General features: G+C 61.8%; 832 protein-coding genes, 18 tRNA genes, 6 rRNA genes, 8 pseudogenes and 2 riboswitches (1 of these 866 running past the window's edge). Of the genes and pseudogenes, 406 read left to right on the top strand and 458 right to left on the bottom strand.

Features of this window, described 5'->3' with window-relative positions:
- Positions 1-47: 47 nt before the first annotated feature.
- The 6 genes from QCL51_RS06650 to QCL51_RS06625 form a co-directional block, all read right to left on the bottom strand.
- The gene (locus tag QCL51_RS06650; protein WP_162149594.1) at positions 48-1,466 is read right to left on the bottom strand and encodes an amino acid permease; all 1,419 of its coding nucleotides are present in this window, start codon (positions 1,464-1,466) and stop codon (positions 48-50) included.
- 639 nt (positions 1,467-2,105) lie between these two features.
- Complete coding sequence (gene rluB / locus QCL51_RS06645) at positions 2,106-3,173, bottom strand: 23S rRNA pseudouridine(2605) synthase RluB (RefSeq protein ID WP_103469921.1); 1,068 nt, start codon at positions 3,171-3,173, stop codon at positions 2,106-2,108.
- A gap of 265 nt (positions 3,174-3,438) precedes the next feature.
- Positions 3,439-4,206, bottom strand: a complete 768-nt coding sequence (gene scpB, locus QCL51_RS06640; protein WP_021783446.1) for an SMC-Scp complex subunit ScpB — start codon at positions 4,204-4,206, stop codon at positions 3,439-3,441.
- Positions 4,193-4,933 carry a ScpA family protein gene (locus QCL51_RS06635; protein ID WP_162149596.1) on the bottom strand — a complete coding sequence of 247 codons (741 nt, stop codon included), beginning with the start codon at positions 4,931-4,933 and terminating at the stop codon, positions 4,193-4,195. Before QCL51_RS06635 ends, scpB begins: the two co-directional genes overlap by 14 nt.
- Before the next feature lie 110 nt (positions 4,934-5,043).
- Positions 5,044-5,673 (bottom strand): L-threonylcarbamoyladenylate synthase, encoded by a 630-nt coding sequence (locus QCL51_RS06630; RefSeq protein ID WP_033730170.1) that lies wholly within the window; start codon positions 5,671-5,673, stop codon positions 5,044-5,046.
- A 13-nt stretch (positions 5,674-5,686) separates the two neighbouring features.
- On the bottom strand, positions 5,687-6,547 hold the full coding sequence (locus QCL51_RS06625; RefSeq protein ID WP_021783443.1) for a PHP domain-containing protein: 861 nt from the start codon (positions 6,545-6,547) through the stop codon (positions 5,687-5,689).
- 67 nt (positions 6,548-6,614) lie between these two features.
- Here QCL51_RS06625 and QCL51_RS06620 point away from each other — a divergent pair, with 67 nt between their 5' ends.
- The 5 genes from QCL51_RS06620 (at position 6,615) to QCL51_RS06600 (ending at position 10,305) form a co-directional block, all read left to right on the top strand.
- Positions 6,615-7,208, top strand: coding sequence for a septation protein A (locus QCL51_RS06620; RefSeq protein ID WP_021783442.1), 594 nt, complete (start codon positions 6,615-6,617; stop codon positions 7,206-7,208).
- 1 nt (position 7,209) lies between these two features.
- Positions 7,210-7,509, top strand: a complete 300-nt coding sequence (locus QCL51_RS06615; protein WP_338444647.1) for a YciI family protein — start codon at positions 7,210-7,212, stop codon at positions 7,507-7,509.
- Positions 7,510-7,652: 143 nt separating this feature from the next.
- Positions 7,653-8,330: a response regulator transcription factor gene (locus QCL51_RS06610; RefSeq protein WP_021783440.1), complete on the top strand. Its 678-nt coding sequence runs from the start codon at positions 7,653-7,655 to the stop codon at positions 8,328-8,330.
- Positions 8,331-8,489: 159 nt separating this feature from the next.
- On the top strand, positions 8,490-8,906 hold the full coding sequence (locus QCL51_RS06605; protein WP_319298161.1) for an LTXXQ domain protein: 417 nt from the start codon (positions 8,490-8,492) through the stop codon (positions 8,904-8,906).
- Between the two features lie 58 nt (positions 8,907-8,964).
- Positions 8,965-10,305 carry a HAMP domain-containing sensor histidine kinase gene (locus QCL51_RS06600; RefSeq protein ID WP_319298160.1) on the top strand — a complete coding sequence of 447 codons (1,341 nt, stop codon included), beginning with the start codon at positions 8,965-8,967 and terminating at the stop codon, positions 10,303-10,305.
- Positions 10,306-10,434: 129 nt separating this feature from the next.
- Here the strand turns inward: QCL51_RS06600 and QCL51_RS06595 are convergent, their stop codons facing one another.
- A complete protein-coding gene (locus QCL51_RS06595) occupies positions 10,435-10,992 on the bottom strand; it encodes a nitroreductase family protein (protein ID WP_021783437.1) in 558 nt (185 codons plus the stop codon).
- A gap of 102 nt (positions 10,993-11,094) precedes the next feature.
- Between QCL51_RS06595 and QCL51_RS06590 the strand changes: the two genes are divergently transcribed.
- On the top strand, positions 11,095-12,549 hold the full coding sequence (locus QCL51_RS06590) for a TrkH family potassium uptake protein (protein ID WP_021783436.1): 1,455 nt from the start codon (positions 11,095-11,097) through the stop codon (positions 12,547-12,549).
- On the opposite strand, the gene QCL51_RS06585 is transcribed toward QCL51_RS06590, so the two are convergent.
- The gene (locus tag QCL51_RS06585; protein ID WP_028697761.1) at positions 12,506-13,567 is read right to left on the bottom strand and encodes an AraC family transcriptional regulator; all 1,062 of its coding nucleotides are present in this window, start codon (positions 13,565-13,567) and stop codon (positions 12,506-12,508) included. The genes QCL51_RS06590 and QCL51_RS06585 overlap by 44 nt on opposite strands.
- Positions 13,568-13,720: 153 nt before the next feature.
- Here QCL51_RS06585 and QCL51_RS06580 point away from each other — a divergent pair, with 153 nt between their 5' ends.
- Positions 13,721-14,032: a DUF962 domain-containing protein gene (locus tag QCL51_RS06580; RefSeq protein WP_003254563.1), complete on the top strand. Its 312-nt coding sequence runs from the start codon at positions 13,721-13,723 to the stop codon at positions 14,030-14,032.
- A gap of 13 nt (positions 14,033-14,045) precedes the next feature.
- Here QCL51_RS06580 and QCL51_RS06575 read toward each other — a convergent pair whose 3' ends face one another.
- Positions 14,046-14,843 (bottom strand): UDP-2,3-diacylglucosamine diphosphatase, encoded by a 798-nt coding sequence (locus QCL51_RS06575; RefSeq protein ID WP_275966575.1) that lies wholly within the window; start codon positions 14,841-14,843, stop codon positions 14,046-14,048.
- 127 nt (positions 14,844-14,970) lie between these two features.
- Between QCL51_RS06575 and QCL51_RS06570 the strand changes: the two genes are divergently transcribed.
- Together QCL51_RS06570 and QCL51_RS06565 are read left to right on the top strand one after the other, a co-directional pair.
- A complete protein-coding gene (locus QCL51_RS06570) occupies positions 14,971-15,738 on the top strand; it encodes an AraC family transcriptional regulator (RefSeq protein ID WP_021783433.1) in 768 nt (255 codons plus the stop codon).
- A 178-nt stretch (positions 15,739-15,916) separates the two neighbouring features.
- Positions 15,917-16,807 carry an EamA family transporter gene (locus QCL51_RS06565; protein WP_021783432.1) on the top strand — a complete coding sequence of 297 codons (891 nt, stop codon included), beginning with the start codon at positions 15,917-15,919 and terminating at the stop codon, positions 16,805-16,807.
- Here QCL51_RS06565 and QCL51_RS06560 read toward each other — a convergent pair whose 3' ends face one another.
- Positions 16,808-17,089, bottom strand: coding sequence for a SelT/SelW/SelH family protein (locus QCL51_RS06560; protein WP_021783431.1), 282 nt, complete (start codon positions 17,087-17,089; stop codon positions 16,808-16,810).
- A gap of 67 nt (positions 17,090-17,156) precedes the next feature.
- On the opposite strand from QCL51_RS06560, the gene QCL51_RS06555 reads away from it, so the two are divergent.
- The gene (locus tag QCL51_RS06555; RefSeq protein WP_330509024.1) at positions 17,157-19,343 is read left to right on the top strand and encodes a patatin-like phospholipase family protein; all 2,187 of its coding nucleotides are present in this window, start codon (positions 17,157-17,159) and stop codon (positions 19,341-19,343) included.
- A 38-nt stretch (positions 19,344-19,381) separates the two neighbouring features.
- Here the strand turns inward: QCL51_RS06555 and QCL51_RS06550 are convergent, their stop codons facing one another.
- Together QCL51_RS06550 and recQ are read right to left on the bottom strand one after the other, a co-directional pair.
- Positions 19,382-19,819: a MarR family transcriptional regulator gene (locus QCL51_RS06550; protein WP_021783429.1), complete on the bottom strand. Its 438-nt coding sequence runs from the start codon at positions 19,817-19,819 to the stop codon at positions 19,382-19,384.
- A 150-nt stretch (positions 19,820-19,969) separates the two neighbouring features.
- Positions 19,970-22,117, bottom strand: a complete 2,148-nt coding sequence (recQ, locus tag QCL51_RS06545) for a DNA helicase RecQ (protein ID WP_021783428.1) — start codon at positions 22,115-22,117, stop codon at positions 19,970-19,972.
- Between the two features lie 243 nt (positions 22,118-22,360).
- On the opposite strand from recQ, the gene QCL51_RS06540 reads away from it, so the two are divergent.
- The 3 genes from QCL51_RS06540 (at position 22,361) to QCL51_RS06530 (ending at position 24,991) form a co-directional block, all read left to right on the top strand.
- Positions 22,361-22,948, top strand: a complete 588-nt coding sequence (locus tag QCL51_RS06540; protein ID WP_010955200.1) for a YecA family protein — start codon at positions 22,361-22,363, stop codon at positions 22,946-22,948.
- 7 nt (positions 22,949-22,955) lie between these two features.
- Positions 22,956-23,321, top strand: a complete 366-nt coding sequence (locus tag QCL51_RS06535) for a YbaN family protein (RefSeq protein ID WP_021783427.1) — start codon at positions 22,956-22,958, stop codon at positions 23,319-23,321.
- A gap of 311 nt (positions 23,322-23,632) precedes the next feature.
- Positions 23,633-24,991 (top strand): TolC family outer membrane protein, encoded by a 1,359-nt coding sequence (locus tag QCL51_RS06530; protein ID WP_021783426.1) that lies wholly within the window; start codon positions 23,633-23,635, stop codon positions 24,989-24,991.
- A 61-nt stretch (positions 24,992-25,052) separates the two neighbouring features.
- Here the strand turns inward: QCL51_RS06530 and QCL51_RS06525 are convergent, their stop codons facing one another.
- The 3 genes from QCL51_RS06525 to QCL51_RS06515 all read right to left on the bottom strand — a co-directional run bounded on the left by QCL51_RS06525 (position 25,053) and on the right by QCL51_RS06515 (position 28,313).
- The gene (locus QCL51_RS06525; protein WP_021783425.1) at positions 25,053-25,652 is read right to left on the bottom strand and encodes a DTW domain-containing protein; all 600 of its coding nucleotides are present in this window, start codon (positions 25,650-25,652) and stop codon (positions 25,053-25,055) included.
- 64 nt (positions 25,653-25,716) lie between these two features.
- A complete protein-coding gene (locus QCL51_RS06520; protein WP_021783424.1) occupies positions 25,717-27,282 on the bottom strand; it encodes a PAS domain-containing methyl-accepting chemotaxis protein in 1,566 nt (521 codons plus the stop codon).
- A 137-nt stretch (positions 27,283-27,419) separates the two neighbouring features.
- Positions 27,420-28,313 (bottom strand): LysR family transcriptional regulator, encoded by an 894-nt coding sequence (locus QCL51_RS06515; RefSeq protein ID WP_003254585.1) that lies wholly within the window; start codon positions 28,311-28,313, stop codon positions 27,420-27,422.
- Positions 28,314-28,537: 224 nt separating this feature from the next.
- Between QCL51_RS06515 and speB the strand changes: the two genes are divergently transcribed.
- Both speB and QCL51_RS06505 read left to right on the top strand, forming a co-directional pair.
- Complete coding sequence (gene speB, locus QCL51_RS06510; RefSeq protein WP_028697758.1) at positions 28,538-29,488, top strand: agmatinase; 951 nt, start codon at positions 28,538-28,540, stop codon at positions 29,486-29,488.
- A gap of 132 nt (positions 29,489-29,620) precedes the next feature.
- Entirely contained in the window at positions 29,621-31,000 is a 1,380-nt protein-coding gene (locus QCL51_RS06505) for a sodium:solute symporter (RefSeq protein ID WP_021783422.1), read from the top strand.
- 127 nt (positions 31,001-31,127) lie between these two features.
- On the opposite strand, the gene QCL51_RS06500 is transcribed toward QCL51_RS06505, so the two are convergent.
- Both QCL51_RS06500 and QCL51_RS06495 read right to left on the bottom strand, forming a co-directional pair.
- On the bottom strand, positions 31,128-31,256 hold the full coding sequence (locus QCL51_RS06500) for a PA1414 family protein (protein WP_256122388.1): 129 nt from the start codon (positions 31,254-31,256) through the stop codon (positions 31,128-31,130).
- A 124-nt stretch (positions 31,257-31,380) separates the two neighbouring features.
- On the bottom strand, positions 31,381-32,274 hold the full coding sequence (locus QCL51_RS06495; RefSeq protein ID WP_021783421.1) for a LysR family transcriptional regulator: 894 nt from the start codon (positions 32,272-32,274) through the stop codon (positions 31,381-31,383).
- Positions 32,275-32,380: 106 nt separating this feature from the next.
- On the opposite strand from QCL51_RS06495, the gene QCL51_RS06490 reads away from it, so the two are divergent.
- Positions 32,381-33,553, top strand: a complete 1,173-nt coding sequence (locus QCL51_RS06490; RefSeq protein WP_028697755.1) for an MFS transporter — start codon at positions 32,381-32,383, stop codon at positions 33,551-33,553.
- Between the two features lie 52 nt (positions 33,554-33,605).
- Here the strand turns inward: QCL51_RS06490 and QCL51_RS06485 are convergent, their stop codons facing one another.
- The 4 genes from QCL51_RS06485 to QCL51_RS06470 form a co-directional block, all read right to left on the bottom strand.
- The gene (locus tag QCL51_RS06485) at positions 33,606-34,532 is read right to left on the bottom strand and encodes a DMT family transporter (RefSeq protein ID WP_028697754.1); all 927 of its coding nucleotides are present in this window, start codon (positions 34,530-34,532) and stop codon (positions 33,606-33,608) included.
- Positions 34,533-34,637: 105 nt separating this feature from the next.
- Positions 34,638-35,033 carry a hypothetical protein gene (locus QCL51_RS06480; protein WP_028697753.1) on the bottom strand — a complete coding sequence of 132 codons (396 nt, stop codon included), beginning with the start codon at positions 35,031-35,033 and terminating at the stop codon, positions 34,638-34,640.
- Positions 35,034-35,109: 76 nt separating this feature from the next.
- On the bottom strand, positions 35,110-35,364 hold the full coding sequence (locus tag QCL51_RS06475; RefSeq protein ID WP_004576871.1) for a BrnA antitoxin family protein: 255 nt from the start codon (positions 35,362-35,364) through the stop codon (positions 35,110-35,112).
- Positions 35,342-35,620, bottom strand: a complete 279-nt coding sequence (locus QCL51_RS06470; protein ID WP_010955211.1) for a BrnT family toxin — start codon at positions 35,618-35,620, stop codon at positions 35,342-35,344. Before QCL51_RS06470 ends, QCL51_RS06475 begins: the two co-directional genes overlap by 23 nt.
- Positions 35,621-35,834: 214 nt before the next feature.
- On the opposite strand from QCL51_RS06470, the gene QCL51_RS06465 reads away from it, so the two are divergent.
- Entirely contained in the window at positions 35,835-36,107 is a 273-nt protein-coding gene (locus QCL51_RS06465) for a hypothetical protein (protein WP_012051554.1), read from the top strand.
- Positions 36,108-36,178: 71 nt separating this feature from the next.
- On the opposite strand, the gene QCL51_RS06460 is transcribed toward QCL51_RS06465, so the two are convergent.
- Positions 36,179-37,540: a DEAD/DEAH box helicase gene (locus QCL51_RS06460; RefSeq protein ID WP_012051553.1), complete on the bottom strand. Its 1,362-nt coding sequence runs from the start codon at positions 37,538-37,540 to the stop codon at positions 36,179-36,181.
- A gap of 103 nt (positions 37,541-37,643) precedes the next feature.
- Between QCL51_RS06460 and QCL51_RS06455 the strand changes: the two genes are divergently transcribed.
- Positions 37,644-38,945 carry a mechanosensitive ion channel family protein gene (locus tag QCL51_RS06455; protein WP_274118610.1) on the top strand — a complete coding sequence of 434 codons (1,302 nt, stop codon included), beginning with the start codon at positions 37,644-37,646 and terminating at the stop codon, positions 38,943-38,945.
- A gap of 41 nt (positions 38,946-38,986) precedes the next feature.
- Here QCL51_RS06455 and QCL51_RS06450 read toward each other — a convergent pair whose 3' ends face one another.
- The 3 genes from QCL51_RS06450 to QCL51_RS06440 form a co-directional block, all read right to left on the bottom strand.
- Positions 38,987-39,862: a carboxylate/amino acid/amine transporter gene (locus tag QCL51_RS06450; RefSeq protein WP_003254607.1), complete on the bottom strand. Its 876-nt coding sequence runs from the start codon at positions 39,860-39,862 to the stop codon at positions 38,987-38,989.
- 285 nt (positions 39,863-40,147) lie between these two features.
- On the bottom strand, positions 40,148-40,747 hold the full coding sequence (locus QCL51_RS06445) for an FMN-dependent NADH-azoreductase (RefSeq protein WP_021783415.1): 600 nt from the start codon (positions 40,745-40,747) through the stop codon (positions 40,148-40,150).
- 109 nt (positions 40,748-40,856) lie between these two features.
- A complete protein-coding gene (locus QCL51_RS06440) occupies positions 40,857-41,171 on the bottom strand; it encodes a hypothetical protein (protein ID WP_028697750.1) in 315 nt (104 codons plus the stop codon).
- A gap of 48 nt (positions 41,172-41,219) precedes the next feature.
- Here QCL51_RS06440 and QCL51_RS06435 point away from each other — a divergent pair, with 48 nt between their 5' ends.
- The 4 genes from QCL51_RS06435 (at position 41,220) to QCL51_RS06420 (ending at position 45,415) form a co-directional block, all read left to right on the top strand.
- Complete coding sequence (locus QCL51_RS06435) at positions 41,220-42,143, top strand: LysR family transcriptional regulator (protein ID WP_003254610.1); 924 nt, start codon at positions 41,220-41,222, stop codon at positions 42,141-42,143.
- Positions 42,144-42,156: 13 nt separating this feature from the next.
- Entirely contained in the window at positions 42,157-42,969 is an 813-nt protein-coding gene (locus QCL51_RS06430; protein WP_021783414.1) for an alpha/beta hydrolase, read from the top strand.
- Complete coding sequence (locus tag QCL51_RS06425) at positions 42,963-43,520, top strand: peptidylprolyl isomerase (protein WP_021783413.1); 558 nt, start codon at positions 42,963-42,965, stop codon at positions 43,518-43,520. Before QCL51_RS06430 ends, QCL51_RS06425 begins: the two co-directional genes overlap by 7 nt.
- A 62-nt stretch (positions 43,521-43,582) precedes the next feature.
- Positions 43,583-45,415, top strand: a complete 1,833-nt coding sequence (locus QCL51_RS06420) for an ABC transporter ATP-binding protein (protein ID WP_021783412.1) — start codon at positions 43,583-43,585, stop codon at positions 45,413-45,415.
- 124 nt (positions 45,416-45,539) lie between these two features.
- Here QCL51_RS06420 and QCL51_RS06415 read toward each other — a convergent pair whose 3' ends face one another.
- Positions 45,540-46,667: a GNAT family N-acetyltransferase gene (locus QCL51_RS06415; protein ID WP_325950520.1), complete on the bottom strand. Its 1,128-nt coding sequence runs from the start codon at positions 46,665-46,667 to the stop codon at positions 45,540-45,542.
- Between the two features lie 262 nt (positions 46,668-46,929).
- Between QCL51_RS06415 and QCL51_RS06410 the strand changes: the two genes are divergently transcribed.
- Positions 46,930-48,174 (top strand): putative porin, encoded by a 1,245-nt coding sequence (locus QCL51_RS06410; RefSeq protein WP_274118612.1) that lies wholly within the window; start codon positions 46,930-46,932, stop codon positions 48,172-48,174.
- 200 nt (positions 48,175-48,374) lie between these two features.
- On the opposite strand, the gene QCL51_RS06405 is transcribed toward QCL51_RS06410, so the two are convergent.
- Entirely contained in the window at positions 48,375-49,496 is a 1,122-nt protein-coding gene (locus QCL51_RS06405) for a beta-ketoacyl-ACP synthase III (protein ID WP_021783409.1), read from the bottom strand.
- A 174-nt stretch (positions 49,497-49,670) separates the two neighbouring features.
- Positions 49,671-53,576 (bottom strand): ATP-dependent RNA helicase HrpA, encoded by a 3,906-nt coding sequence (gene hrpA, locus QCL51_RS06400; RefSeq protein ID WP_021783408.1) that lies wholly within the window; start codon positions 53,574-53,576, stop codon positions 49,671-49,673.
- Between the two features lie 437 nt (positions 53,577-54,013).
- On the opposite strand from hrpA, the gene QCL51_RS06395 reads away from it, so the two are divergent.
- On the top strand, positions 54,014-55,378 hold the full coding sequence (locus QCL51_RS06395; protein WP_028697748.1) for a glutamine synthetase family protein: 1,365 nt from the start codon (positions 54,014-54,016) through the stop codon (positions 55,376-55,378).
- A 24-nt stretch (positions 55,379-55,402) separates the two neighbouring features.
- Positions 55,403-56,710 carry an FAD-binding oxidoreductase gene (locus tag QCL51_RS06390; RefSeq protein ID WP_021783406.1) on the top strand — a complete coding sequence of 436 codons (1,308 nt, stop codon included), beginning with the start codon at positions 55,403-55,405 and terminating at the stop codon, positions 56,708-56,710.
- A 286-nt stretch (positions 56,711-56,996) separates the two neighbouring features.
- On the opposite strand, the gene fadD1 is transcribed toward QCL51_RS06390, so the two are convergent.
- Both fadD1 and fadD2 read right to left on the bottom strand, forming a co-directional pair.
- Positions 56,997-58,694 carry a long-chain-fatty-acid--CoA ligase FadD1 gene (gene fadD1 / locus QCL51_RS06385; protein ID WP_103462166.1) on the bottom strand — a complete coding sequence of 566 codons (1,698 nt, stop codon included), beginning with the start codon at positions 58,692-58,694 and terminating at the stop codon, positions 56,997-56,999.
- 332 nt (positions 58,695-59,026) lie between these two features.
- Positions 59,027-60,715: a long-chain-fatty-acid--CoA ligase FadD2 gene (gene fadD2 / locus QCL51_RS06380; protein WP_338444646.1), complete on the bottom strand. Its 1,689-nt coding sequence runs from the start codon at positions 60,713-60,715 to the stop codon at positions 59,027-59,029.
- A 218-nt stretch (positions 60,716-60,933) separates the two neighbouring features.
- Here fadD2 and QCL51_RS06375 point away from each other — a divergent pair, with 218 nt between their 5' ends.
- Both QCL51_RS06375 and QCL51_RS06370 read left to right on the top strand, forming a co-directional pair.
- The gene (locus tag QCL51_RS06375) at positions 60,934-61,878 is read left to right on the top strand and encodes an alpha/beta hydrolase (RefSeq protein WP_021783403.1); all 945 of its coding nucleotides are present in this window, start codon (positions 60,934-60,936) and stop codon (positions 61,876-61,878) included.
- Positions 61,879-61,912: 34 nt separating this feature from the next.
- Positions 61,913-62,383 carry a MaoC family dehydratase gene (locus QCL51_RS06370; protein ID WP_003254624.1) on the top strand — a complete coding sequence of 157 codons (471 nt, stop codon included), beginning with the start codon at positions 61,913-61,915 and terminating at the stop codon, positions 62,381-62,383.
- A 119-nt stretch (positions 62,384-62,502) separates the two neighbouring features.
- Here the strand turns inward: QCL51_RS06370 and QCL51_RS06365 are convergent, their stop codons facing one another.
- The 5 genes from QCL51_RS06365 to QCL51_RS06345 all read right to left on the bottom strand — a co-directional run bounded on the left by QCL51_RS06365 (position 62,503) and on the right by QCL51_RS06345 (position 65,731).
- Entirely contained in the window at positions 62,503-63,741 is a 1,239-nt protein-coding gene (locus QCL51_RS06365) for an RNA polymerase sigma factor (RefSeq protein WP_338444645.1), read from the bottom strand.
- The gene (locus QCL51_RS06360) at positions 63,741-64,226 is read right to left on the bottom strand and encodes an SRPBCC family protein (protein WP_021783401.1); all 486 of its coding nucleotides are present in this window, start codon (positions 64,224-64,226) and stop codon (positions 63,741-63,743) included. The genes QCL51_RS06365 and QCL51_RS06360 overlap by 1 nt, the downstream gene beginning before the upstream one ends.
- Positions 64,227-64,247: 21 nt before the next feature.
- Positions 64,248-64,592 (bottom strand): YciI family protein, encoded by a 345-nt coding sequence (locus QCL51_RS06355; protein ID WP_021783400.1) that lies wholly within the window; start codon positions 64,590-64,592, stop codon positions 64,248-64,250.
- 45 nt (positions 64,593-64,637) lie between these two features.
- Entirely contained in the window at positions 64,638-65,063 is a 426-nt protein-coding gene (locus QCL51_RS06350) for a nuclear transport factor 2 family protein (protein WP_021783399.1), read from the bottom strand.
- A 410-nt stretch (positions 65,064-65,473) separates the two neighbouring features.
- Complete coding sequence (locus tag QCL51_RS06345; RefSeq protein ID WP_003254632.1) at positions 65,474-65,731, bottom strand: DUF2790 domain-containing protein; 258 nt, start codon at positions 65,729-65,731, stop codon at positions 65,474-65,476.
- A gap of 318 nt (positions 65,732-66,049) precedes the next feature.
- On the opposite strand from QCL51_RS06345, the gene QCL51_RS06340 reads away from it, so the two are divergent.
- Positions 66,050-66,454 (top strand): GNAT family N-acetyltransferase, encoded by a 405-nt coding sequence (locus tag QCL51_RS06340; protein ID WP_021783398.1) that lies wholly within the window; start codon positions 66,050-66,052, stop codon positions 66,452-66,454.
- Here QCL51_RS06340 and def read toward each other — a convergent pair.
- The 3 genes from def to QCL51_RS06325 all read right to left on the bottom strand — a co-directional run bounded on the left by def (position 66,409) and on the right by QCL51_RS06325 (position 68,238).
- A complete protein-coding gene (def, locus tag QCL51_RS06335) occupies positions 66,409-66,945 on the bottom strand; it encodes a peptide deformylase (RefSeq protein ID WP_021783397.1) in 537 nt (178 codons plus the stop codon). The genes QCL51_RS06340 and def overlap by 46 nt on opposite strands.
- Positions 66,945-67,901 (bottom strand): YihY/virulence factor BrkB family protein, encoded by a 957-nt coding sequence (locus tag QCL51_RS06330; RefSeq protein ID WP_021783396.1) that lies wholly within the window; start codon positions 67,899-67,901, stop codon positions 66,945-66,947. Before QCL51_RS06330 ends, def begins: the two co-directional genes overlap by 1 nt.
- A 157-nt stretch (positions 67,902-68,058) precedes the next feature.
- The gene (locus QCL51_RS06325; protein ID WP_021783395.1) at positions 68,059-68,238 is read right to left on the bottom strand and encodes a CsbD family protein; all 180 of its coding nucleotides are present in this window, start codon (positions 68,236-68,238) and stop codon (positions 68,059-68,061) included.
- 235 nt (positions 68,239-68,473) lie between these two features.
- Between QCL51_RS06325 and QCL51_RS06320 the strand changes: the two genes are divergently transcribed.
- The gene (locus QCL51_RS06320) at positions 68,474-68,854 is read left to right on the top strand and encodes a hypothetical protein (protein WP_103462163.1); all 381 of its coding nucleotides are present in this window, start codon (positions 68,474-68,476) and stop codon (positions 68,852-68,854) included.
- Positions 68,855-68,859: 5 nt separating this feature from the next.
- Here QCL51_RS06320 and QCL51_RS06315 read toward each other — a convergent pair whose 3' ends face one another.
- Positions 68,860-69,696, bottom strand: coding sequence for a S1-like domain-containing RNA-binding protein (locus tag QCL51_RS06315; protein WP_021783393.1), 837 nt, complete (start codon positions 69,694-69,696; stop codon positions 68,860-68,862).
- Between the two features lie 130 nt (positions 69,697-69,826).
- On the opposite strand from QCL51_RS06315, the gene QCL51_RS06310 reads away from it, so the two are divergent.
- Positions 69,827-70,687, top strand: coding sequence for a DUF6279 family lipoprotein (locus QCL51_RS06310; protein WP_021783392.1), 861 nt, complete (start codon positions 69,827-69,829; stop codon positions 70,685-70,687).
- Between the two features lie 19 nt (positions 70,688-70,706).
- Here the strand turns inward: QCL51_RS06310 and aceK are convergent, their stop codons facing one another.
- On the bottom strand, positions 70,707-72,422 hold the full coding sequence (gene aceK, locus QCL51_RS06305) for a bifunctional isocitrate dehydrogenase kinase/phosphatase (protein WP_028697745.1): 1,716 nt from the start codon (positions 72,420-72,422) through the stop codon (positions 70,707-70,709).
- A 204-nt stretch (positions 72,423-72,626) separates the two neighbouring features.
- Between aceK and QCL51_RS06300 the strand changes: the two genes are divergently transcribed.
- Positions 72,627-73,502, top strand: coding sequence for a DMT family transporter (locus QCL51_RS06300; protein ID WP_021783390.1), 876 nt, complete (start codon positions 72,627-72,629; stop codon positions 73,500-73,502).
- Positions 73,503-73,515: 13 nt separating this feature from the next.
- Complete coding sequence (locus QCL51_RS06295; protein ID WP_021783389.1) at positions 73,516-73,974, top strand: DUF4265 domain-containing protein; 459 nt, start codon at positions 73,516-73,518, stop codon at positions 73,972-73,974.
- Between the two features lie 3 nt (positions 73,975-73,977).
- On the opposite strand, the gene QCL51_RS06290 is transcribed toward QCL51_RS06295, so the two are convergent.
- On the bottom strand, positions 73,978-74,859 hold the full coding sequence (locus tag QCL51_RS06290) for a DMT family transporter (RefSeq protein ID WP_021783388.1): 882 nt from the start codon (positions 74,857-74,859) through the stop codon (positions 73,978-73,980).
- 195 nt (positions 74,860-75,054) lie between these two features.
- Between QCL51_RS06290 and QCL51_RS06285 the strand changes: the two genes are divergently transcribed.
- A complete protein-coding gene (locus QCL51_RS06285) occupies positions 75,055-75,183 on the top strand; it encodes a hypothetical protein (protein WP_338444644.1) in 129 nt (42 codons plus the stop codon).
- 111 nt (positions 75,184-75,294) lie between these two features.
- On the opposite strand, the gene QCL51_RS06280 is transcribed toward QCL51_RS06285, so the two are convergent.
- Positions 75,295-76,230 carry an aspartyl/asparaginyl beta-hydroxylase domain-containing protein gene (locus QCL51_RS06280; protein ID WP_101196526.1) on the bottom strand — a complete coding sequence of 312 codons (936 nt, stop codon included), beginning with the start codon at positions 76,228-76,230 and terminating at the stop codon, positions 75,295-75,297.
- Positions 76,231-76,403: 173 nt separating this feature from the next.
- Entirely contained in the window at positions 76,404-77,378 is a 975-nt protein-coding gene (gene cysK, locus QCL51_RS06275) for a cysteine synthase A (protein ID WP_021783386.1), read from the bottom strand.
- 132 nt (positions 77,379-77,510) lie between these two features.
- Here cysK and QCL51_RS06270 point away from each other — a divergent pair, with 132 nt between their 5' ends.
- The 3 genes from QCL51_RS06270 to QCL51_RS06260 all read left to right on the top strand — a co-directional run bounded on the left by QCL51_RS06270 (position 77,511) and on the right by QCL51_RS06260 (position 80,741).
- On the top strand, positions 77,511-78,584 hold the full coding sequence (locus tag QCL51_RS06270; RefSeq protein ID WP_338444643.1) for a DUF748 domain-containing protein: 1,074 nt from the start codon (positions 77,511-77,513) through the stop codon (positions 78,582-78,584).
- A gap of 119 nt (positions 78,585-78,703) precedes the next feature.
- The gene (locus QCL51_RS06265; RefSeq protein ID WP_016488585.1) at positions 78,704-79,549 is read left to right on the top strand and encodes a MoxR family ATPase; all 846 of its coding nucleotides are present in this window, start codon (positions 78,704-78,706) and stop codon (positions 79,547-79,549) included.
- Between the two features lie 13 nt (positions 79,550-79,562).
- The gene (locus QCL51_RS06260) at positions 79,563-80,741 is read left to right on the top strand and encodes a VWA domain-containing protein (protein ID WP_021783384.1); all 1,179 of its coding nucleotides are present in this window, start codon (positions 79,563-79,565) and stop codon (positions 80,739-80,741) included.
- 81 nt (positions 80,742-80,822) lie between these two features.
- Here QCL51_RS06260 and QCL51_RS06255 read toward each other — a convergent pair whose 3' ends face one another.
- The 4 genes from QCL51_RS06255 to QCL51_RS06240 are packed head-to-tail and all read right to left on the bottom strand — an operon-like array spanning position 80,823 to position 84,495.
- Positions 80,823-81,740 (bottom strand): biotin-dependent carboxyltransferase family protein, encoded by a 918-nt coding sequence (locus QCL51_RS06255; RefSeq protein ID WP_338444642.1) that lies wholly within the window; start codon positions 81,738-81,740, stop codon positions 80,823-80,825.
- Positions 81,737-82,423, bottom strand: a complete 687-nt coding sequence (gene pxpB, locus QCL51_RS06250; RefSeq protein ID WP_021783382.1) for a 5-oxoprolinase subunit PxpB — start codon at positions 82,421-82,423, stop codon at positions 81,737-81,739. Before pxpB ends, QCL51_RS06255 begins: the two co-directional genes overlap by 4 nt.
- On the bottom strand, positions 82,423-83,199 hold the full coding sequence (locus tag QCL51_RS06245) for a 5-oxoprolinase subunit PxpA (protein WP_103462160.1): 777 nt from the start codon (positions 83,197-83,199) through the stop codon (positions 82,423-82,425). Before QCL51_RS06245 ends, pxpB begins: the two co-directional genes overlap by 1 nt.
- Before the next feature lie 9 nt (positions 83,200-83,208).
- Positions 83,209-84,495, bottom strand: coding sequence for an MFS transporter (locus QCL51_RS06240; protein ID WP_103463132.1), 1,287 nt, complete (start codon positions 84,493-84,495; stop codon positions 83,209-83,211).
- A gap of 130 nt (positions 84,496-84,625) precedes the next feature.
- Here QCL51_RS06240 and QCL51_RS06235 point away from each other — a divergent pair, with 130 nt between their 5' ends.
- Positions 84,626-85,537: a LysR family transcriptional regulator gene (locus tag QCL51_RS06235; protein WP_031322349.1), complete on the top strand. Its 912-nt coding sequence runs from the start codon at positions 84,626-84,628 to the stop codon at positions 85,535-85,537.
- 122 nt (positions 85,538-85,659) lie between these two features.
- Here QCL51_RS06235 and QCL51_RS06230 read toward each other — a convergent pair whose 3' ends face one another.
- From QCL51_RS06230 to QCL51_RS06220, 3 genes are read right to left on the bottom strand one after another with little or no spacing between them, the layout of a single operon-like run.
- Complete coding sequence (locus QCL51_RS06230) at positions 85,660-86,181, bottom strand: DUF2937 family protein (protein ID WP_021783378.1); 522 nt, start codon at positions 86,179-86,181, stop codon at positions 85,660-85,662.
- A gap of 10 nt (positions 86,182-86,191) precedes the next feature.
- Positions 86,192-86,965 (bottom strand): class II glutamine amidotransferase, encoded by a 774-nt coding sequence (locus tag QCL51_RS06225; RefSeq protein WP_021783377.1) that lies wholly within the window; start codon positions 86,963-86,965, stop codon positions 86,192-86,194.
- Between the two features lie 14 nt (positions 86,966-86,979).
- Positions 86,980-87,477, bottom strand: coding sequence for a hypothetical protein (locus QCL51_RS06220; RefSeq protein ID WP_021783376.1), 498 nt, complete (start codon positions 87,475-87,477; stop codon positions 86,980-86,982).
- Between the two features lie 87 nt (positions 87,478-87,564).
- Between QCL51_RS06220 and QCL51_RS06215 the strand changes: the two genes are divergently transcribed.
- Positions 87,565-89,607 carry a S9 family peptidase gene (locus QCL51_RS06215; RefSeq protein ID WP_103469930.1) on the top strand — a complete coding sequence of 681 codons (2,043 nt, stop codon included), beginning with the start codon at positions 87,565-87,567 and terminating at the stop codon, positions 89,605-89,607.
- 181 nt (positions 89,608-89,788) lie between these two features.
- Here QCL51_RS06215 and QCL51_RS06210 read toward each other — a convergent pair whose 3' ends face one another.
- Complete coding sequence (locus QCL51_RS06210) at positions 89,789-90,076, bottom strand: hypothetical protein (protein ID WP_103444786.1); 288 nt, start codon at positions 90,074-90,076, stop codon at positions 89,789-89,791.
- A gap of 132 nt (positions 90,077-90,208) precedes the next feature.
- Here QCL51_RS06210 and QCL51_RS06205 point away from each other — a divergent pair, with 132 nt between their 5' ends.
- Both QCL51_RS06205 and QCL51_RS06200 read left to right on the top strand, forming a co-directional pair.
- Positions 90,209-90,580, top strand: a complete 372-nt coding sequence (locus QCL51_RS06205) for a YajD family HNH nuclease (RefSeq protein ID WP_003254676.1) — start codon at positions 90,209-90,211, stop codon at positions 90,578-90,580.
- A 72-nt stretch (positions 90,581-90,652) separates the two neighbouring features.
- A complete protein-coding gene (locus QCL51_RS06200; RefSeq protein WP_003254677.1) occupies positions 90,653-91,123 on the top strand; it encodes an RNA methyltransferase in 471 nt (156 codons plus the stop codon).
- A gap of 64 nt (positions 91,124-91,187) precedes the next feature.
- Here QCL51_RS06200 and QCL51_RS06195 read toward each other — a convergent pair whose 3' ends face one another.
- From QCL51_RS06195 to QCL51_RS06165, 7 genes are all read right to left on the bottom strand, one after another.
- Positions 91,188-91,406, bottom strand: coding sequence for an aldehyde dehydrogenase family protein (locus tag QCL51_RS06195; protein ID WP_135192473.1), 219 nt, complete (start codon positions 91,404-91,406; stop codon positions 91,188-91,190).
- A 2-nt stretch (positions 91,407-91,408) separates the two neighbouring features.
- Positions 91,409-92,617: a hypothetical protein gene (locus QCL51_RS06190; protein WP_021783373.1), complete on the bottom strand. Its 1,209-nt coding sequence runs from the start codon at positions 92,615-92,617 to the stop codon at positions 91,409-91,411.
- Positions 92,618-92,658: 41 nt separating this feature from the next.
- Positions 92,659-93,108 carry a YcgN family cysteine cluster protein gene (locus QCL51_RS06185; protein ID WP_028697742.1) on the bottom strand — a complete coding sequence of 150 codons (450 nt, stop codon included), beginning with the start codon at positions 93,106-93,108 and terminating at the stop codon, positions 92,659-92,661.
- 181 nt (positions 93,109-93,289) lie between these two features.
- Complete coding sequence (locus tag QCL51_RS06180) at positions 93,290-94,222, bottom strand: D-2-hydroxyacid dehydrogenase (RefSeq protein ID WP_021783371.1); 933 nt, start codon at positions 94,220-94,222, stop codon at positions 93,290-93,292.
- Positions 94,223-94,224: 2 nt separating this feature from the next.
- Positions 94,225-94,518 carry a YcgL domain-containing protein gene (locus QCL51_RS06175; protein WP_021783370.1) on the bottom strand — a complete coding sequence of 98 codons (294 nt, stop codon included), beginning with the start codon at positions 94,516-94,518 and terminating at the stop codon, positions 94,225-94,227.
- The gene (rnd, locus tag QCL51_RS06170) at positions 94,515-95,648 is read right to left on the bottom strand and encodes a ribonuclease D (protein ID WP_064491840.1); all 1,134 of its coding nucleotides are present in this window, start codon (positions 95,646-95,648) and stop codon (positions 94,515-94,517) included. Before rnd ends, QCL51_RS06175 begins: the two co-directional genes overlap by 4 nt.
- Positions 95,649-95,855: 207 nt before the next feature.
- Positions 95,856-97,493, bottom strand: coding sequence for a phosphoethanolamine--lipid A transferase (locus QCL51_RS06165; protein ID WP_021783368.1), 1,638 nt, complete (start codon positions 97,491-97,493; stop codon positions 95,856-95,858).
- A 253-nt stretch (positions 97,494-97,746) separates the two neighbouring features.
- Between QCL51_RS06165 and QCL51_RS06160 the strand changes: the two genes are divergently transcribed.
- Positions 97,747-97,983 carry a YdcH family protein gene (locus QCL51_RS06160; protein WP_016391913.1) on the top strand — a complete coding sequence of 79 codons (237 nt, stop codon included), beginning with the start codon at positions 97,747-97,749 and terminating at the stop codon, positions 97,981-97,983.
- Positions 97,984-98,087: 104 nt separating this feature from the next.
- Here QCL51_RS06160 and QCL51_RS06155 read toward each other — a convergent pair whose 3' ends face one another.
- The gene (locus tag QCL51_RS06155) at positions 98,088-99,269 is read right to left on the bottom strand and encodes an aminotransferase class I/II-fold pyridoxal phosphate-dependent enzyme (protein WP_021783367.1); all 1,182 of its coding nucleotides are present in this window, start codon (positions 99,267-99,269) and stop codon (positions 98,088-98,090) included.
- Between the two features lie 92 nt (positions 99,270-99,361).
- Between QCL51_RS06155 and QCL51_RS06150 the strand changes: the two genes are divergently transcribed.
- Complete coding sequence (locus tag QCL51_RS06150; RefSeq protein WP_338444641.1) at positions 99,362-99,823, top strand: Lrp/AsnC family transcriptional regulator; 462 nt, start codon at positions 99,362-99,364, stop codon at positions 99,821-99,823.
- A gap of 115 nt (positions 99,824-99,938) precedes the next feature.
- Here the strand turns inward: QCL51_RS06150 and QCL51_RS06145 are convergent, their stop codons facing one another.
- Complete coding sequence (locus tag QCL51_RS06145) at positions 99,939-102,269, bottom strand: FdhF/YdeP family oxidoreductase (protein ID WP_319298152.1); 2,331 nt, start codon at positions 102,267-102,269, stop codon at positions 99,939-99,941.
- A 550-nt stretch (positions 102,270-102,819) separates the two neighbouring features.
- Between QCL51_RS06145 and moaA the strand changes: the two genes are divergently transcribed.
- On the top strand, positions 102,820-103,824 hold the full coding sequence (moaA, locus tag QCL51_RS06140) for a GTP 3',8-cyclase MoaA (RefSeq protein ID WP_021783365.1): 1,005 nt from the start codon (positions 102,820-102,822) through the stop codon (positions 103,822-103,824).
- Positions 103,825-103,844: 20 nt separating this feature from the next.
- Positions 103,845-104,744 carry a bestrophin family protein gene (locus QCL51_RS06135; protein WP_021783364.1) on the top strand — a complete coding sequence of 300 codons (900 nt, stop codon included), beginning with the start codon at positions 103,845-103,847 and terminating at the stop codon, positions 104,742-104,744.
- 102 nt (positions 104,745-104,846) lie between these two features.
- Here QCL51_RS06135 and moaB read toward each other — a convergent pair whose 3' ends face one another.
- A complete protein-coding gene (moaB, locus tag QCL51_RS06130; protein ID WP_021783363.1) occupies positions 104,847-105,386 on the bottom strand; it encodes a molybdenum cofactor biosynthesis protein B in 540 nt (179 codons plus the stop codon).
- Between the two features lie 141 nt (positions 105,387-105,527).
- Between moaB and QCL51_RS06125 the strand changes: the two genes are divergently transcribed.
- Positions 105,528-106,415: a LysR family transcriptional regulator gene (locus tag QCL51_RS06125; RefSeq protein WP_021783362.1), complete on the top strand. Its 888-nt coding sequence runs from the start codon at positions 105,528-105,530 to the stop codon at positions 106,413-106,415.
- Here the strand turns inward: QCL51_RS06125 and QCL51_RS06120 are convergent.
- Positions 106,403-107,185, bottom strand: coding sequence for an AraC family transcriptional regulator (locus QCL51_RS06120; protein ID WP_021783361.1), 783 nt, complete (start codon positions 107,183-107,185; stop codon positions 106,403-106,405). The two genes, QCL51_RS06125 and QCL51_RS06120, sit on opposite strands and share 13 nt — an antisense overlap.
- A gap of 377 nt (positions 107,186-107,562) precedes the next feature.
- Here QCL51_RS06120 and QCL51_RS06115 point away from each other — a divergent pair, with 377 nt between their 5' ends.
- From QCL51_RS06115 to QCL51_RS06095, 5 genes are all read left to right on the top strand, one after another.
- On the top strand, positions 107,563-109,176 hold the full coding sequence (locus tag QCL51_RS06115) for an APC family permease (RefSeq protein ID WP_088513427.1): 1,614 nt from the start codon (positions 107,563-107,565) through the stop codon (positions 109,174-109,176).
- Positions 109,177-109,199: 23 nt separating this feature from the next.
- Complete coding sequence (locus QCL51_RS06110; protein ID WP_021783359.1) at positions 109,200-110,126, top strand: 4-hydroxyproline epimerase; 927 nt, start codon at positions 109,200-109,202, stop codon at positions 110,124-110,126.
- 41 nt (positions 110,127-110,167) lie between these two features.
- Complete coding sequence (locus tag QCL51_RS06105) at positions 110,168-111,115, top strand: dihydrodipicolinate synthase family protein (protein WP_028697738.1); 948 nt, start codon at positions 110,168-110,170, stop codon at positions 111,113-111,115.
- A gap of 153 nt (positions 111,116-111,268) precedes the next feature.
- Positions 111,269-112,846 carry an aldehyde dehydrogenase (NADP(+)) gene (locus tag QCL51_RS06100; protein ID WP_028697737.1) on the top strand — a complete coding sequence of 526 codons (1,578 nt, stop codon included), beginning with the start codon at positions 111,269-111,271 and terminating at the stop codon, positions 112,844-112,846.
- Between the two features lie 2 nt (positions 112,847-112,848).
- Positions 112,849-114,096, top strand: coding sequence for an FAD-dependent oxidoreductase (locus QCL51_RS06095; RefSeq protein WP_028697736.1), 1,248 nt, complete (start codon positions 112,849-112,851; stop codon positions 114,094-114,096).
- A gap of 123 nt (positions 114,097-114,219) precedes the next feature.
- On the opposite strand, the gene xenA is transcribed toward QCL51_RS06095, so the two are convergent.
- Positions 114,220-115,311, bottom strand: coding sequence for a xenobiotic reductase XenA (gene xenA, locus QCL51_RS06090; RefSeq protein ID WP_021783355.1), 1,092 nt, complete (start codon positions 115,309-115,311; stop codon positions 114,220-114,222).
- A gap of 49 nt (positions 115,312-115,360) precedes the next feature.
- Between xenA and QCL51_RS06085 the strand changes: the two genes are divergently transcribed.
- Positions 115,361-115,696, top strand: a complete 336-nt coding sequence (locus tag QCL51_RS06085; RefSeq protein ID WP_021783354.1) for a helix-turn-helix domain-containing protein — start codon at positions 115,361-115,363, stop codon at positions 115,694-115,696.
- A 129-nt stretch (positions 115,697-115,825) separates the two neighbouring features.
- Here the strand turns inward: QCL51_RS06085 and mqo (QCL51_RS06080) are convergent, their stop codons facing one another.
- Both mqo (QCL51_RS06080) and QCL51_RS06075 read right to left on the bottom strand, forming a co-directional pair.
- Complete coding sequence (mqo, locus tag QCL51_RS06080; RefSeq protein ID WP_021783353.1) at positions 115,826-117,463, bottom strand: malate dehydrogenase (quinone); 1,638 nt, start codon at positions 117,461-117,463, stop codon at positions 115,826-115,828.
- Positions 117,464-117,791: 328 nt separating this feature from the next.
- Complete coding sequence (locus QCL51_RS06075) at positions 117,792-117,983, bottom strand: YhfL family protein (RefSeq protein WP_003254720.1); 192 nt, start codon at positions 117,981-117,983, stop codon at positions 117,792-117,794.
- A 190-nt stretch (positions 117,984-118,173) separates the two neighbouring features.
- Between QCL51_RS06075 and QCL51_RS06070 the strand changes: the two genes are divergently transcribed.
- On the top strand, positions 118,174-118,791 hold the full coding sequence (locus QCL51_RS06070) for a LysE family transporter (RefSeq protein WP_003254721.1): 618 nt from the start codon (positions 118,174-118,176) through the stop codon (positions 118,789-118,791).
- Positions 118,792-118,886: 95 nt separating this feature from the next.
- Here the strand turns inward: QCL51_RS06070 and QCL51_RS06065 are convergent, their stop codons facing one another.
- From QCL51_RS06065 to QCL51_RS06055, 3 genes are read right to left on the bottom strand one after another with little or no spacing between them, the layout of a single operon-like run.
- Positions 118,887-120,095: a hypothetical protein gene (locus QCL51_RS06065; protein ID WP_004575731.1), complete on the bottom strand. Its 1,209-nt coding sequence runs from the start codon at positions 120,093-120,095 to the stop codon at positions 118,887-118,889.
- A 10-nt stretch (positions 120,096-120,105) separates the two neighbouring features.
- A complete protein-coding gene (locus QCL51_RS06060) occupies positions 120,106-121,986 on the bottom strand; it encodes a hypothetical protein (protein WP_325950504.1) in 1,881 nt (626 codons plus the stop codon).
- 8 nt (positions 121,987-121,994) lie between these two features.
- A complete protein-coding gene (locus tag QCL51_RS06055; RefSeq protein ID WP_021783350.1) occupies positions 121,995-122,855 on the bottom strand; it encodes an SH3 domain-containing protein in 861 nt (286 codons plus the stop codon).
- Positions 122,856-123,495: 640 nt separating this feature from the next.
- Between QCL51_RS06055 and QCL51_RS06050 the strand changes: the two genes are divergently transcribed.
- Positions 123,496-123,759 (top strand): hypothetical protein, encoded by a 264-nt coding sequence (locus QCL51_RS06050; protein ID WP_021783349.1) that lies wholly within the window; start codon positions 123,496-123,498, stop codon positions 123,757-123,759.
- A 136-nt stretch (positions 123,760-123,895) separates the two neighbouring features.
- A complete protein-coding gene (locus tag QCL51_RS06045; RefSeq protein WP_338444640.1) occupies positions 123,896-124,132 on the top strand; it encodes a DUF3077 domain-containing protein in 237 nt (78 codons plus the stop codon).
- A gap of 53 nt (positions 124,133-124,185) precedes the next feature.
- Here QCL51_RS06045 and QCL51_RS06040 read toward each other — a convergent pair.
- The 5 genes from QCL51_RS06040 to dapA all read right to left on the bottom strand — a co-directional run bounded on the left by QCL51_RS06040 (position 124,186) and on the right by dapA (position 127,891).
- A tRNA-Ser gene (locus QCL51_RS06040) sits at positions 124,186-124,275 on the bottom strand.
- A gap of 91 nt (positions 124,276-124,366) precedes the next feature.
- Complete coding sequence (gene purC / locus QCL51_RS06035; RefSeq protein ID WP_003254733.1) at positions 124,367-125,077, bottom strand: phosphoribosylaminoimidazolesuccinocarboxamide synthase; 711 nt, start codon at positions 125,075-125,077, stop codon at positions 124,367-124,369.
- A gap of 30 nt (positions 125,078-125,107) precedes the next feature.
- Complete coding sequence (locus tag QCL51_RS06030) at positions 125,108-125,866, bottom strand: MBL fold metallo-hydrolase (protein ID WP_103469980.1); 759 nt, start codon at positions 125,864-125,866, stop codon at positions 125,108-125,110.
- On the bottom strand, positions 125,867-126,988 hold the full coding sequence (bamC, locus tag QCL51_RS06025) for an outer membrane protein assembly factor BamC (RefSeq protein ID WP_021783346.1): 1,122 nt from the start codon (positions 126,986-126,988) through the stop codon (positions 125,867-125,869).
- A 15-nt stretch (positions 126,989-127,003) separates the two neighbouring features.
- Positions 127,004-127,891, bottom strand: a complete 888-nt coding sequence (gene dapA / locus QCL51_RS06020) for a 4-hydroxy-tetrahydrodipicolinate synthase (RefSeq protein ID WP_003254739.1) — start codon at positions 127,889-127,891, stop codon at positions 127,004-127,006.
- A 259-nt stretch (positions 127,892-128,150) separates the two neighbouring features.
- Here dapA and QCL51_RS06015 point away from each other — a divergent pair, with 259 nt between their 5' ends.
- Both QCL51_RS06015 and QCL51_RS06010 read left to right on the top strand, forming a co-directional pair.
- Positions 128,151-128,711 carry a glycine cleavage system protein R gene (locus tag QCL51_RS06015; protein WP_003254741.1) on the top strand — a complete coding sequence of 187 codons (561 nt, stop codon included), beginning with the start codon at positions 128,151-128,153 and terminating at the stop codon, positions 128,709-128,711.
- 11 nt (positions 128,712-128,722) lie between these two features.
- Positions 128,723-129,196: a peroxiredoxin gene (locus QCL51_RS06010; protein WP_014755600.1), complete on the top strand. Its 474-nt coding sequence runs from the start codon at positions 128,723-128,725 to the stop codon at positions 129,194-129,196.
- A gap of 117 nt (positions 129,197-129,313) precedes the next feature.
- Here QCL51_RS06010 and QCL51_RS06005 read toward each other — a convergent pair whose 3' ends face one another.
- Positions 129,314-130,384: an AI-2E family transporter gene (locus QCL51_RS06005; RefSeq protein ID WP_021783345.1), complete on the bottom strand. Its 1,071-nt coding sequence runs from the start codon at positions 130,382-130,384 to the stop codon at positions 129,314-129,316.
- A 20-nt stretch (positions 130,385-130,404) separates the two neighbouring features.
- On the bottom strand, positions 130,405-130,644 hold the full coding sequence (locus QCL51_RS06000) for a sulfurtransferase TusA family protein (protein ID WP_021783344.1): 240 nt from the start codon (positions 130,642-130,644) through the stop codon (positions 130,405-130,407).
- Between the two features lie 122 nt (positions 130,645-130,766).
- Here QCL51_RS06000 and QCL51_RS05995 point away from each other — a divergent pair, with 122 nt between their 5' ends.
- The gene (locus QCL51_RS05995) at positions 130,767-132,203 is read left to right on the top strand and encodes a M48 family metalloprotease (RefSeq protein ID WP_014590004.1); all 1,437 of its coding nucleotides are present in this window, start codon (positions 130,767-130,769) and stop codon (positions 132,201-132,203) included.
- Positions 132,204-132,311: 108 nt separating this feature from the next.
- Here QCL51_RS05995 and nadA read toward each other — a convergent pair whose 3' ends face one another.
- Together nadA and QCL51_RS05985 are read right to left on the bottom strand one after the other, a co-directional pair.
- The gene (gene nadA, locus QCL51_RS05990) at positions 132,312-133,370 is read right to left on the bottom strand and encodes a quinolinate synthase NadA (RefSeq protein ID WP_003254747.1); all 1,059 of its coding nucleotides are present in this window, start codon (positions 133,368-133,370) and stop codon (positions 132,312-132,314) included.
- Between the two features lie 274 nt (positions 133,371-133,644).
- Entirely contained in the window at positions 133,645-135,153 is a 1,509-nt protein-coding gene (locus QCL51_RS05985; protein WP_021783343.1) for a YdgA family protein, read from the bottom strand.
- A 446-nt stretch (positions 135,154-135,599) separates the two neighbouring features.
- Between QCL51_RS05985 and QCL51_RS05980 the strand changes: the two genes are divergently transcribed.
- The 5 genes and pseudogenes from QCL51_RS05980 (at position 135,600) to QCL51_RS05960 (ending at position 141,907) form a co-directional block, all read left to right on the top strand.
- A complete protein-coding gene (locus QCL51_RS05980) occupies positions 135,600-136,952 on the top strand; it encodes an APC family permease (RefSeq protein WP_101196312.1) in 1,353 nt (450 codons plus the stop codon).
- 65 nt (positions 136,953-137,017) lie between these two features.
- Positions 137,018-139,084 (top strand): methyl-accepting chemotaxis protein McpU, encoded by a 2,067-nt coding sequence (gene mcpU, locus QCL51_RS05975; RefSeq protein WP_021783341.1) that lies wholly within the window; start codon positions 137,018-137,020, stop codon positions 139,082-139,084.
- Between the two features lie 145 nt (positions 139,085-139,229).
- Positions 139,230-140,189: a cation transporter gene (locus tag QCL51_RS05970; RefSeq protein ID WP_103462114.1), complete on the top strand. Its 960-nt coding sequence runs from the start codon at positions 139,230-139,232 to the stop codon at positions 140,187-140,189.
- 182 nt (positions 140,190-140,371) lie between these two features.
- Positions 140,372-140,833: pseudogene (locus tag QCL51_RS05965) on the top strand (hypothetical protein); the annotation flags it as partial.
- 708 nt (positions 140,834-141,541) lie between these two features.
- Entirely contained in the window at positions 141,542-141,907 is a 366-nt protein-coding gene (locus QCL51_RS05960) for a hypothetical protein (protein ID WP_028698154.1), read from the top strand.
- A 654-nt stretch (positions 141,908-142,561) separates the two neighbouring features.
- On the opposite strand, the gene QCL51_RS05955 is transcribed toward QCL51_RS05960, so the two are convergent.
- The 18 genes from QCL51_RS05955 to QCL51_RS05870 all read right to left on the bottom strand — a co-directional run bounded on the left by QCL51_RS05955 (position 142,562) and on the right by QCL51_RS05870 (position 156,259).
- A tRNA-Lys gene (locus QCL51_RS05955) sits at positions 142,562-142,637 on the bottom strand.
- Between the two features lie 60 nt (positions 142,638-142,697).
- Entirely contained in the window at positions 142,698-143,372 is a 675-nt protein-coding gene (queC, locus tag QCL51_RS05950) for a 7-cyano-7-deazaguanine synthase QueC (RefSeq protein WP_010952369.1), read from the bottom strand.
- 17 nt (positions 143,373-143,389) lie between these two features.
- Entirely contained in the window at positions 143,390-144,037 is a 648-nt protein-coding gene (gene queE / locus QCL51_RS05945; protein ID WP_003254753.1) for a 7-carboxy-7-deazaguanine synthase QueE, read from the bottom strand.
- A gap of 168 nt (positions 144,038-144,205) precedes the next feature.
- Positions 144,206-145,012: a tol-pal system protein YbgF gene (ybgF, locus tag QCL51_RS05940; RefSeq protein ID WP_028698156.1), complete on the bottom strand. Its 807-nt coding sequence runs from the start codon at positions 145,010-145,012 to the stop codon at positions 144,206-144,208.
- 6 nt (positions 145,013-145,018) lie between these two features.
- The gene (gene pal / locus QCL51_RS05935) at positions 145,019-145,519 is read right to left on the bottom strand and encodes a peptidoglycan-associated lipoprotein Pal (RefSeq protein ID WP_003254755.1); all 501 of its coding nucleotides are present in this window, start codon (positions 145,517-145,519) and stop codon (positions 145,019-145,021) included.
- A 54-nt stretch (positions 145,520-145,573) separates the two neighbouring features.
- Positions 145,574-146,845 (bottom strand): Tol-Pal system beta propeller repeat protein TolB, encoded by a 1,272-nt coding sequence (gene tolB, locus QCL51_RS05930; RefSeq protein WP_021783335.1) that lies wholly within the window; start codon positions 146,843-146,845, stop codon positions 145,574-145,576.
- Positions 146,846-146,871: 26 nt separating this feature from the next.
- On the bottom strand, positions 146,872-147,978 hold the full coding sequence (gene tolA, locus QCL51_RS05925; RefSeq protein WP_021783334.1) for a cell envelope integrity protein TolA: 1,107 nt from the start codon (positions 147,976-147,978) through the stop codon (positions 146,872-146,874).
- Complete coding sequence (gene tolR, locus QCL51_RS05920; RefSeq protein ID WP_003254760.1) at positions 147,978-148,430, bottom strand: protein TolR; 453 nt, start codon at positions 148,428-148,430, stop codon at positions 147,978-147,980. Before tolR ends, tolA begins: the two co-directional genes overlap by 1 nt.
- 14 nt (positions 148,431-148,444) lie before the next feature.
- Entirely contained in the window at positions 148,445-149,140 is a 696-nt protein-coding gene (gene tolQ / locus QCL51_RS05915; RefSeq protein ID WP_010952367.1) for a protein TolQ, read from the bottom strand.
- 2 nt (positions 149,141-149,142) lie between these two features.
- Positions 149,143-149,595, bottom strand: a complete 453-nt coding sequence (gene ybgC / locus QCL51_RS05910) for a tol-pal system-associated acyl-CoA thioesterase (protein WP_016711994.1) — start codon at positions 149,593-149,595, stop codon at positions 149,143-149,145.
- 125 nt (positions 149,596-149,720) lie between these two features.
- Complete coding sequence (ruvB, locus tag QCL51_RS05905) at positions 149,721-150,767, bottom strand: Holliday junction branch migration DNA helicase RuvB (RefSeq protein ID WP_003254766.1); 1,047 nt, start codon at positions 150,765-150,767, stop codon at positions 149,721-149,723.
- Positions 150,764-151,381, bottom strand: a complete 618-nt coding sequence (gene ruvA, locus QCL51_RS05900; RefSeq protein WP_012273768.1) for a Holliday junction branch migration protein RuvA — start codon at positions 151,379-151,381, stop codon at positions 150,764-150,766. Before ruvA ends, ruvB begins: the two co-directional genes overlap by 4 nt.
- A gap of 109 nt (positions 151,382-151,490) precedes the next feature.
- Positions 151,491-152,015, bottom strand: a complete 525-nt coding sequence (gene ruvC / locus QCL51_RS05895) for a crossover junction endodeoxyribonuclease RuvC (RefSeq protein ID WP_003254769.1) — start codon at positions 152,013-152,015, stop codon at positions 151,491-151,493.
- Positions 152,016-152,200: 185 nt separating this feature from the next.
- On the bottom strand, positions 152,201-152,947 hold the full coding sequence (locus QCL51_RS05890; RefSeq protein ID WP_021783333.1) for a YebC/PmpR family DNA-binding transcriptional regulator: 747 nt from the start codon (positions 152,945-152,947) through the stop codon (positions 152,201-152,203).
- A 114-nt stretch (positions 152,948-153,061) separates the two neighbouring features.
- Positions 153,062-154,837, bottom strand: coding sequence for an aspartate--tRNA ligase (gene aspS, locus QCL51_RS05885; RefSeq protein WP_028698159.1), 1,776 nt, complete (start codon positions 154,835-154,837; stop codon positions 153,062-153,064).
- A gap of 93 nt (positions 154,838-154,930) precedes the next feature.
- Positions 154,931-155,152 carry a zinc ribbon domain-containing protein gene (locus tag QCL51_RS05880; protein WP_003254776.1) on the bottom strand — a complete coding sequence of 74 codons (222 nt, stop codon included), beginning with the start codon at positions 155,150-155,152 and terminating at the stop codon, positions 154,931-154,933.
- Positions 155,153-155,244: 92 nt separating this feature from the next.
- A complete protein-coding gene (locus tag QCL51_RS05875; RefSeq protein WP_021783331.1) occupies positions 155,245-155,574 on the bottom strand; it encodes a ribbon-helix-helix domain-containing protein in 330 nt (109 codons plus the stop codon).
- A gap of 211 nt (positions 155,575-155,785) precedes the next feature.
- Positions 155,786-156,259, bottom strand: coding sequence for a Dps family protein (locus tag QCL51_RS05870; protein ID WP_010952363.1), 474 nt, complete (start codon positions 156,257-156,259; stop codon positions 155,786-155,788).
- Positions 156,260-156,540: 281 nt separating this feature from the next.
- Here QCL51_RS05870 and QCL51_RS05865 point away from each other — a divergent pair, with 281 nt between their 5' ends.
- Positions 156,541-157,134, top strand: a complete 594-nt coding sequence (locus tag QCL51_RS05865) for a cold shock domain-containing protein (RefSeq protein WP_021783330.1) — start codon at positions 156,541-156,543, stop codon at positions 157,132-157,134.
- A 110-nt stretch (positions 157,135-157,244) separates the two neighbouring features.
- On the opposite strand, the gene QCL51_RS05860 is transcribed toward QCL51_RS05865, so the two are convergent.
- Together QCL51_RS05860 and QCL51_RS05855 are read right to left on the bottom strand one after the other, a co-directional pair.
- A complete protein-coding gene (locus QCL51_RS05860) occupies positions 157,245-157,451 on the bottom strand; it encodes a SlyX family protein (RefSeq protein ID WP_012051473.1) in 207 nt (68 codons plus the stop codon).
- A gap of 1 nt (position 157,452) precedes the next feature.
- Positions 157,453-157,872, bottom strand: coding sequence for an HIT domain-containing protein (locus tag QCL51_RS05855; protein ID WP_021783329.1), 420 nt, complete (start codon positions 157,870-157,872; stop codon positions 157,453-157,455).
- 690 nt (positions 157,873-158,562) lie between these two features.
- On the opposite strand from QCL51_RS05855, the gene QCL51_RS05850 reads away from it, so the two are divergent.
- From QCL51_RS05850 to QCL51_RS05840, 3 genes are all read left to right on the top strand, one after another.
- Positions 158,563-159,843 carry an OprD family porin gene (locus QCL51_RS05850; protein WP_021783328.1) on the top strand — a complete coding sequence of 427 codons (1,281 nt, stop codon included), beginning with the start codon at positions 158,563-158,565 and terminating at the stop codon, positions 159,841-159,843.
- Between the two features lie 160 nt (positions 159,844-160,003).
- Positions 160,004-161,719 (top strand): proline--tRNA ligase, encoded by a 1,716-nt coding sequence (locus tag QCL51_RS05845; protein ID WP_021783327.1) that lies wholly within the window; start codon positions 160,004-160,006, stop codon positions 161,717-161,719.
- A gap of 20 nt (positions 161,720-161,739) precedes the next feature.
- Positions 161,740-162,693 (top strand): hypothetical protein, encoded by a 954-nt coding sequence (locus QCL51_RS05840; protein WP_021783326.1) that lies wholly within the window; start codon positions 161,740-161,742, stop codon positions 162,691-162,693.
- 27 nt (positions 162,694-162,720) lie between these two features.
- Here QCL51_RS05840 and dinB read toward each other — a convergent pair whose 3' ends face one another.
- Positions 162,721-163,782 (bottom strand): DNA polymerase IV, encoded by a 1,062-nt coding sequence (gene dinB, locus QCL51_RS05835; RefSeq protein ID WP_162149595.1) that lies wholly within the window; start codon positions 163,780-163,782, stop codon positions 162,721-162,723.
- A 221-nt stretch (positions 163,783-164,003) separates the two neighbouring features.
- Between dinB and QCL51_RS05830 the strand changes: the two genes are divergently transcribed.
- The 5 genes from QCL51_RS05830 to QCL51_RS05810 all read left to right on the top strand — a co-directional run bounded on the left by QCL51_RS05830 (position 164,004) and on the right by QCL51_RS05810 (position 168,696).
- Positions 164,004-164,080 (top strand) — tRNA-Met (locus tag QCL51_RS05830).
- Positions 164,081-164,213: 133 nt separating this feature from the next.
- Positions 164,214-164,290, top strand: a tRNA-Met gene (locus QCL51_RS05825).
- Between the two features lie 134 nt (positions 164,291-164,424).
- A tRNA-Met gene (locus QCL51_RS05820) sits at positions 164,425-164,501 on the top strand.
- Positions 164,502-164,761: 260 nt separating this feature from the next.
- Positions 164,762-167,404, top strand: coding sequence for a bifunctional lysylphosphatidylglycerol flippase/synthetase MprF (mprF, locus tag QCL51_RS05815; RefSeq protein ID WP_028698162.1), 2,643 nt, complete (start codon positions 164,762-164,764; stop codon positions 167,402-167,404).
- The gene (locus QCL51_RS05810) at positions 167,404-168,696 is read left to right on the top strand and encodes an AcvB/VirJ family lysyl-phosphatidylglycerol hydrolase (protein WP_021783323.1); all 1,293 of its coding nucleotides are present in this window, start codon (positions 167,404-167,406) and stop codon (positions 168,694-168,696) included. Before mprF ends, QCL51_RS05810 begins: the two co-directional genes overlap by 1 nt.
- A 48-nt stretch (positions 168,697-168,744) precedes the next feature.
- Here the strand turns inward: QCL51_RS05810 and QCL51_RS05805 are convergent, their stop codons facing one another.
- Positions 168,745-170,655 carry a potassium transporter Kup gene (locus QCL51_RS05805; protein WP_021783322.1) on the bottom strand — a complete coding sequence of 637 codons (1,911 nt, stop codon included), beginning with the start codon at positions 170,653-170,655 and terminating at the stop codon, positions 168,745-168,747.
- Between the two features lie 235 nt (positions 170,656-170,890).
- Between QCL51_RS05805 and rimO the strand changes: the two genes are divergently transcribed.
- Positions 170,891-172,222 (top strand): 30S ribosomal protein S12 methylthiotransferase RimO, encoded by a 1,332-nt coding sequence (rimO, locus tag QCL51_RS05800; RefSeq protein ID WP_021783321.1) that lies wholly within the window; start codon positions 170,891-170,893, stop codon positions 172,220-172,222.
- Positions 172,223-172,294: 72 nt separating this feature from the next.
- On the opposite strand, the gene QCL51_RS05795 is transcribed toward rimO, so the two are convergent.
- The 4 genes from QCL51_RS05795 to QCL51_RS05780 all read right to left on the bottom strand — a co-directional run bounded on the left by QCL51_RS05795 (position 172,295) and on the right by QCL51_RS05780 (position 176,278).
- On the bottom strand, positions 172,295-173,044 hold the full coding sequence (locus tag QCL51_RS05795; RefSeq protein WP_033738921.1) for a hypothetical protein: 750 nt from the start codon (positions 173,042-173,044) through the stop codon (positions 172,295-172,297).
- Positions 173,045-173,098: 54 nt separating this feature from the next.
- Entirely contained in the window at positions 173,099-174,700 is a 1,602-nt protein-coding gene (locus QCL51_RS05790; protein ID WP_338444639.1) for a DUF5666 domain-containing protein, read from the bottom strand.
- Complete coding sequence (locus QCL51_RS05785; protein ID WP_021783318.1) at positions 174,697-175,542, bottom strand: DUF6502 family protein; 846 nt, start codon at positions 175,540-175,542, stop codon at positions 174,697-174,699. Before QCL51_RS05785 ends, QCL51_RS05790 begins: the two co-directional genes overlap by 4 nt.
- 190 nt (positions 175,543-175,732) lie before the next feature.
- On the bottom strand, positions 175,733-176,278 hold the full coding sequence (locus tag QCL51_RS05780; protein ID WP_031322339.1) for a hypothetical protein: 546 nt from the start codon (positions 176,276-176,278) through the stop codon (positions 175,733-175,735).
- 294 nt (positions 176,279-176,572) lie between these two features.
- Between QCL51_RS05780 and QCL51_RS05775 the strand changes: the two genes are divergently transcribed.
- The 4 genes from QCL51_RS05775 to tsaA all read left to right on the top strand — a co-directional run bounded on the left by QCL51_RS05775 (position 176,573) and on the right by tsaA (position 179,068).
- Positions 176,573-177,028 carry a GNAT family N-acetyltransferase gene (locus QCL51_RS05775; RefSeq protein ID WP_021783316.1) on the top strand — a complete coding sequence of 152 codons (456 nt, stop codon included), beginning with the start codon at positions 176,573-176,575 and terminating at the stop codon, positions 177,026-177,028.
- A 119-nt stretch (positions 177,029-177,147) separates the two neighbouring features.
- Positions 177,148-177,858 carry an rRNA pseudouridine synthase gene (locus tag QCL51_RS05770; RefSeq protein WP_021783315.1) on the top strand — a complete coding sequence of 237 codons (711 nt, stop codon included), beginning with the start codon at positions 177,148-177,150 and terminating at the stop codon, positions 177,856-177,858.
- A 49-nt stretch (positions 177,859-177,907) separates the two neighbouring features.
- Positions 177,908-178,369: a DUF1456 family protein gene (locus tag QCL51_RS05765; RefSeq protein WP_338444638.1), complete on the top strand. Its 462-nt coding sequence runs from the start codon at positions 177,908-177,910 to the stop codon at positions 178,367-178,369.
- Positions 178,370-178,375: 6 nt separating this feature from the next.
- Positions 178,376-179,068, top strand: a complete 693-nt coding sequence (gene tsaA / locus QCL51_RS05760; protein WP_101196305.1) for a tRNA (N6-threonylcarbamoyladenosine(37)-N6)-methyltransferase TrmO — start codon at positions 178,376-178,378, stop codon at positions 179,066-179,068.
- 152 nt (positions 179,069-179,220) lie between these two features.
- Here tsaA and QCL51_RS05755 read toward each other — a convergent pair whose 3' ends face one another.
- From QCL51_RS05755 to QCL51_RS05740, 4 genes are all read right to left on the bottom strand, one after another.
- On the bottom strand, positions 179,221-180,543 hold the full coding sequence (locus QCL51_RS05755) for a dicarboxylate/amino acid:cation symporter (protein WP_021783312.1): 1,323 nt from the start codon (positions 180,541-180,543) through the stop codon (positions 179,221-179,223).
- 349 nt (positions 180,544-180,892) lie between these two features.
- Positions 180,893-182,239, bottom strand: a complete 1,347-nt coding sequence (locus tag QCL51_RS05750) for an ATP-binding protein (protein WP_021783311.1) — start codon at positions 182,237-182,239, stop codon at positions 180,893-180,895.
- Complete coding sequence (locus QCL51_RS05745) at positions 182,236-182,913, bottom strand: response regulator (RefSeq protein ID WP_021783310.1); 678 nt, start codon at positions 182,911-182,913, stop codon at positions 182,236-182,238. The genes QCL51_RS05750 and QCL51_RS05745 overlap by 4 nt, the downstream gene beginning before the upstream one ends.
- A gap of 195 nt (positions 182,914-183,108) precedes the next feature.
- A complete protein-coding gene (locus QCL51_RS05740; RefSeq protein WP_010952338.1) occupies positions 183,109-183,714 on the bottom strand; it encodes an outer membrane beta-barrel protein in 606 nt (201 codons plus the stop codon).
- A gap of 129 nt (positions 183,715-183,843) precedes the next feature.
- Between QCL51_RS05740 and QCL51_RS05735 the strand changes: the two genes are divergently transcribed.
- Together QCL51_RS05735 and QCL51_RS05730 are read left to right on the top strand one after the other, a co-directional pair.
- Positions 183,844-184,635 (top strand): dienelactone hydrolase family protein, encoded by a 792-nt coding sequence (locus QCL51_RS05735; protein ID WP_021783309.1) that lies wholly within the window; start codon positions 183,844-183,846, stop codon positions 184,633-184,635.
- Between the two features lie 246 nt (positions 184,636-184,881).
- A complete protein-coding gene (locus QCL51_RS05730; RefSeq protein ID WP_021783308.1) occupies positions 184,882-185,583 on the top strand; it encodes a 4'-phosphopantetheinyl transferase superfamily protein in 702 nt (233 codons plus the stop codon).
- 3 nt (positions 185,584-185,586) lie between these two features.
- On the opposite strand, the gene QCL51_RS05725 is transcribed toward QCL51_RS05730, so the two are convergent.
- Entirely contained in the window at positions 185,587-187,194 is a 1,608-nt protein-coding gene (locus tag QCL51_RS05725) for an ATP-binding protein (RefSeq protein WP_338444637.1), read from the bottom strand.
- Positions 187,191-187,889, bottom strand: coding sequence for a response regulator transcription factor (locus QCL51_RS05720; protein WP_103444803.1), 699 nt, complete (start codon positions 187,887-187,889; stop codon positions 187,191-187,193). Before QCL51_RS05720 ends, QCL51_RS05725 begins: the two co-directional genes overlap by 4 nt.
- Before the next feature lie 940 nt (positions 187,890-188,829).
- Here QCL51_RS05720 and QCL51_RS05715 point away from each other — a divergent pair.
- The 6 genes from QCL51_RS05715 to QCL51_RS05690 all read left to right on the top strand — a co-directional run bounded on the left by QCL51_RS05715 (position 188,830) and on the right by QCL51_RS05690 (position 197,688).
- Positions 188,830-191,709 (top strand): ribonucleoside-diphosphate reductase subunit alpha, encoded by a 2,880-nt coding sequence (locus QCL51_RS05715; RefSeq protein WP_021783305.1) that lies wholly within the window; start codon positions 188,830-188,832, stop codon positions 191,707-191,709.
- A 237-nt stretch (positions 191,710-191,946) separates the two neighbouring features.
- Positions 191,947-192,078 (top strand): hypothetical protein, encoded by a 132-nt coding sequence (locus QCL51_RS05710; RefSeq protein WP_017148143.1) that lies wholly within the window; start codon positions 191,947-191,949, stop codon positions 192,076-192,078.
- Positions 192,079-192,909: 831 nt separating this feature from the next.
- Positions 192,910-194,157, top strand: a complete 1,248-nt coding sequence (locus QCL51_RS05705) for a ribonucleotide-diphosphate reductase subunit beta (protein WP_012051454.1) — start codon at positions 192,910-192,912, stop codon at positions 194,155-194,157.
- 86 nt (positions 194,158-194,243) lie between these two features.
- Entirely contained in the window at positions 194,244-195,011 is a 768-nt protein-coding gene (locus QCL51_RS05700) for a BRO family protein (protein ID WP_323601620.1), read from the top strand.
- Position 195,012: 1 nt separating this feature from the next.
- Positions 195,013-195,900, top strand: a complete 888-nt coding sequence (locus QCL51_RS05695) for a hypothetical protein (RefSeq protein WP_076402658.1) — start codon at positions 195,013-195,015, stop codon at positions 195,898-195,900.
- A gap of 1,251 nt (positions 195,901-197,151) precedes the next feature.
- The gene (locus tag QCL51_RS05690) at positions 197,152-197,688 is read left to right on the top strand and encodes a Bro-N domain-containing protein (RefSeq protein ID WP_323601618.1); all 537 of its coding nucleotides are present in this window, start codon (positions 197,152-197,154) and stop codon (positions 197,686-197,688) included.
- A 299-nt stretch (positions 197,689-197,987) separates the two neighbouring features.
- Here QCL51_RS05690 and QCL51_RS05685 read toward each other — a convergent pair whose 3' ends face one another.
- The gene (locus QCL51_RS05685; RefSeq protein ID WP_103463480.1) at positions 197,988-198,275 is read right to left on the bottom strand and encodes a type II toxin-antitoxin system RelE/ParE family toxin; all 288 of its coding nucleotides are present in this window, start codon (positions 198,273-198,275) and stop codon (positions 197,988-197,990) included.
- A complete protein-coding gene (locus QCL51_RS05680) occupies positions 198,265-198,504 on the bottom strand; it encodes a type II toxin-antitoxin system RelB/DinJ family antitoxin (RefSeq protein WP_103463479.1) in 240 nt (79 codons plus the stop codon). The genes QCL51_RS05685 and QCL51_RS05680 overlap by 11 nt, the downstream gene beginning before the upstream one ends.
- Before the next feature lie 758 nt (positions 198,505-199,262).
- Here QCL51_RS05680 and QCL51_RS05675 point away from each other — a divergent pair.
- From QCL51_RS05675 to QCL51_RS05640, 8 genes are all read left to right on the top strand, one after another.
- Positions 199,263-200,501 (top strand): OprD family porin, encoded by a 1,239-nt coding sequence (locus QCL51_RS05675; protein ID WP_021784481.1) that lies wholly within the window; start codon positions 199,263-199,265, stop codon positions 200,499-200,501.
- Between the two features lie 701 nt (positions 200,502-201,202).
- Entirely contained in the window at positions 201,203-202,009 is an 807-nt protein-coding gene (locus QCL51_RS05670; RefSeq protein WP_021784480.1) for an NAD(P)-dependent oxidoreductase, read from the top strand.
- A gap of 21 nt (positions 202,010-202,030) precedes the next feature.
- Positions 202,031-202,912: an SMP-30/gluconolactonase/LRE family protein gene (locus tag QCL51_RS05665; protein WP_323601617.1), complete on the top strand. Its 882-nt coding sequence runs from the start codon at positions 202,031-202,033 to the stop codon at positions 202,910-202,912.
- A 65-nt stretch (positions 202,913-202,977) separates the two neighbouring features.
- Positions 202,978-203,949 (top strand): TRAP transporter substrate-binding protein, encoded by a 972-nt coding sequence (locus QCL51_RS05660; protein WP_021784478.1) that lies wholly within the window; start codon positions 202,978-202,980, stop codon positions 203,947-203,949.
- Positions 203,950-204,014: 65 nt separating this feature from the next.
- Complete coding sequence (locus QCL51_RS05655; RefSeq protein ID WP_274150078.1) at positions 204,015-204,542, top strand: TRAP transporter small permease; 528 nt, start codon at positions 204,015-204,017, stop codon at positions 204,540-204,542.
- Positions 204,543-205,823: a TRAP transporter large permease gene (locus tag QCL51_RS05650; RefSeq protein WP_021784476.1), complete on the top strand. Its 1,281-nt coding sequence runs from the start codon at positions 204,543-204,545 to the stop codon at positions 205,821-205,823. It begins immediately after the preceding gene.
- A 66-nt stretch (positions 205,824-205,889) separates the two neighbouring features.
- Positions 205,890-206,813, top strand: coding sequence for a DMT family transporter (locus tag QCL51_RS05645; RefSeq protein WP_021784475.1), 924 nt, complete (start codon positions 205,890-205,892; stop codon positions 206,811-206,813).
- A gap of 25 nt (positions 206,814-206,838) precedes the next feature.
- Positions 206,839-207,708 (top strand): aldose 1-epimerase, encoded by an 870-nt coding sequence (locus QCL51_RS05640; protein ID WP_021784474.1) that lies wholly within the window; start codon positions 206,839-206,841, stop codon positions 207,706-207,708.
- 73 nt (positions 207,709-207,781) lie between these two features.
- On the opposite strand, the gene QCL51_RS05635 is transcribed toward QCL51_RS05640, so the two are convergent.
- The 14 genes from QCL51_RS05635 to QCL51_RS05570 all read right to left on the bottom strand — a co-directional run bounded on the left by QCL51_RS05635 (position 207,782) and on the right by QCL51_RS05570 (position 224,778).
- Positions 207,782-208,678 (bottom strand): LysR family transcriptional regulator, encoded by an 897-nt coding sequence (locus QCL51_RS05635; protein ID WP_021784473.1) that lies wholly within the window; start codon positions 208,676-208,678, stop codon positions 207,782-207,784.
- Between the two features lie 108 nt (positions 208,679-208,786).
- Entirely contained in the window at positions 208,787-210,823 is a 2,037-nt protein-coding gene (locus QCL51_RS05630; RefSeq protein WP_338444636.1) for a pyridoxamine 5'-phosphate oxidase family protein, read from the bottom strand.
- A 27-nt stretch (positions 210,824-210,850) separates the two neighbouring features.
- Complete coding sequence (locus tag QCL51_RS05625) at positions 210,851-211,480, bottom strand: glutathione S-transferase (protein WP_103462089.1); 630 nt, start codon at positions 211,478-211,480, stop codon at positions 210,851-210,853.
- A gap of 169 nt (positions 211,481-211,649) precedes the next feature.
- Positions 211,650-212,201 carry a UPF0149 family protein gene (locus QCL51_RS05620; RefSeq protein WP_103470080.1) on the bottom strand — a complete coding sequence of 184 codons (552 nt, stop codon included), beginning with the start codon at positions 212,199-212,201 and terminating at the stop codon, positions 211,650-211,652.
- Positions 212,202-212,292: 91 nt separating this feature from the next.
- Complete coding sequence (locus QCL51_RS05615) at positions 212,293-213,282, bottom strand: asparaginase (RefSeq protein ID WP_103444810.1); 990 nt, start codon at positions 213,280-213,282, stop codon at positions 212,293-212,295.
- The gene (locus QCL51_RS05610; RefSeq protein WP_021784468.1) at positions 213,279-214,433 is read right to left on the bottom strand and encodes a hypothetical protein; all 1,155 of its coding nucleotides are present in this window, start codon (positions 214,431-214,433) and stop codon (positions 213,279-213,281) included. Before QCL51_RS05610 ends, QCL51_RS05615 begins: the two co-directional genes overlap by 4 nt.
- Positions 214,434-214,443: 10 nt before the next feature.
- The gene (locus tag QCL51_RS05605) at positions 214,444-215,340 is read right to left on the bottom strand and encodes a nitrilase family protein (RefSeq protein ID WP_021784467.1); all 897 of its coding nucleotides are present in this window, start codon (positions 215,338-215,340) and stop codon (positions 214,444-214,446) included.
- Positions 215,341-215,484: 144 nt separating this feature from the next.
- Positions 215,485-217,419 carry an FAD-dependent oxidoreductase gene (locus QCL51_RS05600; protein WP_021784466.1) on the bottom strand — a complete coding sequence of 645 codons (1,935 nt, stop codon included), beginning with the start codon at positions 217,417-217,419 and terminating at the stop codon, positions 215,485-215,487.
- Between the two features lie 142 nt (positions 217,420-217,561).
- Complete coding sequence (locus QCL51_RS05595; protein WP_084850315.1) at positions 217,562-219,205, bottom strand: acetolactate synthase large subunit; 1,644 nt, start codon at positions 219,203-219,205, stop codon at positions 217,562-217,564.
- Between the two features lie 391 nt (positions 219,206-219,596).
- Positions 219,597-219,712 (bottom strand): 5S ribosomal RNA (gene rrf / locus QCL51_RS05590).
- A 131-nt stretch (positions 219,713-219,843) separates the two neighbouring features.
- Positions 219,844-222,736: ribosomal RNA gene (locus QCL51_RS05585) — 23S ribosomal RNA — on the bottom strand.
- Between the two features lie 243 nt (positions 222,737-222,979).
- Positions 222,980-223,055: transfer RNA gene (locus QCL51_RS05580), tRNA-Ala, on the bottom strand.
- Between the two features lie 25 nt (positions 223,056-223,080).
- Positions 223,081-223,157 (bottom strand) — tRNA-Ile (locus QCL51_RS05575).
- An 84-nt stretch (positions 223,158-223,241) separates the two neighbouring features.
- Positions 223,242-224,778, bottom strand: a 16S ribosomal RNA gene (locus QCL51_RS05570).
- Together the 16S, 23S and 5S rRNA genes with 2 tRNA genes alongside form the textbook arrangement of a ribosomal RNA operon.
- Before the next feature lie 456 nt (positions 224,779-225,234).
- Between QCL51_RS05570 and QCL51_RS05565 the strand changes: the two genes are divergently transcribed.
- The 3 genes from QCL51_RS05565 (at position 225,235) to QCL51_RS05555 (ending at position 230,121) form a co-directional block, all read left to right on the top strand.
- Positions 225,235-226,131, top strand: coding sequence for a formate/nitrite transporter family protein (locus QCL51_RS05565; protein ID WP_103463174.1), 897 nt, complete (start codon positions 225,235-225,237; stop codon positions 226,129-226,131).
- A 282-nt stretch (positions 226,132-226,413) separates the two neighbouring features.
- A complete protein-coding gene (locus tag QCL51_RS05560; protein ID WP_338444882.1) occupies positions 226,414-227,487 on the top strand; it encodes a diguanylate cyclase in 1,074 nt (357 codons plus the stop codon).
- Between the two features lie 51 nt (positions 227,488-227,538).
- On the top strand, positions 227,539-230,121 hold the full coding sequence (locus QCL51_RS05555) for an EAL domain-containing protein (protein WP_338444635.1): 2,583 nt from the start codon (positions 227,539-227,541) through the stop codon (positions 230,119-230,121).
- 16 nt (positions 230,122-230,137) lie between these two features.
- Here QCL51_RS05555 and QCL51_RS05550 read toward each other — a convergent pair whose 3' ends face one another.
- The 8 genes from QCL51_RS05550 to QCL51_RS05515 all read right to left on the bottom strand — a co-directional run bounded on the left by QCL51_RS05550 (position 230,138) and on the right by QCL51_RS05515 (position 235,553).
- A complete protein-coding gene (locus tag QCL51_RS05550) occupies positions 230,138-230,482 on the bottom strand; it encodes a DUF2025 family protein (protein ID WP_103463177.1) in 345 nt (114 codons plus the stop codon).
- Positions 230,483-230,704: 222 nt separating this feature from the next.
- On the bottom strand, positions 230,705-231,574 hold the full coding sequence (locus QCL51_RS05545) for an HlyD family secretion protein (RefSeq protein ID WP_021785853.1): 870 nt from the start codon (positions 231,572-231,574) through the stop codon (positions 230,705-230,707).
- A gap of 12 nt (positions 231,575-231,586) precedes the next feature.
- Positions 231,587-231,793, bottom strand: a complete 207-nt coding sequence (locus QCL51_RS05540) for a DUF1656 domain-containing protein (RefSeq protein WP_012051433.1) — start codon at positions 231,791-231,793, stop codon at positions 231,587-231,589.
- The gene (locus QCL51_RS05535; protein WP_338444634.1) at positions 231,780-233,768 is read right to left on the bottom strand and encodes an FUSC family protein; all 1,989 of its coding nucleotides are present in this window, start codon (positions 233,766-233,768) and stop codon (positions 231,780-231,782) included. The genes QCL51_RS05540 and QCL51_RS05535 overlap by 14 nt, the downstream gene beginning before the upstream one ends.
- Positions 233,769-233,984: 216 nt before the next feature.
- A complete protein-coding gene (gene ccoM / locus QCL51_RS05530; RefSeq protein WP_003254862.1) occupies positions 233,985-234,101 on the bottom strand; it encodes a cytochrome c oxidase subunit CcoM in 117 nt (38 codons plus the stop codon).
- A gap of 135 nt (positions 234,102-234,236) precedes the next feature.
- On the bottom strand, positions 234,237-234,398 hold the full coding sequence (locus QCL51_RS05525) for a hypothetical protein (RefSeq protein ID WP_021785851.1): 162 nt from the start codon (positions 234,396-234,398) through the stop codon (positions 234,237-234,239).
- Between the two features lie 67 nt (positions 234,399-234,465).
- Positions 234,466-234,795 carry a hypothetical protein gene (locus QCL51_RS05520; protein WP_021785850.1) on the bottom strand — a complete coding sequence of 110 codons (330 nt, stop codon included), beginning with the start codon at positions 234,793-234,795 and terminating at the stop codon, positions 234,466-234,468.
- 62 nt (positions 234,796-234,857) lie between these two features.
- Positions 234,858-235,553, bottom strand: a complete 696-nt coding sequence (locus QCL51_RS05515; RefSeq protein WP_021785849.1) for a hypothetical protein — start codon at positions 235,551-235,553, stop codon at positions 234,858-234,860.
- A 150-nt stretch (positions 235,554-235,703) separates the two neighbouring features.
- On the opposite strand from QCL51_RS05515, the gene rapA reads away from it, so the two are divergent.
- A complete protein-coding gene (rapA, locus tag QCL51_RS05510) occupies positions 235,704-238,550 on the top strand; it encodes an RNA polymerase-associated protein RapA (protein WP_103470083.1) in 2,847 nt (948 codons plus the stop codon).
- 269 nt (positions 238,551-238,819) lie between these two features.
- Complete coding sequence (locus QCL51_RS05505) at positions 238,820-241,084, top strand: EAL domain-containing protein (protein WP_338444633.1); 2,265 nt, start codon at positions 238,820-238,822, stop codon at positions 241,082-241,084.
- Here the strand turns inward: QCL51_RS05505 and QCL51_RS05500 are convergent.
- Together QCL51_RS05500 and QCL51_RS05495 are read right to left on the bottom strand one after the other, a co-directional pair.
- Positions 240,984-241,871, bottom strand: a complete 888-nt coding sequence (locus QCL51_RS05500; protein ID WP_338444632.1) for an NAD(P)-dependent oxidoreductase — start codon at positions 241,869-241,871, stop codon at positions 240,984-240,986. The two genes, QCL51_RS05505 and QCL51_RS05500, sit on opposite strands and share 101 nt — an antisense overlap.
- A 193-nt stretch (positions 241,872-242,064) precedes the next feature.
- On the bottom strand, positions 242,065-242,376 hold the full coding sequence (locus QCL51_RS05495) for a DUF2288 domain-containing protein (RefSeq protein WP_021785845.1): 312 nt from the start codon (positions 242,374-242,376) through the stop codon (positions 242,065-242,067).
- A gap of 359 nt (positions 242,377-242,735) precedes the next feature.
- On the opposite strand from QCL51_RS05495, the gene QCL51_RS05490 reads away from it, so the two are divergent.
- The 8 genes from QCL51_RS05490 (at position 242,736) to nhaA (ending at position 251,622) form a co-directional block, all read left to right on the top strand.
- Positions 242,736-243,851, top strand: coding sequence for a branched-chain amino acid ABC transporter substrate-binding protein (locus QCL51_RS05490; RefSeq protein WP_021785844.1), 1,116 nt, complete (start codon positions 242,736-242,738; stop codon positions 243,849-243,851).
- 184 nt (positions 243,852-244,035) lie between these two features.
- Complete coding sequence (gene livH / locus QCL51_RS05485) at positions 244,036-244,959, top strand: high-affinity branched-chain amino acid ABC transporter permease LivH (protein WP_008097482.1); 924 nt, start codon at positions 244,036-244,038, stop codon at positions 244,957-244,959.
- Complete coding sequence (locus QCL51_RS05480) at positions 244,956-246,212, top strand: high-affinity branched-chain amino acid ABC transporter permease LivM (RefSeq protein WP_021785843.1); 1,257 nt, start codon at positions 244,956-244,958, stop codon at positions 246,210-246,212. The genes livH and QCL51_RS05480 overlap by 4 nt, the downstream gene beginning before the upstream one ends.
- Positions 246,209-246,976: a high-affinity branched-chain amino acid ABC transporter ATP-binding protein LivG gene (gene livG / locus QCL51_RS05475; protein WP_021785842.1), complete on the top strand. Its 768-nt coding sequence runs from the start codon at positions 246,209-246,211 to the stop codon at positions 246,974-246,976. Before QCL51_RS05480 ends, livG begins: the two co-directional genes overlap by 4 nt.
- Positions 246,977-247,678, top strand: a complete 702-nt coding sequence (locus tag QCL51_RS05470) for an ABC transporter ATP-binding protein (protein WP_021785841.1) — start codon at positions 246,977-246,979, stop codon at positions 247,676-247,678.
- A gap of 87 nt (positions 247,679-247,765) precedes the next feature.
- Positions 247,766-248,440, top strand: coding sequence for a hypothetical protein (locus tag QCL51_RS05465; protein ID WP_084850151.1), 675 nt, complete (start codon positions 247,766-247,768; stop codon positions 248,438-248,440).
- A gap of 103 nt (positions 248,441-248,543) precedes the next feature.
- The gene (locus QCL51_RS05460) at positions 248,544-250,151 is read left to right on the top strand and encodes an NAD(P)/FAD-dependent oxidoreductase (RefSeq protein ID WP_019750617.1); all 1,608 of its coding nucleotides are present in this window, start codon (positions 248,544-248,546) and stop codon (positions 250,149-250,151) included.
- Positions 250,152-250,428: 277 nt separating this feature from the next.
- Entirely contained in the window at positions 250,429-251,622 is a 1,194-nt protein-coding gene (gene nhaA, locus QCL51_RS05455; RefSeq protein ID WP_338444631.1) for a Na+/H+ antiporter NhaA, read from the top strand.
- Between the two features lie 69 nt (positions 251,623-251,691).
- Here the strand turns inward: nhaA and QCL51_RS05450 are convergent, their stop codons facing one another.
- Positions 251,692-252,156, bottom strand: coding sequence for a glycine zipper 2TM domain-containing protein (locus QCL51_RS05450; RefSeq protein WP_009684613.1), 465 nt, complete (start codon positions 252,154-252,156; stop codon positions 251,692-251,694).
- 147 nt (positions 252,157-252,303) lie between these two features.
- On the opposite strand from QCL51_RS05450, the gene QCL51_RS05445 reads away from it, so the two are divergent.
- Entirely contained in the window at positions 252,304-252,537 is a 234-nt protein-coding gene (locus QCL51_RS05445) for a hypothetical protein (protein ID WP_021785838.1), read from the top strand.
- Between the two features lie 39 nt (positions 252,538-252,576).
- Here the strand turns inward: QCL51_RS05445 and pdxH are convergent, their stop codons facing one another.
- From pdxH to dinG, 5 genes are all read right to left on the bottom strand, one after another.
- Positions 252,577-253,224, bottom strand: a complete 648-nt coding sequence (gene pdxH, locus QCL51_RS05440; protein WP_021785837.1) for a pyridoxamine 5'-phosphate oxidase — start codon at positions 253,222-253,224, stop codon at positions 252,577-252,579.
- 19 nt (positions 253,225-253,243) lie between these two features.
- Positions 253,244-254,221: an OmpA family protein gene (locus tag QCL51_RS05435; protein ID WP_338444630.1), complete on the bottom strand. Its 978-nt coding sequence runs from the start codon at positions 254,219-254,221 to the stop codon at positions 253,244-253,246.
- Between the two features lie 99 nt (positions 254,222-254,320).
- Positions 254,321-255,466, bottom strand: coding sequence for an EstA family serine hydrolase (locus tag QCL51_RS05430; protein ID WP_021785835.1), 1,146 nt, complete (start codon positions 255,464-255,466; stop codon positions 254,321-254,323).
- 133 nt (positions 255,467-255,599) lie between these two features.
- Positions 255,600-257,834, bottom strand: coding sequence for a beta-galactosidase (locus tag QCL51_RS05425; protein WP_103470087.1), 2,235 nt, complete (start codon positions 257,832-257,834; stop codon positions 255,600-255,602).
- A 79-nt stretch (positions 257,835-257,913) separates the two neighbouring features.
- On the bottom strand, positions 257,914-260,058 hold the full coding sequence (gene dinG, locus QCL51_RS05420) for an ATP-dependent DNA helicase DinG (RefSeq protein WP_084850150.1): 2,145 nt from the start codon (positions 260,056-260,058) through the stop codon (positions 257,914-257,916).
- A 98-nt stretch (positions 260,059-260,156) separates the two neighbouring features.
- Here dinG and QCL51_RS05415 point away from each other — a divergent pair, with 98 nt between their 5' ends.
- A complete protein-coding gene (locus QCL51_RS05415; protein WP_021785832.1) occupies positions 260,157-260,621 on the top strand; it encodes a CopD family protein in 465 nt (154 codons plus the stop codon).
- 122 nt (positions 260,622-260,743) lie between these two features.
- On the opposite strand, the gene QCL51_RS05410 is transcribed toward QCL51_RS05415, so the two are convergent.
- The 3 genes from QCL51_RS05410 to QCL51_RS05400 all read right to left on the bottom strand — a co-directional run bounded on the left by QCL51_RS05410 (position 260,744) and on the right by QCL51_RS05400 (position 262,619).
- Complete coding sequence (locus tag QCL51_RS05410; protein ID WP_084850149.1) at positions 260,744-261,019, bottom strand: DUF1145 domain-containing protein; 276 nt, start codon at positions 261,017-261,019, stop codon at positions 260,744-260,746.
- 98 nt (positions 261,020-261,117) lie between these two features.
- Positions 261,118-261,837, bottom strand: a complete 720-nt coding sequence (locus tag QCL51_RS05405) for an OmpA family protein (protein ID WP_084850148.1) — start codon at positions 261,835-261,837, stop codon at positions 261,118-261,120.
- A gap of 89 nt (positions 261,838-261,926) precedes the next feature.
- Entirely contained in the window at positions 261,927-262,619 is a 693-nt protein-coding gene (locus tag QCL51_RS05400; RefSeq protein ID WP_003254894.1) for an OmpA family protein, read from the bottom strand.
- A gap of 159 nt (positions 262,620-262,778) precedes the next feature.
- Between QCL51_RS05400 and QCL51_RS05395 the strand changes: the two genes are divergently transcribed.
- Genes QCL51_RS05395 through QCL51_RS05380 form a run of 4 tightly spaced genes read left to right on the top strand, consistent with a single transcriptional unit; the run spans position 262,779 to position 264,433 of the window.
- Positions 262,779-263,273: a DUF6231 family protein gene (locus QCL51_RS05395; RefSeq protein ID WP_021785828.1), complete on the top strand. Its 495-nt coding sequence runs from the start codon at positions 262,779-262,781 to the stop codon at positions 263,271-263,273.
- 2 nt (positions 263,274-263,275) lie between these two features.
- Positions 263,276-263,752 carry a YchJ family protein gene (locus QCL51_RS05390; protein WP_021785827.1) on the top strand — a complete coding sequence of 159 codons (477 nt, stop codon included), beginning with the start codon at positions 263,276-263,278 and terminating at the stop codon, positions 263,750-263,752.
- A gap of 2 nt (positions 263,753-263,754) precedes the next feature.
- The gene (locus QCL51_RS05385; protein WP_021785826.1) at positions 263,755-264,228 is read left to right on the top strand and encodes an LEA type 2 family protein; all 474 of its coding nucleotides are present in this window, start codon (positions 263,755-263,757) and stop codon (positions 264,226-264,228) included.
- Positions 264,229-264,235: 7 nt separating this feature from the next.
- Complete coding sequence (locus QCL51_RS05380) at positions 264,236-264,433, top strand: SEC-C metal-binding domain-containing protein (RefSeq protein ID WP_003254900.1); 198 nt, start codon at positions 264,236-264,238, stop codon at positions 264,431-264,433.
- A gap of 168 nt (positions 264,434-264,601) precedes the next feature.
- On the opposite strand, the gene QCL51_RS05375 is transcribed toward QCL51_RS05380, so the two are convergent.
- The 4 genes from QCL51_RS05375 to QCL51_RS05360 are packed head-to-tail and all read right to left on the bottom strand — an operon-like array spanning position 264,602 to position 268,207.
- Complete coding sequence (locus QCL51_RS05375) at positions 264,602-265,504, bottom strand: pyridoxal-phosphate dependent enzyme (protein WP_021785825.1); 903 nt, start codon at positions 265,502-265,504, stop codon at positions 264,602-264,604.
- Complete coding sequence (locus QCL51_RS05370; protein ID WP_021785824.1) at positions 265,501-266,712, bottom strand: MFS transporter; 1,212 nt, start codon at positions 266,710-266,712, stop codon at positions 265,501-265,503. Before QCL51_RS05370 ends, QCL51_RS05375 begins: the two co-directional genes overlap by 4 nt.
- On the bottom strand, positions 266,709-267,497 hold the full coding sequence (locus QCL51_RS05365; protein ID WP_031322958.1) for an alanyl-tRNA editing protein: 789 nt from the start codon (positions 267,495-267,497) through the stop codon (positions 266,709-266,711). Before QCL51_RS05365 ends, QCL51_RS05370 begins: the two co-directional genes overlap by 4 nt.
- On the bottom strand, positions 267,494-268,207 hold the full coding sequence (locus QCL51_RS05360; protein WP_028697985.1) for a serine O-acetyltransferase: 714 nt from the start codon (positions 268,205-268,207) through the stop codon (positions 267,494-267,496). The genes QCL51_RS05365 and QCL51_RS05360 overlap by 4 nt, the downstream gene beginning before the upstream one ends.
- A 172-nt stretch (positions 268,208-268,379) precedes the next feature.
- Here QCL51_RS05360 and QCL51_RS05355 point away from each other — a divergent pair, with 172 nt between their 5' ends.
- The 7 genes from QCL51_RS05355 (at position 268,380) to pdeM (ending at position 279,455) form a co-directional block, all read left to right on the top strand.
- Positions 268,380-269,720 (top strand): PLP-dependent aminotransferase family protein, encoded by a 1,341-nt coding sequence (locus QCL51_RS05355; RefSeq protein WP_338444629.1) that lies wholly within the window; start codon positions 268,380-268,382, stop codon positions 269,718-269,720.
- A gap of 102 nt (positions 269,721-269,822) precedes the next feature.
- Positions 269,823-272,264 (top strand): penicillin acylase family protein, encoded by a 2,442-nt coding sequence (locus QCL51_RS05350; protein ID WP_338444628.1) that lies wholly within the window; start codon positions 269,823-269,825, stop codon positions 272,262-272,264.
- Positions 272,265-272,389: 125 nt separating this feature from the next.
- Positions 272,390-273,406 carry a ligase-associated DNA damage response exonuclease gene (locus QCL51_RS05345; RefSeq protein ID WP_084850143.1) on the top strand — a complete coding sequence of 339 codons (1,017 nt, stop codon included), beginning with the start codon at positions 272,390-272,392 and terminating at the stop codon, positions 273,404-273,406.
- The gene (locus tag QCL51_RS05340; RefSeq protein ID WP_084850142.1) at positions 273,403-275,061 is read left to right on the top strand and encodes an ATP-dependent DNA ligase; all 1,659 of its coding nucleotides are present in this window, start codon (positions 273,403-273,405) and stop codon (positions 275,059-275,061) included. The genes QCL51_RS05345 and QCL51_RS05340 overlap by 4 nt, the downstream gene beginning before the upstream one ends.
- A gap of 113 nt (positions 275,062-275,174) precedes the next feature.
- Positions 275,175-276,290: a succinylglutamate desuccinylase/aspartoacylase family protein gene (locus QCL51_RS05335; RefSeq protein WP_084850141.1), complete on the top strand. Its 1,116-nt coding sequence runs from the start codon at positions 275,175-275,177 to the stop codon at positions 276,288-276,290.
- Positions 276,291-276,357: 67 nt separating this feature from the next.
- Complete coding sequence (locus QCL51_RS05330; protein WP_021781985.1) at positions 276,358-278,808, top strand: ligase-associated DNA damage response DEXH box helicase; 2,451 nt, start codon at positions 276,358-276,360, stop codon at positions 278,806-278,808.
- Positions 278,805-279,455 (top strand): ligase-associated DNA damage response endonuclease PdeM, encoded by a 651-nt coding sequence (pdeM, locus tag QCL51_RS05325; RefSeq protein ID WP_084850139.1) that lies wholly within the window; start codon positions 278,805-278,807, stop codon positions 279,453-279,455. Before QCL51_RS05330 ends, pdeM begins: the two co-directional genes overlap by 4 nt.
- 6 nt (positions 279,456-279,461) lie before the next feature.
- Here the strand turns inward: pdeM and QCL51_RS05320 are convergent, their stop codons facing one another.
- Both QCL51_RS05320 and dcd read right to left on the bottom strand, forming a co-directional pair.
- Entirely contained in the window at positions 279,462-279,689 is a 228-nt protein-coding gene (locus tag QCL51_RS05320; protein ID WP_021781983.1) for a hypothetical protein, read from the bottom strand.
- A gap of 94 nt (positions 279,690-279,783) precedes the next feature.
- Entirely contained in the window at positions 279,784-280,350 is a 567-nt protein-coding gene (gene dcd, locus QCL51_RS05315) for a dCTP deaminase (protein ID WP_003254920.1), read from the bottom strand.
- Positions 280,351-280,677: 327 nt separating this feature from the next.
- Between dcd and QCL51_RS05310 the strand changes: the two genes are divergently transcribed.
- On the top strand, positions 280,678-280,887 hold the full coding sequence (locus tag QCL51_RS05310; RefSeq protein WP_003254922.1) for a cold-shock protein: 210 nt from the start codon (positions 280,678-280,680) through the stop codon (positions 280,885-280,887).
- A 166-nt stretch (positions 280,888-281,053) separates the two neighbouring features.
- Here the strand turns inward: QCL51_RS05310 and apbC are convergent, their stop codons facing one another.
- Positions 281,054-282,148 carry an iron-sulfur cluster carrier protein ApbC gene (gene apbC / locus QCL51_RS05305; protein ID WP_021781982.1) on the bottom strand — a complete coding sequence of 365 codons (1,095 nt, stop codon included), beginning with the start codon at positions 282,146-282,148 and terminating at the stop codon, positions 281,054-281,056.
- Between the two features lie 158 nt (positions 282,149-282,306).
- Between apbC and metG the strand changes: the two genes are divergently transcribed.
- The 7 genes from metG to QCL51_RS05270 all read left to right on the top strand — a co-directional run bounded on the left by metG (position 282,307) and on the right by QCL51_RS05270 (position 288,008).
- The gene (metG, locus tag QCL51_RS05300; protein WP_338444627.1) at positions 282,307-284,346 is read left to right on the top strand and encodes a methionine--tRNA ligase; all 2,040 of its coding nucleotides are present in this window, start codon (positions 282,307-282,309) and stop codon (positions 284,344-284,346) included.
- 105 nt (positions 284,347-284,451) lie between these two features.
- Positions 284,452-285,000: an Rnf-Nqr domain containing protein gene (locus QCL51_RS05295; RefSeq protein ID WP_103443569.1), complete on the top strand. Its 549-nt coding sequence runs from the start codon at positions 284,452-284,454 to the stop codon at positions 284,998-285,000.
- Entirely contained in the window at positions 284,997-285,968 is a 972-nt protein-coding gene (locus QCL51_RS05290) for an RnfABCDGE type electron transport complex subunit D (protein ID WP_021781979.1), read from the top strand. The genes QCL51_RS05295 and QCL51_RS05290 overlap by 4 nt, the downstream gene beginning before the upstream one ends.
- On the top strand, positions 285,965-286,567 hold the full coding sequence (locus QCL51_RS05285) for an RnfABCDGE type electron transport complex subunit G (RefSeq protein ID WP_021781978.1): 603 nt from the start codon (positions 285,965-285,967) through the stop codon (positions 286,565-286,567). Before QCL51_RS05290 ends, QCL51_RS05285 begins: the two co-directional genes overlap by 4 nt.
- Positions 286,560-287,084 (top strand): Rnf-Nqr domain containing protein, encoded by a 525-nt coding sequence (locus tag QCL51_RS05280; protein ID WP_021781977.1) that lies wholly within the window; start codon positions 286,560-286,562, stop codon positions 287,082-287,084. Before QCL51_RS05285 ends, QCL51_RS05280 begins: the two co-directional genes overlap by 8 nt.
- A 4-nt stretch (positions 287,085-287,088) precedes the next feature.
- Positions 287,089-287,727: an endonuclease III gene (gene nth / locus QCL51_RS05275; protein WP_010952257.1), complete on the top strand. Its 639-nt coding sequence runs from the start codon at positions 287,089-287,091 to the stop codon at positions 287,725-287,727.
- A 104-nt stretch (positions 287,728-287,831) separates the two neighbouring features.
- Positions 287,832-288,008 carry a hypothetical protein gene (locus QCL51_RS05270; protein ID WP_003254937.1) on the top strand — a complete coding sequence of 59 codons (177 nt, stop codon included), beginning with the start codon at positions 287,832-287,834 and terminating at the stop codon, positions 288,006-288,008.
- Positions 288,009-288,078: 70 nt separating this feature from the next.
- Here QCL51_RS05270 and QCL51_RS05265 read toward each other — a convergent pair whose 3' ends face one another.
- A complete protein-coding gene (locus QCL51_RS05265) occupies positions 288,079-288,702 on the bottom strand; it encodes a response regulator transcription factor (RefSeq protein ID WP_021781976.1) in 624 nt (207 codons plus the stop codon).
- A gap of 368 nt (positions 288,703-289,070) precedes the next feature.
- Between QCL51_RS05265 and QCL51_RS05260 the strand changes: the two genes are divergently transcribed.
- Entirely contained in the window at positions 289,071-289,553 is a 483-nt protein-coding gene (locus QCL51_RS05260) for a hypothetical protein (protein ID WP_021781975.1), read from the top strand.
- A gap of 66 nt (positions 289,554-289,619) precedes the next feature.
- Here QCL51_RS05260 and QCL51_RS05255 read toward each other — a convergent pair whose 3' ends face one another.
- Positions 289,620-290,837 carry an argininosuccinate synthase gene (locus QCL51_RS05255; protein ID WP_021781974.1) on the bottom strand — a complete coding sequence of 406 codons (1,218 nt, stop codon included), beginning with the start codon at positions 290,835-290,837 and terminating at the stop codon, positions 289,620-289,622.
- A gap of 167 nt (positions 290,838-291,004) precedes the next feature.
- The gene (locus tag QCL51_RS05250; protein ID WP_021781973.1) at positions 291,005-291,958 is read right to left on the bottom strand and encodes an OmpA family protein; all 954 of its coding nucleotides are present in this window, start codon (positions 291,956-291,958) and stop codon (positions 291,005-291,007) included.
- 130 nt (positions 291,959-292,088) lie between these two features.
- Here QCL51_RS05250 and pyrC point away from each other — a divergent pair, with 130 nt between their 5' ends.
- On the top strand, positions 292,089-293,135 hold the full coding sequence (gene pyrC / locus QCL51_RS05245; RefSeq protein WP_021781972.1) for a dihydroorotase: 1,047 nt from the start codon (positions 292,089-292,091) through the stop codon (positions 293,133-293,135).
- The gene (gene rnt / locus QCL51_RS05240) at positions 293,132-293,806 is read left to right on the top strand and encodes a ribonuclease T (protein ID WP_021781971.1); all 675 of its coding nucleotides are present in this window, start codon (positions 293,132-293,134) and stop codon (positions 293,804-293,806) included. Before pyrC ends, rnt begins: the two co-directional genes overlap by 4 nt.
- 157 nt (positions 293,807-293,963) lie before the next feature.
- Here the strand turns inward: rnt and QCL51_RS05235 are convergent, their stop codons facing one another.
- Complete coding sequence (locus QCL51_RS05235; protein WP_003254945.1) at positions 293,964-294,566, bottom strand: peroxiredoxin; 603 nt, start codon at positions 294,564-294,566, stop codon at positions 293,964-293,966.
- Between the two features lie 224 nt (positions 294,567-294,790).
- Here QCL51_RS05235 and QCL51_RS05230 point away from each other — a divergent pair, with 224 nt between their 5' ends.
- Together QCL51_RS05230 and bfr are read left to right on the top strand one after the other, a co-directional pair.
- A complete protein-coding gene (locus tag QCL51_RS05230) occupies positions 294,791-295,009 on the top strand; it encodes a bacterioferritin-associated ferredoxin (protein WP_003254947.1) in 219 nt (72 codons plus the stop codon).
- A 200-nt stretch (positions 295,010-295,209) separates the two neighbouring features.
- Positions 295,210-295,683: a bacterioferritin gene (bfr, locus tag QCL51_RS05225; RefSeq protein ID WP_003254948.1), complete on the top strand. Its 474-nt coding sequence runs from the start codon at positions 295,210-295,212 to the stop codon at positions 295,681-295,683.
- A 57-nt stretch (positions 295,684-295,740) separates the two neighbouring features.
- Here the strand turns inward: bfr and grxD are convergent, their stop codons facing one another.
- Together grxD and QCL51_RS05215 are read right to left on the bottom strand one after the other, a co-directional pair.
- Positions 295,741-296,076 carry a Grx4 family monothiol glutaredoxin gene (gene grxD / locus QCL51_RS05220; RefSeq protein ID WP_021781969.1) on the bottom strand — a complete coding sequence of 112 codons (336 nt, stop codon included), beginning with the start codon at positions 296,074-296,076 and terminating at the stop codon, positions 295,741-295,743.
- Positions 296,077-296,167: 91 nt separating this feature from the next.
- The gene (locus QCL51_RS05215; RefSeq protein ID WP_338444626.1) at positions 296,168-298,276 is read right to left on the bottom strand and encodes a molybdopterin-dependent oxidoreductase; all 2,109 of its coding nucleotides are present in this window, start codon (positions 298,274-298,276) and stop codon (positions 296,168-296,170) included.
- A gap of 372 nt (positions 298,277-298,648) precedes the next feature.
- Between QCL51_RS05215 and argF the strand changes: the two genes are divergently transcribed.
- A complete protein-coding gene (gene argF / locus QCL51_RS05210) occupies positions 298,649-299,569 on the top strand; it encodes an ornithine carbamoyltransferase (RefSeq protein ID WP_135192300.1) in 921 nt (306 codons plus the stop codon).
- Positions 299,566-300,675, top strand: coding sequence for an ABC transporter ATP-binding protein (locus tag QCL51_RS05205; protein WP_021781966.1), 1,110 nt, complete (start codon positions 299,566-299,568; stop codon positions 300,673-300,675). The genes argF and QCL51_RS05205 overlap by 4 nt, the downstream gene beginning before the upstream one ends.
- Positions 300,676-300,712: 37 nt before the next feature.
- Here the strand turns inward: QCL51_RS05205 and ybaK are convergent, their stop codons facing one another.
- Positions 300,713-301,183, bottom strand: coding sequence for a Cys-tRNA(Pro) deacylase (gene ybaK, locus QCL51_RS05200; RefSeq protein WP_021781965.1), 471 nt, complete (start codon positions 301,181-301,183; stop codon positions 300,713-300,715).
- Between the two features lie 301 nt (positions 301,184-301,484).
- On the opposite strand from ybaK, the gene QCL51_RS05195 reads away from it, so the two are divergent.
- The 4 genes from QCL51_RS05195 (at position 301,485) to glpD (ending at position 306,579) form a co-directional block, all read left to right on the top strand.
- Complete coding sequence (locus QCL51_RS05195) at positions 301,485-302,336, top strand: MIP/aquaporin family protein (protein ID WP_275966780.1); 852 nt, start codon at positions 301,485-301,487, stop codon at positions 302,334-302,336.
- A 51-nt stretch (positions 302,337-302,387) separates the two neighbouring features.
- Positions 302,388-303,887, top strand: coding sequence for a glycerol kinase GlpK (gene glpK / locus QCL51_RS05190; RefSeq protein ID WP_021781963.1), 1,500 nt, complete (start codon positions 302,388-302,390; stop codon positions 303,885-303,887).
- Between the two features lie 101 nt (positions 303,888-303,988).
- Positions 303,989-304,744, top strand: a complete 756-nt coding sequence (glpR, locus tag QCL51_RS05185) for a DNA-binding transcriptional repressor GlpR (protein WP_021781962.1) — start codon at positions 303,989-303,991, stop codon at positions 304,742-304,744.
- A 296-nt stretch (positions 304,745-305,040) separates the two neighbouring features.
- A complete protein-coding gene (gene glpD, locus QCL51_RS05180) occupies positions 305,041-306,579 on the top strand; it encodes a glycerol-3-phosphate dehydrogenase (RefSeq protein ID WP_325950442.1) in 1,539 nt (512 codons plus the stop codon).
- Between the two features lie 27 nt (positions 306,580-306,606).
- Here the strand turns inward: glpD and QCL51_RS05175 are convergent, their stop codons facing one another.
- Complete coding sequence (locus QCL51_RS05175) at positions 306,607-310,929, bottom strand: NEL-type E3 ubiquitin ligase domain-containing protein (protein WP_338444625.1); 4,323 nt, start codon at positions 310,927-310,929, stop codon at positions 306,607-306,609.
- A gap of 332 nt (positions 310,930-311,261) precedes the next feature.
- On the opposite strand from QCL51_RS05175, the gene QCL51_RS05170 reads away from it, so the two are divergent.
- From QCL51_RS05170 to QCL51_RS05145, 6 genes are all read left to right on the top strand, one after another.
- Complete coding sequence (locus tag QCL51_RS05170; RefSeq protein WP_338444624.1) at positions 311,262-312,179, top strand: glutamate/aspartate ABC transporter substrate-binding protein; 918 nt, start codon at positions 311,262-311,264, stop codon at positions 312,177-312,179.
- Between the two features lie 145 nt (positions 312,180-312,324).
- Positions 312,325-313,071 carry an amino acid ABC transporter permease gene (locus QCL51_RS05165; protein ID WP_021781958.1) on the top strand — a complete coding sequence of 249 codons (747 nt, stop codon included), beginning with the start codon at positions 312,325-312,327 and terminating at the stop codon, positions 313,069-313,071.
- Entirely contained in the window at positions 313,072-313,743 is a 672-nt protein-coding gene (locus QCL51_RS05160) for an ABC transporter permease subunit (RefSeq protein WP_021781957.1), read from the top strand.
- On the top strand, positions 313,740-314,474 hold the full coding sequence (locus tag QCL51_RS05155) for an amino acid ABC transporter ATP-binding protein (RefSeq protein ID WP_021781956.1): 735 nt from the start codon (positions 313,740-313,742) through the stop codon (positions 314,472-314,474). The genes QCL51_RS05160 and QCL51_RS05155 overlap by 4 nt, the downstream gene beginning before the upstream one ends.
- A 68-nt stretch (positions 314,475-314,542) precedes the next feature.
- On the top strand, positions 314,543-316,447 hold the full coding sequence (locus QCL51_RS05150) for an ATP-binding protein (protein WP_021781955.1): 1,905 nt from the start codon (positions 314,543-314,545) through the stop codon (positions 316,445-316,447).
- A complete protein-coding gene (locus QCL51_RS05145; RefSeq protein ID WP_338444623.1) occupies positions 316,444-317,772 on the top strand; it encodes a sigma-54 dependent transcriptional regulator in 1,329 nt (442 codons plus the stop codon). Before QCL51_RS05150 ends, QCL51_RS05145 begins: the two co-directional genes overlap by 4 nt.
- A 79-nt stretch (positions 317,773-317,851) precedes the next feature.
- On the opposite strand, the gene QCL51_RS05140 is transcribed toward QCL51_RS05145, so the two are convergent.
- Complete coding sequence (locus QCL51_RS05140; protein ID WP_021781954.1) at positions 317,852-318,847, bottom strand: alpha/beta hydrolase; 996 nt, start codon at positions 318,845-318,847, stop codon at positions 317,852-317,854.
- A 195-nt stretch (positions 318,848-319,042) separates the two neighbouring features.
- Between QCL51_RS05140 and metR the strand changes: the two genes are divergently transcribed.
- Positions 319,043-319,960: a transcriptional regulator MetR gene (metR, locus tag QCL51_RS05135; RefSeq protein WP_021781953.1), complete on the top strand. Its 918-nt coding sequence runs from the start codon at positions 319,043-319,045 to the stop codon at positions 319,958-319,960.
- On the opposite strand, the gene QCL51_RS05130 is transcribed toward metR, so the two are convergent.
- Positions 319,944-320,357, bottom strand: a complete 414-nt coding sequence (locus QCL51_RS05130; protein WP_021781952.1) for an NUDIX domain-containing protein — start codon at positions 320,355-320,357, stop codon at positions 319,944-319,946. The genes metR and QCL51_RS05130 overlap by 17 nt on opposite strands.
- A 135-nt stretch (positions 320,358-320,492) precedes the next feature.
- On the opposite strand from QCL51_RS05130, the gene QCL51_RS05125 reads away from it, so the two are divergent.
- Positions 320,493-324,773, top strand: a complete 4,281-nt coding sequence (locus QCL51_RS05125) for a DEAD/DEAH box helicase (RefSeq protein WP_103443563.1) — start codon at positions 320,493-320,495, stop codon at positions 324,771-324,773.
- Between the two features lie 247 nt (positions 324,774-325,020).
- A complete protein-coding gene (locus tag QCL51_RS05120) occupies positions 325,021-326,640 on the top strand; it encodes an FMN-binding glutamate synthase family protein (RefSeq protein ID WP_028697979.1) in 1,620 nt (539 codons plus the stop codon).
- A 36-nt stretch (positions 326,641-326,676) separates the two neighbouring features.
- On the opposite strand, the gene QCL51_RS05115 is transcribed toward QCL51_RS05120, so the two are convergent.
- Positions 326,677-328,095: an amino acid permease gene (locus QCL51_RS05115; protein ID WP_021781949.1), complete on the bottom strand. Its 1,419-nt coding sequence runs from the start codon at positions 328,093-328,095 to the stop codon at positions 326,677-326,679.
- 391 nt (positions 328,096-328,486) lie between these two features.
- Between QCL51_RS05115 and QCL51_RS05110 the strand changes: the two genes are divergently transcribed.
- The 3 genes from QCL51_RS05110 to QCL51_RS05100 all read left to right on the top strand — a co-directional run bounded on the left by QCL51_RS05110 (position 328,487) and on the right by QCL51_RS05100 (position 333,025).
- Entirely contained in the window at positions 328,487-331,636 is a 3,150-nt protein-coding gene (locus QCL51_RS05110) for a transglycosylase domain-containing protein (protein WP_021781948.1), read from the top strand.
- A gap of 89 nt (positions 331,637-331,725) precedes the next feature.
- Entirely contained in the window at positions 331,726-332,271 is a 546-nt protein-coding gene (locus tag QCL51_RS05105) for a PadR family transcriptional regulator (RefSeq protein ID WP_021781947.1), read from the top strand.
- Positions 332,264-333,025 (top strand): siderophore-interacting protein, encoded by a 762-nt coding sequence (locus QCL51_RS05100; protein WP_021781946.1) that lies wholly within the window; start codon positions 332,264-332,266, stop codon positions 333,023-333,025. The genes QCL51_RS05105 and QCL51_RS05100 overlap by 8 nt, the downstream gene beginning before the upstream one ends.
- Before the next feature lie 274 nt (positions 333,026-333,299).
- Here the strand turns inward: QCL51_RS05100 and gspN are convergent, their stop codons facing one another.
- From gspN to QCL51_RS05040, 12 genes are read right to left on the bottom strand one after another with little or no spacing between them, the layout of a single operon-like run.
- Positions 333,300-333,962 (bottom strand): type II secretion system protein N, encoded by a 663-nt coding sequence (gspN, locus tag QCL51_RS05095; protein WP_103443560.1) that lies wholly within the window; start codon positions 333,960-333,962, stop codon positions 333,300-333,302.
- A complete protein-coding gene (gspM, locus tag QCL51_RS05090; protein ID WP_103443559.1) occupies positions 333,959-334,345 on the bottom strand; it encodes a type II secretion system protein GspM in 387 nt (128 codons plus the stop codon). Before gspM ends, gspN begins: the two co-directional genes overlap by 4 nt.
- Positions 334,342-335,418 (bottom strand): type II secretion system protein GspL, encoded by a 1,077-nt coding sequence (locus QCL51_RS05085; protein ID WP_338444622.1) that lies wholly within the window; start codon positions 335,416-335,418, stop codon positions 334,342-334,344. The genes gspM and QCL51_RS05085 overlap by 4 nt, the downstream gene beginning before the upstream one ends.
- Entirely contained in the window at positions 335,415-336,005 is a 591-nt protein-coding gene (locus QCL51_RS05080; protein WP_021781942.1) for a prepilin-type N-terminal cleavage/methylation domain-containing protein, read from the bottom strand. Before QCL51_RS05080 ends, QCL51_RS05085 begins: the two co-directional genes overlap by 4 nt.
- Complete coding sequence (locus tag QCL51_RS05075) at positions 336,002-336,370, bottom strand: type II secretion system protein GspI (RefSeq protein WP_103443557.1); 369 nt, start codon at positions 336,368-336,370, stop codon at positions 336,002-336,004. Before QCL51_RS05075 ends, QCL51_RS05080 begins: the two co-directional genes overlap by 4 nt.
- The gene (gspH, locus tag QCL51_RS05070; RefSeq protein ID WP_021781940.1) at positions 336,367-336,798 is read right to left on the bottom strand and encodes a type II secretion system minor pseudopilin GspH; all 432 of its coding nucleotides are present in this window, start codon (positions 336,796-336,798) and stop codon (positions 336,367-336,369) included. The genes QCL51_RS05075 and gspH overlap by 4 nt, the downstream gene beginning before the upstream one ends.
- Positions 336,799-336,801: 3 nt before the next feature.
- Positions 336,802-337,236: a type II secretion system major pseudopilin GspG gene (gene gspG, locus QCL51_RS05065; protein WP_338444621.1), complete on the bottom strand. Its 435-nt coding sequence runs from the start codon at positions 337,234-337,236 to the stop codon at positions 336,802-336,804.
- A 17-nt stretch (positions 337,237-337,253) separates the two neighbouring features.
- Positions 337,254-338,456: a type II secretion system inner membrane protein GspF gene (gspF, locus tag QCL51_RS05060; protein ID WP_103443555.1), complete on the bottom strand. Its 1,203-nt coding sequence runs from the start codon at positions 338,454-338,456 to the stop codon at positions 337,254-337,256.
- Positions 338,457-338,459: 3 nt separating this feature from the next.
- The gene (locus QCL51_RS05055; protein ID WP_274118659.1) at positions 338,460-339,908 is read right to left on the bottom strand and encodes an ATPase, T2SS/T4P/T4SS family; all 1,449 of its coding nucleotides are present in this window, start codon (positions 339,906-339,908) and stop codon (positions 338,460-338,462) included.
- Positions 339,908-341,644, bottom strand: a complete 1,737-nt coding sequence (gspD, locus tag QCL51_RS05050; RefSeq protein ID WP_103443553.1) for a type II secretion system secretin GspD — start codon at positions 341,642-341,644, stop codon at positions 339,908-339,910. Before gspD ends, QCL51_RS05055 begins: the two co-directional genes overlap by 1 nt.
- A gap of 21 nt (positions 341,645-341,665) precedes the next feature.
- A complete protein-coding gene (locus QCL51_RS05045) occupies positions 341,666-342,091 on the bottom strand; it encodes a pilus assembly protein PilZ (protein WP_028697974.1) in 426 nt (141 codons plus the stop codon).
- Complete coding sequence (locus tag QCL51_RS05040) at positions 342,088-343,728, bottom strand: hypothetical protein (RefSeq protein ID WP_021781934.1); 1,641 nt, start codon at positions 343,726-343,728, stop codon at positions 342,088-342,090. Before QCL51_RS05040 ends, QCL51_RS05045 begins: the two co-directional genes overlap by 4 nt.
- A 223-nt stretch (positions 343,729-343,951) precedes the next feature.
- Here QCL51_RS05040 and QCL51_RS05035 point away from each other — a divergent pair, with 223 nt between their 5' ends.
- The gene (locus tag QCL51_RS05035) at positions 343,952-346,012 is read left to right on the top strand and encodes a PhoX family phosphatase (protein ID WP_103443552.1); all 2,061 of its coding nucleotides are present in this window, start codon (positions 343,952-343,954) and stop codon (positions 346,010-346,012) included.
- Positions 346,013-346,142: 130 nt separating this feature from the next.
- Here QCL51_RS05035 and gspK read toward each other — a convergent pair whose 3' ends face one another.
- Positions 346,143-347,108, bottom strand: coding sequence for a type II secretion system minor pseudopilin GspK (gspK, locus tag QCL51_RS05030; protein WP_338444620.1), 966 nt, complete (start codon positions 347,106-347,108; stop codon positions 346,143-346,145).
- 145 nt (positions 347,109-347,253) lie between these two features.
- Here gspK and tatA point away from each other — a divergent pair, with 145 nt between their 5' ends.
- From tatA to tatC, 3 genes are read left to right on the top strand one after another with little or no spacing between them, the layout of a single operon-like run.
- The gene (tatA, locus tag QCL51_RS05025) at positions 347,254-347,487 is read left to right on the top strand and encodes a twin-arginine translocase TatA/TatE family subunit (RefSeq protein ID WP_103443550.1); all 234 of its coding nucleotides are present in this window, start codon (positions 347,254-347,256) and stop codon (positions 347,485-347,487) included.
- A complete protein-coding gene (tatB, locus tag QCL51_RS05020; RefSeq protein WP_021781930.1) occupies positions 347,487-347,777 on the top strand; it encodes a Sec-independent protein translocase protein TatB in 291 nt (96 codons plus the stop codon). Before tatA ends, tatB begins: the two co-directional genes overlap by 1 nt.
- Positions 347,774-348,535 carry a twin-arginine translocase subunit TatC gene (gene tatC, locus QCL51_RS05015; protein ID WP_084850132.1) on the top strand — a complete coding sequence of 254 codons (762 nt, stop codon included), beginning with the start codon at positions 347,774-347,776 and terminating at the stop codon, positions 348,533-348,535. The genes tatB and tatC overlap by 4 nt, the downstream gene beginning before the upstream one ends.
- Positions 348,536-348,638: 103 nt before the next feature.
- Here the strand turns inward: tatC and QCL51_RS05010 are convergent, their stop codons facing one another.
- On the bottom strand, positions 348,639-348,950 hold the full coding sequence (locus QCL51_RS05010; RefSeq protein WP_084850131.1) for an NGG1p interacting factor NIF3: 312 nt from the start codon (positions 348,948-348,950) through the stop codon (positions 348,639-348,641).
- 3 nt (positions 348,951-348,953) lie between these two features.
- Complete coding sequence (gene purL, locus QCL51_RS05005) at positions 348,954-352,853, bottom strand: phosphoribosylformylglycinamidine synthase (protein WP_338444619.1); 3,900 nt, start codon at positions 352,851-352,853, stop codon at positions 348,954-348,956.
- 553 nt (positions 352,854-353,406) lie between these two features.
- Between purL and mltF the strand changes: the two genes are divergently transcribed.
- Positions 353,407-354,864: a membrane-bound lytic murein transglycosylase MltF gene (gene mltF / locus QCL51_RS05000; protein ID WP_021781926.1), complete on the top strand. Its 1,458-nt coding sequence runs from the start codon at positions 353,407-353,409 to the stop codon at positions 354,862-354,864.
- Between the two features lie 92 nt (positions 354,865-354,956).
- Here the strand turns inward: mltF and tadA are convergent, their stop codons facing one another.
- Positions 354,957-355,436 (bottom strand): tRNA adenosine(34) deaminase TadA, encoded by a 480-nt coding sequence (gene tadA / locus QCL51_RS04995; protein WP_103443548.1) that lies wholly within the window; start codon positions 355,434-355,436, stop codon positions 354,957-354,959.
- Positions 355,436-356,815: a multicopper oxidase family protein gene (locus QCL51_RS04990; RefSeq protein ID WP_021781924.1), complete on the bottom strand. Its 1,380-nt coding sequence runs from the start codon at positions 356,813-356,815 to the stop codon at positions 355,436-355,438. The genes tadA and QCL51_RS04990 overlap by 1 nt, the downstream gene beginning before the upstream one ends.
- 339 nt (positions 356,816-357,154) lie before the next feature.
- Between QCL51_RS04990 and QCL51_RS04985 the strand changes: the two are divergent.
- From QCL51_RS04985 to QCL51_RS04960, 6 genes and pseudogenes are all read left to right on the top strand, one after another.
- A pseudogene (locus tag QCL51_RS04985) lies at positions 357,155-357,531 on the top strand (DUF6861 domain-containing protein); the annotation flags it as partial.
- Positions 357,532-357,607: 76 nt separating this feature from the next.
- On the top strand, positions 357,608-358,675 hold the full coding sequence (gene tri1 / locus QCL51_RS04980; RefSeq protein WP_021781922.1) for an ADP-ribosylarginine hydrolase Tri1: 1,068 nt from the start codon (positions 357,608-357,610) through the stop codon (positions 358,673-358,675).
- 219 nt (positions 358,676-358,894) lie between these two features.
- Positions 358,895-359,218 (top strand): annotated as a pseudogene (locus tag QCL51_RS04975) (transposase); the annotation flags it as partial.
- Positions 359,173-359,337: pseudogene (locus QCL51_RS04970) on the top strand (IS256 family transposase); the annotation flags it as partial. The pseudogenes QCL51_RS04975 and QCL51_RS04970, both read left to right, overlap by 46 nt.
- Positions 359,338-359,661: 324 nt before the next feature.
- A complete protein-coding gene (locus tag QCL51_RS04965) occupies positions 359,662-361,128 on the top strand; it encodes a DUF6861 domain-containing protein (protein ID WP_021781920.1) in 1,467 nt (488 codons plus the stop codon).
- Positions 361,129-361,136: 8 nt separating this feature from the next.
- Positions 361,137-361,457, top strand: a complete 321-nt coding sequence (locus QCL51_RS04960) for a hypothetical protein (RefSeq protein ID WP_021781919.1) — start codon at positions 361,137-361,139, stop codon at positions 361,455-361,457.
- Positions 361,458-361,726: 269 nt separating this feature from the next.
- Here the strand turns inward: QCL51_RS04960 and guaA are convergent, their stop codons facing one another.
- From guaA to QCL51_RS04940, 4 genes and pseudogenes are all read right to left on the bottom strand, one after another.
- Positions 361,727-363,304, bottom strand: coding sequence for a glutamine-hydrolyzing GMP synthase (gene guaA, locus QCL51_RS04955; RefSeq protein WP_021781918.1), 1,578 nt, complete (start codon positions 363,302-363,304; stop codon positions 361,727-361,729).
- A gap of 78 nt (positions 363,305-363,382) precedes the next feature.
- Positions 363,383-364,852 carry an IMP dehydrogenase gene (gene guaB / locus QCL51_RS04950; protein WP_003255025.1) on the bottom strand — a complete coding sequence of 490 codons (1,470 nt, stop codon included), beginning with the start codon at positions 364,850-364,852 and terminating at the stop codon, positions 363,383-363,385.
- A gap of 86 nt (positions 364,853-364,938) precedes the next feature.
- On the bottom strand, positions 364,939-365,496 hold the full coding sequence (locus tag QCL51_RS04945; RefSeq protein WP_003255027.1) for a hypothetical protein: 558 nt from the start codon (positions 365,494-365,496) through the stop codon (positions 364,939-364,941).
- A gap of 47 nt (positions 365,497-365,543) precedes the next feature.
- Positions 365,544-365,690, bottom strand: a pseudogene (locus QCL51_RS04940) (sulfite exporter TauE/SafE family protein); the annotation flags it as partial.
- Between the two features lie 425 nt (positions 365,691-366,115).
- Between QCL51_RS04940 and xseA the strand changes: the two are divergent.
- The 3 genes from xseA to leuA all read left to right on the top strand — a co-directional run bounded on the left by xseA (position 366,116) and on the right by leuA (position 370,430).
- Entirely contained in the window at positions 366,116-367,495 is a 1,380-nt protein-coding gene (gene xseA / locus QCL51_RS04935) for an exodeoxyribonuclease VII large subunit (RefSeq protein WP_028698084.1), read from the top strand.
- A gap of 3 nt (positions 367,496-367,498) precedes the next feature.
- Complete coding sequence (locus tag QCL51_RS04930; protein ID WP_021781915.1) at positions 367,499-368,323, top strand: M23 family metallopeptidase; 825 nt, start codon at positions 367,499-367,501, stop codon at positions 368,321-368,323.
- A gap of 433 nt (positions 368,324-368,756) precedes the next feature.
- On the top strand, positions 368,757-370,430 hold the full coding sequence (leuA, locus tag QCL51_RS04925) for a 2-isopropylmalate synthase (RefSeq protein ID WP_021781914.1): 1,674 nt from the start codon (positions 368,757-368,759) through the stop codon (positions 370,428-370,430).
- 402 nt (positions 370,431-370,832) lie between these two features.
- Here the strand turns inward: leuA and QCL51_RS04920 are convergent, their stop codons facing one another.
- Genes QCL51_RS04920 through zwf form a run of 3 tightly spaced genes read right to left on the bottom strand, consistent with a single transcriptional unit; the run spans position 370,833 to position 373,700 of the window.
- Positions 370,833-371,513: a bifunctional 4-hydroxy-2-oxoglutarate aldolase/2-dehydro-3-deoxy-phosphogluconate aldolase gene (locus QCL51_RS04920; protein WP_101196501.1), complete on the bottom strand. Its 681-nt coding sequence runs from the start codon at positions 371,511-371,513 to the stop codon at positions 370,833-370,835.
- Between the two features lie 17 nt (positions 371,514-371,530).
- On the bottom strand, positions 371,531-372,244 hold the full coding sequence (gene pgl / locus QCL51_RS04915; RefSeq protein WP_021781913.1) for a 6-phosphogluconolactonase: 714 nt from the start codon (positions 372,242-372,244) through the stop codon (positions 371,531-371,533).
- Entirely contained in the window at positions 372,231-373,700 is a 1,470-nt protein-coding gene (zwf, locus tag QCL51_RS04910; protein ID WP_338444618.1) for a glucose-6-phosphate dehydrogenase, read from the bottom strand. Before zwf ends, pgl begins: the two co-directional genes overlap by 14 nt.
- A gap of 211 nt (positions 373,701-373,911) precedes the next feature.
- On the opposite strand from zwf, the gene hexR reads away from it, so the two are divergent.
- Complete coding sequence (gene hexR, locus QCL51_RS04905; RefSeq protein WP_169774905.1) at positions 373,912-374,775, top strand: DNA-binding transcriptional regulator HexR; 864 nt, start codon at positions 373,912-373,914, stop codon at positions 374,773-374,775.
- Here the strand turns inward: hexR and QCL51_RS04900 are convergent.
- The 11 genes from QCL51_RS04900 to edd form a co-directional block, all read right to left on the bottom strand.
- Positions 374,768-375,622, bottom strand: a complete 855-nt coding sequence (locus tag QCL51_RS04900; protein WP_103463202.1) for a D-hexose-6-phosphate mutarotase — start codon at positions 375,620-375,622, stop codon at positions 374,768-374,770. The genes hexR and QCL51_RS04900 overlap by 8 nt on opposite strands.
- A 117-nt stretch (positions 375,623-375,739) precedes the next feature.
- On the bottom strand, positions 375,740-377,083 hold the full coding sequence (locus QCL51_RS04895; RefSeq protein WP_021781910.1) for a carbohydrate porin: 1,344 nt from the start codon (positions 377,081-377,083) through the stop codon (positions 375,740-375,742).
- Between the two features lie 41 nt (positions 377,084-377,124).
- Positions 377,125-378,279, bottom strand: a complete 1,155-nt coding sequence (gene ugpC, locus QCL51_RS04890) for a sn-glycerol-3-phosphate ABC transporter ATP-binding protein UgpC (protein ID WP_338444617.1) — start codon at positions 378,277-378,279, stop codon at positions 377,125-377,127.
- A 3-nt stretch (positions 378,280-378,282) separates the two neighbouring features.
- Positions 378,283-379,128 carry a carbohydrate ABC transporter permease gene (locus QCL51_RS04885; protein WP_103463204.1) on the bottom strand — a complete coding sequence of 282 codons (846 nt, stop codon included), beginning with the start codon at positions 379,126-379,128 and terminating at the stop codon, positions 378,283-378,285.
- On the bottom strand, positions 379,121-380,029 hold the full coding sequence (locus tag QCL51_RS04880; RefSeq protein ID WP_021781907.1) for a sugar ABC transporter permease: 909 nt from the start codon (positions 380,027-380,029) through the stop codon (positions 379,121-379,123). The genes QCL51_RS04885 and QCL51_RS04880 overlap by 8 nt, the downstream gene beginning before the upstream one ends.
- Before the next feature lie 133 nt (positions 380,030-380,162).
- A complete protein-coding gene (locus tag QCL51_RS04875) occupies positions 380,163-381,449 on the bottom strand; it encodes an ABC transporter substrate-binding protein (protein ID WP_135192308.1) in 1,287 nt (428 codons plus the stop codon).
- A gap of 104 nt (positions 381,450-381,553) precedes the next feature.
- A complete protein-coding gene (locus tag QCL51_RS04870) occupies positions 381,554-382,804 on the bottom strand; it encodes an AGE family epimerase/isomerase (RefSeq protein WP_101196499.1) in 1,251 nt (416 codons plus the stop codon).
- A gap of 228 nt (positions 382,805-383,032) precedes the next feature.
- Positions 383,033-384,487, bottom strand: coding sequence for an ATP-binding protein (locus QCL51_RS04865; protein WP_021781904.1), 1,455 nt, complete (start codon positions 384,485-384,487; stop codon positions 383,033-383,035).
- A complete protein-coding gene (gltR, locus tag QCL51_RS04860; RefSeq protein WP_101196496.1) occupies positions 384,468-385,193 on the bottom strand; it encodes a two-component system response regulator GltR in 726 nt (241 codons plus the stop codon). The genes QCL51_RS04865 and gltR overlap by 20 nt, the downstream gene beginning before the upstream one ends.
- 78 nt (positions 385,194-385,271) lie before the next feature.
- Positions 385,272-386,231, bottom strand: coding sequence for a glucokinase (locus QCL51_RS04855; RefSeq protein WP_021781902.1), 960 nt, complete (start codon positions 386,229-386,231; stop codon positions 385,272-385,274).
- Entirely contained in the window at positions 386,228-388,054 is a 1,827-nt protein-coding gene (gene edd, locus QCL51_RS04850) for a phosphogluconate dehydratase (RefSeq protein WP_103443545.1), read from the bottom strand. Before edd ends, QCL51_RS04855 begins: the two co-directional genes overlap by 4 nt.
- Positions 388,055-388,318: 264 nt before the next feature.
- Between edd and gap the strand changes: the two genes are divergently transcribed.
- Positions 388,319-389,320, top strand: a complete 1,002-nt coding sequence (gene gap, locus QCL51_RS04845; RefSeq protein ID WP_103443544.1) for a type I glyceraldehyde-3-phosphate dehydrogenase — start codon at positions 388,319-388,321, stop codon at positions 389,318-389,320.
- Positions 389,321-389,343: 23 nt separating this feature from the next.
- Here the strand turns inward: gap and QCL51_RS04840 are convergent, their stop codons facing one another.
- Positions 389,344-389,670 (bottom strand): hypothetical protein, encoded by a 327-nt coding sequence (locus QCL51_RS04840; protein ID WP_338444616.1) that lies wholly within the window; start codon positions 389,668-389,670, stop codon positions 389,344-389,346.
- A 32-nt stretch (positions 389,671-389,702) separates the two neighbouring features.
- Here QCL51_RS04840 and QCL51_RS04835 point away from each other — a divergent pair, with 32 nt between their 5' ends.
- The 5 genes from QCL51_RS04835 to QCL51_RS04815 all read left to right on the top strand — a co-directional run bounded on the left by QCL51_RS04835 (position 389,703) and on the right by QCL51_RS04815 (position 395,375).
- Positions 389,703-390,215, top strand: coding sequence for a sigma-70 family RNA polymerase sigma factor (locus QCL51_RS04835; RefSeq protein WP_021781899.1), 513 nt, complete (start codon positions 389,703-389,705; stop codon positions 390,213-390,215).
- Positions 390,216-390,287: 72 nt separating this feature from the next.
- Positions 390,288-391,250, top strand: coding sequence for a FecR domain-containing protein (locus QCL51_RS04830; protein WP_021781898.1), 963 nt, complete (start codon positions 390,288-390,290; stop codon positions 391,248-391,250).
- 125 nt (positions 391,251-391,375) lie between these two features.
- The gene (locus tag QCL51_RS04825) at positions 391,376-393,964 is read left to right on the top strand and encodes a TonB-dependent receptor (RefSeq protein ID WP_021781897.1); all 2,589 of its coding nucleotides are present in this window, start codon (positions 391,376-391,378) and stop codon (positions 393,962-393,964) included.
- Between the two features lie 349 nt (positions 393,965-394,313).
- Positions 394,314-394,907: a biliverdin-producing heme oxygenase gene (locus tag QCL51_RS04820; protein WP_021781896.1), complete on the top strand. Its 594-nt coding sequence runs from the start codon at positions 394,314-394,316 to the stop codon at positions 394,905-394,907.
- Between the two features lie 54 nt (positions 394,908-394,961).
- Positions 394,962-395,375 carry a YbaN family protein gene (locus tag QCL51_RS04815; protein WP_021781895.1) on the top strand — a complete coding sequence of 138 codons (414 nt, stop codon included), beginning with the start codon at positions 394,962-394,964 and terminating at the stop codon, positions 395,373-395,375.
- Here QCL51_RS04815 and arcD (QCL51_RS04810) read toward each other — a convergent pair.
- Positions 395,355-396,782: an arginine-ornithine antiporter gene (arcD, locus tag QCL51_RS04810; RefSeq protein WP_021781894.1), complete on the bottom strand. Its 1,428-nt coding sequence runs from the start codon at positions 396,780-396,782 to the stop codon at positions 395,355-395,357. The genes QCL51_RS04815 and arcD (QCL51_RS04810) overlap by 21 nt on opposite strands.
- Before the next feature lie 434 nt (positions 396,783-397,216).
- Between arcD (QCL51_RS04810) and arcD (QCL51_RS04805) the strand changes: the two genes are divergently transcribed.
- The 7 genes from arcD (QCL51_RS04805) to gltS all read left to right on the top strand — a co-directional run bounded on the left by arcD (QCL51_RS04805) (position 397,217) and on the right by gltS (position 405,512).
- A complete protein-coding gene (gene arcD, locus QCL51_RS04805; protein WP_021781893.1) occupies positions 397,217-398,644 on the top strand; it encodes an arginine-ornithine antiporter in 1,428 nt (475 codons plus the stop codon).
- A 33-nt stretch (positions 398,645-398,677) separates the two neighbouring features.
- On the top strand, positions 398,678-399,931 hold the full coding sequence (gene arcA, locus QCL51_RS04800; protein WP_021781892.1) for an arginine deiminase: 1,254 nt from the start codon (positions 398,678-398,680) through the stop codon (positions 399,929-399,931).
- 69 nt (positions 399,932-400,000) lie between these two features.
- Complete coding sequence (locus tag QCL51_RS04795) at positions 400,001-401,011, top strand: ornithine carbamoyltransferase (RefSeq protein ID WP_003255074.1); 1,011 nt, start codon at positions 400,001-400,003, stop codon at positions 401,009-401,011.
- A 164-nt stretch (positions 401,012-401,175) separates the two neighbouring features.
- Positions 401,176-402,105, top strand: coding sequence for a carbamate kinase (gene arcC / locus QCL51_RS04790; RefSeq protein ID WP_135192311.1), 930 nt, complete (start codon positions 401,176-401,178; stop codon positions 402,103-402,105).
- Positions 402,106-402,161: 56 nt separating this feature from the next.
- Positions 402,162-402,530 carry a DUF5064 family protein gene (locus QCL51_RS04785; RefSeq protein ID WP_135192312.1) on the top strand — a complete coding sequence of 123 codons (369 nt, stop codon included), beginning with the start codon at positions 402,162-402,164 and terminating at the stop codon, positions 402,528-402,530.
- A 140-nt stretch (positions 402,531-402,670) separates the two neighbouring features.
- On the top strand, positions 402,671-404,179 hold the full coding sequence (locus QCL51_RS04780; protein ID WP_021781889.1) for a sigma-54-dependent transcriptional regulator: 1,509 nt from the start codon (positions 402,671-402,673) through the stop codon (positions 404,177-404,179).
- A gap of 127 nt (positions 404,180-404,306) precedes the next feature.
- Complete coding sequence (gene gltS, locus QCL51_RS04775; RefSeq protein WP_021781888.1) at positions 404,307-405,512, top strand: sodium/glutamate symporter; 1,206 nt, start codon at positions 404,307-404,309, stop codon at positions 405,510-405,512.
- A 58-nt stretch (positions 405,513-405,570) separates the two neighbouring features.
- Here the strand turns inward: gltS and QCL51_RS04770 are convergent, their stop codons facing one another.
- Positions 405,571-406,212, bottom strand: a complete 642-nt coding sequence (locus tag QCL51_RS04770; protein ID WP_021781887.1) for a DUF1109 domain-containing protein — start codon at positions 406,210-406,212, stop codon at positions 405,571-405,573.
- On the bottom strand, positions 406,202-406,786 hold the full coding sequence (locus tag QCL51_RS04765; RefSeq protein ID WP_021781886.1) for a sigma-70 family RNA polymerase sigma factor: 585 nt from the start codon (positions 406,784-406,786) through the stop codon (positions 406,202-406,204). Before QCL51_RS04765 ends, QCL51_RS04770 begins: the two co-directional genes overlap by 11 nt.
- Positions 406,787-407,010: 224 nt before the next feature.
- Here QCL51_RS04765 and QCL51_RS04760 point away from each other — a divergent pair, with 224 nt between their 5' ends.
- From QCL51_RS04760 to QCL51_RS04715, 10 genes are all read left to right on the top strand, one after another.
- The gene (locus QCL51_RS04760; RefSeq protein ID WP_021781885.1) at positions 407,011-407,298 is read left to right on the top strand and encodes a DUF2282 domain-containing protein; all 288 of its coding nucleotides are present in this window, start codon (positions 407,011-407,013) and stop codon (positions 407,296-407,298) included.
- 16 nt (positions 407,299-407,314) lie between these two features.
- On the top strand, positions 407,315-408,148 hold the full coding sequence (locus QCL51_RS04755; protein ID WP_338444615.1) for a DUF692 domain-containing protein: 834 nt from the start codon (positions 407,315-407,317) through the stop codon (positions 408,146-408,148).
- Entirely contained in the window at positions 408,145-408,918 is a 774-nt protein-coding gene (locus tag QCL51_RS04750) for a DNA-binding domain-containing protein (protein ID WP_028698092.1), read from the top strand. The genes QCL51_RS04755 and QCL51_RS04750 overlap by 4 nt, the downstream gene beginning before the upstream one ends.
- On the top strand, positions 408,911-409,378 hold the full coding sequence (locus tag QCL51_RS04745; protein WP_028698093.1) for a DoxX family protein: 468 nt from the start codon (positions 408,911-408,913) through the stop codon (positions 409,376-409,378). The genes QCL51_RS04750 and QCL51_RS04745 overlap by 8 nt, the downstream gene beginning before the upstream one ends.
- A gap of 302 nt (positions 409,379-409,680) precedes the next feature.
- On the top strand, positions 409,681-410,064 hold the full coding sequence (gcvH, locus tag QCL51_RS04740; protein WP_003255087.1) for a glycine cleavage system protein GcvH: 384 nt from the start codon (positions 409,681-409,683) through the stop codon (positions 410,062-410,064).
- An 11-nt stretch (positions 410,065-410,075) separates the two neighbouring features.
- Entirely contained in the window at positions 410,076-412,931 is a 2,856-nt protein-coding gene (gcvP, locus tag QCL51_RS04735; protein ID WP_028698094.1) for an aminomethyl-transferring glycine dehydrogenase, read from the top strand.
- Between the two features lie 154 nt (positions 412,932-413,085).
- The gene (locus QCL51_RS04730; RefSeq protein WP_021781880.1) at positions 413,086-414,462 is read left to right on the top strand and encodes an L-serine ammonia-lyase; all 1,377 of its coding nucleotides are present in this window, start codon (positions 413,086-413,088) and stop codon (positions 414,460-414,462) included.
- Positions 414,463-414,489: 27 nt separating this feature from the next.
- Positions 414,490-415,611 carry a glycine cleavage system aminomethyltransferase GcvT gene (gcvT, locus tag QCL51_RS04725; protein ID WP_021781879.1) on the top strand — a complete coding sequence of 374 codons (1,122 nt, stop codon included), beginning with the start codon at positions 414,490-414,492 and terminating at the stop codon, positions 415,609-415,611.
- Positions 415,612-415,968: 357 nt separating this feature from the next.
- Positions 415,969-416,178 carry a cold-shock protein gene (locus tag QCL51_RS04720; RefSeq protein WP_014589840.1) on the top strand — a complete coding sequence of 70 codons (210 nt, stop codon included), beginning with the start codon at positions 415,969-415,971 and terminating at the stop codon, positions 416,176-416,178.
- Positions 416,179-416,267: 89 nt separating this feature from the next.
- Positions 416,268-416,756 (top strand): RDD family protein, encoded by a 489-nt coding sequence (locus QCL51_RS04715; RefSeq protein ID WP_021781878.1) that lies wholly within the window; start codon positions 416,268-416,270, stop codon positions 416,754-416,756.
- A gap of 147 nt (positions 416,757-416,903) precedes the next feature.
- Here QCL51_RS04715 and lptG read toward each other — a convergent pair whose 3' ends face one another.
- Together lptG and lptF are read right to left on the bottom strand one after the other, a co-directional pair.
- Positions 416,904-417,965 (bottom strand): LPS export ABC transporter permease LptG, encoded by a 1,062-nt coding sequence (lptG, locus tag QCL51_RS04710; RefSeq protein WP_021781877.1) that lies wholly within the window; start codon positions 417,963-417,965, stop codon positions 416,904-416,906.
- Positions 417,958-419,073, bottom strand: a complete 1,116-nt coding sequence (gene lptF / locus QCL51_RS04705; protein WP_021781876.1) for an LPS export ABC transporter permease LptF — start codon at positions 419,071-419,073, stop codon at positions 417,958-417,960. The genes lptG and lptF overlap by 8 nt, the downstream gene beginning before the upstream one ends.
- Before the next feature lie 301 nt (positions 419,074-419,374).
- Between lptF and QCL51_RS04700 the strand changes: the two genes are divergently transcribed.
- From QCL51_RS04700 to rlmF, 5 genes are all read left to right on the top strand, one after another.
- The gene (locus QCL51_RS04700) at positions 419,375-420,868 is read left to right on the top strand and encodes a leucyl aminopeptidase (RefSeq protein ID WP_319298016.1); all 1,494 of its coding nucleotides are present in this window, start codon (positions 419,375-419,377) and stop codon (positions 420,866-420,868) included.
- 50 nt (positions 420,869-420,918) lie between these two features.
- Entirely contained in the window at positions 420,919-421,347 is a 429-nt protein-coding gene (locus QCL51_RS04695; RefSeq protein ID WP_021781873.1) for a DNA polymerase III subunit chi, read from the top strand.
- A 5-nt stretch (positions 421,348-421,352) separates the two neighbouring features.
- On the top strand, positions 421,353-421,718 hold the full coding sequence (locus tag QCL51_RS04690; protein WP_021781872.1) for a hypothetical protein: 366 nt from the start codon (positions 421,353-421,355) through the stop codon (positions 421,716-421,718).
- Positions 421,719-421,898: 180 nt separating this feature from the next.
- Entirely contained in the window at positions 421,899-424,745 is a 2,847-nt protein-coding gene (locus QCL51_RS04685; protein WP_021781871.1) for a valine--tRNA ligase, read from the top strand.
- Between the two features lie 178 nt (positions 424,746-424,923).
- Positions 424,924-425,877: a 23S rRNA (adenine(1618)-N(6))-methyltransferase RlmF gene (rlmF, locus tag QCL51_RS04680; protein WP_021781870.1), complete on the top strand. Its 954-nt coding sequence runs from the start codon at positions 424,924-424,926 to the stop codon at positions 425,875-425,877.
- Between the two features lie 47 nt (positions 425,878-425,924).
- Here rlmF and QCL51_RS04675 read toward each other — a convergent pair whose 3' ends face one another.
- Positions 425,925-426,206, bottom strand: a complete 282-nt coding sequence (locus QCL51_RS04675) for an HU family DNA-binding protein (protein ID WP_003255106.1) — start codon at positions 426,204-426,206, stop codon at positions 425,925-425,927.
- Between the two features lie 370 nt (positions 426,207-426,576).
- Here QCL51_RS04675 and yejK point away from each other — a divergent pair, with 370 nt between their 5' ends.
- Positions 426,577-427,584 (top strand): nucleoid-associated protein YejK, encoded by a 1,008-nt coding sequence (gene yejK, locus QCL51_RS04670; protein WP_021781869.1) that lies wholly within the window; start codon positions 426,577-426,579, stop codon positions 427,582-427,584.
- On the opposite strand, the gene QCL51_RS04665 is transcribed toward yejK, so the two are convergent.
- The 4 genes from QCL51_RS04665 to QCL51_RS04650 all read right to left on the bottom strand — a co-directional run bounded on the left by QCL51_RS04665 (position 427,532) and on the right by QCL51_RS04650 (position 430,395).
- The gene (locus tag QCL51_RS04665; protein ID WP_021781868.1) at positions 427,532-427,873 is read right to left on the bottom strand and encodes a GIY-YIG nuclease family protein; all 342 of its coding nucleotides are present in this window, start codon (positions 427,871-427,873) and stop codon (positions 427,532-427,534) included. The genes yejK and QCL51_RS04665 overlap by 53 nt on opposite strands.
- Positions 427,866-428,342: a nuclear transport factor 2 family protein gene (locus QCL51_RS04660; RefSeq protein ID WP_028698096.1), complete on the bottom strand. Its 477-nt coding sequence runs from the start codon at positions 428,340-428,342 to the stop codon at positions 427,866-427,868. Before QCL51_RS04660 ends, QCL51_RS04665 begins: the two co-directional genes overlap by 8 nt.
- 108 nt (positions 428,343-428,450) lie before the next feature.
- Positions 428,451-429,731: a CynX/NimT family MFS transporter gene (locus QCL51_RS04655; RefSeq protein ID WP_338444614.1), complete on the bottom strand. Its 1,281-nt coding sequence runs from the start codon at positions 429,729-429,731 to the stop codon at positions 428,451-428,453.
- Between the two features lie 13 nt (positions 429,732-429,744).
- Complete coding sequence (locus QCL51_RS04650; RefSeq protein ID WP_103470115.1) at positions 429,745-430,395, bottom strand: FadR/GntR family transcriptional regulator; 651 nt, start codon at positions 430,393-430,395, stop codon at positions 429,745-429,747.
- A gap of 139 nt (positions 430,396-430,534) precedes the next feature.
- On the opposite strand from QCL51_RS04650, the gene QCL51_RS04645 reads away from it, so the two are divergent.
- Positions 430,535-431,719, top strand: a complete 1,185-nt coding sequence (locus tag QCL51_RS04645; RefSeq protein ID WP_103443538.1) for an alkaline phosphatase family protein — start codon at positions 430,535-430,537, stop codon at positions 431,717-431,719.
- Between the two features lie 158 nt (positions 431,720-431,877).
- On the opposite strand, the gene hisC is transcribed toward QCL51_RS04645, so the two are convergent.
- The 10 genes from hisC to QCL51_RS04595 all read right to left on the bottom strand — a co-directional run bounded on the left by hisC (position 431,878) and on the right by QCL51_RS04595 (position 439,967).
- Entirely contained in the window at positions 431,878-432,924 is a 1,047-nt protein-coding gene (hisC, locus tag QCL51_RS04640) for a histidinol-phosphate transaminase (protein WP_053870402.1), read from the bottom strand.
- Positions 432,925-432,926: 2 nt separating this feature from the next.
- Entirely contained in the window at positions 432,927-434,252 is a 1,326-nt protein-coding gene (gene hisD, locus QCL51_RS04635) for a histidinol dehydrogenase (RefSeq protein ID WP_021781862.1), read from the bottom strand.
- A 294-nt stretch (positions 434,253-434,546) separates the two neighbouring features.
- Positions 434,547-435,182: an ATP phosphoribosyltransferase gene (gene hisG / locus QCL51_RS04630; RefSeq protein WP_021781861.1), complete on the bottom strand. Its 636-nt coding sequence runs from the start codon at positions 435,180-435,182 to the stop codon at positions 434,547-434,549.
- Positions 435,183-435,273: 91 nt separating this feature from the next.
- A complete protein-coding gene (gene murA, locus QCL51_RS04625; RefSeq protein ID WP_003255119.1) occupies positions 435,274-436,539 on the bottom strand; it encodes a UDP-N-acetylglucosamine 1-carboxyvinyltransferase in 1,266 nt (421 codons plus the stop codon).
- Positions 436,540-436,562: 23 nt separating this feature from the next.
- Positions 436,563-436,802 (bottom strand): BolA family protein, encoded by a 240-nt coding sequence (locus QCL51_RS04620; RefSeq protein ID WP_003255121.1) that lies wholly within the window; start codon positions 436,800-436,802, stop codon positions 436,563-436,565.
- Between the two features lie 117 nt (positions 436,803-436,919).
- Positions 436,920-437,222 carry an STAS domain-containing protein gene (locus QCL51_RS04615; protein WP_021781860.1) on the bottom strand — a complete coding sequence of 101 codons (303 nt, stop codon included), beginning with the start codon at positions 437,220-437,222 and terminating at the stop codon, positions 436,920-436,922.
- Complete coding sequence (locus QCL51_RS04610) at positions 437,219-437,866, bottom strand: ABC transporter substrate-binding protein (protein WP_021781859.1); 648 nt, start codon at positions 437,864-437,866, stop codon at positions 437,219-437,221. The genes QCL51_RS04615 and QCL51_RS04610 overlap by 4 nt, the downstream gene beginning before the upstream one ends.
- 9 nt (positions 437,867-437,875) lie before the next feature.
- A complete protein-coding gene (gene mlaD, locus QCL51_RS04605; protein ID WP_003255124.1) occupies positions 437,876-438,361 on the bottom strand; it encodes an outer membrane lipid asymmetry maintenance protein MlaD in 486 nt (161 codons plus the stop codon).
- The gene (gene mlaE / locus QCL51_RS04600; protein ID WP_003255125.1) at positions 438,361-439,158 is read right to left on the bottom strand and encodes a lipid asymmetry maintenance ABC transporter permease subunit MlaE; all 798 of its coding nucleotides are present in this window, start codon (positions 439,156-439,158) and stop codon (positions 438,361-438,363) included. The genes mlaD and mlaE overlap by 1 nt, the downstream gene beginning before the upstream one ends.
- On the bottom strand, positions 439,158-439,967 hold the full coding sequence (locus tag QCL51_RS04595) for an ATP-binding cassette domain-containing protein (protein WP_012270662.1): 810 nt from the start codon (positions 439,965-439,967) through the stop codon (positions 439,158-439,160). Before QCL51_RS04595 ends, mlaE begins: the two co-directional genes overlap by 1 nt.
- 247 nt (positions 439,968-440,214) lie before the next feature.
- Between QCL51_RS04595 and QCL51_RS04590 the strand changes: the two genes are divergently transcribed.
- The 10 genes from QCL51_RS04590 to QCL51_RS04545 all read left to right on the top strand — a co-directional run bounded on the left by QCL51_RS04590 (position 440,215) and on the right by QCL51_RS04545 (position 447,227).
- Positions 440,215-441,189 carry a KpsF/GutQ family sugar-phosphate isomerase gene (locus QCL51_RS04590; RefSeq protein WP_021781858.1) on the top strand — a complete coding sequence of 325 codons (975 nt, stop codon included), beginning with the start codon at positions 440,215-440,217 and terminating at the stop codon, positions 441,187-441,189.
- Positions 441,190-441,200: 11 nt separating this feature from the next.
- Positions 441,201-441,725, top strand: a complete 525-nt coding sequence (locus QCL51_RS04585; protein ID WP_021781857.1) for an HAD family hydrolase — start codon at positions 441,201-441,203, stop codon at positions 441,723-441,725.
- Positions 441,726-441,733: 8 nt separating this feature from the next.
- Positions 441,734-442,306: an LPS export ABC transporter periplasmic protein LptC gene (gene lptC, locus QCL51_RS04580; RefSeq protein WP_021781856.1), complete on the top strand. Its 573-nt coding sequence runs from the start codon at positions 441,734-441,736 to the stop codon at positions 442,304-442,306.
- On the top strand, positions 442,293-442,817 hold the full coding sequence (lptA, locus tag QCL51_RS04575; protein WP_021781855.1) for a lipopolysaccharide transport periplasmic protein LptA: 525 nt from the start codon (positions 442,293-442,295) through the stop codon (positions 442,815-442,817). The genes lptC and lptA overlap by 14 nt, the downstream gene beginning before the upstream one ends.
- Entirely contained in the window at positions 442,818-443,543 is a 726-nt protein-coding gene (gene lptB / locus QCL51_RS04570) for an LPS export ABC transporter ATP-binding protein (protein ID WP_003255132.1), read from the top strand.
- A gap of 176 nt (positions 443,544-443,719) precedes the next feature.
- Positions 443,720-445,213 carry an RNA polymerase factor sigma-54 gene (locus tag QCL51_RS04565; RefSeq protein WP_028697418.1) on the top strand — a complete coding sequence of 498 codons (1,494 nt, stop codon included), beginning with the start codon at positions 443,720-443,722 and terminating at the stop codon, positions 445,211-445,213.
- A gap of 79 nt (positions 445,214-445,292) precedes the next feature.
- Positions 445,293-445,601 carry a ribosome-associated translation inhibitor RaiA gene (raiA, locus tag QCL51_RS04560; RefSeq protein WP_003255135.1) on the top strand — a complete coding sequence of 103 codons (309 nt, stop codon included), beginning with the start codon at positions 445,293-445,295 and terminating at the stop codon, positions 445,599-445,601.
- Positions 445,602-445,613: 12 nt separating this feature from the next.
- Entirely contained in the window at positions 445,614-446,078 is a 465-nt protein-coding gene (ptsN, locus tag QCL51_RS04555; protein ID WP_003255137.1) for a PTS IIA-like nitrogen regulatory protein PtsN, read from the top strand.
- 2 nt (positions 446,079-446,080) lie between these two features.
- Positions 446,081-446,935, top strand: coding sequence for an RNase adapter RapZ (gene rapZ, locus QCL51_RS04550; protein ID WP_021781853.1), 855 nt, complete (start codon positions 446,081-446,083; stop codon positions 446,933-446,935).
- Between the two features lie 19 nt (positions 446,936-446,954).
- The gene (locus QCL51_RS04545) at positions 446,955-447,227 is read left to right on the top strand and encodes an HPr family phosphocarrier protein (RefSeq protein WP_010952144.1); all 273 of its coding nucleotides are present in this window, start codon (positions 446,955-446,957) and stop codon (positions 447,225-447,227) included.
- A gap of 112 nt (positions 447,228-447,339) precedes the next feature.
- Here QCL51_RS04545 and QCL51_RS04540 read toward each other — a convergent pair whose 3' ends face one another.
- The 4 genes from QCL51_RS04540 to pmbA form a co-directional block, all read right to left on the bottom strand.
- Positions 447,340-447,951 (bottom strand): superoxide dismutase, encoded by a 612-nt coding sequence (locus QCL51_RS04540; RefSeq protein ID WP_338444613.1) that lies wholly within the window; start codon positions 447,949-447,951, stop codon positions 447,340-447,342.
- Positions 447,952-447,995: 44 nt separating this feature from the next.
- Positions 447,996-449,372, bottom strand: a complete 1,377-nt coding sequence (locus QCL51_RS04535) for a class II fumarate hydratase (RefSeq protein ID WP_103470118.1) — start codon at positions 449,370-449,372, stop codon at positions 447,996-447,998.
- The gene (locus tag QCL51_RS04530; protein ID WP_021781850.1) at positions 449,365-449,766 is read right to left on the bottom strand and encodes a hypothetical protein; all 402 of its coding nucleotides are present in this window, start codon (positions 449,764-449,766) and stop codon (positions 449,365-449,367) included. Before QCL51_RS04530 ends, QCL51_RS04535 begins: the two co-directional genes overlap by 8 nt.
- A gap of 153 nt (positions 449,767-449,919) precedes the next feature.
- Complete coding sequence (gene pmbA / locus QCL51_RS04525; protein WP_021781849.1) at positions 449,920-451,266, bottom strand: metalloprotease PmbA; 1,347 nt, start codon at positions 451,264-451,266, stop codon at positions 449,920-449,922.
- Positions 451,267-451,375: 109 nt separating this feature from the next.
- On the opposite strand from pmbA, the gene yjgA reads away from it, so the two are divergent.
- The gene (gene yjgA / locus QCL51_RS04520) at positions 451,376-451,897 is read left to right on the top strand and encodes a ribosome biogenesis factor YjgA (RefSeq protein ID WP_003255152.1); all 522 of its coding nucleotides are present in this window, start codon (positions 451,376-451,378) and stop codon (positions 451,895-451,897) included.
- Between the two features lie 57 nt (positions 451,898-451,954).
- Here the strand turns inward: yjgA and tldD are convergent, their stop codons facing one another.
- The 8 genes from tldD to mreB form a co-directional block, all read right to left on the bottom strand.
- On the bottom strand, positions 451,955-453,394 hold the full coding sequence (gene tldD / locus QCL51_RS04515; protein ID WP_021781848.1) for a metalloprotease TldD: 1,440 nt from the start codon (positions 453,392-453,394) through the stop codon (positions 451,955-451,957).
- Between the two features lie 2 nt (positions 453,395-453,396).
- Positions 453,397-454,248, bottom strand: coding sequence for a carbon-nitrogen hydrolase family protein (locus tag QCL51_RS04510; protein WP_021781847.1), 852 nt, complete (start codon positions 454,246-454,248; stop codon positions 453,397-453,399).
- An 8-nt stretch (positions 454,249-454,256) separates the two neighbouring features.
- Positions 454,257-458,078 (bottom strand): YhdP family protein, encoded by a 3,822-nt coding sequence (locus QCL51_RS04505; protein ID WP_021781846.1) that lies wholly within the window; start codon positions 458,076-458,078, stop codon positions 454,257-454,259.
- Positions 458,079-458,160: 82 nt separating this feature from the next.
- Positions 458,161-459,618, bottom strand: a complete 1,458-nt coding sequence (gene rng, locus QCL51_RS04500) for a ribonuclease G (RefSeq protein WP_021781845.1) — start codon at positions 459,616-459,618, stop codon at positions 458,161-458,163.
- 54 nt (positions 459,619-459,672) lie between these two features.
- Positions 459,673-460,284, bottom strand: coding sequence for a Maf family protein (locus QCL51_RS04495; RefSeq protein WP_021781844.1), 612 nt, complete (start codon positions 460,282-460,284; stop codon positions 459,673-459,675).
- A 32-nt stretch (positions 460,285-460,316) separates the two neighbouring features.
- Positions 460,317-460,805, bottom strand: coding sequence for a rod shape-determining protein MreD (mreD, locus tag QCL51_RS04490; RefSeq protein ID WP_021781843.1), 489 nt, complete (start codon positions 460,803-460,805; stop codon positions 460,317-460,319).
- Positions 460,805-461,857, bottom strand: coding sequence for a rod shape-determining protein MreC (gene mreC, locus QCL51_RS04485; protein ID WP_080671066.1), 1,053 nt, complete (start codon positions 461,855-461,857; stop codon positions 460,805-460,807). The genes mreD and mreC overlap by 1 nt, the downstream gene beginning before the upstream one ends.
- A 166-nt stretch (positions 461,858-462,023) precedes the next feature.
- Positions 462,024-463,061 carry a rod shape-determining protein MreB gene (gene mreB / locus QCL51_RS04480; protein WP_003255163.1) on the bottom strand — a complete coding sequence of 346 codons (1,038 nt, stop codon included), beginning with the start codon at positions 463,059-463,061 and terminating at the stop codon, positions 462,024-462,026.
- Between the two features lie 205 nt (positions 463,062-463,266).
- Here mreB and gatC point away from each other — a divergent pair, with 205 nt between their 5' ends.
- The 5 genes from gatC (at position 463,267) to QCL51_RS04455 (ending at position 468,085) form a co-directional block, all read left to right on the top strand.
- Positions 463,267-463,554: an Asp-tRNA(Asn)/Glu-tRNA(Gln) amidotransferase subunit GatC gene (gene gatC, locus QCL51_RS04475; protein WP_003255165.1), complete on the top strand. Its 288-nt coding sequence runs from the start codon at positions 463,267-463,269 to the stop codon at positions 463,552-463,554.
- A gap of 15 nt (positions 463,555-463,569) precedes the next feature.
- Positions 463,570-465,021 carry an Asp-tRNA(Asn)/Glu-tRNA(Gln) amidotransferase subunit GatA gene (gatA, locus tag QCL51_RS04470; protein ID WP_021781841.1) on the top strand — a complete coding sequence of 484 codons (1,452 nt, stop codon included), beginning with the start codon at positions 463,570-463,572 and terminating at the stop codon, positions 465,019-465,021.
- 11 nt (positions 465,022-465,032) lie between these two features.
- Positions 465,033-466,478, top strand: coding sequence for an Asp-tRNA(Asn)/Glu-tRNA(Gln) amidotransferase subunit GatB (gene gatB, locus QCL51_RS04465; RefSeq protein WP_021781840.1), 1,446 nt, complete (start codon positions 465,033-465,035; stop codon positions 466,476-466,478).
- A 128-nt stretch (positions 466,479-466,606) separates the two neighbouring features.
- Positions 466,607-466,981 (top strand): septal ring lytic transglycosylase RlpA family protein, encoded by a 375-nt coding sequence (locus tag QCL51_RS04460; protein WP_012270637.1) that lies wholly within the window; start codon positions 466,607-466,609, stop codon positions 466,979-466,981.
- 60 nt (positions 466,982-467,041) lie between these two features.
- Positions 467,042-468,085: a calcium/sodium antiporter gene (locus tag QCL51_RS04455; RefSeq protein WP_021781839.1), complete on the top strand. Its 1,044-nt coding sequence runs from the start codon at positions 467,042-467,044 to the stop codon at positions 468,083-468,085.
- 143 nt (positions 468,086-468,228) lie between these two features.
- On the opposite strand, the gene QCL51_RS04450 is transcribed toward QCL51_RS04455, so the two are convergent.
- The 3 genes from QCL51_RS04450 to QCL51_RS04440 form a co-directional block, all read right to left on the bottom strand.
- Positions 468,229-469,590, bottom strand: coding sequence for an amino acid permease (locus tag QCL51_RS04450; RefSeq protein WP_103443535.1), 1,362 nt, complete (start codon positions 469,588-469,590; stop codon positions 468,229-468,231).
- Between the two features lie 56 nt (positions 469,591-469,646).
- On the bottom strand, positions 469,647-470,588 hold the full coding sequence (locus QCL51_RS04445) for an AEC family transporter (protein WP_103443534.1): 942 nt from the start codon (positions 470,586-470,588) through the stop codon (positions 469,647-469,649).
- 193 nt (positions 470,589-470,781) lie between these two features.
- Positions 470,782-471,669 (bottom strand): hypothetical protein, encoded by an 888-nt coding sequence (locus tag QCL51_RS04440; RefSeq protein WP_021781836.1) that lies wholly within the window; start codon positions 471,667-471,669, stop codon positions 470,782-470,784.
- Between the two features lie 160 nt (positions 471,670-471,829).
- Here QCL51_RS04440 and olsB point away from each other — a divergent pair, with 160 nt between their 5' ends.
- Together olsB and QCL51_RS04430 are read left to right on the top strand one after the other, a co-directional pair.
- Positions 471,830-472,585: an L-ornithine N(alpha)-acyltransferase gene (gene olsB / locus QCL51_RS04435; RefSeq protein WP_103443533.1), complete on the top strand. Its 756-nt coding sequence runs from the start codon at positions 471,830-471,832 to the stop codon at positions 472,583-472,585.
- The gene (locus tag QCL51_RS04430; RefSeq protein ID WP_021781834.1) at positions 472,585-473,373 is read left to right on the top strand and encodes a lysophospholipid acyltransferase family protein; all 789 of its coding nucleotides are present in this window, start codon (positions 472,585-472,587) and stop codon (positions 473,371-473,373) included. Before olsB ends, QCL51_RS04430 begins: the two co-directional genes overlap by 1 nt.
- A 112-nt stretch (positions 473,374-473,485) precedes the next feature.
- Here QCL51_RS04430 and QCL51_RS04425 read toward each other — a convergent pair whose 3' ends face one another.
- Positions 473,486-474,070, bottom strand: a complete 585-nt coding sequence (locus QCL51_RS04425; protein ID WP_021781833.1) for an ACP phosphodiesterase — start codon at positions 474,068-474,070, stop codon at positions 473,486-473,488.
- A gap of 150 nt (positions 474,071-474,220) precedes the next feature.
- On the opposite strand from QCL51_RS04425, the gene QCL51_RS04420 reads away from it, so the two are divergent.
- Both QCL51_RS04420 and QCL51_RS04415 read left to right on the top strand, forming a co-directional pair.
- A complete protein-coding gene (locus QCL51_RS04420; RefSeq protein ID WP_003255178.1) occupies positions 474,221-474,523 on the top strand; it encodes a helix-turn-helix transcriptional regulator in 303 nt (100 codons plus the stop codon).
- A gap of 17 nt (positions 474,524-474,540) precedes the next feature.
- Entirely contained in the window at positions 474,541-475,590 is a 1,050-nt protein-coding gene (locus QCL51_RS04415) for an alkene reductase (RefSeq protein WP_103463221.1), read from the top strand.
- Positions 475,591-475,699: 109 nt separating this feature from the next.
- Here QCL51_RS04415 and QCL51_RS04410 read toward each other — a convergent pair whose 3' ends face one another.
- From QCL51_RS04410 to QCL51_RS04400, 3 genes are all read right to left on the bottom strand, one after another.
- Positions 475,700-476,569 (bottom strand): hypothetical protein, encoded by an 870-nt coding sequence (locus tag QCL51_RS04410; protein WP_021781831.1) that lies wholly within the window; start codon positions 476,567-476,569, stop codon positions 475,700-475,702.
- 73 nt (positions 476,570-476,642) lie between these two features.
- Positions 476,643-477,635 carry an NAD(P)-dependent oxidoreductase gene (locus QCL51_RS04405; protein ID WP_021781830.1) on the bottom strand — a complete coding sequence of 331 codons (993 nt, stop codon included), beginning with the start codon at positions 477,633-477,635 and terminating at the stop codon, positions 476,643-476,645.
- A gap of 49 nt (positions 477,636-477,684) precedes the next feature.
- Entirely contained in the window at positions 477,685-478,575 is an 891-nt protein-coding gene (locus QCL51_RS04400; RefSeq protein WP_021781829.1) for a LysR family transcriptional regulator ArgP, read from the bottom strand.
- 101 nt (positions 478,576-478,676) lie between these two features.
- Here QCL51_RS04400 and QCL51_RS04395 point away from each other — a divergent pair, with 101 nt between their 5' ends.
- The 11 genes from QCL51_RS04395 (at position 478,677) to QCL51_RS04345 (ending at position 493,108) form a co-directional block, all read left to right on the top strand.
- Positions 478,677-479,276, top strand: coding sequence for a LysE/ArgO family amino acid transporter (locus QCL51_RS04395; RefSeq protein WP_003255185.1), 600 nt, complete (start codon positions 478,677-478,679; stop codon positions 479,274-479,276).
- Between the two features lie 271 nt (positions 479,277-479,547).
- Positions 479,548-480,144 carry a Fe-Mn family superoxide dismutase gene (locus tag QCL51_RS04390; RefSeq protein WP_003255187.1) on the top strand — a complete coding sequence of 199 codons (597 nt, stop codon included), beginning with the start codon at positions 479,548-479,550 and terminating at the stop codon, positions 480,142-480,144.
- 250 nt (positions 480,145-480,394) lie between these two features.
- On the top strand, positions 480,395-482,446 hold the full coding sequence (locus QCL51_RS04385) for a GGDEF domain-containing phosphodiesterase (RefSeq protein ID WP_021781828.1): 2,052 nt from the start codon (positions 480,395-480,397) through the stop codon (positions 482,444-482,446).
- A 158-nt stretch (positions 482,447-482,604) separates the two neighbouring features.
- Positions 482,605-483,939 (top strand): imelysin family protein, encoded by a 1,335-nt coding sequence (locus tag QCL51_RS04380; RefSeq protein ID WP_021781827.1) that lies wholly within the window; start codon positions 482,605-482,607, stop codon positions 483,937-483,939.
- A gap of 141 nt (positions 483,940-484,080) precedes the next feature.
- Positions 484,081-484,563 carry a hypothetical protein gene (locus QCL51_RS04375; protein ID WP_021781826.1) on the top strand — a complete coding sequence of 161 codons (483 nt, stop codon included), beginning with the start codon at positions 484,081-484,083 and terminating at the stop codon, positions 484,561-484,563.
- 13 nt (positions 484,564-484,576) lie between these two features.
- Positions 484,577-484,963 carry a hypothetical protein gene (locus QCL51_RS04370; RefSeq protein WP_021781825.1) on the top strand — a complete coding sequence of 129 codons (387 nt, stop codon included), beginning with the start codon at positions 484,577-484,579 and terminating at the stop codon, positions 484,961-484,963.
- A 109-nt stretch (positions 484,964-485,072) separates the two neighbouring features.
- Positions 485,073-486,500 (top strand): di-heme oxidoredictase family protein, encoded by a 1,428-nt coding sequence (locus QCL51_RS04365; protein ID WP_053870403.1) that lies wholly within the window; start codon positions 485,073-485,075, stop codon positions 486,498-486,500.
- A 19-nt stretch (positions 486,501-486,519) separates the two neighbouring features.
- Positions 486,520-487,584, top strand: a complete 1,065-nt coding sequence (locus QCL51_RS04360; protein ID WP_021781823.1) for an imelysin family protein — start codon at positions 486,520-486,522, stop codon at positions 487,582-487,584.
- A 2-nt stretch (positions 487,585-487,586) separates the two neighbouring features.
- The gene (locus QCL51_RS04355; RefSeq protein WP_021781822.1) at positions 487,587-488,684 is read left to right on the top strand and encodes a DUF1513 domain-containing protein; all 1,098 of its coding nucleotides are present in this window, start codon (positions 487,587-487,589) and stop codon (positions 488,682-488,684) included.
- A 218-nt stretch (positions 488,685-488,902) separates the two neighbouring features.
- A complete protein-coding gene (locus QCL51_RS04350) occupies positions 488,903-490,051 on the top strand; it encodes an efflux RND transporter periplasmic adaptor subunit (RefSeq protein ID WP_279934987.1) in 1,149 nt (382 codons plus the stop codon).
- Between the two features lie 12 nt (positions 490,052-490,063).
- Positions 490,064-493,108: a multidrug efflux RND transporter permease subunit gene (locus tag QCL51_RS04345; protein ID WP_021781820.1), complete on the top strand. Its 3,045-nt coding sequence runs from the start codon at positions 490,064-490,066 to the stop codon at positions 493,106-493,108.
- A 108-nt stretch (positions 493,109-493,216) separates the two neighbouring features.
- Here QCL51_RS04345 and QCL51_RS04340 read toward each other — a convergent pair whose 3' ends face one another.
- The 5 genes from QCL51_RS04340 to colR all read right to left on the bottom strand — a co-directional run bounded on the left by QCL51_RS04340 (position 493,217) and on the right by colR (position 496,923).
- Entirely contained in the window at positions 493,217-493,447 is a 231-nt protein-coding gene (locus QCL51_RS04340) for a hypothetical protein (RefSeq protein WP_021781819.1), read from the bottom strand.
- The gene (locus QCL51_RS04335) at positions 493,447-494,145 is read right to left on the bottom strand and encodes a lipopolysaccharide kinase InaA family protein (protein ID WP_021781818.1); all 699 of its coding nucleotides are present in this window, start codon (positions 494,143-494,145) and stop codon (positions 493,447-493,449) included. The genes QCL51_RS04340 and QCL51_RS04335 overlap by 1 nt, the downstream gene beginning before the upstream one ends.
- Positions 494,146-494,151: 6 nt before the next feature.
- Positions 494,152-494,832 (bottom strand): class I SAM-dependent methyltransferase, encoded by a 681-nt coding sequence (locus QCL51_RS04330; protein WP_021781817.1) that lies wholly within the window; start codon positions 494,830-494,832, stop codon positions 494,152-494,154.
- 107 nt (positions 494,833-494,939) lie between these two features.
- A complete protein-coding gene (locus QCL51_RS04325) occupies positions 494,940-496,250 on the bottom strand; it encodes a HAMP domain-containing sensor histidine kinase (RefSeq protein ID WP_103443532.1) in 1,311 nt (436 codons plus the stop codon).
- On the bottom strand, positions 496,240-496,923 hold the full coding sequence (colR, locus tag QCL51_RS04320; RefSeq protein ID WP_003255215.1) for a two-component system response regulator ColR: 684 nt from the start codon (positions 496,921-496,923) through the stop codon (positions 496,240-496,242). Before colR ends, QCL51_RS04325 begins: the two co-directional genes overlap by 11 nt.
- Positions 496,924-497,106: 183 nt before the next feature.
- Here colR and QCL51_RS04315 point away from each other — a divergent pair, with 183 nt between their 5' ends.
- Complete coding sequence (locus QCL51_RS04315) at positions 497,107-497,835, top strand: phosphatase PAP2 family protein (protein ID WP_021781815.1); 729 nt, start codon at positions 497,107-497,109, stop codon at positions 497,833-497,835.
- 47 nt (positions 497,836-497,882) lie between these two features.
- Here the strand turns inward: QCL51_RS04315 and QCL51_RS04310 are convergent, their stop codons facing one another.
- The gene (locus tag QCL51_RS04310) at positions 497,883-498,803 is read right to left on the bottom strand and encodes an iron-sulfur-binding ferredoxin reductase (protein WP_028697411.1); all 921 of its coding nucleotides are present in this window, start codon (positions 498,801-498,803) and stop codon (positions 497,883-497,885) included.
- Positions 498,804-499,052: 249 nt separating this feature from the next.
- Between QCL51_RS04310 and QCL51_RS04305 the strand changes: the two genes are divergently transcribed.
- On the top strand, positions 499,053-500,576 hold the full coding sequence (locus tag QCL51_RS04305; protein WP_003255232.1) for a fumarate hydratase: 1,524 nt from the start codon (positions 499,053-499,055) through the stop codon (positions 500,574-500,576).
- Positions 500,577-500,697: 121 nt separating this feature from the next.
- On the opposite strand, the gene QCL51_RS04300 is transcribed toward QCL51_RS04305, so the two are convergent.
- On the bottom strand, positions 500,698-501,570 hold the full coding sequence (locus QCL51_RS04300) for a carbon-nitrogen hydrolase family protein (protein ID WP_101196481.1): 873 nt from the start codon (positions 501,568-501,570) through the stop codon (positions 500,698-500,700).
- On the bottom strand, positions 501,567-502,157 hold the full coding sequence (locus tag QCL51_RS04295; protein WP_003255235.1) for a GNAT family N-acetyltransferase: 591 nt from the start codon (positions 502,155-502,157) through the stop codon (positions 501,567-501,569). Before QCL51_RS04295 ends, QCL51_RS04300 begins: the two co-directional genes overlap by 4 nt.
- 115 nt (positions 502,158-502,272) lie before the next feature.
- On the opposite strand from QCL51_RS04295, the gene QCL51_RS04290 reads away from it, so the two are divergent.
- Complete coding sequence (locus QCL51_RS04290; protein WP_021781812.1) at positions 502,273-502,671, top strand: nuclear transport factor 2 family protein; 399 nt, start codon at positions 502,273-502,275, stop codon at positions 502,669-502,671.
- A gap of 30 nt (positions 502,672-502,701) precedes the next feature.
- On the opposite strand, the gene QCL51_RS04285 is transcribed toward QCL51_RS04290, so the two are convergent.
- From QCL51_RS04285 to QCL51_RS04255, 7 genes are all read right to left on the bottom strand, one after another.
- A complete protein-coding gene (locus QCL51_RS04285; protein ID WP_021781811.1) occupies positions 502,702-503,280 on the bottom strand; it encodes a DJ-1/PfpI family protein in 579 nt (192 codons plus the stop codon).
- A gap of 51 nt (positions 503,281-503,331) precedes the next feature.
- A complete protein-coding gene (locus QCL51_RS04280) occupies positions 503,332-504,489 on the bottom strand; it encodes a phosphatidylserine/phosphatidylglycerophosphate/cardiolipin synthase family protein (protein ID WP_021781810.1) in 1,158 nt (385 codons plus the stop codon).
- 1 nt (position 504,490) lies between these two features.
- Positions 504,491-505,072 carry a YceI family protein gene (locus QCL51_RS04275; protein ID WP_021781809.1) on the bottom strand — a complete coding sequence of 194 codons (582 nt, stop codon included), beginning with the start codon at positions 505,070-505,072 and terminating at the stop codon, positions 504,491-504,493.
- A gap of 44 nt (positions 505,073-505,116) precedes the next feature.
- A complete protein-coding gene (locus QCL51_RS04270; RefSeq protein WP_021781808.1) occupies positions 505,117-505,413 on the bottom strand; it encodes a hypothetical protein in 297 nt (98 codons plus the stop codon).
- Complete coding sequence (locus QCL51_RS04265; RefSeq protein WP_021781807.1) at positions 505,410-506,489, bottom strand: serine hydrolase; 1,080 nt, start codon at positions 506,487-506,489, stop codon at positions 505,410-505,412. The genes QCL51_RS04270 and QCL51_RS04265 overlap by 4 nt, the downstream gene beginning before the upstream one ends.
- A gap of 108 nt (positions 506,490-506,597) precedes the next feature.
- Positions 506,598-507,158, bottom strand: a complete 561-nt coding sequence (locus QCL51_RS04260; RefSeq protein WP_003255244.1) for a response regulator — start codon at positions 507,156-507,158, stop codon at positions 506,598-506,600.
- On the bottom strand, positions 507,158-508,414 hold the full coding sequence (locus QCL51_RS04255) for an ATP-binding protein (RefSeq protein WP_021781806.1): 1,257 nt from the start codon (positions 508,412-508,414) through the stop codon (positions 507,158-507,160). Before QCL51_RS04255 ends, QCL51_RS04260 begins: the two co-directional genes overlap by 1 nt.
- A 202-nt stretch (positions 508,415-508,616) precedes the next feature.
- Between QCL51_RS04255 and QCL51_RS04250 the strand changes: the two genes are divergently transcribed.
- The 15 genes from QCL51_RS04250 to QCL51_RS04180 all read left to right on the top strand — a co-directional run bounded on the left by QCL51_RS04250 (position 508,617) and on the right by QCL51_RS04180 (position 525,840).
- Positions 508,617-509,333, top strand: a complete 717-nt coding sequence (locus QCL51_RS04250; protein WP_021781805.1) for an SIMPL domain-containing protein — start codon at positions 508,617-508,619, stop codon at positions 509,331-509,333.
- 388 nt (positions 509,334-509,721) lie between these two features.
- Positions 509,722-511,347: an ABC transporter substrate-binding protein gene (locus tag QCL51_RS04245; RefSeq protein WP_021781804.1), complete on the top strand. Its 1,626-nt coding sequence runs from the start codon at positions 509,722-509,724 to the stop codon at positions 511,345-511,347.
- Between the two features lie 144 nt (positions 511,348-511,491).
- Positions 511,492-513,084, top strand: a complete 1,593-nt coding sequence (locus tag QCL51_RS04240) for an ABC transporter substrate-binding protein (RefSeq protein WP_338444612.1) — start codon at positions 511,492-511,494, stop codon at positions 513,082-513,084.
- Positions 513,085-513,312: 228 nt separating this feature from the next.
- Entirely contained in the window at positions 513,313-514,692 is a 1,380-nt protein-coding gene (locus QCL51_RS04235) for an OprD family porin (RefSeq protein ID WP_021781802.1), read from the top strand.
- Between the two features lie 78 nt (positions 514,693-514,770).
- On the top strand, positions 514,771-516,381 hold the full coding sequence (locus QCL51_RS04230) for an ABC transporter substrate-binding protein (protein WP_021781801.1): 1,611 nt from the start codon (positions 514,771-514,773) through the stop codon (positions 516,379-516,381).
- A 91-nt stretch (positions 516,382-516,472) separates the two neighbouring features.
- Positions 516,473-517,483, top strand: coding sequence for an ABC transporter permease subunit (locus QCL51_RS04225; RefSeq protein ID WP_028697407.1), 1,011 nt, complete (start codon positions 516,473-516,475; stop codon positions 517,481-517,483).
- Positions 517,484-517,493: 10 nt separating this feature from the next.
- Positions 517,494-518,420 carry an ABC transporter permease subunit gene (locus tag QCL51_RS04220; protein WP_009685150.1) on the top strand — a complete coding sequence of 309 codons (927 nt, stop codon included), beginning with the start codon at positions 517,494-517,496 and terminating at the stop codon, positions 518,418-518,420.
- 10 nt (positions 518,421-518,430) lie between these two features.
- A complete protein-coding gene (locus tag QCL51_RS04215; RefSeq protein ID WP_010952089.1) occupies positions 518,431-519,399 on the top strand; it encodes an ABC transporter ATP-binding protein in 969 nt (322 codons plus the stop codon).
- Positions 519,399-520,367, top strand: a complete 969-nt coding sequence (locus QCL51_RS04210) for a peptide ABC transporter ATP-binding protein (protein ID WP_028697406.1) — start codon at positions 519,399-519,401, stop codon at positions 520,365-520,367. Before QCL51_RS04215 ends, QCL51_RS04210 begins: the two co-directional genes overlap by 1 nt.
- Positions 520,368-520,901: 534 nt before the next feature.
- Positions 520,902-521,345 (top strand): Imm26 family immunity protein, encoded by a 444-nt coding sequence (locus QCL51_RS04205; RefSeq protein WP_330508954.1) that lies wholly within the window; start codon positions 520,902-520,904, stop codon positions 521,343-521,345.
- A 111-nt stretch (positions 521,346-521,456) separates the two neighbouring features.
- A complete protein-coding gene (locus tag QCL51_RS04200; protein ID WP_338444611.1) occupies positions 521,457-521,639 on the top strand; it encodes a hypothetical protein in 183 nt (60 codons plus the stop codon).
- Positions 521,640-522,037: 398 nt separating this feature from the next.
- A complete protein-coding gene (locus tag QCL51_RS04195; protein ID WP_330508952.1) occupies positions 522,038-522,862 on the top strand; it encodes a nuclear transport factor 2 family protein in 825 nt (274 codons plus the stop codon).
- A 64-nt stretch (positions 522,863-522,926) separates the two neighbouring features.
- Complete coding sequence (locus QCL51_RS04190; RefSeq protein ID WP_275966922.1) at positions 522,927-524,333, top strand: FAD-dependent oxidoreductase; 1,407 nt, start codon at positions 522,927-522,929, stop codon at positions 524,331-524,333.
- 33 nt (positions 524,334-524,366) lie between these two features.
- Positions 524,367-524,708 (top strand): cupin domain-containing protein, encoded by a 342-nt coding sequence (locus QCL51_RS04185; RefSeq protein ID WP_014589771.1) that lies wholly within the window; start codon positions 524,367-524,369, stop codon positions 524,706-524,708.
- 52 nt (positions 524,709-524,760) lie between these two features.
- Positions 524,761-525,840: a polyamine ABC transporter substrate-binding protein gene (locus QCL51_RS04180; RefSeq protein WP_021781795.1), complete on the top strand. Its 1,080-nt coding sequence runs from the start codon at positions 524,761-524,763 to the stop codon at positions 525,838-525,840.
- A 117-nt stretch (positions 525,841-525,957) separates the two neighbouring features.
- Here the strand turns inward: QCL51_RS04180 and QCL51_RS04175 are convergent, their stop codons facing one another.
- Positions 525,958-527,541 carry a peptide chain release factor 3 gene (locus QCL51_RS04175; protein ID WP_021781794.1) on the bottom strand — a complete coding sequence of 528 codons (1,584 nt, stop codon included), beginning with the start codon at positions 527,539-527,541 and terminating at the stop codon, positions 525,958-525,960.
- A gap of 556 nt (positions 527,542-528,097) precedes the next feature.
- Here QCL51_RS04175 and QCL51_RS04170 point away from each other — a divergent pair.
- Genes QCL51_RS04170 through QCL51_RS04155 form a run of 4 tightly spaced genes read left to right on the top strand, consistent with a single transcriptional unit; the run spans position 528,098 to position 531,543 of the window.
- Entirely contained in the window at positions 528,098-528,811 is a 714-nt protein-coding gene (locus QCL51_RS04170) for an ABC transporter permease (RefSeq protein WP_021781793.1), read from the top strand.
- Positions 528,812-528,824: 13 nt separating this feature from the next.
- The gene (locus tag QCL51_RS04165) at positions 528,825-529,739 is read left to right on the top strand and encodes a glycine betaine ABC transporter substrate-binding protein (protein ID WP_028697401.1); all 915 of its coding nucleotides are present in this window, start codon (positions 528,825-528,827) and stop codon (positions 529,737-529,739) included.
- Entirely contained in the window at positions 529,736-530,389 is a 654-nt protein-coding gene (locus tag QCL51_RS04160; RefSeq protein ID WP_028697400.1) for an ABC transporter permease, read from the top strand. Before QCL51_RS04165 ends, QCL51_RS04160 begins: the two co-directional genes overlap by 4 nt.
- On the top strand, positions 530,386-531,543 hold the full coding sequence (locus tag QCL51_RS04155) for an ABC transporter ATP-binding protein (protein ID WP_103463231.1): 1,158 nt from the start codon (positions 530,386-530,388) through the stop codon (positions 531,541-531,543). The genes QCL51_RS04160 and QCL51_RS04155 overlap by 4 nt, the downstream gene beginning before the upstream one ends.
- Before the next feature lie 97 nt (positions 531,544-531,640).
- Here the strand turns inward: QCL51_RS04155 and QCL51_RS04150 are convergent, their stop codons facing one another.
- From QCL51_RS04150 to QCL51_RS04140, 3 genes are all read right to left on the bottom strand, one after another.
- The gene (locus tag QCL51_RS04150; RefSeq protein WP_338444610.1) at positions 531,641-534,070 is read right to left on the bottom strand and encodes a TonB-dependent siderophore receptor; all 2,430 of its coding nucleotides are present in this window, start codon (positions 534,068-534,070) and stop codon (positions 531,641-531,643) included.
- A gap of 108 nt (positions 534,071-534,178) precedes the next feature.
- Positions 534,179-535,141 (bottom strand): FecR family protein, encoded by a 963-nt coding sequence (locus QCL51_RS04145; RefSeq protein WP_031321943.1) that lies wholly within the window; start codon positions 535,139-535,141, stop codon positions 534,179-534,181.
- Between the two features lie 20 nt (positions 535,142-535,161).
- Positions 535,162-535,659 (bottom strand): sigma-70 family RNA polymerase sigma factor, encoded by a 498-nt coding sequence (locus tag QCL51_RS04140; RefSeq protein ID WP_012051258.1) that lies wholly within the window; start codon positions 535,657-535,659, stop codon positions 535,162-535,164.
- 494 nt (positions 535,660-536,153) lie between these two features.
- Between QCL51_RS04140 and QCL51_RS04135 the strand changes: the two genes are divergently transcribed.
- Positions 536,154-537,317, top strand: coding sequence for a type III PLP-dependent enzyme (locus QCL51_RS04135; RefSeq protein ID WP_021781787.1), 1,164 nt, complete (start codon positions 536,154-536,156; stop codon positions 537,315-537,317).
- A gap of 28 nt (positions 537,318-537,345) precedes the next feature.
- Here the strand turns inward: QCL51_RS04135 and QCL51_RS04130 are convergent, their stop codons facing one another.
- Both QCL51_RS04130 and QCL51_RS04125 read right to left on the bottom strand, forming a co-directional pair.
- On the bottom strand, positions 537,346-538,116 hold the full coding sequence (locus QCL51_RS04130) for a tetratricopeptide repeat protein (RefSeq protein ID WP_103443525.1): 771 nt from the start codon (positions 538,114-538,116) through the stop codon (positions 537,346-537,348).
- Between the two features lie 3 nt (positions 538,117-538,119).
- Complete coding sequence (locus tag QCL51_RS04125; RefSeq protein WP_021781785.1) at positions 538,120-538,800, bottom strand: Fe2+-dependent dioxygenase; 681 nt, start codon at positions 538,798-538,800, stop codon at positions 538,120-538,122.
- Positions 538,801-539,021: 221 nt separating this feature from the next.
- Here QCL51_RS04125 and QCL51_RS04120 point away from each other — a divergent pair, with 221 nt between their 5' ends.
- Together QCL51_RS04120 and QCL51_RS04115 are read left to right on the top strand one after the other, a co-directional pair.
- Positions 539,022-541,265 (top strand): TonB-dependent siderophore receptor, encoded by a 2,244-nt coding sequence (locus QCL51_RS04120; protein WP_103443524.1) that lies wholly within the window; start codon positions 539,022-539,024, stop codon positions 541,263-541,265.
- Positions 541,266-541,367: 102 nt separating this feature from the next.
- Complete coding sequence (locus QCL51_RS04115; RefSeq protein WP_319298419.1) at positions 541,368-543,923, top strand: sulfite reductase flavoprotein subunit alpha; 2,556 nt, start codon at positions 541,368-541,370, stop codon at positions 543,921-543,923.
- Between the two features lie 208 nt (positions 543,924-544,131).
- On the opposite strand, the gene QCL51_RS04110 is transcribed toward QCL51_RS04115, so the two are convergent.
- The 21 genes from QCL51_RS04110 to trmJ all read right to left on the bottom strand — a co-directional run bounded on the left by QCL51_RS04110 (position 544,132) and on the right by trmJ (position 562,781).
- A complete protein-coding gene (locus QCL51_RS04110) occupies positions 544,132-544,923 on the bottom strand; it encodes an amidohydrolase (RefSeq protein WP_021781782.1) in 792 nt (263 codons plus the stop codon).
- Complete coding sequence (locus tag QCL51_RS04105) at positions 544,911-546,059, bottom strand: pyridoxal phosphate-dependent aminotransferase (protein WP_084850646.1); 1,149 nt, start codon at positions 546,057-546,059, stop codon at positions 544,911-544,913. Before QCL51_RS04105 ends, QCL51_RS04110 begins: the two co-directional genes overlap by 13 nt.
- Before the next feature lie 151 nt (positions 546,060-546,210).
- Complete coding sequence (gene der / locus QCL51_RS04100; RefSeq protein WP_021781780.1) at positions 546,211-547,674, bottom strand: ribosome biogenesis GTPase Der; 1,464 nt, start codon at positions 547,672-547,674, stop codon at positions 546,211-546,213.
- Positions 547,675-547,790: 116 nt separating this feature from the next.
- Positions 547,791-548,933 (bottom strand): outer membrane protein assembly factor BamB, encoded by a 1,143-nt coding sequence (bamB, locus tag QCL51_RS04095; RefSeq protein ID WP_021781779.1) that lies wholly within the window; start codon positions 548,931-548,933, stop codon positions 547,791-547,793.
- Entirely contained in the window at positions 548,934-549,575 is a 642-nt protein-coding gene (locus QCL51_RS04090) for a tetratricopeptide repeat protein (protein WP_021781778.1), read from the bottom strand.
- A gap of 39 nt (positions 549,576-549,614) precedes the next feature.
- Positions 549,615-550,904 (bottom strand): histidine--tRNA ligase, encoded by a 1,290-nt coding sequence (hisS, locus tag QCL51_RS04085; RefSeq protein ID WP_021781777.1) that lies wholly within the window; start codon positions 550,902-550,904, stop codon positions 549,615-549,617.
- Positions 550,905-550,929: 25 nt separating this feature from the next.
- Positions 550,930-552,039 carry a flavodoxin-dependent (E)-4-hydroxy-3-methylbut-2-enyl-diphosphate synthase gene (gene ispG, locus QCL51_RS04080; protein ID WP_021781776.1) on the bottom strand — a complete coding sequence of 370 codons (1,110 nt, stop codon included), beginning with the start codon at positions 552,037-552,039 and terminating at the stop codon, positions 550,930-550,932.
- A 3-nt stretch (positions 552,040-552,042) separates the two neighbouring features.
- A complete protein-coding gene (locus tag QCL51_RS04075; RefSeq protein ID WP_084850645.1) occupies positions 552,043-553,071 on the bottom strand; it encodes a RodZ family helix-turn-helix domain-containing protein in 1,029 nt (342 codons plus the stop codon).
- Entirely contained in the window at positions 553,068-553,826 is a 759-nt protein-coding gene (gene pilW / locus QCL51_RS04070) for a type IV pilus biogenesis/stability protein PilW (protein ID WP_103443521.1), read from the bottom strand. The genes QCL51_RS04075 and pilW overlap by 4 nt, the downstream gene beginning before the upstream one ends.
- 14 nt (positions 553,827-553,840) lie before the next feature.
- Positions 553,841-554,986, bottom strand: coding sequence for a 23S rRNA (adenine(2503)-C(2))-methyltransferase RlmN (gene rlmN / locus QCL51_RS04065; protein ID WP_103443520.1), 1,146 nt, complete (start codon positions 554,984-554,986; stop codon positions 553,841-553,843).
- A gap of 28 nt (positions 554,987-555,014) precedes the next feature.
- Complete coding sequence (gene ndk / locus QCL51_RS04060; protein WP_003248526.1) at positions 555,015-555,440, bottom strand: nucleoside-diphosphate kinase; 426 nt, start codon at positions 555,438-555,440, stop codon at positions 555,015-555,017.
- Positions 555,441-555,528: 88 nt separating this feature from the next.
- On the bottom strand, positions 555,529-555,729 hold the full coding sequence (iscX, locus tag QCL51_RS04055) for a Fe-S cluster assembly protein IscX (protein ID WP_003248529.1): 201 nt from the start codon (positions 555,727-555,729) through the stop codon (positions 555,529-555,531).
- A 10-nt stretch (positions 555,730-555,739) separates the two neighbouring features.
- Positions 555,740-556,081 carry an ISC system 2Fe-2S type ferredoxin gene (gene fdx / locus QCL51_RS04050; protein ID WP_021781772.1) on the bottom strand — a complete coding sequence of 114 codons (342 nt, stop codon included), beginning with the start codon at positions 556,079-556,081 and terminating at the stop codon, positions 555,740-555,742.
- Between the two features lie 3 nt (positions 556,082-556,084).
- Positions 556,085-557,947 carry a Fe-S protein assembly chaperone HscA gene (gene hscA / locus QCL51_RS04045; protein WP_021781771.1) on the bottom strand — a complete coding sequence of 621 codons (1,863 nt, stop codon included), beginning with the start codon at positions 557,945-557,947 and terminating at the stop codon, positions 556,085-556,087.
- A gap of 43 nt (positions 557,948-557,990) precedes the next feature.
- Positions 557,991-558,512: a co-chaperone HscB gene (gene hscB, locus QCL51_RS04040; protein ID WP_028697394.1), complete on the bottom strand. Its 522-nt coding sequence runs from the start codon at positions 558,510-558,512 to the stop codon at positions 557,991-557,993.
- Positions 558,513-558,520: 8 nt separating this feature from the next.
- Positions 558,521-558,844 carry an iron-sulfur cluster assembly protein IscA gene (gene iscA / locus QCL51_RS04035; RefSeq protein WP_003248536.1) on the bottom strand — a complete coding sequence of 108 codons (324 nt, stop codon included), beginning with the start codon at positions 558,842-558,844 and terminating at the stop codon, positions 558,521-558,523.
- Positions 558,845-558,872: 28 nt separating this feature from the next.
- Positions 558,873-559,259 carry a Fe-S cluster assembly scaffold IscU gene (gene iscU, locus QCL51_RS04030; RefSeq protein ID WP_003248539.1) on the bottom strand — a complete coding sequence of 129 codons (387 nt, stop codon included), beginning with the start codon at positions 559,257-559,259 and terminating at the stop codon, positions 558,873-558,875.
- A gap of 46 nt (positions 559,260-559,305) precedes the next feature.
- Complete coding sequence (locus tag QCL51_RS04025; RefSeq protein WP_021781769.1) at positions 559,306-560,520, bottom strand: IscS subfamily cysteine desulfurase; 1,215 nt, start codon at positions 560,518-560,520, stop codon at positions 559,306-559,308.
- Positions 560,521-560,565: 45 nt separating this feature from the next.
- A complete protein-coding gene (iscR, locus tag QCL51_RS04020; protein ID WP_003248542.1) occupies positions 560,566-561,057 on the bottom strand; it encodes a Fe-S cluster assembly transcriptional regulator IscR in 492 nt (163 codons plus the stop codon).
- Between the two features lie 179 nt (positions 561,058-561,236).
- Positions 561,237-562,022 carry a serine O-acetyltransferase gene (gene cysE, locus QCL51_RS04015; protein ID WP_016501401.1) on the bottom strand — a complete coding sequence of 262 codons (786 nt, stop codon included), beginning with the start codon at positions 562,020-562,022 and terminating at the stop codon, positions 561,237-561,239.
- A 3-nt stretch (positions 562,023-562,025) separates the two neighbouring features.
- Positions 562,026-562,781, bottom strand: a complete 756-nt coding sequence (trmJ, locus tag QCL51_RS04010; RefSeq protein ID WP_028697393.1) for a tRNA (cytosine(32)/uridine(32)-2'-O)-methyltransferase TrmJ — start codon at positions 562,779-562,781, stop codon at positions 562,026-562,028.
- 151 nt (positions 562,782-562,932) lie between these two features.
- Between trmJ and suhB the strand changes: the two genes are divergently transcribed.
- On the top strand, positions 562,933-563,751 hold the full coding sequence (gene suhB / locus QCL51_RS04005) for an inositol-phosphate phosphatase (RefSeq protein WP_021781766.1): 819 nt from the start codon (positions 562,933-562,935) through the stop codon (positions 563,749-563,751).
- A gap of 169 nt (positions 563,752-563,920) precedes the next feature.
- Here the strand turns inward: suhB and QCL51_RS04000 are convergent, their stop codons facing one another.
- The 6 genes from QCL51_RS04000 to queA all read right to left on the bottom strand — a co-directional run bounded on the left by QCL51_RS04000 (position 563,921) and on the right by queA (position 569,984).
- Complete coding sequence (locus tag QCL51_RS04000) at positions 563,921-564,463, bottom strand: glycine zipper 2TM domain-containing protein (protein WP_010952063.1); 543 nt, start codon at positions 564,461-564,463, stop codon at positions 563,921-563,923.
- 119 nt (positions 564,464-564,582) lie between these two features.
- Entirely contained in the window at positions 564,583-565,491 is a 909-nt protein-coding gene (gene secF / locus QCL51_RS03995) for a protein translocase subunit SecF (protein ID WP_028697392.1), read from the bottom strand.
- Between the two features lie 10 nt (positions 565,492-565,501).
- Entirely contained in the window at positions 565,502-567,364 is a 1,863-nt protein-coding gene (secD, locus tag QCL51_RS03990; RefSeq protein ID WP_028697391.1) for a protein translocase subunit SecD, read from the bottom strand.
- A 62-nt stretch (positions 567,365-567,426) separates the two neighbouring features.
- Positions 567,427-567,762: a preprotein translocase subunit YajC gene (gene yajC, locus QCL51_RS03985; RefSeq protein WP_003248556.1), complete on the bottom strand. Its 336-nt coding sequence runs from the start codon at positions 567,760-567,762 to the stop codon at positions 567,427-567,429.
- A gap of 42 nt (positions 567,763-567,804) precedes the next feature.
- Entirely contained in the window at positions 567,805-568,920 is a 1,116-nt protein-coding gene (tgt, locus tag QCL51_RS03980; RefSeq protein ID WP_014589748.1) for a tRNA guanosine(34) transglycosylase Tgt, read from the bottom strand.
- 14 nt (positions 568,921-568,934) lie between these two features.
- Entirely contained in the window at positions 568,935-569,984 is a 1,050-nt protein-coding gene (gene queA, locus QCL51_RS03975) for a tRNA preQ1(34) S-adenosylmethionine ribosyltransferase-isomerase QueA (RefSeq protein ID WP_021781763.1), read from the bottom strand.
- 105 nt (positions 569,985-570,089) lie between these two features.
- Between queA and QCL51_RS03970 the strand changes: the two genes are divergently transcribed.
- The 3 genes from QCL51_RS03970 (at position 570,090) to QCL51_RS03960 (ending at position 571,733) form a co-directional block, all read left to right on the top strand.
- Positions 570,090-570,174, top strand: a tRNA-Leu gene (locus tag QCL51_RS03970).
- A gap of 261 nt (positions 570,175-570,435) precedes the next feature.
- Positions 570,436-571,083, top strand: coding sequence for a trypsin-like peptidase domain-containing protein (locus QCL51_RS03965; protein ID WP_028697390.1), 648 nt, complete (start codon positions 570,436-570,438; stop codon positions 571,081-571,083).
- 170 nt (positions 571,084-571,253) lie between these two features.
- Positions 571,254-571,733 carry a GNAT family N-acetyltransferase gene (locus QCL51_RS03960; protein WP_103463237.1) on the top strand — a complete coding sequence of 160 codons (480 nt, stop codon included), beginning with the start codon at positions 571,254-571,256 and terminating at the stop codon, positions 571,731-571,733.
- A gap of 10 nt (positions 571,734-571,743) precedes the next feature.
- Here the strand turns inward: QCL51_RS03960 and QCL51_RS03955 are convergent, their stop codons facing one another.
- Both QCL51_RS03955 and QCL51_RS03950 read right to left on the bottom strand, forming a co-directional pair.
- A complete protein-coding gene (locus tag QCL51_RS03955) occupies positions 571,744-572,040 on the bottom strand; it encodes an addiction module antidote protein (protein ID WP_103463238.1) in 297 nt (98 codons plus the stop codon).
- Positions 572,041-572,084: 44 nt separating this feature from the next.
- Positions 572,085-572,329 (bottom strand): annotated as a pseudogene (locus QCL51_RS03950) (type II toxin-antitoxin system RelE/ParE family toxin).
- A 223-nt stretch (positions 572,330-572,552) separates the two neighbouring features.
- On the opposite strand from QCL51_RS03950, the gene QCL51_RS03945 reads away from it, so the two are divergent.
- Positions 572,553-573,446, top strand: coding sequence for a bestrophin family ion channel (locus QCL51_RS03945; RefSeq protein ID WP_103463239.1), 894 nt, complete (start codon positions 572,553-572,555; stop codon positions 573,444-573,446).
- 36 nt (positions 573,447-573,482) lie between these two features.
- On the opposite strand, the gene phnE is transcribed toward QCL51_RS03945, so the two are convergent.
- Genes phnE through QCL51_RS03925 form a run of 4 tightly spaced genes read right to left on the bottom strand, consistent with a single transcriptional unit; the run spans position 573,483 to position 576,728 of the window.
- Positions 573,483-574,250, bottom strand: coding sequence for a phosphonate ABC transporter, permease protein PhnE (gene phnE / locus QCL51_RS03940; RefSeq protein WP_021781758.1), 768 nt, complete (start codon positions 574,248-574,250; stop codon positions 573,483-573,485).
- A complete protein-coding gene (locus tag QCL51_RS03935) occupies positions 574,247-575,074 on the bottom strand; it encodes an ABC transporter permease (protein WP_103463240.1) in 828 nt (275 codons plus the stop codon). Before QCL51_RS03935 ends, phnE begins: the two co-directional genes overlap by 4 nt.
- Entirely contained in the window at positions 575,068-575,877 is an 810-nt protein-coding gene (locus QCL51_RS03930; protein ID WP_028697388.1) for an ATP-binding cassette domain-containing protein, read from the bottom strand. The genes QCL51_RS03935 and QCL51_RS03930 overlap by 7 nt, the downstream gene beginning before the upstream one ends.
- Complete coding sequence (locus QCL51_RS03925) at positions 575,874-576,728, bottom strand: putative selenate ABC transporter substrate-binding protein (RefSeq protein WP_021781755.1); 855 nt, start codon at positions 576,726-576,728, stop codon at positions 575,874-575,876. The genes QCL51_RS03930 and QCL51_RS03925 overlap by 4 nt, the downstream gene beginning before the upstream one ends.
- Positions 576,729-576,854: 126 nt before the next feature.
- On the opposite strand from QCL51_RS03925, the gene selD reads away from it, so the two are divergent.
- Positions 576,855-577,889, top strand: a complete 1,035-nt coding sequence (selD, locus tag QCL51_RS03920; protein ID WP_021781754.1) for a selenide, water dikinase SelD — start codon at positions 576,855-576,857, stop codon at positions 577,887-577,889.
- A complete protein-coding gene (gene mnmH, locus QCL51_RS03915; protein WP_103443513.1) occupies positions 577,889-579,001 on the top strand; it encodes a tRNA 2-selenouridine(34) synthase MnmH in 1,113 nt (370 codons plus the stop codon). The genes selD and mnmH overlap by 1 nt, the downstream gene beginning before the upstream one ends.
- 125 nt (positions 579,002-579,126) lie before the next feature.
- Here mnmH and QCL51_RS03910 read toward each other — a convergent pair whose 3' ends face one another.
- The 14 genes from QCL51_RS03910 to hmpA all read right to left on the bottom strand — a co-directional run bounded on the left by QCL51_RS03910 (position 579,127) and on the right by hmpA (position 593,704).
- Positions 579,127-579,513, bottom strand: coding sequence for a lysozyme inhibitor LprI family protein (locus QCL51_RS03910; protein WP_338444609.1), 387 nt, complete (start codon positions 579,511-579,513; stop codon positions 579,127-579,129).
- A 20-nt stretch (positions 579,514-579,533) separates the two neighbouring features.
- The gene (locus tag QCL51_RS03905) at positions 579,534-580,073 is read right to left on the bottom strand and encodes a hypothetical protein (protein WP_103443511.1); all 540 of its coding nucleotides are present in this window, start codon (positions 580,071-580,073) and stop codon (positions 579,534-579,536) included.
- Positions 580,074-580,159: 86 nt separating this feature from the next.
- Positions 580,160-580,723, bottom strand: coding sequence for a GNAT family N-acetyltransferase (locus QCL51_RS03900; protein WP_021781750.1), 564 nt, complete (start codon positions 580,721-580,723; stop codon positions 580,160-580,162).
- A gap of 212 nt (positions 580,724-580,935) precedes the next feature.
- Positions 580,936-581,391, bottom strand: coding sequence for a transposase (locus tag QCL51_RS03895; RefSeq protein ID WP_021781749.1), 456 nt, complete (start codon positions 581,389-581,391; stop codon positions 580,936-580,938).
- 1,460 nt (positions 581,392-582,851) lie between these two features.
- Positions 582,852-583,235: a YkgJ family cysteine cluster protein gene (locus tag QCL51_RS03890; protein WP_028697385.1), complete on the bottom strand. Its 384-nt coding sequence runs from the start codon at positions 583,233-583,235 to the stop codon at positions 582,852-582,854.
- 160 nt (positions 583,236-583,395) lie between these two features.
- A complete protein-coding gene (locus QCL51_RS03885) occupies positions 583,396-584,523 on the bottom strand; it encodes a hypothetical protein (RefSeq protein WP_021781746.1) in 1,128 nt (375 codons plus the stop codon).
- Between the two features lie 112 nt (positions 584,524-584,635).
- The gene (gene alaC / locus QCL51_RS03880) at positions 584,636-585,844 is read right to left on the bottom strand and encodes an alanine transaminase (protein ID WP_021781745.1); all 1,209 of its coding nucleotides are present in this window, start codon (positions 585,842-585,844) and stop codon (positions 584,636-584,638) included.
- Between the two features lie 334 nt (positions 585,845-586,178).
- The gene (gene cyoE / locus QCL51_RS03875) at positions 586,179-587,066 is read right to left on the bottom strand and encodes a heme o synthase (protein ID WP_003248596.1); all 888 of its coding nucleotides are present in this window, start codon (positions 587,064-587,066) and stop codon (positions 586,179-586,181) included.
- Positions 587,067-587,077: 11 nt separating this feature from the next.
- Positions 587,078-587,410: a cytochrome o ubiquinol oxidase subunit IV gene (cyoD, locus tag QCL51_RS03870; RefSeq protein ID WP_003248599.1), complete on the bottom strand. Its 333-nt coding sequence runs from the start codon at positions 587,408-587,410 to the stop codon at positions 587,078-587,080.
- The gene (cyoC, locus tag QCL51_RS03865) at positions 587,410-588,036 is read right to left on the bottom strand and encodes a cytochrome o ubiquinol oxidase subunit III (protein WP_012051225.1); all 627 of its coding nucleotides are present in this window, start codon (positions 588,034-588,036) and stop codon (positions 587,410-587,412) included. Before cyoC ends, cyoD begins: the two co-directional genes overlap by 1 nt.
- Positions 588,037-588,039: 3 nt before the next feature.
- Positions 588,040-590,058: a cytochrome o ubiquinol oxidase subunit I gene (gene cyoB / locus QCL51_RS03860; protein WP_003248603.1), complete on the bottom strand. Its 2,019-nt coding sequence runs from the start codon at positions 590,056-590,058 to the stop codon at positions 588,040-588,042.
- 3 nt (positions 590,059-590,061) lie between these two features.
- Positions 590,062-591,003, bottom strand: coding sequence for a ubiquinol oxidase subunit II (cyoA, locus tag QCL51_RS03855; protein WP_021781744.1), 942 nt, complete (start codon positions 591,001-591,003; stop codon positions 590,062-590,064).
- Between the two features lie 559 nt (positions 591,004-591,562).
- Positions 591,563-592,069: a disulfide bond formation protein B gene (locus QCL51_RS03850; protein ID WP_021781743.1), complete on the bottom strand. Its 507-nt coding sequence runs from the start codon at positions 592,067-592,069 to the stop codon at positions 591,563-591,565.
- Between the two features lie 456 nt (positions 592,070-592,525).
- Positions 592,526-593,704, bottom strand: coding sequence for an NO-inducible flavohemoprotein (gene hmpA / locus QCL51_RS03845; RefSeq protein ID WP_021781742.1), 1,179 nt, complete (start codon positions 593,702-593,704; stop codon positions 592,526-592,528).
- Positions 593,705-593,858: 154 nt separating this feature from the next.
- Here hmpA and norR point away from each other — a divergent pair, with 154 nt between their 5' ends.
- From norR to QCL51_RS03790, 11 genes are all read left to right on the top strand, one after another.
- On the top strand, positions 593,859-595,415 hold the full coding sequence (gene norR / locus QCL51_RS03840; protein ID WP_103470136.1) for a nitric oxide reductase transcriptional regulator NorR: 1,557 nt from the start codon (positions 593,859-593,861) through the stop codon (positions 595,413-595,415).
- Between the two features lie 188 nt (positions 595,416-595,603).
- Positions 595,604-609,124 (top strand): BapA/Bap/LapF family large adhesin, encoded by a 13,521-nt coding sequence (locus QCL51_RS03835; RefSeq protein ID WP_338444608.1) that lies wholly within the window; start codon positions 595,604-595,606, stop codon positions 609,122-609,124.
- Between the two features lie 63 nt (positions 609,125-609,187).
- Positions 609,188-610,624, top strand: a complete 1,437-nt coding sequence (locus tag QCL51_RS03830) for a TolC family outer membrane protein (RefSeq protein WP_338444607.1) — start codon at positions 609,188-609,190, stop codon at positions 610,622-610,624.
- Positions 610,621-612,789, top strand: a complete 2,169-nt coding sequence (locus QCL51_RS03825; RefSeq protein ID WP_021781738.1) for a type I secretion system permease/ATPase — start codon at positions 610,621-610,623, stop codon at positions 612,787-612,789. The genes QCL51_RS03830 and QCL51_RS03825 overlap by 4 nt, the downstream gene beginning before the upstream one ends.
- Positions 612,786-613,970, top strand: a complete 1,185-nt coding sequence (locus QCL51_RS03820; protein WP_021781737.1) for an HlyD family type I secretion periplasmic adaptor subunit — start codon at positions 612,786-612,788, stop codon at positions 613,968-613,970. The genes QCL51_RS03825 and QCL51_RS03820 overlap by 4 nt, the downstream gene beginning before the upstream one ends.
- 286 nt (positions 613,971-614,256) lie before the next feature.
- Complete coding sequence (locus tag QCL51_RS03815) at positions 614,257-615,156, top strand: chemotaxis protein (protein ID WP_021781736.1); 900 nt, start codon at positions 614,257-614,259, stop codon at positions 615,154-615,156.
- Between the two features lie 88 nt (positions 615,157-615,244).
- The gene (locus QCL51_RS03810; protein WP_021781735.1) at positions 615,245-615,556 is read left to right on the top strand and encodes a hypothetical protein; all 312 of its coding nucleotides are present in this window, start codon (positions 615,245-615,247) and stop codon (positions 615,554-615,556) included.
- Complete coding sequence (locus QCL51_RS03805) at positions 615,553-616,287, top strand: YkgJ family cysteine cluster protein (protein ID WP_103463244.1); 735 nt, start codon at positions 615,553-615,555, stop codon at positions 616,285-616,287. The genes QCL51_RS03810 and QCL51_RS03805 overlap by 4 nt, the downstream gene beginning before the upstream one ends.
- Positions 616,288-616,604: 317 nt before the next feature.
- Positions 616,605-616,829: a hypothetical protein gene (locus tag QCL51_RS03800; RefSeq protein ID WP_021781733.1), complete on the top strand. Its 225-nt coding sequence runs from the start codon at positions 616,605-616,607 to the stop codon at positions 616,827-616,829.
- A gap of 205 nt (positions 616,830-617,034) precedes the next feature.
- Entirely contained in the window at positions 617,035-618,369 is a 1,335-nt protein-coding gene (locus QCL51_RS03795; RefSeq protein WP_021781732.1) for an OprD family porin, read from the top strand.
- Between the two features lie 200 nt (positions 618,370-618,569).
- Positions 618,570-620,060: a sensor domain-containing diguanylate cyclase gene (locus QCL51_RS03790; protein WP_021781731.1), complete on the top strand. Its 1,491-nt coding sequence runs from the start codon at positions 618,570-618,572 to the stop codon at positions 620,058-620,060.
- Here QCL51_RS03790 and QCL51_RS03785 read toward each other — a convergent pair.
- Positions 620,057-620,533, bottom strand: coding sequence for a PA2169 family four-helix-bundle protein (locus QCL51_RS03785; protein ID WP_003247307.1), 477 nt, complete (start codon positions 620,531-620,533; stop codon positions 620,057-620,059). The two genes, QCL51_RS03790 and QCL51_RS03785, sit on opposite strands and share 4 nt — an antisense overlap.
- A gap of 200 nt (positions 620,534-620,733) precedes the next feature.
- On the opposite strand from QCL51_RS03785, the gene QCL51_RS03780 reads away from it, so the two are divergent.
- Entirely contained in the window at positions 620,734-620,955 is a 222-nt protein-coding gene (locus QCL51_RS03780) for a DUF3820 family protein (protein WP_021781730.1), read from the top strand.
- Positions 620,956-621,014: 59 nt separating this feature from the next.
- On the opposite strand, the gene QCL51_RS03775 is transcribed toward QCL51_RS03780, so the two are convergent.
- Genes QCL51_RS03775 through ptsP form a run of 3 tightly spaced genes read right to left on the bottom strand, consistent with a single transcriptional unit; the run spans position 621,015 to position 626,554 of the window.
- Complete coding sequence (locus tag QCL51_RS03775) at positions 621,015-622,757, bottom strand: PTS fructose-like transporter subunit IIB (protein WP_103443503.1); 1,743 nt, start codon at positions 622,755-622,757, stop codon at positions 621,015-621,017.
- Positions 622,754-623,701 carry a 1-phosphofructokinase gene (gene pfkB, locus QCL51_RS03770; RefSeq protein WP_021781728.1) on the bottom strand — a complete coding sequence of 316 codons (948 nt, stop codon included), beginning with the start codon at positions 623,699-623,701 and terminating at the stop codon, positions 622,754-622,756. The genes QCL51_RS03775 and pfkB overlap by 4 nt, the downstream gene beginning before the upstream one ends.
- Positions 623,702-626,554, bottom strand: a complete 2,853-nt coding sequence (gene ptsP / locus QCL51_RS03765; protein ID WP_103443502.1) for a phosphoenolpyruvate--protein phosphotransferase — start codon at positions 626,552-626,554, stop codon at positions 623,702-623,704.
- 284 nt (positions 626,555-626,838) lie between these two features.
- On the opposite strand from ptsP, the gene cra reads away from it, so the two are divergent.
- Both cra and QCL51_RS03755 read left to right on the top strand, forming a co-directional pair.
- The gene (cra, locus tag QCL51_RS03760) at positions 626,839-627,834 is read left to right on the top strand and encodes a catabolite repressor/activator (RefSeq protein ID WP_021781726.1); all 996 of its coding nucleotides are present in this window, start codon (positions 626,839-626,841) and stop codon (positions 627,832-627,834) included.
- A gap of 2 nt (positions 627,835-627,836) precedes the next feature.
- The gene (locus QCL51_RS03755; protein WP_021781725.1) at positions 627,837-628,613 is read left to right on the top strand and encodes a TatD family hydrolase; all 777 of its coding nucleotides are present in this window, start codon (positions 627,837-627,839) and stop codon (positions 628,611-628,613) included.
- Positions 628,614-628,657: 44 nt separating this feature from the next.
- Here the strand turns inward: QCL51_RS03755 and ampE are convergent, their stop codons facing one another.
- The 3 genes from ampE to QCL51_RS03740 all read right to left on the bottom strand — a co-directional run bounded on the left by ampE (position 628,658) and on the right by QCL51_RS03740 (position 632,305).
- The gene (ampE, locus tag QCL51_RS03750; protein ID WP_021781724.1) at positions 628,658-629,488 is read right to left on the bottom strand and encodes a regulatory signaling modulator protein AmpE; all 831 of its coding nucleotides are present in this window, start codon (positions 629,486-629,488) and stop codon (positions 628,658-628,660) included.
- A complete protein-coding gene (gene ampD / locus QCL51_RS03745; protein ID WP_021781723.1) occupies positions 629,485-630,057 on the bottom strand; it encodes a 1,6-anhydro-N-acetylmuramyl-L-alanine amidase AmpD in 573 nt (190 codons plus the stop codon). The genes ampE and ampD overlap by 4 nt, the downstream gene beginning before the upstream one ends.
- An 88-nt stretch (positions 630,058-630,145) precedes the next feature.
- A complete protein-coding gene (locus QCL51_RS03740) occupies positions 630,146-632,305 on the bottom strand; it encodes a DUF1631 domain-containing protein (RefSeq protein ID WP_103470140.1) in 2,160 nt (719 codons plus the stop codon).
- Between the two features lie 242 nt (positions 632,306-632,547).
- On the opposite strand from QCL51_RS03740, the gene nadC reads away from it, so the two are divergent.
- Positions 632,548-633,396 (top strand): carboxylating nicotinate-nucleotide diphosphorylase, encoded by an 849-nt coding sequence (gene nadC / locus QCL51_RS03735; protein ID WP_021781721.1) that lies wholly within the window; start codon positions 632,548-632,550, stop codon positions 633,394-633,396.
- 75 nt (positions 633,397-633,471) lie between these two features.
- Here nadC and trxB read toward each other — a convergent pair whose 3' ends face one another.
- Entirely contained in the window at positions 633,472-634,434 is a 963-nt protein-coding gene (trxB, locus tag QCL51_RS03730) for a thioredoxin-disulfide reductase (protein ID WP_003247318.1), read from the bottom strand.
- A gap of 330 nt (positions 634,435-634,764) precedes the next feature.
- On the opposite strand from trxB, the gene cysZ reads away from it, so the two are divergent.
- Positions 634,765-635,493 (top strand): sulfate transporter CysZ, encoded by a 729-nt coding sequence (gene cysZ, locus QCL51_RS03725; RefSeq protein WP_209967990.1) that lies wholly within the window; start codon positions 634,765-634,767, stop codon positions 635,491-635,493.
- A gap of 44 nt (positions 635,494-635,537) precedes the next feature.
- Here cysZ and QCL51_RS03720 read toward each other — a convergent pair whose 3' ends face one another.
- From QCL51_RS03720 to QCL51_RS03705, 4 genes are all read right to left on the bottom strand, one after another.
- Positions 635,538-636,155, bottom strand: a complete 618-nt coding sequence (locus tag QCL51_RS03720) for a GAD-like domain-containing protein (protein ID WP_003247320.1) — start codon at positions 636,153-636,155, stop codon at positions 635,538-635,540.
- A gap of 342 nt (positions 636,156-636,497) precedes the next feature.
- Positions 636,498-637,121 (bottom strand): GAD-like domain-containing protein, encoded by a 624-nt coding sequence (locus QCL51_RS03715; RefSeq protein ID WP_338444606.1) that lies wholly within the window; start codon positions 637,119-637,121, stop codon positions 636,498-636,500.
- A 15-nt stretch (positions 637,122-637,136) separates the two neighbouring features.
- Positions 637,137-638,474 carry a DUF6861 domain-containing protein gene (locus QCL51_RS03710; protein WP_338444605.1) on the bottom strand — a complete coding sequence of 446 codons (1,338 nt, stop codon included), beginning with the start codon at positions 638,472-638,474 and terminating at the stop codon, positions 637,137-637,139.
- A gap of 225 nt (positions 638,475-638,699) precedes the next feature.
- Positions 638,700-640,016, bottom strand: a complete 1,317-nt coding sequence (locus QCL51_RS03705) for a PAS domain-containing methyl-accepting chemotaxis protein (protein ID WP_274118928.1) — start codon at positions 640,014-640,016, stop codon at positions 638,700-638,702.
- A 178-nt stretch (positions 640,017-640,194) separates the two neighbouring features.
- Here QCL51_RS03705 and QCL51_RS03700 point away from each other — a divergent pair, with 178 nt between their 5' ends.
- Positions 640,195-641,385 (top strand): glycosyltransferase family 1 protein, encoded by a 1,191-nt coding sequence (locus tag QCL51_RS03700; RefSeq protein ID WP_103443495.1) that lies wholly within the window; start codon positions 640,195-640,197, stop codon positions 641,383-641,385.
- Positions 641,386-641,449: 64 nt separating this feature from the next.
- Here QCL51_RS03700 and QCL51_RS03695 read toward each other — a convergent pair whose 3' ends face one another.
- Both QCL51_RS03695 and QCL51_RS03690 read right to left on the bottom strand, forming a co-directional pair.
- Positions 641,450-641,932: a glutathione peroxidase gene (locus tag QCL51_RS03695; protein ID WP_003247324.1), complete on the bottom strand. Its 483-nt coding sequence runs from the start codon at positions 641,930-641,932 to the stop codon at positions 641,450-641,452.
- A gap of 145 nt (positions 641,933-642,077) precedes the next feature.
- A complete protein-coding gene (locus QCL51_RS03690; RefSeq protein WP_003247325.1) occupies positions 642,078-642,563 on the bottom strand; it encodes a peptidylprolyl isomerase in 486 nt (161 codons plus the stop codon).
- Here QCL51_RS03690 and QCL51_RS03685 point away from each other — a divergent pair.
- Both QCL51_RS03685 and pta read left to right on the top strand, forming a co-directional pair.
- Positions 642,562-642,864, top strand: coding sequence for a DUF3565 domain-containing protein (locus QCL51_RS03685; protein WP_028698065.1), 303 nt, complete (start codon positions 642,562-642,564; stop codon positions 642,862-642,864). The genes QCL51_RS03690 and QCL51_RS03685 overlap by 2 nt on opposite strands.
- A 31-nt stretch (positions 642,865-642,895) precedes the next feature.
- Entirely contained in the window at positions 642,896-644,983 is a 2,088-nt protein-coding gene (gene pta / locus QCL51_RS03680; RefSeq protein ID WP_338444604.1) for a phosphate acetyltransferase, read from the top strand.
- A gap of 77 nt (positions 644,984-645,060) precedes the next feature.
- Here pta and QCL51_RS03675 read toward each other — a convergent pair whose 3' ends face one another.
- The 8 genes from QCL51_RS03675 to QCL51_RS03640 all read right to left on the bottom strand — a co-directional run bounded on the left by QCL51_RS03675 (position 645,061) and on the right by QCL51_RS03640 (position 657,667).
- Entirely contained in the window at positions 645,061-645,780 is a 720-nt protein-coding gene (locus tag QCL51_RS03675) for an OmpA family protein (protein ID WP_003247328.1), read from the bottom strand.
- A gap of 109 nt (positions 645,781-645,889) precedes the next feature.
- A complete protein-coding gene (locus QCL51_RS03670; protein ID WP_021783470.1) occupies positions 645,890-646,534 on the bottom strand; it encodes an MBL fold metallo-hydrolase in 645 nt (214 codons plus the stop codon).
- A 334-nt stretch (positions 646,535-646,868) separates the two neighbouring features.
- Positions 646,869-647,561, bottom strand: coding sequence for a HAMP domain-containing sensor histidine kinase (locus QCL51_RS03665; protein WP_021783471.1), 693 nt, complete (start codon positions 647,559-647,561; stop codon positions 646,869-646,871).
- Positions 647,558-649,165 carry a tetratricopeptide repeat-containing response regulator gene (locus tag QCL51_RS03660; protein WP_021783472.1) on the bottom strand — a complete coding sequence of 536 codons (1,608 nt, stop codon included), beginning with the start codon at positions 649,163-649,165 and terminating at the stop codon, positions 647,558-647,560. Before QCL51_RS03660 ends, QCL51_RS03665 begins: the two co-directional genes overlap by 4 nt.
- Positions 649,166-649,324: 159 nt before the next feature.
- The gene (locus QCL51_RS03655) at positions 649,325-652,042 is read right to left on the bottom strand and encodes a LuxR C-terminal-related transcriptional regulator (protein ID WP_021783473.1); all 2,718 of its coding nucleotides are present in this window, start codon (positions 652,040-652,042) and stop codon (positions 649,325-649,327) included.
- 334 nt (positions 652,043-652,376) lie between these two features.
- Positions 652,377-653,741 carry a DUF1329 domain-containing protein gene (locus QCL51_RS03650; RefSeq protein ID WP_021783475.1) on the bottom strand — a complete coding sequence of 455 codons (1,365 nt, stop codon included), beginning with the start codon at positions 653,739-653,741 and terminating at the stop codon, positions 652,377-652,379.
- A gap of 25 nt (positions 653,742-653,766) precedes the next feature.
- Positions 653,767-655,653: a DUF1302 domain-containing protein gene (locus tag QCL51_RS03645; RefSeq protein ID WP_021783476.1), complete on the bottom strand. Its 1,887-nt coding sequence runs from the start codon at positions 655,651-655,653 to the stop codon at positions 653,767-653,769.
- Positions 655,654-655,984: 331 nt separating this feature from the next.
- The gene (locus QCL51_RS03640) at positions 655,985-657,667 is read right to left on the bottom strand and encodes a fatty acid--CoA ligase (protein ID WP_028698062.1); all 1,683 of its coding nucleotides are present in this window, start codon (positions 657,665-657,667) and stop codon (positions 655,985-655,987) included.
- Positions 657,668-657,941: 274 nt separating this feature from the next.
- Here QCL51_RS03640 and QCL51_RS03635 point away from each other — a divergent pair, with 274 nt between their 5' ends.
- The 3 genes from QCL51_RS03635 to QCL51_RS03625 all read left to right on the top strand — a co-directional run bounded on the left by QCL51_RS03635 (position 657,942) and on the right by QCL51_RS03625 (position 660,812).
- Positions 657,942-658,907, top strand: coding sequence for a 2-hydroxyacid dehydrogenase (locus QCL51_RS03635; RefSeq protein WP_021783478.1), 966 nt, complete (start codon positions 657,942-657,944; stop codon positions 658,905-658,907).
- A gap of 54 nt (positions 658,908-658,961) precedes the next feature.
- The gene (locus QCL51_RS03630) at positions 658,962-659,960 is read left to right on the top strand and encodes a class I SAM-dependent methyltransferase (RefSeq protein ID WP_103443489.1); all 999 of its coding nucleotides are present in this window, start codon (positions 658,962-658,964) and stop codon (positions 659,958-659,960) included.
- Between the two features lie 39 nt (positions 659,961-659,999).
- A riboswitch (yybP-ykoY riboswitch) is annotated at positions 660,000-660,139 on the top strand.
- A 91-nt stretch (positions 660,140-660,230) separates the two neighbouring features.
- Positions 660,231-660,812 carry a TMEM165/GDT1 family protein gene (locus tag QCL51_RS03625; protein ID WP_172402786.1) on the top strand — a complete coding sequence of 194 codons (582 nt, stop codon included), beginning with the start codon at positions 660,231-660,233 and terminating at the stop codon, positions 660,810-660,812.
- Between the two features lie 42 nt (positions 660,813-660,854).
- Here the strand turns inward: QCL51_RS03625 and QCL51_RS03620 are convergent, their stop codons facing one another.
- From QCL51_RS03620 to QCL51_RS03605, 4 genes are all read right to left on the bottom strand, one after another.
- On the bottom strand, positions 660,855-661,673 hold the full coding sequence (locus tag QCL51_RS03620) for a M48 family metallopeptidase (protein ID WP_021783481.1): 819 nt from the start codon (positions 661,671-661,673) through the stop codon (positions 660,855-660,857).
- 179 nt (positions 661,674-661,852) lie between these two features.
- Positions 661,853-662,473: an SOS response-associated peptidase gene (locus QCL51_RS03615; RefSeq protein ID WP_021783482.1), complete on the bottom strand. Its 621-nt coding sequence runs from the start codon at positions 662,471-662,473 to the stop codon at positions 661,853-661,855.
- 15 nt (positions 662,474-662,488) lie between these two features.
- Positions 662,489-662,749, bottom strand: a complete 261-nt coding sequence (locus tag QCL51_RS03610; protein ID WP_021783483.1) for a DUF2007 domain-containing protein — start codon at positions 662,747-662,749, stop codon at positions 662,489-662,491.
- The gene (locus QCL51_RS03605; protein WP_010951999.1) at positions 662,749-662,934 is read right to left on the bottom strand and encodes a CPXCG motif-containing cysteine-rich protein; all 186 of its coding nucleotides are present in this window, start codon (positions 662,932-662,934) and stop codon (positions 662,749-662,751) included. The genes QCL51_RS03610 and QCL51_RS03605 overlap by 1 nt, the downstream gene beginning before the upstream one ends.
- Positions 662,935-663,056: 122 nt before the next feature.
- On the opposite strand from QCL51_RS03605, the gene QCL51_RS03600 reads away from it, so the two are divergent.
- Complete coding sequence (locus QCL51_RS03600; protein ID WP_014589682.1) at positions 663,057-664,226, top strand: 1-acyl-sn-glycerol-3-phosphate acyltransferase; 1,170 nt, start codon at positions 663,057-663,059, stop codon at positions 664,224-664,226.
- A gap of 35 nt (positions 664,227-664,261) precedes the next feature.
- On the opposite strand, the gene QCL51_RS03595 is transcribed toward QCL51_RS03600, so the two are convergent.
- On the bottom strand, positions 664,262-664,522 hold the full coding sequence (locus tag QCL51_RS03595; protein WP_021783484.1) for a hypothetical protein: 261 nt from the start codon (positions 664,520-664,522) through the stop codon (positions 664,262-664,264).
- A 160-nt stretch (positions 664,523-664,682) separates the two neighbouring features.
- On the opposite strand from QCL51_RS03595, the gene QCL51_RS03590 reads away from it, so the two are divergent.
- Positions 664,683-664,889, top strand: coding sequence for a hypothetical protein (locus QCL51_RS03590; RefSeq protein WP_031322363.1), 207 nt, complete (start codon positions 664,683-664,685; stop codon positions 664,887-664,889).
- Positions 664,890-664,963: 74 nt separating this feature from the next.
- Here QCL51_RS03590 and QCL51_RS03585 read toward each other — a convergent pair whose 3' ends face one another.
- Positions 664,964-665,548 carry a YajG family lipoprotein gene (locus QCL51_RS03585; RefSeq protein ID WP_021783486.1) on the bottom strand — a complete coding sequence of 195 codons (585 nt, stop codon included), beginning with the start codon at positions 665,546-665,548 and terminating at the stop codon, positions 664,964-664,966.
- A 145-nt stretch (positions 665,549-665,693) separates the two neighbouring features.
- On the opposite strand from QCL51_RS03585, the gene QCL51_RS03580 reads away from it, so the two are divergent.
- Both QCL51_RS03580 and mqo (QCL51_RS03575) read left to right on the top strand, forming a co-directional pair.
- On the top strand, positions 665,694-665,927 hold the full coding sequence (locus tag QCL51_RS03580) for a hypothetical protein (protein ID WP_028698060.1): 234 nt from the start codon (positions 665,694-665,696) through the stop codon (positions 665,925-665,927).
- Between the two features lie 600 nt (positions 665,928-666,527).
- The gene (gene mqo / locus QCL51_RS03575; protein WP_021783488.1) at positions 666,528-668,036 is read left to right on the top strand and encodes a malate dehydrogenase (quinone); all 1,509 of its coding nucleotides are present in this window, start codon (positions 666,528-666,530) and stop codon (positions 668,034-668,036) included.
- 164 nt (positions 668,037-668,200) lie between these two features.
- On the opposite strand, the gene QCL51_RS03570 is transcribed toward mqo (QCL51_RS03575), so the two are convergent.
- The 4 genes from QCL51_RS03570 to QCL51_RS03555 all read right to left on the bottom strand — a co-directional run bounded on the left by QCL51_RS03570 (position 668,201) and on the right by QCL51_RS03555 (position 670,115).
- Complete coding sequence (locus QCL51_RS03570; protein ID WP_021783489.1) at positions 668,201-668,491, bottom strand: PA4642 family protein; 291 nt, start codon at positions 668,489-668,491, stop codon at positions 668,201-668,203.
- A 68-nt stretch (positions 668,492-668,559) separates the two neighbouring features.
- Entirely contained in the window at positions 668,560-669,030 is a 471-nt protein-coding gene (locus QCL51_RS03565; RefSeq protein WP_103443488.1) for a hypothetical protein, read from the bottom strand.
- Between the two features lie 51 nt (positions 669,031-669,081).
- Positions 669,082-669,555: a WbuC family cupin fold metalloprotein gene (locus tag QCL51_RS03560; protein WP_103443487.1), complete on the bottom strand. Its 474-nt coding sequence runs from the start codon at positions 669,553-669,555 to the stop codon at positions 669,082-669,084.
- Positions 669,556-669,557: 2 nt separating this feature from the next.
- Positions 669,558-670,115 carry a hypoxanthine-guanine phosphoribosyltransferase gene (locus tag QCL51_RS03555; protein WP_103443486.1) on the bottom strand — a complete coding sequence of 186 codons (558 nt, stop codon included), beginning with the start codon at positions 670,113-670,115 and terminating at the stop codon, positions 669,558-669,560.
- A gap of 161 nt (positions 670,116-670,276) precedes the next feature.
- Here QCL51_RS03555 and upp point away from each other — a divergent pair, with 161 nt between their 5' ends.
- Together upp and QCL51_RS03545 are read left to right on the top strand one after the other, a co-directional pair.
- Complete coding sequence (gene upp / locus QCL51_RS03550) at positions 670,277-670,915, top strand: uracil phosphoribosyltransferase (RefSeq protein WP_003247366.1); 639 nt, start codon at positions 670,277-670,279, stop codon at positions 670,913-670,915.
- A gap of 2 nt (positions 670,916-670,917) precedes the next feature.
- A complete protein-coding gene (locus QCL51_RS03545; RefSeq protein ID WP_103443485.1) occupies positions 670,918-672,183 on the top strand; it encodes a uracil-xanthine permease family protein in 1,266 nt (421 codons plus the stop codon).
- A 35-nt stretch (positions 672,184-672,218) separates the two neighbouring features.
- Here the strand turns inward: QCL51_RS03545 and hemH are convergent, their stop codons facing one another.
- Together hemH and QCL51_RS03535 are read right to left on the bottom strand one after the other, a co-directional pair.
- Entirely contained in the window at positions 672,219-673,235 is a 1,017-nt protein-coding gene (gene hemH, locus QCL51_RS03540; RefSeq protein WP_103443484.1) for a ferrochelatase, read from the bottom strand.
- Positions 673,236-673,248: 13 nt separating this feature from the next.
- Complete coding sequence (locus QCL51_RS03535) at positions 673,249-674,154, bottom strand: TIGR01777 family oxidoreductase (RefSeq protein WP_021783494.1); 906 nt, start codon at positions 674,152-674,154, stop codon at positions 673,249-673,251.
- A 186-nt stretch (positions 674,155-674,340) separates the two neighbouring features.
- Here QCL51_RS03535 and QCL51_RS03530 point away from each other — a divergent pair, with 186 nt between their 5' ends.
- From QCL51_RS03530 to QCL51_RS03510, 5 genes are all read left to right on the top strand, one after another.
- Positions 674,341-675,327: an NAD(P)/FAD-dependent oxidoreductase gene (locus QCL51_RS03530; RefSeq protein WP_021783495.1), complete on the top strand. Its 987-nt coding sequence runs from the start codon at positions 674,341-674,343 to the stop codon at positions 675,325-675,327.
- Between the two features lie 103 nt (positions 675,328-675,430).
- Complete coding sequence (locus QCL51_RS03525) at positions 675,431-676,399, top strand: DUF523 and DUF1722 domain-containing protein (protein WP_021783496.1); 969 nt, start codon at positions 675,431-675,433, stop codon at positions 676,397-676,399.
- A complete protein-coding gene (locus QCL51_RS03520; protein WP_021783497.1) occupies positions 676,389-677,288 on the top strand; it encodes a MerR family transcriptional regulator in 900 nt (299 codons plus the stop codon). Before QCL51_RS03525 ends, QCL51_RS03520 begins: the two co-directional genes overlap by 11 nt.
- A complete protein-coding gene (gene phrB, locus QCL51_RS03515) occupies positions 677,279-678,721 on the top strand; it encodes a deoxyribodipyrimidine photo-lyase (protein ID WP_028698059.1) in 1,443 nt (480 codons plus the stop codon). The genes QCL51_RS03520 and phrB overlap by 10 nt, the downstream gene beginning before the upstream one ends.
- A complete protein-coding gene (locus tag QCL51_RS03510; protein WP_028698058.1) occupies positions 678,718-679,416 on the top strand; it encodes an SDR family oxidoreductase in 699 nt (232 codons plus the stop codon). The genes phrB and QCL51_RS03510 overlap by 4 nt, the downstream gene beginning before the upstream one ends.
- Before the next feature lie 63 nt (positions 679,417-679,479).
- Here QCL51_RS03510 and QCL51_RS03505 read toward each other — a convergent pair whose 3' ends face one another.
- From QCL51_RS03505 to hemA, 6 genes are all read right to left on the bottom strand, one after another.
- Positions 679,480-679,998 carry an acyloxyacyl hydrolase gene (locus QCL51_RS03505; RefSeq protein ID WP_028698057.1) on the bottom strand — a complete coding sequence of 173 codons (519 nt, stop codon included), beginning with the start codon at positions 679,996-679,998 and terminating at the stop codon, positions 679,480-679,482.
- Between the two features lie 106 nt (positions 679,999-680,104).
- Positions 680,105-680,902 carry a glutamate racemase gene (gene murI / locus QCL51_RS03500; protein ID WP_028698056.1) on the bottom strand — a complete coding sequence of 266 codons (798 nt, stop codon included), beginning with the start codon at positions 680,900-680,902 and terminating at the stop codon, positions 680,105-680,107.
- Entirely contained in the window at positions 680,895-681,650 is a 756-nt protein-coding gene (locus QCL51_RS03495; RefSeq protein WP_028698055.1) for a molybdopterin-synthase adenylyltransferase MoeB, read from the bottom strand. Before QCL51_RS03495 ends, murI begins: the two co-directional genes overlap by 8 nt.
- Positions 681,644-682,474: a peptide chain release factor N(5)-glutamine methyltransferase gene (prmC, locus tag QCL51_RS03490; protein WP_021783503.1), complete on the bottom strand. Its 831-nt coding sequence runs from the start codon at positions 682,472-682,474 to the stop codon at positions 681,644-681,646. The genes QCL51_RS03495 and prmC overlap by 7 nt, the downstream gene beginning before the upstream one ends.
- Positions 682,474-683,556, bottom strand: coding sequence for a peptide chain release factor 1 (gene prfA, locus QCL51_RS03485; protein WP_003247392.1), 1,083 nt, complete (start codon positions 683,554-683,556; stop codon positions 682,474-682,476). The genes prmC and prfA overlap by 1 nt, the downstream gene beginning before the upstream one ends.
- Positions 683,553-684,830 carry a glutamyl-tRNA reductase gene (hemA, locus tag QCL51_RS03480; RefSeq protein ID WP_003247394.1) on the bottom strand — a complete coding sequence of 426 codons (1,278 nt, stop codon included), beginning with the start codon at positions 684,828-684,830 and terminating at the stop codon, positions 683,553-683,555. Before hemA ends, prfA begins: the two co-directional genes overlap by 4 nt.
- A gap of 1,834 nt (positions 684,831-686,664) precedes the next feature.
- Here hemA and QCL51_RS03475 point away from each other — a divergent pair.
- The 12 genes from QCL51_RS03475 (at position 686,665) to sulP (ending at position 697,764) form a co-directional block, all read left to right on the top strand.
- Complete coding sequence (locus tag QCL51_RS03475) at positions 686,665-687,153, top strand: type VI secretion system tube protein Hcp (protein ID WP_021784766.1); 489 nt, start codon at positions 686,665-686,667, stop codon at positions 687,151-687,153.
- Between the two features lie 9 nt (positions 687,154-687,162).
- Positions 687,163-688,140, top strand: coding sequence for a hypothetical protein (locus tag QCL51_RS03470; RefSeq protein ID WP_338444603.1), 978 nt, complete (start codon positions 687,163-687,165; stop codon positions 688,138-688,140).
- Complete coding sequence (locus QCL51_RS03465) at positions 688,137-688,496, top strand: hypothetical protein (RefSeq protein WP_020193246.1); 360 nt, start codon at positions 688,137-688,139, stop codon at positions 688,494-688,496. The genes QCL51_RS03470 and QCL51_RS03465 overlap by 4 nt, the downstream gene beginning before the upstream one ends.
- A 584-nt stretch (positions 688,497-689,080) precedes the next feature.
- The gene (locus QCL51_RS03460) at positions 689,081-690,802 is read left to right on the top strand and encodes a tetratricopeptide repeat protein (RefSeq protein WP_103443481.1); all 1,722 of its coding nucleotides are present in this window, start codon (positions 689,081-689,083) and stop codon (positions 690,800-690,802) included.
- A gap of 4 nt (positions 690,803-690,806) precedes the next feature.
- On the top strand, positions 690,807-691,424 hold the full coding sequence (lolB, locus tag QCL51_RS03455) for a lipoprotein insertase outer membrane protein LolB (protein ID WP_103443480.1): 618 nt from the start codon (positions 690,807-690,809) through the stop codon (positions 691,422-691,424).
- Positions 691,425-691,428: 4 nt separating this feature from the next.
- A complete protein-coding gene (gene ispE / locus QCL51_RS03450) occupies positions 691,429-692,289 on the top strand; it encodes a 4-(cytidine 5'-diphospho)-2-C-methyl-D-erythritol kinase (protein ID WP_028698053.1) in 861 nt (286 codons plus the stop codon).
- Positions 692,290-692,309: 20 nt separating this feature from the next.
- Positions 692,310-692,384, top strand: a tRNA-Gln gene (locus QCL51_RS03445).
- A 48-nt stretch (positions 692,385-692,432) separates the two neighbouring features.
- Positions 692,433-693,374 carry a ribose-phosphate pyrophosphokinase gene (locus tag QCL51_RS03440; protein ID WP_003247410.1) on the top strand — a complete coding sequence of 314 codons (942 nt, stop codon included), beginning with the start codon at positions 692,433-692,435 and terminating at the stop codon, positions 693,372-693,374.
- Between the two features lie 118 nt (positions 693,375-693,492).
- Positions 693,493-694,086 carry a 50S ribosomal protein L25/general stress protein Ctc gene (locus tag QCL51_RS03435; RefSeq protein ID WP_021784761.1) on the top strand — a complete coding sequence of 198 codons (594 nt, stop codon included), beginning with the start codon at positions 693,493-693,495 and terminating at the stop codon, positions 694,084-694,086.
- 79 nt (positions 694,087-694,165) lie between these two features.
- Entirely contained in the window at positions 694,166-694,750 is a 585-nt protein-coding gene (pth, locus tag QCL51_RS03430) for an aminoacyl-tRNA hydrolase (protein WP_003247413.1), read from the top strand.
- Between the two features lie 24 nt (positions 694,751-694,774).
- Positions 694,775-695,875, top strand: a complete 1,101-nt coding sequence (gene ychF, locus QCL51_RS03425; protein WP_021784760.1) for a redox-regulated ATPase YchF — start codon at positions 694,775-694,777, stop codon at positions 695,873-695,875.
- A gap of 176 nt (positions 695,876-696,051) precedes the next feature.
- Positions 696,052-697,764 carry a sulfate permease gene (sulP, locus tag QCL51_RS03420; protein WP_338444602.1) on the top strand — a complete coding sequence of 571 codons (1,713 nt, stop codon included), beginning with the start codon at positions 696,052-696,054 and terminating at the stop codon, positions 697,762-697,764.
- Positions 697,765-697,782: 18 nt separating this feature from the next.
- On the opposite strand, the gene QCL51_RS03415 is transcribed toward sulP, so the two are convergent.
- The 7 genes from QCL51_RS03415 to ycaC form a co-directional block, all read right to left on the bottom strand.
- Complete coding sequence (locus QCL51_RS03415; RefSeq protein ID WP_103443479.1) at positions 697,783-698,805, bottom strand: DUF2955 domain-containing protein; 1,023 nt, start codon at positions 698,803-698,805, stop codon at positions 697,783-697,785.
- Positions 698,795-699,892: an HlyD family secretion protein gene (locus QCL51_RS03410; protein WP_021784757.1), complete on the bottom strand. Its 1,098-nt coding sequence runs from the start codon at positions 699,890-699,892 to the stop codon at positions 698,795-698,797. Before QCL51_RS03410 ends, QCL51_RS03415 begins: the two co-directional genes overlap by 11 nt.
- On the bottom strand, positions 699,889-701,403 hold the full coding sequence (locus tag QCL51_RS03405) for a TolC family protein (protein ID WP_103443478.1): 1,515 nt from the start codon (positions 701,401-701,403) through the stop codon (positions 699,889-699,891). The genes QCL51_RS03410 and QCL51_RS03405 overlap by 4 nt, the downstream gene beginning before the upstream one ends.
- A 3-nt stretch (positions 701,404-701,406) precedes the next feature.
- Positions 701,407-702,504, bottom strand: a complete 1,098-nt coding sequence (locus QCL51_RS03400) for an AI-2E family transporter (protein WP_338444601.1) — start codon at positions 702,502-702,504, stop codon at positions 701,407-701,409.
- A 40-nt stretch (positions 702,505-702,544) separates the two neighbouring features.
- On the bottom strand, positions 702,545-703,741 hold the full coding sequence (locus tag QCL51_RS03395; protein ID WP_338444600.1) for a monovalent cation:proton antiporter-2 (CPA2) family protein: 1,197 nt from the start codon (positions 703,739-703,741) through the stop codon (positions 702,545-702,547).
- A 36-nt stretch (positions 703,742-703,777) separates the two neighbouring features.
- The gene (gene ppk2, locus QCL51_RS03390; RefSeq protein ID WP_014755312.1) at positions 703,778-704,593 is read right to left on the bottom strand and encodes a polyphosphate kinase 2; all 816 of its coding nucleotides are present in this window, start codon (positions 704,591-704,593) and stop codon (positions 703,778-703,780) included.
- Between the two features lie 106 nt (positions 704,594-704,699).
- Complete coding sequence (gene ycaC, locus QCL51_RS03385; protein WP_003247424.1) at positions 704,700-705,320, bottom strand: isochorismate family cysteine hydrolase YcaC; 621 nt, start codon at positions 705,318-705,320, stop codon at positions 704,700-704,702.
- Positions 705,321-705,530: 210 nt separating this feature from the next.
- Here ycaC and QCL51_RS03380 point away from each other — a divergent pair, with 210 nt between their 5' ends.
- The 3 genes from QCL51_RS03380 (at position 705,531) to QCL51_RS03370 (ending at position 708,956) form a co-directional block, all read left to right on the top strand.
- On the top strand, positions 705,531-705,920 hold the full coding sequence (locus QCL51_RS03380; RefSeq protein WP_021784753.1) for a nuclear transport factor 2 family protein: 390 nt from the start codon (positions 705,531-705,533) through the stop codon (positions 705,918-705,920).
- A gap of 92 nt (positions 705,921-706,012) precedes the next feature.
- Positions 706,013-707,512 (top strand): cytosine permease, encoded by a 1,500-nt coding sequence (locus tag QCL51_RS03375; protein ID WP_103443475.1) that lies wholly within the window; start codon positions 706,013-706,015, stop codon positions 707,510-707,512.
- Positions 707,513-707,525: 13 nt separating this feature from the next.
- Positions 707,526-708,956 carry an aldehyde dehydrogenase family protein gene (locus QCL51_RS03370; RefSeq protein WP_021784751.1) on the top strand — a complete coding sequence of 477 codons (1,431 nt, stop codon included), beginning with the start codon at positions 707,526-707,528 and terminating at the stop codon, positions 708,954-708,956.
- Positions 708,957-709,089: 133 nt separating this feature from the next.
- On the opposite strand, the gene QCL51_RS03365 is transcribed toward QCL51_RS03370, so the two are convergent.
- From QCL51_RS03365 to QCL51_RS03355, 3 genes are read right to left on the bottom strand one after another with little or no spacing between them, the layout of a single operon-like run.
- Positions 709,090-711,501 carry a DUF3772 domain-containing protein gene (locus QCL51_RS03365; RefSeq protein WP_135192637.1) on the bottom strand — a complete coding sequence of 804 codons (2,412 nt, stop codon included), beginning with the start codon at positions 711,499-711,501 and terminating at the stop codon, positions 709,090-709,092.
- A 56-nt stretch (positions 711,502-711,557) separates the two neighbouring features.
- Positions 711,558-712,610, bottom strand: coding sequence for a bifunctional DNA-binding transcriptional regulator/O6-methylguanine-DNA methyltransferase Ada (gene ada, locus QCL51_RS03360; protein WP_021784748.1), 1,053 nt, complete (start codon positions 712,608-712,610; stop codon positions 711,558-711,560).
- A gap of 47 nt (positions 712,611-712,657) precedes the next feature.
- Positions 712,658-713,284, bottom strand: coding sequence for a DNA-3-methyladenine glycosylase (locus QCL51_RS03355; RefSeq protein WP_103463274.1), 627 nt, complete (start codon positions 713,282-713,284; stop codon positions 712,658-712,660).
- A 171-nt stretch (positions 713,285-713,455) separates the two neighbouring features.
- Here QCL51_RS03355 and QCL51_RS03350 point away from each other — a divergent pair, with 171 nt between their 5' ends.
- Complete coding sequence (locus QCL51_RS03350; RefSeq protein WP_103463275.1) at positions 713,456-713,971, top strand: sigma-70 family RNA polymerase sigma factor; 516 nt, start codon at positions 713,456-713,458, stop codon at positions 713,969-713,971.
- Positions 713,958-714,914 carry a FecR domain-containing protein gene (locus QCL51_RS03345; RefSeq protein WP_103463276.1) on the top strand — a complete coding sequence of 319 codons (957 nt, stop codon included), beginning with the start codon at positions 713,958-713,960 and terminating at the stop codon, positions 714,912-714,914. Before QCL51_RS03350 ends, QCL51_RS03345 begins: the two co-directional genes overlap by 14 nt.
- Positions 714,915-714,921: 7 nt before the next feature.
- On the opposite strand, the gene QCL51_RS03340 is transcribed toward QCL51_RS03345, so the two are convergent.
- The 3 genes from QCL51_RS03340 to QCL51_RS03330 form a co-directional block, all read right to left on the bottom strand.
- On the bottom strand, positions 714,922-716,079 hold the full coding sequence (locus tag QCL51_RS03340; protein WP_338444599.1) for an MFS transporter: 1,158 nt from the start codon (positions 716,077-716,079) through the stop codon (positions 714,922-714,924).
- Positions 716,080-716,162: 83 nt separating this feature from the next.
- Entirely contained in the window at positions 716,163-716,300 is a 138-nt protein-coding gene (locus tag QCL51_RS03335; protein ID WP_003247435.1) for a hypothetical protein, read from the bottom strand.
- A 100-nt stretch (positions 716,301-716,400) separates the two neighbouring features.
- Positions 716,401-717,615, bottom strand: a complete 1,215-nt coding sequence (locus QCL51_RS03330; RefSeq protein ID WP_021784743.1) for an MFS transporter — start codon at positions 717,613-717,615, stop codon at positions 716,401-716,403.
- A gap of 166 nt (positions 717,616-717,781) precedes the next feature.
- Here QCL51_RS03330 and QCL51_RS03325 point away from each other — a divergent pair.
- Positions 717,782-717,898: pseudogene (locus QCL51_RS03325) on the top strand (peptide ABC transporter substrate-binding protein); the annotation flags it as partial.
- A gap of 95 nt (positions 717,899-717,993) precedes the next feature.
- Positions 717,994-718,070 (top strand) — tRNA-Met (locus QCL51_RS03320).
- Between the two features lie 126 nt (positions 718,071-718,196).
- Here QCL51_RS03320 and QCL51_RS03315 read toward each other — a convergent pair.
- Complete coding sequence (locus QCL51_RS03315; RefSeq protein WP_021784741.1) at positions 718,197-718,811, bottom strand: LysE family transporter; 615 nt, start codon at positions 718,809-718,811, stop codon at positions 718,197-718,199.
- Between the two features lie 208 nt (positions 718,812-719,019).
- Here QCL51_RS03315 and QCL51_RS03310 point away from each other — a divergent pair, with 208 nt between their 5' ends.
- A complete protein-coding gene (locus tag QCL51_RS03310; RefSeq protein ID WP_021784740.1) occupies positions 719,020-719,937 on the top strand; it encodes a LysR substrate-binding domain-containing protein in 918 nt (305 codons plus the stop codon).
- On the opposite strand, the gene QCL51_RS03305 is transcribed toward QCL51_RS03310, so the two are convergent.
- Genes QCL51_RS03305 through QCL51_RS03295 form a run of 3 tightly spaced genes read right to left on the bottom strand, consistent with a single transcriptional unit; the run spans position 719,877 to position 721,744 of the window.
- The gene (locus tag QCL51_RS03305; RefSeq protein WP_021784739.1) at positions 719,877-720,452 is read right to left on the bottom strand and encodes a D-Ala-D-Ala carboxypeptidase family metallohydrolase; all 576 of its coding nucleotides are present in this window, start codon (positions 720,450-720,452) and stop codon (positions 719,877-719,879) included. The two genes, QCL51_RS03310 and QCL51_RS03305, sit on opposite strands and share 61 nt — an antisense overlap.
- A gap of 57 nt (positions 720,453-720,509) precedes the next feature.
- A complete protein-coding gene (gene rimI / locus QCL51_RS03300) occupies positions 720,510-720,965 on the bottom strand; it encodes a ribosomal protein S18-alanine N-acetyltransferase (RefSeq protein ID WP_004575708.1) in 456 nt (151 codons plus the stop codon).
- Positions 720,962-721,744 (bottom strand): hypothetical protein, encoded by a 783-nt coding sequence (locus tag QCL51_RS03295; protein ID WP_031322630.1) that lies wholly within the window; start codon positions 721,742-721,744, stop codon positions 720,962-720,964. Before QCL51_RS03295 ends, rimI begins: the two co-directional genes overlap by 4 nt.
- A 914-nt stretch (positions 721,745-722,658) precedes the next feature.
- Between QCL51_RS03295 and mksB the strand changes: the two genes are divergently transcribed.
- The 3 genes from mksB to mksF are packed head-to-tail and all read left to right on the top strand — an operon-like array spanning position 722,659 to position 727,473.
- The gene (gene mksB, locus QCL51_RS03290) at positions 722,659-723,948 is read left to right on the top strand and encodes an Mks condensin complex protein MksB (RefSeq protein WP_021784160.1); all 1,290 of its coding nucleotides are present in this window, start codon (positions 722,659-722,661) and stop codon (positions 723,946-723,948) included.
- Positions 723,938-724,645: an Mks condensin complex protein MksE gene (gene mksE / locus QCL51_RS03285; RefSeq protein WP_021784161.1), complete on the top strand. Its 708-nt coding sequence runs from the start codon at positions 723,938-723,940 to the stop codon at positions 724,643-724,645. Before mksB ends, mksE begins: the two co-directional genes overlap by 11 nt.
- The gene (gene mksF / locus QCL51_RS03280; protein ID WP_338444598.1) at positions 724,642-727,473 is read left to right on the top strand and encodes an Mks condensin complex protein MksF; all 2,832 of its coding nucleotides are present in this window, start codon (positions 724,642-724,644) and stop codon (positions 727,471-727,473) included. Before mksE ends, mksF begins: the two co-directional genes overlap by 4 nt.
- A gap of 171 nt (positions 727,474-727,644) precedes the next feature.
- Here the strand turns inward: mksF and QCL51_RS03275 are convergent, their stop codons facing one another.
- The 5 genes from QCL51_RS03275 to rplU all read right to left on the bottom strand — a co-directional run bounded on the left by QCL51_RS03275 (position 727,645) and on the right by rplU (position 731,332).
- Positions 727,645-728,106, bottom strand: a complete 462-nt coding sequence (locus tag QCL51_RS03275) for a CreA family protein (protein ID WP_021784163.1) — start codon at positions 728,104-728,106, stop codon at positions 727,645-727,647.
- Positions 728,103-729,221, bottom strand: coding sequence for a glutamate 5-kinase (gene proB, locus QCL51_RS03270; protein ID WP_021784164.1), 1,119 nt, complete (start codon positions 729,219-729,221; stop codon positions 728,103-728,105). The genes QCL51_RS03275 and proB overlap by 4 nt, the downstream gene beginning before the upstream one ends.
- Positions 729,222-729,306: 85 nt before the next feature.
- Complete coding sequence (cgtA, locus tag QCL51_RS03265; protein ID WP_003247460.1) at positions 729,307-730,533, bottom strand: Obg family GTPase CgtA; 1,227 nt, start codon at positions 730,531-730,533, stop codon at positions 729,307-729,309.
- Positions 730,534-730,721: 188 nt separating this feature from the next.
- Positions 730,722-730,979, bottom strand: a complete 258-nt coding sequence (gene rpmA, locus QCL51_RS03260; protein ID WP_003247464.1) for a 50S ribosomal protein L27 — start codon at positions 730,977-730,979, stop codon at positions 730,722-730,724.
- A 38-nt stretch (positions 730,980-731,017) separates the two neighbouring features.
- Entirely contained in the window at positions 731,018-731,332 is a 315-nt protein-coding gene (rplU, locus tag QCL51_RS03255) for a 50S ribosomal protein L21 (RefSeq protein WP_003247466.1), read from the bottom strand.
- Between the two features lie 244 nt (positions 731,333-731,576).
- Here rplU and QCL51_RS03250 point away from each other — a divergent pair, with 244 nt between their 5' ends.
- The 3 genes from QCL51_RS03250 to QCL51_RS03240 all read left to right on the top strand — a co-directional run bounded on the left by QCL51_RS03250 (position 731,577) and on the right by QCL51_RS03240 (position 733,376).
- Positions 731,577-732,545 (top strand): polyprenyl synthetase family protein, encoded by a 969-nt coding sequence (locus tag QCL51_RS03250; protein WP_010951940.1) that lies wholly within the window; start codon positions 731,577-731,579, stop codon positions 732,543-732,545.
- 159 nt (positions 732,546-732,704) lie between these two features.
- On the top strand, positions 732,705-733,046 hold the full coding sequence (locus QCL51_RS03245; protein WP_021784165.1) for a zinc ribbon domain-containing protein YjdM: 342 nt from the start codon (positions 732,705-732,707) through the stop codon (positions 733,044-733,046).
- An 84-nt stretch (positions 733,047-733,130) separates the two neighbouring features.
- A complete protein-coding gene (locus QCL51_RS03240; RefSeq protein WP_021784166.1) occupies positions 733,131-733,376 on the top strand; it encodes a hypothetical protein in 246 nt (81 codons plus the stop codon).
- Positions 733,377-733,470: 94 nt separating this feature from the next.
- Here QCL51_RS03240 and QCL51_RS03235 read toward each other — a convergent pair whose 3' ends face one another.
- From QCL51_RS03235 to QCL51_RS03215, 5 genes are all read right to left on the bottom strand, one after another.
- Positions 733,471-734,088, bottom strand: coding sequence for an FKBP-type peptidyl-prolyl cis-trans isomerase (locus QCL51_RS03235; protein ID WP_003247482.1), 618 nt, complete (start codon positions 734,086-734,088; stop codon positions 733,471-733,473).
- 85 nt (positions 734,089-734,173) lie between these two features.
- Positions 734,174-734,479, bottom strand: coding sequence for a DUF6482 family protein (locus QCL51_RS03230; protein ID WP_021784167.1), 306 nt, complete (start codon positions 734,477-734,479; stop codon positions 734,174-734,176).
- Between the two features lie 217 nt (positions 734,480-734,696).
- A complete protein-coding gene (locus QCL51_RS03225) occupies positions 734,697-735,185 on the bottom strand; it encodes a TIGR00645 family protein (RefSeq protein WP_003247486.1) in 489 nt (162 codons plus the stop codon).
- A 101-nt stretch (positions 735,186-735,286) separates the two neighbouring features.
- Positions 735,287-735,625 carry a hypothetical protein gene (locus QCL51_RS03220; RefSeq protein WP_021784168.1) on the bottom strand — a complete coding sequence of 113 codons (339 nt, stop codon included), beginning with the start codon at positions 735,623-735,625 and terminating at the stop codon, positions 735,287-735,289.
- Positions 735,626-735,787: 162 nt separating this feature from the next.
- Complete coding sequence (locus QCL51_RS03215; protein ID WP_021784169.1) at positions 735,788-738,226, bottom strand: ATP-binding protein; 2,439 nt, start codon at positions 738,224-738,226, stop codon at positions 735,788-735,790.
- 250 nt (positions 738,227-738,476) lie between these two features.
- Between QCL51_RS03215 and QCL51_RS03210 the strand changes: the two genes are divergently transcribed.
- The 4 genes from QCL51_RS03210 (at position 738,477) to QCL51_RS03195 (ending at position 742,027) form a co-directional block, all read left to right on the top strand.
- Positions 738,477-738,965 (top strand): DUF3015 domain-containing protein, encoded by a 489-nt coding sequence (locus QCL51_RS03210; protein ID WP_021784170.1) that lies wholly within the window; start codon positions 738,477-738,479, stop codon positions 738,963-738,965.
- 71 nt (positions 738,966-739,036) lie between these two features.
- Positions 739,037-740,890: a DUF4105 domain-containing protein gene (locus tag QCL51_RS03205; RefSeq protein WP_021784171.1), complete on the top strand. Its 1,854-nt coding sequence runs from the start codon at positions 739,037-739,039 to the stop codon at positions 740,888-740,890.
- 215 nt (positions 740,891-741,105) lie between these two features.
- Positions 741,106-741,462, top strand: a complete 357-nt coding sequence (locus QCL51_RS03200; protein ID WP_003247495.1) for a lipoprotein — start codon at positions 741,106-741,108, stop codon at positions 741,460-741,462.
- Positions 741,463-741,529: 67 nt separating this feature from the next.
- Positions 741,530-742,027, top strand: coding sequence for a GreA/GreB family elongation factor (locus QCL51_RS03195; RefSeq protein ID WP_274119207.1), 498 nt, complete (start codon positions 741,530-741,532; stop codon positions 742,025-742,027).
- Positions 742,028-742,059: 32 nt separating this feature from the next.
- Here the strand turns inward: QCL51_RS03195 and gdhA are convergent, their stop codons facing one another.
- The 3 genes from gdhA to QCL51_RS03180 form a co-directional block, all read right to left on the bottom strand.
- On the bottom strand, positions 742,060-743,400 hold the full coding sequence (gdhA, locus tag QCL51_RS03190) for an NADP-specific glutamate dehydrogenase (RefSeq protein WP_021784174.1): 1,341 nt from the start codon (positions 743,398-743,400) through the stop codon (positions 742,060-742,062).
- 221 nt (positions 743,401-743,621) lie between these two features.
- Positions 743,622-745,289, bottom strand: coding sequence for an energy-dependent translational throttle protein EttA (gene ettA / locus QCL51_RS03185; protein WP_003247499.1), 1,668 nt, complete (start codon positions 745,287-745,289; stop codon positions 743,622-743,624).
- Positions 745,290-745,593: 304 nt separating this feature from the next.
- Positions 745,594-745,995, bottom strand: coding sequence for a hypothetical protein (locus QCL51_RS03180; RefSeq protein ID WP_103443465.1), 402 nt, complete (start codon positions 745,993-745,995; stop codon positions 745,594-745,596).
- Between the two features lie 248 nt (positions 745,996-746,243).
- On the opposite strand from QCL51_RS03180, the gene QCL51_RS03175 reads away from it, so the two are divergent.
- The 3 genes from QCL51_RS03175 (at position 746,244) to QCL51_RS03165 (ending at position 752,835) form a co-directional block, all read left to right on the top strand.
- Positions 746,244-750,074 (top strand): EAL domain-containing protein, encoded by a 3,831-nt coding sequence (locus QCL51_RS03175; protein ID WP_338444597.1) that lies wholly within the window; start codon positions 746,244-746,246, stop codon positions 750,072-750,074.
- A gap of 305 nt (positions 750,075-750,379) precedes the next feature.
- The gene (gene glyA, locus QCL51_RS03170) at positions 750,380-751,633 is read left to right on the top strand and encodes a serine hydroxymethyltransferase (protein ID WP_014589625.1); all 1,254 of its coding nucleotides are present in this window, start codon (positions 750,380-750,382) and stop codon (positions 751,631-751,633) included.
- Positions 751,634-751,881: 248 nt separating this feature from the next.
- Positions 751,882-752,835 carry a bile acid:sodium symporter gene (locus QCL51_RS03165; RefSeq protein WP_274101938.1) on the top strand — a complete coding sequence of 318 codons (954 nt, stop codon included), beginning with the start codon at positions 751,882-751,884 and terminating at the stop codon, positions 752,833-752,835.
- 147 nt (positions 752,836-752,982) lie between these two features.
- Here the strand turns inward: QCL51_RS03165 and QCL51_RS03160 are convergent, their stop codons facing one another.
- Positions 752,983-753,867, bottom strand: coding sequence for a homocysteine S-methyltransferase family protein (locus tag QCL51_RS03160; protein WP_177342687.1), 885 nt, complete (start codon positions 753,865-753,867; stop codon positions 752,983-752,985).
- 118 nt (positions 753,868-753,985) lie between these two features.
- On the opposite strand from QCL51_RS03160, the gene QCL51_RS03155 reads away from it, so the two are divergent.
- Together QCL51_RS03155 and QCL51_RS03150 are read left to right on the top strand one after the other, a co-directional pair.
- Entirely contained in the window at positions 753,986-754,807 is an 822-nt protein-coding gene (locus QCL51_RS03155; protein WP_279935462.1) for an ABC transporter substrate-binding protein, read from the top strand.
- A complete protein-coding gene (locus tag QCL51_RS03150; RefSeq protein ID WP_003247513.1) occupies positions 754,804-755,625 on the top strand; it encodes an amino acid ABC transporter permease in 822 nt (273 codons plus the stop codon). The genes QCL51_RS03155 and QCL51_RS03150 overlap by 4 nt, the downstream gene beginning before the upstream one ends.
- Before the next feature lie 61 nt (positions 755,626-755,686).
- On the opposite strand, the gene QCL51_RS03145 is transcribed toward QCL51_RS03150, so the two are convergent.
- The 3 genes and pseudogenes from QCL51_RS03145 to QCL51_RS03135 all read right to left on the bottom strand — a co-directional run bounded on the left by QCL51_RS03145 (position 755,687) and on the right by QCL51_RS03135 (position 757,219).
- Positions 755,687-756,046: a hypothetical protein gene (locus QCL51_RS03145; protein WP_020191670.1), complete on the bottom strand. Its 360-nt coding sequence runs from the start codon at positions 756,044-756,046 to the stop codon at positions 755,687-755,689.
- A gap of 5 nt (positions 756,047-756,051) precedes the next feature.
- Positions 756,052-756,168 (bottom strand): annotated as a pseudogene (locus tag QCL51_RS03140) (type VI secretion system tube protein Hcp); the annotation flags it as partial.
- Positions 756,169-756,289: 121 nt separating this feature from the next.
- A complete protein-coding gene (locus QCL51_RS03135; RefSeq protein WP_103463287.1) occupies positions 756,290-757,219 on the bottom strand; it encodes a malate dehydrogenase in 930 nt (309 codons plus the stop codon).
- 432 nt (positions 757,220-757,651) lie between these two features.
- On the opposite strand from QCL51_RS03135, the gene QCL51_RS03130 reads away from it, so the two are divergent.
- A complete protein-coding gene (locus tag QCL51_RS03130; protein WP_338444596.1) occupies positions 757,652-759,037 on the top strand; it encodes a gluconate:H+ symporter in 1,386 nt (461 codons plus the stop codon).
- A gap of 96 nt (positions 759,038-759,133) precedes the next feature.
- Here the strand turns inward: QCL51_RS03130 and QCL51_RS03125 are convergent, their stop codons facing one another.
- The 5 genes from QCL51_RS03125 to QCL51_RS03105 form a co-directional block, all read right to left on the bottom strand.
- Positions 759,134-759,832, bottom strand: coding sequence for a hypothetical protein (locus QCL51_RS03125; protein ID WP_338444595.1), 699 nt, complete (start codon positions 759,830-759,832; stop codon positions 759,134-759,136).
- A gap of 453 nt (positions 759,833-760,285) precedes the next feature.
- A complete protein-coding gene (locus QCL51_RS03120) occupies positions 760,286-760,513 on the bottom strand; it encodes a hypothetical protein (protein ID WP_103463290.1) in 228 nt (75 codons plus the stop codon).
- A gap of 564 nt (positions 760,514-761,077) precedes the next feature.
- Positions 761,078-761,536 carry a helix-turn-helix transcriptional regulator gene (locus QCL51_RS03115; RefSeq protein WP_021784182.1) on the bottom strand — a complete coding sequence of 153 codons (459 nt, stop codon included), beginning with the start codon at positions 761,534-761,536 and terminating at the stop codon, positions 761,078-761,080.
- The gene (locus QCL51_RS03110) at positions 761,533-762,888 is read right to left on the bottom strand and encodes a HipA domain-containing protein (protein ID WP_274101955.1); all 1,356 of its coding nucleotides are present in this window, start codon (positions 762,886-762,888) and stop codon (positions 761,533-761,535) included. The genes QCL51_RS03115 and QCL51_RS03110 overlap by 4 nt, the downstream gene beginning before the upstream one ends.
- A 312-nt stretch (positions 762,889-763,200) precedes the next feature.
- Entirely contained in the window at positions 763,201-764,043 is an 843-nt protein-coding gene (locus tag QCL51_RS03105; protein ID WP_274101948.1) for a LysR family transcriptional regulator, read from the bottom strand.
- A gap of 102 nt (positions 764,044-764,145) precedes the next feature.
- On the opposite strand from QCL51_RS03105, the gene QCL51_RS03100 reads away from it, so the two are divergent.
- Positions 764,146-764,535: a 4-oxalocrotonate tautomerase gene (locus QCL51_RS03100; protein WP_274101950.1), complete on the top strand. Its 390-nt coding sequence runs from the start codon at positions 764,146-764,148 to the stop codon at positions 764,533-764,535.
- A 376-nt stretch (positions 764,536-764,911) separates the two neighbouring features.
- Here QCL51_RS03100 and QCL51_RS03095 read toward each other — a convergent pair whose 3' ends face one another.
- On the bottom strand, positions 764,912-765,301 hold the full coding sequence (locus QCL51_RS03095) for a hypothetical protein (protein WP_338444594.1): 390 nt from the start codon (positions 765,299-765,301) through the stop codon (positions 764,912-764,914).
- Entirely contained in the window at positions 765,294-766,694 is a 1,401-nt protein-coding gene (locus QCL51_RS03090) for a PAAR domain-containing protein (RefSeq protein WP_338444593.1), read from the bottom strand. Before QCL51_RS03090 ends, QCL51_RS03095 begins: the two co-directional genes overlap by 8 nt.
- A gap of 769 nt (positions 766,695-767,463) precedes the next feature.
- Between QCL51_RS03090 and QCL51_RS03085 the strand changes: the two genes are divergently transcribed.
- Positions 767,464-768,018, top strand: coding sequence for a Panacea domain-containing protein (locus QCL51_RS03085; protein ID WP_338444592.1), 555 nt, complete (start codon positions 767,464-767,466; stop codon positions 768,016-768,018).
- Positions 768,019-768,571: 553 nt separating this feature from the next.
- Here QCL51_RS03085 and QCL51_RS03080 read toward each other — a convergent pair.
- The 4 genes from QCL51_RS03080 to tnpB (QCL51_RS03065) form a co-directional block, all read right to left on the bottom strand.
- Positions 768,572-769,186: an NADAR family protein gene (locus tag QCL51_RS03080; protein WP_338444591.1), complete on the bottom strand. Its 615-nt coding sequence runs from the start codon at positions 769,184-769,186 to the stop codon at positions 768,572-768,574.
- Positions 769,187-769,195: 9 nt separating this feature from the next.
- Positions 769,196-770,236: a hypothetical protein gene (locus QCL51_RS03075; protein ID WP_338444590.1), complete on the bottom strand. Its 1,041-nt coding sequence runs from the start codon at positions 770,234-770,236 to the stop codon at positions 769,196-769,198.
- Between the two features lie 201 nt (positions 770,237-770,437).
- Positions 770,438-771,994: an IS66 family transposase gene (locus QCL51_RS03070; RefSeq protein ID WP_232893739.1), complete on the bottom strand. Its 1,557-nt coding sequence runs from the start codon at positions 771,992-771,994 to the stop codon at positions 770,438-770,440.
- Between the two features lie 18 nt (positions 771,995-772,012).
- The gene (gene tnpB, locus QCL51_RS03065) at positions 772,013-772,372 is read right to left on the bottom strand and encodes an IS66 family insertion sequence element accessory protein TnpB (protein WP_019437365.1); all 360 of its coding nucleotides are present in this window, start codon (positions 772,370-772,372) and stop codon (positions 772,013-772,015) included.
- A 730-nt stretch (positions 772,373-773,102) separates the two neighbouring features.
- Here tnpB (QCL51_RS03065) and tnpB (QCL51_RS03060) point away from each other — a divergent pair.
- A complete protein-coding gene (gene tnpB, locus QCL51_RS03060) occupies positions 773,103-773,462 on the top strand; it encodes an IS66 family insertion sequence element accessory protein TnpB (RefSeq protein WP_019437365.1) in 360 nt (119 codons plus the stop codon).
- Positions 773,463-773,480: 18 nt separating this feature from the next.
- On the top strand, positions 773,481-775,037 hold the full coding sequence (locus QCL51_RS03055; protein WP_232893739.1) for an IS66 family transposase: 1,557 nt from the start codon (positions 773,481-773,483) through the stop codon (positions 775,035-775,037).
- 600 nt (positions 775,038-775,637) lie between these two features.
- On the opposite strand, the gene QCL51_RS03050 is transcribed toward QCL51_RS03055, so the two are convergent.
- The 3 genes from QCL51_RS03050 to QCL51_RS03040 all read right to left on the bottom strand — a co-directional run bounded on the left by QCL51_RS03050 (position 775,638) and on the right by QCL51_RS03040 (position 777,679).
- The gene (locus QCL51_RS03050) at positions 775,638-776,960 is read right to left on the bottom strand and encodes an integrase arm-type DNA-binding domain-containing protein (protein WP_338444589.1); all 1,323 of its coding nucleotides are present in this window, start codon (positions 776,958-776,960) and stop codon (positions 775,638-775,640) included.
- A gap of 161 nt (positions 776,961-777,121) precedes the next feature.
- Positions 777,122-777,197: transfer RNA gene (locus QCL51_RS03045), tRNA-Thr, on the bottom strand.
- Between the two features lie 71 nt (positions 777,198-777,268).
- Complete coding sequence (locus QCL51_RS03040) at positions 777,269-777,679, bottom strand: pilin (RefSeq protein WP_012051131.1); 411 nt, start codon at positions 777,677-777,679, stop codon at positions 777,269-777,271.
- Between the two features lie 216 nt (positions 777,680-777,895).
- On the opposite strand from QCL51_RS03040, the gene QCL51_RS03035 reads away from it, so the two are divergent.
- From QCL51_RS03035 to yacG, 4 genes are read left to right on the top strand one after another with little or no spacing between them, the layout of a single operon-like run.
- A complete protein-coding gene (locus tag QCL51_RS03035; protein WP_338444588.1) occupies positions 777,896-779,104 on the top strand; it encodes a type II secretion system F family protein in 1,209 nt (402 codons plus the stop codon).
- A 2-nt stretch (positions 779,105-779,106) separates the two neighbouring features.
- Positions 779,107-779,973, top strand: coding sequence for an A24 family peptidase (locus QCL51_RS03030; protein WP_338444587.1), 867 nt, complete (start codon positions 779,107-779,109; stop codon positions 779,971-779,973).
- Positions 779,973-780,596, top strand: a complete 624-nt coding sequence (gene coaE / locus QCL51_RS03025; RefSeq protein ID WP_323601676.1) for a dephospho-CoA kinase — start codon at positions 779,973-779,975, stop codon at positions 780,594-780,596. Before QCL51_RS03030 ends, coaE begins: the two co-directional genes overlap by 1 nt.
- Entirely contained in the window at positions 780,593-780,793 is a 201-nt protein-coding gene (yacG, locus tag QCL51_RS03020) for a DNA gyrase inhibitor YacG (RefSeq protein ID WP_010951889.1), read from the top strand. The genes coaE and yacG overlap by 4 nt, the downstream gene beginning before the upstream one ends.
- A gap of 192 nt (positions 780,794-780,985) precedes the next feature.
- On the opposite strand, the gene QCL51_RS03015 is transcribed toward yacG, so the two are convergent.
- Positions 780,986-781,693 (bottom strand): energy-coupling factor ABC transporter permease, encoded by a 708-nt coding sequence (locus tag QCL51_RS03015; RefSeq protein ID WP_103470188.1) that lies wholly within the window; start codon positions 781,691-781,693, stop codon positions 780,986-780,988.
- A gap of 87 nt (positions 781,694-781,780) precedes the next feature.
- Between QCL51_RS03015 and QCL51_RS03010 the strand changes: the two genes are divergently transcribed.
- From QCL51_RS03010 to QCL51_RS02995, 4 genes are all read left to right on the top strand, one after another.
- Positions 781,781-782,212, top strand: coding sequence for a hypothetical protein (locus tag QCL51_RS03010; RefSeq protein WP_103443441.1), 432 nt, complete (start codon positions 781,781-781,783; stop codon positions 782,210-782,212).
- A 55-nt stretch (positions 782,213-782,267) separates the two neighbouring features.
- A complete protein-coding gene (locus QCL51_RS03005; RefSeq protein WP_003247546.1) occupies positions 782,268-782,897 on the top strand; it encodes a DUF1780 domain-containing protein in 630 nt (209 codons plus the stop codon).
- 132 nt (positions 782,898-783,029) lie between these two features.
- A complete protein-coding gene (locus tag QCL51_RS03000; RefSeq protein ID WP_008091951.1) occupies positions 783,030-783,203 on the top strand; it encodes a DUF3094 domain-containing protein in 174 nt (57 codons plus the stop codon).
- Between the two features lie 84 nt (positions 783,204-783,287).
- Complete coding sequence (locus QCL51_RS02995) at positions 783,288-784,583, top strand: NAD(P)/FAD-dependent oxidoreductase (protein ID WP_060546218.1); 1,296 nt, start codon at positions 783,288-783,290, stop codon at positions 784,581-784,583.
- A gap of 186 nt (positions 784,584-784,769) precedes the next feature.
- Here the strand turns inward: QCL51_RS02995 and QCL51_RS02990 are convergent.
- The 8 genes from QCL51_RS02990 to rluD all read right to left on the bottom strand — a co-directional run bounded on the left by QCL51_RS02990 (position 784,770) and on the right by rluD (position 790,089).
- A tRNA-Lys gene (locus tag QCL51_RS02990) sits at positions 784,770-784,845 on the bottom strand.
- Between the two features lie 5 nt (positions 784,846-784,850).
- Positions 784,851-784,927: transfer RNA gene (locus QCL51_RS02985), tRNA-Pro, on the bottom strand.
- 47 nt (positions 784,928-784,974) lie between these two features.
- Positions 784,975-785,050, bottom strand: a tRNA-Lys gene (locus QCL51_RS02980).
- A gap of 6 nt (positions 785,051-785,056) precedes the next feature.
- Positions 785,057-785,133, bottom strand: a tRNA-Pro gene (locus QCL51_RS02975).
- Between the two features lie 4 nt (positions 785,134-785,137).
- Positions 785,138-785,213 (bottom strand) — tRNA-Asn (locus QCL51_RS02970).
- A 362-nt stretch (positions 785,214-785,575) separates the two neighbouring features.
- Positions 785,576-788,140, bottom strand: a complete 2,565-nt coding sequence (clpB, locus tag QCL51_RS02965) for an ATP-dependent chaperone ClpB (RefSeq protein ID WP_338444586.1) — start codon at positions 788,138-788,140, stop codon at positions 785,576-785,578.
- A gap of 249 nt (positions 788,141-788,389) precedes the next feature.
- Entirely contained in the window at positions 788,390-789,130 is a 741-nt protein-coding gene (gene pgeF / locus QCL51_RS02960; protein WP_021784193.1) for a peptidoglycan editing factor PgeF, read from the bottom strand.
- A complete protein-coding gene (gene rluD, locus QCL51_RS02955; RefSeq protein ID WP_003247554.1) occupies positions 789,127-790,089 on the bottom strand; it encodes a 23S rRNA pseudouridine(1911/1915/1917) synthase RluD in 963 nt (320 codons plus the stop codon). The genes pgeF and rluD overlap by 4 nt, the downstream gene beginning before the upstream one ends.
- 147 nt (positions 790,090-790,236) lie before the next feature.
- Here rluD and QCL51_RS02950 point away from each other — a divergent pair, with 147 nt between their 5' ends.
- A complete protein-coding gene (locus QCL51_RS02950) occupies positions 790,237-791,256 on the top strand; it encodes an outer membrane protein assembly factor BamD (RefSeq protein WP_021784194.1) in 1,020 nt (339 codons plus the stop codon).
- A gap of 94 nt (positions 791,257-791,350) precedes the next feature.
- The gene (locus tag QCL51_RS02945) at positions 791,351-791,581 is read left to right on the top strand and encodes a PP0621 family protein (protein ID WP_003247559.1); all 231 of its coding nucleotides are present in this window, start codon (positions 791,351-791,353) and stop codon (positions 791,579-791,581) included.
- A gap of 59 nt (positions 791,582-791,640) precedes the next feature.
- Here QCL51_RS02945 and thiO read toward each other — a convergent pair whose 3' ends face one another.
- From thiO to QCL51_RS02920, 5 genes are read right to left on the bottom strand one after another with little or no spacing between them, the layout of a single operon-like run.
- Positions 791,641-792,738, bottom strand: a complete 1,098-nt coding sequence (thiO, locus tag QCL51_RS02940; RefSeq protein ID WP_338444585.1) for a glycine oxidase ThiO — start codon at positions 792,736-792,738, stop codon at positions 791,641-791,643.
- Positions 792,739-792,792: 54 nt separating this feature from the next.
- Positions 792,793-793,182 (bottom strand): type IV pilin protein, encoded by a 390-nt coding sequence (locus tag QCL51_RS02935; protein WP_003247577.1) that lies wholly within the window; start codon positions 793,180-793,182, stop codon positions 792,793-792,795.
- A gap of 1 nt (position 793,183) precedes the next feature.
- Entirely contained in the window at positions 793,184-793,648 is a 465-nt protein-coding gene (locus QCL51_RS02930) for a hypothetical protein (RefSeq protein ID WP_021784197.1), read from the bottom strand.
- Entirely contained in the window at positions 793,645-794,283 is a 639-nt protein-coding gene (locus tag QCL51_RS02925) for a prepilin-type N-terminal cleavage/methylation domain-containing protein (RefSeq protein WP_103470192.1), read from the bottom strand. Before QCL51_RS02925 ends, QCL51_RS02930 begins: the two co-directional genes overlap by 4 nt.
- Positions 794,280-794,462: a prepilin-type N-terminal cleavage/methylation domain-containing protein gene (locus tag QCL51_RS02920; protein ID WP_021784199.1), complete on the bottom strand. Its 183-nt coding sequence runs from the start codon at positions 794,460-794,462 to the stop codon at positions 794,280-794,282. The genes QCL51_RS02925 and QCL51_RS02920 overlap by 4 nt, the downstream gene beginning before the upstream one ends.
- 109 nt (positions 794,463-794,571) lie before the next feature.
- On the opposite strand from QCL51_RS02920, the gene QCL51_RS02915 reads away from it, so the two are divergent.
- Positions 794,572-795,054, top strand: coding sequence for a GspH/FimT family pseudopilin (locus tag QCL51_RS02915; RefSeq protein WP_103443435.1), 483 nt, complete (start codon positions 794,572-794,574; stop codon positions 795,052-795,054).
- Positions 795,055-795,130: 76 nt separating this feature from the next.
- Here QCL51_RS02915 and ispH read toward each other — a convergent pair whose 3' ends face one another.
- The 6 genes from ispH to murJ all read right to left on the bottom strand — a co-directional run bounded on the left by ispH (position 795,131) and on the right by murJ (position 802,466).
- Positions 795,131-796,078 carry a 4-hydroxy-3-methylbut-2-enyl diphosphate reductase gene (gene ispH / locus QCL51_RS02910; RefSeq protein ID WP_021784201.1) on the bottom strand — a complete coding sequence of 316 codons (948 nt, stop codon included), beginning with the start codon at positions 796,076-796,078 and terminating at the stop codon, positions 795,131-795,133.
- Between the two features lie 14 nt (positions 796,079-796,092).
- On the bottom strand, positions 796,093-796,530 hold the full coding sequence (gene fkpB / locus QCL51_RS02905; RefSeq protein WP_010951871.1) for an FKBP-type peptidyl-prolyl cis-trans isomerase: 438 nt from the start codon (positions 796,528-796,530) through the stop codon (positions 796,093-796,095).
- Positions 796,523-797,038: a signal peptidase II gene (gene lspA, locus QCL51_RS02900; RefSeq protein ID WP_014589581.1), complete on the bottom strand. Its 516-nt coding sequence runs from the start codon at positions 797,036-797,038 to the stop codon at positions 796,523-796,525. The genes fkpB and lspA overlap by 8 nt, the downstream gene beginning before the upstream one ends.
- Positions 797,031-799,862 carry an isoleucine--tRNA ligase gene (gene ileS / locus QCL51_RS02895; RefSeq protein WP_103443434.1) on the bottom strand — a complete coding sequence of 944 codons (2,832 nt, stop codon included), beginning with the start codon at positions 799,860-799,862 and terminating at the stop codon, positions 797,031-797,033. Before ileS ends, lspA begins: the two co-directional genes overlap by 8 nt.
- Positions 799,859-800,809 carry a bifunctional riboflavin kinase/FAD synthetase gene (gene ribF, locus QCL51_RS02890; protein ID WP_103470194.1) on the bottom strand — a complete coding sequence of 317 codons (951 nt, stop codon included), beginning with the start codon at positions 800,807-800,809 and terminating at the stop codon, positions 799,859-799,861. The genes ileS and ribF overlap by 4 nt, the downstream gene beginning before the upstream one ends.
- A gap of 118 nt (positions 800,810-800,927) precedes the next feature.
- Positions 800,928-802,466, bottom strand: coding sequence for a murein biosynthesis integral membrane protein MurJ (gene murJ, locus QCL51_RS02885; RefSeq protein ID WP_021784204.1), 1,539 nt, complete (start codon positions 802,464-802,466; stop codon positions 800,928-800,930).
- Between the two features lie 250 nt (positions 802,467-802,716).
- Between murJ and rpsT the strand changes: the two genes are divergently transcribed.
- Positions 802,717-802,995, top strand: a complete 279-nt coding sequence (gene rpsT, locus QCL51_RS02880; RefSeq protein WP_003247625.1) for a 30S ribosomal protein S20 — start codon at positions 802,717-802,719, stop codon at positions 802,993-802,995.
- Positions 802,996-803,155: 160 nt separating this feature from the next.
- On the opposite strand, the gene QCL51_RS02875 is transcribed toward rpsT, so the two are convergent.
- From QCL51_RS02875 to QCL51_RS02830, 10 genes are all read right to left on the bottom strand, one after another.
- Positions 803,156-805,456, bottom strand: a complete 2,301-nt coding sequence (locus QCL51_RS02875) for an MlaD family protein (protein WP_338444584.1) — start codon at positions 805,454-805,456, stop codon at positions 803,156-803,158.
- A complete protein-coding gene (locus QCL51_RS02870) occupies positions 805,449-806,072 on the bottom strand; it encodes a paraquat-inducible protein A (RefSeq protein WP_021784206.1) in 624 nt (207 codons plus the stop codon). The genes QCL51_RS02875 and QCL51_RS02870 overlap by 8 nt, the downstream gene beginning before the upstream one ends.
- Complete coding sequence (locus tag QCL51_RS02865) at positions 806,059-806,718, bottom strand: paraquat-inducible protein A (RefSeq protein ID WP_021784207.1); 660 nt, start codon at positions 806,716-806,718, stop codon at positions 806,059-806,061. The genes QCL51_RS02870 and QCL51_RS02865 overlap by 14 nt, the downstream gene beginning before the upstream one ends.
- Positions 806,719-806,990: 272 nt before the next feature.
- Positions 806,991-807,106, bottom strand: a 5S ribosomal RNA gene (gene rrf / locus QCL51_RS02860).
- 131 nt (positions 807,107-807,237) lie between these two features.
- A 23S ribosomal RNA gene (locus QCL51_RS02855) occupies positions 807,238-810,130 on the bottom strand.
- A 243-nt stretch (positions 810,131-810,373) separates the two neighbouring features.
- Positions 810,374-810,449: transfer RNA gene (locus QCL51_RS02850), tRNA-Ala, on the bottom strand.
- A gap of 25 nt (positions 810,450-810,474) precedes the next feature.
- Positions 810,475-810,551: transfer RNA gene (locus tag QCL51_RS02845), tRNA-Ile, on the bottom strand.
- An 84-nt stretch (positions 810,552-810,635) separates the two neighbouring features.
- A 16S ribosomal RNA gene (locus tag QCL51_RS02840) occupies positions 810,636-812,172 on the bottom strand.
- Between the two features lie 1,039 nt (positions 812,173-813,211).
- Entirely contained in the window at positions 813,212-814,705 is a 1,494-nt protein-coding gene (locus QCL51_RS02835) for a CoA-acylating methylmalonate-semialdehyde dehydrogenase (protein WP_003255276.1), read from the bottom strand.
- A gap of 73 nt (positions 814,706-814,778) precedes the next feature.
- Positions 814,779-816,125 carry an aspartate aminotransferase family protein gene (locus QCL51_RS02830; protein ID WP_021783990.1) on the bottom strand — a complete coding sequence of 449 codons (1,347 nt, stop codon included), beginning with the start codon at positions 816,123-816,125 and terminating at the stop codon, positions 814,779-814,781.
- Positions 816,126-816,243: 118 nt separating this feature from the next.
- On the opposite strand from QCL51_RS02830, the gene QCL51_RS02825 reads away from it, so the two are divergent.
- From QCL51_RS02825 to QCL51_RS02805, 5 genes are all read left to right on the top strand, one after another.
- Positions 816,244-817,161 carry a LysR family transcriptional regulator gene (locus QCL51_RS02825; protein ID WP_021783989.1) on the top strand — a complete coding sequence of 306 codons (918 nt, stop codon included), beginning with the start codon at positions 816,244-816,246 and terminating at the stop codon, positions 817,159-817,161.
- 90 nt (positions 817,162-817,251) lie between these two features.
- A complete protein-coding gene (locus tag QCL51_RS02820) occupies positions 817,252-817,914 on the top strand; it encodes a TetR/AcrR family transcriptional regulator (protein ID WP_003255279.1) in 663 nt (220 codons plus the stop codon).
- 9 nt (positions 817,915-817,923) lie between these two features.
- A complete protein-coding gene (locus tag QCL51_RS02815) occupies positions 817,924-818,508 on the top strand; it encodes a YigZ family protein (RefSeq protein WP_338444583.1) in 585 nt (194 codons plus the stop codon).
- 368 nt (positions 818,509-818,876) lie between these two features.
- Complete coding sequence (locus tag QCL51_RS02810) at positions 818,877-819,563, top strand: SDR family oxidoreductase (protein ID WP_021783987.1); 687 nt, start codon at positions 818,877-818,879, stop codon at positions 819,561-819,563.
- 86 nt (positions 819,564-819,649) lie between these two features.
- Positions 819,650-820,597 (top strand): adenosine deaminase, encoded by a 948-nt coding sequence (locus tag QCL51_RS02805; protein ID WP_021783986.1) that lies wholly within the window; start codon positions 819,650-819,652, stop codon positions 820,595-820,597.
- Positions 820,598-820,617: 20 nt separating this feature from the next.
- Here QCL51_RS02805 and QCL51_RS02800 read toward each other — a convergent pair whose 3' ends face one another.
- Complete coding sequence (locus QCL51_RS02800) at positions 820,618-821,331, bottom strand: helix-turn-helix transcriptional regulator (protein ID WP_021783985.1); 714 nt, start codon at positions 821,329-821,331, stop codon at positions 820,618-820,620.
- Between the two features lie 489 nt (positions 821,332-821,820).
- Here QCL51_RS02800 and QCL51_RS02795 point away from each other — a divergent pair, with 489 nt between their 5' ends.
- Entirely contained in the window at positions 821,821-822,018 is a 198-nt protein-coding gene (locus tag QCL51_RS02795) for a hypothetical protein (protein WP_003255284.1), read from the top strand.
- Here QCL51_RS02795 and QCL51_RS02790 read toward each other — a convergent pair.
- Both QCL51_RS02790 and QCL51_RS02785 read right to left on the bottom strand, forming a co-directional pair.
- Entirely contained in the window at positions 821,969-823,150 is a 1,182-nt protein-coding gene (locus QCL51_RS02790) for a multidrug effflux MFS transporter (RefSeq protein ID WP_003255285.1), read from the bottom strand. The genes QCL51_RS02795 and QCL51_RS02790 overlap by 50 nt on opposite strands.
- 107 nt (positions 823,151-823,257) lie before the next feature.
- Entirely contained in the window at positions 823,258-823,455 is a 198-nt protein-coding gene (locus QCL51_RS02785) for a cation transporter (RefSeq protein ID WP_014589568.1), read from the bottom strand.
- Positions 823,456-823,600: 145 nt separating this feature from the next.
- Here QCL51_RS02785 and QCL51_RS02780 point away from each other — a divergent pair, with 145 nt between their 5' ends.
- The 4 genes from QCL51_RS02780 to QCL51_RS02765 all read left to right on the top strand — a co-directional run bounded on the left by QCL51_RS02780 (position 823,601) and on the right by QCL51_RS02765 (position 828,957).
- Positions 823,601-823,987, top strand: a complete 387-nt coding sequence (locus QCL51_RS02780) for a hypothetical protein (protein ID WP_021783984.1) — start codon at positions 823,601-823,603, stop codon at positions 823,985-823,987.
- A 52-nt stretch (positions 823,988-824,039) separates the two neighbouring features.
- Positions 824,040-826,439 carry a heavy metal translocating P-type ATPase gene (locus tag QCL51_RS02775; protein WP_103463359.1) on the top strand — a complete coding sequence of 800 codons (2,400 nt, stop codon included), beginning with the start codon at positions 824,040-824,042 and terminating at the stop codon, positions 826,437-826,439.
- Positions 826,436-826,846 carry a Cu(I)-responsive transcriptional regulator gene (gene cueR / locus QCL51_RS02770; protein WP_021783982.1) on the top strand — a complete coding sequence of 137 codons (411 nt, stop codon included), beginning with the start codon at positions 826,436-826,438 and terminating at the stop codon, positions 826,844-826,846. The genes QCL51_RS02775 and cueR overlap by 4 nt, the downstream gene beginning before the upstream one ends.
- Positions 826,847-827,013: 167 nt before the next feature.
- Positions 827,014-828,957, top strand: coding sequence for a methyl-accepting chemotaxis protein (locus tag QCL51_RS02765; RefSeq protein ID WP_028697770.1), 1,944 nt, complete (start codon positions 827,014-827,016; stop codon positions 828,955-828,957).
- Positions 828,958-829,023: 66 nt separating this feature from the next.
- Here the strand turns inward: QCL51_RS02765 and QCL51_RS02760 are convergent, their stop codons facing one another.
- Positions 829,024-829,803, bottom strand: a complete 780-nt coding sequence (locus QCL51_RS02760) for a helix-turn-helix transcriptional regulator (RefSeq protein ID WP_021783980.1) — start codon at positions 829,801-829,803, stop codon at positions 829,024-829,026.
- An 89-nt stretch (positions 829,804-829,892) separates the two neighbouring features.
- The gene (locus tag QCL51_RS02755; RefSeq protein ID WP_338444582.1) at positions 829,893-831,170 is read right to left on the bottom strand and encodes an acetyl-CoA C-acetyltransferase; all 1,278 of its coding nucleotides are present in this window, start codon (positions 831,168-831,170) and stop codon (positions 829,893-829,895) included.
- A gap of 117 nt (positions 831,171-831,287) precedes the next feature.
- On the opposite strand from QCL51_RS02755, the gene QCL51_RS02750 reads away from it, so the two are divergent.
- The 8 genes from QCL51_RS02750 (at position 831,288) to QCL51_RS02715 (ending at position 837,484) form a co-directional block, all read left to right on the top strand.
- A complete protein-coding gene (locus QCL51_RS02750; protein ID WP_338444581.1) occupies positions 831,288-832,640 on the top strand; it encodes a 3-oxoacyl-ACP reductase in 1,353 nt (450 codons plus the stop codon).
- A 2-nt stretch (positions 832,641-832,642) separates the two neighbouring features.
- A complete protein-coding gene (locus QCL51_RS02745; protein ID WP_338444580.1) occupies positions 832,643-833,494 on the top strand; it encodes a MaoC/PaaZ C-terminal domain-containing protein in 852 nt (283 codons plus the stop codon).
- Between the two features lie 77 nt (positions 833,495-833,571).
- Positions 833,572-833,877 carry a MazG-like family protein gene (locus tag QCL51_RS02740; protein ID WP_021783976.1) on the top strand — a complete coding sequence of 102 codons (306 nt, stop codon included), beginning with the start codon at positions 833,572-833,574 and terminating at the stop codon, positions 833,875-833,877.
- Complete coding sequence (locus QCL51_RS02735) at positions 833,874-834,623, top strand: methyltransferase domain-containing protein (RefSeq protein ID WP_021783975.1); 750 nt, start codon at positions 833,874-833,876, stop codon at positions 834,621-834,623. The genes QCL51_RS02740 and QCL51_RS02735 overlap by 4 nt, the downstream gene beginning before the upstream one ends.
- A 22-nt stretch (positions 834,624-834,645) precedes the next feature.
- Positions 834,646-835,281, top strand: coding sequence for a DUF4136 domain-containing protein (locus QCL51_RS02730; protein WP_021783974.1), 636 nt, complete (start codon positions 834,646-834,648; stop codon positions 835,279-835,281).
- A 19-nt stretch (positions 835,282-835,300) separates the two neighbouring features.
- Positions 835,301-835,870, top strand: a complete 570-nt coding sequence (locus QCL51_RS02725; protein WP_021783973.1) for a DUF4136 domain-containing protein — start codon at positions 835,301-835,303, stop codon at positions 835,868-835,870.
- A gap of 247 nt (positions 835,871-836,117) precedes the next feature.
- Entirely contained in the window at positions 836,118-836,588 is a 471-nt protein-coding gene (locus QCL51_RS02720; protein WP_021783972.1) for an A24 family peptidase, read from the top strand.
- Positions 836,589-836,707: 119 nt separating this feature from the next.
- Positions 836,708-837,484, top strand: a complete 777-nt coding sequence (locus tag QCL51_RS02715) for a response regulator transcription factor (protein WP_021783971.1) — start codon at positions 836,708-836,710, stop codon at positions 837,482-837,484.
- Between the two features lie 74 nt (positions 837,485-837,558).
- Here the strand turns inward: QCL51_RS02715 and QCL51_RS02710 are convergent, their stop codons facing one another.
- Together QCL51_RS02710 and pbpC are read right to left on the bottom strand one after the other, a co-directional pair.
- Entirely contained in the window at positions 837,559-839,223 is a 1,665-nt protein-coding gene (locus tag QCL51_RS02710; protein ID WP_338444579.1) for a POTRA domain-containing protein, read from the bottom strand.
- 92 nt (positions 839,224-839,315) lie between these two features.
- Positions 839,316-841,670, bottom strand: a complete 2,355-nt coding sequence (pbpC, locus tag QCL51_RS02705; protein WP_103443425.1) for a peptidoglycan glycosyltransferase PbpC — start codon at positions 841,668-841,670, stop codon at positions 839,316-839,318.
- Positions 841,671-841,747: 77 nt separating this feature from the next.
- On the opposite strand from pbpC, the gene QCL51_RS02700 reads away from it, so the two are divergent.
- Entirely contained in the window at positions 841,748-842,041 is a 294-nt protein-coding gene (locus tag QCL51_RS02700) for a hypothetical protein (RefSeq protein ID WP_004577004.1), read from the top strand.
- Positions 842,042-842,104: 63 nt separating this feature from the next.
- Here the strand turns inward: QCL51_RS02700 and QCL51_RS02695 are convergent, their stop codons facing one another.
- Positions 842,105-847,006 (bottom strand): alpha-2-macroglobulin, encoded by a 4,902-nt coding sequence (locus QCL51_RS02695; protein WP_274102506.1) that lies wholly within the window; start codon positions 847,004-847,006, stop codon positions 842,105-842,107.
- A 281-nt stretch (positions 847,007-847,287) separates the two neighbouring features.
- On the opposite strand from QCL51_RS02695, the gene QCL51_RS02690 reads away from it, so the two are divergent.
- From QCL51_RS02690 to QCL51_RS02680, 3 genes are all read left to right on the top strand, one after another.
- A complete protein-coding gene (locus tag QCL51_RS02690) occupies positions 847,288-848,643 on the top strand; it encodes an MATE family efflux transporter (protein WP_021783967.1) in 1,356 nt (451 codons plus the stop codon).
- A gap of 96 nt (positions 848,644-848,739) precedes the next feature.
- On the top strand, positions 848,740-849,126 hold the full coding sequence (locus tag QCL51_RS02685) for a polymorphic toxin type 44 domain-containing protein (protein WP_172402827.1): 387 nt from the start codon (positions 848,740-848,742) through the stop codon (positions 849,124-849,126).
- The gene (locus QCL51_RS02680; RefSeq protein ID WP_338444578.1) at positions 849,104-849,535 is read left to right on the top strand and encodes a hypothetical protein; all 432 of its coding nucleotides are present in this window, start codon (positions 849,104-849,106) and stop codon (positions 849,533-849,535) included. Before QCL51_RS02685 ends, QCL51_RS02680 begins: the two co-directional genes overlap by 23 nt.
- 35 nt (positions 849,536-849,570) lie before the next feature.
- Here the strand turns inward: QCL51_RS02680 and speA are convergent, their stop codons facing one another.
- The 4 genes from speA to QCL51_RS02660 form a co-directional block, all read right to left on the bottom strand.
- Positions 849,571-851,484, bottom strand: coding sequence for an arginine decarboxylase (gene speA / locus QCL51_RS02675; protein ID WP_010951840.1), 1,914 nt, complete (start codon positions 851,482-851,484; stop codon positions 849,571-849,573).
- 150 nt (positions 851,485-851,634) lie between these two features.
- Positions 851,635-852,006 (bottom strand): translation initiation factor Sui1, encoded by a 372-nt coding sequence (locus QCL51_RS02670; protein WP_003255318.1) that lies wholly within the window; start codon positions 852,004-852,006, stop codon positions 851,635-851,637.
- A 239-nt stretch (positions 852,007-852,245) separates the two neighbouring features.
- Complete coding sequence (locus QCL51_RS02665; RefSeq protein WP_021783965.1) at positions 852,246-852,779, bottom strand: NUDIX hydrolase; 534 nt, start codon at positions 852,777-852,779, stop codon at positions 852,246-852,248.
- Positions 852,780-852,781: 2 nt separating this feature from the next.
- Entirely contained in the window at positions 852,782-853,849 is a 1,068-nt protein-coding gene (locus tag QCL51_RS02660; RefSeq protein ID WP_021783964.1) for a DUF2333 family protein, read from the bottom strand.
- Positions 853,850-854,097: 248 nt separating this feature from the next.
- On the opposite strand from QCL51_RS02660, the gene QCL51_RS02655 reads away from it, so the two are divergent.
- The 6 genes from QCL51_RS02655 to accC all read left to right on the top strand — a co-directional run bounded on the left by QCL51_RS02655 (position 854,098) and on the right by accC (position 862,245).
- Entirely contained in the window at positions 854,098-855,453 is a 1,356-nt protein-coding gene (locus tag QCL51_RS02655; protein ID WP_338444577.1) for a diguanylate cyclase, read from the top strand.
- 143 nt (positions 855,454-855,596) lie between these two features.
- On the top strand, positions 855,597-857,558 hold the full coding sequence (locus QCL51_RS02650; RefSeq protein ID WP_103443423.1) for a methyl-accepting chemotaxis protein: 1,962 nt from the start codon (positions 855,597-855,599) through the stop codon (positions 857,556-857,558).
- A gap of 342 nt (positions 857,559-857,900) precedes the next feature.
- Positions 857,901-859,673 (top strand): protein-disulfide reductase DsbD, encoded by a 1,773-nt coding sequence (locus QCL51_RS02645; RefSeq protein WP_274118818.1) that lies wholly within the window; start codon positions 857,901-857,903, stop codon positions 859,671-859,673.
- A gap of 179 nt (positions 859,674-859,852) precedes the next feature.
- A complete protein-coding gene (aroQ, locus tag QCL51_RS02640) occupies positions 859,853-860,308 on the top strand; it encodes a type II 3-dehydroquinate dehydratase (RefSeq protein ID WP_003255330.1) in 456 nt (151 codons plus the stop codon).
- A gap of 99 nt (positions 860,309-860,407) precedes the next feature.
- Positions 860,408-860,872, top strand: coding sequence for an acetyl-CoA carboxylase biotin carboxyl carrier protein (accB, locus tag QCL51_RS02635; protein ID WP_021783960.1), 465 nt, complete (start codon positions 860,408-860,410; stop codon positions 860,870-860,872).
- 17 nt (positions 860,873-860,889) lie between these two features.
- Entirely contained in the window at positions 860,890-862,245 is a 1,356-nt protein-coding gene (accC, locus tag QCL51_RS02630) for an acetyl-CoA carboxylase biotin carboxylase subunit (RefSeq protein WP_003255333.1), read from the top strand.
- A 55-nt stretch (positions 862,246-862,300) separates the two neighbouring features.
- Here accC and QCL51_RS02625 read toward each other — a convergent pair whose 3' ends face one another.
- Complete coding sequence (locus QCL51_RS02625) at positions 862,301-864,154, bottom strand: sigma-54-dependent Fis family transcriptional regulator (protein WP_103470204.1); 1,854 nt, start codon at positions 864,152-864,154, stop codon at positions 862,301-862,303.
- A 283-nt stretch (positions 864,155-864,437) separates the two neighbouring features.
- On the opposite strand from QCL51_RS02625, the gene QCL51_RS02620 reads away from it, so the two are divergent.
- The 7 genes from QCL51_RS02620 to QCL51_RS02590 all read left to right on the top strand — a co-directional run bounded on the left by QCL51_RS02620 (position 864,438) and on the right by QCL51_RS02590 (position 872,387).
- On the top strand, positions 864,438-865,493 hold the full coding sequence (locus QCL51_RS02620) for an NAD(+)/NADH kinase (RefSeq protein ID WP_028697781.1): 1,056 nt from the start codon (positions 864,438-864,440) through the stop codon (positions 865,491-865,493).
- A 22-nt stretch (positions 865,494-865,515) separates the two neighbouring features.
- On the top strand, positions 865,516-866,493 hold the full coding sequence (locus QCL51_RS02615) for a thiamine pyrophosphate-dependent dehydrogenase E1 component subunit alpha (protein WP_010951830.1): 978 nt from the start codon (positions 865,516-865,518) through the stop codon (positions 866,491-866,493).
- Between the two features lie 33 nt (positions 866,494-866,526).
- Complete coding sequence (locus QCL51_RS02610) at positions 866,527-867,549, top strand: alpha-ketoacid dehydrogenase subunit beta (protein WP_021783957.1); 1,023 nt, start codon at positions 866,527-866,529, stop codon at positions 867,547-867,549.
- A complete protein-coding gene (locus QCL51_RS02605; RefSeq protein WP_021783956.1) occupies positions 867,546-868,652 on the top strand; it encodes an acetoin dehydrogenase dihydrolipoyllysine-residue acetyltransferase subunit in 1,107 nt (368 codons plus the stop codon). The genes QCL51_RS02610 and QCL51_RS02605 overlap by 4 nt, the downstream gene beginning before the upstream one ends.
- 52 nt (positions 868,653-868,704) lie before the next feature.
- Entirely contained in the window at positions 868,705-869,769 is a 1,065-nt protein-coding gene (locus tag QCL51_RS02600) for a 2,3-butanediol dehydrogenase (protein ID WP_223279163.1), read from the top strand.
- A gap of 212 nt (positions 869,770-869,981) precedes the next feature.
- Positions 869,982-871,715 carry a C13 family peptidase gene (locus tag QCL51_RS02595; RefSeq protein ID WP_021783955.1) on the top strand — a complete coding sequence of 578 codons (1,734 nt, stop codon included), beginning with the start codon at positions 869,982-869,984 and terminating at the stop codon, positions 871,713-871,715.
- Positions 871,716-871,742: 27 nt separating this feature from the next.
- Positions 871,743-872,387 carry an oxidoreductase gene (locus tag QCL51_RS02590; protein ID WP_021783954.1) on the top strand — a complete coding sequence of 215 codons (645 nt, stop codon included), beginning with the start codon at positions 871,743-871,745 and terminating at the stop codon, positions 872,385-872,387.
- 107 nt (positions 872,388-872,494) lie between these two features.
- Here the strand turns inward: QCL51_RS02590 and QCL51_RS02585 are convergent, their stop codons facing one another.
- The 4 genes from QCL51_RS02585 to QCL51_RS02570 form a co-directional block, all read right to left on the bottom strand.
- The gene (locus QCL51_RS02585) at positions 872,495-872,782 is read right to left on the bottom strand and encodes a YceK/YidQ family lipoprotein (protein ID WP_021783953.1); all 288 of its coding nucleotides are present in this window, start codon (positions 872,780-872,782) and stop codon (positions 872,495-872,497) included.
- The gene (gene ubiX, locus QCL51_RS02580; protein WP_021783952.1) at positions 872,779-873,408 is read right to left on the bottom strand and encodes a flavin prenyltransferase UbiX; all 630 of its coding nucleotides are present in this window, start codon (positions 873,406-873,408) and stop codon (positions 872,779-872,781) included. Before ubiX ends, QCL51_RS02585 begins: the two co-directional genes overlap by 4 nt.
- Positions 873,405-874,754, bottom strand: a complete 1,350-nt coding sequence (gene mpl, locus QCL51_RS02575; protein WP_003255349.1) for a UDP-N-acetylmuramate:L-alanyl-gamma-D-glutamyl-meso-diaminopimelate ligase — start codon at positions 874,752-874,754, stop codon at positions 873,405-873,407. The genes ubiX and mpl overlap by 4 nt, the downstream gene beginning before the upstream one ends.
- A 66-nt stretch (positions 874,755-874,820) precedes the next feature.
- Positions 874,821-876,836 carry a sigma-54-dependent Fis family transcriptional regulator gene (locus QCL51_RS02570; RefSeq protein ID WP_338444576.1) on the bottom strand — a complete coding sequence of 672 codons (2,016 nt, stop codon included), beginning with the start codon at positions 876,834-876,836 and terminating at the stop codon, positions 874,821-874,823.
- A 254-nt stretch (positions 876,837-877,090) separates the two neighbouring features.
- Here QCL51_RS02570 and QCL51_RS02565 point away from each other — a divergent pair, with 254 nt between their 5' ends.
- The 10 genes from QCL51_RS02565 to QCL51_RS02520 all read left to right on the top strand — a co-directional run bounded on the left by QCL51_RS02565 (position 877,091) and on the right by QCL51_RS02520 (position 887,335).
- Positions 877,091-878,611: an aldehyde dehydrogenase family protein gene (locus QCL51_RS02565; protein WP_021783950.1), complete on the top strand. Its 1,521-nt coding sequence runs from the start codon at positions 877,091-877,093 to the stop codon at positions 878,609-878,611.
- A gap of 226 nt (positions 878,612-878,837) precedes the next feature.
- A complete protein-coding gene (eat, locus tag QCL51_RS02560; RefSeq protein WP_021783949.1) occupies positions 878,838-880,286 on the top strand; it encodes an ethanolamine permease in 1,449 nt (482 codons plus the stop codon).
- 46 nt (positions 880,287-880,332) lie between these two features.
- Positions 880,333-881,727, top strand: a complete 1,395-nt coding sequence (locus QCL51_RS02555; protein WP_021783948.1) for an ethanolamine ammonia-lyase subunit EutB — start codon at positions 880,333-880,335, stop codon at positions 881,725-881,727.
- Positions 881,728-881,735: 8 nt separating this feature from the next.
- Entirely contained in the window at positions 881,736-882,554 is an 819-nt protein-coding gene (eutC, locus tag QCL51_RS02550; protein ID WP_135192542.1) for an ethanolamine ammonia-lyase subunit EutC, read from the top strand.
- Between the two features lie 108 nt (positions 882,555-882,662).
- Positions 882,663-883,121 (top strand): GNAT family N-acetyltransferase, encoded by a 459-nt coding sequence (locus QCL51_RS02545; RefSeq protein WP_028697785.1) that lies wholly within the window; start codon positions 882,663-882,665, stop codon positions 883,119-883,121.
- 189 nt (positions 883,122-883,310) lie between these two features.
- Complete coding sequence (locus QCL51_RS02540; protein WP_021783945.1) at positions 883,311-883,958, top strand: DedA family protein; 648 nt, start codon at positions 883,311-883,313, stop codon at positions 883,956-883,958.
- Between the two features lie 24 nt (positions 883,959-883,982).
- The gene (locus QCL51_RS02535; protein ID WP_021783944.1) at positions 883,983-884,798 is read left to right on the top strand and encodes a M90 family metallopeptidase; all 816 of its coding nucleotides are present in this window, start codon (positions 883,983-883,985) and stop codon (positions 884,796-884,798) included.
- Positions 884,799-884,890: 92 nt separating this feature from the next.
- Positions 884,891-885,418: an inorganic diphosphatase gene (gene ppa / locus QCL51_RS02530; protein ID WP_021783943.1), complete on the top strand. Its 528-nt coding sequence runs from the start codon at positions 884,891-884,893 to the stop codon at positions 885,416-885,418.
- 186 nt (positions 885,419-885,604) lie between these two features.
- Positions 885,605-886,306 (top strand): XRE family transcriptional regulator, encoded by a 702-nt coding sequence (locus QCL51_RS02525; protein ID WP_103443419.1) that lies wholly within the window; start codon positions 885,605-885,607, stop codon positions 886,304-886,306.
- A gap of 570 nt (positions 886,307-886,876) precedes the next feature.
- A complete protein-coding gene (locus tag QCL51_RS02520; RefSeq protein WP_103443418.1) occupies positions 886,877-887,335 on the top strand; it encodes a hemerythrin domain-containing protein in 459 nt (152 codons plus the stop codon).
- A 230-nt stretch (positions 887,336-887,565) separates the two neighbouring features.
- Here QCL51_RS02520 and QCL51_RS02515 read toward each other — a convergent pair whose 3' ends face one another.
- On the bottom strand, positions 887,566-888,546 hold the full coding sequence (locus QCL51_RS02515; protein ID WP_031322473.1) for a zeta toxin family protein: 981 nt from the start codon (positions 888,544-888,546) through the stop codon (positions 887,566-887,568).
- Between the two features lie 149 nt (positions 888,547-888,695).
- Positions 888,696-888,837, top strand: a riboswitch (FMN riboswitch).
- Positions 888,838-888,917: 80 nt separating this feature from the next.
- Here QCL51_RS02515 and ribB point away from each other — a divergent pair.
- The 5 genes from ribB (at position 888,918) to QCL51_RS02490 (ending at position 894,988) form a co-directional block, all read left to right on the top strand.
- Positions 888,918-889,568 carry a 3,4-dihydroxy-2-butanone-4-phosphate synthase gene (ribB, locus tag QCL51_RS02510; RefSeq protein ID WP_103443417.1) on the top strand — a complete coding sequence of 217 codons (651 nt, stop codon included), beginning with the start codon at positions 888,918-888,920 and terminating at the stop codon, positions 889,566-889,568.
- 245 nt (positions 889,569-889,813) lie between these two features.
- Positions 889,814-890,056, top strand: coding sequence for an exodeoxyribonuclease VII small subunit (locus QCL51_RS02505; RefSeq protein ID WP_003255380.1), 243 nt, complete (start codon positions 889,814-889,816; stop codon positions 890,054-890,056).
- Positions 890,053-890,940 (top strand): farnesyl diphosphate synthase, encoded by an 888-nt coding sequence (locus QCL51_RS02500; protein ID WP_021783938.1) that lies wholly within the window; start codon positions 890,053-890,055, stop codon positions 890,938-890,940. The genes QCL51_RS02505 and QCL51_RS02500 overlap by 4 nt, the downstream gene beginning before the upstream one ends.
- Positions 890,941-891,117: 177 nt before the next feature.
- Positions 891,118-893,013 carry a 1-deoxy-D-xylulose-5-phosphate synthase gene (gene dxs / locus QCL51_RS02495; protein WP_103470211.1) on the top strand — a complete coding sequence of 632 codons (1,896 nt, stop codon included), beginning with the start codon at positions 891,118-891,120 and terminating at the stop codon, positions 893,011-893,013.
- A 103-nt stretch (positions 893,014-893,116) separates the two neighbouring features.
- Positions 893,117-894,988: a TonB-dependent receptor gene (locus QCL51_RS02490; protein ID WP_275966684.1), complete on the top strand. Its 1,872-nt coding sequence runs from the start codon at positions 893,117-893,119 to the stop codon at positions 894,986-894,988.
- Here QCL51_RS02490 and QCL51_RS02485 read toward each other — a convergent pair.
- From QCL51_RS02485 to nrdR, 12 genes are all read right to left on the bottom strand, one after another.
- Positions 894,966-895,778 (bottom strand): cobalamin-binding protein, encoded by an 813-nt coding sequence (locus QCL51_RS02485; RefSeq protein WP_021783935.1) that lies wholly within the window; start codon positions 895,776-895,778, stop codon positions 894,966-894,968. The genes QCL51_RS02490 and QCL51_RS02485 overlap by 23 nt on opposite strands.
- Entirely contained in the window at positions 895,778-896,197 is a 420-nt protein-coding gene (locus QCL51_RS02480; RefSeq protein ID WP_021783934.1) for a hypothetical protein, read from the bottom strand. The genes QCL51_RS02485 and QCL51_RS02480 overlap by 1 nt, the downstream gene beginning before the upstream one ends.
- The gene (ribA, locus tag QCL51_RS02475) at positions 896,194-896,811 is read right to left on the bottom strand and encodes a GTP cyclohydrolase II (protein ID WP_003255389.1); all 618 of its coding nucleotides are present in this window, start codon (positions 896,809-896,811) and stop codon (positions 896,194-896,196) included. Before ribA ends, QCL51_RS02480 begins: the two co-directional genes overlap by 4 nt.
- 180 nt (positions 896,812-896,991) lie before the next feature.
- A complete protein-coding gene (locus QCL51_RS02470; protein ID WP_028697791.1) occupies positions 896,992-897,735 on the bottom strand; it encodes a transporter substrate-binding domain-containing protein in 744 nt (247 codons plus the stop codon).
- A 16-nt stretch (positions 897,736-897,751) separates the two neighbouring features.
- Positions 897,752-898,255, bottom strand: coding sequence for a phosphatidylglycerophosphatase A (locus tag QCL51_RS02465; RefSeq protein ID WP_028697792.1), 504 nt, complete (start codon positions 898,253-898,255; stop codon positions 897,752-897,754).
- Positions 898,252-899,220 (bottom strand): thiamine-phosphate kinase, encoded by a 969-nt coding sequence (gene thiL, locus QCL51_RS02460; protein ID WP_021783931.1) that lies wholly within the window; start codon positions 899,218-899,220, stop codon positions 898,252-898,254. The genes QCL51_RS02465 and thiL overlap by 4 nt, the downstream gene beginning before the upstream one ends.
- 18 nt (positions 899,221-899,238) lie before the next feature.
- A complete protein-coding gene (gene nusB, locus QCL51_RS02455) occupies positions 899,239-899,739 on the bottom strand; it encodes a transcription antitermination factor NusB (protein ID WP_003255393.1) in 501 nt (166 codons plus the stop codon).
- Positions 899,736-900,212, bottom strand: coding sequence for a 6,7-dimethyl-8-ribityllumazine synthase (gene ribE, locus QCL51_RS02450; RefSeq protein WP_003255395.1), 477 nt, complete (start codon positions 900,210-900,212; stop codon positions 899,736-899,738). Before ribE ends, nusB begins: the two co-directional genes overlap by 4 nt.
- A gap of 91 nt (positions 900,213-900,303) precedes the next feature.
- Positions 900,304-901,395, bottom strand: coding sequence for a bifunctional 3,4-dihydroxy-2-butanone-4-phosphate synthase/GTP cyclohydrolase II (gene ribBA / locus QCL51_RS02445; protein ID WP_021783930.1), 1,092 nt, complete (start codon positions 901,393-901,395; stop codon positions 900,304-900,306).
- 18 nt (positions 901,396-901,413) lie between these two features.
- Positions 901,414-902,079: a riboflavin synthase gene (locus QCL51_RS02440; RefSeq protein WP_003255399.1), complete on the bottom strand. Its 666-nt coding sequence runs from the start codon at positions 902,077-902,079 to the stop codon at positions 901,414-901,416.
- 42 nt (positions 902,080-902,121) lie between these two features.
- Positions 902,122-903,252 carry a bifunctional diaminohydroxyphosphoribosylaminopyrimidine deaminase/5-amino-6-(5-phosphoribosylamino)uracil reductase RibD gene (gene ribD / locus QCL51_RS02435; protein WP_021783929.1) on the bottom strand — a complete coding sequence of 377 codons (1,131 nt, stop codon included), beginning with the start codon at positions 903,250-903,252 and terminating at the stop codon, positions 902,122-902,124.
- Positions 903,253-903,254: 2 nt separating this feature from the next.
- Positions 903,255-903,719 (bottom strand): transcriptional regulator NrdR, encoded by a 465-nt coding sequence (gene nrdR, locus QCL51_RS02430; RefSeq protein WP_003255402.1) that lies wholly within the window; start codon positions 903,717-903,719, stop codon positions 903,255-903,257.
- Positions 903,720-903,825: 106 nt separating this feature from the next.
- Here nrdR and QCL51_RS02425 point away from each other — a divergent pair, with 106 nt between their 5' ends.
- Genes QCL51_RS02425 through trxA form a run of 3 tightly spaced genes read left to right on the top strand, consistent with a single transcriptional unit; the run spans position 903,826 to position 905,836 of the window.
- Positions 903,826-904,272, top strand: a complete 447-nt coding sequence (locus QCL51_RS02425; protein ID WP_021783928.1) for a YbaY family lipoprotein — start codon at positions 903,826-903,828, stop codon at positions 904,270-904,272.
- Positions 904,273-904,932 carry a 50S ribosomal protein L11 methyltransferase gene (locus tag QCL51_RS02420; RefSeq protein WP_021783927.1) on the top strand — a complete coding sequence of 220 codons (660 nt, stop codon included), beginning with the start codon at positions 904,273-904,275 and terminating at the stop codon, positions 904,930-904,932.
- 31 nt (positions 904,933-904,963) lie between these two features.
- The gene (gene trxA / locus QCL51_RS02415) at positions 904,964-905,836 is read left to right on the top strand and encodes a thioredoxin (protein ID WP_021783926.1); all 873 of its coding nucleotides are present in this window, start codon (positions 904,964-904,966) and stop codon (positions 905,834-905,836) included.
- 150 nt (positions 905,837-905,986) lie between these two features.
- Here trxA and QCL51_RS02410 read toward each other — a convergent pair whose 3' ends face one another.
- A complete protein-coding gene (locus QCL51_RS02410; RefSeq protein ID WP_021783925.1) occupies positions 905,987-906,331 on the bottom strand; it encodes a hypothetical protein in 345 nt (114 codons plus the stop codon).
- A 129-nt stretch (positions 906,332-906,460) separates the two neighbouring features.
- Here QCL51_RS02410 and QCL51_RS02405 point away from each other — a divergent pair, with 129 nt between their 5' ends.
- From QCL51_RS02405 to QCL51_RS02385, 5 genes are all read left to right on the top strand, one after another.
- Positions 906,461-907,036 carry a DUF2796 domain-containing protein gene (locus QCL51_RS02405; RefSeq protein WP_021783924.1) on the top strand — a complete coding sequence of 192 codons (576 nt, stop codon included), beginning with the start codon at positions 906,461-906,463 and terminating at the stop codon, positions 907,034-907,036.
- Positions 907,037-907,747: an ABC transporter ATP-binding protein gene (locus QCL51_RS02400; RefSeq protein WP_021783923.1), complete on the top strand. Its 711-nt coding sequence runs from the start codon at positions 907,037-907,039 to the stop codon at positions 907,745-907,747.
- Positions 907,747-909,012 (top strand): ABC transporter permease, encoded by a 1,266-nt coding sequence (locus QCL51_RS02395; RefSeq protein WP_021783922.1) that lies wholly within the window; start codon positions 907,747-907,749, stop codon positions 909,010-909,012. Before QCL51_RS02400 ends, QCL51_RS02395 begins: the two co-directional genes overlap by 1 nt.
- A gap of 126 nt (positions 909,013-909,138) precedes the next feature.
- Positions 909,139-909,651, top strand: coding sequence for a DUF3299 domain-containing protein (locus tag QCL51_RS02390; protein WP_028697796.1), 513 nt, complete (start codon positions 909,139-909,141; stop codon positions 909,649-909,651).
- 109 nt (positions 909,652-909,760) lie between these two features.
- Positions 909,761-910,444, top strand: coding sequence for an OmpW family outer membrane protein (locus tag QCL51_RS02385; protein ID WP_021783920.1), 684 nt, complete (start codon positions 909,761-909,763; stop codon positions 910,442-910,444).
- On the opposite strand, the gene QCL51_RS02380 is transcribed toward QCL51_RS02385, so the two are convergent.
- Complete coding sequence (locus QCL51_RS02380; RefSeq protein WP_338444575.1) at positions 910,432-911,637, bottom strand: MFS transporter; 1,206 nt, start codon at positions 911,635-911,637, stop codon at positions 910,432-910,434. The genes QCL51_RS02385 and QCL51_RS02380 overlap by 13 nt on opposite strands.
- A 102-nt stretch (positions 911,638-911,739) precedes the next feature.
- Between QCL51_RS02380 and QCL51_RS02375 the strand changes: the two genes are divergently transcribed.
- The gene (locus tag QCL51_RS02375; RefSeq protein WP_103443409.1) at positions 911,740-912,183 is read left to right on the top strand and encodes a helix-turn-helix domain-containing protein; all 444 of its coding nucleotides are present in this window, start codon (positions 911,740-911,742) and stop codon (positions 912,181-912,183) included.
- A gap of 30 nt (positions 912,184-912,213) precedes the next feature.
- Here QCL51_RS02375 and QCL51_RS02370 read toward each other — a convergent pair whose 3' ends face one another.
- Complete coding sequence (locus QCL51_RS02370; RefSeq protein ID WP_021783917.1) at positions 912,214-913,146, bottom strand: NAD-dependent epimerase/dehydratase family protein; 933 nt, start codon at positions 913,144-913,146, stop codon at positions 912,214-912,216.
- Positions 913,139-914,023, bottom strand: a complete 885-nt coding sequence (locus QCL51_RS02365) for a sugar nucleotide-binding protein (protein ID WP_021783916.1) — start codon at positions 914,021-914,023, stop codon at positions 913,139-913,141. The genes QCL51_RS02370 and QCL51_RS02365 overlap by 8 nt, the downstream gene beginning before the upstream one ends.
- 261 nt (positions 914,024-914,284) lie before the next feature.
- Here QCL51_RS02365 and QCL51_RS02360 point away from each other — a divergent pair, with 261 nt between their 5' ends.
- Genes QCL51_RS02360 through QCL51_RS02350 form a run of 3 tightly spaced genes read left to right on the top strand, consistent with a single transcriptional unit; the run spans position 914,285 to position 916,988 of the window.
- Entirely contained in the window at positions 914,285-915,325 is a 1,041-nt protein-coding gene (locus tag QCL51_RS02360) for a TauD/TfdA family dioxygenase (protein ID WP_028697800.1), read from the top strand.
- A 17-nt stretch (positions 915,326-915,342) separates the two neighbouring features.
- Positions 915,343-916,134: a TSUP family transporter gene (locus QCL51_RS02355; RefSeq protein ID WP_021783912.1), complete on the top strand. Its 792-nt coding sequence runs from the start codon at positions 915,343-915,345 to the stop codon at positions 916,132-916,134.
- Positions 916,135-916,142: 8 nt separating this feature from the next.
- The gene (locus QCL51_RS02350; protein ID WP_028697801.1) at positions 916,143-916,988 is read left to right on the top strand and encodes an alpha/beta fold hydrolase; all 846 of its coding nucleotides are present in this window, start codon (positions 916,143-916,145) and stop codon (positions 916,986-916,988) included.
- Between the two features lie 11 nt (positions 916,989-916,999).
- On the opposite strand, the gene QCL51_RS02345 is transcribed toward QCL51_RS02350, so the two are convergent.
- Positions 917,000-917,809, bottom strand: a complete 810-nt coding sequence (locus QCL51_RS02345) for a helix-turn-helix transcriptional regulator (protein ID WP_021783910.1) — start codon at positions 917,807-917,809, stop codon at positions 917,000-917,002.
- Between the two features lie 178 nt (positions 917,810-917,987).
- On the opposite strand from QCL51_RS02345, the gene QCL51_RS02340 reads away from it, so the two are divergent.
- Positions 917,988-919,430 carry an alanine/glycine:cation symporter family protein gene (locus QCL51_RS02340; RefSeq protein ID WP_021783909.1) on the top strand — a complete coding sequence of 481 codons (1,443 nt, stop codon included), beginning with the start codon at positions 917,988-917,990 and terminating at the stop codon, positions 919,428-919,430.
- 63 nt (positions 919,431-919,493) lie between these two features.
- A protein-coding gene (locus tag QCL51_RS02335) for an asparaginase (protein ID WP_021783908.1) crosses the window boundary here: on the top strand, positions 919,494-920,137 show its 5' portion. It continues 355 nt past the right edge of the window; 644 of the gene's 999 nt are visible here — the first part of the coding sequence; it begins with the start codon at positions 919,494-919,496; the stop codon falls past the right edge of the window.

The raw sequence follows: 920,137 nt of genomic DNA, 5'->3' as shown, positions 1-920,137 counted from the left end.
GAAGCCAGTCACCTGACTCCGGGTTTTCACATACCGCCTATGGCGCCTTACTTGGCCACAGTCTCAACAGCACCGCCCGCATCAACCCGGCGACGCGACTTGACCATGTACACCACGAACATCGCAAGCAGCCACACCGGGATCGCATACACCGACACCTGGATGCCCGGGATCATCAGCATGATGCCGAGAATCAGCACCACGAAGGCCAGCACCACATAGTTGCCGTACGGGTACCACAGCGCCTTGAACAGGGGCTTCTGGCCGGTACGGTCAAGGTGCTGACGGAACTTCAGGTGCGAGTAGCTGATCATCGCCCAGTTGATGACCAGGGTGGCCACGACCAGCGACATCAGCAGTTCCAGCGCGTTTTGCGGCATCAGGTAGTTCAGCAGCACGGCAACGAGGGTCACGGCTGCCGACACCAGGATCGAACGCACTGGCACACCACGCTTGTCGACCTTGGCCAGCGCCGCCGGGGCATCGCCCTGCTCGGCCATACCCAGCAGCATGCGGGCGTTGCAGTAGGTGCCGCTGTTGTACACCGACAGCGCAGCAGTCAGCACCACGAAGTTCAGCAGGTTGGCAGCCACGTCACTGCCCAGCAGCGAGAACACTTGCACGAACGGGCTGCTGCCATAGCTGCCACCCGAGGCGTCGATGCTGGCGACCAGGGTGTCCCACGGGGTCAGCGACAGCAGTACCACCAGGGCACCGACATAGAAGATCAGGATGCGGTAGATGACCTGGTTGATCGCTTTGGGGATCACGGTCTTTGGCTTGTCGGCCTCGGCGGCGGTGAAGCCGAGCATTTCCAGGCCACCAAAGGAAAACATGATGAAAGCCAAGGCCATTACCAGCCCGCTGACACCATTGGGGAAGAAGCCGCCGTGTGACCACAGGTTGGCCACGGTGGCTTCAGGGCCGCCGCTGCCACTGGTCAGCAGGTAGGCACCCAGGCCGATCATGCTGACGATGGCGACCACCTTGATGATGGCGAACCAGAATTCGGCTTCACCGAAGAACTTCACGTTCATCAGGTTGATGGCGTTGATCAGCACGAAGAAGGCTGCCGCCGTGACCCAGGTGGGGATCTCCGGCCACCAGTAGTGGACATACTTGCCGACCGCCGAAAGCTCCGACATACCCACCAGGATATACAGCACCCAGCAGTTCCAGCCCGACAGGAAGCCGGCGAAACCACCCCAGTAGGTGTGGGCGAAATGGCTGAACGAGCCGGCCACCGGCTCTTCGACGATCATTTCACCCAGCTGGCGCATGATCATGAAGGCGATGAAGCCGCAGATGGCGTAGCCAAGGATCATCGACGGGCCGGCGGATTTCATCACGCCTGCCGAGCCGAGGAACAGGCCGGTACCAATCGCACCGCCGAGGGCGATCAACTGGATATGGCGGTTCTTCAGGCCCCGCTTTAGCTCGCCTGAATGCATGTTTTGTCCACTCATGAACGAAGTCACCTGCATTGTTTTTATCTGTGACGGAATCGGACCCACCGCGCTCGTGGCGCAGCGGAATGGGCAAGGTGGTTACCTTGGGTTTCTTGACCTCAGGTGCCGCCGGAGCGGGTCAACCAGGCGTGATCAAGAGTGCGCGGTACGCAAGAGAGTCACAGGTAAAACGCGGCGCACTGTATACCCCTGCAAACGCGCAGGCGTCAACGCGTTGCATCGTTTCCTCGGGGAAAAACGCAGCGTTCCTGTGGTACAGGCCTTCAAAGGCGGAGTGATCGGCGTACATGGCGCCTCCATTTGTTGTTTTGTCAGCCCGGCTCTGTGGGCGGGCTCGTGCACAAGGCAATGGCGGCTATAACACCGTGGGGACGGGGGTTTGGGCAAGGGTGGCTGGCGCCATGACGGCGGCTTTGGCACAGAGGCGCCGGCAAGGTTTGTTTACACGAACGGGCTTGATCTGAAACATGGACTGAAAACGGCCAGGCTCGTACAGATTTCTTTACAGGGCGGATCAAGAACTTGCCAGTCGTCCGAAAATTCTTTTTGTTCAATATCTTGGGCCGTTTGGCCACATTCCCGCAGGCATAAAAAAACCAGCCCGAAGGCTGGTTCCTTGATCACCACGCTGGCTTATCAGCCACGCGGCTTGCCGCGACCACGGCCTGCCGGCTTGTCACCCTCAGGCTTGCCCGCACGCTTGCGCATCTCGCTTGGGCGCTCAGCCACCGTGCTGCCACGGGTGGGTTTACGCGGGGCTTCTTCACGCGGCTGACGCGCCGGACGTTCGCCAGTCGCGGCACCTTCGTGGGCCGGGCGCAGGTTGCGCACGCGCTCACCACGGCCCAGCGGGCGGGTCGACTTGCGCTGCAGGCGCTCCATCTTGTCCTTGGCCTTGAGCTTCATGGCTGGCAGCGCAACCGGCTGCAGGCCTACTTCGGCGGCGAGGATGTCGATTTCGCCCTGGGTCATTTCGCGCCAGCGGCCCATCGGCAGGTCGGAATTGAGGAACACCGGGCCGAAACGCACACGCTTCAGGCGGCTGACCACCATGCCCTGGGATTCCCACAGGCGGCGCACCTCACGGTTACGACCTTCCATCACCACGCAGTGGTACCAGTGGTTGAAGCCTTCGCCACCCGGTGCCTTCTGGATATCGGTGAACTTGGCCGGGCCGTCTTCCAGCATTACGCCGGCTTTCAGGCGCTCGATCATCTCGTCATCGACCTCACCACGCACACGTACCGCGTACTCACGGTCCATCTCGTAGGACGGGTGCATCAGGCGGTTGGCCAACTCACCGTCAGTGGTGAACAACAGCAAGCCAGTGGTGTTGATGTCGAGGCGGCCGATGTTGATCCAGCGGCCTTCTTTTGGCCGTGGCAAACGGTCGAACACGGTCGGGCGCCCTTCCGGGTCGTCACGGGTGCAGATTTCGCCGTCGGGTTTGTTGTACATGATCACCCGGCGGGTGGCCTCGGCGGCCTCCTCGCGCTTGATCAGCTTGCCGTCCACGGCGATGGCGTCGTGCAGGTCGACGCGCTGGCCAAGGGTAGCCTCGACGCCGTTGACCTTGATGCGACCCTGGCTGATCCAGGCCTCGACATCACGCCGCGAGCCCACGCCAATGCGCGCCAGCACTTTCTGCAGCTTTTCGCCGGATGGCGGGGTGATTTCGGTTTCTTTCAGGTCTTGCTCACTCATCTGGGCACCTCCCGGTGTAGGAATGAAAACAGGGTTCTGGCGACGAACGCGCCAAAAGGCCGCGCATCATACGCGGTTCATCAGGGGAACGCACTGGAGGGTAGAGGGTTTTGTGGGGCTGGGCATGATTTTCTGCCCAATGGGCTTTGTGCTGGCCACCTCGCTGGCACGCCCGCCCCTGCAGGTACGCGCAACCTTCGGGACCTGTGATACCCCTGTGGGAGCGGGCGTGCCCGCGAAGAGGCCAGCACAGGCAACAGATCAATCAGGGCTGCGCCTTGATCTCCTCCTCCACCGGAGGCTCAGGCTCTTCTCCCCGCAAATCATCAAAATCGGTTTTCAAGCCGTCTTCCATGGCATCCAGCTCCACCAACAGGCTACGGAAGCTGGTCTCCTCTCTCGGCTCACCAACCTCCTCCTCCCCAAGGCTGGCATCCGCCAACGCCTGAAGGTGCGCAGGCACCGGCGCATCATCCGGGTCGAGTTGCGGCTCTGGTTCCATTTCGCGCAGCTCGGCCAAGGCCGGCAGGTCCTCAAGGCTCTTGAGGTTGAAATGATCGAGAAACGCCTTGGTGGTGGCGAACATCGCCGGCCGCCCGGGCACTTCGCGGTAGCCGACCACGCGAATCCACTCGCGCTCCATCATGGTCTTGATGATATTGCTGTTCACCGCAACGCCCCGCACATCCTCGATTTCACCACGGGTGATCGGCTGGCGGTAGGCAATCAGGGCTAGTGTCTCAAGCAGCGCTCGCGAATAGCGCTGCGGGCGCTCTTCCCACAGGCGCCCGACCCAAGGGGCATAATCCTCGCGAATCTGCAGGCGATAGCCGCTGGCCACCTCCTTGAGCTCGAAGGCACGGCCATCGCACGACTTGCCCAGCACCTCCAGGGCCCGCTTGAACACCTTGGGCTCAGGGCGCTCGGCCTCCTCGAACAGCTCGTACAGGCGCTCCAGGGATTGCGGCTTGCCCGAAGCGAGCAAGAAGGCTTCGATCAGCGACGCCAGGTCGCGGGGTTCATTCAGGTTCATCGGGTTCTTCAACTGGCGCCGGGCGAAGCCGCACGTGAATGGCGGCGAAAGGTTCATTCTGCACAAGTTCGATCAGCGATTCCTTCACTAGCTCGAGAATGGCCATGAAGGTCACCACCACACCGAGCTTGCCCTCCTCGGCAGCAAACAGCGCGATGAACGGCACAAAGGCACCGCCCTTGAGGCGCTCCAGCACCTGGCTCATGCGCTCGCGGGTGGACAAGGTCTCACGGGTGATCTGATGGCTTTCGAACAGGTCGTTGCGGCGCATCACCTCGGCCATGGACACCAGCAGCTCTTCCAGGCTGACCTGAGGCAACAGCTTGCGTACCTTGGCCTGCGGCGCTTCCAGGCGCGGTACCACCACCTCGCGTCCGACCCGTGGCAATTCGTCGATGCCCTCGGCGGCGGCCTTGAAACGCTCGTACTCCTGCAGGCGGCGGATCAGCTCGGCGCGTGGGTCACCCTCCTCCTCCTCGACGTCGGCGGAGCGCGGCAGCAGCATGCGCGACTTGATCTCGGCCAGCATGGCAGCCATCACCAGGTATTCAGCGGCCAGCTCAAGGCGCACGCTTTTCATCAGTTCTACATAGCCCATGTACTGCCGGGTGATTTCGGCAACAGGGATGTCGAGGATGTCGATGTTCTGTTTGCGGATCAGGTACAGCAGCAAGTCCAGCGGGCCTTCGAAAGCTTCGAGGATGACTTCAAGGGCGTCCGGCGGAATGTACAGGTCCAGCGGCAGCTCGGTCAGGGCTTCGCCATAGACCAGCGCCAGCTGCAGTTGCCGAGGCTCCTCGGCCCGTTCGGCCGACGCCTCAAGCGCTTCCAGCTGGCTCACGCGTTGACCAGGAATGGCGTGGGGTCGCCACAACCTTCGCGGATCAGTTCCGGTTCCTCACCGGAGAGGTCGATGATGGTCGACGCCTTGAGGTCGCCGAACCCGCCATCGATCACCAGGTCGACATGGTGCTCCAGCCGTTCACGAATCTCGTAAGGGTCGGTCATCGGCTCGCTGTCGCCCGGCAGGATCAGGCTTACGCTCATCAGTGGCTCGCCCAACTCGGCCAGCAATGCAAGGGTGATGGCGTGGTCCGGCACACGCAGCCCGATGGTGCGACGCTTATCGTGCAACAGCAGGCGCGGCACTTCACGCGTACCGTTGAGGATGAAAGTGTAAGGCCCCGGCACATGCGCCTTCAGCAAGCGGAAGGTGCCGGTGTCGACCTTGGCATACAACCCCAGTTGCGACATGTCGCAGCACATCAGGGTGAAGTTGTGCGACTTGTCCAGCCCGCGCAGGCGCCGTACCCGCTCGATTGCCGACTTGTCGCCGATCTGGCAACCCAGCGCATAGGCCGAATCCGTCGGATACACCACCACGCCACCCTTGCGGATGATCTCGACGGCCTGTTTTATCAGGCGCGCTTGCGGGTTCTCCGGATGAATCTGGAAAAATTGGCTCACGTAGTCTTCCTGTTCATAGCGCCAAAGGCTGTTCATGGCTGAATCGACGCCACAAAGGTGGCAGATCCTCGGGCAAAGGCCGATAGGCACCGATCTCGCCCCAGGTGCCGGGGCCGTGGAAGTCACTGCCAGCGCTTGCCAGCAGGCCGAACTCACGGGCAAGGATGGACATGGTGCCCACTTGCTCGGCAGGCATCATCCCGTTGACCACTTCAAGCGCCTGCCCTCCTGCCTGAATATAGTCGGCAATCAGCCGCCTGCGCTTGCTGCGTGTCAGGTCGTAGTGCATGGGATGCGCCAGGCTCACCCAAGCGTTGGACTGCCTCAGCGTGGCAACGGTTTCGTCGAGCGTCGGCCAGTGCTGCTTGACGTCGCCCAGCTTGCCGGCGCCCAGCCACTTGCGAAACGCTTCGCCACGGTCCTTGACGTGCCCGGCACGCACCAGATACTCGGCAAAATGCGGTCGCGCCGGGGCGTTGCCGCTGTCACCCAGTTCGTGTTGCACGGCGCGCGCGCCTTCAAGCGTGCCGGGCATGCCCTTGGCCGCCAGCCGTTTGTCGATTTCTTCGGCGCGCAGCCAGCGGCCGTTGTGCAACGCTTGAATCGCCGCCAGCAACGGCGGTGCGTCGAGCGGGAAGTCATAGCCCAGCACATGGATGGTCGCGCCGCCCCACGTGCAAGACAGCTCCACCCCGCTGACCCAGCGCATCCCCAGGTCAGCGCAGGCCTGGCGCGCTTCGGCCAGGCCTTCGAGGGTGTCATGGTCGGTCAGTGCCAGCGCTTGCACCCCGTGCTCATGAGCCCGGGCAACCAGTACCGAAGGCGACAGGGCGCCGTCGGAGGCCGTGCTGTGACAGTGCAGATCAACATTCATAGAGGAGCGCTTTCGCTGGAATCGATGTTTGTTATTATGCCGTCACATCCCGATTCTGGCTGCCATTGTGAAACAATTCATCGATTTCATCCCGCTGCTGCTGTTCTTCATCGTCTACAAGCTCGACCCGCGCCCCATGGAAGTCGCCGGCCATCACTTCGATTTTGGCGGCATCTACAGCGCCACAGCCATGCTGATCGTCAGCTCGCTGGTCGTGTACGGTGCTCTGTTCCTGCGCCAGCGCAAGCTGGAAAAAGGCCAGTGGCTGACGTTGATCGCCTGCCTGGTGTTCGGTGGCCTGACCCTGACCTTCCACAGCGAAACCTTCCTCAAGTGGAAGGCCCCCGTCGTGAACTGGCTGTTCGCCCTGGGTTTTGCCGGCAGCCACTTCATCGGCGACCGGGTGTTGATCAAGCGCATCATGGGCCACGCCCTGACCCTGCCTGACGCCATCTGGGCGCGCCTGAACCTGGCCTGGATCGCTTTCTTCCTGTTCTGCGGCGCGGCCAACCTGTTCGTCGCCTTCACCTTCCAGGACTTCTGGGTGGACTTCAAGGTGTTCGGCAGCCTGGGCATGACCGTGATCTTCCTGGTGGCGCAAGGCGTGTACCTGTCGCGCCACCTGCACGATGACCCTTCTACCTCCAAACCCAAGGATTGACATGCTCTACGCCATTATCACCAGCGACGTCGCAAACTCCCTGGAAAAGCGCCTGGCTGCCCGCCCGGCGCACATCGACCGCCTGCAGCAGCTCAAGGCCGAAGGCCGCGTGGTGCTGGCCGGCCCGCACCCGGCAATCGACAGCAACGACCCGGGCGAAGCGGGTTTCAGCGGTAGCCTGATCGTTGCCGAGTTCGAGTCGCTGGCGGCGGCGCAGACCTGGGCCGATGCCGACCCGTACATCGCTGCCGGCGTATACGACAAGGTTGTGGTCAAGCCGTTCAAGCAAGTACTGCCCTGACCTGAGACGGCACGGCCCTCTTCGCGGGTAAACACGCGAAGAGGGCCGCGCGGTACCTGCAGTTATACTCAGGTCATCAGTCTGCGGTATCTTTGCCACTGGCGGGCCGAATCACCGCCGTCATTGGTTGAATTGAGTGAGTCATGAGCGAGCTGTTACTGATTGATGATGACCAGGAACTGTGCGAGCTGCTCGGCAGCTGGCTGACCCAGGAAGGGTTTTCCGTGCGTGCCTGCCACGATGGCCAGAGCGCACGCCAGGCCCTGGCTGAGCATGCCCCTGCTGCCGTGGTACTGGATGTGATGTTGCCCGACGGCAGTGGCCTGGAGCTTCTCAAGCAGCTGCGCAGCGAGCATGCCGAGCTGCCAGTGCTGATGCTGTCAGCCCGCGGCGAGCCGCTGGACCGCATTCTCGGCCTGGAGCTGGGCGCCGACGATTACCTGGCCAAACCCTGCGACCCGCGTGAGCTCACTGCCCGCCTGCGCGCGGTGCTGCGCCGCAGCCACCCCACCGCCACGACCAGCCAGATGGAGCTGGGTGACCTCGTCTACAGCCCTGCGCGCGGCGTGGTCAGCATCGATGGCCGCGAAATGACCCTGACCCTGTCCGAAAGCCGTGTTCTTGAGGCGCTGCTGCGTCAGCCCGGCGAGCCGCTGGACAAACAGGAGCTGGCGCAGATCGGCCTGGGCCGCAAACTGACCCTGTACGACCGCAGCCTGGACATGCATGTCAGCAACCTGCGCAAGAAGATCGGCCCACACGCCGATGGCCGGCCACGCATCGTGGCATTGCGTAGCCGTGGCTATTACTACTGCCTGTAAAACACCGGTGCCGCTGCGCGCTCCATTCGCGGCACAAGGCCCTACCTGCTCGGGCCAATCATCTTTACGTTGCCTTTACCCTCCCCTGACTGCGCTTGACGGTGATCTCCCTAGACTGTGCTCATCCGGTAATCACCGGCCTATGAAAGGAGAGACACCATGCGCAAGACCCTTATCGCCCTGATGTTCGCTGCCGCTCTGCCGACCGTGGCCATGGCCATGCCTGACGGCGGCCCGCGCCACGACGGCCCGCATCATCGCGGTGATGCGCCTTTCCACCAACTGGACCTGAGCCGCGAGCAGCGCCAGCAGATTGGCAAGCTGCTGGGCGAGCAGATGCAGCAACGCCGCGACATCACCGAGCGCTACCTGTCCAAGCTGCCGGCCGCCGACCAGAAGGCCATGAAGGACGAGCTGAAAGCCAGCCGCGACAAGACCGACAGCGCGGTGCGCAACCTGCTCAAGCCTGACCAGCAGAAGAAGTTCGATGAACTGCAAAAGGAACGCGCCGCCAAGAAAGCCGAGTGGCAGGAGTTCCAGGCCTGGAAAGCTGAAAAAGGCGCCAAGGCCCAGTAAGCTGTTCGCCCCCTGCCCGGTCCGCATCACTGCGGGCCGGGCTTTTCCCGTTTAGGAGGTGCACTTGCGTTCTCTGTTCTGGCGCATCCTGGCCAGTTTCTGGCTGGCCATCACCCTGGTCGCAGGCCTGTCGATCCTGCTGGGGCACATGCTCAACCAGGACGCCTGGATCCTCAGCCGCCACCCGGGCCTGAATACCCTGGCCAGCAAGTGGACCAAGCACTATGAGCAGGAAGGCCTGAAGGCGGCCCAGCACTTTCTGGAACGACGCAAGGACCGCTACAAGATCGACGTGCAGGTGCTCGACGATAGCGGTGAGGCCGTGGTGCCGGGTACCTTCCCACGCCGTGCGGCAGCCTTCGAAGCGCGCCAGCACAATGACCAGCGGCGCTTGCCATGGCGCCGGCTGACCGAGGAATACACCAGCCCCGACACCGGCGAAACCTACTTGCTGATCTATCGCATTCCCCACCCGGCGCTGGATGCCTGGCACCGTGAAAGCCTGCTGTGGCCTCTCAGCGCACTGGGCATTGCCTTGGTCGTGCTGACCCTGTTCAGCCTGCTGGTGACGCTGTCCATAACCCGTCCGTTAAGCCGCCTGCGCAGCGCCGTACACGACCTGGGCCAGACCACCTATCAGCAGAACAGCCTGGCACGGCTGGCAGCGCGGCGCGACGAGTTTGGCGTGCTGGCCAAGGACTTCAACAAGATGGGCGCACGCCTGCAAAGCACCATTGGCAGCCAGCGCCAACTGCTACGCGATGTGTCCCACGAACTGCGCTCGCCGCTGGCCAGGCTGCGTATCGCCCTGGCCCTGGCCGAACGCGCCGAGCCTGAGCAGCGACAAGCGCTGTGGCCACGCCTGACCCGCGAGTGCGACCGCCTCGAAGACCTGATCAGCGAAATCCTCGCCCTGGCCCGAGTGGATGCCGAACAGGCTCATGCCGAACCGGTCGACATCAATGCCTTGCTCGGCAGCGTGCGCAAGGACGCCCTGCTGAGCGCGCCGGAGCAGGACGTGCGCCTGGAGGCGCAGCCGGGGTTGAGCTTGCAGGGTTGGCCAACGCTGATAGAGCGGGCCGTGGACAACCTGCTGCGCAATGCCCTGCGCTTCAACCCGGTCGGCCAGCCGATCGAGGTCAGCGCCGCACGCGAGCAGGACCGCATCGTGATCAGCGTACGTGACCATGGGCCTGGGGCGGCAGCGGAGCACCTGACGCAACTGGGCGAGCCGTTCTTCCGCGCGCCGGGGCAGGCAGCGCCGGGGCATGGCCTGGGGCTGGCGATTGCGCGCAAGGCAGCGGAGCGCCACGGCGGTAGCCTGGTGCTGGAGAATCATCCACAGGGTGGGTTTGTGGCCAGGCTGGAGTTGCCCTTGGCTGAAGCGGCAGGCAGTTGATGGGTGTAACGGCGCCTGGCCTCTTCGCGGGTAAACCCGCTCCTACAGGGGATGTGGATGCTGTTGCAGGAGCGGGTATACCTGCGAAGAGGCCAGAAGCCTTGATACATGAATCAGCCCAAGGCAGCCCTACTCACCCCAGCCACTGACGAAATCGGCAGTTGCCAGCACCGGCGCCGTACGCGGCTCGGTCAGCGGCGTGCCGACATACAGGTAGCCAATCAGCTCCTCGTTCTCGGCCAACCCCAACCCCTTGTGCACATGGGCGTCGAAAGCCATGTCACCGGTACGCCACACCGCGCCGATCCCCTGCGCGTGCGCAGCAATCAGAATACCGTGCGCCGCACAGCCCGCCGCCAGGCGTTGCTCGGACTTGGGCACCTTGAAGTGGTCCTGCAACCTGGCCACCACCACGATCAACAATGGCGCCCGCAGCGGCATGGCACGGGCCTTGTCCAAGGCTGCCTGGCTGGCATCGCCCTTGTGCTGCAAGGCTTCGGCGAACAACTCGCCCAGCTTCTCGCGACCCTGGCCTTCGATGGTAAGAAAACGCCACGGCCGCAGCTGGCCGTGGTCCGGGGCGCGCAGGGCAGCCTGGAACAGCGCCTCGCGCTGGGCGGCATTGGGCGCCGGGTCGGTCAGGCGTGGCACGGAAACACGGTTGAGCAATGCGTCGAGAGCCTCCATCGGCTACCCTCCTGGCAGTTGAATGTGCGGCCATTCTAGCGTTTACATCACCAGACCCATAGGTAGAATGGCGCCCTTCCGTTTCGAGTCTGAGCAGATCACATGGCGTTGCCGACCTTAAGGATCATTGGTTTCATCATCGGCATCTTCCTGATTACGCTGGCCGTGAGCATGGCCGTGCCCATGGCGACCCTGGTGATCTTCGAGCGCACCGGCGACATGCCGTCGTTTCTCTGGTCGAGCCTGATCACCTTCATCGCCGGCCTGGCCCTGGTGGTGCAGGGGCGCCCCGAGCATGTGCACCTGCGCCCGCGCGACATGTACCTGCTGACCGTCAGCAGCTGGCTGGTGGTGTGCGTGTTCGCCGCGCTACCGTTCCTGCTGACCCAGCACATCAGCTACACCGACGCCTTCTTCGAAAGCATGTCAGGCATCACCGCGACCGGCGCCACCGTGCTCAGCGGGCTCGACAACATGTCGCCGGGCATCCTCATGTGGCGCTCGATGCTGCACTGGCTCGGCGGTATCGGCTTCATCGCCATGGCGGTGGCGATCCTTCCGCTGCTGCGCATCGGCGGCATGCGCCTGTTCCAGACCGAATCGTCCGACCGCTCGGAAAAGGTCATGCCGCGCTCGCACATGGTCGCCAAGTCGATCGTCGGGGTTTACGTCGGCTTCTCGATACTGGGCGCGCTGGCCTTCTGGTGGGCGGGCATGAGCCCGTTCGATGCAATAAACCACGCCATGTCGGCAATCTCTACCGGCGGTTTCTCCACCTCCGACCAGTCATTGGCGAAATGGGATATCCCGGCCGTGCACTGGGTTGCAGTGGTGGTGATGATCATGGGCAGCCTGCCGTTCACCCTTTACGTAGCCACCCTGCGCGGCAACCGCAAGGCGCTGATCCGCGACCAGCAGGTGCAAGGCTTGCTGGGCATGCTGGTCGCCACCTGGCTGGTGTTGGGGACCTGGTATTGGTACAGCACCGACCTGCACTGGCTCGATGCCTTGCGCCACGTAGCGCTGAACGTGACCTCGGTGGTCACCACCACCGGCTTCTCTCTGGGTGACTACAGCCTGTGGGGCAACTTCTCGCTGATGCTTTTCTTCTACCTGGGCTTCGTTGGCGGCTGTTCCGGCTCGACCGCAGGCGGTATCAAGATTTTCCGCTTCCAGGTGGCCTACATCCTGCTCAAGGCCAGCCTCAACCAGCTGATTCACCCGCGCGCGGTGATCAAGCAGAAATACAACGGCCATCGCCTCGACGAAGACATCGTGCGTTCGATCCTGACGTTCTCGTTCTTCTTCGCCATCACCATCTGTGTCATGGCGCTGCTGCTGTCGCTGCTGGGCGTGGACTGGATGACCGCGCTGACCGGTGCGGCTGGCACGGTTTCGGGTGTAGGCCCGGGCCTGGGTGAAGTGATCGGCCCGTCGGGCAACTACGCCACGCTGCCTGACGCAGCCAAATGGATTCTGGCGACCGGCATGCTGCTGGGTCGCCTGGAAATCATCACGGTGCTGGTGTTGTGCATGCCGGCGTTCTGGCGTCACTGAGCACTTCGCCCTCCGCGCCCAGACGGGCGCGGTACTCGCTGGGCGTGGCATCGAACCAGCGGCGGAACGCACGATAGAAGTTGCTGGGGTCGGCAAAGCCCAGCAGATAGGCGGTTTCCAGCAAGGTCATGCCCGGCTGGGCCAGGTATTGTTCGGCCAGTTCACGGCGGGTGTCGTCAAGCAAGGTCTGGAAGCTGGTGCCTTCCTCCTGCAGCCGCCGTTGCAAGGTGCGCTGCGACAGATGCAGGGCCTGGGCCAGGGTTTCGCGCTTGGGCTCACCCTGCGGCAGGATGCGGCACAACACCTGGCGCACGCGGTGGCTGACCCGGCTTTCGGAGAAGCGTGCCAGGTACTCCCCGGCAAACCGGTCGTGCAGCACCGCCATGGCCTCGTTGGCGGTCGGCAGCGGCGCCTCCATGTCGGCCCGCTCGAACACCAGCGCATCATGTGGGGCGCCGAACACCAGCGGTGAATGGAACGCCACCTTGTAAGGCTCGACATTCTTCGGCTGCGGCCCCTGCACCAGTACCCGCCGCGGCTGGACCGGCCGGCCACTGAGCCATTTGCACAGCGCCAGCGCACAGGCCAGCGACGCTTCGGCGCTATGCCGGGTCGGCGGCAGGTGGTCGCCGTGCACGGTCAGAATCAGCGAATAGCCCTCGGCGCCGAGGACGAAACTGAGATCGGAGCTTTCGGCGATGATGCGCTGGTAACGCACCAGACGCTCGAAGCCCTCGGCCAGGGTGCGGCTGGACATCAACGCATAGCCCACCACATGAAACGACGCCGGGCGGACCACCCGTGCCATGTTCAGGCCGATGGCCTCATTGCCCGACAGCTCCACCGCCAGTTGCCAGAGGCGGGTCATGGAATCTTGAGGGAAACGTGCATCAGGGTCATCGAGGGCGGCAAAGTCCAGCCCCAACTGCTTGAACATGGCTCTGCAATCCAGCCCTTCCAGTTCAAGTGCCTTCACGATCCCTGATGCCCAACTGGCTGACGTTGTTCTTTCGCTCATGACAGGCTTCTTTTACCAACCGCTCCAGCGGTGAACCCCAAGGATACTCATTTGGCGCCTATTGTCACTGGTAGGCCCCGTCAGTCACTCTAGACTCGAATCAGGCTCCACGCCGTGTATCTTGTCCAGAAGTATTAATTCCGGAGCACTGCCATGAACAGCACAGCGCAGTTTCGCAGTTTTGCCGAGTTCTATCCGTACTATCTGGGGGAGCACAGCAACCCCACCTGCCGCCGCCTGCACTTCGTCGGCACCAGCCTGGTGATAGCGCTGCTGGCCTACACCATTGGCAGTGGCAAATGGTTGCTGCTGCTGGCCGTGCCGGTGTTCGGCTATGGCTTTGCCTGGGTCGGGCATTTCTTTTTTGAGAAAAACCGGCCAGCGACCTTCACCTATCCGCTGTACAGCCTGGCCGGGGATTTCGTGATGTTCCGGGATATCCTGCTGGGCAAGCTCAGGCTGTAAGCATCTGAGGCCCTTAAGCCGGCTCGCGCAACGCCGCCACGGCCTGCGCTTCGGCCAGCCGATACAGTTCGACGCTGCCATCCCAATGCTCGATCAGGGCCGTGCACGACTCCACCCAGTCCCCGCAATTGAGGTAGTCCACTTCACCCACCTTGCGGATCTCGGCATGATGAATATGCCCGCACACTACCCCATGAAAACCACGACGGGTGCACTCGTGGGCAATGGCATTCTCGAAGTCACTGATGAAGTTCACCGCCCCTTTCACCTTGTGCTTGAGGTACGCAGACAGCGACCAGTAACCATAGCCATACCGCGCACGCCAGTGGTTGAGCCAGCGGTTGAGCACCAAGGTGAATTCGTAGGCGCGGTCACCCAGAAACGCCAGCCAGCGGTGGTAACGGGTAATCACATCGAACTGATCGCCATGGACCACCAGCAGAAGGCGGCCATCGGCTGTCAGGTGCTCGGCCTCGTCTACCAGCTGAATGTTGCCCAGAATCAGCTTTGAGTAGCGGCGCAGGAATTCATCATGATTGCCGGTGACGTAGATCACCTCGGTGCCGCGCTTGCTCATGGTCAGTAGCCGGCGGATCACGTTGGTGTGAGCTTGCGGCCAGTAGATCCCGCCGCGCAGTTTCCAGCCATCGATGATATCGCCCACCAGGTAGACGCGGTCAGCCTGGTAGCCCTTGAGGAATTGCGACAGGTGTTCGGCCTGGCAGTCGCGGGTACCCAGGTGCACGTCGGAGATCCACAGGGTACGCACGCGTTGCTTGCGCGAGGGGCGGGACAGTTCGGCATGGGTCATGGGCAGGCTCCGGCGCAGTTTGCTGGAGACTGGCAGGCGTACATGACAGCGCCATGGCAAAACAGTGACGAGTGATGGCGTGCAGGGATTGAGGCACAATGGGCGCCCGCCCTGCGAGGAAGCCCCCATGACCGCCGGCCCGATCCTCTCGCTGCGCCATTACCGCGACAGCCTGATCGCCCACAGCCACGAACACCCGCAATTGGTGTTCGGCCTGCGCGGCCGCCTGGAGTTCGAGGTCCAGGGGCATGGTGCCGGGATCGATCGGCAGGGGCTGGTGGTGGTCCCGGCGGGTGCTCATCACACGTGCGCCAGCGATGCCGGCAGTGATTGCCTGGTGCTTGATGTGCCTGGGGAGCCTTGGCTGCACGAGCACTTGGGTGAGCATGCCGATGCCAGCCGCCGCCTGCTCGACCGCCCCATCGCCCTGGGCCTGGATGAACGCCAGCAGCAACTGGTGGACTGGCTGGCGAGCAGCCCTGTACACGACCCATTGATCGCCAGGCAAGGCGCGGCACTGCTGCTGGCCAGCCTCAACGTCACGGCGGCAGCCAGCGTGCACGCCAGCCAGCGCCTGCCCTATGCGTCCTTCGATGTGCATATCGAACAGCATGCTGCCTACCCGCTGCAGGTTGCCGACCTGGCGCGCATCGCCGGGCTGTCCAGTGCCCGGCTGCATGCGCGCTTTACCACTGAGTGCGGGATGACTCCGATGGACTACATTCGCCAGCGGCGTTTGCTCAAGGCGCGGCGGCTAATCGTGCAGACCGTGCTGCCGATGGGCGAGATAGCGGCGCAGGTCGGGTATAGCTCGCAAAGTGCCTTTTCAGCGGCGATGCTGCGGGCGTTCGGGTGTACACCTTTGGCTTTGCGGCGAGAGTCTGGCGATAACTGACAACAGTCTTGCGACAGAATGTGTTTGCCTGAGGCTTTACACTTTGCCTTTACCGGCCCTTTCGCGGGTAAACCCGCTCCTACAGGATTTGCGCGGCCCTGAAGGTTGTGCACAACCTGAGCGGGTTTACCCGCGAAAGGGCCGGCACTGCCTGTAGAGATTTTCATCAAGGACCACCATGAACCACCGCACCGCCCTCGGCGCCCTGCACATTGGCGCGCTGTTCTTCGGCCTTACCGGCGTTTTCGGCAAACTGGCCGCCAGCGCCAGCCCGGCGATCATCGTCTTCGGTCGGGCTGCCTTCGCCGTACTCGCCCTGGCCCTGTTCGTCAGCCTGGCAGGCCCGGGCTGGCAACGCCTGAGCAGCCAGGACGCGCGCCGCCTGCTGCTCGGCGGCGTGCTGCTGGCCGGCCACTGGGTCAGCTTCTTCATCGCCGTCAAAGTGGGCGGCGTAGCCATCGCCACCCTCGGCTTCGCCAGCTTCCCGGCCTTTACGGTGATCCTCGAAAGCCTGCTGTTCCGCGAGCGTATCCGCCGTAACGAAGCCGTATTGGTCGTGCTGGTCAGCATCGGCCTGATACTGGTCACGCCGGCATTCGACCTGGCCAGCGAAGCCACCGGCGGCCTGCTTTGGGCGCTGCTCTCGGGCCTGCTGTTCTCGCTGCTGTCACTGACCAACCGGGCTGGCTCCGGCCGGTTGCCTGCGGTACAGGCAGCCCTGTGGCAGAACCTGGTGGTGGGCCTGTGCCTGCTGCCGTTCGCCGCCCCCGGCCTGGCCAGCGTTGCGACCCTGGACTGGCTGTGGATCGCCCTGCTCGGCATCTTCTGCACGGGAGTGGCGCACAGCCTGTTCGTTGCCAGCCTGGCGGTGATCAAGGCGCGCACCGCCGCCGTCGTGTTCGGCATGGAGCCGGTCTACGGCATTGCCGTGGCCTGGGCAGTGTTCGCCGAAACCCCCACCGTGCGCATGCTGCTGGGCGGCGCGCTGATCATCTTCGCCATCGTGCTGTCCAGCCGTCTGGCGGCCGAGCAACCGCCCAGGCAGCGACCACTCACCGAGGGCGCCTGATCAGCGGTCGTTGTGACCAAGGTCACGCTGCGGGTCGACCAGGTCGCGCACCCGCTGCTTCAGCACCTTCGCTTCGGGGAAACCACCGTCGGCCTTGCGCTCCCAGATCTGCACACCATTGCAGGTGATGCGGAAGATACCCCCCGTACCCGGCTCCAGCGCTACCCGGCCAAGGTCGTCGGCAAAGGTGCTGAGCAGTTCCTGGGCCAGCCAGGCAGCGCGCAACAGCCACTGGCACTGGGTGCAATAGGTGATTACGATTTCCGGCTTGTTGTCAGCCATGGTGAAACATCTCCAGGTGAGGGGCCGCTTATACTAGCGGTCTTTCGCCCACGGTTTGAGACTCACGATGCGCCGTTTGCTGTTCTGTTTTCTGCTCGCCCTTACCTCGCTTACGGCAATCGCTGCGGAACCCGCCAGGCCCAAGGTCGGCCTGGTGTTATCTGGCGGTGCAGCCCGTGGCCTGGCCCACATCGGCGTACTCAAGGCGCTGGAGGAACAGGGTGTGCGCATCGACGCCATCGCCGGCACCAGCATGGGCGCGGTGGTCGGCGGCCTGTACGCCTCGGGCTACAGTGTCGAAGAGCTGGAAAAACTCGCTACCACCCTTGACTGGCAACAGGCGCTCTCCGATGCACCGCCGCGCGAGGATGTGCCGTTCCGGCGCAAGCAGGATGACCGCGACTTTCTGGTCAAGCAGAAGCTCAGCTTTCGCGACGACGGCAGCCTGGGCCTGCCGCTGGGTGTGATCCAGGGCCAGAACCTGTCACTGCTGCTGGAAAGCAAACTGGCGCATACCGCCGACACCCGCGACTTCGACAAGCTGCCCATTCCCTTCCGCGCCGTGGCCACCGACATCGCCAGTGGTGAAAAAGTCGTATTCCGCCGTGGTCACCTGCCTCAGGTAATCCGCGCCAGCATGTCGATCCCCGCCGTGTTCGCCCCGGTCGAACTGGACGGCCGCCTGCTGGTGGACGGCGGTATGGTCGACAACATTCCGGTGGATGTGGCCCGCGAAATGGGCGTGGACCTGGCCATCGTGGTCGACATCGGCACCCCGCTGCGCGATCGCAAACAATTACTGACGGTGGTCGACGTGCTGAATCAGTCGATCACTTTGATGACCCGCCGCAACTCCGAAGAACAACTGGCCAGCCTGCACCGCGACGACATTCTCATCCAGCCATCGCTGACTGCCTTCGGCGTGACAGATTTCGGCCGTGCCCGCGACATGATCGACGCCGGTTACCGCGCCACTCGCCTGCTTGACCCACGCCTGGCCGCCCTGCGCCAGCTCGAGGGCGACGCAAGCCTGGCCGTGGCCCGCTCGCCGCGCCAGCGCACGCCGGTAATTACCGCAATCCGGATCGAAAACGACTCCAAGGTCAGTGATGATGTGATCCGCTCGTACATCCGCCAGCCGATCGACGCACCGCTGGAACTGGACCGCCTGCAGACCGACATGGGTACGCTGTATGGCCTGGACTACTTCGACAGGGTGCAGTACCGCGTGGTGCACAAGGGCAACGACAACACCCTGGTGATCAACGCCCGCGGACGACGCGGCGGCACCGACTACCTGCGCCTGGGCCTGAACCTGTCCGATGACCTGCGTGGCGACAGCGCTTTCAACCTGGGCGCCAGCTACCGGGTCAACGGCATCAACAGCCTTGGCGCCGAATGGCTTTCCCGCGGCCAGATCGGCGATAAGCAAGAGCTGTACAGTGAGTTCTACCAACCCCTGGATGTGGGCTCACGCTACTTCATCGCGCCGTACCTGGACCTGGGCTCGCAGAACATCGAAGCGACCCTGGACAACGACCCCGTCGCCGAGTATCGCCTGGAGCGCTACGGCTTTGGCCTGAATGTAGGCCGGCAGATCGGCAACAGCGGTGAAGTGCGCCTGGGCGCGGGCAAAGCCTGGGGCGAAGCCGAAGTGCGCATCGGCGACCAGGACTTGCCCAAAGTCAGTTTCAACGAAGGTTTCTACGAACTGAAGTACTCGTTCGACACCCTCGATAACGTGTATTTCCCGCACCATGGCGAGGACATCGGCCTGACCTTGCGCAAATACGACAAGTCGCTGGACTCCGACCAGGATTACCGGCAGTGGCTGTTTAACCTGGACAAGGCCATCAGCATCGGGCCGAACACGTTCGTGCTGGGTGGGGGCTACGGGCGCACGCTGGACGATACCGAAGTGGTGACGTCGAGCTTTGTGATAGGCGGGGCGCGACAGCTGTCAGGCTTCCGCCAGGACTCGGTATCGGGGCAGAACGTAAGCCTGTTGCGCATGGTCTATTACCGCCGGCTGACGCCGCGGGCCTATGTGCCGCTGGACTTCCCGTTATACATTGGCGGTTCGCTGGAGCGTGGGCGGGCATGGAACAACGACAACGAGTTCGACAGTGGGTACATCAATGCGGCGAGCATCTTCCTGGGGCTGGAGACGCCTTTAGGGCCGCTGAATTTCAGCTATGGCGCCAACACTGCACATGAACAAGCGGTGTACCTGAACCTTGGGCACACCTTCTGAGGCTTGGGTTTGCACTGCACCTGAATGGATGGGTGAGCTCAGGACTTTTCGAGGTTGGCCAGGATCTTGGCATGCACGCGCATACAGGTCTGCAAGTCGGCCTCGTCCACGCCGGTAAACAGCTCTACCCGCAGCTGGTTGGCAATGGTCTCGATCTGATCGATCAACGGCTTGGCCGGCGGGCACAGCACAATCTTCTTCGCCCGCCGATCCTCCAGTACCGCCTGCCGCCGCACCAGTCCTTGCGCTTCCAGGCTGTCAAGCAGACGCGCCAGGGTCGGGCCTTCGACGCCTACGCTCTGGGCCAGCTCACGCTGGGTCGGGGCTTCTTCGAAGCGGGCCAGGTGCAGCAACACCAGCCAGCGCGCCTGGGACAGGTTGAGCCCGGCCAGGCGGCGGTCCAGCTCGGCACGCCAACCTCGGGACATCTGGGCCAGTTGCATGCCAAAGCGGTGTTGGTTGTCGTTCAGGGGCATAAGGAACTCATTGAGTAGATCTAATTATTAGGCAGCTAACCATGCCCTGCCCCATGAGGCAAGGCTCGGCCTGGTCTACGCGTTCGATAATCGTCAAAAAGCATGACAAAGGTCAGCAGATGGCGCTTCCGCCTTCGATCCTGCCGGTGTTTACAATTCGAATTCCGCCGCCAGTGCTGCCCGCACGCAATAGAGTACGCCCTCCGGTACCCGCGCCCCGAACTGGGGGGCTATGGCCGACACCGGTGGCAGTTCACCCTCACCATCAAGAAAGGCGTCCTGTACCTCCAGCATCAGGTCTTCCGGCAGGTCGATGGCCTGATCAAGACTCAGCTCCTGGCGCCCCAGCGCCTCGGCCAGCAGGCTATACACGTTCTTCTCGCTGCAGTTGAGCTGCCCGGCGATCTGCGCCGGGGTCATGCCGGCACGGGCCAGGCTGACCAGTTCGTGGCGCAGGTCGAGCACCACTTTCGGTGCCTCGTCGGTGCCACCACTGTTGTTCAGCACTTCGAGGAACGCCTGGCCGTAGCGCTCCAGCTTGCGCGCCCCCACACCGCTGACCTGGGCCATGTCGCTGAGGCTGACCGGCTGGCTGCGCAGCATCTCCAGCAGTGTCGAGTCGGGGAAGATGACGTAGGGTGGCACACTGTGTTCTTCGGCCAGCTTGCGACGCAGGGTACGCAGCGCTTCCCACAGATCGCGCTCTTCGGCACGCACCAGCTGGCTGGCCGGGCTGCCGCCACCGGACGACGAGGTTTTGGCTGTGGTCTGGGGTTTGAGATCACGGCGCAGTTGCAAGGTCACCTCGCCGCGCAGCAGCGGCCGGCAGCTGTCGGACAGGCGCAGGCCGCCGTAGCCTTCGAGGTCGATATCGACCAGCCCGCGCGCCACCAGCTGCCGGAACAGCGAGCGCCACTCGACCTCGGCCAGACCTTTGCCAACACCAAATACCGACAACTTCTCGTGGCCGAAATTGCGCACCTTCTCGGTGTCCTTGCCTAACAGCACATCGACCAGGTGGCCAACACCATAACGCTGGCCGGTGCGGAACACCGCCGACAGCGCCTGGCGGGCCGGCTCGGTAGCGTCCCAGGTCTGGATGTTGTCGACACAGTTGTCGCAATGCCCGCACGGTTGTTCGAGGGTCTCGTCGAAGTAGGCCAGCAGCGACTGGCGGCGGCAGCGGGTTTCTTCGCACAGCGCCAGCATGGCATCCAGCTTGTGCTGCTCTATACGTTTGTGGCGCTCGTCGCCTTCGGAGTTCTGCAGCATCTGCTTGAGCATCACCATGTCCTGCAGCCCGTAGGCCATCCAGGCATCGGAGGGCAGGCCGTCACGGCCGGCACGGCCGGTTTCCTGGTAGTAGGCCTCAAGCGATTTGGGCAGGTCGAGGTGGGCAACGAAGCGCACGTTGGGCTTGTCGATACCCATGCCGAAAGCAATGGTAGCAACCATGATCAGCCCTTCCTCGTTCAGGAAGCGATGCTGGTTGGCCGCCCGCGTCTCGGCGGCCAGGCCGGCGTGGTAAGGCAGCGCTGGGAAACCCTGACTACAGAGGAAGGCGGCGGTTTCGTCGACCTTCTTGCGCGACAGGCAGTAGACGATGCCAGCGTTGCCACGGCGCTCGCCGAGAAAGGCCATCAGTTGCTTGCGCGGTGCCTCCTTGGGCACGATGCGGTAGAAGATGTTGGGCCGGTCGAAACTCGACAGGAAGCGCTCGGCGCCTTGCAGGTGCAGGCGCTGGACAATCTCCTCGCGGGTCCGCATGTCGGCGGTAGCGGTAAGCGCAATGCGCGGAACATGCGGGAACAGTTCGGCCAGCTGGCCCAGCTGCAGGTACTCTGGGCGGAAATCGTGACCCCATTGCGATACGCAGTGGGCCTCGTCAATGGCGAACAGCGAGATGTCAAGATCGCGCAGGAAGTCGAGCATGCGCGGCTGCACCAAGCGTTCCGGTGCCAGATACAGCATCTTGACTTCACCACGGCGCAGGCGTCCGGCCAGTTCACGCTGCTGCTCCGCCGTCAGGGTAGAGTTCAGGGCGGCCGCAGACACACCCAGCTCGTCAAGGGTGGCGACCTGGTCGTCCATCAGCGCGATCAGTGGCGATACCACCACCGTCAGGCCCGGGCGCAGCAGCCCCGGCACCTGGAAACACAGCGATTTGCCGCCACCGGTGGGCATCAGCACCAAGGCATCGCCGCCATTGGCCACGCATTCGATGATCGCTGCCTGGCGCCCACGGAAACTGTCGTAGCCGAAGATGTCCTTGAGAACGCGCTGAGCCTGTTCGAGCATGTGCAACTCCAAATCGCCGTACCATCCTGGATAAAGGCTGGACGAAAAACCCGCCCCGCACACGCCAAATGCGTAAGCGGTTTTTGCCAGGCAGCCGGCAAAACCTGCCCCTGGATGAAAAATCGCGGAGTATACCGCAGCACAGCGATGCACAGGCACCATGGCGATAGACGTTCCCTTTGCCCCGCTGCCGCTGCAAGGTGCTAGAATTCGTTATCGTTTATTCCCCAAGGTAGCCCTGTAATGTCCTTCGCCGAGCAACTGACCCGCCTGCAAGCCTTCCTCGACGCCGACGAGCTGCACGAAGAAGCGCTGGACTATGTCGCCGCACACGGCTACCTCACCGCACTTTCGATCAACGCCGAGGACGTGCCCGAGCGCGAGTGGATCGACGCCCTGTTCGCCGAAGAGCCGCACTACGCCAGCGAAGCCCAGCGCACCGAGATCGAGGCCACCCTGGTAGCGCTCAAGGCGCACATTGCCCGCCAGTTGGCCAGCGACGAAGAATTCGACCTGCCATGCGACCTCGACCTGACCGATGAGCCGGACGATTCAGACCTGCGCGGCTGGTGCATCGGCTTCATGGAAGGCGTGTTCCTGCGGGAAGAGGCGTGGTTCGAAAACGCCGAAGAAGAAGTCAGCGAGATGCTGCTGCCGATCATGGTGGGTTCGGGCTTGTTCGACGAGCAACCAGAGTTCGCCGACATCGCCAGCAACGCCAACCTGCAGGATGACATGATCGTGCAGATCCCCGAAGCACTGAGCGCTCTATTCCTGCTGCTGCACGCCCCTGACGAAAAACCGGCGCTGCTCAAGCCACGCCACCACTGAGCAACCTGTGCGCTACCTGCTGCTGGCTACCGGCTGGCTCAGCGTCGCGCTGGGGGTGCTGGGGATATTCCTGCCGGTATTGCCCACCACCCCCTTCCTGCTTTTGGCGGCGGCCTGCTTTGCCCGCAGCTCGCCGCGCTTTCACCACTGGCTGGTCCATCATCCCAAGCTGGGGCCATGGATCCGTGACTACCTCAGTGGTGAAGGCATCCCCCTCAAGGGCAAGGTCTACGCCATCGGCCTGATGTGGGCCAGCATTGGCCTGTCGTGCTACCTGGTCCCGCTATTCTGGGCACGTACCTTCATGCTGACCAGTGCCGTACTGGTCACCCTGTACATTCTCAGCCTGAAAACGCTGCACAGGCCAAAGTGACAATATTTTGTCGCCAAATATCGCTTTCGCCTAATGGGCGCCCTCTTTATCTGAATTAGTTCTGGAACCGCGCACAACCCTTGTGCTCATTGGCTTTCATAGCATTCAGCACCGCCATTCCCTGCCCCTTAAAGCAAAATTATTAGACAATAAAAGTCTTATATGTCAATTTGATATGAATAAATCTTCTTATCTATCGCGTTGAATGTACTTAGCTGTGTTGTTAAAAACCTGCAACACTATATGCGATAAGTTTATCGTCATTTTTTTGGCGAGCAGCAGGATCAATTCCAGGATCAGGGAGATGTACCATGCGCGTTTTGAACCCCATCACCAGTGCTTTACTGTTGGCCCTGGCGAGTGCCAACGTACAGGCGATGTCGATTACCGAGGCTGTCCAAAGCGCCGTGGACTACCACCCACAAGTCAGCTCCAACCGTAACAGCAAGCTGTCGGCCGATGAAGACGTGAAGTTCGCGCGTGGTGGCTACTACCCTTCCGTGGACCTGGTTGCCGGTTACGGCCGCCAGCGCTCGGACAACGCCACTACCCGTGCAGCGGGTAATCACAACAAGGAAACCCTCAACTACACCCAGTCCGAGCTGCGCCTGCGGCAGATGATCTTCGACGGCTTCAACACCGCGAATGAAGTGGGCCGCACCGAGGCGGTCTCTACCTCCCGCGCCTATTACACCCAGGCCGTCGCCCAGGATGTCGCCCTGCGTGCAGTCGAGGTCTACCTGGAAGTGCTAAAACGCCGTGAACTGGTGACCTTGGCCAAGAACAACCTGCAAGCTCACCTGCGCGTCAACGACCAGATTGGCCTGCGCAACGAGCGCGGCGTCGGCAGCACCGCCGACCTCGACCAGTCCCGCGCCCGTCGCGCCCTGGCAGAAAACAACCTGGACACCGCCGAAGTCGACCTGGCCGATGCCGAGGCCAACTTCTTCAGTGTGATCGGCCGTGCCCCGGACGAGCTGGAAAGCCCGCAGACCATCAAGGGCGAGGTGCCAGGCACCCTCGAAGAAGCCCGCGATGGCATGCGTCAGAACAACCCGTATATCAAGTCTGCCCAGGCTGACGTCAACGCCGCCGAGAAGCAGTACGAAGTGGGCAAGTCGACCTTCTACCCACGCTTCGACGCCATTCTGGCAACTGGTGCCAACAACAACACCGGCGGCGAAAAAGGCCATAACAACAACGACTGGCAAGCTGGCGTGGAGATGAACTACAACCTGTTCCGCGGCGGCAGCGACAAGGCTCGCCTGCAGTCCGACGCGCACAAGATCAACCAGGCACTGGACATTCGCAACAACGCCCTGCGGGAGTTGACCGAGAACCTGAGCCTGGCGTGGAACGCCATGAACAACGCCAGCAAGCAGCTGCCAACTGCGCGTGAATACGCCGAGACCACCAAGCGTGTGCGTGCGGCCTACCAGGACCAGTTCGGCCTGGGCCAGCGCACCCTGCTGGACGTACTCGACAGTGAAAACGAGCTGTACAACGCCGACCGCCGCTACACCGAGGTGCGTTATACCGAAGAGTTCTCACGCTACCGCGTACTGGCGACCATGGGTGAATTGCTGAGCAAACAGCATATTTCGCTGCCGCCAGAGGCGCTGGCGACTACCGAAGTACGCACAGAGGCGCGTCTGCCTGAGATGCGTTGAGCGGGTTTGAGATAGCGGGGCCGCTTTGTGCTGCGAATGGGCTGCAAAGCAGCCCCAACCCTCACTCGCGGCCATGATTACGCTGAAACGTCTCTACCCCCATGGCCCTGATCTGCCCCTCGATCAACGCCTCGAACGGCGCCAGCAGTGCGTCAAAGCAGGCCGGTTGCTCCAACGTGTTCAACGCCCCGACCACCGCCTCGATCGTCGACACTGCACCCGCCTCCGGCGCTTTGCGCAACCGATAGCGCGAAGCCGCCACCTGCCCCAGCGTCACCCGTGGCAGCCCCCCCAGCAACGGGTTCAGGTACAGCAGCTTGCGCGCCTTGCGCCAGGTGCCGTCGGGTACGATCAGCAACAAAGGTTTGTCACCCGCCTCGCCATACGCTGTCAGCTCCTGCGCGTCATCGCCCGGGAACAGCAGCACCGGGTGGTATCCGGGGGTGGCGAGCAGGTCATGCAGGTCATCGAATACCTCCCCAATCCGCAGCTCGGCATTGTTCAGGCCAAGGGCAGCCAGACGCGCCGTGTTCAGGGCGTGGGCAGTTTCACTGGGGTGCTGCAGCAGGACCACACGGGTACGGCTATCGAGCGCGGGAATCAATGGGCATAGGCAATGGTCGAGCGGGCGCTGGCAGCGCTCGCAGCGGGGTCTGGGCATGGCGGTCTCCTTGGCGGGGACAGTTTGCCACATAACCGGGGCCCGCTTTGCGGGCCCCGTAATTTCAGCGGTTGAACCTTTCAGCCAGGCTGTGCAGGTACTCCGCCATGCGCTCGAGGTCCTGGCTGATTTCCGCGCCTTGCCTGGCTTGCCCGGCACTCTGGTCGCACAGTTGGGCAATCCTCACGATCTGCTGGTTGATGTCTTCTGCCACATGGGTCTGCTGCTCCGATGCCGTGGCCATCTGCTGGCTCATGCCGGTGATGCGGCTGACCGCCTGGGCAATCCCGCTCAGCGCCGCCTGCACCGCCTCGACACTGTGCACACTGTCCCGGGAAATCTGCTCACCCCGGCTAGCAGTGCTGACCGCTCGCTCCGCCCCGGCCCTCAAGGAAGCGATGATATGGTGAATCTCTTCGGTCGAAGCGCGGGTACGCTGCGCCAACGACCGCACCTCATCAGCCACTACGGCGAACCCACGCCCTTGCTCACCGGCGCGCGCCGCTTCAATGGCAGCGTTAAGCGCCAGCAGGTTGGTCTGCTCGGCAATCGAAGTGATCACGTCGACCACGCTGCCAATCGACTGGGTCTGCTCGGCCAAGGCGTTGACCGCCTGACCAATGTCATTGACCGCATCGCTCATGCTGCCCATGGCTTGCAGGCTCTTCAGGGCCAGCTCGCTGCCCTGCTGCGCCAGCTGGTCGGCATCACCTGCCGCATGTGCCGTGCTTTGCACGTTGTGGGTGACCTGCTGGATGGTTGCCGCCATCTGCGCGATAGCTGTGGCGGACTGGTCGGTCTCGCTGCGCTGCCGGTCGAGCATCTGCGCCTGGGCATCGGACAGGTCGGAAGATTGCGCCGCCCGCGACTTTACCCCGACCCCGGCATCCACCAGCCGGGTCAGGGCCGTTTGCAGGCGGGCTTCCTCGCTGATGATGGCTAGGTCGAGCTGGCCCTGCAGGCCCGGGTTGTCGCTGTAGGTCAGCGCCACCAACGGACTGGTAAAGGCCTTGGGATGCTCAGCCAACGTGCGGCGAATGGCCTGGTTCTGCCGGTGCTCGACCCAGTACCACGCCAGCAGCAGACTTGCCATCAGCACCGCGAGCGCGGCATAGGGTGGCAGCCAAAGGTAACCCGCCGCCGACAGCAGGCCGGCGCCGATCAGCGGCCAGCCATGGCCCAGGCCGTGCCCCAGGCGGGCAGCCCAAGGCACTGGGCCGCGGCCATCGCGCAAGCGCGCATACAGTGCCTCGGCGCGGCGGATCTGCTCGCGCGTGGGCACCGAGCGCACCGACTCGTAGCCACTGATCCGGCCCTGTTCGTATATCGCCGTGACGTAGGCGCTTACCCAGTAGTAATCGCCGTTCTTCGCCCGGTTCTTGACTATGCCCATCCAGGGTTTGCCCTGTTTGATGGTTTCCCACATGTGGCCAAACACTGCCGGCGGCATGTCCGGGTGGCGCACCAGGTTGTGCGGTTGGCCGACCAGCTCGTCGTAGGTAAAGCCGCTGATCGCTACAAAGGCGTCGTTGCAGTAGGTGATTCGGCTGTCGAGGTCAGTCGTGGAAATAAGGCGTTGATCGCCGGGGAAGGTTCTTTCGTGCTCAGTGACGGGCAAATTCATGCGCATCTTGGGCGATCCTTGCAGGATGAAATGAGGGGAAATCATCAGCGCAAGTTGATATGTAGCAGAGCGCTATCAGGTTAGCGGCCAGCGTTTACCGGAATTTAACCCCCTCCCGACGGAATGCATGAATGCGTCGCATCTCAGCCCACGTTGAGCTGGCTTTTCAGCAGGTCACGGAAGGTCTGGATCAACGGTTCACGGCTGCGACCGCGACGAATGATCAGCGAGAACGGGGCCTGGTAACCAAAGGTCGACGGCGACAGCACGCGCAAATCACCCTTGTCGACCCAGGCCTGGGCGTAGTGCTCGGGCAGGTAGCCGATGTAGGCCCCGGAAAGGATCAGGATCAGCTGCGCCTCCATGCTTTCAACCGTCGCGGCACTGTGCTTGAAGCCATGCCGGGCCAGTTCGGCCTGGCTCCAGTAACCACGCCCGACCATGCGCTGCTGGGTCACCACCTGCTCGGGGATGCGCCGCTCGGCATACAACGGGTGGCGGCTGCTGCAGTACAGCCAGTGCTGTTCGCGGTACAACGGCTGGTAGAGCAAGCCGCTCATCCGCGAAGAAAACGCGCCGATGGCCAGGTCCAGGCGGTTGTCCTGCACACCCAGTTGCAGCTCGTAGGGGCTGGACACCGACAGGTGCAGGTGCACCGCTGGGTGCTCCTGGCTGTAGGCACCGATGGCTTCGGCAAGCGGCAAGGCGCGGTCACCGACAGTGGAGTCGATCACCCCAAGGTTGAGGGTGCCACGCAATTCACCCTTGAGGGCGGCGGCATACTGCTCGAAACCGTCCAGCTCGGCCAGCAGGCGCAGGGTTTCCTGATGGAACAGCTCGCCCTTGCTGGTAAGGCTGAAGCCGCCCCGACCACGGTGGCACAGCACGATACCCAAAGCACCCTCCAGCTGGCTCATGTAGGTACTGATGGCCGAGGTCGACAGGTTCAGCTCGCGCTGGGCGTTGGCAAAGCCCTGGTGGCGCACCACGCTGATGAAGATGCGCAGCAGTTTCAGGTCGGGCAAGGTCGAGGCCATGGTGCAACGGTTCCACAAGGGTATGTGCGCGCAGTCTAACTGCTCCACACGCCTTTAGTTCAGAAAATCCTGAACTAAGTATTTGTCGGTAGCGATTCTTCCCGGGCACTACCTTGAGCAGACTTGGCCGAAATGTCCCTGCCCGCCGGCAAACCACACATGAATGGCGCGCGGCGGCACAGGTTCGAACAAACACAACAATCGACCGACTGATGAGGCCCACCGTGGACAAGACTCTCCACCAACCACTGGGCGGCAACGAAATGCCGCGTTTCGGCGGCATCGCCACCATGCTCCGCCTCCCCCACCTGCAAAGCGCCGCAGGCCTGGATGCTGCCTTCATCGGCGTGCCACTGGATATCGGTACCTCGCTACGCTCCGGCACCCGCTTCGGCCCACGGCAGATCCGCGCCGAATCGGTGATGATCCGCCCGTACAACATGGCTACCGGTGCCGCCCCGTTCGACTCGCTGTCGGTCGCCGATATCGGCGATGTGGCAATCAACACCTTCAATCTGCTGGACGCCGTGCGCATCATTGAAGAAGCGTATGACGAGATCGTCGAGCACAACGTCATTCCCATGACCCTGGGGGGCGATCACACCATCACCCTGCCGATCCTGCGTGCGCTGCACAAAAAACACGGCAAGATCGGTCTGGTGCACATCGATGCCCACGCCGACGTCAACGACCACATGTTCGGCGAGAAAATCGCCCACGGCACCACCTTCCGCCGCGCCGTGGAAGAAGGCCTGCTGGACTGTGAGCGCGTGGTGCAGATCGGCCTGCGCGCCCAGGGCTACACCGCCGATGACTTCAACTGGAGCCGTCGCCAGGGCTTCCGCGTGGTCCAGGCCGAAGAGTGCTGGCACAAGTCGCTGGAGCCCCTGATGGCCGAAGTGCGGGAAAAAGTCGGCGGTGGCCCGGTTTACCTGTCTTTCGACATCGATGGCATCGACCCGGCCTGGGCGCCCGGTACCGGAACCCCGGAAATCGGCGGCTTGACCACCATCCAGGCGATGGAGATCATTCGCGGCTGCCACGGCCTGGACCTGATCGGCTGTGACCTTGTCGAAGTCTCCCCGCCTTACGACACCACCGGCAACACCTCGCTGCTCGGTGCCAATCTGCTGTTCGAGATGCTCTGCGTGCTACCTGGCGTGGTGCGTCGCTAATACCGCTCTACCCCGGCAGGAGCCATGAGGGAGGGCCACTGAGGCCCGCCAACACAAGAAAAGACCGCCGGGCGCCGTGCAAACGCCCGCGCGGTCGATCTCGCCATAATAAAGATAATCGGGAGACCCCCAATGGCCTTGGACATCATTGTTGTAATGATCTACACCGCCGGCATGCTCGGGCTAGGCTGGTATGGCATGCGCCGCGCGAAAACCCATGAAGACTACCTGGTAGCCGGGCGCAACCTCGGCCCGGTGCTGTACATGGGCACCATGGCCACCACCGTACTCGGTGGCGCTTCCACCGTCGGCACCGTGCGCCTGGGCTACGTCCACGGCATTTCCGGCTTCTGGCTGTGCGCCGCCCTGGGTATGGGCATCATCGCCATCAACCTGTTCCTCGCCAAACCGCTGCTGCGCCTGCGCATCTTCACCGTGACCCAGGTGCTGGAGCAACGCTACAACCCCACCGCACGCCAGGCGAGCGCCGTCATCATGCTGGCTTACGCGCTGATGATCGGGGTCACCTCGACCCTGGCCATGGCCACCGTCCTGCAGGTGCTGCTGGACCTGCCGTTCTGGGCTTCTCTGATGCTCGGCGGCGGCGTGGTAGTGCTGTACTCGACCATCGGTGGCATGTGGTCGCTGACCCTGACCGATATCGTCCAGTTCGTGATCAAGACCGTCGGCCTGATGTTCATCCTGCTGCCAGTGTGCCTGTACAAGGCCGGTGGCTGGGACACCCTGGTGGCCAAATTGCCAGCGGCCAGCTTCCAGCTGACTACCATTGGCTGGGACACCATCATCACTTACTTCCTGATCTACTTCTTCGGCATCCTCATCGGCCAGGACATCTGGCAACGGGTGTTCACCGCCCGTGACGAAAAGGTCTGTCAGCGTGCCGGTACCACCGCTGGTGTGTACTGCGTGCTGTATGGCCTGGCCTGTGCTGCGATCGGCATGGCTGCGCACGTGCTGATGCCCGACCTGGCCAACCCGAACAACGCCTTTGCCGAGATGATCAAGACCACCCTGCCCGATGGCATCCGTGGCCTGCTGATGGCCGCGGCCCTGGCGGCGATGATGTCCACCGCCAGTGCCGGCCTGCTGGCTGCCTCGACCACCGTGACCGAAGACCTGCTGCCCAAGCTGCGTGGCGGCAAGCAGTCGAGCCTGGGTACCAGCCGCCTGTTCACCCTGCTCACCGGCCTGGTGGTGCTGGGCATCGCGCTGGTGGTGAATGATGTGATCAACGCCCTGACCCTGGCTTATAACCTGCTGGTCGGCGGCATGCTGATCCCGCTGATCGGAGCGATCTTCTGGAAGCGTGCGACCACCGCAGGCGCGATTGCCAGCATGTCGCTGGGCTTTGCCACCGCCCTGCTGTTCATGTTCCTGGACGGGCTGGAGGCCAATACGCCGATCTACTACAGCCTGGCAGTAGGGCTGGTGAGCTTTGTAGTGGTGAGCCTGGTGTCGCGCAAGTCGGTGGCGGCGGTGAAGCTGGCCTGACCGTTGTACCGGCCCTTTCACTTGTAGGAGCGGGCTTGCCCGCGAAAGGGCCAGTACAGGCAATAGACAATCAACAGGCACAAAAAGGCCGCTGCACACACTCGGGTGCAGCGGCCTCTGTCGTTAATCAGCGACGACGCGATTGACGTTTGCGCTGCTCTTCATCAGTCGGGATCGGCACCGGCTGCAAGGGTGGTGGAATCAGCCCCAAGGCGACGGCCAGGTCGTGGAGCCAGTTTGACAGTGGTTTATTCATAATGCCCCCTTGACGGGTCAGCCTCACGGCAAATCAATCCTGCGATGTTTCATACAGATCATAGCCCGATGTCCTGTATTACGCATTCCTCTGTTCCTACAGATAAGGGCCATTTTGACGCGGATCAAGCCGTGGCGGCGCATTCCGACGACTGGTTAATCGTTTCGCTTTGTTGCAGGTCGATCCATGCCTGCAGATTAGCCCCGCGCATGCCCTGGCGCCACATCAGCCAGGTGACCGCCTGATCGAAAGGAGCCTGCAGCGGGTGCACCCTCACCCGGTCACGGCCAGGCAGGCTGTCGAGCATCGACTGGGCCATCATCGCCACACCCGCACCCGCGATCACACAGGCCAACATGCTTTGATATGACTCGATCTCCATCACCCGCCCCATCGGCGTATGGGCATGGGCATACCAGGCCTCCAGGCGCATGCGGTACGAGCAGCCCTGGCGGAAGGTGAACACCGCCTTGCCCGCCACGTCCTTGGCGGTGCGTACCGCCAGGTGCTCGGGGCTGGTGATCAGTACCAGTTGCTCATCGCACAGCGGCACGCCATCAAGCCCGGCAAGGCTCGGTGGCCCGTCCACAAGAGCAGCATCCAGGGTGTGGTTGAGCAGCCCCTCAAGCAACTCGCCGCTGGGTGCTGCACGCACTTGCAGGTTCACCTGCGGGTAAGCCTGGTGATAGCGCGCCAGCAACCCCGGCAGGTGGGTCGCCGCCGTGCTGTACATGGTCCCCAGTACGAAGTCACCAGCCGGCTGACCGCCACGCACGGCGGCCAGCGCTTCGTCGCGCAAGGCTGACATGCGGTTGGCATAGTCCAGCAGCACCTTGCCTGCTGGCGACAACTGAAGGCGCTGGCGTTCGCGCAGGAACAGTTCGACGCCCAACTGCTCCTCGAGCTGGCGCAGGCGCGTGGAGAGGTTTGATGGCACCCGGTGCAGACGCTCTGCGGCGCGGGTAACCGAGCCTTCCTCGGCCACGGCCTGAAAGATGCGCAGTTGGCTGAACTCCATAGCATTCTCCAAAACAGAATAACTTGATCATCATTATTCAATTTTATTGAAAAACAAACCGTCCTAACCTGCCATCCATCGCTTATATCCGCGCAGGAGACCTGTCATGTCGCCATTCATTCAACTGCTCGCCAGCGCCGTGGCGCTGATGATGGCCATGGGCATCGGCCGTTTCGCCCTCACCCCGCAACTGCCGCAACTGATTGCCGAAGGTCAGTTCGACCTGACAGTCGCCGGGCTGGTCGCGGCGGCCAATTACCTTGGCTACTTCGTGGGTGCGGTGGACGCCATGTTCGCCCGCTCGCCAGGCCAGGTACGCCTGCGCCTGCATGGGGGGCTGTGGCTGTGTGTGCTGCTGACCCTGGCCTCATGGGCTGCCGACGGCTTCTGGGGCCACCTGCTGCTGCGCTTTGGCACCGGCGTAGCCAGCGCCTGGGTGCTGGTGATGATCACCAGCCTCAGCCAGCAAGTAGCCAATGCCCACAACCGCCAACGCCTGGGAGCGCTGGTATTCGCCGGGCCTGGCCTGGGTATTGCCGTGACCGGGCTACTGGCACTGGCCGCACATGTACAGGGGCTGGGCTCGGCAGCGCTGTGGCTGATCTATGCCGTGGCTGCCCTGGTGATGCTGCTGGCCGTGCGGCCGTGGTTGCCACGGGCATTACAAGCGGCACCGGCTCAGTCGCCAGTGCAACAAGGCCCGACGCGCAGTGTCGGCACTGGCCGCCTGGGGTTGGTGTATGCCCTGTATGGCTTGGGCTACATCCTGCCGGCCACCTTTCTGTCACAGATGGCCAATCAGCAGTTTCGCGGGCAGTGGCTGGCTGACCTGTTCTGGCCGGCGTTTGGCCTGGCGGCGGCGCTGGGCGTCTTGCTGGTGAGCGTGCGCCGTGGTGGCCACACTTCAGCCTGGCTGACTGCCACCCTGTGGCTGCAAGGGCTGGGTGTGCTGGCCTGCCTGATGGGTGGAGGGATCGGGCTGGCGCTGGGTGTTGCGCTGTGTGGCGGGCCGTTCCTGGCCTGCATGCAACTGGTCATGCAACGCTCGCGCGAGTTGGCGCCACATGCCACACAGCGCAATGCCGGGCTGCTGACCGCGTGCTTTGCCTTGGGGCAGTTGAGTGGGCCGCTGCTGGCCGCGCTCAGCAGCCATTACAGCGGCGGGCTGCAACCCGCATTGATGCTGGCGGCGGGCGGGTTGGTGGTGGCTGGAGTGTTGGTCCAACTGCCCGGTAATGCACAGCAGGGAAGCGCCTGTCAGGCCAAGGTTGCATCCTGAGTCGATGTAGCCTGTTCCGGCCGCCCGCGAAGGGGCCGGTACAGGCTATCCATCACCCTACCAACCGCCGCAATTGTTGTTTCACCCAAGGCTCGGCACTTACCAGGATCACCCCCAGCAACACCATCAACGCCCCGACCACGAAATTCGCACTGAGCGGCTCATCCAGCAGCAATACACCAAAGGTCACCCCAAATAACGGGGTAATGAAGGAAAACACCGCGAGGTTCGACGCCAGGTACTTACGCAGCAACCAGAACCAGGTGAGGTAGCTGATGAATGAGACCACAATCCCCTGGAACAACACGCTGCCCATCGCCAGCGGCGTCAGCGACACCGCGCCGATCTGCCCGCTGACCAGGGCAATCAGCAGCAGCCCGGCAAACCCGACCGCCAGCTGATAGAACAGGGTCAAGGTTGCCGGCGCCTCCGATAGCCGTGAGCAACGCACCACCACCGTAGTCGCGCCCCAGGCCAGCCCGGCGATCACGCCAAAGGCATCACCCAGCAAGGTGCGGCTGTCCATGTCCTCGAACGAAGTGCCACCGGCAAAGGCCATGGCAATGCCGCCGAAGGCCAGCAGAATGCCCAGCCATTGCAGCAGCCGCAAGCGTTCACTGGCTAGCCGAAAATGCAGGCCCAAGGCGGTAAATACCGGCGCGGTGTAGAGGAATACCGACATGTGCGCCGCCGACGTCAGTTTCAGTCCTTCGGCAATGAACAGAAACTCCACCCCGAACAGCCCGCCCGCCACCACCCCTGCGCGCCAAGTGCTGCCGACCTGCTCCCAGCCTCCCCGCCAGCACAGCATCAGGCCTACCAGTACAGCGGCAATGCCATTGCGCAGTGCTGCCTGCATCACCGGGGCAATGTCGACGGCAGCGGTCTTGATCAGTACCTGCTGGCAACCCCAGATCAGGCAAAGCCCCAGCATTACCTGGAACGCAAAGGCGTCGGGGTTCTTGCGGACCGCGCTCATAAGCGGGCCTCTGGGGTAATCGTAGGCATGGGCAAGGCTCGGCAGCGTTCAGAAGCTACCGATTATCGGGTTTCGAGCGCTGCACTTGCCAGCCTTAAAACGACCTCAAGCAATCTGTGCCTTCGCAGATACCTGTTCGAATGTCGTTTCGTCCAGCGCATCCTCCTGCTCATCCAGCACCTGCCGCGGGTGCTCGAAGCCGGGGATGCTGCTGTCGATCAGGCTCATCAAGCGCGAGCCGCGTTCGGTCAGGACGAAGTTTTCGCCATTGCCGCCGTCCTCTTCAGGCCGGCATTCAATGAATCCGCGCTCAAATAGCAGCTTTTCATACTCGCATGCACGGGTTTTCAGGTGATCCACGTCACCCACCGGCTCACCCTTGGCGGCCAATGCCGCAGCATGCTGTTCGGCATAAGGGCGGGGCGTGAAGCTGTGACCGGCGCCGTTCTGCACTTCGTGCAGCAAGCGTTCGATCAGGTCCCAGTCGTAGGTGATGCTCATGGCTACGGGCTCCTGCTGTGGACGAAAGGGGTACACAGGTTGGGACCTGCCAGGGTTGCCAAGCGTTCCGAAGCGCTTAGCGCTGGCGTTGTTGCGCTTGCATGTACTGGCGCAGCAACTGATTGATCCGGGTCTGGTAGCCGCTACCCTGCTCCTTGAACCAGGCGAGGACATCTGAGTCCAGTCGAATGGTCACCGTCTGCTTGGCGGGAACGCGCAGCTCGGCCTGGCGGAAAAAGTCCTGGTCCAGTTCAGGGATATCTGATGTGTCGATATCCTTGTCGTCCTGTCGGGCCAGGCGGCTCCAGTCAGTTCTCGATGATTTGGTCATAGTACCTGGCCTCCCGTTTGGTGGCTTTTCTTGCAGAAATGATGCGTATCACCTCACCCCGCCTCTCCGTGTACACGACGACACCTATCAGCGCCTTTAGCCATCCTAGGCTGACCCAACGTTCTTCAGCACATTCCACATCCTCATCACGCCGGATCAGCATGGGATGATTGAACATGTCAGGAACGTCGGCAAAGTCGATGCCGTGCTTGCGGATATTGCTCTGGTTTTTCCCTTCGTCCCATTCAAAGAACATGGGACGACCTGTATTTACAGCTGTACATACAATACCCCCTCTTTTCCTTCGAGACTAGAGCGATGTAGCGTGCTGCTCAACGGCGCTGGAGAGATACGGGAGCGTTTCAGAAACGGACTACCACCACCAAAGAATCTTCCATCGGTCGCAAGCCCTGAACTTCCCTGCCCCCACAGCCCTCCACCGGGCATCACCACCGCCGGAGGTTGAAAGGATGAAACCGCTACTGCCCATAGCCTGTGCCACTGCCCTGCTCTGCGCCCTGCCCGCTTGGGCCTGCACACCTGAAGAAGCAACACAAAAACGTGAGGAGTTGGCCGGGCTGGTCACTCAGTTGACCGAGCAGAACCCGCAAAAGGCCAAGGAGATCAATGATGAGCTCCAGGGGATGGATCTGGGGACGGCGAGCAAGGACTTGCCCGACAAGTGTCAGCTGATCGACCAGCGGATCAAGGAGTTGAAGCAGGCAGAGAAAAAGGCGGAGTGATCGTTCGTCGCCTGCGCACGCCCTTCGCAGATGCGAGTTTGCGTCGCTTCTGCAAAGGGCCGGCGTGAGTCTTATTCAGCAGCAGGCTTGCGCTTCTTAAGCGGTGCCAGGCCGTCAGCACTGGCCAGGGGCGCGTTGGCCTTCGGCTTGGCAGTAGGCTTGCGCTTGGCGGCAGCTTTCTTGTCGCCAGTTTTCTTCTCGACCTTTTTCTTCTTGCTGCCGGCCGCCTTGCCCGAGGCTTTGACTTTCTTCGGCCCGTTGTAGGTGCCCTTCACTTCCTTGATGACCCGGCGTTCGAACTGCTGCTTGAGGTAGCGCTCGATGCTCGACATCAGGTTCCAGTCGTTGTGGGTGATCAGCGAGATCGCCAGGCCTTCACCACCGGCACGGCCGGTACGGCCCACACGGTGGACGTACTCGTCACCGCTGCGTGGCATGTCGAAGTTGATCACCAGGTCCAGGCCGTCGATATCCAGGCCACGGGCTGCCACGTCGGTCGCCACCAGCACTTTGGAGCTGCCCTGTTTGAAGCGCTCGATGGCCAGCTTGCGGTCCTTCTGGTCCTTTTCGCCATGCAGCACGAAAGCCTTCACATCCTTGGCCACCAGGTGGCCGTAGATACGGTCGGCCATGGCGCGGGTGTTGGTGAAGATAATTGCCTTGTCGAAGGTTTCGTTGGCCAGCAACCACTGCGCGATCTGCTCTTTATGCTGGTCGTGGTCGGCGGTGATGATCTGCTGGCGGGTGCCTTCGGCCAGTTGCGAGACACTGTTGAGCATCAGGTGCTCAGGGTCTTTCAGCACTTTGCCGATGATGTCGCGCAGGGCTGCGCCACCCGTGGTGGCCGAGAACAGCAAGGTCTGCTCGCGGTTCTCGCACTCCTTGCACAGGCGCTCCATGTCTTCGGCAAAGCCCATGTCGAGCATGCGGTCGGCTTCGTCCAGAATCAGGACCTGCACGTGGGACAGGTCGAGGTTGCCGGCATTGAGTTGCTCGAGCAGGCGACCCGGGGTGCCGATCAGCACGTCGGGCACCTTGCGCAGCATGGCGGCCTGTTCCTTGAAGTCTTCGCCGCCAGTCACCAGGCCCGACTTGATGTAGGTGAACTGCGAGAACAGCTGCACCTGCTTGAGGGTTTGCTGGGCCAGTTCACGGGTCGGCAGCAGGATCAACGCGCGAATCTCGACACGCGGGCCGCTGAGGTCGACCAGACGGTTGAGCAGCGGCAGTACGAAGGCCGCCGTCTTGCCGCTGCCGGTCTGCGCAGTCACACGCAGATCACGCCCTTGCAGGGCCAGGGGGATGGCCGCGGCCTGCACCGGGGTTGGCTCGACAAATTTAAGCTCGGCCACGGCTTTAAGCAGGCGTTCATGCAGGGCGAATTGGGAGAACACGGAGGTAACCTCAGACAAGTGCGGGAAATTCAGTTGCATAGGGTAACGTTTTCTGCCGCCTTAGCCGAATTTCTTTTGGCAACTTTGTCGCTATCCGCGCTCTAATACAGCTTCGTTTCGCAACAAGACTGTACGCAAGCCCATGGATATCCAACAAATCTGGCGTGATTCCCTCGACCTGTGGGGCACCCTCGATCAACATCCAATGCTGCACGCCGCCATCGGTCTGGCGGCACTGCTGCTCATTTCCCTGATAGTCGGCCGCCTGGCGCGCTTCCTGGTACTGCAAGGCGGGCGCCTGTTGGCCCGTCAGCATGCGCTGAAGTGGCTGGACGACCTGCGCCACAACAAGGTGTTCCATCGCCTGGCACAAACGACCCCGTCACTGGTGCTGCAATTCGGCCTTAAGCTGGTACCCGAGCTGTCCGACACCGCCCAGCACTTCCTCGGCAATGTCGCCCTGGCCTTTACCCTGCTGTTCATGACCATGGCGCTGTCATGCCTGCTGGATGCCCTGCTCGACATCTATGCCCGCACCGAACACGCCCGCACCCGCTCGATCAAGGGTTACGTGCAGCTGGCCAAGCTGATGTTGTGGATCTTCGCCTCGATCGTCATCGTCGCCACCCTGATCGACCGCTCGCCGCTGTTACTGCTGTCCGGCCTGGGTGCAATGTCGGCGGTGCTGCTGTTGGTGTACAAGGACACCCTGCTGTCATTCGTCGCCAGCGTGCAGTTGACCAGCAACGACATGCTGCATGTGGGTGACTGGATCGAAATGCCGCAGGTAGGCGCCGATGGCGACGTGGTAGACATCACCTTGCACACGGTGAAAGTGCAGAACTTCGACAAGACCCTCGTTTCCATCCCCACCTGGCGCCTGATGAGCGAGTCATTCCGCAATTACCGCGGCATGCAGCAGTCCGGTGGCCGACGCATCAAGCGCAGCCTGTTCATCGACGCCGGCGGCGTACGCTTTCTCTCCCGCGAAGAAGAGCAGCGCCTGAGCCAGGTGCGGCTGCTGGGTGACTACCTGACCGCCAAGCGCCAGGAACTGCAGAGCTGGAACGAGGCGCTGGGGCCGGTGGCGGAGCTGTCAGCCAACCGCCGCAAGCTGACCAATATCGGTACCTTCCGTGCCTTTGCCCTGGCTTACCTGCAGAACCACCCCAACGTACACAAGAACATGACCTGCATGGTGCGGCAGATGCAGACCACGGCCGAAGGCGTGCCGCTGGAGATTTACTGCTTCACTACCACCACGGCGTGGGAAGAGTACGAGCGGATTCAAGGCGATATCTTCGACTACCTGCTGGCGGTGTTGCCGGAGTTTGGCCTGAGCCTGTATCAGCAGCCGAGTGGCAATGACATGCGGGTGGGGTTGGCCGGGCGTACGGCGGCGGAGCCGATGCTGCGTCGCATTGAAGATATGAGCGAGGCCTGAGATTGCCGGGGCTGCCCTGCAGCCCCGGATCAACGGGCGCGTCAGGCCTTGCCGGCCAGCGGCGCCTGTGCGCGCCCACCCAGGCGGCTCAGCCACACCGACGCCAGGATGATCCCCCCGCCGATGAACAGCCGCCCCAGCGGCTCGTGCTGGTTCCAGATCAACAGGTTCAGCAGCAGCCCTACCGGCACATGCAGGTTGTTCATGACCGCCAGCGTACCGCCAGAAACCAGGCATGCACCTTTGTTCCACCAGTACAGCCCCAGCGCCGTCGGGCACAGCCCCAGGAACAACAGCACCAGCCATTGCACATCCGTGCTCGGCAAGTGCTGAGTGTTGCCGAACAGCAAGAAGGCCGGCAGCACCACCAGCAACGCGCCGAGGTAAAAGTACCCGAAGCGGGCGTAGTGTGGCAGGTCACTGGGGTGGCGAGCGACCAGGTGGCGGTACAGCACCTGGCCAGCAGCATAAGTGAAGTTGGCCAGTTGCAGCAGCAGGAAGCCGATGAAGAACTCGCCGCTGATGCTGTCGAAGCGGATCACGGCGGCACCGGCCACGGCGACCAGCGCGGCCACTAGCGCCCAAGCGTTGAAGCGCCGGTTCAGGGCATCTTCGATCAAGGTCACGTGCAGCGGCGTGAGGATGGTGAACAGCAGCACCTCCGGTACGGTAAGCACCCGGAAGCTGAGGTACAGGCAGACATAGGTGATGCCGTACTGCAGCGCGCCAATCAGCAGCATGGAACGCATGAAGCGTGGCTCGACCTGGCGCCAGCGGGTCAGCGGCAGGAACACCAGGCCGGCCAGCAGCACCCTGGCGAGCACTGCGAAATAGCTGTCAACGTGCCCGGCCAGGTACTCGCCGATCAGGCTGAAGGAAAACGCCTGGATCAGCGCGACGATTATCAGGTAGCCCATGGTTGTCTCTCGTGAATCAAGGCCGCGACCTTAGCGGGTTGCGACGAATGAGTTCAACCATGAGGAATGTAGGGGCTGTACCGGCCTCTTCGCGGGCACGCCCGCTCCCACAGGGACCTGCTATATCTTCCGGCGAATGGAGGCCCTGTAGGAGCGGGTTTACCCGCGAAGAGGCCAGCACTGATGCCCTAAAAATCCCAGGCATAAAAAAGCCCGGCCATACAGGCCGGGCAGGTACACCCAAAGGAGCAAAAACAGGTGTCAGGGTTGGGAATTCGTGAAACCTCAGGCCACCGCCGCTAGCTTGGCCTTGGCCTGGCTGACGCCCTTCTCGTGGAACTCGCCGCTCATGTTCAAGCCTTCGGCATGGATGAAGTCGACATCGTGGATGCCGATGAACGCCATCACCTGGCGCAGGTACGGTTCCTGGTGGTCACTGCTGGCGCCAGCATGGATGCCGCCACGGGCAGTCAGGACGATGGCGCGCTTGCCGGTCAGCAGGCCTTGCGGGCCTGTCGGGGTGTACTTGAAGGTGATACCCGCACGCAGCACGTGGTCCAGCCAGGCTTTCAGGGTGCTGGGGATGGTGAAGTTGTACATGGGCGCAGCCATCACCAGCACGTCAGCCGCCAGCAATTCATCCGTCAGTTCGTTGGAACGGGCCAGGGCCTCCAGTTCGGCGGCGGTGCGCTGTTCTTCAGGCTTCATCCAGCCACCCAGCAGATTGGCGTCCAGGTGCGGCACCGGGTTTACGGCCAGGTCACGCACGCTGATCTGATCGGCTGGGTGAGCGGCCTGCCATTGCTGGATGAAATCTTTGGTCAGCTGACGGGAAACGGAATCCTGCTGGCGGGCGCTGCTTTCGATGATCAGTACGCGGGACATGGGGTGCCTCCATCGGCAAAAAAGGGTGCGATTCGATGGAGGTGAGATTAAGGCTTGACCTATCGATAAAAAAGCGTAAAAAGTGGGTCCAATCTATCGATTAATCAGTTTATTCCGCACTGCAGTTCAAGGCGATGCGCAGTTTGATGATTTGCCGATTGAATTTGGCGGTGACATCGACGCTTTTACCCGCCGGTACGTTCACCCGGCGCACCCGCGGTGCCTCCGGGCCATTGCGAAAGGTCACCTTGCACGCCGCCGGGACCTGCCCATAGTTGTTGAGGGTGATGGCGCCAATGTCATAGGCCGTGTCATAGGCGGTGTAGTCGAGCTTGACCCCGGTCAGCTCCTTCTCCACATCGATGGGATAAGCCATGGCCCCGAGGGGCAGGCACATCAGTATTGCCGCACAATATTTCTTCATGGGCCGCTCTCCTTGAAAGAGCGCAGCTTAGGACAACAGGAGCGAAAGATGAAAGCGCCGCGCGTAACCCTTGACCAGTGGCGAACCCTGCAAGCAGTGGTCGATCACGGCGGGTTTGCCCAGGCCGCCGAGGCCTTGCACCGCTCGCAGTCATCGGTCAGCTACACCGTGGCCCGCATGCAGGAGCAACTGGGCGTGCCGCTGCTGCGCATCGATGGGCGCAAGGCGGTGCTGACCGAGGCCGGCAATGTGCTGCTGCGCCGCTCGCGCCACCTGGTCAAACAGGCCAGCCAGCTCGAAGACCTGGCCCACCACATGGAACAAGGCTGGGAAGCCGAGGTGCGCCTGGTGGTCGATGCCGCCTACCCCAGTGCCCGCTTGGTGCGCGCGCTGGCTGCGTTCATGCCGCAAAGCCGCGGCTGCCGGGTGCGCCTGCGTGAAGAGGTGCTGTCTGGCGTGGAGGAAGTGATGCACGAAGGCATCGCCGATCTGGCCATCAGCAGCTACAGCATCGGCGGCTACCTGGGTGCCGAATTGAGCGCCGTGGAGTTCATCGCCGTCGCCCACCCCGAGCACAGCCTGCACCGCCTGGGACGTGAACTGACCTTCCAGGACCTGGAAAGCCAGCTGCAGGTGGTGATCCGCGATTCCGGCCGCGCCCAACCGCGTGACGTGGGCTGGTTGGGCGCCGAGCAGCGCTGGACCGTCGGCAGCCTGGGCACCGCCGCCACCTTTGTCAGCAGCGGCCTGGGCTTTGCGTGGCTGCCCCGTCACATGATCGAGCGCGAGCTGCGCGAAGGCGTACTAAAGCCATTGCCGCTGGATCAGGGTGGCAGCCGCCACCCACTGTTCTACCTTTATTCGAGCAAAGAGAAGACCCTGGGACCGGCCACGCAGATTCTCATCGACCTGCTGCGCAATTTCGACACCGCGCCACTGGACGTGCCCTTCGCAGCCCCCCCGCAAGCCTGAGAGGACCGCGCCCATGGCCTATTTCGAACACGAAGGATGCACGCTGCATTACGAGGAATATGGCCAGGGCGAACCCCTGGTGTTGCTGCACGGCCTGGGCTCCAGCTGCCAGGACTGGGAGTTGCAGGTGCCGGTGCTCAGCCGCCACTATCGGGTGATCCTCATGGACATCCGCGGCCACGGTCGCTCCGACAAGCCCTCTGACGGTTACCAGATCGCCACCTTCAGTGCCGACCTGCTGGCCCTGCTCGAGCACTTGCACACAGGGCCGGTGCACTTCGTCGGCCTGTCCATGGGCGGCATGGTCGGCTTCCAGTTTGCCGTCGACCACCCGCAATGGTTGCGCAGCCTGTGCATCGTCAACAGCGCCCCCGAGGTCAAGCGCCGCACCCGCAGTGACTGGGCGTGGTGGCTCAAGCGCTGGAGCCTGGCGCGCATCCTCAGTGTCGAAACCGTCGGCAAGGGGCTGGCCGAGCGGCTGTTCCCCAAGCCACAACAAGCAGACCTGCGGCAGAAGATGGCCCAGCGCTGGGCGCGCAACGACAAACGCGCCTACCTCAAGAGCTTCGACGCTATCGTCGACTGGGGCGTGCAGGAACGCATCGGGCAGATCCACTGCCCTACTCTGGTGATCGCCGCCGACCACGATTACACGCCGATACAACTCAAAGAGCGCTACGTCGCCCTAATACCCAACGCCAGGCTGGTCGTCGTCGACGATTCCCGGCACGCTACACCCCTCGATCAACCCGAGGTCTTCAACCAGACCCTGCTGCAGTTCCTCGCAGCCGTTTCCACCTCTCAAGGATCTTTGAGCCCATGCTGAAAAAACTCCTGCTCACCGCCTGCTCGGTCGCCTTCGCCACCAGTGTCATGGCTTCCGACAAGACCCCGCACGTCATGCTGGACACCAGCTTCGGCCAGGTCGAAATCGAGCTGAACGCCGAGAAGGCACCGATCAGTACCAAGAACTTCCTGGAGTACGTCGACAGCGGCTTCTACAACAACACCATCTTCCACCGCGTGATCCCGGGGTTCATGGTCCAGGGCGGCGGTTTCACTGACCAGATGGTGCAGAAGAACACCAACGACCCAATCAAGAACGAGGCCAGCAACGGCCTGCAGAACACCCGCGGCACCCTGTCGATGGCGCGCACGTCCAACCCGAACTCAGCCACCAGCCAGTTCTTCATCAACGTCGCCGACAACGACTTCCTCAACCCGGGCCGCGACGCCGGTTATGCGGTGTTCGGCAAAGTGACCAAGGGCATGGAAGTGGTCGACCAGATCGTCAACTCGCCCACCACCATCAAAAAAGGCATGCGCGACGTACCGGCCGATCCGGTCTATATCAAGTCCGCCAAACGTATCGACTGACTGCAGGCTTCACAAGGATGTGAAACCGCCTGAGGGTCGGACGAACAGGAGTGTTGTCGACCATGCTGTACCGTCGTTTCGAAAGACTGATCGATATTTTCCGCGCGGCACCGAGCGAAGCCCCCCCGAGCACGGTGTGGCCGTTCTATCTGTACTACCTGCGCCAGGTATGGCCTGCTTTTCTCGCGCTGCTGGTGGTTGGCCTGTTCGCCTCGCTGATCGAGGTGGCGATGTTCAGCTACCTCAGCCGCATCATCGACCTGGCCCAGGGTACGCCCAATGCCAACTTCTTCAGCGAGCACAGCGGCGAGCTGATCTGGATGCTGGTGGTGATCCTGCTGCTGCGGCCAGTGTTCTTCGGCCTGCATGACCTGCTGGTGCACCAGACCATCAACCCTGGCATGACCAGCCTGATCCGCTGGCAGAACCATACCTACGTGCTCAAGCAGAGCCTGAACTTCTTCCAGAGCGACTTTGCCGGGCGCATTGCCCAACGCATCATGCAGACCGGCAACTCGCTGCGCGACTCCGCCGTGCAGGCCGTGGACGCGTTATGGCATGTGCTGATCTACGCCATTACGTCGCTGGTGTTGTTTGCCGAGGCCGACTGGCGCCTGATGCTGCCGCTGCTGATGTGGATCATCGGCTACATCGCCGCGCTCTGCTACTTCGTGCCGAGGGTGAAGGAACGCTCGGTGATTTCTTCCGACGCCCGCTCCAAGCTCATGGGGCGTATCGTCGATGGCTACACCAACATCGCCACCCTCAAGCTGTTCGCCCACACCGACTACGAACAGCAATACGCTCGCGAAGCAATCCGCGAACAAACCGAAAAAACCCAGCTGGCCTCACGGGTGGTCACCAGCATGGACGTGGTCATCACCACCCTCAACGGCCTGCTGGTGGCCACCACCACGGGCCTGGCGCTGTGGCTGTGGAGCCAGTCGCTGATCACCGTCGGCGCCATCGCCCTGGCCACTGGCCTGGTGATCCGCATCGTCAACATGTCAGGCTGGATCATGTGGGTGGTCAACGGCATTTTCGAGAACATCGGCATGGTGCAGGACGGCCTGCAGACCATCGCCCAGCCGGTCACCGTCACCGACAGGCCCAATGCGCCGGCACTGAAGGTCAGCCGCGGCGCGGTGCGTTTCGATGACGTCGACTTCCATTACGGCAAGGCTGCCAATGTCATCGAAGGGCTTAACCTGGACATCCGCCCTGGTGAGAAAATTGGCTTGATCGGCCCATCAGGGGCAGGCAAGTCGACCCTGGTCAACCTGCTGTTACGCCTGTACGACGTGCAGGGTGGGCGCATCCTGATCGACGGCCAGGACATTGCCGAGGTCAGCCAGGCCAGCTTGCGTGCGCAGATCGGCATGATCACCCAGGACACCTCGCTGTTGCACCGTTCGATCCGCGACAACTTGCTGTATGGTCGCCCAGATGCCAGCGAGGCGGAGTTGATCGAAGCCGTGCGCCGTGCCCGCGCCGACGAGTTCATCCCGCAACTGTCGGATGCCCAGGGGCGTACCGGCTTCGATGCCCATGTGGGGGAGCGCGGGGTCAAGTTGTCGGGCGGTCAGCGTCAGCGTATCGCCATTGCCCGGGTCCTGTTGAAGAATGCGCCGATCCTGATCATGGACGAGGCCACTTCAGCGCTGGACTCGGAGGTGGAGGCTGCCATCCAGGAAAGCCTGGAGACGCTGATGCAGGGCAAGACGGTGATTGCCATCGCCCACCGGCTTTCCACCATTGCCCGTATGGACCGGTTGGTAGTGCTGGACAAGGGACGAATTGCCGAAAGTGGCAGCCACAGTGAGTTGCTGGAACAGCAAGGGCTGTATGCCCGGTTGTGGCACCACCAGACCGGGGGCTTTGTCGGGGTCGATTGACGCTTGCACCAGCCTCTTCGCGGGCTCGCCCGCTCCCACAAGATCACCACAGGCCTCAGAACTGTGCAATACCTGTGGGAGCGGGCAAGCCCGCGAAAAGGCCAGCACAGGCAACACAAAACGCTCAGTCCCGGCGGTAGGGCAACATCCCCCGCGCCTCCTCGGCATACCCCCTGACCCCTTCCCGTTCCTGCAGCAGAAAGTCCTCCACCGCCCGCCGCAACCCCGGATGCAGCAGGTAATGCCACGACCGCGTCAACACCGGCTCGAAACCGCGAATCAACTTGTGCTCCCCCTGCGCCCCGGCATCGAAACGCTGGTAACCCTCGGCAATGGCAAAGTCCATGCCCTGATAGAAACACGTCTCGAAATGCAGCCGGTCGAACTCATCCAGGCAGCCCCAGTAGCGGCCAAACAGGCTGTCACCGCCCACCAGGCTCAAGGCCATGGCCACATCTCGCCCACCCTGGCGGGCCATCACCACGCGCACAGCCTCGGGCATGCGTTCGGCCAGCAGGCTGAAAAACTCGCGGGTCAGGTAAGGCGCCCGACGGCGTACCGCATAGGTGTTGGCGTAACACAGGAAGACGAAGTCCCACTGTGCTTCATCCAGTTCGTCGCCCCGATACCAGCGAAAGTCGATGCCTTGCCCCGCCACCTGCTCGCGTTCCTTGCGCATCTGCTTGCGCTTGCGCGAGCTAAGACTGTCGAGAAAGTCCTGAAAGTCGCGGTAACCGTGATTGCGCCAATGAAACTGGCACCCCAACCGCTCCATCCACCCCGGCAAGCCAGCCATCTGCGCATCCAGCTGCGGGTCGGTGAAGTTGATGTGCGCCCCTGACAACCCACCCTTACCCAGGTATTCCGGTAGCGCCTGTAGCACCAGCAAGCCGTCGGCTGGGTCGGCAGCCAGCAAACGCGGGCCACTGACCGGGCTGAACGGCACGGCGCCGAGCAGCTTGGGGTAGTAGGCGATACCGGCCCGCTCACAAGCGTCGGCCCAACCATGATCGAACACATACTCGCCAAACGAGTGCCATTTGCGGTAAGCGGGCAACAGCGCCCGCACCTGCCCGTCACGCTCCAGCACCAGGTGCTCGGGAGCCCAGCCAGTGCTACGCGCCACACTGCCGCTGTCCTCCATTGCACTGAGAAAAGCATGGCGCAGGAAGGGTTGACCGGCTGGCACATGGGCATCCCAGGTGGCTGTCGAGAGATCACGCAGATGGGCAAGGCTGTACAGGCTGGTCACATTTTCGGCTCGCTGTCTGAAGACCGTCAGTATCCCCAAGGAAGGCCCGTCGCTCAAATGACGAACGCCGGGTTGATCCCTTCATTCTCAATTACTTAACAACAGTGCCACTAATCAGACATTAATCTGTCATTGACCCCCGCAATACTTGCGCCTGTTTTCCGGATCCACAGAACCTGTCTACTCAGGCCCTTTCCGAAGACATGCCAACGCAGGGGCAGGCGCTTGAGCCTCCCCCATTTTTTTCAGTAGGGAGAACCTTATGCGTCTTGTTTCCACACTTACCGGAGTAAGCCTCACCGGCATGATGCTGGCCCTGAGTGCCCCGGCCAGTGCTGCTGTCGACGCCAAGCTGCTCGAAATGCTCCGCGCCAATGGCTCGATCAACCAGGCGCAGTACAACGAACTGCAGGGCGACCTGGCAAAAGAAACCAAGGAAAAGGCCGACCAGAAAGCTCAGTCCGAACGTATGAGCTCCTTCGAACAAAAAGTGGCATGGGCCGCCAAGACCCAGATCAAGGGTGACGTGCGTCTGCGTTACGAAGACGTCAACGTCGACGACCCGAACAGCAGCAGCGGCAACCAGGACCGCCAGCGCGTGCGTGCCCGTGTCGGCTTCTACAGCGAGATCAACCCGCAGGTCGACGCCGGGGTTCGTATCGCCACTGGCAGCAGCGCTGACCGACGTTCGACCAACCAGAGCTTCGACAACTACTTCGACAAGAAGTCGCTGTGGGTCGACCTGGCCTACCTTGACTGGCACCCGACTGCAGTCCCTAACCTGCACCTGATTGGCGGCAAGATGCAACAGCCTTGGGTGAGCATGGGCGACATCATCTGGGATGGCGACATCAACCCGGAAGGTGTGGCTGCGACTTACAAGGCTGACCTGGGCGGGGCCGAGGTCTTTGCCAGCGCCGGTCAGTACACCCTGAAGGACAACGTCGATGGTGACGGCGTCCAGTACAAGCACGATGCGCAGGTTTACCACGGCCAGTTGGGCGCCAAGTTTGCGCCGGCCGACGTGCTCAAGCTCACCGTGGGTGCCAGCATCTATGGTTACGACAACGACAAGGAAGCAACCATCCTGCAGTCGTTCGGCAACACCACCAACGAGTTCAATCTGGTGGAAGGCTTTGGCCAGATCGATTTCACCGGCTTGGCCATTCCGTTGTCGGCCTACGGCCAGTACGTGAAGAACACCGACAGCACCGACGGCGAAGATCAGGCCTGGCTGGCTGGCCTGAAAACCAAAATGGGTGCCTGGAGCCTGGACTACAACTACCGCGATGTGCAGCGTAACGCGGTGGTCAGCCTGTTCACCGATTCGGACTTCGGCAACGGCTACACCGGTTCGCGCGGTCATAAGTTCAAGGTCGGTTACGAAATCGACAAGAACTTCTCCCTGGGTGCTGCCTACCTGATGGCCAAGACCGACCTGTCGCAGCTGCCGAACAGCAATGCTGACGTAGACACCCTGCAGGTTGATCTGGAAGCCAAGTTCTAAACAACACCCTGCTCTGCTTCACCTGAAGCGGGAAATGCCGACCCCATCCGGCGTTTCCCGCTTCTTTTTGCCTGTGTGAAATGCGCCGGCACCTTCGCGGGCTTCCCCGCTCCCACAGGATCACAACAAACCTTGAGCACTGTGCCGTACCTGTGGGAGCGGGCGAGCCCGCGAAGAGGCCGTAACAAGCGCCTGATGAATCAGCGCTTGCGCAGAATCACGCTACCAATCGAATACCCCGCACCAAACGAGCTCAACACGCCCAACGAGCCCTTGGCCAGGTCATCCTGGTACAGGTGGAAGGCAATCACCGACCCCGCCGAGCTGGTATTGGCGTAACGGTCCAGAATCACCGGTGCATCTTCCTCGGCCACTTCACGCCCCAACAGCTTCTTGACGATCAGGTGGTTCATGCTGAGGTTGGCCTGGTGCAACCAGAATCGCTTCACGTCGCTCGGCTGCAGCCCGTTCTCCTCCAGGTGCTCACCGATCAGCTCGGCCACCTTCGGGCATACCTCGCGGAACACCTTGCGGCCTTCCTGGATGAACAGCTTGTCCGCAGCGCCTTCGCCCTCTTCCGCTGCACGGTTAAGGAAGCCGAAGTTGTTGCGGATGTTGTTGGAGAACTCAGTCCAAAGCTTGCTGCTGACGACATCGAACTGGTGCGCCGAAGTGGCCTGGTCGGCACGCTCCAGCAACACGGCGGTGGCAGCATCGCCAAATATGAAATGGCTGTCACGGTCACGGAAGTTGAGGTGACCGGTGCACACTTCGGGGTTGACCATCAGCACTGCCCGCGCCTGGCCCAGCGCTACGCTGTTGGCGGCGGTCTGGATGCCGAAGGTGGCCGACGAGCAGGCCACGTTCATGTCGAAGGCAAAGCCCTGGACACCCAGTGCCTGTTGCACTTCGATGGCGATGGCCGGGTACGGGCGCTGCAAGTTGGAGCAGGCGACGATCACCCCGTCGACATCGGCCGCCGTTCGGCCTGCGCGCTCCAGGGCCTGGCGGGCAGCGGCCACGGCCATTTCACACAGCACCGACGGTTCATCGTTGCTGCGCTCAGGCAAGCGCGGCTTCATGCGCTGCGGGTCGAGGATACCGGCCTTGTCCATGACAAAGCGGCTTTTGATGCCCGAGGCCTTTTCGATAAACGCCGCGTCGGAGAGCGGCGCCGCCTCGACTTCACCGCGCTCGATGGCGGCAGCGTTGTCCTGGTTGAACTGCTGCGACCAGGCGTTGAAGGAAGCCACCAGCTCTTCGTTGGAAATGCTCTGGGCCGGGGTGTACAGGCCGGTGCCGCTGATCACGACGTTATGCACGGTCGTTCCTCTGGTCAAAGGCCATCGCCACAAGGCGCTGGCTGGGAATATGACAGGTTAATGGCACTTTAGTGCCAATTCAGGGGCGTACATTTACCCCTGCGGGGCGGGCTTACCCGCCAAGGGCCGCAAAGCGGCCCCAAACGCCCCAAAGTTTGCCACAAATAATGAAGGTTAGCCTTCCACCTGACTCCATTGTTTGCTCAATCGCTTGTCAGAAATCGGTACCTTGGTCCCCAACTGCTGGGCGAACAGCGACACGCGATATTCTTCCAGCCACCAGCGGTACAGCGCCAGTTGCTCATCGCGCTTGCCTTCCTGGGCATGCTTGTCGGCACGGGCCTTGTACTGCGCCCACAAATTGGCCAACTCGCCGCTCCACACCCGGTCCTTCTGTACTTGCGAGCCGAGTTTTTCGAGACGCAATTCAACCGCCTTGAGGTAACGCGGCAACTCCTTGAACCACACCCCAGGCGTTTCGCGGACGAAGCCCGGGTACACCAGGTTGCCTAGCTGCTGCTTGATGTCGTTCAGTGCCACCGCTTGGCTCAGGTCGATCTTGCCCTTGAAGCGTTTTTGCAGACCATGCCACAGCTTCAGCACTTCCAGGGTCTGCCTTGCCAGGCGCTCGGCATGCTCGGCCCAGCTGCCGCGCTTGCGTTCAGCCAGCGCGGCCAAGGCCGCGCCATCACGTGGCAACGGTTGTTCGCCTTCAAGGATGCAACTGTCCAGGCTGGCCAGCAGAATGTCTTCGACCAGCGCCTCGACCCGCCCCATTTCACGGTACAGCAGGCCCAGCTCGGTCAGCCCCGGCAGCTTGCCGCGCAGGAACTTGGCCGGCTCGGCCAACTGCTGCAGCAACAGCCGTTGCAATGCGCGGCGGTGCTGAAACTCGGCTTCGGCCTGGGTCGAGAAGCGCCCTTCACGCACGGTGCCGTTGTCTTCCACCAGCGCCGGGTACACGGTCATCGACAGGCCGGCGATCTTCTGCTGGGCGGTCTGCTTCACTTCGCTGAAGGCCTTGGCTTGCACCGGCTGCTCACCCTTGGCGTCACGCGGCACGGCCAAGGCAGCCTGGCTGGCGGCAGCAAAGCGCGCGGTCAGTTCCGCCAGGTCGCGGCCTTCGCCAAGGAACTTGCCCTGACCATCGACCACTTCGATGTTCATGCGCAGGTGGCCTTCGACCTGGTTGACCGACTCGTCCCAGGCCTCGTCCGACACACGCGCACCGGTCATGCGCAGCAGCTCCTGGCCCAGGGCCTGCGGGAGCGCCCCTTGGCCGAAGGTCATGCGCGCCAGCGAAGCCTTGACGAAGTCAGGTACCGGGACAAAGTTCTTGCGCAGGGCCTTGGGCAGGTTGCGCACCAGCGCCACGCACTTGGCCTCCAGCAGGCCCGGCACCAGCCACTCCAGGCGCTCGCCCGGCAGGCTCGGCAACAGCGGCGCCGGCACCCGCACCGTCACACCATCGCGGGGGTGGCCGGGCTCGAAGTGGTAGCTCAGCGGCAGACGCAAATCGCCCACCTGCATACTGTCGGGGTACTGTGCGGCGGTCACTTCGCTGGCCTCGCGGGCCAGCACGTCCTCCTCGCGCATGATCAGCAGGTTGGCGTCCTTTTGGCTGCCCATGCGGTACCAACTGTCGAAGGTCGCCGTCTGGTGGATTTCTGCCGGCAGGCGCGCTTCGTAAAAAGCGTACAGCGTTTCTTCGTCAGCCAGAATGTCACGCCGGCGAGCCTTGGCTTCCAGCTCGTCCAGCTCTTCAAGCAGGCGCTTGTTGGCCGCCAGGCACTTGGCCCGCGACTGGATTTCGCCACCCACCAGGCCTTCGCGGATAAACAGCTCGCGCGAGGTCGCCGGGTCGATCGGGCCGTAGTGCACTGGCCGGCGGCCGACCAGGATCAGCCCGTAGAGGGTGATCTGCTCGTAGGCCACTACCTGCCCGCGCTTCTTCTCCCAGTGCGGCTCGAAATGGTTTTTCTTGATCAGGTGGCCGGCCAGCGGTTCGATCCAGTCCGGCTCGATCTTGGCCACCATGCGCGCATACAGCTTGGTGGTTTCGACCAGCTCGGCAGCCATGACCCACTGCGGGCGCTTGCGCCCCAGGCCCGACGACGGATGCACCCAGAAGCGCCGCTGGCGTGCGCCCTGGTAGTCGCCCTCTTCGGTCTTCTGGCCAATCTGGCTGAGCAGCCCGCTGAGGATTGCCTTGTGCAGCTTCTGGTAATCGGTCGGTTCCTTGTTCACCGTCAGTTGCAGGTCGCGGCAAATCAGCGCCAACTGACGATGAGCATCGCGCCACTCGCGCAGCCGCAAGTAGTTCAGGAACTGCTTGCGGCACCAGTTGCGCAGCGGGTTGGCGGTCAGCGCCTGGCGTTGTTCCTCGAAACCACGCCACAGGTTGACCAGCGCAGCGAAGTCCGAGTCCACGTCCTTCCACTGTGCGTGCGCCTGATCGGCGGCCTGCTGGCGTTCTGGAGGGCGTTCACGCGGGTCCTGCACCGACAGCGCGCTGGTGACGATCAGCACTTCCTGCAGGCTGCCCAGGCGCGCGCCTTCAAGCAGCATGCGGCCCAGCCGCGGGTCGATCGGCAAGCGCGCCAGCTGGCGGCCAATTGGCGTCAGCTGGTTCTCGCGGTTAACCGCCGAAAGCTCCTGCAACAGGTTGAAGCCGTCGCTGATGGCTTTGCCATCTGGCGGCTCGATGAACGGGAAGGCATCGATTGCGCCCAGGCGCAGGTGCAACATCTGCAGGATCACCGCCGCCAGGTTGGTGCGCAGAATCTCCGGGTCGGTAAACGCTGGCCGGCTGTTGAAATCCTCTTCGCTGTAGAGACGCACGCAAATGCCCGGCTCGACCCGGCCGCAACGGCCTTTTCGCTGGTTGGCACTGGCCTGTGACACCGCCTCGATCGGCAGGCGCTGGACCTTGGCGCGGTAGCTGTAGCGGCTGATGCGCGCAGTACCGGTGTCGATCACATAGCGGATGCCCGGCACGGTCAGCGAGGTTTCGGCGACGTTGGTGGCCAGCACCACGCGGCGCCCGGTGTGCGGTTGGAAGATACGCTGCTGCTCGGCCGGCGACAGGCGCGCGTACAGCGGCAAAATCTCGGTATGGCGCAGTTGCGCCTTGCGCAGGATCTCGGCGGCATCACGGATTTCCCGCTCGCCCGGCAGAAAGATCAGCACATCGCCCGGGCCCTTGCCTTCGCTGCGTTCGTGCTGCGCCAGCTCGTCGAGGGTGGCAAGGATGGCCTGGTCGACCGTGAGGTCGTCCTCGATCTGGTTGCCCTCTTCGTCCTGTTCGCTGGTCAGCGGGCGGTACCAGGTGTCCACCGGGAAGGTGCGCCCGGACACCTCGATGATCGGCGCACCGTCGAAGTGCCTGGAAAAGCGCTCCAGGTCGATGGTGGCCGAGGTAATGATCAGTTTCAGGTCCGGTCGGCGATGCAGCAACGTTTTCAGGTAGCCGAGCAGGAAGTCGATGTTCAGGCTGCGCTCGTGCGCTTCGTCGACGATGATCGTGTCGTAGCGCTCAAGGAAGCGGTCGTGCTGGGTTTCGGCCAGGAGGATGCCGTCGGTCATCAGCTTGACCAAGGTGTTGGAATCGCTCTGGTCTTCGAAACGCACCTGGTAGCCGACCAGCGCGCCCAAGGGCGTGCCCAGCTCTTCGGCGACCCGCGCTGCCACGCTACGCGCTGCGATCCTGCGTGGCTGGGTATGGGCGATCAACCCATGGCTGCCACGGCCAAGCTCAAGGCAGATCTTCGGCAACTGGGTCGTCTTGCCAGAGCCGGTTTCGCCGGCGATCACCAACACCTGGTTTTCGGCCAAGGCCTTCTTGATTTCGTCACGCTTGGCGGCGATGGGCAGGTTGTCGTCGTAGCGTACGGTCGGCACGCTCTGCTGACGCGCGGTGACCTGAGCGCAGGAGGCCTGGACCTTCTCCACCCACTGCGCCAGCTTCGCCTCGTCGGGGCGCTTGCGCAGTTCGTGCAGTTGCCGGCGCAGGCGATGGCGGTCGGCAATCATGGCGTGGTCGAGGTTTTGCAGCAGTTTGTCGATGGCGTGGTCAGTCATGGGGCTTTTTAGTGATGCAGGTGAGCCTGCTTTTTCATGATCGGCATTCGGAAAGTCGGGCGATTGTCGCAGATTTGCAGATTCTCTGCTGCTTGCACGCTCCCGGGCGAATGTTTAGCCAAGTGCGATGTAAAGGTTGCCATTCACTGCTTTAATCAACCTTACGCCGCATGTGAGTATCAAAGGCATGACTCCCGCCCAGCCCATCGCCCCACCGTCGTCCCGCCCTTCGCTGCCGAAGGCCCGGAGGCGTGCCGGGGAAAATCCGCTGGTCCACATCATCCTCGCCTTCTGGGCCTTGTGGCACTGCCGTCACGCGCGCCCACCGGACACCTCGCTCACGCCATTGTGACCAAACCCGGCCACCTTCTGGCCGTTTGACTCATCCGGGCCGCCTGCTTGCGCGGTGGCCCTGCGCGCCCATGAGCGAATTGATCATGCACTTTGCCCCTGTAGAGCAGGCTACCCGTTTTCTGGCCGACAACCCCGATATCGAGCTGTTTGAACTGTTCATCCTCGACGCCAACGGCGTGCCACGCGGCAAACTGTTGCACCGCGAGGAACTGCTGGCCGTGTACCAGACCGGCCGGCCACTGCCCAGCACCATCCTTGGCCTGACCCTCAATGGCGACGACGTGGAAAACTCCGGCCTGGTGTGGGACGTCGGCGATATCGACTGCCGTGCCTACCCGCTTGACGGCAGCCTGGTGCGCCTGCCCTGGCGCCGGGTGCCCACCGCCGCAGTGCAGGTGAGCATGCACCCCAAGGAGGGCCTGCCCGCCAGCATCGCTGACCCACGCCATGTGCTGCTGCGCACCATCGAAGCGCTGAAGGCTGACGGTTATCACCCGGTGATGGCCTGCGAGCTGGAGTTCTACCTGCTTGACCAGCAGCGTGATGCCCAAGGCCGCCCACAACCGGCGCTGGACAACGACGGCGGCCGCCCCCGCAGCACCCAGGTCTATGGCCTGCGCGAACTGGAGCAGATCGAACCGTTCCTCGCCGACCTGTACGCTGCCTGCAAGGCCCAAGGCATCCCGGCGCGCACGGCCATTTCGGAGTACGCCCCCGGCCAGGTGGAAATCACCCTGGAGCATGGCGATGCGCTGCAGGCGATGGACCAGGCGGTGCGCTACAAACGCCTCGTAAAAGGTGTGGCCCATGCCCACGGCATGCAGGCCTGCTTCATGGCCAAGCCATTCGCCCAGCTGGCCGGCACCGGCATGCACATGCACCTGAGCCTGGCCGACAGCGACGGCAACAACCTGTTTGCCAGCGAAGACAAGGCCGGCACCCCGCTGCTGCGCCAGGCCGTGGCCGGCATGCTGCGCCACCTGCGCGACTCGCTGTTGCTGTTCTGCCCCAACGCCAACTCGTACCGCCGTTTCCAGGCCAACAGCTATGCGCCACTGGCGCCAACCTGGGGCGTGGACAACCGCACCGTGAGCCTGCGCGTGCCGGGTGGCCCGGCCAACAGCCGGCATGTGGAGCACCGCATCTGTGGCGCTGATGCCAACCCTTACCTGGCTGCAGCGGCGATCCTTGCTGCCAGCCACCGGGGCATCCGCGAACAGCTTGACCCAGGCGCCCCCGTTGAAGGCAACGGCTATGCCCAGGCCACCGAACACCTGCCCACCGACTGGCTGACCGCCCTCGACGCCCTGCAACATTCCGATTGGGCCCGCGAAGCATTGGGCGAAGACTTCCTTGGCGTGTACCTGAAGGTCAAGCGCGCCGAGTACCGCCAGTTCATGGCCGAAGTCAGCGAACAGGACTGGCGCTGGTACCTGCACCAGGCCTGAGCCCCCACATAACAAGGAACACCCATGAACGCAGCATTGAACAACGGCCCGGCGCAGCGCGCGCCGTCCTATTACAGCGCCACCCTCAACGACCACAGCGAGTACCCGCAACTCAAGGGCACAGTACAGGTGGATGTGGCGATCATCGGCGGTGGTTTTACGGGCGTGGCCACGGCAGTGGAACTGGCCGAGCGCGGCCTGAAGGTCGCCATAGTCGAAACCAACCGCATCGGCTGGGGCGCCAGCGGGCGCAACGGTGGCCAGGTCACCGGCAGCCTGTCGGGCGACGAAGCCATGCGCGCACAGATGCGCAACCACCTGGGCGCCGAAGTCGACGATTTCATCTGGCACTTGCGCTGGCGCGGGCACCAGGTGATCGAGCAGCGCGTGGCGCGCTATGGCATCGATTGCGACCTCAAGCGTGGCCACCTGCATGCAGCCATGAAGCCTTCGCACATGAACGAGCTGCGTGCGTTCGAGGCCGAAGCACGGCGCCGCGGCATGGGCGAGCAGGTGCAACTGCTCGACCGCTCTGCAGTGGCGGAGCATCTGCAAAGCCCGCTTTATCTGGGCGCGTTGAAGAACCTGCGCAACCTGCACCTGCACCCACTCAACCTGTGCCTGGGCGAAGCCCGTGCCGCACATGGCCTGGGTGCACTGATATTCGAAAATTCCGAAGTACTGGACATCGTCCATGGCCCGCGCCCGGCGGTGGTTACCGCCCACGGCCGGGTGGAGGCACGCCAGGTGATGTTGGCCGGTGATGTGTATCACAAGCTGGAAAAGCGCCAGCTCAAGGGCAAGATCTTCCCAGCCATGGGCGGTATCGTCACCACCGCGCCGCTGGGTGAACTGGCCGAGCAGATCAACCCCCAGGACCTGGCGGTGTACGACTGCCGCTTCGTCCTCGACTACTACCGCCTGACGGCCGACAAGCGCCTGCTGTTCGGCGGCGGCGCCAACTACTCGGGCAAGGACTCACGCGACATCGAAGGCGAATTGCGCCCCTGCATCGAACGCACCTTCCCGGCATTGAAGGGGGTGCCGATCGAGTTCCAGTGGAGCTGCGCCATGGGCATCGTGGTCAACCGCATCCCGCAGTTGGGCAAGCTGTCGGACAACGTGTGGTACTGCCAGGGTTACTCGGGGCATGGCATTGCCACCAGCCACATCATGGGTGAAATCATGGCCGAGGCGTTGACCGGGACGCTGGAGAAGTTCGACACCTTCGCCCAGTGCAAGCATGTGCGGGTGCCGATGGGGGACTTGCTGGGGAATCCGCTGCTGGCGGCGGGGATGTGGTACTACCAGATGCTCGAGAAGCTGCGCTGAGTTGCGCGGATGTAGGAGCGGGTTTACCCGCGAAAGGGCCGGCCCTGCTGACCGATATCCACCCGCCGTTCACCGTTGTCGCCACTACCGTATTCGCGGGTAAACCCGCTTCTACAGGGGCTCACAATGTCTGAAGACGGCGCCGCATCTTATTGTGGGGCCTTGTGTCGCGAAAGGGGCGCATAGCGCCCCCAACCATTGTCGCATCGCCGCCAAAATCCCAGGGCCGCGTCGCGGCCCTTTCGCGACACGAGGCCGCTGCCACACTGAGCGTGCAGGTTTATGGTCAGGCGATCTTCTTCAAGCCTTGCTTCTTGAGCTCTTCGTCACGCAGTTCGCGGCGCAGGATCTTGCCCACGTTGGTGGTTGGCAGCGAATCGCGGAACTCTATGTAGCGCGGTACCTTGTAACCGGTAACGTTGGCACGCATGTGCTCCATTACCTGTTCCTTGGTCACGGTCATGCCCGGCTTGACCACGATGAACACCTTGATCACTTCACCCGACTTCTCGTCCGGCACACCAATGGCCGCGCACTGCAGCACGCCCGGCAGGGCCGCCAACACGTCCTCCAGCTCGTTGGGGTACACGTTGAAGCCCGAGACCAGAATCATGTCTTTCTTGCGGTCGACGATACGCATGTAGCCATCCGCCTGTATCAGGGCGATGTCACCGGTCTTCAGCCAGCCTTCGCTGTCGAGAATCTCGGCCGTGGCGTCTTCCCGCTGCCAGTAGCCCTTCATCACCTGCGGGCCCTTGACGCACAGCTCGCCCACTTCGCCAAGCGGCAGCTCATTGCCGGCGTCGTCGATGATCTTGCACAGGGTCGACGGCACCGGAATGCCGATAGTACCCACCTGGTTCGCTTCCGACGGGTTCACCGCCGCCACCGGGCTGGTTTCGGTCATACCGTAGCCTTCGCAGATGGCGCAACCGGTAACGGCCTTCCAGCGCTCGGCCACGCTTAGCTGCAAGGCCATGCCGCCCGACAGGGTGATTTTCAGCGCCGAGAAATCCAGGGCTCGGAACGCCTCGTTATTGCACAAGGCAACGAACAGGGTGTTGAGGCCCACAAAGCCGCTGAACTTCCACTTGCCCAGTTCCTTGACCATTGCCGGCAAGTCTCGCGGGTTGCTGATCAGCACGTTGTGGTTGCCGATCAGCATCATCGCCATGCAATGGAAGGTAAACGCATAGATATGGTAAAGCGGCAGCGGAGTGATGAGGATTTCGCAGCCTTCGTGCAGGTTGGCGCCCATCAGTGCCCGGCACTGCAGCATGTTGGCCACCAGGTTGCGGTGCGTCAGCATGGCGCCCTTGGCCACGCCGGTGGTACCGCCGGTGTATTGCAGCACCGCCACGTCGTTGGCCTGCGGGTTGGCCTCGGTCACTGGCTGGCCCTTGCCCAGCGCCAGGGCGTCATTGAAACGCACGGCCTGCGGCAGGTTGTAGGCCGGCACCATCTTCTTCACGTACTTGATCACGCTGTTGATCAGCAGGCGCTTGAGTGGCGGCAGCAGGTCGGCCACTTCGGTGACGATAACGTGCCTGACCTGGGTTTTGGGCACCACTTTTTCGGCCAGGTGGGCCATGTTGGCCAGGCACACCAGGGCCTTGGCACCCGAGTCGTTGAATTGGTGTTCCATCTCCCGCGCGGTGTACAGCGGGTTGGTGTTGACCACGATCAGCCCGGCACGCATGGCACCGAAGACCGCGACCGGGTATTGCAGGACATTGGGCAATTGCACGGCAATACGGTCACCCGGCTTGAGGTCGGTATGCTGCTGCAGCCAGGCGGCAAACGCCCCCGACAACGCATACAACTCGCCATAAGTGATAGTCTTGCCCAGGTTGCTAAAGGCCGGTTTGTCGGCAAAGCGTTGGCAGGATTGCTTGAGTACCGCCTGGATATTGGGGAATTCGTCAGGATTGATTTCCGCCGTAATCCCGGCTGGGTACTTATCCTTCCAAAAATTTTCGATCATGGAAGCCCACTCCTTCAGCAACAGCGAAGTTCGATTCACGCGTCGATGCGCTTATTATTGATATGAGATGACGGTTCGTTGCAAACCGGATCATCTGGAAGCGGGCCGAGAGTAACAGCTTTGCCTGGGGTCGCCTAGAGGCCAAAATAGGCCTTACGGTCACAAAAATGACTCAATGAACAATACAAGTCATTTTTAGAGTAATTATCCAAAATGTCGCAGATAAGGCTGTATACAGCCTTTTAGAGCAGTTTAGAGGCATTCGCGGGTAAACCCGCTCCTACATCGGGCGGTGTAAGAGCGGATTTACCCGCGAAGAAGCCATCCTGGTATCACGCTATGTCGCGCAACTCACGCCGCAAAATCTTGCCCACCGGCGTCATCGGCAATGACTCGCGCAGCACAATGTGCTTGGGGACCTTGTAGCCGGTGAGGTTGGCCTTGCAGTAGGCCTTCAGCTCATCAACGCTCACCCCGCCCTCGCGCGGTACCACGAACAGCTTGACCGCCTCGCCTGAGCGCTCGTCCGGCACGCCGATTGCCGCACAGTTGGCGACCTTGGGATGCCCCATCACCACATCCTCGATTTCGTTGGGGTACACGTTGAAGCCCGAGACGATGATCATGTCCTTCTTGCGGTCGACGATGCGGGTGAAGCCGTCCGGGTCGATCACCGCGATATCACCGGTCTTGAACCAGCCTTCTGCATCCAGTGCCTGGGCCGTTGCCTCGGGCTGATGCCAGTAACCCTTCATGACCTGCGGGCCTTTGATGCAAAGCTCGCCCCGCTCGCCCAGCGGCAGTTCGTTACCGTCATCATCGATGACCTTGAACGAAGTACCCGCCACGGGGATACCCACCGTCCCCAGACGCGCCAGCTGGCCGTAAGGGTTGGTGCTGGCTACCGGCGAGGTTTCTGTCAGGCCGTAGCCTTCAACGATGCGGCACCCGGTAAGGTCTTCCCAGCGCTCGGCGGTCGCCTTGACCAGCGCTGTGCCACCAGAGTTGGTGACCTTCAGTGCCGAGAAGTCCAGCTGACGGAAGCCCGGGTGATCCATCAGTGCGACAAACAGGGTATTGAGGCCCAGCAAGGCCGAGAAACGCCATTTGCCCAGCTCCTTGATGAAACCGGGAATATCCCGCGGGTTGGTGATCAGCACGTTATGGTTGCCGGTCACCATCATGCACATGCAATTCGCGGTGAAGGCATAGATGTGATACAGCGGCAGCGGCGCGATCATCACCTCCTGGCCGTCCTTCAGCAGCTTCTGCCCATCGGGGCCGTGCTGCGAGAAGCAGGCCAGCACCTGCAGCATGTTGGCCACCAGGTTGCCATGGGTGAGCATGGCGCCCTTGGCCAGGCCGGTGGTGCCGCCGGTGTACTGCAGCACAGCGATGTCATCGAGGTTCAGCGACACCGGTTTGGGCGACAGCCCGCGGCCCTCGCGCAGCACCTGCTTGAACGGCACCGCCTGGGGCAACTGGTAAGCTGGCACCATCTTCTTCAACTTGTCGACCACGGTGTTGACCAGCCAGCCCTTGGCGGTCGGCAGCAGGTCGCCCATCTTTGCCTCGATCAGGTATTCGATACCGGTATCAGGCAGTACCTCCTGCACGCGCTTGCCGAACATGTTCAGGTACACCAGCGCACGCGCGCCGCTGTCCTTGAACTGGTGGCGCATCTCGCGCTCGGTGTACAGCGGATTGGTGTTGACCACGATCAGCCCGGCGCGCATGGCACCGAATACGGCGATGGGGTACTGCAGCACGTTGGGCATCTGCACGGCGATGCGCTCACCCGGTTTGAGGTCGGTGTGCTGATGCAACCAGGCAGCGAAGGCAGCCGAATGGCGCTCCAGTTCCGCGTAGCTGAGGGTCACGCCCAGGTTGCTGAACGCCGGGCGGTCGGCAAAGCGTTTGCAGGAGCGTTCGAACACCTCGACGACCGAGGCGTAGGCATTGATGTCGATGGTGGAAGGCACGCCCGCCGGGCGCTTGTCATTCCAGAAGTCGGCTTGCATTTATTATTGTTCCTCTGCCTGGACCTGCACTGCGTCCTTTAGTCCTTTACCTGATCGCCTGCTGGCGAAAAGGCGTTGATCCGACGTTAGCAGGTAAGCCCAAGGTGGCATATACGCCAAGTGCCGCCATTAACATTGTGAATCTTATTTGTGCCCCTCCTGCAATCCGGCCGGTTGTGCATACACTGTTCGGGTAACCGCGCGCACAAGGACCCGCCATGCCCCACGACGCCTTCTGGCTGCCCGCCAGTGAGCACTGCAGCCTGTACGTACACCAATGGCTGCCGGCCACACCGGTGAAGGCCGTGGTGCTGCTGGCCCATGGCATGGCCGAGCATGCCGGGCGCTACCAGCGCCTGGGCCAAGCCCTGAGCGAGGCCGGCTTTGCCCTGTTCGCAGCCGATCAGCGTGGCCACGGGCGCACTGCCGAACTGGGCAGCCTCGGCCTGTTCGCCCGACATCATGGCTGGAATGCCGTAGTCAACGACCTGGGATGTGTGGCCCAGCACATCGGCCAGCAGTACCCGTGCACGCCGCTGTTCCTGTTCGGCCACAGCATGGGCAGCTACATCGCCCAGGCCTACCTGCTGCATCACAGTGGCAGCCTGCACGGGGCCATCCTCAGCGGCTCCAACTACCAACCGGCCGTGCTGTACCGCTTTGCGCGGCTGATTGCCCGGCTGGAGTCCTGGCGCCAGGGGCCACTGGGCAAGAGTGCACTGATCGAATGGTTGTCCTTCGGTTCGTTCAACAACGCCTTCAAGCCCAACCGCACCGCATTCGACTGGCTCAGCCGCGACCCGGACGAGGTCGATCAGTACGTGAACGACCCGTTATGTGGCTTTCGCTGCACCAACCAGTTGTGGCTCGACCTGCTACAAGGCTTGGCGCAGATCAGTCAGCCGGGTAACCTCGCGCAAATCGATCCCAACCTGCCGATGCTGGTGATCGGCGGTGAATGTGATCCGGTCAGTGCCGGCAAGCGTCTCACCCACCTGGCCGACGCCCTGCGCGCGACCGGTAATCGACATGTACAGCTGCGCGTCTATCCGGAGGCGCGGCATGAAGTACTCAACGAAACCAACCGTGGCGAGGTCATCGCCGACATTCTCGGCTGGCTTGAACAGGCGCTGGCCCTTGGCCGCCCTGCACGCAGCGAATGATAGCCGCCCTCGCCCAACGCTTAAGGAAGCATTGATGTCCCAGGTCACCAACACGCCTTACGAAGCCCTCGAAGTCGGCCAGAAGGCCGAGTACAAGAAGTCCGTTGAAGAACGCGACATCCAGCTGTTCGCTGCGATGTCCGGTGACCACAACCCGGTTCACCTGGATGCCGAGTTCGCCGCCAAGAGCATGTTCCGCGAACGTATTGCCCACGGCATGTTCAGCGGCGCGCTGATCAGTGCTGCAGTGGCCTGCACACTGCCTGGCCCTGGCACCATCTACCTGGGCCAGCAGATGAGCTTCCAGAAGCCGGTGAAAATCGGCGACACCCTGACCGTGCGCCTGGAAATCCTCGAGAAGCTGCCCAAGTTCAAGGTGCGCATCGCCACCAACGTGTACAACCAGAACGACGAGCTGGTGGTCGCGGGTGAAGCCGAGATCCTGGCACCGCGCAAGCAGCAGACCGTCGAGCTGGTGTCGCCGCCGAACTTTGTGGCTAGCTGAAGTGTGATGCAGCCAGCACCTACTTCAAGGCTGCTCTCCTGGGTAACCCGCTAATTCGTTGATTTAGCGGGCATCCTGTGGGATATGGGCTGGCCCGCAAAGAGCCGGCACACCCCACATCATTCGATAGCCTGCAAGCGCCGCTCGATATGCCGCCGTTCTGGCGCCTGCCGTGTCAAGGCCAGCGCCTGCTGCCAGGCCGCACGCGCCGCGTCCACCTGCCCCAGCTGGCAATGCAACTCGGCGCGCGCCGCATGTGCCAGGTGATAGTCCAGCAACTCCCCCCGCGCCAGGATCCCTTCGACTTCCCGCAAGCCAACCTCCGGCCCATCCCGCTTCGCCAGCGCCACCGCCCGGTTCAGCTCCACCACCGCTGATGGCCAATACCGCTGCAATACGTCATACAGCCCGACGATCTCCCCCCAGTCGGTTTCTTCAGCCGTCGCCGCCTCGGCATGCACAGCAGCAATCGCCGCCTGGACGGTATAGGCCCCGAATGCACGGCTCTGCAGGGCCTGGCGCACCAGTTCCCAGCCTTCGGCAATGAACTGCCGGTCCCACAGGCTACGATCCTGCTGCTCCAGAACCACCAGATTGCCTTGGCCATCGATACGCGCCCGCTGCCGGGACGCCTGCAGCAACATCAACGCCAGCAGGCCGACCGCCTCCGGGTCGGGCAGCAACTGCACCAGCAACCGCGCCAGGCGAATGGCTTCATCACTCAGCGCCTGCTGCAGCAGGGTCTCGCCCGATGACGCCGAATAGCCCTCGTTGAACACCAGGTAGATCACCCGCAACACGCTTTCCAGGCGCTCAGGCAGCTCATTCAGCTCTGGTACCTGGTACGGTATGCCGGCGTCACGGATCTTGGCCTTGGCGCGCACGATGCGCTGGGCGATGGTTGTCGGGCTTTGCAGAAAGGCGCGGGCGATCTGCTCGGTGGTCAGGTCGCAGACTTCGCGAAGGGTCAATGGCACCTGAGCGTCGGGCGACAGGGCCGGATGGCAACAGGTGAAGATCAGCCGCAGGCGGTCATCCGCCAGCAGTTCTTCTTCACTGGGGTCCTGCGCCTGGCCCTCCAGCAGCATGCTCAAGTCAGCCTGGGAGCGGTCGAAGCGGGCGCGCCGGCGCAGCGCATCGATGGCCTTGAAGCGCCCGACAGAGACCAGCCACGCTCGCGGGTTGGCGGGGATGCCGTCGCGTTGCCAGCGTTCGACGGCAACGAAGAAGGCATCATGCATGGCCTCCTCGGCCAGGTCGAAATCACCCAGCAAGCGGATCAGTGTCGCCAGGATGCGCCGCGACTCCTGCCGGTACACGGCCTCGACTTCGGCGCGCACCTGTGCCGGTGCTGTCATCAGTCGGGCATCCGCTGGGTCACCACATCCACAAGACGGTCCAGGCTTTCTCCCCAGCCTTGGTAGAAGCCCATTTCTTCATGAGCCTGGCAGTCAGTGGCATTCCAGTGCCAGGCACGGGCGGTGTAACGGGTTTTGCCCTGTTCCTCGTCAAAGCTGATCACGGCGGTCATGAAGGCCTTGTTCGACGGTACCCAACCAGGGCCGAAGGCATCGGTGAACACCAGCCTGCGTGGCGCGGCAATTTCCAGAAAAACGCCCTGGTTCGGGTACTCGCTGCCATCCGGCGCCCGCATCAGAGTGCGAAACAGGCCACCGGCCCACAACTGCATTTCACATTCCGGGGTGGTCATGCCGTGCGGCCCCCACCACTGCATCAGCCACTGGGGTTCGGTCCAGGCGCGGAATACCTTGGCCGGTGGTGCGTCGATCAGGCGGCTGATGGACAACTCGTGTTGCGCTTGCGCAATGGGTGCAAGGCTCATGCTGATTGTTCTCCTTGGCGGTCAGGGTTGCAGCTCGCGCACTGGTCGCACCTCGACACTGCCGACCCGCGCGGCAGGGATGCCCTTGGCGATACTCAGCGCTTCGTTGAGGTCGCGGGCCTCCACCAGGTAGAAGCCGGCCAGTTGCTCCTTGGTTTCGGCAAACGGGCCATCAGTCAGGCTCATATGCCCGTTGCGCATGCGCACCGTGGTAGCAGTCTGCACCGACTTCAGCGCCTCGGCCGCCAGCATTCGCCCGGAACCGTGAATGGCTTCGGCGTAGGCCATGCATTCGGCGTCTTCCGGGCTGTCGGGCAGGCTGTGCAACAGCCCCTCGTCACAATAGACCAGGCACAGGTATTTCATGGTCGCCTCCAGGGCATTTGGCTAAGTGCGTTTGGCGATAACGGCTCAGGGCTTGAGATCGAACAGGGCTTTTTGCGTTTCCATGTCGAAAGGCGCCGACCAGTGTTCGTGGATTACCTGCCACTGGCCGCCTTGACGACGATAGCCCACCGTGGCGCGCATGAAGCCGCACTGGCTTTCGTCATCGCCCGGGCCGCAGCGGTTCAGCCAATGGGCCAGGGCCAGATCGCCAGCGGCGTGCACGGTAAGTTGGGCAAGTTCGAAGACCATGGGGCCGGTGCACATGCCCATGCACATTTCCCAGTGCGCCGTGTAGGCGGACTTGCCTTTGAATTGCAGGGCCTGGATGGCATCGAAGGCGACAATATCGTCGGCGTAGGGGGCGATGATGCCCGGGATGTCGCGATCGCGCACGGCTTGCATCCAGCGCTCGATCAATTGGCGGATTTCGGTTTCGGCTGCGGTGCTCATCGGGGGTCCTCCGACAGGACAGGGTGTTTTGGCACACTGCGTGCGTGCCTTCACTTATGGTCGAACTGAGGGAGGGGAAATCGACAGTGGAGGAGAATATTTTGACGGGGGGCAGCTGAGAGATCGAGCGCCGCCCGCGCGGCGCATCGCGAGCAAGCTCGCTCCTACATTTGTTTCGGGCCAGTATTGCCTGTGCCTACGCGCGCGACCGCCTTGTTTGCGCCACCCGATATCGAGGAGGACGCCAAAGGGCCGCGCGCTTCTGCCTCAGGAATAACTGGCCCGAAACAAATGTAGGAGCGAGCTTGCTCGCGATGCGCCGCGCGGGCGGCGCTCGATCCCACGGGCGGTGAAAATGCCGCGGCGATCACATGGAAGCCAGCAGCAACTTTCATCGCACTACCTATCTATCACCCCTGCTGGCAACCTTCACCCATGGCCCGGTACTGAATGGTGTGCACCTGGCCCTGATGGTCTTCATAGGTCATGGTCGCAGGTACCACTTCGCAGACATTGGGGATGGTCGACAGGTTGATCACCCGCTTGATGTCCAGGTTCATCGAGTAGTCGTACTGCTGAGCCACAGGCTCGCTGGAAACGGGTTTGGCCTCATCGGCGAGGGCGAACGAGGACATACCGACCAATGCAAGAATCAGTAATGGTTTCATGTGGTTTTGCCTTTTGCGCGTTCAAGCTGATCGATTGACTTCTATTGCCGTATCCGGCGCGGAGAAGTTGTCATCTATGGTCTAGATGGCACGAAGTACCGATCCCGCTTCGTACTGCCAGGGGGGATGAACAAAATTCTACTCCCGGCCAGCAATAGTTGAACCCCGGAGTCGGATATTCACCCTTGCCGGTTTTGCAACAATCTGCGACAAAGTGGCCGCAAATCATCAGGCCAGAGCCTCTGGCCACGTTTCAGGGTAGGACTCACCATTTCTGAACAATTGTCCTGTTCGAAGCTTTCGGACACAGAACGCCGTTTGCTGGACCACTTCTACCGCCAGCACAGCTCACGCATGCGCGCTGCAAACGACGCCGAACTGTGGGTAGCACGGGCGCCTGGCATCATCGCCGGGCTGAGCTTGAGTGCGGTGAGTGAGGGGTTCTGGCTGACCGGCCTGTTCGTCGACCCGCAGCGACGCAGCCAAGGGGTGGCCGCGCGGTTGGTCGAGGCAGCGCTGGTGCAAGTTGGCGGGCCTGTCTGGCTGTTCTGTCATCCCGAGCTAACGCCCTTCTACCAGCGCCTGGGCTTCGACCTGGCCCAGCAACTGCCAGAAGCCCTGGCCAGCCGCCTGCAACGCTATCAGCGCAACAAACGCCTGGTAGCCCTGCAGCGAGGTCAGTCCTCGCTGACCTCGAGCCCGGGGAACAACACATCGGTGTAGCCGAACCTGGCGAAGTCCTGGATGCGCGAGGGGTATAGCCGGCCAATCAGGTGGTCGCACTCGTGTTGCACCACCCGTGCATGGAAGCCATCGGCAAAGCGGCTGATCGGGTTGCCGTGGGGGTCGATGCCTTGGTAGCCGATATGCTTGAAGCGCGGCACCACGCCGCGCAGGCCAGGCACCGACAGGCAACCTTCCCAGCCGTCCTCGACCTCGCTGGAGGTCGGGGTGATGACCGGATTCAGCAGAATGGTCTGCGGCACCGCCTCGGCATCGGGGTATCGCTCGCTGCGCTCGAAGCCGAAGATCACCAACTGCAGGTCGATGCCGATCTGCGGGGCAGCCAGGCCCACACCGCCTACGTGACGCATGGTTTCGAACATGTCGTCGATCAACTGCTGCAGTTCGGCACTGCCAAGCATGTGCTCGGGCACTGGCGGTGCGATGCGCAGCAGGCGTTCATCGCCCATCTTGAGAATGTCACGGATCATCAGGGGTTCGGCTCGACGCTATGAGGCTTGCTCGGGTTCGGGTGCTCGTGACCCAGTACAGTCAAGGTTTCCTTGGGCTTATCCTCGTCGAAGTCTTTCTCGCCCGGGTTCTTGCCTTCGGCTGACATGTGCTCGATCACCGCATTCATTTCGGCGCCGAGCAACAACACGGCGGCCGAAATATAGAAATACAGCAACAGCACGATGATTGCACCAATGCTGCCGTACATGGCGTTGTAATCGGCAAAGGTCTTCACGTAGTAGGCAAAGCCCAGTGAGGCCACGATCCACACCACCACCGCCAGCACCGAGCCTGGGGTGATGAAGCGAAACTGCTGTTTCACATCAGGCATCACGTAATAGATCAGGGCCACCGCCACCATCAGCAGAATGATGATCACCGGCCAGCGCAGGATGGTCCACAGTGTGACGATGAACTCCTGCATGCCGATCTGGGCGGCGATCCATTCCATCACCTGGGGGCCCAGTACCATCAGTGCTGCGGCCGCAAGCAGCATGCCAGCCAGGCCCACGGTGTAGAAAATGGAAAGCGGGATACGCTTCCACACCGGGCGACCTTCGGGCACATCGTAGGCGGCGTTCATGGCGCTCATCATCAGGCGCACGCCAGCGGAGGCGGTCCACAGGGCGATCACGATACCCACCGACAGCAGCCCGCCCTTGGATTGTTGCAACTGGTCGATCACCGGATTCACCTGCTCCAGCGCCTGGGGCGGCAATACCAGTTCCGATTGCAGACGCAGCCAGGAGAAAAAGTCCGGCAGGTGCAGGAAACCGATCAGGGCAATCAGGAACAACAGGAAGGGGAATAGCGAGAACAGCGCCTGGTAGGCCAGCGCTGAGGCATAGGTGGACATCTCGTCGTCGAGGAATTCCTTGACGGTGCGAACCAGCACGCGGTGCAGGGGCAAGCCGCGCAGGTCGGGGAAAATCATAGCGTCTCCTTTCGCCGCTTGATCGTTACAACAGACAAGTCTAATAGACCCTGCCCGTGCTGTGCTGCTCCCGGCCGTGGTTGAAGAATTTGCTTACGTATAGTGCCGGCCTCTTCGCGGGTTCGTCCGCGAAGAGGCCGGCACAGGCCGTCTCAAGTCAAGGCTTCTTCACCGCATCCTTCACATTGCCCTTGATCTGTTGCGCCTCGCCTTTCAACTCCTGCGCCTTGCCTTCGCCGCGCAGCTTGTCGTTGTCGGTCACCTTGCCAACACCCTGTTTCACGTTGCCGATCGCTTCGTTGGCCAAGCCTTTCGCTTTGTCTTTAGTACCGCTCATGGCAAAACTCCTGCAAATGGAGACACGTGAACCGTGTCGACATTAGGTGGACCCAACGCCTTCTCCAGGAGTTTCAACGGATTTCCCGGTCAGAAGCCGGACGGTAAGACTGCGGGCGAATACCGCACAAGCCGGTGAAGAGGCTCGCACATGCGCCGCCAGTTACAAACCTTGCCCCGCCCCGTGCCACCCCTCACAATGCAGGCCTTCATAGCGTCAACCCGCAGGAACCTGCATGAAACTCGACAAACCCGCCGCCATCGCCCGGCGCAACGAAGCACTGGCCCGCCCGGTGCTGACCAGCAGCAATACGCTGTTCGCCATCCTGGACAACAAACGCAACCTGTGGTGGTTCGAAGTGCCAGTGGCACTGCTGGGCAAAGGCCAGGCCGACTGGGTCAACCTGCTGCTGCACACGCCAGAAAGCGATGAGCTGCAGCACCTGAAGGTACCCACCAATTTCCTCAAGGCTCACCTGGAGCAGATGGAAGTGCGCAAGCCTGGCAAGCGCCGCTCCACCATCAGCCTGGCCCTCAGCGCCGACCGTGACTCGCTGCTGCGCGACACCCGTCCGGGTGGCGAGCAGCTGGACTTCCGCAACTTCGTACAGCCGTAACGCGGTCAGGCTTTCTCGATACGATCGTCATGGATGACGATCAGGCCCTGCTTGAACAACCCGCCAATGGCCTTCTTGAAGTTGCCCTTGCTGACGTTGAACAGTTTGCTGATCAGCGCAGGGTCACTCTTGTCGCACACCCCCAACACCCCGCCTTCGGCTTCCAGGCGCGCCATGATCTGCTCTTGAAGGGTGTCCGCCAGGGCAGCGCCTACCGGCTGCAGGCTCAGTGAAATCTTGCCGTCCTGGCGCATTTCCTTGATGAAGCCTTTCTCGTGCATGCCCGAGCGCAAGAACTTGAACACCTCGTTCTTGTGGATCAGGCCCCAGTGGCGGTTGTTGATGATGGCCTTGAAGCCCATCGGCGTTTCGCCGGCCACCAGCAGCTCGACCGGCTGACCAACCTTGTAGTCGGCCGGGGTGACATCGAGATAGCGGTCCAGGCGCGAGGTGGCAGTGATCCGGCGGGTACGCTTGTCGAGGTACACGTGCACCACGCAGTAATCGCCAATCTTCAGCGGCCGTGCCTCTTCCGAGTACGGCATCAGCAAGTCCTTGGACAGGCCCCAGTCCAGGAAGATACCGGCACCGTTGATGTCCTTGACCTTCAGGCTGGCAAACTCGCCAACCTGCACCTTGGGCTTCTCGGTGGTGGCGATCAGCTGGTCTTCGCTGTCCAGGTAGATGAACACGTTCAACCAGTCATCGACCTCGGTCTCGGCGTTTTTCGGGATGTAGCGCCCGGGCAGCAGGATCTCGCCATCGGCGCCGCCGTCCAGGTACAGACCGAAGTCCACGTGTTTCACGATTTGCAAACTGTTGTAGCGCCCAAGCAGAGCCATTTCCGATGATCCTCAAGACAAGGCGGCTATTCTACACCTGAAGCCACCACATGGCCCGACCACTCATGCAGTGGAACCGCCAGCCCGCACTTGCATCTACCTTCTGGCCAGCCTGAGGAAGGAACAGCACATGCCGCTACGCCTGCCCAAAGCCCTGCTTATCGCCATCGGCTTCGCCCTGGCCTTGGCCGCCTGCAGCCGCATCGACCTGGCCTATCGCAACCTCGACCGCCTGGTGCCGTGGTCGCTGAGCGACTACCTGGACATGAACCGCGAGCAAAGGGCGCTGCTGGACGATCGGTTGCGCGAGCACCTGGCCTGGCATTGCAAGACTCAACTGCCCGGCTACCTCGACTGGCTCGATCGGCTACGTGGCATGGTCGCCGCCGGCCAGGTGACCGACCAGGCCCTGCAACAAAGCACCCTCGACGTGCGTGAAGCGATTGGTCGGGTGACCGAGGAAATCACCCCGTCAGCCACCGAACTGCTGCGTGGCATGAGCGACGACCAGGTAGCGAAAATGCGTGAGGCCTTCCGCGAAGACATCAGTGAGCGGCAGAAGCAGTATGTGGATACGCCCTTGCCGAAGCAGATTGCCCGCCGTAGCGAGCGCATGGAAAAACGCCTGGCACCCTGGTTTGGCGAGTTGACTGCGGTACAGAAGCAACGCATCCAGACCTGGTCTCAAGCGCTGGGTGACCAGAACCGTGAATGGATCGCCAACCGCGCCCACTGGCAGCAGCAATTGCTCTTGGCGATGAACCAGCGCAACGACTCCAGCTTCGAGCCGCGCCTGGCGACCTTGTTGCAGCGCAAGGAGAGTTTGTGGACACCCGAGTACCGGGCGGCGTATCAGAATACCGAACGGCAGGCGCGCAGCCTGCTGGTGGACCTGGTGCAGCAAAGCACTCCGCAGCAGCGGCGGTTCCTGCAGGAACGGTTGGGCAAGGTACGTTCCCATTTGAGTGAGATGAAGTGTTTGAAGGAGTGACAGGCCTGCTCGACCTGACTCACCGGGCTTTGCGCCGATACGGAAATACATCGATCACTTTCCCTTCACGTATCGCCGCCTGCAGCCCCTTCCAGTAGTCCGCGTCATACAGTTCCCCATGCAAGCGGCTGAACAACCGCCGCTGGCCCATATCGGCAAACAGAAACGGCGGAAACTCTTCGGGGAACACATCATGCGGCCCTATCGAGTACCACGGCTCGCCCGACATTTCGTCCTCCGGGTAACGCGGTGGCGGAATGTGGCGGAAATTCACCTCGGTCAGGAAGCTGATTTCGTCATAGTCGTAGAACACGACCCGGCCATGGCGGGTCACGCCAAAGTTTTTCAGCAGCATGTCGCCGGGGAAGATATTTGCCGCCGCCAGCTGCTTGATGGCCAGGCCGTAGTCCTCCAGTGCCTCCAGCACCTGGCCCTCGGTGGCATGCTCCAGGTACAGGTTCAACGGTGTCATGCGCCGCTCGGTCCAACAGTGGCGGATCAGCACCGTGTCGCCCTCCAGCACCACCGTCGACGGTGCCACCTCCAGCAACTCGGCCAGGCAATCTGGCTCGAACTTGCTGCGCGGAAAGCGAAAATCGGCAAACTCCTGGGTGTCGGCCATACGGCCCACCCGGTCGACGCTTTTCACCAGCCGGTACTTGTCGATCACCGTGGCGCGGTCCACGGTTTTCGATGGCGAAAAGCGGTCCTTGATGATCTTGAACACCGTATTGAAGCCGGGCAAGGTGAACACGCTCATGACCATGCCCCGCACCCCTGGCGCCATGACAAAGCGGTCATCACTGCTGGCAAGGTGGTTGATCAGCGCGCGGTAGAACTCCGACTTGCCCTGCTTGTAGAACCCGATCGAGGTGTATAGCTCGGCAATGTGCTTGCCTGGAAGGATGCGCTTGAGGAAATTGACGAACTCGGCCGGCACCGGTACATCGGCCATGAAGTAAGAGCGGGTGAACGAAAAGATGATCGACACCTCGGCCTCGTCGGTGATCAATGCATCGGCCTCGATACCGTGGCCCTCGCGGTGCAGCAAGGGAATCACCAACGGCCACTGTTCATCGCTGTTGTACAGGCGGCCGACCAGATAGGCCCCCTTGTTGCGGTAAAGCACGGGTACAAACAATTCCACGGCCAGCGCCGGGTCCTTGCACACCCAGTCGGGCAGGCATTCGCGCAGTTGTTCTTCCAGCCGCGTCAGGTCGCCCTCCAGGTCGCCATAGGGCATGTCGAATGGGTAATCGGCGAACACCGCGCGCAGCAAGTTCCTGAGACTGCCGTCAAGCCGATAGGTACGGGTTTGCGCGGCGCGCTCGCGGCCGCGCATGGAAGGCCGGGTGGTGTGGATGAACATGCAGCCGTCGCTGATCTGGTCATGGCTGAACAGGCTGCAAAACAGCGAGTTGTACCAGGTCTCTGCCAGCTCGTCGTCCAGCCGTGGGTCGATCAGGTGGATATAGGCGTTTTTCACCAGTGGCCACTGTTCCACGTCCAGCAGCACCTCCGTGGCAAAAGCCTGACGCAGCCAGCCGTTGACTTCGGCGACTTTCTCTTCATAGAGATTGATGCGGGCGGCGGCGGCCTGCTGAATGTCCTGCCAGTGCGCCTGCTCGAAGCGTTTGCGGGCTCCGAGGGTGATGCGCTGGAAATGATCGCGGTAGTCGTCGAAGCCGGCGAGGATCATCCGGGCGATTTCGACAGCGGGCCAGGGCTGGGACATGCGTGGGGCCTCGGAGCTGGGATTGAGTACAGAGCTTAGCCGCCCTTGGCTTCATGGGTTACTGCCATTGAAGCCCCGAGCTGTAGTTGCACCTGCCTTGCCCAGAGCCCCGCAGCCCGAGAGGAATTACACAGCAAGAAAGCACAAGAATCCCCCCGCCCCCTGGCGTACACTCGCGCCCCTGCCTTGCCTTCGGAGACCGTTGTGAGCCCCATCGCCCTAGCCCGCCTGCTGACCCTTGCCGCCGTCTGGGGAGCGAGTTTCCTGTTCATGCGCATCATCGCCCCCGAACTGGGCACGGTGCCGACCGCGTTCTTCCGGGTGTCCATCGCCTGCCTGGGCCTGATCGTGCTACTCGCCGCCGCCCGGGTGCGCTGGGACTTCCAGGGTAAGCTCGGTGCCTGCCTGGTGCTGGGCATGATCAACTCCGGCATCCCCGCCACCTTCTACTCGGTGGCGGCCCAGGTGCTGCCGGCCGGCTATTCGGCGATCTTCAACGCCACCACCCCGTTGATGGGCGTGCTGGTCGGCGTACTGTTCTTCCGCGAGCCAATGACCCTGGCCAAACTCTGCGGCATCTTCCTTGGCCTGTTCGGCGTCGGCATCCTCAGCGGCGCCGGCCCGGTGGCACTGGACATGGCCCTGCTGCAAGGCGCCCTCGCCTGCCTGGCGGCCACTACCTGCTACGGCTTTGCCGGGTTCCTCGCCCGCCGCTGGATCAGCGGCCTGGACAGCCGTCTTTCCGCCCTGGGTAGCATGCTCGGCGCCACACTGATGCTGACCCCGCTGTTCGGCTGGAGCGCACTCTCCCAGCCGCCCGCCAGCTGGGGGGGTTGGGACGTGTGGTTGTCGTTGCTGGGCCTGGGGCTGCTGTGCACGGCATTCGCCTACATTCTTTACTTCCGCCTGCTCGAGGAAATCGGCCCGGTAAAAGCCAGCACCGTAACGTTCCTGATCCCGGTATTCGGCGTATTGTGGGGTGCATGGCTGCTGAATGAGCCATTGTCGATGGCGCACCTATACGGCGGCCTGCTGATTGGCCTGGCCTTGTGGCTGGTGCTGCGCCCGGCGCGCAACTGAAGCGGAGTACTGCATGAACAGCGCGTACAAAAAGGTTTTGTTCCGCCTGGAACAGGACGAGAACGGCTACCCACCGGCTTCGGTCGAGGGGCTGTGGGCCAAGGCCGTAGAAGGCGGCTATGCCGTCGACAACATCCCCTTCCATGTCTATGGCATCGCCCCGGGCGACGTGATCGACACACGTGAGGAAGAAGGCGAAACTTGGTTCGCAGAACTGCGCCACAGCAGCGGTAGCTCGGTGTTCCGGGTGGTCGTCAAACCTCCGGAAACCCTCGACCAGGTACGTGCGGCATTGCTGGATTTCGGCTGTGCCTGTGAAACCGAGCAAGCAGTGAAGATGCTGGCGGTCGAGGTCCCGCCGCAACGCTCGCTCGACACCCTGCTCTACTACCTGCTCACCCAGCGCGAAGCCGGCCTGCTGGACTTCGAGGAAGGCGTGTTGCGCCACGCCATCCCCGAAGAATTCCGCTAGGGCCTACGCTTCCGCCAGGCGCGCCGCGGGCTTGCGAAACACGAACAGCAGCCCAACAACGATCAGCCCCATGCCCAGCAAGCTTAGCGGCGCCAGGCGATTACCGAAGATCAGCAAGTCCATCACTGCAGTCACTGCCGGCACCAGGTAGAACAGGCTGGTGACATTGACCAGATTGCCCTTGGCGATCAGCCGGTACAGCAGCAAGGTTGCCAGCAGCGAGACCACCAGGCCCATCCACAGCAGCGCACCGACGAAGCCGCCGGTCCACTCGACATGGAGCGGTTGCAAAGGTGCGAACAGCGCGCACATGGCAAAGCCGGCCAGGTACTGCAGCGGCAGTGTGCCCATGGGGTTGTCGGTAATGCGCTTCTGCAGGATCGAGCCAAAGGTCATGCTGACCAGCGCCAGCAGGGCGAACAGCATCCCCGCCAGCGATACCCCGCCCAGGTTGATGCCCTGGTAGACCACCATGATCAAGCCGCCCAGCCCCAAACCCAGGCCGAACAAACGGCTCCAGGAACGCTGGCGCTCCATCAGCACCACGGTGAGGATCGGTTGGACGCCCATCACCGTCGCCATGACACCAGGGGTGACATGGGTATCAAGCGCCAACAGATAGAAGATCTGATAGGCACCGAGCAGCACACAGCCTGTACCCAGGGCGCGCAGAATGCTACCGCGAGTACGCGGCCAGCGCAGCCCTAGCAACGGGCCGATCAGCAACAGGCCCGCCAGGGCCAGCGCCGAGCGCAACAGCAGAAAGGCGAACGGGCTGGCATGCGCCAGGCCAAGTTTGGAGACGATCGCCCCGCTGCTCCACAGCAGGACGAACAGGCAGGTAGTGGCCGCAGAGGCCACGGACGCTTTGGTAAAGACAGACATGAATTGCCACCTGATAGTAGGCAGATAAGCCAAACGGACGGCGTGCGCTTCGACGTGAGAAGTGGCCGACCGTGTTCAGTAGGTTGCGCGTGCGAAGGGTTGCGGCACGAAGCCGATCAGCCCAGCACAACCACGCAATGAGGCGGAGCTACGCCGCCTACGACGCCACTGACAGGTGGTGGGGAGTGACAGATCATGACCGACTGCTGGCTACCACGCACGACCATGCCCGCGACTGGCGCGATGGCAAAGCGTGTGGTGGAAGGAATGGCAGGCATGACAGCGGTCTTTGAAGAAGTGAATGTTCTGGAATATAGCGAGTGATTCTTCGCGGCACAAGCCTGCTTTCACAGGCTCTGCTCATCCTTCAAGGAGGGTGATGCTCTTGTGGAAGCGGGCTTGGCCCCGCGAAGAGGCCCGAACAAACTACAAAAATCAGAACAACCAGCGATACAGCAGATACGCCACCACCACCGCCAGTACCGGCCGCAGCACACGGTAAGCCTTGGGGTTGGCGCGCTTGAACTGCTTCACATGGCTGCTGATCTTGTTGCTGAAGCGCTTGCTCCAGGCGTACGCCTGGTTGATCCCACCCACGCGCTCTTCGTCGGTGTTCTGCGGCGCGGTGGCGCGGCCGAGGAAGGCACTGACCTTACGGTTGATACGCGTCATCAACGGGCTACTCAGCGGGCGCTCGATGTCGCAGAACAGGATCACGCGGGTTACGTCGGTTTCGTTCTTGACCCAGTGCACATAGGTTTCATCGAACATCACGTCTTCGCCATCACGCCAGGCGTACTGCTCACCGTCCACGTAGATGCGGCATGCGTCGGAGTTCGGCGTGGACAGCCCCAGGTGATAACGCAGCGAACCTGCGAACGGGTCGCGGTGCGGGTTCAGGTGGCTGCCGCCGGGCAGCAGGGCGAACATTGCGCCCTTCACATTGGGGATGCTGCTGACCAGCTCGACAGTGCGCGGGCACAGGGTTTGCGCCGAAGGCAGCGGTTTGTCGTACCACTTCAGGTAAAAGCGCTTCCAGCCCTTCTTGAAGAACGAACCAAAGCCGGCGTCGTTATCTTTCTCGGCGGCACGGATATAGCCTTCGTCGAACAGGCGCATGGCCTCTTCGCGGATTTCCTGCCAGTTGTCCTTCAGCACGTCCAGCTCCGGGAAGCGCTGACGGTCCAGATAGGGCTTGGACGGCACGCCGGAAAACAGGTACATCAACGCGTTGTAGGGGGCGAACAGCGCCGAATGGTTGACGAACTGGCGCAACACCGGCAGGCGGGCCTTGCCGCGCAGGTGCACGAACAGCACGCTGCCGAAAAACACCAGCAAGACACCCGCCTTGGCTGCAAAGGAAAAGGTCATGCTTTCACTCCTTGGGGAAGAGCCAGGGCTGCGCTGCCTGCTCTCCAGAAAATCATCCTGCCATCATAAACCGATCCCGCCGCGGTAAAAACAACCCGGGCGGGATCGCATTCATGAAGATTCTGCAATAAACCAGGCCGCCGATTGTTGCGCCGGATCAGCGGCAAGGCCGATTACTGTTGGTTTTCCTGCTCGCTGAACATGTCGCTGAACAGCATGCTCGATAGATATCGCTCGCCCGAGTCGGGCAGGATTACGACGATGGTCTTACCCTGCATTTCCGGTTTTTCGGCCAGGCGCACCGCCGCCGCCATTGCCGCACCGCAGGAAATACCGCAAAGGATGCCCTCTTCCTGCATCAGGCGAATAGCCATGGCCTTGGACTCTTCGTCGGTCACCGTCTCCACCTGGTCGACGATCGACAGGTCGAGGTTTTTCGGCACGAAGCCGGCGCCGATGCCCTGGATTTTGTGCGGGCTGGGCTTGAGTTCTTCACCGGCCAGGGTCTGGCTGATCAGTGGCGATGCCACGGGCTCCACAGCCACCGACAGGATGGCCTTGCCCTGGGTATGCTTGATGTAACGCGACACGCCGGTGATGGTGCCGCCAGTGCCCACGCCCGCCACCAGCACGTCGACTGCGCCGTCAGTGTCGTTCCAGATCTCCGGGCCAGTGGTTTTTTCGTGAATGGCCGGGTTGGCCGGGTTTTCGAACTGGCCCGGCAAGAAGTACTGCTCCGGGTCGGAGGCGACGATTTCGTTGGCCTTCTCGATAGCGCCCTTCATGCCCTTGGCCGGATCGGTCAACACCAGCTCGGCGCCTAGTGCCTTGAGCACCTTGCGGCGCTCCAGGCTCATCGAGGCGGGCATGGTCAGCATCAGCTTGTAGCCGCGGGCAGCGGCGACGAAGGCCAGGCCGATACCGGTGTTGCCCGAGGTGGGCTCGACGATGGTCATGCCCGGCTTGAGCTTGCCGCTGCTCTCGGCGTCCCAGACCATGTTCGCACCAATGCGGCATTTGACCGAATAACCCGGGTTGCGCCCTTCGATCTTGGCCAGGATGGTCACGCCGCGCGGGGCGATGCGGTTGATCTGCACCAGCGGCGTGTTACCGATGGAGTGGGCGTTGTCTGCAAAGATACGGCTCATGGCAGGGGTCCTTGGCATGAAAAAGCAGGGAAATGCCTCAAGGGTAAGCCCGCGGCAGTGGCCCGTAAAGCCTGTTCGAACTCAGCCCGCCGCGGTGCGGTCAACCGCACATCCTGCCTTGGAGACCGCCTCATGAAAGCCCGCTATCGCTGGCCGCTGGTCGGCCTGGCCAGCCTGATCGCACTGCTGGTGGCGCTGCACCTGGCCCTGCCCTACCTGGTGCGCGACTACCTCAACAACAAGCTGGCCGACATGGGTGACTACCGCGGCCAGGTAGCCGATGTGGACCTGGCCTGGTGGCGCGGCGCCTATCAGATCAATGGGCTGAGGATCGTCAAGACCACCGGCAAGGTGCCCGTACCGCTTCTCGAGGCCCCACTGATCGACCTTTCGGTGAGCTGGCGTTCGTTGTGGTACGACAAGGCAGTGGTAGCGGAGGTGACGTTCGTGCACCCCGAACTGAACTTTGTCGACGGTGGTAGCAAACAGGCATCGCAGACCGGTCAAGGTACCGACTGGCGCCAACAGCTGGAAAAACTCCTGCCCATCACCCTCAACGAGGTGCGTATCGACAACGGCGTGCTGACGTTCCGTAACTTCAACTCCAAGCCACCGGTCGACCTGAAGGCCACCCGGTTGAATGCCAGCATCCACAACTTGACCAATGTGCGCGACCAGAAAGGCCGTCGCGATGCCAGTTTCGAAGGTACGGCGTTGATCGCGGGGGATGCAAAGGTAGAAAGCCGTGCCACCTTCGACCCGTTCAGTGATTTCGATGACTTCGAATTCAGGCTTCGCGCCACCGGCATCGAGCTGCGCAAGCTGAATGACTTTGCCAGCGCCTACGGCAAATTCGACTTCAATGCCGGGCACGGTGACGTGGTCATCGAGGCCCAGGCAGAAAACGGCCGGCTGAACGGCTATATAAAACCGCTGCTGCGCGATGTCGACGTGTTCGACTGGCAACAGGACGTCGAGGAAAAGGACAAGGGTTTCTTCCGCTCGGTGTGGGAGGCCTTGGTGGGTGCGACCGAGACGGTGCTTAAGAACCAGCCGAAAAACCAGTTCGCTACCCGGGTGGAACTCAGTGGCAGTGTGCGCCAACAGGATATCAGTGCCTTCGAAGCGTTCTTGCAGATCCTCCGTAACGGGTTTATCCAGGCATTCAATGCGCGTTATGAGCAGCCAGCGCCGAAGTCTGACTGAGACAGCGTGACGGGGCATTCAGGGACTGAATACCCGGTCCGCGTTTTCAGTCGCCTGGCCCCGCGTTATAGTCGCTAACAAATCAAGACCAATACAGGCTAAAGCAGAGGACAGCCCCCATGAAGTTCGAAGGCACCCGCGACTACGTCGCCACAGACGACTTGAAACTGGCGGTAAACGCGGCCATTACCCTCGAACGCCCGCTGTTGGTCAAGGGCGAACCAGGCACCGGCAAAACCATGCTCGCCGAGCAGTTGGCGGCTTCGTTCGGGGCGCGCCTGATCACCTGGCACATCAAGTCCACCACGAAGGCCCACCAGGGGCTTTACGAGTACGACGCAGTCAGCCGCCTGCGTGATTCGCAGCTGGGCGTGGACAAGGTACACGATGTGCGCAACTACCTGAAAAAGGGCAAGCTCTGGGAGGCCTTCGAGGCCGACGAGCGGGTCATCCTGCTGATCGACGAAATCGACAAGGCCGATATCGAATTCCCTAACGACCTGCTGCAAGAACTCGACAAGATGGAGTTCTACGTCTACGAAATCGACGAGACCATCAAGGCCAGACAGCGTCCGATCATCATCATTACCTCGAACAACGAAAAAGAGCTGCCGGACGCCTTCCTGCGCCGCTGCTTCTTCCACTACATCGCCTTCCCCGACCGCACTACCCTGCAGCAGATTGTCGACGTGCACTACCCGAATATCAGCCAGTCGCTGGTCAGTGAGGCGCTGGATGTGTTCTTCGACGTACGCAAGGTGCCGGGCCTGAAGAAAAAGCCGTCCACCTCCGAGCTGGTCGACTGGCTCAAGCTGCTGATGGCCGACAATATCGGTGAAGCGGTGCTGCGCGAACGCGACCCGACCAAGGCCATCCCGCCGCTGGCCGGTGCGCTGGTAAAAAACGAGCAGGATGTACAACTGCTCGAGCGCCTGGCCTTCATGAGCCGGCGCGGCAACCGCTGACAGGAGCAGGGCCATGCTGCTCAATCTGTTCAATGAGATGCGTGCGGCCAAGGTGCCGGTCTCGGTGCGTGAGCTGCTCGACCTGCACCAGGCCTTGCAAAAGCGCGTGGTGTTTGCCGACATGGACGAGTTCTACTACCTCGCCCGCGCCATCCTGGTAAAGGACGAACGCCACTTCGACAAGTTCGACCGGGCCTTCGCAGCCTATTTCAAGGGCCTGGAAAACCTCGACCGGCACATTGAGGCGCTGATCCCCGAAGACTGGCTGCGTAAAGAGTTCGAGCGCTCGCTGACCGATGAAGAGCGCGCGCAAATCCAGTCGCTGGGCGGCCTGGACAAGCTTATCGAGGCCTTCAAGAAACGCCTCGAAGAGCAAAAGGAACGCCACGCTGGCGGCAACAAGTGGATTGGTACCGGTGGCACCAGCCCATTCGGCTCGGGCGGTTTCAACCCCGAGGGTATCCGCGTCGGTGACGCCGGCAAGCGTCAGGGCAAGGCGGTAAAAGTCTGGGACCAACGCGAGTACAAGAACCTCGACGACCAGGTCGAGCTTGGCACCCGCAACATCAAGCTGGCCCTGCGCCGGCTGCGCAAGTTCGCCCGCGAAGGCGCCGCCGAAGAGCTGGACATTGACGGTACCATCGACCATACCGCGCGTGATGCCGGGTTGCTGAACATCCAGATGCGCCCTGAGCGGCGCAACACCGTGAAGCTGCTGTTGCTGTTCGACATTGGCGGCTCGATGGATGCGCACGTCAAAGTCTGCGAAGAGCTGTTCTCGGCCTGCAAGACCGAGTTCAAGCACCTGGAGTATTACTACTTCCACAATTGCGTTTATGAATCGGTGTGGAAGAACAACCTGCGCCGCACGTCAGAGCGTTTTTCCACCTTCGACCTGCTGCACAAGTATGGTGATGACTACAAGGTGGTGTTCGTCGGTGACGCGGCCATGGCGCCCTACGAGATCACCCAGCCAGGCGGCAGCGTGGAGCACTGGAACGAAGAAGCCGGGTATGTGTGGATCCAGCGCTTCATGGAAAAATTCAAGAAAATCATCTGGATCAACCCTTACCCCAAGCAGGCCTGGGAATACACCGCGTCGACCCATCTGGTGCGGGACCTGATCGAAGACAAGATGTATCCGCTGACCCTGCAAGGTTTGGAGGAAGGGATGCGCTACCTGTCCAAGTGAGGTTGCCCGCTCCAACATCGCCGTCAAGGCATGCACAAGACTTGTGTAGGAGCGGGTTTACCCGCGAAGAGGCCGCCCGCTCTACCGCCAACGGTTCAGGTAATCCTGCTGCTCTCGCCAGGCCTCGTCCTGCACCACCGCCCTGAACCGCACAGAAGCCCCCGGCATGCATTGCGCCAGTTGCGCCAGCGCCAGCGGCGTCAGCGCGCCCAGCCGCGGGTACCCACCAATGGTCTGCCGGTCATTGAGCAACACGATCGGCTGCCCGTCCGGTGGCACCTGCACAGCCCCCAGCGGAATCCCTTCAGAAATCATCGGCGCGCCCTGGTAGACCAGCTGCGGTCCCAGTAAGCGGACGCCCATGCGGTCGGCCCGCCTGTCCAGCGTCCAGTCACTGTTGAACGCTTCGAACAGGCTGGTACCGCTGAATTCACCGATCTGCGCGCCTATCACCAGGTCGAGCACCGGCTTTTTGGCGAACTGCGGGCACAACGCTTGCGGCACTTCGCGCAGGGTTGCTTTGCTACCGGTAAAAGCTAATGCCTGGTCTTTAGCCAGCGCAGCACCCTGGCCATCGATGCCACCCAGTGCTTCACGTACCACAGTGGCACAACTGCCCAGCACGTCCTCGCCCTGAAACCCGCCAGGTGCCGCCAGGTACGCCCGGACGCCCCGCTTTGGCTGTTTCAGGGTCAAGCGCTGGCCCTTGGCCAGGGCAAAGCTGCGCCATGGCGCCAAGGGCTGATCATCGACCCTGGCATCCAGGTCGGCACCGGCCAGGGCCAGCACGCAATCCTGTTCGGCCACCACGCAAAAACCACCCAGCGCCACCTCGACCACTGGCGCCCCCAACGGGTTGCCCAGCAGCCAGTTGGCCCAGTGCATCGCCACCCAGTCCAGCGCCCCGCCCTGGGTCACGCCCAAATGACGCACGCCAAAGCGCCCGGCATCCTGTAACTGGCACAACGGCGTACTGGCCTCGATCCTCAATTGCTTCATCCCTGCGCCTCCACATCACCACCCATGGCCAGGAATTCACTGCGCGAAACCGGCACAAAGCGCACCCGGTCACCGGGTTGCAAGAGGCTGTAACCCTCACGCTCACGGTCGAACAACCGCACCGGGGTGCGCCCGATCAGGTTCCAGCCACCCGGCGATACTGCCGGATACGCCGCCGTCTGACGCTCGGCAATGCCCACGCTGCCCGCCGCCACGCGCTTGCGCGGGGTACTCAGACGAGGGCTGGCCAGGCGCTCATCGACCAGGCCCATGAAGCCGAAACCAGGTGCGAAGCCCAAGGCAAACACCGGGTAATCACGCTCGCAATGCAAGCGAACAATCTCTGCTTCACTCAAGCCGCTGCGGGCCGCCAGCACAGGCAGCTCGGGGCCGACACTGGCGTCGTACCACACCGGGATCTCGTGTCGGCGGCCGCCACTGCCGGTGTCAGGCTGCAAGCCGTCCAGCGCCTGAGCGATTCGCGCCCTGGCCTCGCCCGGCGGCAGGGCAGACTGCACCATCAGCGTGGTGTAGGACGGCACCAGGTCCAGCAGGTGCTCGCCGAACGCCGCGCTCAAGCGCCGGCTGGCGGCGAGCATCCATGGCATGTTGGCCTCATCGATACGGTCGAACAGGCGTACCATCAGGCTGTCGATGGCGACCACTTCGATTCGCGGCTTCATCACGCCTCCAGCCCATCGAGGGCCTGGCGAATCTGCCGCACCGCAGCCACCGAACTGTCGTTGTCGCCATGCACGCAGAGGGTGCGGGCGGCGAGCTGCAAGGCACTGCCGTCGTCAGCCAACAGCGTTTCGCCTCGGGCCAGACGCACAGCCTGCTCCACCACCCGCGCCGGGTCGTGATGCACCGCGCCCGGCAGCCGCCGCGACAGCAGATGGCCGCTGGCGGTGTATGCGCGGTCTGCGAACGCCTCGAACCACAGCGGTACGCCAACTTCATCGCCCAGTGCCTGGGCGGCTCGGTTGTCGGCGGTAGCCATCAGCATCAACGGCAGGTTGCTGTCATAGGCCGCTACGGCCTCCAGCACGGTACGCAGCTTGAGCGGGTCGGCCATCATGTCGTTGTACAGCGCGCCATGGGGCTTCACATAGGCCACGCGACCACCCAGCACTTTGCAGATGCCATCCAGCGCACCGATCTGGTAATGCAGCAGGTCGCGGATTTCTTCCGGGCTGCAGGCCATGGAACGGCGGCCAAAGCCGACCAGGTCCGGGTAGGCCGGATGAGCGCCGATATTCACCCCGTGCTCCAGCGCCAACGCCACGGTGCGGCGCATGATACCGGGGTCGCCGGCATGGTAACCACAGGCGATGTTGGCGCAATCGATGTAAGGCATGACTTCGGCATCCAGGCCCATGCGCCAGCTGCCGAAACTCTCACCCATGTCGCAATTGAGTAGCAGGCGTTCCACCACGCGGTCTCCCTTGTCGTTGTGCATATGCCTACCTTACCGCGCCTGCAGCTGTTTGCCGCGGGTTTCCGGCAAGCTCAAGGCCGCCACGATCACAATGCCGTAGGACACCGCAGAAAACACGCCGATACCCAGGCCCAGCGGAACATTCTGGCCGAGCATGCCGATCATCAACGGGAACAGCGCGGCTATGACCTTGCCGATGTTGTAGCAGAAGCCCTGCCCCGAACCCCGAATGCGCGTAGGGAACAGTTCGGTCAGAAACGCGCCCATGCCACTGAAGATACCCGAGGCGAAAAAGCCCAGCGGGAGGCCCAGCCACAGCATCACGCCATCGCTGACCGGCATCTGCGTGTACAACAGCACAATGACGAAAGAGCCCACGGCGAACAGGATGAAGTTCTTCTTGCGCCCCAGCAGGTCGGACAGATAAGCGCTGACCACATAGCCCACGTACGAGCCGACGATCACCATGGCCAGATAGCCACCCGTGCCCAGCACACTCAGGCCGCGCTCGTTCTTCAGGAAGGTTGGCAGCCACGAGGTGATGGCGTAGTAACCGCCGAGCGCGCCGGTGGTCAGCAGGGATGCCCGAACGGTGGTCCAGAGCATGCCCGGCGCGAAGATTTCGTAGAAACGCGAAGGGGCCTCGGCGTTTTCCACTGCCTTGGCGTTACGATACACCTCAGGGTCCTTGACCAGGCGGCGAACGAAGATCACGAAAACCGCCGGTACCAGCCCCAGCAGGAACAACGCACGCCAGGCCTGCTCTGCCGGCAGCCAAGAGAACAGCAGCGCATAGAGGATGGCCGTGAGGCCCCAGCCAATTGCCCAACCGGACTGCACCATGCCGACCGCCTTGCCGCGGTCCTGGGCACGGATCACCTCGCCGATCAACACCGCGCCGGCGGTCCACTCGCCACCGAAGCCAAAGCCCATCAGGGTTCGGGCAATCAGCAGTTGCTCGTAGTTCTGAGCGAAGCCACACAGGAAGGTGAAGAAGGCGAACCACAACACCGTCAGTTGCAGGGTACGCACACGGCCGATGCGGTCGGAGAGGATACCGGCCACCCAGCCTCCTGCAGCGGAGGCGATCAGCGTGCTGGTGTGGATCAAGCCGGCTTCGGTGGTAGTGAGCCCCCACAGCATGATCAGCGTAGGGATGACGAAACTGAGCATCTGCGTGTCCATGCCGTCCAGGCCATAGCCAATCTTGCAGCTCCAGAAAGTACGTCGTTGCTGTTTGTCGATGTCGCGGTACCAGGCGAAAGGCCCGGTCGAACGGAAGGAACTGACCTGCTGCTGCACGCCGGTGGGGTTCATGGATGCCTCGGCTTGTTGGTATTGTTTTATGGGCGACATAAAGCGTCGCGGCCTGGGCGCCATTGTTCAGAGGCCGCCTCGCCTGCGTCCAACGAAAAAAACCGCCGGTCTGGAACAAGAAAAACTGATCATGAACCTTCGCTTCCTCGAAACCTTCGTCTGGGTCGCCCGGCTCAAGAGCTTTCGCCTGACGGCAGAAAAGCTGTTCACCACCCAGGCTTCGGTATCCAGCCGTATTGCCGCACTGGAGGCTGACCTGGGCGTGAAGCTGCTGCTGCGCGACTCCCGCGGCGTCAGCCTGACCCCGGAGGGCGGCAAGGTGCTGGAATACGCCGAACGCATGCTGGAAACCGCCAAGGCCATGAAGCAATCGCTGGACAGCGACCGGGCCAAGGTCGGGCGCATTCGCATCGGGGTGATGGACACTGTGATCCACACCTGGATGAGCGCACTGGTGGCGGAGTTGAGCGAGCGATACCCGCAGGTGGAAATCGAACTGGTGGCCGACACCGCGCTGAACTTGCGCGAGCAGTTGCAGAAGGGTTTTCTTGACGTGATTTTGCAGACCGACTTGCTACGCGAGCAATCGATCCGCAGCCTCGACCTGGCGCGCTACCCAATGGGCTGGGTGGTAGCCGCAGGCGCCCACCAGCACCGGGACTATGCGTCGCTGGCCGAACTTGGGCGCGAGCGTATCATCACCTTCTCGAAGAATTCACGGCCGCACCAGGAGGTACTGAGCTTGCTGCAGACTGCGGGGGCAGAGGCGCCGCGGTTGAATTGCGTGAACTCGGTGGCGGCGATTACCCGGCTGTTGCGCGACGGCTTTGGCATTGGCGCGCTACCGCCGGCGCTGGTGGATGCCGACTTGGGCCGGGGCGAGCTGGTGCTGCTGGAAGGGTTGCGGCCGCCGCCGAGCCTGGAGCTGGTGGTGGCGTGGCAGACCGGGGTGGCGTTGGTAGATGAGGTGGTTGGGGTTTGCCGGCAGGTGCTGGAGCGTTATGCGCGGGATGTGGGTGGGCAGCGGATCGTGCTGGTCTGAACGACGGTCTCTGCCTGTACCGGCCCTTTCGCGGGCTCGCCCGCTCCCACTCCCGCCAGGCCTGTGATAATCCTGTGGGAGCGGGCAGGCCCGCGAAAGGGCCGGTACAGGTACAGCAGAACTTAGCGCCAGCTCTCTTTCACCACCCTGCGCCGCCCGCCCAGGATCAGCCAGCCAATCCCCAGCAACAGGCTTTCGACCACAAACGCCAGCACAAAACCGGCACCAACCCCCCAGCCGATCGCCTCGGGCACCAGTAGAATCTGGTAGCTGTAGCCATCGAGGGTTTCTTCGCGCAACTGCGGGTCGGCCTGCACCAGCACATGCCAGGTACGCTCGGCCCATGACCCTTGCAGCACCTGCCATTCATTTTCCAGCAGTTCGTTGCGGATCATCAGGCTTTCGATGCTGTTGGCGTCACTGATGAACACCGGGTCATCGCTGCTGCGGTAGTGCTGCAGCAGCGCCTGCAAGTCGCCCTTGAAAAAGCGCTCGGCCGTTTGCCGGAACCCATCGAGCGCCTCGCGCGATTCGAACAAGTGCGCCTCGACCCGCTGGCTATAGTCCTTGACCAGCCCCGGGACCTGAATACCGGCCAGCAGGCCGAAGGTGAACAACAGCAATCGAAGGTAACTTCTGAACATGCAGGCGTCCTTAGCTCTGGCCGTGCGCCACGCACTCGCCGTGCCGCCACAGGGCCCACTGACCCGGTGCGTAGCGGTGCCAGGACTCGTTCTCGGTCAGGGCCTCGGTGGCAATCACCGTGACCACGTCGTTGGGGGTGGTTTCGGTATGAAAATCGACGATCAGGTCGACATCCTTTAACCGTGCGGCACCAAATGGCGCACGGCGGGTAATGTGCACCAGCTTGGTCGAGCAAAAGCAGAACAGCCAGTCGCCGTCGCTGAGCATGCAGTTGAATACGCCCTGACCACGGTAGCCGGCACAGGCTTCGACCAGCACTGGCAGCAGCTGTTCCACCGGCACCGGTTCCGGGAAAGCGCTGCGGATGCGGTTGAGCAGGTCACAGAAGGCCGCTTCGCTGTCGGTGTCGCCCACTGGCCGGTAGAAACTGGCCAGGCCCTTGAAGTCACCCAGCTGGCCGTTGTGCGCGAAGCACCAGTTGCGGCCCCACATTTCCCGCACGAACGGGTGGGTATTGGACAAGCACACCCTGCCGACATTGGCCTGACGGATATGACCAATCACCACTTCGCTTTTGATCGGGTAGCGCTGCACGAGGTTGGCCACTTCCGACTCGCTGCTCGCAGCCGGGTCCTGGAACAGGCGCAGCCCGCGGCCTTCGTAAAAGCCTATCCCCCAGCCGTCACGGTGCGGGCCGGTACGCCCGCCCCGCTGCATCAGGCCGGTGAAGCTGAAAACGATGTCGGTAGGGACGTTGGCACTCATGCCCAGCAGTTCGCACATCGGAGTGTCTCCGTTTACAGGCGTGGTTCGACCCGGCCTGCGCCACGCGCAGCGGCTGGCGGCGAGTCGTCACGGTAACGGTCGCTGCGCTCGGCTGCCAGCGGCGCTTGGGCGCCGAGCTGATCATCCTCGGCCAGCTGACGCTTGGCAGCGGCTTCGGCCTGTTCACGGCGTGCGTGCGCGCGCTTTTCAAGCGGCCAGCGCAGCAGGACGAAGAGGAAGTACAGGCCGAAAGCGATCATGCCGTACATGACGAAGTCGGACACAGCGCGCCAGGCGTTGTTGCCGACCTTGAAGGCAACATCCAGCGCAGTGATGGCGATTGCCGGGGCGAAGCTGTCCTTGACCGGATCGACGATGGTCGGGGTCAGCAGCAGCACCGCCAGCACCACCCGTAGCGGTTCGCGCAGCCAGCGCCACATCCAGCCGGTGAGCTTGAAGCCCACCAGCAGGCACCCTAAGGCGGCCACTGCGTACAGGCCCCAGGCGAAGGTGTAGTCGTTCTCGGTCATGGTGTTCGTGCAAGCCAGGCAAAGAGTTGCCTATGATAAACACTTTTCAGGGCGCAGACAGTGTTTGCCCCAATCAAGAGATCTTCAATGCCAACCAAGCCCCAACCCCCGATTGCCCAAGCCAACCAGGCAACCGACCCGTATGCCTGGCTGCAACAGCGCGACACCCCAGAGGTCCTCGCCTACCTGCAAGCTGAAAACGCCTACCAGGAAGCCTGCCTGGCCGACCAGGCCCCGTTGCGTGAGCAACTGTTCGAAGAGATCAAGGGCCGCATCCTGGAGACCGACCTGTCACTGCCGGCGCCCTGGGGCCCCTACCTGTATTACACCCGTACCACCGCCGGCGACGAATACCCGCGTCACTACCGCTGCCCACGCCCGGCCGATGACTCGAACACCGTCGATGAACGCCAGGAGCAACTGCTGCTCGACCCCAACGTCCTGGCCAACGGCGGTTTCCTTTCCCTCGGCGCGTTCAGCATCAGCCCCGACCACCGCCTGCTGGCCTACAGCCTCGACACCAGCGGCGACGAAATCTATACCCTGTACGTCAAAGACCTGGCCAGTGGCAGTGTCACTACCCTGCCTTTCGACGACTGCGACGGTAGCCTGACCTGGGCCAACGACAGCCAGACGCTATTCTTCGCTGAGCTTGACGACACCCACCGCCCATGGCGCCTGCGTCGCCACACCTTGGGCACTGACGCCGCGCACACCGTGTTCGAAGAGCCGGACGGGCGTTTCTTCCTGCACTGCTACCGCACCAGTTCCGAGCGCCAGCTGGTACTACTGCTGAACAGCAAGACCACCAGCGAGGCCTGGGTACTGGACGCCGAAACCCCGCAGGCACCGTTCATCTGCCTGGCGCCGCGCGTCGAAGGCCACGAATACTTCCCCGACCATGGCCAGCTCGACGGCGAGTGGCGCTGGTTCATCCGCACCAACCAGGATGGCATCAACTTCGCCCTTTACCACGCGCCAGTCGCGCCAGTACCAAGCCGCGAACAGTGGCAGGTGCTGGTGGCGCACCGCGACGCGGTCATGCTCGAAGGCCTCAGCCTGAACAGCGGCGCCCTGACCCTGAGCCTGCGCGAAGGCGGCCTGCCGATCATCGAAGTGCGCCCGCAAGGTTTGCCGGCCTACCGCGTCGAGCTGCCAGACGCCGCCTACAGCCTGTACGTGCAGGACAGCCTGGAATTTGCCAGCACTCGCATACGCTTGCGCTACGAAGCGCTCAACCGCCCGGCCCAGGTGCGCCAACTGGCGTTGTCCACGGGCGACCAGGTGGTGCTCAAGCAAACCCCGGTGCTCGGTGCATTCGATGCCGATGATTATGTCAGTGAGCGCCTGTGGGCAACCGCAGCGGACGGCACCCAGGTGCCGATCAGCCTGGTACGCCGCCGCCAGGACCTGGGCAAGACCGTGCCGCTGTACCTGTACGGCTATGGCGCCTATGGCGAAAGCCTCGACCCTTGGTTCTCACATGCGCGCCTGAGCCTGCTGGAACGTGGCGTGGCCTTTGCCATCGCCCATGTGCGGGGTGGCGGTGAACTGGGGGAGGCCTGGTACCGCGCCGGCAAGCAGGAGCACAAGCACAACACCTTCAGCGACTTCATCGCCTGCGCCGAGCACCTGATCAGCCAGGGCGTGACGGCCGCCGACCGCCTGGCCATCAGTGGTGGCAGCGCTGGCGGCCTGCTGATCGGCGCGGTGCTCAACCTGCGCCCGGAACTGTTCCGCTGCGCCATTGCCGAGGTGCCATTCGTCGACGTGCTCAACACCATGCTCGACCCGGAGCTGCCGCTGACCGTGACCGAGTACGACGAATGGGGCAACCCTGAAGAACCAGAGGTGTATGAACGGATCAAGGCTTATGCGCCGTATGAGAATCTGAAAGCGCAGGCCTACCCGGCGATGCTGGTGGTGGCGGGCTACAACGACAGCCGCGTGCAGTATTGGGAAGCCGCCAAATGGGTGGCGAAGTTGCGCACGCTCAAGACCGACAGCAACCTGCTGCTGCTCAAGACCGAGATGGGGGCTGGGCATGGTGGGATGAGCGGGCGGTACCAAGGGTTGAAAGATGTGGCGCTGGAGTATGCGTTCGTGTTTGGCGAGCTAGGTATTGCCTAAACCCAGGTTTAAGCACCCGCGCGATTGGACTGTGGGAGCGGGCAAGCCCGCGAAGCCAACACCGTGGTGGATGGCACGGGCTTCGCGCGTGTTCGCGGGCAAGCCCGCTCCCACACCCGCCAGCTTCAGAAATTGAGCAAGACAGTTGCTCCAACATGATGACGGCGTGGGCCGCTCATGCTCAATCATTCTGGGCCGGCGGCTTCGGCGGCTTCGGCGGCTCCGGCCGCAACCCGGGCAATGGCTGGTCCTTCGGCGGGCCGGGCACTGGCATCGGCGGCAACAACGGCGCCCCCGGCTGACTGTCATAAGCCTTGGGCGGTGTACTCGGAGTTATCTGCGGGTATGGCGTGGGCGTGGGCGTACCCGGTGCACCAGGCACTGGCGTATTGAGTCGAGGTGGCGTGCTGGCAGCTTCTGCCAGAGGCAGGCCAGCCATCAACAGCGCGGCGAGGATCGCGTGAAACATCAGCAACCTCCTGTCGGGAACCTTGCTACAGGCTACGCCTAAATCAACGCTTTCGCCTGTCCGCCTGACCTGCAAGCGCGCTAGACTCAACGGCATAACCGTCACCTGCCTGATCAGAACAAAGGAAACACCATGAGCTCCACCTCTTCTGCCGCCGCTACCGCGCGCCTCGACCGCATCCTGGCCGATGCCAAGCGCGACAAGGAAATGGGCTACCGCGACAAGGCCCTGAGAATGTACCCGCACGTGTGCGGCCGCTGCGCCCGCGAATTCGCCGGCAAGCGCCTGAGCGAGCTGACCGTGCATCACCGTGACCACAACCACGACAACAACCCTCAGGACGGCTCCAACTGGGAGCTGCTGTGCCTGTACTGCCACGACAACGAGCACTCGCGCTACACCGACCAGCAGTACTTCAGCGAAGGCTCCACCAGCACCCCGAGCATTGCCAAGGCTACGCACAACCCGTTTGCCGGGTTGGCGGGCATGCTGAAGAAAGACTGACCATCGATTCGCCCCCCGCTGCTACCGGGCAGCCCGTATAATCGCGCTTTTTTTCGCGAAGGGCCCCGGTACGTGGCAAACAAACGATACAGCTGCATCGGCCTGTTCAACCCCAAGTCGGCAGAAAACGTCGGCTCTGTGATGCGCGCCGCGGGCTGCTATGGCGTCAATTCGGTGTTCTACACGGGCAAACGCTATGAGCGCGCGCGTGACTTCGTCACCGACACCAAGCGCGTGCACTACGACATCCCGCTGATCGGCATCGACGACCTGCAGCGCATTATCCCGCTGGGGTGCACGCCAGTGGCGGTGGAACTGGTGGAGGGTGCGCGGCCATTGCCGGACTACACCCATCCGGACCGTGCCATTTACATCTTCGGACCAGAGGATGGCTCGTTGAGCGAAGAGGTGCGGGGCTGGTGTGAGGAGACAATCTACATACCAACCGAGGGCTGCATGAACCTGGCGGCAACGGTGAATGTGGTGCTGTACGACCGCTTGGCCAAGGGGCTGAATACCCGCTCGGGGCCCAAGTTCAAATAAAAAGGCCGCCACTGCGGCGGCAGGACAGACCTGCCAACACAGGGCGACCGAGTGCTGAGCTCCGTCAGAACAGCACCGAAACCGGGCCGAACATTGCCTCGACAAACCATGGGTTGTCGCGATCAACGTTGCCGACGATGGTTGGCTGCACGCTCCCCATCCTCGGTTTCGCCCCGTGAACAATGCTGAGTTTCTGCTCGGCGGTGTATTCCAGGTACGACTTGATACGCTTGAAATGCGACTTGCAGACGATGCCGCCCTGCCGATTGTCAGGCGCAGGGATACCTAGTGCAGCACCTTGCTCTGCAGCACATCGGAACGCCGCCCCAGTACGTTCTCGCTGATCTGCACAAAGTCTTCGGTACTGACGCTGGGCAGGCGCATCAGCCCACGCACCACATCGTCCAACGAACGCTTGGCCTGGGTGTGAATGCGGATTTCCTTGTCCAACGCCTGCAACAGCATCACGCCACGGGCCACCTGCGCCGGACTGGCGCGCTCACCCTTGAGCCGGTTGACCTTGGCGCCCTGCTTGCTCAGGCGCGCCTGCCAGACCTGGTAGCGGTCGTCACTCATCCCGCCCGAGCGGCGTAGCAACTCGTTGGCGTAATAATCGGTCAGGCTTTCTACCAGCCAGTCACTGCCGTCGCGCCCGTGAATCTGCGCGAAGAGTTGCACCAGTTCGCGCAGCAACGGGCTATTGCCGTTTTCGCTGACCATGGGCCGGGCACTGTTCAGGTACAACGAGCCCTGCGCAGCCATAGCCCCTCGCCACATGCCGTCACGCGCCCCGACCAAAAGCAGCTTGGGCGGGTTACGCGGGAACACAGCTTGTAGTTGTGGCCAGACGAATGTGAGCAAGGTCAGGTTGTCCATGCGCCGCATGCCCTGCCCCACCGGTGCGGCCACGGTCACTTCGGTCTCGCCCAGGCGAGCGCGGCGGCTGCCCAGGTCGCCGGCAAGCATCCAGCCGGTCGGGCGATCGAACAGGCGCGACACGTTGTCGATGCGAAACTTCCCCTTGCCAATGCGCGGCCAGGACGTTTCGATGCTCTTCCAGCCCTCGGGCAGGTCGAAAGCCAGGCGCGCCACCAACTCGGTACCGTCCTGCTGGTCGAGGCGCGCAGGGGGTATCAACTGGTCGCCGAGGAACAGTGCCCAGTGCGGGGTGACGCGTGATGAATAGGCGCCGCTGGCCAGCTTCTGGTCCAGCTGCACGCGGTAGCTGAGGCTGGTCTTGCCGGCCGCTGGCTGCCATATGCCACGCTGCCCCTTCAGTTGCCATTGCCCATCAGCCTGGAAGCCGCTGTAAGCCCCGGCCTTGCTCAGGTCGAAGTCCAGGCTGCGCACTACGCTGCCTTCGGCCAATGTAACGCGCACTTCAGCCTGGCCACTGGCAGGCAGCAATCGCACTTGGTAGTCGAGGTCGACCTTTTTCGCCCAGGCCGGCGAACTGGCCATCAGGCCCAACAGCAACAACAGCTGGCAACGCATACAGAAACTCCTTGTTTCCCCGGGGCAGCGGGTCGCGCCGGTCAGCTGGCGCGGAAGATCAGGTGGTCTTCCCAGTCGTCTTCGTGCACATCGTGTTCACTGAGCATACGCCCCGACTGTGAAATGCGCTGTTCATGGACCTGTTGGCGATCGCCACAGACCAGGTGATGCCAGGCCGGCAAGTCCTTGCCCTCACTGACCAGACGGTAACCACAGGTACTTGGCAGCCACTTGAACTGGTCGGCCTTGCCCGGGGTAAGCTGGATGCAGTCCGGCACTTGGGCGAAGCGGTTGGGGTAGTCACTGCACTGGCACGTATCCAGGTCCAGCAACTTGCAGGCGATGCGGGTGTAATAGACGCTGTTGTCGTCTTCGTCCTCGAGCTTTTGCAGGCAGCACAGGCCGCAGCCATCGCACAGCGACTCCCACTCTTGCTGGCTGAGTTGTTCGAGGGTCTTGCGCCGCCAGAACGGCGCGTTTTCAGCGATCATCACACGGGGTTCCTGCATTCATCTTGGGGGCCACAGCGCGCGGCGGCGCCAGTCTAGAGCCTGGCCTTCGGCAAAGCCAGACCGCTTGTCAGTCACGCCGACACGCAGTGGTGCCGTTCAATCGCAGCCAGGCGCAACAGGCTTCGGCGCTATGGCACACCTTCGACACAGCCCATACATTTCAATAACCCCGGTCGAAGTCCACTTCTCCCCGCAACCCCTGCCCCGCTTCATAAGCCCGCACGTTCTCGACAAACAAACGCACCATCGCCGCCGGCGAGGTGGGCGCCGAGCTGTGCCCGGTCAGTAGCAAGCCCCAGGCGGTCCAGAACGGGTGTTGCTTGGGCAGCGGCTCCTGGCGGCACACATCGATTACCGCACCGGCCAGATGGCCCGCCTTCAGCGCCTCAACCAGATCGGCATCGACCACCGCCACACCACGGCCGGCGTTGATGAACAAGGCCGAGGGCTGGAAGCACTTGAACAGCGCTGCGTCATACAGGTCATGAGTCGCCGGGGTATCGGGCAGCAGGTTCAGCACGTAATCGACCTGGCCGACCATGCGCGGCAGGTCGACCAGCGCCGCCACCTCGACGAACGGCGCCTGCTCACGGGCGCTGCTGGCGACCCCGTAAAGCTCCACACCAAACGGCTGCAGGAACTCGGCCACACGCTGACCAATGTCACCTACACCCACAATGAGAACCTTGCGCCCTTCCAGGCTGCGCCCCGGGTGGTCATCCCAACGCCGCTCGACCTGGCTGACCAGGCGCGCAAGCACCTCACGCTCATGGCCTAGCATATAGGTGAGCATGTACTCGGCCATCACTTGCCCGAAGATACCCACTGCCCGGCTCAGGCGGTAATCACGCGGCAGGCCATCGGCCAACAACGGCGTGATACCGGCCCAGGTCGACTGCATCCAGGCAGGCTTATGGCCTTGGCGCAGCAGACTTGCCAGCAAGTCCGGCTGGCCCAGCCACACCGGGCACTGCGGTGCCTGGCGGGCGAGTTCGGCAGAGTCGCCGCTGGTCAGAACTTCCACTTCAGGCGCGGCTGCGCGCAAAAGCTCGGCGTATCGAGCATGGTCATGCTCAGCAATCAGTACGCGCATGGTCAGACGGGGTCGTTACGGCGCAGCAGCTCTTCGGGCAGGTGCTCGATGTACTCATCTTCCAGCGGCGGCATCTGCAGGTGGTAACCTTGGCTTTCGAGGTTCTCCAGCACCTTGCTGATGTCCTCGCGGGCCAGCTTGCGCTCAGGGCTGAGCACCAGGTCGAAAGCGTGAACGGGGGTGCCGAAAAACGGCAGCAGGCCTTCAGGCACGCGCTCCAGGCCGTCAGCCTTGAGCACGTACAGGTACATTTCGTTCTTGCGTGGGCTCTTGTAGATCGAGCAAATGCGTTTCATCGGGTTTCTCCGGCACCTGCCAGGTTGTCCAGCAGGGCCTGGCCCATGCGCTCACGGCGCCAGCCGCGCAGCGAATCGGGCAGTTGATAAGGGCCATTGGGGTAACCGCTCTTGAGCAGCGCCTCCAGGGCTTTCTTGCGCAGCATCAGCTCGGGCGCAATCCCCAGGCGCTCGCCTTCGGCCTGGCCGATGGCACGCAACTGCTTGAGGAGGCCGGCAGCCTCGATCGGCAGCGGCTCGGGCAAGGGCGCTGGCCATTGCTCGGCAGGCAGGCTGGCGGCGCGCTTGATCAGCTGGATGAGGAACTCACCGTCCTGACGAATGGTGCGCGGGTGCATCTCGTCGATCTTGGCCAAGGCCGACAGGTTGTTCGGCTGGCTCTTGGCCATGGGCCACAGCGAGTGCTCCTTGAGGATACGATTGCGCGGGACATCGCGGTTGCGCGCCTCGCGCTCGCGCCAGGCGCACAGCTCACGCAGCACTGCCAGTTGTTGAGGCGCCAGCTTCCAGGCCAGCTTGACGTCGCGATACAGGCTTTCGGGCTCGACTTCACGGCGCAACGCAGCCACCAGCTCGGCGCCGTCTTCCAGCACCCAGGCGTACTTGTCGTCACTCAGCCGCGGGCGCAGCACGGTGAACAGCTCGGCCAGGTGCACGGCATCTTCGGCAGCGTAGCTGACCTGGGTTTCCGAGAGCGGGCGTTGCAGCCAGTCAGAGCGGGTTTCGCCTTTGGGCAATTCGATGCCCAGCACTTCCTGCACCAGGCGCGAATAGCCCATGGAGAAGCCCAGGTTCAGGTAACCGGCGGCCAGCTGAGTGTCGAACAGCGGTTGAGGCAGCTTGCCGGTCAGGCGCAGCAGCACTTCAAGGTCTTCGCTGCAGGCGTGCAGTACCTTGACCACACCGCTGTCTTCCAGCAGGTCGGCCAAGGGTTGCCAGTTGCCGATCAGCAGCGGGTCGATCAGGAAGGCGCGTTGGCCGTCGCCGATCTGAATCAGCCCGGCTTTCGGGTAGAAGGTGTCGACCCGCATGAATTCGGTGTCGACGGCGACGAACGGCAACTGGTGCCAGTCGCGGCAGTGTTCGGCCAGGCTCTGGTCGTCACGGATCCAGTGAATTTCGATGGCCACAAGGCTCTCCCACTAACATTGGCGCGCAGTATATACGGCGCGGGCACTGCTGGTGAAACTGTCCAGCTTTTCGGGAGCAGTCCACCCTGTGGGAGCGGGCGCGCCCGCGAAGAAGGCAACACGGTGTATGGCACGGGCTTGGCCCGGGTTCGCGGGCTTGCCCGCTCCCACAGGGACCGCGCAAGCTTGCATGACACGCGACTGGCTTCAGCGCTTGGCCGCCAGCCAGGGCCGGCAACTGGCGAACATGTCCAGCGACTGCTGGTAGAGTTCGGTGTGTACCTGCAACAAGCCAAGCATCGAGTGGAACAGGTTGTCCTGGGACAGCGGGGCATCGCTGAGCCGGGCCAGGCAGTCGGTATCGACGCCGAAGTCCTCCTTGTAGCTGTCAGAGAACCAGGTCAGCAGCGGCACATGCTTCTGCGGCTCGGGAGCGATGGCGTACGGCGTACCGTGCAGGAACAGGTTGTACTCGCCCAGCGACTCGCCGTGGTCGGACAGGTAGATCATCGCCGTGTCGACCTTGTCTTGCTTGCTGCGCAGGATATCGATCAGCGAGGCCAGCACCTTGTCGGTGTAAGCAAGGGTGTTGTCGTACCCGTTGATGATTTCCTCCTTGCTGCACTGGTTCAACGCGTTGCTTTGGCACACCGGGGTGAAGCGCTCGTCGTCACTGGGGTAGCGCTTGAAGTACTCGGGGCCGTGGCTACCCATCTGGTGCAGCACCAGCACGGTGTCCTTGTCGAGGTTGTCGATCAGCGCGTCCAGGCCTTGCAGCAGGATCTGGTCATGGCATTCGCCATTGGCGCACAGCTGCGGATCCTTGAGGTTGCTGACATCAATGAACTGCACGCGATCGCAGGTGCCTTTGCAGCCCGACTGGTTGTCACGCCACTGCACGGCCAGGCCGGCACGCTGGAGAATGTCCAACAGCCCTTCACGGTTTTTCGCTACCCGGGCATCGTAGTCCCTGCGCTTCATGCCCGAGAACATGCAAGGCACCGAAACCGCCGTTTCCGTACCACACGAGTGCACGTCGGAAAACGCCAGCAGGCCCTGCTCCTTGGCGAGATTCGGCGTGGTATCGCGGTCATAGCCCAGCACGCCGAAATGGTCTGCCCGGGCACTTTCCCCGACCACCAGCACGGTCAGCGACTTGCGCTCATGTTTTTGCCAGGCCGCATCACGCTTGGCATCTTCGCCATAATGCTGGAACGGGCGCGAGGCCGTACCGACACGCTCGCTGACATAACCAATGGAAGCCCCGACGATATTGCTGGGGGTGAGCATCAGGCGCAGTTCATGGTGATTGCGAAACAGCGACGACAGCCCCTGATAATTGACCAAGGCGACCGAGCCGATGGTCACTACACAGGCGCCACTGACCACCAACTTGCCCAGCAGCTCGCGGTGCCAGGGGCGGTAAGCGATCTTCGCCTTCCACAGCAGCACCGAAGGCAGCACACCCAGCAGCAGGATATATGCGGCAAACTTGAACGACATCAAGTCGCGCACTTCCGCAATATTGGTCTCGGCCATATTACGAAACATACCGGTATCAATAAGTACACCGTACTGGTTCATGAAGTAAGCCACGCCTGCGCCACTCATGAACAACACGATAAGTACCGGCTTCAATACATATCGGAAAGCAAGTAACGTGAGGATCAGATTGAAGGCGAAGAGCATCAGCATGGCAAACGCCAGGCTTAGCCACAACCCCGACAGGCCGGCAGGAACCGCGGCTTGCAGGTGCTCCCAGAGGAACATGTTGAAGCCGATCAGCAGGTAAAGACTGGCCAGCAGCGTGACCCATTCAGTCCGCAGGGATTTGAAGTTGAGCATCAGCGTTCGCAATCAAGAGTGATTTTCAACCCCCAGGCCAGAAGGCACCGTGGGAAAGTTGGGCGAACTCTAGAAAGGGCGCCATCAAATTTTTGTGAAAAAGACGGTAACAATTTCGTGAAGGTGCGTCTTTTACAAATAATCTCAAAATCATTCAGCTGCCATTCAGCCTGGGCAGCGGCCACAAGCCTGCGCAAAGACAGCTATCCTCAGTGATCAGAGCCTTACCGACAACCCTGACAGAGGTGAAGAAATGCCAGTTCCGCATGATCTGCTCGCTGACCTGCACGTTACCGCTGATGCATTCCAGGCGCTCATTGACAAGGATCAGGACCTGCACAAACTGCACAAGGAGTACAACGCCAAGGACAAGGAGGTGGTCGCCGCCGAAGGCAACGGTACCAACGACGAGGCCGTCAACCGCCTGCGCAAGGAAAGGTTGCTGATCAAGGACAAGATCGAACGGATCATTCATCCGCCCAAATCCTGACAGGCATCTATTGAATCCGCCGGCCTCTTCGCGGGCAAGCCCGCTCCTACATTGAAACACGACACCTGCAGGAGCGGGCTTGACCGCGAAGAGGCCAGCAGCCCTTACACAGCAACCAGCGCTTTCAACGCCCCATCCAGGTCCTCGACCAGGTCACGGTAATCCTCGATACCTACCGACAACCGCAGCAGGTTTTCGCTGATACCCATCACCCCTTTCTGCTCCGGGCTCAGCGAGCAGTGCGACATGCTCCAGGAATGGTTGATCATGCTCTCCACCCCGCCCAGCGAGTCAGCCAGCACAAAAATCTGCAGTGCCTCTACCAGGCGGTTGAGCGCGGCGCGGTCGCCCTTGACCTTCATCGCCACCACTGCCCCGCCACTGCGCATCTGGCGTTTGCACAGTTCATGCTGTGGGTGGCTTTCCAGCCCCGGGTAATAGACCTGCTCGACCTGCGCGTGGCCTTCCAGGAAGCGCGCCACCTGCAGGGCATTGGCGCACTGGCGCTCCATGCGCACATCCAGGGTTTTGAGGCCGCGCAGGGCCAGGTAGCAGTCGAACGGCCCCTGCACCGCACCAATCGCCATGCTGATACGGCGCAGGCGGGCCAGCAGCGCGTCATTGGCTGCCACCACCACACCGCCGGTGAGGTCGGAGTGGCCACCGATGTACTTGCTGGCCGAGTGCATCACCAAGTCCACGCCCAAGGTGATCGGGCGCTGGTTCCACGGTGAGCAGAACGTGTTGTCGATACAGGTAAGAATTCCCCGCGCCCTGGCCAGGTCGCATACCGCCTTGATGTCGACCAGGTGCAGCAACGGGTTGGTCGGCGATTCGATCCAGATCAGCTGGGTTTCCGGCTTGATCGCAGCCGCTACGGCTTCAAGGTCGTTGAGATCGACATAGGTGGTGGTCAGCCCCGAGGTGCGGCTGCGGTAATCTTCCATGATGCGGAATGTGCCACCGTACACGCCGTTCATCACCACCACGTGGGCATCCTTGGGCAGCAGCTCAAGCACGGTTGCGGTGGCATTGACTCCCGAGGCGCAGGCCACAGCGCCCACGCCTTCTTCCAGGGCAGCGACACAGGTTTCGTAGGCATGCCGGGTGGGGTTGCCGACGCGGCTATAGGAATATTCCGGCTTGTCATCCAGGCTGCGCTTGGTGAACGAACTGGCGGTGACGATGGCCGGGAAAATGGCGTTATCGGCAACGCTGAACTGCTCGCCGGCGTGAATGGTACGGGTGGCGAAATTGCGCGGCTTGTCGGACATGGTCAGGCCCATTGGCAGAATGAAAGCTGCAACTATCGCACAACCCAAATCGTCTGGCCTTGGGGTAATCTGTGAAATATTTTTCTGCACGGCCAGCGCACGATATGGACAGTTTCGACCAGCACATTCTTACCCTGCTACAGCGTGATGCCTCGATCTCGCTGAAGGACCTGGCCGAGGCCGTCAACCTGTCCACCACACCGTGCTGGAAGCGGGTCAAGCGCCTGGAAGAAGACGGCTACATACTCGGCCGTGTCGCCCTGCTGGACCCCGAACGGCTGGGGCTGGGGCTTACTGTGTTCGTCCAGCTCAAGACCCAGCGCCACGACAGCGCCTGGCTGGAGCAGTTTGCCGCGACCGTCACCCGGTTCGAGGAAGTGATGGAGTGCTACCGCATGTCCGGCGACTGGGACTACATGCTGCGGGTGGTGGTGGGCGATATCGCGGCGTATGACCGGTTTTACAAAAAGCTGATTACCCGTACCGACGGGCTATCGAACATCACCTCCAGTTTTGCCATGGAGCAGATGAAGTACACCACGGCTTACCCGGTGAATCGCGCCTGACTGGTGCTGGATTCTTCGCGGGTAAACCCGCTCCCACAGGATCACCTCAACCTCAAACGCTGTGGGGTCCTGTAGGAGCGGGTTCACCCGCGAAGGGGCCAGTACAGGCACCCCATCAATCCGTGGCCAACACCGCCGCAATGCGGTTCCCCGCCTTGGCTTTCACGACCTTGATCGCCACGAATTTCGAGGTCGGGGTATAGGTCCCCTCACCATAACTTTCCAGCGGTACCAACGGGTTGGTTTCCGGGTAATACGCCGCCGCCTGCCCCTCCGGCACGTCATACGCCACCAGGCGGAACCCCGAAACCCGCCGCTCCACGCCATCCTCCCACAACGACACAAGGTCCACCTGCTCACCCGGTTCGAAGCCCAGGCGACGGATGTCCGCCTCATTGACGAACACCACTTCACGCAGGCCGAACACCCCACGGTAGCGGTCGTCCAGGCCATACAGGGTGGTGTTGTACTGGTCGTGCGAGCGCAGGGTCTGCAGGATCAGGTCGGGTTTGTCACCCCGGGCCAGCACCTTGGCATTGACCAGCTCCTCGGGCAGCGCGTGGGGCATGAACCGGGCCTTGCCCGTGGCCGTTCGGAAGTTGCGATCGGCGGCGGTGTTACCCAGGTGGAAACCGCCCGGCTGCTGCAAGCGCTCATTGAAGCTGGCGAAACCAGGGATAACGTCTGCGATCATCTGACGAATACGGCTGTAGTCGGCCACCGCAAACTCCCAGTCTATCGGCTGGTTACCCAGCGTAGCCTTGGCCATGCCGGCGATGATCCAGGGCTCCGAGCGCATATGCGGCGAGCGTGGGCGCAACTGGCCGTGGGAGATGTGCACCATGCTGAAGGTGTCCTCCACAGTCACGCCTTGCGGCCCTTCGGCCTGCAGGTCGATTTCGGTACGGCCCAGGCACGGCAGGATCAGCGCATCGCGGCCGGTGACCAGGTGCGAGCGGTTGAGCTTGGTGGAAATCTGCACGGTCAACGCGCAGTTCTGCAGCGCCGCGTGGGTGCGCGCGGTGTCCGGGGTGGCTTGGGCAAAGTTGCCGCCCAAGCCGATGAACACCTTGGCCCGTCCCTCTTCCATGGCTTTGATCGCCAACACCGCGTTGTGCCCATGGGTACGCGGCACACTGAACTGGAAACGTTGTTCGATGGCATCGAGTAGCGCCGCCGACGGCTTCTCATCAATGCCCATGGTACGGTCACCCTGCACGTTGCTGTGGCCACGCACCGGCGACAGGCCTGCGCCGGGTTTGCCGACGTTGCCGCGCAGCAGCTGCAGGTTGACGATTTCCTGCACGGTCGGCACCGAATGGCGATGCTGGGTGACGCCCATGGCCCAACACATGATGACCCGTTCGGCCTTGCGATACATGCGGGCGGCCAGCTCGATCTCGGCCAGGGTCAAGCCCGACTGTTTGACGATGTGCTCCCAGGACGTGGCGTCCACCGTCGCCAGGTAATCGTCGACGCCGCTGGTGTGCTCGGCGATGAAGGCATGGTCGAACACCGCCGGCTCGCCCTTGGCCTGCGCCTCGCGCTCCCATTGCAACAAATATTTGGCAATGCCGCGCATTGCCGCCATGTCCCCACCCAAGGCCGGGCGGAAGTAGGCACTGGAGGTCGGCTCGGAGCCGTTGCTGAGCATTTCGAACGGGTGCTGCGGGTGCTGGAAGCGCTCGAGGCCACGCTCTTTCAGCGGGTTGAAGCAGACTACCTGGGCACCACGCTTGACCGCTTCCCGCAGGGGTTCGAGCATGCGCGGGTGGTTGGTGCCGGGGTTCTGGCCAATGACGAAGATCGCGTCGGCCAGTTCCAGGTCGTGGAACACCACGGTGCCCTTGCCCACCCCGAGGGTTTCCGACATGCCCGCGCCGCTGGCTTCGTGGCACATGTTCGAGCAATCAGGGAAGTTGTTGGTGCCGTAAGCGCGCACGAACAGTTGGTAGAGGAACGCCGCCTCGTTGCTGGCCCGGCCCGAGGTGTAGAACTCGGCCTCATCTGGCGACTGAAGCGCATGCAGGTGCCTGGCGACCAGCTCGAAGGCCTCCTGCCAGGTGGTTTCGACATAGTGGTCGGTGGCGGCGTCGTAACGCATCGGGTGGGTGAGGCGGCCCTGGTATTCGAGCCAGTAGTCGGTCTGCTCCTTCAACGCGCTGACGCTGTATTTGGCGAAGAAAGCCGGGTCGACCGAGCGGCCGGTGGCTTCCCAGTTGACCGCCTTGGCGCCGTTCTCGCAGAACTTGACCATGTCGCTTTCCGGCGACTCGCCCCAGGCACAGCCGGGGCAGTCGAAGCCGCCGTTCTGGTTGGTCTTGAGCATGGCCCGCAGGTTCTTGAAGGCATTTTCGCTGCCCAGCCAGCTCTTGGTCACGCTTTTCAGCGCCCCCCAGCCGGCGGCGGCGCCCTTGTAGTCCCTGATGTGTTCGTCCTGGCTCATGCGATGAATCCTCACGCTTCGATGCTTTTTTCCAGCCTATGGAGCGTGGGGAGGGGGCGTCCAATCGAAAGATCTTACGGCGTGATAAGCGGTTTCGATCATGGGCTTCCTGGTGCTTGCCGTGCCATCTTCAGCGCCAGTGAGATCGAGCGCCGCCCGCGCGGCGCATCGCGAGCTGCGCTCGCTCCTACGTTTGTTTCGGGCCAGTGACGCCTGTGACAGGCGCGCGCGACCGCCTGGTTTGTACGACGCGAGAGCGAGCCATGCGCCAAGGCGTGCACGATCGCCTGGTTTGTGCGACGCGATATCGAGCCATGCACCAAGGCGTGCGCGCGCAAATCCCCAGGCATCATTGGCCCGAAACAAACGTAGGAGCGAGCGTAGCTCGCGATGCGCCGCGCGGGCGGCGCTCGATCTCACTGGCGCTGAAAATGCCAAGCCGAGTGATAGAGGCCATCGATCAACCAGTAGGACAAAGCAATTTGACGCCCCTGCCCCCAGGTTATAGCTTGGAGTCATGCCCCAACCCCTTCGAGATTCGAGTGCGAACGTGGAACAGAACAGCCGGGCCCTGATCGACGGCTTCAACCGGAAAATCGACTACCTGCGGATGTCGGTCACCGACCGCTGTGACTTCCGTTGCGTGTACTGCATGGCCGAAGACATGCAGTTTCTGCCGCGCCAGCAAATCCTCAGTCTCGAAGAACTGTTCCAGGTGGCCGAGCGCTTTGTCGCCCTCGGCACCCGCAAGATCCGCCTGACGGGTGGCGAGCCACTGGTACGCCAGGGCATCGTCGACCTGTGTGGGCGCATCGCCGCCCTGCCCGGCCTGCACGAGCTGTGCCTGACCAGCAACGGCTCGCAACTCGGACGCCTGGCTCAGCCGCTGTTCGACGCCGGCGTGACACGCCTGAACATCAGCCTGGATAGCCTGGATGCCGACCGTTTCAAGCAACTGACCCGCACCGGCGACCTTGCCCAGGTAATCGCCGGCATCGACGCCGCACGCCAGGCCGGTTTCAAACGCACCAAGCTCAACTGCGTGGTACTCAAAGGCCGTAACGACCATGAACTGGTCGATCTGGTGCGCTTTGCCATCGAACGCGAGCTGGACATCACCTTCATCGAGGAAATGCCGCTGGGGGTGATAAGCGAGCATGAACGTGACGAATCGTTCTGCTCCAGCGATGAAGTTCGTGAACGCCTGGCCGAGCAGTTCACGCTGATCGAATCGACCGAATCGTCCATGGGGCCGGCCCGCTACTGGCGCCTGGCCGAAGCCAAAAACACCCGGGTCGGCTTCATTTCACCGCACAGCCACAACTTCTGCGCCACCTGCAACCGCGTACGCCTTACCGTCGAAGGCCGCCTGCTGTTGTGCCTGGGCAACGAACACTCGGTAGACCTCAAGCACGTGCTGCGCGCCCATCCTGGCAACCCCGAACGCCTGGAAAAGGCCATTCGCGACTCGCTGCACCTCAAGCCCTATCGCCATCACTTCGAAGTCGGTGGCGATGTGCAGATCCTGCGCTTCATGAACATGACCGGCGGCTGAGCAGCCGTCTCAGGACTTCCATGATCGTCCCGCCCTCCCCCGATGTGCTGCGCGTGCTGTTCACCCTCAAGGGGTCGATCGTTAAACGCATTGCCCTGCGCTGCCTGACGGTGACACTGCTGGCCGCGCTGATCGTGCTGGTCGAGCGGCATTTCCCAGCGTATTTCTACCCGGTCAGCGCCACGCCATTCACCTTGCTGGGCCTGTCGCTGTCGATCTTCATGAGCTTTCGCAACAACGCGTGCTACGACCGTTGGTGGGAGGGGCGCAAGGCCTGGGGCAAGCTGATTATAGAAACTCGCTCGTTCGTGCGCGAAAGCATGGTGATCGCCGACGAAACACTGCGCAACGAACTGCTGCGCAACTTGTGTGGCTTCGCTCATGCACTCAATGCCCGGCTGCGTAACGAGGACGAACGGGCAGCTGCCAGACCGTGGCTGGCCCAGGCCGATGCGATCAGCCCGCACAATGTGTGCGACGGTATCCTGCGTGAAATCGGCGAACACTGTTCACGGTTGGCCGCGCAGCAACAGATCAGCGAATGGCGCTACAACCTGCTGGAACAACGCCTGGTGGGCCTGACCGAAGTGCAGGCCACCTGCGAGCGGATCAAGGGCACGCCCTTGCCGTTCCCCTACACGCTGCTGCTGCACCGTACCATCTATATTTTCTGCCTGCTGCTGCCGTTTGCCCTGGCCGAGCCGCTGGGCTGGCTGGCACCACTGTTCACCACCATCGTGGGGTACACGTTCTTCGGGCTGGATGCGATCGGCAACGAGCTGGAAGACCCGTTCGGGCGCGATGAGAACGACCTGCCGACCGATGCCATGGTGCGCACGGTGGAGCGCGATGTGCTGGCCGGATTGGGGGAACAGCAGTTGCCGCCGGCCTTGTTGCCGGTGGGGTATGTGTTGAGCTGACCGTGGGTGGTTGCCTGTTCTGGCCTCTTCGCGGGTAAACCCGCTCCTACAAGGCACAGCAGAGGGCCCGAAACCTGTGCTGTACCTTGCACCGGATAACCCTCAGCCCCGGCTTGCGCAGGCCTCGATCGGCAACAGGTGTTTGACGAAGTTGCATGGCCGGTGCCGTGCATCCAGCTGCTCTGCCAGAATCCCTTCCCAGGCGGTGCGGCAGGCCCCGGTCGAGCCCGGCAGGCAGCACACCAATGTGCGGTTGGACAACCCGGCCAATGCCCGGCTCTGTACGGTCGAGCTGCCAATATCGAGAATCGACAATGCCCGGAACAACTCGCCAAACCCATCGATACGCTTGTCCAGCAGGCACTCGACTGCTTCGGGTGTGCTGTCGCGCCCGGTAAAGCCGGTACCGCCGGTGATCAGCACCACCTGCACCTGTTCATCGGCAATCCAGCTGGCCACCTGAGCGCGGATCTTGTACAGGTCGTCCTTGAGCAGCGCTCGCGCCACCAGCCGGTGACCGACCTCGACCGAGCGGTTGGCCAGTAGCGCGCCGGAAGTATCGCTATCGTAGGTACGGGTGTCGCTGACAGTCAGCACGGCGATGTTCAGCGGTACGAAGACCGCATCAAGTTGGACGCGCACGGTGAAGCTCCTTGAAGGGCATTTTCACCACGCTAGAGGCATACCCCCAGAGGCGTCCAATCGATATGACGTACCGGCCGATCAATGACATCTATCGCAGACGTGGGTTAAGGTCTGCATAACCATACGCCAGGCACTTCCATGGACATCAAGCAGCTCAAGTTCCTCATCGCCCTCGACCAGACCCGCCACTTCGGCCAGGCGGCGGCGCTGTGCCATATCACTCAGCCGACGCTGTCCATGCGCCTGCGCAACCTGGAAGACGAACTGGACCTGGTGCTGGTCAAGCGGGGCCAGCGCTTCGAAGGTTTCACCGAGGCCGGCGAGCGCATCCTGGCCTGGGCCCGCACCCTGCTCGCTGCCCACGACGGCCTGCAGGCCGAGGCTGCCAGTTGTCGTGGCCAGGTGGTCGGCAGCCTGCGCCTGGGCACGGTGCCGCTGGCCAGTTTCAACCCCATGCACCTGCTGCTGCCCCTGCGCGAAAAATACCCCGAACTGCACTTTCAGCTCAGCTCGCTGAGTTCGGAACAGGTACTCGACGGCCTCAGCCGCAACCAGCTCGACCTGGGTATCTGCTACCTGGACCAGGTCAATACCAGCTTCTTCGAAGTGATCGAACTCGGCACCACCACCATGGGCCTGCTGCACGACACGCGGCACTTCCAGTTCGCCAGCGACCAGTTGCGCTGGGACGAGCTCGGCGATATTCCGCTGGGGCTGCTGAGCAAAGGCATGCACTACCGCCAGTCTCTGGACCTGAGCTTCCGTAGCCGTGGTCTTGAACCCAATGCGGTGCTTGAGAGCGACTCGAGCTTCCAGCTTATCCAGGCCATCAACACCGGCATATGTTGCGCGATCATGCCACTGGACTGCGGCCTGGAAGACCTCAGCGAGCACCTGCGAATCCTGCCGGTGGCCGACGCCGCCATCCTTAGCCCGGTCGGGCTGCTGCTGCGCCGCAGCGAGCCGCGCTCGGCGATTGCCGAGCAATGCTTTGCCGAGGCGCGTGGGCTGTTTCAGGCCACCTGATCGGCGGTAGCCTGTCGATACTGGCGCGGCGTAAAGCCGGTCAGTTGCTTGAACTGGCGGCTGAAGGCGCTGTGATCGGTGTAGCCGCAGCGCATCGCCACTTCAGTGATCGGCAGCTCCGAATGCAGCAGGCGATGGGCATGCTCCAGGCGCGCCTTGTGGATCATCTGCCGGGGCGTGAGGTGGAACACCCGCTTGCAGTAGCGTTCCAGTTGAGCCACGGAGATACCAGCGATGCGGGTCAGCTCGCCCATGCTGATCGGCTGATGAAAATGCCGGCGGATGTGCTCGTCAACCGCCGCCAGGCGCTGATAGGCAGGGTGGCTGTCGGCGGCTGACTGCAAGTCGACCGAGATGCCGACCAGGCCGATGATTTCGCTGGCAGGGTTGTACAGCGGGCGCTTGTGGGTCAGGCACCAGCCGGGCTCACGGCTGCCGTAGAGGTGCAGCTCCAACTGGTCCTCCAGCACCAGGCCTTCCTTGAGAACACGTCGATCCTGCTCGGTATAGCCGGGGCCAAACTGTGCCGGAAATACCTCGGCGCTGGTCTTGCCTAGCAGCGGTTGCAGGCGCTTGAGGCCACAGCGCTGGACCAGTGTGTTGTTGGCCAACGCATAGCGGGCAGCAGAATCCTTGATGAAGATTGCGGCGTTGGGGATGGCGTCGAGCATCGGCAACAACAGCGATACTCCGGCGAGCAGGGCCTCAAGGGTGGCGGGGCGGTGCTGGTCGAGGGACTGGTAGAGGGTTGCCAGGGGGGCGTCGGTCATCTGTCGGTTCTCTGCTGGCTGGGCCGGCCTCTTCGCGGGTGAACCCGCTCCTACAGGGCCCCCACAGATTTCGAATTCTGCGCCGTACCTGTAGGAGCGGGTTCACCCGCGAAAGGGCCGGCACTAGCACTGCATCTCTCAAACCCTTATCCGGTATGGCTTTGAGCCTATCCCCCCGCTTTGCGCCTTACCACTGTTTTTCTGCAACTGTGCCGATTTCGTCATTCCCTGTGCAGAAAACCATCAAGAACCGCCGCCCGGATCGGTCCACTCTATGCCCCACGCAAGCCGCCCAAGTCCTACAAGAGCGCGGCCCAAAAAGCCGCATCTCGTGACATCAGACCTGCCTATCCAATAACCAACAAAAAGGCGAACCCATGTCAGGCAAATTCAAAAAACAGTTATCACTGCTGGACCTCACCTTCATCGGCCTAGGCGCCATCTTCGGCTCCGGTTGGCTGTTTGCCGCCAGCCATGTCTCGGCCATCGCCGGCCCGGCCGGCATCCTCTCCTGGTTCCTGGGCGGGTTCGCCGTACTGTTGCTGGGCATCGTCTACTGCGAGCTGGGCGCCGCCTTGCCCCGGGCCGGTGGCGTGGTGCGCTACCCGGTGTACTCGCACGGCCCGCTGTTGGGCTACCTGATGGGCTTCATCACCCTGATCGCCTTTTCCAGCCTGATCGCCATCGAAGTAGTCGCCTCACGCCAATACGCCGCCGCCTGGTTTCCCGGGCTCACCAAGGCCGGCTCCAGCGACCCGACCGTGCTCGGCTGGCTGGTGCAGTTCGCCTTGCTGGGGCTGTTTTTCTTCCTCAACTACCGCAGCGTGAAAACCTTCGCCAAGGCCAACAACCTGGTCAGCGTGTTCAAGTTCATCGTGCCACTGCTGGTGATCGGCGTGCTGTTCACCTTCTTCAAACCGGAAAACTTCGAGGTCCAGGGCTTTGCCCCGTTCGGTCTGTCCGGGGTGGAAATGGCGGTATCCGCCGGTGGCATCATCTTCGCCTACCTGGGCCTGACGCCGATCATTTCGGTGGCCAGCGAGGTGAAGAACCCGCAACGCACCATCCCCATTGCACTGATCTTGTCGGTACTGCTGTCCACCGCCATCTACGCGCTGCTGCAACTGGCTTTCCTTGGCAGCGTGCCGACCGAAATGCTGGCCAACGGCTGGGCCAGCGTGACCAAGGAGCTGGCACTGCCCTACCGTGACATCGCCCTGGCCCTGGGTGTGGGCTGGCTCGCCTACCTGGTGGTGGCCGACGCAGTGATCTCGCCAAGCGGCTGCGGCAACATCTACATGAACGCCACCCCACGCGTGATCTATGGCTGGGCGCAGACCGGCACCTTCTTCAAGTACTTCACCCGCATCGATGCAGAATCCGGCATCCCGCGCCCGGCCCTGTGGCTGACGTTTGGCTTGTCGGTATTCTGGACCCTGCCGTTCCCATCGTGGGAAGCGCTGATCAACGTGGTGTCCGCCGCCCTGGTGCTGAGCTACGCCGTGGCCCCGGTCAGCGTCGCCGCCCTGCGCCGCAATGCACCACACATGCCGCGCCCGTTCCGGGTCAAGGGCATGGCCGTGCTTGGTCCGCTGTCGTTCATCATCGCTGCACTGATCGTGTACTGGTCGGGCTGGAACACCGTGTCGTGGCTGCTGGCCCTGCAGATCGTGATGTTCGTGCTGTACCTGCTGTGCAGCCGTTTCGTACCCACCCAGCACCTGTCGCTGGCCCAGCAAGTTCGCTCGTCGGCGTGGCTGATCGGGTTCTACGCGGTGACCATCCTGCTGTCGTGGCTGGGCAGCTTCGGCGGCCTGGGCGTCATCGGCCACCCATTCGACACCGTGGTCGTGGCGGCCTGCGCACTGGGCATCTACTACTGGGGCGCCGCCACGGGTGTGCCTGCCCACCTGGTGCGTCTGGAAGGCGACGACGAAAGCGAAGCCTGCGCTGAAACCATTAACGGCCGCCCTGTCGCCGTCGCTTCCTGATCTTATAAGCAAGGGACAAGCCCATGAAACAGATTCACGTCATCGACTCCCACACGGGTGGCGAACCAACCCGCCTGGTGATGAAGGGCTTTCCGCAACTGCGGGGCCGAAGCATGGCCGAACAGCGTGACGAACTGCGCGAACTGCACGACCGGTGGCGCCGCGCCTGCCTGCTGGAGCCACGCGGCAACGATGTGCTGGTTGGCGCGCTGTACTGCCCGCCAGTGTCGGCCGACGCCACCTGCGGAGTGATCTTCTTCAACAACGCCGGTTACCTGAACATGTGCGGCCACGGCACCATCGGCCTGGTCGCCTCGTTGCAGTACCTGGGCCTGATCACACCGGGTGAGCACAAGATCGACACCCCGGTCGGCCAGGTCAGCGCCACCTTGCATGAAGATGGCGCCATCACCGTCGCCAACGTGCCCTCCTACCGCTACCGCCAGCATGTGGCGGTGGACGTGCCCGGCCATGGCGTGGTGCGCGGCGACATTGCCTGGGGCGGCAACTGGTTTTTCCTTGTGTCCGAACACGGCCAGCGCATTGCGCTGGATAACCGCGAGGCGCTGACCGAGTACACCTGGGCCATGCTCAAGGCCCTGGAGGCCCAGGGCATCACCGGCGAAAACGGCGCCCCCATCGACCACATCGAGCTGTTCGCCGACGACCTCGACGCCGACAGCCGCAACTTCGTGATGTGCCCCGGCAAGGCCTACGACCGCTCCCCATGCGGCACAGGCACCAGCGCCAAGCTGGCCTGCCTGGCCGCCGACGGCAAGCTTGCCGAAGGCCAGACCTGGGTGCAGGCCAGCATCACCGGCAGCCAGTTCCATGGCCGCTACACGCGCGACGGCGAACGCATTCGTCCGTTCATCACCGGCCGCGCCTACATGACCGCCGACAGCACCCTGCTGATCGACGAACAGGACCCTTTCGCCTGGGGCATCTGACCCCGGCCTTTCCCGACTGAACATTGCCAGGAGTGACAACAATGAATGACAACATCTTCACCGGCACCATGCCCGCCCTGATGACCCCCTGCACCGCCGAGCGCAAACCGGACTTCGACGCCCTGGTGCGCAAGGGTCGCGAGCTGATCGAGGCCGGCATGAGCGCGGTGGTGTACTGCGGCTCGATGGGTGACTGGCCACTGCTGACCGAGGCCGAGCGCCAGGAAGGCGTGGCGCGCCTGGTGGCGGCCGGTATCCCGACCATTGTCGGCACCGGCGCGGTGAACACCCGTGAGGCGGTTTCGCATGCTGCACACGCCGCCAAGGTTGGCGCCGCCGGCCTGATGGTCATCCCCCGCGTGCTCAGCCGCGGTGCTTCACTGATCGCCCAGAAGCACCACTTCTCGGCCATCCTCGCTGCCGCGCCGAAACTGCCGGCGGTGATCTACAACAGCCCTTACTACGGCTTTGCCACCCGCGCCGACCTGTTCTTCGAACTGCGCAGCGAGTTCCCCAACCTGATCGGCTTCAAGGAGTTCGGCGGTGGCGCCGACCTGCGCTACGCCGCCGAACACATCACCTCCAAGGATGACGATGTCACCCTGATGGTCGGTGTCGACACCCAAGTGGTGCATGGCTTCGTCAATTGCAACGCCACCGGCGCCATCACCGGCATCGGCAATGCCCTGCCGCGGGAAGTGCTGCAACTGGTGAGCCTGAGTAAACAGGCGGCCAAAGGCGACGCCCGTGCCCGCCGCCTGGCGCGCGAGCTGGAAGCGGCGCTGGCGGTGCTGTCGTCGTTCGATGAAGGCTGCGACCTGGTGTTGTATTACAAGCACCTGATGGTGCTCAACGGCGACACCGAGTACAGCCTGCACTTCAACGAGACCGACGTACTGACCGACGCTCAGCGCAACTATGCCGAACAGCAGTACACGCTGTTCCGCAGCTGGTACGCCAGCTGGTCGGCTGAGCAGAACATCGCCTGAGCAGCCACTGCTCTCCCTGTGGGAGCGGGCGTGCCCGCGAATCAGGCGACCCGGTGCATGGCACCGGCTTCGCCGGTGTTCGCGGGTGAACCCGCTCCTACAGGGGTCGTAATCCCCCCCCATGCATCTGCATTAGATTTCCAAGGAGGCTACATGCCCCTCACAGGCAACCTGCTGATCGGCCAGAGGCCGGTAACCGGCAGCCGCGAAGCCATCCGTGCCATCGACCCAAGTACCGGTCAGACGTTGGAACCGGCCTACCTCGGCGGCACAGGCGAACACGTGGCCCAGGCCTGCGCCCTGGCCTGGGCGGCATTCGACGCCTACCGCGAAACATCGCTCGAACAACGAGCAGAGTTCCTTGAAGCCATCGCCACACAGATCGAGGCCATCGGCGATGCCCTGATCGACCGCGCCGTGGCCGAAACCGGCCTGCCCAAGGCGCGCATTCAGGGCGAGCGTGGTCGTACCTGCACCCAGCTACGCACCTTTGCCCGGGTAGTGCGGGCCGGCGAATGGCTGGACGTGCGGGTCGACAGCGCCCTGCCTCAGCGCCAGCCACTCCCCCGCGCTGATCTGCGCCAGCGCCAGGTGGCCCTGGGGCCAGTCGCCGTGTTTGGCGCCAGCAATTTCCCGCTGGCCTTCTCGGTGGCCGGTGGTGACACCGCGTCGGCACTGGCCGCTGGCTGCCCAGTGGTGGTCAAGGCCCACAGTGCCCACCCCGGCACCAGCGAGCTGGTCGGCCAGGCGGTGGCGCAAGCGGTGAAGCAGTGCGGCTTACCGGAGGGTGTGTTCTCGCTGCTTTATGGCTCGGGCCGCGAAGTGGGCATTGCCCTGGTCAGCGACCCACGTATCAAAGCCGTTGGTTTCACCGGTTCGCGCAGCGGTGGCATAGCGCTGTGCCAGGCCGCCCAGGCGCGCCCGGAGCCTATTCCGGTGTATGCCGAAATGAGTTCGATCAACCCGGTGTTCCTGTTCGACGCCGCCCTGCAAACCCGTGCCGAAGCACTGGCACAAGGTTTCGTCGCCTCGCTGACCCAGGGCGCCGGCCAGTTCTGCACCAACCCTGGCCTGGTAATCGCCCGGCAGGGGCCGGCATTGCAGCGGTTCATCACTGCAGCCGCCGGGTACGTGCAGCAGGCCGCCGCCCAAACCATGCTCACCCCCGGCATTTTCAGTGCCTACCAGGCCGGTATCGCAGCCCTGGCAGACAACCCCTGTGCCCAAACCATCGCCAGTGGCCAAACCGATCAGCGCCCCAACCAGTGCCAGGCACAGTTGTTCGTGACCCAGGCCGAAGCGTTTCTCGCCGACCCGGCGTTGCAGGCTGAGGTGTTCGGTGCAGCGTCGCTGGTCGTTGCCTGCACCGACGATGAGCAGGTCCGCCAGGTAGCGGAACACCTGGAAGGTCAGCTGACCGCCACCCTGCAACTGGACGAGGCCGACATCGACAGCGCTCGCGCCCTGCTACCCACCCTTGAGCGTAAGGCCGGGCGCATTCTGGTCAATGGCTGGCCGACCGGCGTCGAGGTGTGCGATGCCATGGTCCACGGCGGGCCGTTCCCGGCCACTTCCGATGCCCGCACCACCTCGGTGGGCACGGCGGCGATCCTGCGTTTCCTGCGCCCGGTTTGCTACCAGGACTTCCCCAATGCGCTGCTGCCGCAAGCGTTGAAACACGGCAACCCGCTGCAGCTGCGGCGCCTGCTTGATGGTAAACGGGAAGACTGAGCATGGTCGAAACCGCTGAAACCGATATCGCCGTGGTGGGCGCCGGCATTGTCGGCGTCACCTGTGCCCTGCAACTGACCCGCCAGGGCCATCGGGTAATGCTGGTCGACCGCCAGGCACCCGGCCTCGGCGCGTCTTTCGGCAATGCCGGGCACCTGGCAACCGAGCAAGTGTTTCCGATTGCCGACCTGTCGATCCTCAAGCGCCTGCCTCGCATGCTGCTCGACCCGATGGGCCCGCTGCGCCTGGACTGGAAATACCTGCCCAAGGCCATGCCGTGGTTCACGCGGCTGCTGCTCAACCTGCGCCAGGCGCCGTTCCAGCGCAGCGTGGCTGGCATCCGCACGTTGAACGAAGGCAGCTTGGGCGCCTGGCACCGGCTGTTGGGCTCGATCGGGCGCAGCGAATTGTTTCAAGAGGATGGTTCGTTGCTGGTGTTCGAGAAGCCTGAGTCACGCCAGACACTGGAGGCGTTGCGCACACGCATGCAACAGCAGGCGGTGCCGGTGGACTTCTGGTCGGCCGAAACCGTGCGTGAAGCGGCGCCGCAACTCAGCCCGTCACTGTTGGGCGGACTGTTCTTTCCGTGCACCGGGCACTTCATCGACCCTTATCGGGTGGTGTGCGAATTGTTCGAAGCGGCCAAGGCCAGCGGGGTGCGCTTTGTCCAGGCGCAGGTCGATGGTGGGCAGTTGCACAGTGCCGGCGTGAGCCTTGCCAGCGACCAAGGCATGCTCAATGCCCGCCAGGTGCTTGTCAGCTGTGGCGCCCATTCTGCGAAACTGACCGCCGCGCTGACAGGCACGCGGGTGCCGCTGGATACAGAGCGCGGCTACCATCTGATGTTGCCAGGTGAGCACCAGCGCCTGCCGTTTGCGGTCACCTCGCTTGAGCGCAAGTTCATCATGACGCCCATGGCCGATGGCTTGCGCCTGGCTGGCACTGTGGAGTTTGCCGGGCTGCAGGCACCGCCGAGCATGCAACGGGCTTGGCAATTGCACCGGTTGAGCAAGGGGTTGTTCCGGCACGACTTGAGCGTCGAAGGGGCAACGCCGTGGATGGGGTTCAGGCCTTCGTTGCCGGACTCGCTGCCCGTGATCGACAGGGTGTGCGATGGGCGGGTGCTGTTGGCGTTTGGGCATCAGCACCTGGGGCTGACTCAGGCGGCGGTGACGGCGGAATGGGTGGGGCGGCTGGCTGAGCAGGCTGGTGGGCCTGAGATGGCTGCATACCGACTGGATCGGTTTTAGCCTTTACCGGCCTCTTCGCGGGCAAGCCCGCTCCCACAGAGAGGGTGCAGCATCTGAAACCTGTGGTGTCTCTGTGGGGACGGGCTTGCCCGAGAAAGGGCTGCAAAGCAGCCCCTCCAAACCTCAGCGGTAACGCTCGAGCCAGTGCGCATACGGTGCCGGCAAGGTCCAGGAGGCTTTTTCCACCCCCAGTTCCTTGGCCGCAAAGTAAGCCCAGTGCGGGTCGGCCAGGTGCGCGCGCCCTACCGAAACCAGATCCAGCTGGTTGGCCTGCAATGCGGCCTCCGCCAACTGCGGCGTACCAAAGCCCCACGCCGACGTCACGGGCAGCTTTGCCTCGCGGCGCACGCGCTCGGCAATAGGCCCCATGAACGCGGGCCCCCAGGGGATGTTGGTGTCGGGAATGGTGAAGCCGACACTCACGCTCAGCAGGTCGAGCCCACCGGCCTTGAAGCGACGGGCCAGTTCGATCGACTCTTCCAGGGTCTGCTCATCACGGCCATCATATTCCAACACACCAAAGCGCGCGGTCAGCGGCAGGTTCTCCGGCCACACTTCGCGCACGGCGGCCAGTGTTTCCAGCAGGAAGCGGCTGCGGTTGTCGAAGCTGCCACCGTAGGCATCGGTGCGCTTGTTGGAGTGCTCAGAGAAGAAGCTCTGACCCAGGTAGCCATGGGCAAAGTGCAGTTCGATCCACTCGAAGCCGGCATCACGCGCACGGCGGGCAGCATCGACGAAGTCCTGCTTGACCCGGGCGATATCGTCCAGCGTCATTTCCCGTGGCACCTTCGGCAGGTGCGCGCCAAAGGCAATGGCAGACGGGGCAATGGTCTCCCAGCCGCGCGTGTCGTCGGCGGCAATGTGATCATCACCCTCCCACGGGCGGTTGGCGCTGGCCTTGCGCCCGGCGTGGGCAATCTGGATACCCGGCACGGAACCGGCAGCCTTGATGGCCTGCACCACCGGTACGAACGCCTGAGCGTGGGCATCGCTCCAGATACCGGCGCAACCGGGGGTGATACGCCCTTCCGGCGCCACAGCAGTGGCCTCGACCACCAGCAAGCCCGCACCACCACGGGCCAGCCCGGCCAGGTGCACATGGTGCCAGTCGTTGATCATGCCGTCTTCGGCCATGTATTGGCACATCGGCGGAATGGCAATGCGGTTTCGCAGGGTGACGTCTTTGAGGGTGTAGGGTTCGAATAGCGCGGACATGGGAAACTCCGGGGTCATTTGATTACTGTTGTTCGATCATAATCGAACTATGGCAATTAATGAAACCCCCGTTATCATGTCAACCATGCGAGCCTATAAACATCCCAACCCCGAAGACCTTATCCTTGAACGCCTGCTCTATGCGCTCAGCGACCCCGTGCGCCTGGAAATCGTCCGCCACCTGGCCGGCGTGGCCGAGGCCAGCTGTGGCGAGCTGGACGGAGGTCGGCCGAAGTCGAGCATGTCCCATCACTTCCGTGTGTTGCGTGATGCAGGGTTGGTGCAAACCCGCAATGTCGGGACTACCCATATGAATTCGCTGCGTAGCGAGATGCTGGATAAGCGGTTCCCGGGGTTGCTGGAGTGCATACTGCGCCAGCAGTGATACCTGTGCAGGCCTCTTCGCGGGTGAACCCGCTCCTACAGGGATGGCGATAAGCCTGAGGGTTGCGCTGTGCTTGGCAAAAAAAAGCCACGAGGTCTCCCCCGTGGCTAGTTTCACAGCAATGGTCGATTACAGCGCCATGTCGTTCTCGGGCTTGCTCTCAACCGGGTCGCTCGCCGCGCCACCGAATTCAACGCTGGCGTCGATCACCGGCGGTTTCCCCAGCTGCAGCACTTCAGCGGTGTAGTTCCACTCTTTCTGGGTGGCCGCTGCCGAATCGTTCAGCTTGGTGCCGTAGCTCGGCACGATTTCCTTGATCTTGGCCTGCCACTCTGGGGTAGCGACCTTCTCCTTGAACACCGTTTCCAGCACGTGCAGCATGATCGGCGCAGCAGTCGAAGCACCCGGCGAGGCACCCAGCAGCCCAGCGATGGTGCGGTCTTCGGACGCCACCACTTCAGTGCCCAGCTTCAGCACGCCGCCCTTCTCGGCATCACGTTTGATGATTTGCACGCGCTGGCCGGCCTGCCACAGGCGCCATTCTTCTTTCTTGGCGTTCGGGAAGTAGGTGCGCAGGGCTTCGAAGCGGTCATCGTCAGACAGCATCAGCTGGCCAGCGAGGTACTCGACCAGTGGGTACTGGTCGATACCGACTTTGGTCATCGGCCACACGTTGTGGGTGGTGGTGCTGCTCAGCAGGTCCAGGTACGAGCCATTCTTCAGGAACTTGGTCGAGAAGGTGGCGAACGGGCCAAACAGGATCACGCGCTTGCCATCCAGCACACGGGTGTCCAGGTGCGGGACCGACATGGGTGGTGCACCGGTCGAGGCGATACCATAGGCCTTGGCCATGTGCTGCATGGCCACGGTCGGGTTCTCGGTCACCAGGAACGAACCGCCTACCGGGAAGCCTGCGTATTCCTTGGCTTCCGGAATACCCGACTTCTGCAGCAGCTTCAATGCGCCGCCGCCGGCACCGATGAACAGGAATTTGGCGTCGGTGGCCGACTCGGTGCCGTCCTTCAGGTTCTTGTATTCGACGTGCCAGGAGCCGTCCTTGTTGCGGGTGATGTCCTGCACTTCGCTGGACAGCTTCAGGTCGAAGCCTTTCTGGGTCTGCAGGTGGCCGACGAACTGACGGGTGATCTCGCCAAAGTTGACGTCGGTGCCGATTGGCGTCCAGGTCACGGCCAGCTTCTGGTTCGGGTCGCGGCCTTCCATCATCAGCGGGACCCACTTGGCGATCTGCGCGTGGTCCTCGGAGTACTGCATCGGGCGGAACAGCGGGCTGGTCTGCAGTGCGTCGTAACGTTTCTTGAGGAACTTGATGTTGTCATCGCCCCACACGAAGCTCATGTGCGGTGTGGTGTTGATGAACGAGTGCGGGTTCTTCAGTACGCCCTGGCGTACCTGCCACGACCAGAACTGGCGGGAGATCTGGAAGGCTTCGTTGATTTCGATGGCCTTGGAGATGTTGACGTTGCCGTCTTTGTCTTCCGGGGTGTAGTTCAGCTCGGCCAGCGCGGAGTGGCCGGTACCGGCGTTGTTCCAGCCGTTGGAGCTTTCTTCGGCCACGCCATCCAGGCGCTCGACCATTTCCATCGACCAGCTTGGCTCCAGCTCGTGCAGCCACACGGCCAGGGTGGAGCTCATGATGCCGCCGCCGACCAGCAGCACGTCTACTTTTTTGGTTTCTGCAGCGTGCGCTTGAATGACGCTTGCAGCGACCGCCAGACCCAGCAAGGTCTTGCCAGCTTTCTTGAACATTGATCATTTCCAGTCAGGAGAACAGAGTGAGGGCCTGTGGCTGGCCCCGGTAAAGCGTGTTCTTCAGCGCAGGCTTGTTGTTGATCATTGTTCAGCAGCCAGAGAACCAGAAAACGACTCGGCCTTTAGTCGAATTGACCGACAAGGCTGAATCGTTTTTCCGATTGTATCTGAAATGCCAGCACAAACAAATTGCAGGCCGGAGCGTCAAGGCGACCGGTTGCCCCAGCGGCAGAATGTCACGCCAAAAAACAAAAACCCCCGACCATGTACATGACCGGGGGCCTTGGATCACGCCGCAAGCGTCGCGATCAGGGTACCGCCAAGATTACTGCTGCTGAGGCAGTTTATCGATCGGGCCGCAGCCACCGATGATCTTGGAGATGGAAACCGAAGGGTGGAACAGGTAGTCGTAGGTGCAGTTTTTCGGTTGGTTGTAAACTTGGCCAGTGCAACCCGACAGCAGGGCAACACCCGAAACGACAGCAACGGCAACGGTGGCCTTGAACAGCTTTTTCATTACTCAGTCCTTTAAATGAATCATCTTCGACCATCGTCTGATGGCCGCGGAATCATACAGACTCCAGGCATTGGATCCAAGCCGCACTTGGCACAGGTTCTTTGCAACTGTGCAACAACAGGTTGAAAAGCGCGCCGTTGGCGACGATAGTTCAGCGCACTGCCTTCGCAATGCCCAACAGGAACTCACCATGCTTGGCGTCACCGACTACGGCGCATTCGTCATCGCCTTCCTCATTCTTCTGGCCATCCCCGGCCCGGGCAATTTCGCCCTGATCACCGCCACCGGCAAGGGCGGTATCAAGGCAGGCCTGGCCGCGACCTGTGGCGTAATCGTGGGCGACCAGGTGCTGCTGTGGCTGGCGGTAGCCGGCGTCGCCACCCTGCTGGCCACCTACCCTGCCGCCTTTCATATGGTGCAGTGGGCGGGGGCTGCATACCTGGCCTACCTGGGCCTGCGCATGCTGCTGAGCAAACCCGGTGGTGCAGCACACACCTGCCGCATGGACAACGGCCAGTACCTGCGCCAGACCATGATGATCACCCTGCTCAACCCCAAGGCGATCATGTTCTACATGGCGTTTTTCCCGCTGTTCGTCGACCCGGTGAAGCACCAAGGGCTGGTGACGTTCGGTTTCATGGCGGCGACAGTGGCGGTGGTGACCTTCCTGTATGGGCTGATTGCCGTGGTGCTGACCCATCAACTGGCCGAGCGCATGCGCGCCAACCCGCGAATTGCCAATATGTTCGAGCGACTGGCGGGGGCTTGCCTGGTGGGATTCGGCATCAAACTGGCGGCGATGCGCTGATCCCAAGCCCGACAGGGTCCGGGCACACCTGACAGCAAAAAAAGCCCCCGGCAACTCAGGGTTCCCGGGGGCTTGCTCACTCAGCCATTACCCAATCAATTGGTTTCCAGCTGATACGCCTTGCTCACGAATAACGCTGCAAACAGGCTCTTGCCTTCCTTGAAGGTATACTGCTCTTCGAAACTGCCGTCTTCGACCAGCTTCTGCCCGATGGCGCACTCCGAGTCGCTGTGGTTCTTGGCCTTGGCGCCAAAGTCACTGCTCCACGACGACAGCCCAACCTCCTGGCAGAAGGCTGCGAACTTTGCCTTGGGGACTTGCTGCTGGTAATCGCTGAAAGCCTCTTTCAGCGATTTGAAGCCACTGTAGCTCACCGAGTAGTTCTCGACCTTGGCCTTGCGGGCAAAGCCGCTCACCGCTTCAGCCAACACCGCCTGGCCGGTGTACGGGCTGTACGCGCCAATCAGCATCGCGCTCAGGGCACTCTTGAGCTGTGTTTCGACATCGTCCAGCTCCGGCAGCGACTGGAAGTCGGCCTTGCGCACGATCTCCCCCACCTTGGAGCCGTCGTTGCGGTGGGTGACCACGAACGCCATCGAGCCTTCGCCATCGCTGGAGCGCTTGATGGTGAAGTCCAGGTCGACCGTGGTACCAAAGTCACCGGTGCTGCTGACCAGAAACGCGCCGGTTACTGGCTGGCGCACCGCCATGTTGGCGCCCCAGGTGAAGTTCGACGGGGCGGCCCGACCATTGGCGGCCAGCTCGGCACGTGGCTGGACTTCGTCGCTGACATCCGCCACCAGCACGACTTCAGCCCCCTTGCTGGCAACGTAAGGGTTGGCCATCTGCATGCCCAGCAACTGGATATGAATGCTGCCATCCTTGCTGTCTCCGTCATGGGCCAGCTTCAGCGCATCAGCCTTCAGGTACACCCCGGCCACATTGCGGCTGACATTGAGCTGGTACTTGGCCCAGCCCGCCAGGCCTTCTTCAGCCGAACCACCCTGTACGGACTCCATCAAGCCCGACAGGCCGCGCATGAACTGCTGGGCGCCATTGGTCTGCGCCGCCGCCACGCGGATCTCCGGGTCGGCTACCGTCAGGTTGCCGGAAAACGCCGAGTAGGAAATGTCCCCCTCAGACAGCACATCCTCAAGGAAATAGCGCTCCTTGAAGTCGTCGTAGTAGGCCAGCGCAGCCTTCTTGCCCGAGCTGGCGACCATCGCATAGCCACCACCGAGCACCAGCACCGCTGCGGCCACACCGCCAATCAGCAGCTGCTTCTTGTTCATCTGTTTGATCATGGTGTTTGCCTCACTGGACCATGGCGGAAGCGTTGTTCCAGTCGTTCACGTACTGTTGGGAGACCTCGGGGGTCCAGCTGAAATCGATACCGGCGTTGGGGAATTCCTTGGCCAGCACGGCGCCGAACGACACGCGGTCGGCACAGTGGTCCTGTTTGCAGGCCTCGGGTTCACCGGCGCTGTAGGCACGGTAGGTAGGCACGGCGCGGCCGTCGTCCAGCGGGTAGTACGGCGTGGCGTTGGCCACCTGGGTCACGTACCAGCCTTCGCTGTATTCCTCGTCCGCAACCAGACGGCCCTTGCTCGGGAAGTCGATGGTGTAGAAGTCGCCCTGCGTGCCGGTAACGTGCACCATCATCGGCGTCACGCTGGCCGAGGTCGCAGGGTTTTGCTGCTCCAATGGCGAAGCGAAGCGCACCTTGATGCCGGCCATTTGTGCCAGGGCCTCGGTTTCACGCCCCTTGAGGTCGCTCATGCCATCCTGCAACTGCTGGTAACGCTCCAGTACGCGGGTATGCACGCGGGCCAGTTCCTGTTGGCGCTGACGCTCTTCACGCACCCGCCGCTGCTCACGCTGAACCGCCCAGTTCGTACCCTCGCGCACATCGAAGAACAGGCCCTGACGGTTGATGCCGATGCGGTTGCGGGTAATCTTCTGCGCGTCATTGCCCCAGATGTTGTTCGAGATCGCCGACAGGTCCTTGACGATGAACAGGGTGGCCACATCAGTGGTGGTCGGCGAGGTGGTCTTGATCAGGTCGAAGATTTCCAGCGCGGCTTCCTTGTACTTGGCCGCGTCCAGAGCAAACGACTCGTCCGGGGTGACCACCACGTAGTACGGGTCGCTGCCGAACGGGCGCAGTACGCCGTAGCTGGAACGGCTGAAGGTCAGGTACACCTTCATCTGCCGGCCGGGGATTTCGCCCACCAGGAACGCGGCTTGGTCAGCTTGCGCGGTGAGGTAGGAAACAGCCTTGTTCTTCACCGCAGGCTCGAGGTTCTTGATGAAGATCAGGCCGCTCGGGTGCGCGTACACGCGGTTCCAGTTATCACCCCGGTAGGTGCCTACGGCCTTCCAGCTGATTTTTTCGAAGCTGCCTTCGCCAAAGCCGGAGGCCGGGCACGGCATGGCCGGGGTGGTGCCGAACGACAGGGTGTCGCCATCGCCGATGATCGACTTGCTGAGCACCCATTTGCAGCCGGCGCCGTCCGTTACCTGCATCAGGTTGCGGTTTTCAAGGACCACCGAGCGGCCGAAGTCCGAGGTGGGGGCTGCTGCTACTGCTGTGGCAGGTGCCGGGACAGGCGGCACAACAGGGGCTGGTGCCGGGGCTTCGGCGGCCGGCGCAGGGGCCGGTTCTGCAGCTACGGCTGGGGCAGGCGCGGGAGCCGGGGTAGCTTCTGCTTTCGCGGGTGCGGCTTCAACTACCGCCGGGGCTGGCTCAGCAGCAGGGGCTGAAGCCGCTGCAGCAGCAACCGGTGCTTCTGGCTGCACAGGTGCCGGCACTGGCGCAGGTGCTGCAACCGGCGCAGGGGCAACTGCGGCAGGCGCGGCCGCCAGTGTCACCAGCCCCAGGTTGCTGGCATTGCCCGAGCCGCTGGCGTACAGGTTGCCCTTGGCATCGACCGCCTTCCAGCTCACCTTGGCGGTCGAGCAGTCCTTGGCGAACACGAACGGCAGCTTGGTCAGCAGGCCTGACAGCAGTTCCTGGTTATCCCAGGCCGGGCGGGTGATGGTCAGGTCGACCTGGGGCTTGCACCAGCTGGTGGCATCCCCAGGCACTTCGACCTTGATGTTGTCTTTCTTGGAAAAGGCCAGCTCATGGGCGAACGCCTGCGGTACCAGACCACAAGCGCCGATCACTGCCAGCGCGAGCGCGTGCTTTTTCATGGATTTCCTCAGATCAGTTCCCAGGTGCCATTGGCTTGTTTGCAGAAGGTGTTCTGCTCTTGCTCAGTCTTGCCGCTTTGCGATTTCAGGCTGACGGTGACAGGGCGGCAGGCCGCTTCGGCGGCAACTGTCTGGGTCGGCAGCGACTGCACCGAGTCCAGGTCGAAGCCTTGGGTTTCCTTGCTGGCAGCAACGTCCAGCTCGTCCAGGTTCACCGCCGGGGTCACGCGCTTGGCCACGGCCTGGGCCTTGGGCTCGACGTAGTTCTTGTGCACATAGCCAACGGTCACACCCTTGCGCCCGACCAGGATCCAGTCACCGGTGGAGCCCACGGCGGTGAATTCGGTGTGGTTCTTCAGGCTGCCGACCTTCTCGCCAGTCTGATTGGGCGCGGCGCGCACATTGAGGTTGTCGCTGGTGGTCACATACGGCTCGTTGATCAGCTTCATCGACGGCACCGCCTGGATCTTCGGCGCGCGCTTGACCTCGACCTGCTTGGTCTTGGTGTATTCCTTGCCCGGCACGATCTGCGCGGTGGCACCCGAATGGTCGGACTTCCAGGTCACCGGCTGGGCGCTGGCGGTGGTCTGCTGCTGGCTCAGCACCTCCTGGGTGCGCAGCGCCAGGGCCTGCTGGTCCTTCTCGTCCAGCATGTGGCCGATACGGTTGCCCATGTAGGCACCGATGCCACCCGCGATCAGGGCTGCGGCGATCTTGCCGTTACCACTGCCCATGGTCGAGCCGATGGCCACACCGGCCAGGCCACCGATCACGGTGCCCGCTTGCTCTTTGCTGATACCGAGCTGTGCACAGGCCGTGGTAGAGGCGATGGCGACCGCCAGAAGGGACGCGACGAATTTCTTGTGCAAGTGGAGCACTCCATTTTCGGTGGGGCGCACAGCCGCGTACCGCAGCCAATGGTTGGCGGCAGCATTCAAAGTTGTGCGGGGTTTTCAGAAAGTGCGCAGCACTGGCCGCAGACGACAATTCAGCCGTCCAGCGAGGGGCGCAGGGGGAGACCAGTACGGCGCAAAGCATCCAACGAATCCATGTCAGGAAGAGTTCATCGCCCAGCGCGCGTAGTCATTACGGCGTGTGGCCTGGGCGTGAGTGGCGTATCAGAGCGCCGCATTGTAGCCTAAGGTGCCATTGGCAGTTCAAGACAAAATGTTGCAGGAAGCCTGTCTGATGTATTGGTAGAAATCCGTCCTACAACTTGCACTCAGAATTATCCCCTTCCTTGTAGGGCGTTTCCCAAACATACTTCCAACCCGCTCAAACGGTTGCGACGGATTCGGTCGCGCTCTAGTCTCGGCTCGTCGTTGTGAAATCAGCGACCGGCTTTGACAGGCCGACTACTCAAGTTTCCGTTGCAGCGCTTAATGGCAGCTGTGCATGGGGCACATTCGTGTGCGCCGGGTCCTTGGGTACCGGTCTGTCAACCCATGTATAGCTGCCTCCATTCGTTTGACAGCGTTGCCAGGCGGCTCCACTACCCAAGGAGCTTACATGCGCAAGACAGTCCCCGATCCGCCCTACTCCCCCGATTCCACCCAGATCCTGCAAGACACCCTGGTCCAGTCTTCAGAGTACGTGCTCTGCGCCCTGTCCGTGGCCCGCCAATCCGTGCAACTCGAACCTACCGCCCACAGCTCGATCGTGATGCAGGCCGTAATTCATGAAATGGAAGCGGTACAGGGGCTGGTCGAGTCGGCGTTGATGCAGTTGCAGATGCGGCCGCATTTACCCACAGAGCCTCACACCTTGCATTAGCAGGTCAGGCCTCTTCGCGGGCACGCCCGCTCCCACAGGGTCATCACAGCCGTCACGCACTGCACAGTACCTGTGGGAGCGGGCGAGCCCGCGAAGAGGCCAGCCCAGGCAACCCAAAATCCAGGGAAACAAAACAATGCCCACCGACAACACACCAGAACCCACCACAGTCGGCAAGACCTGCTTCTACCAAGGCGAAAACAACACCCACCCGCTGTTCCGCATCGAGCCCGGCATCCCCTGCCAGGACGCCCGCGAGCAGGCCTCCGAACTGATGGACGGCGACCAGAAACTGATCTGGGCCTCGCATTACCTGAGCGCAATGGCCAAGGCGCTGCTGGATGATGCTGAGTTGGGGATGATGAAAAAGTAAGCCGCAACGAAAAAGCCCCCGGAAGCTTTCGCTTCCAGGGGCTTGATCTTGTATGGCGGAGAGATAGGGATTTGAACCCTAGGTACTGTTGCCAGTACAACGGATTTCGAATCCGTCCCGTTCGACCACTCCGGCATCTCTCCAATGCCGCGCATCATACCAGCGTTCTTTTAAAACGCAAACCTTTTTTTCAAAAAAACCGCGTGGTATCAGGCGCTTGCGTGAACGCGTCGCTTACAGCGGCACGCCCAGGCGCTTGGCAACTTCTTCGTAGGCTTCGATCACGTCGCCCAGGCCCTGACGGAAGCGGTCCTTGTCCATCTTCTTACGGGTTTCTTTGTCCCACAGGCGGCAGCCGTCCGGGCTGAACTCGTCGCCCAGCACGATCTGGCCGTGGAATACGCCGAACTCCAGCTTGAAGTCGACCAGCAGCAGGCCGGCGTCATCGAACAGCTTGCTCAGCACTTCGTTGACCTTCAACGACAGCTTCTTCATTTCTACCAGCTGCTCGGCGGTGCCCCAGCCGAACGCGACAACGTGGGATTCGTTGATGAAGGGGTCGCCCTTTTCGTCGTTCTTCAGGAACAGCTCGAAGGTGGACGGCTCCAGCTTGATGCCCTCCTCCACGCCCAGGCGCTTGACCAGGCTGCCGGCAGCGTAGTTGCGCACCACACACTCGACCGGGATCATGTCCAGTTTCTTCACCAGGCACTCGTTGTCGCCCAGCAGCTTGTCGAACTGGGTCGGCACGCCGGCTTCTTCCAGTTTCTGCATGATGAAGGCGTTGAACTTGTTGTTCACCATGCCTTTGCGGTCGAGTTGTTCGATACGCTTGCCGTCGAACGCCGAAGTGTCGTTACGGAACAGCAGGATCAAGCGGTCGGCGTCGTCGGTCTTGTAAACCGATTTGGCCTTGCCGCGGTAAAGTTCTTCGCGTTTTTCCATGATTGGGCTCCGCTTGCTTGAGGTGTTGGGCTAGGCGATTTCGCGCCAGTCGAGCCCGTGTTCCTGATTCGCCACCTGGAGCCAGTCCGGGTCGCACCCAAGGGTGTCGACGAAGCACTGGCGGGCCAAGTGTGGCAGGTTGTTCTTGCTGCTGAGGTGGGCCAGCACCAGGTGTTGCAGGTTGTTCCAGCCCAACTCGTGCACCAGGCGCGCGGCCTGGTGGTTGTTCAAATGCCCTTGCATGCCACCCACCCGCTGCTTCAAAAAGGCCGGATAGTGACCGCGTGCCAGCAGGTCGCGGCAGTGGTTGGCCTCGATCAGCAGTGCATCCAGGCCCTGGTAACGCTCCAACAGCAGCGCGTCGTACGAACCCAGGTCAGTGAGCATGCCAAAACGCCGCTGACCATCGCTGACCACGTACTGCAATGGCTCGTAAGCATCGTGCTCGACCCGCGCTGCGGTTACTTCCAGGCTGCCGACGCACAGGCTTTGGCCACAAGCGAGAAAACCGGCCACCTCTACCGGCTTGCGCATGCCGCGCAAGGTCCCTTGGCTGAGGTAGACCGGTACATTGTAGCGCCGTGACAGCAAGCCGACCCCATGCACGTGGTCGGCATGTTCGTGGGTGACCAGTACCGCACTGAGCTGGGCCGCCGACACGCCGAGCAGCGCCAGGCGCCGCTCGGTTTCGCGCAGGGAAAAGCCGCAATCGACCAGGATGAACGTGTCACCACTGGCGATCAGCGTGCCGTTCCCTTGGCTGCCGCTTCCGAGTACCGCGAAGCGCACTTAGCCCAGGTGGTCCTGAATGGCGCTCAGCACGCGGCGGGCGACATCGGCCGGAGCCACGGTGTTGATGTTTTTCTCGACCGTGACCTGCACGCTCTCACCCACCTTGCTCAGGCGAACCTGGTAACGCTCGGCACGGGCTTCACGCTCTTCCTTGGTCGGCTCGCTGCCGAACAGGCGGCTGAAGAAGCCAGGCTGGTTCTGCTTGTCTTCAGGCTTTTCGGACAGGTTGATGTAGTACAGGCCCAGGCTGCGGTTGATGTCTTCAACACGCCATTCGCCACCCTGCTCCAGGGCACGGCCTACGCCAGACCAGGCGCGGTCCAGGTCAGACCCCAGGTACAGCACCGGGTTGCCGCTGCCGTCTTCGCTCAGGCTGACGCGGCTTGGGGCGTCGAAATCGCGCGCGGCCAGCAGCGACACCGAACCACCCTTCTCGGCGCTGCGGTTCATGCTGGCAAGCATTTCGTCGACCAGCAGGGCATCGGTGCCGATATTGCTGGAGGTGGACGGGAACGCAGGATCGGCAGTGCTGCCCGCCGGGCGCTCGACGCTGACCACATACACCTCGGAGGTGTTGCGCTGCACGCCAGGCTCCATGCGCACACGCACACGCACCTCGCTGTCTCCGCTGCTGGCAGTGCTGGCCAGACGCTGGCCAAGCGATGCCGACAGCTCATCGAAACGCTGCCAGGTGGTATTGAACTCACCTGTCTGCGGGCGCTCTTCAGCAATGCGGAAGCCGTTGTCCTCGAAGAACTGCCGGGCTACCGGCCACACTTCGGCTGGCGAATGCTGGGCCAGCACCCAACGGCTGCTGCCGCTGCGCTGCAGGCTGTAGTCGGTAACCTGGGCGGCACCGCCAGTCAGCGGTTGCGGGCGAGGCACTTCGAACTCACCCGCGACGTTATCGTCAGCGACGTTACGCGGAATCGGCAGCAGCGGGTCAAGGCGCTTGACGTTGCTGGCGTCCGGCGGCAGTTGCATCGGCGCGGTCGGGTGCGCCTGCAGGTAGTCACTGCCGCGGTCGCGGAAATAGCCATCCTCGCCCCACAGCCAGCCACACCCGCTGGTGCTGGAGATAATCAGGGCAAGGGCGGAAAGACCAGCCAGTCGCTTCATGCGGTGTACTTCCTCTTAAACCAGTACGCCGGACTGGCGCAAGGCAGTACGGACTTTTTCGTGGCAGCCTTCGCTCAGCCAGGTCAGGGGCAGGCGAATACCTTTTTGCATCAGGCCCATTTCGACGAGCGCCCATTTCACCGGGATCGGGTTGGACTCGCAGAACAGGTCTTTGTGCAGCGGCATGAGTTTTTCGTTGATTGCGCGGGCCTTCTCGGCATTGCCCTCAAGGGCGGCCTCGCACAGGTCGGCCATTTCGCGCGGAGCGACGTTGGCGGTGACGGAGATGTTGCCCTTGCCACCCATCAGGATCAGCTCGACGGCAGTCGGGTCGTCGCCGGACATGACGATGAAGTCCTTGCTGACGCCATCGAGGATGGCCTTGGCGCGGGCCAGGTCGCCCGTGGCTTCCTTGATGCCGATGATGTTCGGCACGGTCGACAGGCGGATCACGGTCTCGGCCTGCATGTCGCAGGAGGTACGGCCGGGAACGTTGTAGAGGATCTGCGGGATGTCGACGGCTTCGGCAATGTGCTTGAAGTGCTGGTACAGGCCTTCTTGCGTTGGCTTGTTGTAGTACGGCACAACCAGCAGGCAGGCGTCGGCGCCAGCATTCTTGGCGTTCTGGGTCAGGTGCACGGCTTCGGCGGTGGAGTTGGCACCGGTGCCGGCGATGACCGGAATCGGTTTGGCGCTGCGTTTGACGCGCTCGACCACGTGTTTGATGACCAGAATGTGTTCTTCGACATCCAGCGTGGCCGACTCACCGGTGGTGCCGACAGCGACGATCGCATGGGTGCCGTTTTCCAGGTGGAAGTCTACAAGTTTGTCGAGGCTGCCCCAGTCAACACGCCCTTGTGCATCCATGGGTGTGACCAATGCCACCATACTGCCCGCAATCATGTAACTGCTCCTGCCGGAAAAAGAGAGCGGTAATGGTACTGGGGGCATCGACCTTGCACAAGCGAAGCAGGCGGGTGGAGCATTCCCCTCGGCGGCTTATTTCGCTACCCTTGACCCTTTGATCGGTGCAGCGCGGCCCGTCGGGCCGTCGACCTTGCTCCCCGCCAGCGTCCAAGACCTCGCATGCGAGCCCCGGGCCCTGCCGACAGGAGGCTTTTGCCCGTCCTGTGCCGACCGCTCATCGCTTTAGGAATGCTGCATGTCCACCCCCACCGTCCGCGAACAATTCCTTGTCATCAGTGCCCTGGGCCCGAACCCCATGGAGCTGGCCAACGTCCTCAGCCGCGCTGCCTTCGAAAACCGCTGCGCGGTGGTCACCTCGCGCCTGAGCCGCCACGGCGAGACCAGCGCCCTGGTGCTGCAGGTGGGCGGCAGCTGGGACGCCCTGGCACGTCTCGAGTCCACCCTGCCAGGCTTGGGCAAGAAGCACGGCCTGACCCTCGACGTGGTCCGCAGCGCAGACCAGGAAGTGCGCCCGCAGGCCCTTCCGTATGTAGCCTACGTCAGCGCTGCCTACCGCCCGGACATCATCAACGAGCTGTGCCAGTTCTTCCTTGACCACCGCGTCGAGCTGGAAGCCATGACCTGCGACACCTACCTGGCGCCGCAAACCGGTAGCAGCATGCTCAACGCCCAGTTCACCGTGATTCTGCCGGCCGGCACGCAGATCAGCTGGCTACGCGACCAGTTCCTGGACTTTGCCGATGCCCTGAACCTCGACGCACTGATCGAGCCATGGCGTCCACAGAACCCAATGTAAGGAAACCGATCATGGCTGTAGCACTCGACCAACCTGTCGCCGACTTCCAGGCCCAGGCCACCAGCGGGCAAACCGTCAGCCTTGCCGAACTCAAGGGCCAGCAGGTGGTGGTGTACTTCTACCCCAAGGACAGCACCCCAGGCTGCACCACCGAGGGCCAGGGCTTCCGCGACCAGCATGACGCCTTCGCCGCGGCCAACACCGTGGTATTCGGTGTGTCGCGTGATGGCATCAAGTCGCACGAGAACTTCAAGGCCAAGCAAGGTTTCCCGTTCGAGCTGATCAGCGACAAGGACGAGGCCCTGTGCCAGCTGTTCGATGTGATCAAGCTGAAGAAGCTGTATGGCAAGGAGTACATGGGCGTTGACCGCAGCACCTTCCTGATCGACAAGGACGGGGTGCTGCGCCAGGAATGGCGTGGCGTGAAAGTGCCCGGGCATGTGGATGCAGTTCTGGCTGCTGCTCAGACCTTGAACAAGGCTTGAAATTGAATGGGGCTGCCTTGCAGCCCTTCGCGGGCACGCCCGCTCCCACAGGAATTGTGCAGGGCCCAGTGGGAGCGGGCGTGCCCGCGAAGGGCCGCAGAGCGGCCCCAATGACATTCAAAGCATCGGTGAAACGCTAGGCTCCTGCTTGGGCCACGCATCCAGCACGGCCTTGATCAGCGTCGCCAGCGGGATGGCGAAAAATATCCCCCAGAACCCCCATAGCCCGCCAAACAGCAGCACTGCACAAATAATCGCCACCGGGTGCAGGCTCACCGCTTCAGAGAACAGCAGCGGCACCAGCACATTGCCATCCAGCGCCTGGATGATCGCGTACACCGTCATCAGGTAGATGAACTGGTCGCCCCAGCCCCACTGGAACAGCGCAATCAAGGTGACCGGCACAGTCACGACCACCGCGCCCACGTAAGGCACCACCACCGACAGCCCCACCAGCAACGCCAATAGCGCTGCGTAGTTGAGCCCCAGGCTGATGAAGGCAATGTAAGTGGCAATGCCGCAGATCAAGATCTCGATGCCCTTGCCACGGATGTAGTTGGCGATCTGCCGGTTCATCTCGCTGCCCACCCGGCTCAACAAGGTGCGCTGGCGCGGCAGGTAGCCGCTGACCCAGCGGCCAATGAGTTCGCGATCCTTCAGGAAGAAGAACACCAGAATCGGCACCAGCACCAGATAGATCATGGCGTTGACCAGCAGTGGCAGGCTGGACAGCGAGAAGGTCAGCGCCCATTGACCAAATTTGCCAATTTCACCGCGCACCGACTCGATGGCGTGCAATACCTGCTCGTCCGACACCAGGTGCGGATAGCGCTCCGGCAGCAGCAACAACAACGACTGCCACTTGCCGAGCATGCCCGGCAGCTCGTTGAACAGCGTGATCAACTGGTGCCACAGCAGCGGTACCAGCACCAGCATGAACACCGCCAGTGCGCCCATGAACAAGGCGAACACCAGCATCACCGCCAGCCGTGTAGGTACGCGCACACGCTCCAGGGCGTTGACCAGCCCCTGCATCAGAAACGCCAGCACCATGCCCGCCAGCACCGGCGCGAGCATGCCGCCCAGGGTGAGCACTGCGGTAAACGCCAGGAACAACAGGACCGCCAGCACCACCGCTTCCTCATCGGAGAAGTAGCGCTGCACCCAGTCGCGAAAGACTTTGAACATTGACGATCCTTGGAAAAGACTCAGGCCTTGCGCAGCCAGTAAGTATAGGTACCGGCCTCGGCCGTTTCATGCAGCAGGGTATGACCGGCCAACTGGGCGAAAGTGCGGAAGTCGCGCTGGGAGCCTGCGTCAGTGGCGATTACCTTGAGCACAGCGCCACTGGCCAGGCGATTGAGTTCCATCTTGGCCTTGAGCAGTGGCAAAGGACAATTCAGCCCGCTGGCGTCCAGTTCGGCGTCGCAGGTCAGGGTGTTACTCATCGCAGGGTCTCCAAAGGCATCGCCAGGCTGCTTCTTGGCATGGCTGGCTAGGATAGCGCCACTGGTCGTCAACGTGTGAGCCCGCTACAGTAGGTATCTTTGATCCGACGCGAGCTTCATGCATGAATCTACTGCGCCCTACCCTGCTGACGCTGGCCTGCCTGATGGCCCTTCCCGGCCATGCTGACGACCTGCCATCACTGGGTGATGCCAGTTCTGCGATCGTCTCGCCGCAACAGGAGCACCAACTGGGCCGCGCCTGGCTCAGCCTGCTGCGTGGCCAGGTCAATCAGCTCAACGACCCTCAGCTCAAGGACTACGTCGAAACCAGCGTTTACAAGCTGGCCGAAACCAGCCAGCTGCAGGACCGGCGCCTGGAGTTCATCCTGATCGACAGCCGCGAGCTCAACGCCTTCGCAGCCCCAGGTGGCATTGTCGGGGTCAACGGCGGGTTGTTCCTCAACGCCCAGACCGAGGGTGAATATGCCTCGGTACTGGCCCACGAACTGGCGCACTTGTCGCAACGCCACTTCGCGCGGGGTGTCGAGGCCCAGCAGCGTATGCAGTTGCCGATGATGGCAGCGCTGCTGGCCGGCATCGTGCTGGCCGCAGGTGGCGCCGGCGATGCGGGCATCGGCATGATTGCCGGCACCCAGGCAGCGGCCATCCAGGAGCAGCGGCGCTTCTCGCGCCAGAACGAACAGGAAGCCGACCGCATTGGCATCCAGAACCTGGAAAAGGCCGGCTACGACCCGCGCAACATGCCGACCATGTTCGAGCGCCTGGCACGCCAGTACCGGTATGACGCCAAACCGCCGGAATTCCTGCTGACCCACCCGGTGACCGAATCACGTATTGCCGACACCCGTAACCGCGCCGACCAGGCGCCCAAGGGTGGTATCGAAGACAGCATGCGCTACCAGCTGATCCGCGCCCGGGTGGCACTTACCTACGAAGGCACACCGGGGCTTGCCGCCAAACGCTTCCGTGCCCAACTGGACGAAGACCCAAAGCTGGACGCTGCACGTTATGGCCTGGCCTTGGCACAGATCAAGGGTGGGCAATTGAACGAGGCGCGTGAAATGCTCAAGCCGCTGCTGGCCAAGGCGCCCAACGACATCACCTACAACCTGGCGCAAATCGACCTGGACATCACCAACAACCGTCTTGCCGACGCCCAGCAGCGCGCCGAACGGATGCAGGGGCTGTACCCGGGCAACTATCCGTTGAAACAGGTGCGTGCCGACCTGCTGGTGAAACAGAACAAGCCGGCCGAGGCCGAGAAGGTATTGAACGAGCTGGTCAAGAGCCGCCCGGATGACCCGGATGTGTGGTACGACATGGCTGAAGTGCGGGGCTTGTCGGGCAATACCATCGGCTTGCACCGGGCACGGGCCGAGTACTTCACACTGGTCGGCGACTTTGACCAGGCAATCCAGCAGCTGGATTACGCCAAGCGCCGGGCGGGTGGGAATTTCCCGCTGGCCTCACAGATTGACCAGCGCCAGCGCGAGATCATGGAGCAGCGGCGCATGGTTCAGGAAATGATGGGGCGCTGAAGACGATTCGCGGGCTTGCCCGCTCCCACAGCTACTCCACCGCCTTGGTAAACGGTGCAATATCTGTGGTAGCGGGCGAGCCCGCGAAGAGTATGACGCGGTCTGGCGTCAGGCATTACCAGACAGCTTCAGCCGCGCCGCCTGGGTAAAGTCCAGCATGCGGTTAAGCGGCTTGATGGCCTTGGGCACCAGCGCCGGGTCGACAAAAATTTCGTTGGTGCCGTTACGCAGGCAATCCAGCACCCGCTCCAGAGTGTTCATCGCCATCCACGGGCAATGCGCGCAGCTGCGGCAGGCCGCGCCGTTGCCGGCGGTGGGGGCTTCGACGAATTCCTTGTCCGGGCACAGCTGCTGCATCTTGTAGAAGATGCCACGGTCGGTGGCGACGATGAAGGTTTTGTTCGGCAGGGTCTGGGCAGCCTTGATCAGCTGGCTGGTGGAGCCCACCGCGTCGGCCAGCTCGATCACCGCTTCCGGCGACTCGGGGTGCACCAGAATCGCAGCATCCGGGTACAGCGCCTTCATGTCGGCCAACTGGCGCGACTTGAACTCTTCGTGAACGATGCAGGCACCGTCCCACAGCAGCATGTCGGCACCAGTCTGCTTCTGGATGTAACGGCCAAGGTGCTGGTCCGGGCCCCAGATGATGGTTTCGCCGTTGTCCATCAGGCTTTCGACAATTTCCAGCGCACAGCTCGAAGTCACTACCCAGTCGGCGCGTGCCTTCACCGCTGCGGACGTGTTGGCGTAGACCACCACGGTGCGTTCAGGGTGCTGGTCGCAGAAAGCCGAGAACTCTTCTACCGGGCAGCCCAGGTCGAGCGAGCAGGTGGCCTCCAGGGTCGGCATTAGCACGCGCTTTTCCGGGGTGAGGATTTTTGCCGTCTCGCCCATGAAGCGCACACCGGCCACGATGACCGTTTCGGCAGGGTGATTCTTGCCGAAACGGGCCATTTCCAAAGAGTCGGATACACAGCCGCCGGTTTCTTCAGCCAGCGCCTGGATGACCGGGTCGCAGTAATAGTGGGCAACCAGCACGGCATTCTGGGCCTTGAGCTCGGCAGCGATGGCCGCACGGTATTCGGCCTCCTGCTCGGCTGTCAGCGGGTTGGGCTGCTTGGCGTCGAGGTGGGCCTGAACCAAAAGGCGTTCGGAAATCTGGGTCATGATCGCTGGACCTGCAGGCGCGCTTGCGCGTCAAATCGAGTGTATCACCCGGCCCTGGCAGATCGGCTAAGGGTGCCGGACGGCACACTGACCGCCACGGCCCTCTGCGGGCGCGGATTATTATCGGAGGCCGAAGGCTACAGACAATCCAGCGATTACTAAAGGGGTTTTTGTGTTGCCTGTACTGGCCTCTTCGCGGGTAAACCCGCTCCTACACTGTGAAATCCTTGTAGGAGCGGGTTCACCCGCGAAGGGGCCGCAACAGGAGAAACCATCACCCCTGCGGCGACAGGGCTGCCAGATGCGCCGCCATGAACATGGCAAATTCTTCCACGGTCATTTTTCGGCCATTGAAATCGACCATGCCCTCGGCATAGTGCAGGCTGCTGACCACATCATCGCCCTGCACGGTGGCCATGCCGCTCTGCAGCGCCATCATGCCGACCATCTCCCCCGCCTGGCTCGACTGCATGGCAATGGCTTGGGCATCGGTCTGGCCATCCAGCAAGGCCTGCAAGGTCGCCAGGTCACCGATCATCGGCTTGGACAGCGACAGCTTGCCTTTCACCTCAGTGATGATCTGCTTGCTCAGCTGGTCCGGCGGCAGGTCGAAGCTGGCCGGCGCGGCGAGGTCCATCGACAGGTTGAAGCGGCTCTCGCCATTGGCGGTCTTGAACGACAGGTTTTCCACCGCCAGCTTGGGCTTGGCGGCCAGCAATTTCTGCAAGTCACCCTGGAAGCGGGCCTTTTCGGCATCGTCCATCTGGATCTGCGGCACCGGCTGGCCAGCCGCACTGGCGGCCTCGAACTCAGGCAAGTGCGACTGGTACCACTTCGACAAGGCCTGCAGCGCCGGGGCGTTGACCGAGGTCACGCTCACCGCCATCTGTGCCTTGCCTACCGCGCGGCCATCCCAGCTGATGTCGCCGACCTTGTACTCCGCGCGGCCACCTACGGTGTCCGTGCCCTCGAGGGTTTGCAAGGCCTTCTGCTCCAGCCCCTTGATCAGCAGCACCTGCTGTTTCGGCCCAAGTGTGACCTTGGTTTCGGCCAACGCCAGATCGACGTTACCCACATAGATGGCATCGTGCGCGGTGGCTGCGAGGTTACCGCCAAACTTCAGCCCTTTGAGCTCGAACGTGGCCGGCGGCTGGTCGTCTTGCACCCGTTTAATCACGAGACTGTCGGCCTGGCCGTGGAACGTCGAGGCCTTGCCTTCCTTGTCCCCGCTGGCTTCGAACTGCATGCCCGAGAAATCCAGGCTGTTGCCGTCCGCTTCATCAAGCCTTAGCGGCGCCAGCTGAACCTGGCTGACCACACTGCCGCTGTAACCCAGGCTGGTCTGCGCACTGATCGGGGCCTTGCCACCCGCAGCAGCGAACCATGGCGCGACGGCCTCATCCTTCTGCAGCGTGCTGTTGCTGACCGCCATTACCGGCATCAGCTTCAGCGCCCTGACCCTGGACCAGGGAAACGGGCCGTGCTCGATCTGGTCGGTCACGCCTACGTCAAAATTGATCACCTCACCCTCACCCACGTTGATGTCGCGAGCCTTGAGCCGGTACTGGGCAGTACTGCTGAAGAGGTGCTGCTCCAGCGACACGCGCTCGATGCTCATGCTACCGCCGGTGCTGACCAGGGCCTTTCTGAGTTCGGCGTTACTGCGGGCAAGCGCGTTGTCCAGCTCTGCCGGCAGCTGCTTGCCGGTGTACCAGGCGCCTGCGGTAGTTGCGACGGCAATGGCGATAGCCAGGCCGGAAAGGATGCCAACTGTTTTCTTCATGAATAGAACCGATTGCTGTCCGTAAGGGCTTCGAAGGCGGCCAGTGGCCACGCAGAAAACGAAGAGTACCACCCCCGATTAGGCCGAGTGCTGGCTCAGGTCGAGAAATGCCATTTTTCGGACACGTCTGACACCGAGACAAGGCAAGCACAGGATTCGTTAATTTTTACGAACACGCCAATTGATCACAATCGCAAATAAACGCGCAAAAACCGAACAAAACCCGGATTTAATCGATAAATATTTCAATTCAGCAACATCTTGTCATGTTTAACTTGACACTCACCTATCCATCGTTTTTTATTTTCACCACTTTGCGCGCTCCCCCGCGCCTCCCGCCGCTCCAACATAAAAGGTGAACAACATGGAGCCCACCCGCTCGCCCTTGCCGCATGCGCAATACACCGTGCCCGTCGTTTACGCCCAGCAGCAGGAGCCATGCCAGCATGCAGCCTGACCAGAGCGCTTCCGGCCACGGCCAACTCCGCAAAACCCTGCGCCTCTGGCACGTGATCATCATCGGCCTGGCCTACCTGACCCCGATGACCGTGTTCGACACCTTCGGCATCGTCAGCGGGATTACCGCCGGCCACGTACCCAGCGCCTACATTCTGGCGCTGGCCGGCATCCTGTTCACCGCCGTGAGCTACGGCACCCTGGTAAAGCGCTTTCCGCAGTCGGGCTCGGCCTACACCTACACCCAACGCGCAATCAACCCGCACGTGGGCTTCCTGGTGGGCTGGTCTTCACTACTGGACTACCTGCTGCTGCCAATGGTCAACGCACTGCTGGCCAAGCTTTACCTCTCAGCCATGTTCCCGGAAGTGCCGGAGTGGATGTGGGTGGCCGGCTTCGTCACCCTGATCAGCCTGATCAACATGCGCAGCGTGAACCTGGTGGCGCACTTCAACCTGCTGTTCGTGGGTGTGCAGGTGGCGATCATCGCCGTATTCATTTACCTGTGCGTGCGTGGCCTGGACCATGGTGAAGGGCTGGGTACCACCTGGAGCCTGATACCGTTCGCCGACAGCCAGACCCAGTTCAGCGCCCTGGCCGCCGGTGCGACCATCCTGTGCTTCTCGTTCCTGGGCTTTGACGCGGTCACCTGCCTGTCCGAGGAAACTCGCGATCCGGCCAAGACCATCCCCCGGGCGATCTTCCTCACCGCATTGATCGGTGGCGTGGTGTTCATCACTGTGTCGTATTTCATCCAGGCCTACTTCCCGACCATGGCCCGTTTCCACGACCAGGAAGCGGCCCTGCCGGAAATCGCCCTGTACGTTGGCGGCAAGCTATTCCAGTCGATCTTCATCGCCTGCACCGTGATCAACACCATCGCCTCGGGCCTGGCCTCGCAAACCAGCGTGTCGCGCCTGCTGTATGTAATGGGCCGCGACAACGTGATCCCGGCCAGCGTCTTCGCCCGCCTGCATTCGCGTTACAAGACACCCGTGCTGAACATTGCCGTGGTCGGCGTCATTTCGCTGTCGGCGATCTTCTTCGACCTGGTGACTGCCACCTCGATCATCAACTTCGGCGCCCTGGTTGCGTTCAGCTTCGTCAACCTGTCGGTGATCAACCACTGCTACCTGCGTGAAGGCAATCGCAAAGGCCTGAGCAACCAGTTGAAGTACCTGGTACTGCCTACCATCGGCTTCTGCATCATCGTCTCGCTATGGCTGGACCTGAACGCACATTCGCTGATGTTCGGCGGCATCTGGGCTGCGCTCGGGCTGATCTACCTGGGCTGGCTGACCAAAGCCTTCCGCTCGGCACCGCCCAACTATGTCGCCGAATGACCCCTGCTGCCCACAACGCCCGCGCCTGACCGCGGGCGTTGTACTTGATCGATAAGGAAAGCCTCATGCCGCTGCGTCGCCTCTCCATCCAATGGAAGATCACCCTGCTCGCCGGGCTGTGCCTGCTGGCCATTGTCGCCTTGCTGGTAGCCACCTCGCTGACCCAGGCGCACCGCAGCGCTGCCCTGGTCAACCAGGCCAACACCGCCATGCTTGAAAACAGCGCCCGCCAGCGCCTGCAGGCCCAAGCCGAAACCCAGGCCTTGCGTATCCAGCGCTACTTCATGGATGCCTACCAGTACGGCAATGGCTTTGCCCGCCTGGTGCAAGTGCTGAAGGCCCGGGGTGGTGGCGACCTGCGCGCCGAACTGACCCGCCAGGCGCGTGCCAGCCTCGCCGGCAACCCGGACGTGATCGGCCTGTACCTGGTGTTCCAGCCCAACGCCCTGGACCAACAGGACAGCCAGTACCTCGGCCAGGACGCCATGGGCAGCAATGAGAGCGGGCGTTTCTCGCTGTACTGGTCACAACCCAGTCCCGGCACCCTGGAACTTGAAGCCATGCCGGAAACGATGCTCGGTGACAACAGCATTGGCAGCAACGGCGCGGCGAAAAACCGCTGGCTGACCTGTCCGCAGGACACCGCCAGAACCTGCATGCTCGAACCGTACCTCGACGAGGTCAACGGCCGTCAGGTGCTGATGACCAGCATCGCTCTGCCATTGCTGGAACACGGCAAGGTAGTCGGCGTGGTCGGCCTGGACATCGGCCTGGCCAATCTGCAGCAACTGAGCGTGGACGGCCGCCGCGATCTGTTCGACGGCCAGGGCCAGGTGAGCATCGCTACCGCCGCCGGTCTGCTGGCGGGCAACAGTCGCGACGACAGCGCGCTCGGCAAGCCCATGGACAAGGCAGTACCCGACGGCCTGCTGCGGGTGGCCCACCCCTTCACGCCAATCCCTGACACAGCCCCGTGGCAGGTTCTGCTGGAGCTGCCAGAAAGCGTGCTGCAGGCGCCTGCCGTCGCCCTCAACCAGCGCCTTGATGCCCATAACCAGAACGCCAACCTCACCAGCCTGCTGATAGGCATTGGCACGGCAATCGCGGGTTTGCTGCTGGTGTGGCTGACCGCTCGCGGTGTTAGCCGGCCAATCCTGGCCGTGGCTGCACGCCTGGAAGACATTGCCAGTGGCGAAGGCGACCTTACTCGCCGCCTGGACTACGCCCGCCAGGATGAACTGGGCCAGCTCACCAACTGGTTCAACCGCTTCCTCGACAAGTTGCAACCGATTATCGCCCAGGTCAAAGGGTCGCTGCAGGAGGCACGCGACACCGCCGACCAATCGGCGGCCATCGCCAGCCAGACCAGCAACGGTATGCAGCAACAGCATCGCGAAATCGAACAGGTGGCCACAGCGGCCAACGAAATGAGCGCCACGGCCCTGGATGTCGCCCACAACGCCTCGCAGGCGGCCCAGGCCGCACGTGCTGCGGATCAAGCCAGCCAGGAAGGCTTGCAATTGGTCGACAGCACGCGCCAGGGCATCGACCGCCTGGCCGCAGGCATGAACACTGCCATGGACGAGGCGCGCGCACTGGAAGACCGCAGCGGACAAATCGGCTCGGTGCTTGAAGTGATCCGCACCATTGCCGAGCAAACCAACCTGCTGGCACTGAATGCCGCCATCGAAGCGGCCCGCGCAGGCGAAGCCGGGCGTGGCTTCGCCGTGGTTGCCGATGAGGTGCGCGGCCTGGCCCAGCGCACGCAGGTTTCGGTGGAGGAAATTCGCCAAGTTATCGAAGGCCTTCAGCAAGGCACCCAAGACGTTGTCGGGGCCATGCATGCAGGCCAACGCCAGGCCCAGGACAGCGCCGCACGCATGGAACAGGCATTGCCAGCACTGCAACGCATTGGCGAGGCGGTGGCGGTCATCAGTGACATGAACCTGCAAATTGCCTCGGCAGCGGAAGAGCAGAGCGCGGTGGCTGAGGAAGTGAACCGCAACGTGGCCGGCATCCGCGATGTGACAGAGTCACTGGCTGGCCAGGCCGACGAATCAGCACGTATCAGCCAGGCATTGAACCGGCTGGCCAACCAGCAGCAGGCGCTGATGGAGCAGTTTCGCGTCTGACCTGCAAGGGCCTCTTCGCGGGCAAGCCCGCTCTCACAGGGGCGTAGTGGCTTTCGAGGCTGGTGCAGATCCTGTGGGAGCGGGCTTGCCCGCGAAGAGGCCCTTGCAGACACAACAGCATCGTCGTTTTTACTGAGCACTACTCATGCAAACCGCAACCCGATCCACCTTCTTCGACATCACCAGCGAACAAGGGCTTTTACGCACCTCGATCGCCGCCACCCTGTTCATTGCCACCATCGGCATCGCCTTCGGCCTGGCCTCCGGCTCGTTCTCCATCATCTTCGACGGCGTCTACTCGCTGGTGGATGCCAGCATGAGCGGGCTGTCGCTTGTGGTGGTCAAGCTGATCACTTCGCACACCACCAGCGTGCAGATGTCGCGCAAGTTGCGCGAACGCTTCACCATGGGTTTCTGGCACCTGGAGCCCATGGTACTGGCACTCAACGGCATCCTGCTCAGCGGCGTGGCCATCTACGCACTGATCAACGCCGTCAGCAGCCTGCTGCAAGGCGGGCGCCACCTGGAGTTCGGCATTGCCATGGTCTACGCAATGCTGACGGTGATCACCTGCGTGAGCATCGCCGTCGTCGAGGCACGCGCCAACCGCAAACTGAAGTCAGACTTCGTGCGCATGGACGTCAAGGGCTGGGTGATGTCAGCCAGCATCACTGCCGCGCTGCTGATCGCCTTCTGCTTTGGCTATGCAGTACAGGGCACTTCGCTGGAATGGGTATCACCGTACATCGACCCGGCGGTGCTGGCGCTGGTGTGCCTGGTGATCGTGCCGTTGCCGATGTCGGTGGTGCGTCAGGCGCTGTCTGAAATCTTCCTGGTCACCCCCGGCGACCTCAAACTGCACGTGGATGAAGTGGCCAAGGCCTTCGTCGCCCGCCACGGCCTGCAGTCTTACCGCGCCTATGTCGCCAAGGTCGGGCGCTCGAGGGAAATTGAGCTGTATTTCATCGTGCCCAAGACCATGACGGCCAAGACCATTGATGAATGGGATGCGTGGCGTAACGAAATTGGTGACGCGGTGGGCGGTGAAGGGCCGGACCGTTGGCTGACGGTGGTGTTCACTGGCGACCCGGAATGGGCCGAGTGATGTGCGGGCGCTCTGCGCCCTTTTTCCGAAACCCGTAGCGCAAACGAAACGTCCACATCGCATCGAGCAAGTATCTCTGTCTGGCGGCGGCGGTCAGCGTCCGACCAATCAACCCCAGGCTCAAAACGTTCCTCAGCCGAGCCCCGATGACTTGCGCGCGAGGTAAGACGAAGAGCGAGGCACGTAACCAAGGGAAGGTCAAGCAGGCATTGGGCATCTCGACCCGCAGCTACCTCCATACAGGCGAGATCGCCGGCTATGCCGACAAGGTATCTGGTGTTGCCAAAGCGTCGAATCTGGTCAAGAAAGGCACGTATATCGGTACTGCGCTGGATGTGGCCGCCACAGGCTTGTCGATTCATAAAGCCTGCACAATGGGCCGGGAGGAGCAGTGCCGCCGCGCCAAATATGTTGAAAGCTCGGCGTTGATAGGTGGCCTGGGAGGCGGCAGCCTCGGAGGGTATGCGGGAGGTATGGCAGGGGGTGGTGCTTGTGTAGTCGTTCTGGGATTTAGTACAGGCGGCCCTGGAGCGCTGGTTTGTGCTGTGGTAGGCGGTGCAGTAGGCGGTAAAATATTCGGAGACATCGGAAGCTGGGGAGGCGAGATGATGGGTGATTTATTATATAGTGAGGTTTCAGAGTGAATGCAGTTGACCCTGGATGGATTGCGCTGTTGATACTTGCCCCCATAACTCTGTCTATGATCGGGCTTTGTTACATCGCACACAAATATACTGAGCACTTTGAATCGTTTCTTCCGAATTGTACGTACGTGACCGGAAATAAGAAAATATTCCAGCATGCAGGCTTACTGGGCAAAGTCATGCGCACGGGATCGATCTCTCTGGTGCTGGCGATGCCGACAATTTTTTTGCGTAGAAACTTAATTGACTTAAATGAAGTTAAACGTTTCCCGCCCAACACGAAGCGGTTATTGGTGAGCCTGTTAACAATCCAAATCATGCTGCTAATCGCACTAACCATTTTCCATTATGTATATAGTTGAAGCTTAGCTGAGTGACATTAGCTTAATCGTTACGATGGCCAGATAGATAGCCCAGCCCCAGCTGGCCAACTCCAATCACCTTCAGTCCCAGTTATAAGTAGGCAAAGCCCCTTGTAGATATACTGCACTGACTGAGTTTTTATGATAGGTGGCCTGGGAGGCGGCAGCTTCGGGGGTATGGTAGGGGGGGTGGTGCTTGTGTAGTCGTTCTGGGGTTTAGTACAGGCGACCCAAGAGCGCTGATTTGTGCTGTGGTAGGCGGTACAGTAGGCGGTAAAATCGCCGGTGACTTCGGGAGCGAGAGAGGCGAGAAGGTGGGTGATTTTTTATATCGTGAGGTATCGGAGTGAATCAAGTTGACCCTGGATTAATTGCGTTGTTTATCCTTGCGCCCATGAATCTGGCGATGATCGTGCAGTGCTATATTGCGCATAGATACACTGAAGACTTTGAGTCGTTTCTCACAAATTGTAAGTTCGTGACCGGCAATAAAAAAACATTCCAACATGCAGGCTTGCTTGGTAAAGTCATGCGTACGGGATTGATCTCTATGGTACTTGCCATACCGACAATCTTTTTGCGCAGAGGCTTAATTGACTTAAATGAAGTTAAACGTTTCCCGCCCAACATGAAACGATTATTGGTGAGCATGTTAGCCATCCAAATCGTGCTGCTCATTGCGCTTACCATTTCCCATTATGCAGATCGTTGAAAAATAATTGACTGGCATTATCGGGACGATGGCCAGATAGATGGCCTCGTCCCAGCTGGCCAACTCCAATCATCTTCAGTCCTGGTTAGAAAGGTACAAAATTCCTTATTGCCGCGCGCTTCGTGGAGCTCCTTGCTCAAGAACGCTGCGTCGAGCAGTAAGGGGCGCTGCAAGCTGTTCCAGCGACCTGTTGCCCCAGAGGAGCTTTTCACACCCACCCTGCTATTCAGATCGATGACATCAGGCGTAAAGACGACGCCGGCACCCCGAACGTCTGCAAGTCAAACAGTCACGCCCAACAGCGCTCGCACCTCCCCTTGAACCAGCACTGCGAGCGCCGAGCCATCCGCCCGTAGTTCGACGAACAAGGCAGAGCTATCCCAAGTCATCGTGCTAGGAAACTGGCGCCATGGTTTCGGCTGCGTGCGATTTATGACCATGCGGACGCGCGGTTACCTATAGCCGTGATAGCCCGCTAACCCGCTAACTCATTGACTTTTCTAGGGCAGACACGAAAAAGCCCACCATGACAGGCGGGCTATTCCATATTTACATCACGACGAAGCGAGCCTAAGGTTCGCCTCAGACGGCTGCAAGACTAGAAACTGGCTGAGGCAAGCCTCCCTCTCTAGTACTCACGAACCGCTTTGCATATGGTGGGTCGTGTAGGATTCGAACCTACGACCAATTGGTTAAAAGCCAACTGCTCTACCAACTGAGCTAACGACCCGTTGGATGGCGCGTATAATACTGATTTCTAACGAGAAATCAATACCCCATCAAACTTTGTTCAAAAATACCGCGTCGGGTCTTCGATACCGGCTGCCTTGAAGCCATCGGCGCGCAGGCGGCAGCTGTCGCATTTGCCACAGGCACGGCCGTCATCGTCGGCCTGGTAGCAGGAAACGGTCAAGCTGTAGTCCACACCACGAGCCATACCAGCCTGCACGATCTGAGCCTTGCTCATGTTCTGCAGCGGCGCCTGGATGCGGAAGCCCTGCCCTTCTACACCAGCCTTGGTCGCCAGGTTGGCCATACGCTCGAAGGCCTCGACGAACTCGGGTCGGCAATCCGGGTAGCCAGAGTAATCCACGGCATTGACGCCAATGAAGATGTCGCGCGCTTCCAGTACTTCTGCCCAACCCAAGGCCAGCGAAAGGAACACAGTATTGCGCGCCGGCACGTAAGTGACCGGAATGCCTTCACCCGGGGCTTCCGGCACGTCGATGCTGCTGTCGGTCAATGCCGAACCGCCGATGCCGTCGAGGTTCAGCCCAATGACCTTGTGCTCGACCACACCCAGGTCGCGGGCCACGCGGGCAGCGGCGTTCAGCTCGGCACGATGACGCTGCCCGTAGTCGAAGCTCATGGTGTAGCAGCTGTAGCCTTCGGCTTTGGCCATGGCAACCACGGTGGCTGAGTCCAGGCCACCGGACAACAGGATTACTGCGCGTTTTTCGGTCATGTATACGTGCTCCTCAATCAACGTCCGGGCTCGTCGTTCCACAGCAGCTTGTGCAACTGCAGCTGGAAGCGTACGGGCAAGTTGTCGGCAACGATCCAGTCAGCCAGGTCACTGGCGTTCACCTGATGATGGCTGGGAGAGAACAACACCTCACCGGCACGCTCAGCCAGGTTGTACTGAATCAGCTTGGATACCGCCCAGTCATAGTCCTCGCGGGAACAGATGACGAACTTTACCTGGTCGTTACGCGTCAGCTGCTCGATGTTCTCGTAGCGATTACGGTGCGACTCTTCGGAACCTGGGGTTTTCAGGTCGACCACACGGCTGACGCGGGTGTCGGTGCCGGCAATATCCAGCGCACCGCTGGTCTCCAGCGACACCTCGTAACCGGCGTCACACAGCCGCTGCAGCAACGGCAAGGCGTTGGGCTGCGCCAGTGGTTCGCCACCGGTGACACAGACGTAGCGCGGCTTGAAGCCGGCCACCTGCTCAAGGATCGAATCAAGGGTGCGCACGGTACCGCCACTAAAGGCATAGGCACTGTCGCAGTACTGGCAACGCAGGGGGCAACCGGTGAGGCGCACAAAAACCGTGGGCAGCCCGGCCGTTCGCGTCTCACCCTGCAAAGAGTAAAAGACTTCGGTGATGCGTAATGTGTCTTGCATGCTCGCCACGGGCGTGACAGCTAAACAGGCTGTCCGCCTCCGTCAGGCACTGTTGCGGACTCGACATAGCGTTATCCGCAGCAGCGTGTTTAAGAAAAAAGGGCATTGATTCTAACGAAAAAACCCGCGACTGGCGCGGGTTTCTTTCGAGCGGTACAGCGGCGACGCCTAGAGCTTCTGCAGGTCACGCTGGGCCAGTTGAGCAGCAGAGGTGCCCGGGTACTGGGTGATGACCTGCTGCAGGATGCCCTTCACCTTGTCGGTATGACCCATACGGCGCTCGACATCAGCCAGTTTGTACAGCGAATCAGGCACCTTGCTGTGCTTCGGGTACTTCTGGCTGACCTGGGCAAAGGCCTGGCTGGCGCCTTGCAGGTCGCCCTTGGCCAGGTTCACTTCACCCAACCAGTATTGGGCATTACCGGCGTACTGGCTGTTGGGGTACTTGCGCAGGAAGGCGTTGAACGCCTGGCTGGCCTTGTCGAAGTCTTTCTGTTTGATCAGGTCGAAAGCAGCGTCGTAGTAGAGCTTCTCTTTCGCCGGATCACCGGGCTGGCTACTGCCGGCCGGTTGTTGCGCAGCAGCACCTGCTGCGGCATCGGGGGCGGCATTGGACGCACCACCACCGGAGGAATTGTCAGGGGTTGCGGCAGGCGCAGCGCCACTGTTGATGCGACGGTCCAGGTCCTGGTAACGCTCCAGGTTTTCCTGCTTCATGCGCGACACATCGTTTTGCAGCTCTTCGATGATGCCTTGCTGGCGGGAAAGCTGATCCTGCATCTGTTGCAGCTGCATGAACAGCTGGCCCTGTGCAGAGGCAGGGGCCGAAGCCCCTGACCCGGCATAGGCGCCGCTCGTGCCATAACCCACAGGCGGATAGCTGCCTGCGTTGTCATCTACTACAGGGACCTCAGCCCAGGCCGCAAGCGGCAGGCTGAGTGCGAGGACGGTTACTACACGGCGGCACATACGCATAAGAACTTACTTACGCAGTTCTACGCGACGGTTCTGAGCCCAGGACTGCTCGTCGTTGCCGGTAGCAACTGGACGCTCTTCGCCGTAGGAAACCAGTTCCAGCTGAGCAGGGGAAACGCCCTGCAGAACCAGGTAGCGCTGAACGGCCTTGGCACGACGCTCACCCAGAGCCATGTTGTACTCGCGGGTGCCGCGCTCGTCGGTGTTACCTTCCAGAACAACACGGTTGCCGTTGGCTTTCAGGTCCTTGGCGTGAACGTCCAGAGCGCGCATGGCTTCTGGTTTCAGGTCCGAGCTGTCGTATTCGAAGTAGAAGGTGGTGATTGCGCGCAGAGCGGCTTCTTCGCTCAGGGAGCCGTCAACAGCGCCAGTGTTGGCACCGTAGCCAGCGTTAGGGTCTACAGCAGCGCCTTCGCCTGCGTTGTCACCGCCCTTAGAGGAGCAACCTACAGCTACGGCCATGGCCAGGGCCAGCGCAGCAAATTTACCAAACTTCAGCATTTCCATCGTGAAACTCCTAATGAAACCCCAGTGTGTTAAGCAAAATGTATTACGCCGCAATCAGTTCAGGTAAGGGGACCAGGACGGTTCTCTGACTTCGCCTTGAGCGGTAGGAAGTGGGAGCCTCACGCGGCCATTAAGCGACACGAGCATCAAGACTCCCCGGCCCTGCTGGCGGGTGGCGTAGATTAGCATGGTGCCGTTTGGCGCAACAGTGGGAGACTCATCAAGACTTGTTTCAGACAGAATCTTTACACTTCCGCGCTGCAAGTCCTGGGCCGCCACTTTGAAGTTGGTAAAGCCCTGTTGGCGATGAATCATTACCAAGGTCTTTTCGTCCGCCGAAAGTTTCGGGTTGGCATTGTAGTTACCCACGAACGTCACACGCTCGGCACCACCGCCACTGACCGACTGTTTATAGATCTGCGGTTTGCCGCCACGGTCGGAAGTGAAGTAAAGGGTATTGCCATCTTTGCCCCAGAACGGCTCGGTATTGATACCCGGGCCTGCAGTAACACGGCTGATCTGGCGCGAAGCCATATTCATCACGTAGATGTCCGGGTTGCCGTCCTTGGACAGCACGAACGCCAGGCGCGAACCGTCCGGCGACCAGGCTGGCGCACCGTTCAGGCCTTCGAAGTTGGTGACCTGCTCGCGGCGGCCAGTATCGATGTTCTGCACGAAGATACGTGGGCGCTTCTGCTCGAACGAAACGTAGGCGATACGTTTGCCATCCGGCGCAAAGCGCGGCGACAGGATCGGCTCACGCGATTGCAGCAGGGTCACCGCACGTGCACCGTCGTAGTCCGAACGCTGAAGGGTGTAGCGGGTGTTGTTGGTGGAGAAACGCTCGGCCGTCACGTACAACATGCGCGTCGAGAACGCGCCTTTGATGCCGGTGAGCTTCTCGAACGACTGGTCGGCGATGTAGTGCGCCATGTCGCGCAGCTGGTCGGTGCTGCCCGCTACGCTGCCGGTCAGCACTTGCTGCTCGGTGGCGACGTTGAACAGCGCGTACTGCACCTGCAGGCGACCGCCCGACGGCACAATGCTACCGACCATCACGTACTGGGCTCCCAGCGCTTTCCAGTCACGGAAGATCACTTCGCTGGCCTGCGACGGCTGGCTGATCATGTTCTGCCGCGGGATTGGCGAGTAGTAGCCAGAGTTGCGCAGGTCGTTGCCGATGATGTCAGCAATGTCCTCTGGCAGCACGCTGCCGCCCTGCAGACCGAACGGCACTACCGCGATGGGGGTAGCCCGATCGCTGCCGCTGGTGACCAGGATGTTCTTTTCCTCTGCAACGGCCATGCCTGCCACGCAGCACAGCATGACCAGCAGTCCTCTCAGACGTTTAATCACAACGCTAGATCCTCAGGTGTAAATGTCATCTTGAACGAACGATAACGGTTGAAATCGCTCGGCTTCATACCCTGCATCTCGGTCAGACGACCAATGTTCTTGACCGCAGCCACTGCCGAACTGTCGTACGGGCCGTCACCACTGGAACGGGCCACGCTGACACTGGTAATGGTACCGTCCGGCAACATGCTGACCTGCAGGGTCACCGTCATGCCCTTGCGCGCGGAAGGCGGACGCGCCCAGCCCTCGGCCGCGCGCATACGGATCAGGTCGTCGAAGTCGCCAGCTACCTGATCGCCCTGCTCGTCAGCCAGCGCCTGCTGCCGCTCGGTGGTGTCAGACAACAGCTCGGCCAGGGCCTGGGCTTTCTTGTCTTCTGCCGCCTTGCGGGCCGCTTCCTGTGCCTTTTTCTTCTGGGCGTCTGCAGCGGCCTTTTTCTTGGCCTCTTCAGCTGCCTTCTTCTTCGCGTCCTCGGCCGCCGCTTTCTTCTTGGCGTCCTCGGCTGCTTTCTTCTTGGCCTCTTCGGCTGCCTTCTTCCTGGCGTCCTCGGCGGCTTGTTTCTTCGCCTCTTCAGCGGCCGCTTTCTTGGCCTCTTCTTCGGCTTTTTTCTTCGCTTCGTCCTCGGCCTTCTTCTTGGCGATGTCGGCCTGCTGCTTCTCGGCGGCTTTCTTCGCCTCTTCGGCTTTCTTGGCTTCGGCAGCTTTCTTTGCCTCGGCAGCCTTGGCGGCTTCAGCGGCCTCGGCTTTTTTCGCTTCAGCAGCCTCGCGAGCCTCTTCGGCCTTTTGAGCAGCGTCGGCCTTCTTTTGTTCCGCGGCCTTCACGGCCTCTTGCTCGACCTTCTTCTGTTCCAATTGCTCAACTTCGGTCTGGCGCGAAGCGGTTTTCTTCGCCTCCCCGGCAATCTTCTGATTGGTCTGGGTGGTCGCCTGGCTCTTGGACTTGAGCTGATACAAGGTAGCCTGAACAATCGGCTTGGATGGCGGCAGCTCAGGCGTCATGGCAAAACTGACGAACAGCAGGGCGAACACCAGCACATGCAGGCCGATGGCCCAGACACTGGGCCAGAAGTAGCTTTCCGAGGCGGATGGCTCTCGCTGTTGCATCAGGGCGCCTCGGTAATCAGGCCAACGTTACCGACACCGGCCTTCTGCAACCCGCCCATGGCACCCATGACCGCGCCATAGTCGACAGCCTTGTCGCCACGAATGAACACCTGGGTCTGCTTGCCCTGGTCACGGCCGGCAGCAATGATCTTGGTGACGGCGTCGGTCATGGCCGGCAAGGTCATGGCTTTGTCCATCTGCTTGTCGGTATCGACTTCGCTGCCGAGGTTCCAGTAATAGGTTTTATCGGCCTTGATGGAGATGGTGAGGATCTGGACGTTGTTGTCCTGCGGCAAGGCTTCGCTGGAAACCTTGGGCAGGTCGACCTTCACGCCCTGGTTGAGCATGGGCGCCGTCACCATGAAGATGACCAGCAGCACCAGCATCACGTCGATGTAGGGCACCACGTTCATCTCGGCGACGGGCTTGCGTTTGTGGCGAACTCGGGCCATGGGCTTCTACCTGATTACTCTTCGCTGGTGTGCACTTTGCGGTGCAGGATCGCCTGGAACTCGTCGGCGAAGGTGTAGTAACGGCCGATCAGCACTTCACTGCGTGCGGCGAAACGGTTGTAGGCAATAACAGCCGGGATTGCCGCGAACAGGCCGATGGCGGTTGCGATCAGTGCTTCGGCGATGCCCGGAGCAACGGTGGCCAGGGTGGCCTGCTGGGCGCTGGCCAGGCCGCGGAAGGAGTTCATGATGCCCCATACAGTGCCGAACAGGCCGATATACGGGCTGGTCGAACCGACGGTGGCCAGGAACGGCAGGCTCTGCTCGAGTTTTTCTTCCTCGCGCGAAATGGCAACGCGCATGGCACGGCCAACGCCTTCCATGACCGCGTCGGGATCAACGCCCGGCTGTTGACGCAGACGCGAGAACTCCTTGAAACCGGCACGGAACACCTGCTCCACACCGGAGTCCGGGTCTGGGTTGCTGCCTGCCTGGCGGTACAGCTTGGACAGGTCGATGCCCGACCAGAAGCGCTCTTCGAAGGCATCCAGCGCACGACGACCGGCGCGCAGCATGGTGCTGCGCTGGAAGATCATGATCCATGAGGTGACCGAGGCGGCCACCAGGGTCAGCATTACCAGCTGTACCACCACGCTGGCATTGCTGACCAGACTCCACATGGAGGTATGGTCGACGACGTTAGCTTCCACGCTTATTCTCCTGCATTCGATTGATTACCCGAGCCGTCCGCCGCAAAGGCGTCGCGCAGCTGGGGCGGTATGGCTCGGGGTTTGAAAGTGTCGGCGCGCACGGCGGCCACCAGGAACTGCCCTTCGCAAAGCAGCGTTTCATCCTTTTCCCGCCACACCTGCTGTACGAAACGCAGGCTGGCGCGATTGAGTTCAAGTACTTGCGCGGTCACCCGCAATTCGTCATCAAGCCGCGCCGGCGCGTGATAGCGCGCTTCGCTGGAATGGACCACGAACAGCAGGTTGTCTTCAGCCAGCTGCGACTGGGAAAAACCCAGGTGCCGCAGGCGTTCGGTGCGCGCGCGCTCCATGAATTTCAGGTAGTTGACGTAATACACCACGCCGCCCGCATCGGTATCTTCGTAATAGACGCGACACCGATGTGCGAACGGTTCGAGCTGATTTTGCGCGCGCATACTCTAGTGCTTACTCCTCAGCTTGCCAATCCGCTGTGGCAACTGTTTTTTCTTCATTAATGTCTTATTGCCAGCGCGCCAAGGGCATGCCAGCGGTAGGACCACAAAAAGTCGCTTTTGATCTGTCATTCATCGCCTGGCTCGGAAAAATCGCCCCCCTCCCCCAAGCGCCCGGGGATATTCAGCCCAAAGTGCAGATAGGCATGCCGGGTGACCACGCGGCCGCGCGGCGTGCGCATGATGTAGCCCTGCTGGATGAGGTACGGCTCAAGCACATCTTCGATGGTATGACGCTCTTCGCTGATGGCTGCAGCCAGGTTGTCCACGCCCACCGGGCCACCATCGAACTTCTCGATCATGGTCAGCAGCAGGCGACGGTCCGAGTGGTCGAAACCACGCTCGTCGACGTCCAGCAGGTTCAGCGCCATGTCCGCCACGGCCTTGGTGATCTGGCCCTTGCCGCGCACCTCGGCGTAGTCACGCACGCGGCGCAGCAGGCGGTTGGCGATGCGCGGCGTGCCACGGGCACGGCGGGCAATCTCGTAGGCGCCCTGGTCTTCGATGGCCAGGCCAAGGATGTTGGCCGAGCGGCTGACGATGGTGCTCAGATCCTTGTCGTTGTAGAACTCCAGGCGCTGGACGATACCGAAGCGGTCACGCAGCGGGTTGGTCAGCATGCCGGCACGGGTAGTAGCCCCCACCAGGGTGAAGGGTGGCAGATCAAGCTTGATGGATCGGGCTGCCGGGCCTTCGCCGATCATGATGTCGAGCTGGAAGTCCTCCATGGCCGGGTACAGCACCTCTTCGACAACAGGTGACAGCCGGTGGATTTCATCGATGAACAGCACGTCGTGCGGCTCGAGGTTGGTCAGCATGGCTGCCAGGTCCCCGGGGCGCTCGAGAATCGGCCCCGAAGTGCTCTTCACCGACACCCCCATTTCATGGGCGATGATGTTGGCCAGGGTGGTCTTGCCCAGGCCGGGCGGGCCGAAGATCAGCGTGTGGTCAAGCGACTCGCCGCGGCCTCGGGCCGCCTGGATGAACAGCGCCATCTGCTCTCGCACCACTGGCTGGCCGATGTACTCGTCCAGGCTCAGGGGGCGAATCGCACGGTCTTGGACTTCTTCGCGGTCGCGGCCACTGGCGGCAATCAGGCGGTCGGCTTCGATCACTTGGTAATCATCCCTTTCAGGCTGCGGCGAATCAGCTCTTCACTGCTCAGGCCGGCCTTGTCTTTGATCGCGGCGATTGCCTTGCTGGCTTCCTGTGGCTTGTAGCCCAGCGAGACCAGGGCACTGACTGCATCGGCCTCGGCACTGGACTCGCTGGCGACCGGTAAAGGCCCATCGGAGACCAGGGTGAACATGGCCGGCGAGGTTTCCCAGGCCTTGAATCGATCCTTGAGCTCGACCAGCAAGCGCTCGGCGGTTTTCTTGCCGACGCCTGGCACGCGCACCAGGGCTGAGGTGTCCTGGGCCTGCACGCAGCGCACCAGTTCATCCACTTCCAGCCCGGACATCAGCGCCAGGGCCAGCTTTGGCCCTACACCGTTCAGGCGGATCAGCTCGCGAAACAGCTCGCGCTCGCGTTTTTCGGCAAAGCCGTAGAGCAAGTGGGCATCTTCGCGCACGACCAGATGGGTATGCACCGTGACGGCTTCCCCCACTTTGGGCAGACGGTACAGCGTGGTCATGGGAACTTCCAGTTCGTAACCCACGCCGTTGACGTCGATAATCAGGTGAGGCGGTTGTTTTTCCGCCAGGGTGCCGCGCAAACGTCCAATCACGTTCCGATCCTTCCTCTCGGGGAGCCGGTCAAAGACCGCTCAACCCTATCAGCAAATGCAGCAGGTGAACGTATCACCCGAACAAAATGTGTATCAGCGCATGAAGCGCTTACAGACGCAAGCGCCCGCCGCGTCGCCGCGCTGTGCTCAAGCCATGCGGCACCAGGCTGGAGCGGGTGTGGGCGTGGCACAGCGCGATGGCCAGGGCATCGGAAGCGTCAATCTGCGGTTTTTGCGTCAATTTCAGCAGATGCATGACCATCATCATCACCTGCTCCTTGTTGGCACCACCCGTGCCGGCCACGGCCTGCTTGACCTGGGTGGCGCTGTACTCGGCGATCTCCAGGCCAGCCTCGGCGGCGGCGACGATAGCCGCGCCACGTGCCTGGCCAAGCTTGAGCGCCGAATCGGCGTTGCGGGCCATGAACACCCGTTCGATGCCCATGGTCACCGGGCCGTGCTGGGCAATGATTTCACTGACACCACGAAAAACAATCTGCAGCCGCTCGTGCAGCTCACCGCTGCCGGTGCGGATGCAGCCCGACGCCACGTACTCGCAACCACGGGCGGTCTGGCGTACCACGCCATAGCCGGTGATGCGCGAGCCAGGGTCGATACCTAGAATCAGAGTCATAAAGCCCGTCGAAAAAATGATGCATCTCTACAAACTGCGCCGGCCCTTTCGCGGGTAAACCCGCTCCTACAGGTACTGCACCACATTTGAAATGGGCGTAATACCTGTAGGAGCGGGTTTACCCGCGAAAGGGCCGGCACAGGCGCGATCAAACGCTCAGCGTTGGCACAAAATGCCAAATCACCTTAGCCTAGGTTTTCCATGATCTCGTCGGAAATCTGAGCATTGGAATAGACGTTCTGCACGTCGTCCAGGTCTTCGAGCATGTCGATCAACTTGAGCACCTTTTCGGCACCGTCCTGGTCGAGCTCGGCACTGGTGGTCGGTTGCATGACGATTTCTGCATCAGCGGCCTCGAAGCCAGCCTCTTCCAGGGCATTACGCACGGCATAGAAGCTGTTGAACGAAGTGAATACGTCGAACGAACCGTCGTCATTGGCCACCACGTCGTCGGCATCGGCCTCCATCGCCGCCTCCATCAACGCGTCCTCTTCCACGCCGGGGGCAAAGCTGATCTGGCCTTTGCGCTCGAACAGGTAGGCCACCGAGCCGTCAGTACCCAGGTTGCCGCCACACTTGGTGAAGGCATGACGCACGGCGGCAGCGGTACGGTTGCGGTTGTCGGTCATGGCTTCGACCATGATCGCCACGCCACCCGGGCCGTAACCCTCGTAGCTGAGCTCTTCGACGTTGTCGCTTTCGTTGGTGCCAGCACCACGGGCTACGGCGCGATCGATGATGTCGCGGCTCATGTTGGCGCCCAGGGCCTTGTCCAACGCCAGGCGCAGGCGCGGGTTGGATGCCGGGTCAGGGCCACCCTGCTTGGCAGCGACCGTCAGTTCACGGATCCACTTGGTGAAGACCTTGCCTCTCTTGGCATCCTGGCGCTCTTTGCGGTGCTTGATGTTCGCCCACTTGGAATGACCAGCCATATCGACTCCGAATCCTTTGAATCACAAACAGCCCCGCCCCATGACGGGGCGGGACGGGAAAATACCTGCGTCGAAACGCAAAGGCGCATCCATATGGATGCGCCCGGGGACTGCTTACTCGACCTTGGTCTGTTCGCGCAGTCGGATGTGCAGCTCGCGCAGGGCCTTGGCGTCGACCATGCCTGGGGCCTGGGTCATGACGCACGCGGCGCTCTGGGTTTTCGGGAACGCGATCACTTCACGGATCGACTGGGCGCCAGTCATCAGCATGACCAGACGGTCCAGACCGAACGCCAGGCCACCGTGAGGCGGTGCCCCGAACTTCAGAGCGTCGAGCAGGAAGCCAAACTTCTCTTCCTGTTCTTCTGCTTCGATACCCAGCAGGCGGAATACTGCCTGCTGCATCTCTTTACGGTGGATACGGATCGAACCGCCACCCAGCTCGGTACCGTTCAGGACCATGTCGTAGGCACGGGACAGGGCGCTGGCCGGGTTGGCTTCGAGCTCTTCCGGGGTGCACTTCGGCGCCGTGAACGGGTGGTGCAATGCAGTGAAGCTGCCGTCTTCGTTCTCTTCGAACATCGGGAAGTCGACAACCCACATCGGCGCCCACTCGCAGGTCAGCAGCTCGAAGTCGTGACCCAGGCGAATACGCAGCGCGCCCAGGGCTTCGCTGACCACCTTGAACTTGTCGGCACCGAAGAACACGATGTCGCCGTCTACGGCGCCAACGCGATCGAGGATGTTGTTGAGGTTGGCCTCAGGGATGTTCTTGACGATCGGCGACTGCAGGCCTTCGACACCCTTGGCGCGCTCGTTGACCTTAATGTAGGCCAGCCCCTTGGCACCGTAGATACCGACGAACTTGGTGTACTCGTCGATTTTGCTGCGCGGCATGCTGGCGCCGCCTGGCAGACGCAGGGCGGTAACGCGGCACTTCGGATCGTTGGCCGGGCCGGCGAACACTTTGAAGTCGACATCCTTCAACTGGTCGGCAACGTCGACCAGTTCCAGCGGAATACGCAGGTCTGGCTTGTCGGAGCCGTAGCGGCGCATGGCCTCTTCGAAGGTCATGTGCGGGAATTCGCCGAATTCCAGGTCGAGCACTTCTTTGAACAGCTTGCGGATCATGCTTTCGGTCAGGCCCATGATCTCGCTTTCATCGAGGAAACTGGTCTCGATGTCGATCTGGGTGAATTCCGGCTGGCGATCGGCACGCAGGTCTTCGTCACGGAAGCACTTGGCAATCTGGTAGTAGCGGTCGAAGCCGGCGACCATCAGCAGCTGCTTGAACAGCTGGGGCGACTGCGGCAGGGCGAAGAAGCTACCGGCATGGGTACGGCTTGGCACCAGGTAGTCGCGCGCGCCTTCCGGAGTGGCACGGGTGAGGATCGGTGTTTCGACATCGAGGAAGCCGTTGTCGTCCATGAAGCGACGGATGCTGCTGGTGATGCGCGAACGCAGGCGCAGCTTTTCAGCCATTTCCGGGCGACGCAGGTCGATGAAGCGGTAGCGCAGGCGGGTTTCCTCGCCGACGTCAGAGTACTCGTTCAGCGGGAACGGCGGGGTTTCCGCCTCGTTGAGCACAGTCAGCTGGTAGCCGAGGATCTCGATGGCACCGGAGGCCATGTTGGCATTCACTGCACCTTCAGGGCGCTTGCGGACCTTGCCGGTGATCTGTACGACGTATTCGCTGCGCACACGGTCTGCGGCGGCGAAGGTTTCGGCGCGATCCGGATCGAACACGACCTGGGCCATGCCTTCGCGGTCACGGATGTCGAGGAAGATCACCCCGCCGTGGTCGCGGCGACGATGGACCCAGCCGCAAAGGGTGACTTCCTGGCCGTCCAGGCTCTCGTTCAGTTGGCCGCAATAATGGCTGCGCATCATGATGGTGGTTTCGCTTCTCGTGATTCGTGTATTCGGTGGAGGCCTTGGCCGCCCGGAGGGCTAATACTGCAAGACCCGGTCACAGCATTCAACTCAGTCGGCCTTGTCGCCGCCTGCCAGATTCTTTTTCGCCCCGGTCTTGAAGTCGGTTTCGTACCAACCGTTACCGCTCAGGCGAAAGCCTGGCACCGACAGCAGCTTTTTCAGTGCCGGTGCCTGACAGGCCGGACAATCGGTCAGCGGCGCGGCGCTGATCTTCTGCAGCACTTCCATGCGGTGCTCGCAGGACGCACATTGATAGTCATAAAGGGGCATGGGTGTCTCTCGTCAACCATAACGCTGGCTGCCGGGGCAGCAAAAAGCGGGATTATATATGGTTAGCAAGCACTGCGCAGCCCGCCAGGCGATCAGCGAGCACTCGGCGGGTCCTGCAGCCACGCCACGCAGATGACCCGGATCAGCCCGCTGAAGTTGCGCACTCCACCCTGGCGCAGGTGCACTTCACGGTCCACATAGGACAACACGGCACTGACCGAACAACGGTTGGCGGCGGCAATGCGTTCCAGGATACCCCAGTAGACAGCCTCCAGGCGCAAACAGGTAGAAAAGCCGTTGAGCCGCACGGAACGTGACACCGGCTGCGTCTGCAGCATGTCAAAGTCCGCCTTGAACGGATCGATGCACTGTTTTCCTGGCCAGCTGCCTTGGCCTGCCATACGTTTGCTCGCTTGCATCATGCGCCACACTTCCTCGTCACAGGTACCAGGTGGCCTATGAAGCGCTGACGGGCGAGCTTAAAGCAGCGGCAAAATGTTCCTTTGCAAATACCAGGTTGCCAGGCGGACCCTGTGGGAGCAGGCGATGCGCTGGATGGCACCGGCTGCGCCGGCGTTCGCGGGCGCGCCCACTCCCACAGGGGTTGCGCAAGTTTTCCGCCTTGAGCAACGGTTACTTGTCGTCGAGCAGCACCCGCAGCATCCAGGCGGTTTTCTCGTGCACCTGCATGCGCTGCGTCAGCAGGTCTGCGGTCGGCTCGTCACTGACCTTGTCCACCACAGGGAAAATGCTGCGCGCAGTGCGCACCACGGCCTCCTGCCCCTGGACCAACTGGCGGATCATCTCGTCTGCCGGAGGGACACCTTCCTCCTCCTTGATCGACGAGTGCCGTGCATAGAATGCATACGAACCCGGTGCCGGGAAGCCCAGGGCACGGATTCGCTCGGCGATCGAATCGACTGCCAGCGCCAATTCGTTGTACTGCTCTTCGAACATCAGGTGCAGGGTGCGGAACGACGGACCGGTGACGTTCCAGTGGAAGTTATGGGTTTTCAGATACAGCACGTAGGTATCCGACAACAGGCGGGACAGCCCATCGACGATGGACTTGCGATCTTCTTCACTGATACCGATATCAATTGCCATGAAGCTCCCCTTTCCATAAGGCTTGAGACTCAAGCGGGCGCCGACCACTGTAGCAACACTTGCCGCATGCCGCATGTGACATGGCGCAACACATCGCCCACTGGGCGGCCTGCGGTTTGAGTAGGCTGCGGCTTTACTGTTAAATAGGCACTGTGCCACCCGTGCGGACTGTCATTGCCGGGTGCATAGGCTGGCCTGCCACGTGTTCGCGCTCCATATCTCATGCGCACCGTGCTGCCAGCTCTTCCTGTGATCGGCCTTATCAACAGTGAGCCAACCCCATGTTCAAGATCGTCCATCTGGTGACGGGCGTGGCAGCTTTGCTGCTATCGCTCATACCCAGCCTGAAAACCGATGCGACACCCTTCCTGCAACAACCTGACGCGGTCTACCTGGCCCTGCTCGGCCTGCTCAACCTGGTGCTGGCGCCGGTGGTGCCACTGTATCATCGCGGCGCGCGACAACAACTGCAGCATCTGGCCTGCGCCCTGTTGGTGGTCGCCGTCGTGCTGCAGACCCTGACGCTACTGGCCCGCCCGGAAATGGGCAACCTGGCAGCCCTGGTCTGCGCGGCACTGGCCGTGGCCCTGCATCTGGCCGTGGGCTTTGCACGCGGCCCACGCAAGGCACGCAGCAGCCAGCACGCGGCACAAGATGCCGGCAACCGTGATACTGGCACCGTCAAATGGTTCAACACATCGAAAGGCTTTGGTTTCATCTCCCGCGACTCGGGTGATGACATCTTCGTGCACTTTCGAGCCATCCGCGGTGAGGGCCACCGCATCCTGGTCGAAGGCCAGCGCGTGGAGTTTTCGGTGATGCACCGCGACAAGGGCCTGCAGGCCGAAGACGTAGTTGCGGTAACCCGCCGCTGACCGACTGACGCCATCAACGGCAAGCCAGGCTCCGCAAGGTCAGCGCTGCACCTGAGAGCAGCATCATACCTGTGGGGGCTGGTTTGCCGGCGATGGCAGCCTGGCAGAAATCAATAATGGGGAGGCGGCGCCTCTTCCCCTTCACTGCCATACTGGCCAACCATCTCTTCATGACGCTTGATCAGCTCGGCCATCTGCAATTGCAGCCGCTCGATCACCCGCGCTTGCTCCACCACCACGTCATTCAGCGCCTGGATAGCGTCATCCTGAAACGCCTGACGGGTTTCCAGCTCGACCATACGCATTTCCAATGTCATGTCAGGCCTCTTGGTAACCAGCAAGCTGCAGCCCGCGCAGACGCTGACGAACAGCCTGCAGTTGATCATCGGTGTAACCCACAGGCGCACACTTGCCCCATACCGGAGCCGGCCACGCGGCGTCGTCGCGCTGGCGCACGATCACATGCATGTGCAACTGGCTGACCACGTTACCCAAGGTAGCCACGTTCATCTTGTCAGCTGCGTAGCTGGCCTTCAGCGCTTCTGCCAACAGGGTGGTTTCCTGCCACAACTGCTGTTGCTCTGCCGCATCCAGCTCGAACAGCTCACTGATACCCGCGCGCTTGGGCACCAGGATGAACCATGGGTAATTGGCATCCTTGCTCAGCAGCAACTGGCACAGCGGAAACTCCCCCAGCACCAGCGAATCCTGCTGCAATCGCGAATCGAGGACGAACACGGCATATCTCCTTCAGGCAATACCATCCCGCGTCAGGCGGAAACAGGCCAGCAAGGATACCTTGCACATTCCCGGTAACACAGCGCTACTTTTCGCACCAAAATGAGGCCGCCTGACCGCCTTCCCCACACCTGCCACCCCACAAATGCCCCCGGATTAACAAGTTGCGGTAACACCTTGACTCTAATGGCAGGTTTTTAAATTTTAATGATTCTCGATCCCAAAAAACACCCAAGCCGCCTTCGCCCCGCATTTACGGTACTTTCCGACCCTCGGTAGCAGGTTTTGTGAAAATTTCATGAAGTGTTGCGAATTTTGAGCACGCTTGTTGCATTCCCTTCCCGCCAAGTCGGCACGACATCTGCAGTGGCAGGTGAACGCGACAAATAACAACAGCGACATGGGTTACCAGGGAGTTTCCTCAACCGGAATCGGCAGTTACAGATTCGTTACGGTGCCAGGAACAGCGCTGAGGTTATACGGCCCCTGAAACGGGGCGTGATTTGCGACATGGAAATACTTAAAAGCGACACGGCGAAAAAGTTCCGCAAAGAGTGCTTATAGCCATATCGCCAACAACAGTCTGCGTGCTATACATTTTCGCCGACATAACAAGAAAGAGCTGCCCCATATAACTAAAAGACTTGGACGCAGCGGTACTCTTCCTAAAAACCAAAGGAGCAAATCACGATGCGCGTGATGAAGTGGAGCATGATCGCCCTGGCCGTTGCGGCAGGGACCTCGCAGTTGGCAATGGCCTCGGCACAGGACGAGTCCAAAGGTTTCATCGAAGACAGCAAGCTGAACGTCAAGACCCGCATGCTGTATTTCAGCCGTGACTTCCGTAACAACGATAGCGGCAAGAGCCGCGTTGAAGAAACCGGCCTTGGCTTCCTCGGCACCTTCGAATCGGGCTTCACCCAAGGCACCGTAGGCTTCGGTGTCGACGCCATCGGCATGCTGGGCCTCAAGCTGGACAGCGGTAAAGGCCGCGCCGGCACCGGCCTGTTCCCGACAGGTTCCGACGGCCGTTCGCAAGACGAGTACTCCGAAGGCGGCGGCGCAGTGAAAATGCGCATTTCCAACACCGTGCTCAAGTTCGGCGACCAGTTCACCGCCCTGCCAGTACTGGCTACCGACGACAGCCGCCTGCTGCCGGAAGTGGCTGAAGGTGGCCTGATCACCAGCAACGAAATCGATGGCCTGACCCTGCATGCCGGTCACTTCACCGCGCTCAACGCCCAGGCTCAGACCTATCACGACAGCCTGAACCTGACTGAAGCCAACGTCTTTGGTGGCACCTATGCCATTACCGACAGCCTCAGCACCAGCGTCTACTACTCGCGTATCGAAGATCACTTCCGCAAGTGGTACGGCAACATCAACTGGGCGCTGCCGATCAGCGACAAGCAAGGCCTGGTGTTCGACTTCAACATCTATGACACCAAGTCGATTGGCAACAACCTGACCGGCGCATGGGTAAGCAAGTCCGACGGCACCAATGAGCTGGACAACATCGCAGCCAGCCTGTCGGGCGCCTACAACATTGGCGCCCACACCTTCACCCTGGCCTACCAGAAAGTCAGCGGCGACGGTGATTACGCGTACGGCGTGGACGGTGGCGGTACCGTCTTCCTGGCCAACTCCGTTGCCCGTTCCGACTTCAACGCCGAAGACGAAAAATCCTGGCAAGCACGCTACGACCTGAACTTCGCCGAGTTCGGTGTACCTGGCCTGACCTTCATGACCCGTTATGTTCGCGGTACCGGTGCCACCACCCGCACCACCGACAGCGGCAAGGAATGGGAACGCGACATCGACGTCAAGTACGTGATGCAAAGCGGCCCAGCCAAGGACCTGAGCTTCCGCGTTCGTCAGGCCACCTACCGCTCCAGCGACGGTGTGTACTACGGCTCCTCGTCGATCGACGAACTGCGTCTGATCGTGGAGTACCCGCTGAGCATCCTGTAAGCCTGGCTTGCAATGCCCCGCACCTGAAAAAGCCCGGCAATCACGCCGGGCTTTTTCTTGGCTGACAAGTGTCACGCCCTGGGGCATCCTGTACGCCTTCGTTTCCCCCCCGTACAATGCGGGGCTATTTCAACGTCTTAGGCAATCGACACGGCTAACCATGCGCACCAGTCAATATTTGCTCGCCACCCAGAAAGAAACCCCTGCCGACGCAGTGGTCATCAGCCATCAGCTCATGCTGCGTGCCGGCATGATCCGCAAACTGGCCTCCGGCCTGTACACCTGGCTGCCGATGGGCTTGCGGGTAATGCGCAAGGTCGAAGCCGTGGTGCGCGAGGAAATGAACGCCGCCGGCGCCCTGGAAGTGCTGATGCCGAGCATCCAGCCCGCCGAACTGTGGCAGGAATCCGGTCGCTGGGAGCAATACGGCCCTGAACTGCTGCGCGTGAAAGACCGCCACCAGCGCGACTTCTGCGTCGGCCCTACCCACGAAGAAGTGATCACCGACCTGGCCCGTAACGAGCTGTCCAGCTATAAACAGCTGCCGCTCAACATGTACCAGATCCAGACCAAGTTCCGTGACGAGATCCGCCCGCGCTTCGGCCTGATGCGTGGCCGCGAGTTCATCATGAAGGACGCCTACTCGTTCCATGCCGACCAGGCTTCCCTGCAGGAAACCTACGATCGCATGCACCAGGCGTACACCAATGTGTTCACCCGCCTGGGCCTGGACTTCCGCCCTGTGCAGGCCGACACCGGCTCGATCGGTGGCAGCTACTCGCACGAGTTCCACGTACTGGCCGAGTCCGGCGAAGATGACGTGATCTTCAGCGACAGCTCCGACTATGCCGCCAACATCGAGAAAGCCGAAGCCATACCGCGTGAAACCGTGCGTCCAGCGCCTACCGAGGAGCTGCGCCTGGTCGACACCCCGAACGCCAAGACCATCGCCCAGTTGGTGGAGAACCACGGCCTGCCGATCGAAAAGACCGTCAAGACCCTGATCGTGCGCGGCGCCGAAGAGGGCAAGCTGATTGCCCTGATCGTCCGTGGCGACCACGAACTGAACGAAATCAAGGCCACCAAGCTGGAACAGGTTGCCGACCCGCTGGTCATGGCCACCGAAGCCGAACTGCGCGAAGCCATTGGCGCCGGTGCCGGCTCGCTCGGCCCGCTCAACCTGCCACTGGAAATCATCATCGACCGCTCGGTTGCCCTGATGAGCGACTTCGGCATTGGCGCCAACATCGACGACAAGCACTACTTCGGCGTCAACTGGGAGCGCGATCTGCCGGTTCCACAAGTCGCCGACCTGCGTAACGTGGTCGAAGGCGACCCAAGCCCTGACGGCCAGGGCACCCTGGTTATCAAGCGCGGCATCGAAGTGGGCCACATCTTCCAGCTGGGCACCAAGTACAGCGAGGCGCTGAAGTGCCAGGTGCTGGGCGAGAACGGCAAGCCGGTCGTACTGTCGATGGGTTGCTACGGCATTGGCGTATCCCGCGTGGTTGCTGCTGCCATCGAGCAGAGCTATGACGACAAAGGCATCATCTGGAATGACGCCCTGGCTCCGTTCCAGATTGCCCTCGTACCGCTGCGCTACGAAACCGACGTGGTCCGCGACGCAACCGACAAGCTGTATGCAGAACTGACCGCCGCCGGCTATGAAGTGCTGCTGGACGACCGCGACAAGAAAACCAGCCCAGGCATCAAGTTTGCCGACATGGAGCTGATCGGCATCCCACACCGCATCGTCGTCAGCGATCGCGGCCTGGCCGAAGGCAACCTGGAGTACAAGCACCGCACCGAGCAAGACGCCCAGACGTTGCCGCTCAATGAAGTGCTGACCTTCCTGCAGGCCCGCGTTCGCCGCTGATAATCAATGCACGAGTGATCATGTTCAAGCGAAGTACCTTTACCCTGGGGGGTGCCGCACTATGCGGCACCCTGCTCCTCAGCGGCTGCGCCAACCAGATGTCCCAGCGCAGCGACCATGAGGAGCGCGTCGAGCGCAAACTGCTCGAGCACACCCTGCAGATCGATGTCGGTGAGCCGAAGGTGATGGAGCTTCCGCAGCGACGTGTGCGCGTGCATGAGCAAAAGCGCTTCGAAGTCACCGAGTTCGAAGTGACCCGTCGCTATGACCGCTACACGCCGTACCAACCCTGGCGTGAGATCTACGAGATCCCGCTGGGTGCAGTGGCCGTGGTGGCGGGTGTCGGCGCCAATGTGGTCAACGTCTTCGCCCTGGGCAACCTGCCGCAAAGCATCACGCATGACTGGCTCAGTTATGGCGTGGATGGGCTCAACCCGTTCATGAACGTGCCCTCCAACGGCCGCGCCCAGCAAAACCTGGCCGGGATCAGCGAAGTGCAGAAAGGCAAGCGCGAGGAATCCACCAGCCTGCCCTGGAGCGAGCGCCTGGTCGAGGTCAAGGCCGGCAAGATGACCCACGAGCTGACCACCGACCGCAATGGCGTGCTGCGTCTGAACCTGCTCGACAGCCCGTTTTCCGAGCAGAACCTCAACCACGTCGGCACCTTGCACCTGCAGGTACATGATGAGGACAATGCGGTAAGAGGCGATGCCAGCCTGCTGGTCAGCGCTACCCTGCGCAATAAGCTGCTTGAAGCCCATGAGCTGATCTTCGATGACCTCGAAGATGATGATGTCGGCCAGTGGGTGCACCGGGTCAAGCGCTTGTCCGAGCTGGGCCTTGAAGAGGAAGCCAGTGAAATGGAACAGAGCCTGATCGAGCTGACCCGCAACGATCCGGAGCTGCAGCAGGAGTTCTTGCAGTCGCTGACCAAGGCCACTGGCCGGTTGGTGGCCGATCCGGGCGTGCATTAACAGAATGGGGCTGCATTGCAGCCCCTTTCATTTATTAGGCGGGAACAGCTCCAGCTGTTCATGCGCCCCCCGCAAGTCACGCAACCGCACCCCTACCCCTAGCAAGCGTACCGGCTTGCCACCACGGGCGAATGCCTGCCCCAGCAATTGCCGATAACTCTCCAGGTCCCGGCCCGCGCCCGCCTGCTCCATGGTGGTCTGGCTGAAGTCATGGAACTTGACCTTGACGAACGGTTTGTCTGGCCGGTAACTGCTGTCCATACGGGCGATGCGTTCGTTCAGGCTGTCCAGCAATTCGGGCAGCCGCGCCAGGCAACTGGTCAGGTCTGGCAGGTCGGTATCGTAGGTGTTTTCAACACTCACCGACTGGCGTCGGCTGTCGTTGTGCACCGCACGCTCATCGATCCCCCGCGCCAGCCCCCACAACCGCTCGCCAAAACTGCCGAACTCGCGCACCAATGCCAGCCGTGACCACTCACGCAAATGCAGGCAGGTTTCGATGCCCAGCCGCGTCAGTTTGTCGGCCGTCACCTTACCCACCCCATGCAACCTGGCCACCGGCAAGGCTGCAACGAACGTTTCCACTTCATTTGGGGTAATCACAAACAGCCCGTTGGGTTTGCGCCAGTCACTGGCGATCTTGGCCAGAAACTTGTTAGGCGCCACGCCAGCCGACACGGTGATATGCAGGGTGCGGGCAACACGCCGGCGTATATCCTCGGCAATGCGCGTGGCGCTGCCCGAATACCACTGGCTGTCGCTGACATCCAGATAGGCTTCGTCCAGCGACAAAGGCTCGATAAGCTCCGTGTAGTCGCGAAAGATCGTGTGGATTTCCCGCGAAGCCTCGCGGTAGGCCTCGAAGCGCGGCTTGACGATCAACAGATCGGGGCAGAGCTTCAGCGCATGCCGCGACGACATGGCCGAGCGCACGCCATAGGCGCGTGCTTCATAGTTGCAGGTGGCGATGACCCCGCGATGGTCGGGCGAGCCCCCCACCGCCATGGGCCGACCGGCCAGGCGCGGGTCGTCACGCATCTCGATCGCAGCGTAGAAACAATCGCAGTCGACGTGAATGATCTTGCGCAAGGACATGGACGACCGTCAGCACTGTAAATTCATACAGATAGTATCGCATGCGCCCTGCTCTGAAACAGCTCACCTGCCTGGCCACACGATAATCGGCCTGAAAGCCCCGCCGTGCCTGAGCTGCATACTGTTATCAAGCGCTAAGGGTTTGAACAAAAAAGGTTTTTCCAAAACAATTGCTTGACATCGGGGCGCAAATCCGTAGAATTCGATCTCACAGGCGCGGGATGGAGCAGCCTGGTAGCTCGTCGGGCTCATAACCCGAAGGTCGTCGGTTCAAATCCGGCTCCCGCAACCAGATTCGAGAAAAGGCCACTGTTAACGCAGTGGCCTTTTTCTTTGCCCGCAAAAAAGCCTTTTCGAAAAAGCTCGAAAAATCAATGCCTAGCGCTTGACATATAAACTGTACGCTGTAGAATTCGCCCCACTGACGCGGGATGGAGCAGCCTGGTAGCTCGTCGGGCTCATAACCCGAAGGTCGTCGGTTCAAATCCGGCTCCCGCAACCAGATTCAAGAAAAGGCCACTGTTAACACAGTGGCCTTTTTCTTTGCCTGCTGATAAGCGTTTTCGAAAAAACATCGATAAATCAAAGCCTAGCGCTTGACATACAAACTGCACACTGTAGAATCCGCCCCACTGACGCGGGATGGAGCAGCCTGGTAGCTCGTCGGGCTCATAACCCGAAGGTCGTCGGTTCAAATCCGGCTCCCGCAACCATATTCGTCAGAACAAACCCCGCCTGTGTAAAGCAGCGCGGGGTTTGTTGCTTTATACCTTCCTGATTCTTGTCGCCTCGATTTTCCCTACCCTCATGCCAACTCGCAGGCTTGAGATGCCGTATCCAGGATGAACTATCTTTAACCGTGCCAGGCAGCTGCAAACGCCTGAGGCCGGAGTAACATTGGATACGTTTTCCTAAGGGACTTTCACTTGGCCGCACCTCTCCTTCACCTCGCGCAGCATGCCCGGGGCATCTCATGACTTCGCACAATCCCGAACCTCCGGTGCCACTCGCTACGGCGCTACCCGGTGCTGTGCAGCGCCTGCCCTTGCTCGAACGCCTAAGTCGCTACCGCCAGCCCATAGGCCTGATGGTGACCCTGCTACTGTTCACGATGGCCTTGATTGCCTGCCGCCACCTGCTGAACGAGCTGGACATCTATGCCTTGCACGATGCGATGCTCAGCGTGCCGACCCAGTCATTGCTGGGCGCCTTGCTGGCAACGGTGATCGGCTTTGTGATCCTGCTGGGCTACGAGTGGTCGGCCAGCCGCTATGCGGGCGTGAAACTGCCAGCACGCAGCCTGATATTGGGCGGTTTCAGCGCCTTTGCCATCGGCAACGCCATCGGCCTGTCGATGCTCTCTGGCGGCTCGGTTCGCTATCGCCTGTACGCACGCCTGGGCCTTGGTGCTGGCGAGGTCGCACGCATGACCGTGTTTGCCAGCCTGTCACTGGGCTGCGCGCTGCCGCCACTAGCCGCTCTGGCGACATTGAGCAACCTGCCGGCGGCCTCGACAGCACTCGGGTTGGCGCCCGGCCTGCTGGCCGCTGTCGCCAGCGCCGTGCTGGTGCTGTCTGCCTTGCTGGTCATTGGCTTGTACCGCCGACGCCTGGCCGAGCAACCACTGGCCGATAACCTGCTCGTTCAACTGGGCCGGCGCACACTTCGCCTGCCCAATGCGCGCCTGGCGGCCCTGCAACTGCTGATTACCGCGCTGGATGTGGCGGCGGCAGCCACCGTGCTCTACCTGTTGCTGCCAGAAGCCCCTCCTTTCGGCGCCTTTGTGCTGGTGTACCTGCTGGCCTTGGCTGCAGGCGTGCTCAGCCACGTACCGGGCGGCGTCGGGGTATTCGAAGCGATCCTGCTGGCGGCCTTTGCCGACCAACTCGGTGCCGCACCGCTGGCCGCTGCCTTGCTGCTGTACCGGCTGATCTATGTGGTACTGCCACTGCTGCTGGCCTGCGTGTTGCTGCTGGCCAATGAAGCCCGACGCCTGCTGTTTGCACAACAGGCCATCAAGGCCGCTTCGGGTCTGGCCGCACCGGTCCTGTCGATTCTGGTGTTCCTGTCCGGCATGGTGCTGCTGTTTTCCGGCGCCACGCCGGAGATAGACACGCGTCTGGAGCACATGGGCTTCCTGGTGCCACACCGGCTGATCGATGCCTCTCATTTCGGCGCCAGCCTGATCGGTGTGCTATGCCTGCTACTGGCCCAAGGCCTGCGTCGGCGCCTGTCCGCCGCCTGGCTACTGACCACCGTACTGTTGCTGGTCGGCGCCCTGCTGTCGCTGTTGAAGGGTTTTGACTGGGAAGAGGCTTGCCTGCTGACCTTCACCGCTGCCCTGCTCGCTCTATTCCGCCGCTCGTTCTATCGCCCCAGCCGCCTGCTGGAGCTACCCTTCTCGCCGGTGTTCCTGGTGGCCAGCGCCTGTGCGGTAGGCGCATCGGTGTGGCTGCTGCTGTTCGCCTACCAGGATGTGCCTTACAGCCATCAGCTATGGTGGCAGTTCACCCTGGATGCCGACGCTCCACGCGGTCTGCGCGCCGCCATGGGCAGCGCCTTGCTACTGGCTGCAGTGGCACTGACGTGGCTGCTGCGCACGGCGCCGCCGGTGATCCACCTGCCCGATGAAGAAGAGCTGCAACGCGCCAACCGTATCCTGCAGGCCTCCGACCAGCCCGACGGTGGCTTGGCGCTGACTGGCGACAAGGCGTTGCTGTTCCACCCTCGTGATAATGCGTTTCTCATGTACGCCCGGCGCGGCCGCAGCCTGGTGGCGCTGTATGACCCGATAGGCCCGGCCCAGGAACGCGCCGAGATGATCTGGCAGTTCCGCGACCTGTGCGACCTGCATAACGCACGGCCAGTGTTCTACCAGGTGCGCGCGGAGAACCTGCCGTTCTATATGGACATCGGCCTGACCGCATTGAAGCTGGGCGAAGAAGCCCGGGTCGACTTGCGCCGCTTCGACCTTGAAGCCAAAGGCAAGGAGATGAAGGACCTGCGCTACACCTGGAACCGCGGCGGACGCGATGGCCTGAGCCTTGAGATCCATGAGCCCGGCCACGCTCCGCTGGCTGAGCTGAAGGAAATTTCCGATGCCTGGCTCGGCGGCAAGAGCGTGCGCGAGAAAGGCTTTTCGCTGGGGCGCTTCAGCCCGGACTACCTGCAACACTTCCGCATAGCCCTGATTCGCTTCCAGGGCCGCCCGGTAGCCTTCGCCAACTTGCTGGAAACCCATGGAAACGAGCTGGCCAGCCTCGACCTGATGCGTGCGCACCCCGAAGCGCCAAAGCTGACCATGGAATTCATGATGATCGGCTTGATCCTGCACTACAAAAGCCATGACTACGGGCGTTTCAGCCTGGGCATGGTACCGCTGTCCGGTCTGCAACCAAGGCGTGGCGCCCCCTTGACCCAGCGCTTGGGTTCACTGGTGTTCCGCCGTGGTGAACAGCTTTACAACTTCCAGGGGCTTCGACGCTTCAAGGACAAGTTCCAGCCGGACTGGGAACCCCGCTACATGGCCGTGCCAGCCGGGCTCGACCCGCTGGTGGCACTGGCCGACACCGCCGCCCTGATTGCAGGCGGCCTGACTGGATTGGTGAAACGCTGATGACCCGACGCTTTTGGCTGTACCTGCTGGTTCCCCTGCTGCTGGCCGCCTTGGGTGGCGCGCTGGCCTTCTGGCTGTGGACGCGCCCGGCCCCCGAGGCACGCCTGGAACAAATGAGCATCAATGACACCAGCATCACCCTTGTTACCCCTGGTGTGCACCCCAAGGTCCGGGTGGCCATCGGTGTGCCACAAGACCAGGCACTGACGGGCAAGCAACTGCTCGACCTGAGCCAGGCCGGTGAAGCCCAGCTGGTGCAGGTAATTCTGCCGCCTAATGACTGCAGCAAGCAGCAACAGGCCATGGACCAGGCGCTGGCGCAACTGCCAGGAAAACCGACCCTGGTCGCAGGTATCGGCCCCGGTGCCGCTCAGGCCTGGCGTTGGCTGGCCAGCCAGGACAATGACAAGGCGCGGGCCATTTCCGTGGGCTTCACCCTCGAACAGCCTGGCTGCCAGGCACCGCTGCCCAAATCGGCTGCCCATGGCCACTGGAACGTCGCCTGGAACGACAACCCGGATGACGCCAGCGCCGCGTTCGTGCGCGACCAGGCCAACGCCGAAACCAGCATCAGCGACTACGACATCCACTTGCCACAAGTGCTCAAGGCGCAACTCACCCAAGCCCTGGTCGGCCATGACGGTAACGCACTGGCCATGCCGGTGGTCGAGGTGCCGGCCGGGCAAACGACAGACACGGTCACCTTGTTCCTTTCTGGTGATGGCGGCTGGCGCGACCTGGACCGCGACGTGGCCGGGGAAATGGCCAAGCTGGGTTACCCGGTGGTAGGCATCGACACGCTACGCTACTACTGGCAGCACAAGACCCCGGAACAAAGCGCCGCCGACCTTTCCGAGCTGATGCATCACTACCGGCAGAAGTGGGGTACCAAGCGCTTCGTATTGACCGGCTATTCGTTCGGCGCCGATGTGCTGCCGGCAATCTACAACCGCCTGCCGGTCGAGGACCAACAGCGTATCGACGCGGTGATGCTGTTGGCCTTTGCGCGCAGTGGCAGTTTCGAGATCGAGGTCGAGGGTTGGCTGGGCAAGGAAGGCCAGGAAGCGCCAACCGGGCCGGAAATGGCCAAGCTGCCAGCATCCAAGGTCGTCTGCGTGTATGGCGTAGAGGAAACCGACGAAAGCGGTTGCACGGAAAACACGGCAGTAGGTGAGCACCTCAAACTGCCTGGCGGGCACCACTTCGACGAGAACTACCCGGCACTCGCCAAGCGGTTGATTGGCGAGATCGAGACACGCCAAGGCAAGTCCCGCGTAGCTGAGCAGAATTGACAGGCATCAGGGCCGCTCTGCGGCCCTGACAGTACCGTATAACCCAATTCAGATCTCGACCTGCGTCCCCAGCTCGATCACCCGGTTCAACGGCAGGTTGAAGAAGCGCAGGTTGCCGTTGGCATTCTTCAGCAAGAACGCGAACAGGTTGCCCCGCCAGCGCGACATCCCCTCCAGCCGTGACGCGATCACCGTCTCGCGACTAAGGAAGTAGGTGGTGCGCATCGGCGTGAAGTCCAGGCCATCCAGATGGCACAGCTTCAACGCGGCAGGCACGTCCGGCTCATCCATGAACCCAAAGTGCAGCAACACACGGAAGAATCCGTCGCCATAGGCTTCCACCTCGAAACGCTCATGTTCCGGCACCCGGGGCCGGTCTTCGCTGACCACAGTCAGCAACACCACCTGGCTGTGCAGCACCTGGTTGTGCAGCATGTTGTGCAACAGCGCATGCGGCACGGCATCGGAGCGCGCAGTCAGAAACACTGCCGTACCCTCGACCCGGTGCGGTGGCTGAATGCGGATGCTGCTGATGAACAATGGCAACGGCAGCGCACCTTCATCGATGCGCTCGACCAGAATCTGCTTGCCGCGCTTCCAGGTGCTCATCAGCAGGAACAGCACACCGCCGGCCAACACCGGGAAGGCACCGCCCTGGGCGATTTTCGGCACGTTGGCGGCGAAGAACAGCCCGTCGACTAACAGGAAGCCGACCAGAATCGGCACTGCGAGCAGCGGCGGCCACTTCCACAGCAGCAGCATCACCGCGGATACCAGAATGGTGGTCATCAGCATGGTACCGGTGACCGCAACCCCATAGGCAGCCGCCAGAGCGCCCGACGACCCGAAGCCGATGACCAACAGCACCACGCCCGCCATCAGCGTCCAGTTCACCGCACCAATATAGATCTGCCCCTGCTCGTCGCTTGAGGTGTGCTGAATGTGCATACGTGGGATGTAGCCCAGCTGGATGGCCTGACGGGTCAGGGAGAAGGCCCCGGAAATCACCGCCTGCGAGGCGATAACCGTGGCCATGGTGGCCAGCCCGACCAAGGGCAGCAGCGCCCAGTCCGGCGCCAGCAGGTAGAACGGGTTGCGCGCCGCCTCCGGGTTTTGCAGCAGCAGTGCACCCTGGCCAAAATAGTTGAGCAGCAGCGCCGGTAGCACCAGGATGAACCAGGCCCGGGCAATCGGCTTGCGGCCAAAGTGCCCCATGTCGGCGTACAGCGCCTCAGCACCGGTCAGCGCCAGCACCACCGCACCAAGAATGGCCACGCCGATGCCTGGGTGCACCACGAAGAAGTTGACTGCCCAGCCCGGGTTGAACGCCTTGAGCACTTCCGGGCTCTGCGAGATGCCATGCACACCCAGCGCGCCCAGCGCCACGAACCAAGTCACCATGATCGGACCAAACAGCTTGCCGATCTTCTCGGTGCCGTGCTGCTGCACCAGGAACAGTGCCACCAGCACCACCAGCGAAATTGGCACTACCCAGTGGTCGATACCGTCGAAGGCCAGGCCTACGCCCTCCACCGCCGACAGCACCGATACCGCCGGGGTGATCATACTGTCACCATAGAACAGCGAAGCGCCGATCAAGCCACAGATCACCATAAGCGTGCGCAGCCGCGGGTAGGCCGCCGTGGCCCGCCGCGCCAGTGCAGTCAGCGCCATGGTGCCGCCCTCACCCTGGTTATCAGCACGCAAGATGAACATCACGTACTTGAACGACACCACCCACAGCAGCGACCACAGGATCAGCGACAGGATCCCCAGCACGCCATCATGGTTGACCGACACCCCATAGCCGCCGGTAAAGACCTCCTTGAGGGTGTACAACGGACTTGTGCCGATATCGCCATAAACCACACCGACCGCCGCCACGAGCAGGCCCACCGACCGCGACGCCCCCTGCTTCCCCTCGTGCCCGCCCTCAGCGTGACTGCTTGCCTGAACCATCGACCACTCCCGCAAACGGCCTTTACGGCCCTTGGTAATCACTTTGCCGCCAGGCCCTTGAAGGCACCCCGGCGCAACGGCGCGAAGCATAGCGCAGCGTTCGTCGTATTTCTGCTGGTCAAGCGCCCTTGCGCTCGCTAGAATTGCGCACTTTTTGATCAGAGGCGCCAAAAGCGCCCGTCAAGTTCGTCCCCGATTCCGGCCGGGCGACCTGCATTCAATACCGAGGTTAGTCATGTCCACCACGCCCGCCACCCCCAAGGTAGGTTTCGTAAGCCTGGGTTGCCCAAAAGCCTTGGTCGACTCTGAACGCATCCTGACCCAGCTGCGCATGGAAGGCTATGAAGTCGTGCCCACCTACGAGGACGCCGACGTGGTGGTGGTCAACACCTGCGGCTTCATCGACAGCGCCAAGGCCGAATCGCTGGAAGTGATCGGCGAAGCAATCAAGGAAAACGGCAAGGTCATCGTCACCGGCTGCATGGGCGTCGAGGAAGGCAACATCCGTGACGTGCACCCAAGCGTGCTGTCGGTCACCGGCCCACAGCAGTACGAGCAGGTGGTCAACGCCGTTCACGAAGTGGTGCCACCGCGTCAGGACCACAACCCGCTGATCGACCTGGTGCCGCCACAGGGCGTCAAGCTGACCCCGCGCCACTATGCCTACCTGAAAATCTCCGAAGGCTGCAACCACAGCTGCAGCTTCTGCATCATCCCGTCGATGCGCGGCAAGCTGGTCAGCCGCCCGGTGGGTGAAGTGCTGAGTGAGGCCGAGCGCCTGGTCAAGGCCGGGGTCAAGGAGATCCTGGTGATTTCCCAGGACACCAGCGCCTACGGCGTCGACGTCAAGTACAAGACCGACTTCTGGAACGGCCGCCCGGTCAAGACCCGCATGCTCGAGCTGTGCGAAGCGCTGAGCAGCCTGGGCGCCTGGGTACGCCTGCACTATGTGTACCCTTACCCGAACGTTGACGACGTGATCCCGCTGATGGCTGCCGGCAAGATCCTGCCGTACCTGGACATCCCGTTCCAGCACGCCAGCCCGAAAGTGCTCAAGTCGATGAAGCGCCCTGCCTTCGAAGACCGCACCCTGGCACGCATCAAGAACTGGCGCGAGCAATGCCCTGAGCTGGTGATCCGCTCCACCTTCATCGTCGGCTTCCCGGGCGAGACCGAGGAAGACTTCCAGTACCTGCTGGACTGGCTGACCGAAGCCCAGCTCGACCGCGTGGGCTGCTTCCAGTACTCGCCGGTAGAAGGCGCCCCGGCCAACGACCTGGGCCTGGAAGAAGTACCGGACGACGTCAAGCAGTCGCGCTGGGACCGCTTCATGGCCCACCAGCAGGCCATCAGTGCTGCCCGCCTGCAATTGCGTATCGGCAAGGAAATCGACGTGCTGATCGACGAAGTTGAAGAACAAGGCTCGGTTGGCCGCAGCTTCTTCGATGCACCGGAAATCGATGGCAGCGTGTTCATCGATGGCGACCATGGTTTCAAACCAGGCGACAAAGTGCGTTGCCGTGTAGTGGATGCCGACGAATACGACATGTGGGCTGAACCCATCTAAAACGGCTGAAGCCTGCAAAGCCCCTGCCCCGGCGCTCTCCATTAGGGAATGACCGGTGCAGGGGCTTTTTTGTCAGAACGTGTGGAACAGCATCAGGCCGCCCTCGGCATCCGGGCTGGCATCCGAGAAGCCTTTGACTGCGTAGAGTTGGACTTTCCACTGCGGGTTGAGCTTGTGGGTGAGGAACAAGGTAAGCTCCTTGATCTGCGCCCCGGTCGAGACCACTTTCTGCCGCCAATCGTAGGAGGCGCCGGCCGAAGTACCGACCGCCACCGGCAGGGCAAAACCGAGGCTGGCAAATACCGGGTCGTCGAAATCGCTATCGGGCGGGTCGCCGAATTTCTTCCAACCCAGTGTCGCGAAGCCGGTGACCGAGCCAAAGCCCTTGGTGATGTCGACCTGGGTGGTGTAGTCGTACTGTCCGGTGCCCAGGCACTGGTCTTCGTCGGCGGTGGGGAATTTGACCTTGCCGATCAGGTCCAGCATCAGGCCGCCGTCACTACCATCTAACAATGCATAGGCGACGCTGGCAACCGTGTCACCCAACCCGCTCTCCACGTCTCGGCAACCACCGGGCAAGGGGTCACCATTGGGGCCGACTTCGGGGTTGGTGATACGCAACCAGGGCACGGTAACCTTGTAAGTCATGGGGCCGCTCTCATACTTGCCGACCACTGGCAAATACCAGATTTCCGACGTGGTGCCGGTGCCATAGTCGCCACTTGAATAGTCCATGCCAATGGCGGCACTGAAGGTATCAGCCTGCACCGACACACAGGTGCATGAGAGCAAACAGGCGAAAAGAGCGAGCGAGGGTCTCATTTGCACCTCAGTACGCTTTCGGGAAGCATGGTCGGATTTTCACAGCCTAGTTGGCTAACGCCCGGATCGCTCTGGATGCTCGACTTTTTCCACCTTCTCAACTCTCTCTGGTAACTCCACCTTTTCGACCTTTTCGACCCGTTCAGGTTTTTCGACTTTTTCGACTTTTTCGACTTTTTCGACCTTCTCGACTTTTTCGACCTTCTCGACTTTCTCGACTTTCTCGACTTTCTCGACTTTCTCGACTTTCTCGACTTTCTCGGGCTTTTCGACCTTCTCTACTTTTTCAACCTTCCCGGTTTTTTCGACTTCAACCTTTTCAACCCGATCGGAGCTTCCGCTGTTGCTGCGGGCCGACCGCTCCAAGGTGTCGCGGTGTGCCGACGCTCCCGACTTGTCAACGCTGCCATGGCTACCGGAGCCGTCGACGGCGCTGCGCCCACTGTGATCATCACTACTTTCATCGCGATCGTTGGTCGCATCGCTTGCGCCATGACCGCTGCTGGAACCGCCGGAGCTGCTTTTGTCATGCTCACTACCGTGCCCCGACTGGCTTCTGCCGGGATTGTCTACACGGTCGTCCTGGAGTTCCACGCGGGTTGCCCGCAGCTCATGAGTACCATTGAGCACCCCGCTCACCCGCACACGTTGATCGAGCGCCAACGCCGTTGGCTGCCTGCCGACAATTACGGTGCCCTGCCCCAACGTCACATTGATACCTGCGACCACCAACTGCCGAGCTTGTGTGCGCTGCACCAGCCCTTCAACCACCGCCTGCTGGACACGGCCAGCAAAAGGCAGGCTCGGGTCTGGACGGGTTTGCGCCACTTCAAGCTGGCGCCCGGTCCACTGGCCGCGCACCAGCAATTCACGAGCAGGCGCCACACGGGTACCCAACTTCAACCCTTGAAGGCTGCCAGTGCGATCAACCGCGCCGATGGCGCTGGCCTCCCTCAACCCCGGTGCCCGTTCGATGCGGGTGGCCACTACTTCTCCCCGGGCATCGCGCAGGCCGCTGACCCTCACGGGCTCACCAGGGCGCAGCCCTTCAGCCACCCGCGCGCCAGCGGCCAACCGCACAGGTTGCCCCATGACCCGCAGGGGGGCCGAGGCATTGGGCAGCGCCGTCAATGGCCCTTCGAAGACGTTGAGGATCGAAATGCGCCCTGCTTGCAGGCCGCGCTGGGTGGCGAATGCCTCCACCGCCACCACCTGCCCGATCGCCAGCTGACCACTGCTGGTAGGTGCGCCGTTTTCACTCACCGGTACGTCCTTGCCATAGTGCACTTCCATGCCATTGACGCAGATCGAGGCGAAGCCGGTGATGGTACCGACGATGCCTGTACCCCCAGTACCACCCGGGCGCAGGATCGGCGTACTGGTACCGTCCACACCATCCGCCACTGCACCTGTGCCGCCTGTACCCCCAGGGCGTTGCTGAACTGGGGCACCGGTGCCACCGACGCCGCCATTTTCATTGCGCACACCGGTGCCGCCCATGCCGCCGGGAAACTGCAGACTCGCGGCACCGGCCATACCCACTTCGTCACGGCTGACACATACCGGCGCTGCAGCCACCTCGCCCGGGACCATCAGGTTCCACCCGAAAACCAGGGCAAACGTGACAGCACTGAGGTAGCGCACAAAAAGTGTCATGGCCCGGGTGTCTTCGACGGATCGGAATCGGTAGCTTCAGTGTAGAAATAAAGCCCGACAGTGATGCGCTGACGTTGTTCGATACCGGGCTCATCAACACTCTCCAACTCAGCTGCAAGTCGGCTGAAGGCAAGTAGTGTCTGCATGCCATCCTTGGCTACCACGTCACGCAGATGCTCGACGCTGGCCGGGCTCAAGGCATCGTAGTGCACGCTACGCTCAAAAAACGGCTGGCCTTCGCCGCTGAGGTTATGCACCGCAGCACAGGCATGGTCATGCAGGTTGTGGCCGAAGTACGCAGCCTTTTCATCAAAACCCTTCTGTGGCACGAATGCATGGGCTTCCAGGTGCACGCAATCCTGCTCATCGAGCCGCACGACGCCCAGGCGCAGCCATTCGTCCAGCACCACCCGACCGCGGATATCGGTGCTGACCCTGGCGACCAGGGCATCGAATGAGCAATCGCCACCCACACTGGCTAGCCGTGCAAGCGCCCTCGCCTGGCCGGGCGCCGAGCAGAATGGTGGGGTGTTGGTCCACACATTGACCAGCTGTGCACCTAGCGTGATGTTATCCGGCAGGGTCGCACGTGCAGTGTCGCCCTCATTACGCAGCCGCCGGACATCTTTACGATGTACGCCTGTAAGCAGGCTGATACGGCTGTCGGTTGGCGCAGTGTCGTTCAGGCGAAACTCGCGATGGGCTACATCGACGAACACCTCCTTGAGCAGGTCGGTGAACATCGTGTAGGTGACCCCTTTGCGCAGCATCAGGCGCACCAGCGGGCGCATGACACGCCGCAGCGCACTCAGCATCGACGGGGGTAAAACAGGCGATTGCATTGAGGGCATTCCTTGACAGAGGCACCCAGTATAAGGCGAGGGAATAAATCCCACGCAAACCGCAATCATGTCCCGGCTTGGGCGAGGAAAAAGCTGTCAGCGCTCATTGGAAATGACGTGACAAAGGCAGGCAGGCCAGAACCTGCTCATACAAAACCCGTCCGCTGGGTTTTGTATGGACCACTTCGGATCAGTACCAATCAGCTTCTGCTGTTGTCATCCCCGGCCTCGCCACCGGCATGAACACCGTGGTCATCACCCGGTTCGCCACCCACATGGTTGCCGTGATCATCACCAGGTTCACCACCAACATGATTACCGTGATCATCCCCAGGCTCACCGCCGACATGATTACCATGATCGTCACCTGCTTCAGCATGGTTGCTGCTGCGCCCAGCGTTTGAATTGCCGTCGTGGCCACTGCCACTGTTGCCGGCATGGCCACCACCGTCACCGCCGCTGCCGTGGCCACCACTTCCACTTCCGCCGCCACCGTGACCACCGCCGCCACCACTTCCACCACCACCGTGACCACCGCCTCCACCACTTCCGCCGCCACCGTGACCACCGCCTCCACCACTTCCGCCGCCACCGTGACCACCGCCGCCGCCACTTCCGCCGCCACCGTGACCACCGCCGCCGCCACTTCCACCGCCACCATGGCCACCACCGCCTCCCCCATGACCGCCACCGCCGCCGCCGCCGCCGCCATCTTTAGCGTAAGCACTGGTGCCATGAGAAATCGAGTCAGGGATCAAGGCAATGGACATCGATAACACGCCAGCTACAGCTGCCGCGAGTAACGCCTTCTTGAACAGCAGGTGGATTTGCATAGTCCGTCTCCAGGTCTTCGCCACGAGAACGCCAAATCAGTCAGGAATCCAGTTTCAGATTGAACTTATATTTACGTGGGATTTTTTCCCACGCTTAATTAATAGACCGTCACTCCCCAGGTCTCAAGCGCCAAGCGAACAAGCCGACCGGTGGTTGGCCTGCTATGTTTTCCCTATCGCCCCAGAGGAACGCCGGCATGCCTGCGCTACTGACGCTGCAAACCCCGCGCTTGAGCGACTACAGCGAGCTGGTACAAGTGTGGGAGGATTCGGTACGTGCCACCCACGACTTTCTGCCAGAGGGCTATATCCTGCTACTGCGCGAGCATGTGCTGCGCCGGTATCTCGACGCAGTGATGCTGATCTGCTGCAAGGACCGCCAGCGCATCTGTGGTTTCGCCGGTGTCGCCAACGGGCGGATAGACATGCTGTTCGTCGCACCTGGCTACCGCGGCCAAGGGGTAGGCAAGCGCTTGCTGCGCTATGCAATCAGCGAACTGAATGCCGAGTACCTTGACGTCAACGAACAGAACCCGAGAGCGCTGGGCTTCTACCTGCATGAAGGTTTCGAGGTCATCGGCCGTTCGGAAACCGACGGCCTGGGCCAGCCCTACCCTCTGCTGCACATGAGGCTAATGCGCACAGTGCCTTGAGGCGGCGCCTGAATGTGCCGCGCTATGTGTCCAAAATGGCGCATCTGACACAGATTCCCATCATCTACCGCTTGCAGGCAGGTACAATGGAGGCCTTTCCCTGCCTTGCGAATTGCCCCATGTCCGAACCCGTCCGCCTGTCCAAACGCCTCATCGAGCAGCTCGGCTGCTCCCGCCGCGAGGCCGAGCAGTACATTGAAGGAGGCTGGGTAACGGTCGATGGCGTGGTGGTTGAGCAGCCGCAGTTCAAGGTTGAGCAGCAGCGCGTCGAGCTGCTGCCGGGCGCCCGTGCCGAAACCCTGGAGCCGGTGACCCTGCTGCTGAACCAGCCAGCCGGCATGGACAGTGAAGACGCCCGCGCCAGCATGAACATGGGCAGCCTCAGCGAAGCCCACCGCGAAGGCGTGCGCGCCCTGCACGGGCATTTTGCCCGGCAGGCCTGTGTGGCACCGCTGGAGCGTGGCGCCAGCGGCCTGCAGGTGTTTACCCAAGACTGGCGGGTATCCCGCAAGATCGAAGCCGACCTGCGTCGCCTGGAGCAGGAGTTCATCATTGAAGTGCGCGGCGAGACCACCCCCCAGGCGCTGGAACGCCTGGCGCGCGGGGCCATGCGCAATGACCGCGAATTGCCTAAGGCCAAGGCCAGCTGGCAGAACGAGACACACTTGCGCATGGTGTTGAAAAACCCACAACCAGGGCAGATTTCCGAGCTATGCGCCTACCTGCGTCTGGAGCTTTTAAGCATGCGACGCATTCGCCTGGGGGGTGTGTCGATGGGCAAGTTGCCCTTGGGCCAATGGCGCTACCTGGCTACCTCCGAACGTTTTTAAGCAATACGCCGCGCCGGAACGCGCGGCACCTGAACAGGATTCTGCTGCAATGAACCACAACGACGTCCTGCGCAGCCTGCGCTACATGCTCAAGGTGAACGACGCCAAGATGGCCGAGATCATTGGGCTCTCTGGCCTCGAAGTGCATCCTCTGGTGCTGGCCACCTACCTGAAAAAAGAAGAAGAGGAAGGCTTCGTGCGCTGCCCGGAACGGGTGATGGCGCACTTCCTTGACGGCCTGGTGATCTACCGCCGAGGCAAGGACGATAGCCGCCCGCAGCAGCCGATTGAGCTGCCGGTAACCAACAACCTGATCCTCAAGAAGCTGCGTGTGGCCTTTGAGCTCAAGGAAGACGACCTGCACGCGATTCTCAAGTCGGTCAACTTCCCGGTCAGCAAACCTGAGCTCAGCGCGCTGTTCCGCAAGGCTGGCCACGACAACTACCGCCCGTGTGGCGACCAGTTGCTGCGCAACTTCCTCAAGGGCCTGCCCCTGCGCGTGCGCGGCTGAGTGGCCATGCAGCATACGGTTGTCCCGGTCGGCATCGTCCATTCCTGTTTCAAGGAAAAGTTTGCCATTCCGCGCCAGCCACAGCTGGCACCTGCCGCCCGTGGCGTACTCGAACTGTTGCCGCCGTTCGATCAAGGTGACGCGGTCGAAGGCCTGGAGCAGGTCAGCCATGTCTGGCTGCTGTTTCTGTTCCACCAGGCCCTGGAAGAAAAGCCGCGTCTGAAAGTGCGGCCACCGCGTCTGGGCGGCAACAAGAGCATGGGGGTGTTCGCCACGCGCGCAACCCACCGGCCCAACGGCATCGGCCAGTCGGTGGTACGCCTGGAGGGCGTGGAGCCCGGGCGCCTGCTGCTGTCCGGGATCGACCTGCTCGACGGCACGCCGGTGCTGGATATCAAGCCGTATGTGCCTTATGCCGACAGCATCGCTGGCGCCAGCAACCAGATGGCCAATGCTGCGCCGGTGGCAATTGCCGTGCACTGGGCCGACAACGCCCTGCTCCAGGCCCGCGAGCATGCGCTGCGCCTGAGCGAGCCGCTGGTGGAACTGATCGAGCAATGCCTGGCGCAGGACCCACGGCCGGCCTACCAGATACCACCGGCTGAGCGGGTGTACGGGGTGAAGTTCTGGGATGTGCAAGTAAGGTGGCATTACCCGCAGCCGGACGTCATCCGGGTGCTGGAAGTGGTACTGGGCTGAGGGCCACGGGCTTCGCCCGTGTTCGCGGGCAAGCCCGCTCCCACAGGGATCGCGCCAGCTTTTAGAAATTGAGCAAGACAGTTGCTCCCACAAGGGACCGCGCAGACACGAAAAAGGCGACCTTGGGTCGCCTTTCTCATTTCAACTAGCTATCAACGAGCCGGGCCTTCAGCCACGCCCAGGTCGTCGGTCGGGCGGGTATCGATCAACGGCGCACCACCGGAGGCCAATTCCGAAGCCAGCTTGTCGTCGTCCATTTCCTTGACCCACTTGGCCACCACCACAGTGGCAACGGCGTTGCCCACCAGGTTGGTCAGGGCGCGGGCTTCGGACATGAAGCGGTCGATGCCGAGGATCAGCGCCAGGCCGGCAACCGGCAGGTGGCCAACAGCCGACAGGGTCGCGGCCAGCACGATGAAGCCCGAACCGGTAACGCCGGCAGCCCCCTTGGAAGCCACCAGCAGTACCAGCAGCAGGGTGATCTGGTGAGTGATGTCCATGGTGGTGTCAGTGGCCTGAGCGATGAACACCGCAGCCATGGTCAGGTAGATCGAGGTACCGTCCAGGTTGAACGAGTAGCCGGTAGGGATAACCAGGCCGACTACCGATTTCTTGGCACCCAGGCGCTCCATCTTGGCCAGCATGCGCGGCAGGGCCGACTCCGAGGACGAAGTACCCAGCACGATCAGCAGTTCTTCACGGATGTAGCGGATCAGCTTGAGCACGCTGAAGCCGTGGGCACGGCAGATACCGCCCAGTACCACCAGCACGAACAGCAGGCAGGTGATGTAGAAGCAGGCCATCAGGTAGCCCAGCTGCACCAGCGAGCCGACACCGTACTGGCCGATGGTGAAGGCCATGGCGCCAAACGCGCCGACCGGTGCCAGTTTCATGATCATGTTGATGATGTTGAACATGACATGGGCGAAGCGGTCGATCAGGTCCAGTACCGGCTTGCCGTAGCTGCCCAGGCGGTGCAGGGCGAAACCGAACAGCACCGAGAACATCAGCACTTGCAGGATGTCGCCGTTGGCGAACGCGCCGACGACCGTATTGGGGATGACGTTAAGCAGGAAGCCGACGGTGGTCTGCTGCGAGCCAGCGGCGGCGTAGGCAGCCACGCTGCTGGCATTCAGGGTGCTGACGTCGATGTGCATGCCAGCGCCTGGCTTGACCACGTTGACGACGACGAGGCCAATGATCAGCGCGATGGTGGAGACGATTTCAAAGTACAGCAACGCGTAGCCGCCGGTTTTGCCGACCGACTTCATGCTCTGCATGCCGGCAATGCCGCTGACCACGGTACAGAAGATGATCGGGGCGATGACCATCTTGATCAGTTTGACGAAGCCGTCACCCAAGGGTTTGAGGGCAACGCCCGTTTCCGGGTAGTAGTGGCCGAGCAGGATGCCGATGGTGATGGCGACCAACACCTGAACATACAGGGATTTGTACAGCGGCTGACGTGTCGTCATGGCTAATTTTCCTCAAGTGTGCCGGTTCACCCTTCCCAGGGTGATGGGGGCACCTGAATCGCTAACCCTCCTGCACTTGGAGGGATTTGTCGTTGTGTTCGAGCTGCCTGGGCAGGCCTCTGCGAGGATCAATAGCAAGGGTGGTGCCAAAATGCCCATGAAGGGTGCAAGGCCCGTATTTACTAGGGATAAATGCCCAACGACAGGGCGATATTCCCAGGGCGGATTGGCGGATTTCCGCCCGGTGGCGGAATTTGTACAGGGAGGAATGGCGGAAATCCGCCCATTATGAATTGCCAGTGCCGCCCATTCGCGGATTTACCTGCGAATGGGCGGCACTGGCTACGAGTCAATCCAGGTTGAAGGTGATCCTGAACGCGGCGCCTCCCAGCGGAGAATCGCCAAGGCTCAGCTCGGCGTCATAGCTGTCGACGATATCCTTGACCACTGCCAAGCCGATGCCCTGCCCCGGGTGCTGGCTGTCCAGCCGCTCCCCACGCTCCAGAATGCGTTCACGCTGGTCGGCGGGCACGCCCGGCCCGTCGTCCTCGATGCACAAGGTCAGATGCCCCGGCGCCTTCACCAGGCTCACCCGCACTTGCCCCAGGCTCAGCCGGTAGGCGTTCTCCAGCAGGTTACCGAGCATTTCCAGCAACGCGCCCTGCTCCATCGGTACCTGCGCCGCGGCCGGCAACTCCAGCACCACGTCCACACGTTTTTCCCGGTAAACCTTTGCCAAGGTGCTGCACAGGCTGTCGAGCAACGGCCGCAGCAATACGCTGTGGCGTACCAGGCCACTCTTGCGCAGGCTGGCGCGTTGCAGCTGATAGTCGATCTGCTGGCTCATGCGTTCGATCTGGCTTTGCAGCACCCGCGCCTGCTCGCGCTCGCCGCTGCGCTGCTGCAAGCTTTCACCCACGCCCTGTAGCACCGCCAGCGGCGTCTTCAGGCTGTGCGCCAGGTCGTCCAGCGAATCACGGTAGCGCGTGCGCTGCTCACGCTCACTGCGCAACAGACGGTTGAGCGAGCGGGTCAGGCGCAGCAACTCGCGTGGGTGCTCGCCGCTCAGGCCGTCACGTGCACCGGATTCCACTTCATCCAGTTCGTGGCTGAGGCGTCGCAACGAGCGCAACCCCCAGGTCAAGCCTGCCCACAACAACACCATAAGCGCCAGCAATGCAGCGCCGAACCCCAGGTAGAGCTTTTCGCGCAGGCCATTGAGGGTGGCCTTGTACTCGCTCACGGGCTGCAGCGCGACAATGCTGTAGGCGGCGCTCTGCCCGCCCAGCAGCTTTATCTCGACGTCGTACACGAAGAACTCTTCGCCATCGGACTGGTGAATGCGGTCGAACTCGTTGCCGCGCCCGTCATAGCGCGGCTGGTAGTTGATGTGCCGGTCGGCGGTGGCACGCGACTGCCAGACCAGTTTGCCGTCGCGGTCAAAGATATAGCCGAGCAGGCCTGTGTAGGGCAGGTTGTAGCGCTCGTCCGGCAGCAGTGTCGGCATCTGCAACCGGCCATGCTCGATACGCGCAGCGGAAATCAGTGTGGTTACATCAGAGGCCAGCCGCTGCTCGATCGATTCCTGCAAAGCCAGGCTGAAGGCCTTCTGCAAAGCCGGCAGCAGCGCCAGCATGAACAGCAGCGCCAACACTGCGGCGGCCAGCATCAGGCGCACCCGCAGCGAGCGGATCATCGGCAGCGCTCAGTGAACAGGTAGCCCAGGCCGCGCACCGTGTCGATGGGCTTGAAGCCGTGCTCGCCTTCAAGCTTGCGGCGCAGGCGGCCAACCAGCACTTCGATGACATTGGGGTCGCGCTCTTCGTCACCTGGGTACAACTGTTCCATCAGGCGATCCTTGGCCACCACCTGCTGGTGATGGCGCATGAGGTATTCGAGGATGCGGTATTCGTAGGCAGTCAGGGCCAAAGCTTGTTCGTCGAGGGTGGCCTGCTTGCGGTTGAGGTCAAGTACCAAGGGGCCAGCGGTGATGGTCGACTGGATGAAACCACTGGAGCGGCGTAACAGGGCATTGAGCCTTGCTTCAAGCTCCTCGAACTGGAACGGCTTGACCAGGTAGTCGTCGGCACCGGCGGCCAGGCCCTCGACCTTGTCTTGCCAGTTGCCACGGGCCGTGAGGATGAGAATGGGGAAGGTCTTGTCCTGGCTGCGCAGGCGCGTGATCAGCTCCAGGCCGCTGATACCGGGCAGGCCCAGGTCGATAATGGCAAGGTCGAAGTGGTACTGCTCGGCCTGGTACAGCGCTTCTTCGGCGTCAGCGACCGCCTCGACCACATGGCCGCTTTCGCCCAGGCGGGTGTAGAGGTGATGGCGAAGCAGGGCTTCGTCCTCGACCACCAGCAGTTTCATGTGCAGCTCCTTATGTGTATTGCCTGTACCGGCCCTTTCGCGGGCACGCCCGCTCCCACAGCAATCGCACCGTTTCTGAAACTTGTGCAGCACCTGTGAAGCCAAAGGCACTGCACGGTTTCTGAGGTTTGTGCAGCGCCTGTGGGAGCGGGCGTGCCCGCGAAGAGGCCAGTACAGGATAACGCGGCTCGTCCGTCAGAACTTGTATGAAGCAGCCAGGTAGGTCTGGGCGCTGCTGGTCAGACGCAGGGTGCCGTCCTTCGGCCCGCCATGTGCGCCCACCTCGGTCGCGGCATTGGTGCGCAGGTAACGGTAGCCCAGTTCGACCGAGGCCTTGTCGGTGATGTCCTGGATCACACCGGCCTGCAGACCGTAGGCATAACCGTAGTCAGTATCCCGGCTGGCGCCGGGCGAGTCCTGGGTGAGCTTGGTCACACCCAGGCTGCCCCCACCGAACAGCTTGGTGGTATCGCCCACCGGCAGAAACAAATCGTAGCTGCCCAGCAGGTTTTCCTGGCGCAACTTCAGGCCACTGTGGTCACCCGAGACGTTGTCATAAGTCATGTAGTAGCGGCCCTGGTCGTTGATCTTGCCCAGACGCACACCCCAGGTATCGTCCTTGCCGATAATACCGTCGGCATTGAGGTGGTCGGTGTTACGTTGCAGCAGGCCGGACTTGCGGACTTTGTCGCTGGTCTGGCCGTAGGTGAGGCTGGCGAAGTTGTCGTCCGCGGCCTGGGCGGTGGTGATGCCAGCGGCACAAACGGCCATGGCGGCAAGCAGGGTATTGAAGGTTTTCATGGCTGGGTACTCCAGTTGGGTGCGCTGTTTCGGTCTGGAAGCTAGAGTAATCAGGGCACCCTGAACCGCGACTGAACCCTGGCTGAACCCCGGCTGAACGAACCGACAGCAAAACAAGGAGTAGTGAACATGCGAGCCCTGCTGGCCCTGACCCTGATGTGCAGCGCCGCCCTCGCCCAAGCGGCGGTAGTGACCCGTGAGATTCCTTATCAGGACGACGATGGCAACCGCCTCGTCGGCTACTACGCCTACGATGATGCGCTGGACGGCAAACGCCCAGGCATCGTTGTGGTGCATGAATGGTGGGGCCTGAACGACTATGCCAAGCGCCGCGCGAGAGATCTTGCCGCCCTGGGCTACAAAGCGCTGGCCATCGACATGTATGGCGATGGCAAGCACACCGAGCACCCGCAGGATGCCCAGGCATTCATGGCCGAAGCGATGAAGGACCCGGCCGCAGCCGCAGCGCGCTTCGACGCGGGCCTGGACCTGTTGAAAAAGCAGCCGAATGTGAACAAGCATCAACTGGGCGCTGTCGGCTACTGTTTTGGCGGTAAGGTGGTGCTCGATGCCGCACGTCGTGGAGAGAAACTGGACGGCGTGGTGAGTTTCCATGGCGCGTTGTCCACCAAAACGCCGGCCAAGCCTGGCGTAGTGCGCGCGGACATCCTGGTTGAACATGGCGCTGCGGACAGCATGGTCACCCAACAGCAGGTGGACGCGTTCAAGGCGGAAATGGATGCGGCCAAGGTCAACTACCAGTTCGTCAACATTGAAGGGGCCAAGCACGGCTTCACCAACCCCGATGCCGATCGGCTGAGCCATGGTGAGCATGGGGGGCCGGACATTGGCTATAACAAGGCAGCGGACGAGCGTTCCTGGGCGGATATGCAGGCGTTCTTCAAGAAGGTGTTCAAATAAAAGATTGTGCAATCGTTGTGGCAGCAACTGTCTTGCTCAATGTCTAAAAGCTGGCGCGATCTGTGTGGGAGCGGGCTTGCCCGCGAACACGGGCGAAGCCCGTGCCATCCACCGCGGTGATTCTTCGCGGGTAAACCCGCTCCCACACGGATCACGCTGTGATCTGCGCCATGTTTTCATGGCTGCGCTAAGTCATCCTGCCACGCCACCTCCCTTAGCGCTTGCACAGCTGGCACAATAACCGCCATGAACACACTTCCCGCCTGCTGCGCCCCGCTCCAGCACCACTGGCCCCTGCCCCACCCATTGCCCGGCGCGGTGCTGGTCAGTTGCGCCTTCGACCCTGCCCACTTGGCCGCCGACGACTTCCAGCGCGCTGGCGTACTGCCCAGTGCCAGCCTGCTGCGCTCGGTGACTAAGCGCCAGGCCGAGTACCTGGCCGGTCGCGTATGTGCCCGTGCCGCGCTGCAGCACCTGGACGGCCGCGACTACGTGCCCGGCACCCACGAAGACCGCTCGCCCATCTGGCCTGCCGGTATTCATGGCTCGATCACACACGGCAAGGGCTGGGCCGCCGCGGTGGTCGCCGGCGAAAAAAGCTGCCAAGGTCTGGGCCTGGATCAGGAAGCCTTGCTGGATGACGAACGCGCCGAGCGGCTGATGGGCGAAATCCTCACCCCGGCAGAACTGGAGCGCTTGGACCGCCGCCAGCTTGGGCTTACGGTCACCCTGACGTTCTCGCTGAAGGAAAGCTTGTTCAAGACCCTGTACCCACTGACGCGCCAACGCTTCTACTTCGAACACGCAGAAGTGCTCGACTGGTCCGCAGAAGGGCTGGCGCGCTTGCGCCTGCTCACCGACCTGTCACCGCAGTGGCAGCAAGGCGCAGAGCTGCAAGGCCAGTTCTGCCAGCAGGACGGCCACCTGCTGAGCCTGGTCAGCGTCTGACCTTTACAGCGGTGCCTGCTGCCTTGGCCAGTTCAGGCTGAAGCAGGCTCCGCCCAACACCTCGCTGCGGCCCACTGTGGCGCGGCCCGCGTGCCAGTAGATGATCCGCCGTACGATCGACAGGCCCAGGCCATGCCCGCCCGAGGCACGGGTACGGCTGTCATCGAGGCGGGTGAAGGGCGTGAAAATGCGGTCCCAGAACCCCTCGGGGATCCCCGGGCCGTCATCCTCCACATCGATGCGGCAACGTTGCTGGCCCAGCTGATAACTCAAGCGCACTTCGCTCTCGGCATGGCGCATGGCATTGCCGACAAGGTTCTGCAGGGCACGGTGCAAGTAGCGCGGCTCGGCCTCGACCCAGGCGCCTTCGGCATCCGCGCCCTGGCAGTCACCGCGCACCACCCGCACCTCGGCACGCAAAGGTGCCAGCTCTTCGATCACCCGATCGAACAAAGCATCCAGATCGACCCGCTGGAACTTCAAGGCCGGTGCGCCCTGCTCCAGGCGGGCGTAGGTCAGCATCTCGTCTACCAGCTTGTCGAGGTCCTGGATATCACCGTCCATGCCCGCCAGGTGCTTTGCCCGCGCCTGTTCATTCGTGGCGCTTTCGATCATCTCCAGGCCAAAGCGCAGGCGCGCCACCGGCGTGCGCAGCTCGTGGGACACCGCTCGCACCAGCTCGCGCTGCATGGTCAGCGAACGCTGCAGGTGCTCGGCCATGCCATTGAAGGCAGCAGCCAGGCGCCCCACCGAGTCGGCGTCGCCGGCCGGCACGCGGGTGTCCAGGCTGCCCTGGGCGATGCGCGTGGCAGCAATCTCCAGGCCTGACACACGACGCTCCAGCTGACGCACCAGCAGGTAGACCACCAGGCCGATCAGGCACAGCCCCAGGAAGGCAATCAGGATCAGCAACTGCGGCGGGTAAGGGTTGAGCTGGTACAGCGGGCCGATTTCCAGTACCCATGGCGAGCCCGTCAGCCCGGCGAAGACACGGATCGAGTCACCATCCTTGCCCAGCGCCATCACCGTGTCCCCCTCCTCCACCCGGCGCCGCTGGTCATCGTCCAGGCCGACCCGCTCAATACGTTGCAAGGCGACACCAAAGCCGAAGCCTTTTTCCTGCTTGATCTGTGCCAGGCGCTGCTGCTGTTCGGCTACCGGGTAGCGCACCAATTCGTCGGCCAATAGATAGAGGGTGGCCCGCGCCAGCTGCTCGCTGATCTGTTTGATCTGCGCGACCAGCATCAGGTCTTCCTGGCCCACCTTGCGCAGCACTTGCGCCGCATGCGGGCCAATCTTCTCGACCACCACCAGGCCACGGTACAGGCGCGCCCGCTGGCTGCCGTCAAGGCTGCGTACGCTCAGCGGCTGCAGCGCCAACGGCACGCCAAGCAGGCGCTCCCAGATCAGCAGCGAACGCTTGCGTTGGGTTTCATTCTGCACTGCCAGGTTGTCGGCCATCAGGCTGAAGGTGCCCTGGGCCAGGCCCTCGCGGTGCTGGGCAGCGCGCACTTCATTGACCAGGTGCAGGCTAAGCACGCCAAGCAAGGCCACCAGCACCAGCACGGCCAGCATGCCGCCGTAGATGCGCAGGAAGATCGAATTGTTCATGGTGCCTCGCCGACGAACAGGTAGCCTTTACTGCGCAGGGTCTTGATCAACCGCGGCTGAAGCGGGTCATCGCCGATCTTGGGGCGGATTTTCGAGATGCGGATGTCGATGGAACGGTCCTGGCCGTCGTAGCCCACGCCACGCAGTGCGGTGAAGATCTGTTCGCGGGTCAGCACCCGGCCAGCGTTGCTGGCCAACAGCCAGAGCAGGTCGAATTCGGCGCCGGTCAGCTCGATCAACTGCTCGCCCAGGTGCGCCTCGCGCAGGCGGTTGTCGATACGCAGCGCACCAAAGGCCAGGTCCTGGCGCTTGCTATCCACGGTTTCGCTACGGCGCAGCAGAGCCTGGATACGTGCCAGCAGCAAGCGTGGGCGCACGGGTTTGCAGACGTAGTCGTCGGCCCCCAGGTCCAGGCCCTGAACCTGGTCGAGTTCATCACTGCGCGCGGTGAGCATGAGGATCGGCCCGGGGTATTGGGTACGCACCCGGCGGCAGATGCTCAGGCCATCCTCGCCGGGGAGCATCAGGTCGAGGATGACCAGGTCGGGCTGGCTGTCGATGATGCGCCTCGCGGCACGTGCGCCATCGGCCTCCACCGCGACCTCGAAACCATTGGCCTGCAGGTATTCGGCGGTGAGCTCGGCGAGGCGCTGGTCGTCTTCCACGATGAGGATGCGGGGTATGGGGTGGTCCATGGCTTTGGCCTTGTTGTTCTTGGGATCGTGTCAGGGCAGCTGAGAGTATGAATGTAGATGGGTGGGGCCTGCGAGATCGAGCGCCGCCCGCGCGGCGCATCGCGAGCTGCGCTCGCTCCTACGTTTGTTTCGGGCCAATCATTCCTGTGGGATTTGCGCGCGAACGCCTTGGCGTACGGCGCGATATCGTGTCGTACACACAAAGCGGTCGCGCGCGCCTGTAACAGGCGTAACTGGCCAGAAACAAACGTAGGAGCGAGCGCAGCTCGCGATGCGCCGCGCGGGCGGCGCTCGATCTCACAGGCACCCAGATCTTCAACCATGCCCTACCGCCCCCTCAACTGAACCGTTTTTTGTGACAGGGTTCGCGCCCGAAAAAAACTGCCCAAGGCCGTCACGTTGCAGAAAAATACTGCAAACCACTTGGCACAAGGCCTACAGCGAATACCCACCATTCACTCACAAAGTACGCACACGTTATCCACAGGCGATCGCCTTGCAAAGCCCCCAATACCGCATTATCTTGTATCCCGATCGCAGCGAACCACTAGATATAGGGGTTCGTGCAAAATCACACACAAAAGTCAACCCGCAAGATCAAGCGATTTTCCGGGCGGAACTTGAAGTGATTTCAGCAGCCAAACCGCTCCTGCGGAGGCGACCGAGGCAAGCCCCTCCAGGGTCTTGTTCGGGCATGGGTGTTGCAGGCCAGGCCTGGCATCCATCAGCAACAGATTTTGGGCTCCGCCCAGAACCTTTGACTTCGGCCAGGGAGCGGCAAGCCATTGCCCCTTATTCCTGAGTCTGTCCCGAAGTCGGTACGCCCGTGCGGGCGGATGCGCATGCATTGCGCATCCCCGCGGGGCCATCGAGCAAGTGGACGGAACGGTGGGCGCCCTAGGGCGCCTGAACAATATAGAAATTGTGGAGACACCCACCCATGCAAACCGACACAACTCGCGAGAACCCGCAGGCCCAGGTGCCGCAGGCCGCCGATTCCAACCCGGATCTGGCTGCCACCGCCCCTGGCCAACTGCGCGTGATCAAGCGCAACGGCACTGTCGTCCCTTACACCGACGACAAGATCACCGTGGCCATCACCAAGGCGTTCCTCGCAGTTGAAGGCGGTACCGCCGCCGCCTCGTCGCGCATCCACGACACCGTCGCGCGCCTGACCGAGCAGGTTACCGCTACGTTCAAGCGTCGCATGCCATCGGGTGGCACCATCCACATCGAAGAAATCCAGGACCAGGTCGAACTGGCCCTGATGCGCGCCGGTGAGCAGAAAGTCGCCCGCGACTACGTGATCTACCGTGACCAGCGCGCCAAGGAGCGTGCCACCCGCGCCAACACCGACGCCGTGGTCGAACCGCACCCAAGCATCCGCATCACCCTGGCTGACGGCAGCCTGGCGCCGCTCGACATGGCCCGCCTGAACACCATCATCAGCGAAGCCTGCGAAGGCCTGGCCGAAGTCGATGGCGACCTGATCCAGCGCGAAACCCTGAAGAACCTGTACGACGGCGTAGCCATCAAGGACGTCAACACCGCCCTGGTAATGACCGCCCGTACCCTGGTCGAGCGCGAGCCGAACTACTCGTTCGTTACCGCACGCCTGCTGATGGACACCCTGCGCGCCGAAGGCCTGGGCTTCCTGAATGTAGCCGACAGCGCCACCCACCACGAGATGGCCGACCTGTACGCCAAGGCCCTGCCGGCCTATGTCGCCAAAGGCATCGAGTTCGAGCTGCTGAACCCGGCCATGGCCGACTTCGACCTGGAAAAACTGGGCAAGGCGATCAACCACGAGCGCGACCAGCAGTTCACCTACCTGGGCCTGCAGACCCTGTACGACCGCTACTTCATCCACAAGGATGGCGTGCGCTTCGAGCTGCCGCAGGTGTTCTTCATGCGTGTGGCCATGGGCCTGGCGCTGGAAGAAAAAGACAAGGAAGCCCGTGCGATCGAGTTCTACAACCTGTTGTCGTCGTTCGACTACATGGCCTCGACCCCGACCCTGTTCAACGCCGGAACCCTGCGCCCGCAGCTGTCCAGCTGCTACCTGACCACCGTGCCGGACGACCTGTCGGGCATCTACCACGCGATCCACGACAACGCCATGCTGTCGAAATTCGCCGGTGGCCTGGGCAACGACTGGACCCCTGTGCGCGCACTGGGCTCGTACATCAAGGGCACCAACGGCAAGTCGCAGGGCGTCGTACCGTTCCTGAAAGTGGTCAACGACACCGCCGTAGCAGTCAACCAGGGCGGCAAGCGCAAAGGCGCCGTGTGTGCGTACCTGGAAACCTGGCACCTGGACATCGAAGAGTTCATCGAGCTGCGCAAGAACACCGGTGATGACCGCCGTCGTACCCACGACATGAACACCGCCAACTGGATTCCTGACCTGTTCATGAAGCGTGTCTTCGATGACGGCAAGTGGACCCTGTTCTCGCCTTCGGAAGTGCCAGACCTGCACGACCTGACCGGCAAGGCCTTCGAAGAGCGCTACGAATACTACGAAGCCCTGACCGAGTACAACAAGATCAAGGTGTTCAAGACCGTCCAGGCCAAAGACCTGTGGCGCAAGATGCTGTCGATGCTGTTCGAGACCGGCCACCCATGGCTGACCTTCAAAGACCCGTGCAACCTGCGTTCGCCGCAGCAGCACGTGGGCGTGGTCCACAGCTCGAACCTGTGCACCGAGATCACCTTGAACACCAACAAGGACGAGATCGCGGTCTGCAACCTGGGCTCGATCAACCTGCCGAACCACATCGTCGACGGCAAGCTGGACACCGCCAAGCTGCAACGCACCGTGAACACCGCCGTGCGCATGCTCGACAACGTGATCGACATCAACTACTACTCGGTGCCGCAAGCGCGTAACTCGAACTTCAAGCACCGTCCGGTCGGCCTGGGCATCATGGGCTTCCAGGATGCGCTGTACCTGCAGCACATTCCTTACGGCTCCGATGCTGCCGTCGAATTTGCCGACAAGTCGATGGAAGCGGTCAGCTACTACGCCATCCAGGCTTCCTGCGACCTGGCCGATGAACGCGGCGCCTACGAGACCTTCCAGGGTTCGCTGTGGTCCAAGGGCATTCTGCCGCTGGATTCGCAACAGATCCTGATCGAGGCCCGTGGCCAGAAGTACATCGACGTCAACCTGGAAGAAACCCTGGACTGGGCGCCGGTACGTGCCCGCGTACAGAAAGGTATTCGTAACTCGAACATCATGGCCATCGCACCAACCGCGACCATCGCCAACATCACCGGCGTGTCGCAGTCGATCGAGCCTACCTACCAGAACCTGTACGTGAAGTCGAACCTGTCGGGCGAATTCACCGTGATCAACCCGTACCTGGTTCGCGACCTCAAGGCCCGCGACCTGTGGGACTCGGTCATGATCAACGACCTGAAGTACTACGACGGTTCGGTACAGCAGATCGAGCGTATCCCGCAAGAGCTGAAGGACCTGTACGCCACTGCGTTCGAAGTCGAGACCAAGTGGATTGTCGACGCGGCTTCCCGTCGCCAGAAGTGGATCGACCAGGCTCAGTCGCTGAACCTGTACATCGCCGGTGCATCGGGCAAGAAGCTGGACGTGACCTACCGCATGGCCTGGTACCGTGGCCTGAAAACCACCTACTACCTCCGTGCCCTGGCCGCGACCAGCACCGAGAAGTCGACCATCAACACCGGCAAGCTCAACGCCGTTTCCAGCGGTGGCGACAGCGCCCCGGTCCAGGCAGCCGGCCCTGCGCCAGTGCCGAAGGCCTGCGCGATCGACGAGCCTGACTGCGAAGCCTGCCAGTAAGGCAGCAAATACAGGGGGAAGCATTAGCTTGCTTTCTCCTGCCTTGGTTCACATGTAAAAGGTTTTCATCAGGCAATAAAAAACCCGACGCAGCGCCAACTGCATCGGGTTTGAATCTCCCACGAACAACAGCATCGTTCAAAGGGAGGCTAGATCCTACAGATCTAAAGTGAGCGCGAATCTTCGTGCCTGTCAGGACTAGTGTCAAGTGATGCTCATCAGATTTGGAGAATCACTATGTCCAAGAAGACTTCTTCTGGCGGCCAGAAAATCGGTCGTGATGCGGGCAACGGTCGCTTCACCACGGTCGAAAAGGCTCGTCAGAACCCCAAGACCCATGTGGTTGAGACCGTGAAAAAACCGAAGTAGATCCAAGAGAAGTAGGCCAAGGAAAGCCGGGAGAGCATTAGCACTCCCGGTTTTTCCTCACCCATACCACCCGAAAACCCTCTCCTTCCACCATACCAATAGACTTGGTTAATGGTCGGCCTCAATCCTCGCAAGCATTTCCTCTCCGCTATTCCCCCTCCCTAAGATCAATCCAACTCCCCATGTAGACTCACATGATTTTGCCTTATCGGTCCTGCCTCCTGTAAGTGACGGTAGCCATAGCTGACAAGACAGCGGGATCACCTACGTCCTTACGAATTTTCTGCTCTCGGGCCCTTCTCACGACCATCCGTCGTTCGACCCGAATCGGTTCTACCCATGATTTCAGGGAAGCTGCAGCTGACAAGGTTGATTTGAAGCAATGGCTGGGCATCAGGGACCTTGCCTCCACGCATTCGAGACTATATGGTGTGTGTCGAAACAAGACCCAACACCATATAGGCGATTTTTAGCCGGTTTGAGGTGTTGACATAATCATCGAAGGTAACCGGGCCTCTCTATAAAAAAGAGATCGGAGACACGACATGAAAGCCCCCAAAAAGCTGTTTTCCGGTACAATACCGCCCCCTCAAAAAGCGGCTGACAATGACCGCTTAGGATAGCCGGCCTCGACCCCTCACGCTTTCGATTGGCGACAGCCAACGAAAGCCAGTGACATCCGAGCGCTAAGCTCAATGGCCAACAGCCCAGAATTCGAGACAGCTCGGGAAACCTCGCGAGAAGAGGAATAACCGAAGGTCTCAAGCAGTATCAAATCATCTTAAAATACAACGGTCGCTCTACGCGACCCACAAGCGGAGTCAACACACCATGCTGAGCTGGGACGAATTCGACAAGGACGAAAACGAAGTCACCACTAAAGGCCAAAGCAGTACTCAAGCCAGCCAGCCGGGTATCGATAAACTCGACAGCGCCGGCGGTGCGGCCGCCTTGGAAGCGCGTGCTGTTGTTGCTACCGACTCCGAAGCCGTCAAACGTGCCAAGGCTGCCCTCGACGCCCTCGACGTTGCCGAAGGCTTGGCAGAGCTGGAAGGCTCCTCGGCCCGCGTTGCAGTAGATGAAAAACGCATGATCAACTGCCGCGCCGACCTCAACCAGCTGGTACCGTTCAAGTACGACTGGGCCTGGCAGAAGTACCTGGACGGCTGCGCCAACCACTGGATGCCGCAAGAGGTCAACATGACCGCCGACATCGCCCTGTGGAAGAGCCAGGACGGCCTGACCGAAGACGAACGCCGCATCGTCATGCGCAACCTCGGCTTCTTCTCCACCGCCGACTCGCTGGTTGCCAACAACCTGGCCCTGGCCGTGTACCGCCTGATCACCAACCCGGAGTGCCGCCAGTACATCCTGCGCCAGGCCTTCGAAGAAGCGATCCACACCCACGCCTACCAGTACTGCATCGAGTCGCTGGGCATGGATGAAGGCGAGATCTTCAACATGTACCACGAGATCCCGTCGGTCGCCAAGAAAGCCGCCTGGGGCCTGAAGTACACCCGCGCCATCTCCGACCCGGAATTCAACACCGGCACCGTCGAAACCGACAAAGAGCTGCTGCGCAACCTGATCGCCTACTACTGCGTACTGGAAGGCATCTTCTTCTACTGCGGCTTCACCCAGATCCTGTCCATGGGCCGCCGCAACAAGATGACCGGCGTCGCCGAGCAGTTCCAGTACATCCTGCGTGACGAGTCGATGCACCTGAACTTCGGTATCGACGTGATCAACCAGATCAAGATCGAAAACCCGCACCTGTGGGATGCGGCGATGAAGGAAGAAGCGACCCAGATGATCCTGCAAGGGACCCAGCTGGAGATCGAATACGCCCGTGACACCATGCCACGCGGCGTGCTGGGCATGAACGCGGCGATGATGGAGGACTACCTCAAGTTCATTGCCAACCGTCGCCTGACCCAGATTGGTTTGAAAGAAGAGTATCCAGGGACTACCAACCCGTTCCCATGGATGAGCGAGATCATGGACTTGAAGAAAGAGAAGAACTTCTTTGAGACGCGTGTGATTGAGTATCAGACTGGCGGGGCGTTGAGCTGGGATTGATGATGGCTCATGGCCATGATATAACTAATGTACGGATGCGTTAGAGCATAACCCCGCAATTGCGGGGTTTTTTATGGACGACAACAATGCACACACCAATCCTCCTAGATTACCAAGCAGACCATGGACTTTCCAAGATACGAACATTATATATTAATGGTTATTTATACATATCTTTAGAAGACGTCGTCTTAACGCTTGCCAAGAATAACTCCTCATTGAGTAATGCTCAGAAATCCGGTCTCGGCGCACTTGTAAAGGCCCAGCTGGAAGTTCTTGATAAAGACGAGTACCAACACTTTCCGTCTGAAATAGATCAAAACTCAAGATCTGAAGCTTTCATTACAGAGCCGGGACTCTATAGAATCATTTCTCGAGATAACACACCAGCTAGCAAAAAATTTCAACGCTGGATTTTTCATGAAGTTCTGCCATCAGTTAGAAAACATGGAACTTATCCACCTCCATTGTCTCAAAGCAACTCGGACATAAAGTCTTTAGCACAAGCTTTAGCGCAGCACACCAACTTACTCGTCCAAGAAATTGAAGAGCGCGAGAAGCTGGCAGCAGAAACAAAAATTCGATTTGAGCGAACTGAGAGAAAGCTTCTAGAAATAGATCAAAAGATAGATTCGATAGCCCTCGAACCTGTCGACAGCAACCTAGTCGATATAGACACCTACTGCAACCTCAATCAATTAGAGCTAGATCGTCCTCACTTGGCTGCGATGTGCGCAAAGCTCTGCCTAGAACAAAACATACCTTTCAAAAAAAAAGGTCATGCCACGACACCCAAAGATCATCTTTATCCTGACACCCTTATAGCAGAAGCAATAAAAATTATAGGGATTTAATATGAACCAACTTGTTCAGCAGTCAGAACTCCCCTTCGAGCTTCCATCAGCCTCTTTTGCTGAGGTAAACGGCATACAGATGGGAGTCTTAAACGACACTACTCCCTACCTTACCGAGCGCGGCCTGGCGAGGCTTTGTGGTGTAAACCCCAAAACAATTAGCGATCTCGCCAATAACTGGAGCGAAGAGAGACTTAAACCCCGCGGCAGGCGAATCAAGCAAATACTAACAGATCACAATTTCACATCTGAACGAATAGTAATTAAAACAGAACAAAATGGACAAAAGATAAGCGCCTATCCTGATGCTGTCTGCATGGCAGTACTGGAATATTATGCTTTCGACTCCGACAGTACAGACACACAAACAGCGCAGAATAACTATCGTCTTCTAGCTAGGAAAACTCTCAGAGACTTCATCTATGAGAGCATTGGCTTCTCGCCAGAATCATTGAAACTAAACTCTTGGAAGCACTATCACGACAGAATTCTGTTGAACAAGCTTCCTGCAGGATATTTTAGCGTATTTCGAGAAATCGCCGACATCGTAGTCTCGGCGATTGAGTCAGGACTTATAATTGACTCTCATACAGTACCAGATATCAGTGTCGGGCAAATGTGGTCGAACTACTGGAAGAAGAACAATCTTAGCGACAAACATGGGGAGCGGTTAAAGCACCCACATGAATATCCAGATTATTTCCCTCAGGCCGCTGCGAACACGGAGGCCAATATCTATCCACTCAGCGCTTTAGGGGATTTCAGGATATGGTTAGAGGGCACGTATTTACCTAAAAACTTCCCCTCGTACCTTCAGAAAAAAATAGCCCAAGGTCTAATTCCACAAGCTACAGCCGGCGCACTCCTACTATCGCTAAAAAAAGAATAACCATATCTGCCCGCTGGAGGCAAGCTTCGCCGGGCAGCCCTTATACTCTTGAACTAGCCATCTGAAGCTTCAGCCATACACAGCCAAGAGAACGTTATCAGCTCGCCTCCTTCTAGAAAATTATTCTGCCCTTCAACAATATCGAAGAGGCTAATACCTTTGTCTGGATTCAAGAATGTGACATCCACGAAGTATTTTACCTTCTGAAGTAGCAATAATTGGATAACCAAAAAAGCAACTACCGTCCAGCCCGATAGTGTTTGCGATACAATCTTCAAGGGCGGCAGAAGCAGCAGGTTTGCCGTTTGCTCCTCGGGTGAATTCCACTGTATTCATATAGGCATCCAGGTTAAAGGGATAGTGGCGCACAGCGCTTCACGAAATCATGTAGCAGAGTATACAAGCATTGCCATACTAGATGGATATCCTAACCCAACGTGCTTGGCTGCCTCCAATCAGTAGAGGCTCAAGGATGTGTAAGACGCGCCTTAGAGATCACGCACCCCAAGACACTATGAGATCGAACCTAGACGACGCCGGGCTTTCTTTGAAAGCGGCGGTTACCCTTCAGTCCCTTTACATTTAACTGGGACGGCTCACCATCGCGAGGAATTCTCCTCGGTGACTAACCGAATCGGTCCCGCGTTCAGCATCACCCCAAGCATCCGCTAATGCCACACTGGTCCGCCCCCCTTGTAACCTCTGCTGAAAGGCCTTCGATGTAACGGATGCACCAAGGCAAGCCATCTTAACTTAGCCCTAGTGCAGCCCAATCTCAGCCCTAGTCCACTTGCTAAATGCCAATCAACCACAGACAATTTTCCGTGGTCCGATATAGGCACCACTACATTCTGGCTGACATTTGGGTACTTCTTCAATAGCTTGAAGTTCAGAGAATTCCTACAAGAAAGATTTTGCTTCTGACTCCGGTATAAGGTTAGGTTACAAACGGCGCCTAAGAAACGCCTTCACACAGCGGTCCGCCCGCTCCCGACAGATGCGGCTATTTTGTGCCTGTGGTCTAATACTGCGCGCATGAAACACTCTGTTACGTCGGGAGTGGGCTAATACAAGACCCGTGAGGGAAATATGTCCGGCCTGCTGTGTGAGGTTTCTTAGCTCCCGACACCCAGCCCTGAGAAAGCTGACAACAGACTGAGGTTATGGATATGCCTATCAAAGCATGCATTCGTAGGCCGTTCGCACATGCGTCCCGCCTGTCGAGTTACCCCAAGACCACGAGGGCCAGTCATGACTGACCTTCACACCCCCACCCTCTTCACACGCCACAACCGCCCTCTCCACACTCTATGGCTCGAATCCCAAGCCTGGTTCTGCGCCCACGAACTCGGCCGGCTGAGCGGTCACTTCTTCGACGAACACTGCATGCGCAAGCTTGACCCGGATCAGTACCGCACGGTGCAACTGCTGCGCTATGGCAAGTACCAGGAGACCACCATGGTCAGTGAGTCCGGGGCCTATACCTTGCTGGCGCATCACCATGTACCGGAGAACCGCCATTTGCGCCGGTGGCTGACACATGAAGTGGTAGCGGTACTGCGTGATATTCAGGCAGATGGGGTGGACGATGCGCCGAGGCTGGGGCAGATGTGCTGGCCTGGTGGACGCAGCGCTACGTTGTTGTATTGGCAGAGTGAGCCTTGGGTGAAGATGCGGGATATGCCGGTGGTGCTGGCCGGGGAAGTGGAGCTGCAGGGGCCGGCTGAGAAACGCAAATTGAGCTGGCGTGAGTGCGCGCAGCGGGCGCTGCGGATGCATGGGGTTTAGCGGGCATTGTATTGCCTGTGCTGGCCTCTTCGCGGGTGAACCCGCTCCTACAGAGATCGCAGTTTGCCGGGATTACCCGGCAAGCTGGTCTGCCTGACTTGGCAATGAGCCCTCTGGGCTGATGGGGGACCTGTGCGGGTTCATCGAGGCGTTGAACCGCCGCGAACACCGGCGAAGCCGGTGCCATACACCGAGTTGGATTCTTCGCGGGCATGCCCGCTCCCACAGAAGTAGAGCTCTAGCTTTGAGGCGGTGATTTACCTTGAGATTGCGGCCTGGGACCGCCAAATCCTTGAAGCCTACTCAAGTCGCTCAGCAGCCTTTTTGTAAGCTTGGTCTCTTTCACGACGATCGACAGCGACGACAAAAACCACGATCTCTTGGTCAATGACCTGATAAACCAGCCTGTACCCACTGCTGCGAAGCTTTATCTTGTAGCAATCCGGCAGCGAGTGAAGGCGGTTTGCCTCGATTCGAGGGTTCAGCAGGACCTCTGCCAGTTTCTTCTTGAACTGCTGACGCACGGTATCGCCCAGCTTCTTCCACTCTTTCAATGCGCGGGCATCGAAGTCGAGGCTATAGGTCATCCAGCTGGACCCTCACGCGCTGCGGAGAAGCAAGCCGCTCTTGTGCAGTGGCAATGAGGTCTTCATCTTCCTCGGTCATCAGGACCGGCCGAAAGGGTAGCTTGCCCCGCTCAGCTACATATTGCAGGGCCTGGCGCATGAGTTCGGAGGGGGTGACACCGAGGCGATCGAGCTCTTTGTAGGCGCGGGCTTTGAGATCATCGTCGACGCGGATATTGATAGAAGCCATGACATAGCCCTCATGTAAAGACGATTGTCATTACAATGCACTGATCTTGGCTATTCTGCAATGGCAGTTTGTCTGCCGGAAGTGACCACAGCGCCATTCCCTTCAAATGAAGAGGCCTCGCCCCTGCCGACAGGAGGGGTACGGCACCAGCAAGGATGCCGGGACTGGACATGCCAGTCTAAGTGGTCAAGGGCGAGGCCAGATCTGAAGATAGCGCAGGCTCGGGGATGGGACCACCACTGATCCGATTTGATTTGTAACCCTGTCCCCGGTTTGCGGTGCGAGGCAGCCGATGGGGTGGATGGCATGGGCTTTACCCGTGTTCGCGGGCAAGCCCGCTCCTACCAGTAGATCGTGTACGAGCGTGGCATGGAGCAAGACAGTTGTAGTATGTCTGCAACGCGTTCAGGGTAGAGCCTCTGCAGCTCAGTTTTGGCGTCCAGGACCCTATTTGCTCTGCGATCAGCCGTTGACAGCCCACTTCCCCCCTGCTAATAATCGCCCATAGTTGTACGACAACACATAACAAAAACAACAATCCGTGGACGAACCCATGTCGACACCCATCCCGCTGCACCCACGCCTGTTGCACACCCCTCTTCCCCCGGCCAGCTCGCGTACCCCAGCCAGTACGTAGCGCCCGGTTACCGCGCATTCACCCCTGGCCCTGACCGGCCCGTTATCTACCCGCCCCTACCGCAGGCCGCTTGCGCGTGCCCGGTGGACGGGCTGCCACACCCTTAGGGAGCACAACAATAATGAAAATCTGCCACACCCTGCCCTTCGCCCTGCTTGGCGCCGGGGTTATCGCCGGCCTGCCGGGCACCAGCCTGGCTGCGGGATTTGTCGAAGACAGCAAGGCCACCCTCGGGTTGCGCAACTTCTACATCAACCGCAACTTCACCAACCCCAGCAACCCGCAAAGCAAGGCCGAGGAGTGGACGCAAAGCTTCATTCTCGATGCCCGCTCGGGGTTCACCGAAGGGCCCATCGGCTTTGGCGTTGATGTGCTGGGGATGTGGTCGGTCAAGCTCGACGGTGGTGGCGGCACTTATGGTACGGCGTTGCTGCCTCGCCATGACGATGGCCGGCCAGCCGACGATTACGGGCGCCTGGCAGTGGCGGGCAAGGCGCGTATTTCCAAGACCGAACTGAAGATCGGTGAATGGATGCCGGTGCTGCCGATTCTGCGTTCGGACGACGGGCGTTCGTTGCCGCAAACATTTCGTGGCGGGCAGGTGACCTCCAACGAAATCGCCGGGCTGACCCTGTACGGCGGCCAGTTCCGCGGCAACAGCCCGCGTAACGACGCGAGCATGGAAGACATGAGCTACGGCGGCGGCGTGTCGGACCGCTTCAACTTCGTCGGCGGCGAGTACAAGTTCAACCAGGACCGCACGCTGGTGGGGCTTTGGAATGCGGTGCTGAAGGACGTGTACCAGCAGCAATACCTGCAACTGAGCCACAGCCAGCCGGTGGGTGACTGGACCCTGGGTGCGAACCTGGGCTACTTCCATGGCGACGAGGACGGCTCCGAGCGCGCCGGGCAGCTGGACAACAAGACCTACTCGGGGATGTTCTCGGCCAAGTACGGCGGCAGCACCTTCTGGGTGGGGCTGCAGAAAGTCGATGGTGATACCTGGATGCGGGTGAACGGCACCAGTGGCGGGACCTTGGCCAACGATAGTTACAACTCCAGCTTCGACAATGCCAACGAGCGTTCGTGGCAGGTGCGCCATGACTTCAACTTCGTCACCGTCGGGGTACCGGGGTTGACCCTGATGAACCGCTACATCAGCGGGCGCGATGTGCACAGCGGGGGCGTGACCGATGGCAAGGAGTGGGTGCGTGAAACGGAGCTTGCGTATGTGATCCAGAGCGGGGCGTTCAAGGATTTGAGCGTGAAATGGCGTAACTCGTCGATTCGCCGGGATTACAGCAATAACGAGTTCGATGAGAACCGGTTGATCTTCAACTATCCATTGTCGCTGCTCTGATCAAGACCTGCGGGTTTACCCGCGAATACGGTGGCGATGGAAACGGTGAACGACAGGTGGAGATTGGCCAGCAGGGCCGGCCCTTTCGCGGGTAAACCCGCTCCTACAACGGCCTGCGCCCAACCACCGACCTGTGTCCACCATTGATCAGGTGTAGGAGCGGGTTTACCCGCGAATACGGTGGTGGCGGCAATGGTGAACGACGGATGGAGATTGGCCAGCAGGGCCGGCCCTTTCGCGGGTAAACCCGCTCCTACAACGGCCTGTGCCCAACCACCGACCTGTGTCCAACATTGATCAGGTGTAGGAGCGGGTTTACCCGCGAATACGGTGGTGGCGGCAACGGTGAACGACGGGTAGAGATTGGCCAGCAGGGCCAGCCCTTTCGCGGGTAAACCCGCTCCTACAACGGCCTGCGCCCAACCACCGACCTGTGTCCACCATTGATCAGGTGTAGGAGCGGGTTTACCCGCGAATACGGTGGTGGCGGCAACGGTGAACGACGGGTGGAGATTGGCCAGCAGGGCCGGCCTCTTCGCGGGTAAACCCGCTCCTAAGGGCGACCGCGCAGGCCTTTCGTATTTTTACACGCGAAAAGGCCGGCAAAAGCCGCCCAAGCCTCATTGACAACACACAGAACCACCGCCAATAATCAGCCAAGTCATACGACAACCTACAACAATTAACAACAAGAGCTGGCCATGACCACTACTCCCTTCAATCGCCTGCTGCTCACCGGAGCCGCAGGCGGCCTGGGCAAGGTCCTTCGCGAACGCCTGCAAGGCTACGCCGAGGTCCTGCGCCTGTCTGATATCAGCCCCATGGCCCCGGCCGCGGGCCCGCATGAAGAAGTCATTACCTGCGACCTGGCCGACAAGGCTGCGGTGCATGCCCTGGTCGAGGGCGTAGACGCCATCCTCCACTTCGGCGGGGTTTCTACCGAGCACGCCTTCGAAGAGATTCTCGGCCCGAATATCTGCGGCGTGTTCCACGTGTACGAGGCGGCGCGCAAGCATGGGGTCAAGCGCATCATCTTCGCCAGCTCCAACCACACCATCGGTTTCTATCGCCAGGATGAGCGCATCGACGCTCACGCGCCGCGCCGTCCCGACAGCTATTACGGGCTGTCCAAGTGCTACGGCGAAGATGTGGCCAGCTTCTATTTTGACCGCTACGGCATCGAGACCGTCAGCATTCGCATCGGCTCGTCGTTCCCGCAGCCACAGAACCCGCGCATGCTCTGCACTTGGCTGAGCTACGACGACCTGGTGCAGTTGATCGAACGCGGGCTGTCCACCCCCGGCGTTGGTCACACCATTGTCTATGGCGCGTCCGACAATCGCACCGTGTGGTGGGACAACCGCCATGCCGCGCACCTGGGCTATGTACCCAAGGACAGCTCCGAAACCTTCCGCGCTGCCGTGGAGGCCCAACCGGCCCCTGCCGCCGATGACCCGAGCATGGTCTACCAAGGCGGCGCTTTCGCCGTGGCCGGCCCGTTCAACTGACCCCAAGCCAAGAGGCACGGCATGAACTGCGAACTAATCGTCGACGCCCGCAACGGTACCGGCGAAAGCCCTGTGTGGCACCCCGGTGAACAGGCCTTGTACTGGGTAGACATTCCCGCTCGCCAGTTGCATCGCTGGCAAGCGGCCGATGGCAAACACCAGTGCTGGCAGGGCGACGAGATGCTGGCCTGTATAGCCCGCAGCGGTCAGGGTTGGGTTGCGGGCATGGAAAGCGGCATCTTTCAGCTCCAGGCCATGGCGGACGGCAGCCTGGACAGCCGGCTGCTCAGCAACGTGCAGCACGCTCAGGCCGGCATGCGCTTCAACGATGGCCGCTGCGACCGTCAGGGCCGCTTCTGGGCCGGGACCATGCTGCTGGACATGCAGCAAGGTGCCCACGTGGGCGCGCTGTACCGGCTGGACGGCGAAGGCCAGCTGCACCTGCAGCAGGACGGCATGATCGTGCCCAACGGCCTGGCCTTCAGCCCCGACGGCACGCGCATGTACCTGTCCGACTCGCACCCGAACGTGCAGAAGGTGTGGGCTTTCGACTACGACATCGACAGCGGCACACCGCACAGCAAACGGCTGTTCATCGACATGCGCGACTACCCCGGCCGCCCGGATGGTGCCGCCATCGACCAGGACGGCTGCTACTGGATCTGCGGCAACGACGCCGGGCAGATCCACCGTTTCACCCCCGAAGGTCGCCTCGACCGATCGCTCCGCGTGCCGGTGAAAAAGCCGGCAATGTGTGCCTTTGGCGGCGCCAGCCTGGACATTCTGTACGTTACCTCGATCCGCCCCACGGGCATCGACCTCAGCGACCAGCCCCTGGCTGGCGGGGTATTTGCCCTCGACCCTGGCACCAAGGGCCTGGAGGAACCTGCCTACCGGGGCTGAAGCCCCCTAGCCATACCCACACTTGTACCCACGAAACCAGATAATAAAAACCACGGAGTTTCATCATGACGTTCAAACGCAAGCTGCTCCTTGCCGTACTCCCGTTCGCCTTCAGCGTGGCCATGCCTGCTTCGGCGCTGGACATCAAGTTCGCCGAAATTCACCCGGCCGGGTACCCGACCGTGGTGGCGGAACAGAACATGGGTAAAAAGCTGGAAGACGCCAGCAATGGCGAAATCACCTTCAAGATGTTCGCCGGCGGCGTTCTGGGTTCTGAAAAGGAAGTGATCGAACAGGCACAGATCGGTGCCGTGCAAATGACCCGTGTCAGCTTAGGGATAGTCGGCCCGGTGGTGCCGGATGTGAACGTGTTCAACATGCCGTTCGTGTTCCGCGACCATGATCACATGCGCAAGATCATCGACGGCGAGATCGGCCAGGAAATTCTCGACAAGATCACCAATTCCGATTTCAACCTGGTAGCCCTGGCCTGGATGGATGGGGGCTCGCGCAGCATCTACACGAAAAAGCCGGTACGCAGCCTGGAAGACCTCAAGGGCATGAAGATTCGCGTACAGGGCAACCCGCTGTTCATCGACATGATGAACGCCATGGGCGGCAACGGCATCGCCATGGACACCGGGGAAATCTTCAGTGCCCTGCAGACTGGCGTGATCGATGGTGCCGAGAACAACCCGCCCACGCTACTTGAGCACAACCACTTCCAGAGCGCCAAGTACTACACCCTCACTGGCCACCTGATCCTCCCGGAGCCGGTTGTGATGTCCAAGACCACCTGGAACAAGCTCAGCCCCGAGCAGCAGGCGCTGGTGAAGAAGGTGGCGCGTGAAGCACAGATGGAAGAGCGCGCGCTGTGGGATGCCAAGACCGCCGCCAGCGAAGAGAAGCTCAAGGCCGCCGGTGTCGAATTCATTACCGTCGACAAGAAGCCGTTCTACGACGCCACCGCTTCGGTACGCGAAAAATACGGCGCGCAGTACGCCGACCTGATGAAACGTATCAACGCTGTCCAGTAACCGCGCCCCTTCCCGAACGACCTCGGCAGCGCGGCGCCCGCCGCATTGCCGCTTTGGTGATGCCCATGAAAAACCTGTTCCTGCGTGTGAACGACACGCTGTACTGCACCTGCACCTGGGTTGCCGGCCTGTCGATCCTGACCATGTCACTGATCATTCCGTGGGGCATCTTCGCCCGCTACGTGCTCGGCACCGGCGCCAGCTGGCCGGAGCCAGTGGCCATCCTGCTGATGGTGGTGTTCACCTTCGTCGGCGCCGCCGCAAGCTACCGGGCCGGGGCACACATGGCGGTGACGATGATCACCGACCGCCTGCCAGCGCTGCAGCGCAGCCTGGCCGCGCTACTGGTGCAAGTGCTGATGATTCTGGTGTGCGTGTTCATGACGTACTACGGCACCAAGCTGTGCATCACCACCTGGAACCAGTTTCTGGCGTCACTGCCGGGGGTGCGGGTGGGCATGACCTATGCGCCGATCCCGATCGGTGGCGTGCTGACCCTGGTCTTTGTGCTGGAAAGGCTCCTGCTGGGCGATCAGAGCCACCGCAAGGTTGTGCGCTTCGACCACCTGGAAGAAAACGAAGGAGCAGCATAAATGGATGCGTTCATTCTGTTGGGCAGCTTCATTGCCCTTATTCTGCTGGGCATGCCAGTGGCCTACGCCCTGGGCCTGTCGGCATTGATTGGCGCCTGGTGGATCGACATCCCGCTTCAGGCGATGATGATCCAGGTGGCCAGTGGGGTTAACAAATTCTCGCTGCTGGCGATTCCGTTCTTCGTGCTGGCCGGTGCGATCATGGCCGAAGGCGGAATGTCACGGCGACTGGTGGCGTTTGCCGGGGTACTGGTGGGCTTCGTGCGTGGCGGCCTGTCGCTGGTCAACATCATGGCCTCGACCTTCTTCGGCGCAATCTCCGGCTCGTCGGTGGCGGACACCGCGTCGGTGGGTTCGGTGCTGATCCCGGAGATGGAGCGCAAAGGCTACCCGCGCGAGTTCTCCACCGCCGTGACCGTCAGCGGCTCGGTACAGGCGCTGCTGACTCCGCCCAGCCACAACTCGGTGCTGTACTCGCTGGCGGCGGGCGGTACGGTTTCCATTGGCTCGCTGTTCATGGCAGGTGTGATGCCCGGGTTGCTGCTGAGCGCCGTGATGATGGGCCTGTGCCTGATCTTTGCCAAGAAGCGCAACTACCCCAAGGGTGAAGTGATCCCGATGCGCCAGGCGTTGAAGATAGCCGGCGAAGCGCTGTGGGGCCTGATGGCCATGGTGATCATTCTGGGCGGCATTCTGTCGGGCATGTTCACCGCGACCGAATCGGCAGCAGTGGCGGTGGTGTGGTCGTTCTTCGTGACCATGTTCATCTACCGCGACTACAAGTGGCGCGACCTGCCCAAGCTGATGCACCGCACGGTACGGACCATCTCGATCGTGATGATCCTCATCGGCTTTGCTGCCAGTTTTGGTTACGTGATGACGCTGATGCAGATCCCGTCAAAGATCACCACGGCGTTTCTGACCCTCTCGGACAACCGCTATGTGGTCCTGATGTGCATCAACTTCATGCTGTTGCTGCTGGGCACGGTGATGGACATGGCGCCGCTGATCCTGATTCTTACGCCGATCCTGTTGCCGGTGATCACCGGTATCGGCGTGGACCCGGTGCACTTTGGCATGATCATGCTGGTGAACCTGGGCATCGGGCTGATCACACCGCCGGTGGGCGCCGTGCTGTTCGTCGGCTCAGCCATCGGCAAGGTGAGCATCGAGTCGACGATCAAGGCAATGCTGCCGTTCTACCTGGCGCTGTTCATGGTGCTGATGGCGGTGACCTACATTCCGGCCATCTCGCTGTGGCTGCCCAGTGTGGTGCTGTAAATAAAACCGGGGCTGCGATGGGCTGCAAAGCAGCCCCCTTGGCCCTACCTGCAACGGATCCTGCACATGGCTGCCCCCTCCTCGGCTGTACCTCTATTCCCACGCAAACTGGCAATCGCCTTGCTGGCCCTGCTGGCCTGTTCATTCGCCGGCAACCACATTGCCGCTCGCATCGCATTCGACAACGGCACCGGCGTGCTGCTGGCCATTCTCTGCCGTTCAGGTATTACCTTGCTGGTGCTTGCCTGCCTGCTGCTGTGGCAACGCCAGGCCCTGAGCCTGCCCGCCGGTACCCGGCATTGGCAACTGCTGCTCGGCCTGCTGATCGCCACCCAAAGCCTGTGCCTTTATTCGGCAGTCGCACGCATTCCGGTAGCCCTGGCGCTGCTGGTGGGCAACACGTTCCCGATGCTGCTGGCGCTGCTCACATGGGCACTGGGCGGTGCACGCCCCACCGGCCGCACGGTGTTGTTCATGGGCCTGATTCTGTGCGGCCTGGTACTGGCGCTGGATGTGCCGGCACACCTGGCCGACAGCGCTGCGGCCAACCCGCACTGGGCATTAGGGGTAAGCCTGGCTTTCGGCGCGGCCTGTGCCTTTGCCTGTGCCTTGTGGATCACCGACCAAAAACTGGCTGCCGTGCGCGGCCCTGTACGCAGCCTGCTGACCCTGCTGATCGTCTTCTCCAGCATGCTGGTTGCAGGCGCAAGCGGGGTGATCCCATCCGGTCTGTCACTGCCAGGCAGCAGCAGTGGCTGGGCGGCCCTGGCCACTCTGGTAGTGCTGTATGGCCTGGCCTTCAGCTTGCTGTTCGTCTGTGTCCCTCGCCTGAACATGGCGCAGAACGCACCGGTAATGAACGTTGAACCCATCGCCACGTTGTTGCTGGGCTGGGCCTTGCTCGACCAGCACCTGAGCACTGTGCAGCTGGTCGGCGGCGCGGTGGTGGTGTGCGGTATCGTGCTGCTCACCTACCGCCGGGCCAAATGATTGATCTTCCACAAAGGAGCCCTGCATGGCTGTGACCGAACTGCACCTGCAAGACCGCCTGACACACCTGAGCCTGGCCCCGGAAGTGGGCGCCAGCCTGGTCAACTGGCAGGTAAAGGCGACCGGGCAGGCACTGCTGCGCCATACCGACGCGGCCGCGCTGGCCAGCGGTACACCCCGACGCCTGGCCTGCTACCCGCTGGCGCCGTGGTCCAACCGTATTGGCGAGGGTGGCTTTGCCCGGCCCGAGGGGTGGCAGGCACTGTTAGCGAATACCGGACATGACCCTTACCCGATTCATGGCAGTGCCTGGCAACAGGCCTGGCAGGTAGAACACCACAGTGAACAGCAAGCTCGGTTGACGCTGGACAGTGCCGTGCCGTTTGCCTACCAGGCCACGCTGGATGTGCACCTGCATGAGGGTTGCCTGAACCTGGACCTGCATGTGATGCACCAGGGTGAGCCAGCTACCTGGTATGGCCTGGGGCTGCATCCCTACTTTCCGCGGTATCCCGATACCAAGTTGTACGCAACTGCGCGCAAGGTGTGGCTGGCCGAGGATGGGAGGTTGCCTTCGTACGAGGCCGAGGTGCCTGAGCAATGGCGTTTCAATGCCATGAGGCGTTTGCCCGAGGCAGTGGTTGATCACGCCTTCAGTGGCTGGCCAGGGGAGTGCGTGATCGAACAGCCCAGCGCGGGTTATCGACTGGCGTGCAGTGCCAACGAGGCTGGACACTTCTTGCTGTTTTGCCCGCAAGGACAAGGTTTTTTCTGCTTTGAGCCGGTTAGCCACCCCATCAACGCGCACCACCTGCCAGGGCGGCCAGGGTTGCGATTGTTGCACCGGGGGGAGGCAATGAACCTGGCGTTCAGGATGCAGTATCAGGCGTTGTGAGCGGGTTGCGTGAAAAACGGCCGCCACGGTATCAAACATTGTTTCGCATCATTTCTCGACGCGATGCAGGTTCTCAATCCAGCTGCTGATCGCGCAAACCTTGCGCCAGCATGTCGATAAAGGCCCTGACCTTGGCCGAACCGTACTTGCTTTCGCGGTGCAGCACATGAATGGGCCAGGGCGCCTCTTCGTACTCGGCCAGCAGCACCTGCAGCTGCCCGCTGGCCAGTTCGTCTACGACCTGATACGACAGCAGCCGGGCAATGCCCAGCCCGCCGCTGGCAGCGGCGATTGCCCCGTCATTGCTGGTTACCGTCAGCCGTGGCTTCATGCGCACCAAGGTCGGCTCGTCGGTCACGCCGAAGCGCCAACCGGCCCGCGGCGACAGGTTGGTGGTGCCGATTACCGCGTGCCCGGCCAGGTCAGACGGGTGCTTTGGCACACCATGACGCGCCAGGTAGTCGGGGGAGGCACACAACATGCGCCGCACCCTGCCCACCCGCAGCGCCTTCAACCCGGAGTCGGGCAACGGCCCGATGCGCACGGCCACGTCCATGCCCTCCTCGACCATGTTCACCACGCGGTCGAGGAAGTACGCGGAAACATCGACTTCCGGGTACTGCTGCAGGTAACGGACGATGCACGGCATGACGAACTTCCTGCCGAACAGGATCGGCGCGGTCACCGCCAGATCGCCCCTGGGGGTCGCGTTGATGCCGGCAGCGGCTTCATTGGCCTCGTGGATGCTGGCGAGGATGTGCCGGGTATCTTCCAGATAACGGCCGCCGGCCTCGGTCAGGCGCACGCTGCGAGTTGTGCGCAGCAACAGCTTGACCCCTAGCTGCTCTTCCAGGGCGCTGACGGCGCGGGTGACAGCGGCCGGGGAAATGTCCAGACGGCGGGCAGCCGCGGCGAAGCTTTCCAGCTCGCCGACGGCGACGAACACCTTCATCAGGTGGATCTGGTCCATGCGGGCTCCTGAGGGCTATGGGGCGTGCGGATTATCTTTCATCTGGATGCCTGGTGTTAGCTGTGCCGGCCTCTTCGCGGGCAAGCCCGTTCCTGCGACTGGCTTGAATCAAACATTCAGCACCAGCGCCTGCATCCCCTCCTCAACTTTCGCGGGCACAGCACAACAGATCAGCACCGAACCCGCCTCCGGCAGCTCTGCCGGCGGATTTGGATAATGCACCTGGCCGCTCACCAGTCGGGTCTTGCAGGTACCACACGAACCACCCCGGCAACTGAACTCCGGGGTCAGCCCACGCGCCTCGGCCAGTTCCAGCAAGGTGCCGCTACCGGGAACCCAGCGTGCCTCCTTGGCCGACGCGGCAAAATACACCGGCACCGGTTCGTCGGCGGCAGGCGGCTGTTGCAAGATTGGCTGGTCTGCATCGGTGTGCCGCCGCAGCGTCGACGGGCCAAATGCTTCGGCGTGAATCCGCGCATCCGGCACATGCACCCCACGCAGCCCTTCGTAAAGTTGCTGGGTGAAGCTGCCCGGCCCACACAGGTAGAAATCGTAGTCGTCCAACGCCAGCGTTGCCTTGACCTGTTCGATACCCAACCGACCGGCGAACTCATAATCACGGCCAAGCTGCGCGTGCCCTTCAGGCTGGCTCAGGGCGCGGTGTACATGCAGCAGATCGCCAGCCTGTTGCCGCAAGGTCGTCAGTTCCTGCTGGAACGGCAAGTCAGCCAGGCTGCGTGCGCCATGGAACAGATGAATGCGCCGGGCCTGCCCCGTGCTCAACTGCTGGCGCAGCATGGCCAGCAGCGGCGTGATGCCCACGCCCGCACCGATCAGCACCAACGGCCGCGTACTTTGCTGGTCAAGCGTGAAGCTGCCCATCGGCGGACGTACATTCAACACATCGCCGGCCACAACGTGCTCATGCAGATACCGCGAAGCCGGGCCCTGGGCTTTGACGCTGATGCGCAAGAACCCATCGGCCGGGGCACTTGAAAGGCTGTAGGTACGAATCAGCGCCGCTTCGCCATCACGCGGCACTTGCACAGGCAGATGCTGGCCAGGGGCAAAGGCCACACGGCAGCCTGCCGGTGATTCGAGATAGAACGAGCGGATGTCGCGGCTTTCCTGCTCCACCCGCAGCACCCGCCAGGCCAGCCATTGGCGCTGTTGTTGCCGCTGCTCCAGGCGCGCATCGGCCTCGGCCCAGGTACCGGTCATCAGACTGGTCGGCGCGTATTCCTTGAAAGCCCAGCGCAGGGCAACAGCAGCCGGGCGCCACACCACCTGCTCGACCTGCAGTGTCCATAACCGCTCAGCCCCTTCAAAGGCCTGGATGGCCGGGCTGTCCAGCAGCACCTCGGCACGCCCGTACAGTTGCAACACATTGCCATTATTGAAGTCGATGAACAGCAAGCCGGCCCGCGGGTTGACCACCAGGTTGCCCAAGGTGTTGAAATGCAGATTGCCAGCATAGTCGGGAATCGTCAGCCGATTACCTTCGACCTTGATGAACCCTGGCCGGCCACCACGGTGAGAGACATCTACCGAGCGCTGGCCGTCAGCATGCTCGACATAGCTGGCGACGAAGAAGGTATCGGCCGCCTGGATCATGCTGACGGTTGAGGTATCCAGTGTTGTCGCATCGATGCGCCCGAGGGCGGGTTCGGTGACGCGGGTGTAGTCACGCAACTGGATGTACTGCGGGCAGTTGCCAAACGCCTGCTCTACGGCCACTTGCAGTTGCCCCTGTGCAGCGTGGCGGATCTGCCCGTTGATGCGATTGCGCCTACGGGTGTGCAGTTCGATCCCCAGCAGACCGACGGCCTGCCCGGCTGCCAACCCGGGGGTGGCGGGGTCCTCCGCTGGCAACGTGGTGTGGATCGTGAGCATACGAGGGTCGGGCGAGCTTACGAACCCTTCTGGCCCTTCCAGCAGCGTGGCCCAAGGCCGGCCCTGGGCATCCACACTGGCGGCGACCATGAACGGTAACTGGTGATAGAACGCTCGGTGCTGGTCGGGCATGTGGTCACGAATGACCTTTTGCCCGAACGCCTCCATGCGTTCTGCTACACCGACCTTTTCCTGCAGGGTCTTTTCACCCGCATGCCAGGGTGAGGGGCGGTGATCAGGAGACTGTTGCATGGCGGCGCTCCTCGCGATGGCGGGGTTTCAGGCGTGGGTTTGCAGCCCGATCACGGTGCGCGGCATGGGGACGAAACGCGGCAGTGCCTCGATCCGCGCCAGCCAGTTGCGCACATTGGCATACGGCTCCAGCGACACGTTGCCTTCGGGGGCGTGAGCGATGTAGGAGTAGTTGGCAATGTCCGCGATCGTGGGTGTGCTACCCGCCAGGAATGGCGTGTTGGCCAACTCGGCATCGATCACCTTGAGCAAGGTGTGGGCACGGGAAATCACCTCGTCGGTATTGAACGAAGCCCCGAACACCGTGACCAGGCGGGCGGCTGCCGGGCCAAATGCCAGCGGGCCGGCGGCGACCGATAGCCAGCGTTGCACACGGGCAGCGGCGGCAGGTTCTTCGGGCAGCCAGGCACCGTTGTCATACTTTTTGGCCAGGTAGACGAGGATGGCGTTGGAGTCGGCAATCACCGTGCCGTTGTCATCGATGACTGGAACCTGGCCGAACGGGTTGAGGGCAAGGAAGTCCGGCTGCTTGTGGGCGCCTTTGGCCAAGTCGACGAACACCAACTCTGTGGGCAGGTTCAGTAGCGAGAGCATCAACTCGATGCGATGGGCATGGCCAGACTTGGGGAAGTTGTAGAGCTTGATCGGGTTCGACATGGGCTTGGCTCCTGGTCAGCGCCGGGATGGGGCTGATGGAGCACATGCTGCACTGGATCGGCTGGCAGCAGAATCAGTGCGCAGGGGAAACCATAATTTCGCTGGGCGGAATAATGGTTTCCAAACACTTGCGCTGGCGCCTGCAGGTGAGCGCTAGCCTACGATCCGATCAGTGCAGTTTTTTGAAATGTCGGTACAGCCCACGCGCAGCCTCGACCACCTGCGGCACACAGGCCTGGATATCCTCATCGCTCATCTGGTCCAGCAGCTCGAAGTTATCTTCCAGCCCATGTAGCGAAATGGCCTTGAGCAGCGGGGCCTGCTCCGGTGGCAACTCGCCCCAACCGGCCACCTGGGTACCGCGCATGTAGCCGAAACACCACTCCTCCATCACGATCACAGTGCCCTGCTCGCCTTCGCGTTCCTCGAACAGCGGTTCGAACTGGTCGACCTCATTGCTCAGTTCTTCTGCCACCTGGCTGGCATAACGCAGCATCAATGCCGTGTAGGCCTCCTCATGGGCGGGCTTCTTGAACTTCGGTACCTTGCCACCCGCCACTGCGGGCAACCATTGTTCCGGGAGGACAGTGACCGGCGAACTGGCCAACGCGACGAAAAAGCCATTGAGCTCGGCCAGGTTCAGCACCGAGTAGTCATTGCCATAGGTGATCAGCAGGTCTTCGAGGCGGTCGAGTTCTTTTTCGCTGAGTACGGGGAGCATGGGTAAGAATCCTGGGATGCAAAAGTGTGTGCACCCTAGCACAGCAACGCCGGAAGGGCTGCCCGCGCGAATGATCGCGCGGGCAGAAGGCTCAGGAGTGCAACCAGTCCTGCAGCTCATGCTGTCGGCCGGTGCCGATCAGCAGCCACAGCAAGATGCGGCATTTGCGCGGGCAGAGTTGCCCAGCCATGTACACGCCTTTTTTCTGCAGGTCGATCTCTGCACCAGCAAACCCGTAGGTTGCCCGGGCTGTAGGCCCTCTCCCTGTGCGCGTAGCAACCATGACCGGCACGGTGGGCGCCAGGTGTTCCAGCACTTCGGACCAACTGGCGGAAACATGACCAGCACCGAAACCGGCGATGACCACCCCCTCATAACCCAATGTGGCCACAGCCTGCAGCAGCGCCGTATCTGCGTCCAGGCAGGCTTCCAGCAGGGCAACGCGCTGGTCGGTGCGATACGGTAACGGCAACACCTCCCGTCGCCCGGGCGGATGGCGATACAACACATCACCCTCCACAACGTCACCCAACGGGCCAAATCCGGGCGACTCGAATGCCGCCATCGCCACGCTGGCCGTCTTGCGAACCCTTGCCGCGCTGTGGACCTGATCGTTCATGACCACAAGCACACCTCGCCCACGGCTGTGTTGTGCCAATGCAACCTGAGCCGCAGCCAACAAGTTGGCCGGCCCATCATTGCCCGGCTGACTCGCCGAGCGCATGGCACCGGTCATCACCAATGGCACATCGAATGACCAGAGCAGGTCCAGGAAATAGGCCGTTTCCTCAAGGCTGTCGGTCCCTTGGCTCAATACCAAGGCCTGAGCCCCGCGCTCCACTTCGCCCCGGGCCCATGCCAACACCTCCAGCAACGTCGCGAAGCCCAGCGATGCACTGGGGAGCAGACACAATGAAGCAACGTTCAACTGCGCCATCTCGCGCAACTGTGGAACCTGAAGCAGTTGCCGCTCACAATCCAGGCTTGGCGTCACACCACCCCCGACAGCACCGGCCCGCATACTGACCGTGCCGCCCAGAGTGGCGATCGACAGCCTGGGCAGGCTCGAATGTTCACTCATGCTGCTCCCCCCACAAGCAATCCGGTTACAGGCACGATTCCCAGCGTGCAGACGGCCATCGACATCACATTGCCGATGTAGCCATGCACATAGGCCGGCAACCGCTGAGTGATCGCCACTGCCAGCGGCGGAGCCACCAGTGCACCCAGTACTGCACTGATCACCACCACTTGCCAGCTGCCGCCATGTGTCAACACCGCAGCGGGGACGATCGACACAATCGGAATGTAGGTAGGGTACCACCCACGGGCTTTCCACTGTCCACGCCAGCATACAACCCCGACCAGGGATGCCAGGGCCTGCCCGGCCACTATTTGCATCACCAGCATAGAACCGTAGGACAGTGCAGCCGGGCTCAACAGGTAAGCCAGCAACACACCCAGCAGTAGCCCGAGGCTGGCCAGTTCATTACCAAAGAATGGGGCTTCGCTGAAGTCGGCCAGAACGCGCCGCAAAGTCCAGACCACACCGTAGTCAGGCTGATTGACAACCGGCTCCACGACGGTGGGTTCACGGCATTGGCGTACCCATGAAGGAAAGCGCTTGCACAGGATGAAGGCCACGACGCTTGCCACAGCCATGCCACTCACATTGCCCACTACCACGGGCAACTGCAGGGGATAACACAGGTAATTGACCATCAGCAGGCTGGCCGGTGTTACCAGTAGAGCCCCCAGTAGCGCCCCCGTGATCGTCACCCGCCAGCCCGCACCAAAAAGCAAGACCATGGCTGCCGGCAATGACACGAAGGCAACGAAGGTAGGTTGCCAAGTACCACTGGCCAAGGTCCATCCCCACAACACATGACTTAGCAGCAAGCCCAAAAGCGAGCTGGTAAACACCCATGGCCATAATCCGCTGCCATAGCAAATGGCAAAGCCCTGCCAGCGGTATCCTCGCAGCTGCGCCCAGTGCGCCAGGCACGCGCCCAGCAGCAAGCCAAGCGCGGGCAGTTCGTGCTTGTAGAAAGCCACTTCACTGATATCACCAACAATCCAGCGCAAGCGGCTGAGCGGCTCATCGAGCGTCGCCACCCTCTGTGCATAATCCAGCCATTGGCCATGGGCAAGGCTTGCAGCGAAAAACACCAGCAGGCAGCCGAACATCAACACAAGCCAATGCTGCTGTCGTGAGAAGAAGAGCGTGTTCATTCGCAATTCCTCAGCGTGGCATAGGTGCATGCAAGCGATAGCCAAGGGTGGCATCGTAGAGGTCGGTGCGCCGGTCTCTTGGCAGGTCGTTGAGGCTGTTCCAGATCGGTGCCGAGCGTGCACTGCTCAAATCGACATCGGCATAGATAATCTCCTCGGCTTCTGCACTGCCCACCTCGCCGATCGGCCAGCCATTGGTACCGGCGATCAGCGAGCAGCCCAGGAAGCGCCCGCCCCGCTCGCTGCCGACACGGTTCGCGGCGGCGATATAAACGTTGTTGACATGGGCTGCCGTCATGGTCAGGTACGAAGCCATACAACGCCCTGCATCATCGAACAACGGCGGCGGGGTCCATACCCAGTTGTTGAGGCTGCAGATGATGTCGGCGCCTTGCGCGGCCATCACCCGGGGTACTTCCGGGAACCAGATGTCCCAGCAGATTAGCAGGCCGATACGGCCGATAGGCGTCTCGAATACCGGAAACCCCAAATCTCCGGGGGTGAACCAAAGCTTTTCCTGGTTCCACAGATGCGCCTTGCGGTAGTGCCCAAGCAGGCCTTCGGGGCCAAACAGCACTGCACTGTCGTAGAGCTTAAGCCCGTCGCGTTCGGCAAACCCCGCAGCCAGGTATACCTGGTATTGCTTGGCGAAGTCGGCCCAGGTTTTCAGGCAAGGGCCGTCCTGCAGCACCTGCGCATGGGAATAGGCTTCGGCACGGGAATTGAAGGTGTAGCCCGTGTTGGCCAGTTCAGGCAGTACGATCAGGTTGGCGCCTTCGCGTGCTGCGCGCCGGGCCAATGCCAGGCCTCTGCTCACGTTGCTCTCACAGTGCTCAAGACCGACCTGAGGGTCGTACTGGATGACAGCGATACGTACGGGGCTGACGGGGGAACAGGATTCAGACATGGCGGCTTCCTTCTTGTGGTTGTTTTGGAAGGACGCCAGTAAAGCGATGTTGGGTCAGGGAGCGACAGTCAGGAGAGTCCTATGGGACCAAAGGAAAGTCACATAATGGCAGTAGGACTCCCCCTACAAATGGCCCGTACGCCGTTATTTCCCAACCTGATAGTGGGGGTAGTACTCGAGGGTAAAGCCACCATTGAACTCGGCTGACGTGTTGTTGCAGAGGTTGATGACCGTATCGATTGCCGTGCGCAAACACGGCTCGGTCCATCCAGCGTCAACTGAGAAGGACTCGCCAGCCAGATACAGCCCTGAGCGCGCACTCAGGTCTCGGTTGTATTTCATCAGGTTTACAGCATCAAAGTAGGTACCTGCCCTATACAACTTCGCGCACCCGAGCGCATTTCGATCTGTGATCCAACGCTGTATGCAAATATTTCGAGTATCGACGTAAGGTGAAATAGCCTCCCCCACATTGGTGCAGCGTAGAAGGATCCGATCGAGCTCCTTCAGACATTTACTCGCCAACTCCGCATCAGAGAAGGCTGCCAATTTGGTAGCGTCATCCTCCCAGGTATAACTGAGGAGAATGCAGTCATCTGGATAGCTATCGTTGTACCGATAGGCATAGACATCGTGCACAAAGCTATCGGTAATCAGAATTTGCGGCATCGGCTTGCGGTCGAGGAAACTTTTCTTCAACGGTGCATAGACCTTGCAACTGGTCTCCCAATGGGCATGCTTCCAGGCATCGATAATCGGCTGCGGCAACATCTGGCGGGTGAAGCCGCTGAGGCTGATGTTGGTTTCGATCAGCCATGACGGAGTGGTCATGATTACGCTGTCGAAGTCTTCATATTCGGTGCTCTCGTGTAACGGATCACTGCATCGCCAACGGTATCCGACCCGAATACGGCCACTTTCCAGCTTCTGCACCGCACACACGGACGTATCAGTCAGTAGCCCATCACTTGTTTTCAGAAGATGTTCATATAGCGAGATCCCACCCATGCCGACCTCTAGGTGCAAAAGGCTTTCGTCGAGGGCCGCAAGTCCGAGATAAGCTGGCCCTTGAAACGGCAATCCCCTGCTATCAGGGATATTGTTTGCTTCAAGATGCGGCGCAGTGTAAGGCACCCCTCTTGAATCCACACGGCCATGCACCAACTGCAAGTGACTGCTGAAGCCAAAGATTGCCGTACGTAGCGGGTACAGGCAGCAAACATCATAAAAGGCTCCCCAGCTGCCATCGCCAATACCGATTGCATAGAAAATGGCTGACTCGTCACTGCTCATGCCCAAACCGCCAAAGTCACCGGGGTTTTCAGGGTCCCAGGCAGCAAGGGCGGGCAAATGCACCAGATCCCTGAACGACAGTCGATGATAGCGTTCGACGATTTCCCGCCATATCGACTCCCAGCTTGACGTGCCATAAACCGCGGCAACATGCTCAGCAAATTGCTGAGCATAATTGCGCCATTTCTCGTAGACCTGTTGCAAGACTGCCGTAGGGGGTGGGGTTTCGCCTGACGGATTACGCCAGATCAAAAGACCCGGGTCACCTTCCCCTTCTAATTGACCTTCGCGAAGATAAATTCCCGTAGCATTCACCCAAGGTGTACCTGGGTTAGGGAAGTCAGAAATCCGCAGCTCGAACAGCTTTGCGTAATAGGCCATGAGCGAGCGACCCTCTTTAGGCGACTCTCCAGTCCTATTGAAGAACGGCATGCGCATCGCCCCCATTTCAAAAGGGGTTGCAGGTTGCTTGTGGCTTGCTGAGCTGTTCACGACCGTCAGGTGTCGCCCGCCTACACGCCGGGACTGCTCAATCAAGGTGATACGGTTGAAACCACAGCGCAATAACTCGCGGGCAGCAGTCAGCCCGGTAACTCCGGCACCGACGATGCAAATGCGGTGATCGGGTTGTGTGGCACGTGCGACGCCGCCCTCTTGTTCGAGAAGCCGGCGGTAGTCGAAGCAGAGATCCGGGGGATTAGGGAAACGTGCGGCCCATGGCTGCATAGGCAGTGATGGGTCGATGGCCAGATCGGCAGGAGGGTTGTGTGTCGAACCAATAGTCATGTTCTCGGGTTCTCCATGAGTAGAGAACCTGAGAATGATCAATTGCAACAGGCGTGAAGTGGTTGCCATCTACCACCCGCCGACACCTACAGGATCTGAGATACCTGTGGGTGCCGGCTTACAGCGATAAGGTCGTCAGGGCTTACACCGCCAGCGCGCGCTCACGCAGCTCGCTGTTGAGGATGCGGTCGTTCTCGCTGTAATCGACCGGGCAGTCGATCACGTGCACACCCGGGGTCTTGATGCAGTGCTCCAGCAGCGGCAGCAGGCCTTCGGCGCTTTCCACGCGGTGGCCGTTGGCGCCGTAGGCTTCGGCATACTTGACGAAGTCCGGGTTGCCGTAGTCCAGGCCGAAATCGGTGAAGCCCATGTTGGCCTGCTTCCAGCGGATCATGCCGTAGCCGTCGTCACGCAGGATCACCACGGTGATGTGCATGCCCAGACGTACTGCAGTTTCCAGTTCCTGGCTGTTCATCATGAAGCCGCCGTCGCCGCACACCGAGATTACCGGGCGGTCCGGGTGCACCAGGTGCGCAGCCATTGCCGATGGCAGGCCGGCGCCCATGGTCGCCAGGGCGTTGTCCAGCAGCACGGTGTTCGGCTTGTGCGCCTTGTAGTTGCGGGCGAACCAGATCTTGTAGATGCCGTTGTCCAGGGCGACGATGCCTTCGGACGGCAGTACACGACGGATGTCAGCAACCATGCGCTGCGGGTAGACCGGGAAGCGGTCGTCGTCGGCGCCTTCGGCGATCTGTGCTTCGTTGGCTTCGCGGATGGCCATCAGGCGGGTGAAGTCCCAGTGCGAAGTCTCGGTCAAGGCTTCGCCGATCTGCCACACGGCGTTGGCGATGTCGCCGATCACTTCCACCTGCGGGAAGTACACGGCATCGACTTCGGCAGAGCGGAAGCTGATGTGGATGACTTCGGTGCCGCCACGGACCATGAAGAACGGCGGCTTTTCGATGACGTCGTGGCCGATGTTGATGATCAGGTCGGCCGCTTCGATGGCGCGGTGGACGAAGTCACCGGACGACAGGGCAGCGTTACCCAAGAAGCGCGGGTGGCGCTCGTCGACCACGCCTTTACCCATCTGGGTGGTGATGAACGGGATGCCGGTCTTGTCGATCAGTTGCTTGAGGACCTTGGCGGTCATCTTGCGGTTGGCGCCGGCACCGATCACCAGGATCGGGCTGCGGGCCTTCTGCAGTTTTTCTACAGCGGCTTCGATGGCCACGTGCTCGGCCAGCGGGCGGCGGTGCAGGCTGCGCGGGATCGGCAGCGCGTCGGTCTGCTCGGCGGCGATGTCTTCCGGCAGCTCCAGGTGCACCGCACCGGGCTTTTCCTCTTCGGCCAGGCGGAAGGCTTCGCGCATGCGGGCCGGGATGTTGTCGGCCGAGGCGAACTGGTGGGTGTACTTGGTGATGGGGTCCATCATGCCGCACACGTCAATGATCTGGAAGCGACCCTGCTTGGACTTCTTGATCGGCTTCTGCCCGGTGATCATCATCATCGGCATGCCGCCCAGGTAGGCGTAGGCGCTGGCGGTCACGAGGTTGGTGGCACCAGGCCCGAGGGTCGACAGGCTGACGCCGGTCTTGCCAGTCAAGCGACCGTAGGTGGCAGCCATGAAACCTGCAGACTGCTCGTGACGGGTCAGTACCAGCTTGATCTTCGACTTGCGCAGGGATTCGAGCAGGTCGAGGTTTTCCTCACCGGGGATGCCGAATACATACTCGACACCTTCATTTTCCAGGCATTGCACAACGACATCGGCGGCCTTGGCCATCTTGCTTGCTACCTCAAGTGATGGGACGGTGGAAGTCCAGGAATGCGCAGCACGGTACGCTGGCATCGCCAGGTCCAAGAGCAGAAGTGCCCCGAACCAGAGTCTTGACGTAGGGGGGGCGCGGAAAAGTCACGTTAAGGTAACGGGAATATTGTCGCAGCCTGAGATGGTCTGTGGGAGGCGACGTGGCCTGGAGGGTATACGCCCCTGCCTGGCGTTGCACCATTCTCTGTAGGAGCGGGTTTACCCGCGATCACCGGCGAAGCCGGTGCCCTCCACCGAGTTGCCTGCTTCACGGCATGCCCACAGTGATTCAAACAAGCCCTGGCTTTTTTGCCCACAAAGACAAAACCCCTACCTGCATGTGCAGATAGGGGTTTTGCGAAATGAATCTTGACGATGACCTACTCTCACATGGGGAAACCCCACACTACCATCGGCGATGCATCGTTTCACTACTGAGTTCGGGATGGGATCAGGTGGTTCCAATGCTCTATGGTCGTCAAGAAATTCTGTAGCCAGAATGTCCAGATGGACAGCCCAGCGAATTCGGATATGCGATATTTGTGGTCTTACGAATTTTCGGGTCTTTCGTCTTCACCACCGCAATCTGCGTCAGCAAATTGCTTGGGTGTTATATGGTCAAGCCTCACGGGCAATTAGTATTGGTTAGCTCAACGCCTCACAGCGCTTACACACCCAACCTATCAACGTCGTAGTCTTCGACGGCCCTTTAGGGGATTCAAGATCCCAGTGAGATCTCATCTTGAGGCAAGTTTCCCGCTTAGATGCTTTCAGCGGTTATCTCTTCCGAACATAGCTACCCGGCAATGCCACTGGCGTGACAACCGGAACACCAGAGGTTCGTCCACTCCGGTCCTCTCGTACTAGGAGCAGCCCCTCTCAAATCTCAAACGTCCACGGCAGATAGGGACCGAACTGTCTCACGACGTTCTAAACCCAGCTCGCGTACCACTTTAAATGGCGAACAGCCATACCCTTGGGACCGGCTTCAGCCCCAGGATGTGATGAGCCGACATCGAGGTGCCAAACACCGCCGTCGATATGAACTCTTGGGCGGTATCAGCCTGTTATCCCCGGAGTACCTTTTATCCGTTGAGCGATGGCCCTTCCATACAGAACCACCGGATCACTAAGACCTACTTTCGTACCTGCTCGACGTGTTTGTCTCGCAGTCAAGCGCGCTTTTGCCTTTATACTCTACGACCGATTTCCGACCGGTCTGAGCGCACCTTCGTACTCCTCCGTTACTCTTTGGGAGGAGACCGCCCCAGTCAAACTACCCACCATACACTGTCCTCGATCCGGATAACGGACCTGAGTTAGAACCTCAAAGTTGCCAGGGTGGTATTTCAAGGATGGCTCCATGAGAACTGGCGTCCCCACTTCAAAGCCTCCCACCTATCCTACACAAGCAAATTCAAAGTCCAGTGCAAAGCTATAGTAAAGGTTCACGGGGTCTTTCCGTCTAGCCGCGGATACACTGCATCTTCACAGCGATTTCAATTTCACTGAGTCTCGGGTGGAGACAGCGCCGCCATCGTTACGCCATTCGTGCAGGTCGGAACTTACCCGACAAGGAATTTCGCTACCTTAGGACCGTTATAGTTACGGCCGCCGTTTACCGGGGCTTCGATCAAGAGCTTCGCTTGCGCTAACCCCATCAATTAACCTTCCGGCACCGGGCAGGCGTCACACCCTATACGTCCACTTTCGTGTTTGCAGAGTGCTGTGTTTTTAATAAACAGTCGCAGCGGCCTGGTATCTTCGACCGGCATGAGCTTACGGAGCAAGTCCTTCACCCTCGCCGGCGCACCTTCTCCCGAAGTTACGGTGCCATTTTGCCTAGTTCCTTCACCCGAGTTCTCTCAAGCGCCTTGGTATTCTCTACCTAACCACCTGTGTCGGTTTGGGGTACGGTTCCCAGTTATCTGAAGCTTAGGAGCTTTTCTTGGAAGCATGGTATCAACCACTTCGTCGCCTAAAGGCAACTCGTCATCAGCTCTCGGCCTTGAAATCCCGGATTTGCCTAAGATTTCAGCCTACCACCTTAAACCTGGACAACCAACGCCAGGCTGGCCTAACCTTCTCCGTCCCTCCATCGCAATAACTGGAAGTACAGGAATATTAACCTGTTTTCCATCGACTACGCTTTTCAGCCTCGCCTTAGGGACCGACTAACCCTGCGTCGATTAACGTTGCGCAGGAAACCTTGGTCTTTCGGCGTGCGAGTTTTTCACTCGCATTGTCGTTACTCATGTCAGCATTCGCACTTCTGATACCTCCAGCAAGCTTCTCAACTCACCTTCACAGGCTTACAGAACGCTCCTCTACCGCATCATCGTAAGATGATACCCGTAGCTTCGGTGCATGGTTTGAGCCCCGTTACATCTTCCGCGCAGGCCGACTCGACTAGTGAGCTATTACGCTTTCTTTAAAGGGTGGCTGCTTCTAAGCCAACCTCCTAGCTGTCTAAGCCTTCCCACATCGTTTCCCACTTAACCATGACTTTGGGACCTTAGCTGACGGTCTGGGTTGTTTCCCTTTTCACGACGGACGTTAGCACCCGCCGTGTGTCTCCCATGCTCGGCACTTGTAGGTATTCGGAGTTTGCATCGGTTTGGTAAGTCGGGATGACCCCCTAGCCGAAACAGTGCTCTACCCCCTACAGTGATACATGAGGCGCTACCTAAATAGCTTTCGAGGAGAACCAGCTATCTCCGAGCTTGATTAGCCTTTCACTCCGATCCACAGGTCATCCGCTAACTTTTCAACGGTAGTCGGTTCGGTCCTCCAGTCAGTGTTACCTAACCTTCAACCTGCCCATGGATAGATCGCCCGGTTTCGGGTCTATACCCAGCGACTAAACGCCCTATTAAGACTCGCTTTCGCTACGCCTCCCCTATTCGGTTAAGCTCGCCACTGAATATAAGTCGCTGACCCATTATACAAAAGGTACGCAGTCACCTAACAAAGTAGGCTCCCACTGCTTGTACGCATACGGTTTCAGGTTCTATTTCACTCCCCTCTCCGGGGTTCTTTTCGCCTTTCCCTCACGGTACTGGTTCACTATCGGTCAGTCAGTAGTATTTAGCCTTGGAGGATGGTCCCCCCATATTCAGACAAAGTTTCTCGTGCTCCGTCCTACTCGATTTCATTGATAAGAGATTTTCGTGTACGGGGCTATCACCCACTATGGCCGCACTTTCCAAAGCGTTCCACTAATCTCAAATCAACTTAAGGGCTGGTCCCCGTTCGCTCGCCACTACTAAGGGAATCTCGGTTGATTTCTTTTCCTCAGGGTACTTAGATGTTTCAGTTCCCCTGGTTCGCCTCTTGCACCTATGTATTCAGTACAAGATACTCAACTTATGCTGAGTGGGTTCCCCCATTCAGAGATCTCTGGATCACAGTCTGTTTGCCGACTCCCCAAAGCTTATCGCAGGCTACCACGTCTTTCATCGCCTCTGACTGCCAAGGCATCCACCGTATGCGCTTCTTCACTTGACCATATAACCCCAAGCAATCTGGTTATACTGTGAAGACGACATTCGCCGAAAATTCGTACGTTGCTCTTTCGAGCAGAACTCACAAATTTTACCTTAGCCTGATCCACCAGCAGTGAAACTGGTGTTCAGTCTATATCTATCACATATCCGAATTTTTAAAGAACGATCTGACAAAAGTCAGAAATCAACATTCGAGGTGAATGTTCATTTCTAAGTTCTGACAAGCTACTGCATACGGCGAAAGTGGTGGAGCCAAGCGGGATCGAACCGCTGACCTCCTGCGTGCAAGGCAGGCGCTCTCCCAGCTGAGCTATGGCCCCGTATTCAACGGCGAATACCATGTAATGGTAGGTCTGGGCAGATTTGAACTGCCGACCTCACCCTTATCAGGGGTGCGCTCTAACCAACTGAGCTACAGACCTATAACAGGGTCGCTTACAGCATCGTCTTTTACAATGAATCAAGCAATTCGTGTGGGAGCTCATCAGCAGGCTGATGTCGTCGATTAAGGAGGTGATCCAGCCGCAGGTTCCCCTACGGCTACCTTGTTACGACTTCACCCCAGTCATGAATCACACCGTGGTAACCGTCCTCCCGAAGGTTAGACTAGCTACTTCTGGTGCAACCCACTCCCATGGTGTGACGGGCGGTGTGTACAAGGCCCGGGAACGTATTCACCGCGACATTCTGATTCGCGATTACTAGCGATTCCGACTTCACGCAGTCGAGTTGCAGACTGCGATCCGGACTACGATCGGTTTTGTGAGATTAGCTCCACCTCGCGGCTTGGCAACCCTCTGTACCGACCATTGTAGCACGTGTGTAGCCCAGGCCGTAAGGGCCATGATGACTTGACGTCATCCCCACCTTCCTCCGGTTTGTCACCGGCAGTCTCCTTAGAGTGCCCACCATTACGTGCTGGTAACTAAGGACAAGGGTTGCGCTCGTTACGGGACTTAACCCAACATCTCACGACACGAGCTGACGACAGCCATGCAGCACCTGTGTCAGAGTTCCCGAAGGCACCAATCCATCTCTGGAAAGTTCTCTGCATGTCAAGGCCTGGTAAGGTTCTTCGCGTTGCTTCGAATTAAACCACATGCTCCACCGCTTGTGCGGGCCCCCGTCAATTCATTTGAGTTTTAACCTTGCGGCCGTACTCCCCAGGCGGTCAACTTAATGCGTTAGCTGCGCCACTAAAATCTCAAGGATTCCAACGGCTAGTTGACATCGTTTACGGCGTGGACTACCAGGGTATCTAATCCTGTTTGCTCCCCACGCTTTCGCACCTCAGTGTCAGTATCAGTCCAGGTGGTCGCCTTCGCCACTGGTGTTCCTTCCTATATCTACGCATTTCACCGCTACACAGGAAATTCCACCACCCTCTACCGTACTCTAGCTTGCCAGTTTTGGATGCAGTTCCCAGGTTGAGCCCGGGGCTTTCACATCCAACTTAACAAACCACCTACGCGCGCTTTACGCCCAGTAATTCCGATTAACGCTTGCACCCTCTGTATTACCGCGGCTGCTGGCACAGAGTTAGCCGGTGCTTATTCTGTCGGTAACGTCAAAACAGCAAGGTATTAACTTACTGCCCTTCCTCCCAACTTAAAGTGCTTTACAATCCGAAGACCTTCTTCACACACGCGGCATGGCTGGATCAGGCTTTCGCCCATTGTCCAATATTCCCCACTGCTGCCTCCCGTAGGAGTCTGGACCGTGTCTCAGTTCCAGTGTGACTGATCATCCTCTCAGACCAGTTACGGATCGTCGCCTTGGTGAGCCATTACCCCACCAACTAGCTAATCCGACCTAGGCTCATCTGATAGCGCAAGGCCCGAAGGTCCCCTGCTTTCTCCCGTAGGACGTATGCGGTATTAGCGTTCCTTTCGAAACGTTGTCCCCCACTACCAGGCAGATTCCTAGGCATTACTCACCCGTCCGCCGCTGAATCAAGGAGCAAGCTCCCGTCATCCGCTCGACTTGCATGTGTTAGGCCTGCCGCCAGCGTTCAATCTGAGCCATGATCAAACTCTTCAGTTCAATACTGCTTGGGTTTTTAAGAAACCCTAAACTTGGCTCAGCAATCTCAAATGACTATGTGATTTCTCGCATGGTCACTTGTGATGCTGATAATCTTTTTGACTATCAGTCCGTACTCACAAGCACCCACACGAATTGCTTGATTCGATTTGTTAAAGAGCGTTTGGTTAAGAGCTTTTCGCCTCAACCGAGGCGCGCATTCTACGCTTTCCTCAGAGCCTGTCAAGCGTTTATTTTGAAGTTTTTACTAGCGCTTTCTTTCGAAAGCCAACAACTTCAACAACTTACCGCTTGCCCCGAAGCGTTCATCGCTGCGAGGAGGCGAATAATACGCCCTTTGAAATCAGAGTCAACACCTTGTTCTGAAAAACTTTTCCGTCAACGTTTTGCCCCTACCTGGCAACTAATGAAAGCGCAGTGGATCTGTAAAGAAACACACCACGGAGCGTAGCGGCCATGAGCAATGGGCAAAGCGAGAAAACCCCCGGCCTCTCGGCAGATGAAGAGCAGGAGGTCAGCCACAGCCAACCACCGCGGGCGGCACTGTTGCACGAGATCATTCGCTACCAGGGCGACCAGGAACTGGAACGTACACTTGGCGCGTTGTGGTGGTCGGCACTTGCCGCCGGCCTGTCCATGGGGCTGTCGTTGATGGCCATGGGGCTGTTTTACGCCCGCCTGCCAGAAGGCGCTGGTGCCCACGTGATCGCCAGCGTCGGCTATAGCGCGGGCTTTCTTGCCGTGATCCTGGCCCGGCAGCAACTGTTCACCGAAAATACGCTTACCGCCGTGCTGCCCGTCATGACCTCCCCTACGCTGGCCAACTTCGGGCGACTGTTACGTCTCTGGGGCGTGGTGCTACTTGGCAACCTGGCAGGTACCCTGCTGGTCGCCTGGGTGATGCTGGAACTGCCGATCTTCGACAGCAAGACCGATGTGGCTTTCCTGGAGGTCGGCCGCAAGGTAATGAAGAACGACATCAGCCAGATGTTCGCCAAGGGCATCGTCTCAGGCTGGATGATTGCCACCATGGTATGGATGATCCCCTCCATGGAGCACGCCAAGATCTGGATCGTTCTGATGATCACCTACCTGATGGCCCTCGGCGATTTCACTCATATAGTGGTGGGATCAGTCGAAGTGTCCTACCTGGTGTGGGCGGGCGACGAAACCTGGAGCCGCTTCTGGCTGGAATTTGCACTGCCGACGCTGGCGGGCAACATCATAGGCGGCAGTTTCATCTTCGCCCTGATCAGCCATGCACAGGTGCGTAGTGACAGTGGCAAACCACCCTCGCGGCTTCTAAACGATGACGAGGCCCTACCCCCGCGCAGTTCGGACGAGCGCAAGTGATACTCAGCGCACCGCTACGGTTCGCTCCTGCCCCTGGCAGCGGGACTAACAGGCCGGGCTGCCCCCGCTCTGCACGCGATCCGGTGAGTCCAGCCTGGCTGACCAACATCAGGAGGAACCATCAGGCGCCCCCAAGCAACAGGAAAGCCTTGATGCCCCCCTCGGTGATCGAATCAACCGTGAATTGGCTTGCAAGGTCATTTCTCGCCGATGAAGCACTGTTCGACAATATTCATGGGAATTATGCGATGAACGGTACATCAGCGGAAGAATATGAGCATTATGGACAACCGCAACGGCAAAGGGCTTTCATTCGTCAAGCGCATCTACCTGCCGCGTGTCGTCGGCCTGGGAATCGGCCTGTTCACTGTCATGGCGGCCATTGCGCCGCTGTCGCCACCCGCCTGGATGTGGCTGCTGGTACTGTTCAACGGTTTGTTGTGGCCGCACATGGCCTACCTGTGGGCTGCCCGCTCGACAGCGCCCTACCAGGCAGAGCAGCGTAACCTCCTGCTGGACTCGCTGATGGGCGGGTTCTGGGCCGCCGCCATGCACTTCAATCCGCTGCCCAGCGTGACCGTACTGTCGATGATGACGATGAACAACGTCGCCGCCGGCGGAAAGCGCATGGTCTTTCGTGGAGGGCTGGCGCAACTGGCTGGCATGCTCGCCGCTCTCCTGCTGCTTGGCCCTGGCTTGCAATTGACCGCCACGCCCCTGCAGGTCTATGCGTGCCTGCCAATGCTGACGCTGTACCCGCTGACCTTGGGCTGGGTGTGCTACCAGCTTGCGATAAAGCTGGGCGACCACAAGCGCCGACTGAGCGCCCTGAGCCTCACCGACAGCCTGACCGGGCTGTTCAACCACGGCGCCTGGAAGGACCTGCTGCTGCTGAAGTTCCAGGTTTGCAAGCAGCAACAGGGGCACGCGGTGATTGCCCTGATCGACATCGATCACTTCAAGACCATCAACGACACCTTCGGTCATGTGGTCGGTGACTGTGTACTGCGCCAGATCAGCGCTGAGCTGCGGCGAAGCCTGCGCGAGGGCGACCAGGCCGGACGATACGGCGGCGACGAGTTCTGTGTGATCCTGCCCGAAACCAGCCAAGCTCAGGCCTGCCAAGCCATGGAGCGCCTGCGCGAACGGGTTTCCAGCTACCGCAACCCGCAGCTACCGCACCTGCGCATCAGCCTGAGTATCGGCCTGTCTCCCTTCGAAGCCAACCTTGAGTCCCCCGAGCATTGGCTCGAACAGGCGGACAAGGCGCTGTATATCGCCAAGCACGCTGGCCGCGATCAGGTCAATTTTGCCCGCGGTCAAGCTGCCGCGCTCAGGCTGGCCTATCCTGATTGAACCTCCTTCCTGACTGCCTGGCGGGAGGTTGCCTGAAGGAGCCGCTCGCGCATGGCCAGGACCGCCAAGCTTCCACCCGCTAGCCCCACACCACGCTTTCAGGTGCGCCACCTTATTACCGGTTTCAGCGCAGTGTTCGGCCTGGCCTGCCTGGTCATTCTCGGCGCTCTGTTCAATATCGCTACCACGCTCGACCAGCAGGAACGCCAGCGTAGCGCCTTCCATGCGAACCAGGCGCTGGAACAACGGCTGCTCGCCTCGCGCCAGTTTCTGTCCAGCTATGCCGTATGGGATGCAGCCTTCGAGCACCTGGCGGGCCAAGTCGACTGGCAATGGGCCTACGAGGAAAAGAACATAGGCGAGTCGTTGTACAGCGCCAGCGGCTACGAAGGGGTGTTCGTAGTGGAAAACGGCCGCACCACCTATGCCTTGTTCAAAGGCCAGCCCAGCCAGGCAGGTGCCAACACCTATATAGATACCCCCCTACAGCCGATCATCGAACAGGCCCGCGCGGCGGCAACTTCACGCGAGCAGGTCACCCGTTTCGTATTGTTCAATGGCTGGCCGGCGGCACTCAGTGCAGCTGCTGTGCGCCCGGACCGGGAGGTAACCGACAGCGAGGTGAGCCAAGCGCCAGTGATGCTGTTCATTGATCAGCTCACCGAAAGCAAACTGGCGCAGTTGGGCAACGGCGCTGGCCTGACCGGCATGCACGTGGAAAAGGAGGATATGCAGGATCACAGCCACCTGCGTATAGAGCTGGGCGAAACCGGTTACCATCTGACCTGGAACAGCCCGCTGCCGGGGCGTCAACTGTTGTGGGCAGTGTTGCCGACACTATTGGGCGCACTGCTGATACTTGGGCTGGTGATGCTGTACCTGTTTCGCCATGCCTTGCGCAGTTCCCGAGCGATCGGCCTCACGCTCGTGCACCTGCAACAGAGTAACCAGGCCCTGGAGGCCAGCGAACAGCGTTTCCGCGCGGTGGCCGAGTCGGCGTCCGACTGGATCTGGGAGACCGACCGGCAACAACGCCTGACTTACCTGTCGCAGCGCTTCGCCAACGTCACCGGCTACCCGGTAGACGGCTGGCTGGGTCACCCGCTCAACCAATTGCTGGCCTGCGATACCACGCCGCTGTCACCTTGGCTGGACACCCTGGCTACCGCAGACCCGCAGCAATTGGCCAACCTGCGCTGCACTTACCGCGACCAGAATGGCCAGAACCGCTACTGCCGGATATCCGCCCGTGCTATCTGGCGCAATGGCAAGGCCATCGGTTTTCGGGGTACCGCCAGCGATATCACCGACGAAGTCGATGCCCACGCGCGCATCCAGCACCTTTCGCTGCACGACCCACTGACCGGGCTGGCCAACCGTAACAAGCTCGCCAGGCATTTGGAGCAGGCCTTGCTGCGCGGCAGTGATTCGCCGCCGCTGACCTTGTTGCTGCTGGACCTGGACAACTTCAAGCCGATCAACGACTCGCTCGGTCATGCCGCCGGAGATGCCGTGCTGCAAGAAGTGGCAACGCGCCTGCGTGACACCACCCGCGATGGCGACCTGGTCGCGCGTCTGGGCGGCGACGAGTTCATCCTGGTACTCAACGGCATGGACAACAGCAGCGAGATCGACCGCTTCTGTGCGCGCCTGATCAGCCTGCTGCAGCAGCCCATCGTCTTCGACAGCCAGCCTCTGCACATTGGTGCCAGCATTGGCATTGCCCAGACGCGTAACCAGGGCTTCGATGCAGGCGAGCTGATCCGCTGCGCCGACATCGCCCTTTACCAGGCCAAGGCCGATGGAAAGAGCACATGGCGTTACTTCGTTGCCGAAATGAACCAGCAGATCCAGTACCGTCGCCAGCTGGAGAACGACCTGCGCCGGGCCCTGCGCAATCAGGAGTTCGAGTTGCATTACCAGCCGCGCTATCGCCTCGAGGACCTGCGTATCGTCGCAGTCGAGGCCTTGGTGCGCTGGCAGCACCCACAGGAAGGGTTGCTGGGGCCGGACACCTTCATCCCGTTGGCCGAGCAGAGCGACATCATTGTTGCGCTGGGCCGCTGGGTGCTGCGCGAAGCTTGCCGCACTGCCCTTGACTGGCCGGCCGATGTGCTGGTTTCGGTCAACCTGTCGCCTGCGCAGTTCTTGCGCAGCGATGTGGTAGCCGACGTACGCGAAACCTTGCTCGACACGGCCTTCCCCGCCCAACGGTTGGAACTGGAAATTACCGAGAACGTAATGCTCAATGACATCGAAGGGGCGCTAGGCACCATGCTGTCGCTCAAGGAGCTCGGCGTGCGCCTGAACATGGATGATTTCGGCACTGGCTATTCTTCGCTGGGCTACCTGCGTACCTACCCGTTCGACAGTATCAAGATCGACAAGCGCTTCATCAGCGGCCTGAACAGCAACAGCGGCAGCGACCGCGCAGTGGTCCAGGCCATCATCAACCTGGGCGAGGCGATGGGGCTGACAGTGACAGCCGAAGGCGTGGAAAGCGAACATCAACTCAAGGCGCTGGAAAAGGACCGCTGCCATGAAGTGCAAGGCTATTACCTGAGCAGGCCACTGGATAGCGCAGGGTTGGCGGCGTTGTTGCACCAAACATCCCAAAGCACAGCACAGCCCTAGCAGAAGCAGCCTTGTGCTACTCCGACACAGACCGGGTGTGCTGCTGCAGGCTGCGCTGCGCCACGATCTCGGGCAGATCACACCGGCGCAGGTAGGCGCGCAGCGGTTCACCGATGTTCAAGCGTTCATCCACATGCAGATTCAGCAACAGCGAAAGCCGTTCGCGGCACAGCGCCATGCGCTGTCCTCCTTCAGGCCGCCAGACAAACTCGCTGCAGGGGGTGATACTGGCGTCGGCCACGTCCATGCCGAACGCGTCCTCAGAGAAACGCACGATATGAACACCGCGCTTGCCGTGAAAACCGACAAAGCCCTTTAGCTGATCGGCGGCGTTGCAGATATCTTGGGAAGTGATGGCCATGACGTAACCTCGCAATGAAATCGGAAGATACGCACGCCTGGCGGGAGAAGGGTTGCCTCTGTCGGGCAACTCACAGCGGCAGCCTAACGCAACTGGCGGGCCGTGCGCCAAGTTTTTCGTGTTTGCCCAACGTCGTCGGCGAACTCAAGCGGTACTGCCTTCTCCACACGACCAGGCTGTACCGCTTCAAAAATTTCATTTCTGTCTATTGAGGCAGCACCATCACTGCGGGTCGCGGTCCTCGTGCACCTGCACACTCGCCGTCATCCCCGCACTCAAGGTCAGCCCTTCCGGTACCTGGTCCAGGCGAATCCTCACCGGTATGCGCTGGGCCAGCCGCACCCAGTTGAAAGTCGGCTCTACCTCCGGCAGCAACTGGCTGTCCGGATTGCTGTTGCGGTCGGTGATGCCGCGGCTGATGCTTTCCACGTGCCCCTGCATCGGTTCACCCGCACCCATCAGCCACACTTTCACGGTGTCCCCTACGCGAATACGCGGCAGCTTGGTTTCCTCGAAATAGGCCTGGATGTAGAACGTCGAATCATCCACCAGCGCCATCACCGATTCCCCGGTGTTCACATAGTTGCCTTCGGCCAGACGCAAATTGGTGATATGCCCGCTGCGCGGGGCCCGCACTTCACTGCGCGCCAGGTTGATCTTGGCCACCTGCAACTGCGCCTCGGCTTCATGCAACTCGCCACGGGCGATGGCAGCATTGATCTGGGCGTTTTCACGCAACTCGGCACTGATCGCCTCTGGCCCCAGGGCAGTACGCCGGGCTGCTTCACGCTCGCGCAAGCGCAGTTGCTGGGCGCGGGTCTCGGTCACCGCGCTAGCCTGATCGAACGCGGCCTGGAAGCGCTCGCGGTCAATACTCATCAACAGGTCGCCAGCCTTGACCTGCTGGTTGTCATGGACCTTCAGCTCGCGTACCCAGCCAGACACATCAGGCGCTATCACCACCACATCGGCGCGCACACGGGCATCGCGCGTCCATGGGGTGAGCATGTAGTACTGCCACAGCTGGTAGCCGGCCAACACGGCCAGGGCCACCACACACAGGGTCACCAGAGTACGTACGGCCGCACGCATCGAAACACTCCTTTATAAAGTTCCCAGCAGGCGTACCACCAGGAACAACACACAAACGAACAGCGCCGCGTCGAACAGCGCCTCATGCCAGATCCAGCGCCCCAACGGCGTGGCATGCACCACCAGGCGCAGCAGGCCGGTGAGCAGCAGCGCCAACAAGACATAAAGCAGAAACGGGCTGAGCAGCACACCGCCCACTTCCCACTCACGCAAACCCATGGGTGTCCTCCTGCCAGCGGCACCATTTGCCCCAGCTCTTCTGCAATTGCAGCACCGCCCCCTCGGCCAGCCGCAGCGGGTCGCTGGCTGGCAGCCGACGCAACGCTGCAATGAACTGCTCACTGGCAGCATCCAGCCGCTGCCCACGCCCGGCAGCCGGCCCTTTGGCCAACACTGCCTCCACTTGTTGAAGGTACTCGCGCTCGGCCGGCCCCAAAGGGGCCTGGGCGACCGCCAGGCACATGCGCAGGTGCACCAGTTCGTCGCCGATATCCAGCCCGTGTAGGCCGTCATCCCAGCGTTTGCGTTCACCTTCCGGTAATTCACTGGCATGCCGCGCCAGTTGCATCAGCCGGTCAGCCATGCGCCCGCCAAACCAGCTGTCAGCCCCGCGCAGATCGCGCCGAGTCAAGCGCACCAGGTCGTTCTGCGTTGCAGTACGCAAGCGCCGGCCCAGCCAGGCCGGGTGGCGGAACACCAGTAAGCGGAAGGCCATGACCGCTGCCGACACCCCCACCAGCATGGCCAGTGCACTGTTCAGCATGGTCGCCACGCCGAACTGCATGGCGTTGAGCGGCGACACCAGCACAATGAAGTGCAGACAATAGGAAGTGGCCGTAGCCCCGGTACGCGGATGGGCCATACCCAGTGCACCTAGAAACAGCGGCACGCCCATGCCCAGGCAGAGCATGGCGAAACTGCTCCATTGCGGCAGTATGATCTGCCCGACCAGAAACGCCGCCGGTACCGCCAGGAATATCCCGCGCAGGAAGCTCAGGCCGATCTGTGCGCCGTTCTCGCGACTGGCGAACAGGCTGCAGACCACGCAGGTCAATATCAATCCACCCGGGGCAGAAGGCCAGGCCGTGGCCAGCCAGAAGCCACTCATTACCAAAAAGGCCAGCGCGCTGCGCGAGCCGAACAGCAAGGCCAGCGACCAGTCACGGTGCGCGGCCAGCCCCTGGGACACGTCCTTGGGCGCCCTGCCCACCTCCACATCCTCAAGTGCTTGGGTGGCGGCCATGGCATAGTCCAGCAGCAGGGCCATGCGCGCCAGGCAGAAGTGTTCCGCCGAACTGATCTGCTCATCGTGTGCGGCATCCCAGATACGCTGACGCAACAACAACAGGCTGGGCTGGTCGGGTTGATCCAGCAGCGCACGCACTTCCTGCAACCAGGGCGTCAGGTGCTCGACCTCACGCTCATCCAGTTGCCGCCACTGGCGGCGCACCGAACGGGAAATCCGCAGCAGCACCATCAGTTTCTGGCTAAGGCCACGAATGGCACGGGCACGTTGGCGCCCGCGATTGCCCTCGAACCAGGCATGTTCACGTTGGCTGTCGATGGCGACGATGCGTCCCAGGCTTTCCAGCAGGCCTTTGCGCGCCTCGTCCTCTCCGCCCAGCATGGCTCTGGCGGCCTGCAGGCCGTTCTGCCAGGCCTGCCGCGCCTGCCCGCCCAGTTGCTGCTCGACCCGCATGGGCCAGAGCAAGGCGCTGCTGGCTGTTGCGCAGAAAATACCCAGGCAGATCTCGGTACAGCGAGCCACGGCCTGGTCGAATACCTGCAGTGGATGGTCGATTGCCGGCAGTGCGATGATCGCTGCGGTGTAGCCGGCCAGCACGAAAGCATAGGCCCAGGCGCTGCGCAACTGGGTGGACGCGGCGGTACACAGGGCCAGCCACAGCGCCAAGGTAAGCAAAAACAGCCAGGGGGTCTGGGCGAACAGGCCGATGAACAGCACCGACATGACTGTGCCGACCAACGTGCCGGCCAACCGCGCCAAGCCTTTCTGCACCACCATGCCCGATAGCGGCTGGGCGACGATGAAAGCAGTCATCAATGCCCAGGAGGGTTGCTCCAGCCCCCAGCGCATTGCCAGCCACAACGCCAGGCCGCCACCGAGCAGGGTCTTGATGGCAAACTTGAGAGCGAGGCTGCTGGGAGCGAACAGGGCCTGAAAGGTGATGGGCACGAGGCGGACCTTGCGGGGAATGGTCTTACTGAAAAGATAGACAATGGTGGCCAGAATAAAGCGGAAACGATTAATTAGCTAGCTAATCATGTTTATCCGGTTGCAGATTCGCCGCCGCTGCAAAAGGGGCCGGCTCGGGCAATATAAAAAATGCAGGCAAAAAAATGGGCGACCGAAGTCGCCCTAAATGCCTTGCGTGCTCGTATACCCGGAAGGTCAGCGCGGCTTGCGCTTGTTCGAGTCCTTCCAGATGAAAATGCCCAGACCGGCAAAGAAGGCAACCATCAACCCGACCGTTACCACACCGGCGATAACCACATTGTCGAAGAACATGCTGGCCTCCCCATTCGTTTGCCGTTGTCCGATGGGTGCAAGTTAACCAATGTGGAGGCGCGAAAAATTGATCAGAGTCAATGGCGCCCGGGGCCGGGCACACGAGGGGGGCGCAGGGTTGACCTGCGTCAAGTTTCAACGCTTCTTCGGCTTGCCCTTGGGCTTCTTTTTCTTGGTGGTACTCAATGGCAGGGCCTGCTCGAAAGCATTGCGCATTTCGTTCAGCCGCTTTTCCTTGAGGTCGTGGACGCGCTTGGCGCGTTCGGCCTCGAAATCGATGAGGTTGTCTTGGCTCATGGGGGGCTCGACGATCAACAGAGAATTGCATGATGAAGCCAGGCGCAGGCGCTGACCAGCCCCCTTATCAGACTTCGATGTCCACCAGCAGCCCTTGGCGTACATGCTCGCCCATCAATGGCGCTACCGGCACCGTGTTGTCGGCATTGACCTCGTCACCCGGGACGGCATCGTAGCGCTCGTGCTCGCCCTTTTGCCGGCGTTGCTGCTGGCGGCGCTGTTCGTCGCGCAGCAACAATACCTGCTCTTGCGGGTCGCGCTGGCGCTTGAGGTCAATGGCACTTTCGCCGGATGCAGGCTGCGCCGGCACCACCGGTTTGATGTCAGGGGTTGGTTTGACCGGGTCCTGTTGCGAGGTGACCGGGGCGGCACTGAGCGGAATGATCGGCGGCAGCATGGACGTTCTCCTATGCCCCTGTATCGGCAGGCGCAGCTTTACCTTGATGTCATGGGCAACATTTACTCGGCTTCGTCACCAGGGTCGTCGTCGCCTGGCGGGCTGGCCTCGCTCCAGGGCCGCTTGTACACCTGCTGCCAAACTGCATCCATATGATCGCGCAATACCTGCGGCGCGGCCTTCAGCGAAGCGCTGTCCTCGCGCTCACCACCGACCGGTTCCTCCCCCGCCGGGGTGATCAGCGACTGGCCGGTAATGGTGTAAATGGCCTGCCCTTCACGCATCTCGATGGCGATATCATGCGGGTCGATACCGCCGCCGCAGAACGCATGGCTGGCCACCGTTACCTCGGCCACGCCATTCTTGTTCAGGTCGCTGACATCACTGACGTCATTATAGAAGTCCACGTCCAGGTCCAGCCCCGGGCAGGTGGTTTCCTGCTCGATCTGCCAGCGCGCCTTGAAGGTGTCGTTCTCGGCCGTGCGCCCGTACAAGGTGGCCTTGAGCACCACCCTGTCCACTTCCTGTTCGCTTTCAAGGTCGCTGGCCTGGCCATCGCTGCGGCTCAGAACCAGCAGCCCTTCTCCATCAACGTCACGAAAGTGCACACTCTTTATCGGCGTCTGCACGCCCAGCACCTCAAGCTGCTCCATCGGGATGGGGGGCAATGTCTCAAAGTTTTTCTGCTCACAGGCGCTCAGCAGCACCAGGCTGCCTACGGCTATCGAAGCGCTGATCCAGCGGTGCTTGGCAGACATGTTGATCCGGAGCCCTCGTCGGCGACCCTGTGCAGAGCGATGAAACGACTAGACTGTGCCTTTCGATACCTTTCGGTGCTATCGGCACTTTGGTCTGATCGGCCGATCCGTTAACATAATCGGCTTTTTCACCGCGGGAGTTCAGGCAGTATGGCGCAGCAGTATCAACCGGGGCAACGCTGGATCAGCGACAGCGAAGCAGAGCTCGGCCTGGGTACCATCCTGGCGCAGGATGGCCGCCTGTTGACCGTGCTCTACCCGGCCACTGGCGACACCCGCCAGTATTCCCTGCGCAACGCGCCGCTGACCCGCGTGCGCTTCTCGCCAGGTGACCAGATCACCCACTTCGAGGGCTGGAAGCTGACAGTGCGCGAGGTCGAGGACATCGACGGGCTGATGGTCTACCACGGCCTGGACGGGCAGAACCAGCCCCGCACCTTGCCCGAAACCCAGTTGTCGAATTTCATTCAGTTCCGCTTGGCCAGCGACCGCCTGTTCGCCGGGCAAATAGACCCACTGTCGTGGTTCAGCCTGCGCTACAACACCCTGCAGCACACCAGCAAGCAGATGCAGTCGGCACTGTGGGGTTTGGGCGGCTGCCGCGCACAGCCCATCGCCCACCAACTGCACATCGCCCGCGAAGTCGCCGACCGCAGCGCCCCGCGCGTTCTGCTGGCCGACGAAGTGGGCCTGGGCAAAACCATCGAAGCCGGCCTGGTCATTCACCGCCAGTTGCTGTCGGGTCGCGCCAGCCGCGTACTGATCCTGGTGCCGGAAAACCTCCAGCACCAGTGGCTGGTGGAAATGCGCCGGCGCTTCAATCTGCAAGTGGCGCTGTTCGACGCCGAGCGCTTCATCGAAAGCGACGCCAGCAACCCGTTCGAGGACGCCCAACTGGCGTTGGTTGCTCTGGAGTGGCTGGTCGACGACGAAAAGGCCCAGGACGCGCTGTTTGCCGCTGGCTGGGACCTGCTGGTAGTCGACGAAGCCCACCACCTGGTCTGGCACGAAGACCAGGTCAGCGCCGAATACGGCCTGGTCGAGCAACTGGCCCAAGTGATCCCGGGCGTACTGCTGCTCACCGCCACCCCCGAGCAGCTTGGCCAGGACAGCCACTTCGCCCGCCTGCGCCTGCTCGATCCCAACCGCTTTCACGACCTGGCCGCTTTCCGCGCCGAGAGCGAGCACTACCGCCCGGTAGCCGAGGCGGTGCAGGAACTGCTCGACGAGGGCCGCCTGTCGCCCAAGGCCCACGCCACCATCCAGGGCTTCCTGGGTGCCGAAGGCGAAGCCCTGCTGGCTGCGGTCAGCGACGGCGACACCCAGGCCAGCGCGCGGTTGATTCGCGAGTTGCTGGATCGCCACGGCACCGGCCGCGTACTGTTCCGTAATACCCGTGCGGCGATTCAGGGTTTCCCCGAGCGCCAGTTGCACCCCTACCCGCTGGCCACGCCCGAGCAGTACCGCGACCTGCCAGCCGGCGAGCACGCCGAGCTGTACCCGGAAGTCGCCTTCCAGGCCCAGGGTGAAGTAGCGGATGACGAGCGCTGGTGGCGTTTCGACCCGCGTGTCGACTGGTTGATCGACACCCTGAAGATGCTCAAACGCACCAAAGTGTTGGTGATCTGCGCCCACGCCGAAACCGCCATGGACCTGGAGGATGCCCTGCGCGTGCGCTCCGGCATCCCGGCCTCGGTGTTCCATGAAGGCATGAGCATCCTTGAGCGCGACCGCGCCGCTGCCTACTTTGCCGATGAAGAGTTCGGCGCCCAGGTACTGATCTGCTCGGAAATCGGCAGCGAAGGCCGCAACTTCCAGTTCGCCCATCACCTGGTGATGTTCGACCTGCCAGCGCACCCCGATCTGCTCGAGCAGCGCATCGGCCGCCTTGACCGGATCGGCCAAAAGCACACTATCCAGTTGCACATCCCGTACCTGCAGGACAGCCCGCAAGAGCGCCTGTTCCAGTGGTACCACGAAGGCCTCAACGCCTTCCTCAACACCTGCCCCACCGGCAATGCCCTGCAGCACCAGTTTGGCCCGCGCCTGCTGCCGCTGCTCGAAGGCGGCGATCACAAGGCCTGGGATACCCTGGTGGCCGACGCCCGCGGCGAGCGCGAGCGACTGGAAGCCGAACTGCACACTGGCCGTGACCGTCTGCTGGAGCTCAACTCCGGCGGTGCCGGCGAAGGTCAGGCGCTGGTCGAGGCCATTCTCGAACAGGACGACCAGTTTGCCCTGCCGATCTACATGGAAACCCTGTTCGACGCCTTCGGCATCGACAGCGAAGACCATTCGGAGAACGCACTGATCCTCAAGCCGAGCGAGAAGATGCTGGATGCCAGCTTCCCGCTGGGCGACGATGAAGGTGTGACCATCACCTACGACCGTGGCCAGGCGCTGTCGCGCGAGGACATGCAGTTCCTTACCTGGGAGCACCCGATGGTGCAGGGCGGCATGGATCTGGTGCTGTCAGGCTCGATGGGCAACACCGCCGTGGCGTTGATCAAGAACAAAGCGCTCAAACCAGGCACTGTACTGCTCGAACTGCTGTTCGTCAGCGAGGTGGTGGCACCCCGCAGCCTGCAACTGGGCCGCTACCTGCCGCCGGCGGCACTGCGCTGCCTGCTCGATGCCAACGGCAACGACCTGGCGTCACGCGTGGCCTTCGAAACCCTGAACGACCAGCTCGAGAGCGTACCGCGCGCCAGCGCCAACAAGTTCGTCCAGGCCCAGCGCGATGTGCTGGCCAAGCGTATCAGTGGCGGCGAAGAGAAGATTCTGCCAACCCACATTGAGCGCGTGGCCGAAGCCCAGCGCCGCCTGGCAGCCGAGGCTGACGAGGAGTTGGCGCGCCTGGTAGCGTTGCAAGCGGTCAACCCGAGCGTACGTGACAGCGAAATCGACGCCCTGCGCAAGCAACGCGAAGATGGCCTGGCGATGCTGGATAAAGCCGCCCTGCGCCTGGAAGCCATTCGCGTGCTGGTGGCTGGCTAACGCAGGCCCCTTGTGGGAGCGGGCACGCCCGCGAACACCGGCGAAGCCGGTGGCATCCATCGCAGTGGATGCTTCGCGGGCTCGCCCGCTCCCACAGGAAGGCATCAAGGCCCCAAATTTATTCCTCACTGCGATTGAAGTTATAACCAAATCGTAGAAATCATTGTGCCATTAGTCAGGAAGGCTTAAATAGTCCTTCCTATACTGCCTCTGGGCAGTCTGCACGGGTTGTAGCGCAGACGAGTGAAGACTCGACCAAGAGGCATTCCATGGAATGGCTGGGGCTACAACTGTTCGCCGATCTTCCCGCAACCGGGCGTATCGTCATAGACTGCCGTCATGAACCGCTCCTGGTTCTGCTCGCCTATTTCGTTGCTTGCGCGGCCTGTTTCGCCACCCTCGGCATGGCCGAACGCCAGTCCCACAGCGACGACCCCACCGCCCACCGGCAATGGAACATGCTTGGAGCCTGCTGCCTGGCAGGCGGCATATGGGCCATGCACTTCATCAGCATGCTGGCCTTTCGGGCTCCGGTAGAAGTGCACTACGACCCATCCCTGACCATTCTTTCGCTACTCATCGCACTGGGCGTGGCCTGGCTGGCCATGCACAGCCTGGAACGAAGCAAGATGCGTGCGCCCCACTTTGTGCCAAGCGCAGCGCTGATCGGGCTGGGCATCATCCTCATGCATTTTGTCGGCATGGCTGCGATGGAAACGGGGGCCCGCCAGTACTACCAGACCGGCTTGCTACTTGCCTCTGCCGCCATTGCCCTGCTTACCGCCCTGACCGCGCTGTACCTGGCCAGCTACTTGCGCAATGGCAGCGGCACCCTTTACCAGACCATGAAATACGGCGCCAGCCTGGTGATGGCCGGCGGCATCGTCGCCACTCATTTCACCGCGATGTCGGCCATGACCCTGGTTATCCCTGCCGATACCGCACTGCGCCTGCCGTCTGGCGACAACAGCCTGCAGCTGGGACTGGGCATTGGCTTCATCACCCTGCTGATCAGTGGCGCCAGCATCAGCGCCGCACTGGCCGACAAAAAGTTGCAAAGCAAGGAGCACGACCTGCGCCGGGTCAGCGTACTGCTCAGCCAACTGGACCAGGCCCGCGCTTCGCTGCAGCAGGCGGCGAACTACGATGCCCTGACCAACCTGCTCAACCGCCGTGGGTTCAACCAGGTATTCGCCGATTGCCTGGTCGAACATCAGGCCAGCGCAAACCGCCTGGCCGTGATGTTCCTCGATATCGACCATTTCAAGCGCATCAACGACAGCCTCGGCCACGACGCCGGTGACGAACTGCTCAAGGTGATCGCCAACCACATCAAGGCTGCTACCCGCAGCCACGACCTGGTTGCACGCTTTGGTGGCGACGAGTTCTGTGTGGTCACCAGCCTGAACAGCCGCGACGAAGCCCGACACCTGGCCCAGCGCATCATGCAACGGATGAAAGAACCCATCGACCTTGGCGGGCGGCACATGGTCATGACCACCAGCATTGGTATAAGCATCTTCCCGGACGATGGCGGCACAGCCGAAGAGCTGCTCAAGCATGCCGACCTGGCCCTCTACCAATCCAAGGACAACGGCCGCAACAGCCTGAATTTCTTCAATGACAGCCTGAAGGCCCGCGCGTCGATCGCCTTGCAACTGGAAGAAGAGCTGCGCCTGGCCCTGCTCGAAGAACGCGGGCTGTGTGTGCACTACCAGCCGATCTTCGACCTGCGTAGTGGGCAAGTGGCCAAACTGGAAGCGCTGGTACGCTGGCAGCATCCTCAACACGGCCTGCTAGGGCCCGACCGCTTTGTCGGCATTGCCGAAGCCAACGGCCTGATCATCGACCTGGACCTGTGGGTGCTGCGCCACGCCTGTGTCGACCTGGCACTCTTGCAGCGCCACGGCCATGGCAAGGTCAAGGTCACGGTCAATTGCTCGGCAGTCACCCTCAGCCACGATGAACTGCCCAACGAAGTTGAAAAGGCGCTGTTCCACGCCGGCCTTGCGCCGCACCACTTGGAGCTGGAAGTGACCGAGAACGCCCTGGTGGGCGATATCCAGCGCACGGTCAGCCTGCTCAAACGCGTCCGGGCCTTGGGGGTGGCACTTTCGATCGACGATTTTGGTACCGGCTACTCGTCACTGGCCTACCTCAAGCGCCTGCCGCTGGATGTGCTGAAGATCGACCGCACCTTCCTGCAGGATGTACCGGGCAGCCAGAAAGACCGCGAAATTGTCCAGGCAATCATCGCCATGGCGCATACCCTGCACCTGCAGGTAGTCAGCGAGGGCGTGGAAACCGCCGAACAGCAGGCTTTCCTGGAAAGCCATGGCTGCGACTACCTGCAGGGCTACCTGTTGGGGCGCCCCGTTCCGCTGACCGAGTTGCGGCCACTGCTAGAGCGGTCGCAGCACCAGAGCCGCCGGATTACACCTTGTTGCGATACAGCTCTACCAGGGTCGCCGGATCTTTTTGCAGGTAACCCTGGCTACCGTGCAGCCGCATCAGTTGCGCGGCAAGGCCACTGAGTGGCGTTGCCGAGCCTTGCTCGCGGGAAAACTTGACTGCGCCATCAAGGTCCTTGAGCAGCGTGCGTACGTGCCACTTGATTGGCTCGAAGCGGCTCTCTGCCATTTGCGGCGCAAGAATCTGCAATGGCTTGGAATCGGCAAAACCACCGGCCAGCGCTTCAGCGATCAGCGTCGCGTCCACGCCCGACTGTTCGGCCAGTGCCACCACTTCTGCAATTACCAGGGCATTGCACGCTACGATCATCTGGTTGCAAGCCTTGGTCACCTGGCCAGCGCCTACTGCCCCCATATGTGTCACGCGCTGACCAAGCACCTGCAGTACCGGGCGTGCACGCTGCAAGTCGGCCGCTTCACCGCCAACCATGATCGCCAGCGTGCCCGCCTCGGCACCGGGGGTACCGCCAGATACCGGTGCATCCAGCCAGGCCATGCCGCACAGTGCTGCCAGTTCGGCAGCCATTTCACGGGTGGCGGTGGGTTCCAGGCTGGAGAAATCGATCAGCAACTGGCCCCTGCGCCCGCCTTGGGCAATGCCTTGCTCGCCGAACACCACTTCACGCACCACCGCCGTGTCGGCCAGGCAGAGTAGAACCATGTCGCTGTCACGGCACAATTCGGCCGGGCTGCCGGCCAGGCGCGCGCCAGCAGCGACCAGGGCGGCGCACTTGTCCGGGCTGCGGTTCCAAACCGTGAGCGGATAACCCGCTGCCAGCAGGCGGCGGCACATGGGCAGGCCCATCAGGCCGATGCCGGCGAATCCAAGCGAAGGTAGTGCAGTGCTCATTGATAAACTCCTGACTGATTCGAACATTTCCCCAGGCTGGCTAGGATCCCGTTGGCGCCTGACAGAACGGCGGCCACATTACGCATCCCGTAAACTGTTACCGCCACGCCGAATTGTTACTTCCCTCTACCCGCCTTGATTACTTTCAAGCACCAAAACGGAGCTGATGCGTACTTTTGCGCACCAAAAAAGATCACGCCTCTTCCTGGCACTTCACCTGAATCACGATGAACGGTGAAACCACCACCGCCCAGATCTCTGGGTCGCGGCTTTGCAGGTCCAATGCCTGCTCGGCCGACACCGGCCCAACAGTGCCATCACTACGCCACTTGGCGAAGATCTCGCTGCGATTCTCGGCCATCGCCTCGGCAACGGCGATCAGGTCAAGGCTGGGGTCGACCCAAATCAGGTCACCCTTGGCCCAAAAACGCTCCAACGCTTTCCACTCGATGATTGCCGTCTCGCCAAGCAATTTGGCATAGAGGGTGCTTGTTTGATCAGTCATGGGTGGTATCCGCAAAAAATCGGTCAATAAAAAGGCCGGCATTTTTGCAGAAAAACCCGGTTTCAAATATGTAATTTGGTCGATTGGCCCCGAAGTTGTGGGACGGGGCCGCAGATGCAGGCAGTTTGATGGCGCCTTTCTGTATCTTTCTGTCGATCAAGCGACAACGCAGGAAAGACGCACTTTTCGACCGCTTTTCAAGCGCTCGAACAGCGCTCTACACTGTACCGGTACAGTTCCGGGACATGTTCCGGGGGAAGGTGGGCTAGCGCGTTGGCATGGCCACGCCGCAAATCCCGCCCGGTCTGTAGCCCTGGCCGCCAGGACTATAAGAATTACAACAGAATGAGTGGAGCACTATGATCAAGATTTCCAAGCTGTTCGCCGCAATGGTTCTGGCCGGGGTAGCCAGCCATTCGTTTGCCGCCGATACCATCAAGATCGGGATTGCAGGTCCCAAGACCGGCCCTGTCACCCAGTATGGCGACATGCAGTTCATCGGCGCCAAGCAAGCCATCAAGGATATCAACGCCGCGGGCGGCGTAGATGGCAAGATGCTCGAAGCCAAGGAATACGACGACGCCTGCGACCCTAAACAGGCCGTGGCAGTCGCCAACAAAGTGGTCAACGACGGCGTCAAGTTCGTGGTCGGCCACCTGTGCTCCAGCTCCACCCAGCCAGCGTCCGACATCTACGAGGACGAAGGCGTGATCATGATCACCCCCGCCGCCACCAGCCCGGAAATCACCGCCCGTGGCTACCAGCTGATCTTCCGCACTATCGGTCTGGATAGCGCCCAGGGCCCGGCTGCCGGCAACTACATCGCCGACCACGTCAAACCGAAGGTCGTTGCCGTTCTGCACGACAAGCAGCAGTACGGTGAAGGCATCGCCACCGCAGTCAAGCAAACCCTTGAGAAGAAAGGCACCAAAGTGGCCGTCTTCGAAGGCCTGAATGCCGGTGACAAGGACTTCTCCTCGATCATCCAGAAGCTCAAGCAGAACAATGTCGACTTCGTCTACTACGGCGGCTACCACCCAGAGCTGGGTCTGATCCTGCGCCAGGCTCAAGAGAAAGGCCTGAAAGCCAAGTTCATGGGTCCGGAAGGTGTGGGTAACGACTCCATTTCGCAGATCGCCCAGGGCGCTTCCGAAGGCCTGCTGGTCACCCTGCCGAAGTCGTTCGACGCTGACCCGGAGAACAAGAAGATCGTCGACGCCATCAAGGCTGACGGCAAGGACCCAAGTGGCCCGTTCGTATTCCCCGCCTACTCGGCTGTCGAGCTGATCGCTCAAGGCATCAAGAAAGCCGGTTCCGAAGATACCGACAAGGTGGCCAAAGCCATCCACGAAGGCACCTTCAAGACCCCGACCGGTGACCTGTCGTTCGACGATAAAGGCGACCTGAAAGACTTCAAGTTCGTGGTCTACGAATGGCACTTCGGCAAGCCGAAGACCGAAGTCTCCCCTCAGTAACTGCGTGACTAATAGCTGACCTACGAGCCCACTGTGCGAGCAGTGGGCTTCGTTTTATGAGGTTCATGGGCCCCTCCCCGCGATCCGGGGGCGGGCTCACCTGAAAATCTTAAAACCGTCACCCGCGGTTTCCTGGCCGTACCCCTGCCAGTGAAATGCAAATCAGGTTTTTAGGAGCGCTGTAATGCCTGAGATCTACCATTTCTTCCAACAACTGGTTAATGGATTGACCATCGGCAGCACCTATGCCTTGATCGCCATCGGCTACACGATGGTGTACGGCATCATTGGCATGATCAACTTCGCCCACGGCGAGGTGTACATGATCGGTTCCTACGTGGCCTTCATCGCCCTGGCGGGCCTGGCCATGATGGGTATCCATTCGCTGCCGATCCTGATGACCGTCGCCTTCGTCGCGACGATCTTCGTCACCAGTGCCTATGGCTACAGCATCGAACGGGTTGCCTACCGCCCCCTGCGCAACAGCAACCGTCTGATCCCGCTGATTTCCGCCATCGGCATGTCGATTTTCCTGCAGAACACGGTCTTGCTCTCGCAGGACTCCAAGGATAAATCCATCCCCAACCTGATCCCCGGGAGTTTCTCCTTCGGACCAGGCGGTGCTGAAGAAGTACTGATCAGCTACATGCAGATCCTGGTGTTCGTCGTCACCCTGGTGGCCATGACACTGCTCACCCTGTTCATCTCTCGTTCCCGCCTGGGCCGCGCCTGCCGTGCCTGTGCAGAGGACATCAAGATGGCCAACCTGCTGGGCATCAACACCAACAACATCATCGCCCTCACCTTCGTCATCGGGGCCGCCCTGGCTGCCGTGGCGGCCGTGCTGCTGAGCATGCAGTACGGGGTGATCAACCCCAACGCCGGTTTCCTGGTGGGTCTGAAAGCCTTCACCGCAGCGGTGCTGGGGGGCATCGGCAGTATTCCGGGCGCCATGCTCGGTGGGCTGGTGCTGGGTGTAGCCGAAGCGTTTGGCGCCGACATCTTCGGCGACCAGTACAAGGACGTAGTGGCATTCGGCTTGTTGGTTCTTGTCCTGCTATTCCGGCCGACCGGCATCCTGGGCCGCCCGGAGGTTGAAAAAGTATGAACAGAAATCTCAAACAGGCGTTCTTCAGCGCCTTGCTGGTCTGGGCCGTGGCCTTCCCGGTGCTGGGCCTGAAACTGAGCATCGACGGCATCAGCCTGGTCGTGCACAGCCAGGGCTCGTTCACCATCAGCATCATCGCCGTGTGTTCGGTGCTGATGTTCCTGCGCGTGTTGTTCGACAAGCAGTGGAGTTCGGTGATGGGCCGCCGTTCGGATCGCAAGCTGATCCCCCCGGCAGTCAGTAACTACCTCACCCTGCCCAAAACCCAGCGCTATGTCATCATCGGGTTGATCGTGATGGCGCTGGTATGGCCATTCTTCGGCTCTCGCGGTGCAGTCGACATCGCCACGCTGATCCTGATCTACGTGTTGCTGGGCCTGGGCCTGAACATCGTGGTCGGCCTGGCGGGCCTGCTCGACCTCGGCTACGTGGGCTTCTATGCCGTCGGGGCCTACAGCTACGCGATGCTCTCGCATTATCTGGGCTGGAGCTTCTGGGTGTGCCTGCCGATTGCCGGCCTGATGGCTGCCACATTCGGCTTCCTGCTAGGCTTCCCGGTGCTGCGCCTGCGCGGTGACTACCTGGCGATCGTGACACTCGGCTTCGGCGAGATCATCCGCCTGTTCCTGCGTAACCTCACCGACTGGACCGGCGGCCCCAACGGCATCAGCAACATCCCCAAACCGGAACTCTTCGGCCTGACCTTCGAACGCCGTGCAGCCGAGGGCATGCAGACTTTCCACGAGTACTTCGGGCTGCCATACAACTCGATCAACAAGGTCATCTTCCTGTACCTGGTGGCTCTGCTGCTGGCCCTGCTGGCGTTGTTCGTGATCAACCGCCTGCTGCGCATGCCGATCGGTCGTGCCTGGGAAGCACTGCGTGAAGATGAGATCGCCTGCCGTGCACTAGGCCTGAACCCGACCGTGATCAAGCTCTCAGCATTCACCTTGGGCGCCTGCTTCGCCGGTTTCGCCGGCAGCTTCTTCGCCGCGCGCCAAGGCCTGGTGACGCCGGAGTCGTTCACCTTCATCGAGTCGGCGATCATCCTCGCCATCGTCGTGCTTGGCGGCATGGGCTCACAACTGGGCGTGATTCTCGCGGCCATCGTGATGATCCTGCTGCCAGAGCTGATGCGTGAGTTCAGCGAATACCGGATGCTGATGTTCGGTGCGTTGATGGTGTTGATGATGATCTGGCGTCCGCAAGGCCTGCTGCCTATGCAACGTCCACAGATGGAGCTGCCCCGATGAGCCGCGAAATTCTGCAAGTCAGCGGCCTGAGCATGCGCTTTGGCGGCTTGTTGGCGGTCAACGGCGTGGGCCTGACCGTCAAGGAGAAACAGGTAGTGGCGCTGATCGGCCCGAACGGCGCCGGCAAGACCACCGTGTTCAACTGCCTGACCGGCTTTTACAAGCCCAGCGGCGGCACCATCCTGCTCGATGGCCAGCCGATCCAGGGCCTGGCCGGCCACCAGATTGCCCGCAAGGGCGTGGTGCGAACCTTCCAGAACGTGCGCCTGTTCAAGGAAATGACCGCGCTGGAAAACCTGCTTATCGCCCAGCACCGCCACCTCAACACCAACTTCTTCGCCGGCCTGTTCAAGACCCCGGGTTTCCGCCGCAGCGAGAAGGAAGCCCTGGAGCGTGCGCAGTACTGGCTGGAGAAGGTCAACCTTACCGAGTTCGCCAACCGCACCGCCGGCACCCTTGCCTACGGCCAGCAGCGTCGACTGGAAATTGCCCGCTGCATGATGACCCAGCCACGCATCATCATGCTGGACGAACCTGCCGCAGGCCTTAACCCGAAAGAAACCGAAGACCTCAAGGCCCTGATCGCCTACCTGCGTGAGTCGCACAGCGTCACCGTGCTGCTGATCGAGCACGACATGAAGCTGGTGATGAGCATCTCTGACCATATCGTGGTCATCAACCAGGGCACCCCCCTGGCCCACGGTACGCCGGAAGAGATCCGCGATAACCCTGATGTGATCAAAGCCTACCTGGGGGAAGCGTAAATGCTGAAGTTTGAAAACGTTTCCACCTTCTATGGCAAGATCCAGGCGCTGCACAGCGTCAACGTGGAGATCAACCAGGGCGAAATCGTCACCCTGATCGGCGCCAACGGTGCCGGCAAGTCGACCTTGCTCATGACCCTGTGCGGCTCGCCGCAGGCGCACAGTGGCAGCATCAAGTACCTGGGTGAAGAACTGGTCGGCCAGCCGTCCTCGCACATCATGCGCAAAAGCATCGCCGTTGTGCCGGAAGGCCGCCGCGTGTTTGCCCGCCTGACCGTCGAGGAAAACCTGGCAATGGGTGGTTTCTTCACCGACAAGGGCGACTACCAGGAGCAACTGGACAAGGTGTTGCAACTGTTCCCGCGCCTGAAGGAGCGCTACATGCAGCGTGGCGGCACCATGTCCGGCGGCGAGCAGCAAATGCTCGCCATCGGCCGGGCGCTGATGAGCAAGCCCAAGCTGCTGCTGCTCGACGAGCCTTCGCTGGGCCTGGCGCCGATCATCATCCAGCAGATCTTCGACATCATCGAACAGCTGCGCCGCGATGGCGTGACGGTGTTCCTGGTGGAGCAGAACGCCAACCAGGCGCTGAAGATCGCTGACCGGGCTTATGTGCTGGAGAATGGTCGGGTGGTGATGCAGGGTACGGGGGAAGCACTGTTGACCGACCCGAAAGTACGCGACGCGTACCTGGGGGGTTGAATGAAAAAGGGCCTTCGGGCCCTTTTTTCTGCCTGCAGGACGTGTATCGTGGCCAGCTCTTTGGCAAAGATTCCCGGAGCCCGCCCCATGCGCCTCACCCCTACCCTGCTGCTCAGTGCCCTGCTGCCCCTGTTCGCTGGCTGCCAGTTACTGGCCGAGCAGCCCCGTGACCCGAACATCGGCACCACGCGCATGCAGGGCGAACTGAGCGCCAATGGCGGCCGCCTGTTGTTCAAGCCCTGCAGCGAAGCACGCCGCTTCGTGATCAATGACGTCGCCGGCACCGGCATCCTGCCGGAGGCCGCCAACCTGGCCAAGGACGCCAACGCCAAGTTGTTCGCCGACGTGCGCGGTCGCCTCACTGGCGCCAAGCAGGCCGACAACGACGGCCAGCTGGAGGTCAGCCGCCTGTACCGCCTGGAACCCTCCACCCGCGCTTGCGACGACCCCAACTTCAAGCAGCTGACCCTGCGCGCCAACGGTCATGAACCGGACTGGGACATCAAAGCCAGCGGCAAGGGCATGGTCATCGAGCGAATCGGCCAGCCCCCCCTGCCCTTGCCGTTCCTGGAAGAAGAAGTACCCGGTGGTGGCTTGACCCTGACCAGCGAAGCCAACGGCCAGCACGTGGAACTGTGGGTCGCTCCGCAGCGCTGTGCAGATATCGCCACTGGCGCCATCCACCACCTGCGCGCCGAACTGCGCATCGACGGCAAGACCTTGCAGGGCTGTGCTTACTACGGCGGCGCACGCGACAACTGATCACCGGGCGTTTTTATCCTGCCAGTAGGGGCAGCGAACAGCTTATACTTGGCGGTTTGTGTAAAGCCGCCGGCCGCCCATGGCCGGGATACTGGACCCTGCCATGCTACGAATCACCGAACTGAAGCTGCCCCTGGACCATCCTGACGAAGCGTTGCGCGAAGCCATCGTCCAGCGCCTGGGCATCCGCGACGAGCAACTGCTCAGCTTCAACCTGTTCAAGCGCAGCTACGATGCGCGCAAGAAGAACAGCGAACTGCTGTTCATCTACACCATCGACCTGGAAGCCAGCAACGAGGCCGAGCTGCTCAGCAAGTTCGCTGATGATCGCAACATCGGCCCTGCGCCAGATGTCACCTACAAGTTCGTCGGCCAGGCCCCGGCAGGCCTGCAGGAGCGCCCGATCGTGGTCGGTTTCGGCCCGTGCGGCATCTTTGCCGGCCTGTTGCTGGCACAGATGGGCTTCAAGCCGATCATCCTCGAACGCGGCAAGGAGGTTCGCCAGCGCACCAAGGACACCTGGGGTCTGTGGCGTAAAAGCGTACTCAACCCTGAGTCCAACGTGCAGTTCGGTGAAGGCGGCGCCGGCACCTTCTCCGACGGCAAGCTCTACAGCCAGATCAAGGACCCGCAACACCACGGCCGTAAAGTGCTGGAAGAATTCGTCAAGGCCGGTGCGCCGGACGAAATCCTGTACATCAACAAGCCGCACATCGGCACCTTCCGCCTCACCGGCATGGTCGAACAGATGCGCCAGGACATGATCGCCCTGGGAGCCGAAGTGCGCTTCCAGGAAAAGGTCACCGACCTGTTGATCGAAGATGGCCAACTGACAGGTGTCGTGCTTGAGAGCGGCGAACAGCTGCACTCTCGCCATGTGGTATTGGCCCTGGGCCACAGCGCCCGCGACACCTTCCGCATGTTGCATGCCAAAGGTGTCTACATGGAAGCCAAGCCGTTCTCGGTGGGCTTCCGTATCGAGCACCCACAAACGCTGATCGACAAGGCACGCCTGGGCAAGTACGCCGGCCACCCGAAACTGGGTGCTGCCGATTACAAGCTGGTGTATCACGCCAAAAATGGCCGCTCGGTGTACAGCTTCTGCATGTGTCCGGGTGGCACCGTGGTCGCGGCCACCAGCGAGCCAGGCCGAGTCGTCACCAACGGCATGAGCCAGTATTCGCGTAACGAGCGCAATGCCAACTCCGGCATCGTCGTCGGCATCGACCCCGAGCGCGACTACCCGGGTGGCCCGTTGGCCGGTATCGAACTGCAGGAGCGCCTGGAAGCGCACGCCTATGTAATGGGCGGCAGCAACTACCAGGCACCGGCGCAACTGGTGGGTGACTTTGTCGCCGGCCGGCCCTCCACCGCACTGGGCAGTGTCGAGCCGTCCTACAAGCCAGGTGTGACCTTGGGAGACCTGGCACCGAGCCTGCCGGACTTCGCCATCGAGGCGATCCGTGAGGCACTGCCGGCGTTCGACCGGCAGATCAAGGGCTATAACCTGCATGATGCGGTGTTGACCGGAATCGAGACGCGTACCTCGTCGCCACTGCGGATTACCCGGGGTGAGGATTACCAGAGCCTGAACCTCAAGGGGCTGTTCCCGGCGGGTGAAGGGGCTGGGTATGCGGGCGGGATCCTGTCAGCCGGTGTGGATGGTATTCGTATCGCCGAGGCGGTGGCGCGGGATATGCTCGGCCTCTGACTCTTTATCGACTGACAGGGCCTCTTCGCGGGTAAACCCGCTCCTACACGGAACAATGGTCCCCTGTAGGAGCGGGTTTACCCGCGAAAGGGCCCGGTCCGGCATCAGTCTATTCCAGCACCTACTCCAGACTTCCCCTCCCCCACCCTTCCCCAAATCCATCTAGGCTTGCCCTAGGCCTGCCAGCAACAACATATAACAAAAACGAATATGTTTTTTGTTTTAAGGAACATCATCACAGACTAGGGTGTACGCCCGTACCCTTCGTAAACTGCTCATGGAGAGCCTACAGCCCGTGCGTAGCCTGTTTACCCGTTTCTTCCAGCTCGAAGCTGCCAGCGGCCTGCTGCTGATCGCTGCCGCCGTTCTGGCCCTGATCATCAACAACTCGCCGCTGTCCTACCTGTACAACGGCTTGCTCGACGTACCCGTCGCCGTTCAGGTCGGCGCGCTTAACATCGCCAAGCCATTGCTGCTGTGGATCAACGACGGCCTGATGGCCCTGTTCTTCCTGCTCATCGGCCTGGAGGTCAAACGCGAGGTGGTCGACGGACACCTGTCCAAGCCCTCACAAGTAATCCTGCCTGCCACCGCTGCCGTGGGCGGCATGGTGGTGCCAGCGCTGATCTACTGGTTCATCAACCATGACAACCCTGCAGCCGTGGCCGGCTGGGCAATCCCTACCGCCACCGACATCGCCTTCGCCCTCGGTGTCCTGGCCCTGCTCGGCAAACGCATCCCCGTGTCACTGAAGTTGTTCCTGATGACCCTGGCGATCATCGACGACCTGGGTGCGATCATTGTCATCGCCCTGTTCTACTCCGGCACCCTGTCGAGTGTGTCGCTGCTGCTGGCTGCAGCCTGCCTGGTGGTGCTGGTGGCGATGAACCGGCTTGGCGTGGTCAAGCTCGGCCCCTACATGATCGTTGGCCTGATCCTGTGGGTCTGCGTGCTCAAGAGTGGCGTGCATGCCACCTTGGCCGGTGTCGCACTGGCCTTGTGCATTCCGCTGCGTACACGCAATGCTGAATCGTCGCCTCTGCTGGCGCTGGAACACGCCCTGCACCCTTGGGTGGCCTATGCCATCCTGCCACTTTTCGCCTTCGCCAATGCCGGCGTTTCTCTGACAGGCATGACCTTAGACAGCTTCACTCACCCGGTGCCGATGGGCATCACGGTCGGCCTGTTGCTAGGCAAAACCGTAGGGGTTTTCGGCCTGACCTGGGTGGCGGTCAAGCTACGCCTGGCCGCACTGCCGGCAGGTGCTAGTTGGGGGCAAATATTGGGGGTAGCGATACTCTGCGGCATTGGCTTCACCATGAGCCTGTTCGTAGGCTCGCTCGCCTTCGCCCCGGGTAGCAGCGAGTACGCCGGCATGGACCGCATGGGCATTCTTACTGGTTCGTTCTTTGCCGCAGTGATCGGCTACGCCGTCACCGCAATGGCCAGCCGCAAAACCAGCGTTGCCTGACTTGGCTGAAGCATGAAAAAACCCCGACTGGCAGCAGCCATGTCGGGGTTTTGTTTTACTGCGCTACGGTCAGTGCGAAACGCGGCTGGTACCGTCCACAGTCATGATGCGCACGCGGTCGCCAACACGGAAGATTTCGTTCTCCTGCACGGCCTGCACATAGGCGCGCATGCTGCCATCATCTTCACGAACGGTAATTTCGACGCCTTGGGTACGGGTCAGGCCTTCTTCTGCTGCGGAACCCGCCAAGCCACCGGCTACGGCACCGATCACGGCGGCCACGATGCTGCCACGACCACCACCAACGGCGCTGCCGGCTACGCCACCCACGATGGCACCAGCACCGCCGCCAATCGGGGTCTTGGTGCCCTCGATCTTGACCGGACGCAGGGATTCGATGGTGCCCATACGCACGGTTTGCACGCGGCGGGCTTCGTCACGGGAGTAGCTGTCACCGGTCAGGCTCGAGGCACAGCCCCCCAGCAGCAGCGACATGGTGGTAAACGTCGCCACCAGCAAAGCGGATTTACGCATGGGTAAAGTCTCCATAAGTCAGGTGCTCATTAGACGCTGCACATTGACGGCTGTCACGGTACAAACGTAATAAAATTGTTTTCATTCAGCCGGGGTACAGCCTGCCGGGCTGTGTCGAAGGCCTTTCAAGTGAGACCAAGAATAGCCATGGATTACTTCATCGTCGTGGTCACCACCGTTACGGGACTGTATTTCCACTGGTGGCTATATGTGCGCATGCGCCGCTGGATGGACCGTGACCTGGCATTGTCGCTGGCAGGGGCTGATCCTGAAAAGCGCGCGTTCATGCTGGAAAGGTTGGCGCAGGCGCGGCAGGAGAAAGTGGGGCGTAAGCAACTGGCGGAGTGGTTGGAGCGCGAGGCGGCGGGATATCCGGGGTAGCTTGATCGATGGCTGGGGCCGCTTGGCGGCCCCAGTTACTCAGGGCGCCAGCCGCTCTCTCAGCCACTGCCCATCCACCAGCCGATAGTTCAACCGGTCATGCAGGCGGCTTGCGCGCCCCTGCCAGAACTCGATGCGCTCGGGCAACAAACGGTATCCCCCCCAATGCTCAGGGCAATGCGGCTGGGTGTCGGAGAATCGCGCTTCGGTGGCCTTTACCAGGCCCTCCAGCTCCTCACGCCCGGCAATCACGCGGCTCTGTGGCGAGGCCCAGGCCCCCAGGCGGCTGCCCAGCGGGCGTACCTGGTAGTAGGCATCCGACTCCTGTGCCGTAACCTTCTGCACACGGCCTTCGATGCGTACCTGCCGCTCCAGCGCTGGCCAGAAGAAGGTCATTGCAGCAAAGGGGTTGGCTTGCAGTTGCTGGCCCTTGGCGCTGTCATAGTTGGTGAAGAAGGTGAACCCCTGCTCGTCGAGCCCCTTCAACAGCAATACACGGCAATGCGGGCGACCTTCGCCGTCCACCGTGGCCAAGGTCATGGCGTTGGCTTCCACCGGTACCTGCTCGGTTTTCACCGCATCGGCGAACCACTGTTGGAACAGGGCGAACGGCTCCCCAGGTGCCTGGGCTTCGGTCAGGCCATCACGGGTGTAGTCGCGGCGCATATCGGCCAGGGATTGGGTCATTACTGCGGTTCCTTGACGATCAGTTGGTCTTCGCAGGGCTGTTGGCAGCTACTTTCTTGTCAATAGTAGCTTTTTTGGCTGCTGACTTGGCCGGTGCAGCTTTCTTCTTGGCTGCAGTCTTCGCAGGTGTCTTGGCCTTGGCTACAGGTTTCTTCGCCGCAGTTTTGGCAGCCGGCTTGCTGCCAGCGGCCTTGGCGGCTGGCGCCTTGGCATCCTGCACTGCCACCATCGAGGCTGGGGCGGGTGCCGGGGTGGCCTGCTGGTATTTGGCCAAGAGTGCGACCATGGTGTTCTGTGGGGTCAGCAACATTTCCACCCGGCGGTTCAGGGCGCGCCCCTCGGCGCTGTCGTTGGCAGCGCGCGGCATCACCGAGCCCATGCCCTTGAGGGTCAGGCGGTCACGCTGCAGGCCACTGAGGCGGAAGATGGCCGATACCGACGCGGCGCGCTCCAGGCTGAGCTTCTGGTTGACAACGGCGGCGCCGCTGCTGTCGGCATGGCCCAGTACCAGCACGGCAGTTTTGGGGTCGCCTTCGACAGTCTTGGCGACGCGGGTGATCGGGCCCAGGGACATGGGCAGCAGCATGTTCGGGCGATCAGGATTGTACGAGCTGTCCACCGGCAGGGTTACCGCCAGCACATTGTCGCGACGCTCCAGCTCCAGCTTGTTGTCCTTGATCGCTTCACGCAGCTTGGGCTCGTATTCGTCCAGCCAGGCCTGGGTGGCCTTCTGGTCAATCTTCGGCACCACCGGTCCCTTGGCTTGCTTGTCCTCACCACCAAACGGCCACCACCAGCGGCTGGCGCTTTCGGATTTGGCATCGGCTTTGGCCACCTTTTCAGTGACGGCTGACTTCACTTGCTGCTCGGCAACCTTGTCCGAACCGAAAGGCCACCAGCTGGAACCACCTCCCTTGGAGCCGTCCGGGGAGTTGCTGGCGCAGCCGGTAACGGCGGTCAGGCACAGGGCGAGTGCTAAGGTTTTATGTGAAGACATCAGCGATACACCATGAAATAGAAAGATATTTTGCCTACGAACTTCAGGCGTTGGCATTGAGGATAGTCAAAGGGGTGTGGCAATACCCGCATTACCCGATCAAAGGCAACTGGCAAGAACGCGTACCAGTTTCTGGGCCCGTGGATCCATCAGCACGTAAGGGCCGAGGGTATTGACCACAAAACCGAAGGCCACATCATGCTCCGGGTCGGCAAAACCAACCGAACCACCGGCACCGGGGTGACCAAAGGCGCGGGCGCCGAGGCCAAATGTGGCATTCGCCACATCGGGCTGGTCGAGCATGCAGCCCAGGCCGAAACGGGTCTGGGTGAGCAAGGTACGGTCCTGGCCGAGGCTATGCTCGCGGGTCAGCTCATCGAGCAGTTCGGATTCAAGCAGGCTGCCGTCCAGCAGCCCGGCATAGAACCCCGCCAGGCTGCGTGCGTTGCCATGGCCATTGGCAGCTGGCTGCTGCATGCGCCGCCATTCCGGTTTGTTGGTGCTGGTCAGTATCGCGGGCGGGTTGGTAAAGGCCCGGGTCGACAGGGCCTCAGGCTCGCGCATGGTCACCTGCAGCAAGCGTTGCGCTGCGGCATCTCCAGCATTGCCTTTGCCACGGGCGATATGCGCGACGCGGTGAAACTCTTCGTCAGCCAGGCCAACATGGAAATCCAGCCCCAACGGACGGGCGGTGCGGGCCACGATCGAGTCGCCAGGGCCACGGCCGTCGGCACGGCGAATCAGTTCGCCGATCAGCCAGCCATAGGTGATGGCGGCATAGCCGTGTTCTGTGCCTGGCGTCCACCACGGTGCCTCGGCAGCCAGGGCATCGACCATGACCTGCCAGTCATACAAGGCTTCGGCCGGCAGCAGCTCACGAATGGCCGGCAAGCCGGCACGGTGGCTGAGCAGCTGGCGCAAGGTTATCGACTGCTTACCCGCCTGGGCAAACTCGGGCCAGTAGTTGGCCACCGGGGCATCGAGGGCCAGCTTGCCCTCGCCGACTAGCTGCAGGGCGGTAACGGCCGCGAAGGTCTTGGTGCAGGAGAACAGGTTGGCGATGGTATCGCTGTGCCAGGCCTGCTGGCCGTCCTTGTCGGCACTGCCGGCCCACAGGTCAACGACGGTTTCGCCACCCACCTGGATGCACAGCGCGGCGCCACGCTCCTGGGGATCATCGAACAGCGCGGCAAAGGCTTCGCGCACTGCTTCGAACTTCAGCTCATAGTGACCCTGGATCTGCACCCGCTGCTCTCCGTACGACCATATCCAAAAAGGTGTGCATTGTTTCAGTAGTTGGGTGTTTTGCAAACTGGCTAGGGCCAAGTGGTCGTGACACAAGGCCCTTCTTACCTAAGTTGACTGCATCAACCTGATCTCAGGGGGCCGGCTTTTCCAGTTCGGCACGCAGCTGGTTCATGGTGTGCTGATTGCTTTTGCGCACGGCATCGACAAACCCTGGATATGGCATATCGGTAATCGCCACCAGCCCGAGGTGACCGTTCTCACCATCAAGCAGGCGACCGCTGGCCGGTTGGTCGAGGTACTGGAACCAGTGCGCGCCAACGATCATCGGCTGCGCCATGGCCGCCTTGAGGAAGTTTGCGTAGGCCGGGCCGCGATCCTCTTCCCGCGCCAGCTCCAATGGCCCCGGCCAGAACGGCCCGCGATCACGCGAGCCGAACTGGAACTCGGACACCAGCACCGGCTTGTCCAGTTCCGCCAGGCGGGCAAAGTCGTAGCCGTCCTGTGGCTTGAGAGTATAGAAGTTGAAGCTCAGCACATCGCAGAACTCGGCGCAGGCCTCGACCGCCTCCGGTGTGCTGACCGCATAACGGCCACCCAGGAGCATGTGATTGGGCGCATGCCACTTCAACGAATCGGAAATGGTCTTGAAGTAGGTCTCGGCAAATACCCGCTGGAAGTGCTGATAGTCACGCTCGATTTCCGGGTGCTCCGGGTTAGGCAACGGCGCCTCGAAGCCAGGATCTTCCATGAGTTCCCAGGCGGTCAGTTCGATGCCCCAGGCCTTGGACAGCCCCTCCTGGTTGCGATACTTGTCGCGCAACTGCTTGAGGAACGCGCGCTTGGCTGGCACGTCGGTGGTCAGGCGCAAGGTACCGTAAGCCAGGCCATAGCGGGCCTTGGGGTCGCTTCCGGGGGCAGCCCAGGCCAGCTCGTTGTCCGCAAAGTAGCCGATCAACCAAGGGTCATCACGGTGATCGCGAGCGGCAATGGCCACGGCACGCTCGGTGGCCATGGCAAACCGCGGGTCGAACGGGTCGGGCATGCGCCCCCACCAGTCCATGCCAGTGCTGATGCTGGCGTAGTCGCCCTCGATCGACAGCGGCAAGGTATACGGCATGCGTCTGGCTTGGCCAAGAGCCGGCTCACTCCAGTTGCCAACGGTGTTGAACCCCCAGGCCTGAAGGCGGTCAAGCGCGTGCGCCTGCCAGCGGTCGGCATCCAGCGCCGGCGGTGCGCAGTCCGCTGGCTGGCCCTCCACCGCAGGCGGGCAGGGTTTGCCGTAGGCACGCTGCAGGTTGGCGGCGTAGAAGTCGAACCAACGCCCCTGCTTGAAATTGCGCCCTTGCGACGAGGCATTGCCATCGTCGTTGTTGCTTTCGCCATAGAACGCGGCCAGTGCATCGCCCTCGGCGGGCAGGGCCTTGAACATGCCTTCGCGCCCGGCGACATACGTACGCCCGCCGTCTGCCGCCACGGCGTTCACCCCCAGCGAATAGAACGGGTGCCCATCCGGCGTTACCAGATACCAGCGGCCATCACGCTTTTCAGTACGAAAGAAGCCCTTGGCTGCAAAGGCCGGCCCACCCACCAGGCCGCCGTAAGCGTCCAACTGCTGCTTGCTGCGCTCCGCCAACCAGCCCTTGAGCTGTTGCTGTTCACGGGTATTGGCCGCCTTGAGCTGCTCGTCACTGGATACCTTCTCGGGCCAGGTCCCGCGAGTCGACTGGCCATAGGCATCAATCAGCTCGTGATAGGCCGCCCTGTACGCCTGGTCGTCATCCTGAATACCGACACGCTCGATCAACAGGCTCTGCGCAACCTTGGGGCTGGGGATGCTCAGGCTGACCGAGGTCACCTGCTTGAGGTCGACTGCACCGGCACTGCTGGTCAACAGAACGCGCTGACCACCATGGTTCCAGGGCATCGGCGGGCCGGCGCGCATGCCCTGGCTCAGAGGTGAGCGGGCCGTCAACGGCACCATCACGGTTTGCGCGGGGCCAGCGGGCAGGTCGATACGGCTGGTCAAGGTGCGCCCATCGCTGCCTTGCACCGTAACATCCACGGTCAATGCCCAATCCATGGCACTTTGCAAGCGCAAGGTCAGGAACTGCCCCGCAGACCAGTCCCACACCCCGCCCTGCGGGCTCAGGCGAAGGGTCGGCTGCTGCGCCGGGTTGAACACCACACGCCGCAACACCTCGCCCTCGGCCGTTTGTTCCGCGTTGTACTGCGGCATGCCGGCATCCACGGTCGCCACATTGACCACCGAGGCCGGGCGCACAAAGCTGAACAGCGTTTGCTGCTCGGCCAGCAAGGGCGAACTGCACAACAAGGCGAAAACAGCGGGCAGGGTGCGGCGGATCATAAGGCGGGGGCTCTCCTTCAAGACCCTGACGGGCCCAAGACGAGTAATGGACAATGCGCCGGAGCAAGTGCTCCGGCGATCAGGAAATTTCCCGCCGGAACGGCGGTAGCGCATTGAGAATAGCCTTGCCGTAACGCTGCGTGACCAAGCGCCGGTCAAGCAAGGTGATAACGCCGCGATCCTGCTCGGTACGCAGAAGGCGACCGCAAGCCTGGATCAGCTTCAACGAGGCGTCGGGCACGGCAATTTCCATGAACGGGTTACCGCCACGTGCCTCGATCCACTCGGCCAGCGCAGCTTCGACCGGGTCGTCGGGCACAGCAAAGGGAATCTTGGCGATGACGACGTGCTCGCAATACGCACCCGGCAGGTCGACACCTTCGGCAAAGCTGGCCAGGCCAAACAGCACGCTGTGCTGGCCATCGTCGACCCTCGCCTTGTGCTTGTTCAGGGTTTCCTGCTTTGAAAGGTTGCCCTGGATGAGCACTAGCTTGCGCCAGTCACGGTCCAGACCATCAAACACATCCTGCATCTGTTTGCGTGACGAGAACAACACCAGCGCGCCACGGGCATCTTCGACGATGTTCGGCAGCTCGCGGATGATCGCTGCAGTGTGCGCCGTAGCATCGCGGGGGTCGGCCTTCAGGTCGGGGACCCGCAAAAGACCGGCATCGCCATGCACAAACGGGCTGGGCACCACACAAGTGACGGCATCGCGCGGCAACCCCGAACGCATGCGGAAACGGTCGAACTTGCCCAGCGCTGTCAATGTCGCCGAAGTCACAAGCGCACCGTGCGCCACGCTCCACAGGCTGCGCCGCAGCATTTCTGCGGCGAGGATGGGGCTGGCGTTGACTTCGATGTCGAACAGCGCGCCACTCTCGGCCAAGGTCAGCCAGCGCGCCATGGGCGGGCTGTCTTCCGGGTCTTCGGCAGTGAAGGCCGTCCACAGCTCCCAGTTGCCCTGGGCACGGGTGACCAGGCTGCCGAACAGCGGATACCACTCTTCGGCCTGATGGCTGGCGATGCCGATGTTGACCTCACCGTCCATGCCTTCCTTGAGCAGGTCAGCCAGGCGGGTGAACAGATCGTTGAGGCGGGCAAAGCCCTTTTTCAGTTCGATGCCCACTTCGCGAATCTGCTCCGGCACCACCCCACCCTCGAAACGGTAACGCGGGCGTTCACGGCCTTCGGTGTCCTCGCTGGGACGGAAGTCGGCCACCTGTTCACAAAGGGTGAACATGAACTGCTGCTGGGTGCGTACTTCTCGCGCCAGCTCCGGCACCTGCTCGATGTACTTGCCCAGGTCGCCGGGCAGCGGATGCTGGGCCAGCAATTTGGTCAGGTTCTTGGCGGTCTGTTCCAGCCAGTCGGCGGTGGAACGCAGCCGCGAATAATGGGCGAAATGGCCGATGGCCTTGTCTGGCAGATGATGGCCTTCGTCGAACACGTACATGGTATCGCGCGGGTCGGGTAACACCGCACCGCCACCCAGGGCCAGGTCGGCCAGGACCATGTCGTGGTTGGTGACGATCACATCGACCTTGCCCATGCCTTCGCGAGCCTTGTAGAACACGCACTGCTGGAAGTTGGGGCAGTGGCGGCCGGTGCACTGGCTGTGGTCGGTGGTCAGCCGTGCCCAGTCCTGGTCTTCCAGGGCCTCTGGCCAGCTGTCACGGTCACCGTCCCAGCGGTTGCCGGCAAGCTTCTCGATCATGCTGTTGAACAACTTCTGGCTGCGCTCGTCGACTTCGATACGGAAGCCTTCTTCCTCGAACAACTGAGCCGTGGCTGACTGGGCGTGGCCTTCCTGCAACAGGATGTCGAGCTTGGACAGGCACAGATAGCGGCCACGGCCCTTGGCCAGGGCGAAGCTGAAGTTGAGGCCACTGCTGCGCATCAGGTCGGGCAGGTCCTTGAAGACGATCTGCTCTTGCAGGGCTACGGTAGCCGTGGCGATCACAAGGCGTTTGCCGGCGGCCTTGGCCGCCGGGATGGCAGCCAGGCTGTAGGCTACCGTCTTGCCGGTACCGGTGCCCGCTTCCACGGCCACCACGGCAGGCTCGCCAGCGCGGCGGCCTTCATCGTCGCAAGCAATGTCGCCAAGCACTTTGGCCACTTCGGCGATCATCAGGCGTTGGCCATAGCGCGGCTTGAGGCTCTTGGCTTCGAGAAAACGCGAATAGGCGCCCTGGATAGTGGCTTTGAGTTCGTTGCTGATCATGGTCTGCAGGCGCCCGGAGGGCTGGATATATTTTCAGTGTTTCGCATGGGGCGGCTATCATACCCCGCTATTGCCCTTTCTGCCGCATGGAGATCCGAATGCTCGCCTTTGCCCTGCCCTACACACTGCATGTTCTGGCCGCCCTGGTATGGGTCGGCGGCATGTTCTTCGCCTGGCTGGTGCTGCGCCCGGCAACGGTTGCAGCCCTGGAAGGGCCTGCCCGCCTGCGCTTGTGGGTGGAAGTTTTCCGACGCTTCTTCGGCTGGGTCTGGCTGGCGGTGGCGATTTTGGCGATAAGTGGTATCGGCATGTTGCACATGCGCTTCAGCGGTTTCGAAACGGCGCCCCGTTACGTGCACGTAATGATAGGTGGCGGGATCGCCATGCTTGCCTTGTTCATGCGCATTCAGGCGTTGCTGCTGCCGGAATTGAAGGCAGCAGTACAGGCCGAGGACTGGCCGACGGGGGCGGCGGTACTGGGGCGCATTCGGCGGATGGTGGGTATCAATCTGTTGCTGGGGCTGGCCGTGGTTGCGGTGGCCAGTTCGCGGCTGGTGATCTGACAGGTTCTGCGCGCAACCTGTAGCGAAGCCGGCGCCACGGTGAATGTCACCGGCGTTGCCGGTGTTCGCGGGCAAGCCCCCTCCAGCAAGGGGCCGCAGTGAGAATCAGAGCCGCTGCAAGATCAGTTCACCCGCGGCGCCTTCCGCGCACGGGGAATGGACATCACATGGAAGATACCCGTCAACAGTATTTGCAAACGGTCAAACCAGCGGTGACTGCGTCCGCGCAGGCTGCGATTGAAGAACAGCACTTCAAGCAGGTGCAGGCCCAACAAGACGATGCCGGCAGCATTGATCAGCAGATTGAAGGGCAAGGGTTGTGGCATCAACTGATTGAACAACACCACCCCCCAGAAAGCGACCGTCAGGACCTTGCCCAGGCCCAGGATGAACTTCATACCCCGCCCCTATCGATTGTTCTCATGTCGAGGCAGCCTGATCGAGCAAACCATGCGAACAGCATTCACGGTAATGCCAAGGCAGGCGCCAACACCACTCAGTTGAGGTGCAGTTCCACCCGTCGGTTGCGCGCGCGGCCCTCGTCGGTTTCGTTGTCGGTAACCGGCTCGCTTTCCCCGCGGCCCTGGCTAGTGACCTTGCCCATCTCCAGGCCCTGCCCAATCAAGTACTCGGCCACGCTGCTGGCGCGGCGTTCGGAAAGTGCCTGGTTGTAGCTGTCGGAGCCCACACTGTCGGTGTGCCCGATCACACGGACCTTGGCCACCGTCGGTGAATTGAGTTTCGCCACCAGGCCTTGCAGGCGTTGCTGGGCCGCCGGCGTCAGTTCGGCGGAGTCGAAGGCGAACATCACCGCGCCGTTGTCATCGAGGGTGATCACCTCTGGCGAGGGTTCGGGAGCACTGGCAGGTGGCGCGACCGGGTACTGTTTCAGTGGGCAACCCATGTGGTCGACCGCCGTGTTGGCAGGGGTCTCGGGGCAGTGATCACGTCGGTCGAAAATGCCGTCACCATCTTCGTCACCGTCCTGGGCGTAACAAATCAGCCCCCCGGCGATGGCGCCCAAGGCACCACCACCGGCAGCCCAGGAAGAACTCTCGATGGCGCCAAGGCCACCACCGACCAAGCCGCCCAGCAGGCTGCAGATGGGCCAGGTCCTTTGGTTGAGGGGCGCGCTGCCATCACTGTGCGTGGCACAGCCCGCGAGCAGGCTGGCAGCCACCAACAGCGGCAATGCCGCCTTCGACGTCACACTCATGCTGAATGCTCCTGTGTCATTGGCCACAAACGGCTGGCCGGCATGAAGACGCGCCCGTGCCACTGCTCAAGGCACGGGCGCATGCCGCCTTACCGCTGGATCTTGATCTCGGTACGACGGTTCATGGCACGCCCTTCGGCCGTGGCGTTGTCTGCCACCGGCTGGGTTTCACCCGCGCCGACTACCGAAACGAAGCTGCTGCGCGGTACACCGCTTTCGACCAGATAGTCGGTCACCGAATGGGCGCGTCGCTCGGACAGTTTCTGGTTGTAACTGTCGGAACCGACGCTGTCGGTATGGCCGCTGACGCTAAGGCGGGCAGATGGCGCTTCCTGCTTCAGGCGCGTGGCAATGGTATTGAGGCGCTCTTTGTCACTGGCAGTCAGGCGCGCAGAATCGAACTCGAAGTGCACATCACGGATGACAATGACTTCTTCCTTCTGCACCACCACTTCTTCGACCACCGCGACCGGCTCAGGCGGGCATCCGTTGGCATCGACCTGCACACCACGCGGGGTGCCAGGGCATTTGTCACGGCTGTCGGGCACGCCGTCGCCATCCTCGTCGCCATCGCCGTGGGCCCAGCAATAGCCCGCCGCCAGGCCACCGCCCAGCAACGCACCCCAGCCAGCCCAGCTGGAACTTTCGATGGCGCCCAGGGCGGCGCCGCCTACACCCCCGACGGCGGCACATTTCGGCCAGTCGGTTTTTTGCAAACCTGCACAACCAGTCAACACACTGGTGAGCAGTACCAGGGGTATCGCTGTGCGTACTATGCTCATTTCATTGCTTCTCCTAGGGGGAATCGGCATAAGACCGATCTCTGGGAGTAAAGACCGCTCATCCCAACCCTGCCAGCAATAAGCTACGTCACGGCCACATGCCTCTTTGCCCACACGCCGCAGCCCGCTAGTCTTGGACGACTAGAACGAGGAATGGCAATGACCGAAGGTTTTTCCAAACGCACCCCTCAACAGGCCTTGGCGGCCCTGCTCGAGCGCTTCACTCCACAACGGCTGCTGCTGGTAGGTACGCGCTTTCCGGCGCTGGACGCCTTCGCTCAGGCGCACCCCCAGGTGACCATCGACATCGCCGCCCCTGGCCCGCTGCCGGCCGAACTGGCTGCCCAGCGCTTTGACCTGGCGGTATTGGTGGACTGCCTGGAACACTTGCCCAAGCGCACCGGCCTGGAGCTGCTCGGCGGCATTCGCAACCTCAATGCCAGCCGCGTTGCAGTGCTGGCCGACCTGGCCGCCTGCGGCTGGCAGGACACCGACTTTTTCGCCCTGGCCTTGTCGGCCAGCGAGAAATTCTGCCGTGACCAACAGGTTTTGAGCCTGTTCACCTATGATCTACATGACTATAAGCAGGTCCCGGACTGGCTCAACGCCAGGTTCTGGGCCAACCCTGAAAACTTTGGCAAGTACTGGTGGTGATGATGAGTGTCTCGGTCTGCCCTTGTGGCAGTGGCAACCTGCTTGACGCCTGCTGCGGGCATTACCATGCCGGTACCCCGGCACCGGATGCCCAGGCCCTGATGCGCTCACGCTACAGTGCGTACGTGCTGGGCCTGGTCGACTACCTGGTAGCCACCACCCTGCCGGTTCAGCAAGCCGACCTGGACCGTGCTGCCATGGCCGACTGGAGTGCACAGAGCACCTGGCTGGGCCTGGAGGTGGAAAGCGCAGAAGTGCTGGGCGGCCAGCCGGAACACGGCTTCGTCACCTTCACCGCGCGCTGGCACGACCAGGACGGCGATCATCAGCACCGTGAACGCTCGGCCTTCGTCCAGCATGCCGGGCGCTGGTACTTCATCGACCCGACGGTCGGGCTGAAGGCCGGGCGCAACGACCCCTGCCCTTGCGCCAGCGGGCACAAATTCAAGAAATGCTGCGCCAGCTACGTAGGGAACTGAACATGATCAAGCGCACCCGTCTGCTACTGCTCGGTGCGCTGCTGACATGGCTGACGGGCTGTGCCAGTTGGGGCGAAGACTGGCGCGAGCCCGAAGTGCACCTGGTCGAGGTCGAAACGGTCAAGGCCAGGTTGCTGGAACAGGAGTTCGTGTTGCACGTGCGGGTCGACAACCCCAATGACAGCCGCCTGTTCATACGCAACGTGTCGTATGCAATACGCCTCAATGACCTGCTCCTGGTGCAGGATGAAGCCAGCGTATGGCGCAGCGTGGGAGGGCATGCACGGCGCACTTTCAAGATAACCGCACGCACCAACCTGTGGCAGCACCTGAAACCACTGGCCAAACTGCTGAGAAGCAAGCAGCCACTGCATTACACCCTGCAGGGCGAACTGGCGACCGGGTTGCTGATCCATCGGGACCTGCACATATCACGCAGTGGTGAGATAATCCCCGGCGATCACATACCGGAGTAACCCTGCAATGTCCCAACAACCCCACGTTCATGGCCCTGACTGCAACCATGACCATGATCACCACCACGACCACGGCCATGTACACGGCCCGCACTGCAACCACGGCCACCAGGAGCCGGTACGCAACGCCCTGAAGGACGTTGGCCGTAACGACCCGTGCCCGTGCGGTAGCGAGAAAAAGTACAAGAAGTGCCACGGCGCCTGATCGACTGACTCGATAAAAATCTGAGAGATTGCACGATCACTGTGTTCGCGGGCGCGCCCGCGAACACGGGCGAAGCCCGTGCCATCCACAGCGTCGCCTGCTTCGCGGGCTCGCCCGCTCCCACAGGTACCGTGCCAGCCTCTGGATCATGAGCCTGGCACAGGTGGGTTATGCGGCTTTGCGCCGGTTAGCCCCCAGCAGGTCCTGGTACCAGAGGCCGGCATCATAGGCGATGGTCACCAGGGTGGTCTCGACATACCGCGGGTGCTGGGCCATGCGCTGGGCAACCGCCAGACAGGCAGCGGCTGTATTACCGACGAAAATGCCACTCTGCATGTAGAACCAGCGCTGTGCGGCCAGCATTTCTGCATGGTGCACCTGGGCCCGCTCGTCCACCAGCGACCAGTCCATGAACGGCGGACAAACGCCCACGGCCATGCCTTCAAAACGATGATCGGCGAACACGCCAGCCCTCGAATCACAGCCATTGGGATCGACCAGTACCGTCGACACCTCGAAGCCATGGTCCTTCAGCCCCAGGGTGATACCCGTGAAACTGGCGCCAGTACCCGCACAGCCCACGAACAGTATCTGCCGCCCCGCCCCGGCGCTGGTCAGTTGCATGGCCAGTTCGCTGGCGGTCTGATAACGATGGGCCTCGATGCCTACCGGGTTGTTGAACTGGTCGGTGTAGAAGTATGACTTGCCCAGTGCGGCCTGATTATCCAGGTGATGCATCACCACGTCCTTGGGTGTGGCACCGGCCATCAGCATTTCCTTGCCAATCAGTCGGGCACCGAAACACTCCAGCAGATCCCGCTTGGTCTGGCTGAAACTCAGCCCGACCGCCAGCTCTACGGCGACCTGGTACTTATGACAAGCCGCCAGCAAGCCGAAGCCGAAACTGCCACCGGTCTTTTCGATGACGGTCGTCACCCCGGGAATGATGTCGCCCCTGCGCACGGCATGTTCGACGATCTGCCGCGCCGCCCGGTATTTGTGGCTACCGCCCGGGTTGTTCATTTCCAGTTTGGTGTAGATGCGATCGCTGACACTGATGAGCTCGCTCATTTGCGGCTACCTTCCATTGAAGTATGCAGGCCGGCCTTGTTCTGCAGCAGCCCGGCAGTGGCAACCAGCAGCCCCATGCAGAGGACCATGCAGATGGCATTGGTACCGTCCCAGCCGACCGAGCTCAGCAACAGCGAAGGGCTGAATGCGCCGATGGTGGCAAAAACGGCAATGGCCAGGTCGTTCTTGCCCTGCATCTGCATCGCAGCCGGGCTGTTCTGCAGTGACTGGGCCAGCAACGCACCTCCGCCTACATAAGTGAGGTTCCAGCCCAGTCCGAGGGCAATCAGTGCCAAGGTCATCATGGCGTAGCTGTGCGACCAGATATTCATCGCCGAGCAACCGATCAACAGGGCCAGGCCCGCGCAAATGGTGGTCTTGATACCCAGCCGCTGGATGATGGCGCCGGTGAAGAACGACGGGGCAAACATGGCGATCACATGCCACTGGATCGCCAGTCGGACGTCAGTGAAGTCCTCGTGCATGTGTTTCATGTGCATCGAGGCCTGGATCATCAGCAGGTTCATGATCCCGTAGCCCAGCGCAGCCACAGCCATTGCCACAACCACGCTCGGGCCTGCCGGCTCGGCACGGGTGCTTACCGGTTTTGCTGTGCTGTTGACCGCGCTGGCCGTGCCCGCATCATTGGGCAGGCACAGGGCAATCAACAACGACAGCAGCGCCAGGCCGACAAACGCGGCGTAACACAGCGAAAACAGTGGGAAGCCGCCAACATCACGCAGCCACTCGGTAAGCGTCGGCCCGACCACAGCCGCGATGACCCCGCCAGCCACGACCAGCGAAAGCGCCTTGGGCTTCAAGGCCTGGGAAAGATTGTCGGTCGCCGCGAACCGGTTGAAGTTGGCGAACGCGATGTATACACCCAATGCAGAGTGACTGAGGACCAGCGCAGGAAAATGCTCGTGCTCCACCGCCAGAAAGCCGCTGACGCCAGACAGCGCCAAGGGAATCGCACCCAGCATGAAAGCCTTTTTACGGCCGATGCGGCTCATCAGCCTGGAGACCGGATAGGTTGCCAACATCAGGCACAGAAACTGGAACCCGTACGGCACTGTGGACCATGCGGCGTCAGGCGCCAGCGAGGCCCCGACAATGGCGGCCATCGTCACCGACATCACGGCAGTCGTCAGGTTGATCGACTGTGCGGTGAAATACAGGTACGTGCGCCGCGGTAATGTGCTGTTCATAATGCGTGCTCGTGATAAGTGGACAGGTCGATTTCCGCCTCGGGGAACACGCAGATCAGCCGTTCCTTGCCTTTACCCAGCCGTTTGCGCTTGACGCCAAGGCGCCCGATGCGCCGCGGTGAATCGAGGTGGGTGCCACCGCAGGGGATTTCGATCCCGTTGTAGGTCCACAAACGTGCGTCTTCCAGGCCTTGAACCGCGTAGTGCTCGATGGGCGCATCGCAGCCGATCAGTTCATTAGCCCGCCGTTCTATTTCAAGTACGTCTTCAGCCGTGAACGCGTCCTCGACCAGAAAGTCGAAGCGTGCCGTGTCCTCTTTGATATGGCAGCCGATAGTCCATTGCTTCAGCTCTTCACGCAGCCCGATGGCGGCGGCATACAGGAAGTGGCTGGCACTGTGAGACAACGTCAGCCGTTCGCGCCGTTCAATATCGATAGTGACGCGAGCCGGCATGCCTGCGGTGACTTCATCCAGCAAGTGCAAATCATCAGGGTGCACATTGTGAATAATGATGCCGCCCAGTTTTCCGCCTTTGAAACCCTCCAGGCGAATAGGACTACCGTAGAGTTTTTTAACCCAGACGAATCGCACGGTACCCACCGGTAATTCAATCGTGCCGAAGTCCGCTTCCTGGCCGCCACCTTCCGGGTAGGCCACCGTGCTCAGCAACTCGATACCGTCACTGTGCACCCGCACTACTTGAGTATTCGCGCCCGCCAGGTACTGATCTTTGTAATACAGTTTTTCGGTATTTCTTAAAACTTCATAGTTAAGAGAGTTCATGCTTCCAATACCACCTGCAATGATGTTTTAACCTGTACCCGGGCAGCGGCCGGGACGTCTTTGGTAACAATGCAGCCCGGCCCGATAAACGCGCCGTCACCCACATGAATAGCGCCCAGCACACTGGCGAAAGCGCCGATCTGTACCCGGTTACCCAACGTCGGATGCCTGGGGCTCGAGGGGTTGTCACTGATACCGCGGGCGCCCAGGGTTACACCGCCAAGCACGTAGCAATCGTCACCAATGGTCGATGTTTCACCAATGACGGTGCCCATGCCGTGATCGATGATGAAGCGCGCACCGATGCGGCTGCGGAAATGGATCTCCGCCCCCGACAGCATTTTTCCGCGCCGGGAGATCATGGCGGCCAGGCATTGGCCGCCGGCGCCGTAGGTAGCGGCGCTATTGTTGTAGATCCAATGGGCAAGCCGATAATGCAAAACCGCAGAATAAGAGGTGTAGGTTTTTGCAATGAATACCAGGTCGCGGCCGGCAGCCGGATCTTTCATGGCAAATGCCTGCAAATCGGCATGTGCCTGTTCAGTCACACTTTCAATGACCGATGTTTCTTTCAGTGCTTCGAACTCGACGATTGAACAACACTCCAATAACGCCGAGGTCACAAGATTCTTTACAACTTTGAATGACTCCAGTTCGTCAGGGACAGGAAGCCTGGCAATGACGGCTGATTGCATGTCCATAGGGTGCATGGGCTTGATATCCAGTTGTCTGGTCTGCACAGACGCTATAAGTGCCGCCTTTGTTGGCAGCCGAAAGTTTCGACACAGGGATATTGGCATGTACTGGCCATTTGCAAACGAACAGTCGACAAGCATTTCCGTTAACTGTTAGGCTTTTTTTTCTAACGGTTTCGGACCTGCCATGATCCCCTGCAGCCTTCATCACCTGTTGAAACAACGCCTGGATGCAGGCGAGTGGTTGCCCGGGCAACGCATGCCCTCCATCCGCAAGCTGACCGCTGCAGTCGACTTCAGCTACCACGACGTCGTGTCGGCCTATGCCCAGCTGGTCAGCGAAGGCGTGTTGACGGCATCACCCGGCCGTGGCTACTTCGTCGCAAACCGGACGCGTCACACCGGCGTGATCCACGAACCCGAATGCATGGCCGGCGATCCGCTGTTCCGGCTGTTGCAGGGCGGCCAGCACTTCACCAAGCTAGGCAGCGGATGGCTGCCCCCGGCGTGGCGCGACACCGAACTGCTGGCCAAGGCAATTCGGCGCACGGCGCGGCTGGAGCAGAGCTCGCTGGCAGAATACGGCGACATCCAGGGCTACCTGCCCATGCGCAAACAGCTTTGCGTGCACATGAAACGGCTGACCCGTGTCGAAGCCCGCCCCAACCAGTTGCTGACCACACTGGGTGCCACTCAAGGCCTGGACTTGGTGGCACGGTTGCTGATCAAACCAGGCGACCACGTTTTCGTCGACGAGCCGGGCAACGGCAACCTGATCAAGCTGATCCAGCTGGCGGGCGGGCACGTCGTCGGCATTCGGCGGACCCAGGACGGGCCGGGCGTGGAAGAAATGAGAAGCCACCTGGCCAGGCACAAGGTCAAGGCGTTTTTCTGCAACAGCACTTTCCACAACCCGACCGGCAGCAACATCAGCCCGCACAACGCCTTCAGCGTCCTGCGCCTGGCGGTGGAGCACGAGTTCTTCGTGGTCGAGGATGATGTGTATGGGGACTTCAGCCCCGCCGTGCGCCAGACCTTTGCCGAGCTGGACAACCTTGACCGGGTTATCTACATCGGCAGCTTCTCCAAGTGCCTGTCGGCATCGCTGCGCGTAGGGTTCATTGCCTGCTCGCAAGACCTGATCGAGCCGCTCACACGCCTTAAACTGCTGACCTGCGTTGCGGTCCCCGCGTTTTGCGAACGCTTCGTCAACACCATATTGTCAGATGGCACCTATGCCCGGCACATGAAGGACGTGCAGCAGCGTCTGATCCGCCAGCAAGTGCAAACCCAACGCTTGCTGCTCGAGCGCGGCTGGCAGTTCGATATTGCACCGCAAGGGGGGATGTTCCTCTGGGTCTATCACCCGGACCTGCCCGACCTGCAACCTTTCATGCGCAAACTGGAGCAGCACAAGATCCTGCTGATGCCCGGCTCTGCATTCGCGGTGAGCCGTGACTACCGACGCTACACGCGCATCAATTGCACGCATTTTTCCGACGCACTGGCTGAGCACTTCGACGTTTGAGGCGCGCAATCAAATAAACCGACCTGGGACCTTGCATGGCGCCTGCGCGCTTACTACCTTAGCGCCTTTCCAAACCAGCCTCGCCTTGCAGGAGCCCTTGTCATGGCCGCCCCCGCCTTTCCTCACTTCCGCCTGCGGTTTGCAACCGCTGCCACCCTGCTCGGCATGCTCGGGCTGGCCGGCTGCCAGACGGGCGGCTACCAGGATAGCGTGCCACCAACCAGCGGCGTGCAGCCGCTCAAGGGCCTGGCGCAGAATGTTTCGGTACGGCGCAATGCCATGGGCGCGCCGCTTATCGAAAGCAGCAGCTTCCATGATGCGCTGTTCAGCCTGGGCTATGTGCACGCTGGCGACCGAATCGAACAGATGGTCGCCATGCGCCTGCTCGCCCAGGGCCGCCTGGCCGAACTGGCCGGCAGCGAGGCGCTGGATATCGACCGCCTCATGCGCGCCGCCAACCTCAAGCAGAGTGCCGCCCAGCAGTACGCCGACGCATCGCCAAGGCTCAAGCGCTTCTTCGAAGTGTATGCGCGCGGGATCAACGCCTACCTGTTCCGCTACCGCGACAAGCTGCCAGCAGGCCTGGCCAGTAGTGGCTATCGCCCCGAATACTGGAAGCCTGAAGACTCGGCGCTGGTCTTCTGCCTGTACGCGTTCAGCCAGTCGGTTAACCTGCACGAGGAACTCAGCGCCCTGACCCTGGCGCAGAAAGTGGGTAGCGACAAGCTCGCCTGGTTGCTGCCCGGAGCCCCGGACGAGCCGTTGGCCGAAATGGAAGTGGACAAGCTCAAGGGGCTGAACCTTGCCAGCCAGTTGCCGGGGCTGCCGGCCCTGGTGGCTGCCAGCCAGAAGCTCGCCGACCTCGACCTGCTCGGTAGCCCGGGGTCGGCCAACCTGGCCCTGGGCCCGCAGCGCAGCCGCAGCGGCAAAAGCCTGCTGGCCAGCGACAGCCGCGCCGGCTGGGCCTTGAGCCCGGTACAGATCAATACCAGCAAGTACCAGGTTGCCGGCCTGTCCTTGCCCGGCCTGCCGATCGTGCTGGCCGGCTACAATGGCAAGCTGGCCTGGAGCAGCAGCGCGGTGATGGCCGACAATCAGGACGTGTTCCTCGAGCAGTTGCGCCGCCAGGGCAATCAGTTGCGCTACCTGGCCGACGGTAAATGGCTGCCGGCCCGTACCCGTAACGAAACCTTCTTTGTCCGTGGCCAGCGCCCCGTGCGCGAAGTGATGTACGACACCCGCCACGGCACCCTGCTGGCCCAGCCAGAAAACGCCAGCCTGGGCCTGGCGCTGAACCTGCCACAGTTCGAAGGTGATCGCAGCCTGGATGCGCTGTTCGACCTGACGCGGGCCAAGAACCTGGAGCGGGCCTTCGACAGCACCCGGGAAGTGACCGATGCTGCCGTCAACTTCGTTTTCGCCGAGCCTGAGCACATCGGCTGGCAAGTCAGTGGCCGCTACCCCAATCGCCGCGAAGGCCAGGGCTTGCTGCCCTCGCCGGGCTGGGACGGGCGTTACGACTGGGATGGCTATGCCGACCCGATGCTGCACCCATACGACCAGGACCCACCCGCGGGCTGGATCGGCCATGCCAACCAGCGCAGCCTGCCGCGCGGCTATGGCATGCAGCTGTCCAGCACCTGGTACTACCCCGAACGTGCCGAACGCCTGGCACAGCTGGCCGGCAACGGCCGCCACGACAGGCGCAGCCTGATTGCCCTGCAGAATGACCAGGTGACCTTGCTGGCCAACAAGCTCAAGCAGATGTTCGACGCCCCCGGCATGGCCCAGCCTCTGAAGCAGGCGATCGACGCCCTCCCCGCCGGGCAGCGCGACAAGGCCCGCGACACGCTGGCCCGGCTCAAGGCCTTCGATGGCCGCCTGAGCCCGGTGTCGGCCGATGCCGCGCTGTACGAGTTGTTCTTGCAGGAGGTCGCTCGCCAGACCTTCCTCGATGACCTGGGCCCGGAGGCCGGCCCGGCGTGGCAGGCGTTCGTCAGCAATGCACGTTTGTCGTTCTCGGCGCAGGCCGATCACCTGCTGGGCCGCGATGACAGCCCTTTCTGGGATGACCGCACCACGCCGCAAAAAGAAGACAAACCCACCATCCTCGCCCGCAGCCTGGCAGGTGCAATGGAGGCCGGTATCGCGCAACTGGGTGCCGACCGACGCACCTGGCAGTGGGGCAAGCTGCACCAGTACCGCTGGCCGGCGCCGGCCTACCATGGCCTGGGCGATGCGATCAGCCGTGCGCCGCTTGCCGCAGGCGGCGACTTCACTACCCTGGCCCTTACACCATTCGCCTGGGGTAGCGACTTCGACACTCGCCTGCCAGCCTCGGCGCGGATGATCGTCGACTTCGGCCAGGCCGAGCCCTTGCAGATACTGACCAGCAGCGGCCAGTCCGGCAACCCGGCCAGCGCGCATTACCGCGACGGGCTGGATGCCTGGTTCAAAGGGCGCTTCATGAGCCTGCCACTGCAACAGCAGAACTTCGGCAGGGCGTATGGCAACCAGCGGCTCACATTGGTACCGGGGCGATAAGGGCGCGCTTGAGGGAAGCCCGAGGGGGCCTGGAGAACTTTTTCAGCGGCCCCCTCCACATCCATCCGAACTAACGCCTTGCACCACAAATCCTAACGGGTAAGCCCAGAACTAGTGCCCGTGCCATGGACCTTGTCATCGCCCGCCCCGAAGGCCTGTACTGCCCGCCCGGAGATTTCTACATCGACCCCTGGCGGCCCGTGGACCGGGCTGTCATTACCCACGGCCACGGCGACCACGCGCGCACCGGCAATGGCCATTACCTGACCGCCAGCCCTGGTGCCGGCATTCTGCGCAGCCGCTTGGGCCAGGACATCAATTTGCAGCCCCTGCCCTACGGTGAGCGCCTGCTGCACCACGGTGTGACGTTGAGCCTGCACCCGGCCGGGCATGTGCTGGGTTCGGCGCAGGTGCGCATGGAGTACCAAGGTGAAGTCTGGGTTGCATCCGGTGACTACAAGGTAGAACCCGATGGCACCTGTGCGCCCTTCGAACCAGTGGCGTGCCACACCTTCATCACCGAATCGACCTTCGGCCTGCCGATCTACCGCTGGCCAAGCCAAAGCGAGATCTTCGCCGGCATCAATGCCTGGTGGCGGGCCAACAGTGAACAGGGCAAGGCCAGCGTGCTGTTCTGCTATGCCTTCGGGAAGGCCCAGCGGATTCTGCATGGGCTGGATGCCAGCATTGGCCCGATCCTCGTACATGGCGCCATGGAGCCGCTCAACCGGGTGTACCGGGATGCCGGCATCCGCCTGCCGGAAACCCGCTACGCAGGCGATATTCCGCGCAACGATCCACTGCTGCGCCAGGCACTGGTCCTGGCGCCCCCATCAGCCAGCGGCAGCAGCTGGATGCGCCGTTTTGGCGATTACAGTGATGCCTTCGCCAGCGGCTGGATGCTGCTACGCGGCGCCCGCCGGCGGCGCGGCGTGGACCGGGGCTTTGTGCTGTCCGACCACGCCGACTGGCCTGGCCTGCTCTGGGCCATTGGCCAGACCGGTGCCCAACGGGTGATGGTCACCCACGGCTCGGTCGAGGTACTGGTGCGCTACCTCACCGAACAAGGCCTGGATGCCCGCGCCTTCGTCACCGAGTATGGCGACGAAGACGATGTGCCCAACACCGCCCCCTCGCCATGAAAGCCTTCGCTACGCTGTTCCTGCGCCTGGACGCGACCACCTCCAGCAATGCCAAGCTCGAGGCACTGCGGGACTATTTCGACATGGCGCCCGCCGACGATGCTGCCTGGGCGGTGTATTTCCTGGCCGGCGGGCGCCCACGCCAGCTGGTGCCCACCCGCCTTCTACGTGAACTGGCAACGACGCTGGCTGGCCTGCCGGACTGGCTTTTCGAAGAAAGCTATCAGGCCGTGGGCGACCTGGCCGAGACCATTTCGCTGCTGCTGCCGCTGCACGCCGATGGCAGCGAGGAAGGCCTGGCCACCTGGGTGGAACAGCACTTGCTGCCCCTGCGCGGCCTGCCGCCTGAGCAAGTCAGGCTGCGCCTGCCACCGCTCTGGGCGCGGTTGGACCGCGCCAGCCTGATGCTGTGCCTGAAGCTGATCACTGGCAGCTTTCGCGTGGGCGTGTCAAAGCTGCTGGTCACTCGCGCCTTGGCGCAACTGGCCGGGCTAGATGCCAAACGCGTGGCCCAGCGCCTGGTCGGCTACACCGATACAGGCCATCGCCCTACTGCAGCCAGCTACCAGAGGCTGATCGCTCCAGAGTCCGCCGATGAACACAGCCAGCGCGGCGGCCAGCCCTACCCATTCTTCCTGGCCCATCCGCTGCAAGCACCCAGCGATCAATTCGATACCCTGCTCGGACCGCCAAGCGATTGGCAAATCGAGTGGAAGTGGGACGGCATTCGGGCGCAGGTGGTGAAGCGCGATGGCCAGCTGTGGGTGTGGTCGCGCGGCGAAGAACTGGTTACCGAGCGTTTCCCCGAACTGCATGGTCTGGCACAGACGTTGCCCGATGGCGTGGTGCTTGATGGCGAGATTCTGGTCTGGAAACCCGGTGAAACCGAGGCGGAACTGGCCGTGCAGCCTTTCGCCTTGCTGCAACAGCGCATCGGTCGCAAAACGCTGGGCAAAAAGCTGCTGAACGATGCACCGGTGGTGTTGCAGGCCTACGACCTGTTGGAGTGGCAGGGCGATGACTGGCGCAGCCGCCCGCAGCACGAACGCCGAAGCCAGCTGGAACGCCTGGTGGATGAACACCCACTTGCCCCCGTGCTGTTGTCGCCTTTGCTGCAAGGCCCGGACTGGACCGACCTTGCCCGCCAGCGCGAGCAATCGCGCAGCCTGGGGGTGGAGGGCTTGATGCTGAAGCAGCGCGAGGCCCTTTACGGTGTGGGGCGCACCAAGGACATGGGCATTTGGTGGAAGTGGAAGATCGACCCGTTCAGCGTCGATGCGGTGCTGATTTATGCCCAACGCGGCCACGGCCGCCGGGCCAGCCTGTACAGCGACTACACCTTTGCCGTATGGGATGCACCGGCAGGTACACCTGGTCGTGCGCTGGTGCCCTTTGCCAAGGCCTATTCGGGGCTCAGTGACGAAGAAATGCGCAAGGTCGACGCCATCATCCGCAAGACCACGGTGGAAACGTTCGGCCCGGTACGCAGCGTGACGCCAACGCTGGTGTTCGAGCTGGGTTTCGAAGGCATCGCCCTGTCCCGGCGCCACAAAAGCGGTATCGCCGTGCGCTTTCCGCGCATGCTGCGCTGGCGGCTGGACAAGCCGGTGGAGGAGGCAGATGACCTGGCCACCTTGCAGGCGCTACTGGCCTGAAAAAGTTTGCGATGTCCGACTGCTGCAGGATGAGGCGCATTCGCTGAAACTATGCTTCTATTTTTGAGCCGACCCGTGTCGCAGACCGTTTTCGCCACGCAGCCAGGACCAACATGCACCATTCAACCCATGACCTGCTCTCCCCCGTACCGGGCATCACCCGCCAACTGCACAGTTTCCACTTCGGCCCCCGCAGTGGTGGCAAAGTCTATATACAGGCCTCGCTGCATGCCGACGAGCTGCCGGGCATGCTGGTAGCCTGGCACCTCAAGCGCCGTCTGGCCGAGCTGGAACAGCAGGGCCGACTGCAGCGCGAGATCATTCTGGTCCCGGTGGCCAACCCGACGGGCCTGGAGCAAGTGCTGCTGGACGCACCATTGGGGCGTTTTGAACTGCAAAGCGGCGAGAACTTCAATCGCAACTTCGTCGACCTGTCGGACAGCATCGGCGACGAGATCGAAGAACACCTCACCCAGGACCCACAGCACAACCTTGCACTGATCCGCGAATACCTGCGCCGAGGCCTGGACGCACACCCGGCCCGCACCCCTCTGCAGGCCCAGCGCCTGATACTGCAGCGCCTGGCCTGCGATGCCGATATGGTGCTGGACCTGCACTGCGATTTCGAAGCGGTCGAGCACCTGTACACCACACCCGATGCCTGGCCCCAGATCGAACCCTTGGCCCGTTACCTGGGTGCCCAGGCCAGCCTGCTGGCAACCGACTCGGGCGGGCAGTCGTTCGATGAATGCTTCAGCCTGGTCTGGTGGCAATTGCAGCAGCGTTTCGGCAAACGCTTTCCGATTCCGCTGGGCTGCTGCTCGGTAACCGTCGAGCTGCGTGGTCAGGCGGATGTCAGCCATGACCTTGCCAGCCAGGACTGCCAGGCGATCCTCGACTTCCTGACCCACGCCGGCGTCATCGAAGGCACCAGTGCCGCCCTGCCCGCACTGTTACGCCACGCCACGCCGTTGGCCGCGGTGGAACCCGTGGCAACGCCACTGGGTGGGTTGCTGGTTTATCACGCCAAACCCGGCCAGCACCTGGAGGCCGGCCAATTGATCGCCGAAGTCATCGACCCGCTCAGTGACCGAGTTACCGCCCTGCGCAACAGCCAGCCAGGCCTGCTGTATGCGCGTAGCGTACGGCGCATGGCCACCGCTGGCATGGTCATCGCCCATGTGGCCGGCGAACAGGTATGCCGCAGCGGCTACCTGTTGGCCAATTGATCCGGTAAAACCATTGCAGCCGGCAGGTGGTCTGTAGAAGCACAGCCTTCGGAGGGCCATCTGCCTCATGCCTGCTGCTACCGACCTCGCCAATGCCTGGTTTGCCAAGCGCGGCTGGAAGCCCTTCGCTTTCCAGCGGCGCGTATGGGCTGCCGTCGCACGGGGCGAGTCCGGTTTGCTGCATGCCAGTACCGGTGCAGGCAAGACCTACGCAGTATGGCTCGCTGCGCTACGTGCGTTCAAGGCTGGGCCGCAAGGCCGCCAGCCAGCGCCCTTACAGGTGGTGTGGGTGACGCCCATGCGTGCCTTGGCCGCCGACACCGCACGTGCGTTGCAAGCGCCGCTCGATGAGCTCGAGCTGCCGTGGAGCGTGGGGGTGCGCAGCGGCGACACCAACAGTGCCGAACGCGCCCGACAGGCCCGGCGGCTACCCAGTGTGCTGATCACCACCCCCGAAAGCCTGACCCTGCTGCTGACCCGGGCACAGGCACATGAGGATTTCGCCACGCTGCAACTGGTGGTAGTGGACGAATGGCACGAGCTGCTTGGCAACAAGCGCGGGGTACAACTGCAGCTGGCCTTGGCGCGCCTGCGGCATTGGCACCCAGGCCTACCGACCTGGGGCTTGTCGGCAACGCTCGGCAACCTGCAACACGCACTGGATGTCTTGCTACCGCAGGGCGGCCTGCTGGTGCAAGGCCGGCAAGACAAGGCGCTGCAAGTCGACACCCTGCTGCCAGCAGTGATCGAGCGCTTCCCTTGGGCTGGGCACATGGGCCTGAAGATGCTCGACCAGGTCTGTCACGAGATCGACGCCAGTGCCAGTAGCCTGGTGTTCACCAACACCCGTGCCCAGGCCGAAGTCTGGTATCAGGCCCTGCTTGAGGCCCGCCCGGACTGGGCCGGGCTGATCGCCCTGCACCACGCCTCGCTGGCCCGCGATACCCGCGACTGGGTCGAGCGCAGCCTCAAGCAAGGCAGCCTGAAGGCGGTAATCTGCACGTCCAGCCTGGACTTGGGCGTGGACTTTCTGCCAGTGGAACGGGTGCTGCAGATCGGCTCGGCCAAGGGCATCGCCCGCCTGATGCAGCGGGCGGGTCGCTCAGGACACGCGCCTGGGCGGCGCTCCAGGGTCACCCTGGTGCCCACCCATAGCCTGGAACTGGTGGAAGCGGCGGCGGCCCGGCAGGCACTGACAGCCGGCCACATCGAAGCTCGTTTTTCACCGCGCCTGTGCATGGACGTGCTGGTACAGCATCTGGTCAGTATGGCCTTGGGCAGTGGCTTTCGCCCGGAGCAACTGCTCGCCGAAGTGCGCAGCACCTGGGCCTTTCGCGAGTTGCGCGACAACCAATGGCAATGGGCGCTGGATTTCGTCTGCCACGGCGGCAGCTCACTGACCGCCTACCCGGACTACCAGCGCGTCGAGCGTCAGGCCGACGGTGTTTATCGGGTTACCAGCGAACGCTTGGCACGGCGCCACCGTATGGGCATCGGCACCATCGTCAGCGATGCCAACCTGCAATTGAAATACTGGAGCAAGGGCGGCGGGGGGAAAACGCTGGGCAGTGTTGAAGAAGCGTTCATCGCTCGCCTGCGCCCCGGCGATACACTGGTGTTTGCCGGGCGGGTACTGGAGTTGGTGCGTGTGGAAAACATGACCGCCTATGTGCGTCGCAGCACCGCGCGCAAGGCCGCTGTGGCGCGCTGGAACGGCGGGCGCATGCCGCTCTCGAGCGAGCTGGCCGAGGCGCTGGTCGAGCAGCTCGATGCTGCAGCCCATGAACGCTTTGACGGGCCGGAAATGCGCGCAGTACGCCCACTGCTTGGGCTTCAGGCACAGTGGTCAGCCTTGCCCACCACAGGCACACTGCTGGCCGAGACCTTCAAGTCCCGTCAGGGCTGGCATCTGTTCCTGTACCCCTTTGCCGGGCGCATGGCCAACCTGGGCTTGGCCAATCTGATTGCCTGGCGGGTCAGCCGCGCACAACCGCTGTCGGTGTCGATTGCCGTCAATGACTACGGCTTCGAACTCCTCAGCCCTGCCAAGGTGGACTGGGCCACGCACCTGCCGCAAGCGCTCGGCACCGGGCATCTGCTGGAAGATGTGCTGGCCAGCCTGAATGCCGGGGAAATGGCACTGCGGCGCTTTCGGGAAATTGCCCAGATTGCCGGCCTGGTGTTTGGCGGCTATCCCGCCGCGCAGAAGAGTACGCGGCAGATCCAGGCCTCCAGCGGCCTGTTCTATGAGGTGTTTCGCAAACACGACGCAGGGAACTTGCTGCTTGGCCAGGCGCGGGATGAAGTATTGAGCGAAGAGCTGGAAATCGAGCGGCTACGTCGGCAATTGCTAAAAATGAGCGCGTTGCAACTGGACCTGCGGGCGTTGAAGCGGCCAGGGCCACTGGCGTTTGCCTTGCTGGTGGAAGGCATGCGCGAGACGTTGAGCACCGAGAAGCTGGCAGACCGGATTGCGCGGATGGTGGCGGACCTGGAGCAAGCGGCGGACGCGGAATGAATTACCAACCCATCGAACACTGTGGTCAGGTGCTCTGGCTGCTCGCCGACAAAGCCGTCTACTGGCCCGCCCGCCGGGCCCTGCTGGTGGCCGACGTGCACATCGGAAAGGCCGCCAGCTACCGTGCCCTGCATCAACCGGTGCCACGCGGAACGACTGAGGCGACACTCGCCCGGCTCGATAGCTTGCTGGCCGCGCATGACTGTGAGCAACTGATCATCCTGGGCGACTTTCTGCATGCCCGCACGGCCCGTGCACCGGCAACGCTGGCCAAAGTGGATGATTGGCGCAAGCGGCACAAAGAACTGAAAATAGTGCTCATACGCGGCAATCATGACCGCAACGCCGGCGATCCACCCGCCTCGCTCGATATTCAGGTCGTGGACGAGCCGTGGGTTCTGGAGCCCTTTGCCCTGCAGCACGAGCCGCAGCTCCACCACACACACCCGGTACTGGCGGGCCACGTACACCCAGTCTTCGTCCTGCGAGGCAAGGCCCGTCAGCGCCTGCGCCTGCCTTGCTTCCTGATCGATGAGCAGGTCAGCCTGCTACCTGCATTCGGTGAGTTCACCGGAGGGTGGGAAATAACGCCCGCCAGCGCCAGCCGCGTGTACCTGGCTGGCGCTGACCGCGTCTGGACGCTGTAGCGACGCTCAGGCAACAGGGGCGGGAGGCGCCTCGTCCGGCAAGGTCGGCTCGCCTGGCTCCATGGGTGGCGTCTCACCGGGCTCCGGCGGTTGTGGAGTATCGGGGTCAGGTTGATGAGGCACGCCCCCCGCCTGCATGGGCAGCGGGTGCGCCAGCAGTGACCAGGGCAACAACCCTACGTGATTGGGCTGCAGGCCTGCCAGCTTGGCACTGATTGCGGGATGGAGTTTCATTGGCTGCTCCTGACGAAAGCCGATGCACATCATGCACACCGGCGTTACTTCGTTGGAGTGCCAAAGGCGCGGGTAATTCCCCGCGCTTGTCGGCTCAGGTACGCGGCAGGGTGACGCCGCGCTGGCCCTGGTATTTGCCGCCACGATCCTTGTACGACACTTCGCACTCTTCGTCGGACTGCAAGAACAGCATCTGCGCCACGCCTTCGTTGGCGTAGATCTTCGCCGGCAGCGTGGTGGTGTTGGAGAACTCCAACGTCACGTGGCCTTCCCACTCGGGCTCGAGCGGCGTGACGTTGACGATGATGCCGCAACGGGCGTAAGTGCTCTTGCCCAGGCAAATGGTCAGCACGTCACGGGGAATACGGAAATATTCGACAGTGCGCGCCAGGGCGAAAGAGTTTGGCGGGATGATGCACACGTCGCTCTTGATATCGACGAAGCTGCCAGCATCGAAATTTTTCGGATCGACGGTAGCCGAGTTGATGTTGGTGAACACCTTGAATTCGTCGGCGCAGCGTACGTCGTAGCCATAGCTGGAGACGCCGAAGGAGATCACGCGGTTGTCCTGCTCGCCGCGCACCTGGCGCTCGACGAAGGGCTCGATCATGCCGTGTTCCTGCGCCATGCGGCGAATCCACTTGTCCGATTTGATGCTCATGGCGGGGTGTCCTGAAGAGTTGCGAGGTGAAAATCGTGACGCGCATATTACCGGTCCCGGCGCCCAGGTTAAAGTTCCATCCCACATCCCGCGCCGGGTGGGGGCTGCAGCCGCCGCCGATCCGAATTTGCCTAAAGCGTCTTCTGACCATTGGCAGGTTGCGGAAAGTGGGGTAAGGTGTTGCCACTGTGCTGCACGTGACACCGAGAATCTCTAGTTTGATGCACGATCCTGATCGGCCCATCGCTGAATTTTCTGCTCTCTTTGCGCTCAGTCCCGGGCAGGGTTTTTCCTGACCGTTATCAAATTGTCCAAGGAGACAGAAAAATGTCCAACCGTCAATCCGGTGTTGTTAAGTGGTTCAACGATGAGAAAGGCTACGGCTTCATCACCCCTCAGTCGGGCGACGACCTGTTCGTGCACTTCAAAGCCATCCAAGCTGACGGCTTCAAAACCCTGAAAGAAGGCCAGGCTGTTACTTTCGTCGCTACCCGCGGCCAGAAAGGCATGCAGGCTGAAGAAGTTCAGATCGCCTAAGTCGATCTAGCTTCCTAGCTTTCAAAAAAACCCGCCTTCTGGCGGGTTTTTTCATGCCTGCTCGAAATAGGCGCTGGCCTCTTCGCAGGCTCACCCGCTCCCCAGGGACTGCACAGATTTCAAGTACGGCGCAGTCGCTGTGTGCGGGCAAACCCGGTATGACAGGTCAGTCTTCGCTGATGGTAATGCTCGGCATTGCCGGTGCCGCTGCTTCCTGCAGCACGATCCGCGCGCCCACCTGGCGGGCCAGTTCCTGGTAAACCATGGCAATCTGGCTTTCCGGCTCGGCAATCGCAGTCGGCTTGCCGCTGTCGGCCTGCTCACGGATCAGCATCGACAACGGCAGCGACGCCAGCAGGTCGACGCCATACTGGCTGGCCAGCTTCTCGCCGCCACCTTCACCGAACAGGTGTTCGGCATGGCCGCAATTCGAGCAGATATGCACAGCCATGTTCTCGACCACGCCCAGCACCGGAATGTTGACCTTACGGAACATTTCCACGCCCTTCTTGGCATCCAGCAGAGCCAGGTCCTGCGGCGTGGTGACGATCACCGAACCGACCACCGGCACCTTTTGTGCCAGGGTCAGCTGGATGTCACCGGTACCCGGTGGCATATCGATCACCAGGTAATCCAGGTCATCCCAAGCGGTCTGGGTGACCAGTTGCAGCAGCGCGCCCGACACCATCGGACCACGCCATACCATTGGCGTGTTGTCGTCGGTGAGGAAGGCCATCGACATCACTTCCACGCCGTGGGCCTTGATCGGCACGAACCACTTCTGCTCGCGAATCTTTGGACGGGTACCCTCGGCGATACCGAACATCACACCCTGACTGGGGCCGTAGATATCGGCATCGAGGATACCTACCCGGGCACCCTCGCGCGCGAAGGCCAAGGCCAGGTTGGCTGCGGTGGTCGACTTGCCCACACCGCCCTTGCCCGAGGCCACGGCGATGATGTTCTTGACGTTGGCCATGGCTGGCACTTGGGCCTGGGCCTTGTGCGCAGCCACCACGCAGTCGATCGAAACTTGGGCACCAGTGACACCCTCAAGGCCGCCGATGGCGGTCTGCAGCACCTGGGCCCAGCCGTTCTTGAACAGCCCAGCGGCATAACCCAACTGCAACTGCACGCTGACCTGCCCGCCCTGGATATCGATGGCGCGCACGCAGCCGGCGCTGACCGGGTCCTGGTTCAGGTAGGGGTCGGTGTACTGGCGAAGCACGCCTTCAACGGCGGCACGGGTGACGGCACTCATGGAGACTCCCATTGGCAAACTGAATGTAAAACAGCCGCCTATCCTAACCCGTCAATCGTCAGCAGATACGCTTGCGGGGTGAAATATCTTCGCCAGCCCTTTATAGTGGCCGATCATCCTCATTTTTACCCCGTAGCCAGATAAGTAGCCGAGCCACCATGTCCGAGCCACGCCAGATTCTCGTCACCAGCGCCCTGCCCTATGCCAATGGATCGATCCATCTCGGCCATATGCTGGAGTACATCCAGACGGACATGTGGGTGCGCTTCCAGAAGCTGCGCGGCAACCAGTGCATCTATGTCTGCGCCGATGACGCCCACGGTTCGGCCATCATGCTGCGCGCCGAAAAGGAAGGCATCACCCCGGAACAGCTGATCGCCAACGTCCAGGCCGAGCACAGCAGCGATTTCGCCGACTTCCTGGTGGACTTCGACAACTTCCACTCCACCCACAGTGAAGAGAACCGCGAGCTGTCGAGCCTGATCTACTCGCGCCTGCGTGAAGCCGGGCACATCGCCACCCGTTCGGTGACCCAGTACTTCGACCCGGAAAAAGGCATGTTCCTCGCCGACCGCTTCATCAAGGGCACCTGCCCGAAGTGCGCGGCCGAAGACCAGTACGGCGACAACTGCGAAAAATGCGGCGCCACTTACGCACCTACTGAGCTGAAGAACCCCAAGTCAGCGATCTCCGGTGCCACCCCGATACTGCGTGATTCCCAGCACTTCTTCTTCAAGCTGCCAGACTTCCAGGCCATGCTGCAGCAATGGACCCGAAGCGGCACCCTGCAGGACGCGGTAGCCAACAAGCTGGCGGAATGGCTGGATTCCGGCCTGCAGGAGTGGGATATCTCCCGCGACGCGCCGTACTTCGGCTTCGAGATCCCGGGTGAGCCTGGCAAGTACTTCTACGTATGGCTGGATGCGCCGATCGGCTACATGGCCAGCTTCAAGAACCTCTGCGCACGCCGCCCGGAACTGGACTTCGACGCCTTCTGGAACGAGGGTTCCAAGGCCGAGCTGTACCACTTCATCGGCAAGGATATCGTCAACTTCCACGCCCTGTTCTGGCCAGCCATGCTCGAAGGCGCCGGCTTCCGCAAGCCGACCGCGGTCAACGTGCACGGCTACCTGACGGTCAACGGCGCCAAGATGTCCAAGTCGCGCGGCACCTTCATCAAGGCCCGCACCTATCTGGACCACCTGCAGCCGGAATACCTGCGTTACTACTATGCGGCCAAGCTGGGCCGTGGCGTCGACGACCTGGACCTGAACCTGGAAGACTTCGTGCAGAAGGTCAACTCCGACCTGGTCGGCAAGGTCGTCAACATTGCCAGCCGTTGCGCCGGTTTCATCCACAAGGGCAACGAAGGCGTGATGGTAGGCGGTGATGCCGCGCCTGAGCTGACCGAAGCCTTCCTGGCTGCCGCGCCCTCCATCGCCGAAGCCTATGAGGCCCGTGACTTTGGCCGCGCCATGCGCGAAATCATGGCACTGGCCGACCGCGCCAACGCCTGGATCGCCGACAAGGCACCGTGGTCACTGGCCAAGCAGGAAGGCAAGCAGGATGAAGTCCAGGCCATCTGCGCCCAAGGCATCAACCTGTTCCGCCAGCTGGTGATCTTCCTCAAACCGGTACTTCCGGTGCTGGCGGCTGACGCCGAGGCATTCCTCAACGTGGCCCCGCTGACCTGGAACGACCACCTGACACGCCTGGAAAACCACCCGCTTAACCCGTTCAAGGCCCTGATGAGCCGTATCGAGCCGGCCAAGGTCGAAGCCATGATCGCTGCCAGCAAGGAGGACCTGCTGGCTGCCGAAGCCAATGCCCCGGCGGGCAATGGCGAACTGACCAAGGACCCGCTGTCGGCAGAGATCGAGTTCGATACCTTCGCGGCCGTCGACCTGCGCGTGGCGCTGATCGTCAAGGCTGAAGCCGTAGCGGGTGCCGACAAGCTGCTGCAACTGACCCTGGACATTGGTGACGAGCGCCGCAACGTGTTCTCCGGCATCAAGTCGGCCTACCCAGACCCGTCCAAGCTGGAAGGCCGCCTGACCATGATGGTAGCCAACCTCAAACCACGGAAGATGCGCTTTGGCGTGTCCGAGGGCATGGTCATGGCTGCCGGCCCTGGCGGTGAAGAAATCTACCTGCTGAGCCCGGACAGCGGCGCCAAGCCAGGCCAGCGCATCAAGTAACTCCCCTGCGGGCCATTGTGGGAGCGGCCTGCCCGCTCCCACAATACGCAGGCCCCTTCATGTCAAATCCGGACAATCGCCCTGATTCCCGGCTATCGTCATCTCATGAATGACTACATCCTGGTCCTGATCAGCGCCGCACTGATCAATCACCTGTGCCTGCTCAGACAGCCACTCTCCGGGTTGCAACTACAGGTGCACGGCCTGGCCTGCGCCCTGTGCATTGCCTTGGGCGTAATCGGCGCGCAACTGCTGGCGTACGCCGTACTTGCCCCGTTGCACATCCACGATCTTGCCCTGTTCCTGCTATTGCCTTGGCTGGCTTTGCTCGCCTGGGGCCTGCCCTGGCTACTGGCCAAGTGGCGCCCAACCTGGCCCGTAGTGGGGTTGCCAGCGCTGCTGTTGAGCAATGCCGCAGCGCTTGGGGTGGCTCTACAACAGGCAAGCGACGACGTCAGCTGGCCAACCGCGCTACTCCAAGGCTTGCTGACGGCTGGCGGCTTCTGGCTGACGCTGATGGTGTTCGCCGACCTGCACCAGCGCAGCGTCCACGCCGATATCCCCGACGCGCTGCGCGGCCTGCCCATCCAATTGATCGGTGCCGGGGTAATGGCCATGGCGTTTTCCGGCTTCAACGGGATGTTTGGCCAATGAGCAGCCCCGATCCGCGCCTGCGCACCAGCATGGGCCTGGTGTTGCTCGCCTGCACGCCTGGACTGCTGGCGCTAATGTGGCTGCATGGCTGGGGCATGGTGCTGAACCTGTTGCTGTGTGCCAGTGCCGCGCTGCTGTGCGAAGCATTGCTGCTGGCACTGCGCAATCAATCACTGAGCCAGGCGCTAAACGACGGCAGCGCACTGGTAACCGCCGTGCTACTGGCGGCCGCCCTGCCCACCCTGGCGCCATGGTGGCTGCCGGTCATCGCGGCATGTGTTGCGATCGGCATCGGCAAGCAGGCCTATGGTGGGGTCGGGCGAAATCTGTTCAATCCGGCCATGGTGGGTTACGCCTTCGTGCTGCTCAGCTTCCCATTGCAGATGAACCATTGGCCGGCACAGGCCCCGGGCCTGCTCGACAGCCTGCAGCAGGTGTTCGCTGGGGGCGATCAGATTGATGCCTGGGCCCGTCCGACATTGCTCGACGGCCTACGCCACAACCGCAGCCTGACCATTGACGAGCTGTTTGCCAGCCATCCGGGCTTTGGCAGCATTGGTGGGGCAGGCAGCGAATGGGTCAACCTGGCATTCCTGCTTGGCGGCCTGTTTTTGTTGCAGCGCAAGGTGATCAGTTGGCATGCACCGGCAGGTTTGCTGGCAGGGCTATTGATATTCAGCCTGTTGGGCTGGAATGGTTCGGGGTCGGACTCCAATGGCTCGCCTTTGCTGCACCTGTTTTCCGGCTCGACCATGCTGGCAGCATTCTTCATTGCGACCGAGCCGGTGTCCGGCCCCAGAAACGACTGGGCCAAGTTGTGCTTCGGCCTGGGAACAGGGCTGCTCATCTACCTGATTCGTACCTGGGGCAGCTACCCGGATGGCACCGCGTTCGCCGTCCTGCTGATGAACCTTTTGGCACCGGCACTCGAGCGCGTGGCTGTGCAACGTCAGCAGGCAGCCCGATGAAGCATGGAGCTCGGGATGTGGGCCTGCTGCTACTGACTGGAGTATTGGCAGTGTCAGTCACCCTGGCCTGGCGGCAGTGGACCAGCCCGGCCATCGCCAGCGCCGAAAAACAAATGCAAAGCCGCCAGCGGCTGGCCGTGCTGCCCGAAGGCAGCTATGACAACCAGCCCCTGGAAAGCCCACTGCCAAGGCCCGCCGCACAGCGGCCCAACAGCCGTATCCTGGCGGCTTACCGTGCCACTATGGCAGGCAAGCCAAGCGCCATAGTTCTGGTCACACAGGCGCAGGGATATGTCGGGCCAATCGTGCTGAGCGTCGCGATCGCCACAGACGGCCGGCTGATCGGCAGCCAGGTCGTCGAACAACAGGAAAGTCCCGGGCTGGGCGCTCACCTGGCTGACCCACAGCTGCAGTGGCTGAAACAGTTCGACAACCGCCATCAGGGCGATCACTGGGCGCTAAAGCGGGACCAGGGTGATTTTGACCAGTTGGCCGGCGCAACCGTGACCTCGCGGGCAGTGATCGCCGCGTTGCAGGACGCACTGAATTATTTCGATGAGCAGCGTAGTGTATGGCTGGAGGGCGCCGCGCATGAATAGGTTTTGCCTGCTGGCCATGAGCCTCGCTCCCCTGTTGGGCGCCACCCGAACGCTGGGTGAAGGCGCGGCCATCGGCCTGTGCGCAGTGGTGATGGGATGCCTGCACCAACTGTTGCTGGCCCCCCTGCGTAAACGCGTCGCCAGCTGGGCATATGTACTGGCCAGCCTGCTGCTACTGGCAGCTCTGGCCAGCTGCCTGCAGTTGGCCATGCGGGCCTGGCTGCTACCACTGGCCATTGCACTGGGTCACTATCCCGCATTGTTGTGCCTGCAATGCCTGGCCAGTGACCATCTGCTTCCTGACCAACGCCGCTGGCACGTGCTCGCAAAGCACCTCGGCGCTGTCTTTGCCAGTTGCCTGCTGCTGGGCGCCAGCCGCCAATGGCTGGCTGACCATACCGAGCTGCACCTGGCCAGCCTCGCCCCCGGTGCGCTACTGCTGCTGGGATTGCTGTTGGCCTTGTACAATCGCCTGCGTCCGGGCTCTGCCCATCCACATCGTCAAGGAAAGCCCTGATTTCATGAATGCCGCCAAACGCCTGGAGATTTTTCGCAGGCTGCACGAAGACAACCCCGACCCAAAGACCGAACTGGCCTACACGACCCCGTTTGAACTGCTGGTCGCCGTGACACTGTCCGCGCAATCCACCGACGTCGGCGTCAACAAGGCCACTGCCCGCCTGTTCCCCGTCGCCAACACCCCCGAGGCCATCTATGCCCTGGGCGTTGAAGGCCTTAGCGAATACATCAAGACCATCGGCCTCTACAACAGCAAGGCCAAGAATGTCATAGAAGCGTGCCGGCTGCTGATCGAGCGCCACGACAGCCAGGTACCGCAAACCCGCGAAGCGTTGGAAGCGCTGCCCGGCGTCGGCCGTAAAACCGCCAACGTGGTGCTTAACACCGCGTTTCGCCAACCGGCGATGGCAGTGGACACCCATATCTTCCGGGTGAGTAACCGCACGGGTATCGCGCCAGGTAAAACGGTGCTGGAAGTGGAAAAGAAACTGCTCAAGTTCGTACCAAAGGATTACCTGCTCGATGCCCACCACTGGCTGATCCTGCACGGGCGCTATGTGTGCCAGGCGCGCAAGCCACGGTGCGGCAGCTGCAGGATCGAAGATTTGTGCGAGTACAAGCACAAAACCTCCGACGATTGAGCCGATAGGCAGAAACCAATCACGTCGATTGAAAAAATCTTTTTTACCAGCGTCTGCTTTCTGGTTATAAGGACGGCCAATGGCCCCTTGGCTTGGAGCGACTCATGAGTACCGATAAAGACGACCTGTCGATCGATGATGATTTTGTTGCCGCAGACGATGACGCGGAACCACAGGTTGAAACCGCAAAGACCAACCTGAGCAAACGCCGCACCATCGACAACATGCTAGAAGAACGGCGCCTGCAGAAGCAGCTGGCCGATTTCGATTACGACCTTTAGTTCTGGCCCTTTAGTCATGGATCGTTAGCCTTGGCAAAGCCTCCTGGCTGGAGGCTTCAAGGCCTGGCGGTCAGTTCAAACCTTGCCGTTGCGCCAGCTCGATCAGGTCAACCAGTGACCGTGCATTGAGCTTGAGCAAGAGCCGCGACTTGTAGGTACTGACCGTCTTGTTGCTGAGGTACATGCTGTCGGCAATCTCCTTGTTCGAACGCCCTCGCGCCAGTTGTTGCAGCACGGTCATCTCTCGCGCAGAAAGGCGATTCACCATATCCGTCTCACTGCTCGCGCCCCTGCCACGTGACGCATGCAAGGCCTGGTTGGGGAAGTAGCTGTAACCCGACAACACAGCCTTGATAGCGCTAAGCAGCTCGGTAAGCTCCTGCTGCTTGCACACGTAACCCGCCGCCCCCGCCTGCATGCAGCGCATCGAAAAGTTACCGGGAGCCTGCGACGTCAGCACCAGCACCTTGCTACCCGGGCTGAATGTCGCCATGCGGGCGATCACCTCCAGGCCATCCAGTTTCGGGATACCGATATCCAGCACCACAATATCCGGCAGGTGTTGCCGTGTCAGCTGCAGCGCAGCCACCCCATTGTCAGTCTCCGCCACAACGTCATACCCATGCCGCTCCATCAGCATGCGTACGGCCAGGCGTATGACCGGATGATCATCCACGATAAGCACTTTATTCATGCGATATCCATACATTGTTGTTGCTTTGGCACGCCACGATAACCGACAGGACGCTTGCTGGCGCGGCGATTTACCAGTGAAAGCCATGGACAGACAAAACCTACAGAGCTTACAGAAACTTCCTACACATTAAGACTATGGTTGTAACAAACAAATTACTTATTACCGAAAGAAACGGTACCACCCACTAACATAAACGCACCAGTTGAATACTGATCTTCAGCAGAGGAGAACTTCCGACTCGAACGCGTTGAAAAATCAACACAACTAGGTTCTCTGACGATCATTCCTCCCCCGGGAAAGAATCCAGCCTTTAGTTGAGTACAGCAGTAAGGTAAAGATGGACAAAACCGCTGGAGACGGCCCCTATGACCCAAGCACAACCTGTCGCCCCGCTGACGATCATTGCCATCTTCGCGGGGATTATCGAAGCCTCCGCCCTTGCCACACTGCCATTTCTCGGCGAGTCCAGCCAAAAGCTCTACACCTGGTTCCTGGTAGGTTTTCCATTCTTTCTGACGGCACTGTTTTTTCTGACGCTCAACTTCAATTACAAGTCGTTCTACAGCCCGCTCCCCAACAACCCTGTACACGAAAACACGCCAGCACTGAACAGTGCGGCCACACCCGCTATTGCCAATGATGCCCGTGAGGCGGTACAGGGCGAGCCTGTTACATTCATGTTCTCCGGCCCCGACGCCTGTCGCATGATGGAACAACAACTCTTGCACGCTCTTGCCCACCCCCCCGAGCCGGCGCGAGTCTGGCGCTTTTGTAATCTGGATAGACGTCAATGTGCGCAGCTTTCGATCAGCGCACTTGAGGGCGATGATGTGAACCCTCGAAGTTGAACGACTCGCCTTTGCGCAGGCATAAAAAACCCCGGACTGAGCCGGGGTTTTCACGCACACCAGCAATCAGAGCAGCGAACGGCCCTTGTTGGCGGCAATGCGCATACGCAGCGCGTTGAGCTTGATGAAGCCAGCAGCGTCTTCCTGGTTGTAGGCACCACCATCTTCTTCAAAGGTGGCGATGTTGGCATCGAACAGCGAATCGTCCGACTTGCGGCCAACCACGGTCACATTGCCCTTGTACAGCTTCAGGCGCACCACACCATTCACGTTCACCTGCGAAGCATCGATCATCTGCTGCAGCATCAGACGCTCCGGGCTCCACCAGTAGCCGGTGTAGATCAGGCTGGCATACTTGGGCATCAGCTCATCTTTCAGGTGAGCGACTTCGCGGTCCAGGGTGATCGACTCGATGGCACGGTGGGCCTTGAGCATGATGGTACCGCCAGGCGTTTCGTAGCAACCGCGCGACTTCATGCCGACGTACCGGTTTTCGACGATGTCCAGGCGGCCGATGCCGTTGGCACCACCGATACGGTTCAGGTCGGCCAGAACGGTAGCCGGGGATTTCTCGACGCCGTCGATGGCAACGATGTCACCATTGCGGTAGGTCAGCTCGATATAGGTAGCCTGGTCCGGGGCGTTCTCAGGCGAGACACTCCAGCGCCACATGTCTTCTTCGTGCTCGGTCCAGGTATCTTCCAGGACACCGCCTTCATAGGAGATGTGCAGCAGGTTGGCGTCCATCGAGTACGGCGACTTCTTCTTGCCGTGGCGCTCGATCGGGATGCCGTGCTTCTCGGCGTAGTCCATCAGCTTTTCGCGGGACAGCAGGTCCCACTCGCGCCATGGGGCGATGACCTTGACGCCTGGCTTCAGGGCATAGGCACCCAGCTCGAAGCGCACCTGGTCGTTACCCTTGCCGGTGGCGCCATGGGAAATGGCGTCGGCGCCGGTTTCGTTGGCGATTTCGATCAGGCGCTTGGCGATCAGCGGACGGGCGATGGAAGTACCCAGCAGGTACTCGCCTTCGTAGACGGTGTTGGCGCGGAACATCGGGAACACGAAGTCACGCACGAACTCTTCGCGCAGGTCGTCGATGTAGATCTCTTTAACGCCCATTGCCTGGGCCTTGGCACGAGCCGGTTCGACCTCTTCGCCCTGACCCAGGTCAGCGGTGAAGGTCACCACTTCGCAGTTGTAGGTATCCTGCAGCCACTTGAGAATCACCGAAGTATCAAGGCCGCCGGAATACGCCAGTACGACCTTTTTTACGTCCGCCATGCCATCACTCCACGGGGTTGTACGGAAAGGGACCGATTCTACCGGCGTTGCGGATAAATTTACAGTGGGGCGACAGCTTCTGACGACAAAGCGACAGAAATTGTCGGAAGGGCGACTTGCCAGATCAACACGGAAATTTAACGCAAGGGTTGGCGCCCCATCCGGTCTCAGGGCGCCTTCGCCCCCGACGCGGGAGCAGCCGGAACGGCTGGAGCGGGAGCAGCCGGCGACACGGGCTCAACCGGTTTTTCCACCGCCTTTTCAACCTCCGCCACCCGATCCAGCTCGATATTCACCCGCCGATTACGCGCCCGGTTCGATGCACTGTTGTTCTTCGCCAGCGGATAACGCTCACCATGGAAGCGCACAGTAATCTGCTCTTGCGGCACACCGTGAGCCTTGAAGTAATCGGCCACGGCCAATGCGCGGCGGCGCGACAGGTCGCGGTTGGTCAGGCGGTTGCCACTGTTGTCGGAGTGGCCGTTGAGCTCGATATGGTTAACCGTAGGGTCGGCCTTCAGGTAGTCGACAATCACCTCCAGCCGCGCCTTGGCTGCTGCATCCAGCTCGTAACCGCCCCCAGGGAAGCCCACTTGAGTCTGGCGCACCTGGTCATAGTTCATCGGCAACAGCTTGCCGGCACAGACCTGATAGTCATTGTAGGCTTTGGCGAAGCTGACCGGCAGCACCCGCACCTCCATCGGCCTGCCCGCCTCACCGGTGTAGTTGCGCACGACGGTGCTACGCCCGTCGAGCAAACCGTTGATCAGCCGGCTGGCCTGCCCCTGGGAGGAGCTGAACAGCACACCGCTGCGGGCCATGCGCACATGGCCCAGGTTGATATCGCCACGCCCAGGTTGCCAAGGCGCTGCCGCGGCCAGCAGGCTGGCGGTGCCGGCACCCAGTACGTTGCTGTCCGAACGCAGCTGGAACACCGGCTGCTCGCCTGCCCGGCGCACGAACGTACCGCTGCCGAAACCTTCGATCGGTTGGCTCAGACGACACTCGAACTGGTCACCCTCGACCTGCCAGGCAATGTTCTCCATGCGCGTCTGGAAAGTCAGTGCGCCGGCCGGCAGGCTGGCGAACAGGGTCAACAGGGCTAGGTAACGCTGGCGCACGGGCGGCTCCACAATTTCTGACGGCTTACCAGCAGGCTATCGGACGCCGCGCGGAAAACTTGATAGCCGTGCTCGCCCCAGGGTTTTCCGGTAGGATTGGGGCTTGAGTTCGACCCGCCTGGAATCCCCAATGTCCGATCGCCTGACCCTCCTGCGCCCCGACGACTGGCACATCCATCTGCGCGATGGTGCCGTCCTGCCCCACACCGTTGGCGACGTGGCGCGTACCTTCGCCCGTGCCATCATCATGCCCAACCTCGTGCCGCCGGTGCGCAATGCCACCGAGGCCGGCGCCTACCGTGAGCGCATTCTGGCTGCCCGCCCGGCCGGCAGCCGCTTCGAGCCGCTGATGGTGCTGTACCTCACCGACAACATCAGCCCCGAGGACGTCCGCGCGGCCAAGGCCAGCGGTTTCGTGTACGCCGCCAAGCTGTACCCGGCCGGCGCCACCACCAACTCCGATTCCGGCGTGACCAGCATCGACAAGATCTTCCCGGCCATAGAGGCACTGGCGGAAGTGGGTATGCCGCTGCTGGTGCATGGCGAAGTGACCCGCAGCGAGATCGACGTGTTCGACCGCGAGAAGCGCTTCATCGACGAGCACTTGCGCCGTGTGGTCGAGCGCTTCCCGACGCTGAAAGTGGTGTTCGAACACATCACCACCAGCGACGCCGCGCAGTTCGTCACCGAGGCCCCGGCCAACGTGGGTGCGACCATCACCGCCCAGCACCTGCTGTACAACCGCAACCACATGCTGGTTGGCGGCATTCGTCCGCACTTCTACTGCCTGCCGATCCTCAAGCGCAATACCCACCAGGTGGCCTTGCTGGACGCCGCCACCAGCGGCAACCCGAAGTTCTTCCTCGGCACCGACTCGGCACCTCATGCCCGTCACGCCAAGGAAGCAGCCTGCGGTTGCGCGGGTTGCTACACCGCCTATGCGGCCATCGAGATGTACGCCGAAGCTTTCGAACAGCGTAACGCGCTGGACAAGCTGGAAGGCTTCGCCAGCCTGCACGGCCCGGCCTTCTATGGCCTGCCGGCGAACACCGACACCATCACCCTGGTCCGCGAAGAATGGACCGCTCCGGAAAGCCTGCCATTTGGCGAGCAAACCGTAGTCCCGCTGCGCGCTGGCGAAAAACTGCGCTGGCGCCTGCTGGAGGCAAACGCGTGAGCGAAGACCTTTACGAAGACGACCTGGAAACCCAAGGCAGCAGCGGTCCTCGCCACCCGATGGCCGAGCGCTTCCGCGGCTATCTGCCGGTCGTGGTGGATGTTGAAACCGGTGGTTTCAACAGCGCTACCGATGCGTTGCTGGAAATTGCCGCTGTCACCATCGGCATGGACGAGAAAGGCTTCCTGTTCCCCGAACATACCTACTTCCACCGAGTAGAGCCGTTCGAGGGCGCCAACATCGAGCCGGCCGCACTTGAGTTCACCGGGATCAAGCTGGACCACCCGCTGCGCATGGCGGTCAGCGAGGAAAGCGCGATGACCGACATATTCCGCGGCGTGCGCAAGGCCCTCAAGGCCAACGGCTGCAAGCGGGCGATTCTGGTCGGCCACAACAGCAGCTTCGACCTGGGTTTCCTCAATGCAGCAGTGGCGCGCAATGACCTGAAGCGCAACCCGTTCCACCCGTTCTCCAGCTTCGACACCGCCACCCTGGCGGGCCTGGCGTATGGCCAGACCGTGCTGGCGCGGGCCTGTCAGAGCGCCGACATCGACTTCGACGGGCGTGAGGCGCACTCGGCACGTTACGACACCGAGAAAACGGCTGAGCTGTTCTGCGGCATCGTCAACCGCTGGAAAGAAATGGGCGGCTGGCGCGATTTCAACGACTGATCTGCCAAAAGCATTCGCGGGCACGCCCGCTCCCACAGGTTAACCTTTGCCTTCAGGCATGCAGAGAATCTGTGGGGGCGGGCGCTCCCGCGAAGAGGCCGGCACAGGAAGGCAAAAAAAACCGGCCACGAAGGCCGGTTTTTTATGCACGCAGCAATTACAGCTTGCCAGCGTTCTCGCTCAGGTAGGCAGCAACGCCTTCAGGCGAAGCGTTCATGCCCTTGTCGCCTTTTTTCCAGTTGGCAGGGCAGACTTCGCCGTGCTCTTCGTGGAACTGCAGAGCGTCGACCAGACGCAGCAGCTCGTCCATGTTACGGCCCAGTGGCAGGTCGTTGACGATCTGCGAACGGACAACACCATTGGTATCGATCAGGAAGGCGCCACGGAAGGCCACGCCGCCTTCGGACTCGACGTCGTAGGCTTTGCAGATTTCGTGGGTCATGTCGGCAGCCAGGGTGTACTTCACCTGACCGATACCGCCGTTGTTGACCGGGGTGTTACGCCAGGCGTTGTGGGTGAAGTGCGAGTCGATCGACACGCCGATCACTTCCACGTTGCGCGCCTGGAAGTCAGGGATGCGGTTGTCCAGGGCGATCAGCTCGGACGGGCAGACGAAAGTGAAGTCCAGCGGGTAGAAGAACACCAGGCCGTACTTGCCCTTGATGGCCGAGGCCAGGTTGAAGCTATCGACGATCTCGCCATTGCCCAGCACGGCCGGAACGGTGAAATCGGGGGCTTTCTTACCAACGAGTACGCTCATTGTAATCTCCTGATGAGGGTGAAAAACCGTTTGCCGGGCCAGACGGGCTTGCCCGACATCCAACAAAGGCCGACCATCATACACGGCTTCTCATGACAGGCCGACTCCGTCGACAAAGCGACCGCCGGTCGCTCAAGCACACCCCTCTCAGAAAGATCTTTGACAAGCATTCTCATTAACATTAAGCTCCAACCCATCGACCCAACCAGCGATGGTCAGCCCTTATGTATGTGTGTCTTTGTGTCGGCGTTACCGACGGACAGATCCGCGATGCGATCTATGAAGGATGCTGCAGTTACAAAGAAGTGCGAGCCGCGACCAATGTCGCCAGCCAGTGCGGCAAATGCGCCTGCGTGGCCAAGCAGGTGGTCCGCGAGACCCTGACCGAACTTCAGGTCAGCCAGGCAGCCCTGCCCTACCCCGTCGAATTTACCGCTGCCTGAACCCAGAATTTCAAGAACCGGACCTGGCGTCCGGTTTTTTTATGCCTGAAATTCAACAAGTTAGCGTTACAACGCGGTTCACAAACATTCTTATTCCTATTAATTTTCACTTATTATTCAAGAACTTAGGTTTGACACACCTAAGTATCGGGCTCAAACTTCACTGGATTGACACACTTCTACAGGGCAGGAACCCCGACATGAAAGGCGACGTAAGCGTCATCCAGCATCTCAACAAGATCCTCGGAAACGAGCTGGTCGCGATCAACCAGTACTTCCTGCACGCGCGCATGTACGAAGATTGGGGGCTGAACAAACTCGGCAAGCACGAGTACAAAGAATCCATCGATGAAATGAAGCACGCTGACAAACTGATCAAGCGTATTTTGTTCCTCGAAGGTATTCCTAACGTTCAGGACCTGGGCAAACTGCTGATCGGCGAGCACACCAAGGAAATGCTCGAGTGTGACCTGAAGATTGAACAGCAAGGCCTGGTCGACCTGAAGGCAGCCATCGCCCATTGTGAAACTGCTGGCGACTTCGGCTCGCGTGACGTGCTCGAAGATATCCTCGAGTCCGAGGAAGAGCACATCGACTGGCTGGAAACCCAACTGGGGCTGATCGACAAGATCGGTATCGAGAACTACCTGCAGTCGCAGATGGGCGAAGAGTAACTACTCGCCCCATAAAAAAACCCGCGATCAGCGGGTTTTTTTATGCTTGCCGGTAGATCAGGCTTCAGAAGCCTTGGCCTTGGCAGCCGCTTCCTTGATCAGGGTTTGCAGCTCACCGTTCTCGAACATTTCCAGCATGATGTCGCTGCCGCCAACCAGCTCACCGGCTACCCACAGTTGCGGGAAGGTCGGCCAGTTGGCGTATTTTGGCAGGTTGGCGCGAATTTCCGGGTTCTGCAGGATGTCGACGTAGGCGAACTTTTCGCCACAACCCATCACGGCCTGCGATGCACGCGCAGAGAAGCCGCACTGCGGGGCATTCGGCGAGCCTTTCATGTAAAGCAGAATGGTGTTGTTGGCAATCTGCTCTTTGATCGTTTCGATGATATCCATGTAGCACCTCGGCTGAACTATCCGACACAGTCGTCGGCACGGTGTCGCATTGTATCGGAAAGCCGAGCGCCGTGCTCGGCCTTGCCGTTCCTCAAGCGGCCTCGACCTGCACGGGTACGCCATTGAGCGCAGCGTTTCCGGAAACCTGGTCCCGAAAGCGTTCGTCGGTCAGGTCATTGGCACTCACGCCGGGTTGCGCCTGGGCGATCTGCATGTGCACGCCCTGACGACCATGACCAAAGCCGTGGGGCAAGCTGACCACACCGGGCATCATGTCTTCGCAGGCCTGCACCTCGACCTCCAGTGAGCCAGTACGCGAACGGATGCGCACGCGCTGGCCATCCTGCAGTTGCCGCTGCTGCAAGTCTTGCGGGTGCATCAACAGCTGATGCCGTGGCTTGCCTTTTACCAGGCGATGGAAGTTGTGCATCCACGAGTTGTTGCTGCGCACATGGCGACGCCCGATCAGCAGCAGTTCGCCCGGCACTGGTGGCGTCATTTGCGCCAGGCGCTGCAGGTCGTCAAGCAAAACCTGAGGGGCTGCTTCGACAGCCTTGCTGGCAGTCGTCAGCCGCCCCGCGAGGTTGCTGCGTAAAGGCCCCAGGTCAAGCCCATGCGGGTTATCGTCCAGTGCTGCCAAGGAGAGCTGCCAAGGCGTTGCTTCACCATAGCGCCCTTTGCGCAGGGCTTGATCAATCATCTGCGCAGGCGACCAGGTCGGTTTCAACTCCAACTCGGCACGCTTGGCAAACGCCTGGGCCAGGCCGACGAAGATTTCCCAGTCATGCAGTGCGCCCTCCGGCTTGGCCAGGATCGCCCGGTTGAAGCGCGTGACGTTGCGCACTGCCAGCAGGTTGAAGGTGCTGTCGTAATGGTCATTTTCCAGCGCTGAGGTGGAGGGCAGGATCAGGTCGGCATGGCGGGTGGTTTCGTTGATGTAGAGATCGATACTGAGCATGAAGTCCAAACCCTCCAGCGCTGCATCCAGCTGGCGACCGTTAGGCGTGGACAACACAGGGTTGCCGGCAACTGTCACCAGGGCGCGCACCTGCCCTTCACCCGATGTAAGCATTTCCTCGGCCAGGGCCGCCACCGGCAGCTCGCCGCCGTACTCGGGCAAGCCCGACACACGGCTTTGCCAGGCGTTGAAATGCCCGCCCGAGGTGGTCGCCACCAGGTCGACGGCAGGCTCCGTGCACAACGCGCCGCCTGTGCGGTCGAGGTTGCCGGTCACCAGGTTCACAAGTTGCACCAGCCAGTGGCAAAGGGTACCAAATGCTTGGGTCGAGACGCCCATGCGGCCGTAACACACGGCCTGCCCAGCAGCGGCGAAGTCGCGTGCCAGCTGGCGAATGTCCGCTGCAGCGATACCACACTGGGCACTCACGGCCTCGGCACTGAACGGCGCAATGGCCTCACGCACCTGCTGCAGGCCGTTGACCGGCAAGTGCGAGCCCCGCGCCAGGCCTTCTTCGAACAATGTGTTGAGCAAGCCGCACAACAGGGCTGCATCACCACCGGGGCGTATGAACAAATGCCTGTCAGCCATTGCCGCCGTTTCGCTACGTCGCGGGTCAACCACCACCAGGCGCCCACCACGCGCCCGAAGGGCCTTCAGGCGCTTCTCCACATCCGGAACGGTCATGATGCTGCCATTGGAGGCCAGTGGGTTGCCGCCAAGAATCAGCATGAATCCCGTGTGGTCGATGTCCGGAATCGGCAGCAGCAGCCCATGCCCGTACATCAGATGGCTGACCAGGTGTTGGGGCAACTGATCCACTGAAGTGGCAGAGAAACGGTTACGGGTCTTGAGCAGGCCCAGAAAGTAGTTGCTATGGGTCATCAAGCCGTAATTGTGCACACTCGGGTTGCCTTGGTAGACCGCCACGGCATTGCGCCCATGGGCCTGCTGGACCGCCCACAATTTTTCGGCCGCCAGTGCAAAGGCCTCATCCCAGCCAATGGCTTGCCAATGGTCGCCTACTCGCCTGTGTGGCTGGCGCAGGCGATCCGGGTCGTTCTGAATGTCCTGCAACGCCACGGCCTTGGGGCAGACATGGCCACGGCTGAACGGGTCCAGTGGGTCGCCCTTGATCGAGCTGATCAGGGCCCGCCCGTCCTGCTCATGGCTGACTTCGATGTTGAGCCCGCAGATCGCTTCGCACAGATGACAGGCACGGTGGTGCAGGGTCTTGGTCATGGCCGCCTCTGCCTTGTTGTTGTCGAACAGTGACTATGCGCCCGGCCCCTCCCCGCGGCCAGTGCGCTTCGCCGCGTGAATCCACCGACATCAGGCGCACGATTTACGACAGCCATTTGCCAAATTGCCAGCAAGCCGTGTACAACCTTGTGTAGCAAATAAAGAACAGCACAGCCAACGGGCAAAGACACCGTTTGCAACACCCTTTGCGATCAGGCCGCTTTTCCCCCCTTGGCTTCAGGCGACATTTACTTATAGTATTGCGCCTTTCCCTATTTCGTCCGCCCCGTGCGGCTTACGCCGCAGGTCATTCCCGTTGTCAAAAAAACCATACGGTCGACCTGCATACCGTTGCAGATAAGGTAGTCAATCATGAGCGCTAGGCACTTTCTCTCCCTGCTGGACTTCACCACCGACGAATTGCTCGGGGTGATCCGCCGCGGCATCGAGCTGAAGGACCTGCGTAAGCGAGGCGTGCTGTTCGAACCCCTGAAGAACCGTGTACTGGGCATGATCTTCGAGAAGTCCTCGACCCGTACCCGAGTGTCCTTCGAGGCCGGCATGATCCAGCTCGGCGGCCAGGCCATCTTCCTGTCGCCTCGCGACACCCAACTGGGCCGCGGCGAGCCGATTGGTGACAGCGCCATCGTGCTGTCGAGCATGGTTGATGTGGTGATGATCCGCACCCACGCCCACAGCACCCTGACCGAGTTCGCCGCCAAGTCGCGCGTGCCAGTGATCAACGGCCTGTCCGACGAATCGCACCCGTGCCAACTGCTGGCCGACATGCAGACCTTTGTTGAACACCGCGGCTCGATTCAGGGCAAGACCGTGACCTGGATCGGCGATGGCTTCAACATGTGCAACTCCTATATCGAAGCCGCCACGCAGTTCGATTTCCAGCTGCGCATCGCCTGCCCCGAAGGCTATGAGCCGGATCAACGTTTCATGGCACTGGGCGGCGACCGCGTGCAGATCATCCGGGATGCCAAGGAAGCTGTGCGTGATGCTCACCTGGTGGTCACCGATGTCTGGACTTCCATGGGTCAGGAGGAGGAAACTGCACGGCGCCTGGCGCATTTCGCACCTTACCAGGTCACCCGCGAACTGCTCGACCTGGCTGCACCCGATGTCCTCTTCATGCACTGCCTGCCCGCCCACCGTGGCGAGGAAATCAGCCAGGACCTGCTCGACGACCCACGTTCGGTCGCCTGGGACGAGGCTGAAAACCGCCTGCATGCACAGAAGGCGCTTCTCGAATTCCTTGTAGAACCGGCTTACCACCACGCATGAGTCAACCCCTACTGCTCAACCTGCGCAACCTCGCCTGCGGCTATGGCGACCAGCGCATCGTCCAGAACCTCAACCTGCACCTGAACGCAGGCGACATCGGTTGCCTGCTAGGTTCATCCGGTTGCGGCAAGACCACCACCCTGCGCGCCATCGCCGGTTTCGAGCCGGTGCACGAAGGTGAAATCCACCTGGGCGGTGAGGTCATTTCCCGGGCTGGCTTCACCCTGGCCCCGGAAAAGCGCCGCATCGGCATGGTGTTTCAGGACTACGCGCTGTTCCCGCATCTTACCGTGGCGCAGAACATTGCCTTTGGTATCGCCAAACACCCACGCCAGGCCGCCGTCATCGAAGAGATGCTGGAACTGGTCAAACTCGGCGGGCTGGGCGGTCGTTACCCGCATGAGTTGTCTGGTGGCCAGCAGCAACGTGTCGCCCTGGCCCGGGCGCTGGCGCCCGAACCGCAACTGTTGCTGCTTGACGAGCCGTTCTCGAACCTCGACGTAGAGCTGCGCCGTCGCCTGAGCCATGAGGTTCGCGACATTCTCAAAAGCCGCGGTACCAGCGCCATTCTGGTCACTCACGACCAGGAAGAAGCCTTTGCGGTCAGTGACCAGGTCGGTGTCTTCAAGGAAGGCCGCCTGGAACAGTGGGACACGCCCTACAACCTTTACCACGAACCGCAGACGCCATTCGTGGCGAGTTTCATCGGCCAGGGATACTTCATCCGTGGGCAAATGAGCAGCCACGAAGCGGTCAATACCGAAGTGGGTGAGCTGCGCGGTAACCGCGCCTACATCATGGCGCCGGGCAGCTCGGTGGATGTACTGCTGCGCCCGGATGATATCGTGCATGCACCAGGCAGCGCGCTACTGGCAAACATCGTGGGCAAGAGCTTCCTCGGGGCATCGACGCTCTATCGCTTGCAGTTGCCCACCGGTAGCCAGCTGGAAGCGATCTTCCCTAGCCATAACGACCACGAGGTCGGTGAGAATGTGGAGATTGCAGTGAAGGCCGATCACCTCGTGCTATTCCCTGTACCGGGTAGCGTTGCGGCACAGTTGCCACGCCAGGAGAATGGCGTGCGTCGTTACAGTTCGGCGACTTGACTTCAGCGCCAGGGGGCCGCCAAGCGGCCCCCTGTTCTCAGCCTCGACCAATCCCGGCGAACGAGCCCTGCGTATACTCCGCCAGCACCGCCGCTGCCAACTCCACTTCCAGGCCACGCCGACCGGCGCTGACATGGATAGTTGCAAAATTCTGCGCCGAGTCATCGATAAAGGTCCGCAGACGCTTCTTCTGGCCTAGTGGGCTGATCCCGCCCACCAGGTAACCGGTCGCCCGCTGCGCCGCCGCCGGGTCGGCCATCTCGCACTTCTTTACCCCGGCAGCATGGGCCAGGGCCTTGAGGTCCAAGGTCCCCACCACAGGCACAACCGCTACCAGCAATTCTCCTTTCTCGCTGCTTGCCAGCAACGTCTTGAACACCTGTTGCGGGTCGAGCCCGAGCTTTTCTGCCGCCTCCAGGCCATACGACGCCGACTTCGGGTCATGTTCATAACTGTGCACACGATGCTCAGCACGGTGCTTTTTCAACAGGTCTAGGGCGGGGGTCATGCAAGGGCTCCAGTCAGGGACGACTCGGCGGCTACTTTAGGACAATTCCTACATCCCAGCTAGCGCACCGCGATCGCGCGCCTCTAGTACGGGATCCGCATCTTATTCTAGCGGCCATATCGTGACTGACCGTTCACTTTCGACCTTTGACATCAGCGTTTCTTGTCTATATTTTTTCGTTTCTGAATAAGCGGTGCACTTTTAAGGTGCATTTCCTACATCATCCGGGGTCAATGGGGATAGACACCGGGTTTTGCTGTCGAGCGCTACGCGCCTCACAACAAAAAAAACGAGGTCATACATGACGACTGCTCTGCACCAACCCACGCTGTCCAGCCAGTGCCTGGCCGAGTTTCTCGGCACCGCCCTGCTCATCTTCTTCGGTACCGGCTGCGTCGCCGCGCTCAAGGTTGCCGGCGCCAGCTTCGGGCTTTGGGAGATCAGTATCATCTGGGGCGTGGGCGTCAGCATGGCCATCTACCTCACCGCCGGTATTTCCGGTGCGCACCTGAACCCAGCCGTAAGTATCGCCCTTGCACTGTTCGCAGGGTTCGACAAGCGCAAGCTGCCCTTCTACATGCTGGCCCAGGTATGCGGCGCATTCTGTGGCGCGGCACTGGTCTACACGCTGTACAGCAGTCTGTTCTTCGATTTCGAACAGGCCCACGCCATGCTGCGCGGTAGCGAAGGCAGCCTGGAGCTGGCCTCTGTGTTCTCCACCTACCCGCACCCGTCCCTGTCCACCAGCCAGGCATTTCTGGTCGAAGTGGTGATCACTGCCATTCTGATGAGCGTGATCATGGCCCTGACCGACGACAACAACGGCCTTCCGCGCGGTGCCATGGCCCCGCTGCTGATCGGCCTGCTGATTGCGGTGATTGGTAGCGCCATGGGCCCTTTGACTGGCTTTGCGATGAACCCGGCCCGCGATTTCGGGCCAAAACTCATGACATTCCTGGCCGGTTGGGGCGAAATCGCCTTCACTGGCGGGCGGGATATTCCTTATTTCCTGGTTCCGGTATTTGCACCGATCGTTGGCGCCTGCCTGGGTGCAGCGAGCTATCGCGGCCTTATTGCACGCAACCTGCCAGTAGCGCCCGCCGCGATCCCAGAGACAAATGACATTCGCCAGGGCGATACTCAAGCCAATTGATGCCGCCACCACGCGCAGCCCTGACCCTCTATTCTTGCAAGGCCTACGACCATGACAGACACCCAGGATAAGAACTACATCATCGCCCTGGACCAGGGCACCACCAGTTCGCGGGCGATCATTTTCGACCGTGACGCCAATGTTGTGGGTACCTCCCAGCGCGAGTTCGCACAGCACTACCCACAGGCGGGTTGGGTCGAACATGACCCGATGGAGATTTTCGCCACACAAAGCGCGACCATGGTCGAGGCCCTGGCCCAGGCAGGCATCAGCCACGCTCAGGTCGCCGCACTGGGCATTACCAACCAGCGCGAAACCACTGTGGTGTGGGACAAGGAAACCGGGCGCCCGGTGTACAACGCCATTGTCTGGCAATGCCGCCGCAGCACCGAGATCTGTGCCCAGCTCAAGCGTGACGGCCATGAAGGCTACATTCGTGAAACCACCGGCCTGGTCACCGACCCGTATTTCTCCGGCACCAAGCTGAAGTGGATCCTCGACAATGTCGACGGCGCCCGTGAGCGCGCCGAGCGTGGTGAACTGCTGTTCGGCACCATCGACACCTGGCTGATCTGGAAATTTACCGGTGGCAAGGTTCACGTCACCGACTACACCAACGCCTCGCGCACGCTGATGTTCAACATCCACAGCCTGCAGTGGGACGACAAGCTGCTGGAAATCCTGGGCATCCCACGGCAAATGTTGCCTGAGGTGCGCCCCTCTTCTGAAGTGTATGGCCACACCAAGAGCGGCATAGCCATCGCCGGTATCGCCGGCGACCAGCAATCGGCACTGTTCGGCCAGATGTGCGTGGAGCCGGGCCAGGCCAAGAATACCTACGGCACTGGCTGCTTCCTGTTGATGAACACGGGTGACCAGGCGGTGAAGTCGTCCCACGGCCTGCTCACTACCATTGCCTGCGGCCCGCGTGGTGAGGTGGCCTATGCACTGGAAGGCGCGGTATTCAATGGTGGCTCTACCGTGCAATGGCTGCGTGACGAACTGAAGATCGTCAACGACGCCCTGGATACCGAGTACTTCGCCAGCAAGGTCAAGGACAGCAACGGCGTGTACCTGGTACCAGCCTTTACCGGCCTGGGCGCCCCATACTGGGACCCGTATGCCCGCGGTGCGTTGTTCGGCCTGACACGTGGCGTGAAGGTGGACCACATCATCCGCGCCGCACTGGAGTCCATCGCCTACCAGACCCGCGATGTCCTCGACGCCATGCAGCAGGACTGTGGCCAGCGCTTGTCCGAACTGCGTGTGGACGGTGGTGCAGTGGCCAACAACTTCCTCATGCAGTTCCAGGCCGACATCCTCGGCACCTGCGTGGAGCGGCCGCAAATGCGCGAAACCACGGCACTGGGCGCCGCCTATCTGGCTGGCCTGGCCTGTGGCTTCTGGAGTGGCCTGGACGAGCTGCGCGACAAGGCGATCATCGAGCGCGAGTTCAGCCCGCAGTTGGACGAAACGCAGAAAGAAAAGCTGTATGCCGGCTGGAAGAAAGCAGTCAAGCGTACCCGTGACTGGGAAGATCACGAGGCATGATACCTGTGGGGGCCGCCATACGGCCCCCATCGTCCACTGGCCGTCATCCCTTTCCTACGGCATCATTGCAGAATTTGTCCGGCAGCCCCAAAGGACCGCCCATGAATCTGCCCCCCCGCCAACAACAAATCCTCGAACTGGTGCGCGAACGCGGCTATGTCAGTATCGAGGAAATGGCGCAGCTATTCGTTGTCACTCCCCAGACTATCCGGCGCGACATCAACCAGCTTGCCGAGCTCAACCTGCTACGCCGCTACCACGGCGGTGCGGCTTACGATTCAAGCATCGAAAATACCGCCTACGCCATGCGTGCCGACCAGATGCGCGACGAAAAACAGCGCATTGCCGACGCCGTGGCCCGACAGATTCCCGACCATGCCTCGCTGTTCATCAACATCGGCACCACCACCGAGTCGATTGCCCGGGCACTGCTCAACCACAGCCACCTGAAAGTCATCACCAACAACTTGCACGTGGCTGCGATCCTGGCCGCCAAGGACGATTTCGAAGTGCTGGTGGCGGGTGGCACGGTGCGCCGAGATGGTGGTGTAGTCGGCCAGGCCAGTGTCGATTTCATCAACCAGTTCAAGGTCGACTTCGCCCTGGTGGGCATCAGCGGTATCGACGAGGATGGCAGCCTGCTCGATTTTGACTATCAGGAAGTGCGGGTGTCGCAAGCCATCATTGCCAATGCCCGACAAGTGATCCTCGCGGCCGATTCCAGCAAATTCGGGCGCAATGCCATGGTGCGTCTGGGCTCGATCGACCTGGTCGACTGCCTGGTGACCGACCAGACACCGACCCCAACCCTTACCCAATTGTTGAACCAGAACAAGATCAGGCTTGAGGTGGTTTGAGGGCTGGCGGGTGCATACAGCCAGATATGTGGCGGCCGTGAGATCAAATGCGGCCCGCGCGGCGCATCGCGAGCGAGGCTCGCGCCTGCATCGTTTTCGGGCCAGTTATGCCTGAGACAGCGCGCGCGCCCAGAACCCTGGCCGCCCCTAAATTTTCGTAAATGTTCACTTCATTGTCATTTGATCAGTTTTTTCTATAGAGACTGACTGGCGACCGGCTTTCTGTTGCGCTAATATTTTCGCAAACGAACATCAATGTTCATATTCGATGTGAACAGCCCCAGGAGGCCTTGCCCGTGTCCCAGCCAGTTTCGTCCCAGCCCCCAACAGCCGACTGTTATGACCTTGCCGTGATCGGCGGTGGCATCAATGGCGTGGGCATCGCTGCCGACGCCGCTGGTCGCGGCTTGAAGGTCTTCCTTTGCGAAAAGGACGACCTGGCCCAACACACGTCGTCAGCCAGCAGCAAACTGATTCACGGTGGCTTGCGCTACCTGGAGCACTACGAATTTCGCCTCGTACGCGAGGCATTGGCTGAACGCGAAGTGCTGCTGGCCAAGGCGCCGCACATCGTCAAACCTATGCGCTTCGTGCTTCCGCACCGCCCGCACCTGCGCCCTGCCTGGATGATCCGCGCCGGCCTGTTCCTCTACGACCACCTGGGCAAGCGCAAGCGTCTGGGCGCCTCGCGTAGCCTGCGCTTCGGCCCGGGATACCCGCTTAAGCCAGCAATCACCCGCGGCTTCGAATACGCCGACTGCGCTGTCGATGACGCCCGCCTGGTGGTACTCAACGCCATGGCGGCACGTGAGCTAGGCGCACTTATCCACACCCGCACCCGCTGCTTGCGCGCCGAACGTGTAAAGGGCTTGTGGCAGGTAGAACTGCAGCACGCCGATGGCACCCTCCAGACGATCCATGCCCGCGCACTGGTCAACGCCGCCGGCCCGTGGGTGGCCAGCTTCATCAAGGACGACCTCAAGCTCGAGGCGCCTTACGGCATCCGCCTGATCCAGGGCAGCCACCTTATCGTGCCGCGCCTGTATGAAGGTGAACATGCCTACATTCTGCAGAACGAAGACCAGCGCATCGTCTTCTGCATCCCGTATCTGGACCGCTTTACCCTGATCGGCACCACTGATCGGGAATACAGCGGCGACCCGGCCGCGGTCGCCATTACCGAGCAGGAAACACACTACTTGTTGAAGGTGGTCAACGAGCACTTCAACCATCAACTGAGCCCAGCCGACATCCTGCATACCTACTCCGGCGTTCGACCGCTGTGCAACGATGAATCGGACAACCCTTCGGCAGTGACCCGGGACTACACACTCGCCCTTTCGGCGGACGAAGGCCAGGCACCGTTACTGTCTGTGTTCGGCGGCAAGCTCACCACCTACCGCAAGCTGGCCGAATCGGCCATGGCCGAACTCAAGCCCTTCTTCACCCAGATGCGCGGCGCCTGGACTGCCAGTGCGCCACTGCCGGGCGCAGAGGGCATGACAACGGTACAGGCGCTGATCGATGCCGTACTGGCACGTTGCGGCTGGTTGCCTGTTGACCTGGCCAAACGCTGGGTGCTCACCTACGGCAGCCGCGTGTGGCGGCTGCTTGATGGCGTTCACGGCCCCGAAGACCTCGGGCAGGCTATCGGCGCCGGGCTGTTCACCCGCGAGGTGGACTACCTGCTGGAGGAGGAATGGGCAGAGCAAACCGCTGACATTATCTGGCGTCGCACCAAGCTGGGCCTGTCGCTGACCGCGCAGGAGCAGATGGCCCTGGGGGCGTATCTGCAGCAAGCCCGCAAGGTGCGCACAAATAGCCGCGCAGCCTGATACCGACGGTGAAGCCCTCTTGATTCGTCAAGGGGGCGTATTCGCCCAGCGCTCATAGGCTTCACGCGCCAACCGCGCCAGCAATGCCCGCTCGCTGCGATCGTAATCAGTTTTCAGTGCTTCACAGCGTTGCAGAAACTCGCTTTCGTTGATCACTTGCTCATCTACCTGAGCCTGCAGGGCTTCCATGCGCTGGTGCAGTGGCTGTACCAGTTCTTCAAATCGCTGCGCATGAAACTCTCGCGCGTATTGCTCCCAGAAAGGCCGCTGTGCCAACGAGGCTATCAGGGCATCCGTCGTCTCAGTTTGCAAAACCGCGTCCTGGACCCGCAGCACATCGCTGGTGGTTACGTTTGCAAAACCTGGGTAATGCATTTCGTCGAGCTCGATCGGCAAGCCCAAGGGACGCGCAAGCCGCTGTCGGTAAAAAAGCCGTGTCTCGATTTCATCGATATGAGGGGCGTGCTCGGCATGCATGCGTTGAACGTGTAAAGTCGCGTGACGGTCGACCTCGTCCAGGCGAAACAAACCACGCGCCAGGCTTAGCAAACGGGCTTCCATCCGACTGCCATGCGCGTCTTCGACGGCGCGCAGCACCAGAACCCCAAGCTCCATCTGCTCCAGCAACAGCAGCAGGCGGTCTTCACAACTGCGTGGACCAGATGCCTCTAGAAACAACTGATGACGCAACTGCTCGTGCTGCTCACACGTTTCAAGAATTCGCCAGATTCGGCTGCGGTAATGCCCAGGGTGCTGTTCAAAGTCCTCACCATGGACGAAGTCTGCCAGAAAGCGGAACATTCCATCTGATTGCGGTTCCTCAAGCAGGGCTGTCCATATGGCCTGCTGGCGATCACGTTCAGCGCCGGCTGTACTGTTGGCCCAGGTATTGAAAAGGTCACTGTCAATGGCGCGATGGCGTGCGGACGCTGACCCCCACTGCCCCGGGGTCACACTTCGAGCCTCATCGAGCAGCAATGCGTCAGCTTCGCCAAGTGGATTATCGTGCAAGGACAACTGATGCACCTGCAGGCGCAGCTGCTGCAACTCTCGGCGCAGCGTGCGAATGTTGTTGTTTCGCAAGTCTATGTGGGCACGAAATGAAATCCGCTCAGGCAACGCCTCAAGGCCAGCAGAGCGCAAGTTGACTTCACGCAAATTGCCCAGGCGCGTCAGTACCGGCGCCCTTCCCAGCGGGTTGTGGCTGAGGTCGAGGTACCGCAGCGCGCTCATCCCGGCAAGACGCAACTCACCGGCCTCATCCATGATCACGCTGTTGCGGCGCAGGTTTAGCTGCCGCAGGCGGGGCATATGTTCAATGCCGTGAGGGATCGCAGTCAGGCGATTGCCGGACAGGTCGAGCTCAATCAGGTTGGGAAAACGTCGAAGGAAGTCCCCATTGATTTCACCAAGGCGCAGGTCACTGAGGATCAGCCGTCGCACATGATCAAAGCTCACCCCCTCCGGTAATTCGGGCAGACTACCGATACGCTCTCCGCTGATGATAAGCGCGTAGTCCCCGGCCTCGTCGGTTATCTTGCGCCGCCAGCTTCGCCGAACGGCAGTAGCGACCCGACGGCGGCGCAGCGCGTCCAGTGGGTTACTGGCATCCCTGCGCCATTGGCGCAGGCTCTGACGCAGGCGTGCCAACTGTCCCGTGAGCTGGCTGTAGTGCTCCCACAACCCTACTCGCCGCTCCATTAGGTCAAGCAGATAGGCTTGTAGCTCCCCGTCTGTCATTGTCGGAAACACTTGGTGGATACCACGCCCTATGGCACGCCGACTGCTCTCCCCTCGCCCACTCAAGGCATACCCGATACGCCCGTCCCCAAAACGGGTCGGGGGCCGCAGGCCAACGCCCAGACGGGGCATGCCACAGAGCTCAGCCGCTTGGGTACGATCACCGGCAGCGGCCTCGATCAACAACGAGCCCAGGGCACCTGGACTGACAGCGGCATCGCCGAGATCGGCTGTCTGCGTCTCGTCCAGCGCAGACAGCAGCGCCGCCAGGTAGGGGCCGGATGTGCCTTGACCGGCATAGCGGTAGCCATCACCGCGGCGCACGATACACCGTACATCCTGCGCAGACTCAGCGCCGATACCGGCCAGATACCGGCCACTCGGGCTACCTTCGCGCAGTTCGATGCGCAGGGTGTCCGGCCATTTCAGCTGACGCTCGAGCAAGCCCAAAGCCAGGCGTTCGGTATCGGGATTGACGCAACGCGGCAGGCGCAAGCCGGCACAGGCCCTGTCCAGACGGCTTTCGCGCAGTGACCATCGTGCGCGCTCGGCCACTGCCAAAGGGATCCGCTGCGCGGTGCTGAGCGTATCGAGCTGCGCACCGCTGCATTGCTGAAGCAGCTCACGGGTACAACGAGCCGACAGGCCCGGGAAAGTGCGCCGCAATATCCGCTCGATGCCATTGGGCTGCACTTGCCGATCAGCAACGTACTGCGCCAGTCGCGGCGCGCTGAAGTCCGGGTGCAATTCATGTGCCTGATAAAGCTCCAGGGCATCGAGCAACCGTGCAGGTGCGCCCATGTGCTCGACGTGCAAACGGCGAACCTGCGCCTCACTCAGCCCTGTCACCTGGAGTAGGTAGTCGCATGTCGCTTCCGGTAGTTCTGCCAGGGGCGTACTCAGGCGGCGCACCAGATTGGCCCGCCCTTCCCAGTATTGGGGAGCTTCCAGTTCATGGCGCCAGCCGCCGGCGCCATTCTGCTCGATCACAGGCCGATAGGCACTGGCACGACCAGGGTGCAGGATCCTGGAGCGACCATCCTGCGGATCCTCCAACACTCGATAACAGCCCTCATCGAGGTGCCATAACCATTCCTGTGCGCCAGCACCACGCAAAGGTTCGGCATCGTAACCGGGTAGATCCGTGGCCATGAGCTTGACCTTGCCTGCGGAGTCGCACACCGGTACCAAGTCATCCACGAAGGCCAGCCGCTCAAGGGCACGCACGGCCACTTTGCTGCCGGCTGCGATCATCCCGCCGAGCACGACGTTCTCGGCAACATTGAACAGGTGGTTCAACGCCCCTTCGCGATCACCCATGCGCCAATCTTCATACCCTTCATACACTTCGTCAGCAATCTGAACCGCGTTTGCCACCAGCAGCACTTCGCCAAGCACAGGCACGAAGGCGCCCGCCACGTTCAGCAAATTCATGCCCAGCTCTTTGTAGCCCTGCATGCGCGCTTCGCGGTCTTCGTCATCTTCGACATCGGTGGGTACGGCGAGCACCTTGGCGTCATCCCTGATCTTGGCAAGGTGTTGCCGGCGCAGGTGTACGAACGGTGCGTCCGTGACCGGTGCAGAACGGGCGTCGAGTTCCACCCCGGCTGCCGATGCCTGCGCGACCCGTTCGTTCAATACCCGATAGAAATTGATGCGCTCACGCTCGGTAATGAAGCGCGCGAAAAAGCGCCGATAGTCCGGCGCACAAAAGCGCTTACCGAGGTAGTTGTCGAGTGCGTCCCAGCTGGCATGACGGGAGACGGGCTGATGAGGGTCATCGGGTATCCAGAGCACCACCGACTCCACTGCGCCATCAGCTGACGGACGCACTTCCAGCGTCAGCACGCCTTGAACCGGGCGGCCCAATAGGTACAACTGTCGGGGAACCACAGTGCCAACCAGCGCAGGCACTACCGGCTTTTCGGCAACAAGCGGCAACAGAAAAAAATATGTGCGCTCGTCAATGTCCTGCTTCAACGCGGCGACCCGCATCGCCACCTCGAAATGTGCCTTGAAACTCGCTTCGAACAGCCCGTGCAAGCGGGAAACGGCCTGGCCCGGCTCATCCTCCGGGCCATCTTCAGGCTGTAGGTGGTGCGTGAGCAACGCCTGGTACTTGCCACCTGCGTCGACCTCGCGACATGCGGAGGCAAACGCGTGGAAGCTCATCGGCAGCCGGTTACCGTTGCCATCGACCAGTTCACCTTTGCGCATCAGCCCGGGGCGCGTCTCCCTGCGATGATAGTTATGCAGCGCCGCCTCCAGCAATGACCGCCTGGAGCGGCGAACATAGGTGGGCCGCAGCAGCGCAGGCGAAGCGCTGGGCAGCACCAGCCGCTGCGAGACCCGTACCTTCCAGCCCGTCACGTCCGGGTTGCTGATGCCGCTCTTGCGCAGCTTCGTTTTGAGCAACTCTGCCGCGTAGGCCTGCAAGGAAGGGATGGCCTGGAGGATCGGGCCAAGCCGAGCATTGCAGTGCGCCTGCCGACGCAGGGCATTACGTAACGCATCGAGCCTTTCCGGTTGCGCGTGGTCGACTAGCCATCCAGGCAAGTTTTGGGCAATCAGGCTATCGATGGAATCGTTCGGGGGCCGGTGCGGTGACATCTGTGGAACTCTCCAGGCAAAGAGCAGAGCACACTACGTCTGCGCCCTTGCCGCGCACTGCATAGTTACCACACGCGATACCTGAATGTGCGGCAGCCCACGCGTTCGGATAACCGAACGAGCAAACGCTATTTATTCGGCCTGGCGAACCCCGGAGAGATGTAGAGACTGTCAAGCGCGAGCAATACAAGCGGTTTAAGGTCGACAGCAGGGCTTGGCACGAGTCATGCTCTACACTTGGTAGCCGAATGCACCCGCTTCTTGCTGTATTCGTTGAACGAAGAGTCCGCCAACGGCTCCATAAAAAAAACAAACACGTCGAGGAAAATTTGATGCGTATCGTTCGTCAATTGCTGGGCGCAGCCATCGCGGCTGCAGTCATCGCTTCGCCGGCCATGGCCGAGGAGCTCACCGGCACCCTGAAGAAGATCAAGGAATCGGGCACCATCACCCTGGGGCACCGCGACTCCTCAATTCCATTTTCCTACCTGGCCGGCAAACCTGAGCCCGTCGGTTACTCGCATGACATCCAGCTGGCCGTCGTCGACGCGCTGAAGAAGCAACTGGGCACGGACATCAAGGTCCGTTACAACCTGGTCACCTCGCAAACCCGTATTCCGCTGGTGCAGAACGGCACCGTCGACCTGGAGTGCGGCTCCACCACCAACAACGTCGAGCGCCAACAACAGGTCGGCTTCTCGGTCGGCATCTTCGAAGTCGGTACCCGCCTGTTGACCAAGGTCAAGGACGGTCAGCCTGCATACAAAGACTTCCCGGACCTGGCCGGCAAGAACGTGGTGACCACCGCCGGTACCACCTCCGAGCGCATCCTCAAGGCGATGAACGCCGACAAGCAGATGAAGATGAACGTGATTTCCGCCAAGGACCACGGTGAAGCCTTCAACATGCTCGAAAGCGGCCGCGCCGTGGCCTTCATGATGGACGACGCCCTGCTCGCCGGTGAAATGGCCAAGGCGCGCAAGCCATCCGACTGGGTCATCACCGGTACGCCACAGTCGTATGAAATCTACGGCTGCATGGTGCGCAAGGAAGACGCTGCGTTCAAGAAAGCGGTCGACGACGCGATCATTGCCTACTTCAAGTCGGGCGAAGTCAACAAGAGCTACGACAAGTGGTTCATGCAGCCGATCCCGCCTAAAGGTCTGAACCTCAACTTCCAGATGAGCGACGAGCTGAAAAAACTGATCGCCGAGCCAACCGACAAGGCTGCGGACGAGAAGAAGTCCTGATCCTCAGCAAATAGTGGCCTGGTGCTCACAAGCACGAATCAATTCTGCAGGCCACTCATTAGTGTCTAACCTTTCATCCGTGGGCGCCCTGCGCCCCCGGATGCTCGAAGGTGCCCGTGAAACAACCGTCTGAGGGGAAATCCCGATGAATTACAACTGGGACTGGGGCGTGTTCTTCAAGTCCACCGGCGTGGGCAGCGAAACCTATCTGGACTGGTACATCACCGGCCTGGGCTGGACCATCGCCATCGCCATCACCGCCTGGATCATCGCGCTGCTGCTGGGGTCACTCCTCGGCGTCATGCGTACCGTGCCGAACCGCCTGGTATCGGGTATCGCCACCGCCTACGTGGAACTGTTCCGCAACGTACCGCTGCTGGTGCAATTGTTCATCTGGTACTTCCTGGTACCCGACCTGCTGCCAGAAGGCTTGCAGGAATGGTTCAAGCAGGATCTCAACCCGACCACTTCGGCACTGATCAGCGTGGTCATCTGCCTGGGCCTGTTCACCGCCGCACGCGTCTGTGAGCAAGTGCGTACCGGTATTCAGGCACTGCCCAAAGGCCAGGAAGCTGCCGCCCGCGCCATGGGCTTCAGCCTCCCGCAAATCTACAACAATGTGCTGCTGCCGCAGGCCTACCGGATCATCATTCCGCCGCTCACCTCCGAGTTCCTCAACGTGTTCAAGAACTCCTCGGTGGCGTCGCTCATCGGCCTGATGGAGCTGCTGGCGCAGACCAAACAGACCGCTGAGTTTTCCGCCAACCTGTTCGAGGCGTTCACCCTGGCCACGCTGATCTACTTCACCCTGAACATGGGCCTGATGTTGCTCATGCGCATGATCGAGAAGAAAGTCGCCGTGCCTGGCCTGATCTCCGTGGGGGGCAAGTAAATGGAAATGGATTTCAGCGAAATCATCCCCGCCCTGCCAGCCCTCTGGGACGGCATGGTCATGACCCTCAAGCTGATGGTCATGGGAGTCATCGGCGGTATCGTGCTGGGCACCATACTGGCCCTGATGCGCCTGTCGTCGAGCAAACTGCTGTCGAACCTGGCCGGTGCCTACGTCAACTACTTCCGCTCGATCCCGCTGCTGCTGGTGATCACCTGGTTCTACCTGGCGGTACCGTTCGTGCTGCGCTGGATCACCGGCGAAGATACCCCGGTGGGTGCCTTCACCTCCTGCGTGGTCGCCTTCATGATGTTCGAGGCCGCGTACTTCTGCGAAATCGTCCGCGCCGGCGTGCAGTCGATCTCCAAGGGCCAGATGGGCGCCGCACAAGCGCTGGGCATGAACTACGCGCAGACCATGCGCCTGATCATCCTGCCTCAGGCCTTCCGCAAGATGACCCCGCTGCTGCTGCAGCAGAGCATCATTTTGTTCCAGGACACCTCGCTGGTGTATACCGTGGGCCTGGTCGACTTCCTCAACTCGGCTCGCTCCAACGGCGACATCATCGGGCGCTCCCATGAGTTCCTGATCTTCGCCGGCGTCGTCTACTTCATCATCAGCTTCTCCGCTTCGTGGCTGGTCAAGCGCCTGCAAAAAAGGATCACCGTATGATTTCCATCAAGAACGTCAACAAGTGGTACGGCGACTTCCAGGTACTGACCGACTGCAGCACCGAGGTCAAGAAAGGTGAAGTAGTGGTGGTCTGTGGCCCGTCGGGCTCGGGCAAGTCCACCCTGATCAAGTGCGTCAACGCGCTGGAGCCGTTCCAGAAGGGCGACATCGTGGTTGACGGCACCTCGATTGCCGACCCGAAGACCAACCTGCCCAAACTGCGCTCGCGGGTGGGCATGGTGTTCCAGCACTTCGAGCTGTTCCCGCACCTGACCATCACCGAAAACCTGACCATTGCCCAGCGCAAGGTGCTGGGCCGCAGCGAGGCGGAAGCCACCAAGAAGGGCCTGGCCCTGCTCGACCGTGTAGGCCTCAGTGCCCATGCCAAGAAGCACCCTGGCCAGCTCTCCGGTGGCCAGCAGCAGCGCGTGGCAATCGCCCGCGCCCTGGCGATGGACCCGATCGTCATGCTGTTCGACGAGCCCACCTCGGCACTGGACCCTGAAATGGTCAGCGAGGTGCTGGACGTGATGGTGCAACTGGCCCAGGAAGGCATGACCATGATGTGCGTAACCCACGAGATGGGCTTTGCCCGCAAAGTCGCCAACCGGGTTATCTTCATGGACAAGGGCAGCATCATCGAAGACTGCACCAAGGAAGAGTTCTTCGGTGACCAGAGCGCCCGCGACCAGCGCACCCAGCACTTCCTCAGCAAGATCCTGCAGCACTGACCCGGCCACAGCTTCCGCTGCCAGGCACCCACCAGGCAGCGGAAGCGGGTCGTTACAAGGCCACTGTGATGAAATGCGACCCCTCGCTACTTCGCCCTGCCAAGCCTGCCGTGAATTCCCGCCTGATCCGTCAATTGCTGTTACCGCCACTGATCATCCTGCTGATGGTCGGCCTGGGAATGGCTGGCTACCTGATCAGCGAGAGCAATGGTATCCGCACCCTCAGCGAAAACGGCGAACGCCAGCTGGAGCTGCACGCACGTACGGTCGAAAGCGAAATCAGCAAGTACACCTACTTGCCGAGCCTGCTGGAACTGGAAGACAGCGTCTCGCACCTGCTCACCGACCCGGACGGCGGCTCACGCCAGACGGTCAACGAATACCTTGAAGGCCTGAACCGTCGCAGCCGCAGTCGGGCCATCTTCGTCCTCGACACCAATGGCCGGGTGCAGGCCACCAGCAACTGGCGCGATGCCGACTCGTTCCTGGGTGAAGACCTGTCGTTCCGCGCCTACTTCCAGACAGCCGTGCGCGGCGAACCCGGGCGGTTCTACGGCATCGGCAGTACCACTGGCGAGGCCGGCTATTACCTGGCCCACGGGCTTGAGGAGCACGGCAAGATCATAGGCGTTGCAGTGATCAAAGTGCGCCTGGACACCCTCGAGGAGCGCTGGCAGCGCGCCCGCCTGGAAGCGTTCGTCAGCGACGAAAATGGCATCATCATCCTCTCCAGTGACCCGGCCCGGCGCCTTAAGTCGGTGCGCCCGCTGACCCCGCAAATCAAGGAGCGCCTGGCGCGAAGCCTGCAGTACTACTGGTGGCCGCTGAACGAACTGCAGCCTCTGGCCCGGGAGACCCTGGCCGACGGTGTGGAAAAACTGACCTTCCCCGCCAACACCGAAACCGCTCATGGCAAACCGCACGAAGTGGCCTACCTGGCGCAAACCAGGCGCCTGGTGGACACGCCCTGGCATTTCACCCTGCTGACCCCACTGCAAGACCTGCGTCGCGAATCCATGGTGCAGGGCATCCTGGTGGGCGTGGCCTTTGCCTTGCTGGCGATCCTCGGCATTGCCTGGAACGAGCGGCGCAAGGTGATCGCCACCCGCCTGGCGGCCCGCGAAGCCCTTGAAGAAGCCAACAGCCAGCTGGAGCGGCGGATTGCCGAACGCACCGCCGACCTGCGCGCCAGCAACGAACGCCTGAAGGGCCAGATTCGCGAGCGCCGGCATGCCGAGCAAACCTTGCGCCACGCCCAGGATGAGCTGGTGCAGGCGGGCAAGCTGGCCGCCATCGGGCAAATGTCCACCAGCATTGCCCACGAGCTGAACCAGCCACTGGCCGCGTTGCGCACCTTGTCTGGCAATACTGTGCGCTTCCTCGAGCGCGGGGCGCTGGAGACCGCCAGTACCAACCTGCGCACCATGAATGACCTGATCGACCGCATGGGCCGCATCACCGCCAGCCTGCGCTCATTTGCCCGGCGCGGCGATGACAGCGGCCAGGCTTCACTGGCCAAGGCGGTGGAGGCCACCCTGCAAGTGTTGGCCAACCGCATCAGTGCCTGTCACCTGAAATTGCACCACCAGTTCGAGGACCAGCAACTGGCCATCGACCAGACCCGCCTGGAGCAGATTCTGGTCAACCTGATCGGGAATGCCCTTGACGCCATGGCCGCGCAACCGCAGCCTGAGCTGTGGCTGGAAGGCGAGTTGCAGGGCGACAAGTACCGTTTGCAGGTGCGCGACAATGGCCATGGCATCGACGCCGAGGCGCGCAAGCACCTGTTCGAACCCTTCTTTACCACCAAACCGGGCGAGCATGGCCTGGGCCTGGGCCTGACCCTGTCGGCGAGCCTTGCCGCCGCCGCCAAGGGAAGCCTCAACGTCGAGCATCCCGCCACCGGCGGCACGGCCTTTGTCCTGGCCCTGCCTCTGGTTTCACCCCCTAGCGAATCGGCAGAGCATCCATGAACCAAGCGCCTCTTACCGTCCTGATCGTCGAAGACGACCCGCATGTGCTGCTCGGCTGCCAGCAGGCGCTGGCCCTGGAGGATATCGCCTGCGAGGGCGTAGGCAGCGCCGAACAGGCGCTGGAACGCATCGGCGACGATTTCGCCGGCATTGTCGTCAGCGATATCCGTCTGCCGGGTATTGATGGCCTGGAGCTGCTCAATCGCCTCAAGGCCCGTGACCGCAGCCTGCCAGTGGTGCTGATCACTGGTCATGGCGATATCGACATGGCCGTAGGCGCCATGCGTAACGGCGCCTATGACTTCATGGAAAAACCGTTCTCCCCCGAGCGCCTGGTCGACGTGGTACGCCGCGCGCTGGAACAGCGCGGGCTGTCACGCGAAGTGGTGGCCCTGCGCCGCCAGCTGGCCGAACAGAGCAGCCTGGAGGGACGCATCATTGGTCGCTCACCGGCCATGGAGCACTTGCGCGAACTGATCGCCAACGTCGCCGACACCTCAGCCAACGTGCTGATCGAAGGCGAGACCGGCACCGGCAAAGAGCTGGTCGCACGCTGCCTGCACGACTTCAGCCGCCGCCAGAGCCACCCGTTCGTGGCGCTGAACTGTGGCGGCCTGCCGGAAAACCTGTTTGAAAGCGAGATATTCGGCCACGAGGCCAACGCCTTCACCGGTGCCGGCAAACGCCGCATCGGCAAGATCGAACACGCCAATGGCGGCACGCTGTTCCTCGATGAAGTGGAGAGCATGCCGATCAACCTGCAGATCAAGCTGCTGCGCGTACTGCAGGAGCGCACTCTGGAGCGACTGGGCTCGAACCAGAGCGTCCCGGTGGATTGCCGGGTGATCGCCGCGACAAAGGCCGACCTCGATGCCTTGGGCCAGAGCGGCCAGTTCCGCAGTGACCTGTATTACCGGCTGAACGTGGTAACCCTGGAGCTGCCGCCGCTGCGTGAGCGCCGTGAAGACATTCTGCAGTTGTTCGAACATTTCCTGCAGCAGTCGGCCCTGCGCTTCGACCGCGAAACACCGACACTGGACAGCCAGACCCTGTCGCGCCTGATGGCCCATGACTGGCCGGGCAACGTGCGCGAGTTGCGTAACGTGGCCGAACGCTATGCCCTCGGCCTGCCAGCGTTCAAGAAAGGCCCCAGCGGTGGTGCCAACCAAGGCCTGCTTTTTGCCGAGGCGGTGGAAGCATTCGAACGCAACCTGCTCACTGATGCCCTGCAACGCACTGGCGGCAACCTGAGCCAGGCCAGCCAGGAGCTGGGCATGGCCAAGACCACGCTGTTCGACAAAGTGAAAAAATACGGCCTCGGCTGACTTGAACCCAAACTGGAAAGCCTGAGATCGGTGCAGCACCTGTGAGAGCGGGCAAGCCCGCGAAGCAGCCAGCGCAAATTCAGAGCCCAGCGATGTGCGTGACCGCTTGCCTATGCGCCTGCAAATAAGGCAACACCGCCCCCAGCAGCGGCGCCTTGAACGGCTCTTGAAAACGGTGCGCCAGCCCCGGGATCAAGCGCAATTGGCTACCCTGAATATGCGCCGCCAGGTGCACGCCATGCATCACCGGCAATAACGGATCAGCCGTACCGTGCACCACCAGGGTCGGCACTCGCAACTGGTTGAGCAACTCCACGCGACTCGGCTCGGCCAGTATCGCCATGATCTGGCGCTTGGCTCCGTCCGGGTTGAACGCCCGGTCGTAGGCCTCCGCCGCCTGATGCAGCAACACGTCACGGTCGTCGTGTACTTCCGGGCTGCCCAAAGCCGCCAGCAGGTCGGCCTGCTGCTCGATAGCCACTGCGCGGTTCGGCGCGCTGCGCCGGGCCAGCAACTGCACCAACGCCGGATCCGGTGCCGGCAAACCCGCAGCCCCTGAACTGGACATGATCAGCGTCAGGCTGCGCACACGCTCGGGCGCCATCGCCGCCAGATGCTGAGCAATCATGCCGCCCATGCTCACCCCCAATACATGAAACTGACGCACGCCCAACGCGTCCATCAGGCGCAAGCCGTCATCGGCCATATCAGTCAGCGTATAGGGCGCCGACACAGGCAGGCCCAGCTTGTAACGCAACAGTTCGAGCGTCAGGTTGGCGTGCGGTGGCACCTGGTTCCAGCGTGACAGGCCGACATCGCGGTTGTCATAGCGGATCACCCGAAAACCTTGTCGGCACAATGCCTCGACCACGTCGTCCGGCCAATGAATCAGCTGCCCGCCCAGGCCCATGACCAGCAGCAAGGCCGGGTCGCGTGGCGCACCGACGCTCTGGTACACCAGGCTGACGGCACCCAGTTCGGCACGCTGCACCGGCACATGGGCGTCACAGCGCTGTTCGGCGGAACTCGCCGGTACGCTCAGCAGGAAGAAAAGAAAAAGCCAAAAAGCCCGCATGAAAGAAACACCAGAATGCAGATCCCCAGTAGAGCGCGAGTCTGATGAATTCTGTTCGGGCGCGCTGCCACAGTTCGGTGACAGTTTCATGACTTCCGCCAGACGGTGCGACGATCGCCCAGTCGACAGATGCCGCATCATGAGGGAAACTCAACTCATTCCCTGTTTCTTCAATTCCACACCCCGGAGTCATCTGTGCTGGAGATCCGTCACCTGAAAACCCTTCATGCCCTGCGCGAAGCCGACAGCCTGGTGGAGGCCGCCGAACGCCTGCACCTGACCCAGTCGGCATTGTCGCACCAGTTCAAGGAGCTGGAAGAGCGCCTGGGCCTCCCGATTTTCGTGCGCAAGACCAAGCCGATCCGCTTCACCAGCGCCGGGCTGCGTCTGCTGCAACTGGCCGATGCCACCCTGCCGTTGCTGCGCGGTGCCGAACGTGACATCGCACGCCTGGCCGGCGGCACTGCCGGGCGCCTGCACATGGCTATCGAATGCCACAGCTGCTTCCAGTGGCTGATGCCGACCATCGACCAGTTCCGCGATGCCTGGCCGGAAGTGGAACTGGACCTGGCCTCCGGCTTTGCCTTCGCCCCGCTGCCGGCCCTGGCCCGCGGCGACCTTGACCTGGTGGTTACCTCCGACCCGGTGGACCTGGCAGGCATCACTTATGTGCCGCTGTTCACCTACGAGGCGATGCTGGCAGTGGCCAACCAGCACCCGCTGGCCAGCAAGCCTTACATCGTGCCGCAAGACTTGCTCGACCAGACGCTGATCACCTACCCGGTGGAGCGCGATCGCCTGGACATCTTCACCCGCTTCCTGGAGCCGGCCGATATAGAGCCAGCTGCCGTGCGCACCTCGGAGCTGACGGTGATGATGATGCAACTGGTGGCCAGCGGCCGTGGCGTATGCGGCATGCCGCATTGGGCGCTGCACGAGTACAGCTCGCGCGGCTATGTGAAGGGCAAACGCCTGGGCGAGAAAGGCCTGTTTGCCACGCTTTATGCCGCCGTACGCACCGACATGCTCGATGCCCCATATATGCGCGACTTTTTGCTGACGGCCAAGGACACCTCGTTCGCCACCCTCGACGGTGTCAGCGCGGTGCGTTGAGCGCCTGGCGATACAGCGGCAGGATCAAGTCGCGGGTCAGGGGGGCCAGTTGCATGACGGGCGCCTGATCTGCAGCCAGCCAGACCACCTCCTCGATCTCTGCGGCCGGCACCACGGCAGCGGCGCTGTCGACACGGAACAGTTCGGCTTGCACTTCGAAGCCGGGCTCGTTGGCGGCGGGGGCACTGAACTGGCCCAGGTGCATGGCCTGAGCCGGGTCGATGCGCAGGCCCAGTTCCTCGTGCAACTCGCGCACCAGCGCCTGTACCGGCGTTTCACCGGCATCGATCTTGCCGCCTGGCTGCATGAACGCCTCGGTGCCACGCTTGCGCACCAGCAGGGTGCGGCCCTGAGGGTCGATCAGCAGGGCGGCGGCGATGCGGATGATGTTGGGCATGGGTGAGCTCGCTGAAAAAATTGACTCGCGAGGATCCCATGGGGTCATTGGCCTGACAAGGCCGGTCATTCCTGTGCCGGCCTGACAGACGAGCGGCCCCTTGCCAACCCGTTGCACACCCTCCATAAACAACACATGAACCTGCCCGCCAAACACCACCCGGTGCTCGAGCTGTTCCATCCTGCCGTCAGCACCTGGTTCCGCCGCTACTTCGCCACGGTAACCGATGCCCAGGCCCAGGCCTGGCCATTGATCCACGCCGGGCAATCCATGCTGCTGGCCGCGCCGACCGGATCAGGCAAGACCCTGAGCGCTTTTCTGGCCGTGCTCGACGAACTGCTGCGCGAAGGCATGAAGCACCAGGGCGAGCTGCCCGCACAGACTCTAGTGATCTATATTTCACCTCTGAAGGCCCTGTCCAATGACATCCGTCTTAACCTGCAGGCCCCACTCGAAGGCATCAGCCAAGCCATCGCCGACCAAGGCCTGAACGCCCCACGTATCACTACGGCCGTGCGCACGGGCGACACACCGCAAAAGGAACGTGCCGCCATGCGCAAGCTGGCCCCGCACATTCTGGTGACGACCCCCGAATCGCTTTACGTGCTGATGGGCTCCGCTTCTGGCCGTGAAGGCCTGGCCAACGTGCACACCGTGATCGTCGATGAAATCCACGCCCTGGCCGGCAACAAGCGCGGCGCCCACCTGGCACTGACCTTGGAACGACTGCAAGCCTTGTGCAAAAGGCCACTGCGGCGTATAGGCCTGTCCGCCACGCAACGGCCGGTAGAGCGTGTGGCACAGTTTCTGGTCGGGAGCGGGCGTGCCTGCGCCATCGTCGATGTCGGCCATGCGCGCCAGCGCGATCTGGCTATCGAAGTGCCGCCAGTACCGCTGGGGGCAGTGATGGCTACCGACGTCTGGGGCCTCGTGTACGATCGTTTGGCCACCCTGGCCCGTGAACACCGCACCACGCTGGTATTCGTCAACACCCGGCGCCTGGCCGAGCGTATCACCCGCCACCTCAGCGACCGTCTGGGTAAAGAGGCGGTTGCCGCGCACCACGGCAGCCTGTCCAAGGAGCTGCGCCTGGATGCGGAGCAGCGGCTCAAGAGCGGCAAGCTCCAGGTGCTGGTAGCAACCGCATCGCTGGAGCTTGGCATTGATATCGGCGATGTCGACCTGGTTTGCCAGATCGCCTCGCCGGGCTCGATTGCCGCCTTCCTGCAACGGGTAGGCCGCGCTGGGCACCAGGTCGATGGTGTGCCAAAGGGGCGCCTGTTCCCCACCTCACGCGATGACCTGATCGAATGCGTTGCCCTGCTTGACTGCGTTCGCCAGGGCGAACTGGACGAACTGCACATCCCCCGGGCGCCACTGGATGTACTGGCCCAGCAGATCGTCGCAGAAGCCAGCAACCAGGCCTGGCACGAACAGGCTCTGCTGGATTGCCTACGCCAGGCTACACCTTACGCCGAGCTCGATCAGCACCATTACCAGGCCCTGCTGCGCATGCTCGCCGAGGGCTACAACGGCCGCCAGGGTGTGCGCAGTGCCTACTTGCACCGTGACGCAGTGACCGGCACGCTGCGTGGCCGACGTGGCAGCCAACTGACTGCGCTGACCAGCGGCGGCACCATCCCCGACAACGCTGACTACGCCGTGTTACTGGAACCGCAGGCGCTGAACATTGGCAGCGTCAATGAAGACTTTGCCGTGGAAAGCATTGCCGGCGATATTTTCCAGCTGGGCAACGCCTCGTATCGCATTCTGCGCGTAGAGCCGGGCCGGGTGCGGGTAGAGGATGCTCACGGCCTGCCGCCGACCATTCCGTTCTGGCTGGGTGAAGCGCCGGGGCGCAGTGACGAGCTGTCTGCCGCCGTAGCCCGATTGCAGGCGCGAATAGACCAGCAACTGGCGCAGGCAGGCGGCGACACGGTCGAGGTACTGGCCTGGTTGCAGGCGACCTTCGAACTGGACGAAGCCAGTGCAGGCCAGTTACTCGACTACCTGGCCCGCACCCGTGAAGTGCTTGGCGCCCTGCCCTCGCAGGATACGCTGGTGATGGAACGCTTTTTCGATGAGTCCGGCGGGACCCAACTGATCATTCATTCGCCCTACGGCAGCCGTATCAACCGCGCCTGGGGCCTGGCCCTGCGCAAACGCTTCTGCCGCACCTTCAACTTCGAGCTGCAGGCTGCCGCCAGCGAGGACGCCATCGTGTTGTCACTGTCGACCAGCCACAGTTTCGAGCTGGACGAAGTGTGGCGTTACCTGAACAGCCGCAGCGCCGAGCCGATCCTCATCCAGGCCCTGCTCGATGCACCGCTGTTCGGCGTGCGCTGGCGCTGGAACGCAGGCGTGGCCATGGCACTGCCGCGCTTTGTGGGCGGACGCAAGGTGGCACCACAAATCCAGCGCATGAAAAGCGAAGACCTGATTGCCGCTGTGTTTCCCGACCAGATCGCCTGCCTGGAGAACATCGTCGGCGAGCGGCAGATTCCCGACCACCCGCTGGTCGAGCAAACCCTCGACGACTGCCTGCACGAAGCAATGGACAGCGAAGGCTGGCTGGCCCTGCTGCGGCGCATGGAAAGCGGCGCAGTGCGCTTGCTGTGCAGGGACTTGCCCGCCCCCTCGCCGCTGGCATCAGCGATTCTCAACGCCCGGCCTTATGCCTTTCTGGACGATGCACCACTGGAAGAACGACGTACCCAGGCGGTACTCAACCGGCGCTGGAACGACGTGCACAGTAGCGACGACCTGGGCGCACTGGACGCTGATGCCATTGCTGCCGTCGCGGCCGAGGCCTGGCCACAGCCGGCCAATCCCGACGAAATGCACGAAGCATTGATGAGCCTGGGTGCCATCGGTCAGGTCGAGGTAGATGCCAATCCCTGCTGGGATTTGCTGCTAAGGCAGCTGGCCAAGGCCGGGCGTGCCTTGCGTCTGCCCGATGACAAGCTCTGGTTGGCCCGCGAACGCCTGAGCCTGCTGCTGGCACTGTACCCCACAGCGCACATGGAGCCAGCGTTCGAACGGCTCGCTGGCTTCGACCAGCCCATCGAACCCGACAACGCACTGAGCGAACTGCTGCGCGCCCGCCTGAGCGGCCATGGCCCGCAGACCCTGGCGCAAATCGCTGCGCCATTGGGCAAACCGGTAACCGATATCGAGCAGGCTCTGGCCCGCCTGGAAGCCGAAGGCTATGTGCTGCGCGGGCATTTCAGCCCAGGTACAACTGACTTGCAATGGTGCGAACGCCACTTGCTGGCACGCATCCACCGCTACACGGTCAAACGCCTGCGCCGCGAGATCGAACCGGTCAGCCTGCAAGACTTCATGCGCTTTCTGTTCGATTGGCAGCACCTGGCGCCTGACGAGCGCCTGCGTGGTCCGCAGGCGGTGGCCGAAGTGCTGGTCCAGTTACAAGGGTTCCCCAGCGCCGCAGCAGCCTGGGAGGCGGAACTGCTGCCGGCGCGTATCAAAGACTACAGTCCGCACTGGCTCGATGAAGCCTGCCGAAGCGGGCAGTTTGCCTGGAGCCGGCTGGCGGCAACAGTGGCGAGCAGCACGTTGACCAGTACCCCACTGGTGCTGCTGCCGCGGGAGCAGTTGAACACGTGGCGCAGTCTGGCGCCCGCACCTGCTGTCGACGCCCTTGGCCTACGTGCGCAACGTGTGCACGAAGCGCTGAAAACCCTGGGGGCGCTGTTCTTCGATGAACTGGCACATGAAGCACATCTGCTGCCCAGTGAACTGGAAACTGCACTGCAGGAGCTAGTGGGCTCAGGCCTGGTCGGGGCGGACAGCTTCACTGGCTTGCGCAGCCTTATCACGCCTGCAACCAAGCGCAGCTCACGTAACAGCCGCCGTGGCCACCCGCCACTTTCCAGCAGCATGGCACATGCCGGGCGCTGGTCACTGCTGCGCCGCAGCGTTGCGCCACCGGAGCACGACCAGCGCCTGGAGCACATTGCCCGCACGCTGCTGCGCCGCTATGGCGTGATCTGTTGGCGCCTGTTGGCGCGCGAGAGTGATGTACTGCCGCCCTGGCGTGAGCTGCTGCGCTGCTACCACCGATTGGAAGCACGTGGCGAAATCAGGGGCGGGCGCTTCATTGCCGGGCTGGCCGGTGAACAGTTCGCCTTGCCGGAGGCGGTAGTATTGCTGCGGCAAGTGAGACGACGTGAACCGGACGGAACGCTGCAGGTGGTGAGCGCCAGTGACCCGCTGAACCTGATCGGCTCGTTGCTGCCGGGGGCGAAAGTGCCGGCAGTGATTGGCAACCGGCTTCTGTATCGCGACGGAATACCGGTGGCGGTGCGGATGGCAGGGCGTTACGCGTATCTGATCGAGGCGTCCGCACAGGAGCAGGAAAGCTGGCGGCAAAAACTGCTGCGCGACACCCTGTAGGAGCGGGTTTACCCGCAAATATGGTAGCGGCGGCAACGGTGAACGGCGGGTGGAGATTGCCCGGCAGGCCCGACCCTTCGCCGGTAAACCCGCTCCTACAGCGGTTGGCGTTGCGCCCAGGCAATTTGGCTCGGGTCGAGAATGATTTGCGCTACCCCGATTTTATTTTGCAGTGCCCGGCAACTTGGCTATGGTCGGGGTTTGCCCCCAGGCCCTGAGCCTGACCGAGCCATCGCAAGGACCCTGTATGAGCCTGTCACTTCTCAGTCGTTATGCCTTCTTCGCCGCCTGTGTGCTGTTCACTCTGGCGAGCATCCCCTTCAGCCACCACGAATGGTTGTGGCCGTTCACCCTGACCACTGGCATCCTCAGCCTGGTCGGCCTGTTCGACCTGCTGCAGCAGCGCCACGCCGTACGCCGCAACTACCCGGTTCTTGGCAACATCCGCTATCTGGTCGAGGCCATTCGCCCGGAAATCCGCCAGTACCTGCTGGAGTCCGACAGCGATGCCCTGCCATTCTCCCGCGCCCAACGCTCGCTGGTGTATGCCCGGGCGAAGAACGAAGCCTCGGACAAACCTTTCGGCACCCTGATCGACGTATATGAATCCGGTTTCGAGTTTATCGGCCACTCGATGCGCCCGGCACCGCTGGCCGACCCGGCCAGCTTCCGCGTTATCGTTGGTGGGCCGCAGTGCAGCCAGCCGTATTCGGCCTCGATCTTCAACATTTCGGCCATGAGTTTCGGCTCGCTCAGTGCCAATGCCATCCGTGCGCTCAATCAGGGCGCCAAGCTGGGCAACTTCCACCACGACACCGGCGAGGGCAGCATCAGCCCTTACCATCGCGAGCACGGCGGTGACCTGGTGTGGGAACTGGGCAGCGGCTACTTCGGGTGCCGCACGCCGGATGGGCGCTTCGATCCCGAACGCTTCGCCGCCCAGGCGCGCAGCCCTCAGGTGCGCATGATCGAGATCAAGATGAGCCAGGGCGCCAAGCCCGGCCACGGCGGCATATTGCCCAAACACAAGGTTACCCAGGAAATTGCCGAAACCCGTGGCGTGCTGATGGGCGAGGATTGCATCTCCCCGTCGCGCCACAGCGCCTTCTCGACACCGATCGAAATGATGCAGTTCATCGCCCAGTTGCGTGAACTGTCCGGCGGCAAGCCGGTGGGTTTCAAGTTCTGCCTGGGTCACCCGTGGGAATTCATGGGCATCGCCAAGGCCATGCTGGAAACCGGCATCCTGCCCGACTTCATCGTCGTCGATGGCAAGGAAGGCGGCACCGGCGCAGCGCCTGTGGAGTTCACCGACCATATCGGGGTGCCACTGCGTGAAGGCCTGCTGTTCGTGCACAACACCCTGGTCGGCCTGAACCTGCGCGACAAAATCAAGCTGGGCGCCAGCGGCAAGATTGTCAGCGCCTTCGACATCGCCAGCGTGCTGGCCATTGGCGCCGACTGGGCCAACTCGGCACGCGGCTTCATGTTCGCCATCGGCTGCATCCAGTCGCAAAGCTGCCACACCAACAAGTGCCCGACCGGCGTGGCCACGCAAGATCCGCTGCGCCAGCGTGCGCTGGTGGTGCCCGACAAAGCCCAGCGGGTGCTGAACTTCCATCACAACACGTTGCGTGCCTTGGCGGAAATGCTCGCGGCGGCAGGCCTGGAGCACCCGGCTCAACTGGAGGCCAAGCACCTGGTGCGGCGCATTTCGGCCACCGAGATCAAGCTGTTCTCGCAGATGCATGTGTTCTTGAAGCCAGGTGAGTTGCTGACCGGCGAGGTGAACGGGCAGTTCTATTCGCGGATGTGGCAACTGGCCCGGGCGGACAGTTTCGAGCCGCACAGCGAAGTGGCGGCCTGACGGAACGCAGGGGCCGCAAAGCGGCCCCACGTCAGATCAGGAGGCGGTACTCGTCGCACCTTGTGCGTCTTTCGGCGCCAGGCGGAGCGTGTAATACAGCACCGTCAGCAGCACCAGGAACGCCGGGCCGATGTACAGGGCCACACGCGTATCCTCGAAGTACGCCATCAGCCCGACCACCAGCACCAGGAAGGCCAGCGCCAGATACGAGCTCAGCGGCCACAGCCACATGCGGTACTTCAATGCCTTGCGCTCGGCAGTGGTAAGGCCGGCGCGGAACTTCAGCTGTGCCAGCAAGATCATCACCCAGGTCCAGATCGCACCGAAGGTGGCGATCGAGGTTACCCAGACGAAGACCTTTTCAGGCACCAGGTAGTTGGCCAGCACGCCCAACAGCAACGCGCCGATCGACAGCAGCAGCGCATTGCGTGGCACGCCGTTCTTCGAGGTACGGGCGAAGGCCGCCGGGGCCTGGCCATTCTGCGCCAGGCTATAGAGCATGCGCCCGGTGCTGAAGATGCCGCCGTTGCACGACGAAAGCGCCGCTGTGATGACCACGAAGTTGATGATGCCGGCGGCGGTCTTGATGCCGAGACGCTCGAAGGTCATGACGAACGGGCTGCCCTGACTGCCGATTTCGTTCCACGGATAAATCGACAGGATCACGAACAACGCACCGACGTAGAACAGCAGGATGCGCCAGAACACCGAGCCGATGGCCTGCGGAATGGTCTTTTGCGGGTTGCGTGCTTCACCTGCGGTGAGGCCGATCATTTCCACGCCCAGGTAGGCGAACATCACCATCTGCAGCGACATCAGCACGCCAGTCACACCATTGGGCATGAACCCGCCGTTGCTCCACAGGTTGGAGATACCGACTGCGACACCGTCATTGCCAAAGCCGAAGGCAATGATGCCGATGCCGCCAAGAACCATGGCGATGATGGTGACGATCTTGATCAGCGCGAACCAGAACTCGAACTCACCAAAAGCCTTCACCGCCACCAGGTTGACCGCGCCCATACTGCCCAGCGCCGCCAGGGCCCAGATCCAGCGCGGTACGTCGGGGAACCAGATGCCCATGTAGATGGCCACTGCAGTAATTTCGGCAACACAGGTCACCAGCCACAGGAACCAGTAGTTCCAGCCGGTCAGGAAGCCCGCCAATGGGCCGAGGTAATCCTGGGCATAACGGCTGAAAGAGCCGGCGACAGGGTTGTGCACGGCCATTTCACCAAGCGCGCGCATGATCACCAGGATGGCCAGGCCACCGATGATGTAGGACAACATGATGGCCGGGCCGGCCATTTCGATCGCCTTGGCCGAACCGAGGAAAAGACCGACACCGATACAGGCGCCCAGCGCCATCAGGCGGATGTGCCGTTCGCCCAGTTCACGCTTGAGCGGGCCGCCTTCAGTGGCCTGGCCGTGGGCAGAGTGGTTGCCGACTGGCATAGCAATACAACCTCATTTTGTTATTGGATTTGACCTCCGTGCAGCCGCGACCATGCCGATAGGCGTGGCGTTGGCTTGCCAGGCCGGCCTTGTGAGCCGGCCCATGTGCCGGACTAGAGCGCCCGGCAGGGCGAAGGGGGCCAGCAGTATAGGAAGACCGTTGTAGGAGTTTTCACTGTATATATGCAGAAATTTGGCTAGAACTCTGGGGCCGCTGCGCCCCACAAAAATCGCCAAGGCACCATAGCAACATCGTCCGTTGAGGAAACCCACACCAAAGCCGCATAGCCCTACGCCACTTTTCCCTTCTTCTTACAAATTTTTCACCCTATCCACTCAACGTCTAAGCTTCAGACAAGCAAGACGAAAACACCTGGCCGGATAGAAGACTATGGGCGCACTGTGGCAATCGGAACCCAGCAGAACGGAAGCACCCGAGATACCTCCGGCCGAGACGCCACAACCTGAATCCCCCCGTCAGCGTCGGCTATGGTGGTGGCTGATCCTCCTCACCCTGCTGGTGGCACTGGTAGCTATCGCCGTTGCTGCGTACGACGAGTTCCGCACCTCCGAACTACAATCGCGCGAGTTCAGCAAACTGGCCGGTACACTGACCTACTCGCTGCAACCTGGTCCCAGCGACGCCATCATCTACCCCGGCGATGGGCCGTTCGACAAACGCCTGGGCTATAGCGCCCTGGGTGAATTCCTGCCACGCCTGCTCAAGCGCGACTACCTCATCAGCGAACAGGTGAAGTTCTCTCCCGCACTGATGAACTACGTCGAACATGGGCTGTTCGCTCCCTATATCGAGAAGATCCAGGCCGGCCTGTCGATCACCGACTGCCGCGGCGACACGCTGTACCAGTACAACTACCCCCAGCACCTGTACCCGGACTTTGCGGCGATTCCTCCCGTGATGGTCAACAGCTTGCTGTTCATCGAGAACCGCGACCTGTTGGATACCAACGAACCACGTAACAACCCGGCCGTGGACTGGCCACGCTTTGCCAAGGCCGCCTACAGCCAGGTCGCCAAGTACCTGGCCCTGCCCGGCCAGTCTGCCGGCGGCAGCACCCTGGCCACACAGCTGGAGAAATATCGCCACTCACCCGATGGCCTGACGGTGTCGGGCGCGGAGAAGATCCGGCAGATGATTTCTGCCAGCGTACGTGCCTACCAGGGCGGCCCCGACACCACAGAGGCACGCCAGCGCATCGTGCGCGACTACCTCAACAGCGTACCGCTGTCGGCCGTGCCTGGGCATGGTGAGGTACATGGCATGGCCGAGGGCCTGCGGGTGTGGTACGGCGCCGACTTCGACCAGGTCAACCAGGCCCTGAACGCCACCGCCACCGACCCCGAGAGCATGGCCGCGCGCGGCCTGGCCCTGCGCCAGGTACTGTCGCTGATGATTGCCCAGCGCCGCCCCTCGTATTACTTGTCCAAGGGCCGGGTCGAGTTGGCCGAACTCACCGACTCGCACATTCGCGTGCTTGCCGCCAACAAGGTCATCAATCAGCCGCTGGCCGATGCCGCGCTGGCCAGCAAGGCGGTGTACCGCGACTGGGTAGCGCAGCCAACCATCGTACCGATCATCACCAACAAGGGCATCAGCCTGGCACGCAACCGCCTGTCGGCCATGCTCAACCGCCCGCTGTACGACCTTGACCGCCTTGACCTGTCAGCCACCAGTACCTTGCAGGCCGACCTGCAACTGCAGGTCAGCCAGTACCTGAAAAACCTTGCCGACCCAGAGTTTGCCGCACAGATCGGCCTGATCGGCGAGCGGCTACTCACTGCCAAGACCACCGACCAGGTGAGCTACAGCTTCACCTTGTTCGAGCGCACCGCCGATGGCTCGCGGGTACGGGTGCAGACCGACAGCACCAACCAGCCCTTCGACATCAATGAAGGCAGCAAGCTGGAACTGGGCTCAACCGCCAAGCTGCGGGTACTGACCACCTATCTGGAAATTATCGCCGAGCTGCACGACAAGTACGCGGGCAAACCTGCCGCCGATCTGAAGAAGGTCGAAGTGGCCGAACTCGACCGCATCACGCAATGGTCGCTGGAATGGCTGGCACAGAACAGCAAAAACCAGAGCCTGGACGCCATGCTCGACGCCGCGCTGGAACGCAAGTACTCGGCCAACACCGGCGAAGCGTTCTTCACTGGCGGCGGGATGCATGTGTTCAACAACTTCCGCAAGGAAGACAACAACCGCAACCCGACACTCAAAGACGCACTGCGCGAATCGATCAACCTGCCGTTCATCCGCCTGATGCGCGACCTTGTGCGCTACGTGACTTACCAGCAGCCGTACAACCGCGTGGCGCTGCTCAAGGACGACACCGACCCGCGCCGTCAGGAGTACCTTGCGCGCTTCGCCGACAAGGAGGGCACCAAGTACCTGATGCGCTTCTGGAAGAAGTACCAGCGTAAAACCTCGCAACAACGCCTGGACACGTTCCTCGACAGCATGCGCGTGACCCCACAGCGGTTAGCGGCAGTACACCGCTACCTGTTCCCCGAGGCAGGCCAGGAAACGTTCAACGCATTCGTGCGTGCCCACCTCAACGGTAACAAGAAAGTGTTGGGCAAACTGACCGATGGCCGTCTGTCAGAGATGTACGCTGCTTACGGCCCAGGCAAGTACGACCTGCCCGACCAAGGTTACATCGCCAAGGTTCACCCGCTGGACCTTTGGCTGCTTGGCTACCTGCTGAAGCACCCAAGCTCGACACTGACCGAGATGGTCAATGCCAGCCGTTTCGAGCGCCAGGAGGTATATGGCTGGCTGTTCAAGAGCCGCCACCAGAGCGCCCGAGACAGCCGTATCCGCACCATGGTCGAAATCGAAGCCTTCCTCGATATCCACCAGCGCTGGAAACGCGTGGGCTATCCATTCGACCACCTGGTGCCCTCATTGGCCACCGCCATCGGCAGCTCCGGCGATCGCCCCGCTGCCCTCTCGGAACTGGTCGGGATCATCCAGAACGACGGCATTCGCCTACCAACCCTGCGCATCGATACCCTGCACTTTGCAGCCAATACACCCTACGAGACCAAGTTGATCACAGACCCGGACCGGGGCGTGCGAATTCTGCCGGTCGAAGTGGCACGTGCGCTCAAAGGCGCCATGTCGCAAGTGGTCGACGCAGGTACCGCGCGGCGTATTTCCGGCAGCTTCAAGCTACAGGACGGCACGCCACTGGTGATGGGCGGCAAGACCGGTACCGGTGACAACCGAATCGAAAGCTTCGGCGCCGGCGGCCGGCTGATCGGTTCGCGCTCGCTGAACCGCACCGCCACCTTCGTGTTCTTCCTCGGCGACAACCACTTCGGCACGCTGACCGCCTTCGTGCCGGGTCGCACGGCAGAAGCGTTCAAATTTACCTCGGCGCTGCCGGTGCAGGTGCTCAAGGGCATGGCACCGATCCTCATGCCATACCTGCAGCCAGGCAACCCGAATGAGTGCAAACCGCCACAGGTTGCCCTGCACACACCGCCGCCGACAGGTAACACATCGACTGAGTAGATGATAATCATCAGCATTTAAAGGCTTGTCATTAGATATATCTTGAGTAATATCTTACGATATATCGCAAACGACAGAGCCCTATTCTTATGCGCGAACATCACCCTCATGACCCCTTCGAGCGGCGCCCCGGCCGTGGCGAACGCGGCCCGCGGGTCTTCGCCCCTGGTGACCTCAAGCTGCTGATGCTGGACATGCTGGCCGAGCAACCCGGCCACGGTTACGACCTGATCCGCCAGATCGAAAACCTGTTCGAAGGCAGCTACAGCCCAAGCCCCGGGGTGATCTACCCCACGCTGAACTTTCTTGAAGAAGCCGAGCTGATCAGCGGCCAGGTGCAGGGCAGCAAACGCCTGTATGCCATCACCGATGCCGGCCGCAGCGCCTTGGCGGATCAGGCGGTAGCCCTGGATGGCGTGCGCATGCGCATCGAGGTCAGCAAACGCGCCCTGCGCGGCCACGACCGCCCACCAGAGATTCATGAAGCAGTCGGCAACCTGCGCCATGCACTGCACATGCACAGCGGCCGCTGGACCGCGGAAGAAATCGAACGGGTCCGTGACCTGCTCAACCATGCCGCCAAGGCCATTGCCTCCGGGCCAACCGAACCTTTCAGGGAGACGCCCAATGAGTGACACCGTTCACCGCGTAAACCATGAGATCCGCCAGCGCCGTCTGCAGGTACTTCGGGTCACCGAGCTGACCCCGCGCATGCGCCGCATCACCTTGGGGGGTGCCGAGCTGCAAGGCTTTACCAGCATGGGCAGCGACGACCATATCAAGCTGCTGTTCGCCGAAACGCCGGAGCAACAACAGGCCATCGAGGCCCGTAATCTGGGTAAGGACGGTGGCGCGCGGCCTACCATGCGCGAGTACACGCCACGGCGCATCGACCTGGTGGCAAATGAGCTGGACATCGACTTCGTGCTGCACGGCGACGGCCCTGCCTCTACCTGGGCCGCACAGGCCACGCCCGGGCAAACCCTGGACATCGCCGGACCAAGGGCCTCGCTGGTGGTACCGGATATTTTCGACAACTACCTGCTGATCGGCGATGAGACTGCCATCCCGGCAATTGGCCGTCGGCTGGAGGAGTTGCCAGCCGGCCGCCAGGTGCTGGCAGTGATCCAGATAGAAGACGAGCAGGAGCGCCAGCCGCTGCCAAGCAAGGCCCAGGTGGAAGTGATCTGGGTACGTCGCCAAGAGGAAGACTTGTTGGCACTGGTGCGAAACCTGAGCTTGCCGCAAGGCCAGCTGTATGCCTGGGTGGCGCTGGAGAAAGCCCTGACTCGCCAGGCCAAGGCGTTGTTGCTGGAGAAAGGGGTAAAGGAAGACGCGCTAAAGGCTGCAGCCTACTGGCGGGCCAACGGGACCGCCGACGACGAGTGATCGTGATTGCCTGATCTGCCGTCTTCGCGGGCAAGCCCGCTCCTACACTGATCGGGGATGGACGCAAATCGGCGGTTGGACACAAATCGGTTGTTGGCACAGGCCGTTGTAGGAGCGGGTTCACCCGCGAACACCGGCGCAGCCGGCGCCACGCAAAGCGCCGCCTGCGTCTCGGTTTGAACCATTTGATAAGACCAAGCGGTTCAGCCCCGACCACCTCAGAAAAGCTCGACCGCCCACAGCGTATCTACAGGGCGCCACGCCACGTTGTTGCTTACCAACGAAGGTCTCGCTGCCCCGCCAGGGCCTGCGGCCCGAGCCATTGGGCCCCACGCAACAATGGCGTCAACGGCGCTTCAGGCTGCAGCTGGAACACCACCTGCGCCCGGCGCCCTGGCAGGTCGGCATCCACGCCCAGTTGATGTTGCCCTTGCTGCGCTAACTGCCCGCGCAGGTGCCAGCCACTGCGGCAGTCCATTTCCAGCCAGCCGTGCCCAAGGCCTAGTGACCAAGGGTCGCTCAGCGCAAGGTCGGTTACGATCACGCGGCCTTCACTGGCTTGGCATTGGCGCCCTGCCCCTTGCATCTTCAACACACCCTGCCACTGGCCGGCCAGGCGGTAATCCGTCGATACCGTCGCCAAAGTCCCCTTGGCTGATACCTCCAGCCGCCAACGCCAAGGCCAGCCGTCTGCAAGCAACTGCCAGGCCTGGCCCTGGAACCCCACCTGCGCATTCGCCTGCAAGCGCCAGGGCTGCAGCGTCCAGCGCAAAGGCCCGACCGGCCCCCATTGTTGTGCCTGCCCTTGCCAAAGGCTTCCACTGACATCACGTATCGGCAGGCCGGACGCACGCACCAACCACTTGGCCGGAAGCTCGATAAACAGCGTGAGCACGAATACCAATAGCACACAGGCCATTGCTGCTCTGCGGCTCATGGCTGCACCACCAGGTCGAATCGCAAAGCCTTGCCCTGCTGCTCCAGCCCCCATTGCAACGGCAGTGCGCCTTCTGCACGCAGGCTCTGCAGCCAGCCTTGCAGCATGCGCTCATCGGCCACTTGCCCGCGCAGCTGCCAGGCCTTGTCTTGTGTATCGACTTCGGTCAGTTCGATCCCACGGGCCTGGGCCGACTGACGTAGCCGCTCCAGGTTCACACCGGGCCCGCCTTGCAGGCTGGCCGCCTGTTCGGCCAGCGCGCGCCACTGGCCAAGCTCGCGCCATTGCGCAACGCCTTCACGCAGGGCCAGGACGGCCAGCAGCAGAGCGATCAGTCCCCAGGCGAACTTGAAGCGATGACGCTGTAACCAGTCCCGGTTCATGAGGCGGCTCCCAAGTCGAAGATCACCCGGCCTTCTTGAACCTGCACTGTGGCGCCAGCGGCAGCCGCCATATCACGCCATGGCGGCGCATTGCCCTCGCCCTCCAGGCGCAGGTGCCAACGCTGACCATCGAAGCGCACCGCTTGCAGGCGCCAATCAGGGTTGGCACGCAGCCAGGCCTGCAAGCGAGCCTGCAGGTCGTCTAGCTGACGTGTACGCAGTTGCTGCTGCAGTACGCTCTCGCGCAGGCGCTTGAGGGCCTGCGCCGCGTGCCGAGGGCTGGCCTGCTCGCCGGTCACGGCAATGACCTGGCTGCGCCAGAGTTGCGCCTGGCGCCATTGCTGGCTCAACCACAAACCACCCCAAACGGTGGCCAGCACCAGGCAAGCCGCCAGCAGCCGCTGCTGCTGGCGGGACGCCACCGGCAACGAGCGGACTTTGCGGGTGCGTTCGAACAGACCGGGTAATGTGTCGAGCGGCGCAAATACGGTGGGCCAGTTGCCGCTCAGCGACGTCTTGTGCAGCCCTGCCCACGGTGGCTGCGGCACCCCACCCAAGGCATCAGACCAGGCCAGCCAGTGTTCCTGTCCGTCTTCGGCCAGCCCTTTGTAACAGGACATGCCGGGCATACGCTGCCATTGCCAGGCGCATCCTGGCTCGGGCAGCGGCAGCAACTGCAGCTCCGCCCAGCAGCGCACCACCTGCAAGCCCCAGGCGGCACATTGGCCACGCCAGTCATCCAGTTGCTGACGCGCCACTACCAGCAGGCGAAGGTGCCCGGGTTCACGGGCCAGGCAGGCACAAGCCACCTCATGCGGGGCCTGCAGCAAGCGATCCTCAAGCAACAAAGGCCATTCTTCGCGCTTGAGCCCGGGCGGGGCCGGCACGCGAAAATGGCTGCAGGCTTCGGCAGGCAGAACCAGCGCAACATGGGCCTGCGGGTTGGCCGGTGGCTCACCCTGCCCCTGGCTTTGCAAAATACCCTCCTGGACCAGCGCCCAGTGCCAGACAGCACCCGGGCGCAGCAATAGCCACGCCTGGGCCGGCGTACGCCGCCGCCATTCAAATTTCATGAGCGCCCCCATGGAAGGGCGAAGGTGCAGACATAGGGGGCTCCATCACGCAGCAGTTCCAGACGCACGCCACGGCCTGGGTGCACCGGTTGGTCAGAAGGCCAGGCCAGCCAGCGGCCGCCCTGGTAGTACAGAACGTTCATGGCGCTGACCTGGTCGAGTCGTTCGCGCTGTACCCAGCGTGGGGCGACGGCGGCGTACAAATCCGCCGAGCTTTCCAGCAGCAGGCGCTGCTCACGGGCCTCGAAGCGCAGGCGCTGGCGTTGCAGGCGCGAGCCACCTTCGGCTGCCGGCAGGCCGGTGCTGGCAACCCACAGCAACTGGTTGCTGGCGGGCTGCCAGTCCAGCCAACGACTGGCCAACGGCAGACGCTGGTCGTAGACACGGCGCAGCACCGGGCTGTCGAAGCGCCGCTCCAGCGCCAGGCAAAAGTCCAGCACCGAGGTTTGCTGATTGGTGTGCTGCAGGCGCTCGCGCACCTTCAGCCAGCCGTTGACCAAGGCAGCCAGCATGATGCCAAGCACGGCAGTCAGGGCCAGAGCGACCATCAGTTCGATCAGGGTCAGGCCTGCCTGGTGGCGTTTCATGGGCGCTCCAGAAACACGGTGTACTGGCCCAGTGGCAGGCGCTGCTCGCGGTCGGCGAACAGCTGTAGCTCGCCACGGCGCAGGTCGCGCACGCCGGTGCGGCGCAGTTGCAGTTGCCAGTGACACAGTTGGCCACCTTGCCCAAGCTCGCCGGCTACCTGGTTTTCGGCAGGCCAGTACTGCTCGACGACAAAGCGTGCTTGCAGCTCACGCGCGCACAACAAGCCAAGGCGGTGCTGTTGCAGGTTGTCCTGCACAGCCAGCCGCTGGCGGAGTACCTGGCTGGTGATCACCGCCAGCACGGCAGCGATCGCCAGGGCTACGGTCACCTCCAGCAGAGTGAAACCACGCTGTGTTTGCTTCATGGCACTACCCACATGCCATCGGTGCGGCTCCAGGCCCATTGCTGACTGCCATCGGCCCAGCGCCAGCGCACGCTACCCGACTGCGCCCAGCCATGCGGCGTGAACAGCACGCGCGGTTGCGGGCTGGCCGGCCAGTCCGGGTGCAGGCCCTTGGGCCAGTCGCCGAGCGGCACCGCTTCGACCACCCAGGCATTGGCCTCGCGGCGCACGAACTCCGGGCGCTGGCCATTCCAGCGCAGCCCGCGCAGTTGCCCGGCATGCCGGGCCAGCGCGGCCTGGCCGCGAGTCTCGGCCGCCAATCGTTGCAAGGCCTGGTCGACACGGGCCTGGCCACTGCCGAGCCCGACTACCGCCAGCCCGGTCATCAGCCCGGCGATGGCCAGTACCACCAGCAGCTCGATCAGGCTGAAGCCACGCTGACCGCGCACCGGTTACAGCGCCCAGTTGCCCAGGTCGGCATCCTGGCCTTCGCCACCCGGCATGCCATCGGCGCCCAACGAGTACACATCGACCCGGCCGTGTTCGCCGGGCATGCGGTACTGGTAAGGGGTGCCCCACGGGTCTTCCGGCAGGCGACGCACGTAGCCATCATTGCGCCAAGACCGAGGCAGCGGCTCCTGAGCCGGCTTTTTCACCAGCGCGGCCAGGCCCTGTTCGTTACTGGGGAAGCGCAGGTTGTCCAGACGGTACATGTCCAGTGCCTGCTCCAGGGTGGCCAGGTCGGCCATCACCTTCTGCTTCATGGCCTTGTCCTGGTTGCCCAGCACGCTGGGCGCAACCACGGCGATCAGCAGGCCGATGATGAAGATCACCACCATGATTTCCATGAGGGTGAAGCCGCGTTGGCGGTTACGTCGATGCTGCATGGCAATACTCCTTGTCGTCACAATTGCAGGCCCTGGTTGAGTTGCATGATCGGCAGCAACACCGCCAGCACGATGAACAGCACCACAGCGCCCATCACCAGGATCATCAGGGGTTCGAACAGCGCCATGGCGGTATCGACCTGGCGGGCAAAGCCGCGCTCCTGGTCGTCGGCCACGCGCTCGAGCATGTCCGCCAGGGTGCCGCTGGCCTCGCCGCTGCCGACCATATTCACCAGCAGCGGCGGGAATTGCTGGCTGGCATCCAGCGCACGGTGCAGGCTTGTGCCGCCCTGCACGTGTTGGCGCACCTGCTCCATGGCCAGGCGGATACGCCGGTTACCGATGGTTTCAGTGGCCACTTGCAAGGCTTCGAGCAGGGCCACGCCACTGCCAGTGAGAATCGCCAGGCTGCGCGCCAGACGTGCGCTTTCCAGCACCTGCAGCAGGCTGCCAATACGTGGCAGGCGCAGCAGCAGTTGGTCGCGACGCAGACACCAGTGCGGTTTGCGCAGCAACCATCCAGCCAGCACGGCAAGCATCAACGCCAGCCCCAGCAACCACGGTCCGGCCTGCACCACCGCCTGGCTCAAGCCGATCAGCAACGAGGTAATCAGCGGCAGACTCTGCCCGGCGTGGGCAAACTGTTCGGTGAGCTTGGGCACGACGAAGGTCATCAGGCCAATGACCACGGCCAGCGACACCCCCATCAGTACCGTGGGGTAGATCAACGCAGTACGGGCCTTGTGTTGCTGGCGTTGCACCTGCTCCAGGTGGTCGGCCAAGCGGGTCAGCACCTGGGCCAGGTGCCCGGAACGTTCGCCGGCCTCGACCAGCGCGCAGTACAGGCCAGTGAACGGTGCGCCCTGCCGGGCCAGGCTGCGGGCCAGGCCCAGGCCTTCGGCCAGCGAGCCGCGCAAGGCCACCAGCACACTGTGCAGGGCGGGCTGACGCAGTTGCCGTTCAAGGGTGGCAAGGGCATCGACCAAGGGAATGCCGGCCCCGGTCAAGGTGGCCAGCTGACGGGTCAGCTCACACAGCTGGGCGCGGCTCAGGCGCTGGCGACGGGGTTGTCGGCTGCCGGCTTCATGACGCTGCAACTGGCGGGCGAACAGGCCCTGCTCGCGCAACAGCTGGCGAGCGTGGCGTTCACTGTCAGCCTGCAAGCTGGCCTTGTGCGATTTGCCGGCGAGGTCAACGGCCTGGTAGCGATAGGTTGGCATGCCTTAGCCCTGTACCACGCGCAGTACTTCGGCCAGGCTGGTCTCGCCGCGAGCAAGGCAATCGCTGGCCATCGCCACCAGGCTTTGGCGCCGATCAGCCAGATGATCCTGCATGGCCAGCTCACTGGCGCCGTCGTACAACAAGCCGATGAGCCCAGCGTCCAGTTCGATAAACTCGTACAGCCCCAGTCGCCCGATATAACCGCTGCCCTGGCACTGCTCGCAGCCCACGGCGTGATAAGTGCTGTCCAGTGCCGCCAGCTCGGGCCACAGCTCGCGCTCGGCGGCCTGTAGCGGGTGCGCCACGGCACAGCTGCACAAACGCCGCACCAGGCGCTGGGCCAGGACGCCGCGCAGGCACGAGGCGATCAGGAAGGGCTCGATGCCCATGTCGCGCAGGCGGGTCACTGCGCCTACCGCGCTGTTGGTGTGCAAGGTCGACAGCACCAGGTGGCCGGTGAGGCTGGCCTGCACGGCGATCTGCGCAGTCTCCTGATCGCGGATTTCGCCGAGCATGATCACGTCAGGGTCCTGACGCAGGATGGCGCGCAGGCCACTGGCAAATGTCAGCCCGGCACGCGGGTTGATGGCGGTTTGGCCAATGCCGGCGATGGCGTACTCCACCGGGTCCTCGACGGTAAGGATGTTGCGGCTGCCATCGTTGAGGCTGTTCAGGCTGGCGTACAGGGTCGTGGTCTTGCCCGAACCGGTCGGCCCGGTGGACAGCACAATGCCGTTGGGCCGCGCCAGGCAACTGCGCAGGCCCTGCAATACCGCTGCCGGCATGCCCAGGTTATCCAGCGCCAGCAGGCTGGCCTGCTTGTCGAGCACGCGCATCACCACCCGCTCGCCGTGGATGCCGGGCAAGGTCGAGACTCGTACATCCACTTCGCGCCCCGCCGCGCGCAAGGTGATGCGGCCGTCCTGGGGCTGACGCTTTTCAGCGATGTCCAGGCGGGCCATGACCTTGATCCGTGATACCAGCATGGCCGACAGCGCACGCGGTGGACGCAGCACCTCACGCAGGTGGCCATCGACCCGCAGACGCACCACCAGGCTCTGCTCGAAGGTCTCGATATGGATGTCCGAGGCGCGCAGCCGCAGCGCCTGGCCGAACAGGCCGTTGATCAGGCGGATCACCGGCGCTTCGTCGTCGCTTTCAAGCAGGTCTTCGATGCGCGGCATCTCGCTCATCAGGCTATCCAGGTCGACCTGGTCGCCGATGCCTTCGATCAGCGCCTCGGTGGCGGCATCGCCGGCCTGGTACAGCTGGCCAAGGCGCTCGTCGAACAGCGCAGGTTCCAGATATTCGAGCAGGCTTGGCTGGCCATGCACACGCAACAACTCCTGCAACTGGGCATTGTCGGCGTCGGGCCGCAGCCATAGCTGCCAGCCCTGCTCTGCCGGGGCCATGGCCACTCCGCTCTGCCGTGCCTGGCGATAGGGCAGCATCACCAGTCACCGCCTTCCAGGCGTGCGCGGCTGGCGGGGAATACCTGCAACAGCCGCGTGCCCTCTGCAAGGTCCGGCAATTGCAGCGGTGTGGTCTGCTGCAGGGTGCGGTACTTGTCTTCACTGAGGCCCGCAAGGCTCGGGCCGTCGCGCAGGATACGCGGGCGGATGAACACCATCAGGTTCTGCTTGGTATTGCGGGTGGCATCGGAGCGGAACAACCGGCCAAGATAAGGAATGTCGCCAAGCAGCGGCACACGCTGGTTGCTGGTACTCAACTCGTCACTGATCAGGCCGCCAAGTATCACCAGGCCGTTGTCCTCGACCATGACCTTGGTCTTGATCTCGCGCTTGTTGGTGATCACGTCGCTGGCCGAGCTGGTGTCGGCAATCGACGACACCTCCTGGACGATGTCCAGGCGCACGCTGTTATCGATATTGATCTGCGGCTTGATGCGCAGCTTCACCCCGACTTCCTTGCGCTCGATGGTCTGGTACGGGTTGGCGTTGTTCTGCGTCACGGAGCCGGTGACGAAGGGCACCTCCTGACCGACCAGGATTGATGCTTCGGCGTTGTCCAGGGTCAGCAAGGTGGGCGTGGACAGCAGGTTGAAGCCGCTCTTGCCCTTCAGCGCGTTGATCAGCATGGCGAAGTTGAAGCCCCCGCCGAAATGGCCGATGCCCGCCGTGGCACCGGTAGTGGTGGACAACAGGTCACCCAGGGCCTCGTTGTCGCCACTGGCGGCGGCCCCGGCAATGCTGGCGATATTCACCCCGTTACTGCCGAAGTTGACGATACCGGCGCCGAACTTCTCGTCGGCGAACAGCCACTGCACACCCAGCTCCTGGGCGCTGCTGTCGGACACCTCGGCGATGATCGCTTCGACCACCACCTGGGCACGGCGAATGTCCAGTTGCTCGACAATGGCCCGGTACGCTGCCAGCTCGCTGTCGGGGCCGACCATGACCACGGCATTGGTACCTTCTTCGTATTCCAGGCGGATGCCCGGGCCACCGGAGGCTGGCATCACCGGCCGGTCCTTGCCCTCTGCCTCACCCGCGCCCTCAGCCGGCACCGCACCTTCCTGGCTGAGCCCTCGCAGCACCTTGACCACTTCACCGGCATTGGCATGGCGCAGGTAGATCACCTGGGTGCTGCCATTGCCCGGTGCCTCTTGAGGGCGGTCAAGCTGGCGCAGCAGGCTGGCGATGCGTTCGAGGTTGCTGCGCCAGTCAGTCACCACCAACTGGTGCGCCGCCGGGTACGGTGTAATAACCCCAACCCGCGGGTCGATCAGCGGTTTGAGGATACCCAGTACCTGTTCGCTGGCGGCGTTGCGCACGTTGAATACGCGGGTGGCCACGCTGTCGCTACCCTCACCCTGCCGCCCGCCCGCCTCCACTGGCACCGGCTCCAGGCGCGCGGCCTGGTCGGGCACGATCTTCACGCTGCCATTGGGCAGGTCGACGGTGGCATACCCCTGGGCGCGCAGTTGGGCCAGGAAGATGTCGTAGATGGCGTCGGCGTCGTGCAGGTCGACAGTGCGCACGGTGACCTTGCCCTTGACCCGGGGGTCGACGATGAAGGTAGTGCCGGTGATGCGCGACACGCTGTCGATGAACTCGCCGAGTTCGGTATCGACGAAATTCACTTCGTACATCGGCGTACCGTTGTCATCGAACACCGGCTCTTGGGCATAGGCCATGGACAAGGCCAGGCTCAGCGCAGCCGCCATGCAGTATCTAACAGGCATCGTTCATCCTTGCCGCTTGAAGCCGGTCACGGCGGGGCGTGGCGGCCAGGGCAGGCGCTCACGCCGCCCCTGGTTGTTGAAAATCAGGCCATCGCTGTCGATGTCCTGCAGCACGATCCCTGGCGCCAGGCGCTGACCGCGGGCCAGGGTGCGCACTTGCTGGCCGTAGCGCAGCACCACCACACTGGCGGCCAATGGCTGGGCCTTGAGGCCGCCGAGGTACTGCAGCGGCAGACGGGTGATGGTGATGGCGCCGTTGTCGGGCGGCGCCTGCCAGTGACCGACCATCAGCCCGGGCAGCGGGCTATCGGCCACCGCAGGTGCCGTGGCCGGGTGTGGCTGCCGGCTCAGCTGCAGCACACACTGCGCAGACAGCCAGCCGGCCAAGGTCAGGCCAGCACCGGTGAGCAGACGCGAGGTGAGCATCACGAGGCCAATTGCCGTGGGTGCCAGCCTGGGTGCCCCTGCACGTAACGCACTTCGGGCAGTTGCAGCGGCGCCAGTTGCCAACCGTCAGGCTGGCGGGCGAGCCAGGCCTCGACCCGCTGCCAAAGTGGCTCGCCGGCCTGGCTTTCGAATTGCAAGCCAAAGGTGCGGCACAGGCCCTGCACCGGCTCCAACCCCGTGATGCGCTTGCCTTGTGGGCTGTAGCTGACGCTCCAGGCCTGGCCCTGCCAGCGCGGCAGGTCCTGGCTGTTGTCCAGCAGCAGCGGGTCACCGAACAATTGTTCAGCGGCGTTTTCCAGCACTTGTTCGACCTGCCTGGCCGGTGCCTCGACCACTGGCGCCGGGTAACCACCGGTAAGGCTGATCAGGTGTTCGCGGGTAATGGGCGCCCCGGCGGACAGCGGGTAGTCGTAACGCAGGCCCGGCAGCAACACGGGCATGCTGCTATCGTCGGCCAAGGCTTGATGCAGCAGGCAGTCCCAACTGCCGCCACGGGTATCGCGGCGCCACAAGGCCTGGGGCGCGCGGGCCAGCGGCTGGTCGAGCCAGGCCGCGTGGCCGGCCCGTTGCTGGCGCAGTTGTGCCTGCAATTGCGCGACACGCAGCTGCGCGGCAGGCGCCAGTTGCTGTTCAAAGGCCGGGAAAAAACGCCCGTCGAACTGCCACTGGCCGGCCACTCGCTGGCAGCGCAGGCGGAAGGCACCGCTGCCCCGGCAGCCGGCAAACAGCACCGGCACGCGCCGACCGCTGGCCTGGGTGACCTCGACCGGTGCCGGCCACAGGTCCTGACCACGGGCACACAACAGCACGTCGATTTGCGGCACCCGTTCAGCCAGCCACAAGCCGGGGCCCGTGCCTGCATCGGCCATGGCCACCACCAGGTCAGCCTCGCGCCGGGCTTGCTCGAATACCGGCAGCAGTGACTGATACCACTGTTTAAGAGAGGCTTTCTGGTCCTGTGCGTACGGGTCGGTCACGCCAACCACTGCAATACGGGCACCGCCGCGCTCGAAAATGTGCAGGCCTTGCACGCCCAGTGCCTGGCGTTGTGCGTCAGCCAGCCCGGCGCCGAGGGTAATGGCGCTGGCCTGGCGATACAGGCCCATGCAGCGTTGCGGCCACAGCACACGCTCGTCGCTGCTGACCCGCGCTTCGATGCCCAACAGCTGGCTGCCTTGCACACCACTTTCGCCCTGGGTCAGGTAGGCCAGGCCACTGCCATTCCAGCCTTGGCCGTTTTCCAGGGTCAGGCTGTTGCCCGCACCGGCCTCGCCACGCAGTTGTTCCAGCAACGCCGCGAGCACCGCATAACCGCCCAGCGGGGCCGTCGTTGCCTGGCGGGCATCGAGCAGCGGCGCCAGTTGCGGGTAGGCGATGCTGGCGCTGCTGCCGGTCATCCAGGGCGCACGGCCCAAGTGGCTGACCGGCCCCAGCCGGGTAGCCGGTACCACCGCCTGGCCAGGCTGGCGGGCATCGAGGGTATCGGCGACGTACAGCAAGTCGAGCCGGGCGTTGCCGCCCTGCTGCCCTGGGAAGGCTGTGCAGGCGCCGAGCAGCGGTGCCAAGGCACCGATACCCATCCAGCCGATCACTTCGCGCCTGCGCACACTGCTCGCCATCGCATCGCCATCCTTATCCACGTCCATTCAGGGTCCCGGATGTTGCGGCGTTGGCATTACAGTTTGATGGCAGAAATCCGACAGAAATTCCAATTCGATCTTTAGATTCCCCATCCAAGAACCGAAAGTTTTAAAAGCTCGTTAACATTTCTGCCAAGGAATCATCACACTTGCGCCTTACAGTCGCGGTTTCTTCCAACTCAGCCAACATAAGGACAACCTGATGAGTCGAGATACCGGCGACAACCTGGACCGGAACCAAAGCGGCAATCTGCCGATGGCCAACGTCATGGATGCCTACCTGAGCCGCCGCAGCGTGATGCGCGGCAGCCTGGGCGCCGCCATCGCCATGATCGCCGGTACCGGCCTGACAGGCTGCTTCGACGGTGGTGGTTCCGATCACGATGATCCGGTCACCGAACCGCCAGTCACCGAGCCGGAAGTGCCAAAACTGGCGCTGGGCTTCCAGTCCATCCCAGGCTCGCGCACCGACGCCTGTGTGGTCGCCGCCGGCTATAGCGCCTATGTGCTGGCACCTTGGGGCACGCCACTGAACAGCAACGGCAACCCGTGGAAGTCCGACGGCAGCAACACCTCGACCGACCAGGCCAACGCCATGGGCATGCACCACGACGGCATGCACTTCTTCCCCATCAACGGCAGCTCGGAAGACGGCCTGCTGGCAATCAATTTCGAGTACATCGATACCGCCGCCCTGCACCCGGCCGGCCCCACTACCGATGTCAACGGCAAGCGCCCAGTTGAAGAAGTGCGCAAGGAAATCAACGCACACGGTGCTGGCGTGGTACGCCTGCAGAAAATCAACGGCCGTTGGCAGGTGGTCGACAACGACCCGCTGAACCGTCGCTTCACCACTGCTTCACGCATGGAAATCACCGGCCCGCTGCGTGGCACCGACCACGTCAAGACCAAGTACTCCACTGCTGGCACCCACTGCCGTGGCACCAACAACAACTGCGGCAATGGCTATACCCCGTGGGGCACCTACCTGACCTGCGAAGAGAACTGGCCGGGCATCTTCGTCAACAAGGGTACCCGCCCCGAGGACCAGCGCCGCATTGGCGTGGGCACCTCCAGCGGCCAGTACAAGTGGGAAAGCGCTGCCGGTGACGCCAGCGAAGTGGATGACGAATTCGCCCGTTTCGATGTTACCGTCAAAGGCGCCAGCGCCACCGACGACTATCGCAACGAAGCCAGCACCTACGGCTACATTGTCGAAATCGACCCGTACAACAGCAGCACCCTGGCCACCAAACGCACCGCGCTGGGCCGCTTCCGCCACGAGGGCTGCGCCCCCGGCCTGCCCGTCGCCGGCAAGCCGCTGGTGTGGTACATGGGTGACGACTCGAACAACGAGTACCTGTACAAGTGGGTGTCCACCGCCGTGTGGGACCCCGCCGACGCCACCCCGGCCGACCGCTTGGCCACCGGCGCCAAGTACCTCGACCAAGGCAAGCTCTACGTGGCCCGCTTCAATGCCGACGGCACCGGTGTATGGCTGCTGCTGGATGTGGCCACCGCCACCACGGGCGGCAGCACCTTGGGCGCGCTGTACGGCGACTTGCCGGGCATCATCCTCAACACCCGCGGTGCTGGCGATGCCGTGGGCGCAACGCCGATGGACCGCCCGGAATGGACAACGGTCAACCCGCTGAACGGCGATGTGTACCTGACCCTGACCAACAACAGTGCACGCACCCCGGACAAGGTCGATGCAGCGAACCCGCGCGGCCCGAACCGCCACGGCCACATCATTCGCTGGCACGACAGCGACGATCAGCTGAGCTTTAACTGGGACATCTTCGTGTTCGGCGCCAACGCTGCCGGTACTGCCGACATCAACCGCTCCGGCCTGACCGAACTGAACCAGTTCGCCAGCCCCGACGGCATGAGCTTCGATAGCCGCGGCGTGCTGTGGTTCGAGACCGACAACGGCGAAAGCACCTTGACCGACTACACCAACGACCAGTTGCTGGCGGTGATCCCTACCGACCTGGTGGATGCCAGCGGCAAGCAGGTGCCGGTGAACGCACAGAACCAGGTGGACCTGCGGCGCTTCTTTGTCGGGCCAAACGGTTGCGAGGTGACCGGGATTACCTTTACCCCGGACAACAAGACGCTGTTCGTCAACATTCAGCACCCGGGGAACTGGCCGTATACCGACAAGGCGACCGATGCGACGCCGGCTGGGGCTACCGTACGGCCGCGGGCTTCGACGGTGGTGATCCAGCGTATTGATGGCGGGGAGATCGGCACCGTTTGATCCAGTGCCGGTCAGCCAACCTTTTGCTGGCTGTACCGGCCTCTTCGCGGGCAAGCCCGCTCCTACAGGGATCCCACGGGTTTCAAAACCGGCGTAGGGGCGGGCTTGGCCGCGAAGGCGCCCGTAAACGTTACCAGGCTATCGGCTCCCGGCTACGCACCCGCAATTGCTGCGCTGGCACCCGGGCATGCCACTGCACCACCCCCAGCGCCTCCACCTGGAATTCGCTGCGCATCACCCGCCCCTCTTCTTCGAACGACAGCTGCAACAGAAAATGCCCGCTATTGAGCAGCAGCCCTTCGCTCAACCGTTCGAACGTTTCATCATCCACCGCCCCCAGCGCCTGGCGCAGCGCGGCGGCATCCACGTACCCTGACGCCGGCCGACCGCTGATGATGCGGCTGAGCAACGAACGCGAGTAACGCCCTTCATACAGCGCCTCCAGCAGGGGCAGATGCTCCAACCCCAACGCATTGGCGTTGAGCCGCCAGCCAGTAGTCTGCGACAAGGCGCACAGCATCGGGTAACGCGCCTGGCGGCTGGCGTCCGGCTCCAGCAACAGGTTCAGCTCGCTGGTGTCGAGCATCGGCTGGTCAGCCGCCAGCCGTGGCGGTTGCTGGCGCAGGTACTGGGCGCTCTCGGCGCCCTGCAGGCGGGCATCACTGTCGGCATCGAGCCAGTCGGCCAAGGCATCGACCAGGCGTTCGGCCGCCATGTCATTGCCCAGCAAGTAACGCAACTGGCGCTCGGCGCGTTCGCCATCGGCACCCAGCAACGCATTGACGTTGAAGCAGGTGTGCTGGTCGCGTACCCGCAACTGCGCCTGGCCAGCGCCAAAATCGTAGTTCAGCGGCTGCCCGCGCAAGGCTTGCCAGAACACCGGGCTGAGCCGCCAGGCGGGGTCACGCAGGGCCTGCCCGGCATAAGCCAGGCCGGCCTGCTCCATGGCCCGCACCTGCACCCGCTGGTGTAGCAGGCGCACATCGTCAACCTGGCGTCGGCCATCCTCCACCAACCAGGCCATGCCCGCCGCCAGCATTGCCAGCACCACCATCACCATCAACAGGGCCGCACCCTGCTGTTGCCTTCCACCCATCCGTGTGTGCCTCGCTCGCGGAATAAAAACGCCAGTCAACACGCGGGGTGTTTCAGGTAGATGGCAATGCCCGTTCGTCATGCGCACGTCATCTAGGCAAGGCAGGATTGCCCTTCCTTTTCATGACCTTACAGGAGTGGTCGCTATGGGTGGCATTGGAATCTGGCAACTGGTGATCGTACTGCTGATCGTGTTCTTGCTGTTTGGTACCAAACGCCTGAAGGGTCTGGGTAGCGATGTGGGCGAGGCGATCCAGGGTTTTCGCAAATCCATGGGCGGCGACAATGACGCCAGCGCCGCTGGCCAGGCGCAAGTGCAGCAACAGTGCCCGCTGAACGGCCAGGCTGCTCAGCAACCTCAAGCGGACCGCCAGGCCTGATGTTCGAGGTAGGCTTCAGCGAGTTGCTGCTGATCGGCGTCGTCGCACTGTTGGTACTAGGCCCCGAGCGCCTGCCGGTGGCAGCCCGTACCCTCGGGCGCGGCCTGGGCCAGGCGCGCCGGGCCATGCACGCCTTGCGCACGCAGGTGGAGCGCGAAATCGAAATGCCCAACCTCGACAAGGCACCTTTGCAGCGCCTGGAACAGGAGATCCGCCAGGGCATCAGCCTGAACGCGGTGCCGGCCAATGATGCGGCCACGGCCGCGCTGCCCAAGGAAAAAGCTTCATGAGTATTGCCATGGACCCTGCGGCGAGCATGCCGCTGACCGAACACCTGCGCGACCTGCGCAAACGCCTGGTGCGTTGCCTGGCGCTGGTGGCATTGGTGTTTGCCGGCCTGTTCCCCTTCGCCCAGACGCTGTACACGCTCATATCCGAACCGCTACGGCGCTTTTTGCCGGAAGGCGCGAGCATGATCGCCACCAGTGTCACCTCGCCCTTTCTAGCACCGTTCAAGCTGACCGCGATGTGCGCACTGTTCCTGGCCATGCCGTTGCTGCTGCATCAGGCCTGGGGCTTTCTGGCGCCGGGGTTGTACCGCCGTGAACGGCGCATTGCCCTGCCGCTGCTGGTTTCGAGCATCGTGCTGTTCTATGCCGGCATGGCGTTCGCGTTCTTCCTGGTGTTCCCGATGATGTTCGGTTTCTTTGCCAGCGTGACGCCGGACGGCGTGGCGATGATGACCGACATCAGCCAGTACCTGGACTTTATCCTGGCGCTGTTTCTGGCATTCGGGCTGGCGTTCGAGATCCCGGTGGCGACGTTCATCGTGGTCTGGGCGGGGTTGGCCGATGTGGCCGCATTGCGACGCAGCAGGCCCTACGTGGTCGTCGGGTGCTTTGCGGTGGGGATGATTCTGACACCGCCGGATGTGTTTTCGCAGACGATGCTGGCAGTGCCGATGTGGGTGCTGTTCGAGGTGGGGTTGCTGGCTTGTGGAATGTTGAAGCGGCCGGAGCCAGGCAAGGAGATTGTGGCTGGATTGTAGGGCCCTTTCGCGGGCACGCCCGCTCCCACAGGGATATCACAATCCTCAGAACCTGTGATATCCCTGTGGGAGCGGGCGAGCCCGCGAATGGCCGTGATGGGTTCTAGAACTCGGCGAGGCGCCAGACTTCATAGGCTGGCGTCTCGTACGGGTGGCTCTGCTTGAGCGCAGCGACGACCTGAGCCACCAGTTCGTCAGCCACCACCAGCTCCACCTTCCACTCCTCCACCACCTCGACCTGGCCGGTTTGCCCGAGGAACGGCTGGCTGCCGTCCAACGGGCGGAACTGGCCCTGGCCCAAGGTTTGCCAGGCGCAGTGGTCATAATCACCAATGCGCCCGCCGCCAGCGGCGAACACAGCGCCCTTGACCGCTGCGACGTGGCTGGCGGGGACGAAGAAGGCGAGCTTGTACACGCCTTAGTTCACCCACACCCGCGCGTTGCGGAACATACGCATCAGCGCGGCGTCTTCCTGCCACTCGTCCGGGCGCCAGGAGTTCTGCACAGCGCGGAACACACGCTCCGGGTGCGGCATCATGATGGTCACGCGGCCGTCGCGGCTGGTCAGGCCGGTGATACCACGCGGCGAGCCGTTCGGGTTGGCCGGGTAGGCTTCGGTGACCTTGCCATGGTTGTCGACGTAGCGCAGGGCCACGCAACCGGACACATCGGCTTCCAGCAAGGCTTCTTCGCTGGCGAACTCGGCATGGCCTTCACCGTGGGCGATGGCGATCGGCATGCGCGAACCGGCCATGCCCTGCAGGAAGATCGAGTTGGACTTCTGCACCTCGACCATGGCCACGCGGGCTTCGAACTGCTCCGAGCGGTTGCGCACGAAGTGCGGCCAGTACTCGGTGCCCGGGATCAGCTCGTGCAGGTTGGACATCATCTGGCAACCGTTGCACACGCCCAGGGCGAAGCTGTCGGTACGCTCGAAGAAGGCCTGGAAGGCGTCACGTGCACGGGCGTTGAACAGCGCCGACTTGGCCCAGCCTTCACCAGCGCCCAGCACGTCACCGTACGAGAAGCCGCCACAGGCGACCAGGCCCTTGAAGGCTTCGAAGTCGACACGGCCAGCGAGGATATCGCTCATGTGCACGTCGATGGCGGCGAAGCCGGCACGGTCGAAGGCGGCTGCCATCTCGACCTGGCCGTTGACGCCCTGCTCACGCAGGATGGCCACTTGCGGGCGCACGCCTTTCTTGATGTAAGGCGCGGCGATGTCGTCGTTGACGTCGAAGCCCAGCTTGACCGACAGGCCCGGGTTGTCTTCCTCGAGCAGCAGGTCGAATTCCTGGTCAGCGCAGTCGGCGTTGTCGCGCAGGCGCTGGATCTGGTAGCTGGTTTCAGCCCACTGGCGCTGCAGCATGCGACGGTCATCGTCGAACAGCACTTCGCCATTCAGGCTGATGGTCACTTCAGCGTTGTTGACCGGCTTGCCGATCACCGCGACGCATTCTTCACCCAGGCCGGCAGCGCTGAACTGAGCCAGCACGTCCGGGGTAGCATCCTGGCGAACCTGGATCACCGCGCCCAGCTCTTCGTTGAAGAGGATGGCCGGCACTTCGCCCTTGCTGTCGGTCAGCGGGTCGAGTTGCAGGTCGAGGCCGCAGTGGCCGGCGAAAGCCATTTCCAGCACGGTGGTGACCAGGCCGCCGTCGGAACGGTCGTGGTAGGCCAGCAGGTGGCCGTCGTCGTTCAGGCCCTGGATCACGGCGAAGAAGGCTTTGAGGTCTTCGGCGTCGTCGACGTCCGGTGCCTTGGCAGCGATCTTGCCGTAGGTCTGGGCCAGGATCGAGGCACCCATGCGGTTCTTGCCGCGGCCCAGGTCGATCAGGATCAGGTCGGTCTCGCCCTTGTCCATGCGCAGTTGCGGGGTCAGGGTCTTGCGGATGTCGGTGACCGGGGCGAAGCCGGTGATGATCAGCGACATCGGCGAGGTGACGCTCTTCTCGATGCCCTCGTCGCTCCACTTGGTCTTCATCGACATCGAGTCTTTGCCGACCGGAATGGTGATGCCCAGCTCCGGGCACAGCTCCATGCCGACAGCCTTCACGGTGTCGTACAGGCGTGCGTCTTCACCCGGGTGACCAGCAGCGGACATCCAGTTGGCCGACAGTTTGATGTCGGACAGCTTTTCGATGCGCGAAGCCGCCAGGTTGGTCAGGGTTTCGCCGATGGCCATGCGGCCGGACGCCGGGGCATCCAGCAGCGCCAGCGGCGTACGCTCGCCCATGGCCATGGCCTCACCGGTGTAGACGTCGAAGCTGGTGGCGGTAACGGCGCAGTCCGCCACCGGAACCTGCCACGGGCCGACCATCTGGTCGCGGGCAACCAGGCCGGTGATGGTGCGGTCGCCAATGGTGATGAGGAAGCTCTTGCTGGCCACAGCCGGGTGGTTCAGCACGCGCTGGACGGCGCTGTCCAGGTCCAGCTCGCTCGGGTCGAAGTCATCGCCCAGCTCGGCTTCGCGGGTAACCGAACGGTGCATGCGCGGCGGCTTGCCCAGCAGCACGTCCAGCGGCATGTCCACCGGGGTATTGCCGAAGTGGCTGTCGCTTACGGTCAGGTGCGGCTCTTCAGTCGCTTCACCAACCACGGCAAACGGGCAACGCTCGCGCTCGCAGATGGCCTTGAAGCGCTCGAAGTCGACTGCGCTGACGGCCAGCACGTAACGCTCTTGCGATTCGTTGCTCCAGATTTCGTGCGGGGCCATGCCCGGCTCGTCATTTGGCACGTTGCGCAGTTCGAAGCGACCACCGCGGCCGCCATCGTTGACCAATTCAGGGAAGGCGTTGGAAATACCGCCAGCGCCCACGTCGTGGATGAAGGCGATCGGGTTGCTGTCGCCCAACTGCCAGCAACGGTCGATGACCTCCTGGCAACGGCGCTCCATTTCCGGGTTTTCGCGCTGTACCGAAGCGAAGTCCAGGTCAGCCGAGCTGGCACCGGTAGCCACCGACGAAGCAGCGCCGCCGCCCAGGCCGATCAGCATGGCCGGGCCGCCAAGCACGATCAGCTTGGCGCCGACGGTGATTTCGCCCTTCTGCACATGGTCTTCACGGATGTTGCCCATACCACCGGCGAGCATGATCGGCTTGTGGTAGCCGCGCACTTCTTCACCGTGGGGGGTGTCGATGGCTTGCTCGAAGGTACGGAAGTAGCCGGTCAGGGCCGGGCGACCGAATTCGTTGTTGAACGCAGCGCCACCCAGAGGGCCTTCGATCATGATGTCGAGGGCGTCGACGATACGCTCGGGCTTGCCATAAGCCTGCTCCCAAGGCTGTTCGAAGCCCGGAATGCGCAGGTTGGACACGGTGAAGCCGGTCAGGCCGGCCTTGGGCTTGGCACCACGGCCGGTTGCACCTTCGTCGCGGATTTCGCCACCGGAGCCGGTGGAGGCGCCGGAGAACGGGGCGATGGCGGTCGGGTGGTTGTGCGTTTCCACCTTCATCAGGATGTGCACCGGCTCCTGCACCGCGCCGTACTGGCGGGTTTCAGGGTTCGGGAAGAAGCGGCCGGCAACGTTGCCGACGATTACCGAGGCGTTATCCTTGTAGGCCGACAAAACACCTTCGTTGTGCATCTGGTAGGTGTTCTTGATCATGCCGAACAGGCTCTTATCCTGAGCCTGGCCGTCGATATCCCAACTGGCGTTGAAGATCTTGTGACGGCAGTGCTCGGAGTTGGCCTGGGCGAACATCATCAGTTCGATGTCGTTCGGGTTGCGCTTGAGGCCCTGGAAGGCATTGACCAGATAGTCGATTTCGTCTTCGGCCAGGGCCAGGCCCAGGTCGATATTGGCCTTGGCCAGGGCGTCGCGACCGCCGGAAAGGATGTCCACGGAGGTCATCGGCTTGGGCTGGGCGTGGCTGAACAGGTCTGCGGCCTGCTCCAGCTGGCCGAGCACACGCTGGGTCATGCGGTCGTGCAGTTCGGCGGCGATCAGTTCGGCGTCAGCGTCGCTCAGGGTGCCGGCAACGTAGTAGGCGATGCCGCGCTCCAGGCGCTGGATCGACTGCAGGCCGCAGTTGTGGGCGATGTCGCTGGCCTTGCTGGCCCATGGCGAAATGGTGCCCAGGCGCGGCACTACCAGGAACAGACGACCCGTCGGCTCCTGTACCGGCACGCTCGGGCCGTACTTGAGCAGACGGCCCAGCACCTGCTGCTGGTCGGCGGTCAACTCGCCGTCAACATCGGCGAAGTGGGCAAATTCGGCATACAAACCAGTAACAGCGGGGACTTTCTGGCTCAGTTGCTCGAGTAATTTACCGTGGCGAAAGGCAGAAAGGGCAGGAGCGCCGCGCAGGATCAACATCGTCGGGACAGCCTCAGGAAGGGGTGTGCTTAGAGGCCGTGCATTCTAGCCTAATTCGATGGCTTTCGGCACCTGCTCTAAGCCATGCCTGCCGGGCGGCGGAACCGGACTTCGGGGTCAGTTTTCAGAGGTGTCCGGCTTGAGACGAGATCTAGCGCCGCCGGGTGTCCGCCTCAAGACATTCAGCGCCTGTGAGATCGAGCGCCGCCCGCGCGGCGCTTCGCGGGTAAACCCGCTCCTACGTTTGTTTCGGGCCAATTATGCCTGTGGGATTCGCGCGCGAACGCCTTGGTGCCTATCTCGATATCGCGTCGTACCAACAAGGCGGTCGCGCGCGCCAGGCACAGGATGGACTGGCCCGAAACAAACGTAGGAGCGGGTTTACCCGCGAAGCGCCGCGCGGGCGGCGCTCGATCTCACAGGCGCTGAATGTCTCAAGCCGGGCACCTGGTAGCCTTGATGCAATCCCCTCCCCAACCACACAACCCGCTACCAGACAAGCTAACAGTTGTCGAGATATGGTTGGGCCAGTCCTTTGCGTATACTGCAACCTATGTTCGCCCACACTGCTTTGCGCCAGCGTTGCGCCAAATGGCTTCTCGCAACCGGACTCTTTCTGCTGCTAGGTGCCTGCGTTGAAAAACCCAGCACCCTCGAGCGCGTGAAGGAGGATGGCGTGCTGCGCGTAATCACACGCAACAGCCCGGCAACCTACTTCCAGGACCGTAACGGCGAAACCGGCTTCGAGTACGAACTGGTCCAGCATTTCGCCGACGATCTCGGCGTAAAGCTGCAGATCGAGACCGCCGACAACCTGGACGAGCTGTACGACTCCCTCGGCAAGCCCTCCGGCCCGGTACTGGCTGCTGCCGGCCTGGTCAGCAGTGAGCGGCGCAAAGCGCAGGTGAAATACTCCCATCCCTATCTGGAGGTGACCCCGCAGGTCATCTACCGCAACGGCCGCCCACGCCCCACCAGCGCCAAGGGTTTGGTCGGCAAGAAGATCATGGTGCTCAAGGGCAGCAGCCATGCTGACCAGTTGGCCGAGCTGAAAAAGCAGTACCCGGCCTTGCAATATGAGGAATCCGACGCCGTCGAAGTGGTCGACCTGCTGCGCATGGTGGACGAAGGTCAGATCGACTTGACCCTGGTGGACTCCAACGAACTGGCGATGAACCAGGTGTATTTCCCCAACGTGAGGGTCGCCTTCGATTTGGGCGACACCCGCGACCAGCGCTGGGCAGTGGCAGCAGGCGAAGACAACAGCCTGCTCAACGAAATCAACGAATTTCTCGACAAGGCACAGAAGAACGGCACCCTTCAGCGTTTGAAGGACCGCTACTACGGCCATGTTGACGTACTCGGCTACGTCGGCGCCTACACCTTCGCCCAGCACCTGCAACAGCGCCTGCCCAAGTACGAGAAGCACTTCAAGAGCTACGCCAAGGTCGAGCAGGTCGACTGGCGCCTGCTGGCAGCCATCGGCTACCAGGAATCGATGTGGCAGCCGGAAGTCACCTCCAAGACCGGCGTGCGCGGCCTGATGATGCTGACCCAACGCACCGCCCGGGCCATGGGCGTGTCCAACCGGCTGGACCCGAGGCAGAGCATCCAGGGCGGCGCCAAGTACTTCATGAAGATCAAGGAAGAGCTTGATGACAGCATCAAGGAGCCGGATCGAACCTGGTTTGCCCTTGCCGCCTACAACGTTGGTGGCGGCCACCTTGAAGACGCCCGCACCCTGGCCAAGCGCGAAAAGCTAAACCCGAACAAGTGGCTGGACGTGAAGAAGATGCTGCCGCGGCTGGCTCAGAAGCAGTGGTACCGGCAGACCAAGTACGGCTACGCCCGTGGTGGCGAACCGGTGCATTTCGTGGCCAACATCCGCCGCTACTACGACATCCTCACCTGGGTGACCCAGCCGCAACTCGAAGGCCAGGTGGCCGAGGGCAACCTGCATGTGCCCGGGGTCAACAAGAACAAGCCGGCGGATCAGTCGCCACCGATGTAAGCCTTTCAGGGCCTCTTCGCGGGTAAACCCGCCCCTGCATAATTCGCACAGAACTTACAGGAGCGGGCTGCCCGCCAAGAGCCGGATGCAATTCAGGCCTTGGCCCGACGAGCCCTGAAGAAATCGCTGAGAATCTGCCCGCACGCCTCGGCCAGCACCCCGCCCTCCACCATCACCCGGTGATTGAGAAAGCCTTGGCCAAAGAACTGTCCCTGGCTCTGCACGACCCCCGCCTTGGGTTCCAGCGCGCCAAACACCACGCGCATCACCCGCGAATGCACGATCAGCCCCGCACACATGCTGCACGGTTCCAGGGTCACATACAGGGTGCTGCCGGGTAGCCGATAGTTGCTGGCCGACCTGGCTGCCGCCCTGATCGCCACCATCTCGGCATGCGCGCTGGGGTCACTGTCGATGATCGGCCGGTTGAACCCCTGGCCGATCACCTGTCCGTGCTGCACCAGTACCGCGCCCACCGGTACCTCGCCCAGCGCCGCGCCTTCGGCGGCCAAACCCAGTGCCAGCCGCATGAATTCCTGATCGCGACTGCGATCGATGATCTGCGGACGCATCAGACCACCGCGATCGCGGCCATCAGGCCGGTTTCCATATGGTCGATGACGTGGCAGTGGAACATCCAGGTCCCAGGGTTATCCGCCACCAGCGCTACCTGGGCACGCTCGTTCTTGCCCAGCAGGTAGGTGTCGGTGAACCACGGCTCCTTGATGTCGTGACGGTTGGAGCCGATCACCTTGAAACTCATGCCATGCAAGTGGATCGGGTGCTGGTACTGGGTCATGTTCTTAAGCTCGAAGATGTAGCTCTTGCCCTTTTGCAACGTGGCGATGGGGCGGTCGGCGCAGGTCTTGTCGGTGATATCCCAGGCCTGACCGTTGATCTGCCACAAGCTCGGCGGTTTGCCCGCGTCAGTTGTGACAGAGACGCTGGCGGCCCACTCGAAATTGAAGTTCAGCTTTTCGGCATTCTCCAGGTCCGGCTCGGCGATCGGATTAGGCGGCAGCGCTGGCGGCCAGTCACTCGGCGCGTCGTTGCTGGCCACCGAACGCAGGGTGCCCAGGCGCACGAAACCATCGCGCAGGGAGATTTCCTCACCCGCCTCGGGAATGCGAATGGCCAGACAGATACGCATGCCCGGGCCTAACCAGTACTCATCCAACGCACGCGGGGTGACCGGGTTGCCGTCGAGGGCATAGATTCGCGCCTCGCAGTTGCCTTTGAGGTTGAGGCGATAGGTCCAGGTGTTGTCCAGGTTCAGCAGGCGCACCCGCACCACCTGGCCGGCCGGCAGCTCGGTGATCGAGTCGGCCTGGCCGTTGATGGTGATCAACCGCCCGGCAGTGCCGTTGCGCGCGGCCTCGCGCGGGATGCTGAAAGGCAGCCATGCGCCCTGCTCGTCCACATGCCAGTTCTTCAGGCTCAGCGTACGCTCATGCTGGAACCCGGTGGGTTCACGCTCCTCGACGATCAGCGGCCCGACCAGACCGCGGCCTAGCTCTTCGGAGCTGCTGACATGGGGGTGATACCAATAGCTGCCGGCGTCCGGCACGCGGAACTTGTAATCGAAGTATTCACCTGGCTTGACCGGCAATTGCGACACATAAGGTACGCCGTCCATTTCCAGCGGTAGGCGAATGCCGTGCCAGTGGATAGTGGTCTCGACCGGCAGATGGTTGATAAACCTAACCCGCAGCCAAGTGCCCTGGCGCACGCGCAGCTCGGTGCCCGGGGCCGATGGGCCGAAGGCCCAGGCCTCGGTCTTGAACCCCGGCACCAGCTCCACTTCCAGCGGGGCGGCAATCAGCTCGTAGTCATGCCCGGCGTTTTCGTCCTCGACCTTGCCCAACCAGTATCGCGCCGCGCCCCCGGCGCCCAGGCCTACTACAACCAGGCCGGTCAGGCCCTTGAGCATTTGTCGACGGGTGAAGGACATCGGTGCGGGTACCTCGTATTCTGCGCAATCAGTCTGTCAGCAAGGCGCTGACGATGAAGGGCGAATACGATACACCTGCAAATGGGAAATATTAAGTGAAGTATCCAACCATCTTCCGCTTTAGCTACGGATTGGCTGGGCGACCGGCGTAGCAGAATCAATCGACAGCGCCGACATCAATTCGACACCATTGCCAGAGGCACCTCGGATGAGAAAATGCCTCGCAGTGCAATCATCAGCTCATTTGGCGGTTGGCTTGACTGCCAGGGCGGTGCATGGGAATGAATCGCCGTCAGCCAGCACACTCACCGAGCCTTCTCTAAAGGAATGCAATGGTAAATGGACTTATCAGCTTACGTCCCTAGCTGGGGCGACATCGAACGCAACCTGGACCAGAGGTTCAGCGCCCTGAATCAGAGCGTCAGCAGCGGCTTGCGCAATGCCCATGACAGCTGGGACGGTTTCACCCGCCGTGTAAGCGATGGCGCCAGCCAGGCCTATGGCGCTGTAGGCGCGCATCGAATCGACAGCGTCCGGCAGGCGATGGCGCTGTCCTACCCCATGATGCAGTCAAATCTGTCCCGCACATGGGCATCCATCAACATCGACCAGATTTTCCCCGTGCTGCTCAAGCTGGTGCGAGAAGTGGTGATGATTCTCGGCGGCAGCGTCGCGCTGGGCGGCGTTATAGCGGCGCGGTAGGTTCTCTCGCCTTCCGCCAGGTACCTCTTTCAGAGTACTGAATCGGATTGAGCAAGGCCCCACGACTCATCTCTTATTAGAAAAAGTACTATGATCGACCTGCACAGCTCCACCCTCGCCGTTACCGAATATGCCTACCGGTACAACCACTTGCTGCCAGCGCCCACCCCACGCGAATCCGCAAGCCGTGGCTACGTACACCCGCAATGGCAAAATTCGCGCGCCTGCACACTCACCCCCGATCAATCGCTCGACAGAGCCAAGGGGGCATTGCTGGGGTTGGCCATTGGCGATGCCGTAGGCACCACGCTGGAGTTCTTGCCCCGTGATGCCAAGCATGTCGATGACATGGTCGGCGGCGGGCCGTTCAGGCTCAAGCCAGGTGAGTGGACCGATGATACGAGCATGGCGCTTTGCCTGGCGGACTCGTACCTGGCGTGCATGCGATTTGATCATGCCGATTATCTTGAGCGTCTGTGCAGGTGGTACAAGCAAGGGGAAAACAGCGCTAACGGTGTCTGCTTCGACATTGGCAATGCAACCCGCCTTGCCTTGGAAGGATGGCTACGGCAAGGCTTGGACTGGTCAGGCAACACAGACCCGAACACGGCCGGTAATGGCTCGATCATCCGACTCGCCCCGACCGCCATATTCAGGCGCCACATGCTACCGTCCACCTGGCGCGAAGCTCAAAGTCAGAGTCGGACCACCCACCGGGCGCCCGAAGCACTAAGTTGTTGCGAACTGCTGGGTGCGCAGCTGCACCTCGCCCTGAACGGCGCAGACAAGGAGGAAATATGCCGCCCCATGGTGCGCCCATTGCAGCCCCGCGCCACGATTATCAACGCTGGCGAATACAAGGAAAAAAGCCGCGACCAGATTCGCTCTTCAGGGTATGTCATCGACACCTTGGAAGCTGCACTGTGGGCAGTGTGGAATACCGACAACTTCAGGGACGCAGTGCTTCTGGCAGCAAACCTGGCAGACGATGCCGACAGTGTGGCAGCCGTGGCGGGGCAACTAGCCGGGGCGTTGTACGGGGTATCCGGCATGCCCGTGCAATGGGTAAAGACAGTGGCGTGGTCAGAACACATACAGGACCTCGCCCAAGCGCTGCACGACCAGGCGCCTGAAAGCGACCCGTTCTACTCGCTGTGATAATGCACGCAGCGGGGCAGATGAATGTGAGTAGCCGATAGACCTCAGAATGACAAAGGCCCGCGATTACGCGGGCCTTTGTGTGTTACAGGTCATCTGACACTGGCTATTGCCATGTGCCGGCTTATTCCCACTCTATTATCAACGACTAGAAATACCCCATAAATATCATCTATTTACGAAACATAAATCTCATAACACCACAAATAATGCCATATCGGTTCTGCCATCAGCAATTCCTTGGATTACAGCCTGAAAAGCTGGACGGCACTGTAGCGCTACCACGATGACGGGGCTGTGCCCATTGATAATAATTGGTGCGAGTACCAGATACGGCGCTAGGCGCTGGGGCGCAAGAACTGGCTCTTTGCACGGTCTCTACGGAGCTCTAAACGCGCCGCCGCGATCATGAGCTTGATCCAGTCGGCCCGCAACAACGGACACGATCCGTATGCCTACCTGAAGGACGTGCTGACACGCCTGCCAACGCAGCGGGCGTCGTGGGCATCTTCCCCTACGATCCAGCGATCACACGGCTGGTAGGTGCGATGCTGCTGGAGCAGAACGACGAGTGGTGCCTGCAACGACGTTACATGCAGTTGGAGGCCTTTGAAGCAGTCAGCGATAATCCACAGGCCAAGCTGTCGGCCGTGATCAATTAAACGGCCAACTCAGTGGCCAGAGCCATGATGAGTTACACCACTTCCTGGGACACGATCAAAAGTAAAGCGATAGCGCGGGTAATTGAACTCGATATTTCCAGTGGTTACAGCGAGTTATGCGAACTGAACCAGCAGCCGCCATCTTATTGCCACTATTGCTGTAATGCCGCGTGAGCGTAAAGAATGCAGCACGTTCGGAATTCTATCGGTTGTCTCAACGGCAATCATGGCACTAAGCTATACGTTACTCAGCTTATTGACCGCTGTAACACCTGCATGCGCGCTGACTGAACGCGCGCCTTCACCAAGGACTGTGATGTGTAAATGGACCTTCTAGCCCATGTCCCCAGTTGGGACGATATCGAACGTAACCTCGACCAGAAATTCGGCGAGCTAAACCAGAGCATCAGCCATGGATTGCAGAGTGCTCATGACAGCTGGGATGGTTTTACCCGTCGTGTCAGTAATGGAGCCAGCCAGGCTTATGGCTATCTCGGTGGGCACCGCATCGACAACGTACGTAACGCCATGACGTTGTCCTACCCGATCATCCAGACCGATCTTCGCCGTAAATGGGCGTCCATCAACATCGAGCAGATCCTGCCAGTGCTGCTGGAGTTGGTTAAAGAAGTCTCAATGATTGTGGGAGGGAGTGTGGCGGTGGGTGGCGCCATCGGCGGCGCGGTTGGCTCGCTTGCTTTTGGCGCGGGCGCGCTACCGGGCGCAATGGTTGGAGGCGGGATTGGGTTGCAAGTGGGCAACCTGATTCTGATGGGTTTGGGTTTGGCGGCCATCGCTGACTATTTCTATCAAGGCTTACCCACCTGCCTTGCGAGCCTGCAAGAAGGACTCGCTACGGCCTGGTACGCATCCGACGGCGTCAAGCCAGAAGGGCTTGATCCTACCGGCGGCTCTTCGGCGCAGATCCAGGAGCGAACAGAACGCGCAGCACGACAACTTGCGCGTGGGCAGGAGCAATTGGTGTTGCTGCTGTTGACGGCCATCGTCACCTACCTCACTCGCGGCCAGATGAAGGCTGGGGTGATGAATAGTATGGAAAGCATTGCAACGCGCAGCGCCAAGCTTCAGGCGGAGATCTCCAATAGGCAGTTTGCGGATTGGTTGGCGAAGAATGAGCAGAAGATTCTGGCGCAGCCTGAGTTGCAGATCAAAGGCGTCAGTTCAGTTGAGACCCTAGCGCGTGAAACTGAGATGCGTGATTTTTACGCCAAGCAGGATCCTACATTCACTTCAGTGGAAAATAAACGACAAAAAGCCAAAACATTTGAGCCCAAGGGTTTAAGCACCCAAACAGTTCAAGAGTATTTGGCTAGCGAGGAAGGGAGAAAATATTTCGCTAAAATTATAGCAGCAGCTCCTGATACATCGCCTGATGTTCTCATTGAGAGAGCTTTTAGCCAAATCGCATCAGGCAGTACCATACCGGTGACCACACACATAACAACCCCCCTTGTGAAAATTGTACCTATTGGCGAAAAGGGCGTTTCTGATTTCTCACCTTTTTTTACCACCATGGATGAATTAAAAGCGGCTGCAAAATCTGGAAGAACCCTAGCGGACTCACTTGGCTTACCCGTCATTAGCGAAAACTCGAGATACTCTATATTTGAGATCACCCCACTCCAGCCTACTGAGGTTTTTATGAGCAAAGTAGCACCAACGGTGGAGTTTGGAGGTAATATCACGAGAGCTGGAGGGGCGTCCCAATACCTGGTGCCTAACAGACAAGAGTGGTCTGCTGCGAAACTCATAGGCGAAATCGATAACTAGGAATCATCATGGACATTCTGGCTTTAAAAAAAGCGGCAGTAGAACTACGAAAAAATCTCGAGCTACACAAGAAAACAGAGCCAGCAGCGCTATATTTATACGAACAATTGGAGCATTTAATATCCGCAGCTGAGCGGGGCGAAATTAGCACTCCAGTTGAGGCTAGGGACGTACCAGGCAGTAAAATTATGGATGAGTCAAATCTCAGAAAATACAAAGAGCTTTCGGAAGCTTATAGCACCTTCTACATCGAGCTTATTGGAATCCGAAATTCAGAAACATACAAAATGATGGAAGACATGATTAGAGAAGCTCGAAAGGAGGAGTAAAAACCAGGATGTCTGTTACGCAGTTTCTTAGCTGGCGTGCCCCCTGCATGCGCGCTGACTGAATGCGCGCCTTCACCAAGGACTGTGATGTGTAAATGGACCTTCTAGTACTCTCGACACCATGTCGGCATTTCTAATGCCGATCATGGTATCGAGGTACTTGTGCAGATGCCAACCATCCGCACCATGAAAAACGCCATTAATGACACAGTAAAAGTAACTATCTATCTTTATTTTTTACAACTAGATCAGATAGTTACGAATACCCCCTACTCCCACTCGATGGTCGCCGGCGGCTTGCTCGACACGTCGTAGGTAACGCGCGAAATACCGTCGATTTCGTTGATGATACGACCGCTGACAGTTTCCAGCAGCTCGTACGGCAGGTGTGCCCAACGCGCGGTCATGAAGTCCACGGTCTCGACGGCACGCAGGGCCACGACCCAGGCGTAGCGACGGCCGTCGCCGACGACGCCGACCGACTTGACCGGCTGGAATACCACGAATGCCTGGCTGGTCTTGTGGTACCAGTCGGCCTTGCGCAGCTCTTCGATGAAGATGTGGTCGGCGCGACGCAGGATGTCGGCGTATTCCTTCTTCACTTCACCAAGGATACGCACGCCCAGGCCCGGGCCCGGGAACGGGTGGCGGTAGACCATGTCGTATGGCAGGCCCAGCTCCAGGCCGATCTTGCGCACTTCGTCCTTGAACAGTTCACGCAGCGGCTCGACCAGCTTGAGGTTCATCTCCTCGGGCAGGCCGCCGACGTTGTGGTGCGACTTGATCACGTGAGCCTTGCCGCTCTTGGCGCCAGCCGACTCGATCACGTCCGGGTAGATGGTGCCCTGGGCGAGGAACTGGATGTTTTCCAGCTTGCTGGCTTCGGCATCGAACACATCAATGAAGGTGCGGCCGATGATCTTGCGCTTCTTCTCCGGGTCGGCTTCGCCGGCCAGGTTGTCGAGGAACTGCTTTTCAGCGTCGGCGCGGATTACCTTGACACCCATGTTCTCTTTGAACATGGCCATCACCTGGTCGCCTTCGTGCAGGCGCAGCAGGCCGTTGTCGACGAATACGCAGGTCAGCTGGTCGCCGATGGCACGGTGCAGCAGCGCGGCAACCACCGAGCTGTCGACGCCGCCGGACAGGCCCAGCAGAACGTTGGCCGAACCGACTTGCGCACGCACCTGGGCGATGGCGTCTTCAACGATGTTGGACGCCGTCCACAGGGCTTCACAGCCGCAGATGTCCTGCACGAAACGGGACAGGATGCGACCACCTTGCTTGGTGTGGGTCACTTCGGGGTGGAACTGCACGCCGTAGTAGCCGCGGGCGTCGTCGTACATGCCGGCGATCGGGCAGCTTGGGGTGCTGGCCAGAATGCTGAAGTTGGAAGGCATCTGGGTGACCTTGTCACCGTGGCTCATCCACACGTCCAGGCCCAGCACGCCATCGTCGTCAACGTGGTCTTCGATGCCATCGAGCAGGCGGCTCTTGCCGACAACGTCCACGCGGGCATAGCCGAACTCACGCAGGTCGGAACCTTCTACCTTGCCGCCCATCTGCTCGGCCATGGTCTGCATGCCGTAGCAGATACCCAGCACAGGCACATTCAGGTCAAACACGGCCTGCGGAGCGCGCGGGCTGTTGGCTTCGTGAACCGACTCGGGGCCGCCGGCGAGGATGATGCCGCGCGGGTTGAATTCGCGGATCGCTTCATCGTCCATGTCGAACGGGTGCAGTTCGCAGTACACGCCGATTTCGCGCACGCGGCGGGCGATCAGCTGGGTGTACTGGGAACCGAAATCGAGGATCAGGATGCGGTGAGCGTGAATGTCGAGGGCCATGACTCAATCTCGTCAGTGGAAATCGGAAACGACGCGGGGCTGTCATGACAGCCCCGCTTTATGTTGTAGCTGGAAGCCTCAGCCTACGCGGTAGTTAGGGGCTTCTTTGGTGATTTGCACGTCATGCACGTGGGACTCGGCCATGCCGGCACCGGTGATACGTACGAATTCCGGCTTGGTGCGCATTTCTTCGATGGTTGCGCTGCCGGTGTAGCCCATGGACGAACGCAGGCCGCCCATCAGCTGGTGGATAATCGCGGCCAAGGCACCTTTGTAAGGAACGCGGCCTTCGATGCCTTCCGGTACCAGCTTCTCGGCGCCGGCCGAGGAGTCCTGGAAGTAACGGTCGGACGAGCCTTGCGCCTGTGCCATGGCACCCAGCGAGCCCATGCCGCGGTAAGCCTTGTAGGAACGGCCCTGGAACAGTTCGACTTCACCCGGGGCCTCTTCGGTACCGGCGAACATCGAACCCATCATCACGCAGGAAGCACCGGCAACGATGGCCTTGGACAGGTCACCGGAGAAGCGGATACCACCGTCAGCGATCAGTGGCACGCCAGTGCCTTCCAGTGCTGCGGCAACGTTGGCGATGGCGCTGATTTGCGGCACGCCGACACCGGCAACGATACGGGTGGTGCAGATAGAGCCAGGGCCGATACCGACCTTGACCGCATCGGCACCCGCTTCGGCCAGGGCCTTGGCGGCAGCGCCGGTGGCGATGTTGCCGCCGATCACCTGCACTTGCGGGTAGGTTTCTTTCACCCAGCGTACGCGGTCGATCACACCTTTGGAGTGGCCGTGGGCAGTGTCGACGACGACAACATCAACGCCAGCCGCCACCAGCGCAGCTACGCGCTCGCCGGTGTCCTTGCCGGTGCCGACGGCGGCGCCGACGCGCAGGCGACCCTGGTCGTCCTTGCTGGCCAGCGGGTAAGCCTTGGCTTTTTCGATGTCTTTGACGGTCATCATGCCCTTGAGGTTGAACTTGTCGTCAACGATCAGGACTTTTTCCAGACGATGCTTGTGCAGCAGCTCGCGAACTTCGTTTTTGTCGGCGCCTTCGCGGACGGTGACCAGACGCTCTTTCGGCGTCATCACGTCGCGGACCTTGGCGTCCAGACGATTTTCGAAGCGCACGTCACGGGAGGTGACGATGCCGACCAGGTCGCCGTTCGCCAGCACCGGCACACCCGAGATGTTGTTCAGGCGGGTCAGCTCGAACAGGTCGCGCACAGTGGCATCGGCGTCGATGGTGATCGGGTCCTTGACCACGCCAGCCTCGAACTTCTTGACCTTGCGCACTTCGCCGGCCTGTTGTTCGATGGTCATGTTCTTGTGGATGATGCCGATACCGCCTTCCTGAGCCATGGCAATGGCCAGACGCGCTTCGGTCACGGTATCCATGGCAGCGGAAACCAGCGGAATGTTCAGCTCGATGCCACGGGTCAAACGGGTCTTGAGACTGACTTCATTGGGCAGTACCTCGGAATAGCCAGGTACAAGGAGGATATCGTCGAAGGTCAGGGCTTCTTGGCTGATACGCAGCATCGCGGGGGCTCCCGGGCGGGAAAAATGGAAGCGCGCCATTATACTCATGCATGGCGCGCCGCTCAATGCAAAATAAGGGCCTTCGGTCAGGCTTGTGGCAGTTTTACCTGCACCACGGCCACCGGCTGGTCGAGCCAGTCGGCGAAGCTGTCGAGAAAGGCCTGGGTGAACCCGGCCTCGCCCCAGTTGTTGAAGATGAACCCCAGGTTGGAAAAGGCACATGGCTGCAGGTAAATGAAGCCATTGATGTCATCTTCGAAGCCGCACAGTGGGCAGGTAAAGTTGTCGCTCACTGCCGGCATCCACTCTTCCAGGCTTTCGAACAACGGCTCGCCTACCTCGCGCCGGCACTCCGGGCAACCGGCTTCTTCGAGGAAGCCTTCGGTGGGGGTGTAGATGCAGCGCTTGAGCATCACTTCCAGGCCGTTGACCGGCTCGCCGAAGGGCAGTTTTTCCGGGTGCAGGGCCACTTTGCGCGCCCCTGCCGCCAGGGCATGGCCCATGCGGTTGCCGGTGCGGCCACAGGTGGTCAGTTGCTCCTCGACGACTTTTTCGCGCACCAGCCAGCGCAGGATGGCGCGGGCGCGGGCTTCATGTACCGGGACGGTAGACAGCTTTGGAACGATGATGCTCTGGGTGTTCATGAACGGGACAAGCCTGAGAAACGCCGGTAATGACGCAATTCTACCGCTCAGGCGCTCAGGTAGCGACCAATCAACGCCAGGCCGCTGGCCAGCACCAGCCAGGTGACCAGGCGTACGAACGCTTCGCGGGATAACCGGTGGGTCAACCGACGCCCTACCCACAGGCCAATGAACATGACAGGCAGCAGGTAGGCGATGCCGAAGACAATGTAGGCCCCAGCGATGGCCATGAGGAGAGCTGAGCGAGCATCGTGCCGAGTTCCTGGGTAGTCCTTGTATTCGTCGCAGGATTGCGCCGGGGCAAACAGGTGCATGTCTTGGGGTTTTTGGTGCCTGTGAGATCGAGCGCCGCCCGCGCGGCGCATCGCGAGCTGCGCTCGCTCCTACGTTTGTTTCGGGCCAGTAACGCCTGTGACAGGCGCGCGCGACCGCCTTGTTTGTAAGACGTGATATTGCGCCATGCGCCAAGGCGTTCGCGCGCAAATGGCACAGGAATAATTGGCCAAAAACAAACGTAGGAGCGAGCGCAGCTCGCGATGCGCCGCGCGGGCGGCGCTCGATCTCACAGGCACCACAAACCCCAAGACATGCACTCACCCAGCCCAGTATCATGCCCACCATGATCAGAGACCCCTTTGAACGACTCGGCCTGGACCGCGAGGTCCTTACCGTCAGCCAACTCAACGGCCGCGCCCGCGTGCTGCTGGAAGACGTTTTCCGCAGTGTGTGGGTGGAAGGCGAAATCTCCAACCTCGCCCGCCCGGCGTCCGGCCACATGTACTTCACCCTCAAGGACAGCGGCGCCCAGGTGCGTTGCGCGTTGTTCCGGCAGAACGCCACGCGGGTACGCCAGGCACTGCGAGACGGCCTGGCGGTGCGGGTGCGCGGCAAGGTTTCGCTGTTCGAGGGACGTGGCGACTACCAGCTGATTCTCGACACCGTCGAGCCCGCCGGTGATGGCGCGCTGCGCCTGGCTTTCGAGGCCCTGAAGGAAAAGCTCGGTGCCGAGGGACTGTTCAGCACCGAACGAAAGAAGCCACTGCCGGCTCACCCGCAGCGCATCGGCATCATCACCTCGCCCACTGGCGCGGTGATCCGCGACATCATCAGTGTGTTCGGCCGCCGTGCCCCGCAGGTGGAGCTGAACCTGATCCCTACGGCGGTACAGGGCCGCGAAGCCATCGCGCAGATCGTACGCGCCATCCGCCTGGCCGACAGCCTCGGCTTCGATGCGCTGATTCTGGCGCGTGGTGGTGGTTCGCTGGAAGACCTGTGGTGTTTCAACGAGGAAGCCGTGGCGCGTGCCGTGGCCGCCTGCGTCACGCCAATTGTCAGCGCCGTGGGCCATGAAACCGACGTGTCGATCAGCGATTTCGTGGCTGACGTGCGCGCGCCCACCCCGTCGGCTGCCGCCGAGCTGCTGGCCCCTGACAACAGCGGCCTTCGGCAACGCCTGGATGGCCTGCAACGGCGCCTGCTGCTGCGCATGCAGAACCGCCTGACCCACGACCGCCTGCGCCTGGAGTCACTCACCCGCCGCCTGCGTCATCCAGGCGAGCGTTTGCGCCAGCAGGCTCAACGCCTGGACGACCTGGACATGCGCCTGCGTCGCGCGTTCATGCTCAACCTCAACCAGCGCCGCGAACGCCTGGCACGCCTGGACGCCCGCCTGGCCGCGCAGCATCCGGGGCGTAACCTGAAACTGCTGAACCAGCGCCTGGACAGCCTGGCCGAGCGCCTGCCACGGGCCATGCGTGAGGTGCTCAAGGACCGTCGCCAGCGGTTCCAGGCCCAGCTGCAGACACTGCAAGTGGTCAGTCCGCTGGCCACCCTGGCCCGCGGATACAGCATTTTGCTGGATGAACAAGGCCAGGCCATTCGCAGCGCCGAACAGACCCGCAACGGCCAACGCCTGACTGCCCGCCTGAACGAAGGCGAGCTGCTGGTGCGCGTCGAAGACAACCACCTGACCCCGGTCACCCTCTCACTACTGGACTGACACATGCCCCGCATGCTCGCGCCCCTGCTTGCCCTTTCCCTGCTGCTGGCCGGCGGCGCCCAGGCCAGCTATATCACCCGCACGCTGAACAAACCGGTACCCGGCGGCGTGGCGGTCGTCGACCTGGGCCCCGCCGCCAGCGCACCCAGCGCCCGTTTCGACGGCAAGCCGGTGCTGGTGGTGAAGGAGCAGGACAACTGGCTGGCCATCGTCGGCATCCCGCTCACCCAAAAGCCCGGTACCGCAGTGCTGAACCAGGGCGGGCGCACCCTGCCTTTCAGCGTAGGTAGCAAGAAGTACCCTGAGCAGCGCATCACCCTGAAGAACACCCGCCAGGTCAACCCTAACCCGGCCGACCTCAAGCGCATCGACCGCGAGCTGGCCGAGCAGATCAAGGCCTACCGCAGTTTCAGCCCGAACCTGCCAAGCAACCTGATTCTCGACAAGCCGGTCAACGGCCCGCTGTCGAGCAAGTTCGGCGTGCGCCGCTTCTTCAATGGCGAAGAACGCAACCCGCATGCCGGGCTGGACTTTGCGGTACCGGCGGGCACGCCGATCAAGACACCCGCCAATGGCAAAGTGATTCTGCTGGGGGATTATTTCTTCAACGGCCGCACGGTGTTCGTCGACCATGGGCAGGGCTTCATCAGCATGTTCTGCCACATGTCGAAGATCGATGTGCAGGTCGGGCAGCAACTGCGTCGTGGCGAGGTGGTCGGGCGCGTGGGCTCGACCGGGCGGGCGACCGGGCCGCATATGCACTGGAACGTCAGCCTGAACGATGCGCGGGTGGACCCGGCGATTTTCATTGGCGCGTTCCAGCCCTGAAACTGCGGCGTCTGCTTCGCGGGCACGCCCGCTCCCACAGGTACAGCGAAGCCTTCAGACACAGCGCGATACTGGTGGGAGCGGGCATGCCCGCGAAGACGCCAGCACAGTCGACAGCAGATCAACTGCGTTGCGCCATCGAAAAATACTGCGCAAGAATCAATAAGCGCCCAGAAGATCCAAGCCATAAAATCTCGCCCGATTACTTTTTTTAAGCATTTATCTCAATTTTTCCCGAACGCTTGCCATCCCCTACCCCACTGGTTAAGTTTGAAGGCATGAAAACCTTCAGCACCCTCATCCTGCTCCGACAACATCGCAGCCTCTGCCTGGTCAGCGCCCGACTACCAGGCTGAATCGCGTCGCCTCGCCTCTTCATATCGTTATCGCTTCGGCAGGCCCGATCTCGGCCGCACACAAAAGGATTGCTTCCATGACCATGCTCAAAGACCCTTCGAAGAAGTACCGCGCTTTCCCGACCATCGACCTGCCTGACCGTACCTGGCCGTCGAAAACCATCACCCAGGCACCTATCTGGTGCAGCTCCGACCTGCGTGATGGCAACCAGTCGCTGATCGAGCCGATGGACTCGGAGAAGAAACTGCGCTTCTGGAAGACCTTGGTGCAGGTTGGCGTGAAGGAGATCGAAGCCTCGTTCCCGTCTGCCTCGCAAACCGATTTCGACTTCGTGCGCACCCTGATCGAGGACGGCCACATCCCGGATGACACCACCATCCAGGTGCTCACCCAGGCACGTGAGGACCTGATTGCCCGCACCTTCGAGTCGCTGCGTGGTGCGAAGAAGGCCATCGTCCACCTGTACAACGCCACCAGCCCGTCGTTCCGCCGCATCGTCTTCAATCAGGACAAGCAAGGCGTGAAGGACATCGCGGTGAACGCGGCCAAGCTGTTCGTCAAGTACGCCGCCCAGCAGCCGGAAACCCAGTGGACCTTCCAGTACTCGCCAGAAACCTTCAGCGCCACTGAAATGGAGTTCGCCAAGGAAGTCTGTGACGCGGTCATCGAGGTGTGGAACCCTACCCCTGAACACAAGATCATCCTCAACCTGCCGGCTACCGTGGAAGTGTCCACGCCAAATATCTACGCCGACCAGATCGAGTGGTTCTGCCGCAACATCAGCCGCCGCGACAGCGTGATCATCAGCCTGCACTGCCACAACGACCGTGGCACCGGCATCGCTGCCACCGAACTGGGCCTCATGGCCGGCGCCGACCGTGCCGAAGGCTGCCTGTTCGGCAACGGCGAGCGTACCGGTAACGTCGACCTGGTGACTTTGGCTCTGAACCTCTACACCCAGGGCATCGACCCGTTGCTGGACTTCTCCGACATCGACGGCGTGCGCAAGGTGGTCGAAGAGTGCAACCAGTTGCCGGTACACCCACGTCACCCGTATGTGGGCGACCTGGTCCATACCGCGTTCTCCGGCTCGCACCAGGACGCCATCCGCAAGGGCTTCGCCAAGCAGCAGGATGGGGAACTGTGGGAAGTGCCTTACCTGCCGATCGACCCGGCCGACATCGGCCGCAGCTACGAAGCGGTAATCCGCGTCAACAGCCAGTCGGGCAAAGGCGGTATCACCTACCTGCTCGAGCAGGAATACGGCATCAGCCTGCCGCGTCGCATGCAGATCGAATTCAGCCAGGTGGTGCAGGGTGAGACCGACCGCCTGGGCCTGGAAATGACCGCCCAGCAGATCTACAGCCTGCTGCACAAGGAATACCTCCAGGCCAACGCGCCATACGCACTGGTCAGCCATCGCCTGCAGGAAGAAAACGGCCACAGCGCTGTGGAAGTGGAAGTTGCCGGTGAAGGCGAAACCACCCTGCACTGGCGCGGCAAGGGCAACGGCGCCCTGGAAGCACTGGTGGCTGGCCTGCCTGTTGCCGTAGAGATCATGGACTACAACGAGCACGCCATTGGCGCTGGCACCAATGCCAAGGCCGCGGCCTACATTGAATTGCGTGTAGCCGGTGGCCGTCCGGTGCATGGCGTGGGTATCGATGAGAACATCACCACGGCCAGCTTCAAGGCCCTGTTCAGCGCGCTGAACCGCTCGCTGAGCCAGCAGGAAGCCAAGGCGGCCTGAAGCCTGGAATGAGGGATGAGAAAGCCCGCATCGTTTGATGCGGGCTTTTTTTGTTGACCTGGACTGGCCATTTCGCGGGTAAACCCGCTCCTGCAACGGCCTGCGCCCAATCACCAATGTGTGTGTCCACCACCGATCAGGTGTAGGAGCGGGTTTACCCGCGAATACGGAGGCCACGGCAACGGTGAACGGCCAGGGATATTGGCCAGCAGGCCCGGCCCTTTCGCGGGTAAACCCGCTCCTACAACGGCCTGTGCCCACCTCCCGGTGTATGTCCACCGCAGATCAGTGTGTAGGAGATCGGTTTACCCGCGAAAAGGCCAGCACAACCAGTGCAAATACTCCAGGCAAAAAAAGGGGCGCCGACCAAGCGCCCCATAAGCCGTAAAGCACACAACTGATTCAGTTGGCGTCCAGCAGTGCCATAGCCTCGGCACTGCACGCTTCGATCCGCGCCCAGTCACCGTTCTTGATCCAGCTGCTGTCGAGCATCCAGGTCCCCCCCACGCACATCACGTTTGGCAGGGCCATGTAGTTGCGCACGTTGGCCGGGTTTACACCGCCAGTGGGACAAAAACGAATATCGCCGAATGGGCCACCAAAGGCCTTGATCGCTGCTACGCCGCCGCTGATCTCCGCCGGGAACAACTTGAACCGGCGGTAGCCCAGGGCATAGCCCATCATGATTTCAGACGGCGTACTGATGCCCGGCAACAGCGGGATTTCACTGTCCACCCCCGCCTCGAGAATGTCCTGGGTAATGCCTGGGGTAACGACGAACTGCGCGCCCGCAGCCTCAACCGCTGCGAACATGCTGCGGTCGAGCACGGTACCAGCGCCGACACACAGCTCCGGGCGCTGCTCACGCAGCACCTGAATGGCCTTGAGGCCATGCTGTGAGCGCAGGGTCACTTCCAGGGTACGGATGCCGCCGGCGGCCAGGGCGTCAGCCAGCGGCAGGATGTCTTCCTCACGAGCAATGGTGATTACCGGCAGGATGCGCGCCTTTTTGCAAATGGCGTCGATCCGCGCGGCTTTATCAACCATCGAGAGCTTGGGCTGCGGGCGTTCAAGGGTGGTCATGACTGTGGATCCTTGGCTCATGGGCACCAGTAGATGTCCAGGGGGTCGTGAAGAAAAGCGCGAATCGGCATTTCAGTAAGGTCGTTGCCCGCCAGCGCGGCGCGCAGGGTAGCGAGTTTGCTCTGGCCTTGCACAGACAGCGCGATGAAGGCAGCACTGGCCAGCAGCGAACGGGTCATCGACAGGCGCTGGTGCGGCACGCTCGGCGCCAGCAACGGCAGGCAGCGGCGTGGGCCGGCCGGGTCCAGGCCTGCTTCCAGGTTGGGACTGGCGGGGAACAGCGAGGCGGTATGGCCATCGTCGCCCATGCCCAGCACCAGCACGTCGATCGGCGGTAGCTCAGCCAAGGCCTGGTCAGCTTTGAGCGCAGCTGCATCGAGGTTCTCCGCCTGGTGGTACAGGCCAACGAAGCGGGCCTTGGCGGCTGCGCCCTTCAACAGGTGACGGGCCAGCAGGCCGGCATTGCTGTCGACGTGCTCTACCGGCACCCAGCGCTCATCAGCCAGGCTGACGATGACTTTGGCCCAGTCCAGATTCTCGCTGGCCAGCTTCTCCAGGAACGGCACCGGGCTGCGTCCGCCAGACAACACCAAGCAGGCCTGCCCCTTGGCGGCAATCGCTGCGCGCAGGCGCTCAGCCACATCATGAGCCAAGGACACGGACAGTGCCTTGGCATCCGCCAGTTCATGAGCCTTCACGGCCGCTGGCAGTTTCAGTTCAGATATCCCCATACCACGCCCTCCCATCGCGTGTGATCAGTGCAATCGAGCTCATTGGCCCCCAGGAGCCCGCAGCGTACGGCTTGGGCGCGTCGCCCGCATTACGCCAGCCGGCGATCAACTGGTCGCACCACTTCCAGGCATACTCGATTTCGTCCTTGCGCACGAACAGGTTCTGGTTGCCGCGCATCACTTCGAGCAACAGCCGCTCGTAGGCATCCGGAATTCTTGCACTGCGCCAGGCATCGGAAAAATTCAGCTGCAATGGGCCACTGCGCAGTTGCATGCCTTTGTCCAGGCCCTGCTCCTTGGTCATCACCCGTAAAGAAATGCCTTCGTCCGGTTGCAGGCGGATGATCAGCTTGTTACCGATCTGCAAACGCTGTTCCGGGGCGAAGATGTAGTGCGGCGTTTCCTTGAAGTGAATGACGATCTGCGACAGTTTTTGCGGCATGCGCTTGCCGGTTCGCAGGTAGAACGGCACGCCCGACCAGCGCCAGTTACGGATGTCGGCGCGCAGGGCGACGAAGGTTTCGGTGTCGCTCTGAGCGTTGGCGTTGTCTTCTTCCAGGTAACCAGGCACCGGCTTGCCTTCGCTGTAGCCAGCAATGTACTGGCCGCGCACCACACTGGTGCTCAAACCGTCACCAGTGATCGGTGCAAGGGCCTTGAGCACTTTCACCTTCTCGTCACGAATGGCATCGGCGGACAGTTCGCTGGGCGGATCCATGGCGATCAGGCACAGCAACTGCAGCAGGTGGTTCTGGATCATGTCGCGCAGCTGGCCGGCCTTGTCGAAATAGCCCCAACGGCCCTCGATACCGACCTTTTCCGCCACGGTAATCTCCACATGGGAGATGGAATTCTGGTTCCACTGGGTTTCGAACAGGCTATTGGCGAAACGCAGGGCAATCAGGTTCTGCACCGTCTCTTTGCCCAGGTAGTGGTCGATGCGATAGACCCGGCTTTCAGGGAAGAACCGCGCCACGGCATCGTTGACCCGGCGCGACGATTCCAGGTCGTGGCCAATAGGTTTCTCGAGCACTACCCGGGTGCGCGCAGCCAGCCCGACCTTGTCGAGGTTTTCGCAGATGGCCCCATACACCGCCGCCGCCGTGGCGAAGTAGGCGATCAGCGGCAGCTCGCCAGGCAGTTGCTCGGCAAGGGCCTGGTAACCCTCGGGCTGAAAGAAGTCCAGGTGCTGGTAATTCAGGCGGGCGAGGAAGCGCCCCAGCGCAGCAGGCTCGATGTCTGTCTCGGGCACGTGCCGGCGCAGGTGGGCTTCGATACTGTCCAGGTGCTCCTGCGCACTGCCGGCCTCGCGAGCCAGGGCCAGCAGGCGGGTCTCCGGGTGCAACAGGTTGGCCCGGTCGAGCTGGTAGAGCGCAGGAAACAGCTTGCGCAGTGCCAGGTCGCCGAGGGCGCCAAACAGGGCAAAGGTGCAAGGTTCGACACTGATTGCAGCCATGATGTTGGTTCTTTCCTAAAGTTGGTCTAGGAATACCGCTTTCACACACGGTTTTCAAGGGGAAATGTAGTAAAAACCACAACATTACACACAAGTGTTACAGACAAGTGGTACGCCAACCGCACCGACAGTACGATAGACGACCGTGCAAAAAGCCTGCTGCTCCCACAGCCGGCTGTCTTCCCGACCCAAGGACACACCCATGGACCGCGTGCGAAACCTCCTGGAACAGATCCAGGGCCGCCTCGACGAGCTGAACAAGGCCGAACGCAAAGTCGCCGAAGTCATCCTGCTCAACCCGCAACAAGCCACCCGTTTCAGCATCGCTGCGCTGGCCCAGGCGGCCAAGGTCAGCGAACCGACCGTCAACCGCTTCTGCCGCTCGTTCGGCGTCAGCGGCTACCCCGAACTCAAGCTGCAACTGGCGCAGAGCCTGGCCAGTGGTGCCGCCTATGTCAGCCGCGCGGTGGAGGCCGACGATGACCCGGCCGCCTACACCCAGAAAATCTTCGCCAGCGCCATCGCCTCGCTTGACAGCGCCTGCCAGCAACTGGACCCGCAGCAGGTCAGCCGCGCCGTGGACATGATGATCCAGGCCCGGCAGATCCACTTCTTCGGCCTTGGAGCCTCGGCTCCAGTGGCCCTGGATGCGCAGCACAAGTTCTTCCGCTTCAACCTGGCCGTGTCGGCCCACGCCGATGTGCTGATGCAACGCATGCTGGCCTCGGTCGCCCACACCGGCGATCTGTTCGTGATCATTTCCTACACCGGACGCACCCGCGAACTGGTCGAAGTGGCACGCCTGGCACGTGAAAACGGCGCTTCGGTGCTGGGCCTGACCGCCGCAGGCTCGCCACTGGCCAATGCCTGCAGCCTGAGCCTGCACATCCCGCTGCCGGAAGATACCGACATCTACATGCCGATGACCTCGCGGATCATCCAGCTGACCGTGCTCGATGTGCTGGCCACCGGCATGACCCTGCGCCGCGGCGTGGACTTCCAGCCCCACCTGCGCAAGATCAAGGAAAGCCTCAACGCCAGCCGCTACCCGATCGAGGACGACGAACTCAATTGAGCCGGTGCGCCTGCAAACGCAGGTGCGCACGCTGCCCAGGCGCCAGGCTCAGGCCTTCGCCACTGCCGCTGGTCGCCTCGACGCAGACAAAACGCTGCGACTCGCGGCCAGTCACCCCCATCAGCGGGCGATTGCCAGGGTGCCAGACCACGGTGTCGTCGCTGTCACCGGTGTCGATGCACAGCTCGCGCTGCCAGGCTGGGTCCTGCAATTGCACCCGTGGCGTACCGGGGTAGACCTTCTGGCAGCCGCCCTTGAGCTTCAGCGCGCCATCTTCACGGCAAGCCTGGCGGTTGAGGCGGTCGTAGCCTTCAATGTCTTCCAGCCCAGACAGCGCTATCTCTGACACGTCACTGATGCGCCAGTACGCCAGCAGCGCATGGCTCAGCTGGCAGGGCTCGCTATCCTGATGTTCGGTGCTCAGGCTCAGCTCCATACGGCTACCTAGCCGGGCGTGCAGGTCGACTTGCCAGTCGCACAGGTCCAGCCGCCATTTCAGGGTCACACCCTCCTCGTCCTCACGGCTGTCCACCAGTTTCCAGTCCAGCAGCCGCGCCCAGCCGTGGTCCGGCCACAGGTCTTCGCTGGGATGGCAGCCATACCAGGGCCAGCACACCGGTACACCACCGCGGATCGCCCCCACCTGCGGCCACTGTTCGGCGCACCACAGCCACGGCCGTTCACCCGCCGGTTGAAAGTGCAGCAACTGCGCGCCCTGGCGGCTGAACACCGCCTGGCAACGGGGGTGGTCGATGATCAGGACATCGCGCTGCTGGTAACGCTCCCATTCGAATGTCGGCCGTGGCCGCTGCGAGGAAAAGAAGCGATGGAGCGGATGTTCGGGCATGGTTCAGAGCTCTTGTTGTTCGAGATAGCGCTGTCTCGGCCTATCCCCGACACCCACTGCAGACCAGTGGGTGCCAGGAACCGATAATGGATTGGCGTAAATTTACAACAAGTGCCCTCAGAATGACGACTGAATCTTCAAGCCAGCGACCAGCGCGTTATCTACCTCGTCCACCCCGCCAGGGCTCTTGATGTACTGCAGGTTAGGCCGCACGGTCAGCCAGTTGGTAACGTGGAAGCCGTAGTAGAGCTCTGCGTTGTACTCGGTGCGCTGCAGCGGCACGAAACCAGGGTTGTCGTAATCGTTGATGCCGCTCTGGCCGTTGAGCAACTCGGCGCGCTTCTTCACGTCGTCATTCACATGAATACGCGCAACACCGAAGCCGATGTCATCTTTGGGCCGAGCGTCGAAAGCGCCTTTGTAGACCAACCCCACCTGCTGGTAGTTGTCGACCACGTTGGTGGCCTTGTCGTGCACGGTAAAGTTGGCGAACAGGCTGAGGCCACGGTTGACGTCGCCGCCGTGGGCGGTGACCTGCTGTTGCGCCACCACCCACCATCCGTGCTTGCTGGAGTGCGACTTGAAGGCTTCACCTGTCAGCGCCTGCGGGTTGCCGTTGACGTCGTCGAACACATCGTCAGCCTTGGCCGTGCTGTAGTAGTAACCCAGGCGGTACTCGCCCGGCAGGCCATTGACCTTGGGCGACCACACCGCTTCCACCGGCAAGATCGCACCCTTGGTACCACTGCCGCTGAGCTTGAAGCCGTTGCCGGTTTCCAGGTTGGAAGGGTTCTGCTCGAAGGCCCCGACCTGTACGAAGAACTCCGGGGTGATGTTGTACTTCACCCGCAGCGCCCACTGGCTGACCGGCCAGTTGTACCAGATGCCGCCCACCCAGTTGCCCACCTGCGAGCCGCAGAAGGCCAGGTTCTGGAAGTCGCAAGGGAAGCTGTTGAAGTCCTCGCCCTCGCCAAAGCGGCCAAATTTCACGTCCAGTGCGCCGTCGAAGTACTTCTGCTTGATCCACATCTGGGTCAGGCGCCAGGTCTGGCCACGGCCCCACACTTCCTGCACCGAGCTGAACTGCCCGGCGCGCGGGTCGCTGATGCGGTCGTTGGACAGGTTGCGACCGCTTCGCTCGGTGATTGCCAGCTTGAACTCGGCATCATGCCAGCCCAGTATCTTCTGCAAGTCCAGATGCGCGCCGAGGGCGAACTGGTCGCTGTAGCGTGCGGTCTTGTCGTCGTTGTAGCCGCCATGCAGGTTGCCAGCCACCTCGCCCACATAATCGAGGGTGAAGTCATAGCCCTTGTCCAGCAGCTCGGTCCGGGTGCCGCCCCAGTCGCCGGTCATCCATTTTGATTCGCTGGAAAAAGCCTCGGCAGCCTGTGTACCGCTGCTGCCTACAAGTGCAAGCAAGGCCAACGATCCCAGTGTCTTGATGCGTTTGCGCTGTTCCATCCCTTTGCGTCCTCTTTTTTCTTATTGATGGTGTAGACGAGTCAACGGCCTTTGAAGTGAGCCACGTTGTCCTTTGCAGTTGCGCCAGTGCTGGCCAGATGCAGGCGCTCGCCATTGTCGGCGTCGAACAGCAGCACCCGGGCCGGGTCGAATTGCAGGTTGAGGGTGTCACCCACCCGGCACACCACATCCGGTGCAAGGCGGCAGCACACTTTTGTCTGGTTGAGCGTGACGAACACCAGCAGGTCCGGCCCGGTGGGCTCTGTGACCTGCACCTCGGCGCGGATACCCGGCAAACCATTGCCGTCAGCAGCGCCCAGGGCGATCTGCTCAGGGCGGATGCCGAGGATGATCTCGCGCCCCTCCAGCTCGTCAGCAGCCAGCCCCAAAGGCAGCTCGCAGCGTGCCTGGCCGCTGTCGAGCAGCGCCAGCAAGCGGCCATCGTGCCTGGCCAGACGCACCGGAATGAAGTTCATCGGCGGCGAACCGATGAAGCTGGCCACGAACTGGTTGGCCGGGTCGTTGTAGATCTGCTGCGGGGTGCCGAACTGCTGGATGATGCCGTCCTTCATCACCGCCACCTTGTCGCCCAGGGTCATGGCCTCGATCTGGTCATGGGTGACGTACACCGTCGTGGTCTTCAGGCGCTGGTGCATCAACTTCATTTCGGTGCGCATTTCGACCCGCAGCTTGGCGTCGAGGTTGGACAGGGGTTCATCGAACAGGTAGATCTTGGGTCGCCGCGCCAGTGCCCGGCCCATGGCCACGCGCTGCTGTTGGCCGCCGGACAGCTGCGCCGGCTTGCGCGCCAGCAAGTGTTCGATCTGCAGCAACTTGGCCACCCGCGCCACTTCCTCGTCGATGGCCGCCTGGGGCAGCTTGCGGATCTTCAGGCCGAACTCGATGTTCTCGCGCACACTCATGGTGGGGTACAGCGCATAGGACTGGAACACCATGGCGATATCCCGGTCCTTGGGGCTCATGCCACTGACGTCCTGCTCGTCGATGAGGATCGCCCCGCCGGTGATCTGCTCCAGGCCGGCGATACAGTTCATCAGGGTCGACTTGCCGCAGCCCGACGGCCCCACCAGGATCAGGAACTCGCCATCCTTGATCGACAGCTGAACGTCCTTGAGGGTGTCCGGCAGGCCGCTGCCGTAGGTTTTGTTCACATTGCGAAGTTCGAGCGTTGCCATGGCTTACCCCTTGACCGCGCCGGCCGTCAGCCCGCGCACGAAATATTTGCCTGCCACCACATAGACCAGCAGGGTTGGCAGGCCAGCGATCATCGCTGCCGCCATGTCGACGTTGTATTCCTTGGCCCCGGTGCTGGTATTGACCAGATTGTTCAGGGCTACGGTGATCGGTTGCGAATCGCCGCTGGAGAACACCACGCCGAACAGGAAGTCGTTCCAGATCTGGGTGAACTGCCAGATCAGGCAGACCATGATGATCGGCGTGGACATCGGCAGGATGATGCGGCGGAAGATGGTGAAGAACCCGGCACCGTCCAACCGTGCGGCTTTGACCAGCGCGTCGGGGATACTCACGTAGAAGTTGCGGAAGAACAGCGTGGTGAAGGCCAGGCCGTAGACCACATGCACCAGCACCAGGCCGCTGGTGGTGCTGGCCAGGCCAAGCTTGCCGAGGGTGAACGAGGCCGGCAGCAGCACGGTCTGGAACGGCAGGAAGCAGCCGAACAGCAGCAGGCCGAAGAACAGTTGCGAACCCCGAAAGCGCCACATCGACAGCACATAGCCGTTCAGTGCACCAATAGCGGTGGATATCAGCACCGCTGGCACGGTAATCATGATCGAGTTCCAGAAGTAACCGCTGACCGCTGCCCAGGCCTTGGCCCAGCCTATGCCGGTAATCACCGCAGGCCAGCTCAGCAGGTTGCCGGTGCTGATGTCTTCGGGGGTCTTGAAGCTGGTCAGCAGCATCACCACCAGCGGTACCAGATACAGCAGCACGGCTATCAGCAACACGGCATGGATGGCCATACGGCTGAAGCTGAGCACCGGCTTGTCGACAGGACTATGCATGGCGTTTGCTCCGCAGCTCCGAGTACAGGTAAGGCACGAGGATCGCCAGGATCGCCCCGAGCATGAGGATGGCGCTGGCCGAGCCTATGCCCATCTGGCCGCGGCTGAAGGTGAACGAATACATGAACATTGCAGGCAGGTCGGACGAGTAACCCGGGCCGCCGGCCGTCATCGCCGCCACCAGGTCGAAGCTCTTGATGGCAATGTGCGAGAGGATCATCAGCGCGCTGAAGAACACTGGGCGCAGGCTGGGCAGCACTACAGTCCAGTAGATGCGCGGCAAGCTGGCACCGTCGATCTGGGCGGCGCGGATGATCGATTGGTCAACGCCGCGCAGGCCGGCGAGGAACATCGCCATGATAAAGCCCGAGGCCTGCCACACGGCGGCGATCACCAGGCAGTACACGACCCGGTCAGGGTCGATCAGCCAGTCCAGGCGAAAGCCCTCCCAGCCCCAGTCACGCAACAGCTTGTCCAGGCCCATGCCGGGGTTGAGCAGCCATTTCCACGCGGTACCGGTGACGATCATCGACAACGCCATGGGGTACAGGTAAATGGTGCGAATGAAGCCCTCACGGCGGATGCGCTGGTCCAGCAGCACCGCCAGCAACACACCGATGGCCAGGCTGATGGCAATGAACAGGCCGCCGAACAGAAGCAGGTTCTTGCTCGCCACCCACCAGCGGTCGTTGTCGAACAGACGGGCGTATTGCGCAAGGCCCGCCCACTTGTAGGTGGGCAGAAAGGTCGAGGTGGTGAAGGACAGCACGAAGGTCCAGAGGATGTAGCCGTAGAAGCCCACCAGGACGATGAACATGCTGGGTGCCAGCACCAGCTTGGGCAGCCAGCGCTGAAGCGCGTCCAGGGGTGAGGCCCGCAGTTGGGCGGTGGTAGTGCTCATGTATTGAATCCCGAGGTAGTGGCGGTGCTGCGCACCGCTTCGCGGGCAAGCCCGCTCCCACAGGTCCGGCGTCATGACCAGGAACAGTGGTGAGCAGGGCCCATCTGGGAGCGGGCGTGCCCGCGAACAGCCGTTACCGGGCAGCCTTGATCGCCGCCGCCAGCTTCTTCGCCGCATCGGCCGGGTCGGCCTTGGGGTCGTTGATGTAGTTGGTCACCACATCGAAGAACGCGCCCTGCACGGCCAGCGTGGTGGCCATGTTGTGCGCCATGCTCGGTTGCAGGCCGCCCGTTTTGGAGTCGGCCAGGAAGTCCTTGGCGGAGGTTTGAGCACAGGCATCGAAACCATACTTGCCCATGTCGGCAAGCATGTCGTTGCGTACCGGGATCGAGCCCTTGTTGATGCTGAAGACCTTCTGGAAGTCCTCACCCAGCACCTTGCGGGCGATATCCTGCTGGCCAGCAGAGGTGCCAGCGTTGTTCTGCTTGAACACCACCAGCGAGTCGATGTTGTACAGGAACGCCTTGTCGGTGCCGGGGAATGGCACGCACTGGTAATCCTTGCCGGCGGTTTTCTTTGCCAGTGTCCATTCGCTCTTGGCCCAGTCGCCCATGATCTGCATGCCGGCCTTGCCGTTGATGACCTTGGCGGCTTCCAGGTTCCAGTCCTGGCCCTTGCCGTCCGGGTCCATGTAGGTGGCGACCTTCTTCAGCTCGGTCAGCGCCTTGACCATGTCCGGGCCGGTCAGGGCGGTGTTGTCGAGGTCGACCAAGGCCTTCTTGTAGCCGTCGACGCCCATTACCGACAACACCACGCTTTCGAACACGGTGCTGTCCTGCCAGGGTTGGCCACCATGGGCCAGCGGGATGAAGCCAGCAGCCTTGAGCTTGTCAGCGGCGGCGTAGAATTCCTCGAGGGTGGTGGGCGCCTTGTCGATGCCGGCCTTCTTGAATACTTCGGGGTTGATCCACAGCCAGTTGATACGGTGGATATTCACCGGCACGGCAACATAATCACCGTCGTACTTCACGGTGTCGGCGACTTTCTTGTCCAGCAGGGAGTCCCACTTTTCTTCCTTGGCCACATCCTTGAGCACATCGGCGTCCAGCAGGCCGGTGGCCGCCCAGTCCTGGATGTCGGGGCCTTTGATCTGCGCGACACCGGGCGGGTTGCCTGCGACGGCGCGGCTCTTCAGCACGGTCATGGCCGTGGCACCGCCGCCGCCGGCAACGGCGCCGTCCTTCCAGATGAAGCCATCTTTTTCGACCTGGGCCTTGAGCACATCGACCGCGGCTTTTTCACCACCGGAGGTCCACCAGTGCACCACTTCGACGCTGCCTTTGGCGTCAGCAGCCTGGGCACCCAGGGGGATCAAGGAGGCAAAGGAAATTGCGGCAGCGAAACGGAGCGTGGAATTCATCGAGGCACCTTTCTTGTTGTTATGCCGTGCAAGTCGATCGCTTGCGTTGCATGAAGTCTAAACAGCGCGCTCGCCTCGTCAGGTAACGAAGCGATGCGTGAATGTCATCGTTTGGTTACATTGCCGCCCAGGTTGCTGGCCAGGCTGGGTGCCAGGGGCAAGCCTGGCAACAGCAGCGCCTGGTAGGCGTGATATAGGTCGGGCTTGCCCGGCCAGAGGGTGCCGGCCGGCTGGTTGTGTGCATCGAGTTCGTGGTGCCAGCTGCCGCCGATGGGGTCGATGAAATGATTGGCGATAAAGCCCCAGCAGCAGCGGTACCACTGTTCGTAATGCGCCTCGCCGGTGCGTTGCAACAGGGCTGCCGCAGCGGCGCAGGCCTCGGCGTGCACCCAGTGCAGTCGTGCATGCACCACCGGGCGATCAGCCCAGTCCAGCGTATAGACGAAACCCGGTTCACCATCGACGTTCCAGGCCTGCTGGCAGGCGGTGTCGAACAATGCGCGGGCACTGTTCGGCAGCCATTGCGGGGCGCACAGGCCGGCCCGTTCAAGGCTGGCTTCCAGGTGCAGCAGCAACCGCGCCCACTCCAGGGCATGCCCGGGTGTAGTGCCATAAGGCCGAAAGGGGTCGGCGGGGTGTTCGAGGTTGTAATCCGGCAGCGGTGCCCAATGGGCATCGAAATGTTCGATCACCCGATAACCGTTGGCGGCAGCATGGCCATGGATGATGCGTTCGGTAATTCGCAGGGCGCGTTGCAGCCACAGGCCGTTGCCGGTGGCATCTGCCAAAGCCAGAAAGGCCTCGGTCGCGTGCATGTTGCTGTTGGCGCCCCGGTACGGCTCGGGGAGCTGCCAGGCGCGGGAGAAGGCTTCCCGCAGGGCACCTTCTTCTTCGCTCCAGAAATGCGCTTCGATCACCTGGATTGCGTCTGCCAACAGCGTGCCAGCGTCGACAGCGCCCGCCACAACCGCCGAGCTGGCAGCCAGGGCGACGAAGGCATGCAGGTAGGCCGCCTTGCCGCTATCGACGTGGCCGTCGGGGTGAGCGAACCAGCCGCCGTGGTCGGCATCCTGCATGGCTCCGCGCAGTGCTGCCACACCGTGCTCGGCATAGGCCAGGCTGCCAGGGATGCCCTGCAGATGGGCCAAGGCGAAGCAATGGGTCATACGGGCGGTGTTCATGGTTTCGGCACGGGCACCAGGGGCGAGTTGCCCGTTGGCATCCAGATTGCCGAAACCGTCGGGTAGTTTCGCGGCCTTGGCAAAGGCCAGCAGGCGCTGTGCTTCAGCCAAGCGCCAGGCGTTGTGGGCCGGGGCATTGAGCCAGCTGTCAGCGGACAGGTTGAGGGAGGTCATGGGCCAGCTTGATCCTTGCCAGTCATTTGCGAATTCTAGCCAGCGGGGTCATGGCGGATGTCACGAAGGACGGCGGGATTGTCACCGGTCAGTGACATTTCGCCTGCCTGTATTGGCCTCTTCGCGGGCGCGCCCGCTCCCACAAAGACCACACAGCCTTCCAAGTTTACGCTGTACCTGTGGGAGCGGGCTTGCCCGCGAAGAGGCCCACACAGGCACCCCAAAAAATCAATCCATACCCCGTGGCAGATACAGAGTCACCCGCAGCCCGCCCTCGCGCAGGTTCAGCAAGCTCACCTCGCCCCCATGGCTATGGGCGATGTTGCGCGCAATGCCCAACCCCAGCCCATACCCCTGCTGCTGCCCGGCCAGACGGAAATGCGGCTCGAACACCTGTTCCAGCTGCTGCTGCGGCACCCCGGGCCCCTGGTCATCCACCTGCAGCACAAAGCCTTCTGCCCCGTCGATGATGCGCAGCCGCGCCCGTTCGCCGTACTTGATGGCGTTGTCGATCAGGTTGCCGATGCAACGACGCAATGCCAGCGGCTTGCCCGGGTAAGGCGCCAGCGCCTGGCCCTCGACGGTGATGCGACCATCGCCCAGGTAAGGCTCGGCCAGAATCTCCAGCACCTGGTTGAGGTCGACCGGCTCGATGTTTTCGTGGATGTCGGTGTCCTTTACGCACTGCAAGGCGCCTTTGACCAGCAACTCCAGCTCGTCCAGATCCTGGCTGAACTTGGCCTGCAGGCGCTCGTCCTCCAGCAGTTCGACACGCAGGCGCAAGCGGGTGATTGGCGTGCGCAGGTCGTGGGAAATGGCGCTGAACAACTGGCTGCGTTCAGTCAGGTAGCGGCTGATTCGCTCACGCATGCTGTTGAACGCCCGACTAACCTCGACCACTTCACTGCCGCCCGCTTCAGCCAACGGCGCCACATCGGCGCCCAACGACATTTCCCGCGCAGCCCGCGCCAGCCGTTTGAGCGGCCAACTTTGCCAGTGCACCAGCAGGCCGATGAACAGCAGCAGCAAGGTTGTGGTGAGCACGATGAAACCGATCTGCTGCCGAGGCAGGCGTTCGGCCTCCAGGCTGGTATAGGGTTCAGGCAGCAACGAGGCGATATACAACCACTCCCCCTCACCCAGACGGATCTGCGTTACCAGCACCGGCGGGTTGAGTGGTTCCAGGGTCAACGAGTAATGCGCCCAGGAGCGCGGTAGCTCGTCGAGCTTCAGGCCACTGTTGAAGATACGCAGGTCGTCGGGGGCGACGAACGCTACGGAAATTTCCATCTGTGAACCCAGGCGCTCGTGCAGCACCTGCTGGAACACATCGATCACCGCCTGCTTGCGAGGGGTGATGGGCAGTGCCTGCATGTCCAGCGGCGTGGCGTTAAGCGACACGAAAAAACGCGTGCCGCCCATGCTGCGCAATTGGTCGAGCACCAGCGGCCGGTAGGCCACCGGCAGCGAGCGGAAGTAACTGACGCTGGCACTCATGGAATGGGCCAGGCTGCTGGCGCTGGCACGCAGCCCCTGAAGCTGGCTGGCGCGCAGCTGAGATACCCAGATAATGCTGGACAACCCCTGGGCCAGCAGGACAACCAGCAAGGTCAGCAGCAGCATGCGCCCCAGCAAGGAGCGCGGCAGCAGGCGCCAGCGCCGCTCAGGGCGCACAGCAGACATGCGCCGCCAACAAGTAGCCACTGCCTCGCACGGTGCGGATCAGCCGGGGAGGTTTGTCGGTATCGCGCAGGCGCTGGCGCAGACGGCTGACCGCCATGTCGACGATACGGTCCAGCGGCATCGGTTCGCGGCCACGGGTGGCGTTGCCGATGGTGTCGCGGTCGAGGATTTGCTGCGGGTGATCGAGGAACAGTTTGAGCAGGGCAAAGTCGGCGCCGGAGAGGATCACCTCCTCTCCATCACGGTGGAACAGGCGGTGGCTGACCGTGTCCAGGCGCCAGTCGTCGAAGGCCAGCACGGCGCTGCCCGGCGCCGTCTGGCCGAACTCGGTGCGGCGCAACAAAGCCTTGATTCGCGCTTGCAGTTCGCGGGGGCTGAACGGCTTGCCCAGATAGTCATCAGCGCCCAGTTCCAGGCCAATGACCCGGTCAGCCTCGTCCGAGCTGGCGGTGAGCATGATGATAGGTACGCGCGCCTGGCGTGGGTGCTGGCGTACCCAGCGGCACAAGCTGAAGCCGTCTTCGTCGGGCAACATGACGTCAAGAATGACCAGGTCGCAGGGCGTGGTTTCCAGCGCACGGCGAAAGCCCCTGCCGTCAGCCTCGGCATGCACCTGGAAGCCGGAGCGGCTCAGGTAGGTTTGCAGCAATTCACGGATTTCCTGGTCGTCGTCGACCATCAGGATCGATTTGCCGGCAGTGCTCAAGGTGGTCCTTCCTCTTGTTGATTGCAGGTCTTTTTGCCTGCTGTCGGGTATTGCCATCGGGGCCGCCAAGTGGCCCCATCAGTGATCCAACGCCTGCTGCAACGCTACACCGGCCCCCTCCAACCCGGAAAACTCCGCCGTCACCAGCCACACCGGCACCCCGGCAAAATAGCCACTCATACACCCCTTGTCGGCAAAACTCGCGGCAAACCCGCTACGCAAGAACAGCTCGGCAAAGCGCGGAATCACACCGCCAACAATATAGACCCCGCCTCGTGCGCCCAGCGTCAGCACATTGTTACCCGCCACTCGCCCAAGGAAACGGCAGAACTGCTCGACCACCGCCAGCGCTCGCGGCTCACCGCCCAGTGCGGCATCGGTGATATGCGCCGGGGTCTTGTGCCTGGGCGTGTCGCCGTCCAGCGCACAGATCGCCTGGTACAGCCGCACCAGGCCACCACCACTGAGCACGGCCTCGGCGCTGACATGACCGATCTGACTGTGGATCTGCTGGTGGATTGCCGCTTCGCGAGCATTGCCTACCGGCAGGTCAACATGCCCGCCTTCACCCGGCAGGGCCTTCCAGTGCTGTTCGCCCAGACGCAGCAACGAGCCCACACCCAGGCCAGTACCTGGGCCGATCACCAGTGCCGGCCTCGAGGGGTCGGCCTGGCCGGGGCACACCTCGCGGAACTCGCCTTCGCGCAGACGGGTCATGCCCAGCGCCATCGCGGTGAAATCATTGATCAGCAACAGTCGCTCGACCTGCAAGGTCTTGCAAAATGCCGTGCGGCTCAGGCGCCAGTGGTTGTTGGTGAAGCGGAATTCATCGCCATCGACCGGGCCGGCCACCGCCAGGCACACCGCCGCCAGGCCGCCACGGGCGATACCCTGGCTTTCCAGATAGGCCTCGATGGCCTGCTCGGGGTTGGTGTAGTCCGCGGTGGCGAAAATTTTTACCTCATGCAGCTGGTTGTCACGCCACAACGCAAAACGGGCATTGGTGCCGCCAATATCACCAACCAGCAGGTGCTTCATTTGAGGTGCTCCAGGGCCGAGGTAAAGGCACTGGCGCCCTGCTCTGCCGGGCTGAACGCCATGCGCATGAAGCCGAACAGCTCGCGCCCACACCCCAGGTCGTTGCCCTGGGGCGCTGGCGGCAGCTCACGGCTGGCCAGTTCTTCTGCCGACACCATGATCCGCAACGTGCCTTCGACACCGTCGACTCGCACGATATCACCATCGCGCACCCGCGCCAGCGGGCCGCCGTCGTAAGCCTCCGGGCAAACGTGGATGGCCGCGGGGATCTTGCCCGAGGCACCGGACATACGTCCGTCGGTAACCAGCGCAACTTTGTAGCCACGGTCCTGCAACACACCGAGGAACGGGGTGAGCTTGTGCAGTTCCGGCATGCCATTGCAACGCGGGCCCTGGAAGCGCACCACCGCGACAAAGTCACGCTCCAGCTCGCCGGCCTTGAACGCGTCGGCCAGCGATTGCTGGTCCTGGAACACCCGTGCGGGGGCCTCGACCACCTGGTGCTCAGGGGCGACGGCAGACACTTTCATCACGCCACGACCCAGGTTGCCTTCCATCACCCGCAGGCCGCCTTCGGCCGAGAATGGCCGCGACACCGGGCGCAGGATGCTTTCGTCCAGGCTCTGTTGCGGCCCTTCGCGCCACACCAGCTTGCCATCGTCGAGGAAGGGTTCCTGGGTGTAGCGGCGCAGGCCATGGCCGGCCACGGTGTTGACATCTTCGTGCAGCAGGCCGGCGTCGAGCAGTTCACGAATCAGGAAGGCCATGCCGCCGGCAGCCTGGAAGTGGTTGATGTCGGCCTTGCCGTTGGGGTACACGTGCGACAGGGTCGGCACCACTTCGGAGAGGTCGGCCATGTCCTGCCAGGTCAGCTGGATACCCGCAGCCTGGGCAATCGCCGGGATGTGCAGGGTGTGGTTGGTCGAGCCGCCGGTAGCGTGCAGCGCGACGATGGAGTTGACCAGCGCCTTCTCGTCGACGATTTCGCCCAGCGGCATGAAGCTGCCGCTGGCCTTGGTCATGCGCGTCACCTGCTGCGCGGCCTCGGCGGTGAGTGCGTCGCGCAGCGGTGTGTACGGGTTGACGAACGAGGCGCCCGGCAGGTGCAGCCCCATCACCTCCATCACCAATTGGTTGGTGTTGGCGGTGCCATAGAAGGTGCAGGTGCCGGGGCTATGGTAGGAATTCATCTCGGACTCCAGCAGCTCTTCGCGGCTGGCCTTGCCTTCGGCATAGCGCTGGCGCACATCGGCCTTCTGCTTGTTGGAGATGCCGGAAACCATCGGTCCGCCCGGGACGAAGATGGTCGGCAGGTGGCCGAAGCGCAGCGCGCCCATCATCAGGCCGGGGACGATCTTGTCGCAGATGCCCAGCATCAGTGCTGCGTCGAACATGTTGTGCGACAGCGCTACCGCCGTGGACATTGCGATCACTTCACGGCTGGCGATAGCCAACTCCATGCCCGGCTCGCCCTGGGTCACACCGTCGCACATGGCCGGCACGCCACCGGCAAACTGGCCGACCGAACCGACCTCGCGCAAGGCCTGCTTGATCTGCTCGGGGAAATGCAGGTACGGCTGGTGGGCAGACAACATGTCGTTGTAGGCCGAGACGATGGCCACGTTGGCCGCGTTCATCAGGCGCAGAGTCTGCTTGTCTTCGCTGCCGCAACCGGCCACGCCGTGGGCGAAGTTGGCGCACTGCAGGCTGGCACGCATGGGGCCGTCACTGGCCGCGCCACGAATCAGCTGCAGGTAGCGTTCGCGGGTGGCTCGGCTGCGTTCGACCAGCCGCTGGGTGACCTCAAGGATGCGCGGATGCATGTACTGGACTCCAGGCTAATTGTAAGGGCGGTTTACCGGGCATTTCCCCTCCAAACGATTGCGGCCTAGGCTCATGGTTAGGAGCCCGCTGCATCGGTGGAGGCACGTCGCCCAACCACTCGTTGTATATTTAAACAAAATACTGCCACTAAAAAGGCTTGTTTTCTATCAGCCAGTGAATAATCTTGTAATTCCAACAACAAAACCGTTTCAGTGAAGCTCCTTTGTGCCACAGGTTTCACTCGAACTGCCAGAGGTACTGCCATGACCCTTCGCATCGCCATCAATGGATTCGGCCGAATCGGACGCAATGTCCTGCGCGCACTGTATACCCAAGGCTATCGCCAGGACCTGCAGGTCGTCGCCATCAACGACCTGGGCGACAGCGCCATGAATGCCCACCTGCTCAAGTACGACAGTGTCCACGGCATCTTTGACGCGACCGTCGAGGCCGACCACGAAAGCCTGACGGTCAACGGTGACCGTATCGCGGTCAGTGCCATCCGCAATCCGGCCGAACTGCCCTGGAAGGCCGAGGCGATCGACGTGGTGTTCGAATGCACCGGGCTGTTCACCGACCGGGCCAAGGCTGCTGCGCACCTGGCCGCCGGGGCGGGCAAGGTGATTGTCTCGGCACCGGCCAAGGGTGCCGATGCCACCGTGGTATACGGGGTCAACCACGACATCCTGCGCGCCTCGCACCAGGTCATTTCCAATGCCTCCTGCACCACCAACTGCCTGGCGCCGATCGCTCAGGTGCTGCACCGGGAGTTCGGCATCGAGCAAGGCCTGATGACCACCATCCACGCCTACACCAACGACCAGGTGCTGACTGACGTGTACCACAGCGACCCGTACCGCGCGCGTTCAGCGACCCAGTCGATGATCCCGAGCAAGACCGGTGCCGCCGAGGCCGTGGGCCTGGTGCTGCCGGAACTGGCCGGCAAGCTGACCGGCATGGCGGTGCGGGTGCCCGTCATCAACGTGTCGCTGGTAGACCTCACTGTCAACCTCAAGCGCGAAGCTACGGCGGAGCAGGTCAACCAGCTGTTCCTCGAGGCCAGCAAGCATTCCAAGGTATTGGGCTACAACGCCCTGCCATTGGTTTCCTGCGATTTCAACCACAACCCGCTGTCGTCGATCTACGATGCCAACCATACCCGCGCCAACGGGCGGATGCTCAAGGTGCTGGCCTGGTATGACAACGAATGGGGGTTCAGCAACCGGATGCTGGATAACTGTTTGGCGTTGTGCCGGGCTGGCTGAGCATGACAAGGCATTTTCGGCGCCTATGAAATCGAGCGCCGCCCGCGCGGCGCATCGCGAGCAAGCTCGCTCCTACATTTGTTTCGGGCCAGTCCATCCTGTGCCACTGGCGCGCGACCGCCTTGTTTGTACGACGCGATATCGAGCCATACGCCAGGGCGTTCGCGCGCAAATCCCACAGGCATAATTGGCCCGAAACAAATGTAGGAGCGAGCTTGCTCGCGATGCGCCGCGCGGGCGGCGCTCGATTTCAAATACACAGAAAATCCACCGCCAAGCGCCCGCAGACTCACAATCTTTACCTTTTCCTGATAATTCCACACTTGACCTGCCGCACGGATGATAAGCATTATCATTAACCTTTCGTCGGCCAGGTCCCCCCGTGAGTCAGTCCCGGTTCAATTCCGTCTTCCTCGTTCAGCGCCTCACCCTGCTGCGTACCCTGCAGCGCATGGTCGGTAACCCCAGCACGGCCGAAGACCTGCTGCAGGAAACCTACCTGCGGGTGTCCCGCGCGCTGGGCGAGCGGCCCATCGAGCACATCGAGCCGTTCGTGTTTCAGACCGCGCGCAACCTGGCGCTGGACCACCTGCGTGCACGCCGGGTGCAGGCACGCATGCTGGTCGACGACGTGCCCGACGAAGTGCTGCACAGTGTCGCCGCGCCCGCCACCAGCAGCGAGGATGCCGCCCACGCCGAGCAGTTGCTCAAGCACCTCAGCGTCAGCCTCAATCAACTGAGCGAGCGCCAACAACGCATTTTCATCCTCAGCCGCCTGCATGGCGCCACCTATCTGGAAATCGCCGAACAACTGAGTGTTTCGCCCAGCACGGTACAAAAGGAACTGAAACTGATCATGGCAATCTGCATGGGTGTTGCCGACCGTCTCAAGTAGGTAACGCAAAGCCCCTTGCCACTCCCCACCCCAGCCGTGATGATGCGCAGAAAAACCATTCAAGGATTCACCGTGACCGACCGCCCTGCCCCTCGCCCGTCACCTGCCCGGCTTAGCGCCCGAGCTCGTGCCATGGACGAGGCGCTGGACTGGCTGGTGCGCCTGCAATGCGCAGATGCCGCAGACACCCAGGCCTTTGAAGCCTGGCTGAGCGCTGCGCCAGAAAACGCCGAGGCCTATGTCGAGGCCGAGGCACTGTGGAACGGTACCCCGTTGCATCAAGTGGCCACACAGATGCACCAGCAGCAACGCCGCTCATGGCGCGGGCGCCTGCGCAGCCACTGGAAACCTCTGGCCACCGCAGCGCTGCTGGTGGTTGGGCTGTTCACCGTCGGTAACCTGCCCATGCGCCTGCAGGCGGACCACCTGACTGTGGTCGGCGAGCGCCAGCGCCTGCAACTGGAAGACGGCGCAAAAGTGCTGCTCAACACCAATTCGGCATTTGCCAGCGAACGCCAGGACGGCCGCCAGGTCGCCCGCCTGCTGCAGGGCGAGGCTTATTTTCAGGTTCCCGACAGCGCGCAGCTGCCGCTGGAAGTGAAAGCTGGGCCTTTGCGCGCACAGGTGCGCGACACCGACTTTGCCGTGCGTTACCTTGACGGCGAAGCTCAGGTGCGGGTGCAACGCGGCGCTGTCGACCTGCAGGGTGGGCGCGACCAGCGCATCCGCCTGAGTGCCGGCGACAGCATCAGCGTCGGCCCCGAGGGCTTTGGCCAACGCCAGCGCCCAGACATGCACAAGGACCTGGCCTGGATCGACGGCCGCCTGGTGTTCGAGAACTGCCCGTTGAGCCAGGTGCTGGCCGAAGTGCAGCGGTACTACCCGGGCTGGATCATCAACCGCAATACACAGCTGGAGAATGTTGCCGTCACCGGTAACTACCGCCTCGACCAGCCGCTGGAAACCCTGCGCGCACTGGCCCACATCACCTCGGCACAGCTGCATGAGTACCCGGCGCTGGTCATCCTGAACTGACCCTGAATTATTTTTACGCGATCGCACTCGCCCGCCCGTCTCGTTATAGCCAATGCAACTGATTCTTGTTTGTGAACGAGAACAGCCATCACCTATAACAGCCCGCGCGTCTGGGAGCGCTTCCGATGTCCACTGGTCCTACCCGCTCGTCCAACCTTCCCCGCCGTACAGGACAACTGTCCCTGTTGACCCTTGCCCTGCTCGCCAGCGGTGCCTGCAGCCTGCCGGCGCTGGCCGCCGAGCCGGCACAGGCCAGCAGCCCGCGTATGGGCGACTACCGCTTCAGCATCGGCCAGCAACCGCTGGTGTCGGCGATCAACGCCTTCAGCCAGGTCACCGGCTGGCAGGTCGGCTTCAGCGCCGAGCTGGCCGACGGCGTGGCTTCGCCAGGCGTACAGGGTTCGCTGCCGCCAGATGCTGCCCTCAAGCGCCTGTTGCGGGGTACCGGGCTGAGTTTTCGCAAGATCAGCAACGGCAATGTGGTACTGGAGCGCCAAACCGCAAGCAACGTGATCGCCCTGCAGCAGGTGACCGTCAGCGCCACCCGCAGTGCACAGGACGTCAGCCAGGTGCCGAGCACTGTCAGCGTGCAGACCCGTGAGCAACTGGACCGGCAGAACGTGAACAATATCCAGGATCTGGTGCGCTACGAGCCGGGGGTGTCGGTATCCGGAACCGGCCAACGCAGCGGGCTGAACGGCTACAACATCCGGGGTATCGACGGCGAGCGGATTCTCACCCAAGTCGACGGCGTGTCGATCCCCGACAGCTTCTTCTACGGCCCCTACGCCCAGACCCAGCGCAACTATGTCGACCCGGAAATCGTCAAGCGTGTGGAAATCCTCCGCGGCCCGGCCTCGGTGTTGTATGGCAGCAACGCCATCGGCGGTGCGGTGAGCTACTTCACCCTCGACCCGGACGACATCATCAAGCCCGGCAAAGACGTGGGTGCACGCCTGAAAACCGGCTACAGCTCGGCCGACGAAAGCTGGCTGACCTCCGCCACTGTCGCCGGCCGCCAGGGTGATCTCGACGGCCTGCTGCACCTGAGCCAGCGCAACGGCCACGAGACCGAAACCCACGGCAGCCACAGTGGCGACGGCCTGTCACGCACCGAAGCCAACCCGATGGACGTGCGCACCACCAACGTGCTGGCCAAGCTGGGCTGGAACTACGCCGACGACGCGCGCCTGGGGCTCACCTACGAGCGCTACAAGGATGACCGCGACCAGAACATCCTCAGCGCGGTGGGTGGGCCGTTCATTCCGGGCTTCGGTGGCATGAACTCGTACCGCATGCGCCAGGGCAACGACACGATCACCCGTGAACGCTTCGGCCTCAATCATGAATTCGACCTCGATAGCGTGGTCGCAGATCACGTCAAATGGAGCCTCAACTACCAGATCGCGAAGACCGACCAACGCACCGATGAGCTGTATGTCGCCTCGGGACGCCAAGTGTTTCGGGACCGGCAGACGACCTACAAGGATCGCCAGTGGGTATTCGACGCCCAATTGGACAAGGCCTTCAGCATCGGCCAAACCGACCACCTGCTCACCTACGGCACCACACTCAAACAGGAGAAAGTCACGGGTTCACGTAGCGGCACCGGCACTTGCCTGAATATCGGTGGGACCTGTACCGCCATCGGACAGGACAGCGCGCGTGACGGGCAGGCGTTGGTCAGCGACTTCCCGGACCCGACCGTGAATACCTACAGCCTGTTCGCGCAGGATGAAATCCGCTGGAACAACTGGACCTTCATGCCCGGCGCGCGCTACGACTACACCCGCATGGAACCCAAATTCACGGAGGAATTCCTGCGTGGTCTGGAGTCCAGCGGTACGGCGCCAACCTCCCAGGACGATTCGGACAAGAAGTGGCACCGCATCTCGCCCAAGTTCGGCCTGACCTACGCCTTCAACGACAACTACACCTGGTACGGCCAGTATGCAGAGGGCTTCCGTACTCCGACCGCCAAAGCCATGTATGGCCGCTTCCAGAACCTGGACCAAGGCTACCGCGTGGAGGGCAACCCGAACCTCGAGCCTGAAAAGAGCAAAAGCTACGAAACCGGCCTGCGTGGCAACTTCGACGCCGGCAACTTCGACGTGGCAGTGTTCTACAACAAGTACCGTGATTTCATCGACGAAGATGCCGTGCAAAGCGCCAACCTGGAACAGACCTTCCAGGCCAACAACATCAAGCACGCCACGATCAAGGGTGCCGAATTCAAGGGCCGCCTGAACCTCGACCACTTCGGCGCACCGCAGGGCCTCTATGCCCAAAGCTCGATTGCCTACACCTATGGTCGTAACGATGACACCGGTCAACCGTTGAACAGTGTCAACCCGCTCAAGGGCGTATTCGGCCTGGGCTACGAGCAGCAGAACTACGGCGGCTTGCTGAGCTGGACGCTGGTCAAGCGCAAGACCCGTGTCGACGACAGTACCTTCTATTCGCCTGACGGTTCCACCTCGAAGTTCCGTACCCCGGGCTACGGCGTGCTGGACCTGACCGGCTACTACAAGGTCACCGACGACGTCACCATCAATGCCGGGCTGTACAACCTTACCGACAAGAAATACTGGCAGTGGGATTCGGTGCGCAGCTACGACGGCCAGGGTGAAGCGGCTGTGACCCAGCCCGCTAACATCGACCGCCTGACCATGCCGGGGCGCAACTTCGGTATCAATGTGGTTTGGGATATCTGATCGCTTTAAATGTGCATTGGTTGTGAGATCGAGCGCCGCCCGCGCGGCGCATCGCGAGCGAAGCTCGCTCCTACATCTGTTTCGGGCCAGTTATTCCTGCGCCTTATGCGCGCGGCCCCTTGGTGTCCGACTCTGTATTGTGTCGAACCAACAAGGCGGTCGCGCGCGCGGTCACAGGTGTTATTGGCCCGAAACAGATGTAGGAGCGAGCTTCGCTCGCGATGCGCCGCGCGGGCGGCGCTCGATCTCTCAGGCGCTGCAATAACCAATCTGAAAACACCCTTTTTTTACTGTCCCGCCCCCGCTGTTTCGTCTTGTATCTAGACGCCCCCTCTCCAAGGACTGCCCCATGACCGAACGCCCAGCCCTGCGCTCCCAACGCCTGAACCAGATCACCCACGCCCCGCACGCCGAGCTGGATGCCCTGGTCAAATCCCACGCGCCTTTCGACAGCCGCGAAAGTTTCGCCCGCTTCGTCGTCGCGCAATACCTGTTCCAGTCCGAGCTGCAGGCCCTGTACAACGACCCTCAACTGATCGCCATCGTCCCTGACCTGGCTGAACGCTGCCGTGCCGACCAGGCCCGCCTGGACCTCGCCGACCTCGACACCGAAGTACCGGCCGCCGTGCCGGGCGCCGTAGGCAAGCCGAGCCTGGGCGAGGCAATGGGCTGGATCTTCGTCTCCGAAGGCTCCAAACTGGGCGCTGCGTTTCTGATCAAGCGTGCCGTGGCCCTGCAGCTGTCCGACAGCTTCGGTGCCCGTCACTTGGGCGAGCCCGCCGGTGGCCGTGCCGAAGGCTGGAAGCAGTTCACCCGCATCCTCGATGGCCTGGCGCTCTCGCCTGAAGAGGAAGCGGCTGCCGAACGCGGTGCAGTGGCCGCTTTCGAGCGTTTCACCGAGCTGCTCAAGCACGCCTACGCTGCGGATGCCGCGCTGGTCTGATACGCCGTAGCCGGCCACCCCTCCGGTGGCCGAACCGTTTTATGCAGTGAGAACATGACCCAACCAGCCCGCTCGAAACTCGCCCGCCTGTTGTATGGAATCCTGGCCTACGTGAGCCTCGGGGTGGGCCTGGTCGCCATTGTGATCCCTGGCTTGCCGACCACCGAGTTCATCCTGCTGGCCGCCTGGGCCGCCACACGCAGCTCACCGCGCCTGTCGGCATGGCTGGAGAACCACCGGCTGTTCGGGCCAATTCTGCATAACTGGCGCAACGGCAAGGTTATCCAGCGCCGCGCCAAGGTCAGCGCAACCATCAGCATGCTGCTGTGTGCGGGCCTGATGCTGACCTTTCTGGAACACCACTGGCCGGTATTCCTGGCAATCGCCGGGATGACCTTGGGCAACCTGTGGATCTGGTCACGCCCGGAGCACGCCTGCCCTGCCCCGTCACAAGCTCAGCAGCCCTGAATACAGGGCATAGGCCGCCAGCGCGGCACCCACCAGCACGGCGGCGAAAATCAGCTTTTCCCAGGCCGTGAACAACGTCTGCCCCTGCTCATGCTTGGCCCTCGCGAACAAGATGACGCCGGGGGCGTACAGCAGCGCCGAAAGCAGCAGGTACTTGAGCCCGCCGGCATACAGCAGCCACACGGCATACAGCAGGGCAACCAGCGCCACCAGCAAGTCCTTGCGCCGCAACCTCGGCTGCCCGGCATAGGTTTCTGCACGCATCGCCAGCAGCACGGCATACGCCGCAGACCACAGGTAGGGCACCAGGATCATCGACGAGGCCAGGTAGATCAGACTGGTGTACGTACCGGCGGAAAACAGCGTGATCAGCAGGAAGCCCTGAATCATGCAGTTGGTCAGCCACAGGGCGTTAGCCGGCACATGGTTGGCGTTTTCCTTGGCCAGAAAGCGCGGCATGGTCTTGTCCCGCGCCGTAGCGTAAAGGATCTCGGCACACAGCAGCGCCCAGGACAGCAAAGCGCCAAGCAACGAGACTGCCAGACCGAGACTGATCAGCAAGGCGCCCCAGGGGCCAACGATATGCTCCAGCACCGAGGCCAGTGAGGGGTTCTGCAGCCCGGCCAGTTCCGGTTGGGTCATGATGCCCAGCGACAACACGTTGACCAGCACCAGCAACGCCAGCACACCAAGAAAACCGATGACCGTGGCCTTGCCCACGTCTGACCGACGCTGGGCGCGCCCGGAATACACGCTAGCGCCCTCTATGCCGATGAACACGAATACGGTCACCAGCATCATATTGCGCACCTGCTCCAGCACGCTGCCGAATTGTGGGTTGCTCAAGCCCCAGATATCCCGGGTGAAGATGTCGGCGCGGAAGGCAAATGCAGCGATCACCACAAAAATCAGCAACGGCACCACCTTGGCCACGGTAGTGACCTGGTTGATGAAAGCCGCCTCCTTGATGCCGCGCAATACCAGAAAATGCACCGACCACAACAGCAGCGAGGCACAACCGATGGCGATGGGTGTGTTGCCTTCGCCGAACACCGGGAAGTAGAAACCCAGGGTGCTGAACAGCAGTACGAAGTAGCCGACGTTGCCCAGCCAGGCGCTGATCCAGTAGCCCCAGGCCGAGGAAAAGCCCATGTACTCGCCAAAGCCAGCCTTGGCGTAGGCATATACCCCCGAGTCCAGTTCCGGCTTGCGGTTGGCCAAGGTCTGGAACACGAAGGCCAAGGCCAACATGCCGACTGCGGTGATCGCCCAGCCGATCAGCACTGCACCCACATCGGCACGCGCGGCCATGTTCTGCGGCAGCGAGAAGATCCCGCCACCAATCATCGACCCGACCACCAGCGCGATCAGCGCGCCCAGGCGCAGCTTCTGTCCCGGTTCGCTCATGAGCCTCCTTTTTCAAACCCTGTCATGCGTTTGAAACAGCATTGCGGGCTATATAAATATCGTTACTTATACTGAAGCTGTGGGTTCAACCTATATCACTCATAACTGCTTTGTCTATGTACCTGCCCTCTCAAAACTAGCAGCAGTCCGGCAACTGGAAAAGAAACTGATAAAACTCGAATTTCTTGTGAAAAATTTGCTAAAGCGGCAAAAGCGGCTAATTTCAAGCATCGCAGGCTGAACAGAGCGTTTGCTCTAGAAGGACATGGAGGTGCCAGCACACAAGGCCTGCAGCTCAAGCTGTCGGCACTCTCCAGGAGCACCCGTGAAGGAAATTTCCTACCTTCACGGCGCCTTAAACTGACATAAGTCAGCTCAAGGCAAAGGCGTCGGATCTATTCTGTCGTCAACTTTCTCCTGGCAGGAGTTGTTAAATGTCTGATTCATCCGGAAAACTAAAGCTCGGCGCGTTAGTTGCACTTGTCGTCGGTTCGATGATTGGCGGCGGTATCTTCTCGCTGCCGCAAAACATGGCAGCCAGCGCAGGGGTTGGGGCCGTGCTGATCGGCTGGGCGATCACCGCAGTCGGCATGCTGACCCTGGCCTTCGTGTTCCAGACCCTGGCCAACCGCAAGCCTGATCTGGATGGCGGGGTGTATGCCTATGCCAAGGCCGGCTTCGGCGACTACATGGGCTTTTCCTCGGCCTGGGGCTACTGGATCAGTGCCTGGCTGGGCAACGTCGGCTACTTCGTGTTGCTGTTCAGCACCCTGGGCTACTTCTTCCCGATCTTTGGTGAAGGCAATACCCCAGCCGCCATCATTGGCGCGTCGATCCTGTTGTGGGCGGTGCACTTCCTGGTACTGCGCGGCATCAAGGAGGCTGCCTTCATCAACCTGGTCACCACTGTGGCCAAAGTGGTGCCGCTGGTGCTGTTCGCCCTGATCTGCCTGTTCGCCTTCAGGCTCGACATCTTCACCGCCGATATCTGGGCCGTGGGCACGCCAGAGCTTGGCAGTGTCATGAACCAGGTGCGCAACATGATGCTGGTCACCGTGTGGGTGTTCATCGGCATCGAGGGCGCGAGCATCTTCTCGGCGCGGGCGGAAAAACGCACCGACGTGGGCAAGGCAACGGTGATCGGCTTCGTGACCGTGCTGCTGTTCCTGGTGTTGGTCAACGTGCTGTCGCTGGGCATCATGACTCAACCGGAACTGGCCAAGCTGCAGAACCCGTCGATGGCTGCCGTGCTGGAGCATGTGGTCGGCCACTGGGGGGCGGTGCTGATCAGCGTCGGCCTGGTCATCTCGCTGCTCGGGGCGCTGCTGTCGTGGGTGCTGCTGTGCGCCGAGATCATGTTCGCCGCAGCCAAGGACCACACCATGCCGGAGTTCCTGCGCCGCGAGAACGCCAAACAGGTACCGGCCAACGCCCTGTGGCTGACCAACGCCATGGTGCAGATCTTTCTGGTCATCACGCTGTTCTCAAGCAGCACCTACCTGTCCCTGATCTACCTCGCCACCTCGATGATCCTGGTGCCCTACCTGTGGTCGGCAGCCTATGCGTTCTTGCTGGCACTGCGCAGCGAAACCTACGAACAGGCCCTGGCCGAACGCAAGAAGGACCTGATCATCGGTGGTATCGCCCTGTTGTACGCCGTCTGGCTGCTGTACGCAGGCGGCGTGAAATACCTGCTGCTCTCGGCCCTGCTCTACGCACCTGGCGCCATCCTGTTCGCCAAAGCCAAGCGTGAGGTGGGCAAACCGGTCTTCACCAACGTGGAAAAACTGATCTTCGCAGCCGTGGTCATTGGTGCCTTGGTGGCAGCCTATGGCCTGTATGACGGCTTCCTGACCCTTTGACCCACGTCTTCGCTCAATTGGAGGAATGAAACCATGTCCGCTGAAAAACAGAAGTACGGTGTCCACTCCGAAGCCGGCAAACTGCGCAAAGTGATGGTTTGCGCCCCTGGCCTGGCGCACAAGCGCCTGACGCCGAGCAACTGTGACGAACTGCTGTTCGACGACGTGATCTGGGTCGACCAGGCCAAGCGTGACCATTTCGACTTCGTTACCAAGATGCGCGAGCGTGGCGTGGATGTGCTGGAGATGCACAACCTGCTGACCGATATCGTGCAAAACAAAGAGGCCCTGAAGTGGATCCTCGACCGCAAGATCACCCCTGACACCGTCGGCGTAGGCCTGACCAACGAAGTGCGTAGCTGGCTCGAAGGCCTTGAGCCACGCCACCTGGCCGAATTCCTGATCGGCGGTGTGGCAGGCCAGGACCTGCCGCAGAGCGAAGGCGCCGAAGTCGTGAAGATGTACAACGACTACTTGGGCCACTCCAGCTTCATCCTGCCACCACTGCCCAACACCCAGTTCACGCGCGACACTACTTGCTGGATCTACGGCGGCGTGACGCTGAACCCGATGTACTGGCCGGCGCGTCGCCAGGAAACCCTGTTGACCACCGCCATCTACAAGTTCCACAAGGAGTTCACCGAGGCCGACTTCCAGGTGTGGTATGGCGACCCGGACAAGGACCATGGCAATGCCACGCTCGAAGGCGGTGATGTGATGCCGATCGGCAATGGCATCGTGCTGATCGGCATGGGCGAGCGCACCTCGCGCCAGGCCATCGGCCAGCTGGCGCAAAACCTGTTCGCCAAGGGCGCCGTCAAGGAAGTGATCGTCGCCGGCCTGCCAAAATCCCGCGCCGCCATGCACCTGGACACTGTCTTCAGCTTCTGCGACCGCGACTTGGTCACGGTCTTCCCGGAAGTGGTGAAAGAGATTGTGCCATTCATCATCCGCCCGGACGAAAGCAAGCCTTACGGCATGGATGTACGCCGCATCAACAAGTCGTTCATCGAAGTGGTGGGCGAGCAACTGGGCGTCCAGCTGCGCGTGGTCGAGACCGGCGGCAACAGCTTCGCCGCCGAGCGCGAACAGTGGGATGACGGTAACAACGTGGTGGCCATCGAGCCGGGCGTAGTCATTGGCTACGACCGCAACACCTACACCAACACCCTGCTGCGCAAGGCCGGCATCGAGGTCATCACCATCAGCGCCGGCGAACTGGGCCGAGGCCGTGGCGGCGGCCACTGCATGACCTGCCCGATCGTGCGCGACCCGATCGACTACTAACGACCATCACGCCCGGCCGCACCCATGAAGTGGCGGCCGGGACATCACCGAACTCAAGGAGAAACTGTCATGGCGTTCAACATTCACAACCGCAACTTGCTCAGCCTGGAACACCACACCACCCGTGAGTTGCGCTACCTGCTGGACCTTTCCCGCGACCTCAAACGCGCCAAGTACACCGGCACCGAGCAGCAGCACCTGAAGGGCAACAACATTGCCCTCATCTTCGAAAAGACCTCCACCCGTACCCGTTGCGCCTTCGAAGTGGCAGCCTATGACCAAGGCGCCAACGTCACCTACATCGACCCCAACTCCTCGCAGATCGGCCACAAGGAGAGCATGAAGGACACGGCCCGTGTGCTCGGGCGCATGTATGACGCCATCGAGTACCGTGGCTTCAAGCAGGAAATCGTCGAAGAGCTGGCCAAGTTCGCCGGCGTACCGGTGTTCAACGGCCTGACCGATGAATACCACCCAACCCAGATGATCGCCGACGTGCTGACCATGCGTGAGCACAGCGACAAGCCGCTGCACGACATCAGCTACGCCTACCTGGGCGATGCCCGCAACAACATGGGCAACTCGCTGCTGCTGATCGGCGCCAAGCTGGGCATGGATGTGCGCATCGCCGCGCCCAAGGCACTGTGGCCGCATGACGACCTGGTCGAACGCTGCAAACAGTACGCTGAAGAAAGCGGCGCACGCATTACCCTCACCGAAGACCCGAAAGCCGCGGTCAAGGGTGTCGACTTTGTCCATACCGACGTGTGGGTCTCGATGGGCGAGCCGATCGAAGCCTGGGGTGAGCGCATCAAGCAGCTCAAGCCTTATCAGGTGAATGCCGAACTGATGAAGTCCACCGGCAACCCGCGGACCAAGTTCATGCACTGCCTGCCGGCATTCCACAACTCCGACACCAAGGTAGGCAAGCAGATCGCCGAACAATACCCGGACCTGGCAAACGGCATCGAAGTGACCGATGACGTGTTCGAGTCGCCAGCGTGCATCGCCTTCGAGCAGGCGGAAAACCGCATGCACACGATCAAGGCGATCTTGGTATCGACCCTGGCGGATCTATAAGTAGCCCGCAGTCCCTGTGGGAGCGGGCGTGCCCGCGAAGGCGTCAGCCGCATCATCGATGATGTCAGGTCTGGCCTCTTCGCGGGCATGCCCGCTCCCACAGCGAACTCCGCAGCCTCCGTGCAGCGACAGTCCATTCATTCTTTCGCTAAAGGACATTCCACATGCGTATCGTTGTTGCATTGGGCGGCAACGCCCTGCTTCGTCGCGGCGAGCCCATGACCGCTGACAACCAGCGCGCCAATATCCGCACCGCCACCGAACAGATCGCCAAGATCCACCCTGGCAACGAACTGGTCATCGCCCACGGCAACGGCCCGCAAGTGGGTCTGCTGTCGCTTCAGGCCCTGTCGTACAAGCCAGACGAGGCCTACCCGCTGGACGTGCTGGGTGCAGAGACCGAGGGCATGATCGGTTACATGATCGAACAGGAACTGGGCAACCTGCTGGCCTTCGAGGTGCCCTTCGCCACCTTGCTCACCCAAGTGGAAGTGGACGCCAACGACCCGGCCTTCAAGGATCCGACCAAGTTCATCGGCCCGGTTTACAGCAAGGATGAGGCCGAGCGCCTGGCCAAGGAAAAGGGCTGGGTGGTCAAGGCCGACGGCGACAAGTACCGCCGCGTGGTAGCCAGCCCGAAACCCAAGCGCATCTTCGAAATCCGCCCGATCAAGTGGCTGCTGGAAAAGAACAGCATCGTAATTTGCGCAGGCGGTGGCGGCATCCCCACCCTGTACGATGAAAACCGCAAGCTCAAAGGCATCGAGGCGGTGATCGACAAAGACCTGTGCTCGGCGCTGCTGGCCGAGCAATTGGAAGCCGACCTTCTGATTATCGCCACCGACGTCGATGCAGCCTACATTGACTGGGGCAAACCGACGCAGAAGGCCATCGCCCAGGCCCACCCGGACGCGTTGGAAACGCTGGGGTTTGCCGCCGGCTCCATGGGGCCGAAGGTGCAGGCCGCCTGCGACTTTGCCCGCAACACCGGCAAGGTGGCGGTGATCAGTTCGCTGGAGAACATCAAAGACATCGTCAAAGGCACGGCCGGCACTCGGGTTTCCACCGAGAAGCCGGGGATCAGCTACCGTTGAATGCAGCAGGCGGGCTTACGCGGCCCGCCATTTTCGACCTTCCAAAGGAGATAGCCATGGCCCAGTATCACTCCGGTCATGTACACATCGAGCGCACTGCGCTGAACAACGCCGACCACAGCTATGACCTGAGCATCGAGTACGAGGCTGTGTCGGACCCCAAGGAAGGCAGAGGTATTCAGTTCCACATGCATGGCAGCATCGAAGGCAAGCCGGTGGAAGAAAAGTTCTTCCTGGCCAAGGACCAGGTCTTGCCCAGCTTCCTCATGCTACTGACCCGCAAGGCGCAGTCATATCTGAAGCCGCCGAAAAAATTCGAGACCCTGAGTTCGCCGCACAAGCTTTATGACCATATGTTTGCGGACATTCGCGAAAAGCTCGATGTGAAATCGGGCGACCCGATCAAACCTGAACATCTGGAGTGACCCTTGTCGCGAGCAAGCCCGCCCCTACAGCAGCAATCCTGTGGGAGCGGGCGTGCCCGCGAATGCGCCACCGCCAACCTTGGGCCTGACCCCCGTCTCAGGGCATACTGGCGGCCTCCATCGCCAACTGTTCGAACCCCATGCGCATCCACGTCAGCTTCATCGACCGCGTCGGCATCACCCAGGAAGTCCTCGCCCTGCTCGGTGCCCGCAACCTCAACCTGGACGCCGTGGAGATGGTCCCGCCGAACGTCTACATCGACGCCCCCACCCTCAGCCCCGCCGTACTCGAAGAACTGCACGACGCGCTGTTCGAAGTACACGGTGTGCAATCGGTGGACGTGGTCGACATCCTCCCCGGCCAGCGCCGCCACCTGCAGCTCGATGCCCTGCTGGCCGCCATGAGCGACCCGGTGCTGGCGGTGGACAGCGCAGGCCTGGTGCTGTTGGCCAACCCGGCGCTGATCGAACTGTGCGGTCGCGAATCTGCCGGGCGCTCGGTGGGTGAACTGTTTGGCGACCCCGCATTGCTGCAAGCGCTGCTGGACAACAACTTCCACCTGCCCATGCGCGAAATGCAGCTGAACGGCCATAGCCTGCTGCTGGACGCCATGCCGATCACCAACGCCGGTGGCCTGCTGACGCTGTACCCACCCTCGCGCATGGGCGAACGCCTGTCGGCCCTGCACCACGACCACGCCGAAGGCTTCGATGCCTTGCTGGGCGAGTCGCCGGCCATTCGCACCCTCAAAGCCCGCGCCTTACGCGTGGCGGCGCTCGATGCGCCGCTGCTGGTGCATGGCGAGACCGGCACCGGCAAAGAACTGGTAGCCCGCGCCTGCCATGCCGTCAGCAGCCGCCACGCGGCCCCATTCCTGGCCTTGAACTGCGCAGCACTGCCCGAGAGCCTGGCCGAAAGCGAGCTGTTCGGTTACGCGCCCGGGGCCTTTACCGGCGCGCAACGAGGCGGCAAGCCTGGGCTGATGGAACTGGCCAACCAGGGCACCGTATTCCTTGATGAAATTGGTGAGATGTCGCCATACCTGCAGGCCAAACTGCTGCGGTTTCTCAGCGACGGCAGCTTCCGCCGGGTGGGTGGCGACCGCGAAGTGAAGGTGGATGTGCGCATCATCAGCGCAACCCACCGCGATCTGGAGCGCATGGTCGCCGAAGGTAGCTTCCGCGAAGACCTGTTCTATCGTCTGAACGTGCTTAACCTGGAGGTACCGCCGCTTCGCGACCGTGGCCAGGACATCCTGATGCTGGCGCACTTCTTCATGCAGCAGGCGTGCACGCAGATCCAGCGCCCAGCCTGTCGGCTGACCCCCTCCACCCATTCGGCACTGCTGGCCAACCCTTGGCCGGGCAATGTGCGCCAGTTGCAGAACGTGATCTTCCGCGCCGCGGCTATCTGCGAGGGCAACCTGGTGGATATCGGCGACCTGGACATCGCCGGCACCTCGGTGGCACGCGGGCAAGATGGCGAAGTGGCCAGCCTGGAACAGGCCGTGGGTAATTTCGAGCGCGAGCTGTTACAGCGCCTGTATGCCAGCTATCCGTCAACACGGCAACTGGCCGGGCGCTTGCAAACTTCGCACACGGCTATCGCCCAGCGGCTGCGTAAATATGGAATACCCGGGAAACCATGACGCCCGTGGTAAAAACCCATAATTGAATCAGACTTTTCCTGGCTGCCCAGCCGTATTTGACTGGAGTGCTCCCCGTAGAATGGTGACATTGTAATTTTGCATGTCACCTTGAACTAAGAGCACCCTGATGTTTGAACTCGATTTTTACGGGACACTTGTAGCCGCCTCTTTGGTACTGCTATTGGGACGCGGCCTGGTCGCACGTATCGGTTTCCTGCGCGCATACAATATCCCTGAGCCTGTTGCAGGCGGCCTGGTCGTTGCCTTGTCACTTCTGGCATTGCGCAGTTTCGATGTACACGTCCAGTTTGATACCTCGTTGCAAACACCGTTGATGCTGGCATTCTTCGCTACCATCGGCTTGAGTGCAGACTTCGCGAGCCTGAAGAAAGGTGGACGCGTGGTCGCCGTATTCCTCCTGGTGGTGACGGGTTTGCTGGTGGTTCAGAACGCCATGGGTATCGGTCTGGCGACAGCGTTGGGGCTCGACCCGCTGATGGGCCTGCTGGCCGGTTCGATCAGCTTGTCGGGTGGCCACGGTACAGGCGTTGCCTGGGGCGCGACCTTCACTGAGAGGTTTGGCCTGGCTTCGGCGTCGGAACTGGCAATGGCCTCTGCCACTTTCGGGCTGGTGTTGGGCGGTTTGATTGGTGGCCCAGTCGCCCGGTTGCTGATCAAACGGGTCAAGACACCAGGGGTGCAAGAAGAAACGCCGCAGCTACCCAAGGGCTTTGAACAACCGGACAGAGAGCGCCTGATCACATCGTTTTCATTTATAGAAACCTTGGCACTTATTGCTGTCAGCTTATTGACTGGCACATTACTTAACAGCTTGCTGAAAGGTACAGCATTCGAACTACCGACATTCGTTTGCGTACTCTTCGTCGGCGTACTGTTGCGCAATGGTCTTCGGGCTTTCGGCTTTTACAAAGTATTCGAACGGGAAGTGTCGGTACTGGGCAATGTAAGTTTGTCCCTGTTCCTGGCCATTGCCTTGATGTCGCTCAAGTTGTGGGACCTGGCAGCCCTGGCTTTACCCTTCTTTACCTTGTTGGCCGCGCAGACACTGGTCATGGCGCTGTTCGCAATCTTCGTGACGTTCAAGGTAATGGGGCGCAACTACGATGCAGCCGTCCTGGCTGCCGGCCACTGTGGCTTCGGCCTGGGTGCTACACCGACAGCCATCGCCAACATGCAAGCGGTGACACAACGCTATGGTGCCTCGCACCTTGCCTTCCTGGTGGTGCCGATGGTGGGGGCGTTCTTCATCGACATCATCAATGTCATCGTGATCAAGCTGTACCTGGCATTGCCCTTGTTCATTACTGGTTAAGCGCTTTCAGGCCCCCTTAAAGCACAGGACCGACAACCAGAAGGCCGCTCTGAGTTGCCTACCAACGCAGCATGCGGGGGCCCCACCAGGCACCGAACGCCGTCGGAACAAGCATGCCAAGGACATACCACACACCCCAGAACGGTACGCCCATTTCCGGACAATGCAGGCAGTAGGCCACCGTCGCGGTCGAGCCCGCCAGCAGGCCGCCGGCAGCGCCCGCTTGCCGTAACCGGGTGGGCGCCAGGCCTTTCAGCGCCCAGAACACGGTGACAAAAGCCGGCACCGACAGCAACGTGATATTCAGTGCGCAGGTACGCCATGTGCGCCCGAACAACAGGTCGGCGCGAGCATCCACAGGCGCCCCGGCGATACTCACGGCCGCCCCGCACCAGACCAGCAGCAGTGGCAAGCCAAGCATCTTCCAGCCCGCAGCGCCCTTCCCCCCTGGCCTGGCCAAGCGGCTTGTCAACCACAGCCCGATCAACGCCAAGCTGGTTGGAAAGGCGACTTTGCCCCAGAACAACGGGGTTTGTGCGACCTCTGTGATATCACTACGTACACCGTAAAGGGCAACTGTCAGCAGCAGTGCTGCGGTCAGCCCACCCAGCACAGCAACCGCCATCCGCCTGCAAACGGCGTGGCGCGGCACTGGCCCTTCGCCTGCGGCCAGCAAGGCAATCAAGTCGTCAGTCTTCATGGTTATTGGCTCCTCCAATCAGCCTGGATAGCGCTTTCAGACCTCGATGTATCCCAACCTTTACCGCTGAACTGGAAAGCCCGGTAAGTTGTGCCGTCTCTTCGACAGACAACCCCTCCAGCTTGACATGAACAATCGGCAGTCGTTGCCGCTCTGGCAGTTGCTTGAGCAGCTTGGTCAGGTCTCGGCTGGCCTCGGCTGATTCAACCTCCGAGATGGCAAACAGTTGCGCATCATCGTCCAGAACATCATGCCGGGCTTCGCGACGTGAAACACTTCGCAGATGATCCGCCAGTTTGTAACGGGCGATCGCATGCACCCAAGCCGTCAAAGGCTGCTGTGCCTGGTAAGTGTGACGCGCGTTATGCACCGCCAGCAGCACATCCTGCACCATGTCCTCTATCTCGGCCGGGCGCCTGCTCAGACGGCTGCGCAGAAACGCACGGACATGCAGCGCAAGCGTGCCAAGAAAATCCTGATAGGCCAGCTGGTCGCCTGTCAGCCCTCGAAGCAACAGTGCTTTCAACCGGGCCTCGCGAGCCTCGAGCTCATCCTGTGAGTTAGTTCGCTGCATGGGCCGCCTGGGTTACACCCTGAATACAATTGACTTGATTCATCCGCTCCCGGCGTGTGGCACGCAGGTGCTGCAAATATGCCATGCCCTTGGCTTCAACATCAGCTTGTTAAGACATGCCCTGAAAAAAATTCTCCCACGGCTGTAACCCTTTTTACGCGAGGCACGAATTACTCCATGAGCCGCCGGTAAAGACCACGGCCACACTCTCAGGAGATTCACCCATGAAAACCCTCGCCCTCACCACTGCAGCACTTGCTCTCGCCTCGCTTGCAGGCGTTGCCATGGCGGCCGACAGCACGCAACCCGCAGGCAGTGGCGCTGCCATGGAAAAATGCTACGGCGTCGCCATGGCAGGAAAGAACGATTGCAAGGCCGGCGCCGGTACCAGCTGCGCAGGCAGTGCGAAGAAAGACTACGACGGCATGCACTGGAAAAACGTCCCCGCCGGCACCTGCACTTCGATCAAGACACCTGCCGGCATGGGTTCGCTGACACCTCACAAGTCTTGATCAGGGGAAACCGACCATGAACGCAGACGCACGAATGGGCGCCGGAATCAGCCTGAAGGCCGAGCACTACGACCAGGCGCTGGCGTGCAATCTCGAAGGGCTCTGGTTTGAAGTACACCCGGAGAACTACATGGTCGGTGGCCCTCGCCTTGCCTGGCTGAACCGCATCGCGGAGCGGCACCCGGTCTCATTGCATGGTGTGGCACTTTCGCTGGCGGCTGATGCAGCCCCCGATCAGGACCACTTGCAGCGTCTGCGCGCACTGTGCGATCAGACCGAACCGGTACTTGTATCAGAGCACCTGGCCTGGTCCACCTGGCAGGGGCACTACCATCCAGACCTGCTGCCATTTCCCCGCAGCAACGAAGCCCTGCAGCGCATCGCTGAAAACATCCAGCGATGCCAGGAGGTATTGGGCCGGCGTATATCCATCGAAAACCCCAGTCATTACTTGCAGCTGCAGGGCCATGACTGGGACGAGATCGACTTTCTTGGCGAACTGACACGTCGCACGGGTTGTGGCCTGCTGCTGGACATCAACAACGTCTATGTGAGTGCTCACAATCTGGGGTTCTCGGCAACTGCCTACCTGGACCGCTTTCCAGCGCAAACCATCACAGAAATTCACCTGGCCGGGCACAGCGATGATGACCAAGGCAACCTGTTGATCGACTCTCATGATGCGCAGGTGGCCGAGCCTGTGTGGGCACTGTACCGCCAATTGGTTTCCCGTGTCGGCCCGCGCACGACACTCATTGAACGTGACGACAAGCTTCCCCCGTTCACCGAACTGCTTGCTGAACGGTCCATCGCACAGTCGATCATGACTTGCCCAGGTGTATTGCCATGAACCTTTCCCTTGGTCAGTTCCAGCACGCATTCATCGAGGCACTCTATTCCCGCCCTGCTCCCCAGCTTTCGGGAGTGACCGAACAAGCGGCATTCGCGGTTTATCGCAACACGGTGCTGGCCGGCTGCGTGGATGCGCTGCGCGCAAACTTTCCGAGCGTGTGCACACTCGTCGGGCGCGCCTGGATGGATGAGACCGCGGCAGTCTATGCGCGGCAATTTCCCCCCAGCGATCCCCGGCTGATCTGCTACGGCGCAACCTTTCCAGATTTCCTCGAAGACATTCAGTCACAGCATGCTGTGCCGTATCTGGCGGATGTCGCGCGCCTGGACCTGCGTTGGACAGAAGCCTTCAGCGCGCCGAACGAACCGTGCCTGAACCTTGTCGAGCTGGCAGGCATGACCCCCAGCGATCTGGATCACGGTTGCCTGGCCCCCCGTGCCAGTGCCCGCTGGTACTGGTGCGAAGCGCATCCTGTGTACACCCTGTGGCGCTGCGCCCGCGAACAGCTTGCCTGGCCCCATGACCAGCCATGGGTGGGCGAAGGGGTACTGTTTGTCGGGACCGCTGATGGCGTATGCCATCAGCCGCTGGGGAAAGGTGGCCATGAGTTTCTCAAGGCCTGTGCGGCCGGACACTCGCTGATGCAGGCCTCAGACCTGGCGCGACACGCAGAAACCGACCTGGACTTCACCGAGATGCTCGGGCGCCTGATGACAGCCCAGGCTTTTCGCCCACTCGCCTTCACAGGAGAACACCACCATGGCTAGTGTCGATTTCACACCCCCGGCCAGCGGCCTGCGGCGCGCCTGGAACCACGTTGCGCAAAGCATCGAGCGCCGGTTGAGCGATGACCTGTTGTGCCTGGTCGCCCGGCTCGGGATCGCCTCGGTATTCTTTCTTTCCGGGCGCACCAAAGTGGAAGGTTTCCTTACCCTCACACCCGGCACCTATGAGCTGTTCCGCACCGAGTACGCGCTGCCGCTACTCTCGCCCTGGCTTGCAGCGCACCTGGCAGCCTACGCTGAGCACTTGTTCCCGCTATTGCTGGTGCTCGGGCTGATGACCAGGCTATCTGCGCTGGCACTGCTGGGCATGACCCTGGTGATAGAAGTGTTCGTATACCCCGATGCGTGGCCCACCCACCTGACTTGGGCAGGGCTCTTGCTGCTCCTGGTCGCACGTGGCGCCGGCGCGTTTTCGCTGGATCATCTGCTGAAAGTGAAATGACCGAAGGCCAATTGGCACCTGCCCTGTTCACGCAGCAATCGTATCGTTTTCGCTACACCGTAGCTAAAACGATACAAGCCCGCCTCGACGTGGGTGCACAAGGGTTTGATGCTCAAACCCTTTTCCTCCCATGAGCACCTGTAACGATATCATTCCATACAAAAAATATGGCTTTCCACCATATTTACGTAAGCCATTGATAAAAAAGAAGTTTTTTATATTGGCCGCATTATTGCTAAGGGAATCCTACCCTAAGAGCGCGGCGCCACCGCGCCCCACGCCCTGCTTCCCGAGGATTTCCCATGAGCGAGTTGCGTTTCACTGAAGATCACGAATGGCTGCGCGTCGAAGCCGATGGCAGCGTCACCGTGGGCATCACCGCCTACGCCCAGAATGCCCTGGGCGACGTGGTTTTCGTGCAACTGCCAGAGTTGCAGCAGTATGAGAAAGGCAGCGAAGCGTCCACCGTCGAATCGGTCAAGGCCGCCAGCGGCGTGTACATGCCACTGACGGGTGAAGTGGTCGAAGTCAACGGCCAGCTCGAAGACAGCCCGGAACTGGTCAACGAAGACCCGATGGGCGAAGGCTGGTTCTTCCGCTTCATCCCTGCCGATGCAGAAGCCGTGACCGCTCTGCTCGACCAGGACGCCTACGACCGCCTGCTCAAAGCCAACGACGACGCCTGAGGACACCCGCCATGACCATCAACCTCGGCACCGCCAACGAATTCATCGCCCGTCACATTGGCCCGCGCGCCGCTGACGAACAGGCCATGCTCACTGCACTGGGCTTCGACTCGCTGGACGCCATGACCGCTGCGGTCATCCCCGACAGCATCAAGGGCACCAGCGTGCTTGGCTCGCATGACGGCCAAAGTGAAGCGGATGCGCTGGCCGCACTCAAGGCCATCGCCGGCAAGAACCAGCTGTTCAAAAGCTACATCGGCCAGGGCTACTACAACACCCACACTCCGGCGCCGATTCTGCGCAACCTGCTGGAAAACCCGGCCTGGTACACCGCCTACACCCCATACCAGCCAGAAATTTCCCAGGGCCGCCTGGAAGCGCTGCTGAACTTCCAGACCCTGATCAGCGACCTCACCGGCCTGCCGATCGCCAACGCCTCCTTGCTTGACGAAGCCACGGCTGCGGCCGAGGCCATGACCTTCTGCAAGCGCCTGTCGAAGAACAAGGCCAGCCACACCTTCTTCGCCTCGGTACACTGCCACCCGCAAACCCTCGACGTGCTGCGCACCCGTGCCGAGCCGCTGGGTATCGAAGTTGTGGTTGGCGACGAGCGCGAGCTGGGCGATGTCAGCGCCTTCTTCGGCGCCCTGCTGCAATACCCGGCCAGCAACGGTGAAGTGTTCGACTACCGCGAGGTCGTACAGCGTTTCCATGCTGCCAACGCTCTGGTCGCCGTAGCAGCAGACCTGCTGGCCCTGACCCTGCTGACCCCACCGGGCGAATTCGAGGCTGACGTGGCCATCGGCAGCGCCCAACGCTTCGGCGTGCCACTGGGCTTCGGTGGCCCGCACGCGGCTTACTTCGCCACCCGCGACGCGTTCAAGCGCGACATGCCTGGCCGCCTGGTCGGCGTGTCGATTGACCGCTTCGGCAAAACCGCCCTGCGTCTGGCCATGCAGACCCGCGAGCAACACATCCGCCGCGAAAAGGCCACCAGCAACATCTGCACCGCCCAGGTGCTGCTGGCCAACATCGCCAGCATGTTCGCCGTCTACCACGGCCCTGCCGGCCTCAAGCGCATTGCCGAGCGCACCCATGCCCTGACCGCGATCCTTGCCGCCGGCCTGAAGGCGCTGGGCGTACAGGTGGTAGGCGCCAGCGCCTTCGACACCCTGACCCTGGCCACCGGCACTGCCACCGCCAGCCTGCATGGAAAGGCACGCGCCCAAGGCATCAACCTGCGCCAGATCGATGCCGCCCATGTGGGTTTGTCTCTGGACGAAACCAGCACTCAGGCTGACGTCGAGTCGCTGTGGCAGCTGTTGGGTGGCGAGCAGGCACAGCCTGACTTCACCGCACTGGCCGCCAGCACCGGTTCCCTGCTGCCTGCCGCCCTGCTGCGCCAGTCGGCCATCCTGGAACACCCGGTGTTCAACCGCTACCACAGCGAAACCGAGCTGATGCGCTACCTGCGCCGCCTGGCCGACAAGGACCTGGCGCTGGACCGCAGCATGATCCCGCTGGGCTCGTGCACCATGAAGCTGAACGCCGCCAGCGAAATGATCCCGGTCACCTGGGCCGAGTTCGGCAACCTGCACCCGTTCGCCCCGGCCGAGCAGAGCCAGGGCTACCTGCAGATGACCACCGAACTGGAGGCCATGCTGTGCGCGGCCACTGGCTATGATGCCGTGTCGCTGCAGCCCAACGCCGGCTCGCAGGGCGAATACGCCGGGCTGTTGGCGATCCGCGCCTACCACCGCAGCCGTGGTGAAGGCCACCGCGATATCTGCCTGATCCCGTCGTCGGCCCATGGCACCAACCCGGCCACCGCACATATGGCTGGCATGCGTGTCGTGGTTACCGCCTGTGACGCCCGTGGCAACGTCGATGTCGAGGACCTGCGCGCCAAAGCCATCGAGCACCGCGAGCGCCTGGCTGCAATCATGATCACCTACCCGTCGACCCACGGCGTGTTCGAGGAAGCGATCGGCGAAATCTGCGCGATCATCCACGACAACGGTGGCCAGGTGTACATCGACGGCGCCAACATGAATGCCATGGTCGGACTGTGCGCGCCAGGCAAGTTCGGCGGCGACGTTTCCCACCTGAACCTGCACAAGACCTTCTGCATCCCGCACGGTGGTGGTGGCCCGGGCGTTGGCCCGATTGGCGTCAAGTCGCACCTGGCGCCGTTCCTGCCAGGCCATGCACAGCTGGAAAACACCCAGGGCGCGGTATGCGCTGCGCCGTTCGGTAGCGCCAGCATCCTGCCAATCACATGGATGTATATCCGCATGATGGGCGGTGCCGGCCTCAAACGTGCCTCGCAAATGGCAATCCTCAACGCCAACTACATCGCCCGCCGCCTGGAAGAGCACTATCCTGTTCTGTATACCGGCGGTAATGGCCTGGTGGCTCACGAATGCATTCTCGACCTGCGCCCACTGAAGGACACCAGCGGCATCAGTGTCGACGACGTGGCCAAACGGTTGATCGACTTCGGCTTCCACGCCCCGACCATGTCTTTCCCGGTGGCTGGCACGCTGATGATCGAACCGACCGAAAGCGAGTCCAAAGAAGAACTGGACCGCTTCTGCAACGCGATGATCCAGATCCGCGAAGAAATCCGCGCGGTGGAGGACGGTAGCCTGGACAAGGACGACAACCCGCTGAAAAACGCCCCGCACACCGCGGCTGAGCTGGTTGGCGAATGGACCCATGGCTACAGCCGCGAGCAGGCGGTATACCCGCTGGCGAGTCTGGTGGAGGGCAAGTACTGGCCGCCGGTCGGCCGGGTCGACAACGTGTTCGGCGACCGCAACCTGGTGTGCGCCTGCCCGTCGATCGAGAGCTATCAGGACGCCTGATTGCGCTCAGGCCCGCTACCTGACTTGAGGTGTGGACCTCTGTGGGAGCGGGCACGCCCGCGAATGCGATGATGACTTCACCGACGCATTCGCGGGCACGCTCGCTCCCACAGGGTTCACCGTCCGCCTAATTTCCCCGGCTGGAGGAACCACCATGTCACTGAGCGTCTTCGACCTGTTCAAGATCGGCATCGGCCCCTCCAGCTCCCACACGGTCGGCCCGATGCGCGCCGCTGCGCGGTTCGCCGAAGGGCTGCGCCGTGATGGCTTGCTTACCCGCACCGCCAGCGTCAAAGCCGAGCTGTATGGCTCACTGGGCGCCACAGGCAAAGGCCACGGCAGTGACAAAGCCGTGCTGCTGGGCCTTGAAGGCGAACACCCGGACATTATCGACACCGACAGCATTCCCGCTCGCCTGCAAGCCATCCGCGACAGCGGACGCATCAACCTGCTGGGCGAGCACAGCATTGCGTTCATCGAAAAGCAGCACCTGGCGATGATCCGCAAGCCGTTGGACTACCACCCCAACGGCATGATCTTCCGCGCGTTCGACGACGCAGGCCTGCAAATCCGAAGCCGCGAGTATTACTCGGTAGGCGGTGGTTTCGTGGTCGACGAGGACGCTGCCGGCCACGACCGCATCGTCGAGGACACCACGGTGCTGGCCTATCCGTTCAAGACCGCCAAGGAGCTGCTCGGCCACTGCACCGCGCATGACCTGTCGGTGAGCCAGGTGATGCTGGCCAACGAGACCGCCTGGCGCCCAGAAGCAGAAACCCGAGCCGGGCTGCTGCGCATCTGGCAGGTGATGCAAGATTGTGTCGCTGCTGGTTGCCAGCATGAGGGCATATTACCGGGAGGGCTCAAGGTCAAACGCCGTGCGCCGGCCCTGTACCGCCAACTGAGCGGCCACCCGGAGGCCAGCCTGCGTGACGCCCTGTCGGTGCTCGACTGGGTCAACCTCTACGCCTTGGCAGTGAACGAGGAAAACGCCTACGGCGGTCGTGTGGTTACGGCCCCTACCAACGGCGCAGCGGGCATCGTCCCGGCAGTCCTTCACTACTACATGCGCTTCGTGCCGGGTGCCAGCGAGGACGGGGTGGTGCGCTTTCTGCTCACCGCCGCAGCCATCGGCATCCTGTACAAGGAAAACGCCTCCATCTCCGGTGCCGAAGTGGGCTGCCAGGGCGAGGTCGGCGTGGCCTGCTCGATGGCCGCCGGGGCGCTGTGCGAAGTGATGGGTGGCAGCGTGCAGCAGGTGGAGAACGCCGCCGAAATAGGCATGGAACACAACCTGGGCCTGACCTGCGACCCGATCGGCGGCCTCGTTCAGGTGCCCTGTATCGAGCGCAATGCGATGGGCTCGGTGAAGGCCATCAACGCGGTACGCATGGCCCTGCGCGGCGACGGGCAGCACTACGTGTCGCTGGACAAGGTCATCCGCACCATGCGCCAGACCGGCGCCGACATGAAAAGCAAATATAAAGAGACCGCCCGTGGCGGCCTGGCCGTCAACATCATTGAATGTTGACCCGACAATGACAGCAAGGAGTCATCGATGTCCGAAACACTGCTCAAGACCCCACTGCATGCCCTGCACCTGGAACTGGGTGCGCGCATGGTGCCGTTCGCCGGCTACGACATGCCGGTGCAGTACCCGCTGGGTGTGCTCAAGGAACACCTGCACACCCGCGAGCAGGCCGGCCTGTTCGACGTCTCGCACATGGGCCAGATCATTCTGCGTGGTGCTGACGCCGCCAAGGCGCTGGAAAGCCTGGTACCGGTGGATATCATCGACCTGCCGGTGGGCATGCAGCGCTATGCCATGTTCACCAATGAGCAAGGCGGCATTCTTGACGACCTGATGGTTGCCAACCTGGGCGACGACACTCTGTTCCTGGTAGTCAACGCGGCCTGCAAGGCGCAGGACCTGGCTCACCTGCAAGCGCACATCGGCAGCCGCTGCGAGGTGCAGCCGCTGTTCGAGGAGCGTGCCCTGCTCGCCCTGCAAGGCCCGGCTGCGGTCAAAGTGCTGGAACGCCTGGCTCCAGAAGTGGCCGGCATGATCTTCATGCAGTTGCGCCGGGTAAAGCTGCTGGACGTGGACTGCTTCGTCAGCCGCTCGGGCTACACCGGCGAAGACGGCTACGAGATCTCGGTACCGGTCAACGCTGCCGACGCCCTGGCCCGCCGCCTGCTGGCCGAGCCGGAAGTACAGCCGATCGGCCTGGGCGCACGCGACTCGCTGCGCCTGGAAGCTGGCTTGTGCCTGTATGGCCATGACATGAACACCGAGACTACGCCGATCGAAGCCAGCCTGCTGTGGGCGATTTCCAAGGTGCGCCGTGCCGAGGGTGCACGTGCTGCCGGCTTCCCTGGTGCCGAGGCGATCTTCGCCCACGTGCGCGACGGGGTCGCGCGCAAACGCGTAGGCTTGTTGCCTCAGGAGCGTACGCCAGTACGCGAAGGCGCGGACATTGTCGACGCAAACGATAAACCGGTGGGTAAAGTATGCAGCGGAGGCTTTGGTCCGACACTCGCTGCACCTGTCGCAATGGGTTATATCGATAGTGAACATGCTGCACTCGACACTGCACTGTTTGCCGTGGTGCGTGGAAAGAAGGTGGCCTTGAAAGTCAGCAAAATGCCTTTCGTGACACCACGTTACTACCGTGGCTGAAACGGCTTTGTGAAGGTTTTGGGCAGCGTCGACATATTCGTTTTCGAACCTGCCCAATAACTTTTGAACATGGCGCCAGGCCAGGCGCCATGCCGTTTCCGACAAATCGGTCGGTTATCGGCAAGCGGCCAGTTTTCCATACGACCAAGGGCTTGTTTTTCGCTCGGGAGTTGGCGTAGAGTCACTGCACTGTGTTTGCATGGGTCGCAACAGTTCGTGACCTGGGCCAGTAGCCGAGATTTGCTACAACCCGTTCGACGTCTCTTACTTCCTGCAACCCAGCCCAGTAGTCTTTCGCTTACAAAAAAGTGCGAAAGAAACTGTCATCAAAATTTAAGTTTCATAGGAAATAAGACAATGGCTGAGCGTCAGAAGGGTACCGTCAAGTGGTTCAATGACGAAAAAGGTTACGGCTTCATTACCCCAGAAAGCGGTCCGGATCTCTTCGTGCACTTCCGCGCTATCGAAGGCAACGGCTTCAAGAGCCTGAAAGAAGGCCAGCAAGTCACCTTCGAAGCAGTCCAAGGCCAGAAGGGCATGCAGGCTGACAAGGTTCAACCTGTCTGATCCAGCGCCAGACTTTGAAAAGCCCCTGCCAAGTGCAGGGGTTTTTTTTTGCCCGTAGAATAGTGGGCTCGTATTTTGGAGCGTCCTGCATGTCCAAGCCTCTACTCACACCCCAGGGTGATTTTCCGCCGGTCAGCCTGGGCCGGCGCCTGGCTGCAATGTTCTATGACTTTTTGCTGTGTACCGCACTGCTGATCGTTACCGCTGGCGCCTACAAGATGATTCAGATGTCGATCATCGGCGAAGCACGTATGCGCGAGCTGACCGAGGCCGGCGCACTGGATGGCGACCCACTGCTGTCTACGGTATTGCTGTTTGCCCTGTTCGGCTTCTTTGCCAAGTTCTGGACCCACAGCGGGCAGACGCTGGGTATGCAGGTGTGGGGCGTCCGGGTGCAGAATGCCGATGGCTCGGCCATCAGCCTGTGGCAGGCGCTGTTGCGGTTCGTCGTGTCGATCGCCTCGTGGCTGTGCCTGGGGTTGGGTTTTTTCTGGGTGCTGATCGACAATCGCAAGCGTGGTTGGCATGACATCTATTCGGAAAGCCAGCTGGTGCGGGTGCCTAAACAGAAAAAATAAGCCACAAGCTTGGCGTTGCCGGTTCGGCCCTTTCTTGATGCCTGCGCGGTACCTGTAGGAGCGGGTTTACCCGCGAAGAGGCCGGGACAGCTCAACACCCATGAAAAAGCCGACCCTGAGGTCGGCTTTCTTGTGCAGCTCAGGCTATTAGCCTGCCCGGCGCAGCAACCACACGCCCGCCAATGCACAGATACCTGCCGGGATCACCACCGCTAGCAGCGGCGGGAAGCCGAATACCTGACTCGAAGGCCCGAGCAGGTCCTGGCCAATGCGAAACACGAAGCCCACCAGTACACCCGTGAACACGCGCTGACCGAGGGTTACCGAACGCAGCGGGCCAAAGATGAACGAGATCGCCATCAGCACCAGAGCCGCCGTTACCATCGGCTGCAGCACCTTGGTCCAGAACGCCAGCCAGTAGCGGGCGTTGTTCAGGCCCTGGTCAGACAGGTAGTGGATGTAGTCCCACAACCCGGTAATCGAAAGCGACTCCGGCGCGAGGATTACGGTATTGAGCAGCTCTGGCGTGAGCGATACATCCCAGCGCTCCTCTGGCGCGTTGACCACCTCGGTATGGTCGCCACGGAAGTAGGTGGTACGCACATCGGCGAGCAGCCAGTGGTCGCTCTGGTACTGTGCGCGGCGGGCAAAGCTCGAGGTGACGATCTTGCGCTCGCTGTCGAAGCGGTAGCGGGTCACGCCCAGCAGCAGGCCATTGGGCTGTACGGCGTTGATGTGCACGTACTCCTCGCCCTGGCGGTGCCACATGCCGCGCTTGGAGCTTTGTGCCTCACCACCACCCTGAGCCAGAGAACGGTCGGCCTGAGCCTTGTTCTCAGTCACCGGAGCCACATATTCGCCAATCAGCAGACCAACCAGCATCAGCACCAGCATCGGCTTCATCACCGCCCAGACGATGCGGCCGATGGACACGCCGGCCGCACGCATGATGGTCAGCTCGCTGCTGCTGGCCAGACTGCCCAGGCCGATCAGGCAACCGATCAAGGCGGCCATTGGCAACATTTCATACAGCCGCCGAGGCGCGGTAAGCAGGACAAAGTTGCCCGCTTCCATCACTGTGTAGGTGTCACTCAGGTCGCTCATCTCATCGATGAAAGCGAAAAGTGAAGCCAGGCCGAGGATGATCCCCAGCACGGCCAGGATGGCCAGCAGCACGCTCTGGCCGATGTAGCGATCGAGCTTAGCCATGGGCCACCTCCGCACGGCGGGCGGCGCGTTTGAGGCGCAGCGGCTCCCAGTACATCAGGCCAAGGCCGATCAGCAGGAACAGGCCGTGTACCCACCACATGCCCAGGGCAATCGGCAGTTTGCCCTTCTCGAGGGCGCCGCGTACGGAAATCAGCATTGTCAGGTAGGCCATATACAGAAGAATTGCCGGCAGCAGCTTGAGGAAGCGGCCCTGGCGCGGGTTGACCCGCGACAGTGGCACTGCCAGCAGGGTGACGACGAACACCAGGATCGGCAGCGACAGCCGCCATTGCAGCTCGGCGCGCTCACGCAGGCCCTTGGCGCCGATCAGTTCGGAGGTGGGAATAGCTTCGCGCTCGGTCACTTCCTCGGCCACTTCCGGCTTGGGCAGCAGCACGCCGTAGGTGTCATACTTGATGGCGCGGTAGTCGGCCTGGCCCGGATTGCCGTCGTAGCGGTAACCGTTTTCCAGAACCAGGTAACGGTTGCCGTCGGCCTGGATTTCCTGGTGACCTTTTTCAGCGACCAGCACCGATGGGGCGCGGTCCTTGGTCTTGTCCTGGTTGAAGCGCTTCTCGGAGATGAACACCCCGCCCAGGTTGATGCGGTCATCCGACAGTTGCTCGGTATAGGTTACCCGCGAGCCATCACGCAAGGTCTGGAAGCGGCCCGGCACCAAGGTATCGAACTCGGTCAGGGCATCCTGCTGGCTGATGATCTGCTGCACCTGGGCCACGCCCTGCGGGGCCAGGCTCATGCTCAACCAGGCCACCAGCAGGGCAACCAGGGCAGCCGGTGCCATGGTCAGGCCCAGCAGGCGCTGCTGGCTCATGCCTGTGGCCGACAGCACGGTCATCTCGCTTTCCAGGTACAGGCGCCCGTAAGCCAGCAGTATGCCGAGGAAGAGCCCCAGAGGCAGGATCAGTTGCAGGAAGCCTGGCAAGCGGTAGCCCATGATCAGGAACAACACGCCAGGGTCGAGCACGCCTTGGGCAGCCTGGGCCAGGTACTTGATGAAGCGCCCGCTCATGATGATCACCAACAGCACAGCGCTGACGGCGCTCAAGGTCACCAGGACCTCGCGGGACAGATAACGAAAGACGATCAAACCAGACACTCCTGGGTTGTCAGGGCGGACAGCCATGCAATGGCGCCAAACAATGACTTAGTACATCCAAGACCAATGCCGGTTCGCCAAAGGCGAACCTCCATGTAAAGTGCGCGCATTATCCTGTGATTGACCGCCCCTGTCACTTGGCCGCGCACGAAGGTGCACAACGGGGTTGTCAGCACGCTTGCCACAGGCTCAAACTGGCAGCTTTTCCGCTGGTGCGCGACGACGCGGCCAGGCCCGTCCAGAGCGCCGGAACACACGGCGCCATTCGTATCGATCATTCGGGGATCCTGACATGGAACTGGTTGTAAAAAGCGTAGCTGCTGCATCCGTAAAAACCGCCACCCTGGTCCTTCCGGTAGGTGAAAACCGCAAGCTCGGCGCTGTTGCCAAGGCTGCCGACCAGGCCAGCGAAGGCGCCATCAGCGCCGTGCTCAAGCGCGGCGACCTGGCCGGCAAGCCGGGCCAGACCCTGCTGCTACAGAACCTCCCTGGCCTGAAAGCCGAGCGCGTGCTGCTGGTGGGCAGCGGCAAGGAAGAAGCCCTGGGCGACCGCGCCTGGCGCAAACTGGTGGCCAGTGTCGCTGGCGTGCTCAAGGGCCTGAATGGCGCTGACGCAGTGCTGGCCCTGGACGATATCGCGGTCAGCAACCGCGACGCCCATTATGGCAAGTACCGCCTGCTGGCCGAAACCCTGCTGGACGGCGAGTATGTGTTCGACCGCTTCAAAAGCCAGAAAGCCGAGCCGCGCGCGCTGAAAAAGGTCACCCTGCTGGCCGACAAAGCCGGCCAGGCCGAAGTCGAGCGCGCGGTCAGGCATGCCAGCGCCATCGCCAGCGGCATGGCCTTCACCCGCGACCTCGGCAACCTGCCGCCTAACCTTTGCCACCCAAGCTTCCTGGCCGAACGGGCCAAAGACCTGGGCAAGGCGCACAAGGCCCTCAAGGTTGAAGTGCTGGACGAGAAAAAGATCAAGGACCTGGGCATGGGCGCGTTCTACGCCGTGGGTCAGGGCAGCGACCAGCCACCACGCCTGATCGTGCTCAATTACCAGGGCGGCAAAAAGGCCGACAAGCCTTTCGTGCTGGTGGGTAAAGGCATTACCTTCGACACCGGCGGCATCAGCCTCAAGCCAGGCGCCGGCATGGACGAAATGAAGTACGACATGTGCGGCGCCGCCAGTGTGTTCGGCACCCTGCATGCAGTGCTCGAACTGCAACTGCCGATCAACCTGGTGTGCCTGCTGGCCTGCGCCGAGAACATGCCAAGCGGCGGTGCCACCCGCCCAGGTGACATCGTTACCACCATGAGTGGCCAGACCGTGGAAATCCTCAACACCGACGCTGAAGGCCGCCTGGTGCTGTGCGACACCCTGACCTACGCCGAGCGCTTCAAACCGCAGGCGGTCATCGACATCGCCACCCTGACCGGCGCCTGCATCGTCGCCCTGGGCAGCCACACCTCCGGCCTGATGGGCAATAACGACGACCTGGTCGGGCAGTTGCTCGATGCCGGCAAGCGCGCCGACGACCGTGCCTGGCAGTTGCCGCTGTTCGATGAATACCAGGAGCAACTGGACAGCCCGTTCGCCGACATGGGCAACATTGGTGGGCCGAAGGCCGGTACGATCACCGCTGGCTGCTTCCTGTCGCGCTTCGCCAAAGCCTACAACTGGGCGCACATGGACATCGCCGGTACCGCCTGGGTCAGTGGCGGCAAGGACAAAGGCGCCACTGGCCGCCCGGTTCCTCTGCTGACCCAGTACCTGCTGGACCGCGCTGGCGCCTGACGCCGTGAATCCGGTGGTGCCTTGCGCGCCACCGGCCGGCGATTCCCACCATGAGCAAAGTCGACTTCTACATTCTGCCCACCGACTCGCTGTCGGCTCGGCTCGATTTCGCCTGCAAGCTGTGCGAGAAGGCCTGGCGCCTCGGCCACCGCGTCTATCTGCACTGCCAGGATGCAGAACAGCGCAGTGAACTGGACCAACGCTTGTGGCGCTTCAAGGGCGAGGCTTTCGTGCCCCACGACCTGGCCGAGGTCCATGCAGATGCTGGCGTGGTGCTGGGCCTGGCTGACAACGCGGGCGAGCACTGCGGTCTGCTGATCAACCTCGGCGCCAGCGTGCCGGGCTTTGTCGGGCAGTTCGAGCGGGTGGCCGAAATCGTCGTTGAAGAGCCCGCCATCCGCCAATCAGCCCGTGAGCGATTCCGTTTCTACCGTGAACAGGGCTATGCTCTGCAAGACCACCGCTTACAGCGACTTTGACGACGATGGACAAGCCCTCCCCTTTGCCCGATTCCGCCCACCTGCTCGATGACCTCGAGTCGATCCGTCAGCTGCTTGGCGACGCCGACCTGCAACCGCCGCTGCTCACCGAGACGGTAGAGCAGATTCCGTTGCTGCTGGACGAAACCGCCAGCGACCCCGCGGCGCCCGACGAACCGGTAGCTGCCGAACCCGAGGACGACCCGCAAACCCGCCGCCAGGACACCCTGCTGCACCTGGAAAGCGAGCTGCGCGCTGCCGCGCAGATGATCATGCAGGACGTGATCAACGACTTTACCCCGCATATCGAGAACGAAATCAAGCGCCGGCTGGATGCGCGGATCGAGCGCCTGATCAAGCGTTCCGAGTAGAATCGGGCAACGGTGTCGCCTGCTTCGCAGGCAAACCCGCTGCCACAGGTTCGAAGCCTGCGCTTTGCCCGCGAGACAGGCGACACTGTTCCGACAGTTGTCAGCAGCTTGTCGCCTGCGGCCCCCAGCTTGGTTATACTTCCCGGCTTTCCCGAATAAATGCACAGGGTCCCGCCGCGCATGGATAAGACCTACCAGCCGCACGCAATCGAAACCTCCTGGTACAACACCTGGGAGTCCGAGAACTATTTCGCTCCACAAGGTGCAGGCGAGTCCTACACCATCATGATCCCGCCGCCGAACGTAACCGGCAGCCTGCACATGGGCCACGGGTTCAACAACGCGATCATGGACGCCCTGATCCGTTTCCGCCGCATGCAAGGCCGCGACACCCTGTGGCAGCCTGGTACCGATCACGCGGGTATCGCCACGCAGATGCTGGTCGAGCGCCAACTTGAAGCCAAAGGCCAGAACCGTCATGACCTGGGCCGCGAAAAGTTCCTGGAAAAGGTCTGGGAATGGAAGGATCAGTCCGGTGGCAACATCAGCCGCCAGATTCGCCGCCTGGGCTCATCGGTAGACTGGAGCCGCGAGCGCTTCACCATGGACGATGGCCTGTCCGAAGCAGTAAAAGAAGCGTTCGTGCGCCTGCATGAAGACGGCCTTATCTACCGCGGCAAGCGCCTGGTCAACTGGGACACCAAGCTGCACACAGCGATCTCCGACCTCGAAGTGGAAAACCACGACGAGAAAGGCCACCTGTGGAACCTGCGCTACCCGCTGGCCGACGGCGCCAAGACCGCCGAAGGGCAGGACTACCTGGTGGTTGCCACCACTCGTCCGGAAACCCTGCTGGGTGACGCCGCCGTGGCAGTCAACCCGAACGACGAACGCTACCAGGCACTGATCGGCAAATTCGTCGAGCTGCCATTGGTCGGCCGCCGCATCCCGATCATCGCCGATGACTATTGCGACCCCGAGTTCGGTACCGGTTGCGTGAAGATCACCCCGGCCCACGACTTCAACGACTACGAAGTCGGCAAGCGTCACAACCTGCCGCTGCTGAACATCTTCGACAAGAACGCCTTCGTGCTGGCCAGTGCCCAGGCCTTCAACCTCGACGGCAGCGTCAACGAGCAGGTCGACACCCAACTGCCGGCCCAGTATGCCAACCTTGACCGTTTTGTCGCGCGCAAGCAGATCGTCGCCGACCTGGACGCCCAGGGCTTGCTGGTCAGCATCGACGACCACGCCCTGAAAGTGCCGAAAGGCGACCGCTCCGGCACGGTCATCGAGCCGTGGCTGACCGACCAGTGGTACGTTTCCACCAAGCCGCTGGCAGAACCTGCCATCGCCGCCGTGGAAGATGGCCGCATCCAGTTCGTGCCCAAGCAATACGAGAACATGTACTTCTCCTGGATGCGTGATATCCAGGACTGGTGCATCAGCCGCCAGCTGTGGTGGGGCCACCGTATTCCGGCGTGGTACGACGAGGCCGGCCAGGTCTACGTTGGCCGCAGCGAGGAAGAAGTACGCACCAAGCACAAGCTGGGCGCCGACGTGGCCCTGCGCCAGGATGACGACGTACTTGACACCTGGTTCAGCTCGGGCCTGTGGACATTCTCCACCCTGGGCTGGCCGGAACAGACCGAATTCCTCAAGAAGTTCCACTCCACCGACGTACTGGTGACTGGCTTCGACATCATCTTCTTCTGGGTTGCGCGCATGATCATGCTGACCATGCACCTGATCAAGAACGAAGACGGCACCCCGCAGGTACCGTTCAAGACCGTGTACGTGCACGGCCTGGTACGTGACGGTCAGGGCCAGAAGATGTCCAAGTCCAAGGGTAACGTGCTGGACCCGCTGGACATCGTCGACGGTATCACCCTCGACGCCCTGCTGGAAAAACGCACCAGCGGCATGATGCAGCCCAAGCTTGCCGAGAAGATCGCCAAGCAGACCAAAGCCGAGTTCCCAGAAGGTATTGCCAGCTACGGCACCGACGCCCTGCGCTTCACCTTCTGCTCGCTGGCCTCGACTGGCCGCGACATCAAGTTCGACATGGGCCGCGTCGAAGGCTACCGCAACTTCTGCAACAAGATCTGGAACGCTGCCCGCTACGTGCTGGACAAGGGTGAAGACTGCGGCCAGAACGGCGAAGCCTACGAGCTGTCGCTGGCCGACCGCTGGATCATCTCGCAGCTTCAGCGTACCGAAGCCGAAGTAACCCGCCAGCTGGAGCAGTTCCGCTTCGACCTGGCCAGCCAGGCGCTGTACGAGTTCATCTGGAACCAGTACTGCGACTGGTACCTGGAGCTGTCCAAACCGGTACTGTGGGACGAAAACGCCCCGGTAGAGCGCGCCCGCGGCACCCGCCGCACTCTGGTGCGTGTGCTGGAAGTGGCACTGCGCCTTGCGCACCCGTTCATGCCGTTCATCACCGAAGAAATCTGGCAGCGCATCGCGCCGCTGGCCGGCATCGACGGCAAGACCATCATGCTGCAGCCGTGGCCAGTGGCCAACGAAGCGCGCATTGACGCCGCCGCCGAAGGCGACATCGAGTGGCTGAAAGAGCTGATGGTCGGCCTGCGTAATATCCGTGCCGAAATGAACATCGGCCCAGGTAAGCCGCTACCGCTGTTCCTGAAGAATGCCAACGCCGACGACCAGCGCCGCCTGCAGGAAAACGAAGCGCTGCTGAAGAAGCTGGCCAAGGTCGAATCGTTCACCGTCCTCGGCGATGCCGACGAAGCGCCGCTGTCCGCTACCGCCCTGGTCGGTGACCTGCAAGTGCTGGTGCCAATGGCCGGGCTGATCGACAAGGATGCCGAGCTGGCACGCCTGAACAAGGAAATCCAGCGTCTGCAAGGTGAAGTGCAACGTGTTGGCGGCAAGCTGTCCAACGCAGCCTTCGTCGACAAGGCCCCACCTGCGGTGATCGAGAAAGAACGCGCCAAGCTGGCCGAGTCTGAACAGGCTCTGGCCAACTTCACCGAGCAGCATGCGCGGATTGCTGCGCTGTAAACACTAGAGAGACCGTTGGGGCCGCTACGCGGCCCTTTCGCGACACAAGGCCGCTCCCACAGGACGGCGCCAACCTTCAAGGCGCCACCCTCCTGTGGGAGCGGCCTTGTGTCGCGAAAGGGCTGCGTAGCAACCCCAGGTTCTTCAAGCCACCGCTCGTATAGGGCTGGACACTGCCATGACCCCGAACAAACCCACCCTGCACCCGCGCAACCGCCACCAGGGTCGTTACGACTTCCCCAGCCTGATCAAGGCCCACCCTGATCTGGCCCGTTTCACCATCACCAACCCCCACGGCAAGCCCAGCATCGACTTTGCCAACCCCGAAGCCGTCCGCGTGTTCAACCGTGCACTGCTCAAGGCCCAGTACGGCATCCAGCACTGGGACATCCCGGCCGATTACCTGTGCCCGCCCATTCCTGGCCGTGCCGATTACATCCACGTAGCCGCCGACCTGTTGGCCGATGACAATGCCGGCGACGTCCCAAGGGGCCCCCAAGTGCGCGCGCTGGACATCGGCGTGGGGGCCAACTGCATCTATCCACTGCTGGGCCACAGCGACTACCGCTGGCGCTTCCTCGGCTCAGACATCGACCCCATGGCCTTGGCTTCGGCCAAGGCCATCATCCAGGCCAACGGTTTGGGCAAGGCCATTACGCTGCGTCAGCAGGCCAACCGAGCGCACATCCTCAGCGGCCTGCTGCAGGAGGGCGAGCGCTTCGACCTGACTTTGTGCAACCCGCCCTTTCATGCCTCACGCGACGAAGCCACCCGCGGCAGCCAGCGCAAATGGAAGAACCTTGGCAAGCAGGACCCCAAACGCAAGCTGCCGGTGCTGAACTTCGGTGGCCAGAACAATGAACTGTGGTGCGAAGGTGGGGAAATCCGCTTTGTCACCCAATTGGTTGGCGAAAGCGTGCAGTACGCCGGGCAGGTGCTGTGGTTCACCAGCCTGGTGTCCAAGGCCAGCAACCTGCCGGGCATCGAGGCCGCGTTGAAGAAGTCCGGCGCCAAGGCCGTGCGCATCATCGAGATGGGCCAGGGGCAGAAACAGAGCCGCATGGTCGCTTGGAGCTTCCATGACGACGCCGCACGTCAGGCCTGGCACGCCCGGCGTAAATCACAGGCATGAAAAAACCGCGCCCGGGCAAGCCGGGCGCGGTTTCGTCAAAGCAACAATTACTTGTTGATAGCGTCGGTCAGCACTTTGGCTGGAACGAACTTGACGACTTTCTTGGCAGCGATTTCGATGGCAGCGCCAGTCGAAGGGTTGCGGCCGGTACGGGCAGGACGCTCGGAGACTTTCAGCTTGCCGATGCCTGGCAGAGTGATTTCAGCGCCGTTTTCCAGTTGGTCTGCAACGATCTGGCCCAGTTGCTCCAGAGCGTTCTTGGCGGTGGCTTTTGGCGCGGCGATCGATTCGGCGATGTCGGCAATCAGTTGGTCTTTGGTCAATGCCATGGTGGTGTTCCTTCCCTATCAAATTCGATGGTTATGCAGCGGACTACGACGTTATCGGGCCAGCCCCTTTAAATGGAGGGCCGCGCCAATTGCGTATGTAGATACGTAAATCGGCGTTTGGTTCGACACGACGAAAGCAAGCTGCCAGCACTGCGCCACACGAGGGGCGCAAGACCGCGCAAAACTACCACAGGAATGGATAAATATCCGCTTCGCACTTTGATTAAATGCAGGTTTTTCGGGCGTTTCAGCTGAAAACACACAAAACTGAACAAAAAACGAACAACAGACATATCTGCCAACATACGGCCACTGCATCACCTCAGGTCTAGGTTAAACTTGGCAACTTTTGCAGCTCGCCGAGAATTCCATGCCAATCCGTCATTGCATCGTTCACCTGATCGACAAAAAGCCCGATGGCAGCCCCGCCGTGCTGCATGCTCGTGACTCCGAACTGGCTGCCTCCGATGCCATCGAAAACCTGCTGGCCGACCTCAATGACAGCTACAACGCCAAGCAAGGCAAAGCCTGGGGCTTTTTCCACGGCGAATCGGGTGCCTATCCGCTGAGCGGCTGGCTGAAGCAGTACCTGGATGAAGAAAAGGACTTTACCGCCTTCAGCCGCGTGGCTGTCGAGCACCTGCAGAAGCTGATGGAAGAGTCCAACCTGTCCACCGGCGGCCACATCCTGTTTGCCCACTATCAGCAAGGCATGACCGAGTACCTGGCAATCGCCCTGCTGCACCATAGCGAAGGTGTAGCTGTGAATGCCGAGCTCGACGTGACCCCTTCCCGTCACCTCGACCTTGGCCAACTGCACCTGGCAGCACGCATCAACCTGTCGGAGTGGAAGAACAACCAGAACTCCAGGCAGTACATTTCGTTCATCAAGGGCAAGAACGGCAAGAAGGTGTCGGACTACTTCCGCGACTTCATCGGCTGTCAGGAGGGTGTCGACGGCCCGGGCGAAACCCGCACCCTGCTCAAGGCCTTCAGTGATTTCGTTGAAAGTGAAGACCTGCCGGAAGAATCTGCCCGCGAGAAGACCCAGACCCTGGTCGAGTACGCCACCACCCAGACCAAGCTGGGCGAGCCGGTGACACTGGAAGAGCTGTCCAGCCTGATCGACGAGGACCGCCCCAAAGCGTTCTACGACCACATCCGCAACAAGGACTACGGCCTTTCGCCGGAAATCCCGGCGGACAAACGCACCCTCAACCAGTTCCGCCGTTTCACCGGGCGTGCCGAGGGGCTGTCGATCAGCTTCGAGGCACATCTGCTGGGGGACAAGGTGGAATATGACGAAGCGGCGGGGACCTTGATCATCAAGGGGCTGCCGACAACCTTGGTGGATCAGCTGAAGCGCCGCAAGGACTGATTTCCCCCAAGCCGCCAAAGGAGGCAACCAATGCCTCCTTCGCCGACTTGCGCAGCCGTTTCACCAACCGCTCCTGGCGCAGCGCCGCGCTCTTGTCCGGCCACTGCTCCACATACACCAGCGCCTGGGCCGGGCTGGTCTTGAAATAGCGGGCGCCCTGCCCTTTCTGATGCGCGGCAAACCGACGCTGCGGATCATCGCTGATGCCGCAATACAACGAGCCATTGGCTGCCCTTACCAGATAGACGAACCAGGGCTTTCCAACGGCAGGTTCGACAACCTCACTCACCCTGGGCCTGCTGGAATGCGCGCAACCCCTTGAATGCCTGCAGGCGGACCTTGTTCTGCATCAGCGGCGACCACCCCAGCAGCATGCCAGGAACACCCAGCGCTTGCCGCGACCAGCGCCACAGGTCAAAGGTGTCGTCATGCTGGCAAATCAGCCCATCACGAATGACAAAGCGTGCCTGGATATCGTTGACCACAATACGCCCGGTCTGGCTGAACAAGTAGGTAGCCACCCAATGCGCGCTGCCACTGTGCTCATCTGCGCGTATGCTGTCGAATGTCAGGGTGAAGTTCTTGGCGCGGGTGGTGAGCATCCGCCACATATCGCCGGCGTCCTTGCCGCGCAGGGTGCCGAACACCGGGTCGCTGAAAACGATATCGTTGCTGTAGCAAGCCAGCATGGCGTCGGCATCCAGCCGCTGGAAGGCCTGGTAGAAACGGGTGATCAGGGCGCGGTTGGCATCGCTCATGGGGGGCTGGTCCGTCCTAGGTTCGAAAGCTGCACGATAATCTGCCACGATGGCTTATGCCAGTACCGTCCTCTTGGCGGGTAAGAGGACGGTACTGCAAAACAGGCCTCAGACCTTCTCGCTGGTCACCTGCACATGCAGCGCCCGCCCGGCCCCCAGACCGAACACGATGGCACCGACGCCCAGCACCGCAAAAATCCAGCCCAGGGCCGCCCAGCCGCCAGTCAGGTCATGCACCAGGCCCACCGCAAATGGCCCCATTGAGGCGAGGGTATAACCCACCCCCTGGGCCATGCTCGACAAGTTCGCCGCCACATGGGCATCCTTCGAGCGCAGCACGATCAAGGTCAGCGCCAGGGCAAAGGTACCGCCCTGCCCCAGGCCCAGCACAATGGCCCACCCCCACAACCCGGAAAGTGGCGCATACAGGCAACCGAACAGCCCCGCCAGCGTACCCGACATGACTACCACGATCGCCAGCCGCTGGTCCTTGCCGCGGGTGGCCAGCCAAGGGGCGCTGAGCGAGCTGATCAACTGCACGATTACCGACCCTGACAGCACCAGCCCTGCCTCGGTTGGGCTGAGGCCGCGACCGATCAGGATCGATGGCAACCAGCCGAACACGATGTAAGCCAGTGATGACTGCAGGCCCATGTACAGGGTCACCTGCCAGGCCAGTGGGTCACGCCACAGGCCTCGCACGCGATAGGCTACCTTGTGCAGGCCATGCCCCTGACGGGCCTGTGGCAGCCACACCAGCATGGCCAGGAAGGCCGGCAGCACCCAGAAGCCCAACCCTAGTGCCCAGCTGCTGTCGAAATGCTGGGCCAAAGGAACGGTGGCACCCGCGGCCATGGCAGCGCCCAGGCATAATGCCATGGTGTATACGCCGGTCAGTGTGCCAGCGTGCTGCGGAAAGTCGCGCTTGACGATACCCGGCAACAACACGCCGATAATGCCGATGCTGGCCCCCGCCATCAGGCTGCCGAGGAACACCCCGACAGCCCCAAAGGCGCTTCGTACCACGAGGCCAAGTGCCAAGGTGACGAGGATGCCAAGAATCACCCGCTCGCTGCCAAAGCGCCGCGCCAGCACCGGCGCCAAGGGAGCAAACAGGCCCAGGCAGAGCACCGGCAAGGTGGTCAGCAAGCCAGCCTGCGAAGCACTCAGGCCCAGGCCTTCAGATACTTGGCCCAGTACCGGCGCCATGCTCGACAATGCCGGGCGCAGGTTCAAAGCCACCAGCACCAGGCCCAGCAGCAACAGCCAGGGCCGCCGCAACACCACAGCCTGCTGCTGGACCTGCTCGTCGTCAGCTTCAGCGTCGATCAGCAGCTCATCGAGATCCCGCTCGTTCGAGGGGGTATTACGGGTGATGGATTCAGCCATGGCCTTCTCGGTGTCAGGATTCAATGAGGGTACGGCTCAGGCACTTGGCCCGTTCAACGTCACGTCGCTCGATGGCCTCGAGGATCTGCCCATGCAAGTCGAACGTGGCCTGGCAGCGCGGAACGGTCGCCAGACTGTGTTGCAGCGCGGCAGCCACGACACCGGAAAAGTAACGGTACAACTCGCTTAATGCCGGGTTGTGGGCGGCATCGACCAGCCGCTGGTGGAACACCAGATCGCAAGCCACATAGGCATCGACATCGCCGTGAAAGTGCCCGGCGCTGCCTTCAAGGGCATCCCGTAGCGCTTGCAGGTCAGCATCGGTACGGCGCAGAGCCGCCAGGCCGATGGCCTCCACCTCGAGGATATGGCGTGTTTCCCGGGCCTGCTCGGGCGTACATCGGGACATCGCGCGCACCGCCTGCAGCGGGTCCTGGGCAGTGCGCAGGTAGCTGCCGTCGCCCTGGCGAATTTCCACCAGGCCACTGAACGCCAGCACGCGCATGGCCTCACGCACGGTGTTGCGGCTAATGCCCAATTGCAAGGCAAGCTCTGGCTCGGTAGGCAGGCGCTGGCCGACCTGCCAATCGCCCTGCACGATGCATTCGCGCATGCGCTCTACAGCCAACTCCACCAGGGAGCGCTTGCTCAGCTCGGTATTCATGCCACTCAACCAATCATCCGATGAATTTACGCAGCTTACTGGATTGCGGGCAAAAACGTAAACAACCTGATATTTCTGCCAGTTGTGGGCATGACACTTTGTTGCAACCCTCGTTGCGTGCTTTCAAGGATGTGCCTACATGCGACTGGCGAGTTTGCTGTTATTTCTGTTCCTGACCCTGCAGCCAGGCTGTGACACGGCCCGGCACCAGAGCCGCCCTAAAACCTTGCTCATCGGCCTTGACGGCGTGCAATTGCAGCAATACCTGCAACTGGGCGATGCGACCAACCTGAAGCAGCGCCTGTATTACGGCAAGGCCTACACAGGGGGCATCAGTGGTAAAACCAGCGAGCAACCCACCTTGAGCGGCCCTGGCTGGATCACTTTGCTGACCGGCGTGTGGAGCAACAAGCATGGCGTTGAATCGGACGATGACTCGCAACGGGTAAACCCGGCGTTTCCTAGCCTGTTCAAGCGGCTACGCCTGGCATACCCCAATGCCTACCTCTCCAGCATCGTCAACTGGTCACCCATCAACACGGCATTTCTGCTGGAGGACGCCCATGACGCCAATGTACGCGAGAGTGGTTTGTCGGATGAACAGGTGATAGCACGTACGTTGCAGATCCTTGGCGACACACCCGCTGATTTCACGTTCATTCAACTGGATGAACCTGACCAAATCGGCCATCACACCGGTTATGGTGAGCGCTATGCACAGGCGTTGCGCAAGGCAGACAGCGAGATCGGACGGCTATTGGACAAGGTAGACCAGCGGCGTCGCATGTTCCCGCAGGAAGATTGGCTGGTGCTCGTCAGTACCAACCATGGCCGGGACTATTGGGGGAAAGGCCATGGCGGCGCTTCGGAGCAGGAAAAGAGCATCTTCATCGCCAGCAACAAACCGTTGAATCAGGAACTGACCGAGCTGAGCATTCCTGTGGAAATGCCTGGACCCGGCAACCTGTACGGGCTACCCGCGCAGACCTCGGTAGCGCCCACGGTGCTGCGCCACATGGGCCTCAAGCTGCAGCCGGAATGGCTATTGGATGGCACGCCTTTACTGGGTGATACCGGCGTACGCAAGGCGCGGGCCGACGAGAACAAAGGATCGCTACGCTGGAACAGCAATGCCAATGGCTATCTGACCATTATCAAGAATGGGCATGTAGTTGCCCAGGTGGCGGCCAGAGACGAGCAATGGACCGACCCTGAGGGCATGGACGAGCAGAACGATTATGTACTGGTGCTTGATGGTACACCGACGGCAGTGCGCAACAGGCCGGCAGCCAAGCCGTTTGTGATCGAAGACCGCCGCTATTAAGCCCTTGAGAAGCAACAGTTTTGTCGTTCCTCAAGGGCTGGCGCGATCCCCGTAGGAGCGGGTTCACCCGCGAAAGGGCCGGGCCTGCTGGCCAGTTTCCACCCGCCGTTCACCGTTGCCGCCGCTACCGTATTCGCGGGTAAACCCGCTCCTACACGTCAGCTCAACGCATCCAGCAGTGCCTGGTTCATTTCCGGCGTACCGATGGTGATCCGCAGGAACTGGGCAATACGCGGCTGCTTGAAGTGGCGCACGATCACGCCCTGCTCGCGCAAGCGTGCCGCCAGCTCGCCGGCATCCTGCTGCGGGTGACGGGCGAAGATGAAGTTGGCAGCCGACGGCAGTACCTCAAAGCCCTTGGCCTGCAGTTGCCCGACCAGCGCCTCGCGGCTGTCTATCACCTTGCGGCAGGTTTCCTCGAAGTACTCTCGATCTTCGAACGCCACCGCCGCACCGACGATAGCTGCACGGTCCAGCGGATAGGAGTTGAAGCTGTTCTTGATCCGCTCCAGCGCCTCGATCAGGTCCGGGTGCCCCACTGCCAGGCCAACTCGCAGACCCGCCAACGAGCGCGACTTCGACAGCGTCTGGGTAACCAGCAGGTTATCGTAGCGGTCCACCAGGCTGATCGCCGTTTCACCACCGAAATCGATGTAGGCCTCATCCACCACCACCACCGAATCACGGTTGGCCTGCAGCAACTGCTCCACCACCTGCAACGGCATCAGGCAACCGGTCGGCGCATTGGGGTTGGGGAAGATGATGCCCGCGTTGGGCTTTTTGTAGTCCTCGATGCGGATCTGGAACTGCTCATCCAGCGCCACCTGTTCGAAGGCAATGCCGTAAAGGCCGCAGTAGACCGGGTAGAAGCTGTAGCTGATGTCCGGGAACAGCAGGGGCGTATCGTGCTGGAACAGGCCGTGGAAGATGTGCGCCAGCACCTCGTCCGAGCCGTTGCCGACAAACACTTGCGCCGGGGTCACGCCGTAGTACTCGGCCACTGCTTGCTTGAGGCGGTCACCGTTCGGGTCGGGGTACAGGCGCAGGTTATCGTTAAGTTCGCCGCGCATGGCCTCCAGCGCCTTGGGCGATGGGCCATAGGGGTTTTCGTTGGTGTTCAGCTTGACCAGGCGCGCCAGCTTGGGTTGCTCGCCCGGCACGTAAGGCACCAGGTCCTTGACGAAGGGGCTCCAGAATCGACTCATGCTCAGTTCCCCTTGTCTTGGGTCAGGATACGGTATTCGGCACTACGGGCGTGGGCAGTGAGCGACTCGCCTCGGGCGAGGACCGAGGCAGTGTGACCCAGCTCGGACGCGCCCTGCTCGGAGCAGAAGATGATCGACGAACGCTTCTGGAAGTCATACACCCCCAGCGGTGACGAAAAACGCGCGGTACCTGAAGTGGGCAGCACGTGGTTAGGGCCAGCGCAGTAATCGCCCAGCGCTTCGCTGGTGTGGCGGCCCATGAAGATCGCGCCAGCGTGGCGAATGTGTGGCAGCCAGGCTTGCGGGTCGGCCACCGACAGCTCCAGGTGCTCCGGTGCGATGCGGTTGGCCACTTCCATGGCCTGCTGCATATCTCGCACCTGGATCAGCGCACCACGGCCGTTGATCGACTTTTCGATGATATCGGCACGCTCCATGGTTGGCATCAGCTTGTCGATGCTGGCAGCCACGCGATCGAGGAAGGCGGCATCCGGGCTGACCAGAATAGCCTGGGCGTCTTCGTCGTGCTCGGCCTGGGAGAACAGGTCCATGGCGATCCAGTCCGGGTCGGTCTGACCGTCGCACACCACGAGAATTTCCGAGGGGCCGGCGATCATGTCGATGCCTACCTGGCCGAACACGTGGCGTTTGGCGGTGGCAACGTAGATGTTGCCCGGGCCGACGATCTTGTCCACCTGCGGCACGCTTTCAGTGCCGTAGGCCAGCGCAGCCACGGCCTGGGCACCACCGACGGTGAACACCCGGTCGACACCGGCGATGCAGGCAGCCGCCAGCACCAGCTCGTTGACCTCACCCCGTGGGGTCGGTACCACCATCACCACTTCAGCCACGCCGGCAACCTTGGCCGGGATGGCGTTCATCAGCACCGACGACGGATACGACGCCTTGCCGCCCGGCACATACAGGCCAGCGCGGTCCAACGGGGTGACCTTCTGGCCGAGCACGGTGCCGTCGGCCTCGGTGTACTGCCAGGAATCCTGCTTCTGCCGCTCGTGATAGATGCGCACACGGTTGGCGGCCTTTTCCAGGGCTTCGCGCTGGACCGGAGTGATACGGGTCAGCGCCAGTTCCAGGCGCGCGCGATTGAGGATCAGGTCGTCAATCGACTTGGCGTCAACACCATCGAAGCGCTGGGTGAATTCCACCAGCGCCGCATCACCGCGTTCACGCACGGCCTTGATGATGTCGAGCACGCGCTGATTGACCGCGTCATCGGACACACTTTCCCAGCTCAGCAGATGATCCAGATGTCGGGCGAAATCCGGATCAGCAGCGTTGAGACGGGCAATTGCAGTGGACACGGTCATGGCGAGGGCCTCGTAATATTAGCGAATGCTCAGGCGCCCTAGGGGATTGTGCGAAAAGTGCCTGCGCGACGATCATGCTACGTTAAAAACAGGCTCGGAATGCTCATTTGCAACCAGCAAAGTCGGGCGCGACCCCGGCCGTTCCTCGCCTGTTTTCGTTCTTGCATGATCGCCGCTCGGCGACTTTTCGCACAATCCCAAGCTACCAGTCCATACGCGCGGGCACCCGAGAAAAATGGCTATGACGCGGATAGACGGGCGCGACAGCGAAGGCCGCGCGCAGCAGGTAGAGCGTTAGCCGCGGTGTCGCGATTCGACCGCTCCGCGCAGCGTCTCGATCAGGCTCTGGATGCGGGCGTGCTGCATTTTCATGGAGGCTTTGTTGACCACCAGGCGCGAGCTGATCGTGGCGATCAGTTCCTGGGGTTCCAGGCCGTTGGCACGCAGGGTGTTACCGGTGTCGACCACGTCGATGATCTTGTCGGCAAGGTTGATCAGCGGTGCCAGCTCCATCGAGCCATACAGCTTGATGATGTCGACCTGGCGACCTTGCTCCGCGTAGTAACGCTTGGCTACGTTGACGAACTTGGTGGCCACGCGCAGGCGCCCCTTGGGCTCGGCTGCGCCGACTACGCCCGCGGTCATCAGCTTGCATTGGGCAATCTGCAGGTCCAGGGGCTCATACAGACCCTGGCCGCCGTACTCCATCAACACGTCCTTGCCGGCCACACCCAGGTCGGCAGCACCATGCTCGACGTAGGTCGGCACGTCGGTGGCACGCACGATCAGCAGACGCACGTCGTCCTGCGTGGTGGGGATGATCAGCTTGCGGCTCTTGTCCGGGTTTTCGGTCGGCACGATGCCGGCCTCGGCCAGCAACGGCAAGGTATCGTCGAGAATACGGCCTTTGGAAAGCGCGATGGTCAACATTGGAACGTCGGTCCTTAAGCGGCTGCTGCCGGCCAGGTCATCGACCTGGCCGCATTCAATTCAAAAGGTGCGTCCTTGCACCCGCGGGGTACTAGCCCGGTACGCGGCGGATTTTCGCGCCGAGCATCTGCAGTTTTTCCTCGATGCACTCGTAACCACGGTCAATGTGGTAGATGCGATCGATCAGGGTATCGCCTTCGGCAACCAGCGCCGACAGCACCAGGCTGGCCGAAGCACGCAGGTCGGTGGCCATGACCGGGGCACCCTTCAGCGCCTTGACGCCAGTGACGATAGCGGTGTTGCCTTCGACCTGGATCTGAGCGCCCATGCGGTGCATTTCGTAAACGTGCATGAAGCGGTTTTCGAAGATGGTCTCGATCACCGCGCCAGTGCCTTCGGCAATGGCATTCAGCGAGATGAACTGCGCCTGCATGTCGGTCGGGAACGCCGGGTACGGGGCGGTACGCAGGTTGACGGCTTTCGGCCGCTTGCCATGCATGTCCAGTTCGATCCAGTCTTCGCCGGTATTGATGTCGGCACCCGCTTCCTTGAGTTTTTCCAGTACGGCCTCAAGGATGGTGGGGTCGGTGTCCTTGACCTTGACGCGGCCACCGGTCACGGCAGCGGCGACCAGGTAGGTACCGGTCTCGATGCGGTCCGGCATCACGCGGTAGTTGGCCGAATCCAGTCGTTCGACACCATCGATGGTGATGGTATCGGTACCTGCGCCCTGAATGTTCCCGCCCATGGCGTTGATGAAGTTGGCCAGGTCGACCACTTCAGGCTCACGCGCGGCGTTCTGCAACACGCTGCGGCCCTTGGCCAAGGCAGCGGCCATCATGATGTTCTCGGTACCGGTCACGCTGACGGTGTCGAAGAAGAAGTGCGCGCCACGCAGGCCGCCTTCAGGCGCCTTGGCCTTGATGTAGCCGCCTTCCACTTCGATCTTCGCCCCCATGGCCTCAAGGCCACGGATGTGCAGATCGACCGGGCGCGAGCCAATGGCGCAACCGCCAGGCAAAGCCACTTCGGCTTCGCCGAAACGGGCAACCATCGGGCCCAGCACCAGGATCGAAGCGCGCATGGTCTTGACCAGCTCATACGGCGCGACCAGGGTCTTGATGGTGCGTGGATCGATTTCCACCGACAGCTTTTCGTCGATTACAGGCTCGATGCCCATGCGCCCGAACAGCTCGATCATGGTGGTGATGTCGTGCAGGTGCGGCAGGTTGCCCACGGTGACCGGGCCATCGGCCAGCAGGGTCGCTGCCAGAATCGGCAGGGCTGCGTTTTTCGCGCCCGAAATGCGGATCTCGCCGTCAAGGCGAGCGCCGCCAGTAATAATCAGTTTGTCCATTGGAGTCTCGCCGCCAAGTTGGCTCAGGTGCGCTCAGCCCAGGCTGCGCTGCTGAAAAATTTCATGGTTACCGCATGGATGCTGCCATTGGCGATCCACGGATTCAGGTGAGCATAGATCGCCTGCTGGCGTTTGACCGGACTCAGGCCAGCCAACTCGTCGCTGATCACGTTCAACTGGAAGTTGCAGCCTTCGCCTTCAACTTCGACCCGGGAACCCGGCAATTTCTCTTCAAGGAAGCTCTTAACTTCTACGGCCTGCATGCTCAACCTCAATCGGCGCCCGATGCGCACGGGTCGGCCATCATACAAAAAAGCCCCTCGCCTGCGAAGCCCAACGAAGGCTTCGCTGACCGAGGGGCCATCATCCGTGCCTGGCCACTAGCTTGCCAGCACTTCATCGAGATCATAGACCTCGGCAATTTCCCGCATGTCGTCGGGCATGCTACGCACCTCGCACGCCTTGCCGGTGGCCTGAGCATCACGAATGTACGCAAGCAACAGCGACAGGCCGACACTCGACGACTTCTCGACAGCCGAGCAATCAAGCACCAGTCGCGGCTCCCGCGAGCCATCGATCAGCACCTTGCCCTGCTTGCGCAAGGCCGGGCCGCTGCGGTAATCCAGCACGCCAGCCAGACGCAGCACGCCCGGCTCGGCCATGCTTACAGCAGCCTCGCTCATTTGACGCTCTTCTCTGGCGAGTTGTCAGCAGTCTGCTTGGCCTTGGCCACTTCGCCGGCCCAGCCGTCGATGGTCTTGTCCAGGTCGTTGCCGTTGCGCTGCATGGCATCGGCGAACTGGTCACGGAACAGCTTGCCGATGTTGATGCCGTTGACGATCACGTTACGCACCTTCCACTCGCCACCAATGTTCTCCAAGGTGTACTGCACGGGGTACACGGCACCGTTGTTGCCGGTGACCTTCATGCCGACGCTGGCGCGCTTGCCGTCATCGGCCTTAGCCGGGTCGACGGTGATGCCCTGGTTGTTGTACTCAAGCAAGGCATTGCCATAGAACTGCATCAGGCTGCGCTTGAAGTTCTCCTGGAAGCGCTGCATCTGCTCCGGGGTCGCCTTGCGCGAGTACTTCACGGTCATGATGCTGCGCGAGATACCGTCAGCATCCACCACCGGGCCAAGAATGCGGTTGAGCGAGTCATAGAAGGCGTTGGGGTTGGACTTGTACTGCTCCTTGTTGGCCTTGAGGTCGCCGAGCAGTTCATTGGTGGTGCCCTGAACCACTTCGTGCGGTGTCTGCGCAGCCAGGGCCAGCAGGGGGAAGGCCGCCAGTAGCACTAGCAGGCCACGTCGCAGGATCGAAATCATGGATACTCCTTAATTAGCCGGTTGCGCTTCTTTCGGTTCCTTGCCAACAGAGTTGAGCAGGAACTTGCCAATCAGATCCTCCAGCACCAGTGCCGACTGAGTGTCATGGATGGTTGAACCATCCTTGAGGACATCGTCTTCACCGCCCACGCTGATGCCGATGTACTTCTCACCAAGCAAACCGGCGGTCAGGATCGAGGCAGTGGAGTCGGTCGGCAGGTTATCGACCGACTTGTCCAGCTGCAACGTCACCCGACCGGTGTAGGAATCACGGTCCAGATCGATGGCGGTGACCTTGCCGATGGTCACACCGGCCATGGTCACTTTAGCTCTGACCGTCAAACCGGCGATATTGTCGAAGTACGCATAAACTTTATAGGTATCAGTGGTCGGGCTGGCCGACAGCCCGCTGACACGCAGGGCCAGCAGCAGCAGCGCCAGGATCCCGGCCAGGAGGAACAGGCCGACACCGATTTCCAGGGTGCGGTTTTGCATCAGAAATCTCCAAACATCAAGGCGGTCAGAATAAAGTCCAGACCCAGCACTGCCAACGAGGCATAGACCACGGTCTTGGTGGTTGCACGACTGATCCCTTCTGAAGTGGGCTCACAGTCGTACCCCTGGAATACGGCGATCCAGGTCGAGACGAAAGCAAATACCAGGCTCTTGACCAGCCCGTTGAGCACGTCGTCAGTGAACGAAACACTGTTCTGCATGTTGGCCCAGAACGAACCCTCGTAGACGCCCAGCCAGTCCACCGCCACCCACGAGCCACCCCAGATACCGACCACGCTGAAGATCAGCGCCAGCAGCGGCAGCGAGATGAAACCTGCCCACAGGCGTGGAGCAACGATGTACTTGAGCGGATCGACACCGATCATTTCCAGGCTCGACAACTGCTCGGTGGACTTCATGTTGCCGATTTCGGCGGTCAGCGCGGATCCGGCACGACCGGCAAACAGCAACGCCGTTACCACCGGGCCAAGTTCACGCAGCAGGGTCAGGGCGACCATTTGCCCTACCGCCTGCTCCGAGCCGTACTTGGTCAGAATGCTGTAACCCTGCAGCGCCAGCACCATGCCGATGAACACCCCGGACACGACGACGATCGCCAGTGACAGCACGCCCACCGAGTACAACTGCTTGGTCAGCAGCTGGAAGCCGCCACCAATGCCGCCGCGACCGACCAGCGCATGGAACAGGAACAGGCACGAACGCCCGAGCACGGCCAGCACGTCGATTGCCGACCGGCCCAGCAGGCGGACACGTTCGAGTAAGGATTTTCTGCGCATCAACGCGCCCCCAGCAGGTCGGCGCGGTAATCAGGCGCGGGAAAGTGGAAGGGAACCGGGCCATCCGGGTCGCCTTTCATGAATTGGCGGATCCGTGGATTGTCCGAGCCCATCAGCTCATCAGGCGTCCCCTGGCCCAGCACCTGGCCGTCACCTACCACGTAGATGTAATCGGCGATGCTGGCGGTTTCTGCCAGGTCATGGGAAACCACGATGCTGGTGATGCCCAGGGCATCGTTGAGCAGGCGAATCAGGCGCACCAGTACCCCCATGGCGATCGGGTCCTGGCCGACGAACGGTTCGTCGTACATGAGGATCTGCGGGTCCAGGGCAATCGCCCGGGCCAGCGCCACGCGGCGCTTCATGCCACCGGACAGCTCATCGGGCATCAGGTCGATGGCACCGCGCAGCCCCACGGCCTGCAGCTTCATCAGCACGATGTCACGGATCATTTCGTCCGACAGCTGAGTATGCACGCGCAGCGGGAACGCGACGTTCTCGAACACATCGAGGTCGGTGAACAACGCGCCGCTCTGGAACAGCACGCCCATCTGCTTGCGGGCGTCGAACAGGTCGCTGCGCGACAGCGTCGGCAGGTTCTGGCCGGCCACCCATACTTCACCGCTGGAGGGACGCAGTTGCGCCCCCATCAGGCGGAGCAACGTGGTCTTGCCGCAACCCGATGGTCCCATGATGCCGGTGACCTTGCCGCGCGGGATGCGGATGTCGACGTTGCTGAAAATGCTGCGCGAACCACGTTTGAAGGTTACACCCTTCAACTCGACCGCGTAGGCGCTATCCACACTCATCTAGACTCCTTGCTAATGCAGCCTCGTCCTAGTGGACGCCGGCCTCCATCTGGAAGGCACACACATCCCGGCAGGCCGAATAGCGGCGAACTATAGCACCGCTGACAGCGCCGCCCCAAGGCCGGGCAAGCAGTCGTTCAGCACCGGGACAGGCTTTGGTGGTATTCGCTACAGCAATCGAGGAGGTGAGGGTTTTCATCATTGCGCGTATAATCGTCGCCTTTTCCTCAGGCATTGCTTTTTCGACATGAGCCAATCCAGCGAGCTGATCCAATCCGCCCAACGCACCCTGCGCCTGGAACTCGAGGCCGTAGAGGCCCTTTTGGCGCGCATCGACGACAATTTCGTCAAAGCCTGCGAACTGATTCTGACCAGCAAGGGCCGGGTCGTCGTGGTCGGCATGGGCAAGTCCGGGCACATCGGCAACAAGATCGCCGCCACCTTGGCCAGCACCGGTACGCCAGCGTTTTTCGTCCACCCGGCCGAGGCCAGCCATGGCGACATGGGCATGATCACGCGCGATGATGTCATCCTTGCCTTGTCCAATTCCGGCAGCACAGCCGAAATCGTCACCCTGCTGCCATTGATCAAACGCCTGGGCATCAAGCTGGTCAGCCTGACCGGCAACCCGGACTCGCCCCTGGCCCAGGCCGCCGAGGTCAACCTCGACGCCCGCGTCGAGCAAGAGGCCTGCCCGCTGAACCTCGCCCCTACCTCCTCTACCACGGCATCGCTGGTGCTGGGTGACTGCCTGGCCATCGCCCTGCTCGAGGCCCGCGGCTTCACCGCTGAAGACTTTGCCTTCTCGCACCCGGGTGGTGCACTGGGCCGCCGCCTTTTGCTCAAGGTCGAGAACGTGATGCACAGCGGCAACGAGTTGCCCCAGGTTGCCCGCGGCACCCTGCTCAAAGAGGCACTGCTCGAAATGTCCCGTAAGGGCCTGGGCATGACCGTGATCGTCGAAGCCGACGGCACGCTGGCCGGGGTATTCACAGACGGCGACCTGCGCCGCAGCCTGGACCGCAACATCGACATACACACCACTCTGATCGACCAGGTGATGACCGTGCACGGAAAAACGGCCCGCGCCGAAATGCTCGCTGCCGAAGCCCTGAAGATCATGGAAGACCACAAGATCGGCGCGCTGGTGGTGGTAGACCGCGAGGGCCGCCCGACCGGCGCCCTGAACATGCACGACCTGCTGCGCGCCGGTGTAATGTAAGGAGCGATGGAATGAATCAGGACCTCATGCAACGGGGCAAAGCCGTCAAGCTGGCAGTGTTCGATGTGGATGGCGTGCTCACCGACGGGCGCCTGTACTTCCTCGAAGACGGCAGTGAGTTCAAGACGTTCAACACCCTCGACGGCCAGGGCATCAAGATGCTCATGGCCTCGGGCGTGACCACCGCGATCATCAGCGGGCGCAAAACCCCTGTAGTCGAGCGCCGGGCGAAGAACCTCGGCATCCCGCACCTGTACCAGGGCCGCGAGGACAAAGTGGTCGTGCTTGACGGCCTGCTTGCGGAGCTGGGCCTGAGCTATGATCAAGTAGCCTACCTGGGCGATGACCTGCCCGACCTGCCGGTCATTCGCCGGGTGGCATTGGGCATGGCCGTGGCCAACGCCGCACCGTTTGTTCGCCAGCACGCCCACGGCGTGACTCAGGCACGCGGTGGCGAAGGCGCAGCCCGTGAATTCTGCGAACTGATCATGCAGGCCCAGGGCACCCTGGACGCTGCCAACGCCAATTACCTGTAAGGCTGCCCATGTTCAGCAAGAAAGCCCGCACTATTGCGCTGCTAGCAGTGATTACCGCCCTGCTGGCGGCGGTCGGCTACTGGAATGTCAGCCCGGAAAGCTTCCTCGACAAGCCGGTGGCCAAGGTAGACGAAAGCGCCATCGACTACTATGCGATCAACGCCCACAGTGTGCAGTTCCTGCCTGACGGCAAGCTGCAGTACGAAATGACCGCCGACAAGGTCGAGCATCTCAAGGCCAGCGAAATCACGTTGCTGACTACGCCGGATCTGCACATGTACCGCGGCACCGAATACCCGTGGCACGTGCAGAGCACCCGTGCCGAGGTCAATCCGGACGGCACCGAGGTCGAACTGATCGACAACGTACGGATTGCGCGCACCGACGAAAAGCAGCGTGAAACCATCATTACCAGTTCACGCATGACCGTGTTCCCGCAGAAGCAATATGCGCAGACCGAGCAAGCCGTTAGAATCGACGGCGCCGGTGGCACAACTACGGGCAAAGGAATGAAAGCGTATTTGAAAGAAAGCAGGATGGACCTGCTCTCTAACGTAAGAGGACAGTATGAGGCTCGTTAAAACTCTCCCCCTTTTGCTCAGCCTGAGCGCAGCACTGGGAAGCGCGAGCGCCTTCGCACTGCCGAATGACCGTGATCAGCCGATCCGCATCCAGGCCGACCAGGCTCACCTGGATGACAAGCAAGGCGTGGCCACCTATACCGGTGACGTGATCATCACCCAAGGTTCGATGATGATCAAAGGCAACACCGTGACCATCACCCGCTCCGCCTCCGGCGACATCGATGTGGTGACCTCGGTGGGCAACCTGGCCTACTTCGAGCAGCAGCAGAGCGCAGCCAAGCCGGACAAGATGAAAGGCTGGGGCGTGACCATCCAGTACCAGGCGCAGAAGGACCTGGTAATTCTCACCGACCGCGCCAAGGTCGAGAACGAAGGCAACACCACCGAAGGCGAAAAGATCGTCTACAACACCCAGACCCAGGTGGCGACCGCCGGTCGCGGTAGCAACGTGACAACACCACGTCAGCGTATCGACATGGTGATCCAGCCCAAGAAGAAGGCCGAGTAAATGGCAACCCTCAAAGCCCAGCACCTGGCAAAGAGCTACAAGGGGCGGCAGGTAGTACGTGATGTCAGCCTGTCGATCGACAGCGGCCAGATCGTCGGCCTGCTCGGCCCCAACGGCGCCGGCAAGACCACTTGCTTCTACATGATTGTCGGGCTGGTCCAGGCCGAACAGGGCCGAGTACTGATCGACAACCTCGATGTGAGCCACCAGCCCATGCACGGCCGCGCCCGCGCCGGCATCGGCTACCTGCCGCAGGAGGCCTCGATCTTCCGCAAGCTGTCGGTAGCCGACAACATCATGGCCATCCTCGAGACCCGCAAGGATCTCGACCGGGACGGCCGCCGCAAAGAGCTGGAAAGCCTGCTGCAGGAGTTCCACATCAGCCACATCCGCGACAACCTCGGCATGAGCCTGTCCGGTGGCGAACGCCGCCGCGTCGAGATTGCCCGCGCCCTGGCGACAGCGCCCAAGTTCATCCTGCTGGACGAACCGTTCGCCGGTGTCGACCCGATTTCGGTTGGCGACATCAAGCAGATCATCCACCACCTCAAGGCCAAGGGTATCGGTGTACTGATTACCGACCACAACGTGCGTGAAACGCTGGATATCTGCGAAACCGCTTACATCGTCAACGATGGCCGACTGATCGCTGAAGGCGACGCAGAAACCATCCTGGCAAACGATCTGGTCAAAGAAGTTTACCTGGGCCATGAGTTCCGCCTCTGACCCGGCAAGCGCCTGAAGTACTGGCTAACAGCCGTGAGACTGCGGGTAAAGTTTGTTACGGTACTCTAGGCAAACGCTACAATTTAAGGCATAAAACTTGCTTGATCTGGCGCTCCGGCGCCCTCGTGTAGTGGATGGCGCATGCGCGCCGGCGAACAAGGTATTAAGCCCCTGCCATGAAACCATCGCTCGTCCTAAAAATGGGCCAGCAACTGACGATGACTCCTCAGTTGCAACAGGCCATCCGCCTGCTCCAGCTCTCTACCCTGGACCTCCAACAGGAAATCCAGGAAGCGCTGGAGTCGAACCCGATGCTCGAACGTCAGGAAGACGGCGAAGACTTCGACAACAGCGACCCGATGGCCGACAACGCCGAGAACAAGCCGGCCGCCGAAGTTCAGGACAACAGCTTCCAGGAAAGCGCCGTCAGCGCCGACAACCTGGAAGACGGTGAGTGGAGCGAGCGCATCCCCAACGAGCTCCCGGTCGATACCGCCTGGGAAGACATCTACCAGACCAGCGCCAGCAGCCTGCCGAGCAACGATGACGACGAGTGGGACTTCACCACACGCACATCGGCCGGCGAGAGCCTGCAAAGCCACCTGCTGTGGCAGTTGAACCTGGCGCCGATGTCCGACACCGACCGCTTGATTGCCGTCACCCTGATCGACAGCATCAACGGGCAGGGCTACCTGGAAGACACCCTCGAAGAAATCTGCGCCGGTTTCGACCCGGAGCTGGATATCGAGCTGGACGAGGTCGAAGCAGTACTGCACCGCATCCAGCAGTTCGAGCCGGCTGGCGTCGGTGCTCGCAATCTCGGCGAATGCCTGTTGCTGCAACTGCGCCAACTGCCCGCTACAACCCCGTGGATGACCGAAGCCAAGCGTCTGGTCACCGATTTCATCGACCTGCTCGGCAGCCGTGACTACAGCCAGCTGATGCGGCGGATGAAAATCAAGGAAGACGAGCTGCGCCAGGTCATCGAACTGGTGCAAAGCCTTAACCCGCGCCCTGGTTCGCAGATCGAGTCCAGCGAGCCCGAGTACGTGGTGCCCGACGTCATCGTGCGCAAGGACAGCGACCGTTGGCTGGTAGAGCTGAACCAGGAAGCCATCCCACGCCTGCGCGTCAACCCGCAGTACGCCGGCTTCGTGCGACGTGCCGACACCAGCGCCGACAACACCTTCATGCGCAACCAGCTACAGGAAGCGCGCTGGTTCATCAAGAGCCTGCAAAGCCGTAACGAAACCCTGATGAAGGTGGCCACGCAGATCGTCGAGCACCAGCGCGGCTTCCTCGACCACGGCGACGAAGCGATGAAGCCGTTGGTACTGCATGACATTGCCGAAGCAGTAGGCATGCACGAATCGACCATCTCGCGGGTTACCACGCAGAAATACATGCACACCCCGCGCGGTATCTACGAACTGAAATACTTTTTCTCCAGCCATGTCAGCACCTCCGAAGGCGGAGAATGCTCGTCCACGGCGATCCGCGCGATCATCAAGAAACTGGTTGCGGCGGAAAATCAGAAAAAGCCATTGAGTGACAGCAAGATCGCTGGTTTACTGGAGGCACAAGGCATCCAGGTAGCCCGTCGCACCGTCGCCAAGTACCGCGAGTCCCTCGGCATCGCACCGTCGAGCGAACGCAAGCGACTGATGTAGCCCCTGAGATGAGCCACAGCGTTTTCGTGGCAGGTGCAAGACCTGCCTCTTTATGCACGGGCAACAAAGGAGAAGCTGTATGCAAGTCAATATCAGTGGACAGCATGTAGAAGTCACCCAGCCACTGCGCGATTACGTGCTTGAAAAGCTCGCCCGCGTAGAGAGTCACTTCGACAAGATCACCAACGTGCAGGTAATCATGAAAGTCGAGAAGCTTCAGCAGAAGGTCGAGGCGACCCTGCAGATTCCCGGCGGCGAAGTGGTAGCCAACGCCGAACACGAAGACATGTATGCAGCGATCGATGCCTTGGCCGACAAGCTCGACCGCCAACTGAAAAAACACAAGGAAAAACAGCAAAGCCTGCTGCAAGGTGCAGCTGCCCGCTGATCCCCCTCATCCATGATCCGACTTGAAACCATCCTGACCCCCGGCCGTTCCCTCGTGAACGTGCCGGGCGGCAGCAAGAAGCGCGCCCTGGAAAAGGTCGCCACTGTCATCGCCGACCAAGTGCCAGAACTGGAGATGCAGGACGTCTTCGAAAAACTGGTAGCCCGGGAAAAGCTCGGCTCTACCGGATTCGGCAATGGCATCGCCATCCCGCACTGCCGCCTTGAAGGATGCTCAGCTCCAGTCAGCGCTCTGCTGCACCTGGAAGCCCCTATTGATTACGACGCCATCGATGGCGCGCCAGTGGACCTGCTGTTTGTGCTGCTGGTGCCCGAAGCGGCCACCGATGCCCATCTTGAGCTATTGCGTCAGATCGCCAGCATGCTCGATCGCAAGGAGGTTCGTGATCGGCTGCGCGCGGCCACCAGCAATGAGGCTCTGTTCCAGGTTGTCCTGGACGTACAGAACGAGCACTGAACATGCGCCTGATCATCGTCAGCGGCCGGTCCGGCTCCGGCAAGAGCACCGCCCTCGATGTCCTGGAAGACAGCGGTTTTTATTGCATCGACAATCTGCCCGCTGGGCTGCTGCCGCAGTTGGCGGAAAATGCACTGATCAACACCGATTTGCTGCAGCCCAAGGTGGCGGTGTCAATCGATGCGCGCAACCTGCCCAGCCACCTGATACGCTTCCCTGAACTGCTTGAAGAAGCCCGCGCCCGGCACATCCAGTGCGACGTGTTGTACCTGGATGCCGATGAAGAGGTCCTTCTCAAACGTTTCTCGGAAACCCGCCGGCGACACCCTCTGACCAACGCCAACCGCTCGCTCGCGGAAGCGATTCGCGTGGAAAGCGAGTTGTTGGGACCCATTGCCGACCTGGCCGACCTGAAGATCGACACCACCAACCTGAACCTGTACCAGTTGCGTGACTCGATCAAGCTGCGCCTGCTCAACCAGCCCGAGCCTGGCACAGCGTTTCTGGTCGAGTCGTTCGGTTTCAAGCGGGGAATGCCGGTTGACGCCGACCTGGTTTTTGACGTGCGCTGCCTGCCCAACCCCTACTGGAAGCCAGAACTGCGTGAGCACTCGGGCCTCGATCAACCCGTGATCGACTACCTGGCTGCACAAGCGGATGTCGAAGACATGTACAACGACATCTCCAGCTACCTGCTCAAATGGTTGCCCCGCTTCGCTGCCAGCAACCGCGCCTACGTAACCATCGCCATCGGCTGCACTGGCGGCCATCACCGTTCGGTGTACATCACCGAGCGCCTTGGTCGACAGCTGCAGCAAACCCTGAAAAACGTCCAGGTCCGCCATCGCGACCTCTAGCCCAAGGATCCGCCCCACGATGCCCGCCCGCGAAATCACCATCATCAACAAGCTGGGTCTGCATGCCCGGGCGGCAGCCAAGTTCGTCGGGGTGGCCGGCCGCTTCCCCTGCCAGGTACGGGTTGGCCGCGCCCCGGACAAGCTGGTGGATGGCAAGAGCATCATGGCGGTGATGATGCTGGCAGCAGGCAAAGGCACCCAGGTGCACCTGCATACCGAGGGCGAGCAGGACAGCGACGCCATGGACGCACTGGTCGAGCTGATCAACAACTTCTTTGACGAAGGCGAATAGACCTCGCACACCTGCGCTTGCACAATGTCAGGACATCGCGGTATCCATCACCATCATCAGACAGAAGCCTGTACACAGCCTAAAGCTCGCCAAGAGCGCATACCGCTCCGACTCACTTCAGGGCTTCGAGGTAGCGACGCTCGACTTCCACCCAGTCAATGACGTTGTAGAAGGCACCGATGTATTCCGGGCGACGATTCTGGTACTTGAGGTAGTACGCGTGCTCCCACACGTCCAGGCCCAGGATCGGCACATTGCCGTGCATCAGCGGGCTGTCCTGGTTGCCGCTGCTCTCCACCACCAACATTTTTTGCGGCGTTACGCTGAGCCAGGCCCAACCGCTGCCGAAGCGGGTCAACGCGGCTTTGGTGAAAGCCTCCTTGAAAGCCTCGAAACCGCCAAGTTGAGCAGTGACAGCTTGCGCCACCTGACCCACGGGCTCGCCACCGCCCTGAGGTGACATGACAGTCCAGAACAGGCCGTGGTTGGCGTGCCCGCCGCCGTGGTTGGTCACAGCGCCACGCAGGTCTTCCGGCAGTTGCTTGACGGCAGCGATCAGTTTTTCCACCGGCCATTCGGCCCACTTGGTACCTTCAACGGCGGCATTGAGCCCGTTGACATAAGTCTGGTGATGCTTGGTGTGGTGGATTTCCATTGTCTGGGCATCAATGTGTGGCTCCAGCGCGTCGTAGGCGTATGGCAATGCAGGCAAGGTATGGTGCATGTCAGTGAATTCCGTAGGCATGGGTTCTGGGCGGTGACGCAGTGTCAGATACCCCCGGCGGTGAGCTTTTCCGGGTCCAGCAGCGCTTCAAGCTGATCGCGGGACAGATCGGTGTGCTCCAGCGCCACATCAATGATTGGGCGCCCCTGCTTGTAGGCGGTCTTGGCGATTTCGGCGGCCTTGAGGTAACCGATGATCGGATTCAACGCAGTGACCAGGATCGGGTTGCGCGCGAGGGCTTCCTTGAGTTTGTCTTCGTTGACCTTGAAGCTGGCGATGGCTTTGTCGGCCAGCAAGCGGCTGACATTGGCCATCAGCTCGATGCTTTCCAGCAGGTTGCGAGCGATCACCGGCAGCATCACGTTCAGCTCGAAGTTACCGGCCTGGCCCGCGACGGCGATGGTCGCGTCGTTGCCAATCACTTGGGCGGCGACCATGGCAGTGGCCTCCGGGATCACCGGGTTGACCTTGCCTGGCATGATCGAAGAGCCCGGCTGCAGAGCTTGCAGCTCGATTTCGCCCAAACCGGCCAGCGGGCCGGAGTTCATCCAGCGCAGATCGTTGGCTATCTTCATCAGCGCCACGGCGGTGGTCTTGAGCTGGCCAGACAAAGCCACGGCCGTGTCCTGCGAGCCGATCAGGGCGAACAGGTTCTGGCCGGGCGTGAACTCGATCTTGGTCAGGCCACTGAGCTGGCGAGCGAAACCGACAGCGAACTGCGGATGGGCATTGATGCCAGTACCCACGGCGGTTCCGCCCTGGGCCAGCGCCTGCAAGTGCGGCAGCATCGCTTCGATGTGCGCCTTGGCAGCATTGATCTGCGCAGCCCAGCCATCCAGCACTTGGCTCATGCGCACCGGCATCGCGTCCATCAGGTGAGTACGACCGGTCTTCACGTACTGATGTACTTGTGCCGACTTGACCTCGATCACCTGCACCAAGTGCGTCAGGGCTGGCAGCAACTGCTCGTGCAGGGCCAGCGCAGCGCTGACGTGGATGGTGGTCGGGATGATGTCATTGCTGCTCTGGCCACAGTTGACGTGGTCATTGGCATTGACCGCCTCACCCAGTACATGGGAAGCCAGGGTGGCGATAACCTCGTTGGCGTTCATGTTCGAACTGGTGCCAGAGCCGGTCTGGAACACATCGACAGGGAAGTGCTGGATGAAATCCTCGGCCAGCAGTCGCTCAACCGCCTTGACGATAGCCTGACCCTGCCCGGCAGAAAGTTGCGCCAGTTCGACGTTGGCCTTGGCCGCAGCGGCCTTGGCCAGCAACAAGGCACGAATGAACTGTGCCGGCATACGCTGGCCGCTGATCGGGAAGTTGTCGACCGCGCGCTGGGTCTGGGCGCCGTAAAGGGCCTGGGCCGGCACCTGCAGCTCACCCATGCTGTCACGCTCGATACGGGTATCACTCATCATCAAATCCTTGCATCAGTTCATCGGGAGAAATCGAAGGCAGCAGGCGGCAATTGGCCAACTGCAAGGCGTAGGGCTGCCAGCGCTGGTTCTGTTCCTGACGGTCGAGGTTGCGCAGGTCCAACAGAGGACGCCATGCCTGATCCAGGCACAGGCAACGCCAATGCCAAGGCAGCATGCGATCACAGGCGGTATCCAGCAGCAGGCGAAACGCTGTCAGCGCCACCGTCCAAGACGAGGTTTCGGTGCAGCACACCAGATAGCGGCCTTCGGCCAGGTAATGCTCGATCAGGCGCGGCTCGTCGGGCTCGAGCGCACAGCGAATACGCCGGCTGAGCCAGCGCCAGTTTTCCAGGTAGGGCAGTTCGCGGAGGACGGGTTTCATGAACATCATCGCCGAGTTACCGGATAATGATATTGATTATTAAATGACAACCATAATCATTACAAGAGGGGATGATGAAACAAAAAACCCGGCGCAAGGGCCGGGTCTTAGGATTTGCAGAAAAAGTTTAGAGCCTGTAGCAGCCCGTTCGCGGGCTAACGATCAGCTACCAGCAACGGTCATGCGCTCAATCAGCACCGAGCCCGTATGGATATTGCTGCGGGTTTCAAGATCGCTGCCAATCGCGACAATCTGCTGGAACATGTCTTTCATGTTTCCGGCGATGGTGACTTCCTGCACGGCATGCTGGATCTCGCCATTTTCGACCCAGAACCCCGCCGCACCACGGGAATAGTCCCCCGTCACCATGTTCAAGCCATGCCCCATCAGCTCGGTCACCAGCAGCCCGCGGCCCATGCGGCGAATCAGCGCGGCCTGATCTTCGATACCGTGGCTGACGAACAGGTTGTGCACGCCACCGGAATTGGCCGTACTTGGCAAACCCAGCTTGCGCCCGGAATAGGTACCCAGCAAGTACGACACCAGCTCGCCTTTGTCGACAAACGGTTTGGCATAGGTGGCCAGGCCATCACCGTCGAACGCGGCGCTGCCCAACGCACGCGGAATATGCGGACGCTCGTCCAGGGTCAGCCAGGAAGGGAACAGACGCTGACCAATGGTACCCTCCAGGAACGACGACTTGCGGTAGAGGTTGCCGCCGGAAATGGCCGACAGGAAGCTACCGAACAGACCACCGGCCAATTCGGCCGAGAACAGCACCGGTACCTCGCAAGTCGGCACCGGCCGGGCGCCAAGGCGACTGGCAGCACGCTGGGCAGCGCGCACGCCGATGCTGCGCGGGTCGGCCAGCAGGTTGCCCTGGCGGTTCACGTCGTACCAGTAGTCACGCTGCATCTGCCCGTCGCCTTCGGCAATCATCACGCAGCTCAGGCTGTGGCGGGTCGAGGCGTAGCCACCGATGAACCCATGGCTGTTGCCATACACGCGGCAGCCCTGGTGGGTATTGAGGGTGGTGCCATCGGCGTTGAGGATGCGCGGGTCGGCGTCGAACGCCGCCGCCTCGCAGGCCAGGGCCATTTCAATGGCCTTCTCGGGCTCGATATCCCAGTCGTGGTACAGGTCCAGATCAGGGATTTCACGCGCCATCAGCGCCGCGTCGGCCAAGCCCGAGCATTCATCCTCGGAGGTATGCCTGGCAATTGCCAGCGCTGCGGCGACAGTCTCGCGAATCGCCTCCGCGCCACTGGCAGAGGTGCTGGCCGAACCTTTACGCTGGCCGACATAGAGGGTGATACCAAAGCCCTGGTCGCGGTTGAACTCGACCGTTTCGACCTCCCGCTGGCGTACGGTGGTGGACAGCCCCTGCTCCAGCGACACCGCCACTTCGCAGGCACTGGCCCCCTGACGACGCGCCTCGGCGATGATCGCCTCGACCTGTTCCTGCAATGCTGGCAAGTCTTTCGGACCTACGCTCTGGACTGCACTCATGGTTCTCTCCACTCAAATTCTGCGTACGGCTTGGGGTCATTCTACGACCGGGCCGGACAAGCGGCCCCCGACTGGTTATCATGGCGGCGATTTCTAGCGGACTGCCACCATGGTTGATTCAAACGACGACGCCTTCGACGGCGAAAAAAGCAAAACCCAGATCAAGCGCGAACTCCATGCGCTGGTCGAACTCGGCGAGCGGCTTACCACGCTCAAGGCCGATACCTTGGCGCGCCTGCCATTGACCGACGAGCTGCGCAAGGCACTGGCCGAAGCCAGCAAGCACACCGCTCATGGCGCCCGTAAACGCCACATGTCGTTCGTCGGCAAGCTCATGCGCGTGCAAGACCTCGATGCCATCCACGCCCTGCTCGAGCAGATGGACAGCTCGACTCGCCAGTACAACGAACGCTTCCACAGTTTGGAGCGCTGGCGTGACCGGTTGATCGACGGTAACGACGAAGACCTCGAGCGCTTCGTCAACGAGTACCCCGACACCGACCGCCAGCAGTTGCGCTCGCTGGTGCGCCATGCCCAGCACGAGAAGGCGCGGAACAAACCGCCTGCCGCCGCGCGCAAGGTGTTCAAGTACATTCGCGACCTCGACGAGTTGCAGCGCGGGCTACGCTGACAGGCTGGGCCGCTGTGGGAGTGGGCATCGCCACTCCCACAACGGTTCCCGAAACCATCAAGCCCCGGTACCGCCCACGGTAATCGCATCCAGTTTCAAGGTAGGTTGGCCCACCCCGACCGGCACCGACTGCCCGTCCTTGCCGCACGTCCCTACCCCGCTGTCCAGTGCCAGGTCGTTACCGACCATCGAAACCCGGCTCATCGCCTCCGGACCATTGCCGATCAGGGTTGCGCCCTTCACCGGCGCGGTAATCTTGCCGTCTTCGATCAGGTAGGCCTCACTCGTGGAGAACACGAACTTGCCGCTGGTGATATCCACCTGCCCACCACCGAGGTTGGCGCAGTAGATACCCTTCTTCACCGACGCGATGATCTCCTGCGGGTCGCTTTCGCCGGCACGCATGTAGGTGTTGGTCATGCGTGGCATCGGCAGGTGCGCGTAGGATTCACGACGGCCGTTACCGGTCACAGCCATGCCCATCAGGCGCGCGTTCAGCTTGTCCTGCATGTAACCCTTGAGCACGCCATTCTCGATCAGCGTGGTGCATTCGGTCGGGGTGCCTTCGTCATCCACGCTCAGAGAACCGCGGCGGCCTTCGAGGGTGCCATCGTCGACGATGGTGCACAGGCTCGACGCCACCTTCTCGCCAATCCGGCCGCTGAACGCCGAACTGCCCTTGCGGTTGAAGTCACCTTCCAGGCCGTGGCCGACCGCTTCATGCAGCAGCACGCCCGACCAGCCCGAGCCCAGCACCACCGGCAAGGTACCGGCCGGTGCCGGTATCGCTTCCAGGTTGACCAGGGCCTGGCGCAACGCCTCGCGGGCATACCCCATGACCCGCTCTTCGGTGAAGAAACGGTAGTCGGTACGGCCGCCACCGCCCTGTCCGCCACGTTCGCGACGGCCATTCTGCTCGACGATGACGCTGACATTGAAGCGCACCAGCGGGCGTACGTCGGCAGCCAGGCTGCCATCGGCCGCAGCAATCAGGATGCGTTCCCAGACCCCGGCCATGCTCACGCTGACTTGCTGAATGCGCGGGTCCAGAGCACGGGTGGCGGCATCGACACGCTTAAGCAGCTCGACCTTTTCGGCACGGCTGAGCACGTCCAACGGGTTGTCCGCGGTATACAGGGCGGCCACCTCCTGACTGCGGAAAGCTTGCACCCTGCCGTTTTGCCCGGCACGGGAAATCGAACGGGCGGCACGGGCTGCCGAGGTCAGCGCTTCAAGGTTGATCGCGTTGCTGTAGGCGAAGCCGGTTTTTTCGCCGGACTGGGCACGCACGCCCACGCCCTGGTCGAGGTTGAAGCTGCCCTCTTTGACGATGCCGTCTTCCAGCGCCCAGGTTTCCGAGATCTGGCCCTGGAAATACAGGTCGGCGGCGTCGATGCCGGGGCCAGCCAACTCACCCAGCACGCTCTGCAGGCTGTCCAGGGTCAAGCCGCCTGGGGCCAGGAGCTGCTCACTGACGGTGGATAACATCTGGCTCATAGTCACTCCGAGGTATGCGCAGGTCGCAACGCGCCCTGCGAAAAAAAGCGCCGGTGCGATACCACCGGCATGCGCGCCCGAATGGACGCTTGTTCTTCAATGTCGCGCTCGGCAAGCAGTACCGCTTCACCTTGCGCCTGTTCTGCGAGAATGCGTCCCCAAGGGTCGACGATCATCGCATGGCCATGGGTTTCCCGTGGGCCAGGGTGGGCGCCGCCCTGTGCCGCAGCCAGCAGATAACACTGGGTTTCGATGGCCCGGGCTCGCACCAGCACCTCCCAATGTGCTGCGCCGGTCACTGCAGTAAAAGCAGCCGGTGCGGTGATCAGCTCCGCGCCGGCGGCGCGCAGCGCGCTGTACAGTTCGGGAAAGCGCAGGTCGTAGCACACGCTAAGCCCAAGCCGCCCGAGCGGCGTATCAGCCACCACCACCAGAGCACCCTGCGCGTAGTCATCCGACTCGCGGTAGCGGCCCCGATTGTCGGCCACATCCACGTCAAACAGGTGCAGCTTGTCATACCGTGCCACCACCTCGCCGTGTTCATCGATCAACAGCGAGCACGCATGGGCCTTGGCATCGGGCTGGCCGACCGGTGGCAATGGCAAGGTACCGGCAACAATCCATAACTTGAGGTCGCGGGCGGTGCGTTTCAACCATGGCAGAATAGGCCCTTCCCCCAAGGCCTCGGCACGGCCGATGGCAGCAGCGTCCTTGCGCCCCATGGCGGCAAAGTTTTCCGGCAGCACCGCCAACCGTGCGCCGCCGGACGCGGCCTGCTCCAACAGGGCACCGGCACGCTGCAGGTTGGACTGCACGTCGTCCTGGCTGACCATCTGGATTACCGCTGCCTTCATGGGTACTCCTAGCGGGATTTTTCGAAAGGTTTCACAAATGTGATTCTAGGCTCTTTCCATGGCCCTTCGACACGGTAGTGCACGCTGGCAAAGCGTGACACGCGGTCACCGATCAGCCGATCGACCAGGAACAGTGCGCCACCCACAGCTGGCGCGCCGACGATCAACGCTGCCAGCGGCAGGTTGTTGGTCACCGGCAGGCTCACCTGCAGGTCGGCATCGACCCGGTCGCTGACCATGTCCAGCGTGCCGTCGAGCTCGAAGTTGCTCGACGGGCCGGTCACGGTAATCGGTTTGCGGGTTACGTAGACGCCACTACTGGCCACCAGCAAGCCCTTGACCCGGTCATAGGCCAGGCCCTTGTCAAACAGGTCGGAAAAGTCCAGACGCAGGCGACGGCCAATCGAGTTGAAGTTGAGCAGGCCGAACACCCGCAGTGCCTGTGCACTGCCTTCGACCTCGACGAACTGGCCGGTGCGCAGCGCTGCATCCAGGCTGCCCGAGAAGCGTTTCAGGCCCACCGCGGCCGGCGAACCCGGCCAGCGGCCATCCACATCCAGGCGGAAGTCGCGGCTGGTCACAGTCGGGGCAAAGCCCCAGGCTTTGAGCACATCCGCCAGGTTCTTGCCATCAAGGCGCCCTTTGTACCAACTGCTGGTTTTGCCCGTTTCACCCTCCCAGCCACCACCGCCATCAATGCGCAACCCCTTGAGGTCGAGGTCGATATCACTGGCCTTGACGCCACGTGCGGTCGGCCGCAGCTTGATCGAGGCGCTGCCGTAAAGATCGTCACCTCGATAAAGCTTGTCGATGCTCAGGTCCAGTGCCGGGACTTTGCGCGGATCGAACGAGGACAGCGGGTCGGGCCCGTCTTCAGCCTGCTGTTCAGCGGCGCTGGCGGCAGGCAGGCGCAAGGTCTGCATGCGCACGACCATGGGCGCGCCCTTGGCATCCGGTACGCGTGCGTTACCGATGACCTCCTTGCTGTCGAGGCGCAAATCCCAGGCTGGCCCGGCCCGGGCCAGGCGAACTACGGCCTGGTTCAGGTCCATGCCGAAGGCTTTCAACTGGCCGATGCTCAGGTCGACGCTTTGCAAGTTCTGCCGCGCGCTGCCACCCGGGTCGTCGCCAGCAAGCTGGGCAGCCTTTTCCTGCCAAGGGGCCAGGTCCAGGGTCTCCAGGCGCCCGCGCACCCTCAGCCCCTGGCTGACAGGTACCCGGGCGTCGCCTGTACCCAGCACCAGCTCGCCACGGCCCTGCGTCAACTTTTCGGCCGGTGCAGCATAGGCAAAGCGGGCAAGGTCGGCGTAGGCGGCATCGAATTGCCGCTCCGGGCCCTGAAGGCTCATGTTGAAACGGCTGTCACGGGTATCTGCTGCCGCTTTGCCGAACGGAGCCGGCAAGTCGATGGCCAAGCCCTTGAGGCTGGAAGTGACACTCAGGCGGTTGTCCCGGCTCCCCAGACTGAGCTGCAACTGATACGGCAGGTCACCGGATGCCGGCAAAGCCTGGTTGAATTGCAGCCAGTCAGTCAGCGTCTTGAGCGATACCTGGCCATTGGCATTGATGCGGGTCTGCATCTGCCCAGCCTGACCTTCAGCGGTGATTCGAGCCGTTACCGGCTTGCCGAAGGCCTGTAGGCTGATGCCCTTGCCACTAAGGCCCTTGTCGAAGTCGAAGCTGAAGTCGCCCTTCAGGCGGTTCAACTCCAGGCTCGGCGGGGCAACCTTCAGGCGCGCGTCACTGGTGGCGAAGTCCACCTGCACTTTTGGGCGCTGCCCATGGGTCAGCGGGATATCGAGCTTGACCTTGCCCTTCAGCGGCCCCTCACCTTCCCAGCCGGCAAAAATCTCACCGGTGCCGATGGGCGCTTCCTTGAGAATCTTCAGGCCATCACCCAGGCTACCGTCGAAGTCGCCGTCCAGATAAAGGTGACTGTGCTGGTCACCGTCAACATGCGGGATATCGACTTTCACATCGCTGACCTTGGTGTCGAGCAGCACGCCTCGCCGGGCCATGATGCGCACGCCACTGTCCTCGATGAACACATCGCCATCCACATGCTGCACCTGTGGCCAACCAGGCTGGAAGTCCAGGGCGGCGTCATGCACCTTGAAGAACAGGCTGATGCTGCGCGCTTCCGGCGCTGCGCCATGGTTCAGCGAGCCCTGATACTGGAAATAACCCTCGTCCACGGCACCTTTGACGATAGCGCTGCGCAGCCATTCGTCGAGCGCCGGGCTGAGCACTTCGGGCAGGTACTTGGCGGTATAACGGCCATCGCCTTCGGTCAGGCCGACGCGCAGGTCCATGTAGTCCTCGCGGCCCTCCTCGAACAACAGGCGAATCAGGAAGTCACCGGCGATCTTGCCCTCTTCGCCCAGCACTTTGAGGTAGGGCGCAACCAGGGTGAAACCGTCTTTGTCCAAAGTCCAGGTCAGGCGCGCATTCGCCTTCTGGTAGTGCCAGGGCTTGGCGAAGATCGGGTACAGATGCAGCATGAACGCATCGGTATCCAGGCGCAGCTCGCCATGGCCCAGATCACCCCTGATGCTGCCACTGACGTTACCGGCCGCCGGGGCGTTGTGATAAGCATCGAAGCCTACTTTCTCCAGGTTGGCTGCAAACTGCAGGCGCTGGTCACCCTCGGCCTTGGGCCTGGCCTCGAGGCGCACATTGCGCAACGTACCGGTTACCTTCAAGCCATCGACCACATCCTTTACCTTGTCCGGCAGCGGTGCCAGGGCATCGATCAGCGGGGTCAGCGGTGTGAGGTCGAGGCGGTCCGCCTGTAACTGCCAGCTTTCATCGGCTGCGTTCTGGCCAGGGCGCTGCTGCAACTGCAGGTGAGACTCCCAGCGAGCCTTACCGAGGTCCATGGCCAACGAGTCGACGACTACGTCGAAGCCTTGCTCCCGCCGCTGGAACCACGCACCAAAAGCCAGATTATTCAGGTTGGCAGCCTTGCGCCCGGCATAGGCGCCCTCCAGCCTGGGAGCATTGAGCCGTACGACGGCCCGTTGCAACTGTCCCTTGCCCCAGTTGACCCAGAACTCACCGCCTGCCCGCAGGGTATCAGCATGCCACTGCCCCAACACCCGGGGCGGCAGCCAATGTGCCCAGTCACTTTGCGGCAGGCTCAAATAGGCTTCTACCTCGCCATCGCGCCAAGCTTCGGCCGACATATGGCTGTTCAGGCTCAGCGCCAGGGGCTGGCCGTCGGGCAGGGTGGCACGCAGGTCCAAGGCCTGGCGTGTGGCACCGGCCTGCACGCCGGCACTCACATAAGTCAGGGTCAGCGGGTCGCGCTGCCAGGGGTGCAGGGTGACCAGACTGTCGAACACATCGATGCGCCCCAGCTGGCGCAAGCGCTGCAGCAGGTCGGCAGGGTCCAGCGGTGCATCGTCCTTTTTAGGCAGGCCTTCGAGGCTCCAGGCGCCCTGCTCGTTCTCGCGAAGGATCAGTTGCAGCCCGCCCAGCTGAATACGCGCCAGGCGCACTTCGCGGGCGGTGAGGCTGGCCCAGATGTCGGGCACCACCATGACCTCGTCCAGCCGCAGCGCCTTGGCGCCTTCGCCCAATTGCAGGTCGCGCACCCGCAACACGGGGGCCAGTCCGCTCCAGTGCCCTTCCAGGGCACCGACATGCACGGGCAGGCCCAGCGCCTGCTCGGCCTTGCTTTCTACATCGGCACGGTACTCGGCTACCAGCGGCACCAGTTCACGACCGAGGCTGACATATAGCGCTACCAATACTGTCAGCAGGGCACATATGCCCAACCCCCAGCGGGTCAGAGCGACAAGAACGCGGTTCAGACGTCCCATGGCCATGGCCCTCCAAGTCGTTTATCCATGATGGCCGGTACTGCCGGCTTTGCCAGCCCGACGACGCAGTGGCGTGTTTCAGAAGGCCTCAGAGCAGCACCACGTCGTATTGTTCCTGCGAATACATCGACTCGACCTGGAAGCGAATGGTTCGACCGATGAAGGCCTCCAGTTCCGCCACGTTGCCTGATTCTTCATCCAGCAGGCGGTCGACCACCTTCTGGTTGGCCAGCACACGGTAGCCTTCAGCCTGATAGGCACGGGCCTCCCGCAGGATCTCGCGGAATATTTCGTAACAGATGGTCTCGGGTGTTTTCAGCTTGCCGCGGCCCTGACAGGCCAGGCACGGCTCGCAAAGCACCTGCTCCAGGCTTTCCCGCGTGCGCTTGCGGGTCATCTGCACCAGGCCCAACTCGGTGATGCCAATGATGTTGGTCTTGGCATGATCGCGCTCCAGCTGTTTTTCCAGGGTACGCAGTACCTGGCGCTGGTGATCTTCGTCTTCCATGTCGATGAAGTCGATGATGATGATGCCGCCAATGTTGCGCAGGCGCAGTTGTCGGGCGATGGCGGTAGCGGCCTCGAGGTTGGTCTTGAAGATGGTTTCTTCGAGGTTGCGGTGGCCGACGAAAGCCCCGGTGTTGACATCAATGGTGGTCATCGCTTCGGCCGGGTCGACCACCAGATAGCCGCCGGACTTCAACGGCACCTTGCGCTCAAGGGCCCGCTGGATCTCGTCTTCGACGCCGTACAGGTCAAAGATCGGGCGCTCGCCCGGGTAATGTTCGAGGCGGTCGGCAATTTCCGGCATCAACTCGCCGACGAACTGTGTAGTCTTCTGGAAGGTTTCCCGCGAGTCGATGCGGATCTTCTCGATCTTCGGGTTGACCAGGTCGCGCAGGGTACGCAGGGCCAGGCCAAGGTCTTCGTAAATGACCGTGGGCGCGCCGCAGGTCTTGATCTGGGTGCCAATTTGCTCCCACAGGCGGCGCAGGTAGCGAATGTCCTGCAAGATCTCCTCGGCACGCGCACCTTCGGCGGCGGTGCGCAGGATGAAGCCGCCGGCATCCTTGATGTTCTCGCTATCCATGCAGTCGCTGACCACCTGCTTGAGGCGATCACGCTCGGCTTCGTCCTCGATTTTCAGCGAAATACCGACATGACTGCTGCGCGGCATGTACACCAGGTAGCGCGACGGAATTGATAGCTGAGTGGTCAGGCGCGCACCCTTGGTGCCGATCGGGTCCTTGGTCACCTGCACCACCAGGGCCTGCCCTTCGTGTACCAGTGCGGTGATGTTCTCTACCGCCGAGCCTTCACGCTGGGAAATTTCCGAGGCATGGATAAACGCAGCGCGCTCAAGGCCGATGTCGACGAAGGCCGCCTGCATGCCTGGCAGCACACGCACCACCTTGCCCTTGTAGATATTACCGACGATGCCACGGCGCTGGGTGCGCTCGACGTGCACTTCCTGCAGCACCCCGTTTTCCACCACCGCCACACGTGACTCCATCGGGGTGATGTTGATCAGGATCTCTTCACTCATGGCAGGCTCTCGTCAAAGGTTCTTTCTAATGATGGATGGCGTATGCACTGCTGGCTACTGCGGGTTTGTTACCTCTGGCGTATGCGCGGGCGATTGCCAGCAGGCAATGCCGAACTGGCCAAGCAAATCCGCCGTTTCACAGAGCGGCAAGCCGACCACCGCCGAGTAGCTGCCAGAGAGGCCGGTGACGAACACCGCACCCAACCCCTGGACGGCATAGCCGCCTGCCTTGTCGACCGGCTCGCCGCTGGCCCAGTAGCGCTGCGCTTCATCGGTACTGATGGCGCGAAAGCGCACCTTGCTGGTAACGCAAAAACTGTGCACCCGCTGGCCATCGTCCAGGGCAACAGCGGTCAGCACCTGATGCTCGCGGCCCGACAGGTCAGCCAGCATGGCCAAGGCATCTTCGCGGTTTTCCGGTTTGCCGAGAATACGACCATCGAGCACCACGGCAGTGTCTGCGCCGAGCACTACAGCCGGCCCGTCGACACGGGCCAGGCCGGCGGCGGCCTTTGCCCGGGCCAGGCGTTCGACGTAGGCAGGGGCGCTTTCGCTGGGCAGCGGAGATTCATCGACGGGGGCATTGATGACAATGAATGGCACGCCGATCTGCGTCAGCAGTTCACGACGACGGGGCGAGCCGGAAGCCAGGTATAGCGGGGTCATGCAGACATCTCCCTGTCAGCGGCACATTGCCGTCAGTTGATATGCAAGCGTCGACGCAGGTCGCGCAAGGCAAAGCTGATCCACGGCCAGAGCAAGGCACTGATTACCGCCGACCAAACCAGCGCCAAGGTGGGCAGGCGGTTGCCGGTCAGTGCGCTGAGCCATAGCTGGATCAACTGGGCGATGCCAAAGATCACCAGAATGACCAGGCTTTGCTGCCACATGGGGAACATGCGCAGACGCTGCTGCAGGGACAGCACCAGAAAGGTGATGAGGGTAAGGACCAGCGCATTCTGCCCCAGCAGGGTGCCATACAGGACGTCCTCGGCCAGGCCCAGCACGAATGCCGTGGTCATGCCGACTTTGTTCGGCACGGCAAGGGTCCAGAACGACACCAGCAAGGCCAGCCACATGGGCCGGAACACCTCCATGAACTGCGGCATGGGAGAAACACTGAGCAGCAGGCCGATGGCGAAAGTAAGCCAGATGATCCAGCCGTTGTTGCGGCGTGATGCAGCCATCATTGCCTCCGGGGTTGAGCGGGTGCGGCCGGCGTGGCAGGTGCAGCAGCCGGGGCTGCGGGCTGCGCGACCGGAGTGACCGGAGCTGCCGGTGCGACCGCCGCGGCCGGCGTACCAGCGGCTGGCGCAACCTGATCACCGGTAGCGGCCGGCTGACCAGCAGGTGCAGCCCCCTTGCGGTCAGCCTCCTCCTGAGCAATGGCGGCATCGGTGGCGCGCTGCTCCGGGCTACGCCGGTCACTGAACACCAGCAACATATAGCGGCTGCGGTTAAGCGCGGCGGTGGGGATGGCGCGGACGATGGCAAAGGGCTGGCCGGAATCGTGGATCACTTCGTTGACCGTGGCCACCGGGTAACCGGCAGGAAAGCGCTGCCCCATGCCGGAACTGACCAGCAGGTCGCCTTCCTTGATGTCGGCAGTGTCGGCCACATGGCGCAACTCCAGGCGCTCCGGGTTGCCAGTGCCGCTGGCAATGGCACGCAGACCGTTGCGGTTGACCTGCACCGGAATGCTGTGGGTGGTATCGGTCAGCAGCAGCACCCGCGCGGTGTAGGGCATCAACTCTACGACCTGGCCCATCAGGCCGCGGGCATCGAGCACCGGCTGGCCCAGGAACACACCATCACGCTCACCCTTGTTGATCAGAATGCGGTGGGTAAACGGGTTGGGGTCGACACCGATCAGCTCGGCCACTTCGACCTTTTCGTTGACCAGCGCCGAAGAGTTGAGCAACTCGCGCAGCCGCACGTTCTGCTCGGTCAGGGCCGCCAGCTTCTGCAGGCGCCCCTGCAGCAGCAGGGCTTCAGTCTTGAGCTTCTCGTTTTCGGCAATCAGCTCGGTGCGGCTACCGAACTGGCCGGCCACACCTTGCCAGGCACGCTGCGGCAAATCGGTGATCCAGTACGACTCCATCAGCACCAGGCCCATCTGGCTGCGCACGGGCTTGAGCACGTCAAAGCGCGCGTCGACAACCATCAACGCGACTGACATCACCACCAGAACGAGCAGGCGAACGCCCAGCGAAGGGCCCTTGGAGAAAAGCGGTTTAATGGGCCGTTCCTCGTGGACGACTCAGGAGGTCATTGGACATGGGACAACGCACCAGCCTGGTTGCGGATTGACGGTTACGGCGCCCCAAACGGGCACCAGCGCAGCACATACAGGTAGCACTGTGCGTACTACCTGTAAACCGGGCGCTCGTGAACAGCAAGCGTGATCACTCGCTGGAGAGCAGGTCCATCGCGTGCTTGTCCATCATTTCCAGGGCGCGACCGCCGCCACGGGCGACGCAGGTCAGCGGGTCCTCGGCAACGATTACCGGCAGGCCGGTTTCCTGGGCCAGCAGTTTGTCGAGGTCACGCAGCAGCGCACCACCACCGGTCAGCACCAGGCCGCGCTCGGCGATGTCCGAAGCAAGCTCCGGCGGCGATTGCTCGAGGGCGCTCTTGACCGCCTGGACGATGGTCGCCAGCGATTCCTGCAGCGCTTCGAGCACTTCGTTGGAGTTCAGGGTGAAGGCACGCGGTACGCCTTCGGCCAGGTTACGACCACGTACGTCGACTTCACGTACTTCGCCACCTGGGTAGGCAGTACCGATTTCCTGCTTGATACGCTCGGCGGTGGATTCGCCGATCAAGCTGCCGTAGTTGCGGCGCACGTAGGTAACGATGGCTTCGTCGAAGCGGTCACCGCCCACACGGACGGACTCGGCATAGACCACGCCGTTCAGCGAGATCAGGGCGATTTCAGTGGTACCACCACCGATATCGACGACCATGGAACCGCGGGCCTCTTCAACCGGCAGCCCTGCACCGATGGCAGCGGCCATCGGCTCTTCGATCAGGAACACTTCACGGGCACCCGCACCGAGGGCCGACTCGCGGATGGCGCGACGCTCGACCTGGGTCGACTTGCACGGCACGCAGATCAGCACGCGCGGGCTTGGCTGCAGGAAGCTGTTCTCGTGAACCTTGTTGATAAAATATTGCAACATTTTTTCGCAGACGCTGAAGTCGGCGATGACGCCGTCTTTCATCGGACGAATGGCTGCAATGTTGCCAGGCGTACGGCCCAGCATGCGTTTGGCTTCGGTACCGACGGCGACGACGCTTTTCTGGTTGCCATGGGTACGGATGGCAACAACCGAGGGCTCATTCAGGACGATACCGCGCTCACGCACGTAAATAAGGGTGTTGGCAGTACCCAGGTCGATAGAAAGATCGCTGGAAAACATGCCACGCAGTTTCTTGAACATGGGAAAGTGACCCTGGGGAAAGCGTGGGTAAAAAAGTGCGGCAAACTCTAACAATGGCAGGGATTTTGGGCAAGGAGCCAATATGTTAAATTGGCTGTTTTTCCGAGCACGCCAGCAGAATTTCGCGGCCGTTAGACCGCCAGAAAGCTGACATGTTCCTCACTGCGGACCCAAATTCCGTTCTTTGTTTCCCTTGGAGATCCTCATGGCGCTTGAACGCTGCGACGTGGAAAAGATCGCCCATCTGGCCCGCCTGGGCCTGAATGATGGCGAACTGCCACGCATTACTGACGCCCTGAACAGCATTCTCGGCCTGGTCGACCAGATGCAAGCGGTCGATACCACTGGCATCGAGCCCCTGGCCCACCCGCTGGAGGCCAGCCAGCGCCTGCGTCCCGACCAAGTCACCGAAAGCAACCAGCGCGACGCCTACCAGGCCATTGCGCCGTCGACCGAAAGCGGTCTGTACCTGGTTCCCAAAGTCATCGAGTAAGGGATAGAGCCTGCCATGCATCAATTGACCCTGGCCGAGATCGCCCGCGGACTCGCCGACAAATCGTTTTCTTCCGAAGAGCTGACTGGCGCGCTGCTGGCGCGCATCAAACAGCTCGACCCACAGATCAACAGCTTCATCAGCATCACCGACGACCTGGCCCTGGGCCAGGCGCGTGCCGCCGATGCCCGGCGCGCCGCTGGCGAAACCGGCGCGCTGCTGGGTGCACCGATCGCCCACAAAGACCTGTTCTGCACCAACGGCGTACGCACCAGCTGCGGCTCGAAGATGCTCGACAACTTCAAGGCGCCCTATGACGCCACGGTGGTCGCCAAGCTGGCCGAAGCCGGCATGGTCACCCTGGGCAAGACCAACATGGACGAGTTCGCCATGGGTTCGGCCAACGAATCCAGCCATTACGGCGCGGTGAAAAACCCATGGAACCTTGAGCACGTTCCGGGCGGCTCGTCCGGTGGTTCGGCCGCTGCAGTAGCCGCGCGCCTGCTGCCCGCCACCACGGGCACCGACACCGGCGGCTCGATCCGCCAACCCGCGGCACTGACCAACCTCACCGGCCTCAAGCCAACGTACGGTCGTGTGTCACGCTGGGGCATGATCGCCTACGCCTCCAGCCTCGACCAAGGCGGCCCGCTGGCCCGCACCGCCGAGGACTGCGCGCTGCTGCTGCAAGGCATGGCCGGCTTTGATGCCAAGGATTCCACCAGCATCGAAGAACCGGTGCCGGACTACAGCGCCAGCCTGAACGCTTCGTTGCAGGGCCTGCGCATCGGCCTGCCGAAAGAGTACTTCGGCGCCGGCCTCGACCCCCGCATCGCCGACCTGGTCCAGGCCAGCGTCAAAGAGCTGGAAAAGCTCGGTGCAGTGGTCAAGGAAATCAGCCTGCCGAACATGCAGCATGCCATTCCGGCCTACTACGTGATCGCCCCGGCTGAAGCCTCTTCCAACCTGTCGCGTTTCGACGGCGTACGCTTCGGCTACCGCTGCGAAGAGCCCAAAGACCTCACCGACCTGTACAAGCGCTCACGCGGCGAAGGCTTCGGCGCTGAAGTACAGCGCCGCATCATGGTCGGGACCTACGCCCTGTCGGCCGGTTACTACGACGCCTACTACGTGAAGGCGCAGCAAATCCGCCGCCTGATCAAGAACGACTTCATGGCCGCCTTCAACGATGTCGACCTGATTCTCGGCCCGACCACGCCAAACCCGGCCTGGAAGCTTGGCGCCAAGAGCAGCGACCCGGTTGCCGCGTATCTCGAAGACGTCTACACCATCACCGCCAACCTGGCGGGCCTGCCAGGCCTGTCGATGCCTGCGGGCTTCGTCGACGGCCTGCCGGTCGGCGTGCAGCTGCTGGCGCCGTACTTCCAGGAAGGCCGCCTGCTTAACGTCGCGCACCGCTACCAGCAGGTGACCGACTGGCACACCCGCGCCCCCAACGGCTTCTGAGGAATTCACACATGCAATGGGAAGTTGTGATCGGGCTGGAAATTCACACTCAGCTCGCCACCCAGTCGAAGATCTTCTCCGGCAGCGCTACCACCTTTGGCTCCGAGCCGAATACTCAGGCCAGCCTGGTTGACCTGGGCATGCCCGGTGTACTGCCGGTGCTGAACGAGGAAGCCGTGCGCATGGCGTGCATGTTCGGCCTGGCCATCGATGCCGAGATCGGCAAGCGCAACGTGTTCGCACGAAAAAACTACTTCTACCCGGACCTGCCCAAGGGCTACCAGATCAGCCAGATGGACCTGCCGATCGTCGGCAAGGGCCACCTGGACATCGCGCTGGAAGACGGCACCATCAAGCGCATCGGCGTAACTCGCGCGCACCTTGAAGAGGACGCCGGCAAGAGCCTGCACGAAGACTTCAGCGGTTCCACCGGTATCGACCTGAACCGTGCCGGCACCCCGCTGCTGGAAATCGTCTCCGAGCCTGACATGCGCAGCGCCAAGGAAGCCGTCGCCTACGTCAAGGCGATCCACGCGCTGGTGCGCTACCTGGGCATCTGCGACGGCAACATGGCCGAAGGTTCGCTGCGCTGCGACTGCAACGTATCGATCCGCCCGAAAGGCCAGACCGAGTTCGGCACTCGCTGCGAAATCAAGAACGTCAACTCGTTCCGCTTCATCGAGCGCGCGATCAACAGCGAAATCCAGCGCCAGATCGACCTGATCGAAGACGGTGGCAAAGTGGTGCAGGAGACCCGCCTGTACGACCCGAACCGTGACGAAACCCGCTCCATGCGCAGCAAAGAGGAAGCTAACGACTACCGTTACTTCCCCGATCCGGACCTGCTGCCGGTGGTCATCGAGGACAGCTTCCTCGAAACCATCCGCGCCGGCCTGCCGGAACTGCCCCCACAGAAGGTCGAGCGTTTCCAGAGCCAGTACGGCCTGTCGGCCTACGACGCCAACGTATTGGCTTCCAGCCGCGAACAGGCAGACTACTTCGAAGAAGTGGTGAAGATCGGGGGGGATGCCAAGCTGGCGGCCAACTGGGTCATGGTCGAACTGGGCAGCCTGCTGAACAAGCTGGGTGTCGAAATCGATCAGGCGCCGGTCAGCGCCGCGCAGCTGGGCGGCATGCTGCTGCGCATTCGTGACAACACCATCAGCGGCAAGATTGCCAAGACCGTGTTCGAGGCCATGGCCGCCGGTGAAGGCGATGCTGACAGCATCATCGAGAGCAAAGGCCTGAAACAGGTTACCGACACCGGGGCGATCGACAAGATGCTCGACGAAATGCTGGCAGCCAATGCCGAGCAGGTCGAACAGTATCGTGCAGCCGATGAGGCCAAGCGCGGCAAGATGTTCGGCTTCTTCGTCGGCCAGGCCATGAAAGCCTCCAAAGGCAAGGCCAACCCGGGGCAGGTGAACCAATTGCTCAAGGCCAAGCTCGAAGGGTGATGATTTTCCCCCTGTAATGCTGCGAGGGCTTCGCCCTCGTTCGCGGCTGAAGCCGCTCCTACACAAGCCCGCGCTTCACCTGTAGGAGCGGGTTTACCCGCGAATGGCCGCACCGGAGAGCACCTGACTTGCTAAAACGATCCCTCGGCACCCTCGCCCTGTTTTCTTTCCTGGCCGGCTGCGCCAGCCATGACATCGACCCCCGCGGTTACGACCAAACGGGCACCGCTTCCTACTACGGGTCGCGCCACCACGGTAAACGCACCGCCAGTGGCGAACCGTTCAACCAGCACGGCCTTACCGCCGCCCACCGCAGCCTGCCTTTCGGCACGCGTGTACTGGTCACCAACATGGCCAACCAGCGCAGTGTGGTGGTACGTATCAACGACCGTGGCCCGCACACCCGCGGCCGCCTGATCGACCTGTCTCGCGCAGCAGCAGAAAAAATCGGCATGCTCCGTAGCGGAACAGCGCGCGTGCGGGTACAAGGGCTTAGCGACTGACGCGACAGGAGTCCGACCATTTTCGACCTGGCCACCCTTCCCACTTTTAGCCTGCTGCAAATGGGCGTTGCCCTGCTGTTGCTGGTCGGCGGCGCCGAGTTACTGGTGCGCTCCGCTTTGCGCCTGGCGCAACGCCTGCATGTTCGTCCGCTGATCATAGGCCTGAGCCTGGTGGCCTTCGGCAGCACCGCGCCACAATTGACCGTCAGCCTCCAGGCTGCCTACCAGGGCGCGCCGGATGTGGCAGTAGGCAGCGTGATAGGCAGCAACATCTTCAACGTACTGGTCATTCTCGGCCTGGCCGCACTGATCATCCCGCTGCGGGTGTCACGCCAGCTGGTGCGCCTGGACATTCCATTGATGATCGTCGCCAGCGGGCTGGTGTATGCACTGTCCGCCAATGCCCGCCTGGGCAGGGTTGAAGGGGCACTGTTATTGCTTGGGCTGGCCGGTTACCTGGCCATGCTCTGGCACCAGTCGCGCCACTACGCACGCACCTACCCTGCCCCGGACGCCGCCAGGTCAGGTGCCGGGCGCTTCTGGGCAGGTACGCTGCTGCAGGTACTGGTCGGCCTTGGCCTGCTGAGCCTGGCGGGCCACTTGTTACTGGAAGCTGCCATCGAGGTGGCCACCGACCTGGGCCTGTCCGAGCGCATCATCGGCCTGACGGTGGTTGCCATCTGCACCTCCCTGCCGGAACTGGCCGCTGCGCTGATCGCCGCCTTGCGTGGCGAACGGGAGATCGCGGTGGGCACGGTGATCGGCAGCAACCTGTTCAACCTGCTGGCCGTATTGGGCCTGACCGCACTGATCACCCCGGAGCCACTGTCGATTTCGCCTAACGCGCTGTCTTTCGATCTGCCTGTAATGCTCGGCGTTGCCGTACTGAGCCTGCCAGTGTTCTATTCCGGTTACCGCATCACTCGCGCCGAAGGCCTGGTGTTTCTTTGCCTGTACCTGGCCTACGGCCTTCATGTGGCGGCTTTTACCATGGGTATGCCGCTGGCTGGCCGCCTGGAGCGATTGATGCTGTTCTATGTACTGCCGGTGCTCGCCACAGTGCTGCTGTACACCACCGTGCGTGCCTGGCGGAGGCAGCATTGAGGGGCATGGAAGTGGCACGCGTCAGGGCCGCCAGACGCATGCCTTTAGGCTTTCATCGCCTGTGAGATCGAGCGCCGCGCGGGCGGCGCTCGATCTCACAGACGCCGAAAACCTAACGGCATACCCCTTACGAACAAACCCGATCAGCCCTTGGCCTGGCGCGCCTTCTTCATCTTGAAGGCGAGCCACAGCACAGCGATCCATGCCGGGATCAGCATTACCGAGATGCGAATTGGCGGCGTCAGGTACATCACCACCAGGATCAGCACAATGAATGCCAGGCACAGGTAGTTGGTCAGTGGGTGCCCCAGGCTTTTGTAGAAAGGGGTGATCCCGGCAGCCAACTTGGCCTTGCGGAACTTCAGGTGGGTGATACTGATGCTCGCCCAGTTGATTACCAGCGCAGACACCGCCAACGCCATCAGCAAGCCAAAGGCCCCACCCGGCATCAGGTAGTTGATCAGCACGCACAGGCCGGTCGCAAAGGCCGAGACGCCCAGCGCGGTCAGCGGCACACCGCTACGGCTTACCTTCAGCAACTGACGCGGCGCATCGCCCTGGCTAGCCAGGCCGAACAGCATACGGCTATTGGCGTACACACAGCTGTTGTACACCGAGAGCGCAGCCGTCAACACCACGATATTGAGGATGGTCGCCACCAGGTCGCTGTCCAGTTCGTGGAAGATCATCACGAACGGGCTGCCGCCCTGCACCACCTTCTGCCAAGGGTACAGCGACAACAGCACTGCCAAGGCACCGATGTAGAAAATCAGGATGCGGTACACCACCTGGTTGGTGGCCTTGGGGATGCTCTGGCGCGGGTTGTCAGCCTCGGCAGCCGTGATGCCGACCAGCTCCAGGCCACCGAACGAGAACATGATCACCGCCAGGGCCATTACCAGACCAGTGACGCCGTTAGGGAAGAAGCCGCCGTACTGCCACAGGTTGGCCACGCTGGCATCCGGGCCACCATGACCGCTGCCCAGCAACCAGGCACCAAAGCCGATCATGCTGACGATCGCAACCACCTTGACCAGGGCGAACCAGAACTCCATCTCGCCATAGACCTTTACCTGGGTCAGGTTGATCAGGTTGATCACCACGAAGAAGATCGCCGCCGTGGCCCAGGTGGGGAAGTCCGGCCACCAGTACTGCACGTAGATACCTACCGCCGTCAGCTCGGCCATGCCGACCAGCACGTACACCACCCAGTAATTCCAGCCTGAGACAAAGCCGGCAAACTCGCTCCAGTATTGGTGGGCGAAGTGGCTGAAGCTGCCGGCGACCGGCTCTTCCACCACCATTTCGCCCAGCTGGCGCATGATCAGGAAGGCCATCAGGCCGGCGATGGCGTAGCCCAGCAACACGGAGGGGCCGGCCAACTGAATGGTCTGGGCAATGCCCAGGAACAAGCCGGTACCGATGGCCCCGCCCAGCGCGATCAGCTGGATATGGCGATTCTTCAGCCCGCGCTGTAACCGCTCGGGCGTGCTCTGGTCTTGCATGAAGTGTCCTTTAGCTCAGTGAGGCAGTGTTGTTGCTGTTATTTGCAGTCAAGGATCTAGATCCATCCGCCCCACTGCAAGATGAAAATACCAATGTTGGTGGTGATCGCCGCCATTAGCGTGGTAATCACGATGATCGACGCGGCCAGTTCATGATTGCCGTTGGCCGCCCGCGCCATCACGTAGCTGGCTGCAGCGGTCGGGCTGCCCATGTACAGGAACAGGATGCCCAGGTCCGCCCCGCGAAACCCGCAAAACCAGGCCCCAAGGGTGCCGAGCAGCGGCAGCCAGAGCATTTTCACGAGGCTGGCATCGATGGCCAGCCGGCCACAGTTACGCAGCGCTGCCAGTGACAGCGTGCCACCGATACAGATCAGCGCCAGCGGCAGGGTCATCTGTGCCAGGTAGTCGCCCGAGGTCAGCAACCAGTTAGGCAGCGGCACCTGACCGTAAGCCATCGGTGCGGCCACCAGCACGCTGATGATCAGCGGGTTGCTGAAAATGCTCTTGCAGATACTCCACGGATCGGACTTGAGGTCCGGACTGTACACCGCCAGTACTACCGCTGACAGCGAGTTGTACATGAGGATGACCAGGCCTGCGAGCACCGCCCCCAGGGAAATGCCATAGTCACCGTACAGGCTGGCGGCCAGGGCCAGGCCGATCACACCGTTGTTGCCGCGGAAGGCGCCCTGGGTATAGATGCCCCGGTCGGCCATCGGGCTGCGCCAGATGGCCATGCCCCAGGCAATGCCGAAACCGGCCAGGGTGGCGAAGATGAAATACAGGAGGACACCGGGCTTGACCGCTGCGGCCAGGTCGGCGTGGTAGATGCCGAGGAACAGCAGCGCCGGCATGCAGACGTTGAACACCAGCTGCGAGGCGACACGGTTGAAGTTGTCGTCGATCAAGTGTACGCGTTTGAGCAGGACGCCCATGAACAGCATGGCGAATACCGGCGCCGTGATGTTCAGGGTCTGGATAAGAAGGGCGAGCATGCGCAAGCGATCCTGGAGGGGTTGCCGTCAGGCGGCCAATGATACGTCAACGGCCGGGATTTGCGGGGATCAAGCGCGATAAAAGGAAATGCCTTTCAGGTTTTCCGATGCCTTCACCGGCCTCTTTGCACGTAAACCCGCTTCCACAGGTACCACGCCGCAACTCATCGGCTCATACATACCTGTCAGCCATTCATGACAAGCCCGCAGCAACCCAAGCCTTGTTCAGCCGCTTCTCCCGCGCCGACGCCGCCAGCGCCATCACCCCCTGGTCACGCTGCCAGATTTGCGCCCAATGTACCGGCCCTGTCGCCAACGCCGCATCTATCTCCCCCCGCAACGCCTGGAACTGCGCAAACAACCCGCCCAGCAACAAGTGACAACCCATGCTATCGGCACACTGGCGGCTACCCTCGGCACAGCCGGCCAACAGGCCGAGCAACTGCAGGCGCAGCCCCTGCGGCCAGGCGCACTCTTGCCCCACGCCATATAACCAAGCGGTCAGCGCCGTGAGCACATACAAATCCTCCAGCGAACGGAACGGCTTCACATAGGCATCCCAACCGTCACCGGCCAGCAACTCGCACGATGCCTGCTCCAGCAGCAATCGGCCATGGCCGACTTCCGGCATCAGCGGCAGAGTTGGCAATGGCTCCAGTGTCACCCCCGGCTCCCCGGGGTAAACCACCGCCAGGCTCAGTTGCGGCGCAGCGCCAGCCGCTTCGCTACGCGCAGCCACCAGCAACCACTCCGCCTCCAGGCCAGCAGTAACGAAGTCTTTGCAACCCGACAGCCGCAGAGCATCCAGCCGTGTGTGCATGTCTGCCGGCCGCACGCTGCGCCGCTCGGTGGCACACAAGGCGCCAAGGCTGTGCGGCGCACTGGGCCACAGCACGCGAAGGGCAGCCTGGTAACCCACCAGGAAGGCCAGGCCCGGGGTGGCCATTGCACGCCCGCCCAGTACCGCCAGTTCGAACGGGGCAACCGGGCCGAGGCGCTCAAGCAGCGCGGCGTAGGTTTCGCCCAGGGTGCCTGTCGGCGCGAGGCGAAGCGGATCGTTGAGTCGTTGCAACCAGGCCATGGCACAGCTCCTTGCTGGAGGGCTTTCAGTTAAGGCTCAGGGTGTGTCACGCAAGCATCACCAAAGATTCACAGGGGTGACACTGGGTCTACCTAGGCTGACTTTGCACAACAAAGCCGACCGGCCGCAACCCTTCTTGGCTGGCTTATGGAGACTCGTAATGACTCGGATCGCTACCGCTGGCGACTACAGCACTGAACGCCGTCTGCAAGCCGAACGCCTGGTTGGCGCCGCGGCGCTGCAAGAAGCCCAAGCCTTGCGCTACAGAGTATTCAGCGCAGAATTCAAGGCCAAGCTCAAAGGTGCCGAGCAAGGCCTGGACATGGACGACTACGACGTGCACTGCCGCCACATTGGTGTACGCGACCTGAGCACCGGCGAACTGGTTGCCACCACCCGCCTGCTCGATCATCAGGCCGCCAGCAGCCTGGGCCGCTTCTACAGCGAAGAAGAGTTCAGCCTGCACGGCCTGTTGCAGCTGCAAGGCCCGATCCTCGAGCTGGGCCGGACCTGCGTGGCCCCCGACTACCGCAACGGCGGCACCATCGCCGTGCTCTGGGGTGAACTGGCCGAGGTGCTCAACGAGGGCCGCTACAGCTATCTGATGGGCTGCGCCAGCATCCCCATGCAGGACGGCGGCGTACAGGCCCATGCAGTGATGCAGCGCCTGCGTGAGCGCTACCTGTGCACCGAACACCTGCGAGCCGAGCCGAAGAAGCCGCTGCCGAAACTGGCCCTGCCCAACAACGTCATTGCCGAAATGCCACCGCTGCTCAAGGCTTACATGCGCCTGGGCGCGAAGATTTGCGGCGAGCCATGCTGGGACGAGGATTTCCAGGTGGCTGACGTGTTCATCCTGCTAAAACGCGACGAGCTGTGCCCACGCTACGCCCGCCACTTCAAGGCGGCGGTCTGATGCCGAAGTTGCGGGTACTGGCCCGCCTCATCCGACTGCTGCTGGTGCTGACGCAGGGCATGCTGATGGCCAGCATCATCGCCTTGGGAGAACGCTTGGGCTTCAAGGCGCCGATCGAACGGCGCCAGCGCTGGACCTGCCTGTTCATGAAGCGCCTGGTCGCCGCCCTACCCTTCGACGTGAAGGTAGTTGGCGAACTTCCACAGCGGCCGATGCTGTGGGTCAGCAACCATGTTTCCTGGACCGACATACCCCTGCTTGGCATGCTCACGCCGCTGTCTTTCCTGTCCAAGGCCGAAGTTCGCCATTGGCCGGTGGCCGGCTGGTTGGCGGAAAAGGCCGGCACGCTGTTCATTCGCCGTGGTGGTGGCGACAGCCAGCGCCTGCGCGAACAGATCGCCGGGCAACTGGGTCTGGCCCGCCCGCTGCTGATATTCCCCGAAGGCACCACTACCAGCGGCCGCACGTTGCGCACCTTTCATGGCCGCCTGCTGGCAGGTGCCATCGACCGTGGCGTGGCAGTGCAGCCAGTCGCTATCCAGTACCTGCGTGATGACCAGATCGACCCGGCAGCGCCGTTCATTGGGGAAGACGACCTGGTGTCGCACCTGATACGCCTGTTTGCCCTGCCGCGGGGCGAGGTATGCATCCACCTGCTGCAGCCTATCGGTAGCGTGGGCAAGGAACGTGCGGTGCTGGCATTGCAGGCGCAACAGGCGATTCACCTGGCGCTGTTTGGGGTTGAAGACGTGGAGATGGCGCCACGTCGACAGGCGCGGGCTGCCTGAATGCGTGTACTGCCTGTTCTGGCTCTTTCGCGGGTGAACCCGCTCCTACACCGAGCGCATTGCCCGTAGGACCGGGTTTACCCGCGAAGGGGCCAGTATCACCCACACACCTCTAACTGTCAGACCTCCGCCCTACCGCCGCAAACGCCTGCAGCTGCGGGTAGAACTCGCGAAAATCCGCCAGCAGCGGCTCATACAGTCGCTCCAGTTCCACCATCACCCCGGCCATCCCCTCAGGCCGTGACAAGCGCCGGGCAATGCCGTTGAACACCTGCTCCAAGGTGGCAAAATCGCCATACGCCCCTAGCCAGTCATCCGCTGCCATGAAAGGCGCAATCCGCGCCAACCGCCCAGGCAGCTCGGGCTCTGCCAGCAGTACCCGATAAAACGCGCCAGTGAACTGCTCCAGCGGCTGTTCGGCGTAGTGGCTCCAATGCCGTGCCAGGCAATGGTCGAAAAACACGTCCAGAACGATGCCGGCAAAGCGCCGCCGCTCGCGCGGAAAACGTGCCAGAGCCGCTAGCACCAACGGGTGCTGGTCGGTGTAACTGTCGATATGCCGGTGCAGCCGGATGGCCGCCTCCAGCGCAGGCGGAAAGCGCCCTTCCAACGAGCCTTTGACAAAGTCGCCATAAAGGCTGCCAAGCAGTTGTTGCGGCGCCGGGCCGCCCAGGTGCAAGTGTGCGAGGTAGTTCATGAGCGCAGTCTAGCATCGCCACCCAGCATATCGTTATAACGCGATATATCGATTCGTGCTCAGCTCAGAACGCCTTCGTATTTGTATATCGGAATTCAGCGAATTATATTTCGTCCTATCGCGATATACCGCTACAGCGAGCCTCAAACCATGCCACTCGATCTCGACGAAATCATAAAAGCACTGGCCCACCCGGTCAGGCGAGAAATTCTCAGCTGGCTGAAAGACCCGGCAACCCAGTTCCCAGACCAGTACCACAGCACCGAAAACGGTGTGTGTGCCGGGCAAATCGACCAGCGCTGCGGCCTGTCGCAGTCGACGGTCTCTGCCCACCTGGCCACGTTGCAGCGCGCCGGGCTTATCAGCAGCCAGAAGATTGGCCAATGGCACTTTTTCAAACGCGACGAAGCCACCATCCAGGCGTTCCTCGAACAACTGCGCCAAGCACTTTGACAAGGCAGGTAACCGCTATGACCACGCTTTTCGATCCAATCAAACTGGGCGACCTGCAACTGCCCAACCGTATCATCATGGCCCCGCTCACCCGCTGCCGCGCCGATGAAGGCCGCGTGCCCAATGCGCTGATGGCCGAATACTACGTACAGCGTGCCAGCGCCGGGCTGATCCTCAGCGAGGCCACTTCGGTCAGCCCCATGGGCGTCGGCTACCCAGATACCCCCGGCATCTGGAACGATGAACAGGTCCGTGGCTGGAACAATGTGACAAAGGCCGTACATGCCGCAGGCGGACGCATCTTCCTGCAGCTGTGGCACGTGGGCCGAATCTCCCACCCCAGCTATCTGAATGGCGAACTGCCTGTAGCCCCCAGCGCGATCCAACCCAAGGGCCATGTGAGCCTGGTGCGCCCACTGAGTGACTACCCCACCCCACGAGCACTGGAAACCGAAGAAATCAGCGACATCGTCGAGGCCTACCGCAGCGGTGCCGAAAATGCCAAGGCTGCCGGTTTTGATGGTGTGGAGATCCATGGCGCCAACGGTTACCTGCTCGACCAGTTCCTGCAAAGCAGCACCAACCAGCGCACCGACCGTTACGGCGGCTCGCTGGAGAACCGCGCGCGCCTGCTGCTGGAGGTGACCGATGCGGCCATTGAAGTGTGGGGCGCGCAGCGCGTAGGTGTGCACCTGGCACCGCGTGCCGACGCCCATGACATGGGCGACGCCGACCGCGCCGAGACCTTCACCTATGTGGCCCGAGAGCTGGGCAAGCGCGGCATCGCCTTTATCTGCTCGCGGGAGCGGGAAGCCGATGACAGCATCGGGCCGCTGATCAAAGAGGCATTCGGTGGCCCGTACATTGTCAACGAGCGTTTCGACAAGGCCAGTGCCAATTCCGCCCTGGCCAGTGGCAAAGCAGATGCCGTGGCGTTTGGTGTGCCGTTCATCGCCAACCCCGACCTGCCGGCACGGCTGGCAGCCGATGCGCCGTTGAACGAGGCACATCCCGAAACTTTCTATGGCAAGGGGCCGGTGGGTTACATCGATTATCCGCGGTTGTGATCGAGAGCCGTTCGCGGGCACGCCCGCTCCCACCGGTACAGCGAAAAGCTTGAAAGCTGTTCTTGATCCTGTGAGAGCGGGCGTGCCTGCGAATAAGGCTCAGCTGATGTCACGGACGAGCGTTGATCTGTTGCTGCAGGTTCTGAATCTGGCTTTGCAGCGTGTTCAGGTTACGCGTCATCTGCGCCCGGAAGGCATCGAACTCCTTCACCGAAGCACCACTGGAGGACGCCGCAGCCGGGCGGTTGTCGATCTGGCTCTTGAGCACGACCATGTCCTGCTCCAGGCTCTGGATAGCCGCACTCGGGTTGCCCTGCTTCTTCAGTGCTGCCACCTCGCCACCCAAACTCTTGAGCTGGCCGTCCAGCTTGCCGCCATCAACCTGTGCAGCCTTCAGCGCGGCAACCTGCTCGTTCAGGCTCTTTAACTGGGCATCCAGCTTGCCACCATCGACCTGACCCGAACGCAACGCCGCCAGCTCGCCATTCACCAGCTTCAACTGCGCCTGCAACTGGCTTTGCAGCTCGGTCACGGCCTTCTGCTGTTCTCGCGTATCGGCCAGCACCTGCTCCAGACGCTTGCCCAGGTCGCCGGTCTGACCGGCAACACCCTTCTGCAACTGGCGCAGCTGTAGCTTCAATGCCTCAGTGCTGGTAGTGGCGCCTGACTCGGTGGCCGCCACCTTGCCACTGATCGCCTGAAGGCGGCCAGCCGCCTCCTCACTGATGCGGGCAAAGCTTTCCTGGGTGGCCACCAGTTGCTGCTCCATCAGCGAGATCTGCTGGAAACTCCACCAGCCCAGGCCCGCCAACGCGATGAAGGAGGCTCCGATCAACGCCCACAACGGCGCCGTGCTGGCCCCGCGGGCGGCTTTCTGGCGGCTGCGCATCACATGCGCCGGCATCAGTTCGTCATCATCAACCGTTCCCGCCCGCAAAGTTGGCACGTCATCAAAGTCATCGTGAACATGGTTACGCATGGATACATTCAACCGCCGAAGTCACATAGAGGCACGAGTATAAACCGCCAGCGCGGCGCATTGATGACCATTGTCAGCCGGGCGGCAAATGCTTCCACCAGCTGCAGAACTCATCCACCGCCGTCCACAGGCTGACCTTGGGCTGGTAGTCCAGATACTGCCGGGCACGGCTGATATCCAGGGTGAAATCACGGCTCATCACCTGCATCCCCAGGCGCGACAAGGTCGGTTGCGGGCGCCCTGGCCATAACATGCAGGCCGCCTCGTTCAGGGCGGCCAGGCTATAGGCAAGGCCATAGGAACGGTAGCGGGTCACCTGGGGAAGCTGCATCTGGCGCATCACGTAGTTGACCACGTCCCACAGCGGCAGTGGCTGACCGTTGCTTATGTTGTAAGCCTGGCCCAGCGCCCGATCATCAGCGAACAATGCACTTAGCAGCGCCTCGTTGAGGTTGTGCACACTGGTGAAATCGACCTTGTTCAGGCCGTTGCCGATGATCGCCACACGCCCTTTGCGCTGCATTTGCATCAGCCGCGGAAAGATACTGGCATCGCCAGCGCCGGTGACGAAGCGCGGGCGCAGCGCCAGCACTTCCAGACCGAACTCCTGGGCACCGAACACTTTCTGCTCGGCCAGGTACTTGGTTTGCCCATAGTGATCGTGAAAGCGACGCGGCACCTGGTCTTCACGGATGTCCAGACGCGAACGGCCATTGAAATAGATCGACGGCGAAGACAGGTGCACCAGGCGCCGTACATGCTCTTTCAGGCAGCCCTCGACCACGTTTTCGGTAACCACCACGTTGCCCTGGTAGAACTCCTGATAGCGTCCCCAGTTACCCACCGCGCCAGCGCAGTGCACCACGGCTTCGACACCCTGACACAAACGCCGGGCCAACTCGGCGTCCCCCAGATCGCCCGGGATGAACTGTGCGCCACGCTTGACCAGGTGCTCGACCCCTTCGGCACGGCGGCCGCTGACACGCACGTCCAGGCCTTGCTCCAGAGCGAAACGCGCAAAGCGCCCGCCAATGAAGCCACTCGCGCCGGTGACCAGAATTCGCATGTAACACTCCGTCTTGCCAGATTTCAGATGCAACTGACGCTAGCCATGACTACAAGGGCACCAGCCAGTGCTGTGCGGTGTGCCGCAAGTGGTCAGTCAGTTGCGCAAGCAATTGCCCGCCATTGCGCCAATGATGCCAGTACAGCGGCACATCGATGGGGGTATCGCGACAGATTTCCACCAATTGCCCACTGGCCAATTGCTCCCGGGCCTGCAGTTCGGGCACCAGGCCCCACCCCAATCCTGCCTCTGTCATACGCAGGAAGCCTTCGGATGAAGGGCACAGGTGGTGCAGAAAACCACCCTCCATGCCCAGCGATGCCAGGTAGCGGTGCTGCAGGAAATCGTCCGGGCCGTACACGATCGCCGGGGTACGGGCCAGGCGGCTGGCGACAAAACCTTGGGGGAAGTGCCGCGCCATGAACACGGGACTGGCCAGCGCCCGGTAGCGCATGGCCCCCAGTGGCAAACTGCGTGCTCCGGCTACCGGTCGCTCACTCCCACACAGGCAGGCTGCCACCTCGCCGGCACGCATGCGTTTAAGCCCCACTTCCTGGTCCTCTACCACCAGCTCGGTCAGCACGTTCTGTTGTGCGCAGAAGTTGCCCACCGCGCCAGCCCACCAGGTGGCCAGGCTATCGGCGTTGAGGGCGATGCGCAGGCGCTCCGGCATGCCCTCTTCGTCCAGCGCCGGTACCTGGCGCTGCAGGTCGCGCTCGAGCAGGCGCACCTGCTGCACATGGTTGAGTAGCTGGCGGCCGACTTCGGTCGTGCCGGGCGGCGTGGCACGTACCAGGACCGGCTGGCCGACCCGCGCCTCAAGCAACTTGATGCGCTGGGAAATGGCCGACTGCGACAAGCCCAATACCTGAGCTGCACGCTCGAAACCGCCTTGTTCGATCACTGCCGCAAGGGCAGCCAGCAGTTTGTAGTCGAACATCGATTTTCCTAATGGGTGATCAGCTTTATTTGTTTTTCTTATACAGCGCCGAACATCACAATGGCCAGCATCTTCCGTGACCCTTTTTGGAGAGCCCTGCCATGTGGCAAAGCTATCTCAATGGCATGCTGGTGGCCTTCGGCCTGATCATGGCCATCGGCGCCCAGAACGCCTTCGTCCTCGCCCAGAGCCTGCGCCGTGAGCATCATCTGCCGGTGGCAGCGCTGTGCATCGTCTGTGATGCCATCCTCGTAGCCGCCGGGGTGTTCGGCCTGGCCACCGTGCTGGCGCACAACCCGACCTTGCTGGCAATTGCCCGCTGGGGCGGCGCGGTGTTCCTGATCTGGTACGGCGCCAAGGCGCTGCGCAGCGCCTGCTCCAAGCAGAGCCTGCAGCACCAGCAGGGCCAGGGCGTCCGTTCCCGTCGCGCCGTGCTGCTCAGCGCCCTGGCGGTGACCCTGCTGAACCCGCACGTGTACCTCGACACCGTGTTGCTGATCGGCTCGCTGGGCGCCCAACAGTCCGCCCCTGGCGCCTACGTGGCCGGTGCGGCCAGCGCTTCGCTGCTGTGGTTCTCGACCCTGGCCATTGGCGCGGCCTGGCTGGCACCGTGGCTGGCGCGGCCGGCGACCTGGCGGATGCTCGACCTGATGGTGGCAGTGATGATGTTTGCAGTGGCTGCGCAACTGATCTTCAACTGACCTCGGGGTTTGGCGCGCCATATTCATCGACTGCAAGATCGAGCGGCATTCGGTCTCACATTTGACACCGGCGCAAGGGCGAGCCGCCGGTCGGCTCAGCCCAACCCCTCCGGAACCTCTATTCCCTATGTTTGTTGCGTGGTTATGCGCCGGGCCCGGTGCTATGATCCAGCGCTTGCGTCGCAAAGAGTACAGACTCGCCGACGCTTATCGGGCCGCCCGTGATCGGCCTTGCGCAAACCGCAAACAGACCTGAATCAGGAGATCCACCATGGCTTTTGAATTGCCGCCGCTGCCGTACGCCCACGATGCCCTGCAGCCGCACATCTCCAAGGAAACCCTGGAGTATCACCACGACAAGCACCACAACACCTATGTCGTGAACCTGAACAACCTGGTCCCAGGCACCGAATTCGAAGGCAAGACCCTGGAAGAGATCGTCAAGAGCTCTTCGGGCGGCATCTTCAACAACGCCGCTCAAGTCTGGAACCACACCTTCTACTGGAACTGCCTGTCGCCAAACGGCGGCGGCCAGCCGACCGGTGCACTGGCTGACGCCATCAACGCCGCTTTCGGTTCCTTCGACAAATTCAAGGAAGAGTTCACCAAGACTTCGGTTGGCACCTTCGGTTCCGGCTGGGGCTGGCTGGTGAAGAAAGCTGACGGTTCCCTGGCCCTGGCCAGCACCATCGGCGCCGGCTGCCCACTGACCAGCGGCGACACCCCGCTGCTGACCTGCGACGTCTGGGAACACGCCTACTACATCGACTACCGCAACCTGCGTCCGAAGTACGTCGAGGCGTTCTGGAACCTGGTCAACTGGGCCTTCGTTGCCGAGCAGTTCGAAGGCAAGACCTTCAAGGCCTGAGCCATTCAGCCTTGATCAAGAAACCCGGCCATGTGCCGGGTTTTTTTGTGCCTGTATTGCCCGCAAGGAGGCTGCCACGGTTTTGCTTGCTCAGCCCGCATACCACGCTAACATCAAACCTCTGGAAGATTGATACAGCGCATTCAAGTTGCGGGGTCAGGCAACCGATACACTGCTAATGGTCGGCCGGTAGTGTATCGTCATCGTTGATGGCAAAATGATGCCATGCGCATGGATTAAGGAAACCCCATTGAAGCTGGAATTGCGGAACAGCTTGTCGGTCAAGTTGCTCAGGGTCGTGCTGCTGTCGGCGCTGGCGGTCGGCGTCGTGCTCAGCTGTGCGCAAATCATCTACGACACCTACAAGACCCGCCAAGCCGTGAACAATGATGCCCAGCGCATCCTCGACATGTTCCGCGACCCTTCGACCCAGGCGGTGTACAGCCTCGACCGTGAAATGGGCATGCAGGTCATCGAAGGCCTGTTCCAGGACGAGTCAGTGCGCATGGCCTCCATTGGCCATCCCAACGAAACCATGCTGGCAGAAAAGTCCCGCCCGCTGCAGGACATGTCCATGCGCTGGCTCACCGACCTCATCCTCGGCCAGGAACGCACCTACACTACGCAACTGGTCGGTCGTGGCCCTTACAGCGAATACTACGGCGACCTCAGCATTACCCTCGACACCTCGTCCTACGGTAAAGATTTCCTGATCAACGCGGTGATCATCTTCATTTCCGGCGTACTGCGGGCCATGGCAATGGGCCTGGTGCTGTACCTGGTCTACCACTGGCTGCTGACCAAACCGCTGTCGAAGATCATCGAGCATCTCACCCAGATCAACCCTGACCGCCCCAGCCAGCACCAGATACCGCTGCTCAAGGGCCACGAGAAAAACGAACTGGGCCTGTGGGTGAACACCGCCAACCAGTTGCTGGCCTCGATCGAACGCAACACCCATCTGCGCCACGAAGCGGAAAACAGCCTGCAACGCATGGCCCAGTATGATTTCCTCACCGGCCTGCCCAACCGCCAGCAACTGCAGCAGCAACTGGACAAGATCCTCATCGACGGCGGCCGCCTGCAGCACCGCGTGGCAGTGCTGTGCTTAGGCCTGGACGACTTCAAGGGCATCAACGAACAATTCAGCTACCAGGTCGGTGACCAGTTGCTGCTGGCCCTGGCCGACCGGCTACGCGCCCACAGTGGCCGCCTGGGCGCCCTGGCGCGGCTGGGCGGTGACCAGTTCGCCCTGGTACAGGCCAATATCGAGCAGCCCTACGAGGCTGCCGAACTGGCGCAGAGCATCCTCGACGACCTGGAAGTGGCGTTCGACCTCGACCACGAGCAAATCCGCCTGCGCGCGACCATCGGCATCACCCTGTTCCCCGAAGACGGCGACAGCACCGAAAAACTGCTGCAAAAAGCCGAACAGACCATGACCCTGGCCAAAGTCCGTTCGCGCAACCGCTACCAGTTCTATATCGCCAGCGTCGACAGCGAGATGCGTCGCCGTCGCGAACTGGAAAAGGACCTGCGTGAAGCCCTGCCGCGCAACCAGTTGTACCTGGTGTACCAGCCACAGATCAGTTACCGCGACCACCGCGTGGTTGGCGTAGAGGCCCTGCTGCGCTGGCAGCACCCGGAACTGGGCATGGTGCCACCCGACCAGTTCATCCCCTTGGCCGAGCAGAATGGCAGCATCATCAGCATCGGCGAATGGGTACTTGATCAGGCCTGCCGACAACTGCGCGAATGGCACGACCAGGGCTTCAGCGACCTGCGCATGGCGGTCAACCTGTCAACCGTGCAACTGCACCACAGCGAGCTGCCACGGGTGGTCAACAACCTGCTGCAAGCCTATCGCCTACCACCGCGCAGCCTGGAACTGGAAGTCACTGAAACCGGCCTGATGGAAGACATCAGTACCGCCGCCCAGCACCTGTTGAGCCTGCGCCGCTCCGGGGCGCTGATTGCCATCGACGACTTCGGCACTGGCTACTCGTCCCTCAGCTATCTGAAGTCGCTGCCGCTGGACAAGATCAAGATCGACAAGAGCTTCGTTCAGGACCTGCTCGACGACGATGACGACGCCACAATCGTTCGCGCCATCATCCAGCTGGGCAAGAGCCTGGGGATGCAGGTGATCGCCGAGGGCGTGGAAACCGCCGAACAGGAAACCTACATCGTTGCCCAGGGTTGCCACGAGGGCCAGGGCTACCACTACAGCAAGCCGCTTTCGGCCCGTGAACTGACTCACTTCCTCAAACAAGCGCAACGCAGCCGGGTTTCGGTTTCCTGAGGCCACCTGCCCGGTTACAGGCCGTGACCCGGATTTACACGAATTGCGCGCCCGCCCCTTTACAGCAAATGCAAATCTTTCGCATGATGTTGTAGTTTCGCGTGCCACGGCGCACGGTCCACCCCTTGGTCCAACCACACGATGCAGGAAAACCAATAATGATTCGAATGCCTCTGGCCTCCGCCAGTCTGCTGGCCATTGCCATCGCCCTCGCCGGTTGCGGTGAAGGCAAGGACGAAAAAGCCGCCGCGGCGCAAGCCCAGGCACCTGCTGCTGCCACCGCCGCTGCTGCGCCAGGCGCTGTCGACGAAGCAGCCGGCAAAGCCGTGGTCAAGCATTACACCGACATGGTCTACGCCGTGTACAGCGACTCGCTGAGCACTGCCAAGACGCTGCAGACCGCAGTCGACGCGTTCCTGGCCAAGCCCAACGACGAAACCCTGAAGGCCGCCAAGCAAGCCTGGTTTGCCGCACGCGTACCGTACCTGCAGAGCGAAGCCTTCCGCTTTGGCAACACCATCATCGACGACTGGGAAGGCCAGGTGAACGCCTGGCCCCTGGACGAAGGCCTGATCGACTATGTCGACAAGAGCTACGAGCACGCCTTGGGCAACCCGGCGGCCAGCGCCAACATCATTGCCAACACCGAGATCCAGGTGGGTGAAGAGAAGGTCGACGTCAAGGACATCACCCCCGAAAAACTGGCTGGCCTGAACGAGCTGGCTGGCTCCGAAGCCAACGTTGCCACGGGCTATCACGCCATCGAGTTCCTGCTCTGGGGCCAGGACCTGAACGGTACCGGCCCAGGCGCTGGCAACCGTCCGGCATCCGACTACCTGGAAGGCCAGGGCGCTACTGGCGGCCACAATGACCGCCGCCGTGCCTACCTGAAAGCGGTTACCGACCTGCTGGTCACCGACCTCGAAGAGATGGTCGGCAACTGGGCACCGAACGTCGCCGACAACTACCGCGCCAAGCTGGAAGCCGAGCCTGTCAACGACGGCCTGCGCAAGATGCTGTTCGGCATGGGCAGCCTGTCGCTGGGCGAACTGGCGGGTGAGCGCATGAAAGTTTCGCTGGAAGCCAACTCGCCGGAAGACGAGCAGGACTGCTTCAGCGACAACACCCACTACTCGCACTTCTACGACGCCAAGGGCATCCGCAACGTCTACCTGGGCGAGTACACCCGCCCGGACGGCACCAAGCTGACCGGCCCTAGCCTTTCGTCGCTGGTCGCCAAGGTTGACCCAGCCGCCGATGCAACCCTCAAGGCCGACCTGGAAGCCACCGAGGCCAAGCTTCAGGTAATCGTCGACCATGCCCTCAAAGGCGAGCACTACGACCAGCTGATCGCCGCCGACAATGCTGCAGGTAACCAGGTCGTGCGTGACGCAATCGCCGCACTGGTCAAGCAGACCGGGGCGATTGAGCAGGCCGCGGGCAAGCTGGGTATTGCCAACCTGAACCCGGACACTGCGGATCACGAGTTCTGATCCTGCTGTAGCGCTTCAACGCAAACGCCCGGCCTTGTGCCGGGCGTTTTCATTTGCTGCCGGGTAAAACGCTTCCTGCTGCCTGGCGTACGCGCAGATGCTCATCCTGTAGGCCTTCGATCAAAGCTAACAGGAGGCACAGTGCTGCAGATTCTTGATGTCTGGGGCGAAGGCCGAATCGTCCAACGCATGAATGGGGGGGACCTCATTACCGGATTCAACGATGCGTACAACCTGAACAAGGCCGGCCAGCTCATCTCCAACGGGCCGTTCGCAGGCGGGCACATTCCCAACCTCATCGTCGTATACGAATACGATGCTCCGGACTTTCCCCTCGACGACCATGCAGTCCCTCACGTGACGCTGATGGGCGCTCCGATTACCCACCACGTGGCCGAGGAAATGTGCCGGGTAGTTGCCCGCCCCGGCAAGATCTACCTGTACGACCCCAACGAAACCGACCGCCGGATGTTCGAAGCGGTCGCCAGTGACCAAGGGCTGCAACTGCTCGGTCGCTTTCATCCCGCCGAGCTCGACCCCCCGTTCAACGAAATCACCTTGCTCGCGGCCTATGTCTATCGCGCCCCGACTAGCCCCTTACCCCGCCCGAAAACTGAACATTAAGAGGAAACACCACATGGCCAACGTCACCTACTTGCGCTCCATCGCCAATAACACCCCTTATACCTTGACCCTGATCGACGGTGAAAACCGCAGCAACAGCCTGGCAGTCGGCGCCCAGCACGTCTGGAATGGCTCGCTGGCCATCCCATGGATCGGCAGATCGACTGAGAACCACAAGGCCTTGCGCCTGATCCTCGGCCCGTCTGCCGACACCAGCATCTGGATATTCCAGGACTACTGGCAACCTGCGCACGAGGACGCAGTCAAGTGCATTACTGCCTCTTCCATGGAATACACCAGCGAACAAGTCATCGAAGTCACCGGCGATAATCGCGGTGGCGGCAACAAAAACCTGATCGTCAACCTGGTCAACCGAAACTTCATGCTCTATATGGCCTGACCAACTGCGCTCGCGGCAATTTCATCAAGCAAACGCAAATTGCTCTTATTCAATGATCCTGGGCCTGCTAAGCTGCACGCCGGTTTTTCGCTCACGCCCAGGATTTTCGATGTCCTTGTCGCTGTCCCGACTCCCTCCCCTGCTGCTGGCCTGTGCCCTGGCCGCCTGTGACGACGCCCCGCGTTTCACCCACGCCGAGCCCGGCGAAGCGTTATCGGGTGGCAAGGCGACCGTGCAGCGCAGCGATCGCAATGCCTATTCCCTGCCCTCGGCCAACCTCTCGCCAGAGCAGCGCCTGGACTTCGCCGTTGGCAACAGCTTCTTTCGCAACCCCTGGGTGATTGCCCCGTCCACCACCACCGCGCGTGATGGTCTGGGCCCGCTGTTCAATACCAACGCCTGTCAGAACTGCCACGTGCGCGATGGCCGTGGCCACCCACCAGAGCCGGGTGACAGCAACGCGGTGGGTATGCTGGTGCGCTTGTCGATCCCCGACCAACCCTACCTGGCCAAAGTGATCGAGCGCCTCGGCGTGGTGCCAGAGCCAGTCTATGGCACCCAGTTGCAGGACATGGCCGTCCCCGGCGTGGCGCCGGAAGGCAAGGTGCGGGTCAGCTACTCCAGCGAAACCTTGTCATTCAAGGACGGCCACCAGGTCGAGTTGCGCAAGCCAGCCCTGCAAATTACCCAGCTCGGCTATGGTGTGATGCACCCCGACACGCGCTTTTCGGCGCGGGTGGCACCACCGATGATCGGCCTGGGCCTGCTTGAAGCTATCCCCGAAGCCGACCTGCTGGCCAACGAAGACCCGGACGACCGCAACCGCGATGGCATCCGCGGGCGGGCCAACCGTGTATGGGACGATGCCCAGGGTAAAACGGTGATCGGCCGCTTCGGCTGGAAAGCCGGGCAGCCCAACGTCAACCAGCAGAACGTGCACGCCTTTGCCGGCGACATGGGTCTGACCAGCACCCTGCAGCCCAAGGACGATTGCACCCCGGCCCAAACCGCCTGCCTGTCCGCACCTAACGGCGACGGGGCCGATGGCGAGAAAGAAGTCAGCGACAACATCCTGCGCCTGGTCACGTTCTACACCCGCAACCTGGCTGTGCCGGCCCGCCGCGACGTCGGCTCGCCACAGGTACTGGCGGGCAAGAATCTGTTCTACCAGGCGGGTTGCCAAGGTTGCCACACACCGCAGTTCACCACCGCCGCCGACGCCGCCGAACCAGAGTTGGCCAACCAGGTCATCCGCCCCTACAGCGACCTGCTGCTGCATGACATGGGCCCGGGGCTGGCCGACGAGCGCACCGAATTTGCCGCCAACGGCCAGGACTGGCGCACCGCGCCGCTGTGGGGCATCGGCCTGAGCGAAACGGTCAGTGGCCACAGCCAGTTCCTGCATGACGGCCGCGCCCGCAACCTGCTTGAAGCCGTGCTGTGGCACGGTGGCGAAGCCGAGGCGGCACGCAACTTCGTACTCACTTTCAATGCCGAGCAGCGCGCCGCGTTGCTGGCGTTCCTGAACTCACTTTAAACGCGCAAAGGAGCCGGGCATGTTCCGACCCAAACTGTTGTTCACAAGCCTCGCCGCACTCGCCCTCGGTGCCTGCTCGCCACAAGACCCGCAAGCAGTGACCTCCGCCGCTATCGCCAACCAGGTGATCCTGCCTACCTACAGCCGCTGGGTCGAAGCCGACCGTACGTTGGCTGCCAGCGCCCTGGCCTACTGCGAAGGCAAGGAAAGCCTGGACAAAGCCCGCGCCGACTTCCTCAACGCACAAAAAGCCTGGGCCGAGCTTCAGCCGCTGCTGGTCGGCCCGTTGGCCGAAGGCAACCGCGCCTGGCAGGTACAGTTCTGGCCCGACAAGAAAAACCTGGTCGGCCGTCAGGTCGAGCAACTGGTCAACGGCGACAAGCCAGTTGATGCTGAGGCTTTGGGCAAGTCCAGCGTAGTGGTACGTGGCCTGTCGGCCTATGAGTACATCCTGTTCGACAGCAAGCCGGACATCGCCACTGCCGAGCAGAAGGCCCGCTACTGCCCGCTGCTGGTGGCCATCGGCGCGCACCAGAAGGCCTTGGCAGAGGAAATCCTCAAAGGCTGGAACAGCACCGACGGCATGCTCTCGCAGATGACCAAGTTCCCCAACCAGCGCTACGCCGACTCCCACGAGGCGATCGCCGATCTGCTGCGCGCCCAGGTTACCGCTCTGGACACCCTGAAGAAGAAGCTCGGCGCACCGATGGGCCGTCAGAGCAAGGGCATCCCGCAGCCGTTGCAGGCCGAGGCCTGGCGCAGCCACAATTCGATGAACAGCCTGCAGGCCAGCCTCAAGGCCGCCGAAGCCGTCTGGGTCGGGGTAGACAACCAGGGCCTGCGCGGCCTGTTGCCCAGCGGTCAGAAAGCGCTGGCGGACAAGATCGACGCCGCCTACGCTACCTCGCTCAAGTTGCTGGCCGATAACCAGAAAACGCTGGGTGAGCTGCTGGCCGACGACGCCGGTCAGCAAACCCTCAACCAGATCTACGACAGCCTCAACGTCGTCCATCGCCTGCACGAAAGCGATCTGGCCAAGGCACTGAACATCCAGCTGGGCTTCAATGCCAACGACGGTGACTGATCATGCTGCGACGCCAGGCACTCAAACTCGGTAGCGTATTGCTCAGTGCCCTCACCTTGGGCGGCTGGAGCCTGTTCCGCAACAAAGGCAGCGAACCCTTGCTGCTCTCGGCGCGTGACAACGGCAACGGCCAGCACTTTGCCGTAGGTTTTCGCCTGGACGGCACACAGGTGTTCAGCACCCAGGTCGCTCAGCGTTGCCATGCCATCATCCACCACCCCGAGCAGCCAATCGCCCTGTTCGTCGCCCGCCGCCCTGGTACCGAAAGCTACCTGATCGACCTGCGTGACGGGCGCCTGCTGCAAACGGTAGCCTCGCAGCCTAACCGGCACTTCTATGGCCATGCCGTGGTACACAAAGACGGCGAATGGCTGTATGCCACCGAAAACGACACCACCGACCCGGGGCGGGGCGTGCTTGGCGTGTACCGTTTCGAAGGCGAGCGCCTGGTGCACACTGGCGAGATACCGACCCACGGTATCGGCCCGCACGAGGTTGCCTGGCTGCCCGACGGCGAAACGCTGGTCGTGGCCAATGGCGGTATCCGTACCGAAGCCGAAAGCCGTGTCGAGATGAACCTCGATGCCATGCAACCTAGCCTGGTGCTGATGCAGCGTGACGGCACCCTGCTGAGCAAGGAAACCCTGGCCCAGCAGATGAACAGCGTGCGACACCTGGCAGTGGCCAGCGATGGCACCATCGCCGCCTGCCAGCAGTTCATGGGCGATGCCGATGAAACTGCCGAGCTGCTGGCGATCAAGCGCCCGGGCGAGCCATTCAAGGCCTTTCCGGTGCCGGAGCGGCAACTGCAAGCCATGGCCCAATACACCGCAAGCGTTGCCATCCACAGCGAGCTGCGGCTGGTAGCGCTGACGGCGCCGCGGGCCAATCGCCTGTTCGTCTGGGACCTGGACAGCGGCGCGGTGCGGCTGGATGCCCCGATGCCCGACTGCGCAGGCGTTGGCGCAGTGAAGGACGGCTTTGTCGTCACCTCCGGGCAGGGCCGTTGCCGGTTCTACGATTGCCGCAAGGCCGAACTGGTCGGGCAACCGATGAACCTGCCGTCCGGTTTCTGGGACAACCACCTGCATCTCGTCTGATTTTTCTGTTGCATTCACTGCCTCTTTCGCGGCTAAAGCCGATTCCACAGGGTTCTACACGGTCCCTGTGGGAGCGGTTTTAGCCGCGAAAAGGCCGGCACAGGCATTTCACACCCCTCCTCCCGAAAAACAGTCAATACTTCCCCCATCCACACGTGGGCAGGATCGCCCGTTGTCGTGTAGAAACGAATAACAACTGCATCCAAGGAACCGGACCTATGCTGCGCCGCCGCATGCTCATCATGTTGGCCGTTGTTCTGCTGATTCTGCTGGCCCTGGGGGGTTACAAAGCCTTCTCGATCTACCAGCAGATCCAGATGTTCACTGCCCCCAGACCGCCCATCACCGTGGCGGCTGCCATGGCCGAACAGCGCCAGTGGCAAGAGCGCCTCCCCGCGGTCGGCAGCCTCAAAGCGCTGCAGGGCGTGGATCTGAGCCTGGAGGTGGAAGGCATCGTCAAATCCCTGCACTTCGACTCAGGCCAGCAGGTCAAGGCCGGGCAACTGCTATTGCAGCTCAACGACGATCAGGAAACAGCCCTGCTCGGCACCGCCCAGGCCGACCTGGGCCTGGCCAAGGTCGATTTCGGCCGTGGCAGCCAGCTGGTCGGCGATTCGGCCATCTCCCGCGGCGAATTTGACCGCCTTTCCTCCCAGTACCGGCGCAACCAGGCAGTGGTCGAGCAGCTCAGGGCGCAGAAGATCAAGAAGAGACTCAATGCACCTTTCAGCGGCACCATCGGCATCCGCCAGGTAGACATCGGCCAGTACCTGGCCGCCGGCACGGTGATCGCCACCCTGCAAGACACGTCCAGCCTGTACGTAGACTTCAACGTGCCGGAACAGGCCCTGCCACACCTGAGCCTGGGCCAGCAGGTGCTGGTGCAAGTGGCCGCCTATCCGGGCCAGCGCTTCCCCGCCAACCTCAGCGCCATCAACCCCAAGGTCGAGGAAACCACGCGCAACCTGCTGGTACGCGCCACCATGGCCAACCCCGACGGCAAACTGCTGCCAGGCATGTTCGCCAGCCTGTTGATCCTGCTGCCCAACCCGCAGCCGCAAGTGGTGGTGCCGGAAAGCGCCATTACCTACACCCTGTATGGCAACTCGGTGTATGTCGTCTCACCGAAAAAGGACAAGAACGGCAAGCAGGAAAACGACGACAAGGGCCAACCCCTGCTGATCGCCGAACAGCGCACAGTACAGACTGGCGAGCGCCGAGACGGTGTGGTTGTGGTCAGCAAAGGCCTGCAGGCCGGGGAACAGGTGGTCACCGCAGGGCAGCTGAAACTCACCCCCGGTGCCGCGATACGCATTGGCCAGGACAACGCTCTCAAGCCCGAACCGGGCGCAGCGGCCAAGGACTGACAGGAGGCTGGCATGGCGTTCACCGACCCGTTCATCCGCCGCCCGGTGCTGGCCAGCGTGGTCAGCCTGCTGATTCTGCTGCTCGGCTTCCAGGCCTGGAACAAGCTGCAGATCCGCCAGTACCCGCAAATGGAAAACGCCCTGATCACGGTCACCACTGCCTACCCCGGGGCCAACGCCGAAACCATCCAGGGCTACATCACCCAACCATTGCAGCAGAGCCTGGCCAGTGCCGAAGGCATCGACTACATGACCTCGGTGAGCCGGCAGAACTTCTCGATCATTTCCATTTACGCGCGCATTGGCGCCGACAGCGACCGACTGTTCACCGAGCTGCTGGCCAAGGCCAATGAGGTGCGCAACAAGTTACCCCAGGACTCCGAAGACCCGGTACTGAGCAAGGAAGCTGCCGACGCCTCGGCGCTGATGTACGTCAGCTTCTACAGCAAGGAAATGAGTAACCCGCAGATCACCGACTACCTGTCACGGGTTATCCAGCCCAAGCTGGCCACCTTGCCGGGCATGGCCGAGGCGGAGATCCTCGGCAACCAGGTGTTTGCCATGCGTTTGTGGCTGGACCCGGTGAAACTGGCCGGTTTCGGCCTTTCGGCTACCGACGTGACCAATGCCGTACGCCGCTACAACTTCCTTTCCGCCGCAGGCGAGGTCAAAGGCGAATACGTGGTCACCAGCGTCAACGCCAGTACCGAGCTGAAGTCGGCCGAGGCGTTCGCCGCCCTGCCGCTCAAGACCAGCGGTGACAGCCGCGTGCTGCTGGGCGACGTGGCGCGGGTCGAGATGGGCGCAGAAAACTACGACACGGTCAGCTCGTTCGACGGCACCCCGTCGGTCTATATCGGCATCAAGGCCACCCCGGCCGCCAACCCGCTGGATGTCATCAAGGAAGTGCGGCGCATCATGCCAGAGCTGGAAAGCCAGCTGCCCTCGGCACTGAAAGTGTCGATTGCCTACGACGCCACGCGGTTCATCCAGGCTTCGATCGACGAAGTGATCAAGACCTTGGGCGAAGCGGTGCTGATCGTCATCGTGGTGGTGTTCCTGTTCCTCGGTGCCCTGCGCTCGGTGCTGATTCCGGTGGTGACCATACCGTTGTCGATGATCGGTGTACTGTTTTTCATGCAGATGATGGGCTACTCGCTCAACCTGCTGACCCTGCTAGCCATGGTGCTGGCCATCGGCCTGGTGGTGGACGATGCCATTGTGGTGGTGGAAAACATCCACCGGCACATGGAAGAAGGCAAGTCGCCGTTCGACGCGGCCCTGCAAGGCGCGCGCGAAATCGCCATGCCAGTGGTGTCAATGACCATCACCCTTGCCGCGGTGTATGCACCGATCGGCTTCCTGACCGGGCTCACTGGCGCGCTGTTCAAGGAGTTTGCCCTGACGCTGGCCGGGGCGGTGATCATTTCCGGTATCGTTGCCCTTACCCTGTCGCCAATGATGTGCGCCTTGCTGCTGCGCCGGGAGCAGAACCCGAGCGGCCTGGCCCACCGCCTCGACCAGCTGTTCGAACGCCTGAAGGGGCGCTACCAGCGCTTGCTGCACGCCACCCTCGATAGTCGGCCGGTGGTGCTGGTGTTTGCCGTGATCGTCCTGTGCCTGATCCCGGTGCTGCTCAAATTCACTCAGAACGAACTGGCGCCCAACGAGGACCAAGGGGTGATCTTCATGATGAGCAGCTCGCCCCAGCCGACCAACCTCGACTATCTCAATGCCTACACCGACGAGTTCACACCGCTGTTCAAGACCTTCCCCGAATACTATTCGTCGTTTCAGATCAACGGTTTCAATGGCGTGCAGACCGGTATCGGTGGCTTTTTGCTCAAGCCTTGGAACGAACGTGAACGCACACAGATGGAGCTACTGCCGCTGGTGCAGGCCAAACTCGAGGAAATCAGCGGGTTGCAGATCTTCGGCTTCAACCTGCCGTCGTTGCCCGGCACTGGCGAGGGCTTGCCGTTCCAGTTTGTGATCAATACCGCTGGCGACTACCCGGCACTGTTGGAAGTGGCCCAACGCATCAAAAAGCGCGCTCAGGAATCGGGCAAGTTCGCCTTCCTCGATATCGATCTTGCCTTCGACAAGCCCGAAGTGGTGGTAGACATCGACCGGGCAAAGGCGGCACAGATGGGGGTGTCGATGGACACCATCGGCAGCACCCTGGCGACCCTGCTGGGCGAGGCGGAAATCAACCGTTTCACCCTTGAGGGCCGCAGTTACAAGGTGATCGCCCAGGTTGAACGGCCGTACCGCGACAACCCCGGCTGGCTGAACAATTACTACGTGAAGAACGACCAGGGCCAATTGCTGCCGCTGTCGACCCTGATCACCCTCACCGACCGTGCTCGCCCACGTCAGCTCAACCAGTTCCAGCAACTGAACGCTGCGATCATCCAGGGTGTACCCATGGTCAGCCTGGGCGAGGCGCTGAAGACCGTGCAGGACATAGCTCGCGAAGAGGCCCCGGAAGGCTTTGCCTTCGACTACGCCGGCGCGGCCCGGCAGTACGTTCAGGAAGGTAGCGCATTGTGGGTCACCTTCGGCCTGGCGCTGGCGATCATTTTCCTTGTACTGGCTGCCCAGTTCGAAAGCTTCCGCGACCCGTTGGTGATTCTGGTGACAGTGCCGTTGTCGGTCTGTGGCGCGCTTTTGCCGCTGTTCCTGGGTGTGTCGAGCATGAACATCTACACCCAGGTCGGGCTGGTGACTTTGATCGGACTGATCAGCAAGCACGGTATCCTGATCGTAGAGTTCGCCAATCAGCTACGTCAGGAGCGGGGCCTGAGCGTGCGCGAAGCGATCGAGGAAGCAGCGGCCATTCGCCTGCGACCGGTGCTGATGACCACGGCGGCCATGGTGTTCGGCATGGTGCCGCTGATTCTGGCAACCGGGGCGGGAGCGGTCAGCCGTTTTGACATCGGTATGGTGATTGCCACCGGGATGTCGATTGGCACGCTGTTTACCTTGTTTGTGTTGCCATGTATCTACACCCTGCTGGCGCACAAGGCGAGCGCCAAGGAACCTGCAATCGCTTGAGCCAAACTGTGGGCGCGGGCTTGCCCGCGAAGAGGCCGGCAACGCAGGCGCAAAAAGCCAGAGGCCCCGCAATCGCGAGGCCTCTGGTTTTTCCAGCTAACGCAGGGTTCAACCGAATGGACGCAACCCTTGACGCAAGCCAAACAGGAACAGCAAAAGGTCATGGTCCGGCTCGGTCCGGGCCTGCTGCGGTTTTGCATCCCGCGGCAACGCGCATTGGTCTGCCATTTCTGCCTTGCTGAACACCGTCGGTCTCGGCTCTTCCCAGGCAGCCACCGCCACGGTGGTCACCGCCAGGCCAGCTACCAGGAACAAAGCTCGAGCAATTTCTAGTTTCATTACTCTAACCCTTTGACAGCGCTGCCAAACGCCATCTTGTAAAAGTAGAGCAGTGTCCGCCATTCTGCGTCATTGAGCGACGAATGGCGGCGTAGCTGACGCAAGTCATTGCCGGCCGCACGCTGGCAACTGATACGCCGCCTGCACTTTTCCAGGTCCAGCAGCGCCACTTCGACGCGAGCCTGGTCGCCCTCGCCGATCACCTTGATGAATACGTGCTTGCCATACAGGCAGCCGTGTTGCCAGTGCCCCAGGTGCATCCGCGCCAGGTTTTCCGCCAGGTCCTTGAGCATGCGCTCATGCACCACCTGCGGGTAACGCTCGCGGGCACCTTCGGCATGCCAGGTGTCGAGTTCGACAAAACCGTCCAGCGCTTCGCTGACCAGCAGCGCGCGCCACTGGTGCTCGGCATCGCGCTCCGCACCACAGAAGACGATACGCGGTACACGCACGCCCAGCTGCTCGAAACTGTTCAGCGCATCGAGTTCACGCAATACCGTCGGCCGACCAAAAGGGTGCAACAGGCTGCGGTAGATATGCCCAACCTGGCGCTTGGCATACAACAGCTTGCCATTGGCATCGTTGAGGCGTTGCACGCCACTTTCACCGCCGCGGCGCTGGTTAGGCTCCTCGACCCACTCGCCTTGCTGACGCCAGTAAAAATCGAACCGCGATTCCCCTTTATGGGCTACAGCCATCAAACACTACCCCTTACGCAATACGTAGACTCGCCACATGGCATAGAACGGCAGGAAGTCGAGGCGTTCCTGGATTCTGAAGCCGGCAGCCCTGAATTCTTCTTCGACCGTTTCGGCAGGTAACACGAAACGGTTCTGGTAATTATCCTGTTCGGCTTTGGCGCTACGGCGCAGCTCCAGCTTTTTCCGGCGCCAGGCCTTGAAGTTGCCATCCACCCACAGGGACAGGATCACACTATCACGGCTAACCCGCTGAAATTCCGAAAGTATGGTCTTTCTGTGCGCCGCCTCGCCAATGTGGTGGAACAGGCGCATGCAGAAAATGCTGTCGACGGCGTTATCCGGCAGGTCGATGGCAAATGCCGAAGTCTGCAAAGGCCGTACCCGTGCGACCACCTCTGGCGGTTGCGCCGCACAGGCAGTCTCGATCATGGCCTCGGAGTTGTCGGCACCGATGATTACCCGATTGGGCTTTTCCGCCAACAGCGGCCAGAAACGGCCCGCACCGCATGGCAGGTCCAATACCAGGCCGGGCTCGCCAGCCAATGCCAAGGCGCGGCGCGCCAACTGCTCATCTCGCTTGTGGGAAAGGCGTCGCGCCAGGCCGGCCTGGTGCTTGAGAAAGTACTCGCGCGCATGGTCTTTGTCGTACTTCTCGGAAAATTCAAGCTTGATGGGGCTACGCATTGGGCATCTCCTGACTCCATTGCGCCCACATTAGGTATGCAAGCGTTGGAATCAGGTCATGCCAGTGTGAAAAAAACGTTGAGTACCAGTTGACCTGATACAAGAAATTACCCGACCAAGGCGTCCGGGTCACCTTTGGTTGCGGTGTTGCTCAGGTCCACCTGGAAGCGGCAGCCATGTGGCAAGGTGGATGTCAGGGTGACACGCCAGCCCTGGTCGTCACAGATCCGCTGTACCAGCGAAAGCCCCAGCCCCAGGCCCTCGCCACGCCGTTCATCGCCGCGCACGAACGGCCTGAACATGGCCTCGCGCTGCTCTTCGGGGATACCCACGCCGCTGTCTTCTACGCTGAAACCGTTGGCTTCCAGGCTCAGGCGGATATACCCACTGTCGGTGTAGTGCGCAGCATTGCGCAGCAGGTTACCCATCACCGACTGCAGGAAGGTGGCGTTGTACAGCACAGGGCTAGCACTCACGCGGCCATCGAAATACAGGGTGAGGCCTTTCTGTTCGATGGTGTCGCGCCACACCCCGATAAGCTCGTCGGCCACTTCGCGCAGGGTCGCCCGTGACGCCACCGCGCCCTCATCACGCTGCGCCCGGGCCAACATGAGGAAGGTCTTGACCAGCTCGCGCATTTCTTCGGTAGCCCGCGCAACCCGCTCCACCTGGCTGCGCGCGCGGGCATCGAGGCCAGGGTTTTCCATCAGAAGCTCGCAAGAGGTAGCCAACACCATCAACGGCGTGCGTAGTTCGTGGCTGACGTCGCTGGTGAACAGCCGCTCGCGGGTCAACGCATCACGCAAGCGGCCCAGGGTATCGTCGAAAGCCACTGCAAGCTGGCCGACTTCGTCTGCCGCATAATCCGGCGCCAGCGGTGGGGCCAGGCCCAGTAACTGATCGCGGTGGCGCACCTGACGCGCCAGGCGGATGACCGGTGCCATTACCCGACGTGCAACCAACCAGCCAAGGATGACCGCCAGCACCAGGCTGAGCACGAAGCCCACCACAACCACGGCAAACAGTATGCGCTCACGCTCCTCGAAGTCGCTCTGGTCCTGCAGCAGTACATAGCGGCGACCATCGACGATCTCGACCATGGCGTGGTACGACAGCTGGTCTCGGAACACTTCGTGGAAACCGCGGTCGAGGTGACGCAGGTCCTTGGGCAGCTCGAAGTCGTCACGCCCACCACTGAAGTAGAACAGCTGGTCTGGGCGAGGCCGATGACTCCAGTCACTGACGCTGTCCATACGCAGCAGGCGCTGCAGATCACCGCCCAGTACCGAAGAAATCAGTCGTTCCTCGACCAGGTGCACCGTGGCGACGATACCGAATGCGAAGGCCCCGGCCACCAGCGCGCTCATCAGGGCAAAGGCGATGATGATGCGCTGGGCAAGGCTTTGCTTAAACTCCATCGCGGCCCTCGGCGAGGCGATAGCCGACGCCATGGACGGTATGCAGCAACGGTTTTTCAAACGGTTTGTCGATCACCTGGCGCAACTGATGCACATGGCTGCGCAGGCTGTCGCTATCAGGGCAGTCATCGCCCCACAAGGCTTCTTCCAGCACCTCGCGGCGCAGTACGTGCGGGCTTTTCTGCATCAGTACCGCCAGCAGCTTGAGGCCGACCGGGTTGAGCTTCAGCAGGCGACCTTGGCGGGTTACCTCGAGGGTATCGAGGTCGTAGCTGAGGTCAGCCACCTGCAGGGTGCGCCGCCCACCGCCCTGGGCACGGCGCAGCACCGCTTCGATGCGCGCCGCCAGCTCCGACAGGGCAAATGGCTTGAGCAGGTAGTCGTCAGCCCCAGAGCGGAAGCCCTGCAGGCGGTCGTCCAGCTGGTCACGGGCAGTGAGCATGATCACCGGCGTGTCACGGCGGGCATCTTCGCGCAGGCGCTTGCACAAGGTGTAACCATCAATGCCTGGCAGCATGATGTCGAGGACGATCAGGTCGTAGTGCTCGGTGGCGGCCAGATGCAGCCCGGACAGGCCATCCTGGGCACAGTCGACGGTGTAGCCCTTCATGCCCAGGTAATCGGCCAGGTTGGCCAGGATATCGCGGTTGTCTTCAACCAAAAGAATGCGCATCGGTTTCTCCTGTGCGGCGCTTCTCGCTGTGGTGCGCGGCAGGCGCAGCTTAAGGCCAATGCCTGCACGGTGCCAGCCCTAGGGAAAATTCACCCCACTTGACAGTTTTTTCACTGATCCTTCACGGACACAGGATAGCGGGCGGCCGAAAATACCCGCTCTTTTTCGCGCCCTGGAGCCGTCATGCAGCAACGCACCCGCCCTCGCCCGATCAACTACTGGCTGTACCTGGGGATTCCCCTGGCGACTGCGCTGGCCCTGATCCTGCTGGAACTGACTTCAGTCGACATGGATGTCGCCAACCTGTTCTTCGACCCCGCTGCCGGGCAGTTCATTGGCCGCCACAGTTACGTGTTGGAAAACATCCTGCATGACCGGGTCAAGCAAGTGGTGATCCTGTTGGGGGTGATATCGCTGCTGACCTTTGCCGCGAGCCTTTTCTGGAAGCGCCTGTTTGGCTGGCGCCGTGAACTAGGCTGCCTGGTGCTGGCGCTGGGCTTGTCCACAGCGTTTGTCACGCCGCTGAAAAAAGTCACCCAGGTGCAGTGCCCTTGGAGCCTGACCCAGTTTGGCGGCACCGAAACGTACAGCAAGCTGCTGGAACCACGGCCGCCTACCAACAAGCCTGGGCTGTGCTGGCCGGGCGGGCATGCCGCGACCGGGTTCTGCCTGTTCGCCTTGTTCTTCATGCTGCGTGATCGCAAGCCGCGCCTGGCGCGGGTGGCGTTTTTAGTAGCCCTGGTAGCAGGGTCGATACTGTCGGTGGGCAGGATGATGCAGGGGGCGCACTTCCTGTCGCACAATGTGTGGACAGCAGTGTTCTGCTGGTTGATCGGACTGGGGTCGTATTACCTGGTTCTCTATCGGCGGGCGCAGGCCGAGGTGCCCGTCGCCGAGCACAGCGCCGCATGAAAGAGGGAGGGGCCGCTTTGCGGTCCCTTCGCATCACAAGGCTGCCCTCAGGCATGCTCGACGAACACATCAGCAAACACCTGCCCCCGCGGCACGCCTGCGATGAACATCCGCCGGGCAAACCGCTCGACACTCCCAGGCGCCCCACACAGCAGCACCACCGTCTGCCGCGACAACAGCCGCATCCCGGCCAACGCTTCATCCATCTGTTCCACCAGCACCAACTCGACACTCACCCCTGGCAGCTTCAGCAGCGGCTCCGCCAGATAGTGCCCCGCCGGATCCCGCGCTACATGCAGCACGCGGATTTCGCCCCGATGCCCCAGGCGCAACGCTTCGCGCAAGATACCCCAGAGCGGCGCCAGCCCGGTTCCCGCGGCCAGCAACCACAGCGGCCGCTCCTGCCAATCAGGGTCGTAATGAAGGGCTCCGCCTCTGAACTCACCCAAATGCATCTGATCGCCCACCTGCAGCCCACGCGCCCTGTCGCAAAAGGCACCAGGTCGCTGGCAATCGATATGAAACTCGAGAACATCATCCTCACCCGGCAGGCTGGCCAGGGAATAAGGCCGAGCAACCGCCTCCAGCCACAGCACCACATGCTGCCCCGCCTGGTAACGCACCGCCCGCGCGGGCCGCACCCGCAGGCGCAATACATCGCCAAACCAGTCCAAAGCGCAGACCTGCGCCGGTACGCCACCCTGCCGGGGGTCGTATAGCGCCACACGCAGGTCCTCGACCACCCGGCACTGGCATGCCAGGCGCCAGCCCTGAGCGTGTTTCTCCAACGCCAATGCCTCGGGCAAAGCGTCCGCCGGTTGCCCATCCAGGCAGTGCACCAGACAAGCGTGGCAACTGCCGGCGCGGCAACTGTAGGGCACATTCAGCCCCGCCTCGTTGAGGGCATCGAGCAGGTTGCTGCCAATGGGCACCACCCAGCGGCGCTCGCCCACGCAAATTTCGGGCATGTTCGGTACATCTCCTGCTATCCAAGGCTCACTGTAAGCCAAGCAGAGCACACCAGCAAAATAGATGCCGGCACGCTGCCGACCATGGTCCAGACCGGCCGCAGGTGTGCCGGGCACGGATGCGCGCTATACTGCCGCGCCTTTTTCCGTCGGCCTGACCTGCCGGCGCCTTGCAAGGCGTTTCGACGTGCTGGTCGGCTATGTCGAGCGTCTTTTTGAATGTTCCCGTCTTTAAGAGGAGCGCGCTGCATGACCGTGATCAAGCAAGACGACCTGATTCAGAGCGTCGCCGACGCCCTGCAATTCATCTCGTACTACCACCCCGTCGATTTCATCCAGGCCATGCACGAGGCCTATCTGCGTGAGGAGTCGCCTGCTGCACGCGACTCCATCGCCCAGATCCTGATCAACTCGCGCATGTGCGCCACCGGCCATCGTCCAATCTGCCAGGACACCGGTATCGTCACCGTGTTCATCCGCGTGGGCATGGACGTGCGCTGGGACGGCGCCACCATGAGCGTCGACGACATGATCAACGAAGGTGTGCGTCGCGCCTACAACCTGCCTGAGAACGTCCTGCGCGCTTCGATCCTGGCCGACCCAGCCGGTGCCCGCAAGAACACCAAGGACAACACCCCGGCAGTGATCCACTACTCCATCGTCCCTGGCGACAAGGTCGAAGTGGATGTTGCAGCCAAGGGCGGCGGCTCGGAAAACAAGTCGAAGATGGCCATGCTCAATCCGTCCGACTCGATCGTCGACTGGGTACTGAAGACCGTGCCGACCATGGGCGCTGGCTGGTGCCCGCCTGGCATGCTCGGCATCGGCATCGGCGGTACCGCCGAGAAGGCCGCGGTCATGGCCAAGGAAGTGTTGATGGAGTCCATCGACATTCACGAACTGAAAGCCCGTGGCCCACAGAACCGCCTGGAAGAAATCCGCCTGGAGCTGTTCGACAAGGTCAACCAGCTGGGCATCGGCGCTCAAGGCCTGGGTGGCCTGACCACTGTGCTCGACGTCAAGATCATGGACTACCCGACCCACGCGGCGTCCTTGCCGGTGTGCATGATCCCCAACTGCGCCGCTACCCGCCACGCCCACTTCGTGCTCGATGGCACCGGCCCGGCAGAACTGGAAGCGCCGTCGCTGGACGCCTACCCGGAAATCGTCTGGGAAGCCGGCCCGAGCGCCCGTCGCGTCAACCTCGACGACATTACCCCGGAAGAAGTGGCCAGCTGGAAGCCGGGCGAAACCATCCTGCTCAACGGCAAGATGCTGACTGGCCGCGATGCCGCGCACAAGCGCATGGTTGAAATGCTCAACCGTGGCGAAGAGTTGCCGGTAGACCTGAAAGGCCGCTTCATCTACTACGTAGGCCCGGTCGATCCGGTGGGTGACGAAGTGGTAGGCCCAGCCGGCCCGACCACTGCTACCCGCATGGACAAGTTCACCCGCCAGATCCTTGAGCAGACTGGCCTGCTGGGCATGATCGGCAAGTCCGAGCGTGGCCCGACCGCCATCGAAGCGATCAAGGACAACAAGGCTGTGTACCTGATGGCCGTTGGCGGCGCTGCATACCTGGTAGCCCAGGCCATCCGCAAGTCGAAGGTGCTGGCCTTCGCCGAGCTGGGCATGGAGGCGATCTACGAGTTCGAAGTCAAGGACATGCCGGTGACCGTCGCCGTGGACAGCAACGGCGAGTCGGTACACATCACTGGCCCTGCCCTGTGGCAGAGCAAGATTGCCGAAAGCCTGGCCGTTGAAGTGAAGTAACCTGATGTAACTGCGGCGGCTGCTTCGCGGGCAAGCCCGCTCCCACAAGTTCAGCGCAAGCCAGAAGGCTACGCGTTTGACTGTGGGAGCGGGCTTGCCCGCGAAGAGGCCGCCACTGTCATCACAGGACTCTCTCGAACTGCTCCGGCCAGTCCCGCCAGGTAAACACCTGCCCTTCCTGCCTCACCCGCCGTACTCCCTCCAAATCCACCTCACACACCAGCCACTGGCTGCAGTCCGGGTTCAACTGCTCACTCAACGCCACCACCCCATCCCCTGGCATCCCGTGATCCGGCGGCACGAACAGGCCTGCCCGGCCGATATTCTCGTCCAATGCCGGTGACCACGGCGCCACCCCCACCGTAGGGCTCTGCAACACGGCAATCTGGTTCTCCAGAGCGCGCGCCTGGGCGCCAATACGCACCCGGTGGTAACCGGCCTCGGTATCGGTACAACTCGGCGCCAGAATCAGGTCGGCACCGCACTCGGCCAGGCGGCGGGCCAGCATCGGGAACTCGTTGTCGTAGCAGATCAGGATGCCAAGCCGCCCCAGTTCGGTTTCGAATACCTGCAACCCCTGGCCTGCAGCAATATCCCACTGCTCGCGCTCGAAGCGGGTCATCATCAGTTTGTCCTGATAACCCAGCACACCTTGGGGGCCGAACAGCCAGGCACGGTTGCGGTAGCGTCCATCGTTGTCCAGCACCGGCACACTGCCCGGTTGCAGGTAGATCCCCCAGCGCCGGGCAAGGCTCTCGCACAACGCTTTCCAGGGTTCGATCAGCGGCTGGATGCCGGCAATCGAAGCCTTCAGGTCTTCCCGCTGCCCGGCATTCAGCTGGCCGCTCAGCACCAGCCCGGCGTACTCCGGCAATAGCAGCAAGCGTGCCCCCGCTTCCACCGCTTCGGCGCACAGGCCTTGCAGGTGGTCGGCGTAGGCGTCCCACGTCTCATGCAGCTCGATGGCGTACTGGCAGGCCGCCAGGCGGATCATATCGGCAGTGCCTTGAGCCAGAATGACATCAGCTTGTCAGAGCTTTCCTGCTCGTCCAGGTCGCGCCAGGCGTAGGTGGTGCGCAGCGACGGGTCGTGCAGGAAGCCGCGGTTGCGCCAGAAGCCGTGCAAGGGTTTGTACTCTGCTGGCCGTCGCGGGTGTGCGCCAGGCCGTTCGACCGCGCAGAACGCGCAATAATCGAACTCGGCCAGTTTGTGTGCGTAGGACTCGCGCTCGATGAAGAAGCGAACCCCCAGGCCCTGACCGCGGTATGCCGGCAACACCAGCGACTCACCGAAGTAGTACACACTGGCCGGGTCGCGCCCCTGGGCCAGGAATGGCTGCTGGAATTCGGGCGCGACGTCCACCAGCGGCAGGCCGGTAGAAGCGCCGACCACTTTGCCGTCGTCCAGCGCCAGCACAACCAGGCTGCGCCCGGAGCGGGCATAGTTGGCCAGGTAGTCGGCCTCGTACTCCGGGGTGCCGTCGTAAAGGTAGGGGAACTCGCGGAACACAGTAAGGCGCAGGCGAGCGAGGTCATCGATGTAAGGCGCGATAGCGGCACCGTGCAACAGGCGTATTTCCATGTTTGGCGGTCGTTTTGTCGATGTGGATGACGCGCTCGGCTAAGCCGGGCTTGAGGGGAAACCCTATCATCCGAGTTAGCGACCCGCCTTTTCCCTACACGACAGGAATTGTTCCATGACCGCAACCGAACTGGTAAATGCTTACTACGCCGCCTTCAACGCGGGTGACATGCCAGGCTTTCTGGCGCTGCTCAGCGAAGACGTGATCCACGACATCAACCAGGGCGAGCGTCAGATGGGCAAGGCCAGGTTCGCCGCGTTCATGGAAAAGATGAACCGCTGCTACCGCGAGCGCCTGGCCGACATCGTGGTGATGCAGAACGCCGATGGCAGCCGCGCGGCGGCGGAGTTCACCGTACATGGCGAATACTTGGTCGATGACGAAGGGTTGCCGGCGGCAAACGGGCAGACCTATGTGCTGCCGGCGGGGGCGTTCTTCTATATTCACTGTGGCAAGATTGCCAGGGTGACCAACTACTACAACCTCAATGACTGGGTTGAGCAGGTTGCCTGAAGCAACCCGCTCTGAACTCAACCAAGCCTGTCAGACAATACGCGTGCCCAGTACTTGAAGGAACGCCGCCAGCCAAGCCGGGTGCGCTGGCCATGCCGGTGCGGTCACCAGGTTGCCATCCACATGCGCCTGGTCCACCGCGATGTCGATGAACGTGCCACCCGCCAGGCGCACTTCTGGCGCACATGCCGGGTAAGCGCTGCATTCACGCCCATCCAGCACCCCAGCTGCCGCCAGCAACTGGGCACCATGGCATACCGCCGCAATCGGCTTGCCGGCCTGGTCGAACGCCCGCACCAGCTCCAACACCTTTTCATCCAGGCGCAGGTATTCCGGCGCGCGACCACCCGGGATCAGCAGCGCGTCATAACTCTCGGGCCGCACCCGCACGAAGTCATAATTCAGGGCAAAATTGTGCCCGGGCTTTTCGCTGTAGGTCTGTTCACCCTCGAAGTCATGAATCGCGGTACGCACAGTCTGCCCCGCCAGCTTTTCCGGGCACACCGCATGCACCGTGTGGCCTACCATGCTCAGGGCCTGGAACGGCACCATCGCTTCGTAATCCTCGACGTAGTCGCCCACCAGCATGAGAATTTTCTTCGCCGTCATCTTGCCCACTCCTTCGGTTAACCGTGAATAGTCACTGCACGATAGCCGCTGTCAGTCACGGCGGTCGAGGAAGTTGACCACCAAACGATCCAGCCAGCCCCAGATCCGTTGCTTGACCCTGCGCCACAAAGGGCGCGCATGCCAGTGAGCGAGGTCGACTTCTTCGCTCAGGGCGAAGTCGCGCTCGAAGCTGGCCACCACCGCCGCTGTCAACGGCGGGTCCAGCGCCTCGATGTTGGCTTCAAGGTTGAAGCGCAAGTTCCAGTGGTCGAAGTTGCACGAACCGACGCTGACCCAGTCGTCCACCACAGCCATCTTCAGGTGCAGGAAGCACGGCTGGTACTCGAAAATCCGTACGCCCGCGCGTAACAGCCGCGGGTAGTAACGATGCCCGGCGTAGCGTACCGAGGGGTGATCGGTGCGCGGACCGGTCAACAACAGCCGCACGTCCAGGCCCTTGCTGGCAGCCCGACGCAACGAGCGGCGCACGCTCCAGGTCGGCAAGAAGTACGGCGTGGCCAGCCATACCCGTTTCTTGCCGCTGTTCAGTGCCCGTACCAGCGCGTGCAGGATGTCCTGGTGCTGGCGGGCGTCGGCATAAGCGACCCGGCCCATGCCCTGCCCCTGCGCAGGCACCTTGGGCAGACGCGGCAGGCCAAAGCCTTCAGCAGGGCGCCAGGCGGTGCGGCGAGTGTTGGCGTGCCACTGACGGTCGAACAGCAACTGCCAGTCGCTCACCACCGGCCCCTGCATCTGCACCATCACTTCGTGCCATTCGCTGGTCGCCTCACCCGGCTTCCAGAACTCGTCGGTAACGCCCGTCCCCCCCACCACGGCCCAACGTTCGTCCACCAGTAGCAATTTGCGATGATCACGGTACAGGTTACGCAGGCCACGCTTCCAGCGCAGGCGGTTATACCAGCGCAAGTACACGCCAGCGTCCAGCAGGCGCTGACGCAACGCACTGTTGAAGGCCAATGCACCGTAGTCATCAAACAGGCAGCGCACCCGTACGCCACGTCGGGCAGCCTGCTCCAGCGCGTCCACCACCGCCTCGGCACAGGCGCCGGCCTCGACCAGGTACAGTTCCAGGTCAACCTGGAACTCGGCCCGCATGATCGCCAGGAGCATGCGCGGAAAGAATGCGGGGCCATCGATAAGCAGTTCGAACTGGTTGCCATCCCGCCAGGGGAAGACCGGACCCGCCATGTCAGCGCGCAGTGAAGATCAGCACCGCGCTAACCGGCACCGACGGGTTGATGGACTTCAACCTGGCAAACTTGCGCAGGCTTTCCAGGCCCGGCATCAAGCCGAAATCTTCGGCGCGCAGCACCAGGGGCTCAAGGGTCACCACCTGGAAACGCCGCGCATCCAGGCGGGTGGCCAGCAACAAAACATTGTAGCGGTGCGACTGGCCATGCAGGGTGACCGTCAGCGGCAGGCGCAACTCGATCTGTGCACCATCGGCCAGGTCATTGATCGGCTGCAGGTCGATCTGCGTCTTCACTGTGGCCTCGGCGAAGCGCTCGACCTCGAACAGGTTGTCGCGCATTTGCTCGTCACGCAGCGGAATACCGCTGCTAACCGAGTCCATCTCGATCCTCAACCCGGCCACACCCTTGCGGTCGACCGTGCCGTGCAGCACCAGAAAACGATGCACTTCGGCGGTATTGCCATTCTTGCCGGTAATAAACGACAGCCGTGAAGATTCGCCATCCAGGTGCCAATTGGCATGAGCGGGCAGGCACAAAGCCAGCAACAAGGCAGGCAGCAGGCGGGGCAGCTTGAACATGACAGATCTCGTGAAACCAGGCCGCCAACCTTACCCGCCTGCATTCATGGCAGCAAGCGGCAGCCCTCACGCGCGCCTTGCCAGGCCGCCTGGCTGCGCCGCCCCAGGCCTTCAGCGGTGACTTGCCGCTGCTGGCTGTTTTCCTCCAGCAGGCTCAATGGCAGCCACTGCTTCACATACCCTCGGCAGTACGCCTCGTCAAAGCCCATGACAAAGCGGCAGGAACAGTATTCCTTGGCCGAGTAGGCCGGCAGTATGCCGGGGAAGTCCGCCAGCGCCTGGCGTTCTTGCCAGGCCCAATACAGGAGCCCTGCCAGGACCAGCAGCAATAGCCGCTTCATGCCCCCTCCCCGGCCAGTGCCGCCAGCACCCGCTTGAGCAGTTCATCGTGTCGGTAGCTGCTGTCGCGGTCATCGGCGTAGCGCACGATCACCAGCTTTTGTTCAGGCAGCACATATAACGCCTGCCCCCAGTGGCCAAGGGCGGCGAAGGTGTCTGCGGGTGCGCTGGGCCAAGGCCGTTCGGCGCCAGCCAGCGGCTGGTTGAGCCACCAGTGGCCACCGGGGGTGGCCTCGCCAGGCAGCGCTTGGGCCTGGGCAAACGGGGTACGGTTGAAGGCTACCCAGGCTTTGGGCAGCAATTGTCGGCCCTGCCAGCGCCCGTCGCGTTGCATCAACAGGCCGATACGGGCCAAATCGCGGGCACTTAGGTACAGATAAGAAGAGCCTACGTAGGTGCCTGCCCGGTCACGCTCCCATACCGCACTGCCGATACCCAACGGGGTGAACAGTGCGTCCCAGGGATAGTCGGGGTACTGTCCGGCATCGAGCATGCCGCGCAGCGCTGCGGCCAGCAGGTTGCTGTCGCCACTGGAGTAGAGGAATCGCTGACCGGGGCTGGCAGCGGCACCCCGCGCTGCCGTATAGGCAGCCATGTCTGCGCGGCCACGGGTATACAGCATGGCCACCACCGAGGATTTCAGCGGTGCATATTCATAGTCTTCCTGCCAGTCGAGGCCACTGGCCCAGTGCAGCAGGTCGGCCATACGCACACCGGGGTGGGCGCGCATGGGTGGATAGAAGCGGCTGACCGGGTCTTGCATCTGGAAGCGGCCTTCGCCCTGGGCCACGCCCATTATCGTGGCCAGTACACTCTTGCTTACCGACCAGGTCAGGTGCGCGGTGTCGGCACGGGTGGGCGCTGTGTAGCGCTCGTGGAGGATACGACCGTCGCGGATGATCAGCAGAGCGTCGGTGCGGATGCCGTTGCGCTCCGAGGGAGAGCGTGCGGGAAAGGCATAAGCGTCGACGGCCTGCCAGTCGAGGGCGGCAGGGTCGCTCTGCCACTGTGGGTCAGGCCAGTCCTCAGCCTTGACGCTACCTGCAACCATCGCAAGGATGACCAACAGTACCTTCATCGTGCTCGCCCTGATTGGGGCTGCCTTGCAGCCCTTCGCGGGCAAGCCCGCTCTCACAGTTGCAGGAGTGGATTTACCCGCGAACAGGCCAACATCATCAATGGAGAATCAGCGCCGAACCGGCCGTTTCTGCAGCTTGCGCTGCAACGTCCGCCGGTGCATGCCCAGCGCCCGCGCAGTGGCCGAGATATTGCCTTCATGCTCGTTCAGCACGCGCTGGATGTGTTCCCACTGCAGGCGATCGACCGACATCGGGTTTTCCGGCACCAGGGTATCCAGGTCGGTGTGCTCCGACAGCAGTGCTGCCAACACGTCATCGGCGTCAGCCGGCTTGCACAGGTAGTTGCAGGCACCGCGCTTGACCGCCTCCACTGCGGTGGCAATGCTCGAGTAACCGGTCAGGATCACCACGCGCATTTCCGGGTCCAGCTCCAGCAGCTTGGGCAGCAGCACCAGGCCGGAGTCGCCATCCATTTTCAGGTCCAGCGTGGCGTAGTCCGGCAGGTCCTGCTGGGCCAGAATCAAGCCCTCTTCGGCAGAGCTGGCAGTGCTCACACGGAAACCGCGACGGCTCATGGCCCTGGCCATGACCCGGGTGAAGGTGGCATCGTCATCCACCAGCAGCAGGTGCGGCAGCTCTTCGCTTTCTACCTGGTTTTCTTCGCTCATCATTCATCTCCTCGCTTGCCATAGGGCAGGCGCAGTTCGGTCAGGGTGCCACCCTGTTCATGACTATAGAGTTTCACCGAGCCGCCCGCACGGGTCACGCTGGCCTTGCTCAAGAACAGGCCAAGGCCAAAGCCTTTGCCCTTGGTGGTAATAAAAGGTTTGCCAATGGCTTCGGCAATGGCCGGCGGTACGCCAGGGCCGTGGTCGTGGATACTGATGACGATGTCCTGGGCGTCCCAGTCCAGGCGAACCTCCAGATCATCAGGGCAGGCATCGGCGGCATTGTTCAACAGGTTCAGTAGCGCCTGGGTCAGGTCTGGCGGCGGAGACAGGCGCGGCACTTTGCCGTCGCGCAGGCGCTGGAAGCGGTAGCTGGCTTCCGGGCGCATCAGGTGCCAGCGGTTGAGCGCCTCGTCCAGCCAGGCAGTCACATCCTGCTCCACGATGGCCAGGCGTCGGTTGGCTTCGGCTGCGCGCACCAACTGTTGCAAGGTCTCTTTGCACAGCTTTACCTGGTCCTGGAGGATCTGCAGGTCCTCCTGCAACAGCGGGTCGGTGTGGTCCTGGCGCATTTCGTTGATCAGCACGCTCATGGTCGCCAGCGGCGTACCCAGCTCATGGGCGGCACCGGCGGCCTGGGTAGCCACTGCCAGCAGTTGCTCGTCGCGCAGGCTTTCTTCACGCCGCTCTGAACGCAGCTGTTCCTGGCGGCGCAGCTCTTCGGCCATGCGCGCGGCAAAGAAGGTGATCACTGCGGCAGCCAAGGCAATGCTCAGCCACATGCCGTAGACCTGCATCTTGTCCCGCGCCATTGGCAGCCCTTCGAGCGGGTAGAACTGCACCAGCAGCAAACTGTAAGCCGTCAGCGCAATACCCGACAGGATCAGCGAATACAGCCACGGCAAGGTCACCGCAGCGATCGCCAGCGGCACCAGGTAATACGACACGAACGGGTTGGTCGAGCCGCCGGAGTAATACAGCAAGGCGCTATGGATCAGCAGGTCACAGGCCAGCTGCAGGGCGTATTCCATTTCGGTGACTGGCAGCGACAGGCGCAGGCGCAGGGCCGTGAAGGCACACAGCAGCGAAGAAAGGGCCAAGGTGCCGGCCAGCGACAGCCAGGGCAACGGCAGCAGTTCGGTCCAGTAGGCAACGCCCACCGAGCCGGCCTGGGCAGCCAGGACCAGGACCCGAATAAGGGTGAGGCGCCAGAGGTTCTGGCGGGTAGCGGACAACGGTTGTACGGCGGCGAGCATGAGCTCTCCTGATGAGTGCTCCAGAAAAATCGGCTGGAGTATACCGAAGCCGGGCGCCTCGCTGCAGCGATGCGGCAAAGCGCCACACTTTGTCACAGGTTCATGATGGCACTTTTGAACCCACTACACTGTTGCCGGTCCGATGGGCCATGCGTGGAATGGATGTCCAGCCCCCACGCCTTTCAATGCCAAGGAGTATCACATGCAAATCCCACGTCGCGGCGCCGCCCTGATCATGTCTTGCGGCCTGCTCGCCAGCCTGCCGGCACTGGCCGCCGATGAACCGCGTTTCAACCAGGTATCGCTGCGGGCCGAAGTCAGCAAGGAAGTGGCGCGCGACCTGATGGTCGTGACCCTGTACAGCGAAGCGCAGAACAGCGACCCGGGCAAGCTCGCCAAGCAGATCACCGAAACCATGAACAAGGCCGTGCAGCAGTCGCGCCAGGTCAAGGACGTGAAGATCAGCCAGGGCAGCCGCAACAGCTACCCGGTATACGACAGCAAGGGCCAGAAGATCACCGGCTGGCGCGAACGCGCCGAGCTGCGCCTGGAAAGCGCCAACTTCCCGGCCTTGTCCCAGCTTACCGCCGATCTGTTGCAAGAGCTGAAAATGGGCGGCATGGACTTCTCCATCGCCCCGGCCACGCGCAAGGCCAGCGAGGATGCACTGCTCAAGGATGCGGTCGATGCCTTCAAGGCTCGCGCGCAACTGGCGACTGAAGCGCTGGGTGGCAAAGGCTACAAAGTGGTCAGCCTGAACCTCAACAGCAGCGGTTACCCGCGCCCGTACTTGCGTAGCGCGCCGATGGCGATGAAGGCCATGGGGGCTGATGAAGCAGCACCCGCGCCGGATATCGAGGCGGGCACCAGTGAAGTGAGCATGAACGCCGATGGCCTGATCGAAGTGCAGATGCCATAAGGCGCCCACGCATCATCTGTGGGAGCGGGTGGGCTCGCGAACTAGACACTGCGGTGGATGGCACGGGCTTCGCCCGTGTCCGCGGGTAAACCCGCTCCTACAGGTGACAGCACCAATTTCACGATTTTCGGAAGTTTCCTACGCACCACATAGGTGCCTTCCTATATTCTTGCCCATCCGAAATATCGCGCAAAACGCCATCATTGCGCCTACGCAAACGTTTAACTTCGCCAAAAGTTATATCGATGCGACATCCATGTACGGACGTTCCACTTTTCTGGCGCCAACTATCCTCCTACCTGTTGCATTGGGAACAGCCCCTGCATAAGTATCCGCAGGTCGGCTCACGAGGCCACCTCATCCAAAAAATGACAACAATGAGGCCACCATGCTCAAACACGCAGTCATTCCGTTCCTGCTGGGTGCAGGCTTGCTCAGCGGCGCACCGTCGGCCGTTGCCGCATCCAACCTGGTGTTCTGCTCCGAAGGCAGCCCGGCCGGCTTCGATCCGGGGCAGTACACCACCGGGACCGACTTCGACGCCTCGGCAGAGACCGTGTTCAACCGCCTGACCCAGTTCGAGCGAGGCGGCACTGCGGTCATCCCGGGCCTGGCGACCAAATGGGAGGTGTCCGACGACGGCAAGACCTATACCTTCCACCTGCGCGAAGGGGTGAAGTTCCACACCACCGACTACTTCAAGCCCAGCCGCCCGTTCAACGCCGACGACGTGCTGTTCACCTTCAACCGTATGCTCGACAAGGACAACCCGTTCCGCAAGGCGTACCCCACCGAGTTTCCATACTTCACCGACATGGGCATGGACAAGAACATTGCCAAGGTGGAGAAACTTGACGAGCACACGGTGAGGTTCACCCTCAACGAGGTTGACGCCGCGTTCATCCAGAACCTGGCCATGAGCTTTGCCTCGATCCAGTCCGCCGAATACGCCGACCAGCTGCTCAAGAACGGCAAGGCCGCCGACATCAACCAGAAGCCGATCGGCACCGGCCCGTTCGTGTTCAGCAAGTACCAGAAGGACGCGCAGATCCGCTTCAAGGGCAACAAGGACTACTGGAAGCCCGAGGACGTGAAGATCGACAACCTGATCTTTGCCATCACCACCGACGCCTCGGTGCGCATGCAGAAGCTTAAAAAGAACGAGTGCCAGGTCACCCTGTTCCCACGCCCGGCCGACATCGAGCCGCTAAAAGCCGACAAGAACCTGCAAATGCCGCAGCAGGCCGGTTTCAACCTCGGCTACATCGCCTACAACGTGATGGACAAGATCAAGGGCAGCAACGAGGCCAACCCCATGGCCCAGCTGAAAGTCCGACAGGCGCTGGACATGGCCGTGGACAAGAAAAAGATCATCGAGTCGGTGTACCAAGGCGCCGGCCAGTTGGCGGTCAACGCCATGCCGCCCACGCAGTGGTCCTATGACGACAGCATCAAGGACGCCGCCTTCGACCCCGAGAAAGCCAAGCAACTGCTCAAGGAAGCCGGCATCAAGGAAGGCACCGAAATCACCCTGTGGGCCATGCCCGTGCAACGCCCGTACAACCCCAATGCCAAACTGATGGCCGAAATGCTCCAGTCCGACTGGGCCAAGATCGGTATCAAGGCGAAGATCGTCAGTTATGAATGGGGCGAGTACATCAAGCGCTCCAAAGGCGGCGAACAGGGTGCCATGCTGATTGGCTGGAGCGGTGACAATGGTGACCCGGACAACTGGCTGGGTACCCTCTACGGTTGCGATGCCGTCGATGGCAACAACTTCTCCAAGTGGTGCTACAAGCCCTACGACGACCTGATCAAACAGGCCAAGGCCACGTCCGACCAGGCCAAGCGCACCGAGCTGTACCAAAAGGCGCAGCACATCCTCAAGGAGCAGGTACCGATCACCCCGATCGCCCACTCCACTGTCTACCAACCCATGAGCGCCAAGGTGAAGGACTTCAAGATCAGCCCGTTTGCGCTGAATTCCTTCTACGGCGTAAGCGTGGACAAATAGGCTGACCGTGGCACCCGCTGAGCGGCGGGTGCCCCCTCCTTGCCACCCTTTCATGTCGTCCTGCAGCTATCCGCTGCGGGGTCGGCTAACTGTTGCCGCCATTCGCACCCCAAGGCGGCGCAAACAGATGAAAAAGGAACTGCCATGTGCTTCGCCAAACGCCTTTCGACCCTGCTGGCCCTGGGCCTGATCAGCCAATCCCCGGCCGTTTTGGCTAACAATCTGGTGTTCTGCTCCGAGGGCAGCCCAGCTGGCTTCGACACCGCTCAGTACACCAGCGCCACCGACAACGACGCCGCCGAACCCATCTACAACCGCCTGGTCGAGTTCGAACGTGGCGGTACCGCCGTGCAGCCGGCCCTGGCGACCCGCTGGGAGGTGTCCGACGACGGCCTGCGCTACACCTTCCACCTGCGTGAAGGGGTCAAGTTCCACAGCAACAAGGCCTTCAGCCCGAGCCGCGCGTTTAACGCCGACGATGTGCTGTTCACCTTCAACCGCATGCTCGACAAGGGTCATCGGTTCCGTCAGGCCTACCCTACCGAGTTCCCCTATTTCATCGGCATGGGCCTGGACAAGAACATCGCCCGTGTCGAGAAGATCGACCCGATGACCGTGGTATTCACCCTGAACACGGTCGATGCCGCGTTCATCCAGAACCTGGCCATGAGCTTCGCCTCCATCCTCTCTGCTGAATACGCCGAGCAGTTACTGGCCAGTGGACGCCCCAGCGACATCAATCAGCAGCCTATCGGTACCGGGCCGTTCGTGTTCCAGCGCTATCAGAAGGATTCGCAGATCCGCTACAAGGGCAACAAGGACTATTGGGCAGCGAACGAAGTGAAGATCGACAACCTGGTGTTTTCGATCAATACCGACCCCTCGGTGCGCATCCAGAAGCTGCGCCGCAACGAATGCCAGGTCACCCTGCACCCGCGCCCGGCCGACCTGCCGGCGCTCAAGGCCGACAGCACGCTACAGGTGCTCCAGCAACCAGGCTTCAACCTCGGCTACATCGCCTACAACACCCAGCACCCGCCGTTCGACCGCCTGGAAGTGCGCCAGGCAATGGACATGGCGGTTAACAAGAAAGCCATCATCCAGGCGGTGTATCAGGACGCCGGTCAACTGGCAGTCAATGCCATGCCACCGACCCAGTGGTCCTATGACGACAGCATCCAGGACGCACCGTACGCTCCGGAAAAGGCCAGACAGTTGCTGCAGCAGGCCGGTGTCAAACCTGGCACCGAGATCACCCTGTGGGCCATGCCGGTGCAGCGCCCGTACAACCCCAATGCCAAGCTGATGGCCGAAATGCTCCAAGCCGACTGGAGCAAACTCGGGTTCAAGGTGCGCATCGTCAGCTACGAATGGGGCGAATACCTCAAACGCATGAAAAACGGTGAGCACGACGTCGCCCTGATCGGCTGGACCGGAGACAACGGCGACCCGGACAACTGGCTGGGTACCCTATACAGCTGCGATGCCATCGGCAGCAACAACTACTCGCAGTGGTGCGACCCGCAGTACGACAGCCTGGTCAAGCAGGCCAAGCAGGTGACCGACCGTACCCAGCGCACCGCCCTCTACCAGCAGGCCCAGCAGCGGCTCAAGCAGCAGGTACCGATTACCCCGGTGGCGCATTCCACAGTGAACCAGCCGCTTAGCGTCAAGGTTTCCCAGTTCAAGGTCAGCCCGTTTGGGCGCAATGATTTTTCCGGTGTGAGTGTTGATTAAGCGTTAGCCAGTACCGGCCTCTTCGCGGGCAAGCCCGCTCCCACAGGATCTCGACAGGTTCGGACACTGCGCCCTGCCTGTGGGAGCGGGCTTGCCCGCGAAGAGGCCAGTACGGCCAACACAACACCCCGATTCTGCCCGGTGATCCCGCGGCACCCCTGGCAACACAGCAGCAATCACCCGGCCCACAAGGCCGGCCATAACTAGAAAAGAAAGGGAGCTTTAACCTTGAAAGTATTCACCTTGACCGCACTGGCGTTATCCATCAGTGCCTTTTCCACTGTGGCCCAGGCAGATCCGCAGAGCCAGGACTACCTCCCGCTCACCCTCAAAAGCACAAGCGAGCAAGCGCAAGCCAGCGGCTTCATCGACGGCCAAAGCCTGTCCGGCAGCACCCGCAACTGGTATGCCCGCGAACGCGCCGCACGCGCGCCGCTGTGGAAGTACTACAAGAACGACGGCACCCGCCACGACACCCACAGCCGTGAAAACTGGGTACAGGGCACCATCCTCAACTACAGTTCCGGCTTCACCCAGGGCACCGTGGGCTTCGCCGTCGAGGCCGCCGGCTACAACGCCATCGCCCTGCAGCAGAGCCGCGAAGCCATTGCCGGCCCCAACAACCGCACCCTCACCCACAGCGATGGCGACCCCATCGGCCAGTGGAGCAAACTGGGCCTGGGCAATATCAAGGCGCGTGTGTCCAACACCACCCTTACCCTCGGCCGCCAGTCGGTGGACACGCCGATGATCGCCTACATCGGCAACCGCGCCCTGCCCTCGAGCTTCCAGGGCGCATTCCTGCACAGCGCCGAATTCGACAACCTCAGCATCGACCTGGGTACTTTCGACCGCGTCTCGCCACGTACCGAACAGAGCCTCAGCAAGTTCCGCAGCGAGTACAGTGCCACCGGCGTGGAAACCGACCGTGCCAGCACCGCCGGCATCAACTACCAGCCGTTCAAGAGCCTGAGTACCAGCCTGTACGCCACCAAGGTCGACGACTTCTGGAACCAGTACTACTTCGGCGCCAACCATGTGCTCGGCGACAGCGCAGTGCTCAGCCTGAGCACCGGCCTGAACTACTACAAGACCGTCGACGCCGGCAGCCAGAAAATGGGCAAGATCGACAACGACACCTACAGCCTGTCACTGGGCCTGACCCATCAGGCCCACACCCTCAGCGCCTCCTGGCAGCAGGTCAACGGCAACGAGTACTTTGACTACCTGCACGAAACCAACGGCATCTTCCTGGCCAACTCGCTGCTGTCGGACTTCAACGGCCCCAACGAGAAATCGCTGCAGATTTCCTACGTGCTGAACATGGCGCCCTATGGCGTGCCTGGCCTGAAGTTCAACCTGTACAACGCCCGCGGCTGGGGTATCGACGGCACCCACTACCGTGGCACTGCCTACGACGTGAATGGCCTGGATGGCGAAACCCACTATGAGTGGGGTATCGGCACCAGCTATGCGCTGCAGAGCGGGCCGCTGAAAGACACCAGCATCCGTGCCACCTACACCACCCATCGCGCCAGCAAGGCACAGGGCGATGGCAGCCTGGATGAGTTCCGCGTGGTCACCACCATTCCGTTCAACATTCTCTGACCGTCGGCGCCCTGGCCCGTTTCGCTGCGGGCCGGGGCGGCTACGCTGGAACCAATGCAAGCAGGGAGTTTTCAACACATGCACAGAGCTTTCATGAAATCGCGGCCGTTGCGCCTAGCCCTGGTCGCGCTGCTTCTGGGCGGCGCCACGCAACTGGCGGCCAAACCGCTGGTGGTGTGTACAGAAGCCAGCCCGGAAGGGTTCGACATCGTCCAGTACACCACCGCAGTCACCGCCGATGCCTCGGCCGAGACAGTGTTCAACCGCCTGGTCGACTTCAAACCCGGCACCACCGAGATCCAGCCAGCCCTGGCCGAGCGCTGGGACATTTCAGCCGACGGCCTGACCTACACCTTCCATCTGCGTCAGGGGGTGAAGTTCCACACCACCGACTACTTCAAGCCAACTCGTGACTTCAACGCCGATGACGTGCTGTGGAGCCTCAATCGCCAGCTCGACCCGAACCACCCCTGGCATGACAAGACCAGCGTCGGCTACCCGTACTTCGAGAGCATGGGGTTCAAGGAACTGCTCAAGTCGGTCAGCAAGGCTGACGAGCACACCGTGGTGATTACCCTCAGCCGACCGGAAGCGCCGTTCCTGCGCGACATGGCCATGGGCTTTACCTCGATCTACTCCGCCGAATACGGCGACCAGTTGCTCAAGTCTGGCAAGACCGCCGAGCTGAACAGCAAGCCGATCGGCACCGGCCCTTTCATTTTCCAGCGTTACAACAAGGACGCCCAGGTCCGCTTCAAGCCCAACCCGGACTATTTCCGCGGCAAGCCGCCGGCCGATGCGCTGGTGTTCGCCATCGCCATCGACAGCAACGTGCGCCTGCAAAAACTGCGCGCCAACGAGTGCCAGGTGGCGCTCTATCCCAAGCCCGATGACGTGCCGTCGATCAAGCAAGACCCGAAACTCAAGGTTGAAGAAATCGAGGCCTTGGTCACCGGCTACATCGCCATGAATACCCAGCACAAATACCTCAACGACGTGCGCGTGCGTAAAGCCATCAACATGGCCTTCGACCGCCAGACCCATGTCGACCAACTGTTTGGCAAAGGCAACGCGCTGGTAGGTGTAAACCCTTACCCCCCCACCATGATCGGCTACAACACCCACAACCAGAACCCACCGCGCGACCTCGATAAAGCCCGCGCACTGCTCAGTCAGGCCGGTGTACCCGAGGGCACGGTAATCACCCTGTTCACCCGCAACGGCGGCGGCCCGACCAACCCCAACCCGCGCCTGTCCGCCGAGATGCTGCAAGCCGACCTCAAACAGATCGGCCTCAAGCTGGATATCCGCGTCATGGAATGGGCCGAGATGCTGCGCCGGGCGAAGAACGGCGAAGCCGACCTGGTGTCCACCGGCTGGGCCGGCGACAACGGCGACCCGGACAACTTCCTCAGCCCGCTGCTCAGTTGCGATGCCGTGAAAAGTGGCGAGAACTATGCGCGCTGGTGCAACCCCAAGTTCCAGGAACTGATCAGCCGCGCCCGCGAAGTGATCGACAACGACGAGCGTGCAAGGCTCTATAACGAGGCATTGAAAGTGTACGATGACGAACAACCCTGGATCAGCATGGCTCATCCAAAGATGTTCACCGCCATGCGTGACAACGTGGAGGGCTACGTGATCAACCCTCTGACCAACAACAACTTCGCCACCACCAAGGTGAAGTAGAACAACAACGACCGCCGGCAACCCACACGGGGACCGGCGGCTCTGCCGTACCGGGCTGATCGCCCCACGGCCTGATGAGGTAACCCCGACAATGTTTAGTTTTATTGCCCGGCGCCTTGGCCTGCTGATACCGACCTTTTTCGGCATCACCTTGCTGACCTTCGCGCTCATACGCCTGATCCCCGGCGACCCGGTGGAAGTGATGATGGGCGAGCGCAGGGTCGACCCCGAAATGCATGCCCAGGCCATGGAACGCCTGGGCCTGAACAAGCCACTGCCGGTCCAGTACCTGGACTACGTCGGCAAACTTGCCCAGGGTGACCTTGGCGAATCGCTGCGCACCCGCGAAAGCGTGTGGCGCGAGTTCCTCACCCTGTTCCCGGCCACCCTTGAACTGGCCTTCGCCGCCCTGCTGTTCGCCGGCATCGTCGGCCTGCTGGCCGGGGTAATCGCTGCACTCAAGCGCGGTTCATTGTTCGACCACGGTGTCATGGGCATATCACTGGCCGGCTACTCGATGCCGATTTTCTGGTGGGGCCTGATCCTGATCATGTTCTTCTCGGTAAGCCTGGGCTGGACCCCGGTATCCGGGCGCATCAACCTGCTCTACGACATCGAGCCGAAAACCGGCTTCATGCTCATCGATACCCTGCTCAGCGATGAAGAGGGCGCGTTCAAGGACGCAGTGATGCACCTGATCCTGCCGGCCATCGTGCTCGGTACCATCCCGCTGGCAGTGATCGCCCGCATGACCCGCTCGTCGATGCTCGAAGTGCTGCGTGAGGACTACATCCGCACCGCCCGCGCCAAAGGCCTGTCGCCGGCCCGCGTGGTGTTCGTGCACGGCCTGCGCAATGCGCTGATCCCGGTGCTGACCGTGTTCGGCCTGCAGGTCGGCACGCTGCTGGCCGGTGCAGTGCTGACCGAAACCATCTTTTCCTGGCCGGGCATCGGCAAATGGCTGATCGAAGCCATCGGTGCCCGTGACTACCCCGTGGTCCAGAACGGCATCCTGTTGATCGCCTGCCTGGTGATTCTGGTCAACTTCGTCGTGGACATCCTCTACGGCCTGGCCAACCCACGCATCCGTCATCAGCGCTGAGGCCTTTGCCATGACTAGCCCGATTCCAAAATCCGTGTCGCCGGCCAGCCCGGTGGACCAAAGCCTGCTTTACCCCTCCCCGTACAAAGAATTCTGGCAAGCCTTCGCGCGCAACAAGGGCGCGGTAATGGGCCTGGCCTTCATGTGCCTGGTTGTGTTCTGCGCGCTGTTCGCGCCTTGGGTCGCCCCGCATGACCCGAGCGAGCAGTACCGCGACTTCCTGCTGACCCCGCCGGTGTGGCTGGAAGGCGGCACCTGGCAGTTCATCCTGGGCACCGACGAACTGGGCCGTGATCTGCTTTCGCGGCTGATTCAGGGCGCACGGCTGTCGCTGCTGATCGGCCTGTCCTCAGTCGTGATGTCACTGATTCCGGGCATTCTCCTTGGGCTGCTGGCCGGCTTTTTCCCGCAGTTGCTCGGCCCGTCGATCATGCGCCTGATGGACGTGATGCTGGCCTTGCCGTCGCTGTTGCTGGCCGTGGCCATCGTCGCCATCCTCGGCCCTGGCCTGATCAACACCGTGATCGCCATCGCCATCGTCTCGCTGCCCTCTTATGTGCGCCTGACCCGCGCCGCGGTGATGGGTGAACTCAACCGCGACTACGTCACCGCCGCACGCCTGGCCGGTGCCGGCCTGCCACGGCTGATGTTCGTCACCGTGCTGCCCAACTGCATGGCCCCGCTGATCGTGCAGGCCACCCTCAGCTTCTCCTCAGCCATCCTCGACGCCGCCGCACTGGGTTTCCTTGGCCTCGGCGTACAGCCGCCAACCCCCGAGTGGGGCACCATGCTGGCTTCGGCCCGAGACTACATCGAGCGCGCCTGGTGGGTAGTGAGCCTGCCTGGCCTGACCATTCTGCTCAGTGTGCTGGCAATCAACCTGATGGGCGACGGCCTGCGCGACGCGCTGGACCCGAAACTCAAGAACGCCGCCTGAGGAGAACGCCATGTCACTGTTGCAGATCAACAACCTGAACGTGCGCTTCGGCGACGCCAATGCAGTACCGGTGGTGGACGGCCTGGACCTGAAAGTCGACGCTGGCGAGATCCTGGCCATCGTCGGCGAGTCCGGCTCGGGCAAGTCGGTCACCATGATGGCCCTGATGGGCCTGATCGACGCTCCCGGGCGCATCACCGCCGACTCACTGACCTTCGACGGCACCGATATGCTCAAGCTCAGCGGCCGTCAGCGGCGCAAGGTGGTGGGCAAGGACATCGCCATGGTCTTCCAGGACCCGATGACCGCGCTCAACCCCAGCTACACCGTGGGCTTCCAGATCGAGGAAGTGCTGCGCCAGCACTTGGGCCTAAAGGGCAAGGCTGCCCGCCAGCGTGCTCTGGAGCTCTTGAAGAAGGTCGAGATTCCGGCCGCCGAAAGCCGCCTGGACGCTTACCCGCACCAGCTGTCAGGCGGCATGAGCCAACGTGTGGCGATTGCCATGGCCATTGCCGGCGAGCCCAAGCTGCTGATCGCCGACGAACCGACCACGGCCCTCGACGTGACCATCCAGGCTCAGATCATGGAACTGCTGGTCAACCTGCAGAAGGAGCGCAACATGGCGCTCATCCTGATCACCCACGACCTCGCCGTGGTCGCCGAAACCGCCAGGCGGGTGTGCGTGATGTACGCCGGCCAAGCCGTGGAAGTCGGCCAGGTGCCAGAACTGTTCGATGTGCCCGCCCACCCTTACAGCGAAGCCCTGCTCGCCGCGATCCCCGAGCACAGCATTGGCGCCGAACGCCTGGCCACACTGCCTGGCATCGTCCCCGGCCGCTACGACCGCCCGGTCGGCTGCCTGCTGTCACCACGCTGCCCCTATGTACAGGACAATTGCCGGCGCCAGCGCCCGCCCCTCGACCCACAGGCCCACAGCCTGGTGCGTTGCTTCTACCCGCTGAATCAGGAGGTGGCGTGATGGCCGTCGTACTTACCGCACGGGAGCTGACCCGGCATTACGAAGTGTCCCGCGGGCTGTTCAAGGGCCACGCGCTGGTACGCGCGCTCAATGGCGTGTCGTTCGAACTGGAGGCCGGCAAGACCCTGGCCGTGGTCGGCGAGTCCGGCTGTGGCAAGTCGACCCTGGCCCGCGCCCTGACCCTGATCGAAGAGCCTTCGTCCGGCTCGCTGCAAATTGCCGGCACCGAGGTGAAGGGCGCCAGCAAGGCAGAGCGCAAACAACTGCGCCGCGATGTGCAGATGGTGTTCCAGAGCCCCTACGCCTCGCTCAACCCACGGCAGAAGATCGGCGACCAACTGGCCGAACCGCTGTTGATCAACACTTCTCTGAGCAAGGCCGAGCGCCGCGACAAGGTGCAGAAGATGATGGAGCAGGTCGGCCTGCGCCCCGAGCACTATCAGCGCTACCCGCACATGTTTTCCGGCGGCCAGCGCCAGCGCATTGCCCTGGCACGGGCGATGATGCTGCAACCCAAGGTGCTGGTGGCGGACGAGCCAACCTCGGCGCTGGACGTGTCGATTCAGGCGCAGGTGCTGAACCTGTTCATGGATCTGCAGAAGGAGTTCAACACCGCCTACGTGTTCATCTCGCACAACCTGGCGGTGGTACGGCATGTGGCGGATCAGGTACTGGTGATGTACCTGGGGCGGCCGGCGGAGATGGGGCCGAAGGAGGACATCTACGCGAAGCCGCTGCACCCGTATACCCAGGCGTTGCTGTCGGCGACACCGGCGATTCATCCAGACCCGTTGAAGCCGAAGATTCGCATCGCCGGGGAGCTGCCCAACCCGCTGAACCCGCCGGATGGGTGTGCATTCCACAAACGCTGCCCGCATGCGACCGAGCGGTGTGCCAAGGAGGTGCCGGCGCTGAGGCAGGTGAGTACGCGGCAGGTGGCTTGTCACTATGCCGAGCAGTTTCTCTAATCTTGTGAGGTGATACGCGAAGGGGACGAGAAAGCCGATGAGGCTGCCGGGGTAGTGTGAACTGCTCCAGGCTTCGGTCCCCTTCATCGAAACGCTGATAAGGAATGATGCGTTACTGAGCTGAGTGCAATGAGTCCAACAACTACGACTTTTCTGACAGGCGCCTCTGAAACTCAAAAAATACAGACTTCGTGCGCAAAGCCCCTCCCCTCCCTGCAACCCAGAACACTCCTGGGACATGATGCCACGGCCCGCTTAGGTGTGCATGCTGCGACTCCAGGGAAGTCTAACTTGCAGCAGCACGTGGTTTTTGACAACAATCTGACCAAAGCTGAGGCCGAATTCTTAGAGCAAAAAATCATGTATCTTAATGGAGGTGCGCTGTCGACCAATGAGGTTACAAATTTATTGAATAGCATCAGGTCGTATAGCTCCTCCAATCCTAATGCTTCAATTTATGACGTGGCCGGACATAACCCTAGTTGGGGACGTTGTACTATCTGACGCTTTGACCAAGATGAAGGCGCTAGGCTTATGACAAGAGTAAAACGTATGCAAGCGGGTGACTATTTTTCTATTCCGATGGAAGACGGTAGATTTGCAATCAGCCAAATAATTTGGCTTGGCGCAGAAAGCAAGGAACAAAAATTTAAGAAGGTATTTGCTTTCGCTGTGGTGTCTATCAGCAGTAGCGAGGAGGTGCCTGAGGATGCTAGATATTTAGTATTCAAAGATCACAGAGGAAGCTTTACGGTAATATTTACGGCTGTAGATAAACTGAAGGCGGGTGAGTGGCCTATTTTACAGCACAGTGTGGTTTCTGATTCCGCGTTGAAAGATTTTGAATTTAATATGGCGGGCACTCTTTATCGGCGCGGAAGCCCAGTTAGGAATCTAGCAATTGAAGAGTACCAAAATCATATATTGATGAGTGTTTCTGGTTTTGCTTTGGTCGAAAAATTTTTGCAGCAGCACTGAGCAATTACGCAGCTTGCCAATTACTTTTTTTTAATAAAACATTATAAAAATAGCGAGCTTTTCACGTACACCGAGGGCGGCCACTACATCCTGCAGACCCTCGACAATCTGTTGTTCTACTTCGGCGAAGTGCCAGACACCAACACCGAAGTGCCGCTGCAACGCATCGAGAACGTCCTCGGCCACTTCCTTCACTTCACTCGCCCCCCCAACGGCACACTGACCGACATCAAGCGGGTGGTGAACAACAAAGTGGTGGAAACCCTCACCCAGTACCAGTTGCTGGCCAGATAACTGAGGGCTTTGCTCAGGGCATTCCGCGACGTTACCTGCGGGTGCGGTTTTCTCCAAGCCTACAAAATATGGGGATTCGACTATGTTCGCGCTTGCCTGCCTTGAACATGCCTTTTGTAGCGAAGAGTTGTAGCAAAAGGGCCGCAAAGCGCGGCCCCCAAAATCTCAATGCATAAAGAACCAGATCAGAATGATCACCGGAATCGGCACCCCAATCATCCAAAGCAGTATCGAGCGCATGGCCTTTCTCCTTGTTCGATGGTGACAAGAAAGGTGCAGCCGCCATGCCAGTTGTATCAAAAAACTACATTCATAAAAATCAAAGGCTTACCCTTCACGCCGCCTGAGCAAACCGTGCAATATGCAGGATCCACGCCCTTGCACCTGGGTGTTCTGCAATGCACTATCCAACCATGATCGCCACCACCCTCCCCGACGGCCCCGAGCAAACGCCGCTTACCGCCGAAATCGTGCTGCGCTACCACCTCTGCTGGAAGCACCGCGACCTCGACGGTGTCATGGCGCTCTACCACCCCGATATCCAGTACCACGACTTCTTTCAGAACCGCGTGCTCGGCCACCAGGAACTGCGCGACTACGTACGCGCCTGCCTGCCCCATGAAGCCGGCGAGGACATCGTCCACAGCGACCGCATCCGCGTCGATGGCTGCACCGCATTCATCCAGTATCAGGTCACGGTCCAGGGCGGTGACGGCCTGGTTGCGTTCCAGTCCAGCGAGGCGATCACCGTCAGGGACGGGCTGATCTGGCGGGTCAACGAATACGCCACATTGGTCCGCCAGAACGGCACAGGCCACGCCAACAGCGGCCCGCGCCCCGCCACCAGCCGCCTGGGCCTGTCGCCTCGGCAGTTGTCGACCATGGCCCAGGACCTGGAGCACTACTTCCAGCGTCAACGCCCCTACCTCGACCCGGAGCTCGACCTGCAACAGGTCGCCGACGCCAGCGGCTACAGCCGCAACCAGATTTCCTACCTGCTCAACCAGGTGCTGGGGCAAAGCTTCTACCGCTACGTCAACCAGGCACGCCTGCAGCACCTGATGGCCAGCCTCGGCGATGACAGCGTCGAGGCGACGATCGACGAGCTGGCCTTCAGTGCCGGCTTCAACTCGCTGTCGGCGTTCTACAAGTGCTTCCGTGAGCACACCGGGCTCACGCCCAAGGCCTACCTGAAGCAAATTTCCCTGCGTGCACGCACGTAAGACAGCTGCCCGCTGAGACCACTACGATCGCCCACAGACCTTGACGGATGTGGAGCCGAACCCGATGCAACCCCTGCGCACGCTCAGCCTGTGGATGGACCAGCTCGACGAGCCGCTGTGCGCGCGCCCGGCACTGCGCAATGACCTCGACGTTGACGTGTGCATCATCGGTGCCGGCTATACCGGCCTTTGGACCGCGTACTACCTCAAGCGCCAGGCACCCCAGCTGAACATTGCGGTGATCGAAGCCCAAATCGCCGGCTTCGGCGCCTCCGGCCGAAATGGGGGCTGGCTGATGGGCAACCTGCTAGGCGAAGACCGCCTGCTCGGCACCCTCTCGCCGCAACAGCGCCGCGCCAGCATCGACCTGCTGCACGGCATCCCTGATGAAGTGCATCGCGTGTTGCAAAGCGAAGGCATCGACTGTGACTACCGCAAAGGCGGCGTGCTGTATTGCGCGGCGCGCTACCCGGAGCAGGAACGCAGCCTGCGCGCCTACCTCGACGACTTGTATCGCCAAGGCATGACCGAGGACGACTACCGCTGGCTGAGCCCCGAGCAGTTGGGGAGCCAACTGCGGGTCAGCAATGCGTTTGGAGCCATTTACAGCCCGCACACGGCGACCATCCAGCCAGCCAAGCTGGTGCGCGGCCTTGCCCGGGCAGTGGAGGCGCTGGGCGTATCGATCTACGAAAACACCCCGGCCATCGACTGGCAGCCGAGCGAGGTGCGTACCCCGCTGGCACAGATTCGCTGCCAGTGGATGGTGCCTGCCGTGGAGGGTTACGCCGCCAGCCTGCCGCCACTGGGCAAACACCAATTGCCGGTACAGAGCCTGCTGGTGGCCACCGAGCCGCTGCCGGAGGCTACCTGGGAGCAGATTGGCCTGAGCCAGGGCCAAGCCTTCAGTGAAAGCAGCCGCCAGGTCACCTATGGCCAGCGTACCGCCGACAATCGCCTGGTCTTCGGTGCCCGCGGTGGCTACCGCTTCGGTGGGCGCCTGCGCGAAAACTTCAACCTCGACGAACATGAAATCGAACTGCGCCGCTACCTGTTCAGCGAACTGTTCCCGCAGCTCAAACAGGTACGCATCACTCATACTTGGGGCGGCAACCTGGGCATGGCGCGACGCTTCCGCCCACACATGCTCTGCGACCGCCAGCGCGGCATCGCCCTTGCCGGCGGCTACGGCGGCGAAGGCGTGGGGGCTACCAACCTGGGTGGGCGCACCCTGGCGGCGCTGATCCTCAACCAGCAAAACGAACTGACAGCACAACCCTGGGTGCTCGACAACCGCCCGCTATCGAGCCTGGCCAGCTGGCCCCCCGAGCCCTGCCGCTGGCTGGGCTACAACGCGATCATCCAGAGCTTCGTCCACGAGGACCGGACCCTCGCCAACCCCGCCAGCGCGCCGTGGAGGCGGCGCCTGGCCATATCGCTTGCGGACTTCATGGAAGGCTTCATGCACTGACTTCCCTTATCACTCGTACAGGATCCACCGGTCATGAGCATCACCCAGTTCAAGAACACCGAATTTGCCGTGCTCGACAGCTCCAACCCGGTCGCGGTACCGCTCGGCGAACCCGTGGCAGTCACGTCAGTCACCTGCGTGGAGCGCAGCGATGGCGTCGAAACCGGCATCTGGGAATGCACCCCAGGGCGCTGGCGGCGGCAGATCGTGCAACAGGAGTTCTGCCATTTCATCAAGGGCCGCTGCACGTTCACCCCCGACGGTGGCGAGCCCCTGGTCATAGAAGCCGGAGACGCATTGATGCTACCGGCCAACAGCACCGGCACCTGGGACATCCAGGAGACCGTGCGCAAGACCTACGTGCTTGTTTTCTGATCCGCTGATCGCCTGCCTTCGATAACAACAGACAAAGCAAGGTAAACCCGACATGCGCACCTTCCTCCTCGCCCCTCTGATGCTGGCCGCCAGCGTGGCCAGCGCCGCTGAAACGGTGAAGATCTACAACTGGTCCAGCTACGTGGCCCCCGATACGTTGAAGAACTTCCAGCAAGCCAGCGGCATCGTGCCCACCTACGACGTGTACGACAGCAATGAAACCCTCGATGGCAAGCTGATGACCGGCAATTCCGGCTACGACGTGGTGTTCCCCTCCAACCACTTCATGGCCCGGCAGATCCAGGGCAAGGCCTTGAAGCGCCTGGACAAGTCGCAGCTGCCTAACTGGCACAACCTCAACCCGGTGCTGCTAAAGGCGCTGGAGGTGAACGACCCGGGCAACCAGTACGGTTTCCCGTACCTGTGGGGCAGTACCGGCATTGGCTACAACATCGACAAGGTCAAGGCGGTGCTCGGCGACAACGCGCCGGTGGACTCCTGGGACCTGATCTTCAAGCCCGAGTACATGAGCAAGCTGAAAAGCTGTGGGGTCGCGGTGCTGGACAATGGCCCCGAACTGCTGCCGATCGCCCTGCACTACCTGGGCTTGCCCCATCACAGCCAAGACCCCAAGGACTACGAGAAGGCCAAGGAGTTGCTGATGAAGGTGCGGCCGTACATCAGCTATTTCCACTCGTCCAAGTACACGGGCGACCTGGCCAACGGCGATATCTGCGTGGTGGTGGGGTTCTCAGGGGATGTGCTGCAGGCGAAGAACCGCGCCGACGAGGCGAACAATGGCGTGAAGGTGGGCTATTCGATACCCAAGGAGGGCGCGCCGATGTGGTTCGACATGGTCGCCATGCCCGTCGATGCGCCGGATGAAAAGGCCGGATATGCCTACATGAACTACCTGCTGCAGCCGGAAGTGATGGCCAACATCAGCAACCATGTGCAGTACGCAAACGGCAACCTCAAGGCAGACGGGCTGGTAGACCCGGCGATGAAGGGCAATACGATGATTTACCCGAGCGCCGAGGTGATGGGCAAGCTGTATGCGCTGGAGGCGATGCCGGCGAAGATCGACCGTATTCGTACGCGAATCTGGACCAGTATCAAAGCAGGGAACTGATTTCAGTCGTTACGACGTCCTTGTGGGAGCGGGTTTACCCGCGAATGCGGTGTTGACTCTACCGACGCATTCGCGGGTAAACCCGCTCCCACAGGGGTCAAGAGCAAGCTCTCGCGATCAGTGGTGCTCGCGGGTAGCGCGGAACTTGATGTCCGGCCAGCGCTCTTCCATCAGCGCCAGGTTGACCCGGGTCGGCGCCAGGTAGGTCAGGTGACCGCCGCCGTCGATGGCCAGGTTTTCCATGGCCTTGGTCTGGAATTCCTCGAGCTTCTTCTTGTCATCGCAGCTGATCCAGCGCGCGGACCAGACGGTGATAGGCTCGTAGGCGCACTCGACCTTGTACTCTTCCTTCAGGCGGCTGGCGACCACGTCGAACTGCAGCACGCCGACCGCACCCAGGATGATGTCGTTGCTGCGCTCAGGGAAGAACACCTGAGTAGCACCTTCTTCGGCCAGCTGCTGCAGGCCTTGACGCAGTTGCTTGGATTTCAGCGGGTCTTTCAGGCGTACGCGGCGGAACAGCTCCGGCGCGAAGTGCGGAATACCGGTGAAGCCCAGCGCCTCGCCTTCGGTGAAGGTGTCGCCGATCTGGATGGTGCCGTGGTTGTGCAGGCCGATGATGTCACCGGCAAAGGCTTCTTCCAGCTGCTCACGCTCGGAGGAGAAGAACGTCAGCGCATCGCCGATACGCAGGTCTTTGTTCAAGCGCACGTGGCGCATTTTCATGCCTTTCTCGTACTTGCCCGAGCAGATGCGCATGAAGGCGATACGGTCGCGGTGTTTCGGGTCCATGTTCGCCTGGATCTTGAACACGAAGCCGGTGAACTTCTCTTCCACAGGCTCCACGGTACGCTCGTTGGCCACACGGCCAAGCGGACGCGGCGCCCAGTCGACCACGGCGTCGAGCACGTGGTCGACACCGAAGTTGCCCAGCGCAGTACCGAAGAACACCGGGGTCAGCTGACCGTTGATGAACTCTTCCTGGTTGAACTCGTGGCAGGCGCCCTGCACCAGTTCCAGTTGCTCGACGAACGCGTCGTACTGGTCGCCCAGGTGTGCGCGGGCTTCGTCCGAGTCCAGTTTCTGGATGATCTTGGCTTCGGTGCGCTCGTGGCCGTGGCCCGGTGTGTAGACGATGATGTAGTCGCCAGTGAGGTGGTACACACCCTTGAAGTCACGGTAGCAACCGATTGGCCAGGTGATTGGCGCGGCCTTGATCTTCAGAACGGCTTCGATCTCGTCGAGCAGTTCGATCGGGTCGCGGATGTCACGGTCGAGTTTGTTGATGAAGCTGACGATTGGCGTGTCGCGCAGCCGGCACACGTCCATCAGGGCGATGGTACGCGGCTCTACACCTTTACCGCCATCGAGCACCATCAGCGCCGAGTCCACCGCGGTCAGGGTGCGGTAGGTGTCTTCGGAGAAGTCTTCGTGGCCGGGGGTGTCGAGCAGGTTGATCATGTGCTCGCGATACGGGAACTGCATCACCGAGGTGGTGATGGAGATGCCGCGCTGCTTCTCCATTTCCATCCAGTCGGAGGTGGCATGGCGGTCGGACTTGCGCGACTTCACGGTACCGGCGACGGCAATGGCTTTGCCCATCAGCAACAGCTTCTCGGTGATGGTGGTCTTACCGGCGTCGGGGTGGGAAATGATTGCGAAAGTGCGGCGCTTCGCGACTTCGGCGGCCTGGTTGGTCATGGGAAATCGCCTGACTGGGGGATTTGAAAGGGGCAGTATCATACCTGAAGTTGGGCCTGGACCAAAATCTGCCGAATGAATGGCGCCCGTGCCGGCCTCTTCGCGGGTAAACCCGCTCCCACAGGTACGACACAGGATTCGAATGCGGTGCAGTCTGTGTAGGAGCGGGCGTGCCCGCGAAGAAGCCCGCATTGACTCAACAAATCCTCAATGACTTGCTATTTCATGACAAATGGCCACAGACCAGTTATCTCCACGCCTTCAGCGCATTAAGTCGCTGTTTTCTCTCGCCAAATTTCCATTCAGCCAGTGATTAACACTGGCCAAATGCCGTCTCAGATGGGAACCTTGACACCCATGGAGACGTCCACTCCCCTGCAAACCGCTTCGGTCGGGGACTGGTTTCATCAGCATTTTCGGGCCCGACGGGGTTCGGCTCATGGCCTGATCGCAGCCCTCGGCTTGCCTCACGCTGCTACTCGCGAACACACCACCCGCCGCCAGGACTGGCCGGCAACCAAGAAGTGTGCTCGCCGACTACACAAGGAGTCCACCTGTGGCAAAACGCTACGGTTCGGGGCTGTTGGGATGGGCCGCCGTGCTCGTCATCCTGGCCCTGCTGGTCCACTGGATCGGCATCGACACGATCGCGCGTTATCGCGACGATCTTGGGTTCTACCTGCAAGCGCACCTGGTATTGGTGCTGGCTTCGATGGCGGCGGCGCTGGCCGTGGGCATCCCCGCCGGCATTGCGTTAAGTCGACCGCACCGGGTCGACAAAGCCGAGCGCTTCATGCAGTTCTTCAACGTTGGCAACACCATTCCCCCCCTGGCCGTTCTGGCCATCGCCCTGAGTATCCTGGGCATCGGAGCCGGGCCTGCGATCTTCGCGCTATTCCTCGCCTCCCTCCTGCCCATTGTGCGCAACACCTACGAAGGCCTGAAAAACGTCCCTGCCTCGCTCAAGGAAGCCGCCACCGGCATTGGCATGACTCCGCGCCAGCAACTCTGGCAGGTGGAACTGCCCAACGCCGTGCCGATCATCGTCGGCGGCGTACGCGTGGCCCTGGCACTGAATGTGGGTACCGCACCGCTGGCGTTCCTGATCGGCGCCAACAGCCTGGGCAGCCTGATCTTCCCCGGCATCGCCCTGAACAACCAGCCACAACTGCTGCTGGGTGCCGCCTGCACCGCACTGCTGGCACTGGTGCTGGATGCGGCGGTGAGTTTCTCCAGCAAGCGCTGGCTGGAACGCGGCCTGGTCGAATAAGGATAGGAAACGTATGAAGAAGAGAATCGCCTTGCTACTGGGCGCGGCCTTGCTGTACGCAGGATTTGCCCAGGCAGCGGAAAAACCGCTGATCCGCATCGGCGCGCGGGTGTTCACCGAACAGACCGTGCTCGCCGAAATCACCGCGCAATACCTGCGCGCCAACGGCTTCGATGTGCGTGTCATCGGCGGGCTTGGCAGCAGCCTCGCACGCCAGGCTCAGGAAACCGGCCAGCTCGACCTGATGTGGGAATACACCGGTGTGTCGCTGGTGTCGTACAACCACATCGAAGAGCGCATGCCCAGCGCCGAGGCCACCTACGCCAAGGTCAAGGAGCTGGATGCCAAAAAAGACCTGATCTGGCTGACCCCGTCGAAATTCAGCAACACCTATGCCCTCGGCTTGCCGAAGCAGGTCGCCGAGGCCTACCCGCAGATCAACTCGATCAGCGACCTCAACCAGGTGCTGCGCGACGAGAGCAAGCGTAATCACCTGGTGGCCCTGGACACCGAGTTCGCCAACCGCCCCGACGGCCTGGTAGGCCTGCGCGAAATGTATGACCTGCCGCTGGGCCGGCGCAACATCCGCCAGATGGACGCCGGGCTGGTGTACACCGCCATGCGCAACAATCAGGTGTTCGCCGGCCTGGTGTATACCACCGACGGCCGCCTGGACGCTTTCGACCTCAAGCTGCTGGAAGACGACAAACACTACTTCCCCGACTACACCGCCGCGCCGGTGGTGCGCAAAGCCACGCTCGACGCCAACCCGCAGCTGGCTGGCCTGCTCAAGCCGCTGGCCGAGCAACTGGATGACCAAACCATGCGCCAGCTTAACGCCAAGGTCGATGTCGAGCACCAGAACCCCACTGCCGTGGCTGCGGACTTTCTGCGCAAGCACCCACTGAACAGCGAGGGCCAGCCATGAACCTGATCGATACCTTCAGCCACCTGGACTGGGCCCAGGTGCTGCACCTGACCTGGCAGCACATCATGCTGGTAGGCGTTGCCGTGGGCCTGGCGATTCTGGTCGGGGTGCCGCTGGGCATCCTGATGACTCGCTTTCCGGCCCTCGCAGGCCCGCTGCAAGCCAGCGCCACGGTACTGCTGACCATCCCCTCGATTGCCCTGTTCGGCCTGCTGTTGCCGTTCTACTCCAAGTTCGGCCAGGGCCTGGGGCCGTTGCCAGCGATCACTGCGGTGTTCCTGTACTCGCTGCTGCCGATCCTGCGCAACACCTACCTGGCCCTGACCAATGTCGAGCCCGGCATCCGTGAAGCCGCACGCGGAATAGGCATGACCTTCGGTCAGCGCCTGCGCATGGTCGAACTGCCCATCGCCGTACCGGTCATCCTCGCCGGTGTACGCACCGCCGTGGTCATGAACATCGGTGTCATGACCATTGCTGCCACCATCGGCGCCGGCGGCCTGGGTGTGCTCATCCTCACCTCCATCAGCCGCAGCGACATGTCGATGCTGCTGATCGGCGCCTTGCTGGTGAGCCTGTTGGCAATCATCGCCGACCTGCTGCTGCAAACCCTGCAACGTGCCCTGACTCCAGAAGGACTGCGCTCATGATCGAACTGAAGAACCTCAGCAAAACCTTCAACGTCAACGGCAAGGACGTCAAAGCCGTCGACTCGGTAAGCCTCACCGTCAACGAAGGGGAAATCTGCGTGTTCCTCGGCCCCTCGGGCTGTGGCAAGAGCACCACGCTGAAAATGATCAACCGCCTGATCACGCCCACCTCGGGCCAAGTGTTCATCAATGGCGAAGACACCACCGGGTTGGACGAAGTCACCCTGCGCCGGCACATCGGCTATGTGATCCAGCAAATCGGTTTGTTTCCCAACATGACCATCGAAGAAAACATCACCGTGGTGCCACGCTTGCTCGGCTGGGACAAGCAGAAATGCCACGAACGCGCCCTCGAGCTGATGCACATGATCAAGCTCGAACCCAAGCAGTACCTGCAACGCTACCCGCGCGAGCTGTCCGGCGGCCAGCAACAGCGTATCGGCGTGATTCGTGCCCTGGCAGCAGATGCACCCGTGCTGTTGATGGACGAACCGTTCGGCGCGGTCGACCCGATCAACCGCGAGATGATCCAGAACGAGTTCTTCGAAATGCAGCGGGCGCTGAACAAGACGGTGATCATGGTCAGCCACGACATCGACGAAGCGATCAAACTGGGCGACAAGATTGCCATCTTCCGTGCCGGCAAGCTGTTGCAACTGGACCATCCGGACACCTTGCTGGCCCACCCGGCGGATGATTTCGTCAGCAACTTCGTGGGCCAGGACAGCACGCTCAAGCGCCTGTTGCTGGTGCGTGCCGAGGATGCCGCGGACAACGCGCCGTCGGTGAGCCCGCAAACGCCTGTGAGCGATGCGCTGGAGCTGCTTGATGAACACGACCGCCGCTACGTGGTGGTGACCGATGCGCAAAACAAGGCGCTGGGCTATGTACGCCGACGCGACATGCACCGCCAGCAAGGGACGTGTGGCGATTTCCTGCGGCCGTTCAATGCCACGGCGTCGCACGATGAGCATTTGCGCATCCTGTTGTCGCGTATGTACGAGTTCAACCGCGCGTGGTTGCCAGTGCTGGATGCCGAGCAGGTGTTCTTGGGCGAGGTGACGCAGGAGTCGATTGCGGCGTACCTGAGCTCGGGGAGGTCGCGGGGGGCGAAGACCAGTATCGTTTCGCCGGCCGAGGCGGTGGTTTCGTAAGCGTTGGGGGGGCTTTGCGCCCTTTAGCAGGTAAACCCGCTCCTACAAGAGCGGGTTTACCTGCGAAGGGCCGCAAAGCGGCCCCGGTAATCTCGGATCAAAACCCAACACTGGCCTGCACATAGAAGGTCCGCGGCTCACCCACGTAAAGGCCGGCATTGTTGTCGCTCGAACGTGTGAAGTACTGCTTGTCGAACAGGTTCTTCACCCCCGCCGCCAGCTTCAAATTGGACCACTGCGGCCCGAATTCATAACCACCACGGGCATGCCAGGTCACGTAGCCCGGTATATCGCCATACCGCCCGTCGGCACTCGGCTCGGTGATGTAGTCGCCATTGAAGCTGCCGTCGGCATTGATCCCGGTTCCCGGCGCACGCTGCTTCGATTGGGCATAGGCGTCCAGGTTCCAGGTCCAGCGGTTAACTGCGTAACGCACTCCGGCAGTGGCCACCTGGCGTGAATAGAACGGCAGGTCTCGACCCTTGAACCCTGGGATATCCCCTTCATAGGTCGCGCGGGTATAGGTGTAGCCACCGCTCACCGACAGCCCGTCCAGGCGCGGGTCCAGCCCGGCCAGGTCATAACGCACCGAAGCCTCGATGCCCTGGTGCTTGGTCGCACCGAGGTTGGTCCAGCCCACGTCGTTGCTGATGTACTGCAGCTCATCATCGAAGTCGATGTAGAACGCCGTCAGCTCACCGGCAAAGCCGCCATTGTCATAACGGGTACCGATTTCGTAGGTCTTGGCTTTTTCCGGCTCAAGGCCATTGGCCGTACTGTTGCCAGAACCGCCCTGGCCCAGCTGGAAGTACTGCAGGCTACCGAACGAGGTTTCGTAGTTGGCGAACACCTTCCAGGCATCGGAAACGTGGTACATCACGCTCAACGCCGGCAAAGGCTCGTTGCTGGTGATGCTGCGCTTCTTCTCGGCTACCGGAAGGTTGTTGGCGCCCAGCACCGGGCGGTCGCGCCAGTCGGTATTGATATGCTCGAAACGCACGCCAGGGGTGATGGTCCAGTTGCCCACGTCGATCTTGTCGTCGATGTAGTAGGCGCTGGCCTCGGTGCCGCCGCTGCGGTCCTGGAACACGTGGCCGTCGGAAGTCGGGGTCTCCGTCGGCACGTTGTCGATCAGCGCCAGCCGAGTCGTCTGTTCGCGCATCGCTTCCTTCAGGTAACGGTAACCGACACTCACTTCCTGGGTGGTTGGGCCGGCAAAGAAGATGCGCGACACACGGGGTTCGATGGCGAAGGTGTGGTAGTTGCGCGGGTACGACGACAACGTCTTCATGTCCCGCGAGGCTATTGTGCTGCCGCGGAAGCTGTCGGTGTAGTAGGTCAGCACTTCGAACTGGGTGGCGTCGTCGAGCTGCCGCTGCCATTTGAACGACACATCCTTGCGCCGGCCCGCAAAGTAGTCGTAATCGCGCAGCGACTGGTACGGGTTGCTGTCGTATTGGGCCTGGGTCAGGCCACCCGGCATGTCGGCACGGCCATCGTAATAATGGAAGTTGAGCCAGAACTCATCGACATCGGTTGGCGCCCAATGCGTCTTGAGGATAACGTCGTCGATGTCGTTGCCGTTGTTGCTTTCACGGTAACCGTTGCCATTCACCCCGGTGTACAACAGCGCCACGCCCATGCCATTGTCGGCCGTGCCACCGACGAAGGCTGACTCGGTGTGTTTCCAGCCACCGTGCTGGGAGGTCTCCAGGGTGGTGGACAGCTCTGCCGAGGCCTTTTGCGGAATCGCCCGGGTTACGAAATTGATCACACCACCCACGTTCTGCGGGCCGTAGCGCACCGAGCCGGCACCACGCACGACGTCGATGCTGTCGAGGTTGCCAGAAGAAATCGGTGCCATCGACAGCTGTGGCTGGCCATACGGCGCGAAGGCGGCCGGGATGCCATCGATCAGTACCGTGGAGCGCGGCGACAGGCGCGAAGTAAGGCCGCGCACGCCCACGTTCAGCGACAGGTCGCTGCCACCGGTTCCGTTGGAGTCCTGCACTTGCACGCCAGGGATGCCGCGCAGCACGTCGCGCACGTTCATTGCGCCCTTCTCCACCATTGCCTCGCGGCGTACCACGGTGCGTGCCCCGGGATGGTTCTGTATCACGCTCTGCTGGGCATCACCCAGCCAGTCACCGACCACCTTGATGTCGGTGGGGGCCAGCTCCAGGCTGCCGCTGCCCAGGTCAAGGGTAGTCGGCAAAGGCTTCACCACAACGGTGTCCCCGGACATCTCGTAGGTGAGCCCGCTGCCTTGCAACAGCTGTTGCAGCGCCTGCACCGGCGCCAGGTTGCCCGATACCGCCGGGGCCTGTTTGCCGGCGACCAGCTCGGGGCTGAAAAACAGCTGCAGGCTGGTCTGCTGGCCGAGCTGGTTCAGCGCCGAACCCAACGGCTGGGCCTGGATGTGGAGGGCATTAGCGGCCTCTGCGGCCGGGCTGCCAACGGCCACAGTACTGACCGCCAGGGCCAGCGCCAGGGCGCGAAAGCGTGGGAGAGGTTTGTTGTTGTTCACGTCGTCGAAACATCCTGGAATGCGGAATAAACGCCAACCGCGTGCAAATGGAAATGCTTGGCAGTTGCAGCTGGCGAGGAAGACGAACGAGTGAAAAAAAACCTGAATCTATTTGGCGATTATTTCGCTGGAGCCGTCTTCATGGGCTTTGATGGCCACCGGTAGAATGCTCGGCAAGGCCCGCAGCAGAGCGTCTGTATCGTTGGCACTGAAGGTACCGGACAGGCGCAGCCGGGCGACTTTCCCAGGGGCGACCCGCAATGTCTGGCGACGGTAGCGCGAGGTTTCGGCCACTACTTCGGCGAGGGTTGCGTTGTCGAACACCAGCTTGCCCTGTCGCCATGCGGTCATGGCGCCGGTGTTGACCGCATAGGGTGCGGCGACCAGGCCCTGTGCATCTATATGCGACCCCTGCCCGGCCGACAGTTGCGCCGGCGAGTCGCCCTTGCCCTGCACCCGCACCGACCCCTGCTCCACCGCCACACGGGTGCTGGCTGGGTCAAGGCGGACGTCAAAGCGGGTACCTGTGACGACCACACTGCCCTGGGCAGTGTCGACCACAAACGGCCGGTTACTGTCATGGGCGACGCTGAACATCACTTCACCGGCGTTCAGGCGCACGTGCCGCCGGCCGGCGCTGAACTCGACCTGCAACTGCGTGTTGCCATTGAGCTCCAGATGCGAGCCATCCGGCAGTTCGACCTGACGGCGCTCATTGAAGGCCGTCTGCAGGCTGCCTTGATGGTTCAGTTGCAGGTGGTGCCAGCCGCCCCAGCCCAGGCCCAGCGCCACTACCGCGACACTGGCGGCCAACGCCTGGCGCATGAAACGCCGTCGTGGCAGCTGCTGCACCGGGTCTGGCTGGCACAGCGCCTCCAGGCGCTGACGTGGAATGAAGTCGGCGGCCTGCCACACGCGGCAGAGATGCTCATATTCTTCCCGGTGGTGCTCGTCGCTCGCCAACCAGGCATGCAACTGCTTGTGCAGCCCGGCATCCCGAGGTGCATCCTGCACGCGGGCGAACCATGCGGCCGCCTGCTCGCGGACGGCATCGGTACCGTGCTGTTCCATCGAAAAGATCTCCTGACTCTTCATGCCGACACATCCAGGTGCTCACGCAGGTGCCGGAGCGTGCGGATCATATACTTTTCGACCATGTTCTTGCTCAACCCCATGCGCTCGGCAATCTCGGCCTGAGTCAGGCCTTCGAGCTTCTGCCAGATGAACACCTGCCGGCAGTTGAGAGGCAGCTCGGCCAGCGCCCGCTCAACGCTGTCGGCCAGCTCCAGGGCATGCACGTAGGCTTCCGGGTCGCCACTGCCGGTTGCGCCTTCTTCGAAGGCTTCCCGCTCCAGGGCCTGGCGTCGGTCTTCGCGACGGAAGCCATCCACAGCGATGTTGCGCGCAGCCTGATGCAGGTAGGCGCGTGGCTGCTCAACCTGCTCGCGCGGGGTTTCCAGTACCCGGACAAAGGCATCGTGGGTGAGGTCCTCGGCCTGCTGACGACTGCGCAGCTTGCGCGTCCAGGTGCCGATCAGCTCATGGTAGTGGTCGAGGAAGCCTTTGTGTCCGGACACGGTCGGGGTCATCAGGGAGGCAGATAAGGGTGCGAATAGTAATGTTTCGCATCAAAAGCAGCAAATCCGCCAGTCGGTAACAAAAAATTTATGGGCGATTTCCTGTACGGGGGTACCAGGAAAATGTGGCCATAAATATGAACACCTCCGGCCCTTTCGCGGGCAAGCCCGCTCCCACATTGAACGCGTATCCCCTGTGGGAGCGGGCTTGCCCGCGAAGGACCCAACACGCTCCATTCCACAATTTTTTACGCTTGAAACATCGCAGGGAACATCAGCCGGTCACACGAGTCGGTTATTCAAATGGCTGGTCGTCGATCCACGTCGATCACGCCCGGATTGCCTGTTGATTCTGCATTCTTCACGCCCTAAAGTGCGCGCCGAACGTCCATGCTGGAAACGATCCATCCGGCTCAAGTACTGAGTAGGCGAACCAAAGTGGGGATACGGAGGACGTTCAGTTTGCAGCCACTTAATCTTTCAGTTTGCCCATGGAGTCCCTGAGCATGTCGATCCAGGTCGAAGACTATTTCGCGCGTGAAACCTTCCAGAAAATGAAGGCGTTCGCTGACAAGCAGGAAACCCCGTTCGTACTCATCGACACCCAGATGATCAGCCAGGCGTATGACGACCTGCGCGCCGGTTTCGAATTTGCCAAGGTCTACTACGCGGTCAAGGCCAACCCGGCCGTGGAAATCATCGACCTGCTCAAAGAGAAAGGTTCGAGCTTCGACATCGCCTCGATCTACGAACTGGACAAAGTACTGGGCCGCGGTGTCAGCGCTGACCGTATCAGCTACGGCAACACCATCAAGAAGTCCAAGGACATCCGCTACTTCTACGAGAAGGGCGTGCGCCTGTACGCCACCGACTCGGAAGCCGACCTGCGCAACATCGCCAAGGCCGCACCGGGCTCGAAAGTGTACGTGCGCATTCTGACTGAAGGCTCCACCACTGCCGACTGGCCACTGTCCCGCAAGTTCGGCTGCCAGACCGACATGGCCATGGACCTGCTGATCCTCGCCCGCGACCTGGGCCTGGTTCCTTACGGTATCTCCTTCCACGTGGGTTCGCAGCAACGCGACATCAGCGTGTGGGACGCCGCCATCGCCAAGGTCAAGGTGATCTTCGAGCGCCTGAAAGAAGAAGACGGCATCGAACTGAAGCTGATCAACATGGGTGGTGGCTTCCCGGCCAACTACATCACCCGTACCAACAGCCTGGAAACCTACGCCGAAGAAATCATCCGCTTCCTCAAGGAAGACTTCGGTGACGAACTGCCGGAAATCATCCTCGAGCCTGGCCGTTCGCTGATCGCCAACGCCGGTATCCTGGTCAGCGAAGTGGTGCTGGTCGCACGCAAGTCGCGTACCGCCGTCGAGCGCTGGATCTACACCGACGTAGGCAAGTTCTCCGGCCTGATCGAAACCATGGACGAAGCCATCAAGTTCCCGATCTGGACCGAGAAAAAAGGCGAAGCCGAAGAAGTGGTCATCGCCGGCCCGACCTGCGACAGTGCCGACATCATGTACGAGAACTACAAGTACGGGCTGCCGCTGAACCTGGCCATCGGTGACCGCCTGTACTGGCTGTCGACCGGCGCCTACACCACCAGCTACAGCGCAGTGGAATTCAACGGCTTCCCGCCGCTGAAGGCTTACTACCTGTAATGCACAACGGGGCCGAAAGGCCCCGTTTTCATGTGTGCTCTCCTGTACCGGCCTCTTCGCGCCGATCGATTTCCTCAGCATACCGCGCCGCAAAGGCCATCAACACCGGCCCTGCGCCCTGCAGGGTTACCAACGCAGCACGCAGGAAATTCATGTTCCCCGCAACCCGGGCCTGCTCCAGCCACTGCCCTGCCTCGGCCAACTGCCCACGCTCGACCAGCACCAGCGCCAGGCTGAACATCCCGCGAAAATCCCCCGCCTCGGCCGAACGCCGATACCAGCGCACCGCCCGCGCCGGGCTGGGCGCCGTGGCAATGCCCTGCTCCAGGTAACGCCCATACAGGTTCATCGATTTGGCATGCCCCAGCTGCGCAGCCTTCTCGTAGCACATCAGCGCCTGCACCTGATTGACCGGCACCCCGCGCCCGGTCGCCAGAAGGTTGCCCAGGTTATACAGGCCCCAGTCCAAACCGGAATCGGCCGCACGGGCGTAGTGAACGGCAGCCTGCGCCAAACTCACCTCACCGCCCCAACCATGCTCCAGGCAACGCCCGAGCATGTTGTGCGCCATGGCATTCCCCCCCTGTGCAGCGATACCGAACCAACGCCGGGCGACGGTGGCATCCTGCTGGATGCCAAGCCCATCCAGCAGGATCTGCCCCAGCAGCAACTGCGCCTCGACCGCACCCTGCCCCGCTGCCGCCAGAATTGCCTGGGCGGCCTTGCCGGGGGATTCCTCGAGCATGGCCTGCAAGCCGGCCACATCCACCACTTCCTCACGCCGCAGCAGGTAGGACACGGCTCAGACCTCAGCCCAGCGGCGCAGCAAGTTATGGTAGGTGCCCGTCAGCTGCAACAACGAAGGATGGTCCGGCACATCGGCAGTCAGTTGCTGGATTGCGTTGTCCATCTCGAACAGCAGCGTCCGCTGGCTGTCATCGCGCACCAGGCTCTGGGTCCAGAAGAATGCGGCATAACGTTGGCCACGGGTCACCGGGTTGACCTTGTGCAGGCTAGTGCCGGGGTACAGCACCATGTCACCGGCGGCCAGCTTGACCTGTTGCACGCCATAGGTGTCCTGGATCACCAGCTCACCGCCGTCGTAGCTTTCCGGGTCGCTGAGGAACAACGTGGAAGACAGGTCGGTACGCACCCGCTCCGGGCTGCCCTTGGGCTGGCGCAGGGCGTTGTCGATGTGGAAGCCGAAGTTGCCACCTTCGCGGTAGCAATTGATCAGCGGCGGGAACACCTTGTGCGGCAACGCTGCCGACATGAAGCGCGGGGTTTTCCACAGACGGTCGATCAACGCAGTGCCAATTTCCTTGGCCAGCGCATGGCCTTCCGGCAACTGCAGGTTGTGCTTGGCCTTGGCCGACTGATAACCCGCCGTAAGCTTGCCATCGGCCCAGTCGGCCTGCTCCAGCGCCTCGCGAATACGGGCCAGTTCATCAGCGTCGAACAGACCTGGGATGTGAAGCAGCATGGCAACAGCACCGTTGGGAAATGTAAAGGCTCAATGATATTGATTCCCTTTTGCGCTACACAAGCCCCATTCGCCAGTTAAGACGTTTCAGCTGCATGAAACCGTAAAGGCAAATTGTAAAGATTGTAAATTCTTCACGAATGGTAACGAATCTCAATTGTTAGTCAAAATTGCTTACATTAAGATCCACCGCCTCGAAACCTTGGGGAAGGTCCTTACCAATGCGTCACTACGTGCCATCTGCTGTGAGCTCACAACGCCTGCTTGCGTCCGCCATTGGCGTTGCCATCTCTGCTGCATCGACTGCTCAGCTTGCATATGCAGATGATCAGGCTGCTGATTCTGTCATTTCACTCGACGCAACCAGCGTCAACGCGGCACAGGATGTCACCAGCTACAAGACGGACACCGCCAGCTCGAAGAAGTACACCGCCCCGCTGCGTGAAACACCGAAGAGTGTCACGGTGATCCCTCAGCAAGTCATTCGTGACACGGGGGCGACGTCCTTGGTAGACGCCTTGCGTACAACCCCAGGCATCACTTTTGGCGCAGGCGAAGGCGGCAACCCAGCGGGTGACCGCCCTATCATCCGCGGCTTCAACGCCGAAAGTGACGTATTTGTCGATGGCATGCGCGATGTCGCATCCCAAAGCCGGGAGATCTTCAACGTGGAGTCCATTGAGGTCGCAAAAGGCCCTGGCTCCGCTTTTACCGGTGCTGGCTCGACGGGCGGGAGCCTCAATCTGGTCACCAAGAGCGCAAAACTTGGCGATAGCTACAACGGTGGGTTCACTTGGGGTTCAGACCAGACCAAACGCACCACCCTGGATTTGAACAAACAGCTGACCGACACCTCTGCCTTTCGCTTGAACCTGATGAAGCACGAAGCCAACGTCGCCGGTCGTGACGATGTGGATGTGAGCCGTTGGGGGGTGGCACCGTCGTTCGCTTTTGGCTTGGGCACCGATACACGGGTCACAGTGGGTTACTACCACCTGAAAACTGACGACATGCCTGACTACGGCATCCCGCTGAATCGCAGCGCCACGCGCAGCAAATACAATGTAGATGGCCCGGCTCATGTAGACCGCGACAACTTCTACGGTTTGAACGGACGCGACTACCGCAAGACCAGCAACGACAGCGGCACGATCCGTATCGAACATGACCTGAACGAAAACCTGACACTGTCCAACAGCTTCCGCATGTCGCGCTCGACCCTCGACTACATCGTGACCAACCCGGATGACAGTAAAGGTAACGTCGCCAACGGTACGGTCTATCGCGCCACCAAGAACCGCAATTCGACGTCCAAAGGTTGGGTGAACCAGACCGACCTGAGTGCCAAGTTCAATACCGGCTTCATCGAGCATAGCCTGGTGACAGGCCTGGAGTTCACCTACAGCGACACGCATAACCGCGGGTATGTCGTCACCTCGGCCGCTGGCACAGGCACTGTTTGCACCCCCGCCTTGCTGGCTTCGGGCGACTGCACCAGCCTCTACGACCCATCCCCGGATGACGGCTGGTCTGGCACGATTACCGACAGCCAAGCCTTCACCGATACGGATACGAAGACCAGCGCTGCCTACGTATTTGACACACTGACTTTCAACGAACAGTGGTCGCTGAACCTCGGCCTGCGTTACGACGATTACCAGACCAAATCAAGCGGATACAGCACAGGTGGGCGTGGCTCGGTTGCGGGGGACTTCTCTCGCGAAAACAACGCGCATCTGTGGAACTACCAAGTTGGCGTAGTCTACAAGCCGTTGCCCAACGGCAGTATTTACGCCGCCTGGTCGACCTCCAGCAACCCGTCGGGCGAAACCAGCGGTAATGGAGGCCTGGAGCTGGCGGCCAACAACAGCAACCTCGATCCAGAACGTAACCGCAACTACGAAATCGGCACGAAGTGGGACTTCTTCGACGATAACCTATCGTTGACCGCAGCCTTGTTCCGTACCGACAAAACCAACGCACGCGTCACCGATCCAGACAATGCCACATATCAGGTGCTCGATGGCGAACAACGGGTCCAGGGTGTGGAGCTGACCTACTCGGGTAACCTGACCAGCAAGTGGAAGGTCTATGGCGGCTACACCTATATGGAAAGCGAGATCGTGAAAACCTCTACTGCAGCGAACGAAGGCAACCACATGCCTAGCACGCCGCGTAACAACTTCACGTTCTGGTCGACCTACGACATCATTCCGCAACTGACCGTTGGTGCTGGAGCGACTTTTGTCGATTCGCGCTTCGGTGACGAAGCCAACTCGGTCGAGGTACCTTCCTACTGGCGCTATGACGCCATGGCTACCTATCGCCTGACAAAGAATGTCGACTTGCAACTGAATGTGCAGAACCTGACCGACAAGCGTTACTTCGATCAAGTATTCGCTACGCATTACGCTCACGTAGCGCCTGGCCGTACTGCACTCATGAGTGCCAACTTCCACTTCTAATCAAGTCACCCCGAGCCCCGTTCATTCCCGTGAGCGGGGCTTTTGCGTATCAAGGCATAATGCACGCCGCGCAGGTCGCGGCAGCAACTCAAGGTGAGTAACGTGGTGAAGAAGACGCTGTTCCAATTGCACTGGTTCTTTGGCATCACCGCTGGCCTGGTGCTGGCCTTGATGGGCATTACCGGGGCGCTGTACTCGTTCCAGGAAGAACTGCTGCGCGCATTCAATGCCGATGTACTCAAGGTAGAAGTACGCGCCGAAGGCGTGCTGCCGCCGGCCGAGCTGGTTAAACGAGTCGAAGCCCAGCAGCACGACAAGGTGTCGATGCTGTGGGTCGACGTGCGTGAAGGCAACGCTGCACGTATCTTCTTCATGCCTGCACCGGGCGAACGCCGTGGCGAACTGCGCTATGCCGACCCGTACACCGGCGAGCTCAAGGGTGAAGTGGCCGGGCAAGGCTTCTTCAACCTCATGCTCAAGCTGCACCGTTTCCTCGCCATGGGCGATACTGGCCGGCAAATCACCGGGGCCTGCACCTTGATGCTGGTGTTCTTCTGCCTGTCCGGCCTGTACCTGCGCTGGCCGCGCAAAGCACTGGCCTGGCGCACCTGGCTGACCTTCGAATGGGCCAAGAAAGGCCGCGCCTTCAACTGGGACCTGCACGCCGTGGCAGGTACCTGGTGCCTGCTGTTCTACCTTCTGTTCGCCCTGACCGGCCTGTTCTGGTCCTATGAGTGGTACCGCGAAGGCCTGAACAAGCTGCTGGCTGACGCGCCGGCTGCGGGCCAGCAGCAAAAACGTGGTGAAGGCCGTGGCCGGCACGGGCCGCAGAAAGTCGACAGGAATGCGCCACCGCTGGTGGTGGACTATGACGCCATCTGGGCCAACCTCAAGGATGCCGCGGGCCCAGGCCTGTCCACCTACAACCTGCGCCTGCCGCCCGCTGGCGGTCAGCCGGCCAACCTGTTCTACCTGCTCGACAACGCTGCCCACCCACGTGCCTTCAATACCCTGGTCCTGGACCCGGCCACCGGCCAGGTTAAAAAGCACGACCGCTACACCGACAAGTCCTTCAAGGCGCAACTGCTGCAGAGTGTTTACGCCTTGCATGTGGGCGAGTACTTCGGCTTGCCGGGGCGCATCATCGTCACCATCGCCAGCCTGACCATGCCGTTGTTCTTCGTCACCGGCTGGCTGCTGTACCTCGACCGTCGCCGCAAGAAACGTCAGGTGCGCGCAGCCCGTGGCAACGTCGCCAACAGCAACGGCAATGGCGACGGCTGGCTGATCGGCTTTGCCAGCCAGAGTGGCTTTGCCGAACAGTTGGCCTGGCAGAGCGCCAGGCAGCTGCAGGCAGCCGGCCAGCCCGTTCAAGTGCGCGCCCTTGCCCAACTGGGTGAAAACGACCTGCGCCAGGCCCATCGCGCGCTCTTCGTGGTGAGTACCTTCGGCGACGGTGAAGCGCCCGACAGCGCCCGCGCCTTCGAGCGCAAGGTGCTCGGCCAGCCTTGGGCACTGAACAACCTCAACTATGCCCTGCTCGCCCTCGGTGATCGTCAGTACCCGCACTTCTGCGGCTTCGCTCGTCGCCTCCAGGCGTGGCTGGGGGAGCGCGGCGCCAGCAGTGCATTCAGCCCGGTGGAAGTGGACAACGCCGACCAGGCCGCCCTGCAGCAATGGCAGCAGGAACTGGCGCAACTGACCGGCGCCCAGCCGGTCGCCGCCTGGCAGCCGCCAACCTTTGCCAACTGGTCGCTGGTGCGCCGCAAACTGCTCAACCCCGGCAGCCAAGGCCAACCGGTGTACCTGCTTGGCCTGCAGGCTGCAGAACCTGCGAGCTGGGAAGCCGGCGACCTGGTAGAAATACTGCCGCTAAATGGGCAGCCACGTATCGACGCGTTCCTCAAGGGCATGGCACTGGACGCCAGCAGCCAAGTGCAGGTGAATGGCCTGAGCGAAACCCTTGCCCAGGCACTCGCTGGTCGCCAGTTGCCGACGCGCCGCGATCACCTGATCGGCTTGCAGCCGCAGGCACTGGTGGATGCACTGGTACCGATCGGCAGCCGCGAATACTCCATCGCCTCGATCGCTAGCGATGGTGTGCTGGAGCTGATCGTGCGCCAGGAACGCCACCCCGACGGCAACCTTGGCTTGGGCTCTGGCTGGCTGACCGAATACCTGCCAATGAATGGCACCCTGAGCCTGCGCCTGCGGCGTAACAGTGGTTTCCATCTGCCTGAGGCCGCTGCGCCGATGATCCTGATCGGTAACGGCACTGGCCTGGCAGGCCTTCGCAGCCTGTTGCGCGCGCGGGTCAATGCCGGTGAGCAGCGCAACTGGCTTTTGTTCGGCGAGCGTAATCGGGCGCATGACTTGCTGTGCGGCGATGAGCTGCATGCTTGGCTGGACAACGGCGACCTGGCACGGCTGGACCTGGCGTTCTCGCGCGATCAGGCCGAGAAGGTGTATGTGCAGGACGTGATGCTGCAGCAGGCCGAGGACTTCAAGCGCTGGGTAGCCGATGGGGCTTGCGTGTATGTCTGCGGCAGCCTGAAAGGCATGGCGGCGGGGGTGGATGCTGCGCTCAATCGCATGCTGGGTGAAGAAGCTGTACAGCAGTTGATCGAGGATGGGCGGTATCGGCGGGATGTGTATTGACTGAAATCGATTCAACCAGCGCCGGCCTCTTCGCGGGTAAACCCGCTCCTACAGCGGGCTGTGTCCAACCCCAGATGTGTGTCCACCACCGATCTGTGTAGGAGCGGGTTTACCCGCGAATACGGTGGCGGCGGTAACAGTGAAGGGCCAGGGAGATTGGCCACCAGGCCCTTTCGCGGGCAAGCCCGCGAAGAAACCGGCGCTGCTGTCAGTGCAACTCGAAGGTATCGGCATCCAGGTTGGCCGGGAACTTGGCCCGGTACGCCGCCAGTTCCGACGCGCTCAGTACTGCAGTGAACACCCCGTCCGCCTCGCCGGCACTGAGCAGGCTCTCACCCTGGAAATCCAGCACCTGGCTGTCACCAGAATAAGCAAAGCCTTTACCGTCCGTGCCCACCCGGTTCACCGCCGCCACATAGCACAGGTTCTCGATGCCCCGCGCCGGTAGCAGGCGGTTCCAGTGCTGGCGACGCGCGGCCGGCCAGTTGGCCGTATAAAGCAGCAGGTCGGTGTCCTGGGCGTCGCGGCTCCACACCGGGAAGCGCAGGTCGTAACAGATCAGCGGGCGAATCCGCCAGCCCTTGACCTCGAACTGCACCTGCCGCTCGCCTGGGGTGTAATGTTTGTGCTCACCGGCCATGCGGAACAGGTGGCGCTTGTCGTAGTGCAGAATCTCGCCGTCCGGCCGCGCCCACAACAGGCGGTTGCGGTGGCTGCCATCGGCCGCCTGGATGATCACACTACCGGTAATCACCGCATTGTGCTTCTTCGCCTGGGCTTTCAACCATTTATAGGTCGGACCGTTCTCCTGCTCGCACAGGCTTTCCGACTGCATCGAAAAGCCGGTGGTGAACATTTCCGGCAGGATCACCAGGTCCACCTCGCCCACCTGCTCCAGCAGCACCTCGAAGTGCGCGTAGTTGGCCTCGCGGTCATGCCAGGCCAGGGTGGTTTGCACCAGGGCGACTTTCAGGTTCGGCAGTGTACTCAGATCGCGCATAGTCTTTCCGCTGCCTGACGCAGCGTCTCCTCTCGTTTGGCAAAGCACAGGCGCACCAGGCGTTGCTCGGGGATGGGTTGCTGGTAGAACACCGATACCGGGATGGTCGCCACGCCGTGCTCACGCGTCAGCCACAGCGACATGTCGACATCGTTCAGGTCCGGGCGGATTTGCGAATAGTCCACCAGCTGGAAATAAGTGCCCGTCGTGCGGGTAAAGTTGAAACGCGAGCCTTCCAGCAAGCCGCAGAACACGTCGCGCTTGGCCTGGTAAAAGGCTGGCAATTCATCAATATGCTCGGGGTGCTCGGCCATGAAATCGGCCAAGGCCCACTGCAGCGGCGTCACCCCACAGAAGTTGACGTACTGGTGCACTTTGCGCAGCTCGGCGCTCAGGGCAGGCGGTGCGATCACGTACCCGGTCTTCCAGCCGGTAACGTGGTACGTCTTGCCGAACGAACTGACCACGAAGGCACGCGAGTACAACTGCTCATGGGCCAGCACGCTGGCGTGGCGTACACCGTCGTAGACCAGGTGCTCGTACACTTCATCGCTGACCAGGTAGATATCGCGGTCGGCAATTAGTGCGGCCAACTGGTCGAGGTCTTCGCGAGTGATCAGCGCGCCGCTGGGGTTGTGTGGCGAGTTGAGGATGACCATGCGCGTGCGCGGGGTCAAGGCATCGCTGAATTTCTGCCAGTCGATACGGAAGGTGCCGTCGCTCAACTGCACATGAACACAGCGGCCACCGGCCAGCTCCACTGACGGCTCGTAACTGTCGTAGCAGGGATCGAAGACGATCACTTCGTCACCGGCATGTACCACCGCCTGGATGGCACAGAAAATAGCCTCGGTGGCGCCGGGGGTGATAGTCACTTCCTGATCGGCATCCACCCTGGCCCCATACAGCCGCTCGACCTTGGCCGCTACCTGCTGGCGCAAGGCCGGCAGGCCGGTCATCGGCGAATACTGGTTATGCCCGGCAGCCACGTGCCGGCCCACGGCATCAAGCAGGGCCTGCGGGCCATTGAAGTCAGGAAAGCCCTGGGACAGGTTGAGCGCGCCAGTCTGCACGGCGAGCTGGGACATGGTGGTGAAGATGGTCGTGCCGACATTCGGCAGTTTGCTGCGGATCATGGAGCCCTCTTTCCTGGGGTATATCCGGCACGGGGTGGAGTCCGAGCATAGCGGATCGAGCGGTCAGGAAAAAGGTTGAAACAATAGGGGGATTGCTCTGGATCAAGGGGCGTCTGTGGGGGCGGCTGTGCCTGCCCCCACATGGGGCGACTTAGCGTTTGTCGCGACGCTTCTTCTCGGCCTTCTTGTGGTGCGACATCAGGCGGCGTTTCTTGTTGACCTGGCGATCGGTAAGGGTGTTCTTCTTGCCCTCGTACGGGTTCTCACCGCCCTTGTACTCGATACGGATCGGCGTACCGACCAGTTTGAGCACCCGGCGATAGGTGTTTTCCAGGTAACGCGAGTACGACTTGGGAATGCTGTCGGTCTGGTTGCCGTGGATCACGATCAGCGGCGGGTTGGCACCGCCGAGGTGGGCATAGCGCAGCTTGATGCGGCGACCATTGACCATCGGCGGCTGGTGCTCGCTCACGGCATCTTCGAGGATCTGCGTCAGGCGGCTGGTCGGCCAGCGGGTGACCGCGGACTGGAACGCAGCCTGTACCGACTTGTACAAGTTGCCCACGCCCGTGCCATGCAGCGCGGAAATGAAGTGGATGTCGGCAAAGTCGACGAAGAACAGCCGGCGCTCCAGCTCGGTCTTCACGTAGGCGCGCTCACCCGGCTCCATGCCATCCCACTTGTTCAGGGCAATGACGATGGCGCGACCGGCCTCAAGGGCGAAGCCCAGCAGGTTCAGGTCATGGTCGACCACACCCTCGCGGGCATCCATGACAAAGATGACGACGTTGGCGTCCTTGATCGCCTGCAGCGTCTTCACCACCGAGAACTTCTCGACTTCCTCGTGGATCTTGCCACGCTTGCGCACCCCGGCGGTGTCGATGAAGGTGTACTTCTCGCCATCGCGCTCGAACGGGATGTAGATACTGTCACGGGTGGTGCCCGGCTCGTCGTAGACCACCACACGCTCTTCGCCGAGCATGCGGTTGACCAGCGTCGACTTGCCAACGTTCGGGCGGCCGATGATGGCGATCTTGATGCCATCCTTCTCGCTTGGGCCAGGAATGCGCACGGCTTCCTCACCTTCAGCGACGTCCTGGTCGAGGGCTTCCTCTTCGGCATCGCGCGGCAAGTGGCCGAGCACGGCTTCCATCAGGGCACTGATACCACGGCCCTGGGAGCCCGCCACCGGAATGGCGTTACCCATGCCCATTGGCGAAAATTCGGCCCGGGCAACGTCGGGGTCGATGTTGTCGATCTTGTTGGCAACCAGGATCGCGGCCTTGTTCCGCTTGCGCAGGTGCTCGGCGATCATCTGGTCTGCGGCGGTCATGCCCGCACGGGCATCAACCAGGAACAGCACATAGTCGGCTTCTTCGATGGCCATGAGCGACTGCTCGGCCATTTTCTCGTCCATGCCCACTTCGTCACCGGTGATACCACCAGTGTCGATCAGGATGAAGGAGCGACCCTGCCAGCTGGCATCACCATACTGGCGATCACGGGTCAGGCCCGAGAGGTCACCGACGATGGCATCGCGGGTCTTGGTCAGGCGGTTGAACATGGTGGATTTGCCGACGTTCGGGCGGCCCACCAGGGCAATTACGGGAACCATCGGCTCTCCACTCTAGAATTCTTGAAAATGCAAAGGCCGCTGCAAGGCAGCGGCCGGGGTACGGGCGGCGTGTCCTACGCCGCGACTTGAAGCCGGTCAAGGCTTCAAGCATAGCTTCAGCGGATGGTCAGTGCCTCGAGCTTGCCGCTGTTGCCGAAGACATAGATGGTGTCGCCGACCACAAGCGGGCGGGCGCGCAGGCCATCGCTGTCAATGCGCTCACGGCCAACGAAACGGCCATCGACCTGGCTGAGCAAGTGCAGATAGCCTTCGAAGTCCCCTACCGCTACGTAGCTGGAGAACACTTCAGGCGCCGTCAGTTGGCGACGCGCCATCGAGTCGTTGGTCCACAGGGCACTGGAAGACCGCTCATCGATACCCTCGACCGAGCCGGAAGCCTCGCTCACATAGACGTTACCGAAGCCCTGGGCGACACCCACGTAGCTGGAGGCATCGCGCTGCCACAGCTCGCGGCCGCTTTCCAGGTCCAGGCCAGCAACGCGCCCCTGGTAGGTGCTGACGTACAAGATACCACCGGACAGCAGCAGGCCGCCGTCAATGTCGACCACACGGTCCAGCTCGGAACGGCCCTGCGGGATGGCCACACGGCTTTCCCACACCGGCACACCGTTGTTGATGTCCACCGCCACAACCTTGCCGGTAGACAGGCCGGCAACAGCCAGGCGGTTGGTGGCGATCGGTGCACCGGTGCCACGCAGCGTCAGCACGGCCGGGGAGTTCTCGTAGATCCAACGGCGGTCGCCAGTGGCGGCATCCAGGCCAATCAGGCGGTCGTCCTGGGTCTGCACCACTACCACGTCACCGTTGTTGGCAGGCGGGGCCAGCACTTCGCTGGTCACGCGCGAGCGCCAACGCTCTTCACCGGTGCTGGAGTCCAGGGCAATGACTTCACCCTTGAGGGTACCGAGCATGACCAGGCCGTAGCCCACGCCAACTGCGCCGGAAACCTTCAGCTCCAGGTCCTTCTTCCACACTACGTCACCGGTGATGCGATCAAGGGCATAGACTTCGCCGTTGACGTCGGAAGCGTAGATGCGGTCGTTCTCGATGGCCGGTACCAGGGTGTTGTAGGTTTCACCCTGGCCGTCACCGATCGAACGGCTCCACTGCTTCTTCAGCACCACTTCCTCGGTGAACTTGGTCAGCTCGGCCGGGGGCAGTTCCTTCTTGCTGTTGCTGCTGCAACCTGCGGCCAGCACGGCCAGGGTCAGCACTGCTGCATGTTTCCAACCGATCACTTACGCGTCCCCTTTAGCCAGGTCATCCAGCTTCAATTGCAAGCCACCGACCGCCGCATCATCGGACAGCGCGGCCTTGGCTTTTTCGTAAGCGCTGTGTGCGTCGTCGGGGCGACCCAGCTGAACCAGCAGGTCCCCTTTCAACTCTTCACGGCTGGCCAGAAAGGCTTTATCGGCGTCGCCGTCGAGCAGCTTCAGGGCATCTTCGGCCTTGTTCTGGGCTGCCAGTACACGCGCCAGACGCTGACGCGAGATCTCGCCCAGCGTGACGTCGGCCGGATTGTCCAGCACGCTCTTCAGCTCGGCTGCGGCGTCATCGAGCTTGCCGCTGTCGACCGCGACCTTGGCCACGAAAAGGCTGCCGTACTGGGCGTAAGCGGTGCCGCCAAACTCGCTCTTGAGCTTGCCGGCCAGCTCCGCGACCTTGGTGGTGTCCGGCTGGCCGGTCGGTGTCAGGCTGGTTTCAATCAACGCCTGATACAACTGCGAGGCACCTTGCGATTGGTTGTTCTGGTACTTGTGCCAGGTATTCCAGCCCAACACCACCACGCCAGCCAGCAAAGCGCCGGTCAGCAGCGGCTTACCGTTGCGGCTCCACCAGTCCTTGATCCCTGCCAGGTCATCATCATCGGTACTCGACACCCCAATACTCCTTTTCGCCTATTCGCTTGTTGAACCGCGTTACGCCTGCGCGATCGCGGTTTCCAGGTGCTCTGCAAGAGCATCCCAGGCAATGTTCTGTTGTTCGCCCTGGCCACGCAGGGGTTTCAAGCCGATTTCTTGCTTGGCCAGCTCGTCGTCGCCGAGGATAAGGGCGAACAGTGCACCGCTCTTGTCGGCTTTCTTGAACTGGCTCTTGAAGCTGCCACCACCAGCGTTGACGGCCAGGCGCAGGCCCGGCAAGCGGTCGCGCAGGCCTTCGGACAGGCGCAGGCCGGCCAGCTCCGCCTGCTCGCCAAAGGCGCACAGGTACACGTCGATCTGGCGGCTGATGGAGTCCGGCACCTTGCCCAGGGTTTCCAACAGCAGGATCAGGCGCTCGATGCCCATGGCGAAACCAACGCCAGTGGTCGGCTTGCCACCCATCTGTTCGACCAGGCCGTCGTAACGGCCACCCGCGCACACGGTGCCCTGGGCGCCAAGCTTGTCGGTTACCCACTCGAACACGGTCTTGCTGTAATAGTCCAGGCCACGTACCAGCTTGGTATTGATCACGAACGGAATACCGGCGGCATCCAGGCGGGCCTTGAGCCCCTCGAAGTGCACGCGCGATTCTTCGTCCAGGTATTCTTCCAGCTTCGGCGCGCCGACCAGCACCGCCTGGGTGTTCGGGTCCTTGCTGTCGAGGATGCGCAGCGGGTTGCTCTTCAGACGACGCTGGCTGTCTTCGTCCAACTGCTCCAGACGCGCCGAAAGGAATTCGACCAGCGCGTCACGGTAGCGTGCGCGGGCTTCACTGGTGCCCAGGCTGTTGAGCTCGAGCTTGACCGCGTCCTGGATGCCCAACTGGCCCCACAGGCGCCAGGTCAACATGATCAGCTCGGCATCGATGTCCGGGCCGTCCAAGTTGAACACTTCCACGCCAATCTGGTGGAACTGACGGTAACGCCCCTTCTGCGGGCGCTCGTGGCGGAACATCTGGCCGATGTACCACAGCTTCTGCACCTGACCGTTGCCGGTGATGCCGTGCTCGAGCACCGCTCGCACGCAGGCAGCGGTGCCTTCAGGGCGCAGGGTCAGCGAATCGCCGTTGCGGTCCTCGAAGGTGTACATCTCTTTTTCGACGATGTCGGTCACTTCACCGATCGAGCGTTTGAACAGCTCGGTGAACTCGACGATCGGCGTGCGGATCTGGCTGTACCCGTAGGTGTCCAGCAGGCCGGCCACGGTGCCTTCAAAGTAGCGCCACAGCGGCGACTGTTCTGGCAGGATGTCGTTCATGCCACGGATGGCTTGCAGCGATTTGCTCACGAAAAGTCCTTACGAATTCGGTGTGTCAGCCACGGACGATCAGCGCCGCGTCGGCTTCGGCCTTTTCGGCCGCTTTCTGGCGGATGAGCTTTTCCAGCTCATCGACCAGGTTGTCATTGGTCAGTTTCTGCGCAGGCTTGCCGTCGATGTAGATCAGGTTCGGCGTGCCGCCGGTCAACCCTACATGGGCTTCCTTGGCTTCACCCGGGCCGTTGACCACGCAACCGATCACCGCCACATCCAGCGGTACCAGCAGGTCTTCCAGACGCCCTTCCAGCTCGTTCATGGTCTTGACCACATCGAAGTTCTGCCGCGAGCAGCTCGGGCAGGCAATGAAGTTGATGCCACGCGAACGCAGATGCAGCGACTTGAGGATGTCGTAGCCGACTTTCACTTCTTCGACCGGGTCGGCCGCCAGCGAGATACGGATGGTATCGCCAATACCCTCGGCCAGCAGCATACCGAGGCCGACGGCGGACTTCACCGTCCCCGAACGCAGGCCGCCGGCTTCAGTGATGCCCAGATGCAGCGGTTGTACGATCTGCTTGGCCAGCAGGCGGTAGGCTTCGACAGCCATGAACACGTCCGAGGCCTTGACGCTTACCTTGAAGTCCTGGAAATCCAGGCGGTCGAGATGCTCGACGTGGCGCAGGGCCGACTCGACCAGCGCAGCCGGGGTCGGTTCGCCATACTTCTTCTGCAGGTCTTTTTCCAGCGAACCGGCGTTGACCCCGATACGAATCGGAATGCCGCGGTCGCGGGCGGCATCGACCACGGCGCGTACACGGTCTTCACGACCGATGTTGCCCGGGTTGATACGCAGGCAATCAACGCCCAGCTCGGCAACGCGCAATGCGATCTTGTAGTCGAAATGGATGTCGGCGACCAGCGGCACGCTGACCAGTTGCTTGATCTTGCCAAAAGCTTCGGCGGCGTCCATGTCCGGTACCGAGACCCGCACGATATCCACGCCAGCATCGACCAGACGCTGGATTTGCGCCACGGTAGCAGCGACATCGTTGGTGTCGGTGTTGGTCATGCTCTGCACCGCGATGGGCGCATCACCGCCCACCGGCACATTGCCAACCCAGATTTTGCGGGATTCGCGACGTTTGATCGGAGATTCGCCGTGCATGACTTACTGTCCCAACTTCAGGCGAGCAGTCTCGCCACTGGTGAACGGAGCAACATCAACGGGCTGGCCGTTGTAGCTGACCTGGGCGCCCCGGGCAAAGCCCAAGCGTACCGCGAATGGCGGCTTGCCGGTCAGCTCGAGGTTGTCCCCCTTGCGCTTGATGGCGCTGAACAGCACCTTGCCATTGCCGTCGCTGACCTGGGTCCAGCAATCGGCGGTGAACTGGATGGCGACCTTGGCACTGCCAGCCGGCACCGCGGCAGGCTCAGCGGCGGCCACTGCCGGTGCAGGTACTGGTGCAGCAGTGGGCTGTACCGGAGGCGTAATCGGCTCAGGCGAAGCAGCAGGTGCGGGCTGCACGGGCGCTTGCTGTGCCGGAGCAGGCGCTGCGGCAGTGGCAGTGGCTGTGGCTGTGGTCGAGCTTACCGGCGCTTGTTCATTGGCAGCAGGCTGCTCGGCAGCGCCCGGCTCCAGAGCCAGCGGTGCACTCTCAGCTTGCTGGCCAACGGAAACGGCCTGGTCTTCAGGCTCATCGAGCGGGTGAATCTGTGTAGTGCCGTCGGCGCTTTCGACTTCGACGTGCTCCAGGGCAATCTTGGCCAGCTCCTTGCCCCGCAGGCTGCCCTGGTCCTGCCACCAGAAAAAGCCACCACCGACAACAGCCACCAGCAACAGCAGGCTGACGCCGCGCAGGATGTTGTGCGACAGCCGCACAGGCTCTTCGATACGGCCCAGCGAATGCACGTCGCTGCCTTTGGCGTGGGTACCGGTGTAGCGGTCGAAGGCATCTACCAGGGCGGCCTGGTCAAGGTCCATCAGCTTGGCGTAGGCGCGAATGTAGCCACGAGCGAAAGTATGCCCGGGCAGCTTGTCGAAGGCGCCGGTTTCCACGTGGTTCAACGAACTGACAGTGAGGTTGAGCTTGCGGGCCACCTCGGCTTGAGACCAGTCCCGTTTCTCACGGGCCAGGCGCAAAAGCTCACCGGGGTTCTGGCCAGGCGCTACAGCTACTTCGGGATGCGCGGCGTTCATCGTTGCTCCGACAGGTATTGCTGGTATTCCGGCGTACCGGGATAAAGTCGTTGTAATTGCTGGCCCAACTCGGCCAGTGCGCCCTGCTCGTCGAACACCCTGGCAAGGCGGCTGCCCAGCAGCAGGCTACGGGCGTCGTGGTCGCTCAACTGGCTGAAACGATCGTAGTAGTCCCGGGCCGGCACATAATGCCTGTTTTCGTAGGACAACTCAGCCATTTCCAGCAACGCTTTTGGTTGGTGCTGGTTGAGTTGTAACGCTTTCAACAGATACGCGTGCGCCTGATCGCGGCGTTCGAGCTTCAGGGCGGTCAGGCCCAGATTTTCATACACGCGTGAACGCTCAGGATACAGGGTATCGGCACTGGCCAGGCGAAACATCTGCTTGGCCTCGGCAAATCGTCCCTGAGCATAAAGGAAACTGCCGTAATTGTTGCGAATTCGCGTGTCACCGCGACTTATCAGCAAGGCCTTGCGAAAGTGTGCTTCGGCCAGCGCCGGCTCACCTTCGGCTTGAAACACTACCGCCAGTGCCGCGTGCGCGTCGGCATCCTGGTCATCCAGTGCCAGGGCCTTGCCCAGCGGCGCCTTGGCCTGCTCGGTCAATCCTTGTTGCAAATAACCCAAGCCAAGCTGCACATAAGCCCGCCCCGCCTCCGCCCTGCCCTGGCGGCTGGCCAAGGGGTCGCTCGCGCCGCCTGACACGCAGCCGGCCAGCAGCGAAAGCGCAAGGATCGACGCGGCGCGCAGGCTCATGGGCAAGGTCCCTGTCAGTGGCTGGCGGCGCTGTCTGGCAGCTCGGCGTCCGCAGAAAGCTGGCGAACAGCGATGTAGCGCTCACTACGGCGGGTACGGTCATTGACCTGACCGACCAGCTGGCCACAGGCAGCGTCGATATCGTCGCCGCGCGTGGTACGGGTGGTGACGTTGAAGCCACCGTGGTGCAGCAGATCCTGGAAACGACGAATGGCGTTGTTGCTCGGTCGCTCGTAACCCGAATGCGGGAACGGGTTGAACGGGATCAGGTTGATCTTGCAGGGTACATCGCGCAACAGTTCGATCATCTGCGCGGCATGCTCGGGCTGGTCGTTGACGTCCTTGAGCAGGGTGTACTCGATGGTGAGCACGCGCTTGCCGCCCAAGGTGGACATGTAGCCCATGCACGATTCCAGCAGCATCTTCAGCGGGTACTTCTTGTTGATCGGCACCAGCTTGTTGCGCAGTTCGTCGTTCGGCGCGTGCAGCGACAGGGCCAGCGACACGTCGATGTGCTTGGCCAGTTCGTCGATCATCGGCACCACGCCCGAGGTGGACAAGGTGACACGACGTTTGGAAATGCCATAGCCAAGGTCATCCATCATGATTTTCATGGCGGCAATGACGTTGTCGAAATTCAGCAAAGGCTCGCCCATGCCCATCATGACCACGTTGGTAATCGCGCGGTCGACTTTGGCAGGAACGGTCCCGAAGGATTTGTTGGCAAGCCACACCTGGCCGATCACTTCGGCGGCAGTGAGGTTGCTGTTGAAGCCTTGCTTGCCGGTGGAGCAGAAGCTGCAGTCCAGGGCACAGCCGGCTTGCGACGATACGCACAGGGTGCCGCGGTCGTCGGTTGGAATATAGACGGTCTCGACGCAGCTGCCGGAGGCAACGCGGATCACCCATTTGCGGGTGCCGTCAGCGGAAATGTCTTCACTGACCACTTCCGGTGGGCGAATCTCGGCAACGGCCTCGAGCTTTTCGCGCAAGACCTTGCCTACGTTGGTCATGGCCGCAAAGTCGGACACGCCAAAATGGTGAATCCATTTCATCACCTGGCCGGCACGGAAGCGCTTCTCCCCGATAGAGTCGAAGAATTGTTCCATTTCCGGCTGGGTCAGACCCAACAGGTTGATTTTGCCAGTAGATGTCGTCATGGATTCACCCTCACCCGTAAGCTTTCGCTTAGCGAGTGGTTACCTCGGTAGCAGCGAAGAAGTAAGCGATTTCGCGAGCAGCAGCAGCTTCGGAGTCCGAACCGTGAACGGCGTTGGCGTCGATCGACTCGGCGAAGTCAGCACGGATGGTGCCGGCAGCAGCTTCTTTAGGGTTGGTAGCGCCCATCAGCTCACGGTTCTTGGCGATGGCGTTCTCGCCTTCCAGAACCTGGACAACGACCGGACCGGAAGTCATGAAGGCAACCAGGTCACCGAAGAAGCCGCGCTCGCTGTGCTCAGCGTAGAAGCCTTCGGCTTCGGCTTTGGACAGTTGCTTCATTTTCGAGGCAACGATTTTCAGGCCGGCTTCTTCGAAGCGAGTGGTGATCTTGCCGATGACGTTTTTGGCAACAGCGTCAGGCTTGATGATGGAGAAAGTACGTTGAACAGCCATGGAAAACTCCAGAATATGAGTGTTACGAAAAATTAAACCCGCGAATTATACGCGGGTTCCAGGGGATTGCCTAACCTGCAAGTGACGCTTAGTCGGCTTCGTCGATCCAGGCGGCCTGGATTGCCTCGAGCACTTTCTCACCGCCGCGTGACGGATCGTCGCTGAACTCGGGCAATGCCAGCACCCAGCGGTGCAGGTCCACAAAATTCACATAACGAGGATCGACCTCAGGCTTGCTTTCTGCAAGCTGGATTGCGATCTCAAGTACATCAACCCATTTCAGACTCATGTACAGGCCCTCAGTGCGGTGCTTCGGCAGCGTGGTTGAGCGAATACTTGGGGATCTCGATGGTCAGGTCTTCGTCAGCGACGACCACCTGACAGCCAAGGCGCGACTGCGCCTCCAGGCCCCAGGCTTTGTCCAGCATGTCCTCTTCCAGTTCGTCAGCCTCTTCGAGCGAATCGAAGCCCTTGCGCACGATGCAGTGGCAAGTGGTGCAGGCCTTGACGCCGCCGCAGGCACTTTCCATCTCGATGTGATGGTCGTGGGCCAGCTCCAGGATGTTGGTCCCGGGCTCGACCTCCACGGTCAGCCCCTCGGGGCAGAACTTCTCATGCGGCAGGAATGTCACCAGCGGCATCGATTACTCCTCGATCTCATTCAGGTTGCGCCCGGCCAGTGCGGCTTTGACCGTCGAATCAAGGCGACGGGCGGCAAATGCATCGGTCACCTGCGACAGACGCTTGGTCTGTTGCTCGATGGCTGCGCCATCGGTGCCGGCCAGCAAATCACGTAGTTCTTGCATCTGGAATTCGATGGCGTCGCGCTCGTCACTGCTGAGCAGGCGCTCGCCGTCGGCGTCCAGGGCGCCCTGTACCGCCTCGAGCAGCCGCTCGCCATCTACCTGATGCTCTCGCAGCTGGCGGGCGTGCTTGTCGGAACCGGCGTGCTCGAAGGAGTCCTTGAGCATGCGGGCGATTTCGCCGTCGGTCAGGCCGTAGGACGGCTTGACCTGAATGCTGGCTTCCACGCCCGAACCCAGCTCGCGGGCAGCGACGCTGAGCAGGCCATCGGCATCCACCTGGAAGGTGACGCGAATTTTCGCAGCACCGGCAACCATGGCCGGAATGCCGCGCAGCTCGAAGCGGGCCAGCGAACGGCAGTCGCTGATCAGCTCGCGCTCGCCCTGCAGCACGTGGATCATCATGGCCGACTGGCCATCTTTGTACGTGGTGAACTCCTGAGCCCGCGCCACCGGAATGGTGGTGTTACGCGGGATCACCTTCTCCATCAGCCCGCCCATGGTTTCAAGACCAAGCGACAGCGGAATGACATCGAGCAGCAGCAATTCGCCACCTTCACGGCGGTTGCCGGCCAGGGTGTCGGCCTGGATGGCGGCACCAATGGCCACCACCTGGTCTGGGTCGATCGAGGTCAGCGGGGTGCGCCCGAACAGCGCGCCCACGGCCTCACGCACACGCGGCACGCGGGTCGAACCACCGACCATGACCACGGCGCTGACTTCTTCCAGCTCAACACCACTGTCGCGCACGGCGCGGCGGCAAGCCTTCAGGCTGCGGGCAACCAGTGGTTCGATCATGGCTTCGAAGGCGCTACGGGTCAGCTCACCGTGCCAGGCACCGTGGCTGACGTTGACCACGTCAGCATCGGTCAGGGCTTCTTTGGCGGCGCAGGCGGTTTGCAGCAGCGCGCGCTGGGTAGCCGGGTCCAGATCGGACGAGAGGCCAGCCTGCTCGATGATCCAGCCGGCAATAGCATGGTCGAAGTCGTCACCACCCAGAGCGGTATCACCGCCGGTGGCCAGTACTTCGAATACACCAGCGGTCAGCCGCAGGATGGAAATATCAAAAGTGCCGCCACCCAGATCATAGATGGCCACCACGCCTTCGGCGTTCTGGTCCAGGCCGTAGGCTACGGCGGCCGCGGTCGGCTCGTTGAGCAGGCGCAGCACGTTCAGGCCAGCCAGACGCGCAGCATCTTTGGTAGCCTGACGCTGGGCGTCATCGAAATAGGCCGGCACGGTGATCACCGCGCCCACCAGTTCGCCACCCAAGGTAGCTTCGGCACGCTCGCGCAACACCTTCAGGATGTCGGCAGACACTTCCACGGGGCTTTTCGGCCCCTGCACGGTGTCGATGAACGGCATGTGCGACTCACCACCCACAAAGCGGTATGGCAGTTGCTCGCCCAGTTGCTTGACGTCGGCCAGGCCGCGCCCCATCAGGCGCTTGACCGACAGCACGGTGTTAAACGGGTCGCTGGAGGCAGCATCACGCGCGGCCTGCCCCACTTCGATGCGCCCTTCGAGGTAGCGCACCGCGGACGGCAGAATGACGTTACCCTGCGCATCGGGCAGGGGCTCGCTACGGCCGCTGCGCAAGGCAGCGACCATTGAGTTGGTGGTGCCCAGGTCGATCCCAACCGCCAGGCGGCGCTGGTGCGGCTGAGGGCTTTGACCGGGTTCGGCAATCTGCAGTAGGGCCATGCTTATCTGAATACCTTAGGTGCCATCACGGGCAGCACCGGGGTTAATCGTCGAGGCGCTCTTCCAGTTGGCGCACTTCTTGGGCGAGCTTGTCGAGGAACTGCATGCGGCGCATCAGGCGTTCAGCCTTGTCGCGCTCGCCAGGGGCATCCCAGCAGCCGGCAAAGTCCTCATTCAGCGTGTCCTGAGCGGCCTTCAGGCGCTTCTTGAACACGCCGACACCATCAAGGTCGGCTTCATCCCGCAGTTCTTCGAGCTCCTCACGCCACTGCATCTGCTGCAGCAGGAAGTCAGGGTCGTGGACTGTGACTTCCTGAGGCACTTCGTGGCCGCTGATGGCCAGCAGGTAGCGCGCACGACGCGGCGCACTGCGCAGCGTCTGGTAAGCGTCGTTGAGGGCAGCGGATTTTTCCAGCGCTATACGCTGCTCACGCTCAGAGGCGTCGGCAAAGCGATCAGGATGGACTTCGCGGGCCAACTCGCGATAGCGAGTGGCCAGCTTGTCGAGATCCAGACGGAAGCTTGGCTGGAGGTCAAACAATGCGTAATGACAAGGAGTACCCACAGCCAGCCTCAAACGTTGAAGCTTTCGCCGCAGCCACACTCACCGCGCACGTTGGGGTTGTTGAACTTGAAGCCTTCGTTCAACCCTTCCTTGACGAAATCCAGCTCGGTGCCATCGAGGTAAACCAGGCTCTTGGGATCGATGATCACCTTGACGCCATGGTTCTCGAACACTTGGTCTTCGTCCGCCAGTTCGTCGACGAATTCCAGCACGTAGGCCAGACCCGAGCAACCGGTGGTGCGCACGCCCAGGCGAATGCCCTCACCCTTGCCGCGCCCGTCGAGGGAGCGGCGAATGTGGTTGGCGGCGGCTTCTGTCATGCTGATAGCCATCAGAACTCCTTACCTTGCAACAGGCGACTTAGATCAAGCCTTTCTTCTGCTTGTAGTCGCGTACGGCTGCCTTGATGGCATCCTCGGCGAGTACCGAGCAGTGGATCTTGACCGGCGGCAACGCCAGCTCTTCGGCCAGTTGGGTGTTCTTGATGGTTTCGGCCTCGTCCAGGGTCTTGCCCTTCATCCACTCGGTGGCGAGGGAGCTGGAAGCGATGGCCGAGCCGCAGCCATAGGTCTTGAACTTGGCGTCTTCGATAACGCCCTGCTCGTTGACCTTGATCTGCAGGCGCATCACGTCACCGCAGGCCGGGGCGCCGACCATGCCGGTGCCGACATCCGGGTCTTCGGCATTCATCTTGCCGACGTTGCGCGGGTTTTCGTAGTGGTCGATGACCTTTTCACTGTATGCCATGGTGCAATTCCTTCCTCATCAGGGAGCCGCTCTTGCCGGCGACTGCTTAGTGGGCGGCCCACTCGATCTTGGAGATGTCAACGCCGTCTTTGTACATATCCCACAGCGGCGACAGTTCACGCAGTTTGTTGACAGCCTCGCAGACTTTCTGCGCGGCGTAGTCGACTTCTTCTTCGGTGGTGAATCGGCCAAAGGAGAAGCGGATCGAGCTGTGCGCCAGCTCGTCGTTACGGCCCAGAGCACGCAGTACGTAAGACGGCTCGAGCGACGCGGAGGTACAGGCCGAACCGGACGATACGGCGATGTCTTTCAGCGACATCAGCAGCGATTCGCCTTCGACGTAGTTGAAGCTCAGGTTCAGGTTGTGCGGTACACGCGCAGTCTGGCTGCCATTGACGTACAGCTCTTCAAGGTTTGAGACCTGCTTGAAGAAGCGGTCGCTCAGGGCCTTGATGCGTGCGTTTTCTGCAACCATTTCCTGCTTGGCAATGGCGAAGGCTTCGCCCATGCCGACGATCTGGTGGGTCGGCAAGGTGCCCGAACGCATGCCGCGCTCATGACCGCCGCCGTGAATGATGGCTTCCAGGCGTACACGCGGCTTGCGGCTGACGTACAGTGCGCCGATGCCTTTCGGACCATAGACCTTGTGCGCCGAGAACGACATCAGGTCGACCTTCAGCTTTTGCAGGTCGATTTCGACCTTGCCGGCCGACTGGGCGGCATCGACATGGAACAGCACGCCGCGCGAACGGGTCAGTTCACCGATGGCGGCGATGTCGTTGATCGAGCCGACTTCGTTGTTCACGTGCATCAGCGAGACCAGGATGGTGTCGTCGCGCAGCGCCGCCTCTACCATGGCCGGAGTGACGATGCCGTCTTCGCCTGGCTCCAGGTAGGTGACTTCAAAACCTTCGCGCTCCAGCTGGCGAGCGGTATCCAGGACCGCCTTGTGCTCGATCTTGGAGGTAATGATGTGCTTGCCCTTGGTCTGATAGAAGTGCGCGACACCTTTGAGTGCGAGGTTGTCGGACTCGGTGGCACCGCTGGTCCAGACGATTTCACGCGGATCGGCATTGATCAGCTCGGCAACCTGGCGGCGACCGTTTTCCACCGCCTCCTCGGCTTTCCAGCCAAAGACGTGGGAGCGCGAGGCCGGGTTACCGAAGTTCCCGTCGACCAGCAAGCAGTCGGCCATCTTCTGGGCCACGCGTGGGTCGACCGGAGTGGTCGCGGAGTAATCGAGGTAGATCGGCAACTTCATTTGTCTCTCCTATCAGGCGGTGGCGTCGCTCGTCGTCCCAGGGGGTCAATCGACGGCAGACGTCTCAATCTTGTCCAGCTGGGCGGTTCGTCCTGCGACACGCCGCAGGTCCTGGCGCTGGGCGACTTCCTGCACATCACGGCGCTTGACGAGGTCGGCCAGGCTTATGCCGCTGAGGAATTCATGGATCTGCTGGCTGAGGTCGCACCACAGGTGGTGGGTCAGGCAGGTATCACCGGCATGGCAGTCCCCGAGCCCCTGGCAACGGGTGGCATCAACCGATTCGTTGACCGCGTCGATGACCTGGGCCACCTGGATGGTTTCCATGCCCCGCGACAGCTGGTAGCCACCGCCTGGACCGCGCACGCTGGAAACCAGGCTGCTACGGCGCAGCTTGGCGAAAAGCTGCTCCAGATAAGAGAGGGAAATGCCCTGGCGCTCGGAAATATCGGCCAAAGACACCGGCCCATGCTTCGCGTGCAACGCCAGGTCGAGCATGGCGGTCACAGCGTATCGGCCTTTGGTAGTCAGTCGCATGGCTATTGGGTACCACGGGAGTTTCGGGATGTGTGCGAGTATGCGATTCCCGAGCATTTAAGTCAACTATTAGACCTACTGCTTTAGTCGGGTTTGCATCAGGGAGGCGGGCGCGATTGTAGCAGACGAGGGGCGTGAGCACACGCCCCGCATGTCAACATGATTTCAGTACGGCGCGATCAATGCGACTGAGTGTCGCGCTGGGCCACTTGGGCAACCTCGGTGAAGTCGTCTTCCGGCAAGGCCGGCAGTTCCTTGGCACAATAGTCACTGCCCATCTTGGTCAGCGCGCCACACATACCCTCCAACCGTTCGTCGACGGCCTGCAGATGATCGAGCATCTGGCCGATGGCCCGCGCGACCGGGTCGGGCATGTCGCCACTGACACCGTAGGCATCAAAGCCGATCTTCTCAGCCATTGCCTTACGCTTGGCTTCGACTTCGGTGTCCTCGCTCTTGACGATGATCCGCCCTGGAATGCCTACCGCCGTAGCCCCGGCCGGCACTGCTTTGGTGACCACCGCATTGGAACCGATCTTGGCCCCGGCGCCGACGGTGAAAGGCCCCAGGACCTTGGCACCCGCCCCTACCACCACGCCGTTCTCCAAGGTGGGGTGGCGTTTGCCTTTGTTCCAGCTGGTGCCGCCGAGCGTCACGCCCTGATACAGGGTGACGTCATCGCCGATCTCGGCGGTTTCACCAATGACGATGCCCATACCGTGATCGATGAAAAAGCGCCGGCCAATGGTGGCGCCAGGGTGGATTTCGATACCGGTCAGCCAGCGACCGAAATTCGACACCAGCCGGGCCAACCACTTGAAATCACGCTTCCACAGGGCATTGCCCAAGCGGTGCAGCCAGATGGCATGCATGCCGGGGTAGCAGGTGAGCACCTCGAAGGCATTGCGCGCAGCCGGGTCACGGTGGAATACGCTTTGAATATCTTCACGCAGGCGTTCGAACATCTGTCAGTCCTTCCGTTTATGCGGCTCGCCCCGGACCACTTTCTGGGTCTCGGTGAGGATGCCGCGCAAAATGCTCATTTCCGAACGCTCGACCGCCACCCGCCCATACAGCCGGCGCAGGCGCGGCATCAGGTGCTTGGGTTTTTCGGGGTCGAGGAAACCGATGCCCACCAGGGTTTTCTCCAGGTGGTCGTAGAACAGCTCCATTTCATCCATGGTCGCCAGCTCAGTGGCATCAACCTTCTCGACTTTGCCCGGCGCCGCACCGGCAGCCAGCCAGGCCATGCGCACCTCATAGGAGAGCACCTGCACGGCAGCAGCCAGGTTCAGCGAGCTGAAGTCGGGATTGGAGGGAATGTGCACATGGAAATGACATCGCTGCAGTTCTTCGTTGGTCAGGCCGGCGTGCTCGCGCCCGAACACCAGGGCGATTTCCTCGCCACCATTGGCATGCTCCACCGCCTTGGCACCGCACTCACGCGGGCCGATCAACGGCCAGGGAATGCTGCGCTCGCGGGCGCTGGTACCCATCACCAGGTTGCAGCCAACCAGCGCCTGTTCGAGGCTGTCGACCACCTGGGCGTTATCCAGCAAGTCGTCGGCGCCCGAAGCTCGGGCACTGGCATCCAAGGCGGGGAATTCTTTCGGCTGCACCAGCACCAGACGCGACAAGCCCATGTTTTTCATGGCACGCGCAGCGCCGCCGATATTGCCGGGGTGGCTGGTATTGACCAGAACAACACGAATATTTTGCAGCAAGGTGTTGTGCTCACAGATGCAGGAATCAGGGTCTTCGATCTTACAGAACCGACAGACGTAACGCCATGAAAGCAAATGTGACACTTCTGCCGCCAAAGTTTTCTGCTAGAATGATCGGCTTTCTTCTTTAACATCTCCAGGTGACCCGCCCATGCAGCCTATGCTGAATATCGCCCTGCGCGCCGCTCGCAGCGCCAGTGAACTGATTTTCCGCTCCATCGAACGCCTGGATAGCATCAAGGTCGATGAGAAAGAGGCCAAGGACTACGTTTCCGAAGTCGATCGCGCCGCCGAGCAAAGCATCGTCAACGCCCTGCGCAAGGCCTACCCGAACCACTCCATCCAGGGCGAGGAAACCGGCCTGCACGCGGGTAGCGGCGAAGAAGGCAAGGATTACCTGTGGATCATCGATCCGCTGGACGGCACCACCAACTTCCTGCGCGGCATCCCGCACTTCGCCGTCAGCATCGCCTGCAAATACCGCGGCCGCCTTGAGCACGCCGTGATCGTGGATCCGGTTCGCCAGGAAGAATTCACTGCCAGCCGCGGCCGTGGCGCCCAACTCAATGGCCGCCGCCTGCGCGTCAGCTCGCGCACAAGCCTGGAAGGCGCCCTGCTGGGCACCGGCTTCCCGTTCCGTGATGGCCAGATGGCGGACATGGACAACTACCTGGGTATGCTCCGCGCCTTGACCGGCCAGACCGCCGGCATCCGCCGCGCCGGCTCCGCCAGCCTGGACCTGGCCTATGTGGCTGCTGGCCGCTTCGACGCCTTCTGGGAGTCAGGCCTGTCCGAATGGGACATGGCAGCTGGCGTGCTGCTGATCCAGGAAGCCGGCGGCTTGGTAAGCGACTTCAATGGCGGCCACGACTTCCTCGACAAAGGCCACATCGTTGCAGGCAACATCAAGTGCTTCAAGGCGGTACTGACTGCCATCCAGCCGCACCTGCCAGAAAGCATGAAGCGCTAAGCGCAGATTGCCGGCAAACAAAAAGCACCTCTCGAGGTGCTTTTTTTGTGCCTGGTGGTTTTGCGTTGCCTGTACCGGCCTCTTCGCGGGTAAACCCGCTCCTACATGGATCGCATAGCCCCTGTAAGAACAGGTTTACCCGCGAAGAGGCCGGTACAGGCAACGCAAATTACTGACCAGCTTCGCTCAGGATCAACTTGCCATTCTTGTCCAGCGGAATGGTCGATCCCGGCTCGCGATCCATCTTCACCTTGCCTACCTGGTCACCGATGGAATAGGTCACGTTATAGCCCACCACCTTCTCGCTGATGTCGTTGACCGTGTTGCAGCGTGTTTGCGTGGTCGTGTAGGTATCACGCTCCTGCATGCCTTCCTGCACCTTGTTACCCGCATAACCACCACCGACCGCACCAGCCACCGTAGCAATCTTCTTGCCGGTACCACCACCAATCTGATTACCGAGCAGACCACCCGCCAACGCACCGACCACGGTACCGGCTATCTGGTGTTGATCCTTGACGGGCGCCTGGCGCGTCACTGTCACGTCCTTGCATACTTCACGCGGGGTTTTCACCTGCTGCTTGATCGGCTGCACGTCAGTCACCTGGGCGACTTCGGGGCCTTTGTTCACCAAGCTGTAGGTCGCCACAGCACCTCCGGCGGTTACACCGACAGCACCCAGCACCGCACCCACCAGCATTGATTTATTCACGTGAACCTCCTGATCGTACCAGCGGGCATGAACCCGCGCTTCTCCCAGCCTTGGAGCAAAAAAAAAGGCGCGAGTTCAACACTCGCGCCTTTTCACCGCCAGGCGGCGCAGGGAAGAACTTACGGACGGTCGTCCACACCCTCGGCCTTGACCGGCGGAATGAGATCTTCGCTGTTCAGATTCAGCCAGATCAGTACCACGTTGGCGATATAGATCGACGAGTAAGTACCAGCCATGACACCAATGAACAGGGCCAGCGAGAAACCGAACAGGTTGTCACCCCCAAAGAACAGCAGCGCGGCAATGGCCAGCAAGGTCGAAACCGAAGTGGCGATGGTACGCAGCAGCGTCTGGGTGGTGGAAATGTTGATGTTCTCGATCAGTGAGGCCTTGCGCATCACGCGGAAGTTCTCGCGCACCCGGTCGAACACGACAATGGTGTCGTTCAGCGAGTAACCGATGATCGCCAGTACCGCCGCCAGCACCGTCAGGTCGAAGGTGATCTGGAAGAACGACAGGATACCCAGCGTTACGACCACGTCGTGGATCAGCGAAACGATCGCCCCCACGGCGAACTTCCACTGGAAGCGGAACGCCAGGTAAATGAGGATGCCACCCAGAGCCAGGAGCATGCCCAAGCCGCCCTGGTCACGCAGCTCTTCACCCACCTGCGGGCCAACGAACTCGACGCGTTTGACCTTGGCCGGGTTGTCGCCGCCAACCTTCTGCAGGGCTTCGGCCACTTTGTTACCCAGCATCGGATCGTCGCCAGGCATGCGCACCAGCAGGTCGGTGGTAGCACCGAAGCTCTGAACCACAGCTTCGTGGAAGCCGGAGTTGACCAGCTCGGCACGCACAGCCTTGACGTCAGCCGGGCGTTCGTAGGTCAACTCGATCAACGTGCCCCCGGTGAAGTCCAGCCCGAAGTTCAGGCCCTTTTGCCACCAACTGAACAGCGCCAGCACGGTGAGGAGCACGGTGACGGCGAACGCGACTTTGCGCACGCCCATGAAATTGATGGTTTTCATCGCAGCTCCCTCAAACCCACAACTTCTTGATGTCACGCCCGCCACAGGTCAGGTTGACCAATGCACGGGTCACCATGATGGCAGTGAACATCGAGGTGAAAATCCCGAGGGACATGGTGACCGCAAAGCCTTTGACCGGGCCGGTACCCATGGCAAACAGGATGCCGCCGACCAACAGAGTGGTCAGGTTGGCGTCGACGATTGCCGAGTAGGCGCGATTGAAGCCTTCGTGGATGGCGCGCTGCACCGACATGCCAGCAGCGATCTCTTCGCGAATACGCGAGAAGATCAGCACGTTGGCGTCCACTGCCATACCCATGGTCAACACGATGCCGGCGATCCCCGGCAGGGTCAGCGTGGCCCCCAGCAGCGACATCAACGCCAGCAGCAGCACCATGTTGCCCGCCAGGGCGATGGTGGCCAGCACACCGAAGGCGCGATAGATGGCAATGATGAACAGAGAGACAAACAACATGCCCCACAGCGACGCATCGATACCCTTGGTGATGTTGTCGGCACCCAGGCTCGGGCCAATGGTACGTTCTTCAGCGAAGTACATCGGGGCGGCCAGACCACCCGCACGCAGCAGCAGTGCCAGCTCCGACGATTCGCCCTGGCCGTTCAGGCCGGTGATACGGAACTGGCTGCCCAGTGGCGACTGAATGGTCGCCAGGCTGATGATTTTCTTCTCTTCCACGAAGCTTTGTACGGCAACGTCCTTCTCGACGCCACCGACAGTCTGCTTGACGTAGCGGGTGACTGGCTTCTGCTCGATAAAGATCACCGCCATGCTACGGCCGACGTTGCTACGGGTAGCACGGCTCATCAGCTCGCCACCGTGACCATCCAGGCGGATGTTCACCTGCGGGCGACCATGCTCGTCAAAGCTGGCCTGGGCGTCGGTAACCTGGTCACCTGTGATGATCAGGCCACGCTCGACGGCAGCGGAGCGGCCGCCTTCACGGAACTCGAACACCTCGGTGGTGGCCTTGGACGCGCCCGGCTCGGCACCGAAGCGGAACTCCAGGTTGGCGGTTTTACCAAGGATCCGCTTGGCTTCGGCAGTGTCCTGCACGCCTGGCAGCTCGACCACGATACGGTTGGCGCCCTGGCGCTGCACCAGCGGCTCGGCCACACCCAGCTCGTTCACGCGGTTGCGCACGGTGGTGAGGTTCTGCTTGATCGAGTATTCGCGGATCTCGGCGACTTTCGCCTGAGTCAGCGCCAGACGCAGCACCGCAAGCTCGTTGCGCTCGGTGGTGGTCAGGTCGAAATCATTGAAATTCTTGCGGATCAGGGCACGTGCCTGTTCGCGGGTAGCATCGTCAGCGAAGCCCAGCATGATACCGCCATCCTGCTGAGGCAGGCTGCGGTAGCGGATGCGCTCTTTGCGCAGCAAGGTCTTGACCTCGCCTTCGTAGACTTTCATGCGGGCAGTCATGGCCTTGTCCATGTCCACTTCCAGCAGGAAGTGCACACCACCGGACAGGTCCAGGCCCAGCTTCATCGGGCTTGCACCCAGGTTGCGCAGCCATTTCGGGGTAGTCTGGGCCAGGTTCAGGGCCACGACGTAATCATCGCCCAGTGCCTTGCGCACTACATCCTTGGCAGGCAACTGATCTTCCTGATTGGTCAGACGAATCAGCCCGCTGCCCTTTTCACCCAGGCTTACACCCTTGACGGCGATCTTGGCATCGACCAGCGCCTTGCTGACGCGATCGAGGTCGGCCTGATTCACCTGCAGCGCCGAACTGGCACCGCTGATCTGTACCGCCGGGTCATCCGGGTAGAGGTTGGGAGCGGAATAAATGAAACCGACCACCAGTACCAGCACGATCAGTGCATATTTCCACAGAGGATATTTGTTCAGCATCACGCCGCCCGTTCAAGACGCGGGGCGCGTTGCGCGCCCCGACTGGAAAAAAAACCGGTAACTCAGATAGCCTTGAGCGTACCTTTTGGCAGGGTCGCAGCAATGGCACCCTTCTGGAACTTCAGCTCGACAGTGTCGGACACTTCCAGCACCACGAAGTCATCGGAAACCTTGACGATCTTGCCAGCGATGCCGCCGTTGGTGACAACTTCGTCACCTTTCTGCAAGTTGCTCAGCAGGTTCTTCTGCTCTTTCGCGCGCTTGGCCTGCGGGCGCCAGATCATCAGATAGAAGATGACCAGGAAACCGACCAGGAAAATCCACTCGAAGCCGGTACCGGCTGGGCCAGCGGCAGGTGCTGCAGCGTCCGCGTATGCGGCGGGGATGAAGAAGCTCATTGGGCACTCCTAATGTAATTTTCTAATAATGGATGCGGACAGTCAGTCCAAGGGCGGTACAGGAAGCCCGCGCTTGGCGTAGAAGGCGTCGACAAAGGCGGCCAATTTACCCTGTTGAATAGCCTCGCGTAAACCGGCCATCAAGCGCTGATAATGGCGCAAGTTGTGGATGGTATTCAGCATGCTGCTCAGCATTTCGCCGCATTTGTCCAGATGATGGAGATAGGCGCGCGAGAAGTTGGTGCAGGTATAGCAGTCACAGGTCGGATCCAGCGGCGATTCATCATGACGATGGAACGCGTTGCGGATCTTGATCACCCCTGTATCAACGAACAGATGACCGTTGCGCGCGTTACGCGTCGGCATCACGCAGTCGAACATGTCGACGCCGCGGCGCACACCCTCAACGAGATCTTCCGGTTTGCCTACCCCCATAAGGTAACGAGGTTTGTCAGCAGGCATCTGGCCCGGCAGGTAATCCAGCACCTTGATCATTTCGTGCTTGGGCTCGCCCACCGACAGGCCGCCAATGGCCAGGCCATCGAAACCGATGTTCTCCAGGCCTTCCAGCGAGCGCATGCGTAGGTCCTGATACATGCCGCCCTGGACAATGCCGAACAGCGCTGCAGTGTTGTCGGCGTGGGCGTTTTTCGAGCGCTGGGCCCAACGCAGCGACAGCTCCATGGAAGTACGTGCCACATCGTGCTCGGCCGGGTACGGGGTGCACTCGTCGAAGATCATTACCACGTCCGAGCCCAGGTCACGCTGCACCTGCATCGACTCTTCCGGGCCCATGAACACCTTCGAGCCATCGACTGGCGAGGCGAAGGTCACGCCCTCTTCCTTGATCTTGCGCATGGCACCCAGGCTGAACACCTGGAAACCACCGGAGTCGGTGAGGATCGGGCCTTTCCACTGCATGAAATCGTGCAGGCCGTTGTGCTTCTTGATCACCTCGGTGCCAGGACGCAGCCACAAGTGGAAGGTGTTGCCAAGGATCATCTCGGCGCCGATGGCCTCGATATCGCGTGGCAGCATGCCCTTGACCGTGCCATAGGTACCCACCGGCATGAATGCCGGGGTTTCCACGGTGCCACGTGGGAAGGTGATGCGACCACGACGGGCCTTGCCGTCGGTGGCCAGCAGTTCGAAGGACATTCGACAGGTGCGACTCATGCTTGATCCTCGGGCCCGCGTGGCGCCGGATTGCGGGTGATGAACATGGCATCACCGTAACTGAAGAAGCGGTACCCGTGCTCGACCGCCGCTGCGTAGGCAGCCATGGTCTCGGGGTAGCCGGCGAAAGCCGAGACCAGCATCAGCAGCGTGGACTCCGGCAGATGGAAGTTGGTGACCAGGGCATCGACCACATGGAACGGGCGGCCCGGGTAGATGAAGATGTCGGTGTCGCCACTGAAGGCCTTGAGCACGCCATCACGCGCGGCGCTCTCCAGCGAACGCACACTGGTGGTGCCAACGGCGATCACCCGACCACCACGGGCACGGCAGGCCTCGATGGCATCGACCACATCCTGGCCCACTTCGAGCCACTCTTTATGCATGTGGTGGTCTTCGATCTTGTCGACCCGCACCGGCTGGAAGGTGCCAGCGCCCACATGCAGGGTGACGAAGGCGCGTTCGACACCCTTGGCTGCGATCTTTTCCAGCAGCGCCTCGTCAAAGTGCAGGCCTGCAGTAGGCGCGGCGACCGCACCGGCGCGCTGGGCGTACACGGTCTGGTAGCGCTCACGGTCAGCGCCCTCGTCCGGGCGGTCGATATAGGGAGGCAGCGGCATATGGCCGACACGGTCGAGCAACGGCAGCACCTCTTCGGTGAAGCGAAGCTCGAACAGCGTGTCATGACGCGCGACCATTTCGGCCTCGCCACCGCCATCGATGAGGATGACCGCGCCTACCTTGGGCGCCTTGCTGGCACGCACATGGGCCAGCACCCGGTGGCTGTCGAGCACACGCTCGACCAGTACCTCCAGCTTGCCGCCGGAGGCTTTCTGGCCGAACAACCGCGCCGGAATCACCCGGGTGTTGTTGAACACCATCAGGTCGCCGGGGCGCAGATAGTCGAGCAAATCGGGGAATTGCCGGTGCGCCAGCGCGCCGGTAGGCCCATCGAGCACCAGCAGACGGCTGCCATGGCGCTCTGCCAACGGGTGGCGGGCGATCAGGGAATCAGGGAGTTCGAAGGAGAAATCGGCGACGCGCATGATGATGTTCGGTTCGGCAGGGCCAGGAAGTTTAGCCCAATGTGTGAAAATTGACCATGAAAGCCGATTGACCGACCAGCGGCACCTCTTTATACTGCGCGCCACGCCCTGATGGCGGAATTGGTAGACGCGGCGGATTCAAAATCCGTTTTCGAAAGGAGTGGGAGTTCGAGTCTCCCTCGGGGCACCAAATCCGGAAAAAACCGACCTTATGGTCGGTTTTTTTGTGCCTGCGATTCACGCCAGACATTGGCGCCGCCCTCCTGACTCCCGCGCCTTCCCACATGCCTGCATTCTATTGGCCGCGCTTGGCACTGGCGCTTAAGCTGTCATTCGTCAGATATATTCCGAAAGTATTGTTAGAGTAATGGCACTTAGCCATAGTAGCGCTCCCTTTTCTCCACGCAATGTGTGTCCCATGAAAACAGTCGCGCCCTGCATGGCGGCAATGATGCTGCTCAGTGGGTGCAATGGAGTGCCAACGTCTTACGTTTCAGATCCCGTCTACAGCCAGGCGTTCGTGGTCACATCAGGTGCCCCGCTCCCCATGTTGCTGATGGCCAGCGCCATCCAGTGGAACGAGGATTACGCAGTCACCGCCAAACACACCCCGTTCCTGCGCAACGTGGTCCACGAGGGCCTGGGTGACGTGGTGTTCTTCAAGCACAAGGCCAGCAACGTGCCGCACTGGCGCCAGTACGTGCCAGGGGAAGCCGTGACGGCGGTGGGCTTCAACAGTTTCATGATGCCGATGCAGGGCAAGGGCCATGCCCTGTCGTCGCTGGTACGGCTTGAAGGTACGCCGGGCAGCGTCTTCTACTCGGTGCATGACGGCCCGATTACCAAGGGTATGTCGGGCGGGCCTGTGTTTGCCGATGACGGCAAGGTCGTAGGTATCAACGTCGCGATCATTCCCACCCGCGAGATCGACGCTGGCAAGCGCCCTGACCTGGCGGGCAAGGATCGCATCAGCGTGTTCATGTCATTCAACGAGATCGACAAGGAATGGCGGCGCTATCAGTACCTGTTGGCGCACAAGGCCAAGCCGAGGGCGCCGGCTGCGGTCAAAGGCTACGTGGCGGTGGCCGCCAAGCCATGAATCGGGGCGCGGTGTTGGATGGAAAGCGGCCTATGATGTGAGGCTGATGGCCTCTTCGCGGGTAAACCCGCTCCCACAGGGCCTGCACAGGATTTGAGCCTTGTGCAGTACCTGAGGGAGCGGGTTTACCCGCGAAGAGGCCCTGCCAGCCAACGCGAGAAGGACCTGCCATGCACCTGACCCACCGCCCCATCCGGCCAGAAGACATCCCCGTTATCTGCAGCTTTCCGCAGAGCCCGGACGAACTGTTCTACATGTTCCCCAAAGCCACCGCCCCCCTCACCCCCAACCAGCTGAGCGACGCCATCGCCCAACGCAGCGGCTCCACGGTAGTGGAAGGTAACGGCGCTGTCCTGGCCTTCGCCAATTTCTACAAAGCCGAACATGGCGGCGTATGTGCCCTGGGCAACGTAGTGGTGGCCCCCAGCGCCCGCGGCCGTGGTGTAGCGCGTTATCTGGTAACGGCCATGATCGACCTCGCCCGCCAGCAGTACAGCGCCCGGGAGGTCTGGGTGTCATGCTTCAATCACAACACCGCCGGCCTGCTGCTTTATCCACAGCTGGGCTTCACACCGTTCGGCATCGAGGAGCGGCAGGCGTGGGACGGCACGCGGGTAGCGTTGGTGCAGATGAAGCAAATACTGACTTGACCGAGCTGGATCAGCGGGTCACTGCATGTGGCTGAACGAGAAGGTCAACCCCCAGCGCACGAATGACCCTCAATACAGTGTCAAAACGAGGCTTCGCGCCAGGGCTCAGCGCCTTGTACAGGCTTTCTCTACCCAGCCCACTCTCCGTAGCAATATGTGTCATGCCCCGTGCACGAGCGATATGGCCAAGTGCTCGAATGATTTCCTCGGTATCGCCACCTGATAGCACCTGGCTAAGGTATTCACTGATTGCCTCATCGCTGCTCAACAAGGCGGTCATATCAAACGGGATCAATTTTTCGCTCATTTCATCACCTTCAGCAGCTTTCTGGCTTTGAGGATGTCGGCGGCCTAGGTGGACTTGTCGCCGCCGACCAGCAGTAAAACCAACCTCTGCCCCTTTTGCGTGAAATAGACGCGATAACCGGCAGCTATGTCGATGCGAAGCTCACCAATACCGCCTCCAAGCCACTTGAAGTCACCAAGATTGCCCGCCGCTGCTCGCTCCAGCCTACGACCTACGCCAGCCTGGCCCTCAAATCTCTCAAGCTCGATAGCCAAGCGGCAAAGCTTTCCGTCTGTTCAACGAGAAACATCAAGTGGTCACCCAATCGTATCCTTATGGATACACTCATTCAAGGATCGAAACGACCCACTCTGTCGTTTTTGAGCTGAATCAGGAATTCAGGTACATCCGCTGGGCTGGTCGGATTTTTCCCTTCGTTTCAGCTACAAAATCCCTTGCAACATTCAACCCTCGAACCTTCGACGAGCCTCGGCGTCCCATCCTGCATCCCCCGCGTTCCGAGGTACCCCCGCGTGAAAGACGTCATCGCCCGCAAGTACCGCCTGGTGGTGAAGACCATCGGCTATATCGGCTGGTCGCTGTTCTGGCTGCTGATCTGGGATGTGCTGGTCACCCTCGATTTCATGCTGTTCTTGAACAGCAAGTTCACCCTGCCACTGATCCCGTTGACCTTGCTGGGCTCAGCGCTGGTGGTACTGGTGAGCTTTCGCAACAGCAGCGCCTACAACCGCTGGTGGGAGGCTCGCACCCTGTGGGGGGCGCTGGTGAACAGTTCGCGCAGCTTCGCCCGGCAGACGCTGACGCTGATCGATGACCCGGATGACGGCCTGAACCCGGTCAAGGCCACCCTGCTGCGCCGGCATATCGCCTATGTGAACTGTCTGGCGGCGCACTTGAAAGGCGAAAGCTGCCCAGAGGAACTGATGGCCTTCATCCCCCCGGCGGAGTTCGAACGGCGCAACCGTTCGAACAATTTCGCCAATGACATCCTCAGTGGCTCTGCGGCCTTGCTCGCGCGGGAGTACCAGGCCGGGCGGCTGGACAGCATTCGCCTGGCGCGGCTGGAGTCGACGCTGGTAGACCTGTCTAACGCCCAGGGCGGCATGGAGCGGATTGCCAATACACCACTGCCCTACCCCTATGTGTATTTCCCACGGCTGTTCATCACGCTGTTCTGCCTGATCGTGCCGGTGGGGCTGGTGGAGTCGCTGGGCTGGTTCACGCCGCTGGCGTCGACGGTGGTAGGGTTCATGTTGCTGGCTATCGAGCGCATCGGCACGGATTTGCAGAGCCCGTTCAGGTTCAGCGAGCATCAGATCCAGATGGATACCATCTGCGAGACGATCGAGCGTAACCTGGAGTCGATGCAGCGGGAGGCGCAGTGTGCCGAGGCTGTCGGCACCTGACAGATCTTGGGGTTGCTTTGAAACATCGCCTATCCATCAGGCCCGTACATAACGCTGGCGCAATACATCACTCAACAGATCCACGAACAATACCAGCAACAGCATACCCATGATCACCGTGCTGGCCTGGGCCTCCTGGAACAGGCTCAAGGTGGTGTACAGCATCTGCCCCAACCCACCCGCCCCGACGAACCCGAGCACGCTGGCCATGCGGATGTTGTTCTCCCAGCGGTACAAGCTGTAGGCCAGTAACTGCGGCCACAGGTTGGGCAGGGTGCCAAAGCAGAACGCGGCCACCTGGCTGCCACCCTGCAAACGGATCGCCGCCGCCGGCTCGGGCGGGGCGTTCTCAAGCGCCTCGGCAAACAGCCGCCCCAGCACGCCAGCGGTGTGCAACGCCAAAGCCAGGGTACCGGCATTCGGCCCCAGCCCGGCCGCCAGCACAGTCAGCGCTGCCCACACCAGCTCAGGAATGGCGCGCAAGGCATTGAGCAGCAAACGCGCCGCCCCTTGCAACGGCCAACCGAAGCGGCCCGCCGCCGGCAGTGCCAGCAACATCCCCAATACCATTGCCAACAAGGTGCCCATGCCAGACATGGCCAGGGTTTCCAGCGCCCCGCGCCACACTGCCTTGAGGTGGCCGGTAGACAGATCCGGCTGCAGGAAGCGCCCGGCGTACTCACCCATCTGCCCCAGCCCGCCATTGCCGACCAGTGCGTGCAGGTCCAGCTCCAGGTATGCGAACGAGGCCACCACCGCTACCGCGATGGTGCCCAGCAGCAGCAGGTTGATCACCCGGTTCATGCCAACCTCCAACGCAGCAGGCGGCTGAGCAGGTCGGCCAGGATCACCAGCAGCAGGAACGTCAACAGCATGCTTGCCACCTGCGCACCCGCAAACATGCGCATCGACAGGTCGATCTGCTGGCCCAGCCCGCCAGCACCGACAAAGCCCATCACCACCGAAGCCCGTACCGCGCACTCCCAGCGGTACACGGTGTACGACACCACTTCGCTGGCGGCATTGGGCAGGATGCCGTAGAAAAACGCCGCCAGCCGGCCACTGCCCGCCTGCAACAAGGCATGCGCCGGGCGCTGGTCAACTGACTCGAAGATTTCGGCGTAAACCTTGCCGAGCATGCCACTGTAGGTGATGGCGATAGCCAGTACGCCCGCCGTCGGCCCCAACCCCACAGCGCGCACGAACAGCAACGCCCAGACGATCTCCGGCACGCTACGCAGAAAAATCAGCAGCCCGCGCACCGGTAGGCGCAACATTCTCGACCAGAACCCGGCCCGCCCGCCGCGTGAAGCGGCGCGCAAGGACAAGGCACGGCTGGCCAGCAAGCCAGCCGGGATCGCCAACAATAACGCCAGCGCCATGCCGGCAGTCGCCACGGCCAGGGTCTGCAAGGTGGCCTCATACAGTAGCGCAAGAAAATCGGCATCATGTGCCGGCGGCCAGAAGGCGCTGGTGAAGCTGGCAATCTGCTGACGGTTGTCCGCCTGCAGCAGCACCCAAGGGTCCAGTTCGCTTGACTGGATAGCCGGCCAGAGTACTGCCACCGCCAACAGGGCCAGCAACAACCGCGGCAGCAGCGCCGGGTCGCGGACGTCAGCCTTCAGCATCGCGGAATCTGCACGGTCAGGGTCGGCTCCTGGGTTGGCGGCGGAGCCAGTTGCTCGTTGGCGTATAGCGCTTCCAGCAGCTGTTCGGTCACGGCTTCCGCCGGGCAGTCGAACACAACCTGCCCTTCACGAATACCAATAATCCTCGGAAAATGCGCCAGCGCCAGCTCTACGGCGTGCAGGCTCGCCACCAACGTCACGCCAGTGGCTTGGGCATGGCGACTGAGCAAGGCGAGGCTGTGGTCGGCCAACACCGGGTCCATGGCTGACACCGGTTCATCGGTCAGCAGCACCTGCGGCCGCTGGTACAACGCCCGAGCAATGCCCACCCGCTGCAACTGGCCACCGGACAACTGCCCACACTGCACGAACAGCTTGTCGGCCAGGCCCAGTTCCGCCAACGCCTGGCGCGCCCCCGGCACATCGCTGGGACACAGCAGGTTGAGCAAACCGCGCAGCGTACCCCACTGCCCCAGCCGCCCCGCCAGCACCGCGGTCACCACTCGCTGACGCGGTGGCAAAGGCGGCGATTGATGTACCAGGCCAACCCTCGCGCGCAGGCGCTGGCGTGCCCTTGCCGACAACGCCCAAGGCTGCTCGCCAAGCAACTCCAGGCGCCCACTGCTGGGCTGGACGGCCGTGGCCATCAGGTGCAGCAAGCTGGACTTGCCCGCTCCCGACGGCCCGATGATGGCCACACGCTCGCCCTGCGCGATACGCAGGCTCACCGCATCAAGCGCGCGTACCTGGCCATGGCGCAGGCTGGCACCGTGCAGATGGATTGCCACATTCGAAGCTGTCACTTGAGCAGGCCGGCCTCGCGTGCAGCTTGTTCGGTGCCCTTGTAGTTCTCAGGCTTGGTCTCGATGAAACGGCTGGCGGCCTGCAGGTCAAGGATGGCCTTGTGCTCCGGGTTGCTCGGGTCGAGGTCCAGGAAGGCTTTCTTGATTTTCTGTTTCAATGCCGGGTCCATGTTGCCGCGCACGGTCCAGTTGTAGTCGAAGTAGGTCGGGGTGGTGGCGAACACCTTCACCTTGGTGGTATCGACCTTGCCGGCATCCACCAGCTTCTGCCACACGCTGGCGTTCAGCACGCCACCATCGACCTTGCCAGCCTGCACCCAGGCCACGGTGGCATCGTGGGCGCCGGAATAGGCCACGCGGCCGAAGTACTCCTCAGGCTTGATATTGTCCTGCTTGAGCATGAAGTAACGCGGCATCAGGCTGCCCGAGGTGGACGAAATGGAACCGAAGGCAAACGACTTGCCCTTCAGGTCGGTCAGGCTCTTCACGTCGGGGTTGGCGGTGATGAACTTGGAGGTGAACTGTGCGTCCTGCTCACGCTGTACCAGTGGCGTGGCGGTCGGGTCCTTCAGGTGCACCTGAACGAACGTGAAGCCCCCCAGCCAGGCCAGGTCTAAGCGGTCTGCGGCCAGCGACTCGACCACCGCCGGGTAGTCGGCCACGGGTACGAACTTCACGTCCATGCCCAATTGCTTGGCCAGGTACTCACCCAAAGGCTTGAACTTGCGCTGCAGTTCGGTCGGCGCTTCGTCGGGGATGGCGCTGACCCGCAGGGTTTCGGCGGCCTGAACGACAACGGCACAGCAAGACAGCACGAGGCCGGCGGCGAGCGCCAGGGGGCGTTTGAGCATGGGTGTTCTCCGGTTCAATAGCGGGGAAGTGCCGACACATTTGCCGGCACCGGGAATTATAAGAGGCAAGGGCCCAAAGGCCAGCTTTGCTACAATCGCGCAACAATTTGACCTGCAGAGGTGCGTATGAGCGAGCCGATTCGCCTGACCCAATACAGCCATGGCGCCGGCTGTGGATGCAAGATCTCCCCCAAGGTGCTGGACGTGATCCTCGCCGAAAGCGGCACCCAGGCCCTGGACCCAAAACTGTGGGTCGGCAACGCGTCACGCGACGATGCAGCAGTGTACGCGCTGGACGACGAACGCGGCGTGGTTTCAACCACCGACTTTTTCATGCCGATTGTCGACGACCCCTATGACTTCGGCCGCATTGCCGCCACCAACGCCATCAGCGACATCTATGCCATGGGCGGCGACCCGCTGATGGCCATTGCCATCCTCGGCTGGCCGGTCAACGTGCTGCCGCCGGAAGTCGCCCGCGAAGTCATCCGCGGCGGCCGTGCGGTGTGCGCCGAAGCGGGTATCCCGCTGGCCGGCGGCCACTCGATCGACGCGCCCGAGCCGATCTTTGGCCTGGCCGTCACAGGCGTGGTCAATAAACGCCACCTCAAGCGCAACGACACCGCCAGCGTAGGCTGCCAGTTGTATCTGACCAAGCCCCTGGGCATCGGCATCCTCACCACTGCCGAGAAAAAGGCCAAGCTGCGCGCGCAGGACCAGGGCCTGGCCCGCGACTGGATGTGCACCCTCAACACGCCCGGCAGCCGCTTCGGCAAGCTGGACGGGGTCAAGGCCATGACCGACGTCACCGGCTTCGGCCTGCTCGGCCACCTGGTCGAGCTGGCCGAAGGCAGCGGCCTCACCGCGCACCTGGACTATGCTGCCGTGCCACGCCTGCCTAGCGTCGACCACTACCTGGCCGAGGGCTGCATCCCCGGTGGAACCCTGCGCAACTACGACAGCTACGGGCACAAGATCGGCGCCCTCAGCGACGACCAGAAGCACCTGCTGTGCGACCCGCAAACCAGCGGTGGCTTGCTGGTTGCTGTTGCCCCGGAGGGTGAAGCCGAGTTCCTCGCCGAGGCTGCGGAACTAGGCCTGAAACTGTCTCCGATCGGCAAGCTGGTCGAGCGACAGAGCCATGCGGTCGAGGTGATCTGATGCGCCCCGACTGCACCGACTTCCGTCAGCTGTTCCTCGACGACGTGCCGATGATGGACATGCGCGCCCCCGTCGAATTCGCCAAAGGCGCCTTCCCTGGCGTGGTAAACCTGCCGCTGATGAACGACCAGGAGCGGCAGAAGGTCGGCACCTGCTACAAGCAGCAGGGCCAGACCGCCGCCATCGCCCTGGGCCACCAGCTGGTCAGTGGCGCCACCAAGCAGGCCCGTCTGGAGGCCTGGGCAGCGTTTGCCAAGGCACACCCTGACGGTTACCTGTACTGCTTCCGTGGCGGCCTGCGTTCGCAGATCGTGCAGGGCTGGCTGCGCGATGAGGCGGGCATTCAGTACCCGCGTGTCAAAGGCGGCTACAAGGCCATGCGTACCTTCCTGCTGGAGACTACCCAGCAAGCGGTGGAGCAATGTGATTTCGTGCTGGTCGGTGGACTGACCGGTACCGGCAAGACCGATGTGCTGCACCAGTTGGACAACGTGCTCGACCTTGAAGGCCACGCCAATCATCGCGGCTCCAGTTTCGGCAAGCGCGCCACGGCGCAACCGGCGCAGATCGACTTTGAAAACCAGCTGGCAATCGACGTGCTGAAAAAGCGCGACCGCGGTATCGGGCAGTTCGTGCTGGAAGATGAAGGCCGCATTGTTGGCAGCTGCACGGTGCCGCTGGAGTTGTACCAAGGCATGCAGCATTACCCGCTGGTGTGGCTTGAAGACAGCTTCACCAACCGCGTGGAGCGCATCCTGCGCGACTACGTGGTCAACCTGAGTGCCGAGTTCATAGCCGTGCATGGCGAGGAAGACGGTCCCCGGTTGTTTGCCGAGCGCATGCTGCAGAGCATGGCCAATATCTACAAGCGTTTGGGTGGAGAGCGCCATCAGCGCTTGTCCGAGATGCTGCGCGAAGCCTTGGAAGAGCAGCAGCGCAGCGGCGCAGTAGACCTGCACCGGGGCTGGATCGAAGGCTTGCTGAACGAATACTACGACCCGATGTATGCCTACCAGCGCGAAGCCAAGGCCGAGCGCATCGAGTTTGCCGGGGATGCCGTGGAAGTGCGCGAGTACCTCAAGGCCCGGGCGCTGCGCCAACCGCGCAAATAGAACCAGCACCCTGTAGGAGCGGGTTTACCCGCGAAGAAGGCAACGCGGTGCATGACACCGGCAAAGCCGATGTTCGCGACTGAACCCGCGCCTGCAAATGTAGGCCAATCATGCCTGAACAGGCGTTACTGCCCCGGGCTAAGCACCCGCTCCAGCTCCGCAGCGCGGTCGCGGGTCATGTCCATGATGCAGCTGCCACCTTCCAGCTGCGCCATGGTCCCGCCACTGGCCTGTACATGGAACTGGCAATTGCCATCACGGTAGGCCAGCCACTTGCGCTGTACATCCCGCAGGCTCTTCTGCTGACCGGCATCCAGCTTGCCCATCAATTGCTTGTACACCCGGTTCAACCGCTGGTCCTGCACTTGCGTTTCGGCCCCGATGCACGCATTCATGGCCACGGTGCTGGAGGCCTTGTCCATGCACTGTCCGTAGGCCGCCGTGTAGTCGTCCGCCATCGCTACCGGTAGCACGCAAGCCAGTACCAGGCCTGCCAGGTAATGCTTGGTCATGCTAACCCTCCTTGTGGGTATCAAAGCGTCTGCGGCTGCTCCGGGGGCATCAGCACCTTGCCTGGTTCGAAGCGCAGCGAGGGCATTTGCGTCGCTGCATACAACGTTACCCCCAGGGCGGCAATCAAGGCGACATCAAGCCAGTTCCAGCCTGGCACGTCGTCAGCTCTTCGCGCCTTCCAGCAAAACCAGGCTTGCCCAAGGCAAAACACCACCATCGCTGTCAGCCACAGGTAGAAGCCTGCACCAAAGCCGGTAAGGTCATGAAACTCGTAGGTGCGGTTATCCGGCAAGCGGTCGATGCCAAAACTGCTGGCAGCCAGATACGCCGCGGCAAGCCCGGCCAGCAAGGCCAGCCGGCGAAACCGCCGATGGGCAAGGATGGCCAGGGCCAGCAGTGGGTTGGCGAACCATTGGTACAAGCCGAATGGCATACCCCATGGCCCGTACAGCAGCATCTGCAGGGCCGGCATGTGACGCTCGCCGCCCATCAGTGCGCCATCAAAGAACAGGGCGAGCAAATACAGCAGCAAGCTGATACTCAGGTAGAAAACGGGCAAAGGGGATTCCTGAGAGAAACGGGACAGCCTACGACCTTAACCCAGGCCCTGCCCCGCTTCCAAATTCACGCTCGGGTGTTACGAGATCAGACTACTGGCGGCTCCAGCAGCAAGCCGTAAATACCCGAGTCGGACAGCTCGCCAGCCACGCACCAGCGCGCGCGCAAGGTGCCTTCCAGCACAAAACCTTGGCGCTCCAGGGTGCGTGCCGAGCCCTGGTTGCGCGGGTCGATCTCGCCTTCGAGACGACGCATATGCAGCGTATTGGCGATGTAGTCGATGAAGCAGGTCAAGGCTTCATCCATATATCCCCTGCCCTGCACCGAACTGGCCAAGCAGTAGCCGATCTCGCCGCGACGGGAAACGTCATCGATATTGAACAGCTGGACCATACCGATCAGTTCGCCGTTGTCGCGGCGGTACATACCGAGCTTGAGTTGGTCGCCATTGGCATAGGCTTCGCGGTCGGCGGCCAGGGCGCTTTCGGCCTCGGCCAGGTCTTGCCAGGGTGCATGGTGCCAATAGCGCATGACCTCGGGGTCGGCCATGATCGCCAGCCACTGCGCGGCATCGGCATGGCGCATGGGGCGCAATTGCAGGCGTGGGCTGTCGAGGCAGAGGTCGCTGGGGAAACTGCGGGGTGGGGTCACACCGGATCTCCTGTCCATTGCTGGGGAGATGACAGTTTAACGTCATGTGGGTGGGGTGGGGCAGGTCTTGGGTTATGGAGTGTGTTTGAGGAGACTTGCCTTGGGATCTTCAGGGGCGCGTAGATCGAGCGCCGCCCACGCGGCGCATCGCGAGCGAAGCTCGCTCCTACATTTGTTTCGGGCCAGTCATTCCTGTCCCTTAAGGCATGCCCTCAGAGCCAGACCGCATCCCAGTGTGGATAATCCCCAATCCTGGAGACCAATCCTGCCCTTAGCGGATTGGCGATGATATATCTGGCGACCTTCACCACATCATCATCATGACGCAAAGCCCGGTCGTGATAACCCGCCTGCCAGACCGGCACCATCCTTGCTCCAGCTTTGCGCAAAGCATGGCTGGTTCGGGATTTGAAACGCTGCATCAATGTCCCGAGTGTCACGTCTTTCAACTCAAGCAGCCAATGTACATGGTCGGGCATCACGACCCAGGCCAATGACCGGCAATGGTGCTCCTGATCTGCTCTACGAAGAAATTGAATTACCAAGCGCGCAAATTGGAAGTTCAGGAACAATGGACGGCGGTGATAGGTAACCGAAGTCAGCATGTACAGCCGGCCAGGCTCCGAACACCTTCCGCGACGTAGTAGACAGCCATGGGGTTTGGGCATGTGGTCATCCTTGAAAGACATGTCCAGGGCAGGATAGCGATGTCTGGCGGGCCCAATGAGGTTTACGGTTACAGAGTGTGAGTGGGCAGACATGACCGGGGATTGCGACAGGGCCACCGTGTGCATGCCTTGGTTTTTGTGGTGGTGCGCAAATCGAGCGCCGCCCGCGCGGCGCATCGCGAGCAAGCTCGCTCCTACATTGGTTTCGGGCCAGTGCAGCCTACACCAACGCGCGCCATTCGTTTCGGGCCAGTGCAGCCTGCACCAACGCGTGCCATTCGTTTCGGGCCAGTGCAGCCTGCACCAACGCGTGCCATTGGTTTCGGGCCAGTGCAGCCTGCACCAACGCGTGCCATTCGTTTCGGGCCAGTGCAGCCTGCACCAACGCGTGCCATTCGTTTCGGGCCAGTTATGCCTGTGACAGCCGCGCGCGACCGCCTTGTTTGAAAAACGCAATATCACGCCATGCGCCAAGGGGTCGCGCGCAACTCCCCCAGGAATAATTGGCCCGAAACAAATGTAGGAGCGAGCTTGCTCGCGATGCGCCGCGCGGGCGGCGCTCGATCTCATAGGCGACGAACAACTCAAGGCATGCACCTGCCAGCCGCTACCGGCCCACCCGACAGGTACATCAGGCCATTACTCAACCCCTGCAATTGCAGATTGCGACAGGGCCACCGTGTGCATGCCTTGGTTTTTGTGGTGGTGCGCAAATCGAGCGCCGCCCGCGCGGCGCATCGCGAGCAAGCTCGCTCCTACATTGGTTTCGGGCCAGTGCAGCCTACACCAACGCGCGCCATTCGTTTCGGGCCAGTTATGCCCGTGACAGCCGCGCGCGACCGCCTTGTTTGAAAAACGCAGTATCACGCCATGCGCCAAGGGGTCGCGCGCAACTCCCCCAGGAATAATTGGCCCGAAACAAATGTAGGAGCGAGCTTGCTCGCGATGCGCCGCGCGGGCGGCGCTCGATCTCATAGGCGACGAACAACTCAAGGCATGCACCTGCCAGCCGCTACCGGCCCACCCGACAGGTACATCAGGCCATTACTCAACCCCTGCAATTGCAGATTGCGACAGGGCCACCGTGTGCATGCCTTGGTTTTTGTGGTGGTGCGCAAATCAAGCGCCGCCAGCGCGGCGCATCGCGAGCAAGCTCGCTCCTACATTGGTTTCGGGCCAGTGCAGCCTGCACCAACGCGTGCCATTCGTTTCGGGCCAGTGCAGCCTGCACCAACGCGTGCCATTCGTTTCGGGCCAGTGCAGCCTGCACCAACGCGCGCCATTCGTTTCGGGCCAGTGCAGCCTGCACCAACGCGCACCATTCGTTTCGGGTCAGTTATGCCTGTGACAGCCGCGCGCAACCGCCTTGTTTGTACAACGCGATAGCACGCCATGCACCAAGGGGCGCGCGTGTCCTTCACAGGAATCACTGGCCTGAAATACAGGCTAACGAAAAACGCTCAGGCCACCTCAGCCCCATCATCCGGCCAATGCGGCTCGTTGGCCTCTGGCGGAGTCAACGGCGGCAGGCCATACGCTGCCCGCGCATCATCACAGCTCGGGTTATGCACCCCACCCTCCCACGACGCATCAAACTCGCGGCACGGGCTGGAACGGTTGGCGTAAATCGTACAAGCCACCTCTTTACCGATCTCGCCCTGAAGGCTGACACAGCGGCAAGGCTTGGCATCGGTGCCGATCATGGCAACGCGCGTGGGGTTGATCTGCACCACCAGGTCGTCCGGCACTAAGCCCCCGGCAGACTGGCATTCGCCCCAGAAGAAGGACACACGGAAGTACCCGCAGCAGGCGCCGCAGTCAAGGCAAGGGTTATATTCAGACATGATGTCACGGAGGGAAGGTGGTTGTTATCGGGGCTGGCCCGCGGCGCCATTTTTAATCCAACCAGGGGCCGCTGGATAGAGGGGGAATGCAAAAAAAGTTGCCGCTGATCCGGCCACTGAACAAGGGCGACCAGTGCATTCACCGGCCGCCCCCTTTCAGCTAGCAGATGGGTTGGTAGGCTTCAGCATCCCAGCGTTGTAAACCCAGGCCTGCGCTCGGCTTGTAGTTGCCTCCCTGTACCTTGCTGAACTGCGTATGCACCTCACCACAATGCACCAGACGATCGTTCTCATCGCCCTCGGTGAGTACCGTGTAAGACTTACTGCGCATGGCCTGATACTGCCTGTCGGCGGCCGCCATGACCTGGTGATACTTCATCAACTGGCTGCTGCTCAAGGCCAGACGTTTGTCCAGTCGCACGCCCCAGCGGGTCAGGCAAACCTCGGCAAAGTGGCGAACGATCAGCCCAGGTTCGACCAGCACCTTGCCATCGCCTGCGCCATCAGCCGAGGCGTTGCCCACCAGTGTGGCATGACGGCCCGGCATAGGATAAACGCATATCCGTGTCCCTCTGGCGACCGAAGGGATCACGCAGGCAAAACCTTTGGAGCGCTCATCCCTCGAGTAGAAGCCTACGTACTCTTTGACGTTATCAGCCAACGTTACGCGCTCGGCTTGCACGTTACCGACCCCAGGCACCGGGTCAATGGCAAATATGTTCACCGGTATGCCCCGCAATACAGGGTCTTGCGCCATGGCATTGGCCAGCATGTGGCAGCTGATTCCTCCCCTGCTCCAGCCCACCAGGTTGACCTGGGTTGGCAGGCGCGGTTTGCGGAACATGCTGATGATGCGCTCCTGCAGTTCCTGCGGGGTTGGGTGGCGATCGCCGTAGTCGTAGGTTCGCCAGAACCATGAGGCGGAGGAAGAAACATCCGGAATCGGCACGCCGGCAGCTTTCAGCCGCTCGTATTCTTGCTCACTGAGTTTGGTGCGCCGCCAACTGCTTTCGCCTTTGATGACCTGCAGCACATGGTTGACGTTCTCCTCCCAGCCGCGGCCAAACAGCTGGCCAGTCCAGTTGAAATAGCCGCCGGGTACGACGAACAGGTTGTCATCCTGAAGGTTGCCGCTGCCTGGGCCGTCGACGGCGATCCAGTGGGCAAATTCCCGGCTCTGGTCGTTGCTGGCCAGGGTCGAGACCAGCTCGCCATTCCAGAAGTTGGGATTGGCGTCGTCAAAACGGTGCGAACCAGTGCCGCAGAAGTAGGCGGTGAAGACACTCATGGGGATCTCTTTGGTGAGAAATGAGTGCTGAAGGTAGGCGTACGGGTAACCAGAAGGCAGGCGGAAAGCTCACCCAAGAGGTAGTTGGGGCTGCTTTGCAGCCCCGATAGGCTTACTTGCGAGCCAAACCGTCAGCCCGGAACATTTGCCGGATTCCGCGGATAGCCTGGCGAATACGGTCCTGGTTCTCGATCAGAGCAAAGCGCACATGGTCGTCCCCATAGTCACCAAAACCGATCCCCGGCGACACACAGACCTTGGCCTCGGCCAGCAGCTTCTTGGAGAACTCCAGCGAACCCAGGTGCGCATACTCCGGCGGGATCTTCGCCCACACGTACATCGACGCCTTGGGGTTCTCGACCATCCAGCCCAGTTCGTGCAGCCCTTTGACCAGCAGGTTGCGGCGCTGGCGATACTGCTCGGCAATGTCGCGGACGCACTGCTGGTCGCCTTCCAGCGCCGCAATGGCCGCGACCTGTAGCGGGGTGAAGGTGCCGTAGTCGTGGTAGCTCTTGATCCGCGCCAGGGCGCTGACCAGCTCAGGGTTGCCGACCATGAAGCCGATGCGCCAGCCGGCCATGTTGTAGCTCTTGGACAGGGTAAAGAACTCCACCGCAATGTCCTTGGCCCCCGGGACCTGCATGATCGACGGGGCTTTCCAGCCGTCGTAGACGATGTCGGCATAGGCCAGGTCATGCACCACCAGCACGTCGTACTGCTTGGCCAGGGCCACCACTCGCTCGAAGAAGTCCAGCTCCACGCACTGGGCGGTAGGGTTGGACGGGAAGCCGAGGATCATCATCTTAGGCTTGGGGATCGACTCGCGGATGGCCCGCTCAAGCTCGTTGAAGAAGTCCACACCCGGTACCAGCGGCACCGAACGCACCTGGGCACCGGCGATCACTGCGCCGTAGATGTGGATCGGGTAGCTGGGGTTGGGCACCAGCACCGTGTCGCCCTGGTCCAGGGTAGCCAGCATCAGATGGGCCAGGCCCTCCTTCGAACCAATGGTAACGATGGCTTCGCTTTCCGGGTCGATGTCGACCTCGTAGCGATCCTTGTACCAGTTGGAAATGGCCCGGCGCAGGCGCGGGATGCCGCGAGAGGTGGAGTAGCCGTGGGTGTCTTCACGTTGGGCGACCTGTACCAGCTTCTCGACGATGTGCGGCGGAGTGGCGCCATCGGGGTTGCCCATACTCAGGTCGATGATGTCCTCGCCACGGCGGCGGGCGGCCATCTTGAGCTCGGCAGTGATGTTGAAGACGTAAGGGGGGAGACGATCGATGCGCGCAAAGCGGCGCGGCGAACCTGGGTTGGCCATGGCTTCCTCTGAGTACGTAAGCGCCCGGAACCGTCCGAGCGACGCTGGCCGATGTGGCGGCCTGAATCAGAAGATAATCCCGAAACATGATACACGTAAAGGATAATTTCCTGTTTTGTTATATTTTTTCAGATCTATTATTTGAAAATATAAAATTTATATTTCCCTGTGCCGGCCTCTGCGCGGGCAAGCCCTCTGCCACCGGGACCGCGCCACACGCAAAACCTGCGAAATGCCTGTGGGAGCGGGCTTGCCCGCGAAGAGGCCGGCACAGAAAAACCCATAAAAAAACCCCGGCGCAGAGGCCGGGGTTTTCGTGAAACAGGCAGCAGTTTCAGCGAGCGTAGGTCATCAGCACGTCCGCAGCGGTCTGGCTGTCCACACCCATCATCACGCTCAGGGCAGTAACGGTGAGGATGGAGAAGCCGAACACCTTGCGGGCCCACTTGCTATCGTCTTCAGCCTTGTAACCACCCCAGGCCATGTACAGCCAGTACAGGCCCATGGCAGCGGCCACGGCCAGGTAGCCGAGGCCGGCGTAACCGCCGAGGGTAAGCATCAGGGTGGCGAGCACGAAGGCCAGCACGTACAGCACGATCTGCTTTTTCGCCGCGAGGATGCCACGTGCCACCGGCAGAACCGGAATGTTGGCAGCGCTGTAATCCTTGAAGCGGAAGATCGCGATGGCAAAGCTGTGCGGCATTTGCCAAAGGCTGAACATCACCAGCAGGGTTACCGCAGCCAGGTCGAAGCTGTTGCTCACGGCGCAGTAGCCGATCACCGGAGGCATGGCACCGGACAGGCTGCCGACCAAGGTGCCGTGCACCGATTTACGCTTCAGCCACAGGCTGTAGAAACCGACGTAGACGACAAAGCCAATCAGTGCGCAGAACGCAGACAGCGGATTGGCCTGGACATACAGCAAGCTGAAACCCGCCACCCCGAGCAGGGTGGCGTAGATCAGCGCGAGGGGCAGCGACATGCCGCCCTGAACCATGACGCGGTTCTTGGTGCGCTCCATCTTGTGGTCGATGTCACGGTCGATGCAGTTGTTGAACACGCATCCGGACGCAACCACCAGCGAAGTACCGATCACCACCGCCAGGAACAGGGCGAAATCCACATGGCCCTTCGAGGCAAGGAAGAAACCGCCTGCCACGGAAAGCACGTTACCGAAAATGATCCCCGGTTTGGTGATTTGGATAAAGTGCTTAACGGACATGCAGTCTTACCTCACTTGGCCAACATTTCGAAGTGGATGCTGAACATGATCCACAGCGACAGGCCGACAAGCAGAGCGATCACCAAGGTGGTGAACAGGAACGTCGAAACGTTGTTGCGTTGCTCTTTCGAGCGGTCCATGTGCAGGAAGTAAACCAGGTGAACAACTACCTGGATCACGGCCATGGCAACAATGATCAGAACGGTCAGGTTCTTCGGCAGGCTGGCGGTCATGGCCAGGCCGAACGGGATCGCAGTCAGGATGATCGACAGTACGAAACCGATCATGTAGGACTTGACGCTGCCGTGATTACCTTCGTGATGAGTGTCGTGTGCGTTAGCCATTACAGAACCCCCAGCAGGTAAACGACGGTGAATACGCAGATCCAGACCACGTCCAGGAAGTGCCAGAACAGGCTCAGGCAGCTCATGCGGGTCTTGGCGGTCGGCGTGATGCCGTGCTTGTTGATCTGGTACATCATGATTGCCATCCAGATCAGACCAGCAGTCACGTGCAGACCGTGGGTACCTACCAGGGCGAAGAAGCCCGACAGGAAGCCACTGCGCTGCGGGCCGAAGCCCTCGCTGATCAGGTGATGGAACTCATAGATTTCCATCGCGATGAAGCCTGCACCGAACAGGAAGGTCACGGCCAACCAGCCCAGTACACCTGCTTTCTTGCCATCGAACATCTTCAGCATGGCGAAGCCGAAGGTGATCGAGGACAGCAGCAGGAACAGCGTTTCAACAGCTACGAAATCGAGCTGGAAGATGTCGTGACCCGACGGGCCGCCGGCAAAACTGCCGGACAGCACCGCGTAGGTGGCGAAGAGCGACGCAAACAGGATGCAGTCGGTCATCAGGTACAGCCAGAAACCCAGTACGGTCATCTGGCCCGAGTCGTGGTGGTGGTCGTCATGCCCATGGTCGTGACCATGAGCAGCGCCGCCGTGCATTACTTGACTGGACATTGATTACACCCGCTCAAACGATTCGACACGTGCGCCGGCAGGCAGAGCACCTGCTTTGGCCAGCGCTTTCATACGCTCGCCTTCGATGCGCGCCACTTCTTCGGCCGGAACCATGTAGCCCTGGTCGTCACGTGCAGCGTGGCGAACGAAGACAGCGATGGTTGCAACCAGGCTCGCGCCAACCAGCCACCAGATGTGCCAGATGAAGGCGAAGCCGAAGACGGTCAGGAACAGGCCCATGAACAGACCGGTAGCGGTGTTGCTCGGCATGTGAATGGCTTCGTACTTGGCCGGGGCCTTGTACGCAACGCCTGCTTCCTTGGCTTCGTGCCAGCAGTCCAGACCAACTTTCTCAGGCATGTGAGCGAAGTTGTAGAACGGAGGTGGCGAAGAAGTCGACCATTCCAGGGTACGGCCGCCCCATGGGTCGCCGGTCACGTCCAGGTTCTGGTTGCGGTCGCGGACCGAAACGAAGATCTGGATCAGCTGGCAAGCGATACCGAACAGGATCAGCACGGCGCCGACAACGGCTACGTACAGGTAGGGTTCCCACAGTGGGTTGTCGGAGTGGTTCAGACGACGGGTCATGCCCATGAAGCCCAGGGCGTACAGCGGCATGAACGCAACGTAGAAGCCCGACAGCCAGAACCAGAAGGCAGCTTTGCCCCACTTCTCGTTCAGGGTGAAGCCGAAGGCTTTCGGGAACCAGAAGGCGAAACCGGCGATGTAGCCGAATACCGCGCCACCGATGATCACGTTGTGGAAGTGCGCAATTACGAACAGGCTGTTGTGCAGAACGAAGTCAGCACCCGGAACGGCCAGCAGTACGCCAGTCATGCCACCGATGGAGAAGGTGACCATGAAGCCCAGGGTCCAGAGCATCGGTGCGGTGAAGCGCACACGGCCTTGGTACATGGTGAACAGCCAGTTGAACAGCTTCACACCGGTCGGAATGGAGATCAGCATCGTCGCCAGGCCGAAGAAGGTGTTGACGCTGGCGCCGGCACCCATGGTGAAGAAGTGGTGCAGCCATACAGCAAAGCCGAGGATGGCGATCGCGCCCGATGCGTAAATCATCGAGTGGTGGCCGAACAGGCGTTTGCCAGAGAACGTCGAAGTTACTTCCGAGAACACGCCGAAGGCCGGCAGGATCAGGATGTAAACCTCAGGGTGACCCCACGCCCAGAACAGGTTGACGTACATCATCGGGTTCCCACCAAGCTCGTTGGTGAAGATGTGGAAGTCCAGATAACGGTCAACAGTCAGCAGAGCGAGTGCAGCAGTCAGGATCGGGAACGAAGCGACGATCAGTACGTTGGCCCAGGTGCAGGTCCAGGTGAAGATCGGCATGTCCATCAGCTTCATGCCAGGTGCGCGCATCTTCATCACGGTGACGAGGAAGTTCACGCCGGTAAGCGTCGTACCCAATCCGGATAGCTGTAGCGCCCAGATGTAGTAGTCGACACCCACCCCAGGGCTGTACTGAATGCCCGCGAGCGGCGGATAGGCAACCCAGCCGGTCTTGGCGAATTCACCAACGCCCAGCGAGATGTTGACCAGCAGCACGCCTGCCAGCAGCAGGTAGAAGCTCAGGGAGTTCAGGAACGGGAAGGCAACGTCACGTGCACCGATCTGCAGAGGAACCGCCAGGTTCATCAGGCCGGTGAAGAACGGCATCGCCATGAAGATGATCATGATCACACCGTGAGCGGTGAAGATCTGGTCATAGTGTTCAGGCGGCAGATAGCCTTCGGAGCCGCCGGTTGCGGCAGCCAGCTGGGTACGCATCATGATGGCGTCGGCAAAGCCGCGCAGCAGCATGACCATCGCGACGATGATGTACATCACGCCGATCTTTTTGTGGTCGACAGTAGTCAGCCACTCGCTCCACAAGTAGGTCCACTTGCGGAAATAGGTGATAAGACCGACGACAGCGATACCGCCGAGCGCGATCATGGCAAGCGTCACCATGACTATCGGCTCGTGATAGGGTATCGCCTCCAGGCTTAATTTACCGAACATCTCTTACTCCTCTGCACCGGCAGCTGGTTGCATACTCGATTCCACACCCTTGGTTGTGGCCAGATCTGTGCTGCCTGCTTCTTCGTGGCTACGACCGCGGTTCATGCCTTCGTACTTGTCGACGATCAGCTGGAACTGCTCAGGCGAAGCCTCGCTATACAGCGCGACCGGGTTGTTTTCGCTTGGTTTGGCCAAGGCGGCGTATTCGGCCTTGTCCAGCTTCTTCGGCGACTGCTTGACTTCAGCGACCCACTTGTCGAAGTCTTCCTGAGAGGTGGCAGTAGCCTTGAATTTCATGCCGGTGAAGCCAGCACCACTGTAGTTGGCGCTGATACCGTCGAACTCGCCATTTTCGTTGGCGATCAGGTGCAGCTTGGTGGTCATGCCGGCCATGGCGTAGATCTGGCCGCCCAGGCCTGGGATGAAGAACGAGTTCATCACAGCGTCGGAAGTGACGCGGAAGTTGACCGGGGTGTTAGCCGGGAAGACGATCTTGTTGACCGTGGCAATGCCCTGCTCCGGGTAGATGAACAGCCACTTCCAGTCCAGCGCGACCACGTCGATCTGAATCGGCTTAACGTCCGAATCCAGCGGACGATACGGGTCCAGCTTGTGGGTGGAGTGGTAGGTGACATAACCCAGGGCGATGATGATCAGGATCGGGATGATCCATACCGCGGCCTCGATCTTGGTCGAGTGCGACCAGTCAGGGGTGTAGGTGGCTGCCTTGTTGGAAGCACGGTACTTCCAGGCGAACGCCAAGGTCATGATGATCACAGGGATTACCACCAGCAGCATCAGGCCGGTAGCGATCAGGATCAGGTTCTTTTGCTCAATGCCGACCTGGCCCTTCGGGTCGAGCAGGGTCCAGTTGCACCCACTGAGTAAAAGCATGCCTAAAAAGGGCAATATGCCAAACAGTCTGGGGTAACGCTTTTTACTCATCTCACGACCTCTAGATCAGCTTGCTTCAATGCAATTTGTGTTTTGGTAGCCAGCACTTCGTCCTGCCAAGTGAGGCATTTCGCGCCCGTACTCACTCCTGCCTGGGGTCCGACTGCAGGACCTTGGCTTCAAGCGGGTTAGCGGTGCTTATGGTTTCGTAGGCAACAGGCCTGTACTTCAGACCAAGTCCATTTGGTGCGGGAAAACGCGGAGGGGTGTCCGCCCGGTATCGCCGTTGGGCGAAACTTGACGAAGTCAGCAAAAAGGAGCGCTGAGGCTTCCTTCAATCCTGCGACTCGCAAGCAGTGCCGAACGGAAATTGGGGGCGATTGTAGATAGGTCGCCAACCCTTGACTATGACTTATTGAGCAACAGTCTTTTACAGAATCCGTAACAATACTGCTCAATAATTCAACTTCGCGACAGTTTGTCGCACCCCGCTTGCCAGGCCTCAAAGCCGCATTCTACAAGGCTTCGGGATTGATCTGGATCAAGCGGTGCGCAACTTTTCCCTCTTCGCATGGAGTGCAAAAGACCCCATGCAATTCGGGACTTTTGTCTAAACCTGGCGTCGGTTGCGGTAGATACCGAGCGGAACCAGGACTGCGGTCAGCACGAAGGCCACAAGCGCCCATTGCGCCAGCGACAGGCCGAGGATCGGCGGGTACGGCGTGCTGCAGAAGCCGTCGACCTGAAACGCCAGTGGCCACAGCTTTGCCAGTGGCAGGTCATCCACAATCGGTTGCAGGGTATCGATACCGCAACTGACCATGGGGTTGGCGAGTATATACACATGGTTGCCGGCCGCAACGATTCCGCCAATAGCACTGAGCACCACCAACGCTTCGAAGAAGGTCAGGCTGCGGCGCCCAGGCATCGCCGCAGCGATGAAGGCAAACACGGCAATGAACAGCAATGCATAACGTTGCAGGATGCACAGCGGGCACGGTGCCTCGCCCAGCACCACTTGCATGTAGAGGGCGCCGCCGATCAGCGAGAGGCAGATCAGGCCCAACAGCACCAGAAAGCGCCGTTCCCGATTCAGGCGCGATGTTTGTTCGTTCATTGCCGGTTCCTTCGATGGATAGTGGCAGCGTGATCCGCCTGCCTGGGCGCAAGTCTACACGCTGGGCATGGCCTGTGAGCATGCCGAGGGAGCGTCGCGGAAGCACTGCGCAGGGCTATCCAGTGTGGCTGAGACCGGCCGCAACGACGTCGGTTCAACGCCGGGCGGCAAAAAAACGGCTGCCCAGGTGCCGCGCAGGAGCAAGCCCCTCGACACCCGGGAGTGAAGGATACCGTGATTAAAGGATGATTAAGGATGAAAGCGCAGCGCCCGGTTTCATCTTTCCTTTATATATAGGCAGAAAGGTGTGCTGCAGCGGGGGGACGAGTACTTTATAAGCCTGTACCGGCCCCTTCGCGGGTAAACCCGCTCCTACAGAGACGGCACCACATTCAAGACCGGTGCAATACCTGTGGGAGCGGGCTTGCCCGCGAAGAGGCCGGCACAGACGCTACATCACTCCAGCGCTGCCGCCGGCCCGAAGAACTCGTAGCGGCTCTGCTGCTCCGGCACCCCCAGGCCCTTCAGCTGGCGTTTGACCGCCGCCATGAAGCCTTTCGGCCCGAGGAAGTAGGCATCCACGTCACGCTCCTGCGGCAGCCACTCGGCGAGCAGGTCTTCACTCAGCAAACCCACCGCATCGGCTGCAGCGCCACCTTCCGGCTCGGCATAGCAGTAGAAGCGCTTGAGCTGTGGATGACGTGCCGCCAAACCATCGATCCAGTCCCGGAAGGCATGCACCGCGCCGTTACGCGCACAGTGGATGAAATGCACCTCGCGCCGGGTTTGCAGTGCTGCCTGCAGCATTGCCAGGGTCGGGGTAATGCCCACCCCTCCGCTGATCAGCACCAGCGGCTTGTCGCTGGCTGCCAGGGTGAAGTCCCCCGCAGGCGGGAACAGTTGCAGGGTATCGCCGACCACCAAGTCATCGTGCAGGTAATTGGAGACCTTGCCGCCCGCCTCACGCTTGACGCTAATGCGGTATTCCTTGCCGTCGCACAGCGCCGACAGGGAATAGTTGCGGCGCTGCTCGGCACCGTCTATGTCTAGCTTCAGGCCGATGTACTGGCCAGGTTCTGCCTTGAGCACCGGCATGCCATCCACCGGGGCGAAATAGAACGAAACGATCTCGCTGCTTTCCTGCTCGCGGCGTACCAGGCGGAATTCACGCGTACCGCGCCAGCCACCCTCGGCCGCTTCCTTCTCTTTATAAAGGTTTTCTTCAGCGCCAATCAGAATGTCGGCCAGCTGGCCATAGGCCGCGCCCCAAGCGTCGATCACCGCTGGGGTGGCAATGTCCTTGCCAAGCACTTCCTCGATGGCGCGCAGCAGGCAGCTTCCGACAATCGGGTAGTGCTGCGGCAGAATCTGCAGGGCAACATGCTTATTGATGATCTGTCCGACCAGGCCACCCAGTTGCTCCAACTGGTCGATATGGCGGGCATACATCAACACGCCGTTAGCCAGCGCACGCGGCTGATCGCCGCTGGCCTGGTGGGCCTGGTTGAACAGCGGCCGTACCTCGGGGTACTCGCTGAGCATCATCTTGTAGAAGTGGGTGGTCAGCGCTTCACCGCCGCTTTCCAGCAGAGGTACAGTGGCCTTGATGATTGCACGTTGTTCGGCATTGAGCATTGCAACAACTCCTGAGCCTGTGGCTTCAAATGACTGCCACTGCCATTACAGCAATCGTGCCAACTTTTATCGCCCGTAAAATCAGGGGCTTGATGCAGGTCATGTCAAAAAGACCTACTCCTGCGTATAGTCATATCGACCTACAGGAGTCCATATGACTACAAAACCGCTGCTCACCGCCCTGCTGCCCCTGGTCAGCGACCTGTCCCGCGATTTGCCCGACCAGGAGCGTTACCGCCGGCTGTTGCAAGCCATGCGTGGCCTGCTGCCGTGCGATGCCGCAGCACTGCTGCGACTGGATGGTGAATGGCTGGTGCCGCTGGCAGTGGATGGCCTTAGCCCCGACACTCTCGGCCGTCGCTTCAGGGTCAGCGAGCACCCGCGCTTCCAGGTCCTGCTCAGCCGCCCGGAACCCACCCGTTTCGCCAGCGACTCCGAACTGCCCGACCCCTATGATGGTTTGGTCCACGCCCCCGATGCCAACCTTGAAGTGCACGACTGCATGGGCTGCCCGTTGATGGTCGATGAGCGCCCATGGGGCCTGGTCACCCTCGACGCCCTCACCCCCGGGCAGTTCCAGAGCCTGGAGCTGGATGCCCTGCAGGCCTTTGCCAGCCTGGCGGCCGCCACCGTTACCGTGGCCGAGCGTATCGAGCACCTGGCCCTGCGCGCCGAAGACGAACACCACCGCGCCGAGCTCTACCGCCAGGCCAGCGGCCAGGATAGAGAGCTGATTGGCCAGAGCCCTGCGCACAAACGCCTGGTGGAAGAAATTCGTCTGGTCGGCAGCAGCGACCTGACCGTGCTGATCACCGGCGAAACCGGGGTCGGCAAGGAGCTGGTGGCCCAGGCCCTGCACAAGGCCAGTAGCCGCGCCGACAAGCCGCTGGTCAGCCTCAACTGCGCCGCCCTGCCCGACACCTTGGTGGAAAGCGAACTGTTCGGCCATGTGCGCGGCGCCTTCACCGGCGCGCATGGCGAGCGCCGCGGCAAGTTCGAGCTGGCCAACGGCGGCACGCTGTTCCTCGACGAAGTGGGCGAACTGCCGCTGACGGTGCAGGCCAAGCTGTTACGCGTGCTGCAAAGCGGCCAGCTGCAGCGCCTGGGTTCGGACCGCGAGCACCGGGTCGACGTGCGCCTGATCGCCGCGACCAATCGCGACCTGGCTGCCGAGGTGCGTACGGGCAACTTCCGCGCCGACTTCTACCACCGCCTCAGTGTATACCCGCTGCACGTGCCACCATTGCGCGAACGTGGGCGAGACGTGCTGCTACTGGCTGGCTACTTCCTCGAACAGAACCGTTCACGGCTGGGCCTGAACAGCCTGCGCCTGAGCCATGAGGCCCAAGCCGCGCTGATCGCCTACGACTGGCCAGGCAATGTGCGCGAACTGGAACACCTGATAGGCCGCTCGGCCCTCAAGGCGCTGGGCCAGCACCCTGACCGGCCACGTATCCTCACTCTCGACGCCATCGACCTGGACCTGCGCGTGTCGGCAACGACGCCAGGCTCGCTGCCCTCCCCTGCGGCACCGTTACAAGTGGCCACCCCGCCTGAAGGTGGCCTGCGTGAGGCCGTCGACATTTACCAGCGTCAGATCATCGAAGCCTGCTTGCAAAGGCACCAGGACAACTGGGCAGCAGCGGCCCGCGAACTCGGCCTGGACCGCGCAAACCTGAGCCGTTTAGCCCGCAGGCTAGGGCTTCGCTAAGGCTTCTCTACCAAAGGATTAACCCAGAAAGCCATCTGGTTGCTTCCCCACCGGCTGCTATATCTCCCTAACGACCCATTTGTCGACTGCCTGGTCGAGGCTGCGCGTACCCCCTATCAGGGCTCTGTTACGCCGGTTGTCGCCCGAATAGTCGGGCCAGGGGATCCGGATATCAGCAGGGAGCATCCATGGACAACATCGTCGTCGCCGATAAGCAATCCGAAGTCGCCACTCAGAGCGCCTGGGGCAATATCAATCTCAAAGCACCAAGCGTCGTGCAGATACCGGTATCTCCCGACAAAGTGGCCACCGTCACCCAACGTGGGCAAGACCTGATCGTTACGCTGAAGTCGGGTGAAAAAGTCACCGTCGGTAACTTCTTCGCTGCGGACCAGGCCGGGGTCGGCAGCGATATGGTCTTCGTCGGCGAAGACGGCACCCTGTGGCATGCCCAGTACGATGCGGCAGCGTTCACCGGTTTCACCTTCGAAGAAGTGGCCTCGCTGGACGAACTGGTCGCTGGCATCGGCACTGCCGGTAGCGCCATGCCAACTTGGGCGATTGCCGGGCTCAGCCTGCTCGGTGTGGGCGGCGCAGCGGCAGCGGCGGGCAACGGCGGCGGGGGCAGCAGCGGCGGTTCCGCCCCCGATACCAGCGCACCGGCCACGCCGATCGACCTGCTGGTTTCACCGGATGGCCTGCGCCTGACCGGCCGTGGCGAAGCAGGCACCACGGTGAACATCCGCGACGCCGCCGGCAACCTGATCGGCAGCGGCACAGTGGGTCCCGACGGCAACTTCAACGTGACGTTGAATGCGCAGCAGATCAATAGCGAAAACCTTGATGTCACCCTGACCGACGCCGCCGGCAATGTCTCGGCGCCTGGCACTGTCACTGCGCCAGACGCAACGGCACCACTGGCGCCGACCAACCTGGCTATCAATGAACAGGGCACGACGCTCACCGGTCTTGCCGAGCCTGGCTCGACGGTTTCCGTACGAGGCGCTGGTGGTGCATTGCTGGGCACTGCCGTAGCCGGTGCGGACGGCCAGTTCAGCATCACCCTGCAACCGCCACAAAGTGACGGCCAGGCCCTGAAGGTCAGCGCCGCAGACGCGGCTGGCAATATCTCGCCCGTTGCCAGCATCACGGCACCGGATGTCGACAACCCTGACACCACAGCCCCTGCCCAGCCGACCGATCTGGCTCTGGCCGATGGCGTCACCTTCACCGGTCGCGGTGAGCCCGGCGCTACCGTGCAGGTGCGCGATGCTGCCGGCAGCCTGATTGGCTCCGGTGTCGTTGGTGCCGACGGCCTGTTCAGCCTCACCCTGTCGCCTGCCCAGGCCAACGGCGAAGCGCTGGACGTACGCCTGGTGGATGCTGCCGGCAACGCCTCTGCGCCGCTGCAGTTCGATGCTCCGGACATTACCCCGCCCGATGCCGTCAACAACATTACAGTTGGCGCTGGCGGCCTGGCTCTGAGCGGACGCGGCGAACCGGGGGCCACCGTCGAAGTACGCGATGCCAATGGCACCGTGATCGGCACGGGTGTCGTAGGGGCCAACGGCACCTTCCTGATCGACCTGAGTCCGGCCGCACAGCCGGGCGGGCAATTGAGCCTGGTGCAGACTGACCCAAGCGGCAACGCTTCCTCGGCATTGCAATACGAGGTCCCGGTCACCACTGCGCCTGCCAGCCCAAGCGACCTGGTATTCGCCGAAGACGGCAGCAGCATCAGCGGTAGCGCACCTGCCGGTAGCCGTGTAGAGGTGCATGACGCCAACGGCACGCTGATTGGCAGTGTTGTGGCTGGCCCCGACGGCAGCTTCACCGTAACCCTCGACCCGCCACAGGTAAACGGCGAGGTGCTGCAAGTCACCGCCACCGACGCCGCCGGCAACACCTCCCCGGCCAGCGACATCACCGCGCCGGACATCGACGGTGGCGACACCACACCACCAGATGCCGCGACCAACCTGGTAGTCGGCCTGGCCGGCGCCCAGCTCAATGGCCGCGGCGAAGCCGGTGCCAGTGTGCAGGTGCGCGATGCCCAGGGCAATGTACTGGCCAGCGGCTCAGTCAACCCCGACGGCACCTTCCAGATCACCCTCGACCCACCGGTGAAAGATGGCAGCAACTTGCAAGTGGTGCTGATCGATGCCTCCGGCAATGCTTCTGCACCAGCGTCGGTGGTTACCCCGGACTTGCAGCCCCCGGCCCAGCCGACCAACCTGGCCTTGGCCGACGGTGTGACCCTGAGTGGCAACGGCGAGCCTGGTGCGACAGTGCAGGCCTTCGATGCCTCGGGCAACTTGCTCGGCACTGGCCTGGTCAATGATACCGGCAGCTTCAGCATTACCCTGTCGCCTGCCCAGGCCAATGGCGAAGTGCTGGACATCCGCCTGACCGATACCGATGGCAATGTCTCTTTACCGCTGCAGTTCGATGCCCCGGACATTACCGTGCCTGCCGTGGTCAGCAACATCGTCGTCGGCGCCGACGGCCTGACCTTGGGTGGTCGCGGCGAAGCCGGCGCTACCGTCGAGGTGCGCGATGCCAATGGCACGCTGCTGGGTACCAGTACGGTAACTGCGAACGGTACTTTCCTGATCGACCTCGATCCGGCTGCGCTGCCGGGTGAGCGCCTGACCCTGGTACAGACCGACCCGGGCGGCAACGTCTCTGAAGCGCTGACCTACGACGTGCCACTGGTGATCACACCGACCAGCCCGAGTGAACTGGTTGTGGCCGCCGATGGCAGCAGCATCAGCGGTTCTGCTCCGACTGGCAGTCGCGTGGACGTGCATGATGCCAACGGCACACTGATCGGTAGCATCGTGGTGGGTGCCGAGGGCACATTCACCGTGGTGCTCACGCCGGCCCAGGCCAATGGCGAGTTGCTGGACGTAGTGGCCATCGACAACAACGGCACCTCGTCGTTGCCGGTGCAGATCACCGCACCAGACATCACCGCGCCTGCGGCGCCCAACGACCTGGCAATCAGTGGCGATGGTACCGTCGTCAGCGGCCGCGCCGAAGCAGGCAGCACCGTCCGTGTGCTGGCCGCCGACGGCACCACGGTGCTGGGCAGTGTCGTGGTGGGGGCCAGCGGTGCCTTCAGCATCGACCTCACCCCGCCACAATTGGCAGGCGAGCAGTTGCAGGTGACTGCCACCGATACCGCAGGCAACGCCTCCACGGCCGGCAGCGTCACTGCACCGAACGTGGACAACGGCGGCGACACCACCCCGCCGGAGCCCGCTACCGATCTGGCCATCAGCAACGATGGCCGCACAGTCTCCGGGCGCGGCGAAGCGGGCGCCACCGTGGAGGTGCGCAACGATGAGGGCCAGGTGCTGGTAAGCGGTACCGTTCAGCCCGATGGCAGCTTCAATGTGCAACTGCCAACCCCGGTGGTGGATGGCTCATCCCTGCAAGTGACCCTGACCGATGCCGCCGGCAATATCTCTGCATCTGTCCCGCTGACGGCGCCCGACCAGATAGCACCGCTGCAACCAACCGACCTGGTACTGAGCAATGGCGACAGCCTGGTCGGCACTGCAGAAGGAGGCGCCCGGGTGGAGGTTAAAGATGCCTCGGGCAACCTGATCGGTAGCGCCATTGCCGAGCCGGATGGCAGCTTCAGCCTGACCCTCGACCCGCCACAGGCCAATGGCGAAACCCTGTCCATCACAGTGACCGATGCGGCAGGCAATACCTCGGTGCCGCTGAGTTACGTGGCCCCGGACATTACCGTTCCGGCGATCATCACTGATGTGGTGGCAGGCGATGGCAGCCTGGCCTTGTCTGGCCGTGGTGAGCCCGGTGCCACGGTGGAAGTGCGTGATGCCCAAGGTGCAGTCATCGGCACCGGCACCGTGGCGCCCAATGGCACCTTCGTGGTCGACCTTGAAGCACCGCTGGCCGCCGGAGAGAACCTCGTGCTGGTGCAGACCGATGCCGCCGGCAATACCTCGGCAGGGGTCAGTGTGACCGTTGCCGATACACCGCTACCCGAAAGCCCGAGCGGCGTGCTGGTGACCGGCGACGGTACCAGTATTTCCGGTAACGCACCGGCAGGAACGCAGGTGCAAGTGCGTGACGCGCAGGGCAATGTTCTGGGCAGCGTCCAGGCCGAACCGGATGGCAGCTTCACCATCGGCCTGACCCCAGCCCAGGCCAACGGCGAGATACTGGATGTCGTGGCGGTTGACGGCGCTGGCAACAGCTCGCTACCGACACAGATCACCGCCCCCGATATCACCCCGCCCAACGAAGCCAGCGAACTGCAATTGAGCGCCGATGGCGGGCTGCTCACCGGTCGCGGCGAACCGGGCACCACCGCGCAGGTCATCAGCGCCGACGGTACTGTGCTGGGCAGCGCCCAGGTCGGTGCCGGCGGTGTGATCAGCGTGGTCCTGAACCCTCCGCAGACCGACGGCCAGGAGCTGGACGTGGTACTGCGCGACCCAGCTGGCAACACCTCGACCGTAACCATCGTGGCGCCCGATATCGACGGCCCGCTGCAGCCCTCCGGGCTGGCCATCGATACCGCTGGCATTCACCTTACCGGCCTGGGCCAAAGCGGCTCCATCGTCACCGTGCGTGACGCCGACGGCAATGTGCTGGGCAGCGCCACTGTGGGTGGCGACGGCCGTTTCGACGTCACCCTCAACGCGCCACAACGCAACGGCGAAAGCCTGACCGTCGAAGCCACTGACAACCTGGGTAACAGCGCAGGGCCCGTGGACTTCACTGCACCCGACTCCACCCCACCGCAAGTGGTCACCAACCCGGCCATCGACGGCACCGGTACCACGATCACCGGCAACGGCGAACCGGGCGCCACCGTTACCGTGCGCGGGCCGGACGGCAGCGTGTTGGGCAGCATGGTGGTCGGCGCTGGCGGCGCTTTCGAAATCACCCTCGACACCCCGCAGACCAACGGCCAGGCACTGACCGTGGAGCAACGCGACGTGGCCGGCAACCTGTCAGCGGCGGTCGACTTGTCAGCACCGGATACCCAGGCACCCGAGAGCCCCACCGCTCTGGTCCTGGCTGGCGACGGCAGCAGCCTGAGCGGCAGCGGCGAGCCGGGTGCGCAGGTGACCGTGACAGGCACTGGCGGCGCGGTACTGGGCACCGCAACGGTCCAGCCCGATGGCACCTTCCAGGTAGCAATCGACCCGCCACAGCTCAATGGCCAGACGCTGTCTGTCACTCAGGCGGACAATAGCGGCAACGGCTCGCCCGCAGGCACCGTGACCGCACCTGACTTCGAGGCACCGCTGCCGGCGCAGGGGCTCGGCCTTGACCCTACCGGCACACTGCTCAGCGGGCAGGGCGAGGCAGGCAGCACCGTAGAGGTACGCAATGCTGCGGGTGACCTGCTAGGCACCATGCCGGTGAATGCAGACGGTACGTTCGAAGTGGTACTCTCCCCCGCCCAGACCAACGGTGAAGTACTGTCGGTGGTGCTGATCGATGGCGGCGGCAATGCCTCGCCGTCGGCCACTTTCACCGCTGACGACAGCACTGCGCCGGCTGCGCCTGCCGACCTCACGATCACCCCGGCTGGCAACGCCATCCAAGGTACAGGCGAAGCTGGCTCCACGGTGGAAGTGAAGCTTGGCGACGGCACGTTGGTAGGCACCATCGTCGTGCCCGCAGGCGGTAGCTTCACTGTCCCACTATCGCCCGCCCAGTTGGACGGCCAGGCCCTGGATGTGACGCTGACCGATGCGGCCGGCAACATTTCGCAGCCCAGCCCGATCCTTGCGCCTGACATCACGCCACCGGCACTGCCCACCGACGTTGCAGTCAGCAGCGATGGCACGGCTGTGAGCGGTAACGCACCTGGCGCCAGTTCGGTGACCGTGAGTGATGGGGCCGGCAATGTGATCACCGTGGCGGTCAACCCGGATGGCAGTTTCAACGTGCCGCTGGATACCCCGCAGAACAACGGCCAGACCGTAACCGTGGTAGTGACCGACGCAGCCGGCAACGACTCGGCGCCGGTCTCAGTCACCGCTCCGGACACGACCAACCCAGAACCAGCCACCGGCCTTACCGTAAGCCCGGACGGCAGCACGGTCGGCGGCACAGCCGAGCCTGGCAGCACAGTGGAAGTCCGCAACCCGGATGACAGCGTGCGCGGCACTGTAACCGTAGGGCCGGACGGCACCTTCGTCATACTGGTCGACCCACCGCTGGCATCAGGCGAAACGGTTGATGTGGCAGTGATCGACCCTGCCGGCAACGAATCGCCTGAAGTACCACTGGCTGGCCCGACCGGTGCCGAAGTGGCCACGCCTTCGGCCCTTGCCATCAGCGCCGACGGCTTTTTGCTGACCGGCCAGGGTACGGTCGGCTCGCTGATTACCGTGACCTCCGGGGGCACCACTCTGGGTAGCGCCACGGTCGGCAGCGACGGCACCTTCCGTGTGTTCTTCCAGAGCGCCCAGCTCAACGCCCAGATCTTGCAGGTCAGTGCCAAGGCTACCGTCGATGGCCAGCCTTCGGTGCCGGCCACCGTCGTGGCCAGTGACACCACGGCACCAGACGCGCCGACACAGGTAAACCTCGACGCAACCGGCAGTACACTGACCGGCCAGGGTGAAGTCGGTGCAACCGTGCGCGTGACTGACTCACAAGGCACCGTGCTGGGGACTGCTACCGTCGGCAGCAATGGCCTGTTCAGCGTCATCTTTTCGCCGGCCGTGGCCAATGGGCAGAACCTGATCGTCACCCAGGCTGATGCCGCAGGTAACGTTTCGCTCGCGTCCACCCTGCAAGCGCCTGACCTGCAGGCACCGCTGGCGGCCAGTAACCTCAGCCTCAACAGCGCAGCCACCGTGCTCAGCGGCCAGGGCGAAGCCGGTGCCAGCGTCACCGTACGCGATGCCAGTGGTGCCATCCTGGCCACCGGCACCGTCAACCAAAGCGGCCAATTCCAGATCACCCTGCCCAGCGCGCAAGTCACCGGTAGCCCACTGCAGGTCACCCTCAGTGATGCTGCGGGCAATGTGTCCGGCCCGGCCAGCCTGGCCACGCCAGACCACACGCCGCCAGCGGCCATCACTAACCCAGTGTTGAGCCAGGACGGCCGGCAGCTTTCCGGCAGCGGTGAAGTAGGCGCGACGGTACAGGTACGCAACGCCTCAGGTGCCTTGCTCGGCACCGCCACGGTGAGCGCAGACGGTCGCTTCACGGTGACCTTCGACACGCCGCAAACCAACGGCCAGGTCATCGGCGTGACGCAAGTGGATGCCGCCAGCAACACCTCGCCGGCAATCAATGTGACAACCCCGGACCTGACCCCGCCCGCGCCGCTGTCCAACGTGGTGCTGAACAACAACGGCCTGACCCTGACTGGCCTTGGCGAAGCCGGTGCCACGGTCACCGTTCACGGCCCGGACGGGACCATCATAGGCACCGGCCTGGTAGCGGCCAATGGCAGCTTTACCCTCACCTTGAACAGCGCTCAGCTCAACGCCCAGCACCTGAGCGTTACGCAGACCGACGCGGGCAACAACACTTCCACCGCCGTGGCGGTCACCGCGCCGGACTTCACCCCGCCTGCGGCACCGACAGCACTCGCCCTGTCCAGTACCGGGCTGCAACTGACCGGTACCGCCGAGGCCGGCAGCACCGTGACCGTGCGCGATGCCAGCGGCAACGTGCTGGGCACAGCGGTAGCCGGCAGCAACGGCACCTTCCAGGTCGCCTTGAACAGTGCCCAGACCAATGGCCAGACGCTGCAGGTGACTGCCACCGACGCAGCTGGCAACGTGTCGCCGGCCGCACCTTACACCGCAGCCGACACCACGCCGCCGGCCGCCGTGACCAACTTGGCGGTCTCCGCCGATGGCGCCACCCTGACAGGCGATGGCGAAGCAGGCGCAACCGTGACCGTACGGGCACCGGACGGTACCGTGCTGGGTAGCGCCACAGTGACGGCCGACGGTCACTTCACCGTGTCCCTTTCACCGACAGCGATCACGGGTGAGAGCCTGAACGTGGTCCAGGCCGATGCCGCACAGAACGTCTCCCCTGCACAAAGCGTGACTGCACCGGGCGTACTGGCACCGGCAACACCGGACAACCTGGTACTGGCCGCCGACGGCCTGTCGGTGACCGGCACCGCCGAGACGGGCAGCACAATCAAGGTGTACGGCCCCAACGGCGTATTGCTGGGCAGCAGCCCGGTCGCCAACGACGGCACGTTCACTGTCAATCTGGGTAGTGCACAGGCCAATGGCGAAGTGCTGCAGATCAGCGCAACGGGTACCGATGGCACCGTATCATCGCCCGCAACCCTGCAGGCACCAGACACCACGGCACCGCAACCACTGACCAACCTGGTGTTGTCCAGCGACGGCCTGGTACTCAGTGGCCGCGGTGAAGCAGGTGCCACCGTTACCGTGCTTGGCGAAGGCGGTGTCGACTTGGGCACTGCCGTGGTCGATGCCAATGGCACCTTCAACGTCAACCTGAGCGCCGCGCAAATTAACGGCGAACAGCTCAGCGCCAGCCAGTCCGATGTGGCCGGCAACGAGTCCAACAGCGTCAGCCTGACAGCCCCTGACCGCGTCGCGCCGGATGCGGCCGACAACCTGGCTTTCGCCGGGGGTGGCAGCTTGCTGAACGGTACCGGCGAAGCGGGTGCCGCCGTGCGGGTGCTCGCCGCCGATGGTTCGGTGCTGGGCAGTGCCACGGTGCGCGCCGACGGCACCTTCCAGGTCAACCTCGCATCGCCTCAGGCCAACGGCCAACAGGTGCAAGTAGTGCTGGGCGATGCGGCTGGCAACCAGTCTGCCGCCAGCGCCATCACCGCCCCCGATACCACCCCGCCAACGGCACCAGGCGAACTGGCGATTTCCGGTGATGGTGTCACCCTCACCGGCCGCGGCGAAGTGGGCGCGCAGGTGACCGTGACCAACCCGGCAGGCGAGGAAATCGGCAGCGCCACCGTCGATGCCAGTGGCCACTTCACCATCACGCTGAGCCCGGCGCTGGGTAACGCCGAACTGCTCAGCTTCACCCAGGCCGATGCGGCGGGCAACGTGTCGGCAGTGGCAACCCTGCAAACCCCGGACTTCACCCCACCCGCCCCGCTCACCCTAGTGGTGATCAACGCCGACGGCAGTGTGGTCAGCGGCCTGGGCGAGGCCGGCGCCACAGTAATCGTCAGTAACGCAGCCGGTACCGTATTGGGCACTGGTATCGTGCTTGCTGATGGCAGTTTCAGCGTCGAACTGTCACCTGCACAGATCAACAACCAGACACTGTCGGTGCTGCAGGCCGACCCACCCGGCAACGTCAGCCTGCCGGTCAACGTGCAAGCGCCGGACCTCACGCCGCCAGCGGCAGCAACAGAGCTGCGGCTCAATGCGGCAGGTGACGAGCTGGGCGGTATCGGCGAAGTGGGCGCCATCGTGCGCGTGTACGTCGGTACCACGCAGGTCGGAACCGGCACAGTGGGCGCCGACGGGACCTTCATCGTCGAGCTGGATGCGGCGCAACTCGATGGCCAGGTGCTGCAGGTAACACTGACCGATGCAGCCGGCAATATCTCGCCAATCAGTTCGGTCACGGCGACGGACACCACACCACCTGCCACCGTGATCGCCGTCATCAACGACAGCGGTACCCAGGTGACCGGTACCGCCGAAGCCGGCACCCGCGTCACCGTGGTCAACAACAACGGTGACCTGCTGGGCCAGGTGACGGTAGATCCGGACGGCACCTTCGTCCTTGACCTGAACCTCCCGCAAATCAACGGCGAAACGCTGACCATCATCGCCCAGGACGCCACTGGCAACCCGTCGATACCACTGGCAGTGACTGCGCCAGACCTGACGCCACCGGTACAGCCGACCGACCTGCTGCTCAACGCAGCCGGTACGTCGATGACAGGTACCGCCGAAGCCGGCAGCACCATCACGGTACGCGGCCCGGACAACAATATCGTGGGCACGGTGGAAGTGGATGAGAACGGCCAGTTCACTGTGCCGATCAGCCCGGCACAGAACAATGGGCAGTTGCTGACGGTGGTGTCCACGGATGATGCCGGCAACGCTTCGGTGGCCGTCCCTTACCAGACCAACGACACCTCGCCACCCGACCTGGTAACCAACCTGGCGATCAACAACACCTTCAACGTGCTGACCGGCAAAGGCGAAGCCAATGCCACGGTCACCGTCAGCCTCGACGGAAGCGTGATCGGCACCGGCGTGGTGGATGCCGCTGGCAACTTCCAGATAACGCTGGTGCCGGCGGCGGGCTCGCTCGCCACCCTGGAAGTGACACAGTCTGACGGTATCAATACTTCTGCGGTCGCGACCTACGTCACACCCTTGGTCGCACCACCCGTGCCGCCAACCGACGTGACCTTGGGCAGCGACGGCCTGACCCTGACAGGCAGTGCACCAAGCGGTGTGGACATTCGCGTGTACGATGCCGCAGGCAACCTGATCGGTACAGGCAGCGCAACCCTGGGCGGCTCCTTCACCCTGACGCTGGACGCAGCCCAGCTCAACGGCGAGCACATTTCGGTGACAGCGGTGGCACTGGTCGGCGGCGAATCGCAGCCGACCTTCCTGCAAGCAGCTGACATCACGCCACCGGCCAACCCGGTGGTGACCAGCCTCTCTGTCAATGGCCTGGTGCTGACCGGCACGGGTGAAGCCGGTGCCACGGTGACAGTGCGTGATGCCAGCAACAACGTGCTCGGCACGGCGGTGGTGAATGGCGGTGGCGTCTTCACCGTCAACCTGAACGCCGCGCAGCTCAACGGCCAGGTACTGGGCGTGAGCCAGGCTGACGCTGCCGGCAATGCGTCCGGCAGCACAAGCTACACCGCCGCAGACCTGCAGCCACCTGCCGTCCCTACCAACATCGCCATCGATGGCTCGGGTAGCGTGCTTACCGGTAGCGGTGAAGCGGGCGCTACCGTTACCGTCCAAGGCCCGAACGGCCAGGTCGGTACCGGAGTGGTGCAAGCCAACGGCACCTTCAGCATTACCTTGACCTCGCCACAGAACGACGGGCAACTGCTGGTGGTACGCCAGGCCGATGCTGCCGGCAACTTGTCCGCCAGCACCAGCCTGACTGCGCCGGATACCACACCGCCAGCCGCCCCGCTGGCCACCATCAACGCCAACGGCACCTCGGTCAGTGGTTCTGGCCAGATCGGCAGCACGGTCACCGTGCGCAACAGCGCCGGTACCGTACTGGGTACCGCAACGGTGGGCAGCAACGGCCTGTTCGTGGTCAGTCTGGCTGCGGCGCAGATCGACAACCAGGCGCTCAGCGTCACCCTCACCGACAGCGCCGGTAACGTGTCCACAGGCACTGCGCTGACCGCACCGGACCTGACACCGCCTGCGGCTGCCGGCAACCTGCAATTCAGTGCTGACGGCAGTACCCTCACCGGTACGGGCGAAGTGGGTGCCACCGTAACCGTACGCAGCGCCGGTGGTACCGTGCTGCAAACCGCAACGGTGCAGGCGGACGGCACCTTCACTGTGACCCTGAGCCCGCCTCAGGACAACGGCCAGATCCTGTCTGTGACCCTCAGCGACCCGCGCGGTAACGTGTCGGGCAACGTCAACGTCACTGCACCGGATGTGGATGCCAACGCGCCGGTCATCGCCAGCGACAACCTGGCCACAGCCACGGTCAACCTGGAAGCGGTCAGCGCCACGAAGACCTACACCGACAGCTTCACCACGCTGCTGTCCGGCTTTACCAAGACCTACACCTGGACGGTGACAGCAGGCAGCACGGCCGACCCTACCCTCACACTGACCACCAACAGCGTGCTGGCACTACTCAACAACACCAGCTTCACCCTGCAGGTGAAAGACGCCAGCGGCGCCTGGGTGACCATCGCCACCGGCAACACTCAGGGCCTGCTCGACCTGATCGTGCTGCCAATCGGCTTGCAGGTGGACATCGGCGTGCTGCAAGCAGGTGATTACCGACTGACCGTGGGCAGTGGCGGCATCGGCCTGGTCACCGAAGTGAGCACCACGTTGGACATCGTCTCCACCAGCCTGACCCAATTCACCGGCACCGGCATTGCCACCTCCGGCAACGTCATTACCGACGTGGGCACCGATGGCGCGGTGGATGCCAGTGGCCCGGACAGCGCCGCCGTGCTGCAAGTACTAAAAAACGGCAGCTACGTCTCGGCCGGGACCGCCACAACGGTTCAGGGCCAGTACGGCACCTTGGTGATCAGTGCGGACGGCAGCTACACCTACACGCCCAACGGCAGCCCGAACAGTGTCGGCAAAGTAGACGTGTTCAGTTACCAACTGGTGCACCCTAACGGCCTGTCCGATACCGCCAACCTGTACGTGCGCATCGACAGCCCGCAAGCCACGGAGATCTGGAGCGACACCAACTACGGTGCACCGGCCACGGTGGTCGACGCAGTCAACGACGTTGGTAGCAGCCAAGTCACCCTGGACAACCGCGTGGACACCAGCAGCAGTACGCTGGGCTCGTTGAGCCTGCCATTGATCGGTACCCGCCAGGCCACCTACACCACCACGGTTGCCGCCGACACCACGGCCGACCTGCAAGTGGTGGTCAACTCCGCCAACCTGTTGAGCCTGCTCAACGGCACTACCATCGAGCTGCTCAAGCTCAACCCGGCCACCGGCCAGTACGTGCTGGTGCAGTCGGTGCCGGGTGGTTCGCTGATCAGCGTGCTGGGGGGCGGCGCCGGGTATACCTTCGAGAATCAGGGCGCCGGTACCTACCACGTCCGTGTCACCGCTGGCGGCATCGGCTTGCTCAGCTCCATCACCACCAGCCTGAACACCACCACAACGTACCTGACCGAGTTCGTGGTCAGTGGCGCGACAGCAGCCACCGGCAACCTGCTGACTGACGACAACATCGGTTCGGCCTTGACCGTGCTGAGCGTGCTGACAGCGGCCAACACCTACACCATCCCAGGCTACAACGGGGTGAGCGTGGCCGGCACCTACGGCACGTTGCTGGTGCATGCCGACGGCAGCTACACCTACACCCTCAACGCGGGGCTCACCTCGGCGGTGGTCGGCCAGCAAGACACCTTCACCTACGAGCTCAGCCACCCGAACGGCACTACCGACACCGCAACCCTGACCATCAACGTGGACGATGCTGCCGGCCTCACCACGACCACATCGCTGATGGCTGATAGCGGCGACGAATCAGCGGCACTCGCCAGCCTGGCAGCGGCCACCGATGTGATCGCCGGCACCGACGGCGACGACCACCTCAATGGCAGCCAGGGTGGCCACATCACCCTGCAAGGGGGGGCGGGTGACGACACGCTGGTGATAGTCGACCAGAACTTCGCCAGCGTCGATGGTGGTACAGGTACCGACACCCTGTTGTGGGGCGGCGGTGACGCCAGTATCGACCTGGGCAACCTGGCCGAGCGCGTGCACGACATCGAAATCCTCGACCTCAACGACACCAGCTCGGTGGCGCTCACCCTCAACCTGGGGGACGTGGTGGCAATCACCGAAACCGGTACCGACACACTGATTATCAAGGGGGACGACCAAGACTCGGTTCACATGACGGACAACTGGACGCTGGTCGGGAACCAAACTGCCGACGGCGTCGACTATAACCAATACACGGCCCAGGAGGATCCAAGCCATCACCTGTGGGTACAAAACGGTATCCATGTGGTTTGAGGCCGCTGCAAACCCGCCGGGTGAATGCCCGGCGGCATGGACGACCAGCAGTAAGGGAACTATGTGAAGCGAAGCAGTCCGCTGTCACCGCTGTTGCTGGGAGCATTCGGGCTCCTGGCCCTGAACTTCCACCCGGTTGCCCAGGCAGCCGATGATATAGACCCCCACCTGCGCCAGATCGGGCCATCGTTGTTACGCGATGCGCCCGAAGCGGTGCCCGCCCGCCCCCCCATCGGCATGGCCCCGGTCGCCAGTGGCGAACGGCTGAGCCTTACCGACGCAGTGCTGCAGGCAGCGCAATGGCACCCGAGCATCGCTGAGGCCATCGGCAACCTTTACAAGCAGGGCGAAGGCATCAACGTCGCCCGTGCGGGGTACTACCCACAGATTTCCGGCGGTCTGCGCACCGGTTATGACACCGGTTATGGCGGCGACCGCAATAGCCAGGCCCTGAACCTGTCGCTCAAGCAAATGCTCTATGACTTCGGCAAGGTCGACAGCGCCGTCAATGCCGCCCAGGCGGCTGCCGCCCGCGCCCAGGCCAATATCCTGCTGGTGGTCGACGATCTGGCCCGCGACACAGCCTATGCCTGGATCGAAACCCGCCGATACGAGCAACTGCTGACGATTGCCCGCGATCAGATTCGCGGCGTGGGCGACATTGCCGGCATGGCCCGCCAGCGTAGCGACATGGGCGCCAGCACCCGTTCCGACGTGGTGCAGGCCGAGTCCCGCGTGGAAAGCGCCCGTGCCACCCTGGAGGAGTACCAGTCGCAGTACGAGCGCTGGCGCTCGACCCTGGCGGCGCTGATGGGCCGCGTTACCCCTCCGGCACTGGCCGAGGGCTCACCCGCTGAGCTGAACCAGGCCTGCAAGCGCCCTGCACAGGGTGATGACCGCCTGCCCGCCGTGCTGATGGCCTTGGCCCAGCGCGCACAGGGCCAAGCTGAACTGGCCCAGGCCAAGGCGGAGGCCTACCCCACCCTATCGCTGCAACCGCAGGTCAATCATTACCTGGACGACGACTATAACCGCGATAACTCACGACTGGACCGCACCCAGGCAGGCATCTACCTGAACGTCGAAGTCCCCATCTACCAAGGGGGCTCCATCAGCGCCCGTACCCGCGCGGCCAGCCACGCGCTGACCGCAGCCGACTCCGCCGAGGACGCCGCCCGCCTGCAGGCGCGTCGGGGCCTGGCCGAAGCCATGGCGCAAACCTCCGGGCTAAGCCGCCGGCTGACCTCGCTGGAAGCGCGCCAGGCCAGTATTCAGGAAGCACGCATGCTCTACGGGCGTCAGTACCTGGACCTGGGCACACGGCCACTGCTCGACCTGCTCAACGCCGAGCAGGAGATCTACCAGTCACGCTTCGAACTTGCCGGCACCCGCTCCGATCTGCTGCGCCTGGATGTCGACTGCCTGTACAACAACGGCGCCCTGCGCACGGCCTTTGGCCTTGAGGGGCGCAACCTGCAAGGTGTGGAGATCCAGCCATGAGTGATTCGATCGATGTGACCCTGCCCAACCAGGCACCCGCGCCGGAGCAGGCCGCCGCGCACCGGCCAGACCTTGGCCCCTGGCTTGAGGTGATATTGCAGGTGGCGCACCACTACCGCCTGGACGTATCACCCCAGCGTATTCGCCTGGCCGCAGTGGAGGATGCCCGCCCGTTGAATGAAATCCTCCGCCACATGGCACGTCAGGCGGGGCTGGCACTGCGCTTCGTGCACTTCGATGCCAAGGGCCTGCGGCAATGGCGCACGCCGCTGGTGCTGGAGCTGGACGACGGGCAACTGGCGGTGGTCGAGTCGGTGACCGAAGAGGACGACCTGGCGGTAGTGTTTGCCGGTGACCAAGGCCTGACTTCGCGCCTGCCCCGCGACACCCTGAAAGGCCGCATCAACCGCGTTGCCCTGCTGCGCCCGGCCCGGCCACTGCGCGATGTGCGCACCGACGACTACACCGCCCCTTACGACCGCCACTGGTTCGCCCGCATCGTACTGCGCGACCTGCGCCCCTATGGGCAGGTGATGGTCGCGTCACTGGTGGCCAACGTGCTCGCGCTGGCCGGCGTACTGTTCTCGATGCAGGTGTATGACCGAGTGATACCGGCTGAATCCCTGCCCACCCTCTACGTCCTGTTTGGCGGTGTGGTGTTGGCACTGGTGTTCGACTTCAGCATGCGCCTGCTGCGGCTGAAGGTGACCGACCTGCTCGGCAAGCGCGCCGACCTGCGGGTGAGCGACCTGGTCTACGGCCATGCCCTGCGCCTGCGCAACTCGGTGCGGCCGAAGTCCACCGGCTCGTTCATCTCGCAGTTGCGCGAGCTGGAATCGATCCGCGACCTGATCACGTCCAGCACCGCCACGGTGCTGGCCGACCTGCCGTTCTTCCTGCTGTTCCTGTTCGTGTTCTGGCTGATCGGCGGCGTGCTGGTGTTCATCCCGCTGGTCGCGCTGCTGGCCATGGTGTTGCCAGGGTTGCTTGCACAACGGCGCCTGGCACGGTTGGCCAATGCCTCGATGCGTGAGTCGGCGCTGCGCAACGCCATGCTGGTGGAAAGCATCCAGGGCCTGGACGAGATCAAGGCACTGCAGGCAGAGGCACGCTTCGAACGGCAATGGAACCAGTACAACGCGGCCTGTGCGCACACCAACCTGCGCCTGCGCACCCTCACCAACGGCCTGGTGACCTGGACGCAGAACGTGCAGGGTGCAGTGTTTGCCGTGGTAATCGTGATCGGCGCACCCATGGTCATCGCCGGCGACCTCACCACAGGTAGCCTGGTGGCGGCATCCATGCTTTCGTCGCGAATGATGGCGCCGCTGGCACAGCTGACCCATGTGCTGACCCGCTGGCAGCAGGCCAAGGTCGCACTGCAAGGCCTGGACAAGCTGATGCAATCGCCGGTCGACCACCCTGAAGGCGAAGCCCGCGTGCACCTGCCGGCCATTCACGGCGAGTACCGCCTGCGCCAGGCCAGCTTCCGCTACAGCGAAGAGTACCCGCCAGTGCTGAACATTGGCCGGCTGGACATCCAGCCGGGCGAGCGCATTGCCGTGCTGGGCCGCAACGGCGCCGGCAAATCAACCTTGCTGCAGGCGCTGGGCGGGGCCATGGACCTGGTACAGGGCGAGATTAGCCTGGACGGCATCGCCATGGCTCACCTCGACCCGGCTGACCTGCGCCGTGACGTCGGCCTGCTGCCGCAGTACGCGAGGCTGTTCCACGGCACCCTGCGGGAAAACCTCACCCTCGGCGCCGGCCAGGCCAGCGACCAGGAACTGGTGGCCGCACTGGCCGCCACTGGCGCACTGGACTTCGTCCGCCGCCTGCCCAAGGGCATGGACCATCTGATCCTAGAAGGTGGCCTGGGCTTGTCTGGCGGCCAGCGCCAAGCCCTGGTGCTGTCGCGCCTGCTGGTACGCCAGCCGCAGGTGCTGCTGCTGGACGAGCCGACCGCGTCGCTGGACGACATGACCGAGCGCAAGCTGCTGGATAACCTGGAGCGCTTCTGTCAGGGCCGTACACTGGTGATCGCAACCCATCGCCTGAGTGTTCTGCAGCGGGTCGACCGCATCCTGGTGCTGGACGCCGGGCGCATCGTCATCGATGACGCGCGTGATGCCGCGCTGGCCAAGCTGCAAGGAGCCCAGGCATGAGCAACCACGAACTCCCGGCTTCCTACCTGGACGGGCAGGACGACCAGGCGGTATTCCGCGCCGGCCGCCTCATCACCCTCTGCGCGCTGATGCTGGCGGCGTTCCTGGCCTGGGCGGCCTGGTTCGAGGTGACCGAGGTGTCCACCGGCACAGGCAAGGTCATCCCCAGTTCGCGAGAGCAGGTAATCCAGTCGTTCGAGGGTGGTATCGTCGCGCAGATGAGCGTCGCCGAAGGCGACCTGGTCGAGCGCGGCCAAGTGCTGGCCCAACTCGACCCGACCAAGACGGCCTCAAGCGTTGGTGAAAGCGAAGCCAAGTACCGCGCGGCCAGGGCCAGCCAGGCCCGCCTGCAGGCAGAGGTGACCGGCAAGCCACTGACCTTCCCGGCGAGCCTGCGCGACTCTCCTGACCTGATCGATGCCGAAACCGCGCTGTACCAGACCCGCCGCCGCGGCCTGGAACAGACCCTGGCGGGTATTCAGGACTCGTTGCAACTGGTGCGCAGCGAGCTGAAGATCACCGAGAACCTGGCGAAGATGGGTGCCTCCAGCCGGGTCGAAGTTATTCGCCTGAACCGCCAGCGTTCCGAGCTGGAACTCAAGGCCAACGAGGCGCGCTCGGACTATCTGGTGCGTGCCCGGGAAGAACTGGCCAAGGCCAGCGCCGAAGCGGACGCCCTGTCGGAAGTGATCCGCGGGCGCAGCGACTCGCTCAGCCGCCTGACCCTGCGCTCGCCGGTGCGCGGCATTGTAAAGGACATCGAGGTCAACACCCTGGGTGGCGTGGTGCAGCCCGGTGGCCAGGTGATGAAGATCGTACCGATGGACGAACGCCTGCTGATCGAAACCCGCATCGCGCCACGGGACATCGCCTTCATTCACCCCGACCAGGCGGCCAAGGTAAAGATCAGTGCCTATGACTACTCGGTGTACGGCGGGCTGGACGGCAAGGTGGTGGGCATCTCGCCGGACACCCTGCAGGACGAGGTCAAACCGGAAATCTACTACTACCGCGTGTTCATCCGCACCGAACAGGACAGCTTGCAGAACAAGGCCGGTAAGCGTTTTGCGATCGTGCCAGGGATGATTGCCACAGTGGATATCCGAACGGGCGAGAAAACCATCCTCGATTACCTGATCAAGCCGCTGAACCGGGCCAAGGAGGCCCTGCGTGAACGGTAGTGCGTGACGGGAGGTTTGCGTTGCCAGTGAGATTGAGCGCCGCCCGCGCGGCGCATCGCGAGCTGTGCTCGCTCCTACACATGGCGGCCGCGCGCCCGGAACAGGCTTTACTGGCCTGAAACAAACGTAGGAGCGAGCGCAGCTCGCGATGCGCCGCGCGGGCGGCGCTCGACCTCACTGACAACAAAAAAGACCAAGGCGAACCCATCAACTACCATCAATACCCTAAAGCCAGCCGTCAAAGAGCCGATAACCGGTTATCCCCTGCTCCCCACCGAAGGTCACCATGGCCACGCAAAATGCCCGCGCGGATTCGCTATCCCTGCTGCTGTTCACCCTGCGCAGCGGTAAGCTGATGGCAATCAACCTGCTCAAGGTCAGCGAGATCATACCCTGCCCGCCGCTGACCAAGCTGCCCGAGTCGCACCCCCATGTAAAAGGCGTGGCAACCCTGCGCGGCCACTCGCTGTCGGTCATCGACCTGTCCCGCGCCATTGGCGAACAACCGCTGGCCGACCCACAGGGTGGCTGCCTGATCGTTACCGAGATCAGCCGTTCGCGCCAAGGCCTGCATGTACAGGCAGTCAGCCGCATCGTGCATTGCCTGAGCACCGACATCAAACCGCCACCCTACGCCTCAGGCACCCGCTCGTTCATCACCGGCGTGACGCGCGTCGACAACACCCTGGTGCAGGTGCTGGACATCGAAAAAGTCATACACGCCATCGCCCCGCCCGTCGCCGAGCCGGCGCACGGCACCTTGAACGAAGAAGATGCCAGCCTGCTGGCCGCCGCCAATATCCTGGTGGTGGACGACAGCCAGGTGGCCTTGCAACAGTCGGTGCACACCCTGCGCAACCTCGGTATCGAATGCCACACCGCGCGCAGCGCCAAAGACGCCATAAACGTGCTGCTGGAACTGCAAGGCACCGCGCAGGAGATCAACATCATCGTCTCCGACATCGAAATGAGCGAGATGGACGGCTACGCCTTCACCCGCACGCTGCGTGAAACCCCTGACTTCCAGCACCTGTACGTGCTGTTGCATACCTCGCTGGACAGTGCCATGAGCAGTGAAAAGGCGACCCAGGCCGGGGCCAATGCCATCCTTACCAAGTTCTCCTCGCCAGAGCTGACCGATTGTCTGGTGGTGGCCGCGCGTACCGTGGTGTTCGCCGAGCACTGATATATTCAGCGACAAACTCCCCGGCTGGCTGCCGGGGGTGACTCGGGCATAATTCGCGCCCCTCGCAAGAAAATTGCCGGAATCACATATGAAGCTTCTCAGCTCTATCCTGATCAGCTGTGCCCTCTTCAGCGGTATTGCCCAGGCCTCCAGTAGTCAGGCCTGGAACGAGCAGCGCCAGCAGATGCTCAAGGCCTGCCTGACCGCAAGCCAGTTCAAGAACGCCCACGCTCGCGGCAAGCCCGCCGAGTTCGATGACCAGGCAGGCATGAGTGCCCTGCTGATCGAAGGCGTCTACCCACAAAAGCACATGCAGCAGCGCACCGGCACCGAGCTGTGTCTGTACGATCGCCAGCACCAGCGTGCCTTTGTCAGCGAGTGGAGCCCGGAAGCCAAGTGACCGACCGCTTACGTTTCGGCTGTACCGGCTGCGGCAAATGCTGCACCGGCCACCATGTGCCACTGACGCTGGCCGAAGCTCGTCGCTGGGCGGACGATGCCGGCCAGGTGGTGGTACTGATCGAAGCCTTCGTCGTGGACGGTCCTGGCATGCCGCTGGAGCAGCGTGACCATGTGCTGCGACGCTCCCATCCGGTGCATTGCGGCGAGGGCGAGGCACGCGTCTCGGTGACCTTTGCTGCATTCAACCCCGGACGTTGTCGTAACCTCGACGCCAACGACCTCTGCACCATCTATGAGCAGCGCCCGCTGGTCTGTCGCATCTATCCGGTAGAAATCAACCCGCATATTCCATTGCGGCCAGACAGCAAGGACTGCCCGCCGGAGGCCTGGCAACAGGGGCCGGAGCTGATTCACGGCACGCAACTGGTCGATGTGGAACTGCAGGCGCTGGTCCAGGCTTCGCGCCAGGCCGACCGCGATGACATTGCCGCCAAGGTGGCGGTGTGTCAGGCATTGGGCATGACTACCAGTGCGCTAAAAGGTAACGGGTTTACCGCTTACTTGCCGGATATGGGGGCGTTTGCTGCGGCGCTGGCGCAGGTGCCGGGGAATGAACGGACGCAGTGGACCTTGCATGTGCAGGATGAAGCGCTGACGGCGAGCTTGCAGGCACTGGGTTTGCGCACGACCAATGAAACCCCGGTGTATTACGCCTTTATCGGTTTTTAGCCTGATCACCTTGCCCCAGGCCACGCACGAAAAAGCGACCGGATAGCTGGCTGACGGCCAGCTACAAAGCTGCCGTTGGCTTTCTTCGAACACCACCGTAGCGCTGTGAACCGCCTCGTGGGACGAGCCCATCTATTACAAACAGTACGCAGGCGCTCTAGCACGGGGCTTTCGCCAAAAGTCCCATTGACTCCACCAAGGATCGTTACTTTTTGCGTAACAGTGCTTATCGCACTTCACTCTGTTTCGAGTGCACTGAAAGGACTAACTTTACCCCTGTCCTCATTAGCACTTGCACCGCAAGAAGGTAGTTTCAAATGTCCAGCAGTATGGGTATTGCCAGCGTCTTCGTCCTGTCTTCCCTGTTGTTGTCGCCCCTGGCCATGGCCGAAGAATCCCCGGCTTTCGTCGCCCGCAATGCAGAGCTCGCGGCTGTCCATCAAGAGGCCCGTGACGCTGTAGCCGCAAACAAGGCAGATACCGCAAAAGGCGCTAAACAGACAGCTTCCAAAGTTACTGTCGATGCCAATGCCGACAGCTGATCAGGCGCTGTCGCTGCTCCCGCTTTCCCTTGGCTACGCCATGGGCACCTCCAGTGCCGATATGTTAGCCTTTTAAAGGCCGCTGCCAATCAGCGGCTTTTTTTATGTGCTTCAACTCTCAGCCTGGTTGTAACGTCCACCTATAAAAAGACGCACATTCAAATATAAAAACTGCCCCACCGTCATACCAAAGGAGCTAGTACCGGTGCCTTCCGCGTTTCGTTTTACCCCGCTTTTCATTGCGTTGACTGCAACGATCCCTTTCGCCGCCCAGGCAGATGAAGACAAGGCTGATGGCTTCATCGAAGGTTCGTCCTTCAACCTGCATTTTCGTAATGCCTACTTCAACCGCGACAACCACAACGCCGGCGTGCGCGACACCCGCGAGTGGGGCCAGGGCGCGGTTGCGCGTTTCGAGTCTGGCTACACCCCGGGTGTGGTCGGCTTTGGCCTGGATGCTCATGCCATGCTGGGCGTGAAGCTCGACGGCGGCGGCGGCCATGCCGGCACCAGCATCCTGCCCGAACACATCAAGGACGACGGCGAGCTGGGCGCTGCCCCGCATTCGTTTTCCACTGCCGGTGCTGCGATCAAGCTCAAGGCCTTCGACACCGAGCTGAAAGCCGGGGACCTGTTCCTCACCAACCCGGTGATCGCCGGCGGCGAAACGCGCATGCTGCCGCAAACCTTCCGCGGTGTAAGCCTGACCAACACCAGCATCGACGGCCTGTTGCTCGAAGGCGGCCAGGTCAGCTTCACCCACCCGTACAACCAGAGCGGCCACCGCCGCATCGACACCTACTACGGGTCACTGGACGAGCACGACAAGAGCAAGCACCTGAACTGGGCCGGCGCGTCGTGGAGCGGTACCGAGCACATCACCGCCAACCTGTACGCCGCCGAGCTGAAGGACATCTGGAACCAGTATTACGCGGACTTCGACTACACCTATGTGGTCAATGACCTGGTCAGCCTGAACCCGGGCGTGCACTTCTATCACACCCAGGACACCGGCCAGGCCCTGCTAGGCAAGATCGACAACAACACCTACAGCGTGCACTTCACCGTCAACGCAGGCTTCCACAGCGTCACCGCCGCCTACCAGCGAGTGAACGGCAACACGCCATTCGACTACATCAACTTGGGCGACAGCGTGTACCTGGACAACTCGCGCATGTACTCGGACTTCAACGCGCCGAACGAGCGCTCATGGAAACTGCAGTACGGCTATGACTTCGCCGGAGTCGGCGTGCCTGGTTTGAGCACCTCGCTGTCGTATTCGCGCGGTGAGGCCGACCTGACCAAGGCCACTCAGGACACCACTCACTACGATTACTACCGTGAAGATGGCAAGAACGCCATGCACTGGGAACGCGATCTGGACGTGAAGTACGTGTTCCAGGAAGGCGACCTCAAGGACCTGTCGGTGCTGGTGCGCTATGCCACCCACCGCGGCAGCCAGGGTTATGCGTCGATCGACAGCAACAGCGACAACGATGAACTGCGGGTCATCGTCGATTACCCACTGAACGTGTTCTGATCTTTTGCTGCCAGTGTAGGAGCGGGTTCACCCGCGAAGAACGCTTCGCCGGTGCTCGCGGGTAAACCCGCTCCTACAGAGGTACACGACAAATAGAAAAGTACAGTACACCGTGCTTCCGTCGGACAAATCTTGTCCGACAATCCCTGCTTCCCTAGAATATCGCCGCCGCGAATGGCCCTGCCCACGCAGTAGCGAGCATGCCCACCCAATCCCCGCGTTTCGCAGTCTACAGGTCGCACCCCGAGCTGATCCTCAACCTGGGCAGTTGCCTTGCCGTGCTCGCCATCGTGGCCATCGTCAGCTACCTGCTTGACCGCGAGCGCGAAAGTGTCGAACAGTCGGCGTTGCGCTCGTCGAACAACATCGTCCAGCTGATCGAAAGCGACATCCTGCGCAACGTCGAACTCTACGATCAGTCACTGCAAGGCCTGATCTGGGCCGTAGGGCGCAAGGAACTGCCGGAAGTCCCCGGCCCGATACGCCAGCGCCTGCTGTTCAATGAAGCCTTCGTCGACCGCAAGCGGGGTGACGTGCTGTGGCTGGACAAGCAAGGCAATGTCGTCGGCGACTCCACCAGCAGCGTGCCACGCAAGGCCAACTTCGGCCATACCGGGGTGTTCAAGGCTCACCAGCAGAATGCCAACCTCGGCTTGCTGGTAGGGCCCCCTTTCAAGGCCAAGCTTGGCGACCTGGACTGGTGTATCAGCTTCAGCCGACGCATCTCCGGCCTCAATGGCGAGTTTGCCGGGTTGGCAGCGGGTGCGCTGCGCCTGTCGTACTTCAGTGAGTTGTTCCAGCGCCTGGACATTGGCCACGACAGCAGCATCAACCTGTTCAATACCGACGGGCAGTTGCTCGTCCGCCAGCCCCACCGCGCGCAGGACCCGCTGATTGGAACCTCCTACACCGAAAGGCCCAATTTCAAGCGCATCATCGCTGAACAGAGCGGTACCTTCACCGCCCGCTCCGACATCAACGGCAAGCTCCGCATGTTCACCTTCGCCCGGGTCGCGCAACTGCCCCTGATCGTGCTGGTGGTGCACTCGGCCGACGAGGTGTTCGAGTCCTGGCGCCGCACCGCCATTGTCGTCAGCGTCGCCACCGGCGGTCTGTGCGTGGGCATTCTCTGGCTGACGTTGCTGCTGGGCCGCGAACTGCGCCGCCGCCACGAGGCCGAAGAAGACCTGGCTATGCTCGCCTCCACCGATAGCCTGACTGGCCTGGCCAACCGTCGCAGGCTGGACCATGTGCTGCGCCAGGAATGGGCCCGCGCCCAACGTAACCGTAAACCACTGGCGGTACTGATGGTGGATGTGGACCACTTCAAGGCATTCAACCAGCGCCATGGTCACGCCGGTGGCGACCATGCCTTGCGCGAAGTGGCCAAGGCCATCGAGGCATGCATTCGCCGCCCGGCGGACCTGGCCGCGCGTTACGGTGGGGAGGAGTTTCAGGTCGTGCTGCCGGAAACCGATCTGGCCGGGGCCCAGCTACTGGCTGAACGCATCCGCGCCAGCGTCGAGGCGCTGGCGCCGTTTGCGGATGATGCCCACGCAGTAACCGTGAGCATCGGTATCGGTTTGTCCGACACCCAGCACGACCTTGGCAGGGTGCTGGGTGCTGCGGACGAAGCGCTCTACCGGGCCAAGGCCAAGGGCCGAAACCGGGTCGAGGGCCCGCTCGACTAGGAGCGGGCGCGAGCGGCGTTGCGCAGGGCCTTGACCTGGTCATGGTTGCGCTGCACCCCTTGCAGCTGCTTTTCCACCAGGCTGTAGGTCATGTCGCTGGCAGTGCGGCCCAGTTTCACCAGCTTCTCGCGGGCTTCCTTGTAGGCCTTGAGGGCGTGGTCCTCGCCACGCTCCACCTCGTTCAGCACCGCCTCTTCGTCCTTGCCGGTGACCATCGACTTGAGGTTGACCCAGCCGCGGTGCAGGTCGCCACTGATGCTAGTGGAGGTTTCCGGGTCGCCGCCCAAGCGGCGAACCTCGCCCTGCAATTCACTGGCAGCGTTAGCGCACTCACCCGCGCGCTGGACGAAGAACGCTTTCAGTTCGGGGTTCTTCACATCATCGGCCGAGGCCTTGAAACCTTTCTCGCCATCCTTGCTGTACTCGATCAGGTCGTTGAGTACGTCGATCACGTCTTTGTTGGGGTTGCTCATGGTCGAACTCCTTGGCAGGTGATAGTCCTCTAGGGAATTGCAGTGTTCGTGCCACGCTTACCACAAAAATAAATTACTTTATTTTCAATGAGTTATACAAAAGAGACGACAGCTGATAACGGCGTTCTGCATGATTGCCGCTTGGGGCTTCGTGCAGATTGCAGTATGGTCGGCGCCTTTCCACAGCCAGGTGCGCGACGATGAAGCCGGAAACCCTCGAACTACTGGTGACCCGCAGCATGCCGTTCGGCAAGTACCAAGGGAGGATCATTGCCGACCTGCCAGGAGACTACCTGGCGTGGTTTGCGCGCAAGGGCTTCCCGACAGGGGAACTGGGCGGGTTGCTGGCGTTGATGCATGAGATCGATCACAACGGGCTGGGTGATCTGCTGGTGCCGTTGCGGCAGAAGCATGGGCGCTGAGAGGTCAACGCGGCCTTTGTGAGAGCGACCTTGTGCCGCTCCCACAAAGTGGGGTCAGCTCAGGTACTTTTAACCGGCGTCACCGCCAGCTCCACCCGCTCGCTCTTCTTGATCACGGCATACACCACCGCAGTCAACAAGCTACCGGCCATGATCGCCAACAAATAAAGCAGCGCATGGTTGATCGCGTTGGGGATAAGCAATACGAACAAGCCGCCATGCGGCGCCATCAGCTTGCAGCCAAAGTACATCGACAATGCCCCGGTCAACGCACCACCGGCGATACTGGCCGGGATCACCCGCAATGGGTCCTTGGCGGCAAACGGAATCGCCCCCTCAGAGATGAAGCACAGCCCCAGCGCCAGCGCTGCCTTGCCCGCCTCGCGCTCGCTCTGGGCGAACTTGCGCCTGGCCAGGAAGGTGGCAATACCCAAGCCAATCGGCGGCACCATGCCGGCGGCCATGGTCGCGGCCATTGGCGCGTAGCTCGACGAGGCCAGCAGCCCCACCGAGAACGCATAGGCGGCCTTGTTGATCGGCCCGCCAAGGTCGACGCACATCATGCCGCCCAGCAACAGCCCCAGCAGGATGGCATTGGTGGTGCCCATGCTGTCGAGGAAGTGCGTCAACCCTTCGAGCATCGCCGCTACCGGCTGGCCGACCACGTAGATCATCACCAGGCCGGTGAACAGACTGGCCAGCAATGGAATGATCAGGATTGGCTTGAGCGCCTCCAGGCTGCTGGGCAAGCGCGCCCATCGGGCAATGGCCTTGGCGCTGTAACCGGCAAGAAAACCGGCGACTATGCCACCGATGAAGCCGGCCCCCAAGGTGCTGGCCAGCAGGCCGCCGATCATGCCGGGGGCCAGCCCGGGGCGGTCGGCGATGGACCAGGCGATATAGCCCGCCAGTAGCGGCACCATCAGTTTGAAGGCGGCTTCACCGCCAATCTGCATCAACGCCGCCGGTAAGGTGCCCGCCTCTTTGTAGGCCTCGATACCGAACACGAACGACAGAGCGATCAGCAGGCCACCGGCCACCACCATCGGCAGCATGAACGACACGCCGGTAAGCAAGTGTTTGTACACGCCGGTTTTCTCGCCCTTCGTCGGCGTGGTCGGCGCTGCGGCGTCGGCGCTGTTCTCCACCGTGGCCTGCGCCAAGGCTTTGTCCAGAGTCGCGCGGGCCTGCTTGAGGGCAATGCCGGTACCACAACGGTAAATACGTTTGCCGGCGAAACGTGCAGTGGGAACTTCAATGTCGGCGGCCAGCAAAACCACGTCCGCCGCGGCGATGGCTTCAGCAGACAAGGGGTTGCGCGCACCGACCGAGCCCTGGGTCTCGACGGTGAGCTGATAGCCCAGTTGTTGTGCTGCTTGCTGCAGGGCTTCTGCGGCCATGAAGGTATGGGCTACGCCGGTCGGACAGGCAGTGACGGCTACGATGCGGGTGCCAGCACTGCCAGCGGCGGCGGGGCCATCTGTCACTGCAACCAGCAGCTCGGCGTTGGCCGCCGCTTCGTCGAGAAAGCCTTCGCGATCAGCCAGCGCCTGGGATGGCGTGCTCTGGTACAGGCGTTTGCCGACGAAGCGGGCCAGGTCCACCGGCCCGGTGCTGACCACAAGCACCCAGTCAGCCTCGGCGATCTGCGCGGCGCTCAGTTGCCGCTCGGGATGTTCAGTATTCTGCACTTCGACGCTGGTGCTCCAGCCGCGCCGCTGGGCAGCGGCGGACAGCAAGCGTGCGCTCAGTACACTCGACACCTGGCCATTGGGGCAGGCGGTGACTATGGCAATGTTCATCGGCAACCCTCTTGTTGTTCTGTCAGTTGCACGGCCGCTTCCAATTGCACCAGGTGCTCGCGGTCACGTATACCGAAGCCAACCTGGGTAACGGCCTGGGCGGCGATGGCAGTGGCTCGGGTCAACGTCTGCGCAGGCGCCTCGGCCAGCAACAGGCCGTGGACCATGCCGGCCACCAGCGAATCCCCCGCCCCCACCGTGCTGGCAACCCGTACCTTGGGTGGGCGGGCGTGCATGGCCAGGTCACGACTGAACCAACTGACGCCCTGCTCGCCCGCAGACACCACCACGTGTTCAACGCCACTGGCCAGCAGGCGCTTGGCGGCAGCCGTCTGTTGCGCCAGGTTATCCACAGGCAGACCCAGCACTTCGCCCAGTTCTTCGGTATTGGGCTTGACCAGCCAGGGCGCGCTCTGCAAGCCGACACGCAGGGCTTCACCACTGCTGTCCAGGACAACCTTGAGGCCTTGAGCCTTCAACAGTTCGAGCAACTGGCGGAACCAGTCGGCACTGATCCCGCGCGGCAGGCTACCAGCCACCACCACGGCATCGTGACCTGGGGCAATCTGTTGCAGCCTGTGCAGCAAGGCGTTGCGTGCCGCCTCGTCGACCTCCGGGCCCTGCCCGTTGATATCGGTGACGCGGCCATCGGCCTCGACCAGCTTGATATTGCTGCGGGTTTCGCCCGGCACACGGACAAAGCAGTCGGTAAAACCGCGACCGTCGATCAGCGCCTCGAAGGGCTGCAGATTGTCGCGCCCGAGGAAACCGCCAACGGTTACGCTGTGCCCCAGATCGGCCAGTACCTGTGCAACGTTCAGCCCCTTGCCCGCGGCGTGACTGTGCTGCTCCTGGCTACGGTTGACCTGGCCTGGGCGCAGAGCGTCCAGGCCGATGGTGATATCCAGCGCCGGGTTCAGGGTGAGAGTGAGGATCTTGGCCATTCAGTAACGCTCCACCAGCGCGCGAACTGCTGCGGCGCTGTCCTGTTGCAGGGCCTCGCGCGCCAAGGCGCGGGCTGTCTGATGATCGGCCTGGCGAACCAGTGCCTTGACTTCGGCGATGCTGCGCGCGGAGACGCTGAGTTCGTCCACGTCCAGCCCCAGCAGCACGGCCACCGCTTGCGGGTCGGCCGCCAGCTCGCCACACACGCCCACCCACTTGCCGTGGGCATGGGCGGCGCGCACGGTCATGTCGATCAGGCTCAATACCGCCGGGTGCAGGCCATCGGCCTGTGCCGAGAGGCTGGGGTGGCCACGGTCGATAGCCAAGGTGTATTGAGTCAGGTCGTTGGTGCCGATGCTGAAGAAGTCCACTTCGCGCGCCAATTGCGCTGCCAGCAGGGCCGCTGAAGGCACCTCGACCATAATGCCCAGTTGCAGGTCGGCTACCGGGATTTCTGCGCGCAGGCGTTCCACCATGGCCCGAGCCTCACGCCACTCGTGCACCTGGCCAACCATCGGGAACATGATACGCAACGGGCGCTGGTCGGCGGCCCGCAGCAATGCGCGCAACTGGTCTTCCATCACTTGCGGGCGCTGCAGGGTCAAACGCACGCCGCGCACGCCGAGGAAGGGATTTTCCTCGGCAGCGATCGGCCAGTAAGGCAGCGGTTTGTCGCCGCCGACATCCAGGGTACGCACCACCAGCGGGCGCCCATCGAGGCCATCGAGCACGCGGCGGTACTCGGCTTCCTGGGTAGCCACATCCGGCGCTTGAGGGTGGGCCATGAAAATCAGTTCGGTGCGCAGCAGGCCCACACCTTCGGCGCCCTGCTCCACCACCTTGGCTATACCGTTGCTGTCACCGATGTTGGCAAACACCTCGACGGCATGCCCATCCTGGGTGATGGCCGGCTCGAAGCGGTTGGCCCAGGCGGCCTGCAGGCGTTTCTCGCGCAGGTCACGCTCGGCCAGCGCCTGCTGCAGTTCATCCGCAGGCGGTGCGACGCTAACCACACCACGCTGGCCATCGAGCAGCAGCGGCGTGCCACTGTCCAACAGCAGTATCGACGCACCGGCGCCGACCACTGCCGGTATGCCCAAAGCCCGGGCAACGATGGCACTGTGGGCCGTGGCGCCGCCCTGGGCGGTGACAATACCGGCAACCCGGGTGGGGTCCAGGCGGGCGACATCGGATGGACCGACTTCGGTCATCACCAGCACATAGGGTTGCTCGGGTTCAGCCTGCGCCTGCACACCACACAACTGCGCCAGCACGCGGCGGCCGATATCGCGCAGGTCGGCAGCGCGCTCGGCAAGCAGCGCATCGTGCAATGCCTCTTGCTGGCGGGCCGCGGCGTCGATCACGGCCATCCACGCGGCCGCGGCACTTTCGCCCTGGGCCAGGCGCTGCTCGACATCGTCGGTCAGGGCCGGGTCGGCAAGCATTTCCTGGTGGGTGACGAAAATTTCGCCAATGGCCTTGTCGCTGCGCAGGACCAAAGCCTGCAGTTCGCCATTGACGATGGCCAACGCTTCGCGCAGCTTCTGCCGCTCCTGGGCGCACGATTCACCCCGCAAGGGGTAGTCGAACTCACGCTCGACACAGACATGCGCCGGGCCGCTGGCAATGCCGGGGGCGGCACCCACACCCTGGATACGACTGCCGGCCGCAGGCGCTTGCAGCACTTCGGGTAGGTCATCGGCAATGGGCGTGACGCTCTGCGGGAGCGGTTCCACCTCCTCACCCAGGCCTTGTTCGATAGCGGCCAGCAACACCGGCAAGGCATCGGCAGCGATACTCGGCTCGGCGACCAGTTCCAGTGCCTGACCACGGCGGGCGCCGAGGCTGAGCAGCTTGCTGAGGCTCTTCACCGATACCGCTGGCTGCGCGCTATCGACCAGGCGCACACGAATTTCCCCTTCAAAGCCTTTGGCCAGTTGTGCAAGCACCTTGGCCGGTCGGGCATGCAAGCCATGTGGATTGGCCAGCACGACACGTGCGCTGGGCCAGTCCGCCGGCGCCTCGCCGCCCAGTACTTCCAGTACCGCACGGCTGTTGGTGGCCTGGTAGAGCATCTGCCCGCGGCCTTCGATCAGCACTTCGCAAAGACGCTCAAGCAGGGCCTCGTGAGCGGCGCCAAGGCTGGCCAGGCAGAACAGACCGTTGAGCGGCTGGTCGCGATAACGCAGCGGCTGCTGCGGGGTGATGAAGGCGAGGCCCGGCTGACGAACCTGGCGCTCGCTGTGCAGCCACCACAGGCCCTCGCCCAGCGGCAGCGGTTCGGCCTGCTGGAGCACGGCGGCAAAGCCACTGTCGACACAGTCGGCACGTTGCAACAGGCGGGCACCGCGCCAGGCCAGTTCGTCGAAGTCTTCAGCCGGCAAGTTCAGCCCCACCAGCTGCGCATCCAGCGCCAACGCTTGTGGCGCGCCCTGCAGCAGCTTGAGCAGCACTTCGGCTGAGCTGGCCCGGCGCAAGGCTTCGGCCAGGTCGGTCTCGCCCAGCGCACGGGTCAACAGCTGCAGCAGGCGCAGGTGTTCGTCGGAGCGGGCGGCAATACCAATGGCCAGGTAGACCATTTGCCCGTCACCCCAGTCTACCCCCTCGGGAAACTGCAGCAGCCGCACGCCGGTGGCATACACCAGATCGCGTGTTTGCGGCGTACCATGGGGAATGGCGATGCCCTGGCCAAGGAACGTGGAGCCTTGTGCCTCCCGGGCCTGCAGCCCTTGCAGGTAACCCTCGGCGACCAGGCCGTCCGCAACCAGCCGATCCGCCAGAAGGCGCAATGCCTCGTCCTTGTCGGCGGCCTTCTGGCCCATGGCTATCTGCTCATTGGCGAGCTCGAGCATGACCTTCTCCTTTTGCAGTTCCCGTTCGGGTACTGGAGTATTGTTGTGAAATTCACATAAAGGGCCAGTTCAGCAGCCTTGCACGGGTGGCAGCCGAGGCAGAAAAATCGGCAGCTGAAACGTTTAATCTGACCAGGCGGCCACGTTACTCGATAATCTGCCCAGTAAAAAGCCCCATCCTGTCGGACAATTGCGACAATGGTCGTCTGCGCGTGATGCCTGTACCGGGTCAAACTACCCGGTCCGGCCTCACAGCCAGCCCCGGTAATAACAAGGAAAATTCGGTGAAACTCAGCGATATCGCCCGTCTGGCCGGTGTGTCCGTGACCACTGCCAGCTACGTCATCAATGGCAAGGCTGAACAGCAGCGCATCAGTAACAGTACTGTCGAGCGGGTACGCGCGGTGGTCGAAGCCCACGGCTTCACCCCCAACCCGCAGGCAGCTGGGCTGCGCAGCCGGCATACCCGCACCCTGGGCTTCATTCTCCCGGATCTGGAGAACCCCAGCTACGCCCGCATTGCCAAGCAACTGGAGCAAGGCGCCCGCGCCCGCGGCTACCAGCTTCTGATCGCCAGCAGCGACGACCAGCCAGACAGCGAGCGCCAACTGCAGCAGCTGTTCCGTGCGCGCCGCTGCGATGCGCTGTTCGTTGCCAGTTGCCTGCCGCCAGAAGATGACAGCTACCGCGAGCTGCAGGACAAAGGCCTGCCGGTGATAGCCATCGACCGCCGTCTGGACCCCGCACACTTCTGCTCGGTGATCAGCGACGACCGCGATGCCAGCCGCCAGCTGGCCGCCAGCCTGCTCAGCGCGGCACCACGTAGCATAGCCCTGATAGGCGCGCGCCCCGAGCTGTCGGTTAGCCAGGCGCGTGCCGGCGGATTCGACGAAGCCCTGCAAGGCTATACCGGCGAAGTGCGCCGCTATCAGGGCGAAGCGTTCAGCCGCGAGTGCGGCCAGCGCCTGATGCAGCAACTGATCGACGACCTGGGTGGCCTGCCTGATGCTCTGGTGACCACTTCGTACGTACTGTTGCAGGGCGTGTTCGACACCCTCCAGGCGCGCCCGGTCGACTCGCGCCAACTGCAGCTGGGTACCTTTGGCGACAACCAGTTGCTCGACTTCCTGCCGCTGCCGGTCAATGCCATGGCCCAGCAGCATGGCCAGATTGCCGCCACTGCGCTTGAACTGGCACTGGCCGCCATCGAGGAAAAACGCTATGAACCCGGCGTGCATGCTGTTGGCCGCACCTTCAAGCAACGCATCTCAGCGACCTGAACATGCGCCTGATCGACACCCACACCCACCTGGATTTCCCCGACTTCGACGCCGACCGCCCGCGCCTGCTTGCCAACGCGGCGGCGCGTGGGCTGGAGCGGATGGTGGTGTTGGGGGTGTACCAGGCGAATTTCCAACGGGTGTGGGAACTGGCCTGCGCCGAGCCGCGCCTGTTCGCCGCACTTGGCCTGCACCCGGTCTACCTCGACCAGCATCGACCTGAGCACCTACTGCAACTGCGCGAGTGGCTGGAGCGCCTGCGCGACAACCCGCGACTATGTGCCGTGGGTGAGTTTGGCCTGGACTACTACCTTACAGACCTGGACAAGACTCGCCAGCAGGCGCTGTTCGAAGCGCAACTGCAGATGGCTTGCGACTTCGAACTACCGGCCCTGCTGCACGTGCGCCGCAGCCATGCCCAAGTGATTGCCACGCTCAAGCGCTACAAGCCCGCGCGGGCGGGGGTGATTCATGCGTTTGCCGGCAGCTACGAAGAGGCCCGCGAGTACATCAAGCTGGGGTTCATGCTGGGGTTGGGCGGTGCGGCTACCTGGCCGCAGGCACTGCGGCTGCGCAAGACCCTGGCGCGGCTGCCATTGGACAGCGTGGTGCTGGAGACTGATGCACCGGACATGGCACCGGTGATGTACCCGGGGGTACGCAACAGCCCGGAGCATCTGCCAGACATTGCTGCGGCGCTGGCGCAAGTGATGGGACTGGATGTCGAGGTGCTGGCACAGGCCAGCACCCGCAATGCTTGCGCGTTGTTTGGCTGGTGAAACCCAGGTGAACGGGATTCCCGTGGGATGCGATTGGCCCGCAATCAGACCAGCACGGTCCACAGCGCAAAACCTGCATACCACAGCACTGCGCAGCGCAGCAGCAGTTCCCACAGGCTGTCCAGCCGCCCCAACCCGCGCTGACTGTCTTCTTCCTCGGGAATGTCATCGGCAATGCGCCCGACCCGAGCCACCAGGTGCCCGGCACTGATGTGCCAATTGAGCACCTCGTGCAGCATCACCCTTGTAACCGCAAGGAAGTTGCCCACCAAGGCAAAGCTCAACGCCAGCGCCCGCACCGGCAACCAGTCCATGATGTGCCGCAACTGCTCGGCACGTACCTTCAGCGCCGGCTGCTTGCTGTGTTCACCACACAGCGCCAACAGTCGATAAGCCAGCGCAGCGCCAGGGCCCAACACGAAATACCAGAAGATCACCGCAAAAAAGCCCTGGTACACCTGCCACAGCAAATTACCCTGCACCCGCACCAGCAGGCTGTGCGGTTCATCGGCCACCAGGCCAAGGTCGCGCTCGGCCACGTGCAGCGCCGCCTGATCGTCCCCCCGCCGCCAGGCATCACGAAACGCCCCCAGCGATGCCTTCGCATCGCCGCGACCCAGGCTGTAGATCAGCACCAGCAGGTGCACCGGCAACGCCAGCAAACCATAGGCCACCGGCTCCAGCACATGCAGCAGCAACACCAGCAGCGCTACTGGTGCCAACACCAGGATGGCCAACGTCCACCATGGGTGCACCTTGCCGTTGCGTTCCAGACGCACCAGTTCGCCAAGAAAGAACCCGTCGCGCTGCACCCGATGGCGCAGGGCTGAAAACTTCTCGACCCACAGCGCCAGCAACAACACCAGAAAACTCATGCCTTGTCCTCGTTGTGCTGCAGCGCCTGGCGGTAGCGCGGCCAGTCGAAGGCCGGGCCGGGGTCAGTCTTGCGCTGCGGGGCAATGTCGCTGTGGCCCTGAATGCGGTTCAGGTCGATGGCCGGCCAGGCATCGCGGATGTGCCGGGTGAGTTGTTCCAGCACCGCATACTGGGCATCGGTATAGGGCAGGTCGTCGGTGCCTTCCAGTTCGATGCCGATGGAAAAGTCGTTACAGCCTTCGCGCCCGTCAAAGCTCGACACACCCGCATGCCAGGCACGGTCATGCAACGACACGAACTGAGTCACCGCGCCGTCACGCTCGACGAACAGGTGCGCCGACACGGTCAGGTGGTTGATGCTGGCAAAATACGGGTGTTCATCAGGGGCCAGGCGGTTCTGGAAGAATTGCTGCACCTTGCCCGTGCCGAAACAGGCCGGGGGCAGGCTGATGTTGTGGATCACCAGCAGGGAAATCGATTCGCCTTCGGGGCGCGTATTGAAGTTCGGCGAGGGGCAGTGGGTGATTCCGATTCCGTGGAACCAGCCAGTGGCACGGTCCAATTGCATGGGCAGATCCTGAAAAACGCCGTGAACATGCCCACAGTATGCCCTGCCGTCAACGCCGTGTGCATGTGAATGATTGTAATGCGTCTGCCTATTGCGCCTGCCCTTGCCGCAAGCTATCAAGTACCGCCTCCAGCGCCCGCTCGAACAACAGGCGGTCATCCAGCACGCGCACTTCGTGCCGCTGAAATGCCTGGGCCAGGCTGGCGCTGCTCCACTCGCGCACTTTCATGCCGGTGCGGTTGGCGAACACCAGCCTATCGCTGCTGTCGATGCGCGCGACCAGCTTGCAGCGCAGTGGTTCATCCTCGTCGAGTGCCTCGACCCAGGTGCCGATGCGCAGGCGTTGAGCCTGGCGCAGCGCTGCAGCCTGCCCCTCGGCAGCGTGCAGGGGCACGCAGGCGGGCTCTTCGGCAATCGCCAGCACAATCTCTTCGGCCACCAGCACGTCACCCAAGGATTGGCCCTCACCTGCCGGCAACGCCTCTTTACCTGCGCAGGCGCGCAGGTGCAATTGTTCCAGTTGCAGGAAGAACTCGCGGGTCGCCACCGCGTCCAGGGCTACGCTGGCCAGGCCATCGCGCAGCGCCTTGAGCAGGGCCGGCACCTGCTGCAACAAGGTTTGCGGCTCATGCGGCGGCGTGATGCTGACCAGCAGCATGTCCATCGTCTGCAATGCGTCGCGCCAGGCCTGTGAGGCCTCGCCCTGCTTCAGCCAAGCCAACAGCAGTACCTGGCTCCAGGCCTGCACCAGCATTTGCACCACCACCTGCGGCAATACCCGACCACGCAGGCGCTGGTTGAGCACATGCTGCACCTGCTGCCGGGCCTGCAGTGCCCGGGCGCGGCCTTCTTCGGCGTCGCGAGTGCGTTGTTCCAGCAACTCGTTGCGTCGCCGTTCGTCCTGATTGAATGCCAGAAAGTCGTCGAGCAGCTCGGCGAACAGGCTTGCATCGTCGGCAAAATCATTGAGCAGGCGTTGGACGATACGCTCTACCCGCAAATGCAAGCTGTCACGCTGGCCTTCGCTGCCGCACTCCCAGCCAATCGCTGCGCCGGCGATTTCGTTGATCAGCCGGCGCGCCGGATGGCTACCCCGGCTGAACAGCCCCTTGTCCAGTAACGCCACCTTGAGCAGGGGAATATGAAGGCGCGCAATCAGCGCCCGCAGGCTGGCGGGCAGGTTGTCGTCGTTGTGGATGAATGCGAACAGCAAGCCAACCAGGTTGATCACGTCTTCGTCAGCCACTCCAAGGCGCCGACGCGTGCCACTGCGCACACTCACCCGCAACAACAGTTGCTCAAGCTGCTGGCCGAGCTCGAAGTCATCGGCTTCGTGGGTGGCGGGCACGTAGCGCTGCAAATGCGAAAGGAGCCGGAGCAGGTCGGCGGTACTGATCGGCTGGGCGGTAGCCACCGCGTGCAACCGCGGAGCGAGCTGCCCGCGTACCGGCGCCAGCAGTGCCTGCAACGAGTCGAAAAACGCCTGCCCTGCGGCGTCCGCCCCCACCTCCTGGCCAAGGTTCGCCGGCCCTGGGCGCGCACGCATGCGCCGGTCTTCGGCACGCCGGCGCGGCGCCGGTTGCAGTTCGGGCAGTATGCCGGCAGCGACCAGCAACTGGTTGGCTTCGCCATAGATCACATCGACATCGCGCAACACATAACGCTCGAACAGCTTCAGCAGCACCAGCTTGACCCGCAGGCCAACGCCCAGATTCCGCCCGGCATCGAGGAAGTAACGACACAGCGCGGCAGGCCCCAATGGGTTGTGCTGCTCGTACAGGGGCCGGTCGAGCAATGCCTGCAGGCGCAAACCCAGTTGCTGCAGGGCAATGCCATCGCGTGACAGCACCCGCGCCACCATGCCCTCGATGGCGGCGGCCCGCTCCATTTGAGCCTTGCTGCGCGGGTTGCCCGGCTGGGCCAGGTTTGCCAGCAAGTCGACCTGGCCGGTTCGGAGGAAAGCATCATGGAACGTATCCAGAAAACCACGCTCGATGCTCTTGCGCTTCAGACGCAGGTCACGCATGGCCTCGAAGTACAGGTTTTGGTCACCGCGGTCCAAGGCCTTGTCGGCCATTTCGAAGAGCGTGTCATCGGCATTGTCGAACAAGTCCTGCAGCCCCTGACGCAACTGCAACGCGGCCTTGTCGCGCACCTGCAGCAACAGGACCGGAAGGCAAGGCAGAGGCGTACGCCCCCCTTGGTCGATGGCTGCCGCCAAGGCCACCACCTTGCCTTCTTTTTGCATCCTGGACTCCTTGCAGGGTGTCTTGCCCGAAAGGGCTGAAAATCGTCAAAGCTATGACGCCAAATACTGGTCACCATTATCGGTAAAAAATCGTATGCCTGCCAGCGCCGTTTCGCTGGTTGGCTAATGACCCTGCTCTGCTCCGATTACTCACAATGCCCGACCAAAGGTCAGCACCAAGGCGGCTGTACACACAGGCCCCCTGCCCTATAATCGCGGGCACCTAGCTTGTGGAGCCGACCATGCCGAACCTACGCCTTGCCGACCTGACCGCTGAAATTGAAGCCAACGTGCGCCGCGCGCTGTTGGAGGACATCGGCAGTGGCGATATCACCGCGCAACTGATCCCGGCCGAGCGCCTGGCCAAGGCGACCATCATCACCCGCGAAGACTGCGTGGTCGCCGGTACCGCCTGGGTCGATGCCGTGTTCCGCCAGCTCGACCCGCGCGTTGCTGTGCACTGGCAGGTGGCCGACGGTGAGCAGGCCACTGCCAATCAACCGTTGTTCCACCTGGAAGGCCCGGCCCGTTCGCTGCTCAGTGGTGAGCGCAGCGCACTGAACTTCCTGCAGATGCTGTCGGGGGTCGCCACCCGTGCGCGCTTCCTCGCCGACCTGGTAGCAGGCACCCAGGTGCGCCTGCTGGACACCCGCAAAACCCTGCCCGGCCTTCGCCTGGCGCAAAAGTACGCGGTTACCTGCGGTGGTTGCGACAACCACCGCATAGGCCTGTACGACGCCTTCCTGATCAAGGAAAACCACATTGCCGCCAGCGGCGGCGTGGCCGAGGCCGTGGCCGCAGCGCACCGCATTGCGCCGGGCAAGCCGGTTGAAATCGAGGTCGAAAGCCTGGATGAACTGCGCCAGGCACTGGCCGCTGGCGCGGACATCATCATGCTCGACGAGTTGAACCTGGACGAAATGCGCGAAGCCGTGCGCATTACCGCTGGCAAAGCCAAGCTTGAAGCCAGCGGCGGCGTAAACGAAACGACCCTGCGGGTGATTGCCGAGACAGGGGTGGACTACATCTCGATTGGCGCCATGACCAAGGATGTGAAAGCGGTGGACCTGTCGATGCGACTGAGCCTGTGAGCTGATTGCAGACAATAAAAAACCGGCGCTTGGCCGGTTTTTTATTGGGGGCGCTTTGCACCCCTTTTTCTCAGATCAGAACGAGGCGTTGGCCAAACCGTCCAGGTAGCGCTCGACATCCAGCGCTGCCATGCAACCCGCACCGGCCGAAGTGATGGCCTGGCGGTAAACGTGGTCAGCCACGTCGCCAGCGGCAAACACACCCTCGACGTTGGTAGCGGTGGCGTTGCCTTCGCGGCCGCCGTTGACTACCAGGTAGCCGTCTTTCAGGGTCAGCTGGCCTTCGAACAGCGAAGTGTTCGGGGTGTGGCCAATGGCGATGAACACACCGTCGACCTTGATTTCGTCGCTGCTGCCGTCGTTGTTCTTCAGGCGCGCACCGGTTACGCCCATGTTGTCACCCAGCACTTCGTCCAGGGTGGCGTTGAGCTTGAGCTCGATCTTGCCTTCGGCCACACGGGCGTTCAGCTTGTCGACCAGGATCTTCTCGGCGCGGAAGGTTTCACGACGGTGTACCAGGGTCACTTTGCTGGCGATGTTGGCCAGGTACAGTGCCTCTTCCACGGCAGTGTTACCACCACCGACCACGGCGACCGGCTTGTTGCGGTAGAAGAAACCGTCACAGGTGGCACAGGCCGATACACCCTTGCCCATGAAGGTTTCTTCCGACGGCAGGCCCAGGTAGCGAGCGCTGGCGCCAGTGGCGATGATCAGCGCATCACAGGTGTACTTGCCGCTGTCACCCTGCAGGGTGAACGGCTTGTTGGCCAGGTCGACAGCGTTGATGTGGTCGAAGACGATTTCGGTTTCAAAACGCTCGGCGTGCTCTTGCATACGCTGCATCAGAGCCGGACCGGTCAGGCCGTGGGGGTCGCCCGGCCAGTTGTCGACTTCGGTGGTGGTGGTCAGCTGGCCACCAGCCTGCATGCCGGTAATCAGCAGCGGCTTGAGGTTGGCACGGGCGGCATACACCGCAGCGCTGTAACCGGCAGGGCCGGAACCGAGAATGATGACGCGCGAATGACGTACTTCAGACATGTCGAACTCCTGTCGAGCGGGCCGCAGGGCCGGCATCGGTGTACCGGCTGCGCCAGCCAAGAAATTAAAAAGGACCCACGCAGCACTTGGGGAAGGCTAAAACGCGCAGGCCCGCAAAGCGAAAAGTTGAGCGCACTGTAGCGAGGTCGCAAAGATTAAGGAAATATCCTTAGACAATCCACCTCATAGGCATCGTCTATGCCACGATTTCATCGATAAAGAAGCCCCAGGCGCTTTTGTTACATCCCGTTTCCCGCCTACTCCCCGCCTTTCGTCGGCGCGGCAAACTCGGTAAGGTCAGCGCGTTTTCCTTCTCTGCGGAGTATCTAGATGCAAGCCCCTGTCCTCTCTGGCCCCCAATACCTGCGCGAAGGCCTGAAACTGGTGCTGAGCCCCAACCTGCGGTTGTTCGTGCTGCTGCCACTGGCGGTCAACCTGTTGCTGTTCGGTGGCCTGATCTACTTCGCCGGCCACCAGTTCGGCCTGTGGCTCGATGCCCTGATGCCAACGCTGCCTGACTGGCTGAGCTTCCTCAGCTACATTCTGTGGCCGCTGTTCGTTGCCTTGCTGGTGCTGATGGTGTTCTTCACCTTCACCCTGGTGGCCAATATCATTGCCGCGCCGTTCAACGGCTTTCTGGCGGAAAAGGTCGAGGTGGTGGTACGTGGCGAAGATACCTTCCCGGCCTTCAGCTGGGGCGAACTGGCAGCCATGGTACCGCGCACCCTCAGCCGCGAAATGCGCAAGCTGGGCTACTTCCTGCCACGCGCCATCGGCCTGTTCGTCCTGTCGCTTATCCCGGTGGTCAACGTGGTGGCTGCGCCGCTGTGGCTGATCTTCGGCGTGTGGATGATGGCCATCCAGTACATCGACTACCCGGCGGACAACAACAAGATGAGCTGGCAGGACATGCTCGCCTGGCTGCGCCAGAAGCGCTGGCAGAGCCTGGGCTTTGGCGGCATCACCTACCTGGCGCTGATGATTCCAGGCGTGAACGTGCTGATGATGCCGGCGGCGGTGGCCGGGGCTACGCTGTTCTGGGTGCGGGAGCGGAGCTGAAGGAGCGTGGGGCTGCAGGGCAGCCCCTTTTTGCGGATTGCTTTTTAGAAGTCGGAGAAACTGTAGGGTTCGAGGGTGGCAATCTGAGAAAGCAGTATTAGATGTTCCACTGCCTTAACCTTCTCGAGGTTAGCAAGGTCGCTTGACCCGCCGAATGCCAAGGCTGGAACGAACCCATACATTTCATCATGCTTTAGCATGCCCAATTTCTTCTTTGCGGGCTCGAACATACCATCAAAGTCAACAGACGCCTTCTCTTTGCCAAGGAAGAAACCTTGCACTTCCCTGTCCATATCCGCCGCCGTCAACTCATATTCACTGCCCCTGTATCGTGAAATATGAGCCAAAATCTTTACTGAGAAACCCGTTTGCTCTCCAAAGAGATACAGGTCACCAAATGCGCCGCGAGCGATCAGGTGGTATCTATCCCGCTTCTCCAATATTGTGCCTTCGATAAGCGAGGCAGTTACCCCTTCATATTCCTGGGGATTGACAGTCCAAAATATCCCGTCACCATACCCGCACCAACCGTGCTCACTCCAATACGCTAACAATTTGTTCGGCAAGATCCCTCTGTATCGATCCAGACTTGAGGGAGGAACCTCCTGTCGAAAAAACGGCTCACCAACTTGCTCTACAAACAGGGAAAAAACCTCATCCACGGCGAAACCCTCAAGCGACTAGCATTCATGGATTGTGCAAAGCTGCTAGAGATGACAGGGTTTCCTTTGCCTGCTTCACCGAGAGCTTTCTAGCTTCAATGGCACTCATAGTTTTCATAAGATCTCTCTGAATTCTCTCCTGCAACTTAGAAGTTCAGCTGCTCAGTTGTTAGCGTGGGTGGGGCTGGAGATTTTTATCGTTCTTTAGATCGAGCGCCGCGCAGGCGAAACTCGATCCCATGGCCATTACAAATTATCAAAGACTCAACCGACTGGAAAACTGTTCCACCACGTCCATCACCCGGGCGATTTCCTCGGTGGCGGTGCTGGTTGACTGCGGCATTAATCTGGCTGCTCGGAAAAGGAGTAAGGTTGAAGATCTGTCAATTGCGCCAGAAAGATCAAGTGTTCAACAGCGCTGACTTTTTTAAGATGTTGCAGGGAGTCAGCCCCGCCCAGCATGAGCGCGGGGAAAAAGCCGTACATCTCGTCATGTTTAAGTCTACCCAGTTTTTCCTTGGCGGGATTGAAGAGACCATTGAAATCCATTGACTCCACTTCTCTTGACAAAATAAAGCCTTGAAGCTCAGTATTTAGTTGTTCCTTTGTGAATTCGGTTCGATAAAATATGTACTGAGACCCAACGCTTGTTATCTCCAATGAAAAGCCAGTTTTCTCTCCCCAAAGATACAAGTCTCCGAAGGCACTTCTCGCAACCAAATGATAGTTGTCGTGCGAAGCAAGTGCCGTGCCTGCAATCCAGCAGGAAACTACGGCGTCATATTCTTGCGGATTGACTAGCCAGAATATGCCCTCACCGTAGCCCCCCCACCCATGCTCGGACCAATATTCCAAAAGCTTGGGAGGAAGCTTGTCTCTGTATTTTTCGATTGTGGAGCCAGGTACTTCCCGGCGGTCAATCGGCGGACCGAAATTCTCAATTAAATTGGCAAATACTTTATCCATTTCAACTTTCTCACCTTAGCACTTATGTAATTTGACATTCATGCGGATTGAGCTTCTGGACTCCAGAGGCACCCTTTCGGCCGCTTTCTTTAAGTTGGGTATCCTGGTTTTCCATTGGGCGCCTATCACTGAGTTTACCTGGCGGTCCCCAAAGTCCGATATGACGTCTCTACCTCCGGCGACGAGATCCGGATTGTGCAGTGCTGCTGTAATTGACATCCGGTTTCTGGCTTTTTCTATTGCAACCCGTTGCGCTTCAAATGGTCCCATGGTTTTCCTGAGCTCTTTTTCAATTTTTTCCTTGATAAATTCTTGCTCCTTTTTTCTCGCTCTCTGGGCGAGCCCTTTATTGCGCTGATTTGGGTTTTCAACTTTCTCCAAAAATTCTTCAACGGTCATCCAGTTGAGCCCGTCTTCCTGGCCATTCAACTGTCGTTTGAATTCGCCTATTTTGTATTCCGGTACCTTATCAGCTTTGAAACATTCAACGTTATGCAATGCCATCGTGCCCGGATGGGGCTTCGTTGGCGCTTTCCTGGGCTGATTCGGGCTAACGGGCTGCGGTTCACCAATCGCCCCCTTGCGCCGCTCCGGCACCTGCAGATCCGGCCGTTTCTTCAACCCTTCTTCATGCTTGAGCATCCATTGCCCCAACCGCGCGCCTTTGCGGCTGGCCGCCATCTCCTGGGCCAGCACCCGGGCATCGCCGCGCCCGCGGGTGAGGTACGACACGATTGCCCCCAACAACAGAACCACGACTTCCACATGGCCTTGGGCAACCTGATGCGTGGCCCGGGATATCGCATAGGGGTCGTCCCGGCAGAACGGGCCGGTGCCTTCATTGCCGCAGGTGCCTTCCCAGGCGAAGCGGATGCCATCGACGTAGTACTCACCGATCCGCGGCAAGCCCTCGATGAAGAACTCGGCAATGGAAGCCAGCCCCAGCGCGCCAAGGATCCAGCCGCTGACCTTGAGGCCCATGACCGCGCCTGCGCCGGCGAACGGTATGGTTCCGGCGCCGCCGGCGAATGCGCCTACCCCCGCGCCAAGCAGGCCGCCGGTAACGGTGCTGCCGATGACGATCATCGCCATCTGCTGCACGACCCTCAGCAGTTCGTCGACGATGCTGTTGATGTCGAGGTCGGCGAAGCGCTGGCGTAGCATCTGCGCCGCCTGCCATTCGGCGTGGTAGAAGGCTGTGCGGACAGCTTCGATCCGGCGCAGGTTGAGGCCCAGTGAGGCGACCTCTTCATTGAGGCTGGTGCGGAACTGGCCACCGCTTTGGTAGCCCACCATGGCGATGACACGTGACTCGATCTCGTGCCAGGAGGGCACGAGGTAATCCAGGTACATGAGGTGTCTCCCTGACAACGTGTGCAGGGGGAAATCCCATCATGGATTCGGATCGGAGGTTTCTGAGTCAGTTGTAGGAAAATGCGACTTCGTTTCCGGCATGCTCGGCGAAGTTCAGCTGTTCAGTTGTTGCTGTGGGTAAGGCTGGAAATTTTTATCGTTCTTGAGATCGAGCGCCGCGCAGGCGAAGCTCGATCCCATGGCCATTACAAACCCCAAGCCATATCAAAGACTCAACCGGCTGGAAAACTGCCCCACTACGTCCACCACCCGCTTCGCCCCGTCCTGGATCTCGACAATCACGCTGCCCGTCTCATCCGCCAGCGCCAGCCCCTGTTCGGCCTGGCGCTTGCTGGTGTCGATGATCGCCACCGCCGCCTGCGCCAGTTGTTCGTTCTGCTGTACCACCCGGGCGATTTCTTCGGTGGCGGTGCTGGTGCGAGAGGCCAGCTGGCGCACTTCGTCGGCAACGACGGCAAAGCCCCGCCCTTGCTCGCCCGCGCGGGCAGCTTCGATGGCCGCGTTAAGGGCCAGCAGGTTGGTCTGCCCGGCAATGTCGCTGATGGTCTTGATGATCGAACCGATCACCCGCGACTGGGTATCCAGCGCCTGGATGCCGTCGGCCGCCTCTTGCATCGAAGCCTCCAGGCCACGCATCACAGTGACAGTCTGGGTGACCACTTCGGTGGCCTTTCGAGCACTGACATCGGTACCCAGCGAGGTGTTGTAGGCGACATCCGCCGCCTCGGCCACTGCCTGCTCCTGGTTGACCTGATCGGTGATCACGGTGGCGAACTTGACCACCTTGTACAGCACATCGTGGGCATCGAAGATCGGGTTGTACGAGGCCTCCAGCCAGATCACCCGACCATGGGCATCGATGCGCTTGAAGCGCTCGGCAACATATTCGCCACGGCGTAGCCTGTCCCAGAACGCTTGGTAGCCAGCCGAGTTGACCTCCTGAGGTTCGCAGAACATGCGGTGGTGCTTACCGCGAATCTGCTCCAGGCGATAACCGACGGTGGCCAGGAAACGTTCGTTGGCAGTGAGAATGATGCCGTCGAGGTCGAACTCGATCACCGCAGTAGAACGCATCAGCGCCTTGATCAGGCTCTCGTGCTCGCGTGAGGTCTCGATGGTTCGAGTAAGGTCGCTGGAATGCAGGGTGAAGTACTTGATGCGCCCCTCGCTGTTCTTCACCGGCTGCAGGATCGAGCGCAGCCAGGCTTCCTGACCATTGCCGCGCAGAAGACGGAATGCACCGTTCAGGTGTTCGCCACGGCTGATCGCGCTTTTCATGCGCTGGTAGAAGTCCAGTGACTTTACGTGGGCGGGGACGATGTCCTCGATATTGCGTCCAAGCAATTGTTCGGCACGGTAGAGCATCTCGCTCTCGAAGTTGCCGTTGACCATCTCGATCCGTCCCTGAGGGTCGAGCTGCAGCACCAGCATCTCGCTGTCGAGACTACTCTTGACCTGTTCGATGGACATCAGGTCTTCGCGCAGTTGCCGGATTTCTTGCTTGAGCTTGTTGTTGAACATCACCGCTCTCCTGGAGCGCATCACGTAGTCGAATGCATCTTCATCGGCTGCCGGCGACACCTTCTTGAGTGCTGTGCGAGGAAATATTCATAGAGGCAAAAATGCCGGCGATCAGGCGTCATATTTACGTCATAAGGCAGTCACATTAGCGCAACCCGGCAGGCGGAAACTTTTTGTCATGAATACACCCGCGCTACGCATCACCCTGGTCAGCGAAACCTTCCCACCCGAGATCAACGGCGTGGCCAACACCCTTGGCCGCCTCAGTGAAGGGTTGCGCCTGCGCGGCCATGAGGTCGAGGTGGTGCGCCCGCGCCAGGCCGACGAAGGTCACGCGCACAACGACCCGCACCTGATGCTGTGCCGTGGTTGGGCGCTGCCTGGCTACCCGGGTTTGCAGTGGGGCGAGGTGTCGATGCACAAGCTGTTGCGCCGCTGGCGCCGACAGCGCCCGGATGTACTGTACATCGCCACCGAGGGGCCGCTGGGGCTCAGCGCCCTTCGTGCGGCCCGTCGCCTGGGGGTGGCGGTGGTCAGTGGTTTCCACACCAACTTCCCGCAGTATTCCGGCCAGTACGGCCTTGGCCTGCTGGCGCGCCTGCTCACCCACTACTTGCGCTGGTTCCATCGGCGCACGGCAATCACCTTGGTGCCGAGCGCCAGCCAGCGCCTGGAGCTTGAGCGTCGCGGTTTCGAGCGCCTGGAACTGCTGGCGCGAGGGGTCGATGCCTGCCTGTTCAATCCGGCCCGACGTAGCCAGGCCTTGCGCGAAAGCTGGGGGCTAGGCCCGGAGGATATCGCCGTCTTGCACGTCGGGCGGCTGGCGGCGGAAAAGAACCTTGGCTTGCTACGGCCTTGCTTTGAGGCATTACGCAAGACGTATCCACAGAAGCGTCTGCGCCTGATCATGGTCGGCGACGGGCCTCAGCGCGCCAGCCTTGAACAACAGATACCGGACGCCGTGTTTTGCGGCGCCCAGCGCGGTGAACGACTGGCCGAGCACTACGCCAGCGGCGACCTGTTCCTGTTCCCGAGCCTGACCGAGACCTTTGGCAATGTGGTGCTCGAAGCCATGGCCTCAGGGTTGGCGGTGGTTGCTTATGACGAGGCAGCCGCAGCGCAGCATATTCGCCATGGCCACAGCGGCGCGCTGGCCATGCCAGGGGACCAGGCTGCGTTTGTCGACGCGGCTTGCTGGTTGCTGGAAGAAGTAGAGACGTTGCGCAGGGTACGCCTGAATGCGCGACAACACGCCAGCCGCCAGGGCTGGCCGGCGATTGTCGAGCAGTTCGAGGAGTATCTGGATAGCGCCTGTCGAAATGTCAGTGCTGCGGCTGGTCGTTCGACGCAGTATGTGCAGCGCCTGTGAGAGTGAGCGCCGCGCAGGCGGCGCTCGGCTTCGCAGGCGCCACAATGATCGCGCCCGGTACTATTCAGACCAGTGCTTTTTCAATGGCCTGCACCACTGCCGGGTCATCCGGCGCCGTGCGGGGTGAAAAACGCGCCAGCACCCGGCCATCTTTGCCTACCAGAAACTTCTCGAAATTCCAGGTAATGTCACCGGGGAACTCGGCCCCCTCGCCTGCCAGCAGGCGGTACAGCGAATGGCGCTGCGGCCCGTTGACCTCCAGCTTGCCCCCCAGCGGGAAGCTGACCCCGTAGTTGAGGCTGCAGAAGTCCTGGATTTCCTTTTCGCTACCCGGCTCCTGCCCCGCAAACTGGTTGCACGGCAGGCCAAGCACATTGAAACCCTTGTCCTTGTAGATCTGGTAGAGGTTTTCCAGGGCCTTGTATTGCGGCGTCAGGCCACATTTGGAGGCAACGTTGACCACCAGCACCACTTGGCCCTTGAAGGGTGCGAGGGGCAGCTCTCCGCCGTTCAGCGCTTCCAGTTTCAGGTCGTGAAATGCACTCATGATGAAATCCCCTCTCAGGTTCCCGGTTGCCGTGCAGGCGAATTTCGCCCACTAAAAAGGCGCTCGTCCAAACCGTTCACCTCCCGTAGGAAGGCAAATCGGCTTGCCCGAGCGCCTGGCGACTTTCTGAGCTTAGCGCAGAAAATCAGTGGTGATGGCCACCTTCACCGTGGATGTGACGGTGAGCGATTTCTTCGTCGCTGGCGTCACGCACGTTGACAACCTTGACCTGGAAGGTCAGGCGCTGACCAGCCAGCGGGTGGTTGCCATCAACGGTAACGTCGTCGCCGTCGATGTCGCGGATGGTGACGATCTGCATCTGGCCGTCCGGTGCCGAAGCGTGGAACTGCATGCCCACTTCCAGCTCGTCGACACCTTCGAACAGGCTACGGTTCAGGGTGCTGACCAGTTCGGCCAGGTACTCGCCATAGGCCTCTTCAGGTTCGATGGAAACGTTCAACTCGTCACCAGCCTGCTTGCCTTCCAGGGCTTTTTCCAGGCCCGGGATGATGTTGCCGGCACCGTGCAGGTAAACCAGCGGCGCGCCACCGGCGGAGCTGTCGATGGTCTCCCCGGCGTCGTTGGTCAGGGTATAGTCGATGGAGACAGCCTTGTTGGCGGCGATCAGCATGGGGCAAGACCTTTTGCAAAAGAATGTAGAGCGCACAAGTGTAACCAAGCCATCGTCCGATTGCGAACGAACTGCGGACGAGCAACGGCCCATCAGTCGGATCAACGGCTTTCATCAGGACGCAGAAGGCCACTGGGTGGCGGAGCTTTCGTGCGGCCATACCCAGCACCTGCGCCACCAGCCGCCGTGGCAGGCACGCCCGTGGGTGCTCGACCCGGCACAACGTGCGCAACACATCGGCCAGCCTTTCGCTTGCGGCTGGTGCGCACAAGGGGCCGATAGCGCTACCCTTGACCGTTAATTTCTTGCACCGCTTATTTCGAGAAGCACGCATGCAGACATTTTTCATTGCGCCGACCGACTTCGGTGTCGGCCTGACTTCGATCAGCCTGGGCCTGGTGCGCACCCTGGAGCGTGCCGGCCTGAAGGTCGGCTTCTTCAAGCCTATCGCCCAGCCCCACCCGGGTGACACCGGCCCCGAGCGCTCCACCGAACTGGTCGCCCGCACTCACGGCATCAAGCCACCGGTCCCACTGAGCCTGGGCCACGTCGAGCGCATGCTCGGCGATGGCCAGCTGGACGAGTTGCTTGAAGAAATCATCCGCCTCTACCAGCAAGCCTGCGTCGGCAACGACGTTGTCGTGGTCGAGGGAATGGTGCCCACGCGCCACGCCAGCTACGCAGCGCGGGTCAACCTGCACCTGGCCAAGAGCCTGGATGCCGAGGTAATCCTGGTATCGGCCCCGGAAAACGAAGTGCTCAGCGAGCTGTCTGGGCGGGTCGAACTGCAGGCCCAACTGTTTGGCGGCCCACGCGACCCGAAAGTGCTCGGGGTGATCCTCAACAAGGTGCGCACCGACGAGAGCATGGCGGACTTTGCCACCCGCCTGCGCGAGCACTCGCCATTGCTGCGCGGTAATGACTTCCGTCTACTTGGCTGCATACCCTACCAACCCGAGCTGAACGCACCACGGACCCGCGATGTGGCCGAGCTGCTCGGCGCACAGGTGCTCAATGCCGGCGACTACGAGCAGCGGCGCATGAGCAAGATCATCATCTGTGCGCGCACGGTGGCCAACACGGTCCCGCTACTGACCTCGGGTACCCTGGTGGTAACCCCGGGCGACCGCGACGACATCATCCTCGCTGTCAGCCTGGCAGCGATCAATGGCGTGCCACTGGCCGGCTTGCTGCTGACCAGCGACAGCAAGCCTGACGAGCGTATCCTTGGCCTGTGCCGCGGTGCACTGCAGGCCGGCCTGCCGATCCTGTCGGTCAGCACCGGCTCGTACGACACCGCCAACCAGCTCAACTCGCTGAACCGCGAAATCCCGGTGGACGACCGGGAGCGTGCCGAGTTCATCACCGACTTCGTCGCCAGCCATCTCGACGCGGCCTGGCTGCACCAACGCTGCGGTACGCCGCGCGAACTGCGCCTCTCACCGGCAGTGTTCCGCTACCAGCTGATCCAGCGTGCGCAGCAGGCCAACAAGCGCATCGTCCTGCCAGAAGGCGCCGAGCCACTGCTGGTGCAGGCCGCAGCCATCTGCCAGGCCCGCGGCATTGCCCGCTGTGTGCTGTTGGCCAAACCCGAAGATGTCGACGCAGTGGCCCGCGCCCAGGGCATCACGTTGCCGCCGGGGCTGGAGATTCTCGACCCCGAACTGATTCGCGGGCGCTATGTGGAGCCCATGGTCGAGCTGCGCAAAAGCAAGAACCTCAACGCACCGATGGCCGAGCAGCAGCTGGAAGACCCGGTGGTGATCGGCACCATGATGCTGGCCCTGGACGAAGTGGACGGCCTGGTCTCGGGCCTGGTGCACTCCACGGCCAACACCATCCGCCCGGCCCTGCAACTGATCAAGACCGCACCCGGCTCGAGCCTGGTCTCGTCGGTGTTCTTCATGCTGTTCCCTGAGCAGGTGCTGGTGTACGGCGACTGCGTGATGAACCCGCACCCAAGCGCTGCCGAGCTGGCAGAGATTGCCCAGCAGAGTGCCGAATCGGCGCAGGCCTTCGGCATCGCGCCACGGGTGGCGATGATCAGTTATTCAAGCGATTCGGCCAGCGATGAAGAAGTCGAGAAAGTACGCGAAGCGACACGCCTGGCACAGGACGCGGCGCAGGGGCTGCTGATCGACGGGCCGTTACAGTATGACGCGGCGGCAAACCCGGCGATTGCCCGAGAGCTGGCGCCGGCTAGCCCGGTGGCCGGGCGCGCCACGGTATTCGTGTTCCCCGACCTGAATACCGGCAATACCACGCACAAGGCGGTGCAGCGCAGTGCCGACGGGGTCAGCCTGGGGCCGATGCTGCAGGGATTGCGCAAGCCGGTGAACGACTTGCCGCGTGGGGCGCAGGTTGACGATATCGTGCATACCATTGCCCTGACGGCGATTCAGGCTAGCGTAACGCGCTAAAAGCAGAGGCTTTGCCAAGCCTTGTGGGAGCGGGACTGCCCGCTCCCACAAGGCCGCAAGGCGGCCCTGAAGGTCAATCAGGGATACTGCTGAACCTGACCTTGCTGCTCATACTGCTGACCCGGAATCGGCTTCAGGTTCACTTCCACACGGCGGTTCTGCGCACGACCATTGGCGTCAGCGTTGCTGGCGATCGGCTGGTCCGGGCCCATGCCACGTACAGAGATACGCGAGGCATCCACACCCTGCGAAGTCAGGTAGGTGCTGACCGCCTGCGCGCGGCGCTGGGACAGGTCCATGTTGTGCTGGCGGCTGCCAGTGCTGTCGGTGAAGCCGACCACTTCGATGGTGTTCTGGTTGAACTGCTTGAACGAGCCAGCCAGGTTGTTCAGCGGCGAGTAGAAGCTTGGGGCGATGTTGGCCGAGTCGGTGGCGAAGGTGATGTTGCCCGGCATGATCAGCTTGATCTGGTCACCCTGACGCTGTACTTCCACCCCCGTGTTGGCCATTTGCGCGCGCAGCTCGGCTTCCTGCTTGTCGGCGTAGTAGCCATAACCGGCTGCAGCGGCACCCACTGCGGCAGCACCAATCAGTGCACCCTTGCCACGGTTGTTGTGGTCGATCGCAGCACCGGCGATGGCACCGGCCAGCGCCCCCAGGCCGCCGTACTTGGCGGTTTTGCTCATCCCTGTGGAGCCCTGCGCCTGACCCTGGTTGTCGTAAGGATTCTGGCCGGCGCAGCCGGTCATCAGTGCTGCGGCAGTTGCGACGATAATCAGACGACGCATGGTGAACATGGACAAGCTCCTACTGAAATTCATAAATGCGGCAGATCTCGAAGGGATCTATGCCAGCCTTGGATTGCATCGGCAACGAAAAATTCCATGAAAGTGCCTTCATGTGCCATCAGGCACGCACGAACGGGTTTTCGCGCATCTCGTCGCCCAAACGGGTGTCGGGCCCGTGGCCGGTCACCACGATGGCCTCTTCGTCCAGCCGGTACAGCCGCTCCTTGATGGAGCGCACGATTGCCCGCTGGTCGCCACCCCACAAATCAGTGCGGCCAATACCCCGACGGAACAGGGTGTCACCGGCAATCAACAATTTGGCATCGGCAAACCAGAAGCTCATCGAGCCCGGGGTATGGCCAGGCGTATGCAGCGCCACCCCGCAGCCGCAGGCGAGTTCTTCGTCATCGCCCAGCCAGCGGTCCGGTGCCGGTACCGGGGTGTAAGGTACACCGAACATCTGGCACTGCATCTCGAGGTTGTCCCACAGCACTTGGTCGTCCTTGTGCAGGTGCAGCGTGGCACCCGTCAGCTCCTTGAGCTTGCCTGACGCGAGGAAGTGGTCGAAGTGCGCATGGGTATGGATGATGCTCACCAGCGTCAGGCCGTGGGCCTGCAGGCGGGCAAGGATCTTGTCCACGTCACCACCCGGGTCGACGACAATGGCTTTCTTGGTCAGGGGGTCGCCGATCAGCGTGCAGTTGCACTGCAAGGGGCCGACGGGGAAGGTTTCGCGGATGAGAGCAGGCGGGGCTTGGGTCATGGTGTTCTCGCAGGTGAAGCTGGGTTCTGCTGGGAGCCTGACAGGAAAATGGGGTGGGTGCACGAGGTTCATGTCTTGAGCGAAGTGGCGCCTGTGAGATCGAGCGCCGCCCGCGCGGCGCATCGCGAGCAAGCTCGCTCCTACATTTGTTGCGGGCCAGTTATTCCTGAGGCGGAGGTGCGCGCCACCTTGGTGCCCACCTGGATATTGCGTGGAACAAACAAGGCGGTCGCGCGCGTGGGTGCAGGCAATACTGGCCCGAAACAAATGTAGGAGCGAGCTTGCTCGCGATGCGCCGCGCGGGCGGCGCTCGATCGCCCAGGCACCCAATACCTCAAGGCAGGAATAACCTGAACAACCCGCCCCCAAGCGCCCCGCCGTTGGATATCTCGATCCGCCCACGCGCACCACCGCTTTCATGCAACGCTGCAATCCGCGCCGCAAAATACAGCCCAAGGCCAGTGCTGCCGCTGGTCGAGTCAATGCCCTGGATGTACTCCTCCTGGCGCTCGAGCATGTGCTTTGGATAACCCGGGCCGTCATCATTGACGCAAATGGCCAACTGGTTATCGGCCTCTTCGATGGTGATCAGCAAGGCGTGCCCGGCAAAGCGGGTGGCGTTGGTGATAACGTTGGAGATCACCGAGGCCACCAGTTCGCGGTCGAAGAAACCCAGCGGGTTATCGGTGTCGATGCGCCAGGTGGCGAGAATGTCGTTGTGCTTGAGTACTTCCTCGTGCGCCGCCAGCTGGGCTTCGATGAAATCATCCAGCTCATGGTAGTCCGGGCATACCGGCAACTGGTTCACACCCAGTTTGTATAAGCCCAGCAACTGCACCAGCATGCCGTTGAGGTGACGAAATTCATGCTCCATGATCCCTTGTTCGGCACCGCCACGCAGCTCCTCGGGCAAGCGTTCCACCCACTGGCTGTGGGACTGGATCAGCGCCGACAATGAACTTTTGAGGTCGTGCACGGTGGAGGCGATCACCGTGGAAAAATCCAGCCCCTGATTGTCTTGATTCATGCGCCGAACACTCGGATATGCAGTTTGCGGTAACGGTCATAGCGATTGTCGCTGGCAGGGATACCGGCCACGCTGGTGAGGGCGTCGCGGCACTCCTGCATGATCGCAGGCTGAGGGTTGTCACCGCCGATGCGCAGCAGCGCCTGGGCGGTGTTGAGGGCGATGCTGATGTTCTTCGGCTGTAAACCCAATGCCTTTCGGAACATCTGCAACGCCTCTCCAAGCTGCCCTCCCTGGTAACTGCGTACCCCCTGACGATTGAGGGTGACGGCTTCGGTAATGGCGTTGAGCACGCTGGGGTCATCCGTCAGCTTGCCCACTTTCTCCATGACCTTGGGGTCATCGCCATAACTTTCCACACAACTCCTCAGCACTCCGATGGCAGCGGCTTCCTGCCCCATTGCCTGCAATTGCGCAGCGACGGTCAGGGCTGAATCGACCGAGAAGAACTGGTTCATCTTGTCCAGGCGCTGAATCGCCTGTTCTGTCAGCTTGCCGGCCGTTTCCGGGTCACCGGCCTGCTGCAGGCTGGCAGCCTTCATCATCCGCGCACGCACCTGCAGGCCTTGGTCCTCGGGGTTTTCCTTGGCTACCTCGCTGAGCGTGGTGTTGATCTCGACCCGGGTACGGGCGTCCAGGCCGAAGCCTGCATTCTTGCTCATCAACGCCTGGACCAGGCCAAGGTTGTTTTCGGCATCCTTGTAACGCGAACTTTGCCCTTGGTTCACCGCATGGCGAAACGCCTTCGATGCGCTCTCGAAGTCTTCGTTCTCCAGCGCCAGCTTGCCCAGTGTCGACTGCCGACGCACCGACAATGGCGACAGGCGCACGGCTTCTTCAAGCAAGTTCTGCGCGCGCCGGGTATCGCCCTGAGCCACCAGCACCTCGGCCATGCCATCGTACAGGCCTGGCATGATCGGGAACGCCTTGAGCGCCTGCTCGTATACACCCTGGGCCTGGGCATTTTGACCACGCTTGTGCATCAGTGCGCCCAACGCGGCGTAAACCCACGGCTGCGGGCGGCTGGCCAGGATGGCCTTGAGGAACTTTTCCAGTTCCTCGAAGCGGTTGAGGTTGCGCAGGGCATCGGCCCGGTAGCGCAAGCACAATGGAGCCAGGCGCGGATCCCTCTTGCACAGCTCGGCGCAGGCCGCCAGTACTTCGGCCGGGCGGTTGCGGTCCAGCGCTTGCAGGATCGGCTTTAGCAACGTCTTGCGCTGGAACAGTTTCTCGACGCGCTGGGCCAGGCCAACCCGGTTGAACGGTTTGGTCAGGTAGGCATCGGGCTCGTGCTCGATGGCGCTGAGGACAATCGCCTGGCTGCTCTCGGCGGTGACCATGATGAACACGCATTCATGGCTGATGTGCTTGTCGATGATCAGGTCTTCAAGCACCTGTTGCCCGTTCTTCTTGCCATCGCCCAGATGGAAGTCCTGCAGGATGAAGTCATAGCGCTTCTGCGCGCACATGCGCAGCGCCTGCTCGCCGCTGTCAGCGGTGTCCACATCGCGCACGCCCAACTCGCGCAGCATGGAACGGGTCGACGTACGAAAGTCGGTAAAGTCGTCGACGATCAGAAAGCTCTTTTGCCCGTACTGCAGCATCAACACGACCTGCCTTGGAATGATTGAAAAATCGCGCGAGGCGATGCCACCGATAGCTGTATCGGCAGCTGGTCGGGAAAGATGAGGATAGAGCATTGCCGGCCACGAACCATGGCGCCAGGCCATCGCTTTAACGAACAATGACCTACAGAGCCAGTATCACGCCAGCAACCCCAGGGATTTGGCCTTGGCCACCGCCTGGGTGCGCCGCTCCACACCCAACTTGCTGTTGATGTGACTGGCGTGGGTCTTCACCGTGTGCAGGGAAATGAACAGCCGCTCGCTGATCTGCTGATTGGAACAGCCCTGGGCAATCAGTTCGAGCACGGCCAACTCACGACCACTCAGCGCTTCGCCGTTGCCCGTACTGGCGATTGGCACTGGCGGCAGATGCTTGAGCAGTTCAGCCTGCACCGGGCAAACGGCACCTGCCTGCAGTTGTTCATGAAGCCATTGCGGGTGTTTTTCCAGAAGTGGCTGCATCGGCTGCATCACGCCGCCATGAGCCGCCTCCAGCAAACTGGGCAGCAACTGCGCGGCCTGCCCTTCCTTGCCTTCGTCCAACAGCAGGGAAAGCCATTGGCACAGGGCGCTTACGGCGAGCATCATGCCGCCACTGGCCTGGCCGCGCTCTACCAGGCAAGCCAGGCGTTGCACGGCATCGTCGCTACGCAACTGGATACGATCGAGCAATGCCTGCTGCAACGCAATGTGCAAAGGCAGCAGCGGATGGAATTCCGGTGGCACCGCCGGCTGCTCGCCACCATAGGTCTGGCCCAGGCGCTGCAGCCAGGACTCCGCCAGGTCAGTACGCCCCTGGGCCAGCCACAGTTCGCATTTGACCAGGGTAATCATGGCCAGATAGTAGACCGGGGGCACATCCCATATATGCATCAAACGCTCGGCCTCGGCCAGTTCGGCAAAGGCCTCGGCAAAGTGACCTTCCCTGCCATCGAGCGTGGCAATCACGCAATGGCCGATGAGCACACTGATGTCCCGGCACGCCCGCGCCTCACCCAGCCCCGCGCGCAAACGCGCCCGGCCCTGAGCCGGCTGCAGGCGCGAGACCAGCAGGTAACCTTCGTAAAGCGTCAGGCGCGCACGCACGGCATACAGCCGCTGCGCCGAAAGCCCTTGCAGACGTTGCAGCCCTTGGCGCACTTCGTCCAACGCGCGCAGCACCTCGCCACGGGCATGCAGCACCCGCGCCCGGTCGTAATGAGCCAGCGCCTCGAACAAGGGGTTGCCGACACGCTGGGCCAGTTCCAGGGCTTCACGGTTCCAGCCTCGGGCCCGCCAGAAGTCACCATCGGCAATGGCCAGGTTGGACAGCGTCGACAAGCACACCAGGCGTTGGCCATAGCGCTTGCTCGGCAGGCTTTGTAGCGCTTCGCCGCAATAGGCCAAGGTGCGCTCGCGATCGCCACGGCCTCGGGCAATGACCCCACTGAGTGCCAGCCATTGGGCCAGCATCGACTTCTGCGCAGTCGCCGAAGGCGCGGGCAAAAAACGACTGAGGTAGCCGGCCAGTTCCTCGGCAGCATCCAGCTGGCAAGCCAGGCCCAACGCCCAGCTGTACAGCACGATCAGCCGCGGCGTGCTGATCAACAGGCTGTCGGGCAGGTCCATCTTCCAGCGCAGCAACATGCCGACGTTCTGCTCGGCCAGCAGTTGCTCCTCGGACAGGCTCTGCACCAGGTCGGCGGCAACATCGAGGTGGCCGGCACGCAAAGCCTGCTCCACCGCCTCATCCAGCAGGCCCTGGGCTTCAAACCAGCGGCAGGCTCGCAAATGCAGAGCCACCAGTGATTCGCTGGCCTGGCGGCTGCGCAGCAGGTCGGAGAACAAATGGTGGTAGCGGAACCAGTGCCCATGCTCGTCCAGCGGCACCAGGAACACCTGATGCGCCTGCAGGAAGCTCAGGACGGCGGCACTGTCGTGGCGGCCACGCAGCGCATCGCAAAGTGGAGCGCAGAATCGCTCCTGGCAGGCGGTTTCGTCCAAGAAGGCCTGCACGTCTGCTGGTAGCCTGTCGATGACCTCTTCAAGCAAGTAGTCGCGGATCAGGCCCTCGCCACCATGCAGCGCCTGGGGCAAGGCTTGCTCGTCAGCGCTGTCGCTGGCCGCCAGCTGCCAGAAACGCAACCCGGCCACCCAGCCGTCGCTGCGCTGGATCAGGTTGTCCAGCGCCTGGCCGCGCAGGCCGGTAGGCTGGCGGCCGATCACTGCCAGCGACTCATCTGCGGTGAGGCGCAGATCCTGTTCGTTAAGCTCGACCAACTGCCGGGACAGGCGCAGGCGCGCCAGGTGCCAGTCTGGCCGCTGGCGGCTGGTCACCAGCAGTACCAGGCCGGGGGGCAGGTGATTGAGGAAGAACTGCAAGCAGCGGTCGAGCACCGGCCCCTGGGCCAGGTGATAGTCGTCCAGTACCAGCAGCAGCGGCGTATCGGCCTGCAGGTACAGCGCCAGCTCATCGAGCAGGCCATCTAGCCATTCTTCAAAGGCAAACGGCTGGTGGCGCTGGCGCATTTTCAGCAGGCCCATGGCCTGGCCGCCCAGGGCCGGGCAGTACTGCTGCAGGCCTTCAAGCAAGCGCTCAAGAAAGCGGCCAGGGTCGGCATCCCGCTGGCTCAGGCCCAGCCACAGGCTGCGCCAGTGCTCGGGCAATGCTTCGCAAAACTCGATGGCCAGGGAGCTTTTGCCGAAACCCGCCGGGGCATTGACCAGCAACAGTCGCCCGCCCAAGCCGGCTTCCAGCCGCTGGCACAAACGCAGGCGCGGCACATGGCCATCCGGCAGCGGCGGCCGGAAGAAACGCCCGTCCCGCAGGCCAAGGGCCTGACTCGCGAATCCATGCGTACGGGACAAATCTGTCATGGCCGGCTCGTTCTGGTTGGAAGACAACGGCGGTATGGATGCTTGCGAGACTAGCGGGTAATGCGGCGCATTTGAAGATGATGGGCGCATTTGCCATGGAAAAGACTGCGACAAAAAGCAACATGACTGATGGACAGGGGCTGGGGCGGGGGTTTGGGGAGGTATTCAGGAGGTTTATTGCCTTGTCCGGCCTCTTCGCGGTTGAACCCGCTCCTACAGGGCTGCGCGGAACCTGTAGGAGCGGGTTCACCCGCGAAGAGGCCGGTTCAGGAAATAGAAACGCCCCGGCGAGCCGGGGCGTTCTGGGGATCACACGGATTTCAGTGATTTCAGCTTAGCGAATACCCGACTGACGCAGCGCCGCTGGCTGGAAGTCGGCCTTGCTGGCACTGAAGCCAAAATCGTAGGCGCGTTTCTCTTCGTTCTTCATGCCCAGGGCCAGGTAACGACCGGACTGCAGGTCGTAGATGGCTTCCAGGGTGTACCAAGGCACTTCCACGTTGTAATAAGGCTGAGCGTGGGCCTCGGACACGCGCCACAGTTGGCCACGGCCGTCGTACTGGTCGATCACTGCTGCCTGCCAGGTGTCCTCATCGATGTAGAAATCACGCTTGGCGTAGATGTGCCGCTGGCCCGGCTTGAGGGTTGCAACTACGTGCCAGACGCGGCGCAGCTCGTAACGGGCCAGGTCCTGGTTGATGTGCCCGGCCTTGATGATGTCGGCATACTTGAGCTTCGGATCATCCAGTTTGAAGGCGTTCGATGCGATGTACAGTTCCTTCTTGCCTTCCAGCTTCCAGTCATAACGATCGGGTGCACCGTTGAACATGTCCAGGTTGTCCGATGTACGCAGGCCGTCTGCGGCGGTACCCGGGCCGTCATACGACACTTGGGGTGCCATGCGCACACGGCGTTGGCCGGCGTTGTAGATCCACGCCTTGCGCGGCTCCTTCACCTGGTCGAGGGTTTCGTGCACCAACAGCACAGTCCCGGCCAGGCGCGCAGGCGCAGTGACTTCCTGCTTGAAGTAGAACAGGATGTTGCCCGGGTTGTTCGGGTCGTAGTCCTTCATCTTGTCGCGGAAGACGAACTGGTCGGAGAAGTACACGGGGTTGAACGAGCCGTTCTGCTGCGGCGTGGCCTGGGTCACCAGGCGGCTGACACTGCCGCCGCGGTAGCGGGTGATGTGGTTCCAGATCACCTCCAGGCCGCTTTTCGGGATCGGAAACGGCACCGCCGTGCGGAAGTTGCTCAGGCCGTTACCGCCCTCCACCAGGGTGGTTTTGGTAGCGTTTTCCTTGATGGCCGCGAACACATCGGCCGGAACGGTTGCGCCGCGATGGGTCTTGAACACCGGGATCTTGTAGGTGCTCGGGTAGCGTTTGAGCATGGCCATCTGGCCCGGCGAGAGCTTGTCCTTGTACTGGTCGGCATTTTGCGCCGTGATGGTAAACAGCGGCTTTTCACTGCCGTACGGATCGGACAGGAAGCCCTTGCCGTCGACGCTGCCTGCGGTCTTCGACAGCGGCTCCCATGGGCCGATGGAGCCGTCGGCGTTGCCGGCCTTCTCGGCGCCCATCGGGGTCAGGGTGCTGCCCAGCTTGGCCGCCTCGTCGGCGGATACCGCAGCCATGACGCTGGTCGCCAGCAGGGACAGGCCCAGTACACCGGCTTGCAGCAGACTTCTGGTCTTGTTCATGTCGTGTCGTCCTGGATCTGTATGCTTAGAAGTTCACGCCGAAGCTGAGGGCGACGAAGTCGCGGTCATCCACGGTGCTGTACTTGCCGTCGAAGAAATTGGTGTACGAGAGGCTCGCCGTGTAGGTTTGCTGATACTCGGCATCCAGGCCCAGGCTGACTGCCTTGCGGCCTTCCTCGAAGTTGCCGCCAGGGCCGGGCGAGTAGCCGGAGACATCATGCGACCAGGCCACGCTCGGCTTCAGGTTGATACCCGCGAAAACGTCGTTGTAGTCCCAGATGACCCGGGCGCGATAACCCCAGGACGTGCTGGTGGTGTAGCCGTCGTTCTCGCATTTGCGGTTCAGGTTGGTGGTGGGTGCCCCCGCACCAGCGCCGGCGATGGTGCTGCCATTGAGCGCCTGGCAGGTATCGGCACCACCGGTGGATGGCAACGGACCTGGGCCGAACACCGGGTCGCGGCCATAGCGGGTATCGTGGGCATTCTCCAGGCCGCCGACATGGGTCACACCCACTTCACCGACTACAGTCATCCGGCTGGCGCCCATCACCTGGTCGAAGAAGTGGGTCAGGGTGGTCTGGAACTGAGTGATCTCCTTGCGGCGATACCCGTGCAGGTCCTGTCCCGGCGTACCGGTCAGCAACGATGCGTTGCTCAACGCGCCGCCGATTGGACGGACACCGGCGAACAGGATATCCGTGGTATTGAGCTGCACTGGCGCATTGGGGCGATAGCTGATTTCACCGCTCCAGGCGGTGCCGGTGGGTAACGTAGTGGAGAAGCTCAAGCCATAAAGGCGGATATCCTCGGGATATTCCACAAAGTACTCGGAATTACCTGCCACGATCAGAGGCGCCAAGGCGCGCAGCTGTGCAGGCAGGGCGCTCAGCCCGGCGAACACGGACGGCGGGGCCCCTGTGGCACTGAAGATGGGTGCACGGCTGTGGTAATTCATGAAGTAGGCGCCGAACTCCGTGTCCAACGGCTCGAACATATAGCGCATGGCCACACCGAACTGGCCGCTGTCACGCGCATCGCGGTCGGCACCACGGCGCACCATCACACCCTCTTCGTTGATGTTCACGCCCTGCGTGGCGAGGAACTGCTGCGCAGCACCCGGCACCGTGCGGCTGCTATTGAGCACACGCAAGTTGTCGGTACAGCCGTCGGCAATGATGTCCGGCTGGGAGAAGAAGGTGCCGCAGTTGTCGACGACCGTCTGGTCCCACTCAAGCTGATAAAAGGCCTCGGCCGACAGGTTGTCGGTCAGGCTCTGCGAGATGTAGAACATGTTGACCGGAATCAGACCTTCCTTGATCTCGGCCCCGGGGCGGCGGAACGCCGACACGTCGATGGGGTTGATCGAGTTGATGCCGCCGCCGATGAAGGTACTTTCGCCCCAGCTCACCACCTGCTTGCCAAAACGCACCGAGCCAGGCTGATCGCCGATGGCGTAGTTGTGGTAGACAAAGGCGTCGAGCAGCTCGGCGCCGGACGACTTGGCGCCTTCCTTGCGGTTGGAGTCGCTGATGTCCTTGAACTCGCGGTTTTCGTCCTTCAGTTCGAAGTCGTACCAGTACTTGCCACGGACGAACACACCGGTGTCGCCGTACTTGAGCTCCAGGTCATGAATGCCTTTGAAGATCTTGGAGAAGGTTTCGCCCTTCTTGAAGTTCAGGTGGCCATCGTCGGATGTCTGTGACAGGCCCTTGCCGCCGTTGTTAACCCCTATCAGGTTCTTGTTGGGGTTGGCCGTCGACCAGCTGGCGCCGATGGAGAGCGAGGAGTCGAACTGGCCTTCGATTTCACCAATGTTGAAACTGACAGCGAAAGCAGGACTTGCGAGCGTGGAAGCAAGGCTGACGGCCAAGGGCAGCTTGGCCCGGCGCCAGAACAGGTTTGCAGATTTCATCGACGCTACTCCATGTACTTTTTTGTTATGGCAGTGAGTCCTTTCAAGAACGGCCCGAGCGACCGGTTTGCAGGCTTGCACCTGCGGCGACACAGCTTGCGCATGTCGCCCTCCCCCATTCCTGAAAATCCCCTGGCCCCGACTATAGCCAGCAGGCACAGGCGCTTGATCCCTCTAAAGTGTGATTTGCGCTCCATGCCACCAACTCGCTGCCGTTTTGCTCCGGTTGCGGGCTGGCAGTGCTCAAGGATGGCGCATTTCTGCCGTTTGGCAAGGCGGCGGGCTCTCTAGCATGCGGGTCGCGCCCTGACGTACGCGACCCGCACAAAGGTTACAACGTGGAAAGAAATGCGCTGTTGCTGGCCTGCCACTGGACGATGTCCTGGCGGATGCGTTTCTTGTCGAGCTTGCCGACACTGGTCTTGGGAATTTCAGTAACAACGGCGATCTGGCTTGGAATCGCCCACTTATTGATATGACCTTGCTCGACGAACGGCTTGAGGTGTTCCTTCAGCGCCTTGGCGTCGATATCGTGGCCGTCCCGTACCACCAGCAGGGCAAACGGGCGCTCACCCCACTGCGGGTCGGCCACCCCCACCACCGCCACTTCGCGCACGGCCGGGTGGCGGCTGATCAGGTCTTCCAGGTCGAGCGAGGAAACCCACTCGCCGCCGGTCTTGATCACATCCTTGATGCGGTCGCGGATGTCGATGTAACCCATGCCGTCGAGGGTGGCGACGTCACCGGTGTGCAGCCAGCCTCCCTGCCACAGCTCCTCGCTCTTCTCCGGTTCCTTGAAGTAGCCCATGGTCAGCCACGGCGCACGCAGTACCAACTCGCCCTGGGTTTCACCATCGGCGGGCAGGAAGTTGCCTTCGCCGTCGACGATGGCCGCTTCGACCAACGGCACCGGCACACCGGCCTTGATTCGATAGGTGACGCGCTCATCCTCGCTGCCGGCCTGCAGTTCATCGTTCAGGTGTGCGGCCGAGATCAGCGGGCAGGTTTCCGACATGCCGTACGCGGCGGTCAGCTGGATGCCGCGTGCCAGGGCGGCCTGGTACAGCGACCGGTTGAGCGAACTGCCGCCGATGATGATCTTCCAGCCGCCGAAGTCCTGCTCCTGGGCGTTCGGGCAGTTGAGCAGCATCTGCAGGATGGTCGGTACGCAGTGGGAGAAGGTGACCTTCTCTTCGCGCCAGAGCTTGACCAGCATGTCTGGCTCGTAGCGCCCCGGGTACACCTGCTTCATGCCGAGCATGGTGGCAGCGTAGGGGATGCCCCAGGCATGTACGTGGAACATCGGGGTGATGGGCATGTACACGTCGTTGCTGCCCAGCAGGCGCACGCTGTCGATACTGCCGGTGACCGAGGCTTCGGCCAGTGTGTGCAGTACCAGTTGCCGATGGGTGAAATACACGCCCTTGGGGTTACCGGTGGTGCCAGTGGTGTAGAAGGTGGTGGCTACCGAGTTCTCGTCGAAGTCCGGGAAGTCGTAGTGCGGGCTGGCAGCAGCCAGCAGCTGCTCATACTCGCCGACCAGGTCGGGCAGTTCGGCAGTCTTGTCCGGGCCATCGGTCAGCAGCAAGGTCTTGTCGACAGTGGTCAGCTGCCCGGCAATGGCCTGGTACAGGCCGACGAAGTCGCTGTTGACCAGCACCACTCGGTCTTCGGCGTGGTTCATGGTGTAAAGGATCTGCTCGGGCGACAGGCGCACGTTGATGGTGTGCACCACGGCACCGATCATCGGGATGGCGAACATGCATTCCAGGTAACGATGGCTGTCCCAGTCCATCACCGCCACGGTGTCCCCGGCCTTGACCCCGGCCTCGGTCAGCACATTGGCCAGACGGGCAATGCGCTCGTTGAGCTGTGGATACGTCAGCCGCAACTGGTCGCGATAGACGATTTCGCGGGTCTTTTCATAGCGGCTGCCGGACATCAGCAGGCGCTTGATCAGCAGTGGATAGGCATAGGCGCCCTCGGCGGGCTTGATGATGCGCGTCTGCAACATGGGTATCCCTTTTCTGAAAAGCGGGCCGGACAAGTCTGGGGATTACTGTAGTCCGCCAATATGACGGCTAAATCAGCCGAAGGAATGATTTGCGTGGCAGAGGTATGAGTGGTGGGCGTTGACGGGCGGCAAGGTTGAGCTAGACACTGCGGCGTCGGCTTCAGTTTTGTGCCGAAGCTGAGGGCCTCTTCGCGGGCAAGGCCGCTCCCGCAAGGGTTGTGGTGCCCGCGAATGGCCACAACACCGTTATCCCTCCCTGCCACCGGAGATCTTCATGCCCAGCCCGCGTCGCGCCGTGTTTCTCGATCACCAGTCCCTGGACCTTGGCGACCTCGACCTTTCACCCCTGAAGCAGCAGTTCGACGCGTTCGAACTGTTCGCCGCGACCCGCCCGGAACAGGTTGCAGAACGCTTGCAGGGCGCCGTGGCAGTGGTCAGCAACAAAGTCATGCTCGATGCCGCGACCCTGGCCGCCAACCCGCAACTGAAGCTGATCCTGGTGGCCGCTACCGGCACCAACAATGTCGACCTGGCCGCCGCCCGCGCCCAGGGCATCACCGTATGCAACTGCCAGGGCTACGGCACGCCGTCTGTCGCCCAGCATACCCTGGCCCTGCTGCTGGCCCTGGCCACCCGGCTGTGCGATTACAACCAGGCGGTAGCCGAAGGCCAGTGGGCCAAGGCCAGCCAGTTCTGCCTGCTGGACTTTCCTATCGTCGAACTGGAAGGCAAAACCCTCGGTCTGCTCGGCCACGGTGAACTGGGCGGCGCCGTGGCGAGGCTGGCCGAAGCCTTCGGTATGCGCGTACTGAGCGGGCAGATCCCTGGCCGCCCGGAGCGCGCCGACCGGCTACCGCTGGACGAGTTGCTGCCGCAAGTCGACGCCCTGACCCTGCACTGCCCGCTGAACGAGTACACCCGGCATATGCTCGGTGCCCGCGAACTGGCGCTGCTCAAGCCCAATGCGCTGGTGGTCAACACCGCCCGCGGCGGCCTGATCGACGAACAGGCGTTGGCAGACGCCCTGCGCGGTGGTCACTTGGGCGGCGCGGCCACCGATGTGCTGAGCGTGGAGCCGCCGGTCAACGGCAACCCGCTGCTGGAGCCCGGCATCCCGCGCCTGATCATCACCCCGCACAGCGCCTGGGGTGCCGTAGAGTCCCGCCAGCGCATCGTCGGCCAGCTCAGCGAGAACGCCCAAGCCTTCTTCGCCGGGCAGCCACGCCGCGTGGTCAGCTGAGCCAGGCGCCTGCCTCTGCTACACTGCGCCACTTTTTTCCAGGAGACGTCGTCCATGGACCCGCGCAGTGAAGTGTTGCTCCGCCAGGCAGAGCTGTTTCAGGGGCCGCTGCTGATCGCCGGCGCCCCCGCCGACGACCTGCTCGGCCAGTTGCCTCAGGCCCAGGCCTGGACTTGGCATGCCGGCGATCAGGCCATGCTCGAAAGCCGTTTCGCAGGCCGCAGCCATTACGGCGTCGAGGCCCCTGAAACAGCATTCGACAGCGCCGTGCTGTTCCTGCCCAAATCCCGCGAGCTGGCCGCCTACCTGCTCAACGCCCTGGCGTCGCGCCTGGCTGGCCGTGAGCTGTACCTGGTCGGTGAGAAGCGCGGTGGCATCGAGGGCGCGGCCAAGCAGTTGCAGGCCTTTGGCAAGCCACGCAAACTCGACAGTGCCCGGCACTGCCAGCTGTGGCAAGTGACCATCGACCAGGCGCCACAGGCAAAACCGCTGGAAAGCCTGGCCGAGCGCTTCGAGCTGGCCCTGGAAGACGGCCCGCTTCAGGTGGTCAGCCTGCCTGGGGTATTCAGCCATGGCCGACTCGACCGAGGTACTGCCCTGCTACTGAAGCATCTTGACGGCCTGGCCGATGGCCACATGCTGGACTTTGGCTGTGGTGCCGGGGTGCTGGGTGCCACGCTCAAACGCCGATACCCACAAAGCCGGGTGACCTTGCTGGACGTGGATGCCTTCGCCGTGGCCGCCAGCCGCCTGACGCTGGCTGCCAACGGCCTGGAAGGCGAAGTGATCAGCGGCGATGGCATTGACGCAGCCCCTACCGAACTGAGCCTTATCCTGAGCAACCCGCCGTTCCACACCGGCGTTCATACCAACTATCAAGCTTCAGAAAACTTGCTGAAAAAATCGGCCGTTCATCTGCGAAAAGGTGGCGAAATACGCTTGGTTGCCAACAGCTTCCTGCGCTACCAGCCACTGATCGAAGGGGCATTGGGCAACTGTCAGGTACGTGACGAGGCCGACGGTTTCCGCATCTACCAGGCAACTCACGGATAAAAACAGCGCTTGCCGAAAGCGTTTTGCCTAGGCAGAATCCGCACCGTCCTAGGGGAGTAGTCTCCCGCGAGCACCCAGCTCGCCCGGTACGCGTCAACATACTTGGTCCACAGACCATGGCGCGTGCGACCCACCATGCAAGCCTGCATGGCGAGATCCGCATAGACGGATCGAGGGTTTGACAAGACCTATGACACGCACACCTTACCCGGGGCGGGGAGGCTGTACGTGTCATAGCCGTGTCGACCCGCCCCCGTAGGAATCCTGATGCTGGAATCTCTGTTGGTCCCCACCGCTATCGTTGCCTTGGCCGAGATCGGCGACAAGACGCAACTGCTCGCACTCATTCTCGCTGCCCGCTTCCGCAAACCCTGGCCGATCATCGCCGGCATCATCGCCGCCACCCTGGCCAACCATGCCGCGGCTGGTGCCGTGGGGGCTTGGGTCGGCAGCTTCTTCAGCGAATCGGCGCTGCACTGGATCCTGGCCGCGAGCTTTACCGCCACCGCACTGTGGACCCTGGTGCCGGACAAAATGGATGACGACGAGAACCCGGCTCGCCGTTTCGGGCCGTTCCTGACGACACTGATTGCGTTCTTCCTGGCCGAAATCGGCGACAAGACCCAGGTCGCTACCGTGATGCTGGCCGCGCAGTATCCGCACCTGATCATGGTCATTATCGGCACTACCCTGGGCATGCTGATTGCCAACGTGCCGGTGGTGCTGGCGGGCAACTTCGCGGCTGACAAACTGCCGTTGACGCTGATTCGCCGCCTGGCGGCAACGGCGTTCTTCGTGCTGGCGATCGTGGCCGTCTATTCGGCAATGAAGACCAGTGGCTGGATTGGGTAAAGGGAAAGCGGGGGCTGCCATGCAGCCCCTGCATTCAGGCAGTTACGGTTTGGCTGCAGCCTGATACAGCGGCATCACCTTCGGAATCGCCGCCTGCAGCGAAGCAATGCGGCTCGCGGACGCCGGGTGAGTGCTCATGAACTCAGGCGGTGCACCTTCGGAAGCCTTGCTCATCTTGTTCCACAAGGTGATCGCGGCATTCGGGTCGTAGCCGGCACGGGCCGACAGCTCCAGGCCAATGAGGTCGGCCTCGTTCTCGTTGGCCCGGCTGTTGGGCAAGGTCATGGCGTAGTTCACCACCGTGTCGGCCATGGCCATGCTGCTCTGGCCGAGGCCGAAGATGGCACCGGCACCCTGGCGAGCCATTTCCACACCGTATGCCTTGGACATGGCCTCGCGGCTATGCTCACGCAAGGCGTGGGCAATCTCGTGCCCTACCACTGCGGCAATTTCCGCATCGGTGAGCTTGAGCTGATCGATCAGCCCGGTGTAAACGATGATCTTGCCGCCCGGGCCGCAGTTGGCGTTCAGTTCGTCACTCTTGATCACGTTGACTTGCCAGTCCCACTGCGCGGCATCCGGGCGGAATTTGGGCGCCTGGGCAATCAGGCGGTTGGCAATGGCCTGCACACGCCTGGCATCGGCACTGGACTTGTCGAGCACACCCTTGCTCGATGCTTCACCCAGGGTCTGCTGATACGACTGGGCGTACATCTGATTGACCTCGTCGGTCGAGAGCATGCTGAACATGTACTGCTGGCGCTCGACGCCAACAGCACCGCCGCTGGTGGTATTCACCGCCTGGCAGCCGGCCAGCAGGATGCCAGCACTCAACAGGCTGACGACAAAAGACTTACGCATGAAAACACTCCCTTTTTACATGCGCCGTATCCTAGGCCGAGTCGCCAGTGGCTGCCATAGCCGCAGGGAAGATTTTCGTCGCCTGTACCGATCCCTTCGCGGGCAAGCCCGTCCGCACAGGGGAACACGACCGTTGTAGGAGCGGGCTTGCCCGCCAAAGGACCGGCGCAGACAACCTATCAAGCCGGGGTCAAACACTCCGGCGCATCCAGCTTCGGGTCATTGACGAAATTGGCCAAGGCTCGCTCACGCAACGTCGCCGGCGGGCTGGCCAGCAGCTCGTGCAAACGGGCAACCGGCGTGTCCGGGTCAAGCCAGGCCGCCTGCCCCGCTTCGTCGAGGATGAGCGGCCGGCGCTGGTTCATGGCGGCCTGGGTCACCACCGCGCAACTCAGCCATACCTGGTCCTGCACCGGGTAGGCTTCCCAAACCGCCGCAAAGTACAACGACGCGCCCTCCCCCGGGGTCAACCAGAACGGGCGTTTGCGCACGTTGCCACGCCATTCGTAAAAGCCGTTGGCCGGCATCAGGCAGCGACGCTGGCGAAATGCATCGCGAAACATCGGTTGCTCGGCCAGCGTTTCGGCCCGGGCATGGGCGGGGGTACGGGACAGGTCGGTGAGCCAGGCCGGGGTCAACCCCCAGCGCGCCTTGGCCAGTTGCTGTTGGCCGTCAAGCTGACGCTGGATCAGCACCGACGCCCCAGGCGATATATTCCATTGGGCCGGCTGGCCGACGGGGAAGCCCGGCAGACTGGCAAGGGCCTGGGGCCAGCGAAACAGGGCGTAACGTCCACACATGGGCGAATTCAGAACCTAGCAGATCAAGGTACCGGGGACATCCTCCGGTTCGTCGCCAACCAATGGCTGGGCATCATTGTACGCATCGATCAGACGCCGTGCGCATTCGGCCTGCTCATCAGCGACAATGAGCCCCAGCAGCCCCTGCAAAGGCAGCTCGCCGGCAGCACCGAGCAGGTCACGGCCGACCACATGTACCTCGATCCCTTCGCTGGCAAGCATGCCCGCCAGCATTTGCGCCTCGAGCAGGCTTTCCGGTTCATAGATGCGCTGCATCAGGTGTCGTCCTCGCGGCGGACTTCAAGCATCCATTCGTCACCGTGCACCTGCAGAATGCACACCACAGGCTGGCAGCACACCTGGCAATCCTCGGTATAAACCTGGTCGCCAGCAGATAGATCGACGGTAGTTTCCACACGTTCGCCACAATAAGGGCAATCATAGAAGTCGGTTTCCAGCATCGCGGCCTCCGCAGTGACTTATGCGTATAATTGCCGGTCTGTTTACAGGGTCTGTGTGCGTCCGAGCCGTTTTTCGGAGCCCGTCCCTACCTTATTACCCTAGCCGTTTCCAACAAGAGAGCATGATGGGCGAATTCGATGCCATCCGACCATACGACGACGCTGAGGTCCCTGCCGTTCTGGCACGCCTGCTCAGCGACCCGGCATTCCTCGATATCCTCACCCACTTCCGCTTTCCGCGGGCGGCCGGTGCTCTCGGCTGGTTGCTCAAGCCCTTGATTGCACGCCGCCTGCGCAAGGAATTCGCCGGCGTTACCTGTGTCTCGACCTTGCAGGACAAAGTCGAGTACTACGTCGACCAGACCATCGATCGCGCCACCGACGGCGTCACCTACTCGGGTGTGGAACAGCTCAAGGCCGGCACCGCCTACCTGTTCCTGGCCAACCACCGTGACATCGTCATGGACCCGGCCTTCGTCAACTATGCGGTGTACCACGCCGGCCTGCCCACGCCGCGCATCGCCATTGGCGACAACCTGCTGCAAAAGCCCTTTGTCAGCGACATGATGCGCCTGAACAAGAGCTTCATCGTGCACCGTTCGATCAGCGGGCGACGCGAAAAACTGGCTGCTTACCAACTGCTATCGGCCTACATCAACCACTCGATCCGTAACGATGCCACCTCGATCTGGATCGCCCAGGCCGAAGGTCGGGCCAAGGACGGTGACGACCGCACCGACTCGGCGATCCTCAAGATGTTCCACATGAGCCGCAAGGACGAGCCGTTCGGTGCAGTGATCCAGAGCCTGAACCTGACCCCGGTGTCGATCAGCTACGAGTACGACCCGTGCGACCAGGCCAAGGCCCGGGAGCTGTACATCCGCGCCACCACCGGCACCTACAAGAAGGCGCCGGGCGAAGATGACAACAGCATTGCCAAAGGCATTACCGGCTACAAGGGCCGCGTGCACATCAACTTTGCGCCGCCAGTAACCGAATACCACGAAGACACCAAGCAGCTGGCTGCGGAGATCGACCGGCAGATTCTGGGGGGCTACCGACTGTTCCCGGTGCATTACCTGGCGTATGCGATGTGGGAGGGCAAGGACGAAGCCCTGCAGGTGCCAAGCGCTGAGAAGGTGTTCCCGGCGGATGAGCTGGCCAAGGCCAAGGAAGAATGGCAACGGCGTCTGGATGCCTGCCCGCAAGAGCAGCGGCCTTACCTGGTGTTGCAGTATGCGACGCCGGTGCGCAACCAGTACCAGGTCAGACAGCAGGCACCTGTAGCCTGATCAGGTTCGGGGCTGCCTTGCGGCCCCGATGGTTCTCAGACCCAGGTGCTGAACCAGGACAGCAGCAGCGCCATCGCCAGGCACGAAAAGCCAAGAATGTAGAAGTATTTCGGCACCCGAAGGTCGAACGCGTCCACGACCCCCTCGTCTGCTGCCATGTACTCGCGGGTTTCGGCCTCGCGCCGCCGAGCACTGTGCAGCAGCAAACCGCCCGGGCAGGTCAGCAGCAGCGCCAGCAGGTTGATCAGCTTGGTGGGGTGGGCGGCCAGGAACCCCCAGAGCACTTGCAAGGACATCACGCAACCTCGGTGTGAGCAACGGCAAAGGCCAGCATTCTACCCAAGTCGCACCTTGGTGCCCGGCCTTGGCGACAAACTGTCATTAAATTTCATCTGTCATCCGCTCGTCATCAATACAGGCGACCCTGTCGGCCTTTTCATGGCCCGGAGCCTTTTCATGTTGCACGCCGAAAACCAGGACCGCCTCTACCTCGTTGCCCAGAGCGATGAACAACAGGCGTTGATCGATGGTTTTGCCATCAATGTGCAGGACCGCCAGTGGCTGGTCTACTGTGCGCTTGGCGGGCACGCGCATGAGGATTTGCCCGAAGTGCATGCAGGCACAGGATTCAGCTTGCTGGATTTCCACATAGAAGCTGCGTGAGCCTGCGCCGACCGGACAATAAAAAACCCGCGGCCTGTCACTCAGGCAGCGGGTTTTCTTGTACAACCTGAAGCTTACTGACCGAGCACCTGCCCGATGCTCGGGTCCTTGAACAGGCGGGTCAGGGCATCGCTCAGCACATCACCCACCAGCTGGTTATTGGTGTCCTGATTCGGCGCCATGCCGAAACGCTGGTCCAGCGAAGCGCCATAACGGCCGCTGTAACGGCGGCCACCATTGGTCACATCAGCACGGAAGGTGGCGCCGATGGTGGCCTCGGTCACGTAAAGGTTGTCTTTGGGCGACTGGTACTTCAGCTCAGCCAGGGTCACGGTCAGCTGCGGTGCATTGCCGGCGTTCGGGGTCGGGGTGAAGCCGAGCAGGCGCACAGCCGCTTCAGCCTGAGCCTGCAGCTTGGGCACCACGTCATTACCGCTGACACTGATGGTGCTGGTCTCGGGGTACATGCCACCGCGGGTACCCAGGGACTGCGAAGGCCGCCCATCCACTACCCGGACCACTACCGGCTGGCCATGGCCGACCGGGGCCAGCTGGGCCTTGAGCGTGGGTTGCGGATTGAGTTGTTGCGGGCTGTGGGCACAACCGACCAGGCTGAGGCTGGCCACGGCGATCAAACCGAACAACAGACGTTGCAACATGCGCGTTTCTCCAGAAAATGCGGCAAAGGCCCACAGTATACCCAGCCAGGCACAGACCAGTCATCGGCCCGCCCCGGTTGTCACAATCGTTTCATGGCCACTCCCTTATCCTTGCGCCAAGCCCTAACGCAAAGGACTCGCCGCCATGGCCTCGCTCTGGACTCTGCTCTTCCAACGGCCGCGCCACAACGCTTATGCCCGCCTTGACGCTGATGGCAAATGCCTGGCCTTCAAGCAATGCAGCCAGGCACCAAGCGGCATCGACTGGGTGCAGGTCAGCGAAATTCAGCTAGCCTGGCTGGGGCGCGAGCTGCCCATCGAAGCCCGGGTTTGCGCCCGCGCAAGCCGCCGTTGGCACCAGCGCCTCCTCGCTGTCTGACAAACGCTGCAATAAAAACCACGAATGGCGACATTTCTGCCCGCGACATCGCTATAATCTCCCCCCGATTATAAGGACGTCTCCTGATCGGGCCCCGCATCCGCCGATTGACCCCGGCAACTTCACCGCTTCGCCCACAGAGAGCCTTCCACTCAGGTCTTGCATCGGCTGTCGTGCCTGTTTTTCCGGCCCTTCACACTGCATGAACCTGCGGGTTGCCATCGCGCAGTCCCCTTTTGAGGTTCACGTCTCCAAAAGAGCGTGAAAAAACGGTTTTCACAACTTCACAAGAGTGTGGCGAGCAAATGAACAGTCTGGCATGTGCAAAAGCGGCAGATGTGTCCCGAACAGCCCTGAACAGGCGGCAGATGCGCTCATCCTGTATGAGTGTCTGAACCGTTCCATAACGCACGCACGACACCTTGACCATAAGTCGAATTGCCGCACCTGTGGCAAACGGCGTTCAATACCCGAACCCGAAGACTGATTGGCGGTGTCCGCGGAAGTTGCAAGAACTGCGAAAAGTCGGACATGGCGACCCTGGCAACCCCAGGTCCTATGCTGTCAATTAGGTAGCTGTAGATTGTGGAGACGCGTTAAATGGCGCAGAACGAATCGGTTGATGTGGTACTGGTAGGCGCGGGCATCATGAGTGCCACCCTGGCCGTACTGCTGAAGGAGCTTGACCCGACCCTGAAGCTTGAGGTCGTCGAGGCGATGGACTCCGGGGCCGCGGAAAGCTCCAACCCCTGGAACAACGCAGGCACCGGCCACGCCGGCCTGTGCGAGCTGAACTACACGCCGCAGGCCGCCGATGGCAGCATCGACATCAAGAAGGCCGTGCACATCAACACCCAGTTCGAGGTTTCGCGCCAGTTCTGGGCCTACCTGTGCAAGAAGGGCAACTTCGGCTCGGCGCGTGCCTTCATCAACCCTGTCCCGCACCTGAGTTATGTCGAGGGTGACAAGGGTGTTTCCTTCCTCAAGAAGCGCTTCGAGCTGCTCAAGCAGCACCATGCCTTCGCCGAGATGGAATACACCGAAGACAAGGCCGTGATGAACGACTGGATGCCGCTGATGATGCCTGGCCGCCCGGCCGACCAGCACATCGCCGCTACCCGCGTGGCCAAAGGCACCGACGTGAACTTCGGCGCACTGACCAACAAGCTGCTCAAGCTGCTGGGCGACTCGCCGGACGCGCAGGTCAAGTACAGCAAGAAGGTTGTCGGCCTGCGCCGTAACGGCAGCGGCTGGACCGTGAGCATCAAGGACGTCAACAGCGGCGGCAGCCGTGAAGTCGACGCCCGCTTCGTCTTCCTCGGCGCTGGTGGCGCGGCTCTGCCGCTGCTGCAGTTGTCCGGCATTCCGGAAAGCAAAGGCTTCGGCGGCTTCCCGGTCAGCGGCCAGTGGCTGCGCTGCGACAACCCGGAAATCGTCAAGCAGCACCAGGCCAAAGTGTATAGCCAGGCCGCCGTAGGCGCCCCGCCGATGTCGGTACCGCACCTGGACACCCGCGTCGTGGACGGCAAGACTTCGCTGCTGTTCGGCCCCTATGCCGGCTTCACCACCAAGTTCCTCAAGCACGGCTCGCTGATGGACCTGCCGCTGTCGGTGCGCATGGGCAACATCGGCCCGATGCTGGCTGTGGCCCGCGACAACATGGACCTGACCAAGTACCTGGTCAGCGAAGTGATGCAGTCGATGGAGCAGCGCCTGGAAGCCCTGCGTCGCTTCTATCCGCAGGCCAAGGCCGAGGACTGGCGCCTGGAAGTGGCTGGTCAGCGTGTGCAGATCATCAAGAAAGACCCGAAGAAAGGCGGCGTGCTGCAGTTCGGTACCGAGCTGGTCTCGGCCCAGGACGGCAGCCTGGCCGCACTGCTCGGCGCATCGCCGGGTGCCTCGGTAACCGTATCGATCATGCTGGAACTGATTGAGCGCTGCTTCCCCGAGCAGGCCAAGGGTGCCTGGGCTGCCAAGCTCAAGGAAATCTTCCCGGCTCGCGAGAAGACCCTGGCAACCGATGCTGCGCTGTACCACAAGATCAGTGCCGATAACGACGCGGCCCTGGACCTGGCAGAAAGCAGCCCGGCGGCCAAGCATTACGCCTGAACTGCCTGCTAACGAAAAAACGCCCCTCGGGGCGTTTTTTGTGCCTGGAGACCTATCAGCCTGTGCCGGCCTCTTCGCGGGCTTGCCCGCTCCCACAGGTTCGGCGCTGCCCTCATCCCTGTGGGAGCGGGCGAGCCCGCGAAAGGGCCAGCACAGGTTGAAGATCAACCGCGGGCTTTATCGATGATCTCGATGTACTCAGGTGCATTGCGCTGGTCGGCAATCTGCTCGACGAAGGTTTTGCCGTGCTCGTCCTTGCCATCCAGGTCCAGGCCAGCTTCGACGAAGAAGCCTACAAAGCGCTCGAAGTCGCCAACGCGCAGGCCACGGTAGGCCTTGACCAGCTTGTGCAGCGACGGCGAAGTCACACCATCGGCCGGCTCGAACTGAAGGAACGACTTGACGTAGTCGTCGCTGATTTCGTCACCGATTACCTGTTTCTTGTCTTTACGCATTGCCGACTCCAACTGGACCATCACTGAATTTCGAAGGCCGGCAGTTTACCCCCCGCAGGCTTCGCGCCTCAACGCGTACGTACCGTCCCGGTGTGCAGGTCGGCCCAGATGTGGCCGTTGCCGTAAGTCAGAAACTGCACGTACAGGGTTTCGTTACGCAGCAGGTCCATGACCACCCGGTAGTTGCTGACCGGGTAATTCAGGCTCAAGGTACGGGTTTTATCGTCATACACTGGCTTTTTCAGGCTTTTGGCTGCCTCACCATCGAACGTCAGCAGCACCTGGGCAATGGTCGCACCCTTGCTCAGCGGCTTGCCCTTCAGACGCACCTGCAATGACGATGTGATCGGGATCGGTTGCTGATCGGACTGGCGCTGGGCCCCTACGACCACCGAATAGTCAGTCACCTGCAGCAATTGCTGGCTGGTCGGCGCTTCCTGGCGCAGGGACTGGTCATCAGGTGGCAGGAACTGACTGTGCAGCGGTGCGGCAGCGAGCGGCATACTGACCGCCAGCAGGAGGGGAAGAATCGCACGCATGTGAGGCTCCTTGTCTGAAGGAGCACTCTAGCACGCCGGGTACAGCCGATATCAATCGAACTGCGCGCGCATCCAGGCCAGGTAATCGGCCACACCGGCTTCACCCTCGCGCGGCGCCCAGTGTGCGTGCTCACCCTCGCCCACCGGTCGGTATGGCCCAGCCTTGCACTCGAACAACATACTGTCCGGCTCCAGCACCACCAAGCCATGGTAGATACCAGGCGCCAGATCCACACCCAGACAGTCGCCACCGGCCTGCAGCACCCGCTTGTCAGTGACCGCGCCTTGCTCATCGAAGATCAACAGGCCAAAGCGCCCCTTGAGCGCTATCAAGGTTTCAGCCTTGTCGGCGCTCAAATGGCGATGCGGCGGAATGTAGGTGCTCGGTTGCAGCCCGACCGCCATGCGATGGCACGGATCTTCCATTTCATGGAAGGTGTGATGCTGCCGCCCGCGCGGGTTGGCAGTAGCCTTTTCGGCCAGCCCGGCGAACAGCGATTGGTCGATGAACGCAGGCTGGCGCACGGTTACAGCCCCTTTACGGCGAAGATGCCGTTAGCGTTGCGCCAGTAACCTTTGTAGTCCATGCCGTAACCGAAGATATAGCGATCAACACAAGGCAGGCCCACATAGTTGGCTTTGAGGTCAGGGCTTGCCTTGCGGTCGTGGTCCTTGTCGATCAGCACAGCGGTGTACACCGAGCGGGCGCGGGCATGCTTGCAAAACTCGATGATGGCGCTGAGGGTGTGCCCTTCGTCGAGGATATCATCGACGATCAACACGTCACGGTCGATGAACGACACTTCCGGCTTGGCCTTCCAGAAAAGCTCGCCACCGCTGGTCTGGTTGCGGTAGCGGGTAGCGTGCAGGTACGAAGCTTCCAGCGGGAACTGCAGGTGGGTCAGCAGTTTGCCGGAGAAGATCAGGCCGCCGTTCATCACGCAGAACACAACCGGGTTCTTGTCGTGCAGGTCCTTGCAGATCTGCTCGCCGACTTTGGCGATGGCCGCTTCGACTTCGGCTTCGGTGTACAGGCAGTCAGCTTCACGCATGACTTGACGGATATGCTCGAGATCGGCGGACATGGCGCTCTCCGGGGGTGCATTTTGGAAAAGCGGGCAAAGGTACGCATCCGCTCGTCACAGATCAAGCATTTATGGACTAACGTCCAGAATGACCAGACGACAGCACAGGCTGAATAGATTAATCTAGCGCGGTTTTTTTGCCCGCCTTTCGGAGCCCCCCTATGCCCACTCGTGAGATCCGCCATCCGCTGATCCGCCACAAGCTCGGCCTGATGCGCCGTGCCGATATCAGTACCAAAAACTTTCGCGAACTCGCCCAGGAAGTCGGCGCGCTCCTGACGTATGAAGCCACCCAGGACCTGCCCCTCGAAACCTACGAGATCGACGGCTGGTGTGGCAAGGTCTCGGTTGAAAAAATCGCCGGCAAGAAGATCACTGTAGTGCCGATCCTGCGCGCCGGCATCGGCATGCTCGACGGCGTGCTCAGCCTGATTCCGGGTGCCAAGGTCAGCGCCGTCGGCGTTGCCCGTAACGAAGAAACCCTCGAAGCCCATACCTACCTGGAAAAGCTCGCGCCGGACATCAACCAGCGCCTGGCCCTGATCATCGACCCGATGCTGGCCACCGGCGGCTCGATGGTTGCCACCATCGACCTGTTGAAAAAGGCCGGCTGTAAAGAGATTCGCGCCATGGTCCTGGTCGCCGCGCCAGAAGGCATCGAGGTGGTGGAAAAAGCCCACCCGGACGTGAAGATCTACACCGCCTCGATCGACCAGCGCCTGAACGAACACGGCTACATCGTGCCTGGCCTGGGCGATGCCGGTGACAAGATCTTCGGCACCAAGCAAAAGGACGCCTGACCATGCAGGACGGCTTCAACGACCCGCTCTGGCGCCAGGTCGTTTCGGGCGCGCAGATGCTCTTCGTGGCATTCGGCGCGCTGGTGCTGATGCCCCTGATCACCGGCCTCGACCCGAACGTCGCGCTGTTCACCGCCGGCATCGGCACGCTGCTATTCCAGCTGGTCACCGGTCGTCAGGTACCCGTGTTCCTGGCCTCGAGCTTTGCCTTCATTACGCCGATCATCCTCGCCAAAGGCCAGTTCGGCCTTGCCGAGACCATGGGTGGTGTAATGGCTGCTGGCTTCGTGTACACCTTCATGGGGCTGATGGTCAAAGTCAAAGGCACCGGTTTCATCGACCGCATGCTGCCGCCGGTAGTGATCGGCCCGGTGATCATCTCCATCGGCCTGGCCATGGCACCGATCGCCGCCAACATGGCGATGGGCAAAGGTGGGGACGGTACAGCACTGATGCCGTACAAGACGGCCATGCTGATCTCGATGCCAGCGCTGCTGACAACCTTGATCGTTGCCGTATTCGGCAAAGGTATTTTCCGCCTGGTTCCCATCATCTCCGGCGTGCTGGTGGGCTTTGCCCTGTCGTTCGCCTTTGGCGTAGTCGACACCGCCAGGATCGCTGCCGCACCGTGGCTGGAAATCCCCAATTTCACCGCCCCTGCGTTCAACTGGCAGGCCATTCTGTTCATCGTCCCGGTTGCTCTGGCGCCGGCGATCGAGCACATCGGCGGGGTGATCGCAGTGGGCAGCGTGACCGGCCGTGACTACCTGAAAAAGCCCGGCCTGCACCGGACTTTGCTGGGCGACGGCCTGGCCACCACTGCTGCCGGCCTGTTCGGCGGCCCGCCCAACACCACCTACGCCGAAGTGACCGGCGCGGTGATGCTGACCAAGAACTACAACCCGAAGATCATGACCTGGGCGGCGGTCTTCGCCATTACCCTGGCCTTCATCGGCAAGTTCGGCGCGCTGCTGCAGAGCATCCCGGTGCCGGTGATGGGCGGCATTTTGTGCCTGCTGTTCGGCTCGATTGCAGCGGTGGGCATGAACACCATGATCCGCCACCAGATCGACCTGGCCGAAGCACGCAACCTGGTGATCGTCTCGGTGACACTGGTGTTCGGTATCGGCGGCGTGCTGATCGGCAGCGGTGACGGTCCGGATGACTGGGGCCTGAAGGGCATCGCCCTGTGCGCCATTGTGGCTATTGCCCTGAACCTGATTCTGCCGGGCAATGATGGCTGGAAGCACAAGAAGCTGGATGTATAACCGGTCGGAAGGGGCCGCCACACGGCCCCTTTGATTCAGGCCTTTTCACACATATCAGCCAACACCCTGACCCACTCCGGGTGATCATTCAGGCACGGCACCAGCACCAGCTCCTGGCCGCCAGCCTCGACAAACTGCTCGCAGCCACGCATGCCAATCTCTTCCAGCGTCTCGATGCAATCCGCCACAAACGCAGGGCACATCACCAGCAGCTTCTTCACCCCGGCCTTGGCCAGCTCATCCAACCGCGTCTCTGTGTAAGGTTCGATCCACTTGTCCCGCCCCAGCCGCGACTGGAACGATACCGACCATTTGCCATCAGGTATGCCCATGCGCTGCGCAAAGGCCTTGGCCGTAGCCAGGCATTGCCCGCGATAGCAAACCGAACGTACTTCGGCAGGTGCACCGTGGCAGCAATCGGCAGCACGCAGGTCGTGCTTGACCCCCTTCGGAAACAGCTTCTTCAGGTGCCGTTCCGGCAAGCCATGAAAGCTCAGCAGCAGGTGGTCGTAACCCTGCTCCAGGTACGGCCGGGCGCTGGCTGCCAGCGCCTCGATGTACGCCGGGTGCTCGTAGAACGGCTGCAACACGCGCATCTGCAACGGCAACTGCCGCTCGCTGACCGTCTGTTTTGCCTGCTCGACCACAGTGGTCACCGTACTGTCGGCGAACTGTGGATAAAGCGGTGCCAAAGTCACCTTGCGCACACCTTGAGCGGCCAACCGCGCCAACACATCAGGCAAGGCCGGCTGGCCGTAGCGCATGGCAATTTCCACCGGGCCATGGGGCCAGTGCTCGACCATCGCGGCCTGCAGGCGACGGGTCAGCACAACCAAAGGCGAGCCCTCCTCCCACCAGATCGAAGCGTAGGCATGTGCCGACTGCTCCGGGCGCTTGACCAGGATCAGTGACACCAGCAAGCGCCGCACCGGCCACGGCAGGTCGACCACGTACGGGTCCATGAGGAACTGGTTGAGGTAGCGGCGCACATCGGCCACCGAGGTGGAGGCCGGGGAACCAAGGTTGACCAGCAGCAGGGCGTGATCGGTCATGCAGCGTCCTATGTCAGAGGCGACTGGACAGGTTGTCCAGCGCCGATTGCAGATCGTTGAAGCGGAAGGTGAAGCCGGCTTCCAGCAAGCGTACCGGGCGCGCCCGCTGGCCTCCCAGCAGCAAGGTCGACATCTCGCCAAGGCCCGCCTTGAGCAGCAATGCCGGCACTGGCAGCAGCGCCGGCCGATGCAGGGCACGGCCCAGTCGCCTGGCAAACTCACGGTTGCGCACAGGCTCCGGGGCACAAGCATTATAAGGACCGCTGGCATCCTTGTGCTGCAAGAGAAAATCAATCAGGGCGACCTGGTCATCTATATGAACCCAGGGCATCCACTGACGCCCGTTGCCCAAAGGCCCGCCCAGCCCCAGCTTGAAGGGCATGCGCAGGCGCGACAAAAAGCCGCCGTCACTGGCCAGCACCAGGCCGGTACGGACCAGTACCACGCGGATCCCCTGGGCTTGCGAACGCTGGGCGGTCTCTTCCCAGGCAATGCACAACTGGCTGGCGAAATCTTCACGCACCGGGGGTGAAGCCTCGGTCAGTTCACGTTCGCCGCCGTCTCCGTACCAACCTACCGCAGAGCCGGAGATCAACACCTCCGGGCGCTGCTCACGGGTGCCCAGCCAAGCCAGCAATTGCTCGGTAAGGGTGACACGGCTGGCCCACAACAAGTTGCGCCGGGCGGCCGTCCAGGGCCTGTCGGCAATCGGCGCACCGGCAAGGTTGACCACCGCATCAAGATGATCATCGGCCTCCAGCTGCTCCAGGCGGGCGATGCCACGTACCCCGCTACCACAAATCTTCGCCACCTGTTCAGGACGCCGGCTCCAAACCGTAAGCCGATGCCCTTGGCCAAGCCAGTACTGGCATAGATGCTTGCCAATCAAACCGGTGCCACCTGTCAGCAATATATGCATGGCTGTGTCCTCGCAGAGTGCGGCGGTGGTCTATTTTTAACATCAAGGCACTTTCTTGACCCGACGCTCTCGGATAAACATAGGCCAACCTGTTCGCCACACGGAATAACCTTATACATAATTTGTGCATTGTACAGGTTTGCCTGACAGCGTAGTCTGCTCACAGCAAGGTTTGAAGAGGCCATCATGACAGTACCTATCGCCATCATCGGGGCCGGCATCGCCGGCTTGTCAGCCGCCCAGGCCTTGCAGAAGGCCGGGCAATCCGTGCACTTGTTCGACAAAGGCCACGGCAGTGGCGGGCGCATGGCCAGCAAGCGCAGCGAGGCCGGCGCGCTCGACCTCGGAGCCCAATACTTCACGGCCCGTGACCGTCGCTTTGTCGATCAGGTGCAGCAATGGGTGGCCGCTGGCTGGGCCGAGCAGTGGAAGCCTCAGCTGTACAACTACCTTGATGGCGAACTCACCCCCTCCCCCGACGAGCAGACGCGCTGGGTGGGCGTGCCACGCATGAGCGCCATCACCCGAGGCTTGCTCAAGGACGTCACCGTCAACTTCGGCTGCCGCATCGCGGAAGTGTTTCGCGGCAAGCAGTACTGGCACCTGCAGGACACCGAAGGTTGCAGCCACGGCCCCTACAGCCGTGTAGTGATCGCCGTCCCGGCACCGCAGGCCACGCCACTTCTGGCCGCCACACCGAAGCTGGCTGCCGTGGCCGCTGGCGTGCAAATGGAGCCTACCTGGGCCGTCGCCCTTGCCTTCGAGGCACCGCTGGATACGCCAATGCAAGGCTGCTTCGTGCAGGACAGCCCGCTGGGCTGGCTGGCCCGCAATCGCAGCAAGCCCGGCCGCGATGAGCACCTGGACACATGGGTACTACACGCCACGTCAGACTGGAGCCGGCAGCACATCGACCTGCCCAAGGAAGAAGTCATCGAACAGCTGTGGGGCGAATTCGCCGAGCTGGTCGGCTGCGTGGTACCGCCGCCCACCTTCGCCCTCGCCCACCGCTGGCTCTATGCCCGCCCCAGCAGCAACCATGAGTGGGGGGCACTGGCGGATGCTGACCAAGGCTTGTACGCCTGTGGGGACTGGTGCCTGTCCGGCCGCGTCGAGGGCGCCTGGCTCAGTGGCCAGGAAGCAGCTCGGCGCTTGCTCGAACACCTTGAGTGATGCAGAACTATACAAAAATACTAGTTTGCATAACTTCAGCGCTGTGCTGAAATAAACCTGTACAAGATTTGCGTCACGTACAGGTTTATTTTCGGAGGCAGCCATGCACGACCCTTCCGTACACAGCAAGCCACGCATCGCCATCAGCGCCTGCCTGACCGGGCACAGCGTGCGCTACAACGGCGGCCACAAGGCTTCCGACCTGTGCCGTAAACAGCTGGAACATCACTTCGACTGGCTACCCGTGTGTCCGGAAGTGGCAATCGGCCTGGGTATTCCCCGTGACCCGATTCGCCTGGTCGGCAACCCCGAACAGCCCGAAGTGGTCGGCACCCGCGACCCCGGCAAGGACCTGACCGACCCGCTGCGCACCTATGGTGAGCAGATGGCCAACGAACTTGACGACATCTGCGGCTACATCTTCATGCAGAAGTCTCCTTCTTGCGGCCTGGAACGGGTAAAGGTCTATCAGGACAATGGCCACCCGGCCGTGCATGGCGGCCGTGGTGTCTATGCCCAGGCTTTCTGCGCGCTGCGCCCGGACCTGCCAGTAGAGGAAGAAGGCCGTCTGCATGACCCCGTGCTGCGCGAAAACTTCATAAGCCGCGTTTACGCCTACGCCGACTGGCAGCGCCTGTTGGCCGAAGGCCTGAACCGTGGTGCTCTGGTGCGCTTTCATTCGCGCTACAAGTATTTGCTGATGGCCAACAACCCCCAGGCCTATCGTACCCTCGGCCGCCTGCTTGGCAGCATGAGCAGGGATGATGAACCACAGAGCATCGGCTCACGCTATTTCAGCCAGCTGATGCAGGCCCTGCGCCGCTGTGCCAGCCGCGGCACCCACAGCAATGTGCTGCAGCACCTGAGCGGTTACTTCAAGGATGCCCTGACGCAGCAGGACAAGGCTGAGTTGCAGGCAGTCATCGGCCAATACCAACAAGGCGTGGTACCACTGGTAGTGCCACTGACCCTGCTCAAACACCATTTGCGCAAGCACCCAGACCCCTACTTGCAGCAGCAAGCCTACCTGCAACCGCACCCCGAGAGCCTGGGCTTGCGCAATGCGGTCTGAGGACTTGCTGCCCATCGGCGAACTGGCCCGTCGCACCGGCGTCAACCCCGTCACCCTGCGCGCCTGGGAGCGCCGTTATGGGTTGCTCAAGCCACAGCGCACCGCCAAGGGGCATCGCCTGTATCCACTTGAGCAGGTCGAACGCGTCGAGGCCGTCCTGGCCTGGCTGCAGCGTGGCGCGTCGGTCGGCCAAGTCCGCGAGTTGCTCGACAAACCTACCAGCACTCCACCAAAGGGTGACTGGCAAGCCAGGCAATTCCAGCTGATCGAGGCCATCGCCAGCCTGTCACAGCGCGCCCTCGACCAGCAACTTAACCAGGCCATGGCGCTGTACCCGGCGGTCACCCTGTGCGAGCAATTGCTGCTGCCGCTACTCGACATGCTCGACCTGCGCTGGCGCAATTACTTCAACGCTCGGCTGGAGCAGGTGTTTTTCCACAGCTGGCTACGCAGCAAGCTCGGTGCCCGCGTGTATCACGACAACCAGCTGCTGCAAGGCCCTGCCGTATTGCTGGCTGAAGACAGCGAACGCACCTTCAGTCCAGGCTTATGGTTGTGCGCCTGGCTGCTCACCAGCAACGGCTTCCCGGTCGAGGTACTCGAGCAGCCTGTCGCAGGCCCGCAATTGCTAAGCGCCGTCAACGTGCTGAAACCACGCGCCTTACTCCTGCACCTCGGGCCACGCATCGACGACAAGGCGTTGCTGCGCACCCTGCAAGGCTTGCCGGTCCCCAAGCTACTGGGCGGTACCACGCTGGCGCTGCATGAAGCCCGCTTGAAGGCTTTTGAGCTTCCCGACCTTTTCCTGTTCGATACCCCGCAGGCGGCATTGCGCGTGCTTCAAGCCCACGATCGACAGCCTGTAGAGAAAACTCCCCCATGCACCTGACCTGGCTGCGCAGCGACCTGCGCATCGATGACAACACTGCACTCAGCGCCTCCACAGAGCGCGGCCCGACCATCGCCCTGTGGCTTGTCAGCCCCGGGCAATGGCAAGCCCATGACGATGCCGACTGCAAAGTCGACTTCTGGCTGCGTAACCTGAATGACCTGCGCCAATCACTGGAAAAGCTGAACATACCCCTGCTGATCCGCACAATCGAAACCTGGGACCAGGCACCACAGGCGGTGCTCGATGTCTGCCGCCAGCATCAGGTGCAAAGCGTGCACTGGAACGAGGAGTACGGCATCAATGAGCAGCGCCGGGATGATGCCACCCGGGCACTGCTGGAAAAGTCGGCCATCCAGGCACACAGCTACCTCGACCAGCTGTTCTTCCGTCCGGGTACCGTGCTTACCCGCAGTGGCGATTACTTCCAGGTCTTCAGCCAGTTCAAGAAAACCTGCCTGGAACATTTGCACCGCAGCCTGCCGGCCTTGGCCCGGCGAGTGAAGCGCCAGGCACCGTTGAACATCGGCAGCGATCCGGTCCCGCTACACGTAGAGGGATTCGGAACAACCACGCACACAGTGCGCGACCACTGGCCAGCAGGTGAGGCTGAGGCACAGTCCCGCCTGTCACGCTTCCTCGACGAAACCATCGACGACTACCAGCACTTGCGTGATTTGCCTGCCAAGCCCGGTACCAGCCAGCTTTCACCCTACCTGGCCGCCGGCGTGATCTCGCCCCGCCAATGCTTGCACGGTGCACTGGCCTGCAACCGGGGCGAGTTCGACAGTGGCAGCACGGGCGTGCAGACCTGGGTCAACGAGCTACTGTGGCGCGAGTTCTACAAGCACATCCTGAGCGGTTATCCACAGGTCTCCCGCCACCGCGCCTTCCGTGCCCAGACCGAAGCCCTGCCGTGGCGTGACGCCCCGGCAGACCTGGAGGCGTGGGAGCAGGGCCGCACCGGCTTCCCGATCATCGATGCCGCCATGCGCCAACTGCTGCACACCGGGTGGATGCACAACCGCTTGCGCATGGTCGTGGCCATGTTCCTCAGCAAGAACCTGCTGATTGACTGGCGCAAGGGCGAGCGGCACTTCATGCGCCACCTGATTGACGGCGACCTGGCCGCCAACAACGGGGGCTGGCAGTGGAGTGCGTCCACCGGCACCGATGCGGTGCCCTATTTCCGTATCTTCAACCCGATTTCGCAGTCGCAGCGCTTCGATCCTCAGGGGCATTTCATTCGCCACTGGGTACCAGAACTACAAGCGCTCGACGAAAAAGCCATCCATCACCCCATTAAATCGACGGACCTTTTCGGTAATACTGCTTACCTAAGTCCAATCGTAGATCTCAGCAGCAGTCGCCAGCGGGCCCTGGAAGCGTTCAAAGGGCTGCCACGCCGGCAGAATCAGGGGATAACGTCTTGAATAACTCACGCAGTTTCTGGGTTACGGGCGCAAGCAACGGACTTGGCTTGGCTTTGGTGAAGAGGATGCTCGAGGAAGGGCATCGCGTTGCCGCCAGCGGCAAGGATGGCGCTGCACTGGATGCTTTGGGGGCACGCTACGGCCGCCAATTGTTGCGTTTGCCGTGGCAGTTGCATGAAGAACAACAAATCACCCATGCATGCCAACAGATTTGCCATGCCTGGTGTTCGCTGGACGGTCTGATCATCAACACCGGCACCAGCGATTACCTGTCAGCCGATGTCAATGACGCTGAGCTGATCGAAACAATCGTCACTACCAACCAGCTTGCCGCAGAGCATTGCCTGGGCAAAGCGCTGCCGTTGCTGGCAAAGGGGCAGTCACCGCAGGTGATGGCGCTTTTCAACCGTTATTCGGCGTTGCAGCTGTTTGCACCGACACAGGTGACTGCGGGCTGGAACAACTTGCCGCAGTGGATGCGTGAGCAGCGCAAGGCCCTTGAGGAGCAAGGGGTAGCACTGACCATTGTAGGACCACAATCGCTGAAGGTAACGGTGACGTCGGCACAGGCGATACCGGAGGCGTGGACGCCCGACAGTGCCGCAGAGGAGTTATTGCGGCGGTGGCCTCAGCGAGAACCGGAACTGGTCCTGGAGACGCTGAACGTCAGTAGCCTGTGGCCACTGACGCGCTAACACCTGAATTCAGTACTACCCCCTTCGCGGGCATTGCCCGCGAAGGGGGGAATGCAGGTGAACTCAGAGCGCCATTCGGTAATGCAAGCTATAGCTTTCTACACCATCATTGGGCTCTTTGATGCCGGCGTTCGAGTAGTGAATCGCCCGCACCCCAATCTCATGCCCGCCGGCAAAGCGCAAACCAAAGCCGATGCGATCCTCGAACTGGAAAGCCGAACCCAGCTCGTTGCTTTCCAACTCGGTGCTGGAGAACGCCGCCACCCCGATCCCCGCTTCGATGTAAGGCTTCACCGACTCCCCGGCAAACTCATAGACGAACACTGGCGCGAAGGACAGGCTGTGATTGCTCGCGGTCTCGTCGCCATCCCAGTAGGTGTAGGCGCCATCCCAATAGCCGGTCAGCCGACCAACGCTGGTCTGCCACCAGCTCGCATCCCAGTTCGATTGCAGCCCTAGCCGGTAGACCATGGTCGAATCGCCGGTCTGCCCCACCGAAAACGAAACATCGGCAGCTTGTACCGACATCGATTGTCCCATAACAAAGGCAGCAGCCGCTGCCAAGCCGAGCAGTTTCCTCATGAGAAACATCCTTCTTCCTGATGCTGTTGTTAGTGTCCGCCTCATCTCAGGCAAAGCGGTAGAAAGCAGAAGTGGAACGATAGTTCAGCTGGTTTTCACGTTTTTTTCACAACGCAAAGCTTTGCACATCGCCGGACTTATGCCACAGCACAGGTAGGATTTTTCTTAGGATTTCTGGATCAGCGCTTGTCCAGAAGCGTGCAGCGCCAGCCGGGCCTTCGGCCAGCAGATCATTGGCACCCAACAGCCGTCGCAACTGACGCGCCACGGCCGCGCCGGTGTCGATGATGGCCACGTCCTCCGGCACCATACTGGCCAGCAATGGGCGAAGGAAAGGGTAATGGGTGCAGCCGAGGATCAGCGTATCGCAACCTGCTGCCAGCAGCGGCTGCACGTAACCTTGCAGCATCTGGCGCAACGCCGGGCTTGCAAGGTCACCGGTTTCGATCAGCTCGACCAGCCCTGGGCAAGGCTGGGTGATAACCCGTACGTCATTGGCGAAGCGGTCGAGCAAGGCTGCGAACTTGGCACTCTGCAGGGTACCGGTAGTGGCCAGCACACCGACCACGCCCGAGCGGGTGGCGGCTGCAGCAGGCTTCACAGCCGGCTCCATGCCCACCAACGGCCAGGTCGGATACAACTCTCGCAGGTCGGCCACTGCCGCCACCGTGGCGGTGTTGCAGGCCAACACCATGGCCTTTGCGCCTTGCTCATGGAAGAACCCGGCAATGTGCCGGCAGCGCTCGCGGATATAGTCCGGCGACTTCTCACCGTAGGGTATATGCCCGCAATCGGCCACATACAGTAACGTCTCATTGGGCAGCAGGCGCTGGATCTCGGCGAGCACCGACAAACCGCCAACCCCCGAGTCCATGACGCCTACCGGCGCCGAGCGCTCAGCCATCGCGCTTGCCACAGACCGTGCACGCCGGGTCGCGCTTGACACGAAGCTCGCGGATACGGGTACCTAGGGCATCAATCAACAGCAGGCGGCCGACCAACGGTTCACCGAAGCCCGCCAGCAGCTTCATCGCCTCCAGCGCCTGCAGGCTACCCACCAGCCCCACCAGCGGGCCAATGACGCCTGCTTCGCTGCAAGTCAGTTCAGCTTCGCTACCGTGTCCGTAAAGGCAGTGGTAGCACGGGCTGTAGTCGCGCCGCGGGTCGAACACCGACAGTTGACCTTCCAGACGGATTGCCGCACCGCTGACCAATGGCTTGCTGGCGGCGACACAGGCAGCGTTGACCGCTTCGCGGGTAGAGAAATTGTCGGAGCAGTCCAGCACCAGGTCGACCGCCGCCACCGCAGCCGCCAGCGAGTCCTCGTCCAGTGCCTGGCGGTGAGCAACCAGGCTGACTTCCGGGTTGATAGCCTGCAAACGCTGCAAGGCCGAGTCGACCTTGCTCATGCCGACGCTGGCACTGTCGTGGATTACCTGGCGTTGCAGGTTGGTCAGGTCGACGGTGTCGAAGTCGGCCAGGTGCAGCTCACCTACTCCGGCCGCGGCCAGATAAAGGGCAACTGGCGAGCCCAGGCCACCCAGCCCGACAATCAGCGCTTTGCTCTGCTTGAGCCGCAGCTGGCCATCAATGTCGATCTGAGCCAGCAGCACCTGGCGGCTGTAACGTAGCAGTTCCTGATCACTCAGCATGGCAGTCGCCCCAGGGTAATGCGTTCATGGCCGCCCAGGTCCGTGCGGCTGGCCACCTCGATAAAGCCATGTTCAGCCAGCAGAGCGCGTACCGCTGCCGCCTGATCGTAGCCATGTTCCAGCAGTAGCCAGCCACCAGGCAACAGGTGCGCTGGGGCCTGGGTAGCGATCACACGAAGGTCGTCCAGGCCATCGGCACCGGCCACCAGTGCACTGCTGGGTTCGAACCGCACGTCTCCGGTCGCCAGGTGCGGGTCTTCAGCAGCGATGTAGGGCGGGTTGCTGACGATGAGATCGAAACGCTCGCCGGCCAGGCTGTCGAACCAGTGGCTTAGCCGTACCCGAGCGTTGGCCAGGCCCAACCGCTGACGGTTGCGCTCGGCGAGGGCAGCAGCCTCCTCCACACGGTCAACCGCTGTCACCTGCCAGGCCGGGCGCTCGCTGGCCAGCGCCAGGGCGATGGCACCCGTTCCCGTACCCAGGTCAAGAACCTTGGCTGGCGAAGCGGGTTGCAGCTCAAGGGCCGTCTCGACCAGTAGCTCGGTATCCGGCCGCGGGATCAGGGTATGCGGCGCAACCTCCAGGTCGATCTTCCAGAAGCCCTGCAGCCCAAGGATATAGGCCACTGGCTCGCCGCCACGGCGGCGCTGCAGGTAGCTGGCATAGGTCTCGGCATCTTCGCTGCTGACGATACGCTCAGGCCAGGTGTGCAGGTAGCTGCGCGACTTACCGATGGCCGCAGCCAGCAGCAACTCGGCATCCAGGCGCTCAGTGGGCGATTCGGGCAACTGCGCGTTGCGCAACAGGCTGGCGATGACAGTCATCAGTCCCCCAAGGCGGCCAGTTGATCGGCCTGGTATTCGGCCAGCAGCGGTTCGATCACCGCGTCTACGCCACCGCTGAGGATGTCGTCCAGCGAATACAAGGTCAGGTTGATGCGGTGATCGGTCACCCGGCCCTGTGGGTAATTGTAGGTGCGGATGCGCTCGGAGCGGTCACCGGAGCCCACCAGCAACTTGCGCTCACTGGCAATGGCGTTCTGCGCGGCGCTGGTCTGCATGTCGTTCAGCTTGGCCGACAGCCAGGACATGGCACGGGCGCGGTTCTTGTGCTGCGAGCGCTCCTCCTGGCATTCGACCACGATACCGGTGGGCAAGTGGGTGATGCGGATCGCCGAGTCGGTCTTGTTGACGTGCTGGCCGCCGGCACCGGAGGCACGGTAGGTATCCACGCGCAGGTCGGCCGGGTTGATTTCGATGGCAGCCTGCTCGTCCGGCTCGGGTAGCACCGCCACCGTGCACGCGGAAGTGTGGACACGGCCTTGGGACTCGGTCTCGGGCACACGCTGAACCCGGTGTGCACCGGACTCGAACTTGAGCTTGCCGTAGACGTTCTCGCCCTCGACGCGGGCAATGATTTCCTTGTAGCCGCCGTGCTCGCCTTCGTTCTCGGACAAGATCTCCAGGCGCCAGCCGCGCTTTTCGGCGTAGCGCGAGTACATGCGGAACAGGTCACCAGAGAAAATGGCTGCCTCGTCGCCCCCCGTACCGGCGCGGATTTCGAGAAACACGTTGCGGCCGTCGTTGGGGTCTTTGGGCAGCAGCATGCGCTGCAGCTGCGCCTCCAGCGTCAGCAGTTGCTCCTTGGCTTCACGCACCTCTTCCACGGCCATTTCACGCAGGTCCGGGTCACTGTCCTTGAGCAGCGCCTGGGCGCCTTCGAGGTCGTCCTGGACTTTACGCCACTCTTTATAGGCAGCGTAAACCGGCTCGACCTCGGCATACTCACGGGAGTAGGCGCGAAAACGCGTCTGGTCGGAAATAACCTCGGCGTCACCGAGCAGGGCGGTGAGTTCTTCAAAACGGTCCTGGAGGATTTCCAGTTTGTTCAGCAGCGACGCTTTCATTGCGGGGATTTGTCCGTGGAGCCCTCGTTGAGGGCAAAGAGTTCCTGGGCCATGGCCAGCGCATCGAGGCGGCCCTCGGCCGAGAGCTTTTTCAACTGCACGCTGGGCGCATGCAGGAGTTTGTTGGTCAGGCCCCGGGCCAGTTGGGCCAGCACGTCTTCGGGGTTGCCGCCATTGGCCAGCAGGCGCAAGGCCTTTTGCAGTTCTTCGTCGCGAAGGCGCTCACTTTGCTGGCGATAGGCCCTGAGCACGTCCACCGCAGCCAGTTCGCGCAGGCGCAGCATGAAGTCTTCGGCGCCCACGGATACCAGCTCTTCGGCCGCCTGGGCCGCGCCCTGGCGGCTCTTGAGGTTTTCCGCCACTACATCGTGCAGGTCGTCGACGGTGTACAGGTAGACGTCGTCCAGCTCGCCGACTTCGGTTTCGATATCGCGAGGGACAGCGATGTCGACCATGAAGATCGGCTTGTGTCGGCGCTGTTTCAGTGCGCTCTCGACCGCGCCCTTGCCCAGGATCGGCAACTGACTGGCGGTGGAGCTGATCACGATGTCGCTGTTGGCCAGTTCCTGTGGGATGTCTGCCAGCAGCACGGCATGCGCACCGAACTGCTCAGCCAGGATGCTGGCGCGTTCCAGAGTACGGTTGGCCACCACGATACGACGTACGCCCTGCTCGTGCAGGTGGCGGGCGACCAGCGTGATGGTTTCGCCGGCACCGATCAGCAGGGCCTGGCTACGGCCCAGGTCGGCAAAAATCTGCTTGGCCAGGCTGACTGCGGCGAACGCTACCGAAACCGGGTTTTCACCGATGGCGGTGTCGGTACGCACCTGCTTGGCGGCGCTGAAGGTGGCCTGGAACAGGCGCCCGAGCAACGGCCCGACGGTACCGGCTTCGCGGGCCACGGCGTAGGCGGACTTCATCTGGCCCAGGATCTGAGGCTCGCCGAGAACCAGCGAGTCCAGGCCCGAGGCCACGCGCATCATGTGCTTCACGGCCTCGTGCTCTTCATGCACGTAGGCGCTGGCGCGCAGCTCGTCGAGGCTGAGGCGGTGATAGTCGGCCAGCCACTGCAGCACGGCGTCGGCGGACAGGTGGTCCTGCTCTATATAGAGCTCACTGCGGTTGCAGGTCGACAGGATCGCCGCCTCGCGGCTGGACGTCAGTCGGCAGAGCTGCTGCAGGGCGTCTACCAGCTGCTCTGGGGTAAACGCCACGCGCTCGCGTACGTCTACCGAGGCAGTCTTATGGTTGATACCAAGTGCAAGAAAGGCCATGCAAGGTCGCTGGTTGTGACGGGAAGCCGATAATTGTCCTCTTTCGCAGGTTTTAGAACAACCACCGTTCGCTATTGTGCTGATAGCGCTGCGGCTATCGCCGCTCGCGGGCCAGCATCAGCGTCGATTTCAGGTTTCACTCCCGCTTTTGATCTTCGCGACTTCAGGAGGCCGAAGAGAGGGGACCCCGGAGCGCAGCGCAGGGGCCGGATGATGGGAGCGCAGCGTTTTTTGGTGGGCTTGCCCCGTGACAACGGACGCCAAGAAGCTGGCTACAGAGCTAACTGCCTTAAGCCTTTTGCGAAAAGGTGAGTCAGCGTCGCCATCGCAAATGACGGTTCGCCTAGTCAAAACAGACCACTTTGCTTCTTGCTTCTTGCTTCTTGGATGTGAGCATCCACATCAAGTAGGTATTCATTCGCGAAGGTGGCGCGTAGTCACCTTTCCGCCCTTCCGGCGGGTTACTTTGGTCGTGGCCAAAGTAACCAAAACCGTCGGCTCCCATCATCCGGCCCCTACGCTGCGCTCCGGGGTCCCCTCGCTCCGGCCTTGCTCCCGGGAGGACCGCGCTGCAGGCCCCATCCTGGGGCCCAGCGCTTGACGGGCATCCATGCCCGTCACCTCCCTCCGCAAGCCCTGCGCTCGGCCTCCTGAAGTCGCAATCTGCGTCGCCTGAACTGCCGCGCGCTCAGAAGCAAAAGCCAAGAGCAAGAGCAACGGCGTTCTTACAGGTATACCAGGCCGAGGGCAGACTTGCCGGCGATATCCTTATCCAGATGACCGGGCAGAATCTCACCGAATGCATCGGCGGTGCCGGCCGATCACAGAGCTCGCTTTTCGCTTTTGATCTGGCTTCTAAGCGCGCGGTAGTCCAAGCAACGCAGATTGCGACTTCAGGAGGCCGAGTGGAGGCCTTGCGGAGGGAGATGACGGGCATGGATGCCCGTCAAGCGCTGAGGCCCCATGGATGGGGCCTGCAGCGCGTGCTCCCGGGAGCAAGGCCGGAGCGAGGGGACCCCGGAGCGCAGCGTAGGGGCCGGATGATGGGAGCCAACGGTTTTTGGTTCCTTTTTGCCACGACAAAAAGGGACCCGCCGTAAGGGCGGAAAGGTGAATTGGCGTCGCCATCGCAAACGGACTGTACGCCAGATCAAAACCGCCGCTTAAGCTTTTGGGCTTTGGGCTTTGGGCTTTGGGCTTTGGGCTTTGGGCTTTTGGGTTGTGCTTTCACATCGAGTAGACATTCATTCACGATATAGGCACCAAGTCACCTTTCCGCCCTTCCGGCGGGTTACTTTGGTCGTGGCCAAAGTAACCAAAACCGTCGGCTCCCATCATCCGGCCCCTACGCTGCGCTCCGGGGTCCCCTCGCTCCAGGCTTGCTCCCGGGAGGACCGCGCTGCAGGCCCCATCCTGGGGCCCAGCGCTTGACGGGCATCCATGCCCGTCACCTCCCTCCGCAATCCCTGCGCTCGGCCTCCTGAAGTCGCAATCTGCGTCGCCTGAACTATCGCGCGCTTAGAAGCAAAAGCAAGAGCAAAGTGGAAAAACCGTAATGCATGGTTCGTTCAAGAAAGACACGCTCGATAGCCTGCTGGTCGCGAAATTGGCCGGCCAGTTTCAATATCGCCCAGGCCAACTAAGCCGACCAAAGCGAGAAAACTCCTAAATATTTCCAGAGGACTTATCCACAAGCTTGTAGTCCATTTCCCAAATATATGCCCAGCTGTTGCCCTCCCCCCTTTCCGCGCCTAGCCTTGCCAATCACTGACGGGGCAAGTCCCGTCGTCACATCAATATTCCGTACCCACATCCTTGCCAAGGAGCGGTAAACATGGCTTTTGACGCGTATTTGCAAATCAGCGATATCCCAGGCGAAGCCTTGGACGAAAAGTACAGCAAGTGGATTGAAGTGACCGGTTATGACTTCGGTGTAAGCCAAAGCACCTCCGCCACCGCAAGCTCCGCCGGCGGCGCCAGCTCTGGCCGCACCGCAGCCAGCAACTTCACCTTCACCAAGTTTCTCGACAGCGCCAGTTGCAAACTGATGGAGGCCAGTTGTGCAGGCCAGCATTTCAAGGAAGTGAAACTCGCGCTGTGCCGCGCGGGCGGTGACAAGCTCAAGTATTACGAAATCATTCTCGAAGAAGTGATCATCGCCGACTACACCCAGAGCGCCGCCGATGGCGTGCCGATCGAGGTTGTTCAGCTCGACTACGGCCGAATCAAGACCACCTATACCCAGCAAAAACGCACCGACGGCTCCGGCGGCGGCAACATTGCTGGCGGGTGGGACCGGATCGGTAACAAGAAGTACGCATGAGGGGTCGCCATGTCTGAAGCCCGTGCGTTCATCAACCCCAGGATGCAAAACTACCACACGCTCAAGGCGGGTCTCGCGCTGACCCGGCACTCGGCCAGCAAGTTTGACATCCTCAATTCGCACATTTTCAACAGCGTGGTCAGAGGCGGCGAACTGGTGATCGTCGGTGACTGGTCCACGCCTTCCTGCACCAGTCAGGAGGCGTATCTGATGTCGAAAGCTGCCGTGACCCATATGGGGCTGATGCGCAGCGGGCAAGGTGCCGATGAGTTTTTTCTGGAGAACTTCGAACTGTTGAAGAGCTTGCTCGCCCACGCGTCAATGGGTGCAGGCGTGGTTAGCGATGGCTGGAGCAAGCATCTGAAAGCAATTGAGGGCACATTGCTGGAAATCGAGAAATTGCACAGGGAGCATCTGGGCTCAGGGACGCTCAATGCCCGCGACCAGTTTTATGCCAAGCGTGCGGCACTGTTCTCGAAACTTGACGAACAGTTGGGCAAGCTGGCGGCGTTCGGCGCTGGATTGCGCAACAAGGGATCGATCAAGAGGACACTGGCCATTTCTACGAAAAGCTATTTGCACACGGGTGAAATTGCGGGGTATGCGGATAAGGTTGCCGGGGTGGGCAAGGCTGCCAACCTGATCAAAAAAGGAACCTATATTGGCATAGCGCTTGACGTAGCAGCGACGGGGCTAGAGATTCGCCAGGCTTGTATTCTGGGCAGAGAAAGCGAATGCCAGCGAGCTGCATATGTAAACTCTGCATCATTAGCTGGAGGTCTGGCTGGTAGCGCTGTAGGCGGTTACCTAGGAGGGAGTATTGTTGCACCCGCAGTATGTGCGGCACTAGGAGTAGGGACTGCCGGACTAGGGGCACTCACCTGCGCGGTCATCGGTGGCGCTGCCGGGGCGAAGTTAGCCGGTGATTTCGCAGGAGAAAAAGGCGAGGTATTAGGTGACTTTTTGTATCACGAGCTCTCAAAATGACTAACATAGAGCCAGGACTGATCGCGCTGATCCTGATTACAGCAATGCTAATTGCCGCTAGCGCGCAAATTATTATTTCACACAAATACACCGAGCATTTTGAATCTTTCCTGCCCACCTCTCGCCTCGTATCTGACAACATCAAAAATTACCAGCACGCCGGACTCTTGGGCAAAACAATAAGAACCGGCCAGATTGCAACACTGTTGGCCATACCCAAAATCTTCATTTACAGGGGTTACGCTGAAATTGAGGAAATAAAAAATTTCCCCCTCCGCGAAAAGCGCATTTTGTTAACCCTATGGGTTATTCACATCACCTTATTCATTGCACTGATGCTGTCGCATTATCTATGACTTCATGCCGATACGACTTGCCCCGATTCGAAACCTGACAGTCTCTAGGAGTGGTGTTCGCCATTCTTATCACCGCGATCTTCATATCCATGTCGATAACCCTATATTTACCCCATCGCCTGACTGAACACATTGAGTCAATGCTACCCAATTGCAAGTTAATCAGTGAGAGCAGAAAAACATATGCCGGACTTGGCTTTACCGGGAAAGTTTTTTGATTCGGAACAATATCTTTAATGCTAACCTTCCCGAAAGCCTATGCTCGCAAAGGCTTAATAGATACCAAAGAAGCAAACCAATTACCAAGCCACACGAAGAAATTACTCAGCAGACTCGTCATTGTGTGCCTAGCGCTTTTTCTCGCACTGTTACTCTTTAGGGCATTCCTATATGTTGCTGATCATTACCAAACCCTTTGAAAGCAGCGCCAAACCTCAAGCACAAGCCCCAGCGAACCTCTCCCCCACCCCGCTGTCCCACTCTGCACCACCCAGCCTGTAAACCACGACCTTCGCAGGTGGGTTTGCCTCCGCGCTTGTGTCATCATGCTCCGACCGCCGGTGAGTCCTCCTATAAGCCTTTCTATGAACAAACCATACGCATTGCTGCTTGCCTTCGCCCTGCTACAGGGCTGCCAAAGCCTGGCCCCGCAAAAGGCCGAGCCTCCCGTCGCCGAAGCTGGCAAGGGCGAGGCGGAAAAGCCCGTGGTGTATGGTTCGTTCAAGCAGGACACACTCTATAGCCTGTTGGTGGCAGAGCTGGCCGGCCAGCGCAACCGTTTCGACATCGCCCTGGCCAACTACACCGATCAGGCGGCAAAAACCCAGGATCCTGGGGTTTCCGAGCGTGCCTACCGCATTGCCGAGTACCTCGGCGCCGACGAGCCGTCACTGGAGAACGCGCTGGTCTGGGCGCGCAACGACCCGCAGAACCTCGACGCACAGCGCGCCGCCGCCATCCAGCTGGCCCGCGCCGGTCGCTATGACGAGTCCATGACCTACATGGAAAAGGTACTGCAGGGCAAGGGCGACACCCACTTCGACTTCCTCGCCCTGTCTGCAGCCGAAACCGACCAGAGCACCCGCGACGGCCTGCTACATAGTTTCGAACGCTTGCTGGTGAAATACCCCGACAACGGCCAGCTGATATTCGGCAAGGCCTTGTTGCTGAACCAGGACGGCAAGACAGAAGAAGCCCTGGAACTGCTCGAGTCGCACCCAGCACAAAACGGCGAGGTCGCTCCGATCCTGCTGCGTGCCCGGCTGCTGCAGGCCCTGGACCGTGGTCCGGAAGCCCTGCCACTGCTGCGTGGGGCAATTCGCGACAACCCGGACGACAAACGCCTGCGCCTGACCTACGCTCGCACCCTGGTCGAACAGGACCGTATCGCCGAAGCCAAAGGCGAATTCATCAGCCTGGTCCAGCAATACCCCGATGATGACGAACTGCGCTACTCGCTGGCGCTGGTGTGCCTTGAGAACAAAGACTGGGATGAAGCCGAAGGCTACTTGCAGGAGTTGGTCGAGCGAGACAGCAACGTCGACGCTGCGCACCTGAACCTGGGCCGCATCCAAGAGGAGCGCCACGACCCTGCTGGCGCTCTGCGTGAATACGCCCTGGTCGGCCCAGGCCCAGACTACCTGCCGGCACAGCTGCGCCAGGCCGACATCCTGATCGCCAACGGCCGCAGCAGTGATGCCTCGCGCCTGCTCGCCGAAGCACGCGAAGCCCAGCCAGACTACGCCATCCAGCTATTCCTGATCGAATCGGAAAGCTATAGCAACAACAACAAGGACGCCCAGGCCAACCAGGTGCTGCAGCAAGCCATCCAGCGCTACCCGGACGACCTCAACCTGCTTTACACCCGCGCCATGCTGGCCGAGAAGCGCAACGATCTGACGCAGATGGAAAAAGACCTGCGCGCCATCATCGCCCGCGAGCCAGAAAACGCCATGGCCCTGAACGCCCTGGGCTACACCCTGGCCGACCGTACCACCCGCTATGCCGAAGCCAAGGCGCTGATCGACAAGGCCCACCAACTGACCCCCGATGACCCGGCAGTGCTCGACAGCCTGGGTTGGGTCAACTATCGCCTGGGCAACCTCGACGTAGCTGAAACCTACCTGCGCCAGGCCTTTGCCAACTTCCCCGACCACGAAGTGGCCGCCCACCTGGGCGAAGTGCTGTGGGCCAACGGCAAGCGCCGCGAAGCTCGTCATGTATGGGCCAAGGGCTTCGAAGCCCAGGCCGACAGCCCTATCCTGCGCAAGACCCTTTTACGCCTGACCGGATCCGAGACTCTTTAACGCCATGTTCCTGCGCCATTGCATCACCTTTACCTTGATCGCCCTGCTGGCCGGCTGTGCCGGCTTCGGTAGCCGAGAGGCCCTGCAGGGCCACGGCGACCCGCAACAGTGGCGCGTCCATAAAGAGCAACTGAGCAACCTTGATGGCTGGCAGATCAGCGGCAAGGTCGGCATCCGTGCCCCGCGCGACTCTGGCAGCGGCACGCTGTTCTGGCTGCAACGCCAGGACTACTATGATATTCGCCTGGCCGGCCCACTGGGCCGTGGCGCCGCACGCCTGACCGGCCGCCCGGGTGGCGTCGTGCTGGAGGTGGCCAACCAGGGCCGCTACGAAGCTGCCAGCCCTGAAGCGCTGCTGGAAGAGCAACTGGGCTGGCAACTGCCGGTGTCGCACCTTGTCTGGTGGGTTCGCGGCCTGCCCGCTCCCGACAGCAAGAGCAAGCTGACCCTGGACGGCGACAGCCGCCTGGCCAGCCTGGACCAGGATGGCTGGCAGGTGCAGTACCTGAGCTACACCGAACAGAACGGCTACTGGTTGCCCGAGCGCCTGAAGCTGCACGGCAAGGACCTGGACGTAACCCTGGTGGTCAAGGACTGGCAGCCACGCCAGCTGGGGCACTGATCCCATGCACAAGCTCACCCTGCCCGCCCCGGCCAAGCTCAACCTGTGGCTGCACATCATCGGCCGCCGCGCGGACGGTTACCACGAGCTGGAAACGGTGTTCCAGTTTCTCGACCACGGCGACGAACTGAGCTTCGCCCTGCGTGACGATGGCGTGATCCACTTGCACACCGAGATCGAGGCAGTCCCCCACGACAGCAACCTGATCGTGCGGGCCGCGCGTATGTTGCAGGCACAATCGGGCACCACCCTCGGCGCCGACATCTGGCTGACCAAGGTGCTGCCCATGGGTGGTGGCATCGGCGGCGGCAGCTCGGACGCCGCGACCACCCTGCTGGCGCTCGCCCACCTGTGGCAACTGGATTGGGACGAAGACCGCCTGGCCGCACTGGGTCTGCGCCTGGGCGCCGATGTGCCGGTGTTCGTACGCGGCCATGCGGCGTTCGCGCAAGGTGTAGGGGAGCAACTGACTCCGGTCGACCCGATCGAACCTTGGTATGTCGTGCTGGTGCCGCAAGTGTCTGTCAGCACAGTAGAAATTTTTTCACATCCGCAGTTGACACGTGATTCACTCCCCCTTAAGATGCGCCCCGTTCCCGAGGGAAACAGTCGAAATGACTGCCAACCGGTGGTAGAGCAGAATTACCCTGAAGTTCGCAATGCGTTGAATTTACTGGGAAAGTTCACTGAGGCTCGACTAACCGGCACTGGAAGTTGTGTGTTTGGGGCCTTCCCAAGCAAAGCCGAAGCTGATAAAGTTCTGGCCCTTCTTTCAGCGACCCAAACAGGGTTTGTGGCGAAAGGAAGCAATATTTCGATGTTGCATCGCAAGCTGCAAAGTCTGGTCAAGAAGTCGAGCGCATGAGCGTTCGCAGCAACAGATACAGGGGCGTCGCCAAGCGGTAAGGCAGCAGGTTTTGATCCTGCCATGCGTTGGTTCGAATCCAGCCGCCCCTGCCATTTTCCTTATACTCATCCAGGTATACCCTCAGCCTTCAGGTACTGCGCGTGTCCAAGATGATGGTCTTTACGGGGAACGCTAACCCCGATCTGGCTCGGCGTGTCGTACGTCAGCTGCATATCCCTCTCGGTGACGTCTCTGTCGGTAAATTCTCCGACGGCGAGATCAGTACTGAGATCAATGAAAATGTTCGCGGTAAAGACGTTTTCATTATTCAGCCGACCTGCGCTCCGACCAACGATAACCTGATGGAACTGGTAGTGATGGCCGACGCCTTCCGCCGCTCCTCAGCATCCCGAATCACCGCCGTGATTCCTTACTTCGGATATGCCCGCCAGGACCGCCGTCCGCGTTCGGCACGTGTAGCCATCAGCGCCAAAGTTGTTGCTGACATGCTCACTGTCGTAGGTATCGACCGTGTACTCACCGTCGACCTCCACGCTGACCAGATCCAAGGCTTCTTCGATATCCCCGTCGACAACATCTACGGCTCGCCCGTACTGGTTGACGACATCGAAGACCAGCGTTTCGAGAACCTGATGATCGTCTCCCCGGACATCGGTGGTGTCGTGCGCGCACGCGCTGTCGCCAAGTCCCTGGGCGTCGATCTGGGTATCATCGACAAACGCCGCGAAAAGGCTAACCACTCCGAGGTTATGCACATCATCGGCGACGTCGAAGGGCGCACCTGCATCCTGGTAGACGACATGGTCGACACCGCCGGCACCCTGTGCCACGCGGCCAAAGCCCTGAAAGAGCACGGCGCTGCCAAGGTTTACGCCTACTGCACGCACCCTGTTTTGTCGGGCCGCGCGATCGAGAACATCGAGAAGTCGGTACTGGACGAGCTGGTGGTGACCAACACCGTTCCGCTGTCCGCCGCTGCTCAAGCCTGTGACCGTATCCGTCAGCTGGATATCGCACCGGTTGTCGCTGAAGCGGTACGCCGCATCAGCAACGAAGAATCGATCAGCGCGATGTTCCGCTAAGCGGGACACGTGTTGATATGAAGCGCCCCGCCCCAACCTGTGTTGGGGCGGGGCTTTTTTGCCATCCCCGTTGGCGCTGGTCGCAAACGCCCTCGGGGGGCTATTTTGGAGAAACAAAATGACTGATTTTATTCTGAACGCCCAAGCGCGTACTGACCTGGGGAAAGGTGCGAGCCGCCGCCTGCGTCACTCGCTGAGCATCCCAGCCGTTGTTTACGGTGGTGGTAAAGAAGCTCAATCCCTGACCATCCTGGCCAAGGAAATCACCAAGCTGTTCGAAAACGAAGCTGCCTTCAGCCACGTTATCGAGCTGAACGTTGACGGTGTTAAGCAGAACGTCATCATCAAGGCCATGCAGCGCCACCCAGCCAAGCAGTTCATCATGCACGCTGACTTCGTCCGCGTCGTTGCTGGCCAGAAACTGACCGCCAAGGTTCCGGTTCACTTCATCAACGAAGAAGCCCCGGCCAAGAAAGGCGGCGAGATCTCCCACGTTGAGTCCGAGATCGAAGTTTCCTGCGAAGCCAAAGACCTGCCTGAGTTCATCGAAGTTGACCTGGCCAACGCCGAAATCGGCACCATCATCCACCTGTCGGACCTGAAAGCTCCGAAAGGCGTAGAGTTCGTCGCTCTGGCCCACGGTGATGACAAAGCTGTTGCCAACGTTCACGCTCCACGCGTTGCTCCAGAAGCAGAAGGCGCTGCCGAGTAATCCACTCGCACGCCGGCGTTGATCGGGTTACAGTGCCGCGCGCACTGTAACCCACCAACTCCAAGGAAGAGCCCCTGACGTGACCGCCATCCAGTTGATCGTCGGCCTGGGTAACCCCGGCCCCGAATACGAACAGACCCGGCATAACGCAGGGGCTCTTTTCGTTGAACGCCTTGCCAGCGCCCAGCGTGTTTCGCTGACCGCTGACAAAAAGTATTTCGGCCTGACGGCTAAATTCAGCCATCAGGGCAACGACGTTCGTTTGTTGATTCCCACCACCTACATGAACCGCAGCGGCCAGTCCGTAGCGGCCTTGGCCAATTTCTTCCGCATCAAGCCGGAAGCGATACTGGTGGCACACGACGAACTCGATCTGCCCCCGGGCGTTGCCAAGCTCAAGCGCGGCGGCGGCCATGGTGGGCACAACGGCCTGCGCGACATCATCGCGCAGCTCGGCAACCAGAACGACTTCCACCGCCTGCGGCTTGGCATCGGCCACCCGGGTGACGCCAAACTGGTATCCAACTTCGTCCTGGGCCGCGCGCCGCGCGCCGAGCAGGAGAAGCTCGACGCCAGCATCGATTTTGCCCTCGGCGTGCTGCCGGACGTGCTCGCCGGCGATTTCGCCAAGGCGATGCGCGAGCTGCACAGCCAGAAGGCCTGATTTCCTTTAGAGAGGGGAATACCCATGGGTTTCAATTGCGGCATCGTCGGCCTGCCCAACGTCGGCAAGTCCACCCTGTTCAACGCCCTGACCAAGTCTGGCATCGCGGCGGAGAATTTCCCTTTCTGCACCATCGAGCCAAACAGCGGCATCGTACCTATGCCCGACGCTCGCCTGGCTGCGCTGGCTGAGATCGTCAAGCCAAACCGCATCCTGCCGACCACCATGGAATTCGTCGACATCGCCGGCCTGGTTGCCGGTGCCTCGAAGGGCGAAGGCCTGGGCAACAAGTTCCTCGCCAACATCCGCGAGACCGACGCCATTGCCCACGTGGTGCGCTGCTTCGAAGACGAGAACGTGATCCACGTTTCCAACAGCGTCGACCCCAAGCGTGACATCGAGATCATCGACCTCGAACTGATCTTCGCCGACCTCGACAGCTGCGAAAAGCAACTGCAGAAGGTAGCCCGCAACGCCAAGGGCGGCGACAAGGAAGCCTTGGCGCAGAAGGCCATTCTGGAAAAGCTGATCCCGCACTTTACCGAAGGCAAGCCAGCGCGCAGCCTGATGAAGCACATGGCTGACGATGAAAAAGCCGTCATCCGTGGCTTCCACCTGCTGACCAGCAAGCCGGTGATGTACATCGCCAACGTGGCCGAAGACGGCTTCGACAACAACCCGCACCTGGACGTGGTCAAGGCCATTGCCGAGGAAGAAGGCGCGGTAGTGGTGCCGGTGTGCAACAAGATCGAAGCAGAAATCGCCGAGCTGGAAGACGGTGAAGAGAAGGACATGTTCCTCGAGGCCCTGGGCCTGGAAGAGCCTGGCCTGAACCGCGTGATCCGCGCCGGTTACGAACTGCTGAACCTGCAGACCTACTTCACTGCCGGCGTGCAGGAAGTACGTGCCTGGACCGTACGCGTCGGTGCCACTGCCCCGCAGGCAGCCGGCGTCATCCACACCGACTTCGAAAAAGGCTTCATCCGCGCTGAAGTGGTGGCCTATGACGACTTCATCCAGTTCAAGGGTGAAGCCGGTGCCAAGGAAGCCGGTAAGTGGCGTCTGGAAGGCAAGGATTACATCGTCAAAGACGGCGACGTGATGCACTTCCGCTTCAACGTCTAAGCGGTAGCCTGCAGCACACACAAACCCCTTGAGGCTTGCGCTTCAAGGGGTTTTGTTTTGCCCAGACATGCGCGCCCTTGGCAGGGGCGGCCTTGTGTCGTGCCAGGCCGCAAAGCGGCCCCCGCCTTCAGCATCTAAGCTGAGGTTCAGCGCCCTTCTCGCCCAGAGCCGACACCATGCCCCAACCCACTCGTTTCGACTGGCAACGCTGGTTACCCGGCCTGGTCACCCTGCTCCACTACAAGGCAGCCTGGCTACCCAAGGACATCGCCGCCGGCCTGGTACTCACCACCATGCTGGTACCTGTGGGCATCGCCTACGCCGAGGCTTCCGGCGTCCCCGGCATCTATGGTCTGTACGCCACCATCATCCCCCTGCTGGCCTATGCCCTGTTCGGTCCCAGCCGCATCCTGGTGCTGGGCCCGGACTCGGCGCTGGCCGCGCCTATCCTGGCTGTGGTGGTGCAGTACGCCGCCAGCGACCCGCAGCGGGCGATCGCCATCGCCAGCATGATGGCACTGGTCGCCGGGGCGTTCTGTGTGATTGCCGGGCTGTTTCGCCTGGGCTTTATCACCGAGTTGCTGTCCAAGCCCATCCGCTATGGATACATGAACGGCATCGCCCTGACCGTATTGATCAGCCAGTTGCCCAAGCTGTTCGGCATCAAAGTCGACAGCGAAGGGCCCTTGCGCGACCTTTGGTACCTGGGCCAGGCGCTTTTCGCCGGCCAAGGGCACTGGCCAAGCTTCATCGTGGGTGCCGGTAGCCTGGGGCTGATTCTGCTGCTCAAACCGTTCAAGCGCCTGCCAGGCATCCTGATCGCCGTGGTACTGGCGACGCTGGCAGTGAGCCTGTTCAACCTTGATCAGATGGGCGTCAAGGTACTCGGGCAATTGCCCCAGGGCCTGCCCGGCTTCGTCTTCCCTTGGGTAAGTGACATTGATCTGGTCGAGGTGCTACTGGGCGGGATTGCCGTGGCGCTGGTTTCGTTCGCCGACACCAGTGTGCTGTCGCGCTCCTATGCCGCGCGCCTCAAGATGCGGGTAAACCCCAACCAGGAAATGTTCGGCCTGGGCGTGGCCAACCTGGCCTCCGGGCTGTTCCAGGGCATCCCGATCAGCAGCAGTTCATCGCGCACTCCAGTGGCCGAAGCTGCCGGCTCGCAGACCCAACTCACCGGCATCATCGGCGCCCTGGCGGTGACCCTGTTGCTGCTGGTAGCGCCCAATCTGATGCAGCACCTGCCCAACAGCGCTTTGGCTGCGGTGGTGATTGCCGCTGCACTGGGGCTGTTCGAATTTGCCGACCTCAAGCGTATCTTCCGCATGCAGCAGTGGGAGTTCTGGCTGTCGTTCACCTGCTTTGTCGGCGTAGCGGTGTTTGGCGCCATTCCCGGTATTGGCATTGCTGTGGCGGTGTCGGTGATCGAGTTCCTGTGGGACGGCTGGCGGCCGCACTACGCGGTGCTCGGCCGGGCCGATGGGCTGCGCGGATACCATGACATACAGCGTTATCCACAAGCCCGGCGTATTCCAGGGCTGGTGCTGCTGCGCTGGGACGCGCCGTTGTTCTTTGCCAACGCCGAGCAGTTCCAGAACACAGTGATGGCGGCGGTGGACGCGTCGCCAACGCCTGTGCAGCGGGTGGTGATTGCCGCTGAGCCCGTGACCAGCATCGATATCACTTCGGCGGACATGCTGGCCGAGCTGGACCGGGCACTGGAAGCGCGAGGGGTGGAGCTGCAGTTTGCCGAAATGAAGGACCCGGTGAAGGACAAGATGCGGCAGTTCGAGTTGTTCGAGCCTATAGGGGAGAAAGCCTTTCATCCGACGGTAGGCGCAGCGGTGGATGCCTATCTGGAAGAGAGTGGGGTTGATTGGCAACCCTGAATTCCCTGGGAGCCGGGCTTAACCGCTAAGAAGCCCGCGCCGACTCCGAAGTCGGTCAATCCAGATCAACATGCCGCTGGCATACACCGATACCGCCAGAAACAGCGCCATACGCACCGCAAACGCCTTGTACACATCCTGCCCGGCAGCACTGTCCTGCACCGACTGCCCCAGCAAGATCAGCATGGTCGTCAGGCAACTGACCCAGTACGCCGGGCCCTGCCGGCTCAGCACCGCCTGGTACAGGCGTCGAGCCTGCCAGAGGGCAAACAGCAATACCCACAAGAAGAACATCCACAGGTGAACGAACAGGCTCAGCGCCACCCACAGCACTATCGCCAACACCCCGGCAAGCAAGGTTGAACCGATCAGCTCGCGGCTGGCGCGCCGCGCGCGGGTTTCACCGGCTTGTTGCCCCACGCTCACGGCCTTCATGATCAACGGCATGTACTGGTCAGGGGCGATCAATGCCAGCAGAAAGGCCGGCATCACGATCAGCGTGGCACGCAGCGCCACCCAGCTGACATGCTCGCTGCCCAGCAGCGGCGGCACCGGCTGTGCTGGCGCATTGGCAGGTTCGGGGAACAACGTATGCGCCACCGACGTGCCCAGCACTGCCAGCAGCATGCCTTTGGCCAGCGCTTCGACCACCGACAGTGCCAGGGTGAAGTCACTGGTGCCAGCAGCGGCGATCATGGTCAGGCCGACCACCAGCAGGTTGGCCAGCAGGCCGTTGCCGCCCTTCAGGGCATAGCGCAAGGTCAGGAAAACCCCCACCCCGACCAGTAACACCCCGGCCAACGGAGCATGGCGCAACAACGGAATCAGCAGCAACCCGCTGCCGCAAGCGAGCAGCACCAGTAGCGCCAGGGCCGGCGCCGCGCGCAGGGGCAATGGCTGGCTGCGCATGGCCAGCAACAGCACCGCGAACACCGGCGCCAGGATCGGCACCGGCAAGCCGATATCAAAGCTCACCGCCAGGCACAGCGCCACGCCCCAGGCCAGGCGCAGTGCGCGCAGGCGGCGCAATTCAATAGGCATACGACAACCAGCTCATCAGCCACATGAACAATCGGCCCAGCAGGTTCATTGGGTTACCTTCGCTGGGCAGGGCCATGACCTCGGCCTGACCACCGACCCGCAGCACGGTCTTGTCCTGAAGCTGGTCGCGCTCCAGCTCCACAATAACCGGGAAACGCTGCGCCGAACGCAGCCATTCGCGGCTGTTCTTCACGGTCGGCAGCGTACCCGGCGGCGTGCTCTGCCCCACGCTAACGCCGTAGCCAATGCTGCGTATGCGCCCCTTCAACACGGTGCCAGGTAGCGCATCGAGCACCACCAGCACCGGGGTTTCAGGGCGCAAGCGCCCGAGGTTGTTCTCGGTCATGTCGGCACTTATCCACACGTCATGGATACTGATCAGGGTCATCATCGGGCTACCCGCCCCGACATAATGGCCAACGTCTGTGCGCAAGTCGGTGATCAGCCCGTTCGCGTCGGCACGCACCACGGTACGAGCAAGGTCCAGGCGAGCCTTTTCCACATTAGCCGCAGCACTGCGCAGCTGGGCGTTGTCTTCCTGTGCCCCGCCCTGCTGCTCACGGGCGCGCTCCACCTCAGCACGGGCTGCCGCCACTTGGCTGATGGCCTGGTCGCGGTTGGCCTGGGCGCCTTCCAGGCGGCGCACCGACACCGTACCGGGGTCTTCGTCAATCAACCGTTTAAGGCGCTCGGCATCCTGCCGCGCCTTGCGCTCATTGGCCTGGGCTGCCAACAACGCTGCCTGCGCCGAATCGATGCCGGCGGTACTGGCCCCGATCTGCCGGCGCACGGTATCGAGGTCGGCTTCGGCACGGGCCAAGGCAATGCGGTATTGCTCCTGATCGAGTTCGAACAGCACATCGCCCTGCCGCACCTCCTGGTTGTTGCCCACGGCCACACGCTTGATCTGCCCGGCCACTTCGGCGGCCACCGGGACCACGTAAGCCTGCAGGCGGGCTTGCTGGGTATATGGCGTAAAGCGGTCAGCCAGCAAGTACCAGAGCAGGCTGATGGCAATCAGCAGCAGCACCCAGCGCATGCCGCGATCCGGGGCTGACGGGGGCGGCGTTGGCGTGGCGTCGCTCATTCGGTTTCACCTTGTGCATGCGCGGTGGGGGCTGGCTCGTCGAGCAACTCGCCCCAGTCGGTGCGTTGTTGCATTTGTTGGCGGGTGGCTGGGTCGATCGGCGCGCGGCTGGCGTCCCAACCTCCACCCAGGGCCTTGTACAAGGTCACCAGGCTGCTGACTGCGTTGCCACGGCTGACCAGGTAACCGTCCTGTTGCTGCAACAGCAGTTGCTGAGCATCGAGCACCCGCTGAAAATCGGCGAAGCCTTCGCGGTACTGCGAGCTAGCCAGATTCAGCGAGCGCTGCGCAGCCTGAGAGGCCTGGTCGCGAATGGTTGCACTCTGCAGCGAGCGCACCAGCCCGCTGGCTGCATCGTCGGCCTCACGGGCGGCTTCGCGCACGCCCTGCTGGTACAACTCGATCAGTTGCTGCAAGCGGGCATCTTCCACGCGTACGGTGTTCTTGCGCCGCCCATAGTCGAACGGGTTCCAGATCAGGCTTGGGCCAGCAGCCAGGTCGAAGGTGTCGGGCAAATGATTGGCCGATAAAAAGGTCCAGCCGATACTGCCGAGCAAGTTCAGTTGTGGATAAAGATCGGCCTCGGCCACCCCGACCAGCGCCGACTGTGCCGCCACAGCCTGCTCGGCGGCGCGAATGTCCGGGCGGCGCTGCAGCAGGCTGGCAGGTACATCCTGCAACACTGCCCGCTCTGGCAAGGGCAGTTGGCCACGGCCGGCCTCCAGTTGCGGCAGCGGCCCGGGCGGGCGGCCGAGCAGCGAACACAGCACATTGCGCAGGGCGTTGAGCTGGTTCTCGAACTCGGGAATGGTGGCCAGAGTCGCCAGGTATTGAGTACGCGCCTGCTGCCAGTCGAGTTCGTCATTTTCGCCGTGGCGGAACAACCGCTCGGTGATCTCCAGGCTACGCGCCTGACGCTTGGCGTTCTCTTGTGCGATAGCCAGCCGCGCCTCGGCGGTACGCAGGGCAAAGTAGGTGTCGGCCACTTGCGCACGCAGCAGCAGCATGGCATCGGCGTAGTTGGCCTGGGAGGCGAAATAGACGGCATCGGCGCTTTCGATGGCGCGACTGAAGCGGCCCCAGAAGTCAATTTCCCAGCCGATGTCGAAGCCCACGCTGGATTGCCAGAACACCGAATCACGGGCCGAAGGCGTACCAGACTGATTCTGCTTCAGGTACAGGCTTTGCGCACTCAGTTGCTGCAGCTGCGGATAACGCCCGGTCTGCACGATGGCCAACTGGGCACGGGCTTCAGCGATACGCAGGCCAGCCACGCGCAGGTTGGTGTTGTTGGCATCGGCCTCGGCTATCAGCGTGTCCAGCGTCGGGTCGGCAAACACCGCCCACCACTGGCGCAGGTCGGGCGCCGCCGCGCTGCGCTCGGCCTGCTCCAGCATTGGCGTGCTCCAGCCGCCCAACCACGGCGTTTGGGGCTTTTCATAATCCGGGCCGACTTGGGTGCAACCGGCCAGCACCATCAGCAGCCCCAGGCCACAGCAGCGGTTGGGCATGGCTCAGGCGGCAGGTGGCGCTGGTTGCTCCGGCACCTGCAGCGCAACCCATTGCCAGAACAACACGTAGGCCACGCCAAGGATTACCGGGCCGATGAACAAGCCGATGATGCCTTTGACCACCATCCCGCCCAATGCACCGATCAGTACCACCGGCATTGGTACATCGACCCCGCGTCCCAGCAGCAGCGGCTTGAGCACGTTGTCGGCAAGGCCGGCGACAAAGGTGTAGACGGCAAAAATGATGGTCGCCACCGTGAAGCCTTCGGCGTTGAACACATAAATGATCACCGGCAAGGTCACCAGCGTCGCCGGGGCCTGTGCAATGCCCAGCATGAGGATGACGATGGCCAGCATCCCGGCACCGGGAACCCCTTTGACGACAAAGCCGACACCGATCAGCAACATCTGGATGAAGGCAATGCCGATCACCCCTTGTGCCACCGCGCGAATGGTAGCCGTACACAGCGTGGCCAGGGGTTTACCGCGCTCTGCGCCTGAAACCCGCATGGCGATGCGTTGGGTAGCGATTTCACCTCGTTCACCAAAGGCCATGATGACCCCGGAAATGATGATTGCGCCGATGAACAGAAGGAAGGCCCCACCGGCGCTCGCCGCAGCGCCCAGCACCGTTAGCCCAGCCCCCTTGATCTGGGGCATCCACTGATTCAGTACACTGGCCATGTTTTCGGAGGCCGCCAACCACAGCGCGTGCACCTTCGGCCCGATCAGTGGCCAGGCCGCCACGGAATCAGGCGGGACCGGTACGCTCCAGGCGCCGCTCTTGAGTAGCGTCACCAGGCTGTCCACCGATTCGCCGATGGACATCACCACCAGGTAGATAGGCACCAGCAGCAGCACCAGAACCAATAGCACCACCAGCGTCGCCGCATAGCCTTGCTTGAGCCCGGTGCGGCGCTGGATACGGCAATGCAATGGGTACAACGTAACCGCCAGGATCACTGCCCACATCATCAACTCCAGGAACGGCTGAAACACCTGGAAGGCGAAGATCACCAAGGCTGCTACCAGACCGGCCTTGATGAGCACATCGAGCAAGCCCCGCGAAAGGGCGCTGTCCAGCTTGAAACTCGACTGCATGATTCACCTCCCGATACCCAATGCGCCAGCAAGGCGCAATTCACTGGCCCGTTTCAGGGGATACCTGTACAGGGCTGTCATCGCGCAGCTGCCGCGCCAGGGCCATCATGACCAAGGGCACCACCGCCATCGACAAGGTGATGGCCAGCACCAGCAGGTCGTGTACCTGCTGGGTGAGTACCTGGTGCTCCAGCGCCAGCTTGAACACCACGAAGGCGAACTCGCCGCCCGAAGCCAGCACCACGCCCAGGCATAACGCCTGGGCCTGGTTGAGCCCACCGACCGTATGCCCCAGGCCATACAGCAAGGGCAGCTTGATCACCACCAGCAGCACGGTGAGGCCCAGCACCATCAGTGGCATGCCGAACAGCAGGCGCAGGTCGGCACTCATACCTACGCCAACGAAGAACAATCCAAGCAGCAGGCCTTTGATCGGCTCGATCTGGGTTTCCAGTTCATGGCGGAACGGCGACTCGGCCATCAGCACACCGGCCAGAAACGCCCCCAGCGCCATCGACACACCCACATGCTCCATCAACCAAGCGGTGCCCAGCACGACCAGCAAGGCCGTGGCAGTCGACAGCTCAGGCAGGCCCGAACCCACCGTCCACTTGAATATCGGGGTCAGCAGATAACGGCCAAAAACAATCAGCACACCAATGCCGACAGCTACAGCCAACAAAGGCCAGGCACCTTCGTCAGCCGTGCTGACATCGCCACCGAGCAGCGGCACCACGGCAATCAAGGGAATGGCGGCAATGTCCTGGAACAGCAGGATGGCCACGGCCAGGCGGCCATGAGGTTTGCCCAGGTCCTTGCGCTCGGCCAGTACCTGCAAGCCAAAGGCGGTGGACGACAGCGCCAGGCCCAGCCCCAGCACGATGGCGGCGGGTTTCGATTGGTCGAACAGCCAGAATGCCAGTAGCCCAAGCAGCACGGCGGTCAGCCCCACTTGCAAACTGCCGACGCCAAATAGCGCCCGACGCATGGTCCACAGGCGCCTTGGGGACAACTCCAGGCCAATCACGAACAGCAGCATGACCACGCCCATTTCCGACAGCCGCGCCACGTTGTCCGGGTTGCCGAGCAGGCCAAACACCGACGGACCAATCAAGATACCCGCCAAGAGGTATCCCGGTACTGCGCCCATTTTCAGACGCTGCGCCAGCGGTACCAGAAGCACCACAGCCAAAAGGAATACCACCGTCGCCTGCAACAGGCTACCGTCATGTGGCATGAGCTCGTACCTTCGCAGCTCCCTGCAGGGAGGGGTTCAGAAACGTTCTTCGACGAACTTGAACGGGTAGGCGACCGCCTTGTACTTGCCGATCTTGCCGCGTTTGGGCAGCTTCACGTGCTGGTCGCGGGTTATATCCTTGTAGGGAATACGGCTGAGCAGATGGCTGATGATATTCAGCCGGGCGCGACGTTTGTCGTTGGAATTGGCCATGAACCACGGCGCCCAAGCGGTATCCGACGCCTGGAACATTTCGTCACGCGCTTGGGTGTATTCATCCCAGCGGCTATACGACTTGAGGTCCATCGGTGACAACTTCCACAGCTTGCGGCCGTCGTTGATGCGATCCTGCAGGCGCCGGGTCTGCTCGTCGGCGCTGACTTCAAGCCAGTACTTGATGAGGATGATCCCTGAATCGACCATGACCCTTTCGAACCCGGGTACTCCGGTCAGAAACTTGTCCACTTGCTCGCCAGAGCAAAAGCCCATTACCCGCTCAACGCCCGCACGGTTGTACCAACTGCGATCGAAGATCACCACTTCACCCGCCGCAGGCAGATGGCCCAGGTAACGCTGCACGTACATCTGGGTCTTTTCCCGCTCGGTCGGTGCGGGCAGCGCCACTACACGAAACACCCGCGGGCTGACACGCTCGGTAATGGCCTTGATGGTGCCACCCTTGCCGGCGCCATCGCGGCCTTCGAAGACAATGCATACCTTCAGGCCCTTGGCGACCACCCACTCCTGTAGCTTCACCAACTCTACATGCAGGTTCTTGAGCGCTTTTTCGTACGCCTTACCGCCCAGCTTTTCTGGCTGTTTTTTGGAGGGCTTCCTGGACGGCTTCGACATGACACGCTCCTGAAGGCGAATGAAGAGTGAGTATGGTCGATTAATGCCAGTTTGCCGCTTCGCTTGCAGATTGATGTGGGGGCTGTCGTGCAGCCCCCGGGAGGCACTATTTGGCCAGCTTGTTGTAACTGGTCATCAGGTTGCGGTAGTCCGGGATATGGTTGGAGAACAGGGTACCCAGCCCTTCGATGTCGTTGCGCCAGTCACGGTGCAGTTCGCAGGCCACGCCGAACCAGGTCATCAGCTGCGCCCCGGCAGCCTCCATGCGTCGCCAGGCCGAATCACGGGTCAGTTCGTTGAACGTGCCAGAAGCGTCGGTGACGACGAATACCTCGAAGCCCTCCTCCAACGCCGACAGGGCCGGGAAAGCCACGCATACTTCAGTGACCACGCCAGCAATCAGCAGCTGTTTCTTGCCGGTGGCTTTTACCGCTTTGACGAAATCTTCGTTGTCCCAGGCGTTGATGTTGCCCGGGCGTGCAATGTAAGGGGCATCAGGGAACTGCTCTTTCAGCTCCGGCACCAGCGGGCCGTTGGGCCCCGTCTCGAAACTGGTGGTGAGGATGGTCGGCAGCTTGAAGTATTTGGCCAGGTCAGACAGGGCCAAGACGTTGTTCTTGAAGCGGTCGGGGTCGATATCCCTTACCAGCGAGAGCAAGCCGGTCTGGTGGTCGACCAGCAGTACGGCTGCGTTGTTCTTGTCCAGACGCTTGTATTGGAAGGTCACAGTGGATCTCCTTGCTTCAGCGGGTTGGGAGTATCAGCGTAGGCAAGGATGGAGGGTGGGAGAGACCGTCAGTCGGCTTGCCTGTACTGCCATGTGCCCCATCACTTCACAAATTCCTGAACTGATTATTTGCCGCCAGCGATTTTTCCCCTCGCCAACCGCCACCAGAATCGCTTCACCACAATCACAAAAAACCGTGAGGCCACTCCCGTGGACCAGACACTCCAAGTGCGGCAAGCTGCCGCCGACCTCGTCGCGGCGTTCGCCAGCAACGACACCGCCCGCTATTTCGCCTGCTTCAGCGAAGACGCCACCTTTCTGTTTCACACCTTGCCGTATCCGCTGCTGTCGCGTCGCGCCTATGAAGAGCTGTGGGCCCAGTGGCAGGCCGAGGGCTTTACCGTGCTTGCCTGCGAATCGGGCAACGCCCATGTAAGCCTGCAAGGCGACGTGGCTATTTTCATGCACGATGTGGCCACGCGTATCCGCATCGCCGGTGAAGAGCAGCAGTTGAGCGAGCGCGAGACCATCGTCTTCAGCCGCCTTGGTGAACAGTGGCTGGCCTGCCACGAGCACCTGTCGGTCGTAACGCCGGCCTGATCACCTTTTACGCGGCGCTGCCGCCCTGCCATCGCACCCACAAAAAGGCCCGCGCACTGCGCTGGCTATAACAACCGCGCTGGAGCACCACCATGAGCCACTCGACCGGTATCGAGACCAACGGCGTCGAACAGATCCCCGCCGATCAACGCGACGCCTCCCCGCTGGACCTGTTCCGCCTGATCTTCGGCGGTGCCAATACCTTCGCTACCGCCGTACTGGGCAGCTTCCCGGTGCTTTTCGGGTTGTCATTCCAGGCCGGTGTGTGGGCGATTCTGCTTGGCGTTGGCATCGGCGCACTGATCCTTGCCCCGATGGGGCTGTTCGGCGCGCTTAACGGCACCAACAACGCCGTTTCATCAGGCGCGCACTTTGGCGTACACGGGCGCATCGTCGGCTCGTTCCTGTCGCTGCTCACGGCGGTGGCGTTTTTCTCGCTTTCGGTGTGGAGCTCGGGCGATGCATTGGTCGGTGGTGCCAAGCGCCTGGCCGGCCTGCCAGAGACCGACCTGACCCTGGGCCTGGCCTACGGCTTGTTCGCGGTGCTGGTACTGGTGGTATGCATCTTTGGCTTCCGCTTCATGCTGTGGGTCAACAAGATTGCCGTGTGGGCCTCGAGCCTGCTGTTCCTGCTGGGCATCGTCGCCTTTGCCGGGCCCTTCGATGCGGGCTACGCAGGCAGCGTCAACCTTGGCGAGGCAGGTTTCTGGGCTGCGTTCGTCGGCGCGGCGATCCTGGCCATGAGCAACCCGGTGTCGTTCGGTGCGTTTCTGGGTGACTGGTCGCGCTACATTCCACGTGAAACACCCAAGGCGCGCATCATGCTGGCCGTGATCGCGGCACAGGGGGCGACGCTGATTCCGTTCCTGTTCGGCCTGTGTACGGCCACCCTGGTCGCCACCCAGGCGCCGGACTACATCGCCGCCAACAATTATGTGGGCGGCCTGCTGGCGGTAGCGCCAAGCTGGTTCTTCCTGCCGGTGTGCCTGATTGCGGTGATCGGCGGCATGTCCACCGGCACCACCGCGCTGTATGGCACCGGCCTGGACATGTCCAGCGTGTTCCCACGCATGCTCAGCCGAGCCGGCGCCACCCTGCTGATCGGCGTGCTGGCGATCGGCTTCATCTTCATTGGCCGCTTCACCTTCAACCTCGTGCAGAGCGTATCGACCTTTGCCGTGCTGATCATTACCTGCACCAGCCCGTGGATGGTGATCATGATCCTTGGCCTGATTACCCGCCGCGGCTTCTACCACGCCGACGACCTGCAGGTGTTCACCCGCGGCCAGCGTGGTGGCCACTACTGGTTCCTGCACGGTTGGAACTGGCGCGGCATGGGGGCGTGGATCCCCAGCGCGGCGGTTGGCCTGTGCTTCGTCAACCTGCCGGGGCAGTTCGTCGGCCCACTGGGCGACCTGGCGGGCGGCATCGACCTGAGCCTGCCGGTCACGCTGGGGCTGGCTGGCGTGCTGTACCTGCTGTTGCTCAACCTGTTCCCTGAACCTGCTGGCGTGTATGGCCCCTTGGGCCCGCGATGGGTGCGTTGCAAAAGCACCGCGCATACGCCTGTGACCACTGCCGAAATGGCCTGACTGGAAACCGACCATGACCACTTCCCACTATATCGCCGGCCATTGGGTCGAAGGCCAAGGCAGCGACTGCATCAGTGTCAACGACCCTGCACTGGGGCAACCGTTCGCCGAGCTGATGGCCGCCAGCGTGAGCCAGGTCGACCAGGCCGTCGCCGCTGCCCGCAGCGCCCTGCCCGCCTGGAAAAGCACCGGCGCCAGTGAACGTGCCGCCTTCCTGCGTGGTTTCGCCGAACAGCTCGGGCAACGCCGTGAAGCGCTTGTCACCCTGCAGATGCGCAATAACGGCAAACCGCGTCACGAAGCGGAAATCGACCTGGATGACGCCATCGCGACCTTTGGCTATTACGCCGAGCAGGCCGAGCAACTGCCATCGAAAAACCGCACTGTGCCGCTGGCTGCGCCGGGTTTCACCGCCCGCACCCGCCTTGAACCGGTGGGCGTGGTCGGCCTGATCGTGCCGTGGAACTTCCCGTTGGTGACCAGCGCCTGGAAGCTTGCCCCGGCCCTGGCCGCCGGGTGCACCGTGGTGCTCAAACCTTCAGAGGTTACGCCGCTGATCGAGCAGGCCTACGGCCAGATCGCCGACGCCTTGGGCCTGCCGGCCGGGGTACTGAACATCGTCAACGGCAAGGCCGAGACCGGCGCCGCGCTAAGCAACCACAACGGCCTGGACAAGTTGTCGTTCACAGGTAGCAACAGCGTCGGCAGCCAGGTGATGCGCAGCGCTTCGGCGCAGTGCCGACCAGTCACGCTGGAACTGGGCGGCAAGTCGGCCATCGTGGTGTTCGAGGATTGCGATGTCGACCAGGCGGTGGAATGGATTGTGGCCGGCATCAGCTGGAACGCAGGTCAGATGTGTTCGGCCACATCGCGGCTGCTGGTGCAGGACGGCATTGCCGATGCACTACTGCCGCGCTTGCAGGCGGCACTGGAAAACCTGCGGGTGGGTAATCCTTTGACCGAAGAGGTCGACATGGGCCCGCTGACCAGCCAGGCGCAATGGCTGAAGGTGGCCAGCTACTTTGCCACGGCGCGGGAAGAAGGTTTGCAGTGCCTGGCTGGCGGCCATGCACTGGACCGTGAAGGCTGGTTCGTCAGCCCAACGCTGTATACCGATGTGCCGAAAGACAGCCGCCTGTGGACCGAGGAAATCTTTGGCCCGGTGCTCTGCGCACGGCGCTTTGCCACCGAGGAACAGGCCATTGCCGAAGCCAATGACAGCCGCTTCGGGCTGGTCGCCACGGTGTGCTCCGCCGACCTGGAACGCGCCGAACGCGTGGCCGATGCGCTGGAAGTTGGCCATGTGTGGATCAATTCGGTGCAGGCGGTGTTCGTCGAAACGTCATGGGGTGGCACCAAAGGCAGCGGGATCGGCCGTGAGCTGGGGCCTTGGGGGTTGTCAGCCTATCAGTCGGTCAAGCATGTAACCCGCTGTCTGGGCTGATATCGCAAGGGGCCGGTATTCGCGGGTTCACCCGCGAATACGTTGGCGGCGGCAACGGTGAACGGGGGGTGGAGATTGGCCAGCAGGCCTGGCCCTTTAGCGGGTAAACCAGCTGGACGCCCCCCCCCGATGCCTACACCGACTCGTCAGCCGGCCGCGCACCTTCCTGCACCAGCACCATGCTCTGCGGCGAAGACAGTGGAATGCCTTCATCACGCAACCGGCCAAGAATGGTGAACAGAAGGTCGCTGCGGGTGCCGGACACCTGTCGCGGCCCGGCCACGTAGCCACTCACACCAATCACCATACCGCTGGCCGTCAGGTCCTTGAATGACACCGAGGCAGCGGGCGCGTCCAGAATCGCCTCATGCTCATGGTAAGCCGCCAGCAGCAACTCCCGCACACGGTTGGCATCAGTCTCCAGCGGCAGAGTCAGGGTAATGCTGACCACGCCCAGCGCATTGCCCATGGTCACGTTGCGCACGTTCTGCGAGATGAACTGCGAGTTGGGCACGATCACCGTGGAACGGTCAGACATCTGGATCTCGGTGGCGCGCACATTGATGCGGCGGATATCGCCCTCGACACCCGCCAGGCTGACCCAGTCGCCTACCTTGACCGGGCGCTCGGTCAGCAGGATCAGGCCGGAAATGAAGTTCTGCACGATCTGCTGCAAACCGAAACCGATACCGACCGACAGGGCACTGACCACCCAGGTCAGGCTGGTGAGGTTGATGCGCAAGGTCGACATCACCAGCATGGCCAGGAACAGGAAACCCAGGTAGCCCACCAGGGTTACCAACGAGGCCCGCATGCCGGCGTCCATGTCGGTTTCCGGCAGCAGACGATCGCTTAGCCAGCGCTTGACCACACGGATGGCGAACAGGCCGCCGAGGAAGATCGCCAGGGCCAGCAGGATGTCCTGCGGAACGATGTTCAGGTTGCCGAGTAGCTTGCCCCCGGTCCCATCCCAGTCGCCAAGGCTCAGCAGCAATTCGCTGGGGCTGGTGCCTGACGGCATCAACACCAGCAACAGCGCCAGGAACAGCACGATGGTGCGGCCGACACCGGCCAGTATGGTGCTGACCTGCGCCTGGTGACGAGGCGCCAGGCCCAGGGTCGAGGCCAGTGCCAGGCCACCGGGCTGGCGGGGCGACAGCAGGGTTTCGCACAGGTCGCCGAGGAAGGTGGTCAGCAAGTAGGCACAGGTGATCACCAGGCTGACCCACAACAGCTTGGCGGTGAGGAAATAGGCGAGTGTCAGGTAGCCGGTGAACAGTGCCAGCAGAATCAACGTCAGCCAGATGACCATCACGAACGGGATCAGCCCGGCCAGGCCCGTCGGGCGCTGCAGGTCATGCTTGCGCAGGGTGCGGCGATAACACAGCAGCGCGCTGGCAAAGGTGGACGCCACCACCAGCGCGGTCAGCCCGTTGACGGCCACCGTCAGCGCCAGACTGACGCCGATCACGCTGTTCATGCGCTCCATGGTCATCATGACCATCAGTGCCAATGCCAGCACCTTCGGGAACCAGCCCAACGCACTGGCGACCTGGTCGTGGATCGCCGGCAGCCGCCAGGACGGGCGCTGCAGCATCAGCATGGCGCGGCCCAGGCCGGTAATGAAGGCACTGAACACTACCAGGGTGAGGATGTGGTTGGTCAGGCTGGCGATGTCCGAACCCAATTGCGCATTGCTTTCCAGCCCCCAGCGCAGCAACGAAACCGAGCCGGCGATGGTACCCAGGGTTGCCAGGCTAACGCCCAGAGCCAAGGCGCTGCGGCGCAGGCGGCCGTCGGGCAACCAGCGGACCATGGCACTGGCCAGCATGCGTTCAAGCACGCGCCGCACCAACGTCCACACCAGAATCGCTGCCACCAGGCTGGCAACGAACTGCCAGCGGTTTTCGGCGCTGAAGGCGCTGCCGATGGCATCGGCCGCCTCGCCGCGCAAGTCACGCAGGCGCGCCACGTCATCCTGGGTAGGGCGGATGATGCTCTGCCAGAACGCCGGGCTCAGCGGCGAGGCTGCACGGCTGGTGATTTGCGAGTTGAACTGGCTGCGGCGCAGGTTGACGATTTGCGTGGACAGGTCGCGGGCCGACTGGGTCAGCTTGGTGGCCTGATCCTGCTGGGCTACCAGCGCCTTTTTCTCGGCCTCCAGCGCTTTGCGCTGCTGTGTCAGGGTAGCGGCCTCATCCGGCTGAGCCGGGCCGATGACCTTCAGCTGGTCGTCGAGCCTTCCCACATCGGCAGTGCGCTGTGCACTCAATGCATCAGCTTGACGCTGAACCTGCATCGCTGCGAGGCGCAGTTGCGACAGCGCGTCGTCGTTGGCGTCGCTGGTGACGCCCTGGCGGATGAGGTCCAAGTGGTCGCTCAGCTGTTCGAGGCTGGCGTTTTCGTCCAATGCTGGCGCTTCGGCAGCCGCCAGATTGGACAATGGCGTGGCTGGGGCCGACCAGGCCGGGCTGGCAAGTACCAGCATCAGGGCCAGCAGGACCAGCAGGCCCGGGCAATAACGGTCAAGGCTGACACGCCTCATCGAATATTCCTCTTAGCAATTCGATTTGGCGGGGGATTCTACGCGGCTTCGGGCAGTCAGGAGAGTGCCGTTTCTCGCTTCAGCAACTGCTGTTTGCGCTCCACGCCCCAGCGGTAGCCGCTGATATCACCATCCCGGCGTACCACGCGGTGGCAAGGGATGGCCACGGCAATAGGGTTGGCCGCGCAGGCCATGGCTACCGCCCGCACGGCCTTGGGGGCGCCAATGCGCGCGGCGATGTCGGTGTAGCTGACCCGGCTGCCGGCCGGCACCTCACGCAGCGCCTGCCACACCCGCTCCTGAAACGCGGTGCCTTGCACATCCAGCGGCAAGGCCAGGCCCAAAGCCGGCGCTTCGACGAAACCGATCACTTCGGCGACCAGCTGTTCGTAAGCGCTGTCACCGCCAATCAGGTGGGCCTTGGGGAACTGGTCCTGCAGATCGTGCAAAAGGGCCTCGGGGTCGTCACCCAGCAAGATTGCGCAGATGCCCTTGTCACTCTGGGCTACCAGTATTGCACCCAGCGAGCACTGGCCAAGGGCGAAGTGAATGGTTGCCCCGGCGCCGCCGGCGCGGTATTGCCGGGGGCGCATGCCCAGGCGCTGGTCGGCGCTTTCGTAGAAGCGGCTGTTGGAGTTGTAGCCGGCGTCGTAGATAGCATCGGTGACCGAACGCTGGCCATCTTCCAGGTGCGCACGCAGCCGCCGGGCACGGAAGGCCGTGGCATAGGCTTTGGGGGTGACCCCGGTTTCAGCCTTGAACAGCCGATGCAGGTGGAAAGGGCTGACGGCCAGCCGTGCACCGAGTTGGTCGAGGCTTGGCGCGGGGTCGCTAGCCTCGATCAAGCGGCAGGCATGGGTGACGAGCTGGCTGTGTCGGGTGGCACTGGCCTTGCTGATACAGCGTTTGCAAGCACGGTAGCCGGCAGCCTCGGCGGCCGCGGCGGTGTCGTAGAACTCGACGTTCATGCGCTTGGCCTGGCGTGATTTGCAGCCGGGGTGGCAGTAGACGCCGGTGGTACGTACGGCATAGACAAAGTGGCCCGTAGCGGCAGTGTCTCGGCACGCTACGGCTTGCCAGCGTTGGTCGGGGGTGGTGTACAGGTTCATCTATGATTCCCGGATATGTTGTTGCCTGTACAGGCGATGCAAAAACCTCAGGCCCGCCACAGGTACCAGGCCGCCACGGTACGAAACGGCCGCCAGGCGCCGCCCAGCGAGCGCATTTGTGCCGGTGTCGGCGCCTTCTCCAGCCCCTTGAGCCGCCGATACCCCTCGCGCACGCCAAAATCGTCCACTGGAAGAATGTCGGACCGCCCCAGGCTGTAGATCAGCAGCATCTCCACCGTCCACCGCCCTACTCCACGCAGCGCTACCAGGCGTTCGATCAACGCCTCGTCAGCCATGGTTAACGCCTGCTCCCGCGTGGGTACCAGGCCCTCCAGGGTGGCTTGAGCAATGCCCTGGACCGTCTCCAGCTTGCTCGCCGAAAAGCCGCAGGCACGCAGGGTTTCCGGGTTTACCGCCAGCAACTGCTCTGGCTGCGGAAAATCATCTGCCGGAAACAGCGCCAGCAACCGCCCCAGGATCGCCTCGGCGGCACGGGCGTGCAGTTGCTGGTAGGCAATCGCCCGCACCAACGCCTCATAAGGCTCACGTCCCGGCGTAGCCTGGTGCAGGCAGGGCCCGATCGCTGCGATGTGCCGCGACCAGTCCGGGTCGAGTGCTGCCAGGTGTTGTGTGGCCTCGCGATAGGCCTCGGGCGAAAGGTCGGCCAGCATCATGGCACCTCCATCAAATCGATTGCAGGTCCAGCTTAGCGCAGCCGTTCATCGGGCAAACGCCGGTTCTTGCGCAGTTAATCTTTGGCATGCCATTGCTCGGCGCCATCTTCCCCGCATAGAATTGAGAACCATTCACAATCGCAAACATCACTGGACTGGGCCTTCTCTACGATGCAGATCAACGACACGCTCAAGCCAACCGAGGTTGCTCTGCTCTACCAGTCTCACCATGCCTGGTTGCGTGGTTGGTTACGCAGCCGGATCGGTTGCAGTGAACATGCCGCAGACCTGGCCCAGGATACCTTCGTGCGGTTGTTGCGCGCCCGCCAGGTGTCGCCGCTCAAAGAACCGCGCGCCTACCTTAGCAGCATCGCCCGCGGCTTGATGATCGACCAGTTCCGCCGCCGTGCGCTGGAGCGGGCCTACCAGGAAAGCCTGGCTCACCTGCCCGAAGCAGAAGTGCCCAGCGAAGAGGATAAGCTTGTCATCCTCGATAGCCTGGAACGCCTCGACCGCGCCTTGCACCAGTTGAAACCGCGCGTGCGCCAAGCGTTCCTGCTGGCCCAGCTAGACGGTTTGAGCATCGCGCAGATTGCCCAACGTCTGGAGGTGTCCAGGGCCACCGTTGAACGCGACCTGGCCAAGGCCCTGGGCGTCTGCTACCGGTTGCGCTATGCCGATGCCTGATGATACGCCCGCACAGGCTCAGGTCGATCAGGCCATCGACTGGCTGGTGAAGCTGCGTTTCGACAGCCCCAGTCCGCGCACCGAGCAGCAGTTTCAACACTGGCTGGCCAGCCACCCACACAACTGCCTGGCCTGGCAGCGGGTCAGTAATCTGGGCGATGAACTGGCCGGGCTGCCCAAGGACCTGAGCCGGCGCACCCTGGACGCGAGCCAGCCCCCCAAAGCCAGCCGCAGGGACCACCTGAAGTTGCTGGGGCTGTTGGCCGTGGGCGGCAGCCTGGGCTGGGCCGCGCGCGAAACGCTAGGCCTGCCACAACTGCTGGCCGACACCAGCACCGCCACAGGCGAGCAGCGCCGATGGCAAGGCAGTGATGGCAGCCGAATCCAGCTCAACACCGCCAGTGCCATCGACTTGCACTACAGCGCGGAGCAACGCCAGCTGAAACTGATCCATGGCGAGGTCAGCCTGGACAGCAACCCCAGCGACAACCGCCCGTTCCACATCGCCACCCGTGTCGGCCCGCTGACCACCTTCGATGGCCAGCTGTTGCTACGCGAAAACGGCCAGGGCCTGCTGCTGTCGGTGCGTCGTGGTGAAGTCACGTTGTTCCCTGCCTTGGCCTCAGCGAGGCAAGTGCTGCCAGGTGAAACCCTGCAAGTCGGAACCAACGGCAGCATTCAGGCCAGAACGCTGCACAACGACCCCTGGGGCTGGACCGAAGGTGTACTCAGCGTGCAGCAGATGCCACTCGCCGAGTTTGTTACCGAACTTGGCCGCTACCGACCGGGCCTGCTGCGCTGCGCTCCAGAAGTGGCGGGCTTGAAGGTTTCAGGCACCTATCAGTTGGCTGACACCGGGCAAATCCTGCAACTGCTCACCCGCAGCCTGCCCGTGCGGGTCGAGTACAGGACGCGCTATTGGGTAAGCATCGGCGCGGCGTAAAGGGATATCACTGCGCCACAGCCCGCATCCGCCCACGTCGCCGGTATGACTGCCTGGCAAAGCACACGAACAGCCCGGCCATCAGCGCCAGCGCCATGGGCAAACCGTGGGGCGCGACATTCATGGCTGCCCCACTGACCAGCGGCCCTACCAGGCTGCCCACACCCCACAGCAAGCCCACACTGGCATTGGCAGTGACCAGGTCCTGGCCCTTGAAGCGCTGCCCGATCAGCACCAGCGCCAGGGTATAAATGCCACCCGCCACCGCGCCCAGCACTACCAACAGCGGCCACAGCAGCCAGGTCAGGTTCAGCAGCCAGGGCAAACCGATGCCGATCACCATCGCCACCAGCCCGCACGCCAGGTGCAGCCCGGTGCGCTCAACCCGGTCGGCCAACCAGCCCAGCGGCAGCTGGAACAGCATGTCGCCGGCAAACACCACCGTCACCATCAATGCCGCCACGCCAACGGCAAAGCCATGGCTGGTGGCGTACACCGGCAGCAGCGACAGCACCACAGCATCGAAGAACGAGAAGAACAGCACCGCCATGCACAACGCCGGAGCCACCCGGAAGAATCCGGCCAGGCCGAAGCTTTTTTCGCCCTCTTCGTGCTCGACATGGTCGTTGGGCACGGTCAGCACGATGCACAGCAACGCCAGCCCATAACAGACCGTGACGACACCCGTGATCCAAGGGCTATCGGCGCCCAGCACTGCCAGCATGGCCGGGCCGAGCACCTGAAAGCCCGTAAAGCTGGTGGCGTACAGGGCCATGATCTTGCCGCGGTTATGCTCGGGGCACAGTTCGTTGACCCACGACTCGCCAAGGATGATGGCGATCCCCATGCCAAGCCCCAGGCTCAGGCGCAGCAGCGCCAGCAGCCACAACGAGCCGAACGCCGACTCGAGCAAGGCGATGCTGACCGTGCACAGGCTGAAACACAGCAGATAGATGGTGCGGCGGGTGAGATGGCGGCAGCAGACGTCGACCAGAAAAGCAGAGAGCATCATGCCGGCGGCTGGGATGGCCGAGATGATGCCGATTTCCAGTGTGCTCGCCCCCGCTTCATGCAGGCGCAACGACACCAGCGGCAAGCTGGCCCCCAAACTGAAACCCACGACAGAAACGGCGAACAACAAGCCCGCCAACAAACGCATGTTCATGTACCACTCCTGGCAAACCGAAAAGACGTGCAGAAACAGGCGCGCACGCCGGGACGGCGAGCGACGCGAAAGCGCAGATCAGTTCAGGCGAGGTGTGGCGAGAAGGTGAAGGCAAACAGCACGCTGCGGCGGCGCTTGAGCACCGTGTCACTCGGCCATGCACGACGCAGTGCCTGGAAGGCAGGCTGGCGGGCGTGTGGGAGGGACTGGGTACGGCGCATTGCTTTGGCTACTACGCAGGTGATTGAAAAAGAGGCGGCACTCTAGCCACCTCCGGGGGGCGAGTCAATTGCCCGGGGGCCTGGCAGAGGCCCCCGGCGCTCAGCGTTTACCTGTACTTGGCAGGAACACCGCCAACAACCCGAACAATGGCAGGAACGAGCACAACCCGTACACATACTCGATACCACGCAGGTCTGCTACGTACCCCAACAGCGCAGCGCCAATGCCACCAAAGCCGAACATCAGGCCGAAGAAGATCCCGGCAATCATGCCCACGCTGCCCGGCACCAGTTCCTGCGCATACACCACGATCGCGGAAAACGCAGAAGCCAGGATAAAGCCGATCACCACGCTCAGTACTGTGGTCCAGAACAAATCGGCATACGGCAGCGCCAGCGTGAACGGCGCCACGCCCAATATTGAAAACCAGATGACTGCCTTGCGCCCGATACGGTCACCGATCGGCCCGCCAAAGAAGGTGCCCGCCGCCACCGCGCCGAGGAACAGGAACAGGTGCAGCTGCGAGCTGGCCACCGACACACCGAACTTCTCGATCAGGTAGAACGTAAAGTAGCTGGTGAAGCTGGCCATGTAGAAATACTTGGAGAACACCAGCAGGCCCAGCACGATCAACGCCGCAATGACCCGATTACGCGAAATGCCGTGGGTAGCCTGAACCGCCTTGCGCGCCTTGGCCTGATTGAGGTGCTCCTTGTACCAGCCGCGCAGCATCAGGGTGACGCCGAGGAAGAACAGCCCAGCCACGCCGAACCACGCCACATGGGTCTGGCCGAACGGAATGACGATGGCCGCTGCCAGCAGCGGGCCCAGAGCGGAACCGGTGTTGCCACCGACCTGGAAGGTCGATTGGGCCAGGCCGAAGCGCCCGCCCGAGGCCAACCTTGCAATACGCGAGGTTTCCGGGTGGAAGGTCGACGAGCCGATGCCCACCAGCGCCGACGCCAACAGGATCATCGGAAAGCTGCCAACGAAGGCCAGCATCACAATCCCCACCAACGTGCACAGGGTGCCTAGCGGCAGCAGATTTGGCGTGGGCCGGCGATCGGTGAAGAAGCCGACCCAAGGCTGCAACAGCGAGGCGGTGATCTGGAACGTCAGGGTGATCATGCCGATCTGGGCGAAGCTCAGGTCGTAGTTGGCCTTGAGCATCGGGTAGATCGCCGGCAGCACCGACTGGATCAGGTCGTTGATCAAGTGCGCCAAGGCGCAGAAACCGATGATACGCATCACCAACGGCGTGGCTTGGCTTGCCGCTACCGGGGTGGGTGCGGTGGAGGCACTACTGGTGGCCATTTACCTAAATCTCCGTCCTCAGGTTTGGGATCCGATTATCGGGAAACAAATAGATACATAGCTACCTTTTTATTCGCCTGTTGCCACACGCTTGAAAACGACTGCATCTGGTGCAGGGCACTCGCTTGCAGATAGCCCGCCATGCAGGGCGAGCAGCGGATGGTCTCGGCGGGTGTGCGGCGCCTTCTACCTCGACCGGCGTGGCCAAAGCCTGCAATCCCTGGCTGCAACCCAGCAGCTGCAGTTGCTGGGCGTGCGCGGGCACTGGCTTCTGGTGCACTGAAACCGGGGCTGGCCGCTAAGTTTTTGAAAGCGTGCAAATTTTTTTTGAAATGAGTGTTGACAGAGGGGGCGTTCAAGAGAATAATGCGCGCCATCGGCTACATAGCTCAGTTGGTTAGAGCATAGCATTCATAATGCTGGGGTCCGGGGTTCAAGTCCCTGTGTAGCCACCAAACAAGACGAAGGGCTTACCGCAAGGTAAGCCCTTTTTCTTTGCCTGCAAAAAAGTTCGCTGACACCAGCGTAAAACCCTTCCAGCAGCAGCCTCGAATCTCAGCTTGGCTGCTGCAATCGCCGCCTCAACGCATTCCGGTCACCGCCACAGCCAGGCCAAGCCCGATCAATGCCAGACCAATGGCCCGGTCCACCAGCACTTGCCGTTCGATCATCGCCTTGCGCAATGCCGTACTGGAGAAAAATACTGCCACCAGGCTGAACCACAGCCAATGGGCAACGGACATGAACGCACCGTAGGCGAAGTTCAGCGTCAACGGGCTGCCAGGCTGTACCACCTGGGTGAAGGCACTGATGACAAACAACATGGTCTTGGGGTTGAGGGCATTGGTCAGAAAGCCGGTGCGCAGCGCTTGCAGTACGCCGGCAGCGGACCGGCCAACTCCGTCCAGGCTGATGCGCCGGGTGTTGGTCAATGACTTGTACCCCAGGTAGATCAGGTAGCCCGCACCCAGCACTTTCATGATCAGGAACAGCGCCGGGCTCTGGCTGATGATTACGGCAATGCCCAACACCGTGTACAACACATGCACCTGCACCCCCAGGGCGATGCCTACGGCAGCAGCCAGCCCGGCCTTGCGCCCCTGTGCATAACTGCTGCGGGTGACCATGGCGAAGTCTGCGCCGGGGCTTATGACCGCGAGCAAGGTGAACAGGGCGACGGCAATGAGTTCGGTCATGCTGAGGGTCCTCGATAGGCGATGGAAATGCACAGACCGCCAATTATCGAGCGCTTACCGACGCGGAAAAATCGATTTATGCTGAGATAAATCTGATAGTTTTTTTCACAGACATTTACAGCCTGCCTGGGCCTCTTCGCGGGTAAACCCGCTCCCACATGCCACCTATTTACCCGCGAAGAGGCCGGCACAGCTGAACCGGGATATCATGAAACTGCCGCCACTCAACGCCTTCCGCTACTTCGACATCGCCGCCCAGACCGAGAGCTTCGTGCGCGCCGCCGAGCACTTGCACGTCACTCACGGCGCGGTCAGCCGCCAAATACGCCTGCTGGAAGAAAGCCTTGGTGTGGAACTGTTCGAGCGCCGCAACCGGGCCATTTTCCTCACCCCCGCCGGCCGTGCCCTGCAAGGCACCACCCAGGCGATCTTCGAGCAGCTGGAGGGTGCCGTGCAGCGTTTGCAGCACCAGGTCCGCGACAATGTGCTTGTGCTGTCCTGCGAGCCGACCATCGCCATGCGTTGGCTGATCCCGCGCTTACCGAGATTCCATGCCGCCCACCCCGACCTTCAGTTGCATCTGGTAGCCGCAGGCGGCCCGCTGGACTTCGCCCGCAGCGGTATCGACCTGGCAATTCGCCGCGACGACTTCCACTGGGACAACCAGCTGTACAGCCAGAAAATCTGCGACGAATGGATCGGCCCGGTTTGCCACGCCGCCTCCCCTGCCCTCCTTGAAGGCCAACGGCTGCTGCACAGCGCCACCCGTCCCACTGCCTGGCCCACCTGGCTGCGACTGAGCGGCCAGCAGACGAGACACAGCGAACGCAGCGACTACGAACATTTCTACCTGTCGATTCAGGCCGCCAGCGCCGGCCTGGGCCTGGCCATTGCCTCAGCCCTGATGGTGCGCGACGAACTCGACAGCGGGCAGTTGCAGGCGCCGTACGGTTTTGTGCGCGATGGCTCGGCCTACCACCTGCTCAGCCCACAGCCCCTGCCCGACAGCGACAAGTGCCAGCGCTTCGCCGAGTGGATAATGGACGAATGCCGGGGTTGCCTGGCTCATTTGGGCTTGATGCAGAACGACGACCCGGCACTGCCATCGCCACCCCAGGTGCGATAGCCGGCGGTATCCACATGAATGCGGCCTGATGGGTAGCGGCCCAGGCCCATGTTCCAGGCTTGGCCGTGCTGCTGCCAGAAACGGCACAGCGGATTGGGATCGGCCCACGCCGGCAGCAGTATGTCGACGGCGAACGCACGGGTATGCGCACTGTTGGCTGCCCCGCCCGCACAGGCGTTCAGACGCGGCTCACGGTAAGCCGAAACCACCTCGAACTGGCGCAGGATGCCTTGGTCGTCGAGTGCATTGATCAACGCGAGGGTCGAGCGTACAGCCGCCCAATTGGCGGGGGGCGGTACGGCGAAAGGCGATGCGCTGCACTGTCTCCAGTCCGATGCCGAGCGCAGCAACTGGTGAATTGGCACTACACCGTAAAGCCGGGCATCTACCAGCATTTCACGGAAGGGGCGGGTTTGATGATCACCCGCCCACTGGGCGAACATCCACACGTCGCGCTCGTCTGCGTGGGCCGCGCTTGCTACACACAGACCCGCTGCCAGAAGCAGTTTTCTCATTTTTTATCCGTCCCTGCCGAGAACAAAGCCTGCGCGCCCGGGTACACCCCTGCAAAGTCAGTCTTCGAACAGGGTGCAGGCCATCACCAGGGCGTCTTCACGGCCGCCGGCGATCGGATAATAGTCGCGGCGGCGGCCAATTTCGTTGAAACCGTAACGTTCGTATAAACGATAGGCCGACTGATTGCTGGCGCGCACTTCCAGGAAGCATTCGCGGCCATTGAGCTGATAGGCCCGGGCCATCAGGTGCTCGAGCAGACGCAGGCCCAGGCCGCAGCCTTGGTTTTCCGGTTTTACGGTGATGTTGAGCAGGTGCGCTTCGTCGATGATCACGTTGATCACGCCATGACCCACTTGCTGCTGGCCGTCGAACATCAGCCAGACTTCGTACGATTTGAGCGCATCCTGAAAGATTCCACGGGTCCAAGGATGACTGAACGCGGCATATTCGATCTTAAGTACGGCATCCAGATCCGCCTCGGTCATCGGGCGGAAGCTGATTGAGTCACTCATTCAACGCTCTTCCAGCGCGCCATCAGCTGGCGCATGGCTTTCCAGACGTCCGCCTTGCGTTGCGGCTCGTCCATCAACAGTTCAAGGCCCGGCAATGCCCAGGCGTCGCCCAGGCTGTCAAGCGTCAGGGTTTGGTAGTAGGCCTCGGCGTCGGCATTGGCGGCAAAACGCAATGCAGGCAGGCCGACCAGCCACAGACAGGTACACGGGGCGTCTTCCAGGCGGGCCTGAACGAAGCCCTGGACGAAATCGCGCGCAGCCTCCGGCCCCTGGTCCATGTTGCCGCGCACCAGCAGTGGCCAGCGAACCGGCTCGCCGATGATCTGCGGGGCGTCGGGCAGGCCGGCGGCGCGCAGCATGTCCTTGAGCAGCAGGTAGGAGGGGTCGCGGCTTTGGAACGGCTGGCCGGTGGCCAGCTCCACCAGCAGCAAGCAACTGCCGGCGCGCAACAACTGTAGCGAGAAGCGCGGTGGCGGCACGGGCACCGGGCGCGGAGCTGCGGGCTCTTGTGCTTCGGCGGGCTTGACGGCGGGTTTGGGCACACTGCCCGGCCGCGGGATCTCGATTTTCGGCCGCTCGCCGGAACGGGCCTGGGGGATGACGGGCGTTTCGTTGGTTGCCGACGCCGGCCGGACTTCGAAATCGATGTCCTCGACCGGCGCAACCGGCAGCAGCAGTTCGGGCCGCGACGGTGCGGCGAACGGCAGCTCGGCGCGCGGCAGCCAGTGCACCACTTGCATGGCGGAAAGGTAGGCGCGGCGACGGGGTTCGGTCAGCAAGGGGCGGGTATCCGAGGGGGTGACGGCAATTGGGCATTCTAACGTGTACGCCGTGGTTTTTGCAGCGCCTATCAGACCGAGCGCCGCCCGCGCGGCGCATCGCGAGCTACGCTCGCTCCTACGTTTGTTTCGGGCCAATTATTCCTGTGCCATTTGCGCGCGAACGCCTTGGCGCATGGCGCAATATCACGTCTTACAAACAAGGCGGTCGCGCGCGCCCGTCACAGGCGTTACTGGCCCGAAACAAACGTAGGAGCGAGCGCAGCTCGCGATGCGCCGCGCGGGCGGCGCTCGATCTCGACCCCACCCTCACCCCCCGCCATACACCTACACACCACAGAATATCGCGTCGTACAAACAAGGCGGTCGCGCACGCCTGCCACAGACATTACTGGCCCGAAACAAACGTAGGAGCGAGCGCAGCTCGCGATGCGCCGCGCGGGCGGCGCTCGGTCTCCCAGGCGACGCACCTCTACCGCCATACCCTCAAGGCCACACCGCCTGGCATGACGTTGCGCAATGGCCGGGTGTGCTTGCCGTGGTTTTTTTGGGGGGGGCAGAAATCGAGCGCCGCCCGCGCGGCGCATCGCGAGCTGCGCTCGCTCCTACGTTTGTTTCTGGCCAGTAACGCCAGTGACAGGCGCGCGCGACCGTTTTGTTTGTACGACACAATATCGCGCCAAGCGCCAAGGCGCCCGCGCGCAAATCCCCCAGAAATAACTGGCCCGAAACAAACGAGCGAGCGCAGCTCGCGATGCGCCGCGCGGGCGGCGCTCGATCTCGCCCCCACCCTCAAACCCCCGCCATACACCTACACACCACAAGGTTATCCCTCATTACAGACCAAGGGGTAAAAACCACCCCCGCGAATGCAGTACAATCGCCCCCTTTTTCTTGGCAACGAGTCGAAGCCAATGATCGAACCCAAGCGCGTCCTGCGCGCCCTAGCCGAACACTGGGCCCTGATCGAGCCGCTGTGCGAGCGTTTCGACCAGGGCACCCTGAGCCTGGTCGAACTGCGCCAGCATGTGGCTCGCCAGCAGCTCGAAAGCACCCCGCAGGACATCACCCAGCTACTCGACGTTTGGATCCGCCTGGATATCCTGGTCCCGGTGGCCAAAAGCCCGAACCGTTTCGAGCTCAACGCGCAGATCCACGACTTCCTCGCCTACCTGCGCCGCGAACACCGGCTGGGCCTGTGCCTGGAGATCGAAGCCTACTTGCGCCACCTGGAGCGCCTGGCCGGGCACATCCAGGATGCCTTCGACAACCGCGACAGCGACGACCTGGCACGCCAGCTGCGCCTGCTCGACATGCGCGTGCGCGATGTGCTGAAAAAGCTCGACAACGACGAGCAGGCACTGGTGGCCGTGGCCGAACGGGCCAAGACCAGCAACCGCCAGATTCCGCTGCGCCAGCGTTATGCCGAAGTACTGGCCACCTGGGACGAATACGTCGAGCCGATGATCCAGCTGGTCAACGCCGACGGCGCCTTCGAGCAAGGTGTACGCAAGGTCGAGACCGTGCTGCTGAAACTGCTGGGCGAACAAGCGCGCCTGGGCCACTTGGTCGACGACGACATGCTGCTGCGCACCCACGCGCGCATCCTGGAAATGCAGACCAACGCACAGTTGACCCTGCGCCACGCCCGCGAACTGCTGCTGCCGCTGCGCGAAGAAGCCCGCCGGCACAACGCCGTGACCCGCGGCGCGGCGCTGGCCCTGTCGGTGATCCGACGCAAGGGCATCGATGCCGTGCCGCAAGCGGCCATGCCGATGTTCACCCGCCCGCAAAGCACCTTCCTTGGCAGTGCCAGCCAGGTCGAGGCCTACGTTTACGCACTGGCCCGCTTCGAGCCCAAACCGGCGCGTTTCCCCAAAGCCCACAAGACCCAGTCCGACGCCCTGCCCCGTGCTCCGCGCACGGTCAAGGAAATGACCGAACGCTGCGAACAGGCCCTGCCACTGCCCGACCTGATGGTCTGGCTGCTGGAGCAGGAGCCCGAAGGCGCCACCGATGAGCTGCTGTACTGGTTCTCGCGTCTTTCGCGGGAAAAGCGCTTCAAGCGCGAACGCCTCGACCGCCGCGAATACACAACTCAGGAACACCTGGTCAGCCTGCGTTCGTTCGCCCTGACCTCCAGCCGCGAAGACGCCCCCAGCGCGCCTACCGAACCCAACGCGAGCCCAGCCCATGCATCTTGATCTTTCCGAACTGTCCCAGCTCGCGCCGATCTTCCGCGAGCTGTTCAAAGGCTTCCACATCAGCCGGCGCGACCCTGAGCTGTACGCCCAGCTGTCGAACTTCCAGGACCAGTACCGCACCCTGTTCAAGGCCCTGGGCTTCGAGCTGGTATGCGACACCCGTGGTTTCTACTACTTCGTGCCGGACATGACCGCCGCGCAGGTCAACAAGACCGCGCAGCGCCTGTCGCTGTTCACCTTCATTCTGGTCGAGCACCTTGCTGACCAGGGCCGCGACCCGATGGCCGTGCTCGACGGCGGTAGCATCGGCCGCGACGAACTGCCCTCGCTGCTGGACAAGTACCGCGACCTGTTCCTGCAGGCCGAAGTGCAGACCGTGGACGAGCTGGAAGAAAAAATCCTGCGGCGCATGACCCAGCTCGGCTTCGCCCATGAGGAAGGCGGCATCTACCGCTTCCTGCCGCCCATGCACCGCTTCCTCGATGTGTGCCTTGCAGTGCAGCAGGACCGCGACCTGGCCGCCACCCTGCACAGCGACCTGCCGCTGCCGACCCCGGTACTGGTCGAGGAAGAAAGCGCCGAAGAACTCAACCGCACCGACGACCCGCTCGACCTCACGCCTTTCCAGGGCGAGGAAAGCGAAGAGGACGCCCTGGCCCGGGCCATCCGCGAAGAGCAACAGGAGATTGACGCATGAGCCAGGAACGCTACGGCATCCGCCGCTTCGCATTGCTCAACACCGCCGGCTACAGCCTTGGCCTGTTCCCGCTGGAGCACCCGCTGTCGGTATACGGCGCCAACAACCTGGGTAAATCGGCGTCGATCAACGCCCTGCAGTTCCCGATCCTGGCACGCATGTCGGACATGAGTTTCGGCAAATACAGCCTTGAGCAGTCGCGCCGCTTCTACTTCGCCAGCGACACTTCGTACATTCTCTGCGAACTGAGCCTGCCCCACGGCCCGCACGTGATCGGTGTGGTCGGGCGCGGTCCGGGCGGCGGTTTCGGCCACCAGTTCTTCGCCTACAAGGGCGAACTGGACCTGGCCCACTACCAGAAGAACGACACCTGCCTGCGTCAGAAAGAGCTGTTCACCAACCTTGAACGCCTGGGTATCAAGGCTTACGAACTGAAGCCGGACGAACTGCGCCGACTACTGGTGGGCGGCCACACCTCGGTGCCGCTGGACCTGACCATGATCCCGCTGCGCTCCACCAGCGAGCAAAGCCTGAAAACCTTCCGCGCGCTGTTCATCAATCTGCTGCACATGCGTGAAATCACCGCCGCCAAACTCAAGCAACTGTTCCTCGACGCCTTCGAGCACAGCCTGCGTTCGGGCAGCGTCGACTACATCGCTGCGTGCGAGGAAGCCTTCCGCGACGTACGCCGCATGGAGCAGGACTACAACGCCCTGGTCGCTGCCGGCCCGCTGGTCGAGGCCCTGGCCGGCGGTGTGGCCCAGCGGGACATCCTGCGTGGCAAGCTGCACCGCATTTCGCCTGTGCTCGACACCCTGCTGGGCACCTGGCAGGAATACGCCATGGCGCGCAAGGAAGAGCTGGTCATCCAGTCCGAGCACTACCGTGGTGAGCAGGACCGCCTGCAAAACGACCAGCGCGGCGGCACCCAGGAGCTGATGCGCCTGGAGCGTGAAATCAGCGGTATCCAGCGCTGGCTAGGCGAGCTGTCGGTGCTCAAGCACCGCTTTGCGCTGGTCGACGACGTCAAGGTGCTGGAACAGCAACTGCTGGCGGCCAAAGACGCCCACGACGAACTGGCCGGTGCTCTGGCCCAGTCACGACAGTTCAGTGCCGAAGACCTCGACGAGCGCGTACGCGACCTGGAAAAACGCCTGAAGCAGGTCAAGCAGCAGCTGGATCACGCTGACAACAACAGCTACGCCCGCCTGCGCGAAGAGTTCTCGCAACAGGACGTGGACCGCCTGATGCGCCTGTTCAACGGCGCATTGTTCAGCCTGCCGCTGGGCGACCGCGGCATCGAGCTGGACGATAGCGACCTGTGGGTGAAGTCGCTGGAAGCGGTGCTCGACGGCTTCAAGGGCGAGCGCTTCGAGGCCCCCGGCCTGGCCATCGATCTGACCCACATCGACCCGCCGGCCCTGCAGGCCCTGGCCGACCGCGCCGCCCTGCGCGACCAGAAAGAGCGCCTGGAAAAAGAGCTCAAGCAGCTAAAAACCCAGCAGGCCGTGGCCGCCGACCGCTCCGCCTCCAAAGCGCAGACCGAAACCCTGTACCAGGAAGTGCTGGACGCGCAGAAGGCGCTGGAAGACTTCCGCCGCAGCCAGACCCTCGCCGCCGAAGAGCCCGAGAAACTGGAACAGCTCTCGCAACTGGAAGCGGCCCAGGACGAACTCAAGCGCTCCAGCGACGCCTTCACCGAGCGTGTCCAGCAGCTGTCAGCCAAGTTGCAACTGGTCGGCCGCCAGCTCGGCGACCTCGAGTCCAAGCAGCGCACCCTGGAAGACGCCCTGCGCCGTCGCCAACTGCTGCCGGCCGACCTGCCCTATGGCACGCCATACATGGAAGCCATCGACGACTCGATGGACAACCTGCTGCCGCTGCTCAATGACTACCAGGACAGCTGGCAAGGCCTGCAGCGGGTGGACAATCAGATCGAGGCGCTGTACGCCCAGGTGCGCCTGAAGGGCGTGGCCAAGTTCGACAGCGAAGACGACATGGAACGCCGCCTGCAACTGCTGGTGAACGCCTACGCGCACCGTACCGATGAAGCCCTGACCTTGGCCAAGGCACGCCGCGCCGCGGTCACCGACATCGCCCGAACCCTGCGCAACATCCGCAGCGACTACGACAGCCTCGAGCACCAGCTGGCCCTGTTCAACCGCGAGATCAACAAGCGCCGGGTGTCCAACCTGGAAAGCTTCCGCGTGGTACTGGCGCCGAACAAGGAAGCGCTCAAGCACATCGACCAGATTATCCACAGTGCCGGTCAGTACGAAGAAGGCGAAACCCTGTCGGTCTTCGACCTGACCCAGAGTGCCGATCAGGACAACAAGAACGAGGAGGCCAAGGAGTACCTGGCACGGCTGGTAGCGGCCAACCACAACCAGCTGGGCCTGAAGGACCTGTTCGAGCTGGCGTTCGAGATCACCAAGGTCAATGGCCAGCCGGTCATCCACGCCGACATCGACGGTGCGGCGTCCAACGGCACCACCATGACCATCAAGGCGCTGACCAACATGTACCTGTTGCTGCACCTGATGGACCGTGACCTGGCCGGGCGCATTCGCCTGCCATACTACCTGGACGAAGCGGCAGACATCGACGAACGCAACCAGGCGGCACTGCTGGAGACCAGCCAGCAACTGGGCTTCGTGCCGATTCTGGCGAGTGTGAAACCACAGGTCTCGGCGCACGTTGCGATCGACCTGGAAGGTGGCAGCGGGCCGAACGGCATCTACATCGACGAGGCGGACTGGAAGTTCATCAGCCGGCTGGATGAAGTGAAGGCGGTTGTGCGTGAGGATCAGGCCGAGGAACTGGCCTGAGATAGCTGGGGCCGCTTTGCGGCCCTATCCTGCATGCGCTGATCCCTGTGGGAGCGGGCTTGCCCGCGAACACGGGCGAAGCCCGTGCCATCCACGGCGGTGTCTTCTTCGCGGGTAAACCGCTTGTGTCGCGATAGGAGGCCGACGGCCTCCCGGCAACCTACCAGGCTATCAATGAGCCCAAGGCAGGATCGGAATGGCAGTCACCGCATTCTGCGGACTGCCTTCGATCATGCGGTCGCTGTACACCAGGTACACCAGCGTATTGCGCTTCTTGTCGAGAAAGCGCACCACCTGCATGGTCTTGAACACCAGCGAGGTACGTTCCTTGAACACTTCCTCGCCATCTTTGAGCTCACCCTTGAAGTTGATCGGCCCGACCTGACGACAGGCAATCGATGCCTCCGCCCGGTCCTCGGCCAGCCCCAAGCCCCCCTTCACCCCGCCAGTCTTGGCCCGCGACAGGTAGCACGTCACGCCCTCTACCTTAGGGTCGTCGAACGCCTCGACCACAATGCGGTCGTTCGGCCCGAGGAACTTGAACACGGTGGACACCCGGCCGACCTCTTCAGCGCCGGCCAGCATCGGCAGCACGAACGCTGCCACAGCGATTACCTTCTTCAGCGGGCTCATACCAGCACCAGATTGTCGCGGTGTACAAGTTCCGGCTCGGCGCTGTAACCAAGGATCGACTCGATGGCGTCGGACGACTGACCAATGATCTTCTGCGCCTCCAGGGCGCTGTAGTTGGCCAGGCCGCGAGCCACTTCAAGGCCGTCCGGGCCGACGCACACCACCATCTCGCCACGACGGAAGCTGCCCTGCACAGTCTTCACGCCAACCGGCAGCAAACTCTTGTTGGCCTGACGCAGCGCTTGCACGGCACCGGCATCCAGCACCAGGGTGCCACGGGTTTGCAGGTGACCGGCCAGCCATTGCTTGCGCGCCGCGAGCATGCCGCGCTCGGGCGACAGCAAGGTGCCCAGGCGCTCGCCCGCCTTCAGGCGGTCCAGCACGCGCTCGATGCGACCACCGATGATGATGGTGTGGGCACCGGAACGGGCAGCCAGGCGCGCCGCACGCAGCTTGGTCTGCATGCCGCCACGGCCCAGGGCACCACCGGTACTACCGGCCACGGCATCCAGTGAGGGGTCGTCGGCACGGGCTTCGTAGATCAACTGCGCTTCGGGGTTGTTGCGCGGGTCGGCATCGAACATACCATCGCGGTCGGTGAGGATCACCAGCAGGTCGGCCTCGACCAGGTTGGCCACCAGCGCCGCCAGGGTGTCGTTGTCGCCAAAGCGGATCTCGTCGGTGACCACGGTGTCGTTTTCGTTGATCACCGGCACTACACCCAGATCAACCAAGGTGCGCAGGGTGCTGCGGGCATTCAGGTAACGCTTGCGGTCGGACAGGTCGTCATGGGTCAGCAGGATCTGCGCGGTGTGCTTCCCGTGCTCCCCGAAGCTCGACTCCCAGGCCTGCACCAGGCGCATCTGGCCGAGCGAGGCAGCCGCCTGCAGCTCGTTCATCGCACTCGGTCGCTTGGTCCAGCCCAGCTGGCTCATGCCGGCAGCCACGGCCCCGGAGGAGACCAGTACCAACTCCACGCCTGCCTCACGCAGCGCGACCATCTGCTCGACCCAAACGGCCATTGCACCGCGGTCGAGGCCCTTGCCATCGGCGGTCAGCAGAGCACTGCCAATCTTAACGACCCAGCGCTTGGCGCCCGTCACCTTGCTTCGCATCTTCTTCCAACCTATGTCGAATCTGTAGATACCGTGGATACAAAAACGCCGCTCCAGAGAGCGGCGTTTAGTGTACTGCAACCGATCAGTCGCGCACGTAAATGATTTCCGGACCGTCTTCGTCGTCCTCGAAATCATCGTCCCAACCGTCATCGTCGCCGATGTCGTGCACGCTCTTGACGCCGGTACGACGCAGGGTGCGGGCGTCGTCCAGGGCCTGCAGCTGGGCACGGGCTTCGTCTTCGATGCGCTGGTCAAGGTCGGCCAGCTCTTCGGCGTAGGCCGGGTCGTTGGCCAGACGGTCGGCGCGGTCTTCGAGGTAGCGCATCAGGTCGTGGCTGAGCTTGTCGGTGCCCTGCTTGGAAATGGCCGAGATCACGTAAACCGGGCCTTCCCACTCCAGACGGTCGATCACTTCCTGCACACGCTCGTCACGCTCGTCGTCCATGACCATATCGGCTTTGTTCAGCACCAGCCAGCGCTCACGCTCGGCCAGCGACGGGCTGAAGCGGGTCAGCTCGTTGACGATGACTTCGGCGGCATCGGCCGGGCTGCTTTCGTCCAGTGGCGCGATGTCCACCAGGTGCAGCAGCACGCGCGTACGCGCCAGGTGCTTGAGGAAGCGGATACCCAGACCGGCACCTTCAGAAGCGCCTTCGATCAGGCCGGGGATGTCGGCGATGACGAAGCTCTTCCAGCGGTCGACGCTGACCACGCCCAGGTTTGGCACCAGGGTGGTGAACGGGTAGTCGGCGACTTTCGGCTTGGCGGCCGAGACCGAACGGATGAAGGTACTCTTGCCGGCGTTGGGCAAGCCCAGCAGGCCGACGTCGGCCAACACCTTCATTTCCATCTTCAGGTCACGCTGCTCACCCGGTTTGCCTGGGGTGGTCTGGCGCGGCGCACGGTTGGTGCTCGACTTGAAACGGGTGTTGCCCAGCCCGTGCCAGCCACCTTGCGCGACCATCAGCTTCTGGCCGGGGGTGACCAGGTCACCGATCACTTCCTGGGTGGAAGCATCGATCACGGTGGTGCCGACCGGCACGCGCAGGAACAGGTCTTCACCCTTCTTGCCGGTGCAGTCGGTGCTACCGCCGTTGGAGCCACGCTGGGCTTCATGGTGACGGGTGTAGCGGTAGTCGACCAGGGTGTTCAGGTTTTCGTCGGCAATCATGTACACCGAGCCACCGTCACCGCCGTCACCGCCGTTAGGGCCGCCGTTCTCGATGAACTTCTCGCGACGGAAGCTCATGCAACCGTTGCCACCGTCACCGGCCTTGACCCGAATGGATACTTCGTCAACAAACTTCATTAAAACCGCCTCTCGTCGGTAGACGAGCTGAATGACTCAAAAACATGAGGCTCTTGCAAAAATGAGCGCGGCGGCCCCGTACGACCGTAGAAACCAACGCCGGCAACCCAGACAAACAGCTTTGCAAGAGGCTCACCACAAACGAAAAAGCCCCGTCGCATGACGGGGCTTCTGGAGCGACGTCGCGATTAAGCGGCGACGATGCTCACGTAACGGCGCATGAACTCGCCTTTCTTCTCGAACTTGATCACGCCTTCGATCTTGGCGAACAAGGTGTGGTCCTTGCCCATGCCAACGCCGTAGCCAGCGTGGAATTCGGTACCGCGCTGACGGACGATGATGTTGCCTGGCTTGATAACCTGGCCGCCATACATCTTCACGCCAAGGCGTTTCGATTCTGAGTCGCGACCGTTACGAGTACTACCACCAGCCTTCTTGTGAGCCATGGTTCAATTCTCCAAATAAATTCAGGGGATCTAGGGGATTAAGCCTGGATGCCGGTGATTTTGATCTCGGTGAACCACTGGCGGTGGCCCATACGCTTCATGTGGTGCTTACGACGACGGAACTTGATGATGCGAACCTTGTCGTGGCGGCCTTGCGAAACGACTTCGGCCACTACTTTAGCGCCAGCAACAACTGGAGCACCGATGGTGACTTCTTCACCGTTGGCGACCAGCAGAACGCGATCGAAGGTCACGGATTCGCCAGTGGCGACTTCCAGTTTTTCGATCTTGAGGAATTCACCTTCAGCGACTTTGTACTGCTTGCCGCCGGTAACGATTACTGCGTAAGACATGGTATTTCTCCGATAATCCTGCTCACCCAGCGCTTTATATGATGAGTATTGGCTGGCATGGCTGCACAGGGCTGGAACGGCCCGGCGCAATTGCGTAAGGCAGGTGCTGCCCAGGAAGTTAGGGTGCGCGATTGTACGCAACCGCGGTTTTGCTTGCAAGTGCCGCCCCCGGCCAGCTGGCACCGCGCCTTGACACACCGGGACCCGCGACCTAGCATGCCGCGCAACCTCACTGGAGCAGCCGATGCAACCCCAAACCTTCTACCGCGCGGTGGCTGATGATTTCAGCGCCGTCGACGAGATCATCAAGAAGCAGCTGACCTCGCGCGTGCCGCTGGTATCGAAGATCGGCGACTATATCACGTCCGCCGGTGGCAAGCGCCTGCGTCCCCTGCTGGTACTGCTGTGTGGCAAGGCCCTGGGCCGCGAAGGCGACGACCTGCGCCTGCTGGCCGCCACCATCGAGTTCCTGCACACCGCCACCCTGCTGCACGACGATGTGGTCGACATGTCCGGCATGCGTCGCGGCCGCTCTACCGCCAATGCCCTGTGGGGCAACGCGCCAAGCGTACTGGTGGGCGACTTCCTTTATTCGCGCTCGTTCGAAATGATGGTCGAACTGGGCTCGATGCCGGTCATGCAGATCCTGTCCAAGGCCACCCGCGTGATTGCCGAAGGTGAAGTGCTGCAACTGTCGCGTGTACGCGACGCCAGCACCACCGAGGAAGTCTACATGGAGGTCATTCGCGGCAAGACGGCGATGCTGTTCGAAGCGTCGACCCACAGCGCTGCGGCACTGGCCCAGGCCACCGACGAGCAGCGCGAAGCCCTGCGTACCTTCGGCGACCATCTGGGCGTGGCCTTCCAGCTGGTCGACGACCTGCTGGACTACAAGGGCGACTCGCAGACCTTGGGCAAGAACGTCGGTGACGACCTGGCCGAGGGCAAGCCTACCCTGCCGCTGATCTACACCATGCGCGAAGGCACTGCCGAGCAGGCGGCGCTGGTACGCCAGGCGATCCAGAAGGGTGGCCTGGAAGATCTGGAACAGATTCGCGTCGCGGTCGAGGAATCGGGTGCGCTGAAGTACACCGCCGAGCTGGCGCGCGATTACGTGAAGCGTGCCATTGCCTGCCTCGAAGTGCTGCCTGCCAGTGAATACCGGGATGCGCTGGTTGAACTGAGCGAATTTGCGGTCGCGCGTACGCACTGACAGACCGAGTCGTCTTCATTCGCGAGCAAGCCCGCTCCTACACCATCTGTGGGGAGCAGGCTTGCCCGCGATGCTTTTGTCCGGACATAATCACTTCCGGGAAAATACCTTTTACAATGTGGGCTTTTAACCGCCCGTCTGTTTGTTTGAGGAACCGAAGTGAGCACTCTGCCACCCTGCCCAAAATGCAACTCCGAATACACCTATGAGGATGGCACTCAGCTGATCTGCCCTGAATGCGCCCACGAGTGGTCGGCCAGCGGCGATGCCGAGGCGACCAGCGACGAGGTGGTGAAAAAGGACTCGGTCGGCAACATCCTGCAGGACGGTGACACCGTCACCGTGATCAAGGACCTCAAGGTCAAAGGTTCGTCCCTGGTGGTCAAGGTCGGCACCAAGGTCAAGAACATCCGCCTGTGCGATGGCGACCACGACATCGACTGCAAGATCGACGGCATCGGCGCCATGAAACTGAAGTCCGAGTTCGTCCGCAAAGTCTGATCACACAAAAATCTGGCAATCGGCGCTTGCCATTTAGGTAATAGGAATTATTCTCATTGGAACCGCTATCCAAGGAGAATCTCCATGACTTACCTGATCGACGCCTGGCTGGAACGCCCCCACCCCTACCTGCGCATTCTTCATCGGGAAACCGGCGAAGTGTGCGCGGTCCTTGAAGAAGAAGCCCTCGACGAACTGCGTGACCAGGGTGACCTGGACATGAGCGGGCTGAATTCGAGTGAACCGGGGGTACTCAAGGAACTGGTACGGAATCTGTTTCTGTTCTGCTATGCGCGGGCATTGCACCCTGGGGGGACAGACTGGAATTGAGGCCGGCAGGGCCGGCCTCTTCGCAGGTGAACCCCACCCCTACAGAAAAAGGTGGGCTTACTCGCGAATGGGCCGCAAAGCGGCCCCAACGACCTTACAGAACGTCGAGCAGTTCGACGTCGAACACCAGTACGCTGTGCGGCGGGATGCTGCCAACGCCTTGGGCGCCGTAAGCCAGCTCGCTTGGCACGTACAGGCGCCATTTGCTGCCAGCGTTCATCAGTTGCAGGGCTTCGGTCCAGCCAGCGATCACGCCGCCTACCGGGAACTCAGCCGGCTGGCCACGCTCGTAGGAGCTGTCGAACACGGTGCCGTCGATCAGGGTGCCGTGGTAGTGGGTACGCACGTTGTCTTCGCGGGTCGGCTTGGCGCCTTCACCAGCGGTCAGCACTTCGAACTGCAGGCCCGAAGCCAGTGTGGTGATGCCTTCACGCTTGGCGTTCTCGACCAGGAATTCCTTGCCAGCAGCAGCGGCGGCTTCGGCCTTGGCTGCAGCTTCGGCTTGCATCACCTCGCGGATGACCTTGAAGCTGGCCGACAGGTCGGCTTCGCTGACGCGGCTGTCGGCACCGTTGAAGGCATCGGTCAGGCCGGCCAGGATGGCTTCCAGGCTGACGCCCGGTGGCGGGTTGTCGCGCAGCTGGCCGCCCAGCTGACGGCCGATACCGTAGCTGACGCGAGTTTCATCGGTAGACAGGTTGAGTTCGGACATTGTCGTGCTCCACTGCAGGGCGCAGTGCAGCCGCGCCCTTGATAAAAAGGGCGAGCAGCCTAGCACACTGAGGCGTTGTGAGCAGCTACCAGGCCGAACGCTGGGAAATCGGCAACTTCAGGTCTTCTTCCGGGTGCGTACCCATACCGCACATTTCATCCTGCACCGACCAGTGCACCAGGTTCATCGAAACCATGGGGATGGTTTGCAGCAACTTGCGCGCATCTTCCACCGAGTGCACGCGCAAGCGCTCACCGCGGGTATCGGACAGGGGGTGAGGATGGCCTTTGACCCGGGCCTCGAGCAGGTAGTCACCGCCTTCGATGGCGATCAGGTTCAGTTCGTCGACATGGCCAGCCCTGGCCTCGGTATTGAGCTGATGCAGGTTCATGAGAGCACCTCGCGATGGGAACCACGCATGAGAGCTCATTTTTTGTACAGGAAGGGAGAATGCGCAAGGCATGACTGACGCCACTCGTCAGTTGAGCCTAGATCTCTGTGGGAGCGGGCGTGCCCGCGAAGCAGGCCACGCGGTGGCTGCCACCGGCTTTGCCGGTGTTCGCGGGCATGCCCGCTCCCACGGGAGTTGCAGTGAGGCCTGGCGGGACTCAGTGCTTGGTCAGCTTGTCCAGGTAGCCCATGCAAAACGCCGAGACCACGAAGGTCATGTGGATGATCACGTACCACATCAGGTAATCGGTGGAGATGTTCTGCGCATCCATGAACACCCGCAGCAGGTGAATGGACGAAATCGCCACGATCGACGCGGCAACCTTCATCTTCAGCGACGAGGAGTCCATCTTGCCCAACCAGTTGAGCTTTTCCTTGCTTTCATCGATGTCCAGTTGCGAAACGAAGTTCTCGTAGCCGGAAATCATCACCATCACCAGCAAGCCACCGACAAGCGACATGTCGATCAGTGAAAGGATCACCAGGATCAGGTCAGCTTCGCTCAACGCAAAGACATTGGGCAGGACGTGGACCACTTCCTGGAAAAATTTCAGCGCCAGGGCCAACAGGCCGAGGGACAAGCCGAAGTAGATCGGTGCGAGCAGCCAGCGCGAGGCATACATCGCGTTTTCGAGGATACGTTCCATGAAGTTCAGGACTCATCAGGTGACTAAAAAAGCGACGGCGAGTATAGCCAGCCACCTGTTACAGCAAAAGCCCGGGGGCTGCTCCGCAGCCCCGGCATTCTTCAGTTCTCAGGATGAAACTGGTAATCCCCCAGGTTGCGACACCGCTCACCATTGATCCGCCGCAACTGCGCCTGCAAATGCAGACACCAGATCTGCGGGTCTTCCGCCACCTGATAACCATGCAGGGTCAGGCTGTCGACAATGGCATTGAGCACCGACTCAGCCACCAGCGGCCCATGAAACGGCCCCTGTGCCTTGATCGCGGAGGGTTGTTCACCGGCCATGCCGGCGGCGAACAGCAGGGTCCACATGCCGTTATCCCCGGCCAGTGGACGAATGCTGCATTCGATACGAGTCACCAGGCCCAGGCACTGGCGTGTGAGGCTGAGGTTGCGCATGGCCGCGTCCCCTCCAATGAGCCTTGTTCAGCCCGAAACCCTCAGGCTGTTTCCATCCTGAACGCTGTACCGTCCTTAAGTTCCAGCATAGAAGAACAGTTCAGAAAGATGGAAAACTGGCGCTGAACGGTAGCACATCGCCGCCAGCGCCAGTTTGTTGACTCAGGCCGGTTTGGCTTGGGCAATCACGTCTTCAAGGCGTTCCTTTTCTGCCTTCTCGATGTCTTCCTCGCTGATCATCTCGGCAATTTCCCGCAGGCGCTCCACCACACGGGCATTGACGCTGCCCTCGGTGAACAGCCCCTTGTCGTCGAGTACCCCGGCCTCCTCGCCCACCAGCAGGCTCAGCGCCTCATCCGCCTGACTGACCGCGTAGACGTGGAACATGCCGTTCTCCACCGCCTGCAACACGCGCTCGTCAAGCATCAGGGTGGCAACGTTGGCACGCGGAATGATCACCCCCTGCTCGCCGGTCAGGCCACGCGCCTCGCAGAGGCGGAAGAAGCCCTCAATCTTCTCGTTGACCCCTCCCACCGCCTGTACTTCACCGAACTGGTTGATGGAACCTGTGATTGCGAAGCACTGCTTGAGCGGCGTGCGCGACAAGGCCGAGATCAGCGTGCAGGCTTCGCCCAGCGAGGCGCTGTCGCCGTCCACGTAGCCATAGGACTGCTCCAGGGCGATGCTCGCGGAGATCGCCAACGGGAATTCCTGGGCATAGCGGCTGCCCAGGTAACCGGTGAGGATCATCACCCCTTTGGAGTGGATCGGCTGGCCAAGGTTGACCTCACGCTCGATATCGACAATACCGCTGCCGCCCGGGTACACGGTGGCCGAAATACGCGCTGGCATGCCGAACGCCGAGTCGCCCACTTCCAGCACGGTCAGCCCGTTGCACTTGCCGATGGCCGCGCCTTCTGTGTCGATCAGGATGATGCCGGCAAGCATGTCGTCCAGCACCCGTTGCGACACACGCCCGGTACGGGTGGCCTTGGCCTTGAGCGCCCGCTCGATGTGGCCCGCATCGGTCATTTCGTCACTGGCCAGCTGGCGAATGAAATCAGCCTCGCTGACCAGCTGGAACAGGTCACCGATACGCGCCGACAGGCGCGACTGGTTCTCGGCCAGACGAGCACTGTAGGTGGCCAGACGCGCCACCGCGTCGCTAGTCAGCGGCGCCATGCCCTCTTCGTTGGTGCGGGTGCGCAACAGTTGGGCGAACTGCTCCAGGTTCTCGTCGACCATCGGCATGTCTTCATCGAAGTCCACCAGCACGCGGAACATCTCCTGGAAGTCCGGGTCGTGGTCCTGCAGTGCGTAGTACAGCTGGCGCGAGCCGATGATCACCAACTTGACGTTCAGCGGAATCACCTGCGGCTGCAGGCTGACGGAGGCAACACGGCCCAGCTCACCGATTGGCGACTCCATCTTCAGCTTGCGCGACTGCAACGCTCGCTTGAGCGCATCCCATACGAACGGCTCGCCCAGCATCTTCTCTGCTTCCAGAATCAGGAAGCCGCCGTTGGCGCGGTGCAGCGCGCCTGGGCGCAGTTGGCGATAGGAGGTATACAGCGCACCTTGGTCGGTGCTGTATTCGATACGGCCAAACAAATTGTCGTAGGTCGGGTGCGGCTCGAACACCACCGGCGCGCCACCGTCAGCGTGGTGGCCCACCACCAGGCTAGGCGCGTACTGCTCTTCGAGCAGCTTGCGGGCCACGGCGTCGGACTTGCTGTCATCGACCAGTTGCTCGACCAAGGTACGCAACAGGTTCAACTGCACCGATTGCAGGTAGGCGCAAACCGCCGCGTTTTCGGCGTACTTTTCCGAAAGCGGCGCCAGCAACGGCTGCAGCGCCAGAGTGATGGTTTCTTCGTTGAGCTGACGCAGCTGGTTGTTCGATTCGCGCTTCCATTGCGGCAGGCTGGCCAGTTCTTCGTTAAGGCGCTCCTCAAGCAGGGCAATGTCCTCGTGGAACTGCTCGCGCACCTCTTCCGGCAATTGGGCAAATTCCGCTTCATCCAGCGCCTTGCCATCGGCCATCGGCGTGAAGGCGACGTTGCTGGCATCGCGGTACAAGGCCACGTCCTTTTCCAGCGACGCGCGCTCGATCACATCCAGCGCGCGGTCATAGCGCTGGTTGAAAGCGCGGTCGATGGCGCCCTTCTTCTGCTGGTAGGACGGGTGTTCGAACACCGCCGGGAACGTCGACAGCAGGTTGTCGATCAATCCGCCCATGTCGCTGATGAACTCGGCGGCGCTTCCGGACGGCAGCTCCAGTGCACGTGGTTCACGGGTGTCGTCGAAGTGGTTGACGTAAACCCAGTCGGCCGGGGTTTGCTGGCGCTTGCCCTCGGCCTTGAGGTAGCGCTTGACGAACGAGAAGCGCCCGGTGCCGGGCTCGCCCATTACGTACACATTGTAACCGGGGCGCGGCATGGCCACGCCAAACTGCAGGGCCTCGACAGCACGTTCCTGGCCCAGGACTCCGCGAAACGGCTCCAGATCGTCGGTATGGGTAAAGGCAAACTGCTCGGGTGAGAAACGCCGGGTCAGGGCTTCAGGCGCAAGACGCAGGCGCGCAGCGACAGGATCGGGCATTGGGTTTCCTTACTTCGGCGGGGCAGATACGCAGCATTCTGGCGCTGCCCGCGCGCGCCTTGCAAGGCTCCACGGGACTTTATGTCGCAGCCGGTGCAGTCATGTGACAGCAAATTTTTCGCAATCAACAACGCAACCTTTAGATCGTGCCTAAACTCCAAGCTGCGCGGGTGGGTGAAAAGCTTTCCCGACCTGGCAACCGAGTTGCCAGAAACCCTGACCCTTGGTTAAGACAAAGAGAACAAATGCTATGAAACGGATTCTTCTGGGTACTCTGTTCACCGTGGTCTCGCTGAACGCCATGGCCGAAGCGCCAGGCGGCCCGAACTGCGGCTGGGGCAACATGCTGTTCGAAGGCCAGCGCGGCACGCCGGCACACTTCCTGGCTTCTACCACCAACGGCACCTCCGGTAACGCCACCTTTGGCATGACCTCCGGCACCAACGGCTGCTCGACCAGGGCTTCGCTGACCTACGGCGGCAAGTCCTGGTTCGCCATGAACGGCATGATGAACGAGCTGTCCGAAGACATGGCCATGGGCCAGGGCGAAGCTCTGACCACCTATGCCGTCGTTCTCGGCGTAGCACCGGAAGACCGCAGCTACTTCAACTCGGTCACCCACCAGCACTTCAACCAGATCTTCAGCAGCGCCGACGTCACTGCCGAAACTGTCCACAGCAACACCCTGGCCGTTCTGAAGAGCGACCCACGCCTGGCCAAATACGCTACCGAGGCCTAAGCACAGCTGCTCCCGCCCCACCCGGGGCGGGTTTCGCCTTTTTCGGCATCGTCAAGAAGTAGTTGCCCGATATGCTCAAACGCTTTGCTTGCCTGGCGCTGTGTGCCTGCGCCCCTGTTCATGCCGCCCCTGTGCTGGATCCAGGCCGTCTCCAGCAATTGGCCAATACCCCTTACTGGCTCGCCATTGGTCATTATGAAACCGCCAAGCTCGGCGGCTGGCGCAGCTATGTGGATGATGATGCGTTCTTCCTCGCCGAAGATGGCGCGCACCATCCGGACCAGGAACTCAAGGCTACGGTCGATGCGCTGTATGCCCCGGCCAGTCTCGGTGACAAGCACGCCCAGTGCGTATTCCCCGCGCGCACCCGCTGGCTTCGTGAACAGCTAGACCTGCAAGACTTGCCACAACCGGACTGCCAGGAATTCAAGACCTGGTACCAGTCGATCGACCCGCACAGCGCCGCGTTGATCTTCCCGGCAGCCTACCTGAACAGCCCGTCGTCGATGTTCGGTCACACCCTGCTGCGCATCGACCAGTCCAACACCCGCAGCGACGACACCACGCTGCTGAGCTACGCCATCAACTTCGGTGCCTATATCGAAGGCAGCGACAACAGCATCCTGTACGCCTGGAAAGGCCTGATGGGTGGCTACCCGGGGCTGTTCGCGCTGATGCCCTACCAGGAAAAACTGTCCGAATACCGCAGCCTGGAAAACCGCGACCTGTGGGAATACCAGCTAGACCTGACCCCCGAAGAAACCGGACGTATGGTCGAGCATGTGTGGGAGCTGAAGCAGATCCAGTTCGATTACTTCTTCTTCGACGAGAATTGCTCCTATCGCCTGCTGGAGCTGCTGCAAGTGGCCCGGCCGAGCCTGGACCTGACGTCTCAGTTCCCGCTGACCGCCATTCCCACCGACACGGTAAAAGCCGTGAAGCAGTCCGGCCTGGTCGCCAGCGAAACTTACCGCCCCTCTCGTGAGCGTGAATTGCTGGCCAGGGCCGAGCCACTCGACCACAACGAAAAGCGCCAGGTGCTGGCTGTAAGCGCCGACACTGCGCAATTGCAAAGCCCTGAATTCCAGGCCTTGCCTCGCGAACGCCAAGCGTTGGTGCAAGATGCCGCGTATCGTCTTGAGCGCTATCGGGCCAATGGCCAGGAACGCGACCCAGGGCAGGCCAAACGCAGCTTCGAGTTGCTGCGGGCGATCAACAGCAACCCGCCGCGCCCCCTGCAAATCGAACGCCCCGGCCTGCCCGAAGATGGCCATGACTCGCGCACCTGGCAGTTGGGCGTGGGTACCCGCGAAGACCGCGCCTACGCCGAATATGGCTTGCGCATGGCCTACCACGACCTGAATGACAACGCCTATGGCTTCCCGCTGGGCGCACAGATCGAAATCCTGCAATTGAAGCTGCGCCAGTATGAAGGCAACGATTGGCAGGTGCAGCGCCTGGACCTGGCCACCATCCGTTCATTGACACCCCGTAACGAGCTGCTCAAGCCTTGGTCATGGCAAGTGGCTGGCGGGCTGGAGCGGGTGCCGGGCAAGCATGATGACGAAGTGCTGGTGAGCCATGTGAATGGTGGCGCTGGCGGCACCTGGCAGCTGGCCGACGGTTTGCTGGGGTTTGCCTTGGGCACGGTGCGGGTCGAGCATCACAACGACTTCGCACAATTCATTGCCCCGGCGGCTGGCTTCAATGGCGGCCTGCTGTGGCGCAATGGGTTGGGCAACATGACGCTGGAGGCCAAGGGCGATTACTTCACCAACGGCGAGGTGCGGCGCAGTTTAAGCCTGAACCAGCAGTGGGAAATCAGCCAGAACCTTGGGCTTCGGTTGAGCGCTTCGCGTGAGTTCAGCCACCTGGCCACGGCACAGAACGAGGTGATGCTCGAGCTGAAGTGGTATCACTACTGAGGCTGCTTTGCGGCCTTTCGCGGGCACGCCCGCTCCCACAGGGTCTCCACACGATTCGAGGCCTGTGAAGTCCCTGTGGGCGCGGGCTTGCCCGCGAATTGGTCTGTTAGGCTGGCAAAGCAGTGTGACTGAACCAACTCTTTGACACTGTTTTGACATCTACCCGACAAATCGCCACCTAGACTTTCCACCATCAACTGGAGGGCTTTGTGGCTATGTCGCGGTACTGGTTCGGCGTGTGCATTGCGTTGTTGCTGTCAGGTTGCGAAACCACCCACGAGCAGATGGTCAACCACGGTTACCCTCCCGCCTATGCGGATGGCTTCCAGGACGGCTGCAGCAGTGGCCGCCAGGCGGCCGGGCTGATGGTGGGCAACTTCCGCAAAAACGTACCCCGCTACCTGCACGAGCGTCAGTACGAGACCGGCTGGGACGATGGCTTCCGCCAGTGTCATGCCATGCAGAACAGCGAAGAACAGCGCCAATACCACGAGCGTTTCTGGGACCAGCGTGACCGCGAGTGGGAGCAGGAAAAAGACCGCGGCGCTGCCAAGGCCTATCGCCACAACTGAGTCGCAAACGGACATTCCTTTAAACCGGCGGCCTGCCATGATGGTCTCAAGCACAAGGAGGCCTTGCATGAGCCGAGCATTCGTCAACGAAGACCAAGCCGCCGCCCAGGCCGACCAACCGGTTGAGCGGCGCATCAGCGAACAACCCAACTACGTCACCGCCAGCGGCCTGCGCCAGCTGCAAGCCCACTTGGCCGAGCTGAATACCTTGCGCAGCGAACTGCAGGCTCAGGGTGAGCGTGGCGACAAGCAGCAACTGGCCGATACCGAACGCGACCTGCGTTACTTCAACGCACGGGTGCAGAGCGCACAGGTGGTGCCGGCGGCCACTTCTCGCAGCAAGGCGCAGATTGGTAGCCGGGTGCGATTTGTCGATGCGCAGGACCAGGAGCATATTGTACGGCTGGTGGGCGAGGATGAAGCAGATGCCGGGCGGGGCTTGATCAACTGGGGCTCGCCATTGGGGCGTGCCTTGCTGGGCGCGGGGCCTGGAGATGAGGTGGTATGGCGCCGGCCGATGGGCGAGCAAGTAATTGAAGTGCTCGAGATCGAGGGTGAGCCCTGAGGGGGCCGCACAGCGGCCCCAAGAACTTCAGGTCAGACCACGCCTTGCGCCAGCATCGCATCGGCCACTTTCACGAAGCCCGCGATGTTCGCCCCTTTGACGTAGTTGATACGGCCATCAGCCTCTTCACCGTAGTGCACGCATGCATGGTGAATCGACTGCATGATGCTGTGCAGCTTGCTGTCCACTTCACCGGCAGTCCACAGCAGGCGCATGGCGTTCTGCGACATTTCCAGGCCCGACACGGCTACGCCGCCGGCATTGGAGGCCTTGCCTGGGGCATACAGAATGCCGGCGTCCAGGAAGATGTCCACAGCCTCGAGGGTAGTCGGCATGTTGGCGCCTTCGGCCACACAGATGCAGCCGTTACGCAGCAAGGTGCGGGCATCTTCGGCGCCCAGCTCGTTCTGCGTGGCGCATGGCAGGGCGATGTCGCACGGCAGGCTCCACGGGGTCTGGCCCTTGCGGAACTCCAGGCCGAACTGCCCGGCCAGCTCGCTGATACGGCCACGCTTGACGTTTTTCAGCTCCATCAAGGCGTCCCACTGGGCATCGGTCAGGCCGGCCTCGGCATACAAAGTTCCTTCAGAGTCAGACAGCGAGATCACCTTGCCGCCCAGGTCCATGACCTTGCGCGCAGCATATTGGGCGACGTTGCCCGAACCGGACACCGCCACGCGGCGGCCGTCGATACGCTTGTCCTGACGCTTGAGCATTTCTTCGGCGAAGTAAACGCAGCCATAGCCGGTGGCTTCCGGGCGGATCAGGCTGCCGCCATAGGTCATGCCCTTGCCGGTCAGCACCGAGGTGAACTGGTTGGCCAGGCGCTTGTACTGGCCGAACATGAAGCCGATTTCGCGGGCACCCACGCCGATGTCACCGGCCGGTACGTCGCAGTCGGCGCCGATGTGACGATACAGCTCGCTCATGAACGCCTGGCAGAAGCGCATCACTTCGGCGTCGCTCTTGCCTTTGGGGTCAAAGTCCGCGCCGCCCTTGCCGCCGCCCATGGGCAACGAAGTCAGCGAGTTCTTGAACACCTGCTCGAAGGCCAGGAACTTCAGCACGCTGAGGTTCACCGACGGGTGGAAGCGCAGGCCGCCCTTGTACGGGCCAATGGCACTGCTCATCTGAATGCGATAACCGCGGTTGACCTGCACCTTGCCCTGGTCATCGACCCAGGATACGCGGAACAGCAAGGCGCGCTCAGGCTCGACCATGCGCTCGAGGATACCGGACTGCAGGTAGCGGGGGTTGGCTTCAAGGAATGGCCACAGGGTGCGAAGCACCTCTTCTACGGCCTGGTGGAATTCTGGTTGGCCAGGGTCACGCTGCTTTAGGCGTGCAAGAAAATTGTCGACAGATTCGATCATGGTAGACATCTCACCAAGAGGATTGGACTTATTGGTTTTTTCAGGAATGTACCAAGAAGCAATCGCACCGGAACAGGGCGAAATGTCGTTTTTATGAAATTATTTGGTGCGTTTTATGTAAGTGTATACAAAACACGCTCCCGATTACTTGTTTTCAGCCTTCCATCAAGCACAAAAATGGGGCTCCTTAGAGCCCCATTTTTGTGCATCAGAAAACCGGCTTACTGGGCCAGCTTCTTGTGCCGTACACGGTGCGGCTGGGCAGCAGCATCACCCAGACGCTTCTTGCGGTCGGCTTCGTACTCGGTGTAGTTACCCTCGAAGAAGACCACGTTCGAGTCGTCTTCGTACGCCAGGATGTGGGTAGCCACGCGGTCCAGGAACCAACGGTCGTGGGAAATCACGATCGCGGCGCCCGGGAAGTCCAGCAGGGCTTCTTCCAGCGAACGCAGGGTTTCGACGTCAAGGTCGTTGGACGGTTCGTCGAGCAGCAGAACGTTACCGCCTTCCTTCAGGGTCAGGGCCAGGTGCAGGCGGCCACGCTCACCACCGGACAGGTCCTTGACGAACTTCTGCTGATCGCCACCTTTGAAGTTGAAGCGGCCAACGTAGGTACGCGAAGGGATCTCGTAGTTGCCGATGCGGATCTGGTCGGAACCGTCGGAGATCTGCTGGAACACGGTCTTGGCGCCGTCCAGGTCCTCGCGGCTCTGGTCCACACAGGCCAACTGCACGGTTTCACCGATCTCGATGCTGCCCGAGTCCGGCTGCTCCTTGCCCATCAGCATGCGGAACAGGGTCGACTTACCGGCACCGTTACCACCGATCACACCAACGATGGCACCTTTGGGCATGGCGAACGACAGGTTGTCGATCAGCACACGGTCACCGTAGCCCTTGGTGACGTTCTTGAACTCGATAACCTTGTCACCCAGGCGCGGACCGGCCGGGATGTAGATTTCGTTGGTTTCGCTGCGCTTCTGGAATTCCTGCGACTGCATTTCTTCAAAGCGCTGCAGACGGGCCTTGGACTTGGACTGGCGGGCTTTGGCGCCTTTGCGCACCCACTCCAGTTCCTCTTTCATGGCCTTCTCGTGGGCGCTCTGCTGCTTGGATTCCTGCGCCAGACGCTCCGACTTGGCTTCCAGCCAGCCCGAGTAGTTGCCTTCGTACGGAATGCCGGCGCCGCGGTCCAGCTCCAGGATCCAGCCGGCGACGTTGTCGAGGAAGTAACGGTCGTGGGTAATGGCTACCACGGTGCCCGGGAAGTCGTGCAGGAAGCGCTCCAACCAGGCCACCGAGTCGGCGTCCAGGTGGTTGGTCGGTTCGTCGAGCAGCAGCATGTCAGGGGCCGACAGCAGCAGGCGACACAGAGCCACACGGCGCTTTTCACCACCGGACAGGTGTTCGATGCGCGCATCCCAGGCAGGCAGGCGCAGGGCGTCGGCAGCGACGTCCAGCTGGCGCTCCAGGTTGTGGCCATCAGCGGCCTGCAGGATGGCTTCCAGCTTGGCCTGCTCGGCGGCCAGCTTGTCGAAGTCGGCATCCGGCTCGGCGTAGGCCGCGTAGACCTCGTCCAGGCGGGCCTGGGCGTCCTTGATCACGCTGACCGCTTCCTCGACCACTTCACGTACGGTCTTGGTTGGGTCCAGTTGCGGTTCCTGTGGCAGGTAACCCACGTTGATGTCGGGCATCGGACGGGCTTCGCCGTCGAATTCCTTGTCGACGCCCGCCATGATCCGCAGCAGGGTCGATTTACCGGCGCCGTTCAGGCCAAGTACACCAATCTTGGCGCCTGGGAAGAACGACAGGGAAATGTTCTTGAGAATTTCCCGCTTCGGCGGCACGACCTTGCTCAGCCGATGCATGGTGTAGACGTATTGAGCCAAAACCAAGCCCTCTAATCAGATAGGTAAAGACATCGCCGATCGCCCCGGCACGCAGTGGCCAGGGGGATGTGTTTACGGGGTGTCATTGAACAAAGTCGACCATTCTACGCCAACGCGCGGCGTTGCATAGGAGGGGCCGATGGTGGGGTGTGATCAGTGCGGTCACTGGGATGAATTCATTGCCTGTGCCGGCCTCTTCGCGGGCACGCCCGCTCCCACAGCGTCACCACAGAGTCTGAAGAATCCGCGATTCCTGTGGGAGCGGGCGAGCCCGCGAAAGGGCCGGCACAGCAGCAGAAGAGGCTCAGACGTGACGCTGCTTGACCTTGCCCCGCGGCAACCGGCAACGGTCGCCCTGCTCGGCCAGGCGCGCGGCCCAGGCGGACTTCACGCTGAAGCCGCCGCTGCGGGCAGGTTGCTGCTCGGCCACCTTGGCCGGTTTGGCAGGCGCTGTGCTGACCACCTTGGCTGCCGGCTTGGCCGCAGTCACTGTCGGCGTTGGTGGCTCTACTGCCACCTTGGCAGTCTTGCGCAGTTCAGCCAGCGACGGGGCCTTGCTTTTGGCGGCAGCGGCCGCCTCGGGTTTGCCCAGCGAACGCTGGCAAGACTTGCAGGATACGTCCTCGGTCACGGCAGTGCTGACAAGGGTCTGACTGCTGCGCCCGCAGGCGGAATCGAGGCCATTGGAGGAAAAGTGAGTAACCAAAACCGAACATCTCCGATGCGTTGTCATGTGAAGCGGGCGCTATTCTCGCACAGGTTGCAGGGGCTTGCCGAACCACCGGGCAGCCACCACCGGTCAACACGGCTGGCACTTTGCCATAATCCGAGGCATGCTAGCCGGTTTCGGGTATCCGGCCTTATAGTGCGCCTCCGCGGTGCGCAAGCCCGGTGCCGGCACGCGCCGTGCAAGATCATTCCCTGCCATCGCCAGCCCAATCGCAGGATCAACGCTTGACCAACCTTACTCATTCGTCGTCATTGCGTTCCGCACCACAAGCACCCGCCACCATACTGCGCGGGTCGATCAAGGGTGCGCTGGCGCTGCTGGCCCTGATCCTGCTGGGACTGCTGGTGTGGCAACTATTCGCCCAGTTCAAACATACTCAGGCCGACTTGCGCAAACAGAGCCTGGACGCCTCTGCGGAACTGGCCGACCACCTGAGCCTGAACATGGCGCTCAAGGCGCAGCAGGCCGTGAACGTGGTGCAACCCTACCCAGATGCCCCCACCCCTGCCGCCCTGCCCAGCCTGCTCGGCACCCTACGCCAGCGCCTCCCCGCCCTGCAGAGCGCGGCCTGGCTGGACAACACCGGGCAACTGCGCGCCGACAGCCTGGCAGGCAGCCCCGACCGCAAGCTGTTTGATGAGTTGCTTGCACTTAGCCAGGGACGCCCGTACTTCTTCACCAATTCGGCCGACAACCACATCCTGTACCTGCTGCTGCGCCAGGATGCCGCGCAGGGTCACGGCTACTGGCTACTGCGCCTGTCACCGGACTATTACCGCGAGCTCACCCTCCACCTGGAGGGTAGTGGGCACCCGCAGTGGCTGCTGGAGAACAGCCGCAGCGGCGAAGTGCTGCTGCGCAATGTCGCAACCGATACCAGCGACGAGCCGCTGCAAAGCGTGATGCTGGCCTTTATCGAAAACAGCACCTGGCAGCTACACGGCCTGTTCGACGCCAAACTGGCCCGGCAAACGTTGTTGCCGGCGCTGATCGGCAAATGCCTGCTGGTACTGTTCTGCGCCCTGCTGCCGGTACTGGCGCTGATCAACATGCGGCGCCGCCAGCGGGCGCTGCAGGAAGACCGCAGGCGCTATCAGGAAATTTTTGAAGGCACCGGCGTGGCCCTGTGCGTGCTCGACCTGTCCAGCCTGCCCGGTCAGCTCGATCGCTACCACCTGCGCAACCGGGCCGCACTCAAGCACAGCCTGGCGCTGGACCCGAACCTGCGCCGCTCGCTGCTGCTGGAGCTGAAGATCACCGAGGTCAACCAAGTGGCGCGCCAGCTGCTGAACATCGACTGCCACGAAGGGGCCTGGCAGCGGCTGATCGATGGCACTGGCGACAGCCGCGACAGCATTGGCATGCAACTGATCGATGCACTGATCGAACAACGCCCGTTGCTGGAGCTGGAAGTGCGTCTGCCGACACCCCAGGGAGACGAGCTGCACCTGTGGCTGATGGCTCGCCTGCCGCTGCAGCGTCGTGATTACCAGGCGGTGATCCTCAGCATCAGCGATATCACCAGCCGCAAACAGGTGGAGCTGTCGCTACTGGAACGCGAAAGCTTCTGGTCGGACGTGGTACGCACCGTACCCGACCAGTTGTATGTGCAGGATGTGCCCAGCCAACGGATGATCTTCAGCAACCGCCACCTCGGCCAGACCCTGGGCTACGACCGCACCGAGCTGGCACAGATGGGCGACCGCTTCTGGGAGCTGCTGCTGCACCCCGAGGACGCCGCACACTACCAGGCACTGCGCCAGCAACAGCGCGACAGCGGTCATGACCAACCGCTGCACTGCCAGCTGCGCTTCCGCCACCGCGACGGAGGCTGGCGCTGCTACGACATCCGCGAGCAGGTGCTGACCCGCAACGCCGAAGGCCTGGTTACGCGCATCATCGGTGTGGGCAAGGATGTGACCGTTCAGATCGAGGCCAGCCAGTCGCTGCGTGACAGCGAGCAACGCTACCGCATGCTCGCCGAAAGCATCAGCGACGTGATTTTCTCCACCGACAGCCAGCTCAAGCTCAATTATGTCAGCCCCTCGGTAAAGAGCGTGCTGGGCTACCAGGCCGACTGGATCTTCGCCAACGGCTGGCAATCCATCGTCGCCAACCCGGCCCAGCTCACCGGTATCTACAGCCTGATGGAGCGTGTCAGCAAGGCCATGGGCGATCCGGCGCAAATAGCGCAATTGTGCAGCCAGTTACCCACCCAACTGTTCCTGTTCGACTGCCTGCGTGCCGATGGCCGCAAGATCCCGATCGAGCTGCGCCTGGTGCTGGTGTGGGACGATGACCAACGCTTCGAAGGCGTACTTGGGGTGGGCCGCGACATCAGCCAGCAACGCCGCGCCGAGAAAGACCTGCGCATGGCCGCGACCGTATTCGAACATTCCACGTCAGCGATCCTCATCACCGACCCGGCCGGCTATATCGTCCAGGCCAACGAAGCGTTCAGCCGCGTGAGCGGTTACGCCGTCAGTGAAGTGCTCGACCAATTGCCGGGCATGCTCACTGTCGACGAACAGCAGGAAGGCCACCTGCGCTATGTGGTCAAGCAACTGCACCAGCGCGGCAGCTGGGAAGGTGAGGTGTGGCTCAAGCGCCGTGACGGCGACCATTACCCGGCCTGGGTCGGCATCACGGCGGTACTGGACGACGAAGGCGACCTGGCCAGCTACGTGTGCTTCTTCACCGACATCAGCGAACGCAAAGCCAGCGAACAGCGCATCCACCGCCTGGCCTACTACGACGCCCTTACCCACCTGCCCAACCGCACACTGTTCCAGGACCGTTTGTACAATGCCCTGCAGCAGGCCGAGCGGCAGAAGGCCTGGGTTGTGCTGATGTTCCTCGACCTCGACCGCTTCAAACCGATCAACGACTCCCTCGGCCATGCGGCCGGCGACCGCATGCTCAAGGACATGGCCCTGCGCCTGCTGGCCTGCGTGGATGACGATGACACGGTGGCACGCATGGGCGGCGACGAGTTCACCCTGCTGCTGCAGCCGCGCCCCACCCGCGAAATGGCCCTGAACCGCGCCATCCACGTGGCCGAGAACATCCTCGGCAGCCTGGTGCGGCCGTTCGTGCTGGAAAACCGCGAGTTCTTCGTCACCGCCAGCATCGGCATCGCCCTCAGCCCACAGGATGGCAGTGAGCTGAGCCAGCTGATGAAGAACGCCGACACCGCCATGTACCACGCCAAGGAGCGCGGCAAGAACAACTTCCAGTTCTACCAGGCCGAAATGAACGCCAGCGCCCTGGAGCGCCTGGAGCTGGAAAGCGACCTGCGCCATGCCATGGAGCAGAACGAGTTCATCCTCTATTACCAGCCGCAGTTCAGCGGCGACGGCAAGCGCCTGACCGGCGCCGAAGCGCTGCTGCGCTGGCGTCACCCGACCCGCGGTCTGGTGCCGCCGGGCGACTTCATCCCGGTGATCGAGGAACTGGGCCTGGTGGTGGACGTGGGCGATTGGGTGCTGCGCGAGGCCAGCCGCCAGCTCAAGGCCTGGCACAAGGCCAAGGTGCGAGTGCCGAAAGTGTCGGTGAATATTTCGGCGCGGCAGTTCTCCGACGGCCAGCTGGGCACGCGGATTGCCAACATCCTGGATGAAAGCGGCCTGCCGCCGGCATGCCTGGAGCTGGAGTTGACCGAAAGTATCCTGATGCGCGAGGTAAACGAGGCGCTGCAGATTCTTGCCAGCCTGAAGAACCTCGGCCTGAGCATTGCGGTAGACGACTTCGGCACCGGCTACTCGTCGCTCAACTACCTCAAGCAGTTCCCCATCGACGTACTGAAGATCGACCGTACCTTCGTCGACGGCCTGCCCGAAGGCGAGCAGGACGCGCAGATTGCCCGGGCGATCATCGCCATGGCCCACAGCCTCAACCTGGCAGTCATCGCCGAGGGCGTGGAAACCCACGAACAGCTGGAGTTTCTGCGCGAGCATGGTTGCGACGAGGTGCAGGGCTATCTGTTCGGGCGGCCGATGCCGGCGCATCAGTTCGAGGCGCAATTCTCCAACGAGACCTTGTTCATGTTCCACTGACCCGAACGCTGCCTGTTCACAAGGTCCCCGTAGGAGCGGGTTTACCCGCGAACACCGGCGAAGCCGGTGCCATCCACCGCGCCGCCTTCTTCGCGGGTAAACCCGTTCCTACAAGTACGGTGCCGCAACCGAATCCTGCATAAAAAGCGGACCTGCGAGTCAACTCCTGCCCCCGCCCAGCCCAGAAACGGCGCGGGATGCAAGATGAAGCCCATTGGTCCGCGACTTGATGCCACTTCATATGCCAGCCGCGAATCAATCGGTTAGAATGCACACCCAAATTACCCCGATCCTTGAGGACCGCCATGTTCAGCCGTGATTTGACCATTGCCAAGTACGACGCCGAGCTCTTCGAAGCCATGCAGCAAGAAGCTCTGCGCCAGGAAGAGCATATCGAGCTGATCGCTTCGGAAAACTACACCAGCCCGGCAGTCATGGAAGCTCAGGGCTCGGTCCTGACCAACAAGTACGCCGAAGGCTACCCAGGCAAGCGCTACTACGGCGGTTGCGAATACGTCGACGTCGTCGAGCAACTGGCCATCGACCGTGCCAAGGAGCTGTTCGGCGCCGACTACGCCAACGTACAGCCGCACGCTGGCTCCCAGGCCAACGCTGCCGTCTACCTGGCCCTGCTGTCGGCCGGTGACACCATCCTGGGCATGAGCCTGGCACACGGTGGCCACCTGACCCACGGTGCTTCGGTAAGCTCCTCGGGCAAGCTGTACAACGCCATCCAGTACGGCATCGACGGCAATGGCCTGATCGACTACGACGAAGTCGAGCGTCTGGCTGTCGAGCACAAGCCGAAGATGATCGTTGCCGGCTTCTCGGCCTACTCTCAGGTTCTGGACTTCGCCCGCTTCCGCGCCATCGCCGACAAGGTCGGTGCCTACCTGTTCGTCGACATGGCCCACGTTGCCGGCCTGGTTGCCGCTGGCGTGTACCCGAACCCTGTTCCGTTCGCCGACGTGGTCACCACCACCACCCACAAGACCCTGCGCGGCCCGCGCGGCGGCCTGATCCTGGCCCGTGCCAACGCCGACATCGAGAAGAAGCTGAACTCCGCCGTCTTCCCGGGCGCACAGGGCGGCCCGCTGGAGCACGTCATCGCGGCCAAGGCCATCTGCTTCAAGGAAGCCCTGCAGCCAGAGTTCAAGGCTTACCAGCAGCAGGTCGTGAAGAACGCCCAGGCCATGGCCAGCGTGTTCATCGAGCGCGGTTTCGACGTGGTTTCCGGTGGCACCCAGAACCACCTGTTCCTGCTGTCGCTGATCAAGCAGGAAATCTCCGGTAAGGATGCTGACGCCGCCCTGGGCAAAGCTTTCATCACCGTCAACAAGAACTCGGTACCGAACGACCCGCGTTCGCCGTTCGTCACCTCGGGCCTGCGTTTCGGCACCCCAGCCGTTACCACCCGTGGTTTCAAAGAAGCCGAGTGCAAGGAACTGGCGAGCTGGATCTGCGACATCCTGGCCGACCTGAACAACGAAGCGGTGATCGACGCCGTTCGTGAGAAGGTCAAGGCCATCTGCAAGAAGCTGCCGGTTTACGGCAACTGATTGGCGCTTGCCTGAAGTGAAAGAGCCCGGCCCAGTGCCGGGCTTTTTCGTGAACGGACCATGAAACCCGTTCGCAGGCCTGATACACATCCTGTGGGAGCGGGCGTGCCCGCGAAGAAGGCTACGCGGTGGATGGCACCGGCTGCGCCGGTGTTCGCGGGCACGCCCGCTCCCACAGGGAATGATTTCGAGCAGCCACGTGCCATCACGTATTACCCTGTTTGACACCACCAACCACAGGCCACACCTTGACCAGAGAGCAACTCGAAACCCGGCAGATCCCCATCTACTTCGCCGCCGTACTGGCCGCTATCGCCTTCGGCCTGCTGGCCAGCGACACTGCGCGCCAGCTTGAAGCCCTGATCACCCCCGCCATCGCCGTGCTGATGTACGCGATGTTCCTACAAATACCCTTCCTCGACCTGCGCCAGGGCCTGGGTAACCGCCGCTTCATCACGGCCCTGCTACTGGCCAATTTCATTCTCGTTCCGCTGCTTGTCTGGGCCATCACCCGTGGGCTGGTGGAACACCCGGCGATCCTCGTCGGTGCCTTGCTGGTGCTGCTTACGCCCTGCATCGACTACGTGGTGGTGTTCACCCACATTGGCAAAGGCGACTCACGCCTGACCCTGGCCGCAACCCCCCTGTTATTGCTGGCGCAACTGGTGCTGCTGCCGGTGTATCTGGCCCTGATGCTGGGTGGCAGCAGCCAGGTGGCAATCTCCATCACCCCGTTCTTGGAAGCCTTCGTGCTGTTGATCGTTTTGCCGATGGCCCTCGCGGTACTCACCAGCGCCGGTGCCCGGCGCTCGCGCGCAATCGCGACGTGGAACGACGCCTGGGCGTGGTTGCCGGTGCCGGCGATGGCCTTGGTGCTGATGGTGGTGATCGCTTCGCAGATTGTCGTGGTACTGCGTGATTTCGACCGTTTGCTGCCGGTCGTTCCGGTATACATCGGCTTTATGCTGCTGGCGCCGGTGCTCGGTTTCATCTGTGCGCGCCTGCTGCGCCTGCCGGCCAGCGAGGCACGCTCGGTGACGTTCAGCGCAGCCACGCGCAACTCGCTGGTGGTGCTGCCGCTGGCGCTGGCGCTGCCAGAAGAGATGCGCGGGTTGGCAGCGGCAGCCGTGATCACGCAAACCCTGGTAGAGCTGGTCAGCGAACTGATCTATATACGAGCGGTACCACGGTTTGTGCGCTGACCCGTGCCACTCGTCATAGAGAAAAGACTATTCGGGGCACACAGCGAACACCCGCACCTCTTCCAGATAGCCGACCTCGATACGCCGGGCCAGGCTCAACGTCAGCGACTGTTCGCCTCTAGCAAAGCCGCCCGGCCACGTGGGCGCTTAAGCCAGGTTGCGCTTCAGCTCGGCGATATGCTCCGGGCCGATGCCACAGCAACCGCCGACCATGCTGGCACCACGCGCACGCCAGTCCTTGGCCCATGCCAGGTAACCCGGCGGATCGAGGTCTTCGCGCAGTTCGTCCAGGCCATCGTTGGCAGTGGCTTCTTTGGGCTGCGGCGGGAATGCGTTGGCATAGGCACCGATGGCAATCTCGGCGTTGTGTCGCTCGATGACCGAGCGCGCGACATCGATGGCGGCGCCGATCACCTCAGGCTGGCTGCAGTTGAACAACACCGCAGCCACCCCCAGGCTGACTGCGGCTTCGATGGCGTCGGCCACCGGTTCACCGGAGCGCAGGCGCGGTACGTCGTCGACGTCCTCGTCCTGCAGGGTGAAGGACACCCAGAACGGCCTGCCGTCTGCCGGCAAATGGCTATGAATGGCCCGCACTTCGGCCACGGAACTCTGGGTTTCGGCTAGCCACAGGTCAACATGCGGGGCCAGGCCCTGGAGCAACGGGGTCAGCACCTCTGCCACACGCTCGGGCTGGAACAGGTCGGGCCGGTAGGACCCGAACAGCGGCGGCAGCGAACCGGCCACCCGGACCGGGTGCGCGCCGCTATCTGCCGCGTGCCGCGCAAGCTGGCCGGCGATATGGGCCAGCTGTCGCCCTTCGGCGGCAAAGCGTTCTTCACCGATGTGGAACGGCACTACTGCATAGCTGTTGCTGGTGATGACCTGCGCACCCGCATCGATGAAGGCTGCGTGCACGCCCACGACCGCCTCCGGCGCCTCGCTCAGCGCCAGCGCCGACCACTCGGGCTGGCGAAACGGTGCACCGCTGCGCTGCAGCTCTCGGCCCATGCCACCGTCCAGAATTACCATCGTTCGCTCTGCCATATAACTTCTCTGAAGGTTCTTATGAATAAAATTCATTATGGGGATTAGGGTTATAACTATTAAATACCCTATCACCCATTTGCCCAACATATCAGGTATGTACATGCGATTTTCTTCTCTGCTGGGTGCGGGCCTTGTACTGCTCGCAACTGCCACCCAAGCCTTTGCTGGCGCCACGTTGGAGCGGGTTGAATCGCGCAAGGAAATGGTCAACGTGCTGATGGAAAGCTACCCGCCGTTTTCCTTCCTCAATGACCACAACCAGCTCGACGGTTACGACGTGGACGTGGCCAAGGCAGTGGCCGACAAGCTCGGCGTCAAACTGCGCATGGAAACACCGTCCTGGGACGTGATTGCCGCTGGCCGCTGGAGCGGGCGCTATGACATCTGCATTTGCTCGATGACCCCGAGCAAGGCGCGCGCCGAGGTGTTCGACTTCCCTGTGGAGTACTACGCATCGCCCGCCGTGATCGTGGTCAATGCCTCGGATGAGCGCATCCATGGCGCCAAAGACCTGGAAGGCCGCAAGGTGGGTTCGATCAGTGCATCGAGCTACGAAAGCTACCTGAACAAGAACCTGGTCATTGAAGGCAAGGAAGACCAGAAGATCGATTACCCGTTCGACTTCGTGCAGGCTGCGCCCTACGACACTGAAAACGTCGCCTTCCAGGACCTGGGCCTGGGCACTGGCGTGCGCCTGGACGCCATCATTACCAACCTGGTGACCGCGCAGCCGCGCCTGCAGCAGGACAAGCGCTTCAAGCTGGCCGGCGCGCCGCTGTATGAAGAGCCCAACGCGGTGGCCATCGAAAAAGGCGACCCTGAGTGGGATGCCAAGGTACGCCAGGTGTTCGCCGAGCTGAAGGCTGATGGCACCCTGGCCAAGCTGTCGCAGAAATGGATTGGCGCCGACATCAGCAAATGAGCACCTTCCCCCCCTCCCCCAAGCCCGTGGCAAAGCCAGCGGGCGCCGGCCTGTTCGGCTTTCGCACCCGGTTATTGCTGACCTGGCTGGCGCTGTTCGGGCTGTTTGTCGCCTTCTTCCTCAGCTTTGACCTGAAGTTCGCCATCATTCTGGAGAAGTTTCCCAACCTGGCCGGTTTCAAGCTAGGGCCTAATGGTTTTCTGCAAGGCGCCGCACTGACCCTGTTCCTGTGCCTGTGCTCGATGGTGGTATCCGTGCTGCTCGGCTTTGCCGCCGCGCTGGCGCGGTTATCCAACAGCGCGGTGCTGGTGGGTGTGGCCAGCTTCTACACCTCGTTCTTCCGTGGCACGCCGCTGCTGATCCAGATTCTGCTGATCTACCTGGGGCTGCCGCAGGTGGGCCTGGTACCCGGCGCCATCAGCGCCGGCATCATTGCCTTGTCGCTGAACTACGGGGCCTACCTGAGCGAGATCTTCCGCGCCGGCATCCTCGGCGTGGCCCGTGGGCAACGTGAAGCAGCATTGGCACTGGGCATGCGCACACCGCAGATCTTCTGCCACATCATCCTGCCCCAAGCCATGCGGGTGATCATTCCGCCCACCGCCAACCAGTTCATTTCGATGCTCAAGGACTCGTCGCTGATTTCCGTGATGGGGGTTTGGGAGGTGATGTTTCTGGCGCAGTCGTATGGGCGTTCGAGCTATCGCTACCTGGAAATGCTGACCACCGCCGCCGTGATCTACTGGGTGCTGTCGATACTGCTGGAGCTGCTGCAGGCGCGCCTGGAACGGCATTTTGGCAAGGCTTATCAGCGCTGAGGGCTGCACGGCTCGTGCACAACCGACAGGCCTGACCGCGCCCCATGCAGGAGCGGCCAGGCTACGCGTAAGTGAAAATAATCAGCGCGGTGGCCAGCAGGATGTGAATGACCAACAGACTCACCAGCAGTCGTCTCATGCTTGAGGGGAAACGTTTGACTTCATCGAAGTCAATCAACCCCCTGCGCACGAAGAGGCTCGGTATAGCCAGCACCATGGAGATCAACCCCGTACGCATGACCTTGCCCAGAAGGCCTGCATGTTGAAACGTGATTTTGTTGCCGGTCACGAAGCTACAGCGCGTTAGCAACGACTCGTAGTACTCAGTGTATTTATGTGCGATGAAACACTGTACGACCATCGCCAGCATCATGGGTGCAAGAATCAAAATCGCAATTAGCCCAGGCTCAACTTCATTCACTCCGATACTTCCTTGAGATGCTGGCCCGAGCAGCTGGCTTCCAGCAGCTTGCAACTCGCTCTGTCGAGAAACTTGGTGAACGTGAAGTTGGTCAAGGTGGTACGTCCCGATGTTGCACCGCCCATGCCTACCTCTCCTTGGTAATGATGGGTCTGAACCCCAATGAACGGGTGTGACAGGTACGGAGGCAAAGTGTTCCCCCACTGCCCGAGCCGCCACACCCGATGCATGACGCTTCAAGCTCTACAACGCCTTCATCTCTGCAATATCCCGCGCCACCTGGTCGGCAGAGTGGTCGAACATCGCCTGTTCCTGCGCATCCAGCGGCAACTCGATAATCCGCTCAAGCCCCTTCTCTGCCAGCACACAGGGCACACCCATAGCGATATCCGTTCGCCCATACTCGCCCTCGAGAATCGCCACCGCCGGCAAAATACGGTTCCGCCCATTGGCGATCGCATCAACCATCTGTGCAATAGCCACGCCCGGCGCATCGCAGGCGCTCCCCGTCTTCTTCAACCCCAGAATCTCGCCGCCGCCCTTACGGGTGCGCTCGACAATCTGTTCGATCTGCTCATCGGACAAGAAGTGCGACAACGGCACCGAGCCAATCTGGCAGTAGCGCATCAGCGGCACCATGCTGTCGCCATGCCCGCCCAACACCAGCGCCGTGATATCCCGTGCAGAAAACCCAGTTTGCTCAGCGATAAAACACTTCATGCGCGCGGTATCCAGCACCCCCGCCTGCCCAAACACCTTGTCGCGCCCCTGCCCGCTGACGCTCCAGGCGCGGTAGGTGAGCACATCGACCGGGTTGGACACCACCAGCACCGTCGCTGTCGGCGCGTGGTGCTTGATATCCGCCATGATGCTGTCGAGGATTGGCAGGTTGGTACTCAATACATCCTGGCGCGACTGGCCGGGCTTGCGCGGCACGCCCGCCGTGATCACCACCAGCTCGGACCCCTCCAGCATCTCGGCTTTGGCCCCGCCGTGAACATGGGTATCGGACCCTGAATCCACAGCCGCCTGCCAAACGTCCAGCGCCTTGCCCTGCGCCAGTTCACCCTGCACGTCCATCAACACCAGCTCACGGCACAACTCATCCCGGGCGATGATCTGCGCCGCCGCCTCGCCGACCAGGCCGGCACCCACAATCGTTAATTTGTTCACCAGACACCTCCCAGCGGCGCGCGCCACCAGGAACACGCCTGCGTATAGAGAGAAGTATTGCCTGCCGGGGCTAAATGGCCACCCAAGATGATGCGACGACCTTCACTTGACAGTGTTCCACGGCAGCGCAAATACTTTGGTCAGATTCATATAGATGACCATACAACAAGGTGAATCAACCGATGACCATGCTGCCCAAGTGCCCCGTCGCCACACCGCCGCCCACCGGCCTCAGCGCCACGCCTCCCTGCTGCCCACCTTCCGTTACCAGGCGCCCGCCTGTGAGCGGCAGCTAGCGCAAAGCCGCGTCCCCTTCCTCGAAACCGTAGCAGCAGCCCAACGGCAGCCACCTGGGCATGCCCCGTGGAAACGCCCGTCATGCCTTCAAACCCTGAGTGCAGCCCGAGCGCCAGCCCAACCGAGACTCCTTGAATGACCCCCTTAGATATACAGCTATTACTGACGGCACTGGCCAGTGTTCTGGTGCTGGTGGCGCTCATCGTTTCGCGCCTGAAAATGCACCCGCTGCTGGCCTTGCTGGTGGTGTCCATTGGCGTGGGCTTCGCGACGCATATGGCGCCAGGCAGCATCGTCGCCCATCTGCTCACCGGCGCCGGCAAGACACTGGGCGCAGTGGGGGTGGTGATTGCGCTGGGTGCGATGCTCGGCAAGATCCTGGCTGACGCTGGCGTCACGGAACAGGTCGCGGATGTCATCCTCAAGCGCACCTCCGACCGCATGATCCCTTGGGCCATGATGCTGGTTGCCTTTGTCATTGGCATCCCCATGTTTTTCGAAGTCGGCCTGGTGATCATGCTGCCGCTGATATTCAGCGTGGCGCGCAAACTGGAAAGCAAGGCGCGCTTCAAAGGCTCGGCGTATGTGTATGTAGGTGTGCCGGTCATTTCGGCGCTTGCCGCCATGCACGGCATGGTACCGCCGCACCCAGGCCCACTGACCGCCATCGCCGTGCTCAAGACCTCGGTCGGGCCCACCATGCTGTATGGCTTCCTTGCCGCCATTCCGGCAATGATCCTGGGGGGCCCGCTGTACGGCATGTTCATTTCACCGCGCATGAACACGCGGCCCGATCAGGCATTGCTGGACCAGTTCACACTGGCTGAAAAAGCCGATGGCCAACCCCGCCCCGGGGTAATGGTCGGCATGCTGGCCGCATTGCTGCCGGCCATCCTGATGCTGGTGCATGCCGTCGCCGAGATGCTGCTGCCCAAAGGCAATGCACTGCTGGAACTGGCCAGCTTCCTGGGCAACCCGCTGATCGCCATGCTGCTGGGCGTGCTGTTCGCTGGCGCCAGCCTAGTGCTTGCGCGCGGCGGCGACGCCGAACAGCTGCGCGATGCACTGGGCAAAAGCCTCAAGCCAATTGCCTCGATCATCATGATCATTGCCGGTGGCGGTGCCTTCCAGGAGATGCTGACCAGCGCCAAGGTAGGCGATGCCATTGTGCACCTGACCCAGCAATCTGCCTTCCCTCCCCTGATTCTGGGGTGGCTGATCGCGATGTTGCTCTCGGTGTCTACCGGTTCCGCCACGGTCGGTATCGTAGGGGCTGCCGGCTTGCTCGCACCGCTGGCAGGTGCAGACCCCAGCCTCAACCTGCCTTTGCTGGCCTTGTCCATCGGCTGCGGTTCGCTGTTTTTCAACTATGCGAACCATGCAGGCTTCTGGATGGTGAAAGAATCCTTTGGCATGACCATGGGCGAAGCCACCAAGACCATTTCGGTGGTGCAGTCCATTGTGGCGGTGGTTGGCTTGATCGTGGTGCTGCTGCTAAATACGGCGATTGCTGCGAGCTGAACCGGCTTGCAACAACTGCCCGAGATCATTCCAAGGTCTGCACGGACGGTGCGGACCTTGGGTCGCGATGGGCTGCAAAGCAGGTTCACGCCGAGGTCAGTACTGGGTTTTGTTCAGCTTCTCGGCCAAGGGTGGATAGTAGATCTGGCCGATCTCATCCGATGACCACCACGCCCAGTGCAGCAGGTACAGGGTGACGATGTTCAGTAGCGCATAGCCCTTCCAGCCAAACCAAAAGGTGAAATAAGCCATCAACCCGGGCAGTTGGAAATGAGCACTCACCCCAGCATTTGCAATTACCATCAGCACCAGGCCGAACACCAGTACCCCGGTTTGGAAGCGCTGTTGCCGCCACTCCTCGCGCTGCATGGTCAAGCGTTTCCAATAGTTGTAGAGGAATTCGTTGCCTTCACGAAGGCTGTGCTCTCGCAGTGCACTGAAGGTCACGTAGTTGGGAAACAGCGAATAATCTCGCGGGCCCTGAAGCCGATACCACGGAACGAAGCTGCCCATGATCGCCGCCACACGCGCCAGCACCGGGATTACCACCGACACCACCAGGCAGAAGACCATGATGCCCACGAATATACGACCGACATTTTCCCAGACGATCGCCATGTCCCCCGAGAAACCCAGCAAAGTTGTACCCAGTGAGTGCATGAGCGCGATATCGATGAACAGGCCTACATAGGCCAGCTTCAATGCCCAGCGTACTTCCCACGCTTTTTCGAACACTGCGCCCGGCAGCCCGGCGATAGGGTTGGTGGTTTTCAGGCTGTCTCTGTTTTGATCCATGCAGAACCCTCGGTAGTTGGCACATGGCCAGGCAAATGGTCAGGGCAAAGCGCTTTAAATGCGCTTTGCCTGATTACCATGCACTACAGAGGCGCGAGCGTTCTACTCAACTTGAGGCAGTTGCTACCATCCCGCAGAAGGGGCTGCTTTTGTGTTGCATGGCCAAGAGCCGTAAAGCAGCCGTTCATGCATCCACATCGGATTGGCCGACCGGGACCTCCGCCATAACGCAACATCGCGTGCACACAAAAAAGCGCCTGCGCCGTAGGAAAACGGCTTACCACAGGTCACATACACTTCCCAAGATGAATGCGATCCGTGTAGGAGCTGGCTTGCCTGCGAAGGGCTGCGCAGCAGCCCCATACCCCGACATGACTGCAACAGTCCATCAGCGGCCTTCAACAGACTAAGCCAGGCGCAACCTGCGATACCTGGCCTAATCAACCTCATCGCCTAACCCTCCAACTCCTGACCACCGCGTTCCAACACCTTCCCACACTGCTCACTGGCCAACCGGCTGATGATCCGAATCGCTTGGTGAATCCCAGCCGTATTGCGAAAGCTCAGTCGTGGGTTGTGTTCGCATTCCAGCATTTCGTCGTGCTGGACCAGGGCTTCGCCTAGCAGTTCGAGGGTCCAGGCGTAGCTTTGGATGGTGGAGAGGCGTTCTTGGTCAGTCATGGCCGCACCTCCGAATGACCGGGGACGGAGCGGGATTGGCTGACGGCAAGGTAGCTGATGGCCGTTGAAGAACAACGGTGGAGAACGAATGCGAGGGTCCTGCTTGGACTTGAGGTAAGCATGCATGAGGCTCCAAGTTTTAGTTGGAGCTGCCACGATCCTTCCTACGGGATTGGGTGGCAGCTGTGTGCAGGGTAGGAATACCGGGAAACTTGGAAACCCGGCCAGGCCGAAGCCTGCCCACACACAGCCGCCATGACACAGCACGGCAGACACAAAAAAAGCGCCAGCTGTGGTGCAGGGGCGCCTAGTGCATGCGCCAAGTTTACCAACGGGTTCCTACGCCCGGTCACGGGATTTACCGTGACGCAGAGATTTAGCCTCACATTGCTTGGCGGGGCAAGTATGGAAGTTGTAGGAAACGTCTCTTAATAATGTACGAACGGCGCCGAAGCAGCTGTTATTGCTTATAAACGAACGCGAAGTTTCAGCACCGAACTTCGCGTCGGGGACAAATCCTTATAGGAACATGGGATGAGACTTTATTTGCATCCCACATCAATCTCACTGTTCCTGACTGCTTTTCCGTGCCCGTGGCGATGCCGGCCTCGACACTGTCTTCTTCGCTTTGGCTGCCGCAGGGCTTTTCCCGCGTTTGGGTCCGGCCACCACCCCGGAACTGGCCAGCGGCGCGCCCACCGCCATTGGCCCACCAGGCTTCGTCTGGCCGACGAGCGTTGCAGTGGGCTGATCTTTGGCTGTCATCACCATACCCATCCGCACGCCAAAAAGCCGAAGCACGGCCTCCAAAGTGCTGAGCTTCGGGTTCGACTTCCCGCTTTCCAGTTCGTACAGGCTTTTCGTGGACATCTTGCACATGGCCGCGAAGGTCTCTTGGTCAAGCCCGGTGACTTCGAGCCGTAGACGGCGGATGGACGTGCCAATTGGATCGAGCCCCGCCGCGTTGCGCTTGACGATATCCTCTACGAGCTGGGCGCGCTCTTCAGGCTGTAGTTTTTTCATCGCAGTCCCCACTCCACGAGTCGCTTGTCCAGGTCATTCACGGGTAGAGAGGCTGCATTGCGCATCGATTCGGGCGCATCGGTCAGCAGATCGGGCAACGCCCTAAATGCCTCAGCCGCATGCATCAACCGTTGCAGCAGGACATCGGGATCGGTGTAACCAACCAGCTCAGCGCAGTTATCGCGCCAATTGGAAGACCCCTTGCGCTCCGCCGCCCACTTCGTCGTCCGTGTGATGCCCTCTTCATCCAGGATCATTGGCGCGAGGTCATAGATTGGCGCCAAACGAAACCTCCCACCCACACGCATGATGGAAGTGTTGCGGCCGTGATTATCGGTGTTCCCTAGAATGCGGTTCAGCAGATCGCGCCGCACGTACTCGAACACCAGGTCGTCCACCTCATCCTGCTGGCCGTTATCGATCCATAGACCTACCAGGCGGTGAACAACTTCGGCATGCGCCATCGGGTGCGCGTAGCCGGTAATACCGCAGATCGAGTACACCGACTCCAGCGGTATCCGCTCCACCACGCCATCCACTACTCGGCGATCAAATCGTGGCATCCAGAGGCTTGGCTTCACTGCCTCTTCAAGCGCCAAACCATCAGTGGGAACCGTATCAAGGCCGAGGGCAGCAACCGCCTTGTAGTAATGAAACTCTGTTCGCAGGATGTCTTGGTCGCGCTCGCCGCCTCGATTACGCGCGAACTTAATCAGCCAGTGACGGCACGCCTGGTCATCGGGGAGCATCGCATCAGCGTACAGAGCACCGCTGTGGGCTTCGGTCATGACCAGCTTGGGGGCTTGCCCGTTGGCACCGGTAGCACCGCCCAACGCCGCGCCGGTTTCATAGGCGTACTCAAGAAATTCATTCGTCCTGTCCACGACCTCAGCACGCGCGAAAGCCTCGTTCCGGTCCGGCTGAAGGCCTTCCACCGATTCCTTGATGCGCAGGTGCCCAATAGGCGCCGGCGTGAAGCGTTCCAGAAGGTACAGCCCCATTTCCACACCTTCGGGCTTAAGACGCCCATAGCGGGATTCAAGAGAGTCCTTGGCAGCACCAGAGGGAATGATGTCGTAGAGGAATGCTGGATACCCTTTGACGTCATGGTGGTCCCAGTTCAACGGAAGGTTAACGCTTAGGGCGAGTTCGCAACGATCCTCCATGCGATCAACGTTCGCGATGATGTAGTCGCCGTCGTAGGCGACAAGGCATCTTCCATCAGCAACACGCTCGGGGTTCTCAACCGTGAGTGTCGCTGCATCGCGCCATGCACCATCGGAGAAAGCCTGGATCGTGAGTCTGAGCGGCATCGCGACACCATTAATCAGTACTTTAATGCTGATTATCATAGTGTGCATGGCAGGAATCGGCAATATTTTGCTGATTAAAAGCTTAATCGCTGGAAAACCGGCACAACACTACCGATTATGCATTCACAGCGCGCGAGAGGGGGCTAGAGGTAGTTGCTGCACCTGGGAAGCAGGAACTGCCTGGGGTTCGGCCTATGAGTGATAGGACCCTGTTTATTTGCGCTGGGTCAGGTGATGGATGGCACGGGCTTCGATGCCGCACTTCGAGCAGAAGGCAACCTGGATACCCACGGGACAAAGGCCCAAATCTATGTCCTTTAGCCTGACACCATGAACGCCTTGTCCCCAACCCTATGCGAGATAACCCTGCAACAATCGCCGCACATTTTCTACCAGCTCAGATTCCCCCTTGCGCGGTGGAAGCAGCAAGAACCTGGCCTGCGCCAGCGCCGGCAGTCCAGTCCTGTAGGGCTCCACGCCGTCCGGTATGGCACTCGCATTAAGGCACGCAATGCCAAGCCCTGCCCTCAATGCTGATTGCAACCCCGCCACACCTGAGGTCGAGTAAACGATCTCGTATTCGACATGGGCGCGTTCCAATATCTGGCAACTGTAGTCCGACAATCCACATCCGCTGATCGCGAGCAGTGGCAGCGGCTGCCCAGGCTCTGCAACCCAGCCTGCAGCGGCAACCCACTGCAGGGGCTCCTGCCTCACCTCGAAGGTGTTGGCTGTGGGCAAGCGTTCGTTAAAACACATGGCCAAGCCGATATCCAGGTAGTCACTTGCCTGATCCATTTCCAGGCTCTTTTTCATCACCACATGAAGTCGAAGCCGTGGGTGCCATTCACGTAATTTTTTCAGCAGGCCAGCAATGTCGTCGGGGCGGAAGTAATCGGTGATCGCCAGGCGTATCTCCCCTTCGAACTGTTCGCCTCGGACATCGGACAGCGCCCGCTCGCCCAGGGTGAGGAGCTGCCTGGTGTGGCGTACAAGACGTTCACCTGCCGGGGTTGGGCGAACGCCTTGCTTGCCTCGGATGAGCAAGTCGACGCCGATGGCGTCTTCCAGCTTACGCAGCTGTTCGCTGATAGCGGAGGTTGAGCGAAACAGGCCAGGCGCGGCAGCAGAGATGCTGCCAGCATCGCAGACCGCCAAGTAGACGTGGAGCTGGGCAAGGTCGAAGTGGTACATGCAAGTTCCGGATAAACAGGAAGATGAGGCCTGATATTCCCGCTTTTTGGGATCGTGTTCAAAGGCTAAGTTACAGGTAAATCACTTACGAGGATCACCCAAATGCCTGGTATCACCTTGACCTTATCCGGCGCGCCAGATGCTGCGCTGGCGTCGCGCCTCAGTCATGAGCTGACGGAACTGACTGCTCGTGTTCTGGACAAGCTGCCATCGCAAACGATGGTGATCGTTCGGTTCATCGATCCTGGGTTGTGGTTCATCGACAGTGAATCGCTTGAGAGCTTGGGGCGAAATAGCTTTCGCCTGGAGGTCACGATCACCGACGAGACGACGACAGTGGAGCAGAAACGGCGTTATCAGCGTGAGTCGTATGATTTGCTTTCGCAGCGCATAGGGAATGTGCACCCGCATTCGAATGTTCACCTCATCGAGGTGCGTGCTACGGCCTATGGTTATGGCGGGGTGCCGCAGGCTGCGAAGCTCTGGGGTTGAGAAAGGCAGCAGGGGATGGATGCTTGGGGCTGGAGTGGGTGTGGATGGCACGGGCTGCGCCCGTGTTCGCAGGACACAATCTCCCACAGAGGGAGGGCTGACTTTGAGAGGCTCACTTCACGTTGGATCGGGCGGGTGTGGCGGTTCGAGATACAAAAAAGGCCTGCATCGCTGCAAGCCTTGATGTCTGGTGCGGAGACAGACGGACGGTTGTTGGGCGTCAGGGCCCGGTTTTCACGGGGCTGGAATTTGGTGGATTTATAGACGTACCTCATAGGGTATCTATAAAAAAATCAGCTACTTATGGCTTTCAGTGGAATCGAATCGGGACTTGCGAAGGATCCAGTGAGAGCTACGACCGCCGTGGCATCAACGTTCACGCCTTGATGAATCCATAGGTCACCCACATCCAAGCGAAGCCAAAGGCCGTCAGCCACGTGGATACCTGTAGAACCAACTTAAGTTTTGCAGGGAAGTTTTCTAGTTCTTCGATGTCCAGATGCCCTCGGCGCATATGTACGCCAGGCCAAATGAGTATTCCACAAAGAAACGTTATAAGCAGCCACCGAGCGCCAAAGCGCCGCGTGCCCAAAAACAGTTTCATTTGCTCCAGGCCGGGATGACTTTGGATAGCCGAGGTTGCAACCGTGAAATTTCTTGTACCCGCGATGAATGCACTGACCGCACAACCGGCCAACGCGATCACGAACGGACACGCCAGCATTATCCACTTCAGCCACACGGGCCAACTCTCGAACTCAGTCATAATGTGATTCGTAGATCAGCTCGCCCATTTGCTCACCGCCCTCCGCACCGGCGATGCTCCCAGCAAAAGCCCCTCCCCCGACCAGCGCAATGCCACATACCGGCGCCCCGAAACCCGCGGTACCAGCAGAGAACACCCCACATACAGCGAGCGCAGTGATCCCAGCAATCTTGCCACCCACTATCCCTCCCGCCAGCCCCCCAGCGAAAGCACCTGCCTCAGACAAACGAATTTTTTTGCAGCCTTCGGTTTCCCCTGCACGGCAGGCCTCTTGGACTTTCAGATAGGAAGATGTACCACCTAAGCCAATTCCGACATGCCCACCATACCGAAGGTACTTACTAAGCTTCGCCACTTTGTCCAAGTATGTGGCGTACCCAGGAATCTGCCCTGGCCCACCGGCTTTCGACCAATGATGCACAAGGCTCTTGGTCGAGATATTCAAGCTTTTCTTCAGCCGCTCGTAGGCCCCTAGATTCAGATGTTTATTTAGAAAAGTCGCCTTCAGCTGACCATCTAGCTGTTCCAATAACAGCCGTCGTTTGGCGAAGAACGATGGACTATTCAGATGGCCATGGCGCAGAAATTCTTGCTGATGCAAACGCTCGATGTTGCCAAGTGTGCTGCGAAGCTGCCGGAGGCCGTGGTCCATCATGTCCTTACCCACACCCATGGAGAGACTGGCGTCACTAAGCAGTCCGGCAATTTCAGCCTGATACTCCATCATGAAATCTGACTCGGCAAAATCGAGTACAGCCAAGGAACGTCGCGCGCGCTCGGCGGCCGCCATGAGTTGGCCCTCCTCCTGGGTGCAGGCATAACCGTTATCCGGATCGCCGATGACGAAGATTTCCCCTGCCTTGAACCCCTGCTCGAAAGTCGGGTTCAGGCGTTGCAGGTACGAAATGGGCAAGGTCGAATCATGGCTAGCCAGTTCCAACAGAATCTGCGGGAACGACATGCTCCGGGGCACCACATAGAATCCCGGCTGCATCTGCCCAGGCAATCCGCCAACCATGGCGTGCGAAGCCCCTGCCAAAGCGCTAGAGCTCCCAGGGCCAGCGGGTTTGAGGCTAGTGCGTACGGCAACCGGCAGCCGCGGCGGGGGCATTTCCCCTAAAGGCGCCACCACCCGGTTGCTACCCTCTGGGCAACCGCAATCAACTAACGCGCCATCCATCGCGACTGGCTGGCCATCCGAGATGAAGTGCCACACCCCTTCGACGACCTTTCCTTCCAGCCCGCAAAGTGGACAAGGTGTGGTGGGATCCCCCATCCTCAGGACCATTCGTCCCTCGTCGAGGTAACCTTCCCCGGTGGCGATGCAAATCGCACCTGTGGTGGTTACATCACCGTCTACTGCTTGGCCAAGCCCATCCAGACTGACGCGCATTTCAGAGTCCCTTGCGAACTGTAGGAGCGAAAGAACCTAACAGCTAGCAAGGGGCAAATGAGGCCTCGAGCAGCTAAAGAGACGATTCCTACGAGCAACGCGGATTTAGGACTAGGCACGACCTAGCGGTTTGAGAACTAGACTCTGTCTGAAAAAAGCCGTCGTCCCCTTCCAGCCTCAGCCTGCGCAGAAATTCGAGTTCGGCCAGAACGTCAACCAGCGGCGAGTCAAAGGACGGGGTCAGTAGCTTGCAGGTCGTGGTGAGAAAACTGGGGCATCTCAAAATTATCCCTAAACGGGAAAATCATTATCTAGAAAAATTTCGGTTCTCACCCCGTAAACACTGGCCAAAACCTGATCGATAGCTAACCAATATCTAAAAATACGTCCAACCCTAAGTGGAAAACTGCGAACCAAAAAGTCAAAAAAACGCAGATCCATGGGAAAAAATCGGGAACAAAAAAGCCCGCACAAGGCGGGCTTCTATTGGTGCCAGGTAGCGATAAATCGCCATAGGCCAACTGACTCTGGTGCCGGAGACAGGAATCGTATTGGCGCATAAGCTCATGAATTTAAAGAAAATTCCAAGATGAAATGCTGATTTTTATCTCAAAAATTATCTCAAGACGTGCCTCGTATTTTGCACGAGACCAAACTGCATAACGCGGAGCTCTTGGTGTGCCGCCCTAACTATTTCGTAATCAAGCGCGGCAGCTGCCTACTGCCAGGCACTGGAGCTTTGAGACAGGTGTGAGCTATCATTACACCCATGCTAATCGACCACGAACGCGAAAAACTTATCGAAGCAGTCAAGTTTTTTGCTCAAAACACCCGAAAACTGGGAAAAACAAAGCTTTTCAAGCTCTTGTATTTCCTAGATTTTACCCATTTCCGTGATACCGGAAGGCCGGTCACAGGGCTCGAGTATTTTGCTTGGCCAATGGGCCCGGTTCCCACCGAGCTCTTCGAGGAGCTCAAGCGCCCTGATCAGGACTGGGAAGGGAACTGCTCCTTCGAGTTTACTTCTACTGCCAGAGGCCAGATGCTTCGAGTTGACGCCTTGAGCAAATTCGATCCATCGCACTTCTCAAAGCGCGAGCTTCGCATCCTGCACAATCTGGCAGATCAGTTCAAAAATGCCGATGCAGAACAAATGGTTGAAGAAACTCATCTAGAAAATCTGCCATGGCATCAAATTTATGAAGTAGAGGGACGGAAGCAAGCGAGCATCCCGTACCGAATGGCAGTACGCAGTCAGGAAGAAGACGCAGTTATGGGGCTCGCCGCTGATCGAGCAGAAATGGTCGCAACCCTAAGGAAATAATGTGACCCCTGGGACCATCTACCTCCATAAAGATTTTGTGTTCGCTGACGGATCAACCAAAGATAAGTTCTTGGTTGTACTCGGCAACTTGAACAATGGAGTAGTGCTGGTTGCAAAAACTACTTCTCAAGGTCATCACTATCGAAATGATTTCGGTTGTCAAAGCGCAAACAGGTTTGCTGCTTTCTTTTTCCCTGCGAACTCTACTTGTTTTCAGAAGAACACATGGATTTGCCTGAGTGAATTTTATGAGCTTAGTGAAAATCACCTAACGCAAGGTTTAGCTACGGGCGGTGTTTTCAGAATCGGTCACCTTGGAAACTCGTTCACTCGAGATGTACAATTTTGCGCTAAAGGCTCAGATGACATAAGCACTTCGCAAGAATCTATAATCGAGGGCAGCTTGGCTCCAGCTGAAGCCACCTCTTAACCATGAAAATTCGTAAAAGATCTTAGACAAACAGCACCTCCGCCTACCAAAACTGACGCTTTGTCCGATGTTGCCGATGGAACGTCTCATAACTACGCGCAATTAATTTGCAAGTGTAGAAAATCAAATCAGCGAGTCAAACTGATATGGCTCTATATTATCGCGAAAGCTCACGCAGCCAATATTCTCACCAAACAACAGAAAGTTCTCTATTTCTGGCAGAGGTGGATGAACCTCGACAAGCTTTGACCCACTCCTAATACCCTCACGCAATTCCATAAGTAGTCTACCAAGAACATTGGCGCCGACTAGCTTACCATCCATTGGTGTCGCGCCCCAAAAGCGGTCTTTTCGCGATTGTTCTACAATCGGCAAATCGCCCGTACTCAAAAGTAAATCCGAGAACTTAGTCCAGTTTTGCACAAGTTTGCAGGTGATACACCAACGCATAATTCGAACACGAACCTTTAACCAGTCCTCCCGAGAGCAATCAAGTACTGGCTTTACTTTCATTTTTGCAGTCATGGGGCTTGTCTGTGAAACAATCATTTTCTGCAAGTCTGGGTGATGAGGAAAGCGACATGATTGGTAAAGGGCCTCAGAAGTCAAAAAAACAATATCATTGACCTCAATCGGAAATCCACCAGCCATATTTGACAATCCACCATAAGCCTCTTTAGTCTTCAAAAAAACGAGACTACTTTTTGGCTCATACGTGCGAATAGCCACTTTCCTCATGCTTTACCCTCAAAGACTCTCGAGACTCTCGAGACTCTCAAATGCCCTGAATATCTTAGCATCATTATTGGTGGCTCGTGGTAGCAAAGGATACCAAGGATCACCAACCCACAGCACGAGAGGCGCATTATTAGGGCAGTTGCGATAGGTCACGATCATTGAACCAAACCCTAGCGTTTCAAGACCACTGTAACCTAGCGGTCGGTGTTGATCCTTTAGGTGTTTACATTTGTTTCGAATCTCCACACCTTTAATAAGAAACTCTTGCTCTAACAAATGACGAGCTTCTTCAGACGAAAATATGTCTAGACTACCTTTTCCTCCTGGGCTTCGAAAAACTGGCTTATAACCCATTGAATCAATGTAATCTTTGACAGATTCGTTGTCAGGTGCTGAAACCGGACGTAATACATCAGATTTGTCAATGTAGGTTTTTCTGTCTTCAGGCTCGACGCACCGCGCCCATTCCAATGTTATATTTTTCCCGCTTTCAGCAATTTTTTCTTCCAATTTGTTTTTCACTCGCCATTGACCATACCGGTGCAACACAACGAAGAACAAATTCAACTTACACTTGTTAGGAGCATCTTCAACGATCCAGGCAGTTAAGTCCTGAATAATCCTGCTTCCTGAACACAAATTATCATCAATATAATAGAAGCAACTGCTATCCATTTTATTTATGGACACTTCAATTTCATACTTTTCTTTAACCACTTGCGCCATCAGCTGGGAAAATTCGTGTTGACTATTCCCGCCCTTTTGAATATCTAAAATCGTTGCAATACTCCAGTGATTTCTTGGAGTATCACCAACAAATGGCTTATAGCTGCTGACGCTCTGAAGCGCCTGAATTATAGACTTCTTTGATATATATGTTTTCTTGAAAATATGAACAACCTCAGACAAAATAGCCAGTTGCTTGTCTTGAGTGAATTGCCCAATCCATTTTTCAATGTGCTGTGAATCTAATTTTTGAGTCATTCCGCCTGACCTATAATCAGAAATAATGCCCAAAAGCTCCTGAACAAGCTCATTGTGTGTAGACATACGGCAGTCCTCCTCCCTGTAGGTAGAGTCAGATTGCCATCATTCTGAGATGGAGTGAAGCCCCTCCACCTCTGGCTCAGTATGAAAGCTATGAAACTCCGCCAAATCCTATGGAGTCTGAATTCTCCTACTGCTATCCCTTTTGACGAAAGAGTTGAGTGCGATCCATGAACCCCACCTTCTAAAAGATAGGGCCTCAGCTTACCGTGGTATCTCTGGCGAGCAGTTCCATGGCAGCAAGGCTTCGTAGTCTGAGACCGACGACGCATACGGCAGGCGCTCAAGTACGTGGCGCAGCCACGTATAGGGCTCCTGGCCGTTGACCTTGGCGGTCTCGACCAAGCTGTATATCTGCGCACTTGCCGTGGCGCCCTTGGGCGTGTCACTGAACAGCCAAGCCTTGCGCCCAATGACAAACGGTTTTATCGCACGCTCTGCCAGGTTGTTGTCGATTGGCAAATGGCCCGCTTCGACATACCGTTCCAGGCGGCTCCAGTTGTTTGCCAGGTAATGCACCGCCTTGCCCAATACGCTTTGCGGCGTCACCTGGGCGTACGTCTTGTCCAGCCAGCTTTTCAGCTGACCGAGGATCGGTAAGCTTCTTTCCTGGCGACCGATGAACCGCTGTTCGTCGCTGACCTCCTTGAGGTCGCGCTCGATGTCATACAGCTTATTGATCATCGTCAGCGCCACATCGGCTCGTCCGGTCTTACCCTTGGGCTGCACCTTTTGTGCTTCGACGAACTTGCGGCGCGCGTGAACCATGCATGCCAGTCGCTCGATACCGGGCTGCAACGCCAAAGCGTTGTAACCCGCATAATCGTCGGTCATCACATAGCCGCGATAGCCTTGCAACAGACGCAATGGTACTTCCTGCGCACGGCTGGTGGTGTAGTCGAACAGCACAACTTGTCGATCAGGCGGGCCACTGGCTTGCACCCACATCCAGGATTGGCTGGTCGGGTCTCGATCCGGTTCTTTCAACACCTGGACGCGGGTCTCATCGCAATGAATCACCGGACTTTCCAGCAGCCGATCACGCATCAGATTCAACAGCGGCTGGAAGTATTTACTGCACTGGATCACCCAACGCGCCAGGGTTTGTCGTGGAACCTCGATGCCGTGGCGGGACAGCACACTTTCAAACCTGTGTAGCGGCAAGCCATCGACGTACTTGGTCGTCAGCAGCATGGCCAGCACGCTTGGGCTGGCCATGCTTTTTTCGATTAACTGGGCGGGCTTGTCAGCAGTGACAGGAGCAGTCTCGCAACCACGGCAGCCATAGATCTTGCGCACGTGTTTGAGTACGCGGATCTGCATCGGCACGATATCGAGCTGCTCGCTGGTTTCTTCGCCGATGACATGCTTACGGCAACCGCAGGCGCAGGTCAGTTCGTGTTCGGGCAACTCATGGATAACTTCGATACGTGGCAGATTAGCCGCCAGTGGCTTGCGCTTGCCACGGCGCTTGACCGGGACAACGACTTCTTCATCGGCATCATCGACTACAGCCAGCAGAGGGTCATTTTCCGCTTCATCGAACATGGCCAGTTGCGGCGTTTTGGGATCGACGGTTTGCTCGGACTTGCGGCCAAAGAAACGGTCACGCCATAACTTGATTTGCTCTTTCAGATCGTCAATTTGGACGATGTGGGCCTGATTGACTTCCTGCTCGCGCAAACGGGCAGCATAGCTCTCAAGCAATAATTGCTTGAGCAGGGCAGGATCGTCTGGGAGATTGTCGGGCACGGAAATCATGCCGCGGATTATACCGGGTCAGGCGACGTAGCGCGGAGTCAAAACCTGATGGGGACGGTTGCGCCAAAGGTCGAAACCGTCGAGCAGCCAATTGAGTTCTTGGACGGTCAGGACAATCGCTTCGTCGCTGGGCTCAGGCGACATTTTGAAGCGCTCGGCTTCCAGGCGCTTGAGCCAGAGGCAGAAGCCGTTGCGCTCCCAGTACAACACTTTGATCCGATTACGCGCCTTGTTGAGGAAGACGAAGAGCACGGGGTCGAACACGGCGACTTTGATATCCAGTTCTACCAAGGCAGTAAGGCCGTCGATGGACTTTCGAAAGTCCACAGGCTTGGGGTAGAGGTAGACTTTTTCGACTTTGCTGTCGGGGCGCATCATGCAGGGCTGGCTCCAGAAGGAAATCGGGAGCACAGCATCGGGCATCAGGTAAGCGCTTTGAATGTGGGGTTCATGGAGCACTTACGACAAACGCCGATGTCACCAGCAACAGCGATGCAGATGATGGTGCCGCAGACCAGGGAATGGACTGCACCTGACTGACAGTTAGGCATGCCCCGGTCATCGCATCGCTGCGTTAACCCGGCTCAGGATCTCGCGGCGCTGGTCTCGTCAGCCAATGCAGCCTCCACCCGCCCACCGGAACGGTGCTCAGGAGGCCAGATCATGAGATGCCCTTGCTCCCGGTCCTAAGGAGCCGACAGTCCCGCGTTAGAGGACATCCCCACAGGTCGCAGGGGCCTTGATCCCTGATAACACTCAGCATTCTTGGCGGGATGAAGTGGGGTGAAGTGAAGCGAATAGGAGATGAGTCAGGTCTATGTGGCCCTGAGCATTGAGCCTGACGTACAGGCATTTGAGCATCTTGTTGATGCGTCCCCTGGTTGCGCCGGAGCTAGATACCTACAGTACGGAAACAGTGTCAGTTGGTTATCAGCCCTTCGCCATCTGGTGCGCCTTTTTGGTGTTAAGCGATCTGGGCCTACCCCTGTCTGTGTCGAATCGCTCTGGCATGGCGAACTCTTTGTAAGTGCTCCATGAACCCCACATTCAAAGCGCTTACCTGATGCCCGATGCTGTGCTCCCGATTTCCTTCTGGAGCCAGCCCTGCATGATGCGCCCCGACAGCAAAGTCGAAAAAGTCTACCTCTACCCCAAGCCTGTGGACTTTCGAAAGTCCATCGACGGCCTTACTGCCTTGGTAGAACTGGATATCAAAGTCGCCGTGTTCGACCCCGTGCTCTTCGTCTTCCTCAACAAGGCGCGTAATCGGATCAAAGTGTTGTACTGGGAGCGCAACGGCTTCTGCCTCTGGCTCAAGCGCCTGGAAGCCGAGCGCTTCAAAATGTCGCCTGAGCCCAGCGACGAAGCGATTGTCCTGACCGTCCAAGAACTCAATTGGCTGCTCGACGGTTTCGACCTTTGGCGCAACCGTCCCCATCAGGTTTTGACTCCGCGCTACGTCGCCTGACCCGGTATAATCCGCGGCATGATTTCCGTGCCCGACAATCTCCCAGACGATCCTGCCCTGCTCAAGCAATTATTGCTTGAGAGCTATGCTGCCCGTTTGCGCGAGCAGGAAGTCAATCAGGCCCACATCGTCCAAATTGACGATCTGAAAGAGCAAATCAAGTTATGGCGTGACCGTTTCTTTGGCCGCAAGTCCGAGCAAACCGTCGATCCCAAAACGCCGCAACTGGCCATGTTCGATGAAGCGGAAAATGACCCTCTGCTGGCTGTAGTCGATGATGCCGATGAAGAAGTCGTTGTCCCGGTCAAGCGCCGTGGCAAGCGCAAGCCACTGGCGGCTAATCTGCCACGTATCGAAGTTATCCATGAGTTGCCCGAACACGAACTGACCTGCGCCTGCGGTTGCCGTAAGCATGTCATCGGCGAAGAAACCAGCGAGCAGCTCGATATCGTGCCGATGCAGATCCGCGTACTCAAACACGTGCGCAAGATCTATGGCTGCCGTGGTTGCGAGACTGCTCCTGTCACTGCTGACAAGCCCGCCCAGTTAATCGAAAAAAGCATGGCCAGCCCAAGCGTGCTGGCCATGCTGCTGACGACCAAGTACGTCGATGGCTTGCCGCTACACAGGTTTGAAAGTGTGCTGTCCCGCCACGGCATCGAGGTTCCACGACAAACCCTGGCGCGTTGGGTGATCCAGTGCAGTAAATACTTCCAGCCGCTGTTGAATCTGATGCGTGATCGGCTGCTGGAAAGTCCGGTGATTCATTGCGATGAGACCCGCGTCCAGGTGTTGAAAGAACCGGATCGAGACCCGACCAGCCAATCCTGGATGTGGGTGCAAGCCAGTGGCCCGCCTGATCGACAAGTTGTGCTGTTCGACTACACCACCAGCCGTGCGCAGGAAGTACCATTGCGTCTGTTGCAAGGCTATCGCGGCTATGTGATGACCGACGATTATGCGGGTTACAACGCTTTGGCGTTGCAGCCCGGTATCGAGCGACTGGCATGCATGGTTCACGCGCGCCGCAAGTTCGTCGAAGCACAAAAGGTGCAGCCCAAGGGTAAGACCGGACGAGCCGATGTGGCGCTGACGATGATCAATAAGCTGTATGACATCGAGCGCGACCTCAAGGAGGTCAGCGACGAACAGCGGTTCATCGGTCGCCAGGAAAGAAGCTTACCGATCCTCGGTCAGCTGAAAAGCTGGCTGGACAAGACGTACGCCCAGGTGACGCCGCAAAGCGTATTGGGCAAGGCGGTGCATTACCTGGCAAACAACTGGAGCCGCCTGGAACGGTATGTCGAAGCGGGCCATTTGCCAATCGACAACAACCTGGCAGAGCGTGCGATAAAACCGTTTGTCATTGGGCGCAAGGCTTGGCTGTTCAGTGACACGCCCAAGGGCGCCACGGCAAGTGCGCAGATATACAGCTTGGTCGAGACCGCCAAGGTCAACGGCCAGGAGCCCTATACGTGGCTGCGCCACGTACTTGAGCGCCTGCCGTATGCGTCGTCGGTCTCAGACTACGAAGCCTTGCTGCCATGGAACTGCTCGCCAGAGATACCACGGTAAGCTGAGGCCCTATCTTTTAGAAGGTGGGGTTCATGGATCGCACTCCGTTTGTCACGCCGATTGTCACGAGTGGAGTAGCCGCAAAGCCAAGTGCGATGAGGGCTGCAGCAATGCTAGAAGCGCCCGTCTCTTTTCAGAAAGAGACGGGCACAGGTTGGCGCAAGATTCGGCCAAGCGGATAGGTTGCTGCAGAGCAGCGAAGTAAGAAGGGTTGTCTGGTGCACGAGGGCCATGATTTGAAGTAGGCATCCATCACCGGGGAGGTGACCGGGCGAGCTGCCGGACGCGAATCGCCATTTGGGGGGAGAACCACCGTAGGAGTGGCGTGACCTTCAAGGCTCGGGTCACCTGGGGTGCTGTCAACGACAGCCTTTGCACTCACTTTTCTACGCCCGCAATCCGAGAGGGTCAAGCGATGTGCACCGCATGGTTTTGCGATTGAAAATGGTACTGGGCGTATGCGGAACACCGTGGCACCCTGTGGCCGATGTGGTGCTTTTGATCTTTTTAGGTGAGGTCCATCCAAACAGGGCGGCTTTGCAGCCCTGTTTGGATGGACCCGCATGGAAAGCGGATCATCGAAACTTCAAAGCCGTGCGCTCACTCGACTGCGCCACGCCTTGCTCTTAGGCTAGAAACGTTTGCCCCCGTCCGATTCGCGAACTCATGCGGCGAGATATGCTCCTGCCGGTTCGCTTCGAGGTAACGGCTCCACCAACTCATGATCATTCGCCGCTCCTCCAGGAACTCGGCCTTGTGGATATACGCCGCCCGAACATTGTTGCGCTCCCTGTGGCTCATCTGCCGCTCGATAGCCGTCTCTGACCACAGCCCGGATTCGACCAAGGCACTGCACGCCATGGACCGAAAGCCATGCCCGCAGATTTCGGTCTTGGTGTCGTAGCCCATGTTCCGCAAAGCGCTGTTGACCGTGTTCTCGGACATTGGCTTCCACGAGCGGGCGTCACTGGTGAATACCAGATCGAAGTACCCCGTGATCGCATGAATCTGTTCGAGCAACGCCACCGCTTGCTGTGAAAGCGGGACAAGGTGGATGTCGCCCGCCATCTTCGTCCCTCTGGTCGAATACGGAACGCCGTCCAACGCGGGCCGCGTGTCAGGTATCTCCCAGATACCCCGCTTCAGGTCGAACTCACTCCAGCGCGCGAAGCGCAGTTCGCTGGAGCGGACAAATACATGCAGCGAGAGCATGACGGTCAGCCGAGTGAGCGTGCGCCCCTTGTAGTTCTCGATGCGGTCCATCAACTCAGGCAGACGTGACAGCGGAAGTGTAGGCCGATGCGTAACCCGTGGCGCGCTGATGAAGCCCTCAAGGTCATATGCAGGGTTCACCGTGATCAGCCGCAGCCGCTTCGCCTCACGCATGATGCTTTGCAGGTAGTTTTGTACCCTCAACGCCACATCGATAGTGCCGCGTTTCTTGATCTCTTCCAGCGGCTGCATGAGGTCGAAGGTATCCAGATCAACGATGGCCCGTGCGCCTAGCAGCGGGAATACGTGAGTCTTCAAACGACTCAGCACAGTCCGCGAATGGCCAGGCGCCCACTTCACGGACATTTCCTTATGCCAGTCCAAGGCAACGCGCTCGAACGTGTGCCCTCTGACAACCGCCTCGGCCTTGGCCTGTTGCTTGGACGCAATCGGATCGATGCCCTCAGCCAGCATCCGCTTAGTCTCCAGACGTTTCTGCCGAGCATCTGCGAGACCGATGACGGGATAGTTGCCAAACGAGGTCAGCCCCTCTCGCCCATCCGGTTTCACATACCGGAAGCGCCAGCCCTTGCGGCCATTGGGGTAAACGAGGAGGTAAAGACCGTCACCGTCAAAAAGCTTGTATGGGCGGTCAGTAGGTTTGGCCGAGCGGCATGCGGTGTCGGTCAGGGGAGCAGTAGTACGAGCCATAAGGGTAAACCCCTTTATCGAATCGACTTTATCCCAAACGTTACCCCTAAAGCGGCTGGCAGCTGTCGGAATCCGACGGAACGCCATAACGAAAAAACCCGCCAGAAGGCGGGTTTTACAGGGGTTTCAGAGATTTTAGTGGCCTTCGCTGGAACCTGAACTGGTGCCGGAGACAGGAATCGAACCTGCGACCTTCGCGTTACGAGTGCGCTGCTCTACCGACTGAGCTACACCGGCGTGTAGCGCAACGTACCACTGCTCACACCCGCAACGCAAACCCCTGTTTCCGCTGGTTTATTGCCCTGCCCTCAAGCCCCCTTGCACCCTTTGGGCGCCAGGTCTTCCTCGATGTCGGTCGTGCACGCCCAGCCGCTGGCCGAACGCGTCAGGGTCAGGGCCTTGCCCAGCGCGTTGGCAGGCGCATCCACCAGGGTGCATACAATGCTGCCGCTACCATCCGCGGCCTTGCCGCTCGCCGTGATCGCACAATGCGCCGTCGCCGGCTGGCCACCCAGGGCGGCGACATCTGCTACATCCTTGCCATCATTCAGCCGCAGATCCATCGCCGTCTTCAGGGCGCTGATCTCCAGCAACCCGGCCGCGGCCTTGGAGCGTGCCTGGTGGTTGGTGTACATCGGTAAGGCGATGGTCGCCAGAATGCCGATGATCGCGACGACGATCATCAGTTCGATCAGGGTGATACCGCGTTGCCCTTTCATGAACGTAGTTCCTTTTTGATTCGCTTACACATTGAGGTCAGTTGCGCCCCAACCGGCAGCGGCGCAGTAGGCCTGAACAGACACCTTTTGTCACCCCTGCCCGCATGGGCGTCATCTTCGCTGAACTACTCTAGTGAGCATCACGGACGCGTGCCCTTGCATGGACGCGGCAAGCTGTTTCCAGGCTTGTCGCCGGGGCTGAACAAGGACCTTTGCATGACTTCATCTTCACTTCTCTACCGCTGGCACGGCACCGACGCCAACGGCACGCCGGTCAGCGGCCAAACACCCGGGCGCAGCCCGGCTTATGTGCGCGCCGGGCTGATTCGCCAGGGCATCACGGTGGCGAGTTTGCGGCCGGCCAGCGGGCTGGCGTTAAGCTTGCCAAAGCGGCGCGAAAAGGCTGACCCGGCGGGGTTCAGCCGGCAGTTGGCCACGTTGCTCAAGGCCGGCGTGCCGCTGCTGCAGGCGTTCGAGGTGATGGGCCGCAGCGGTTGCGATGCGGCGCAGGCGGCGTTGCTGGAAAGATTGAAACAGGATGTGGCCTCGGGCCTGGGGTTGGCGGATGCGTTGCAGCGTCACCCGGCATGGTTCGATGCGCTGTATTGCAACCTGGTACGGGTGGGCGAGCAGTCCGGTACGCTCGACCGGCAGCTGGAGCAGCTGGCCGGCATGCTGGAACAGCGTCGGGTGCTGCACAAGAAGGTGCGCAAGGCGATGATCTACCCGCTGCTGCTGTTGCTGACCGGGCTGGGGGTGTCGGCAATCTTGTTGCTGGAGGTGATTCCTAAATTCGAGAGCATGTTCTCGGGCATGGGCGCGGCGTTGCCGGCATTTACCCAATGGGTGATCAACTTGTCCACAGGGCTGAGCCGGTTTGCACCGCTGCTGCTGGTGATGGGCTTGGTGATGGGTGTTGCCGTGCGCCAGCTTTACCGGCAGCACGCGCCAGCGCGCCTGTGGATATCTTGGCGGGTGCTGGGCTTGCCCGTGTTTGGCAAGTTGCTGGGGCAGGCCGCGCTGGCGCGGTTTGCGCGCAGCCTGGCAACGTCCTACGGCGCCGGGGTGCCGTTGCTGGATGCGCTGGGGACGGTGGCGCGGGTAACGGGTGGCGACCTGCACGAACAGGCGGTGTTGCGGCTGCGCCAAGGCATGGCCAATGGGCAAGGGTTGAACCAGGCGATGGCCGGTGAACCGTTGTTTCCCCCCTTGCTGGTGCAGTTGACGGCCATCGGTGAATCCAGCGGCACGCTGGACCAGATGCTGGAAAAAGCCGCCAGCCATTACGAGGAACAGGTCAGCCAGGCGCTGGACCAGTTGACCAGCCTGCTGGAGCCGGCCATCGTGCTGATCCTGGGCTTGCTGGTGGGTGGCCTGGTGGTGGCGATGTACCTGCCGATCTTCCAGTTGGGTAGTTTGATCTGAACATGACTTTATGGGCTTTGCTGGCTGAACAGCCAGCGTATTTCCTCACCCTTGCCACGGTGCTCGGCCTGCTGGTGGGCAGCTTTATCAACGTGCTGGTGTATCGCCTGCCGATCATGCTGGAGCGCCAATGGCAGCGTGAGGCGCAAGAGGTATTGGGGCTGCCGACCACGCAGCACCCGCGTTTCGACCTGTGCCTGCCGGCCTCCCGGTGCCCACACTGCGCGCACCGGATTCGTGCGTGGGAGAACATTCCGGTCATCAGCTACCTGGCCTTGGGCGGGCGCTGTTCGTCCTGCAAAAACCGCATCAGCCTGCGTTACCCGGTAGTGGAAGTGGCCAGCGCGCTGCTGTCGCTGGTAGTGGCCTGGCGCTTCGGCGCTTCGGTAGAGGCGTTGCTGGCGTTGCCGCTGACCTGGTGCCTGCTGGCGCTGAGCCTGATCGATGCGGACCACCAGCTGCTGCCGGATGTGCTGGTGTTGCCGACCATGTGGCTAGGGCTGATCGTCAATGCCTTTGGTATCCATGTGGCCCTGGCCGACGCACTGTGGGGCGCAGTGGCCGGGTACCTCAGCCTGTGGACGGTGTACTGGGTGTTCAGGCTGGTCACCGGCAAGGAAGGCATGGGCTATGGCGATTTCAAGCTGATGGCGCTGATCGGGGCGTGGGGGGGGTGGCAGGTGCTGCCGTTGACGCTGCTGTTGTCGTCGGTGGTGGGGGCGCTTGTTGGCCTGTGCCTGCTGCGTTTTCGCCGGCATGCCTTGGGCACGGCTATCCCGTTTGGCCCTTATCTGGCAATTGCGGGGTGGATTGCCGTGCTCTGGGGTGATGAAATATACACCTCATACATGCAACTGCTTGGATACTGATGACCACTGCGGCCTTTACCCCCTGGATTCTCGGCGTGACCGGCGGCATTGGGAGCGGCAAAAGCGCCGCTGCCGAGCGCTTTGTCGAGCTTGGCGTGCACCTGGTCGATGCCGACCAGGCGGCGCGTTGGGTTGTCGAACCTGGCCGCCCGGCCCTGGCCAGCATCGTCGAGCGCTTCGGCCCGGGCGTGCTGCAGGGCGACGGCCAGCTTGATCGCGCCGCCCTGCGCCAGCTGATTTTCGCCGACCCGGCGCAACGCAAATGGCTGGAACAACTGCTGCACCCGCTGATCGGTCAGGAAATTTTCAGCTATCTGGCCAAGGCGCAGTCGCCTTATGCGGTCTATGTGTCGCCGCTGCTGATCGAATCGGGCCAGCACCATAAGACCCAACGTGTTCTGGTGATCGATGCGCCGCAGGACCTGCAAATAGCGCGTACCCTGGCGCGGGACAACACCAGTGCCGAGCACGTGCAGGCCATTTTGCAGGCGCAGTTGGCCCGTGAAGATCGCCTGCGCCATGCCGATGATGTGGTGGTCAACGACGGCGGCCTGGCCGCGCTGCATGAGCAGATTGACCGCCTGCACCACTTTTACCTGACTTTGAAAGGAGGCCAGCCATGAGCCAGCCATTGACCGTCGATTGCCCAACTTGCGGCGCGCCTGTGGAATGGAGCGAAAAAAACGCGTTCCGACCGTTTTGTTCGGACCGTTGCAAGCTGATCGACCTGGGCGCCTGGGCGGCTGAGGAGCACAAGATTGCGGGGTCGGAAGAGTCCGAAGATGAGCTGTATTCGGGGGACCTGGAGCCGCGGCATTGAGCTGATCCACAAATACAACGCGGGCCACAACCCGCGCGGTACCTGTGGGAGCGGGCAAGCCCGCGAAGCAGGCGGCGCAGTGGATGGCACGGGCTTCGCCCGTGTTCGCGGGCATGCCCGCTCCCACAGTGAGAGTGCAACCTCTGAGTGCTGTGCATTACCCCCGAAGAGGCCGGCACAGCCACCACACACTCACCGCTCATCTTCCTTCCACGGCGCCTGCAGGTACCGCGTCCGGTTGAAGGTTTCCAGCCACTCGGGGCAAAACACCACCAGCGCACTGATCACCATGCCGTTGATGAACGCCTCGGGGAACATCATCAGCCACAGGTAGCCAACAAAGTCGCTGAGCCACTCCGGCAGGGCAAACCGCCCGTCCAGCCACAACACCCCTAGCGCTGCGGGGACGCAAACCAGCACGGTCAGCGCGGCCGGAAAAAAACCCGAACAAAAGATGTAAACGAACAGGTTGCGGGGCTGGGCACGCTCCACCAATACCGCGCACACCTCGGTAATCAGCACCGGCAAGCCAACCAGCAACAAACCATTCACCCCCAGCGCCGCCAGGTCCTGACGCCCCAGCGCCAGCAAGCCGAGCTGGGCCATGAACCCACCCAGCACCGCCAGCGGCCAGTCCAGCAACAGGGTGACCGCCGTCATGCCAATAAAGTGGTACGACACCCCGGTATCAAAGTCGCGCCGCACCAGCCACAGCGCAAACAGGCAGAACACCGTACCAAACAGCAAATGCTGGCGGCGCCGGTCGGTAAACAGTTCAACCCAGCGAACCTGGCTGACCGCCCAGATCAGCAACGGCACATAACCCAGCCAGCCGAGGGTAAGGGTGGTGCCGGATAACACCTGCGCGCTGATCACCTGAACAATACCCTTTGCAGCCATGTGGATAAAACCGAGTCTACACCCATTCTCCCATGCCTTCGGCTGCGGTAGGCTGTCGCCTTCCATTCGATGCAGGAAGCATTGGTCATGCTGGAAGGAACCAACCCCGCCCTGCTACTGGCAGCGGCACTCAACGCCATCATCGGCGTAATTCACCTGGCCATCATCGCCGTGGGGCCGCGTTGGTACCGTTTGTTCGGGGCCGGCGAGCGCATGGCGGTGGCCGCCGAAAAGGGCCGCTGCTACCCGGCGCTGATCACCGCCGCCATCGCCTGCGTGTTGCTGGCCTGGTCGGCCTATGCGCTGTCGGCTGCCGGGGCGATCGGGCGGCTGCCCTTGCTGCTGCCAGTCATTTGCCTGATCACCCTGGTGTATTTGCTACGCGGTCTGCTGGGGCCAGTATTGCTGGCGGGCACCGGGCGTTCGCAGCGTTTTATCGTGGTCAGTTCGCTGATCTGCCTGGGCTTTGGCCTGGTGCATCTGGTCGGGCTGGTGCAGCAGTGGCCAGTGCTGGGCTGATTCTCACGCTTAAACAGCATCTTACCGTCATCGATTAGCGGCTAAGCTTGTCTGCATGGATGACTCAGACTACCTGCGCCTGCTTACCATCCAGGCCGAACAAGCCAATGCCTTTCTCTCCAACGCCCGTAAGTGGGAGCGGGAGCGTTGGGTGTGCCAGCGCCTGTTGCAGGGGCTGAACATTCCCTACCGCAGCGAGGACTTCACCCCGGCGGGGCAGGAGCCACCAGACGTGCTGTTCCGCGACGCCGCCTTCGAGGTGTTTTTCGTGCTCGACGAGGGCCGCCGGCTGAACGATGAATGGCGCGAGGAGCTGCAGCGGCGGCGCAGTGCGTTTTCCCTGGCGCAACTGGTACGCCGCGAAGCACGCCCACGGCGCATCAGTGCCACCGAACTGCTGGGGCGCCTGGCGCCCACCTTGCGCAAGAAGGCGCACAATTACCGGGAACGCGGGCTGGAGCTGAACGAGCTGGACATCATCGCGTTCTCCAGCCTCAAGCGCGAAGTGCTCGACCTCAACACCCACTTCCCGCCGCCTACCGAATACCTGCGCCAGGGCTGGCGCTCGCTGTCGCTGGTCGGGCCAACCTTTGCCCGGGTACTGTTTGCCCACCCCGATGCGCCGGATTTCCTGCGCGGCAACCTGGGCCGCAGCATCGTCTTCGACGTAGGCATCAGTCTTTGATCCAGTGCAGCGACTGTTTGCGATGGCGTACACTCGGCGCCAGGGATAGAAAGCATTATCATTTGTTTCAAGCGCCTGCGCGAACGCTGTAGCGTTTGCACAGTCACAAACGTCTACCTGACGAGGCCCACCATGACCAGCCGCCTGAACCCGGAAGATCAGCGTCGTGTCGATGAGTATCTGCGAGCCCCCCAGCACCAAGTCGAGCGCAGGCCCTTCCGGCCGTGGCTGCTCCTTGTGCTGGTGCTGGCCGTGACCATCGGGTTGGGTCTCATCAGCCGCCTGCTGAGTGGACTGGTGCTATGAGCTGCTTAGCGCTCGCCCTCCCCTCGTGCAGTTTGCGGCCGGCCCCCAGGGCCACGAATTCCGTAAACCTTATGAGATATTCCCATGACTCATCGCATCGTGATTGTCGGCGGCGGCGCCGGCGGCCTGGAACTGGCGACCCGCCTGGGTAAAAGCCTGGGCAAGCGCAAGCAGGCCGAAATCACCCTGGTCGACACCAACCTCACGCACATCTGGAAGCCACTGCTGCACGAAGTGGCCGCCGGCTCGCTGAACTCCTCGGAAGACGAACTGAACTACGTGGCTCAGGCCAAGTGGAATCACTTCAATTTCCAGCTGGGGCGCATGAGCGGCCTGGACCGTGAAGGCAAGCAGATTCAACTGGCTGCCACCCTCGACGAAGAGGGCCGCGAGCTGCTGCCTGCGCGCACCCTGGGCTACGACACCCTGGTGATCGCCGTGGGCTCCAACACCAACGACTTTGGCACCCTGGGCGCAGCGCAGCACTGCCTGTTCCTGGATACCCGTAAGCAGGCCGAGCGTTTCCACCAGCAACTGCTGAACCACTACCTGCGTGCCCACGCCGGCGACGTGGCCAGCGAAAAAATCAGCGTAGCCATTGTCGGCGCCGGTGCCACCGGTGTAGAGCTGGCGGCCGAGCTGCACCACGCTGCCCACGAGCTGGCGGCCTATGGCCTGGACCGCATCCAGCCCAAGGACATGCACATCACCCTTATCGAGGCGGGCCCGCGTGTTCTGCCGGCGCTGCCGGAGCGCATCAGCATACCGGTTCACAAGACCCTGGAAAAACTCGGGGTGAAGGTGATGACCAACGCCGCGGTCAGTGAAGTGACCGAGGACGGCCTGAAAACCAAGGACGGTGAAGTGATCCAGGCCAGCCTGAAAGTGTGGGCAGCCGGTATCCGCGCGCCAGGTTTCCTCAAGGACATCGATGGCCTGGAAACCAACCGCATCAACCAGTTGGTCGTGCGCCCTACCCTGCAAACCACCCGCGACGACAACATCTTCGCCTTCGGTGACTGCGCCGCCTGCCCGCAACCTGGCAGCGACCGTAACGTGCCGCCGCGTGCACAGGCAGCGCACCAGCAGGCTTCGATGCTGGCGCAAAGCCTGAAGGCGCGCCTGGAGAACAAGGCCCTGCCGACGTACGAGTACAAGGACTATGGCTCGCTGGTATCGCTGTCGCGCTTCTCGGCGGTGGGCAACCTGATGGGTAACCTGATGGGCAGCGTGAAGCTGGAAGGCTGGCTGGCGCGCATGTTCTATGTGTCGCTGTACCGCATGCACCAGATGGCGCTGTACGGGTTCTTCCGCACGGCGTTGATGATGCTGGGCAGCAAGATTGGCCGGGGTACCGAGCCGCGCCTGAAGCTGCACTAACAGGCGCCCGCATGCCCTGTATGGCGCGGGTTTACCTGTGAATGCGATGGTGGCTGCACTGCCGCATTCGCGGGTGAACCCGCTCCTACAAAGGGGCGGTGTGGCAAACAGGTGGGATTTGCACCGATGGGCGCATTTTTCGAGGCAAAAGAAAAAGGGCATCTCATGCGAGATGCCCTTTGTTCATGGTGGGTCGTGTAGGATTCGAACCTACGACCAATTGGTTAAAAGCCAACTGCTCTACCAACTGAGCTAACGACCCAAAAATGGTCGGGGTGAGGGGATTCGAACTCCTGACATCCTGCTCCCAAAGCAGGCGCGCTACCGGACTGCGCTACACCCCGAGTGTTTCAAAAAAAAGGGCATCTCTTTGGAGATGCCCTTTTCTACATGGTGGGTCGTGTAGGATTCGAACCTACGACCAATTGGTTAAAAGCCAACTGCTCTACCAACTGAGCTAACGACCCGGAAAATGGTCGGGGTGAGGGGATTCGAACTCCTGACATCCTGCTCCCAAAGCAGGCGCGCTACCGGACTGCGCTACACCCCGAGATTGGCTCCGCGACCTGGACTCGAACCAGGGACCCAATGATTAACAGTCATTTGCTCTACCGACTGAGCTATCGCGGAACTGAACTTCGGCACAACTCCGAAGACTGTGTTCGCTTCGGACTCTTTAGCTTCTTCGCTTTTGCGTTGTCGCTGCTGAGGCCGGCTATTCTACATTCTTCGTTTTGCTTGTCAACCACTTTTTTTCATTCAACTTACTGATTTGTAAGTTGTTTTGCGATCACTGATGTTGCTGGTGATTCGCTTAGTGCCTGACAACGCGGCGTATATTAGGGGCACTCTAAATTTGATGCAAGCAAAAATTTCAAAAATTTCAGGCGGTTACCCCGGATTGGCGCAAAGGCCCGAAATAGCTGGGCTGGACCGGCATTTGTAACAGGCAAAAAAAGCCCCGCAAACGCGGGGCTCATGGTGCAACACAATCAGCCGAAGACGATTTCGTCGCCTTCCACCCTGGCGGTGATCGCCGTACCGGGCAGGAACTTGCCGGCCAGAATCAGCTGCGCCAGCGGGTTCTCGATCCAGCGCTGGATCGCCCGCTTCAGCGGCCGTGCGCCGTATACCGGGTCGTAACCCACGGCAATCAGCTTGTCCAACGCCTCTGGGCTCAGGCTCAGCGACAGTTCGCGCTCCAGCAGGCGGCTGCGCAGGCGGCCGAGTTGGATTTCGGTAATACCGGCAATCTGCTCGCGGCCCAATGGCTCGAACACCACCACTTCGTCGATGCGGTTGATGAACTCCGGACGGAAGTGTGCCCCCACCGCATCCATCACTGCCGCACGCTGTGCCTCGCGGTCACCCACCAGTTCCTGAATCTGCGCCGAGCCCAGGTTGGAGGTCATCACGATCACGGTGTTGCGGAAGTCCACGGTGCGCCCGTGGCTGTCAGTCAAGCGGCCGTCTTCCAGCACCTGCAGCAGCACGTTGAACACATCCGGGTGGGCTTTTTCCACCTCGTCCAGCAGCACCACCGAGTAAGGCTTGCGCCGCACGGCCTCGGTCAGGTAACCGCCCTCTTCATACCCGACATAGCCTGGCGGTGCACCGATCAGGCGCGCTACGGAGTGCTTCTCCATGAATTCGGACATGTCGATGCGCACCATCGCCTCTTCGGTGTCGAACAGGAACTCGGCCAGCGCCTTGCACAGTTCGGTCTTGCCCACACCGGTCGGGCCGAGGAACAGGAACGAACCACTCGGCCGGTTCGGGTCAGACAGCCCGGCACGTGAGCGGCGTACGGCGTTGGCGACGGCGGTTACCGCCTCGCCCTGGCCAATCACGCGCTGGTGCAGCAGCTCTTCCATTTTCAGCAGCTTCTCACGCTCGCCTTCGAGCATCTTGGCCACAGGAATGCCGGTCCACTTCGACACCACTTCGGCAATTTCTTCCTCGGTGACCTTGTTGCGCAGCAACTGGTTGTCGGACTTGCCGTGCTGGTCGACCATCTGCAGGCTGCGCTCCAGGTCCGGGATCACCCCGTACTGCAGTTCGGCCATGCGGCTCAGGTCGCCTTTGCGACGGGCGGCTTCCAGTTCCTGGCGAGACTGCTCGATCTTTTGCTGGATCTGCGCCGAGCCCTGCACTTCAGCTTTCTCCGAAGCCCAGATTTCTTCCAGGTCGGAATACTCACGCTCCAGCCGCTCGATTTCCTCGGTCAGCTTCTCCAGGCGCTTTTTCGCCGCTTCGTCTTCCTCTTTCTTCAGCGCCTGCGACTCCACCTTCAGCTGGATCAGGCGGCGATCAAGGCGGTCGAGCACTTCCGGTTTGGAGTCAATCTCCATGCGGATGCGGCTGGCCGCTTCGTCGATCAGGTCAATGGCCTTGTCCGGCAGTTGGCGGTCGGTGATGTAGCGGTGGCTGAGCTTGGCCGCAGCGATGATTGCACCGTCGGTGATGGCCACCTTGTGGTGCACTTCATAGCGCTCTTTCAGGCCACGCAGGATGGCGATGGTGTCTTCCTCGCTCGGTTCCTCGACCAGCACCTTCTGGAAGCGGCGCTCCAGGGCGGCGTCCTTCTCGATGAACTGGCGGTACTCGTTCAGCGTGGTGGCGCCAACGCAATGCAGCTCGCCGCGGGCCAGGGCCGGTTTGAGCATGTTGCCGGCGTCCATGGCGCCCTCGCCCTTGCCGGCGCCGACCATGGTGTGCAGTTCGTCGATGAACAGGATGATCTGGCCTTCTTGCTTGGAAAGCTCGTTCAGCAGGCTTTTCAAGCGCTCTTCGAACTCACCGCGGTACTTGGCACCGGCAATCAGCGCGCCCATGTCCAGCGCCAGCAGGCGCTTGCCTTTGAGGCCGTCAGGCACTTCACCATTGATGATGCGCTGGGCCAGGCCTTCGGCAATGGCGGTTTTACCCACGCCAGGCTCACCGATCAGCACCGGGTTGTTCTTGGTACGGCGTTGCAGCACCTGCACGGTACGGCGGATTTCATCGTCACGGCCAATGACCGGGTCCAGCTTGCCCTCTTCGGCACGCTTGGTCAGGTCGACGGTGTACTTGTCCAGCGCCTGGCGCGATTCCTCAGCGTTGGCGTCATTCACTGCCGCGCCGCCACGCAGGTTGTTGATGGCATTTTCCAGCGCTTTCTTGCTCACGCCCTGGCTCAGCAGCAGCTTGCCGAGCTTGCTGTTTTCGTCCATGGCGGCCAACAGCACCAGCTCGCTGGAAATGAACTGGTCACCCTTCTGCTGTGCCAGACGGTCTGCCTGGTTAAGCAGGCGCGCCAAGTCCTGCGACATGTTCACGTCGCCGGTAGGGTTCTGTATTTTTGGTAGTTGGTCGAGCTCTTTCACCAGCCCCTGGCGCAGGCCATTGATGTCGAAGCCTACCTGCATCAGCAGCGGCTTGATGGAACCGCCCTGCTGTTCGAGCAGCGCCTGTAACAGGTGCACGGGCTCGATGGCAGGGTGGTCCATGCCAACGGCCAAAGACTGGGCATCGGATATTGCAAGTTGCAGCTTGCTGGTTAAACGGTCTATTCGCATGGTGTACCTTCCTTTAAAGGGCAGGTCGGAGCGATGGACAGCGCCTGTTTATAAAGAAACCTGCCTGAGATGACTTTATAGATAAGGCTGATTCTGGAAGATTCAAGCTTAGCGGGGTTGACCGAAGTCAACCTGTTGGATTAATGGGGGCCATTCGCGGGCATGCTCGCCCCCACAGGTACACCACCAGTTTCAACGTTTGCGGAACCTCTGTGGGAGCGGGCGTGCCCGCGAAGAGGCCGGTACAGGCTAGCGCGGGTCCAGCCAGACCAACGATGCGAAGCGCCCACCCTGCGGGGTACGGCGATAGGAGAAGAACCGTGCATCACTGACCGTGCACAAGCCACCGCCATAAACAGCAGTCACTCCACGGGCAGCCAGGCGAATACGCGCCAGCTCATAGATATCCGCCAACAGCTTGCCTGGCCGTTCGCCATCAACGAATGCCCGAGCTGCTTGCGGGTGCACGGCGGTAAAGGCATCACGCACTTCCAGCCCCACTTCGAACGCTTGCGGGCCGATGGCAGGCCCCAACCACACCAGCACCTCTTCTGGCGGCAGCGCCAGCCGGTCCAGCGTGGCTTCCAGCACGCCACCCGCCAGCCCGCGCCAACCAGCATGCGCCGCCGCCACGCGGGTGCCGGCGCGGTCGCAGAACAGCGCAGGCAGGCAATCGGCGGTCATCACGGTGCAGGCAATGCCAGGCTGGCGGGTCCAGCTGGCATCGGCCTCGGCGACCACAGCCGGGTCGGCATCCGCCACCACCAGGCCATGTACCTGCTTGAGCCAGGCCGGTTGGATGGCGAACTGTTCGCTCAGGCGGCGGCGGTTCTCGGCGACCGCGGCAGGGTCATCCCCAACATGGTCGCCGAGGTTGAAGGTTTCATAGGGCGGCAGGCTGACGCCGCCCTGACGGGTGGTGACACAGGCGCGGACCGAAGCCGGGGCCGGCCAGTCGGGGAACAGCAACGCCTGTGTCAGGCCACTCATCCGATGAAGCTCTCGCGGTCCTGGTTCAGCAGCGACAGCAACCAGACGAAGTCATCCGGCAGTGGCGATTCCCACTTCATGACTTCACCGGTAATCGGGTGGGCCAAGGCAAGGAAACGCGCGTGCAGCGCCTGGCGCGGGAAGGTCTTGACCGCCTCGACCATGGTCGGGCTGGCAGCGGGCGGAATACGGAAGCGCCCGCCGTACGTCTGGTCGCCTACCAGCGGGAAACCCACATGGGCCATGTGCACGCGAATCTGGTGGGTACGGCCGGTTTCCAGCTTGACCCGCACATGGGTGTGCGAGCGGAAGCGCTTGAGTACACGGTAGTGGCTGACCGCCGGCTTGCCGCCGTCGGTTACAGCCATGCGCTGGCGCATGCCGCCGTGGCGGCCGATGGGCGCGTCGATCTTGCCACCGGCAGTCACCACGCCGATCACGATGCACTCGTAGATGCGGCTGACCTTGCGGGCCTGCATCTGCTCGACCAGCTTGGTCTGCGCCTGCAGGGTCTTGGCCACCACCATCAGGCCGGTGGTGTCCTTGTCCAGGCGGTGCACGATACCGGCGCGCGGCACGTTGACGATGTCTGGCACATGGTGCAGCAGCGCGTTGAGCAGGGTGCCGCTGGCATGCCCGGCCGCCGGGTGCACAACCAGCCCGGCAGGCTTGTTGATCACCAGGATGTGGTCGTCTTCGTAGACGATATCCAGTTCGATATCTTCTGCGATCCACTCACCCTGGGCCTCTTGCTCGGCCTCCAGGGCAAGCAGAGAACCACCATGAACAAGGTCTCGAGGGCGCACGACTGCACCATCGACCGTCAGGCGGCCCTCTTTGATCCACGAAGTTAGCCGCGAACGCGAGTACTCGGCGAACAATTGGGCGGCGACCTGGTCGAGGCGTTGGCCGCCCAGTTCGGACGGTACCTCTGCGCTAAGTTGAATGATCTCGGACATGCTCGATTCGGCGGGCGCACAGCCTTTGGTTTCGGCTGCGAGCTTGTGGTTAAATACGGCTTCTTTTGTCCCGGGGTTGGCCGGGGCGCTCATCATAACAGGACGGCACCGCCCAAGACAGCGGCCGTCAAAGGGACGCAAGCCGCCATGCAAGTGAAACACCTGCTGCTGATCGCCATCCTCGGGCTTACCGCGGCCTGTTCCTCTAATAAAGAGGTCATTGACGAGAACCTCAGCGAGGCCGAACTGTACCAGCAGGCCCAGGCTGATCTGGACAATTCCAGCTACACCAGCGCCGTGAACAAGCTCAAGGCCCTGGAGTCGCGCTACCCGTTCGGCCGCTATGCCGATCAGGCGCAGCTCGAGCTGATCTACGCCAACTACAAAAACTCCGAGCCCGAGGCCGCCAAGTCGGCCGCCGAGCGCTTTATCCGCCTGCACCCGCAGCACCCGAACGTCGATTACGCCTACTACCTCAAAGGCCTGACCTCGTTCGACCAGGACCGCGGCCTGCTGGCGCGCTTCCTGCCGCTGGACATGACCAAGCGTGACCCGGGCGCCGCCCGCGACTCGTATAACGAGTTCGCCCAGCTGACCAGCCGTTTCCCCAACAGCCGCTACGCACCAGACGCCAAGCAGCGCATGATCTACCTGCGCAACCTGCTGGCTTCGTACGAAATTCACGTGGCCGACTACTATCTGGGCCGCCAGGCTTATGTAGCTGCTGCCAACCGTGGCCGCTACGTGGTCGAAAACTTCCAGGAAACCCCGTCCGTCGGTGACGGCCTGGCCGTGATGGTCGAGTCGTACCAGAAGCTGCACCTGGACGAACTGGCCGCCACGAGCCTGGAAACCCTCAAGCTCAACTACCCGGACCACCCGAGCCTGGTCGATGGCGAGTTCCAGCCCAAGCAGACCGAGTCTGACGGCCGCGGCTGGCTGTCCAAGGCGACCTTGGGCCTGATCGAAACCGATACCCCGCTGCCGCCAGGCGAAACCCGCGCCAATCAGGACGTGGTCAAGCAGTTCCAGGACGCGCGCGACGAGATGCCGCGGGAGCTGCTGCCTAAAGACGAGAACGGCGACCCGATCGTGCCGGAAGGCCCGAAAGAAGCCGAGAAAGACCGTTCCTGGTTCAGCTACATGACCTTTGGTCTGTTCGACTGACCTTCGGCGGTGAATGAAAGGGAGGCCTTGGGCCTCCCTTTTTTATTGGCCGCGTCCTAGACTGTCGGCTTCTTCAATCGACAAGCTGGACACCATGGTTCGCCTACTTTTCTGGATCGCCCTGATCGCCGCCGCGTTCTGGCTGTGGCGCAAGTTCAAAGTCAGCCAGCAGTCGCACCCCGAGGCGAAGCTGGATGCGCCGCTGAAGATGGTGCGCTGCGCCCATTGCGGCGTGCACCTGCCCAACGACCGGGCGCTGCAGCAGGGTAATGAGTGGTACTGCAGCCAGGCACACCTGCAGCAGGGCCCTGGCCACAAGGGTTGAGCGCAAAACCCGCGGATGCACACAGAACCCGCTCCCACCGTGGGAGCGGGAAGATGCTCTCAGCCCAAACGCCCTTCTGGCGCATAGGGTACCGGGTCGATGATCGGCTCGGCACCAGTCAGCAAATCGGTAAACAGCTGGCACGAAGCCGGCGCCAGCACCAGCCCATTGCGATAATGCCCGCAGTTCAGCCACAACCCTTCATGCCCTGGCACAGGCCCAATGTAAGGGATGCCTTCTGGCGACCCCGGCCGTAGTCCCGCCCAGTGCGCCACCACTGTGGCGCCTTCAAGCTCAGGCAACAACTCCACCGCCGATGCCTTCAGGCTTTCCAGCGCATCCCCGGTCGGGGTCTTGTCATACCCGGCGTGTTCCAGCGTGCTCCCCACCAGAATGTGCCCGTCACGTCGCGGAATCGCATAGCGCCCCTTGGCCAGCACCATGCTCGGCAGGAAATCTTCAGCGCACTTGAACAGGATCATCTGGCCCTTCACGGGCTCAACCGGCAGCTCAAGGCCAAGGGTACGCAACAGGTCGCCACTCCAGGCGCCTGCGCTGAGCACAACCTCATCCGCCGCCAGTACGCCATCGGCAGTCTGCACACCGGTCACGCGCCCCTTTTCTTGCTCGAAGCCGGTGATCTGGCAATATTCGCGCAAGGTCACGTTCGGCAGCGCCAGCAACGCCGCTTTCAGCGACTTGACCAAGCGTGGGTTGCGCACATTGGCCACGCCAGCCATGTAGATGGCGTGCTTGAAGCCCGGGCCCAGCACCGGCACCGCATCGTAGGCCGCCGAAATATCCACGGCACTCAGCGGCCGCTGCTCGCGCGCGGCCCAGGCCAACGCTTCGGCCTCGTCGTCCAGGTCGAGCCAGTACAGCCCGGTGGTGTGTACTTCGGGGTCGACACCGGTGCTGGCGAACAGACGCTCGCCCAGCTGTGGATAAAAGTCCTGCGACCAGTGCGCCAGAGCGGTCACTGCGGCGCTGTAGCGCCACGGGTACAACGGCGAGACAATGCCTCCGCCAGCCCAGGACGACTCTCGGCCAACCTCACCCTGATCGCACACCACCACCTGGCCGACCTTGGCTGCCAGGTTGAATGCCGTCAGCAGGCCGATCACCCCGCCGCCGACCACCACTACTTGCTTGCTCATCTGTCGATCCAACACCTGAAGTAAAACCGCGATGCACCGGGCATCATTGAACCTTCAGCTTCCCCAGCAGTGCGTGCTGTGCTCAACGGCACCCGGATTGCGCTGCATGCCAGCCTGGTCGAGCTGGAAATCGCCACAGCCATCCTGCGCCATCAGCCCATGCGGTAGCCGCCGGGCGCGCAGCGTGAAGGTGTCACTGTCGCGCTGGGCCTGAAGGCTGTAGTAGCGGGTACCTTCGGGCAAGACCAGGTCGCCCTCGGCGTATTGGCCAGTGCGCACGCGGTGGCGCTCCAGGCGCAGGGCGGCATCATGCAGCAGGCCAACCACTTCGCTGCGCGCGGCTCGCCGAAGCTGGTCGCTGTAACTGGGGTAGGCAATGGCTGCCAGAATGCCGGTCACGGCCAGCACAATCAACAACTCGATCAGGCTCAAGCCTTGCTGCATGTCAGTCTCCTCGCAATCTTTGTCGCCAGGTGATGCGTTGGGTTTGATTGCCAGCCACGGCGTAGACCGCTTCCAGCACATGTCGCGAGCGGCTTTGCTTACTGACAGCGGTAACCCGGAACAGACTAACCGGCTGCCCTTCGGGCATGTGCGCGGCACATTTGCTGACACCCAGGTTCTGCACTTGGAAAAAACCGGTCTGGGTACCTTGCCACTGCCCAACCAGATCGTGCGGCTTGGGCGGCGGCAGGCACGCGTTACAAGCGTCAGGGGGCGCCCGTTCAAGTTCGCGTACCCCGGCCAGCAAAGTGGCTTCTGCCTCTTCCAGCGCCAGCAGGCCATCGCTCAGGTAGCCGGTCATCCGTGTTTCCACCAACGCGTCACGCAGGGCAGATGTGGCAAGCAGGCCCAGCAGGACGCTCAGGATCAAGGCCAGTAGAAGAACCACGCCACGCTGGCGAGTCATGAAGCGGGGACCGGGTTGCGAATTGCGACGCTCAGCGCATGGTGCTGCTCAAGCTGTAAGGTCGGCTCATACAATGTCAGCTGAAGATCGATCCGCTCTCCAGCCACCTGCACTACACGCAGTTCGCGCACGTGATCGACCAAGGGCTGATTACGGCCGCGCCGCTCGAAGTAAAGCGTACTTCCAACGTGAACATAGCGATGCCGGCTGACAGGCACAGCCATAAGCGTGTCGCTACCTTGCGCGCGCTCCTTGTGTACCTCCACCGTGTTGATACAGTTTGTCAGCAAGGTCCAGTCGGGGTCGCCGGCATACCCTGGTAACTCAGCGACAACCAGGCTCAAACTTGACGGGCCACTCACCAAGGGCCGGGCAAAGGCCTGCTCCGCGCCGGGGACCAGAAAGTTGCCTGGGCTCAGACGCAGGCAACCGAACATCCCGGCCATGCGGATATCCTGCGCCATGCGCAGCAATGCAAGCCGCGCAGAATCCTGCATGCGCACTGCCGTACTTTGCAGGCGCCAAGTCTGGTGCGCGGAGACAAAAAGCTGGCTGGCCGCCGCCAGCAGCATCAATCCGATCGCCAGCGCCACCACCATCTCAAGCAAGCCAAGCCCTGCCTGACAGCGCCTCATCGCCGCCTGCGCTCATGTTCGCTGTGCAGCGCCATCGCCGCCTGGCCGTCACGGCGCGCGCTGTCCACAGCCTGCAATGCCTGCAATTGCGTCGCAGCCGTTGCGAACAGACCCACGGCCACGACCACAACCGCCAACAACACTTCCAGAAGCGTCATGCCCCCTTGCCTTGCGTGCATCCCTGCACCTCCTGCGACTTTTCCCGTCATTGCTTTCAACTTGGGCGACTGGACCTCTTGTCCAACCGCCAGGAACCTATAGCCAAGCACGTCCAGGGAGGAATGCACGGTGAAGCAACGCGGCGTAACACTGATACAAATGTTGTCGGCCTTGGCCGTGGCGGTGTTGCTGACGCAGTTCGGCATACCGGCCTACGCCAGAATGAGCGATGACCTTCACAGGGCAGCAGCAGCGCGTGATCTGGCCCAAGCGTTGCGTAGTGCACGCAGCCATGCGCTGTTGCAGGGCCAGCCGGTGCTGGTGCTGGCGCTGGACGGTAATTGGGGGAATGGTTGGCGGGTAGTGCTGGAGCATAACCGGCAGGTGCTGCGTGAGCAGCGGCTGGCAAAGCCCCTGAAAATAGTCAGCAATCGTGGTGAGCAGTTCAAATTCAGTGCGCTGGGCGTGCCAATGACGTCGGGCAACGGCTGGCTGGGTGCAACACTGGAAATGTGCGAACGCTCCTCTGCTCGCAGCCGATATCAAGTGGCGCTGGCATCAAGCGGCAGAGTCAGGTTGGTTACAGAGGACCTGAGCACTGGCCGCTGCTAGGGCGGTCATTGCAGGAGCGGTCTTGTGTCGCGAAAGGGCTGCAAAGCAGCCCCTGCATTGGCGGCGATGCAGCCCCTTAGATCAGCGAGCGAACACGCAGCTCTTTGGGCATTGAAAAGGTGATGTTCTCTTCACGCCCGTCCAGCTCTTCAGCGCCAGTGGCGCCCCAGGCCTTGAGCTGTTCGATCACGCCGCGCACCAGCACTTCGGGTGCCGAAGCACCGGCGGTGATGCCGATCCGCGCGGTTTGCTCAAACCAGCCGCGTTGCAGGTCCTCGGCACCGTCGATCAGGTAGGCCGGGGTTCCCATGCGCTCAGCCAGCTCGCGCAAACGGTTGGAATTGGAACTGTTCGGGCTGCCGACCACCAGCACCACGTCGCTCTCGCCAGCCAGTTGCTTGACGGCATCCTGGCGGTTCTGGGTGGCGTAGCAGATGTCGTCCTTGCGCGGGCCGCCGATGTTCGGGAAGCGTGCACGCAGCGCATCGATGACGCGGCTGGTGTCGTCCATCGACAGTGTTGTCTGGGTGACGAAAGCCAGGTGGTCCGGGTCGCGCACCTGCAGGTTGGCAACATCTTCCTCGTCTTCGACAAGGTAGATGGCGCCGCCGTTGCAGGCATCGTACTGGCCCATGGTGCCTTCGACTTCGGGGTGCCCTTCGTGGCCGATGAGAATGCACTCACGACCATCGCGGCTGTACTTGGCCACTTCGATGTGAACCTTGGTCACCAGCGGGCAGGTGGCATCGAACACTTTCAGGCCACGGCCAGCCGCTTCCTGGCGCACGGCCTGGGAAACACCGTGGGCACTGAAGATGACGATGACATCGTCCGGTACCTGGTCCAGCTCTTCGACAAAGATGGCGCCGCGGTTACGCAAGTCTTCCACCACGAACTTGTTGTGCACCACTTCGTGGCGCACATAGATCGGCGGGCCGAAGACTTCCAGCGCGCGGTTGACGATCTCGATCGCCCGGTCGACCCCGGCGCAAAAGCCGCGAGGGTTGGCGAGTTTGATTTGCATGCTCGGCTCCAGGCTTACAGGGCCTTCACCTCGAGGATCTCCACCTCGAAGGTCAGGGTCTTGCCAGCCAGTGGGTGATTGAAGTCGATGGTGACCTGGTCGTCATCGAACGCTTTGACCACCCCCGGCAACTCGGTGTTGGCGGCGTCGTTGAAGATGATCAGCAGCCCTTCGGACAACTCCATGCCTTCGAAGTTGGACCTCGGCATGACCTGCACGTTCTGCGGGTTAGGCTGGCCGAAGGCGTTCTCCGGGGCCACTGCCACGGTTCGCTTGTCGCCGGCCTTGAAGCCGAACAGGGCGTTTTCAAAGCCCGGCAGCAGGTTGCCATCACCCACTTTGAAGGTGGCTGGGGCTTTATCGAATGTGCTGTCGACGGTGTCGCCGTTTTCCAGGTGCAGCGCGAAGTGCAGGGTGACTTCGGTGTTCTGGCCGATACGGGTGTCAGTCATGGACCGGATCCTCGGACTTCTTGCTCTTGAACATATCCAGCGCCAGCATCACCGCACCAACGGTGATGGCGCTGTCGGCCACGTTGAAGGCCGGGAAGTAATGGCGGTTCTGCCAGTGCACCAGGATGAAGTCGACCACATGGCCCAGCACGATACGGTCGTACAGGTTGCCAATCGCCCCACCCAGCACCAGCGCCAGCGCCACGGCCAGCCAGGTCTCGTTGCGCCCCAGGCGCTTGAGCCACACCACCAGCACCGCGCTGACCACCACGGCGATCAAGGCGAACAACCAGCGCTGCCAACCTGCACCATCGGCCAGGAAGCTGAACGCGGCACCGGTGTTGTAGGCCAGGGTCCAGCTGAAGTAGTCAGGAATGACCACGATCTGCTGGTACATGGTCAGGGCGTTGTTGAAGTACAGCTTGGTGGCCTGGTCGACGACCAGGACCAGCAAGCTCAGCCACAGCCATGCAAGGCGCCCGAAGCGCCCCGCTGCAGGGTTAGGCATAGTGGCGCACCTCACCCTGGCCGCTCAGGTTGTCGACACAACGGCTGCAGATTTCCGGGTGCTCCGGGTGGCTGCCGACATCGGCGCGGAAGTGCCAGCAACGGCCGCACTTGGCGTGGCCGGACTTGACCACTTTCAGCTTGAGGCCTTCGACTTCGGTGGCTACGGCTTCGGCAGGCGCCTGTGCAAACGGCACCACGCTGGCGGCCGAGGTGATCAGCACGAAGCGCAGCTCGTCGCCCAGCTTGCCCAGGTCGGCACTCAGGCCTTCGTCGGCATACAGGGTAACTTCAGCCTGCAGGTTGCCACCAATGACCTTGGCGGTACGCTGGTTTTCCAGCTCTTTGTTCACCGATGCCTTCACCGCCATCACACGGTCCCAGTAAGCGCGGCCCAGCTCGGTACCTTCCGGCAGCTCGCTCAGGCCTTCGTACCAGCCGTTGAGCATCACCGACTCGTTGCGCTCGCCCGGCAGGTACTGCCAGATTTCGTCGGCGGTGAATGCCAGGATCGGCGCGATCCAGCGCACCAGCGCTTCGCTGATGTGATACAGCGCAGTCTGGCAGGAACGGCGGGCGACACTGTTGGCGCCGGTGGTGTACTGGCGGTCCTTGATGATGTCGAGGTAGAAGCCGCCCAGTTCCTGTACGCAGAAGTTGTGCACTTTGGAGTAGACGTTCCAGAAACGGTACTCGCTGTAGTGCTCTTCCAGCTCGCGTTGCAGCAGCAGCGTACGGTCAACGGCCCAGCGGTCCAGCGCCAGCATGTCTTCCGAGGCCAGCAGGTCGCGGGCCGGGTCGAAACCGGACAGGTTGGACAGCAGGAAGCGGGCGGTATTGCGGATACGCCGGTAGGCGTCGGCACTGCGCTGCAGGATCTGCTCGGAAACCGCCATTTCACCGGAATAGTCGGTGGCCGAAACCCACAGGCGCAGGATATCGGCACCCAGGGTGTTGTTGACCTTCTCCGGCTCGATGGTGTTGCCCAGCGACTTGGACATCTTGCGGCCGTTCTCGTCCACGGTGAAGCCGTGGGTCAGCAGCTCGCGGTACGGCGCGTGGTTGTCGATGGCGCAACCGGTCAGCAAGGACGAGTGGAACCAGCCGCGGTGTTGGTCGGAACCTTCAAGGTACAGGTCAGCGCGCGGGCCGGTGGCGTGGCCAATGTCGTGCGAGCCACGCAACACGTGCCAGTGGGTGGTGCCCGAGTCGAACCACACGTCGAGGGTGTCGGCGATCTTGTCGTACTGCTCGGCTTCAGCGCCCAGCAGTTCGGCGGCGTCCAGCTTGAACCAGGCCTCGATGCCCTGCTGCTCGACACGCTTGGCCACTTCTTCCATCAGCTCGACAGTGCGCGGATGCAGCTCGCCGGTCTGCTTGTGCAGGAAGAACGGGATCGGCACACCCCAGTTGCGCTGACGCGAGATGCACCAGTCCGGGCGGTTGGCGATCATCGCGTGCAGGCGCGCCTGGCCCCAGGCCGGAACGAACTTGGTGTCTTCAATGGCTTTCAGCGCACGCTCACGCAGCGGCTCGCCGGTGGTCGGCTGCTTGTCCATGCCCACGAACCACTGCGCGGTGGCGCGGTAGATCAGCGGGGTCTTGTGGCGCCAGCAGTGCATGTAGCTGTGGCTGATGGTCTCGGTGTGCATCAGCGCACCGACTTCGCTCAGCTTCTCGACGATGGCCGGGTTGGCCTTCCAGATGAACTGGCCGCCGAAGAATGGCAGCGACTCGACATACACGCCGTTGCTCTGCACCGGGGTGAGGATGTCGTCGTTGACCATGCCGTAGCGCTTGCAGGTGACGAAGTCGTCCTCACCGTAGGCTGGCGAGGAGTGCACCACGCCGGTACCGGCGCCCAGTTCGACGTAGTCGGCCAGGTAGATTGGCGACATGCGATCGTAGAACGGATGGCGGAAGTTGATCAGTTCCAGCGCAGAACCTTGGGCGGTGGCAAGGACCGAGCCTTCCAGGTTGTAACGCTTCAGGCACGACTCGACCAGCTCTTCAGCAAGCACCAGCAGGCGCTCGCCGGTGTCGACCAAGGCGTACTTGAATTCCGGGTGGATGTTCAGGGCCTGGTTGGCCGGGATGGTCCACGGGGTGGTGGTCCAGATCACGATGGCGGCCGGCTTGGCCAGAGAGGCCAGGCCGAAGGCGGCGGCCAGCTTGGCCTCATCGGCAACCGGGAAGGCCACGTCGATGGTCTGCGACTTCTTGTCGGCGTACTCGACTTCCGCTTCAGCCAGCGCCGAACCGCAATCAAAGCACCAGTTCACCGGCTTCAGGCCCTTGAACACGAAGCCTTGCTTGACCATCTCGGCCAGGGCGCGGATTTCACCGGCCTCGTTGGCAAAGTTCATGGTCTTGTATGGGTTGTCCCAGTCACCCAGCACGCCCAGGCGAATGAACTCGGTCTTCTGCCCTTCAATCTGCTCGGCAGCGTACTCGCGGCACAGCTCGCGGGTACGGTCGGCGGAAAGGTGCTTGCCGTGGGTAACCTCCACCTTGTGCTCGATCGGCAGGCCGTGGCAGTCCCAGCCTGGCACGTACGGCGCATCGAAGCCGGCCAGGGTCTTGGAGCGGACGATCATGTCCTTGAGGATCTTGTTCAGCGCATGACCGATGTGAATCTTGCCGTTGGCATAGGGCGGGCCGTCGTGCAGGACGAACTTGGGACGATCCTTGCCAATTTCGCGCAGCTTCTGGTACAGGCCAATGCTGTCCCAGCGCTGCAGGATCTGCGGTTCGCGCTGAGGCAGGCCGGCCTTCATGGGGAAGGCGGTGTCCGGAAGGTTAAGCGTGGCTTTGTAGTCGGTCATTTCAGGCTCTTCGTTAGCGGTTGAGCGTGCCAATGTGCACGTGCGGCGGCGATATCCGCATCGATCGCCGACTTCAGCGCCTCCAGGGAGGCGAATCGCTGCTCTTCACGCAGCTTGTGGTGGAACTCCACCGTCAGGCGCCGGCCGTAAAGGTCGCCGGCAAAGTCCAGAAGATGAATCTCCAGGTGCGGGCGCCCATCACCGGCAACGGTGGGGCGCACGCCGATATTGCCGACACCCGGCCAAGCCTTGCCGTCGATCACGATGCTGGCCAGGTATACCCCGGACAGCGGCACGCGGCGGCGCTTGAGCTGAATGTTGGCGGTAGGTGTGCCGAGCTGGCGGGCCAGCTTCTGGCCGTGCAGCACGCGGCCTGTAATGCGGTACGGGCGGCCCAGCAGGTGTTCGGCCAGCTCGAAGTTGCCCTCGGACAAGGCCTTGCGCACTTCGGTGCTGCTGACCCGCAGGCCGTCCTGGATTACCGTGTTGGCGGCCTCGACGGTGAAGCCGTACGCGCTGCCGGCCTCGACCAGGAAAGCAAAGTCGCCAGCGCGGTCGCAGCCAAAGCGGAAGTCATCGCCCACTTCGAGGTGACGCACGCCCAGGCCGTCGACCAGGATGGCCTTGACGAAGGCTTCGGCACTGAGCTTGCTCAGTCGCTGATTGAAGGCCAGGCACAGCACCCGGTCGATGCCTTCGGTCGCCAACAGCTCAATCTTGTCACGCAGCCGAGCCAGGCGCGCCGGCGCGGTATCAGGTGCGAAGTACTCGCGTGGTTGCGGTTCGAAGATCACCACGCAGGTCGGCAGGCCCAAGGCCTGACCACGCTCGCGCAGGCGCGCCAGGATTGCCTGGTGGCCACGGTGAACCCCGTCGAAGTTGCCAATGGTGGCGACACAGCCCCGGTGCTCGGGGCGCAGGTTGTGAAGACCTCGAACCAGCTGCATAACGCGCTTCTTGCTCATAAAGTGGCCGATTATAACCACACCCGGGCGCTGGTGACAGGCAGCAGCGCCCAAGGGCGGCGTGGAATGCGAAAAACCGACGCCTGACCCGCCAAAAGCCTCAGTGCAAGGCTTTGCGAGCGAAATGCCGGGGCCGGAAGCCGCACAGGTACAGGCAGCCAAAATACGTCACGACGCCCGCCAGGATCAGCGCCCCAAGCCGCAGGAAGCGCTCAAGCATGATGCCCTGTTCCCAGGCCGGCATATAGTGCATGCCCGCCAGCAGTACTGCCGACATCAGCGCCACCGCCAACACAAGCTTGAGCAGGAACACTGCCCAGCCAGGCTGAGGCTCGAACAACCGCTGACTGCGCAGTTTCCAGAACAGCAGGCCGGCATTCAGGCAGGCACCGAGGCTGATCGCCAATGCCAGGCCGGCATGTGCAAGCGGGCCGACCAGGGCAAGGTTGAACAGCTGGGTGCAGACCAGGGTGAAGACTGCAATCTTCACCGGCGTGCGGATATTCTGCTGCGCGTAGAAGCCCGGTGCCAGTACCTTGACCAGAATGATTGCCAGCAAGCCCACGGAATAGGCGATCAGCGCCCGCTGGGTCATGGCCGCATCAAACGCGCTGAACTTGCCATATTGGAACAGCGCGACGGTCAGCGGCTCGGCAAGAATGGCCAAAGCCAGGGTGCATGGCAGCACCAGCAGGAAGCACAGGCGCAGGCCCCAGTCGAGAATCCGCGAGTACTCCTCGCGGTCCTTGTTGGCGTAGGTCTTGGCCAGGGTCGGCAGCAGGATGGTGCCCAGGGCCACGCCCAGCACGCCCGAAGGCAGCTCCATAAGGCGGTCGGCGTAGTACATCCACGACACCGAGCCGGCGACCAGGAAGGAAGCAAAAATGGTGTTGATGATCAGCGAGATCTGGCTCACCGACACCCCCAGGATCGCCGGCAGCATCTGCTTCAGTACCCGCCACACACCCGCGTCCTTGAGGTTCAGACGCGGCAGCACGAGCATGCCGATCTTCTTCAGCGCTGGCAGCTGGTACAGCAACTGCGCCAGGCCACCCGCCAGCACGCCCCAGGCCAACGCCATGATTGGCGGGTTGAAATACGGTGTCAGCAACACGGCGAAGGCGATCATCGCCACGTTCAGCAGGGTGGGCGTGAAGGCCGGCACCGAAAAGCGGTTCCAGGTATTGAGGATCGCGCCGGCCAGGGAAGACAGCGAGATCAGGAATATATAAGGAAACGTCACCCGCAACAGGGCGGTGGTCAGCTCGTATTTTTCGGTGCTGTCGACAAAACCTGGGGCCGTCGCCCACACCACCCAGGGTGCAGCGAGGATGCCGATGGCGGTCACCAGGGCCAGCACCAGGGTCAGAAGGCCACTGATATAGGCGATGAAAGTGCGTGTCGCCTCCTCGCCTTGCTGGGTCTTGTACTCGGCCAGAATCGGCACGAAGGCCTGGGAGAATGCACCCTCGGCAAAAATGCGCCGCAACAGGTTGGGCAGCTTGAACGCGATGAAGAAGGCGTCGGTAGCGACACCAGCACCAAAAATACGGGCCAGGATGGTGTCGCGTACAAAGCCAAGCACCCGCGAAATCATGGTGATCGAGCTTACTGCAGCCAGGGATTTGAGCAGGTTCATCGAAAAGATTCACGCCAATGACAGAGGACGCTGCCAGACAGCGTCCGAATGTGCGATACTCCCGCGCCTTCGCAGGGGAGCCAAAAATTCCCGAGTGTACAGGTCGCGCAGCAGAAAGGAATCTTTCCCGCTTGTTGGCGCACCGCTCGGCGGAACCTTGCAGGTGGCCTTGACATCCGCTCGACTGATCGGCATGATTCGCGGCCTATTTTGTTTGCTATTTACCTAAAGTCTTTCGAGGAGCTCGACGGTGGCCAACACACCTTCCGCCAAGAAACGTGCAAAACAGGCTGAGAAGCGTCGCAGCCACAACGCCAGCCTGCGTTCCATGGTCCGCACCTACATCAAGAATGTAGTTAAAGCCATCGACGCAAAAGACGCCGAAAAAGCGCAAGCCGCTTACGTTCTGGCTGTACCTGTAATCGACCGTATGGCCGACAAGGGTATCATCCACAAGAACAAGGCTGCTCGTCACAAAGGCCGTCTGAATGGCCACATCAAGGCGCTGAAAGAAGCTGCAGCTGCCTAAGCGACGCGCTAGTCGAAAAACCGACCCTAGGGTCGGTTTTTTGTTGCCTGCGATTTATACACCGTCACCGATGCGCGTTGCTGCAACCTGCACATGATGACCGATATGCTTTGGGCAGCGCCACAAAGCAGGGGCCGCGCCAGGCGGCCCTACCCTTGCATCACTTGGCTATCTGAATCTTCGGCGCCCATTGCAGCCATTCATCCTCGGCCTTGTCGAACAAGGCAAAGGTCTGCCGCGGCCGTGCCGGGTTACCCATCTGCTCGCCATCTGGCGTTGCGAAGGCGATACCGCCATCAATCAGGGTTTCCACCGACTCGGTACGCACTGTAGCGCCCTTGAACAGCCCCCAGTCGAAACCGAAACCACTGCTGTTCCAGAAGCGGCTACCACTGCGCACCAAGGCGGCATAGCGCGGCTCGATGAGGATATGAATCAGCACGCGATCAGCGTTCTGGCCCAGCTCGAAGCCTGTCACCTTGCCCACCTTGACCTCACGATAGGTAACCGGCACGCCCGGCTTGATCGAGCCGCGGCGTGGCGCACTGAGCGTCAATGGCAGGCCGACCTCTGGCCCTGCGACCTGTGGGGCATCGGCCAAAGCGATGAAATCGCGCTGTGGCCCACGGTCCTTGGCTGCTGGCTGCACCTCCAGGTACTGCCCACCAATCAGGGTGTCGAGGTTTTCAGTGCGCACCAGGCCCAGCGCCGGCTTGACCACCCAGAACTGCGTACCGGCACGTGCAATACGATCCGCCGCTTCGGTAATACGCGCCCGCAGCAGTACCGCCTGCAGGTCATTGGTGAGGTCAACGCTCTCGATACTGCCCACATCCAGGCCGCGGAAGCGGATGGCCGTGCCCGGTTTCAAGCCATCGGCACGCTCTACACGGATGGTGATCAACGTACCCGCACGGTTTACCGCTTCCTGGCTGTCATGCAGACGGAAGCGTGGAATGTGCCGCTTCAGCGGTACATCGGGTCGTGGCGTATCGAAGGCAATACCGCCGGCCATCAGTGTTTGCAGCGATTCACTCTTGATCTTGATACCCGACAGGCCGCCGGTCAGGGTGATCCCACTGACATTCCAGAAGCGGGACGAACCATTGACCAGTTTCTCGTACTCCTTCTCGATATGCACACCGATCAGGATTCGATTGCTGTTACGAGCGAACTGATAGCTCTGCACGCTGCCCACCTTCACCTGGCGGTACATCACCGGGCTGCCGACTTCCAGCGAACCCAAGGTGTCGGCGAACAACACCATGTGCAGGCCCGGCGCCTTGAGGTCGAGTGGCGGCGCCTTGGCACGCGCCTCGAACTCACGCTCTGGCCGTGCGCCCTTCTCACCGGGACGAATGGCGATGTAGTTACCTTTGACCAGCGCTTCCAGGCCAGTGATTCCCGCCAGGGAAATCGACGGCTTGACTACCCAGAACTGGGTCCCGTCTACCAGGTAGTCCTCGGTCAGTGGGTCGAGTGTCAGCTCGGCCGAAGCGCTGGCCAGGTTGTCTTCCATCTTCAGGGCTTTCAGCGAGCCCACCTGGATGCCCTTGTACATGACCGGCGTGCGACCCGCCTGCAGGCCTTCATAATCGCTCAGCTTCACTTTTACCCGGATACCCGCCTGGGCGGCATCGAAGTCCTCGTACAGGCGGAACGGCAGGCTCGGATCGGTGGGCGGGCTGTCCTTGCGGTACTCCGGCGTGGCGAAAGCGATACCACCCGCCACAATGCTCGACAACGACTCACTGCGCACCTTCACACCCGAAAGCGAAGCATCGATGCTGACACCGCTGGCGTTCCAGAAACGTGTGTGCTTGCGCACCAGGCTGGCGTAAGCCGGCTCGATGAAGACTTTTACCTCTACTGTGCTCTGGTCCTCGGACAGGCGGTAGCTTTTCACCCGGCCAACCTGAATCTGCTTGTAGAACACCGGGCTGTCACGGTTGAGCGAGCCCAGCCTGTCGGCCTTGAGGGTCAGGTGCAGGCCTGGCTCAGAGTCCGAGAGCGGTGGTGCCACCTTCAATGCCACAAAGCGTTTGGTACGCTCCCCCTCCCCCGGACTAACAGCGATGTAGTTGCCCGAAACCAGTGTTTCAAGGCCGGATATTCCGGCCAGGCTGACGCTCGGCTTCACCAGCCAGAAACGCGTGCCTTTGTTCAGATGGGGCTCGGCGGCCTTGTTCATCTCGATGGTAGCGATCACCCCCTGCGTGTCGCCCTTGGCGTCGAGCACCAGGCTTTTCACCTTGCCAACCGGCATGCCCTTGTAGATGACCTCGGTCTTGTTGGCGACGATACCCTCTCCCGACTCGAAGCGGACTTCAATTTCCACGCCAGCGTCGCGGTAGGCCTGCCACGCGAGCCAGCCACCGATCATCAGCGCAATCAAAGGCAGGATCCAGATGGCCGACCAGTTCGAGGCTGGGCGGGTTTTAGCCGTTGGCAGGTCACTCATGGTCGTCATCCGACTCCGTGTTATCCCAAATCAGTCGGGGATCGAAAGTTAAAGCGGCAAGCATTGTCAGGATCACCACAGTTGCGAAGGCGACAGCGCCCAGGTTGGCTTCGACACTGGCTATTCGGCCGAAATTCACCACTGCCACCAAGATGGCAATGACGAAGATATCCAGCATGGACCAGCGCCCAATGAATTCGATGAAGCGGTACATCAGTATCCGCTGCCGGGCTGAAAGCGGTTGCCGCCGCTGAACGGAATACAACAGCAAGCCGATGCCCACCAGCTTGAACGTGGGGACCAGGATACTGGCAATGAACACCACAGCCGCAATGGGCACCATGCCGTGTTTGAGCAGGGTGATGACCCCGGACATGATGGTGTCCGGGCTGCCCTGACCGAGGGTACTCACGGTCATGATCGGCAATATGTTGGCTGGTATGTAGAGGATCGACGCCGCAATCAGCAACGCCCAGGTACGCACGATACTGTTCGGCCGGCGTGCATGCACGATAGCGCCGCAGCGTGTGCAGGTTTGCGAAGTACTGTCAGCCTCTTGCCTGTTCAGTTCGTGACACTCATTGCAGACAAGAATGCCTGCGTCAATCGCCCGCATGCAGGTCCTCCCCTGATAACGCACTCCAGATCTGGTGGGGCGACATCACCACCTCGAGCCATACCTGGATCAATAACAGACTGATGAAACAGAACAGCCCAAGGCCCACGGTCAGCTCGGCCAGATCCACCAGCTTTACGATGGCCACCAGGACCCCCATGAAATAGACCTCGAGCATGCCCCAGTCACGTAGGTGGTGATAGATACGGTAGAAGACCAGGCCGTAGTCACGCCCGAAGTTCAGGCGGATGCTCAACAGGACGACCAGCTGACAGAGCAGTTTCGCCAGTGGAATGACCATGCTACAGAGCAAGACCACCACGGCAACACCGCGCATTCCCGAGTTGTACAGGCCTAGCACGCCACTCCAGACCGTATCGTCTGAAGTCTGACCAAGCAGGTGCAACTGCATGATCGGCAGGAAATTGGCCGGCACGAACAGCAAAAGGGCCGCCAGCACCAAGGCCAGGCTGCGATTGACCACATTGTGCCGGTGGGCATAGAGCTCGTAGCCGCAGCGCGGGCATTGGGCTTTTTCATCATGCTGCAGCACGGGCTTGCGTAGCAGCAGGTCGCATTCATGGCAGGCGACAAGCTCGTCCAACGGCAACTGTGCCAGGGTTTCAGGTTCGACAGAATTGGACATATAGCGCTTCTGAATAGGTGCGTGGGGCTATTCTAGTGTTCTGGCTCGAATTGTGGGAGGCGACGTTGGCCTGGAGGGTATACGCCCCTGCCTGCCGTTGCACCATTCTCTGTAGGAGCGGGTTTACCCGCGATCACCGGCGAAGCCGGTGCCCTCCACCGAGTTGCCTGCTTCACGGCATGCCCCACAGCAATTCGAGCAGGCCCGGAATTTTTGGCCCACAAAGACAAAACCCCTACCTGCATGCGCAGATAGGGGTTTTGCGAAATGAATCTTGACGATGACCTACTCTCACATGGGGAAACCCCACACTACCATCGGCGATGCATCGTTTCACTACTGAGTTCGGGATGGGATCAGGTGGTTCCAATGCTCTATGGTCGTCAAGAAATTCTGTAGCCAGAATGTCCAGATGGACAGCCCAGCGAATTCGGATATGCGATATTTGTGGTCTTACGAATTTTCGGGTCTTTCGTCTTCACCACCGCAATCTGCGTCAGCAAATTGCTTGGGTGTTATATGGTCAAGCCTCACGGGCAATTAGTATTGGTTAGCTCAACGCCTCACAGCGCTTACACACCCAACCTATCAACGTCGTAGTCTTCGACGGCCCTTTAGGGGATTCAAGATCCCAGTGAGATCTCATCTTGAGGCAAGTTTCCCGCTTAGATGCTTTCAGCGGTTATCTCTTCCGAACATAGCTACCCGGCAATGCCACTGGCGTGACAACCGGAACACCAGAGGTTCGTCCACTCCGGTCCTCTCGTACTAGGAGCAGCCCCTCTCAAATCTCAAACGTCCACGGCAGATAGGGACCGAACTGTCTCACGACGTTCTAAACCCAGCTCGCGTACCACTTTAAATGGCGAACAGCCATACCCTTGGGACCGGCTTCAGCCCCAGGATGTGATGAGCCGACATCGAGGTGCCAAACACCGCCGTCGATATGAACTCTTGGGCGGTATCAGCCTGTTATCCCCGGAGTACCTTTTATCCGTTGAGCGATGGCCCTTCCATACAGAACCACCGGATCACTAAGACCTACTTTCGTACCTGCTCGACGTGTTTGTCTCGCAGTCAAGCGCGCTTTTGCCTTTATACTCTACGACCGATTTCCGACCGGTCTGAGCGCACCTTCGTACTCCTCCGTTACTCTTTGGGAGGAGACCGCCCCAGTCAAACTACCCACCATACACTGTCCTCGATCCGGATAACGGACCTGAGTTAGAACCTCAAAGTTGCCAGGGTGGTATTTCAAGGATGGCTCCATGAGAACTGGCGTCCCCACTTCAAAGCCTCCCACCTATCCTACACAAGCAAATTCAAAGTCCAGTGCAAAGCTATAGTAAAGGTTCACGGGGTCTTTCCGTCTAGCCGCGGATACACTGCATCTTCACAGCGATTTCAATTTCACTGAGTCTCGGGTGGAGACAGCGCCGCCATCGTTACGCCATTCGTGCAGGTCGGAACTTACCCGACAAGGAATTTCGCTACCTTAGGACCGTTATAGTTACGGCCGCCGTTTACCGGGGCTTCGATCAAGAGCTTCGCTTGCGCTAACCCCATCAATTAACCTTCCGGCACCGGGCAGGCGTCACACCCTATACGTCCACTTTCGTGTTTGCAGAGTGCTGTGTTTTTAATAAACAGTCGCAGCGGCCTGGTATCTTCGACCGGCATGGGCTTACGGAGCAAGTCCTTCACCCTCGCCGGCGCACCTTCTCCCGAAGTTACGGTGCCATTTTGCCTAGTTCCTTCACCCGAGTTCTCTCAAGCGCCTTGGTATTCTCTACCTAACCACCTGTGTCGGTTTGGGGTACGGTTCCCAGTTATCTGAAGCTTAGGAGCTTTTCTTGGAAGCATGGTATCAACCACTTCGTCGCCTAAAGGCAACTCGTCATCAGCTCTCGGCCTTGAAATCCCGGATTTGCCTAAGATTTCAGCCTACCACCTTAAACCTGGACAACCAACGCCAGGCTGGCCTAACCTTCTCCGTCCCTCCATCGCAATAACTGGAAGTACAGGAATATTAACCTGTTTTCCATCGACTACGCTTTTCAGCCTCGCCTTAGGGACCGACTAACCCTGCGTCGATTAACGTTGCGCAGGAAACCTTGGTCTTTCGGCGTGCGAGTTTTTCACTCGCATTGTCGTTACTCATGTCAGCATTCGCACTTCTGATACCTCCAGCAAGCTTCTCAACTCACCTTCACAGGCTTACAGAACGCTCCTCTACCGCATCATCATAAGATGATACCCGTAGCTTCGGTGCATGGTTTGAGCCCCGTTACATCTTCCGCGCAGGCCGACTCGACTAGTGAGCTATTACGCTTTCTTTAAAGGGTGGCTGCTTCTAAGCCAACCTCCTAGCTGTCTAAGCCTTCCCACATCGTTTCCCACTTAACCATGACTTTGGGACCTTAGCTGACGGTCTGGGTTGTTTCCCTTTTCACGACGGACGTTAGCACCCGCCGTGTGTCTCCCATGCTCGGCACTTGTAGGTATTCGGAGTTTGCATCGGTTTGGTAAGTCGGGATGACCCCCTAGCCGAAACAGTGCTCTACCCCCTACAGTGATACATGAGGCGCTACCTAAATAGCTTTCGAGGAGAACCAGCTATCTCCGAGCTTGATTAGCCTTTCACTCCGATCCACAGGTCATCCGCTAACTTTTCAACGGTAGTCGGTTCGGTCCTCCAGTCAGTGTTACCTAACCTTCAACCTGCCCATGGATAGATCGCCCGGTTTCGGGTCTATACCCAGCGACTAAACGCCCTATTAAGACTCGCTTTCGCTACGCCTCCCCTATTCGGTTAAGCTCGCCACTGAATATAAGTCGCTGACCCATTATACAAAAGGTACGCAGTCACCTAACAAAGTAGGCTCCCACTGCTTGTACGCATACGGTTTCAGGTTCTATTTCACTCCCCTCTCCGGGGTTCTTTTCGCCTTTCCCTCACGGTACTGGTTCACTATCGGTCAGTCAGTAGTATTTAGCCTTGGAGGATGGTCCCCCCATATTCAGACAAAGTTTCTCGTGCTCCGTCCTACTCGATTTCATTGACAAGAGATTTTCGTGTACGGGGCTATCACCCACTATGGCCGCACTTTCCAGAGCGTTCCACTAATCTCAAACCAACTTAAGGGCTGGTCCCCGTTCGCTCGCCACTACTAAGGGAATCTCGGTTGATTTCTTTTCCTCAGGGTACTTAGATGTTTCAGTTCCCCTGGTTCGCCTCTTGCACCTATGTATTCAGTACAAGATACTCAGCTTATGCTGAGTGGGTTCCCCCATTCAGAGATCTCTGGATCACAGTCTGTTTGCCGACTCCCCAAAGCTTATCGCAGGCTACCACGTCTTTCATCGCCTCTGACTGCCAAGGCATCCACCGTATGCGCTTCTTCACTTGACCATATAACCCCAAGCAATCTGGTTATACTGTGAAGACGACATTCGCCGAAAATTCGTACGTTGCTCTTTCGAGCAGAACTCACAAATTTTACCTTAGCCTGATCCACCAGCAGTGAAACTGGTGTTCAGTCTATATCTATCACATATCCGAATTTTTAAAGAACGATCTGACAAAAGTCAGAAATCAACATTCGAGGTGAATGTTCATTTCTAAGTTCTGACAAGCTACTGCATACGGCGAAAGTGGTGGAGCCAAGCGGGATCGAACCGCTGACCTCCTGCGTGCAAGGCAGGCGCTCTCCCAGCTGAGCTATGGCCCCGTATTCAACGGCGAATACCATGTAATGGTAGGTCTGGGCAGATTTGAACTGCCGACCTCACCCTTATCAGGGGTGCGCTCTAACCAACTGAGCTACAGACCTATAACAGGGTCGCTTACAGCATCGTCTTTTACAATGAATCAAGCAATTCGTGTGGGAGCTCATCAGCAGGCTGATGTCGTCGATTAAGGAGGTGATCCAGCCGCAGGTTCCCCTACGGCTACCTTGTTACGACTTCACCCCAGTCATGAATCACACCGTGGTAACCGTCCTCCCGAAGGTTAGACTAGCTACTTCTGGTGCAACCCACTCCCATGGTGTGACGGGCGGTGTGTACAAGGCCCGGGAACGTATTCACCGCGACATTCTGATTCGCGATTACTAGCGATTCCGACTTCACGCAGTCGAGTTGCAGACTGCGATCCGGACTACGATCGGTTTTGTGAGATTAGCTCCACCTCGCGGCTTGGCAACCCTCTGTACCGACCATTGTAGCACGTGTGTAGCCCAGGCCGTAAGGGCCATGATGACTTGACGTCATCCCCACCTTCCTCCGGTTTGTCACCGGCAGTCTCCTTAGAGTGCCCACCATAACGTGCTGGTAACTAAGGACAAGGGTTGCGCTCGTTACGGGACTTAACCCAACATCTCACGACACGAGCTGACGACAGCCATGCAGCACCTGTGTCAGAGTTCCCGAAGGCACCAATCCATCTCTGGAAAGTTCTCTGCATGTCAAGGCCTGGTAAGGTTCTTCGCGTTGCTTCGAATTAAACCACATGCTCCACCGCTTGTGCGGGCCCCCGTCAATTCATTTGAGTTTTAACCTTGCGGCCGTACTCCCCAGGCGGTCAACTTAATGCGTTAGCTGCGCCACTAAAATCTCAAGGATTCCAACGGCTAGTTGACATCGTTTACGGCGTGGACTACCAGGGTATCTAATCCTGTTTGCTCCCCACGCTTTCGCACCTCAGTGTCAGTATCAGTCCAGGTGGTCGCCTTCGCCACTGGTGTTCCTTCCTATATCTACGCATTTCACCGCTACACAGGAAATTCCACCACCCTCTACCGTACTCTAGCTTGCCAGTTTTGGATGCAGTTCCCAGGTTGAGCCCGGGGCTTTCACATCCAACTTAACAAACCACCTACGCGCGCTTTACGCCCAGTAATTCCGATTAACGCTTGCACCCTCTGTATTACCGCGGCTGCTGGCACAGAGTTAGCCGGTGCTTATTCTGTCGGTAACGTCAAAACAGCAAGGTATTAACTTACTGCCCTTCCTCCCAACTTAAAGTGCTTTACAATCCGAAGACCTTCTTCACACACGCGGCATGGCTGGATCAGGCTTTCGCCCATTGTCCAATATTCCCCACTGCTGCCTCCCGTAGGAGTCTGGACCGTGTCTCAGTTCCAGTGTGACTGATCATCCTCTCAGACCAGTTACGGATCGTCGCCTTGGTGAGCCATTACCCCACCAACTAGCTAATCCGACCTAGGCTCATCTGATAGCGCAAGGCCCGAAGGTCCCCTGCTTTCTCCCGTAGGACGTATGCGGTATTAGCGTTCCTTTCGAAACGTTGTCCCCCACTACCAGGCAGATTCCTAGGCATTACTCACCCGTCCGCCGCTGAATCAAGGAGCAAGCTCCCGTCATCCGCTCGACTTGCATGTGTTAGGCCTGCCGCCAGCGTTCAATCTGAGCCATGATCAAACTCTTCAGTTCAATACTGCTTGGGTTTTTAAGAAACCCTAAACTTGGCTCAGCAATCTCAAATGACTATGTGATTTCTCGCATGGTCACTTGTGATGCTGATAATCTTTTTGACTATCAGTCCGTACTCACAAGCACCCACACGAATTGCTTGATTCGATTTGTTAAAGAGCGTTTGGTTAAGAGCTTTTCGTCTCAACCGAGGCGCGCATTCTACGCTTTCCTCAAAGCCTGTCAAGCGTTTATTTTGAAGTTTTTTGCGAGAAACTCGTTTAGCTTCAAACACTTGGCTCGCTGCGATCTCTCGTAGCGGGAGGCGAATCATACAGCACTTAGAAGCACTGTCAACCACCTTTTCAACCGCTTTCGATCATTTGATCGCAGCCCCTCCAGCTTTCGCCTTAACTACTTAACTCGTTGAATATCAAGGAGTTTTTCGTTCCGATGTCGCTGGAAGTGGGGCGCATTATAAGGGGATTCGAAAGCGCGTCAACCTTTAATTTCATTTATTTGGAATATTCCAGGTGAAGACCGTATCAAGGCCACCAGGTGCTCGCCGCAACACATTCAGCGCCTGTGAGATCGAGCGCCGCCCGCGCGGCGCATCGCGAGCTGCGCTCGCTCCTACGTTTGTTTCGGGCCAATTATGCCTGTGGGATTTGCGCGCGAACGCCTTGGCGCATGGCGCGATATCGCGTCGTACAAACAAGCGCATCGCGAGCTGCGCTCGCTCCTACGTTTGTTTCGGGCCAATTATTTCTGGGGGATTTGCGCGCGAGCGCCTTGGCGCATGGCGCGATATCGCGTCGTACAAACAAGGCGGTCGCGCGCGCCTATCACAGGCGTGACTGGCCCGAAACAAACGTAGGAGCGAGCGCAGCTCGCGATGCGCCGCGCGGGCGGCGCTCGATCTCACAGGCACTGCAAAGGTGATGGCGGACACATCTCATAGCCAACGCCCTCTCAAAACAGCCCCCCCTACAACAGCAACAACCAAACCCCAAAAACAAAGCGGGGAGGCCTGACGGCCTCTCCGCTTTGCTTACCCACCTTAAAGGCTAGGGAATGCAAACTGCGACGCTTCATGGCTGGCCCGCTGTGGCCAACGCTGGGTAATTGCCTTACGACGGGTATAGAAGCGCACACCATCCGGACCATAGGCATGCAGGTCACCAAACAGAGAACGCTTCCAGCCACCAAAGCTGTGGTAGGCCACCGGCACCGGCAGCGGTACGTTGACACCCACCATACCCACCTCGATCTCGTCGCAGAACAGACGGGCCGCTTCACCGTCACGGGTAAAGATGCAAGTGCCGTTGCCATACTCGTGATCGTTGATCAGCTGCATGGCCTGCTCCAGGCTATTAACCCGGACCACGCACAGCACCGGGCCAAAGATCTCCTCTTTATAGATGCGCATCTCCGGGGTCACCTTGTCGAACAGGGTGCCACCCACGAAGTAGCCATCTTCATTACCTGCCACACGGAAGCCACGGCCATCCACCACCAGCTTGGCGCCAGCAGCAACACCGTCATCGATGTAACCCACGACCTTGTCACGCGCTGCCGCAGTCACCAGCGGGCCCATGTCCAGGCCACACGAGGTGCCGGCACCAATCTTCAGCGCCTTGATCTGTGGCTCCAGCTTGGCAATCAGGGCATCGGCCACTTGGTCGCCTACGCACACGGCTACCGAAATGGCCATGCAACGCTCGCCACATGAACCGTAAGCCGCGCCCATCAGGGCACTGACTGCGTTGTCCAGGTCGGCATCCGGCATCAGCACCGCGTGGTTCTTCGCGCCCCCCAAGGCTTGTACACGCTTGCCACGCTTGGTGCCTTCGGCATAGATGTACTCGGCGATCGGGGTAGAACCCACGAAGCTCAGTGCTTTCACTTCCGGTGCTTCAATCAGCGCATCCACCGCTTCCTTGTCACCGTGCACCACGTTGAGGATGCCCTTCGGCAGCCCGGCTTCCAGCAGCAACTGGGCAATGTACAAGGTCGAGCTCGGGTCACGCTCGGAAGGCTTGAGGATGAATGCGTTGCCGCAGGCGATGGCCAGTGGGTACATCCACAGCGGCACCATGGCCGGGAAGTTGAATGGGGTGATACCGGCAACCACGCCCAACGGCTGGAAGTCGGACCAGGCGTCGATGTTCGGACCGACGTTGCGGCTGTACTCACCCTTCAGCACTTCTGGGGCTGCACACGCGAACTCGACGTTCTCGATACCACGCTTCAGTTCGCCGGCGGCGTCTTCCAGGGTCTTGCCATGCTCTTCGCTGATCATCTGCGAAATCTTGGCTTCGTTCTGCTCCAGCAGTTGCTTGAAGCGGAACATCACCTGGGCACGCTTGGCCGGTGGGGTGTTGCGCCAGGCCGGGAAGGCAGCCTTGGCGGAATCGATCGCTTCCTGAACAGTTGCGCGGCTGGCCAGTTCGACCTTGCGAACGGCCTGGCCAGTGGACGGGTTGAAGACATCGGCGGTGCGCTCACCTTTGGTAACCAGTTCGCCGTGAATCAGGTGCTGAACAATGCTCATGCAAAACTCCAGATAAACATAGGAGAACCAGGCGCCCGCAGCGGGCATGCGCCTGGCATCAAAATCGGAAAGATCAGTCGATCAGGTTCAGGGTTTCGCCTACAGCATCGAACAGACGGTCCAATTCCTGCGGCTTGGTATTGAAGGTTGGGCCGAACTGCAGGGTGTCGCCACCAAAGCGTACATAGAAGCCCGCTTTCCACAGTTTCATGGCCGCTTCGTATGGGCGAACGATGGCGTCACCGTCACGGGCGGCGATCTGGATGGCGCCGGCCAGGCCGTAGTTGCGGATATCGACGATATTCTTGGTGCCCTTCACGCCGTGCAGCAGCTTCTCGAAATGCGGCGCCAGTTCAGCAGCAGACTGCACCAGGTTTTCCTTCTGCAGCAGGTCCAGCGCGGCGATACCGGCGGCACAGGCTACCGGGTGCGCCGAGTAGGTGTAGCCGTGTGGGAATTCCACGGCGTATTCCGGGGTCGGCTGATTCATGAACGTCTGGTAGATCTCGCTGCTGGCAATCACTGCGCCCATCGGGATGGCGCCGTTGGTCACCTGCTTGGCGATGCACATCAGGTCCGGGGTAACGCCGAAGGCTTCCGAGCCGGTCATCGCGCCCATGCGGCCGAAGCCCGTGATCACTTCATCGAAGATCAGCAGAATGTTGTGCTGGGTGCAGATTTCACGCAGACGCTTCAGGTAACCCTTCGGCGGCGGCAGCACACCGGCCGAACCGGCCAGCGGCTCGACGATGACTGCTGCGATGTTGGAGGCATCGTGCAGCTCGATCAGCTTGAGCATTTCGTCAGCCAGAGCGATACCGCCCTCTTCCGGCAAGCCTTTGGAGAAGGCGTTCACCGGCAATACAGTGTGAGGCAGGTGGTCGACGTCCAGCAGCTGACCAAACATCTTGCGGTTACCGTTGACGCCACCCAGGCTGGTACCCGCGATGTTCACGCCATGGTAACCACGGGCACGGCCGATGATCTTGGTCTTGGTGGCCTGGCCTTTCAGGCGCCAGTAGGCACGAACCATCTTCAATGCGGTGTCGGCGCATTCGGAACCGGAGTTGGTATAAAAGACGTGATTCAGATTGCCCGGAACCAGCTCGGCGATCTTTTCCGCCAGCTGGAACGACAGCGGGTGGCCGAACTGGAATGCTGGGGAATAGTCCAGCGTACTCAATTGGCGGGTCACCGCGTCAGCGATTTCCTTGCGAGTGTGCCCTGCGCCGCAGGTCCACAGGCCGGACAGGGCGTCGAAGATCTTGCGCCCGTGGTCATCGACCAGGTAGTTGCCTTCGGCCGCCACGATCAGGCGAGGGTCGCGCTGGAAGTTGCGGTTGGCGGTGTAGGGCATCCAGTGGGCGTCCAGCTTGAGCTGGCTGGCGATACCGGCAGGGGCGGTTTCGGGCATGTTCATCGGCGGTTCCTCGGAAGACGATTAGGCAACGATGTATCTTGTTGCAGCTAAATTGGCACGGCGATAGAGTCAGAAAAAGCCTACATTTCTAATCTTCAGACAGGCCGAGACTAAACTAATGAGCCGACGACCCGATCCACTCGCCCAAGTCAGCGACTTCGACATCCGCCTGCTGAAGATCTACCGCAGCGTCGTCGAGTGCGGTGGCTTCTCGGCTGCCGAGAACGTACTGGGCATTGGGCGCTCGGCCATCAGCCAGCAGATGAACGACCTTGAGCAACGCCTCGGCCTGCGCCTGTGCCAGCGCGGACGCGCCGGTTTCTCGCTGACTGAGGAAGGCCGCGAGGTCTACCATTCAGCCCTGCAACTACTCAGCGCGCTGGAAAGCTTCCGCACCGAGGTCAACGGCCTGCACCAGCATTTGCGCGGCGAGCTGAACATTGGTCTGACCGACAACCTGGTGACCTTGCCGCACATGCGTATCACCCATGCCCTGGCGGAACTCAAGGACCGTGGCCCTGATGTGCGCATCCAGATCCGTATGATCGCCCCCAGCCAGGTCGAGCACGGCGTGCTCGATGGCAGCCTTCACGTTGGCGTCGTACCCCAGACCAGCCCGCTTTCGGGGCTTGAGTACCAACCGTTGTACAGCGAACGCTCGCTGCTGTACTGCGCCGTCGGCCACCCGCTGTTCTATGCCGATGACCAGCAGATAGACGACGACCGCCTCAATAGCCAGGAAGCCATCACCCCCACCTTCCGTCTACCCGCCGAAATCCAGGCGCATTACCAGGCGCTGAATTGCACCGCCAGTGCTTCTGACCGCGAGGGCATGGCGTTTCTGATCCTCACCGGGCGTTACATCGGCTATCTGCCCGACCACTACGCCATGTTCTGGGTACAACAAGGCCGTTTGCGTGCGCTCAAGCCCAAGGAGCGTTTTTATGACCTGAGCCTGAGCTGGGTTACCCGCAAAGGCCGGCGCCCCAACCTGGTGCTGGAAAGCTTCCTCGAAAGCCTGGCTGCGACACGTTGATGCCAGTCTGTGCCGCAAACGCTTGTCACTTCGGCACAGGCAGGTAATCTTGTCCCACAGCCGCAGCCACTGCCTCGTACGGAATCGCCCATGACCCTAGAAGTCCCTGCGCATCGCCTCTCCGCCTCGGGCAAGCCCGCGGGCCGTATCCGCCAGAAGAACGAACAGGCCATTATCCAGGCCGCCGAAGATGAATTCGCCCGCCATGGTTTCAAGGGCACCAGCATGAACACCATCGCGCTCAAGGCGGGGTTGCCCAAGGCCAACCTGCATTACTACTTCACCAACAAGCTGGGCCTGTACATCGCCGTGCTCAGCAATATCATCGAGTTGTGGGACAGCACCTTCAACGCCTTGAGCGTCGATGACGACCCCGGTGAAGCCCTGAGCCAGTACATCCGTACCAAGATGGAGTTCTCCCGGCGCAACCCGCAAGCTTCGCGCATTTTCGCCATGGAAGTGATCAGCGGTGGCACCTGCCTGACCGAATACTTCAGCGCCGATTACCGCGAATGGTTCCGCGGCCGTGCTGCGGTCTTCCAGGCCTGGATCGAAGCAGGCAAAATGGACCCGGTCGACCCGGTGCACCTGATCTTCCTGCTCTGGGGCAGCACCCAGCACTATGCAGACTTCGCCACCCAGATTTGCCAGGTGACTGGCCGCAGCCGCCTGACCAAGCAGGACATGGAAGACGCGAGCAACAACCTTATCCACATCATTTTGAAGGGCTGCGGCATCAAGCCGGCTGCCTGACCGTCCTTTATGCCTTCTACCCTGCTCGACCTCTGCGAATACCGCGAGGAAATCCGCAAAAGCCGCTTCATCACCCTCGCCGGGCCAATCAGCAGTGCCGCCGAAGCGATGAGTTTCATCGAACGTCATAGCGACCTGGCCGCAACCCACAACTGCTGGGCCTGGAAACTCGGCGCGCAGTACCGCAGCAGCGACGATGGCGAACCCGGCGGCACCGCTGGGCGGCCGATCCTGGCGGCCATCGAAGCGCAGGACTGCGACCAGGTGGTGGTGCTGGTGATCCGCTGGTACGGCGGCATCCAGCTGGGTACCGGCGGCCTGGCCAGGGCCTATGGCGGCGGCGCCAACAAGTGCCTGCAACAGGCGCCCAAGCGCCTGCTGGTACAGCGCAGCAATTTCAGCTGCAGCTGCAGTTTCAGCGAGCTGGCGCTGGTGAAGCTGCGCCTGGCCGAGGTTGACGGCCTGGTCCTGGATGAACAGTTCACCGCCAATGGCGTTGACCTGCTGATTGCCCTCGGTGACGCCCACCTGGAGCCATTGCAACAGCAACTGGCGGATCTGAGCCGCGGACGTATTTTGCTCGAAGCACGCTGAACATTGCCCACAACAACTGTGGGCCTGCCTGTGGATAAGCTTGGGGCATTCTCTTGCAGGCTAGTGATTTCAAGGCCTTCAGGGCTTTGATCATATTTTGATCACGATTTGATGACCGCCGTAAACTGCTGAATGCGCGCGACTTATCCCCAGCGAGCCTCCCATCCAAGCCGCACCCCGCTTGCTCACCTTGCACACAATAACTGTGGACCAGCTTGTGGATAACCCGTGCGCCAACAGGCGAAGCGCCCGGCCCCGCAAGGCCCGGACATAACTGATCATTTTTTGACCACAAGCAAACCAGGCACGCGTATCCGCCGTGACGTATGCTCAATTCCTTTCTCCTACACCGATAAAGGAATGTTCCTATGGCCAATTCAAGAACTGCCCTCATCATCGGCGCCTCGCGCGGGCTTGGCCTGGGCTTGGTACAACGCCTGCACGAAGACGGTTGGCACATCACTGCCACCGTCCGTAACCCGCAGCAGCCCGGCGCCCTGGCGAACGTGCCCGGCGTGCGTATCGAGCAGCTGGAAATGAACGACACCGTTCAGCTCGACAGCCTGAAGCAACGCCTGCAAGGCCAGGTGTTCGACCTGATATTCGTCAACGCCGGGGTCATGGGCCCCTTGCCGCAAGACCTGGAGGCCGTAAGCAACAGCGACATTGGCGATCTGTTCATGACCAATGCCGTAGCGCCGATACGCGTGGCTCGCCGCCTGGTGGGTCAAATACGTGAAGGCAGTGGTGTGCTGGCCTTCATGAGCTCGATCCTGGGAAGCGTTACCATCCCCGACGGTGGCGAAATCTGCCTGTACAAGGCCAGCAAGGCGGCACTGAACTCGATGATCAACAGCTTCTTCGTTGAGCAGCAGCGCCCGGACCTGTGCGTGCTGGCCATGCACCCAGGCTGGGTGAAAACCGACATGGGTGGCGAAAACGCCGATATCGATGTGCTCACCAGCACCCGCGGCATGATCGAACAGATCAAGGCCCAAAGCGGCAACGGCGGCCTGCGTTTCATCAACTACAAGGGCGAACCCTTGGTCTGGTGATTCACCAGGTCGCAGCCCGGCTGGGCGCATTGCCCGGCCGGCCCCTGTAGAATGGCCGCAACCGTACCTGATTGAGATGAACCACTATGTATGACTGGTTGAACGCCCTGCCCAAGGCCGAACTGCACCTGCACCTGGAAGGCTCACTGGAGCCCGAGTTGCTGTTCGCCCTGGCCGAGCGCAACAAGATCGCCTTGCCCTGGGCCGATGTGGAAACCTTGCGCGGTGCCTATGCCTTCAACAACCTGCAGGAGTTCCTCGACCTGTACTACCAGGGCGCCGACGTGCTGCGCACCGAGCAGGACTTCTATGACCTGACCTGGGCCTACCTGCAACGCTGCAAAGCCCAGAACGTGATACACACTGAACCCTTCTTCGACCCACAGACCCATACCGACCGTGGCATTGCTTTCGAAGTGGTGCTCAACGGCATCAGCCAGGCGCTCAAGGATGGTCGCGAACAACTGGGCATCAGCAGCGGCCTGATCCTCAGCTTCCTGCGCCACCTCAGCGAGGATGAAGCGCAAAAGACCCTCGATCAGGCCTTGCCGTTCCGCGATGCCTTCATTGCCGTTGGCCTGGACAGCTCGGAGATGGGCCACCCGCCAAGCAAGTTCCAGCGTGTGTTCGACCGCGCCCGCAGCGAAGGCTTCGTCGCCGTTGCCCACGCTGGCGAAGAAGGCCCACCCGAGTACATCTGGGAAGCCCTCGACCTGCTGAAGATCAAACGTATCGACCATGGCGTACGTGCCATTGAGGACGAGCGCCTGATGCAGCGCATCATCGACGAGCAGATCCCGCTCACGGTGTGCCCGCTGTCCAACACCAAGCTCTGCGTGTTCGAGCACATGAGCCAGCACAACATCCTCGACATGCTCGAGCGTGGTGTGAAAGTCACGGTCAACTCGGACGACCCGGCCTACTTCGGTGGCTATGTCACGGAGAACTTCCACGCTCTGCACACCCACTTGGGCATGACCGAGGACCAGGCACGTCGCCTGGCGCAGAACAGCCTGGATGCACGGCTGGTCTGAGTAGCATGAAGACGTTGCGCTCAACCGACCTGCAACGTCGCCACGCGGGCGATGCGATTGATCTGCTGGATACCCAGCGCCGAAATATGCAATGCCCGCGTGTCCTCTAACTCGCGCATCCAGCCAGATTGCAGGAACAACCTGAACAAGGCCTGGCCAAGTACGCCCCCCAGGTGAGGGCCCTGGTCATTCCACTCGGTGCAGCGGCAGATCACGCAACCTCGTTGCTGGTGTGGCGCCAAGGCATCGATGTATACCCCGACCAAGGCCAACTGCGCCCGCCCCTCGTCACTGACCATCAACTGCCGACCGCTGCCTTCCAGCCAGCCGGCCACCACCATGCGATGATATAGCTCACTGGCCAACTCCCCACCCAGATGATCGCCACAACGGCGCGCCCGGCGCATCGACATGGGCAGTGACGATACTGGCGCTTCGGCACGCTCTCCCCTGGCGCTTTCCAGCTGCACGCTGGCCAAGGCTTCTACCGCCGCTCCGACCTGCGGGGTTGCCAGGCAAAAGTAGCGTTTGCGGCCCCTGGCTTCATGCTTGAGCAAGCCGGCCGACGACAGCAACGAAAGGTGTGCGCAGGCGGACGATGAAGTCAGGCCAGTCATTATCGCGAGTTCATTGGCCAATCTAGGTGTGCCATCGATCAATGCCCACAACATGGCACTGCGCTTGGGATCGGCCATCAGGCTGGCGATCTGGCTGATACTGCTGGCTGCGTTCATGTCCTTGTAACTCCCTGCAATTTCACGGTGGGGATGCGATGGCCAACCCTGCCAGGGAAGCGCCTCTCGCTGGCACTGGCCTGGTTCGCCAGTATAAGCCGCAGAAAAACGCCGGTCAGACGACCACGTGCCACCCTACCCAAGATGAAAAACCACTGGGTATATCTACCCATGGCAAGCAGCAAAGCGGCTTCGAAAAACTCCTCGGCACCAAGTCAGCCAAGGCACCGGTACGCCCACACCGCCACGCTGAAACATCTTGATGAAAACAAACTTGCAGCCATTTCAGATGTGGCCCACAGCAACCTTCCACAAATAGCGCAAAACAAAGCGAAGGTTCTGGGGCTTTACAGGCATTGCGCCCAAAGCAGGAAACACCGCCAGGAAAATGCACACACTTACCGTCAGTCAGGACGCTGAGCCGTCTCATGGCAGGCTGGCGGGCCAGCGCTACACTTGAGCCGCTGCCCTTCCTGGAGGTATGCCGCGATGAAAATTATCGTAAGTGCGTCGAGCCGAAACCCCGCCTGCCCCTGGCAAGTCCAGCTCGATCAGCATGTGGTCAGTTTCCGCAGCGAGGCCGAGGCGCGCGCCTTCGTCGCCACGCTGGAAACCCGGCTGCAGGCACCTCACCCGCTCATGCGGGAGCCTTGGCCTGCAAACGCCGGGTCAACAGCGCAACACTGACCACCAGCGCCCCGCACAGGCTGATCACGATTGCCATGGGCACCGCACTGCCATCATGCAGCAGCCCGACCAGTGCCGCCGCGCCCGCAGCTACGCTGAACTGCACACAGCCCATCAGTGCCGAGGCGCTGCCGGCACGCGCGCCCTGTCCACTCATGGCGCAGGCCGAAGCATTGGGAATGATGCAACCAAGGCTGGCGATACAGATGAACAGCGGCACCAGTAGCGGCCACAACTGCGCAGGGCGCAAGGCCGCCACGCCCAGCAGCACCAGGCCCGCAACCAGATACAGCCACACCGCGCGTCCCAGCAGGAAGGCCGGCCCGCGTTTGGCCAGCAGGCGGGCGTTCACCTGCGCCACCAGAATAAAACCTGCGGCGTTGGTGCCGAACAGCCAGCCGTAGTGCTCAGCGGGCACGCCATACAGTTTGATGAACACGAAAGGCGAACCGGCGATATAGGCAAACATGCCGGCAATGGCGATACCACCGGTCAGGGCATGGCCGAGGAAAACCCGGTCAGCCAGCAGCCGCAGGTACTGGCGCAAGGCGCCAGACAGCGGCTGGCGCGGTATATGCTCAGGCAGGCTTTCCGGCAGGCCCAGGCTTACCGCCAGCAGGCAGCCGGCACTGAACAAGCTCAGAGCGAGGAAGATCGACTGCCAGCCGGCCAGATTCACCAGCACCCCACCCAGCATCGGTGCCAGGATCGGCGCGAGGCCCATGACCAGCATCAGTTGCGAAAACACTTTGGCTGACGCTACCGGATCGCACTTGTCGCTGACGATGGCCCGCGAAAGCACCATACCGGCACAACCACCCAGTGCCTGGATGAAACGCGCCACCACCAAGGTATCGAGGTTGGGGGCGTAGGCACAGGCCAGTGATGCCAAGGTGAACAGCGTAACGCCGAACATCAGCGGTTTGCGGCGGCCAAAACGGTCGGCAACCGGCCCATAGGCCAGCTGCCCGATAGACAGGCCCAGGAAGTAGGCGGCCAACGTGGCCTGGACGTGTTTTTCATCGGTGGCGAACGCTTGCGCCATGGCCGGGAAGGCTGGCAGGTAGAAGTCGATCGCCAAGGGCCCAAACGCACTGAGTGCGCCCAGGATGAGCACCATTCGCAGGTTCATCAGGAATCCATAGCAGGCTAAGCAAGTGGCTGATTCTACCTGCTGTGGACCCTATCGATGTGAAAACATTTGCAACACTGTTACCCCCGGCGGGAGCAATCAGGTCTTCAGGCGAGTTCGGCCTGATACCCCTCATCCCGAATCGCAGTGAGAATCTGCTCCTGCGCCAACTCGCTCTGCACACGCACCTGTTTGCCCGCCAGATCAACTTCCACCCTGGCTGCCGCATCCTGCTCCTGCACCGCGCGGGTCACGGCTTTCACACAATGGCCGCAGGTCATGCCTTGTACATTGAACACTTGCATAGGGGTTGCCTCCTTCAGGTTTTCCACAAGTCTCAAGCTTGCCATCAGGGCAAGGTCAAGCCCTCCCTGCAACACCCGGGGTGGAAATCCGCGTCCGCGTCGGCCAAGCTGCGCCTTTGACGATCAGGCAAGCAGGAGATTTTTCATGTTCAGGGCAGCATTGGGCGTCGTCGGGCTATTGGGCGCGCTGGCTGTGGTGCCACCGGCCTTCGCCGAGGGCAACTCAGCCTACAGCGTACTGATCATTTCCCGGGAGCGCCTGGAAGTGGCCACCAATTGCGAAATCGGCGTGTACCTCAACGACCAGCTTTCCGGGCGCGTTTTCCAGGAGCAGTCCACCTCGTTCAACCTGCCGCCTGGCCCGGTGGATGTGCGCCTGCGCCTGCTACCTGGGCAAATGCCGGGTTGCGCAGCAGGTATAGAGGACCAGCGCAGCACGCGGTTGAATCTGCAGGCGGGCCAGATCAACAAATACCGCATCGCCATGGGGCAATATGGGCTGGAGTTGAAACGAGCCGACCTGGGCTATTGACCTTGCCTGCGTGGCAAGGTTGATGCTGGAGGCCTGTCCAAGGAGGAGAGCCATGCCCGCATCCACCACATACGACCTGCCGATCTCCGGCATGACCTGCGCCAGCTGTGCTGGCCGGGTCGAGCGCGCCCTGCGCAAGGTCGCCGGCGCTGAACAGGTCAGCGTAAACCTCACCACTGAAAAAGCCCGGGTTGTAGCCCCGCCTGCCAGCCTGCCAGCGTTGGTCGAAGCCGTGCGCGAGGCCGGCTACGGGGTACCAACCCGCACCCTCGAACTGCAGATAGGCGGTATGACCTGCGCCAGTTGTGTCGGCCGCGTAGAGCGCGCCCTGGGCAAAGTGCCGGGGGTCGGGCAGGTCAGCGTCAACTTGGCCAGCGAACGCGCACACCTCGAAGTGCTTGCGGCCCTGGATGACAACCTGCTGATCGACGCTGTGCAAAAAGCAGGCTACAGCGCCAGCCTGCCACAATCGACCAAGGACGACCAAAGCGCTGTCCAGCGACGCCTGCGCAACGAGCGCCTGGCAGTTGGTGCAGCCTTGCTGTTGGCCCTGCCGCTGGTATTACCCATGCTGGTACAACCGTTCGGCTTGCACTGGATGCTACCCGCCTGGGCGCAGTTCCTGCTGGCCACCCCCGTGCAGTTCATTCTCGGTGCCCGCTTCTACATTGCAGCCTGGAAGGCCGTGCGCGCCGGTGCCGGCAACATGGACCTGCTGGTAGCCCTGGGCACCAGCGCTGGCTATGGCCTGAGCCTGTACCAATGGGCACAGGCTCCCGCCGGCATGGCCCCGCACCTGTACTTCGAAGCCTCGGCCGTGGTGATTGCCCTGGTATTGCTGGGCAAGTACCTGGAAAGCCGCGCCAAGCGCCAGACCGCCAGTGCCATCCGCGCCCTCGAAGCCCTGCGCCCGGAACGCGCCGTGCGTGTGGTCGACGGCCTGGAGGAGGACGTGGCGATCGCCCAGTTGCGCTTGGGCGACCTGGTACTGGTCAAGCCCGGCGAGCGCTTCCCGGTCGACGGCGTGGTCGAAGACGGCAGCAGCCACGCCGATGAGGCCCTGATCAGCGGCGAGAGCCTGCCAGTGCCCAAGCAACCCGGCGACAGCGTCACCGGTGGCGCCATCAATGGCGAAGGCCGGCTGCTGGTGCGTACCCAGGCGCTGGGCACCGAGACCGTGCTGGCGCGCATCATCCGCCTGGTGGAAGACGCACAGGCCGCCAAAGCGCCGATCCAGAAGCTGGTCGACCGTGTCAGCCAGGTGTTCGTCCCCGCTGTGCTGGTACTGGCCCTGATCACCCTGATTGGCTGGTGGCTGGCGGGGACACCGCTGGAAACCGCGCTGATCAACGCCGTCGCCGTGCTGGTCATTGCCTGTCCCTGCGCCCTCGGCCTGGCCACGCCCGCCGCGATCATGGCCGGCACCGGGGTCGCCGCCCGCCACGGCATCCTGATCAAGGATGCCGAAGCCCTGGAGCGTGCCCATGCGGTCAACCGCGTAGTGTTCGACAAAACCGGCACCCTCACCTCCGGCAGCCCGCGGGTGGTTCACAGCCAGGCGCTGGACGGCAACAGCACCGACCTGCACCGCCTGGCCGGCGCCCTGCAACGCGGGAGTGAACACCCGCTGGCCAAGGCGGTGCTGGTGGCCTGTGCAGAGCAAGGGCTGGACGTGCCAACCGTTGCCGACAGCCAGTCGCTGACCGGGCGCGGCATTGCCGGTCGCGTTGAAGGCCGTGAACTGGCGCTGGGCAACCGCCGACTGCTTGACGAAAGCGGCCTGCAGCCCGGCGAATTGGCCGCCCAGGCCCAGGCCTGGGAAGCCGAAGGACGCACACTGTCGTGGTTGATCGAACGCGGTACGCAAGCAAGAGTGGTGGGCCTGTTCGCCTTTGGTGACAGCCTCAAGCCCGGCGCCGCGCAGGCCATCGCCACCCTGCACGCCCAACACATCAGCAGCCACCTGCTGACCGGTGACAACCGTGGCAGCGCCAGAGTGGTTGCCGAGGCCCTGGGCATCGACGATGTGCATGCCGAAGTGCTACCGGCCGACAAGGCCGCAACCGTGACCGCGCTCAGGCAGGATGGTGTGGTCGCCATGGTTGGCGATGGCATCAACGATGCACCGGCGTTGGCCGCGGCCGACATCGGCATTGCCATGGGTGGCGGTACCGACGTGGCCATGCAGGCCGCCGGCATCACCCTGATGCGTGGCGACCCGCGCCTGGTGCCCGCCGCGCTGGAAATCAGCCGCAAGACCTACGCGAAGATCCGCCAGAACCTGTTCTGGGCATTCATCTACAACCTGATCGGCATCCCGCTGGCCGCGCTGGGTTACCTCAACCCGGTACTGGCGGGTGCCGCCATGGCCATGTCCAGCGTCAGCGTCGTCAGCAACGCACTGTGGCTCAAAACGTGGAAACCCACCAGCAGTACCCAGGAGGCGCCATGAATATCGGTCAGGCCGCCCGCCGCAGCGGGCTCAGCACCAAGATGATCCGATACTACGAATCCATCGGCCTGCTCAAACCGGCCACACGCAGCGACAGCGGCTACCGGCTGTACCAGGCGGAGGACCTGCACAACCTGGCCTTCATCAAACGCTCCCGCGATCTGGGCTTTTCCCTTGAGGAGGTCGGCAAGTTACTGACCTTGTGGCAGGACCGCCAACGTGCGAGCGCCGATGTGAAGGCGCTCGCCATGCAGCACATCGATGAACTGAACCGGCGCATCGAGGAACTGGTGAGCCTGCGCGACACCCTCGGCGAACTGGTTTCGCATTGCCAGGGCGACGACCGCCCGGACTGCCCGATCCTCAAAGACCTGGCCAATGGCGCTCCTGGCAACTGCTGTCACTGAACTGCCACGAGCTTTTGGTATGCCATAAATGTCCAAACACGACCGAATAGTCACCAACCACGACTTTATCCAATAAATACAGGCGTTTTGGCTTCATTAAACCCGGATGCTGCCGATGTAGTTGCTACCTGCCTCGTGTGTCAAAAATAAAAGTTCCGGGAGCGTCGATGAACATCAAACAGAAACTGACCTGGGCATTCGCGGTCATCGCCGGCTTGCCCATCGTTCTCGTGGCCACCTTGGTGGTCATCAACCTGCGCGGCGAAGCCCGCGATGGATTCCTCGACAGCAGCAGCCGGGAAATCCGCCAGGTCAGCAACGCGATGAACATCTTCTTCCAGGGGATCAACCAGAACGTCGAGTACATGGCTTCCCAGCCAATGGTCGCCGCCACGGGTAGCGAGCTGAACAAATACATGAGCGCAACCCCGTCCTACGAACTGGGCGAGCAGGCCAGCAAAATACTCGACTTCATGACCCGCCTGGCCAACTCACATCCCGCCTACGCCTACCTGTCCTACGGGGTGAGTGACGGCGGCTACACTGGGTGGCCGGCCGGCCAGAAGTTTGTCAATTATGACCCACGCACGCGCCCCTGGTACCAACTTGCCATGGCCAACCCTGGCAAGACGTTGCGCACCGGCGCCTACTACTGGGCCGCCGACGATGCGGTGCTGGTCAGCACCGTGCGCACCGTGGCCAACCAGCTGGGCAACCCCGGCGGCGTGGTCAACATCGACGTGTCGCTCAAAGGCCTGACCGAGATCGTCAAGCAGATCAAACTGGGCGAAAGCGGCTACCTGATGCTGGTGGAAAGCAACGGCAACGTGATGGTCGACCCACGCGACGCCGCCCACAACTTCAAGCAGCTGGGAAGCTTTGGCGACGGTTACGCCAAGCTGGCCAAAGCCGGCAAAGGCCTGGTCGAGGTCGAACTCAATGGCGTGCACTACATGGCCAACGTCTACCCCGACCAGCAACTGGGCTGGACCTTCATCGGCCTGATCGAACAAAGCGAAGTGATGCAGACCACCACCCGGCTCACTTGGCTGATCGGCGTCATCGCTGTCGTGTTGGCCGCACTGTTCGCGGTGGTCGGTGCGGCCTTTGCCAAGCTGATCGTGCGCCCGATCAACAGTGTCACCAATGGCCTGGAAGACATTGCCCAAGGTGAGGGTGACCTGACCCGCAACCTGGAAATCCGCGGCCGCGACGAAACCGCCCAACTGGCCAGCTGGTTCAACCAGTTCCTCGGTGCCATTCGCAGCCTGATCCAGCATATCGGCGCTGCTGCCAGCAAGATCCTCAGCACGTCCAGCAGCTCGACCCGCGTCTCCAGCGACATGGCCGAGGCGGCCGGCCGCCAGCGCGAAGCCGTGGACATGGTTTCCACTGCTTTCCACGAAATGGTCGCCACCGCCAATGAAGTGGCACGCTCCTGCAGCCAGGCGGCGCAGTCGGCCGACAGCGGCCAGCAGCAGGCCCGCGAAGGCCAGCAGCAGATCGATGCGGCGGTACACAGCGTTGATCGCCTGAGCCAGGAAATCGAGCAATCGGCGCAGTCTATCCAGCAGCTGGAGCGTGACAGCAACGCCATTCAGTCGATCCTCGGCACCATCCGTTCGATTGCCGAACAAACCAACCTGCTGGCCCTCAACGCCGCCATCGAGGCGGCCCGTGCCGGTGAGCAGGGCCGTGGCTTTGCCGTGGTGGCCGACGAAGTGCGGGCGCTGGCCAAGCGTACTGCTGACTCCACCGCCGAAATCGACGGTTTGCTGGGCAACCTGGCCAGCCGTACCGCCGAAGTGGCCGAGCAGATGCACGCCAGCCTGGAAGTTTCGCAGCAGTCGGTGAGCCGTATTGGCCTGGCCCGCGACAGCTTCGGGCAGATCCGTGAGTCGGTGGACGTCATCCGCGACATGAATACCCAAATTGCTACGGCGGCCGAAGAACAGCATCAGGTGGCCGAGGACATCAACCGGCACATCAGCCAGATTCACGGGGATGCGCAGTTGGTGGCCGAGCTGGCCCAGGCAGCGCGCCAGGACTCCGAGAGCCTGGCCGGGCTGTCCAATGAGCTGGATACGCTGGTGCGCAGGTTCCGCACCTGATGTATGTGCCTGTGCCGGCCCTTTCGCGGCTAACCCCGCGAAAGGGCCGGCACAGGCCACCGAAAATCAGAGCTTCAATTCCCCCGGTGTCGCGCCAAACAGCTGCTTGAACGCCGCAATGTAGGCCGACGTGGAGTCATACCCACACCCCAGCGCCGCCTCGGTCACATTCTCCCCCGCCTCCAGCAACGCCAGCGAAGACAACAGCCGCATGCGCTGGCGCCAATTACGAAAGCTCAACCCGGTTTCCCGTTGAAACAGCCGCATCAGCGTCTTCTCCGAACACCCCAGCTCCCGCGCCCATTGCTGCAAGGTCTGCGACTGATCTGGTGCAGCGATCAAGCCATTGCACAGCGCCAGCAAACCAGGGTGGCGGGGCAACGGCAGCGAAAAACCGACTTCCGGCAAGGTGCGCAACTGGTCGAGCAGCACCGCCACCAGACGCGCCTCGGCGCTGTCGTCTTCTGGGTAATCCGCCGGGAACAGGCAGAACTGCTTGATCAGCTCGCGCGCCAGCGGCGTCACTTCCAACACCCGGCATTGTTCCGGCGCCCATGGGCAGGCATCGCGGCGCACATACAGGCTGCGCATCTCGGCTTGCATCGAGGTGACCACTTCATGCTCGGCATCAGCAGGGATCCATACCCCCCACTGCGGAGGGGCAAAGTAACTGCCGTCGCGTGTGTACACGCCGAGTACGCCGCTGATGGCATAGGAGAACTGTACCCAGTCGTGCTGGTGGCGAGTGGTCCAGGAGCCGGCGCCAAGGCTTTCGGCACGGGCGTAGAGCGGTCTGGGCAGGTGTTCCAGCGCGGGGATGGCGCGGGGGTGTCCGATGATCGGCATGGTTTCTTCTTTTAGTTCTGACCAGACAAGACTAACAGCTGGATCATGATCAAGGCACTCGCCGCCTCTGCAGTTACCCTGGAGGGGCTTCAGCGCTCGACGATAACGGTCACCCCCTGCCCGCCTGCCGCACAGATCGAAATCAGCCCGCGCCCCTTACCCGCCGTCGCCAGCAGCTTGGCCAGGCTGGCCAATATCCGCCCACCGGTTGCCGCAAACGGGTGCCCGGCCGCCAGCGAACTGCCCTTGACATTGAGTTTGCTGCGGTCGATCGCGCCAAGCGGCGCCTCCAGGCCCAACCGTTCACGGCAGTAATCGGCATCCTCCCAGGCCTTGAGCGTGCACAGCACCTGGGCAGCAAAGGCTTCGTGGATTTCGTAATAGTCAAAGTCCTGCAGCGTCAGGCCATTGCGTGCCAGCAAGCGCGGCACGGCATACACCGGCGCCATCAACAACCCTTCGCGCCCCGTGACAAAATCCACCGCAGCGGTTTCGCCATCGACCAGATAGGCAAGCACCTGCAACCCCTGCTGCTGCGCCCACGCTTCGCTGCCCAACAGCACCAGCGAAGCACCATCGGTCAACGGCGTGGAATTACCCGCCGTCAACGTGCCCTGCCCGCTGCGGTCAAAGGCTGGTTTGAGCCTGGCCAACTGCTCAAGGCTCAGGTCGGGGCGCAGGTTGTTGTCCTGTGTCAGCGAAAGAAACGGCGTCAACAGATCGTCCTGCCAACCCTCGGCATAGGCCGCAGCCAGCTTCTGGTGACTGAGCAGCGCCAGTTCGTCCTGCTCGGCGCGGCCAACGCGCCAGGTGTGGGCCATGCGTTCGCAATGCTCGCCCATCGACAACCCCGTACGCGGCTCGCTATTGCGTGGCAGCTCGGGTTTCAGGTGATGAGGCCGCAGCTTGAGAAAGGGCTTTAACCGATCGCCAAGGCTTTTGCCACGGTTGGCCCGCAGCATTATATGGCGCAAGCCTTCGTTGACGGCGATGGGCGCATCGGAGGTGCTATCGACACCGCCAGCAATACCGCAGTCGATCTGCCCCAGGGCAATCTTGTTGGCCACCAGCAGCGCAGCCTCCAGCCCGGTACCGCAGGCCTGCTGAATGTCATAGGCCGGGGTCTGCGGTGACAGGCGCGAACCCAACACGCACTCGCGGGTCAGGTTCATGTCGCGCGAGTGCTTGAGCACGGCACCGGCCACCACCTCGCCCAACCGCAGCCCGTGCAGGCAATAGCGTTCGATCAAGCCTTCAAGCGCGGCCGTGAGCATCGCCTGGTTGCTGGCCGTGGCGTAGGCGCCATTGGAGCGGGCGAAGGGGATCCGGTTGCCGCCTAGGATCGCGACCCGGCGAGTTGAACGCATGCGCTGGTTCCTCCTGAAACAATTTGATCGGTACAGCCTAGGTGTTTTTACCGCATTCGAACGACCCTGCCGCAAAGTTGGTCCACACTTTCAAGCTTGCCTTTCGGGAGACCCCTCATGAGCGATCGCTACCTCGGTTTTGCCAACTCCAATCTCGGCCGCCGCCTCGTGGATGCCCTTGGCCTGCCACGCCCGGCGCCACTGGAGCGCTGGCAGGCTGGCCGCCTGCGCCCGGTAGAAGGTGCCCTGATACTGGGTGGCGGGCCACTGGCGAAGCAGGTCGAAGCCATCGCCCCGCGCCTCACTGACGAGGTATACAGCTTCAATGCCGACAACCTGCAGGCTGAAGCCTGGGTGGCCGGCCTGGGGCCGAAAATCAAGGCCGTGGTATTCGATGCCAGTCACTTGTCCGACAGCGATGCACTGAAGCAGTTGCGTGAATTTTTCCAGCCGCTGCTACGCAGTCTGGCCCCATGCGCCCATGTACTGGTGCTGGGCCGTGCACCGGAAGGCCTCGACAACCCACTGGCCAGCGTTGCACAGCGTGCCCTTGAGGGCTTCAGCCGCTCACTGGCCAAGGAACTGCGCAACGGCGCCACTGCCCAGCTGTTGTATGTCGCCCCCGGTGCCGAAGATCAGCTGGAAGGCGCCCTGCGCTTCTTCCTCTCGCCAAAGAGTGCCTTCATCTCTGGCCAGGTTCTGCGCCTGCAAGCCTGCACCAGCCAGGTGGAAGACTGGACCCGCCCACTGGGCGGTCGCCGTGCGCTGGTCACGGGGGCTGCGCGCGGTATCGGCGCCGCCATTGCGGAAACCTTGGCACGGGACGGCGCCGATGTACTGCTGCTGGATGTACCGCAGGCCAGCCAGGACCTAGACGCCCTCGCTGCACGCCTCGGCGGCAAGGCACTGCCACTGGATATATGCGCTGGCGATGCGGCAACGCAACTGCTCGCGGCCCTGCCCGACGGCATCGATATTGTGGTGCACAACGCCGGTATCACTCGCGACAAGACGCTGGCCAACATGACTCCGGAATACTGGGACGCCGTGCTGGCCGTTAACCTCAAGGCACCGCAGGTGCTCACCCAGGCGCTGTATGACAATGGCGCGCTGGGGGAAAACGCGCGCATCACCCTGCTGGCCTCGGTCAGCGGCATTGCCGGCAACCGCGGGCAGGCCAACTATGCCGCGAGCAAGGCCGGGCTGATTGGCCTGGCCCAGGCCTGGGCGCCACGGCTCGCCGAGCGCGGTGGCAGCATCAACGCCATCGCTCCCGGTTTCATCGAAACCCACATGACTGCAGCCATGCCCATGGGCCTGCGCGAGGCAGGGCGGCGCTTGAGTTCGTTGGGCCAGGGTGGGCGCCCGCAGGACGTCGCCGAAGCCATTGCGTGGCTCAGCCAGCCAGGCTCCGGGTCGGTCAACGGCCAGGTGTTGCGGGTGTGCGGTCAGGCACTGATGGGAGCTTGAGCATGAGCCGACAATGGCACGATCTGCACAACCCGGTCGCCCGCGCCAGCCTGTACCTGCGCGCAGCCAGCAAACGCACCATCAGCGGCGACCGGCTGCCGGACGATGGCCTGCGCTGTTTCATTCGGGTTCAGCCGGGCAACCTGGGGGCGTATCGAAGGCTTTGCCACTTTCCCGATGATGGTCGCCTGCCGGGGACTTATCCACATGTGATGGCGTTTGCCCTGCAATTGCAGTTGATGACTGCCGATGATTTCCCCTTTCCGCTGCTTGGCCTGGTACACCTGCACAACCGCATCGAAGTGCTGCGCCCCCTTGGTGCTGTCGAAGGGCTACGTTTTGCGGTGCACGCGCACAACCTGCAGCGCCATGCCAAAGGTGGCACCTTCGACCTGGTCACCGAGGCTGAAGATGGCATCGGCCTGCTCTGGCGCGAGACCAGCCGCATGTTGGTGCGTGGCTTGGCGCTGGAAGGCGAGGCAAGTGAGCCCGCCGACACTGAGCCTGTTCCATTGCCCGAGGCCACCCGCTGGTATGCCGACAGTGATATCGGCCGGCGTTATGCCAAGGTGTGCGGGGATTACAACCCTATCCACCTCAGCGCGGTCAGTGCGCGGTTGTTCGGCTTCCCAAGGGCCATTGCCCATGGCATGTGGACCAAGGCCATGGCCTTGGCCGCGCTGCGCGGGCACCTGCCGCACAGTGGCTATGCCTTTGAGGTGGACTTCCGCAAGCCGGTAAGGTTGCCTTCGGAGGTGGTGCTCAGTGCCAGTGAAGCGGGCCCTTCGGGCCAACTGCGCCTGGATGGGCACGGGGGCGTGCTGCATATGGTCGGCCGTTGGGAGTGCCTGTAGGCCGGGCCTGTCCTGGCGGCATACGCTTGCTTTGCATCGGGCCTGGGCAGAAGCTATGCAGCAATAGGAGACCCCCGATGAACCTGCAAGAAATCACCCAACGCCTGCATCAGATCCGCGATACCAACGACTGGCGCGGCTTCCACAGCCCGAAGAACCTGGCCATGGCCGCCAGCGTCGAAATGGCCGAGCTGGTAGAAATCTTCCAGTGGCTGAGCGAGGACGAATCGCGCCAACTGCCTGCCGACAAACTGGCCCACGCCGGCCAGGAAATCGGTGACGTGGTGCTCTACCTGTTGCTGCTGTGCAGCGAACTGGGTCTGGACATGGACCAAGTGGTGCGTGCCAAGCTGGCCGACAGCGAGAGGCGCTTCGCCCGATGAACGATCGTCATTTCGATGAGCTGGCCACCCGCTTTGCCGAAAAGATCTATGGCGGCGCCAAGGGCGCGATCCGCCTGGCGGTGTTGCAGGCCGACCTGGCCGAAGCGCTACCCGACCGCCCGCTACGCATCCTCGACATCGGCGCCGGGTTGGGCCACATGGCCTTGTGGCTGGCCGAGCGCGGCCACCAGCTGACCCTGGCCGAACCCGCGGCGCCCATGCTCGACGGCGCCAGAGCGCGCTTTGCCGAAGCCGGCCAGACCGCCACTTTCATCCAGGCGCCCTGGCAAGACCTGCTCGGCCAACTGACCGAGCGCTACGACCTGGTGCTCTGCCACGCCGTGCTCGAATGGCTGGCCGAACCCGAGAGCATCCTGCCGGTGCTGCACCAGCTCACGGCCCCCGGCGGTTGGTTATCGCTGGCCTTCTACAACCGCGACGCCCTGGTCTATCGCAACCTGCTCAAGGGCCATTTCCGCAAGTTGCGCAGCAACCGGCTGGAAGGTGAAAAGCAGAGCCTGACCCCACAGAAACCGCTTGATCCACGCGAACTCAAGGCGCAACTTGAGCCTATGTGGCAGGTTGAAAGCGAAAGCGGCGTGCGGGTGTTTCACGACTATATGCCCAAGGAATTCCAGGGCAAGGCCGAGCTGCTCGACCTGCTGGAAATGGAACTGGCCCACCGTCGCCACCCCAGCTTCGCCGGGCTTGGCCGCTACCTGCACTGGGTTTGCCGCCCCCGCTAATCCGCCGCGCCGGGAGGAACACATGCCGTACCGTTTGTTGTGCCTGGCCTTGCTGCCCATTGCCCTGGCTGGCTGCCAGGGCAGCAACCCGTATGTGGCCAGCAGCCGCCCGTTACCACCGGCCCCTGCCCAGGCGGCCACCACCTTCGACGCCAGTGCCTACCCAGCGCCCGTTCGCGATTACGGGCACTACCGCAGCTGGAGCTGGCGCAACGGGCAGTTGCCCAGCGGCGCTGTAGGTGCCGACCCGGCGCAACTGGCCGATGCGGTGAGCGGCGCGCTCGATCAGCATGGCCTGCGCCCCTCTCGCGCAGGCCCTGGCGATTTGCTGGTAAGCGCCGGTATACGCCTGGAAAAACGCTTGCGCCAGGTGCGTGACTACGACAGCTACGACCCCTACTACGGGCCGTACCCTTATGGTGGTGTGGGCTATGGCGGCTATCACCATGGTTATGGGGGCTATGCCAGCGTGCCCATCGTGCGTACCTACGAGGTCGAAGTCCTGGTGGTGCGCATCGACCTGTACGACGCCCGCAGCGGCCAGCCGGTCTGGAGCGCCAGCGCCGAAAGCAGCAGCAACAAGGACTCGCCCCGCGAGCGCGAAAGTGCCTTGCGCGATTCTGTGCACAAGGCGCTCAGCGGCTATCCTCCCAGTTAATAGCTAACGGAGAACCATCATGTTGCGCCGTCTCGTTCTACTGTCATTCGCGTTGTTGCTCGCTGCCTGCTCAAGCAACAACGTCCAGCAGGATTTCGATGCCAGCCGCGATTTTGCCGCCTACCGTAGCTGGGCATGGCAGGAGCCGGGCCTGCAGTACCGCCCGGATGACCCACGGATCAAGAGCGACCTTACCGAGCAGCGCATTCGCCAGGCGGTGGCAGACCAACTCGACCAGCGTGGCCTGCGTCCTGTACAAGGCGGAGCGCGGCCGGACCTGACCGTACGCACGTACCTGATCGTGGAACAGCGCCAACAACAGATCACCACCAACTACGGCGGTGGCTGGGGTGGCTACTGGGGCGGCTACTGGGGTGGCCCGATGTACAACGAAACCCGCAGTGTCGACTACAAGGTCGCCACCATTCAGGTCGACCTGTTCGATGGGCGTGACGGCAAGCTGGTATGGCGCGGCAGTGCCGAGCAGATCATGAACAACTACCCGCCAAGCCCGGAAGAACGTAACAGCGCTATCCAGAATACCGTGGCCAAGGTGCTGGGCAACTACCCACCGGGGAGCAAAAAATAGCGCTAGAACGCGGCTTTTGCATACGCCGTGGCACTGTGGGAGCGGCTGAACCCGCGCCCACAGAGATCGCGATTCCAAGTACGACTGCAACCCCTGCCAGGCCTGTGTCAGCTGCGACAAAATCCGTTTCGACAGCGCCTTTTTCTATTGCCAACTGCACTCCCCCGCATGTTCCCGTCTATCTTCATTTAAGGAAACCTGACTGACCGGGTAGATGTGTTCAACATTTGGGAAAGGCGACCTGCCAATGCAAAGCATTGTTCTCCTGCTGTGGCTTGCCTTGTGCTCCGAACAGGATGTGCGTCAACGCCAGATCTCCAACGTGCTGACCCTGGGGGTGGCGAGCTGCGCCTTGGCCTGGCTGTTCAGCACTGGTCACAGCTGGATAGGCGCCGATGCCAGCGATGCCGGCTGGGCGCTGGCCATCGTCATGCTGCTGACCTTGCCAGGCTACATGCTCGGCCGCTTCGGTGCCGACGACGTCAAGCTGATGGGGGCCCTGGCCCTGGCCACCAGCCCGCAGTATGTGCTCGGCACCTTCATTGGCGCGGGTGTCAGTGTGCTGGTCTGGCTACTGACACGCCGGCGTCTGTGGACGCTGCTCAACCCCAAAGTGAAAAAACGTTTGCAGGAACTGACCGAGGAAATGGGTGATAAGCAGGCATTTGTCCCCTATGTGTTATCAGGTTTTCTTCTGACGGCCGTATGGATCCAATAAGCCTTCCAGTGGTCCGATGACTTGTACACACCTTGTACATTTTCGCCTGGTGCGACTACTTTTAAGCTGTCAGAGCGTCTGGCACGGGAGCAGGGCCGTATAAGAACAGGGAGTTGATCGTGTCCAGATCAGTGAGTGAAGTGAAGGTGTTGGTGGTTGATGACCAACCGGTCATTGTCGAGCAACTGAGTGAATTCCTCGAAACCAAGGGCTATGCCTGCGTTACAGCCCTCTCAACCGACGAAGCCATTGAGCACTATGTGGCAGACCCGACTATTGGCTTGCTCATCTGTGACCTGCACATGCCAGATCGGGATGGCATCGAGCTGGTACGCGCATTGAAGGAGATCAACGGTAGCCAGCGCATGTTCGAAGCCATCATGTTGACTGGGCGTGCCGAGAAGCAGGACTTGATCCGGGCGCTACGCGAAGGTTTCGCCGATTACTACCAGAAGCCGATGGACCTCGATGAACTGCTGGAAGGCGTCCGCCGGCAGGAAGAGGCCTTGCTGGAGCGCCAGCGCAACATTCGCGATCTGGGTGGCTTGAACCAGCGCTTGCAGGAACTGGCCGAGTCGGTGGACGAACTGTATCAGGACCTGGAAAAAGCCCGTGGCCAAGGTGCCCACCGGCGTGCCAGTGATGCAGAAGAAAGCGAAAGCGAGCTACCGGCAGCGTTCGAGAAACTGTCACCACGCCAGCTGGAAGTGGCGCGCCTGGTAGGCAAGGGCAAGACCAATTACCAGATCGCCTGCGAACTGGGCATTACCGAAAACACCGTGAAGCTCTATGTGTCTCAGGTATTGCGTTTGACGCATATGCACAACCGCACCCAACTGGCTCTTGCGCTGACCCCCAGCTCGTCGCCCGTGCACCAGCGGTTCACGACCCATTGAGTGAAGGCGCGGCCCACCATTTTGGAGCAGCCTTGCGCTGCGAAACGCTGCTCCGGCAAGCCCATATTTGCCTGCTACAACTGGATTGCCAGGTTCAATGTCAGCCGAGGCCCACGTTCCAGGCTATCCAGCGCCACATCCGCCAACGGCTTGGCCACCTCCAGCGCCACATTGAACATATGCCCAACCCCTAACCGCACACCCAGCGCCACCGAAGCCAGATGGGCGTCCTCCACCGGTCCCCGGTTATGCCAGGCCTGTGCGGTATCCACCACCGCATAGGGCTGAACCCGCGCAAGCCAGCTACTGCGCACGCTGTAGTTGAGCTCGTAAGCCACTCCCCAGCCCTTGTCACCGTCCGCCTGATCGCGCGGGTAACCGCGCCCGAAATTCTGCCCGCCAAACCCCGCACGCTCGCTGTCAGGCAATCGATCATCACTCCAGTACAACGCCCCGGACACCACCCCCTGCCAGTTATCCAACAGCCTGTCGCTCTGCAAACCGGAAAGCCGCAAGCGCAGGAAATCGAGATCGTAGTCAGCATCGCTGCGTGCTCCCAGGTAGTCCAGGCCCTGATAGACCCCGGCACTGACGATACGCAAACGCCCCTGCTCCACCTTGCGCCAGTCACCTTCGAATGCCAGCGCCCGCACATAGGTGTCGTACTTGCGAGACGGTGGCTGTTCGGCCATCCGGTCTTCACCATGCTCACTGACTGAATACACGTGGCCCTGCACCGCCAGCCACTCATTGGGCCTTACAACCACCGGCTGACGCAGGCCGATCGCATAGCGCTCACTGTCGTGCTTGCGGGTGATATCGCGGCCATCGTCCAAACGTATGCGCGTGCCGGGCTCGCTGCGGTAGCGCGACGCCGACAGCAGCAGTTGGCTTCCGGCGGCGTCCAGGTACTGGCTGTAATCGAGACGCTGGTAGTAGACCCGGTCATTGCCAGGGGGCAGCAGCCAGCTGGCCGTTACGCGTTCGCCATGGCGGGTCTGGGCATTGCTGGCTACGGTGATCAGGGCCTGTGCAGCATCACGGCTGGAGTCGGCCACGGTCACAGCGGCGCTGAGTGGCTTGCGCCGTGCATGCACGGTCAGCTGGGCGACACCATCGGCAGCCCGCGCCATTGCCAATTCGGCCTCTACCACGACCCCTGGCATGCGCGTAGCCAGGCCCAGATAGCGCTCCAGCGTTTCGCGGGTCAGTGGGCGCTCGGCCTCGATGCGCGCCAGCAACTGCTGCAAATACTCATTGGCCGATCCAATATCGCCGTCCACGTGGTAATCACGTACGTAACCTTCGACCAGCACCACATTGACCCTGCCATCGGCCACATCCTGAGGCGGCAGGTAGGCATACGACAGCAAGTAGCCCTCCTGCCGGTAGCGTTGGGTCAGGCGCTGGGTGTATTGCTGCAATTCACCCAACGTGGTTTCGCGCCCGATCAGCGGCTGATAGTGTTCGCGCAGGTCGCCCAAGGGGAACACCGTGCCGCCCTCGAAGCGCACTTTATGCAGCACCAGCCGGGTGTTGGCCGGGGCCCAGCTGGGATTGTCGATAGCCGCCCCTGCCAGCCGTATGCTGGGGCGCACAGGGGAGTAGTCCGTCATCGGCAGGTTGGCGCTGGGCAGACGCCGCTCGTATTCATGGCTGTCGAGAAACCCCGGCAACGGCTCGGCGTGGGCAGCAAGTGCCCAAAGCAGCAACATCAGGGGCACGAGCAGAGGACACATAGGGCACTCCATGTTCCCATGGGTTGCGGGGCACCAGCCGGCCACACCCGTCACTTGCAAGCGTAGGTGCTGGCCCGGCTGCCGTCGAACATCTACTCGCTGACCTGGAACGCCACCCGCGCCGTCTGACCGCTTTCGTCCAGCGCGCTGAGTTCAGCCTGCCCGACCTGTGGCAAACGCAGCAACAGGCTGTCTTGCCCTTGGGTTTCACCCAGCGGCTGGCCGTTGAGGAACCACCAGCGCCGTCCACCACCACCCAAGGCAGAGACCTGCAATTGCAGCGGCTCAGTGCTGGTGGCCGGGCGACGCAGATTGTCGCCTGGGCGCACACCGACGATCGACAGCGGTGGTGCACTGGCCGGCGCCTGCGGCGGGCAGGCCGGGTCGATGGCCGGCAATCGCGCCAGGCGCCGCTCGACACGGGGTAGCCACGGCTCCAGTGGCGCCGGCCACAGGGCGATGTCACGAGCCCTGGCGCCCGGGCAGCTACCATCGACCCGCAAGCCCTGCTCGTTGACCCACACTTTTTCACGCAAGCCCAGGCCCAGCGGCTGGTCGGCTGCCTGCAAGGTTGGCGGCGTGGTGCCGTCCAGGGTCCATGCAAAGCGCTGACGCCGACAGTTGGTGTCCTGCTTGCTCATCGGCTGGCCCAGCGGCCAACAGATCGCCGCAACACCGATATTCGCAGGTACCCGCTCTACAGGGACGCTGATGCCGCGTTGGCTGTCGCGATTGCTCAACAGATCGTGCACCTGCAACATCAGCGGCGCCGCCGACGCCAGGCCGAACTGCCCGGGTACCGGTGTACCGTCGGGGCGGCCAATCCATACGCCGATCAGGTAGCGCGGCCCCACGCCAATCGACCAGGCATCGCGAAAGCCGTAGCTGGTGCCGGTTTTCCAGGCCAGTTGCGGGCGCTGCACCAGTTCGGCGTGCGGGTCGCGGTCCGGGCGCGCCTGGCCACTGAGGATACGCCGGATGATCCACGCCGCCCCTGGCGACAGCAACCGGTGCTCCACCAAGGGGGCCTGTGGCTGCAGGCGCACCTGCGCACTGTTGCCCCCCCGCGCCAGCGCCGCGTAGCCGCCGACCAGGTCTTCCAGCCGGCTGCCGGCACCGCCCAGGATCAACGACAGGTTGGGCTCGGCAAGGGGCGGCAGTATCAGCGGCATGCCCGCCATGCGCAGTTGCGCGGCAAAGCGTTTCGGGCCGTAGGCTTCCAGCAATTGCACGGCGGGCAGGTTGAGCGACAGGGCCAGCGCCGAGCTGGCCGACACAGGCCCGCTGAAACCCATGGAGAAGTTGCCGGGGCGGTAGTCGCCGTAGCGTCGCGGAACATCCTGCAACAGCGATTCGGAATGGATCAGGCCATCGTCCAGCGCCATGCCGTAGAGAAAAGGCTTGAGGGTGGAGCCGGGCGAACGTAGCGAGCGCACCATGTCGACATGGCCAAAGCGGCGCTCATCAGACAAATCTACCGAGCCCAGGTACGCGCGCACCGCCATGCTCTGCGCTTCAACCACCAGAATGGCGGCCGAGGTACGCTCCGGCAGCCGCGCGCGCCAGCCCAGCAGCAAGTCTTCGAGGCGCCGCTGAAGCGCGGCGTCAAGCGTGGTACGGATCAGCGGCGGGCTGTCAGCGCTGTTCAGGCGCCGGGCCAGTAATGGCGCCAGGGCCGGCTCCTGGCGTGGCGCCAACACCAGCGGCTCCTCGGCCGCCTCGCGAATTTGCTGGGCCGGCCACACCTGGTATTCAGCCAGGCGCTGCAGCACCTTGTCCCGGGCACGCTGGGCACGCTCGGGGTGGCGGTCCGGGCGCAGCCGGCTGGGTGCCTGGGGCAGCACGGCCAGCAGTGCCGCTTCGGCAGGTGTCAGGTGCAGGGGCGACTTGCCCAGGTACGCCCAGCTGGCTGCCGCCACGCCCTGAAGCGTGCCGCCGAACGGTGCGCGGTTCAGGTAGATCTGCAGGATGTCGCGCTTGGACAAGTGCCATTCCAGCTGCAAGGTGCGCCATAGCTGGCGCAGTTTGCCGACCAGGGTACGGTCGTGCGGGTCGAGCAGGCGTGCCACCTGCATCGACAATGTGCTGCCGCCCGACACGACACGCCCCCCGCGCAGGTTCAGCCAGGCCGCGCGGACCAATGCCAGCGGGTTGACCCCTGGGTGGTTGTAGAACCAACGGTCCTCGTAAGTCAGCAAGGCCTGCAGGTAAAGCGGCGAAACCTCTTCGGGGCTTACGGGGTAGCGCCACACGCCATCAGCATCAGCAAAGCGCCACAACGGCGTGCCGTCTTCGGCCAGCACTACCCGGGCCAGGTCATCACCCGGCAGCGGCAGCGGCCAGATACGATCAGCCAGCCACAACAGGCCGCCCAGCACCAGCAAACTGATCAATGCAGCACGCAACAACCTGCCCGCACGGCTGCGTGGTCGCGCTAAGCTTGGCATCGGGAACCGACCTGGCCAGGTAATGGCCAAAGGCTTTGGGACGACAACCTCGCCGATTTTTTCATCAGGAAGCAACTATGCATGTAGAAGGTTTTTTCGAGTGGCTGGGCCAGGCACTGGGGTCGTTGATCCGCTTCATCGTCGACGCATTGAGCGGGCTGTTCAACCTGCTGGCCAATGCCGGTGGCAACTTCATCGATGGTCTGTCGCGCACCTTGGGCATGGACACCTCGCTGCTGAGCATCCTGGCCCTGATCATCGGCCTGATGCTGCTGTACTCGGCAATCCGCGCATTCATGCGCGCCTCGATCATCCTCGGGATCATCTGGCTGGTGCTGGGGCTATGGGTGATGAGCTGGGTGATTCACTGAACGCACAATGGCATACCCTTGCAGGAGCAGCACGCGGCTGCTCCTGCAGATAAGCGTGCTGCGTCAGCGGGCTTTCACGGTCATCTCCCCTTGCCCATCCCCCACGGCCTGCAAGTTCGGCCGATACATCGACTCGACCTGCGGCGGCGGCACGCGGTAGGTGCCCGGGGTCACTGCTCGCGCCAGGTACAGCAGGTGGGTGGTGCCATAGCCGTCAAGCTTGAGCGCGGCAACATAACGGTCATCACGGTACTCCTGATGCACCACGCTGGCGTTCTGCATCGACTCGCGCCACGCCTTCACTGCACTGCTGGCGTTGTCCAGGCTGGCGGCGCTTTGAGCCAGGTTCTGGTTTTCCAGCTCCAGGCCGGCCGGCAGCAGGTCCACCACCAACGCATCCGGCACGCGGTCCTCAGCCTTGAGCGCCAGGTGCACGAGCACAAGGTCGCCACTGCGCAGGTTGTGCAGGTCCAGCGGCTGGCCATTCATACCCAGGTACTCTCTGCGAATCTGCAGGCCGTTGCCGCCAGCAGCAGGCGCCTGCCGTGGGTAGCCCGACAAGGTCAGCTGCTGGTACAGCGTCTCGTTGCCTTCATTCTGCACGCTCAGTGGCGAGGCCAGTAACGGGCCTTCCAGCTTCATACCGGCGTCGGCATTGTTCAACTCGCGCACTTCACCCCCGCTGTCCAGGCGTGCCTGCCACTGGCCTTCCGGCTTGCCCAGCAGGCCACGGCCAGCGAGGAACAGTGCATTGCGCTCTTGGGTCGACAGCCAACGGTTGGCTGCCAGTTCATCCGACAAGGCGAACAGGCGCTGATCGACCTGGCTGCTGGCCAGGTTGCTTTCCTGCAGCAGCGCCAGGATCAGCGCCTGGTCACGCAGGGCGCTGCCATAATCGGCCAGCCAGCCTTTGCCCCGGCTGATGCCCAGGCCCGCCTGCAAGGCTTGCTCGGCACGCGGTTTGTCGCCCATTTTGTCCAGCGCCACTGCCAGTTGTACCAGCGGCAGACCGGAGCGGGCATCGGCGCGACGTTCGAACAGGCCACGCAGGGCCCCCAACGGCGCCTGCTGGCTGCGCGACAGCACCAGCGCCGCATAGGCCTGCACGGCAAAGCGCGTGTGGTCGGCATTTTCGCTGTAGTCGACTTCGATCAGGTTGCGTTCCTGCAGGTAACGCAGCAGGCGCTCACTGGCCTTCTTCAGTGCCTCGGCAGGCACGCCGTAACCTTGGTCACGGGCACGCAGCAGGAAGTCGGTAACATAGGCGGTGAGCCAGTACTCTTCTTCGCTGTCCGAACTCCACAGGCCAAAGCTGCCGTTGTAGCGCTGCATCCCCAGCAAGTGCTCGATGCCCATTTCGATCTTGCGCTTGCGCACATCCGCCGGCTCGCCCTTGATGCCCAGGCGCTTGAGGCTGTCGGCATCGGCGTACAGCGAGGGGTACAGGCCACTGGTGGTCTGTTCGAGGCAGCCGTAGGGGTAGGCTTGCAGCGCGCGAATCTGCTCGGCAAGGTTCAGCGGCGGCCGGCTCGACAAGGCCAGGCTGGCTTCCAGGCCAGCGGGTTCGAAGGCGGCCAGGTCTGCTTCGGGCAAGGTCCACGGCTGGTCCTTCAGGGCCACACGGTAGTGCTTGAGCATTGCCGGGTAGGCCGGTCGCACGCCCAGCGTCCACTCACGCTCGAACGCTGTGATCGGCTCGTTCGGCAGTTGCAGGCCAGTCACCCGGACATGCACCTTGCCCTGCCCCAGCCCCCCCTGGGCCTGCACCGGAATCATCAGCGTCGAGCGCTGCCCTTCGCCCAGGTTAACGCTCTGCACGGCATTGGCCGCCAGGCTCAGTTGCCCATCCGTGGTGATTTCGACGCTCAGTTGCTGAGCGCGGCCGGACAGGTTGGCGAGGTCCAGTGCCAGGCTGGTACGGTCGCCACCGGCCAGGAAGCGCGGGGCCGAAAGCTCGGCAATCAACGGTGCGGCGACCACGGTCTTGCCTTCGGCCATGCCGAAGTGCTCTTCGGTCCAGGCCTGGGCCATCAACCGCAGTTCGCCGTTGAAGTCGGGGATATCGACCGTGACCTGGCCCTCACCCTTGTCGTCCAGCGTCACCGGCAGGCTCTGTTGGGCAACGATGGTTACCGTAGTGTTGGGTCGCTTGCCCCCCTTGGCCATCGCTGCGTCACCACCGAACGCCAGGCTGGCCAGGCGGCCCTGCCCGGCCTCGATCAATTGGCCGTAGATGTCCAGTTGATCGGCACCATAGGCCTTGCGCCCGAACAGGCTGGCGAACGGGTCGGGGGTTTTGAAATCGGTGATGTTGAGGATGCCCACGTCCACCGCCGACAACAGCACATGCACCTGTTTGGGCACACTGCCATCGGCGTTAGCGGCCTTGATCTTCACCGTCAACGGCTGTTTCGGTCGCATTTTCTCCGGTGCCTGCAGGCTCAGCGCAAGCTTGCGCTCGGCGCGGTCCAGCGGCAGGTGCAGCACGCCCACGGCGCGCTTGGGCGTGGCATTGGCCTTGCGCTCACCAGGGCGGATAACCAACGCGCTGATGTACAGATCGTGGCGGGCCCAGGCCTTGTCCAGTTGCACGTCAAAGGTCTTGCCTTCGGCGGGCACATCGATTTCCTGCCACCACAGCGGGCCATCGCTGGACTCGATCATCAGGTAGCCACTGCCCGCAGCGGGCGGGGTGACGGTGACCTTGGCGGTAGCGCCATCGGCGTAGGAGGGTTTGTCCAGCGCCAGCTTGACCTGGTCCGGTCGCACCGCGCCGCCCTCAGCGTTGTCCTGGGCGCGATAGCCGGCCCAGAAGCGCTCGCTGGATACCAGACCGGTCTGCGGGTCTTCGACCTCGACGCGGTAAGGGCCCCATTCAACCTGGAAGCTGAGCTTGGCAGTGGAACCTGCCTTGACGCTGATCGTCTCTTCGTTCTGGGTCAGGAATTTCTCATTGTAGGCGTAACTCCAGCCGTCACTTTGCGAGTAATTCCAGTAGTAATCGCGGCGTTCGCGAACAAGGCGCACCTTGAGCGCATCGGCCGCCAGTTTGTGACCGTCGCGGTCGGCCAGCAGGAATTCAAATTCCACCGGCCCGTTGCTATCAGTTTCCTCACCTTCGAACAGGCCTCGCAGGCCCGGCAGGCGCTCAGCCGGCCAGATAGGCTGCTCCAGGCGCCGGGTGATCGGCCGGCCACCCGACTCCTGCAGGCTGGCCTGCACGGTCAGTTGCAGCGGAGAGCGGGCTTCGGCCCAACGGCTTTCGATATCGACCACCGCCTTGCCGGCCTGGTCAAGGGTGACCTCGTCCAGTTCCAGGTCCTGCTTCAGATCGGTTTCGGTGACCGAACCGAACTGGTAGCCAGGCAACGCCGGTACCGCCTCACGCAGCGGGCGTACATAGGCCTGACCGCTCAGGCGATTGCCGGCGGCCGGGGCGCCATAGAGGTAACGGCCATTGACCTGGATGCGCGCATCTTCATCCGGCGAAAGCGGTTTGCTGCTGCCCTTGAGTTCCAGCGCGAGGCGCTCGGGCAGGAAGTCTTCGACAAGAAATTCATAGACCTGCTTGCGCCCGCCCCCCAGGTCGAGCAGCAGTTGCCAACGGCCCGTCGGGGCCTCGGTGGCCAATTGCAACTGGTACTGGTACAAGCCATTGCTGTCGGCTTCCCAGACGAACTTGCGGCTCACCTGTTCATCCGGGCGACGCACTTCCACGCTCACCGGTTGGGCTTTGACCGGCTTGCCGTCCTGGTCGCGCAGCAGACCGTTGAGCAGCACCGTCTCACCCGGGCGGTACAGGTCGCGCGGGCCGAAGATGAAGAACTGCAGCGGGTTGGCCTGAGGCCCGGTGATGTCGAATTCGGCCAGGTCCAGGGCTGCGGTGTTCAGGCGCAACAACGTGGTATGCACGCCCTGGGTGGCGATCAGGGTATCGGCCTTGGGCGTGATTGGCAGCTGGGCATGCCCCTTGCCATCGGTAGTGGCCTGGGCCAGCAGCTTGCCCTTTTCATCATGGATTTCCAGGTTGACGTCGCTCAACGCTTTGCCGCCTTCCAGGGCTTGAGCAAACACGTCGATGCGGTCGCGGTAGCGGTGGGCCGACACGCCGATGTCGCTAAGGGTGAACAGGGTTGCCGGCTGAGAATAATCGTAGGTACCCGAGGCGCGCATCACGGCCAGGTACACACCTGGCGCCTGCAACGGCTTGATGCCGGCAATTGGCAACAACACGGTCTCACGCGTGTTGCGTGCCGGGTTGAGATCGAAGCGGCCGCTGTAGACCAGCTCGGCCATGTCCAGGGTTTCCTTGGACTGGTAGTAGTACAGGCTGCTGTTGCGCCCCCAGTTGGCCAGGAAAGTCGAGAGCATGTCTGGCTTGACGCGAAAGAACTCGACATCCACCTTGTCGACGTTCAGGGCAATCACCGGCAGCCCTTCGGCCAGACGCGTAGGCAGCAGCGAGCCGCGGCTGGCAAAGCCGATGGTCGGCTGCATGTCGCGGGTTTCCAGGCGGGTGATCGACTCGCTGTCCAGCTGCTTGCCATTGACTGCCAGCAGCCCCTTGTCGACGGTCAGCACCAGCTTGCGCTGCGGCTCCAGGTGGCGCAAGCGCAGCTCCATCTGGTTGTCGGAGAGTTCCCAGGCACCGTCGAGCTTGCCTTTGACGGTGTCGACCAGGTGCACTTTGTTGGTGAAGTCCTGCTTGGCATCCAGCGGTACGGAAAAGCTGATCGACAGCGTTGCCGCGCCATCGAGCTGCACTTCCGATACGTCCAGCACCGTGAGTTCGCGGCCCTCGTAGCGCTTGGCGAGCACGGTCGGGTCCTCACGCTTGGGGGCGGAGGCTTCGGCGGGCGCGGGTGCCATAGACTTCTCGGCCGGTGCTGGTTTACCCGGCGTGGAAGAGTCACAGGCACTGAGCAACGCCAGCGCGCAGGCCAGCAACAATCCTTTGTTGAACATGAGATAGGAACTCTTGGGCAGCGTGTACGTGAGGGCAGCAACTATAGCGCAACGTCGGGTGCAGCACCTGTTGTTGCGCGCCAGGTCAGACCATGGTCGCGCTAAATGGTTGCCTGGTCGGTACACTGTGGCCATTCGTTAAAAGGGGGCCGCGTTGCGCCCCTTCGCGGGCTTGCCCGCTCCCACAGGTTTGGCGTCGGCCGCAAGAGCAACACTTTCCTGTGGGGGCGCGCAAGCTCGCGAAGGGGCACACAGCGGCCCCAAGATCTCATGGAATGCACATGCCCCAACTCGCTGCCGACTGGCGCCACCGCCCCACCCACCGCAAGGTCTGGGCGCTAGCCGCGCCGATGATCCTGTCAAACATCTCGGTACCGCTGGTGGCGCTGGTCGACAGCACGGTCATCGGCCATCTTCCGCACGCCCACCAGCTGGGCGCCGTGGCCGTGGGCGCCACCTTGTTCACCTTCATGGTCGGCCTGATGGGCTTCCTGCGCATGGGCTCCACCGGTTTCGCTGCTCAGGCTGCCGGCCGTGGCGACGGTGCCGCGTTACGCCAGGTACTGGTGCAAGGGCTGCTGCTGGCGGTCGGCTTCGCCCTGTTGATCGGCCTGCTGGCCCTGCCCTTCAGCCAGCTGGCACTTCATGCGATGCAACCCAGCGCAGCCCTGCAGCAATCCACCGAAGACTTCTTCCATACCCGCCTGCTTGGCCTGCCTGCGGCGCTGGCCAGTTACGCGCTGGTCGGCTGGTTCCTCGGCACCCAGAACGCCAGGGCACCACTGGCAATCCTGCTGACCACCAACCTGCTGAACATCGCCTTGAACCTGTGGTTCGTGCTGGGCCTGGACTGGGGCGTACTGGGCTCGGCGCGGGCGTCGGTGATTGCCGAATGGAGTGCCGCCCTGCTCGGCCTGGCCTTGACCCGGCCGGCCCTGCGGGCCTACCCGGGGCAGATCGTGTGGGCAGCGCTCAAGCGCTGGCAGGCCTGGAGGCCACTGCTGGCGGTGAACCGCGATATCTTCCTGCGCAGCCTGGCGCTGCAACTGGTCTTCCTGCTGATTACCGTGCAAGGCGCGCGCCTGGGCGAAGCGACCGTGGCAGCCAACGCCCTGTTGCTCAATGGCCTGCTACTGACGGCCTATGCGCTGGATGGGCTGGCCCATGCGGTGGAGGCCTTGTGCGGCCATGCCATTGGTGCCCGTGACCGCGACACCCTACGTCGCTCGCTGGTGGTGGCCTGCGGCTGGTCGCTGATCACCAGCCTGGGCTTTGCCGGGCTGTTCCTGCTGGGTGGGCACCTGTTCATCGACTTGCAGACCGACATCGAAAGTGTGCGGGCGGCGGCTTATCCGTATTTGCCCTACCTGGCGTTGCTGCCGTTGATCGCGGTGTGGAGTTACTTGCTGGATGGCTTGTTCATCGGCGCGACCCGGGCGCGGGAAATGCGAAATGCAATGCTGGTTTCGGTGTTGATTGCGCTGCCGGTGGCAGTGGCCATGAGCGGGTTGGGCAACCATGGGTTGTGGATGGCGTTTCTTGGGTTCATGGGGTTGCGGGCGGTGACGTTGGGGTGGGTTGGATGGAAACTGAAACTGGAGGACAAGTGGGTCACAGGGCCCGGAAACACAATATGAAAAATATGCTCGATTGACTGCTTCCAAGCCTCTGGCCGATAAAAGCAGAACCCATGGAGGGGGCTCACACCAACGGCCTATGAGCAAGGAGCCATCATGTACCCTCCACCCGCGCCATCAGGTGTCTCAGTACTTAGCAACATGCACGCTGCAAGCAAAGAGCGTAACTACTTTAAAAATGGCGGCAGTGCTTTTCTAGTGTCGTGGTTCTATTCGAAGGTTCGTAATCGAGGCGAGTGGGATTACAAGCAACAGGGAAGGCAATATGAGGCTTTAGGTAATTTCAATTATGGCGCAACTGGAACTGCTGCTGGCCTTTCGGAGGAATTCCTGTTGAGGGGGGCGGGATGGGCACAGAGCCGCGCGGGGACCAGTAATTCAGCATTTGGATCATGGTGGGGCAGCTCCCCTTATGGCGACGACCCCGAGGATCAGGAATGGATCAAGAAAGGGATCGAATATGCCAAGTCATACGGGTATTAGATGGCTGATTGCTTGCCTGCTTCTGCTTATCCTCGGTCAAACCCTATGGATCTTCTCCAGAGATGCAAGGCCTGTGTTGACCAAGATTGTTTCTCAAACTCCAATTGGCAAGCAGAGTGCCATTTATGAGGTGCTCAGCGATGCTGGTGGGGCGACAGTGCCGCTGATCTACTTGTACTTTGTGGCTGAAAAACAACAGCACGATGATCAGGTCTTGAAGGGCCTTGAAAGGCTGACGCCTTTCCTGGTCACTCGACAATCGGGCGCCGTGCTGCACGTGGAGGGCCTGAAAATAACGGCGCGGACTGAGGAGCAGGTCTACAGCTATTCGAGTACCACTCTTCTCGAAGAGGGTGGCGCAGTATTGCCTATTACAATCGAACTCACCGCGACGTCTCACCGAGAGTGATAGTCAAAGGGGCCGCGCAACGGCCCCTTTGCATTTCAGGAGGACAGGTACGAAGACCGGGTCAAGCCCAGGCGCAAGGCATCCAGATACTGGGTCCGCTCACGCGCAGTGATCTTGGCGCTGGCAACCTTGTCGCGGTAATGCGTCATCAACTCTTCCGGCGACAGGTGCACGTAGCGCAGCATGTCTTCGATGGTGTCGTGGGTTTCGATACCGGCGTGGTACACGCTGCCGTCGGCATTCTGGTAGATGTTCACCGAATCGGTGTCACCGAACAGGTTGTGCATGTCACCCAGGATTTCCTGGTAGGCACCCACCAGGAACACGCCCAGCAGGTAATCCTCACCCTCCTTCACCGCATGCACCGGCATGCTGGTTTCAATGCTCTGCTCGTCAACGTACTGGTTGATCTTGCCGTCGGAATCGCAAGTCAGGTCCTGCAATACCGCACGCCGCATCGGCTCTTCGTCCAGGCGGTGCAGCGGGATGATCGGCAGGACCTGGCCGATGGCCCAGGTGTCTGGCAGGCTCTGGAACACCGAGAAGTTGCAGATGTACTTGTCGGCCAGCTTGTCGTTCAGCTCGTCCAGCACCTGGCGGTGCGAGCGCTGGCGGGCTTTCAGCGAGTTGTGCAGGCGGCGGCACACGGCGAAATAGCACTGCTCGGCCAGGGCCTTCTCGCCCAGGCTCAGCTTGCCATCGGCGTACTGCGCGGCCACATCACCCATGTAGTGGGTGGCGCGCCAGTAGGTCTCGGTGACCATCTCGATGTCGGTCGGGCCAAGCAGGTCGACCAGCCACTGCACGGTCTCGGGCAGGGCTTCCTTGTTCTCGATGGTCGGTACGTCGTCGTTGTGTTTCTCGACGTCGGTTACCTGGATCACCAGCATGGCGTGGTGCGCGGTCAGCGAACGGCCACTCTCGGAGAAGATGTGCGGGTGCGGCAAGCCCTGCGCGTCGCAGAACTCCTTGAGCATGCCCACCACCACGCCGGCGTAGTCGTCCATGTCGTAGTTGATCGAGCTGGCATTGCGCGAGTGGGTGCCGTCGTAGTCCACACCCAGGCCGCCACCCACGTCGATGTGGTCGACCGGCAGGCCCAGCGCACGCAGTTCGCCGTAATAACGGATGGCTTCCTTGAAACCGTGCTGGTAGTCAGCCAGGTTGGCGATCTGCGAACCCATGTGGAAGTGCAGCAGGCGGATGCCCTGATCCAGGCCCGCATCGCGGAAGCGCTGCACCACCGAAAGCAACTGGGCGGCGGACAAACCGAACTTGGACTTCTCGCCACCGGTGTCGGCCCACTTGCTCGAGGCCAACGACGACAGGCGAACGCGCAGGCCAACCTGTGGTTTCACCTTGAGCTCGGCGGCCTCTTCGATCACCAGGGCCACTTCCGACTCTTTCTCGATGACGATGAACACATTGTGGCCAAGCTTCTGACCCATCAGCGCCAGGCGAATGAACTCACGGTCCTTGTAGCCATTGCAGACGATGGTGCCGCCCTTCGGCGCCAGCGCCAGCACTGCCAGCAACTCGGGTTTGGAGCCGGCTTCCAGGCCGATGGAAACGTTTTGCGTGGCGATGATGTTTTCCACCACCGCTTCCTGCTGGTTGACCTTGATCGGGTACAGCGCGGTGTACTGGCTCTGGTATTCCAGGCGCGCGATGTTGGCGTCGAAGGCACCGGTCAGCTGGCGCACACGGTCCTGCAAAATGTCAGGGAAGCGCACCAGCAAGGGCAGCGACAAGCCGCTCTGGCGCAGTTCGTCGACCTGTTCGAACAGGTCGATCGGAGCGCTTTGAGGGCCGTTGGGGCGTACTTCGACGCGCCCGGCTTCATTGATGGCGAAATAGCCAGCGCCCCAATGGCGGATACCATAAACACTGCGGCTGTCGGCCACGGTCCATTGGCTACCATCGTCTTTGCGTGTGCGTCGTACGGACATTCAAGTCCCCTATAGATAAGTCGAAGACACTGCCCGCAGGCAGCGGGGCGAGTGTAAAAGCTGAAAATGACGATTCATCCGTGCTCAGGCATAGACTCTGACCACGAGAACGAGTTTAGAAAGCGCTGGGCAAAAAATCGCGCGATGGCCTCAGCCGCCGGACTTTTTCGCCTTGAAACCCTGTTTGGTCAGCTCGCCGATCAACAGCTCGACATGGTCGCCCTGGATCTCGATAACCCCGTCCTTCAGGGCGCCGCCGGTGCCGCAGCGGCGCTTGAGCGTGGTCGCCAGTTCTTTGAGCTGGTCGGGCGGCAGCGGCACGCCGGTGACGGTGGTCACGGTCTTGCCGCCACGGCCTTTGCTTTCGCGGCGCACGCGGGCAATGCCGTCGCCTTCGGGGATGATTTGCTGCTTGCAGGTGCAGGCGTCCACCGGCTGGCCACAGTCGGGGCAGTGCCGACCGGCGTCGGTGGAGTACACGAGACCGCCAAGGGCGGAAAAGGAAGAAGCTTTCTTGGCCACTTTTGTTCCTCGGTGCTGAGGACAAAAACTGGTCGTGCCTTGGGGTTGAGGCCGACCGCGAAGCCCCACTCTGGCAGGGGCGGCGCTACTGCTGCAAGAATTGCGGCAGCCCGAAAAGGGCGCGCAGTGTAACGATAAATACGGCGATTGTGTAGGAGCGGGTTTACCCGCGAATAAGGGCAAAGCCCTTGCCCTGCGAAACGGGTGTCTGGGCCGGTATTTCGCGGGCAAACCCGAGCCTACAAAGTGGCCTTATAGCGCTGCAACGCCGCCAACGAGTCCGGGCAATAAGGCTTGCTCAGGCTTTCCTGCTCAGCCTGTTCCAGACCGATGAAGCGCGCCTCGATCACCTCTTCCGGCTGCAACCGCAACGGTGCATCCGACACCGCCGAATACACCGCACACCACAAGCGGTTATCAGGCTGGTCGAAGTAGAACCGCTCGTGAAAGCGCAGCTCGGCGCCCTCGATGCCCAGCTCTTCGGCCAGCTCGCGCGCGGCCGACTCGGCATACGCTTCGCCAGCCGCGACCATGCCGCCCGCCGCCACATCCCAATACCCCGGGTACAGCGCCTTGCTCAGCGTACGGCGGTGTACACACAGTTCACCGGCACTGTTGAACAGCAGAATGAATGTGCAGCGCCCGATCAGGCCACGCTCGCGCAGCTCGGCACGAGGCAAGGCGCCCAGTACCTGGTCGGTTTCGTCCACCCAGGTCACCAGCTCGCGGTCGGAAGCCGCCCGATGGGCGGCCTCGGCTGGGCTGATAGCCATCATCAACCCTGCGACAGCAGCTGACGCAGGTCGATAACCGCGGCGTTGGCCCGGGAAATGTAGTTGGCCATGACCAACGAGTGGTTGGCCCACATGCCGAAGCCACTGCCGTTGAGCACCATCGGACTCCACAGCGGCTCTTGCGAGGCTTCCAGCTCACGGATGATCTGACGCACGCTGACCGTGGCATTCTTCTTCGCCAGCACGTCGGCGAAGTCCACCTCGATGGCACGCAGCAGGTGCGACAGCGCCCAGGCTTGGCCGCGGGCTTCGTAGAACACGTTGTCGATCTGCAGCCATGGCGTTTCCACCAGCTCCTCATCCACCTGCGGCGCCTGGCCGGCAACGACCGACTCGGTCTTCAGCGTGGAGTTGAGCTTGACCCGGCCAACGCTGGCCGAGAGGCGCTGCGACAGCGAGCCCAGACGGGTTGCCACGTCACCCAGCCAGTTGTTCAGGTTGTCGGCGCGGGTATAGAAGATCGCGCCCTTGTCGCCGGCAGCCAGGCGGGTCTGGTAGCGGGTCAGCGACTTGATGCCTTCTTCGAACTCCGACTCGCTCGAAGGCAGAATCCAGCTCTTGTTGTCGAAGTTGAAGCGGGGCTCGGCCTTGGCCAGGTCGGCGTCTTCGGTAGACTGCGACTGCGAACGGGCGAAGTCTTTACGCAGAGCACGGGACAGGTCGCGGACCTGGACCAGCACGCCATATTCCCAGCTTGGCATGTTGTCCATCCACAGCCCCGGCGGGAAGCGGTCGTTGGAAATGTAGCCGCCCGGCTTGTTCAGCAAAGTGTTGGCCACGGTCTTGAGGGTTTCGACGGTGGTATAGCCCACCACCATCTGCTGGCCAGCACGTTCGGCTGCAGCCTGGGCGTTTTGCTGCACCGGGAACAGAGCCGGCTCCTGGCTCCAGTACCAGCCCAGGCCGATACACACCAGCAGGTACAACCCGATCAGGGTCCCCAAGGCACGGCTCCAAAGGCCGCCAAGGTAGCTACGGGCGGCAGCGCCGCGCCCGTCGACACGCTCACGGGGCTCGGCTTTGGCCTCTCGGTTTTTCCAGTCCAGCATGGCTTTGTCCTTAATCAGTCACGACGGTTCAGGGGCTTTGACCACAGGCCTGCGCTAGGGTGCCACGGTAAGCCCGCATGCCAGCACTATAAAGCAGACACCACCGTACGCATAAGCGACCATTCAGTCAGCAACTGAATATTCGTTCTACCCGCTTTGTTGACGCAGGGCACTCACGCACTTGAAAAGAGCTGCTAGCATAGAGCCATCATTGCCCCTGCACATCCCAACCTATAAGTAGCCAGGACATGAGCCAAGCAGTCGAGCCAAGCCCGCAGTGCCCCGTCCAGCCGCTGACGCGTAACGGCCTGCGCAAGGACGATCCGCTCGACCAGCTGCTGCTGCCCGTGCGCAAACCGGTGTACATCCTGCTGCAGGACCACGAGCGTGCCCAGCGCCTGGCCCAGCAACTGGAATTCTTTGGTCTGGTAGTGCAAGCGTTGCCCAGCGCCGCAGCGTTTCTCGCCTCGATCAGCGAGTACCCGCCGTCGGCCATCATCATGGATGTCGACTTCACCGGCGCCGGCCTGGGCTTGCTGCTGGCCGCTCAGGTGCAACAGGGGCTGGCACGCGCTATTCCGTTGCTGTTCTTCAGCCATCACGAAGCCGACACCCCAACCCGTCTGGCTGCGGTACGCGCTGGTGGCCAGGACTTTCTCACCGGCAGCCTGGAAGCTTCCAGCTTGCTGGAAAAGGTCGAACTGCTGACCAACACCGCCCCGCACGACCCGTTGCGCGTGCTGATCATCGACGACTCGCGCACCCAGGCCCTGTACACCGAGCGTGTACTGGCCGGCGCCGGCATGCTCACCCGCAGCCTGACCGACCCGATCCGCACCATGGCCGAGCTTGCCGACTTCCAGCCCGACCTGATCATCCTTGACCTGTACATGCCGGCTTGCACCGGCCCGGAGCTGGCCAAGGTAATCCGCCACAGTGACCGTTATGTGAGTGTGCCGATCATCTACCTGTCTGCCGAGGACGACCTGGACAAGCAACTGGATGCCATGAGCGAAGGCGGTGATGACTTTTTGACCAAGCCGTTTCGCTCACGCCACCTGATCACTACCGTGCGCAACCGCGCCGCCCGCGCCCGTCATTTGAAGGCGCGCATGGTTCGCGACAGCCTGACCGGGCTGTACAACCACACTCATATCCTGCAGCTGCTGGAAGACTGCAGCTTCCGCGCCCGCCGTGAGCAGCAGCCGTTGAGCTTTGCCATGCTCGACATCGACCACTTCAAGAAGATCAACGACCGCCATGGCCACCCCATGGGCGACCGAGTGATCAAGAGCCTTGCTCTATTCCTCAAGCAGCGCTTGCGCAAGACCGATTTCATTGGCCGCTACGGTGGCGAGGAATTCGCCATCGTCATGCCCAATACCGCGCTGGACGCCGCACACAAAGTGCTGGACGAAATTCGCCGGCGCTTTGCCGAAATTCTCTACCCGGCGCAGCCACAAGACTTGCAGTGCACCTTCAGTGCAGGGGTGGTGCAACTGGACGAGGGGCTGGATGCACTGACCATGGCCAGTGCAGCGGACGAGGCGCTGTACCGGGCCAAGCATGCGGGGCGTAATTGCGTCGTTCGTGTAGAGCCCTGAGATTCGCACTCACTGTGCCGGCCATACCAATAGAGGCACTGTGCCACTTTTTTCTGACTCCAAGCCCCTGGCGTCATCACCCCGTCACAAAATCGCAATAACTTCAGGCGCCTACCTCTCCCCTGCGCAGGAAGTTCGTGGCTATGCGCCTGAAGTGGCTGACCAATTTCAACACCCTGTTGCTGGTGACCGTGTGTATCGCCTTGGGCGCCACCCTGTGGTGGTCGCAGCGCGCCCTCGAGCGCCCCTACCAGATGATGGAGCGCTATCTGGGCCTGTCCCAGCAGTTTCAGAACCAGGCGGCGCGCAATATCCAGGCCTACCTGGGCAACGGCGATGCCCTGCGCCAGGCCGCCGCCATGGAGGCGAACCAGCAGTTGCAGACCGCACTGACGGACTGGCCCGTTGAGCTGGCCGAGAAGTTGCGCCCCAGTCTGGATAGCCTGCAGGCCTTCACCGCCAACGAACTGCTGGCCGCCGGCAAGCTGGCCGGCGACCCGCAAGCCCTGTTGCTGCAAGCCGAACGGGAGCTAGGGGCGAACTTCGAGCAAATGGCCAGCTACGCCCGCGACAGTGGCAACGCCGAGGCCAATCGCTACTTGCTGCCCTTGCTCGACGCAACCGTGCACCTGAGCCGGCTGTCGTTGGCTCGCGACAAGCTGGTCAGCAGCGGCCGCCCGGAACTGGCCGATGAGGTGGAGCGCGAGCTACAACTGATCCGCGCCCAGGCCCAGATAGTCGACGGCCTGCCACTGCTCGGCGTAACCCGCACGGCCGAATCCGGTGCAGACGACTTCGCTGCAATGATGGGCCTGGAATCCCAGGCCAGCGCCCAACAGGAAGACATTGCCGTGGGCCTTAAGCGTGAATTGCAAAGCCTGCTCAATCGCTACCCGGCCGAACTGCAACGCACCCGCGAACAGATCGAGCGCCGCGCCGAGCTGGCCGCCAGCACCGGCCAGCGCCTGGAAGCAGTACAACAGGCCATCGCCGCGCTGGAGCCCGAAGTACGCGGCCAGCATGCAAAAATCGCTGCCGAGGTGCGCATCATCCAAGGCCTGATGATCGGCCTGATCCTGCTGATCGCCCTACTGATCGACACGCTGCAACGGCGCCTGGCACGCACCCTGACCGGCCTGGCCCCGGCCCTGTCACGCTGGGCCGAGGGCGACTTCGCCCAGGCCATCGTCCTGGGCAAGACCAACCGCGAACTGCATGACATTCAGGAGTCGCTCAACCGCCTGCGTCAGTACCTGGTGGAACTGGTAGGCACCATTCGCCATAACGCCGAGCAGGTGGCCGGCAGCAGCCACGCCCTGGCCGGCATGAGCGCCGCGCTGCACGGCGGCGCCGAACGCCAGGCCGGCGATACCGGGCAGATCCGCGATGCCTTGGGCGAACTGGAAGCGACCATTCAACAAGTGGCCGGTGACGCCAGCGCAGCCGCCGAGGCCAGTCGCGATGCCGGGCGTGCCGTGGAACAAGGCCAGGCGGTAATTGGCCAGAGCCTGTCGGGCTTGCGTGAACTGGTCGATGAAGTGCAAGGCAACGCCCGCATGATCGAGCAACTGGCGGAAGAGTCGGCAACCATTGGCGGGGTGCTGACGGTGATCCGCTCGATTGCCGAGCAGACCAACCTGCTGGCACTGAACGCCGCGATAGAAGCGGCCCGTGCCGGCGAGATGGGCCGTGGCTTTGCCGTGGTTGCCGATGAGGTGCGCTCACTGGCCCAGCGCACCACGGGCGCTACCGGCGAGATTCAGGCATTGATCGACCGCTTGCAGCAGGCCGCCAGAAGTTCGGTGGCGGGGATGCGCGCGCAACTGGAACACGCCGAGGCCACGGCCAGTCAAGCCCAAGCGGCGGATGGGGCACTGGATGAGATTGTCTGTGCCATTCGAACCATTTCCGATACGGCGGTGCGGATTGCCGATGTCACGGCGCAGCAGAGTGGCGCGGTGAGCGAGATTCGTGATCACAGCGAGCGGATTCACGAATTGGGTGAAGACAACCTGCAACGCATTGGCGAGGGGCGTGAACAGGGCGAACAGTTGCTGAGCCTGGGCGGTGAGCTGAACCGGGCGGTGCGAGCGTTCAGGGTTTGAGTTGAGCTTTTCAGCGCCTGGGCGATCGAGCGCCGCCCGCGCGGCGCATCGCGAGCTGCGCTCGCTCCTACGTTTGTTTCGGGCCAGTAACGCCAGTGACAGGCGCGCGCGACCGCCTTGTTTTTACGACGCGATATCACGCCATGCGCCAAGGGGGGCGCGCGCAACTCCCTCAGGAATAATTGGCCCGAAACAAACGTAGGAGCGAGCGCAGCTCGCGATGCGCCGCGCGGGCGGCGCTCGATCGCCCAGGCACTGCACATGTCATGTGCGAGCACTACTGGCCCCAACCCACACCAACTCCGCTATCATGCGCAGCAAGTTCCACCTCGCGAGTCCGCCATGCGCCGCCTGTTTTTCATGCTGTTCCTGCTGCTGGCCAGCCCTGCCTTCGCCGCAGGCCTGCTCGACAACCGCCCCAGCGCCACCCTCGGCGCCGCTTCGCTGGCCAACAACGCCGACTTCCTGCCGGTACACGAGGCCTTCAAGCTCAACCTTGTCCAGGCCGATGCGCAAACCATCAAGCTGCGCTTCGTCGCCACCGATGGCTACTACCTCTACCGGCACCGCTTCCAGTTCCACACGGAACCGGCCGATATCACCCTGGGCACGCCGAACATCCCCAAGGGTGAGCCCAAGCACGATGAATTTTTCGGCGACGTCGAGGTTTACCACGGCGTGCTCGATATCGAGTTGCCACGCAAAGACCCACGCGCCTTCACCCTGCTGGTGGGCTACCAGGGTTGCGCCGACAAGGGCTTGTGCTACCCACCGGAAACCGCACGCCTGAGTATCGATGGCGAAGGCGTTGCAAACGCGCCGGCCACCCGCGAACACGGCTGGAACTGGAAGTCGCTACTGCTGTTCTTCCTCGCTGGGGTCGGCCTGACCTTCACCCCCTGTGTCCTGCCAATGCTACCGATCCTCTCCGGTGTGGTGTTGCGCGGCCAGGTTGGCGGCGTGCGCGGCCTGGCGCTGTCGCTGGCCTACGTGCTGCCAATGGCGGCCAGCTTCGCGGTACTCGGCGCACTGATGGGCCTGTTCGGTGCAAGCCTGAACCTGCAGGCGCGCCTGCAGTCGGCCTGGGTGCTGGTTCCCTTCGCGCTGTTCTTCGTGGTGTTCGCCCTGGCCATGTTCGGCCTCTTCGAGCTGAAGCTGCCCCAGGCCCTGAGTAACCGCCTGAACAACGTCGCCAACCACACCCGGGGCGGCTCGCTGCTGGGCGCAGCAGTGCTCGGTGTGCTCTCCAGCTTGCTGGTTTCTCCTTGTGTATCGGCGCCCTTGGCCGGTGCCTTGCTCTATATCAGTGCCAGTGGCGATGCCCTGGGTGGTGCGCTCAAGCTGTTCGCCCTGGGTTTGGGCATGGGTGCGCCGTTGCTGCTGGTGGCCACCGGGGGCGCGGCCTGGCTGCCCAAAAGCGGCCCATGGATGAACACGGTGAAAAACGCCATCGGCGTACTGCTGCTGGGGCTGGCCATCGGCTTGCTCAGCCGTGTACTGCCAGGCCCTGTGACCTTGCTGCTGGTCGGTTTCCTCGCTGCGGGTGTGGCACTGTTCCTCGGCGCCCTGGAATTCGTCGTCAAGACGACGCCCCAGCGCCTGGCGCAACTGCTCGGTCTGGCCTTGCTGGTGTACGCGCTGGCTTGTTGGTACGGCGCCCTCACTGGCCAGGGCGACCCACTGCGCCCACTGCCGGTTGAGTCACTGGCCGCCAGCGGCGGTCTGCCGGCAGCAAAAGCCGATGCCTGGCAGACCATCACCACACCTGGCGCCATGGACGCAGCCCTGGCGCAAGCCAAGGCCGCCGGCCAGCCAGTGCTGCTGGACTGGTACGCCGACTGGTGCATCAGTTGCAAGGTGATCGAGCATGAGGTGCTCAATGCACCGCAAGTGCAAACTCAGCTGTCCGGCTTCAAACTGCTGCGTTTCGACATCACCGAAAGTAATGCCGAGCAACGCAAGCTGCTCGACCGCTACCAACTGTTCGGCCCACCCGCCCTGCTGTTTTTTGCTGCGAACGGCAGCGAAATTACCGCTGATCGGGTGATTGGCGAGATAAATGCCGGTGAATTTGCGCAGATTCTGACGCGCGTACGCGGCAAAGTCGGTCTATAACTTCCCGCGAACCGGGAAAAATCCTGAAATGAATGACCGGATTTAATTATCCGGTCACATACTTCGCGCGAACCTCGGACATCGTGCTGGCTATTGCCGGGAACTGGACACTTGCCGTTGCTTTACGGCACACTCGCCGCGCTGTGTCGAATTGCCCTACAAATCCAAGGAATCCGCAGATGGCAACGCTACTGGTGCTCCACGGCCCCAACCTCAACCTGCTCGGTACTCGCGAGCCAGGCCACTATGGCGCCGTGACCCTGGCTCAGATCAACCAGGACCTGGAGCAACGTGCCCGCGCCGCAGGCCACCATCTGCAGTACCTGCAGAGCAATGCTGAATACGAACTGATCGACCGCATTCACGCCGCACGCAACGAGGGTGTGGACTTCATCCTGATCAATCCGGCTGCTTTCACCCACACAAGCGTCGCATTACGTGACGCATTGCTTGCGGTGAGCATCCCATTCATCGAAGTGCACCTGTCCAACGTGCACAAACGCGAACCGTTCCGTCACCACTCCTACTTTTCCGATGTTGCCGTAGGGGTGATCTGCGGTCTGGGCGCCAGCGGTTATCGACTGGCCCTGGAGTCCGCACTGGAACAACTGGCTGCCAACGCACAGCCCAAATGATGAAAACCCTGGCCTAAATGGGCCGGGGTTCGAGAGAAACGTTTCAGATACGTTTTTTGTATTTCGCCCCCTGACCGAACCTTTGGGAGTTGATGATTAATGGATATCCGTAAAGTCAAGAAACTGATCGAGCTGCTGGAAGAGTCTGGCATCGACGAACTGGAGATCAAGGAAGGCGAAGAGTCGGTCCGTATCAGCCGTCACAGCAAGACTCCAGCTGCCCAGCAGTTCTATGCACCGGCGCCTATGGCTGCCGCCCCTGCCGCAGCTCCGGTCGCCGCTGCTGCCCCAGCCGCCGAAGCCGCTGCTGTTGCCGCCCCGGCCCTGAAAGGCACCGTGATCCGTTCGCCAATGGTAGGTACCTTCTACCGCAAGCCTTCGCCGACCTCGCCTAACTTCGCTGAAGTTGGCCAGTCCGTGAAGAAAGGCGACACCCTGTGCATCGTCGAAGCCATGAAGATGATGAACCACATCGAAGCCGATATTGGCGGTGTCATCGACGCCATCCTGGTAGAAGACGGCCAGCCGGTTGAGTTCGACCAGCCGCTGTTCACCGTCGTTTGAATCGCGGAGAGCCAACGATGTCTGGGAAGCTCGAAAAAGTCCTGATCGCCAACCGCGGGGAAATTGCCCTGCGGATCCTGCGTGCCTGCAAAGAGCTGGGTATCAAGACCGTCGCCGTGCACTCCACTGCCGACCGTGAACTGATGCACCTGGGCCTGGCAGACGAGTCGGTCTGCATCGGCCCTGCATCGTCCAAGGATTCCTACCTGCATATCCCTGCGATCATCGCTGCCGCCGAAGTGACTGGCGCCACTGCGATTCACCCGGGTTACGGCTTCCTGGCAGAAAACGCCGATTTCGCCGAACAGGTGGAAAAATCCGGTTTCGCCTTCATCGGCCCGAAAGCCGACACCATTCGCCTGATGGGCGACAAGGTTTCGGCCAAGGACGCGATGATCAAGTCGGGCGTACCGACCGTACCGGGCTCCGATGGCCCACTGCCAGAAGACGAAGAAGTTGCCCTGGCGATTGCCCGTGACGTCGGCTACCCGGTGATCATCAAGGCCGCCGGTGGCGGTGGTGGTCGCGGCATGCGCGTGGTGCACAAGGAAGAGGACCTGATTTCCTCGGCCAAGCTCACCCGTACCGAAGCCGGTGCAGCCTTCGGTAACCCGATGGTTTACCTGGAGAAGTTCCTGACCAACCCACGCCACGTGGAAGTACAGGTACTGTCCGACGGCCAGGGCAACGCCATTCACCTGGGCGACCGCGACTGCTCGCTGCAGCGCCGTCACCAGAAAGTACTGGAAGAAGCACCAGCCCCGGGCATCGATGAGAAAGCCCGCCAGGAAGTGTTCAAGCGCTGCGTCGATGCGTGCATCGAGATCGGCTACCGTGGTGCGGGTACTTTCGAGTTCCTGTACGAAAACGGCCGCTTCTACTTCATCGAGATGAACACCCGCGTGCAGGTTGAGCACCCGGTATCGGAGATGGTCACTGGCATCGACATCGTCAAGGAGATGCTGAGCATCGCCGCTGGCAACAAACTGTCGTTCCGCCAGGAAGACGTGGTGATCCGTGGCCACTCGCTGGAGTGCCGGATCAACGCCGAAGACCCGAAGAAGTTCATCCCGAGCCCAGGCAAGGTGAAGCACTTCCACGCCCCAGGCGGCAACGGCGTACGCGTCGATTCGCACCTGTACAGCGGTTATTCGGTTCCGCCGAACTACGACTCGCTGATCGGCAAGCTGATCACCTACGGCAAGGACCGCGACGAAGCCATGGCGCGCATGCGCAATGCCCTGGACGAGATCGTCGTCGACGGCATCAAGACCAACATCCCGCTGCACCGCGACCTGGTGCGTGATGAAGGCTTCTGCAAAGGCGGCGTCAACATTCACTACCTCGAGCACAAACTGGCCAACCAGGAGTGATCGTGTAGTGTGATGTACCAGAACCCCGGCCCTGTGCCGGGGTTTTTTATTGCCCCTAGCTCTTCATCCGCGGCATGTCGATACGATGCTCATGCACTCGCCGATAAAGCGTCGCACGCGAAATACCCAAAGCCCGCGCCGCATCCGCCGGCTTCCAGCGATGGCGGATCAGCGCGTCCAGCAACAGCTGCCGGGCCGGGCACGACACCCCACTTTCAGCCGAGCCAACCGCTTCACCACGCACCTCCTGCGGCAGATCCTGTAGCCGCACCTGCCCGCCCTCACTCACCGCACAGGCATACCGCAACACCTGCCGCAGCTGGCGCAAATTGCCCGGCCAGCGATAAACCAGTAATGCCTGCAGCGCGTCATCCGCCAACACCACCTCCACCCCGCAAGCCGCAGCCTCCTCGGCCAGCAACTGGTGAATCAGCCCCAGCCGGTCATCACGCTCACGCAAGGGGGGTAGCTCAAAGCGGGCATTGGCCAGGCGGAAGTACAAGTCTTCACGAAATCGCCCGTCCTCCACCATCGACGCCAGATCGCGATGGGTCGCACAGATCACCTGAATATCCACCCGCTCCCGCCGTGCCGCCCCCAGCGGCGCCACCTCCCCCTCCGCCAGCACCCGCAGCAGGCGGGTTTGCAGGTTCAGCGGCATGTCCCCGATCTCGTCGAGGAACAACGTGCCGCCATCGGCCTGCTGCAACAGCCCTTGCATGCCTTTGCTGGAAGCCCCGGTGAAGGCCCCGGCCACATAGCCGAACAACTCGCTTTCGATCAGGGTTTCCGGGATGGCCGCGCAGTTCAGGGTAACGAATGGGCCATCACAGCGCTGGCTTTGCTGGTGCAGTTGGCGGGCGAATACTTCCTTGCCGGCCCCGGTCTCACCCAGTACCAGCACCGCCAGGTTGCAGTCCTTGACGCGCGTGGCCAACCGCAGGTGCTGCTCGATGCGGGTGTCCTGGGCCTGGCGCACAGGCTGCGCACGCTGGCGTTGCTGCGGTGCGCTGACCCTGCCATACAAACCGCCCAGACCAGGCAGACGCTGGGCGGACGACGCGCTCACCCGGCGCAGCTGGTCGATGTCCAACAGTTCGCCAATGTGCTCGGGCAAGCGCCCCAGGCGTTCCACCAGCCGTTGCCGCGCCAGGCTGTTTATTGCCTGCAAGCGGCCATCGGCATCCCAGGCCAGCAGGTAGTCGGGTTGGCTCTCCACATAGCCCGGCGTGCCGTGGGCGCGCATCACCCAGTGGCCCTGGGCGCTGTGCATGAAGAAGGCGTTTTCAATCTCGCGGGCCGTCTGCTCGACCAGTTGGCGGATCAGGTGCTGGCTGCGCCGATCGTCCGGCGACTGCAAGGCCGACACATCAACCACGCCCAGCAGCTCGCCCAACGGGTCGAACACCGGCGCCGCTGTGCAGGTCAGGCCAATGAAGGCGGCGCGAAAGTGATCGCGCTTGTGCACCGTGACCGGGGCCTTGCTGGTCAGTACCGCCGCCACGCCGCATGTGCCCTCCTCGCCCTCCGACCAGCAGGTCCCCAGATATAGCCCAGCCTTGCGACAGTCGTTACGGATGGCCGACTCGACCCGGTAATCGATGGTTCGCCCCTGGGCATCGGTAAGCAGCACGCAGTAGTCAGCGCCGCGCACCCGTTCGTGCAAGCGCGCCACGGCATCGCTGGCGATGCGCAGGAACAGCTCGGCGCGTTCGCGGCATTCGTTGAGCAGGCTTTGGGAAAGGATACGCGGCCCCTGCTGGGAACCGGGGTCGAGGCGGTACACATCCATGGAGCGACGCCATGAATCGAGAATCAGTGGTGGTACCGGCGCCTGCGGCAGGCGGTCGGCATTCTTCACCACCCTGCTGACGCAGTCCACATGGGCTCGGGAGTTCGCGGCAAGCATTCAGGCCCTCCGGTTCTCGTTGCTGTTTTTATCGTTGTCCGGCCATTAAGCGCCTCTGGGCATGCCCCGACAAGCACTGTGTGATTACCGGCTGGCTTGAGACGCAGCGTCTCAGCGTCTCGGCAACGCTGGCCCGGCGCTGGTACCCGGCGTCTCGCCGCCGCACCCGTGAAGACCTGCCCGATCACGACCAGAACCCTCTAGCCCGGCCACTTCAACCATCGCGAAGAAAGCTGGCACCCCGCTTGCTCCTGCCCTTGCAAACAAAAATACGAGGTGCGCCATGCCGCTACCCGCCCCGATTGTCGGGATCATTGCCAACCCTGCCTCTGGCCGCGACCTGCGCCGCCTGACCGCCAATGCCGGGCTCTATTCGAGCACCGACAAGGCCTCGGCTATCCAGCGCCTGCTGGCCGCTTTCGGCGCCACCGGCATTGGCCAGGTGTTGTTGCCCAGCGACATGACCGGCATCGCTGCCGCAGTGCTCAAGGCCAGCCAGGGCCCAGGGGCCCGTGACCAGCACTGGCCGGCCATCGAGATCCTCGACCTGCCACTGACCCAGACCGTGGCCGATACCCGCCTGGCAACCCGGCGCATGGTCGAGCGCGGCGTGGCGATGATCGCCGTGCTGGGCGGTGATGGCACCCACAAGGCGGTCGCCGCCGAGGCCGCTGACGTGCCGCTGCTGACCCTGTCCACCGGCACCAACAACGCCTTCCCCGAACTTCGTGAAGCCACCAGCGCGGGCCTGGCCGGTGGCCTGCTTGCCAGCGGCCGGGTAGCGGCCAGCATCGGCTTGCGCCGCAACAAACGCTTACTGGTGAACGTGCCAGAACAACAGCTGGCCGAATGGGCCTTGGTCGAGGTGGCCGTGTCGCCGCAGCGCTTCATCGGTGCCCGTGCGCTCAGCCGCAGCGAGGACCTCTGCGAAGTCTTCGCCTGCTTCGCCGAACCCCACGCCATCGGCCTGTCGGCCCTGTGCGGCCTATGGTGCCCGGTGTCACGGCAAGATCCGCACGGCGCCTGGGTACGCCTGGCCCCCGGTGCCGAACAGGCGTTGTTGGCGCCATTGGCGCCCGGCCTGCTGCAAGCCTGCGGCATCTCCGCCTGCGGTCCGCTGACGCCCGGCGTCGCCCATCGCCTGAGCCTGGCCAGCGGCTCCCTGGCCCTGGACGGCGAACGCGAAATCGAATTTGCCGAGCATGACACGCCCACCATCACCCTCGACCACCAAGGCCCACTCAGCGTGGACGTCGAGGCCGTGCTGGCGCATGCCGCCCGCCACCACTTGCTGGCCGTCCCGCGCGGCCACCGCCTGCACCCTGCAAACCCGTGTTGAGACAACCCCGGAGAACAACAAGATGTCCAATCAACTCAGTACTGAACAACTGCTGCATGCCTATGAAGTCATGCGGACCATCCGCGCCTTCGAAGAACGCCTGCATGTGGAGTTCGCCACCGGCGAAATTCCCGGCTTCGTCCACCTGTATGCCGGCGAAGAAGCCTCTGCCGCCGGGGTCATGGCCCACCTGCGCGACAGCGACTGCATCGCCTCGACCCATCGCGGCCATGGCCACTGCATCGCCAAAGGCGTGGACGTGTACGGCATGATGGCCGAGATCTACGGCAAGAAGACCGGCGTGTGCGGCGGCAAGGGCGGCTCGATGCACATTGCCGACCTGGAAAAAGGCATGCTCGGTGCCAACGGTATCGTTGGCGCCGGCGCACCACTGGTGGCCGGGGCGGCGCTGGCGGCCAAGCTCAAGGGCCGCGATGACGTGTCGGTAGCCTTCTTCGGCGATGGGGCATCCAACGAGGGCGCCGTGTTTGAAGCCATGAACATGGCGTCGATCATGAACCTGCCCTGCATCTTCGTGGCCGAGAACAACGGCTACGCCGAGGCGACTGCCTCCAACTGGTCCGTCGCCTGCGACCATATTGCCGACCGCGCTGCCGGCTTCGGCATGCCTGGCGTCACCATCGACGGCTTCGACTTCTTTGCCGTATACGAGGCCGCCGGCGCCGCCATCGAGCGCGCCCGTTCCGGGCAAGGGCCGTCGCTGATCGAGGTCAAGCTCAGCCGTTACTACGGCCATTTCGAAGGCGATGCGCAAACCTACCGCGCCCCTGATGAAGTGAAGAACCTGCGCGAATCCCGCGACTGCCTCATGCAATTTCGCAACAAGACCACCCGCGCCGGCCTGCTCACGGCCGAGCAACTGGACGCCATCGACGCCCGCGTCGAGGACCTGATCGAAGACGCCGTTCGCCGCGCCAAGTCCGATCCCAAGCCACAGCCCGCCGACCTGCTCACCGACGTCTACGTCGCCTACCCCTGAGCCGCGGATTACAAGAACAACAGGAGAACCACCATGGCAAGAAAGATCAGCTACCAGCAGGCCATCAACGAAGCCCTGGCCCAGGAAATGCGCCGCGACAACACGGTGTTCATCATTGGCGAAGACGTCGCTGGCGGTGCCGGTGCGCCCGGTGAGGATGACGCCTGGGGTGGCGTGTTGGGCGTGACCAAAGGCCTGTACCACCAATTCCCCGGCCGCGTGCTTGACGCGCCGCTGTCGGAAATCGGCTACGTCGGCGCGGCCGTCGGCGCCGCTACCCAGGGCCTGCGCCCGGTGTGCGAACTGATGTTCGTCGACTTCGCCGGCTGCTGCCTGGACCAGATCCTCAACCAGGCCGCCAAGTTCCGCTACATGTTCGGCGGCAAGGCAGTGACCCCGCTGGTGATGCGCACCATGTATGGCGCCGGCCTGCGTGCGGCAGCCCAGCACTCGCAGATGCTCACTTCGCTATGGACGCACATCCCCGGCCTGAAGGTGGTGTGCCCCTCCTCGCCTTACGATGCCAAGGGCCTGTTGATCCAGGCGATCCGCGACAACGACCCGGTGATCTTCTGCGAACACAAGCTGCTGTACAGCATGCAGGGCGAGGTGCCGGAAGAGGTGTACACCGTACCGTTCGGCGAAGCCAACTTCGTGCGCGACGGCGACGATGTGACCCTTGTTACCTACGGGCGCATGGTGCATGTGGCGCTGGAGGCCGCCAACAACCTGGCCCGCCAGGGCATCGACTGCGAGGTGCTGGATTTGCGCACTACCAGCCCACTGGACGAAGACAGCATTCTGGAAAGTGTGGAGAAGACCGGCCGCCTGGTAGTGATCGATGAAGCCAACCCGCGCTGCTCGATGGCCACCGACATCAGCGCGCTGGTGGCGCAGAAGGCTTTTGCCGCACTCAAGGGCCCGATCGAAATGGTCACCGCGCCGCATACTCCGGTGCCGTTCTCCGATGCCCTGGAAGACCTGTACATCCCTGACGCGGCGAAGATCGAAGCCGCCGTGCGCAAGGTGATCGAAGCCGCAAGGAGTGCCGCATGAGCCAGATCCATACCCTGACCATGCCCAAGTGGGGCCTGTCGATGACCGAGGGCCGGGTGGACACCTGGCTCAAGCAGGAAGGTGACGAAATCAGCAAGGGCGACGAGGTGCTGGACGTCGAGACCGACAAGATCAGCAGCAGCGTCGAAGCGCCATTCAACGGCGTGCTGCGCCGCCAGGTAGCCAAACCGGATGAAACCCTGCCCGTCGGCGCACTGCTGGCGGTGGTCGTCGACGGCGAAGCAGAAGAAGCCGAGATCGATGCTGTGGTACAGCGCTTCCAGGCCGAGTTTGTCGCCGAAGGTGCGGCCGACCAGAGCCAGGGGCCGGCCCCACAGAAGGCGGAAGTAGGCGGGCGCCTGCTGCGCTGGTTCGAACTGGGTGAAGGCGGCACACCGCTGGTGCTGGTGCACGGTTTTGGCGGTGACCTCAATAACTGGCTGTTCAACCACCCGGCGCTGGCTGCAGAACGCCGTGTCATTGCCCTCGACCTGCCGGGCCACGGCGAGTCGGCCAAGGGCCTGCAACGGGGCGACCTGGATGAACTGAGCGAAACCGTGCTCGCCCTGCTCGACCACCTGGACATCGCCAAGGCCCACCTGGCCGGCCATTCCATGGGCGGTGCCGTCAGCCTCAACGTGGCGCGCCTGGCACCGCAACGGGTAGCCAGCCTGAGCCTGGTGGCCAGCGCCGGGCTGGGCGAAGCGATCAACGGGCAGTACTTGCAAGGTTTCGTCACCGCTGCCAACCGCAATGCACTCAAACCGCAGATGGTGCAATTGTTTGCCGACCCGACGCTGGTCACCCGGCAAATGCTGGAGGACATGCTCAAGTTCAAGCGCCTGGAAGGTGTGGACCAGGCCCTGCAGCAGCTGGCAGGCGCGCTCGCCGACGGCGACCGGCAGCGCCACGACTTGCGCGGGGTACTGGGCAATCACCCGGCACTGGTGGTGTGGGGTGGCAAGGATGCGATCATCCCGGCCAGCCATGCCGAGGGCCTGGAAGCCGAAGTACTGGTGCTGCCAGAGGCCGGCCACATGGTGCAGATGGAGGCGGCCGAACAGGTCAACCAGCAACTGCTCGCATTCCTGCGCAAGCACTAAGCCCTTTTCGTGAGCCTGGAGAACAACAATGAATGACCTGAGCCACACCCACATGCGCGCGGCCGTCTGGCATGGCCGCAACGATATTCGTGTCGAACAGGTACCTTTGCCGGCCGACCCTGCGCCGGGCTGGGTGCAGATCAAGGTGGACTGGTGCGGCATCTGCGGCTCCGACCTGCACGAGTATGTTGCCGGCCCGGTGTTCATCCCGGTAGAGGCCCCGCACCCGCTGACCGGCATTCAGGGCCAGTGCATCCTCGGCCACGAATTCTGCGGCCACATCGCCAAGCTTGGCGAAGGCGTGGAAGGCTATGCCGTAGGCGATCCGGTGGCGGCAGACGCCTGCCAGCATTGCGGCACCTGCTATTACTGCACCCATGGCCTGTACAACATCTGCGAGCGCCTGGCGTTCACCGGCCTGATGAACAACGGTGCCTTCGCCGAGCTGGTCAACGTGCCCGCCAACCTGCTCTACCGGCTGCCGCAGGGCTTCCCTGCCGAAGCCGGGGCACTGATCGAACCGCTGGCGGTGGGTATGCACGCGGTGAAAAAGGCCGGCAGCCTGCTTGGGCAAACCGTTGTAGTGGTGGGGGCCGGCACCATCGGCCTTTGCACCATCATGTGCGCCAAGGCTGCGGGGGCGGCGCAGGTCATCGCCCTTGAAATGTCCTCTGCGCGCAAAGCCAAAGCCAAAGAGGTAGGCGCCAACGTTGTGCTGGACCCCAGCCAGTGCGATGCCCTGGCGGAAATCCGCGCACTGACAGCAGGGCTGGGCGCCGATGTGAGTTTTGAGTGCATCGGCAACAAACATACGGCCAAGCTGGCCATCGACACCATCCGCAAAGCAGGCAAGTGCGTGCTGGTGGGTATTTTCGAAGAGCCCAGCGAGTTCAACTTCTTCGAGCTGGTGTCCACCGAGAAGCAGGTGCTGGGGGCGTTGGCGTACAACGGCGAGTTTGCCGACGTGATTGCCTTCATTGCTGATGGTCGTCTGGATATTCGCCCGCTGGTAACCGGCCGGATCGGATTGGAGCAGATTGTCGAGCTGGGCTTCGAGGAACTGGTGAACAACAAAGAGGAGAATGTGAAGATCATCGTTTCACCGGGTGTGCGCTGATTGCACCTTGAAGGCAACGTGGCACCTGTGGGAGCGGGCGCGCCCGCGAAGAAGCAACACGGTTGAGGGCACCGGCTTCGCCGGTGTTCGCGGCTGAAGCCGCTCCTACAGGGCACGCGCAAGGTTCCAAGGCTGTGCGCCGACACATGGGCTCGCTGTCTCAGGATCCCATTCTGCGTCATACTCGGCAGACCTATTGCCCGGTCCTTGCCATGCGTCCATTGCTCCCCATTACCCTGGTCCTGCTGCTCGCCGCCTGTGGCGATGGCGAATCGCTGCTCCCGCCGGACGCACGGCTGCCTGACGGTGGGCGTTACCGGGGGCAGGTGGTCAATGGCCTGCTGCAGGGCGAGGGCCGAATCGACTACCCCAACGGCAGCTGGTACGCCGGCAGCTTCAAGGACGGCCAGTGGCACGGCCAGGGCGAATGGCATGGCCAGAACGGCGAGGTCTACCGCGGCCAGTTCGCCGAGGGGCTGTTTCAGGGCCTGGGCGACCTGACCACCCCGGGCAGCCACTATAGCGGCACCTTCCGCCACGGCCGCCGCGACGGCGAGGGCACCCTCAAACAAGCCGACCAGACCTACCGCGGCCAGTTCAAGGACGACCTGTACGACGGCGCAGGCCAGCTGGAGCTGGCCGACGGCAGTCGCTATCAAGGCTTGTTCGCCAAGGGCAAGCCCAACGGCGCCGGGGTGCGCAGCGATGCCAGCGGCAACCAGTTCAGCGGCCTCTTCGTCAACGGCCAGCTACAAGGCGCCGGCACCTACGACAGCGTTGATGGCGAGCAGTACATCGGCGAGTTCAAGGACAACCGCCTGGAGGGCCGTGGCCGCTACGAAAATGCCGATGGCGATGTGTGGATCGGGGAATTCAAGGACGGCTCGCTGAACGGCGAAGGGGAACTGCTGGGCAGCGATGGCAGCCACTACAAGGGTGAGTTCGCCGACTGGCATCTGTCGGGCCAGGGCAGCCTGCAACTGCCCGACGGCAGCAAGTACATCGGCGGGTTCCTGAACGATGCCTACCATGGCCACGGGCGACTGATCCTGGCCAGTGGCAAGGTCGAAAGCGGAACATGGGCCAACGGCGTGCGCGTGCGCGACCAAAATGGCAAGCTGCTACCAGACCCACTGGACCTGGCTTTGCTCAACCAGGGCCGGTTGCTGAACGAGGCACTGGCTCGGGTACCACGCTCGGCGCCACCGATCCAGCTGTATAGCCTGGTAGTGGCCGGCGATGGCCAGCAAAGCGTATTCCTGCGCGAAGCCGACTACGTCAGCAACATGCTCAAGGTGCGCTTTGGCGCGAGTGGCCAGGTCACGCTGGTCAACCACCGCGACCACATGGCCACACGCCCCATGGCCACACGCGAGAACCTGTCCCGCGCCGCCACCACCCTGGCAGAGCGCAGCGGCCCCGAAGACCTGGTGTTCATCTACCTCACTAGCCATGGCAGCCAGGACCACCAACTGGTGCTCGACCAGCCCCGCCTGCAACTGGCCGATCTTTCTGCTGACGAGCTGGCCACTGCCCTGGCCCCGCTGAAGGATCGCGACAAGGTAATCGTCATCTCTGCCTGCTATTCAGGGGGCTATATCGCCCCGCTCAAAGACGAGCGCACGCTGATCATGACCGCTGCCCGGGCCGACCGCGTCTCCTTCGGTTGTTCGGAAGAAGCCGACTTCACCTACTTTGGCGATGCCCTGTTCGCGGAAGCGCTGAACCAGACCGACGACCTGAAACAGGCGTTTGAACTGGCGCGCGCCAGCGTTGCCGAAAGAGAACATAGGGAAGGCTTCGAGGCCTCCGAGCCGCAGCTGTGGGCTCCGCCCGCCGTGCTTGAGCACTGGCAGCACCTGCGCCAGCAACAAGCCGAAGAAGCGTTGCGTAACGCCGCACAGGCCAACGTGAGGGAACAGGCAAAAACGCCCGGCACTCACTAGACTTGTGTGTAACAAGGGAGAGACATCATGTACTTGACGCCTCAGCATGTCCTGCTTGCCGGAGCCACCGGCCTGACCGGTGAACACCTACTGGACCGCTTGCTCAACGAGCCCACCATCACCCGTGTACTGGCGCCTACGCGCCGACCATTGGCCGAGCACCCGCACCTGGAAAACCCGGTGGGCGACCCGGCGGTGTTCCTTCCGCAACTAGCCGGGCGGGTCGACATCGCCTATTGCTGCCTGGGCACCACGCTGAAGCAGGCGGGTTCCGAATCGGCTTTTCGCGCAGTGGATCTGGACATGGTGGTCGCCTTCAGCAAGCGTGCCCGGGAAATGGGTGCGCGGCATCTGCTGGTGGTCAGTGCAGTGGGCGCCGACCCCAAGTCGTCAATTTTCTATAACCGGATCAAGGGCGAGATGGAAGAAGCGCTCAAGGCTCAGGACTGGCCACAGCTGACCATCGTGCGGCCCTCATTCCTGCTGGGCGAGCGGCTGGAGCCACGGCTGACTGAACAGCTTGTGGCGCCGTTTTCCAAGTTGATACCCGGGAAGTACCGGGGAATCGAGGCTTGTACCCTGGCGCGGGCCCTGTGGCGGCTGGCGCTGGAGGAAGAAGACGGCGTGCGGGTTGTGGAGTCGGATGAGTTGCGCAAGCTGGGCAGGATCTAGGCTTCGCTTGTGCAGGCCTCTTCGCGGGCACGCCCGCTCCCACAGGGTCTCGATAATCTTCCAGTGACTACTCAACAGTAGCAATGGGCGTGCCTGCGAAGAGGCCATCACAGGCCGCCGGTAGCCTGGAAGCCTATGCCGGCCGCTGTCAGCAAAGACAACGGCAGCAACAGGGTATCGAGCAGCATGCTGCCGGGCAGATCCAGGCGCGGATACGCCGGAGCGTCCGCCCCGTAATGATCCCGCGGGCAACACCCGCCATTGATCACATACAAATCCAGCCGGGTACCGGCATACACCACTGGTGCGCCGGGCTTGTTGGCATCCAGCGTGCGCACAGTGGCGCACCCACTCAGCATCACAAGCGCCAGCAACCCCGCCAGTGCTCGCTTCAATCATCCACCCCGAAGTGGTGCTCGCCCCAACGTGGCAACATGTCCTGGGGGATGTTCAGCAGGTTGAGGATACGCGCCACGACAAAGTCGACCAGGTCGTCGATGGTCTGCGGCTGGTGATAGAACCCCGGAGCCGCCGGCAAGATGACCGCGCCCATTTGCGACAGCTTGAGCATGTTTTCCAGGTGGATGGTGGAGAATGGCGCTTCGCGTGGCACCAGGATCAGTTGACGCCGCTCCTTGAGGGTGACGTCGGCAGCCCGCTCGATCAGGTTGTTGCAGGCGCCAGTGGCGATGGACGACAAAGTGCCAGTGGAACAGGGGACCACCACCATTGCCGCCGGGGCGCCAGAACCCGAGGCTACCGGCGACATCCAGTCTTCCTTGCCATACACGCGGATCTGCCCGTCGGCCGCGCCGGTGTATTCAGTCAGAAACGCCTGCATCGCCTGGGGCTTGGCCGGCAACACAACATCTGTCTCGGTGGCCATCACCAACTGTGCGGCCTTGGAGATCAGGAAGTGCACCTCGCGGTCTTCGCGTACCAGGCAATCGAGCAGGCGAAGGCCATACTGGGCACCCGAGGCGCCCGTCATGGCCAGGGTGATGCGTTCCGGCCCGCTCACTTCAGCGCCTCGGCCAGCTTGCCGTGCAGGCCGCCGAAGCCGCCGTTGCTCATGATCACCACATGGGTGCCTGGGCGAGCCTGGCCTTTGATCCGCTCGATGATCGCTTCGAGGCTATCGGCCACCACGCTCGGCACCTTGCACTGCGCGGCGGTGGCAGCCAGGTCCCAGCCGAGGTTGGCCGGCGCATACCAGATCACCTGGTCGGCGTCGTTGACGCTTTCTGGCAGGCCGTCACGGTGGGCACCGAGTTTCATCGAGTTGGAGCGTGGCTCGATCACCGCGATCACAGGCGCCTCCCCCACCCGCTTGCGCAGGCCGTCGAGCGTGGTGGCAATGGCAGTCGGATGGTGGGCGAAGTCATCGTAGATGGTCACACCTTGTACTTCGGCAACCTTCTCCATGCGCCGCTTGACGCTCTTGAAAGCACTCAGGCCGTCAATGCCCATGGCTGGCACCACGCCTACATGACGCGCGGCTGCCAGGGTGGCCAAGGCGTTGGCGACGTTGTGCTGGCCGGTCAGCGCCCAGTCCACCACACCCTGCACTTCGCCCTCGAACAGTACTTCAAAGCGCGAGCCATCGGGGCTGAGCAGGCGGGCTTGCCACTGGCCGCCCTCACCGGTGGTTTGCACAGGGGTCCAGCAGCCCATGCCGATCACACGCTCCAGCGCTTGCTCGGTGGTCGGGTGGATGACCAGGCCTTCGCTGGGGATAGTGCGCACCAAGTGGTGGAACTGCCGCTCGATCGAGGCCAGGTCCGGGAAGATGTCTGCGTGATCGAACTCAAGGTTGTTGAGGATCGCAGTACGCGGGTGATAGTGGACGAACTTCGAGCGCTTGTCGAAGAAGGCGCTGTCGTACTCGTCGGCCTCCACCACAAAGAACGGCGTGTCGCCCAAACGGGCCGACACCGAGAAGTTCTGCGGCACACCACCAATCAGGAAGCCCGGGCTCATGCCAGCGTGCTCCAGCACCCAGGCCAGCATGCTGCTGGTGGTGGTCTTGCCGTGAGTGCCGGCAACGGCCAGCACCCAGCGACCTTGCAGCACGTGATCGGCCAGCCACTGCGGGCCGGAGACGTAGGGCAGGCCCTTGTTCAGCACGTATTCAACCGCTGGGTTGCCGCGCGACATGGCGTTACCGATGACCACCAGGTCTGGCGCCGGGTCCAGCTGGGCCGGGTCATAGCCTTGGGTCAGCTCGATACCCTGGGCTTCGAGCTGGGTGCTCATCGGGGGATAGACGTTGGCGTCGGAGCCGGTGACGCGGTGGCCAAGTTCCTTGGCCAGCACCGCCAGCGAACCCATGAAAGTGCCGCAAATACCGAGAATGTGAATATGCATGGTCGACCTCGCAAAACATCGAGGCAGGGTAGCCCAGGGCGCGACAAATCGCACCCGCTGTTTCGCTCAGTCGCCCCTGGTAATGCCGTGTTTGCGCAGTTTTCGATACAAGGTATTGCGGCTGATGCCCAAGTGCTCGGCGACGCGGGTGAGATGCCAGTGTTTTGCCTCCAGGACCTCCTTCAGCGCTTGCCGCTCCGCGTCGAGCAGAACCTCGGCCCCTACAGATTCACCCTCAATCTCTGCGGCACCGGCGGACCTGTGGGAGCGGTCTTGCCCGCGAACGAGGGCAACGCCCTCGCCCTCTATTGCCTGGTCGGACATCTTCACGGGCTCACCCGCCCTCACGGTAGGTGGGCTGGAGCGGATGACCGCGGGGAGGTCCGCAAAGGTAATGCGGGCATCTTCGCAAAGCGCCACCAAAGTACGCAGCACATTGCGCATCTGCCGCACGTTCCCCGGCCAGGTAAATTCGAGCAACGCCTGTCGCGCCCTGGGCTCGATGTCTATGCGTTGCCCCTGCGTCTCCTGGCGTAGCAGAAAGTCCAGCAACTGCGCCTTGTCACTGCGTTCTCGCACCGCCGGCAACGCCACCTCCAGGCCATTGAGGCGGTAATACAGGTCCTCGCGGAAACTGCCCTGTTCAACCCGTTCCAGCAGGTCACGGTGCGTAGCGCTGACGATGCGCACGTCCACCGCCTGTGGCTCTCCCCCGATCGGCACCACCTGGCGCTCCTCCATCACCCGCAGCAGGCGGGTTTGCAGGGCAAGCGGCATGTCGCCGATCTCGTCCAGCAGCAAGGTGCCGCCGTCGGCCTGCAACAGCTTGCCGCGCATGCCCTCCTTGCGCGCGCCGGTAAAACTGCCGCCGCGGTACCCGAACAGCTCACTCTCGATCAGGCTTTCCGGGATAGAAGCGCAGTTGATGGCGACGAACGGTTTGCCGCGCCGCTCACTGGCCTGGTGCACAGCCTGGGCGAACGCCTCCTTGCCACAGCCGGTCTCGCCGCGCAGCAGCAATGGCACATCGCGCTCGAACACCCGCACGCTGCGGCGGAAATCATTTTGCAACGCAGGGTCCAGCAGACAGACCAGCGGCTCCACTTCACGTGCAGGCCGCGGCTGGGCGGCCGGCACTGACCAAACCGGCGCCCGGGCCTGCCCCCGCAGGCTGGCGAACACCTGGCGACCATCCAGGGTGCGCAGCGGCCAGGCAGTGCTGCCTCCGGGCGTGGCACGGCTGAACATTTCGTCATGGCTGCACGCGAAAAAGCACTCCAACGGTTTGCCCAGCACGCCACCCCGTACCGTGCCCAGCAGGTTCAGTGCGCTTTGGTTCGCAGCGCAAATGCGGCCATCGCCGTCGAACGCCAGCAAGCCTTCACTGAACAGGCCGACCGACTCGGCTTGCAGGTGAAAACGCAATAACCATTGCTGCTCGAAATGGCGCAGGAAATAGCAGCTTTCGATCATCTTCGCCGACAGGTTGACCAATGCCATGGTGTGGAACTGGCTTTGCCGCGATACGTCGGGGCGCGCCGAGGACACGTCGAGTACCGCCAGCAGTTCGCCATGCGGGTCGAACACCGGGCTGGCCGAGCAGGTCAGGCCGGTGTGACGGCCACGGAAGTGCTCGTTCTGGTGGATGGTCAGCGCCTGGCGTTCGACCAGGCAGGTGCCGATGCCATTGGTGCCCTCGCGCGCCTCGCTCCAGTCGGCGCCCAGCCACAGCCCGGCCTGTTCGAAGCTGCGCCGCTCGGTGGGGGCACTGACGCAGTTGAGGATCACCCCGCGGGCGTCGGTCAGCAGCACCGCGTGGCCCGCACCGGAAAGCTGCTGGTGCAGGCTGTTCATTTCATGGTCGGCAATTTGCAGCACCTGGTGCAGGCGCTCGCGGCTTTCCAGCAGGCGCCCATGCTCAAGCACCACCGGGGCTTCGATCACCGCCGGGTCGAGGTGGTAGTCCTCCAGGCAGCGCAGCCAGGAACGGGCGATGGACGGGTCACTGCCGCCCTCCCCAGCCCCACCATGGGCAACGCTATGGACCTGCCGGGCATGGCGAGTGAAGTGATTGCTCTGCATTGTTGTAATTCTCCGCAGATAGAGCGTCAGCCCAGCATCCTCCACCCGGGTAGGCTTTGCAATGCACACACCGGTGACGTGTCGCAAACGGCACAAAGTGTCACCCCTGGCGTACCGACGCCGGCACAGCCCTCCTTGATCAGGCCGGTAAAAATGACCCAAGTCATTGATTTGCCTGGCACGGCCAACACTGGCCCAACCCTTGCTCTATGCTTTTCAACTCCCTAAAAAGCACAATACCAAGGAGACACACCATGCGTTATGCACATCCCGGTACCGAGGGCGCGAAGGTTTCCTTCAAGAACCGCTACGGCAACTACATCGGTGGTGAGTTCGTTGCTCCGGTAAAGGGGCAGTACTTCGAAAATACCTCCCCGGTGAATGGCAAGCTGATCGCTGAATTCCCCCGTTCTACTGCCGAAGACATCGAGAAAGCCCTGGATGCCGCCCATGCTGCGGCCGACGCCTGGGGCCGCACTTCAGTGCAGGATCGTTCCAACGTTCTGCTGAGGATTGCCGACCGTATCGAGCAGAACCTCGAACTGCTGGCCATCACCGAAACCTGGGACAACGGCAAGCCGATCCGCGAAACCCTCAACGCCGACATTCCGCTGGCAGTCGATCACTTCCGCTATTTCGCTGGCTGCATCCGCGCCCAGGAAGGCGGTGCTGCCGAAATCAATGAAGGCACCGTGGCCTACCACATCCACGAGCCACTGGGCGTGGTCGGGCAGATCATCCCCTGGAACTTCCCGATCCTGATGGCTGCCTGGAAGCTTGCCCCGGCACTGGCCGCTGGTAACTGCGTGGTGCTCAAGCCTGCCGAACAGACGCCGCTGGGCATCACCGTCCTGCTCGAAGTCATTGGCGACCTGTTGCCACCTGGCGTGCTCAACGTGGTGCAAGGCTACGGCCGCGAAGCCGGTGAAGCCCTGGCCACCAGCAAGCGCATCGCCAAGATCGCCTTCACCGGCTCTACCCCGGTGGGCTCGCACATCATGAAATGCGCGGCCGAGAACATCATCCCGTCCACCGTCGAACTGGGTGGCAAGTCGCCGAACGTGTACTTCGAAGACATCATGCAGGCCGAGCCAAGCTTCATCGAGAAGGCGGCAGAAGGCATGGTGCTGGCGTTCTTCAACCAGGGCGAAGTGTGCACCTGCCCGTCGCGTGCCCTGGTGCAAGAGTCGATCTACCCGCAGTTCATGGAAGTGGTGATGAAGAAGGTGCTGCAGATCAAGCGCGGCGACCCGCTGGACACCGACACCATGGTCGGCGCCCAGGCCTCGCAGCAGCAGTTCGAAAAGATCCTCTCTTACCTGCAGATTGCCCAGGACGAAGGCGCCGAGCTGCTCACCGGCGGCAAGGTCGAGAAGCTGGAAGGTGCGCTGGCTACCGGTTACTACATCCAGCCGACCCTGCTCAAGGGCAACAACAAGATGCGCGTGTTCCAGGAAGAAATCTTCGGCCCGGTGGTCAGCGTCACCACCTTCAAGGATGAAGCCGAAGCACTGGCGATTGCCAACGACACCGAGTTCGGCCTGGGTGCCGGCGTGTGGACCCGCGACATCAACCGTGCCTACCGCATGGGCCGCGGGATCAAGGCTGGCCGTGTGTGGACCAACTGCTACCACCTGTACCCGGCGCATGCCGCATTCGGCGGGTACAAGAAGTCGGGGGTCGGGCGTGAGACGCACAAAATGATGCTGGATCACTATCAGCAGACCAAGAACCTGCTGGTGAGCTACGACATCAACCCGTTGGGCTTCTTCTAGACCGCGTCGCCTTCTTCGCGGGTAAACCCGCTCCTACAGGTTCACCGTTGGTTCCAGAACCGGTTCGGTACCTGTGGGAGCGGGCAAGCCCGCGAAGAGGCCGGACCTGCTTTACACAAAACCCGGGCGGCAACCGTGCACCAGCCGCCCTGGCTCGCTTCCTGCAGCACCCATCACCATCGGCCCGGAACCCTTCCGGCCACCAAGAAAAACAACAGGTGAATCTATGCCAAGCGAACATTCCGCCGGATCGCCGGCAGGCTCTTCCGTCGACTTCGAGAAAGTCGGCTCTGACTATTTCCAGCAACGTGAACTGAAAAAAGGCGCTGCCGGCTGGGTACTGCTGGTCGGCCTGGGCGTGGCGTACGTCATTTCCGGCGATTACGCCGGCTGGAACTTCGGCCTGGCGCAGGGCGGCTGGGGCGGCATGTTCCTGGCCACCTTGCTGATGGCCACCATGTACCTGTGCATGTGCTTCTCGCTGGCCGAGCTGTCGTCGATGATCCCCACCGCTGGCGGTGGCTATGGCTTTGCCCGCAGTGCCTTCGGCCCATGGGGCGGCTTTTTGACCGGCACGGCGATCCTTATCGAATACGCCATCGCCCCTGCCGCCATCGCGGTGTTCATCGGCGCCTACTGCCAATCGCTGTTCGGTATCGGCGGCTGGATGATCTACCTGGCGTTCTACATCGTGTTCATCAGCATCCACATTTTCGGCGTGGGTGAGGCACTGAAGCTGATGTTCATCATCACCGCCATCGCCGCCATTGCCCTGGCCGTATTCCTGATAGGCATGGTGCCCCATTTTGATGCAGCCAACCTGTTCGACATCGCCAAAACGGACGCCGTCGGCGCCAGCAGCTTCCTGCCGTTTGGCTATGTCGGCGTGTGGGCAGCCATCCCCTACGCCATCTGGTTCTTCCTTGCCGTCGAAGGCGTGCCGCTGGCCGCAGAAGAAACCAAGAACCCCAAGCGTGACCTGCCTCGCGGCCTGATCGGCGCCATGCTGGTACTGCTGGCCTTCGCCTTGCTGATCCTGGTGGTCGGCCCGGGCGGCGCAGGCTCCGAGGCGCTGAAGGCCTCCGGTAACCCGCTGGTCGAAGCCCTGTCGAAGGCCTACGGCGGCTCCACCTGGATGGGCGGCTTCGTCAACCTGGTCGGTCTGGCCGGGCTGATCGCCAGCTTCTTCTCGATCATCTATGCCTATTCCCGGCAGATCTTCGCCCTGTCCCGCGCCGGTTACCTGCCGCGCAAATTGTCGGAAACCAACAAAAGCAAGGCCCCGGTAATGGCCTTGGTCATCCCGGGCATCATCGGCTTTGCCCTGTCGCTGACGGGCCAGGGTGACTTGCTGATCCTGGTGGCAGTGTTTGGCGCTACCCTGTCTTACGTGCTGATGATGGCTGCGCACATCACCCTACGCATCCGCCGGCCAAAGATGGAACGCCCCTACCGCACCCCGGGTGGCATCTTTACTTCCGGCCTGGCGCTGGTGCTGGCGTGTATCGCCGTGGTCGCCGGATTCCTGGTTGACCCGCGGGTAGTCATTGGCGCTGCAGTGATCTATGCGGTATTAATTGCCTACTTTGCTTTCTACAGCCGCCACCACCTGGTTGCGGGCACACCGGAAGAGGAATTCGCCGCGATCCAGAAGGCCGAAGAGGCCCTGCACTGATCGCCGCCACCCGCCGCGGGGCAACCCGCGGCTCTGGAGATTCTGTATGGCAAGTTTCGTACACACGGTCGGCCACCTGGTCTACCGCTTCGACAGCCTCAAGGACGTGATGGCCAAGGCCAGCCCGGCACGCTCCGGGGACTGCCTGGCAGGCGTGGCGGCCAGCAACGACGGCGAGCGTGTCGCCGCGCAGATGGCGTTGGCCAATATTCCGCTGACGCACTTTCTCAATGAAGCACTGATCCCTTACGAAGCAGATGAAGTGACCCGCCTGATCATCGACACCCACGATGCCCAGGCCTTCGCCCCGGTCAGCCACCTGACCGTGGGTGGTCTGCGCGACTGGCTGCTGAGCGAGGAAGCCAACGAAGACAGCCTGCGCGCCCTGGCGCCCGGGCTGACCCCGGAAATGGCCGCTGCCGTGTCGAAGATCATGCGCGTGCAGGACCTGGTGCTGGTGGCGCAGAAAATCCGCGTGGTCACCCGGTTCCGCGGCACCATGGGCCTGCGCGGGCGCCTGTCGACCCGGCTGCAACCCAACCACCCGACAGACGAACCGGCCGGTATTGCCGCCAGCATTCTCGACGGTTTGCTGTACGGCAACGGCGACGCCATGATCGGCATCAACCCGGCCACCGACAGCATCGCTTCGATTTGCGCCCTGCTGGAAATGCTCGACGCCATCATCCAGCGCTACGACATCCCCACTCAGTCCTGCGTGCTGACCCACGTCACCACCTCGATCGAAGCGATCAACCGTGGCGTGCCACTAGACCTGGTGTTCCAGTCCATCGCTGGCACAGAGGCGGCCAACGCCAGCTTCGGCATCAACCTGAACGTGTTGCAGGAAGGCTACGAAGCAGGTCTGTCGCTAAAACGTGGCACCCTCGGGCAGAACCTGATGTATTTCGAAACCGGCCAGGGCAGCGCGCTCTCGGCCAACGCCCACCACGGCGTCGACCAGCAGACCTGCGAAACCCGCGCCTATGCCGTGGCCCGTCACTTCAAGCCGTTTCTGGTCAACACCGTGGTCGGTTTCATTGGCCCGGAATACCTGTACAACGGCAAGCAGATCATCCGCGCCGGCCTCGAAGACCATTTCTGCGGCAAACTGCTGGGCGTGCCGATGGGTTGCGATATCTGCTACACCAACCATGCCGAAGCCGATCAGGACGACATGGACACCTTGCTGACGCTGCTGGGTGTGGCCGGCATCAACTTCATCATGGGCATCCCCGGCTCCGACGACATCATGCTCAACTACCAGACCACCTCGTTCCATGACGCGCTGTACGCGCGCCAGACCCTGGGCCTGAAGCCTGGGCCGGAATTCGAGGCATGGCTGGCCCGCACCGGCATTTTCACCCAGGCCGACGGCCGGGTGCGTTTCGGTGACAACCTGCCGCCGGCCTTCCGCCAGGCCTTGGCACAGCTTGCATAGGGATGACCATGGACCATCGCACGCCTACCCCCGACAACCCTTGGCTGGCCCTGCGCAACCTGACCCCGGCGCGCATCGCCCTGGGCCGCACTGGCACCAGCCTGCCGACCGGGGCGCAGCTGGACTTCCAGTTCGCCCATGCCCAGGCACGTGATGCCGTGCACCTGGCTTTCGACCACGCCGGCCTGGCCAGCCAGCTCAGTGACCGCGGGCGCGAAAGCCTGGTGTTGCACAGCGCGGCCAGCGACCGCCACCAGTACCTGCAGCGGCCGGACCTTGGCCGCCGGCTGAACGAAGACTCGATTGCGACCCTTCGCCAGCACGTCCAAGCCAACCCAGGCGGCGTCGACCTGGCCATCGTGGTGGCTGACGGCCTCTCGGCACTGGCCGTGCATCGCCACACGCTACCGTTCCTGACCCGCTTCGAGGAACAGGCTGCCGCCGACGGCTGGACCAGCGCCCCGGTGGTGCTGGTGCAGCAGGGCCGTGTGGCAGTTGCCGACGAGGTCGGCGAGCTGCTGGGCGCCCGGATGACAGTGATGCTGATCGGCGAGCGCCCGGGGCTGAGCTCGCCCGACAGCCTTGGCCTGTACTTCACCTATGCCCCCAAGGTCGGCCTGACCGATGCCTACCGCAACTGCATTTCCAATATCCGCCTGGAGGGGCTGAGCTATGGCATGGCGGCGCACCGCTTGTTGTACTTGATGCGCGAAGCCTGCCGGCGCCAACTTTCCGGGGTGAATCTGAAGGACGAAGCAGAGGTCCACAGCCTGGAGAGTGAAGACAGCGCCAGCCAAAAAGGTAACTTCCTGCTCGGCAAAGGGTAAAAAACCTGTCACGGAAGGCGGATTGCACTTGTGCCGTGCATTGGGGCAGCATGCCCTTGAACGCTGCTGGCATTCCGCTGTTTTCCAAATGGACTCTGAGGGCCGCACATGCGCATCATCAAGGCAACCCTGGAACACCTCGACCTGATCACGCCGTTGTTCGTCAAATACCGTGAATTCTATGGGCAGTTGCCCTACCCCGACAGCTCGCGCAGCTTTTTGGAAAAGCGACTGAAACGGGATGAATCGGTGATTTACCTGGCACTTCCGGATGATGACGACGGCAAACTGCTGGGCTTTTGCCAGCTGTACCCGAGCTACTCGTCGCTGTCGTTGAAGCGGGTATGGATTCTCAACGATATCTATGTAGCTGAGGACTCCCGGCGCATGCTGGTGGCCGACCACCTGATTCGCGAGGCGAAGAAAATGGCCAAAGAGACCAATGCTGTGCGCATGCGGGTGTCGACCAGCGCGAACAATGAAGTTGCGCACAAGACTTACGAATCCATCGGTTTTCGCGAGGATACCGAGTTCAAGAGCTACATCCTGCCGATCAGTCAGGATTGACCGGCACCGACCTCTTAGCGGGCGTGCCCGCTAAGAGGCTGATGAAGGAATCCCCCTCTACCGTAACCCCCCGCTACAAACTCCTCGGGCATGATCCTCACTTAGCCGTATAATGGCGCACCTGTCATGTGTGAAAATTTACCCCTCCCCCGGTAACCAAGCCTACGCCCAAGAACACAGGTGCTGTACATGGATTTCAACCCGCTGGACCTTATCCTGCATCTCGATGCCTACCTCGATCTGCTGGTCACCAATTACGGTCCCTGGATCTACGCCATCCTGTTCACCGTGATCTTCTGCGAAACCGGCCTGGTAGTCATGCCATTCCTGCCGGGCGACTCGCTGCTGTTCATCGCCGGCGCCGTTGCGGCGGGTGGTGGCATGGACCCGGTGCTGCTGGCCGGCCTGCTGATGGCCGCTGCAATCCTGGGCGACAGCACCAATTACGTGATCGGCCGAACGGTCGGCGAGCGGTTGTTCAACAACCCCAACTCCAAGATCTTCCGCCGCGACTACCTGCAGCGTACCCACGATTTCTATGAACGCCATGGCGGCAAGACCGTGACCATGGCGCGCTTTCTGCCTATCTTGCGTACCTTTGCACCGTTCGTCGCGGGCATCGCTCACATGCACTACCCACGCTTCCTCGGCTTCAGCGTTGCCGGTTCGCTGCTATGGGTCGGCGGCCTGGTCACCTTGGGCTACTTCTTCGGCAACGTCCCGTTCATCAAGCAGCATCTGTCGCTGATGGTGGTGGGCATCATCATCCTGTCGCTGGTGCCGATGATCATCGGCTTGCTGCGTGGCCGCCTGGGCCGTACGGCCAAGGCTCACTGAACAAACAGGTAAAGAACAAACGGCATGTGGTCATTCAGCGCCTGGCGGCGCAAGCGTACTCTGGCGCGCTACCCGATCACGCCACAGCAATGGCAGGCCGTACGCGAGCGGCTGCCGATGCTGGACGGCATCAGCGACGCTGAAGACCACTGGCTGCGCGAAGCCTGCATCCTGTTCCTGCTCGACAAGCACCTCACCTGCCTGCCCGGTGTCGAGCTGGACGACGAGCAGCGCCTATTGCTGGCTGCCCAGGCACAGTTACCGCTGCTTCACCTGGGTGAGCTGAACTGGTACCAAGGCTTCCACGAAATCATTCTGTACCCCGACGACTTCAAGAGCCCCCAGCGCCACCGCGATGCCAGTGGCGTGGAGCATGTGTGGGACGGCGAACACAGCGGCGAGGCGTGGCAGCAGGGGCCGATCATCCTGGCCTGGAACGGCGTGCTGGCCAGTGGTGGCTGGGAGGCCTACAACCTGGTCATCCATGAGCTGGCACACAAGCTCGACATGCTCAATGGCGATGCCAACGGCCTGCCACCGTTGCACAGCGGCATGCCAGTTGATGAGTGGGCAAGCGCCATGCAGCAGGCTTACGACGATCTCAACCAGCAACTGGACGCCAACCCCGACGCCGAAACTGCCATCGACCCTTACGCTGCGGAAAACCCGGCAGAGTTCTTTGCCGTTACCAGCGAGTACTTCTTTAGTGCCCCCGACCTGCTTCATCAGGCTTATCCACAGGTCTACCACCAGTTGTCGCTGTTCTACCGGCAAGACCCGCTGGCGCGCCTGTGCCGGCTGCAGGCGGAACATCCCGAGTACCGCGAAAGCCAAGCCTGACGGGCCCGCACATCAGGCCAAGCGTGGCATGCCCCGGCAGAATGTGCCTATAATCGCCGCCACTTTTTGGTCAAACACGGGGGCACTGCCCAATGAGCTACAGCAAGATTCCGGCGGGCAAAGACCTGCCGAACGACATCTACGTCGCCATCGAGATCCCGGCCAACCACGCGCCGATCAAATACGAAATCGACAAGGACAGCGACACACTGTTCGTCGACCGTTTCATGGCTACCCCAATGTTCTACCCAGCCAACTATGGCTTCATCCCGAACACCCTGGCTGACGACGGTGATCCGCTGGACGTGCTGGTGGTTACCCCTTACCCGGTGGCCCCAGGCTCGGTTATCCGCGCCCGTCCGGTCGGTGTGCTGAACATGACCGACGACGGTGGCGGCGACGCCAAGGTCGTCGCTGTTCCTCACGACAAGCTGTCGCAGCTGTACGTCGACGTCAAGGAATACACCGACCTGCCAGCCCTGCTGATCCAGCAGATCGAGCACTTCTTTGCCAACTACAAAGATCTCGAGAAGGGCAAGTGGGTCAAGATCGAAGGCTGGGAAGGCGCCGACGCCGCCCGTGCCGCGATCACCAAATCGGTCGCTGCCTACAAGGGCTGATTCCGACTGCAGAAAAAACCCCGCTTTGGCGGGGTTTTTTTATGCCTGAATGGGCAACGCGCGCATTACCGAGAATAAATCCTACACAGTCCTACGCTAGCATCCTACAAGCAGCCTATTTTCTTACAAGTTCAATCAACATCCGGTTCATATCCTTGCTGACAACTCGCCGCTACACTCGCTGCCATGAACACTTCCGGCGACCGACTCAGAGCCCTGCTCCATGAATGTGGCCTGACCCCTTCCGATTTCGCCGCTCAGCGCAGCGTCACAGCACAGCACGTCAACAACTGGTTCAAGCGCGGTGTGCCTTTGGCCCGGCTGGACGAACTGGCCGATTTGTTCTGTGTACACCGCCGTTGGCTGCGCACCGGTGAAGGTCCCAAACACCCCCACCCGCTCCTGCGTAACGGCTGTCCACGGCCAGCGCCCGCCAACCCGCTTACCCCGCTTTCGGAACATCGTGGCCGGGTACTGAAGGTGCCCTACTACGAAGTGCACAACGGCTTGCTGTCGCCGGTGGGCAGCAAGCACCTGCGCTTGCCGGCAAACACCCTGAAGGGCTTGGGTGTGCAAGCCGGCAACGCAATCTGCCTGGCAATGCCGGCCAGCAACATGCTCCCGCTGATTCCGCTGGAAGCTACCCTGGCCATCGACCTGGGCATGACCAAGGTGGTCGAGGGCGAAACCTATGCCCTGCTGCAAAACGGCATGCTCAGGGTGAACAACCTCAGTCTTGGCCCGCACGAAACCCTGTACCTGCACAGCCATGACCGGCGCAACTACGCGGTCGAACGCTACACCCCTGCTCAGCGCCAGGCGCAGGGCCTGGAAATTCTTGGCTGGGTGTTCCATTGGTCACATTTGCGCCAGCAGCGGCCCAGTTGAAGCACCCTGCGCAATTTTTTGCTGGGCATCCTGCGCCCGCCCTTGTATGCTACGCCGCACATTAAGCCCCGACCGGCGCAAGCCGCGGTCCAGAGGGCTCGGCGATATCCCACACGGGCATCTGCCATCTCTTTCAGGCCCTTGATGGCCACACAGTTAAGGCGATTGCGGCTTACCATAAATTAGTCGGAAGCGTCCCCGAGAAGCCGGCCACAAGCCGGCTTTTTAATTTAACAAACCTTCAAAAACAGCATTCACAACCCGCGGGTTTCCAACCCCTACCTCCGTGCATAGAACGCAGCCCTTTGCGCCTCCCGCTCTGCTCAGCCCCCCGCTGTTTGAAGGGCAGCCCGCAACCTATCCTGGTGTGTCTGTTTCTTCTTGTAACGCATATAAACATCAAATTGATATTTCGAAATCTTCCAATGGGGCGGTTTTTTCGAAGGTGGGTGTTTCGCTCTTGACTATAATTAAACGATTAGATGTATGCCACACGTGCAGCTATCATTAGAGATTGCTTAATAATAATATTTAATCTGTAACGGCTTGGTGTATTGATGAGGACTTAGCATGAACGCCTTATTGAAAGAGCTGCACGCCTATCATCATGAGGTGGCTACCAAAATTACTCAGATCAAAGAGTTACTGGAGAGGATTAGGCACGGATCTGCGGGTGCCGATGACCGCAAGCTGTTGTTTAAGCAACTGGAAGCCTTGCATGGCGATGCAGAGCGGCACCACCATGAAAATGAAGAGCTTATTCGGCTGGCCTTGCTGGCAACCGAAGCCCCGATCCACCAACGGGTCATGGCTATCGAGCAAGATCATCAAGCCTTCAAGCGAATTGCCGGACAACTCAAGATGTTGGAGCAGTCAACGCAGGAAGCGAGAGTAATCGCTGATACGATCGAAGACTTCATCAAGAAATACTATGATCATATGGATGCCGAGGAGAATATTTTCTTTCCGGTGGCAGACAAGTGGGTATCAGAAATTCAATGGCGGGACATAAAGCGCCAGTGGCATTGATCGAATGCTTTAAGTATATTGCATTAAAACCAGATCACTGTTTAACGCCGTGACTTTACCGTCACTGACAATGCATACACCCTGTAGGATTACTTATATATAGTTACACACGGGGTGATTTGTGAGCATTATAACTTTCAATGGCCTGGGGCACGGCCCCATACTGGCCACTTCCCTGCGCAGGGCAATCGAAGGCGTACTTGGCCAGCGACTGCCCTGCCTTGGTCAAATCAAGGTTGCGCGTACTTGAGCACGTACAGGCACAGCTCGCGATAGACATCGACAGGCAACTGCGACATCAGCTTCTGAGCCTGACCGAGGGTTTTGCAATTGAGTTCGGCCATCGTCCGACGGTGTTCTGAACCCAGCAGGCCGGCATGCACCACCTGCGCATACTGAATATAGGAACAGGGGAAATCGGCCTGGGGACTGCGCTGGACCTTGAAGTTGATCTTCAGGTCCGCCCCGCGGAAGAATGCCCTGCCCTGGTAGGTCTGCTGGGGCACGAGGAGCCCTTTTTCAGGACAGGTGCTGTGACAGACCGGCAGGCTATTCCTGTCCGTCTCCAGGCCACGTCGATAGATCACGATTTCGGAACCCGGCACCTCGATACAGGCGTTTTCGAAAGCATCGATGATAGACCTGCCATTGATTTGCGCCTCTTCGATCTGCGTCAGGCTGACCACACGCTCGATCTCATGATTGCCAACGCTGTTGACCACACGGTCCAGGGTCGACCAGTGACTGAACTCTTTCTGGCACGCTATCAGATGGACCTCGCTCTGATAGCCCTGCCGGGCGGCTTCAGGTGGAAAATCAGCGAAATGAGGGCTGTCGAGGGCGGTCTCCATGATGATGTTGTATTTGTTTTCCATCGCATACGTGCAAATCATTGCCCCCAGGCGCCAGATGAACGACTCGGTATGCTCATAGACATGCAGCACGCCTTTGTCTTCCATCGCCCGATAATGAGGGTGCAGCTCACGAAAATGGGTTTCGTAAAGGCGAACATAATTGTCGTACCGCCCGCTCTTCAGCAGCGTGTTTTCCAGCAAGTACGTCTTACCCGAGCCCTGTGCACCGGCAATGATGAGCATTTTGGGCTTGAGCACGCCGTCGACGTAGTCGCGCTTCTTGTCGAACAATGTGTCGACGACTTTCCTGAATGCGAGATGGAGATCGGTATCGGTAAAAGGATAGAGAGAGGACATGACGGTTCGTTTCCTGGGTTTGCCAATGTGACCGTCACGAAGGTAGGCGCTGCGGCAGGTGAAAAGGGGTAGATGGTTACTGCTGCAAGTCTCATCGAAGGTAGTAGAGCAGCGGGTTGCCAGTGAGGCGGCACTGTGCTGTATGCTTGGGCGGTCTTCAGGGCGGGGTGAAAGTCCCCACCGGCGGTAAATCGAAAGATGAGCCCGCGAGCGCCCCGACCATGTCGGGGGTCAGCAGATCTGGTGCAACTCCAGAGCCGACGGTCATAGTCCGGATGAAAGAAGGCGTTATGCAGGGGCCATCCGGGCGCCCTTGCGCGCGCATTTTGTTCGCCCCGAGACGTTCATCGATCATTCACGAGGAGCGTTTCATGTTCACCCAGCACCCCGCGCAATTCCCCAATGTTTCCGCCGCCATCGCCGCCTTCCAGGCCGGGCGCCCTGTACTGTTGCTCGACGATGACGACCGCGAGGACGAAGCGGACATCATTGCCGCCGCCGAGAACATTTCGCTGCAGACCATGGCCATGATGATTCGCGATTGCAGCGGCATCGTCTGCCTGTGCCTGGACGAAGCCACCGTCGACGAACTGCAGCTGGCGCCCATGGTGCAGAATAATCAGGCCAGGCACGGCACCGGTTTCACCGTTACCATCGAAGCGGCCGAAGGTATCACCACAGGGGTTAGTGCCCAGGACCGCATCACCACCATTGGCGCAGCACTGCGCTCCAGCGCCGAACAGCGCCATATCGTCAGCCCGGGGCATGTTTTTCCGCTGCGCGCCCGCAATGGCGGGGTGCTGACCCGCCGTGGGCACACCGAAGGCTCGGTAGACCTGGCGCGCCTGGCCGGCCTGCGCCCGGCAGCGGTCTTGTGCGAACTGATGAACCCCGATGGCACTATGGCCCGTGGTGAGCAGGTGGCGGTATATGCACGGCAGTACAATTTGCCGGTGCTGACCATCGAGGAACTGGCGCGGTACCGTGAAGCGATGGTGGAACGGGAAGCTGCTACGGCTTGATGGTTTTCTGCGCCTGACTTGAGGTAGATGGCGGCGCTGAAATCGAGCGCCGCCTGCGCGGCGCATCGCGAGCAAAGCTCGCTCCTACATTTTTTCGGGCCAGAAACATCTGTGCTGCGCGTGATCGCCTTGTTTGTTTCATACAGTATCGAGGTTCGCCCCAGAAGCCTGCTCCACACAAGTTTGCTCCCCCCGCCCCGCTCTGCTAGTGTCGCGCCGTTCTGAATGCCACCGAGACAGTCGCCATGGCCCGCAAAAAAGCCTCCCTCGATTTCGAGCAATCCCTCGCAGACCTGCAAGCACTGGTCGAGCGCCTGGAGAACGGCGAGTTGTCGCTGGAAGAGTCGCTGGCCGCCTTCGAACAAGGCATCGCCCTGACCCGTGATTGCCAGGGCGCCCTGGCCCAGGCCGAACAGAAGGTGCAAATTCTGCTGGAGCGCGACGGCGAACTGGCTGCCCAGCCCTTCGACGCGGAGCCCGAAGCATGATTGGCACCTACCAGGCCAGTTGCCAGGCGCGCGTCGACGCAGCCCTCGAACCGCTGTTCATCGCCCCGACCAAAGAGCTGGAACGCCTTTACGCCGCCATGCGCTACAGCGTGATGAACGGCGGCAAACGCGTGCGCCCGTTGCTGGCCTACGCGGCCTGCGAAGCCTTGGGCGCCCCGGCCGAGCAGGCCAACGGTGCAGCCTGCGCGGTCGAGCTGATCCATGCTTACTCGCTGGTACATGACGACCTCCCGGCCATGGACGACGACGATTTGCGTCGCGGCCAGCCAACCACCCACAAGGCTTTTGACGAAGCGTGCGCCATCCTTGCTGGCGACGGTTTGCAGAGCCTGGCTTTCAGTGCCCTGCTCGACCCATGCCTGAGCCCGCAGATCGACAGCATTCGCCTGGCCATGGTTCAGGTACTGTCCAAAGCTGCCGGCCCGGCCGGCATGGTCGGCGGCCAGGCCATCGATCTCGGTTCGGTGGGCCAGAAGCTGGACCAGCAGGCATTGGCGTTCATGCACCGGCACAAGACCGGCGCGCTGATCGAAGCCAGCGTACGCCTCGGCGCCCTGGCCAGCGCCCGCGCCGAACCGGCACGGCTGGATGCCCTGCAGACATATGCACAGGCCATTGGCCTGGCATTCCAGGTGCAGGACGACATCCTCGACGTGGAAAGCGACACCGCCACCCTGGGCAAACGCCAAGGTGCAGACATAGCGCGTGACAAACCGACCTACCCGGCCCTGCTGGGCCTGGAAGCCGCCAAAGCCTATGCAATCGAACTGCGCGACCAGGCGCTGGCCGCACTGCAAGGGTTCGGCGAAACGGCCGAACCGCTGCGGGCTTTGGCGCGTTACATCGTCGAACGCCGTAACTAAACAGCTTCACCTATCCCCGTAGGATCGGGTTTACCCGCGAATGCGATCTTGAATTTGCCAACGCATTCGCGGGTAAACCCGCTCCTACAGGGGGCCGCGTAACCTGTGGTCGAATGGGCACTTTTCCCACAATGGGGTAAACTGCCGCGTCTTCACACACCTATAACGACTCGCCTGATGCCCACGACGTTTCAAGAGATCCCCCGCGAACGCCCGGTCACGCCGTTGCTCGACCGCGCTGACACGCCTGCCGGCCTGCGCCGGTTGGCCGAAGCCGACCTGGAGACGCTGGCCGACGAACTGCGCCAGGAACTGCTCTACACCGTCGGGCAGACCGGTGGGCACTTTGGTGCCGGCCTGGGCGTGATCGAGCTGACCATCGCCCTGCACTACGTGTTCGACACCCCGGACGACCGGCTGGTGTGGGACGTGGGGCACCAGGCCTACCCGCACAAGATCCTCACCGGGCGCCGTAACCGCATGCTCAGCCTGCGCCAGAAGGACGGCATCGCGGCCTTCCCGCGCCGCAGCGAAAGCGAGTACGACACCTTTGGCGTTGGCCACTCCAGCACCTCGATCAGCGCCGCGCTGGGCATGGCCATTGCTGCCCGCCTGCAGAACAGCGCGCGCAAGTCGATCGCGGTGATCGGTGATGGCGCGCTGACCGCCGGCATGGCATTCGAGGCGTTGAACCACGCCCAGGAAGTCAATGCCGACATGCTGGTGATCCTCAACGACAATGACATGTCGATTTCGCGCAACGTCGGCGGCCTGTCCAACTACCTGGCCAAGATCCTCTCCAGCCGCACCTACGCGAGCATGCGCGAAGGCAGCAAGAAAGTGCTGTCGCGACTGCCAGGTGCCTGGGAAATCGCCCGTCGCACCGAGGAGTACGCCAAGGGCATGCTGGTGCCAGGCACGCTGTTCGAAGAGCTGGGCTGGAACTACATCGGCCCGATCGACGGCCACGACCTGCCCACCATGATTGCCACTCTGCGCAACATGCGTGATCTGAAGGGCCCGCAGTTCCTGCATGTGGTCACCAAGAAGGGCAAAGGCTTCGCCCCTGCCGAGATCGACCCGATCGGCTACCACGCCATCACCAAGCTGGAGCCGGCCAACAAGCCCGCCGCGCCGAAGAAAGCCAGCGGCCCGAAATATTCCGCGGTGTTCGGCCAGTGGCTGTGCGACATGGCCGCCGCCGACAACCGCCTGGTGGGCATTACCCCAGCGATGAAGGAAGGCTCGGACCTGGTCGACTTCAGCGAGCGCTACCCTGAGCGCTACTTCGACGTTGCGATCGCAGAGCAGCATGCCGTGACCCTGGCGGCCGGCATGGCCTGCGAGGGCAGCAAGCCGGTGGTGGCGATTTACTCCACCTTCCTGCAGCGTGCCTACGACCAGCTGATCCACGACGTGGCGGTGCAGAACCTCGACGTGCTGTTCGCCATCGACCGTGCCGGCCTGGTCGGCGAGGATGGCCCGACCCACGCCGGCAGTTACGATCTGTCGTACCTGCGCTGTATCCCAGGCATGCTGGTGATGACCCCCAGCGACGAGAACGAGCTGCGCAAGATGCTCACCACCGGCCACCTGTACAACGGCCCGGCAGCTGTACGGTACCCGCGTGGTACCGGCCCGAATGCGCCGATCAGCGGTGACCTGCAACCACTGGAGATCGGCAAGGGTGTGGTCCGCCGCCAGGGCGAGAAAGTGGCCCTGCTGGTGTTCGGCGTACAACTGGCCGAGGCCATGCAAGTGGCCGAACAGATCAACGCCACAGTGGTCGACATGCGCTTCGTCAAGCCGCTGGACGAGGCACTGGTGCTGGAGCTGGCAGGCAGCCATGAGTTGCTGGTAACCATCGAAGAAAACGCCATCATGGGTGGCGCGGGCGCTGCTGTGGGTGAGTTCCTTGCCAGCCAGGCAGTGCTCAAGCCGCTTCTGCACCTGGGGCTGCCGGATATCTATGTCGAGCATGCCAAGCCTGCGCAAATGCTGGCTGAGTGCGGGCTGGATGCGGCCGGGATCGAGGCCTCGGTGAAGGCCCGCATGGCCAGGCTCGGCCTCTAGGGCTCTTTCGCGGGTGCCCCGCTCCTACAGGGACTGCACAGTGCTCAAGATCTGTGGAAGTCCTGTGGGAGCGGGTTGACCCGCGAATGCTTTGGAACTGCCCATGAAGAAGTCTGCCTGCGCCGCAATTCTCTGCGCTCCAACATTCCTTCTGGCCGCTGAACGCGACGACGCCCTCAAGCTCCCCGACGTGCTGATCAGCGCCAGCCGCCAGGTCGAGTCGCGTACCGCCACCAGTGCTGCAAACACGGTTTTCACCCGCTCCGACATCGACCGCCTGCAACCCACCAGTGTCACCGACCTGCTCTCCCGCGTACCGGGCGTGCAAGTGGCCCCCACCGGTGGCCGTGGCAGCCTGCCTGGCATCTTTATCCGTGGCACCAAGGCGGCGCAAAGCCTGGTGCTGGTCGATGGCGTACGCATCGCCAATGCCACTTCGGGCGACAGCGGCCTGCAGTTTCTGGACGTCGACCAGATCGAGCGGGTTGAAGTGCTGCGTGGCTCGCGCTCGGCAATGTACGGTAGCGATGCCATTGGTGGGGTGATCCAGATCTTCACCCGACGCAGTAGTGGCCCCGGCCTGCAGCCACGCCTGCGCATGGCCGCCGGCAGCAACCAGACATTCCAACGCAGCCTGGGGCTTTCTGGCGGCAACGACACGACTCGCTTCAACCTTGGCGCCAGCCTGGATGAAACAGCCGGCATTGACTCGACCGGGCCATCCTTCGCCAGCGATGGTGACCACGACGCCTACCGCAACAAGGCGTTGAACCTTAGCCTGAGCCATACCTTCGGTGAGCGCTTCGAAGCCGGCCTGAACCTGCTCGATAGCCGTGGTCGCAGCGAGTACGACAACCCGTTCGGCGGCTTCGACCCCGTGACCTTCGAGAGCTTCGGTCAACAACCCTACACCGACTTCAGCGTCAGCAGCCTGGGCAGTTACGTTGACGTTCAGTTCACCGAAGCCTGGCATTCACGCCTAGAACTGGCACATAGCGAGAACCGTGACGACAAACGCGACAAACTCAGCGCTGAGCGCTTCGTGTTCAACACCTACCGCGATCAGGCTACCTGGCAGAACGACTTGGCCTTTGGCGAGCAGAACACAGTACTGATCGGTGGCGACTGGTACGAAGACCGCGTACACGGCAGTACCGATTTCACTGAGGACAGCCGCTGGAACCGTGCCGTGTTCGCCCAGCACCGCTATCAGGGCAAGCAGTTCTCCACTGAGCTGGGCGTGCGCCATGACCGCAACCAGCAGTTTGGTGGCCAGACCACCTGGAGCGGCAGCCTGACCGTACCGCTGAACGCGCACAACGATGTGCTGCTTTCCTACAGTGAAGGCTTCCGTGCTCCAACATTCAACGACCTGTATTACCCACAGTTCAGCAACCCGAATCTGGACCCAGAGCACTCCAGAAGCTACGAGCTGCAATGGCGCAGCCAGCTGACTGCAGAGAGCCGGCTGGAGACTTCGCTGTACCGCACCGACCTGCGCGACGCGATCATCTTTGGCCAGGACTCGATACCCCGAAACGTCGCCTCGGCACGAATCAATGGCGTGGAAATGGCGCTGGCGCAGCAATGGGGCGCCTGGCACAGCCAGCTTGGCCTGGCGCTGATCGACCCCCGCGACCGCGACACTGGCCACACCCTCGCACGCCGCGCCCGCCGCACCATGAGCCTGGACCTGGACCGTGAGTTCGGGCGCTTCAGCGTGGGCGCCAGCTGGCAGGCGGTCAGCAGCAGTTATGACGATGAGGCCAACCGCAACCGCATCGGTGGCTATGGTCTGCTGGGATTGCGCGGCAGTTGGGCGGCTAGCGACGACCTGAAACTCGAAGCCAAACTGGATAACCTGCTGGACCGCAGCTACAGCCGCGCCCTTTACAGCTACGAGGGTGCGTATCACCCTTACCGCGAAGAGGGCCGCACTGTACTCTTGAGCATCACCTGGACCCCGGCGCTTTAGCGTCCAGCAACGCACACAAGCGGGCGGTGGCTTCGATCATCTGCCCGCTGGGGCGCTCCAGCCCTTTGTCCGGCACCACCAGCAGGCGACCATCAGCAACCGCTCGAATCTGCGGCCAGGCTTTCCAGCTGGCCAATTGCGCCTCATCGGCTGCCAGGATGACCTGCGGATTACGCAGCAGCACGGACTCCACATTCACCTGTGGCGCCGGCTGGCCAAGGTCGGCGAACACATTGCGCGCCCCGCACACGGCCAGGGCGTCGGTCACCACCTGGCGGCCACCGAGCGTGTACAACGGCCGATCCCAGACTTGATAGAACACCTGCAAGGGTTCATCACGCCGATACTGCTGGCGCAGCTGCTGCAGCCGCTCACGAAGGGCTCGCGCGTATGAATGGCCTTGCTCGGCACGCCCGATACGCCCGGCAATGGCCTCGATCTGCTCGATCAGCTGGCTGATGTCGTGGGGTTCGGCGCTGAAGGTGGCGATACCCAGGCGCTTGAGCTGGTCGCGCTGGGCCGGTGGCACACTGCCTGGCCACAGCAGCAACAGGTCAGGGCGCAGGCTGAGCAGGCGCTCCATGTTCAGTTGCCCCTGGCGCCCGACCGAAGGCAAGTGGCGCAGCGCAGCCGGCCGTTCGCCGCCATCGAGCACGCCCACCAGCAGGTCGTCGGCCTGCAGCTCAAGCATGATCTCGCTCATAGAAGGGGCCAGACTGACAACACGCAGCGGTTCTGCAGCCAGCACGGTACAGGCGAACAACGCCAGCAGGCCAGGTAGCAGTCGCATCAGCCTAACTGGCGCGGAATACGATAGAGGTACAGCACTACAACCGTCGACAGTGCGAGCAGAATCTGCGGCACAGCCTCCAGGCCGACCAGCACCGACAGTGCGGCGACCCAAGCCGGAAAGCAGGCATACAGCATGGCCATGCGCCGTACCCGCGCCAGTTCGATCCAGGCAGTGGGTTCTTCGCCCGTGCCAAGCACCTTGGAGGTGGCAATAAGTGCGCGCTTGTAGGCGCCGAAGCGCGGCAGGCTGAGAAACATGGTAGCCGCACCGGCGATGAACAGTGGCATGGCCAGCACCGGGATCAACGCATCGCCTCCCCCAAAGGCCCAAGCCATGACAGGCAGCGGCACCAGGCCCACCGCCAGGTACTGCCACCAAGCCAGGGCCAGGCGCCGCTTGACCTCGGCGCGGGTCACGCCTGGGGCACCTCGCCCTGGTGTTCATTGCCCAGCATGTGGCCCAACTTGCCGGCCTTGGTCGCCAGGTAGTAGCGGTTGTGCGGGTTATGCCCGGTGTGCAGCGGCACACGCTCGGCAACCACGATGTTCATGTCGGTCAGGGCTTTGACCTTGCGCGGATTGTTGGTCATCAGGCGCAGCGACTTCACGCCCAGGTGCTCGAGCATCGGCAGGCATATGGCGTAGTCACGCTGGTCGGCAGCAAAGCCCAGGCGTTCGTTGGCCTCTACGGTGTCGGCGCCGCCATCCTGCAGTTCGTAGGCGCGAATCTTGTTCAGCAAGCCAATGCCACGGCCTTCCTGACGCAGGTACAACAGCACCCCACGGCCTTCGCGGGCGATGGCCTGCAGCGCGGCTTCCAGCTGCGAGCCGCAGTCGCAGCGCTGGCTGAACAGTGCATCGCCGGTCAGGCACTCGGAATGCAGGCGCCCCAATACCGGCTGGCCGTCCGCGATATCACCCAGGCTGAGCACCACATGCTCACGGCCTGTGGCTTCGTCTAGGAAACCATGCATGGTGAAGGTCGCGAAGGGCGTCGGGAGTTTAGAGGCGGCAACAAAGACGACGGGCACGTTGTGCTCCTGGAATAAGTAGGAAATTTCTCGTGGGCCGATTGTATCAGCAGGTTGGGGGATGTGGGCTGGCTGTATACAGTGGGTTAAGATCGAAAAATTCGATACTTATTAAAAGCCACCCCTCAATCAAAAGCCCGCTGCCACAGCGGACCGCGCTATACCTTGATGTATTCAGTCTCAGTGCGGGCGACTATCCGCATTGAATGGATAGGGCTGTTTCCAGTGCTCGAAAATCGGCTTCAGCTCGCCGCTACGTACCAGCTCTTTCATGCGCTTGTCGAACAGGTCGCGCAGGGCCTTGGCTTGGTCGTTACGGGCGAAGGCCAGGTACAACGGCAACTCGGCCACATGAGTACGGCGGAAGCGCTCGGGCTGGGAGGCTTGCCCGAGCACGTAGTCGATCTCGGTCAGTGCATCGATGTAGTAGTCCACCCGGTCATGGTCGAGCATTGGCAAAATGCCCTCGCGACGCTGGATTTCGCGGAACTCGTGCACATTGGGCAAGTAGCTGCCGTAATCGTAACCACGCACCCAGGCCAACCGGTACTTGCCGATGGTCTCCAGGGTAGGCGCAGGTTTGCTGGCCAGCCCCAGGGCATAGATATGGTCCATATCGAAGTGCCAGCGCGGGTACAGATTGTAGTCGTTCTCTTCCTTGTACGAGCCAACCCAGGCGTCAGCCTCGCCGCGCTTGACCAGGCCAACCGCCCGGCTGTAGGGCGCGCTCTGGGTAACCACCTTGACCCCGGCCGGCTCGAACACTTTGCGCAGCACATCCCAGGCTACCCCGGTACCGTCGGCGTTGGTGTAGTCGAGCCACTCCTCGCTAACCAGATGGATCTGTTTCGGCACGCCCTCGGCAGCCATTACCCACGGGGCAACACTCAGCAGCATTGCCAGCAGCACAGTCCTTATGGCCATTCACGCGCCCCCTGTTTCAGGCAACCGCCCACACCAGAACCTGCATGCCCAGCCAGGCAAACACGCCGGCCAGGATATCGTCGAGCATGATGCCGACGCCCCCGTGCACATGGCGGTCGATCCAGCGAATCGGCCACGGCTTTAGGATGTCGAAGAAGCGGAACAGCAGGAACCCTGCCAACAGCCACTGCCAGCCCTCCGGCACCAGCCAGAGGGTGATCCACATGCCGACAATCTCGTCCCAGACAATGCCTTCATGGTCGTGTACGCGCAAGTCATTGGCAACTTTGCCACACAACCAGAAGCCAAACAGCATGCTCACGCCGAGCAACAACCAGTAACCCCAGTCGGGCAGCATCTGCCACAGCGGGATGAACGGTATGGCCACCAGCGAGCCCCAGGTACCCGGCGCCTTGGGCAAGGTGCCAGAACCAAAGCCAAAAGCGATGAAGTGCCACGGGTTGCGCCAGACCGAAGGCGGAACGAACTCCGCAGGCACCTGATTGGGGTGATCGGTCACGGTATCTCCCTGAAGTGTTGATAGCCCCGCTGAACGGGAGTGATGTCCTGGCCCTGCGCGTCGCGCAAGGTCACGCCTTGCCCTTCGAGCACACGGCCGACGGTATGCACTTCGATAAAATCGAAGGCTGCCAAGGGCGCCAGCGCCTCTGGTGGCAAGGTGAAGGCCAGTACGTAGTCGTCGCCACCGGTAAGCGCCGCCTTCACCGCTGCTTCCCGGCCGAGGAAGGCCTCCAGAGCAGGAGACACTGGCACTTGCGCCAGGTTCACCTCCAACGCGACACCGGATGCCTTGGCAATATGCCCACAGTCGGCGAGCAACCCGTCGGAGATGTCCAGCGCCGCCGTGGCCCGGCCACGCAGCAGGGCACCGAGCGTGAGCTGCGGCATCGGTGACCAATAATGGGCCAGCAGCGGTTCGGCCTGCGCGGCAGGCGCCTCGCGCTCACCCAGCACCAGCGGCAATGCACCGGCGGCCTTGCCCAGCGAACCACCGACACACAACAGGTCACCCGGCCTTGCACCGCTGCGGCGCAAGGCCTGGCCAGCCGGCACGCGGCCGAACACGGTGACGGTGATACTCAGCGGGCCGCGCGTAGTGTCACCACCGATCAGGCTCATGCGGCAACGGTGGGCCATGCGACCAAGGCCGTCGGCATAGGCCGCCAGCCAGTCCGGGCCAACATCAGGCAGGGTCAGTGCGAGGGTGAAGCCGATTGCAGTCGCGCCCATGGCTGCCAGGTCACTGGCCGCCACAGCCAACGAACGCTGGCCGAGCAGCAACGGATCGCAAACAGCAGGAAAGTGCACCCCGGCGACCAGGGTATCGGTCGACACCGCCAGTTGCTCACCGGGGGGAAGGTCCAGCAGGGCGCAGTCGTCGCCGATACCCAGCGCCACGCCCTCGCCGCCCCGCGCACAGGGCGCCGCGGCGAAGTAATGGTTGATCAGCTCGAACTCACCCATGGCCAGGCAGCGCCAGGATCAGCGCTTGTTCGCCTTGACTTCTGCTTCACGCAGCGCCGGAGCGAGCTTGTCCAGTACGCCGTTGACGAACTTGTGGCCGTCAGTGGCACCGAAGACCTTGGCCAGTTCCACACCTTCGTTGATCACGACGCGGTACGGCACGTCGACGCGCTTGATCAGCTCCCAGGTGGACAGGCGCAGCACGGCCAGTTCGACCGGGTCGAGCTCTTCCAGTGCGATGGTCATGCAAGGCACCAGCGCCTTGTCGATTTCGCCCTTGATTGCCGGGACCCCATGCAGGATCTCGCGGAAATAGGCACCGTCGACATCGGTGAAATCGTTATCCACCCGGAACTGCGCTTCGATCTCGTTCAGCGAATGCTGGGCCATGTGCCACTGGTAGAGGGCCTGGGTCGCGAGCTTGCGGGCTTCGCGGCGCTTGGCGCTCTTCGAGGGCTTGCCGGCATCCGCAGGTTTTGGATCGCGCGGGTTGAAACGATCGCTTTCGTCGCTAATCACTTGGCCTCCAACTGCGCCAGCAGGCTGACCATTTCCAGTGCGGACAGGGCAGCTTCAGCACCTTTGTTGCCGGCTTTGGTGCCAGAACGCTCGATGGCTTGCTCGATGGAGTCGACGGTCAGTACGCCGAAGGCCACCGGAACACCGAACTCCATGGACACCTGGGCCAGGCCCTTGGTGCATTCGCCCGCCACGTATTCGAAATGCGGGGTACCGCCACGGATCACGGCGCCCAGGGCGATGATCGCGTCGTAGGCGCCTTGCTGGGCGACCTTCTGTGCCACCAGCGGGATCTCGAATGCACCCGGGGCACGGATGATGGTGATGTCGCTTTCGCTGACACCATGGCGTACCAGGGCGTCAACGGCACCGCTTACCAGGCTTTCGACAACGAAGCTGTTGAAGCGGCCAACCACCAAAGCATAGCGACCTTTGGGGGCGATGAAGGTACCTTCGATGGTCTTCAGGGTCATTCCGATATTCTCATCTTCAAGAGCGAGGCCGCATACAAGCGGCCTCGACAGGGGTCTGGACTCGAGCAGAGGGCGTCAATGCCGCCTCAAGTCACTCGGAGGGCACGTATTCTACAACTTCCAGATCGAATCCGGATATCGCGTTGAACTTCATAGGCGAACTCATCAGGCGCATCTTGCGCACGCCGAGGTCGCGCAGGATCTGCGAACCGGCACCCACAGTGCTGTAGGTGGTCGGTGCCTTGGTCGGCGCATCGCCCGCACTTTCGCGGATGTGCGCCAGCAGCACGTCGCCGTCCAGCGGATGGCCCAGCAGCAAGACCACACCGCTACCGGCCTCGGCCACGGCGGCCATGGCCGCGCGCAGGCTCCAGCGGCCTGGCTGCTTGACCAGCAGCAGGTCACGCAGTGGGTCCATATTGTGTACCCGTACCAAGGTCGGCTCTTCGGCGCAGATCTTGCCCAGGGTCAAGGCCATGTGCACGTCGCCTTCGACCGCGTCACGGTAGGTGACCAGGTTGAACTCACCCAGCTCGCTCTCCACCGATTGCTCGGAGACACGCTGCACGGTGCGCTCGTGGATCATGCGGTAGTGGATCAGGTCGGCGATGGTGCCGATCTTCAGGCCGTGCTCGGCGGCGAACACTTCCAGTTCGGCGCGGCGCGACATGGTGCCGTCGTCGTTCATCACTTCGCAGATCACGCCGCTTGGCTCGAAACCGGCCATGCGCGCCAGGTCACAGGCGGCTTCGGTGTGGCCGGCACGCGCCAGCGTACCGCCTGGCTGGGCCATCAGCGGGAAGATGTGACCTGGGCTGACGATGTCTTCGGCCTTGGCGTCCTTGGCAGCAGCAGCCTGCACAGTGCGTGCGCGGTCGGCGGCGGAAATACCGGTGGTGACGCCTTCGGCGGCTTCGATCGACACGGTGAACTTGGTGCCGAAGCCAGAGCCGTTGCGCGGTGCCATCAGCGGCAGCTTCAGCGTTTCGCAACGCTCGCGGGTCATCGGCATGCAGATCAGGCCACGGGCGTGCTTGGCCATGAAGTTGATGTGCTCGGGCAGGCAGCATTCGGCTGCCATGATGATGTCGCCTTCGTTCTCGCGGTCTTCGTCATCCATCAGGATGACCATTTTGCCCTGGCGGATGTCTTCGACCAGTTCTTCGATGCTGTTGAGCGCCACGCGGCACCCCCTTCTCAATCAGGATTTCAAGAAGCCATTGGCGGCCAGGAAGCTTTCGGTAATGCCACTGCCCTTGCTCGGTTCGGCGGCCTTGTCACCCAGTAGCAAGCGCTCCAGGTAACGGGCCAGCAGGTCGACCTCAAGGTTTACCCGACGCCCTGCACGGTAATCGGCCATGATGGTTTCGGACAGAGTGTGCGGGACAATGGTCAGCTCGAACTCGGCGCCATTGACCTCGTTGACCGTCAGGCTGGTGCCGTCGACGGTGATCGAACCCTTGTGGGCGATGTACTTGGCCAGTTCCTTTGGTGCACGCACGCGGAACTGGATGGCGCGAGCGTTATCGCTGCGCGAAATGATTTCGCCGACCCCGTCGACGTGGCCGCTGACCAGGTGCCCGCCCAGGCGGGTGGTGGGCGTCAGGGCTTTCTCCAGGTTGACCTTGCTGCCGCTCTTGAGGTCGATGAAGGCGGTACGCTTGAGGGTTTCGACGCTGACATCGGCCCAGAAGCCGTCGCCCGGCAGCTCTACGGCCGTGAGGCAAACACCGTTGACGGCGATGCTGTCGCCGAGCTTGACGTCCCCCAGATCGAGCTTGCCGGTCTCTACGTAGACGCGCACGTCACCACCCTTGGGGGTCAGACTGCGGATGGTGCCGATGGATTCGATGATGCCGGTGAACATGGGGTCTTCCTCAAAAACGGTTTGCGCGGGGCAAGCCCGGCATTATACGCCGGGCGCCGGCAGGGGGATGGCCGTGACCCGCCAGTCATCGCCCACTGCGCGCATTTCGGTAATTTTCAGCCGCGGGGCCTCGCTCATCTTTTCCAGTGGCCAGTCCAGCAATGGGCGGGCCTGGGAGCCGAGGAAAGTGCCGGCGACGAACAGCTGGAACTCATCGACCAGGCCCAGCCGGGCAAAGGCACCCACCAGGCCGGCACCAGCTTCCAGCAGGATTTCGTTTACGCCGCGGGCGGCCAGGGCCTGCATCAGCGCCGCAAGGTCGACCTGGCCATTGTCGCCCGGCAAGCTGAGCAATTCGTGGCCGGCAGCGGCATAGCGCGGGTCATCTGCGACAGCAGTCACCACAAGAGCCGGGCCGGCCTGGAAGAACGGCGCAGCCAGTGGCAGGCGCAGGCGGCCATCGATCAACACTCGCAAGGGTGTGCGGCTGAGTGCCAGGGCGGTGGTTTCGGCATCCAGGCCCAGCTCGGCGCCACGCACGGTCATGCGTGCGTTGTCTGCCAGTACACTGGCGGCGCTGGTCAGCACCACGCTGGAACGGGCGCGCAGGCGCTGTACCGCCGAGCGGGCGGCCGGGCCGGTGATCCACTGGCTTTCACCACTGGCCATGGCGGTGCGGCCATCCAGGCTCATGGCCAGCTTGGCGCGAACGAACGGCAGGCCGTGCTCCATGCGCTTGAGGAAGCCTGGGTTGAGGGCGCGAGCCTCGGCTTCGAGCACCCCGCTGGCCACTTCGATTCCGGCTTCGGCCAGGCGCCGCAGGCCCTGTCCCGCCACTTGCGGATTAGGGTCCTGCATGGCGGCTACTACACGCGCCACACCGGCCTTGACCAGCGCTTCGGCACACGGCGGCGTACGGCCATGGTGGCTGCATGGCTCCAGGGTGACGTAGGCACAAGCCCCGCGGGCAAGTTCACCCGCCTGACGCAGGGCATGCACTTCGGCATGCGGCTCGCCGGCGCGTACGTGCCAGCCTTCGCCAACCACCTCGCCATCACGCACGATCACGCAGCCTACCCGCGGGTTCGGGTGGGTGGTGTACAGGCCTTTGCGCGCCAGCTCCAGCGCGCGGGCCATGTAGTGGGCATCAAGGATGGCGGCTTGGCTGGGCATGTTCACTCTTTAGCTGGCTCACGGGCCAGGCGGTCGATTTCTTCGCGGAACTCGTCGAGGTCCTGGAAGCGCCGGTACACCGAGGCAAAGCGGATATAGGCCACTTCATCGAGTTTGCGCAACTCGGCCATGACCATTTCACCGACCACCAGCGATTTGACTTCGCGTTCGCCAGTGGCACGCAGCCGGCTCTTGATGTGCGCCAGCGCGGCTTCCAGGCGCTCGACGCTGACCGGACGCTTTTCCAGCGCCCGCTGCATGCCGGCGCGCAGCTTTTCTTCGTCGAAGGGCTGGCGTGTGCCGTCCTGCTTGATCAGCCGGGGCAGCACCAGCTCGGCGGTTTCGAAGGTGGTGAAGCGCTCGCCGCAGGCCACGCATTCACGGCGGCGGCGCACCTGCTCGCCCTCGGCGACGAGGCGAGAGTCGATGACCTTGGTGTCGTTGGCACCGCAAAAGGGACAGTGCATGGTGGCAGGCAACAAAAAAAGGGAGGGTCATGGTAGCGCATTGCACTGGCAAGACAAGCCAAAGGGGTTAACATCCATGGGAAATATGCCCGTGAAGGACTCCCCCATGCACTACCGAGCGCTCGTCGTGCTGTGCTGCGCCGCTCTGCTCGCTGCCTGCGGCAGCGACAGGCCAAAGACCGATAACCCGGCGCCCACGCCAGCCCGCTCGGCCAAGGCCGAGGTACTGGGCCCGCTACCGGCCTACCAGCGCGAGCTGAGCGGCACCTTGCTGGAAGTCCCGGCGGGTGCCGACGTGGAACTGGCCTTGCTGGTCATCGACGAACGCGACCGCCCGCAGCGCCTGCTGGCCAGCAGTAACCTGACCGGTACTGGCCAGGCACTGCCCTACCACCTGCGTTTCAACCCCGAAGCCTTCCCGCCTGGTGCCCGGGTCGAACTGCGTGGCCGCGCCAGCAACTCCGGCCAGCTGATCATGCACCTGCCCCCGGTGCGCATTACCCAGGCACAGACCCAGGCCACCGGCCCGTTGCGTTTCGAGAAGGCGCCTTAAGTGGCGCCGCTGGCCCTGCAACAGGCCCTCAGCGGCCTGATCGGCGAGGCGCGCCTGATCGTCAGCGAACTGCCCGATTGCGACCTGAAGCTATGGCTGATCGACGACCAGAACATGGATCGCGCCTTCAGCAGCGAAGAAACCCGGCGCATTCTCGAAGAGCCGCCCTATTGGAGCTTCTGCTGGGCCAGTGGGCTGGCAATGGCCCGCTACCTGGCCGAACGCCCGGAGTGGGTGGCGGGCAAGCGCGTGCTGGACTTTGGCGCCGGCTCTGGTATCGCCGGCATTGCTGCTGCACGCGCCGGTGCACTGGAAGTGATGGCCTGCGACCTCGACCCGCTGGCCCTTGATGCCTGCCGTGCGAATGCGGCACTGAACGGGGTGACACTAAGCTACAGCAGCGATTTCTTTGCCGAGGAAGACCGCTTCGACCTGATCTTGGTTGCCGATGTGCTGTACGACCGCGCCAACCTGCCGCTGCTGGATGCCTTCCTGAGCCGCGGTCGCCAGGCCCTGGTGGCCGACTCGCGAGTACGTGACTTTCGCCACCCGTTGTACCAGCAATTGGGCGTGCTCGAAGCACTGACCCTGCCGGACCTGGCCGAGCCACACGAATTCCGCCGGGTCAGCCTGTACCACGCCAGCCGCGACACCTTATAGTGTTGCCATACACGAGTTTGCGAGAGTCGCGATGACCCAAGACACGCCTTACATTTTCGACGCCACCGATACCAACTTCCAGCAACTGGTGATCGAGAACTCCTTCCACAAACCGGTGCTGGTGGACTTCTGGGCCGAGTGGTGCGCCCCCTGCAAGGCACTGATGCCATTGCTGGCAAAGATTGCCGAGGGTTACCAGGGCGAGCTGCTGCTGGCCAAGATCAACTGCGACGTGGAGCAACAGGTGGTTGCCCAGTTCGGCATCCGTAGCCTGCCGACAGTGGTTCTGTTCAAGGACGGCCAGCCGGTAGACGGCTTTGCCGGGGCACAACCGGAATCGGCGATCCGCGCCATGCTCGAGCCGCATGTACAAATGCCAGCCGCGCCCACCGCCTCGCCACTGGAGCAGGCGAAAGCGCTGTATGCCGAAAGCCGTTTTGCCGAAACCGAAGCGCTGTTGCAGACGCTGCTGGGTGAGGACAACAGCAATGCCGAAGCGCTGATTCTGTATGCCCGCTGCCTGGCCGAGCGTGGCGAGTTGGGCGAAGCGCAAGTGGTACTGGATGCGGTCAAGACTGACGAACACAAAGCTGCACTGGCCGGTGCCAAGGCCCAGCTGACCTTCCTGCGCCAAGCCGCCAGCCTGCCGGAAGTGGCTGACCTTAAAAGCCGTCTGGCACAGAACCCGCAAGACGACGAGGCGGCTTATCAGCTGAGCATTCAGCAACTGGCGCGCCAGCAGTATGAGGCGGCGCTGGAAGGGCTGCTGAAGCTGTTCCAGCGTAACCGTGGCTACGAGAACGGGCTGCCGCAGAAGGCGCTGTTGCAGGTGTTCGAATTGCTGGGTGGCGATCACCCGCTGGTTGGTGTTTATCGTCGCAAGCTGTCGGCGGCGATGTTCTGAGTGACCTTGAAGCCTGCGCTGTACCTGTGGGAGCGGGCATGCCCGCGAAGAAGCCAACGCGGTGGATGGCACCGGCTCCGCCGGTGTTCGCGGGTAAACCCGCTCCTACAGGCGACCGCGCAGGCTTTGCTCCAACAGCGAAAACAGCGCTCACCCTAACCAGTGATAAACCGGCGCATCCACGCCACTCTCCACCTTGACCTCACTGCTGTGCCGCAAACGCACCAGCAGCCGTTTGCCCGCCGCCGTACTCCCGGCCAATCCTTCGAGCCGGTCCAGCAATTCCGGCCCGCTCATCTGTCCTGCCAGACGCAACACATCACGCGCCGCAGCCCACTGAGCGTCATTTTGGCGCGGCCCGGCCACCGCAGCTGTCGCAGCCGCCTGGGCTGCCACCGGCACCTCGGTCTGCCGCCCCAGTTGCCCCCACTCCTCAGGCGTCAGCTCGATGGTCAGGTCCACCGGCCAGTCACCAATCTGTCCACGAATTCTCACGATGCTTTCCTTGAGGTCACGTCAATGTCCCCATGCTACCGCAACATGAAACTTGGCCACACAGACTGGCAGCACGCAGAAAAGTTGTTATAACATAACCGAATCTTTCAGCCCGCTCCGGAGTCGTCCATGCGTCGCCTGCTGCTCGCCCTGCCCTTCGCCTTGCTGCCACTGGCCGTTGCCCATGCCCACGATGACCATGATCATGACCACGCCCACGGCTCGCTCGGCGCCCACGAGCATGGCGTGGCCAAGCTCAACGCGGTACTCGATGGCAATACCCTGGAACTGGAGCTGGATAGCCCGGCAATGAACCTGGTCGGCTTCGAGCATGCCGCCAGCAGCGATGCCGACAAGGCCAAAGTCGCCGCCGTGCGTCAGCAACTTGAACAACCACTGAAGCTGTTCGGTCTTTCTGGCGCCGCAAACTGCAAAGAAGACCAGCAGGCACTGGAAAGCCCTCTCTTCGGTGACGCCTCCAAGGCCGATGACGAGAGTGACGAACACGAACACGGCCATCAGCACAGCGACATCGGCGCCCACTATCAGCTGACGTGCGCCAACCCCGACAAACTGACCCAGCTGGACCTGGCGCCGCTGTTCAAGGCCTTCCCCGCCACCCAGAGAATCAACGTGCAACTGATAGGCCCCAATGGCCAGAAAGGCGTGGAAACCACGCCGGCCAAGGCAGCGGTCGCCTTCTGAATGAACCAGCCGTTGATCGATCTGCATGACCTGGTGTTTGCCTGGCCAGGCCACCCGCCGCTGCTGGATATTCCGGCATTGCGCCTGGACGCTGGTGAAGCACTGTTTCTCAAAGGCCCTAGCGGCAGTGGCAAGACGACCTTGCTGGGCCTGCTGGGCGGGGTGAACGTGCCGGCCCAGGGCCGCATCCAGTTGCTCGGCCAGGATCTCGGCAGCCTGAGCCAGGGCGCCCGCGACCGCTTTCGGGTCGATCACACAGGGTACATCTTCCAGCAGTTCAACCTGCTGCCGTTCCTCTCGGTACGTGAAAACGTCGAGCTGCCCTGCCGCTTCTCGCGCAGCCGCAAGGCACGCGCCGAGCAGCGCCATGGCAGTGTTGACCAGGCGGCCAGCACGCTGCTGACCCACCTGGGCCTGGGCGACCCTGCCATCCTTGCCCGCCGCGCCGACAGCCTGTCGATCGGCCAGCAGCAGCGGGTCGCAGCCGCCCGCGCACTGATCGGCCAGCCTGAGCTGGTGATTGCCGACGAACCGACCTCGGCTCTGGATGCAGACACCCGCGAAGCGTTCATCCGCCTGCTGTTCGATGAGTGCCGCGCCGCCGGCGCCAGCCTGCTGTTCGTCAGCCACGACCAGAGCCTGGCACCGCTGTTCGACCGCCACCTGTCGCTTGCTGAACTGAACCGTGCCGCCAAGCCCCGGGAGGCCTGATGTACCTGCTCCGCCTTGCCTTGGCCAGCCTGGCCAACCGCCGCTTCACCGCGTTTCTGACCGCCTTCGCCATTGCCCTGTCGGTGTGCCTGCTGCTGGCTGTAGAGCGTGTCCGTACCGAAGCCCGTGCCAGCTTCGCCAGCACCATCAGCGGCACCGACCTGATCGTCGGTGCACGCTCTGGCTCGGTGAACCTGCTGCTGTATTCGGTGTTCCGCATTGGCAACGCGACCAATAACATCCGCTGGGACAGCTTTCAGCACTATGCGCAGGACCCACGGGTGAAGTGGGCAATCCCGATCTCGCTGGGCGATTCGCACCGTGGCTACAGAGTGATGGGTACCACCACAGATTACTTCAGCCATTATCAGTACGGCCGCCGCCAGCATCTGGAACTGAGCCAGGGGCGTGAGTTTGCCAACGACCCCTTCGAGGTGGTGCTCGGCGCAGAAGTGGCCGAGGCATTGCACTACAAGCTGGGTGACAGGCTGGTGCTGGCCCACGGTGTGGCCGCGATCAGTCTGGTCAAGCACGACGACAAGCCGTTTACCGTGGTCGGCATACTCAAGCGCACCGGCACACCTGTCGACCGCACCTTGCATATCAGCCTGGGCGGCATGGAGGCGATCCATATCGACTGGCACAACGGCGTACCCGCCCGTGGCGCCGGGCGCATCAGCGCCGAGCAGGCCCGTACGATGGACCTGCAACCTGCTGCCATCACTGCATTCATGCTTGGCCTGAACAGCAAGATCGCAACCTTCAGTCTGCAGCGGGAAATCAACGAATACCGCAGCGAGCCATTGCTGGCGATCCTGCCTGGGGTAGCCCTGCAGGAGCTGTGGAGCCTGATGGGCACTGCAGAGCAGGCATTGTTCGTGGTGTCACTGTTCGTGGTGCTGACCGGTTTGATCGGCATGCTCACGGCGATTCTCACCAGCCTCAACGAACGCCGCCGGGAAATGGCGATCTTGCGCTCGGTCGGGGCCCGGCCTTGGCATATTGCAGGGTTGCTGGTAATGGAAGCACTGTCACTGGCGTCGGTCGGGATCGTGGCCGGGCTTGGCTTGCTATATGCGGGTATCGCCCTGGCACAGGGGTATGTGCAGGCCAACTATGGTTTGTATTTGCCACTGGCTCTGCCGAGTGCTCATGAATGGACCTTGCTGGCTATCATCCTGGGGGCGGCGTTGCTGATGGGCAGCGTGCCGGCGTGGCGGGCCTACCGGCAGTCGCTGGCCGACGGCCTGTCCATCCACCTCTGAGTGCGCGTAATGATCAAACACCTCACCGCCTGCTTCGCGGGCTCGCCCGCTCCCACAGCAAGCCCCGCAGGCTTCGGACCTTGGGCAGTACCTGTGGGGGCGGGCATGCCCGCGAAGAGGCCGGCAATGCAAATGCTGCTGGCCCTGCTGTTGCTGGTAGCGATGCCTCTATGGGCCGCCGAACCCAAGGAGCTGGACTGGCCAGCACTGATCCCTGAAGGTGCACCGGTCATCCCGCCGCAACTCACCCCGCTGCACGATATGTCACAGCTCAGCAACGCCCTGTCTGCCGAATCCGCCCCACCCGCGCGCCAGCAGGCGCCCGATGCGCCAGTGGTAAAAAGCCTCGACGGCCAACAGGTCAAGCTGCCCGGCTACATCGTGCCACTGGAGGTCAGCGAAGAAGGCCGCACCACCGAATTCCTTCTGGTCCCTTACTACGGTGCGTGCATCCACGTGCCGCCGCCACCGCCGAACCAGATCGTGCATATCTTCAGCGAGATGGGCGTGCGCGTCGAAGACCTCTACCAGCCCTACTGGATCGAGGGAAAGATGCAGGTTAGAGCTTCCAGCAGCGAGCTGGCCGACGCCGGTTACCAGATGGAAGCCGAGAAAATCTACGCTTATGAGCTGAGATGAGAACTGTTTCGAATTCGTGAAGACGCTTCGTTGAGCTGGGTCAAACTTTCCGCTCAACCAGCTCCGTACCATTGGACTACTCGATTAATAACGTCCTTTGGGAGCTTCCATGAACAAGTCCTTGCTGGGTGCCTCGCTTGTGGCCCTTGCGCTCGCCGCCCCTGCCGCCCACGCCTATCAGGCGGGGGACATGATCCTGCGCGCAGGCGCCATCACCACCGCCCCGAACGAGAGCAGCGGCGACCTCAAGTTCGACGGTAACAAGGTGTCGGGCACCAAGGCGACCCTGGACAGCGATACCCAGTTGGGCCTGACCTTTGCCTACATGCTCACCGACCACATCGGCCTGGAGCTGCTGGCAGCTACCCCGTTCAAGCACACCGTCGCCGTAAAAGGTCTGGGCGGCGGGCTGGACGGCAAGCTGGCGGACATCAAGCAACTGCCGCCGACGCTGTCGCTGCAGTACTACCCAATGGAGCCGAATTCGCGCTTCCAGCCGTACGCTGGCGTCGGTATCAACTACACCCTGTTCTTTGACGAAGACTTGAGCAGCGCACGCAAGCAACAAGGCTTCAGCAACCTCAAGCTGCAGGATTCGGTAGGTATCGCCGGCCAACTGGGCATGGACTACATGCTGACCGACAACCTGCTGGTAAACGCCTCGGTCTGGTACGTCGACATCGATACCAAGGCCAGCGTCAACGGCCCGACCGCCCTTGGCTACAGCAAGACCAAGGTCGACGTTGACGTCGACCCGTGGGTATATATGGTCGGCCTTGGCTACAAGTTCTGACCTGAACATTGCAGGGCGGCCTCGGCCGCCCTCGCGCGTTGCAGCCATAGCCAGTAGCACAGTGCGACCGCACTGATGCCCATGCCAAGCCCACACACGGCAACCCAGCCCCAGTGTGCAAACACCCAGCTCGCCAACACCGCCCCCAAACCGCTGCCCAGCGAATAGCAACACATGTAGGCGCCGATCAAACGGCTAGCCATCGCACCACGCCCGGCCAGCAACAGGCTCTGGTTGGTGACATGTACTGCCTGCACGGCAAAGTCCAGCATCAGCACACCCAGCACGAAGGCCAGCAGTGAATGCTCGACGAATGCTGTTGGCAGCCACGACAGCGTCAGCAGGGCCAACGACACCCCGGTGGTACGCTCACCCCGCCCATGGTCGGCCAGACGACCGGCATGCGAAGCCGCCAGCGTACCCGCCACACCTGCCAGGCCAAACAGGCCGATCTCGGTATGGCTCAGCGCCAACGGCGCAGCGCTTAGCGGCATGACCATGGCACTCCACAGCACGCTGAATGCGGCGAAGATCAATACACCGAACACGCCGCGCTGGCGCAGCAACCTGTCGTGCCGATACAAGCTGAACTGGGCCACGATCAGCGCCCGGTAACCCGGCCGGCTTCCCATCGGCTGCCCGCCGGGCAGACTGCGCCACAGCACCAGCGCCAGCAACATCAACAGCCCTGCGGCGACCAGGTACACACTTCGCCAACCGGCCAGGTCGGCAAGCCCGCCCGAAGCCAGCCGTGCCAGCAGGATACCCAGCACCACACCACTGGTGACAGTGCCTACCGCCTGCCCTTGCTGGCCAGGTGAGGCCAGGCTCGCGGCATGAGCCACCATCACCTGCACCATGACGGCCATCAACCCGGTGATAGCCAGCGCCAGCAGCAATATTGCCCAGTTCGGCGCCGTGCCAACGCCGACCAGCGCAAGCGCCGAGAACAGTAACTGGCCAAGCAACAGACGTTTACGGTCGACCAAGTCTCCGAGCAGCACAATCAGTAGCAGCCCCAGGGCGTAGCCCGCCTGGGTCGCGCCGACTACCCAGCCAATCTGCTGCTGCGCCACCCCCAACTCAGCAGCCATCGACTCAAGCAGCGGTTGAGCGAAGTACACCGTCGCCACAGCCATCGCACTGGTGGTGGCAAGCAACAGGGTTATCCAGCGTGTCAGCGAAGGTGTCATCGGGCAAGCCTCTGGAATCTGGTTTCAATTTGAAACCACCCGCTGGCTATTTAACAAATGTGGTTTTAATCTGCAACCAGATAATCAAGACAGGCGTGCCCCATGCTCGATGAAAACAATGCGCAGTGCCCCGTGGCCCGGGCTCTGGAGGTGCTGGGTGACCGTTGGGCGCTGATGATCCTGCGCGATGCCTTTGACGGCCTACGGCGTTTCAGTGAATTTCAGAAGAACCTGGGGCTGGCGAAGAACATCCTCACCTCGCGGCTAAAGCTGTTGGTGGAAAGTGGGTTGCTGATGACACAGCCGGCGTCGGATGGCAGTGCCTACAAAGAGTACGTGCTGACCGACAAAGGGCAGTCGGTATTTCCAGTGGTGGTTGGTTTGAGGCAGTGGGGGGAGCGGTTTCTGTTCGAGGCGGGTGAAACGCGTTCGGAGCTGGTGGACGGCGTGACGGGGCAAGCGCTTCAAATATTGCAGGTCCGCAGCCAGGATGGGCGGGCCTTACATCCCGAAGATTGCCAGCGCAGAAGGGTGCGGCATGGGTGATTTCAGGGCCACGGCGCAGCCCCGAGGGGTTCAGCCTTTACCGAGAAGCTTTGCCAGGCCTTCAACCATCGGCGTCACCTGCGCAAACTCGAACCGCGCCAACAACCGCTGGTTATCCGCTCGCGAATGGCGGATATCACCCGATCGCGCCGCCGCATAGCTGATCGCTGGCAAGCTCCCCACAACCTTCTCCAGCGCAGCCAGCAACTGGTTCAGTGAGGTCGCCTGGTTCAGCCCGATGTTCACCGCCCCCTCCTCGACCTGCGGCTGCTCCAGTGCCTGCACCATCACCTGCACCAGGTCGCCCACGTAAAGGAAGTCCCGGGTCTGCTCGCCGTCCCCGAACACTGTAATCGGCAAGCCCTGCACAGCACGCTCGCAGAAGATGCTGATCACTCCGGAATACGGCGAGGAAGGGTCCTGCCGTGGCCCGAAGATATTGAAGAAGCGAAACACCACCGGCTCCAGGCCATGCTGGCGGCGGTAGAAGTCCAGATACTGCTCACTGGCCAGCTTGTCCACGGCATAAGGGGTCAACGGCGCCTTGGGCGTGTCTTCGGAAATCGACTCCCCTTCACCATTGTTGCCGTACACCGCTGCGCTGGAGGCGAACAGCACCCGGCGCAGGCCATGCACGCGCATGGCTTCGCAAACGTTGAGGGTACCGATGAAGTTACTCTGGTGGGTACGCACCGGGTCTTCGACCGAGGCCTGAACCGACGCTACCGCTGCCAGATGCACCACAGCACGGCAGCCAGCCGCAGCCTGAGTGACCAGCCCTGCATCGGCAACATCACCTTCGATCAGTTCCAGCCGTGGGTGGTCGACCTGCAGGTTGCTTCGCCGGCCGGTGGAGAAGTCGTCGAGAATGCGTACGGCGTAGCCTTTGCCCAACAACGCATCGCACAGGTGGGAGCCAATGAAGCCGGCACCGCCGGTGATCAGGATGGGGGCGTCAGCCATGGCGGTAGAACCGGTCCAGTAGAGGTGGCAAGCCAGCGCGCCAGGCACGCGGCTTGATACCGAAGGTATGAAGGATTTTCTTGCAGGCAAGTACCGCGTGCTGTGGCTCTTCGCTGGCATCCGGGCGCGCGGCATGGGCCTGCGGCGTGGGGGCCTGAACGGCCAGCTGGCGGTATTGGCCGGCCTCGGCGAGGATCGCCTGGCCCAGCGCCAGCGGCGTGGTCGCCTCATTGCCAGCGTAATGGTAGGTGCCCCACAGCGGCGCATTGCAGTCGAGTTGCTTGAGCACCGACAGGATCACTCGGGCGGCATCATCGACCGGCGTCGGATTGCCACGTCGATCATCGGCCAGCAGCAGCTCCTGTGGCTGCTCGGCACGGGTCAGGAAGCGTCCCAACGCGCCATCGATACTCTCGTCCAGCAACCAGCCAAAGCGCAGCAGCACATGCTGCGGGCACGCCGCGCGCACGCTCTGCTCGATGCGCCAAAGGGCCTGGCCACGCAAGCCCAGCGGCACTGGCTCGTCCTTTTCGCTATAGGCCGTTGCCCGCGCACCATCGAACACACGGTAGCTGGATGGCTGCACCAAGGTGATCTGATGGTGCTGGCACAGCTCTGCCAACCGCTCCACCGCCCGCTCCTGTTGGGCCAGGCGCTGCTCGCTGACCGACTCGGCCTGGAACCAGTCGAAGTAATAGGCCAGGTTGACCAGCGCGTCGGGGCGATGGTCATCGAGCAGCTGAGTAAGGCTTGAGGGCGCCCAGCCGTTCTCGGGCGGGCGCGGTGCCAGGAATGCGATGTCCTCCTCGGCCCCAAGACGAATCAGCGCTTGCCCGAGGGCATTGCCACCACCCAACAGCATTAGGCGCATACGCATAGAGTCAGCAGATCCGGAGAGGTTGATGAAGTAAAGGGGTTATTTTGCGGTTTCCTGCCCGGGAAGTCCAACACCGGCCCCGTTGGATGCCGCAGGCGGGAGCGATTCCACAGTTTCACCGCTCAATACCGCCACAGACAGAAATCTCCTACGACATACGAGGAATGGGCTGACTTCCACGTATCGGCATAACTGCATTGAATAGTCGACTCCCCACTTGCCGGCCAGGGAGTTTCACATAAAAACGACAAGGAACGTTCAATGCCTCATTCGGAAGCTGCCTACCTGGATTTCTACCCAGAGCAAAGCCAGGCCATAGCCTTTGCAAGCCAAACCCTTGCTGATTTGGGTGGACCGGAGGCTAAAGGAGTAGCACTTCAGGCTCGTATATTCGCCGATCAACTCGAAAAAGCCTTGAGTGAAGAACAGCGTGCGCTCCTCCGGCGCTTCAGTGAAGGCCATCTATCTGCCTTGATGTACAGGCAGATGCACTGTGCCAACGAGCCAATACCAGAATACCTACCCGACATTACCGCCCTGGCGCAAAGCCCTCGCTGCCAATACCTTGCCTCGCGCAATCAACTGCTGCTGGAACTCGTACGCCACCGCAGTTTCGCCTTCGATATCGACAACGATGGCAAACAGGTCCGCCTGGTCGGCAACTTCAAGGGCGGTGGCCGCGTCCCGCGCCCCGACGAAGATCCCTGCCTGGAGGTTGAAACCAGCTCGCATGCGGGCTTGCGCTTGGGGCCACACACTGAAGCACCTTACAACTGCTCAACAAACGCCAGCAACGCTCACTCCCCTGCTCCCTCAGCACTGATTCTCACTGCGCGCTGGAACCCCGCCAATGAACCTACGAATGTCTTCCCACTCCGGGAAATCATCGAACGCTTGAGTAACCTGGACACACTTGCGCTGACTTCAAAGTCTTTCGACTTCACACGCAGTGACTGCTTCGCTCAGGGACAGGGCAATGCTGGCAAAGCAGTTTCAATGCTGCAGTTCGAGCCCAATGGTGGTTTCTCTGTTCGATACAACAGCTATCGCTTCAGCCTGAATGAACGTGCCTGCAACGCTGCGGCGCGCGCGTTCAACGCCTTTCAAAAAGCACTGAGCACTGCGCAACCGCTGACGTTTGCCCTGCAACCTGACAGCGCATTGTTGATCAACAACAGCCGAGCCTTGCACGGCCGCGACAAGGTCCAGGACAACCGGCGCCTGCTTATCCGTCAATTCGGATACTCCCCCTTCGCCGTACCGTTGGTGCTCGCTGAAGACCCGCTGCTGGTCCGTGGTTGAGCACAGGAAAATACCCCATGATCGAAATCGACTTGACGTTTGTTCTGCTACTCGCACTGGTTGCACTGATGGCCGGCTTTTTTGATGCTATCGCCGGCGGCGGTGGCCTTATCACGCTCCCGGTGCTGTTTATTGCCGGTGTAGAACCCTTGGCAGCTATTGCCACTAACAAGTTCCAGGCAGCTTCGGCTACGGTTTCGGCTACGTGCGCCTTCGCCCGCAAAGGCATGATCGACTGGAGACGAGGCAGTCCCATGGCTGTCATGTCGTTCATCGGTGGGGCGTTGGGAGCCTTGTCGATAACTTACGTCCCCAAAAGCGTTTTGCAGGCGTGCGTCCCACCACTGCTGATCCTGATCGCCGCCTACTTTGCCTTCAGTCCAAAGCCGAATGAACAAGCGCGCAAGGCAAAGGTATCGACTAGCCTATTCTGCGTGACGGCTGCACCAATCATTGGCTTTTATGACGGCATCTTCGGCCCTGGAGTCGGCTCGTTCTTCATGCTGGCTTGCGTGGTCCTCTTGGGCCAGCACCTCATTCAAGCCGTATGCACCAGCAAGCTTTTGAACGCAGCCTGTAACCTGGGCGCATTGTCAGTCTTTTCTCTCAGCGGGGCGATCATCTGGCCGCTGGCGCTGGCAATGGCGCTCGCCGCCTTTCTGGGCGCGCAATTGGGGGCACGCTGCGCAGTACGCTTCGGCTCACGCCTCATAAAACCGCTGCTGGTCAGCGTCTGCTGCATCATGGCACTCAAACTGCTGCTCGATACGGGCAACCCGCTCGGCGAATGGCTCAACCAGTTCTTCTAGAGAGCACCATGCACATTCAAAAGGCTTCCCCGCAGCGCGTGAAGTGGCAGTTTGATGAGCCCGCCCCAGGCAAAGAGCTGTTCATCAATGAAGTGTTTGGAAACTACCAGCAACAGGCGCGATTGCTGGTACCTGATATCGAGCGCGCAGCTCCAGCATTTGTTTTGGGGGGCGCGCGTTCCGACTTTACCCGGCTCAACCCCCTGCTTTATCGCCTGCAAGCCGCAGGCATTGGTTCACTCACTGGCAATCTGTCAGGCCATAGCCTCGCCAGCGAGCCAGGCGCATTGTCACCGTCACTGGCTACGAACCTTGATGAAGCACAGCGTTTCCACGCGCATATCGCGCCTCGATGCCGAACGCTCATAGGCCACAGCCTTGGCGCGGCAATTACGCTCAAGCTTGCAGCACAGTTGCCACAAGTGGACAACATCGTATTGATCTGTCCAGCAGTTTATCCAGACCACGCCTACCAGGCGCCGTTCGGCCCAGCATTCACTGCTGCCATCAAAAAGCCTTTCGGTTTTCTGGAGAGCGATAGCTACACCTTCCTCAACCAGTTTCGTGGAAGAGTATTGATGGTGATCGGCGAGTACGACGGGCTCAACTCCCAGAGATTCGGCAAAGGCCCTGGCACCAGCGCTGGCAACCTGTGGATTGCCGGCACTGAACGCTATAGCCCGATTCCTGAAGAAGTTACCCTCGCCTTGATGCGAGCAGTTTCAGCATCGCGCTTGCAATGCCTGTTTCTTACCGACTGCGACCATGGCATCGCGGCACATTTGCGCAGGGCTCCCGCGATAGCGGACCAGGTTGCGGACGCAGTAGCAGCGTTCATCCTCGACAATGCTTAAGGCGTTGAGCATTACTCGATCTCGAACAGACCATCGCGCAACGGCGCCACACTCAACCGCTTACGCACATCGTCGTCTATGCGTGGATCATCCGGCCGGTACAGTTTCACCTGCCGATACGCATTGATGCGATTGATCTCCTCGCCCAGGTATTCCCATACCACCCGGGTACAGGCAGGGTTGCGCCGGTCGCCGCTGGATACGCCGGCCTTCAGGCCATTCAACCGGGTGATGCGGCTTTTGAAGCTGGGGATGAGGATGGTCTGGCTCATCTCGTTGAACGTCAGCGACTCGTAGTCGATGAGGAACATCCGGTCCTGCAACTGGAACGCCGCCCCCAGGTAGCGACAGCGTACCTCGGCATGCTGATCGGTAGCACTGGAGCGTTCCTGCCGTTCCTGGCGCTCGAACAGAAAACGGCCGCGCTCTTCCCACAGGTGCACCAGCGACACGAGGATCGTGCCCGGTACCGACATGCAGTTGGAATACTCGAAGTAGTAACCGCAATAGCGCGACAGATTGCCCGCATGTTCGTGCAACGGGCGAAACAACTCGCTGATCGGGTCACTGGGCTGCTCGGCCAGGGTCGATACCCGCGCACCGATCAGACGGGCGAACTGCTCGGCGGGCAGGTTCAGTTCGTAATCCTCGACACCGAAGAAGTCGCCAATGCGCTTCAGGTTGAAAGCCGTCGGACGGCTTTGCCCGCTCAGGTACTTGTTGAACTGCGCGCGGTTGATCGAGAGCTGGCGGCAAACTTCTGAAATAGAGCGGTAGTGGCTGCAGGCGAGTTTGAGGTTGGTAGCGAAGTGATCGCTCATATGCGGAATCCAGGTGACGCGAATGACGCCATTGTAGCATCAAGTCGCATCAAGTCAGAGCAATCCGCGAAATTGTAACCAGTCTTGTCATAGCCAACCATGCGCCCCAACGAATAGCGGTGCGCCTGCCGTCCGCTGGTCTTTCCACACGAAGAATAAGAATCGAGGTCATTTTCCAATGCTCGAAGTAATCAACGATTTCCTTTCGGGGAAACTCCTCATCGTGCTGATCGTAGGGCTGGGTAGCTACTTCACCATCCGCTCCCGGTTCGTCCAGTTCCGCCACTTCACCCATATGTTCAGCGTGTTCAAGGAATCGCTGCGTGGCCAGGCAGGCCAGCTGAGTTCCTTCCAGGCCCTGATGCTGAGCCTGGCCGGCCGCGTGGGTGCCGGCAACATCGCCGGTGTCGGTATCGCAGTGACCCTGGGCGGCCCAGGCGCCGTGTTCTGGATGTGGGTCACCGCACTGGTGGGCATGTCCAGCAGCTTCTTCGAATGCACCCTGGCCCAGGTTTACAAGCGCGCTGATGGCGACGGCCTGTACCGTGGCGGCCCGGCCTACTACATCCAGCACGGGCTGAAGCGCAAGAGCATGGCCATCGTGTTTTCGCTCTTGCTGCTGGTCACCTACGGCTTCGCCTTCATCGGTCTGCAGTCGTACACCATGACCCACTCGCTGCAGAACGCCTTTGCCTTCGACCCAAGCCACAGCGGTATTGTCCTGGCCGTGCTGCTGGCCATCACCTTCATCGGCGGTATCAAGCGCATCGCGGCGGTGTCGGACCTGCTGGTACCCGTCAAGACCCTGGCCTACATCGGCGTAACCTTGTACGTGATCGGCACCCAGATCGAACACGTGCCAGCCATGCTGGAAACCATCTTCAAGAGCGCCTTCGGCCTCGACCCTGCTTTCGGCGGCCTGCTCGGCAGCGCCATCGTCATGGGTGTGAAGCGTGGCGTGTTCGCCAACGAAGCAGGCCTGGGCAGTGCGCCGAACGTCGCTGCCGTGGCTGCCGTGAAACACCCGGGCGCGCAGGGCGTGGTCCAGGCCTTCAGCGTGTTCCTCGACACCTTCCTGATCTGCACCTGCACCGCACTGCTGATCCTGCTTTCAGGCTTCTACACCCCGGGCTTCGAGGGCGACGGCATTGTCCTGACCCAGAACTCGCTGGCCGCCGTAGTCGGTGACTGGGGTCGCGTGTTCGTCAGCGTGGCGCTGTCGCTGTTCGTCTTCACCTGCATCCTCTACAACTACTACCTCGGCGAGAACAGCCTGCAGTTCCTCAGCCGTAACCGCGTAGTGTTGATGGTGTTCCGTGGCCTGGTCCTGGCACTGGTCGTGTGGGGTTCGATGCAAGACCTGTCGACCGTGTTCGCCTTCGCCGACATCACCATGACCTGCCTGGCCTTCGTCAACCTGGTGGCCCTGGCCCTGCTGTTCAAGGTCGGCCTGCGAGTCATGCGCGACTACGACGACCAGCGCAAGGCCGGTGTAAAGCAGCCTGTGTTCGACTCGTCCAAGTTTGCCGACCTGGACCTGGACCGCAATGCCTGGCCTGCCAATCCTCAGGTGGAAACAGCCACTGACAAAGCAGTCGGCCAAGTTCAGCCGCAGCGCTGATATCCTCCCCTGCCCAGCCGCCCCTTCCGCGGGCGGCTTTTCTTTCTCCGCTCACCGCTACGGATGCTTTCCATGCGCGCAGTAAAGAATCTTCTCGTTCTCTATACCGGTGGCACCATCGGCATGCTCGAAACCCCCGAAGGCCTGGCACCGGCCGGTGGTTTTGAAGCGCGGATGCGTGAACACTTTGCCCAGATGGCCAATGCACCGCGGGTGCAATGGACGCTGCAAGAGCTGGACCCGTTGCTCGACAGCGCCAACATGCAACAACACAACTGGCTGGCGATGCGCGATGCCATCGTCGAGGCGGTGGATGTAGCGGGCCACGATGGCGTGCTGGTGCTGCACGGTACCGACAGCATGGCCTACAGCGCTGCAGCGTTGTCGTTCCTGTTGCTTGGCTTGCCCGTACCGGTGTTGCTGACCGGCTCGATGCTGCCGGCAGGTGCCCCGGACAGCGATGCCTGGGACAACCTGTGCGGCGCATTGCGCCAGTTCGAACAAGGCCTGGAAGAGGGCGTGCAGCTGTACTTCCACGGTCAACTGCTGCATGGCTGTCGGGCGTCGAAGCTGCGTAGCGAAGCGTTCGATGCCTTTGCTGCGCTGCCGCGCCATCGTGACGCTGAGCGGGCCGATACGATCCCTGCCGAGCTGGGCTACAGGCAGCCGCGCAAACCGGTCAACCTGGCGGTCGTGCCGGTTTTCCC

Origin of the sequence: Pseudomonas sp. LTR0 (genome assembly GCF_036630035.1) — a bacterium.
GTDB classification, from domain to species: Bacteria; Pseudomonadota; Gammaproteobacteria; order Pseudomonadales; family Pseudomonadaceae; genus Aquipseudomonas; species Aquipseudomonas putida_Y.
The sequence above is the reverse complement of the archived record's forward strand: the minus strand, read 5'-3'. Positions and strand labels throughout refer to the sequence as shown.

Bases quoted from the DNA above. Each gene is read 5' to 3' on its own strand.
- QCL51_RS03525 (WP_021783496.1), top strand. From the start codon at position 675,431: ATGCACGACCCTTCCGTACACAGCAAGCCACGCATCGCCATCAGCGCC.
- cueR (WP_021783982.1), top strand. From the start codon at position 826,436: ATGAATATCGGTCAGGCCGCCCGCCGCAGCGGGCTCAGCACCAAGATG.
- QCL51_RS04615 (WP_021781860.1), bottom strand. From the start codon at position 437,222: ATGAGCGAGGCTGCTGTAAGCATGGCCGAGCCGGGCGTGCTGCGTCTG.
- QCL51_RS04865 (WP_021781904.1), bottom strand. From the start codon at position 384,487: ATGTCTGCTGTGCGCCCTGAGCGGCGCTGGCGCCTGCTGCCGCGCTCC.
- QCL51_RS02795 (WP_003255284.1), top strand. From the start codon at position 821,821: ATGAAAATTATCGTAAGTGCGTCGAGCCGAAACCCCGCCTGCCCCTGG.
- QCL51_RS06500 (WP_256122388.1), bottom strand. From the start codon at position 31,256: ATGAATAAACCACTGTCAAACTGGCTCCACGACCTGGCCGTCGCCTTG.
- QCL51_RS05765 (WP_338444638.1), top strand. From the start codon at position 177,908: ATGAACCACAACGACGTCCTGCGCAGCCTGCGCTACATGCTCAAGGTG.
- QCL51_RS03595 (WP_021783484.1), bottom strand. From the start codon at position 664,522: ATGTCCTTGCAAGTGCTCTGGGGGTTCCTGGCCGCCCACCCCACCAAG.
- QCL51_RS05525 (WP_021785851.1), bottom strand. From the start codon at position 234,398: ATGAGCCAAGACAACCTCATCGATTTCGAGGCCGAACGCGCCAAGCGC.
- QCL51_RS04220 (WP_009685150.1), top strand. From the start codon at position 517,494: ATGACTAGCCCGATTCCAAAATCCGTGTCGCCGGCCAGCCCGGTGGAC.
- leuA (WP_021781914.1), top strand. From the start codon at position 368,757: ATGACCATGCTCAAAGACCCTTCGAAGAAGTACCGCGCTTTCCCGACC.
- QCL51_RS06180 (WP_021783371.1), bottom strand. From the start codon at position 94,222: ATGCGCGTACTGATTGCTGAGCATGACCATGCTCGATACGCCGAGCTT.
- QCL51_RS06100 (WP_028697737.1), top strand. From the start codon at position 111,269: ATGCCCCTCACAGGCAACCTGCTGATCGGCCAGAGGCCGGTAACCGGC.
- QCL51_RS02655 (WP_338444577.1), top strand. From the start codon at position 854,098: ATGAGCCAAGCAGTCGAGCCAAGCCCGCAGTGCCCCGTCCAGCCGCTG.
- QCL51_RS02520 (WP_103443418.1), top strand. From the start codon at position 886,877: ATGAACGCCTTATTGAAAGAGCTGCACGCCTATCATCATGAGGTGGCT.
- QCL51_RS04400 (WP_021781829.1), bottom strand. From the start codon at position 478,575: ATGTTCGACTACAAACTGCTGGCTGCCCTTGCGGCAGTGATCGAACAA.
- QCL51_RS02365 (WP_021783916.1), bottom strand. From the start codon at position 914,023: ATGCGTATGCGCCTAATGCTGTTGGGTGGTGGCAATGCCCTCGGGCAA.
- QCL51_RS06210 (WP_103444786.1), bottom strand. From the start codon at position 90,076: ATGTTTCACGCGATCCTCGCCGCGCTGTTGATGGCTGGCCTGCCTCTG.
- murA (WP_003255119.1), bottom strand. From the start codon at position 436,539: ATGGACAAACTGATTATTACTGGCGGCGCTCGCCTTGACGGCGAGATC.
- QCL51_RS06565 (WP_021783432.1), top strand. From the start codon at position 15,917: ATGAACCACCGCACCGCCCTCGGCGCCCTGCACATTGGCGCGCTGTTC.
- QCL51_RS02380 (WP_338444575.1), bottom strand. From the start codon at position 911,637: ATGACACCTTCGCTGACACGCTGGATAACCCTGTTGCTTGCCACCACC.
- bamC (WP_021783346.1), bottom strand. From the start codon at position 126,988: ATGAAGCGACTGGCTGGTCTTTCCGCCCTTGCCCTGATTATCTCCAGC.
- QCL51_RS05980 (WP_101196312.1), top strand. From the start codon at position 135,600: ATGCAGCCTGACCAGAGCGCTTCCGGCCACGGCCAACTCCGCAAAACC.
- QCL51_RS06585 (WP_028697761.1), bottom strand. From the start codon at position 13,567: ATGAGCGAAAGAACAACGTCAGCCAGTTGGGCATCAGGGATCGTGAAG.
- QCL51_RS03105 (WP_274101948.1), bottom strand. From the start codon at position 764,043: ATGTACCACTTCGACCTTGCCCAGCTCCACGTCTACTTGGCGGTCTGC.
- QCL51_RS04755 (WP_338444615.1), top strand. From the start codon at position 407,315: ATGAACGCAGACGCACGAATGGGCGCCGGAATCAGCCTGAAGGCCGAG.
- QCL51_RS02375 (WP_103443409.1), top strand. From the start codon at position 911,740: ATGCTCGATGAAAACAATGCGCAGTGCCCCGTGGCCCGGGCTCTGGAG.
- QCL51_RS05260 (WP_021781975.1), top strand. From the start codon at position 289,071: ATGACCCAAGCACAACCTGTCGCCCCGCTGACGATCATTGCCATCTTC.
- QCL51_RS05730 (WP_021783308.1), top strand. From the start codon at position 184,882: ATGAACACACTTCCCGCCTGCTGCGCCCCGCTCCAGCACCACTGGCCC.
- QCL51_RS04825 (WP_021781897.1), top strand. From the start codon at position 391,376: ATGTCCACTGGTCCTACCCGCTCGTCCAACCTTCCCCGCCGTACAGGA.
- iscR (WP_003248542.1), bottom strand. From the start codon at position 561,057: ATGCGACTGACTACCAAAGGCCGATACGCTGTGACCGCCATGCTCGAC.
- QCL51_RS03050 (WP_338444589.1), bottom strand. From the start codon at position 776,960: ATGGCTCGTACTACTGCTCCCCTGACCGACACCGCATGCCGCTCGGCC.
- gspN (WP_103443560.1), bottom strand. From the start codon at position 333,962: ATGAGCCGCAGAGCAGCAATGGCCTGTGTGCTATTGGTATTCGTGCTC.
- QCL51_RS06280 (WP_101196526.1), bottom strand. From the start codon at position 76,230: ATGACCTTTTCCTTTGCAGCCAAGGCGGGTGTCTTGCTGGTGTTTTTC.
- QCL51_RS05755 (WP_021783312.1), bottom strand. From the start codon at position 180,543: ATGACGACACGTCAGCCGCTGTACAAATCCCTGTATGTTCAGGTGTTG.
- QCL51_RS04545 (WP_010952144.1), top strand. From the start codon at position 446,955: ATGCCCGCCCGCGAAATCACCATCATCAACAAGCTGGGTCTGCATGCC.
- murJ (WP_021784204.1), bottom strand. From the start codon at position 802,466: ATGAACCTGCTCAAATCCCTGGCTGCAGTAAGCTCGATCACCATGATT.
- QCL51_RS04585 (WP_021781857.1), top strand. From the start codon at position 441,201: ATGAATCAGGACCTCATGCAACGGGGCAAAGCCGTCAAGCTGGCAGTG.
- der (WP_021781780.1), bottom strand. From the start codon at position 547,674: ATGGTTCCCGTAATTGCCCTGGTGGGCCGCCCGAACGTCGGCAAATCC.
- lptB (WP_003255132.1), top strand. From the start codon at position 442,818: ATGGCAACCCTCAAAGCCCAGCACCTGGCAAAGAGCTACAAGGGGCGG.
- speA (WP_010951840.1), bottom strand. From the start codon at position 851,484: ATGTCCGTACGACGCACACGCAAAGACGATGGTAGCCAATGGACCGTG.
- gcvP (WP_028698094.1), top strand. From the start codon at position 410,076: ATGACCATCAACCTCGGCACCGCCAACGAATTCATCGCCCGTCACATT.
- QCL51_RS05725 (WP_338444637.1), bottom strand. From the start codon at position 187,194: ATGAACAATTCGATCTTCCTGCGCATCTACGGCGGCATGCTGGCCGTG.
- QCL51_RS05340 (WP_084850142.1), top strand. From the start codon at position 273,403: ATGAAAGCCTTCGCTACGCTGTTCCTGCGCCTGGACGCGACCACCTCC.
- QCL51_RS02350 (WP_028697801.1), top strand. From the start codon at position 916,143: ATGCACATTCAAAAGGCTTCCCCGCAGCGCGTGAAGTGGCAGTTTGAT.
- QCL51_RS04355 (WP_021781822.1), top strand. From the start codon at position 487,587: ATGCTGCGACGCCAGGCACTCAAACTCGGTAGCGTATTGCTCAGTGCC.
- rapZ (WP_021781853.1), top strand. From the start codon at position 446,081: ATGCGCCTGATCATCGTCAGCGGCCGGTCCGGCTCCGGCAAGAGCACC.
- QCL51_RS04405 (WP_021781830.1), bottom strand. From the start codon at position 477,635: ATGCGAATTCTGGTCACCGGCGCGAGTGGCTTCATTGGCGGGCGCTTT.
- QCL51_RS06330 (WP_021783396.1), bottom strand. From the start codon at position 67,901: ATGATTTTCCCCGACCTGCGCGGCTTGCCCCTGCACCGCGTGCTGGTT.
- tatB (WP_021781930.1), top strand. From the start codon at position 347,487: ATGTTCGAGGTAGGCTTCAGCGAGTTGCTGCTGATCGGCGTCGTCGCA.
- QCL51_RS06325 (WP_021783395.1), bottom strand. From the start codon at position 68,238: ATGAGCGGTACTAAAGACAAAGCGAAAGGCTTGGCCAACGAAGCGATC.
- QCL51_RS05540 (WP_012051433.1), bottom strand. From the start codon at position 231,793: ATGGGTTTGCGTGAGTGGGAAGTGGGCGGTGTGCTGCTCAGCCCGTTT.
- lolB (WP_103443480.1), top strand. From the start codon at position 690,807: ATGTTCCTGCGCCATTGCATCACCTTTACCTTGATCGCCCTGCTGGCC.
- QCL51_RS05360 (WP_028697985.1), bottom strand. From the start codon at position 268,207: ATGCACCCTATGGACATGCAATCAGCCGTCATTGCCAGGCTTCCTGTC.
- QCL51_RS06575 (WP_275966575.1), bottom strand. From the start codon at position 14,843: ATGACCCATGCCGAACTGTCCCGCCCCTCGCGCAAGCAACGCGTGCGT.
- QCL51_RS04440 (WP_021781836.1), bottom strand. From the start codon at position 471,669: ATGGCCTGGTTGCAACGACTCAACGATCCGCTTCGCCTCGCGCCGACA.
- QCL51_RS02515 (WP_031322473.1), bottom strand. From the start codon at position 888,546: ATGTCCTCTCTCTATCCTTTTACCGATACCGATCTCCATCTCGCATTC.
- hmpA (WP_021781742.1), bottom strand. From the start codon at position 593,704: ATGCTCAATGCCGAACAACGTGCAATCATCAAGGCCACTGTACCTCTG.
- QCL51_RS02395 (WP_021783922.1), top strand. From the start codon at position 907,747: ATGTACCTGCTCCGCCTTGCCTTGGCCAGCCTGGCCAACCGCCGCTTC.
- QCL51_RS03520 (WP_021783497.1), top strand. From the start codon at position 676,389: ATGCGGTCTGAGGACTTGCTGCCCATCGGCGAACTGGCCCGTCGCACC.
- QCL51_RS03590 (WP_031322363.1), top strand. From the start codon at position 664,683: ATGTTGCACGCCGAAAACCAGGACCGCCTCTACCTCGTTGCCCAGAGC.
- QCL51_RS04135 (WP_021781787.1), top strand. From the start codon at position 536,154: ATGTCGATCCAGGTCGAAGACTATTTCGCGCGTGAAACCTTCCAGAAA.
- mksE (WP_021784161.1), top strand. From the start codon at position 723,938: ATGCATCTTGATCTTTCCGAACTGTCCCAGCTCGCGCCGATCTTCCGC.
- proB (WP_021784164.1), bottom strand. From the start codon at position 729,221: ATGCGAAGCAAGGTGACGGGCGCCAAGCGCTGGGTCGTTAAGATTGGC.
- QCL51_RS02385 (WP_021783920.1), top strand. From the start codon at position 909,761: ATGAACAAGTCCTTGCTGGGTGCCTCGCTTGTGGCCCTTGCGCTCGCC.
- ndk (WP_003248526.1), bottom strand. From the start codon at position 555,440: ATGGCTGTTCAACGTACTTTCTCCATCATCAAGCCTGACGCTGTTGCC.
- QCL51_RS04780 (WP_021781889.1), top strand. From the start codon at position 402,671: ATGCGCATCCACGTCAGCTTCATCGACCGCGTCGGCATCACCCAGGAA.
- arcC (WP_135192311.1), top strand. From the start codon at position 401,176: ATGCGTATCGTTGTTGCATTGGGCGGCAACGCCCTGCTTCGTCGCGGC.
- ppk2 (WP_014755312.1), bottom strand. From the start codon at position 704,593: ATGTCGAAGCCGTCCAGGAAGCCCTCCAAAAAACAGCCAGAAAAGCTG.
- QCL51_RS06460 (WP_012051553.1), bottom strand. From the start codon at position 37,540: ATGCAACTGAATTTCCCGCACTTGTCTGAGGTTACCTCCGTGTTCTCC.
- mreB (WP_003255163.1), bottom strand. From the start codon at position 463,061: ATGTTCAAGAAACTGCGTGGCATGTTTTCCAGCGATCTTTCTATCGAC.
- QCL51_RS03660 (WP_021783472.1), bottom strand. From the start codon at position 649,165: ATGCTGCAGTACGGGCAAAAGAGCTTTCTGATCGTCGACGACTTTACC.
- QCL51_RS02525 (WP_103443419.1), top strand. From the start codon at position 885,605: ATGAACACTTCCGGCGACCGACTCAGAGCCCTGCTCCATGAATGTGGC.
- QCL51_RS03655 (WP_021783473.1), bottom strand. From the start codon at position 652,042: ATGACAGATTTGTCCCGTACGCATGGATTCGCGAGTCAGGCCCTTGGC.
- QCL51_RS03780 (WP_021781730.1), top strand. From the start codon at position 620,734: ATGAAGCCGGAAACCCTCGAACTACTGGTGACCCGCAGCATGCCGTTC.
- QCL51_RS05355 (WP_338444629.1), top strand. From the start codon at position 268,380: ATGATCCCCTGCAGCCTTCATCACCTGTTGAAACAACGCCTGGATGCA.
- QCL51_RS03835 (WP_338444608.1), top strand. From the start codon at position 595,604: ATGGACAACATCGTCGTCGCCGATAAGCAATCCGAAGTCGCCACTCAG.
- QCL51_RS02820 (WP_003255279.1), top strand. From the start codon at position 817,252: ATGACCCTAGAAGTCCCTGCGCATCGCCTCTCCGCCTCGGGCAAGCCC.
- QCL51_RS04395 (WP_003255185.1), top strand. From the start codon at position 478,677: ATGTGGCAAAGCTATCTCAATGGCATGCTGGTGGCCTTCGGCCTGATC.
- QCL51_RS04875 (WP_135192308.1), bottom strand. From the start codon at position 381,449: ATGAATTCCACGCTCCGTTTCGCTGCCGCAATTTCCTTTGCCTCCTTG.
- QCL51_RS05640 (WP_021784474.1), top strand. From the start codon at position 206,839: ATGGCTGTGACCGAACTGCACCTGCAAGACCGCCTGACACACCTGAGC.
- QCL51_RS03645 (WP_021783476.1), bottom strand. From the start codon at position 655,653: ATGAAATCTGCAAACCTGTTCTGGCGCCGGGCCAAGCTGCCCTTGGCC.
- QCL51_RS03370 (WP_021784751.1), top strand. From the start codon at position 707,526: ATGACCACTTCCCACTATATCGCCGGCCATTGGGTCGAAGGCCAAGGC.
- dinG (WP_084850150.1), bottom strand. From the start codon at position 260,058: ATGATCAGCAACGAACTCAAAGCCACTATCCAGGGCGCCTATTCGCGT.
- QCL51_RS02645 (WP_274118818.1), top strand. From the start codon at position 857,901: ATGCGCCGCCTGTTTTTCATGCTGTTCCTGCTGCTGGCCAGCCCTGCC.
- raiA (WP_003255135.1), top strand. From the start codon at position 445,293: ATGCAAGTCAATATCAGTGGACAGCATGTAGAAGTCACCCAGCCACTG.
- QCL51_RS05460 (WP_019750617.1), top strand. From the start codon at position 248,544: ATGCTACGAATCACCGAACTGAAGCTGCCCCTGGACCATCCTGACGAA.
- QCL51_RS03080 (WP_338444591.1), bottom strand. From the start codon at position 769,186: ATGAGGAAAGTGGCTATTCGCACGTATGAGCCAAAAAGTAGTCTCGTT.
- QCL51_RS04210 (WP_028697406.1), top strand. From the start codon at position 519,399: ATGGCCGTCGTACTTACCGCACGGGAGCTGACCCGGCATTACGAAGTG.
- QCL51_RS05875 (WP_021783331.1), bottom strand. From the start codon at position 155,574: ATGATGCAAGCGAGCAAACGTATGGCAGGCCAAGGCAGCTGGCCAGGA.
- QCL51_RS04795 (WP_003255074.1), top strand. From the start codon at position 400,001: ATGGCGTTCAACATTCACAACCGCAACTTGCTCAGCCTGGAACACCAC.
- QCL51_RS05880 (WP_003254776.1), bottom strand. From the start codon at position 155,152: ATGCCCCTTTATGACTATCAATGTGCGTCCTGCGAGCACCGCATGGAA.
- tadA (WP_103443548.1), bottom strand. From the start codon at position 355,436: ATGCGTCCGCAGATCATCGATCGCAGTCGCGATCAGGAATTCATGCGG.
- QCL51_RS04125 (WP_021781785.1), bottom strand. From the start codon at position 538,800: ATGCTGCTTCACATCCCAGGTCTGTTCGACGCTGATGAACTGGCCCGT.
- rapA (WP_103470083.1), top strand. From the start codon at position 235,704: ATGGCGCAGCAGTATCAACCGGGGCAACGCTGGATCAGCGACAGCGAA.
- QCL51_RS05610 (WP_021784468.1), bottom strand. From the start codon at position 214,433: ATGAACACGCTCTTCTTCTCACGACAGCAGCATTGGCTTGTGTTGATG.
- suhB (WP_021781766.1), top strand. From the start codon at position 562,933: ATGCAGCCTATGCTGAATATCGCCCTGCGCGCCGCTCGCAGCGCCAGT.
- alaC (WP_021781745.1), bottom strand. From the start codon at position 585,844: ATGGCCAACCCAGGTTCGCCGCGCCGCTTTGCGCGCATCGATCGTCTC.
- QCL51_RS05415 (WP_021785832.1), top strand. From the start codon at position 260,157: ATGCTCGCCTTTGCCCTGCCCTACACACTGCATGTTCTGGCCGCCCTG.
- QCL51_RS03755 (WP_021781725.1), top strand. From the start codon at position 627,837: ATGCGCCTGATCGACACCCACACCCACCTGGATTTCCCCGACTTCGAC.
- QCL51_RS04340 (WP_021781819.1), bottom strand. From the start codon at position 493,447: ATGAAACTAGAAATTGCTCGAGCTTTGTTCCTGGTAGCTGGCCTGGCG.
- QCL51_RS04365 (WP_053870403.1), top strand. From the start codon at position 485,073: ATGTCCTTGTCGCTGTCCCGACTCCCTCCCCTGCTGCTGGCCTGTGCC.
- QCL51_RS02345 (WP_021783910.1), bottom strand. From the start codon at position 917,809: ATGAGCGATCACTTCGCTACCAACCTCAAACTCGCCTGCAGCCACTAC.
- QCL51_RS06605 (WP_319298161.1), top strand. From the start codon at position 8,490: ATGCGCAAGACCCTTATCGCCCTGATGTTCGCTGCCGCTCTGCCGACC.
- QCL51_RS03955 (WP_103463238.1), bottom strand. From the start codon at position 572,040: ATGAGCGAAAAATTGATCCCGTTTGATATGACCGCCTTGTTGAGCAGC.
- QCL51_RS05075 (WP_103443557.1), bottom strand. From the start codon at position 336,370: ATGAAGCAAACACAGCGTGGTTTCACTCTGCTGGAGGTGACCGTAGCC.
- queA (WP_021781763.1), bottom strand. From the start codon at position 569,984: ATGCGCGTCGCCGATTTCTCCTTCGAACTCCCTGATTCCCTGATCGCC.
- QCL51_RS02470 (WP_028697791.1), bottom strand. From the start codon at position 897,735: ATGGCCATAAGGACTGTGCTGCTGGCAATGCTGCTGAGTGTTGCCCCG.
- QCL51_RS03340 (WP_338444599.1), bottom strand. From the start codon at position 716,079: ATGAACATGCGTTTGTTGGCGGGCTTGTTGTTCGCCGTTTCTGTCGTG.
- QCL51_RS06365 (WP_338444645.1), bottom strand. From the start codon at position 63,741: ATGACAGCACCGGCACAGGTGCGCGCCGAAGTCGAGGCCGTGTACCGG.
- gdhA (WP_021784174.1), bottom strand. From the start codon at position 743,400: ATGATCGAATCTGTCGACAATTTTCTTGCACGCCTAAAGCAGCGTGAC.
- QCL51_RS04645 (WP_103443538.1), top strand. From the start codon at position 430,535: ATGCGACTGGCGAGTTTGCTGTTATTTCTGTTCCTGACCCTGCAGCCA.
- QCL51_RS06505 (WP_021783422.1), top strand. From the start codon at position 29,621: ATGGCCTTGGACATCATTGTTGTAATGATCTACACCGCCGGCATGCTC.
- ispG (WP_021781776.1), bottom strand. From the start codon at position 552,039: ATGCACGGCGAATCTCCGATCAAACGTCGCGAATCCCGCAAAATCTGG.
- QCL51_RS05745 (WP_021783310.1), bottom strand. From the start codon at position 182,913: ATGAAACTGCTGGTGGTCGAGGACGAAGCCCTGCTTCGCCATCACCTC.
- QCL51_RS02340 (WP_021783909.1), top strand. From the start codon at position 917,988: ATGCTCGAAGTAATCAACGATTTCCTTTCGGGGAAACTCCTCATCGTG.
- QCL51_RS04855 (WP_021781902.1), bottom strand. From the start codon at position 386,231: ATGAAGCACCTGCTGGTTGGTGATATTGGCGGCACCAATGCCCGTTTT.
- QCL51_RS04510 (WP_021781847.1), bottom strand. From the start codon at position 454,248: ATGAAGGCAGCGGTAATCCAGATGGTCAGCCAGGACGACGTGCAGTCC.
- edd (WP_103443545.1), bottom strand. From the start codon at position 388,054: ATGCATCCGCGCATCCTTGAGGTCACCCAGCGGCTGGTCGAACGCAGC.
- QCL51_RS03205 (WP_021784171.1), top strand. From the start codon at position 739,037: ATGCTCAAACGCTTTGCTTGCCTGGCGCTGTGTGCCTGCGCCCCTGTT.
- QCL51_RS05310 (WP_003254922.1), top strand. From the start codon at position 280,678: ATGTCCAACCGTCAATCCGGTGTTGTTAAGTGGTTCAACGATGAGAAA.
- QCL51_RS03005 (WP_003247546.1), top strand. From the start codon at position 782,268: ATGGATGACTCAGACTACCTGCGCCTGCTTACCATCCAGGCCGAACAA.
- QCL51_RS03095 (WP_338444594.1), bottom strand. From the start codon at position 765,301: ATGACTGAGTTCGAGAGTTGGCCCGTGTGGCTGAAGTGGATAATGCTG.
- tolB (WP_021783335.1), bottom strand. From the start codon at position 146,845: ATGCTGTGCTGCGTGGCAGGCATGGCCGTTGCAGAGGAAAAGAACATC.
- QCL51_RS05865 (WP_021783330.1), top strand. From the start codon at position 156,541: ATGTTCAAGATCGTCCATCTGGTGACGGGCGTGGCAGCTTTGCTGCTA.
- gspK (WP_338444620.1), bottom strand. From the start codon at position 347,108: ATGGGTGGAAGGCAACAGCAGGGTGCGGCCCTGTTGATGGTGATGGTG.
- lspA (WP_014589581.1), bottom strand. From the start codon at position 797,038: ATGCCTAACCCTGCAGCGGGGCGCTTCGGGCGCCTTGCATGGCTGTGG.
- QCL51_RS06225 (WP_021783377.1), bottom strand. From the start codon at position 86,965: ATGTGCGAACTGCTGGGCATGAGTGCCAACGTCCCTACCGACATCGTT.
- QCL51_RS04765 (WP_021781886.1), bottom strand. From the start codon at position 406,786: ATGCAGCGAACTAACTCACAGGATGAGCTCGAGGCTCGCGAGGCCCGG.
- QCL51_RS03885 (WP_021781746.1), bottom strand. From the start codon at position 584,523: ATGAGTGTCTTCACCGCCTACTTCTGCGGCACTGGTTCGCACCGTTTT.
- QCL51_RS04885 (WP_103463204.1), bottom strand. From the start codon at position 379,128: ATGCATAGTCCTGTCGACAAGCCGGTGCTCAGCTTCAGCCGTATGGCC.
- accB (WP_021783960.1), top strand. From the start codon at position 860,408: ATGGATATCCGTAAAGTCAAGAAACTGATCGAGCTGCTGGAAGAGTCT.
- QCL51_RS04105 (WP_084850646.1), bottom strand. From the start codon at position 546,059: ATGATCCGCAGCAAACTGCCGAATGTCGGCACGACCATCTTCACCACC.
- rplU (WP_003247466.1), bottom strand. From the start codon at position 731,332: ATGTCTTACGCAGTAATCGTTACCGGCGGCAAGCAGTACAAAGTCGCT.
- QCL51_RS06095 (WP_028697736.1), top strand. From the start codon at position 112,849: ATGGTCGAAACCGCTGAAACCGATATCGCCGTGGTGGGCGCCGGCATT.
- QCL51_RS04415 (WP_103463221.1), top strand. From the start codon at position 474,541: ATGACCACGCTTTTCGATCCAATCAAACTGGGCGACCTGCAACTGCCC.
- QCL51_RS04425 (WP_021781833.1), bottom strand. From the start codon at position 474,070: ATGAACTACCTCGCACACTTGCACCTGGGCGGCCCGGCGCCGCAACAA.
- QCL51_RS02785 (WP_014589568.1), bottom strand. From the start codon at position 823,455: ATGCAAGTGTTCAATGTACAAGGCATGACCTGCGGCCATTGTGTGAAA.
- QCL51_RS03075 (WP_338444590.1), bottom strand. From the start codon at position 770,236: ATGTCTACACACAATGAGCTTGTTCAGGAGCTTTTGGGCATTATTTCT.
- tgt (WP_014589748.1), bottom strand. From the start codon at position 568,920: ATGTCCTTCGAACTGCTGGCCACCGACGGCAAGGCCCGTCGTGGTCGC.
- QCL51_RS05445 (WP_021785838.1), top strand. From the start codon at position 252,304: ATGGATTACTTCATCGTCGTGGTCACCACCGTTACGGGACTGTATTTC.
- QCL51_RS06230 (WP_021783378.1), bottom strand. From the start codon at position 86,181: ATGTTCAGAAGTTACCTTCGATTGCTGTTGTTCACCTTCGGCCTGCTG.
- QCL51_RS06235 (WP_031322349.1), top strand. From the start codon at position 84,626: ATGAACCTTCGCTTCCTCGAAACCTTCGTCTGGGTCGCCCGGCTCAAG.
- QCL51_RS06590 (WP_021783436.1), top strand. From the start codon at position 11,095: ATGGCGTTGCCGACCTTAAGGATCATTGGTTTCATCATCGGCATCTTC.
- QCL51_RS05680 (WP_103463479.1), bottom strand. From the start codon at position 198,504: ATGGCTTCTATCAATATCCGCGTCGACGATGATCTCAAAGCCCGCGCC.
- QCL51_RS02925 (WP_103470192.1), bottom strand. From the start codon at position 794,283: ATGAGGCGCTGTCAGGCAGGGCTTGGCTTGCTTGAGATGGTGGTGGCG.
- def (WP_021783397.1), bottom strand. From the start codon at position 66,945: ATGATCCGTGACATTCTCAAGATGGGCGATGAACGCCTGCTGCGCATC.
- mprF (WP_028698162.1), top strand. From the start codon at position 164,762: ATGACTTCGCACAATCCCGAACCTCCGGTGCCACTCGCTACGGCGCTA.
- QCL51_RS03800 (WP_021781733.1), top strand. From the start codon at position 616,605: ATGTCCAGCAGTATGGGTATTGCCAGCGTCTTCGTCCTGTCTTCCCTG.
- QCL51_RS04720 (WP_014589840.1), top strand. From the start codon at position 415,969: ATGGCTGAGCGTCAGAAGGGTACCGTCAAGTGGTTCAATGACGAAAAA.
- QCL51_RS05085 (WP_338444622.1), bottom strand. From the start codon at position 335,418: ATGAAATTTGAATGGCGGCGGCGTACGCCGGCCCAGGCGTGGCTATTG.
- QCL51_RS06240 (WP_103463132.1), bottom strand. From the start codon at position 84,495: ATGAACCCCACCGGCGTGCAGCAGCAGGTCAGTTCCTTCCGTTCGACC.
- apbC (WP_021781982.1), bottom strand. From the start codon at position 282,148: ATGAGTGCCGTCACCCGTGCCGCCGTTGAAGGCGTGCTTCGCCAGTAC.
- QCL51_RS05335 (WP_084850141.1), top strand. From the start codon at position 275,175: ATGCACCATTCAACCCATGACCTGCTCTCCCCCGTACCGGGCATCACC.
- QCL51_RS06255 (WP_338444642.1), bottom strand. From the start codon at position 81,740: ATGAAGCAATTGAGGATCGAGGCCAGTACGCCGTTGTGCCAGTTACAG.
- QCL51_RS03225 (WP_003247486.1), bottom strand. From the start codon at position 735,185: ATGGAACGTATCCTCGAAAACGCGATGTATGCCTCGCGCTGGCTGCTC.
- QCL51_RS05175 (WP_338444625.1), bottom strand. From the start codon at position 310,929: ATGTCACCGCACCGGCCCCCGAACGATTCCATCGATAGCCTGATTGCC.
- cyoA (WP_021781744.1), bottom strand. From the start codon at position 591,003: ATGAGTAAAAAGCGTTACCCCAGACTGTTTGGCATATTGCCCTTTTTA.
- QCL51_RS04260 (WP_003255244.1), bottom strand. From the start codon at position 507,158: ATGAGCGAAGAAAACCAGGTAGAAAGCGAAGAGCTGCCGCACCTGCTG.
- QCL51_RS05690 (WP_323601618.1), top strand. From the start codon at position 197,152: ATGACTGACCTTCACACCCCCACCCTCTTCACACGCCACAACCGCCCT.
- QCL51_RS03965 (WP_028697390.1), top strand. From the start codon at position 570,436: ATGCTGCTCAGTGGGTGCAATGGAGTGCCAACGTCTTACGTTTCAGAT.
- QCL51_RS03535 (WP_021783494.1), bottom strand. From the start codon at position 674,154: ATGCATATATTGCTGACAGGTGGCACCGGTTTGATTGGCAAGCATCTA.
- QCL51_RS02540 (WP_021783945.1), top strand. From the start codon at position 883,311: ATGGATTTCAACCCGCTGGACCTTATCCTGCATCTCGATGCCTACCTC.
- QCL51_RS02695 (WP_274102506.1), bottom strand. From the start codon at position 847,006: ATGTTCAACAAAGGATTGTTGCTGGCCTGCGCGCTGGCGTTGCTCAGT.
- nadA (WP_003254747.1), bottom strand. From the start codon at position 133,370: ATGACCCAGATTTCCGAACGCCTTTTGGTTCAGGCCCACCTCGACGCC.
- pyrC (WP_021781972.1), top strand. From the start codon at position 292,089: ATGTCCGATCGCCTGACCCTCCTGCGCCCCGACGACTGGCACATCCAT.
- aroQ (WP_003255330.1), top strand. From the start codon at position 859,853: ATGGCAACGCTACTGGTGCTCCACGGCCCCAACCTCAACCTGCTCGGT.
- QCL51_RS03000 (WP_008091951.1), top strand. From the start codon at position 783,030: ATGACCAGCCGCCTGAACCCGGAAGATCAGCGTCGTGTCGATGAGTAT.
- QCL51_RS02930 (WP_021784197.1), bottom strand. From the start codon at position 793,648: ATGACTCGCCAGCGTGGCGTGGTTCTTCTACTGGCCTTGATCCTGAGC.
- QCL51_RS05290 (WP_021781979.1), top strand. From the start codon at position 284,997: ATGAGCAGCCCCGATCCGCGCCTGCGCACCAGCATGGGCCTGGTGTTG.
- QCL51_RS06395 (WP_028697748.1), top strand. From the start codon at position 54,014: ATGCACTTTGCCCCTGTAGAGCAGGCTACCCGTTTTCTGGCCGACAAC.
- QCL51_RS03240 (WP_021784166.1), top strand. From the start codon at position 733,131: ATGACTTACCTGATCGACGCCTGGCTGGAACGCCCCCACCCCTACCTG.
- rluB (WP_103469921.1), bottom strand. From the start codon at position 3,173: ATGAGTGAGCAAGACCTGAAAGAAACCGAAATCACCCCGCCATCCGGC.
- QCL51_RS04360 (WP_021781823.1), top strand. From the start codon at position 486,520: ATGTTCCGACCCAAACTGTTGTTCACAAGCCTCGCCGCACTCGCCCTC.
- QCL51_RS05385 (WP_021785826.1), top strand. From the start codon at position 263,755: ATGATCAAGCGCACCCGTCTGCTACTGCTCGGTGCGCTGCTGACATGG.
- QCL51_RS02555 (WP_021783948.1), top strand. From the start codon at position 880,333: ATGGCAAGTTTCGTACACACGGTCGGCCACCTGGTCTACCGCTTCGAC.
- QCL51_RS03310 (WP_021784740.1), top strand. From the start codon at position 719,020: ATGAAACTGCCGCCACTCAACGCCTTCCGCTACTTCGACATCGCCGCC.
- QCL51_RS03200 (WP_003247495.1), top strand. From the start codon at position 741,106: ATGTCGCGGTACTGGTTCGGCGTGTGCATTGCGTTGTTGCTGTCAGGT.
- QCL51_RS04195 (WP_330508952.1), top strand. From the start codon at position 522,038: ATGCACTATCCAACCATGATCGCCACCACCCTCCCCGACGGCCCCGAG.
- QCL51_RS03210 (WP_021784170.1), top strand. From the start codon at position 738,477: ATGAAACGGATTCTTCTGGGTACTCTGTTCACCGTGGTCTCGCTGAAC.
- cysK (WP_021783386.1), bottom strand. From the start codon at position 77,378: ATGAGCCGTATCTTTGCAGACAACGCCCACTCCATCGGTAACACGCCG.
- QCL51_RS06125 (WP_021783362.1), top strand. From the start codon at position 105,528: ATGGACATCAAGCAGCTCAAGTTCCTCATCGCCCTCGACCAGACCCGC.
- QCL51_RS02535 (WP_021783944.1), top strand. From the start codon at position 883,983: ATGTGGTCATTCAGCGCCTGGCGGCGCAAGCGTACTCTGGCGCGCTAC.
- QCL51_RS05195 (WP_275966780.1), top strand. From the start codon at position 301,485: ATGACGACTGCTCTGCACCAACCCACGCTGTCCAGCCAGTGCCTGGCC.
- QCL51_RS06390 (WP_021783406.1), top strand. From the start codon at position 55,403: ATGAACGCAGCATTGAACAACGGCCCGGCGCAGCGCGCGCCGTCCTAT.
- argF (WP_135192300.1), top strand. From the start codon at position 298,649: ATGAGCGCTAGGCACTTTCTCTCCCTGCTGGACTTCACCACCGACGAA.
- QCL51_RS04160 (WP_028697400.1), top strand. From the start codon at position 529,736: ATGAACCTGATCGATACCTTCAGCCACCTGGACTGGGCCCAGGTGCTG.
- gspD (WP_103443553.1), bottom strand. From the start codon at position 341,644: ATGGCGGCTGCGCTGAGCCTGGCCTTGTCCATGGCCTATGCCCAAGAG.
- QCL51_RS06370 (WP_003254624.1), top strand. From the start codon at position 61,913: ATGTCCCAGGTCACCAACACGCCTTACGAAGCCCTCGAAGTCGGCCAG.
- ugpC (WP_338444617.1), bottom strand. From the start codon at position 378,279: ATGGCAACGCTCGAACTTCGCAATGTGAACAAAACCTACGGCAGCGGC.
- cgtA (WP_003247460.1), bottom strand. From the start codon at position 730,533: ATGAAGTTTGTTGACGAAGTATCCATTCGGGTCAAGGCCGGTGACGGT.
- colR (WP_003255215.1), bottom strand. From the start codon at position 496,923: ATGCGCATTCTTTTGGTTGAAGACAACCGCGATATCCTGGCCAACCTG.
- QCL51_RS06285 (WP_338444644.1), top strand. From the start codon at position 75,055: ATGACCGACTGCTGGCTACCACGCACGACCATGCCCGCGACTGGCGCG.
- ispE (WP_028698053.1), top strand. From the start codon at position 691,429: ATGCACAAGCTCACCCTGCCCGCCCCGGCCAAGCTCAACCTGTGGCTG.
- QCL51_RS02825 (WP_021783989.1), top strand. From the start codon at position 816,244: ATGAGCCGACGACCCGATCCACTCGCCCAAGTCAGCGACTTCGACATC.
- QCL51_RS03495 (WP_028698055.1), bottom strand. From the start codon at position 681,650: ATGCTGAGTGATCAGGAACTGCTACGTTACAGCCGCCAGGTGCTGCTG.
- arcA (WP_021781892.1), top strand. From the start codon at position 398,678: ATGTCCGCTGAAAAACAGAAGTACGGTGTCCACTCCGAAGCCGGCAAA.
- cysE (WP_016501401.1), bottom strand. From the start codon at position 562,022: ATGTTCGAACGCCTGCGTGAAGATATTCAAAGCGTATTCCACCGTGAC.
- pgeF (WP_021784193.1), bottom strand. From the start codon at position 789,130: ATGAGTGGCCTGACACAGGCGTTGCTGTTCCCCGACTGGCCGGCCCCG.
- QCL51_RS05120 (WP_028697979.1), top strand. From the start codon at position 325,021: ATGAGCCTGTCACTTCTCAGTCGTTATGCCTTCTTCGCCGCCTGTGTG.
- QCL51_RS05125 (WP_103443563.1), top strand. From the start codon at position 320,493: ATGAACCTGCCCGCCAAACACCACCCGGTGCTCGAGCTGTTCCATCCT.
- QCL51_RS04205 (WP_330508954.1), top strand. From the start codon at position 520,902: ATGACAAGAGTAAAACGTATGCAAGCGGGTGACTATTTTTCTATTCCG.
- QCL51_RS02995 (WP_060546218.1), top strand. From the start codon at position 783,288: ATGACTCATCGCATCGTGATTGTCGGCGGCGGCGCCGGCGGCCTGGAA.
- ppa (WP_021783943.1), top strand. From the start codon at position 884,891: ATGAGCTACAGCAAGATTCCGGCGGGCAAAGACCTGCCGAACGACATC.
- QCL51_RS04620 (WP_003255121.1), bottom strand. From the start codon at position 436,802: ATGCAGGCCGTAGAAGTTAAGAGCTTCCTTGAAGAGAAATTGCCGGGT.
- QCL51_RS05705 (WP_012051454.1), top strand. From the start codon at position 192,910: ATGCTGAGCTGGGACGAATTCGACAAGGACGAAAACGAAGTCACCACT.
- QCL51_RS02725 (WP_021783973.1), top strand. From the start codon at position 835,301: ATGTTGCGCCGTCTCGTTCTACTGTCATTCGCGTTGTTGCTCGCTGCC.
- QCL51_RS02760 (WP_021783980.1), bottom strand. From the start codon at position 829,803: ATGCCGATCATCGGACACCCCCGCGCCATCCCCGCGCTGGAACACCTG.
- QCL51_RS03705 (WP_274118928.1), bottom strand. From the start codon at position 640,016: ATGTTCAACAACAAGCTCAAGCAAGAAATCCGGCAACTGCGCGAAGAC.
- QCL51_RS06320 (WP_103462163.1), top strand. From the start codon at position 68,474: ATGAAACTCGACAAACCCGCCGCCATCGCCCGGCGCAACGAAGCACTG.
- QCL51_RS05350 (WP_338444628.1), top strand. From the start codon at position 269,823: ATGGCCGCCCCCGCCTTTCCTCACTTCCGCCTGCGGTTTGCAACCGCT.
- ampD (WP_021781723.1), bottom strand. From the start codon at position 630,057: ATGCAATTGGACCGTGCCACTGGCTGGTTCCACGGAATCGGAATCACC.
- QCL51_RS05600 (WP_021784466.1), bottom strand. From the start codon at position 217,419: ATGACTATTGGTTCGACACACAACCCTCCTGCCGATCTGGCCATCGAC.
- thiL (WP_021783931.1), bottom strand. From the start codon at position 899,220: ATGGGTGAGTTCGAGCTGATCAACCATTACTTCGCCGCGGCGCCCTGT.
- QCL51_RS03155 (WP_279935462.1), top strand. From the start codon at position 753,986: ATGCGATTTTCTTCTCTGCTGGGTGCGGGCCTTGTACTGCTCGCAACT.
- QCL51_RS04255 (WP_021781806.1), bottom strand. From the start codon at position 508,414: ATGCTCGCCGCCGTACAACCGTTGTCCGCTACCCGCCAGAACCTCTGG.
- zwf (WP_338444618.1), bottom strand. From the start codon at position 373,700: ATGGCTGCAATCAGTGTCGAACCTTGCACCTTTGCCCTGTTTGGCGCC.
- QCL51_RS03365 (WP_135192637.1), bottom strand. From the start codon at position 711,501: ATGAGGCGTGTCAGCCTTGACCGTTATTGCCCGGGCCTGCTGGTCCTG.
- QCL51_RS03470 (WP_338444603.1), top strand. From the start codon at position 687,163: ATGTCTGAAGCCCGTGCGTTCATCAACCCCAGGATGCAAAACTACCAC.
- dxs (WP_103470211.1), top strand. From the start codon at position 891,118: ATGCCCACGACGTTTCAAGAGATCCCCCGCGAACGCCCGGTCACGCCG.
- QCL51_RS05055 (WP_274118659.1), bottom strand. From the start codon at position 339,908: ATGCTGCCCTATCGCCAGGCACGGCAGAGCGGAGTGGCCATGGCCCCG.
- QCL51_RS02920 (WP_021784199.1), bottom strand. From the start codon at position 794,462: ATGCACGCAAGGCAAGGGGGCATGACGCTTCTGGAAGTGTTGTTGGCG.
- QCL51_RS05140 (WP_021781954.1), bottom strand. From the start codon at position 318,847: ATGCGGGCTTTTTGGCTTTTTCTTTTCTTCCTGCTGAGCGTACCGGCG.
- ribE (WP_003255395.1), bottom strand. From the start codon at position 900,212: ATGACCCTGAAGACCATCGAAGGTACCTTCATCGCCCCCAAAGGTCGC.
- QCL51_RS05720 (WP_103444803.1), bottom strand. From the start codon at position 187,889: ATGGACCACCCCATACCCCGCATCCTCATCGTGGAAGACGACCAGCGC.
- gspG (WP_338444621.1), bottom strand. From the start codon at position 337,236: ATGCAGCATCGACGTAACCGCCAACGCGGCTTCACCCTCATGGAAATC.
- thiO (WP_338444585.1), bottom strand. From the start codon at position 792,738: ATGAGCAAGCAAGTAGTGGTGGTCGGCGGCGGGGTGATCGGCCTGCTG.
- norR (WP_103470136.1), top strand. From the start codon at position 593,859: ATGACTACAAAACCGCTGCTCACCGCCCTGCTGCCCCTGGTCAGCGAC.
- rluD (WP_003247554.1), bottom strand. From the start codon at position 790,089: ATGTCCGAGATCATTCAACTTAGCGCAGAGGTACCGTCCGAACTGGGC.
- QCL51_RS03585 (WP_021783486.1), bottom strand. From the start codon at position 665,548: ATGTTGCAACGTCTGTTGTTCGGTTTGATCGCCGTGGCCAGCCTCAGC.
- QCL51_RS05105 (WP_021781947.1), top strand. From the start codon at position 331,726: ATGCGCGAACATCACCCTCATGACCCCTTCGAGCGGCGCCCCGGCCGT.
- QCL51_RS04900 (WP_103463202.1), bottom strand. From the start codon at position 375,622: ATGCCCGAACATCCGCTCCATCGCTTCTTTTCCTCGCAGCGGCCACGG.
- ybaK (WP_021781965.1), bottom strand. From the start codon at position 301,183: ATGACCCCCGCCCTAGACCTGTTGAAAAAGCACCGTGCTGAGCATCGT.
- QCL51_RS05255 (WP_021781974.1), bottom strand. From the start codon at position 290,837: ATGGCGGACGTAAAAAAGGTCGTACTGGCGTATTCCGGCGGCCTTGAT.
- QCL51_RS05770 (WP_021783315.1), top strand. From the start codon at position 177,148: ATGTCCGAACCCGTCCGCCTGTCCAAACGCCTCATCGAGCAGCTCGGC.
- QCL51_RS02400 (WP_021783923.1), top strand. From the start codon at position 907,037: ATGAACCAGCCGTTGATCGATCTGCATGACCTGGTGTTTGCCTGGCCA.
- pmbA (WP_021781849.1), bottom strand. From the start codon at position 451,266: ATGAGTGCAGTCCAGAGCGTAGGTCCGAAAGACTTGCCAGCATTGCAG.
- QCL51_RS02700 (WP_004577004.1), top strand. From the start codon at position 841,748: ATGCATGTAGAAGGTTTTTTCGAGTGGCTGGGCCAGGCACTGGGGTCG.
- QCL51_RS06065 (WP_004575731.1), bottom strand. From the start codon at position 120,095: ATGATCAAACAGATGAACAAGAAGCAGCTGCTGATTGGCGGTGTGGCC.
- prmC (WP_021783503.1), bottom strand. From the start codon at position 682,474: ATGACTGTCATCGCCAGCCTGTTGCGCAACGCGCAGTTGCCCGAATCG.
- QCL51_RS04280 (WP_021781810.1), bottom strand. From the start codon at position 504,489: ATGGCGGGTCCGGTCTTCCCCTGGCGGGATGGCAACCAGTTCGAACTG.
- pgl (WP_021781913.1), bottom strand. From the start codon at position 372,244: ATGGGGATATCTGAACTGAAACTGCCAGCGGCCGTGAAGGCTCATGAA.
- QCL51_RS03810 (WP_021781735.1), top strand. From the start codon at position 615,245: ATGAAGCTTCTCAGCTCTATCCTGATCAGCTGTGCCCTCTTCAGCGGT.
- QCL51_RS04535 (WP_103470118.1), bottom strand. From the start codon at position 449,372: ATGAGTGATACCCGTATCGAGCGTGACAGCATGGGTGAGCTGCAGGTG.
- QCL51_RS03215 (WP_021784169.1), bottom strand. From the start codon at position 738,226: ATGCCCGATCCTGTCGCTGCGCGCCTGCGTCTTGCGCCTGAAGCCCTG.
- QCL51_RS04215 (WP_010952089.1), top strand. From the start codon at position 518,431: ATGTCACTGTTGCAGATCAACAACCTGAACGTGCGCTTCGGCGACGCC.
- QCL51_RS04330 (WP_021781817.1), bottom strand. From the start codon at position 494,832: ATGCGTAGCCCCATCAAGCTTGAATTTTCCGAGAAGTACGACAAAGAC.
- QCL51_RS06355 (WP_021783400.1), bottom strand. From the start codon at position 64,592: ATGAAATACCTGTGCCTGGTCTATTGTGACGAGGGGCTGTTGCACAGC.
- QCL51_RS05545 (WP_021785853.1), bottom strand. From the start codon at position 231,574: ATGCGTGCGGCCGTACGTACTCTGGTGACCCTGTGTGTGGTGGCCCTG.
- dcd (WP_003254920.1), bottom strand. From the start codon at position 280,350: ATGAGCATCAAATCGGACAAGTGGATTCGCCGCATGGCGCAGGAACAC.
- QCL51_RS03350 (WP_103463275.1), top strand. From the start codon at position 713,456: ATGCAGATCAACGACACGCTCAAGCCAACCGAGGTTGCTCTGCTCTAC.
- QCL51_RS04655 (WP_338444614.1), bottom strand. From the start codon at position 429,731: ATGGCTGAATCCATCACCCGTAATACCCCCTCGAACGAGCGGGATCTC.
- QCL51_RS06440 (WP_028697750.1), bottom strand. From the start codon at position 41,171: ATGAAGAAATATTGTGCGGCAATACTGATGTGCCTGCCCCTCGGGGCC.
- QCL51_RS03620 (WP_021783481.1), bottom strand. From the start codon at position 661,673: ATGCGTAAGTCTTTTGTCGTCAGCCTGTTGAGTGCTGGCATCCTGCTG.
- phrB (WP_028698059.1), top strand. From the start codon at position 677,279: ATGCACCTGACCTGGCTGCGCAGCGACCTGCGCATCGATGACAACACT.
- QCL51_RS03775 (WP_103443503.1), bottom strand. From the start codon at position 622,757: ATGAACATTGCCATAGTCACCGCCTGCCCCAATGGCCAGGTGTCGAGT.
- QCL51_RS03090 (WP_338444593.1), bottom strand. From the start codon at position 766,694: ATGCGCGTCAGTCTGGATGGGCTTGGCCAAGCAGTAGACGGTGATGTA.
- grxD (WP_021781969.1), bottom strand. From the start codon at position 296,076: ATGGATATCATCGAAACGATCAAAGAGCAGATTGCCAACAACACCATT.
- QCL51_RS02405 (WP_021783924.1), top strand. From the start codon at position 906,461: ATGCGTCGCCTGCTGCTCGCCCTGCCCTTCGCCTTGCTGCCACTGGCC.
- QCL51_RS04345 (WP_021781820.1), top strand. From the start codon at position 490,064: ATGGCGTTCACCGACCCGTTCATCCGCCGCCCGGTGCTGGCCAGCGTG.
- QCL51_RS06115 (WP_088513427.1), top strand. From the start codon at position 107,563: ATGTCAGGCAAATTCAAAAAACAGTTATCACTGCTGGACCTCACCTTC.
- QCL51_RS06050 (WP_021783349.1), top strand. From the start codon at position 123,496: ATGCGCAAGACAGTCCCCGATCCGCCCTACTCCCCCGATTCCACCCAG.
- QCL51_RS06205 (WP_003254676.1), top strand. From the start codon at position 90,209: ATGAGCTCCACCTCTTCTGCCGCCGCTACCGCGCGCCTCGACCGCATC.
- cyoE (WP_003248596.1), bottom strand. From the start codon at position 587,066: ATGTCCGTTAAGCACTTTATCCAAATCACCAAACCGGGGATCATTTTC.
- sulP (WP_338444602.1), top strand. From the start codon at position 696,052: ATGCCCCAACCCACTCGTTTCGACTGGCAACGCTGGTTACCCGGCCTG.
- QCL51_RS05165 (WP_021781958.1), top strand. From the start codon at position 312,325: ATGAATTACAACTGGGACTGGGGCGTGTTCTTCAAGTCCACCGGCGTG.
- QCL51_RS04295 (WP_003255235.1), bottom strand. From the start codon at position 502,157: ATGGAAATACGCCTGTTGCACGGTGCCGCTATCGCGCCTTACATCGAT.
- QCL51_RS02390 (WP_028697796.1), top strand. From the start codon at position 909,139: ATGCAAATGCTGCTGGCCCTGCTGTTGCTGGTAGCGATGCCTCTATGG.
- QCL51_RS05410 (WP_084850149.1), bottom strand. From the start codon at position 261,019: ATGAAGTTCATCCTGGGCCTGGGCAAGGTCCTGACGGTCGCTTTCTGG.
- gatB (WP_021781840.1), top strand. From the start codon at position 465,033: ATGCAATGGGAAGTTGTGATCGGGCTGGAAATTCACACTCAGCTCGCC.
- QCL51_RS02500 (WP_021783938.1), top strand. From the start codon at position 890,053: ATGATTGGCACCTACCAGGCCAGTTGCCAGGCGCGCGTCGACGCAGCC.
- QCL51_RS02875 (WP_338444584.1), bottom strand. From the start codon at position 805,456: ATGAGTGACCTGCCAACGGCTAAAACCCGCCCAGCCTCGAACTGGTCG.
- QCL51_RS05655 (WP_274150078.1), top strand. From the start codon at position 204,015: ATGAAAAACCTGTTCCTGCGTGTGAACGACACGCTGTACTGCACCTGC.
- QCL51_RS05785 (WP_021783318.1), bottom strand. From the start codon at position 175,542: ATGCAATCGCCTGTTTTACCCCCGTCGATGCTGAGTGCGCTGCGGCGT.
- iscU (WP_003248539.1), bottom strand. From the start codon at position 559,259: ATGGCATACAGTGAAAAGGTCATCGACCACTACGAAAACCCGCGCAAC.
- QCL51_RS06045 (WP_338444640.1), top strand. From the start codon at position 123,896: ATGCCCACCGACAACACACCAGAACCCACCACAGTCGGCAAGACCTGC.
- QCL51_RS06430 (WP_021783414.1), top strand. From the start codon at position 42,157: ATGGCCTATTTCGAACACGAAGGATGCACGCTGCATTACGAGGAATAT.
- QCL51_RS03600 (WP_014589682.1), top strand. From the start codon at position 663,057: ATGATGGGCGAATTCGATGCCATCCGACCATACGACGACGCTGAGGTC.
- QCL51_RS05380 (WP_003254900.1), top strand. From the start codon at position 264,236: ATGTCCCAACAACCCCACGTTCATGGCCCTGACTGCAACCATGACCAT.
- metG (WP_338444627.1), top strand. From the start codon at position 282,307: ATGTCCGAGCCACGCCAGATTCTCGTCACCAGCGCCCTGCCCTATGCC.
- gspF (WP_103443555.1), bottom strand. From the start codon at position 338,456: ATGCCAACCTATCGCTACCAGGCCGTTGACCTCGCCGGCAAATCGCAC.
- QCL51_RS05750 (WP_021783311.1), bottom strand. From the start codon at position 182,239: ATGATCCGCTCGCTGCGGGTGCGCCTGATGCTGGCCGCCGCAGTGTTG.
- QCL51_RS03330 (WP_021784743.1), bottom strand. From the start codon at position 717,615: ATGGCCACCAGTAGTGCCTCCACCGCACCCACCCCGGTAGCGGCAAGC.
- tldD (WP_021781848.1), bottom strand. From the start codon at position 453,394: ATGAGCCAGATGTTATCCACCGTCAGTGAGCAGCTCCTGGCCCCAGGC.
- QCL51_RS06360 (WP_021783401.1), bottom strand. From the start codon at position 64,226: ATGAGCCTTGCACCCATTGCGCAAGCGCAACACGAGTTGTCCATCAGC.
- QCL51_RS04660 (WP_028698096.1), bottom strand. From the start codon at position 428,342: ATGAGCGATGCCAACCGCGCCCTGATCACCCGTTTCTACCAGGCCTTC.
- QCL51_RS06070 (WP_003254721.1), top strand. From the start codon at position 118,174: ATGCTTGGCGTCACCGACTACGGCGCATTCGTCATCGCCTTCCTCATT.
- QCL51_RS04245 (WP_021781804.1), top strand. From the start codon at position 509,722: ATGCTCAAACACGCAGTCATTCCGTTCCTGCTGGGTGCAGGCTTGCTC.
- QCL51_RS06155 (WP_021783367.1), bottom strand. From the start codon at position 99,269: ATGGGCCTGACCATGTCCGACAAGCCGCGCAATTTCGCCACCCGTACC.
- QCL51_RS02800 (WP_021783985.1), bottom strand. From the start codon at position 821,331: ATGAACGCAGCCAGCAGTATCAGCCAGATCGCCAGCCTGATGGCCGAT.
- QCL51_RS05805 (WP_021783322.1), bottom strand. From the start codon at position 170,655: ATGGTTCAGGCAAGCAGTCACGCTGAGGGCGGGCACGAGGGGAAGCAG.
- QCL51_RS06110 (WP_021783359.1), top strand. From the start codon at position 109,200: ATGAAACAGATTCACGTCATCGACTCCCACACGGGTGGCGAACCAACC.
- QCL51_RS05470 (WP_021785841.1), top strand. From the start codon at position 246,977: ATGCTGAAGTTTGAAAACGTTTCCACCTTCTATGGCAAGATCCAGGCG.
- QCL51_RS05400 (WP_003254894.1), bottom strand. From the start codon at position 262,619: ATGAGCATAGTACGCACAGCGATACCCCTGGTACTGCTCACCAGTGTG.
- QCL51_RS04370 (WP_021781825.1), top strand. From the start codon at position 484,577: ATGGCCAACGTCACCTACTTGCGCTCCATCGCCAATAACACCCCTTAT.
- QCL51_RS06570 (WP_021783433.1), top strand. From the start codon at position 14,971: ATGACCGCCGGCCCGATCCTCTCGCTGCGCCATTACCGCGACAGCCTG.
- QCL51_RS05995 (WP_014590004.1), top strand. From the start codon at position 130,767: ATGAATCTACTGCGCCCTACCCTGCTGACGCTGGCCTGCCTGATGGCC.
- QCL51_RS03010 (WP_103443441.1), top strand. From the start codon at position 781,781: ATGCTGGAAGGAACCAACCCCGCCCTGCTACTGGCAGCGGCACTCAAC.
- QCL51_RS04945 (WP_003255027.1), bottom strand. From the start codon at position 365,496: ATGAACACCCAGAGCATCATCGTTCCAAAGCTGTCTACCGTCCCGGTA.
- QCL51_RS05425 (WP_103470087.1), bottom strand. From the start codon at position 257,834: ATGATCCGCCGCACCCTGCCCGCTGTTTTCGCCTTGTTGTGCAGTTCG.
- rlmN (WP_103443520.1), bottom strand. From the start codon at position 554,986: ATGACGACATCTACTGGCAAAATCAACCTGTTGGGTCTGACCCAGCCG.
- QCL51_RS06540 (WP_010955200.1), top strand. From the start codon at position 22,361: ATGTCCTTCGCCGAGCAACTGACCCGCCTGCAAGCCTTCCTCGACGCC.
- tolR (WP_003254760.1), bottom strand. From the start codon at position 148,430: ATGGCCCGAGTTCGCCACAAACGCAAGCCCGTCGCCGAGATGAACGTG.
- QCL51_RS05265 (WP_021781976.1), bottom strand. From the start codon at position 288,702: ATGAATAAAGTGCTTATCGTGGATGATCATCCGGTCATACGCCTGGCC.
- yjgA (WP_003255152.1), top strand. From the start codon at position 451,376: ATGGTTGATTCAAACGACGACGCCTTCGACGGCGAAAAAAGCAAAACC.
- QCL51_RS03815 (WP_021781736.1), top strand. From the start codon at position 614,257: ATGGCCACGCAAAATGCCCGCGCGGATTCGCTATCCCTGCTGCTGTTC.
- cyoD (WP_003248599.1), bottom strand. From the start codon at position 587,410: ATGGCTAACGCACACGACACTCATCACGAAGGTAATCACGGCAGCGTC.
- nth (WP_010952257.1), top strand. From the start codon at position 287,089: ATGAATGCCGCCAAACGCCTGGAGATTTTTCGCAGGCTGCACGAAGAC.
- QCL51_RS04675 (WP_003255106.1), bottom strand. From the start codon at position 426,206: ATGGCATTGACCAAAGACCAACTGATTGCCGACATCGCCGAATCGATC.
- gltS (WP_021781888.1), top strand. From the start codon at position 404,307: ATGTTTGAACTCGATTTTTACGGGACACTTGTAGCCGCCTCTTTGGTA.
- glpR (WP_021781962.1), top strand. From the start codon at position 303,989: ATGAATCTGCCCCCCCGCCAACAACAAATCCTCGAACTGGTGCGCGAA.
- hrpA (WP_021783408.1), bottom strand. From the start codon at position 53,576: ATGACTGACCACGCCATCGACAAACTGCTGCAAAACCTCGACCACGCC.
- QCL51_RS02570 (WP_338444576.1), bottom strand. From the start codon at position 876,836: ATGCAGAGCAATCACTTCACTCGCCATGCCCGGCAGGTCCATAGCGTT.
- pdeM (WP_084850139.1), top strand. From the start codon at position 278,805: ATGAATTACCAACCCATCGAACACTGTGGTCAGGTGCTCTGGCTGCTC.
- QCL51_RS03740 (WP_103470140.1), bottom strand. From the start codon at position 632,305: ATGCAAAAAGAAGGCAAGGTGGTGGCCTTGGCGGCAGCCATCGACCAA.
- QCL51_RS03675 (WP_003247328.1), bottom strand. From the start codon at position 645,780: ATGTTCACCATGCGTCGTCTGATTATCGTCGCAACTGCCGCAGCACTG.
- pfkB (WP_021781728.1), bottom strand. From the start codon at position 623,701: ATGGCCAAGATCCTCACTCTCACCCTGAACCCGGCGCTGGATATCACC.
- QCL51_RS03960 (WP_103463237.1), top strand. From the start codon at position 571,254: ATGCACCTGACCCACCGCCCCATCCGGCCAGAAGACATCCCCGTTATC.
- QCL51_RS05330 (WP_021781985.1), top strand. From the start codon at position 276,358: ATGCCTGCTGCTACCGACCTCGCCAATGCCTGGTTTGCCAAGCGCGGC.
- xenA (WP_021783355.1), bottom strand. From the start codon at position 115,311: ATGTCCGCGCTATTCGAACCCTACACCCTCAAAGACGTCACCCTGCGA.
- ybgC (WP_016711994.1), bottom strand. From the start codon at position 149,595: ATGCGCGCGCAAAATCAGCTCGAACCGTTCGCACATCGGTGTCGCGTC.
- nrdR (WP_003255402.1), bottom strand. From the start codon at position 903,719: ATGCACTGTCCCTTTTGCGGTGCCAACGACACCAAGGTCATCGACTCT.
- nadC (WP_021781721.1), top strand. From the start codon at position 632,548: ATGCCGAACCTACGCCTTGCCGACCTGACCGCTGAAATTGAAGCCAAC.
- QCL51_RS02685 (WP_172402827.1), top strand. From the start codon at position 848,740: ATGTACCCTCCACCCGCGCCATCAGGTGTCTCAGTACTTAGCAACATG.
- QCL51_RS03665 (WP_021783471.1), bottom strand. From the start codon at position 647,561: ATGAATCAAGACAATCAGGGGCTGGATTTTTCCACGGTGATCGCCTCC.
- QCL51_RS05520 (WP_021785850.1), bottom strand. From the start codon at position 234,795: ATGCTGCCGCCGATCATTCCGCTCAGTGCCGCCCCGGTCACCTCGCAA.
- QCL51_RS02865 (WP_021784207.1), bottom strand. From the start codon at position 806,718: ATGTCCAATTCTGTCGAACCTGAAACCCTGGCACAGTTGCCGTTGGAC.
- QCL51_RS03305 (WP_021784739.1), bottom strand. From the start codon at position 720,452: ATGAGAAAACTGCTTCTGGCAGCGGGTCTGTGTGTAGCAAGCGCGGCC.
- ybgF (WP_028698156.1), bottom strand. From the start codon at position 145,012: ATGCGTATGTGCCGCCGTGTAGTAACCGTCCTCGCACTCAGCCTGCCG.
- QCL51_RS04815 (WP_021781895.1), top strand. From the start codon at position 394,962: ATGACCCAACCAGCCCGCTCGAAACTCGCCCGCCTGTTGTATGGAATC.
- QCL51_RS04310 (WP_028697411.1), bottom strand. From the start codon at position 498,803: ATGCCCGAAATTTGCGTGGGCGAGCGCCGCTGGGTGGTGCCCATTGGC.
- QCL51_RS03250 (WP_010951940.1), top strand. From the start codon at position 731,577: ATGCAACCCCAAACCTTCTACCGCGCGGTGGCTGATGATTTCAGCGCC.
- QCL51_RS05780 (WP_031322339.1), bottom strand. From the start codon at position 176,278: ATGGCACCAGTGCTTACGCTAAAGATGGCGGCGGCGGCGGCGGCGGTG.
- QCL51_RS03400 (WP_338444601.1), bottom strand. From the start codon at position 702,504: ATGCAGTCGAGTTTCAAGCTGGACAGCGCCCTTTCGCGGGGCTTGCTC.
- QCL51_RS06245 (WP_103462160.1), bottom strand. From the start codon at position 83,199: ATGCACAACGACAAGGGAGACCGCGTGGTGGAACGCCTGCTACTCAAT.
- QCL51_RS04410 (WP_021781831.1), bottom strand. From the start codon at position 476,569: ATGCGTAACCATGTTCACGATGACTTTGATGACGTGCCAACTTTGCGG.
- QCL51_RS05735 (WP_021783309.1), top strand. From the start codon at position 183,844: ATGCGAGCCCTGCTGGCCCTGACCCTGATGTGCAGCGCCGCCCTCGCC.
- QCL51_RS05565 (WP_103463174.1), top strand. From the start codon at position 225,235: ATGAGCAATGGGCAAAGCGAGAAAACCCCCGGCCTCTCGGCAGATGAA.
- cyoC (WP_012051225.1), bottom strand. From the start codon at position 588,036: ATGTCCAGTCAAGTAATGCACGGCGGCGCTGCTCATGGTCACGACCAT.
- QCL51_RS03570 (WP_021783489.1), bottom strand. From the start codon at position 668,491: ATGCGTAAAGACAAGAAACAGGTAATCGGTGACGAAATCAGCGACGAC.
- QCL51_RS05480 (WP_021785843.1), top strand. From the start codon at position 244,956: ATGAACAGAAATCTCAAACAGGCGTTCTTCAGCGCCTTGCTGGTCTGG.
- QCL51_RS05155 (WP_021781956.1), top strand. From the start codon at position 313,740: ATGATTTCCATCAAGAACGTCAACAAGTGGTACGGCGACTTCCAGGTA.
- lptC (WP_021781856.1), top strand. From the start codon at position 441,734: ATGTTCAGCAAGAAAGCCCGCACTATTGCGCTGCTAGCAGTGATTACC.
- hscA (WP_021781771.1), bottom strand. From the start codon at position 557,947: ATGGCCCTACTGCAGATTGCCGAACCCGGTCAAAGCCCTCAGCCGCAC.
- ccoM (WP_003254862.1), bottom strand. From the start codon at position 234,101: ATGTTCTTCGACAATGTGGTTATCGCCGGTGTGGTAACGGTCGGGTTG.
- QCL51_RS05795 (WP_033738921.1), bottom strand. From the start codon at position 173,044: ATGAGACCCTCGCTCGCTCTTTTCGCCTGTTTGCTCTCATGCACCTGT.
- QCL51_RS06475 (WP_004576871.1), bottom strand. From the start codon at position 35,364: ATGACCAAATCATCGAGAACTGACTGGAGCCGCCTGGCCCGACAGGAC.
- QCL51_RS06010 (WP_014755600.1), top strand. From the start codon at position 128,723: ATGGCTGTAGCACTCGACCAACCTGTCGCCGACTTCCAGGCCCAGGCC.
- QCL51_RS02490 (WP_275966684.1), top strand. From the start codon at position 893,117: ATGAAGAAGTCTGCCTGCGCCGCAATTCTCTGCGCTCCAACATTCCTT.
- aceK (WP_028697745.1), bottom strand. From the start codon at position 72,422: ATGTCCCAGCCCTGGCCCGCTGTCGAAATCGCCCGGATGATCCTCGCC.
- QCL51_RS03030 (WP_338444587.1), top strand. From the start codon at position 779,107: ATGACTTTATGGGCTTTGCTGGCTGAACAGCCAGCGTATTTCCTCACC.
- QCL51_RS02485 (WP_021783935.1), bottom strand. From the start codon at position 895,778: ATGCGACTGCTACCTGGCCTGCTGGCGTTGTTCGCCTGTACCGTGCTG.
- QCL51_RS06295 (WP_021783389.1), top strand. From the start codon at position 73,516: ATGAACAGCGCGTACAAAAAGGTTTTGTTCCGCCTGGAACAGGACGAG.
- QCL51_RS06120 (WP_021783361.1), bottom strand. From the start codon at position 107,185: ATGACCGACGCCCCCCTGGCAACCCTCTACCAGTCCCTCGACCAGCAC.
- yajC (WP_003248556.1), bottom strand. From the start codon at position 567,762: ATGAGCTTCTTCATCCCCGCCGCATACGCGGACGCTGCAGCACCTGCC.
- QCL51_RS04990 (WP_021781924.1), bottom strand. From the start codon at position 356,815: ATGTCCTTCACCCGTCGACAAATGCTCAAGGGCCTGACCGGCCTGGTT.
- QCL51_RS03650 (WP_021783475.1), bottom strand. From the start codon at position 653,741: ATGAACAAGACCAGAAGTCTGCTGCAAGCCGGTGTACTGGGCCTGTCC.
- arcD (WP_021781893.1), top strand. From the start codon at position 397,217: ATGTCTGATTCATCCGGAAAACTAAAGCTCGGCGCGTTAGTTGCACTT.
- QCL51_RS04175 (WP_021781794.1), bottom strand. From the start codon at position 527,541: ATGACCAACCAGGCCGCCGAAGTCGCGAAGCGCCGCACTTTCGCAATC.
- tri1 (WP_021781922.1), top strand. From the start codon at position 357,608: ATGATCGACCTGCACAGCTCCACCCTCGCCGTTACCGAATATGCCTAC.
- QCL51_RS06465 (WP_012051554.1), top strand. From the start codon at position 35,835: ATGAAACCGCTACTGCCCATAGCCTGTGCCACTGCCCTGCTCTGCGCC.
- QCL51_RS02360 (WP_028697800.1), top strand. From the start codon at position 914,285: ATGCCTCATTCGGAAGCTGCCTACCTGGATTTCTACCCAGAGCAAAGC.
- QCL51_RS04595 (WP_012270662.1), bottom strand. From the start codon at position 439,967: ATGAGTGTGGATAGCGCCTACGCGGTCGAGTTGAAGGGTGTAACCTTC.
- queE (WP_003254753.1), bottom strand. From the start codon at position 144,037: ATGCAAGACACATTACGCATCACCGAAGTCTTTTACTCTTTGCAGGGT.
- QCL51_RS02750 (WP_338444581.1), top strand. From the start codon at position 831,288: ATGAGCGATCGCTACCTCGGTTTTGCCAACTCCAATCTCGGCCGCCGC.
- QCL51_RS05345 (WP_084850143.1), top strand. From the start codon at position 272,390: ATGGACCTTGTCATCGCCCGCCCCGAAGGCCTGTACTGCCCGCCCGGA.
- QCL51_RS05035 (WP_103443552.1), top strand. From the start codon at position 343,952: ATGAGTCGAGATACCGGCGACAACCTGGACCGGAACCAAAGCGGCAAT.
- QCL51_RS06495 (WP_021783421.1), bottom strand. From the start codon at position 32,274: ATGGAGTTCAGCCAACTGCGCATCTTTCAGGCCGTGGCCGAGGAAGGC.
- QCL51_RS03345 (WP_103463276.1), top strand. From the start codon at position 713,958: ATGCCGATGCCTGATGATACGCCCGCACAGGCTCAGGTCGATCAGGCC.
- QCL51_RS05605 (WP_021784467.1), bottom strand. From the start codon at position 215,340: ATGTCTGAATCCTGTTCCCCCGTCAGCCCCGTACGTATCGCTGTCATC.
- QCL51_RS06345 (WP_003254632.1), bottom strand. From the start codon at position 65,731: ATGAAACCATTACTGATTCTTGCATTGGTCGGTATGTCCTCGTTCGCC.
- livG (WP_021785842.1), top strand. From the start codon at position 246,209: ATGAGCCGCGAAATTCTGCAAGTCAGCGGCCTGAGCATGCGCTTTGGC.
- QCL51_RS05215 (WP_338444626.1), bottom strand. From the start codon at position 298,276: ATGACCAAGACCCTGCACCACCGTGCCTGTCATCTGTGCGAAGCGATC.
- QCL51_RS06375 (WP_021783403.1), top strand. From the start codon at position 60,934: ATGCCCCACGACGCCTTCTGGCTGCCCGCCAGTGAGCACTGCAGCCTG.
- yejK (WP_021781869.1), top strand. From the start codon at position 426,577: ATGCCAATCCGTCATTGCATCGTTCACCTGATCGACAAAAAGCCCGAT.
- QCL51_RS06455 (WP_274118610.1), top strand. From the start codon at position 37,644: ATGGATATCCAACAAATCTGGCGTGATTCCCTCGACCTGTGGGGCACC.
- QCL51_RS04760 (WP_021781885.1), top strand. From the start codon at position 407,011: ATGAAAACCCTCGCCCTCACCACTGCAGCACTTGCTCTCGCCTCGCTT.
- QCL51_RS06075 (WP_003254720.1), bottom strand. From the start codon at position 117,983: ATGAAAAAGCTGTTCAAGGCCACCGTTGCCGTTGCTGTCGTTTCGGGT.
- tnpB (WP_019437365.1), bottom strand. From the start codon at position 772,372: ATGATGCGCCCCGACAGCAAAGTCGAAAAAGTCTACCTCTACCCCAAG.
- QCL51_RS05860 (WP_012051473.1), bottom strand. From the start codon at position 157,451: ATGACATTGGAAATGCGTATGGTCGAGCTGGAAACCCGTCAGGCGTTT.
- QCL51_RS05685 (WP_103463480.1), bottom strand. From the start codon at position 198,275: ATGACCTATAGCCTCGACTTCGATGCCCGCGCATTGAAAGAGTGGAAG.
- QCL51_RS04110 (WP_021781782.1), bottom strand. From the start codon at position 544,923: ATGCGCGATCTGAGTACACTGCCGAACCTGAAAGTCGCCCTGGTGCAA.
- QCL51_RS03395 (WP_338444600.1), bottom strand. From the start codon at position 703,741: ATGCCACATGACGGTAGCCTGTTGCAGGCGACGGTGGTATTCCTTTTG.
- mcpU (WP_021783341.1), top strand. From the start codon at position 137,018: ATGCCGCTGCGTCGCCTCTCCATCCAATGGAAGATCACCCTGCTCGCC.
- ptsN (WP_003255137.1), top strand. From the start codon at position 445,614: ATGATCCGACTTGAAACCATCCTGACCCCCGGCCGTTCCCTCGTGAAC.
- mlaD (WP_003255124.1), bottom strand. From the start codon at position 438,361: ATGCAAAACCGCACCCTGGAAATCGGTGTCGGCCTGTTCCTCCTGGCC.
- tnpB (WP_019437365.1), top strand. From the start codon at position 773,103: ATGATGCGCCCCGACAGCAAAGTCGAAAAAGTCTACCTCTACCCCAAG.
- QCL51_RS06450 (WP_003254607.1), bottom strand. From the start codon at position 39,862: ATGGGCTACCTGATAATCGTCGCGCTGATCCAGGCGTTTTCCTTCAGC.
- QCL51_RS03195 (WP_274119207.1), top strand. From the start codon at position 741,530: ATGAGCCGAGCATTCGTCAACGAAGACCAAGCCGCCGCCCAGGCCGAC.
- QCL51_RS02590 (WP_021783954.1), top strand. From the start codon at position 871,743: ATGTACTTGACGCCTCAGCATGTCCTGCTTGCCGGAGCCACCGGCCTG.
- QCL51_RS06550 (WP_021783429.1), bottom strand. From the start codon at position 19,819: ATGCCCCTGAACGACAACCAACACCGCTTTGGCATGCAACTGGCCCAG.
- QCL51_RS05615 (WP_103444810.1), bottom strand. From the start codon at position 213,282: ATGAGTGAACATTCGAGCCTGCCCAGGCTGTCGATCGCCACTCTGGGC.
- iscA (WP_003248536.1), bottom strand. From the start codon at position 558,844: ATGGCTATCAGCATGACAGAAGCCGCCGCCAACCACATTCGCCGCTCC.
- QCL51_RS05230 (WP_003254947.1), top strand. From the start codon at position 294,791: ATGTATGTGTGTCTTTGTGTCGGCGTTACCGACGGACAGATCCGCGAT.
- QCL51_RS04335 (WP_021781818.1), bottom strand. From the start codon at position 494,145: ATGGCTGTAGCCCATAAAGGGGAATCGCGGTTCGATTTTTACTGGCGT.
- QCL51_RS05160 (WP_021781957.1), top strand. From the start codon at position 313,072: ATGGAAATGGATTTCAGCGAAATCATCCCCGCCCTGCCAGCCCTCTGG.
- bfr (WP_003254948.1), top strand. From the start codon at position 295,210: ATGAAAGGCGACGTAAGCGTCATCCAGCATCTCAACAAGATCCTCGGA.
- QCL51_RS03125 (WP_338444595.1), bottom strand. From the start codon at position 759,832: ATGGATCAAAACAGAGACAGCCTGAAAACCACCAACCCTATCGCCGGG.
- cysZ (WP_209967990.1), top strand. From the start codon at position 634,765: ATGCAAGCCCCTGTCCTCTCTGGCCCCCAATACCTGCGCGAAGGCCTG.
- trxB (WP_003247318.1), bottom strand. From the start codon at position 634,434: ATGTCTGAAGTACGTCATTCGCGCGTCATCATTCTCGGTTCCGGCCCT.
- QCL51_RS02745 (WP_338444580.1), top strand. From the start codon at position 832,643: ATGAGCCGACAATGGCACGATCTGCACAACCCGGTCGCCCGCGCCAGC.
- QCL51_RS04785 (WP_135192312.1), top strand. From the start codon at position 402,162: ATGGCCCAGTATCACTCCGGTCATGTACACATCGAGCGCACTGCGCTG.
- pta (WP_338444604.1), top strand. From the start codon at position 642,896: ATGCAGACATTTTTCATTGCGCCGACCGACTTCGGTGTCGGCCTGACT.
- QCL51_RS03410 (WP_021784757.1), bottom strand. From the start codon at position 699,892: ATGAGCGACGCCACGCCAACGCCGCCCCCGTCAGCCCCGGATCGCGGC.
- QCL51_RS03100 (WP_274101950.1), top strand. From the start codon at position 764,146: ATGCCTGGTATCACCTTGACCTTATCCGGCGCGCCAGATGCTGCGCTG.
- xseA (WP_028698084.1), top strand. From the start codon at position 366,116: ATGATCAGAGACCCCTTTGAACGACTCGGCCTGGACCGCGAGGTCCTT.
- QCL51_RS03690 (WP_003247325.1), bottom strand. From the start codon at position 642,563: ATGCTGATCGCCGCCAACAAGGCTGTCTCCATCGACTATACCCTGACC.
- QCL51_RS05620 (WP_103470080.1), bottom strand. From the start codon at position 212,201: ATGCTCCCCGTACTCAGCGAAAAAGAACTCGACCGCCTCGAAGACCTG.
- QCL51_RS04730 (WP_021781880.1), top strand. From the start codon at position 413,086: ATGTCACTGAGCGTCTTCGACCTGTTCAAGATCGGCATCGGCCCCTCC.
- QCL51_RS04965 (WP_021781920.1), top strand. From the start codon at position 359,662: ATGGACCTTCTAGCCCATGTCCCCAGTTGGGACGATATCGAACGTAAC.
- gspM (WP_103443559.1), bottom strand. From the start codon at position 334,345: ATGAACCGGGACTGGTTACAGCGTCATCGCTTCAAGTTCGCCTGGGGA.
- QCL51_RS02720 (WP_021783972.1), top strand. From the start codon at position 836,118: ATGCAAAGCATTGTTCTCCTGCTGTGGCTTGCCTTGTGCTCCGAACAG.
- gatC (WP_003255165.1), top strand. From the start codon at position 463,267: ATGGCGCTTGAACGCTGCGACGTGGAAAAGATCGCCCATCTGGCCCGC.
- QCL51_RS03700 (WP_103443495.1), top strand. From the start codon at position 640,195: ATGAATACACCCGCGCTACGCATCACCCTGGTCAGCGAAACCTTCCCA.
- QCL51_RS04745 (WP_028698093.1), top strand. From the start codon at position 408,911: ATGGCTAGTGTCGATTTCACACCCCCGGCCAGCGGCCTGCGGCGCGCC.
- pal (WP_003254755.1), bottom strand. From the start codon at position 145,519: ATGGAAATGCTGAAGTTTGGTAAATTTGCTGCGCTGGCCCTGGCCATG.
- QCL51_RS04770 (WP_021781887.1), bottom strand. From the start codon at position 406,212: ATGAAGACTGACGACTTGATTGCCTTGCTGGCCGCAGGCGAAGGGCCA.
- QCL51_RS06290 (WP_021783388.1), bottom strand. From the start codon at position 74,859: ATGTCTGTCTTTACCAAAGCGTCCGTGGCCTCTGCGGCCACTACCTGC.
- QCL51_RS05115 (WP_021781949.1), bottom strand. From the start codon at position 328,095: ATGCCAGTCGGCAACCACTCTGCCCACGGCCAGGCCACTGAAGGCGGC.
- fdx (WP_021781772.1), bottom strand. From the start codon at position 556,081: ATGCCGCTGGTGACATTCCTGCCGCATGAGAAGTTCTGCCCCGAGGGG.
- hisG (WP_021781861.1), bottom strand. From the start codon at position 435,182: ATGTTGACCATCGCGCTTTCCAAAGGCCGTATTCTCGACGATACCTTG.
- QCL51_RS06420 (WP_021783412.1), top strand. From the start codon at position 43,583: ATGCTGTACCGTCGTTTCGAAAGACTGATCGATATTTTCCGCGCGGCA.
- QCL51_RS02425 (WP_021783928.1), top strand. From the start codon at position 903,826: ATGCACTACCGAGCGCTCGTCGTGCTGTGCTGCGCCGCTCTGCTCGCT.
- QCL51_RS03150 (WP_003247513.1), top strand. From the start codon at position 754,804: ATGAGCACCTTCCCCCCCTCCCCCAAGCCCGTGGCAAAGCCAGCGGGC.
- QCL51_RS02625 (WP_103470204.1), bottom strand. From the start codon at position 864,154: ATGCTTGCCGCGAACTCCCGAGCCCATGTGGACTGCGTCAGCAGGGTG.
- QCL51_RS02505 (WP_003255380.1), top strand. From the start codon at position 889,814: ATGGCCCGCAAAAAAGCCTCCCTCGATTTCGAGCAATCCCTCGCAGAC.
- QCL51_RS03230 (WP_021784167.1), bottom strand. From the start codon at position 734,479: ATGAACCTGCATCAGCTCAATACCGAGGCCAGGGCTGGCCATGTCGAC.
- QCL51_RS06085 (WP_021783354.1), top strand. From the start codon at position 115,361: ATGGCAATTAATGAAACCCCCGTTATCATGTCAACCATGCGAGCCTAT.
- QCL51_RS05775 (WP_021783316.1), top strand. From the start codon at position 176,573: ATGCCTGCGCTACTGACGCTGCAAACCCCGCGCTTGAGCGACTACAGC.
- QCL51_RS04840 (WP_338444616.1), bottom strand. From the start codon at position 389,670: ATGCTTATCATCCGTGCGGCAGGTCAAGTGTGGAATTATCAGGAAAAG.
- QCL51_RS05505 (WP_338444633.1), top strand. From the start codon at position 238,820: ATGGAATGGCTGGGGCTACAACTGTTCGCCGATCTTCCCGCAACCGGG.
- QCL51_RS05150 (WP_021781955.1), top strand. From the start codon at position 314,543: ATGAAATGCGACCCCTCGCTACTTCGCCCTGCCAAGCCTGCCGTGAAT.
- QCL51_RS03220 (WP_021784168.1), bottom strand. From the start codon at position 735,625: ATGCGCAACCTCAGCCTCACACGCCAGTGCCTGGGCCTGGTGACTCGT.
- QCL51_RS06530 (WP_021783426.1), top strand. From the start codon at position 23,633: ATGCGCGTTTTGAACCCCATCACCAGTGCTTTACTGTTGGCCCTGGCG.
- QCL51_RS06165 (WP_021783368.1), bottom strand. From the start codon at position 97,493: ATGCTCAACTTCAAATCCCTGCGGACTGAATGGGTCACGCTGCTGGCC.
- QCL51_RS03355 (WP_103463274.1), bottom strand. From the start codon at position 713,284: ATGATGCTGGCCGACCTTTCGCCCGAGGCCTATCGCGAGGCCACACAA.
- QCL51_RS04190 (WP_275966922.1), top strand. From the start codon at position 522,927: ATGCAACCCCTGCGCACGCTCAGCCTGTGGATGGACCAGCTCGACGAG.
- QCL51_RS02600 (WP_223279163.1), top strand. From the start codon at position 868,705: ATGCGCGCGGCCGTCTGGCATGGCCGCAACGATATTCGTGTCGAACAG.
- QCL51_RS02690 (WP_021783967.1), top strand. From the start codon at position 847,288: ATGCCCCAACTCGCTGCCGACTGGCGCCACCGCCCCACCCACCGCAAG.
- QCL51_RS02790 (WP_003255285.1), bottom strand. From the start codon at position 823,150: ATGAACCTGCGAATGGTGCTCATCCTGGGCGCACTCAGTGCGTTTGGG.
- purC (WP_003254733.1), bottom strand. From the start codon at position 125,077: ATGGAAAAACGCGAAGAACTTTACCGCGGCAAGGCCAAATCGGTTTAC.
- QCL51_RS05790 (WP_338444639.1), bottom strand. From the start codon at position 174,700: ATGACACTTTTTGTGCGCTACCTCAGTGCTGTCACGTTTGCCCTGGTT.
- QCL51_RS03465 (WP_020193246.1), top strand. From the start codon at position 688,137: ATGACTAACATAGAGCCAGGACTGATCGCGCTGATCCTGATTACAGCA.
- QCL51_RS06470 (WP_010955211.1), bottom strand. From the start codon at position 35,620: ATGTTCTTTGAATGGGACGAAGGGAAAAACCAGAGCAATATCCGCAAG.
- QCL51_RS04265 (WP_021781807.1), bottom strand. From the start codon at position 506,489: ATGAAGGTACTGTTGGTCATCCTTGCGATGGTTGCAGGTAGCGTCAAG.
- QCL51_RS04290 (WP_021781812.1), top strand. From the start codon at position 502,273: ATGACCGCAACCGAACTGGTAAATGCTTACTACGCCGCCTTCAACGCG.
- eutC (WP_135192542.1), top strand. From the start codon at position 881,736: ATGGACCATCGCACGCCTACCCCCGACAACCCTTGGCTGGCCCTGCGC.
- QCL51_RS03315 (WP_021784741.1), bottom strand. From the start codon at position 718,811: ATGACCGAACTCATTGCCGTCGCCCTGTTCACCTTGCTCGCGGTCATA.
- QCL51_RS04380 (WP_021781827.1), top strand. From the start codon at position 482,605: ATGATTCGAATGCCTCTGGCCTCCGCCAGTCTGCTGGCCATTGCCATC.
- QCL51_RS05555 (WP_338444635.1), top strand. From the start codon at position 227,539: ATGGCCAGGACCGCCAAGCTTCCACCCGCTAGCCCCACACCACGCTTT.
- rng (WP_021781845.1), bottom strand. From the start codon at position 459,618: ATGAGTGAAGAGATCCTGATCAACATCACCCCGATGGAGTCACGTGTG.
- QCL51_RS05550 (WP_103463177.1), bottom strand. From the start codon at position 230,482: ATGGCCATCACTTCCCAAGATATCTGCAACGCCGCCGATCAGCTAAAG.
- fadD1 (WP_103462166.1), bottom strand. From the start codon at position 58,694: ATGATCGAAAATTTTTGGAAGGATAAGTACCCAGCCGGGATTACGGCG.
- arcD (WP_021781894.1), bottom strand. From the start codon at position 396,782: ATGAGCGAACCGGGACAGAAGCTGCGCCTGGGCGCGCTGATCGCGCTG.
- QCL51_RS05515 (WP_021785849.1), bottom strand. From the start codon at position 235,553: ATGTCTGCCAAGCACCGCTGGATCAGCGCTTCGATAGCCGTAGGCAGC.
- purL (WP_338444619.1), bottom strand. From the start codon at position 352,853: ATGTTGATCCTGCGCGGCGCTCCTGCCCTTTCTGCCTTTCGCCACGGT.
- glpK (WP_021781963.1), top strand. From the start codon at position 302,388: ATGACAGACACCCAGGATAAGAACTACATCATCGCCCTGGACCAGGGC.
- QCL51_RS03555 (WP_103443486.1), bottom strand. From the start codon at position 670,115: ATGTCCGCCGATCTCGAGCATATCCGTCAAGTCATGCGTGAAGCTGAC.
- murI (WP_028698056.1), bottom strand. From the start codon at position 680,902: ATGGCTGAGCGCTCGGCGCCGGTAGGCGTCATGGACTCGGGGGTTGGC.
- QCL51_RS04715 (WP_021781878.1), top strand. From the start codon at position 416,268: ATGTCCAAGCCTCTACTCACACCCCAGGGTGATTTTCCGCCGGTCAGC.
- clpB (WP_338444586.1), bottom strand. From the start codon at position 788,140: ATGCGAATAGACCGTTTAACCAGCAAGCTGCAACTTGCAATATCCGAT.
- QCL51_RS02775 (WP_103463359.1), top strand. From the start codon at position 824,040: ATGCCCGCATCCACCACATACGACCTGCCGATCTCCGGCATGACCTGC.
- QCL51_RS05595 (WP_084850315.1), bottom strand. From the start codon at position 219,205: ATGGCCAAGGCCGCCGATGTCGTTGTGCAATGCCTGGAAAATGAAGGT.
- QCL51_RS05370 (WP_021785824.1), bottom strand. From the start codon at position 266,712: ATGAACAGCACATTACCGCGGCGCACGTACCTGTATTTCACCGCACAG.
- QCL51_RS03565 (WP_103443488.1), bottom strand. From the start codon at position 669,030: ATGCGTGCGATTCTTCCCCTCCTGCTGGCGGTCAGTATGCCGCTCGCT.
- fkpB (WP_010951871.1), bottom strand. From the start codon at position 796,530: ATGACTGACACCCGTATCGGCCAGAACACCGAAGTCACCCTGCACTTC.
- QCL51_RS03825 (WP_021781738.1), top strand. From the start codon at position 610,621: ATGAGTGATTCGATCGATGTGACCCTGCCCAACCAGGCACCCGCGCCG.
- QCL51_RS04685 (WP_021781871.1), top strand. From the start codon at position 421,899: ATGGATAAGACCTACCAGCCGCACGCAATCGAAACCTCCTGGTACAAC.
- QCL51_RS03890 (WP_028697385.1), bottom strand. From the start codon at position 583,235: ATGTCTGAATATAACCCTTGCCTTGACTGCGGCGCCTGCTGCGGGTAC.
- QCL51_RS03055 (WP_232893739.1), top strand. From the start codon at position 773,481: ATGATTTCCGTGCCCGACAATCTCCCAGACGATCCTGCCCTGCTCAAG.
- QCL51_RS02665 (WP_021783965.1), bottom strand. From the start codon at position 852,779: ATGGCTATCAGCCCAGCCGAGGCCGCCCATCGGGCGGCTTCCGACCGC.
- QCL51_RS06445 (WP_021783415.1), bottom strand. From the start codon at position 40,747: ATGTCCCGCGTACTGATCATCGAAAGCAGCGCCCGCCAGCAGGATTCC.
- QCL51_RS04920 (WP_101196501.1), bottom strand. From the start codon at position 371,513: ATGACCACCCTTGAACGCCCGCAGCCCAAGCTCTCGATGGTTGATAAA.
- QCL51_RS03085 (WP_338444592.1), top strand. From the start codon at position 767,464: ATGCTAATCGACCACGAACGCGAAAAACTTATCGAAGCAGTCAAGTTT.
- QCL51_RS04750 (WP_028698092.1), top strand. From the start codon at position 408,145: ATGAACCTTTCCCTTGGTCAGTTCCAGCACGCATTCATCGAGGCACTC.
- QCL51_RS05465 (WP_084850151.1), top strand. From the start codon at position 247,766: ATGCGCCTCACCCCTACCCTGCTGCTCAGTGCCCTGCTGCCCCTGTTC.
- mpl (WP_003255349.1), bottom strand. From the start codon at position 874,754: ATGCATATTCACATTCTCGGTATTTGCGGCACTTTCATGGGTTCGCTG.
- QCL51_RS05665 (WP_323601617.1), top strand. From the start codon at position 202,031: ATGAACTGCGAACTAATCGTCGACGCCCGCAACGGTACCGGCGAAAGC.
- QCL51_RS06595 (WP_021783437.1), bottom strand. From the start codon at position 10,992: ATGGAGGCTCTCGACGCATTGCTCAACCGTGTTTCCGTGCCACGCCTG.
- QCL51_RS02565 (WP_021783950.1), top strand. From the start codon at position 877,091: ATGCGTTATGCACATCCCGGTACCGAGGGCGCGAAGGTTTCCTTCAAG.
- upp (WP_003247366.1), top strand. From the start codon at position 670,277: ATGCCCACTCGTGAGATCCGCCATCCGCTGATCCGCCACAAGCTCGGC.
- QCL51_RS04505 (WP_021781846.1), bottom strand. From the start codon at position 458,078: ATGGCCATGGGACGTCTGAACCGCGTTCTTGTCGCTCTGACCCGCTGG.
- QCL51_RS03275 (WP_021784163.1), bottom strand. From the start codon at position 728,106: ATGAGCCCGCTGAAGAAGGTAATCGCTGTGGCAGCGTTCGTGCTGCCG.
- QCL51_RS04145 (WP_031321943.1), bottom strand. From the start codon at position 535,141: ATGGAACAGCACGGTACCGATGCCGTCCGCGAGCAGGCGGCCGCATGG.
- QCL51_RS03695 (WP_003247324.1), bottom strand. From the start codon at position 641,932: ATGAGTGCATTTCACGACCTGAAACTGGAAGCGCTGAACGGCGGAGAG.
- QCL51_RS03435 (WP_021784761.1), top strand. From the start codon at position 693,493: ATGACTGATTTTATTCTGAACGCCCAAGCGCGTACTGACCTGGGGAAA.
- QCL51_RS06650 (WP_162149594.1), bottom strand. From the start codon at position 1,466: ATGAGTGGACAAAACATGCATTCAGGCGAGCTAAAGCGGGGCCTGAAG.
- ribB (WP_103443417.1), top strand. From the start codon at position 888,918: ATGTTCACCCAGCACCCCGCGCAATTCCCCAATGTTTCCGCCGCCATC.
- QCL51_RS06485 (WP_028697754.1), bottom strand. From the start codon at position 34,532: ATGAGCGCGGTCCGCAAGAACCCCGACGCCTTTGCGTTCCAGGTAATG.
- QCL51_RS03110 (WP_274101955.1), bottom strand. From the start codon at position 762,888: ATGATAATCAGCATTAAAGTACTGATTAATGGTGTCGCGATGCCGCTC.
- queC (WP_010952369.1), bottom strand. From the start codon at position 143,372: ATGACCGAAAAACGCGCAGTAATCCTGTTGTCCGGTGGCCTGGACTCA.
- ada (WP_021784748.1), bottom strand. From the start codon at position 712,610: ATGAACCTGTACACCACCCCCGACCAACGCTGGCAAGCCGTAGCGTGC.
- QCL51_RS04610 (WP_021781859.1), bottom strand. From the start codon at position 437,866: ATGATTTCGATCCTGCGACGTGGCCTGCTAGTGCTACTGGCGGCCTTC.
- QCL51_RS05840 (WP_021783326.1), top strand. From the start codon at position 161,740: ATGTTCAAGCGAAGTACCTTTACCCTGGGGGGTGCCGCACTATGCGGC.
- QCL51_RS06005 (WP_021783345.1), bottom strand. From the start codon at position 130,384: ATGTTCAAAGTCTTTCGCGACTGGGTGCAGCGCTACTTCTCCGATGAG.
- QCL51_RS04820 (WP_021781896.1), top strand. From the start codon at position 394,314: ATGACCGAACGCCCAGCCCTGCGCTCCCAACGCCTGAACCAGATCACC.
- gap (WP_103443544.1), top strand. From the start codon at position 388,319: ATGACCCTTCGCATCGCCATCAATGGATTCGGCCGAATCGGACGCAAT.
- QCL51_RS02620 (WP_028697781.1), top strand. From the start codon at position 864,438: ATGCCGCTACCCGCCCCGATTGTCGGGATCATTGCCAACCCTGCCTCT.
- QCL51_RS05850 (WP_021783328.1), top strand. From the start codon at position 158,563: ATGCGCGTGATGAAGTGGAGCATGATCGCCCTGGCCGTTGCGGCAGGG.
- QCL51_RS03610 (WP_021783483.1), bottom strand. From the start codon at position 662,749: ATGCAGCGCATCTATGAACCGGAAAGCCTGCTCGAGGCGCAAATGCTG.
- gcvT (WP_021781879.1), top strand. From the start codon at position 414,490: ATGTCCGAAACACTGCTCAAGACCCCACTGCATGCCCTGCACCTGGAA.
- QCL51_RS06480 (WP_028697753.1), bottom strand. From the start codon at position 35,033: ATGAGCATCACCTACGACTGGGACCTGATCGAACGCTTGCTGCACGAA.
- QCL51_RS04700 (WP_319298016.1), top strand. From the start codon at position 419,375: ATGGAACTGGTTGTAAAAAGCGTAGCTGCTGCATCCGTAAAAACCGCC.
- QCL51_RS06555 (WP_330509024.1), top strand. From the start codon at position 17,157: ATGCGCCGTTTGCTGTTCTGTTTTCTGCTCGCCCTTACCTCGCTTACG.
- phnE (WP_021781758.1), bottom strand. From the start codon at position 574,250: ATGAACCGGGTGATCAACCTGCTGCTGCTGGGCACCATCGCGGTAGCG.
- QCL51_RS05450 (WP_009684613.1), bottom strand. From the start codon at position 252,156: ATGCGTAAATCCGCTTTGCTGGTGGCGACGTTTACCACCATGTCGCTG.
- QCL51_RS06270 (WP_338444643.1), top strand. From the start codon at position 77,511: ATGAAAGCCCGCTATCGCTGGCCGCTGGTCGGCCTGGCCAGCCTGATC.
- QCL51_RS06135 (WP_021783364.1), top strand. From the start codon at position 103,845: ATGATCGTCCCGCCCTCCCCCGATGTGCTGCGCGTGCTGTTCACCCTC.
- QCL51_RS04390 (WP_003255187.1), top strand. From the start codon at position 479,548: ATGGCTTTTGAATTGCCGCCGCTGCCGTACGCCCACGATGCCCTGCAG.
- QCL51_RS03605 (WP_010951999.1), bottom strand. From the start codon at position 662,934: ATGCTGGAAACCGACTTCTATGATTGCCCTTATTGTGGCGAACGTGTG.
- mksF (WP_338444598.1), top strand. From the start codon at position 724,642: ATGAGCCAGGAACGCTACGGCATCCGCCGCTTCGCATTGCTCAACACC.
- QCL51_RS05405 (WP_084850148.1), bottom strand. From the start codon at position 261,837: ATGAGTGTGACGTCGAAGGCGGCATTGCCGCTGTTGGTGGCTGCCAGC.
- QCL51_RS04075 (WP_084850645.1), bottom strand. From the start codon at position 553,071: ATGAACGCCGCGCATCCCGAAGTAGCTGTAGCGCCTGGCCAGAACCCC.
- tatA (WP_103443550.1), top strand. From the start codon at position 347,254: ATGGGTGGCATTGGAATCTGGCAACTGGTGATCGTACTGCTGATCGTG.
- hemA (WP_003247394.1), bottom strand. From the start codon at position 684,830: ATGGCCTTTCTTGCACTTGGTATCAACCATAAGACTGCCTCGGTAGAC.
- QCL51_RS05395 (WP_021785828.1), top strand. From the start codon at position 262,779: ATGACCGAAGGTTTTTCCAAACGCACCCCTCAACAGGCCTTGGCGGCC.
- pbpC (WP_103443425.1), bottom strand. From the start codon at position 841,670: ATGCCAAGCTTAGCGCGACCACGCAGCCGTGCGGGCAGGTTGTTGCGT.
- rpmA (WP_003247464.1), bottom strand. From the start codon at position 730,979: ATGGCTCACAAGAAGGCTGGTGGTAGTACTCGTAACGGTCGCGACTCA.
- QCL51_RS03910 (WP_338444609.1), bottom strand. From the start codon at position 579,513: ATGACCAAGCATTACCTGGCAGGCCTGGTACTGGCTTGCGTGCTACCG.
- QCL51_RS04960 (WP_021781919.1), top strand. From the start codon at position 361,137: ATGGACATTCTGGCTTTAAAAAAAGCGGCAGTAGAACTACGAAAAAAT.
- QCL51_RS03790 (WP_021781731.1), top strand. From the start codon at position 618,570: ATGCCCACCCAATCCCCGCGTTTCGCAGTCTACAGGTCGCACCCCGAG.
- QCL51_RS04155 (WP_103463231.1), top strand. From the start codon at position 530,386: ATGATCGAACTGAAGAACCTCAGCAAAACCTTCAACGTCAACGGCAAG.
- QCL51_RS05630 (WP_338444636.1), bottom strand. From the start codon at position 210,823: ATGCAACAGTCTCCTGATCACCGCCCCTCACCCTGGCATGCGGGTGAA.
- recQ (WP_021783428.1), bottom strand. From the start codon at position 22,117: ATGCTCGAACAGGCTCAGCGCGTTCTCAAGGACATCTTCGGCTACGAC.
- QCL51_RS05365 (WP_031322958.1), bottom strand. From the start codon at position 267,497: ATGAACTCTCTTAACTATGAAGTTTTAAGAAATACCGAAAAACTGTAT.
- QCL51_RS05295 (WP_103443569.1), top strand. From the start codon at position 284,452: ATGAATGACTACATCCTGGTCCTGATCAGCGCCGCACTGATCAATCAC.
- QCL51_RS05650 (WP_021784476.1), top strand. From the start codon at position 204,543: ATGGATGCGTTCATTCTGTTGGGCAGCTTCATTGCCCTTATTCTGCTG.
- QCL51_RS06185 (WP_028697742.1), bottom strand. From the start codon at position 93,108: ATGATCGCTGAAAACGCGCCGTTCTGGCGGCGCAAGACCCTCGAACAA.
- QCL51_RS02605 (WP_021783956.1), top strand. From the start codon at position 867,546: ATGAGCCAGATCCATACCCTGACCATGCCCAAGTGGGGCCTGTCGATG.
- QCL51_RS04250 (WP_021781805.1), top strand. From the start codon at position 508,617: ATGCAAATCCCACGTCGCGGCGCCGCCCTGATCATGTCTTGCGGCCTG.
- hisC (WP_053870402.1), bottom strand. From the start codon at position 432,924: ATGAGTCGATTCTGGAGCCCCTTCGTCAAGGACCTGGTGCCTTACGTG.
- QCL51_RS04530 (WP_021781850.1), bottom strand. From the start codon at position 449,766: ATGATGTTCATGAAACCCGTCCTCCGCGAACTGCCCTACCTGGAAAAC.
- QCL51_RS06310 (WP_021783392.1), top strand. From the start codon at position 69,827: ATGCCGCTACGCCTGCCCAAAGCCCTGCTTATCGCCATCGGCTTCGCC.
- QCL51_RS03895 (WP_021781749.1), bottom strand. From the start codon at position 581,391: ATGCCCAAACCCCATGGCTGTCTACTACGTCGCGGAAGGTGTTCGGAG.
- QCL51_RS04180 (WP_021781795.1), top strand. From the start codon at position 524,761: ATGCGCACCTTCCTCCTCGCCCCTCTGATGCTGGCCGCCAGCGTGGCC.
- QCL51_RS05870 (WP_010952363.1), bottom strand. From the start codon at position 156,259: ATGGCAATTGATATCGGTATCAGTGAAGAAGATCGCAAGTCCATCGTC.
- QCL51_RS05110 (WP_021781948.1), top strand. From the start codon at position 328,487: ATGGGCGCACTGTGGCAATCGGAACCCAGCAGAACGGAAGCACCCGAG.
- QCL51_RS05320 (WP_021781983.1), bottom strand. From the start codon at position 279,689: ATGAAACTCCATCCCGCAATCAGTGCCAAGCTGGCAGGCCTGCAGCCC.
- trxA (WP_021783926.1), top strand. From the start codon at position 904,964: ATGACCCAAGACACGCCTTACATTTTCGACGCCACCGATACCAACTTC.
- QCL51_RS06410 (WP_274118612.1), top strand. From the start codon at position 46,930: ATGCGTCTTGTTTCCACACTTACCGGAGTAAGCCTCACCGGCATGATG.
- QCL51_RS04315 (WP_021781815.1), top strand. From the start codon at position 497,107: ATGCAGCAACGCACCCGCCCTCGCCCGATCAACTACTGGCTGTACCTG.
- tsaA (WP_101196305.1), top strand. From the start codon at position 178,376: ATGCAGCATACGGTTGTCCCGGTCGGCATCGTCCATTCCTGTTTCAAG.
- QCL51_RS02950 (WP_021784194.1), top strand. From the start codon at position 790,237: ATGCAAGTGAAACACCTGCTGCTGATCGCCATCCTCGGGCTTACCGCG.
- QCL51_RS03580 (WP_028698060.1), top strand. From the start codon at position 665,694: ATGGCCTCGCTCTGGACTCTGCTCTTCCAACGGCCGCGCCACAACGCT.
- lptA (WP_021781855.1), top strand. From the start codon at position 442,293: ATGAGGCTCGTTAAAACTCTCCCCCTTTTGCTCAGCCTGAGCGCAGCA.
- QCL51_RS05670 (WP_021784480.1), top strand. From the start codon at position 201,203: ATGACCACTACTCCCTTCAATCGCCTGCTGCTCACCGGAGCCGCAGGC.
- QCL51_RS02740 (WP_021783976.1), top strand. From the start codon at position 833,572: ATGAACCTGCAAGAAATCACCCAACGCCTGCATCAGATCCGCGATACC.
- tolA (WP_021783334.1), bottom strand. From the start codon at position 147,978: ATGCAACAGCGAGAGCCATCCGCCTCGGAAAGCTACTTCTGGCCCAGT.
- QCL51_RS06625 (WP_021783443.1), bottom strand. From the start codon at position 6,547: ATGAATGTTGATCTGCACTGTCACAGCACGGCCTCCGACGGCGCCCTG.
- gatA (WP_021781841.1), top strand. From the start codon at position 463,570: ATGCATCAATTGACCCTGGCCGAGATCGCCCGCGGACTCGCCGACAAA.
- QCL51_RS02615 (WP_010951830.1), top strand. From the start codon at position 865,516: ATGTCCAATCAACTCAGTACTGAACAACTGCTGCATGCCTATGAAGTC.
- QCL51_RS03375 (WP_103443475.1), top strand. From the start codon at position 706,013: ATGAGCCACTCGACCGGTATCGAGACCAACGGCGTCGAACAGATCCCC.
- QCL51_RS04450 (WP_103443535.1), bottom strand. From the start codon at position 469,590: ATGCAAGACCAGAGCACGCCCGAGCGGTTACAGCGCGGGCTGAAGAAT.
- pilW (WP_103443521.1), bottom strand. From the start codon at position 553,826: ATGAGCCTGCGCGCCGCGTCGATCCTTGCGCTTTCGCTGCTGGCCGGC.
- QCL51_RS02680 (WP_338444578.1), top strand. From the start codon at position 849,104: ATGCCAAGTCATACGGGTATTAGATGGCTGATTGCTTGCCTGCTTCTG.
- QCL51_RS05170 (WP_338444624.1), top strand. From the start codon at position 311,262: ATGCGTATCGTTCGTCAATTGCTGGGCGCAGCCATCGCGGCTGCAGTC.
- QCL51_RS02735 (WP_021783975.1), top strand. From the start codon at position 833,874: ATGAACGATCGTCATTTCGATGAGCTGGCCACCCGCTTTGCCGAAAAG.
- QCL51_RS06150 (WP_338444641.1), top strand. From the start codon at position 99,362: ATGGACAGTTTCGACCAGCACATTCTTACCCTGCTACAGCGTGATGCC.
- QCL51_RS03475 (WP_021784766.1), top strand. From the start codon at position 686,665: ATGGCTTTTGACGCGTATTTGCAAATCAGCGATATCCCAGGCGAAGCC.
- QCL51_RS06220 (WP_021783376.1), bottom strand. From the start codon at position 87,477: ATGACCGAGAACGACTACACCTTCGCCTGGGGCCTGTACGCAGTGGCC.
- QCL51_RS03925 (WP_021781755.1), bottom strand. From the start codon at position 576,728: ATGCTCAAACGCCCCCTGGCGCTCGCCGCCGGCCTCGTGCTGTCTTGC.
- QCL51_RS06145 (WP_319298152.1), bottom strand. From the start codon at position 102,269: ATGAGCCAGGACGAACACATCAGGGACTACAAGGGCGCCGCCGCCGGC.
- QCL51_RS02805 (WP_021783986.1), top strand. From the start codon at position 819,650: ATGTATGACTGGTTGAACGCCCTGCCCAAGGCCGAACTGCACCTGCAC.
- QCL51_RS04650 (WP_103470115.1), bottom strand. From the start codon at position 430,395: ATGAATACCGAGCTGAGCAAGCGCTCCCTGGTGGAGTTGGCTGTAGAG.
- QCL51_RS04930 (WP_021781915.1), top strand. From the start codon at position 367,499: ATGCCCCGCATGCTCGCGCCCCTGCTTGCCCTTTCCCTGCTGCTGGCC.
- QCL51_RS04880 (WP_021781907.1), bottom strand. From the start codon at position 380,029: ATGAGCACTACCACCGCCCAACTGCGGGCCTCACCCCTGGACGCGCTT.
- yacG (WP_010951889.1), top strand. From the start codon at position 780,593: ATGAGCCAGCCATTGACCGTCGATTGCCCAACTTGCGGCGCGCCTGTG.
- QCL51_RS04120 (WP_103443524.1), top strand. From the start codon at position 539,022: ATGCGTCACTACGTGCCATCTGCTGTGAGCTCACAACGCCTGCTTGCG.
- QCL51_RS03235 (WP_003247482.1), bottom strand. From the start codon at position 734,088: ATGTCCGAACTCAACCTGTCTACCGATGAAACTCGCGTCAGCTACGGT.
- QCL51_RS03630 (WP_103443489.1), top strand. From the start codon at position 658,962: ATGGACCCGCGCAGTGAAGTGTTGCTCCGCCAGGCAGAGCTGTTTCAG.
- secD (WP_028697391.1), bottom strand. From the start codon at position 567,364: ATGCTGAACAAATATCCTCTGTGGAAATATGCACTGATCGTGCTGGTA.
- lptG (WP_021781877.1), bottom strand. From the start codon at position 417,965: ATGGCTAAGCTCGATCGCTACATCGGCCAGAGCGTGCTGCTGGCCATC.
- ampE (WP_021781724.1), bottom strand. From the start codon at position 629,488: ATGAGTTTTCTGGTGTTGTTGCTGGCGCTGTGGGTCGAGAAGTTTTCA.
- QCL51_RS04240 (WP_338444612.1), top strand. From the start codon at position 511,492: ATGTGCTTCGCCAAACGCCTTTCGACCCTGCTGGCCCTGGGCCTGATC.
- QCL51_RS04565 (WP_028697418.1), top strand. From the start codon at position 443,720: ATGAAACCATCGCTCGTCCTAAAAATGGGCCAGCAACTGACGATGACT.
- QCL51_RS06490 (WP_028697755.1), top strand. From the start codon at position 32,381: ATGTCGCCATTCATTCAACTGCTCGCCAGCGCCGTGGCGCTGATGATG.
- QCL51_RS03615 (WP_021783482.1), bottom strand. From the start codon at position 662,473: ATGTGTGGACGTTACGCCCTGTTTCGCTGGCCCCAGGCCCTTGCCAGT.
- QCL51_RS03040 (WP_012051131.1), bottom strand. From the start codon at position 777,679: ATGAAAGGGCAACGCGGTATCACCCTGATCGAACTGATGATCGTCGTC.
- QCL51_RS05635 (WP_021784473.1), bottom strand. From the start codon at position 208,678: ATGGACCAGATCCACCTGATGAAGGTGTTCGTCGCCGTCGGCGAGCTG.
- QCL51_RS06015 (WP_003254741.1), top strand. From the start codon at position 128,151: ATGTCCACCCCCACCGTCCGCGAACAATTCCTTGTCATCAGTGCCCTG.
- mnmH (WP_103443513.1), top strand. From the start codon at position 577,889: ATGCGCCCCGACTGCACCGACTTCCGTCAGCTGTTCCTCGACGACGTG.
- QCL51_RS04445 (WP_103443534.1), bottom strand. From the start codon at position 470,588: ATGCTCGCCCTTCTTATCCAGACCCTGAACATCACGGCGCCGGTATTC.
- QCL51_RS03405 (WP_103443478.1), bottom strand. From the start codon at position 701,403: ATGCCCAACCGCTGCTGTGGCCTGGGGCTGCTGATGGTGCTGGCCGGT.
- olsB (WP_103443533.1), top strand. From the start codon at position 471,830: ATGACTCGGATCGCTACCGCTGGCGACTACAGCACTGAACGCCGTCTG.
- prfA (WP_003247392.1), bottom strand. From the start codon at position 683,556: ATGAAAGCGTCGCTGCTGAACAAACTGGAAATCCTCCAGGACCGTTTT.
- QCL51_RS04275 (WP_021781809.1), bottom strand. From the start codon at position 505,072: ATGTTCAAGCTGCCCCGCCTGCTGCCTGCCTTGTTGCTGGCTTTGTGC.
- QCL51_RS03715 (WP_338444606.1), bottom strand. From the start codon at position 637,121: ATGGATAAAGTATTTGCCAATTTAATTGAGAATTTCGGTCCGCCGATT.
- mltF (WP_021781926.1), top strand. From the start codon at position 353,407: ATGTTCGCCCACACTGCTTTGCGCCAGCGTTGCGCCAAATGGCTTCTC.
- QCL51_RS03545 (WP_103443485.1), top strand. From the start codon at position 670,918: ATGCAGGACGGCTTCAACGACCCGCTCTGGCGCCAGGTCGTTTCGGGC.
- QCL51_RS06525 (WP_021783425.1), bottom strand. From the start codon at position 25,652: ATGCCCAGACCCCGCTGCGAGCGCTGCCAGCGCCCGCTCGACCATTGC.
- QCL51_RS04225 (WP_028697407.1), top strand. From the start codon at position 516,473: ATGTTTAGTTTTATTGCCCGGCGCCTTGGCCTGCTGATACCGACCTTT.
- glyA (WP_014589625.1), top strand. From the start codon at position 750,380: ATGTTCAGCCGTGATTTGACCATTGCCAAGTACGACGCCGAGCTCTTC.
- QCL51_RS03015 (WP_103470188.1), bottom strand. From the start codon at position 781,693: ATGGCTGCAAAGGGTATTGTTCAGGTGATCAGCGCGCAGGTGTTATCC.
- nhaA (WP_338444631.1), top strand. From the start codon at position 250,429: ATGGAGAGCCTACAGCCCGTGCGTAGCCTGTTTACCCGTTTCTTCCAG.
- QCL51_RS03785 (WP_003247307.1), bottom strand. From the start codon at position 620,533: ATGAGCAACCCCAACAAAGACGTGATCGACGTACTCAACGACCTGATC.
- QCL51_RS03530 (WP_021783495.1), top strand. From the start codon at position 674,341: ATGACAGTACCTATCGCCATCATCGGGGCCGGCATCGCCGGCTTGTCA.
- QCL51_RS03820 (WP_021781737.1), top strand. From the start codon at position 612,786: ATGAGCAACCACGAACTCCCGGCTTCCTACCTGGACGGGCAGGACGAC.
- QCL51_RS05235 (WP_003254945.1), bottom strand. From the start codon at position 294,566: ATGAGCGTACTCGTTGGTAAGAAAGCCCCCGATTTCACCGTTCCGGCC.
- QCL51_RS06435 (WP_003254610.1), top strand. From the start codon at position 41,220: ATGAAAGCGCCGCGCGTAACCCTTGACCAGTGGCGAACCCTGCAAGCA.
- QCL51_RS05645 (WP_021784475.1), top strand. From the start codon at position 205,890: ATGGCTGCCCCCTCCTCGGCTGTACCTCTATTCCCACGCAAACTGGCA.
- QCL51_RS04230 (WP_021781801.1), top strand. From the start codon at position 514,771: ATGCACAGAGCTTTCATGAAATCGCGGCCGTTGCGCCTAGCCCTGGTC.
- QCL51_RS05130 (WP_021781952.1), bottom strand. From the start codon at position 320,357: ATGCCCAACATCATCCGCATCGCCGCCGCCCTGCTGATCGACCCTCAG.
- QCL51_RS02710 (WP_338444579.1), bottom strand. From the start codon at position 839,223: ATGTGTCCTCTGCTCGTGCCCCTGATGTTGCTGCTTTGGGCACTTGCT.
- QCL51_RS05285 (WP_021781978.1), top strand. From the start codon at position 285,965: ATGAAGCATGGAGCTCGGGATGTGGGCCTGCTGCTACTGACTGGAGTA.
- tatC (WP_084850132.1), top strand. From the start codon at position 347,774: ATGAGTATTGCCATGGACCCTGCGGCGAGCATGCCGCTGACCGAACAC.
- QCL51_RS03635 (WP_021783478.1), top strand. From the start codon at position 657,942: ATGCCCAGCCCGCGTCGCGCCGTGTTTCTCGATCACCAGTCCCTGGAC.
- QCL51_RS02440 (WP_003255399.1), bottom strand. From the start codon at position 902,079: ATGTTCACCGGCATCATCGAATCCATCGGCACCATCCGCAGTCTGACC.
- QCL51_RS03505 (WP_028698057.1), bottom strand. From the start codon at position 679,998: ATGAGGAAACTGCTCGGCTTGGCAGCGGCTGCTGCCTTTGTTATGGGA.
- QCL51_RS05625 (WP_103462089.1), bottom strand. From the start codon at position 211,480: ATGTCGAACCCGATCAAGCTCTACAACTTCCCCAAGTCTGGCCATGCC.
- QCL51_RS05715 (WP_021783305.1), top strand. From the start codon at position 188,830: ATGCAAACCGACACAACTCGCGAGAACCCGCAGGCCCAGGTGCCGCAG.
- QCL51_RS06610 (WP_021783440.1), top strand. From the start codon at position 7,653: ATGAGCGAGCTGTTACTGATTGATGATGACCAGGAACTGTGCGAGCTG.
- QCL51_RS04455 (WP_021781839.1), top strand. From the start codon at position 467,042: ATGGGCGTTGCCCTGCTGTTGCTGGTCGGCGGCGCCGAGTTACTGGTG.
- QCL51_RS02765 (WP_028697770.1), top strand. From the start codon at position 827,014: ATGAACATCAAACAGAAACTGACCTGGGCATTCGCGGTCATCGCCGGC.
- QCL51_RS02730 (WP_021783974.1), top strand. From the start codon at position 834,646: ATGCCGTACCGTTTGTTGTGCCTGGCCTTGCTGCCCATTGCCCTGGCT.
- accC (WP_003255333.1), top strand. From the start codon at position 860,890: ATGTCTGGGAAGCTCGAAAAAGTCCTGATCGCCAACCGCGGGGAAATT.
- pdxH (WP_021785837.1), bottom strand. From the start codon at position 253,224: ATGACCCAATCCCTGGCCGATATGCGCCGCGACTACACCCGTGATGGC.
- QCL51_RS03335 (WP_003247435.1), bottom strand. From the start codon at position 716,300: ATGCGCCGTACCCAGTCCCTCCCACACGCCCGCCAGCCTGCCTTCCAG.
- aspS (WP_028698159.1), bottom strand. From the start codon at position 154,837: ATGATGCGCAGCCATTATTGCGGCCAACTGAACGAGAGCCTGGACGGC.
- QCL51_RS05700 (WP_323601620.1), top strand. From the start codon at position 194,244: ATGCACACACCAATCCTCCTAGATTACCAAGCAGACCATGGACTTTCC.
- pxpB (WP_021783382.1), bottom strand. From the start codon at position 82,423: ATGAAGCCGCGAATCGAAGTGGTCGCCATCGACAGCCTGATGGTACGC.
- selD (WP_021781754.1), top strand. From the start codon at position 576,855: ATGAGCGAGCCGATTCGCCTGACCCAATACAGCCATGGCGCCGGCTGT.
- QCL51_RS05205 (WP_021781966.1), top strand. From the start codon at position 299,566: ATGAGTCAACCCCTACTGCTCAACCTGCGCAACCTCGCCTGCGGCTAT.
- QCL51_RS06315 (WP_021783393.1), bottom strand. From the start codon at position 69,696: ATGGCTCTGCTTGGGCGCTACAACAGTTTGCAAATCGTGAAACACGTG.
- QCL51_RS02810 (WP_021783987.1), top strand. From the start codon at position 818,877: ATGGCCAATTCAAGAACTGCCCTCATCATCGGCGCCTCGCGCGGGCTT.
- QCL51_RS04870 (WP_101196499.1), bottom strand. From the start codon at position 382,804: ATGACCTCCCTCAACCTGTCCGCTGACAGCTGGCTCAATGCCCCGGCC.
- QCL51_RS05080 (WP_021781942.1), bottom strand. From the start codon at position 336,005: ATGAAACGCCACCAGGCAGGCCTGACCCTGATCGAACTGATGGTCGCT.
- QCL51_RS05375 (WP_021785825.1), bottom strand. From the start codon at position 265,504: ATGAGCGAGCTCATCAGTGTCAGCGATCGCATCTACACCAAACTGGAA.
- QCL51_RS06560 (WP_021783431.1), bottom strand. From the start codon at position 17,089: ATGGCTGACAACAAGCCGGAAATCGTAATCACCTATTGCACCCAGTGC.
- QCL51_RS04300 (WP_101196481.1), bottom strand. From the start codon at position 501,570: ATGATCCGCCTGGCGGCCTGCCAGTACGCCATCGAGCTGCATGAGACG.
- QCL51_RS02755 (WP_338444582.1), bottom strand. From the start codon at position 831,170: ATGCGTTCAACTCGCCGGGTCGCGATCCTAGGCGGCAACCGGATCCCC.
- iscX (WP_003248529.1), bottom strand. From the start codon at position 555,729: ATGAGTCTGAAATGGGTTGATGTACTTGAGATCGCAATCCAGCTTGCA.
- QCL51_RS06000 (WP_021783344.1), bottom strand. From the start codon at position 130,644: ATGAGTAACACCCTGACCTGCGACGCCGAACTGGACGCCAGCGGGCTG.
- QCL51_RS06580 (WP_003254563.1), top strand. From the start codon at position 13,721: ATGAACAGCACAGCGCAGTTTCGCAGTTTTGCCGAGTTCTATCCGTAC.
- QCL51_RS06615 (WP_338444647.1), top strand. From the start codon at position 7,210: ATGCTCTACGCCATTATCACCAGCGACGTCGCAAACTCCCTGGAAAAG.
- QCL51_RS05435 (WP_338444630.1), bottom strand. From the start codon at position 254,221: ATGTCTTCACATAAAACCTTAGCACTCGCCCTGTGCCTGACCGCCGTT.
- QCL51_RS05280 (WP_021781977.1), top strand. From the start codon at position 286,560: ATGAATAGGTTTTGCCTGCTGGCCATGAGCCTCGCTCCCCTGTTGGGC.
- QCL51_RS02830 (WP_021783990.1), bottom strand. From the start codon at position 816,125: ATGAACATGCCCGAAACCGCCCCTGCCGGTATCGCCAGCCAGCTCAAG.
- ileS (WP_103443434.1), bottom strand. From the start codon at position 799,862: ATGACCGACTACAAAGCCACGCTTAACCTTCCGGACACCGCCTTCCCC.
- QCL51_RS04285 (WP_021781811.1), bottom strand. From the start codon at position 503,280: ATGACGGCGAAGAAAATTCTCATGCTGGTGGGCGACTACGTCGAGGAT.
- QCL51_RS06190 (WP_021783373.1), bottom strand. From the start codon at position 92,617: ATGCGTTGCCAGCTGTTGTTGCTGTTGGGCCTGATGGCCAGTTCGCCG.
- QCL51_RS05495 (WP_021785845.1), bottom strand. From the start codon at position 242,376: ATGACTGATCAAACAAGCACCCTCTATGCCAAATTGCTTGGCGAGACG.
- rimO (WP_021783321.1), top strand. From the start codon at position 170,891: ATGTCCACCACGCCCGCCACCCCCAAGGTAGGTTTCGTAAGCCTGGGT.
- mksB (WP_021784160.1), top strand. From the start codon at position 722,659: ATGATCGAACCCAAGCGCGTCCTGCGCGCCCTAGCCGAACACTGGGCC.
- QCL51_RS05560 (WP_338444882.1), top strand. From the start codon at position 226,414: ATGGACAACCGCAACGGCAAAGGGCTTTCATTCGTCAAGCGCATCTAC.
- QCL51_RS05970 (WP_103462114.1), top strand. From the start codon at position 139,230: ATGCAAACCGCAACCCGATCCACCTTCTTCGACATCACCAGCGAACAA.
- QCL51_RS04305 (WP_003255232.1), top strand. From the start codon at position 499,053: ATGACCGTGATCAAGCAAGACGACCTGATTCAGAGCGTCGCCGACGCC.
- cyoB (WP_003248603.1), bottom strand. From the start codon at position 590,058: ATGTTCGGTAAATTAAGCCTGGAGGCGATACCCTATCACGAGCCGATA.
- QCL51_RS05100 (WP_021781946.1), top strand. From the start codon at position 332,264: ATGAGTGACACCGTTCACCGCGTAAACCATGAGATCCGCCAGCGCCGT.
- mreD (WP_021781843.1), bottom strand. From the start codon at position 460,805: ATGGCTGCATCACGCCGCAACAACGGCTGGATCATCTGGCTTACTTTC.
- QCL51_RS05500 (WP_338444632.1), bottom strand. From the start codon at position 241,871: ATGAGCACTGCACTACCTTCGCTTGGATTCGCCGGCATCGGCCTGATG.
- QCL51_RS05845 (WP_021783327.1), top strand. From the start codon at position 160,004: ATGCGCACCAGTCAATATTTGCTCGCCACCCAGAAAGAAACCCCTGCC.
- QCL51_RS03070 (WP_232893739.1), bottom strand. From the start codon at position 771,994: ATGATTTCCGTGCCCGACAATCTCCCAGACGATCCTGCCCTGCTCAAG.
- QCL51_RS04690 (WP_021781872.1), top strand. From the start codon at position 421,353: ATGGACAAGCCCTCCCCTTTGCCCGATTCCGCCCACCTGCTCGATGAC.
- guaA (WP_021781918.1), bottom strand. From the start codon at position 363,304: ATGGCCCTCGACATTCACGCTCACCGCATCCTGATCCTCGATTTCGGT.
- QCL51_RS03120 (WP_103463290.1), bottom strand. From the start codon at position 760,513: ATGACTGACCAAGAACGCCTCTCCACCATCCAAAGCTACGCCTGGACC.
- QCL51_RS06425 (WP_021783413.1), top strand. From the start codon at position 42,963: ATGCTGAAAAAACTCCTGCTCACCGCCTGCTCGGTCGCCTTCGCCACC.
- rimI (WP_004575708.1), bottom strand. From the start codon at position 720,965: ATGAGTGACTCAATCAGCTTCCGCCCGATGACCGAGGCGGATCTGGAT.
- QCL51_RS04430 (WP_021781834.1), top strand. From the start codon at position 472,585: ATGCCGAAGTTGCGGGTACTGGCCCGCCTCATCCGACTGCTGCTGGTG.
- QCL51_RS04270 (WP_021781808.1), bottom strand. From the start codon at position 505,413: ATGAAGCGGCTATTGCTGCTGGTCCTGGCAGGGCTCCTGTATTGGGCC.
- QCL51_RS05890 (WP_021783333.1), bottom strand. From the start codon at position 152,947: ATGGCTGGTCATTCCAAGTGGGCGAACATCAAGCACCGCAAAGAGCGC.
- QCL51_RS06160 (WP_016391913.1), top strand. From the start codon at position 97,747: ATGCCAGTTCCGCATGATCTGCTCGCTGACCTGCACGTTACCGCTGAT.
- secF (WP_028697392.1), bottom strand. From the start codon at position 565,491: ATGAAAACCATCAATTTCATGGGCGTGCGCAAAGTCGCGTTCGCCGTC.
- QCL51_RS04350 (WP_279934987.1), top strand. From the start codon at position 488,903: ATGCTGCGCCGCCGCATGCTCATCATGTTGGCCGTTGTTCTGCTGATT.
- QCL51_RS06060 (WP_325950504.1), bottom strand. From the start codon at position 121,986: ATGAAAAAGCACGCGCTCGCGCTGGCAGTGATCGGCGCTTGTGGTCTG.
- QCL51_RS06515 (WP_003254585.1), bottom strand. From the start codon at position 28,313: ATGGCCTCGACCTTGCCCGACCTGAAACTGCTGCGCATCTTCATCAGC.
- QCL51_RS04140 (WP_012051258.1), bottom strand. From the start codon at position 535,659: ATGACCCCGACCGTGTCCGGACACAAAGGCTTCCTCGACCACTACCAT.
- QCL51_RS03640 (WP_028698062.1), bottom strand. From the start codon at position 657,667: ATGTTGCAGACGCGCATCATCAAGCCCGCCGAGGGCGCCTATGCCTAT.
- QCL51_RS04540 (WP_338444613.1), bottom strand. From the start codon at position 447,951: ATGCACCATACCTTGCCTGCATTGCCATACGCCTACGACGCGCTGGAG.
- QCL51_RS04185 (WP_014589771.1), top strand. From the start codon at position 524,367: ATGAGCATCACCCAGTTCAAGAACACCGAATTTGCCGTGCTCGACAGC.
- QCL51_RS04325 (WP_103443532.1), bottom strand. From the start codon at position 496,250: ATGGAGTTTAAGCAAAGCCTTGCCCAGCGCATCATCATCGCCTTTGCC.
- ruvC (WP_003254769.1), bottom strand. From the start codon at position 152,015: ATGACTCTGATTCTAGGTATCGACCCTGGCTCGCGCATCACCGGCTAT.
- livH (WP_008097482.1), top strand. From the start codon at position 244,036: ATGCCTGAGATCTACCATTTCTTCCAACAACTGGTTAATGGATTGACC.
- QCL51_RS03130 (WP_338444596.1), top strand. From the start codon at position 757,652: ATGACCCCCTTAGATATACAGCTATTACTGACGGCACTGGCCAGTGTT.
- mqo (WP_021783488.1), top strand. From the start codon at position 666,528: ATGGCGCAGAACGAATCGGTTGATGTGGTACTGGTAGGCGCGGGCATC.
- ispH (WP_021784201.1), bottom strand. From the start codon at position 796,078: ATGCAAATCAAACTCGCCAACCCTCGCGGCTTTTGCGCCGGGGTCGAC.
- QCL51_RS04590 (WP_021781858.1), top strand. From the start codon at position 440,215: ATGAGCCAATCCAGCGAGCTGATCCAATCCGCCCAACGCACCCTGCGC.
- QCL51_RS05740 (WP_010952338.1), bottom strand. From the start codon at position 183,714: ATGAAAACCTTCAATACCCTGCTTGCCGCCATGGCCGTTTGTGCCGCT.
- QCL51_RS02610 (WP_021783957.1), top strand. From the start codon at position 866,527: ATGGCAAGAAAGATCAGCTACCAGCAGGCCATCAACGAAGCCCTGGCC.
- QCL51_RS05985 (WP_021783343.1), bottom strand. From the start codon at position 135,153: ATGAAGAAAACAGTTGGCATCCTTTCCGGCCTGGCTATCGCCATTGCC.
- QCL51_RS05660 (WP_021784478.1), top strand. From the start codon at position 202,978: ATGACGTTCAAACGCAAGCTGCTCCTTGCCGTACTCCCGTTCGCCTTC.
- QCL51_RS04025 (WP_021781769.1), bottom strand. From the start codon at position 560,520: ATGAAGTTGCCGATCTACCTCGATTACTCCGCGACCACTCCGGTCGAC.
- QCL51_RS02815 (WP_338444583.1), top strand. From the start codon at position 817,924: ATGCCTTCTACCCTGCTCGACCTCTGCGAATACCGCGAGGAAATCCGC.
- rlmF (WP_021781870.1), top strand. From the start codon at position 424,924: ATGACCCCGAACAAACCCACCCTGCACCCGCGCAACCGCCACCAGGGT.
- QCL51_RS06215 (WP_103469930.1), top strand. From the start codon at position 87,565: ATGCCAACCAAGCCCCAACCCCCGATTGCCCAAGCCAACCAGGCAACC.
- hisD (WP_021781862.1), bottom strand. From the start codon at position 434,252: ATGACCGTGTCCACTGCAATTGCCCGTCTCAACGCTGCTGATCCGGAT.
- QCL51_RS06350 (WP_021783399.1), bottom strand. From the start codon at position 65,063: ATGAGCACCGCAGCCGAAACCGAAATCCGCCAATTGATCGAGCGCTGG.
- QCL51_RS04420 (WP_003255178.1), top strand. From the start codon at position 474,221: ATGCCACTCGATCTCGACGAAATCATAAAAGCACTGGCCCACCCGGTC.
- QCL51_RS02595 (WP_021783955.1), top strand. From the start codon at position 869,982: ATGCGTCCATTGCTCCCCATTACCCTGGTCCTGCTGCTCGCCGCCTGT.
- QCL51_RS03935 (WP_103463240.1), bottom strand. From the start codon at position 575,074: ATGCTGAAGGCTGACGTCCGCGACCCGGCGCTGCTGCCGCGGTTGTTG.
- QCL51_RS05695 (WP_076402658.1), top strand. From the start codon at position 195,013: ATGAACCAACTTGTTCAGCAGTCAGAACTCCCCTTCGAGCTTCCATCA.
- QCL51_RS02945 (WP_003247559.1), top strand. From the start codon at position 791,351: ATGGTTCGCCTACTTTTCTGGATCGCCCTGATCGCCGCCGCGTTCTGG.
- QCL51_RS03710 (WP_338444605.1), bottom strand. From the start codon at position 638,474: ATGTACCTGGATTACCTCGTGCCCTCCTGGCACGAGATCGAGTCACGT.
- QCL51_RS03685 (WP_028698065.1), top strand. From the start codon at position 642,562: ATGGGGCAAGACCTTTTGCAAAAGAATGTAGAGCGCACAAGTGTAACC.
- QCL51_RS05390 (WP_021785827.1), top strand. From the start codon at position 263,276: ATGAGTGTCTCGGTCTGCCCTTGTGGCAGTGGCAACCTGCTTGACGCC.
- QCL51_RS06260 (WP_021783384.1), top strand. From the start codon at position 79,563: ATGCTGCTCAATCTGTTCAATGAGATGCGTGCGGCCAAGGTGCCGGTC.
- eat (WP_021783949.1), top strand. From the start codon at position 878,838: ATGCCAAGCGAACATTCCGCCGGATCGCCGGCAGGCTCTTCCGTCGAC.
- QCL51_RS05675 (WP_021784481.1), top strand. From the start codon at position 199,263: ATGAAAATCTGCCACACCCTGCCCTTCGCCCTGCTTGGCGCCGGGGTT.
- coaE (WP_323601676.1), top strand. From the start codon at position 779,973: ATGACCACTGCGGCCTTTACCCCCTGGATTCTCGGCGTGACCGGCGGC.
- QCL51_RS04165 (WP_028697401.1), top strand. From the start codon at position 528,825: ATGAAGAAGAGAATCGCCTTGCTACTGGGCGCGGCCTTGCTGTACGCA.
- QCL51_RS02355 (WP_021783912.1), top strand. From the start codon at position 915,343: ATGATCGAAATCGACTTGACGTTTGTTCTGCTACTCGCACTGGTTGCA.
- dapA (WP_003254739.1), bottom strand. From the start codon at position 127,891: ATGATTGCGGGCAGTATGGTGGCATTGGTCACACCCATGGATGCACAA.
- QCL51_RS03415 (WP_103443479.1), bottom strand. From the start codon at position 698,805: ATGCCTATTGAATTGCGCCGCCTGCGCGCACTGCGCCTGGCCTGGGGC.
- QCL51_RS02935 (WP_003247577.1), bottom strand. From the start codon at position 793,182: ATGCAGCAAGGCTTGAGCCTGATCGAGTTGTTGATTGTGCTGGCCGTG.
- ribD (WP_021783929.1), bottom strand. From the start codon at position 903,252: ATGCCCAGCCAAGCCGCCATCCTTGATGCCCACTACATGGCCCGCGCG.
- QCL51_RS02545 (WP_028697785.1), top strand. From the start codon at position 882,663: ATGCGCATCATCAAGGCAACCCTGGAACACCTCGACCTGATCACGCCG.
- ychF (WP_021784760.1), top strand. From the start codon at position 694,775: ATGGGTTTCAATTGCGGCATCGTCGGCCTGCCCAACGTCGGCAAGTCC.
- QCL51_RS05810 (WP_021783323.1), top strand. From the start codon at position 167,404: ATGACCCGACGCTTTTGGCTGTACCTGCTGGTTCCCCTGCTGCTGGCC.
- QCL51_RS05040 (WP_021781934.1), bottom strand. From the start codon at position 343,728: ATGGCGAGCAGTGTGCGCAGGCGCGAAGTGATCGGCTGGATGGGTATC.
- QCL51_RS03850 (WP_021781743.1), bottom strand. From the start codon at position 592,069: ATGAACGAACAAACATCGCGCCTGAATCGGGAACGGCGCTTTCTGGTG.
- gcvH (WP_003255087.1), top strand. From the start codon at position 409,681: ATGAGCGAGTTGCGTTTCACTGAAGATCACGAATGGCTGCGCGTCGAA.
- QCL51_RS04695 (WP_021781873.1), top strand. From the start codon at position 420,919: ATGAGCAAAGTCGACTTCTACATTCTGCCCACCGACTCGCTGTCGGCT.
- fadD2 (WP_338444646.1), bottom strand. From the start codon at position 60,715: ATGCAAGCCGACTTCTGGAATGACAAGCGCCCGGCGGGCGTGCCTTCC.
- QCL51_RS02650 (WP_103443423.1), top strand. From the start codon at position 855,597: ATGCGCCTGAAGTGGCTGACCAATTTCAACACCCTGTTGCTGGTGACC.
- QCL51_RS03670 (WP_021783470.1), bottom strand. From the start codon at position 646,534: ATGACCCAAGCCCCGCCTGCTCTCATCCGCGAAACCTTCCCCGTCGGC.
- QCL51_RS02660 (WP_021783964.1), bottom strand. From the start codon at position 853,849: ATGCTGGACTGGAAAAACCGAGAGGCCAAAGCCGAGCCCCGTGAGCGT.
- QCL51_RS06105 (WP_028697738.1), top strand. From the start codon at position 110,168: ATGAATGACAACATCTTCACCGGCACCATGCCCGCCCTGATGACCCCC.
- QCL51_RS02780 (WP_021783984.1), top strand. From the start codon at position 823,601: ATGTTCAGGGCAGCATTGGGCGTCGTCGGGCTATTGGGCGCGCTGGCT.
- QCL51_RS02870 (WP_021784206.1), bottom strand. From the start codon at position 806,072: ATGCGGGCGATTGACGCAGGCATTCTTGTCTGCAATGAGTGTCACGAA.
- QCL51_RS03035 (WP_338444588.1), top strand. From the start codon at position 777,896: ATGACTTCATCTTCACTTCTCTACCGCTGGCACGGCACCGACGCCAAC.
- QCL51_RS06175 (WP_021783370.1), bottom strand. From the start codon at position 94,518: ATGAAACGCATTTGCTCGATCTACAAGAGCCCACGCAAGAACGAAATG.
- QCL51_RS03460 (WP_103443481.1), top strand. From the start codon at position 689,081: ATGAACAAACCATACGCATTGCTGCTTGCCTTCGCCCTGCTACAGGGC.
- scpB (WP_021783446.1), bottom strand. From the start codon at position 4,206: ATGAACCTGAATGAACCCCGCGACCTGGCGTCGCTGATCGAAGCCTTC.
- hemH (WP_103443484.1), bottom strand. From the start codon at position 673,235: ATGACCGATCACGCCCTGCTGCTGGTCAACCTTGGTTCCCCGGCCTCC.
- QCL51_RS05145 (WP_338444623.1), top strand. From the start codon at position 316,444: ATGAACCAAGCGCCTCTTACCGTCCTGATCGTCGAAGACGACCCGCAT.
- QCL51_RS05270 (WP_003254937.1), top strand. From the start codon at position 287,832: ATGAGTACCGATAAAGACGACCTGTCGATCGATGATGATTTTGTTGCC.
- ptsP (WP_103443502.1), bottom strand. From the start codon at position 626,554: ATGCTCGAGCTCGCCAATGAGCAGATAGCCATGGGCCAGAAGGCCGCC.
- QCL51_RS05490 (WP_021785844.1), top strand. From the start codon at position 242,736: ATGATCAAGATTTCCAAGCTGTTCGCCGCAATGGTTCTGGCCGGGGTA.
- QCL51_RS03115 (WP_021784182.1), bottom strand. From the start codon at position 761,536: ATGAAAAAACTACAGCCTGAAGAGCGCGCCCAGCTCGTAGAGGATATC.
- QCL51_RS04895 (WP_021781910.1), bottom strand. From the start codon at position 377,083: ATGGAACAGCGCAAACGCATCAAGACACTGGGATCGTTGGCCTTGCTT.
- QCL51_RS02370 (WP_021783917.1), bottom strand. From the start codon at position 913,146: ATGGCTGACGCCCCCATCCTGATCACCGGCGGTGCCGGCTTCATTGGC.
- mlaE (WP_003255125.1), bottom strand. From the start codon at position 439,158: ATGCGCAGAAAATCCTTACTCGAACGTGTCCGCCTGCTGGGCCGGTCG.
- mqo (WP_021783353.1), bottom strand. From the start codon at position 117,463: ATGTTCAAGAAAGCTGGCAAGACCTTGCTGGGTCTGGCGGTCGCTGCA.
- ribF (WP_103470194.1), bottom strand. From the start codon at position 800,809: ATGCAGCTGGTTCGAGGTCTTCACAACCTGCGCCCCGAGCACCGGGGC.
- guaB (WP_003255025.1), bottom strand. From the start codon at position 364,852: ATGCTGCGTATCAGCCAAGAAGCCCTGACCTTCGACGATATCCTCCTT.
- QCL51_RS04495 (WP_021781844.1), bottom strand. From the start codon at position 460,284: ATGACCCCGCTATACCTGGCTTCCGGCTCGCCCCGTCGTCGTGAACTG.
- QCL51_RS03160 (WP_177342687.1), bottom strand. From the start codon at position 753,867: ATGGTAATTCTGGACGGTGGCATGGGCCGAGAGCTGCAGCGCAGCGGT.
- QCL51_RS05710 (WP_017148143.1), top strand. From the start codon at position 191,947: ATGTCCAAGAAGACTTCTTCTGGCGGCCAGAAAATCGGTCGTGATGCG.
- QCL51_RS06265 (WP_016488585.1), top strand. From the start codon at position 78,704: ATGAAGTTCGAAGGCACCCGCGACTACGTCGCCACAGACGACTTGAAA.
- QCL51_RS06520 (WP_021783424.1), bottom strand. From the start codon at position 27,282: ATGCGCATGAATTTGCCCGTCACTGAGCACGAAAGAACCTTCCCCGGC.
- QCL51_RS02835 (WP_003255276.1), bottom strand. From the start codon at position 814,705: ATGAGCATTGTTCAGCACCTGATTCACGGCGAACTGGTTACCAAAGGT.